At 65.8% G+C, this 906,775-nt stretch carries 805 protein-coding genes, 6 tRNA genes, 1 other RNA gene, 50 pseudogenes and 2 riboswitches (2 of these 864 running past the window's edge); of the genes and pseudogenes, 494 read left to right on the top strand and 368 right to left on the bottom strand.

The window, feature by feature from the left end:
• Positions 1 to 491, top strand: the 3' portion of a protein-coding gene (locus tag BGI51_RS18895; protein WP_187979336.1) for an MFS transporter. 718 nt of this gene lie to the left of the window's left edge; the window shows 491 of its 1,209 coding nt (coding positions 719-1,209); the start codon falls outside the window, past its left edge; it ends in the stop codon at positions 489 to 491.
• Between the two features lie 71 nt (positions 492 to 562).
• Here BGI51_RS18895 and BGI51_RS18900 read toward each other — a convergent pair whose 3' ends face one another.
• Positions 563 to 757 (bottom strand): hypothetical protein, encoded by a 195-nt coding sequence (locus tag BGI51_RS18900; RefSeq protein ID WP_187981395.1) that lies wholly within the window; start codon positions 755 to 757, stop codon positions 563 to 565.
• Between the two features lie 250 nt (positions 758 to 1,007).
• On the opposite strand from BGI51_RS18900, the gene BGI51_RS18905 reads away from it, so the two are divergent.
• Positions 1,008 to 1,406, top strand: coding sequence for a response regulator (locus BGI51_RS18905; RefSeq protein WP_187979337.1), 399 nt, complete (start codon positions 1,008 to 1,010; stop codon positions 1,404 to 1,406).
• Positions 1,407 to 1,679: 273 nt separating this feature from the next.
• On the opposite strand, the gene BGI51_RS18910 is transcribed toward BGI51_RS18905, so the two are convergent.
• Entirely contained in the window at positions 1,680 to 1,940 is a 261-nt protein-coding gene (locus tag BGI51_RS18910) for a hypothetical protein (RefSeq protein ID WP_187979338.1), read from the bottom strand.
• A gap of 159 nt (positions 1,941 to 2,099) precedes the next feature.
• Here BGI51_RS18910 and BGI51_RS18915 point away from each other — a divergent pair, with 159 nt between their 5' ends.
• The 3 genes from BGI51_RS18915 to mqo all read left to right on the top strand — a co-directional run bounded on the left by BGI51_RS18915 (position 2,100) and on the right by mqo (position 7,164).
• Positions 2,100 to 2,333 carry a hypothetical protein gene (locus tag BGI51_RS18915; protein WP_187979339.1) on the top strand — a complete coding sequence of 78 codons (234 nt, stop codon included), beginning with the start codon at positions 2,100 to 2,102 and terminating at the stop codon, positions 2,331 to 2,333.
• A 1,289-nt stretch (positions 2,334 to 3,622) separates the two neighbouring features.
• Complete coding sequence (locus BGI51_RS18920) at positions 3,623 to 5,212, top strand: ABC-F family ATPase (RefSeq protein ID WP_187979340.1); 1,590 nt, start codon at positions 3,623 to 3,625, stop codon at positions 5,210 to 5,212.
• Between the two features lie 455 nt (positions 5,213 to 5,667).
• Positions 5,668 to 7,164 carry a malate dehydrogenase (quinone) gene (gene mqo, locus BGI51_RS18925; protein ID WP_187979341.1) on the top strand — a complete coding sequence of 499 codons (1,497 nt, stop codon included), beginning with the start codon at positions 5,668 to 5,670 and terminating at the stop codon, positions 7,162 to 7,164.
• 142 nt (positions 7,165 to 7,306) lie between these two features.
• Here the strand turns inward: mqo and BGI51_RS18930 are convergent, their stop codons facing one another.
• From BGI51_RS18930 to BGI51_RS18940, 3 genes are all read right to left on the bottom strand, one after another.
• Positions 7,307 to 9,100, bottom strand: coding sequence for a gamma-glutamyltransferase family protein (locus BGI51_RS18930; RefSeq protein WP_187979342.1), 1,794 nt, complete (start codon positions 9,098 to 9,100; stop codon positions 7,307 to 7,309).
• A gap of 77 nt (positions 9,101 to 9,177) precedes the next feature.
• Entirely contained in the window at positions 9,178 to 9,678 is a 501-nt protein-coding gene (locus tag BGI51_RS18935; protein ID WP_133863113.1) for a DUF1294 domain-containing protein, read from the bottom strand.
• Positions 9,675 to 10,511: an undecaprenyl-diphosphate phosphatase gene (locus BGI51_RS18940; RefSeq protein ID WP_187979343.1), complete on the bottom strand. Its 837-nt coding sequence runs from the start codon at positions 10,509 to 10,511 to the stop codon at positions 9,675 to 9,677. Before BGI51_RS18940 ends, BGI51_RS18935 begins: the two co-directional genes overlap by 4 nt.
• Positions 10,512 to 10,777: 266 nt before the next feature.
• Here BGI51_RS18940 and pnuC point away from each other — a divergent pair, with 266 nt between their 5' ends.
• The 5 genes from pnuC (at position 10,778) to BGI51_RS18965 (ending at position 13,439) form a co-directional block, all read left to right on the top strand.
• A complete protein-coding gene (pnuC, locus tag BGI51_RS18945) occupies positions 10,778 to 11,341 on the top strand; it encodes a nicotinamide riboside transporter PnuC (RefSeq protein WP_187981354.1) in 564 nt (187 codons plus the stop codon).
• Positions 11,338 to 11,865 (top strand): AAA family ATPase, encoded by a 528-nt coding sequence (locus BGI51_RS18950; RefSeq protein ID WP_187979344.1) that lies wholly within the window; start codon positions 11,338 to 11,340, stop codon positions 11,863 to 11,865. Before pnuC ends, BGI51_RS18950 begins: the two co-directional genes overlap by 4 nt.
• 37 nt (positions 11,866 to 11,902) lie before the next feature.
• Entirely contained in the window at positions 11,903 to 12,457 is a 555-nt protein-coding gene (locus BGI51_RS18955) for a Smr/MutS family protein (protein WP_187979345.1), read from the top strand.
• 63 nt (positions 12,458 to 12,520) lie between these two features.
• The gene (gene folE, locus BGI51_RS18960; RefSeq protein ID WP_133863117.1) at positions 12,521 to 13,069 is read left to right on the top strand and encodes a GTP cyclohydrolase I FolE; all 549 of its coding nucleotides are present in this window, start codon (positions 12,521 to 12,523) and stop codon (positions 13,067 to 13,069) included.
• A gap of 64 nt (positions 13,070 to 13,133) precedes the next feature.
• A complete protein-coding gene (locus BGI51_RS18965; protein ID WP_187979346.1) occupies positions 13,134 to 13,439 on the top strand; it encodes a putative quinol monooxygenase in 306 nt (101 codons plus the stop codon).
• A 210-nt stretch (positions 13,440 to 13,649) separates the two neighbouring features.
• Here the strand turns inward: BGI51_RS18965 and BGI51_RS18970 are convergent, their stop codons facing one another.
• Together BGI51_RS18970 and BGI51_RS18975 are read right to left on the bottom strand one after the other, a co-directional pair.
• The gene (locus BGI51_RS18970; RefSeq protein WP_252977129.1) at positions 13,650 to 14,618 is read right to left on the bottom strand and encodes an IS110 family transposase; all 969 of its coding nucleotides are present in this window, start codon (positions 14,616 to 14,618) and stop codon (positions 13,650 to 13,652) included.
• A gap of 434 nt (positions 14,619 to 15,052) precedes the next feature.
• Entirely contained in the window at positions 15,053 to 15,601 is a 549-nt protein-coding gene (locus tag BGI51_RS18975) for an adenine phosphoribosyltransferase (protein ID WP_187979347.1), read from the bottom strand.
• A gap of 208 nt (positions 15,602 to 15,809) precedes the next feature.
• On the opposite strand from BGI51_RS18975, the gene BGI51_RS18980 reads away from it, so the two are divergent.
• The 6 genes and pseudogenes from BGI51_RS18980 (at position 15,810) to rbsD (ending at position 21,630) form a co-directional block, all read left to right on the top strand.
• Complete coding sequence (locus BGI51_RS18980) at positions 15,810 to 16,766, top strand: sugar ABC transporter substrate-binding protein (protein WP_133860613.1); 957 nt, start codon at positions 15,810 to 15,812, stop codon at positions 16,764 to 16,766.
• A gap of 16 nt (positions 16,767 to 16,782) precedes the next feature.
• Positions 16,783 to 18,339, top strand: a complete 1,557-nt coding sequence (locus BGI51_RS18985; protein WP_187979348.1) for a sugar ABC transporter ATP-binding protein — start codon at positions 16,783 to 16,785, stop codon at positions 18,337 to 18,339.
• Positions 18,336 to 19,313 (top strand): ABC transporter permease, encoded by a 978-nt coding sequence (locus BGI51_RS18990; protein WP_187979349.1) that lies wholly within the window; start codon positions 18,336 to 18,338, stop codon positions 19,311 to 19,313. The genes BGI51_RS18985 and BGI51_RS18990 overlap by 4 nt, the downstream gene beginning before the upstream one ends.
• On the top strand, positions 19,313 to 20,332 hold the full coding sequence (locus BGI51_RS18995) for a LacI family DNA-binding transcriptional regulator (RefSeq protein ID WP_187979350.1): 1,020 nt from the start codon (positions 19,313 to 19,315) through the stop codon (positions 20,330 to 20,332). The genes BGI51_RS18990 and BGI51_RS18995 overlap by 1 nt, the downstream gene beginning before the upstream one ends.
• Positions 20,322 to 21,229 (top strand): annotated as a pseudogene (gene rbsK, locus BGI51_RS19000) (ribokinase). The gene BGI51_RS18995 and the pseudogene rbsK overlap by 11 nt, the downstream one beginning before the upstream one ends.
• The gene (rbsD, locus tag BGI51_RS19005; RefSeq protein ID WP_187979351.1) at positions 21,226 to 21,630 is read left to right on the top strand and encodes a D-ribose pyranase; all 405 of its coding nucleotides are present in this window, start codon (positions 21,226 to 21,228) and stop codon (positions 21,628 to 21,630) included. The pseudogene rbsK and the gene rbsD overlap by 4 nt, the downstream one beginning before the upstream one ends.
• Here the strand turns inward: rbsD and BGI51_RS19010 are convergent.
• From BGI51_RS19010 to BGI51_RS24155, 3 genes are read right to left on the bottom strand one after another with little or no spacing between them, the layout of a single operon-like run.
• The gene (locus tag BGI51_RS19010; protein ID WP_437179412.1) at positions 21,627 to 23,639 is read right to left on the bottom strand and encodes a putative bifunctional diguanylate cyclase/phosphodiesterase; all 2,013 of its coding nucleotides are present in this window, start codon (positions 23,637 to 23,639) and stop codon (positions 21,627 to 21,629) included. The genes rbsD and BGI51_RS19010 overlap by 4 nt on opposite strands.
• A complete protein-coding gene (locus tag BGI51_RS24150) occupies positions 23,636 to 23,842 on the bottom strand; it encodes a hypothetical protein (protein ID WP_437179413.1) in 207 nt (68 codons plus the stop codon). Before BGI51_RS24150 ends, BGI51_RS19010 begins: the two co-directional genes overlap by 4 nt.
• A 14-nt stretch (positions 23,843 to 23,856) precedes the next feature.
• Entirely contained in the window at positions 23,857 to 24,489 is a 633-nt protein-coding gene (locus BGI51_RS24155) for a hypothetical protein (protein WP_437179414.1), read from the bottom strand.
• A 352-nt stretch (positions 24,490 to 24,841) separates the two neighbouring features.
• Between BGI51_RS24155 and BGI51_RS19015 the strand changes: the two genes are divergently transcribed.
• The 3 genes from BGI51_RS19015 to BGI51_RS19025 all read left to right on the top strand — a co-directional run bounded on the left by BGI51_RS19015 (position 24,842) and on the right by BGI51_RS19025 (position 27,055).
• The gene (locus BGI51_RS19015) at positions 24,842 to 25,354 is read left to right on the top strand and encodes a ferritin-like domain-containing protein (RefSeq protein WP_187979352.1); all 513 of its coding nucleotides are present in this window, start codon (positions 24,842 to 24,844) and stop codon (positions 25,352 to 25,354) included.
• Between the two features lie 39 nt (positions 25,355 to 25,393).
• The gene (locus tag BGI51_RS19020; RefSeq protein WP_133860620.1) at positions 25,394 to 26,293 is read left to right on the top strand and encodes a manganese catalase family protein; all 900 of its coding nucleotides are present in this window, start codon (positions 25,394 to 25,396) and stop codon (positions 26,291 to 26,293) included.
• A gap of 339 nt (positions 26,294 to 26,632) precedes the next feature.
• Entirely contained in the window at positions 26,633 to 27,055 is a 423-nt protein-coding gene (locus BGI51_RS19025) for a hypothetical protein (RefSeq protein WP_252977130.1), read from the top strand.
• Positions 27,056 to 27,101: 46 nt separating this feature from the next.
• Here BGI51_RS19025 and BGI51_RS19030 read toward each other — a convergent pair whose 3' ends face one another.
• Together BGI51_RS19030 and BGI51_RS19035 are read right to left on the bottom strand one after the other, a co-directional pair.
• The gene (locus BGI51_RS19030) at positions 27,102 to 27,701 is read right to left on the bottom strand and encodes a glutathione S-transferase family protein (RefSeq protein WP_187979353.1); all 600 of its coding nucleotides are present in this window, start codon (positions 27,699 to 27,701) and stop codon (positions 27,102 to 27,104) included.
• A 1-nt stretch (position 27,702) separates the two neighbouring features.
• Positions 27,703 to 28,872, bottom strand: a complete 1,170-nt coding sequence (locus BGI51_RS19035; protein WP_187979354.1) for a PLP-dependent aminotransferase family protein — start codon at positions 28,870 to 28,872, stop codon at positions 27,703 to 27,705.
• Between the two features lie 80 nt (positions 28,873 to 28,952).
• On the opposite strand from BGI51_RS19035, the gene BGI51_RS19040 reads away from it, so the two are divergent.
• The 5 genes from BGI51_RS19040 to BGI51_RS19060 all read left to right on the top strand — a co-directional run bounded on the left by BGI51_RS19040 (position 28,953) and on the right by BGI51_RS19060 (position 33,477).
• On the top strand, positions 28,953 to 29,432 hold the full coding sequence (locus BGI51_RS19040) for a MarR family winged helix-turn-helix transcriptional regulator (RefSeq protein WP_187979355.1): 480 nt from the start codon (positions 28,953 to 28,955) through the stop codon (positions 29,430 to 29,432).
• A gap of 88 nt (positions 29,433 to 29,520) precedes the next feature.
• Positions 29,521 to 30,126, top strand: coding sequence for a LysE family translocator (locus BGI51_RS19045; protein ID WP_133860624.1), 606 nt, complete (start codon positions 29,521 to 29,523; stop codon positions 30,124 to 30,126).
• 9 nt (positions 30,127 to 30,135) lie between these two features.
• Positions 30,136 to 31,323: a benzoate/H(+) symporter BenE family transporter gene (locus BGI51_RS19050; RefSeq protein ID WP_187979356.1), complete on the top strand. Its 1,188-nt coding sequence runs from the start codon at positions 30,136 to 30,138 to the stop codon at positions 31,321 to 31,323.
• 55 nt (positions 31,324 to 31,378) lie between these two features.
• Complete coding sequence (locus BGI51_RS19055) at positions 31,379 to 32,380, top strand: NADP-dependent oxidoreductase (protein ID WP_187979357.1); 1,002 nt, start codon at positions 31,379 to 31,381, stop codon at positions 32,378 to 32,380.
• A gap of 173 nt (positions 32,381 to 32,553) precedes the next feature.
• On the top strand, positions 32,554 to 33,477 hold the full coding sequence (locus tag BGI51_RS19060) for a GGDEF domain-containing protein (protein ID WP_187979358.1): 924 nt from the start codon (positions 32,554 to 32,556) through the stop codon (positions 33,475 to 33,477).
• Positions 33,478 to 33,507: 30 nt separating this feature from the next.
• On the opposite strand, the gene rluB is transcribed toward BGI51_RS19060, so the two are convergent.
• The 4 genes and pseudogenes from rluB to zwf all read right to left on the bottom strand — a co-directional run bounded on the left by rluB (position 33,508) and on the right by zwf (position 37,524).
• Positions 33,508 to 34,569 (bottom strand): 23S rRNA pseudouridine(2605) synthase RluB, encoded by a 1,062-nt coding sequence (gene rluB / locus BGI51_RS19065; protein ID WP_133860628.1) that lies wholly within the window; start codon positions 34,567 to 34,569, stop codon positions 33,508 to 33,510.
• Between the two features lie 130 nt (positions 34,570 to 34,699).
• Positions 34,700 to 35,338 carry a bifunctional 4-hydroxy-2-oxoglutarate aldolase/2-dehydro-3-deoxy-phosphogluconate aldolase gene (locus BGI51_RS19070; protein WP_187979359.1) on the bottom strand — a complete coding sequence of 213 codons (639 nt, stop codon included), beginning with the start codon at positions 35,336 to 35,338 and terminating at the stop codon, positions 34,700 to 34,702.
• 20 nt (positions 35,339 to 35,358) lie between these two features.
• Complete coding sequence (gene pgl / locus BGI51_RS19075; RefSeq protein ID WP_187979360.1) at positions 35,359 to 36,069, bottom strand: 6-phosphogluconolactonase; 711 nt, start codon at positions 36,067 to 36,069, stop codon at positions 35,359 to 35,361.
• Positions 36,056 to 37,524, bottom strand: a pseudogene (zwf, locus tag BGI51_RS19080) (glucose-6-phosphate dehydrogenase). The gene pgl and the pseudogene zwf overlap by 14 nt, the downstream one beginning before the upstream one ends.
• Positions 37,525 to 37,688: 164 nt before the next feature.
• Here zwf and BGI51_RS19085 point away from each other — a divergent pair.
• Complete coding sequence (locus BGI51_RS19085; protein ID WP_133860632.1) at positions 37,689 to 38,558, top strand: MurR/RpiR family transcriptional regulator; 870 nt, start codon at positions 37,689 to 37,691, stop codon at positions 38,556 to 38,558.
• Between the two features lie 186 nt (positions 38,559 to 38,744).
• On the opposite strand, the gene BGI51_RS19090 is transcribed toward BGI51_RS19085, so the two are convergent.
• From BGI51_RS19090 to BGI51_RS19120, 8 genes and pseudogenes are all read right to left on the bottom strand, one after another.
• A complete protein-coding gene (locus tag BGI51_RS19090; RefSeq protein ID WP_017640512.1) occupies positions 38,745 to 39,794 on the bottom strand; it encodes an AI-2E family transporter in 1,050 nt (349 codons plus the stop codon).
• 123 nt (positions 39,795 to 39,917) lie between these two features.
• Positions 39,918 to 40,193, bottom strand: a complete 276-nt coding sequence (locus BGI51_RS24160) for a hypothetical protein (RefSeq protein ID WP_437179415.1) — start codon at positions 40,191 to 40,193, stop codon at positions 39,918 to 39,920.
• Positions 40,127 to 41,458: a methyl-accepting chemotaxis protein gene (locus BGI51_RS19095; RefSeq protein ID WP_437179454.1), complete on the bottom strand. Its 1,332-nt coding sequence runs from the start codon at positions 41,456 to 41,458 to the stop codon at positions 40,127 to 40,129. The genes BGI51_RS24160 and BGI51_RS19095 overlap by 67 nt, the downstream gene beginning before the upstream one ends.
• Before the next feature lie 202 nt (positions 41,459 to 41,660).
• Positions 41,661 to 42,997: pseudogene (locus BGI51_RS19100) on the bottom strand (ATP-binding protein).
• Positions 42,994 to 43,659, bottom strand: a complete 666-nt coding sequence (locus BGI51_RS19105; RefSeq protein WP_187979361.1) for a response regulator transcription factor — start codon at positions 43,657 to 43,659, stop codon at positions 42,994 to 42,996. Before BGI51_RS19105 ends, BGI51_RS19100 begins: the two are co-directional and overlap by 4 nt.
• The gene (locus BGI51_RS19110) at positions 43,660 to 43,935 is read right to left on the bottom strand and encodes a PepSY domain-containing protein (RefSeq protein ID WP_133860636.1); all 276 of its coding nucleotides are present in this window, start codon (positions 43,933 to 43,935) and stop codon (positions 43,660 to 43,662) included.
• Positions 43,936 to 43,955: 20 nt separating this feature from the next.
• Positions 43,956 to 44,264, bottom strand: coding sequence for a PepSY domain-containing protein (locus BGI51_RS19115; RefSeq protein WP_187979362.1), 309 nt, complete (start codon positions 44,262 to 44,264; stop codon positions 43,956 to 43,958).
• A 74-nt stretch (positions 44,265 to 44,338) separates the two neighbouring features.
• Positions 44,339 to 44,596 (bottom strand): DUF3253 domain-containing protein, encoded by a 258-nt coding sequence (locus tag BGI51_RS19120; RefSeq protein WP_187979363.1) that lies wholly within the window; start codon positions 44,594 to 44,596, stop codon positions 44,339 to 44,341.
• A 90-nt stretch (positions 44,597 to 44,686) separates the two neighbouring features.
• On the opposite strand from BGI51_RS19120, the gene BGI51_RS19125 reads away from it, so the two are divergent.
• From BGI51_RS19125 to BGI51_RS19140, 4 genes are all read left to right on the top strand, one after another.
• Positions 44,687 to 45,784 (top strand): DNA topoisomerase IB, encoded by a 1,098-nt coding sequence (locus BGI51_RS19125; RefSeq protein WP_187979364.1) that lies wholly within the window; start codon positions 44,687 to 44,689, stop codon positions 45,782 to 45,784.
• Positions 45,785 to 46,051: 267 nt separating this feature from the next.
• Positions 46,052 to 46,786 (top strand): zinc ABC transporter ATP-binding protein AztA, encoded by a 735-nt coding sequence (aztA, locus tag BGI51_RS19130; RefSeq protein ID WP_187979365.1) that lies wholly within the window; start codon positions 46,052 to 46,054, stop codon positions 46,784 to 46,786.
• A complete protein-coding gene (locus tag BGI51_RS19135; protein WP_064308864.1) occupies positions 46,783 to 47,652 on the top strand; it encodes a metal ABC transporter permease in 870 nt (289 codons plus the stop codon). Before aztA ends, BGI51_RS19135 begins: the two co-directional genes overlap by 4 nt.
• Positions 47,653 to 47,663: 11 nt before the next feature.
• The gene (locus BGI51_RS19140) at positions 47,664 to 48,584 is read left to right on the top strand and encodes a metal ABC transporter substrate-binding protein (RefSeq protein ID WP_187979366.1); all 921 of its coding nucleotides are present in this window, start codon (positions 47,664 to 47,666) and stop codon (positions 48,582 to 48,584) included.
• Between the two features lie 129 nt (positions 48,585 to 48,713).
• Here the strand turns inward: BGI51_RS19140 and BGI51_RS19145 are convergent, their stop codons facing one another.
• From BGI51_RS19145 to cobW, 4 genes are all read right to left on the bottom strand, one after another.
• Complete coding sequence (locus BGI51_RS19145) at positions 48,714 to 49,268, bottom strand: vWA domain-containing protein (RefSeq protein WP_187979367.1); 555 nt, start codon at positions 49,266 to 49,268, stop codon at positions 48,714 to 48,716.
• A gap of 110 nt (positions 49,269 to 49,378) precedes the next feature.
• On the bottom strand, positions 49,379 to 50,422 hold the full coding sequence (locus BGI51_RS19150; RefSeq protein ID WP_187979368.1) for an ATP-binding protein: 1,044 nt from the start codon (positions 50,420 to 50,422) through the stop codon (positions 49,379 to 49,381).
• 1 nt (position 50,423) lies between these two features.
• Complete coding sequence (gene cobN, locus BGI51_RS19155; protein WP_187979369.1) at positions 50,424 to 54,173, bottom strand: cobaltochelatase subunit CobN; 3,750 nt, start codon at positions 54,171 to 54,173, stop codon at positions 50,424 to 50,426.
• 6 nt (positions 54,174 to 54,179) lie between these two features.
• Positions 54,180 to 55,232: a cobalamin biosynthesis protein CobW gene (gene cobW / locus BGI51_RS19160; RefSeq protein ID WP_133860646.1), complete on the bottom strand. Its 1,053-nt coding sequence runs from the start codon at positions 55,230 to 55,232 to the stop codon at positions 54,180 to 54,182.
• A 103-nt stretch (positions 55,233 to 55,335) separates the two neighbouring features.
• Positions 55,336 to 55,518, bottom strand: a riboswitch (cobalamin riboswitch).
• Positions 55,519 to 55,773: 255 nt separating this feature from the next.
• Between cobW and BGI51_RS19165 the strand changes: the two genes are divergently transcribed.
• The gene (locus BGI51_RS19165) at positions 55,774 to 56,148 is read left to right on the top strand and encodes a cobalamin biosynthesis protein (RefSeq protein ID WP_133860647.1); all 375 of its coding nucleotides are present in this window, start codon (positions 55,774 to 55,776) and stop codon (positions 56,146 to 56,148) included.
• On the opposite strand, the gene BGI51_RS19170 is transcribed toward BGI51_RS19165, so the two are convergent.
• The 3 genes from BGI51_RS19170 to BGI51_RS19180 form a co-directional block, all read right to left on the bottom strand.
• The gene (locus tag BGI51_RS19170; protein WP_187981357.1) at positions 56,139 to 56,867 is read right to left on the bottom strand and encodes a segregation and condensation protein A; all 729 of its coding nucleotides are present in this window, start codon (positions 56,865 to 56,867) and stop codon (positions 56,139 to 56,141) included. The genes BGI51_RS19165 and BGI51_RS19170 overlap by 10 nt on opposite strands.
• 110 nt (positions 56,868 to 56,977) lie before the next feature.
• Complete coding sequence (locus BGI51_RS19175; protein ID WP_158893925.1) at positions 56,978 to 57,607, bottom strand: L-threonylcarbamoyladenylate synthase; 630 nt, start codon at positions 57,605 to 57,607, stop codon at positions 56,978 to 56,980.
• Positions 57,604 to 58,476, bottom strand: a complete 873-nt coding sequence (locus tag BGI51_RS19180; RefSeq protein WP_187979370.1) for a PHP domain-containing protein — start codon at positions 58,474 to 58,476, stop codon at positions 57,604 to 57,606. The genes BGI51_RS19175 and BGI51_RS19180 overlap by 4 nt, the downstream gene beginning before the upstream one ends.
• A gap of 60 nt (positions 58,477 to 58,536) precedes the next feature.
• On the opposite strand from BGI51_RS19180, the gene BGI51_RS19185 reads away from it, so the two are divergent.
• From BGI51_RS19185 to BGI51_RS19200, 4 genes are all read left to right on the top strand, one after another.
• The gene (locus tag BGI51_RS19185; RefSeq protein ID WP_187979371.1) at positions 58,537 to 59,121 is read left to right on the top strand and encodes a septation protein A; all 585 of its coding nucleotides are present in this window, start codon (positions 58,537 to 58,539) and stop codon (positions 59,119 to 59,121) included.
• A gap of 4 nt (positions 59,122 to 59,125) precedes the next feature.
• On the top strand, positions 59,126 to 59,803 hold the full coding sequence (locus BGI51_RS19190; protein WP_133860652.1) for a response regulator transcription factor: 678 nt from the start codon (positions 59,126 to 59,128) through the stop codon (positions 59,801 to 59,803).
• A gap of 111 nt (positions 59,804 to 59,914) precedes the next feature.
• The gene (locus tag BGI51_RS19195) at positions 59,915 to 60,349 is read left to right on the top strand and encodes a Spy/CpxP family protein refolding chaperone (protein ID WP_187979372.1); all 435 of its coding nucleotides are present in this window, start codon (positions 59,915 to 59,917) and stop codon (positions 60,347 to 60,349) included.
• Positions 60,350 to 60,592: 243 nt separating this feature from the next.
• Positions 60,593 to 61,966: a sensor histidine kinase gene (locus BGI51_RS19200; protein WP_187979373.1), complete on the top strand. Its 1,374-nt coding sequence runs from the start codon at positions 60,593 to 60,595 to the stop codon at positions 61,964 to 61,966.
• Here the strand turns inward: BGI51_RS19200 and BGI51_RS19205 are convergent.
• Entirely contained in the window at positions 61,941 to 62,507 is a 567-nt protein-coding gene (locus BGI51_RS19205) for a nitroreductase family protein (protein WP_187979374.1), read from the bottom strand. The two genes, BGI51_RS19200 and BGI51_RS19205, sit on opposite strands and share 26 nt — an antisense overlap.
• 200 nt (positions 62,508 to 62,707) lie before the next feature.
• Between BGI51_RS19205 and BGI51_RS19210 the strand changes: the two genes are divergently transcribed.
• The 4 genes from BGI51_RS19210 (at position 62,708) to BGI51_RS19225 (ending at position 68,903) form a co-directional block, all read left to right on the top strand.
• The gene (locus BGI51_RS19210) at positions 62,708 to 64,090 is read left to right on the top strand and encodes an adenylate/guanylate cyclase domain-containing protein (protein ID WP_187979375.1); all 1,383 of its coding nucleotides are present in this window, start codon (positions 62,708 to 62,710) and stop codon (positions 64,088 to 64,090) included.
• 1,011 nt (positions 64,091 to 65,101) lie between these two features.
• Positions 65,102 to 66,202, top strand: a complete 1,101-nt coding sequence (locus tag BGI51_RS19215) for an amidinotransferase (protein ID WP_187979376.1) — start codon at positions 65,102 to 65,104, stop codon at positions 66,200 to 66,202.
• A 169-nt stretch (positions 66,203 to 66,371) separates the two neighbouring features.
• On the top strand, positions 66,372 to 67,595 hold the full coding sequence (locus tag BGI51_RS19220) for an ATP-grasp domain-containing protein (RefSeq protein WP_187979377.1): 1,224 nt from the start codon (positions 66,372 to 66,374) through the stop codon (positions 67,593 to 67,595).
• Positions 67,596 to 67,658: 63 nt separating this feature from the next.
• On the top strand, positions 67,659 to 68,903 hold the full coding sequence (locus BGI51_RS19225) for an ATP-grasp domain-containing protein (RefSeq protein WP_187979378.1): 1,245 nt from the start codon (positions 67,659 to 67,661) through the stop codon (positions 68,901 to 68,903).
• A 309-nt stretch (positions 68,904 to 69,212) separates the two neighbouring features.
• Here BGI51_RS19225 and BGI51_RS19230 read toward each other — a convergent pair.
• Positions 69,213 to 70,906 (bottom strand): annotated as a pseudogene (locus BGI51_RS19230) (DEAD/DEAH box helicase).
• A 281-nt stretch (positions 70,907 to 71,187) separates the two neighbouring features.
• A complete protein-coding gene (locus BGI51_RS19235; protein WP_187979379.1) occupies positions 71,188 to 71,937 on the bottom strand; it encodes a spermidine synthase in 750 nt (249 codons plus the stop codon).
• A 112-nt stretch (positions 71,938 to 72,049) separates the two neighbouring features.
• Here BGI51_RS19235 and BGI51_RS19240 point away from each other — a divergent pair, with 112 nt between their 5' ends.
• On the top strand, positions 72,050 to 73,396 hold the full coding sequence (locus BGI51_RS19240; RefSeq protein WP_187979380.1) for a class II 3-deoxy-7-phosphoheptulonate synthase: 1,347 nt from the start codon (positions 72,050 to 72,052) through the stop codon (positions 73,394 to 73,396).
• A 19-nt stretch (positions 73,397 to 73,415) separates the two neighbouring features.
• Here BGI51_RS19240 and BGI51_RS19245 read toward each other — a convergent pair whose 3' ends face one another.
• Positions 73,416 to 74,615 carry a winged helix-turn-helix domain-containing protein gene (locus BGI51_RS19245; RefSeq protein WP_187979381.1) on the bottom strand — a complete coding sequence of 400 codons (1,200 nt, stop codon included), beginning with the start codon at positions 74,613 to 74,615 and terminating at the stop codon, positions 73,416 to 73,418.
• Between the two features lie 34 nt (positions 74,616 to 74,649).
• Complete coding sequence (locus BGI51_RS19250) at positions 74,650 to 74,901, bottom strand: DUF1127 domain-containing protein (protein WP_187979382.1); 252 nt, start codon at positions 74,899 to 74,901, stop codon at positions 74,650 to 74,652.
• 101 nt (positions 74,902 to 75,002) lie between these two features.
• On the opposite strand from BGI51_RS19250, the gene BGI51_RS19255 reads away from it, so the two are divergent.
• Complete coding sequence (locus tag BGI51_RS19255) at positions 75,003 to 75,854, top strand: LysR substrate-binding domain-containing protein (RefSeq protein WP_187981358.1); 852 nt, start codon at positions 75,003 to 75,005, stop codon at positions 75,852 to 75,854.
• On the opposite strand, the gene BGI51_RS19260 is transcribed toward BGI51_RS19255, so the two are convergent.
• From BGI51_RS19260 to earP, 3 genes and pseudogenes are all read right to left on the bottom strand, one after another.
• Entirely contained in the window at positions 75,855 to 76,595 is a 741-nt protein-coding gene (locus BGI51_RS19260) for a sulfite exporter TauE/SafE family protein (protein ID WP_187981359.1), read from the bottom strand.
• 121 nt (positions 76,596 to 76,716) lie between these two features.
• Positions 76,717 to 77,283, bottom strand: a complete 567-nt coding sequence (gene efp / locus BGI51_RS19265; protein ID WP_166655901.1) for an elongation factor P — start codon at positions 77,281 to 77,283, stop codon at positions 76,717 to 76,719.
• Positions 77,284 to 77,331: 48 nt separating this feature from the next.
• Positions 77,332 to 78,458 (bottom strand): annotated as a pseudogene (earP, locus tag BGI51_RS19270) (elongation factor P maturation arginine rhamnosyltransferase EarP); the annotation flags it as partial.
• 138 nt (positions 78,459 to 78,596) lie between these two features.
• Here earP and BGI51_RS19275 point away from each other — a divergent pair.
• Entirely contained in the window at positions 78,597 to 79,298 is a 702-nt protein-coding gene (locus BGI51_RS19275; protein ID WP_133860664.1) for an endonuclease, read from the top strand.
• 6 nt (positions 79,299 to 79,304) lie between these two features.
• On the opposite strand, the gene BGI51_RS19280 is transcribed toward BGI51_RS19275, so the two are convergent.
• The 3 genes from BGI51_RS19280 to BGI51_RS19290 all read right to left on the bottom strand — a co-directional run bounded on the left by BGI51_RS19280 (position 79,305) and on the right by BGI51_RS19290 (position 82,021).
• The gene (locus tag BGI51_RS19280) at positions 79,305 to 79,916 is read right to left on the bottom strand and encodes a tRNA-(ms[2]io[6]A)-hydroxylase (protein ID WP_166655902.1); all 612 of its coding nucleotides are present in this window, start codon (positions 79,914 to 79,916) and stop codon (positions 79,305 to 79,307) included.
• Between the two features lie 73 nt (positions 79,917 to 79,989).
• A complete protein-coding gene (locus BGI51_RS19285) occupies positions 79,990 to 80,466 on the bottom strand; it encodes a DUF1289 domain-containing protein (RefSeq protein ID WP_133860666.1) in 477 nt (158 codons plus the stop codon).
• Between the two features lie 109 nt (positions 80,467 to 80,575).
• The gene (locus BGI51_RS19290) at positions 80,576 to 82,021 is read right to left on the bottom strand and encodes an NCS1 family nucleobase:cation symporter-1 (protein ID WP_187979383.1); all 1,446 of its coding nucleotides are present in this window, start codon (positions 82,019 to 82,021) and stop codon (positions 80,576 to 80,578) included.
• Positions 82,022 to 82,319: 298 nt separating this feature from the next.
• Between BGI51_RS19290 and BGI51_RS19295 the strand changes: the two genes are divergently transcribed.
• The 12 genes and pseudogenes from BGI51_RS19295 to BGI51_RS19350 all read left to right on the top strand — a co-directional run bounded on the left by BGI51_RS19295 (position 82,320) and on the right by BGI51_RS19350 (position 96,663).
• Complete coding sequence (locus BGI51_RS19295; protein ID WP_187979384.1) at positions 82,320 to 83,024, top strand: GntR family transcriptional regulator; 705 nt, start codon at positions 82,320 to 82,322, stop codon at positions 83,022 to 83,024.
• 8 nt (positions 83,025 to 83,032) lie between these two features.
• Positions 83,033 to 83,764, top strand: a complete 732-nt coding sequence (locus BGI51_RS19300; protein WP_187979385.1) for an aspartate/glutamate racemase family protein — start codon at positions 83,033 to 83,035, stop codon at positions 83,762 to 83,764.
• 350 nt (positions 83,765 to 84,114) lie between these two features.
• On the top strand, positions 84,115 to 86,715 hold the full coding sequence (acnB, locus tag BGI51_RS19305) for a bifunctional aconitate hydratase 2/2-methylisocitrate dehydratase (protein ID WP_187979386.1): 2,601 nt from the start codon (positions 84,115 to 84,117) through the stop codon (positions 86,713 to 86,715).
• Positions 86,716 to 86,935: 220 nt separating this feature from the next.
• Complete coding sequence (locus BGI51_RS19310) at positions 86,936 to 87,148, top strand: hypothetical protein (RefSeq protein ID WP_082900463.1); 213 nt, start codon at positions 86,936 to 86,938, stop codon at positions 87,146 to 87,148.
• Between the two features lie 43 nt (positions 87,149 to 87,191).
• Positions 87,192 to 88,259 carry an endo-1,4-beta-xylanase gene (locus BGI51_RS19315; RefSeq protein WP_187979387.1) on the top strand — a complete coding sequence of 356 codons (1,068 nt, stop codon included), beginning with the start codon at positions 87,192 to 87,194 and terminating at the stop codon, positions 88,257 to 88,259.
• Positions 88,260 to 88,539: 280 nt separating this feature from the next.
• A complete protein-coding gene (locus BGI51_RS19320; protein WP_158897040.1) occupies positions 88,540 to 88,758 on the top strand; it encodes a hypothetical protein in 219 nt (72 codons plus the stop codon).
• Between the two features lie 142 nt (positions 88,759 to 88,900).
• Positions 88,901 to 88,990, top strand: coding sequence for a potassium-transporting ATPase subunit F (locus BGI51_RS19325; RefSeq protein ID WP_017640468.1), 90 nt, complete (start codon positions 88,901 to 88,903; stop codon positions 88,988 to 88,990).
• A 9-nt stretch (positions 88,991 to 88,999) separates the two neighbouring features.
• Entirely contained in the window at positions 89,000 to 90,697 is a 1,698-nt protein-coding gene (kdpA, locus tag BGI51_RS19330) for a potassium-transporting ATPase subunit KdpA (RefSeq protein WP_187979388.1), read from the top strand.
• Between the two features lies 1 nt (position 90,698).
• A pseudogene (gene kdpB, locus BGI51_RS19335) lies at positions 90,699 to 92,728 on the top strand (potassium-transporting ATPase subunit KdpB).
• A gap of 10 nt (positions 92,729 to 92,738) precedes the next feature.
• On the top strand, positions 92,739 to 93,290 hold the full coding sequence (gene kdpC / locus BGI51_RS19340) for a potassium-transporting ATPase subunit KdpC (protein WP_187979389.1): 552 nt from the start codon (positions 92,739 to 92,741) through the stop codon (positions 93,288 to 93,290).
• Positions 93,287 to 95,911, top strand: a complete 2,625-nt coding sequence (locus tag BGI51_RS19345; RefSeq protein ID WP_187979390.1) for a sensor histidine kinase — start codon at positions 93,287 to 93,289, stop codon at positions 95,909 to 95,911. Before kdpC ends, BGI51_RS19345 begins: the two co-directional genes overlap by 4 nt.
• 62 nt (positions 95,912 to 95,973) lie before the next feature.
• Positions 95,974 to 96,663, top strand: a complete 690-nt coding sequence (locus BGI51_RS19350) for a response regulator (RefSeq protein WP_133860677.1) — start codon at positions 95,974 to 95,976, stop codon at positions 96,661 to 96,663.
• A gap of 303 nt (positions 96,664 to 96,966) precedes the next feature.
• Here the strand turns inward: BGI51_RS19350 and BGI51_RS19355 are convergent, their stop codons facing one another.
• From BGI51_RS19355 to BGI51_RS19370, 4 genes are all read right to left on the bottom strand, one after another.
• The gene (locus tag BGI51_RS19355; RefSeq protein WP_007158514.1) at positions 96,967 to 97,341 is read right to left on the bottom strand and encodes a histone-like nucleoid-structuring protein, MvaT/MvaU family; all 375 of its coding nucleotides are present in this window, start codon (positions 97,339 to 97,341) and stop codon (positions 96,967 to 96,969) included.
• A gap of 350 nt (positions 97,342 to 97,691) precedes the next feature.
• Positions 97,692 to 98,267, bottom strand: coding sequence for a hypothetical protein (locus BGI51_RS19360; RefSeq protein WP_187979391.1), 576 nt, complete (start codon positions 98,265 to 98,267; stop codon positions 97,692 to 97,694).
• A 155-nt stretch (positions 98,268 to 98,422) separates the two neighbouring features.
• Positions 98,423 to 98,499, bottom strand: a tRNA-Asp gene (locus BGI51_RS19365).
• A gap of 164 nt (positions 98,500 to 98,663) precedes the next feature.
• Positions 98,664 to 99,611: a LysR family transcriptional regulator gene (locus tag BGI51_RS19370; RefSeq protein ID WP_133860679.1), complete on the bottom strand. Its 948-nt coding sequence runs from the start codon at positions 99,609 to 99,611 to the stop codon at positions 98,664 to 98,666.
• A gap of 178 nt (positions 99,612 to 99,789) precedes the next feature.
• Between BGI51_RS19370 and BGI51_RS19375 the strand changes: the two genes are divergently transcribed.
• The 5 genes from BGI51_RS19375 to aldA are packed head-to-tail and all read left to right on the top strand — an operon-like array spanning position 99,790 to position 105,909.
• On the top strand, positions 99,790 to 101,088 hold the full coding sequence (locus BGI51_RS19375) for an MFS transporter (protein WP_187979392.1): 1,299 nt from the start codon (positions 99,790 to 99,792) through the stop codon (positions 101,086 to 101,088).
• A 12-nt stretch (positions 101,089 to 101,100) separates the two neighbouring features.
• A complete protein-coding gene (gene rhmD, locus BGI51_RS19380) occupies positions 101,101 to 102,285 on the top strand; it encodes an L-rhamnonate dehydratase (protein ID WP_187979393.1) in 1,185 nt (394 codons plus the stop codon).
• Between the two features lie 21 nt (positions 102,286 to 102,306).
• Positions 102,307 to 103,641: an MFS transporter gene (locus tag BGI51_RS19385; RefSeq protein WP_187979394.1), complete on the top strand. Its 1,335-nt coding sequence runs from the start codon at positions 102,307 to 102,309 to the stop codon at positions 103,639 to 103,641.
• A gap of 20 nt (positions 103,642 to 103,661) precedes the next feature.
• On the top strand, positions 103,662 to 104,462 hold the full coding sequence (locus tag BGI51_RS19390; RefSeq protein ID WP_133860683.1) for an aldolase/citrate lyase family protein: 801 nt from the start codon (positions 103,662 to 103,664) through the stop codon (positions 104,460 to 104,462).
• 13 nt (positions 104,463 to 104,475) lie between these two features.
• Complete coding sequence (aldA, locus tag BGI51_RS19395; protein WP_187979395.1) at positions 104,476 to 105,909, top strand: aldehyde dehydrogenase; 1,434 nt, start codon at positions 104,476 to 104,478, stop codon at positions 105,907 to 105,909.
• Between the two features lie 129 nt (positions 105,910 to 106,038).
• Here aldA and BGI51_RS19400 read toward each other — a convergent pair whose 3' ends face one another.
• The 5 genes from BGI51_RS19400 to glnT form a co-directional block, all read right to left on the bottom strand.
• Positions 106,039 to 107,352 carry an ammonium transporter gene (locus BGI51_RS19400; protein WP_187979396.1) on the bottom strand — a complete coding sequence of 438 codons (1,314 nt, stop codon included), beginning with the start codon at positions 107,350 to 107,352 and terminating at the stop codon, positions 106,039 to 106,041.
• Between the two features lie 287 nt (positions 107,353 to 107,639).
• Positions 107,640 to 108,965: an FMN-binding glutamate synthase family protein gene (locus BGI51_RS19405; protein WP_187979397.1), complete on the bottom strand. Its 1,326-nt coding sequence runs from the start codon at positions 108,963 to 108,965 to the stop codon at positions 107,640 to 107,642.
• A gap of 18 nt (positions 108,966 to 108,983) precedes the next feature.
• Positions 108,984 to 109,667, bottom strand: coding sequence for a protein glxC (locus BGI51_RS19410; protein ID WP_187979398.1), 684 nt, complete (start codon positions 109,665 to 109,667; stop codon positions 108,984 to 108,986).
• A gap of 12 nt (positions 109,668 to 109,679) precedes the next feature.
• On the bottom strand, positions 109,680 to 110,585 hold the full coding sequence (locus BGI51_RS19415) for a class II glutamine amidotransferase (RefSeq protein WP_187979399.1): 906 nt from the start codon (positions 110,583 to 110,585) through the stop codon (positions 109,680 to 109,682).
• A 70-nt stretch (positions 110,586 to 110,655) separates the two neighbouring features.
• Positions 110,656 to 111,990 carry a type III glutamate--ammonia ligase gene (glnT, locus tag BGI51_RS19420; RefSeq protein WP_187979400.1) on the bottom strand — a complete coding sequence of 445 codons (1,335 nt, stop codon included), beginning with the start codon at positions 111,988 to 111,990 and terminating at the stop codon, positions 110,656 to 110,658.
• 275 nt (positions 111,991 to 112,265) lie between these two features.
• Between glnT and BGI51_RS19425 the strand changes: the two genes are divergently transcribed.
• The 9 genes and pseudogenes from BGI51_RS19425 to BGI51_RS19465 all read left to right on the top strand — a co-directional run bounded on the left by BGI51_RS19425 (position 112,266) and on the right by BGI51_RS19465 (position 121,382).
• A complete protein-coding gene (locus BGI51_RS19425) occupies positions 112,266 to 112,865 on the top strand; it encodes a helix-turn-helix domain-containing protein (RefSeq protein ID WP_187981360.1) in 600 nt (199 codons plus the stop codon).
• 195 nt (positions 112,866 to 113,060) lie between these two features.
• Entirely contained in the window at positions 113,061 to 113,924 is an 864-nt protein-coding gene (gene purU, locus BGI51_RS19430) for a formyltetrahydrofolate deformylase (protein WP_187979401.1), read from the top strand.
• Complete coding sequence (folD, locus tag BGI51_RS19435; protein ID WP_187979402.1) at positions 113,921 to 114,793, top strand: bifunctional methylenetetrahydrofolate dehydrogenase/methenyltetrahydrofolate cyclohydrolase FolD; 873 nt, start codon at positions 113,921 to 113,923, stop codon at positions 114,791 to 114,793. The genes purU and folD overlap by 4 nt, the downstream gene beginning before the upstream one ends.
• A gap of 13 nt (positions 114,794 to 114,806) precedes the next feature.
• On the top strand, positions 114,807 to 116,048 hold the full coding sequence (locus BGI51_RS19440) for an FAD-dependent oxidoreductase (RefSeq protein WP_187979403.1): 1,242 nt from the start codon (positions 114,807 to 114,809) through the stop codon (positions 116,046 to 116,048).
• Positions 116,049 to 116,057: 9 nt separating this feature from the next.
• Entirely contained in the window at positions 116,058 to 116,354 is a 297-nt protein-coding gene (locus BGI51_RS19445; RefSeq protein WP_187979404.1) for a sarcosine oxidase subunit delta, read from the top strand.
• Positions 116,351 to 119,253: pseudogene (locus tag BGI51_RS19450) on the top strand (FAD-dependent oxidoreductase). Before BGI51_RS19445 ends, BGI51_RS19450 begins: the two are co-directional and overlap by 4 nt.
• Positions 119,250 to 119,939 carry a sarcosine oxidase gene (locus tag BGI51_RS19455; RefSeq protein WP_187979405.1) on the top strand — a complete coding sequence of 230 codons (690 nt, stop codon included), beginning with the start codon at positions 119,250 to 119,252 and terminating at the stop codon, positions 119,937 to 119,939. The pseudogene BGI51_RS19450 and the gene BGI51_RS19455 overlap by 4 nt, the downstream one beginning before the upstream one ends.
• Positions 119,936 to 120,748 carry an IclR family transcriptional regulator gene (locus BGI51_RS19460; RefSeq protein ID WP_187979406.1) on the top strand — a complete coding sequence of 271 codons (813 nt, stop codon included), beginning with the start codon at positions 119,936 to 119,938 and terminating at the stop codon, positions 120,746 to 120,748. Before BGI51_RS19455 ends, BGI51_RS19460 begins: the two co-directional genes overlap by 4 nt.
• A 67-nt stretch (positions 120,749 to 120,815) precedes the next feature.
• Positions 120,816 to 121,382, top strand: coding sequence for an NUDIX hydrolase (locus BGI51_RS19465; protein ID WP_187979407.1), 567 nt, complete (start codon positions 120,816 to 120,818; stop codon positions 121,380 to 121,382).
• A gap of 198 nt (positions 121,383 to 121,580) precedes the next feature.
• Here the strand turns inward: BGI51_RS19465 and gabD are convergent, their stop codons facing one another.
• The gene (gene gabD, locus BGI51_RS19470; RefSeq protein ID WP_187979408.1) at positions 121,581 to 123,026 is read right to left on the bottom strand and encodes an NADP-dependent succinate-semialdehyde dehydrogenase; all 1,446 of its coding nucleotides are present in this window, start codon (positions 123,024 to 123,026) and stop codon (positions 121,581 to 121,583) included.
• A gap of 52 nt (positions 123,027 to 123,078) precedes the next feature.
• Positions 123,079 to 124,485 (bottom strand): purine-cytosine permease family protein, encoded by a 1,407-nt coding sequence (locus BGI51_RS19475; RefSeq protein ID WP_187979409.1) that lies wholly within the window; start codon positions 124,483 to 124,485, stop codon positions 123,079 to 123,081.
• Positions 124,486 to 124,757: 272 nt separating this feature from the next.
• Between BGI51_RS19475 and BGI51_RS19480 the strand changes: the two genes are divergently transcribed.
• The 6 genes and pseudogenes from BGI51_RS19480 (at position 124,758) to BGI51_RS19505 (ending at position 130,247) form a co-directional block, all read left to right on the top strand.
• Entirely contained in the window at positions 124,758 to 125,795 is a 1,038-nt protein-coding gene (locus tag BGI51_RS19480) for an LLM class flavin-dependent oxidoreductase (protein ID WP_187979410.1), read from the top strand.
• A gap of 83 nt (positions 125,796 to 125,878) precedes the next feature.
• A pseudogene (locus BGI51_RS19485) lies at positions 125,879 to 126,468 on the top strand (amino acid synthesis family protein).
• 13 nt (positions 126,469 to 126,481) lie between these two features.
• Complete coding sequence (locus tag BGI51_RS19490; protein WP_187979411.1) at positions 126,482 to 127,321, top strand: alpha/beta fold hydrolase; 840 nt, start codon at positions 126,482 to 126,484, stop codon at positions 127,319 to 127,321.
• Positions 127,318 to 128,799: an aldehyde dehydrogenase gene (locus BGI51_RS19495; RefSeq protein WP_187979412.1), complete on the top strand. Its 1,482-nt coding sequence runs from the start codon at positions 127,318 to 127,320 to the stop codon at positions 128,797 to 128,799. Before BGI51_RS19490 ends, BGI51_RS19495 begins: the two co-directional genes overlap by 4 nt.
• A gap of 15 nt (positions 128,800 to 128,814) precedes the next feature.
• Positions 128,815 to 129,300: a flavin reductase family protein gene (locus tag BGI51_RS19500; RefSeq protein ID WP_059315038.1), complete on the top strand. Its 486-nt coding sequence runs from the start codon at positions 128,815 to 128,817 to the stop codon at positions 129,298 to 129,300.
• Between the two features lie 128 nt (positions 129,301 to 129,428).
• Positions 129,429 to 130,247, top strand: coding sequence for a GntR family transcriptional regulator (locus tag BGI51_RS19505; protein ID WP_187979413.1), 819 nt, complete (start codon positions 129,429 to 129,431; stop codon positions 130,245 to 130,247).
• On the opposite strand, the gene BGI51_RS19510 is transcribed toward BGI51_RS19505, so the two are convergent.
• Entirely contained in the window at positions 130,228 to 130,515 is a 288-nt protein-coding gene (locus tag BGI51_RS19510) for a DUF1330 domain-containing protein (RefSeq protein ID WP_187979414.1), read from the bottom strand. The two genes, BGI51_RS19505 and BGI51_RS19510, sit on opposite strands and share 20 nt — an antisense overlap.
• Before the next feature lie 78 nt (positions 130,516 to 130,593).
• Here BGI51_RS19510 and ribBA point away from each other — a divergent pair, with 78 nt between their 5' ends.
• The 5 genes from ribBA (at position 130,594) to BGI51_RS19535 (ending at position 135,821) form a co-directional block, all read left to right on the top strand.
• Positions 130,594 to 131,703, top strand: a complete 1,110-nt coding sequence (gene ribBA, locus BGI51_RS19515; RefSeq protein ID WP_133860695.1) for a bifunctional 3,4-dihydroxy-2-butanone-4-phosphate synthase/GTP cyclohydrolase II — start codon at positions 130,594 to 130,596, stop codon at positions 131,701 to 131,703.
• A gap of 194 nt (positions 131,704 to 131,897) precedes the next feature.
• The gene (locus BGI51_RS19520) at positions 131,898 to 132,920 is read left to right on the top strand and encodes an ABC transporter substrate-binding protein (protein ID WP_187979415.1); all 1,023 of its coding nucleotides are present in this window, start codon (positions 131,898 to 131,900) and stop codon (positions 132,918 to 132,920) included.
• Between the two features lies 1 nt (position 132,921).
• On the top strand, positions 132,922 to 133,848 hold the full coding sequence (locus BGI51_RS19525; RefSeq protein ID WP_187979416.1) for an ABC transporter permease: 927 nt from the start codon (positions 132,922 to 132,924) through the stop codon (positions 133,846 to 133,848).
• Between the two features lie 4 nt (positions 133,849 to 133,852).
• Positions 133,853 to 134,662 (top strand): ABC transporter permease, encoded by an 810-nt coding sequence (locus tag BGI51_RS19530; protein WP_133860698.1) that lies wholly within the window; start codon positions 133,853 to 133,855, stop codon positions 134,660 to 134,662.
• Positions 134,663 to 134,678: 16 nt separating this feature from the next.
• Positions 134,679 to 135,821 (top strand): ABC transporter ATP-binding protein, encoded by a 1,143-nt coding sequence (locus BGI51_RS19535; RefSeq protein ID WP_133860699.1) that lies wholly within the window; start codon positions 134,679 to 134,681, stop codon positions 135,819 to 135,821.
• A 282-nt stretch (positions 135,822 to 136,103) separates the two neighbouring features.
• On the opposite strand, the gene BGI51_RS24165 is transcribed toward BGI51_RS19535, so the two are convergent.
• From BGI51_RS24165 to BGI51_RS19545, 3 genes and pseudogenes are all read right to left on the bottom strand, one after another.
• Positions 136,104 to 136,976, bottom strand: a complete 873-nt coding sequence (locus BGI51_RS24165) for a methyl-accepting chemotaxis protein (RefSeq protein WP_437179455.1) — start codon at positions 136,974 to 136,976, stop codon at positions 136,104 to 136,106.
• Positions 136,959 to 138,155: pseudogene (locus BGI51_RS24170) on the bottom strand (methyl-accepting chemotaxis protein); the annotation flags it as partial. The pseudogene BGI51_RS24170 and the gene BGI51_RS24165, both read right to left, overlap by 18 nt.
• Positions 138,156 to 138,188: 33 nt before the next feature.
• The gene (locus BGI51_RS19545) at positions 138,189 to 139,112 is read right to left on the bottom strand and encodes a LysR family transcriptional regulator (RefSeq protein ID WP_187979418.1); all 924 of its coding nucleotides are present in this window, start codon (positions 139,110 to 139,112) and stop codon (positions 138,189 to 138,191) included.
• 367 nt (positions 139,113 to 139,479) lie between these two features.
• Between BGI51_RS19545 and BGI51_RS19550 the strand changes: the two genes are divergently transcribed.
• From BGI51_RS19550 to madM, 18 genes are all read left to right on the top strand, one after another.
• Positions 139,480 to 140,643 (top strand): isovaleryl-CoA dehydrogenase, encoded by a 1,164-nt coding sequence (locus tag BGI51_RS19550; RefSeq protein ID WP_187979419.1) that lies wholly within the window; start codon positions 139,480 to 139,482, stop codon positions 140,641 to 140,643.
• A gap of 10 nt (positions 140,644 to 140,653) precedes the next feature.
• Positions 140,654 to 142,261 (top strand): carboxyl transferase domain-containing protein, encoded by a 1,608-nt coding sequence (locus tag BGI51_RS19555; protein WP_187979420.1) that lies wholly within the window; start codon positions 140,654 to 140,656, stop codon positions 142,259 to 142,261.
• 3 nt (positions 142,262 to 142,264) lie between these two features.
• Entirely contained in the window at positions 142,265 to 143,065 is an 801-nt protein-coding gene (locus BGI51_RS19560) for an enoyl-CoA hydratase-related protein (protein ID WP_187979421.1), read from the top strand.
• A complete protein-coding gene (locus tag BGI51_RS19565; RefSeq protein ID WP_187979422.1) occupies positions 143,062 to 144,996 on the top strand; it encodes an acetyl-CoA carboxylase biotin carboxylase subunit in 1,935 nt (644 codons plus the stop codon). The genes BGI51_RS19560 and BGI51_RS19565 overlap by 4 nt, the downstream gene beginning before the upstream one ends.
• Positions 144,993 to 145,907, top strand: a complete 915-nt coding sequence (locus BGI51_RS19570; RefSeq protein ID WP_187979423.1) for a hydroxymethylglutaryl-CoA lyase — start codon at positions 144,993 to 144,995, stop codon at positions 145,905 to 145,907. The genes BGI51_RS19565 and BGI51_RS19570 overlap by 4 nt, the downstream gene beginning before the upstream one ends.
• Before the next feature lie 79 nt (positions 145,908 to 145,986).
• The gene (locus BGI51_RS19575; protein ID WP_187979424.1) at positions 145,987 to 147,021 is read left to right on the top strand and encodes a LacI family DNA-binding transcriptional regulator; all 1,035 of its coding nucleotides are present in this window, start codon (positions 145,987 to 145,989) and stop codon (positions 147,019 to 147,021) included.
• A gap of 148 nt (positions 147,022 to 147,169) precedes the next feature.
• Positions 147,170 to 148,525: an MFS transporter gene (locus tag BGI51_RS19580; protein ID WP_133860710.1), complete on the top strand. Its 1,356-nt coding sequence runs from the start codon at positions 147,170 to 147,172 to the stop codon at positions 148,523 to 148,525.
• Positions 148,526 to 148,543: 18 nt separating this feature from the next.
• Complete coding sequence (gene gudD, locus BGI51_RS19585) at positions 148,544 to 149,902, top strand: glucarate dehydratase (RefSeq protein WP_187979425.1); 1,359 nt, start codon at positions 148,544 to 148,546, stop codon at positions 149,900 to 149,902.
• 205 nt (positions 149,903 to 150,107) lie between these two features.
• On the top strand, positions 150,108 to 150,818 hold the full coding sequence (locus tag BGI51_RS19590; RefSeq protein ID WP_187979426.1) for a YfdX family protein: 711 nt from the start codon (positions 150,108 to 150,110) through the stop codon (positions 150,816 to 150,818).
• 129 nt (positions 150,819 to 150,947) lie between these two features.
• On the top strand, positions 150,948 to 152,624 hold the full coding sequence (mdcA, locus tag BGI51_RS19595) for a malonate decarboxylase subunit alpha (protein ID WP_158896446.1): 1,677 nt from the start codon (positions 150,948 to 150,950) through the stop codon (positions 152,622 to 152,624).
• Positions 152,624 to 153,481: a triphosphoribosyl-dephospho-CoA synthase gene (locus BGI51_RS19600; RefSeq protein WP_187979427.1), complete on the top strand. Its 858-nt coding sequence runs from the start codon at positions 152,624 to 152,626 to the stop codon at positions 153,479 to 153,481. Before mdcA ends, BGI51_RS19600 begins: the two co-directional genes overlap by 1 nt.
• On the top strand, positions 153,481 to 153,795 hold the full coding sequence (locus tag BGI51_RS19605; protein WP_017641175.1) for a malonate decarboxylase subunit delta: 315 nt from the start codon (positions 153,481 to 153,483) through the stop codon (positions 153,793 to 153,795). The genes BGI51_RS19600 and BGI51_RS19605 overlap by 1 nt, the downstream gene beginning before the upstream one ends.
• Positions 153,788 to 154,654 carry a biotin-independent malonate decarboxylase subunit beta gene (locus tag BGI51_RS19610; protein ID WP_187979428.1) on the top strand — a complete coding sequence of 289 codons (867 nt, stop codon included), beginning with the start codon at positions 153,788 to 153,790 and terminating at the stop codon, positions 154,652 to 154,654. Before BGI51_RS19605 ends, BGI51_RS19610 begins: the two co-directional genes overlap by 8 nt.
• Positions 154,651 to 155,466 (top strand): biotin-independent malonate decarboxylase subunit gamma, encoded by an 816-nt coding sequence (gene mdcE, locus BGI51_RS19615; protein WP_187979429.1) that lies wholly within the window; start codon positions 154,651 to 154,653, stop codon positions 155,464 to 155,466. The genes BGI51_RS19610 and mdcE overlap by 4 nt, the downstream gene beginning before the upstream one ends.
• Before the next feature lie 11 nt (positions 155,467 to 155,477).
• Positions 155,478 to 156,167: a malonate decarboxylase holo-ACP synthase gene (locus BGI51_RS19620; protein WP_187979430.1), complete on the top strand. Its 690-nt coding sequence runs from the start codon at positions 155,478 to 155,480 to the stop codon at positions 156,165 to 156,167.
• Entirely contained in the window at positions 156,164 to 157,099 is a 936-nt protein-coding gene (mdcH, locus tag BGI51_RS19625; protein WP_187979431.1) for a malonate decarboxylase subunit epsilon, read from the top strand. Before BGI51_RS19620 ends, mdcH begins: the two co-directional genes overlap by 4 nt.
• A 117-nt stretch (positions 157,100 to 157,216) precedes the next feature.
• On the top strand, positions 157,217 to 157,621 hold the full coding sequence (madL, locus tag BGI51_RS19630; RefSeq protein WP_187979432.1) for a malonate transporter subunit MadL: 405 nt from the start codon (positions 157,217 to 157,219) through the stop codon (positions 157,619 to 157,621).
• 8 nt (positions 157,622 to 157,629) lie between these two features.
• Entirely contained in the window at positions 157,630 to 158,397 is a 768-nt protein-coding gene (gene madM / locus BGI51_RS19635; protein ID WP_187981361.1) for a malonate transporter subunit MadM, read from the top strand.
• Positions 158,398 to 158,406: 9 nt separating this feature from the next.
• Here the strand turns inward: madM and BGI51_RS19640 are convergent, their stop codons facing one another.
• The 5 genes from BGI51_RS19640 to BGI51_RS19660 form a co-directional block, all read right to left on the bottom strand.
• Positions 158,407 to 159,315 (bottom strand): LysR family transcriptional regulator, encoded by a 909-nt coding sequence (locus BGI51_RS19640; RefSeq protein ID WP_158891024.1) that lies wholly within the window; start codon positions 159,313 to 159,315, stop codon positions 158,407 to 158,409.
• Positions 159,316 to 159,450: 135 nt separating this feature from the next.
• A complete protein-coding gene (locus tag BGI51_RS19645) occupies positions 159,451 to 160,449 on the bottom strand; it encodes a transketolase family protein (RefSeq protein ID WP_133860726.1) in 999 nt (332 codons plus the stop codon).
• Positions 160,449 to 161,297: a transketolase gene (locus tag BGI51_RS19650; RefSeq protein WP_187979433.1), complete on the bottom strand. Its 849-nt coding sequence runs from the start codon at positions 161,295 to 161,297 to the stop codon at positions 160,449 to 160,451. The genes BGI51_RS19645 and BGI51_RS19650 overlap by 1 nt, the downstream gene beginning before the upstream one ends.
• A gap of 14 nt (positions 161,298 to 161,311) precedes the next feature.
• On the bottom strand, positions 161,312 to 162,610 hold the full coding sequence (locus BGI51_RS19655) for an MFS transporter (protein ID WP_187979434.1): 1,299 nt from the start codon (positions 162,608 to 162,610) through the stop codon (positions 161,312 to 161,314).
• A 78-nt stretch (positions 162,611 to 162,688) separates the two neighbouring features.
• Positions 162,689 to 163,438, bottom strand: coding sequence for an SDR family NAD(P)-dependent oxidoreductase (locus BGI51_RS19660; protein ID WP_187981362.1), 750 nt, complete (start codon positions 163,436 to 163,438; stop codon positions 162,689 to 162,691).
• Between the two features lie 193 nt (positions 163,439 to 163,631).
• Here BGI51_RS19660 and BGI51_RS19665 point away from each other — a divergent pair.
• Positions 163,632 to 164,542: pseudogene (locus BGI51_RS19665) on the top strand (LysR substrate-binding domain-containing protein).
• Here the strand turns inward: BGI51_RS19665 and BGI51_RS19670 are convergent.
• Positions 164,539 to 165,420 carry a LysR family transcriptional regulator gene (locus BGI51_RS19670; protein ID WP_187979435.1) on the bottom strand — a complete coding sequence of 294 codons (882 nt, stop codon included), beginning with the start codon at positions 165,418 to 165,420 and terminating at the stop codon, positions 164,539 to 164,541. The pseudogene BGI51_RS19665 and the gene BGI51_RS19670 overlap by 4 nt on opposite strands.
• Before the next feature lie 128 nt (positions 165,421 to 165,548).
• Between BGI51_RS19670 and BGI51_RS19675 the strand changes: the two genes are divergently transcribed.
• Genes BGI51_RS19675 through BGI51_RS19685 form a run of 3 tightly spaced genes read left to right on the top strand, consistent with a single transcriptional unit; the run spans position 165,549 to position 168,523 of the window.
• Positions 165,549 to 166,859, top strand: coding sequence for a CitMHS family transporter (locus tag BGI51_RS19675; RefSeq protein WP_187979436.1), 1,311 nt, complete (start codon positions 165,549 to 165,551; stop codon positions 166,857 to 166,859).
• Complete coding sequence (locus tag BGI51_RS19680) at positions 166,860 to 168,212, top strand: acyclic terpene utilization AtuA family protein (RefSeq protein WP_187979437.1); 1,353 nt, start codon at positions 166,860 to 166,862, stop codon at positions 168,210 to 168,212.
• Complete coding sequence (locus BGI51_RS19685) at positions 168,209 to 168,523, top strand: AtuA-related protein (RefSeq protein WP_187979438.1); 315 nt, start codon at positions 168,209 to 168,211, stop codon at positions 168,521 to 168,523. The genes BGI51_RS19680 and BGI51_RS19685 overlap by 4 nt, the downstream gene beginning before the upstream one ends.
• Here the strand turns inward: BGI51_RS19685 and BGI51_RS19690 are convergent.
• Entirely contained in the window at positions 168,520 to 168,813 is a 294-nt protein-coding gene (locus BGI51_RS19690) for a hypothetical protein (protein ID WP_187979439.1), read from the bottom strand. The genes BGI51_RS19685 and BGI51_RS19690 overlap by 4 nt on opposite strands.
• A gap of 200 nt (positions 168,814 to 169,013) precedes the next feature.
• On the opposite strand from BGI51_RS19690, the gene BGI51_RS19695 reads away from it, so the two are divergent.
• Complete coding sequence (locus tag BGI51_RS19695; protein WP_187979440.1) at positions 169,014 to 169,472, top strand: hypothetical protein; 459 nt, start codon at positions 169,014 to 169,016, stop codon at positions 169,470 to 169,472.
• 16 nt (positions 169,473 to 169,488) lie between these two features.
• Here the strand turns inward: BGI51_RS19695 and BGI51_RS19700 are convergent, their stop codons facing one another.
• Both BGI51_RS19700 and BGI51_RS19705 read right to left on the bottom strand, forming a co-directional pair.
• Entirely contained in the window at positions 169,489 to 170,460 is a 972-nt protein-coding gene (locus BGI51_RS19700) for an SDR family NAD(P)-dependent oxidoreductase (RefSeq protein WP_187979441.1), read from the bottom strand.
• A gap of 169 nt (positions 170,461 to 170,629) precedes the next feature.
• Positions 170,630 to 172,513: a sigma-54-dependent Fis family transcriptional regulator gene (locus BGI51_RS19705; RefSeq protein WP_187979442.1), complete on the bottom strand. Its 1,884-nt coding sequence runs from the start codon at positions 172,511 to 172,513 to the stop codon at positions 170,630 to 170,632.
• A gap of 365 nt (positions 172,514 to 172,878) precedes the next feature.
• Between BGI51_RS19705 and BGI51_RS19710 the strand changes: the two genes are divergently transcribed.
• Genes BGI51_RS19710 through BGI51_RS19730 form a run of 5 tightly spaced genes read left to right on the top strand, consistent with a single transcriptional unit; the run spans position 172,879 to position 178,147 of the window.
• Entirely contained in the window at positions 172,879 to 173,928 is a 1,050-nt protein-coding gene (locus BGI51_RS19710) for an ATP-NAD kinase family protein (RefSeq protein ID WP_187979443.1), read from the top strand.
• Position 173,929: 1 nt separating this feature from the next.
• Positions 173,930 to 174,907, top strand: coding sequence for a thiamine pyrophosphate-dependent dehydrogenase E1 component subunit alpha (locus BGI51_RS19715; protein ID WP_187979444.1), 978 nt, complete (start codon positions 173,930 to 173,932; stop codon positions 174,905 to 174,907).
• 25 nt (positions 174,908 to 174,932) lie between these two features.
• Positions 174,933 to 175,952 (top strand): alpha-ketoacid dehydrogenase subunit beta, encoded by a 1,020-nt coding sequence (locus BGI51_RS19720; RefSeq protein WP_187979445.1) that lies wholly within the window; start codon positions 174,933 to 174,935, stop codon positions 175,950 to 175,952.
• Entirely contained in the window at positions 175,949 to 177,070 is a 1,122-nt protein-coding gene (locus tag BGI51_RS19725; protein WP_187979446.1) for an acetoin dehydrogenase dihydrolipoyllysine-residue acetyltransferase subunit, read from the top strand. Before BGI51_RS19720 ends, BGI51_RS19725 begins: the two co-directional genes overlap by 4 nt.
• A 12-nt stretch (positions 177,071 to 177,082) precedes the next feature.
• A complete protein-coding gene (locus tag BGI51_RS19730; RefSeq protein WP_187979447.1) occupies positions 177,083 to 178,147 on the top strand; it encodes a 2,3-butanediol dehydrogenase in 1,065 nt (354 codons plus the stop codon).
• Positions 178,148 to 178,193: 46 nt separating this feature from the next.
• On the opposite strand, the gene BGI51_RS19735 is transcribed toward BGI51_RS19730, so the two are convergent.
• The 3 genes from BGI51_RS19735 to BGI51_RS19745 all read right to left on the bottom strand — a co-directional run bounded on the left by BGI51_RS19735 (position 178,194) and on the right by BGI51_RS19745 (position 181,342).
• Positions 178,194 to 178,772, bottom strand: a complete 579-nt coding sequence (locus BGI51_RS19735) for a glutathione S-transferase N-terminal domain-containing protein (RefSeq protein ID WP_187979448.1) — start codon at positions 178,770 to 178,772, stop codon at positions 178,194 to 178,196.
• A 64-nt stretch (positions 178,773 to 178,836) separates the two neighbouring features.
• The gene (locus BGI51_RS19740; RefSeq protein WP_187979449.1) at positions 178,837 to 179,808 is read right to left on the bottom strand and encodes a methyltransferase; all 972 of its coding nucleotides are present in this window, start codon (positions 179,806 to 179,808) and stop codon (positions 178,837 to 178,839) included.
• Positions 179,809 to 179,869: 61 nt separating this feature from the next.
• A complete protein-coding gene (locus BGI51_RS19745; protein WP_187979450.1) occupies positions 179,870 to 181,342 on the bottom strand; it encodes an iron-containing redox enzyme family protein in 1,473 nt (490 codons plus the stop codon).
• Positions 181,343 to 181,610: 268 nt separating this feature from the next.
• Between BGI51_RS19745 and BGI51_RS19750 the strand changes: the two genes are divergently transcribed.
• Positions 181,611 to 182,531: a sensor domain-containing diguanylate cyclase gene (locus BGI51_RS19750; protein ID WP_187979451.1), complete on the top strand. Its 921-nt coding sequence runs from the start codon at positions 181,611 to 181,613 to the stop codon at positions 182,529 to 182,531.
• Here the strand turns inward: BGI51_RS19750 and BGI51_RS19755 are convergent.
• Positions 182,528 to 182,836, bottom strand: a complete 309-nt coding sequence (locus BGI51_RS19755; RefSeq protein ID WP_187979452.1) for a hypothetical protein — start codon at positions 182,834 to 182,836, stop codon at positions 182,528 to 182,530. The two genes, BGI51_RS19750 and BGI51_RS19755, sit on opposite strands and share 4 nt — an antisense overlap.
• A 144-nt stretch (positions 182,837 to 182,980) precedes the next feature.
• The gene (locus BGI51_RS19760; RefSeq protein WP_187979453.1) at positions 182,981 to 184,600 is read right to left on the bottom strand and encodes a methyl-accepting chemotaxis protein; all 1,620 of its coding nucleotides are present in this window, start codon (positions 184,598 to 184,600) and stop codon (positions 182,981 to 182,983) included.
• Positions 184,601 to 184,825: 225 nt separating this feature from the next.
• Between BGI51_RS19760 and BGI51_RS19765 the strand changes: the two genes are divergently transcribed.
• On the top strand, positions 184,826 to 187,912 hold the full coding sequence (locus tag BGI51_RS19765; RefSeq protein ID WP_187979454.1) for a hybrid sensor histidine kinase/response regulator: 3,087 nt from the start codon (positions 184,826 to 184,828) through the stop codon (positions 187,910 to 187,912).
• On the opposite strand, the gene BGI51_RS19770 is transcribed toward BGI51_RS19765, so the two are convergent.
• The gene (locus tag BGI51_RS19770; RefSeq protein ID WP_405046431.1) at positions 187,909 to 189,225 is read right to left on the bottom strand and encodes an APC family permease; all 1,317 of its coding nucleotides are present in this window, start codon (positions 189,223 to 189,225) and stop codon (positions 187,909 to 187,911) included. The genes BGI51_RS19765 and BGI51_RS19770 overlap by 4 nt on opposite strands.
• 394 nt (positions 189,226 to 189,619) lie before the next feature.
• Here BGI51_RS19770 and BGI51_RS19775 point away from each other — a divergent pair, with 394 nt between their 5' ends.
• Entirely contained in the window at positions 189,620 to 192,541 is a 2,922-nt protein-coding gene (locus BGI51_RS19775; protein ID WP_187979455.1) for a PAS domain-containing hybrid sensor histidine kinase/response regulator, read from the top strand.
• 9 nt (positions 192,542 to 192,550) lie between these two features.
• Here the strand turns inward: BGI51_RS19775 and BGI51_RS19780 are convergent, their stop codons facing one another.
• Positions 192,551 to 193,465: a SphA family protein gene (locus tag BGI51_RS19780; RefSeq protein ID WP_187981364.1), complete on the bottom strand. Its 915-nt coding sequence runs from the start codon at positions 193,463 to 193,465 to the stop codon at positions 192,551 to 192,553.
• Between the two features lie 107 nt (positions 193,466 to 193,572).
• Complete coding sequence (locus tag BGI51_RS19785; protein ID WP_187979456.1) at positions 193,573 to 194,565, bottom strand: helix-turn-helix transcriptional regulator; 993 nt, start codon at positions 194,563 to 194,565, stop codon at positions 193,573 to 193,575.
• 279 nt (positions 194,566 to 194,844) lie between these two features.
• Here BGI51_RS19785 and BGI51_RS19790 point away from each other — a divergent pair.
• Positions 194,845 to 195,806, top strand: a pseudogene (locus tag BGI51_RS19790) (alpha/beta hydrolase).
• 14 nt (positions 195,807 to 195,820) lie between these two features.
• Here BGI51_RS19790 and BGI51_RS19795 read toward each other — a convergent pair.
• The 3 genes and pseudogenes from BGI51_RS19795 to BGI51_RS19805 all read right to left on the bottom strand — a co-directional run bounded on the left by BGI51_RS19795 (position 195,821) and on the right by BGI51_RS19805 (position 199,130).
• Positions 195,821 to 196,990, bottom strand: a complete 1,170-nt coding sequence (locus BGI51_RS19795; protein ID WP_187981365.1) for a D-alanyl-D-alanine carboxypeptidase family protein — start codon at positions 196,988 to 196,990, stop codon at positions 195,821 to 195,823.
• A 112-nt stretch (positions 196,991 to 197,102) separates the two neighbouring features.
• Positions 197,103 to 198,475, bottom strand: a pseudogene (locus BGI51_RS19800) (ATP-binding protein).
• A complete protein-coding gene (locus BGI51_RS19805) occupies positions 198,453 to 199,130 on the bottom strand; it encodes a response regulator transcription factor (protein WP_187979457.1) in 678 nt (225 codons plus the stop codon). The pseudogene BGI51_RS19800 and the gene BGI51_RS19805 overlap by 23 nt, the downstream one beginning before the upstream one ends.
• Before the next feature lie 151 nt (positions 199,131 to 199,281).
• On the opposite strand from BGI51_RS19805, the gene BGI51_RS19810 reads away from it, so the two are divergent.
• Positions 199,282 to 200,070 carry a substrate-binding domain-containing protein gene (locus tag BGI51_RS19810; RefSeq protein ID WP_133860754.1) on the top strand — a complete coding sequence of 263 codons (789 nt, stop codon included), beginning with the start codon at positions 199,282 to 199,284 and terminating at the stop codon, positions 200,068 to 200,070.
• A 17-nt stretch (positions 200,071 to 200,087) separates the two neighbouring features.
• Here BGI51_RS19810 and BGI51_RS19815 read toward each other — a convergent pair whose 3' ends face one another.
• The 3 genes from BGI51_RS19815 to BGI51_RS19825 are packed head-to-tail and all read right to left on the bottom strand — an operon-like array spanning position 200,088 to position 203,964.
• On the bottom strand, positions 200,088 to 201,548 hold the full coding sequence (locus BGI51_RS19815) for a CitMHS family transporter (RefSeq protein ID WP_356593333.1): 1,461 nt from the start codon (positions 201,546 to 201,548) through the stop codon (positions 200,088 to 200,090).
• Entirely contained in the window at positions 201,515 to 202,828 is a 1,314-nt protein-coding gene (gene dctA, locus BGI51_RS19820) for a C4-dicarboxylate transporter DctA (protein WP_187979458.1), read from the bottom strand. The genes BGI51_RS19815 and dctA overlap by 34 nt, the downstream gene beginning before the upstream one ends.
• Positions 202,829 to 202,884: 56 nt before the next feature.
• Positions 202,885 to 203,964 (bottom strand): 4-oxalomesaconate tautomerase, encoded by a 1,080-nt coding sequence (locus tag BGI51_RS19825; protein ID WP_133860757.1) that lies wholly within the window; start codon positions 203,962 to 203,964, stop codon positions 202,885 to 202,887.
• 146 nt (positions 203,965 to 204,110) lie between these two features.
• Here BGI51_RS19825 and BGI51_RS19830 point away from each other — a divergent pair, with 146 nt between their 5' ends.
• The 5 genes from BGI51_RS19830 (at position 204,111) to BGI51_RS19850 (ending at position 209,059) form a co-directional block, all read left to right on the top strand.
• Complete coding sequence (locus BGI51_RS19830; protein WP_133860758.1) at positions 204,111 to 205,010, top strand: LysR family transcriptional regulator; 900 nt, start codon at positions 204,111 to 204,113, stop codon at positions 205,008 to 205,010.
• Positions 205,011 to 205,220: 210 nt separating this feature from the next.
• Entirely contained in the window at positions 205,221 to 206,072 is an 852-nt protein-coding gene (locus BGI51_RS19835) for a ubiquinol oxidase subunit II (protein ID WP_252977132.1), read from the top strand.
• Positions 206,065 to 208,128: a cbb3-type cytochrome c oxidase subunit I gene (locus BGI51_RS19840; protein ID WP_187979460.1), complete on the top strand. Its 2,064-nt coding sequence runs from the start codon at positions 206,065 to 206,067 to the stop codon at positions 208,126 to 208,128. Before BGI51_RS19835 ends, BGI51_RS19840 begins: the two co-directional genes overlap by 8 nt.
• On the top strand, positions 208,125 to 208,754 hold the full coding sequence (locus tag BGI51_RS19845) for a cytochrome c oxidase subunit 3 (protein WP_187979461.1): 630 nt from the start codon (positions 208,125 to 208,127) through the stop codon (positions 208,752 to 208,754). Before BGI51_RS19840 ends, BGI51_RS19845 begins: the two co-directional genes overlap by 4 nt.
• Positions 208,751 to 209,059: a cytochrome o ubiquinol oxidase subunit IV gene (locus BGI51_RS19850; protein ID WP_064309514.1), complete on the top strand. Its 309-nt coding sequence runs from the start codon at positions 208,751 to 208,753 to the stop codon at positions 209,057 to 209,059. The genes BGI51_RS19845 and BGI51_RS19850 overlap by 4 nt, the downstream gene beginning before the upstream one ends.
• Positions 209,060 to 209,104: 45 nt before the next feature.
• Here the strand turns inward: BGI51_RS19850 and BGI51_RS19855 are convergent.
• A pseudogene (locus BGI51_RS19855) lies at positions 209,105 to 210,399 on the bottom strand (PQQ-dependent sugar dehydrogenase).
• Positions 210,396 to 210,824, bottom strand: coding sequence for a DUF2231 domain-containing protein (locus BGI51_RS19860; RefSeq protein WP_187979462.1), 429 nt, complete (start codon positions 210,822 to 210,824; stop codon positions 210,396 to 210,398). The pseudogene BGI51_RS19855 and the gene BGI51_RS19860 overlap by 4 nt, the downstream one beginning before the upstream one ends.
• Positions 210,825 to 211,088: 264 nt before the next feature.
• On the opposite strand from BGI51_RS19860, the gene BGI51_RS19865 reads away from it, so the two are divergent.
• A complete protein-coding gene (locus BGI51_RS19865; protein ID WP_187979463.1) occupies positions 211,089 to 212,213 on the top strand; it encodes an MFS transporter in 1,125 nt (374 codons plus the stop codon).
• Positions 212,214 to 212,260: 47 nt separating this feature from the next.
• Here BGI51_RS19865 and BGI51_RS19870 read toward each other — a convergent pair whose 3' ends face one another.
• The 8 genes from BGI51_RS19870 to BGI51_RS19905 all read right to left on the bottom strand — a co-directional run bounded on the left by BGI51_RS19870 (position 212,261) and on the right by BGI51_RS19905 (position 222,928).
• Complete coding sequence (locus tag BGI51_RS19870; protein ID WP_252977133.1) at positions 212,261 to 213,544, bottom strand: M20/M25/M40 family metallo-hydrolase; 1,284 nt, start codon at positions 213,542 to 213,544, stop codon at positions 212,261 to 212,263.
• 191 nt (positions 213,545 to 213,735) lie between these two features.
• A complete protein-coding gene (locus tag BGI51_RS19875) occupies positions 213,736 to 215,817 on the bottom strand; it encodes a 3-hydroxyacyl-CoA dehydrogenase NAD-binding domain-containing protein (RefSeq protein WP_187979465.1) in 2,082 nt (693 codons plus the stop codon).
• Between the two features lie 18 nt (positions 215,818 to 215,835).
• Positions 215,836 to 217,086: an OprD family porin gene (locus BGI51_RS19880; RefSeq protein WP_187979466.1), complete on the bottom strand. Its 1,251-nt coding sequence runs from the start codon at positions 217,084 to 217,086 to the stop codon at positions 215,836 to 215,838.
• Positions 217,087 to 217,151: 65 nt separating this feature from the next.
• The gene (locus BGI51_RS19885) at positions 217,152 to 218,150 is read right to left on the bottom strand and encodes an ABC transporter substrate-binding protein (RefSeq protein ID WP_187979467.1); all 999 of its coding nucleotides are present in this window, start codon (positions 218,148 to 218,150) and stop codon (positions 217,152 to 217,154) included.
• A gap of 42 nt (positions 218,151 to 218,192) precedes the next feature.
• Complete coding sequence (locus BGI51_RS19890; protein ID WP_059315106.1) at positions 218,193 to 218,960, bottom strand: ABC transporter permease; 768 nt, start codon at positions 218,958 to 218,960, stop codon at positions 218,193 to 218,195.
• Between the two features lie 26 nt (positions 218,961 to 218,986).
• Positions 218,987 to 219,814, bottom strand: a complete 828-nt coding sequence (locus BGI51_RS19895) for an ABC transporter ATP-binding protein (protein ID WP_187979468.1) — start codon at positions 219,812 to 219,814, stop codon at positions 218,987 to 218,989.
• Between the two features lie 217 nt (positions 219,815 to 220,031).
• The gene (locus BGI51_RS19900; RefSeq protein ID WP_187979469.1) at positions 220,032 to 222,119 is read right to left on the bottom strand and encodes an acetate--CoA ligase family protein; all 2,088 of its coding nucleotides are present in this window, start codon (positions 222,117 to 222,119) and stop codon (positions 220,032 to 220,034) included.
• The gene (locus BGI51_RS19905) at positions 222,116 to 222,928 is read right to left on the bottom strand and encodes an enoyl-CoA hydratase/isomerase family protein (protein WP_187979470.1); all 813 of its coding nucleotides are present in this window, start codon (positions 222,926 to 222,928) and stop codon (positions 222,116 to 222,118) included. The genes BGI51_RS19900 and BGI51_RS19905 overlap by 4 nt, the downstream gene beginning before the upstream one ends.
• Positions 222,929 to 223,010: 82 nt before the next feature.
• Here BGI51_RS19905 and BGI51_RS19910 point away from each other — a divergent pair, with 82 nt between their 5' ends.
• Complete coding sequence (locus tag BGI51_RS19910) at positions 223,011 to 223,853, top strand: IclR family transcriptional regulator (protein ID WP_187979471.1); 843 nt, start codon at positions 223,011 to 223,013, stop codon at positions 223,851 to 223,853.
• Between the two features lie 144 nt (positions 223,854 to 223,997).
• Here the strand turns inward: BGI51_RS19910 and BGI51_RS19915 are convergent, their stop codons facing one another.
• Positions 223,998 to 224,960 (bottom strand): aromatic alcohol reductase, encoded by a 963-nt coding sequence (locus tag BGI51_RS19915; protein WP_187979472.1) that lies wholly within the window; start codon positions 224,958 to 224,960, stop codon positions 223,998 to 224,000.
• A gap of 92 nt (positions 224,961 to 225,052) precedes the next feature.
• On the opposite strand from BGI51_RS19915, the gene BGI51_RS19920 reads away from it, so the two are divergent.
• Both BGI51_RS19920 and BGI51_RS19925 read left to right on the top strand, forming a co-directional pair.
• Positions 225,053 to 225,520 (top strand): winged helix-turn-helix transcriptional regulator, encoded by a 468-nt coding sequence (locus BGI51_RS19920; protein ID WP_187979473.1) that lies wholly within the window; start codon positions 225,053 to 225,055, stop codon positions 225,518 to 225,520.
• 129 nt (positions 225,521 to 225,649) lie between these two features.
• Positions 225,650 to 226,273 (top strand): VOC family protein, encoded by a 624-nt coding sequence (locus BGI51_RS19925; protein WP_187979474.1) that lies wholly within the window; start codon positions 225,650 to 225,652, stop codon positions 226,271 to 226,273.
• Positions 226,274 to 226,307: 34 nt separating this feature from the next.
• Here BGI51_RS19925 and BGI51_RS23605 read toward each other — a convergent pair whose 3' ends face one another.
• The 9 genes and pseudogenes from BGI51_RS23605 to BGI51_RS19960 form a co-directional block, all read right to left on the bottom strand.
• Entirely contained in the window at positions 226,308 to 226,991 is a 684-nt protein-coding gene (locus tag BGI51_RS23605; RefSeq protein WP_356595473.1) for an HD-GYP domain-containing protein, read from the bottom strand.
• A complete protein-coding gene (locus BGI51_RS23610) occupies positions 226,904 to 227,533 on the bottom strand; it encodes a DUF3391 domain-containing protein (protein ID WP_252977135.1) in 630 nt (209 codons plus the stop codon). The genes BGI51_RS23605 and BGI51_RS23610 overlap by 88 nt, the downstream gene beginning before the upstream one ends.
• A gap of 183 nt (positions 227,534 to 227,716) precedes the next feature.
• On the bottom strand, positions 227,717 to 228,601 hold the full coding sequence (locus tag BGI51_RS24175; protein WP_431312633.1) for a methyl-accepting chemotaxis protein: 885 nt from the start codon (positions 228,599 to 228,601) through the stop codon (positions 227,717 to 227,719).
• Positions 228,575 to 229,345: pseudogene (locus BGI51_RS24180) on the bottom strand (MCP four helix bundle domain-containing protein); the annotation flags it as partial. The pseudogene BGI51_RS24180 and the gene BGI51_RS24175, both read right to left, overlap by 27 nt.
• Before the next feature lie 140 nt (positions 229,346 to 229,485).
• On the bottom strand, positions 229,486 to 230,127 hold the full coding sequence (locus BGI51_RS19940; RefSeq protein ID WP_187979476.1) for a response regulator transcription factor: 642 nt from the start codon (positions 230,125 to 230,127) through the stop codon (positions 229,486 to 229,488).
• The gene (locus BGI51_RS19945; protein ID WP_187979477.1) at positions 230,124 to 231,182 is read right to left on the bottom strand and encodes a sensor histidine kinase; all 1,059 of its coding nucleotides are present in this window, start codon (positions 231,180 to 231,182) and stop codon (positions 230,124 to 230,126) included. Before BGI51_RS19945 ends, BGI51_RS19940 begins: the two co-directional genes overlap by 4 nt.
• A gap of 40 nt (positions 231,183 to 231,222) precedes the next feature.
• Positions 231,223 to 231,293: non-coding RNA, sX9 sRNA (locus BGI51_RS19950), on the bottom strand.
• A gap of 82 nt (positions 231,294 to 231,375) precedes the next feature.
• On the bottom strand, positions 231,376 to 232,683 hold the full coding sequence (locus BGI51_RS19955; RefSeq protein ID WP_133860800.1) for an ABC transporter ATP-binding protein: 1,308 nt from the start codon (positions 232,681 to 232,683) through the stop codon (positions 231,376 to 231,378).
• A 155-nt stretch (positions 232,684 to 232,838) separates the two neighbouring features.
• Positions 232,839 to 234,593, bottom strand: coding sequence for an ABC transporter permease (locus BGI51_RS19960; RefSeq protein ID WP_187979478.1), 1,755 nt, complete (start codon positions 234,591 to 234,593; stop codon positions 232,839 to 232,841).
• A 275-nt stretch (positions 234,594 to 234,868) separates the two neighbouring features.
• Between BGI51_RS19960 and BGI51_RS19965 the strand changes: the two genes are divergently transcribed.
• The 12 genes and pseudogenes from BGI51_RS19965 (at position 234,869) to BGI51_RS20020 (ending at position 246,400) form a co-directional block, all read left to right on the top strand.
• Positions 234,869 to 235,870, top strand: a complete 1,002-nt coding sequence (locus tag BGI51_RS19965) for a substrate-binding domain-containing protein (protein ID WP_187979479.1) — start codon at positions 234,869 to 234,871, stop codon at positions 235,868 to 235,870.
• Complete coding sequence (locus tag BGI51_RS19970) at positions 235,867 to 236,880, top strand: ABC transporter substrate-binding protein (RefSeq protein ID WP_252977136.1); 1,014 nt, start codon at positions 235,867 to 235,869, stop codon at positions 236,878 to 236,880. Before BGI51_RS19965 ends, BGI51_RS19970 begins: the two co-directional genes overlap by 4 nt.
• A gap of 1 nt (position 236,881) precedes the next feature.
• Complete coding sequence (locus tag BGI51_RS19975; protein ID WP_187979480.1) at positions 236,882 to 237,739, top strand: ABC transporter permease; 858 nt, start codon at positions 236,882 to 236,884, stop codon at positions 237,737 to 237,739.
• Positions 237,736 to 238,529, top strand: a pseudogene (locus tag BGI51_RS19980) (ABC transporter permease). Before BGI51_RS19975 ends, BGI51_RS19980 begins: the two are co-directional and overlap by 4 nt.
• Positions 238,526 to 239,557 carry an ABC transporter ATP-binding protein gene (locus BGI51_RS19985; RefSeq protein WP_187979481.1) on the top strand — a complete coding sequence of 344 codons (1,032 nt, stop codon included), beginning with the start codon at positions 238,526 to 238,528 and terminating at the stop codon, positions 239,555 to 239,557. The pseudogene BGI51_RS19980 and the gene BGI51_RS19985 overlap by 4 nt, the downstream one beginning before the upstream one ends.
• Positions 239,558 to 239,566: 9 nt before the next feature.
• Positions 239,567 to 240,393: pseudogene (locus tag BGI51_RS19990) on the top strand (phosphodiesterase).
• 179 nt (positions 240,394 to 240,572) lie between these two features.
• Positions 240,573 to 241,259, top strand: coding sequence for a GntR family transcriptional regulator (locus BGI51_RS19995; RefSeq protein WP_158896871.1), 687 nt, complete (start codon positions 240,573 to 240,575; stop codon positions 241,257 to 241,259).
• 40 nt (positions 241,260 to 241,299) lie between these two features.
• A complete protein-coding gene (locus tag BGI51_RS20000) occupies positions 241,300 to 242,106 on the top strand; it encodes an ABC transporter substrate-binding protein (protein WP_017641252.1) in 807 nt (268 codons plus the stop codon).
• Positions 242,107 to 242,118: 12 nt separating this feature from the next.
• Positions 242,119 to 242,886 carry an amino acid ABC transporter permease gene (locus tag BGI51_RS20005; protein WP_187979482.1) on the top strand — a complete coding sequence of 256 codons (768 nt, stop codon included), beginning with the start codon at positions 242,119 to 242,121 and terminating at the stop codon, positions 242,884 to 242,886.
• Positions 242,887 to 242,888: 2 nt separating this feature from the next.
• Entirely contained in the window at positions 242,889 to 243,665 is a 777-nt protein-coding gene (locus tag BGI51_RS20010) for an amino acid ABC transporter ATP-binding protein (RefSeq protein ID WP_187979483.1), read from the top strand.
• Between the two features lie 13 nt (positions 243,666 to 243,678).
• A complete protein-coding gene (locus BGI51_RS20015) occupies positions 243,679 to 244,767 on the top strand; it encodes a polyamine ABC transporter substrate-binding protein (protein WP_187979484.1) in 1,089 nt (362 codons plus the stop codon).
• A gap of 16 nt (positions 244,768 to 244,783) precedes the next feature.
• Positions 244,784 to 246,400: a gamma-glutamyltransferase family protein gene (locus tag BGI51_RS20020; protein ID WP_187979485.1), complete on the top strand. Its 1,617-nt coding sequence runs from the start codon at positions 244,784 to 244,786 to the stop codon at positions 246,398 to 246,400.
• 41 nt (positions 246,401 to 246,441) lie between these two features.
• Here the strand turns inward: BGI51_RS20020 and BGI51_RS20025 are convergent, their stop codons facing one another.
• Both BGI51_RS20025 and BGI51_RS20030 read right to left on the bottom strand, forming a co-directional pair.
• Positions 246,442 to 248,643 carry an OsmC domain/YcaO domain-containing protein gene (locus tag BGI51_RS20025; RefSeq protein ID WP_187979486.1) on the bottom strand — a complete coding sequence of 734 codons (2,202 nt, stop codon included), beginning with the start codon at positions 248,641 to 248,643 and terminating at the stop codon, positions 246,442 to 246,444.
• 109 nt (positions 248,644 to 248,752) lie between these two features.
• A complete protein-coding gene (locus BGI51_RS20030) occupies positions 248,753 to 249,637 on the bottom strand; it encodes a LysR family transcriptional regulator (RefSeq protein WP_187979487.1) in 885 nt (294 codons plus the stop codon).
• A gap of 106 nt (positions 249,638 to 249,743) precedes the next feature.
• Between BGI51_RS20030 and BGI51_RS20035 the strand changes: the two genes are divergently transcribed.
• The 5 genes from BGI51_RS20035 (at position 249,744) to BGI51_RS20055 (ending at position 252,705) form a co-directional block, all read left to right on the top strand.
• Positions 249,744 to 250,607 carry an SDR family oxidoreductase gene (locus BGI51_RS20035; RefSeq protein WP_187979488.1) on the top strand — a complete coding sequence of 288 codons (864 nt, stop codon included), beginning with the start codon at positions 249,744 to 249,746 and terminating at the stop codon, positions 250,605 to 250,607.
• Positions 250,608 to 250,709: 102 nt separating this feature from the next.
• On the top strand, positions 250,710 to 251,057 hold the full coding sequence (bigR, locus tag BGI51_RS20040) for a sulfite-sensing transcriptional repressor BigR (RefSeq protein WP_187979489.1): 348 nt from the start codon (positions 250,710 to 250,712) through the stop codon (positions 251,055 to 251,057).
• Positions 251,054 to 251,464, top strand: a complete 411-nt coding sequence (locus BGI51_RS20045) for a YeeE/YedE family protein (protein ID WP_252977137.1) — start codon at positions 251,054 to 251,056, stop codon at positions 251,462 to 251,464. Before bigR ends, BGI51_RS20045 begins: the two co-directional genes overlap by 4 nt.
• On the top strand, positions 251,461 to 251,907 hold the full coding sequence (locus BGI51_RS20050) for a DUF6691 family protein (RefSeq protein ID WP_187979490.1): 447 nt from the start codon (positions 251,461 to 251,463) through the stop codon (positions 251,905 to 251,907). Before BGI51_RS20045 ends, BGI51_RS20050 begins: the two co-directional genes overlap by 4 nt.
• 87 nt (positions 251,908 to 251,994) lie before the next feature.
• Positions 251,995 to 252,705, top strand: a complete 711-nt coding sequence (locus BGI51_RS20055; RefSeq protein WP_187979491.1) for an SOS response-associated peptidase family protein — start codon at positions 251,995 to 251,997, stop codon at positions 252,703 to 252,705.
• Positions 252,706 to 252,746: 41 nt separating this feature from the next.
• On the opposite strand, the gene BGI51_RS20060 is transcribed toward BGI51_RS20055, so the two are convergent.
• Positions 252,747 to 253,739, bottom strand: coding sequence for a GlxA family transcriptional regulator (locus BGI51_RS20060; RefSeq protein ID WP_187979492.1), 993 nt, complete (start codon positions 253,737 to 253,739; stop codon positions 252,747 to 252,749).
• Between the two features lie 106 nt (positions 253,740 to 253,845).
• Between BGI51_RS20060 and BGI51_RS20065 the strand changes: the two are divergent.
• Positions 253,846 to 254,393 (top strand): annotated as a pseudogene (locus BGI51_RS20065) (cysteine hydrolase family protein).
• On the opposite strand, the gene BGI51_RS20070 reads toward BGI51_RS20065, so the two are convergent.
• From BGI51_RS20070 to BGI51_RS24190, 3 genes and pseudogenes are all read right to left on the bottom strand, one after another.
• The gene (locus tag BGI51_RS20070; RefSeq protein WP_187979493.1) at positions 254,378 to 255,025 is read right to left on the bottom strand and encodes a transferase; all 648 of its coding nucleotides are present in this window, start codon (positions 255,023 to 255,025) and stop codon (positions 254,378 to 254,380) included. The pseudogene BGI51_RS20065 and the gene BGI51_RS20070 sit on opposite strands and share 16 nt — an antisense overlap.
• An 81-nt stretch (positions 255,026 to 255,106) precedes the next feature.
• Complete coding sequence (locus tag BGI51_RS24185; RefSeq protein WP_437179463.1) at positions 255,107 to 255,379, bottom strand: hypothetical protein; 273 nt, start codon at positions 255,377 to 255,379, stop codon at positions 255,107 to 255,109.
• 206 nt (positions 255,380 to 255,585) lie between these two features.
• A pseudogene (locus BGI51_RS24190) lies at positions 255,586 to 255,753 on the bottom strand (TetR/AcrR family transcriptional regulator); the annotation flags it as partial.
• Positions 255,754 to 255,899: 146 nt separating this feature from the next.
• On the opposite strand from BGI51_RS24190, the gene BGI51_RS20080 reads away from it, so the two are divergent.
• From BGI51_RS20080 to BGI51_RS20120, 9 genes and pseudogenes are all read left to right on the top strand, one after another.
• Positions 255,900 to 256,319, top strand: coding sequence for a DUF2147 domain-containing protein (locus BGI51_RS20080; RefSeq protein ID WP_187979494.1), 420 nt, complete (start codon positions 255,900 to 255,902; stop codon positions 256,317 to 256,319).
• Between the two features lie 21 nt (positions 256,320 to 256,340).
• Complete coding sequence (locus BGI51_RS20085; RefSeq protein WP_133860827.1) at positions 256,341 to 257,225, top strand: TorF family putative porin; 885 nt, start codon at positions 256,341 to 256,343, stop codon at positions 257,223 to 257,225.
• 10 nt (positions 257,226 to 257,235) lie between these two features.
• Positions 257,236 to 258,870 carry a xylulokinase gene (locus BGI51_RS20090; protein WP_187979495.1) on the top strand — a complete coding sequence of 545 codons (1,635 nt, stop codon included), beginning with the start codon at positions 257,236 to 257,238 and terminating at the stop codon, positions 258,868 to 258,870.
• Positions 258,867 to 259,523, top strand: a complete 657-nt coding sequence (locus BGI51_RS20095; RefSeq protein WP_187979496.1) for a class II aldolase/adducin family protein — start codon at positions 258,867 to 258,869, stop codon at positions 259,521 to 259,523. The genes BGI51_RS20090 and BGI51_RS20095 overlap by 4 nt, the downstream gene beginning before the upstream one ends.
• 8 nt (positions 259,524 to 259,531) lie before the next feature.
• Positions 259,532 to 261,012: pseudogene (locus tag BGI51_RS20100) on the top strand (aspartate aminotransferase family protein).
• Between the two features lie 8 nt (positions 261,013 to 261,020).
• Positions 261,021 to 261,641, top strand: a complete 621-nt coding sequence (locus tag BGI51_RS20105; RefSeq protein WP_187979497.1) for a class II aldolase/adducin family protein — start codon at positions 261,021 to 261,023, stop codon at positions 261,639 to 261,641.
• A gap of 22 nt (positions 261,642 to 261,663) precedes the next feature.
• Positions 261,664 to 262,851: a hypothetical protein gene (locus tag BGI51_RS20110; protein WP_187979498.1), complete on the top strand. Its 1,188-nt coding sequence runs from the start codon at positions 261,664 to 261,666 to the stop codon at positions 262,849 to 262,851.
• Between the two features lie 54 nt (positions 262,852 to 262,905).
• Entirely contained in the window at positions 262,906 to 264,357 is a 1,452-nt protein-coding gene (locus BGI51_RS20115; protein WP_187979499.1) for an aldehyde dehydrogenase family protein, read from the top strand.
• A gap of 395 nt (positions 264,358 to 264,752) precedes the next feature.
• A complete protein-coding gene (locus BGI51_RS20120; RefSeq protein WP_187979500.1) occupies positions 264,753 to 265,307 on the top strand; it encodes a ProQ/FinO family protein in 555 nt (184 codons plus the stop codon).
• A gap of 55 nt (positions 265,308 to 265,362) precedes the next feature.
• Here the strand turns inward: BGI51_RS20120 and BGI51_RS20125 are convergent, their stop codons facing one another.
• Both BGI51_RS20125 and BGI51_RS20130 read right to left on the bottom strand, forming a co-directional pair.
• Positions 265,363 to 266,532 carry a sensor histidine kinase gene (locus BGI51_RS20125; RefSeq protein WP_187979501.1) on the bottom strand — a complete coding sequence of 390 codons (1,170 nt, stop codon included), beginning with the start codon at positions 266,530 to 266,532 and terminating at the stop codon, positions 265,363 to 265,365.
• On the bottom strand, positions 266,529 to 267,203 hold the full coding sequence (locus BGI51_RS20130; protein WP_133860836.1) for a response regulator: 675 nt from the start codon (positions 267,201 to 267,203) through the stop codon (positions 266,529 to 266,531). Before BGI51_RS20130 ends, BGI51_RS20125 begins: the two co-directional genes overlap by 4 nt.
• Before the next feature lie 96 nt (positions 267,204 to 267,299).
• Here BGI51_RS20130 and BGI51_RS20135 point away from each other — a divergent pair, with 96 nt between their 5' ends.
• The 4 genes from BGI51_RS20135 to BGI51_RS20150 are packed head-to-tail and all read left to right on the top strand — an operon-like array spanning position 267,300 to position 273,665.
• Positions 267,300 to 268,739: an efflux transporter outer membrane subunit gene (locus BGI51_RS20135; protein WP_187979502.1), complete on the top strand. Its 1,440-nt coding sequence runs from the start codon at positions 267,300 to 267,302 to the stop codon at positions 268,737 to 268,739.
• Positions 268,740 to 268,764: 25 nt separating this feature from the next.
• Complete coding sequence (locus BGI51_RS20140) at positions 268,765 to 269,535, top strand: MipA/OmpV family protein (protein ID WP_187981368.1); 771 nt, start codon at positions 268,765 to 268,767, stop codon at positions 269,533 to 269,535.
• 14 nt (positions 269,536 to 269,549) lie between these two features.
• Positions 269,550 to 270,647 (top strand): efflux RND transporter periplasmic adaptor subunit, encoded by a 1,098-nt coding sequence (locus tag BGI51_RS20145; protein ID WP_187979503.1) that lies wholly within the window; start codon positions 269,550 to 269,552, stop codon positions 270,645 to 270,647.
• 3 nt (positions 270,648 to 270,650) lie between these two features.
• Positions 270,651 to 273,665, top strand: a complete 3,015-nt coding sequence (locus tag BGI51_RS20150) for an efflux RND transporter permease subunit (RefSeq protein ID WP_187979504.1) — start codon at positions 270,651 to 270,653, stop codon at positions 273,663 to 273,665.
• A gap of 45 nt (positions 273,666 to 273,710) precedes the next feature.
• On the opposite strand, the gene BGI51_RS20155 is transcribed toward BGI51_RS20150, so the two are convergent.
• The 10 genes and pseudogenes from BGI51_RS20155 to BGI51_RS23620 form a co-directional block, all read right to left on the bottom strand.
• A complete protein-coding gene (locus BGI51_RS20155) occupies positions 273,711 to 275,267 on the bottom strand; it encodes a UxaA family hydrolase (RefSeq protein WP_187979505.1) in 1,557 nt (518 codons plus the stop codon).
• Positions 275,268 to 275,357: 90 nt separating this feature from the next.
• Complete coding sequence (uxuA, locus tag BGI51_RS20160) at positions 275,358 to 276,542, bottom strand: mannonate dehydratase (RefSeq protein WP_187979506.1); 1,185 nt, start codon at positions 276,540 to 276,542, stop codon at positions 275,358 to 275,360.
• 1 nt (position 276,543) lies between these two features.
• Entirely contained in the window at positions 276,544 to 277,977 is a 1,434-nt protein-coding gene (locus tag BGI51_RS20165; RefSeq protein ID WP_187979507.1) for a mannitol dehydrogenase family protein, read from the bottom strand.
• Positions 277,974 to 279,251, bottom strand: coding sequence for an MFS transporter (locus tag BGI51_RS20170; protein WP_187979508.1), 1,278 nt, complete (start codon positions 279,249 to 279,251; stop codon positions 277,974 to 277,976). The genes BGI51_RS20165 and BGI51_RS20170 overlap by 4 nt, the downstream gene beginning before the upstream one ends.
• A gap of 70 nt (positions 279,252 to 279,321) precedes the next feature.
• Positions 279,322 to 280,350 (bottom strand): Zn-dependent oxidoreductase, encoded by a 1,029-nt coding sequence (locus tag BGI51_RS20175; protein ID WP_133860845.1) that lies wholly within the window; start codon positions 280,348 to 280,350, stop codon positions 279,322 to 279,324.
• Positions 280,351 to 280,364: 14 nt separating this feature from the next.
• Positions 280,365 to 281,576: a D-mannonate dehydratase ManD gene (gene manD / locus BGI51_RS20180; RefSeq protein ID WP_187979509.1), complete on the bottom strand. Its 1,212-nt coding sequence runs from the start codon at positions 281,574 to 281,576 to the stop codon at positions 280,365 to 280,367.
• A gap of 4 nt (positions 281,577 to 281,580) precedes the next feature.
• Positions 281,581 to 282,563, bottom strand: a pseudogene (locus BGI51_RS20185) (sugar kinase).
• Positions 282,560 to 283,471 (bottom strand): SMP-30/gluconolactonase/LRE family protein, encoded by a 912-nt coding sequence (locus BGI51_RS20190; protein ID WP_187979511.1) that lies wholly within the window; start codon positions 283,469 to 283,471, stop codon positions 282,560 to 282,562. Before BGI51_RS20190 ends, BGI51_RS20185 begins: the two are co-directional and overlap by 4 nt.
• Positions 283,458 to 283,862 (bottom strand): MFS transporter, encoded by a 405-nt coding sequence (locus tag BGI51_RS23615; protein ID WP_252977311.1) that lies wholly within the window; start codon positions 283,860 to 283,862, stop codon positions 283,458 to 283,460. Before BGI51_RS23615 ends, BGI51_RS20190 begins: the two co-directional genes overlap by 14 nt.
• Positions 283,832 to 284,752: an MFS transporter gene (locus BGI51_RS23620; RefSeq protein ID WP_252977139.1), complete on the bottom strand. Its 921-nt coding sequence runs from the start codon at positions 284,750 to 284,752 to the stop codon at positions 283,832 to 283,834. The genes BGI51_RS23615 and BGI51_RS23620 overlap by 31 nt, the downstream gene beginning before the upstream one ends.
• A 193-nt stretch (positions 284,753 to 284,945) precedes the next feature.
• On the opposite strand from BGI51_RS23620, the gene kdgR reads away from it, so the two are divergent.
• The 3 genes and pseudogenes from kdgR (at position 284,946) to BGI51_RS24200 (ending at position 287,503) form a co-directional block, all read left to right on the top strand.
• A complete protein-coding gene (gene kdgR, locus BGI51_RS20200; protein WP_187979512.1) occupies positions 284,946 to 285,755 on the top strand; it encodes a DNA-binding transcriptional regulator KdgR in 810 nt (269 codons plus the stop codon).
• 128 nt (positions 285,756 to 285,883) lie between these two features.
• A pseudogene (locus BGI51_RS24195) lies at positions 285,884 to 286,648 on the top strand (MCP four helix bundle domain-containing protein); the annotation flags it as partial.
• A gap of 66 nt (positions 286,649 to 286,714) precedes the next feature.
• The gene (locus tag BGI51_RS24200; protein ID WP_437179457.1) at positions 286,715 to 287,503 is read left to right on the top strand and encodes a methyl-accepting chemotaxis protein; all 789 of its coding nucleotides are present in this window, start codon (positions 286,715 to 286,717) and stop codon (positions 287,501 to 287,503) included.
• Between the two features lie 152 nt (positions 287,504 to 287,655).
• Here BGI51_RS24200 and BGI51_RS20210 read toward each other — a convergent pair.
• From BGI51_RS20210 to leuC (BGI51_RS20305), 20 genes and pseudogenes are all read right to left on the bottom strand, one after another.
• A tRNA-Asp gene (locus tag BGI51_RS20210) sits at positions 287,656 to 287,732 on the bottom strand.
• A 38-nt stretch (positions 287,733 to 287,770) separates the two neighbouring features.
• Positions 287,771 to 287,846: transfer RNA gene (locus BGI51_RS20215), tRNA-Val, on the bottom strand.
• A gap of 80 nt (positions 287,847 to 287,926) precedes the next feature.
• Complete coding sequence (locus BGI51_RS20220; protein WP_187979514.1) at positions 287,927 to 288,694, bottom strand: SDR family oxidoreductase; 768 nt, start codon at positions 288,692 to 288,694, stop codon at positions 287,927 to 287,929.
• Positions 288,691 to 289,902: an O-succinylhomoserine sulfhydrylase gene (locus BGI51_RS20225; RefSeq protein ID WP_187979515.1), complete on the bottom strand. Its 1,212-nt coding sequence runs from the start codon at positions 289,900 to 289,902 to the stop codon at positions 288,691 to 288,693. Before BGI51_RS20225 ends, BGI51_RS20220 begins: the two co-directional genes overlap by 4 nt.
• Positions 289,903 to 289,912: 10 nt before the next feature.
• Positions 289,913 to 291,421, bottom strand: coding sequence for an amidophosphoribosyltransferase (purF, locus tag BGI51_RS20230; RefSeq protein ID WP_187979516.1), 1,509 nt, complete (start codon positions 291,419 to 291,421; stop codon positions 289,913 to 289,915).
• Between the two features lie 82 nt (positions 291,422 to 291,503).
• The gene (locus BGI51_RS20235) at positions 291,504 to 292,049 is read right to left on the bottom strand and encodes a CvpA family protein (protein WP_017641289.1); all 546 of its coding nucleotides are present in this window, start codon (positions 292,047 to 292,049) and stop codon (positions 291,504 to 291,506) included.
• 54 nt (positions 292,050 to 292,103) lie between these two features.
• A pseudogene (locus BGI51_RS20240) lies at positions 292,104 to 292,768 on the bottom strand (SPOR domain-containing protein).
• A gap of 3 nt (positions 292,769 to 292,771) precedes the next feature.
• Positions 292,772 to 294,064, bottom strand: a complete 1,293-nt coding sequence (gene folC / locus BGI51_RS20245) for a bifunctional tetrahydrofolate synthase/dihydrofolate synthase (protein WP_187979517.1) — start codon at positions 294,062 to 294,064, stop codon at positions 292,772 to 292,774.
• Entirely contained in the window at positions 294,064 to 294,933 is an 870-nt protein-coding gene (accD, locus tag BGI51_RS20250; protein ID WP_133860856.1) for an acetyl-CoA carboxylase, carboxyltransferase subunit beta, read from the bottom strand. The genes folC and accD overlap by 1 nt, the downstream gene beginning before the upstream one ends.
• 211 nt (positions 294,934 to 295,144) lie before the next feature.
• Positions 295,145 to 295,774, bottom strand: coding sequence for a phosphoribosylanthranilate isomerase (locus tag BGI51_RS20255; RefSeq protein WP_187979518.1), 630 nt, complete (start codon positions 295,772 to 295,774; stop codon positions 295,145 to 295,147).
• 54 nt (positions 295,775 to 295,828) lie between these two features.
• Complete coding sequence (gene truA, locus BGI51_RS20260) at positions 295,829 to 296,680, bottom strand: tRNA pseudouridine(38-40) synthase TruA (protein ID WP_187979519.1); 852 nt, start codon at positions 296,678 to 296,680, stop codon at positions 295,829 to 295,831.
• Between the two features lie 71 nt (positions 296,681 to 296,751).
• Positions 296,752 to 298,452: a FimV/HubP family polar landmark protein gene (locus BGI51_RS24205; RefSeq protein WP_437179416.1), complete on the bottom strand. Its 1,701-nt coding sequence runs from the start codon at positions 298,450 to 298,452 to the stop codon at positions 296,752 to 296,754.
• Positions 298,449 to 298,856 (bottom strand): FimV/HubP family polar landmark protein, encoded by a 408-nt coding sequence (locus BGI51_RS24210; RefSeq protein WP_187979520.1) that lies wholly within the window; start codon positions 298,854 to 298,856, stop codon positions 298,449 to 298,451. The genes BGI51_RS24205 and BGI51_RS24210 overlap by 4 nt, the downstream gene beginning before the upstream one ends.
• Entirely contained in the window at positions 298,787 to 299,374 is a 588-nt protein-coding gene (locus BGI51_RS24215) for a hypothetical protein (protein WP_187979521.1), read from the bottom strand. The genes BGI51_RS24210 and BGI51_RS24215 overlap by 70 nt, the downstream gene beginning before the upstream one ends.
• A 174-nt stretch (positions 299,375 to 299,548) precedes the next feature.
• Positions 299,549 to 300,544 carry an aspartate-semialdehyde dehydrogenase gene (locus tag BGI51_RS20280; RefSeq protein WP_187979522.1) on the bottom strand — a complete coding sequence of 332 codons (996 nt, stop codon included), beginning with the start codon at positions 300,542 to 300,544 and terminating at the stop codon, positions 299,549 to 299,551.
• Positions 300,545 to 300,621: 77 nt separating this feature from the next.
• The gene (gene asd / locus BGI51_RS20285) at positions 300,622 to 301,734 is read right to left on the bottom strand and encodes an aspartate-semialdehyde dehydrogenase (protein ID WP_133860861.1); all 1,113 of its coding nucleotides are present in this window, start codon (positions 301,732 to 301,734) and stop codon (positions 300,622 to 300,624) included.
• Between the two features lie 56 nt (positions 301,735 to 301,790).
• Complete coding sequence (gene leuB, locus BGI51_RS20290) at positions 301,791 to 302,873, bottom strand: 3-isopropylmalate dehydrogenase (protein ID WP_133860862.1); 1,083 nt, start codon at positions 302,871 to 302,873, stop codon at positions 301,791 to 301,793.
• Positions 302,874 to 302,892: 19 nt separating this feature from the next.
• Positions 302,893 to 303,657 (bottom strand): class I SAM-dependent methyltransferase, encoded by a 765-nt coding sequence (locus BGI51_RS20295; protein ID WP_187979523.1) that lies wholly within the window; start codon positions 303,655 to 303,657, stop codon positions 302,893 to 302,895.
• A gap of 45 nt (positions 303,658 to 303,702) precedes the next feature.
• A complete protein-coding gene (gene leuD / locus BGI51_RS20300) occupies positions 303,703 to 304,347 on the bottom strand; it encodes a 3-isopropylmalate dehydratase small subunit (RefSeq protein WP_187979524.1) in 645 nt (214 codons plus the stop codon).
• Positions 304,348 to 304,358: 11 nt separating this feature from the next.
• Positions 304,359 to 305,783 carry a 3-isopropylmalate dehydratase large subunit gene (gene leuC / locus BGI51_RS20305; protein ID WP_133860865.1) on the bottom strand — a complete coding sequence of 475 codons (1,425 nt, stop codon included), beginning with the start codon at positions 305,781 to 305,783 and terminating at the stop codon, positions 304,359 to 304,361.
• A gap of 141 nt (positions 305,784 to 305,924) precedes the next feature.
• Between leuC (BGI51_RS20305) and BGI51_RS20310 the strand changes: the two genes are divergently transcribed.
• Complete coding sequence (locus BGI51_RS20310) at positions 305,925 to 306,800, top strand: LysR family transcriptional regulator (protein ID WP_133860866.1); 876 nt, start codon at positions 305,925 to 305,927, stop codon at positions 306,798 to 306,800.
• Between the two features lie 437 nt (positions 306,801 to 307,237).
• Here the strand turns inward: BGI51_RS20310 and BGI51_RS20315 are convergent, their stop codons facing one another.
• The 12 genes from BGI51_RS20315 to edd form a co-directional block, all read right to left on the bottom strand.
• Positions 307,238 to 307,411: a DUF1289 domain-containing protein gene (locus BGI51_RS20315; RefSeq protein ID WP_082900493.1), complete on the bottom strand. Its 174-nt coding sequence runs from the start codon at positions 307,409 to 307,411 to the stop codon at positions 307,238 to 307,240.
• A gap of 92 nt (positions 307,412 to 307,503) precedes the next feature.
• On the bottom strand, positions 307,504 to 308,904 hold the full coding sequence (locus BGI51_RS20320) for a carbohydrate porin (protein ID WP_187979525.1): 1,401 nt from the start codon (positions 308,902 to 308,904) through the stop codon (positions 307,504 to 307,506).
• A gap of 62 nt (positions 308,905 to 308,966) precedes the next feature.
• Positions 308,967 to 310,178 (bottom strand): AGE family epimerase/isomerase, encoded by a 1,212-nt coding sequence (locus BGI51_RS20325; protein WP_187979526.1) that lies wholly within the window; start codon positions 310,176 to 310,178, stop codon positions 308,967 to 308,969.
• 40 nt (positions 310,179 to 310,218) lie between these two features.
• Entirely contained in the window at positions 310,219 to 311,124 is a 906-nt protein-coding gene (locus tag BGI51_RS20330) for a carbohydrate kinase family protein (protein ID WP_187979527.1), read from the bottom strand.
• A gap of 128 nt (positions 311,125 to 311,252) precedes the next feature.
• Positions 311,253 to 312,353, bottom strand: coding sequence for an ABC transporter ATP-binding protein (locus BGI51_RS20335; protein ID WP_187979528.1), 1,101 nt, complete (start codon positions 312,351 to 312,353; stop codon positions 311,253 to 311,255).
• A gap of 11 nt (positions 312,354 to 312,364) precedes the next feature.
• Entirely contained in the window at positions 312,365 to 313,195 is an 831-nt protein-coding gene (locus tag BGI51_RS20340) for a carbohydrate ABC transporter permease (RefSeq protein ID WP_007158674.1), read from the bottom strand.
• Positions 313,188 to 314,105: a carbohydrate ABC transporter permease gene (locus tag BGI51_RS20345; RefSeq protein WP_074582831.1), complete on the bottom strand. Its 918-nt coding sequence runs from the start codon at positions 314,103 to 314,105 to the stop codon at positions 313,188 to 313,190. Before BGI51_RS20345 ends, BGI51_RS20340 begins: the two co-directional genes overlap by 8 nt.
• A 132-nt stretch (positions 314,106 to 314,237) precedes the next feature.
• Complete coding sequence (locus BGI51_RS20350; RefSeq protein ID WP_187979529.1) at positions 314,238 to 315,500, bottom strand: ABC transporter substrate-binding protein; 1,263 nt, start codon at positions 315,498 to 315,500, stop codon at positions 314,238 to 314,240.
• 210 nt (positions 315,501 to 315,710) lie between these two features.
• Positions 315,711 to 317,159 (bottom strand): ATP-binding protein, encoded by a 1,449-nt coding sequence (locus BGI51_RS20355; protein WP_187979530.1) that lies wholly within the window; start codon positions 317,157 to 317,159, stop codon positions 315,711 to 315,713.
• Positions 317,149 to 317,889, bottom strand: a complete 741-nt coding sequence (locus BGI51_RS20360) for a response regulator (RefSeq protein ID WP_007158678.1) — start codon at positions 317,887 to 317,889, stop codon at positions 317,149 to 317,151. Before BGI51_RS20360 ends, BGI51_RS20355 begins: the two co-directional genes overlap by 11 nt.
• A 102-nt stretch (positions 317,890 to 317,991) precedes the next feature.
• On the bottom strand, positions 317,992 to 318,969 hold the full coding sequence (locus tag BGI51_RS20365; protein WP_133860875.1) for a glucokinase: 978 nt from the start codon (positions 318,967 to 318,969) through the stop codon (positions 317,992 to 317,994).
• Complete coding sequence (edd, locus tag BGI51_RS20370) at positions 318,966 to 320,795, bottom strand: phosphogluconate dehydratase (RefSeq protein WP_187979531.1); 1,830 nt, start codon at positions 320,793 to 320,795, stop codon at positions 318,966 to 318,968. Before edd ends, BGI51_RS20365 begins: the two co-directional genes overlap by 4 nt.
• Before the next feature lie 136 nt (positions 320,796 to 320,931).
• Between edd and gap the strand changes: the two genes are divergently transcribed.
• Positions 320,932 to 321,936: a type I glyceraldehyde-3-phosphate dehydrogenase gene (gene gap, locus BGI51_RS20375; protein ID WP_017641313.1), complete on the top strand. Its 1,005-nt coding sequence runs from the start codon at positions 320,932 to 320,934 to the stop codon at positions 321,934 to 321,936.
• Positions 321,937 to 322,715: 779 nt separating this feature from the next.
• On the opposite strand, the pseudogene scpB reads toward gap, so the two are convergent.
• Positions 322,716 to 323,458, bottom strand: a pseudogene (gene scpB, locus BGI51_RS20380) (SMC-Scp complex subunit ScpB).
• A 137-nt stretch (positions 323,459 to 323,595) separates the two neighbouring features.
• Here scpB and BGI51_RS20385 point away from each other — a divergent pair.
• Both BGI51_RS20385 and BGI51_RS20390 read left to right on the top strand, forming a co-directional pair.
• The gene (locus BGI51_RS20385) at positions 323,596 to 324,582 is read left to right on the top strand and encodes a GlxA family transcriptional regulator (protein WP_187979532.1); all 987 of its coding nucleotides are present in this window, start codon (positions 323,596 to 323,598) and stop codon (positions 324,580 to 324,582) included.
• A 25-nt stretch (positions 324,583 to 324,607) separates the two neighbouring features.
• Entirely contained in the window at positions 324,608 to 324,793 is a 186-nt protein-coding gene (locus BGI51_RS20390; protein ID WP_437128221.1) for a DUF1272 domain-containing protein, read from the top strand.
• 436 nt (positions 324,794 to 325,229) lie between these two features.
• Here the strand turns inward: BGI51_RS20390 and BGI51_RS20395 are convergent, their stop codons facing one another.
• From BGI51_RS20395 to BGI51_RS20415, 5 genes are read right to left on the bottom strand one after another with little or no spacing between them, the layout of a single operon-like run.
• On the bottom strand, positions 325,230 to 326,141 hold the full coding sequence (locus tag BGI51_RS20395; protein ID WP_133860880.1) for a bestrophin family protein: 912 nt from the start codon (positions 326,139 to 326,141) through the stop codon (positions 325,230 to 325,232).
• The gene (locus BGI51_RS20400; RefSeq protein ID WP_133860881.1) at positions 326,138 to 326,620 is read right to left on the bottom strand and encodes a GNAT family N-acetyltransferase; all 483 of its coding nucleotides are present in this window, start codon (positions 326,618 to 326,620) and stop codon (positions 326,138 to 326,140) included. The genes BGI51_RS20395 and BGI51_RS20400 overlap by 4 nt, the downstream gene beginning before the upstream one ends.
• 50 nt (positions 326,621 to 326,670) lie before the next feature.
• Positions 326,671 to 327,195, bottom strand: coding sequence for a chromate transporter (locus BGI51_RS20405; RefSeq protein ID WP_133860882.1), 525 nt, complete (start codon positions 327,193 to 327,195; stop codon positions 326,671 to 326,673).
• Positions 327,192 to 327,743 (bottom strand): chromate transporter, encoded by a 552-nt coding sequence (locus BGI51_RS20410; RefSeq protein WP_133860883.1) that lies wholly within the window; start codon positions 327,741 to 327,743, stop codon positions 327,192 to 327,194. Before BGI51_RS20410 ends, BGI51_RS20405 begins: the two co-directional genes overlap by 4 nt.
• A gap of 13 nt (positions 327,744 to 327,756) precedes the next feature.
• The gene (locus BGI51_RS20415; protein ID WP_187981370.1) at positions 327,757 to 328,194 is read right to left on the bottom strand and encodes a GntT/GntP/DsdX family permease; all 438 of its coding nucleotides are present in this window, start codon (positions 328,192 to 328,194) and stop codon (positions 327,757 to 327,759) included.
• Positions 328,195 to 328,404: 210 nt separating this feature from the next.
• Between BGI51_RS20415 and BGI51_RS20420 the strand changes: the two genes are divergently transcribed.
• A complete protein-coding gene (locus BGI51_RS20420) occupies positions 328,405 to 329,037 on the top strand; it encodes a cyclodeaminase/cyclohydrolase family protein (protein ID WP_133860885.1) in 633 nt (210 codons plus the stop codon).
• A gap of 6 nt (positions 329,038 to 329,043) precedes the next feature.
• Positions 329,044 to 330,297 carry a DUF2254 domain-containing protein gene (locus BGI51_RS20425; protein ID WP_133860886.1) on the top strand — a complete coding sequence of 418 codons (1,254 nt, stop codon included), beginning with the start codon at positions 329,044 to 329,046 and terminating at the stop codon, positions 330,295 to 330,297.
• 10 nt (positions 330,298 to 330,307) lie between these two features.
• Here the strand turns inward: BGI51_RS20425 and BGI51_RS20430 are convergent.
• A pseudogene (locus BGI51_RS20430) lies at positions 330,308 to 331,245 on the bottom strand (cation diffusion facilitator family transporter).
• Between the two features lie 228 nt (positions 331,246 to 331,473).
• Between BGI51_RS20430 and BGI51_RS20435 the strand changes: the two are divergent.
• Positions 331,474 to 333,180, top strand: coding sequence for an amidase (locus BGI51_RS20435; RefSeq protein WP_133860888.1), 1,707 nt, complete (start codon positions 331,474 to 331,476; stop codon positions 333,178 to 333,180).
• Positions 333,181 to 333,386: 206 nt separating this feature from the next.
• On the top strand, positions 333,387 to 333,926 hold the full coding sequence (locus BGI51_RS20440) for a nuclear transport factor 2 family protein (protein WP_187979534.1): 540 nt from the start codon (positions 333,387 to 333,389) through the stop codon (positions 333,924 to 333,926).
• A 36-nt stretch (positions 333,927 to 333,962) separates the two neighbouring features.
• Here BGI51_RS20440 and BGI51_RS20445 read toward each other — a convergent pair whose 3' ends face one another.
• A complete protein-coding gene (locus BGI51_RS20445; RefSeq protein ID WP_133860889.1) occupies positions 333,963 to 334,592 on the bottom strand; it encodes a TetR/AcrR family transcriptional regulator in 630 nt (209 codons plus the stop codon).
• Between the two features lie 173 nt (positions 334,593 to 334,765).
• On the opposite strand from BGI51_RS20445, the gene BGI51_RS20450 reads away from it, so the two are divergent.
• Positions 334,766 to 335,911, top strand: a complete 1,146-nt coding sequence (locus BGI51_RS20450; protein ID WP_187981371.1) for an MFS transporter — start codon at positions 334,766 to 334,768, stop codon at positions 335,909 to 335,911.
• A gap of 31 nt (positions 335,912 to 335,942) precedes the next feature.
• On the opposite strand, the gene BGI51_RS20455 is transcribed toward BGI51_RS20450, so the two are convergent.
• From BGI51_RS20455 to BGI51_RS20475, 5 genes are read right to left on the bottom strand one after another with little or no spacing between them, the layout of a single operon-like run.
• The gene (locus BGI51_RS20455) at positions 335,943 to 337,484 is read right to left on the bottom strand and encodes an APC family permease (protein WP_187979535.1); all 1,542 of its coding nucleotides are present in this window, start codon (positions 337,482 to 337,484) and stop codon (positions 335,943 to 335,945) included.
• 58 nt (positions 337,485 to 337,542) lie between these two features.
• Positions 337,543 to 338,289, bottom strand: a complete 747-nt coding sequence (locus BGI51_RS20460) for a gamma-glutamyl-gamma-aminobutyrate hydrolase family protein (RefSeq protein ID WP_133860892.1) — start codon at positions 338,287 to 338,289, stop codon at positions 337,543 to 337,545.
• 45 nt (positions 338,290 to 338,334) lie between these two features.
• Positions 338,335 to 339,612 (bottom strand): NAD(P)/FAD-dependent oxidoreductase, encoded by a 1,278-nt coding sequence (locus tag BGI51_RS20465; protein WP_187979536.1) that lies wholly within the window; start codon positions 339,610 to 339,612, stop codon positions 338,335 to 338,337.
• 55 nt (positions 339,613 to 339,667) lie between these two features.
• On the bottom strand, positions 339,668 to 341,161 hold the full coding sequence (locus BGI51_RS20470) for an aldehyde dehydrogenase (protein ID WP_187979537.1): 1,494 nt from the start codon (positions 341,159 to 341,161) through the stop codon (positions 339,668 to 339,670).
• A gap of 11 nt (positions 341,162 to 341,172) precedes the next feature.
• The gene (locus BGI51_RS20475) at positions 341,173 to 342,555 is read right to left on the bottom strand and encodes a glutamine synthetase family protein (protein WP_187979538.1); all 1,383 of its coding nucleotides are present in this window, start codon (positions 342,553 to 342,555) and stop codon (positions 341,173 to 341,175) included.
• Positions 342,556 to 342,758: 203 nt separating this feature from the next.
• On the opposite strand from BGI51_RS20475, the gene BGI51_RS20480 reads away from it, so the two are divergent.
• Together BGI51_RS20480 and BGI51_RS20485 are read left to right on the top strand one after the other, a co-directional pair.
• Entirely contained in the window at positions 342,759 to 343,646 is an 888-nt protein-coding gene (locus tag BGI51_RS20480) for a LysR family transcriptional regulator (RefSeq protein ID WP_187979539.1), read from the top strand.
• A 283-nt stretch (positions 343,647 to 343,929) separates the two neighbouring features.
• Positions 343,930 to 344,142 carry a hypothetical protein gene (locus BGI51_RS20485; protein WP_133860897.1) on the top strand — a complete coding sequence of 71 codons (213 nt, stop codon included), beginning with the start codon at positions 343,930 to 343,932 and terminating at the stop codon, positions 344,140 to 344,142.
• 93 nt (positions 344,143 to 344,235) lie between these two features.
• Here BGI51_RS20485 and BGI51_RS20490 read toward each other — a convergent pair whose 3' ends face one another.
• A complete protein-coding gene (locus BGI51_RS20490; protein ID WP_187979540.1) occupies positions 344,236 to 345,231 on the bottom strand; it encodes a LacI family DNA-binding transcriptional regulator in 996 nt (331 codons plus the stop codon).
• A 162-nt stretch (positions 345,232 to 345,393) separates the two neighbouring features.
• On the opposite strand from BGI51_RS20490, the pseudogene BGI51_RS20495 reads away from it, so the two are divergent.
• The 3 genes and pseudogenes from BGI51_RS20495 to BGI51_RS20505 all read left to right on the top strand — a co-directional run bounded on the left by BGI51_RS20495 (position 345,394) and on the right by BGI51_RS20505 (position 348,915).
• Positions 345,394 to 346,559, top strand: a pseudogene (locus tag BGI51_RS20495) (Gfo/Idh/MocA family protein).
• A 2-nt stretch (positions 346,560 to 346,561) separates the two neighbouring features.
• Complete coding sequence (locus BGI51_RS20500; protein WP_187979541.1) at positions 346,562 to 347,632, top strand: sugar phosphate isomerase/epimerase family protein; 1,071 nt, start codon at positions 346,562 to 346,564, stop codon at positions 347,630 to 347,632.
• A 47-nt stretch (positions 347,633 to 347,679) separates the two neighbouring features.
• Positions 347,680 to 348,915 carry an MFS transporter gene (locus tag BGI51_RS20505; protein WP_187979542.1) on the top strand — a complete coding sequence of 412 codons (1,236 nt, stop codon included), beginning with the start codon at positions 347,680 to 347,682 and terminating at the stop codon, positions 348,913 to 348,915.
• Here BGI51_RS20505 and BGI51_RS20510 read toward each other — a convergent pair.
• On the bottom strand, positions 348,912 to 349,820 hold the full coding sequence (locus BGI51_RS20510) for a LysR family transcriptional regulator (protein ID WP_252977141.1): 909 nt from the start codon (positions 349,818 to 349,820) through the stop codon (positions 348,912 to 348,914). The genes BGI51_RS20505 and BGI51_RS20510 overlap by 4 nt on opposite strands.
• A 101-nt stretch (positions 349,821 to 349,921) precedes the next feature.
• Between BGI51_RS20510 and BGI51_RS20515 the strand changes: the two genes are divergently transcribed.
• The 10 genes from BGI51_RS20515 (at position 349,922) to BGI51_RS20555 (ending at position 359,462) form a co-directional block, all read left to right on the top strand.
• Positions 349,922 to 350,845 carry a 2-hydroxyacid dehydrogenase gene (locus tag BGI51_RS20515; protein WP_187979543.1) on the top strand — a complete coding sequence of 308 codons (924 nt, stop codon included), beginning with the start codon at positions 349,922 to 349,924 and terminating at the stop codon, positions 350,843 to 350,845.
• 48 nt (positions 350,846 to 350,893) lie between these two features.
• Positions 350,894 to 352,261 (top strand): MFS transporter, encoded by a 1,368-nt coding sequence (locus BGI51_RS20520; protein WP_187979544.1) that lies wholly within the window; start codon positions 350,894 to 350,896, stop codon positions 352,259 to 352,261.
• Positions 352,262 to 352,612: 351 nt separating this feature from the next.
• Positions 352,613 to 353,179: an ATP-binding cassette domain-containing protein gene (locus tag BGI51_RS23630; protein WP_252977142.1), complete on the top strand. Its 567-nt coding sequence runs from the start codon at positions 352,613 to 352,615 to the stop codon at positions 353,177 to 353,179.
• On the top strand, positions 353,077 to 354,162 hold the full coding sequence (locus tag BGI51_RS20525; protein ID WP_252977143.1) for a sugar ABC transporter ATP-binding protein: 1,086 nt from the start codon (positions 353,077 to 353,079) through the stop codon (positions 354,160 to 354,162). Before BGI51_RS23630 ends, BGI51_RS20525 begins: the two co-directional genes overlap by 103 nt.
• Before the next feature lie 37 nt (positions 354,163 to 354,199).
• The gene (locus tag BGI51_RS20530; RefSeq protein ID WP_027602020.1) at positions 354,200 to 355,186 is read left to right on the top strand and encodes an ABC transporter permease; all 987 of its coding nucleotides are present in this window, start codon (positions 354,200 to 354,202) and stop codon (positions 355,184 to 355,186) included.
• 30 nt (positions 355,187 to 355,216) lie between these two features.
• The gene (locus BGI51_RS20535; protein ID WP_187979545.1) at positions 355,217 to 356,161 is read left to right on the top strand and encodes an ABC transporter substrate-binding protein; all 945 of its coding nucleotides are present in this window, start codon (positions 355,217 to 355,219) and stop codon (positions 356,159 to 356,161) included.
• Between the two features lie 14 nt (positions 356,162 to 356,175).
• A complete protein-coding gene (locus BGI51_RS20540; RefSeq protein ID WP_187979546.1) occupies positions 356,176 to 357,192 on the top strand; it encodes an aldo/keto reductase in 1,017 nt (338 codons plus the stop codon).
• 236 nt (positions 357,193 to 357,428) lie between these two features.
• Positions 357,429 to 358,313 (top strand): zinc-binding alcohol dehydrogenase family protein, encoded by an 885-nt coding sequence (locus BGI51_RS20545; RefSeq protein ID WP_252977312.1) that lies wholly within the window; start codon positions 357,429 to 357,431, stop codon positions 358,311 to 358,313.
• A 38-nt stretch (positions 358,314 to 358,351) separates the two neighbouring features.
• Positions 358,352 to 358,690, top strand: coding sequence for an L-rhamnose mutarotase (locus tag BGI51_RS20550; RefSeq protein WP_187979547.1), 339 nt, complete (start codon positions 358,352 to 358,354; stop codon positions 358,688 to 358,690).
• Positions 358,691 to 358,754: 64 nt separating this feature from the next.
• Entirely contained in the window at positions 358,755 to 359,462 is a 708-nt protein-coding gene (locus BGI51_RS20555) for a FadR/GntR family transcriptional regulator (protein ID WP_158897078.1), read from the top strand.
• A 23-nt stretch (positions 359,463 to 359,485) separates the two neighbouring features.
• On the opposite strand, the gene BGI51_RS20560 is transcribed toward BGI51_RS20555, so the two are convergent.
• Positions 359,486 to 360,094, bottom strand: coding sequence for a TetR/AcrR family transcriptional regulator (locus BGI51_RS20560; protein ID WP_187979548.1), 609 nt, complete (start codon positions 360,092 to 360,094; stop codon positions 359,486 to 359,488).
• A gap of 87 nt (positions 360,095 to 360,181) precedes the next feature.
• On the opposite strand from BGI51_RS20560, the gene BGI51_RS20565 reads away from it, so the two are divergent.
• Positions 360,182 to 361,336, top strand: coding sequence for an epoxide hydrolase family protein (locus BGI51_RS20565; protein ID WP_187979549.1), 1,155 nt, complete (start codon positions 360,182 to 360,184; stop codon positions 361,334 to 361,336).
• A gap of 102 nt (positions 361,337 to 361,438) precedes the next feature.
• Here BGI51_RS20565 and BGI51_RS20570 read toward each other — a convergent pair whose 3' ends face one another.
• The 5 genes and pseudogenes from BGI51_RS20570 to BGI51_RS20580 all read right to left on the bottom strand — a co-directional run bounded on the left by BGI51_RS20570 (position 361,439) and on the right by BGI51_RS20580 (position 365,769).
• Entirely contained in the window at positions 361,439 to 362,362 is a 924-nt protein-coding gene (locus BGI51_RS20570) for a DMT family transporter (protein ID WP_187979550.1), read from the bottom strand.
• Positions 362,363 to 362,575: 213 nt separating this feature from the next.
• Positions 362,576 to 362,761 carry a hypothetical protein gene (locus BGI51_RS23635; protein ID WP_252977328.1) on the bottom strand — a complete coding sequence of 62 codons (186 nt, stop codon included), beginning with the start codon at positions 362,759 to 362,761 and terminating at the stop codon, positions 362,576 to 362,578.
• Between the two features lie 78 nt (positions 362,762 to 362,839).
• A pseudogene (locus BGI51_RS23640) lies at positions 362,840 to 362,962 on the bottom strand (hypothetical protein); the annotation flags it as partial.
• Positions 362,963 to 362,988: 26 nt separating this feature from the next.
• Positions 362,989 to 364,377: pseudogene (locus BGI51_RS20575) on the bottom strand (ABC transporter ATP-binding protein); the annotation flags it as partial.
• Positions 364,378 to 364,461: 84 nt separating this feature from the next.
• Positions 364,462 to 365,769 (bottom strand): ATP-binding protein, encoded by a 1,308-nt coding sequence (locus BGI51_RS20580; protein WP_187979551.1) that lies wholly within the window; start codon positions 365,767 to 365,769, stop codon positions 364,462 to 364,464.
• Positions 365,770 to 366,276: 507 nt separating this feature from the next.
• Between BGI51_RS20580 and BGI51_RS20585 the strand changes: the two genes are divergently transcribed.
• The 4 genes from BGI51_RS20585 (at position 366,277) to BGI51_RS20600 (ending at position 369,381) form a co-directional block, all read left to right on the top strand.
• Positions 366,277 to 367,716, top strand: coding sequence for an efflux transporter outer membrane subunit (locus tag BGI51_RS20585; RefSeq protein ID WP_252977144.1), 1,440 nt, complete (start codon positions 366,277 to 366,279; stop codon positions 367,714 to 367,716).
• Between the two features lie 107 nt (positions 367,717 to 367,823).
• A complete protein-coding gene (locus BGI51_RS20590) occupies positions 367,824 to 368,039 on the top strand; it encodes a hypothetical protein (RefSeq protein WP_133860929.1) in 216 nt (71 codons plus the stop codon).
• A gap of 75 nt (positions 368,040 to 368,114) precedes the next feature.
• Complete coding sequence (locus tag BGI51_RS20595) at positions 368,115 to 368,858, top strand: BPL-N domain-containing protein (protein ID WP_187979553.1); 744 nt, start codon at positions 368,115 to 368,117, stop codon at positions 368,856 to 368,858.
• Positions 368,859 to 368,964: 106 nt separating this feature from the next.
• Positions 368,965 to 369,381 (top strand): NUDIX hydrolase, encoded by a 417-nt coding sequence (locus tag BGI51_RS20600; RefSeq protein ID WP_187979554.1) that lies wholly within the window; start codon positions 368,965 to 368,967, stop codon positions 369,379 to 369,381.
• A 95-nt stretch (positions 369,382 to 369,476) separates the two neighbouring features.
• On the opposite strand, the gene BGI51_RS20605 is transcribed toward BGI51_RS20600, so the two are convergent.
• Positions 369,477 to 371,924, bottom strand: a complete 2,448-nt coding sequence (locus BGI51_RS20605; protein WP_187979555.1) for a YbcC family protein — start codon at positions 371,922 to 371,924, stop codon at positions 369,477 to 369,479.
• Positions 371,921 to 373,447, bottom strand: coding sequence for an NADH-quinone oxidoreductase subunit L (locus tag BGI51_RS20610; protein ID WP_187979556.1), 1,527 nt, complete (start codon positions 373,445 to 373,447; stop codon positions 371,921 to 371,923). The genes BGI51_RS20605 and BGI51_RS20610 overlap by 4 nt, the downstream gene beginning before the upstream one ends.
• A gap of 103 nt (positions 373,448 to 373,550) precedes the next feature.
• Here BGI51_RS20610 and BGI51_RS20615 point away from each other — a divergent pair, with 103 nt between their 5' ends.
• The 8 genes and pseudogenes from BGI51_RS20615 (at position 373,551) to BGI51_RS20650 (ending at position 384,107) form a co-directional block, all read left to right on the top strand.
• Positions 373,551 to 374,483 carry a LysR family transcriptional regulator gene (locus tag BGI51_RS20615; protein ID WP_187979557.1) on the top strand — a complete coding sequence of 311 codons (933 nt, stop codon included), beginning with the start codon at positions 373,551 to 373,553 and terminating at the stop codon, positions 374,481 to 374,483.
• Between the two features lie 613 nt (positions 374,484 to 375,096).
• Positions 375,097 to 376,002 (top strand): phosphoribosyltransferase-like protein, encoded by a 906-nt coding sequence (locus tag BGI51_RS20620; protein ID WP_187979558.1) that lies wholly within the window; start codon positions 375,097 to 375,099, stop codon positions 376,000 to 376,002.
• A gap of 2 nt (positions 376,003 to 376,004) precedes the next feature.
• Entirely contained in the window at positions 376,005 to 377,999 is a 1,995-nt protein-coding gene (locus BGI51_RS20625) for an ORC-CDC6 family AAA ATPase (protein ID WP_187979559.1), read from the top strand.
• The gene (locus tag BGI51_RS20630; RefSeq protein WP_187979560.1) at positions 377,996 to 378,751 is read left to right on the top strand and encodes a hypothetical protein; all 756 of its coding nucleotides are present in this window, start codon (positions 377,996 to 377,998) and stop codon (positions 378,749 to 378,751) included. Before BGI51_RS20625 ends, BGI51_RS20630 begins: the two co-directional genes overlap by 4 nt.
• Positions 378,752 to 378,899: 148 nt before the next feature.
• A complete protein-coding gene (locus tag BGI51_RS20635) occupies positions 378,900 to 379,436 on the top strand; it encodes an Eco57I restriction-modification methylase domain-containing protein (protein WP_187979561.1) in 537 nt (178 codons plus the stop codon).
• Between the two features lie 413 nt (positions 379,437 to 379,849).
• Positions 379,850 to 380,176: a hypothetical protein gene (locus tag BGI51_RS20640; protein WP_187979562.1), complete on the top strand. Its 327-nt coding sequence runs from the start codon at positions 379,850 to 379,852 to the stop codon at positions 380,174 to 380,176.
• A gap of 276 nt (positions 380,177 to 380,452) precedes the next feature.
• A complete protein-coding gene (locus BGI51_RS20645; protein WP_187979563.1) occupies positions 380,453 to 382,468 on the top strand; it encodes a peptidase U32 family protein in 2,016 nt (671 codons plus the stop codon).
• Positions 382,469 to 382,962: 494 nt separating this feature from the next.
• A pseudogene (locus tag BGI51_RS20650) lies at positions 382,963 to 384,107 on the top strand (mechanosensitive ion channel family protein).
• Between the two features lie 108 nt (positions 384,108 to 384,215).
• Here BGI51_RS20650 and BGI51_RS20655 read toward each other — a convergent pair.
• Positions 384,216 to 384,920 carry a glutathione S-transferase family protein gene (locus BGI51_RS20655; RefSeq protein WP_187979564.1) on the bottom strand — a complete coding sequence of 235 codons (705 nt, stop codon included), beginning with the start codon at positions 384,918 to 384,920 and terminating at the stop codon, positions 384,216 to 384,218.
• Between the two features lie 470 nt (positions 384,921 to 385,390).
• Here BGI51_RS20655 and BGI51_RS20660 point away from each other — a divergent pair, with 470 nt between their 5' ends.
• From BGI51_RS20660 to BGI51_RS20690, 7 genes are all read left to right on the top strand, one after another.
• On the top strand, positions 385,391 to 386,356 hold the full coding sequence (locus BGI51_RS20660) for an amino acid ABC transporter permease (protein ID WP_187979565.1): 966 nt from the start codon (positions 385,391 to 385,393) through the stop codon (positions 386,354 to 386,356).
• Between the two features lie 14 nt (positions 386,357 to 386,370).
• Complete coding sequence (locus BGI51_RS20665; protein ID WP_133860944.1) at positions 386,371 to 387,135, top strand: amino acid ABC transporter ATP-binding protein; 765 nt, start codon at positions 386,371 to 386,373, stop codon at positions 387,133 to 387,135.
• A 55-nt stretch (positions 387,136 to 387,190) separates the two neighbouring features.
• Positions 387,191 to 388,030, top strand: a complete 840-nt coding sequence (locus BGI51_RS20670) for a transporter substrate-binding domain-containing protein (protein ID WP_187979566.1) — start codon at positions 387,191 to 387,193, stop codon at positions 388,028 to 388,030.
• A gap of 75 nt (positions 388,031 to 388,105) precedes the next feature.
• Positions 388,106 to 389,401, top strand: a complete 1,296-nt coding sequence (locus BGI51_RS20675) for an NAD(P)/FAD-dependent oxidoreductase (RefSeq protein WP_187979567.1) — start codon at positions 388,106 to 388,108, stop codon at positions 389,399 to 389,401.
• Between the two features lie 14 nt (positions 389,402 to 389,415).
• A complete protein-coding gene (locus BGI51_RS20680; RefSeq protein WP_133860947.1) occupies positions 389,416 to 389,886 on the top strand; it encodes an Lrp/AsnC family transcriptional regulator in 471 nt (156 codons plus the stop codon).
• A gap of 370 nt (positions 389,887 to 390,256) precedes the next feature.
• The gene (locus BGI51_RS20685; RefSeq protein ID WP_133860948.1) at positions 390,257 to 390,889 is read left to right on the top strand and encodes a pyridoxamine 5'-phosphate oxidase family protein; all 633 of its coding nucleotides are present in this window, start codon (positions 390,257 to 390,259) and stop codon (positions 390,887 to 390,889) included.
• Positions 390,890 to 390,927: 38 nt separating this feature from the next.
• A complete protein-coding gene (locus BGI51_RS20690) occupies positions 390,928 to 391,488 on the top strand; it encodes a DUF1993 domain-containing protein (RefSeq protein ID WP_187979568.1) in 561 nt (186 codons plus the stop codon).
• A gap of 36 nt (positions 391,489 to 391,524) precedes the next feature.
• On the opposite strand, the gene BGI51_RS20695 is transcribed toward BGI51_RS20690, so the two are convergent.
• Positions 391,525 to 392,121, bottom strand: coding sequence for an NUDIX domain-containing protein (locus BGI51_RS20695; RefSeq protein WP_187979569.1), 597 nt, complete (start codon positions 392,119 to 392,121; stop codon positions 391,525 to 391,527).
• Positions 392,122 to 392,225: 104 nt separating this feature from the next.
• Here BGI51_RS20695 and BGI51_RS20700 point away from each other — a divergent pair, with 104 nt between their 5' ends.
• Positions 392,226 to 392,978, top strand: coding sequence for a DeoR/GlpR family DNA-binding transcription regulator (locus BGI51_RS20700; protein WP_187979570.1), 753 nt, complete (start codon positions 392,226 to 392,228; stop codon positions 392,976 to 392,978).
• A gap of 72 nt (positions 392,979 to 393,050) precedes the next feature.
• On the top strand, positions 393,051 to 394,061 hold the full coding sequence (locus tag BGI51_RS20705) for an alpha/beta hydrolase (protein ID WP_133860951.1): 1,011 nt from the start codon (positions 393,051 to 393,053) through the stop codon (positions 394,059 to 394,061).
• A gap of 14 nt (positions 394,062 to 394,075) precedes the next feature.
• Here BGI51_RS20705 and BGI51_RS23645 read toward each other — a convergent pair whose 3' ends face one another.
• The 3 genes from BGI51_RS23645 to BGI51_RS20715 form a co-directional block, all read right to left on the bottom strand.
• Entirely contained in the window at positions 394,076 to 394,441 is a 366-nt protein-coding gene (locus BGI51_RS23645; RefSeq protein ID WP_252977145.1) for an NIPSNAP family protein, read from the bottom strand.
• Between the two features lie 51 nt (positions 394,442 to 394,492).
• A complete protein-coding gene (locus BGI51_RS23650; RefSeq protein WP_252977146.1) occupies positions 394,493 to 394,687 on the bottom strand; it encodes a hypothetical protein in 195 nt (64 codons plus the stop codon).
• A 151-nt stretch (positions 394,688 to 394,838) separates the two neighbouring features.
• Positions 394,839 to 396,323 carry an MmgE/PrpD family protein gene (locus tag BGI51_RS20715; RefSeq protein WP_187979571.1) on the bottom strand — a complete coding sequence of 495 codons (1,485 nt, stop codon included), beginning with the start codon at positions 396,321 to 396,323 and terminating at the stop codon, positions 394,839 to 394,841.
• A gap of 109 nt (positions 396,324 to 396,432) precedes the next feature.
• On the opposite strand from BGI51_RS20715, the gene BGI51_RS20720 reads away from it, so the two are divergent.
• Positions 396,433 to 397,329: a LysR family transcriptional regulator gene (locus BGI51_RS20720; RefSeq protein WP_187981373.1), complete on the top strand. Its 897-nt coding sequence runs from the start codon at positions 396,433 to 396,435 to the stop codon at positions 397,327 to 397,329.
• 297 nt (positions 397,330 to 397,626) lie between these two features.
• Positions 397,627 to 399,285 carry a methyl-accepting chemotaxis protein gene (locus BGI51_RS20725; RefSeq protein ID WP_187979572.1) on the top strand — a complete coding sequence of 553 codons (1,659 nt, stop codon included), beginning with the start codon at positions 397,627 to 397,629 and terminating at the stop codon, positions 399,283 to 399,285.
• 120 nt (positions 399,286 to 399,405) lie between these two features.
• On the opposite strand, the gene BGI51_RS20730 is transcribed toward BGI51_RS20725, so the two are convergent.
• Together BGI51_RS20730 and rlmE are read right to left on the bottom strand one after the other, a co-directional pair.
• Positions 399,406 to 399,777, bottom strand: coding sequence for a hypothetical protein (locus BGI51_RS20730; protein WP_187979573.1), 372 nt, complete (start codon positions 399,775 to 399,777; stop codon positions 399,406 to 399,408).
• A 337-nt stretch (positions 399,778 to 400,114) separates the two neighbouring features.
• Complete coding sequence (gene rlmE, locus BGI51_RS20735; protein ID WP_187979574.1) at positions 400,115 to 400,741, bottom strand: 23S rRNA (uridine(2552)-2'-O)-methyltransferase RlmE; 627 nt, start codon at positions 400,739 to 400,741, stop codon at positions 400,115 to 400,117.
• A gap of 245 nt (positions 400,742 to 400,986) precedes the next feature.
• On the opposite strand from rlmE, the gene BGI51_RS20740 reads away from it, so the two are divergent.
• The 6 genes and pseudogenes from BGI51_RS20740 to BGI51_RS20765 all read left to right on the top strand — a co-directional run bounded on the left by BGI51_RS20740 (position 400,987) and on the right by BGI51_RS20765 (position 405,902).
• Positions 400,987 to 402,636, top strand: coding sequence for an NAD(P)/FAD-dependent oxidoreductase (locus tag BGI51_RS20740; RefSeq protein ID WP_187979575.1), 1,650 nt, complete (start codon positions 400,987 to 400,989; stop codon positions 402,634 to 402,636).
• Positions 402,636 to 403,361 (top strand): TrmH family RNA methyltransferase, encoded by a 726-nt coding sequence (locus BGI51_RS20745; RefSeq protein ID WP_187979576.1) that lies wholly within the window; start codon positions 402,636 to 402,638, stop codon positions 403,359 to 403,361. The genes BGI51_RS20740 and BGI51_RS20745 overlap by 1 nt, the downstream gene beginning before the upstream one ends.
• Before the next feature lie 343 nt (positions 403,362 to 403,704).
• Positions 403,705 to 404,133, top strand: coding sequence for a nuclear transport factor 2 family protein (locus tag BGI51_RS20750; RefSeq protein ID WP_187979577.1), 429 nt, complete (start codon positions 403,705 to 403,707; stop codon positions 404,131 to 404,133).
• 363 nt (positions 404,134 to 404,496) lie between these two features.
• Positions 404,497 to 404,988 (top strand): DUF4126 domain-containing protein, encoded by a 492-nt coding sequence (locus BGI51_RS20755; RefSeq protein WP_187979578.1) that lies wholly within the window; start codon positions 404,497 to 404,499, stop codon positions 404,986 to 404,988.
• A 69-nt stretch (positions 404,989 to 405,057) separates the two neighbouring features.
• Positions 405,058 to 405,294 (top strand): annotated as a pseudogene (locus BGI51_RS23655) (SDR family NAD(P)-dependent oxidoreductase); the annotation flags it as partial.
• Between the two features lie 362 nt (positions 405,295 to 405,656).
• Positions 405,657 to 405,902, top strand: a complete 246-nt coding sequence (locus tag BGI51_RS20765) for a hypothetical protein (protein WP_187979579.1) — start codon at positions 405,657 to 405,659, stop codon at positions 405,900 to 405,902.
• 140 nt (positions 405,903 to 406,042) lie between these two features.
• Here the strand turns inward: BGI51_RS20765 and BGI51_RS20770 are convergent, their stop codons facing one another.
• The 4 genes from BGI51_RS20770 to BGI51_RS20785 form a co-directional block, all read right to left on the bottom strand.
• Entirely contained in the window at positions 406,043 to 406,264 is a 222-nt protein-coding gene (locus tag BGI51_RS20770) for a hypothetical protein (RefSeq protein WP_133860976.1), read from the bottom strand.
• Positions 406,265 to 406,452: 188 nt separating this feature from the next.
• Positions 406,453 to 407,136, bottom strand: coding sequence for an LrgB family protein (locus BGI51_RS20775; RefSeq protein WP_187979580.1), 684 nt, complete (start codon positions 407,134 to 407,136; stop codon positions 406,453 to 406,455).
• The gene (locus BGI51_RS20780) at positions 407,129 to 407,479 is read right to left on the bottom strand and encodes a CidA/LrgA family protein (RefSeq protein WP_187979581.1); all 351 of its coding nucleotides are present in this window, start codon (positions 407,477 to 407,479) and stop codon (positions 407,129 to 407,131) included. Before BGI51_RS20780 ends, BGI51_RS20775 begins: the two co-directional genes overlap by 8 nt.
• Positions 407,480 to 407,865: 386 nt before the next feature.
• Positions 407,866 to 408,486, bottom strand: a complete 621-nt coding sequence (locus BGI51_RS20785; protein WP_187979582.1) for a TetR/AcrR family transcriptional regulator — start codon at positions 408,484 to 408,486, stop codon at positions 407,866 to 407,868.
• Between the two features lie 144 nt (positions 408,487 to 408,630).
• On the opposite strand from BGI51_RS20785, the gene BGI51_RS20790 reads away from it, so the two are divergent.
• The 5 genes from BGI51_RS20790 (at position 408,631) to BGI51_RS20810 (ending at position 413,555) form a co-directional block, all read left to right on the top strand.
• On the top strand, positions 408,631 to 409,893 hold the full coding sequence (locus BGI51_RS20790; protein ID WP_187979583.1) for a serine hydrolase domain-containing protein: 1,263 nt from the start codon (positions 408,631 to 408,633) through the stop codon (positions 409,891 to 409,893).
• A gap of 127 nt (positions 409,894 to 410,020) precedes the next feature.
• Positions 410,021 to 411,355: an alginate export family protein gene (locus BGI51_RS20795; protein WP_187979584.1), complete on the top strand. Its 1,335-nt coding sequence runs from the start codon at positions 410,021 to 410,023 to the stop codon at positions 411,353 to 411,355.
• A 41-nt stretch (positions 411,356 to 411,396) separates the two neighbouring features.
• Positions 411,397 to 411,885 (top strand): DUF3237 domain-containing protein, encoded by a 489-nt coding sequence (locus tag BGI51_RS20800; protein ID WP_187979585.1) that lies wholly within the window; start codon positions 411,397 to 411,399, stop codon positions 411,883 to 411,885.
• Between the two features lie 77 nt (positions 411,886 to 411,962).
• A complete protein-coding gene (locus BGI51_RS20805; protein ID WP_187979586.1) occupies positions 411,963 to 413,135 on the top strand; it encodes an MFS transporter in 1,173 nt (390 codons plus the stop codon).
• A gap of 165 nt (positions 413,136 to 413,300) precedes the next feature.
• A complete protein-coding gene (locus BGI51_RS20810; RefSeq protein ID WP_187979587.1) occupies positions 413,301 to 413,555 on the top strand; it encodes a DUF2790 domain-containing protein in 255 nt (84 codons plus the stop codon).
• 137 nt (positions 413,556 to 413,692) lie between these two features.
• Here the strand turns inward: BGI51_RS20810 and BGI51_RS20815 are convergent, their stop codons facing one another.
• Positions 413,693 to 413,887, bottom strand: coding sequence for a hypothetical protein (locus tag BGI51_RS20815; RefSeq protein ID WP_187979588.1), 195 nt, complete (start codon positions 413,885 to 413,887; stop codon positions 413,693 to 413,695).
• 230 nt (positions 413,888 to 414,117) lie between these two features.
• On the opposite strand from BGI51_RS20815, the gene BGI51_RS20820 reads away from it, so the two are divergent.
• A complete protein-coding gene (locus BGI51_RS20820) occupies positions 414,118 to 415,089 on the top strand; it encodes an endonuclease (RefSeq protein WP_252977314.1) in 972 nt (323 codons plus the stop codon).
• A gap of 56 nt (positions 415,090 to 415,145) precedes the next feature.
• Here BGI51_RS20820 and BGI51_RS20825 read toward each other — a convergent pair whose 3' ends face one another.
• On the bottom strand, positions 415,146 to 416,378 hold the full coding sequence (locus BGI51_RS20825) for a glutamate carboxypeptidase (RefSeq protein WP_187979590.1): 1,233 nt from the start codon (positions 416,376 to 416,378) through the stop codon (positions 415,146 to 415,148).
• 507 nt (positions 416,379 to 416,885) lie between these two features.
• On the opposite strand from BGI51_RS20825, the gene BGI51_RS20830 reads away from it, so the two are divergent.
• The 6 genes from BGI51_RS20830 to BGI51_RS20855 all read left to right on the top strand — a co-directional run bounded on the left by BGI51_RS20830 (position 416,886) and on the right by BGI51_RS20855 (position 422,252).
• Entirely contained in the window at positions 416,886 to 417,662 is a 777-nt protein-coding gene (locus BGI51_RS20830; RefSeq protein ID WP_187979591.1) for a transporter substrate-binding domain-containing protein, read from the top strand.
• A gap of 64 nt (positions 417,663 to 417,726) precedes the next feature.
• A complete protein-coding gene (locus BGI51_RS20835; RefSeq protein ID WP_133860989.1) occupies positions 417,727 to 418,404 on the top strand; it encodes an amino acid ABC transporter permease in 678 nt (225 codons plus the stop codon).
• On the top strand, positions 418,401 to 419,135 hold the full coding sequence (locus BGI51_RS20840) for an amino acid ABC transporter ATP-binding protein (RefSeq protein ID WP_133860990.1): 735 nt from the start codon (positions 418,401 to 418,403) through the stop codon (positions 419,133 to 419,135). Before BGI51_RS20835 ends, BGI51_RS20840 begins: the two co-directional genes overlap by 4 nt.
• Before the next feature lie 20 nt (positions 419,136 to 419,155).
• Positions 419,156 to 420,391, top strand: a complete 1,236-nt coding sequence (locus tag BGI51_RS20845) for a cysteine desulfurase-like protein (RefSeq protein WP_187979592.1) — start codon at positions 419,156 to 419,158, stop codon at positions 420,389 to 420,391.
• A 36-nt stretch (positions 420,392 to 420,427) separates the two neighbouring features.
• On the top strand, positions 420,428 to 421,297 hold the full coding sequence (locus BGI51_RS20850) for a MurR/RpiR family transcriptional regulator (RefSeq protein WP_158890436.1): 870 nt from the start codon (positions 420,428 to 420,430) through the stop codon (positions 421,295 to 421,297).
• Between the two features lie 52 nt (positions 421,298 to 421,349).
• Positions 421,350 to 422,252 (top strand): allantoinase PuuE, encoded by a 903-nt coding sequence (locus BGI51_RS20855; RefSeq protein ID WP_187979593.1) that lies wholly within the window; start codon positions 421,350 to 421,352, stop codon positions 422,250 to 422,252.
• A 126-nt stretch (positions 422,253 to 422,378) separates the two neighbouring features.
• Here BGI51_RS20855 and BGI51_RS20860 read toward each other — a convergent pair whose 3' ends face one another.
• A complete protein-coding gene (locus BGI51_RS20860) occupies positions 422,379 to 422,828 on the bottom strand; it encodes a DMT family transporter (protein WP_133860994.1) in 450 nt (149 codons plus the stop codon).
• 396 nt (positions 422,829 to 423,224) lie between these two features.
• Positions 423,225 to 424,079 carry a dienelactone hydrolase family protein gene (locus tag BGI51_RS20865; RefSeq protein ID WP_252977148.1) on the bottom strand — a complete coding sequence of 285 codons (855 nt, stop codon included), beginning with the start codon at positions 424,077 to 424,079 and terminating at the stop codon, positions 423,225 to 423,227.
• 183 nt (positions 424,080 to 424,262) lie between these two features.
• Here BGI51_RS20865 and BGI51_RS20870 point away from each other — a divergent pair, with 183 nt between their 5' ends.
• From BGI51_RS20870 to BGI51_RS20895, 6 genes are all read left to right on the top strand, one after another.
• The gene (locus BGI51_RS20870) at positions 424,263 to 425,231 is read left to right on the top strand and encodes a helix-turn-helix domain-containing protein (RefSeq protein ID WP_187979594.1); all 969 of its coding nucleotides are present in this window, start codon (positions 424,263 to 424,265) and stop codon (positions 425,229 to 425,231) included.
• A 65-nt stretch (positions 425,232 to 425,296) separates the two neighbouring features.
• Positions 425,297 to 426,223, top strand: coding sequence for a SphA family protein (locus tag BGI51_RS20875; protein WP_187979595.1), 927 nt, complete (start codon positions 425,297 to 425,299; stop codon positions 426,221 to 426,223).
• 10 nt (positions 426,224 to 426,233) lie between these two features.
• On the top strand, positions 426,234 to 427,451 hold the full coding sequence (locus tag BGI51_RS20880) for an MFS transporter (RefSeq protein ID WP_187979596.1): 1,218 nt from the start codon (positions 426,234 to 426,236) through the stop codon (positions 427,449 to 427,451).
• Positions 427,452 to 427,472: 21 nt separating this feature from the next.
• On the top strand, positions 427,473 to 428,921 hold the full coding sequence (locus BGI51_RS20885; protein WP_187979597.1) for an amidase: 1,449 nt from the start codon (positions 427,473 to 427,475) through the stop codon (positions 428,919 to 428,921).
• Between the two features lie 218 nt (positions 428,922 to 429,139).
• Positions 429,140 to 431,608, top strand: coding sequence for a PAS domain-containing protein (locus BGI51_RS20890; protein WP_187979598.1), 2,469 nt, complete (start codon positions 429,140 to 429,142; stop codon positions 431,606 to 431,608).
• 150 nt (positions 431,609 to 431,758) lie between these two features.
• Positions 431,759 to 432,946, top strand: a complete 1,188-nt coding sequence (locus BGI51_RS20895) for an NAD(P)/FAD-dependent oxidoreductase (RefSeq protein ID WP_187979599.1) — start codon at positions 431,759 to 431,761, stop codon at positions 432,944 to 432,946.
• A 27-nt stretch (positions 432,947 to 432,973) separates the two neighbouring features.
• On the opposite strand, the gene BGI51_RS23660 is transcribed toward BGI51_RS20895, so the two are convergent.
• From BGI51_RS23660 to BGI51_RS20905, 3 genes are read right to left on the bottom strand one after another with little or no spacing between them, the layout of a single operon-like run.
• A complete protein-coding gene (locus tag BGI51_RS23660; protein ID WP_252977149.1) occupies positions 432,974 to 433,519 on the bottom strand; it encodes a dipeptidase in 546 nt (181 codons plus the stop codon).
• A 20-nt stretch (positions 433,520 to 433,539) separates the two neighbouring features.
• Positions 433,540 to 433,974 (bottom strand): membrane dipeptidase, encoded by a 435-nt coding sequence (locus BGI51_RS23665; RefSeq protein ID WP_252977150.1) that lies wholly within the window; start codon positions 433,972 to 433,974, stop codon positions 433,540 to 433,542.
• Between the two features lie 56 nt (positions 433,975 to 434,030).
• On the bottom strand, positions 434,031 to 434,291 hold the full coding sequence (locus BGI51_RS20905) for a hypothetical protein (protein WP_133861002.1): 261 nt from the start codon (positions 434,289 to 434,291) through the stop codon (positions 434,031 to 434,033).
• 259 nt (positions 434,292 to 434,550) lie between these two features.
• Between BGI51_RS20905 and cydP the strand changes: the two genes are divergently transcribed.
• From cydP to BGI51_RS20940, 7 genes are all read left to right on the top strand, one after another.
• Entirely contained in the window at positions 434,551 to 434,694 is a 144-nt protein-coding gene (gene cydP, locus BGI51_RS20910) for a cytochrome oxidase putative small subunit CydP (protein ID WP_187979600.1), read from the top strand.
• A gap of 33 nt (positions 434,695 to 434,727) precedes the next feature.
• On the top strand, positions 434,728 to 436,341 hold the full coding sequence (locus BGI51_RS20915) for a cytochrome ubiquinol oxidase subunit I (RefSeq protein WP_187979601.1): 1,614 nt from the start codon (positions 434,728 to 434,730) through the stop codon (positions 436,339 to 436,341).
• A 10-nt stretch (positions 436,342 to 436,351) separates the two neighbouring features.
• Positions 436,352 to 437,491, top strand: a complete 1,140-nt coding sequence (gene cydB / locus BGI51_RS20920) for a cytochrome d ubiquinol oxidase subunit II (protein ID WP_187979602.1) — start codon at positions 436,352 to 436,354, stop codon at positions 437,489 to 437,491.
• Between the two features lie 25 nt (positions 437,492 to 437,516).
• Positions 437,517 to 437,633, top strand: a complete 117-nt coding sequence (gene cydX / locus BGI51_RS20925) for a cytochrome bd-I oxidase subunit CydX (protein WP_007158843.1) — start codon at positions 437,517 to 437,519, stop codon at positions 437,631 to 437,633.
• Positions 437,620 to 437,916 carry a cyd operon YbgE family protein gene (locus BGI51_RS20930; RefSeq protein ID WP_187981374.1) on the top strand — a complete coding sequence of 99 codons (297 nt, stop codon included), beginning with the start codon at positions 437,620 to 437,622 and terminating at the stop codon, positions 437,914 to 437,916. Before cydX ends, BGI51_RS20930 begins: the two co-directional genes overlap by 14 nt.
• 216 nt (positions 437,917 to 438,132) lie before the next feature.
• Positions 438,133 to 440,094: a methyl-accepting chemotaxis protein gene (locus tag BGI51_RS20935; RefSeq protein WP_187979603.1), complete on the top strand. Its 1,962-nt coding sequence runs from the start codon at positions 438,133 to 438,135 to the stop codon at positions 440,092 to 440,094.
• 434 nt (positions 440,095 to 440,528) lie between these two features.
• Positions 440,529 to 442,490, top strand: coding sequence for a methyl-accepting chemotaxis protein (locus BGI51_RS20940; RefSeq protein ID WP_187979604.1), 1,962 nt, complete (start codon positions 440,529 to 440,531; stop codon positions 442,488 to 442,490).
• 81 nt (positions 442,491 to 442,571) lie between these two features.
• Here the strand turns inward: BGI51_RS20940 and BGI51_RS20945 are convergent.
• Positions 442,572 to 444,556 (bottom strand): annotated as a pseudogene (locus BGI51_RS20945) (sigma-54-dependent Fis family transcriptional regulator).
• A gap of 182 nt (positions 444,557 to 444,738) precedes the next feature.
• Between BGI51_RS20945 and BGI51_RS20950 the strand changes: the two are divergent.
• From BGI51_RS20950 to BGI51_RS20960, 3 genes are read left to right on the top strand one after another with little or no spacing between them, the layout of a single operon-like run.
• Positions 444,739 to 445,755, top strand: a complete 1,017-nt coding sequence (locus BGI51_RS20950) for a Gfo/Idh/MocA family oxidoreductase (RefSeq protein WP_187979605.1) — start codon at positions 444,739 to 444,741, stop codon at positions 445,753 to 445,755.
• Positions 445,756 to 445,759: 4 nt separating this feature from the next.
• Positions 445,760 to 446,548 (top strand): TIM barrel protein, encoded by a 789-nt coding sequence (locus tag BGI51_RS20955; RefSeq protein WP_187979606.1) that lies wholly within the window; start codon positions 445,760 to 445,762, stop codon positions 446,546 to 446,548.
• Between the two features lie 46 nt (positions 446,549 to 446,594).
• The gene (locus tag BGI51_RS20960; protein ID WP_187979607.1) at positions 446,595 to 447,521 is read left to right on the top strand and encodes a sugar ABC transporter substrate-binding protein; all 927 of its coding nucleotides are present in this window, start codon (positions 446,595 to 446,597) and stop codon (positions 447,519 to 447,521) included.
• Positions 447,522 to 447,664: 143 nt separating this feature from the next.
• On the opposite strand, the gene BGI51_RS20965 is transcribed toward BGI51_RS20960, so the two are convergent.
• The 5 genes from BGI51_RS20965 to BGI51_RS20985 form a co-directional block, all read right to left on the bottom strand.
• Positions 447,665 to 448,279: a TetR family transcriptional regulator gene (locus BGI51_RS20965; RefSeq protein WP_187979608.1), complete on the bottom strand. Its 615-nt coding sequence runs from the start codon at positions 448,277 to 448,279 to the stop codon at positions 447,665 to 447,667.
• A gap of 338 nt (positions 448,280 to 448,617) precedes the next feature.
• Entirely contained in the window at positions 448,618 to 449,904 is a 1,287-nt protein-coding gene (fabF, locus tag BGI51_RS20970; RefSeq protein ID WP_187979609.1) for a beta-ketoacyl-ACP synthase II, read from the bottom strand.
• Between the two features lie 65 nt (positions 449,905 to 449,969).
• Complete coding sequence (locus BGI51_RS20975; RefSeq protein WP_187979610.1) at positions 449,970 to 453,068, bottom strand: efflux RND transporter permease subunit; 3,099 nt, start codon at positions 453,066 to 453,068, stop codon at positions 449,970 to 449,972.
• Positions 453,065 to 454,180, bottom strand: a complete 1,116-nt coding sequence (locus BGI51_RS20980) for an efflux RND transporter periplasmic adaptor subunit (RefSeq protein ID WP_187979611.1) — start codon at positions 454,178 to 454,180, stop codon at positions 453,065 to 453,067. The genes BGI51_RS20975 and BGI51_RS20980 overlap by 4 nt, the downstream gene beginning before the upstream one ends.
• Positions 454,181 to 454,256: 76 nt before the next feature.
• On the bottom strand, positions 454,257 to 454,874 hold the full coding sequence (locus tag BGI51_RS20985; RefSeq protein ID WP_187979612.1) for a TetR/AcrR family transcriptional regulator: 618 nt from the start codon (positions 454,872 to 454,874) through the stop codon (positions 454,257 to 454,259).
• Positions 454,875 to 454,972: 98 nt separating this feature from the next.
• Here BGI51_RS20985 and BGI51_RS20990 point away from each other — a divergent pair, with 98 nt between their 5' ends.
• Positions 454,973 to 456,445 carry an efflux transporter outer membrane subunit gene (locus BGI51_RS20990; protein ID WP_187979613.1) on the top strand — a complete coding sequence of 491 codons (1,473 nt, stop codon included), beginning with the start codon at positions 454,973 to 454,975 and terminating at the stop codon, positions 456,443 to 456,445.
• Between the two features lie 181 nt (positions 456,446 to 456,626).
• Positions 456,627 to 457,259, top strand: a complete 633-nt coding sequence (locus BGI51_RS20995; RefSeq protein WP_187979614.1) for a LysE family translocator — start codon at positions 456,627 to 456,629, stop codon at positions 457,257 to 457,259.
• Here BGI51_RS20995 and BGI51_RS21000 read toward each other — a convergent pair.
• Positions 457,256 to 459,826 (bottom strand): bifunctional diguanylate cyclase/phosphodiesterase, encoded by a 2,571-nt coding sequence (locus tag BGI51_RS21000; RefSeq protein ID WP_252977151.1) that lies wholly within the window; start codon positions 459,824 to 459,826, stop codon positions 457,256 to 457,258. The two genes, BGI51_RS20995 and BGI51_RS21000, sit on opposite strands and share 4 nt — an antisense overlap.
• Positions 459,827 to 460,138: 312 nt before the next feature.
• Between BGI51_RS21000 and xdhA the strand changes: the two genes are divergently transcribed.
• Genes xdhA through guaD form a run of 4 tightly spaced genes read left to right on the top strand, consistent with a single transcriptional unit; the run spans position 460,139 to position 466,120 of the window.
• Positions 460,139 to 461,578: a xanthine dehydrogenase small subunit gene (gene xdhA, locus BGI51_RS21005; protein ID WP_187979616.1), complete on the top strand. Its 1,440-nt coding sequence runs from the start codon at positions 460,139 to 460,141 to the stop codon at positions 461,576 to 461,578.
• Positions 461,571 to 463,970 (top strand): xanthine dehydrogenase molybdopterin binding subunit, encoded by a 2,400-nt coding sequence (gene xdhB / locus BGI51_RS21010; protein ID WP_187979617.1) that lies wholly within the window; start codon positions 461,571 to 461,573, stop codon positions 463,968 to 463,970. The genes xdhA and xdhB overlap by 8 nt, the downstream gene beginning before the upstream one ends.
• Positions 463,967 to 464,791 (top strand): xanthine dehydrogenase accessory protein XdhC, encoded by an 825-nt coding sequence (xdhC, locus tag BGI51_RS21015; protein WP_187979618.1) that lies wholly within the window; start codon positions 463,967 to 463,969, stop codon positions 464,789 to 464,791. The genes xdhB and xdhC overlap by 4 nt, the downstream gene beginning before the upstream one ends.
• Positions 464,792 to 464,815: 24 nt before the next feature.
• Entirely contained in the window at positions 464,816 to 466,120 is a 1,305-nt protein-coding gene (gene guaD / locus BGI51_RS21020) for a guanine deaminase (RefSeq protein ID WP_437179417.1), read from the top strand.
• Between the two features lie 213 nt (positions 466,121 to 466,333).
• Here the strand turns inward: guaD and BGI51_RS21025 are convergent, their stop codons facing one another.
• Positions 466,334 to 467,431: an NADH:flavin oxidoreductase/NADH oxidase gene (locus BGI51_RS21025; protein ID WP_133861022.1), complete on the bottom strand. Its 1,098-nt coding sequence runs from the start codon at positions 467,429 to 467,431 to the stop codon at positions 466,334 to 466,336.
• Between the two features lie 92 nt (positions 467,432 to 467,523).
• On the opposite strand from BGI51_RS21025, the gene BGI51_RS21030 reads away from it, so the two are divergent.
• Together BGI51_RS21030 and BGI51_RS21035 are read left to right on the top strand one after the other, a co-directional pair.
• On the top strand, positions 467,524 to 467,847 hold the full coding sequence (locus BGI51_RS21030) for an ArsR/SmtB family transcription factor (protein ID WP_133861023.1): 324 nt from the start codon (positions 467,524 to 467,526) through the stop codon (positions 467,845 to 467,847).
• A gap of 242 nt (positions 467,848 to 468,089) precedes the next feature.
• On the top strand, positions 468,090 to 469,088 hold the full coding sequence (locus BGI51_RS21035) for an SGNH/GDSL hydrolase family protein (RefSeq protein WP_187979619.1): 999 nt from the start codon (positions 468,090 to 468,092) through the stop codon (positions 469,086 to 469,088).
• Positions 469,089 to 469,158: 70 nt separating this feature from the next.
• On the opposite strand, the gene uraH is transcribed toward BGI51_RS21035, so the two are convergent.
• Positions 469,159 to 469,530, bottom strand: a complete 372-nt coding sequence (gene uraH, locus BGI51_RS21040) for a hydroxyisourate hydrolase (protein ID WP_187979620.1) — start codon at positions 469,528 to 469,530, stop codon at positions 469,159 to 469,161.
• A gap of 216 nt (positions 469,531 to 469,746) precedes the next feature.
• On the opposite strand from uraH, the gene puuE reads away from it, so the two are divergent.
• The 4 genes from puuE to BGI51_RS21060 are packed head-to-tail and all read left to right on the top strand — an operon-like array spanning position 469,747 to position 472,692.
• Complete coding sequence (gene puuE / locus BGI51_RS21045; RefSeq protein ID WP_187979621.1) at positions 469,747 to 470,655, top strand: allantoinase PuuE; 909 nt, start codon at positions 469,747 to 469,749, stop codon at positions 470,653 to 470,655.
• Positions 470,652 to 471,164 (top strand): 2-oxo-4-hydroxy-4-carboxy-5-ureidoimidazoline decarboxylase, encoded by a 513-nt coding sequence (uraD, locus tag BGI51_RS21050; protein WP_133861027.1) that lies wholly within the window; start codon positions 470,652 to 470,654, stop codon positions 471,162 to 471,164. Before puuE ends, uraD begins: the two co-directional genes overlap by 4 nt.
• A 23-nt stretch (positions 471,165 to 471,187) precedes the next feature.
• A complete protein-coding gene (alc, locus tag BGI51_RS21055) occupies positions 471,188 to 472,195 on the top strand; it encodes an allantoicase (RefSeq protein ID WP_133861028.1) in 1,008 nt (335 codons plus the stop codon).
• Positions 472,192 to 472,692 carry an ureidoglycolate lyase gene (locus tag BGI51_RS21060; protein ID WP_187979622.1) on the top strand — a complete coding sequence of 167 codons (501 nt, stop codon included), beginning with the start codon at positions 472,192 to 472,194 and terminating at the stop codon, positions 472,690 to 472,692. Before alc ends, BGI51_RS21060 begins: the two co-directional genes overlap by 4 nt.
• Here the strand turns inward: BGI51_RS21060 and rarD are convergent.
• From rarD to BGI51_RS21075, 3 genes are all read right to left on the bottom strand, one after another.
• Positions 472,689 to 473,597, bottom strand: a complete 909-nt coding sequence (gene rarD, locus BGI51_RS21065) for an EamA family transporter RarD (RefSeq protein ID WP_187979623.1) — start codon at positions 473,595 to 473,597, stop codon at positions 472,689 to 472,691. The two genes, BGI51_RS21060 and rarD, sit on opposite strands and share 4 nt — an antisense overlap.
• Positions 473,594 to 474,445, bottom strand: a complete 852-nt coding sequence (locus tag BGI51_RS21070) for an EamA family transporter (RefSeq protein WP_187979624.1) — start codon at positions 474,443 to 474,445, stop codon at positions 473,594 to 473,596. The genes rarD and BGI51_RS21070 overlap by 4 nt, the downstream gene beginning before the upstream one ends.
• Positions 474,446 to 474,519: 74 nt before the next feature.
• Complete coding sequence (locus BGI51_RS21075) at positions 474,520 to 475,110, bottom strand: DUF3060 domain-containing protein (protein ID WP_187979625.1); 591 nt, start codon at positions 475,108 to 475,110, stop codon at positions 474,520 to 474,522.
• A 172-nt stretch (positions 475,111 to 475,282) separates the two neighbouring features.
• Between BGI51_RS21075 and BGI51_RS21080 the strand changes: the two genes are divergently transcribed.
• The 3 genes from BGI51_RS21080 (at position 475,283) to BGI51_RS21090 (ending at position 478,756) form a co-directional block, all read left to right on the top strand.
• Entirely contained in the window at positions 475,283 to 476,173 is an 891-nt protein-coding gene (locus BGI51_RS21080) for a LysR family transcriptional regulator (protein WP_133861033.1), read from the top strand.
• Positions 476,174 to 476,235: 62 nt separating this feature from the next.
• Complete coding sequence (locus BGI51_RS21085; protein ID WP_222613601.1) at positions 476,236 to 476,790, top strand: peptidylprolyl isomerase; 555 nt, start codon at positions 476,236 to 476,238, stop codon at positions 476,788 to 476,790.
• A 94-nt stretch (positions 476,791 to 476,884) separates the two neighbouring features.
• Positions 476,885 to 478,756 (top strand): ABC transporter ATP-binding protein, encoded by a 1,872-nt coding sequence (locus BGI51_RS21090; RefSeq protein WP_187979626.1) that lies wholly within the window; start codon positions 476,885 to 476,887, stop codon positions 478,754 to 478,756.
• On the opposite strand, the gene BGI51_RS21095 is transcribed toward BGI51_RS21090, so the two are convergent.
• Positions 478,711 to 479,328 carry a hypothetical protein gene (locus BGI51_RS21095; protein WP_187979627.1) on the bottom strand — a complete coding sequence of 206 codons (618 nt, stop codon included), beginning with the start codon at positions 479,326 to 479,328 and terminating at the stop codon, positions 478,711 to 478,713. The genes BGI51_RS21090 and BGI51_RS21095 overlap by 46 nt on opposite strands.
• Before the next feature lie 172 nt (positions 479,329 to 479,500).
• Here BGI51_RS21095 and queD point away from each other — a divergent pair, with 172 nt between their 5' ends.
• The 3 genes from queD (at position 479,501) to BGI51_RS21110 (ending at position 481,730) form a co-directional block, all read left to right on the top strand.
• Complete coding sequence (gene queD, locus BGI51_RS21100; protein ID WP_133861037.1) at positions 479,501 to 479,857, top strand: 6-carboxytetrahydropterin synthase QueD; 357 nt, start codon at positions 479,501 to 479,503, stop codon at positions 479,855 to 479,857.
• 82 nt (positions 479,858 to 479,939) lie between these two features.
• Positions 479,940 to 481,406, top strand: coding sequence for an inorganic phosphate transporter (locus BGI51_RS21105; RefSeq protein WP_187979628.1), 1,467 nt, complete (start codon positions 479,940 to 479,942; stop codon positions 481,404 to 481,406).
• A gap of 141 nt (positions 481,407 to 481,547) precedes the next feature.
• Positions 481,548 to 481,730 carry a hypothetical protein gene (locus tag BGI51_RS21110; protein ID WP_187979629.1) on the top strand — a complete coding sequence of 61 codons (183 nt, stop codon included), beginning with the start codon at positions 481,548 to 481,550 and terminating at the stop codon, positions 481,728 to 481,730.
• A 99-nt stretch (positions 481,731 to 481,829) separates the two neighbouring features.
• On the opposite strand, the gene BGI51_RS21115 is transcribed toward BGI51_RS21110, so the two are convergent.
• Positions 481,830 to 482,039 carry a hypothetical protein gene (locus BGI51_RS21115; protein ID WP_187979630.1) on the bottom strand — a complete coding sequence of 70 codons (210 nt, stop codon included), beginning with the start codon at positions 482,037 to 482,039 and terminating at the stop codon, positions 481,830 to 481,832.
• Between the two features lie 423 nt (positions 482,040 to 482,462).
• Here BGI51_RS21115 and BGI51_RS21120 point away from each other — a divergent pair, with 423 nt between their 5' ends.
• The 43 genes and pseudogenes from BGI51_RS21120 to BGI51_RS21320 all read left to right on the top strand — a co-directional run bounded on the left by BGI51_RS21120 (position 482,463) and on the right by BGI51_RS21320 (position 532,076).
• Positions 482,463 to 484,694, top strand: coding sequence for an NADP-dependent isocitrate dehydrogenase (locus BGI51_RS21120; RefSeq protein WP_133861041.1), 2,232 nt, complete (start codon positions 482,463 to 482,465; stop codon positions 484,692 to 484,694).
• 128 nt (positions 484,695 to 484,822) lie between these two features.
• Positions 484,823 to 485,275 (top strand): NUDIX hydrolase, encoded by a 453-nt coding sequence (locus tag BGI51_RS21125; protein WP_187979631.1) that lies wholly within the window; start codon positions 484,823 to 484,825, stop codon positions 485,273 to 485,275.
• Between the two features lies 1 nt (position 485,276).
• Positions 485,277 to 486,386: a tRNA 2-thiouridine(34) synthase MnmA gene (mnmA, locus tag BGI51_RS21130; protein WP_133861043.1), complete on the top strand. Its 1,110-nt coding sequence runs from the start codon at positions 485,277 to 485,279 to the stop codon at positions 486,384 to 486,386.
• Entirely contained in the window at positions 486,383 to 487,003 is a 621-nt protein-coding gene (gene hflD / locus BGI51_RS21135; protein ID WP_133861044.1) for a high frequency lysogenization protein HflD, read from the top strand. The genes mnmA and hflD overlap by 4 nt, the downstream gene beginning before the upstream one ends.
• 87 nt (positions 487,004 to 487,090) lie before the next feature.
• Positions 487,091 to 488,460: pseudogene (gene purB / locus BGI51_RS21140) on the top strand (adenylosuccinate lyase).
• 58 nt (positions 488,461 to 488,518) lie between these two features.
• Positions 488,519 to 489,696 (top strand): annotated as a pseudogene (locus BGI51_RS21145) (JmjC domain-containing protein).
• A 12-nt stretch (positions 489,697 to 489,708) separates the two neighbouring features.
• Positions 489,709 to 490,368 carry a hypothetical protein gene (locus tag BGI51_RS23670; RefSeq protein WP_252977152.1) on the top strand — a complete coding sequence of 220 codons (660 nt, stop codon included), beginning with the start codon at positions 489,709 to 489,711 and terminating at the stop codon, positions 490,366 to 490,368.
• Entirely contained in the window at positions 490,256 to 490,996 is a 741-nt protein-coding gene (locus BGI51_RS21150; protein WP_252977316.1) for a secretin N-terminal domain-containing protein, read from the top strand. The genes BGI51_RS23670 and BGI51_RS21150 overlap by 113 nt, the downstream gene beginning before the upstream one ends.
• A 257-nt stretch (positions 490,997 to 491,253) precedes the next feature.
• Complete coding sequence (locus BGI51_RS21155; protein ID WP_187979633.1) at positions 491,254 to 491,667, top strand: NADH-quinone oxidoreductase subunit A; 414 nt, start codon at positions 491,254 to 491,256, stop codon at positions 491,665 to 491,667.
• Positions 491,668 to 491,677: 10 nt separating this feature from the next.
• Positions 491,678 to 492,352 (top strand): NuoB/complex I 20 kDa subunit family protein, encoded by a 675-nt coding sequence (locus BGI51_RS21160; RefSeq protein WP_059315327.1) that lies wholly within the window; start codon positions 491,678 to 491,680, stop codon positions 492,350 to 492,352.
• A 51-nt stretch (positions 492,353 to 492,403) separates the two neighbouring features.
• Complete coding sequence (gene nuoC, locus BGI51_RS21165; protein WP_187979634.1) at positions 492,404 to 494,188, top strand: NADH-quinone oxidoreductase subunit C/D; 1,785 nt, start codon at positions 492,404 to 492,406, stop codon at positions 494,186 to 494,188.
• Positions 494,189 to 494,190: 2 nt separating this feature from the next.
• Positions 494,191 to 494,691: an NADH-quinone oxidoreductase subunit NuoE gene (gene nuoE, locus BGI51_RS21170; RefSeq protein WP_187979635.1), complete on the top strand. Its 501-nt coding sequence runs from the start codon at positions 494,191 to 494,193 to the stop codon at positions 494,689 to 494,691.
• Entirely contained in the window at positions 494,688 to 496,037 is a 1,350-nt protein-coding gene (gene nuoF, locus BGI51_RS21175; protein WP_133861051.1) for an NADH-quinone oxidoreductase subunit NuoF, read from the top strand. The genes nuoE and nuoF overlap by 4 nt, the downstream gene beginning before the upstream one ends.
• Before the next feature lie 140 nt (positions 496,038 to 496,177).
• The gene (gene nuoG, locus BGI51_RS21180) at positions 496,178 to 498,895 is read left to right on the top strand and encodes an NADH-quinone oxidoreductase subunit NuoG (RefSeq protein WP_187979636.1); all 2,718 of its coding nucleotides are present in this window, start codon (positions 496,178 to 496,180) and stop codon (positions 498,893 to 498,895) included.
• Positions 498,892 to 499,902 (top strand): NADH-quinone oxidoreductase subunit NuoH, encoded by a 1,011-nt coding sequence (gene nuoH / locus BGI51_RS21185; RefSeq protein WP_187979637.1) that lies wholly within the window; start codon positions 498,892 to 498,894, stop codon positions 499,900 to 499,902. Before nuoG ends, nuoH begins: the two co-directional genes overlap by 4 nt.
• 10 nt (positions 499,903 to 499,912) lie before the next feature.
• Positions 499,913 to 500,461, top strand: a complete 549-nt coding sequence (gene nuoI / locus BGI51_RS21190) for an NADH-quinone oxidoreductase subunit NuoI (protein WP_017642306.1) — start codon at positions 499,913 to 499,915, stop codon at positions 500,459 to 500,461.
• Positions 500,462 to 500,470: 9 nt separating this feature from the next.
• The gene (gene nuoJ / locus BGI51_RS21195) at positions 500,471 to 500,983 is read left to right on the top strand and encodes an NADH-quinone oxidoreductase subunit J (RefSeq protein ID WP_133861054.1); all 513 of its coding nucleotides are present in this window, start codon (positions 500,471 to 500,473) and stop codon (positions 500,981 to 500,983) included.
• Between the two features lie 25 nt (positions 500,984 to 501,008).
• On the top strand, positions 501,009 to 501,317 hold the full coding sequence (nuoK, locus tag BGI51_RS21200; RefSeq protein ID WP_183629570.1) for an NADH-quinone oxidoreductase subunit NuoK: 309 nt from the start codon (positions 501,009 to 501,011) through the stop codon (positions 501,315 to 501,317).
• Positions 501,314 to 503,161, top strand: a complete 1,848-nt coding sequence (gene nuoL / locus BGI51_RS21205; RefSeq protein ID WP_158894180.1) for an NADH-quinone oxidoreductase subunit L — start codon at positions 501,314 to 501,316, stop codon at positions 503,159 to 503,161. The genes nuoK and nuoL overlap by 4 nt, the downstream gene beginning before the upstream one ends.
• 27 nt (positions 503,162 to 503,188) lie before the next feature.
• Positions 503,189 to 504,721 (top strand): NADH-quinone oxidoreductase subunit M, encoded by a 1,533-nt coding sequence (gene nuoM / locus BGI51_RS21210; protein WP_187979638.1) that lies wholly within the window; start codon positions 503,189 to 503,191, stop codon positions 504,719 to 504,721.
• Positions 504,722 to 504,728: 7 nt separating this feature from the next.
• Positions 504,729 to 506,180: an NADH-quinone oxidoreductase subunit NuoN gene (gene nuoN / locus BGI51_RS21215; RefSeq protein WP_187979639.1), complete on the top strand. Its 1,452-nt coding sequence runs from the start codon at positions 504,729 to 504,731 to the stop codon at positions 506,178 to 506,180.
• Between the two features lie 282 nt (positions 506,181 to 506,462).
• The gene (locus BGI51_RS21220) at positions 506,463 to 508,496 is read left to right on the top strand and encodes a M13 family metallopeptidase (protein ID WP_187979640.1); all 2,034 of its coding nucleotides are present in this window, start codon (positions 506,463 to 506,465) and stop codon (positions 508,494 to 508,496) included.
• Positions 508,497 to 508,569: 73 nt separating this feature from the next.
• Positions 508,570 to 510,240 (top strand): bifunctional protein-serine/threonine kinase/phosphatase, encoded by a 1,671-nt coding sequence (locus tag BGI51_RS21225; RefSeq protein WP_187979641.1) that lies wholly within the window; start codon positions 508,570 to 508,572, stop codon positions 510,238 to 510,240.
• A 254-nt stretch (positions 510,241 to 510,494) separates the two neighbouring features.
• Positions 510,495 to 511,241: a uroporphyrinogen-III C-methyltransferase gene (gene cobA / locus BGI51_RS21230; protein WP_187979642.1), complete on the top strand. Its 747-nt coding sequence runs from the start codon at positions 510,495 to 510,497 to the stop codon at positions 511,239 to 511,241.
• A 525-nt stretch (positions 511,242 to 511,766) separates the two neighbouring features.
• Positions 511,767 to 512,795 carry an NAD-dependent epimerase gene (locus BGI51_RS21235; protein ID WP_187979643.1) on the top strand — a complete coding sequence of 343 codons (1,029 nt, stop codon included), beginning with the start codon at positions 511,767 to 511,769 and terminating at the stop codon, positions 512,793 to 512,795.
• A gap of 20 nt (positions 512,796 to 512,815) precedes the next feature.
• Complete coding sequence (locus BGI51_RS21240) at positions 512,816 to 513,580, top strand: sugar transferase (RefSeq protein ID WP_187979644.1); 765 nt, start codon at positions 512,816 to 512,818, stop codon at positions 513,578 to 513,580.
• Between the two features lies 1 nt (position 513,581).
• Positions 513,582 to 514,211, top strand: coding sequence for a CpsD/CapB family tyrosine-protein kinase (locus BGI51_RS21245; protein ID WP_187979645.1), 630 nt, complete (start codon positions 513,582 to 513,584; stop codon positions 514,209 to 514,211).
• Positions 514,212 to 514,228: 17 nt separating this feature from the next.
• A complete protein-coding gene (locus BGI51_RS21250; RefSeq protein WP_187979646.1) occupies positions 514,229 to 515,290 on the top strand; it encodes a polysaccharide biosynthesis/export family protein in 1,062 nt (353 codons plus the stop codon).
• 10 nt (positions 515,291 to 515,300) lie between these two features.
• A complete protein-coding gene (locus BGI51_RS21255; RefSeq protein WP_187979647.1) occupies positions 515,301 to 516,893 on the top strand; it encodes a GumC family protein in 1,593 nt (530 codons plus the stop codon).
• Entirely contained in the window at positions 516,884 to 517,960 is a 1,077-nt protein-coding gene (locus BGI51_RS21260) for a glycosyltransferase family 4 protein (protein WP_187979648.1), read from the top strand. The genes BGI51_RS21255 and BGI51_RS21260 overlap by 10 nt, the downstream gene beginning before the upstream one ends.
• 136 nt (positions 517,961 to 518,096) lie before the next feature.
• Positions 518,097 to 519,326, top strand: a complete 1,230-nt coding sequence (locus tag BGI51_RS21265) for an O-antigen ligase family protein (protein ID WP_437179418.1) — start codon at positions 518,097 to 518,099, stop codon at positions 519,324 to 519,326.
• A complete protein-coding gene (locus BGI51_RS21270; protein WP_187979649.1) occupies positions 519,323 to 520,270 on the top strand; it encodes a glycosyltransferase in 948 nt (315 codons plus the stop codon). The genes BGI51_RS21265 and BGI51_RS21270 overlap by 4 nt, the downstream gene beginning before the upstream one ends.
• Positions 520,263 to 521,396, top strand: coding sequence for a glycosyltransferase (locus tag BGI51_RS21275; RefSeq protein WP_187979650.1), 1,134 nt, complete (start codon positions 520,263 to 520,265; stop codon positions 521,394 to 521,396). The genes BGI51_RS21270 and BGI51_RS21275 overlap by 8 nt, the downstream gene beginning before the upstream one ends.
• A 1-nt stretch (position 521,397) precedes the next feature.
• Positions 521,398 to 522,393 carry a polysaccharide deacetylase family protein gene (locus tag BGI51_RS21280; RefSeq protein WP_187979651.1) on the top strand — a complete coding sequence of 332 codons (996 nt, stop codon included), beginning with the start codon at positions 521,398 to 521,400 and terminating at the stop codon, positions 522,391 to 522,393.
• Positions 522,390 to 523,691: a lipopolysaccharide biosynthesis protein gene (locus tag BGI51_RS21285; protein ID WP_187979652.1), complete on the top strand. Its 1,302-nt coding sequence runs from the start codon at positions 522,390 to 522,392 to the stop codon at positions 523,689 to 523,691. Before BGI51_RS21280 ends, BGI51_RS21285 begins: the two co-directional genes overlap by 4 nt.
• On the top strand, positions 523,688 to 525,598 hold the full coding sequence (locus tag BGI51_RS21290; RefSeq protein WP_187979653.1) for a hypothetical protein: 1,911 nt from the start codon (positions 523,688 to 523,690) through the stop codon (positions 525,596 to 525,598). Before BGI51_RS21285 ends, BGI51_RS21290 begins: the two co-directional genes overlap by 4 nt.
• On the top strand, positions 525,595 to 526,275 hold the full coding sequence (locus tag BGI51_RS21295) for a GNAT family N-acetyltransferase (protein WP_187979654.1): 681 nt from the start codon (positions 525,595 to 525,597) through the stop codon (positions 526,273 to 526,275). Before BGI51_RS21290 ends, BGI51_RS21295 begins: the two co-directional genes overlap by 4 nt.
• On the top strand, positions 526,272 to 527,471 hold the full coding sequence (locus BGI51_RS21300) for a GNAT family N-acetyltransferase (protein WP_187979655.1): 1,200 nt from the start codon (positions 526,272 to 526,274) through the stop codon (positions 527,469 to 527,471). Before BGI51_RS21295 ends, BGI51_RS21300 begins: the two co-directional genes overlap by 4 nt.
• Positions 527,384 to 528,169 carry a carbohydrate deacetylase gene (locus tag BGI51_RS21305; RefSeq protein ID WP_187979656.1) on the top strand — a complete coding sequence of 262 codons (786 nt, stop codon included), beginning with the start codon at positions 527,384 to 527,386 and terminating at the stop codon, positions 528,167 to 528,169. Before BGI51_RS21300 ends, BGI51_RS21305 begins: the two co-directional genes overlap by 88 nt.
• Before the next feature lie 64 nt (positions 528,170 to 528,233).
• Positions 528,234 to 529,253 carry a ligase-associated DNA damage response exonuclease gene (locus BGI51_RS21310; protein WP_187979657.1) on the top strand — a complete coding sequence of 340 codons (1,020 nt, stop codon included), beginning with the start codon at positions 528,234 to 528,236 and terminating at the stop codon, positions 529,251 to 529,253.
• Positions 529,250 to 529,429, top strand: coding sequence for a hypothetical protein (locus BGI51_RS24220; protein WP_437179419.1), 180 nt, complete (start codon positions 529,250 to 529,252; stop codon positions 529,427 to 529,429). The genes BGI51_RS21310 and BGI51_RS24220 overlap by 4 nt, the downstream gene beginning before the upstream one ends.
• A 2-nt stretch (positions 529,430 to 529,431) precedes the next feature.
• Positions 529,432 to 530,970: an ATP-dependent DNA ligase gene (locus tag BGI51_RS21315; RefSeq protein WP_437179420.1), complete on the top strand. Its 1,539-nt coding sequence runs from the start codon at positions 529,432 to 529,434 to the stop codon at positions 530,968 to 530,970.
• Between the two features lie 2 nt (positions 530,971 to 530,972).
• Positions 530,973 to 532,076 (top strand): FUSC family protein, encoded by a 1,104-nt coding sequence (locus tag BGI51_RS21320; protein WP_187979658.1) that lies wholly within the window; start codon positions 530,973 to 530,975, stop codon positions 532,074 to 532,076.
• On the opposite strand, the gene BGI51_RS21325 is transcribed toward BGI51_RS21320, so the two are convergent.
• Together BGI51_RS21325 and BGI51_RS21330 are read right to left on the bottom strand one after the other, a co-directional pair.
• On the bottom strand, positions 532,016 to 532,501 hold the full coding sequence (locus BGI51_RS21325) for a hypothetical protein (protein ID WP_187979659.1): 486 nt from the start codon (positions 532,499 to 532,501) through the stop codon (positions 532,016 to 532,018). The two genes, BGI51_RS21320 and BGI51_RS21325, sit on opposite strands and share 61 nt — an antisense overlap.
• Before the next feature lie 3 nt (positions 532,502 to 532,504).
• Positions 532,505 to 532,942, bottom strand: a complete 438-nt coding sequence (locus tag BGI51_RS21330; RefSeq protein WP_290127619.1) for a GNAT family N-acetyltransferase — start codon at positions 532,940 to 532,942, stop codon at positions 532,505 to 532,507.
• A gap of 351 nt (positions 532,943 to 533,293) precedes the next feature.
• Here BGI51_RS21330 and BGI51_RS21335 point away from each other — a divergent pair, with 351 nt between their 5' ends.
• The 5 genes and pseudogenes from BGI51_RS21335 (at position 533,294) to BGI51_RS21355 (ending at position 537,571) form a co-directional block, all read left to right on the top strand.
• Entirely contained in the window at positions 533,294 to 534,073 is a 780-nt protein-coding gene (locus BGI51_RS21335; RefSeq protein WP_007158910.1) for a transporter substrate-binding domain-containing protein, read from the top strand.
• Between the two features lie 102 nt (positions 534,074 to 534,175).
• Positions 534,176 to 534,915 (top strand): annotated as a pseudogene (locus BGI51_RS21340) (ABC transporter permease).
• Positions 534,912 to 535,622 carry an ABC transporter permease gene (locus BGI51_RS21345; protein WP_007158912.1) on the top strand — a complete coding sequence of 237 codons (711 nt, stop codon included), beginning with the start codon at positions 534,912 to 534,914 and terminating at the stop codon, positions 535,620 to 535,622. The pseudogene BGI51_RS21340 and the gene BGI51_RS21345 overlap by 4 nt, the downstream one beginning before the upstream one ends.
• A 37-nt stretch (positions 535,623 to 535,659) precedes the next feature.
• Positions 535,660 to 536,772, top strand: coding sequence for a succinylglutamate desuccinylase/aspartoacylase family protein (locus tag BGI51_RS21350; protein ID WP_187979661.1), 1,113 nt, complete (start codon positions 535,660 to 535,662; stop codon positions 536,770 to 536,772).
• Positions 536,773 to 536,806: 34 nt separating this feature from the next.
• Entirely contained in the window at positions 536,807 to 537,571 is a 765-nt protein-coding gene (locus BGI51_RS21355) for an ABC transporter ATP-binding protein (protein WP_187979662.1), read from the top strand.
• 82 nt (positions 537,572 to 537,653) lie between these two features.
• On the opposite strand, the gene BGI51_RS23805 is transcribed toward BGI51_RS21355, so the two are convergent.
• The gene (locus tag BGI51_RS23805; RefSeq protein ID WP_290127620.1) at positions 537,654 to 537,785 is read right to left on the bottom strand and encodes a hypothetical protein; all 132 of its coding nucleotides are present in this window, start codon (positions 537,783 to 537,785) and stop codon (positions 537,654 to 537,656) included.
• Positions 537,786 to 538,254: 469 nt separating this feature from the next.
• On the opposite strand from BGI51_RS23805, the gene BGI51_RS21360 reads away from it, so the two are divergent.
• A complete protein-coding gene (locus tag BGI51_RS21360; RefSeq protein WP_187979663.1) occupies positions 538,255 to 538,980 on the top strand; it encodes a TorF family putative porin in 726 nt (241 codons plus the stop codon).
• Positions 538,981 to 538,983: 3 nt separating this feature from the next.
• On the opposite strand, the pseudogene BGI51_RS21365 reads toward BGI51_RS21360, so the two are convergent.
• Positions 538,984 to 543,329, bottom strand: a pseudogene (locus tag BGI51_RS21365) (DEAD/DEAH box helicase).
• 231 nt (positions 543,330 to 543,560) lie between these two features.
• Complete coding sequence (locus BGI51_RS21370; RefSeq protein ID WP_187979664.1) at positions 543,561 to 544,505, bottom strand: NAD(P)-dependent oxidoreductase; 945 nt, start codon at positions 544,503 to 544,505, stop codon at positions 543,561 to 543,563.
• 208 nt (positions 544,506 to 544,713) lie between these two features.
• On the opposite strand from BGI51_RS21370, the gene BGI51_RS21375 reads away from it, so the two are divergent.
• The 4 genes from BGI51_RS21375 (at position 544,714) to BGI51_RS21390 (ending at position 550,238) form a co-directional block, all read left to right on the top strand.
• On the top strand, positions 544,714 to 545,943 hold the full coding sequence (locus BGI51_RS21375; protein WP_187979665.1) for a maltoporin: 1,230 nt from the start codon (positions 544,714 to 544,716) through the stop codon (positions 545,941 to 545,943).
• Between the two features lie 98 nt (positions 545,944 to 546,041).
• The gene (gene egtB, locus BGI51_RS21380) at positions 546,042 to 547,325 is read left to right on the top strand and encodes an ergothioneine biosynthesis protein EgtB (protein WP_187979666.1); all 1,284 of its coding nucleotides are present in this window, start codon (positions 546,042 to 546,044) and stop codon (positions 547,323 to 547,325) included.
• Between the two features lie 3 nt (positions 547,326 to 547,328).
• Positions 547,329 to 548,291 carry an L-histidine N(alpha)-methyltransferase gene (egtD, locus tag BGI51_RS21385; RefSeq protein ID WP_187979667.1) on the top strand — a complete coding sequence of 321 codons (963 nt, stop codon included), beginning with the start codon at positions 547,329 to 547,331 and terminating at the stop codon, positions 548,289 to 548,291.
• A gap of 114 nt (positions 548,292 to 548,405) precedes the next feature.
• Positions 548,406 to 550,238 carry a putative bifunctional diguanylate cyclase/phosphodiesterase gene (locus BGI51_RS21390; RefSeq protein WP_133861074.1) on the top strand — a complete coding sequence of 611 codons (1,833 nt, stop codon included), beginning with the start codon at positions 548,406 to 548,408 and terminating at the stop codon, positions 550,236 to 550,238.
• A gap of 54 nt (positions 550,239 to 550,292) precedes the next feature.
• Here the strand turns inward: BGI51_RS21390 and BGI51_RS21395 are convergent, their stop codons facing one another.
• Together BGI51_RS21395 and prmB are read right to left on the bottom strand one after the other, a co-directional pair.
• Entirely contained in the window at positions 550,293 to 551,612 is a 1,320-nt protein-coding gene (locus BGI51_RS21395) for a DEAD/DEAH box helicase (RefSeq protein ID WP_133861075.1), read from the bottom strand.
• Positions 551,613 to 551,662: 50 nt separating this feature from the next.
• Entirely contained in the window at positions 551,663 to 552,577 is a 915-nt protein-coding gene (gene prmB, locus BGI51_RS21400) for a 50S ribosomal protein L3 N(5)-glutamine methyltransferase (RefSeq protein WP_187979668.1), read from the bottom strand.
• 111 nt (positions 552,578 to 552,688) lie between these two features.
• Between prmB and BGI51_RS21405 the strand changes: the two genes are divergently transcribed.
• Entirely contained in the window at positions 552,689 to 554,455 is a 1,767-nt protein-coding gene (locus tag BGI51_RS21405; RefSeq protein ID WP_187979669.1) for a thiamine pyrophosphate-requiring protein, read from the top strand.
• A 69-nt stretch (positions 554,456 to 554,524) separates the two neighbouring features.
• The gene (locus tag BGI51_RS21410; protein WP_187979670.1) at positions 554,525 to 554,848 is read left to right on the top strand and encodes a hypothetical protein; all 324 of its coding nucleotides are present in this window, start codon (positions 554,525 to 554,527) and stop codon (positions 554,846 to 554,848) included.
• On the opposite strand, the gene BGI51_RS21415 is transcribed toward BGI51_RS21410, so the two are convergent.
• Genes BGI51_RS21415 through BGI51_RS21425 form a run of 3 tightly spaced genes read right to left on the bottom strand, consistent with a single transcriptional unit; the run spans position 554,849 to position 557,558 of the window.
• Positions 554,849 to 555,718, bottom strand: a complete 870-nt coding sequence (locus BGI51_RS21415; protein ID WP_133861079.1) for a rhomboid family intramembrane serine protease — start codon at positions 555,716 to 555,718, stop codon at positions 554,849 to 554,851.
• On the bottom strand, positions 555,715 to 556,674 hold the full coding sequence (locus tag BGI51_RS21420; RefSeq protein WP_187979671.1) for a metallophosphoesterase: 960 nt from the start codon (positions 556,672 to 556,674) through the stop codon (positions 555,715 to 555,717). The genes BGI51_RS21415 and BGI51_RS21420 overlap by 4 nt, the downstream gene beginning before the upstream one ends.
• Positions 556,674 to 557,558 carry an NAD(+) kinase gene (locus tag BGI51_RS21425; RefSeq protein WP_187979672.1) on the bottom strand — a complete coding sequence of 295 codons (885 nt, stop codon included), beginning with the start codon at positions 557,556 to 557,558 and terminating at the stop codon, positions 556,674 to 556,676. The genes BGI51_RS21420 and BGI51_RS21425 overlap by 1 nt, the downstream gene beginning before the upstream one ends.
• A gap of 40 nt (positions 557,559 to 557,598) precedes the next feature.
• Here BGI51_RS21425 and BGI51_RS21430 point away from each other — a divergent pair, with 40 nt between their 5' ends.
• Positions 557,599 to 558,579 carry a DUF1853 family protein gene (locus BGI51_RS21430; protein WP_187979673.1) on the top strand — a complete coding sequence of 327 codons (981 nt, stop codon included), beginning with the start codon at positions 557,599 to 557,601 and terminating at the stop codon, positions 558,577 to 558,579.
• Here the strand turns inward: BGI51_RS21430 and BGI51_RS21435 are convergent.
• The 3 genes from BGI51_RS21435 to BGI51_RS21445 form a co-directional block, all read right to left on the bottom strand.
• On the bottom strand, positions 558,552 to 559,475 hold the full coding sequence (locus BGI51_RS21435; RefSeq protein ID WP_187979674.1) for a 1-aminocyclopropane-1-carboxylate deaminase/D-cysteine desulfhydrase: 924 nt from the start codon (positions 559,473 to 559,475) through the stop codon (positions 558,552 to 558,554). The two genes, BGI51_RS21430 and BGI51_RS21435, sit on opposite strands and share 28 nt — an antisense overlap.
• 11 nt (positions 559,476 to 559,486) lie before the next feature.
• A complete protein-coding gene (locus BGI51_RS21440) occupies positions 559,487 to 560,800 on the bottom strand; it encodes a chromosome partitioning protein ParA (protein WP_187979675.1) in 1,314 nt (437 codons plus the stop codon).
• Positions 560,801 to 561,087: 287 nt separating this feature from the next.
• Entirely contained in the window at positions 561,088 to 563,142 is a 2,055-nt protein-coding gene (locus BGI51_RS21445; RefSeq protein WP_187979676.1) for an NADPH-dependent 2,4-dienoyl-CoA reductase, read from the bottom strand.
• A 196-nt stretch (positions 563,143 to 563,338) separates the two neighbouring features.
• Between BGI51_RS21445 and BGI51_RS21450 the strand changes: the two genes are divergently transcribed.
• The 4 genes from BGI51_RS21450 (at position 563,339) to BGI51_RS21465 (ending at position 568,738) form a co-directional block, all read left to right on the top strand.
• Positions 563,339 to 564,361, top strand: a complete 1,023-nt coding sequence (locus tag BGI51_RS21450; RefSeq protein ID WP_187979677.1) for a carbon-nitrogen hydrolase family protein — start codon at positions 563,339 to 563,341, stop codon at positions 564,359 to 564,361.
• Positions 564,358 to 565,401, top strand: a complete 1,044-nt coding sequence (locus BGI51_RS21455; RefSeq protein WP_187979678.1) for an AraC family transcriptional regulator — start codon at positions 564,358 to 564,360, stop codon at positions 565,399 to 565,401. The genes BGI51_RS21450 and BGI51_RS21455 overlap by 4 nt, the downstream gene beginning before the upstream one ends.
• A 65-nt stretch (positions 565,402 to 565,466) precedes the next feature.
• Positions 565,467 to 567,992: a mechanosensitive ion channel domain-containing protein gene (locus BGI51_RS21460; RefSeq protein WP_187979679.1), complete on the top strand. Its 2,526-nt coding sequence runs from the start codon at positions 565,467 to 565,469 to the stop codon at positions 567,990 to 567,992.
• 5 nt (positions 567,993 to 567,997) lie between these two features.
• Positions 567,998 to 568,738 carry an NUDIX hydrolase gene (locus tag BGI51_RS21465; RefSeq protein ID WP_187979680.1) on the top strand — a complete coding sequence of 247 codons (741 nt, stop codon included), beginning with the start codon at positions 567,998 to 568,000 and terminating at the stop codon, positions 568,736 to 568,738.
• Here the strand turns inward: BGI51_RS21465 and cysE are convergent.
• From cysE to BGI51_RS21480, 3 genes are read right to left on the bottom strand one after another with little or no spacing between them, the layout of a single operon-like run.
• Complete coding sequence (gene cysE / locus BGI51_RS21470; protein WP_187979681.1) at positions 568,720 to 569,508, bottom strand: serine O-acetyltransferase; 789 nt, start codon at positions 569,506 to 569,508, stop codon at positions 568,720 to 568,722. The genes BGI51_RS21465 and cysE overlap by 19 nt on opposite strands.
• 15 nt (positions 569,509 to 569,523) lie before the next feature.
• The gene (locus BGI51_RS21475; protein WP_187979682.1) at positions 569,524 to 570,090 is read right to left on the bottom strand and encodes a GNAT family N-acetyltransferase; all 567 of its coding nucleotides are present in this window, start codon (positions 570,088 to 570,090) and stop codon (positions 569,524 to 569,526) included.
• A 9-nt stretch (positions 570,091 to 570,099) separates the two neighbouring features.
• A complete protein-coding gene (locus BGI51_RS21480; protein WP_187979683.1) occupies positions 570,100 to 570,642 on the bottom strand; it encodes a helix-turn-helix domain-containing protein in 543 nt (180 codons plus the stop codon).
• Between the two features lie 666 nt (positions 570,643 to 571,308).
• Here BGI51_RS21480 and BGI51_RS21485 point away from each other — a divergent pair.
• From BGI51_RS21485 to BGI51_RS21520, 8 genes and pseudogenes are all read left to right on the top strand, one after another.
• Positions 571,309 to 571,485: pseudogene (locus BGI51_RS21485) on the top strand (general stress protein); the annotation flags it as partial.
• 221 nt (positions 571,486 to 571,706) lie between these two features.
• A complete protein-coding gene (locus BGI51_RS21490; RefSeq protein ID WP_187979684.1) occupies positions 571,707 to 573,512 on the top strand; it encodes a methyl-accepting chemotaxis protein in 1,806 nt (601 codons plus the stop codon).
• Between the two features lie 2 nt (positions 573,513 to 573,514).
• On the top strand, positions 573,515 to 573,970 hold the full coding sequence (locus tag BGI51_RS21495) for a chemotaxis protein CheW (RefSeq protein ID WP_133861092.1): 456 nt from the start codon (positions 573,515 to 573,517) through the stop codon (positions 573,968 to 573,970).
• Positions 573,967 to 575,214 (top strand): CheR family methyltransferase, encoded by a 1,248-nt coding sequence (locus BGI51_RS21500; RefSeq protein ID WP_187979685.1) that lies wholly within the window; start codon positions 573,967 to 573,969, stop codon positions 575,212 to 575,214. The genes BGI51_RS21495 and BGI51_RS21500 overlap by 4 nt, the downstream gene beginning before the upstream one ends.
• A complete protein-coding gene (locus tag BGI51_RS21505) occupies positions 575,211 to 575,738 on the top strand; it encodes a chemotaxis protein CheW (RefSeq protein WP_187979686.1) in 528 nt (175 codons plus the stop codon). Before BGI51_RS21500 ends, BGI51_RS21505 begins: the two co-directional genes overlap by 4 nt.
• Positions 575,735 to 577,921 carry a hybrid sensor histidine kinase/response regulator gene (locus tag BGI51_RS21510; RefSeq protein WP_187979687.1) on the top strand — a complete coding sequence of 729 codons (2,187 nt, stop codon included), beginning with the start codon at positions 575,735 to 575,737 and terminating at the stop codon, positions 577,919 to 577,921. Before BGI51_RS21505 ends, BGI51_RS21510 begins: the two co-directional genes overlap by 4 nt.
• Positions 577,918 to 578,955, top strand: a complete 1,038-nt coding sequence (gene cheB, locus BGI51_RS21515; RefSeq protein ID WP_187979688.1) for a chemotaxis-specific protein-glutamate methyltransferase CheB — start codon at positions 577,918 to 577,920, stop codon at positions 578,953 to 578,955. Before BGI51_RS21510 ends, cheB begins: the two co-directional genes overlap by 4 nt.
• Before the next feature lie 96 nt (positions 578,956 to 579,051).
• On the top strand, positions 579,052 to 580,098 hold the full coding sequence (locus BGI51_RS21520; protein WP_187979689.1) for a GGDEF domain-containing response regulator: 1,047 nt from the start codon (positions 579,052 to 579,054) through the stop codon (positions 580,096 to 580,098).
• Here the strand turns inward: BGI51_RS21520 and BGI51_RS21525 are convergent.
• The 3 genes from BGI51_RS21525 to BGI51_RS23675 are packed head-to-tail and all read right to left on the bottom strand — an operon-like array spanning position 580,095 to position 587,620.
• Positions 580,095 to 581,009, bottom strand: coding sequence for a diguanylate cyclase domain-containing protein (locus BGI51_RS21525; protein WP_133861098.1), 915 nt, complete (start codon positions 581,007 to 581,009; stop codon positions 580,095 to 580,097). The genes BGI51_RS21520 and BGI51_RS21525 overlap by 4 nt on opposite strands.
• Before the next feature lie 6 nt (positions 581,010 to 581,015).
• Positions 581,016 to 586,751: a response regulator gene (locus BGI51_RS21530; RefSeq protein WP_252977153.1), complete on the bottom strand. Its 5,736-nt coding sequence runs from the start codon at positions 586,749 to 586,751 to the stop codon at positions 581,016 to 581,018.
• Positions 586,751 to 587,620, bottom strand: coding sequence for a serine/threonine protein kinase (locus BGI51_RS23675; protein WP_252977154.1), 870 nt, complete (start codon positions 587,618 to 587,620; stop codon positions 586,751 to 586,753). The genes BGI51_RS21530 and BGI51_RS23675 overlap by 1 nt, the downstream gene beginning before the upstream one ends.
• A 170-nt stretch (positions 587,621 to 587,790) precedes the next feature.
• Between BGI51_RS23675 and BGI51_RS21535 the strand changes: the two genes are divergently transcribed.
• Positions 587,791 to 589,896: an NAD(P)-binding protein gene (locus tag BGI51_RS21535; RefSeq protein ID WP_187979690.1), complete on the top strand. Its 2,106-nt coding sequence runs from the start codon at positions 587,791 to 587,793 to the stop codon at positions 589,894 to 589,896.
• Here BGI51_RS21535 and BGI51_RS21540 read toward each other — a convergent pair.
• Together BGI51_RS21540 and BGI51_RS23680 are read right to left on the bottom strand one after the other, a co-directional pair.
• A complete protein-coding gene (locus tag BGI51_RS21540; RefSeq protein ID WP_187979691.1) occupies positions 589,822 to 590,718 on the bottom strand; it encodes a hypothetical protein in 897 nt (298 codons plus the stop codon). The genes BGI51_RS21535 and BGI51_RS21540 overlap by 75 nt on opposite strands.
• Positions 590,719 to 590,753: 35 nt before the next feature.
• Positions 590,754 to 591,482, bottom strand: a complete 729-nt coding sequence (locus BGI51_RS23680) for a tetratricopeptide repeat protein (protein ID WP_437179458.1) — start codon at positions 591,480 to 591,482, stop codon at positions 590,754 to 590,756.
• On the opposite strand from BGI51_RS23680, the gene BGI51_RS24225 reads away from it, so the two are divergent.
• A complete protein-coding gene (locus BGI51_RS24225) occupies positions 591,378 to 591,812 on the top strand; it encodes a hypothetical protein (RefSeq protein WP_437179465.1) in 435 nt (144 codons plus the stop codon). The genes BGI51_RS23680 and BGI51_RS24225 overlap by 105 nt on opposite strands.
• Before the next feature lie 17 nt (positions 591,813 to 591,829).
• Here BGI51_RS24225 and BGI51_RS24230 read toward each other — a convergent pair.
• The 9 genes and pseudogenes from BGI51_RS24230 to ccmA all read right to left on the bottom strand — a co-directional run.
• Positions 591,830 to 591,937 (bottom strand): annotated as a pseudogene (locus tag BGI51_RS24230) (hypothetical protein); the annotation flags it as partial.
• Complete coding sequence (locus tag BGI51_RS21550) at positions 591,931 to 592,389, bottom strand: cytochrome c-type biogenesis protein (protein WP_133861103.1); 459 nt, start codon at positions 592,387 to 592,389, stop codon at positions 591,931 to 591,933. The gene BGI51_RS21550 and the pseudogene BGI51_RS24230, both read right to left, overlap by 7 nt.
• On the bottom strand, positions 592,386 to 592,919 hold the full coding sequence (locus BGI51_RS21555) for a DsbE family thiol:disulfide interchange protein (protein ID WP_187979692.1): 534 nt from the start codon (positions 592,917 to 592,919) through the stop codon (positions 592,386 to 592,388). Before BGI51_RS21555 ends, BGI51_RS21550 begins: the two co-directional genes overlap by 4 nt.
• The gene (locus BGI51_RS21560) at positions 592,919 to 594,880 is read right to left on the bottom strand and encodes a heme lyase CcmF/NrfE family subunit (RefSeq protein ID WP_187979693.1); all 1,962 of its coding nucleotides are present in this window, start codon (positions 594,878 to 594,880) and stop codon (positions 592,919 to 592,921) included. Before BGI51_RS21560 ends, BGI51_RS21555 begins: the two co-directional genes overlap by 1 nt.
• Positions 594,877 to 595,332 carry a cytochrome c maturation protein CcmE gene (gene ccmE, locus BGI51_RS21565; protein WP_187979694.1) on the bottom strand — a complete coding sequence of 152 codons (456 nt, stop codon included), beginning with the start codon at positions 595,330 to 595,332 and terminating at the stop codon, positions 594,877 to 594,879. Before ccmE ends, BGI51_RS21560 begins: the two co-directional genes overlap by 4 nt.
• Entirely contained in the window at positions 595,329 to 595,505 is a 177-nt protein-coding gene (gene ccmD / locus BGI51_RS21570; RefSeq protein ID WP_187979695.1) for a heme exporter protein CcmD, read from the bottom strand. Before ccmD ends, ccmE begins: the two co-directional genes overlap by 4 nt.
• Entirely contained in the window at positions 595,502 to 596,248 is a 747-nt protein-coding gene (locus BGI51_RS21575) for a heme ABC transporter permease (RefSeq protein ID WP_133861108.1), read from the bottom strand. The genes ccmD and BGI51_RS21575 overlap by 4 nt, the downstream gene beginning before the upstream one ends.
• Positions 596,249 to 596,258: 10 nt before the next feature.
• Entirely contained in the window at positions 596,259 to 596,930 is a 672-nt protein-coding gene (gene ccmB, locus BGI51_RS21580) for a heme exporter protein CcmB (protein ID WP_187979696.1), read from the bottom strand.
• Positions 596,927 to 597,532 carry a cytochrome c biogenesis heme-transporting ATPase CcmA gene (ccmA, locus tag BGI51_RS21585; protein WP_187979697.1) on the bottom strand — a complete coding sequence of 202 codons (606 nt, stop codon included), beginning with the start codon at positions 597,530 to 597,532 and terminating at the stop codon, positions 596,927 to 596,929. Before ccmA ends, ccmB begins: the two co-directional genes overlap by 4 nt.
• A 107-nt stretch (positions 597,533 to 597,639) precedes the next feature.
• Between ccmA and BGI51_RS21590 the strand changes: the two genes are divergently transcribed.
• Positions 597,640 to 599,214, top strand: a complete 1,575-nt coding sequence (locus BGI51_RS21590) for a flagellar hook-length control protein FliK (RefSeq protein WP_187979698.1) — start codon at positions 597,640 to 597,642, stop codon at positions 599,212 to 599,214.
• Positions 599,211 to 599,525, top strand: coding sequence for an EscU/YscU/HrcU family type III secretion system export apparatus switch protein (locus BGI51_RS21595; RefSeq protein ID WP_133861112.1), 315 nt, complete (start codon positions 599,211 to 599,213; stop codon positions 599,523 to 599,525). The genes BGI51_RS21590 and BGI51_RS21595 overlap by 4 nt, the downstream gene beginning before the upstream one ends.
• Before the next feature lie 420 nt (positions 599,526 to 599,945).
• On the opposite strand, the gene mazG is transcribed toward BGI51_RS21595, so the two are convergent.
• The 6 genes from mazG to BGI51_RS21625 all read right to left on the bottom strand — a co-directional run bounded on the left by mazG (position 599,946) and on the right by BGI51_RS21625 (position 606,384).
• On the bottom strand, positions 599,946 to 600,791 hold the full coding sequence (gene mazG, locus BGI51_RS21600; RefSeq protein WP_187979699.1) for a nucleoside triphosphate pyrophosphohydrolase: 846 nt from the start codon (positions 600,789 to 600,791) through the stop codon (positions 599,946 to 599,948).
• Between the two features lie 68 nt (positions 600,792 to 600,859).
• On the bottom strand, positions 600,860 to 603,100 hold the full coding sequence (relA, locus tag BGI51_RS21605; RefSeq protein ID WP_133861114.1) for a GTP diphosphokinase: 2,241 nt from the start codon (positions 603,098 to 603,100) through the stop codon (positions 600,860 to 600,862).
• Positions 603,101 to 603,163: 63 nt separating this feature from the next.
• The gene (gene rlmD / locus BGI51_RS21610) at positions 603,164 to 604,528 is read right to left on the bottom strand and encodes a 23S rRNA (uracil(1939)-C(5))-methyltransferase RlmD (protein WP_187979700.1); all 1,365 of its coding nucleotides are present in this window, start codon (positions 604,526 to 604,528) and stop codon (positions 603,164 to 603,166) included.
• Complete coding sequence (cysM, locus tag BGI51_RS21615; protein WP_007158967.1) at positions 604,515 to 605,414, bottom strand: cysteine synthase CysM; 900 nt, start codon at positions 605,412 to 605,414, stop codon at positions 604,515 to 604,517. The genes rlmD and cysM overlap by 14 nt, the downstream gene beginning before the upstream one ends.
• A gap of 80 nt (positions 605,415 to 605,494) precedes the next feature.
• Entirely contained in the window at positions 605,495 to 606,079 is a 585-nt protein-coding gene (locus BGI51_RS21620; RefSeq protein WP_187979701.1) for an alpha/beta hydrolase, read from the bottom strand.
• An 11-nt stretch (positions 606,080 to 606,090) separates the two neighbouring features.
• A complete protein-coding gene (locus BGI51_RS21625; protein WP_187979702.1) occupies positions 606,091 to 606,384 on the bottom strand; it encodes a hypothetical protein in 294 nt (97 codons plus the stop codon).
• Positions 606,385 to 606,595: 211 nt separating this feature from the next.
• Here BGI51_RS21625 and BGI51_RS21630 point away from each other — a divergent pair, with 211 nt between their 5' ends.
• Positions 606,596 to 609,364: a response regulator gene (locus tag BGI51_RS21630; protein WP_133861116.1), complete on the top strand. Its 2,769-nt coding sequence runs from the start codon at positions 606,596 to 606,598 to the stop codon at positions 609,362 to 609,364.
• A 4-nt stretch (positions 609,365 to 609,368) separates the two neighbouring features.
• On the opposite strand, the gene dinB is transcribed toward BGI51_RS21630, so the two are convergent.
• The 3 genes from dinB to BGI51_RS21645 form a co-directional block, all read right to left on the bottom strand.
• Complete coding sequence (gene dinB / locus BGI51_RS21635; protein ID WP_187979703.1) at positions 609,369 to 610,466, bottom strand: DNA polymerase IV; 1,098 nt, start codon at positions 610,464 to 610,466, stop codon at positions 609,369 to 609,371.
• Between the two features lie 93 nt (positions 610,467 to 610,559).
• The gene (locus BGI51_RS21640; protein WP_017642220.1) at positions 610,560 to 610,793 is read right to left on the bottom strand and encodes a hypothetical protein; all 234 of its coding nucleotides are present in this window, start codon (positions 610,791 to 610,793) and stop codon (positions 610,560 to 610,562) included.
• Positions 610,794 to 610,816: 23 nt separating this feature from the next.
• Entirely contained in the window at positions 610,817 to 611,143 is a 327-nt protein-coding gene (locus BGI51_RS21645) for a hypothetical protein (protein ID WP_187979704.1), read from the bottom strand.
• Positions 611,144 to 611,314: 171 nt separating this feature from the next.
• Between BGI51_RS21645 and BGI51_RS21650 the strand changes: the two genes are divergently transcribed.
• The 5 genes from BGI51_RS21650 to BGI51_RS21670 all read left to right on the top strand — a co-directional run bounded on the left by BGI51_RS21650 (position 611,315) and on the right by BGI51_RS21670 (position 616,301).
• Entirely contained in the window at positions 611,315 to 611,461 is a 147-nt protein-coding gene (locus tag BGI51_RS21650) for a hypothetical protein (protein WP_166655896.1), read from the top strand.
• Between the two features lie 90 nt (positions 611,462 to 611,551).
• Positions 611,552 to 611,628: transfer RNA gene (locus BGI51_RS21655), tRNA-Met, on the top strand.
• 234 nt (positions 611,629 to 611,862) lie between these two features.
• A complete protein-coding gene (gene mprF, locus BGI51_RS21660; protein ID WP_437179459.1) occupies positions 611,863 to 614,475 on the top strand; it encodes a bifunctional lysylphosphatidylglycerol flippase/synthetase MprF in 2,613 nt (870 codons plus the stop codon).
• 7 nt (positions 614,476 to 614,482) lie between these two features.
• Positions 614,483 to 615,757 (top strand): virulence factor family protein, encoded by a 1,275-nt coding sequence (locus BGI51_RS21665; RefSeq protein WP_187979705.1) that lies wholly within the window; start codon positions 614,483 to 614,485, stop codon positions 615,755 to 615,757.
• A 238-nt stretch (positions 615,758 to 615,995) separates the two neighbouring features.
• The gene (locus tag BGI51_RS21670) at positions 615,996 to 616,301 is read left to right on the top strand and encodes a hypothetical protein (protein ID WP_133861121.1); all 306 of its coding nucleotides are present in this window, start codon (positions 615,996 to 615,998) and stop codon (positions 616,299 to 616,301) included.
• 46 nt (positions 616,302 to 616,347) lie between these two features.
• Here BGI51_RS21670 and BGI51_RS21675 read toward each other — a convergent pair whose 3' ends face one another.
• On the bottom strand, positions 616,348 to 618,189 hold the full coding sequence (locus BGI51_RS21675; RefSeq protein ID WP_133861257.1) for a potassium transporter Kup: 1,842 nt from the start codon (positions 618,187 to 618,189) through the stop codon (positions 616,348 to 616,350).
• Between the two features lie 306 nt (positions 618,190 to 618,495).
• Between BGI51_RS21675 and rimO the strand changes: the two genes are divergently transcribed.
• The gene (rimO, locus tag BGI51_RS21680; RefSeq protein WP_187981377.1) at positions 618,496 to 619,821 is read left to right on the top strand and encodes a 30S ribosomal protein S12 methylthiotransferase RimO; all 1,326 of its coding nucleotides are present in this window, start codon (positions 618,496 to 618,498) and stop codon (positions 619,819 to 619,821) included.
• A gap of 7 nt (positions 619,822 to 619,828) precedes the next feature.
• On the opposite strand, the gene cadR is transcribed toward rimO, so the two are convergent.
• The 3 genes from cadR to BGI51_RS21695 all read right to left on the bottom strand — a co-directional run bounded on the left by cadR (position 619,829) and on the right by BGI51_RS21695 (position 622,276).
• Positions 619,829 to 620,299: a Cd(II)/Pb(II)-responsive transcriptional regulator gene (gene cadR / locus BGI51_RS21685; RefSeq protein ID WP_133861122.1), complete on the bottom strand. Its 471-nt coding sequence runs from the start codon at positions 620,297 to 620,299 to the stop codon at positions 619,829 to 619,831.
• A gap of 224 nt (positions 620,300 to 620,523) precedes the next feature.
• On the bottom strand, positions 620,524 to 620,703 hold the full coding sequence (locus tag BGI51_RS21690; protein ID WP_133861123.1) for a hypothetical protein: 180 nt from the start codon (positions 620,701 to 620,703) through the stop codon (positions 620,524 to 620,526).
• A gap of 169 nt (positions 620,704 to 620,872) precedes the next feature.
• Positions 620,873 to 622,276, bottom strand: a complete 1,404-nt coding sequence (locus BGI51_RS21695; RefSeq protein WP_187979706.1) for a hypothetical protein — start codon at positions 622,274 to 622,276, stop codon at positions 620,873 to 620,875.
• Positions 622,277 to 622,412: 136 nt separating this feature from the next.
• On the opposite strand from BGI51_RS21695, the gene BGI51_RS21700 reads away from it, so the two are divergent.
• Positions 622,413 to 622,664 (top strand): CsbD family protein, encoded by a 252-nt coding sequence (locus tag BGI51_RS21700; protein ID WP_017642209.1) that lies wholly within the window; start codon positions 622,413 to 622,415, stop codon positions 622,662 to 622,664.
• Between the two features lie 81 nt (positions 622,665 to 622,745).
• Here the strand turns inward: BGI51_RS21700 and BGI51_RS21705 are convergent, their stop codons facing one another.
• From BGI51_RS21705 to tesB, 3 genes are all read right to left on the bottom strand, one after another.
• Entirely contained in the window at positions 622,746 to 623,114 is a 369-nt protein-coding gene (locus BGI51_RS21705; RefSeq protein WP_133861125.1) for a response regulator, read from the bottom strand.
• A 25-nt stretch (positions 623,115 to 623,139) separates the two neighbouring features.
• Positions 623,140 to 624,588: an ATPase domain-containing protein gene (locus BGI51_RS21710; RefSeq protein ID WP_133861126.1), complete on the bottom strand. Its 1,449-nt coding sequence runs from the start codon at positions 624,586 to 624,588 to the stop codon at positions 623,140 to 623,142.
• A gap of 111 nt (positions 624,589 to 624,699) precedes the next feature.
• Positions 624,700 to 625,560 (bottom strand): acyl-CoA thioesterase II, encoded by an 861-nt coding sequence (gene tesB / locus BGI51_RS21715; RefSeq protein ID WP_133861127.1) that lies wholly within the window; start codon positions 625,558 to 625,560, stop codon positions 624,700 to 624,702.
• A gap of 171 nt (positions 625,561 to 625,731) precedes the next feature.
• Between tesB and BGI51_RS21720 the strand changes: the two genes are divergently transcribed.
• The 8 genes and pseudogenes from BGI51_RS21720 (at position 625,732) to BGI51_RS21750 (ending at position 633,604) form a co-directional block, all read left to right on the top strand.
• Entirely contained in the window at positions 625,732 to 627,348 is a 1,617-nt protein-coding gene (locus BGI51_RS21720) for a histidine kinase famiy protein (protein ID WP_133861128.1), read from the top strand.
• Entirely contained in the window at positions 627,345 to 627,515 is a 171-nt protein-coding gene (locus BGI51_RS23690) for a hypothetical protein (RefSeq protein ID WP_252977157.1), read from the top strand. Before BGI51_RS21720 ends, BGI51_RS23690 begins: the two co-directional genes overlap by 4 nt.
• On the top strand, positions 627,512 to 627,976 hold the full coding sequence (locus BGI51_RS21725) for an exopolysaccharide biosynthesis protein (RefSeq protein ID WP_252977158.1): 465 nt from the start codon (positions 627,512 to 627,514) through the stop codon (positions 627,974 to 627,976). The genes BGI51_RS23690 and BGI51_RS21725 overlap by 4 nt, the downstream gene beginning before the upstream one ends.
• Positions 627,973 to 628,899 carry a histone deacetylase family protein gene (locus tag BGI51_RS21730; RefSeq protein ID WP_187979707.1) on the top strand — a complete coding sequence of 309 codons (927 nt, stop codon included), beginning with the start codon at positions 627,973 to 627,975 and terminating at the stop codon, positions 628,897 to 628,899. Before BGI51_RS21725 ends, BGI51_RS21730 begins: the two co-directional genes overlap by 4 nt.
• Positions 628,900 to 628,911: 12 nt before the next feature.
• A complete protein-coding gene (locus BGI51_RS21735) occupies positions 628,912 to 629,688 on the top strand; it encodes an NYN domain-containing protein (RefSeq protein ID WP_158891225.1) in 777 nt (258 codons plus the stop codon).
• A 154-nt stretch (positions 629,689 to 629,842) separates the two neighbouring features.
• Entirely contained in the window at positions 629,843 to 631,084 is a 1,242-nt protein-coding gene (locus BGI51_RS21740; RefSeq protein ID WP_187979708.1) for a zinc-dependent alcohol dehydrogenase, read from the top strand.
• A 53-nt stretch (positions 631,085 to 631,137) separates the two neighbouring features.
• A pseudogene (locus tag BGI51_RS21745) lies at positions 631,138 to 632,380 on the top strand (NAD(P)/FAD-dependent oxidoreductase).
• Positions 632,381 to 632,488: 108 nt separating this feature from the next.
• Positions 632,489 to 633,604 carry an FUSC family protein gene (locus BGI51_RS21750; protein ID WP_252977159.1) on the top strand — a complete coding sequence of 372 codons (1,116 nt, stop codon included), beginning with the start codon at positions 632,489 to 632,491 and terminating at the stop codon, positions 633,602 to 633,604.
• 18 nt (positions 633,605 to 633,622) lie between these two features.
• On the opposite strand, the gene BGI51_RS21755 is transcribed toward BGI51_RS21750, so the two are convergent.
• Positions 633,623 to 635,515, bottom strand: a complete 1,893-nt coding sequence (locus tag BGI51_RS21755; protein ID WP_187979709.1) for an alkaline phosphatase family protein — start codon at positions 635,513 to 635,515, stop codon at positions 633,623 to 633,625.
• A gap of 138 nt (positions 635,516 to 635,653) precedes the next feature.
• Here BGI51_RS21755 and BGI51_RS21760 point away from each other — a divergent pair, with 138 nt between their 5' ends.
• Positions 635,654 to 636,970 (top strand): DEAD/DEAH box helicase, encoded by a 1,317-nt coding sequence (locus BGI51_RS21760; protein WP_187979710.1) that lies wholly within the window; start codon positions 635,654 to 635,656, stop codon positions 636,968 to 636,970.
• A 150-nt stretch (positions 636,971 to 637,120) separates the two neighbouring features.
• On the opposite strand, the gene cysS is transcribed toward BGI51_RS21760, so the two are convergent.
• Together cysS and BGI51_RS21770 are read right to left on the bottom strand one after the other, a co-directional pair.
• Positions 637,121 to 638,506, bottom strand: a complete 1,386-nt coding sequence (gene cysS, locus BGI51_RS21765; protein WP_187979711.1) for a cysteine--tRNA ligase — start codon at positions 638,504 to 638,506, stop codon at positions 637,121 to 637,123.
• Positions 638,506 to 640,194, bottom strand: a complete 1,689-nt coding sequence (locus BGI51_RS21770) for a glutamine--tRNA ligase/YqeY domain fusion protein (RefSeq protein ID WP_187979712.1) — start codon at positions 640,192 to 640,194, stop codon at positions 638,506 to 638,508. Before BGI51_RS21770 ends, cysS begins: the two co-directional genes overlap by 1 nt.
• Before the next feature lie 146 nt (positions 640,195 to 640,340).
• Between BGI51_RS21770 and BGI51_RS21775 the strand changes: the two genes are divergently transcribed.
• The 3 genes from BGI51_RS21775 (at position 640,341) to BGI51_RS21785 (ending at position 642,557) form a co-directional block, all read left to right on the top strand.
• Complete coding sequence (locus BGI51_RS21775; protein WP_007158996.1) at positions 640,341 to 640,835, top strand: peptidylprolyl isomerase; 495 nt, start codon at positions 640,341 to 640,343, stop codon at positions 640,833 to 640,835.
• Complete coding sequence (gene lpxH / locus BGI51_RS21780; protein WP_187979713.1) at positions 640,832 to 641,560, top strand: UDP-2,3-diacylglucosamine diphosphatase; 729 nt, start codon at positions 640,832 to 640,834, stop codon at positions 641,558 to 641,560. The genes BGI51_RS21775 and lpxH overlap by 4 nt, the downstream gene beginning before the upstream one ends.
• A gap of 184 nt (positions 641,561 to 641,744) precedes the next feature.
• On the top strand, positions 641,745 to 642,557 hold the full coding sequence (locus BGI51_RS21785) for an HDOD domain-containing protein (protein ID WP_187979714.1): 813 nt from the start codon (positions 641,745 to 641,747) through the stop codon (positions 642,555 to 642,557).
• Positions 642,558 to 642,631: 74 nt separating this feature from the next.
• Here the strand turns inward: BGI51_RS21785 and BGI51_RS21790 are convergent.
• The 13 genes and pseudogenes from BGI51_RS21790 to aroC form a co-directional block, all read right to left on the bottom strand.
• Positions 642,632 to 642,721, bottom strand: a tRNA-Ser gene (locus tag BGI51_RS21790).
• A 533-nt stretch (positions 642,722 to 643,254) separates the two neighbouring features.
• Positions 643,255 to 643,991 (bottom strand): annotated as a pseudogene (locus BGI51_RS21795) (peptidase).
• 97 nt (positions 643,992 to 644,088) lie between these two features.
• Complete coding sequence (locus BGI51_RS21800; protein ID WP_187979716.1) at positions 644,089 to 644,889, bottom strand: transglutaminase family protein; 801 nt, start codon at positions 644,887 to 644,889, stop codon at positions 644,089 to 644,091.
• Positions 644,886 to 645,839, bottom strand: a complete 954-nt coding sequence (locus tag BGI51_RS21805; RefSeq protein ID WP_187979717.1) for an alpha-E domain-containing protein — start codon at positions 645,837 to 645,839, stop codon at positions 644,886 to 644,888. The genes BGI51_RS21800 and BGI51_RS21805 overlap by 4 nt, the downstream gene beginning before the upstream one ends.
• A 62-nt stretch (positions 645,840 to 645,901) precedes the next feature.
• Positions 645,902 to 647,311 carry a circularly permuted type 2 ATP-grasp protein gene (locus BGI51_RS21810; RefSeq protein ID WP_187979718.1) on the bottom strand — a complete coding sequence of 470 codons (1,410 nt, stop codon included), beginning with the start codon at positions 647,309 to 647,311 and terminating at the stop codon, positions 645,902 to 645,904.
• 257 nt (positions 647,312 to 647,568) lie between these two features.
• Positions 647,569 to 647,910, bottom strand: coding sequence for a ribonuclease E inhibitor RraB (locus BGI51_RS21815; RefSeq protein ID WP_133861144.1), 342 nt, complete (start codon positions 647,908 to 647,910; stop codon positions 647,569 to 647,571).
• 103 nt (positions 647,911 to 648,013) lie between these two features.
• Complete coding sequence (gene speE / locus BGI51_RS21820) at positions 648,014 to 648,865, bottom strand: polyamine aminopropyltransferase (RefSeq protein ID WP_187979719.1); 852 nt, start codon at positions 648,863 to 648,865, stop codon at positions 648,014 to 648,016.
• Positions 648,866 to 648,961: 96 nt separating this feature from the next.
• Positions 648,962 to 649,174, bottom strand: coding sequence for a PLD nuclease N-terminal domain-containing protein (locus BGI51_RS21825; RefSeq protein WP_026083979.1), 213 nt, complete (start codon positions 649,172 to 649,174; stop codon positions 648,962 to 648,964).
• 105 nt (positions 649,175 to 649,279) lie between these two features.
• Positions 649,280 to 649,966 (bottom strand): acireductone synthase, encoded by a 687-nt coding sequence (mtnC, locus tag BGI51_RS21830; protein WP_187979720.1) that lies wholly within the window; start codon positions 649,964 to 649,966, stop codon positions 649,280 to 649,282.
• On the bottom strand, positions 649,963 to 650,514 hold the full coding sequence (locus BGI51_RS21835; protein ID WP_187979721.1) for a 1,2-dihydroxy-3-keto-5-methylthiopentene dioxygenase: 552 nt from the start codon (positions 650,512 to 650,514) through the stop codon (positions 649,963 to 649,965). Before BGI51_RS21835 ends, mtnC begins: the two co-directional genes overlap by 4 nt.
• Complete coding sequence (locus tag BGI51_RS21840) at positions 650,511 to 651,125, bottom strand: methylthioribulose 1-phosphate dehydratase (protein ID WP_133861148.1); 615 nt, start codon at positions 651,123 to 651,125, stop codon at positions 650,511 to 650,513. The genes BGI51_RS21835 and BGI51_RS21840 overlap by 4 nt, the downstream gene beginning before the upstream one ends.
• Positions 651,126 to 651,264: 139 nt before the next feature.
• On the bottom strand, positions 651,265 to 652,428 hold the full coding sequence (locus tag BGI51_RS21845) for an MFS transporter (protein ID WP_187979722.1): 1,164 nt from the start codon (positions 652,426 to 652,428) through the stop codon (positions 651,265 to 651,267).
• A 14-nt stretch (positions 652,429 to 652,442) separates the two neighbouring features.
• Positions 652,443 to 653,534 (bottom strand): chorismate synthase, encoded by a 1,092-nt coding sequence (aroC, locus tag BGI51_RS21850; protein ID WP_187979723.1) that lies wholly within the window; start codon positions 653,532 to 653,534, stop codon positions 652,443 to 652,445.
• Positions 653,535 to 653,669: 135 nt separating this feature from the next.
• On the opposite strand from aroC, the gene BGI51_RS21855 reads away from it, so the two are divergent.
• The 10 genes and pseudogenes from BGI51_RS21855 to BGI51_RS21900 all read left to right on the top strand — a co-directional run bounded on the left by BGI51_RS21855 (position 653,670) and on the right by BGI51_RS21900 (position 664,720).
• Positions 653,670 to 654,638 carry an alpha/beta hydrolase gene (locus BGI51_RS21855; RefSeq protein WP_187979724.1) on the top strand — a complete coding sequence of 323 codons (969 nt, stop codon included), beginning with the start codon at positions 653,670 to 653,672 and terminating at the stop codon, positions 654,636 to 654,638.
• A gap of 43 nt (positions 654,639 to 654,681) precedes the next feature.
• Positions 654,682 to 655,461: a hypothetical protein gene (locus tag BGI51_RS21860; protein WP_187979725.1), complete on the top strand. Its 780-nt coding sequence runs from the start codon at positions 654,682 to 654,684 to the stop codon at positions 655,459 to 655,461.
• Between the two features lie 145 nt (positions 655,462 to 655,606).
• A pseudogene (locus BGI51_RS21865) lies at positions 655,607 to 657,987 on the top strand (penicillin acylase family protein).
• Between the two features lie 241 nt (positions 657,988 to 658,228).
• On the top strand, positions 658,229 to 659,425 hold the full coding sequence (locus BGI51_RS21870; protein WP_187979726.1) for a CmpA/NrtA family ABC transporter substrate-binding protein: 1,197 nt from the start codon (positions 658,229 to 658,231) through the stop codon (positions 659,423 to 659,425).
• 11 nt (positions 659,426 to 659,436) lie between these two features.
• Entirely contained in the window at positions 659,437 to 660,009 is a 573-nt protein-coding gene (locus BGI51_RS21875; RefSeq protein ID WP_027599890.1) for an ANTAR domain-containing response regulator, read from the top strand.
• Between the two features lie 133 nt (positions 660,010 to 660,142).
• Positions 660,143 to 661,384 (top strand): alanine transaminase, encoded by a 1,242-nt coding sequence (gene alaC / locus BGI51_RS21880; protein WP_187979727.1) that lies wholly within the window; start codon positions 660,143 to 660,145, stop codon positions 661,382 to 661,384.
• Positions 661,385 to 661,478: 94 nt separating this feature from the next.
• On the top strand, positions 661,479 to 661,673 hold the full coding sequence (locus BGI51_RS21885; protein ID WP_017642174.1) for a hypothetical protein: 195 nt from the start codon (positions 661,479 to 661,481) through the stop codon (positions 661,671 to 661,673).
• Positions 661,673 to 662,428: a hypothetical protein gene (locus tag BGI51_RS21890; protein WP_133861156.1), complete on the top strand. Its 756-nt coding sequence runs from the start codon at positions 661,673 to 661,675 to the stop codon at positions 662,426 to 662,428. The genes BGI51_RS21885 and BGI51_RS21890 overlap by 1 nt, the downstream gene beginning before the upstream one ends.
• A gap of 123 nt (positions 662,429 to 662,551) precedes the next feature.
• The gene (locus BGI51_RS21895; RefSeq protein WP_017642172.1) at positions 662,552 to 663,067 is read left to right on the top strand and encodes a DUF4142 domain-containing protein; all 516 of its coding nucleotides are present in this window, start codon (positions 662,552 to 662,554) and stop codon (positions 663,065 to 663,067) included.
• A 441-nt stretch (positions 663,068 to 663,508) separates the two neighbouring features.
• Entirely contained in the window at positions 663,509 to 664,720 is a 1,212-nt protein-coding gene (locus tag BGI51_RS21900; protein WP_133861158.1) for a nitrate/nitrite transporter, read from the top strand.
• A 35-nt stretch (positions 664,721 to 664,755) separates the two neighbouring features.
• On the opposite strand, the gene BGI51_RS21905 is transcribed toward BGI51_RS21900, so the two are convergent.
• From BGI51_RS21905 to BGI51_RS21930, 7 genes are read right to left on the bottom strand one after another with little or no spacing between them, the layout of a single operon-like run.
• The gene (locus BGI51_RS21905) at positions 664,756 to 665,328 is read right to left on the bottom strand and encodes a GNAT family N-acetyltransferase (RefSeq protein ID WP_187979728.1); all 573 of its coding nucleotides are present in this window, start codon (positions 665,326 to 665,328) and stop codon (positions 664,756 to 664,758) included.
• Positions 665,325 to 665,861, bottom strand: a complete 537-nt coding sequence (locus BGI51_RS21910) for a GNAT family N-acetyltransferase (protein ID WP_187979729.1) — start codon at positions 665,859 to 665,861, stop codon at positions 665,325 to 665,327. Before BGI51_RS21910 ends, BGI51_RS21905 begins: the two co-directional genes overlap by 4 nt.
• The gene (locus BGI51_RS21915; protein WP_187979730.1) at positions 665,858 to 667,510 is read right to left on the bottom strand and encodes an ABC transporter ATP-binding protein; all 1,653 of its coding nucleotides are present in this window, start codon (positions 667,508 to 667,510) and stop codon (positions 665,858 to 665,860) included. Before BGI51_RS21915 ends, BGI51_RS21910 begins: the two co-directional genes overlap by 4 nt.
• A complete protein-coding gene (locus tag BGI51_RS23695) occupies positions 667,507 to 668,058 on the bottom strand; it encodes an ABC transporter permease (protein ID WP_252977317.1) in 552 nt (183 codons plus the stop codon). Before BGI51_RS23695 ends, BGI51_RS21915 begins: the two co-directional genes overlap by 4 nt.
• Positions 668,058 to 668,963 carry a hypothetical protein gene (locus BGI51_RS23700; RefSeq protein ID WP_252977160.1) on the bottom strand — a complete coding sequence of 302 codons (906 nt, stop codon included), beginning with the start codon at positions 668,961 to 668,963 and terminating at the stop codon, positions 668,058 to 668,060. Before BGI51_RS23700 ends, BGI51_RS23695 begins: the two co-directional genes overlap by 1 nt.
• 5 nt (positions 668,964 to 668,968) lie before the next feature.
• Positions 668,969 to 669,946 (bottom strand): ABC transporter permease, encoded by a 978-nt coding sequence (locus BGI51_RS21925; protein WP_187979731.1) that lies wholly within the window; start codon positions 669,944 to 669,946, stop codon positions 668,969 to 668,971.
• Positions 669,943 to 672,165 (bottom strand): ABC transporter substrate-binding protein, encoded by a 2,223-nt coding sequence (locus BGI51_RS21930; RefSeq protein ID WP_187979732.1) that lies wholly within the window; start codon positions 672,163 to 672,165, stop codon positions 669,943 to 669,945. The genes BGI51_RS21925 and BGI51_RS21930 overlap by 4 nt, the downstream gene beginning before the upstream one ends.
• Before the next feature lie 88 nt (positions 672,166 to 672,253).
• Here BGI51_RS21930 and BGI51_RS21935 point away from each other — a divergent pair, with 88 nt between their 5' ends.
• Complete coding sequence (locus tag BGI51_RS21935) at positions 672,254 to 672,775, top strand: cupin domain-containing protein (RefSeq protein WP_187979733.1); 522 nt, start codon at positions 672,254 to 672,256, stop codon at positions 672,773 to 672,775.
• The gene (locus BGI51_RS21940; protein ID WP_187979734.1) at positions 672,766 to 673,596 is read left to right on the top strand and encodes a GNAT family N-acetyltransferase; all 831 of its coding nucleotides are present in this window, start codon (positions 672,766 to 672,768) and stop codon (positions 673,594 to 673,596) included. The genes BGI51_RS21935 and BGI51_RS21940 overlap by 10 nt, the downstream gene beginning before the upstream one ends.
• Before the next feature lie 325 nt (positions 673,597 to 673,921).
• Here BGI51_RS21940 and aroQ read toward each other — a convergent pair whose 3' ends face one another.
• Genes aroQ through BGI51_RS21970 form a run of 6 tightly spaced genes read right to left on the bottom strand, consistent with a single transcriptional unit; the run spans position 673,922 to position 678,230 of the window.
• Positions 673,922 to 674,368, bottom strand: a complete 447-nt coding sequence (gene aroQ / locus BGI51_RS21945) for a type II 3-dehydroquinate dehydratase (protein WP_187979735.1) — start codon at positions 674,366 to 674,368, stop codon at positions 673,922 to 673,924.
• A gap of 8 nt (positions 674,369 to 674,376) precedes the next feature.
• Positions 674,377 to 675,195, bottom strand: coding sequence for a shikimate dehydrogenase (aroE, locus tag BGI51_RS21950; protein ID WP_187979736.1), 819 nt, complete (start codon positions 675,193 to 675,195; stop codon positions 674,377 to 674,379).
• The gene (locus tag BGI51_RS21955) at positions 675,192 to 676,424 is read right to left on the bottom strand and encodes a CaiB/BaiF CoA transferase family protein (RefSeq protein ID WP_187979737.1); all 1,233 of its coding nucleotides are present in this window, start codon (positions 676,422 to 676,424) and stop codon (positions 675,192 to 675,194) included. The genes aroE and BGI51_RS21955 overlap by 4 nt, the downstream gene beginning before the upstream one ends.
• Positions 676,421 to 676,879: a MaoC family dehydratase gene (locus BGI51_RS21960; protein WP_187979738.1), complete on the bottom strand. Its 459-nt coding sequence runs from the start codon at positions 676,877 to 676,879 to the stop codon at positions 676,421 to 676,423. The genes BGI51_RS21955 and BGI51_RS21960 overlap by 4 nt, the downstream gene beginning before the upstream one ends.
• An 8-nt stretch (positions 676,880 to 676,887) precedes the next feature.
• Positions 676,888 to 677,283 (bottom strand): VOC family protein, encoded by a 396-nt coding sequence (locus BGI51_RS21965; protein WP_187979739.1) that lies wholly within the window; start codon positions 677,281 to 677,283, stop codon positions 676,888 to 676,890.
• Positions 677,280 to 678,230, bottom strand: coding sequence for a ketopantoate reductase family protein (locus BGI51_RS21970; RefSeq protein WP_187979740.1), 951 nt, complete (start codon positions 678,228 to 678,230; stop codon positions 677,280 to 677,282). Before BGI51_RS21970 ends, BGI51_RS21965 begins: the two co-directional genes overlap by 4 nt.
• Before the next feature lie 91 nt (positions 678,231 to 678,321).
• Between BGI51_RS21970 and BGI51_RS21975 the strand changes: the two genes are divergently transcribed.
• A complete protein-coding gene (locus tag BGI51_RS21975) occupies positions 678,322 to 679,230 on the top strand; it encodes a LysR family transcriptional regulator (RefSeq protein ID WP_187979741.1) in 909 nt (302 codons plus the stop codon).
• A gap of 66 nt (positions 679,231 to 679,296) precedes the next feature.
• On the opposite strand, the gene BGI51_RS21980 is transcribed toward BGI51_RS21975, so the two are convergent.
• From BGI51_RS21980 to BGI51_RS21995, 4 genes are all read right to left on the bottom strand, one after another.
• Positions 679,297 to 679,743 (bottom strand): Hsp20 family protein, encoded by a 447-nt coding sequence (locus tag BGI51_RS21980; RefSeq protein WP_017642155.1) that lies wholly within the window; start codon positions 679,741 to 679,743, stop codon positions 679,297 to 679,299.
• Positions 679,744 to 679,873: 130 nt separating this feature from the next.
• Positions 679,874 to 680,032: a hypothetical protein gene (locus BGI51_RS21985; protein WP_007160293.1), complete on the bottom strand. Its 159-nt coding sequence runs from the start codon at positions 680,030 to 680,032 to the stop codon at positions 679,874 to 679,876.
• Positions 680,029 to 680,613: an alpha-ketoglutarate-dependent dioxygenase AlkB family protein gene (locus tag BGI51_RS21990; protein ID WP_187979742.1), complete on the bottom strand. Its 585-nt coding sequence runs from the start codon at positions 680,611 to 680,613 to the stop codon at positions 680,029 to 680,031. Before BGI51_RS21990 ends, BGI51_RS21985 begins: the two co-directional genes overlap by 4 nt.
• Positions 680,614 to 680,615: 2 nt before the next feature.
• Complete coding sequence (locus BGI51_RS21995; RefSeq protein WP_133861176.1) at positions 680,616 to 680,882, bottom strand: hypothetical protein; 267 nt, start codon at positions 680,880 to 680,882, stop codon at positions 680,616 to 680,618.
• A gap of 105 nt (positions 680,883 to 680,987) precedes the next feature.
• On the opposite strand from BGI51_RS21995, the pseudogene rapA reads away from it, so the two are divergent.
• A pseudogene (rapA, locus tag BGI51_RS22000) lies at positions 680,988 to 683,821 on the top strand (RNA polymerase-associated protein RapA).
• Between the two features lie 1,164 nt (positions 683,822 to 684,985).
• On the opposite strand, the gene dhbA reads toward rapA, so the two are convergent.
• From dhbA to BGI51_RS22020, 4 genes are read right to left on the bottom strand one after another with little or no spacing between them, the layout of a single operon-like run.
• Positions 684,986 to 685,741 (bottom strand): 2,3-dihydro-2,3-dihydroxybenzoate dehydrogenase, encoded by a 756-nt coding sequence (dhbA, locus tag BGI51_RS22005; protein WP_187979743.1) that lies wholly within the window; start codon positions 685,739 to 685,741, stop codon positions 684,986 to 684,988.
• 11 nt (positions 685,742 to 685,752) lie between these two features.
• Complete coding sequence (locus BGI51_RS22010; RefSeq protein WP_187979744.1) at positions 685,753 to 686,613, bottom strand: isochorismatase family protein; 861 nt, start codon at positions 686,611 to 686,613, stop codon at positions 685,753 to 685,755.
• Positions 686,614 to 686,621: 8 nt separating this feature from the next.
• Complete coding sequence (locus tag BGI51_RS22015) at positions 686,622 to 688,247, bottom strand: (2,3-dihydroxybenzoyl)adenylate synthase (RefSeq protein ID WP_187979745.1); 1,626 nt, start codon at positions 688,245 to 688,247, stop codon at positions 686,622 to 686,624.
• On the bottom strand, positions 688,244 to 689,431 hold the full coding sequence (locus tag BGI51_RS22020) for an isochorismate synthase (RefSeq protein WP_187979746.1): 1,188 nt from the start codon (positions 689,429 to 689,431) through the stop codon (positions 688,244 to 688,246). Before BGI51_RS22020 ends, BGI51_RS22015 begins: the two co-directional genes overlap by 4 nt.
• A 274-nt stretch (positions 689,432 to 689,705) precedes the next feature.
• Here BGI51_RS22020 and fepB point away from each other — a divergent pair, with 274 nt between their 5' ends.
• Positions 689,706 to 690,674 carry a Fe2+-enterobactin ABC transporter substrate-binding protein gene (gene fepB / locus BGI51_RS22025; protein WP_187979747.1) on the top strand — a complete coding sequence of 323 codons (969 nt, stop codon included), beginning with the start codon at positions 689,706 to 689,708 and terminating at the stop codon, positions 690,672 to 690,674.
• A 217-nt stretch (positions 690,675 to 690,891) separates the two neighbouring features.
• On the opposite strand, the gene entS is transcribed toward fepB, so the two are convergent.
• Positions 690,892 to 692,121: an enterobactin transporter EntS gene (entS, locus tag BGI51_RS22030; protein ID WP_187979748.1), complete on the bottom strand. Its 1,230-nt coding sequence runs from the start codon at positions 692,119 to 692,121 to the stop codon at positions 690,892 to 690,894.
• Positions 692,122 to 692,247: 126 nt separating this feature from the next.
• Between entS and fepD the strand changes: the two genes are divergently transcribed.
• Genes fepD through BGI51_RS22045 form a run of 3 tightly spaced genes read left to right on the top strand, consistent with a single transcriptional unit; the run spans position 692,248 to position 695,041 of the window.
• Positions 692,248 to 693,243, top strand: coding sequence for a Fe(3+)-siderophore ABC transporter permease (gene fepD, locus BGI51_RS22035; protein ID WP_187979749.1), 996 nt, complete (start codon positions 692,248 to 692,250; stop codon positions 693,241 to 693,243).
• A complete protein-coding gene (gene fepG, locus BGI51_RS22040; RefSeq protein ID WP_187979750.1) occupies positions 693,240 to 694,238 on the top strand; it encodes an iron-enterobactin ABC transporter permease in 999 nt (332 codons plus the stop codon). Before fepD ends, fepG begins: the two co-directional genes overlap by 4 nt.
• The gene (locus BGI51_RS22045; protein WP_133861186.1) at positions 694,235 to 695,041 is read left to right on the top strand and encodes an ATP-binding cassette domain-containing protein; all 807 of its coding nucleotides are present in this window, start codon (positions 694,235 to 694,237) and stop codon (positions 695,039 to 695,041) included. Before fepG ends, BGI51_RS22045 begins: the two co-directional genes overlap by 4 nt.
• On the opposite strand, the gene BGI51_RS22050 is transcribed toward BGI51_RS22045, so the two are convergent.
• The 6 genes from BGI51_RS22050 to BGI51_RS22075 form a co-directional block, all read right to left on the bottom strand.
• Positions 695,038 to 698,967 (bottom strand): enterobactin synthase subunit F, encoded by a 3,930-nt coding sequence (locus BGI51_RS22050; protein WP_187979751.1) that lies wholly within the window; start codon positions 698,965 to 698,967, stop codon positions 695,038 to 695,040. The two genes, BGI51_RS22045 and BGI51_RS22050, sit on opposite strands and share 4 nt — an antisense overlap.
• A 20-nt stretch (positions 698,968 to 698,987) precedes the next feature.
• A complete protein-coding gene (locus tag BGI51_RS22055) occupies positions 698,988 to 699,194 on the bottom strand; it encodes an MbtH family protein (RefSeq protein ID WP_187979752.1) in 207 nt (68 codons plus the stop codon).
• Between the two features lie 22 nt (positions 699,195 to 699,216).
• Entirely contained in the window at positions 699,217 to 700,467 is a 1,251-nt protein-coding gene (gene fes / locus BGI51_RS22060; RefSeq protein WP_187979753.1) for an enterochelin esterase, read from the bottom strand.
• A gap of 83 nt (positions 700,468 to 700,550) precedes the next feature.
• Complete coding sequence (locus BGI51_RS22065) at positions 700,551 to 702,740, bottom strand: TonB-dependent siderophore receptor (protein ID WP_187979754.1); 2,190 nt, start codon at positions 702,738 to 702,740, stop codon at positions 700,551 to 700,553.
• A gap of 289 nt (positions 702,741 to 703,029) precedes the next feature.
• The gene (locus BGI51_RS22070; protein WP_133861191.1) at positions 703,030 to 703,293 is read right to left on the bottom strand and encodes a hypothetical protein; all 264 of its coding nucleotides are present in this window, start codon (positions 703,291 to 703,293) and stop codon (positions 703,030 to 703,032) included.
• A gap of 313 nt (positions 703,294 to 703,606) precedes the next feature.
• Entirely contained in the window at positions 703,607 to 703,888 is a 282-nt protein-coding gene (locus BGI51_RS22075) for a hypothetical protein (RefSeq protein WP_133861192.1), read from the bottom strand.
• Between the two features lie 1,112 nt (positions 703,889 to 705,000).
• Here BGI51_RS22075 and BGI51_RS24235 point away from each other — a divergent pair.
• The 3 genes and pseudogenes from BGI51_RS24235 to BGI51_RS22085 form a co-directional block, all read left to right on the top strand.
• Positions 705,001 to 705,396, top strand: a pseudogene (locus BGI51_RS24235) (HAMP domain-containing protein); the annotation flags it as partial.
• A gap of 102 nt (positions 705,397 to 705,498) precedes the next feature.
• Positions 705,499 to 706,254, top strand: a complete 756-nt coding sequence (locus tag BGI51_RS24240; protein ID WP_405046477.1) for a methyl-accepting chemotaxis protein — start codon at positions 705,499 to 705,501, stop codon at positions 706,252 to 706,254.
• Positions 706,255 to 706,268: 14 nt separating this feature from the next.
• On the top strand, positions 706,269 to 707,189 hold the full coding sequence (locus BGI51_RS22085; protein ID WP_187979756.1) for a substrate-binding domain-containing protein: 921 nt from the start codon (positions 706,269 to 706,271) through the stop codon (positions 707,187 to 707,189).
• A gap of 86 nt (positions 707,190 to 707,275) precedes the next feature.
• Here BGI51_RS22085 and BGI51_RS22090 read toward each other — a convergent pair whose 3' ends face one another.
• From BGI51_RS22090 to BGI51_RS22100, 3 genes are all read right to left on the bottom strand, one after another.
• Positions 707,276 to 710,320: an autotransporter domain-containing protein gene (locus tag BGI51_RS22090; protein ID WP_437179460.1), complete on the bottom strand. Its 3,045-nt coding sequence runs from the start codon at positions 710,318 to 710,320 to the stop codon at positions 707,276 to 707,278.
• Between the two features lie 216 nt (positions 710,321 to 710,536).
• Positions 710,537 to 711,067, bottom strand: a complete 531-nt coding sequence (locus BGI51_RS22095) for a GNAT family N-acetyltransferase (RefSeq protein WP_187979757.1) — start codon at positions 711,065 to 711,067, stop codon at positions 710,537 to 710,539.
• Positions 711,068 to 711,118: 51 nt separating this feature from the next.
• Complete coding sequence (locus BGI51_RS22100) at positions 711,119 to 711,361, bottom strand: DUF1654 domain-containing protein (protein WP_252977162.1); 243 nt, start codon at positions 711,359 to 711,361, stop codon at positions 711,119 to 711,121.
• A 508-nt stretch (positions 711,362 to 711,869) separates the two neighbouring features.
• On the opposite strand from BGI51_RS22100, the pseudogene BGI51_RS24245 reads away from it, so the two are divergent.
• The 3 genes and pseudogenes from BGI51_RS24245 to BGI51_RS22110 form a co-directional block, all read left to right on the top strand.
• Positions 711,870 to 712,847: pseudogene (locus BGI51_RS24245) on the top strand (methyl-accepting chemotaxis protein); the annotation flags it as partial.
• The gene (locus BGI51_RS24250) at positions 712,842 to 713,705 is read left to right on the top strand and encodes a methyl-accepting chemotaxis protein (RefSeq protein WP_410003738.1); all 864 of its coding nucleotides are present in this window, start codon (positions 712,842 to 712,844) and stop codon (positions 713,703 to 713,705) included. The pseudogene BGI51_RS24245 and the gene BGI51_RS24250, both read left to right, overlap by 6 nt.
• A 185-nt stretch (positions 713,706 to 713,890) precedes the next feature.
• Positions 713,891 to 715,882: a putative bifunctional diguanylate cyclase/phosphodiesterase gene (locus tag BGI51_RS22110; protein ID WP_187979759.1), complete on the top strand. Its 1,992-nt coding sequence runs from the start codon at positions 713,891 to 713,893 to the stop codon at positions 715,880 to 715,882.
• Between the two features lie 67 nt (positions 715,883 to 715,949).
• On the opposite strand, the gene BGI51_RS22115 is transcribed toward BGI51_RS22110, so the two are convergent.
• The 3 genes from BGI51_RS22115 to BGI51_RS22125 all read right to left on the bottom strand — a co-directional run bounded on the left by BGI51_RS22115 (position 715,950) and on the right by BGI51_RS22125 (position 717,483).
• Positions 715,950 to 716,348 (bottom strand): hypothetical protein, encoded by a 399-nt coding sequence (locus BGI51_RS22115; RefSeq protein WP_187979760.1) that lies wholly within the window; start codon positions 716,346 to 716,348, stop codon positions 715,950 to 715,952.
• Between the two features lie 88 nt (positions 716,349 to 716,436).
• Entirely contained in the window at positions 716,437 to 716,907 is a 471-nt protein-coding gene (locus tag BGI51_RS22120) for a hypothetical protein (RefSeq protein ID WP_187979761.1), read from the bottom strand.
• 183 nt (positions 716,908 to 717,090) lie between these two features.
• Positions 717,091 to 717,483 (bottom strand): RidA family protein, encoded by a 393-nt coding sequence (locus BGI51_RS22125; protein ID WP_187979762.1) that lies wholly within the window; start codon positions 717,481 to 717,483, stop codon positions 717,091 to 717,093.
• Positions 717,484 to 717,840: 357 nt separating this feature from the next.
• Here BGI51_RS22125 and BGI51_RS22130 point away from each other — a divergent pair, with 357 nt between their 5' ends.
• The 7 genes and pseudogenes from BGI51_RS22130 to BGI51_RS23895 all read left to right on the top strand — a co-directional run bounded on the left by BGI51_RS22130 (position 717,841) and on the right by BGI51_RS23895 (position 727,521).
• A complete protein-coding gene (locus BGI51_RS22130; protein WP_187979763.1) occupies positions 717,841 to 719,466 on the top strand; it encodes a methyl-accepting chemotaxis protein in 1,626 nt (541 codons plus the stop codon).
• Between the two features lie 742 nt (positions 719,467 to 720,208).
• The gene (locus tag BGI51_RS22135; RefSeq protein WP_007159929.1) at positions 720,209 to 721,516 is read left to right on the top strand and encodes an MFS transporter; all 1,308 of its coding nucleotides are present in this window, start codon (positions 720,209 to 720,211) and stop codon (positions 721,514 to 721,516) included.
• 297 nt (positions 721,517 to 721,813) lie between these two features.
• Positions 721,814 to 722,767: pseudogene (locus BGI51_RS24255) on the top strand (methyl-accepting chemotaxis protein); the annotation flags it as partial.
• A gap of 45 nt (positions 722,768 to 722,812) precedes the next feature.
• A pseudogene (locus BGI51_RS24260) lies at positions 722,813 to 723,500 on the top strand (methyl-accepting chemotaxis protein); the annotation flags it as partial.
• Positions 723,501 to 723,729: 229 nt separating this feature from the next.
• Positions 723,730 to 725,376 (top strand): acetolactate synthase large subunit, encoded by a 1,647-nt coding sequence (locus tag BGI51_RS22145; protein WP_187979765.1) that lies wholly within the window; start codon positions 723,730 to 723,732, stop codon positions 725,374 to 725,376.
• Positions 725,377 to 725,453: 77 nt separating this feature from the next.
• A complete protein-coding gene (locus tag BGI51_RS22150) occupies positions 725,454 to 727,079 on the top strand; it encodes a methyl-accepting chemotaxis protein (protein WP_187979766.1) in 1,626 nt (541 codons plus the stop codon).
• A gap of 199 nt (positions 727,080 to 727,278) precedes the next feature.
• Positions 727,279 to 727,521, top strand: coding sequence for a methyltransferase domain-containing protein (locus tag BGI51_RS23895; protein ID WP_356593582.1), 243 nt, complete (start codon positions 727,279 to 727,281; stop codon positions 727,519 to 727,521).
• Positions 727,522 to 728,087: 566 nt separating this feature from the next.
• On the opposite strand, the gene BGI51_RS22155 is transcribed toward BGI51_RS23895, so the two are convergent.
• The 4 genes and pseudogenes from BGI51_RS22155 to BGI51_RS22170 form a co-directional block, all read right to left on the bottom strand.
• The gene (locus tag BGI51_RS22155; protein WP_187979767.1) at positions 728,088 to 728,294 is read right to left on the bottom strand and encodes a hypothetical protein; all 207 of its coding nucleotides are present in this window, start codon (positions 728,292 to 728,294) and stop codon (positions 728,088 to 728,090) included.
• A gap of 91 nt (positions 728,295 to 728,385) precedes the next feature.
• Positions 728,386 to 731,522: pseudogene (locus BGI51_RS22160) on the bottom strand (CusA/CzcA family heavy metal efflux RND transporter).
• Between the two features lie 9 nt (positions 731,523 to 731,531).
• Positions 731,532 to 732,800, bottom strand: coding sequence for an efflux RND transporter periplasmic adaptor subunit (locus tag BGI51_RS22165; protein ID WP_437179461.1), 1,269 nt, complete (start codon positions 732,798 to 732,800; stop codon positions 731,532 to 731,534).
• 47 nt (positions 732,801 to 732,847) lie between these two features.
• On the bottom strand, positions 732,848 to 734,101 hold the full coding sequence (locus BGI51_RS22170; protein ID WP_252977164.1) for a TolC family protein: 1,254 nt from the start codon (positions 734,099 to 734,101) through the stop codon (positions 732,848 to 732,850).
• A 220-nt stretch (positions 734,102 to 734,321) separates the two neighbouring features.
• Here BGI51_RS22170 and BGI51_RS22175 point away from each other — a divergent pair, with 220 nt between their 5' ends.
• A complete protein-coding gene (locus BGI51_RS22175; RefSeq protein WP_187979768.1) occupies positions 734,322 to 734,996 on the top strand; it encodes a heavy metal response regulator transcription factor in 675 nt (224 codons plus the stop codon).
• Between the two features lie 5 nt (positions 734,997 to 735,001).
• On the top strand, positions 735,002 to 736,408 hold the full coding sequence (locus BGI51_RS22180; protein WP_187979769.1) for a heavy metal sensor histidine kinase: 1,407 nt from the start codon (positions 735,002 to 735,004) through the stop codon (positions 736,406 to 736,408).
• Between the two features lie 443 nt (positions 736,409 to 736,851).
• Here BGI51_RS22180 and BGI51_RS22185 read toward each other — a convergent pair whose 3' ends face one another.
• Positions 736,852 to 737,775 carry a LysR family transcriptional regulator gene (locus BGI51_RS22185; protein ID WP_187981382.1) on the bottom strand — a complete coding sequence of 308 codons (924 nt, stop codon included), beginning with the start codon at positions 737,773 to 737,775 and terminating at the stop codon, positions 736,852 to 736,854.
• Between the two features lie 422 nt (positions 737,776 to 738,197).
• Between BGI51_RS22185 and BGI51_RS22190 the strand changes: the two genes are divergently transcribed.
• The 3 genes from BGI51_RS22190 to leuD (BGI51_RS22200) all read left to right on the top strand — a co-directional run bounded on the left by BGI51_RS22190 (position 738,198) and on the right by leuD (BGI51_RS22200) (position 741,822).
• Positions 738,198 to 739,559 (top strand): dicarboxylate/amino acid:cation symporter, encoded by a 1,362-nt coding sequence (locus tag BGI51_RS22190; protein ID WP_187979770.1) that lies wholly within the window; start codon positions 738,198 to 738,200, stop codon positions 739,557 to 739,559.
• Positions 739,560 to 739,718: 159 nt separating this feature from the next.
• Complete coding sequence (gene leuC, locus BGI51_RS22195) at positions 739,719 to 741,137, top strand: 3-isopropylmalate dehydratase large subunit (RefSeq protein ID WP_187979771.1); 1,419 nt, start codon at positions 739,719 to 739,721, stop codon at positions 741,135 to 741,137.
• Between the two features lie 16 nt (positions 741,138 to 741,153).
• A complete protein-coding gene (leuD, locus tag BGI51_RS22200; protein ID WP_187979772.1) occupies positions 741,154 to 741,822 on the top strand; it encodes a 3-isopropylmalate dehydratase small subunit in 669 nt (222 codons plus the stop codon).
• Positions 741,823 to 742,349: 527 nt separating this feature from the next.
• Here the strand turns inward: leuD (BGI51_RS22200) and BGI51_RS22205 are convergent.
• The 3 genes from BGI51_RS22205 to BGI51_RS22215 form a co-directional block, all read right to left on the bottom strand.
• Positions 742,350 to 743,681, bottom strand: a complete 1,332-nt coding sequence (locus BGI51_RS22205) for an MFS transporter (RefSeq protein ID WP_187979773.1) — start codon at positions 743,679 to 743,681, stop codon at positions 742,350 to 742,352.
• A gap of 106 nt (positions 743,682 to 743,787) precedes the next feature.
• Positions 743,788 to 745,128, bottom strand: a complete 1,341-nt coding sequence (locus BGI51_RS22210; protein WP_187981383.1) for an amidase — start codon at positions 745,126 to 745,128, stop codon at positions 743,788 to 743,790.
• 5 nt (positions 745,129 to 745,133) lie between these two features.
• Positions 745,134 to 745,811 (bottom strand): DUF2848 domain-containing protein, encoded by a 678-nt coding sequence (locus tag BGI51_RS22215; protein WP_187979774.1) that lies wholly within the window; start codon positions 745,809 to 745,811, stop codon positions 745,134 to 745,136.
• A gap of 318 nt (positions 745,812 to 746,129) precedes the next feature.
• Between BGI51_RS22215 and BGI51_RS22220 the strand changes: the two genes are divergently transcribed.
• The 16 genes and pseudogenes from BGI51_RS22220 (at position 746,130) to BGI51_RS22290 (ending at position 760,587) form a co-directional block, all read left to right on the top strand.
• Positions 746,130 to 746,798, top strand: a complete 669-nt coding sequence (locus tag BGI51_RS22220; protein ID WP_252977165.1) for a GntR family transcriptional regulator — start codon at positions 746,130 to 746,132, stop codon at positions 746,796 to 746,798.
• 438 nt (positions 746,799 to 747,236) lie between these two features.
• Positions 747,237 to 747,508: pseudogene (locus tag BGI51_RS23705) on the top strand (C-terminal helicase domain-containing protein); the annotation flags it as partial.
• A gap of 283 nt (positions 747,509 to 747,791) precedes the next feature.
• Positions 747,792 to 749,105, top strand: a complete 1,314-nt coding sequence (locus BGI51_RS23810) for a methyl-accepting chemotaxis protein (protein ID WP_187979775.1) — start codon at positions 747,792 to 747,794, stop codon at positions 749,103 to 749,105.
• Between the two features lie 1,005 nt (positions 749,106 to 750,110).
• The gene (locus BGI51_RS22230; RefSeq protein WP_093256053.1) at positions 750,111 to 750,971 is read left to right on the top strand and encodes a ParA family protein; all 861 of its coding nucleotides are present in this window, start codon (positions 750,111 to 750,113) and stop codon (positions 750,969 to 750,971) included.
• Between the two features lies 1 nt (position 750,972).
• The gene (locus tag BGI51_RS22235) at positions 750,973 to 751,674 is read left to right on the top strand and encodes a DUF2786 domain-containing protein (protein WP_187979776.1); all 702 of its coding nucleotides are present in this window, start codon (positions 750,973 to 750,975) and stop codon (positions 751,672 to 751,674) included.
• The gene (gene dnaB, locus BGI51_RS22240; protein WP_252977166.1) at positions 751,671 to 753,083 is read left to right on the top strand and encodes a replicative DNA helicase; all 1,413 of its coding nucleotides are present in this window, start codon (positions 751,671 to 751,673) and stop codon (positions 753,081 to 753,083) included. Before BGI51_RS22235 ends, dnaB begins: the two co-directional genes overlap by 4 nt.
• A complete protein-coding gene (locus BGI51_RS22245; protein WP_187979777.1) occupies positions 753,080 to 753,511 on the top strand; it encodes a hypothetical protein in 432 nt (143 codons plus the stop codon). Before dnaB ends, BGI51_RS22245 begins: the two co-directional genes overlap by 4 nt.
• Position 753,512: 1 nt before the next feature.
• Complete coding sequence (locus BGI51_RS22250; RefSeq protein ID WP_187979778.1) at positions 753,513 to 753,902, top strand: hypothetical protein; 390 nt, start codon at positions 753,513 to 753,515, stop codon at positions 753,900 to 753,902.
• Positions 753,899 to 754,138 (top strand): hypothetical protein, encoded by a 240-nt coding sequence (locus tag BGI51_RS22255; protein ID WP_007160909.1) that lies wholly within the window; start codon positions 753,899 to 753,901, stop codon positions 754,136 to 754,138. The genes BGI51_RS22250 and BGI51_RS22255 overlap by 4 nt, the downstream gene beginning before the upstream one ends.
• Positions 754,135 to 754,413, top strand: a complete 279-nt coding sequence (locus BGI51_RS23815; protein ID WP_187979779.1) for an Arc family DNA-binding protein — start codon at positions 754,135 to 754,137, stop codon at positions 754,411 to 754,413. The genes BGI51_RS22255 and BGI51_RS23815 overlap by 4 nt, the downstream gene beginning before the upstream one ends.
• Positions 754,410 to 756,158 carry a ParB family protein gene (locus BGI51_RS22265; RefSeq protein WP_187979780.1) on the top strand — a complete coding sequence of 583 codons (1,749 nt, stop codon included), beginning with the start codon at positions 754,410 to 754,412 and terminating at the stop codon, positions 756,156 to 756,158. Before BGI51_RS23815 ends, BGI51_RS22265 begins: the two co-directional genes overlap by 4 nt.
• Before the next feature lie 37 nt (positions 756,159 to 756,195).
• Positions 756,196 to 756,972 carry an STY4526/YPO1902 family pathogenicity island replication protein gene (locus tag BGI51_RS22270; RefSeq protein WP_187979781.1) on the top strand — a complete coding sequence of 259 codons (777 nt, stop codon included), beginning with the start codon at positions 756,196 to 756,198 and terminating at the stop codon, positions 756,970 to 756,972.
• Positions 756,969 to 758,264, top strand: a complete 1,296-nt coding sequence (locus BGI51_RS22275) for an STY4528 family pathogenicity island replication protein (RefSeq protein WP_187979782.1) — start codon at positions 756,969 to 756,971, stop codon at positions 758,262 to 758,264. The genes BGI51_RS22270 and BGI51_RS22275 overlap by 4 nt, the downstream gene beginning before the upstream one ends.
• Positions 758,265 to 758,736: 472 nt before the next feature.
• On the top strand, positions 758,737 to 759,534 hold the full coding sequence (locus BGI51_RS22280) for a PFL_4669 family integrating conjugative element protein (protein WP_187979783.1): 798 nt from the start codon (positions 758,737 to 758,739) through the stop codon (positions 759,532 to 759,534).
• Between the two features lie 5 nt (positions 759,535 to 759,539).
• Complete coding sequence (locus BGI51_RS22285) at positions 759,540 to 760,115, top strand: DUF3158 family protein (RefSeq protein ID WP_187979784.1); 576 nt, start codon at positions 759,540 to 759,542, stop codon at positions 760,113 to 760,115.
• A 1-nt stretch (position 760,116) separates the two neighbouring features.
• Complete coding sequence (locus BGI51_RS22290; RefSeq protein ID WP_145154967.1) at positions 760,117 to 760,587, top strand: single-stranded DNA-binding protein; 471 nt, start codon at positions 760,117 to 760,119, stop codon at positions 760,585 to 760,587.
• Between the two features lie 231 nt (positions 760,588 to 760,818).
• Here BGI51_RS22290 and BGI51_RS23900 read toward each other — a convergent pair whose 3' ends face one another.
• Both BGI51_RS23900 and BGI51_RS22300 read right to left on the bottom strand, forming a co-directional pair.
• Positions 760,819 to 761,319 carry a GNAT family N-acetyltransferase gene (locus BGI51_RS23900; RefSeq protein WP_187979785.1) on the bottom strand — a complete coding sequence of 167 codons (501 nt, stop codon included), beginning with the start codon at positions 761,317 to 761,319 and terminating at the stop codon, positions 760,819 to 760,821.
• A 36-nt stretch (positions 761,320 to 761,355) separates the two neighbouring features.
• Positions 761,356 to 761,475: pseudogene (locus BGI51_RS22300) on the bottom strand (transposase domain-containing protein); the annotation flags it as partial.
• A gap of 357 nt (positions 761,476 to 761,832) precedes the next feature.
• Here BGI51_RS22300 and BGI51_RS23820 point away from each other — a divergent pair.
• The 27 genes from BGI51_RS23820 to BGI51_RS22425 all read left to right on the top strand — a co-directional run bounded on the left by BGI51_RS23820 (position 761,833) and on the right by BGI51_RS22425 (position 786,830).
• Positions 761,833 to 762,033 (top strand): ribosome modulation factor, encoded by a 201-nt coding sequence (locus BGI51_RS23820; RefSeq protein ID WP_187979786.1) that lies wholly within the window; start codon positions 761,833 to 761,835, stop codon positions 762,031 to 762,033.
• A 96-nt stretch (positions 762,034 to 762,129) separates the two neighbouring features.
• Complete coding sequence (locus tag BGI51_RS22310; protein ID WP_187979787.1) at positions 762,130 to 763,110, top strand: hypothetical protein; 981 nt, start codon at positions 762,130 to 762,132, stop codon at positions 763,108 to 763,110.
• An 86-nt stretch (positions 763,111 to 763,196) separates the two neighbouring features.
• Complete coding sequence (locus tag BGI51_RS22315; protein ID WP_187979788.1) at positions 763,197 to 765,161, top strand: DEAD/DEAH box helicase; 1,965 nt, start codon at positions 763,197 to 763,199, stop codon at positions 765,159 to 765,161.
• Between the two features lie 73 nt (positions 765,162 to 765,234).
• A complete protein-coding gene (locus tag BGI51_RS22320; RefSeq protein ID WP_156044994.1) occupies positions 765,235 to 765,462 on the top strand; it encodes a hypothetical protein in 228 nt (75 codons plus the stop codon).
• Between the two features lie 128 nt (positions 765,463 to 765,590).
• A complete protein-coding gene (locus BGI51_RS22325; protein ID WP_187979789.1) occupies positions 765,591 to 766,865 on the top strand; it encodes a TcpQ domain-containing protein in 1,275 nt (424 codons plus the stop codon).
• Positions 766,862 to 768,589 carry a PilN family type IVB pilus formation outer membrane protein gene (locus tag BGI51_RS22330; protein ID WP_187979790.1) on the top strand — a complete coding sequence of 576 codons (1,728 nt, stop codon included), beginning with the start codon at positions 766,862 to 766,864 and terminating at the stop codon, positions 768,587 to 768,589. The genes BGI51_RS22325 and BGI51_RS22330 overlap by 4 nt, the downstream gene beginning before the upstream one ends.
• Before the next feature lie 3 nt (positions 768,590 to 768,592).
• The gene (pilO2, locus tag BGI51_RS22335) at positions 768,593 to 769,960 is read left to right on the top strand and encodes a type 4b pilus protein PilO2 (protein WP_437179421.1); all 1,368 of its coding nucleotides are present in this window, start codon (positions 768,593 to 768,595) and stop codon (positions 769,958 to 769,960) included.
• Positions 769,950 to 770,531, top strand: a complete 582-nt coding sequence (pilP, locus tag BGI51_RS22340; RefSeq protein WP_187979791.1) for a type IV pilus biogenesis protein PilP — start codon at positions 769,950 to 769,952, stop codon at positions 770,529 to 770,531. The genes pilO2 and pilP overlap by 11 nt, the downstream gene beginning before the upstream one ends.
• A 1-nt stretch (position 770,532) precedes the next feature.
• Positions 770,533 to 772,155: a GspE/PulE family protein gene (locus BGI51_RS22345; protein ID WP_187979792.1), complete on the top strand. Its 1,623-nt coding sequence runs from the start codon at positions 770,533 to 770,535 to the stop codon at positions 772,153 to 772,155.
• Positions 772,145 to 773,230, top strand: a complete 1,086-nt coding sequence (locus BGI51_RS22350) for a type II secretion system F family protein (RefSeq protein WP_187979793.1) — start codon at positions 772,145 to 772,147, stop codon at positions 773,228 to 773,230. The genes BGI51_RS22345 and BGI51_RS22350 overlap by 11 nt, the downstream gene beginning before the upstream one ends.
• A 29-nt stretch (positions 773,231 to 773,259) precedes the next feature.
• On the top strand, positions 773,260 to 773,814 hold the full coding sequence (locus BGI51_RS22355; protein WP_187979794.1) for a type 4 pilus major pilin: 555 nt from the start codon (positions 773,260 to 773,262) through the stop codon (positions 773,812 to 773,814).
• Between the two features lie 7 nt (positions 773,815 to 773,821).
• On the top strand, positions 773,822 to 774,754 hold the full coding sequence (locus tag BGI51_RS22360; protein ID WP_187979795.1) for an ATPase, T2SS/T4P/T4SS family: 933 nt from the start codon (positions 773,822 to 773,824) through the stop codon (positions 774,752 to 774,754).
• The gene (gene pilV, locus BGI51_RS22365; RefSeq protein ID WP_187979796.1) at positions 774,751 to 775,923 is read left to right on the top strand and encodes a shufflon system plasmid conjugative transfer pilus tip adhesin PilV; all 1,173 of its coding nucleotides are present in this window, start codon (positions 774,751 to 774,753) and stop codon (positions 775,921 to 775,923) included. The genes BGI51_RS22360 and pilV overlap by 4 nt, the downstream gene beginning before the upstream one ends.
• A 619-nt stretch (positions 775,924 to 776,542) precedes the next feature.
• On the top strand, positions 776,543 to 777,601 hold the full coding sequence (locus BGI51_RS22370; RefSeq protein WP_187979797.1) for a DUF4214 domain-containing protein: 1,059 nt from the start codon (positions 776,543 to 776,545) through the stop codon (positions 777,599 to 777,601).
• 47 nt (positions 777,602 to 777,648) lie between these two features.
• A complete protein-coding gene (gene pilM, locus BGI51_RS22375) occupies positions 777,649 to 778,086 on the top strand; it encodes a type IV pilus biogenesis protein PilM (RefSeq protein ID WP_187979798.1) in 438 nt (145 codons plus the stop codon).
• A gap of 109 nt (positions 778,087 to 778,195) precedes the next feature.
• A complete protein-coding gene (locus BGI51_RS22380) occupies positions 778,196 to 780,232 on the top strand; it encodes a DNA topoisomerase III (RefSeq protein WP_187979799.1) in 2,037 nt (678 codons plus the stop codon).
• 1,249 nt (positions 780,233 to 781,481) lie between these two features.
• A complete protein-coding gene (locus BGI51_RS22385; protein WP_187979800.1) occupies positions 781,482 to 781,856 on the top strand; it encodes a hypothetical protein in 375 nt (124 codons plus the stop codon).
• Between the two features lie 320 nt (positions 781,857 to 782,176).
• On the top strand, positions 782,177 to 782,596 hold the full coding sequence (locus BGI51_RS22390; protein WP_187979801.1) for a hypothetical protein: 420 nt from the start codon (positions 782,177 to 782,179) through the stop codon (positions 782,594 to 782,596).
• 256 nt (positions 782,597 to 782,852) lie between these two features.
• Positions 782,853 to 782,978, top strand: a complete 126-nt coding sequence (locus BGI51_RS23825; RefSeq protein ID WP_007160880.1) for a hypothetical protein — start codon at positions 782,853 to 782,855, stop codon at positions 782,976 to 782,978.
• A gap of 129 nt (positions 782,979 to 783,107) precedes the next feature.
• Positions 783,108 to 783,470 carry a hypothetical protein gene (locus BGI51_RS22395; RefSeq protein ID WP_187979802.1) on the top strand — a complete coding sequence of 121 codons (363 nt, stop codon included), beginning with the start codon at positions 783,108 to 783,110 and terminating at the stop codon, positions 783,468 to 783,470.
• A gap of 64 nt (positions 783,471 to 783,534) precedes the next feature.
• On the top strand, positions 783,535 to 783,660 hold the full coding sequence (locus BGI51_RS23830) for a hypothetical protein (protein ID WP_290127621.1): 126 nt from the start codon (positions 783,535 to 783,537) through the stop codon (positions 783,658 to 783,660).
• A gap of 472 nt (positions 783,661 to 784,132) precedes the next feature.
• Positions 784,133 to 784,603: an STY4534 family ICE replication protein gene (locus BGI51_RS22400; RefSeq protein ID WP_187979803.1), complete on the top strand. Its 471-nt coding sequence runs from the start codon at positions 784,133 to 784,135 to the stop codon at positions 784,601 to 784,603.
• Between the two features lie 141 nt (positions 784,604 to 784,744).
• Positions 784,745 to 784,912: a hypothetical protein gene (locus BGI51_RS22405; protein WP_187979804.1), complete on the top strand. Its 168-nt coding sequence runs from the start codon at positions 784,745 to 784,747 to the stop codon at positions 784,910 to 784,912.
• Between the two features lie 51 nt (positions 784,913 to 784,963).
• Positions 784,964 to 785,188, top strand: coding sequence for a hypothetical protein (locus tag BGI51_RS22410; protein ID WP_187979805.1), 225 nt, complete (start codon positions 784,964 to 784,966; stop codon positions 785,186 to 785,188).
• Positions 785,189 to 785,261: 73 nt separating this feature from the next.
• Positions 785,262 to 785,819 (top strand): hypothetical protein, encoded by a 558-nt coding sequence (locus tag BGI51_RS22415; protein ID WP_187979806.1) that lies wholly within the window; start codon positions 785,262 to 785,264, stop codon positions 785,817 to 785,819.
• Positions 785,820 to 785,887: 68 nt separating this feature from the next.
• On the top strand, positions 785,888 to 786,388 hold the full coding sequence (gene radC, locus BGI51_RS22420; RefSeq protein ID WP_187979807.1) for a RadC family protein: 501 nt from the start codon (positions 785,888 to 785,890) through the stop codon (positions 786,386 to 786,388).
• 265 nt (positions 786,389 to 786,653) lie between these two features.
• Positions 786,654 to 786,830, top strand: coding sequence for a hypothetical protein (locus BGI51_RS22425; protein WP_187979808.1), 177 nt, complete (start codon positions 786,654 to 786,656; stop codon positions 786,828 to 786,830).
• 361 nt (positions 786,831 to 787,191) lie between these two features.
• Here the strand turns inward: BGI51_RS22425 and BGI51_RS22430 are convergent, their stop codons facing one another.
• Positions 787,192 to 788,892 (bottom strand): AIPR family protein, encoded by a 1,701-nt coding sequence (locus BGI51_RS22430; protein ID WP_187979809.1) that lies wholly within the window; start codon positions 788,890 to 788,892, stop codon positions 787,192 to 787,194.
• Between the two features lie 370 nt (positions 788,893 to 789,262).
• On the opposite strand from BGI51_RS22430, the gene BGI51_RS22435 reads away from it, so the two are divergent.
• The 6 genes from BGI51_RS22435 (at position 789,263) to BGI51_RS22460 (ending at position 795,375) form a co-directional block, all read left to right on the top strand.
• On the top strand, positions 789,263 to 789,895 hold the full coding sequence (locus tag BGI51_RS22435; protein ID WP_187979810.1) for a DUF3275 family protein: 633 nt from the start codon (positions 789,263 to 789,265) through the stop codon (positions 789,893 to 789,895).
• 76 nt (positions 789,896 to 789,971) lie between these two features.
• Positions 789,972 to 790,337, top strand: a complete 366-nt coding sequence (locus BGI51_RS22440; protein WP_187979811.1) for a hypothetical protein — start codon at positions 789,972 to 789,974, stop codon at positions 790,335 to 790,337.
• Between the two features lie 65 nt (positions 790,338 to 790,402).
• Positions 790,403 to 790,981 carry a hypothetical protein gene (locus BGI51_RS22445; protein WP_187979812.1) on the top strand — a complete coding sequence of 193 codons (579 nt, stop codon included), beginning with the start codon at positions 790,403 to 790,405 and terminating at the stop codon, positions 790,979 to 790,981.
• Positions 790,982 to 791,055: 74 nt separating this feature from the next.
• Positions 791,056 to 792,507, top strand: a complete 1,452-nt coding sequence (locus tag BGI51_RS22450; RefSeq protein ID WP_187979813.1) for a DUF6094 domain-containing protein — start codon at positions 791,056 to 791,058, stop codon at positions 792,505 to 792,507.
• 118 nt (positions 792,508 to 792,625) lie between these two features.
• Entirely contained in the window at positions 792,626 to 793,015 is a 390-nt protein-coding gene (locus BGI51_RS22455; RefSeq protein WP_252977167.1) for a hypothetical protein, read from the top strand.
• A gap of 116 nt (positions 793,016 to 793,131) precedes the next feature.
• Entirely contained in the window at positions 793,132 to 795,375 is a 2,244-nt protein-coding gene (locus BGI51_RS22460) for a DEAD/DEAH box helicase (RefSeq protein WP_187979814.1), read from the top strand.
• 292 nt (positions 795,376 to 795,667) lie between these two features.
• Here BGI51_RS22460 and BGI51_RS22465 read toward each other — a convergent pair whose 3' ends face one another.
• From BGI51_RS22465 to BGI51_RS22475, 3 genes are all read right to left on the bottom strand, one after another.
• Complete coding sequence (locus tag BGI51_RS22465; protein WP_187979815.1) at positions 795,668 to 796,408, bottom strand: hypothetical protein; 741 nt, start codon at positions 796,406 to 796,408, stop codon at positions 795,668 to 795,670.
• A complete protein-coding gene (locus tag BGI51_RS22470; RefSeq protein WP_187979816.1) occupies positions 796,408 to 797,532 on the bottom strand; it encodes an AAA family ATPase in 1,125 nt (374 codons plus the stop codon). The genes BGI51_RS22465 and BGI51_RS22470 overlap by 1 nt, the downstream gene beginning before the upstream one ends.
• Positions 797,533 to 798,000: 468 nt before the next feature.
• Complete coding sequence (locus tag BGI51_RS22475; protein WP_187979817.1) at positions 798,001 to 798,384, bottom strand: hypothetical protein; 384 nt, start codon at positions 798,382 to 798,384, stop codon at positions 798,001 to 798,003.
• An 85-nt stretch (positions 798,385 to 798,469) separates the two neighbouring features.
• Between BGI51_RS22475 and imuA the strand changes: the two genes are divergently transcribed.
• The 23 genes from imuA (at position 798,470) to BGI51_RS22590 (ending at position 825,634) form a co-directional block, all read left to right on the top strand.
• Complete coding sequence (gene imuA / locus BGI51_RS22480; protein WP_187979818.1) at positions 798,470 to 799,102, top strand: translesion DNA synthesis-associated protein ImuA; 633 nt, start codon at positions 798,470 to 798,472, stop codon at positions 799,100 to 799,102.
• Between the two features lie 12 nt (positions 799,103 to 799,114).
• Entirely contained in the window at positions 799,115 to 800,530 is a 1,416-nt protein-coding gene (locus BGI51_RS22485; protein WP_187979819.1) for a Y-family DNA polymerase, read from the top strand.
• Positions 800,527 to 803,601 (top strand): error-prone DNA polymerase, encoded by a 3,075-nt coding sequence (locus BGI51_RS22490; protein WP_187979820.1) that lies wholly within the window; start codon positions 800,527 to 800,529, stop codon positions 803,599 to 803,601. The genes BGI51_RS22485 and BGI51_RS22490 overlap by 4 nt, the downstream gene beginning before the upstream one ends.
• A 460-nt stretch (positions 803,602 to 804,061) precedes the next feature.
• Complete coding sequence (locus tag BGI51_RS22495) at positions 804,062 to 804,247, top strand: DUF3606 domain-containing protein (protein ID WP_187979821.1); 186 nt, start codon at positions 804,062 to 804,064, stop codon at positions 804,245 to 804,247.
• 151 nt (positions 804,248 to 804,398) lie between these two features.
• Positions 804,399 to 805,148 (top strand): COG4705 family protein, encoded by a 750-nt coding sequence (locus BGI51_RS22500; protein WP_187981388.1) that lies wholly within the window; start codon positions 804,399 to 804,401, stop codon positions 805,146 to 805,148.
• A gap of 237 nt (positions 805,149 to 805,385) precedes the next feature.
• On the top strand, positions 805,386 to 806,573 hold the full coding sequence (gene arnB / locus BGI51_RS22505) for a UDP-4-amino-4-deoxy-L-arabinose aminotransferase (RefSeq protein ID WP_187979822.1): 1,188 nt from the start codon (positions 805,386 to 805,388) through the stop codon (positions 806,571 to 806,573).
• A gap of 61 nt (positions 806,574 to 806,634) precedes the next feature.
• On the top strand, positions 806,635 to 807,624 hold the full coding sequence (gene arnC, locus BGI51_RS22510) for an undecaprenyl-phosphate 4-deoxy-4-formamido-L-arabinose transferase (protein WP_187979823.1): 990 nt from the start codon (positions 806,635 to 806,637) through the stop codon (positions 807,622 to 807,624).
• 13 nt (positions 807,625 to 807,637) lie between these two features.
• Positions 807,638 to 809,617 (top strand): bifunctional UDP-4-amino-4-deoxy-L-arabinose formyltransferase/UDP-glucuronic acid oxidase ArnA, encoded by a 1,980-nt coding sequence (gene arnA, locus BGI51_RS22515; RefSeq protein ID WP_437179422.1) that lies wholly within the window; start codon positions 807,638 to 807,640, stop codon positions 809,615 to 809,617.
• Positions 809,618 to 809,628: 11 nt separating this feature from the next.
• Positions 809,629 to 810,510, top strand: a complete 882-nt coding sequence (arnD, locus tag BGI51_RS22520; RefSeq protein ID WP_187981390.1) for a 4-deoxy-4-formamido-L-arabinose-phosphoundecaprenol deformylase — start codon at positions 809,629 to 809,631, stop codon at positions 810,508 to 810,510.
• Complete coding sequence (locus BGI51_RS22525; RefSeq protein ID WP_187979824.1) at positions 810,507 to 812,150, top strand: phospholipid carrier-dependent glycosyltransferase; 1,644 nt, start codon at positions 810,507 to 810,509, stop codon at positions 812,148 to 812,150. Before arnD ends, BGI51_RS22525 begins: the two co-directional genes overlap by 4 nt.
• Positions 812,147 to 812,488, top strand: coding sequence for an EamA family transporter (locus BGI51_RS22530; protein WP_187979825.1), 342 nt, complete (start codon positions 812,147 to 812,149; stop codon positions 812,486 to 812,488). The genes BGI51_RS22525 and BGI51_RS22530 overlap by 4 nt, the downstream gene beginning before the upstream one ends.
• Positions 812,485 to 812,886: a hypothetical protein gene (locus BGI51_RS22535; RefSeq protein WP_187979826.1), complete on the top strand. Its 402-nt coding sequence runs from the start codon at positions 812,485 to 812,487 to the stop codon at positions 812,884 to 812,886. The genes BGI51_RS22530 and BGI51_RS22535 overlap by 4 nt, the downstream gene beginning before the upstream one ends.
• Positions 812,883 to 814,235 carry a UDP-glucose dehydrogenase family protein gene (locus tag BGI51_RS22540; protein ID WP_187979827.1) on the top strand — a complete coding sequence of 451 codons (1,353 nt, stop codon included), beginning with the start codon at positions 812,883 to 812,885 and terminating at the stop codon, positions 814,233 to 814,235. Before BGI51_RS22535 ends, BGI51_RS22540 begins: the two co-directional genes overlap by 4 nt.
• A 27-nt stretch (positions 814,236 to 814,262) precedes the next feature.
• The gene (locus tag BGI51_RS22545) at positions 814,263 to 815,936 is read left to right on the top strand and encodes an ArnT family glycosyltransferase (protein WP_187979828.1); all 1,674 of its coding nucleotides are present in this window, start codon (positions 814,263 to 814,265) and stop codon (positions 815,934 to 815,936) included.
• 93 nt (positions 815,937 to 816,029) lie between these two features.
• Positions 816,030 to 817,625 carry an ArnT family glycosyltransferase gene (locus tag BGI51_RS22550; protein ID WP_252977169.1) on the top strand — a complete coding sequence of 532 codons (1,596 nt, stop codon included), beginning with the start codon at positions 816,030 to 816,032 and terminating at the stop codon, positions 817,623 to 817,625.
• A gap of 562 nt (positions 817,626 to 818,187) precedes the next feature.
• Entirely contained in the window at positions 818,188 to 818,892 is a 705-nt protein-coding gene (locus BGI51_RS22555) for a methyl-accepting chemotaxis protein (RefSeq protein ID WP_187979830.1), read from the top strand.
• A gap of 12 nt (positions 818,893 to 818,904) precedes the next feature.
• Positions 818,905 to 819,657, top strand: coding sequence for a TIGR03759 family integrating conjugative element protein (locus BGI51_RS22560; RefSeq protein WP_187979831.1), 753 nt, complete (start codon positions 818,905 to 818,907; stop codon positions 819,655 to 819,657).
• Positions 819,642 to 820,220 (top strand): transglycosylase SLT domain-containing protein, encoded by a 579-nt coding sequence (locus BGI51_RS22565; protein ID WP_187979832.1) that lies wholly within the window; start codon positions 819,642 to 819,644, stop codon positions 820,218 to 820,220. Before BGI51_RS22560 ends, BGI51_RS22565 begins: the two co-directional genes overlap by 16 nt.
• Entirely contained in the window at positions 820,217 to 820,717 is a 501-nt protein-coding gene (locus tag BGI51_RS22570) for an integrating conjugative element protein (RefSeq protein ID WP_187979833.1), read from the top strand. The genes BGI51_RS22565 and BGI51_RS22570 overlap by 4 nt, the downstream gene beginning before the upstream one ends.
• Before the next feature lie 9 nt (positions 820,718 to 820,726).
• The gene (locus tag BGI51_RS22575; protein WP_187979834.1) at positions 820,727 to 821,098 is read left to right on the top strand and encodes a hypothetical protein; all 372 of its coding nucleotides are present in this window, start codon (positions 820,727 to 820,729) and stop codon (positions 821,096 to 821,098) included.
• Positions 821,099 to 821,100: 2 nt separating this feature from the next.
• Positions 821,101 to 823,266, top strand: a complete 2,166-nt coding sequence (gene traD / locus BGI51_RS22580) for a type IV conjugative transfer system coupling protein TraD (protein WP_187979835.1) — start codon at positions 821,101 to 821,103, stop codon at positions 823,264 to 823,266.
• Between the two features lie 40 nt (positions 823,267 to 823,306).
• The gene (locus BGI51_RS22585; RefSeq protein WP_187979836.1) at positions 823,307 to 824,053 is read left to right on the top strand and encodes a TIGR03747 family integrating conjugative element membrane protein; all 747 of its coding nucleotides are present in this window, start codon (positions 823,307 to 823,309) and stop codon (positions 824,051 to 824,053) included.
• Positions 824,054 to 824,161: 108 nt separating this feature from the next.
• The gene (locus tag BGI51_RS22590; protein ID WP_187979837.1) at positions 824,162 to 825,634 is read left to right on the top strand and encodes a UvrD-helicase domain-containing protein; all 1,473 of its coding nucleotides are present in this window, start codon (positions 824,162 to 824,164) and stop codon (positions 825,632 to 825,634) included.
• A gap of 898 nt (positions 825,635 to 826,532) precedes the next feature.
• Here the strand turns inward: BGI51_RS22590 and BGI51_RS22595 are convergent.
• On the bottom strand, positions 826,533 to 826,844 hold the full coding sequence (locus tag BGI51_RS22595; protein ID WP_187979838.1) for a hypothetical protein: 312 nt from the start codon (positions 826,842 to 826,844) through the stop codon (positions 826,533 to 826,535).
• A gap of 150 nt (positions 826,845 to 826,994) precedes the next feature.
• Between BGI51_RS22595 and BGI51_RS22600 the strand changes: the two genes are divergently transcribed.
• From BGI51_RS22600 to BGI51_RS22660, 13 genes are all read left to right on the top strand, one after another.
• Positions 826,995 to 827,315, top strand: a complete 321-nt coding sequence (locus BGI51_RS22600) for a hypothetical protein (protein WP_058772443.1) — start codon at positions 826,995 to 826,997, stop codon at positions 827,313 to 827,315.
• 115 nt (positions 827,316 to 827,430) lie between these two features.
• Positions 827,431 to 827,784, top strand: coding sequence for an RAQPRD family integrative conjugative element protein (locus tag BGI51_RS22605; protein WP_252977170.1), 354 nt, complete (start codon positions 827,431 to 827,433; stop codon positions 827,782 to 827,784).
• Positions 827,781 to 828,020 carry a TIGR03758 family integrating conjugative element protein gene (locus BGI51_RS22610; RefSeq protein WP_187979839.1) on the top strand — a complete coding sequence of 80 codons (240 nt, stop codon included), beginning with the start codon at positions 827,781 to 827,783 and terminating at the stop codon, positions 828,018 to 828,020. The genes BGI51_RS22605 and BGI51_RS22610 overlap by 4 nt, the downstream gene beginning before the upstream one ends.
• Positions 828,021 to 828,038: 18 nt before the next feature.
• Complete coding sequence (locus BGI51_RS22615) at positions 828,039 to 828,404, top strand: TIGR03745 family integrating conjugative element membrane protein (protein WP_187979840.1); 366 nt, start codon at positions 828,039 to 828,041, stop codon at positions 828,402 to 828,404.
• Between the two features lie 15 nt (positions 828,405 to 828,419).
• Complete coding sequence (locus BGI51_RS22620; protein WP_187979841.1) at positions 828,420 to 828,800, top strand: TIGR03750 family conjugal transfer protein; 381 nt, start codon at positions 828,420 to 828,422, stop codon at positions 828,798 to 828,800.
• Positions 828,797 to 829,453, top strand: coding sequence for a PFL_4703 family integrating conjugative element protein (locus BGI51_RS22625; protein ID WP_187979842.1), 657 nt, complete (start codon positions 828,797 to 828,799; stop codon positions 829,451 to 829,453). The genes BGI51_RS22620 and BGI51_RS22625 overlap by 4 nt, the downstream gene beginning before the upstream one ends.
• Positions 829,450 to 830,367: a TIGR03749 family integrating conjugative element protein gene (locus BGI51_RS22630; protein ID WP_187979843.1), complete on the top strand. Its 918-nt coding sequence runs from the start codon at positions 829,450 to 829,452 to the stop codon at positions 830,365 to 830,367. The genes BGI51_RS22625 and BGI51_RS22630 overlap by 4 nt, the downstream gene beginning before the upstream one ends.
• On the top strand, positions 830,351 to 831,865 hold the full coding sequence (locus BGI51_RS22635) for a TIGR03752 family integrating conjugative element protein (protein WP_187979844.1): 1,515 nt from the start codon (positions 830,351 to 830,353) through the stop codon (positions 831,863 to 831,865). Before BGI51_RS22630 ends, BGI51_RS22635 begins: the two co-directional genes overlap by 17 nt.
• Complete coding sequence (locus BGI51_RS22640) at positions 831,843 to 832,289, top strand: TIGR03751 family conjugal transfer lipoprotein (RefSeq protein ID WP_187979845.1); 447 nt, start codon at positions 831,843 to 831,845, stop codon at positions 832,287 to 832,289. The genes BGI51_RS22635 and BGI51_RS22640 overlap by 23 nt, the downstream gene beginning before the upstream one ends.
• Positions 832,289 to 835,306: a conjugative transfer ATPase gene (locus BGI51_RS22645; RefSeq protein WP_187979846.1), complete on the top strand. Its 3,018-nt coding sequence runs from the start codon at positions 832,289 to 832,291 to the stop codon at positions 835,304 to 835,306. The genes BGI51_RS22640 and BGI51_RS22645 overlap by 1 nt, the downstream gene beginning before the upstream one ends.
• Positions 835,303 to 835,614, top strand: coding sequence for a hypothetical protein (locus BGI51_RS22650; protein ID WP_187979847.1), 312 nt, complete (start codon positions 835,303 to 835,305; stop codon positions 835,612 to 835,614). The genes BGI51_RS22645 and BGI51_RS22650 overlap by 4 nt, the downstream gene beginning before the upstream one ends.
• On the top strand, positions 835,611 to 836,318 hold the full coding sequence (locus BGI51_RS22655) for a DsbA family protein (RefSeq protein WP_187979848.1): 708 nt from the start codon (positions 835,611 to 835,613) through the stop codon (positions 836,316 to 836,318). Before BGI51_RS22650 ends, BGI51_RS22655 begins: the two co-directional genes overlap by 4 nt.
• Positions 836,319 to 836,461: 143 nt before the next feature.
• Positions 836,462 to 836,857 carry a hypothetical protein gene (locus BGI51_RS22660; RefSeq protein ID WP_187979849.1) on the top strand — a complete coding sequence of 132 codons (396 nt, stop codon included), beginning with the start codon at positions 836,462 to 836,464 and terminating at the stop codon, positions 836,855 to 836,857.
• A gap of 644 nt (positions 836,858 to 837,501) precedes the next feature.
• Here the strand turns inward: BGI51_RS22660 and BGI51_RS22665 are convergent.
• Positions 837,502 to 838,476, bottom strand: coding sequence for a helix-turn-helix domain-containing protein (locus tag BGI51_RS22665; RefSeq protein WP_187979850.1), 975 nt, complete (start codon positions 838,474 to 838,476; stop codon positions 837,502 to 837,504).
• Between the two features lie 191 nt (positions 838,477 to 838,667).
• Between BGI51_RS22665 and BGI51_RS22670 the strand changes: the two genes are divergently transcribed.
• From BGI51_RS22670 to BGI51_RS22690, 5 genes are read left to right on the top strand one after another with little or no spacing between them, the layout of a single operon-like run.
• Positions 838,668 to 839,105, top strand: a complete 438-nt coding sequence (locus BGI51_RS22670) for a TIGR03757 family integrating conjugative element protein (RefSeq protein ID WP_252977171.1) — start codon at positions 838,668 to 838,670, stop codon at positions 839,103 to 839,105.
• Positions 839,102 to 840,049, top strand: coding sequence for a TIGR03756 family integrating conjugative element protein (locus BGI51_RS22675; RefSeq protein ID WP_187979851.1), 948 nt, complete (start codon positions 839,102 to 839,104; stop codon positions 840,047 to 840,049). The genes BGI51_RS22670 and BGI51_RS22675 overlap by 4 nt, the downstream gene beginning before the upstream one ends.
• A 17-nt stretch (positions 840,050 to 840,066) precedes the next feature.
• A complete protein-coding gene (locus BGI51_RS22680) occupies positions 840,067 to 841,440 on the top strand; it encodes an integrating conjugative element protein (RefSeq protein ID WP_187979852.1) in 1,374 nt (457 codons plus the stop codon).
• A gap of 2 nt (positions 841,441 to 841,442) precedes the next feature.
• The gene (locus tag BGI51_RS22685) at positions 841,443 to 841,805 is read left to right on the top strand and encodes a hypothetical protein (protein WP_187979853.1); all 363 of its coding nucleotides are present in this window, start codon (positions 841,443 to 841,445) and stop codon (positions 841,803 to 841,805) included.
• Between the two features lie 9 nt (positions 841,806 to 841,814).
• Complete coding sequence (locus BGI51_RS22690) at positions 841,815 to 843,401, top strand: conjugal transfer protein TraG N-terminal domain-containing protein (RefSeq protein ID WP_187979854.1); 1,587 nt, start codon at positions 841,815 to 841,817, stop codon at positions 843,399 to 843,401.
• 27 nt (positions 843,402 to 843,428) lie between these two features.
• On the opposite strand, the gene BGI51_RS22695 is transcribed toward BGI51_RS22690, so the two are convergent.
• A complete protein-coding gene (locus BGI51_RS22695; RefSeq protein WP_187979855.1) occupies positions 843,429 to 843,788 on the bottom strand; it encodes a DUF3742 family protein in 360 nt (119 codons plus the stop codon).
• Between the two features lie 265 nt (positions 843,789 to 844,053).
• On the opposite strand from BGI51_RS22695, the gene BGI51_RS22700 reads away from it, so the two are divergent.
• The 3 genes from BGI51_RS22700 to BGI51_RS22710 all read left to right on the top strand — a co-directional run bounded on the left by BGI51_RS22700 (position 844,054) and on the right by BGI51_RS22710 (position 846,488).
• Complete coding sequence (locus tag BGI51_RS22700) at positions 844,054 to 845,424, top strand: IS3 family transposase (RefSeq protein ID WP_187979856.1); 1,371 nt, start codon at positions 844,054 to 844,056, stop codon at positions 845,422 to 845,424.
• Positions 845,425 to 845,575: 151 nt separating this feature from the next.
• A riboswitch (Fluoride riboswitch) is annotated at positions 845,576 to 845,636 on the top strand.
• A 107-nt stretch (positions 845,637 to 845,743) separates the two neighbouring features.
• Entirely contained in the window at positions 845,744 to 846,127 is a 384-nt protein-coding gene (gene crcB, locus BGI51_RS22705) for a fluoride efflux transporter CrcB (RefSeq protein ID WP_027597932.1), read from the top strand.
• A 10-nt stretch (positions 846,128 to 846,137) separates the two neighbouring features.
• Positions 846,138 to 846,488, top strand: coding sequence for a DUF190 domain-containing protein (locus tag BGI51_RS22710; protein ID WP_074528232.1), 351 nt, complete (start codon positions 846,138 to 846,140; stop codon positions 846,486 to 846,488).
• A gap of 165 nt (positions 846,489 to 846,653) precedes the next feature.
• Here BGI51_RS22710 and BGI51_RS22715 read toward each other — a convergent pair whose 3' ends face one another.
• The 4 genes from BGI51_RS22715 to copM all read right to left on the bottom strand — a co-directional run bounded on the left by BGI51_RS22715 (position 846,654) and on the right by copM (position 850,159).
• Positions 846,654 to 847,817 (bottom strand): TDT family transporter, encoded by a 1,164-nt coding sequence (locus BGI51_RS22715; RefSeq protein WP_074528233.1) that lies wholly within the window; start codon positions 847,815 to 847,817, stop codon positions 846,654 to 846,656.
• Positions 847,818 to 847,946: 129 nt separating this feature from the next.
• Complete coding sequence (locus BGI51_RS22720) at positions 847,947 to 848,321, bottom strand: COG4315 family predicted lipoprotein (RefSeq protein ID WP_187979857.1); 375 nt, start codon at positions 848,319 to 848,321, stop codon at positions 847,947 to 847,949.
• 15 nt (positions 848,322 to 848,336) lie between these two features.
• On the bottom strand, positions 848,337 to 849,800 hold the full coding sequence (locus BGI51_RS22725; RefSeq protein ID WP_187979858.1) for a YncE family protein: 1,464 nt from the start codon (positions 849,798 to 849,800) through the stop codon (positions 848,337 to 848,339).
• Positions 849,801 to 849,805: 5 nt separating this feature from the next.
• Positions 849,806 to 850,159 carry a CopM family metallochaperone gene (gene copM, locus BGI51_RS22730; protein ID WP_074528236.1) on the bottom strand — a complete coding sequence of 118 codons (354 nt, stop codon included), beginning with the start codon at positions 850,157 to 850,159 and terminating at the stop codon, positions 849,806 to 849,808.
• Between the two features lie 136 nt (positions 850,160 to 850,295).
• Between copM and BGI51_RS22735 the strand changes: the two genes are divergently transcribed.
• From BGI51_RS22735 to BGI51_RS23910, 5 genes and pseudogenes are all read left to right on the top strand, one after another.
• A complete protein-coding gene (locus BGI51_RS22735) occupies positions 850,296 to 850,802 on the top strand; it encodes a sigma-70 family RNA polymerase sigma factor (RefSeq protein WP_187979859.1) in 507 nt (168 codons plus the stop codon).
• 29 nt (positions 850,803 to 850,831) lie between these two features.
• Positions 850,832 to 851,554, top strand: coding sequence for an anti-sigma factor family protein (locus tag BGI51_RS22740; RefSeq protein ID WP_157772809.1), 723 nt, complete (start codon positions 850,832 to 850,834; stop codon positions 851,552 to 851,554).
• A 210-nt stretch (positions 851,555 to 851,764) separates the two neighbouring features.
• On the top strand, positions 851,765 to 853,630 hold the full coding sequence (gene mobH / locus BGI51_RS22745; RefSeq protein WP_187979860.1) for a MobH family relaxase: 1,866 nt from the start codon (positions 851,765 to 851,767) through the stop codon (positions 853,628 to 853,630).
• Entirely contained in the window at positions 853,627 to 853,875 is a 249-nt protein-coding gene (locus BGI51_RS23905) for a site-specific integrase (RefSeq protein WP_187979861.1), read from the top strand. The genes mobH and BGI51_RS23905 overlap by 4 nt, the downstream gene beginning before the upstream one ends.
• 302 nt (positions 853,876 to 854,177) lie before the next feature.
• A pseudogene (locus tag BGI51_RS23910) lies at positions 854,178 to 854,759 on the top strand (site-specific integrase); the annotation flags it as partial.
• Positions 854,760 to 854,936: 177 nt separating this feature from the next.
• On the opposite strand, the gene BGI51_RS22760 reads toward BGI51_RS23910, so the two are convergent.
• From BGI51_RS22760 to aspS, 15 genes and pseudogenes are all read right to left on the bottom strand, one after another.
• Positions 854,937 to 855,012 (bottom strand) — tRNA-Lys (locus BGI51_RS22760).
• A gap of 61 nt (positions 855,013 to 855,073) precedes the next feature.
• Complete coding sequence (gene queC / locus BGI51_RS22765) at positions 855,074 to 855,748, bottom strand: 7-cyano-7-deazaguanine synthase QueC (protein ID WP_187979862.1); 675 nt, start codon at positions 855,746 to 855,748, stop codon at positions 855,074 to 855,076.
• 2 nt (positions 855,749 to 855,750) lie between these two features.
• A complete protein-coding gene (gene queE, locus BGI51_RS22770) occupies positions 855,751 to 856,401 on the bottom strand; it encodes a 7-carboxy-7-deazaguanine synthase QueE (RefSeq protein ID WP_187979863.1) in 651 nt (216 codons plus the stop codon).
• A 71-nt stretch (positions 856,402 to 856,472) separates the two neighbouring features.
• A complete protein-coding gene (gene ybgF / locus BGI51_RS22775) occupies positions 856,473 to 857,300 on the bottom strand; it encodes a tol-pal system protein YbgF (RefSeq protein WP_133861223.1) in 828 nt (275 codons plus the stop codon).
• A gap of 6 nt (positions 857,301 to 857,306) precedes the next feature.
• Positions 857,307 to 857,828 carry a peptidoglycan-associated lipoprotein Pal gene (gene pal / locus BGI51_RS22780; protein WP_007160328.1) on the bottom strand — a complete coding sequence of 174 codons (522 nt, stop codon included), beginning with the start codon at positions 857,826 to 857,828 and terminating at the stop codon, positions 857,307 to 857,309.
• A 59-nt stretch (positions 857,829 to 857,887) separates the two neighbouring features.
• Positions 857,888 to 859,186 (bottom strand): Tol-Pal system beta propeller repeat protein TolB, encoded by a 1,299-nt coding sequence (gene tolB, locus BGI51_RS22785; protein WP_133861224.1) that lies wholly within the window; start codon positions 859,184 to 859,186, stop codon positions 857,888 to 857,890.
• Complete coding sequence (tolA, locus tag BGI51_RS22790; RefSeq protein ID WP_252977172.1) at positions 859,183 to 860,289, bottom strand: cell envelope integrity protein TolA; 1,107 nt, start codon at positions 860,287 to 860,289, stop codon at positions 859,183 to 859,185. Before tolA ends, tolB begins: the two co-directional genes overlap by 4 nt.
• Positions 860,286 to 860,732, bottom strand: coding sequence for a protein TolR (tolR, locus tag BGI51_RS22795; protein WP_133861225.1), 447 nt, complete (start codon positions 860,730 to 860,732; stop codon positions 860,286 to 860,288). Before tolR ends, tolA begins: the two co-directional genes overlap by 4 nt.
• Before the next feature lie 11 nt (positions 860,733 to 860,743).
• Positions 860,744 to 861,436, bottom strand: a complete 693-nt coding sequence (gene tolQ, locus BGI51_RS22800) for a protein TolQ (protein WP_133861226.1) — start codon at positions 861,434 to 861,436, stop codon at positions 860,744 to 860,746.
• A gap of 2 nt (positions 861,437 to 861,438) precedes the next feature.
• On the bottom strand, positions 861,439 to 861,888 hold the full coding sequence (ybgC, locus tag BGI51_RS22805; RefSeq protein WP_187979864.1) for a tol-pal system-associated acyl-CoA thioesterase: 450 nt from the start codon (positions 861,886 to 861,888) through the stop codon (positions 861,439 to 861,441).
• 51 nt (positions 861,889 to 861,939) lie between these two features.
• Positions 861,940 to 862,992 carry a Holliday junction branch migration DNA helicase RuvB gene (gene ruvB, locus BGI51_RS22810; protein WP_133861228.1) on the bottom strand — a complete coding sequence of 351 codons (1,053 nt, stop codon included), beginning with the start codon at positions 862,990 to 862,992 and terminating at the stop codon, positions 861,940 to 861,942.
• A gap of 4 nt (positions 862,993 to 862,996) precedes the next feature.
• Positions 862,997 to 863,599, bottom strand: a complete 603-nt coding sequence (ruvA, locus tag BGI51_RS22815) for a Holliday junction branch migration protein RuvA (protein ID WP_133861229.1) — start codon at positions 863,597 to 863,599, stop codon at positions 862,997 to 862,999.
• A gap of 46 nt (positions 863,600 to 863,645) precedes the next feature.
• Complete coding sequence (gene ruvC, locus BGI51_RS22820) at positions 863,646 to 864,206, bottom strand: crossover junction endodeoxyribonuclease RuvC (protein WP_007160336.1); 561 nt, start codon at positions 864,204 to 864,206, stop codon at positions 863,646 to 863,648.
• Positions 864,206 to 864,952 carry a YebC/PmpR family DNA-binding transcriptional regulator gene (locus BGI51_RS22825; RefSeq protein WP_133861230.1) on the bottom strand — a complete coding sequence of 249 codons (747 nt, stop codon included), beginning with the start codon at positions 864,950 to 864,952 and terminating at the stop codon, positions 864,206 to 864,208. Before BGI51_RS22825 ends, ruvC begins: the two co-directional genes overlap by 1 nt.
• 105 nt (positions 864,953 to 865,057) lie before the next feature.
• Positions 865,058 to 866,832 (bottom strand): annotated as a pseudogene (gene aspS, locus BGI51_RS22830) (aspartate--tRNA ligase).
• Positions 866,833 to 867,043: 211 nt separating this feature from the next.
• Here aspS and BGI51_RS22835 point away from each other — a divergent pair.
• The 3 genes and pseudogenes from BGI51_RS22835 to BGI51_RS23730 all read left to right on the top strand — a co-directional run bounded on the left by BGI51_RS22835 (position 867,044) and on the right by BGI51_RS23730 (position 868,325).
• Positions 867,044 to 867,514 carry a Dps family protein gene (locus tag BGI51_RS22835; protein ID WP_132832088.1) on the top strand — a complete coding sequence of 157 codons (471 nt, stop codon included), beginning with the start codon at positions 867,044 to 867,046 and terminating at the stop codon, positions 867,512 to 867,514.
• Positions 867,515 to 867,680: 166 nt separating this feature from the next.
• Positions 867,681 to 867,989: pseudogene (locus BGI51_RS23835) on the top strand (cold shock domain-containing protein membrane protein); the annotation flags it as partial.
• A 120-nt stretch (positions 867,990 to 868,109) separates the two neighbouring features.
• Positions 868,110 to 868,325, top strand: coding sequence for a cold shock domain-containing protein (locus tag BGI51_RS23730; protein ID WP_166655908.1), 216 nt, complete (start codon positions 868,110 to 868,112; stop codon positions 868,323 to 868,325).
• 58 nt (positions 868,326 to 868,383) lie between these two features.
• Here BGI51_RS23730 and BGI51_RS22845 read toward each other — a convergent pair whose 3' ends face one another.
• Positions 868,384 to 870,474, bottom strand: coding sequence for an LTA synthase family protein (locus BGI51_RS22845; RefSeq protein WP_187979866.1), 2,091 nt, complete (start codon positions 870,472 to 870,474; stop codon positions 868,384 to 868,386).
• Between the two features lie 317 nt (positions 870,475 to 870,791).
• Between BGI51_RS22845 and BGI51_RS22850 the strand changes: the two genes are divergently transcribed.
• Genes BGI51_RS22850 through BGI51_RS22875 form a run of 6 tightly spaced genes read left to right on the top strand, consistent with a single transcriptional unit; the run spans position 870,792 to position 877,420 of the window.
• Complete coding sequence (locus BGI51_RS22850; RefSeq protein WP_133862363.1) at positions 870,792 to 871,751, top strand: AAA family ATPase; 960 nt, start codon at positions 870,792 to 870,794, stop codon at positions 871,749 to 871,751.
• 1 nt (position 871,752) lies between these two features.
• Positions 871,753 to 872,691 (top strand): DUF58 domain-containing protein, encoded by a 939-nt coding sequence (locus BGI51_RS22855; protein ID WP_133862364.1) that lies wholly within the window; start codon positions 871,753 to 871,755, stop codon positions 872,689 to 872,691.
• Positions 872,688 to 873,182, top strand: a complete 495-nt coding sequence (locus BGI51_RS22860; protein WP_187979867.1) for a DUF4381 domain-containing protein — start codon at positions 872,688 to 872,690, stop codon at positions 873,180 to 873,182. The genes BGI51_RS22855 and BGI51_RS22860 overlap by 4 nt, the downstream gene beginning before the upstream one ends.
• Positions 873,175 to 874,173: a VWA domain-containing protein gene (locus BGI51_RS22865; RefSeq protein WP_187979868.1), complete on the top strand. Its 999-nt coding sequence runs from the start codon at positions 873,175 to 873,177 to the stop codon at positions 874,171 to 874,173. Before BGI51_RS22860 ends, BGI51_RS22865 begins: the two co-directional genes overlap by 8 nt.
• A complete protein-coding gene (locus BGI51_RS22870; protein WP_187979869.1) occupies positions 874,170 to 875,843 on the top strand; it encodes a tetratricopeptide repeat protein in 1,674 nt (557 codons plus the stop codon). The genes BGI51_RS22865 and BGI51_RS22870 overlap by 4 nt, the downstream gene beginning before the upstream one ends.
• Positions 875,840 to 877,420 carry a BatD family protein gene (locus tag BGI51_RS22875; RefSeq protein ID WP_187979870.1) on the top strand — a complete coding sequence of 527 codons (1,581 nt, stop codon included), beginning with the start codon at positions 875,840 to 875,842 and terminating at the stop codon, positions 877,418 to 877,420. The genes BGI51_RS22870 and BGI51_RS22875 overlap by 4 nt, the downstream gene beginning before the upstream one ends.
• On the opposite strand, the gene BGI51_RS22880 is transcribed toward BGI51_RS22875, so the two are convergent.
• Both BGI51_RS22880 and yedA read right to left on the bottom strand, forming a co-directional pair.
• A complete protein-coding gene (locus tag BGI51_RS22880; RefSeq protein WP_187979871.1) occupies positions 877,408 to 878,073 on the bottom strand; it encodes a YceH family protein in 666 nt (221 codons plus the stop codon). The genes BGI51_RS22875 and BGI51_RS22880 overlap by 13 nt on opposite strands.
• 40 nt (positions 878,074 to 878,113) lie before the next feature.
• Entirely contained in the window at positions 878,114 to 879,022 is a 909-nt protein-coding gene (gene yedA / locus BGI51_RS22885; RefSeq protein ID WP_133862370.1) for a drug/metabolite exporter YedA, read from the bottom strand.
• Between the two features lie 149 nt (positions 879,023 to 879,171).
• On the opposite strand from yedA, the gene BGI51_RS22890 reads away from it, so the two are divergent.
• On the top strand, positions 879,172 to 879,609 hold the full coding sequence (locus tag BGI51_RS22890; protein WP_187979872.1) for an Lrp/AsnC family transcriptional regulator: 438 nt from the start codon (positions 879,172 to 879,174) through the stop codon (positions 879,607 to 879,609).
• Between the two features lie 59 nt (positions 879,610 to 879,668).
• Here BGI51_RS22890 and BGI51_RS22895 read toward each other — a convergent pair whose 3' ends face one another.
• Positions 879,669 to 880,454 carry a DUF2076 domain-containing protein gene (locus BGI51_RS22895; protein ID WP_187979873.1) on the bottom strand — a complete coding sequence of 262 codons (786 nt, stop codon included), beginning with the start codon at positions 880,452 to 880,454 and terminating at the stop codon, positions 879,669 to 879,671.
• 277 nt (positions 880,455 to 880,731) lie between these two features.
• On the opposite strand from BGI51_RS22895, the gene BGI51_RS22900 reads away from it, so the two are divergent.
• On the top strand, positions 880,732 to 881,304 hold the full coding sequence (locus tag BGI51_RS22900) for a cysteine hydrolase family protein (protein ID WP_187979874.1): 573 nt from the start codon (positions 880,732 to 880,734) through the stop codon (positions 881,302 to 881,304).
• Positions 881,305 to 881,334: 30 nt separating this feature from the next.
• The gene (locus BGI51_RS22905; RefSeq protein ID WP_187979875.1) at positions 881,335 to 881,979 is read left to right on the top strand and encodes a YciC family protein; all 645 of its coding nucleotides are present in this window, start codon (positions 881,335 to 881,337) and stop codon (positions 881,977 to 881,979) included.
• A 9-nt stretch (positions 881,980 to 881,988) separates the two neighbouring features.
• On the opposite strand, the gene BGI51_RS22910 is transcribed toward BGI51_RS22905, so the two are convergent.
• The gene (locus BGI51_RS22910; RefSeq protein WP_133862375.1) at positions 881,989 to 882,528 is read right to left on the bottom strand and encodes a DUF2058 domain-containing protein; all 540 of its coding nucleotides are present in this window, start codon (positions 882,526 to 882,528) and stop codon (positions 881,989 to 881,991) included.
• 170 nt (positions 882,529 to 882,698) lie between these two features.
• Between BGI51_RS22910 and BGI51_RS22915 the strand changes: the two genes are divergently transcribed.
• The gene (locus BGI51_RS22915) at positions 882,699 to 883,622 is read left to right on the top strand and encodes an aspartyl/asparaginyl beta-hydroxylase domain-containing protein (protein WP_133862376.1); all 924 of its coding nucleotides are present in this window, start codon (positions 882,699 to 882,701) and stop codon (positions 883,620 to 883,622) included.
• Positions 883,623 to 883,649: 27 nt separating this feature from the next.
• Here the strand turns inward: BGI51_RS22915 and BGI51_RS22920 are convergent, their stop codons facing one another.
• From BGI51_RS22920 to flhA, 14 genes are all read right to left on the bottom strand, one after another.
• Entirely contained in the window at positions 883,650 to 884,066 is a 417-nt protein-coding gene (locus tag BGI51_RS22920) for a DUF2802 domain-containing protein (RefSeq protein ID WP_133862377.1), read from the bottom strand.
• Positions 884,066 to 884,545 carry a chemotaxis protein CheW gene (locus tag BGI51_RS22925; RefSeq protein ID WP_007160357.1) on the bottom strand — a complete coding sequence of 160 codons (480 nt, stop codon included), beginning with the start codon at positions 884,543 to 884,545 and terminating at the stop codon, positions 884,066 to 884,068. The genes BGI51_RS22920 and BGI51_RS22925 overlap by 1 nt, the downstream gene beginning before the upstream one ends.
• Positions 884,546 to 884,618: 73 nt before the next feature.
• Entirely contained in the window at positions 884,619 to 885,524 is a 906-nt protein-coding gene (locus tag BGI51_RS22930; protein ID WP_187979876.1) for a chemotaxis protein CheW, read from the bottom strand.
• Between the two features lie 57 nt (positions 885,525 to 885,581).
• Positions 885,582 to 886,370 (bottom strand): ParA family protein, encoded by a 789-nt coding sequence (locus BGI51_RS22935; protein ID WP_187979877.1) that lies wholly within the window; start codon positions 886,368 to 886,370, stop codon positions 885,582 to 885,584.
• Between the two features lie 35 nt (positions 886,371 to 886,405).
• A complete protein-coding gene (gene motD, locus BGI51_RS22940) occupies positions 886,406 to 887,269 on the bottom strand; it encodes a flagellar motor protein MotD (protein ID WP_187979878.1) in 864 nt (287 codons plus the stop codon).
• Between the two features lie 11 nt (positions 887,270 to 887,280).
• Positions 887,281 to 888,021 carry a flagellar motor protein gene (locus BGI51_RS22945; protein ID WP_187979879.1) on the bottom strand — a complete coding sequence of 247 codons (741 nt, stop codon included), beginning with the start codon at positions 888,019 to 888,021 and terminating at the stop codon, positions 887,281 to 887,283.
• 34 nt (positions 888,022 to 888,055) lie between these two features.
• Complete coding sequence (locus tag BGI51_RS22950) at positions 888,056 to 889,174, bottom strand: protein-glutamate methylesterase/protein-glutamine glutaminase (protein ID WP_187979880.1); 1,119 nt, start codon at positions 889,172 to 889,174, stop codon at positions 888,056 to 888,058.
• A gap of 82 nt (positions 889,175 to 889,256) precedes the next feature.
• Entirely contained in the window at positions 889,257 to 891,497 is a 2,241-nt protein-coding gene (locus tag BGI51_RS22955; protein WP_187979881.1) for a chemotaxis protein CheA, read from the bottom strand.
• 26 nt (positions 891,498 to 891,523) lie between these two features.
• Complete coding sequence (locus BGI51_RS22960) at positions 891,524 to 892,312, bottom strand: protein phosphatase CheZ (RefSeq protein ID WP_133862384.1); 789 nt, start codon at positions 892,310 to 892,312, stop codon at positions 891,524 to 891,526.
• Positions 892,313 to 892,331: 19 nt separating this feature from the next.
• The gene (locus BGI51_RS22965) at positions 892,332 to 892,706 is read right to left on the bottom strand and encodes a chemotaxis response regulator CheY (RefSeq protein WP_169853335.1); all 375 of its coding nucleotides are present in this window, start codon (positions 892,704 to 892,706) and stop codon (positions 892,332 to 892,334) included.
• An 87-nt stretch (positions 892,707 to 892,793) separates the two neighbouring features.
• Entirely contained in the window at positions 892,794 to 893,534 is a 741-nt protein-coding gene (fliA, locus tag BGI51_RS22970) for an RNA polymerase sigma factor FliA (RefSeq protein WP_027597968.1), read from the bottom strand.
• Positions 893,531 to 894,361, bottom strand: coding sequence for a flagellar synthesis regulator FleN (fleN, locus tag BGI51_RS22975; protein ID WP_133862385.1), 831 nt, complete (start codon positions 894,359 to 894,361; stop codon positions 893,531 to 893,533). Before fleN ends, fliA begins: the two co-directional genes overlap by 4 nt.
• 92 nt (positions 894,362 to 894,453) lie before the next feature.
• Positions 894,454 to 895,785: a flagellar biosynthesis protein FlhF gene (flhF, locus tag BGI51_RS22980; protein WP_187979882.1), complete on the bottom strand. Its 1,332-nt coding sequence runs from the start codon at positions 895,783 to 895,785 to the stop codon at positions 894,454 to 894,456.
• Between the two features lie 10 nt (positions 895,786 to 895,795).
• A complete protein-coding gene (gene flhA, locus BGI51_RS22985; RefSeq protein WP_252977320.1) occupies positions 895,796 to 897,898 on the bottom strand; it encodes a flagellar biosynthesis protein FlhA in 2,103 nt (700 codons plus the stop codon).
• Between the two features lie 249 nt (positions 897,899 to 898,147).
• Between flhA and sodC the strand changes: the two genes are divergently transcribed.
• Positions 898,148 to 898,675, top strand: coding sequence for a superoxide dismutase family protein (sodC, locus tag BGI51_RS22990; protein ID WP_133862388.1), 528 nt, complete (start codon positions 898,148 to 898,150; stop codon positions 898,673 to 898,675).
• Here sodC and flhB read toward each other — a convergent pair.
• The 12 genes from flhB to fliI all read right to left on the bottom strand — a co-directional run.
• Positions 898,668 to 899,816: a flagellar biosynthesis protein FlhB gene (gene flhB, locus BGI51_RS22995; RefSeq protein WP_187979883.1), complete on the bottom strand. Its 1,149-nt coding sequence runs from the start codon at positions 899,814 to 899,816 to the stop codon at positions 898,668 to 898,670. The genes sodC and flhB overlap by 8 nt on opposite strands.
• A 12-nt stretch (positions 899,817 to 899,828) precedes the next feature.
• Positions 899,829 to 900,605 (bottom strand): flagellar biosynthetic protein FliR, encoded by a 777-nt coding sequence (fliR, locus tag BGI51_RS23000; protein ID WP_158889354.1) that lies wholly within the window; start codon positions 900,603 to 900,605, stop codon positions 899,829 to 899,831.
• A 3-nt stretch (positions 900,606 to 900,608) separates the two neighbouring features.
• Positions 900,609 to 900,878: a flagellar biosynthesis protein FliQ gene (fliQ, locus tag BGI51_RS23005; RefSeq protein ID WP_027597972.1), complete on the bottom strand. Its 270-nt coding sequence runs from the start codon at positions 900,876 to 900,878 to the stop codon at positions 900,609 to 900,611.
• A 28-nt stretch (positions 900,879 to 900,906) separates the two neighbouring features.
• Positions 900,907 to 901,704, bottom strand: coding sequence for a flagellar type III secretion system pore protein FliP (gene fliP, locus BGI51_RS23010; protein WP_133862391.1), 798 nt, complete (start codon positions 901,702 to 901,704; stop codon positions 900,907 to 900,909).
• Positions 901,701 to 902,114: a flagellar biosynthetic protein FliO gene (gene fliO / locus BGI51_RS23015; RefSeq protein ID WP_187979884.1), complete on the bottom strand. Its 414-nt coding sequence runs from the start codon at positions 902,112 to 902,114 to the stop codon at positions 901,701 to 901,703. The genes fliP and fliO overlap by 4 nt, the downstream gene beginning before the upstream one ends.
• 3 nt (positions 902,115 to 902,117) lie before the next feature.
• Positions 902,118 to 902,573: a flagellar motor switch protein FliN gene (gene fliN / locus BGI51_RS23020; protein WP_133862393.1), complete on the bottom strand. Its 456-nt coding sequence runs from the start codon at positions 902,571 to 902,573 to the stop codon at positions 902,118 to 902,120.
• Between the two features lie 55 nt (positions 902,574 to 902,628).
• Entirely contained in the window at positions 902,629 to 903,600 is a 972-nt protein-coding gene (fliM, locus tag BGI51_RS23025; RefSeq protein ID WP_017642077.1) for a flagellar motor switch protein FliM, read from the bottom strand.
• 8 nt (positions 903,601 to 903,608) lie between these two features.
• Positions 903,609 to 904,130: a flagellar basal body-associated protein FliL gene (gene fliL / locus BGI51_RS23030; protein ID WP_027597975.1), complete on the bottom strand. Its 522-nt coding sequence runs from the start codon at positions 904,128 to 904,130 to the stop codon at positions 903,609 to 903,611.
• A gap of 119 nt (positions 904,131 to 904,249) precedes the next feature.
• Positions 904,250 to 905,650, bottom strand: coding sequence for a flagellar hook-length control protein FliK (locus tag BGI51_RS23035; protein WP_187979885.1), 1,401 nt, complete (start codon positions 905,648 to 905,650; stop codon positions 904,250 to 904,252).
• 76 nt (positions 905,651 to 905,726) lie between these two features.
• Positions 905,727 to 906,083, bottom strand: a complete 357-nt coding sequence (locus BGI51_RS23040; protein ID WP_158889348.1) for an Hpt domain-containing protein — start codon at positions 906,081 to 906,083, stop codon at positions 905,727 to 905,729.
• A gap of 44 nt (positions 906,084 to 906,127) precedes the next feature.
• Complete coding sequence (gene fliJ, locus BGI51_RS23045; RefSeq protein WP_187979886.1) at positions 906,128 to 906,571, bottom strand: flagellar export protein FliJ; 444 nt, start codon at positions 906,569 to 906,571, stop codon at positions 906,128 to 906,130.
• A gap of 6 nt (positions 906,572 to 906,577) precedes the next feature.
• Positions 906,578 to 906,775, bottom strand: the 3' end of a protein-coding gene (gene fliI / locus BGI51_RS23050) for a flagellar protein export ATPase FliI (RefSeq protein ID WP_017642072.1). It continues 1,149 nt past the right edge of the window; the window shows 198 of its 1,347 coding nt (coding positions 1,150-1,347); the start codon falls outside the window, past its right edge — the gene reads right to left on this strand; the stop codon is at positions 906,578 to 906,580.

Raw genomic sequence — 906,775 nt, forward strand, 5'->3', positions numbered from 1 at the left:
CGCTCTACTATGCGAGCAATGGCTGGCCCAATGCCGCCTTCTGCCTGACTGCCTTCGGCGCAGCCTTCATCTGTGCGCGGCTGTTGTTCGCCGGCACCATCAACAAACTGGGTGGCTTTCGGGTCGCCCTGGCCTGTTTCACCGTCGAGACCCTGGGTCTGCTACTGCTCTGGCTGGCAGTCACCCCGCAGATGGCGCTGATCGGCGCGGCCATGGCCGGCTTCGGGCTGTCGCTGGTCTATCCCGCCCTGGGGGTAGAGGCCATCGTCAAGGTGCCGCCCACCAATCGCAGTGCCGCACTGGGTGCCTACTCGCTGTGCCTGGACCTGGCGCTCGGTATCACCGGGCCGCTGGCCGGTGCCATCGCCAATGGCTTCGGCTTCAGTGCCATCTTCCTGTTCGCCGGCCTCATGGCCCTGGCTGGCCTGGGCCTTAGCGCCCTGCTCTACCGCCGTGCATTGCGTGAGCGGCCGAACATGCCGCCAACCTGACCAACTGATAGCGTCAGCGTCAGGCACCTGCGAATCACTTAGCGGATGTCGCCTGCCGGCTCCTGTAACCCCTACAGCGGACCAGGATCCGGGATCGGCGCCGGGGGCTTGGCGGGTTCGGTCAGGTTCTCGACTATCTCGTCGGGGATCTCGGTATCGATTTCCTCGTCGACCATGTCGGAGTCGTTCAGCGGTGCCTGATCGCCGCCCAGCCAGAGTGCCAGCGGCGAGGTGGTGTCGGGCGCGGGAGAAAGAGAAAGGATCATGCCGTGGCTCCTGTGCCGGTCGGTCTCAGAGATTAGTAGGTCGGCGGGGCCGGATGTTTCATCCAGACCCCTACCGCACGTCGCCGGATGGCAGGCAACTGACTGGTGCACGCCAGAGCGGCTGGCGACCTTCCAGGACAGAATTCGCCAAGCCTGGCAGCAGGTGCGGCCGCAGATCCTGGCGATTGGCCAGGCGGAAGGCCCAGGTCTGACTAGACTGAAAAGATTCTCCACCCAGGAAAGGCCGTCCATGGAAACCAACTCTCTCCCCCCTCACGCCTCGAATCTGCTCGCGGTCGTTTCGGAAGACGAGTTGCTGCTGCAAGCGCTGGTCCGTGAAGTCCTGAAACAGGAAGGCTTCCATGTGGAGACCTTTGGCACTGCCGATGCCGCCCTGCAGTTTCTCGAACGGCACTGGCAACAGGTCAACGTGGTGGTGTCCAACGTGCGGATGCCGGGGGTGATCGATGGCATCCAGCTGGCGAAAATCGTCAGTGAACGCTGGCCCGGGGTGCCCTTTGTGCTGATGTCCGGTTATGCCGGGTTGAGAGATGACATTCCCGCCGGTGTGCCCTTCCTCCATAAACCCTGGACACTGGATCAATTGACCGAGGCCGTCTGGAAGGTGGTACCGCTACCATCGCCTTGAGTGACCGTGGACAGGACCTGCAGCTGTCTGCTGAGCAGACGCAGAATTCGGCGGGCGACGGTAACCCAGATAGATCCCGGCAGACGCGAGCCGCGCAACGCTGCTGCTGAAGAGGATAGCCAAGGCGCCATCCTCCTTACGGCTGACAACCTTCACTGCTGCCAGGGACGAAGGAAAGAACTGCTGGCTATGGCGGGTATGCGTACAAGGCGATATCGAGAAGAAGCGAATTGCAAGGTAATGGTCAATCAGCAATTTGCCGCTTGGCCAGGATTACGGAGTCTTACCGCCAATGAGCACCGTATCGGCTTGCAACGGTAAATGAGAGCCTTTCAGGCGGAGTTCGTTGACGGCATATAGCACCATGATATTAAGTGCTTCGACGTTCAACACCGTGCGTTTGACAATAAGGCGAGACACCTTCGCTGGCACTCCGGGATCCAGGAGCGTCAGCAAGACATCTTCACCCCGGTATTCGATGAAATGCTTCACCGGTGGATCAAGCATTTCCAACGCTTTTTTCAGCCTGTTCATGGAGCCCCCGGGGTGAAACTGGTGAAACGTTTCATCTTTTTGACATACTGCTTTCCATGCTGTCCTTGACCGTCCATCCGGCTCCTTGGATTAAGGCTATTTTCTAACGGTCGCAACGCTGCTTCTGTAGCCCGTTCAACATGCACCGGAGAACGTCGAATGAACGAACAGGACCGGAAACATGGCCTTCTGCTACTGGAGCGATACTCCGCCGAACAAGATGCGATAAATCGGCTGTTGCGGCAGATCTACGAATGCCATGGCACCTCTGACTCGGAAGCGCTCAGGGATATGCTGACGCTGTGCATAGCTGAAATACAGGACCGGCAGACCACCGTTCAAAGTGCGTTCCGCTTTTTACTTAATCTCAAGGAAAAGCCGGGTAAGGAATAGCGAAGCGGCGATCAGTCTTCATAAGCCGCTCCTCAACAGTCGCTTATGCGCGGCAATCTCCCGTAAAGGAGGTCTTGCCTATTAACCGCCTCGCTTTATATAAAACGGAAAGTTTGGTCAGTATTCTGCACTTCCAGCACAACGATTGTTTTCAATATTGCCGATTACATCACCCAACGGAAGTTGTTGTTCTACGATTTTCGGAAGGGCCAACCCTATCTCGCGGATGGATAGGGACATCTTGATGAATCTGAAGAGTAGCCAAGCCACCCTGACATAAACCTAAAGAACACTGGCTTTTCCTGCCTGGAGGCCATACCCCAAAGACACGTCTGTCTACCGCTGTTCGTGAGAGAGCCCAGCACCCAGGCCGGGTTCTCTCACGACTCAGCTAGGGGCTACCGGGGTGCTGGCTCCTGGTCATCGGCTTCACCAGGCTCGGGCGCTGACGGATCGTCGGGCGCGGGGACAGATGGGTCAGCGACATTGGTATCATCGGGTTTCAATGGCTCAGCCGGAGCAGGCTCTGTCGCCTGCCCACCTTGCGCCGCGGCGAGCTGGGCATCGATCCCGAACATCGCCCTCGCGATCATTCCGGGAGCCTGGGGCGAACTGAATCTTTGCCAATGACTGGTGGTTGTGATCATGGGTCACCTCACAGTGAGACCAATATTGGCCTCTCTGGATTAGAGGCGCCACGGGGGTTACCTGTTCAGTGGCCACTATTACCGACGGTCCCGGGCTCAAGGCGCCGGCTTTCCATTCCTTTCAGCGCTGAGCTGACCGCTGCGACAGCGTCTGCTGACCTTCCTTCGCCATCTTCTATAGCCGCAACTCAGCATTCCAATGCCTGGATTTCTTCCAGCGTGGGCGGCAACTCCTCCCGCGGTGCCCCAGCATCTATTCGGCTTTTCGTTTGCTCGGACATATCCTGCTCCTGGGATGGCGACATCAATGCACCATAAGCAGGGTTTCTGGCGATTGCCGTTCCGTGGCCATCACCACCGGCGGCCCGAACACCGCTGGCGTAATGGCGAGTCGCAGCAGCCCTGTCGCCCCGACAGCGGCCTTATCAGCACTGGCGGACCTATGCGACAATGAACCCAATGTCCGGCATGAGCATCGGCTTCATGGCCTACAGCTGGAAACCCTCCTCCAGATTTTTCCTTTCCACCTACGCTCGCTGAGTCGGCCAGGTTCAGTTCTGAGCAAGATAGCCAAGCTCGGTGTCGGTATCGAATCGGTACCGTCAGTTCCGGCGACGCCTTTAGTCCCTGATAGGTACCCCCTTGATCTCCACCGCTAACATCACCATGCAGTTTGGCGCCAAGCCGCTGTTCGAGAACGTGTCCGTCAAATTCGGCAACGGCCATCGCTATGGCCTGATCGGCGCCAACGGTTGCGGCAAGTCCACCTTCATGAAGATTCTCGGGGGCGATCTCGAGCCCACCGGCGGGCAGGTGATGCTCGAACCCAACGTGCGCCTGGGCAAGCTGCGCCAGGACCAGTTCGCCTACGAGGACTGCACGGTCATCGACACCGTGATCATGGGCCACGCCGAGCTGGCCAAGGTCAAGGCTGAGCGCGACCGCATCTACTCCCTGCCGGAAATGAGCGAAGACGACGGCATGGCCGTGGCCGAGCTTGAGGTGCAGTTCGCCGAATACGACGGCTACACCGCCGAAGCGCGGGCGGGCGAGCTGCTGCTCGGCCTGGGCATCCCCCAGGACCAGCACTTCGGCCCCATGAGCGCCGTCGCCCCCGGCTGGAAGCTGCGGGTGTTGCTGGCCCAGGCACTGTTTTCCGATCCGGAACTGCTGCTGCTCGACGAACCGACCAACCACCTGGACATCAACACCATCCGCTGGCTGGAAGGCATCCTGGTCGCGCGCAACAGCACCATGATCATCATCTCCCACGACCGCCACTTCCTGAACAGCGTCTGCACCCACATGGCCGACCTGGATTACGGCGAACTGCGTCTGTTCCCGGGCAACTACGACGAGTACATGACCGCCGCCACCCAGGCACGCGAGCGCCTGCTGTCGGACAATGCCAAGAAGAAGGCCCAGATCGCCGAACTGCAGCAATTCGTCAGCCGCTTTTCGGCCAACGCCTCCAAGGCCAAGCAGGCCACCAGCCGGGCGCGCCAGATCGACAAGATCCAGCTGGACGAGGTCAAGCCGTCCAGCCGCGTCAGCCCCTTCATCCGCTTCGAGCAGAACAAGAAGCTGCACCGCCAGGCGGTGACCCTGGAAAACGTCACCCAGGGCTTCGACGGCACCCCGCTGTTCAAGCGTCTGGGTCTGCAGATCGAAGCCGGCGAGCGGGTCGCCATCATCGGCCCCAACGGCATTGGCAAGACCACCCTGCTGCGCACCCTGGTGGGCGAGATGGCTCCTCAGAGCGGTGAAGTGAAGTGGACCGACAGCGCTGATGTCGGCTATTTCGCCCAAGACCATGCCGAGGACTTCGCTGACGATGCCACCCTGTTCGAGTGGATGGGCCAATGGACGCAGGGCGGCGAGCAGATGGTACGCGGCACCCTGGGTCGCATGCTGTTTTCCAGCGACGACATCCAGAAATCGATCAAGGTCATCTCCGGTGGTGAGCAGGGGCGCATGCTGTTCGGCAAGCTGATCCTGAAGAAGCCCAACGTGCTGGTGATGGACGAGCCCACCAACCACCTGGACATGGAATCCATCGAGGCGCTGAACCTGGCGCTGGAAAACTATCCGGGCACCCTGATCTTCGTCAGCCACGACCGCGAATTCGTCTCGTCCCTGGCGACCCGCATCCTCGACATGAGCGAGACCGGCGTGGTCGATTTCAGCGGCAGCTACGACGACTACCTGCGCAGCCAGGGCATCAACGGCTGACCTCAGGGTTCGTGTAGTGGGTCGCGCCACCCACTACACGAACAAAATAGATGGTGCCCTAAGCAGTTACCCTAGGTATCATTTCGCACCGAAACGGGTACTCGACCAGGATCGCCGCGATCATCACCTATCGTTTGCGCCGGGAGACCAGGGGTCTCCTGCCACGTCTCGTAACACGTAGCGCCCCCTTCCGGCACGCTCGACGGGTTCCCTGTCGCATCCTGATCGCCCCTCCTGGCACCGGCCTCCGCCGGCCTGCCAGGACGCTTGGCCCCCACTCAATAAATCAGAACATTGCCGGACGGCTGCTGTCGCAACTGACTGCCATGCCCTACCGGTTGCCCACCCCTGCCTGTCCGTTCGCGGCCAGCTCGGGGTTGCCCAACTCGAGGTCGGGCTCCGACGCCCGCTCTCCCTCAGGTGTAAAGCGAGACACTGTCTCAGGAGTACGATGAATGCACAGTGGTAACGAAGAGTCGGATTTCGTTTTCGTCGGCGCGGGAATCATGAGCGCGACCCTGGCGGTCATGCTCAAGGAGCTGGAGCCCACGAGTACCGTCGAGGTACTCGAACTGCTCGACGTAGGCGCGGCGGAGAGTTCCAACCCCTGGAACAACGCCGGAACCGGCCATGCGGCCCTCTGCGAGTTGAACTACACGCCCGAAAAGGCGGACGGCAGCATCGACGTCACCAAGGCCCTCAGCATCAACGGCATGTTCGAGGCCTCCAGGCAGTTCTGGTCCTACCTGGTCGAGGAAGGCCACTTCGGTTCGCCGCGCGCCTTCATCAGCCCGGTGCCGCACATGTCCTTCGTGCATGGCGCCAAGGACATCGCCTTCCTGCGCAAGCGCTATGAAGCCCTCAAGGACCACGCCTGCTTCGACGGCATGGAGTATTCCGAGGATCACGCCAAGCTGCGCGAGTGGATGCCGCTGGTGATGGAAGGCCGACCGGCCACCGAAGCCGTGGCGGCGACCCATGTGGCCGGGGGGACCGATGTCAACTTCGGCGCCCTGACCATGAGCCTGCTGGGCCACCTGCAGACCCGCCCCGGCACCCAGGTCCGTTACAACCAGAAGGTGGTGGACCTGACCCGCGAGGCCGACCAGCGCTGGCGCCTGACCATCGAGGACAGTCGTTCGGGTGCCACCCGGACGCTGATCGCCAAGTTCGTCTTTCTCGGCGCCGGGGGCGCGGCCCTGCCGCTGCTGCAGAAGTCGGGCATCCCCGAAGGCGCTGGCTATGGCGGTTTCCCGGTAAGCGGCCAGTGGCTGCGCTGCGACGATCCGCACATCGTCGAGCGCCACCAGGCCAAGGTCTACGGCCTGGCCGGGGTCAATTCGCCGCCGATGTCGGTCCCGCACCTGGACACCCGGGTGGTGGATGGCAAGAAGTCGCTGCTGTTCGGACCCTTTGCCGGCTTCACCACCAAGTTCCTCAAACGCGGTTCCTTCCTCGACCTGCCCAAGTCGATCAAGTCGGGCAACATCGGCCCCATGCTCGCCGTGGCGCGGGACAACATGCCGCTGACCCGCTACCTGGTCGGCCAGGTGCTGCAGTCATTCGACCAGCGCGTCGAGGAATTGCGTGCGTTCTACCCCGCCGTGCGCAAGCAGGACTGGCGCCTGGAAGTGGCCGGCCAGCGGGTGCAGATCATCAAGAAGGATCCGCAGAAAGGCGGTGTCCTGCAGTTCGGTACCGAGATCGTCGCCTCCGGCGACGGCACCATCGCCGCCCTGCTGGGCGCCTCCCCGGGCGCTTCCACCTCGGTGTCCATCATGCTGACCCTGGTCGAGCGCTGCTTCCCCAGCCGTTATCAGAGCGCAGAGTGGCAGGCGAAGCTGCGCACCATGTTCCCGGCCTTCGGCCACAAGCTCGCGGAAGAACCGGAGCTGCTGCGCGAAGTGCGCGAACGCACCACACGGGTGCTGCAACTCGACCAGCCGGCGTGATGCCGCAGATGCCGGACCGTTCACCCGGTCCGGCGTCTTCTTCCCCGCAAACCTGCTTCGAAGCTCCCTATCCCGTCCAATCGCCTCCTCCTCGCCCGGGAGAGGGCTGGGGTGAGGGAGTCTTTATCCGCCAGGCTTCCGCCTAATCCCCCAGCGCCACGCCTTCCCGCCGCGGATCGGCACCCCCCTGCCAGCCAGATCCGACCCGGCGAATGACCTGGATGCCGCTGGTCATCTCGTCCTCGCGCACCTGATGCCCACGCTGCTCCAGCGCCTGGCGCAGGGCCGGGGTGGTCTCGCCGCGCTCCAGCTCGGTGGGGCCGTTGCGGCTGCCGAAATTCGGCAGGCCCGCCGCCGCCTGGGGATCCAGCTGCCAGTCCAGCAGGCCGACCAGGGTCTTGACCACATAGCCGGCGATCTGCGAACCGCCCGGCGAGCCCAGCGCGGCCAGCAGCTCACCGCTCTGGCGATCGAATACCAGAGTCGGCGACATGGTCGAGCGCGGTCGCTTGCCCGGCTCCACCCGATTGGCCACCGGCAGGCCCTTCTCCTGCGGCACGAAGGAAAAGTCCGTCAGCTGATTGTTGAGCATGAAACCCTTCACCATCAGATGGGAGCCGAAGTAGCTCTCCACCGTGGTGGTCATGGACAGGGCGCCGCCCCAGGCATCCGCGGCCACCACCTGGGAGGTAGAGATGCGCAGCGGCGAGCGATCCGGCGCCCAGGCCAGGGTCGGTCCGGGCGGAACACCCGGCGCGGCCTTGCCCAGGCTGCGCTCACCAACCTGCTGGGCGCGACTGGCCAGATAGCCCGGATCGAGCAGGCCCTTGACATTGACCGGCACCAGCTCCGGATCAGCCACGTACTGGGCACGATCGGCATAGGCCAGGCGCTCGGCCTCGGCGATCAGATGCACGGCTTCGGGACGCGGCTCCTGGCCCGCCGGCAGCGCGGTCGGCACCGGCCGCAGCGGCGCCAGGGCCCAGGCCGGATCACGGGCTTCCAGGGCCTGGAGGATGCCCAGGGTCTGGGCCACGGTGATGCCGCCGGCGGGCGGTGGCATGCCGCAGACACGCCAGCGCTGGTAGTCGGTGCACAGTGGCGTACGGGTCCTGGCACGATAGCCAGCCAGATCCTGGAGACTCAGGCTGCCGGGATTGGGGCTTTGCTGCACCGCCGTGGCGATGGCCTTGGCCAGGTCGCCACGATAGAGCGCCGCGGCGCCTTCCCGGGCGATCAGCGCCAGGGTCTCGGCCAACTCGGGGTTGCGCAGCCGGGTACCCACCGGCTTCACCTGGCCCTGGGCATCCAGGTACAGCGCGGCCATGCCGGGCGACTGCTTGAGGAAGGGATCGTGCACAAGCTGGTTATGCAGTCGCGGCGACAACGGGAAACCCTCGCGGGCCAGGCGGATGGCCGGCTCGAACAGCACCTGCCAGGCCAGCTTGCCGTGGTCGCGATGCGCCAGCTCCAAGGCGCGCAACACCCCGGGCACCCCAACCGAACGGCCGCCGATACGCGCCTCCTCGAAGGCCATGGGGCTGCCATCCGCATGCAGGAAGAGCCTTTCCGTGGCGCCCGCCGGCGCGGTCTCGCGACCATCGTAGGCCTGGACCTTGCGACCGTCCCAGTAGAGCAGGAAGGCGCCGCCGCCGATTCCCGAGGATTGCGGCTCGACGAGGGTCAGGACCGCCTGCATGGCGATGGCGGCATCGATGGCCGAGCCACCCTGGCGCAGGATCTCCCGCCCTGCCTCGGCGGCCAGGGGGTTGGCCGCCGCCGCCATCTGCCCGGTGGCTGCGCTGGCCGTCAACCCAGGGCGGTAACCGGAACCGGCCTCGGGAGCCGTGGGCAAGGAGGTCTCGCGACTCTGGCTACAGGCCGCGAGAGTCAGGGACAGGAAGAGAGGCGTAAGGATCGACAAGGGGGTTCGCAACGTGGGGCTCCTGGGCAACGGGGGCTTTCGCCCGCCAAGCCTAGCCCATCAGCTGCACCCATGCCGCCTGGCTGATCTCAGAGCGGCAGGTGACGATGTAGAAAGCCGCCGCAGAGCACATCCAGCCAGAGCAGCTGGTGCAGGGCGACGATGGCGAAGAACACCAGCCGAAAGCTCAGCTTGACCGTCTTGTGGCGGAATCGCTGCTGGGCGATCAGGGCGCCCGGCCAGCCGCCGAGCAGTTCGCCCAGGTGCAGCATGCGCTCCGACACGCGCCAGCCCTTGTCGCGGGCGCGCTGCTTGTCGTGCTTGTAGAGCAGGTAGGTGACGATGCTCGCGATCAGATAGAGCGGCAACGGCCAGAGCACCCCGCGGCCGAAGGCCAGGGACAGCATGCCGACCAGGGGCAGGATGAATACCGCGATCTGCAACAGCGCCAGCATGTCCTGGCGGGCGATGGCCGCGCGTTGCTGGTAGGGCGTCAGCGACCCTGCCCGCTTGGCGGCCTTGGGGGACGCGTTCTGCGTAGACGCACGAGCCGGCTTGCGCCGGCTCTGCTGTTCCTGCTCGGGTTTCACCCGGCCGCCTTGGCCGCGTGCCAGTCGATCCAGCCGAATTGCCAGGTAGCCAGGATCAGCAGTCCGAAGACGATGCGGTACCAGCCGAAGACCACATAGCTGTGGTTGCCGATGAATTTCAGCAGCGCCTTCACCGCCAGCATGGCGAAGATGAAGGAGGTGACGAAGCCGACCGCGAAGATCATCGCATCGCTGGGAACGAACATGTGGCGGTACTTGTAGACCGAGTAGACGGTCGCACCCACCATGGTCGGCATGGCCAGGAAGAAGGAGAACTCGGTGGCCGCCTTGCGCGACAGGCCGAACAGCAGGCCGCCGATGATGGTGGAACCGGAGCGCGAGGTGCCCGGAATCATCGCCAGGCACTGGGCGCAGCCGACCTTGAGGGCGTCATGCCAGCGCATGTCGTCCACCTCCTCCACGCGAATGCGATGGGTACGCTTTTCCGCCCAGATCATGATCACGCCGCCGATCACCAGGGCGAAGGCCACGGTGATTGGGTTGAACAGGTATTCGTGGATCAGATCACCAAGGATCACGCCCAGCACCGCAGCGGGCAGGAAGGCGACGATCAGATTGCCGGTGAAGCGCTGCGCATAGGACTTGCGCGGCAGGTCGGTGACGATCTCGAAGACCTTGAAGCGGTACTCCCAGACCACGGCCAGGATGGCCGCCAACTGAATCACGATGTTGAAGGCAATGACGGTATCGCCGCGAAAGCCGATCAGATCCGCCACCACGATCTGGTGGCCGGTACTGGAAACCGGCAGAAACTCGGTGATGCCCTCGACGATCCCCAGAATCAGCGCCTGCAAGGCACTCCATAGGTCCATGGTATTACTCCATCCAAGTGAAACATTTGCAGGTAGCCGGAGCTGCAGGCTCCGGCGGCAACGGGGTTCGAACCGTGACGCTCCGCAGGGCATGGCCCTTCGCGGTACCCAAGACAGCATGTGCTGAAGTCAGCGCCCGGCACCTTACCAGAGCGAGACCGGTTGAAGAGACCGATAGACGGCCATTAGGTGCCGTACAATGACAAATCCAATCTTTCCGGATGTGAAGCATGTCGTTTCTGGAGTCCCTCACCACCCTGCTGGGCATGTCGCCCGTGGAGCTGCTGGCCGCCGTTCTCGGGGTGATCGCCGTCTGGCTGACGGTCCGCCAGAACATCTGGGCCTGGCCCATCGGGCTGGTGATGGTGGTGCTCTACGCCTGGATCTTCCTGGACGTGAAGCTGTATTCCGACATGCTGCTGCAGTGCATCTATGCAGTGCTGCAGCTCTATGGCTGGTGGCAATGGCTGAGGGGTGGCCAGCAGCACCGGGGTCGGGTGGTCAGCTCCCTCGCGGCGAGGCCCCTGCTGACGGGTCTGGCCGTAGGTGCGCTGGGTAGTCTTGCCCTCGGCTATCTCATGGGCACCCATACCGACGCCGCCCTGCCCTGGCTGGATGCCGCGCTTACCGGTTTCAGCCTGGTCGCGCAGTTCTGGATGGCGCAGAAGCGGCTGCAATGCTGGATGCTGTGGTTCGTGCTGGACGTCATCTATGTGGCCCTCTTCTATTACAAGGGCCTCTACCCCACCGCGATCCTCTATGCGGTCTTTGTCGGCCTCGCCGCCTATGGCTGGCTGGACTGGCGCCGCGCCCTGGCGACCGCACGATGAAGGTGGTGGTGTTGACCGGCCCCGAATCGAGTGGCAAATCCTGGCTGGCGACGATCCTGAGCGAGAGATTCGGCGGTGTCCGGGTCGACGAGTACGTTCGCGAATACTGCGAGGCGCATGGCACCGACACCAGCCTGGCGGATGTGGAGCTCATCGCCCGCGAGCAATTGCGTCGCGAAGACCAGGCGCGGGCCAGTGCACCGGCCTTGCTGCTGCTGGATACCCATCTGCTGAGCAACCTGCTGTGGAGTCGCCTGCTGTTCGATGCCGCGCCCGCCTGGCTGGAACCGGCGCTGCTGGCACGCCGCTATGACCTGCATCTGCTGCTCGACCCGCGCGACGTCGCCTGGCAGGACGACGGTCAGCGCTGCCAGCCGGAGCTCACCGAGCGCCTGGCATTCTTCGCCAACTGCCGGGACTGGCTGCGGACCCATGGCCAGCCGGTGCTGGAAATCGCCGGCGACTGGCCCGAGCGGCAAAGGGCCGCGCTGGCCGCGGTGAGCCGATTGCTGCACGAGTCTTGACCCGTCGGTAGAATGACGTCCTACACCGGAGAACGCCATGCACGACGACGATGCCTCTTTCGCTGACTTCACCCGCGGGATCCGTCCGCTCAGGCAGGATCGCGCCGACACCGGCAAGTCACGCGCCGACCTGGGCCAGATCGCCCAGCGCCGGGCTGATGCGACCAGGACCTCGACCACGACCCGGGTGGATGGCCTGAGCGATGCCTTCGTCATTGATGTAGGCGCCGAAGACGAACTCTACTGGGGCCGCGATGGTGTCCAGGACACCCAGCTGAAGCGCCTCAAGAGCGGCCAGATCCCCTTCGAGGGCAGCCTGGACCTGCACGGCATGACCGTGGAAAGAGCCCGGGAGACCCTCTGGGACTTTCTTGCCGAGGCCACCCGCCTGGAAATCCGCTGCGTGCGCATCACCCATGGCAAGGCCGCGCGCGTCGATGGGCGTCGGCCGTTGATCAAGAGTCACGTCAACACCTGGTTGCGCCAGCACGCCCAGGTGCTGGGCTTCACCTCCTGCCTGCCCCGCCACGGCGGCACCGGCTCGCTTTATGTGTTGCTCAAGCGCACCATGCTCGAAGGTCGCGACGAGTGACTCCGCGACTCGGATGACGTCTCATCCGAGCGCCAACCTCCTTATCGACAAACAGGAACCCAAATGTCTCTCGAACAGCACTACTCCTCGATCCTGACCGGACTCGGCGAAGACATCGGCCGGGAGGGGCTGGTGGACACGCCCAAGCGCGCGGCCAAGGCCATGCAGTACCTCTGCCGCGGCTATACCCAGACGCTGGAAGAGGTGGTGGGCGAGGCGCTCTTCACCTCGGACAACAGCGAGATGGTGCTGGTCAAGAACATCGAGCTTTACTCGCTGTGCGAGCACCACATGCTGCCCTTCATCGGCAAGGCCCACGTCGCCTACATGCCCAAGGGCAAGGTGCTGGGGCTGTCCAAGGTGGCACGCATCGTCGACATGTTCGCCCGCCGACTGCAGATCCAGGAAAACATGACCCGGCAGATCGCCGAAGCCATCGAGAAGGTCACCGGTGCGGCCGGTGTTGCGGTGGTCATCGAGGCGCAGCACATGTGCATGATGATGCGTGGCGTGGAGAAGCAGAATTCCTCCATGGTCACCTCGGTGATGCTTGGCCAGTTCCGCGCCAGCGATGCCACCCGCGCCGAATTCCTCAGCCTGATCAATCGCTGAGTCGGCCGCGACGTCCGCCAGCCCGGAGGGTCGAAGCCTGGAATCTCCAGGAGACCTGCACGCCATGGCGGACGTCCACAGCCTTACCCTGTTCAGAGCCCAACCCGAACGTTCCCAGGCGCTGGGCGCCCACCTGCTGGATCTGGCCGCGGTGGCAGTGCACGACGAGGGGTGCCTGGATTATCGGGTATTCCAAGGTAGCGAGGACAATGACGTCTGGGTGGTCCAGGCCCGCTGGATCTCGGTCGCCGCCCAGGACGACCACTTCAACCAGCCACACACCCTCGCCTTCCTCGACGAGCTGCCCAAGCTGGCGGACGAGGTGGATCTGTATCCGCTGGCGCCCAAAAAGCCTTCGGCTGAGCTTTGACGCCAGGCTGCCTGGGTTGCGATGAAGCGTAGAGTGGGCCGAGACGGCTCCCTCGTCGAAGTCCAACGGGACCGACGCAGAGGCAGGAGCTGTTGGGCTTCGCTGCGCTCAGCCCAACCTACGACTTGATTGACCTTTTACGGCCATGGCGATCTGCAGACGCGGCCGGTCCCGCAAAGGTACCACCGTCGTAGATACCGTCTTCGCCCCTCAGTGTGCAATCGCTAAAGCAGGGTCGAAAGGCTTGCCTGATTTGAGCACGCCATAGGCGATGGTCAGCAGCTTGCGCATGGCGGCGCAGACGGTTTGTTTACCTTTCTTCCCCCTGGTTTTCAGACGCTCGGCTTGCGCCTTGATAGCCGGGTTGTAGGTCAGCGCCACGACGGCGGGTAGGTATAGCGCACTTCGTAAGCGGACCGATCCCATGCGCGAGATGCCGGTATGGCCGCGGTAAAGACCTGATTCCTGTAGGCGTGGGTTCAAACCGGCAAAGGCGGTCACGGCGCGGGCATCGGCGAAGCGACCGATATCACCGAGCTCCGCCAGGATCAGGGCGGCGGTCTTGTCGGCGATGCCGTCTATGCTCACCAGCAGATCACGTTTGCCGCTCAGGTCCGGGTCATCGTCGATATGCCGTTTGATCTGTTCGAGCGTCCAGGCGATCTGCTCATCGAGCCGCTGCACGACCGCCTGGATCGAGTTTTGGACTTTTTCCGGGCTGACCTCGAGCCGATTGAGCTCCATCTGCCGTAGCGATTGGAGATCCTCCAGGCGCCGGGTCAGCGCGCGAAGCGTGCGGATGGACACAGGCTCGGGGTGCCAGGCCCGCAGGCTGTCTTCATGCCGCTGGCCATAGGTGGCGATCAGCTTGGCGTCGAGTTTGTCCGTCTTGCTGCGCTGCAACTGGCTTTGCGCATAGCGAGCGATCTGTGCCGGATTGAGCACGGCGATTCGGTAGCCCAGCGCATGGAAATGCTCGGCGAGCGCTTCGTGATAGGTGCCCGTGGCCTCCATCACGATCCAAGCGCCTGGCTCGGCATGCTGCTGCAGCCAGTCGGCAAAGACCGCGAAGCCTGACGGATCGTTGCTCAGCCTGCCCTTGGTCCGGTGCTTGCCATTGGATTGCAGGACCGCCAGATCGAAGCTGCGCTTGGCGATATCAACACCGATTACGGCCATGATGTCTCCTCCTTCAGATGCGACACGATCACGTCATCCCGTCCAACCTTGTGCAATACGAGCTCTGGAGGCTCTAGATACCGTTCGGACTCGGGGATGGGTGTGGAGGAGGCAGCCTATCTACGTTGCAAGCTCAAAGGCTTAAGGGTGGACACGGCCTGCCATCCTCCCCGATGATCAGTCGGGGACTATGCCCCCCTAAGGAGGCTGTCGTCGAGATACAAGGGTGGACAACGGCGCAGCCCTGTCCACGAACGGGCATCGGCATCAGGTGGAAAACGCTACGCGGTTTTCCACGCTACGGGCTGGACGCAATCGCGGCCATGGGCCGCTCCTACATTTGTTCGGTGTACCTGTAGGAGCGGCCCATGGCCGCGATAAACGAGAGCAAAGGCACAGCAGTGCGGACCGCGATGGTCGCGATCAACTGCAACTCAATACTCGGACAGCGCGAAGCTCGTCAGGGCGAAGGTGGGGATGCCGGCGGCTTCCAGGCGCCTGGAGCCGCCCAGTTCGGGCAGGTCGACGATGGCGGCGGCTTCGTGGACTTCGGCGCCCAGGCGGCGGATCAGGTTGCCGGCGGCGACGAGGGTACCGCCGGTGGCGATGAGATCGTCGACCAGCAGCACCGAATCACCGGCACCGACGCTGTCCTTGTGTACCTCGATCACCGAATCGCCGTATTCGGTACTGTAGACCTCGGTCAGCAGCTCGGCGGGCAGCTTGCCCTGCTTGCGGAACAGCACCAGCGGCTTGCCCAGTTCGTAGGCCAGGATCGGGCCGATGAGGAATCCGCGCGCATCCAGCGCCCCGACGTGGGTGAAGGTCGCCGAACGATAGCGCTCCAGCAGCTCCGCCATGACGGCGCGCAGCCCCTCGGGCGACTGGAACAGTGGCGTGATGTCCCGGAAGATCACCCCCGGCTTGGGAAAATCGGGCACGGCGCGGATGAGGGACTTCAGGGCGGATTCGGAAAAGGACATGGCAGAGACTCTTGGGCGCCGGGCGCCTGGTTGAATACGATTGCCCAGTATACCGGTGCCCGCCCGGCCAGGGCCAACCCGCCATCCCTGCGAGCTGAATCGATTCATGTAGTGAGTCGCGTTGACAGCTACCAGCGAAGCGGACATCCTCGACAACGCGCAAACGTTTGCGCGACCACAAGAACCATAAGAATTCGGAGATTCCCCTATGCTGGCCTTTCGCCCTGCCCGCCTGCTGGCGGCTATCGCTCTCGCCTCCGCTTCGCTGATCCTGCCGCTCACCGCCAGTCATGCCACGGCCGCCGAAAAGCCCAAGGTCGCGCTGGTCATGAAGTCCCTGGCCAACGAATTCTTCCTGACCATGGAAGACGGCGCCAAGACCTACCAGAAAGAGCATTCCGCCGACTTCGATCTGATCTCGAACGGGATCAAGGACGAGACCGACACCTCCAGCCAGATCCGTATCGTCGAGCAGATGATCGTGTCCAAGGTGGATGCCCTGGTCATCGCCCCGGCCGACTCCAAGGCGCTGGTCCCGGTGCTGAAGAAAGCCAGCGACGCCGGCATCAAGGTGGTCAACATCGACAATCGCCTGGATCCCGAGGTGCTCAAGTCCAAGTCCCTGGACATTCCCTTCGTCGGCCCCGACAACCGCAAGGGCGCACGCCTGGTGGGCGAGTACCTTGCCAAGCAGCTCAAGCAGGGTGATCAGGTCGGCATCATCGAGGGCGTCTCCACCACCACCAACGCCCAGCAGCGCACCGCAGGCTTCAAGGACGCCATGGAAGCGGCCGGCATGAAGATCGTCGGCGTGCAGTCCGGCAACTGGGAAATCGACAAGGGCAACGCCGTCGCCGCGGCCATGCTCAACGAATACCCCGACCTGAAGGCCCTGCTGGCCGGCAATGACAGCATGGCGCTGGGCGCCGTCTCCGCCGTACGGGCCGCGGGCAAGAAAGGTCAGGTGCAGATCGTCGGCTACGACAACATCAAGGCCATCCACCCGATGCTGAAAGACGGTCGCGTCCTCGCCACCGCCGACCAGTTCGCCGCCAAGCAGGCCGTGTTCGGTATCGACGCCGCGCTCAAGCTGGTCAAGGGCGAGCCCACCGGTGCCAAGGACGGCGTGATCGAGACGCCGGTCGAACTCGTCACCCAGCCCTGAGCCAAGGAGAGCCCCCATGTCGTCCGAGGTCATCCTCAGCGCCCGTGGCATCGGCAAGACCTATGCCCAGCCGGTACTCGGCGGCGTGGACCTGGAGTTGCGCGCCGGCCAGGTGCTGGCGCTCACCGGGGAAAACGGCGCCGGCAAGAGCACCCTGTCCAAGATCCTCTGTGGCCTGGTGCAACCCACCACCGGCGAGCTGAGCTTCCTCGGCCGACCCTATGCCCCGGGCAGCCGCCGTGAGGCGGAAGCCCAGGGGGTGCGGATGGTCATGCAGGAACTCAATCTGCTGCCCACCCTCACCGTGGCGGAAAATCTCTTTCTCGATCGCCTGCCCCGGCGACTGGGCTGGATCGACCGCCGCCAGTTGCGCGAGCAGGCGCGGCTGGCCATGGCCCAGGTCGGCCTGGAGGCCATAGATCCGGATACCCCCATCGCCGAACTGGGTGTAGGTCACCAGCAGATGGTGGAAATCGCCCGCAACCTGATCGGCGATTGCCGGGTGCTGATTCTCGACGAGCCGACCGCCATGCTCACCTCGCGCGAGGTGGATTTGCTGTTCGAGCAGATCGAGCGCCTGCGCGCCCGGGGCGTGGCCCTGGTCTACATCTCCCATCGCCTGGAAGAACTCAAGCGCATCGCCCAGCAACTGGTGGTGCTGCGTGATGGTCGGCAGGTGGCCGATGCGCCCATGGCCGAGTACGGCACCGACCAGATCGTCAGCCTCATGGTCGGCCGCGATCTCGGCGAGCACCTCGACATGGGCGAACGCCGCTTCGGCCCGCCCCTGCTGGAGGTCAAGGGTCTCTCGCGCGCCGACAAGGTCCAGGATGTCTCCTTCAGCGTCCGCGCTGGCGAGATCTATGGTATCTCCGGCCTGATCGGCGCCGGACGGACCGAACTCCTGCGCCTGATCTTCGGCGCCGATCGCGCCGATTCCGGCACGGTGCACCTGGCCGGCAAGCCGGTCGACCTGGGTTCGCCGGCCAAGGTAGTGCGCCAGGGCATCGCCCTCATCACCGAGGATCGCAAGGGCGAAGGCCTGCTGCTCAGCCAGCCGATCAGCGCCAACATCGCCCTGGGCAACATGGCCAAGGTCGCTCGACAGGGCCTGGTCAGCGGCACACGCGAAGCGGCCCTGGCCGAGCGCCATATCAAGGGCATGCGCATCCGCTGCAACGACGGCACCCAGCCCGTGGGCGAACTCTCCGGTGGCAACCAGCAGAAGGTGGTGATCGGACGCTGGCTGGAACGCGATTGCCAGGTGATGCTGTTCGACGAACCCACGCGCGGCATCGACGTCGGCGCCAAGTTCGAGATCTATGGCCTGCTGGCCGAACTCACCCGCCAGGGCAAGGCCCTGGTCGTGGTCTCCAGCGACCTGCGCGAGCTGATGCTGATCTGCGATCGGATCGGCGTGATCTCCGCCGGCCGCCTGGAAGCCACCTTCGAACGCCATGACTGGGATCAGGAGCGGCTGCTGGCCGCCGCCTTCGCCGGCTATCGCTCCCGCGAAGCCCTGCTGGAAGAACCTGTCCCGCCGCAAACCCTTTCTCAGGAAGCCATTCGATGAGCAGCCTTCCCGTCACCTCTTCCCGGCGTGCCTTCGGCCTGGGCCTGGGCACCTACATCGGCCTAGCCGCTGCCCTGCTAGCCATGATCGTGCTGTTCTCCCTGATGAGCAGCCACTTTCTCTCCTACGCCACCTTCACCACCCTGGCCAACCAGATCCCCGATCTGATGGTGCTGGCGACCGGGATGACCTTTATCCTGATCATCGGCGGCATCGATCTCTCGGTGGGTTCGGTGGTCGCCCTGGCCGCCGCCGTAGTCAGCGTCGCTACCCTGGAATGGGGCTGGGGCATCCTGCCGGCAGCCGCCCTGGGTATGTTCTGCGCGGCCCTGACCGGCACCCTCACCGGCAGTGTGACCGTGGCCTGGCGCATCCCCTCCTTCATCGTCTCCCTCGGCGTGCTGGAAATGGCCCGTGGCGCCGCCTACCAGCTGACCAATTCGCGCACCGCCTATATCGGCGATGCCTACGCCTGGCTGTCCACGCCCTTCGCCTTCGGCATCTCGCCCTCCTTCGTCATCGCCCTGCTGGTGATCGTGGTCGCGCAACTGCTGCTGACCCGCTCGGTGCTCGGGCGCTACCTGATCGCCATCGGCACCAACGAGGAAGCGGTGCGCCTGGCCGGGATCAATTCCAAACCCTACAAGGTCATCGTCTTCGCCCTCATGGGCCTGTTGGCGGGCCTGGCCGCACTGTTCCAGATCTCCCGCCTGGAAGCCGCCGATCCCAATGCCGGCGTGGGCCTGGAACTGCAGGTGATCGCCGCCGTGGTGATCGGCGGGACCAGCCTCATGGGCGGCCGCGGCTCGGTGATCAGCACCTTCTTCGGCGTGCTGATCATCTCGGTACTGGCCGCGGGCCTGGCCCAGATCGGTGCCAGCGAGCCGACCAAGCGCATCATCACCGGCGCGGTCATCGTGGTGGCGGTGATCCTCGACACCTATCGCAGCCAGCGCGCCAAGAGCAAGGGCTGATGGCGACCATCAAGGATGTCGCCGCCCGCGCCGGCATCTCCTACACCACCGTCTCCCATGTGGTGAACAACAGTCGCCCGGTCAGTCCGGGTGTCCGCAAAAAGGTCGAGGCGGCCATCGCCGAGCTGGGCTACGTGCCCAGCGGCGTGGCCCGCTCCCTGCGCAGTCGCGCCACCGGCACCTTCGGCGTGCTGGTGCCCAATGCGGTCAACCCCTATTTCGCCGAACTCGCGCGGGGGATCGAGGATCACTGCGAGCGCCAGGGGTACAGCGTCATCCTCTGCAATTCCGATGACGATGCCGACAAGCAGCTGCGCTATCTGCGGGTGCTCAAGGAGCGCCGCATCGACGGCCTGGTGGTCGCCACCGTGGACGGCGATCCGCGCTTTGCCCGCGCCCTCGCCGGCCTGCGCATCCCGCTGGTGCTGGCCGACCGACCGCTGGACGGCGTCCAGGCCGCGCATATCCGCATCGATCACCACCAGGGCGGCCTGCTCGCCACCCGCCATCTGCTGGAGCTCGGCCATCGGCGGATCGCCTGCATCGGTGGCCCGGCCGACTCGCCCGTCGCCAGCGAGCGGATCACCGGCTACCAGGAGGCCCTGGCGGACGCCGGCATCGCGCCTGGCGCCATCCAGCGCTGTCCCTTCACCGCCGCCGCCGGTCATGCCGCGGCCCGCGAATTGCTGGCCTCGGGGGAGCGTCCGACCGCGATCTTCGCCGGCAACGACACCATCGCCCTGGGCGTGTTGCGCGCCGCCGCCGAGCTGGGCCTGGACGTCCCTGGCCAACTTTCGGTGGTGGGCTTCGACGACATCGAACTCAGCCGCTATCTCTATCCGGCCCTGACCACCATCGGCCAGTCGATCCGCGACCTTGGCGAGCGCGCTGCCCAGCTCCTGCTGGCGCGCCGCGAGACGGTCGGCAGCCCCTCCACCCACGACATCGCCGTACCCCGGCTGGTGCTGCGCGAATCCACCGCGGCGCCCTCTGCTCTGGAGACCTCCCATGCACCCTGACGTCGTCGTCATCGGCAGCCTGAACATGGACCTGGTGGTGCGCACTCCGCGCCTGCCCAAGGGCGGCGAGACCCTCGCCGGCCATACCTTCACCACCGCACCCGGCGGCAAGGGCGCGAATCAGGCCGTCGCCGCGGCACGCCTGGGCGCCCGGGTCGCCATGATCGGCTGCGTCGGCGCCGATCCCTACGGTGACTTCCTGACCCGCAGCCTGGTGCAGGAAGGCATCGACTGCCAGGGTGTCTCGGTGGCGGCCGATGTCCCCACCGGCATCGCGTCCATCCTGGTGGATGACCAGGGCCAGAACGCCATCGTCATCGTCGCCGGCGGCAACGGCGAACTGTCCGCCGCGCACCTGCAGGCGCAGGAGCGCGTGCTCGACCAGGCCAAGCTGGTGATCGCCCAGCTGGAGGTGCCGCTGGCCACCGTGGGCGACGCCCTCGCCCGCGCCCATGCGTTGGGCAAGACGGTGATCCTCAATCCAGCGCCGGCCACCGGTCCGCTGCCGGCCGAGTGGTACGCCCATATCGACTACCTGGTGCCCAATGAAAGCGAAGCCAGCCTGCTGACCGGGTTGCCGGTGGACACCCTGGAGCAGGCCGAAGCCGCCGCACGCCAGCTGGTCGCCGCCGGCGCCCGCCAGGTGCTGCTGACCCTGGGTGGCCAGGGCCTGCTGCAGGTCACGTCCGACAGCTGCCGCCACCACCCGGCCACGCCGGTGAAGGCAGTGGACACCACCGCCGCCGGCGACACCTTCCTCGGGGCTTCGCCGCCGGACTGGCAGAAGGTCTGAGCGTGGAGGCCGCCATCGCCCTCGGCCAGCAGGCTGCCGCCATCGCCGTCACCCGCCCGGGCGCCCAGCCGTCCATCCCCACCCGCCAGGAGCTCGCCCGGTGAAAAAGACCTCTCTGCTCAACATCGCCCTGTCCCAGGCCGTCGCCAGTCTCGGTCACGGCGACCTGGTGGTTATCGGTGACGCCGGCATGCCGGTACCGCCGGGCACCCCGCTGGTCGATCTGGCCGTCACCCCGGGCGTGCCGGACTTTCTCAGTGTGCTGCAGGCGCTGCTCAGCGAGATGCAGGTGGAAAGCCATCTGCTCGCCGAGGAAACCCTCAGCGCCCAGCCCCCGGCCCTGGGCGAACTGGAACGCCTGACCGGGAGCGGCGCCCTGGGCAGCCGCCGGCTGGTTTCCCATGACGAGATGAAGGCGCTGTGTCGCCAGGCGCGGGTGCAGATCCGCACCGGCGAGTGCCAGCCCTACACCAACCTGATCCTGGTGGCCGGCGTCGCCTTCTAGTTGGCGGCCCTGGCCAGCAGCCGCCGGGTCGCCAGCAGATCCAGCGGGCGGGCGAAGAAATAACCCTGGGCGTGGCGGGCACCCATGTCCCTGAGCAGTTGCAACGCCTGGGCGTCCTCGACGCCCTCGGCGACTACATCCAGCCCCAGTGACTCGGCCATGCGCACGATGGCGCGAACGATGGCGACACTGCGTGCGCTCTCGGCCAGACGCAGGACAAAGGACTTGTCGATCTTGAGGCCGCGAAAGCGGTACTCGTGGACATAGCCCAGCGACGAGAAGCCCGCGCCGAAATCGTCCAGCACCACCGAGACGCCGTGACGATCCAGGGCCTCCATGGCCGCCTTGGCGCGTTCCGGTTCGGCGACCAGGGCGCCTTCGGTCAACTCCAGGCAGATCCGCGACGGCGCCACGCCATACGCGGCCAGGATGCTCAGCACCTCGTCGGCGAACTCCGGGCGCACGATGCTGTAGCTGGAGCAATTGACGTGCACCACCGGCCAGTGCGCCTGGGCCGGTTCGGCCAGGGTGGCGGCGATGCGCGTCAGCATGTAGGTATCCAGGCGTCCGATCAGCCGCAGGCCTTCCAGCTCGGGTAGAAAGGCCCCTGGCGCCAGGACGCTACCGTCCGGCTGACGCCAGCGGATCAGCGCCTCCAGCGCCGCCACGCGGCCGCTGGTGACGTCAATGATCGGCTGGAAGAAGGGCTCCAGTTCGTTGCCATTCTTCAGCGCCTTGCGCAGCGCGCCTTCACGCACCACCTGGTCGGACACCACCTGGCGCAGTTCCTGGTTGAAGACCGCGAAGTTGTCGCGCCCACCCTGCTTGACCCGATACATCGCCGTATCGGCGTCGCGCAGCAGGTCATCCGGCTGGCGATGCAGGCTGGGATCGGCCAGCACGATGCCGATGCTGCAGGAGGTGAACAGGCTGTGGTCGTCGATCACCAGTGGCCGGTCGAAGGCTTCGATAATGCGCTGGCCGATGGCTACCGGTGAATCCAGGCCGCCACCGGGCACCAGGATGGCGAATTCGTCACCGCCCAGTCGTGCCAGCAGGTCGGTCTCGCGCAGGCAGCTCGACAATCGCTCACCGGCCGCCACCAGCAGCAGGTCGCCGAAGGGATGGCCGAACTGGTCGTTGATGCGCTTGAATCTGTCCAGGTCGAGAAACATCACCGCCAGACCGGCCCCGTCACGCTCCAGCGCGGCCCAGAGCTCGCCCAGGCGTTGCTGGAAGAAGCTGCGATTGGGCAGCCGGGTCAGGGCATCGTGGTTGTTCTCGTACAGCAGTCGGGCGTTGGCGGCGTCCAGCGCCCGGGTGCGCTCCTGCACCCTGACCTCCAGGGCCTGGCGCGACTGCTGGATGGCTTCCGCGGCGCTGCGCCGGGACAGCGCGGTATCGATATGGCGCGAGACGAAGGTGAGCAGCTCCTGGTCGCGCCGGCTGTAGTAAACGTCTTCGCGATAGCTCTGTACCGCCAGCACGCCGCGGACGTGCTTGCCGTCGTAGAGGGGGATACCCAGCCAGGAGCAGGCTTCCGGGGTGCCCTCGACCGGGGTGATCTCGCCTTGCTCGATCAGCAGCCGGGCCTTGTGCCGATCGATGATGCAGGGTCGCCGTTGGCGGATGGTGTACTCGGTATAGCCGCGGGTGCCGCGTCGGGCGACGGGTGCGCTGGTACGGCGCTCATCGGCGAAATAGGGGAAGCTCACCTCCCCCGAGGCATCGTCGTAGAGGGCGATATAGAAGTTGTGGGCATAGAGCAGCTCACCCACGACGCGGTGCAGACCGCCCAGGAGGTCTGGCATGTCGGTACTGGCGCTGGACAGCTCGGCAATGCGAAACAGCGCCGCCTGCAGCTGCTCGGCGCGTTCGCGCTCGGCGATCTGCTCGCGCAGCCGGGCATTGACCTCCGAAAGCTCCTGGGTCCGCTGGCCCACGGTGGCTTCCAGCGATTCGCGCCGGAGGATGCGATCCAGGGCCATGGCCACGTCGCGGGCGATCACCTGGAACAGCGCCTGGTCCTCGGGCCGTAGCGACGCTCGCGATCGTAGACCTGCAGGCTGAGCACGCCGAAGGTGCGATCGGCGCCGTCCTTGAGCGGGATGCCCATCCAGAACTCGGGAACCGAGCCCTGGCAATAGTAGGGCCCTGACACCTGCGCCGCTTCGATGGCTTCCTTGGGCAGCAGCAGCGGCTCGCCGTGCATGAGCACAAAGGCCGTCAGACTCGGCTGCTCCCTATCCAGCGGCTCGAAGGAACCCGGCGCCGGGGGCTCTCGTCGCGCTGATCAAAGTAATAGGGATAGTGGATCCGGTCGGCGTCAGGATCGAGCAGCGCTAGGCAGAAATTCTCGGCATCGATCAGCGAGACCAGCAGCTCGTGGGTACGCTGCATGAACAGCTGGCGATCCAGGGTCGAACTCGCCAGGTAGGTGATGTCGTAAAGCACCTGCTGGATCGCCTGCGCCCGCTGCAGCTGCAGGCGCTGCAGGACGAAGCCGAATCTCAGGGCCAGGGCGGCGAAATCGGTGTGGTCATCGGGGCGGGCGAGCAGCCAGCCCAGCGGGGTCGGGCCGCTGCCGGTGGGATGGCAGCTGAGCCCGGTCTTGGCCGACAGCTGCGCCAGTTCCTCGTCGTCGAGCAATTCCGGCCAGTCACTGGCGCCATTGCCGGTGGCCATGCACGACCAGTTGCCACGGCGCTGATACCAGGCCCAGTCGGCATCGGCAGCGGCTGCACGCAGTTGCGCGATGATCTGCTCCGCCGCCAACCCCGGCGCATTCGGATCCGGCCAGCGTGTCTCCGACGGCCTGGCCAGGCGTGCACCTGGCGACTGTTCCTCAGGCCCTTTCATGCTGACTCCTTCCCGTGCATTCCCCGAATCCTGACACAGATGCCCCGGGCTTCGGCAACTACCGAATGAACGGTTTCCCTAGGGGCGCGAACGGCAAAGATATGACTAAAGGCCCGGATTGACTGGGACAAGAGTTGTACAGCCACGAGCCCCCTGTCCAATAACCCGACCTGCCAGACAACGCCCTGCCGCTGGGCTTGTAAAACAAAGCGCACGGGGTTTGCCCATCGATCCGAAAGACTGTCGCGACGCGAATCTCTCGCTAAGCCAGGACCACTAATAAGCAGACAGAACGCAATCTGGCGGGGCACTCCAAGCCGTTGTCGCCCCTCTCCACGAGCAGGAGTTTTCCATGACCGCTTCCAAGCAGGACAACCTCATAGACTGGCTGCGCGATGCCCATGCCATGGAGGAACAGGCCGAGAAGATGCTCTCCGCTCAGTCCGCCCGGCTGGAGCACTACCCGCAATTGCGCCAGCGCATCGAACAGCACATCAGGGAAACCCAGGAGCAGCGCCAGCTCATCGAAGGCTGCCTGAGCCGTCATGGCAGCAGCGCCTCGACCCTCAAGGACATGGGCGGCAAGTTGATGGCGCTGGGCCAGGCCCTTGGCGGCGCGCCCATGAGCGATGAGGTCATCAAGGGCGCCATCGCCGGCTATGTCTTCGAGAACATCGAGATTGCCACCTACACCACGCTGATCGCGGCAGCTGCGGAGATCGGCGACACCGAAACGCAGCAGGCCTGCGAACGCATCCTCGAACAGGAGAAGGCCATGGCGGCCTGGTTGCTGGAAGACCTGCCCGCCACCACCCGTGCCTTCCTCGAACGCTCCGCCGATCCCGATCTGACCGCGAAGCGCTGAACCGCCCGAGTTATACCGTGACTAGCCCCTGGAGGTTACATGTTCGTCCATAACAAGCGACTGCAATACACCGTGCGCGTGTCCGAGCCCAATCCCGGCCTGGCCAACCTGATGCTGGAGCAATTCGGCGGCCCCCAAGGCGAACTCGCCGCCGCCATGCGCTACTTCACCCAGGCGATAGCCGAGCTCGACCCGGGCCGCAAGGACATGCTGTTCGACATCGCCACCGAAGAGCTCAGCCACCTGGAAATCATCGGCTCGATGATCGCCATGCTGAACAAGGGTGCCAAGGGCGACCTGGCGGAAAAGACCCAGGACGAAGCGGACCTGTACCGCTCGCTGACCGGTGCCGGCAACGACTCCCACCTCACCCAGATTCTCTATGGTGGTGGTCCGGCCCTGACCAATTCGGCTGGCGTACCCTGGACCGCGGCCTACATCGACACCATTGGTGAACCGACCATCGACCTCAGGTCCAACATCGCTGCCGAAGCCCGGGCCAAGATTGTCTACGAGCGCCTCATCAATGTCACCGACGATGCCGGCATCAAGGACACCCTGAGCTTTTTGATGACCCGCGAGATCGCGCACCAGAAATCCTTCGAGAACGCGCTGCATTCCATTCAGCCCAACTTCCCCCAGGGCAAGGTGCCACCCCGTCCCGAATTCGCCAGCGTCTACTACAATATGTCGCAAGGCGAAGGCGACATGCGTGGACCCTGGAATCAGGGTCAGGACTGGGAGTTCGTCGAACAGCCCGGACCGGCCGTGGACGGCGGCGATGGCCTGGCCAGCGTCAAGCTGCCTCCGATGCAGGCCAAGGCGATCGAACAGCTCGCCACCCGCACGATGTCAGATCCGAACGCCGCGCCGGTGACGGGTGCCGACCTGGGCGCCGGCCTGGCCAAGCAACTCGACAAGAACCGTCTGGAAGAGTGATGCCACGGTGACGACGTCCACCGGGCGTCGTCACCCTCCCCCCGGCCTGACGACCTTTCGTCGGCCAGCCGCTCTCGCTCTCGACCTCGCCAGAACCTGGCCATTTGCCATCGGTCCTACTGCCGTCATCGTAGTAGGGAAAGCCCTGATGGAAGATTATCTCCTGGCGTTCGCCATGGTCGCTCTGACCGCCCTGTTCATAGGTCTCACTACCGTCGGTCTGGTGGAATTCACCTGATGGCGCTTTGCCGCCTTGCGCGCTGAACATTCGTTCGGCGGCGCAGTCTGCCGCTGTGCATTGATGCAACCACGTTGTACCGACGTAGTCAGGGACGCCACATGAAACGCCACCTTTACGCCTTTGCCCTCGTTGCCGCCGCCGCCTGCAGCGCACCCGCCTTCGCCATGGATCAGAATGCCCTGCAATTCGAGCAGGCCAGCATGATTGCCTTCAAGAGCTGCGCGAACAAGGCGGTGATCGCCGGAACGCGCATTGGCGACACTGCCCGCTTCTCCGATACCGACACCTGCGTCGTCCAGGCGCTGTCGCAGATCGAGCCGGCCTATCAGCGAGCCCTCACCTCCCTGCAGAACAACGGCACCGCCCGACGTTGTCTGCAGACCTACTACAGCAACTGGCTGACGCTGATGAAATCCCTGCCTGAGCTGCAGTCCAAGCCGCCATCCTCGGTGCTGCTGACCGCCAATGGTGGCGAGCGTCGCCTCAACCAGTATTGGCAATTCGTGGTCAGCGCCCGCTGATCACGCCCTGGCATCCCGTGGGGAGCCCGGCTCCCCTGTTCGCCTTTCAGCCGATGGCGACATGTCCCGGCTGCGCTGCCACGCGCGCCAGCCAGGCCTGGATCGCCGGATAGTCGTCCAGTCCGAAGCCGCCCTCATGGGCAACGTGGGTATAGGCATAGAGCGCGATGTCGGCGATCGAGTACTGCTCCCCGACCAGGAAGGGCGTGCGTTGCAGCTGCTGCTCCATCACCCGCAAGGCCTTGTAGCCGCGTACCTGGCAGACCTCGTACTCCTCCAGGCGCTCCGCCGGCAGCCCCTGGTAGAGCCGGATGAAACGCGCCACCGCCACATAGGGCTCGTGGCTGTATTGCTCGAAGAATTGCCATTGCAGTACCTGGGTCCGCAGGCGCGGCTCGCTGGGCAAAAAGCGCGTGCCGTCGGCGAGGAAGTTGAGGATGGCGTTGGACTCCCACAAGCAGGTGCCGTCTTCCAGCTCCAGCACCGGAATCTTGCCGTTGGGATTTTTCGCCAGGAAGGCGTCGCTCCGGGTCTCGCCGGCGAGGATATCGACCTCGTGCCAGCGATACTCCACGCCGAGCAGGTGCAGCATCAGCACCACCTTGTAGCAGTTGCCGGAACGACGATCGCCATAGACCTGATACATCTCACAGCTCCTTGTTAGAGGGGGTGGCTTCCCGGATCACGCCGGCCAGGCGGGCGAGGCCCGTGTCCAGCCGCTCGGGCAGTACGTGGCTGAAATTGAGCCGCAGCAGACCGCGGTGACGCTCTGGCTCGGCGAAGAACGGCTCGCCCGGCATGAAGGCGACATCCTGCGCCAGGGCGGCGTCCAGCAGCGTACGGGTATCCAAGGGCGTTTTCAGCCGTAACCAGAAGAACAGACCGCCCTGCGGAATCTGCCAATCGGCGATATCGCCGAAATGTCGTGTCAGCGCCAGGGCGAAGCCATCGCGGCGTTCACGGTAGAAGGCCCGCACCTCCTCCAGGTGCTGGGCGTAGCGCTCGCTGCCCAGCCATTGCTGTACCTGCCACTGGCTCATGCGACAGGTATGCAGATCGGCGGCCTGCTTGAGCGCCCGCAGGGGCTTGAGCAGGTCGGGCGAGGCGATCAGATAGCCCACGCGCAGACCGGGCAGCAGCGTCTTCGACAGGCTGCCGGTGTGGATCCAGGCGCTGCGTCGGAGCTGGGCGCAGAGCGGTCGCGCCGGCGCGCCGTCATAGCTGAGCTCCCGGTAGGGCTCGTCCTCGACCAGGGTCACAGCGTACTCGTCCAGCAGGGCCGCCACCGCCGCTCGGTTGGCCGCGGAATAGCGCACGCCGGAAGGATTCTGGAAGGTCGGGATCAGATAGGCGAAGGCCGGACGCCGCCGTTCCAGCTGCAGACGCAAGGCAGCCAGATCCAGCCCCTCCGGGGCCAGACTGACTTCAAGGCAATCCGCGCCAAAGAACTGGAAGCTCTGCAGCGCCGCGAGATAGGTGGGGCCTTCCACCAGCACCGGCGTGCCGACGTCGAGATAGAGTTTGGCGATCAAGTCCAGGGCCTGCTGCGAACCCGTGGTCACCAGCACCTGGTCCGCCGTGCAGTCCAGACCGTAGCCGCGCGCCTGAGCGGCGATGGCTTCGCGCAGCGCCGGCTCGCCCTCGCTCATGCCGTACTGACCCAGGCCGGCCGGCATCCGGCTCCAGTCCACCGCCGGCAGACAGCGCTCGGCGGGCAGGCCGCCGGCGAAGGACATCACCTCCGGACGCTGCGCTGCCGCCAGGATGTCGCGGATCAGGCTGCTCTTGAGTCGGCTTACCCGTTCGGAAAATGCCATCTGCCCTCCTGTGGCCCGTGGCCGGCTAATGAGTCAAACTACTTGACCGACCCTAATGCACTCCGGAAAGACAAGTCAATATGCTTGACCTAAATCAGACCACCCAGCAGCGCCTGGTCATGGAGACCTTCTTCTTCGGCTATCAGGCGTTCACCGCCAAGGCCGACGACATGCTGGCGCGGCGCGGCCTGAGCCGGGTCCACCAGCGCATCCTGTTCTTCATCGCTCGCGAACCGGGACTGAGCAACAAGGCCCTGCTGGACGTGCTCAACGTCAGCAAGCAGGCGCTGAACATTCCGCTGCGGCAGTTGCTGGAGATGCAACTGGTGGCCATGGCGACGGACGCGACGGATAAGCGCAAGCGACGGCTGTCGCTGACCCGCGGCGGCGCCGCGCTGGAGCAGACCCTGAGACGCGAGCAGATGCGTCTGGTGCAGGCCGCCCTGGCCACGGCCGGAGCGGACGCCGCCGAAGGCTGGCTGGCCTTCAACCAGGCGCTGGCCGGGCGCCATGAGGTAGAAGGTAGCCAGGACAGTTCGCTACCCTCGGTCGACTCCTGAAAACTGTACCGCTGGTTCGCGACCTCGGTGTACGGATACCCGCCAGGGACGCCTGGCTAAGCTGGCGCAAAGCCCAGGGATTCCCCTCATGACCGTCGAACTGCTCACCGCCTTCATGCTCTTCGCTTTCGTCTCCTCCGCCACGCCCGGCCCCAACAACATGATGCTGCTGGCGTCAGGGGTCAATTTCGGCTTCCGGCGGACCCTGCCGCACATGTTCGGCATCAGCCTGGGCCACATGCTGCTGGTCATCTGCACCGGTCTCGGCCTGGGTCAGCTGTTCGTGCTCTATCCACCGCTGCAGATCGCCTTGCGGGTCATCGGCGGCGGCTATCTGCTGTATCTGGCCTGGAAACTGGCCACCGCCGCTGCCCCGACGCCGCGGGAGTCGGGCAGCGGCAAGCCCTTCGGCTTCTTCCAGGCAGCGGCCTTCCAGTGGGTGAACCCCAAGGCCTGGGTGATGGCCATCGGTGCGGTCACCGCCTATATTCCGGCCGAGAACTTCACCGCCAATCTGCTGCTGGTCGCCTTGCTCTTCGCCCTGATCAACCTGCCCAGCGTCAGCCTCTGGACGCTGTTCGGCATGGGCCTGCGCCGTCTGCTCAGCAGTCCGGCACGCCTGCGGCTGTTCAACTGGAGCATGGCGCTGCTCCTGGTGCTGTCCCTCTACCCCATCCTGTTCGGCCATCACTGAGGGTTCTCGATGCACGCGGCTCCGCAACGCCTTACCCCGCTGGCCGATACCTCCCCCGCCGCCGTGGTCGCCGGCTTCGTCGCCATGCTGGTGGGCTACACCAGCTCCCTGGTGCTGATGTTCCAGGCGGGCCAGAATGCCGGCCTCAGCACCGGGCAGATCTCCTCATGGATCTGGGCGCTGTCCATCGGCATGGCCCTGACCACCATCGGCCTGTCGCTTAAATACCGCACTCCCATCGTCATCGCCTGGTCGACCCCCGGCGCTGCGCTGCTGGTCACCAGCCTGCCGTCGGTACCCTACAGCGACGCCATCGGCGCCTTTGTCAGCTGCGCCATACTGCTCGCCCTCTGCGGTCTCACCGGCAGCGCCGACCGTCTGCTGCGTCGGGTACCACCAGCACTCGCCGCCGCCCTGCTGGCCGGCATCCTCTTCCGCATCGGTATCGAGATCTGCGCCGCAGCCCAGCACCAGACCGCACTGGTCCTGGGCATGGCCCTGGCCTATCTGGTGGCCAAGCGGCTGTGGCCGCGCTACTGCGTGCTGGTCGCCCTGGTAGTCGGCCTGCTGCTGGCCGCCGGGCTGGGGTTGCTGGACTTCCACAGTCTGCGGCTGGAGTTGGCGGTGCCGGTGTGGACCACCCCGACCTTTTCCCTGGCGGCGACCATCGGTATCGCCATCCCGCTGTTCGTGGTGGCCATGGCCTCGCAGAACATGCCGGGTATCGCCGTGCTGCGTACCGATGGCTATGCGGTTCCGGCTTCGCCGCTGATCGCCACCACCGGCCTCGCCTCGCTGCTGCTGGCGCCCTTCGGCTCCCATGGCATCAACCTGGCGGCCATCAGTGCGGCGATCTGCACCGGCCCCCAGGCCCATGAAGATGCCAGCAAACGCTATACAGCGGCGGTCTGGTGCGGACTCTTCTACGGTATCGCCGGGCTGTTCGGCGCCACCCTGGCGGCGCTGTTCGCCTCCTTGCCGAGCGAGCTGGTGATCTCGGTGGCTGCCCTGGCGCTGCTCGGCTCCATCATGAATGGCCTGCACGGCGCCCTGGCCGACCCTGGCCAGCGCGAGCCGGCGCTCATCACCTTCCTGGTCACCGCCTCGGGCCTGACCCTGGCCGGGATCGGCTCGGCCTTCTGGGGCCTGGTCGCCGGCCTTTTGGCCAGTTTGCTACTCACCGCACGCCGCGGTTAGAACCCACGCCCCTCCTGACGGGTCGGAACTGGATCCTTCACGTCAGGAGAACACCATGTCCCGTACCAATCGCCAGTTCCTGCTCGCCAAGCGCCCGTCCGGCGAACCCACCGCCGACACCTTCGAGCGTGTCGAGCAGCCGATCGGCGAACCCGGCGCCGGTCAGGTGCTGATCAAGAATCTCTATCTCTCCCTCGACCCGGCCATGCGCGGCTGGATGAACGAGGGCAAGTCCTATATCAAGCCCATCGGCCTCGGCGAAGTCATTCGTGCCCTGGGCGTGGGCGAGGTAGTGGCATCCAACCACCCGGAATTCAAGGTCGGCGACACGATCAACGGCATGCTCGGCATCCAGGATTACTACCTGGGCGAGCCCCAGGGCTTCTACAAGGTGGACCCCAGCAAGGCCAGCCTGCCCCAGTATCTCTCGGTACTCGGCATGACCGGTCTGACCGCCTACTTCGGCCTGCTGGAAGTCGGCGAGCCCAAGGCCGGCCAGACCATCGTGGTTTCCGGCGCTGCCGGCGCGGTCGGCAGCATGGTCGGCCAGATCGGCAAGCTCAAGGCCTGCCATGTGGTAGGTATCGCCGGTGGCGCGGAAAAATGCCGCTATCTGATCGAGGAACTGGGTTTCGACGCCGCCATCGACTACAAGGCCGAACCTGACCTCGCGGCCGCCCTGCACCGCGAATGTCCCAACGGCATCGACGTCTATTTCGACAACGTCGGTGGTCCGACTCTGGACGCGGTGCTGGCGCAGATCAATTTCCGTGCACGGGTAGTGCTCTGCGGCGCCATCAGCCAGTACAACAGTGACAGGGTGCAGGGCCCGCAGAACTACCTGGCGCTGCTCAGCAATCGCGCGCGCATGGAAGGCTTTATCGTGCTGGACCACGCCGCGCGCTACGCCGAGGCCCAGCAGCAGCTGGCGATCTGGCTGGCCGACGGCCAGCTCAAATCCCGCGAGCACGTGGTGGAAGGCCTCGATACCTTCCCCGAGACGCTGATGAAGCTGTTCTCCGGCGAGAACTTCGGCAAGCTGGTGCTCAAGGTCTAGGTCGCGCGTCGGAAAGTCGTCACCAGCGGGCCGCAATGGCGGCCCGCCCGGGCTTCAGGCGTCAAGTTACAGACGGCCAATCGCCACCATCGTGCTAAGCCATTGATTTGATTGACACTATAAGACTGGCACGCTTCTCGCTGTAGGGGGACTATCCGCCAAGGAGAACAGGCATGGTCCCGCCCTCGTCCAACACCATCAATCTCGATCGCGCTCGCCAGCAGCGCAACGCCAACCTGGCTGGCCCCGCCCGCGACAGCGATCCGGCGGTGCTGGGCGCCCTGCGCCAGCGCCTGCTCGGCGTCCTGCAGACATCGCTGGATCTCGAGCGGGTCCTGCAACTCTTCCGGCAGGAGGTGGATACGCTGGTGGACCTGCCTGGCCTCGCCTACCGCAATGCCGCGGAGGACGTGGCCATCGACCTGGGTGAAGACCAGGGTCATCAGGTGCACTATCACCTGAGCCAGGGAGACCTGCGCCTGGGTGATCTGACGTTCTACCGCCAGGAGCGCTTCCAGGACAGCGAACTCGGCGCGCTGGAATACCTGCTCGGCAGCCTGCTGTTTCCCCTGCGCAATGCCCTGCTCTATCGCGAGGCCCAGAACAATGCCCTGCGCGATGCCCTGACCGGTGTCGGCAATCGCAGCGCCCTGGATCGTGCCCTGGTGCGTGAGCTGGAACTGGCCCGACGGACCCAGCAGCCGCTGTCGCTGCTGATGCTGGACCTGGACCACTTCAAGCGCATCAACGACCGCTTCGGCCATAGCGTCGGTGACGACGTGCTGCGCCAGACTGCCCGCACCCTTGGCAACAGCCTGAGAAGCATGGACATGGTCTTTCGCTTTGGCGGCGAGGAATTCTGTGTGCTGCTGTCGGCCACCGGCCATGAAGCGGCGCATATCGTGGCGGAACGCCTGAGAGCGGCGGTGGAGGCCCAGTCGGAGACGGCCGGCGCCATCCCGTTGCCAGTCACCCTGAGCCTGGGTCTGGCGACCCTGCGCGACGTCGAGTCACCGCGTTGTCTGCTGCTGCGCGCGGATCGGGCCCTCTATCAGGCCAAGGCCGAAGGCCGCAATCGATTCTGCAGCCTGGCCTGAGGGTCGCCTGGGGCCAGGCGACCGCTCTGCTTAGCGGCGACCGCCCTTGCCGGTACCGCCACCGCTCGGCCCGCGACGCGGCGCAATGCCCGGCGAGGTACGGCCCTTGCTGACCGGCTTGCGGCCCATTTCGCTGGGACGCTCGGCCACGGCCGACCCCTGGGGCTTGCTGGCCTTGCCCGTCTTGTTGAGCTTGTTGCGCGAACCCCGACCGGCATCGATCGGCCGCGCGGTCTTGCGCTGCTGACGCTCGAGCTTTTCCTTGGTCTTGCCGCCCATGGCCGGCAGCGCCACCGGCGGCAGGCCGACTTCCCCCGCGAGGATGTCGATCTCCCCCTGGGTCATCTCGCGCCAACGGCCGACCGGCAGATCGCTGGTCATGAACACCGGACCGAAACGTACGCGCTTCAGACGACTCACCACCAGTCCCTGGGATTCCCACAGCCGACGGACTTCGCGGTTGCGACCTTCCATCACTACGCAATGGAACCAGTGGTTGAAGCCATCACCTTCCGGCGCCTGCTGGACGTCGGTGAAGCGCGCCGGGCCGTCTTCGAGGATCACCCCGTTCTTCAGGCGCAGCAGCATCTCTTCGGTCACCTCGCCCCGGACCCGTACCGCGTACTCGCGATCCATCTGGTAGGACGGGTGCATCAGCCGGTTGGCCAGTTCGCCATCGGTGGTGAACAGCAGCAGGCCGGTGGTGTTGATGTCCAGGCGACCGACATTGATCCAGCGGCCCTGCTTGGGCTTGGGCAGGCGGTCGAAGACGGTGGGCCGACCTTCGGGATCGTCACGGGTGCAGATCTCGCCTTCGGGCTTGTTGTAGATCAGCACGCGCCGCACCACTTCCTCGGCCTGGTCGCGCTTGAGCAGACGGCCGTCCACCGCGATGGCGTCCTTGGGCATGACCCTCAGACCCAGGGGCGCGACCACGCCGTTGACCTTGATACGGCCTTCGCCGATCCAGGCTTCGACGTCGCGCCGCGAGCCGACGCCCAGGCGCGACAGCACCTTCTGCAGCTTTTCGCCCGCCGGCGCGGGGACGGTTTCATCGAGGGATTCGTTTGGGGGATTCTTGTCGAGGGTCATCAGGCACCTCCCGGTGTAGTGGACGACAAAGGCGCCGCGGAACGGGCGCCAGGAAAAAGACAGGGGCGCATGATAGCGCCCCTGCTCGCGCCAGCCTAGCTCGCCTGGCGGGTGACGGATGGCCGCAGGCTCAGTCCAGCGTGGCCAGGGCTTCGCGGCAGAGCTGCTCGACGCGCGTCCAGTCCTTGGCCTTCACCACGTCGCCGGGCAGCATCCAGCTGCCGCCGACGCACAGCAGGTTGGGCTGCTGGAAATAGTTCTTCACATTGCCCGGGTTGACGCCACCGGTGGGGCAGAACTTGAGTTCGGCGAAGGGACCGGCGAACGCCTTGAGCGCATCCACGCCGCCATAGACGTTGGCAGGGAACAGCTTGAAGCGCCGATAACCCAGGCGGTAGGCCTGCATGATCTCCGAGGGCGTGGCGATGCCCGGCAGCAGCGGGATGGGCGCCGATACCCCGGCCTGGAGAATTTCCTCGGTGGTGCCCGGAGTGACGATGAACTGGGCGCCCGCCTCGACCGCAGCGTCGAACATCCGCACGTCAAGCACGGTGCCCACGCCAACATCCAGCTCGGGACGTTCCTGCCGCAGCAGGCGCACCGCGTCCAGCCCGTGGGCCGATCTCAGGGTGATTTCCAGGGCGGTGAGCCCCGCCGCGGCCATGGCGTCGGCGAAGGGCAGCACGTCGGCGGGATCGTTGATCACGATCACCGGCAGGATCCGCGCGCGGGCGCACAGGGCATCTAGGGTCGCGATCTTGTTCTGCATGTCCAAAACTCAACTCCTCGTCAGGGGCACCAATAGACGACCAGGGGTTCGCGCAGGAACGCCTTGATCGGAGTGGCCAGCTCGTCGCCCTCGGCCAGAGCGGTTTCCAGCACCTGTCGCTTGCCCGCGCCCTGGATGGCGAGGATCTGCTGCCGCGCGCGACTCAGGTAGGCACGGCTCAGGGTGATGCGGGTCTGGGGCGCGGACGGTGCCACGCCGGGGAAACTCAGGCGCTCGCTGGCCGGATCCAGAGCCTCTTCCAGGCCGGGACTGCCGGGGAACAGCGAGGCGGTATGGGCGTCGTCGCCCATGCCCAGCACCAGCACATCTGGGGTTGCCAGGGTGTCGCGCAGCCGGGCCTCGGTCTGGGCCATACCCTCTTCCGTGGAAGCGGCCGGGCTATAGAGATCGACGAAACCTGCGGCGGCAGCGGGTCCCTGGAACAGGTGCTGGCGCAACAGGCCGGCATTGCTGTCCGGATGGTCACCGGGTACCCAGCGCTCGTCCGCCAGGGTGACCCGCACCCTGGACCAGTCCAGCTCGGCCTGCGCCAGGCGCTCCAGGAAGGGCACCGGACTGCGGCCGCCGGAAACGATCAGCAGCGCCTCGCCGCGGGCGGCCAGGGCCTCGCGCAGCGCCGCCGTGACCGTTTCGGCCAGCGCCGTGGCGTGGGCCTCGCGGTCGGGCAATTCGCGCAGGGTCACACCCTGCCCCAGATCAGACGTCGCCATACCAGGATCTCCCGTCTCGTGCGATCAGTGCGATGGAGGTAAGCGGACCCCAGCTGCCGGCGGCATAGGACTTGGGCGAGTCACCCATTTTCGACCAGCCATCCATCAGCTGATCGCACCACTTCCAGGCCGCTTCGATCTCGTCCTTGCGAACGAACAGCGACTGATTGCCCTGCATGACTTCCAGCAGCAGTCGCTCGTAGGCATCCGGCGTGCGCAGGTGCTTGAAGGTCTCGGAGAAATTGAGCTGCAGCGGACCGCTGCGCAGCTGCATGCCCTTGCGCAGGCCCTGGTCCTTGCTCATCACCTGCAGCGAAATGCCTTCGTCCGGCTGGATGCGGATGATCAGGCGGTTGCTGATCAGGCTGCGCTGCTCGGGGCGAAGATGTAGTGCGGTGGTTCCTTGAAGTGGATGACGATCTGCGACAGCTTCTGCGGCATGCGCTTGCCCGTACGCAGATAGAAAGGCACGCCCGACCAGCGCCAGTTGCGGATGTCCGCGCGGATGGCGACAAAGGTCTCGGTGCGGCTTTCGGTGTTGGAATTGGGTTCTTCCAGATAACCCGGCACCGGCTTGCCGTCGCTGTAGCCGGAGGTGTACTGACCCAGGACCACGCGGCTGGCGAGCTGGTCGGCGGTAATGGGCTCCAGCGCCTTGAGGACCTTGACCTTCTCGTCACGGATGCTGTCGGCCGACAGATCCGCCGGCGGGTCCATGGCGGTCAGGCAGAGCAGCTGCAGCAGGTGGTTCTGCACCATGTCGCGCAACTGGCCGGCCTGGTCGAAATAGCCCCAGCGACCCTCGATCCCGACCTTCTCGGCCACGGTGATTTCCACGTGGGAAATGTAGTTCTGGTTCCACTGGGTCTCGAACAGGCTATTGGCGAATCTCAGGGCGATGAGGTTCTGTACGGTCTCCTTGCCCAGGTAATGGTCGATGCGGTAGACGCGGTCTTCCGGGAAGAAGCGCGCCACGGCGTCGTTGACCACCTTGGAGGATTCCAGGTCGTAGCCGATGGGCTTTTCCATCACCACCCGGGTGCGCTCGCACAGGCCGACGGCGGCGAGGTTTTCGCAGATGGCACTGTAGACCAGTGCCGGGGTGGCGAAATAGGCGATCAGTGGCGAGGTCTCGCCCACATCCTCGGCAAGTCCCGTATAGTCTTCGCGATTGCGAAAATCGATGGCGCGATAGCCCAGGCGACCGCGCATCCGGGTCCATACCGCTTCGTCCCAATCGGCTTTGGGCACATAGTGGCGCAGGCGCTCCTCGATGTGCTCCAGCTGCTTGACCCCATCGCCCTGGTCACGCGCCAGCGCCATGATGCGGGTATCCTCGTGCAGCAGACCTTCGCGATCCAGCTGATACAGGGCAGGGAAAAGTTTGCGCAGGGCCAGGTCGCCCAACGCGCCGAAGATTGCCAGGGTACAGGGTAGAACTCGGACGCCAGCCATAAATATTCGTTCTTTTACTTAAAGTTTGAGATATTCCAGCACCATCATAGGGGAGCCGGGGCGATTCGCGTAGTCTTTATATTAAAAAATACGGCGCAGGGGTAAGCCCAGCCCATACCTTTTATAGCCTTAGGATAGAGGCACAACAACCACTAGGAGTTCTCATGGATCGTGCCAGCACCCTGCTGCAAACCATCCAGAACCGCATCGGCGAACTCAACCGCGCGGAACGCAAGGTCGCCGAGGTCATCCTGCAGAATCCCCGGCAGGCCACGCGCTACACCATCGCGGCCCTGGCCCAGGCGGCCCAGGTCAGTGAGCCCACCGTCAATCGCTTCTGCCGTTCCCTGGGCGTGAGCGGCTACCCGGAGATGAAGATCCAGCTGGCGCAGAGCATCGCCAGCGGCGCGGTCTATGTCAGCCAGGCGGTGGAAGCCAACGACGAATCCGAAGCCTACGCGGAAAAGATCTTCAGCAGCACCATCGCCTCGCTGGACAGCGCCCGCCAGCGACTGGACGCCCGCACGGTGGATCGCGCGGTGGACCTGATGATCCAGGCGCGGCAGATCCACTTCTTCGGCCTGGGCGCCTCGGCCCCCGTGGCCCTGGACGCCCAGCACAAGTTCTTCCGCTTCAACATGGCGGTATCGGCGCATTCGGACGTGCTGATGCAGCGGATGCTCGCCTCCATCGCCAGGACCGGCGATCTCTTCGTGATCATTTCCTACACCGGCCGCACCCGCGAACTGGTGGACGTGGCCAAGCTGGCCCGCGACAACGGCGCCTCGGTGCTCGGCCTCACCGCCAGCAACACCCCGCTGGCCAAGGTCTGCACCCACAGCCTGGACATCCCGCTGCCGGAAGACACCGACATCTACATGCCCATGACCTCGCGTATCATCCAGCTCACCGTGCTGGACATCCTGGCTACCGGGGTCACGCTCAAGCGCGGCGTGGATTTCCAGCCGCACCTGCGCAAGGTCAAGGAAAGCCTGGTCGCCACCCGCTATCCCTCGGAGCCCGACCAGGGCTAAGCGCCCTCACTGTGCAAAACCTGCTTAGGATCTCGCGAGCCAGAGCCAGACAAGGCCTGGGCGGCCCCGCGAAAGCGCCTAAGGAAGCTGCGTTTACCTAGAGTAAATGAGCATTCCGACGGGGCTGGCCTTCCAGGGCGCTTTCAACGCGGTCTGGCCGACGCGCAGCAGATCGTGAGCAGGTTTTTAGATGTCGTCGCGGTGACTGAACAAGTCCCAGGTCGACATGAACAGCGCGGCGATCAGCGGGCCGATCACGAAGCCATTCAGACCGAACAGCGACATGCCGCCAATGGTGGAGATCAGTACCACGTAGTCGGGCATCTTGGTGTCCTTGCCGACCAGAATGGGGCGCAGCAGGTTGTCCACCAGGCCGATCACCACCACGGCGAAGACGATCAGGATGACCCCTTTGATCACCGAACCGGTGGCCAGGAAGTAGATGGCCACTGGCACCCAGATCAGCGCCGAGCCGACCGCGGGCAGCAGCGACAGGAAGGCCATCAGGGTGCCCCAGAGCACCGCGCCCTGGACACCCAGCACGCCGAGAATGAAGCCGCCAAGGGCACCCTGCACCACGGCGACGATGATGTTGCCCTTGACCGTGGCACGCACCACGGCGGTGAACTTGGCCATCAGGCTGCGCTTGTGCATGTCGCTCAGCGGAATGGCCTTGCGGATCAGCGCCACTAGCTGCGAACCATCGCGCAGCAGGAAGAACAGCAGATAGAGCATCACACCGAAGCCGATCAGGAACTGGAAGGTGCCCTGACCGAAGCTGAAGGCCTGGGTAGCGACGAACTGGCTGCCCTGCATGGCGCCTTCGGAGAGCTTCTGGCGAATGCCATCCAGGTCACCGGCACCGAAGCGCTCCAGCACGCCACGCACCGAACCCGGCAAGGCGCCCCAGATCTGCTGATAGTACTGGCCGAAGTTGAGCTGACCGCTGCTGACCTGCTGGTAAAGCAGCGAGCCTTCCTGCACCAGGGAAATGGCGATGAACACCACCGGCAGGATGACGATGAGCAGGATCACGAACAGGGTGCAGAGCGCCCCGAGGTTGCGTCTGTTGTTGAAGCGCCGGACGAACCAGCGCTGCAGCGGGGCGAACAGGATGGCGAGGATGGCGCCCCAGAACACCGCCCCCAGGAAGGGCGTGAGGATCCAGACGAAGGCCAGCGAGACCACCACCAGCAGGATCAGGAACGTCTTGTTTTCCAGCCGAGCACTTTTCATTGGCTTTCGCGATTCCAAACAAGGATGACAGGCCTTGCTTAGAGCCTCGGAAGCCGTGGGGTTCCCATAAGCACCCCCAACTTGGCCCGAAGAGGCGCGCCGGCGTAGCCGGCGCGCCCGGGATCATACGCGAAACTGACGTACCAGGCCGTCCAGGCGCTCACCGAGGCCAACCATGCCGGCGGTGTTGCGCGCGCCTTGCTGGGCGCCCTGGGCCATGCTGTCGACGGCACTGGCGATGGTGTGGACGCTGCGATTGACCTCCTCGGCCACCGCCGTCTGCTCCTCGGCGGCACTGGCGATCTGGCTGTTCATGGCGTTGATGGTGGCGATCAGCTCGCTGATCGCGGCCAGGGCGGTACCGGCCTGCTCGGCCTGGGCCGTAGTGGCCTCGCCCATGCCGCCCGAGCGTTCCATGGCCCGACCGCGCGGCCGGTGGCCTGTTGCAGGCGATCGATCATGCCCTGGATTTCCTGGGTGCTCTGCTGGGTCCGGCTGGCCAGGGCGCGTACCTCGTCGGCGACCACGGCGAAACCGCGACCGGCCTCGCCCGCCCGGGCCGCTTCGATGGCGGCATTGAGCGCCAGCAGATTGGTCTGCTCGGCAATGGCGCGGATCACGTCGAGCACGCCGACGATGGCGCCCACGTCCTGCTTGAGGCCATCCAGGGACACGCTGCTCTGGCGTACCTCCTCGACCAGTTCGTGAATGCGCGCCACGCTGGTGGCAACCGTCTCGCGGGCCAGCCGACCTTTCTCCTCGGTCTGACGGGTGGCTTCGGAGGCCTGCAGGGCACTGCTCGCCACCTCCTGGGCCGCCGCGGACATCTGGTTGATGGCGGTGGCCACCTGGTCGGTTTCGCTGCGCTGGCGCTGCATGTCGCGATCGGTGCGCTGGGCCTGCTGGGAGACGTCGTCGAGCAGACCGGTGAACTGGTGGGTGATGTCGACGACCTGGGCGATGGTGCCCTGGATGCGATCGACGAAGCGATTGAAGGCGGTGGCGAGCTCACCAATCTCGTCGCGCCCGTTGACCGGCAGGCGGCGGGTCAGATCGCCCTCCCCGGCCGCGATGTCGTCGAGATTCTCCCGGATCTGCGCCAGGGGTCTGAGGGTGCGGGCGGCAAACAGCTGCGCGGCGATGCCGATCACCACCAGCAGCACGCCGGCCACGCCGAAGATCAGCCAGAGCTGGTCCTGGGTGCGTTTGGCGACCTGCTGGGCCACGGCCGCGACCTCGGCCTCCACGCCATCCAGATTCACCGCCGAGCCGATCACCAGATCCCATTTGGGCAGGTAGTCGGTGTAGGCGAGTTTGGGCACCAGCACGTCCTTGTTGCCGGGCAGCGAAGAGCTGTAGCGACTGAAATGCGAGCCATCCTTGCCGACTCGGACCAGTTCCTGGTTGAGGTAGAGGCCACTGGGATCGCGATTGTCCTTGAAGCTCTTGCCGATACCGGCCGGATCGTTGCCCTTGAACAGGCGGACCACGTTGGAATCGTAGCCGAAGATGTAGCCGTCCTTGCCGTAGCTGATGGCCGACAGCAGGCCGATGGCCTCCTTGCGCGCCTCAGAATCGCCCGCAGCGGCCTTGTCGTACAGCGGCTTGACCACGGTCATGGCCGCTTCCACGCTGTTCTGCAGGGCGTTGCGACTCTGGACCATCAGCCGCTCGCGAGCGTCGGCGACGTCCCTGGCGGCCTGCTCGTGCAAAACCCAATAGGACAGTCCACCCAGCACCAGCGTGAACAGGCAGACGGGCAGGACTGCCAGTAAGGTGACTTTGAATTTGAGGCTCACGAGGTTCTCCTTGGTCGCAAGAGCTTGGGCGGTTATCGGCGCCCTGCCCGATAACTTGACCAGGGAGTCACCTGAGTGACGGGATACGCGCTGGCGCCGGCAGCCGGATGACCACTGCCAGCCCACCCAGCCCGGAGGTCTCGAGAACGAGGGTTCCGCCGCAGCTGTCGACGATGTCCTTGGCGATCCCCAGCCCCAGGCCGTGACCGCTGACCGCTTCATCCAGCCGGGCACCCCGATCGAGGATCGTCTCGCGCTGGGCTTGCGGCACACCGGGCCCGTCGTCCTCGACCTGGATCAGATAGCCCTCTGCACCCTGCGCCACCTCAAGCCGGATCTGCTGATCCGCCCATTTGCCGGCGTTGTCCAGCAGGGTGCCGAACAGTTCCAGCAGGTCTTCCCGGTCCCAGGGCAGCCGCAGCCCCGCGGGCAGCCGACACTCGAACTGCAGGTGCTCGCCATGCAGCCGATTGAGCAGCGTGCAGAGCTCGCGAAGCTCCTCGCCGTCCAGGTGCGCGCCCGGCAGGGCCTCGCCGGCCAGCCGGGCACGGCGCAATTCCCGCTCCAGGCGCTGGCGGATACGGCCCAGTTGTTCGCGCAACACCTCGCGCTGTTCGGGCAAAGCCTGCAATTCGGGACGCTCGGCCAGGCTGGTCAGCACCGCCAGCGGGGTCTTGAGCGCATGACCCAGATTGCCGATGCCATGCCGCGCGCGCTTGAGGCCGTCTTCGGTGTGGCGCAGCAGGGCATTCAGTTCTCCCACCAGCGGCTCGAGTTCAGCCGGCACGCTGGCGTCCAGCGTCGAACGGCGTCCCTGATGCAGCTGGGCGATCTGCTCGCGCACCTGCTCCAGCGGGCGCAGCGCCCGGCGCACGATCAGCCGTTGCAGCAGCAGGACCAGCAGCAGGGTCGCCAGCCCCAGCAAGCCACCGAACGCGAGGATGCGCGTCAGGTTGCCCAGCAGGGGGTTGTAGTCGTCGGCGACCGTTACCTGCACTGCCTGGCCGTAGCGCTGGTAATCGGCGCGATAGGCGAGCAGTCGCTGGCCACTGGGGCCGTCCGCCAGGCTCTCGCTCAGGCCGGTGCCCGGTGGCGCTTCCAATTGTGCGTCCCACAGCGAGCGCGAGCGCCAGCGAATGTCCAGCGCCGGGATCTCGATAAGGAAATAGCGGCCGGACAGCGGGCGGGTATAGAGACTGCCCAGCCGGCCCTCATCCAGTTGCAGGCCATGGGGACCGCGCACCAGGGCGGCGAGCAGGTTCTCCGTCTCGCCGCGCAGACCGGTTTCCAGATAACGGCGCAAGGCATGGTCCACCAGCCAGGCTCCCCCAGCACCAGCACCAGACCGGCCACCAGCAGGATGGCCACCAGCCCGACCCTGAGCCGGGCCTGGATGGATTTCAATCGACACCGCCCAGGCGATAGCCCTGGCCGCGCCGCGTCTCGATGACCGCGCGCCCCAGCTTGCGCCGCAGATGATTGACGTGGACCTCGATGACATTGGAGTCACGCTCGCTCTCGCCGTCGTAGAGATGGTCGTTGAGCCGCGTCTTCGACAGGATCTGCCCGGGATGCAGCACGAAGCAGCGCAGCAGGCGAAACTCCGCCGCGCTCAGGGCGATGGTTTCACTGCCACGCACCACGCATTGGCGCGCCTCGTCGAGCGCGAGTCCGGCAGCCTGCAGCAACGGCTGGTTGGCCACGCCGCGCACCCGCCGCAGCAAGGCGGCGATGCGCAGGCCCAGTTCTTCGGGGTGGAAGGGTTTGGTGAGGTAGTCATCGGCCCCGGCCTTGAGGCCGTCGATGCGCTCCGCCCAGCTGTCGCGGGCGGTCAGGATCAGTACCGGAGTCGCCAGCGCCTTTGCACGCCACTCCCCAAGCACCTCCAGCCCGGGCCGGCCGGGCAGACCCAGGTCGAGCACGATCAGGTCATAGGGTTCCTGGGCGCCCTGCCAGGCGGCATCGCGGCCATCGGCCAGCCAGTCGATGGCGTAGCCCTGCCGAGTGAGGAACGCCGTGATCTCGTCGGCCAGGGCCACATCGTCTTCCACCAGCAACAGGCGCATCTAGTCGTCCACCTCATCCTTCATGATGGCGCCATCCATTGCGCCGATTTCCAGTTCGCGGACGACATCGCCGACGAGGATCTCGATCTCGTAGCGATACTGGCCGTCCTCCTCTTCCAGTTCGGCTTCCAGCAGCCGCGCCTGGGGATAGCGTTCGTTGACTCGCTGCAGCAGGCTTTCCAGCGGACGGATCACGCCTTCCTTGCGCAGCTTGAGCGCCTCGTCCTGATCCAGGTCACGGGCCTGGATCAGGGGCGAGAGGCTGCCGAGCAGCACCAGCCCGGCGAGCCCGACGGTCAGTCGTCGCGCTGGTCTTTCAGGACTTCGCCAGTGGTGGCGTCGAGTTCCAGATCCCATTTCACACCTTTGGGGTCACGCAGTTCCAGTTGGTAGATGTAGCGGCCGTACTCTTCTTCCAGTTCGGTCTCGTGGGTCGTCGAGCCCAGATGCTTGGCGATGGCAGCCTGGTTGAGCACCTCGAAGCTCTTGATCTTGCCGCTGTCACGCAGCTTGAGGGCCTCGTCGGGGCCGAGATCCCGGGCCTGGGCGACGCCCATACCGGTGAGCAGGAGGGCGGCAGTCGCGAGGGCGGTCAGCTTTTTCATGATGATTCTCTCTGGTTGCTGTTTGATCTGGGTCCAGAGTAGCGATCCGCCATTAATCGAAACTTAAACGCCGATTAAGCCAGGCTTAAGCGGATCGGACCACGCCAGGGTGCTTCGGCATCCAGGGCTTCGCCCTTCTGCGTCACCTGCAGCCGGCCCTCGCGAGCCAGCTCACGCGCCATAGCGCGCAGGGGCTCCATCAGCGGCCGCCAGTCCGCAGCCAGGTCACGCGCCACCTCCGACGGACAGAAGGTCGTCCCTGGACGGCGCGCCTGTGCCTTGGCCAGCAAGGCTTCGCGCAATTGTGCGTCGGTCGGCTTGAGCGCTGTCATGAGAACCGGGTCCCTTCTCCAGGAGTCCACCGTTTCGACCAGGAAATTGTCGGTGCAGTCATGACCTCTCGCTCGAAAGTTTCGAAAGTAATGCAACGCCTCGCCCAGACCGACCTGCCCATCCCCGCCGATGAGCGTGACGACACTGGTACCGCCCTCTGCACGCCCTTGCCGCCCGACCTCAATTATGTCGATGACTGCCAGGCGGGCCTGAGCCGACGCAAGCTGCGCGGCAAATGGGCTTATTTCACCCCCGATGGCGAACGCATCTGCGATCAGGCGGAAGTCGAGCGCATCAACAAGCTGGCCATCCCGCCGGCCTATACCGATGTCTGGATCTGCCCGGACGCCAATGGCCATCTGCAGGCTACCGGACGCGACGCCCGCGGCCGCAAGCAGTACCGCTACCACCCGCGCTGGCGCGAGATCCGCGATACCGACAAGTACGAGCGGATGCTGGCGTTCGGGCAGGCCCTGCCCAAGTTGCGGCAGCGGGTGGAAGAGGATCTCGCCCGGCGCGGCCTGTGTCGGGAAAAGGTCATGGCCACGGTCATCAGCCTGCTCGACGCGACCCTAATCCGGGTCGGCAACGCCCAGTACGCCAAGAGCAACAAGTCCTATGGGCTCACCACCCTGCGCAACCGACATGCCGAGGTGCATGGCAACACCATAGCCTTCCACTTCCGCGGCAAGAGTGGGGTGGAGCATGAGATCAAGGTCAGCGATCCGCGGCTGGCGCGTACCGTAAAGAAGTGCCTCGAGCTGCCAGGTCAGCACCTCTTTCAATATGTGGATGGGGACGGCGATCGCCATACCGTGACCTCGTCCGACGTGAACGCCTACCTGCATGAACTCACGGGCGCCGACTTCACTGCCAAGGACTACCGCACCTGGGCCGGCAGTGCCCTGGCGCTGGAAGCCCTGCGCGAGTTGCGGTGTGAAACCCAGACCGATGCCAAGAAGGAGCTGGTGGACATGGTCAAGGCGGTATCCCGCACCCTGGGCAACACCCCGGCGGTCTGCCGCAAGTGCTATATCCATCCGGGCGTGCTGGATGCCTTCCTCGCCGGCGACCTCTGCACCTTGCCCAAACCGCGCAAGCGCAAGGGGCTCAAGGAGGAAGAGGTGCTGCTGCTCAACTTCCTGCAACGGCTGGAACAGCGGATGGCGGAGACCCAGGCGGCCTGACCAGGTCGCACGCTACCCTGACCCCTGCGTGGGGCGGGGAGCATTCTGCGCCAGGCGCCAGTCATGCTCGCCTGGCGTGACGACTCCCCAACGCCCAGATGACGATGCCGTATTTGTTATGTTATAACTTTTGCACGTCATTCAAGGCTCCGTCATGGCATCCCCTCGCGCTTCCCTTCTCCTCCTTTCCGTGCCCGTTCGGCTGTCGCTCGCCGCCATCCCATTGGTCGCGCTTTGGCTGGCGGTACTCTGGGCGGTCGCCCTGCCATGAGCGCCGCCATCGAACTTCAGGACCTGACCCTGGCCTATCAGCGGCATCCGGCCATCCATCATCTCAGTGGTCGCTTCCGGACCGGCAGTCTGACGGCCATCGTCGGCCCCAACGGGGCGGGCAAGTCCACCCTGCTCAAGGCCATCGCCGGCACCCTGAGACCGGTCAGTGGTCGCGTGGACCGGGCCGTGCCCCAGCGCCGGCTGGGCTATCTGCCGCAAGCCGCGGAGATCGACCGCAGCTTTCCCTTGAGCGTGCTGGAAACCGTGATACTGGGCGCCTGGCGCGGCTTGGGCGTCTGGCGCGGGGTCACCGCCGCCCATCGCGAGGAAGCGTCCCGGGCGTTGCAGGCGGTCGGCCTCGAAGGCCTCGAGGATCGCTTGGTCGGCGCCCTGTCCTCCGGGCAATTCCAGCGAGTGCTGTTCGCCCGGCTGCTGTTGCAGGATGCGCCGGTGCTGCTGCTGGACGAGCCTTTCACCGCCATCGATGCTCGCACCACCGCGGACCTGCTGACCATCGTCCGTCGCTGGCATGGTCAGGGTCGCACGGTGATCGCCGTGCTGCACGACCTGGAGCAGGTCCGCCAGCACTTCCCCGAGACCCTGTTGCTGGCTCGGGAAGCCATCGCCTGGGGCGCCACCGATCAGGTGCTGGTCAGCGAGCATCTGGCCCGCGCGCGCAATCTCGCCGAGCACTGGGACGCCAATGCGGCGGTCTGTGAGCGCGCATGACCCTCTATCAACTCCTGTTCGAACCCTTCGTCGAATTCGGCTTCATGCGTCGCGCCCTGGTGGCCTGCCTGGCCCTGGCGCTGGGCGCCGGTCCGGTGGGCGTCCTGCTGATGCTCAGGCGCATGAGTCTGGTGGGCGATGCCATGAGTCACGCCGTGCTACCAGGCGCGGCCCTGGGCTTCATGGTCGCCGGCCTGTCGCTACCGGCCATGGGCATCGGCGGGATGCTTGCCGGACTCTTGGTGGCCGGACTCGCCGGCCTGGTCAGCCGCTTCACCAGTCAGCGTGAAGATGCCAGTTTCGCCAGCTTCTATCTGATCTCCCTGGCCGCCGGGGTGCTGATCGTTTCGCTGCACGGCTCCAGTGTGGATCTGCTGCATGTGCTGTTCGGCACCATCCTGGCCATCGACGCCACGGCGCTCTATCTGGTCGCCGGCATCGCCACCCTGTCGCTGGTGGTGCTGGCGGTGATCTACCGACCGCTGGCGCTGGAGTGCTTCGATCCGGGCTTCCTGCGCGCCGTAGGCGGGCGCGGCTCGCTCTATCACCTGCTGTTCCTGCTGCTGGTAGTGCTCAACCTGGTCGCCGGTTTCCAGGCGCTGGGTACGCTGATGGCGGTGGGCCTGATGATGCTGCCGGCCACCGCGGCGCGCTTCTGGGCCAACAGCCTGCCCGGACTGATGGCGGTGGCCAGCCTGATCGCCAGTCTCAGCGGCCTGATCGGCCTGGTGCTGTCCTATCACCTCGGCTGCGCCTCGGGTCCGGCCATCGTCCTGACCGCGGGCGGCTGCTACCTCCTCTCCCTGCTGTTCGGTCGCCTGGGACTCTACCGGCGGCTGCGCCCTCGCCCTCACCTCACCCACTGAAAGGAGTCATCATGAAATCCCTGTTTTCCCTGGGCGCTGCCCTGCTGCTCGCCGCTGCCGGCCAGGCCCAGGCCGCACCGGTCAAGGCTGTCGCCACCTTTACCGTGATCGCCGACGTGGTCAAACAGGTCGGTGGCGACCAGGTTCAGGTTTTCTCCCTGGTCGGTCCCAATGGCGACCCCCATGCCTACGAACCGACGCCCACCGATGCCCAGGCGCTGAAACAGGCCGATGTGGTGTTCATGAGCGGCCTGCACCTGGAAGGCTGGATGGATCGCCTGATCAAGGCCTCCGGCCAGGCGCGCCCGCCGGTAGTGCTCAGCGAAGGGATCAAGACCCGCGAGCTGGCTGACGACGAGGATGAACACGGCCACGCCGACCACGATCACGACCATGGCGGCATCGATCCCCATGTCTGGAACAACCCGCTCAACGTGGTCGTCTACACCCGCAATGTGGTGAAGGCGCTGTCCGCGGTGGATCCGGCGCAGGCTGCCACCTTCAAGGCCAACGGTGATCGCTACATCGCCGAACTGGAAGCCCTGGATCGCTATGCCCGCGAACAGATCGGTCAGGTCCCCCAGGCCAAGCGCAAGGTGCTGACCTCCCACGATGCCTTTGGCTACTTCGCCGACGCCTATGGCGTGACCTTCATCTCGCCGCTGGGTCTGTCGACCGAGGCCGAAGCCTCCGCCCAGGACGTCGCCAAGCTGATCCGCCAGATCAAGCAGGAGCATGTCGCCACCTACTTCTTCGAGAACTCCAACGATCCGCGCCTGGTGCAGCAGATCGCCAAGGCCAGTGGCGCCCAACCGGGTGGTGAGCTGTACGTCGAGGCGCTATCCCCGGCAGACGGCCCGGCTGCGACCTATGCGGCCATGTTCCGCTACAACGTGGACACCCTGGTCAAGGCGATGAAGGGCGGGCATTGAGGTTAAAGGTCTTCTGGTAGGTTGGCGCTGAGCGCAGCGAAGCCCAACAGCGTGAGGGTCCAGCACCTTCACGTTGGGCTTCGACGGTGGAACCGTCTCAACCCAACCTCCGCCAGAAAGGCTGGGTGGCTAGACCACCGGCACCTCTTCCAGGTGCCGGTATTCCGCGCCCAGGCGCCGGGCGAGCTCCCCGGCCCGTCCCAGGCGCAGCGGTCCCAGTTCGATATCCAGCACCTGGACAGGACAGTCCGGTACTGCCAGCGCTTCCAGGTCGCGCAGCCGCCCGTCAGTGACCAGGAGCAGCTGGCATTCCTCGCCAGGGCGCTGCCGCCGACGACTTTGCAGCCATTGCTGAGCTTCGGCCAGGCCCGCCAGCAGAGGCGTTCCGCCTCCCGCTCCCAACTGCTCCAGCCAGGCCTGCAATGCCTGACCGCTGCGCTGACCCTGGAACGACCATTCCGGTCGCTCCCCCGCTGTCTGCAGGACCGCGACCCTGACCCGCTGGCGATAGGCCTGTTCGAACCAGTCGGCCAGCAGGCCCTTGGCCTGGGCCAGGGCGCCGTGGCGGCGGGTGGACGCGGAGTGATCGACGATCACCAGCCAGAGCTGCGCCGGGCGCTGCCGGCGCGGTTGCCGCAAGAGATCGTCAGCGCGACGCGGACGCCCCAGGAGCAGCGTCGGCACCCAGGCGATGGGGCCTGCCGTGCCCGGCGAACGGGCGCCCTGACGCCCGCCCAGGGCCTTGGCCGTCCCGCTTCGGGCATCACGATCCGGGGCATGAGGTGATCGGATGCCTAGGGCTTTTTTGCGCCGCCAAGGCGGCGCCTGGGTCCCGTCGCGGTGGGCTCCGGCGCCAGGGCGCCCCAGCTATCGCCCTCACCCTCCGCGGGCTCGGCGTCACCCTGTCGCTGTTGATCGCTAGGCTCCTGCTCCGGAGTATCAGCAGCTGAATTATCTTTCAGGGGTGGTATTACTGCTGGAGTGTCCGGTAACGCGCGGCGCCGGTGGCGCAGGGCGAATTCGGCCACGGCGGCGATATCGGGGTTTTCGATCGCCGGCGCGCCGCGCCAGGCGGCATGGGCGCGAGCCGCGCGCAACCAGACCAGATCGGCGCGCAGGCCATCGACCCCGGCCTGGTGGCAGCCTGCGGTGATGGCTTCCAGCGCGGCATCGTCCAGCGGGATGTCCGCCAGCCGCGCACGGGCCGCGGCGCAGCGCTGCCGCAGCTCCGCCTGGGCTGGTTCCCACTGGGCATTGAAAGCTGGCGGATCGCTGTCGAAGGCCAGGCGGCGGCGCAGGATCTCGGCCCGCTCCCGGGGTGCCGGCCGGCTGTCCAGCGCCAGGGCGAAGCCAAAGCGATCCAGCAACTGCGGACGCAACTCGCCCTCTTCCGGATTCATGGTGCCTACCAGCAGAAAGCGCGCGGCGTGCTCGTGGGAAATGCCGTCGCGCTCCACCCGGTTGACCCCACTGGCCGCCACGTCCAGCAGCAGATCCACCAGGTGATCCGGCAGCAGATTGACCTCGTCGACATAAAGTACGCCGCCATCGGCCGCCGCCAGCACGCCTGGCGCGAAGCGGGCCCGCCCCTCGCCGAGGGCCGCATCCAGATCCAGCGTGCCGACGATGCGTTCCTCGCTGGCACCCAGCGGCAAGGTCACGAAGGGACCGCCTCCGAGCAGATCGGCCAGGCCCCGGGCCAGGGTCGACTTCGCCATACCCCGGGGACCTTCGATCAATACGCCGCCAATACGGGGATCGATGGCGTTGAGACACAGCGCCAGTTTCAGGGACTCGGCGCCAACCACGGCGGCGAGGGGAAAGACGGGAGCGGTCATCTCAGGCTTCATCCATATCCATCAGGAGCTGTTCAAGGGCTTCACGGTAGTCGCCTGGCGCCTGCCAGAGGCCGCGTTGCTGGGCTTCCAGCAGGCGCTCGGTCATGTCGCGTAGCGCCTCGGGGTTGTGGCGTTCGACGAAGTCGCGGGTATCGGCATCGAGCAGGTAGGCATCGGCCAGTTGCCGGTATTGATGATCCTCGACCAGCTCGGTGGTGGCGCCGAAGCCGAACAGGTAGTCCACGGTGGCGGCCATCTCGAAGGCGCCCTTGTAGCCGTGGCGCTTCATGCCGGCGATCCACTTGGGATTGGCCGCCCGGGAGCGCACCACGCGGCCCAGTTCTTCCCTGAGGGTACGGATCCTGGGCAGGTCGGCCTGGGCATGGTCACCGAAGTAGCTGGCACGCCGCTGGCCACTCAGGGTCTCGGCAGCGGCCAGCATGCCGCCCTGGAACTGGTAATAGTCGTTGGAATCGAGCAGGTCGTGCTCGCGGTTGTCCTGGTTCTGCAGTACGGCCTGCAGGCGACCCAGGCGGCGCGAGAAGTCGTCGCGGGCAGCGGTGCCGTCATCCTCGGCGCCATAGGCATAGCTGCCCCAGTTGAGATAGGCAGTGGCCAGTTCGCTACGGTCCTGCCACTGTCGCTCTTCCACCGCGCCCTGGACGCCGGCGCCATAGGCGCCGGGCTGGGCGCCGAAGATGCGCCAGCCGGCCTGACGCCGCGCGAGGTCAGCAGCGGTACCGGCGGCTTCCAGCGCAGCGCGCTCGCGGCGCACCTGGGCGGCCAGGGGGTTGAGGTCGTCCGGCTCCTCCAGCGCGGCGACCGCCTGGACGGCGGCATCGAACAGCCTGACCAGCCCACCGAAGGCATCGCGGAAGAAGCCGGAGATGCGCAGGGTGACATCCACCCGCGGCCGATCCAGCAGCGACAACGGCAGGATCTCGAAGTCCTCGACCCGGGCGCTGCCGATCTGCCATACCGGGCGCACGCCCAGCAGGGCCATCGCCTGGGCGATATCGTCGCCGCCGGTCCTCATGGTCGCCGTGCCCCAGACCGAAAGACCCAGCTGACGCAGGTGATCGCCCTCCTCCTGCAGATGACGCTCCAACAGCAGGTTGGCCGACTGCCAGCCCAGCCGCCAGGCGGTCATGCTCGGCAGGTTGCGCACGTCCACGGAAAAGAAGTTGCGCCCGGTGGGCAGCACGTCCAGCCGCCCGCGACTCGGCGCGCCGCTGGGGCCGGCGGGAACGAAACGCCCCTCCAGTGCCCTCAGCAGGCCGCCGATTTCAGCGGGACCGCAGCTGTCCAGGGCCGGCGCGACCTGGCCGACCAGATGCTCCAGCACCGGGCGGGTGGCAGGCAATTCGTCCAGCGCCAACGGCAGCGGCTCGGCATCGACGGTCGCGGCCACCAGGACCAGGGCCAGGAGCTCCAGCCGCTCCCGGGTATCGCCCAGGGTGCGCCAGGGTTCGCTCGACAGCCCCTCCAGGCACGCCGGACGCGGCCCCTGCCAGGACTCGCCGAGGTCAGCGGCCAGGGGATCGAACCCCAGCTGCAGGTCCTTGGCCAGCACTCGCAGCAGGCTGGCATTGGCGCCCTGGGCATCGCCCCGGGGAATGCGCAGCAAGGCCACCAGGGTATCGCGACGCAGCTGGCCGGTCGGGGATTCACCGAACACATGCAGGCCGTCGCGGATCTGGGACTCCTTGAGGTCGCACAGGTAGGCGTCCAGCTGCGGTAGCCAGCTGTCCGGATCGTCGGTGATCACCAGCCCCAGCTCGCGATCCAGGGCGGTTTCGCGGACCAGCTGCAGGATCTCGCCGCGCAATTCGGTGGCGCGTCGGAGGTCCAGCAGGCTGGCGTCGTAGTATTCGTCGGCCAGGCGCTCCAGGTCGCGCAGCGGCCCGTAGCTCTCCGCGCGAGTCAGCGGCGGCATCAGGTGGTCGATGATCACCGCCTGGGTGCGCCGCTTGGCCTGGGCACCCTCCCCCGGATCGTTGACGATGAAGGGATAGACGTTGGGCAGCGGTCCGAGGATGGCGTCCGGCCAACACTCCGCCGACAGCCCGACGCCCTTGCCCGGCAACCACTCCAGATTGCCGTGCTTGCCCAGATGCACCACGGCTTGGGCGCCATAGGCCTCGCGCAGCCAGAAATAGAAGGCCAGGTAGCCATGGGGCGGCACCAGCGCAGGATCGTGATAGACCGCCGCCGGATCGACGTCGTAGCCGCGCACCGGCTGGATGCCAACGAAGGTCAGGCCGAAGCGCACCCCGGCCACCATGAGCCGACCCCGACGGTGCATGGGATCGGCCTCGGGCCCGCCCCAGCGCTCGGTCACCGCCTGCTGCAGGCTGAGGGGCAACTGGGCGAATAGCGACTGGTAGTCCTGCAGCGCCAGACTCTGCAGGGCCGGGCGCAGATCGCGCAGGGCGCTGTCGTTGGTCACCCCACCGAGCAGGCGCTCGATCAGGGCGGTACCGCTTTCAGGCAGATTGGCCACCGGGTAGCCGGCCGTCTGCAGCGCCTGCAGCACCTTGAGCGCCGCCGCCGGGGTATCCAGGCCGACGCCATTGCCGATGCGGCCGTCGCGGGTCGGATAGTTGGCCAGGATCAGGGCGATGCGCTTGTCCGCGGCAGGACGCTGCGCCAGTTCGATCCAGCTGCGCGCCAGCCGCGCGACGAAGGCCATGCGCTCGCCATCGGCCTGGTAGTTGACCACGTCGCTCTGGCTGCGCTCGCAGCGCCAGGCCAGGCCCTTGAAACTGATCGGCCGGGTGATGATGCGCCCGTCCAGCTCCGGCAGGGCGATGTGCATGGCCAGGTCGCGGGCGCCCAACCCCTGGGGGTTCTCTTGCCAGCGCTCGCGATTATCCTGGGCGCAGATGGCCTGGAGTACCGGTACCGGCCGACGGAACGGCGTGAGAGTCGGCCGTTCCGGACTGGATTGGGCAAAACCTGTGGTATTGAGGATCAGCGCCGTAGCGGTCTCGTCCAGCAGCCGTTCCACCTCTTCCAGGCAGGCCGACTCCTTGAGACTGGCCACGGCGATGGGCAGCGGATTCAGCCCCTGAGCTTCCAGCTGCTGGCAGAAGACATCGACGAAGGCGGTGTTGGCCGACTGCAGGTGGGTGCGATAGAACAGCAGCGCCACTGCAGGCCAGTCCGGTCGCCAGCGCTGACGCCAGCCATCCAGACCCAGGGCGTCTGGGTGATAGACGGCCACCCGCGGCAATTCCCGCGGCGGCTGGTAGGTGTACCGGGCATCCAGGCACTCGCTGGCCAGGCAATGCAGGAAATCCCGGGCATTGCCCAGGCCGCCCTGGCGCAGATAGCGCCACAACCGTTCGGCCAGCTCGGGCGCCACCGTACCCAGGGCCATCAGTTCCGGGTCGGGCCGGTCGCAACCGGGTACCGCGATCAGGGTCAGCCCCCGCGCGGCCAGCTCGGCCAGCCGCTCCATGCCATAGCGCCAGTAACCCTGGCCGCCATGCAGGGAGATGAACACCACCCGCGCCTGGCTCAGCACCTCGTCGACGTAGAGATCCACCGAGGCGTGGTTCTGCAGCTGCATGGGATTGGCCAGCCGCAGACTGGGATAGCGCTCGTCCAGGCTACGGGTCGCCTCGGCCAGCAGCGCCAGGTGCGAATCGCCACTGCAGAGCACGACGATCTCGCCCGGCGTCTGCGCCAAATGGGCGATGCCATCGTCCGGGACGAAACCGCCCGGCTGGGTACGCAGCAGATGCATCCGGGGTCAGGCCACCGCGGCGCGCAACTGGGCGGTGATGGCCGCCTGGTCCAGCTCCTGACCGATCAGCACCAGCTGGGTGCTGCGGGTCTCGCCGGTCTTCCAGGCACGGTCGAAATGCTTGTCGAAGCGGGTGCCCACGCCCTGCACCAGCAGCCGCAGCGGCTTGCCGGCGATGGCGGCGAAGCCCTTCACCCGCAGGACGCCATGACTCTTGACCACCTCGGTCAGCGCCGCCAGCAGGGTCGCTTCCGCCACCTCGGGCAACTCGACGCCAAAGGAGTCGAATTCGTCGTGGTCATGGTCTTCATGACCTTCGAGGTCATGGTGGGTCGGACGGCTGTCGATATGGGCCTCGGACTCGGCCTGCAGGCCCAGCAGCACCGACAGGGGCAACACGCCACGACTGGCTTCCACCACCTTGACCGCCGGCGGCAACTCTTCGCTCACCTCGGCGCGGACCCGGGCCAGGGCCTCGGCGTCCAGGCCGTCGGCCTTGTTGAGGATCACCAGGTCGGCACTGGCGAGCTGATCTTCGAACAACTCGTGCAGCGGCGATTCATGGTCGAGGTTGGGGTCCTGCCGACGCTGGGCATCCACCTGCTCCGGATGGGCGGCGAAGGTGCCGGCCGCCACCGCCGGGCTGTCGACCACGGTGATCACCGCATCCACGGTGCAGGCGGTGCGGATCTCCGGCCACTGGAAGGCCTGCACCAGGGGCTTGGGCAGGGCCAGGCCGCTGGTTTCGATGAGGATGTGGTCGATGTCACCCCGCCGCGCCACCAGCTCCTTCATCACCGGAAAGAATTCTTCCTGCACGGTGCAGCACAGGCAGCCATTGGCCAATTCGAAGACGCGGCCCTGGGCCTCTTCCTCGCTACAGCCGATGCTGCACTGGCGCAGGATCTCGCCGTCGATGCCCAGCTCGCCGAATTCATTGACGATCACCGCGATGCGCCGGCCTTCGGCATGGTCGAGCATGTGCCGCAGCAGGGTGGTCTTGCCGGAACCGAGGAAGCCGGTAACGATGGTGACGGGAGTCTTGGCCAGGGTTTTCATGGGCTGCCCTTAGAAAGAAAGCGAAAAAAGACGGGCAGGCATGCCGGACGCCCGCGTGACGGCGAGGCCCTGGTGGCAGCCCGGATCACCCCGCCCGGTTGCGTGTTCGAAAGGTGACGAGGCAGGTCTCCTGGCTCGCGGCGCCCGGCTCCGGCCTTCCCGCGTGAGCAGTGGCCTGGTGGAGTGGCTGAAGATGCCGCTTACAGTTGCGGGGGCAGCCGCGGTATCGCACCGCGTTCCCTTTCAAGCTCTTGCCGACAAGAGCACCTCGGAACGCGACAGGCTACGAGCGCCCCGCCAGGGTGTCAATCCGCCAGGCTTGACCGGCAGACGAGGCGCGTGGTCTGCTCGAAGCGGTCGCCAAGGGCGAGCCACCGCCTGCCTTCCTCCCCTCAAGACCTGCCATGATCGCCATTACGCGTCCCTTCGCTACCTTGAACCAGACCGATACTTCGGCGTGGCGCCCGTTCGTCCTTCGCCCGCTGTGCTGTTCAGGCTCTGGACTGGACTGCCACGCTTCGTCCAAGGACCTTCAAGGCTGATGGGCCTGGTTCTCGGCCTCGGCTGCCGTCAGGACTGTTCGCTGGACGAACTCGCCGAGCTGGCGCTCGGGGTCTTGCAGGAAGCCCAGTGCGATCGCACTGCGCTGACCGCACTGGCTACCGTTGCGAGTCGACTCGAGGAACGCGGACTGCGCGCCCTCGCCCAGCGCTGGCAGCTGCCTCTGCACGGCTTCACCGCCGAGCGTCTGGCGCAAGAGCGCGGCATAACTGCCGCCAGCGATCTGGTGTTGCAGTACACCGGCAGCCCCAGCGTGGCTGAAGCCGCGGCCCTGGCTGCAGCGGGTGAAGGTGCCCGGTTGTTGGTGAGCAAGCGCAAGAGCGCCGCCGCGACGGCCGCCCTGGCTTATGCCTGAGCGATCCCTTCCCCGTCGGCGTCTCTGACCCGGGCGCGGACATGGATAGGGCTGAAGGGCTCGTTCTGCACCAGTTCCACCAGGGATTCCTTGACCAGTTCGAGAATGGCCATGAAGGTCACCACCACGCCGAGCCGGCCTTCATCCAAGGTGAACAGCGCCACGAAGGGCACGAAGGCACCCTCCTTGAGGCGCTCCAGCACCTGGCTCATGCGCTCGCGGGTGGACAGCACCTCGCGGGTCACCTGGTGGCTCTCGAACAGGTCGGCGCGGCGCAGGACCTCGCCCATCGCCAGCAGCAACTCGCCCAGGTCCACCTCGGGCAACAGCTTGCGCGCCCGCGCATCCGGCGCCGGCAAGGTGGGCACCACGAAGTTGCGGCCTTCGCGCGGCAGCTCATCGAGATCCTCGGCGGCCTTCTTGAAGCGCTCGTATTCCTGCAGGCGGCGGATCAGTTCGGCGCGGGGATCTTCTTCCTCGGCGTCCAGGCCTTCGGCGCGCGGCAGCAGCATGCGCGATTTGATCTCCGCCAGCATGGCGGCCATCAGCAGGTATTCGGCGGCCAGTTCAAGTTGCACCGCCTTCATCAGCTCGACATAGCTCATGTACTGCCGGGTGATCTCGGCGACCGGGATGTCGAGGATGTTGATGTTCTGCTTGCGGATCAGATAGAGCAGCAGGTCGAGCGGTCCCTCGAAGGCTTCGAGAAAGACCTCCAGGGCATCCGGCGGGATATAGAGGTCCTGGGGCAGCTCGGTGAAGGCCTCGCCATAGACCAGCGCCAGGCGCAGCTGCTCGGGTTCGAGCAGCTGGGGGTCCAGGGCTTCGCTCATGCTTCGATCATGAAGGGCGTCGGATCTCCGGCACCGACCCGGATCACTTCCGGTTCGTCATCGGCCAGGCTGATCACGGTGGACGGCTGCAAGCCACCCGGACCGCCCTCGATCACCAGGTCGACGAAATGCTCGAGCCGCTCGCGGATCTCCCAGGCATCGCCCAGGGCTTCGTCATCCCCCGGCAGAATCAGGCTCACGCTCATCAAGGGCTCGCCCAGGGCCTCCAGCAGCGCCAGGGTGATCGGATGCTGGGGCACCCGCACGCCGATGGTGCGCCGCTTGGGATGCAGCAGCATGCGCGGCACCTCGCGGGTGGCATTGAGGATGAAGGTGTAGGGCCCGGGGGTATAGGCCTTGAGCAGGCGGAAGGCACTGGTATCCACCTTGGCATAGATGCCCAGCTCGGAGAGATCGCAGCACACCAGGGTGAAGTTGTGCTTGTCGTCGAGCTGGCGGATGCGGCGGATACGCTCCACCGCGCTCTTCTCGCCGATACGGCAGCCCAGCGCATAGGACGAATCGGTGGGATAGGCGATGACACCGCCGGACCGGATGATTTCCACGGCCTGACGAATCAGCCGCGGCTGGGGATTCTGCGGATGAATTTCGATGAACTGGCTCATTGGGGTTCCCGAATCTGAGGGTATAGCGGTTGACTGAAGCGCGCCCACAGGGGCGGCAGATCTTCGGGCAACGGACGGTACATACCCAGCTCCGACCACTCGGCCGGCGCATGGAAATCGCTGCCCGCACTGACCATCAGACCGAATTCCCGCGCCAGAATTGCCAGGGTGCCGACCTGCTCCGCCGGCTGCACGCCGTTGACCACCTCGATGGCATGGCCGCCGCCGCTGACGAATTCGCCGATCAGCTTGCGCAACTTGGTGCGGGTGAACCCATAGGCCAGCGGATGCGCCAGGCTGATCCAGGCCTTGGCGCCCTTGAGCGTCGCCAGGGTCTCGGCCAGGGTCGGCCAATGCTGCTTGACGTCGCCGAGCTTGCCGCCGCCGAGCCATTTGCGGAAGGCATCGCCGCGGTCCGCGACATGGCCGGCCTGCACCAGGTATTCGGCAAAATGCGGCCGGGCCGGCGCATTGCGGCTGTCGCCCAGGGCCAGTTGCACCGCGCGAGCCCCTTCCAGGGTGCCGGGCATGCCCTTGGCCGCCAGCCGCCGGTCAATTTCCCGGGCGCGCTCCCAGCGACCTTCGTGCAGCGCTTCCAGGGCGGCATTCAGCTCTGGCGCCTCAGGGGCGAAGTTGTAGCCCAGCACATGCAGCGTGGCGCCGCCCCAGGTACAGGACATCTCGATACCGGGGAGCAGGCGCAGACCCAGTCCGTCCGCGGCTTGCAGGGCTTCGGCGTAGCCGTCCAGGGTGTCGTGATCAGTGATGGCCAGCAGCTGCACCCCGCGCTCATGGGCCCGTCTGACCACCTCGGCGGGCGCGAAGGCGCCGTCCGACGCGGTGGTATGACAGTGCAGGTCGATACGCATGGCTTTCTCCTCCGGCTTCATCAGGTATTATGCCGCGATGCACTGCTATCGGCTGCGTTAATGAAACAACTCATCGATTTCATCCCCCTGCTCCTGTTCTTCCTGGTCTACAAGCTCGATCCGCGTCCGCTGGAATTCGCCGGGCATGCCTTTACCCTGGGCGGCATCTTCAGTGCCACCGCGGTCCTGATCATCGCGTCCCTGGTGGTCTATGGCGCGATCTTCGCGACCCAGCGCCGGCTGGAAAAGAGCCAGTGGCTGACGCTGATCGCCTGTCTGGTGTTTGGCGGCATGACCCTGGCCTTCCATAGCGAGACCTTCCTGAAATGGAAGGCACCGGTGGTGAACTGGCTGTTCGCCGTGGCCTTTCTGGGCAGCCAGTTCATCGGCGACAAGCCGCTGATTCAGCGCATGCTGGGCCACGCGGTGCGTCTGCCGGCGCCGATCTGGACGCGGCTGAACATCGCCTGGATCATCTTCTTCATCGTCTGCGGTTGCGCGAATCTCTATGTGGCCTTCACCTACGAAAGCTTCTGGGTCGACTTCAAGGTCTTCGGCAGCCTGGCGATGACCCTGGTGTTCATGCTCGGCCAGGGCCTCTATCTGGCGCGCCATCTGCAACCCATGGATGAACCGCGAGACTGATCCCATGAGTCAGATACTGCTGATCGACGATGACCAGGAGCTGTGCGAGCTGCTTGGTGCCTGGCTGAAACAGGAAGGCTTCGAAGTCACCGCCTGCCATGCCGGCAGCGATGCCCGCACCCAGTTGCGCGAAGCCACGCCGGACGTGGTGGTACTGGACGTGATGCTGCCGGACGGCAGTGGCCTGGAGCTGCTCAAGCAGTTGCGCAGCGATCATCCGCAACTGCCCGTACTGATGCTGTCGGGACGTGGCGAGCCGCTGGACCGCATCCTCGGCCTGGAACTGGGTGCCGACGACTATCTGGCCAAACCCTGCGATCCGCGTGAACTCACCGCACGGCTGAGAGCCATCCTCAGGCGCAGCCATCCGGCCCAACCCGCGGCCCGCCTGCAGCTGGGCGATCTGTCGCTGAGTCTGGCGCGGGGCGTCGCCAATATCGGCGAAACCGAGATCACCCTGACCCTCACCGAGAGTCGCATTCTCGAAGCCCTGCTGCGCCAGCCGGGCGAACCCCTGGAAAAGCAGGCGCTGGCCCAGGCAGCCCTCGGACGCAAGCTGACGCTCTACGACCGCAGTCTGGACATGCACGTCAGCAATCTGCGCCGCAAACTCGGCAGCCATGCCGACGGTCGCCCGCGCATCCTCGCCCTGCGCGGCCGCGGCTACTACTACAGCGTTTAGCCCTCCGCGCAGCCTTTACCCCCTCTTTACGCCCGCTGACCGCCACTGACTTCCCCGCTCCTAGACTGGGCTCATCCGGTATTGCACCGGTCATCCCAAGGAGATTTCCCGATGCGCAAACTCATGCCCGCCGTGCTGTTCGCTGCCCTGCTGCCGACCCTGACCCTGGCCGCGACCCAGGACAGCGCCGACATCGCCCCGCCGCCCCACGGCAAGCTGATGGACGGTGGTCCGCGTGGCGATGGCCCCCTGCGCGGTCTCAAGCTGACGCCCGAGCAACGCGAGCAGGTCGGCAAGCTGATGGGCGAGGAACGCCAGCAGCAACGCGAGATCGTCAAGAGCTATCTCGACAAGCTGCCCGAAGATCAGCGCAAGGCCCTGCACGATCAGCTGGATGGCAATCGCGACAAGACTCGTCAGTCCATTCGCGCCCTGCTCAAGCCCGATCAGCAGAAGCGCTTCGACGAAATGGAAAAGAAGCGCGAGGATCGCGCCAAGGAGTGGGCGGAATTCCAGCAGTGGAAGCAGGACCACAAGTCCTCGTAATCCCCGATCGCTGCGCCGACGGTCCTCGGCGCGGCGTCTGACCGAGAACCTGCCCAACGTCTCGCGAGCTGGAGACAAACAAGGCCTAGGCGGCCCCACGAAAATGTCTGAGGAAGCGGATCGGACCCGCGCTCGGGTTTACGAGTAGTAAATGAGCATTCGGACGGGGCTGGCCTTCCAGGGCATTTTCAACGCAGTTTGGCCGACGCGCAGCAGACTTTGAGCAGTTTCTAAGGCGACCGCATGGTTTTTCGTTCCCTTTTCTGGCGCATCTTCGCCACCTTCTGGCTGGCCATCCTCTCCGCGGTCGGCCTGACCATGCTGCTCGGCCACCTGGCCGACCAGGATTCCTGGATCCTCGCGCAGCATCCCGGCTTGCGCGACCTTCCCGAACAATGGGTGCAACGCTATGAAAACGACGGTCCCGCCGCCGCCCAGGGCTTGCTCGAACAGCGCAAGGGCCGCTATGGCATCGATGTGCTGGTGCTGGGCGAAAACGGCTCGCCCCTGGTGCGCGGCACCTTGCCACCGCGCATCTTCGACCAGGATCTCGACCAGCCGCAGCATCAGCAGCGTCCCGGCCCTGGCGCCCGCGATCCCAACCGGCCACTGCCCTGGCGACGCCTGACCGACGAATACACCAGTCCGAGCGGTCAGAACTACCTGTTCATCTACCACCTGCCCACGCCCGAGCTGGGCGCCTGGCGCCGGCAGAGCCTGTTCTGGCCGGTCGGCATGCTGGCCATCGCCACCGTGGTACTGACCCTGTTCAGCCTGCTGCTGACCCTGAGTCTGACCCGCCCGCTCAATCATCTGCGCCGCGCCGTCCACGATCTCGGCCAGACTGCCTATCAGCAGGACACCCTGGCCCGCCTGGCCCGGCGCAAGGACGAACTGGGCGTGCTGGCCGAGGACTTCAATCGCATGGGCGCCCACCTGCAGCGCCTGATCGACAGCCAGCGGCAGCTGCTGCGCGACGTGTCCCACGAATTGCGTTCACCGCTGGCGCGGCTGCGCATCGCCCTGGCGCTGGCCGAACGCTCCGATCCTCGTGACCTGGGCAACATGTGGCCGCGGCTGACCCTGGAATGCGATCGCCTGGAAACCCTGATCGGCGAGATCCTCGCCCTCGCCCGCCAGGAAGCCGACCCGGGCCCACCCGAGCAACTGGAATTGCATCCACTGCTGGAAGGCCTGGTGGAGGATGCCCAGCTCAGCGCACCCCAGCAGCGCGTGGAACTGGCCGTGCCCACCGCCCTGCGGCTGGATGGCTGGCCGGACGTGCTGGAACGCGCGCTGGACAATCTGTTGCGCAATGCGCTGCGCTTCAATCCACCCGCGCAGCCCATTGTCATTTCGGCAACGGCGGCGAAAGGCGAGGTCCGCATCCAGGTGCGCGACCACGGGCCCGGGGTCAAGACAGCCGACCTACCCCGCCTGGGTGAGCCCTTCTTCCGCTCGGATCAACAGCACGCCACTGGCTATGGCCTCGGCCTGGCCATCGCCCGCCGCGCCATCGAGCGCCATGGGGGCGAGCTGCACCTGAGCAATCACCCGGACGGCGGCTTTCTCGCCACCGTCATCCTGCCGCTCAGGCCGGTCCTGGCCAATGGCTGACCTGCGCGCTCAGATCACGCGGCGCCGGGACGCGCGGCGCTACCTCCGGCGTGCCCAGGTAGATGTAGCCCACCAGCTGTTCGTTTTCGGCCAACCCGAGCCCCTGCAGCACCCAGGGGTCGTAGCTGAAGTCACCGGAGCGCCAGACCGCCCCAAGTCCCAGGGCGAAGGCCGCGTTGACCAGGCCGTGGGCAACGCAGCCAGCGGTAATGATCTGCTCCTGGACGGGCACCTTGGGGTGCTCCTGCAGCGTGGCAACGACGGCGATCACCAGGGGGGCTCGCAGTGGCATGCGCCGAGCCTTGTCCAGGGCCGCTGCATCCGCATCGGGCTCGCGACGGCGCAGGGCGTTCGCATAGAGCTCGCCGAGCACAGTACGGCCCTCGCCGGCCACCAGGATCAGCCGCCAGGGGCGCAGCAGCTTGTGGTCCGGCGCCCGGTCCGCGGCGCGCAGCAGGGTCTCGAGTTGCTCGGGGGTCGGGCCTGGCCCGGTCAGGCGACCGACCGAGGCGCGATTGCAAAGGGCTGCGAGGGCATCCATAGCGTCTCTCCTGTAAAGATGCCGCAGTGTAACCCAGGGATGACTGTCGAATTTGGCTGTCACAGCAGCGGAACGGCCGACAATCTTGGCCCTCGCCGGGGCGGTCGGCTAAGATCGCCAATGCAAGAAAACCCGGCCGCTTTCATCGTCGCGAACGGAGTTATCCCGACCTCTCGCCTTTTTCGAAACGGACCCGACAGATGAAGTTTGCGCTCAACCGGTTCCTCGCAGCGTCCGGTGACAGCCTGGGCGTCTACTACGCCCGGGTATTCGCCTATCTGATTGCCGCCGCCAGCGTCACTGCGGGCTACTACGTCCAGGCCGATGCCGTGGGCCTCTGGCTTATCCCCTATGCCCTGCTCTATCCGCACGTGGCCCAGACCCTGAGCCTCAAGCTCCGGCGCGACCGCGGCGCCCAGACCGATATCCTGCTCGCCGCCCTGGACGCCATCCACGTCGGCATGGCCGCGGTGGTGTTGCGCTTCCCGCTGATGCCTACCCTGATGCTGCTGTTCATGCTCGGCTACACCAGCATGCTGCGCGGTGGCCCCCGCCTGCTCGGCCTCTGCCTGCTGTTCGCCACCAGTGCCGCGGCGCTGGGCAGTGCCACCTTCTTTCATGGCGTCGACCTCACCAGTCCGCTGCTGGTGGCGGTCACCAGCGTGGTGGGCACCATGCTGCACCTCTGGGGCACCGGCTACTTCCTGCACCGGCAGCGCAAACGCCTCATCCAGATCAACGACGATCTCAAGCGCGAGCAGGAGAAGTCGGCGATCCTGGCGCACAATCTGGCGAAGTACCTTTCGCCCCAGGTCTGGGAATCCATCTTCACCGGCAAACAGCACATCGCCCTGGGCACCCAGCGCAAGAAGATCACGGTGTTCTTCTCCGACATCAAGGGCTTCACCGAGCTGTCCGAAGAACTCGAGGCCGAAGCCCTCACCGACATGCTCAACAACTACCTCAACGAGATGTCGAAGATCGCCGTGAAGTACGGTGGCACCATCGACAAGTTCGTCGGCGACTGCGTGATGGTGTTCTTTGGCGACGCCAACAGCCAGGGCGCCAAGAAGGATGCCGTGGCCGCGGTCTCCATGGCCATCGCCATGCGCAAGCACATGAAGGTCCTGCGCCAGCAGTGGCGCAGCCAGGGCATCAACAAGCCGCTGGAGATCCGCATGGGCCTGAACACCGGTTACTGCACGGTCGGCAACTTCGGTTCCAGCACGCGCATGGACTACACCATCATCGGTCGCGAAGTGAACCTGGCCAGCCGCCTGGAAAACGCTGCCGACGCCGGCGAGATCCTGATCAGCCACGAGACCTACTCGCTGGTCAAGGAAACCATCATGTGCCGCGACAAGAGCTGGATCACCGTCAAGGGTTTCAGCAAGCCGGTGCAGATCTACCAGGTGGTGGACTTCCGCCGCGACCTGGGCGCCTCCCCCAGCTACGTCGAGCACGAACTGCCGGGCTTCTCCATGTACCTGGACACCAACAACATCCAGAACTACGATAAGGACCGGGTCATTCAGGCGCTGCAACTGGCGGCGGAAAAGCTGAAGGACAAGGTGATCCTTTAACGCGACCGCAGACCCTGCGGCCGCATCCAGACGCACCTCGGCACCCTTGGCCGGGCGCAACCAGACCGCTAGCGCAAGCAGCATTCGGGCTGGTGCCTAACCGGGCGCTGATGTATCGCTGAGAGGCCGGAAGCGCAGCAGGCCAGCCCTCCTCCCGGCAATACCCGTTGCCGCCCATTAGATCGCGAGTTAGCCCGGTAAACATACAACCGCGTAGCTGAAGCGAACTCGTCGTTTCGGCCTAGCTGCACAGGCCCAGGCCAACGTTGGACGGCGTGCGCTCATGCGCTTTCGATACCCACGCTGCCCGGCCTCTTCCAGGAGCACGCGAAGCCGAAGGCTTACTTACGACTCCAGGACGGGCAACGCCAGTGATGGGGCCACCTTCCCTTGGGCTGCTGGCGAACCGGCCTATCCCGATTTTCTGAAAGGTAGTCGGGCGACGATCAGTCTTGGCCAGCGAATCTACGCGGCGCAAAGTACCGATGCGGGTCAGGTGCAGCCCAACCTCCTGGGCAGCGTTCACGGTGAGCCTTCAATAGCGCCCTGAAGCGCCTCTCCCCATCCTTGAATCGCCCAGAGCGATTTCAATAACCCATGAAGATGCACGCCATCTCCGCCATGACATGCCGGCCGCATGATCTTCAAAGAAGTACTACCAGCATATTAATTTTCGCCCTGCTTATTACATGTACGCCAATACCTATCGTGCAGACCGATGCATCTCCTTTTTATCAAATAGCCTGACCGGATCAAGCCGCCAACCACAGTCCCTCTAAAAAAATACAGCAGCAGTCAGGAAGACGCACTAAAAATCATCACCCCACAAGAAACATCAATTAAGCAGAAGGCGCGCACTCACCCGCACTTTTGACCCCAACACTCGACCAACACATAGGAATACCGTTATCTTATAATCCGACAATATATATTTACTTAACCTCCGCTCTTGCCACCCAGTATTTTTTCGCCAAACATAAACTCTTCACTTACTGCCGGAGGCCATTGACCATGGAATTCCAAACAGAAGAGTCGTCATCTTTTTCCAACCTGGAAAGCCCTGTAGAAGTCTATACGGAGTGGGACCCCCTGGAAGAGGTCATAGTTGGAATAATGGATGATATTCGCGTACCTGAATGGGATACCGGCCTGAAGGCCATCATACCCCGGGAATCAAGCGACTTTTTCCAGACCTACTCAGGACGGCGTTTTCCAGAAGAGCTGGTCAGCAAAGCCAGGCAGGAAGTCAATACGCTGGCCAGGATCCTGGAAGCCGAGGGCATAAGAGTAAGACGGCCAAACGAGTCCAATCATCATCAGCCCATAGTGACTCCCCATTTCACGACAGGTGGCACCTTCTACTCCGCCATGCCAAGGGACTGCCTCTTTGCGATCGGCAAGAAGATCATTGAAGTACCCATGGCCTGGCGCAGCCGTTACTTCGAGACCTTCGCTTTTCGTGACATCCTGAACGATTACTTCAGCAGAGGTGCCGACTGGATCTCGGCGCCCAAGCCGATGCTGAAAGACGACATCTGGAAAAAGGATTATGACTTCGATCAAGAGATTCCATTTAATTCCATAATCACTGAAGCGGAACCACTATTTGACGCTGCCGATTTCATGAAAATGGGCCGTGACATCATCGGGCAGCGTAGCCATGTAACCAACAACAAAGGAATCGAATGGCTGCGCAGAACCCTGGGTCCGGACTATCGCATCCACATCTATGAGTTTGAAGAGCCGGGACCCATGCATATCGACACAACGATATTACCACTGGCACCAGGTCGTGTACTGGTCAACAAAGGCTGGGTACCGCAGATCCCTGACATCTTCAAAGACTGGGAAATTTTAAATCCTCCGCAGTCCAACCTGCCAGATCACCATCCGCTTTACATCACTTCCAAGTGGATTCACATCAATGTGCTGATGTTGGACGAAAGAACTGTTGTTGTTGAACAGGACGAGGAGGCATTGATCAGTGCCTTTCGCAAGTGGGGATTCAAGACCATCCTCTGTCCGTTCAAACACTTCCAAACCTTTGGAGGCTCTTTTCACTGCGCGACGCTGGATGTCAAACGTCGCGGGAGCCTGAAAAGTTATATCTGATGACGGTCGACGCCCTGTTTGCAGCACAGGGATGCTCTTAGCGTGCAGGGACCGGAGACCCTGCGCGCTTGACGGCCCCATCCTGTCGGAAAGGTCTATAAGCGCAGAGCATTTCCAGACAGCGTCCAAGGAGCGATACGGGCAGCCGAACCCAAGCCAGGGAATTGAAATGAACGACAAACCTACTGTACTGATCGCTTCTTCCGACCTCGCTGTCGCCGCGAAGCTGGAAGCGATAAAGGCGCTGCATGACCTGGAGGGCTGGGGGTTCGTCTTCCTGCTGGAGGATTACCTGGGCGAAGCAGGCGCCGAACTGAAACGGCCGGAAAACTTCATCGTTTCCGACTTCGCTAACGCCACTGAGGTAGCGGGTGCGCTGGATAGAATAGCTTGCAACTATAAAATCTCTACGGCGATCGCTTTTGATGAATTTTCGCTCTACGTCGCCGCCTCAGCAAATGATCGCTGGCAACTCCAAGGCATAACTCGAAAAAATGCTCAACGGTTTCGCGACAAAAAGAAGATGAAAGAAATTGCTCAGCGAGCAGGCATCAAGACAGCCAGGGAAATTACCCTTGATGAAATCAAGCGCGCAGAGATCCAGTTCCCCCTCATCATCAAACCGCGTTCACTGGCAGGGTCTCAAGGTGTCCAGATCATTTCCACAGCAGAAGAACTTTCAAGAATAGATATCAATTTCGACCCTGACTACCAGGACATGAGTGAGCGTCAGTATCTTATCGAAGCCTACAATCCAAGCAGTATCTATCATATAGACTGTGTCGTTCTCGAAGGAACGCTGGCATTCATATCGGTCGGCGAATACCTGGGAAAACCCATTGATTTCCTGCAGGAAAAACCTGTCGGCACGGTGTCCGTCCCCGAGCGGATGATCGAGGATACCTGGCGCCAATTCACTGAAGGCGTGATAGCCGCATTCGAAGCGCCTGACGGGGTTTATCACATAGAAGCCTTCGCCGGTGCAGAACTGCTGGAAATCGCCTACCGACCTGGCGGGGCAGCCATCGTGGAGATGATAGAGATGGTCTATGGGCTGGACCTGAAGCATATCCATCTTGCCGCACAGCTGGGTTTAGCGCCGTCACTCGATATCCAACGCAAGGAAGAGGCCTTTGGCTACATGACCTTTCCTAAAAAACATCTTGCTACCGAGCCGCTCTACGTCACACAGACCGCCTTTCCGCCCCTCGAAAACATGCCGACTCTGAGAACCTATGCGATGCCCAGAGCAGGCGATCTAGCGTCGGGAAAATTCTACTGCTACAAGGATTCGCTGGGTTCTTTCGTATTTTGTGGCAACCGCAAGCTCGTGCTTCAGGACATCGACTACCTGAATAAAAACTACCGGGTCGACGTGGCCGCTGAACAGTGAAAAGCCGCTTTGGAATAATCCTGCCTCAGAGGATTCTCCACAAAACTGGAGGCTAATTTCGTCATGAGAATAGACCAGCCAAACACCATACTGATTATTTCCTCTGAACTGGATGTCAGTGAAGTAATCGCTAACATCAGCAACACCTACCCAATACCGCATTGGACGTTCGTCTATCTTCTGGAGGATCTGCTGGATCAGGCCGGAGCGGAATTGAATCGCACCGACACCTTTCTGGTTCGTGACTTTGCCGCCCATGCCGAGATTGAAAGAGCCTTTGACCGAATCGCCAGCGAGTACCGGGTAACTGCGGTCCTACCCAATGATGAATTCGCGGTACACATTGCAGCTTGGGCCAATGAGCGCTGGGGACTGCCAGGGCTAACGCTAGAGGTGGCGGCACGGTTTCGCGACAAGAAGCGAATGAAGCAGATCGCCCAGTCGTTCGACATTCCGACGCCCAGAGAACTCACACTCGACCAGATCAAGGGCGGCGCGGCGACATTCCCGATCATCTTGAAACCCCGGTCCCTGGCTGGCGCCGTCGGGGTCAAGATCATCACCAGTGCCCTCGAGCTTTCCGACATTCACAGCGGTGAGGATGACGCCTATCAGGATATGAGCGACCGTCAGTACATCCTTGAAACCTACAACAGCCAGCCGCTGTATCAGCTAGATGCAGTCGTCCTAAGGAAACAGCTGGCATTCCTGTCCGCGGGAGAATACCTGGGAAAACCCATCGACTATCTCGCCGAGCGCCCGTTGGGGTACCTCTCCGTACCCGAAGACGATCTTCAGGCACGCTGGCGACCCTTCATCGAGCGCGTGATGGTTGCGTTTGACGGGCCTGATGGGGTCTACCATATCGAAGCCTTCGGCGACGCCGACGATGGCTTCGAGCTGCTGGAAATTGCCTACCGCCCTGGCGGAGGACCTACGGCCGAAATGATAGAGCTCGCCCATGGAATAGACCTGCGCCTGCTTCACCTGACGCTTCAATTGGGTCTCTGCGAATCCCTACAGGCCCACCACAGTGCCGAAGCCTGGGCCTACCTGATGTTTCCAAAAAGACACCTGTCCCGTGAGACGCTTTATGTCACGCACCTCTCGCTCCCGGATAGCGAGAACCTGCCGACATTGAAAATCAGCACCCTTCCGCGCCCAGGGGACACAGCATCGGGTGAGTTCTTCTGCCACAAGGATGGCCTTGGAACATTCGTATTCTGTGGTGGGCGGCAAAGAGTCGCTGAAGACGTTCACTACGTTCTGGATCATTACCAGGTCCATCTCGAAGCCAGAAGCAGCTAGGCGCCAACAAAGGGGGGGTAAAGGTTCTCCGGCAAGAGCGACGGGCGTGCAGCCCGCCATTAGGGCACGCACCTGCGCTACCATCGCCTGCAGCCTCACTCCCAGCTACCGTGTCTTGTCTGGGCGGCTGCTGCCAGGGCGATCTCGGCGCCCCATGCTTTGTCGCCAGGCACAGGAGGACAGCGACCCCTATGGCTCACTCCAGCGCGGGTAGCGTGTTCATCAGCCGGGCAACGATTCGATCCCAATAAAAAGGCCCCGACGCCTTACAGCGCCGGGGCCTGATTTTCGCCAGCGAAACGCTGGGGATCAATCCTCGCGATAGCGACGCAGGCGCAGGGCCTTGCCGGCTACGCGGGTGTCCTTGAGCTTGGTCAGCAGACGCTCCAGGCCGTCCTCGGGCAGCTCCACCAGGCTGAAGGAGTCACGGATCTGGATGCGGCCGATGGCCTCGCGATCCATGCCGCCTTCATTGATGATGGCACCCAGCAGATTCTTGGCGGCAACGCCGTCACGGGCGCCCAGGGCGGTGCGGCAACGCACGCGGCCTTCCGGCAGCGGCTGCATCGGGCGACGCTCACCACGATCCGGGCGCTCGCCGCGCTCACCACGCTCAGGACGATCGCCACGCTCGGTACGCGGACGGTCGCCACGGCCCGCGCCGGGGGTCAGCGGCTGCTCACGGCGCAACGACTCGATATCGAGGGCGCGGCCGGCGGTCAGCTTGGCCAGCAGCGCAGCGGCCAGGGTCGAAGGATCGCATTGCAGACGCTCGCACAGCTCCTGACGCAGCGCGCCGTGGGTAGCATCGGCATCGGCCAGCAGCGAACCCACGCCATCGGCCAGACGGGAGATACGGGCTTCCAGCACGGCTTCGGCGTCGGGCAGGCGGATCTCGCCAACCCGCTGACCGGTAACGCGCTCGATCACCTGCAGCATGCGCCGCTCGCGCGGGTGACCAGCAGCAGCGCGCGGCCTTCACGACCGGCACGACCGGTACGACCGATACGGTGCACATAGGACTCGGGATCGTAGGGCATGTCCACGTTGAGCACGTGGGTGATGCGCGCCACGTCCAGACCGCGCGCCGCCACGTCGGTGGCGACCACGATGTCCAGCGAACCGTCCTTGAGGGACTCGATGGTCTTCTCGCGCTGAGCCTGGGGCATGTCGCCGTTCAGGGCGCTGACGCGATAGCCCTGGCGCTCGAGCAGCTCGGCCAGGTCCAGGGTCGCCTGCTTGGTCCGCACGAAGGCGATCAGGGCGTCGAAGTTCTCCACTTCCAGCAGGCGCAACACCGAGGCGGGCTTCTGGTCGGCATGGACCATCAGATGCGCCTGCTCGATGCGGGCGACGGTCTGGGTCTTGGCCGCGATGCGGACGTGTTGCGGGTTCTTCAGATGACGTTCGGCGATGGCGCGGATCGACGGCGGCAGGGTCGCCGAGAACAGGACGGTCTGGCGGGTTTCCGGCATGGCTTCGAAGATGAATTCGAGGTCGTCCATGAAGCCCAGCTTGAGCATCTCGTCGGCTTCGTCGAGCACCAGGCGCTGGACGGTGGCCAGCAGATTGTCGTCACGGCGCAGGTGGTCGCACAGACGGCCGGGGGTGGCGACCAGTACCTGGGCACCCATGCGCAGGGACTTCAGCTGCGGACCCATGGGCGCGCCGCCGTAGAGAGCCACGACTTTGACGCCAGGCATCTCGGTGGAATAGGTTTCGCAGGCGGTTGCGACCTGCAGGGCCAGTTCACGGGTAGGAACCAGCACCAGAATCTGGGGTTCACGACGGGACGGGTCGAGCTGCGAGAGCAGCGGCAGAGCAAAGGCTGCGGTCTTGCCGGTACCGGTCTGCGCCTGGCCGATCATGTCGTGGCCGGCGAGGATCACCGGAATGGACTGCGACTGGATGGGCGACGGCTCTTCGTAACCGACGGCCTTGATGGCGGCGAGGATGGCGGGATTGAGATTGAGCGCAGCGAAATTGCTGATGTCCTGGGTCATTGTCTTGCCTCGTGTGCTTCGCAAAGACCCCAAAGCCAAGAGCTGCGCTTATCCGAATGACCGAAGTCGCCCAGGCAGCCAAGGTGTGAGCTTTTTGCGAAATAGCGGATGAAAGGGGGTGAAGCGTCTAGGATTGTTCGCCGTCGGGCGAACGCACGACCGGGGTGGCCATGGTGGCGGACCGGGAGAATGCAGTTCCTGAACGGAAGGTCAAAAAGACCGGGGCGAATAATACCCGAACCCTGGACATTTCTCCAGAGAACCTTGGTCTACTTTTGAGGTCAGGTTGCCGCACGCACGTTGTCCAGATAGGACTCCAGATCGAAGCCGATGCGCAGGCTCAGTTCCCGAACGCGCTGCCGCGCACCCGCCTCGTCCAGCTCCTGTTCCAGACTCGCCGGTACCAGCAGGATCACGTTGCCCTCCACCACCGGGCACTCCCAGTAGTGATGACGGAACAGCCCGCGCAGCAGCGCGGCGCCCAGCGGCTTGCCGTCGGTGGCGCTCCACTGGTTGATCATCAGCCAGCCGCCCGGATTGAGCTTGGCCTGGCAGTTTTCCAGAAAGCGCCAGGCCAGATGGGCGCTGGAGGGGCCGACGTCGGTGTAGAGATCGACAAAGATCAGATCGGCAGGCGCTGCGCTGTCGAGCAGGTCCAGGGCATCGCCGATGCGGATCGCCAGGCGTGGATCCTCGGCCAGGCCCAGATGCTGGCGGGCCAGGCGCGGCACCGCGGGGCGCAGCTCCAGCGCCTCCACCGCCTCCAGGGGCAGCCACTTTAGGCAGGCCTGGGTCAGGGTACCGGCGCCCAGCCCGAGAAACAGCGCACGGCGTGGTTGCGGGTGGCAAAGTGCGCCCAGCAGCATGGCGCGGTTGTAGTCATATTCCAGCCAGGCCGGGTCCTGGGTGAAGACGCAGCTCTGCTCCACTTCCTCGCCGAACTCCAGAAAGCGATAAGGCCCCACCTCGACCACCCGGATCCGGCCATGGTCGTCGACGACCTCTTCCAGCAACACTTCCGTCTCGACCATCACCACCCTCCTCTATAGTCGCCCATGGTAGCCGCGATGGGCACTGTCTATCGAGCGTTGCGCCCGTCATCGGTTACCATGGACGGCTTCGTCGCACCACTCAGAGAGAATCATGTCCGCGCCCTGGAGCCCCACCAGCTGGAGAAGCCTGCCCATCCAGCAGCAGCCCGAATACCCCGATCAAGCCCGCCTCGCCGATGTCGAGCGCACCCTGGCCGGCTATCCGCCCCTGGTATTTGCTGGCGAAGCCCGCGAATTGCGCCGGCAGTTCGCCGAGGTGACCCAGGGTCGGGCCTTCCTGTTGCAGGGCGGTGATTGCGCGGAAAGCTTCTTCGAATTCTCCGCGGGCAAGATTCGTGACACCTTCAAGGTGCTCCTGCAGATGGCGGTGGTCATGACCTTCGCCGCGGGCTGCCCGGTGGTCAAGGTCGGCCGCATGGCCGGCCAGTTCGCCAAGCCGCGCTCCTCTGGCGACGAAATCCAGGACGGCGTCTCCCTGCCGGCCTACCGCGGCGACATCGTCAACGGCATCGACTTCACCGAAGGCAGCCGTATCCCGGACCCGCAGCGGCTGATCCAGGCCTACAACCAGTCCACCGCGACGCTCAATCTGCTGCGTGCCTTTGCCCAGGGCGGCTTCGCCGACCTGCACCAGGTGCATCGCTGGAACCTGGACTTCATCGCCAACTCGGCCCTGGCCGACCGCTACCACCAGTTGGCGGATCGCATCGACGAGACCCTGGCCTTCATGCGTGCCTGTGGCCTGGACACCGCGGCCCAGGTCAAGGAAACCAACTTCTTCACCGCCCACGAGGCGCTGCTGCTCAACTACGAAGAAGCCTTCGTCCGCCGCGACAGCCTGACCGGCGACTGGTACGACTGCTCCGCGCACATGCTCTGGATCGGCGATCGCACCCGCCAGCCCGACGGTGCCCACGTCGAATTCCTGCGCGGCGTGAACAACCCCATCGGCGTCAAGGTCGGTCCTTCCACCACCAGCGAAGACCTGATCCGCCTGCTCGACACCCTTAACCCGGAGAACGATCCGGGACGCCTCAATCTCATCGTGCGCATGGGCGTGGGCAAGGTCGGCGATCACCTGCCGCGCCTGATCCAGACCGTGGAGCGCGAAGGCCGCCAGGTGCTGTGGAGTTCCGACCCCATGCACGGCAACACCATCAAGGCCTCCACCGGCTACAAGACCCGGGATTTCGCCAGCGTGCTGGGCGAGGTCAAGGAGTTCTTTGGCGTGCACCAGGCCGAGGGCACCTACGCGGGCGGCATCCATATCGAGATGACCGGCCAGAACGTCACCGAGTGCATCGGCGGCGCCCGCCCGGTCACCGAAGACGCCCTGTCCGACCGCTATCACACCCATTGCGACCCGCGTCTGAACGCCGACCAGTCCCTGGAGCTGGCCTTCATGATCGCCGAGACGCTCAAGGGCATCCGCCGCTAGGCAGAGGGCGCGGCGCGATCTAGTGCCGCGCAACAGCCTCACGCAAGACGTCCGCCGGCCCGTGCAACTGCAGGTCGGCGAGACCCAGCCAAGCAGCCAGGGAGCGCAACTGCGCCGCCAGGGCATCCAGTCCTTCGTCATCCAGGCCTGCCGCCTCCAGATGCACCGCATGCACTGCCAGGCGCGACTGCGCCCGCTCGGCGCGCAGATCCACCCGTGCCGCCAGCCGCTCCCGATAGAGAAAGGGCAATACGTAGTAGCCATAGACCCGTTTGGGCGCCGGGGTATAGATCTCCAGTCGATAGCGGAATCCGAACAGCTGCTCGGTGCGCTCGCGCTCCCAGACCAGGGAGTCGAAGGGCGACAGCAGCGCCGCCGCCTGCACCGGACGCCCGGGATTCGGCGGCTCGGCCACATAGGCCGGCTTCGACCAGCCCTGCACCTGAACGAGCTGCAGACTGCCCTCCTCCTGCAATTCGGCGATGCCCTGCCGCGCTTCGGCGGGACTCAGGCGAAAGTAGTCGCGCAGCTGGACTTCGCTCGCCACGCCCAGGGCACGGGCACTGCGCAGCAGCAAGGCCCGGCGCGCGGCTTCCGGCGTAGGAGCAGGCGCCGCGAGGATCTCCGCCGGGAGCACCCGCTCGGGCAGGTCATAGAGGCGCTCGAAGCCGCGCCGTCCGGCCACCGTCACCTCACCCGCGGCGAACAGCCACTCCAGCGCCAGCTTGCCCGGACTCCAGTCCCACCAGGGACCGGCCTGCTCGACCCGCTTCGCCAGGCTGCCAGCGCCCAGGGCGCCCCGTTGCACCACCGCCTCCAGGGTCTGGGCGACGACCTGCGGCTGCTCGACGGCGAACCGCGCCAATTGCCGATAGATGCCAATGCCCTGGCGCGCCTGATCGCGTCGCCAGCGCAGTTCGGCCCAAACCTCGGCCGGCACCAGCGAGGCTTCATGGGCCCAGCATTCATAGAGCTGCCGCTTGCGCCCCTGACCCCAGGCCAGGGCATCGAAGTCGGCGAAGGCATAGCGGCCGAGACGACTGAACAGCGACAGATAGTGCGAGCGCACCAGGGCATTGACCGAGTCGATCTGCAGCACATTCAGGCGTGCGGCCTGGCGATACATAGCGGCCAGGCCCGCACCGCCCTTGGGTTGACTCCCAAAACCCTGGGCACGCAAGGCCAGGCGCCGGGCTTCGCGCAGGGAAAGGCTATCCATCCGAGCTCCTGACAGAGAGAGGTGATCTTCCACCCTAGCAGGATCGGCGGCGGCCCTCCTCTGCGGGTTGCCGCCAGAACGGCTTGTCGGCTTCCTGCCAGGCATCGGCGCGACTCAGGCCGAGGTCGTGCAGCGCGCCCTCATCCAGTCGATAGAGGGCCCGGCGTTGACGAGATAGCTCGACCGCCCGGCGCAACCAGGCCCAGACCTGCCGCAGACGGAAGATGACGCCCGGAACACCCGGGGTCCGCGCAGACGAATCTTGGTGAGCGATGAGCTGAGCCATGGTGAATCTTCTGCTACAGGGGCTATGGCTCAAGTCTGGAAGCTGGCATAACATCAATCCAACGAATCTTTCTGATGCGATCCATTCGCCTGGTTGATGCCATGAGTTATCCGAGCATAGAGACCGATCTATTGCGCACCTTCGTCGCCATCGCCGATCAGGGTGGCTTTACCCGCGCGGCCGAGGTGGTCAATCGCACCCAGTCGGCGGTGAGCATGCAGATGCGCAAGCTCGAAGAGAACGTACTGCAGCGGCGGCTGTTCGAACGGGAGGGCCGCCAGGTGCGCCTGACGGCGGAGGGTCAGATCCTGCTGGGCTTCGCCCGGCGCATCCTCAAGCTGCATGGGGAGGTGATGACCACCCTGCGCGAACCGCACATGGTGGGTACGGTGCGTATCGGCACCCCCGATGATTACGTGATGAGGTTCATTCCCGGCATCCTGGCGGGCTTCGCCAAGGCCTATCCGCTGGTGCAGGTGGACGTCCATTGCGAGACCACCGCCGGCCTGCTGCAACGCCAGGACCTGGACCTGACCATCGTCACCCGTGAACCGGGCAACGAGATTGGCCTGCCCCTGCGTCGCGAGCGCTTCATCTGGGCGGAGGCGCCGGGTTTCGATATCCACCAGCGCGATCCGCTGCCGCTGGCGATGTTCAACACCTCGTGCTTTCTCAGCGAATGGGCGCGCCGGGCGCTGGACAATCGCGGCCGCGGCTATCGCCTGGCCTACAGCAGCCCGAGCCTTGCCGCCCTGCTCGGCATCGTCAAGGCCGGCCTCGCCGTCACCGCGCAGCTGGAAAGCCTGCTGCCGAGCGAGCTGCGCCGGCTGGGAGAGGCCGACGGCATGCCCGACCTGCCGGCCTGCTCCATCGAACTGCTGCGCAATCCGCGCAGCGCCTCGCCGATCATCGACACCCTCGCCGAGCACATCGCCGAGGGCTTTCGGCAGTAGTCAGCGCAGCGCCAGCAGCACCGCACACAGCAGCAGGAAACCGCAGAACAGCAGACGCAGCAGCCGCTCCGGCAACTGGTGCGCCAACTTCACGCCCCAGCTCACGCTGAGCAGTCCACCCAGGGCGAGCGGAATACCCACGCTCCAGTCGACTTCCCCATGCCAGGCATAGCTGGCCAGGGTGACCCCAGTGGTCGGCAGCGCCATGGCCAGGGACATGCCCTGGGCCGCCACCTGGGTCATGCCCATCACCCCGGCGAGAATGGGGGTGGCGATCACCGCGCCACCGACGCCAAACAGCCCGCCGACCAGCCCCGCCACCAGCCCCAGCACCCCGAGCCCCAGGCGACTCGGCGTCGTCAGCGGCGGCTGGCCACGGCGATAGAGTTGCCAGAGGTTGTAGAGCACCAGCACGAGCAGGAAGCCGACGAAGCCGTGGCGCATGGAGCGGGCGTCCAGGGACACCGCCAGCGCCGTACCCGCCAGGGCCGAGAGCATGCCGGCGGCGGCCAGCAGACCGGCGCGCTGCCAGTCGATGCGATTGCGCTGGTTGTACTTGTAGACCGACAGCAGCACGTTGGGCACCACCATCACCAGGGCGGTGCCCTGGGCCAGTTGCTGGTCGAGGCCGAACAGCAGGGCCAGCACCGGAATGGCGATCAAGCCACCGCCGATGCCGAACAACCCACCCACCACACCCAGCACCGCCCCGAGGGCGATATCGATCAAGAGCTGAGACAGCAATTCCACGGCGCACTACCCAGAAGCGAACAGATTCGGAAACCGTTGTCCGGCGCACCGCCAGCGGAGCGCCAGACAGCAAAAAGCCCGGCAAGCCGGGCTTTCTAGCGAGACGCCGGGTTTAGACCTTGGCGCGCGACTTGTACTCGTTGGTACGGGTGTCGATCTCGATGTGGTCACCGATGTCGCAGAACTCGGAGACCTTCAGCTCGTAGCCGTTGTTCAGGCGAGCGGTCTTCATGACCTTGCCCGAGGTGTCGCCGCGAACGGCCGGCTCGGTGTAGGAGATCTGGCGCACGATGGTGGTGGGCAGTTCGATGGAGATGACGCGGTCGTTGTAGAACACCGCTTCGCAGACGTCGGTCATGCCGTCTTCGATGAAGGCGATGGCATCGCCCAGGTCGTCTTTCTCGACTTCGTACTGGTTGTAGTCGTTGTCGACGAACACGTACAGGGGATCGGCAAAGTAGGAATAGGTCACTTCCTTGCGATCCAGAATCACCGGCTCGAGCTTGTCGTCGGCGCGGAAGACGGTCTCGGTCGCGCTGCCGGAGAGCAGGCTCTTCAGCTTCATCTTGACCACTGCAGCGTTACGGCCGGACTTGTTGTATTCAGCTTTCTGGATGACCCAGGGAGCGTTGTCGATCATGGCCACTTGGCCGGCACGGAACTCTTGTGCGGTTTTCATGCGGTTATCCGTATGGATGGAAGAACGGGATTTCGAGGCGCCATATGATAGCCAATCTGTATGGAAATGCACCAGGCTGGCGGCAAGATCGCTGTGAGAAGCCATCCGATCGCTCCAGTCACGCGCCAACAGACGCCATTCCCCGACCTGTGTGTCCAGCGCCGACCAGGCGGCTGCCAGGTCGCCGCGACCGTTCCAGGCCAGCCACAGGGCACTGACCGCGGAGCCCAGTTCAGGAGTGCCAGACGCCACATAGCGCGCCAGGAAGGCCTCGAGCTTGACGAAGTGGGCGTCCTCTTCCTGCGGGTAGATGTGCCAGACGAAGGGATGCGCCGCCCACTGCGCGCGGACGAAGGAGTCCTCCCCGCGGATGGCATTGAAGTCGCAGCACCACAGCAGCCGGTCGTACTCCTGCTGGGAGACGAAGGGCAGCACCTGCACCCGCAGGGCGCCGCGACGGTGGCCGTCGCCGGCCTTGAGCCAGTCCACGCCGAGCCAGGCGGCGACGTTCGCCAGCACCCGTCCTTCCGGCACCAGCAGGCAGGTAGGCTGGGCGCCGACGCTGAGGGCGTCGAGCCAGTCGATCAGCGCCGGGTTCTCGTAGGCGAACAGCGAGAACAGCCGCTCCCCGGGCTGGCGCCGCACGCCCAGCCCAGCGAGAAAGTCGTCCCGGACCGCGGCAGCCTGGAGGAAGCCGTCACGCTGATCGAGCAGATCGTGCTCACGCAGCAGCCCGCCCACCTTGGCGGTAAAGCCGGGAAAGAAGAAGTACTTGTTCAGCCCGGTGGGCTGCAGCGAAGGCAGCGCGTGACAGCCTTCGATCCACTCCTCGGCGCTCAGGTATTCCAGGTTGAGCCAGAGCGGGCGCTCGGCGCGACGCGCCATGGCGGTGACGAAACCTTCCGGCAACTGACAGGCGAAGGCTTCCACCACCACGTCGCCGGGCTCGGCCGCCGTCCAGTCGGCGTGCCAGAGCCGCACCTCGACCCCGCGATGCCATTGCTGCTCGGCGGTGCCATCGACCCCGGCTGGATCCGCGCCAGGGGATAGAGGTCGTCGATCCAGAGGCGGACCTGCTGTCCATGCTCGGCGACCAACTGATGGGCCAGACGCCAGGTGATACCCGCGTCGCCATAGTTGTCCACCACCGTGCAAAAGATGTCCCAGGCTGCCATGCCATACCTCTAAGTCATTGATATCGAATCGTGTTCCGCCTGATTGGCGGGCGGACGCGGGACGGCTTCCAGTGAACCCAGTCACACCGCGACCAAGAGCGGGTCGGTAGTATCCGCGCTTTTTCGGACGGATTCTAAATGTCGTTGCGCCCTGCCCTGCTGTTCTGCCTGAGCCTGGCTTCCCTGAGCGCCCTGGCGACGCCCCAGCCGCCGCAGCCGCCGCGTACCTTCGGCGAAGCCAAGGTAGTGGCGGCCAAGGTCTATGCCAAGCAAGGCGTGGACTTCTATTGCGGCTGCCACTACAGCGGCAAGACCGTGGACCTCAAGAGCTGCGGCTACGTCCCGCGCAAGAGCGCCCAGCGCGCCAGCCGCATCGAGTGGGAACACATCGTCCCCGCCTGGGTGATCGGCCACCAGCGCCAGTGCTGGCAGAAAGGCGGTCGCCAGAACTGCACGGCCAACGACCCGGTGTACCAGAAGGCCGAGGCCGACCTCTTCAACCTGGTACCGGTGGTCGGCGAGGTCAATGGCGACCGCAGCAACTTCGCCTTCGGCTGGCTGCCGCAGAAGCCCAACCAGTATGGCGCCTGCCAGATGGTGGTGGACTTCAAGGCCAAGACCGCCATGCCCCGCCCGGAAATCCGCGGCATGGTCGCCCGTACCTACTTCTACATGAGCGATCGCTACGACCTGCGCCTGTCCAAGCAGGATCGCCAGCTCTACACCGCCTGGACCAAGCAGTATCCGCCGGAGGCCTGGGAGCGTCAGCGCAACCAGCGCCTGGCCTGCATCATGGGGCGCGGCAATCCCTATGTCGGCGAGACCAAGGCCTGCAAATAATGCGCTTCAAGCAGCGGTTGGAATCCCGCTGTGGAATCTCAACTCGCGATCGCTGGAGGTGATCAATTCCACCTCCAGGGCGCGGACCTCGGCGATCTTGGCGTCGACGTCGTCGCGCTCGCCATAGAGATAGGCGAGCTTGAGATAGTCCTGGAAATGCCGGGCCTCGGAGGCCAGCAGACCGCTGTAGAACTTGCCCAGCTCCGCGTCCAGGTGGGGCGCCACCGCACCGAAGCGCTCGCAGGAGCGACATTCGATGAAGGCACCGATCACCAGGCTGTCGGTCAGCTTCAGCGGCTCATGGTTGCGGCAGAGCTTGCGCAGGGCGCCGGCATAGCGGGCCGAACTGACGTTGCGGTGCTCGATGCCGCGACGCTTCATGATCTGCAGCACCTGTTCGAAATGGCGCAGCTCTTCGCGGGCGATGCGCGACATCTTCCAGGACAGCTCGGCGCGATTGGAATAGGTGAACAGATAGTGGAAGGCGGCGCCGGCGGCCTTCTTCTCGTTGTTGGCGTGGTCCTGCAGCAGCGTCGGCAGGTCCTGCAGCGCGGCCTCGACCCAGGCATCCGGCGTGCGGCAACCGAGGAATTCGTTCATCTCGGGCAAGGACATCAGCGTGCTCCCGTGCAAAAGCCGCGCATTATAGAGAAAGGCAGGCGCCTGGGCAGCGCCGCCTGCCTGCTGGCGTTCAGACGCGGCTGTCGATGCCTTCGAGCAGGAAGCGCGGAGCGATGTAGCGGTCGTAGTGGGCTTCGGAGAGCAGGAAGAATTCCCGGTCGATGGCGTCGCGCAACTCGGCCAGGGGGCGATCGCGAAACTCCGGCAGCAGGCGCAGCCCATAGGCATCCAGTTGCTGGATGTGGCGCGCGCCCCGGGCCAGCAACTGATAGGCCCAGCAATACTCCGACTGATCGGGCCGGAAGCGGATGCTGCGTTGCTGCAACTGCTGGCGCAACAGTGCCGGATCGAAGACATCGACCTTGGCCGACACCACCTGCACCAGCAGCAGCTCCAGACGTGCCCACACGGCGCGCCGCTCCTCTTCGCTGTAGAGATTCCAGTTCACCACCTCGTGGTGGAATCTCTTGCAGCCACGACAGACGTGGTCGCCGAACATCGTCGAGCACAGGCCGACACAGGGCGTCTTGATGACAGGAGCGGGCATGGGCGGCAAGCCTTGGAGCAAAACGCCTAGTCTAGCCGGAAACGTCAACGAACGGCGCGGGTGGCCCGCGCCGGTCGTGCAGAATCCCATCCTGATCACAGGATGCGGATCACACCGCGGCGACACCCCGGCTCGCCAGCGGACTGGCGCTGCGGCGGCTCAACCCGTAGAAGAACAGTCCACCGAGGAAGCAGCCGGTGAACCAGGCGAAGTTGGCGATCGGCTTGAACCAGGGCACGAAGGTGAAGCACAACCCGATCAGCGCCGCGGCAACCAACGCCTGCACCGCCACCCAGTTGACGCCGCCGCTGTACCAGTAGGCGCCATTCGGGGTGTCGTCGAACAGCGCATCGACCTCGATCCGGCCTTTGCGCAGCAGGTAGTAGTCCACCAGCAGGATGCCGAACAGCGGGCCGATGCAGGCAGCCAGGACGTCCAGGGTGTAGTGGATCACCTCGGGGTTGTTGAACAGGTTCCAGGGGGTGAGGAAGATCGAGGCCACCGCGGCGATCATGCCGCCCGCGCGCCAGCTGATCTTGCTGGGCGCCACGTTGGCGAAGTCGAAGGCCGGCGAAACGAAGTTGGCGACGATGTTGATGCCGATGGTGGCGGTGACGAAGGTGAAGGCGCCGAGCAGCACCGCGGTGGTGTTGTCGATGCGGGCCACGGTGGCGATGGGATCGTGGATCATCTCGCCGAACACCGGGAGGGTGCCGGACACGATCACCACGGTGACCAGGGAAAACGCCAGGAAATTGATCGGCAGGCCCCAGAAATTGCCGCGACGCACATCCTGCATGGAGCGGCAGTAGCGGCTGAAGTCACCGAAGTTGAGCGTGGGCCCGGAGAAATAGGACACCACCAGGGCGATGGCGACGATCACCTGGCCGAAGGCGGCCCAGCCGGTCAGCTGCTTTTCCGCCAGGGTGAAGCTGATGTTGCTCCAGCCGGCGCGCCAGACAATCCAGGCGGCGAGCAGGAACATCACCGCATAGACGGCCGGACCGGCCCAGTCGATGAAGCGGCGGATGGATTCCATACCCGCCCAGAAGACGCAGGCCTGGAGGAACCAGAGGGTGAGGAAGCCGCCCCAGCCGAGATAGGACAGGCCCAGGAAGCTGCTGTCGCCATAGACCGCCAGCGCGGGAAAGAAGCGCAGCACCACGATGACCAGTGCACTGGAGGCCAGATAGGTCTGGATGCCGTACCAGGCCACCGCGATCAGGCCGCGGATCACCGCCGGGATGTTTGCGCCGAAGACGCCGAAGGCCAGGCGACAGATCACCGGATAGGGCACGCCAGCCTGCTGGCTGGGCCGGGCGACCAGATTGGCGATCACCTGAACGATGCAGATCCCTACCAGCAGGGCGATCAGCACCTGCCAGCTGGCCAGGCCCAGGGCGAACAGGCTGGCGGCGAAGACATAGCCGCCGACGCTGTGCACGTCGCTCATCCAGAAGGCGAAGATGTTGTACCAATTCCATTTCTGCTCGACCGGGCCGAGGTCTTCGTTGTACAGACGTGGGCTGTAGCCCGGGGGAATCTGCTGGTTCATGGATCGCCTCCTCCGTGGTGGCGGGCACCTGCATACGGCGCCTGCCTTGTTTTGTATACAATCCCTCCAGGCAGAGTCCGTGCCAGGTGCTCCGAAATGGTCTTAACTCGCTGGCTCCATAGGAAATTTCCAGGAAAGGAGGCTCTAAGTCAGACGCCGGAGCGTTACCGGGGATGCACTCCCCTGGGGCGTTAGGTGGCAATGAGGCGCTACCTTGGCGCACAGATCCCGACGCATTCGCGCATCGTCAGCGCCCCAGACTTTGTATACAATTCAGGCAAATCGCCGGAGTCAGCCCATGAGTGCAGTACCCGCGTCACTCGCCGTTGCCGCCTCTCCCCGGGACGAGCGGATCTACCAGGACATCCTCGAGGCCATCGTCGAGCATCGCCTGGCGCCGGGTACCCGGCTGCCGGAAGACACCCTGGCGGAGACCTTCGGCATCAGCCGCACGGGCATCCGCAAGGTGCTGCAGCGACTGGCGCTGGAACGCCTGGTGACCCTGCGCGCCAATCGCGGCGCCCAGGTCGCCCAGCCCCGCGCCAAGGAAGCCCAGGACATCCTCGCCGCGCGCCAGCTGATCGAGCCGGCGCTGATGCCCCTGGTGGCCGCCCGGGTCGACAGCGCGCAGCTGGCGTCCCTGCGCCAGCTCTGCCTTGAGGAGCACGAGGCCCAGCACGGCGGGCGCCACAGCCTGGCGATCCAGCTGTCCGCGCGCTTTCACGTCGAACTCGCCGCGCTGGCCGACAATCAGGTGCTGACCGAACAGGTCGCCCAATTGGCCAGCCGCTCTTCGCTACTGATCGCCATCTACGGCTCGCGGCACAGCCTGGGCTGCGATTGCGGCCAGCACGAAGACCTGCTGGACCTGCTCGCCCGGGGCGAGGGTGCGGCCGCCAGCGACTGGATGGCGCGCCACCTGCGCCTGATCCGCGAATCCCTCCGGATCGACCGGCCCACGGCCGCCGAGCCCGATTTCCGCAGCATCTTCAAACGCAGTTGAGGCCCCTCATGCAGATCCAGGTCATCAATCCCAATACCAGTGCCAGCATGACCGCCAAGATCGGTCGCGCGGCCCAGGCCATCGCCCGTCCGGGCACCACCATCCTCGCCAGCAATCCCGAAGCCGGCCCCGTGTCCATCGAGAGTCACTACGACGAGGCCGTGGCCGCGGTCGGCGTGATCGAAGAGATGCGCAAGGGCGTCGAGGCGGGCTGCGCGGCCCATGTCATCGCCTGCTTTGGCGATCCGGGCCTGCTCGCCGCGCGGGAAATGGCCAGGGGGCCGGTGCTGGGCATCGCCGAGGCCGGCTTCCATCTGGCCAGTCTGCTGGCCACCCGTTTCGCCGTGGTGACCACCCTCACCCGCACCCGCATCATCGCCGAGCACCTGCTGCAGCGGTACGGCTTCGCCGAACTGTGCACCTCGGTACGCTGTATCGACCTGCCGGTACTGGCCCTGGAAGCCGCCGACGACAGCCTGATCGAACTGATCGCCGCCGAGGGTCGCCGTGCCCGCGACGAGGAAGGTGCCGGCGCCATCGTGCTCGGCTGCGGCGGCATGGCCGATCTGCGCGAGGCCCTGAGCGAAGCCATCGGCATCCCGGTGATCGAAGGCGTCAGCGCCGCGGTCAAGCTGGCCGAGTCCCTGGTGGACCTGGGGCTGGGCACCAGCAAGCATGGCGACCTGGCCTACCCCATCGCCAAGCCCTTCAGTGGACGCTTCGCCCATCTGGGCCGCTAGCCTGCCGCCGGGGTCCAACGACCGGGAGCAGATGCGACAACGCAGCGCTTAACTTCGCCCGAGGCTTGGCGTAGAATTAGGCAGCCTTATAGGCGCAATGTCCGATACGAAGCTGTTTTCAAAGCGTCACGAGCAAAGTATCCGGTGATCCGGCAGCGGCGGCCTCATCAACCGCCCTGCCGCCGATCAGCTCTTCAGCAGCCGGCGTAAAACTTTGAAAACAGCTTCCGGCGGAATGCGTCCGGCGCGACGGCGGTCCTGCCCGCAGCCTCCCCCGTCATACCCTGCCGGATACATTCCGGGGCGCCAGCCCCCGGACGCAATATTGGACCACTGATGAGGGTCAACCTGTGCTTGAAGCCTATCGTAACCACGTAGAAGAGCGTGCCGCCCAGGGCATCGTGCCCCAGCCGCTGAACGCCGAGCAAACGGCCGGTCTGGTCGAACTGCTGAAGAATCCCCCGGCCGGCGAAGAAGAATTTCTCGTCGACCTCATTACCAACCGCGTACCGCCGGGCGTCGACGAAGCCGCCTACGTGAAGGCCGGTTTCCTCTCCGCGGTCGCCAAGGGCGAAACCCAGTCCCCGCTGATCTCCCGCCAGCGCGCCACCGAATTGCTGGGCACCATGCAGGGCGGCTACAACATCGCCACCCTGGTCGAGCTGCTGGACGACGCCGAACTGGGCGCCGTGGCCGCCGAACAGCTCAAGCACACCCTGCTGATGTTCGATGCCTTCCACGACGTGGCCGAGAAAGCCAAGGGTGGCAACGCCCACGCCAAGGCCGTCCTGCAGTCCTGGGCCGAAGGCGAGTGGTACAAGAAGCGTCCGGAAATCGCCGAGAAGTACACCCTGACCGTGTTCAAGGTGCCGGGCGAAACCAACACCGACGACCTCTCTCCCGCCCCTGACGCCTGGTCGCGTCCGGACATCCCGCTGCACGCCCTGGCCATGCTGAAGATGGCGCGCGACGGCATCGTGCCCGAGCAGCAAGGCAGCATCGGTCCGCTGAAGCAGATCGAGGAAGTGCGCGCCAAGGGCTTCCCGGTCGCCTACGTCGGTGATGTGGTCGGTACTGGTTCTTCCCGCAAGTCCGCCACCAACTCGGTGCTGTGGTTCTTCGGCGACGACATCCCCTACGTGCCGAACAAGCGCGCTGGCGGTTTCTGCTTCGGCTCCAAGATCGCCCCGATCTTCTACAACACCATGGAAGACGCCGGCGCCCTGCCGATTGAATTCGACGTGTCGGAGCTGGAAATGGGCGACGTCATCGACGTCTATCCCAAGGCCGGCAAGGTCACCCGCCATGGCAGCGACGAGGTGCTCGCCACCTTCGAACTCAAGACCCCCGTGCTGCTGGACGAAGTCCGCGCCGGCGGCCGTATCCCGCTGATCGTCGGCCGCGGCCTGACCGAGAAGGCACGCGCCGAACTGGGCATGGGTCCGACCGACCTGTTCAACAAGCCGGACCAGCCGGCCGAGAGCAGCAAGGGCTACACCCTGGCGCAGAAGATGGTCGGCAAGGCCTGCGGCGTCGAGGGCGTACGCCCCGGCACCTACTGCGAGCCGAAGATGACCACCGTCGGCTCCCAGGACACCACCGGCCCGATGACCCGCGACGAGCTGAAGGACCTGGCCTGCCTGGGCTTCTCCGCCGACCTGGTGATGCAGTCCTTCTGCCACACCGCGGCCTATCCTAAGCCCATCGACGTCAAGACCCACCACACCCTGCCGGACTTCATCCGCACCCGTGGCGGTGTCTCCCTGCGTCCGGGCGACGGCATCATCCACAGCTGGCTGAACCGCATGCTGCTGCCCGACACCGTCGGCACCGGTGGCGATTCCCACACTCGCTTCCCGATCGGCATCTCCTTCCCGGCCGGTTCCGGCCTGGTGGCCTTCGCCGCTGCCACCGGCGTCATGCCGCTGGACATGCCGGAGTCGGTACTGGTGCGCTTCAAGGGCAAGATGCAGCCCGGGATCACCCTGCGTGACCTGGTGCATGCCATCCCCTACTACGCCATCCAGAAGGGCCTGCTGACCGTCGAGAAGAAGGGCAAGAAGAACATCTTCTCCGGCCGCATCCTCGAAATCGAAGGCCTGGAAGACCTGACCGTGGAGCAGGCGTTCGAGCTGTCCGATGCCTCCGCCGAGCGTTCCGCCGCCGGTTGCACCATCAAGCTGTCGCCCGAGTCCATCACCGAGTACCTGCAGTCCAACATCACCCTGCTGCGCTGGATGATCGAGGAAGGCTACGGTGATCCCCGCACCCTGGAGCGCCGTGCGCGCGCCATGGAAGCCTGGATCGCCAACCCGGAACTGCTCGCCGCCGATGCCGACGCCGAATACAGCGAAGTCATTGAGATCGACCTGGCCGAGGTCAACGAGCCGGTGCTGTGCGCCCCGAACGATCCGGACGACGCCCGCCTGCTGTCCCAGGTAGCCGGCGACAAGATCGATGAGGTGTTCATCGGTTCCTGCATGACCAACATCGGTCACTTCCGCGCCGCCGGCAAGCTGCTGGACAAGGTCAAGGGTTCGATCCCGACCCGTCTGTGGTTGTCGCCGCCGACCAAGATGGACCAGCACCAGTTGACCGAGGAAGGCTACTACGGCATCTACGGCAAGGCCGGCGCGCGCATGGAAATGCCGGGTTGCTCGCTGTGCATGGGCAACCAGGCCCGCGTGGCCGCCAACGCCACCGTGGTGTCCACCTCCACCCGTAACTTCCCCAACCGCCTGGGCGACGGTGCCAACGTCTACCTGGCGTCGGCGGAACTGGCCGCGGTGGCCTCGATCCTGGGCAAGCTGCCCAGCGTCGAGGAATACATGGAATACGCGAAGAGCATCGACAGCATGGCCGCGGACGTCTACCGCTACCTGAGCTTCGACCAGATCGCCGAATTCCGTGAAAGCGCCGAGAAAGCCCGTATCGCCGCCGTCGAAGTCTGACGCTAGCGTTCGGTACTGAAAAACCGCCCCTCGGGGCGGTTTTTTTATGGGGGTTTCGCCGTGGGGTGGACAAGGCGAAGCCTGTCCACGGAGCAAGCCGGGAACGGCCTTGGTGGCTGTCGGTAAAACAGGCTGCGCCGTTTTCCACGCTACGAAAGCCTTAAGCGGCACTTAACCCGGACGTTCTAGGCTCCGGGTTCCCTTATGCCGAGGTCTGCCCATGAAACGTCTTGCGGTCGTCATCCTGTCGGTCTCCCTGCTCGGCCTCAGCCAAGCGAGCCTGGCGGCGGGTTGCATCAAGGGTGCAGTGGTCGGCGGAATGGCCGGGCATGTCGCCGGTCACCATGCCATCGCCGGCGCCGTAGCCGGTTGTGCCATCGGCCACCACCTGGCGGCGAAGGCCAAGGAAGACGCGCAGCACGCTCACGGCTGATTGGCCGTCCGCCATCACGACCGACTGCTGGAGGATCATCCGGATGCCGCGTCCACTGCTTGCGCTGCTGTTGTCGCTGGGTCTCTGGAATGCCGCTGCCCTGGCCGCGGAGCCGACTGCCACGCGCGCCCTGACCACGGCCTATGGCGCCCGGCTGAAAATCGGCGCGGCGGTCGAGCCCGAACAACTCGCGGACGCCGACGGGGTGCTGCTGGCCCGGCAATTCAGCAGTCTGGTGGCGGAAAATGCCATGAAGCCCCTGCGCATTCATCCCCAGGAAGACCGCTATGTCTTCGGACCGGCCGATGCCCTCGTCGCCTTCGCTAAACAGCACGGCTTGGCGGTGCGGGGTCATACCCTGCTCTGGGGCAGCCACACCCCGGACTGGTTCTGGCAGGCTGCCGATGGCCAGCCGGCCACGCGCGAGCAGGTGCTGCAGCGCCTGAAGCAGCATATCGCCACGGTAGTCGGCCATTACCGCGGGCGGGTCTATGCCTGGGATGTGGTCAACGAGGCCATAGACCCCAATCAGTCCAGTTGCCTGCGCGACGATCGCTGGATGCAGGTGGTCGGTCCTGACTATCTCGCCGTGGCCTTTCGCGCCGCCCATGCCGCCGATCCCCAGGCGCGACTGTTCATCAACGACTTCAACACCCAGGAACCGGCCAAGCGCGACTGCCTGGCGCGGGTGGTGAAGGGCCTGCTGGCCGAGGGCGTGCCGGTGCAGGGCATCGGCCACCAGACCCATATCAGTATCTACTGGCCATCCCTGGCGGCCATCGACCAGTCGCTCACCACCTTCGCCCGCCTCGGACTGGAAAACCAGATCACCGAGCTGGACATGAGCCTCTACCAGCATCACGACTACCAGCCGCAGCAGCCACTGGCGCAGCGCCTGAACCTGCAGGCCGAGCGCTATCGCGACCTCATGGCCCTGGTGCTGGCCCATCCCGAGGTCACCGCGGTGACCTGGTGGGGCGTGGCCGATGATCATAGCTGGCTGAACCACCAGCCCGGGGCGCCCGGGGACGACCAGCCGCTGCTGTTCGATCGCCAGCAGCGGCCAAAGCCGGCCTATTGGGCGGTGCTGCATCTGCGACCGCATCAGTGAGTACGCCTTGCCAACGGCTCTGGCGCAGCCTCTTCACTCTCGCCCAGGCCAAGCCCTGTTACGGCTGGTGCCTGGATCGCGGCCTTGGGCCGTGCCTACGGTCATACCTGAGGTGGTAGGAGCGGCCCATGGCCGCGATATCGATGGCCCGCTGATGCTGCAGGTGATGGGTGGCGTCCACGGCACTCTGGTGGCCGAGGGGGAGAGCCGGAGAACTGATACGGATCAGCCTGGTCAATTGTTACAGGACATTACTTCGCACCCACGAGAGGTCGCCACCATGAAGCTCCTGCCTACCCTTGCCCTGTCTGTTCTGCTGCTCGGCGCCAGCCAAGCCACCTTCGCCGCCGGTTGCGTCAAGGGCGCCGTGGTCGGCGGCGCCGCGGGCCACGTTGCCGGTGGTCATGGCGTTGCCGGTGCCGCAGCGGGCTGCGCCATCGGTCACCACGAGGCCAACAAGAAGGCCAAGGAAGAACAGCAGGCCGCGCCCAAGCAATAGTCGCAAGGCCCCGCCCGCACTGGCGGGCGGGGCCGATTTAACGCTTTCTTTACGCCCCGCCACCACTCCCCGCCTCGCTTCTTTACGCCCCTCCTCCCGACAATTTCTCCACGCGGCAACGGCCGTCTCTGGAGAACTCGTGATGACCCCCTGGAATCTTCTGGCCCTGCTCCTGGCACTGGGTCTGTTCGTCTATCTGCTGGCGGCGCTGCTACGCGCCGGCCGGTCCTAGGGAGGCGGCATGGACAGCCAAGCCGCGTTCCTGATCCTGGCCTTTCTGGCCCTGACCTTTCTTCCCGCGCCCTTCCTGGGGCGCTACTTCTACCGCGCGCTGGAAGGCGAGCGAACCTGGCTGACCTTTGTCGGCGGGCCCCTGGAGCGCCTGACCCTCAGGGTGGTGGGCACCGATGGCCGCGGCCAGGACTGGCGCACCTATGCCATCGCCCTGGTGCTGTTCAATGGGCTGGGCATCGGGCTGCTGTTCGCCATCCTCGTGCTGCAGGGCAGTCTGCCGTTGAACCCGCAGCATCTGCCCGGGCTGGAATGGACCCTGGCGCTGAACACCGCCATCAGTTTCGTCACCAACACCAACTGGCAGGCCTACAGCGGCGAAGCCTCGCTGAGCTATTTCAGCCAGATGGTCGGCCTGGGCGTGCAGAACTTCGTCAGCGCCGCAGTGGGCGTAGCCGTGCTCGCCGCCCTGGCCCGCGGCATCACCCGCCGCAGCGCCCAGGAGATCGGCAACTTCTGGGTCGACCTGTTCCGCGCCACCTTCTATGTGCTGCTGCCGCTGTGCGTACCCCTGGCGCTGTTACTGATCTGGCAGGGCGTGCCCCAGACCTTCGCGAGCTATGTCGATACCACCACCCTGCAGGGCGCGACGCAGACCCTGCCGCTGGGCCCGGCCGCCAGCCAGATCGCCATCAAGCAGCTGGGCACCAACGGGGGCGGCTTCTTTGGTGTCAACTCCGCACATCCCTTCGAGAACCCCACGGCGCTGAGCGATCTGCTGGAGCTGTCGGCCATCCTCATGATTCCGGCGGCCCTGGTGTTCAGCTTCGGTCACTACGTCAAGGATCGGCGGCAGAGCTGGGCGATCTTCGCCGCCATGTTCGGCCTGCTGGTGGTTGGAGGCACTGTCGCCATCGTTGCCCAGAACCACGCCAACCCCGCCTTGGCCGGCCTGGCGATCACCCAGGGGGCGTCCCTGGAAGGCCTGGAGACGCGCTTCGGCGGTACTGCGTCAGCGCTCTGGGCGACGGTCACCACGGCCGCCTCGAACGGTTCGGTGAACTCCATGCATGACAGCCTGGCGCCGCTGACCGGCCTGATCGCGCTGTTCAACATGATGCTTGGCGAGGTGATCTTCGGCGGCGTCGGCGCCGGTCTCTACGGCATGCTGCTCAATGTGCTGATCGCCGTCTTCATCGCCGGCCTGATGGTGGGCCGCACCCCGGAATACCTGGGCAAGAAGCTGGAAGCCCCCGAGGTGCGGCTGCTGGTGGCGACTCTGCTGGTGATGCCGCTGGGCGTCCTGGTGCTGGGCGCCATCGCCGCCAGCGTCCCGGCCGGCGTCGCCGGGATCGCCGCCACGGGTCCCCATGGCTTCAGCCAGCTGCTCTATGCCTATACCTCGGCCACGGCCAACAACGGCTCGGCCTTTGGCGGCTTCGGTGCCAATACGCCCTTCCACAACCTGATGCTGAGCCTGGCCCTGCTGATCGGTCGCTTCGGCTACATCCTGCCGGTCCTGGCCATCGCCGGCAGCCTGGCGGCCAAGCGCCCCGTGCCGCTCGGCCCCAACAGCTTTCCCACCCACGGGCCGCTGTTCGTCACCCTGCTGGTGATCACCCTGCTGCTGGTGGGTGGCCTGACCTTCCTGCCGACGCTCGCCCTGGGGCCGATCGCCGACCATCTGCAACTGTTCGGAGTCCGTTGAAATGGATGCCCAGACCCACACCCTGCCCACTCCTACCCCTGGCACCCTGTGGCGCCAGGCGCTGCGGCAGGCCTTCGTCAAGCTCGACCCGCGCCAGCAGATCCGCTCGCCGGTGATGTTCGTGGTGGAGATCACCGCGCTGTTCTCCACCCTGCTGTGCCTGGCGCCCAACAATGGCGTGAGCACCGGGGTGGCGGTGCAGATCACCCTCTGGCTGTGGTTCACCCTGCTGTTCGCCAACTTCGCCGAAGCCCTCGCCGAGGGGCGTGGCAAGGCGCGCGCCGACAGCCTCAAGGGCATTGGCCAGAACCTCGCCGCGCGCCTGGAGGAAAACGGCGAGCAGCGCATGGTGCCGGCCAGCTCGTTGCGCAAGGGCCAGATCGTGCAGGTGGAAGCCGGCGAGCTGATCCCCGGTGACGGCGAGATCATCGAAGGCGTGGCCGCGGTCAACGAAGCGGCCATCACCGGGGAATCGGCCCCGGTGATCCGCGAATCCGGCGGCGATCGCTCGGCGGTCACCGGCAACACCCGGGTGGTGTCGGACTGGATCCGGGTGCGCATCACCGCCAACCCCGGCGAATCGACCCTGGACCGCATGATCGCCCTGGTGGAAGGCGCCAAGCGCCAGAAGACCCCAACGAGGTCGCCCTGGACATCCTGCTGATCGGCCTGACGCTGATCTTCCTGCTGGTGGTGGTGACCCTGCAGCCCTTCGCCGCCCTGGCCGGTGGCGAGCTGCCGCTGCTGTTCCTGGTGGCGCTGCTGGTAACGCTGATCCCCACCACCATCGGCGGCCTGCTCTCGGCCATCGGCATCGCCGGCATGGATCGCCTGGTGCGGCTGAACGTGATCGCCACCTCGGGGCGCGCCGTGGAAGCCGCCGGTGACGTCCATACCCTGCTGCTGGACAAGACCGGCACCATCACCTTCGGCAACCGCCGCTGCAGCGCCCTGTACGCGGCCCAGGGCATCACCCCCAAGGCCCTGGCCGAGGGCGCCCTCTATGCCTCGCTCGCCGACGAAACCCCGGAAGGCCGCTCGGTGGTGGAATACCTGCGCAACCTGCACCCGCTGGAGGAGCCGCCGCGCGCCCAGGTCACGCCCATTCCCTTCAGCGCCGAGACGCGCCTGTCGGGCATCGACTGGCAGGGCCGCGCGTATCGCAAGGGTGCGGTGGACGCCGTGCTGATGTTTCTCGGCCAGACCCGTGCCGACCTGCCGGAGGTACTAGCCCGGGAGATCGAGACCATCGCCAAGAGCGGCGGCACCCCGCTGCTGGTCTGCGGCGAAGGCCGGCTGCTGGGCGCCATCCACCTCAAGGACGTGGTCAAGCCGGGCATCCGCGAGCGCTTCGCCGAGTTGCGCACCCTGGGCATCCGCACCGTGATGGTGACCGGCGACAATCCCCTGACCGCCACCGCCATCGCCGCCGAGGCCGGGGTGGACGACGTCATCGCCGAAGCCACCCCGGAGAAGAAGCTGGAGCGCATCCGCAGCGAACAGGCCGAGGGCAAGCTGGTGGCCATGTGCGGTGACGGCGCCAACGACGCCCCGGCCCTGGCCCAGGCCGATGTCGGCATGGCGATGAACGACGGCACCCAGGCCGCCCGCGAGGCCGCCAACCTGGTGGATCTGGATTCGGACCCCACCAAGCTGCTCGACGTGGTGCAGGTGGGCAAGGAACTGCTGGTGACCCGCGGTGCCCTGACCACCTTCTCGGTGGCCAACGACGTGGCCAAGTACTTCGCCATCCTGCCCGCGCTGTTCGCCGGCATCTATCCGCAGCTCAACACGCTCAACGTGATGCACCTGGCCAGCCCGCAGAGCGCCATCCTCTCGGCCATCGTGTTCAACGCCCTGATCATCGTCGCGCTGATTCCCCTGGCGCTGCGCGGGGTGCGGATCAAGGCCGCCAGCGCCGCCGCCCTGCTGCGCCGCAACCTGCTGATCTATGGGCTGGGCGGCATCGTCGTGCCCTTCGTCGGCATTAAAGCTATCGACCTGGCGCTCGGCGCCCTGGGTCTGGTCTGAGGAGACCGCCATGCTCATACAATTGCGTTCCGCCGTGTTGATGCTCCTGCTGCTCGGCGCCCTGACCGGGGGCGCCTACCCGCTGCTGGTGACGGTGCTCGGCCAGGCGCTGTTCGCCGACCAGGCGGGCGGCAGCCTGCTCCACCGCGCCAACGGCAGCGTGGTCGGCTCACGCCTGATCGCCCAGAAATTCACCGGCCCCGAGTGGTTCCAGCCGCGCCCCTCGGCAGGCGACTACGCCACCGTCTCCAGCAGCGCCAGCAACCTGGCCCAATCGGCGCCGGGGCTGCGCGAACGGATCGAGAAGGCGCTGCCCGACGTGCAGGTGGCCAACCAGGGCCCGGTGCCCCAGGAACTGGTGACCACCTCCGCCAGCGGCCTCGATCCGGACCTCACCCCGGCCGGCGCCCGCTATCAGATCGCCCGTATCGCCGCCGCGCGAGGTCTCCCACCGGAGCGGCTGGACGCCCTGGTGAGCGAGCAGACGCACACCTCGCGCTTCGGCCCGGCAACGGTTAATGTCCTGCTTCTCAATCTGGCCCTGGCGGAACTGGCTCCATGACCGACAGCACCGGGCGCGCCGAGGCGCTGCTCGCCGAACACCGCGAAGGCCGTGGACGCCTCAAGGTCTTCCTGGGGGCGGCGCCTGGCGTAGGCAAGACCTACGCCATGCTGCAGGCGGCCCAGACCGCCCTGCGCCAGGGCCGCCGGGTGCGCGCCGGGATCGTCGAAACCCATGGGCGGCGGGAGACCGCCGCCCTCCTCGCCGGCCTGCCGCAGCAGCCGTTGCGGCGGGTCGAGCACCGCGGCCTCAAGCTTACCGAGCTGGATCTGGAAGGCCTGCTGGCCGACCTGCCGGAACTGGTGCTGGTCGACGAACTCGCCCACAGCAACGTCCCCGGCAGTCGCCATGCCAAGCGCTGGCAGGACGTCGCGGACCTGCTTGCCGCAGGCATCCACGTCTATACCACCGTGAACGTCCAGCACCTGGAAAGTCTCAACGACGAGGTGCGCGACATCACCGGCGTCCAGGTCCGCGAAACCGTGCCCGACCAGGTGCTGCTCGACGCCGATGACCTGGTGCTCATCGACCTGCCACCCCGGGAGTTGCTGGAGCGGCTGCGCGAGGGCAAGGTCTATGTGCCCGAGCAGGCGCGCGCGGCCATCGATGCCTTTTTCAGCCAGACCAATCTGACCGCCCTGCGCGAACTGGCCATGCGCACCGCCGCGGCCCAGGTGGACTCGGCGCTCGCCCTGAGATACCGCCAGCAGGGCCAGGCCGCGCCACCACTGCTGGGGCGCCTCATCGTCGGCGCCGGCACCGCGCCTTCGGCGGAGCGCCTGGTACGCCATGCCAGCCGCCTCGCCGACCAGCGCCACCTGCCCTGGACCCTGGTCCATGTCGATACCGGCCAGCCGCTGGACGATACCGCCCGCGCCAACCTCCAGGCCAGTCAACGCCTGGCCGAACGCCTGGGGGGTGAGGTGCTGACCCTGAGAGACAGCGATCCGGCCCGCGCCCTGGTCCGCCATGCCCGCGACCAGCGCGCCAGCGTGCTGCTGATCGGTCGCGGCCGCCCGCGCGGCTTCAGCCTGCGACGCCGTCTGGCCAGTCGCCTGCTGCGCCTGGCCCAGGGGCTGGAGATCGCCATCCTTGATCTGGATCGCGACGCGCCGCCCGCCGCCCGGCCACGCCGGGCGCTCAGGCCCGGTCCCTATGGCGCCGCCGTCCTGGCCACCGCCGTGGCCGCGGTCATCGCCGAGGGCCTGTCCGGGCTGCTGGAACTGCCCAATATCTCGCTGATCTTTCTTGCCGCCGTCCTGCTGGTGGCGGTACGCAGCAGCCGCGGTCCGGCGCTGTTCTGTGCCCTGCTGGGCTTTCTCGCCTACGATTTCCTGTTTATCCCGCCGGCCTTCTCGCTGACCATCAACCGCGAGCAGGACGTTCTCACCCTGGCCTTCTTCCTGCTGATGGCCCTGCTCACCGGTGACCTGGCCGCCCGCCAGCGGCGCCAGCTGCAGGCACTGCGCCGCACCCAGCGCGAGACCCTGGCGCTGCTGGACTTCACCCGCCAGCTGAGCGCCGCCAGCGATCGCCAGGCGGTGGTCAGCGTCACCCTCAAGCAATTAGGGGATGCGACGCGCCACATCTGCCTGCTGCTGCCGGAAAAGGCGGGGCAACTGGTGCCCCAACCGGGCGACCTGCTCCTGGCCGACCACGAACGCATCGCCGCCGAATGGGCCTGGAAGCAGGAAAAGCCGGCCGGCTGCGGCACCGACACCCTGCCCTCCGGTGGCTGGTGGTGGTGGCCGCTGCTCGGCGAGGGCGGCAGCCTGGCCGTATTGGGCGTACGGCGTGACGATGCCCAGCCCCTGGACCACGCCGAGCGGCGCCAGCTGGCCAGCCTGGCGCAGCCGCTGGCCCAGGCCCTGGCACGGGTGCGCCTCAGCGAGGATCTCGAAGCCGCGCGCCTGCATGGCGAGACCGAACAGCTGCGCAGCGCCCTGCTCGCCTCGGTGTCCCATGACCTGCGCACGCCGCTGACGGTGATGCGCGGCTCCATCGATGCCCTGGCGACCCTGGGCGACGCGATTCCGGCCAGCGATCGCCAGGAGTTGCTGGACGCCACCCGCCAGGAGGCCGAACGCCTCGATCGCTATATCCAGAATCTGCTCGACATGACCCGCCTGGGCCATGGCAGCCTGCAGCTGGCGCGAGACTGGGTCGACCCCGGCGACATCCTCGCCAGCGCCATGCAGCGCCTGCAGCCGCTGCTGAGCGGATTGCAGGTAGCCACCCGGATCGAGCCGGGCCTGCCGCTGCTCTGGGTTCATCCGGCGCTGATCGAACAGGCGCTGGTCAATGTGCTGGAGAACGCCATCCGCTTCTCCGCACCCGGCGGCCGGCTGGAAATCAGCGTGCTGCGCCAGGGCAATGAACTGCAGCTGGCCGTGGCCGACGAAGGCCCGGGCATTCCGCCCGAGGATCGCACGCGGATCTTCGACATGTTCTATACCGCCGCCCGCGGCGACCGGGGTGGGCAGGGAACCGGTCTGGGGCTGGCGATCTGCCAGGGCATGGTCGGCGCCCATGGCGGACGAGTCAGCGTGGAAGACGGCCTCGATGGTCGCGGTACCACGCTGCGCATGCACCTGCCACTGCCCGCTCCTCCGGCCGAATAAGGCCAGGCCACCCGGCAATCGCAGCGGCTATGATGACGCCTTCTCGTGTGGAACCCGCTCAGATGCCCGCTCACGTCCTCGTCATCGACGACGAACCCCAGATCCGCAAATTCCTGCGCATCAGCCTCGCGGCCCAGGGCTACCAGGTCAGCGAAGCCGCCACCGGCACCGAGGGCCTGGCCCAGGCGGCGCTGAGCCAGCCGGACCTGGTCATCCTCGACCTGGGCCTGCCCGATCGCGATGGCCAGGAGGTGCTGGTCGACCTGCGCGAATGGTCCGCGGTGCCGGTGCTGGTGCTGTCGGTGCGGGCGGACGAGCGTGAGAAGGTCCGCGCCCTGGATGCCGGCGCCAACGACTACGTGACCAAGCCCTTCGGTATCCAGGAATTCCTGGCCCGCAGTCGCGCCCTGCTGCGGCAGACCCCGACCACGGCGACCCAGCAGGTCGCGGCGCTGGAGGTTGGCGATCTGAAAGTGGATTTCGCCTATCGTCGGGTCGCTCTGGGTGGCAGCGAAGTGGCCCTGACGCGCAAGGAGTACGCTGTGCTGGCCGCCCTCGCCCACCATCCGGGACGGGTAGTGACCCAACGGCAATTGCTGATCGATATCTGGGGCCCGACCCATGCGCAAGACAGTCATTATCTGCGCATCGTAATTGGCCATCTCCGGCAGAAGTTGGCGGATGATCCGCTGGCACCGCGCTATATCGTCACGGAACCCGGCGTGGGTTATCGCCTGCGGGTCGAAGGTTAGCCGTCCTGGGCTGAATGCCGCTCGCCCAGTGCGGAAATAAGCCACCTCCCCCATCATTACCCGGTCCTTCACCGTCCGCATAAAGCGGCTTGCTTTGGCCTCGCTTGAAAATGCGCAGGGAATTAAAAGATATGATGAATGCAATGATAGCTGCAGTTAGAGCTACACCAGGAAGACCATTGTCCCTGGTATGGGCTTGAACGTGGCGGAATTGCGGGACGCGCCGAGATTGCAGCGGCGGGAAAAGGATTCCGGTCGATAGGTCTGCCTTGCGCAGCTACCGACCGAAATCCAGGCAAGACGTTACTGCAGCCAGCCTTCCACGGTATCGGCGCCGTGTTCGGCTTTCCAGGCTTTGAGCAACTTGTGGTTGCCGCCCTTGGTTTCGATGATTTCGCCAGTCTTGGGATGCTGATAACGCTTGGTGCTGCGCGGACGACGCTTGCCAGCCGGCTTTTCCGGATGCGGCGTCTGCGCCTTGTGCTTGGGGGCAGCGTTGGGATCCAGAATGCCGATGATATCACCCAGATTCATGTGATATTCATCCATCAGCGCCTGGAGCTTACTTTCGAATTCGATTTCTTTCTGCAGGGAACTGTCTTGCTTGAGATCTTCGAGCAGTTGCAGTTGGGCACGAAGTTGCTCTTCGGCAGCACGGAATTCGGCGAGACGGGACATGGGCACTCCTGGCAACAATCTGAAAAAGGCTAATGGAAACTTCGCCCGCGAGCGAAAGTTGCAGGCGAAGATAAAGGATTGACGCCTCGGATGCCAGCGACACGTAATCCTTTTAAAAAAATAGCGGCCACTTCTTGCGACGGCAAGTTTGAATATTAAGAAAACCTTAAGCCAAGCCGGAGAATTGGCGCCAACAAGGTCTTGATAGGCATCTTCGCGAGTAATCTGGCAGTAACCGAATCCATCGAAGCGTTGCCAACTGAAAACAAACCCTCAGTTCAACTGCATAATCATGCAGAAGTTGGTGAAACTTGCAGGTTTTGACTTCGCGAAGCGCTCTGGCATGCCCCTCAGGCGGATGCATCCAGATCGGGTTGCGCCTCGATCATGGGCGGCCAGTTGAACGTCCGGGCTATTACTCGCCGGTATTCGGTGTCTATGGCTACCGGCGTCCGGCGGATATAGTCGCGCGCATGCGCCTGCCGCTCGTGGTCGAGTTTGCGCAGGTAGTCCAGCGCCTGCTCCGCCGTGGGCATGCGCTGATTGAGGCCGCCGCTGCGCGGCGGCAAAGCGGTCCAGACCACGGCGTCGACACCCTGCCCCGCCGCCCAGGCGGCGATGCGCTGCTGGAACGGCGAGTGCGGGCCGCTTGGCCAGCTGCCGATACACTCGGGTTGCTCCCGCGGTACCCCTTCGCGCTCGCGCAAGGCGTCGCGTGCCTTATCCAGAGTGTCGACCGCCAGATAGGACCAGAGCACCTGGACCTCGGCCACGCCCTCGCAGATGACCGTGGCCAACTCGCCGCTGTCGCCCTCCCGGGCGAATTCGATGGGCAACCAGGGTCCGTCGGCGAACCAATCCGAGGCGACCGGCAACTCCGCCGCCTTCCAGATCAATGAACCCCAACCCAGACAGGCGATCTTCATGGCCACTCCCGCGCATCGATGATAGCCATTGGAGGCTACCGAAGCGTTGGGGTTTCCCGGCGGCAAGACGTGGCGACAAAAATGCAGGACGAAAAAAAGCGGCCTCGAGGGCCGCTTCTTTCGTTACCCGCGAGGCAGAGCTCGCGAGAGGTATGTGGCGCAGCGGACGGGACTCGAACCCGCGACCCCCGGCGTGACAGGCCGGTATTCTAACCGACTGAACTACCGCTGCGCATGGAAGCCTTGCGGCATCCCGCTGGTACCTAGCGAGAACCTGTTCAGCGGGGTTCTCTGCACCAGCGGCCGCTAAGATACTGATTTATCAGGGAAGAAACAACAGGGCCAGCGAAAATATTTCTCGCCATGCAAGGGCGGCGGCGCACGTCAGGGCGGCGCTCAGACAGGGGTGCCCGCGGCCTGGCGTCTGAGCAGGCCGAGAAAGCCCTCCAGCGCCGCGCTGGGTACCTGGCCGGTGCGCAACAGGATCCCGAAGGGTGTCAGGGGTTCGGTGATTTCCAGGTCGAGCGAGACCAGCAGTCCGGTACGCAGGTGATCGCGCACCACCGCCTCGGTCAGCACCAGGATGGCGTCGGTGATCTGTACCAGCTGCAGCATGGCGAACACCGAGCCGCATTCGATGACATCGGCCGGGGGTGGCAACTGGCGCCGGGCGAAGGCCGCCTCCAGCGCCACCCGGGCCGGACTGGCTTCGGGTTGCAGGATCCAGGGCCAGTCCGCCACCAGCTCGGCCAGATCGGGTGGCGCGCGATCGGTCAGGGGATGTCCGGTGCGCACCACCACCGCCAGGTGCTCGTTGCCCAGCGGCTCGAAGGTGAAGCGACCGAGGTCGGCCGGCTGGGTGAAACGGGCGATGGCCACATCGATCCGCTCCTGTTCGAGCAGTTCGGTGAGCTGGTCGCTGGTGTCGCCGAGGATACGCAACTGCAGGCCGGGTTGGCGCGCCTTGCTCGCGGCGATGGCGCGCACCACCAGATCGGGCAAGGCACCCATGATGGCCCCCACCGCCAGATGCCCATAACCGCCGGAGCGACGTGCATCGAGGTCTTCGGCGCAGCGATCCAGGCCATTGAGGGCGCGGCGGGCGAATTCGATGATCTCCACGCCCAGCGCCGTGGGCGTCAGGCCCCGCGCCTGACGCTCGAACAGCACGCAGCCAAAGGCCTCCTCCACGTCCTGCAGCATGCGCGTGGTGGCCGGCTGCGACATGTGCAGGGCTTCGGCAGCACGGTGCAGATTGCGGGTCCCGGCCAGGGTCACCAGCATCAGCAGGTGCTTGTAGCGCAGCCGGCCGAACAGCGCACGGGCATGGGGGGAAGCGTTCATCGGCAGCATCCTGGAGGCGCGAGCGGAGGCGTCCAGCCGGGCTCGACGGCTCTGGCCAGGCGGGTGAGGCATACCGATACCTTAAGGGTATCGGTCCTAAACAAAAAGCGATTATCCAGGCATTGCAACTGCGACTACCTTGAGCCGTGGCCGAATCACAACAACAAGAGAGATCGCCATGCACACCACCCTGTCACCGGGGCTGGTCGCCAAGGTCACCCGGCGCCTGCTGCCCTTCCTGCTGCTGATGTACGTCATGGCCTTTCTCGACCGGGCCAACGTGGGTTTCGCCAAGGTCGCCTTTCAGGCCGATACCGGCATCTCAGACGCGGCCTTCGCCTTTGGCGCCGGGGTCTTCTTCGTCGGCTACGCCTTTCTCGAGATTCCCAGCAATCTGATCATGCACCGCGTCGGTGCCCGGCTGTGGATGTGCCGGATCATGGTGAGCTGGGGCCTGATCTCCGCCGCCATGATGTTCGCCCACACGGCGACGGCCTTCTATGTGCTGCGCTTCCTGCTCGGGGTGGCCGAAGCCGGCTTCTTCCCCGGCGTCATCCTCTACCTCACCTACTGGTTCCCCTCGCGCTATCGCGCCCGGGCACTGGGCTTCTTCTACTTCGGCGCGCCCCTGGCCTTCATCTTCGGCAGTCCGCTATCGGGCCTGCTGCTGGAATTCGACGGGCTCGGTGGTCTGCGGGGCTGGCAGTGGATGTTCCTGGTCGAAGGGGTGCTGGCCAGCCTGGTCGGTGTCTGGGCCTGGTTCTACCTGGACAATCGGCCGCGCGATGCCCGCTGGCTGAGCGACGCGGAAAAGCAGGCGCTGCAACAGGCGCTGGACGCCGAGGACGCCGCCAAGCCGCATCAGGGCGGACTGCTGCGCCTGCTCGGTCAGCCGCGCATCCTCCTGCTGTGCAGCATCTACCTGCTGATCCAGGCCAGCGTCTATGGCGTGGTCTTCTACCTGCCGACCCAGGTGGCCGGGCTGCTCGGGCAGAAGGTCGGGCTGCTGGTCGGCCTGGTCTCGGCGATTCCCTGGGTCTGCGCCCTGCTCGCCGCCTGGCTGATCCCCAGCTGGTCGGATCGCACCGGCGAACGCCGTCGCACCGCCGCCGCCACCCTGGCCATTTCCGGCCTGGGCATCGCCGCCTCGGTGACCTTCTCGCCGCTCTATGCGCTGCTCGCCCTGTGCTTCGCCGCCGCCGGCTTCATCGCGGTGCAGCCGCTGTTCTGGACCTTTCCGTCCGACCAGTTGCGCGGCAGCGCCGCCGCGGGCGGCATCGCCCTCATCAATACCTGTGGCGCCATCGGCGGCTTCATCGCGCCCCTGGCCAAGCGCTGGGCCGAGGTGACCTTCGCCCATCCCGGCGCCGGCCTCTATCTGCTCGCCGGCACCACCCTGGTGGCCGCCGCCCTGATCCTCGGCCTGCGCCGCCGCGACCACGCCGATCCCCAACCCCAGCTCACGCCCAGTCATTAAGGGAGCTTCGCCATGACCCTACCCACCATCAAGCAGGTGCGCGCCTATACCCTTCGCGGCGGTGGCGCCGACTATCACGACCAGGGCGACGGCCACTGGATCGACGACCACATCGCCACGCCCATGGCCAAGTACCCGGAATACCGGCAGAGCCGCCGCAGCTTCGGCATCAATGTGCTGGGCACCCTGGTGGTGGAAGTCGAGGCCAGCGACGGCACCGTGGGCTTCGCCGTCACCACCGGTGGCGAGCTGGGTGCCTTCATCGTCGAGCGGCACCTGGCACGCTTCCTGGAGGGCGCCAAGGTCACCGACCTGGAAAAAATCTGGGACCAGATGTACCTCTCCACCCTCTATTACGGGCGCAAGGGCATCGTGCTCAACACCATCTCCGGGGTGGATCTCGCGCTCTGGGACCTGCTCGGCAAGCTGCGCCAGGAACCGGTGCACCAGTTGCTCGGCGGCGCCGTGCGCGACGAATTGCAGTTCTACGCCACCGGCGCCCGTCCGGATCTGGCCAAGGAGATGGGCTTCATCGGCGGCAAGCTGCCGCTGCAGCATGGCCCGGCCGAGGGCGAGGAAGGCCTGCGCAAGAATCTCGAGGCCCTGGCGACCATGCGCGAGCGGGTCGGCGACGACTTCTGGCTGATGCTCGACTGCTGGATGAGCCTGGACCTCAACTACGCCACCCGCCTGGCCCAGGGCGCCCGGCAGTACGGCCTCAAGTGGATCGAGGAGGCGCTGCCGCCGGATGACTACTGGGGCTATGCCGAACTCAGGCGCAACGTGCCGAAGGGCATGCTGGTCACCACCGGCGAGCACGAGGCCACCCGCTGGGGCTTCCGCCTGCTGCTGGAGATGGGTTGCTGCGACATCCTCCAGCCGGACGTCGGCTGGTGCGGCGGCCTCACCGAGCTGATCCGCATCTCGGCGCTGGCCGATGCCCACAACGCCCTGGTGGTGCCCCATGGCTCCTCCGTCTACAGCTACCACTTCGTCATCACCCGCACCAACAGTCCCTTCGCCGAGTTCCTGATGATGGCGCCCAAGGCCGACGAGGTGGTGCCCATGTTCCATCCGCAGTTGCTCGACGAACCGGTCCCGGTGCGGGGCCGCATGCGCGCCTCGGCGCTGGATCGGCCCGGCTTCGGCGTGCGCCTCAATCCGGAGTGCGCCCTGGAACGTCCCTATCGCCACTGAGGCGTTGCCCAGGAGGGCTGGATGAAAGCGACCCAAGACACCCTGGCGGCACCCGTGGCGGATGCACGTCCCGCGGCGACGCCGCTGCCACCCAAGAGCGCTCGTCTCAAGCGGATCCAGGTGATCGCCCTGGCGCTGCTGGTACTGGCCGGCTTCGTCAACTACCTCGACCGCAGCACCCTGGCCATCGCCAACCAGACCATCAGCGGCGAGCTGGGCTATACGCCGACCGAGATGGGCCTGCTGCTGTCGGCCTTCGCCTGGGCCTATGCCTTCGCCCAGTTGCCCATCGGCGGTCTGCTGGATCGCTTCGGTGCGCGCCTGACCCTGGGCCTGGGCATCTGCCTCTGGTCGCTCGCCCAGGGCGTGCTCGGGCTGCTCAGCAGCCTGCACCTGATGATCCTCGCCCGCATCGGCCTGGGCATCGGCGAGGCGCCGCAATTCCCGGCCGGCGCCAAGGTGGTCAGCGAGTGGTTCAACGTGCGCGAGCGCGGCCTGCCCTCCGGCATCTTCAACCTGTCGTCCTCGCTGGGGCCGGCGATCTCCCAGCCGATCCTCACTGCGCTACTGCTGTGGCTGGGCTGGCGGCAGATGTTCATCGCCATGGGGGTGCTCGGCGTTGCCGTCGCGGCGCTCTGGTACCTGAGCTATCGCGACCGGGTGCAGGTGGTGCTGGACGCCGCGGAGCGGGCGCACCTGGATGCCGGCCTGCCACCCCAGGACGCCGGCCAGCGGCTGACCTTTGCCGACTGGCTGGGGTTGTTCCGCCGCCGCCTGACCTGGGGCGTGGTGATCGGCTACGTCGGCATCATCTACATGCTGTCGCTGTTCCTGACCTGGCTGCCGGCCTACCTGGAGCGGGTTCACCACCTGTCCCTGTCCCAGGCCGGCTGGGTCGCCAGCCTGCCGTTCCTGGCCGGTGCCTGTGGCGTGATCGGTGGTGGCCTGCTGGTGGATCGCCTGACCCGCAGCGGGCGCAGCCTGGCCTTCAGCCGCAAGCTGCCGATCTGCGGCGGTCTGGCGGCGGCCGGATTATTCGCCCTGTGCAGCGCCGGGGTGACCGGCATCGGCAGCGTCATCCTCTGCTTCAGCCTGGCACTGTTCAGCCTCAACGTGGCGGTAGCCGGCACCTGGTCGCTGGTGAGCGTCGCGGTGCCCTCGCACCAGGTGGCCTCGCTGGCCAGCATCCAGAACTTCGGTGGCTACTTCGGCGGCGCCTTCGCCCCGGTCATCACCGGCATGATCGTCCAGCAGACCGGCTCCTTCGGCCTTGCCCTCGGCATCGCCGCCGCGGTCGCGGTGGCCGGTGCCCTGAGCTATGGGCTGCTGGTGCGCCTGCCCGACACCCCTTCCTGATTCCACTGGAGACGACCGTCATGGATCTGCCGCGCAATCCCTTCAAGGCCCGCCTCACGGGCAGCGACACCCTCTACGGCCTCTGGGCCGGCTTCGCCACCGGCTATGCCGCCGAGATCGCCGCCGGCACCGGCTACGACTGGCTGCTGATCGACGGCGAGCACGCCCCCAACACGGTGCCAAGCATCCTCGCCCAGTTGCAGGCGGTGGCGCCCTACCCCACGGCGCCGGTGGTGCGTTGCGTGACCGGCGATGCGGTGCTGATCAAGCAGTTGCTGGACATCGGCGTGCAGACGCTGATGGTGCCCATGGTGGAGACCGCCGAGCAGGCCCGCGCCCTGGTGCGCGCCATGCGCTATCCGCCCCACGGCATCCGCGGCGTCGGCGGCGGCCTGGCCCGCGCCACCCGCTGGGACGCGGTACCCGACTACCTGCACAACGCTCACACCGAGTTGTGCCTGATCGTCCAGGTGGAATCGCGGCTGGGCAGCGACAACGTCGCCGAGATCGCCGCAGTGGAGGGCGTGGACGCCGTCTTCGTCGGCCCCGCCGACCTCTCCAGCGGCCTCGGCCATGCCGGCAATCCGGGCCATCCCGAGGTGCAGGCACGTATCCGCGCCGCCATCGATGCCACCCGCGCGGCCGGCAAGGTGGCCGGGATCCTGGCGCCCCAGGAAGACGATGCCCGGCGCTATCGCGACTGGGGTTGCCAGTTCGTCGCCGTCGGCATCGACATCAGCCTGTTCCGCCAGGCGGCGCTGGCCAACCTGGCCCGCTATCGCCCCCTCGAAGCGCCCCAGGCGCCCTCTCGCACCTATTGACCCGGAGTCCGCCATGGCCGATCTGCCTCTTTACCAGAACTACATCGATGGCCGCTTCCTGCCGGCCGCCGAGGACTTTCTCGTCCATAACCCGGCCACCGGCGAGGCCCTGGCCCGGGTACCGGCGTCCAGTCGCGAGGACGTCGACCAGGCCATCGCCGCCGCCCGCCGTGCCCAGAAGGCCTGGGCGCGCAAACCAGCCATCGAGCGCGCCGGCTACCTGCGGCGCATCGCGGCAAAGCTGCGTGAGCACGCACCGCGGCTGGCCCGGACCATTGTCGCCGAACAGGGCAAGGTCCATGGCCTGGCCGAGGTGGAGGTCAATTTTACCGCCGACTATCTCGACTACATGGCCGAGTGGGCAAGGCGCATTGAAGGCGAAATCATCACCAGCGACCGACCCGACGAGCAGATCTTTCTGCTGCGCAAGCCGCTGGGCGTGGTGGCCGGCATCCTGCCATGGAACTTCCCCTTCTTCCTGATCGCGCGCAAGCTGGCGCCGGCGCTGCTCACCGGCAACACCATCGTCATCAAGCCCAGCGAAGAAACCCCGATCAATGCCCATGAATTCGCCCGCCTGGTGGCCGAGACCGCCCTGCCGCCCGGGGTCTTCAACCTGGTCAGCGGTGCCGGCGCCGTGGGGGGCCAGCTCAGTGCCCATGCCGGCATCGACATGGTCAGCTTTACCGGCAGCGTCGGCACCGGCTCGCGGATCATGGCCGCTGCCTCGCCGAATCTGACCAAGCTCAACCTGGAGCTGGGCGGCAAGGCGCCGGCCATCGTCCTGGCCGATGCCGACCTGGACCTGGCGGTCCGGGCGATCCGTGACTCGCGCATCATCAACACCGGCCAGGTGTGCAACTGCGCCGAGCGGGTCTATGTGGAACGCGCGGTGGCCGAGGACTTCATCGAGCGCATCGGCCGCGCCATGGCCGCCACCCGCTATGGCGACCCCCAGGCCGACACCAGCGTGGAGATGGGACCGCTGATCAACGCCGCCGGCCTGGACAAGGTGGCGGCCAAGGTCGACGTCGCCCTCGGTCAGGGCGCCCGCCTGGTCACCGGTGGCAGTCGCGCCGACCTGGGTCGCGGCTTCCACTTCCAGCCCACGGTGCTGACGGACTGTCGCGCGGACATGCCGATCATGCGCGAAGAAATCTTCGGCCCGGTGCTGCCGATCCAGGTGGTGGACGAACTCGACGAAGCCATCGCCCTGGCCAACGACTGCGAATACGGCCTCACCTCCTCCGTCTATACCCGCAGCCTGGGCAAGGCCATGCACGCCATGCGCGAGATCGACTTCGGCGAGACCTACATCAACCGGGAAAACTTCGAGGCCATGCAGGGCTACCACGCCGGGGTGCGCAAGTCCGGCATCGGCGGCGCCGATGGCAAGCACGGCCTCTATGAGTACACCCATACCCAGGTGGTCTATCTGCAGGGCTAGGGGTCGAGGCTGGGACCTACCCGCTTCGCTCGAATGTTCGCGGGCGAACGCGGCTCGAAACAGGCACGGGCCCAGCGCTGAGCGGAACCAGCCACCGCAGCGATGGCTGGCGGGCCGCGCGGTGCCGCCTTAGCCGTAGGCTTTCTCGCCATGCTGGAAGAGGTCCAGGCCCTGAGCTTCGGTCTGCTCGCAAACGCGCAGGCCGCGGGTCAGGACCCGGGTGACGCAGAGCAGCACGAAGGTCATGACCCCGCAGAAGAGCACAGTGAAGAGGACGCTCTTGAGCTGGATCAGCACCTGGCTGGCGATGGCGATGTCCTGGTAGCCGCCCAGGCTCTTGCTGGCGAAGACGCCCGTCAGCAGCGAACCGACGATGCCGCCGATCCCGTGCAGCCCGAAGCCGTCGAGCGCATCGTCGTAACCGAAGGTGCGCTTGAGATAGACCACCGCCGCGTAGCAGAGGGCGCCGGTCAGCAAGCCCATGGCGAGGGCCCCGGCCGGACCGACGAAGCCGCAGGCCGGGGTGATGGCGATCAGGCCGGCCAGGGCGCCGGAGGCGACACCGAGGGCGCGGGCCTTGCCGGTGCGCAGCCACTCCACCGCGAGCCAGCCGAGGATGCCGGCACAGGCGGCGATCTGGGTGGTGAGCATGGCCATGCCGGCGCTGGCGCTGGCGGCCACCGCAGAGCCGACGTTGAAGCCGAACCAGCCGACCCAGAGCAGGGCCGCGCCGGTCAGGGCGAAGCCCAGGTTGTGCGGCGGCATGGCCTGGAGGCTGTAACCCTGACGCCGACCGAGCATCACACAGGCCACCAGCCCGGCAACGCCGGAATTGATGTGCACCACGGTGCCACCGGCGAATTCGAGGATGCCCCAGTCATAGAGCAGACCACCCGGCCCGCTCCAGGCCATGTGCGCCAGAGGCAGGTAGCAGAAGGTGAACCAGAGGGCACAGAACAGCACGGCGGCGCTGAATTTCATGCGCTCGGCGAAGGAGCCGGCGATGATCATCGGGGTGATCAGCGCGAAGGTCATCTGGAAGGTGGCGAAGACGCTTTCCGGAATGGTGCCCACCAGGCTGTCACGCACCACATCGAGCAGCATCCAGTGCTTGAAGCCGCCGATCAGGCTATGGAGGTTGAACTCGCCGGCCACCATGCCGGTGGTGTCGGCGAACAGACTGTAGCCATAGACCACCCAGAGCACGCCGATGACTCCGGCCACGGTAAAGCTCTGGGTGAAGATCGAGAGCAGGTTCTTCGACCGCACCAGGCCGCCATAGAAAAGCGCCAGGCCGGGGACCAGCATCATCAGCACCAGCACGCTGGAGATCATCATCCAGGCCGTGTCGCCGCTGTCGAGCCTGGTCTCCTGGGCCAGGGCCATACCGGGCATCCCGAGGGCTGCCACCAGAACCGCAACCGCCTTGCCTTTACCGATCATGTCGAGCTTCCTTCGCTGAGGGATGAAAGGGAACGTGAGTCGTCGTGCGGCCCGGCGCCCGAGGCTGCCTGGCCGAAGAAACGTGTTGCAGACCGCCCGATCGCCACCATGGCAAGCGGCCGTAGGTTGGGTTGAGCACAGCGAAGCCCAACGTCGCCCCGAGGGCCGGCAATGTTGGGCTTCGACGATAGAGCCGTCTCAACCCAACCTACGGTCTATCGCCACCCTGACCGCTAGCAAAAGGCAGCTCCTTTCAGGACGAGTCGCAGAGAGAAACGACCACACCACTAGAACCCGGTTTGCCCCGGTACCCAACTGGTACCCGCCAGCGGCACCCGCGCCATGGCCGCGGCCTCGATGGTCAGGGCCACCAGGTCTTCCGGGTCGAGGTTGTGCAGGTGCGACTTGCCGCAGGCGCGCGCCATGGTTTGGGCTTCCAGCACCAGCACCCGCAGGTAATTGGCCAGCCGACGACCGCCTTCCACCGGGTCGAGGCGTCTGGCCAGTTCCGGGTCCTGGGTGGTGATGCCCGCCGGATCGCGGCCGTTCTGCCAGTCGTCGTAGTAGCCGGCGGCGGAGCCGAGCTTGCGCAGTTCGGCATCCAGCCGCGGATGGTTGTCGCCCAGGGCGATCAGCGCCGCCGTCCCGATGGCCACGGCATCGGCACCCAGGGCCATGGCCTTGGCCACGTCGGCGCCATTGCGGATGCCCCCGGAGACGATCAGTTGCACCTTGCGGTGCATGCCCATCTCCTGCAGCGCCTGCACCGCCTGGGGGATCGCCGGCAGGATGGGAATGCCGACGTGCTCGATGAATACCTCCTGGGTCGCCGCGGTGCCGCCCTGCATGCCGTCGAGCACCACCACGTCGGCGCCGGCCTTGACCGCCAGCTTGACGTCGTAATAGGGCCGACTGGCGCCAATCTTCACGTAGATGGGCTTTTCCCAGTCGGTGATCTCGCGCAACTCGGCGATCTTGATCGCCAGGTCATCCGGACCGGTCCAGTCGGGATGGCGACAGGCACTGCGCTGGTCGACGCCGATGGGCAGGGTCCGCATGCCGGCCACCCGCTCGGTGACCTTCATGCCCAGCAGCATGCCGCCACCGCCGGGCTTGGCGCCCTGCCCCAGGACGATCTCGATGGCGTCGGCCTTGCGCAGGTCGTCGGGATTCATGCCGTAGCGCGACGGCAGGTACTGGTAGACCAGGTGCTGGGACTGGCCGCGCTCCTCGGGGGTCATGCCGCCGTCGCCGGTGGTGGTGCTGGTGCCGGCGATACTGGCACCGCGGCCGAGGGCTTCCTTGGCATTGGCCGAGAGCGCGCCAAAGCTCATGCCGGCAATGGTCACTGGGATCTTCAGGTGGATGGGTTTCTTGGCAAAGCGGGTACCGAGCACCACGTCGGTACCGCACTTCTCGCGGTAACCCTCCAGCGGGTAGCGCGAGACGCTGGCGCCCAGCAGCAACAGGTCATCGAAATGCGGCAGCTTGCGCTTGGTGCCGCCACCACGGATGTCGTAGATGCCGGTCTCGGCGGCACGCTGGATTTCCTGGATGGTGAGGCGATCGAAGGTGGCCGATTCGCGCAGCACGGGGGTGTTCTGGTCAGTCATGGCGATTCTCCTGCGCGATCAATAGGCCGAGGCGTTGTCGACTTTGAAGTTGTAGAGCTGGCGGGCGGAGCCGTAGCGCTTGAAGTCGGCGGCACGCTCGGCGAAGCCGGCGGTGTCGAGCAGTTCCTGCAACTCGGCCAGGTGTTCGGCGCGCATCTCCTTCTCGATGCAGTCCGAGCCCAGGGAGGCCACGCGGCCTTTCACATAGATACGCGTCTCGTACAGCGAATCGCCCAGGGCGTCGCCGGCGTCGCCGCAGACCACCAGGCGCCCGGCCTGGCCCATGAAGCAGCTCATGTGGCCGATGCTGCCCCCGACGACGATATCGACGCCCTTCATGGAAATACCGCAGCGCGCGCCGGCGTCGCCTTCGATGACCAGCAGGCCGCCATGGGCGGTGGCGCCGGCGGCCTGGGAAGCGCTGCCCTTGACCCGTACCGCGCCGGACATCATGTTTTCCGCGCAGCCGACGCCGACATTGCCATGTACGGTAATGGCGGCATGCTGGTTCATGCCCGCGCAGTAGTAGCCGGCGTGCCCGTTGATATCCACGGACACGGCAGCGTTCACGCCCACGGCAAGGTTGTGGGCGCCATTGGGATGGGTGACCACCCACTCGCGCTCGGTGGCGGTCTGGGCGACGTCGTGCAGGGCCTGGTTGAGCTCGCGCACGGCGATTTGGGTGAGATCAAAGGTTTTCATCTGCGCTGCTCCTCAGGCCAACTCGCGTTCCCAGACGTACAGGGTGGCCGGTGCCGGCTCCCAGACCTTGGCCCGCTCGATGCCGGGCAGGCTCGACAACGCCTGGTACTCGGAGGCCATGGCCACGTAGTCGTCGGTTTCGGCGAGGATCGCCGGCTTGCAGGCGATGGGATCGCGGATCACCGCGAAGCCGTTGCGGGTGCCGATGGCAAAGGTGAAGAAGCCGTCCAGATCCTCCAGGGAACGGTCCAGTGCCTGCTTGAGGCTGTCGCCCTCGCGCAGCCGCCAGGTCAGGTAACCGGCGGCGACCTCGGTGTCGTTCTCGGTCTCGAAGGCAATGCCCTCACGCCTGAGGCTCTGGCGCAGCCGCGAATGGTTGGACAGCGAGCCATTGTGCACCAGGCAGAGGTCGGCGCCGGTGGAAAATGGATGGCTGCCCTCCAGGGTCACGGCGCTCTCGGTGGCCATGCGGGTGTGGCCGATGATGTGGCTGCCCTGCATCCCGGCCAGGCCGAAGCGGTTGGCGATCTCCTGGGGCAGGCCCATGCCCTTGAGGATCTCGATGCTGCGCCCGGCGCTCATGATGCGTAGCTCAGGCGCCAGCTCGGCCAGCACGGCGCGGACCTCGGCTTCCGCCGCGCGGATCTTGAGCACGAGGGCGCTGGCGTTCTGGAACCAGTCCAGCTCGGCATCAAGTTTTTGCTGCAACGCAGTGACCAGGGCGGCGAAGTCATAGCCGTCGGAGGTGGCCTGCAGGGTCAGCTTGACCCAGCCCTCGGCCACCTCGTCACCGTAGATGGCGAAGCCGGCGCTGTCCGGACCTCGGTCGGTCATGGCTTCGAGCATGGGCTCGAAGAGGCTGCCGAGCTGGGCCTCCAGCGCCGGGTTCTTCAGATAGAGTCCAACGATTCCACACATGGGTGTCACTCCTTCGAAGGCAGGGGGCGTACCGGGGGCGCCCGAAGATCGATCGATAAAGAGGGGGCGATCAGAAGAATTCGGTGTAGCGCTGGATCTCCCAGTCGGAGACGTGGCGGCTGTATTCCACCCACTCCATGCGCTTCAGCTTGATGAATTCGTCGACGATTTCCGGGCCGAGCATCTCGCGGAACAGCGGGTCGGCGTCCAGGGCGTCGCAGGCTTCCTTGAGGCTCTGCGGCAGGGTCTCGATCCCCCGCGCGGCGATGGCCTCGAGGCTCAGGTTGTAGAGGTTCTCGTTGCAGGGCGCGCCCGGGTCCAGTTCGCGCTCGATGCCGTCGAGACCGGCGGCGATGATGGCGGCGGTGACCAGATAGGGATTGCAGCCGGCATCGGGCAGGCGGAATTCCAGGCGGCCATAGGGCACCCTTATCATCGCCGAGCGGTTGTTGGCGCCGTAGGCGATGAAGGCCGGCGCCCAGGTGGCGCCGGACAGCGAGCGGCCCACCACCAGGCGCTTGTAGGAATTCACCGTGGGCGCGGCGAAGGCGCAGAGCGCCGGACCATGGGCCAGCAGGCCGGCGAGGAAATGGTAGGCCAGTCGCGACAGGCCCATGCCGCGCGGATCGCTGTCGTCGTGGAAGAGGTTGCGGCTGGTGGCGCTGGCCAGCGACAGGTGGAAATGCATGCCGTTGCCGGCGCGCTTGGGATCGGGCTTGGGCATGAAGGAACAGATCATGCCCAGTTCGTTGGCGATCTCGCCGGCGGCCATACGGAAGAAGGTGAAGCGATCCGCCGACTCCAGCGCCTCGCTGTAGGTGTAGTTGATCTCGAACTGGCCGTTGGCGTCCTCGTGGTCGATCTGATAGATGTCGAAACCGACCGGCTGCAGGGCTTCGGTGAGCTTTTCCAGAAAGAGCCGCGAGCGCGACAGACCCTTGTAGTCGTAGCAGGGCTTGTCCAGGGTGTCGCTGCCATCCACCAGGGACAGCTTGCCGACCTCGTCGCGGCGCATGAGGAAGAACTCGGGTTCCAGCCCGGTGTTCAGGCTCCAGCCGCGGTCGCCAAGGCGCGCTACCTGGCGCTGCAGCACGTAGCGGCTGTCATAGGGATGGGGCTTGCCGTTGACATGACCGATGCACACCACCCGCCCGTAGCCAGCCTGCCAGGGCACCGGAATCAGGGTGGAGAGATCGCCCCGGGCCATGAAGTCGGGTCCATGGGGCTCCATGCCCATGCCGCAGATGGCGAAACCGGCGAAACCCGCTCCTTCCTCCGCCACGGCGGCGAGGCCGGCCACCGGCACGGACTTGGTCTTGGCGGAACCATGGATGTCGACGAACTGGGCCAGCACGTAGCGGATACCGTGCTGGTCGATGAGATGCTGGGTTTCGCTGGGCAACATGACTGGCTCCTTGGCTGAGATCCACTATATTCCCAATGGGAATTTATTCTTCCCAACAGGAAAGCAAAGACTCTGCCAAGTCGCGTCCGCTTTGCCGACCGCTATGCCAGAACCTTCCCGTCAGCGAGTTAACCCTGCGGATCCCAAGGAGAATCCCGGCAGCAGCCCGCGGGGATTTTTTCCGGCATGATGGGAGCCCCATCGGACGCCCGCGCGTATCCGCCCTCCTTCCTGCACTTTACTGGTGCGAATTTTTTATTCCCAAAACTAAAATGATGCAAGAATCCCCGAGTCGTGAGCCACGCCTGAAGATCGAGCAGTACATAGGCATCCAGATTCGTCGCCAGCGCCAGGATCAGGGTCTGAAGACCGCCGAGGTGGCGCGCATGGCCGGTATCAGCCAGGGCATGCTGAGCAAGATCGAGAACGCCCAGGTCTCCACCAGCCTGGAAACCCTCGGCCGGCTGTGCGACACCCTGGGCCTGCCGCTGTCGCGGCTGTTCAGCCAGTACGACCAGCAGGAACGCGACGCCCTGCTGGTCAAGGCGGGCGAAGGTCTCGAGGTGGTGCGCCGGGGGACCGACAAGGGACACACCTATCACCTGCTCAACCACTCCCGCGGGCCGAAGAAGAGCCTGGAGGCCTATCTGGTCTCCATGGACGATGCCAGCGAGGAATTCCCCACCTTTTCCCATCCTGGTACCGAGTTCATCCACCTGCTCGAAGGGAGCCTGGTCTATCGCCACGGCAACCACCTCTATGAAATGGGCCCGGGCGACAGCCTTACCTTCGACAGCGACGTCCCCCACGGCCCGGAGCGATTGAACCAGGTGCCGATCAAGCTGTTGTCGATCATGACCTTCAAGGACGACTGAGCCGCGCCCGGCTCGCCGGTGAAAGGGAATTTCGCCGGTAAAAAGACCGCCTTATAACTGGTAGGAAATTTTTATTACTCTACTCTGGACGAGCGCCTGCGCTTGCCCTATAACAGCATCCGTGAATTTTATATTCCCAACAGGAAATAACGCCGCAGCGAAATGTTCCTCCACTGGTGAAATCCGGACGCGCATATGGAAACCTTGCCCACCTACATCCTCAATGTCAGTTGCCCGGCCACCTCGGGCATTGTGGCCGCCGTCAGCACCTATCTCGCCCGCAACAATTGCTACATCGCCGAGATGGCGCAATTCGACGACGATTTCACCGAGCGCTTCTTCATGCGCACGGTGTTCCGCTTCAACCCGGGCGCCAGTACCGGCATCGAGGCGCTGCGCGACGGCTTCGCCGCAGTCGCGGCCGACTTCGCCATGCAGTGGGCGCTGTACAGCACCGCCCGCCCCACGCGGGTGCTGCTGATGGTGAGCAAGTTCGATCACTGCCTCACCGACCTGCTCTATCGCCACCAGAAGGGCGAGTTGCCGATGGAGATCACCGCCATCGTCTCCAATCACCTGGACCTGCGCCCCATGGCCGAACGGGAAGGAATCCGCTTCGTCTACCTGCCGGTGACCAAGGACAGCAAGCGTCAGCAGGAACTCGAATTGCTGCGCCTGGTGGAGGAGACCGGGACCGAACTGGTGGTGCTGGCGCGCTACATGCAAATCCTCTCGAACGAGCTCTGCCAGGAGCTCGCCGGCCGCGCCATCAACATCCACCACTCCTTCCTGCCCGGCTTCAAAGGCGCCAAGCCCTACCACCAGGCCTTCGAGCGTGGCGTCAAGCTGATCGGGGCCACCGCCCACTACGTGACCTCGGACCTCGACGAAGGCCCGATCATCGAGCAAGAGGTGCAACGCGTCGACCACGGCTATCGTCCCGAAGACCTGGTCGCCATCGGCCGGGATACCGAGACCGTTGCCCTGTACAAGGCGGTGAAGTACCACATCGAGCGGCGGCTGTTCCTCAATGGCAATCGCGTGGTGGTGTTTCGATGAGCGCCCGACTGATCGACGGCAAGGCCGCCGCCGCCCGCCTGCTGCAGGAGGTCGCCCAAGATGTGGCCGAGATGCGCGCGCGGGGTATCCAGCCGGCCCTGGCGGTCATCCTGGTGGGCAGCGATCCGGCCAGCCAGGTGTATGTGCGCAACAAGCTCCGCCGTGCCGCCGAAGTGGGCATCCGCTCGCGCAGCCATGAGTTGCCGGCGGATCTTGAGCAGATCGAGCTGCTCGCCCTGATCGCCGCGCTCAACGCCGACCCGGAAGTGCACGGCATCCTGGTGCAACTGCCATTGCCGCCGCAGATCGACGAGGCGGCGGTGCTCCAGGCGCTTCGCCCGGACAAGGACGTCGATGGCTTTCACCGCGAGAACGTTGGCGCCCTGGCCCTGGGCCAACCCGGTCTGGTGCCCTGCACACCGGCCGGCTGCCTGCGGCTGCTGCAGGACCAGCTGGGTGATCTCAGCGGACGCCATGCGGTGGTGGTCGGCCGCTCCAACATCGTCGGCAAGCCCATGGCGGCTCTGCTGTTGCAGGCGCACTGCACGGTGACCCTGGTGCATTCGCGCAGCCGCGACGCCGCCGCGCTGTGCCGCCAGGCCGACATCCTGGTGGCCGCGGCCGGCCAGCCCGGTCTGGTCACCGTGGACTGGGTCAAGCCCGGCGCGGTGGTCATCGACGTCGGCATCAATCGCGTGGAGCACGCCGCCGGCGCCCGGCTGGTGGGCGACGTCGCCCCCAAGGTAGCGGCCGTGGCCGGTGCCCTCACCCCGGTGCCGGGTGGGGTCGGGCCCATGACCATCGCCCTGCTGCTGCACAACACTCTGAGCGCCGCCCAGCGCCAGCACCCCCACGCCGTCGCGACCTGACCGGGAGCCCACCATGCCTTTCAGCCTGTTGAAATACGGCCTGTCCGCCGACTACCCGGTGGAGGTCGACCTGCCGCCACCCAAGGAACTCAAGTCCAGCTACGACGTGGTCATCATCGGTGGTGGCGGCCATGGCCTGGCCACCGCCTACTACCTGGCCAAGTACCACGGCATCACCAATGTCGCGGTGCTGGAGAAGGCCTACCTGGGCGGCGGAAACACGGCGCGCAATACCGCGGTGATTCGCTCCAACTACCTCACCAGCGAAGGGGTGAAGTTCTACATCGAGTCGGTGCGGCTGTTCAAAGAGCTGTCCAACGAATTCGATTTCAACATCATGTATTCCGAGCGGGGCCAGCTGACCCTAGCGCACACCGACACCACGGTGCGCGCCTTCCGCCAGCGCGCCGAGGTCAACAAGCACTTCGGCGGACGCACCGAACTGATCGACCGCCAGCAGATCCGCGAACTGGTGCCCTGCCTCAACCTCGATCCCGGCCACCTGCCGGTGCTGGCCGGGCTGTGGCACATCGATGGCGGCACCGCCCGTCACGACGCCGTGGCCTGGGGCTACGCCAAGCAGGCGGCCAAACGCGGCGTGGAGATCCACCCGTTGACCGAGGTGCAGGACTTCGTGGTGGAGAACAATAGAATCACCGCCCTCAAGACCAACCGCGGCACGGTGCGCTGCGGCTGCGCGGTACAGGCGGTGGCCGGTACCAGCTCGCTGCTGATGAACAAGCTGGGCATCTGCGCGCCGCTGCACACCTACCCGCTGCAGGCCATGGTCACCCAGCCGTTCAAGCCCTTCCTCGACCCCCTGGTGAGTTCCAGCGCCCTGCACTGCTACGTACAGCAGACCAGCCGCGGCGAGATCGTCTTCGGCGGCGGTTCGGACCCCTATCCGCTGTACCACACCCGCTCCACCCTGGAGCTCAAGGAAAGCCTGCTGGCCCACGCCATCGAGATGTTCCCCTTCATGGCCAACGCCAAGCTGATGCGCCAATGGGCCGGGATAACCGACATGACCCCGGACTACAGCCCGCTGATGGGCCTGTCGCCCATCGATGGCTACTACCTGGACGCCGGCTGGGGCACCTGGGGCTTCAAGGCCACGCCGATCTGCGGCAAGACCATGGCTGAACTGGTGGCCAGCGGCGGGCGGGTGCCCGAGCTCATCGCCCCCTTCGGCCTGGACCGGTTCAGCCGCTTCCAGCAGGTCAACGAGATGGGCGCCACCGCGGCCAGCCATTAAGGAGCTGTCATGAAGATTCTCACCTGCCCGCTCAACGGGCCGCGCAACATCAGCGAATTCACCTACGGCGGCGAACTCAAGGCCATGCCCGATCCCCGGGCCTGCAGCACCGCCGAATGGGCCGACTACGTGTTCAACTGCGGGAATCGCCGCGGCGTGGTCACCGAATGGTGGCTGCACAATGCCTCCAGCTACTGGTTCCTGGCCGAACGCCACACCGGCACCGACGAGGTGCTGCGCACCTTCGATCCCCGCGAGCTGTTCACCCAGCGTGTCGACTTCGCCGTTGCGGAGGTGCGCCCATGACCCGCCTGCCGGCCCCCATGGGGCTGCTGATCGATCGCAACCGTCCGCTCGCCTTCCGTTTCGAAGGCCAGACCTGTCACGGCTATGCCGGCGATACCCTGGCCAGCGCCCTGCTCGGCGAGGGTCGCTGGCTGCTGTCGCGTTCCTTCAAGTATCACCGGCCCCGCGGGCCCCTGACCCTGGCTGGCCAGGACGCCAACACCCTGGTGCAGTTGCCGGACGAGCCCAATGTGCTGGCGGATGAACTGCCGCTGCGCGAAGGTTTGAGCGCCACGGCGCAGAACGTCAGCGGCAGCCTCGAGCGCGACCGCGATGCCCTGCTCGGCACCTTCTCCAGGTTCATGCCGGTGGGCTTCTACTATCGCGCCTTCTACAAGCCCAAGGGCATGTGGAAACGCTGGGAGCCGCTGATCCGCAGGAAGGCCGGCCTCGGCGTGCTCGACCTGACCTTCGTCCCCACCTACCACGACAAGGCCTATCTGTTCTGCGACGTGGCGGTGATCGGCGCCGGTCCCGCTGGCCTCAGCGCAGCGCTGGCTGCGGCCCAGGGTGGCGCCGAGGTGCTGCTCATCGAACAGCAGCCGCTGCTCGGCGGCGCCCTGGCCTGGGGTCGTTTCGGCCTCGATGCCGGCCAGGGTGAAGGGCTACGCGAGGAACTGGTGGTCGCGGTGCGCGCCGAACCACGCATCCGGGTGCTGGAGGCCGCCGTGTGCAACGGCTGGTTCGCCGACCACTATCTGCCGGTCATCCAGGGCAACCGGATGTTCAAGGTCAGGGCGCGGCAGACTATCCTCGCCAGTGGCGCCTTCGACCAACCGGTGATCTTCCGCAACAACGACCTGCCCGGCATCCTGCTGACCAGCGCCGCCCAACGCCTGATGCGTCTCTATGGCGTGCGACCGGGCCAGCGTGCCGTGGTCCTGGCCGGCAACGACGATGGCTATCTGGCGGCCCTCGACCTGCAGGAGCAGGGGGTCACCGTCGCCGCGCTGCTCGATCTGCGCGCGGCGCCGCGGGATGCGCAGTTGCAGCAGGCGGTAAGCGCACGCGGCATTCCCGTACACCTGGGCCATACGGTGTACGAGGCCCACGCCGATGCCGCTGGCCGCCAGCTGGCGCGGGTCGATGTCCGTCCCATCGTCGGCCAGGGCCAGGTCGGCCCCGCGGGCCTGACCCTGGATTGCGACCTGCTGTGCATGTCCGCCGGCTACATGCCGGTCTACCAGCTGGCCTGCCAGGCCGGCGGCACCCTGGGTTACGTCGACGAGCAGGCCGCCTTCAGCCTCGGCAATCTGCCGCGGGGCCTGCACCTGGCCGGCTCGGTCAATGGCCGCCATGCGCTGGAGCGGGTGCTGTCCGACGGCCGCGCCGCCGCGTCCCGCGCCCTGGCCGAACTGGATCTCGCCCCGCTCACCACCGAGCAGACCCAGGCCGACGACCATCAGGTCAACTTTCCCTGGCCAATGTTCGCCCACCCCCAGGGCAAGGAGTTCGTCGACTTCGACGAGGATCTGCAGATCGCCGACATCATCAATGCGACCCGCCACGGCTATCGCGACGTCCAGTTGGTCAAGCGCTTCTCCACCGTCGGCATGGGCCCCTCCCAGGGTCGCCATTCGGCGCTGTCCACCGCGCGCCTGGTGGCTGCCGTCACCGCACGCAGCGTCAGCGATACCGGGGTGACCACCGCACGGCCGCCCTTCACCGCGGAAAAGCTCGCCCACGTCGCCGGGCGTGCCTTCGATCCCTATCGGCGCACGGCCATGCACGAGCGCCACCTGGAACTGGGGCCAGCCTGATGCCGGCGGGTGTCTGGCAACGGCCGGCCTTCTACGGCCCGTCCAGCGAACGCCAGCGTTGCATCCAGGCCGAGGTCCGCCAGGTCCGCGAGGGCGTGGGCCTGATCGACGTCTCCACCCTGGGCGGCCTCGAGGTGCGCGGCCCCGATGCCGCCGAGCTGCTGGAACGGGTCTACACCTTTGGCTTTCGCAAGCTACCGGTGGGACGTACCCGCTACGCCCTGATGACCGCCGAAGACGGCGTGGTGATCGACGACGGCGTGGCCGCGCGCCTGGGCGAGCAGCACTTCTACGTCTCGGCGACCACCAGCGGCGTCGATCGCGTCTACCGCAGCCTGCTCAAATGGAACGCCCAGTGGCGGCTGGACGTGGACATCGCCAACGTCAGCGCCGCCTTTGCCGCCGTGAACCTGGCCGGTCCGCGCTCCCGGGAGGTGCTGCGCGAGCTGTGCCCCGAACTGGACCTGACGCCCGAGGCCTTCCCCTACCTCGCCGTGCGCGAGGGCCGGGTCGCCGGGATTCCCGCGCGGCTGTTGCGGGTCGGTTTCGTCGGCGAACTGGGCTATGAAATCCATGTGCCCGCGCGCTTCGGCGAGCGGCTCTGGGATGCGCTGATGGAGGCTGGAGGCCGCTTCGGCATCCGCCCCTTCGGCGTCGAGGCCCAGCGCCTGCTGCGGCTGGAGAAGGGCCATGTGATCATCGGCCAGGACACCGACGGCATGACCCACCCCGCCGAAATCGACATGGGCTGGGCCATCGGTCGCCAGAAGCCCTTCTTCGTCGGCCAGAAGTCCATCGAGATCCTCGAAAGCCAGCCGCTGCGGCGCAAGCTGGTGGGCTTCACCCTGCCGGCAACCGCCAGCCAGCCGCTGGAAGGCCACCTGGTACTGCGCGGCGATGACATCGCGGGCAACGTCACCTCCTGCGAATTCTCCCCCACCCTGGGCTGCATCCTCGGCCTGGCCTATGCCGCCCCCGATCAGGCCGAGCCCGGCATGTCCCTGCCGATCCGCGTCGAAGGAGGCAAGATGGTCCAGGCCACGGTGACACGCCTGCCCTTCTACGATCCCCAAGCCCAACGCCAGGAGATGGGAGCATGACGCTGAATCCCGTGGAGTTCGACGAACGCAGCCCGCTGGTCGAATTGCAGCTCGATACACCCGTACTGCAGCATCAGGGACGGATCTTTGCCGAGCGTCTGAGTGCTGGCGACGAAGCGGCGCTGCTCCGCCGCGGTGGCCTGGCCGACCTGAGCAATCTGCCGCGCTTCGGCCTGCGCGGCCCGACCGCCGGCGACCAGCTGCGGGCCCAGGGCTATGTCCTCCCGGAGCGGCCCAACCAGGCGCTGCGCCAGGCGACCGGGGAATGGCTGCTGCGGCTGTCGCCGAGCGAATACCTGCTGCTTGGCGCCCTGGGCGACGGCGGGGCGCGGGTCGCCGCCCTGGAAGCGGCTGCCGCCGAGCTTGGCCCCGGCTGCTACCCGCTGCCGCGCCAGGACTCCCACGCCTGGCTGATCCTCACCGGGTCCCAGCTGCCCGCGCTGTTCGCCAAGCTGTGTGGCGTGGACCTGGGCAAGCCCTTCGCGGTCGGCCAGGTGGTGCAGACCTCGGTAGCCAGACTCAACGCCATCCTGCTCAATGCCGGCGACGGTACTCTGCCGCATGTCCACCTGCTCTGCGACCGCGCCAGCGCCCATTACCTCTGGCACGTGCTGCTCGATGCGCTGGAAGAGTTCGACGGCGGTGCGCTGGGGGTCGCGGTGCTGCTCAAGGCGGGCATCCCATGACCGTCGTCGAAGCGACGGCGGTCGAGGCGGACGGCGACTATCGGGTGCCCGCCCTGCTGCGTGGCCTGAGGGTCCTGGAACTGTTCGACGCGAAGCGACGCCTGCTGACCCTGCAGGAGATCGCCGACGGTCTCGGCGGCTCGACCTCGTCGGTCTACCGCATCGTCATGACCCTCACCGAGCTGGGCTATCTGGAGCGTCAGTCCAGGACCGGATACGGCCTGGGCATCAAGGTGGTCAGCCAGGGCTTCGCCTACCTGGCCAGCCGCGACTTGGTGGACATCGCGCAGCCCCACCTGGAACGGCTGCGCGACGTCACCTCGCTGTCCTGCCATCTGGGCATCCGCGATCGTACCGAGGTGGTCTATCTCTACCGCGCCATGGCCAGCCAGCGGCTGACGGTGAACGTCCCGGTGGGCACCCGGCTACCCTGCACCCGTACCGCCCTGGGCCGAGTGCTGCTCAGCGGCCTCGACGCCGAGGCCCTGAGCGCCCTCTACCAGCACGAGCGGCTGGATGACCAGCCACCGCCCGCGCCCCGTACCCTGCCGGAGCTGTTGCGCCTGGTCGAGCAAGACCGCCGTCAGGGTTGGGTCCTGCACCGCTCCGACTACTCCACCGCCATCGCCACCGGCATCCGCGATCATCGCGACCAACTGGTGGCGGCGCTCAACGTCTCCGGCCCCGATGCCGTGATGGATGCGGCCGCGACGCGGGAATGGGTCGGCGCCCTGCTGGCCGAGACCGCCGCGCGGATCGCCACCGAGCTGGGACACCGCCCCCACGCGGACGCCCGACGTTCCGACTAGGCCGCTGAGACGTTCTGGTATACCGTAAGACTAGAATAATCAGAGCAGTGACCAGGCCGAGGTCAGCATGAGCCCTTCCCCACGTTTCTGCTGCCAGTGCGGCAGCGCCGAATTGCGTCGTGGCCAGCCTGCGGGCGATAGCCATGAACGGTTGCTGTGCACCGCCTGCGGCCATGTACTCTATGACAATCCGCGGGTGATTGCCGGGTGCCTGGTGGAGCATCAGGGCCGCTATCTGCTCTGTCGCCGGGCCATCGAGCCGCGGCTTGGCTACTGGACCCTGCCCGCGGGCTTCATGGAGAACGGCGAGAGCGCCGAGCAGGCGGCCTTGCGCGAGACCTGGGAAGAAAGCGGGGTGCGGGCGCGAATATTGGCACCCTATTCCATCTTCAACGCCACGACGGTCAATCAGGTCTATTTGATCTTTCGCGCCGAATTGATCGAGATCGCCGCCGACGCCGGTGTCGAGACCCTGGAGCGCCGCTTCTTTGCCCCGGACGAGCTGCCCTGGGCCGAACTGGCCTATCCTTCGATCCAGCAGATCCTGGAGCGCCGTCTGCATGAGCAGGCGCAGGGTCAGCATGGCCTCTATTTCGGTACGGCCGAGGCCGGGCAGTTGCATCCCTTGGGTTGATGGCGCCGGGAGCTGTTGGGCTTCGACGATGGAGCCGTCTCAGCCCAACCTACCTCGATCGTAGGTTGGGTTGAGCACCGCGAAGCCCAACACGTCCAAACTCGGTGCGCCCGTTGGGCTTCGACGATAAAACCGTCTCAACCCAACCTACGGGGGCTGGTAGGTTGGGTTGAGCGCCGCGAAGCCCAACGAGAGCGATCAGATCCCCAGGCAGAGGTACTTGATCTCGAGGTAGTCCTCGATGCCGTACTTGGAGCCCTCGCGGCCCAGGCCCGAGGCCTTGACGCCACCAAAGGGGGCGACCTCGTTGGAGATCAGGCCAGTGTTGATGCCGACCATGCCGTACTCCAGCGCCTCGGCCACGCGGAACACGCGGGACAGGTCGCGGGCATAGAAGTAGGAGGCCAGGCCGAATTCGGTGTCGTTGGCCAGTTCGATGACCTCGGCCTCGTCCTTGAAGCGGAACAGCGGCGCCAGCGGGCCGAAGGTCTCCTCCTTGGACACCTTGGCACTCCTGGGCACGTCGGCGAGGATGGTCGGCTCGAAGTAGCTGCCGCCGTTGGCGTGGGCCTTGCCCCCGGCGATGACCCTGGCGCCCTGGCTCACGGCGTCGTCGATGTGTTCCTTGACCTTGGCCGCCGCCTTGGCGTCGATCAGCGGGCCGATGGTCACGCCCTCTTCCAGGCCGTTGCCGACCTTGAGCTTGGCCACGGCGGCCTTGAATTTCTCGGCGAAGGCGTCGTACACGCCGTCCTGGATATAGAGGCGATTGACGCAGACGCAGGTCTGGCCGGCGTTGCGGTACTTGGAGGCGATGGCGCCTTCCACGGCCTTGTCCAGGTCGGCGTCGTCAAAGACGATGAAGGGCGCGTTGCCGCCCAGTTCCAGCGACAGCTTCTTGATGGTGGGCGCGCTCTGCTCCATCAGCTTGGCGCCGATCTCGGTGGAGCCGGTAAAGGAGATCTTGCGCACGATGGGGCTTTCGGTCAGCTCGGCGCCGATGTCGGCGGCGGAGCCGGTGACCACGCTCAGCACGCCCTTGGGAATGCCGGCGCGCTCGGCCAGTTCGACCAGGGCCAGCGCCGAGTACGGGGTCTGGCTGGCGGGCTTGATCACCATGGTACAGCCGGCGGCCAGGGCCGGACCGGCCTTGCGGGTGATCATCGCGGTGGGGAAATTCCACGGCGTGATGGCGGCGGTGACGCCGATGGGCTGCTTGATCACCAGGATGCGCTTGTCGGCCTGGTGGCCGGGGATGGTGTCGCCATAGATGCGCTTGGCTTCTTCGGCGAACCACTCGATGAAGGAGGCGGCGTAGGCGATCTCGCCCTTGGCCTCGGCCAGCGGCTTGCCCTGCTCCAGGGTCATCAGCCGGCCCAGGTCGTCCTGGTTCTCGATCATCAGCTCGTACCAGCGCCGCAGCTTGGCCGAACGCTCCTTGGCGGTCAGCGCGCGCCAGGCCGGCAGGGCACGGTTGGCGGCGTCGATGGCACGCTTGGTCTCGGCGCGGCCGAGCTTGGGAATGGTGCCCAGGGTCTCGCCGGTGGCCGGGTTGTCCACGCTGACGATGGCACCGCTGTCGGCGTCGATCCAGGCGCCGTCGACATAGGCTTGCTGGCGAAACAGGGAAGCGTCTTGCAACATGAGCGGGGTTCCTCGGGAGGGGATTGAAGGTGGTTTTCGACAGCGACGCAGCTCATTGTGCCGAGGCAGCCTGCAGCCGTGCGGCCTGGGCCGGCGAGCCCTGGTAGGCCAGCCAGAAATACAGCGGGCAGGTCACCAGCAGCCCGAACAGCCAGGACAGATCGGCGCCCGCCACCAGGTCGGCATAGGGCCCCTTGAACAGCGCCGTGTTGGCGAACGGCAGCTGCACCAGGATGCCGACCGCGTAGGCGGCGATGGCATGGTCGTTGAAGCGGCCATAGCGGCCGCCGTCGGCGGCGAACAGCGAGGGGATGTGATAGTCGCCACGCTTGATCAGATAGAAGTCGATCAGATTGATGGAGGCCCAGGGCACCAGGATCATGGTCATGGCCAGCACCAGGCCGATGAATCTTTCGATGAAATCGGCGGAGGCCATCAGCGCCACCCCGCAGCAGCCCACCAGCACCAGACTCGACAGCACCACCTTGACCCTGACACCCGGCGTCCAGCCAGCAGCGAAGGTCTGCACGCAGGTGATGATGGCGAGCACCGCGCCATAGAGGTTGAGCGCGTTGTGACTGATGATGTTGAGCAGGAACAGCACCATCAGCACCGGACCCAGCCAGCCGGTGGCCTGGGCCACGGCAGCCATGGCGTCGCCGCCGGCCGGCACTGCCAGTACCGCCACCACACCAAAGGAAAAGGCCAGGATGGTGCCCAGGGTGGCGCCGAGATAGGTCGCCCAGAAGGGGCGCGCGATACCGACGGCTTCCGGCAGATAGCGCGAATAGTCGCTGGTGTAGGGCGAGAAGCTCAGTTGCCAGATCACCCCGAGCGACAGGGTGGCGATGAAGCCGCTGGCGTTGAGGCCGCCCCGGGTCAGGAAATCCGCCGGCAGCGGCTGGCTCAGCATCATGGCGAAGCCGGCCAGCAGTCCGGCGCCCATCACCCAGGTGCCCCAGCGATTGAGGGTATGGATGCAGCGATAGCCGATCACCCCGATGGCCGTGGCGCTCAGGGCACCGAGCACGATGGCCAGCGGCATGGGTACGACCGGCACCAGCCCCTGGATCGACTTGCCGGCCAGCACCACGTTGGAGGTGAAGAAGCCCACATAGATCAGCGCCGTGACACAGACGATCAGCAGAGCGCCATAGCGACCGAACTGACCGCGACTCTGCACCATCTGCGGGATGCCCAGGCGCGGCCCCTGGGCCGAGGCCAGGGCCAGCACCACCCCGCCGAGCAGATGCCCGAGCACGATGGCCAGCAGGCCCCAGGCCAGCTTCAGGTGGAAGGACTGGACCACCATGGCGCCGGTAACGATGGGCAGCGGCGCGATATTGGTGCTGAACCAGAGCGTGAAGAGATCGCGGCTATGGCCGTGGCGTTCGGCCGGGGCGACGTGATCCACGGTATGGGTTTCGATAGCGACGGCAGAGCGAGGGGCTGCGGACATCCAGGAATTCCATTGTTGTAGTTGTGGAAGACGCCTGCTGGACAGGTCGTCCTGGTGAGCAGAAAGTATTACGGTATACCAGATTACACAACCGCCTTTTGGCTTGTGGAAGTGACGTCTGGGGGCTACCGCCGAATCTCGTCACATCTCTGCTTGCCAGTTCACGTATTATGGTATACCAATAAAAACATCGACTGGCCGAGCCGTCGCGTACCGCCAACAAGAGACACCCGAGCCCTGGGCCGAGGTGGAAGACAAGAGGTAGGCTTCTTATGAAATTTTCCCTGTTCGTGCACATGGAACGCTGGGACGAAAGCGTCAGCCATCGGCAGCTGTTCGAAGAGCTGACCGAACTGACCCTGATGGCCGAAGCCGGCGGTTTCTGCACCGTCTGGGTCGGTGAGCATCATGCGATGGAATACACCATCTCCCCCAGCCCCATGCCGATCCTGGCCAACCTGGCGGCGCGTACCTCGACCATCCGCCTGGGCGCCGGCACCCTGATCGCGCCCTTCTGGCACCCCCTGCGTGCGGCTGGCGAATGCGCCCTGCTCGACGTGATCAGTGAAGGCCGCATGGAAGTGGGCCTGGCCCGTGGCGCCTACCAGGTGGAATTCGATCGCATGGCCGGCGGCCTGCCCGCCACCGCTGGCGGCAAGCATCTGCGCGAACTGGTCCCGGCGCTGCGCAAGCTCTGGGAAGGCGACTACGCCCACGATGGCGAAGTCTGGCAATTCCCCACCTCCACCAGCGTGCCCAAGCCGATCGGCACCCCGCCGATCTGGATCGCCGCGCGGGATCCGGATTCGCACAATTTCGCGGTGGCCAACGGCTGCAACGTCATGGTCACGCCGCTGATGAAGGGCGACGAGGAAGTGGTGGACCTCAAGCACAAGTTCGACAACGCCCTGGCCAACAACCCCGGGGTAGCCCGGCCCAAGCTGATGGTGCTGCGCCACACCCATGTGCACGCGGCGGAAGAACCCGAGGGCTGGAAGATCGGCGCCCAGGCCATCGGCCGTTTCTACCGCACCTTCGATGCCTGGTTCGGTAACAAGGAAACCCCGGTCAACGGTTTCCTCGCCCCCAGTCCGGAAGAAAAGTTCGCCGGCCGCCCGGAGTTCGAGCTGGACAACATCCGCAAGAACACCATGATCGGCACCCCCGACGAGGTCATCACCCGCCTGCGTCACTACGAGGAACTGGGCGTCGACGAATTCAGCTTCTGGTGCGACAACAGCCTGCCCTTCGCCGAGAAGAAGAAGTCGCTGCAACTGTTCATCGACAAGGTGGCGCCCGCCTTCGCCTGATCCCCGGGCTGCGTAGTGACGCGGCCCTCAACACGCTCAAGTGCGTGGCATACCATCATCCAACAGACATCCCAGGAGTCAGCATGAGTTTCGAAATCCGCAAGGTCGTCACCTATCTCGAAGAAACCCATATCGAAGGGGCAAGACCACCGACAAGCCGGTGACCATGGCCGGCGTCGCCGTGGTGATCCGCAACCCCTGGGCTGGCCAGGGCTTCGTCGAAGACCTCAAGCCCGAGATCAAGGCCCACTGCTCCGACCTCGGCGCCTTCATCGTCGAGCGCCTGACCCGCGCCATCGGCGGTGCCGAGCGCATCGAGGCCTATGGCAAGGCGGCGGTGGTCGGCGCCGACGGCGAGATCGAACACGCCTCGGCGGTGATCCACACCCTCAGATTCGGCAACCACTACCGCGAGGCGGTCCAGGCCAAGAGCTACCTGAGCTTCACCAACAAGCGCGGTGCCCCGGGTACTTCCATCCAGATCCCCATGATGCACAAGGATGACGAGGGCCTGAGATCCCACTACATCACCCTGGAAATGCGCATCGAGGACGCACCGCGGGCCGACGAGATCGTGGTGGTGCTGGGCGCCGCCGACGGTGGCCGCCTGCATCCGCGCATCGGCAACCGCTACATCGACCTCGAGGAACTCGCGGCTGAAAAGGCGCGCTGAGGAGAATCCGCGAATGATCCGGTCTACAGACGCCAAGACCCCCGCCGGCACTGCCTACCGTATCGCCGGCGATGGCAGCCCGCTCGTCCTGATCCATGGCGTGGGGCTCAGCAAGGAAATGTGGGGCGGTCAACTCGCGGGCCTCGCGCCGCGCTACCAGGTGATCGCCTATGACATGCTCGGCCATGGCGAAAGCCAGCGCCCGGCGGCGCAGGCGACGCTCGACGACTATGCCGCGCAGCTCACCGAACTGCTCGATCACCTGGGGCTGGCAACGGCCGTGGTGGTCGGCTTCTCCATGGGCGGCCTGGTGGCCCGGGCCTTCGCCCTCGGCCATCCGCAGCGACTGGACGCCCTGGTGATCCTCAACAGCGTGTTCAATCGCTCGGTGGAGCAGCGTAGCGGGGTCCTGGAGCGAACCCGCCAGGCCGAACTCGAAGGCCCTGACGCTAACCTGGATAGCGCCCTGGCGCGCTGGTTCAGCCGCGAGTACCAGGGCGCCAACCCGGCGCAGATCCAGGCGCTGCGGCAGGCCTTCGCCAGCAATGACCCCCAGGGCTATCTGACCACCTATGCCCTGTTCGCCACCCAGGACCGCTATGGCGCCGAGCGCCTGGACAGCATCCAGGTGCCCACCCTGGTGGCCACTGGCGAACTGGACAGCGGCTCGACCCCGGAGATGGCGCGCCAGCTGGCCGCCCGGATTCCGCGCGCGCGCACTGCCGTGCTGGCCGACCAGCGCCATATGATGCCGGTCGAGTCACCCAAGCTGGTCAACGCCCTGCTACTGGACTTCCTCGACGAAGCCCTGGCCAAGGCCCCTTCCACTTCCATCAAGGGATACGTGGCATGACCCTGCAACGTTTTCAGATGTGCATCGACGGCGAATGGACCGCGGCCCAGTCGGGCCGTACCTTCGCCAGTCTCGATCCGGCCACCGCGACCGCCTGGGCGGAATTGCCCGACGCCGATGCCGACGACGTCGACCGCGCGGTCCAGGCCGCCCAGCGGGCCTTCGAGGCGCCGGCCTGGCGTGGCCTGACCGCCAGCGCCCGCGGCAAGCTCCTGCGCCGGCTGGGCGATCTCATCGCCGCCAACAAGGAAGCCCTGGCCCAGCTGGAAAGCCGCGACAACGGCAAGCTGATCCGCGAGACCCGCGGCCAGGTCGGCTACCTGCCGGAATTCTTCCACTACACGGCGGGCCTCGCCGACAAGCTCGAAGGCGGCACCCTGCCCCTCGACAAGACCGACCTCTTCGCCTACACCGTGCACGAACCGCTGGGCGTGATCGCCGGCATCGTGCCCTGGAACAGCCCGCTGTACCTGACCGCCATCAAGGTCGCCCCGGCCCTGGCCGCCGGCAACACCGTGGTGATCAAGCCGTCCGAGCATGCCTCGGCCACCATCCTGGAGCTGGCGCGACTGGCCCTGGAAGCCGGCATTCCGCCGGGCGTGTTCAACGTGGTGACCGGTTATGGTCCGGGCGCCGGCGCGGCCCTCACCCGCCATCCGCTGGTGCGCAAGATCGCCTTTACCGGCGGTGCCGCCACGGCCCGCCATGTGGTCCGCGCCAGCGCCGAGAACTTCGCCAAGCTGAGCCTGGAGCTGGGCGGCAAGTCGCCCAACATCATCTTCGCCGACGCCGACCTCGATAGCGCGGTCAACGGCGCGGTGGCCGGTATCTATGCCGCCTCCGGGCAGAGTTGCGTGGCCGGCTCGCGGCTGCTGGTGCAGGACGAGATCTACGACGAATTCGTCACCCGACTGGTGGAGCGTGCCCAGCGCATCCGCATCGGCAATCCCCAGGACGACGCCAGCGAGATGGGCCCCATGGCCACCGAGCAGCAGCTCGCCATCGTCGAGCGGCTGGTGGAGGCGGCCCTGGCCGAAGGCGCCACCCTGCGCCTGGGCGGCAAGCGACCCGACACCGGCAGCGCCGGCTGGTACTACGAACCCACCCTGCTGGAATGCGACCGGCACTCGCTGCGCATCATGCAGGAGGAAGTCTTCGGCCCGGTGGCCGCGGTGATCCGCTTCAAGGACGAGGCCGAGGCCCTGCGCCTGGCCAACGACAGCGAGCTGGGACTCGCCGCCGGTATCTGGACCCGCGACCTGGGTCGTGCCCATCGCCTGGCGCGGGATATCCGCTCCGGCATCATCTGGGTCAACACCTATCGCGCGGTCTCGGCCATGGCGCCGATCGGCGGTTTCAAGAACAGCGGCTACGGCCGCGAGAGCGGCATCGACTCGGTTCTGGCCTATACCGAAACCAAAACGGTATGGATCAATCTGTCCCAGGCGCCGATGCCCGATCCCTTTGTAATGCGTTAAACGAGGTTGGCAGTCATGATCGATCCCGCAATCTACAAGCAAGTGATGGGCGCCTTTCCGTCCGGCGTCACCGTGGTCACCACCCTGGACGCCGAGGGCAACCTCGCCGGCCTGACCGCCAGCGCCTTCAGCGCCCTGTCGCTGGACCCGGCGCTGGTGCTCTTCTGCCCCAACTACAGCTCCGACACCTATCCGCTGCTGCGTGACGGCAAGGGCTTCGCCATCCACCTGCTGAGCGCCGAACAGCAGCGTATCGCCTACGCCTTCGCCAGCAAGGGCAAGGACAAGACCCAGGGTATCGAATGGACGCGCAGCGCCCTGGGCAATCCGCTGCTGGCGGACGCCACCGCGGTGATCGAGTGCGAGCTGTGGCGCGAGTACGACGGCGGCGACCACGCCATCATCGTCGGGGCGGTGAAGAATCTCATCGTGCCGGACCAGGAGGTGATCCCGATGCTCTATCACCGGGGCCGGATGGGCGCCGCACCGATCTATGCCTGAGCGGACGGGCCCATGAACGCCTGCAGGGGGCATGCTAGACTTGCCCTCTTCCGCCCTGGCGAGCACGCAGGCCCCATGTAGTCGCGTGCCTCGTCGTCGCCTGTAGAACCGGTCCGCCAGAGAGCCCCATGAGACGCGCGCAACTAGACGACAGCTTCAAGATCACCCGCAGTCCGGTCACCCTGCGTGAAATGGTGTGCAATCGCCTGCGCCAGGCGATCCTGAACTTCCAGTTGCTGCCGGGCGATCGCCTGGTGGAACGCGATCTCTGCGACCGCCTGGGCGTCAGCCGCACCTCGGTGCGCGAAGCCCTGCGTCATCTCGAATCCGAAGGCCTGGTGGAGTTCGCCGATGCCCGTGGGCCGCGCGTCGCCATCATCACCCTGGAGGATGCCTGCGACCTCTATGAGCTGCGCTGCGTGCTGGAAGGCCTGATCGTGCAACTCTTCACCTTGCGCGCCGGCCCCAAGGAGATCGCCGCGCTGGAACAGGCCCTGGCGGAAAACCGCGAGGCCCTGGAGGGCGCCGAACTGCCGGAGGTGATCGAGACCGTGCAGAATTTCTACGACGTGCTCATGGAAGGCTGCGGCAACCGCGTCGCCGCCACCCAGCTGCGCCAGTTGCAGGCGCGGGTCAGCTACCTGAGAGCCACCTCGGTCTCCCAGGCCAATCGCCGTCAGGCGAGCAATGCCGAGATGGAGCGCATGGTCGCGGCGATCCGCAGCGGTGATGCCCTGGCCGCCCACCAGGCATCGGTGGATCACGTGCGCGCCGCCGCCAAGGTGGCCCTCGACTACCTGCAGCGGCAGCAGGAGCACCAGGGCGAACAGGCGCGCGAGCTGTTCATCCCCGCGTGCAGGACGAGCCGCGCATCGAACGCTAGCCGTCTTCGGCCAGACGCGGCAGTGCCGTGCCTGGCCGCCTCTCTCAGAGTCCTTCGACGATGAAGATCTCGGCCCGAGCCGCCGTCTGCCGGTACCCGCAGGCGTCCTGATACTCCGCCGAGCGATAGCAGGCCAGGGCCTGTTCGTAGGAATCGAATTCGATCACCACCCGGCGCGTCGCCCAGCCTTCGCCTTCCAGCTGCTCGGCGCGTCCGCCCCGGGCGAGGAAGCGACCGCCGTAGCGGGCGAAGGCCGCCGGGGCGCGCTCCGTATAGCCGCGATAAGCCTCGGGATCGGTCACATCGACCTCTGCAATCCAATAACCTTTCATGGCACCTTGCCTCTTTCGCTGCGATTTGTCTCATGGTATACCAGATTACATAGCAATCCAGAACCCTGAGAGGTTGTCGTGGCCATCCATCCCATCGAAGCGATCATCGAGGATTTCCGTGCCGGCAAGATGGTCATCCTGGTCGATGACGAAGACCGCGAGAACGAGGGCGACATCCTGCTCGCCGCCGATGCCTGCACCCCGGCGGCGATCAGCTTCATGGCGCGCGAAGCCCGCGGCCTGATCTGCCTGACGCTGACCGAAGAACGCTGCCGCCAGCTCAACCTGATGCAGATGGTCAGCGACAACGGCACCGTCCACGGCACCGCCTTCACCGTGTCCATCGAAGCCGCCACGGGCGTCACCACCGGTATCTCGGCGGCGGACCGAGCGCGCACCATCGAAGCGGCGGTGGCGCCGGATGCCACCCCGCGCGATCTGGTCCAGCCCGGCCACATCTTTCCCCTGCGCGCTCGCGACGGCGGCGTGCTGACTCGCGCCGGCCATACTGAGGCCGGGTGCGACCTGGCACGGCTGGCCGGTCGCGATCCTTCGGCCGTGATCGTCGAGGTGATGAACGACGATGGCAGCATGGCCCGCCGACCGGACCTGGAGCGCTTCGGCGAACGCCACGGCATCAAGCTGGGCACCATCGCCGACCTCATCCATTACCGACTGCGCCATGAACACACCGTCACCCGCATCGGCGAAAGCGAATTGCCGACGGTGCACGGCACCTTCCGCCTGCTGACCTACGAGGACCGCATCGAGGGCGGCGTGCACCTGGCCATGGTGATGGGCGACATCGACCGCGAGACCCCCACCCTGGTCCGCGTCCATGCCCTGGACCCGTTGCGCGACCTGGTCGGTGCCGAATACAGCGGCCCGCCGAGCTGGACCCTGTGGGCTGCCCTGGAACGCGTCGCCCAAGAAGGCCACGGCATCGTGGTGGTGCTCGCCAACCATGAATCCTCCCAGGCATTGCTGGCCCGGGTGCCCTCGCTGACCCAACCCAAGCGGCTGTTCGAGCGCTCCCAGTCGCGCATCTATGCCGAGGTGGGCACCGGGGCGCAGATCCTGCAAGACCTGGGCGTCGGGCGTATCCGCCACCTGGGTCTGCCGCTGCGCTATGCCGGCCTGACCGGGTACGAACTGGAGATCGTCGAGACCCTGCCGTTCCCTGGCTGAAGCGCCTTTCAGACGCCTTTGACAGGCTTGTAAAAAGTTTGGAATACCATAATATCGGATTATGCCAGGGCTCGTGACAGACGGGCCCGATAGAACAAGTCCAAGGCCTCCCTATTCTGGCCCCTGGCCGCACTGCTCTTAGAACGGACGAGGCATCCCTGCCGCGTCGATCCAATAACAGAGAGGGCATCAAGATGTTGCTGAAGCGCAAAGTCGTATCCATTGCCGTCGCCGGCCTGCTCGCCACCCTGGGCGTCCAGGCCCAGGCGGAAAGCCTCAACTTCACCAGCTGGGGCGGCACTACCCAGGACGCTCAGAAGAAAGCCTGGGCCGGCCCCTTCACCCAGCAGACCGGCATCCAGGTGGTGCAGGACGGCCCCACCGACTACGGCAAGCTGCAGGCCATGGTGCAGAGTGGCAATGTGCAATGGGACGTGGTCGACGTGGAGGCGGACTTCGCCCTGCGCGCCGCCCAGCAGGGCCTGCTGGAGCCGCTGGACTTCAAGGCCATCGACCGCAGCAGGATCGATCCGCGCTTCGTCAACGATCATGCCGTGGGCTCCTTCTTCTTCTCCTTCGTGCTCGGCTACAACCAGGGCAAGCTGGGCAGCAAGCAGCCACAGGACTGGTCGGCGCTGTTCGACACCACCACCTATCCCGGCAAGCGGGCGCTCTACAAATGGCCGAGCCCCGGCGTGCTGGAACTGGCCCTGCTGGCCGATGGGGTGCCCAAGGACAAGCTCTATCCGCTGGACCTGGATCGCGCCTTCAAGAAGCTCGACACCATCAAGAAGGACATCGTCTGGTGGGGCGGCGGCGCCCAGTCGCAGCAGCTGCTCGCCTCTGGTGAAGCGACCCTGGGGCAGTTCTGGAACGGCCGGGTCTATGCCCTGCAGCAGGACGGCGCGCCGGTGGGCGTGAGCTGGAAGCAGAATCTGGTCATGGCCGACATGCTGGTGGTGCCCAAGGGCGCGAAGAACAAGGAGGCGGCGATGAAATTTCTCGCCGAGGCCAGCGGCGCCCGCGGCCAGGCCGAGTTCGCCAACCTCACCGCCTACGCGCCGGTCAACCTCGACAGCGTTGCCAAACTGACCCCGGACCTGGCCAAGAATCTGCCCACCGCCTACGGCAGCGAGCAGGTCACCCTGGACTTCGCCTATTGGGCCCAGCACGGTGGCGAGATCGCCAGCCGCTGGAACGAATGGCTGGTGAAATGACATGTCCGCCTCAAGTTCCAGCCGGGCGGTGCTCGGCTCCGCCAAGGACACCCCGCGTCCGCTGAGCGACCCGGCGCGGACCCGGGGTGAACGCGCCGTACGCTGGAAGGGGGCGAGTCACCTCGTCCCTGCCCTGCTGTTCCTCGGCCTGTTCTTCCTGGTTCCGTTGATCGGTCTGCTCCTGCGCGGATTCCTCGAACCCGTGCCGGGCCTCGGCAACTACCAGACGCTGTTCGCCAACGGTGCCTATGCCCAGGTGTTGCTCAACACCTTCGGCGTCGCCGCGCTGGTGACCTTCTTCAGCGTGCTGATCGGCTTTCCGCTGGCCTGGACCATTACCCTGATGCCACGCGGCTGGGGCCGCTGGCTGTTCAACATCGTGCTGCTGTCGATGTGGACCAGCCTGCTGGCCCGCACCTACGCCTGGCTGGTGCTGCTGCAGGGTTCCGGCGTGATCAACAAGCTGCTCATGGCGATGGGGCTGATCGACGAGCCTTTGGCCATGGTCAACAACCTGACCGGGGTGGTGATCGGCATGATCTACATCATGATCCCCTTCATCGTGCTGCCCTTGCAGGCGACCCTGCAGGCCATGGACCCCATGGTGCTGCAGGCCGGCGCCATCTGCGGCGCCAGTCCCTGGACCAACTTCCGCAAGGTGTTCCTGCCGATGTGCCGTTCCGGCCTGGGCTCGGGTGCGCTGATGGTGTTCGTCATGTCGCTCGGCTACTACGTCACCCCCGCACTGCTGGGTGGGGCGCAGAACATGATGCTGCCGGAATTCATCATCCAGCAGGTGCAGTCCTTCCTCAACTGGGGCCTGGCCAGCGCCGCCGCGGCGTTGCTCATCGTCATCGCCCTGGTGCTGTTCGCCCTCTATCTCAGGCTGCAACCGGAATCCCCGGTCGACCCCCAGAACGCGAGGTAACCCCATGCTGCTCACTCCAAGTGCCCTCGGCTGGCGGCTGCGCGGTGGCCTGCTGCTGGTCACCGGCGCCATCGCCGCGGTGCTCCTGCTGCCCATCGTCTTCATCGTGCTGCTGTCGTTCGGCTCCTCCCAGTGGCTGGTCTTCCCGCCACCGGGCTGGACGCTGAAGTGGTACCAGCAATTCTTCGCCAACCCGGAATGGATGCAGGCGGCGCTGGCCAGCCTCAAGGTGGCGCTGCTGACCACCCTGGTCTCGGTGGCCCTGGCGGTACCCTGCGCCTTCGCCCTGGTACGCGGCAAATTTCCCGGGCGCAAGACGCTCTATGCGGTCTTCACCCTGCCGATGATCGTGCCGCTGGTGGTGATCGCCGTGGCCATCTATGCGCTGTTCCTGCGTCTGGGCTACACCGGCACCCTGCTGGCCTTCGTGGTCAGCCACGTGATCGTCGCCCTGCCCTTCGCGCTGATCGCCGTCATCAATTCGCTCAAGCTGTTCGATCAGTCCATCGAGGATGCCGCGGTGATCTGCGGTGCCTCGCGCCTGCAGGCGATCTACCGGGTGACCCTGCCTGGCATCTGGCCGGGGGTGTTCGCCGGGGCTCTATTTGCCTTCCTGGTGTCCTGGGACGAGGTGGTGCTGAGCGTGATGATGGCCAGCCCCAACCTGCAGACCCTGCCGGTGAAGATGTGGGCGACCCTGCGCCAGGACCTGACGCCGGTGATCGCCGTGGCCTCCACCGTGCTGATCGGCCTTTCCCTGCTGGTGATGCTCGCGGCTGCCCTGCTGCGCCGCCGCCAACCCCTTTCCCGCTGAGCTCCCGGAGCCTGCCATGAGCGCCGTACTCCAGAACCACACCCCCGCGGCCCCGCTGGTCCGCCTGCAGAACCTCAACAAGCACTACGGCGACTTCACCGCCGTGGACGATCTCACGCTGGACATCCAGGAGGGTGAATTCCTCACCTTCCTCGGCTCCAGCGGTTCCGGCAAGTCCACCACCCTGTCGATGCTGGCCGGCTTCGAGACCCCCAGCTCCGGTGCCATCAGCGTCGCCGGTCGCTCGCTGCTGCGGGTGCCGCCGCACCAGCGCGACATCGGCATGGTGTTCCAGCGCTATTCGCTGTTTCCGCACCTCTCGGTACGCGACAACATCGGTTTCCCCCTGGACATCCGCAAGGTCGGTGCGGCCGAGCGCAACCAGCGGGTCGACGCCATGCTGCGCCTGGTGCAGCTGGATGCCTTCGCCCATCGGCGGCCGGCGCAGCTCTCCGGCGGCCAGCAGCAGCGGGTGGCCATCGCCCGGGCGCTGGTCTATGAACCGCGCATCCTGCTGATGGACGAACCCCTCGGCGCCCTGGACAAGAAGCTCCGCGAAGACCTGCAGGACGAATTGCGCCAGTTGCACCGGCGACTGGGAATCACCATCGTCTACGTGACCCACGACCAGGAAGAAGCCCTGCGGCTGTCGCAGCGCATCGCCATCTTCAGTCACGGGCGCATCGTCGGCCTGGGCAGTGGCTACGACCTCTACCAGAATCCGCCGAATGCCTTCGTCGCGGCCTTCCTCGGCAACTCCAACTTTCTCAAGGTCACCGCCCGGGCCCAGGCCCATTGCACCTTCGAAGGTCAGGAGCTGGCGATGCGCCCGACCGCCGGCGTCAGACCGGAACAGGCGTTGCTGCTGATGCTGCGGCCGGAAAAGCTGCAGCTGCTGACTACCGAACAGGCCGCGACCCTGCCCATGCCGGCGGGCTGGAACGAGATCCCGGCACGGGTCGGCGAGGCGCTGTTCCTGGGCGAGAGCCAGAGCTGCATGCTGCAGACCGCGGGGGGCGCCCAGCTGATGGTCAAGTCGCTGGCCCATGCCCAGGGCCTGCAGCCTGGCCAGGTGGTACGGCTGCGCTGGGCGGCCAGCGATGCCTGCGTCTATACCGAGTGGAACGAAGCTGACCTCAGCAAGGCCGCCGCGCACTGAAGTCCCTGCAGGGCAGCGCGGATCGCCGCCCTGCCTTCGTTACCCGCCGAGCGCGATCCGACCGGCCAGGTCAGCGGCCTCACCTCCCAGCGCGCGGCGTTCCTCCCTGCATGACCCACCTCGCGCGTCCGGATCCGGGCGCGCGCAGCACGCCGGATCGCCGGCAGCGGGTTGGCGAAGGCCAGGACCCGCACTGACGTTCGCGAGGAGAGCGCTCGCCGCAGCCGCCTTCGCCCGGCGAGCCTCATCCGCCCCTGTGGAGGGTCGAGGCCTTTGACGTGCCTACAGGCGGAAGCGACTGATCCGGGCGGTCAATTCCGCACCCAGCTGTCCCAGTTCCGCGCTGGCCGCGGACATCTCCTGGCTGGAACTGACACTGGCTTCCGCCAGGGCCTCGACGACGGCGACGCTCTGCCCGACCTCACCGGCGACCCGGCTCTGCTCTTCGGCGGCGGCCGCGATCTGCAGGTTCATCGCCTGCATGCTCGTGACTTGGCTGCCGATGAGTTGCAACGCCTCGCCAGCGTGCTGGATCAGGGTCACCGCCTGGCCGGTCTGCGAACGACTGGCGTCCATGCGCGCCGCGGCCTGAGCGGCGCGGCCACGCAGATCGGCGACGCTGCGCTCGATCTCGGTGACCGACTGCTGGGTGCTACGAGCCAGGTTGCGCACCTCGTCCGCCACCACCGCGAAGCCATGTCCGGCCTCCCCGGCGCGGGCCGCCTCGATGGCCGCGTTGAGCGCCAGCAGGTTGGTCTGCTCGGCGACCGCCTTGATGACCCCGGTGACCGCGCCGATACGCTCGCTCTCGCGCAACAGCGCATCCATCGCCGTGGCGGCCTGCACCATCTCCTGCACCAGCGCGTCAACCGCGGTGATCGCCTGGCGTACCCGTGCATCGCCATCGTCCGCCGCGCGCTCGACCTGCCGAGAGGTCTGGGACGCCATTTCGGCATGGGTGGCCACCTCCTGGGCACTCGCGGTCAACTGCACGATGGCGGTAGCCACCAGGCGCGTTTCCTGGCCCTGGCGTTCCACTCCGTCACGCGTCCGCTCGGCGCTGCCGGTGAGCCCCTGAGCCGCGCCTTGCAGCTGCGTGGTGCTCTCCCGGACCTGGCCGACCAGCTCGCGCAAGCCGGCGGTCATCTCGCCCATGCTGGCCTGCAACTGACCGAGTTCGTCCCGCCGCGTCACCGGCGGCACGGACGACAGATCACCACCGGCGATGCGCCGGGCCTGCTGCAGCGAGGCGCGCAGCGGCTGCATCAGTTGGCGGGTGATGAGCCAGCCGGCCAGCAGACCGGCCAGCAACGCCAGCACGCTGATCAGCGCCAGCCAGCGATAGGCCTGCTCGCTGGCCGCCTCGCGCTGGACGATGGTCTGGCGCACCAGCTGGCGCCCGGTGTCGAGCAGGCGGTCTTCCAGGCCGCGCAGTGCCTCGGCGGCCTGGGCGGCCTGCTGGTTGGCCTGCTGGAAGGTGCCGATGGAGTCCTGGTAATGCAGCAGTGCCTCTTCGGCCCGCCGCAGGATGGGCGCGTCGCGGCTGGAGGCACTGGCCAGGCGGCGTTGCAGTTCGGCGACCGTGGCCGTCATGTCGGCATTCGCCTTGGCCTCCTGGGCGGGATCGCCACCGAGCAGGTAGCGCTGCAGGCTGTACCTCACCTCGCGCAGGCGGCGCTCCAGTACGCCGATGGCCCGGAATTGGCCGAGTCGCTGGCCGGGATAGAGTTCGGGTGCTTCGTTGGTGGCCAGGTTCTGCTCGATCTCACCCACGCCCTGCAACGCTTCGTCGGCACGGGTGCCGAGCAGGGTCGCCGCTTCACCGCGCCGCTTATAGGCGCTCACCTGAGCGGTAAAGGTCTGCGCATAGGCAGCGGCCAATTCGCTCTGCGCGTCGAGCAGGTGCTGGCTGGCGGCGTCCAGGCCCAGCCGCTGCAATGCCGCCTGCTGCTCGCGCAAGGCGGCCAGACGCGCCGTCACAGGCTGGGCCACGGCTTCGCCGACCGCCTGGGCATAGGCCTGCCGGGCGATGCCCAGGTCCTTCGCCGCCTCGGTGAGTTCACCGATGGCCGCCAGGCGGTCGCCGCTGCGCGCCAGCAGGCCGATGGTGCTCCACCCGGTCGCGGCGATGGCCAGGGTCAGCAGCAGGACGCTGCCAAAACCCAGGGCCAGCTTGAGGGTCGTCTTCAGATCCTTGAACCAGGTGCGCATACGCATCTCCTTATCGAAGCGAGGCTCTTGGCAAGCCCCGGCTGAACCGCCCAATAGATGGATTATGGTATACCAACCGACATTCAAGACGTTTTCCTTCGTCTCCGCCAGCGCCACGTTCATCCGGTCCGGCGGAAGCCCTGTTGCGGGGTGCGCCTAACGTTCACGGGCCTCGCCACTCGCCGACACCAGGAACTGGCGAAACGCCTGGGCACCGGCCCCCAGGCGGTCTTCGGGACTCCAGATCAGGCCCAGCTCCATGGGCGGGATGGCGTCGGCCACCGGCCGGGCTTCCAGTTTGCGGCCTTCCAGCGACCAGCCGCGATAGAGCATGTCGGAGAGGATGGTCACGCCGAAGCCATGGGCGACCAGGCCGCGCAGGGACTCCATGGACGAAGTCTTGAACACCACGTTGGGCGCAAGACCCGCCGCGTGCCAGTAGCGCAGGGTCGAGGTCTCCCCTTCGTCCACCGTGGCGAGGATGTAGGGATAGGGAGCGATGTCGGCCAGGGTGACGCGCTCCGCTGCCAGCAGCGGATGGGCGATGGGCAGCCAGAGCTGGCGCGGCGAGCGCATCAGCAGGTGGCGCTCGAAGGGCTGGGTGGCGTCGACGTTGGAGATGACGGTGAGGCCCAGCTCCAGGGTGCCATCGGTGATGCCGGCCTCGATGCTGGGCCGGTCCATGTCGCGCAGGTCGATGTCGATCTGCGGATAGCTGCGCTTGAAGCGCGCCAGCAGGGTCGGCAGGTAGTAGCCGAGCACCGCATAGGAGGCGCCGACGCGCGCCTGGCCGGTCAGGGCATGGCTCTGGAACAGCGGCTGGCTGACGGCGTCCTGCAGGGTATCGAGGATGTGCCGGGCATGGTGATAGAACTGATGCCCCTCGGCCGTGAGCTTGACGCCGTGGGGCAGGCGCTCGAATAGCCGCACGGCGAGCAGCGCCTCCAGCTGGCTGACCGCCGTGGTGACCGCCGACTGGCTGACGTTGACCGCGCTGGCGGCCAGGGAAAACTGGCTGTTCTCGGCGGCGGCGACGAAGTAGCGCAGCTGCCGCATCGAAATGTCCTTGAGCACTGCCATCTGATTTTCCAATACCTGGATTCTATTTTTATCGTTTCACGATAGCGCATTTCCTCTCCTAGACTCAGAGGCACAGGCGCGCCGCCTTCCTCTCGCGGTCGCCATGACAAGAATAATGAACAGGAGGACGGACCATGCGCGCCCTGGCGCCCGCGTTCCGCAGCCGCGCTCCGCGCGCACCCTTGTCCTGCCGTCGGCCGCCCTGCCCGACGGTTCTCCAGCGTCCACCTGCGCGCCACGCCCGCGCCTGGCCATCAGCGCTGCCCCGTCCTGTTTCTTTCAGCTCCGCGCCGTACCGGGTGGCCGCCCCATGCGCGCCCGATCGGCCGACCGCTCTCACCCGACAATCCCAACAACAGGTGACCCCATGAGCTACCCGAGTCTCAACTTCGCCCTGGGCGAGACCCTCGATCTGCTGCGCGATCAGGTGCGCACCCTGGTCGCCCGCGAGGTAGCGCCTCGCGCGGGCGAGATCGATGCCAGCAACAGCTTTCCCATGGACCTGTGGCGCACCTTTGGTGACCTGGGCTTGCTCGGCATCACCGTGGGCGAGGAATACGGCGGCGCAGGACTCGGCTATCTGGCCCATGCGGTGGCCATGGAGGAGATCAGCCGCGGCTCCGCCTCGGTCGCCCTGTCCTATGGCGCCCACTCCAATCTCTGTGTCAACCAGATCCACCGCAATGGCAGCGCCGAGCAGAAGGCGCGCTACCTGCCCCGGCTGGTCAGCGGCGAGCACATTGGCGCCCTGGCCATGAGCGAACCCAATGCCGGCTCGGACGTGGTCTCCATGAAGCTGCGCGCCGACCGCCGCGGCGATCGCTTCGTGCTCAACGGCAGCAAGACCTGGATCACCAACGGGCCCGATGCCCATACCTATGTCATCTATGCCAAGACCGAGCCGGAGAAGGCTGCCCATGGCATCACCGCCTTCATCGTCGAGCGTGACTGGACCGGTTTCAGCCGCGGCAGCAAGTTCGACAAGCTGGGCATGCGCGGCTCCAACACCTGCGAGCTGTTCTTCGACGACGTGGAGGTGCCGGAGGAAAACGTGCTGGGCCAGGTCAATGGCGGGGTCAGGGTGCTGATGAGCGGCCTGGACTACGAGCGCGTGGTCCTCGCCGGCGGCCCGGTGGGCATCATGCAGGCCTGCCTGGACGTGGTCCTGCCCTACGTCCATGACCGCAAGCAATTCGGCCAGAGCATCGGCGAATTCCAGCTGATCCAGGGCAAGGTGGCCGACCTCTACACCGGCCTCGCCGCCAGCCGCGCCTATCTCTATGCGGTGGCCCAGGCCTGCGACCGCGGCGAGACCACCCGCAAGGACGCTGCCGGGGTGATCCTCTATACCGCCGAGAAGGCTACCCAGATGGCGCTGGAAGCCATCCAGATCCTGGGTGGCAACGGCTATATCAACGAATACCCCACCGGCCGCCTGCTGCGCGACGCCAAGCTCTACGAGATCGGCGCCGGCACCAGCGAGATTCGCCGCATGCTGATCGGCCGCGAGCTGTTCAACGAAACCCGGTGAGGACGCCTTAATGACCGTGCTGACCTCCACGCTGAACCGGCGCACCCCGGACTACCAGCGCAACGCCGCCGCCATGGCCGCGCAGCTGGCCCGGCTCGACCAATTGCTGGCGCGCATCCGCGAAGGCGGCGGTGCCAAGGCCCAGGCGCGCCATACCGCGCGCGGCAAGCTGCTGCCCCGCCAGCGCATCGATCTCCTGCTGGACCCGGGCTCGCCCTTCCTGGAGATCGGCGCCCTGGCCGCCCTCGACGTCTACGAGGAAGAGGTACCGGCCGCCGGGGTGGTGGCCGGCATCGGCCGCATCGAGGGCGTCGAGTGCATGATCATCGCCAACGACGCCACCGTGAAAGGGGGCTCCTACTATCCGCTGACGGTGAAGAAGCACCTGCGCGCCCAGGCCATCGCCCTGCAGAATCGCCTGCCCTGCCTTTATCTGGTGGATTCCGGCGGCGCCAACCTGCCCCGCCAGGAAGACGTCTTCCCCGACCGGGAGCACTTCGGGCGGATCTTCTTCAACCAGGCGACCATGAGCGCCCAGGGCATCCCGCAGATCGCCGTGGTCATGGGCTCCTGCACCGCCGGCGGCGCCTATGTGCCGGCCATGAGCGACGAGACCATCATGGTGCGCCAGCAGGCCACCATCTTTCTCGCCGGCCCGCCACTGGTGAAGGCCGCCACCGGCGAGGTGGTCAGCGCCGAGGAACTGGGCGGCGCCGATGTCCACTGCCGTACCTCCGGCGTGGCCGATCACTACGCCGAGAACGACGCCCATGCCCTGGCCCTGGCGCGGCGCTGCATCGCCAACCTCAACTGGCGCAAGCTGGGCGAGCTGCAACTGAAGACGCCCAGCGCACCGCTGTATCCGGCCGAGGAGCTGCACGGCCTGGTCCCGGTCGATCCCAAGCAGCCGCTGGAGGTGCGCGAGGTGATCGCGCGGCTGGTGGACGGCAGCGTCTTCGATGAATTCAAGGCGCAATTCGGTACCACCCTGGTCTGCGGCTTCGCTCATCTGCACGGCCATCCGGTGGCCATCCTCGGCAACAACGGCATCCTCTTCGCCGAATCGGCGCAGAAAGGCGCGCACTTCATCGAACTGGCCTGCCAGAGACGCATCCCGCTGCTGTTCCTGCAGAACATCACCGGCTTCATGGTCGGCAAGAAATATGAAGAAGGCGGCATCGCCAAGCACGGCGCCAAGCTGGTTACCGCGGTGGCCTGCGCCCGGGTGCCCAAGTTCACCGTGATCATCGGCGGCAGCTTTGGCGCCGGCAACTACGGCATGTGCGGTCGCGCCTACGATCCACGCTTCCTGTGGATGTGGCCCAACGCGCGTATCGGCGTGATGGGCGCCGAGCAGGCGGCCGGGGTGCTGGTGCAGGTCAAGCGCGAGCAGGCCGAACGTGCCGGCGAGGTCTTCGACGACGAAGAGGCGGCGCGCATCAAGGGCCCCATCGTCGAGCAGTACGAGCGCCAGGCCCATGCCCATTACTCCAGCGCGCGGTTGTGGGATGACGGGGTGATCGACCCGGCCCAGACCCGCGAGGTCCTCGCCCTGGCCCTGTCGGCCAGTCTCAACGCCCCGCTCGAGCCGACGACCTTCGGCATCTTCCGGATGTAGGCCATGACTGACTTCCACACCCTGGAACTGATCCGCGATCCGCGCGGCTTCGCCACCCTCTGGCTCGACCGTCCGGATCGCCACAATGCCCTGGATGCGCAGCTGATCGCCGAGCTGGGCACCGTGCTGGCCGAGATCGCCAGCGATCAGGAACTGCGCTTCCTGCTCCTGCGCGGCCGCGGGCGGCACTTCTGCGCCGGCGCCGACCTGGCCTGGATGCAGGCCTCGGCCAATCTGGACGCCGCCGCCAACCGCGCCGACAGCGAGCGGCTGGCCGAGGTTATGTATCGCCTGCAGGCCCTGCCGCTGCCCACCCTGGCGGTGGTCCAAGGCGCGGCCTTTGGCGGCGCCGTGGGCCTGGTCAGCTGCTGCGACCTGGCCCTGGCCGCCAGTGACGCTACCTTCTGCCTGTCGGAGGTGCGCATCGGCCTGGTGCCGGCGGTCATCGGCCCCTTCGTGATCCGCGCCCTGGGCGAGCGGGCAGCGCGGCGCTACATGCTCGGCGCCGAGCGCTTCTCCGGCGAACGCGCCGCCGAGCTGGGCCTGGTGGCCGAGACCGCCGCGGCCGCCGACCTGGAGGCACTGGTCGAGGCCTGGATCGCCCGACTGCTGGACAACGGCCCCCAGGCATTGCGCGCCTGCAAGCGGCTGCTGGACGGCGCTGGCGAAGGCACACCCAGCGCCCAGGTGCGCTCGTTCACCGAGAGCCTGATCGCCGCCGTGCGCGTCACCCCCGAAGCCCAGGAAGGCCTGCAGGCCTTCCTGGAAAAACGTCGCCCCGCCTGGCAGGAGAACTCGCCATGACCTTCGACCGTCTGCTGGTCGCCAACCGCGGCGAGATCGCCTGTCGGGTGATGCGCACCGCCAAGGCCCTCGGCCTGGGCACCGTCGCCGTGCACAGCGCCATCGATGCTGGCGCCCGTCACGTGCGCCAGGCCGACCAGGCGGTGGACCTGGGCGGGACCAAGCCGGCCGACAGCTATCTGCTGGGCGAGCGCATCATCGCCGCCGCCCTGACCACCGGCGCCCAGGCGATCCATCCCGGCTACGGCTTTCTCTCCGAGAACGCCGCCTTCGCCGAGGCGGTGGCCGCGGCCGGGCTGGTCTTCGTCGGGCCACCCGCGGCAGCGATCCGCGCCATGGGCAGCAAGTCCGCGGCCAAGGCGCTGATGACCGACGCCGGAGTGCCCCTGGTGCCGGGGTATCACGGCGAGGACCAGTCCCTGGCCAGCTTTCGCGACGCCGCGGCGCGCATCGGCTATCCGGTGCTGCTCAAGGCCACCGCCGGCGGCGGCGGCAAGGGCATGAAGATCGTCGAGCGCGAAGCCGACCTGGCCGAAGGCCTCGCCTCGGCCCAGCGCGAAGCGCGCGCGGCCTTTGGCGATGCGCGGATGCTGGTGGAGAAATACGTGCTGCAACCGCGCCACGTGGAGATCCAGGTCTTCGCCGACGGGCACGGCCACTGCCTCTATCTCAACGAACGCGACTGCTCCATCCAGCGCCGCCACCAGAAGGTGATCGAGGAAGCCCCCGCGCCGGGTCTTACGCCCGCGTTGCGCCGGGCCATGGGCGAGGCGGCGGTGCAGGCGGCCCAGGCCATCGGCTACGTCGGCGCCGGCACCGTGGAATTCCTGCTCGACGCCCGCGGCGACTTCTTCTTCATGGAGATGAATACCCGGTTGCAGGTGGAGCACCCGGTCACCGAGGCCATCACCGGTCTGGACCTGGTGGTCTGGCAGCTGCGCGTGGCCGCTGGCGAGCCCCTGCCCCTCACCCAGGCCCAGGTGCCGCTGCACGGCCATGCCATCGAGGTACGGCTCTATGCCGAGGACACCGACCAGGGCTTCCTGCCGGCCTCGGGCACCCTGCAGCTCTATCGCGAGCCGGCGGCCGGTCCGGGGCGGCGGGTGGACAGCGGGGTGGAGGAAGGTGACGAGGTGTCGCCCTTCTACGACCCCATGCTGGCCAAGCTGATCGCCTGGGGCGACAACCGCGAACAGGCGCGCAAGCGCTTGCTGGCCATGCTCGACGACACCGCGGTGGGCGGCTTCGCCACCAACCTCGCCTTCCTGCAGCGTCTGCTGGCCCATCCGGCCTTTGCCGCGGCGGAGCTGGACACTGGTTTCATCGAGCGTCATCAGGCGACCTTGCTGCCCGCACCCGGAGAGCTGACCGACGCCTTCTGGACCCTGGTGGGCCAGGCCTGGCTGGCGACGCTGCCGGCCCCTGCCGATTCGACGTCACCCTGGGCTTCCCGCCAGGGCTGGCGCCTGGGTGGGCCATCACTTGTCTCGCTACGCCTGGCCTGTCGCGGAGAGGTGCGCGCCGTCGCCCTGCCCGGTTCGGCGGCGGTCGAGCTGAATGGTGATCGCCTCCACTGGCAGGCCGAGGGCCTCCGCCAGAGCGCCCGCCTCCATCGCCGTGGGCAAACGCTGTTTATCGAGTGGCAGGATCGCCTCGAGGCCGTCACCTGGGCCGATCCGCTGGCCGAGGTCAAGCGCCAGGCCGATGCAGGCGGACTCACGGCACCGATGAACGCCAGCGTGGTCGCCGTACCGGTGGCCGTCGGCGACGCCGTGGAAGCCGGTACCCCGCTGGTGATACTGGAGGCGATGAAGATGGAGCACAGCATCCGCGCGCCCCGTGCGGGCGTCGTGGCCGCGCTGTTCTGCAGCCCTGGCGAACTGGTGGCCGAGGGCACTGCCCTGGTGGAACTGGAGGAGGCCGCACCATGAGCGAGGGCCTGCCGTCCCGGGTGCGGGTGGTCGAGGTCGGGCCACGCGATGGCCTGCAGAACGAACCCCAGGCGCTGGACGTCGCCGAGCGCATCCAGCTGTGCAAGGCGCTGATCGCTAGCGGCGTGCAGCATCTGGAGGTGGGCAGCTTCGTCTCGCCCCGCTGGGTGCCGCAGATGGCCGGGACCGCCGAGGTACTGGCGGGACTCGGGCGGCCGCCGGGCGTGGTCCGTTCGGTGCTGGTGCCCAATATGCAGGGTTTCGAGGCCGCCCTGGCGACGGGAGTGGATGAGATCGCCGTCTTCGCTGCTGCCTCGGAAGGCTTCTCCCAGCGCAACATCAATTGCTCCATCGCCGAGAGCCTGGCGCGCTTCGTGCCCGTGGTCGAGGGCGCGCGGGCGGCGGGCATCCGGGTCCGCGGCTATGTGTCCTGTGTGCTGGGCTGCCCCTACGACGGCGCGATCGCCCCGGACCAGGTGGCCAGCGTGACCCGCGAGCTGCTGGAGCTGGGCTGCGCCGAGGTCTCCCTGGGCGATACCATCGGCGTCGGCACCCCGGGCCGCACCCGGGCGCTCTGGCAGCGAGTCGGTCGGGAGGTGCCGCTCGGCCGCCTGGCCGGGCATTTCCACGACACCTATGGCCAGGCCCTGGCCAACGTCTACGCCAGCCTGCTCGAAGGCATCGCGGTGTTCGACAGCTCCGTCGCCGGGCTGGGCGGCTGTCCCTATGCCCGGGGCGCCAGCGGCAATGTCGCCAGCGAGGACCTGGTCTATCTGCTGGATGGCCTGGGCCTGGCGACCGGCGTCGACCTCGCCAGACTGGTCGAGGCCGGGCAGGACGTCTCCGCCCTGCTGGGTCGATCCAATCAGTCGCGGGTCGGCCGCGCCCGGGCGGCGCGAGCGGTCGACTAGCAGGGGCGCTGGCGAGCGCCCATGGCAACCGCCGGGGCTTGCTCCCATAATGGCGGCCTCTCTCACCCAAGGACCCGCTTTGGCCAGGAAGTCCCGACGCGAACTCGCCCAGCTCGATGGCACCACCGAGCTGCCCCTCACCGTGCGCGAGGTCGCCCTCGCCGCCGGGGTGTCGCCCATTACCGTGTCCCGGGCCCTGCACCGACCGAGCCTGGTGAGCGCCGCCACCCGCGAGCATGTCCTGGCCGTGGTCAAGGAGCTGGGCTACGTGCCCAATCTGCTGGCGGGCAGCCTCGCCTCCAGCAAGAGCCGGCTGGTGGCCATCCTCCTGCCCACCATCGCCAATTCCATCTACGCCACCGTGGTGCAGGCGATCATGGATCGCCTCACCGAGGCGGGCTACCAGGCGCTGATCGGTCCCACCGGCTATTCGCCGGAAAAGGAAGAGGAATTGCTGGAAGCCATCCTTGGCCGCCGCCCCGATGGCATCGTCCTCACCGGCACCCTGCACACCCCAGCCAGTCGCGCACGGCTGGCGGCGCTGAACATCCCGGTGGTGGAAGCCTGGGACCTGAGCGCCGAGGCCCTGGACATGCAGGTGGGCTTTTCCCACGAGCAGGTCGGCGTCGCCCTGGCGGAGCACTTCGTCGCCCGTGGCTATCGCCGCTTCGGGGTGATCTCGGTGGACGATCCCCGCGCCATGCGCCGCAACCTGGCCCTGCAGGCCCGCCTGGTGGCGCTGGGCATCCCCGAACTGCCCATGGAGGTGCTGCCGCTGCCCGCCACCTGGGAAGTCGGCCGGATCGGCCTGGCGCGCCTGCTGGAACGCTCCGAGCCGCCGGAGCTGGTGCTGTGCAGCTCCGACACCCTGGCCCTGGGCGTGGTCGCCGAGGCCAGCAGCCGCGGCCTGCGCATTCCCGCGCAACTGGCGGTGGTCGGCTTCGGCGACACCACCAATGGCCGCTTCGCTACCCCGGCGCTGTCCACGGTCAGCGTCAATGCCGACGCCATGGGCCAGCGGGTCGCCCAGGCGCTGCTCGACCGTCTCGCGGGCGAGCAGACCGCGGTGAGTCTCGATACCGGTTTCGCCCTGATCGAGCGGCAGAGCTCCTAGCGGATTTTTTGCACACGGCCACAGATTTAGCGGTTGAATGATAACGTTATCTGTTTAATGATAGCGCTATCGTTGTCAGACGACTTACAACATAAGCCCGCTACACGATGTCAGCCCGCACACAAAAACAAACCAGTGGGAGCTCTCCATGCACGAAACCAAGCAGACGCGCGTCCGCTATCTGATCCTGTTCATGCTGTTCGTCGTGACCACGATCAACTACGCCGACCGCGCCACCATTTCCATCGCCGGCTCCGCCCTGCAAAAAGACCTCGGCATCAGTGCCGTCTCTCTCGGCTTCATCTTCTCCGCCTTCGGTTGGGCCTATGTGCTCGGCCAGATCCCCGGCGGCTGGCTGCTCGATCGCTTCGGTTCGAAGAAGGTCTATGCGGCGAGCATCTTCACCTGGTCGGTGTTCACCATGCTGCAAGGCTACATCGGTGAATTCGGCATCGGCACCGCGGTATTCCTGCTGTTCGCCCTGAGATTCATGGTCGGCCTGGCCGAAGCACCCTCCTTCCCCGGCAACGCCCGCATCGTCGCCGCCTGGTTCCCCACCAAGGAGCGCGGCACCGCCTCGGCGATCTTCAACTCGGCGCAGTACTTCGCCACCGTGCTGTTCGCGCCGCTGATGGGCTGGATCGTCTACCACTTCGGCTGGCAGCACGTCTTCGTGGTGATGGGCGCCCTGGGTATCGCCTTCTCGGCGGTCTGGCTGGCGGTGATCTACAGCCCCCGCGAACATCCCCGCGCCAATGCCGCCGAGATCGACTACATCGCCAGCAACGGCGGCCTGGTCGACCTGGACACTCCCGGCAAGAAGAGCGAAGGCCCGAAGTGGAGCTACATCGGCCAGCTGCTGACCAATCGCATGATGGCCGGCATCTACCTGGGCCAGTTCTGCATCAACGCCCTCACCTACTTCTTCCTCACCTGGTTCCCCGTCTACCTGGTGCAGGAACGCGGCATGACCATCCTCAAGGCCGGCATCATCGCCTCCCTGCCGGCCATCTGCGGCTTCATCGGCGGCGTGCTCGGCGGGGTCATCTCCGACTACCTGCTGCGCCGCGGCAGCAGCCTGAGCGTGGCGCGCAAGACCCCCATCGTCGCCGGCATGCTGCTGTCGATGAGCATGATCCTCTGCAACTACGTCGACGCCGACTGGATGGTGGTGGGCTTCATGGCCATGGCCTTCTTCGGCAAGGGCATCGGCGCCCTGGGCTGGGCGGTGGTTTCCGACACCTCGCCCAAGCAGATCGCCGGCCTCTCCGGCGGCCTGTTCAACACCATCGGCAACCTGTCCTCCATCACCACCCCGATCATCATCGGCTACATCATCGCCGCCACCGGCTCGTTCAAGATGGCCCTGGTGTTCGTCGGTGCCAACGCCCTGGTGGCGGCCATCAGTTACCTGTTCGTCGTCGGCGAGATCAAGCGTGTCGAGTTGCGCGGTGTGCCCACGCCGCCCGCCGAAGCCCCGCTCGCCGCTGAAACCCCACGCTGATCACCAAGGAGCCCGACCATGACGCAATTCAACGCCACGCCTGCCCTGCACACCGGCACCCCGGTGGTCACCTCGCTGGAAGTCGTGCCCGTCGCCGGCCAGGACAGCATGCTGCTCAACCTCAGCGGCGCCCACGGTCCCTACTTCACCCGCAACGTGCTGATCCTCAAGGACAACGCCGGTCGCACCGGCGTCGGCGAGGTGCCCGGCGGCGAGACCATCCGCCAGACGCTGGAAGACGCCCGCCAGTTCCTGATCGGCCAGCCACTGGGCCAGTACCAGCGCATCCTCGGCCAGGTCCGCCAGGCCTTCGCCGGGCGTGATGCCAGCGGTCGTGGCCTGCAGACCTTCGACCTGCGCGTCACCATCCATGCGGTGACCGCCATCGAAGCCGCCCTGCTCGACCTGCTCGGTCAGCACCTGGAGGTTCCGGTAGCCGCCCTGCTCGGCGAAGGCCAGCAGCGCGATGCCGTGGAGATGCTTGGCTACCTGTTCTATGTCGGCGACCGCAACAAGACCACGCTGGACTACCGCAGCGAAGCCGACAGCGACGACGCCTGGTTCCGCGTGCGCAACGAAGAGGCCCTGAGCCCGGAGACCGTGGTGCGCCTGGCCGAGGCCGCCTATGACCGCTACGGCTTCAAGGACTTCAAGCTCAAGGGTGGCGTGCTCAGTGGCGATGCCGAGATCGAGGCGGTCACCGCCCTGGCCGAGCGCTTCCCGGAGGCGCGCGTGACCCTGGACCCCAATGGCGCCTGGTCGCTCAAGGAAGCCATCCGCCTGTGCCGCGACCAGCACCAGGTGCTGGCCTACGCCGAGGACCCCTGTGGCGCCGAGAACGGCTATTCCGGACGCGAGGTGATGGCCGAATTCCGCCGCGCCACCGGCCTGCCCACCGCCACCAACATGATCGCCACCGACTGGCGCCAGATGGGTCACGCCATCCAGCTGCAATCGGTGGACATCCCCCTGGCCGATCCGCACTTCTGGACCATGCAGGGCTCGGTGCGGGTGGCGCAGATGTGCAACGACTGGGGCCTGACCTGGGGTTCGCACTCCAACAACCACTTCGACATCTCCCTGGCCATGTTCACCCATGTCGCCGCCGCGGCGCCGGGCAAGATCACCGCCATTGATACCCACTGGATCTGGCAGGATGGTCAACGCCTCACCCGCCAGCCGCTGGAGATCAAGGGCGGCCTGGTCGCGGTGCCGCAGCAGGGTGGCCTGGGCGTGGAGCTGGATCTGGACGCCCTCGCCCGCGCCCACGAGCTGTACAAGACCAAGGGCCTGGGCGCGCGGGACGACGCCATGGCCATGCAATTCCTCTCGCCCAACTGGACCTTCGATAACAAGAAGCCCTGCCTGGTGCGCTGAGGCGCCCCAGCCCGCCAGCAGCGCCCGCTCCGGAATATCCGAGGCGGGCGCTGTTTCCGTTTCAGCGTCCGACACATCGGATTACACCTACCGATAGCCTGCTAAGCGATCGTTAAGCTCACCGGATCGACACTAACCCCAAGGTATCTCGCAGCCCCGCCCGATACCCCGCGGTTCCAGTCACTTTCGTATCCGGGAGAAGCACATGAACCTCAATCGTCGTATCGCCAAGAGCCTCCTCGTCCTGAGCATCGCCTCGGTGTTTTCCACCGCCGCCCTGGCCGACACCCGACCCGATGTCGCCACCCAGCAGGTCGCCACCCTGCCGGCGATATCCCAGCAGGGCCAATCGGCCTTCAGGGACGTGATCGCCGCGCGCCAGGATCTCTTCGAAGGTCACGTCGATCAGGCCAAGCAGCAGCTGGGTGCCGCCGAGAGCGCCCTGCAAACGGCCCAGACCGACAAGACCGCCTATCTCAAGTCGGCCAAAGACCTGCGGGGTCAGGACGGCAAACTCATGCAGGTCTCCGCGCAGGACGCCAAGGCCACGTCCTGGCTGCCGATCTGGAGCGGTATGGCGCTGCGTGACGACTATGTCGCCACCCCGGCCAAGAATCAGGCCGTGGCCCAGGCCAACGAGAAGATCCAGCAGGGTGACACCCAGGGCGCTGGCGCGATCCTCAAGGTGGCCGGCGTCGACGTCGACTACTCCACCGCAGTGCTGCCGGCCCAGGAAACCCTGGACCTGGTGCACAGGGCCAACCAGGAGCTGGGCCACGAGCAATACTGGCAGGCGAACCTCACGCTCAAGCAGGTGCAGAACAGCCTGAGATTCGACAACGCCAATGTCGACGTGACCCCCACCAGCTGGTTCTCCAGGACCACCACGGTCTTCACTCCGGTCGACAAGACCTGAGCCGGGCGCAGACCCCTGAGGCCAATGGAATCGTTAACTTCAGCGTAACGATTCCGTCCTCAGGTTGATTGAACGCCCGGCAGTCGAGGTCTAGGGTGACTCCACGACAGGTGATTCGTGGAGATCCCAATGACAACGACATCCTCCCCACCGGCTCGGATCGCCAGGCGCCGCAGCGACAAGCAGCAGCGCCTGGACCGGGTGGCCACGCTGGCCGATGGCAAGGTGTTGCCCACCGCCTCCATCGTCGCGGCCCTGGAACAGCTGCTGGCCCCCGGCGACCGGGTGGTGCTGGAAGGCAACAACCAGAAGCAGGCCGACTTCCTCTCCCGCAGCCTTGCCCAGGTCGATCCGGCCCGGCTGCACGACCTGCACATGATCATGCCCAGCGTAGGTCGCGCCGAGCACCTGGACCTGTTCGAGCGCGGCATCGCCCGCAAGCTGGACTTCTCCTTTGCCGGCACCCAGAGCCTGAGGATCAGCCAGCTGCTGGAGGACGGGCTGCTCGAAGTCGGCGCCATCCACACCTACATCGAACTCTATGCCCGGCTGCTGGTGGACCTGATTCCCAAGGTGGTACTCAGCGCCGGCTTCATGGCCGATCGCGCCGGCAATATCTACACCGGTCCCAGTACCGAGGACAGCCCGGCGCTGATCGAGCCGGCGGCCTTCAGCGACGGCATCGTCATCGTCCAGGTCAACCAGCTGGTGGACGACGTGTCCGAACTGCCGCGAGTCGACATCCCCGCGGACTGGGTGGATTTCGTGGTGGTGGCCGACCGGCCCTTCTATATCGAGCCGCTGTTCACCCGCGATCCGCGCCACATCAAGCCGGTGCACGTGCTGATGGCGATGATGGCGATCCGCGGCATCTATGAACGCCACCAGGTGCAGTCGCTCAACCATGGCATCGGCTTCAACACCGCGGCCATCGAGCTGATCCTGCCCACCTACGGCGAGCGCCTGGGCCTCAAGGGCAAGATCTGCCGGCACTGGACGCTCAATCCCCACCCCACGCTGATCCCGGCCATCGAGAGCGGCTGGGTGGAAAGCGTGCACTGCTTCGGCACCGAACTGGGCATGGAGGGCTATATCGCCCAGCGCCCGGACGTCTTCTTCACCGGTCGCGATGGCTCGCTCCGCTCCAACCGGCTGCTCTGCCAGCTGGCCGGTCAGTACGCCGTGGACCTGTTCATCGGCGCCACCCTGCAGGTGGATGGCGACGGCCATTCCTCCACCGTGACGCGGGGGCGCCTGGCCGGCTTCGGTGGCGCGCCGAACATGGGCCATGATCCGCACGGTCGGCGTCACCCCACCCCGGCCTGGCTGGACATGCGGCAGCAGACCGGCGACGGCGCACCGGCCCTGCTCGAACGCGGCAGGAAGCTGGTGGTGCAGATGGTCGAGACCTTCCAGGAAGGCGGCAAGCCCACCTTCGTCGACACCCTGGACGCCGTGGAGGTGGCGCGCAAGAGCGGCATGCCGCTGGCGCCCATCATGGTCTATGGCGACGACGTCACCCACCTGCTCACCGAGGAAGGCATCGCCTATCTCTACCGCGCCCGCTCCCTGGAAGAGCGCCGGGCGATGATCGCCGCCGTGGCCGGGGTCACCGCCATCGGCCTGCGCAGCGATCCGGCCGAGGCCCGCCGCCTGCGCCAGGAAGGCCTGGTGGCCCTGCCCGAGGACCTCGGCATCCGCCGCACCGATGCCAGTCGCGAGCTGCTCGCCGCCAAGAGCATCGGCGAGCTGGTGGAATGGTCCGGCGGCCTCTATCAACCCCCAGCCAAGTTCAGGAGCTGGTGATGCGCGCCCTCGCCCGCCGTACCTCATCGCCCGCCGAGCGCCTGGCCGAGTGGGCCGTATCCGCCCTGGTGGACGAAGCCGAACTCTCGCCCAAGCCGGCCCTGGTGGATCGCCGCGGCCAGGGCGCCCACAGTGATCTCAGCCTTGGCCTGATGCTGACCTCGGCCCAGGCCCTGCAGCCCTGTTTCCAGGCCATGGCCGAAGCCGCAGAGCGAGGGCTGCCCGCCGCCGAACTGCGCCGCCTGATCGGCCAACTGGGGCGTGACGGCGAAGCCGCCATGCTGCAGGTCACCCACGGGGTCAACACTCACCGCGGCGCCATCTGGGCGCTGGGGCTGCTGGTGACGGCGACCGTGCATGAACGTCCGACTTCCGCCCAGGCGCTGTGCCTGGCGGCCGGGCGCCTGGCCAGCCTGCCCGATCCGGACGTGCCCCAGGCAGCGCCCAGCCATGGCCAGCGCGTCGCCCAGCGCTATGGCGTCGGCGGCGCCCGGGCCGAGGCCGCCGCGGGCTTTCCCGCCATCCACCAGCGCGGTCTGCCGCAGTTGCGCGCCAGCCGTCAGGCCGGTGCGGGCGAACAGAACGCTCGCCTGGATGCGCTGCTGGCCATCATGACCGCGCTGGACGATACCTGCGTGCTGCACCGGGGCGGCCCGGCGGCCCTCACGACCATGCAGCAGGGCGCCCGCGCCGTGCTGCAGGCCGGGGGCAGCGCCAGTCTCGCCGGGCGGCGCCAGCTGCTGACCCTGGACCGCCAGTTGCTGGCCGCCAACGCCTCTCCCGGCGGCGCCGCCGATCTCTTGGCCGCTACCCTTCTCGTCGATCGCCTGGAGCCATGGCTCCCTGGAGACCTCTGATGGAACACTTCACCTGCAGCTATCCGGCCAGCCAGCGCCGCCAGGGTCGCGCCCTGGTCGGCTGTGTCGGTTCGGGGGACCTGGAGGTCCTCCTCGAACCCGCCACGGCCGACTTCACCCTCAAGGTGACCACCTCGGTCAATGGCAGCGAACCGCGCTGGCGCGCCCTCTTCGACCGGCTGTTCGCCACCCGCGAGGACCTGCCGGCCCTGACCCTGGACATCCACGACTTCGGCGCCACCCCGGGCGTGGTGCGCCTGCGCCTGGAGCAGGGTCTGGAAACCCTCGACCTGGAGGACAGCACCCATGGCTGAAGCCACCCTTCCCGATGTCCAGGAGCTGCTGCACAGCCGCAGCTTCGTCGAACTCGGTGCCCGCGAGCGGGCCCGTGTGGTACTCGATGCCGGCAGCTTTCGCGAGCTGGTCGGTCCCTTCGAACGGCTGATGTCGCCGTGGCTACCCAAGCAGGGCATCGTCTGCCAGGCCGATGACGGCGTGGTGGTGGCCAAGGGGCTGATCGACGGCCAACCGGCAGTGGTCTGCGCCATCGAAGGCGCCTTCCAGGGCGGCAGCATGGGCGAAGTGGGTGGCGCCAAGATCGCCGGCGCCCTGGAGCTGGCGCTGGAAGACAATCTCGCCGGCACCCCGACCCGCGCAGTGCTGCTGCTGGAAACCGGCGGCGTGCGCCTGCAGGAAGCCAATCTGGGCCTGGCCGCCATCGCCGAGATCCAGGCGGGCATCGTCGCCTTGCGCGCGCACCAGCCGGTCATTGGCGTCATTGCCGGCAGCGTCGGCTGCTTTGGGGGCATGTCCATCGCCGCGGGTCTGTGCAGTCAGCTGATCGTCACCCGCGAGGCCCGCCTGGGACTCAATGGGCCCCAGGTGATCGAACAGGAAGCCGGCATCGAGGAATACGATTCCCGCGACCGCCCCTTCATCTGGAGCCTGACCGGCGGCGAACAGCGGGTCGCCACGGGCCTGGCCGATGTCTTCGTCGCCGACGACAGCGCCGCCGTCACCACCGCCATTCGCCAGGGCTTTACCCAGGGCGCTGCCGGCGCCTTCCGCAGCCAGCAAGCCGAACACTACCTAACGCGCCTCGCCGATCTCGACACCCGTCCCCAGGCGGACGCCGCCGCGGTCCGCCACCTCTATGCCGGAGACCAGCCATGAGCACCCAGCCTTCGCAACGCGGCCTGACCTGGTTCCAGGCCCTGGCCGGCCAGGGTGAGGCCGTCGCCGGCCTGCCCGCCTCCCTGCGCGTCGCCGACCTCGAACTGGCCGGACGCCCCGCGCGCTGGCTGGCGGTGGTAGCGGATGCCGAGAATCCCTTTCCCCGGGCCCGCCAGGGCGAGGTCGGTCTGCTGGAGGGTTGGGGCTTGGCCCGAGCCATTCAGCAGGCCATCGCCGAGGATGCTGGCGCCCAGGTGAAACGCACCCTGATCGCCCTGGTGGACGTGCCCAGCCAGGCCTACGGTCGCCGCGAGGAAGCCTATGGCATCCACCAGGCCCTGGCCGGAGCCGCCGGGGCCTACGCCGAGGCGCGCCTGGCCGGCCACCCGGTACTGGGCCTGCTGGTGGGCAAGGCCATGTCCGGCGGCTTTCTCGCCCACGGCTACCAGGCCAATCGCCTGCTGGCCCTGCGCGATCCCCAGGTGCAGGTGCATGCCATGGGCAAGGCCTCGGCCGCGCGGGTCACCCTGCGCAGTGTCGAGGAGCTGGAGCGCCTGGCGGCGGACATCCCGCCCATGGCCTACGATCTGGACAGCTATGCCTCCCTGGGCCTGCTCTGGCGCCAGCTGGAAGTGGCCCAGCCCGACCAGCCCTCCACCGCAGATCTGCAGCAGGTACGCCAGGCCCTGGCCGAGGCCCAGGCTGATGTGCTCGCCAGCGGCGCCACCGATCTCAAACTGCGGCTGGACGGCGCCAATCGCGCGGCCTCTCGCGCAGTACGCGAACGCCTGCGGGCGGGATGGCGCGCGTGATGAGCGGGCGCATGGCGGGATCGTTGGGCTTCGCTGCGCTCAACCCAAACTGCGAGGCTCAGGTAGGTTGGGTTGAGCGCAGCGAAGCCCAACACCGGCCCCACGACCTCCTTTGGGGCTTCACCCCGGACGCCCTGCCTGCAAAGGCCCCCGCTTGGGCGGTAGAAATAGCCCAGACCGGCCTGCCGGTGGTGGTACGGCGGGCTGCACCCGAGTCAGACCGCATCCCGGTCGGCCTGCGCGGCACCACCCGCGCCGAGCGGCTGGCGGCCTGGCTGGCGCCTGCTGTCGTGCTGCAGCGGCGGTCTCCCGAGGCGCTGCGGATCACGAACGGCTGCCGCGATCTGCCCGCCTTCGACACCCTTGCCTGCGTACAAACTCGGCTGGATGACCTGGGCCTGCCCTGGGGCCCCACCGGCGCCGCGGGCTACGAACTGGCCTCCGGCTGGCCGGCGCTGCATGCGGGGAGCGATCTGGATCTGCTGATCCGCTGCACCGCCCCGCTGCCGCGCGACCATGCGCGGGCCCTGCTGGCGTCCCTGCAAGGGCAAGCGCTGTGTCGCCTGGACATCCTGCTGGAGACCCCCCTCGGCGGCGTCGCCCTGGCCGATTGGGCCGCAGACGCCCCACGCGTGCTGCTCAAGACCGCGGCCGGTCCCCAGTTGGTGAGCGATCCCTGGCCAGAGGCACGCGCCGCATGAGTACCCTCTTCCAGTTTCCCGGCCAGGGCGCCCAGCGTTCCGGCATGCTGCATGGCCTGCCCGACGACGCCGAGGTCCGGCGGACGTTGGCGGAAGCCGCCGCGGTGCTGGACCTCGATCCCTTGAGCCTGGACTCCGCCCAGGCCCTGGAACATACCCGCGCCGTGCAGCTCTGCCTGCTGATCGCCGGCGTCGCCACGGCGCGCCTGCTGCTGAGCCGCGGACCGGCGCCACAGCTGGTGGCGGGTCTGTCCATCGGAGCCTATGCCGCGGCGGTGGTGGCCGAGGCCCTGGACTTCGCCGATGCGCTGCGCCTGGTGGCCCGTCGCGGCGAATTGATGCAGGCGGCCTACCCGTCCGGCTACGGCATGCTGGCGATCCTGGGGCTGGGCCGTGACGCGGTGGAGAGCCTGGTCGCTGACCACCATCGCCCTGCCGCGCCGCTGTACCTGGCCAATGCCAATGCCGAGCAGCAATACGTGGTCGCGGGCAGCGATGCCGGCCTGGCCGCGCTGGCCGAAGCCGCGCGCGCCCAGGGTGCCGCAGCGGCCAAGCGCCTGGCCATGAGCGTGCCGTCCCACTGCCCGCTCCTCGCCGAAGCCGCCCAGACTCTGAATAAGGCCTTTGCCGAGGTCGAGCTACGCGCGCCCCGGCTGGCCTATCTGAGCGGTACCTCGGCAAGACGGCTGGTGCGTGCCGAGCAGTTGCGCGACGACCTGGCCTTCAACATGGCGCGGACCATCGAATGGCACGCCACCCTGGAAGCCGCCCGCGAGCGCGGCGTGCGCCTGGCCATCGAGCTGGCGCCGGGCAGCGTGCTCAGCCAACTGGCCAGGCGCGTACTGCCCGCCAGCGGCGTACTGGCCTGGCAGGATACCCACCCCGAAACCCTGGACGCGCTGCGGCGCGAGGAGGCAGCGCGACCGGACTGAACATTCCCCATACGGCGGCTGCCCTCACCCCAGCCCTCTCCCCGCGGGAGAGGGGGTAAAAGCGCGAGCAGCGGCCAGGCTTCACCCCACCCCCAAGCACAACCGAGGACAACAACAATGATCATCTACGGTGTCGCTTTACTTTCCCTCTGCACCCTGGCCGGCATCTTCGCCGGCGAAGTCCTGGGCCGGCTCATCGGCGTGCCCGCCAACGTCGGCGGTGTCGGCATCGCCATGTTGCTGCTGATCTTCTTCAGCAGCTGGATCAGCAATCGCGGCACCGGCCTCAAGCCCAAGACCGAACAGGGCGTGGAGTTCTGGAGTGCCATCTACATCCCCATCGTGGTCGCCATGGCGGCGCAGCAGAACGTGGTGGGAGCCCTGCACAGCGGCCCCATGGCCATCCTCGCCGGCCTGACGGCAGTGGGTATCGCCTTCGCCCTGGTGCCGGTGCTCGATCGCCTGGGTCGCAAGAAGCCGGCCACAGCCACCCCCGCTTCCCTTAGCCAGACCGCCCGGTGACCGCCATGCTGATCGAAGCCCTGAGCAAGACCACCCAGTCCTACGGTTTGATCGCCTCCTTCGCCGTGATCGGCGTCATCATGTGGGTTTCCTACTGGCTCTCCGACAAACTCACCCGCGGTCGCCTGCACGGCTCGGCCATCGCCATCTTTCTCGGCCTGCTGCTCGCCTATGTCGGCGGGGTCGTCAGCGGTGGCCAGAAGGGCCTGGTCGACCTGCCACTGCTGGGCGGCCTGGGCCTGCTCGGCGGCGCCATGCTGCGCGACTTCGCCATCGCCGCGACGGCCTTTGGCGTCAACATGCGCGAGCTGCGCGAAGCGGGCATCGCCGGAGTCATCGCCCTGCTGATGGGGGTGTTCTCTTCCTTCATCGCTGGCGTCGCCATCGCCCTGGCCTTTGGCTACACCGACGCCGTGAGCCTCACCACCATCGGCGCGGGCGCGGTGACCTACATCGTCGGTCCGGTCACCGGCGCGGCCATCGGCGCCAGCTCCGACGTCATGGCGCTGTCCATCGCCGCCGGCCTGGTGAAGTCCATCGTGGTGATGATCGCCACGCCCTTCCTGGCGCCCTACATCGGCCTGAATAATCCGCGCACGGCGGTGATCTTTGGCGGCCTGATGGGCACCTCCAGCGGCGTGGCCGGAGGCCTCGCCGCCACCGATCCGCGCCTGGTGCCCTATGGTTGCCTGACGGCGGCCTTCTACACGGCCCTGGGATGTCTGCTCGGCCCTTCGCTGCTGTTCCTGGCGACCCGCGCCGTCGTCGGCGGTTGAGACGCGGAGTCAGCCGCGCGCGTACATCCGGCATTCGGCGACGAAGGCCAGCAGATTGGGATCGCGCTCGCGGCTGCGCAGGAACACCGCGCCGATGCGCTGCTGCAGCCGGTAGCGCGGCGCCAGGGGCAGCAGCTTGAGGCGACTCTGGTAGACCGCCTCGACCCGCCCGGGCAACAGCGCGTAGCCCACCCCGGAGCTGACCATGCTCATCAGCGAGAAGATGTCGTTGACCTGCATGATCACCTCCGGCTCGAACCCGGCCTGGGCGAACACCTGGCGGCCGTCGCGAAAGGTGGCGAAGCCCTGGGTCAGGGTCACGAAGGGCACCCCCGCGAGGTCGCGCAGGTCCACCTCGGCCTGGTCGGCGAAGGGCGAGTCGCTGGGCGCGGCGAGAAAGATGTCGTCACTGAACAGCTCGACGCTCTCGCAGTCAGCATCCACCACGGCGTCGTCCAGGGCCACCAGCATGGCGTCCAGCTTGAAGTCGTGCAGCTGCACGGCGAGGTCGGCGTTGGAGCCCAGCACCAGGTCAATGTTGAGTTCGCTGCGCCTGAGCTTGAGGCCCATGATCAGCTGGGGCACGGTCTTGACCGTCAGCGAATAGAGCGCGCCCAGGCGGAAGCGATCGGCCGAAAAGCCGGCCGCCTGCCGCGTGAGGCGTACCGTCTCGGCCAGGTCCTGCATCAGTCGTTCGGCCCGTGCCTCCAGCACGAAGGCGCCATCCAGCGGCGTCAGGGTGCGCCCCTCGTGCTTGAACAGCGGACAGCGCAGGGCGTTCTCCAGCGAATGGATGGCGCGGTGCACGCTGACATGGCTGGTACCCAGCTCGGCGGCGGCCCGCGCCAGGTTCCGGCTGCGCATGAAGGCCAGGAAGATCTCCAGCTTGCGCAGGGTGAGTTCATCGGTATCGGACATGGCAGCCAGCAGGCGATGGAAGACAGCTGCCCACCTTGCCCGGATGGGCGGGCGGCGTCGAGTCTTCGAATCGCCCTGGCGGCGCCTGGCTCCCTCGGTGCAATCCCGAGGGTAACCAGGCGCCTCCTCCCGGCCCTACAACCAACCCTTGATCTGCTGGCAGACCGCCGTGGTGGAGATGCCGTAGCGGTCGTGCAGGGTCGGCAGCGCCCCGGCGTCGAGGAAGGCGTCGGGCAATGCGATCTGGCGGAAGGTGGGCGTCACGCCGTTGCGCAGCAGGGTGGTCGCCACCGCCTCCCCCAGGCCACCGATCAGCGAATGGTTCTCCGCCGCCACCACCAGCCGCCCCGGCTTGCGGGCTTCCGCCAGGATCGTCGCCTCGTCCAGCGGCTTGATGGTCGGCACGTGCAGCACCGAGACGTCCACGCCATCCGCGGCCAGGGCCTCGGCGGCCTCCAGGGCGCGCATGGTCATCAGGCCGGTGGACACCACCAGCACGTCGCGACCGGGGCGCACCACCTGGGCCTTGCCGAGCTGGAACCGGTAGTCGTAGCGGTCCAGCACCAGGGGCACGTTGCCGCGCAGGAGGCGCATGTAGACCGGCCCCTGGTGGGCGGCGATGGCCGGCACCGCCTGCTCGATCTCCAGGGCGTCGCAGGGGTCGATGACCATGAGGTTGGGCATGGCGCGAAAGATCGCCAGGTCGTCGGTGGCCTGGTGGCTGGGGCCGTAGCCGGTGGTCAGCCCCGGCAGCCCGCAGACGATCTTGACGTTGAGATTCTCCTCGGCGATGGCCATGCAGATGAAGTCGTAGGCGCGGCGCGAGGCGAATACCGCATAGGTGGTGGCGAAGGGCACGCAGCCTTCGCGGGCCAGGCCGGCGGCGGCGCTCATCAGCAGCTGCTCGGCCATGCCCATCTGGTAGAAGCGCTCGGGATGGGCCTTGGCGAAGATGTGCAGGTCGGTGTACTTGGCCAGGTCGGCGGTGAGGCCGACGATGTCCTGGCGCTGCTCGGCCAGGGCCGCCAGGGCGTGACCGAACGGAGCCGGTCGCGTCGGCTGGCCCTCGGCGGCGATGCTGGCGATCATCGCCGAGGTGGTCAGGCGTGGCTTGGTGGCGGTGCTGGTAGTCATCAGAAGTCCCTCCCGGCATCCAGGGCATTGAGGGCCAGGGCCCATTCGTGCGCCTCGACGCGGATGAAGTGAGTCTTGTCGCGGGTTTCCAGGAAGGGCACGCCCTTGCCCATGCGGGTATCGCAGAGAATGATCCGGGGCTGTCGGCCGGGGTGCTGGCGGGCGCGATCGAAGGCGGCAACCAGTGCCTCGCGGTCGTTGCCGTCGACGCGCTGGACGAACCAGCCGAAGGCCTGCCAGCGCTCGGCCAGGGGTTCGAAGGCCAGGATCTCGCGGCAATGGCCGTCGGCCTGCTGGTTGTTCACGTCCACCAGGGCGATGAGATTGTCCAACTGCCAGTGGGAGGCCGACATGGCCGCTTCCCAGGTGGCGCCCTCGTTGAGTTCGCCATCGGACAGCAGGTTGTAGACGAAGGCGCCGGACTGCTTGCGCTTGAGACCGAGGCAGGCGCCCACGGCGATGCCCAGGCCCTGGCCGAGGGAACCGCCGGTGATCTCCATGCCCGGGGTGTAGGCGGCCATGCCCGACATGGGCAGGCGGCTGTCGTCGCAGCCATAGGTTTCCAGCTCTTCCTGCGGCACGATGCCGGCCTCGATCAGCGCGGCGTAGAGGGCTATCGCGTAGTGGCCGATGGACAGGTAGAAGCGGTCGCGCCCTTCCCACTCGGGGTCCTGTGGCTGGTAGCTCAGGGCGTGGAAGTAGGCGACGGCCAGGACGTCGGCGACGCCCAGGGCCTGGCCGACATAACCCTGGCCCTGGATCTGGCCCATGCGCAGGGCATGGCGGCGGATGTTGTGGGCGCGCTCGGCCAGCGAGAGCGGTGCGAGCTGTGGCGAAGAAGCGGTCATGATCTGTACCTCGATTAGCGATTGACCAGGGCGGCAGGAATGCGCAGGACCAGCGTGGCGCCTATCACCAGCACCCCGGTGATGAGGAACATGCCGATGGCGCTGGAGCCGGTGCTGGTGGTGATCCAGCCGATCAGGTAGGGCGAGCAGAAGCCGGCCAGGTTGGCGAAGCTATTCACCGCGGCGATGCCGGCGGCGGCGGTGACCCCGCCCAGCAGCGTGGTGGGCAGCATCCAGAACAGCGAGGACGCCGAAAGGACGCCGGCCGCAGCCAGGCACAGGCTGAGGATCGACAGGGTGACGTTGTGGCCGAAGACCGCGGCGAGGCTGAGGCCGCAGGCGCCCAGCAGCATGGGAATCACCAGGTGCCAGCGGCGCTCGCGGTGCCGGTCGCCGCTGCGCCCGGCCAGCAGCATGGCGACGATGGCGCACATGTAGGGCAGGCTGGTGAGCAGGCCGATGTGCAGTGGATCGGCGACCCCCGAATTGCGCACCAGGGTCGGCAGCCAGAAGGTGATGGCGTACTGGCCCATGACCACGCAGAAGTAGATGGCGGCCAGCAGCCACAGCCGGCGATCACGGATGAAGTCGCGCACGCTGGCGTGCTCGGTCTTGTGCTGGTTGTCCTCGGCCAGTTCCTTCTGGATCAGCGCCTTTTCCTCGTCGTCCAGCCAGGTCGCCTGGTGCACGCCGTCCTTGAGATAGCCGAGCACCAACACCCCCACCAGCACCGTGGGGATGGCTTCGATGACGAACATCCACTGCCAGCCGGCCCAGCCGTGGACGCCGGCGAACTGATTCATGATCCAGCCCGACAGCGGGCCGCCGATCATGCCCGACAGGGGAATGGCGACGAACCAGAGCACCGTCATGCGGGCGCGGCGGTAGGTGGGAAACCAGTAGGTGAGATAGAGCAGCAGACCGGGCGCCAGGCCCGCCTCAGCCACGCCGAGCAGGAAGCGCAGCAGATAGAACTGCCAGGCCGTCTCGACGAAGGCGAACAGCCCCGAAAGGATGCCCCAGGTGATCATGATGCGGGCGATCCAGCGTCGCGCGCCGACCTTGTGCAGGATGATGTTGCTGGGCACCTCGCAGAGGAAATAGCCAATGAAGAACATGCCGGCGCCGAGGCCGTAGACGGCTTCGCTCAGCGCCAGGTCGTTCATCATCTGCAGTTTGGCGAAGCCGACGTTGACCCGGTCCAGATAGGCGCAGAAGTAGCACAGCATCAGGAAGGGCATCAGCCGCCAGGCGGTCTTGCGATAGGCATTGGCGCGCGCCGAGGTGGCCGCTGCCAGGGTGAGCGTAGTCATGGTCTGATCTCTTGTTGTTATGGGCGCCGCAGCCGCGGGCGCCCTTGTCGATGCAGAGCGTTGAAAACGAGGGGGCGATCAGTGGATCAGCATGCCGCCGTTGACGTCCAGGGTGACGCCGGTCAGGTAGCCGGAGAGATCGCTGGCCAGGAACAGCGCGGCATTGGCCACGTCTTTGGGCTCGCCGAGGCGACCCAGCGGGATGCCGTCGATGATCGACTGGCGGCGCTCGTCGTGCATCAGTCCGCCGGTGATGTCGGTCTGGATCAGGCCTGGGGTCAGGGCATTCACGCGGACGCCGTCCGGCCCGAATTCCCGCGCCATCGCCCTGGTCAGGCCCAGCACCCCGGCCTTGGCGGCGCTGTAGTGCGGTCCGCCGAAGATGCCACCGCCACGCTGGGCGGACACCGAGGACAGGCAGACGATGCTGCCAGCGCCCTGCGCGCGCATGGCCGGGATCACCGCCTGGGACATCAGCAGGGTGCCGCGCAGGTTGACGTCGAGGATGCGGTCGTAGTCGGCGCGGCCGATCTCCAGGGTCTTCACCGGCTGGGTGATGCCGGCATTGTTGACCAGCACGTCGAGGCGACCGTACTGGGCGAGCGCCTGGTCGACCGCGGCCTTGACCTGGGCTTCGTCGGCCACGTTGGCCGCCAGGCCCAGGTGACCTTCGCCAAGGCTGGCGGCGGCATCCCGCGCGGCACTGGCATCGAGGTCGAGGATGATGACCCGCGCGCCCTGGGCGGCGAAGGCCTGGGCCGTGGCGCGACCGATGCCGCGCGCGGAGGCGGCGCCGGTGATGAGGGCGATCTTGTCTTGCAGCAGCAGGGCATTCAGGGCATGACGCTATCCTTCTTGTTGTTGTGGAGGGCTGTCGCTGAGGGCCAGAGTGCCCCTGCCCCAGGGCCCCAGCAACGCAGCCTGCGTCAGACCGTGCTGAAAAAAATTCATGCCTGTGGCTTGGCAGATCGGCCAGGCCTGTCGACAATCAGCCTCGAACTGGCCACAGAAGCCGCGCCCCATGGATTCCGCCAAGACGCTTTCCCTGCCACCCCTGAAAGCCCTTCAAGCCTTCGAGCAGACCGCCCGCTTCGCCAACGTCGCCCGCGCCGCCGAGCAACTGGCGCTGACGCCCTCGGCGGTCAGCCATCAGCTGGCCAAGCTGGAAGCCCTGGTGGGTCGCGCCCTCTTCGTCCGCGGCGCGCGCGGCATGACCCTGACCCCGGCCGGGAGCAATACCTGGAAGAGGTCAGCGAGGTGCTGCACCGGCTGGCCATGGCCACGGATCGCGCGGCCAGCGATGCCGGCCTGGAATGCCTGCGCCTGCACTCGGCGCCGAGCTTCGGCCTGCTCTGGCTGATGCCGCGGCTGGAGCTGTTTCGCCAGAGTCATCCCGACCTGCAGATCAATCTCTCCTGCTCCTACGAATCCCTGCACTTCAGCCGCGACAAGGTCGACATCGACATCCGCCACGGCCTGCCCAGCTGGCCGAACCTGGAGATCCGCACCCTGCAGCGCGAACGCCTGGCGGTACTGGCCGCGCCGCAGTTGCTGGAAAAACGCCCGGTCCGGTCGCCGGCGGATCTGCTGCACAGTGAGTTGATCCTGTCCGAGGCCACCCTCATGAAGTGGCCCAACTGGTTCGCCCAGCAGGGCCTGGCGCTGCCGGAACGTCCCTACACCCTGAGTTTCGATCGCTCCTACATGACCCTGGAAGCCGCCCGCCATGGCCTGGGCTTCGCCCTGGAGAGCACGGTGCTGGCGGCGGACTATCTGGCCCGCGGCGATCTGGTGCGGGTCCTGCCCCAGGACGACGACCTGCCGGTGGCCGCGCACCACCTGGTGTTTCCCCGGGCGCACTCGCGCTACGCCCGGGTGCGGCGCTTTCTCGACTGGCTGCAACAGGAACTGGGGCAGCCCTTCGACTATTAGCCTGCCTGCAGCCGCTGCCGAAGCAAGGCGACGAAGGCCTGAGCCGCCGGGGTGAGGCTGCGGCCGCTGGGGGTCAGGATGCCCAGCGGCCGGGCCAGGCTTTCGCCGCGGACCGGCAGGGCCACCACCGGGGCCTCGCCGCCCGCCGATTCCGGCAGCAGGGCGAGGCCCTGGCCGGCCGCCACCAGGGCCAGCAGGGTGCTCATGTAGTTGGCTTCCAGCGCCGCCACCAGGCGCAGGCCGGCGGCGGCGAAGGCGAAGTCCAGGCATTCGCGCACGCTGCTGTCGCGACCGGTGAGCAGCAGGGGTATGGCGTCGAGTTCGCCCAGGGTGATTTCGGCGCGGCCTGCCCAGGGATGGTCGCGAGGGACGAACAGCTGCAGGTGATCGACGTACAGCGGCTGGAACTCCAGGCCCACGGCCCGTGGCCGGACGCCGATGCCCAGATCCACCTGCCCTTCCCGGACCAGCGCCTCGACTCTACCGGCCACCACGTCCTGCAGGCGGACCTCGATGGCCGGATGGCGGGCCTGGAAGGTCTTCAGCAATTCGGGAAAGGGGCCCATGAAAAAGGACGGCAAGGCCGCCAGGGTGATCCGCCCGCGGCGCAGGCCCGCCAGGTCCCGGGCATGGGTCTGGACATCGCCCAGGTCCACCAGGATGCGCTCCAGGGGCCCACGCAGTTCTTCACCGGCGGTGGTGAGCTGAACCCTTCGCGGGGTGCGTTCGAGCAGTTGCACCTCCAGCCAGGCTTCGAGTTGCTGGATCTGCACGGTGAGCGCCGGAGGGGACAGGTGCAACTCCTCGGCCGCGCGGGCGAAGGAGCCCTGGCGGGCCACGGCGAGAAAGGCCTGCACGTGCTGGAGCAGATTCTTCATTTTGTTTTTCTGAACGCTGCTTTGAAAGATTCCAATTTACAGGAGATCCGGCGTCTTCGAATACTGGACCCACAACAACAAAACCTCCCGTGCGCCCGCCTGCCGTGCCACGGTCCAAGGAGTCCGCCATGCTCGCCCTGCTCGGTGTCGTCACCATTCTTGCGTTGCTCGTCGCGGTCATGAGCAAACGCGTCTCGCCCCTGGTCGCCCTGATCGTCATTCCCATCGCCGCGGCCCTGATCGGTGGCTTCGGCCTGGGCACCAGCGCCTTCATCATCGCCGGCATCAAGGGCGTCGCCCCGGTGATCGGCATGTTCGTCTTCGCCATCCTGTTCTTCGGCATCATGACCGACGCCGGGATGCTCGATCCCATCATCGACCGCATCCTGCGCACCGTCGGCACCCGGCCGACGCGCATCGTCTGCGGCAGCGCCCTGCTCGCCCTGCTGGTGCACCTGGACGGCTCCGGCGCGGTGACCTTCCTGGTGACCATCCCCGCCATGCTGCCGCTCTATACCCGCCTCGGGCTGGACCGGCGCATCCTGGCCTGCGTGGCCGCCATGGCCGCCGGGGTCAACTTCCTGCCGTGGACGGGCCCGGTGCTGCGCTCCTCCGCCGCCCTGCATGTGCCGGTGGCCGATCTGTTCCAGCCACTGATCCCGGTGCAGCTGGTGGGTCTGGCCTTTGTCTTCGCCAGTGCCTGGTGGCTCGGTCGCCGCGAGGAGAAGCGCCTGACCCTGGCCGGCCAGGCGCCCTGGCTGGACGCTAGCGGCGCGGGCGCTGCACCGGAGCGGGTACTCAGCGATGCCGAGCGCGCCCTGCGTCGCCCCGGGCGGTTCTGGATCAACCTGCTGCTGACGCTGGTGGTGATGGGCGTGATGATCGCGGGCTGGGTCGATCCGGTGGTGATGTTCATGCTCGGCACCGTCGCCGCGCTGTGCCTGAACTACCCCTCGGTGGACGCCCAGAAGGCGCGCATCGACGCCCATGCCAAGACCGCCCTGACCATGGCCAGCATCCTCTTCGCCGCCGGGGTCTTCACCGGCATCATGCAGGGCAGCGGCATGCTCAAGGCCATGGCCCAGGTGGCGGTGGCGGGCATCCCGGCTGGCCACGGGCAATTGATCCCGGCGGTGGTGGGCTTCCTGTCCATGCCGCTGAGCCTGCTGTTCGATCCGGATTCCTTCTACTTCGGCGTCATGCCGGTGATCGCCGAGGTCGGCCGCAACCTGGGGGTCGATCCGGTGCAGGTGGCCCAGGCCTCGCTGCTCGGGGTGCACACCACCGGTTTCCCGGTCAGCCCCCTGACCCCGGCGACCTTCCTGCTGGTGGGCCTGTGCAAGCTGGACCTGGCCGATCACCAGCGCTTCACCATCCCCTTTCTGTTCGCGGCCTCGGTGCTGATGACCCTGACCGCCCTGCTCCTGGGAGTCTTCTAGATGAGCCGTCTTCTTCGCATCGGCTGCGGCGCCGGCTACTCCGGTGATCGCATCGAACCCGCCGTGGAGCTGGCCGAGCATGGCCGCCTCGACTACCTGGTGTTCGAATGCCTGGCCGAACGCACCATCGCCCTGGCGCAACAGGCGCGGCTGGCCGATCCCGAGGCCGGTTTCGATCCGCTGCTGGAGGCACGGATGCGGCGCATCCTGCCGCTGCTGAATCAGGCGGATCGTCCGCGCCTGCGGGTGATCACCAACATGGGCGCCGCCCATCCCTCCGCCGCGGCGCGCAAGGTCGCGGCCCTGGCGCGAGAGCTGGGCGTCACCGGGCTGAAGATCGCTGCCGTGGCCGGCGACGACGTGCTGGCCCAGCTGCCCGCCGACGCCCTGCTGGACAGCGGCCAGACCCTGGCCGAACTGGGCGACCGGGTGATCTCGGCCAATGCCTACCTGGGCGTGGAAGGCATCGTCCAGGCCCTGGAAGCGGATGCCGATGTCATCATCACCGGCCGGGTAGCCGATCCCTCGTTGTTCCTCGCACCCCTGGTGCATGAATTCGGCTGGGCGGCGGATGACTGGGAACGTCGCGGGCGCGGCACCCTGGTCGGTCATCTGTTGGAATGCGCCGGTCAGGTCACCGGCGGCTACTTCGCCGATCCCGGTTACAAGGACGTCCCCGACCTCGCTCGCCTGGGCTTTCCCCTGGCCGAGGTGGACGCCGAGGGCCAGGCGACCCTGACCAAGATCGCGGGCTCCGGCGGCTGCGTGACCCCGGCGACCTGCAGCGAGCAACTGCTCTATGAGGTACACGACCCGGCGGCCTATCTGACGCCGGACGTCACCGCCGACTTTTCCGGCGTTGCCCTGCAGCAGTCCGCGCCGGACCGGGTCGCGGTCAGCGGAGCCCGAGGCAAGGCACGACCCGCGCAGCTCAAGGTCTCGGTGGGTTATCGCGACGGCTGGCATGGCGAAGGCCAGCTGTCCTACGCCGGACCAGGCGCCCTGGCCCGCGCCCGCCTGGCGGCTGAGGTGGTGCGCGAGCGTCTGCGACTCTGCGACGTACCGGTTCAGGAGCTGCGCTGCGAACTGATCGGCTGCGACGCCCTGCACGGCGCGACGCTGGCCACGCGCGCTACCGGCGAACCCTGGGAGGTCCGCTTGCGGGTGGTCGGGCGCTGCGCTACCCGCGCGGCGGCGGTGCAGATCGGCAACGAGGTGGAAACCCTCTATACCAATGGCCCGGCCGGCGGCGGTGGCGCCACCAAGGCGGTCCGCGAGGTGATCGCCGTGGCCTCGCTGCTGTGGCCGCGTGCGGCCGTCATCCCTACCCTGGAGCTGGAGACGCTGCCATGAAACTGCGCGAGATCGCCCACGTCCGTACCGGCGACAAGGGAGACACTTCGAACATGGCGGTGATCGCCTATCGCCACGAAGACTTCGACCGGCTGCGCCAGGCGCTGACCGCGGAACGGGTCGCCGCCTGGTTCGCCGACAGCCGACCCGCCGACGCCGCGCCTGTGCGCCGCTACGAGTTGCCCGCCTTGGGCGCGCTGAATTTCGTGCTGCCCGGCGCCCTGCGCGGCGGCGTCACCCGCTCGCTGGCGCTGGATGCCCACGGCAAGGGTCTTGGCGCGGCGCTGCTGGATCTGGAGTTGACGGACTAGCCGCACGGCTCAACCCGGGTGCCGACACCCGCGCCGGGCAAACGCGTCAGCAGGATGGTGTCCTTGTCGAGAGGCACCTGGGCACCCTTGCGTCTGAGTTCGTTGATGGCATGCAACAGGATCAGATTCACCTGCTCGACCTCGCGCATGTCGTCCGCCTTGAGCAGCCGCGACACCCGCACATTGTGATCGGCCTCGATGAGCGTAATCAGCAGGCCGTCACTGCGTCGCTCCAGTTCATGGCGCACGGGTGGATCGAGTTGGGCCAAGCGTTCATGCAACCTGTTCATCTGCAGGCTCCCGAAGGAACGTCACTCCCTTCAGGCTAGCCGCCGCGGTAGAGAACGCAAGGCGTCAGTGTCGCTGTGTCATACCAGGGTCAGGAGAGGGTGTACCGCGGCCAAGAAGCGGCTGAGGTCTGTCACGAAGCTGCCATCAGTATCCGGCAGGCTGGGCCTCCTGACCGCCACGCCGTGGCAGAGGCCGATCCATGGATACCCGCCCCGCCCTCCGCCACCGTACCCCGGCAGTCTCTCCTTCGACGCGCGCGGCCTTGGCTGCCAGGACGGCCTGCCATCGTCACGCCGAAGCGCATAGCCAACGCATTGCCCTGGCCACCCGGCATCTGATAGCGCTCGGGCATCTGCAGATCCTCCTGGTGACAGCCCGGCAACGGTCGGTCGCCGAGGCCGACGCCGAATTGCAGGCGCATTGCCAGGTCATGCTGGCGGAGGGGCTGCCGCTGTTGCCGCGTCTGGAGCTCGACCTGGCGGCTCCCCCATACGGGCCGGAGCTTGCCGCCAGCCTGGCCGGCATCGCCCCGACCGCCCTGCTCTGCACCCAGCCGGCCCTGGCCAGGGCGCTGCAGACTGCCCTTGCGTCCCAGGGTGAGCTGACCATCGTGGGTCCCGAGATAGCGATCGGGGCGCAGAACGCATCCTGGCACTAGCTCGGACGGTCACCTTTCAGAAATTCGTACCCCGTACGCCCTGCCCCGCCTGATCGGGCTGCTGCAGGTTGCCCGAATTAGCGGTCTTGACCGGGTTCCAGTCGATCTCGGCGCGCTGCACCGCATCGGCGGTGAAGCGTTCGTTGAGTTCCGGCGCCAGGCGATGGCCCCAGTAGGCCAGCTTCGCCTTGTAGCCCACGGTGATTTCCTTTTGCGGTTGCAGCAGCGCCTTGACGATGGCCTGCACCGCCTTGTCCGGTGCGTCCTTGGTCGGCAGATCGGGACGGTGGCCGGTATAGGTGGCCGCATGGCCCCAGATCGGCGTATCCAGCGCCCAGGGCAGCACCGTCGACAGCTGAATGTTCGGCTGGCGTCCACGCCGCAGTTCCTGCTGGAGCACCCGGCCGAGGCTGAGCACCGCGGCCTTGGACGCCGAATAGGAGGCCTGATAGGCGTGGGGGATCTCGCCGTCGACCGACGCCACATTGACCAGCCGGCCATAGCCCTGGCGACGGAAGCGCTGCAGGGCCAGGTGAGTGCCAATGACCACGCCTTTCACATTGGTATCCAGCAGACGCAGATGATCGTCCAGCGGGATCTCCTCGAAGCGGCCCACCGCCACGACACCGGCATTGTTGATCCAGCCGTCGATGCGACCGAAGCGCTGCTCGGCCTGCTTGGCCAGGGCAGTCATCTGCGCCATGTCGGCGACATCGGTGGGCACTGCCAGGGCGGCCACGCCCAGGGCCTGGACCTCGACCGCCAGGGCTTCCAGCGCCTCGCTGCGCCGCGCTGCCAGCACCAGATTGGCACCGTGCCGGGCCAGCGCCAGAGCCACGCCACGACCGACACCACTGGAGGCGCCGGTGACGACGATGGTCCGGCCGCTCAGTTGCGGGTGATCAGGCCGCCCGGAACGCCGGGGCGAGGTGCGGTTCAACAGGGCCAGGGCGGCAGGCAGGGCAAGGAGCAGTGGCAGGGTACGCATCAGGGATCTTCCTCGGTTCTGTGTCTGAGGTGTGACCCATGGCCGACCGCACTGACGTCCCGCCTGGGACGACCGGGGCCCGGCGCGCCGACGGCAAGCGCTTCGCTTGATCGCCGGGATCGCCGCGCCAGGGCAGCCGCCGTGCCCCACGACCGTTCGGCGGAAGAGCTCAGTCTTCGGTCTGGCGATGCGGCATGACGATGCCGTGCAGCTTGAGCCGCCGATAGAGGGTGGCCCGGGAAACACCCAGGGCACGGGCGGCGGGGATGGCCTTCCAGCGGTGCCGCACCAGGGCCGCCAGGATCGACCGTCGCTCCGGGCTGTCGACCTGGGGCTCAGGTTCGGTGAGCAACGCGCGTCCGGGGCGCAGGCTGGCCGGCAGGTGATCGAGGGTGATGCGGGCACCGTCGCACAGGGCGCAGGCGTAACGCAGCGCGTTGCGCAACTCGCGCACGTTGCCCGGCCAGTCATGTGCCAGGATGGCCTCCTGCGCCTGGGGCGTCAGCGCCGGCGCAGGACGCTCGCCGCCTTCCTCTTCGAGCAGCCGCCGCGCCAGCGCCAGGCGGTCGGCACGTTCGCGCAGTGGTGGCAGCTGGAAGACGGCGCCATTGAGGCGATAGAACAGGTCTTCGCGAAACAGTCCGGCGGCGACCCGCGCCTGGAGGTCGCGGTGGGTGGCGCAGACCAGCCGTACATCGACCCGCCGCGCCTGGGCGCTGCCCACCGGCAGCACTTCACCCTCGGCCAGCACCCGCAGCAGGCGCGTCTGCAGGGCCAGGGGCATGTCGCCGATCTCGTCGAGAAACAGGGTGCCGCCATCGGCCGCCACGATCAGGCCGTCGCGACCCTGGCGCTGGGCGCCGGTAAAGGCCCCCGCGGCATGACCGAACAATTCGCTCTCGATCAGGCTTTCCGGCAGCGCTGCGCAATTGAGGGCGATGAAGGGCCGCGCGCTGCGATCGCCGCCCTGGTGCAGGCCGCGGGCAAAGACCTCCTTGCCGGTGCCGGTCTCCCCGGTCACCAGGATCGGCAGGCCGTGGCGATAGAGACGCAGGGCGGTCGCGAGCGCCTGGCTGACCTGCGGCTCCTGTTCGTCTTCGGTCTCCAGGGCTTCGCGCACCAGGGGAATCACCACACCCGTGCGCGGCCGCGGCGCCCGGACCCGGGCGTGGAACTGCGCCTCGCCCAGGCGCAGGGGTTCAGGATCGTCCTCCTTTAAACGGGCCGAGGCGTCGCGACCGAACACCTCGTCAAGGCGCTCCGGCAGGTAGCCCAGCTGATTGAGGCAGAGTTGCCGGGCCGGACGATTCAGACCGGTCAGGCGGCCATTCGAATCCCAGGCCAGCAGGAATTCCGGCTGGGTATCGAGATAACTGGCCTGGGCATGGCCGCAGAGCACCCAGTCGCCCCGGGCGCTGTGCATGAAGTAGGCATTCTCGATGCGCTGGGCGCTGTCGCGGGTGAATTGCTGGATCAGCAGCTGGCTGCGCCGGTCGTCCGGCGAGCGCGGCGCCGAGACGTCCAGCACGCCGAGCAACTCGCCGCTCGGCGCGAACACCGGCGCCGCGGTGCAGGTCAGTCCGGTGAAGGCCACGCGGAAGTGATCGGCCTTGTGCACCGTGACTGGCGCCCGGTCGGTCAGTACCGCGGCCACGCCGCAGGTACCCTCCTCCTGCTCGGACCAGCAGGTACCCAGGTAGAGCCCGGCGCGGCGGCATTCGTCGTCGAGCCGGTCGCTGACCCGGTAATCCAGGGTATGGCCCTGGGCGTCGGCCAGCAGCACACAGTAGTCGGCCGCCTCGACCCGCGCATGCAGGGCGCCCAGTTCGCCATCGGCGACGCGCAGGAAGTCTTCCGCCGCCTGCTGGTGCTGGCGCAATTCGTAGCGCGAAAGGATGCGCGGCCCCCGCAGAGAGCCCGGGTCGAGCTGATATTGCTCGAAGGAACGGCGCCAGGAATCGAGGATGCGCCCGGGCGGACTGGCCGCGCGCAAGGGCGCGCGCAGGGCCTGGTCGATGGCGCGGGCGTGATAGCGGGCCTGGGTAGACAACATGGACGTCTCTCCCTGAATTCCGGTCATGGCATGGAAGGCCGGTCATTGTTCTGCCCTTCATTTAGCGCCCCCTGGCCCCGGCCTTCAAGTCCGCCGCGTCGTGAGACGAATCGTCTCAGCGTCTCGCCCTCCCGTCGCAGGCGTGAGACGCCCCGGCGCGCGGAGTCGCCCCTCCTACGACCAGTCGCCTCCATTCAAACCCGCGCCTTGCCTGCACTGCAGCGGATTCATCACGGTTTGGCACCGGCCTTGCTCAGGGCTCTGCGAGGCGCCTATCACAACGACAAGAGGGCCAGACCCATGAGCGCACCCTGGCATCACCGCACGGCTGCCCTGACCACCGGCCCGTGCCTCGGAGCTCAGCCATGCCCGTAACCGTCGGCATCCTGCCCAACCCGGCCTCGGGCCGTGACCTGCGCCGGCTGACCGGCAACGCCGCCCTGACCTCCAGCACCGACAAGGCCGGGGTGGTGATGCGCCTGCTGGCGGCCTTTGGCGCCACCGGCGTAGAGCGGGTGCTGCTGCCGCCGGACATGACCGGCATCGCGGCCGCCGTGCTCAAGGCCAGCGGCAGTCGCCAGGCCCGCGAGCAGCGCTGGCCGGAGCTTGGGTTTCTCAACCTGCCGCTGACCCAGACCGTGGACGACACCCGGCGCGCCGCGCGGCTGTTGCTGGCCCAGGGCGCGGCGGTGATCGCCGTGCTCGGCGGCGACGGCACCCACAAGGCGGTGGCCGCCGAGGTGGGCGACCTGCCGCTGCTGACCCTGTCCACCGGCACCAACAATGCCTTTCCCGAATTGCGCGAGGCCACCAGCGCCGGCCTGGCCGGTGGCCTGGTGGCGAGCGGCCGCATCGACCCGGCGCTGGCGCTGCGGCGCAACAAGCGGCTGCGGGTGGAAGTGCCGGAACGCGACATCCGCGACTGGGCGCTGGTGGACGTGGCGGTCTGTCGCCAGACCTATCTCGGTGCCCGCGCGGTGACCCGGGTGGAGGATCTCGCGGAAGTCTTCACCACTTTCGCCGAGCCCTGGGCTATCGGCCTGTCGGCCCTCTGCGGTCTCTGGCACCCCGTCGCGCGCAGCGCTCCCCATGGCGGCTGGGTGCGACTGGAGCCGGAAGCCCCGGCGCAACTGACCGTTCCCCTCGCCCCCGGCGTGCTGGCCCAGGCCGGCATCGCCGCCAGTGGCCTGCTGCTGCCCGGCGAACCCCGGATGCTGTCGCTGGCCACCGGCACCCTGGCGCTGGACGGCGAGCGGGAAATCGAATTCGGCCCCGAGGAGCGTCCGCAGGTGACGCTGGACCTCGACGGCCCCCTGAGCATCGACGTGGAGCGGGTACTGGAGCTGGCGGCGCAGCAGCGCCTGCTGGTCCGCCGCCTGCCCGCGTCGGCCCTCGGCAATCCTGGAGAACAATAAGATGAGCGAGACCGTAAGCGTCGAAAACCTGAGCCATGCCTACCGGGTGATGCGCACCATCCGCGTCTTCGAAGAGCGGCTGCACGTGGAATTCGCCACCGGCGAGATTCCCGGCTTCGTCCACCTCTATGCCGGCGAGGAGGCCTCGGCCGCCGGTGTCATGGCTCACCTGGGCCACGAGGACAGCATCGCCTCCACCCACCGCGGCCACGGCCATTGCATCGCCAAGGGCGTGGACGTCTACGGCATGATGGCCGAGATCTACGGCAAGAAGACCGGGGTCTGCCAGGGCAAGGGTGGCTCCATGCACATCGCCGACCTGGAAAAGGGCATGCTCGGTGCCAACGGCATCGTCGGGGCCGGCGCCCCGCTGGCCGCCGGCGCCGCCCTGGCCGCCAAGCTCAAGGGCAGCGACGCCGTTGCCGTGGCCTTCTTCGGTGACGGCGGCTCCAACGAGGGTGCGGTGTTCGAGGCCATGAATCTGGCCTCGGTGTGGAATCTGCCGTGCATCTTCGTCGCCGAGAACAACGGCTACGCCGAGGCCACCGCCTCGAACTGGTCGGTGGCCTGCGACCACATCGCCGATCGCGCCGCCGGCTTCGGCATGCCCGGGGTGACGGTGGACGGCTTCGACTTCTTCGCCGTCCATGAAGCCGCCGCGGCCGCCGTGGCCCGCGCCCGGGCCGGCGAAGGCCCCTCGCTGATCGAGGTGAAGTTCACCCGCTACTTCGGCCACTTCGAGGGCGACGCCCAGACCTATCGCGATCCCAACGAGGTCAAGCAGGCCCGGGAGCAGCGCGACTGCCTGATGCAATTCCGCGAGCGGGTGACGCGCTCCGGCCAACTCCAGCCCGCCCTGCTCGACAGCATCGACCAGGAGGTGGAACAGCTCATCGAAGACGCCGTGCGCAAGGCCAAGGCCGATCCCAAGCCCGGCCCGGAAGACCTGCTCAGTGACGTCTACGTCACCTACGCCTGATCGGAAAACAACAAGGAGCGCCACCATGGCCAGAAAGATCAGCTACCAGCAAGCCATCAACGAAGCCCTGGAACAGGAGATGCGCCGCGACCCCACCGTCTTCCTCATGGGCGAAGACAACGCCGGCGGTGCGGGCGCGCCTGGCGAGCAGGACGCCTGGGGCGGCGTGCTCGGGGTCACCAAGGGCCTCTACCACAAATTTCCCGGGCGGGTGCTGGACACCCCGCTGTCGGAGCTCGGCTACGTCGGCGCGGCGGTGGGCGCCGCCGCCCGCGGCACCCGGCCGGTATGCGAACTGATGTTCGTCGACTTCGCCGGCTGCTGCCTGGACCAGATCCTCAATCAGGCGGCCAAATTCCGCTACATGTTCGGCGGCAAGGCGGTCACCCCGCTGGTGCTGCGGACCATGGTCGGCGCGGGCCTCCGCGCCGCCGCCCAGCATTCGCAGATGCTCACTTCCTGGTGGACCCATATCCCCGGCCTCAAGGTGGTCTGCCCGGCCACCCCCTATGATGCCAAGGGCCTGCTGATCCAGGCCATCCGCGACAATGACCCGGTGATCTTCTGCGAGCACAAGCTGCTCTACGGGATGCAGGGCGAGGTGCCAGAGGAGTCCTACGCCATCCCCTTCGGCGAGGCCAGCTTTTTGCGTGAGGGCGACGACGTCAGCCTCATCACCTACGGCCGCATGGTGCACCTGGCCATGGAGGCCGCCAGCAACCTGGCGCGCCAGGGCGTCTCCTGCGAGGTGCTGGACCTGCGTACCACCAGCCCGCTGGATCGCGACAGCATCCTGGAAAGCGTCGAGAAGACCGGCCGCGCGGTGGTCATCGACGAGGCCAATCCGCGCTGCTCGGTGGCCACCGACATCGCCGCCCTGCTTGCCGAGCACGCCTTCGACGACCTGCGCGCCCCGGTACAGCTGGTCACGGCGCCGCACACCCCGGTGCCCTTCTCCGATGCGCTGGAAGACCTCTATATCCCCGATGCGGCCAAGATCGAGTGCGCCGTACTGAAGATCACCCAAGGGAGGCAGGCCGCATGAGCCAGATCCATACCCTGACAATGCCCAAGTGGGGCCTGTCCATGAGCGAAGGTCGGGTCAACGCCTGGCTCAAGACCGAAGGCGACAGCATCACCAAGGGCGACGAGGTGCTCGATGTCGAGACCGACAAGATCAGCAGCAGCGTCGAGGCGCCCTTCTCCGGCACCCTGCGCCGCTGCCTGGCCCGCGAGGACGAGACCCTTGCGGTAGGCGCCCTGCTGGCCATCGTGGTGGAAGGCGAGGCCAGCGACGAAGAGATCGAGGCGGTGATCGCGCGCTTCCAGGAGGAGTTCGTGCCTGGTGGCGAAGACGCCGCCGATGCCGGTCCCCAGGCCCAGCGCATCGAACTCGACGGCCGGCCGCTGCGCTATCTGGAGCGCGGTGCAGGCGGCCTGCCGCTGGTGCTGATCCACGGCTTTTCCGGCGATCTGGACAACTGGCTGTTCAACCACGAGGCGCTGGCCGCCGGGCGCCGGGTGATCGCCCTGGACCTCCCGGGTCACGGCCAGTCCGGCAAGACGCTCGCCACGGCGGATCTCGCCGAGCTGGGCGCCGCCGTGCTGGCTCTGCTCGACCATCTGGACATCCCCCGCGCCGTGCTCGTCGGCCACTCCATGGGTGGCGCCGTGGCCCTGCAACTGGCGCAGACGGCGCCGCAGCGGGTCGCCGGCCTGGTCCTGATCGGCAGTGCGGGACTGGGCCGGGACATCAATGGCGCCTACCTGGAAGGCTTCGTCGCCGCCACCAGCCGCAACCAGCTCAAGGGACCGGTCAGCCTGCTGTTCAGCGATCCCGGGCTGGTCACCCGGCCACTGCTGGAAGACCTGCTCAAGTACAAGCGCCTGGAAGGCGTGGACCAGGCTCTGAAGCGACTGGCCGGCACGCTCTTCCCCAATGGCCAGCAGGCCCAGGTGCTGCGCCAGGCACTCGACGGCGATCTGCCCGCCCTGGTGATCTGGGGCAAGGCCGACGCCATCATTCCGGTCCAGCATGCCGAAGGCCTGCCCGGAACCGTCCAGGTCGAGATCCTGGAAGGCCAGGGCCATATGGTGCAGATGGAGGCCGCGGACCGGGTCAATGTCCTGATCCAGGCCTTCCTGCCCCGCTGCGAACGCTAGAGGAGCCTCACGATGAAAGCAGCCCGTTTCCATGCCGCCCGCGACATCCGGGTGGAAGACGTCCCAGCCCCCGGCGAGCCGGGTCCTACCCAGGTCCTGGTGAAAAACCAGTTCTGCGGCATCTGCGGTACCGACCTGCACGAGTACCTTGGCGGTCCCATCTTCATTCCTACCGCGCCGCACAGCTACACCGGCGGTAAGGTGCCGCAGATCCTCGGCCACGAGTATTCCGGCGTGGTGGAGGCCGTGGGCAGCGAGGTGACGTCGGTGAAACCCGGTGACCGGGTCTCCATCCAGCCCATGGTCTCGCCACGGGACGACTACTATGGCCGCCGCGGCCAGTACCAGCTCAGCGAACAGCTGGCCATCATCGGCCTGTCCCATCCCTGGGGCGGCATGGCCGAGTACTCCCTGGTGGAGGACTACAACGCCATCCCCATGCCGGACGATCTCAGCACCGAGCACGCGGCGCTGATCGAACCCACGGCGGTGACCGTCTATGCCACTCACCGGGGCGGCGTGAAGCCCGGCGACAGCGTGCTGGTGGCCGGTGCCGGGCCCATCGGCCAGCTGCAGGTCATGGCTGCCCGCGCGGCGGGTGCCACGCGGATCTTCCTGGTGGACCTCAACGACAACCGCCTGGAGATGGCCCACCGCCTGGTGGAGGGGCTCATCACCCTGAATCCCGGCAGCACCGATGTGCTGCGCGAGGTGCGTGCCCGCACCGCCGGGGGCGTGGGGGTGGATGTGGCCTTCGAATGCGTGGGCGCCGAGGCACCGCTGGGGCTGTGCCTGGAGGCGGTCCGCCGCCAGGGCGTGGTGGTCCAGGTGGGGATGCAGGGCAAGCCCCCGGCGCTGGATGGCTTCACCCTGACCTACAAGGACGTCGACCTGCGCGGCTCCTGGTGCTACTCGACCCTGATGTGGCCCCAGGTGGCGGCCCTGATCGCCAGCGGCCAACTGCCGGCCGAGAAGGTCGTGACCCGCCACATCGCGCTGGACGACGTGGTGGAACAGGGCTTCGAAGCCTTGCTGGACAAGGCCGGGACCCAGCTGAAGATCCTGATCGAGCTCTAGGGCTTGCCCACGCGGTTGGCGGGGGCCGCCGCGTGGGCTTTTTGCCTTACTGGAAGCTCGTCGCGGCAAAGCTGGGACGCGCCAGGAGCCGCTGGTGAAAGGCCACCAGCCGCAGGTGCGCGGACCCGTCGATTTCCGGCAGCCGAAAGCTCAGGTAGTCGAGCCCGACCGCTACCAGGTAGTGGCTGAAATCAAGGTCCTCTGCATCCAGGGTGGAAGACTGGTCCAGGCGCGCCAGCAGGCGCCCGATGGCCGCCAGCCGGCGAGCGCCCAGCACCGATTCATCCTGGGCCGCACCGCCCTGCTTGCGGGCGATCACCGTGCCGAAGGCGGCGTCGATCAGGCCCTGGCCCAGGCCGGCCAATTGCAGGCGTTCGGCCGCAAGCGGGTTGCCGCCGCCCAGCTGGTGCAAATGGATGCAGATCAGCAGAGTCTCGCCGAGGGTCACACCCTCATCGGTGATCAGCACCGGCACCTTGTTGGCCGGATTGGCGGCCAACAGCTGCGCGTCCTCGTTCCAGGGGTCGCTCCACACCAGCGCCAGTCGCTCGCCAAAGCCGGCTTCCAAAGCGGTGACGCGCGCGGCGCGGGCATAGGGCGAGGTCTGGTTCAGCAGCAGTTGCATGGCGGACTCCGGGACACGGGCGGGTAATAGCAGCGCCCGCCAGTGTAGCCGTTGGCGTACGCCTTCAGTGCGACCGGGTTACCGTAAGGACCACGGCGGCGATACGATCGGTATGGGCGTAGACCCCTGCCTCCAACTCTTCGCCGAAGACATCCGGATCCAGCTCGCGATAGCGCCAGGCCACGTCCTGGCCGTCCAGGCGGGTGCGGACTTCTTCCAGGAATGGATCACGGCCATCGACCATGGCGACGCCGGTATAGAGCAGCAGGGTGCCGCCTGGCGCCAGGCGCTGCAGCGCCGTGTCCAGGATGGCCAGGGACAGGCCGGCCCCGAGGGGACCACCACCATGGCGATAGGCACGCTCGCCGGGATCGACCAGATAGGGCGGATTGGACAGGATGAAATCGAAGTCGCCCGCCACATCGTTCAGCAGGTTGCTGTAGCACGCGCTGACATTCTCGGCCCCGGCCAGTTCGGCGTTGGTCCGGGTCAGGGCCAGGGCGCGCTCGTTGATGTCCACCGCCAGCACCTCGGCATCGGGCCGCGCCAGGGCGACCAGGATAGCACCCGGACCGGCACCGCTGCCGATGTCCACGGCGCGGCGGATGTCACCGGTCTCGAAGCGCAGCTGGGCTTCCAGGGCATTGGCATAGCGATAGGTGTCGGGGCCAAAGAACACCGCATCGGCGTCCTCGGTGGGATAGGCGGAATGCACGAACAACTGGTCGCCCAGGCTCGACACCCGCACCCGGCTGCGCCAGCCACTCGGCACTGCGGTCAGCAGCTCGGCGGCCGCCAGTATGTCGACCAGAGAGCCGGGCAGCAGCTCGGGGGAAAACGGCCGGCTCCAGCCGAAGATGCCCTGCAGATCCCGCGCCCAGGCGTTGCCTGGCCGGGCATTGACCCGCGCGTGGGAGGCCGGGGTGGGCGTGATGAAGTGATAGTCCGCTGCGCGCAGCGTTTCGATCAGCAGTTTCAGGGCAGCGGCCGCGGCAGGGCTGGTCGCGGTGCGTTCGGGGTGTTCCATGGCCGTCATAAATGGTTCCTTCAATGACAGTCGAAAGGAAAAAGGACCCTCGCGGGTCCTTGAACAGGGGTCAGCTCAACAGGGAGACGAACAGCCGCGTCGCCAGCAGGCCGGCACGGCTGTGATGGCGCGCCGGTGACAGTTGCTCTACCAGCAGCGCCATGGCGGCCGCACGACTGGGCTGGCTCGCCAGCCGCTGCTCCAGCGCGACCTCATCGCGATCGAAGTAGCTCGCCTGGGCCTTGCTGGCATTGGCCGCCGTGCCCTGCTCGGCTTCCAGCGCCGGACACAGGCGCTCCTGCTGACGCTGGCGCGCGCGAAAGCTCACCTCGCGCCGCGGCGACACCGCCACCCGCTCGGCGGCAGCCGGGTTCCGGGCCCCGCTGTGCACGAAGTCACCGGCGATCCAGTCGTGGATCAGTTGCTGCTCGTAGGCGGTGAAGACGCCAAACATCTCGGCACGCTCGCCCTGGATCAGCCGCCAGAAGCGGCTGTTGACCGGGTCCTCGTGACGCTTGATCCAGCCCTGCTCCTGCATCACCTTGAGGAAGTCGGGAATCTGCGCCGGAGCGCATAGCCAGTCGCTGACGCTGCGGCCGCCGATGCGGCAATAGTCCGAATGTACATAGCGGCCAACCGTGCTCTTCTCCGCCAGCACCTCGATCACCGCCTGCTCCAGATCGAAGCTGCCGATCACCGAGGTGGTACCAGCGCCCAGTTCATTGAGCAGGTAGCCCTGCACCACGCGCTGGTAGAAGGCGGCGCGGCCCTCGGCCGGCATGGCGTCGTGCACCGCCTGCAGAGCCTTGCGCGCATGACCGGTACCGGCATTGTCGACCGTTACATGCAGCGTGAAGTAATAGGGGTCGATACCCAGCTCGTTAAGCTCGTAAGAGGTGATCAACAGGTGCAACGGTAACTGCTCGTAACCCAGATTGAAGCCGAGCACCTCGGGCAGGTAGTGATCGGCGTTATGGGCCAGGGCCAGCTGAATCGCGCCCTGGACATAGTGCTCGTCGCTCAGCTGCGAGAAATCTTCGCAGCCGTGACTGGCCAGCAGCTTGCGATAGAGCACCACATGGTTCTTGTCCGGCTGGCCGTCGCCCAGTTCTTCCAGATAGATCTGGATGGCCGCCCGATAGCGCAGGTCGTCCCAGTGGGCGAGCGTGCCATAGAGCCAGGCGCCATCCACCAGCTTGGTGGGTGCCACGCCACGCAGGAAGTACAGCGCATGGGCCTTGCTGCCGAAGTAGCGGCGCGGCGCACCAGCCTTGCGGGCCGCCAGGTAGTCCTGGTACCGGGCGCCGACCCGGGCGTTGTTCTCCAGCACCCAGCCTTCCAGGCCCTCGGGGTCTTCCGGCAGGTCGGTGGTCATGCCAGATACCGCCTGCAGTTGGTCGTCGAGAAAGCGTCGAGCCCTCTCCTGCGCCCTGACGCCCGGGTGCTCCACCAGCAATTCCTGATAGAGCGATCGGGCCGGTTGCAGGTTGAGCGGATTCGAGGCGGCGTACTGGCCGGTAACGGCTCTTGTCGTGGTCTGCATGAAGGGCACATCTGGCAGCTGATGAATACCTCGTTCGGCCTGCGGAAAAGGCCTTGGTTCCTGGCCGAGCCCGCGCCGGAACGGTGCCGCTCCGCTTGCGGCCGTCAAAGGCAGTACCTGGCGACCACTGCCATTCGTCGGCAGCCGCTCCGCGCCACTGCGCCTGCCGCCGGTCTGCGCCAGACGACGGGTGACCTGATGAAGGGCCTCATTTTCCAGGCTGGCGGGCCGATAGCCTGAAAACCCACGCGACTGCCAGGCCCTGCCCATGTCTCCTGCCGATTCCGATGTCGATCTGCGCGCCCTCCTCGATTCGATCCAGGAATTCATCATCGCCAAGGATGGCCGCGGGCGCTGGTTGTTCGTCAATCGCATCGTGCTCGAGGCCTACGCCATGCTCGGCTTCGACTACGTGGGCATCACCGATGCCGAATTGATCGAGCTGTTTCCGGATCATGCCCAGGCCTTCGCCTACAACATCGAGACCGACGAGCGCGCCTGGCGCAACGGTGTGGCCACGCAGATCGAGAAGTCCTTCATGGGGCCGGATGGACGCATCAATACCTGGGAAGTGATCAAGACGCCTCACTTCGATGCACAGGGCGGACGCCAGCTGCTGACCATCGTCAGTCGCAATGTCACCGAGCGCAAACTGGCGGAGACCGCCCTGCAGGACAGCGAAAGACGTTTCAAGTCCCTGGCCTACCTGGATACCCTGACCGGCATCCCCAATCGACGCAGCATCCTCGACCAGATCGTCGGTCACCTGGCGGCCGCCTCCTCCCAGGCGGAGTGCGCCCTGTTCTACCTCGACCTGGACAGGTTCAAGGCGATCAACGACGAATTCGGCCACGAGGTGGGAGATCGCCTGCTGGTGGCCTTCGTCACCCGGGTCAGCGCCTGCCTGCGCCCGGACGATCTGCTCGGGCGGATCGGTGGAGACGAATTCATAGTCTTCCTGCGCGACACCTCCGCCACCACCGCCCTGGCCCTGGCCGAGCGCCTCTGCCTGGCCCTGCAGGAGCCCTGGACGCTGCAGGACATCCGCCTGGCGACCACCTCTTCCATCGGCATCGCCCACGGCGCCGCCGGCAGCCTCAACGTCCACGAACTGATCCGCCGCGCCGATGGCGCCCTGTACCAGGCCAAGCGCGCCGGGCGGGCCCGGGTGGTGCTGGCGGACGGCTAGAGCCGCTCCGTCGGCTGGGCGCGGATCATGATCTCGCGCTGGCGAAAGGCCTTTTCCAGACCGTGCCGATAGCCTTCCCACCAGGCTCGATCCAGGGCCTCGGTCATGACCTCGTAGACCAGCAGCTCGTCGTCCTCGACGCGCTGCGCCTCGTCCTGGCACAGGCCCTCCACCGGGGCCCGGCTGAAGGCGGTCAGCCCGCCGAAGCGCGCGACCAGTTCCTCGCGCACCTCCTGGAACAGCGCCCCGGACAGGCGCTGGCCGTCATTGTCGTTCAGGGGTAGCAGCAACTGGACGAGGTACATGGCCATCTCTCCTGGAGTAGTGGGCTGCAGACCCCCTGGGCCCCCGGGCGGGTTCCCGTCCATTGATCCCCTGCCCGCACGCCAGAAATGCAAAGGCCCTGCCGAGGAGCGCTCGGCAGGGCCTTTCACCACCGTTCAGTCGGATCAGACCGAGAACCGGCCGACCAGGCGATTCATGTCCACCGCCAGGCGCGAGACCTCATGGGCGGCGGCGGCGGTCTGGTGCGCCCCGGCCGAGGTCTGGATCGACAGGTCGCGGATGCTGACCAGATTCTGGTCCACCGACCGGGCGACCTGGGCCTGCTCTTCCGAGGCCGTGGCGATGAGGAAATTGCGCTCGTTGATCTCGGTGATGGAGCGGGCAATCTCCTCCAGGGCCGCGCCCGCTTCGTTGGCAATCTTCAGGGTGGCGGTAGCCTCGTCGCGGCTGCGTTGCATGGCCTGGACAGCGCCTTCCGAACCACTCTGGATGCCGCCGATCATCTGCTCGATCTCGCGGGTGGATTCCTGCGTTCTGTGGGCCAGGGCCCGCACCTCGTCGGCGACCACGGCGAAGCCACGGCCCTGTTCGCCAGCCCGGGCGGCCTCGATGGCGGCGTTCAGCGCCAGCAGGTTGGTCTGCTCAGCGATGCCGCGGATCACGTCGACCACGGTGGCGATGCCTTGCGCCTGCCCGGCCAGGGCGACGATCTGCTCGCTGGTATGGGACACGGTGCCGGTCAGCGACTGGATGGCGTTGACGGTCTCGGTGACGCGAGCCGCGCCCAGACCGGTCGAGCGCTCCGACTGTTGCGCGGACGTCGAGGCCGAGGCGGCGTTGCGCGCCACCTCCTCGACGGCGGCGGTCATCTCGTTGACCGCGGTAGCCGCCTGCTCCACTTCGCTGTTCTGCCGTTGCAGCCCACGGCTGCCCTCTTCGGTCACGGCGTTCATCTCTTCGGCGGCGGACGCCAGCTGCGTCGAGGCTTCGCCGATGTGGCTGACGGTATCGCGCAGGGTCTGCTGCATCTGCACCGTGGCGCGCATCAGGTCGGCCATTTCGTCGCGGCCCTCTGCCACGGCCGCGACCCGCAGATCACCCTCGGCAATGCGGCGGTTGACGGCCAGCACCTGGCGCAGCGGCTGCAGGATGCTGCGGGTATAGAGCGTGGCCAGCACCACGGTGAGCACCACGGCCACGGCGGAGATGATCCCGAGCAGCCAGAGGTTATGGCTGTAGGTCTGGGTCGCCAGTTCGCCGGCCTGCTTGGCGCCGCGCTGGTTGAAGTCCGCCAGGGCCACGATCTTCTCTTGCAGATCGTTGGTCAGCGGCCGGATGTTGGCATTGACGTAGGCGGTCCCTTCGCTGGCCGGACGGGTCCGGGCGAGGGTGACGATCTCGTCGAGGCGGGCATCGTAGAGCTTGGCGCCGGCGGACACGGCATCGGCCAACCGCTGCTCCTCAGGCGAAGCCACCAGGGCCTGGTAGGCCGCCACCTCCTGCTGCAGATGGCCGCGCGCCTGGGCGATGGTCGCCGCGGCGGTCTGCTTCATCTGCTCGTCTTCAGAGGCCACCATGCGCAGGGTTTCCAGACGCAGCCTGAGAACGAGGGAGTCTATCTTCGCCGTCTGGGCGATGCTGGCCATCCAGTTGGTCTCGACATCCTGCTCAGCTTTGTACAGCGCGTTGAGGCCCACGGCCGAGGTGACCGCCAGCACCAGCAGCAACAGGGTAACGGCGGCAAAGCACACGGCCGAGCGGGCCGACAATTTCAGGGTACGCATGGCGCGACTCCAGTCAGGAAAGGCATGTTCACCCCTTCTGTTCGGCGCTACCGTCACTGGCTGAATAGCCACCCATCGGCGATCGACGGCGCACCCGCCAGGAGCTGCAGGCTAGAGCCGACGCGGGCTCCAGGGGGATGCAGCCAGCTGACGAGCAGCCGCCGCCCTGGCCAATTGCCATGCGCAGTCGGGCTAGAATGAGCCTTTTCCTCAATCGAAATCCCCATGCCGCCGACGAAGCTTCGCCCTGCGCGTCTGGTCCCCTTGCGCAATCGCCTGCTGGCCATCGCCTTCGCCGGAATCGTGCCCCTGGCGCTGGTGGCCGGCCTGGGGCTTTGGCTGCTCGTCCAACACCAGCAGCACGAAGCCGAACAGCGAGCCCTGGAGTCCAGCCGCCAGGCGGCCACCACCATCGAAAGCGAATTGCGCCGCTCGGTGACCATTCTCCAGGCATTGGCCGAGTCGCCCCTGTTGCGGACGGGTGACCTGAGCGATTTCGACACCCTGGTCGGGCGCATCCTGCCGCTGGTGCCAGGCTGGCGAACGGTGCTGCTCGCCACGCCGGAGGGCGAGGTCGTCCGGCGGATATCGAGCGTCAATCGGCCCGCAGGCGGTCCTCTCGCCGAACCGGACAGCTTTGCCGAAGTGCTCGCCCAGCGCCGGCCGGTGATCGGGCAACTGGGCCGCGGCCCCGCCGGGCTGCTGGCCTTTCCGATCCGGGTCCCGGTGCTGCGCGAAGGTCGGCTGATTTTCGTGCTGACCGCGGTGATGACACCGGAGAGCATCCGCGCAGCGCGCATGGCCCGCGCCCTGCCCAAAGCCTGGGTGGGCTCGGTATTCGATCGCCATGGCCTGCGCGTCGCCCGTACCAGCCTGCACGAGGAGAGCCTGGGCGAGCCGGCCCTGCCAGCTCTGGCCGAGATCCTGGCCCAGCCCGGCGAAGAAGGCGTCGGTACCGCCCGCACCCGGGAAGGTCACGAGGTCTATACGGCCTTCGTGCGCCTGCCCGATTCCGGCTGGACCGTAACCACGGCGATCCCCACCGAAGAGGTGGCCGCAGCCGCCAATCGCTCCTTCGCGCTCTATGGCGGCGGCCTGGTGCTGTCGGTGGTCTTCGCCTGGGCGATGGCCCTGCTGCTGTCGCGGCGGATCAGCCGGCCGGTGCAGGCACTGCAAGAGGCCGCCCAGGCGCTGGGGCAGCGCCTGCCGCCGGTGCTGCCCGACAGCGACGTGCTGGAGATCCGCCAGGTGGGCGAAGCGCTGCTGACCGCGGCCGAAGCCCGCCGGCTGATCGAAGAGGAACGCGACGACTACCTGCGCAACCTGCAACTGAGCCAGGAGCAGCTGCAACTGCAGGTCGCCGACCTGGAGGTCCTGCAGCGGCTCAATCATCGTCTGCTGCAGTTGCCCTCGCTGCCGCAGCAATTGCAGGAGATCCTCGCGGTCCTCTGTCGCTTCCACCAGACGTCCCTCGGCTGCGTCTCGCTACTGGAAGACGGCAAGCCGCCGCAGCTGTATTTCGCGGCCGGTTTCTCGGCGGAAGATCAGGCGCAGCTGGCCACCCTGCCCCTGGCGGAAAGCGCCTGTGCCGCCGCGCTGCGCAGCGATGCCCGGGTGGTGGTGCCGGCGCTGGCGGCCGCACCCGAGTTCGCCGCCCTGGCCGCCCTGGGCCAGCGCCTGGGCTTCGCCGCCCTGCATGCCGTGCCCCTGCGCAGTACCCTGCACGGCACGCTCGGCGCCATCACCGTCCACCTGCCGGAAGCCCGGGAACCCACGCCGCGCCAGCAGCGCCTGGCCGACCTGTGCGCCTCCAAGGCGGTGCTGGTGATCGACCGCGCCCGCATCCAGGAGGCCGCCCTGCGGTCGCAACGCCGGTTGCGGGTGGCCCTGGAAAGCTCCCAGGTCTCCTTCGGCATCGCCGTGCCCGCTGCCGCGGGTGCCTTCAACTGGGACTATCTCAACCCCATCGGCGCCACCACCCTGGACCTCGACGGCAGCGCTGCGAACGCCCGCCTGCCCTGGGCCAGTGCGCGGATCCTGCAGCTCTGTGCGGAGCACCAGGCCGGTGAGGCGGCCTGGTCCGTCGAAGTGCAAGGTGCCGATGCCAGCGGCGCCAGTTGCTGGCTGCAGATCAGCGCCACGCCCTTCGACGGCAACGTGGCGGTCTGGTTTCTCGACATCAGCAAGCGCAAGCGCCAGGAGCAACAGCTGCGCGACAACGACCGGCAAAAGGACGAATTCCTCGCCGTGCTGGCCCATGAATTGCGCAATCCGCTGGCCCCCATTCGCCAGGCGGCGGCGCTGATCGCCGCGCCCCAGGCCTCGGCCGAACAGCAGCAGCGCAGTTGCCAGACCATCGAGCGACAGGTGGAACGCATGGGCGCCCTGCTCAACGATCTGCTGGACATCTCGCGCATCACCTTTGGCCGCATCACCCTGCACAACGCCGTCGTCACCCTGCAGACGGTACTCCAGGCCGCCGCCGAGGCGACCCTGGCGCCCATGCAGGAGAAGCGCCAGACCTTCGCGCTGCACTTGCCTGAGGCGCCCCTCTGGCTGCATGCCGATCCGCTGCGCCTGGAGCAGATCTTCATCAATCTGCTGGGCAACGCCGCCCGTTACACCCCGGCAGGAGGCCGGATCACCCTCGCCGTGCAGGCGAGCGAGACCGAGGTGCGGGTAGACATCGCCGACAACGGCATCGGCATCGCCCCCGAGCGCCTGGCGGACCTGTTCCAGATGTTCGGCCAGCTCGATCCGCGCCTTACCGAGCGCTCGCCCGGGCTGGGCATCGGCCTGGCCCTTTCCCGCGAACTGGCGCGGTTGCAGGGTGGCGACATCACCGTGACCAGCGCCGGCCTGGGTCAGGGCAGCCGCTTCACCGTGAGCCTGCCGCTGACGGTGGCGCCACCCACCAGCGCGCTGGAGACCGTGGCCGCCGCCTCGGCAGCGCCCGCCACTCGCCGGATCCTGGTCGCCGACGACAACCCCGACATCGCCGACACCATCGCCGAACTCCTCGAGCTGGATGGCCACGAAGTGCGGGTCGCCTACGATGGCCAGCAAGCCCTGACGCTGTTCCAGAGCTATGGCCCCGAGATCGTCATCTCCGACATCGGCATGCCCGGCCTGACCGGTCACCAGCTGGCCCGGGCGATCCGCGCCACCCCGGACGGCCAGGCGGTCAGGCTGATCGCGATGACCGGCTGGGGCCAGCCCCAGGACCAGGCCGAGGCCCTGGCGGCCGGCTTCGATCATCACCTGACCAAGCCAGCCGACATGCGGACCCTCTACGCCCTGGTGGGCGCCTAGGCGTTGACCCGGTGCGAACCGGCCAGCCGCGTCAGCCCATAGAGCGCCACGCCCACCAGCAGCATCAGCCCGGCGCGCCACCAGGTCGCGGCGCCCTGCTGGGCCAGCAGTAGCGCACAGGAGCCTAGGGCCAGTACCGGAAAGAGCCAGTGGACGCGGAAATGCGCATGCTCGACCCGGTCGCGCTTGAGCACCAGCACCGCCAGGTTGGTGCTGATGAACACCACCAGGAGCAGTAGCACCACGGTTTCGGCCAGCACATCCAGGGTACTGGTATAGGTCAGGGCGATGGCCACCGCGGTGGTGGCGAGGATGGCGATCCCGGGGGTCTGTCGCCGTGGCAGCACCCGGCCGAGCACCGGCGGCAGCAGGCCCTGGCGGGCCATGCCATAGGCCAGGCGGCTGGCCATGATCATGGTCAGCAGTGCGCCGTTGGCCACGGCGATGAGGGCGATGACGGCGAACACCCGGGTCGGCACCCCCAGGCCCGAGGCACCGAGCACGTCCATCAGCGGTGCGCCCGACGCCTTGAGCTGGTCGACCGGCAGCACCAGGGCGGCGCCGGCGCCCACCAGCATGTAAACGATGCCGGCGATGACCAGGGCGCCAAACAGCGCTCGCGGATAGACGCGGCTGACGTCACGCACTTCCTCCGCCAGATTGGCCGAGGTCTCGAAGCCGACGAAGGAATAGAAGGCCAGCAGCGAGGCACCGAGGATGGCCACGGTGGCCGAGGGCGCGTCCACTTCCAGTAGCCGCGCCGGCTCGCCCTGTCCCTGGACGACGAACCAGGCCGCCGCCGCGACGACGATCACCAGGCCTGACAGCTCGATCAGGGTCATCACCAGATTGACCGACAGCGATTCCCTGATGCCCCGGGCATTGAGCAGGCCGATGAGCACCAGGAAGGCCAGGCAGACCCAACTGGCGGGCCAGGGCACCAGTGCCTGCAGATAGCCACCGGCAAAGGCCACCGCCAACCCTGCCGCACTGGTAACCCCGGCGGCCAGCATCGAGAAGCCCACCAGGAAGGACAGCCAGGGCTGCCCGAAGGCTCTCTCGGCGAACACCGCCGCGCCCCCCGCCCTGGGGTACTTGGTGACCAGCTCGGCATAGGACGCCGCGGTCAGGAGGGCGAACAGCAAGGCAACTAGCAAGGGCGCCCAGATGGCGCCGCCGACCCGGCCGGCGATGGTACCCGCCAAGGCATAGACCCCCGCACCCAGGACGTCGCCGAGGATGAAGAACAGCAGCATGGGCAGGGTGATGGCGCGTTTGAGCGTCGCGGTTGCAGGGGAGGATTCCATGGTCATGCTCGAAGTGCTCCTGCGCGGTCCGTTCGGGAAGGATTCTGGCGATCCCAAGGGCCGCCGCTTGCCTTCGTAGAGGTCGCCGACGGCAAGCGGGTTCCGAGGTGCCATCGCTCCTCCCCTGGCGCAAGGGGTCGTTTCCTCAGCGCCACCCAACAGCCGCGTGCCAGCCGCTGCCGCCGGCCGCCTCCCCTGCCCCGCTCTATCCCGGCGACCTCTACGCCCTGGCCGCTTCGCTTGGTCGCAGCCGCAATCCGGGCAGTAGCCGGGCCGTTCCTTCCGCCCAGCCTGCCGATCAGCGGCAAGGCCTATCCTGCGTCGCACGAGGCCGCCACACTCTGCCGCTTTCGTGGTCGAACGATGCTCAGACCGCTTTTTCCCGAGGATCTTCTGCAAGATGAGTGAGGCACCCCTGGCAACGCTGACGCGCGAGGAACTCGAAGCCGAAGTCCTGCGTTTGCGCGCCGCCCTGCGGTCCACCGAGGACCGCGCCGTGGCCCCGACCGGCGCCATCCGCCGGCCCAGCAAGGCACGCAGCCGCGCCGTGCTGGAGAGCACCACCCAGTTCGCCATCGTGGTCTGCGACTCCGAGGGGCTCATTACCGACTGGAATCCCGGTGCCGAGCAGGTCATGGGCTGGACCGCCCAGGAAATGATCGGCCAGGATGCCTCGCGTTTCTTCACCCCGGAGGACCGTGCCAACCGTCGTGCCGAGTACGAGATGGCCAAGGCCCTGCGCGACGGCAGCGCCATCGACGAGCGCTGGCACCTGCGCCAGGACGGGCAGCGCTTCTGGGCGTCCGGCGAGATGATGGCGCTGAACGATGACGACGACGAGCCCCTCGGCTTCGTCAAGATCCTGCGTGACCGCACCGAAGAACACCTGGCGGGCCTTGCGCTCAAGGAAACCCAGGAACGCTATCGCCTGGTCGCCGAAGCCACCAACGATGCCATCTGGGACTGGGACTTCGCCTCCGGGGCGGTGCTCTGGAACGAGGCGCTGCACACGGCCTATGGTCACACCCCCACCGCGGTCGAATCGACCAGCGACTGGTGGCTGGACCGGATCCACCCGGACGATCGCACCCGTATCGCGGCCTCCATCCACGCGGTGATCGACGGCGACGGCCTGGTCTGGACCGATGAATACCGCTTCCAGCGCGCTGATGGCTCCTACGCGCTGGTGTTCGACCGCGGTCGGGTGATCCGCGACAGCTACGGTCGCCCGCTGCGGATGATCGGCGCCCTGCTGGACATGAGCCAGCTGCAGACGGCCGAGACCGCCCTGCGCAAGAGCGAGGAACGCTTCCGCGCCATCATCGAGACCATCGGTTCGGCCTTCGCCATCGTCCAGGTCAAGTTCGACGCCGACGACAAGCCCATCGACTACCGCTTCCTGGAAGCCAACCCGGCCTTCGAACGCCAGGCCGGGGTCAACCTGCGTGGCAAGTGGGTGACCGAATTCGCCCCCAACCTGGAACAGTTCTGGTTCGATACCTACGGCCACGTGGCCAAGACCGGCGAGCCGGCGACCTTCGAAAACTACGCCAACACCTTCGAACGCTGGTTCGATGTCCGCGCCGTACGGGTGGGCGATCCCGACGAGCGCCAGATCGCCATCCTCTTCAGCGACGTGACCGAGCGGCGCAACGCCGAGGAACGGCTGCGCATCAGCGAGGCCCTGGCGCGGGAAAACATCGAGCGGGTACAGCTGGCGTTGTCCGCCGGCGCCATCATCGGCACCTGGCACTGGGACCTGCCCACCGACCGCTTTACCGTGGACGAAGCCTTCGCCACGGTCTTCGGTCTCGATCCGCGCCTGGGTCGCGAAGGTCTGAGCCTGGCCCAGGTGGTGACCAACGTCCATCCCGACGACAAGGGCGGTCTCGCCCACGCCATCGACGGGGTAATCGCCCAGAGCGGTCCCTTCGCCCACCAGTACCGGGTACGGCGCGCCGACGGCAACTACTACTGGATCGAGGCCAATGGCCGGGTCGATCACGCGGCCGACGGCACCCCGTTGCGTTTTCCCGGGGTGCTCATCGACGTCGAGGAGCGGCGGGCGATCGAAGCCGAACGGGACAAGGCGCTGGCCGCCTTGCGTACCCTCAACGAGACCCTGGAAATCCGGGTGGCCGAACGCTCGGCCGAACTGATGCAGGCCGAGGAAAAGCTGCGTCAGTCGCAGAAGATGGAAGCGGTCGGCCAGCTCACCGGCGGTCTCGCCCACGATTTCAACAACCTGCTGGCGGGTATCTCCGGTGCCCTGGAACTGATGGCGACGCGCATCGCCCAGGGGCGGTTGCGCGAACTCGATCGCTACCTGATCGCCGCCCAGGGCGCGGCCAAGCGCGCCGCCGCCCTCACCCACCGGCTGCTGGCCTTTTCCCGGCGCCAGACCCTGGCGCCGCGGCCGGTGGACGTCAACCAGCTGATCGATGGCCTCACCGAACTCATCCAGCGCACCGTGGGTCCTGGCATCCAGGTGGAGACCGTCGGCGCAGCGGGCCTCTGGTCGGCACTGGTGGACCCCAGCCAGCTGGAGAATTCACTGCTCAATCTGTGCATCAATGCCCGCGACGCCATGCCCGAGGGCGGTCGCATCACCATCGAGACCGCCAACCGCTGGATGGATCGCGAGAGCGCCCGCGCCCAGGATCTGCCGGAAGGTCAGTACCTGTCGCTGTGCGTGACGGATACCGGGGTGGGCATCGCGCCGGAGGTCGCGGCCCGGGTGTTCGAGCCCTTCTTCACCACCAAGCCCATCGGCCAGGGCACCGGTCTGGGCCTGTCGATGATCTATGGCTTCGCGCGCCAGTCCGGCGGCCAGGTACGGCTCTACTCCGAGATCAACCAGGGCACCACGCTGTGCATCTATCTGCCGCGCTACCTGGGCGAGGCGCCAACCGACGAAGGCCTGACCGCGCGCCGGGAAGTAGCCGGCAGCACCCAGGGCGAAACGGTGCTCATCGTCGACGACGAACCGACAGTGCGGATGCTGGTCGTGGATATCCTCGAAGACCTCGGTTATGCGGTGATCGAAGCGGCCGACAGCCTCACCGGCCTGAAGATCCTGCAATCGGACGTGTCGCTCGACCTGCTGATCACCGACGTCGGCCTGCCCGGCGGCATGAACGGTCGGCAGATGGCTGAAGCGGGGCGCCAGTCGCGTCCGGGCCTGAAGACGCTGTTCATCACCGGCTATGCCGAGAATGCCGCCATCGGCAACGGGCATCTGGACCCGGGCATGGAAATCCTCACCAAGCCCTTTGCCATGGACACCCTGGCGGCCCGGGTACGCGAGATGCTAGGCGTCTAGCATGCCGCCCTAGAAGCTGGCGCCGATTTTAAGCGCCACGGTATAGCCCTCGGCCCGGTTGCGCGTCTCGAATTCCTTGTAGGCGTGCAGCCAGATGGCCGGCAATCCCGAGGAGGGATCGAAGAAGCTGAGCGCCGGCCCCAGCGCCAGCGTCCGGGCACGGTTGCCGCGGGTCAGGCCGGGAGCGTCGTCGTCGCTGAGCTGGCGGTAGTAGTAGCCGCCCAGCCCCGCGGTCCAGGGGCCGAAATGCTGGCCGACGGCGAATTCGTGGCGATACTCCACCCCGCTGCGATAGTCGGTGGCCGCGTTGCGCGCATTGATGTCGACCTGGAAGCTGGACGACAGCTCCAGTCCGCTCGGGCTGATGTAGCTGGCGTTGAGGATCGGCGAGACCGTCCAGTGGTTGGTCCCGGGGCTGACCAGCCGATTCTTGTCGTAGTCGCCGGTCGGCGCCTGTATCGACAGCTGGGTGTTGATGCCGACGCCGGGCGCCGGCTCCCAGGCGAGGATCAGCGGAATCAGCTGCAGATCCGCCGGGCGGAACAGCTCGGCGCTGTCGCTGAACACCCGCTGCCCACCGGCGTTGATGCCGAGATCGGCGTCCATGCGAAAGAACACCGAGACCGCACCGAAGCCGTAGCGCGCACCGAACAGCTGCTGGTCGGTCATGCGCAGGTAGGCCAGGCCGATGGCCAGGACATTGATGTTGAAATCGTTGCCATCGTCCTTGCCATGGCTGTCCTTGATCACCCGTGCCTGGTAGTCGCTGAAGCGCATGCCGAAGGTGCCGACGGGCGTCGACGGCGGCATGAAGCCGGCGCCGAAGTCCTGCACCCCGGCTGCGGTGGTCGGCATGCCCTTTTCGGTGGCATGGGTGGTGGCGGCCAGTGCGGCGAGCGACAGGACGGCGGCGCGGGTCAGCATTCCGGGCAAAGACGGCATGGCGGGATTCCTCCAGGGCATTCGAGCGGGCGAGCGAGGCCTCACCGGGTGCGTGAGCGCCCGGTCTTGGCATAGGGATCAGGGGAGGATCAGTCCGGCGCGGCGGCGACCTGTTGCGCGATCTGCGCCTTGCGGTTGACGCCGAGCTTCTCGTAGATGCGCCTCAGGTGATGGCGGACCGTGGCCGGCGCCATGCCCAGGTTGCGGGCGACTTCCTTGTAGGTCTGGCCGAGGGCGAAGCACTGGGCCACTTCCAGTTCACGGGCGCTGAGGCGCTCCGCCGAACTGCGCCGGCGCGCCTTGAGCAGCAGCAGATCGCCCAGCGGCTGAGCATCGAGCTGCAGGGTGCGGCCCTGGTAGGTGCCCTGGGGATCACAGGCGGGCGGCAGGCGATTGCCGTGCCAGCCCTCCCATTCCCCCGCCAGCAGGGCGGCGAAGCCGGGCTCCATGGACAGCAGCACGCCATAGCGATCGCACACCGCCAGGGCCGTTTCGTCGAAGCTGCCCTGGCTGTCTCTCAGGGTCGCCAGGGTACGCAGGCAACTCTCGCGCTCGGCATGCAGCAGGTGGGGCATCAGCCATTCCACCAGCTGGCATTCCAGCGCGGTGAAAGGCGTGGCGGGATCTTCGCGGAACAGCGTGAGGTGCACGCCCAGGCGAGTCTGGTCGTCGGTGAGCACGATGCGCAGGCCATGGGCCAGGCCATACCGCTGCCCCAGGGCGGCCAGGGCAGGCGCGGCCGTCTGGTCCCGGCAATCGAACAGCTGACAGCGGCCCTGCTCCTGATGCAGGTCGCCCAGGGCGCGGTCGTCGGCCTTGAGGGCATCCCATTCCCGGGTATAGCTGCGCGGCAGCCCCAACAGGAAGGTGCTGTGCGCCACGGGGGCGCCGTCGCGCCAGGCGGAATTTCCCCACCAGGCCTTGTCGAAGGCGACCAGGCACTGCAGCTGCTCCAGGGCCTGGGCATGGAATTCGGTGATGGCCCCGCCACGCAGGCGGGCTTGCAGCGCCAGGACGACCTGGCTGAAGCGAGCGACCACCGCGCTGGGCACATTGCAGGAAACGACGGCTGACTGATCCATGCTACCCCCATTGTTTTGATTGTCTTTGGGTAGGATGCCGGCCCCCTGACGGGGCCTGGCTTGGGTCCGAGTCTACCGTACCGCTGCGGCGCGCCTATCGTTCAGATGCAGGATAGGCCGCCCTCTGCTACCCGCGCGTCCGCGCAACGGCCGCGCGCGAACCGGGGTCCAACGCGGGTCGCCATCGTTCATCTGATCGATAGACCCGCCCGTGACCTCCGGCGAGGCTGGCGGCGACCCGGCGTCCATCCTGGCACCCGGGACCACAGGAGAAGCCCCATGCCCGACGTCTTCGCGCGCCTCACTCCCGAGGTCGCCGGCCTGCTGGCGCAACTGGCCGCCCACCCGCAGCCGCCGCTGGACAGCCTCACCCCGGAGCAGGCGCGCGCCGCCTATGTGCAGCTGAATCACGCCCTCGGCCTGCCGCCGGCAGCGGTGACGCGGGTGGACGAGCTCAACGCGCCCGGCCCCCTCGGCCCCATCCCGCTGCGCCTGTACCGCCCCTATGCGGAAGACGATCGACCCCGCCCGCTGGTGGTCTATCTGCACGGCGGTGGCTGGGTGATCGGCGACCTGGACAGCCATGACTCGCTCTGTCGCCAGATCGCCCTGGGCACCGGCCATGCGGTGCTGGCGGTGCACTATGCCCTCGCCCCGAGCATCCGGCCCCGGCGAGCCCCGACGATGTGCTGGCCGCCCTGCACTGGCTGGCCGAGGCCGGCAGCGCCTTGCACCTCGATCTCGACCGCGTCGCCGTAGCCGGCGACAGCGCTGGCGGCGGCCTGGCGGCCATGGCCGCGCTGCACCTGCGCGAGGGACCGCTCAGGCTCAAGGCCCAGGTGCTGATCTATCCCGGCGTCGACAACACCCCCGAAGCCTGGAATCACCCCTCGCGTATCGAGAATGCCGAGGTCCCGCCGCTGACCCGACCGATGATGGATTACTTCTCCGGGATGTATCTGCGCGACGTGGACACCCGCGACCCCCGCGTGTCGCCGCTCTATGCCCCTTCCCACGCCGACCTGCCGCCGGCGCTGATCTTCGGCGCCGAATGCGACGCCCTGCGCGACGATGCGCGCCTCTATGCCCAGGCGCTGATCGGTGCCGGCAACGCCGTGGAGTACCACGAGCTGCCAGGCATGATCCACGGCTTCATCGAGATGCTCGGGGTGCTGCCAGGTGTGCGCTGGACGCTGGAGCGGATGAATGCCTTCCTGCGTGAGCAGCTGCAGCAGGCCTGAGTCCGCCCCGCGGGTCAGATCCGGCTGAACCAGTGCAGCACCAGGCGGTAGAGGTGTTGCGGCCAGCGCGACCACCAGCCGCCCTGCTCTACCGCCTCCAGGGCCACCAGCGGGCGGGTCTGCAGAATGCGGTCACCCTCCAGCAGCTCCAGGCGGCCGACCACGGCGCCCTGGGCGATGGGCGCCACCAGCGGCTCGTCCAGCACCAGACGGCGCTCGGGCGGTTGCTGACCCTTGGGGCGGGTCAGCACTACGTCCTGGGTCACGCCCACCGGCAACGTCGACTGCGCGCCTTCCCAAACCGCCGGGGTGCCCAGGGCAACGCCGGCCTTGTCGAAGGTCAGGTTGTCGAAGAAGCGGTAGCCATAGGTCAGCAGCTTCTGGGTGTCCGCGGCGCGGTTGTTGATGGAGTTGGAGCCGAACACCGCGGTGATCAGCCGGCGTCCGTCGCGCAACGCCGAGGTCACCATGCAGTAGCCGGCCGCCTCGGTATGCCCGGTCTTGAGGCCGTCCACGGTGTGATCGCGCCAGAGCAGCAGATTGCGATTGGGTTGGCGGATGCCGTTCCAGGTGAAGTACTTCTTCGCATAGAGCTCATAGTAGGCCGATTCGTCCTGGATGATGGCGCGGGCCAGCAGCGCCATGTCGTAGGGCGAGGAAAAGTGCTCGGGATTGGGCAGCCCGGTGGGATTCATGAAATGGCTGTCGTGCAGGCCGAGGCGCTGGGCAGTGGCGTTCATCAGGCTGGCGAAGCTGTCGTTGCTGCCGGCGATATGTTCGGCCAGCGCCACGCTGGCGTCGTTACCCGAATCGATGACGATGCCCTGCAGCAGATCGTGCACCGCCACCGGGGTGCGCGGATCGAGAAACATCCGCGAGCCCTCGGTGCGCCAGGCGTGCTCGCTGACGGTGACCTTGTCGTCGGCCTTGAGCTGGCCGGCCTGGATGTCACGGGTCGCCACATAGACGGTCATCAGCTTGGTCAGGCTGGCCGGCGGCAGGTGCTCGTGGGAATCCTCCTCGGCGATCACCTGGCCGGTGGTGGCATCCATCAGCACCCAGGCCTTGGCCGAGAGCTGGGGCGGCGAGGGAATGAGCACATTGGCGGCGGGCGCAGCGGCGGGTGCAGCCTCGACCTGGCCGAGCCAGGCGAGACCCAGGGCGGCGAGACCGAGGCAGAGCAAGGGGTGTTTCACGAGCGGCAGATCCGGTATGGCAGTGGGGCCCGCCATCCTGGGAGAGCCCTGCCCCGGTCTCAAATGAAGGAAAGTGAAGAAAAATTTAGGAAGCCGCGCCTCAGCCGGCGCTGGTGATGACCACCCGGGCGCCCAGCGGCTCGGCCGTCTCGATGTTCAGGCTGAAACCATGCAGGCGGACGATGGCCGCCACCAGGGACAGGCCCAGACCGTAGCCGGGCTGCTGGCGACTGGCATCGCCGCGATAGAGCCGCCGCAGCACACTCTCGCGCTCGGCTTCGGGAATGCCGGGGCCGTCGTCGATCACCTCGATGCGCACCGCCAGGCCGACGCCGCGCGCCACCAGCCGCACCCGTCCCCCGCGGGGGCGAACTTGAGGGCGTTGTCGAGCAGATTGACCAGCGCCTCGAACAGCAACTCGGCGTCGCCCTGCACCTCCGGCAACGCCTCACCCAGTTCCAGGCTCAGGGTCTGGGCCTTTTCCTGGGCCAGGGGCTCGTAGAAGTCATGGGCCTGGCGCAGCAGCGCGGCCAGGTCCAGGGGCGCGAAGGCCATGCGCCGTCGGGTGTCCTCCAGTTCGGAGATGCGCAGCAGGCCCTGGAAGCGCGACATGATGGCCTCGGTCTCGGCGAGCGCCTCGCCAAGGCTATCGGCCTGGGGTTCGGCCAGCGGCAGCTGCTGCAGCTGATGCAGGCGCGCCCGCAGCCGCGTCAGCGGGGTGCGCAGGTCATGGGCGATGCCGTCGCAGACCCCCTTCACCTCGTGCATCGAGCGCTCGAGCTGCGCCAGGGTGGTGTTGACCGCGTCGGCCAGCATGTCCAGCTCGTCGTGCCGCGGCGACAGCGGCAGCCGTTCTTCCAGGTGACCGGCGACGATCCGCTCCAGGCTGCGCTGCAGCCGTTCCACCCGTCGCAGCGGTCGCCGCCGCAGCAGGTGCCAGCCGACCAGCCCGGGAATCAGGGTCAGCGACAGTCCCCAGAACAGCGCCTGGCCGATGATGCCGCCCACCGCCGAAATGGAACCGCCATCGCGGGCCAGCACCAGGATGCGGCCGTCCGCGCGGCGCTGCAGAAAGGCGTGGCTGCTGCGGGTCTCGTCCAGGGCGTCGGTGGTCCTGAGGCCGCGCTGCAGGTAGTGCACCCGACCGTCGTCCGGCAGGTTGCGCAGCAGTTTGACCAGGTTGCCGGCGACATAGCGGCCATCGGCCTCGAACAGGCCGTAGGCGTCGATGCCGGGCATGGAATAGACCTCGCTGGCCTGCAACTCCCCCAGCAGGTCGGCGTCGGCCACCTTGCCGTAGTAGTGCGCCCGCTGCAGCAGGGTGCGCTCCGCCACGGCGCCCAGGTAGCCGGAGATCTGCCAGTAGAGCACCCCGGTGAAGACCGCGCCCCAGGCCACGAAGAGCAGCGCATAGAGCGCCAGCAGACGGCTGCTGCCCGAGCGCCAGCGCCTAGTCCGGGACGACGAGGACATAGCCGGCTCCACGGACGGTATGCACCAGCGGCCGCCCCGCTCGCTCGATCTTGCGTCTGAGCCGCCCCATGTGCACGTCGATGATGTTGGTGCCCGGATCGAAGTGATAGCCCCAGACCTGCTCGAAGAGCATGGTGCGGGTGACCAGTTGCCCGGTGTTGCGCATCAGGTAGGTGAGGATCTTGAATTCGGTGGGCAGCAGGGCGATGGCCTCGCCGGCACGGGTCAGGGTGTTGTCGATCAGGTCCAGGGTCAGCTCCCCCACCCGCAACTGGTGGCTGGCGGACTGGGCGGCCGGCCGCCTGAGCAGCGCCTCCAGGCGGGCCATCATCTCCACCAGGGAAAAGGGCTTGGTCAGGTAGTCGTCTCCGCCGCATCTCAGGCCGCGAACGCGCTCGTCGACATCGGACAGGGCGCTGAGCATCAGCACCGGGGTGGCGATGCCGAGGCCGCGCAGGGTGCTGACGATGGTCAGGCCATCGAAGTCCGGCAGCATGCGGTCGAGGGTGATGATGTCGTGGCCGCCGGCGATGGCCGCGGCCAGGCCGTCGCGGCCGGTGCGTTCCCAGCGTACCTGATAGTCTTGCGCCTGCAATTCGCTGGCGATGGCGTGGGCGGTCACCTCGTCGTCTTCGATGACCAAAGCCTGGGTCATGATGGCCTCTGGATCTGGCGCCCGGTCTGGCGGACCGGACACCCTAGGGAAAACGCCCAGGCCGGTAAATTAAATTTTTCTTCATTCGGACTAACGCGCTTCCGCCCTGCCCGCGGTCTATCGTCGGTCTTTTCACCCTGGAGGCCTCACCATGTTTCGACGTCTGCCCACCCTCGCCCTTGGCGCCCTGCTGCTGGCGTCCACGCCGCTGCTGGCCGCGCAACCCGTCACCACCCTCACGGTGCTGAGCTCGGGCGGCATCATGGGCGCCATCCGCGAAGTCGCCCCGGCCTATGAAAAGGCCACCGGCGTGAAACTGGACATCGCCGCCGCGCCGTCCATGGGCGACACGCCCCAGGCCATCCCCCAGCGCCTGGCCCGCAACGAGCCGGCCGACGTGGTGCTGATGGTGGGTTCGGCGCTGGACAAGCTGGTCGCCAACGGCCAGGCGCTCAAGGACAGCCGCGTCGACCTGGGCCAGTCGTTCATCGCCCTGGCGGTGCGCAAGGGCGCGCCCAAGCCGGACATCTCCACCATGGACGCCTTCAAGCAGAGCCTGGAGAACGCCCAGTCGGTGGCCTATTCCGACAGCGCCAGCGGCGTCTACCTGTCGCACATCCTCTTCCCGCGCATGCAGCTGAGCGATGCCTTCAAGGCCAAGGCGCGCATGATCCCCGCCGAGCCGGTGGGCGAAGTCGTCGCCCGCGGTGACGCACAGCTGGGCTTCCAGCAACTGAGCGAGTTGAAGCCGGTGCAGGGCATCGACATTGTCGGCCTGATCCCCGACCAGGCGCAGAAGATGACCCTCTATTCCGGCGCCGTGGTCAGCAAGAGCACGCACCCGGATGCGGCCCGCGCCCTGCTGCAGTACCTGGCCTCGAAGGACGCCGCCAAGGCCATCCAGGACAGCGGTCTCAAGCCCATCCCCGCCCAGCAATAAGGGCCAGGCCGCCGGCGTCAGACGAAGAAGGAAATGGCGCCGGTGGCCAGCGCGAGTACGGTGATGACCAGGGAGGTCAGTACCGCCCATTTGACCGTGGCCTTCTGGAAATCGCCGATGTCGCGGTCGACCATGCCCACCAGCAGCAGCGTCGAGGCCACCAGCGGACTCATCAGGTGCACCGGCTGGCCCAGCACCGAGGCGCGGGCGATCTCCACCGGATCGATCCCATAGGCCGCGGCGGCATTGGCCAGGATGGGCACCACGCCGAAGTAGTAGGCATCGTTGGACAGCACGAAGGTCAGCGGCATGCTGGTGATGGCCACCACCAGCGGGAACCAGTGGCCCCAGGCCGGCGGAATCCAGTCGACCAGGGTCTGGGCCAGGGCATCGACCATCTTGGTGCCGGAAAAGATGCCGGCGAAGATGCCCGCGGCGAACACCAGCAGCACCACGGTCATGGCGTTGCCGGAATGCGCCAGGATGCGCTCCTTCTGCAACTCCAGCTGCGGGTAGTTGATCATCAGCGCCAGCACGAAGCCGATCATGAACAGGATGGCCGCGTGCATCACGCCCATGACCAGGGCGGTCATCACCGCGATCACCAGCACCAGATTGACGTAGGCCAGGCGGGGGCGCTTGTTCGGCGAGTCACCGAGGATCTCCTCGATATAGCACTTGCCGCCCGCCGCCCCGCCGCTTTCCAGGGCAACGTTGCCGATGCGCGCGCGCTCGCGGCGACCGAGCAGGAAGGCGGTGAAGACCACCCAGGCCGCCCCGCCGATCACCGTGGGCAGCATGGGAATGAAGTAGGCGGTGGCGTCCAGCCCCAGCGCGGCGATGGCGCGGGTGGCCGGGCCGCCCCAGGGACTCATGCCGCTCATGATGCTCAGCGAGAGCATGGAGACCGTCGCCAGCACCATGGGATTCATGCCGATGCGCTTGTACAGCGGCAGCATGGCGGCGCAGGTGATCATGTAGGTGGTGGTGCCGTCGCCGTCCAGGGCCACCAGCAGCGAGAGCAGCGCGGTGCCGATGGCGATCTTCACCGGGTCGCCGTTGACGCGCTTGAGGATCTTGCGGATCAGCGGATCGAACAGTCCGGCATCGATCATCAGGCCGAAGAAGAGGATGGCGAACAGCAGCAGCGCCGCCGAGGGCGCCACCATCTTCAGGCCGTCGAGCATCATCTTGCCGGTGGTGGGGCGAAGCCACCGATGAGGGCGAAGACGATGGGCACCACGGTGAGCGCCACGATGGGCGACAGACGTTTGCTCATGATCAGGTAGGTGAAGGTCACCACCATGATCAGACCGAGAAGCGCGAGCATAGGCATATCCCTTGTTCTTGTTGTAGGTCTGGCCAGACGCGGGCCAGCCGATCCCCGCCTCCGGCCAGCTGACGGCGCGGAGGTGGGAGTGCAGCGGAAGCGGGGTTGGAACGATCAGGCGTGGGGACGGGCGTCCGATGCCGTCCACTCGGCAGCCTCGGGCAGCGCCAGGGGTTCGGCCTTGCCACTGGCCAGGGCACGCATCAGCTTGTCGCGATCGCAGGCGTCCTCGCCCAGCGCGATCACCACCGTGGCCACAGCGTTGCTGGCCAGGCTGGTCAGGGCGCGGGCCTCGGACATGAAGCGGTCGATGCCGATGAGCAGGGCCAGACCGGCCAGGGGGATGTCATGGATCACGGTGAGGGTCGAGGCCAGGGCGACGAAGCCGCTGCCGGTCACCCCTGCCGCACCCTTGGAGGACAGCAGCATGATCGCCAGCATGGTCAGGGTCTGGCCGATGGTGAGGTCGATGTTGCAGGCCTGGGCGATGAAGACCGCGGCCAGCGACAGGTAGATGGCGGTGCCATCCAGGTTGAAGGAGTAGCCGGTGGGCAGCACCAGGCCGACCACGCCCTTCTTGCAGCCCAGGCCTTCGAGCTTCTGCAGCATGCGCGGCAGCACCGGCTCGGTGGACGAGGTGCCGAGCACCACCAGGAATTCCTCGCGGAAGTAGCGCAGCAGCTTCCACAGGCTGAAGCCGCGCGAGCGGCACAGCGCGCCCAGCACCACGAAGACGAAGAAAGCGCAGGCGATGTAGAGGGTGGCGATCAGCTTGGCCAGGGAACCCAGCGAGGTGATGCCGTACTGGCCGACGGTAAAGGCCAGGGCGCCAAAGGCACCCACCGGCGCGAAGCGCATCAGGTAGCCGAAGATGCGGAAGACCATCTGCGACGCCGACTCCAGCACATCCAGCACCGGCCGGCCGCGCTCGCCCATGGCGGACAGCGCGAAGCCGCAGAGCACGGCGATGAACAGCACCGGCAGCACCTCACCCTTGTTGAACGCCCCCATGAAGGTGTCCGGGATGATGTGCATGAAGAAGTCCACCACGCTGAGCTTGGCCGCCGACGCCGTGTACTGGGCGATGCTGGCGGTGCTCAGGGTCGCGGGATCGATGTTCATGCCCACGCCGGGCTGGAACAGATAGACCGCGCCGAGGCCGATGAACAGGCTGATGACGGTGAGCACCAGGAACAGCAGCAGCGTCTTGCCCATCAGCCGACCCAGGGTGCTCTTGTCGGTCATGCCGGCGATGCCGGTGACGATGGTGCAGAACACCACGGGGGCGATCATCATCTTGATCAGCTTGATGAAGGCGTCACCCAGGGGCTTGAGCGCGACGGCCTGTTGCGCCCAGAAGTGACCGACCAGCACCCCGAGGACCACGGCGCAGAGGATCTGGAAGTACAGCGATTTGGCAAGTTTCATGGGGCATCACCGTTTATTGAAGTTGTGCGGATGCGCTGGTGGTTGGGGGATATCGCTTAGCTGGCAAGCCTCCGCGCGGTGGGCGCGTACACGTGGCCGGCGAACAGGCGGCGCGCGGTCCGGACGACCGAGGCCTGGATGGTAGTGCCGTCCGCGCCGCCGCGCGACAGCACGACGTCGATCCCGCCGCTGGGATGCTCCAGGCGGACGTGGGTCAGGTCACGCGTCGACTCGCCGAGCAGCGCCATCACCACCGTTTCCGCGGTGACGCAGGCGGTGGCCAGGCCGATGGAACCGGTGATGGCCAGGGCGCGGTGGCAGCTGTGCGGCATGAAATAGCGCACCTGCAGGGTGCCGCCGTGCTGAGGTGCAGACACCAGTACCGGCTTGGGGATCACCTTGCCGCTGACATCGCCCAGGCCCATGGCCCGACCCGCCTGCAGACGCAGGGCTTCCAGCCGCGCCAGCAGCGCCGTGTTGGCGTCCAGCTCGGCCGGCCGCTCGCTGCCGGTCACGCCCAGGTGGCGGGCGTCGACGATCATCATCGGCATGGCCATGTCGATGCAGGTCACCGGCACGCCGTCGAAGACATCGGTAGCCTGGCCGGTGGGAAACAGCTTGCCGGTCTTGCTGCCCACGGCGTCAAGAAAGGTCAGCTGCACCGGCGCGGCGGTACCGGGCACGCCGTCGATGGCGGTGTCGCCTTCATAGCGCACCAGGCCGCCCGGCGTGTGCACCAGCGAATCGACGAAGCTGTTGGTGTTGAGGTTGCGGATGCGCACCAGGGTCTTGCCGTCTTCAGCGGCGACCAGCCCCTGCTCCACGGCGAAGGGACCCACGGCACAGAGCATGTTGCCGCAGTTGGGCGCGGTATCGACGCGGCGCTCGGCGACCATCACCTGGACGAAGAGATAGTCCACGTCGGCATCGGGATGGCTGGACGGGCTGATGATGGCGACCTTGCTGGTCTGGGGGCTGCCGCCACCAATGCCGTCAATTTCCAGTTCGTGACCGGCACCCATGAGGTCGATCAGCATCTCGTCGCGCTGGACGGGATCGCTGGGCAGGTCGCTGGCAAGGAAGAAGGGACCCTTGGAGGTGCCGCCTCGCATGAGAACGCAGGGAATACGTTGCATGACTGCTGACTCTTGTTGATCAATAGCGGTTATTGATGTTCTGCAGGCAAGATTGGCAGCCGGATATAAATCTATCCAATGCAAATATCAGCGTTATTATTCCACTTGGATAATCAATTACGCCGAGGTTCCGAGGCAGGGCAATCATGGACTACGAGCTGCAAGACATTCGATCTTTCGTGAAAATCGCCGAACTGGGCAGCTTCCATGAGGCCGCCGACGCCCTGCACCTGTCGCAGCCGGCCCTGAGCCGACGCATCAAGAAGCTGGAAGACGGCCTGGGCACGCCCTTGCTCGAACGCACCACTCGTCGCGTCGGCCTCACTAGCGTCGGCCGCGATTTCCTGCCCAAGGCACGCCGCCTGTTGGACGACTTCGAGGATTCCATCCTCAGCATCCGCGAACTGGCCGAGCGCCAGACCGGCCAAGTCACCCTGGCCTGCATCCCCACCGCGGCCTTCTACTTCCTGCCCTCGGTGATCCGCCAGTACAACGAGCAATACCCCAAGATCCGCATCCGGCTGCTGGACCTCAGCGCCAACGACGGCCTGGAGGCCGTGCTGCGCGGCGAGGCCGACTTCGGCATCAACATGCTCAGCGGCCAGCATCCGGACATCGAATTCGTCCCCCTGGTGCAGGAGCAGTTCGTGCTGGCCTGCCGGCGTGACCACGAACTGGCCGGGCGCCCGTCGATCAGCTGGGCCGAGCTGGTCGAGCACCGGCTGATCGGCGTGGGGCGCCTCAGCGGCAACCGGGTGCTGCTCGACCATGCCCTCTCCGCGCGCGGCATCCGCCCCAAGTGGTTCTACGAGGTGCAGCACCTGTCCACCTCCCTGGGCATGGTGGAAGCCGGCCTCGGCGTCTCGGCCATGCCCAGCCTGGCCATGCCGGACGCCGACCACCCGACCCTGGTCAGCGTGCCCCTCACCGATCCGGAAGTGACCCGTACCCTCGGCCTGGTCTCGCGCCGCGGGGCCTCGTTGTCGCCCGCCGCGGAAAAATTCGTCGCCATCCTGCTCGGCCAGTGGAAGACCGAACAGCCCTAGTCCGCGCCATGCACGTGCCCCTGTCCTGAACAGCAGCGGCCAAGCGCCAGTATCCAGTGAACGTCGCGTCCCCTCGGGCGGTCTGTTGGCTGCAACAACTGGTTACGGTCAGGTCCGCTCATGTCCCTAGCGCGAATATCGCGTCCTTCTACTCCTCGTCCGGGGAGCACCTCGCGGCACCGCTCAGCCGTCCGGGCGCTGGCCGGCCTGGTGCTCGCCGCTTCGCTCACGGGCTGTTCGCCGCTGCAGCACGGCTTTCTCGCCCCGGCCGGTCTCGCCGCCAGCGGCGAACGCGACCTGCTGCTGTGGATCGTCGGCCTGGCGCTGGTGGTGGTGCTGCCGGTGATCCTGCTCACCCCGCTGATCGTCTGGCGCTATCGCCACGGCAACACGCGCGCCGCCTACCGGCCACGCTGGGAGTTTTCCTGGCTGCTGGACGTCTTCGCCTGGGGCGTACCGGCGCTGATCGTCGCGGTGCTGGCCTTCTTGGTCTGGACCCGCACCCACAGTCTGGACCCCTATCGCTCGCCGACGCCCGGCGAGGCGCCGCTGGAGGTCCAGGTGATCGGCCTGGACTGGAAGTGGCTGTTTCTCTATCCCGAACAGGGCATCGCCACGGTCAATGAGCTGGTCTTGCCGGCGGGGCGGCCGGTACAGCTCAGGCTCACCAGCGATACGGTGATGCAATCCCTGCTGCTGCCGCGCCTGGGCGGCCAGATCTACGCCATGGCCGGCATGCAGACCCAGCGCTATCTGCAGGTTCCGGCGCCCGGTCAGTTCGAGGGCCGCAATGCCCAGTACAGCGGCGAAGGTTTCCAGGACCAGCACTTCCCGATCCGGGTGCTGGCGGAGGCGGATTTCCAGGCCTGGACCCGACAGGTCGGTCAGGCCCGCGAAGCCCTGGACTGCGCCCATTACCAGGTGCTGGCCCGCCCCGGCACCCTGGAGCAGGCCGCCGAGTGGCGCCTGACCCAACCTGCCCTGTTCGCCTGGGTGCTGGCGCGCTATCGCCAGGACCCGGTACCCACCTGTGCCACCTTTACCGGAGCCGCCCATGACTGATTCCTCGGCCCTCTGGCACCTGCTGTTCGGCCGCCTGGGTTACGACGCCCTGCCCTTCTACAGCCTGATCGCCACCTGCGGCGCCAGCGTGGTGATCCTCGGCGCCCTCGCTACGGCCGGGGTGATCACCTGGCTCGGCAAATGGCGCTGTCTCTGGCAGGAGTGGTTCACCAGCCTGGACCACAAGCGCATCGGCATCATGTATGTGGTGCTGGCGCTGGTGATGTTCAGCCGCGGCGTAGTGGAAGGCGTGATGATGCGTACCCAGCAGGCACTGGCCATCGATGCGCCGGGCTACCTGCCGCCGGAACACTTCGGCCAGCTGTTCAGCACCCACGGCACCATCATGGTGTTCTTCGTCGCCATGCCCTTCCTCACCGGGCTGATCAATTTCGTCATGCCGCTGCAGATCGGCGCCCGCGACGTGCGCTTTCCCCTGCTCAACGCCATCAGCCTCTGGCTGACCGTGGCCGGTGCCGCCCTGGTGATGGTGTCCCTGGTGCTGGGGCGCTTTTCCACCGGTGGCTGGAGCGGCTACCCGCCCTATACCGGCATCGACTACCAGCCCGGCGTCGGCCCCGACTACTGGATCTGGGCGCTGACCCTGAGCTCCCTCGGCAGCACCCTCACCGGCCTCAACTTCGCGGTCACCCTCTACAAGGAAAGGGCGCCGGGGATGCGCCTGTTCCATATGTCGCTGTTCAGCTGGACGGCACTATGCACCAGCATCCTGATGATCTTCGCCATGCCGCCGCTGACCGTGGCTACCCTGCTGCTGGCCCTGGACCGCTACCTGGACTTCCACTTCTTCACCAATACCCAGGGCGGCAACCTGATGAACTACATCAACCTGTTCTGGCTGTTCGGCCACCCGGAGGTGTACATCCTGATCCTGCCGGCCTTCGGGGTGTTTTCCGAGGTCTTCGCCACCTTTTCCACCAAGCGGCTCTATGGCTACCACTCGCTGGTCTGGGCCACCCTGGTGATCGCCGTGCTGTCCTTTACCGTGTGGCTGCACCACTTCTTCACCATGGGCCAGAGCCCCAGGATCAACGCCGCCTTCGGCATCGCCACCATGCTCATCGGCATTCCCACCGGGGTGAAGATCTACGACTGGATGGCGACCATGTTCCGCGGTCGCATCCGCCTGACCACGCCGCTGATCTACGCGGTGATGTTCATCATGCTGTTCGTGATCGGCGGCCTCACCGGCATCACCCTGGCCACGCCGCCAGTGGACTACCAGGTGCACAACACCGTCTACCTGGTCGCCCACTTCCACAACATGCTGATCCCGGGAATGCTGTTCGGCATGCTGGCGGGCTACCACTTCTGGTTTCCCAAGGCCTTTGGCTTTCGCCTCGACGAGCGCTGGGGCCGCATCGCCGCGCTGAATTTCGGCCTGGGCTTCATCCTCGCCTTCATGCCCCTGTATGTGCTGGGCGTCTCTGGTCTGCCGCGACGCAGCCAGGCCATCCACAACCCCGATTTCGCTCCGCTGCTGTGGGTCGCCGAACTTGGCGCGGTGGTGCTGCTGGCCGCCCTGGGCAGCCTGGTGATTCAGCTGGTGGTGAGCATTCGGCGCCGCGACAGTGCGCGGGTGCCGGCGGGTGATCCCTGGAATGGCCGGACCCTCGAATGGGCGGTCGCCGCGCCGCCGCCGGAGTACAACTTCGCCGTGCCGCTGCCGATCAACGACCGCGACCCCTTCACCTGGCTCAAGGAACAGGGCCTGGCCTACGACCGGCCGCGGACCTATGCCGATCTGGTGCTTCCCAGGAACAGCGCTGTACCGGCCATCGTCGGTGTGGCGGGCTTCGCCTGTGCCTTCGGCCTGGTCTGGCACATCGGCTGGATGGCCGTACTGGGGCTGCTGGCGGCCTGGGGCGCGGTGATCGCCCGCAGCTTCCAGCGCGATACCGAGCGACTGATCTCGGCGGCGGACGTTCGGCGCGAGCATGAGGCCTGGCTGGATGAGGTCGCCGCGACCCGCCCCGTCACGCGCGACGAGGAAACCGGGCCGGGCAATCGTGGCCTGGCGGAGATGGGGCCATGAGTTCGCGTGATATGAACCACGCCGGCCTAAACGTCGGTCACACCGATCACGCAACCCACGCCGAGGCCGAATACTCGCTATTCGGCTTCTGGATCTTCCTGATGAGCGACGCCCTGGTGTTCGCGCTGCTGTTCGCCATCTATGCGACGCTGCAGCACGCCACCGCCGGGGGACCGGTGGCCCGGGACGTCTTCGAGATCGGCAGTGTCACCGTCCAGACCCTGGTGCTGCTGGCCAGCAGCTTCACCTACGGCCTGGCGTCGCTGGCGATGAAGTACCACGAGGGTCGCCTGCGGCCCCTGGTGACCTGGCTGCTGGTGACGCTGGCCCTGGGGCTGGTGTTCCTCGGCCTGGAGGTGCACGACTTCCTCGGCATGGCGGACAAGGGCGCCCTGCCCCAGCGCAGCGCCTTTCTCTCGGCCTTCTTCGCCCTGGTGGGCATGCACGGGGTGCACGTCGCCAGTGGTTGCCTGTGGCTGGTGGTGATGCTGGTGCAGCTCAGGGTGTTCGGCCTGGATACGCCGGTGAAGACCCGGCTGATGCGTCTGGGGCTGTTCTGGCATTTTCTCGATATCGTCTGGGTCGCCATCCTGTCGGTGGTCTACCTGCAGGGGCTGTTGCCATGAAGCGTGACGACTATCGCCGCGAACTGGCGAGCTATGTGATCGGCCTGGTGCTGGCGGTGACGCTGAGCCTGATCCCCATCGGCCTGGTGCTGTTCCCGACCTGGCCGCGCGGGACCACCCTGGGTGTCATCTTCGGCCTGGGCCTGCTGCAGATCCTGGTGCACCTGCGCTGCTTTCTGCATATCAGCCTGGGTCGCTCGCACCGCCACGACCTCTATCTGCTGCTGTTCACCAGCCTGATCCTGGTGCTGATGGTGGTGGGTAGTTTGATCGTGCTGGGTGATCTGCACCACCGCATGGGTTGATACCGGTCGCCGTCCCGAAAGACGGCAACCGGATCGTCACCCACCTTACTGGGTGCGCGTCACCCGCCAGACGGTATTGGCCAGGTCGTCGGCGATGATCACGCCGCCACGTTGGTCCACCGCCACCCCGACCGGTCGGCCGCGGGTCTTGCCATCGTCGCCAAAGAATCCGGTGGCGAAGTCGATGGGCTCGCCGGCCGGACGGCCCTGCTGGAAGGGCACGAAGACCACGCGGTAGCCCACCGGCTTGTCACGGTTCCAACTGCCGTGTTCGCCGACGAAGACGCCGTTGGTGAACTGACCGCCCACCGCCGCGGTGGCAAAGGTCACGCCCAGGGCGGCGACGTGAGAACCCAGGCTGTAGTCAGGCTTGATGGCCGCGGCCACCTTGGCCGGATTCTGCGGCTGGGCGCGGGTGTCGACGTTCTGCCCCAGTAGCTGTAGGGCCAGCCGTAGAAGCCGCCCTCGCGGATGGAGGTCAGGTAGTCCGGCACCAGGTCCGGGCCGATCTCGTCGCGCTCGTTGGCCACCGCCCACAGCTGGCCGCTGTCGGGCTGGATGGCCAGGGCGGTGGGATTGCGCACCCCGGTGGCATAGCTCTTGTGCGCGCCGCTCTGGGCATCGATCTGCCAGATCACCGCGCGGTCCACCTCGACATCCATGCCGCGCTCGCCGACGTTGCTGTTGGAGCCGATGCCCACATAGAGGTAGCGACCATCGGCGCTTGCGGCGAGGGACTTGGTCCAGTGGTGATTGATCGCCGCCGGCAAATCGACCAGCTTGTCCGGCGCGCCGCTGGCCTGGGTCTGGCCGTCCTGGTAGGGAAAGCTGACCAGGGCGTCCTGGTTGGCCACGTAGATCCGGCCATTGGCGAAGGCCAGGCCATAGGGCGCGTTGAGATTCTCGGCGAACACGGTCTTGAGTTCGTATTTGCCATCGCCGTCGGCATCGCGCAGCAGGGTCAGGCGATTGCCACCCTTCACCTGGGTGTTGCCCTGGGCCTTGATGTAGCCGGCGATGACGTCCTTGGGCTTCAGCTTGGGCGCGTTGCCGCCACGGCCCTCGGCCACCAGGATGTCGCCATTGGGCAGCACCAGCATCTGCCGCGGAATGCGCAGGTCAGTGGCGATGGCGGTGATGGTGTAGCCCTGGGGCACGGTGGGCGTGCGATCGCCCCAGGGGGCCGGCTCGGCGATCTTCATGCTCGGCAGGAGGCCGCGCTGGGGTTCGGGCAGCTTGGGATCGGGTCCGCGCGCCTGGGTGTCGGCACCGCCTTCGTTGCCGCAGGCGGCCAGCAGCACGGCCACACCAAGGACGCTCAAGGCTCTTGGAGTGCTCATCGAACCACCTCCGAACGCAGATTGGAGAGCGCGATCCAGGCGGCCACCAGGCTTAGCACCGAAACCACCACCGAGAGGATCAGCCCGGCAGGCATCACCGCCCAGGCGTCCTTGGCGTGTTCGAAGGCATTGACCAGCCCCAGCCCCCAGGCCAGCAGCAGCAGGAGGAAATAGGCCGCCGGCCGGCGACCGCGGAAGCGCGCGCCGAACAGATTGCCGAGGGCGAACAGCAGGGCCAGCCCGGACAGCAACAGTGCGCCGGCGATCAGCCAGGCGGCAAAGTTGGCCCACTGGATCTGCATCGTCTGGTAGTAGGCGATATCGCTGAGCAGGCCGCCGATGAACAGCGGGACGGAGCCGGCCAGCAGCAGCGCGTGCAGCGGGCCGGGCCGGACAGGGTGGTAATGGTGGGCAGCTACGGTCACTGACGACTCCTTTTCTAGACGGGACGTGGCAGGGCCGGGCAGCCACTGCGCAACGCAAGACGCACTGAAAAGGATTGCGCGCGCCCGGGGTTAGTTCAGCCGCTTCGCCTGGCGGACACCTCTTGCAAAAGAAGAGATAATGACAGTCTCGTTGCAGCCACGGCCTCTGCCAGGCGCCTGTCCGGCAATGCCGCCCGTGCAACCCGCTGTCCAGCTGCCGACCGAAGGGCTGGACGTCACCTCGTCCACAGGAATCTTTCGCGCATGACCTCTTCCCGGTCCATCGACCAGGCCTCCCGGCGCGCGGCCATCGTCCTCGCCTGCTGCCTGCCCAGCGACGTGCTGCTCTACCTCGTCCTGCCCATGTACGCCCCGGTCTTCGGCATCACCCTGATCGAAGCCGGCATCCTGCTGGCCGCCAACCGGGTGATCCGCATCGTCGGCTATCGCTATGTAGTGCAGCTCTATGCCCGCTGCGGGGATCGGCGCAGCCTGGTGGTGGCCGCCGCGGTGGCCGCGCTCTGCGCCCTGGGCAACGCCAACCTCTCGGGTTTCTGGGCGCTACTGGGGCTACGCCTGGCCTGGGGCCTGAGTTTCGCCACCTTCAACCTGTCCACCCAGGTGCTGGCCACCGCCGACCCGGCCGGCGCCGCCCGGCGCACCGGCACCTCCCGGGCGCTGATCGCCATCGGCCCCATGCTCGCCCTGTCCGCGGGTGCCTGGCTCACCCTGCAATACGGGCCGCGCGCGGTGCTGCTGCTGAGCAGCGGCCTCTGCCTGATCGGGCTGCTGCTGGCCCTGGGGCTGCCGCGCGTCGGTCACGAATTGCCGGCGCCCGGGCGGCGCCTGCGCTGGCCGGATCGCATCGTCACCTGGTCCTTCATCGAGGGCGTGACCCTGGACGGCCTGTTCATCTTTGGCCTGTCGGCCTTTTCCCAGGCGGTACTGGGCGGCGACGCGGTGCTGGTGGCCGGGCTGCTGATGGCGCTGCGCTATGTGTCCGACATGCTGCTCAGCCCGCTCGGCGGTCGAGCGGCGGATCGCTATGGCGCGGCGCCCATGCTGGTGGTCTGCTCGACGCTGACCGCGCTGTTCCTGATCGCCTTCGGCTTCCACTGGCTGATCCTCGGCGCCGGCGGAGTACTGATCCTGCGCGCCCTGCAGATCCCCCTGGTGGTGACCCTGGTCGCCACCCGCCATCCCGGCCAGGCCCGGCTGCCGGCGCTGGCCTCCAACGCCATGTGGCGCGACGTGGGTGCCAGCGTGGGGCCGCTGCTGGCGGGCGTGCTCATCCCCCTGGTGCCTTCGACCCTGCTGTATCCGCTGTCCGGCCTGGCCATCCTGATCAGCTCCCTGGCCTGCCTGAAATTGAAACCGGCTTCCGAGTAGCTATCCGTACCCTGGCGTCCGTTGCGGACGCCAGGATCTGCCTGCCGCTACTTGCCGTGGGCCTGCAGCACCGGCTCGCTGACGCCCTTGACGCCGACCAGGGTCAGGCTGGTCAGCAGCACGTTCTGCGGTCCCTGGTAGGCATCCACCGGCTTGTACCACTCCGCCAGCGAGTGGGCACTGCCGCCCTCCCCGCCGCCGCTGATGGTCATGGCCGGCACGCCCAGGGACATGGCGGTGTTGGAGTCGGTGCTGCCACCGCTCAAGGTGACCTTGGCGCCGTTGGTCACGGCGGCGATGGAGCGCTGCGCCGTCTGTACCATGGGCGAATCCTCCGCCGTGCCACCGGCCGGACGATCACCGATCAGCTTGATGTCGACCGAGATCTGATCGGTGTCCCAGCGCTTGTTCTCCTCCTTCACCGCGTCCTGCACCAGGGCCAGGATCTCCTTCTCTTCCGCCAGCAGCGCGGCCTCCTCGTTGGATCTCATGTCCAGGGTCAGGCGCGCTTCGCCGGCGATGGCGTTGACCGAGGTGCCGCCCTGCACCGTGCCCACGGTAAAGGTGGTCTTGGGCTCCTTGGGCGGACGCACCTCGGCGATCTTGGCGATGGCACGACCCATGGCGTGGATGGCGCTGGGTCGACCGAATTCGGCGAAGCTGTGGCCACCCGGGCCCTTGAAGGTCATCTCGTAGCGGTGGCTGCCGGTGCCGCGATTGACGATCCGCCGCACGTCGATGCCGTCCACCGAGATGAAGCCATCAATGCCCTGGCGATCCTTGAACAGGGCCTTCACCCCGCGCAGGTTGCCCAGCTCCTCCTCGCCCACGGTGCCGACGAACACCAGATCACCCACCGTCTCGATGCCGCTCTTGTTCAGGGCGTCGATCACCGACAGCAGCGCCGCCAGGCCCCGGGCGTCATCGCCGATACCGGGGCCGTAGGTCTTGCCGTCCTTTTCCTTGAGGGTCAGGTCAGTGCCCTCGGGGAACACCGTATCCAGGTGCGCCGAGACCACCAGCTGCGGACCCTGGCCACTGCCCTTGCGGGTGGCGATCACATAGCCTTCCGGGGCGATGCTGGCGTCCTTCAGGCCCAGCTCCTGGAAACGCTTGAGGTAATACTCGGCGCGCACCTTTTCCTTGAACGGCGGCGAGGGAATCTGGGCGATGTGCTTCTGTTCCGTGAAGGTGCGACCATCATCGGCGCGCAGCGCGTCCAGCGCCTTGGTGACCCGGGCATCGCCCTGCACCGAGGACAGGGCGCCCTCGACGGTGGATGCCGCAGCCAGGGGTAGCGACAGGGTGGCGGTCGCCGCCGTAATAATCATTGCGGAAAAGCGATTGGCCAAAGCCGAACGAGCAAAAGACATCTGACACTCCCATTGCCTAAATTGGTATTCCGATCGGGCGCAATCGTCTGACGAATACACCCTTGCCTGACCCTAGGGGTGCGCGAACGAAAGGTCAAAGAACGGGGCGCTATCGGATATGTAGCGTCGCTCAGGGTGCTGCTTTCGACTCATAGGTCCAGAAATGTCCGGCCTTCGGCCGCCAGCTGCCTGAGCCGCGGCGAGATTCGCGTCCCGCGCTCGGCCAGGGCGGCGGACCAGCCTTCCAGGGTGGTGACGATCCGCTCCAGCCCACACTCGTCGGCGTGGTACAGCAGCCCGCCGCGATAGCGCGGAAAGCCGTAGCCGTGCAGCCAGACCAGATCGATGTCCACTGCTTGCTCGACGATGCCCTCCTCCAGCAGCCAGGCCGCCTCGTTGATCATCACGAACAGGCAGCGTTCGAGGATCTCCGTATCACTGTAGCTGCGTGGGGTGACGCCCCGGCGCTCACGGTGGGCAGCGAGCAGCTCGGCGACCAGGGGATCCGCCTGGCCCCGGCGCTGACCCGGTTCATAGCGGTAGTAGCCGGCGCCGGACTTCTGGCCAAGACGACCGCGGGCGTGCAGCTGCTCGATCAGGTCGCAGGCCCGCTCGGCAGGGCTGAGGGATTCACCCCGCCCCTGGCGATTGCGCCAGGCGATGTCGATCCCGGCCAGGTCACGCAGCTCGAAGGGACCCATGGGAAAGCCGAATTCACGCAGCACCCGGTCGACCTGTTCGGGGGCGGCGCCCTCTTCCACCAGCAGGGTCGCCTCGCGTTCGCGTACCGCCAGCAGGCGATTGCCGACGAAGCCATGGCAGTTGCCCACCGCCACCGTGGTCTTGCCCAGGCGCTCGCCCAGTTGCAGGGCACTGGCCAGGACGGCGGGCGCGACCGCGCGGGTCCGAACCACCTCCAGGAGCTTCATCACCTGGGCCGGGCTGAAGAAGTGCATGCCGATCACCGCCTCCCGTCGGCCGGTCACCCCGGCGATGGCATCGATATCGAGATAGGAGGTGTTGGTGGCCAGGATGGCGCCGGGCTTGGCCAGGCGATCGAGCTGACGAAAGACTTCCTGCTTGACCGCCAGATCCTCGAACACCGCCTCGATGATCAGATCGGCGTCGGCTACCGCGTCCAGCGTCGTTTCACAGCGGATCAGGGCGGCGCGCGCGTTGGCCTGATCCGCCGTCAGGCGGCCCTTGGCCAGGGCCCCGGAGAAATAGCTGTCGATAGTGGCGCGGCCCCGTTCCAAGGCCTGCGGCTGGGTATCGATCAGGACGGTGGCCAAGCCGGCGTTGGCCAGGCAGAGGGCGATACCGCTGCCCATCAGCCCCGCGCCGATCACCGCCACCTGCCGCAACGCTACGGGAGGCGCCGCCTTGGCCAGGGCGCGATTACGACCCGCCAGGGCGCGCTCGGCGAAGAACACCTGGCGCAGGGCCCGGGCCTGGGCGGACTCGCGCCGGGCAACGAACAGCTCACGCTCGCGCTGCAGGGCGGCGGACAGCGGCAGCTGCCAGGCACCGCGCAAGGCGTCCAGCGCCAGCACCGGTGCCTCCTGTCCCGGCAACTTGCGCAGCAGCCCGCGGGCCTGGGCCTCGAAGGCGTCGGGGTCGAACGGGGGTACCGTCTGGACCGCCGTCGGCCGTGGCGACAAGGAGGGATGATCACGCAAAAAGCCCTGGGCCAGGGCCAGAGGTTCATCCTCGCCCAGACCATCGATCAGCCCCGCGCCAAGCGCCGCGCTGGCATCCAGGCGCCTGCCGCCCACGATCATGTCCAGCGCCAGGGGCGCGCCAACCAGGCGCGGCAGGCGCTGGGTGCCGCCCGCGCCCGGGATCAAGCCCAGGCTGACTTCCGGCAAGGCGAAGGTGGCAGCGGTCGCCGCGACCCGGTAATGACAGGCCAATGCCAGCTCCAGCCCACCGCCCAATACCGTGCCATGCAGCGCGGCGATCACCGGCTTCGGCGAGGCTTCGAGGGCCGCCAGCACCTCCGGCAGATGGGGCTCCTGCAGCGGCAGGTCGAATTCGCGGAGGTCGGCGCCGGCGACGAAGGTCCGCCCGGCGCAGGTGATCACCAGGGTCTGGATCCCGTCATCGGCCAGGGCCTCCTGCAGCCGTGCCAGGAGCCCCGCACGCACCGCGCGGGACAGGGCATTGACCGGTGGATGGTCCAGGGTGATGACGCCCAGGGCGTCGATCCGTTGCAGGGTTACGGTGGTCATATGAGGTCTCCCGAAGGGTCAGAGCAGCGACAGCGGATAGCTGGCGATGACGCGGACGTCATTGGCGTCCCGCGAGAAATCGGAACGGTAGGTGGCGCTGCGCAGGCGCAGGTTCAGGCCCTTGAGCGAGCCGCCCTGCAGCACGTATTGCAGCTCCACATCCAGTTCCCGTTCGGCGCCGGACGCGCCGCCGCGCAGTTCGGCCTGGCTGCCGCGTACGAAGCGCGTCATGAAGTTCAGGCCGGGGATACCCAGCTGGCCGAGGTCGTAGTCGTAGCGCGCCTGCCAGGAGCGCTCATTGGTCTCGGCGAAATCGCCCACCTGGACGAAGTTGACCAGATAGGGGTCGGTGCCATTGACGTAGGGAAAGGCCGTCGAGCCCGACATCTTCTGATAGCCCAGGCCCAGGGAGTGGCCGGCGCGCTTGTAGGTACCCAGGGCGCTGAAGGCGCGGTTGTCGATGCGTCCGCCGCGGGCGCTGCCCTCGTCGTCGCTGTCGAACAGCCGCACCTCGGTGAGGAAGGCGCCCCAGTCGCCCTTGCGGCGGTCGGTCAGACCGAGAAAGCGCTGGCGATAGACATCTTCCAGCACGGCGTACTGGGCGCTCACATCGGTGGTGGTGCCGAAGCGGTAGAGGGCGCCGACGACATTGAAATCGCCCCCCTCAAGGGAGCCGCTGAAACGGCGATTCTTGTTGTTCAGCGAAAGGCCGTCGGCTCCGGAGCTGTCGCGATAGACCGTGCGCTGGATGTTGGCGCCGGTCAGGGTCAGACCCTTGATCTCCCTGAATTCGAACTGGCTTCCCTCGAAGGTCTGGGGCAGCAGGCGGCCATTGTTGGTGACCAGGGTCGGCCAGCGCGGTAGCAGGGTGCCGATCCGCAACTCACTCTTGGAGAGACGCGCCTTGAAGGTCGCCCCGGCCTTGGCGTACTCGCCGGGCGCGCGGCCCTCGTCGTCTACCGGCAGCAGACCGGTGCCAGTGCGGCCACGGCCCGAATCGAGCTTCAACCCCAACAGGCCCAGGGCGTCCAGGCCGAAGCCAAGGGTGCCCTGGGTAAAGCCGGATTCGTACTTGAGGATGAAGCCCTGGCCCCACTCCTCGCGCTTGGACTGGCCGCTGCCGTCGCGAAAGTCGCGATTCATGTAGAAGTTGCGCAGCTCCAGGGTGGCCTTGCTGTCTTCGAGGAAGCCGTCGGCATAGGTGAGGGGCGACAGCAGGGCAATACCCAGCCCTGCCGCCAGGATCGGCTTGTCATGATGCCTGTGCATAGGAGGTCTCTACCGAACCCTAGCCGCCCGCGGCGTACCAGGGGGGATGGAAGGAAGCGTGCGGTTCAGCGCACCTGCGTCAGGTAGTCGGCGGCGGTACCGGGGATCTGGGTGTTCTGGATCTGACCCAGGAAGGTAATGGCGCGCTGGACGTCCTCATCGGTGAGATAGGGCGTCGCGGGGAAGGACTTGCGGTTGTTCTTCCAGGCGGCGGCATAGACCTGGTCGTTGACGCCCTCGAAGCGGGTACGTACGGCCTTGGCGGCCTCGTCCGGATGCTGGCTGATCAGCTGGGTGGCGTCGTTGAGCGCGGCAAGAAAGGCCTTGACCGTGTCCGGATGCTCCTGCGACCACTCGCGGCGAGCGCTCAGGGCGATGGAAGGATAGCCGTCCAGGGCCTTTACCTGGCCCTCGGACATGTCCAGCAGGGTGAAGCCCTTCTGCTCGATCACCGCGCTGTCCGACGCTGGCGACGACAGCGCGAAGCCGTCGATGCGGCCCTGGGCGAAGGCGGCCAGCATGGCGCCGCCATTGTTCAGGTACAGCAGGGTGAAATCCTTCTCCGACTGCAGCTTGGCTTCCTGGCCGAGGAAGCGCACCAGGAAGTCGGCGCTGCCGCCAGTACCGCTGACCGCCAGGCGCAGCCCCTTGAAGGCGGCCAGGCGCTGCTCGACGGTGGAGTTGGCGTTCAGCCCCAGGCGGTCGGCCACCTCCTGGCGGATCACCACGTTGCTCGCATACTGGCCGACCATGCGCCCCAGCAGGGTCACGTCGGCGCCCTTCACCTTGGCGTTGATGGCGTTCTGGATGGCGCAGGAACAGAACTCCACCGAGCGGCTGACCAGCCCGGAGGCGGCGGCGCCGCCACCCTTGAACTTGACCAGGCTGACGTCCAGCCCGTGCTTCTTGAACAGCCCGGCATCCAGCGCCACGAACAGCGGCATGTGCACGAAACCTTCGGTACCTATGGCCACCTTGACCGCTTCATCGGCCTGCACGGCGGGGGTGGCGGTAAGCAGCGCGGCGCTCAGGCCGAGGGCGGAAAACAGACGCTTGAACGACATGGCAAAAACCTCTCTTCTTCTTGTAATGGGTAGTGGGGGCGATCAGATCGAGAGTTCGCGGGCGTCCTGTTCCTTCTTCCAGGGCATCAGCGCGGTTTCCAGCTTGCGCACCGCTGCCTGCAGCAGCAGCGCCAGGAAGATGATCGCCAGCAGCGCGGCGAAGACCCCGGCGGTGTCCAGCTGGCCGGCGGCGTCCTGCAGCAGGTAGCCCAGGCCACGGTTGGCCGCCATGATCTCGCCGACGATGGCGCCGATCAGCGCATAGGGCACCGACAGCTTGAGCCCGGTGAACACCCACTGGATGGCCGAGGGCAGCACCACCTTGCCGATCAGGTGATGTTCCTTGGCACCCATCAGCCGCAGGATCTCCAACTGCTCGCGCTCCACGGCGCGCACGCCGCTGTAGGTGTTGAGGAACACCAGGAAGAACACGATGGTGGCGGTCAGGATGATCTTCATCTCGATGCCGATGCCGAACCACATGATGAACAGCGGCGCCAGGGCCACCTTGGGCAGGCTGTAGATGGAGATCAGGATGGGGTCGAGCAGCTTGGCCAGGGTCTCGTTGCGGCCCAGCAGCAGGCCGACGCTGATCCCGGCGCAGGCGCCGCAGAAAAAGCCGGCCAGTGTCTCGACGACGGTGATCCAGCCGTGGGCGAACAGCCGCCCGCTGGAGACCAGCTCGACGAAGCGGCCGCCGATCTCGCTGGGCGAGCTGACGAAGAAGGGATCCACCAGCGGTCCCGAGGCGAACTGCCAGGACAGCAGGATGACGGCGAAGATGGCGACGCGGCCGAGAAAGATGTTCATAGCAGGATTCTCCAGGGGTGGGCCGCTCAGGCGTCTTGGCTCGGGGTGATGAATTCCCAGAGATCACCGCAGAGCTGGTGATAACGCGGGTCCTTGCGCAGCTGCAGGATGTTGCGCTCGTCGCCCAGGGGGATGGGCACGTCGCGGACGATGGTGCCGGGGCGACCGGAGAAGATCAGGCAGCGATCGCCGAGGGCCACCGCCTCGTCCAGGTCGTGAGTGACGAACAGCACGGTCTTCTTCAGCTGGCGACTGAGCTTGAACAGCTCGGTCTGCATGCGCATGCGCAGCTGGGCATCGAGCGCCGCGAAGGGCTCGTCCATCAGCAGGGTCTCGGGATCGTAGGCCAGCAGCCGGGCCAGGGCGGCACGCTTGCGCATGCCCCCGGAGAGCTGACTGGGATAGGCCTTCTCGTGCCCTTCCAGACCGACCAGGGCCAGCAGCTCGCGGATGCGTGCCTGGCGTTCGGCCTTGCCCACCCCGCGGATCTCCAGGGGCACGGCGATGTTGCCGACCACGTCGCGCCAGGGCAGCAGGTGATCGCTCTGGGTCATGTAGCCGGTACGACCGTTGATGCCCTTGACCGGCTGGCCGCTGTAGAGCACCTGGCCTTCGGTGGGGGCGAACAACCCGGCCACCATGTTGAGCAGGGTCGACTTGCCGCAACCGGAAGGACCGACGATGGTCACCACCTGGCCCTGTTGAATGTCGACGTTGATGCTGTGGGAAGCCTGTTTCGCCACGCCCTTGACGGTAAAGGCCTTGGCGACGTTGCGAAAGGAAATCACGGTGGGCGCCGTGGCGATGCTGCCGATCGGCTCGCGAGGGCTGGCGTTCTTCAGTACGGCGGACATGGCGTTACTCCCGGTTCGAGGACGTGGCGTCGGGTTCAGGACTCATGAACGACGCGACGGCGTCTGACGGTAGGGATGCACACCAAGGGCGGTTGATCTGGAAGCTGTTCATAGTGACCTACTTATTGTTATGAGCCAGAAATGAAGCGTTCTTGGATTATGCAAGGGTGAACCTGAGCGGCAATGGCGCTGTTCCACCCTGTGGAACAGCACCGCTTCAGCTCAGCACGGTGAGACCATCGAGGGCGACCACGCCCTGCCCTTGCGGCCTGACCAGCAGCGGATTGATCTCGGCCTCCTGCAGGCGCTCGCCCAAGCGCAGGGCCATGTCGGAGAACGCCACGATGCAGTGCGCCGCCGCCTCGACGTCGGCCCTGGGTCGGCCGCGATAGCCGTCCAGCAAGGGATAGGTACGCAATTCGGCGAGCATTTCCCGGGCATCCTCCAGGGTCACCGGCAGCAGGCGCAGCGTGGTGTCCTGGAACAGTTCGGCGGTCACGCCACCCATGCCTAGCAGCAGCGCCGGGCCCAGTTGCGGATCACGGGTGAAGCCGAGGATCAGCTCCTCGCCGCCGCTGACCATTTCCTGCACCAGGAAGGCCTCGGGATCGAAGCCGACCTGGGTGGTCACCTCGTCGCGCATCCGCTCCAGACGTGCACCGATCCCCTCGGGTCGCTGCCGCAGGGCCACGCCGCCCACCTCGCTCTTGTGCGGGATGCGCGCCGAGAGCACCTTGAGTACCACCTCGCCGCCCAGTTCGCGGGCCGCCGCCTCGGCCTGACGCGCATCGCCCACTACCCGCTCGCGGGTCACCGGAATGCCGAAGGTCTCGTAGAGCTGCTTGCTGCGCGCCTCGTCCAGCGGGCCGGGTTGCAGGTCCGCCAGAGCCACCGACTCGGCCGAGGGAGCGGCGCCGAGCTGCCCCGGGCGCTGCCTTGCATAGCTGCCTTGCAAGGCCAGCGCCTTGAGCGCTCCGGCACAACTTTCGGGAGCGCTGAAGGCCACCCCGCCCGAACCGTTGATGCGCTGCGCCGCCGCCGGCGCATGGGGGCTGATATAGGCCAGCACCGGCTTAGTCGAATGGGCCAGGCTGTCGCGGATGGCATCCGCCATCAGGTGCGGCTGGGCCACCCCGGAGGAACCCACCACGCTGATCACCGCGTCATAGTCGGGGCTGTCCAGCAGGATGCTGATGGCGCCACGCATCACCTCCGGTTGCAGACCCGCCAGGGTCAGGTCGATGGGATTGCGGTCGAGCACCGCCTGGTCGCCGACGTCCAGGGCGCGCAGTCGCGCCGCCGTCTCCGCGCCGGGCGGCGGGGTCTGGAAGCCGTTGACGCCCAGGTTGTCGGCGATCAGGGTACCGGCGCCACCGGTGGAGGTCAGGATGGCTACCCGGGTGCCCTGCATGACCCGGCCACTGGCCAGGGCGAAGGGAATGTCCAGCAGGTCGGCGAAGGTCTCGGCGCGGATCACCCCGAGCTGGCGGAAATAGGCCGAATAGAGATCGTCCGAGCCAGCCAGGGCGCCGGTATGGGAGGCCGCGGCGCTGGCGCCGGCTTCCGAGCGGCCGACCTTGAACACCACCACCGGCTTGCCGGCGGCGCGGGCCCGGCCCACGGCGCGGGTGAACCTGGCGGTGTCGCGCAGCCCTTCGAGGTAGAGGGCGATCACCGCGGTGGCCGGATCGCCGGCCAGATGGTCGACGAAGTCGGCGACGTCCAGATCCACCTCGTTGCTGGTGGAGATCAGCTTGGAAAAGCCGATGCCGGCCGCCACGCCGCGAGAGAGCAAGGCACCGAGGATGCCGCCGCTCTGGGAGACCAGGGCCACCCTGCCCGGCAGCAGGGCGTCCATGTCCAGGGCGCCACTGGCGGACAGGGTGATGCGCTCGCTGACGTTGACCAGGCCGATGGTATTGGGGCCGAGGATACGCATGCCGCCGCGCGCGGCCTGGAGTTCCGCCTGGCGGCGGATGCCGCTCTCCCCGGTTTCGCCATAGCCGCCGGCCAGCACGATGGCCGCCGCACAGCCCAGCGCCGCCAGTTCGGCCACCGCCTGATTGGCACGTTCGGCACCCAGCAGGATGACAGCCACGTCCGGCACCTCGGGCAACTCGGCGATAGAGGGATAGCAGCGCAGGCCGTCGATCTCCTCGTAGCGCGGATTGACCGGATAGAGGCGTCCCTGGAAGCCATGCTTGCGCAGGAAGGCGATGGGCCGGCCGGAGGTCTTGCGGGCGTCGCCCGAGGCGCCGATGACGGCGACGCTGGCCGGACTGAGCAGACGGTCGAGGGCGCTCATCGTTGGCCACCATTGCTCTTGCGCTCCAGGAAGGCGGCGACCGACTCCTGGTGTTCGCTTGAGGTGTAGCAGATGCCCTGGGCCTGGCTGCCCATGGCCGAGATCTGGCCCTGGGTCAGTTCGAAGGTATTGTTGAGGATCGACTTGCTCAGCCCCAGCGCCGTGGCGGAACCGGCGGACAGTTGCAGCGCCCAGTCCTGGGCCGCTGGCAGCAGAGCATCGTGGGGCACCACCCGGTCGATCATGTTGATGCGCTCGGCTTCGCCCGGCGCGACGGTGCGACCGGTGAAGATCAGCTCCTTGGCCCGGCTCAGGCCGACCCGCCGTGGCAGGAAGTAGAGGCCACCACCGTCGGGGATGAGGCCGCGGGCGATGTAGCTCATGGCGAAGGACGCCTGCTCGGACGCGATGATGAAGTCGCAGCTCAGCGCCATGTCGCAGCCCAGCCCGGTGGCGGCGCCGTTGACCGCGGCGATGGTCGGCTTGGGCAGGTTGTGCAGCAGCGAAACGGCATGGTGAACCCGTTGCTGGCGCTTCCAGCCGTTGAAGGCCACCGAACCGGCCGGCGCACTCATGCGCGCCTGCATGCCCTTGATGTCGCCGCCGGCGCAAAAGCCCTTGCCGGTACCGGTCAGGATCAGCGCCTTGATCGCGCTGTCGGCGGCGATGCACTCCAGGTGCTCGATCAGCAGGGTGCGCATGTCGTCGCTGATGGCATTGCGCGCTTCGGGGCGGTTGAGCGTCAGGGTGGCGATGCCCTGGGTCACCGTCAGCTCGATGGGGGTCGAGGATTCGGGAGCTGTCGTCATGGGAGGCCTCTCTTATTCTTGGGTTGATTGGCTGCCCGGATCTGCGCCAGGCTTGAAATCAATCTGCGCGAGGAGACCTGTCATGACAACGCAGCCATTCCACCAGGTGGAACACGCCGTCGCCGAGCCGCACGCCGCCGACATGCCTGGCCAGGGCAAGGCACCGGCCAACCGCTCGCTGGAGCGTGGCCTGGATGTCCTGCGCGCCTTTCGTCCGGGCACCGAATACCTCACCAATGGCGACCTCAGCGACCTCCTCGGCCTGGCCAAGTCCACCGTCAGCCGCCTGACCCAGACCCTGGTGCGTACCGGCTTTCTGGACTACGACGGCGGCCGCAGCGCCTATCGCCTGGCGCCGACCTTTCTCGGCCTGGCCCATGCCATGCACCAGGGCAGCAGCCTCCTGCAGGCCGCCTCGCCGCTGATGATCAAGGTGGCGCGGGAGCACCAGGTCAACGTCAGTCTGGCGGCGGCGGACCGCGACGAGATGATCTACCTGGAGTCGATTCGCCTGAGTCAACGCAAGACCCCGCGCAACGTCCTGGTCGGCCAGCGCCTGCCGATGGACATCACCTCCCTGGGCCGCGCCTGCCTCGCCGGCCTGGGCGAAGCCCAGCGCGAAACGCTGATCGCCACCTTCTGCGCCCGCCGCTGCGAGGCACGCCGGGCGCCACTGGAACAGGAGATCCGCGCCGCCCTTGCCAGCGTCCGCAGCAAGGGCTACTGCCTGGCTGCCTGGCAACCCGAAGTGGTCGCCATCGCCGCCCCCCTCGGCCTCCCCGGCTATCGCACCCATGCCCTCAACATCAGCCTGGCCACCCCGCTGTCGGAGGCGGAGATCGAGGAGCGCTATGCCGGGGTGCTGCTGGAATTGGCCAGGGAGATCAGGGCGGCGTGTGGGAGTGATCCTGGCGGACTGACGTGATGTCTCGGGGCAACATCTCCGCCCGAGAGGCCATCCTTCCGCTCCGTGGTGTCACTCCTGCCTATTACTGAAGACTGGTTGAGCCCGGTAGTACAGCGGGGGCACCGCCCTACCTGACCGGGCTACGTCCCGGCCCGGCCAGGTTCACTCGGCACGCCCGGCCTCGCCCAGGTGCTCCAGCGCCCACTGCTCTGCGCTGGTCACCGCGAAACCGTGCCGGGCATTGAAGGTGGTTTCCATCGGCCAGGCGACGCCGCGGCCCTGGGCGAAGACGGCACGGTACTTCTTGATGTGCTTGGCATCCTCGTCGGACTCCTGCTCCATGGCGTCCACCAGGTAGGGAACCGACCAGACATTGGTTTTGAAGGGACGCTTCAATACCCGCTCCAGCAGCTCGGCCAGCTCGCCATAGGCCAGGGTATCACCCGCGAGATAGACGATTTCATTGCAGAAACGTGGCTCGAAGAAGACGATCTCGGCGGTCAGCCTGCCGATGTCGTCAGGGGTGGTCAGGGTCACGCAGGTATCCAGGCTGCCCAGTGCATTCACGGTAGCCGTTACGAGGTCGACCACCCCGAACACGGGTTCGAACAGGAAGCTGGTGAACATCCCGGTGGAGATGATCACCCACTCGGTCTGGCGCTGGGCGCGCAGCAATTCCCGCACCTCGAGTTGCGCATCGAACAGGTCCTGGGGACTGCCCCGACCGATGACGTCGTAGTCCACCCCGAATTGCCAGGGAAAGTAGCGTTTCACGCCGGAGGCGAGTGCTGCACGCGCCAGTTTCATGGGGGTTTCCCGTCCTGCCACCATGCCGGCACAACCGACGACGGTATCGAATTGGGCGAAGACCGCCGCCAGCTGCTCGATGGAATCCCTGACCAGGTCGGCAGCAACCAGCTCGACGCCGAGCGCGCGCAGCTCGTCTATCTCCCTTTTCTTGCCAGGCTCCTGGCTGTCGAGCGTGGCCTGGCGCAGCAGCACGCTGATCCGCGAGCCCGGCTTTTGCCCGGAGAGCCGGGCGAGATTGCGCAGCACCGGCAGACCGAGTTCGCCGGCGCCGAGTACGAGAATGGATTGGGTAGCGGTAGGGAATTGGGCAGTCATCATGCCTCCAGACGTCAGGTGTAAGATGAGCGAATGCTGGCAGACGCCAGCGGCGCTCAGAAGAAGGCACACGCGTGATACCAGGGGACGAGATGACCGATCTGGAGATCCTCCGACAGTCCGAAGCCATCTGCCAGACGCTCAGGCGGGACGAAGACGGCGTACGCCGGGAGGTGCTGACCCATGCGGGCAGTCGCTGGTCCCTGGGGGTCCTGCATGCGCTTGGGGTCTATGGCGTCATGCGGCATGCCGAGCTGGCGCGGCAACTCTCGGGCATCACCCAGCGGATGCTGACCAAGACCCTGCGCGCCCTCGAACGTGACGGCCTGCTGCTGCGCCACGACTTCGACGAAGTCCCGCCCCGGGTCGAATACGAATTGACGCCGCTGGGCCTGAGTCTGCTGATCCGGATGACGCCCATCTGGACCTGGGTCATCGAGAATGTCGAAGACTTCCGCGCCGCGCGCCGTGCCTTCGATGAGCGAGTTCACGAGAAGCCGGCGTGGCAATCGCCAAGGCCCATGCCGGACGAGCCAATTGACGAAGACCCACGGCCCTGAATGGAACCGCCAGGGCAGCCACTGCGTTCCGCGGTGGCTGCCATCGTGACCCAGGCCTGGCCGGTGAACGCCAAACGGACCCTGCCGCCCCTTTCGTGCTCGCACCTCACCCACTCAGGAGTCGCACCCATGAGACGTTCCAGCCTGGATCATCTGGTCATCGTGGCCCCGACCCTCGCCGCGGGCGCTCTGCATGTCGAGCAGCGCCTGGGCGTGGCGCTGCAGCCCGGCGGCAAACACGCGCGCATGGGCACCCACAACCTCCTGCTGCGTCTGGGTGACTGCTACCTGGAAGTCATAGCCCCGGACCCGGATGCTCCACCGCCGACCAGACCTCGCTGGTTCGGGCTGGATGAGCTGGGCCCCGATGCCGAGCCCCGCCTGGCGCACTGGGTGGCCAGGACCCGGGGATTGGCTGAGGCGGATGCGCGCCTCACGCAGACCTTCGGCCGCATCGAGTCGATGAGCCGCGGCACGCTGGCCTGGCAGATATCGATCCACGCCGATGGACAGCTGCGGCTGGGTGGTGTCCTGCCCAGCCTGATCGACTGGGGCGATGCCCGGCACCCCGCGTCAGGGCTGATCGACCAGGGCTGCTGCTTGCAGCGTCTGGAACTCAGGCATCCCGATGCCGCAGTGCTCGGGCAGCAGCTGGAGGCGATCGGTTTTTCCGGGCCCGTCGCGGTGATGCCTGGCGAGAGACCCGACCTGCTGGCCTATCTGGAGACGCCAACGGGTCTGAAGACCCTCTGATGGCCAACCGCTGGCGGCCGACCCGCACGCCCACTCAGCCCGGCACCACCAGCCCCTTGGCGCGGTAGGCGTCGATATCGATGCCATAGGCACCCGAGGGTTTTACCGCGCGGACGCTGATGAGGCGCCCCTGCTCATCGAGCGGATTGCGCGCCAGGTCGAGTACCTGCTCCGGTCGCGGCTGCTTGCTGGTGTCCAGCACGATCAGCACCCGCGGCTTCAATTTGCTGCCGGCGTCGAAGCCGATGATGATGCCCACCTCACCGGTGCTCAGCTCGACGATCTCGCCCGGCGGATAGACGCCGATCAGCTGGATGAAGGCCAGGACGACGACTTCGTCGAATTGCGTGCCCCGCGCTTCGAAGAGGACGCGCAAGGCTTCCAGGCTGGAACGGCCCTCGCTGTAGGGGCGATCGCTGGTGATGGCGTCGTAGGCATCCACCACGGCGATGATCTTGGCCTTGAAGGGGATGCGCTGCGCTGGCAACTGGCGGGGGTAGCCCTTGCCATCCATGCGTTCGTGGTGGGTATGGGCGACGTCGACGGCGGCGGGCGGCACCTCGCTGTTGGCCATCAGCAACTGATAGCCGTAGGTGGTATGGGCCTGCATGATGCGGAATTCTTCCTCGGTCAGGCGGCCTGGCTTGTTGAGGATCTCGTCGGGCACCTTGATCTTGCCGACGTCGTGCAGCATGCCGCACACCCCGAGTTCTTCCAGTTCGAGGGCAGCATGCCCAGCGCCTTGCCCAGGGCGATGGCATAGAGCGAGACGCGCAGGCAGTGTTCCGCGGTGTAGTGGTCACGCTGCTTGATGCGCGCCAGCCAGAGGCTGGCCGCGGGATGCTTGAGCACGCTCTCGACGCACTCGCCGACCGCCCGCCGGACTTCGCTGACGTTGAGTTCCTTGCCGAATTTGACGGCGTCGAGCATCCGCATCGATACGGCTCGGGCCTCGCGCCACACCGGTTCGGTGGTCTTGACCTCACCCCGGTAGTCGATGGCATAGGTCTTGGCCTGAGCGCTGGCCGCCAGGTTGGCGGACAGGTTAGCCGATAGCGGCGTCACGGCAGGACTCTGGCGCCGGTCCACCCAGACGAACTCGCAGGTGTCCTGCAGGGTGCGGAGATCCTGCACGCTCTGGATGGGGAATCCCTGGAACAGGAAGGGCGTGCCTTCCCAGGGCCGATCCAGTTCGCAGACGTACATGCCCAGCTGCAACTGGGACACGGGCACTCTGATGCTGTATTGGGGCAGCGCCATGGCTTCTCGGCAAGCACGTCGGTGGGCGGGATTTAATAGGTATTACAATAACCATTGATACCAAAATGCCATCATCCAGGGAAGCATCCAGCCTGCCCGCGCCGATGAGCTGGCAAAAAACAGTGGTCAGAGGTAACTATCTGTAACTTCGGGGCGCGCGATACCAGACGGCGCGCCCTCCCCTCACGCCAGCTTGAAGCGTCGCACCAGCGTCTGCAGTTCGCCGGCCAGTTCCGACAGTTGCTCGCTGGCACCCACGGTTTCGCGGTTGCCGTCGCTGGTCTGCACCGACAGATCGCGAATGCTGATGAGGTTGCGGTCCACCTCGCGAGAGACGTGGGCCTGCTCTTCGGAGGCGGTGGCGATCTGCAGGTTGCGCTCGTCGATCAGGCGCACGGCCTGGAGGATGTCGCTCAGCGCCGCCCCGGCTTCCTGGGCCACCGCATAGGTGGCCTGGGCCTGGGTGGAGCTGAGCTGCATGGAATCCACGGCTTCGGCCGAGCCCTTCTGGATCGCCTGGATCATCTGCTCGATCTCGCGGGTCGAGGTCTGGGTACGATGCGCCAGGGCGCGGACCTCGTCGGCGACCACGGCGAAACCGCGACCCTGTTCGCCCGCCCGGGCGGCCTCGATGGCCGCGTTGAGCGCCAGCAGATTGGTCTGCTCGGCGATGGCGCCGATCACGCTGAGCACCTGGCTGATGTCCTGGGCCTGTCCGGCCAGGCCTTCGACCTGCACCGAGGTGGACTGCACCTGCTGGGTGAGGCGCTGCATGGCATCGAGGGCCTGGCCAACCTTGGCATTACCGCTTTCCGCGGCGGCGCTGGAGTCCCGCGCGGCCTGGGAGGTGGACGAGGCGTTGCGGGCCACCTCTTCCACCGCGGCGCTCATCTCGGTGACCGCGGTAGCGGCCTGGTCGATCTCGGCGTTCTGACTCGCCAGGGCACGGCTGGCCTGGTCGGTGACGGCGTGCATGGTGCGCGCGGTGTCGCTCAGGCGGCTGGAAGAACTGGATATGCCATGCAGGGTGTCCTTGAGGTTGTCCTGCATCTGCGCCAGGGCGCGCATCAGCCCGGCGGCTTCGTCCTTGCCGGTGGGATCGATCTTGCCGGTCAGCTCGCCCTGGGCGATGGCATTGGCCACGGCCAGGGAAGCGCCGATCGGCTGGGCCAGGCTACGGGTCAGCCGCCAGGCCAGCAGCAGGGTGACCAGCACCGCCAGCAGCATGATGCCGACCACGATCCTGACACTCTGGTCATAGATACCCGTCGCCGCTTCCCCGGCATGGCGGGCGCCTTCGCCGTTGAATTCGCGCAGCCGGGTCAGTTGCTCCTGATAGCCTTCGGCGCGCTGGCGCTGCTCGCCATTGGCCAGTTTGAGCGCTTCGGCGCGATCGCTGGCGGCCAGGGTCACCACCCGATCCAGTCCGTCCAGATAGCCTTTCATCTGCAGGGCGGCCTGGTCGAAGTTGCTGCGTTCCTCGGCGGTGGAAATCAGGTGGTCGCGGTAATAGGCCGTCCGGGCGTTCATCAGATCGCGATTCACCTGGATCTGCCGGGTGGCGAGGGCCATGGCCGCGCTGTCCTCGCTGGCCAGCAGCCGGATGCTTTCGAGGCGGGTGTGCAGCAGCGCGACCTGAATGTCATCGGTGGTCTGGACGCTCGCCAGCCATTCGGCTTCCATCGCCTGCTCGGTGGCGCGCAGGGCCTTGAGCTGGACCAGGGCGAAGGCGCCGAGCAGCATCACGAACAGGGTGACCGCACCGAAGCAGAGGGTGGCGCGGGGGGCGATGCGTAGCTGACGAAGATTCAAGACGGGCTCCTTGGATCGGCGGAAGGCGATCCTCTAAAGCCCGTATCGACTGACTAATGCCTTTCTTTAGCGCGTCAGCGATTGGCGCGACAAGAAAGCTGCGGAGGCTGTCCAGCGGCTGCATGGCGCGTCGCAATGACCTAGCCGCGTGACGCCTCCAGCCGCTCCACCATCTTGACCAGTTCCGCCAGGGAGCCGGCCTGCAGCTTGCGCATGAGGGCCGCGCGGCGCACCTTCACGGTGATCTCGCTGACCCCCAGCTGGGCGGCGATCTGCTTGTTGAGCAGGCCGGTCACCACCCGCGCCAGCACCGCCCGTTCGCCGTCGTTGAGAGTGTCGAGGCGGGTCTGCAGGGCCTGCAACTGCCGGCGCTGGGCATGGGCGTCCTGCGCCTTGCGCAGCGCCTGGTCGATGGCATCGAGCAGGTCCTGGTCACGAAACGGCTTGGTGAGGAACTCTAGAGCGCCCTGTTTCATCGCCCGGACCGACATGGGGATGTCGCCATGGCCGGTGATGAAGATGATCGGCAGGGCCAGGCCACGCCGCTGCAATTCCTGCTGCAGATCCAGGCCGTTCATGCCGGGCATGCGCACGTCCAGCACCAGGCAGCCCGGTTCGTCCAGCCGCGCCCGGTGGAGAAAATCGGCGGCCGAGACATAGCTGCGGGTGCTGAGCCCCACGGACGCCAGCAGGTCTTCCACGGCGGCGCGCACCGAGGCGTCGTCGTCCACCAGGTGGACCCGCGCGGACTGGGTCTGGTCGGTCAGGCTTTGAGAGGTCATGGTTGTGGATCCTTGGGCAGGCTGCAGTAGACCCCAGTGCCGCCTTCCGGCAGCGAGGTGGCCCAGATCCGCCCGCCATGGGCTTCGACGATGGAGCGACTGAGCGCCAGTCCCAGGCCCATGCCCTGCGCCTTGGTGGTGTAGAAGGCCTCGAACATCTGCTCGCGCGCCATCGGCGTCAAGCCGCGACCGCTGTCTTCCACGCCCAGGCGGATGGCGCCGGCGGTGTCCTGCCCCACCTGGATGACCACCCGCCGCTGCTCGGGCGGCATCCCTTCGAGGGCGTCCAGGGCGTTGAGCAGCAGATTGAGAATGACCTGCTGCAGCTGGCTTTCATCGGCCAGCAGCGGCGGCAGGCCCTCCTGCAGGCGAACCTCCACGGCGACCTGACGCTGGTTCAATTCGGCGCGGACGAAATCCAGCACCTGCTCGACGGTATCGGCGACGTTGAGCCAATCCTTGGCCACCTGCGCCTGGCGCACCAGGCTGCGCACCCGGGCGATCACCGCGCTGGCACGGTGAGCGTCGTCGATGACCCGCTGCGCCGCCTGCACGGCGCGCTCCACCTGCGGCGGCTGATTGCTCAGCCAGCGCTGGCAGGCGTTGCCGCTGGCGGCGATGGCGGTGAGCGGCTGGTTCACCTCATGGGCGATGGATGCGGCCAGTTCACCCAGCTGGCTCAGGCGCCCGGCCTGGGCCAGGCGTGTCCGGGCCGCGTCGGCGGCGCGCTTGGCGGCCTCCAGGCGCAGGGACAGGGCGGCGACCGCGACGATGGCCAGGAGGCTGATGATGCAGTTGACCAGCCCGGCCTCCTGATCCCCGCTCCGGGTAGCGACATAACTGCAGAGCACCAGCAGCGTGCAGCCCAGCGCGGTGATCGTGACCCCGCGCGCCGACAGAAAGCCGGCCGCCAGGAGCACCACCACCACCTGGAAGACGCCGATGGCGATCTCCCGGTCGGTGAAGGTGTCCAGCAGGGCGATGCCCAGCGCCAGGGCGCAGAGGCCGCCTAGCCGCAGCCAGTGGGTGGTGGTGGCGAAGGGTCGTCGATCCATGGCCAGTCTCTCGTTCGTGGTCGCGTGGACGTCCTAGAGCGGCTAACAAAACGTAGCGAGCGGCTGTCAGGCGGGTGCGCGCGGCGCGCAGGAACCCCATCGGGCTCGCGTACGAGTGTATGGGGGATACATGAGGATTCCGAGCACTGCACGCGCCCGTCTGGCGGACGCGCAGTAGTTTTATTAGTCGCTCTTAACCCGGGTTTTCCAGGCTGAACATATCGGCCGCCTGATCATAGGCGAAGAGTTCACCGTAGCGCCCCCACTGGATGGCGCTGCCGAGGGTGCGGGCGGCGTCGGCTTCGTCCATGAAGTCCTCCAGCTCGTCGCGGAAACGCCGCGCCGGCGCCGTGTGACCCTGGCGATCGTCCAGCACCCGGCGAATATGGGCCACCAGGGGCACGAAGTTGAGCAACTGGCGGGCGAACAGCTGCTTGCGCACGTCCACCCCCGCCTCGACATAGGCGCGCCCGGCCGGCAGCAGACGCAGATCACCACCTTCGAGGACCGCCAGGCGCAGCAGTTGCAGCACCTCGGCCAGGGGAAAGAGCTCGTCCAGTGCATAGCCCAGCCCGCCGGCCAGTTCCGGCAGGTCGGCGCGACCGTCGTAGGGCGCGGCCTGGACCGCCTCCAGCAGACCGGCCAGGGCATTGGTGGACACGGTCGGCAGCCGCATGCCCAGGCCGTTGCCGGGAACGCCCCCTTCGTGGGGTGCCGGCGTAGTCTCGCCGGTCATGCGCACATAGATTTCCTCCACCAGTTCGCGGAAGGCCGGATCATGGCGATTGCGCGGCTGCGGCAAGTCGATACGGATCTCGCTGGCGACGCGGCCGGGATTGCTGGAAAAGATCAGCACCCGATCGCAGAGCAGCACCGCCTCGGCGATGTTGTGGGTGACCATGAGGATCGAGCGGATCGGCATGCGCCCTTCGACCCAGAGGTCAAGCAGGTCGGTGCGCAGGGTCTCGGCGGTGAGCACGTCCAGCGCCGAGAAGGGTTCGTCCATCAGCAGCACGTCCGGGTGCACCACCAGGGCACGGGCCAGGCCGACGCGCTGGCGCATGCCGCCGGAGAGCTCCTTGGGATAGGCGCTCTCGAAGCCGTCCAGGCCGATCAGGTCGATGGCGGCCAGGGCGCGGCGACGGCGCTCGTCCAGCGGCACGTGCAGCGCCTCCAGGCCGATCTCGACGTTCTGCAGCACGGTCAGCCAGGGAAACAGCGCGAAGCTCTGGAACACCATGCTGACCCGGGCGCGCTGGCCGTCGTCCTTGGGCGGGAAAGCGACGCTGCCGCCGCTGGGGGTGAGCAGCCCGGCGATGGATCTGAGCAGGGTCGACTTGCCCGAGCCGGAGCGCCCCAGCAGGCCGACGATCTCGTTTTCGTGCAGGGTCAGGGACACTTCGTCCAGCACGACCCGGGCCGGGCCACCGGCGTTGCCGTACAGCTGGCGGACGTTCTGCACGTCGATGAGCGGACGCGGGTTCAGGGTGGTCAGGTTCATGATGGTTCTCCTCTGGAGCCTGTTTAAAGGCTAGCGAGCTAGAGACAGACAAGGCGGAAATGGCTGAGGAAGCGGAGTTTACGAGCGGTAAATGAGCATTCCGAAGCCATTTCTAACGCAGTTCGGCCGACGCGCAGCAGCCTTTGAACAGGCTCTTAGTCGAGCCGCAGGCGCCGTTCGGCGTAGGCATACAGGGGCCGCCAGAGCAGCCGGTTGAAACCGAGGACGAAGATCGACATCACCACGATGCCCAGGGCGACCCGGGGGAAGTCGCCGGCGGTGGTCATCTGCGCGATGTAGGCGCCCAGGCCATGGGCCTGCAGGCGCTCGTTGCCCCAGCTCACCACCTCGGCGACGATGCTGGCGTTCCAGGAACCGCCCGCGGCGGTCAGGGCGCCGGTGACGTAGTAGGGAAAGATCGCCGGCAGGGCCAGCTGCCGCCACCACTGCCAGCGCCTGAGGCCGAACAGCCGGGCCGCTTCGCGCAGGTCGTTGGGCAGCACGCTGGCGCCGGCGATGACGTTGAACAGGATGTACCACTGGGTGCCCAGCACCATCAGCGGCGACAGCCAGATGTCCGGATTGAGGTGGAAGCTGACGATGCCCACCACCGCCACCGGGAACAGCACGTTGGCCGGAAAGGCGGCGAGGAACTGGGCCACCGCCTGCAAACGCTGCGACCAGCCCGGGCGCAGGCCGATCCAGACGCCGATGGGCACCCAGATCAGGCTGGCGACGGCGATCAGCAACAGCACCCGGGCCATGGTCAGCAGACCCAGGCCCAGCACCGAGACCGCTTCCACCCAGTAGACGTCGGCGGCGATGAAGCGATACAGCGCATAGATGCCATAGGGCAGCACCAGCAGCAGCGCGCCGTACCAGAGCACGTCCAGCCCGCGTTGCAGCCAGGCGCGGCTTTGCGGCGCCAGGTGCCAGTGCGGCCAGGGGCGGCGGATCCGCGGGGTGGCGAGCTGGATGCAGAAGCTGCCGAAGCCACCCAGCATGCGGCCCAGGCGCGCGCGGCGGACCAGGTCGTAGACCCAGGAGCGCGGTACCTGCTGGCTGGCGGTCTGCTCGACGCGGAAGCGATCGGCCCAGGCTACCACCGGGCGGAAGAACAGCTGGTCGTAGACCAGGATCACCAGTCCCATGGCCAGCACCGCCCAGCCGATGGCGGCAATGTCCTGCCGGGCGATGGCCAGCGCCAGCCAGGAGCCTATGCCCGGCAGGTTGATGGTGTTGTCGCCCACGGTGATGGCTTCCGAGGCCACCACGAAGAACCAGCCGCCGGACATGGACATCATGGTGTTCCATACCAGACCGGGGATGGCGAACGGCAGCTCCAGGCGAAAGAACCGCCGCCAGGGCGACAGCCCGAACTGGCGACTCACCTGCTGCAGGTCCTCGGGCACGGTACGCAGCGACTGGTAGAAGCCGAACGCCATGTTCCAGGCCTGGCTGGTGAAGATGGCGAAGATGGCGGCGCACTCGGCGCCCAGTTGCCGCCCCGGGAACAGGCCCAGGAAGAAGCTGACGGTAAAGGTCAGGAAGCCGAGGATGGGCACCGACTGCAGGATGTCGATGGCCGGCAGGATCAGCAGCTCCGCCTTGCGACTCTTGGCCGCCAGGGTGGCGAAGACGAAGGTGAACAGCAGCGAGGCGCCCAGGGCGATGAACATGCGCAGGGTGGTGCGCAGGGCGTACTCGGGCAGCCGCGCCAGGTCCAGGGTCATGGGATCGGCGTCGAGCACGGCCAGGGGCGCGCGCATTTCGGCGACGCCATGCCAGATCAGCGCCAGGGCGATCAGCCCGAGGGCCAGGCAGAGGGCATCGGCCCACAGGGAAGCGGGACGTTGCCGCAGCGAGCGCGGCGCCACGGCGGGGGTGTAGAGGCCAGGAAGGGTCTTCATGGCGTACCTCTTTGCAGGGGGCCTTGGGAGAGTGTCCGGCCCTGCCGCGCAGGGTCCGGACACCGGGCTAATCTAGGCTCGCCATCCCGTCCCAGCCATCGAAACGAAGGACGCCTGGCTATACCAAGGTATATCCCGCCCAGGCCCGCCCTCGCCTGCTGCCATCCGCGCCCGGGCCCGGCGCCAGAGCAGAAGCTTCATCTCGCTGTCATCCTCCCGACATCTGCCGCCGGCATTGTCTGCCGCCAATGAGATCGATCTCAAACGAGGCCGGCATGACCGATCTGAAACAGGTAGCGCAACAGGCGGGGGTCTCCCGGGCCACGGCGGCGCGCGCCTTCGCCACGCCCGAGCAGGTGCGCGAGAGCACCCGTCAGCGGGTGCTGGACGCCGCGCGCAGTCTCAATTTCCGTCCCAATCTGCTGGGCCGCCAGCTGCGTCAGCAGAGCACCCGGCTGATCGGCGTGGTGGTGCCCAGCCTGCTCAACCCGGTGTTCGCCGAACAGCTGCACGCCATGGAGCGCACCGCGCGCAGCCAGGGCTATTCGCTGGTGATCGCCACCACCGACTACCAGCCCGAGCGCGAAGCGGCGGTGGTGGAGGAACTGCTGCGCCAGCGCGTCGCCGGCCTGGTACTGACGGTGGCCGACGCCGACCGCAGCGAGGTGCTGGCCGAGCTGAGCCAGGAGCGGACGCCCTTCATCCTGGCCTATCACGAACCCCAGCGGCCCTATGCGGCGGTGGCGGTGGACAACCGCCAGGGCATGGCCATGGCCACCGAGCACCTGCTTGGCCTGGGGCACCGCCGCATCGCCCTGGTCTCGGGGCCGGCCCAGCAGTCGGATCGCAGCGAGCGCCGCTTCGCCGGCTATTGCCAGGCGATGGCCGCCGCCGGCCTGCCGACGCTGCCGCGCCTGGAGCTGGCCAGCCACACCGACGCCGACTGGGCGGAGCTGGCGCCGCTGCTGGAGCGTCACGCCCCGACCGCCCTGCTCTGCACCAACGACCTGCTGGCCATCAGCGTCATCGCCGAACTGCAGCGCCACGGGGTGCCCGTGCCTGATCAACTCTCGGTAGTGGGTTTCGATGGCATCGCCATGGGCGCCCGTCTCGAACCCAGCCTGTGCAGCGTCATGCAGCCCTTGCAGAGCCTGGGCGCCGTGCTCGTCACCGAATTGCTGGCGCTGATCGCCGGCAGTGCCACCCACCAGCAGTGTCTGCCCTGCCTCGTCCGTCCCGGCACCAGTGCCGGCCCCTTGAAGGAGCCCTACCGATGAAATCACCCTTCCCCTTGCGTCGTCTCCTGGCCGGCGTCGCCCTGGCCTGTGGCCTGGCCAGCGCCCAGGCCGCCGAAACCGCCATCTGCTACAACTGCCCGCTGGAGTGGGCCGACTGGGGTGCCCAGCTCAAGGCCATCGCCGCCGACACCGGTATCGAGGTCCCCCAGGACAACAAGAATTCCGGCCAGTCGCTGGCCCAGCTGGTGGCCGAACGCGAAGCCCCGGTGGCCGACGTCGTCTACTACGGGGTGACCTTCGGCATCCAGGCCGACAAGGCCGGGGTGCTGCAGCCCTACCAGCCCAAGCACTGGGACCAGGTTCCGACCGGCCTCAAGGACCCCCAGGGTGAATGGACCGCCATCCATTCCGGCACCCTCGGCTTCATGGTCAATACCCAGGCCCTGGGCGGCAAGCCGGTGCCACAGCGCTGGGCCGACCTGCTCAAGCCCGAGTACCGCGGCCTGGTGGGCTACCTGGATCCGTCCAGCGCCTTCGTCGGCTACGTCACCGCGGTAGCGCTCAACCAGGCCCTGGGTGGCAACCTCGACGACTTCGGTCCGGCCATGGCCTTCTTCAAGAAACTGGCCGCCAACGATCCCATCGTGCCCAAGCAGACCGCCTATGCCCGCCTGCTCTCCGGCGAGATCCCGATCCTGGTGGACTACGACTTCAACGCCTACCGCGCCCGCTACAAGGACAACGCCCCGGTGGCCTTCGTCATTCCCCAGGAAGGCAGCCTGACCGTGCCCTACACCATGAGCCTGGTGAAGGGCGCGCCGCACCGCGCCAATGGCGAGAAGGTGCTGGACTATGTGCTGTCGGACAAGGGCCAGGCGCTCTGGGCCCAGGCCTATCTGCGGCCGGTGCGGGACGTGCCGCTGCCGGCCGAGGTGAAGGCGCGCTTCCTGCCCGCCGCCGACTATGCCCGCGCCGGCACCGTCGACTACGGTCACATGGCCGCGGTCCAGGAAGCCTTCGCCAAGCGTTACCAGGCCGAGGTGCGCTGAGATGCAGGGCCTCGCCGTTTCCTTCGGGCGCCGCCGGGTGCCGCGCCGGCTGCCCTGGCCGGTGCTGGTCGCCCTGGCACCGGCGAGCGCCTTCCTGCTGGCCTTCTGGCTGTTGCCATTGACCCACCTGCTGGTGCTCGGCGCCCGCCCGGACGCCGCCGGCAGCTCCGGCTACTGGCAGGTGCTGACCAGCGCCGGCTATCTGTCCGGACTGGCCCAGACGGTGGCTCTGGCCGCCGTCACCACCCTGGCCACCCTGCTGGTGGCCGGCATCGCCGGCTGCTTCCTGGCGCGCCATGCCTTCCCTGGGCGCAGCCTGCTGGTGGCCCTGCTGACCTTTCCGCTGGCCTTTCCCGGCGTGGTGGTGGGCTTCCTGATCATCCTGCTGGGCGGTCGCCAGGGTCTGTTCGTCAGCCTTGGGCGCGGCCTGTTCGGTGAGCCCTGGGTGTTCGCCTATTCGCTGTTCGGGCTGTTTCTCGGCTATCTCTATTTCTCCATCCCGCGGGTGATCCTCACGGTGATGGCGGCCTGCGAGACCCTCGACACCAGTCTGGAAGAAGCCGCTCGCTCCCTGGGCGCAGGGCTCTTCGCCGTGGTGCGCGATGTGCTGATCCCCGGCCTGACCCCGGCGCTGCTGTCCAGCGGCGCGCTGTGCTTCGCCACCGCCATGGGCGCCTTCGGCACCGCCTTCACCCTCGGCACGCGCCTGGCGGTAACGCCCATCGCCATCTACGACACCTTCACCAACTTCGCCAACTTCGGCGTCGCCGCGGCGCTCTCGGTGGTGCTTGGCCTCGTCACCTGGCTGGTCCTGCTGCTGACCCGGCGCCTCGGCGGTGTCCAGGGAGACCTGCGATGAATCGCCCCCTGCGCTTCTGGCTGCAACTGCTGTTCACCCTGCTGGTGGCCGCCTTCCTATTGGTACCGGTGCTGCTCTCGGTGCTGGCCGGCCTCACCCGCAACTACTTCCAGGGCCTCGCCAGCGGCCTCACCCTGGACTGGGTGCTGCAGGTCTGGCAGGCCTATGCCCCCACCGTCTGGCTGTCGCTGCAACTGGCGCTGGGGACGGCGGTCCTCGCGGTCGTGCTCGGCGTCCCCGCGGCCTATGCCCTGGTCCGGCTGGACAACCGTTTCGCTCGCGCCTTCGAGGAATTGCTGGTGCTGCCCGTGGCCATGCCCGGCTTCGCCTCGGCCCTGGCGCTGCTGCTGACCTACGGCCATCTCGGCGGCTTTCGCCGCAGCCCGGCGATCATCCTGGTGGGCCATCTGCTGTTCACCCTGCCCTTCCTGATCCGCCCGGTGATGGCGGTGCTCAGGCGCAGCCAGCTGCCGCAGCTGGAGGAAGCCGCAGCCAGCCTGGGCGCCGGTCCCTGGCGGCGCTTCTTCGGCGTGGTGGTGCCCAATGCCCGCGCCGGCATCCTCGCCGGCAGCCTCATGGTGATCACCCTCTCGCTGGGGAATTCAACCTCACCTGGATGCTGCACACGCCCCTGACCAAGACCCTGCCGGTGGGCCTGGCCGACAGCTACGCCTCGGCGCGGCTGGAGGTGGGCTCCGCCTACACCCTGATCTTCCTCTTGCTGATCGTGCCGCTGCTGGTCGCCCTCCAGGCCCTCAGCGCCCGTCTCTCCCGTGGAGCCCTGCGATGACCCAAGGTACCGCCGTCCGCCTGCGCCACTGCGCCAAGACCTTTGCCGGAGGCCGCCAGGTGCTGCAGCCCCTGGACCTCGACATCCACCCGGGCGAGACCCTGGTGTTCCTTGGCCCGTCCGGCTGTGGCAAGACCACCACCCTGCGGCTGATCGCCGGCCTGGAGCAGCCCGATGCCGGCGGCCAGGTGCTGTTCGACGAGCGTGACGTCACCGACCTGCCCATCGAGCGGCGCGACGTCGGCATGGTGTTCCAGAACTACGCCCTGTTTCCCAACCTGGACGTGGCCGGCAACATCGCCTACGGCCTGAAGATCCGCGGCCTGCCGCGCGCCGAGCGCGATGCCCGGGTCGCCGAATTGCTGGCCATGATGCAGCTGGAGGCCCTGGCCGAGCGGCGCATCCAGCAGCTGTCCGGTGGCCAGCGCCAGCGCGTGGCCCTGGCCCGGGCGCTGGCACCGCGCCCCCGGGTGCTCCTGTTCGACGAACCCCTGGCGGCGCTGGACGCCCAGCTGCGCGAGCAGTTGCGGGCCGACATCGGCGCCCTGCTGCGCGAACTCGGCACCACCGCGGTCTATGTCACCCATGACCAGCAGGAGGCCCTGGCCCTGGGCGATCGCATCGTGGTGATGGGCGAAGGCCGCATCGCCCAGATCGGCACCCCGACGCAGATCTACCAGCGCCCGGCCAGTCGCTTCGTCGCCGGTTTCGTCGGCCAGCTCAACCGCTTCGTGGTGCGCGGCCAGAGCGGCGCCGAGGTGGCAGTCGCCGGCGGACGGCTGCCCTGGACCGGCGCTGCCAGCACCCTGTTCTGTCGCCCAGAACACCTGGAGCCGAGCACGACGCCCGCGCACCTCACCGGCATCCTGGTCGGGCAATTCTTCCAGGGCGCCCATTCGCGGCTACTGGTGGAAGTGGGCACCGGCCAGCCGCTGCTGGTGGACACCGCCCAGCCCCTGCAGGCGCAACCGGGCGACCTGCTGCACCTGAACGTGCGTCCCGACGCGCTCTTCACCCTCGCTTCCTAGGAGATCCTCATGTCCGCGCCCTTCCTGCTGGCCCAGCTCAGCGACCTGCACATCAAGGCCGGCGGCCGGCTGTCCTACGGGGTGGTCGATACCCTCGGCGCCCTGCGCCTGGCGGTGGACCGCCTCAACGCCCTGCAACCGCGCCCGGATGCGCTGGTCATCACCGGCGACCTGGTGGACTTCGGCACCCCGAGGAATACGCCACCGTGCGCGAGGTCTTGGCCGAACTGACCATGCCCTTCTTCGTCATCCCCGGCAATCACGACGACCGCGCCGCCCTGCGCACGGCCTTCGCCGATCACCCCTATCTGCCGGCCCGGGGCACCCTGGACTGGCGGCAGGACTGCGGCCCGCTGCGGCTGATCGGGCTGGATACCCATATCCCCGGCGAGCACGGAGGGCGTCTCGACGCCGCGCAACTGGCCTGGCTCGACGCCCAGCTCAGCCAGGCACCCGACCAGCCGACCCTGGTGCTCCTGCACCATCCGCCGTTCCCGGTCGGCATCGGCCATATGGATCGCATCGGCCTGGACGGCGGCGCGGAACTCGAAGCCGTGATCCGCCGCCATGCCCAGGTGGAGCGGCTGCTTTGCGGTCATCTGCACCGGCTGATCCAGCGCCGCTTCGGCGGCACCCTGGCCTGCGTCTGTCCCGGCGTGTCGCACCAGGTCGACCTGGACCTGCGCGAAGCGGCGCCGTCGCGCTTTCGCCTGGAGCCGCCGGGCCTGCTGCTGCATCGCTGGGCGGATGAGGCCCTGGTGACCCACCATCTGCCGCTGGGCAACTACCCGGGCCCCTACCCCTTCTTCGCCGCCGATGGCCAGTTGCTGGACTGACACCGCCCCGTTTCGGGTCCTGAGGTAGCAGAGCGGCCGCTGCTGCGACCCAGCGTGGTGCAAAAGGTAACGCCAGCGCCTGACCGCGCTGACCTGCGGCCCAGCGCTGGCAAGCACTGGGCTCCCTGGCATGAGCCTTGCCTTGGCAGATTGGATACAAAAATCCAGGAAGCCAGTCCATGCCGCTCTCCGCCCTGTCCCGCTCCACTGCCCTGAGTGCCGAAGAAGAGGCCTATCGCCATCTGCTGCAGGCCATCTGCGCCGGGCACTATCGCAATGGCGAGCGGCTGATCGCCGAGGACATCGCCACCACCCTGGGCATGAGTCGCATGCCGGTGCGCAGCGCCTTCCAGCGCCTCGCCGCCGAAGGCCTGGTGATCCTCCGGCCGCATCGCGGCGCGGTGGTCAGCGGCCTGGACCTGGAGGACATGCGCGAGGTGTTCGAGATGCGCAGCGCCCTCGAAGGCCTGGCCATCCGCCTGGCCACGCCCCATGTCGGCCCCCGTGAGATGACGCGCCTGGAACGCCTGCTGGAAGACCTGGACGACGAGCAGGAGCCCGGCGCCTGGGTCGCCCAGCACCGCGCCTTCCACGAATACCTGTGCAGCCTGGCCGGTCGGCCGCGGCTGCTGCGCCAGATCAATGGCCTCTATGCCCTGATCGAGCCTCACATGCAGCTCTGGCTGCACGTCGATCGCCCCCAGTCGGCCCGCGACGAGCACGCGCCCATCCTCGCCGCCCTGCGCGCCGGCGACGCCGCCGAGGCCGAGCGGGTGTTGCGCGAGCACATCGAGGGCACGGTGCCCGACCTGCTGACCTTCATCGAACGATCGGGCGACCAGACCCGAAGTACGCCCCCGCGCTGAGCCATCCGCCCTGCCCACCCCTGTCCTTCCGGAGAAGACCATGACCCGCCACCGGCTTTCCTGCAGTCTGCTCGCCCTGACCCTCGTCGCCGGCTTCACCCAGGCCGCCCCGCAGATCCCCGAGCGCCTGGCCAAGGCTTCCAAGATCACCTATTGCGGCGCTCTCGATACCCCACCGATCGGCTTCTTCGACGAAGCCCAGAAGCCCAAGGGCCTCACCGTCGACCTCGGTGCCGAGATCGCCAAGCGCCTCGGCGACAAGAAGGTCGACTGGCGCGTGGTGCCCTTCTCCGGCCTGATTCCGGCGCTGCTGGCCGGCCAGTGCGATCTGCTGATCGACCAGCTGTTCGACAAGCCCGAGCGCCGCCAGGTGATCGACATCGTCAACTACATGTACTCCAGCCAGGCGGTGGTGGTGCCGGCGGGCAACAAGGCCGGCATCCACACCCTGGACGACCTCGCCGGCAAGAAGGTGGCGGTGCTCAATGGCTCCACCATCCGCACCCTGCTCGACGCCCACAACGAGGAGCTGAAGAAGGCCGGCAAGGCGCCCATGAAGCTGGTGGCCTACAACAGCGACACCGACGCCTTCCAGGCCCTGCGCCTGGGCCAGACCGACGCCTACGGCACCACCGTGGAAACCGCCGCCTACTACCAGGGCGTCGCGCCCGGCCAGTTCGAGACCGGCGTGCCGGCCTTCGCCCGCATCCTCACCGGGATCGGCGTACGCAAGGACGACAGCCAGCTCAGCAGCGCCCTCACCCAGATCCTCGCCGACATGAAGGCCGATGGCAGCTACGCCACCCTCATGGCCAAGTGGCACCTGGAAGGCGACAAGCTCGATTAAGGGAAGGCCACGATGAACTTCAGCTGGGATGTGTTCTGGCAGTACCTGCTGCACCCGAGCGACGTCTACCTCTACGGCCTCGGGCTGACCTGCGTCATCGCCATCGGCGCCATGCTGCTGGGCTGCGCGCTCGGCCTGCTGGCGGCGCTGGCACGGCTGTCGCGCTATCGGGCGCTGCAATACCCGGTGCGCTGCTATGTCTGGCTGATGCGCGGCACGCCGCTGCTGGTGCAGATCGTCTTCCTCTACACGGCCCTGGCGGCCGGCGGCATCTTTCGCTTCGAGGACCTGGACCTGGGCTTCCTGGTGATCCCGGGCAACATCCAGGCGGCCATCATCGCCCTGGGCCTCAACGAAGGTGCCTACATGGCCGAGATCATCCGCGCCGGCATCGGTGCGGTGGATCGCGGCCAGTACGAGGCGGCGCGCTCCCTGGGCATGACGCCGGCCAAGCTGATGCGCCGCATCGTGCTGCCCCAGGCGCTGCGGGTGATCATTCCGCCGCTCGGCAACGAGTTCAACGTGATGCTCAAGAACACCACCCTGGTCAGCGTCATCGGGGTGCAGGAGCTGCTGCTCAGCACCCAGATGATCACCTCGGCGACCTTCCGCGTCTTCGAGCTGTACCTGGTGGTGGCCATCTACTTCCTGGTCCTGACCACCCTCTGGGGCTTCTTCCAGGCCTGGCTGGAGCGGCGCTTCGGCAAGGCCGACGGTCACCGACCCACCGCCACCGGCCGGCTGTTCAGCCTGCAGGGCTTCAAGCTACGGGGACGCTAGCCATGACGACCACGCAAGAATCCGTGATCCAGGCGCTGGAGGTGCACAAGGCCTTCGGCGAGCTGGAGATCCTCAAGGGCGTGACCCTGGAGGTGCGCCGCGGCGAGGTGGTGGTGCTGATCGGCGCCTCCGGCTCGGGCAAGACCACCTTCATCCGCTGCCTCAACCACCTGGAAGACATCCAGGGCGGCACCATCCGCGTCAACGGCGAGCTGATGGGCTTTCGCGAGCGTGCCGATGGCTCGAGAGTCAGGGACTCCGAGCGCAATATCGCCCGCCGCCGCCGCGACATCGGCATGGTGTTCCAGAGGTTCAACCTCTTCCCGCACATGACGGTGCTGGAAAACATCATCGAGGCGCCGATCCAGGTGCTGGGCGTGGCGCGCGCCGCCGCCGTGGAACAGGCCCGCGCCCTGCTCGCCCGGGTGCGGCTGTCCGACAAGGCCGAGCACTATCCGGCGCAACTCTCCGGCGGCCAGCAACAGCGCGTGGCCATCGCCCGCGCCCTGGCGATGAAACCCCAGGCCATGCTGTTCGACGAACCCACCAGCGCCCTCGATCCGGAAACCGTGGGCGAGGTGCTGCAGGTGATGAAGGAGCTGGCCGAAGACGGCATGACCATGGTGGTGGTGACCCACGAGATGGGCTTCGCCCGCGAGGTGGCCGATCGCGTGGTGGTGCTGCACCAGGGCGAACTGATCGAAGAAGGCCCGCCGGCCCAGGTGTTCGGCAATCCCACCCATCCGCGCACCCGCGAATTCCTCAGCCGCGTGCTCTAGACCGGAGACCTCCATGGCCGTTCGTCCCCTGCTGGCCGTCCTCGCCCTCTGCCTGGCGCCCCTGACCCAGGCCGCCGAGTCCGAGGTGCGTTTCTACAACTGGTCGGACTACATAGGTCCGGACACCCTCAAGCAGTTCACCGAGGCCAGCGGCCTCCAGGTGCGCTACGACGTCTTCGACACCAACGAGATGCTCGAAGCCAAGCTGCTGTCCGGCCACTCCGGCTATGACCTGGTGGTGCCGTCCAACCAGTTCCTCACCAAGCAGATCAAGGCGGGTGCCTACCAGCCGCTGGATCGCAGCCGGCTGTCCAATTGGCAGCATCTGGATCCACGGCTCATGCAGCGCCTGGAAGCGGCCGATCCCGGCAATCGCTACGCCGTCCCCTACCTCTGGGGCACCGTGGGCATCGGCTACAACGCCGCCAAGGTCCGCGCCGCCCTGGGCGATGACGCCCCGGTGGACTCCTGGGACCTGCTGTTCAAGCCGGAGAACCTGGCCAGGCTCAAGGGCTGCGGCGTGGCCCTGCTCGATGCGCCGCAAAAGGTCTTCGCCCAGACCCTGCACTACCTGGGCCTGGACCCCAACAGCCGCAATCCCGAGGACTACCGCAAGGCCTCCGCGTTGCTGCAGCAGCTCAAGCCGTCGGTGACCTATTTCAGCTCCAGCAAGTACATCACCGACCTGGCCAACGGCGACGTCTGCGTGGCCATGGGCTATTCCGGGGATGTCCTGCAGGCCCAGAGCCGCGCCAGGGAAGCCGGCAAGACCAGCGACGTGCGCTACGTGATCCCCAGGGAAGGCGCCAATCTCTGGTTCGACATGCTGGCCATCCCCAAGGACGCCAAGAATCCCCAGGGGGCCCTGGCGCTGATCGACTACCTGCTGCGCCCCGAGGTGATCGCCCCGGTCAGCGACTATGTCGGCTACGCCAATCCCAACCGCGACGCCACCGCCCTGCTCGATGCCAAGGTCCGCGACAACCCGGGCATCTACCCGAGCGCGGTCATCGCCGAGCGCCTCTACGTCTTCGCCGATCTGCCGCCGCAGATCCAGCGGCTGATGACCCGCGAGTGGACCCGCATCAAGACCGGACAATGACCTCGAAGAGCCTGCCATGCTGAATTTCTCTGCCCACGACTACCCCTACGCCTCGCAACGCCAGAGCGTCTTCGCGCGCAATGGCATGGTCGCCACCTCCCAGCCGCTGGCCGCTGAAGCCGGCATCACCATGCTGCGCCAGGGTGGCAACGCCATCGACGCGGCCATCGCCACCGCCGCGGCCCTGACCGTGGTGGAACCTACCGGCAATGCCATCGGCGGCGACGCCTTCGCCCTGGTCTGGGTCAAGGACCAGCTGCATGGCCTGGACGCCAGCGGCCATGCCCCGGCCAGTCTCGACATCGCCACGGTCAAGGCCGCCGGCCACGAGCGCATGCCGGTGCACGGCTGGCTGCCGGTCACGGTGCCGGGCTGCCCGGCGGCCTGGGCCGAGCTGTCGCGCCGCTTCGGCAAGCTGCCCTTCGCCACCCTGTTCGAACCCGCCATCGCCCTGGCCCGCGACGGCTTCCCGGTGTCGCCGGTGGTCGCCCACCAATGGCGCATCGCCCAGGCCGAATACCAGGCCAGCCGGGACCAGGCGCCTGAGCTTGCAGCCTGGTTCGACACCTTCCTCATCGACGGTAAAGCCCCAGTCGCCGGCCAGCTGTTCCGCAATCCGGCCCAGGCCCGCACCCTGGAAGAACTGGCACAGACCCAGTGCGAGAGCTTCTACCGCGGCGCCATCGCCCGGCGCCTGGCCGAGCATGCCGCGGCCAGCGGCGGTCACCTGACCACGGCGGACCTGGCCGGCTACCAGCCGCGCTGGGTGGAGCCGATCAAGGTCGACTACCGCGGCTACCAGGTGTGGGAGATTCCGCCGAGCGGCCAGGGCCTGATCGCCCTCATGACCCTGAACATCCTCAAGGGCTATGACTTCGACCAGCGCGACAGCCAGCTCACCTGGCACCGCCAGCTGGAAGCCATGAAGAAGGCCTATGCCGACGGCCTGCACTACATCACCGATCCCGAGCACATGAGGGTCGCCGCCAGCGTCCTGCTGGACGATGCCTATGCCGAGCGCCGCCGCGCCGAGATCACCGACCAGGCCCAGCCGCCGCTGCATGGCGATCCCCAGGCCAGCGGCACCGTCTACATCGCCACCGCCGATGGCGAGGGCAACATGGTGTCCTTCATCCAGAGCGCCTACCACGGCTTCGGCTCCGGCGTGGTGCTGCCCGACAGCGGCATTGGCCTGCAGAATCGCGGCTCGGAATTCAGCCTGGATGCCGGCCACTCCAACGCCCTGGCGCCGGGCAAGCAGACCTTCCACACCATCATCCCGGGCTTCCTGAGCAAGGGTGACGTGCCCATCGGCCCCTTCGGCGTCATGGGTGGCTACATGCAGCCCCAGGGCCATGTGCAGATGGTGATGAATCTGGTGGACTTCGGCCTCAATCCCCAGGCGGCGCTGGACGCCCCGCGCTGGCAGTGGCTGGGGGAGATGAAGGTCGGCATCGAGCAGGCGGCTTCCCGCGCCCTGGCCAGCGGCCTGGCGCGGCGCGGTCACCAGATCGAGATCGCCCACGACTCCACCGACTTCGGTCGCGGCCAGATCATCGTCCGCGATCCGCAGACCGGCGTGCTCTGCGGCGGCACCGAGCCGCGCGCGGATTCCCATATCGCGGTCTGCTGACCGCCAGGAAAGCCCCTCCCGGGTCCTGGCGGGGCTTTCCGTTAGAGCGTAATCCCAGCCGCCCTGGCCCGCGCCGCGTGCAGCTTGCGATAGCTGTCGATCAGCCGCAGGTGCTTGTCGAGGCCTTCCAGCCCGAGGCTGGTGGGCGTCAGGCCAGGGAAGCGCACCTCGCCCGAGACCGAGCCCAGGGCGGCGTCCAGGCGCTCCTCGCCGAACATCCGGCGGAAGTTGACCTCGAAGTCGGCCAGTTCCAGTTCGTCGTCCATTTCGACTTCCAGCACCGCATTGAGCGCCTGGTAGAACAGGCCGCGCTCCAGGGTGTTGTCGTTGAACTGGAGGAATGTCTCGACCGCTTCCTTGGCCTCTTCGAATTGCTGCAGCGCCAGGTGAATGAGCAGCTTGAGCTCCAGCACGGTCAGCTGGCCCCAGACGGTGTTCTCGTCGAATTCCACGCCGATCAGGGTGGCGATGCGGGTGTAGTCGTCCACCTGGGTATCGTCCAGGCGTTCGAGCAGGGACTCCAGGGCCGCATCGTCCAGCTGGTGCAGCGTGAGGATGTCCTCGCGCACCGCCAGCGCCTTGTTGGTGTTGTCCCAGATCAGGTCCTCGACCGGATAGATCTCCGAATAGCCCGGCACCAGGATGCGGCAGGCCGGTGCGCCCAGGTCCTCGTACACCGCCATGTAGGCTTCCAGATCCCGTTCGGCGAGGATGCCGAACAGGGTGGCGGCCTCCTGGGCGGTGGCATCTTCGCCCTCGCTGGAAAAGTCCCAGTCGACGAAGTCATGGTCGGCCCTGGCGCTGAAGAAGCGCCAGGAGACCAGGCCGCTGGAGTCGATGAAGTGCTCGACGAAGTTGTTCGGCTCCATCAGCGCCTGGCTCTCGAAGGTCGGCTGCGGCAGGTCGTTGAGGCCCTCGAAGCTGCGGCCCTGCAGCAATTCGGTGAGACTGCGCTCCAGGGCGATCTCCAGGCGCGGATGGGCGCCGAAGGAGGCGAACACCCCACCGGTGCGCGGATTCATCAGGGTCACGCACATCACCGGGAATTCGCCACCCAGGGAGGCGTCCTTGACCAGCACCGGAAAGCCCTGGGCTTCCAGGCCGCGGATGCCGTCGACGATGGCGGGAAACCGGGCCAGCACCTCGTCAGGAACATCCGGCAGGGCCAGCTCGCCTTCGAGGATCTCGCGCTTCACCGCCCGCTCGAAGATTTCCGACAGGCACTGCACCTGGGCTTCGGCCAGGGTGTTGCCCGCGCTCATGCCGTTGCTGAGGTAGAGGTTCTCGATCAGGTTCGAGGGGAAATACACCACCTCGCCATCGGACTGGCGCACGAAGGGCAGCGCGCAGATGCCGCGTGCCACGTTGCCGGAGTTGGTGTCGTGCAGGTGCGAGGCGCGCAGCTCGCCTTCCGGGTCGTAGAGCTTGCGGCAATGGCGATCGAGGATTTCCCGGGGCAGCGCATCCTTGGGCCCGGGCTGGAACCAGCGCTCGTCGGGGTGGTGGACGAAGGCCGCGTTGCCGATGGCCTCGCCCCAGTACTGATCGTTGTAGAAGAAGTTGCAATTGAGGCGTTCGATGAATTCGCCCAGCGCCGAGGCCAAGGCCGCTTCCTTGGTCGCGCCCTTGCCGTTGGTGAAGCACAGCGCCGACTGCACATCGCGCAGGTGCAGCGACCAGACGTTGGGCACGATGTTGCGCCAGGAGGCGATCTCCACCTTCATGCCCAGATTGGCGAGGATGCCCGAGAGCTTGGCGATGGTCTCTTCCAGCGGCCGGTCCTTGCCGGGAATGTAGGTCTCGCTGCCGGTATCGCTGGGCAGCAGCAGGGCCTGTGCATCGGCGTCCAGGCTCTCCACCGCCTCGATGATGAAGTCGGGGCCGGCCTGCACCGCCTTCTTCACCGTGCAGCGGTCGATGGACCTGAGGATGCCCTGGCGATCCTTGTCGGAGAGATCCGCGGGCAGCTCGACCTGAATCTTGAAGGTCTGTTTGTAGCGATTCTCCGGGTCGACGATGTTGCTCTGCGCCAGGCGGATGTTGTCGGTGGGAATGTCGCGGGTCTGGCAGTAGAGCTTGACGAAATAGGCCGCGCAGAGCGCCGAGGACGCCAGGAAATAGTCGAAGGGACCCGGGGCCGAGCCGTCACCCTTGTAGCGGATGGGCTGATCGGCGATCACCGAGAAGTCGTCGAACTTGGCCTCGAGCCTCAGGTTGTCGAGAAAATTGACCTTGATTTCCATGCACAGCATTCCGGTTTGGAGACAGATTGGCCGCCATTATCCGGACAAAGGGGCGCGGGCGATATGCAGGCCGTCGTCTCGTGGACCCCGGGGCAGGCCTCGTCAGTCGTTAGTCCAGCAGAAAGATGCCGTCTGGATACCGTGCGCAGAGGAAGTCGACAAAGGCCTTCACCTTGGGGCTCTGCAATCGTCGCGAAGTGTGCAGCACCCAGAGTTCGGTCTCACCGGCGAGGGTACCCCAGCGCCTGAGCGCGCCTTCGTCCAGCTGACGTTGCACCAGCGAGAGCGGCAATAGCGCTGCACCTGCTCCGGCCAGTACCGCCTCGCGGATGGTCAGCAGCGAAGTCAGCTGCAAGACCGGCTGGGGCAGGAAGCGCTCCCCGCCCTCCGTCAGCGTCCAGACCTCGCCCTCGCCCTCGCGCTGGCCGGGCATGACCACCGCAGGCAGAGGCGCAGGCTCGGCACCAGCCGTCAGAGGGCCTTCGAGGCCCGGGGCGGCGACCAGCACCCGGCGGTCCCGGGCGAAGCAGCGACCCACCAGGGTGGTGTCGGGCGCGGGGTTGATCCGAATGGCCAGGTCGAAGTGTTCCTCCACCAGATCGACCGGGCGATCCTCGGCCACCGCCTCGATCAGGATCTCCGGGTACTGCCGGCGAAAATCCGCACTCAGCCGGCCCAGCGCCACCTGGGAAAACAGCAGCGGCGCCGCGATGCGCAACCGCCCGCGTGGCACCGCCACCCCCTCCTGCACGGCCGCCAGCGCCTCCTGCAACTCGCGCAGCGGCCCCAGGGTCCGGGCCGCCAGGTCGGCACCGGCAGGCGTCAGGACGAGACTACGTCCACCCCGCTCGATCAGCCTGACGCCCAGGGCGACTTCCAGTTCGGCCAGTCGCCGCGACAGGCTGGCCTTGGGTCGACCACTGGCGCGACTGGCCTTGCCAATGCCGCCATGAGTGGCGATGAGCTGAAAATCGGCCAGCAGGCTGAAGTCCATCAAGCTGTCTCAATAATGGAACGGTATGTCCCTATCCTAGCGGCTATTAGCCTAAGGTGGGACGACTTAAGGTGGTTCTACCCCTCACCCACCTGGAGTTACCGACATGACCATCCTCGTCACTGGCGCCACCGGCCGCGTAGGCCGCCACCTCGTCCACCAACTGGTACAGCGCCAGGCCAAAGTCCGGGTGCTGACCCGCACTCCGGCCAACGCCGATTTTCCCGCCACCGTCGAAGTCATGCAGGGCGACCTGCTCGATCTCGCTGCCCTGCGCCGCGCCTTCGCTGGCGTGTCCACCCTTTTCCTGCTCAACGCCGTGATCGGCGACGAATTCACCCAGGCGCTCATCACCCTCAACATCGCCCGGGAAAGCGGGGTCGAGCGGATCGTCTATCTCTCGGTCTTCGGCGCCGACAGCGCGGTCAACGTGCCGCACTTCGCCGTGAAGTTCGGCGGCGAGCGGATGCTGGACGCCATGGGTTTTAGTGCCACCGTCCTGCGGCCCACCTACTTCATCGACAACGAGGTCATGATCAGGGACATCATCCTGCAGCATGGGATCTATCCCATGCCCATCGGCAGCAAGGGCGTGGCCATGGTCGACGCCCGGGATATCGCCGAGGTCGCAGCGCTCGAACTCATCCGCCGCGATCAGGCGATCGACAAGCTGCCCAGCGAAACGATCAACCTGGTCGGCCCGGACAGCCTCACAGGCGCAGGCGCCGCGGCGATCTGGAGCGAACTGCTGGGCCGCCCCGTCCACTACGCCGGTGACGATCCGCGCGGCTTCGAACAGAACATGGCGACCTTCATGCCGGCCTGGATGGCCTACGAGATGAGGCTCATGGCCGAGCGCTATGTCAGCGACGGCATGTTGCCCGAGCCCGGCGACCGCGAACGGCTGGTCCGGCTGCTGGGGCGACCGCTGCACAGCTATCGGGACTTCGCCAGGGCGCTGATCGGCTGACGGGTATCACCCTAGCGCTGGGTGGCTCGACAGTGCACGCTTGCCAACGAACATTATACGTTATATAAAAATGTATATCGATCTGACCCAGGCGCGTTCAAGATGACTCCTCCCACCCGGCCCCTCCCCGGCGGCACCCTCTCCTCTCAAGACATGCAGGCGCGGGCCCAGGAAGTGGCCGCCCTGCTCAAGACCCTGGCGCATCCGGTCCGGCTGCTGCTGGCCTGCGCCCTTGCCGAAGATGAATACGCGGTCGGCGAACTGGAGGCCCGTCTGGACATCCACCAGCCCACCCTTTCCCAGCAACTCGGCGTGCTGCGCGAGGCTGGTCTGGTCGCCACCCGCCGCGAGGCCAAGCAGATCTTCTACCGGCTCACCGAAGACAAGGCCGCCCAGCTGTTGCAGGCGCTCTACCAGATCTTCTGCCAGCCCGAGAGCCAGACGCCATGATCCTATCCTCCTATATGCCCGCCCTGGGTGGCGGTCTGCTGCTGGGCCTGGCCGCCAGTTTGCTGTTGTTGGTCAACGGCCGGATCGCCGGCATCAGCGGGATCTTTGGTCGGCTGCTCGGGGCGCAACAAGCCGGCACCGGCCTGGTCTTCGTGCTGGGCCTGGTGCTGGGGCCGTTGCTGGTAAGCGGCCTGCACGCGCGTCCCGCCCTGACCGTGGACGCGACCTGGCCCCAACTGCTACTGGCCGGGCTGCTGGTCGGCTTCGGGACGCGGCTGGGCTCGGGCTGCACCTCGGGCCATGGCATCCTCGGCGTGGCCCGAGGTTCGCGCCGCTCGCTGGCCGCCACGGCGGTCTTCCTGGCCTGTGGCCTGGCCACGGCCACCCTACTGGGGCTGCTGCGATGAATTCTTGCCGCCTGGTCGTAGCGCTGCTGGCCGGTCTGCTCTTCGGCAGCGGCCTGGCCCTCTCGGGGATGCTCGATCCCGCCCGCGTACTGGGTTTTCTCGACCTCGCCAGCGGACGCTGGGACCCTAGCCTGCTGTTCGTCCTGGGCGGCGCCCTGCTGGTGGCGCTACCCGCGGTCCAGCTCCAGCGCCGGCTGACACGCCCCCTGCTCGACAGGGCTTTTCACCTGCCGCCCACCGTACCCGTCGACCGCCGCCTGCTGCTGGGCGCCGCGCTCTTCGGCCTGGGCTGGGGGCTGGCCGGGCTATGCCCCGGGCCCGCGCTGGCAGGCCTGGGGCTGGGTATCGCCAAGGTCTATGGCTTCGTCACGGCGATGGTCGTGGGGATGGTGCTGCATGACCGGGGGCTGGCCCGACGCGAGACGGCGGCGCCCAAGGCCTGAGCGCCAGGTACTTCGGGCGTGAGGCGTGGTCCTAGGTAGGGATGCGGGGGCATTTCAACCTGCGTCTCCCGCGCACAGGAGCATCCCATGTGTGGCCGCTTTGCCCAGTACCGCTATGCCCTCGATTACCTGGACGCCCTGGGCGCCGCGCCTGCGGATGTCCGCACCGGCCTGGAACCCCGCGCCCTGGGTCGTTACAACGTGGCGCCGGGCACCCGCGTCCAGCTGCTGCACCAGCAGCAGGATGGCCTGCACCTGGACCCGGTGCTCTGGGGCTACCAGCCCGCCTGGGCGCGCCAGGCCAAGCGTCCGCCGGTGATCAACGCGCGCGTCGAAACGGCGGCCACCAGCCGGATGTTTCGCGGCCTCTGGAAGAACGGCCGTGCCCTGGTGGTCGCGGATGGCTGGTACGAATGGAAAAAGGACCCTACAGATCCCAAGCTCAAGCAGCCCTACTTCATCCGGCTGAAATCCGGCGAGCCGCTGTTCTTCGCCGCCATCGGCCACTTCCACCCGGCTGACCAGGCACCCGACGAGGATGACGGCTTCGTCATCGTCACCGCCGCCTCCGACGCCGGCATGGTCGATATCCATGACCGCCGCCCGCTGGTCCTGCCGCCGGCCGTGGCCCGCGAATGGCTGGACCCCGAGCTGTCCATGGAGCGCGCCGCCGAGATTGGTGAGATCGAAGCAACGCCGGTGGAGGCCTTCGACTGGTATCCGGTCGGCAAGGCCGTGGGCAGCGTGAAAAACGATGGACCCGGACTGCTGGAGCGGATCGCCGAGCCGCTGGTGTAGCGGATCGACGGGGGCTTTCCGCCGGGCACCGACGCGCCGAGTTAGGCTTCAGCGACCTGGCGATCCACCCCGAACCGCCGCCGATAATCCCCCGGGCTCAGCCCCACCACGCGGGTGAAGACCTTGCGGAAGGCACCCGGATCGCTGTAGCCCACTTCCCAGGCGACCCGTTCGAGGGGCAGGCGGCTGGCCTGCAGCAGTTCCCGGGCACGACCGACGCGCAGTTGCTGGCCGTAAGCGGTGGCGGTCATGCCGGTGGCCTGGCGAAAACGGCGCAGAAAGGTGCGCGGTTCCAGGCCGGCGCGGCGGGCCAGGGTGTCCAGGGCGATGTCCTGGGCGCCGCTTTCCTGCAGCCACTCCTGCACGGCGAGAATGGCGCCGTCGCCATGACTCAGGCGCGGGGAAAAGGCGCTGTAGTAGCGCTGCTGTCGACCCGGTGGGTCGATGACCAGGATGCGCGCGGTGTCGAGCATCCGCTTGGCGCCAAGGTAGCGATCGACCAGGCGCAGGCCGAGGTCGGTCCAGGCCATGAGACCGCCCGCGGTGACGAGATTCTCGCCGTCGATGAGGAGCTGGTCGGCGTCCAGGCTGACGGCAGGAAAACGCGCATTGAAGCGCTCGACATGGAGCCAGTGGGTGGTGGCGATGCGACCGTCGAGCAAGCCGGTTTCCGCCAGCAGAAAGGCGCCGGCGCAGATCGAGGCCAGACGCACGCCGCTCTGATGCTGCCGACGTAGCCACTCGCGATAGGGCGCAGCCGCCTCCGCTGTGATTGGCTCAGCCAGGCTGGGTGGCAGGATCAGCACGCTGGGTGAGCCGCTCGCTGCGGGCAGTGAGTCGTAGACCCGGCTGGGCGCTGCTGCGCCCTCCTCAAGCCGCCAGTGGCTGACGCGCAAGCGGGGCCGCTCGGCATCCTCCGCCGTTCCCGTGAAGCGCCCGGCGATCTCGAACAGATCGGTGAGGCCGTGCACCGTCGCCCATTGCACACCGGGATAGAGCAGCAGACCGAGTTCGATCGGCGGTTGATCGTGCATGTGTCGCTGGCGCCCCTGAAGTTGTCGGTCACGCCTCTTCGCCCGGAGGCGCGGCTGGCCAATCATGGCCGGACCCAAACCTGAAGCATCTTCCGAGAGGCTGGACATGAGCAAGCACGCCGTCGTCGTCATCGATCTGCAGAACGAATACCTTCCCAGCGGCAAACTGCCCCTCAGTGGCATCGAGGCCGCGGTCGCCAAGGCCGCGCGGATCATCGCCCACGCCCGCGACCAGGGCATTCCGGTGATTCATGTGCAGCATCAGTCGCTCAGCGCCGAGGCGCCGATCTTCGTGCCCGGCAGCGACGGCGTCGAGATCCAGGCCGCGGTCGTGCCCCGGGCCGGCGAGCCGGTGGTGCTCAAGCACTATCCCAATGCCTTTCGCGAAACCAACCTCAGGCACCTGCTGGACGAGCGCGGTATCGAGTCGCTGGTGGTGGTGGGGCCATGAGTCATATGTGTATCGACGCAGGCGTGCGCGCCGCAGCCGACATGGGGTACGCCGTGACCGTGATCCACGATGCCTGTGCCACCCTGGATCTGGAGTTCGGGGGCGTCAGGGTGCCGGCGGCCCAGGTGCATGCCGCCCTGATGGCGGCCCTGGCCTTCGCCTATGCGACGCTGGAAGCCACCGACGCCTATCTCGCCGGCTGAGAGAGCGCCGCGCCCGCGGCGGCGTCCGGCATCCCCTGGTCGATCAGTTCCAGCCGCGCGACCCGGGTGCCTGGCGGCAGCAGGGCGCCCGGCGCGATGACCGCATTGGCGCCCAGCCGGCAGCCGTCGCCGATCAGGGCGCCGAATTTGACCACCCCGGTGTCTATTACCCGGTCGCCGTGGCGGATGCGGATGAGCGCGCCGTCACTTTCGTTGCGGTAGTTGGCGACGATGGCGCCCGCTTCCAGATTCACCCCGCTGCCGATCAGCGAATCCCCGACGAAGTTGAAGTGGGCGAGCTTGCTGCCGTCCAGCAGCAGGCTGCTCTTCAGCTCGCAGGCCGGGCCCACCACGCAGTGAGCGCCCAGATGGACACCGCCGCGCAGATAGGCGCCGGCCGCCACCAGGCTGCCGGGGCCGATGATGATCGGTCCCTTGAGTACGGCACCGGGCTCAACCATTGCCGTCTCGTGGATGGCACTGTCGCCCTGGCGGCGATAGCCGGGACCGAGCCGCGCCAGCAGCAGCCTGACCCGATGCTCGCAGGCGCCGGTATGGGTCCACGGCTGAGCGGGTTCCAGACCCAGGGTGGGCCAGGCAGCGATGAAGGTGGCGATATCCAGATCAGGCATGACGGGACTCGGCAGTGGTGGAACACCTGCCGATTCTGACCTGAGTCCCCCGCCTGATGCTCGCCCCGGCGGGCGAAAGATTCAGCCGTCGCGCAGGCGCCCCAGATGACCGCTGAGCATGGCCGCGACGGTGCGGCAGGTGCTTTCCGCCGGCAGCTCCTCATCGAACAGCAGCTCCACGGTGGAGTGGATCAGCTCGACCACGATCCGCGCGACCTGGGCGACGGTGGCCGGCGCCACGCCAGGCAGCAGCAGCACCAGCAACGCGGTCTGCTGCGCCGCCACCCGGCGGTGCGAATCCAGGCGCACGTGCTCCAGCGAGGGCACCGCGCGCAGCGCCTTGAGGATCCACATACCCCGGCGGTCTCGGCGGTGACCCGGTAGGTATCTAGCAAAAGCCCGGTCAGGACGTCTTCCACCCGCTCCAAAGGACCGGCCAGCAGCTCGGCATTGATCCGCCCGTCTATCTGCGCATTCTGCTTTTCCAGCAGGCGCCGACCCAGCTCCTCCAGCAGGGCGTACTTGTTGGGAAAGTAGCGGTAGAGCGCCGGCGGGGTCAGCCCCGCGCAATCGCAGACCAGATTGGTCGACAGCCGCTCGATGCCAACCTGACACAGCACCTCCGCCGCCGCCGCCAGGATGCGTTCATAGGTTTCCGCTGCCCGCTGCTGGCTGGGGCGGGCCTTGGGCGTGGCGCGGGAGGATGGAGCGGACTCTTTGGCGACCATGAAAAAGCTCTCGGCTGAACGAAAAAACCCTTGATGGGCAGTAAAATGATAGTTATAACTATCGTGTAGCGATAACTATCATATCAGCAACAGCGTTGCCTTACTGCCTCCAGCCACAACCACAACAATCAGCAGGAGTCTCCTCCATGAAAACACCCCTCGCGCTCGCCGCCGCCTTATTGGCGCTCCCCCTCGCCCCCGTGCTGGCCGCCGACGCCGTACCGGTCCAGGGACTCTGGCTGACCGCCGACCAGGGCGCCGCGGTCAAGGTCATGCCCTGCGCCGACAACGCCGGTGCCCTGTGCGGCACCATCGTCTGGGACAAGGACGCCGGCAATGCCCATGACACCTGCGGCACCCGCATCTTCCAGATGAGTCGCGACGACGGCGGCACCTGGCGCGACGGCTGGGTATTCGATCCGCGCGATGGCAAGAAATACAAGGGCTACGTCCGCCGCAAGGGCGACGACCTCAACATCCGCGCCTATGTCGGCACCGAGGTGCTCGGCAAGACCGAACAGCTCACCCCGCTGAGCGCCCTTCCCGCCACCCCGCACTGCAGCTAAGCCACCGCAAGGAGCGACCCCATGAACCGGATTCTTCACCGCACCCAGGCGGCGGCCCTGCTGTGCCTGAGCGTTCTCGGCAGCGCGGTCCAGGCCGACGACGACCTGGCCAGCTATGCCCTGACCATCACCCCGCGTCTGCTCTCGGACGTGCGTAACCGCGGCATCTCCGACTCGCTCAATCGGCCGGGGGCGAAGGTCACCGTGGAGTTCGCCCACGAAAGCGGCCTGATCGGCCTGGCGGAAATCGGCACCGTGAGCAAGAAGCAGTTCATCGACGGCGATGGCGCCAACGTGCTGCTGGCCGGCGGCTACCGCTTCGGCGATCCGGAGGCCTGGCACTTCGGTGTCGGTCTGGCCGGGGAATTCTTTCCCGGTGCCCACTTCAAGGCGCCCAGCCGCATCGATCCGGAGACCGGCGCTCCCGATGGCTTGCGCAGCACCAACTACAACAGCCAGTTCGCGGTGCTGGAGATCGGCTACGGGGCCCTGCAGGGGCGCATCCTCAACGTGCTCTCGGAAAACTATCGCGGCGCCAACACCGCCGGGGTCTGCGGCGCCCAGCTGCAATTCAATCCCGACCCGACCAAGGGCCTGGAGTGCTATGCCAAGGGCGAGCACAACTCCCGCGGCAGCCTGCTCTACGACCTGGACTATCGCTACGAGCTGACCCCGCGCACCAGCCTCAAGCTGCACGCCGGCTACCAGCAGATCCGCAACTTCTCCGAGGCCAACTTCAGCGACTACGGCGTGGGCCTGGTGCATCGCCACTGGGGCTTCGACTTCGGCCTGGACTACCTGAGCCCCCATACCCGGGCGCGCGAACTCTATATCGCCGAAGACGGCGACCATCAGCGCGCGACGGACGAGGCCCGCTGGGTGCTGTCCGTGGCCCGCCCTTTCTGAGCGGGTGCCCATGAAACCTCACGTCTTCGCTACGCCGCCCGCACCGGCCCAGGCCACCGCCCTCGACGGCCTGGTGCTGGTGGTGGATCTCGGCACCTCCGGCTGCAAGAGCGCCCTGGTCACCCTTGGCGGCGAGGTGGTCGCCTGGACCTTCCATGGGGTCAGCCTGTACGTCGAAGGCCACAGCGCCGAACAGGAGCCGGAAGACTGGTGGCAGGCCTTCCTGCGCGGGGCCGGCGAATTGCTGGCAGCGGACCCGGCACGGCGGCGGCGGGTGATGGCGGTGTGCTGCTCGACCCAGACCGAGGGCACGGTGTGCGTGGACGCCAACGGCCAGGCCCTGGGCCGGGCGCTGCTCTGGCTGGACATGCGCGGCGCCGAATCCGTGGCGCGGCGGGTCGGCGGCGGCCGGCTGAAGGTGGCCGGCTACTCGCCGTTCAAGCTGTGGCGCTGGATCCGCCTCACCGGCGGTGCGCCCTCGCTGTCGGGCAAGGATTCGGCGGGCCATATCGCCTACCTGCAGGACCATCAGCCGGAGCGCTATGCGCGCACGGTGAAGTTTCTCAATGTCCTCGATTTCATGAATCTGCGCCTCACCGGGCGCTGCTGCGCCACCGCCGATTCCATCTGCACCGCCTGGATCACCGACAACCGCGATTCGCGCCAGGTGAAGTACGACGCCGGGCTGATCCGCACCCTGGGCTTCGACCGCGACAAGCTGCCCGACCTGGTGGATTCCGCGGAGGTGATCGGCACCCTGACCGGCGCGGTGGCCGACCAGCTCGGTCTGCCGCGCAGCACCCCGGTGGTGGCCGGCTCGGTGGACACCTCGGCGGTGGCGGTGGGCTCCGCGGTGGAAGACTTCGCGCCGCACCTCTACCTGGGCACCTCCTCCTGGCTGGGCGCCCATGTGCCCTTCAAGAAGTCCGATGTCCTGCGCCACATGGCCGCCGTGCCCAGCGCGGTCAAGGGCCGCTACCTGGCTATGGCGCTGCAGACCGCGGCGGGTGCCAACCTGTCCTTCCTGCGCGACAAGGTGCTCTACCACCCGGACGAACTCCTCAGCGACGAACAGCACCCGGATCTCTATGCCCTGCTCGACCGCATCGCCGCCCGGGTACCGGCCGGCGCCCGCGGGCTGCTCTACACCCCCTGGCTGTATGGCGAGCGCAGCCCGGTGGACGATCCCAGCCTGCGCGCGGCGCTGATCAACCTGTCGCTGGAGCACACCCGCGAAGACATCATCCGCGCCTTTCTCGAAGGGGTGGCGCTCAACACCCGCTGGATGCTGGAACCCTTCGGCCGCTTCCTCGGCCGCCGACCAGAGCGAATCACCGCGGTGGGCGGCGGCGCCCAGTCCAATCTCTGGTGCCAGATCATGGCCGACGTCACCGGCCACGTGATCGCCCAGCCCGATGCGCCCATCCAGGCCAATGCCCGGGGCTCGGCCTATATCGCCGCGGCCGGCATCGGCGCCCTGGCCTTCAGCGATGTGCCGGCGCTGCAGCGACCGCCGCGTCTCTACCAGCCCTGCCCCCAGGCGCGGGCGCGCTACGACGACAGCTACGCCACCTTTCTCGAAGTCCGCCGGCGCCTGGCGCCGCTCTACCGCCGCCTCAACCCCAACCAGGGAGCCCGACCATGAGCGATACCCTCGAAGCGCGCGAACAGGTGCTCGATCTCTGCCTGCACCTGGTGCGCCGCGGCTTCTTCGCCGCCACCGGCGGCAACCTGGCCCTGCGCCTGGACGCCGAGCGCATCGCGGTGACCCCCTCCGCCCTCGACTACTACCAGATGGGCGCGGAAGACGTCTGCATCCTGCGCCTGGCCGACCTGCACCAGCTCGAAGGCGATCGCGCGCCCTCGGTGGAAACCGGGTTGCACGCCCGGGTGCTGCGGCGCTTTCCGGCCGCGGGCTGCAGCCTGCATACCCACCAGCCGCTGGCCAGTGCCTGCACCCTGCTGGGCGAGGCCCTGAGCGTCGACGACCCCGAGCGCTGGCCCGAACTGGGCCGCCGCCTGCCGCTGGTGGGCTATGCCCCCTCCGGCACCGGCTGGCTGGCCAAGCGCCTGGATCGCGCCCTGAGCGCCGAGAGCCCGGCCTATCTGCTGCGCAACCACGGGGTGCTCTGCTACGGCGCCAGCGCGCGGCAGACCCTGGCGGTGCTGGAGCAGCTGGAAGCCTTCTGCGAGCACTACCTGGTCGACCGTATCGCCAACCGCCCCGGCGTCTCCGCCGCCGACAGCCTGGCGCGCCAGCGCCTGCTGACCACCCTCACCGCCTCCCTCCCGTCCTGAGGTCCGCCATGAACCAGCCCCTGACCACCCCGCCGCCCCTGGTGCCCACGCCGCCGGCGATTTCCGCCTGGCCGGATACCGAGACGCTCTATCGCCGTTTCGACGCCCTGGTCAAACAACCCATGCGCCCGTTGCGCCGCGATGCCCTGGCCAAGGTCATGGGCTATTTCGACGAGCGCTGCCAGGGCTCGCGGCGACTGGCGGAAGAAGCCAAGCGCTTCATTCCCGGGGCATCCAGCACAACCTGGCGTTCAACCATCCCTTCCCGCTGGCCATCTCCCGGGCGGAAGGCGCCCACCTCACCGACGTCGACGGCAACCGCTACATCGACTTTCTCCAGGCCGGCGGCCCCACCCTGCTCGGCTCCAATCATCCGGGCGTGCGCGAGCAGGTCCAGCGCATCCTCGCCGAGTGCGGCCCGGTCACCGGCCTGCTGCACGAATACGAGGTCAAGCTCGCCGAACTGGTCTGCCAGAGCGTGCCCGGCATCGACCAGGTGCGGCTGCTGGGCTCGGGCACCGAGGCGGCCATGGCCGCGGTGCGCCTGGCGCGGGCCTATACCGGGCGCCGCTGGATCATCAAGATCGGCGGGGCCTATCACGGCTGGAGCGATCAGCTGGTGTACGGCATGCGCCTGCCCGGCACCGGGCGCATGGAGGCCCTCGGCATTCCCCGGGGCGCCACCGCCCACACCCAGGAAAGCCCGCCCAACGACCTCGACGCCCTGCGCCGGCGGTTGCAACTCAATCGCCTGCGCGGCGGCACCGCGGCGGTGCTGGTGGAACCCTTCGGCCCGGAGAGCGGCACCCGCCCGGTGCATCCGCAGTTCAATCGCGAGGTGCGCAAGCTCTGCGACGAATTCGGCGCCCTGCTGATCTTCGACGAGGTGGTGACCGGTTTTCGCGCCGGCATGGGCGGTGCCCAGGGCTACTTCAAGGTGCTGCCGGATCTCACCGTGCTCGGCAAATGCCTTACCGGCGGCTATCCCATGGCCGGGGCCCTGGGTGGCAAGGCCGAGGTCATGCAGCTGCTGGTGGGCGGCATCGGCACCTCGTCGAAGCGCGCCTTCGTCGGCGGCACCCTGTCGGCCAATCCGCTGTGCTGCGTGGCCGGCTACTACGCCCTCAAGGAAATCCAGCGCCTCGACGCCGCCGGCCAGGCCGGTCGTGCCGGCGATCGGCTGCGCCAAGGGCTGGACGAGATCATCCAGCGCCGCAACCTGCCCTATGTCGCCTACAACCTGGGCTCCATCGTCCATCTGCAGACCTCCGGCGTGCTGCTGCTCGACACCGGCAACCCGCTCAAGCTGCTGCGGGTGCGCAACGAAGCCAAGGCGCGCAAGCACATGATGGAAGAGATGGGCGCGGCCTATACCGCCCATGGCCTCATCACCCTGGCCGGCAGCCGCATCTACACCAGCCTGGCCGACACCGACGCCGTGATCGACGACGCCCTGGAGCGTTTCGACCGGGTCTTCCAACTGGTATGAGGCCGCCCATGAAAGCCGAACTGCGCCAGCAATGGCTGGATCTGCAGCAACGTCTGGCCCGCCAGGGCGAACGCTCGGCCCTGGCCCTGTCGGTACGCATACCGGGGGCGGGCAGCCTCTGGTACGGCACCCTGGGCGATGCCGCCCCCTGCGAGATCGAGCTGACCCGCAGCAGCGGCGGCGCCCTCGATCACGCACTCATCTACCGCTCGCGACCGGATGTCGGCGCCATCATCCAGGGGGCCGGGCGCTATGGGCAGCATGTAGCGGACTTCGGCGGCCAGCTGCCACAGCTGTTCGACGAGCAGGCCCGGCACCTGGGCCGGATGGCACCCGCGGTGACCAGGAGCAACGCCCTGGCGGAAGCCCTGGCCGACCAGGGCAACGTCCAGCTGCTCGGCGGCCAGCCGCTGTGCCTGGGGACCACCGCCAGCCGCGCCGCCCTCAATGCCGAGCTGTTCGAGAAATGCGCCAAGGCCTACACCCTGGCCCAGGCCACCGGCGCCGTGCTCACCCGCCTGCCCTGGTGGGTGGTGCTGATCGCCACCCGCCGGCTCCAGCTCGACCAGCGCGCCGCCGCCGAGGCCTTCCGCCAGGGCCGGCTGCCGGCGGAAAGTCGCGGTTACTAGCCACTCATCGAAGGTAGAGCCCATGACCGTCACCTCGCCCTCTCCGCCCCGCCAGGTCTGCGCCGCGCTGCTGCTAGGGTCCCTGGCCCTGCTCATCCTCGGCCTGCAGCCGCTGCTGCTCGGCGAGCTGTTCACCAGCGGTCGCGCCAGCCTCGATGGCCTGGGCCTGGTGGCCATGGGCGAGATCGTCGCCCTGGGCCTGGGGGTCATCGCTGGCGAGGCCCTGGGTCCCCGTCTGGGACTGCCGAGGGTCCTGGTACCGGCGACGCTGCTGGCGGTCGCCGCCGACCTCGCCAGTGCCCAGGCCAGCGGTGATCTGCTGCTGCTCGGCCTGCGCGCCCTCGCCGGCCTCGGCGAAGGCCTGCTGCTCTGGGCGGCGGTGGCGCTGATCGTGCGCCAGCCCGCCGCCGAGCGCCTATCCGGCCTGTTCATGGCGCTGCAGACCTTTTGCCAGGGACTGCTGGCGGCCCTGCTGGCGCTGTGGATCCTGCCGCGCCTGGGCAGCCCCGGCGGCTTCCGGCTGCTGGCCGGCGTGACCGCCCTGGCCCTGCCGCTGACCGCCGCCTTGCCCCGCCGGCTGGCGGCGCTGGAGATTGCTGGCAGCGTGCCCGTCCGCCATCGCTGGCAGCTCCCCCAGGCCCTGCTGCTGGCCTTCGTCGGCTGCCAGCTGGCGGCGATCGGTGCGCTCTGGGCCTATCTGGAGCCCTATGGTGAAGCCCTCGGGCTGAACCCCGGCCAGGCCCAGACCCTGATCGCCGCCAGCTTCGCCGCGCAGTTGCTCGGTGGTCTGGCCGGCGCGGCCCTGGTGGCCTGGCTGCCGGCCGCCGCCACCCTGACCCTGGCGACCCTGCTGCTGGGCAGTCTGGCCGCGCTGATCTACGGCCTGGCACCGGGGGCGCACCTGACCTTCGCGCTGCTGTGCCTGGCCTTCACCTTTCTCTGGCAGACCCTCACCCCCTTCCAGATCAGCCTGGCCCTGCGGCTGGACGCCAGTGGCCGCGTCGCCACCCTGGTGCCTTCGCTGCAGCTGCTCGGCTGCGCCGCCGGCCCGGCGCTGGCGTCCCTCTGGCTGCAGGGCGCCGCGGTCCGGCCCGCCGCCCTGACCAGCGCCCTGCTCGCCCTGCTGGCCCTGGGGTTGGCGGCCCTGCTCGCCCTCAGTGCCCCCGGCTCCCGGCCGTTGCCACGCTGGCGCTGGCAACGCCCAGGCTGAATACTGCCGTCGTCGCCGCGTCGCCTCCTTCCTGCCCCCTTGCGGACTGCTGCCATGAATGCGCCCCTCCCCGATTCCGCTTCTGCCTGCGCCCCGGTCGACCCCGAGACCCTGCAGCGGCTGTTCGCCGCCCAGGGACCGCGCGCCCTGGCCCTGCGCGGTTCCAGCGCCGCCGAGCGCCTGACCCTGCTGCAGCGCCTGCATGGCGCCTTGGTGGCGCGGCGGGGGGCGCTCTATGCGGCCTTTCGCCAGGACTTCGGCAAACCCGAGGTGGAGGTGGAACTGTCGGAGATCATGCCGGTGCTGGAAGAGATACAGCACGCGCGCCGCCAGCTGCGCCGCTGGATGAAGCCGCGGCGGGTGCGACCGACCCTGACCTCCCTCGGCTGCCCGGCGCACATCCACAGCCAGCCACGCGGTCGCTGCCTGATCATCGGCCCCTGGAACTACCCGGTCTCCACCCTGCTCGGCCCGCTGGTATCGGCGCTGGCGGCGGGCAACAGCGTGATGCTCAAGCCCTCGGAATTCACCCCGGCGGTCAATGCGGTGCTGCGCGAGCTGCTGGCCGAGGCCTTCACCCCGGACACCGTGGCCTTTTGCGAAGGCGACGTCACCACCGCCCAGGCGCTGCTGGCACTGCCCTTCGATCACTTCTTCTTTACCGGCTCCACGGCCGTGGGCCGCCTGGTGATGCAGGCCGCTGCCCGGCACCTGGCCTCGGTGACCCTGGAACTGGGTGGCAAGTCGCCGGCGATCATCGACGCCAGCGCCGACCTGGACGCCGCCGCCGAGTTGCTGCTCTGGGGCAAATTCCTCAATGCCGGCCAGTCCTGCGTCGCGCCCGATCATGTCTTCGTCGCCCGGCGCCTGCTGCCAGCCTTCAAGGAACGCTGTCGTGCCCTGCTGGTGCAGCGCTACGGCACCGATGCCGCCGCCAGCCCGGACTACGCCCGGCTCATCCACCCGCGCCACGCCAGCCAGCTGATCGGGCTGCTGGAACAGGCCCGGGCCGCCGGCGCCCAGCTGATTCACGGCGGCGCGCACGATGCCGCCGGGTGCTATCTCGCCCCGACGCTGCTGGATTGCTCGGCCGTCGACAGCCCCCTGGACAGCCAGGAGCTGTTCGGTCCGCTCCTGCCGGTGATCGCCTACGACGACCTGGAGGAGGTGCTGCAGCGCATCGACGCCGGTCCCAAGCCCCTGGCGCTCTATCTCTGGAGTCGCGATCGCGCGGTGCAGCGACGGGTCGTCGCCCGTACCAGCTCCGGCAGCGTCGGCCTCAATCTGTGCATGCAGCAGTACACCCAGCTGCACCTGCCCTTTGGCGGCGTCAATCACTCCGGCAGCGGCAGCGCCCATGGCCAGGCGGGCTTTCGCACCTTTTCCCACGAGCGCAGCGTGCTCGCCGCCGGTCCGCTGCTGGCCGTTCGTCTGCTGCTGCCGCCCTATTCGCCGTTCAAGCTGCGGCTGGCGCAATGGGTGTCGCGCCTGACCGGAGGCGGCTAGATCCAGTACGCGAAGTGCCTGCATCATCGGCGCTGCTTCGTTGCAAGGCCTGGATCGCCAGCCCGGTCGGAAGCCTCGTTCACCGCACCTGCACGGCCCTTCCTCGGCCTTCCGGTTCTGGCGCGCTCAGCCTTCGAGTCGCCTTGGGCCGTTACTCCCCAAGGTCGTTTCAACTCGCCTCACCTGCGCTCGGCGGCGTTCGTAAAGGGCCGAGAAAACGCCCAGCAGGGCGCACCATCCGCCGGGAATGACGCTTCCGAGGATGCACGAGCGGCAAACCAGCCTTTAGAATGACGGGCCGCCAGCCTTGGGCGTGCCAATCTGCAATCGGCGCGGTCCAAGCCCGGCATGGGTTACCCTTGCACGTGAATTCTATTGGAGCGGTGAGCTGAACGATGGGCTTTGAGCAACTAGCTGAACTACGCGACCGCCTGCGGGCCGAAAAAGCGCAGGTAAAGACCGAGAGCAACGAGCGGCCGGCGCGGAGACCTTCACCGAAAGCCAAGCCCCGCGAGCAGAAGCCCCGCGAGCAGGATCCGGTGGTCGAAGGCATCCGCCGTCTGCAAAAGCACTTCCCGCTGGCCTTCCCGGTCAATCCGGCCCCCAAGGTGCCGCTCAAGGAAGGCATCCTGAAGGACGCCGAGCAGCACCTGGAGCGCCTGGGCATCACCGGTGACCAGCTCAAGCAGTCGATCGCCACCTGGTGCCGTGGCACCCGCTACTGGGCGGCCATGACCGAAAACGCCCCGCGCCTGGATCTGGATGGCCAGCCGGCTGGCACCGTGACCGCTTCCCAGGCGGTCTATGCCAAGCAGCAGGCACGCCGCCAGCGCGCCCAGGCCCGCCGTGAGCAGGCCAAGGCCAAGGCGGACACCGCCACGCCGGTCGAAGCTGAGGCGCCTGCAGCGGCCGAGGCTGTCGCCGCCCCTGCGGACGACGCCTCCGCCTGAGGCCCGCTGCCCCTGTCGCTCTGACAGGGGCAGTCGTTCCAAGACGCCTGCCGCGCTAGGACAGCCGTCCCGGCAACTCGATGCGCATGACCGTGCCGCCACCCTCGCGCCCCAGGGCGACGATGCGCCCCTGATGCGCCGCACAGATGGCGCGGGCGATGGACAGGCCCAGGCCGCTGCCGCCCAGGTGACGCGCCCGGGAGCTGTCGGCGCGCCAGAAGCGGTGGAAGACCCGCTCGCGATCGGCTTCGCCGATGCCCGGGCCGCGATCGCGGAATTCCAGCACCAGCCCTTCTGCCAGAGCCTGCTGGACGATCTCCAGTTCGCCGCCGCTGGCGCCATAGCGCAGGAAATTTTCCAGCAGGATGTTGAGCAACTGGCCGATGCGATCGCGGTCGGCGTACAGCCGTTGGCGGGGATCCAGTTCCAGGTGGAGTCGTATCGCCTCGGCCTGCAGCTGGGGCGCGAACCAGGCCAGTCGCTCTTCCACCAGCGCCGCCAGGGCGAAAGGTCGCTGATCCAGCGCCAGTTGCCCGGCCTCGGCCAGCGACAGGGTGTGCAGATCGCCGACCAGGGTGTTGAGCAGGTCGAGCTGGCGCTTGACCATCTGCAACTGGCGGGCATCCGCGGGAAAGACCTCGTCGAGGATGCCCTGGACCCGCACCGAGGCGGCGTTGAGCGGGGTGCGCAGCTCATGGGCGAGGATGGCGCTGGAATCCCGTACGTCGCGTTCGTATTGCTGCAACCGCGCGGTGAGGCTGTTGAAGTCCAACGCCAGGCGGCGCAACTCCGCAGGTGCCGTCTCGGCGACCTCCAGCCGGGTCTCCAGATCGCCCGACGCCACCCGCCGCGCCGCCGCGGCGATGGCGGAGAACTGGCTCGACAGCGGGCGCGACAGCCGAAAGCCGGCCAGCAGGATCAACGGCACGGCTGCCAGCACCAGACCCGCCAGCACCCACCAATCGCGGCTGGCGATACCGGGCAGGAAATAGCGCACCGGATAGTAGTGGCTGAACAGCGCCCAGAGCCTTGCCTCGTTTTCCTGCGGATCGGCGCGCAGCTGGAGGATCTCCGCCCGCGCCGCCTGGGGCACCTGGCGCAGCACCCACCAGTCGCCGAAGAGAAACCAGAGGTACATGCCGGCGGCGATCAGCAGCACCGCGCCCAGCGCCAGCAGGCTCATGCGCCAGCCGACCCAGCGTCCCAGCGGGGCCTGGCGCTTCATGAAAAGCGATAGCCGATGGCGCGTACCGTCACCGGCACGCCGGGAATGCCGGCCGCCTCCAGCTTGCGCCTGAGGTTGTGCAGGTGGGTGTCCACCACCCGCGCCAGGGCCTCGCTCTCCGGCAGGCAGCGCTCCAGCAATTCCTCGCGGGTAAAGGCCTTGTGCGGGGTGCGCATCAGGGTGGCGAGCAGGCCGAATTCGGTAGGCGTCAGCTCCAGGAGGCGTGCCTCAACCGTGGCGCTGAAACGCTCCAGATCCACCGTCAGGGCTCCATGGCGCAGCCAGCGGTCATCGCGCGGGGCCTGATGACAGCGACGCAGCACCGCGTGCACCCGCGCCACCACCTCCTTGGGGTTGTAGGGCTTGACGACATAGTCGTCGGCGCCATAGCGCAGGGCGCCGAGCTTTTCCGGCTCGTCACCGATGGCGGTCACCATGATCACCGGGGTATCCCCGGCGCGGCGGATCTGCGCCAGCACCTCGGTGCCACCGAGGCGCGGCAGCATCATGTCGAGCAGGACCAGATCGGGTCGCTCGCGCTGGAACAGGTCCAGCCCCTGGCGGCCGTCCTCGGCGAGCATCACCGTGAAGCCGTCGCGCAGCAGATAGGCCTCCAGCACGCTGGCGCTGTCGGCGTCGTCTTCGACGATGAGTATGAGTTTGTCGCCCACGTCCGCTCTCTTGATCGAATCTCGACAATTCGCCGAAGGAATCTTGATTCGGCGTCCCTAGGCTGCGATCCATGCCTTGCACCGGGTCTGCCTGCCATGCCTTCACTCGCCGCTTCCGTCACCTGCCCGCTGCTGCTGATCAGCCTGCTGGGCCTCAGCGGTTGCTCACTGATTCCCGACTACCAGCGGCCGGCACTGCCGGTGCCAGCGCATCTGGGGCAGTGGCAACGGCAGGATGCGGCGCCCGCGGCGGTCGTCGACCTCAGTCCGGAAGAGCGCCAACTGCTGGCCGCGGTCAGCGCTGAAGCCCTCCTGCCAACGCTGGCGAGCCAGGCGCTGGCGGGCAATCGAGACTACCGGATAACCCAGCTCAGGGTCGAGCAGGCGCGGGCGCAACTGGGAGCCCGCCAGGCCGAGCGCTGGCCCATCCTGGGCCTGGCGGTGCAGCGTCCGCGTCAGCGCTTCGCCGATCCGGCGCTGGACGAGCGCTACCAGCAGGACCTGGCCACCGCCACCCTGGGCGTGGACGCCTTCGAACTGGATTTCTTCGGCCGCGTGGCCAGTCTGGGGGAAGAAGCCCGCCACCAGCTGCTGGCCAGTGCCTATGGTCAGCAGGCCGCACGCGGCGCCCTGATGGTCGAGGTGGCGCGCTTCTTCCTGCTCGCTCGCGAGGCCGATGCCCAGGTCGCCAGCGCCCAGGCGATGGCCGCGCTCAGCGACCAGCTGGTGCGGCGGACCCAGGCGCGCATCGCCGCCGGCGACCTGGCTCCGGCCGCGCTGGAGCCCCTGACCCAGGCCGCTCTCGAGGCGCGCCAGCAGCTGCAACAGCGGCTGAGTCAGCGCACCCAGGCCTATGGGGCGCTGGCCTGGGTCACCGGCTACCGGCTGGCGCCCTCGCCCGGCGCTGCGCCTGCCCTCGCCGGTCCTCCGCCGGAGCTGCCCGGCGAGCTGGCCGACCTGCCCTCCAGCCGCCTGCTGGAGCGTCTCGACGTGCGCGCCGCCGAGGAACGTCTGCAGGCGGCCAACGCCAGCATCGGCGCGGCCCGCGCCGCCTTTTTCCCGAGCATCCGCCTGAGCACCGCGGTGGGCCTGGCCAGTCCGCAATTGCAGGATCTGCTCAGCGCCGGCCATGGCCTGCGACTGCTGACGCCGTCGCTGTCCCTGCCGCTGTTCGACGGCGGGCGTAACAGCGCCAATCTGGATGCGGCCAAGGCTGCTCGCGACCTGGCCCTGGCCGCCTACGAACGCACCCTGCAGGACGCCTTTCGCGAACTGGCCGACGGCCTGGAAGAGCGCCGGCTGCTGCTCGCGCAGCGCCAGACCCTGGACGCCCAGCTGCAACTGAGCCACCAGCGCCGCCAGCGCCTAACGCGCCAGTGGCAGGCCGGGGCTGGCGATACCGGCGCCAGTCTGCAGGCCGGTCTCGACGACCTACGCGCCGGCGAGACGCTGCGCCAGACCGAGCAGGCGCTGCGCCTCAATCGCCTGCGCCTGCACCGCGCCCTGCACGGCCTGGACCACCCTTCCGCCACCTGAGAGGACCTGCCATGACCCGCCCCCCCTGCTGCCGCTGCTGCTCTGCCTAACGCCCCTGGCCGGCCAGGCGGCCAACGCCTCGCCCTGGGGCGACCACACCGATGTCAGCCTCGGCCTGGTGGCCGGCGCGGTCAGTCGCTACCTGGGTTCGGCCGATTATCGGCCACAGTTGCTCCCGCTAGTGGTAGTACAGCGTGGGCCGTTCTTTGCCGACACCAGTCGTGGCCTCGGCCTGCAATGGCAGTCGGCCCAGGGGCTGACCCTCAGCGGCGCCCTGAACTACGACGTCGGCCGCGATGACCGCGACAACGCCTCGCGGCCAGGCGCCGACCGGCTGCGGGGGATGGGCGAGGTCGACGGCGCCACGGTGCTGGACCTCACCCTGAGCCAGGCCCTGGCGCCCTGGCTCAGTCTCAACGCCGAGGGCGAATGGCGGCTGGCCGGGGCCCAGCGCGGCACTCGCTATCGCCTGGGAATGGAAGCCATCGGCCTGCACACCGACCAGGACACCCTGGCGCTGGATCTCGACGCCCATGCCGGCGACCGCCGCTTCAACCAGACCTATTTCGGCGTCACCGCCGCCCAGAGCGCCGCCAGCGGCTTCGCCCCGGCGCGTCTCGACCAGGGCATCTATGCCTATTCCGTCGCGCTGAACTGGTTGCACACCTTCGATCCGCACTGGAGTTCGGTGGCGACCCTGACCACCACCTATTACGGCGACCAGGCACGCGACAGCCCGCTGCGGCAGCGCGCCACCGCCACCACCACCCAAGTCGCCCTGACCTACAGCTTCTGATCCTGGAGCCCGCCATGCCCGGCCCGCGCCTGACCTCCGCCCTCACACTCCTCTTGCTGCTCACCCTGCTGGGCGGCTGCTCACCGGATGAACGCCCCGGTCCGGTGCCCCTGCGCACCGTCAAGCTCGCGCCGGTCGCCCGGCTGACGGCCCAGGCGCCGCTGCTGCCCGGCCTGGTGCGCCAGCCGCGCAGTACGGCGCTGGCCTTCGAGAATGGCGGGCGGGTGCTGCGGGTGGCCGTGGACGTGGGCGCCCAGGTCGCGGCCGGTCAGTTGCTCGCCGAGCAGGATGGCGAGCCGGCGCGTCTGCGCCTCGACCAGGCCGGCGCCCGGGTGCAGGCTGCCCGGGTGGAGCTGGATCAGCGCCGCGCCGGGCAGCGACGGGCCCGGCAGCTGTTCGCCGAGGGCAACCTGGCCAAGTCCGAGCTGGAAGGCGCCGACGCCGCCCTGGGCGCAGCCCAGGCGCAGCAACGGGGCGCCGAGGCGGAGCTGGCGCTGGCGCGCCGCGCCCTGGCCCAGACCCGGCTGGTGGCGCCCTTCGCGGGCCAGATCGTCCTGCGCGCGCCGGAGCCGCTGCGGCTGGTGGGCGCGGGCGAGACCCTGCTCGGATTGCAGGCCGAGGGTGAACGCCAGGTGGTGGTGCAGGTGCCAGCCGCCCTGGCCCAGGGGCTGACACCCGGCGCCCAGGCGCAGGCCTATGCCACGCGCGACGGCGCGCCCCTGGCGCTCCGGCTGATCGGTCTTTCGCCGCGCGCCGAGCAGGGCCTGCTACAGGAAGCGGTCTTCGCCCTTGGCAGCGAGGCGCCGGCCCTGCCCAGCGGCAGTCTGCTGGACGTGCGCCTGCCGCTGCCGGCCCAGGCGCAGCTGGCCGTGCCCCTGGGGGCGCTGCTGCCCGGACAGCGCGGCACCGCGGGTCAGGTCTTCGTCTACCAGCCGGAGACCCAGCAGGTGAAGCCGCGCCCCGTCACGGTGGCGGCCCTGCGGCAGGACCAGGCGCTGATCGCCAGCGGTCTCGCCGAGGGCGAGCGGATCGTGCTCGCCGGCGCCGCCTTTCTGCGCGCCGGCGAGCATGTGCTGCCCTATCAGCCCAGCACCGTGCTCACGGGGGAGTAGGCCATGTCCCTGACCGCTTTTGCCCTGCGCCGGGGTCGCCTGGTGCTTTGCATCGCCCTGGCCCTGTTGCTGGGCGGGATCTACGCCTTTCTCGGCTTTCCGTCCCAGGAGGAACCCAGCGTGACCGTGCGCGACGCCCTGGTCAGCGTCGCCCTGCCCGGCCTGCCCAGCGACCGGGTGGAGGAACTGCTGGCCAAGCCGCTGGAAGACCGGCTGCGCGAATTACCCGAACTCAAGACCCTGGTGACCACCCTGAGACCCGGGCAGGCCATCATCCAGCTCACCGCCCGGGACGAGATCAAGGACCTGCCGGCGCTCTGGCAGCGCGTCCGTAACAAGGTCGCCGAGGTGGCTCCGGGCCTGCCCGAAGGCACCCAGGGCCCGCGGGTGGACGATGATTTCGGTCGAGTGGCGGTGGCGTCCATCGCCGTGACCGCGCGCGGTTTTTCGCCGAGCGAACTGCGCCGCGAGGTGGAAGGCCTGCGCCGCGCCCTCTATGGCCTGCCCGGGGTCGACCGTATCGCCCTCTATGGCCTGCGGGACGAGCGCGTCGTCCTGACCCTGGACGCCACGGCGCTGGCCCGCCTGGGCCTGTCGCCCCAGGCGCTACTGGCGCAATTGCGCACCCGTAACGAACTGGTCAGCGGCGGCAGCCTGCGCGCGGGAGAACGCGTCCTCAGCCTGGCCATCAGCGGCGAACTGGCCGATCCCGCCGCGCTGCGCGCCGTGCCGATCCGGCTGGGTGAAGGCCGCGCCGTGCCCCTGGCCGAGCTGGCCCAGGTGCAGGTCGAGCCCGAGCAGCCAGTACGCAGCGCCGCCTTCTATCGAGGCGAACGCGCCCTGGTGCTGGGCATCGCCATGACCCCGGGCCGCAACGTCGAAGCCTTCGGCGCCGCGCTGCACGACCGGCTGGAGGAGTTGGCGACCACCCTGCCCACCGGCTTCGCCCTGCATCGGGTGACCTTCCAGGCCGAGGTGGTGCACCACGCCATGGCGCGCATGCAGCACGTGCTGATGGAAACCATGGTGATCGTCATGGCCGTGGTCATGCTGTTCCTGGGCTGGCGCCTGGGGCTGATCGTCGGCGCCATCGTCCCGCTCACGGTGCTGGCGACCCTGCTGGTCATGCGCGCCCTGGGCATCGAATTGCAGACGGTGTCCATCGCCGCGCTGATCCTGGCCCTGGGGCTGCTGGTGGACAACGGCATCGTCATCGCCGAGGACATCGAACGGCGCCTGCGCGCGGGCGAAGAGCGCCGCGCCGCCTGCGCAGCCGCCGGCCGGACCCTGGCCATCCCGCTGCTGACCTCCTCGCTGGTGATCATCCTGGCCTTCTCGCCCTTCTTTCTCGGCCAGACCAGCACCAATGAATACCTGAGGTCCCTGGCCGTGGTGCTGGCGCTGACCCTGCTGGGCTCCTGGGCGCTGAGCCTGACGGTGACGCCGCTGCTCTGCCTGCGCCTGGTGCCGGACCCCAGTCATACCAGTACCAGCACCGACAGCGCCCTGCACCGCGGCTATCGCCGCCTGCTGGAGGTCCTGCTGCGGCATCGGCTGGCCTATCTGCTGGCCATGCTCGGGCTGCTGGCCCTGGCCACCCTCAAGGTGCTCAGCCTGCCCTACGACTTCCTGCCGCCCTCGGATCGCAACCAGTTCCAGATCCCCCTGCAGCTGGAACCGGGCACCTCGGCCCAGCGCACCCTGGAACTCATGCAGGGCTTCAGCCGCTGGCTGGGCGAGGATGTCGATATCGTCGAGAGCATCGGCTACGTCGCCGAGGGCGGACCACGCATCGTGCTGGGCCTTAATCCGCCGCTGCCCGGTCCCAATGTCGCCTATTTCACCGTCACCACCCGCCCGGACGCCGATCTCGCCCAGGTCATGGCCCGGGTCGGCGAGCAGCTGACCCGGGCCTATCCCGAGGTGCGCGCCCAACCCAAGCGCTTTTCCCTGGGCACCACCGAAAGCGGCCTGGCGGTCTATCGCCTGAGCGGTCCGGACGAGACGGTCCTGCGTCAGCTGGGTGCCAACCTCGCCGACCTGCTCGCCGCCGTCCCCGGGACCCGCGACATCCAGGACGACTGGGGTCCGCGCCTGCTGCGCTACCAGGTCGAGGTCGACCCGGCCCGGGCCCGCGCCGCCGGACTCGACCGGCGCGACCTGGCCCAGGCGCTGCAACTGGCCGGCGACGGCCTGAGCGGCGCCCAGCTGCGCGACGGCCAGTATCCGGTCGAGATCGCGGCGCGCAGCACGCCCCGCGGTGGCGATCCGAGCACCCTGCTGGTCTATCCCCAGGGCGGCGCCACGCCGCTACCGCTGGCGGCGGTGGCCCGGATCGAGCTGGCCAGCGAGGCCGGGGTCAAGGTCAGGCGCAACCTGCAGCGCACCCTCACGGTCAGCGCGCGCAATCCCGGCATGACCGCCGCCACCCTGGTCGCCACCCTCGCGCCCCAGTTGCCCACCCTGCAGCTGCCGCCCGGTTACCGCCTGGAGCTGGGCGGCGAGAGCGAGGATTCCGCCGCCGCCAACGACGCCCTGCTGCGCTATCTGCCGCTGGCCGCCGTGGCCATGCTGTTGCTGTTCCTCTGGCAATTCGATTCCTGGCGCAAGGTGCTGATCATCGTCGCCAGCATCCCCTTCATCCTCATCGGCGTGGCCCTGGCGCTGTGGCTGAGCGGCCATCCCTTCGGCTTCATGGCCACCTTCGGCCTGCTGTCCCTGGCCGGCATCATCGTCAACAACGCGGTCTTGCTGCTCGAACGCATAGAAGCCGAAAGGCAGGCCGGCAAGCCCCTCGTCCTGGCGCTGCTCGACGCCGCCGGCGAGCGCCTGCGGCCGATCATCATGACCAAGCTCACCTGCATCCTCGGCCTCATCCCGCTGATGCTCTTTGCCGGTCCGCTGTGGACCGGCATGGCCATCAGCATGATCGGCGGCCTGGCGCTGGGCACCCTGGTGACCCTGGGGCTGATCCCGGTGCTCTACGCCCTGCTGTATGGCCGGCGCCAGGACAGCTGAACGAGGCACCGGCGGCGAGGCTGTCCCCCTCCCGCGAGCTCGGGCTCAGGTGGTGGCGCCCAGTTGCCAGGGGACGAATTCGTTCTGCCCGTAGCCGTGCAACTCGCTGCGGCTGCGCTCGCCCGACGCCAGTGCCAGCAGCCGTTCGAAGATGAAGGCGCCGCGCTCCTCCAGTGTGGTGCTGCCGTCGACCAGGCCGCCGCAATCCACGTCCATGTCGTCGCGCTGGCTTTCCCAGAGGCGGGTGTTGGTGGCGATCTTCAGCGACGGCGTCGGCGCACAGCCATAGGCCGAACCCCGGCCGGTGGTGAAGGCGATGAGGTTGGCGCCACCCGCCACCTGGCCGGTGGCCGAGACAGGGTCGTAGCCGGGGGTGTCCATGAACACCAGGCCCGGGCTGCGCACCGCCTCGGCGTAGCCATAGACCGCCATGAGATCGGTGGAGCCGGCCTTGATCACCGCGCCGAGGGATTTTTCCAGGATGGTGGTCAGGCCACCCGCCTTGTTGCCCGCCGAGGGGTTGTTGTCCAGGCTGGCGCCGAAGCGCGCGCAATAGTCTTCCCACCAGCGGATGCGCTCCACCAGGCGTTCGCCCACCGCCGGGCTGGCGGCGCGCCGGGTGAGCAGGTGTTCGGCGCCGTAGATCTCCGGGGTTTCCGAGAGGATGGCGGTGCCCCCGGCGGCCACCAGCATATCCACCGCCCGGCCCAGCGCCGGGTTGGCGCTGATGCCGGAATAGCCGTCCGAGCCACCGCACTGCAGGCCGAGGATCAGATGGCGGGCACTGACCGGTTCGCGCGCCACCGCATTGGCCGCGGGCAGCAAGGCTTCCACGGCGGCGATGCCCCGGGCCACGGTGGCGGTGGTGCCGCCGCTGTCCTGGATATTGAGGGTGCGCAGTCCCGCGTGCTCGCTGAGGCCCTGATCGGCCAGCAGCGTGGGGATCTGGTTGGCTTCGCAACCCAGGCCGATGAACAGCACCGCGGCGAAGTTGGGATGGGACGCATAGCCGCCCAGGGTCCGGCGCAGCACCGCCATGCCCTCACCCTGGGTATCGATGCCACAGCCGACACCATGGGTCAGGGCGACCACGCCGTCGACGTTGGCATAGGGCCCCAGCGCCGCGGGATGGACGTCGCGGCGGAAATGGTCGGCCACCGCCCGGGCCACCGTGGCCGAGCAATTCACCGAGGTGAGGATGCCGATGTAATTGCGGGTCGCCACCCGGCCATCCGGGCGGACGATGCCGAGAAAGCTGCGCTCGATGGGCGCCGGGGCGCCGCGGGCCTCGATCCCGAAGGCGTGCTCGCGGGTGAAGTCGCCCATGGCCAGGTTGTGCACGTGCACATGGCTGCCGGCGGCGATGGCCTCGCGGGCGAAGCCGATGATCTGGCCATAGCGGCGTACCGGCGCGCCTGCGGCGATGGCGCGCACGGCGACCTTGTGCCCGGCCGGCACCGGCTCGCGGACCTGCACGCCCTCCTCCGGCAAGTCGAGGCCCGGCACCAGCGCCTGGCGGGCGATCAGTACATCGTCTTGCGGATGCAGGCGCAGGGTGGCGCGGGCAGCGGCCGCGGCGCCGCTGCGGGTGATCAATTCCATAGGGGTCTCCACGTCAGCATTCGAGGTTGGCCTTGACCGCGCCAGTGGCGGGGTCCGGCACGGGGTATATCCAAGAGACGCCGATCCGCATCAGTCATGCGCCTCTTCCAGCCGCCGCACGGCCTGTTCCACGCCGCGCAATTCCGCCAGGCCCTTGAGCCGGCCGATCAGCGAATAGCCGGGGTTGGTCCGTCGCCCCTGGTCGTCCAGCAGCTGGTGGCCGTGGTCCGGACGCATGGGCAGCCGCGCCCCGCCTGCGCGTTCACGGCGACGCTCCTCGCGTACCAGTTCGCGGATCACCCCGACCATGTCCACGTCGCCGTCCAGGTGATGGGCCTCGTGGAAACTGCGCGGATCCGCTTCGCGCCGGGTCGCCCGCAGGTGGACGAAGTGAATGCGCGGCGCGAATTGGCGGGCCATGGCCACCAGGTCGTTGTCGGCGCGCACGCCATAGGAGCCGGTACAGAAGGTCAGCCCGTTGGCCGGGCTCGGTACCGCGTCCAGCAGCCACTGGGCGTCGGCGGCGGTGGAGACCACCCGTGGCAGCCCCAGCAGCGGGCGCGGCGGATCGTCCGGGTGCACCCCCAGACGAATGCCCACCTCTTCCGCCACCGGCACCACGGCCTGGAGAAAGACCGCCAGGTGCTCGCGCAGCCGCGCGGTGTCGATGCCGGCATAGGTGGCCAGCAGGGTGCGCAGGTCGGCGACCGAGTAGCCCTCCTCGGCGCCCGGCAGACCGGCGATGAGGGTACGCACCAGCTCCTCGCGCCCGGCGTCGTCGAGCCCGGCGTGATAGCGGCGCGCGCGTTCGATCTCCTCGGCGGCGTACTCGGCCTCGGCGCCCTCCCGCTGCAGGATGCAGAGATCGAAAGCGGCGAAAGCGTCCTGATCGAATCTCAGCGCCCAGCCGCCGTTGGGCAGTCGATGGGCCAACTGGGTGCGGGTCCAGTCCAGCACCGGCATGAAGTTGTAGCAGACCACGTCGATACCGCACTGGGCGAGGTTGCGCAGGCTCTGTCGATAGTTGTCCAGATAGCGCTCGCGCCCCCCCAGGCCGCGCTTGATGTCTTCGTGGACCGGGATGCTTTCCACCACCGACCAGGTCAGTCCCGCCGCCTCGATCAGCGCCTTGCGCTCGGCGATGGCCGCCAGCGGCCAGACCTCGCCATTGGGAATCTCGTGCAGCGCCGTGACGATGCCGGTGGCCCCGGTCTGGCGGATGTCGGCGAGGGAGATGGGATCGCGCGGGCCGAACCAGCGCCAGGTGTGTTCCATGTCAGACTCCTTGTTCGGTGAGATCGGCAATGGCCGCGGCGATACCCGCCGTGGCGATGCGCGCGTGGGCCCGTCGCACCGCGTCGCAAAAGACGGGTTGCGCGACCAGGGCCGGTGGAAAGACCTCGGCCAGCGCCAGCACGGCGTCCACCCGCGCCGCGCCAGCAGGCAAGGCGGCCAGGGTGGCGCGCAGGGGATCGTCCAACGCCTCGCCCTCGCCTTCACCATAGTGAATCCAGGCCGCCACGCCGAGCGCGGTACAGGCCAGCTCGCCGCCTTGCTCCAAAAGCCGCTGGGCACCCAGCAGCCAGCGCTGGGGCAGCTTCTGCGAGCCGTCCATGGCGATCTGCCGCAGGCGGTGCTGCAGGGCGTCGTTACGGAAGCGCGCGACCAGCGCCGCGGCGTAGGCCTGCAGGTCCACGCCCTCCGGCATGTCCAGGGTCGGCGCCGCCTCGCGACTCATGTAGCGGTGCACCAGAGCCGCCAGGCGTTCGTCGGCCATGGCCTCGGCCACGGTGCCGTGACCGGCCAGGCTGCCGACATAGGCCAGCAGCGTATGACTGCCATTGAGCAGGCGCAGCTTCATGGTCTCGAAGGGGCGGACGTCCGCCACCATCTGCACCCCTTCCCGTTCCCAGTCCGGGCGCCCTTGCGGAAAGCGGTCCTCGACCACCCACTGGCTGAAGGCCTCGCCCACCACGGCGGCCGGGTCATCGCAGCCGAGGTCGCGCAGCCGCGCGAAGGCCGCCTCGTCCATGGCCGGGACGATACGATCCACCATGCTGCACGGAAAGGCCACGGTGGTGGCGATCCAGGCCGCCAGCCCGGCGTCCTGGGCTTCGGCGAGGGACACCACCGCCTGGCGGGTCCGCTGGCCGTTGTCCGGCATGTTGTCGCAGCAGAGCACGGTGAAGGGCGCGATGCCGGCCGCACGACGCCGGCGCAGGCCTTCCACCAGCAGCCCCGGCGCGGTGCGCGGCGCCCGCGGTTCAGCCAGGTCATGGACGATGCCGGGATCGTCGCGGCGCAGGGCGCCGCTGGCCGGGCTCAGGCAATAGCCCTTTTCCGTCACCGTCAGGGTGACGATGCGCACCCCGGGATCGGCCAGCCGCGCCAGCAGGGCCTCGCGCCCGGCCCCACCGTCGCCGGCGTAGAGCACCTCGCGCAGGGCACCGATCTCGCGCAGCACCCCTTCGCGCCGGTTGCGGTATTCGGCCACGTGATAGCGGCCCTGCTGGGCGTTCAGGGTCTCCACCAGCGCCCGCCCCGATCTCAGGTTGGCGCTGCACAGGCCCCAGGCGCCGCCGCCGTGGCGGGCCAGGTTGCGCTCCAGGTAGACCGCCTGATGGGCGCGATGGAAGGCGCCCAGCCCCAGGTGGACGATGCCGATGGCCGGCGCCGGATAGCGCGAGGGAATGCGCTCGAAATCGCTCATCGTACGCCTCCGGTAGCCAGCGTGGCGGGTGCCTCCGCCGGCCGCTCGGCCAGCGGCTTGACGAAGCGCGCCACGCACAGTGAACCGATCACGGTCAGGGTGCCGGCGAGCAGGAAGGCACTGGTGAAGGCGCCAGTGAATTGCACCAGATAGCCGGTCACCGCCGGGCCGATGATGCCCGAGGTGTTGGCCAGGAAGTGCATGAAACCGCTCACCCCGCCCACCCGCGCCGCCGGCACGGTGTCCTGGATGATCGCCCAGTAGATGGCGCCGGTCAGATAGAGGAAGAACACCGAGAGCGCCACCAGGGCCACCGCGGCATAGAGGGTGCTGACCAGGCCGGCAACGCCGATGCACAGGGCGCAGGCCAGCAGGCAGGTCACCAGCACCACCTTGCGCGAGAACATCAGGCGACCGGTCTTGCGGAACACCCAATCCGACAGATAGCCGCCCACCGCCAGGCCGATGAAGCCCAGCACCCAGGGGATCACCGTGGCGATGCTCATGTCCTTCACATTGAGGCCGTAGGCCTGGATCAGGTAGCTGGGGAACCAGGTCAGGAAGAAGAACAGGGTGTAGTTGTAGGCGAAGAACGCCAGGGCGGTGAACAGTACCGTGGGCTGGCGCAGATAGTACTTGAGCGGTCGCACCTCGGTATCCACCACGGCCACGGCGCGCTCCTCGGCGGCGATGTCGGCGGCCAGCTGACCGGTGGGCTTGTCCTTGATCCAGAGGTACCAGACCACTGCCCAGACGAAGCCGATCAGCATGATGACGACGAAGGACACCTTCCAGCCGTAGGTCACCGCGATCACCCCGACGATGGGGCCGGAGATGGCGCCGCCCAGGGGCGTACCCGACATCGACAGGCCCAGGGTGCGACCCCGGTTGTGGGGCGCGTACCAGTTGTTGACCATCTTGCTGGTGGAGACGCTCAGGGGCCCCTCCGCCATGCCGAACAGCACCCGGATCACGATCAGCGCGGCGAAGCCCGAGGCCAGCACCGTCAGGCCGCTGAACGCCGACCAGAGCACCATGGCCAGCAGCAGCGTGGTCTTGGCGCCATAGCGGTCGGCGGCCCAGCCGCCGATGAAATTGAACGCTGCATAGCCGACGAAGAAGGCGCTGAACAGCAGCCCCATCTCCCCGGCGCCCAGCCCGAAGTCCTTCTGGATCAGGGGCGCTGCCACCGACAGCGCCGAGCGATCCAGATAGTTGACGACCCCCGCCAGGAACAGCATGACGAGTACCAGTCCACGACCTTGTCCAGCCATTTGTTACCTCCCGCTCATTGTCTTTATTCGGTAAGGCATCGAAGCGACGCCCCTTGCGGAGCGCGCGTTGTCAGGCGTTGCCACCCCACTGCACCAGCACCTTGCGTGTCTGCTCGGGATGCCTTTCGATCAGCTCGATGGCACCCGGCATCTCCTGGCTGGCCACCTGGTGGCTGATCAGCGCCGCGGCATCCAGCTTGCCCGCCGCCAGCAGCTCGATGACCCGCGGAAAGCGGCCGTTGTTGAGCCGCGAACCCACCAGGGTCAGTTCCTTCTTGATGATCTCCAGCTGCACCAGCTCGCTGGGCGTGGCGCTGAAGCCCAGCAGGCCGATGCGCCCGGCCGGCGACGCCAGCCGAACGATCTCCGGCAGCAGGGCCGGATGGCAGGCGGCGTCGACGATCAGCGGCACGCCCTCGCCGCCGGTGGCCTCGCGTATGGCCGCCTCGACGTTGGTCTCGCGGCCATTGAGGGTGCGGGTCGCGCCCAGGGTCCGGGCGGTGGCCAGGCGATCGTCCAGCACATCGGTCACGGTGATATCGGCGATGCCCAGCGCCCTGGCCATCTGCACCAGGGTCAGGCCGATCACGCCGGCGCCGTAGATGAGCAGGGAATCCCCGGGCAGGAACTGCATCCGCTCCAGCACATTGAGGGCGATGCTGTAGGGCTCGACCAGCGCGGCCTGGGCCAGCGGCAAACCGGGCGGCAGGCGATGGGCATTGGCCGCGGGCACGCAGACCTCTTCGCTGAAGCCGCCATCGCGGTGTACTCCCAGCACCTGCAGGCGACTGCAGACATTGGGCCGACCGATGCGGCACGGATAGCAGCTGCCGCAGGCGATCACCGGATCGACGCAGACCGGATCGCCCACCGCCAGGCCACTCACGCCCGCGCCCAGCTCGCGCACCACGCCGGCGAATTCGTGGCCGGTGACGCGGGGAAAGCGCACGAAGGCGTTCTGCCCATGGATGATGTGCATGTCCGAGCCGCAGATGCCGGCATAGGCCACCCCGACGCGGACCTCGCCGGGTGCCAGCGTGGGTACCGCGACCTCTTCGATGCTGAATTCGTGGGGTGCTCTGACCTGAAAGGCTTTCATCCGGGATTCCTCGCTCACCAGTGCCACAGGGTGCCATCCACCAGCCGGTTCACCGGCAGGCTGGCGCGTTGGTACGGATAACGGGCGGCGAGGTCTTCATCGATGTCCACGCCGTGGCCGGGCACCTCGCCCGGGGTGAAATGGCCGTCCGCGAAGCGATAGGCATGGGGAAAGACCTCCTCGATGCGCGCCTCGTGGGGCATGTGCTCCTGGATGCCGAAGTTGGGCACCCAGGTGTCGAAGTGCAGCGCCGCGCCCATGCACACCGGCGACAGGTCGGTGGCGCCATGGAAGCCGGTGCGCACCTGGTAGAGCGCCGCGAGGTCGGCGATGCGCCTCATGTGGGTGATGCCGCCGGCATGCACCAGGGTGGCGCGGATATAGTCGATCAACTGCTCCTGGATCAGCTCGCGGCAGTCGTGGATGGAGTTGAACACCTCGCCCACCGCCAGCGGCGTGGTGGTGTGCTGGCGGATCAGGCGGAAGGCCTCCTGATTTTCCGCCGGGGTGCAGTCCTCCAGCCAGAACAGGTTGTATTCCTCGACCCTCTTGCCCAGCCGCCCCGCCTCGATGGGCGTCAGCCGGTGGTGCACGTCGTGCAGCAGGTGCAGGTCGTCGCCGAAGCGCTCACGCACCGCGGCGAACAGTTTGGGTACGTGATTGAGGTACTTGGCGGTGTCCCAGACGTGCTCGGCCGGCAGATCGCTGTCGGCCGGCTCGTAGCGCTCGCCTTCGCGCTTGGCCACGCCATAGGTGGTGGGAATGCCCGGCACGCCGCACTGCACTCGCACCGCGCGATAGCCCTGCTCCACATGGCGGGCGACCTCGTCCAGGCAGCTCTCGATGTCCTTGCCGGTGGCATGGCCATAGACCATCACCCGCTCGCGACTCTTGCCGCCGAGCAACTGGTACAGCGGCATACCAGCGGCCTTGGCCTTGAGGTCCCAGAGCGCCACGTCCACCGCGGCGATGGCGGTCATGGTGACCGGTCCGCGGCGCCAGTAGGCGCCCCGGTAGAGGTACTGCCAGATGTCTTCGATGCGATGGGCATCGCGACCGATCAGCGCTGGCAGCACGTGCTCTTCCAGATAGGCCACCACCGCCAGCTCGCGGCCATTGAGGGTGGCGTCGCCGAGGCCATAAAGGCCTTCGTCGGTGACGATCTTGAGGGTGACCAGGTTACGACCGGGACAGGTGACGATGACGCGGGCTTCGGTGATCTTCATGGCTTCAGGCCTGGGCAGTGAGAGCGGGAATCAGGGGCGGCAGCGCCGGCATGGCCGCGCGCGGAATGAGCGCCCGGGATGCTGGATGACCGTGGCCGCCAGGCGATGCCCCCAGGCGGCGGCCGCCTCGGGGGCCCCGCCCTGGAGGCGGCAGGCCAGGTAGGCGGCGCTGAAGGAATCCCCGGCGGCGGTGGTGTCCACTACCCGGGCCACGGCTTCGCCGGCCACCTCCTGGCGCCCCTGGCGATGCTGCAGCAGGCAGCTGCGCGCACCGCGCTTGAGCGCCACCTCGGCCACGCCCCATTCGGCGTACTGGGCGAACAGCGCCGCCTCGTCGGCGAAGCCGAACAGCGCGGCGTCGTCTTCCCAGGTCACCAGCGCCACATCGGTGAGGTGCAACAGCCGGCGATAGGCCGTGCGCGCCGCCTGCGGGTTCGGCCACAGCCGCGGCCGGTAGTTGTTGTCGAAGACGATGCGGGTGCCGGCGGCGCGCGCCTGGCGTAGCGCCTCCAGCAGCCGCTCGCGGCCGGTGTCGGTCAACACCGCGAGGCTGATGCCGCTGAGATAGAGCACCTGGTACTCCGCCAGGGCCGCCAGCAGCGGCTGGGCCTCGGCGCCGTCGAAACATTCCCGCGCCGCCGCCTCGCCGCGCCAATAGAGAAAGCGCCGCTCGCCGTCGGCATCGGTCTGGATCAGATAGAGGCCTGGCAGGCGTCCGGGCAGCACCCGCACCCGCGCGTCACTCAGCCCCTCCTCGCGCCAGCGGGCGCGCATGGCCTGGCTCAGGCTGTCGTCGCCCACCGCGGTGAGGTAATCGACCTGCACCGGGTCATCCCCGAGCAGCCGTCGCAGATAAACGGCGGCATTGAGGGTGTCACCGCCAAAGGCCTGGCCCAGCTGGCCATCCCCCTGACTGCGCAACTCGACCATGCATTCGCCAATGAGGCCGATGCGGGTCAGCGGGGACGAAACGAGGGGTAGCGTCATGCAGACTCCTGGAGGTGCTCTGGAACCCGCACGCGGCAGGCGGACACCGCCAGGCCGGTCACGCCGGGATCGAGGCTAAAGAGACGTCCGGCCAGGGGTTGCGCCTGGCGGGCGGACTCATCGAGGCCCACCCGGGCGGTGGTGATCAGCAGCTGCTCCAGGCGCTCGCCGTAGAAGGCGCAGGAGGTCACCCGCGCCACCGGCAGCTCCACCCAGGCGAGCAATTCGCCTTCGGCGCTCCAGCGACTCAGGCGGTAGCCGTCCCAGTGGGCAATCCACAGCGCCCCCTCGCTGTCCACGGCCAGGCCATCGGGCACGCCGGGCTGCTCGCCGAAGTCGATGAGGGTGCGCCCGCGGCCGAGCGCGCCGCTGGCGAGATCGAAATCGAAGGCCTGTACCCGGCGGGTGGGCGAATCTATGTAGTAGAAGGTGCGGTTGTCCGGACTCCAGCCCAGGCCGTTGGACACGGTGATGCCGTCGAGCATCGGCTGCAGCTGGCCATCCAGGTCCAGGCGATACAGCCGGCCGCCGCCGGGTGCCTCGTCGAGCAGCGTGGTACCCAGCCAGAAACGGCCGAGCGCATCGCACTTGCCGTCATTGAAGCGGTGCTGCGATCCATGGACCGCCTGGGGCGGCTGCGCGATCGGCACCGGCTGAGAGGCACCGGCGGCCAGGCGCCAGACGCCATCGCTCAGGGCCAGCCAGGTGGAGCCGTCGACATGGGGCACGGCGCAACCCAGCGGTCGGCCGAAGCCCAGTATGTCGACCGGGGCCGCCGGCTGGGGCGCCGCGCGCAACAGCCGCCCGGCGAGGATATCCACCCACAGCAGCCGCTGCTGCCGGGCATCCCAGACCGGGCCTTCGCCCAGTTCATCCCTATGGTCAAACAGGCACTCAGGTGGCGCCATGGCGGGTCTCCTCCACGAAGCGCAGCGGTATCAGCGCCAGCAGGCAGCTCAGGGCGAGCATGGCGTAGCTCCAGTGCCAGCCGAAATGCTCGATCACGTAACCGGCCACCGGCCCCACCAGAAAACCCGCCAGGCCCAGCCCCACGCCGATGAGCAGCCCCAGGCCGCTGCCGGCCGCGCGCGGCGAGGAATCCACCGCCAGCGAATAGAGCACCACATAGGGCGAATTGCGGAACAGGCCCCAGGCCAGCAGCAGGGTCCAGGCCATGGCGCGGCTGTCGATGAACATGCACAGGGCGACGCAGATCGAGAAGCCGATGGTCAGGATGCCCAGGGCGAACTTGCGGCCACGGTGATCGCTCAGCGTCCCCAGAAGATCTGTCCCGCCCAGCCCACCAGTCCCGAGGCGCCCGAGATCACCGCGGCCTCGGCCAGGCTCAGCCCCAGCTGACTGGTGAGCTGGTAGGTCAGAAAGGTGGCCACGCCCATCTCGGTCCAGAGAAACAGGAAGTTCATCACCAGGCAGAGGCGCACGTTGCGCTCGGCGAAGGCCAGGCGCAGGTTGGTCAGCGGATTGCGCGAGACGGGCGCGGCGGTATCGACCGGAACGGTCAGCCCCTCTTCGCGGATCCAGGCATAGACCTGCTCCTCGTTGCGGCGGCGGCCCAGGTAGAGCTGCAGCAGGATGATCGGCAGGCCGATCAGCGGAATCCAGAGAAAGGTGGCGCGCCAGTCGCCATTGGCCAGGATCAGCCCCATCAGGACCGGACCGACGAATTGCCCCAGGGGCATGCCGGTGTGGTGGACGCCGAGCGCGAAGCCGCGATTCTCCTTTTGCCAGAATTCGCTGGCCACGGCGATGTTGACCGGCTCCATGGCGCCGGTGCCCAGGCCCATGGTGAATCTCAGCACCTGCAGGGCGCCCAGCGAACGGGCATAGAAGGTGGCGAAGGCCGAGCCTATGGTCAGGGCGCAGGCCCCCACCCAGCTCCAGGCACGGCGGTGACCGGTGCCGACGCTGTCGGCCAGCACGCCCACCACCAGGGCGCCGATCAGGGTGCCGACGAAACTCAGCGAACTGAGCCAGCCACCCTGGGCGGCGTCCAGGCCGAATTCCTGCATGATCGCCGGCAAGACGGTCGGCAGCAGCTGGCGATCCACCGAGATCATCAGCATCGCCAGGGTGGTGATGCCGAGCATCTGCCAGGACACCGGATGGGCACGGGGCAGCCAGCCGGGGGTACGAGCAGCAGGCGCCAGAGCGCCCGGGACTTTGGTCATGGATTTCATCGTCGCAGGTTCCGTTGTTGTTTTTGTTCACACCCCCGGCGACCGCCAGCGGTGGAAAGAGACCCTTACGCGCGAAATACTTTGGAACGTTGTTCCATTCGCTAGAAGACAGTGTTGCTGGCCTTTCCCGTATCCGTCAATCAGAATGGAACAGTGTTCCGGCAACCAGGCGACCGGCGGTCTCATGGAAAAGAATCAGAATCTCGGCAGTGACATGGTCAGCGCCGTCGGGCGTACCCTGGCGGTGCTCGAAGCCCTCGGCGAGCGCGAGGACGACTGTGGTGTCTCGGAGCTGGCGCAACAGCTGGACCTGTCGAAGAGCACCGTCCACCGCTTCCTGCAGACGCTCAAGGCGCTGGGCTATGTGGTCCAGGACGCCGAAGACCGCTACCGGCTGAGCGTCAAGCTGTTCGAACTGGGCGCCCGTGCCCTGCCCCAGCTGGAGCTGGTCCGCGAGGCCGAACCGGGCATGCGCCTGCTCAACGACCTCACTGGCGAGACCGTCCACCTCGGCATCTTCGACGAGGGCGCCATCGTCTATGTGCACAAGCTCGACTCGCGCTACACCCTGCGCATGTACTCGCGCATCGGGCGCCGGGCGCCGCTGTACTGCACCGGGATCGGCAAGGTGCTGATGGCCTGGCGACAGGAAGCCGAGGTACGCCAGATCCTGGCCCAGGAGACCTTTGTCCGCCGCACGCCCAACACCCTCGACAGCCTGGCCGCCTATCTGGCGGAGCTGGCGCGGGTTCGGGACCTGGGTTTCGCCGAAGACCACGAGGAATTCGAGGCCAACATGAGGTGCCTGGCGGCGCCGATCCGCGACCGTTTCGGCCAGGTCATCGCCGGCCTGAGCGTGTCCTTTCCCTGCTTCCGCTTCCGGGAGGACCTCAAGGCCGAATACGTCGAGCAGATGCTCGCCACCACGGCGCGCATCTCGGCGCAGCTGGGTGCCCCGGCCCACGAGGCCGCTGTTCAGGGTTTACAGCCATAGTCAGACCAATGGCCCGCTGGACGGCTCGGTCTTAAGCCGCCGCTAAGCCACCCACCATAGTGTGTGACGCACATCACACCTCCAGCCCGGTGTCCTGCCGGGCCTCCTTCATGGTGACTGTCATGATGATGCGCACACTCAAGGTGGGTCGCCGATCGGCCCTGGCCTTTTCGGTTATCGTAGCAATCGTCATCGCGCTTGGGGCCATCGCCCTGATCCAGATGCGGCAACTCAGGCAGTCGGAAATCGAGGTGGAGACGGACTGGATGCCCAGCGTCCGCCAGGCCGGGCAGATGACCGCGGCATTGCTGCGATTGCGCCTCGAAAGCCTGAGAAGCCTGGGTACCCAGGATTCGGGGCGCAGGTCGGCAATGGCCACGGCACTGGTCGAGCTGCGCAGCCGCTTCGCCAAGGAAATCGCGGACTATGCGCCGCTGGTGTCCAGCGACGCGGAACAGCAGCTCTACCAGGCCGTCCAGAACGGCGCCGCGGGCTACCTGGGTCTGCTGAACAGCTTCGAAACCCTCTATCGCAACGGTGATCGGGCGGGCGCCACCGCCCTGGCCGACGGCAACATGCGGATCGCCGCCGACCAGGTGCAGGTGCAGATCGAAAGCCTGGCCGCGCTGAACGACCGCGGCGCGGTCGCTTCGGGCATTGAGGCGGGCCGGATCTACGACCACGGCCTCACCTGGGTCGTCGGCCTGATCCTCGCCACCCTGCTGGCCACCGTCACCCTGGCCTTCCTGCTGACGCGCAGCATCACCGTGCCCATCGGCGAAGCCCTGCGCATCGCCCAGCGGATCGCCAACAAGGACCTTGCCGAAGACATCCAGGTGGCGGGCAGCGACGAGGCCGCCGGCCTGCTGACCGCCCTGGCCGGCATGCAGGCCAACCTGCGCGCCACCGTGGCCCATCTGGCGGACAGCTCCAGTCAGCTTGCCGCCGCCGCCGAGGAGATGACCGCGGTGATCGACGATGGCAATCGCGGCCTGCTCAGGCAAAACGACGAGATCGGCCAGGTGGCCACCGCGGTGACGGAAATGAGCGCCGCGGTGGACGAGGTGGCGCGCCACGCCGAGGAAAGTGCCGGCGCCTCGCAACGAGGCAGCGCCCTTACCCAGGCCGGTCTGGAGCATGTGGCCGCGACCCTGACCGCCATCGAACGACTGGCCACCCAGGTCGACCAGAGCAGCGGCCAGATCCAGACGCTGTCGGGTCGCGCCCAGGCCATCAGCAACGTCGTCGACGTCATCCGCGCCATTGCCGAGCAGACCAATCTGCTGGCGCTCAACGCCGCCATCGAGGCCGCCCGCGCCGGTGATCAGGGCCGCGGCTTCGCCGTGGTCGCCGATGAAGTCCGCGCCCTCGCCCATCGCACCCAGCAGTCGACGCGGGAGATCGAAGCCATGATCGGCACCATCCAGTACGATTCGACGGATGCGGTGAAGGCCATGCAGCAGAGCAGCCAGACCGCCGAGCTATCCCTATCCGTCGCCCGGGAGGCCAACGGTGCCCTGCGGGCCATCGCCGGCGCCATGGGCGGCATCGACGAGCGCACGGCGCTGATCGCCACGGCCGCCGAACAACAGGCCCTGGTGGCCAAGGACATCGACCGTGGCCTGATCAGCATCAAGGACCTCTCCGACCAGACCGCGGCAGGCGCCAGCCAGACCTCCAGCGCCAGCAACGAGGTGTCGCGCCTGGCGGCCGGTCTCCGGCAGGTGGTGGCGGAATTCGTGATCTGAACGGAGCCGCCGATCGATCCTGGAACAGGCCACCAGGGCAGCGCCAGCACGCGAACGATCGACCAGCCTTTTCTTCAGGCACAAAAAAAGCTGCCCTAGGGCAGCTTCTCTTGCGTCGTTCGGGCAGTTCAGAGGACCCGGAACAACTTGTATGGCGCGGCGGACGGGACTCGAACCCGCGACCCCCGGCGTGACAGGCCGGTATTCTAACCGACTGAACTACCGCCGCGCATTGCGTGTACCTTGCGGAACACTTCCCGAAGAGTTTGGTGGCTGATGACGGGATCGAACCGCCGACCCCCTGCGTGTGATGCAGGTGCTCTCCCAGCTGAGCTAATCAGCCATCCCCTTCGGGTGACGCGCATTCTCCTCGTAGCTCCTTGATCCGTCAAGGAATTTTCCAATTTTATTTTCTACCAGGTGCTATTCCCGATAGATCATCTTGCGGGTCATGCCGCCGTCCAGGGTGATGGCCTCACCGCTGATGAAACCGGCGTTGCCGCTCAGCAGCCAGGCCACGCAGGCCGCGACGTCTTCCACCGTCCCTACCCGTCCGACCGGATGCTGCTCGTGGTCGGCGGCGGACAACGGCTCAGCCGCGCGGACATGGGCATCGCGCGCATCGATCCAGCCCGGAGAGAGCGCATTCACCCGCACTTCCGGACCTAGGCTGACAGCCAGCGCGTGGGTCAGGGCCAGCAGCCCGCCCTTGCTCGCGGCATAGGCCTCGCTATGGGGCTCGGACTGCTGGGCACGGGTCGAGGCGATGTTGACGATGGCGCCCTGCTGCTCGCGCAGATAGGGTGCGCAATGCTTGGCCAGCAGCATGGGGCCGTCCAGATTCACCCCGAGCACCCTGCGCCATTCGGCCAGTGCCAGGCTTTCCAGCGGCTGGCCCTGGGCAGTGGCGAGACCGGCATTGTTGACCAGGGCATCCAGCCGCCCGAACTGGCCGATCACCTGGGCGACGGCGGACTCCACCTGACTCTCGTCAGCCACGTCCAGGGCGACGAACCAGGCGCGGTCGCCAAGGGCGGCGGCCACCTTGGCGCCGCGCTCCTGCTCGATGTCGGCCACCACTACCCGCCAGCCTTCGGCTACCAGCCAGGCGGCGATGCCCAGCCCGATCCCACGCGCCGCGCCGGTGACCAGGGCGACGCGCAATTCCACCGGCGCGAACGTCAGACTCATAGGGCCGCCAGTCCGCGGGCCAGGTCCTGGCGCAGATCGCCCAGGTCTTCGAGACCCACGGCGATACGGATCAGGCTGTCGCGGATCCCGGCGTTGGCACGCTCGGCCGGCGACAGCCGCCCGTGCGAGGTCGTCGCCGGGTGGGCGATGGTGGTCTTGGTATCACCCAGGTTGGTGGTGATGGAGATCATCCGGGTGGCATCGATGAAGCGCCAGGCGGCGTCACGACCACCGGCGACCTCGAAGCTCACCACGGCGCCGAAGGCGCTCTGCTGGCGGCACGCCAGCCCATGCTGCGGATGGCTTTCCAGGCCGGCGTAGTGGACCCGCTCGACGCCGGGCTGGCCTTCCAGCCAGCGCGCCAGCTCCAAAGCGGTCTGGCTGTGCGCCTGCATGCGGATCTTCAACGTCTCCAGGCCCTTGAGGAACAGCCAGGCATTGAAGGGGCTCAGGGTCGGACCGGCGGTACGCAGGAATCCCACCACTTCCTTCATCTGCTCGGCACGGCCGGCGACCACGCCGCCCATGCCCCGGCCCTGACCATCGATGTACTTGGTCGCCGAATGGATGACGATGTCGGCACCCAGCGCCAGCGGCTTCTGCAGCGCCGGGGTGCAGAAGCAGTTGTCGACCGCCAGCAGCGCGCCCCGGGCATGGGCGATCTCGGCCAGGGCGGCGATGTCCACCAGCTCGGCCAGGGGATTGGACGGCGACTCGACGAAGAACAGCCGGGTATTGGGCTTGCAGGCCGCCTGCCAGGCGTCCAGATCGGCCAGCGGCGGATAGTCCACCTCGATGCCGAAGCGCTTGAAGTACTTCTCGAACAGGCTGATGGTCGAGCCGAACACGCTGCGCGAAACCAGCACTTGGTCACCGGCGCTGCACAGACTCATGACCATGGCCAGGATGGCGGACATGCCCGAGGCGGTGGCCACCGCCTGCTCGGCCCCTTCGAGGGCCGCGATGCGGGTCTCGAAGGTACGCACCGTGGGATTGGTGTAGCGCGAATAGACGTTGCCCGGCACCTCGCCGGCGAAGCGCGCCGCGGCATCCGCGGCGGTCCGGAACACGTAGCTGCTGGTCAGGAACAGGGCTTCGCCATGCTCGCCTTCCGGCGAGCGCTGCTGCCCTGCCCGCACCGCCAAGGTCTCGAAGGCCGCGCCCTCGAGATCACTGTCCAGGCGTCCGGCATCCCAGTCTTGGCTCATGTGCAGCTCCTTAGTCGTTGTAGAGATCGATGATGGCGCTGACGGCCTTGTGCTTGACCTTGGCCGCGTCGTTGCGCGCCTGCTCGATCCGGTTCAGATAGGCGGCATCGACGTCGCCGGTGATGTACTCGCCATCGAACACCGCGCAGTCGAATTGCTCGACCTTGGGTGCCTTGCGGGTGCGCACGGCTTCCTGCAGGTCATGCAGGTCCTGGTAGATCAGCCAGTCGGCGCCGATCAGCTCGCCGACTTCCTCGGTGGTGCGGCCGTGGGCGATCAGCTCGTGCACGCTGGGCATGTCGATGCCATAGACGTTGGGGAAGCGCACCGCCGGAGCCGCCGAGCAGAAATAGACCTTCTTGGCGCCGGCTTCGCGGGCCATCTGGATGATCTGCTTGCAGGTGGTGCCGCGGACGATGGAATCGTCCACCAGCATCACGTTCTTGCCGCGGAATTCCAGCTCGATGGCGTTGAGCTTCTGGCGCACCGACTTCTTGCGCGCGGCCTGGCCGGGCATGATGAAGGTCCGACCGATGTAGCGATTCTTGACGAAGCCCTCGCGGAACTTGACGCCCAGGTGGTTGGCCAGCTCCAGGGCCGCGGTGCGGCTGGTGTCCGGAATCGGGATGACCACGTCGATGTCGTGCTCGGGCCGCTCGCGCTGGATCTTCTCGGCGAGCTTCTCGCCCATGCGCAGGCGGGCCTTGTAGACCGAGATGCCGTCGATGATGGAATCCGGACGGGCCAGGTAGACGTGCTCGAAGATGCAGGGCGCGTAGTGCGGATTCTGCGCGCACTGGCGGGTATAGAGCCGTCCGTCTTCGGTGATGTACACCGCTTCGCCCGGTTCCAGGTCGCGGATCAGGGTGAAGCCGAGCACGTCGAGAGCGACGCTCTCGGAGGCGATCATGTATTCCACGCCGTATTCGGTGTGACGCTGACCGAAGACGATGGGACGGATGGCGTTGGGGTCGCGGAAGCCGACGATGCCGTAGCCCGTCACCATGGCCACCACGGCATAGCCGCCACGGCAGCGCTCATGGACCTCGGAGACCGCGGCGAAGACGTCGTCCTCGGTCGGCTGCAGCTTGTTGCGCACCGCCAGCTCGTGGGCGAAGACGTTGAGCAGCACCTCGGAATCGGAATTGGTGTTGACGTGGCGCAGATCGGATTCGTAGATCTCGCGAGACAGCTGCTCGACGTTGGTCAGGTTGCCGTTGTGCGCGAGGGTGATGCCATAGGGCGAGTTGACATAGAACGGCTGCGCCTCGGCGGAGCTGGAGCTGCCGGCCGTGGGGTAGCGCACATGGCCGATCCCCATGCGGCCGACCAGGTGCTGCATGTGACGCTGCTGGAAGACGTCGCGGACCAGGCCGTTGTCTTTGCGCAGGAAGAGTTTACCGTCCAGGCTGGTGACGATACCGGCGGCATCCTGACCGCGATGTTGAAGGACGGTGAGCGCGTCGTATAACGACTGGTTGACGTTCGTCTTGCCCACGATACCTACGATGCCACACATGCGACGCGACCCCACTGTTTCAAGTGATGCGACGGCGAACCATCGCAGGATGACCCCGGCAGTGCGAGGCCTGGAAAACCGTTCAAGGAGCCTTGGGCCCCAGCTGTGGCAACAGTTGCAGACTGGGCATGGGCGTCGCGCCCAGCCATTGGCCGGCAAAGCCCAACAGCAGATTCTTCGACCAATCGGCCACCAGGAGAAAATGTGGAACCAGCACCGACTGCTGCCACCAGCCGTCCTGCTGGACCGGCCCCAGGCTCAGCAGCCCCACCGCCACGGTGATCAGCAACGCACCGCGAGCGGCGCCAAAGGCCATTCCGAGAAAGCGATCGGTGCCCGACAAGCCGGTGACGCGGATCAATTCGCCAAGCAAGAAGCTCACCAGGGCGCCGACGAGCAGTGTCAGCACGAAGAGAATGACACAGGCGGCGATCACCCGTCCGGACGGCACCTGAATATAGTCCACCAGGTAATTGGACAGGGCCCCGCCGAAGACCCAGGCCACGCCACCGGCCACGATCCAGGTGGCCAATGACAACGCTTCCTTGACGAAGCCGCGCCTGAGACTGATCAGGCAGGAAACGATGACAACGGCGACGATCGCCCAGTCCACCCAGGTGAAGCCCACGGCAAGGTCCACTTACAAAAAGGCCCTGCATTCTAGCAGAGCCTTGTGACCGGGTTAACCGCGCTCCGGCTGAAAGCGGACGACGAAGCCCTTGACGCCATTCTGCTTGTTGAGCTGGTCGCGCAGGCGATCCGCCTCGCTGCGCTCTATCACCGGCCCGACGAAGACCCGGTTCATGCCGTCGGCGGTCCGTACATAGGCGTTGTAGCCCTGGCTGCGCAGCTTGGCCTGCAGCGCATCGGCGCTGGGACGGGACGACAGGCTGGCGAGCTGGACCGACCAGCTGTTGGGCAGATTGGCCGCGCCCAGGCGCGAATCCGGCTTGGCCGCGGGTGCGGGGCCGCCGCAGGTGCAGGGGGAGCACTGGCGACGGGTGCGCTGGCGGCGGGCGCCTTGGCGACCGGCGCGGCAGGCTGGGATGGCGCCGGCGCGGGGTTCGCCGGCGCATTCTGCGTCGGCGCCTGGCCGGAAGTGCCGGCGATCGGCGTCTGCGGCTTGCCGAGCGGCTTGGCCGGCTCGTCCGGCACCACCACCACCGGCGGCGCCTCGGGCGTCTGCACCGGCTGCACCTCGGTACTGGGCACCGTGGGTGCGGCCGGCTGGGCCGGCGCCTCGACCGCCACCTTGCGGGCATCGTCCTGGCGATTGAAGAGCATGGGGACGAAGATGATGATCAGCGCCAGCAGCACCAGCGCACCGATGACTCTTTGCTTGAGCATGGGTTATGCCTCCGCGGATTCGGATGGGGAAGAGAGCTGCGCGAGGACCTCGGCGACACTGTAGAAGGAGCCGAACACCACCACCTCGTCGTCAGCCGCACTGGCGGCCAGTTGCGCCTCGAAGGCGGCCAGCAGCGAGGCATGGGCCTCGGCGCGCGCACCGCGCGCCGCCAGGAGAGCGGCCACCTCGCCACCGTCGCGACTGCGCGGGGTCGGCAGACTCGCCACTGCCCAGCTGGCGAACAGACTTTCCAGGGGCGCCAGGATGCCGTCCAGGTCCTTGTCGGCCAGGACGCCGAACACCGCGCGCCGTACGCCGGCGACCGGCTTCATCGCCAGGCGGCGGGCCAGGTATTCGGCGGCATGGGGATTATGGGCCACGTCCAGCAGGACGCTGCGCCTCTGCCCTGCCCGCTCGACCTGGCGCCGATCGAGCCGACCGGTCATGCGCGTGGCCTGGAGCGCCGCCGCGATCTGCTGCGGCAGCCAGGGTTGTTCGAGTAACGCGTAGGCCTGCAAGGCCAGGGCGGCATTTTCCATGGGCAGATCGAGTAGCGGCAGGCCTGGCAGCGCCAGGTCATTGCCCTGGGCATCACGCCCACGCCAGAACCAGCCGGCACTCTCGATGCGCAGATCGAAGGCTTCGCCGCGCAGCAGCAAGGGCGCGCCCAGGCGCTCGGCGGCGTCGATCAGCGGCGCGGGGGGATCCAGATCGCCACAGAGGGCCGGCTTGCCGGCGCGGAAGATTCCGGCCTTTTCCACGGCGACGCCGTCGCGGGTATCGCCCAGCCATTCGGCGTGATCCAGGCCGATGCTGGTGACCAGCGCCAGATCGGCATCGATCAGGTTGACCGCATCCAGGCGTCCGCCCAGACCGACCTCGAGGACGGCGACATCCAGCCGGGCACGCTCGAACAGCCAGAAGGCGGCCAGGGTACCCACTTCGAAATAGGTCAGGCTGATCTCGCCGCGGGCGGCTTCCACCGCGGCGAAGGCGGTGCAGAGATCGCTATCGCTGGCGAGGGTGCCGTCCACGTCCACGCGCTCGTTGTAGCGCACCAGGTGCGGCGAGGCATAGACGCCGACCCGCTGGCCGCTGGCGCGCAGCAGGCTGGCGAGAAAGGCGCAGGTGGAGCCCTTGCCGTTGGTGCCGGTCACGGTCACCACCCGCGGCGCCGGCCGGGTCAGGCCCAGCCGCTGCGCGACCTCGCGCACCCGGTCCAGACCCATGTCGATCGCCGACGGATGCAGCTGCTCGAGATAGGCCAGCCATTGCGCGAGGCTGCGCGAAGCCATCAGGCCGCCGGGACCGGCTGGTGCTGGAAGGTTGCCAGCAGCCGCGCCAGGCGATCACGCAATTCCTTGCGCGAGACGATGAGGTCGACGGCGCCGTGATCCAGCAGGAACTCGCTGCGCTGGAAGCCTTCCGGCAGCTTTTCGCGCACGGTCTGCTCGATCACGCGCGGACCGGCGAAGCCGATCAGCGCCTTGGGCTCGGCGACGATGACGTCGCCCAGCATCGCCAGACTGGCGGAGACACCACCATAGACCGGATCGGTCAGCACCGAGATGAAGGGAATGCCCTCTTCGCGCAGACGCGCCAGCACCGCGGAGGTCTTGGCCATCTGCATCAGGGAGATCAGGGCTTCCTGCATCCGCGCACCGCCCGAGGCGGAGAAGCAGATCAACGGGCAGCGCTCTTCCAGGGCCACATTGGCCGCGCGGACGAAACGCTCGCCGACCACGGCACCCATGGAGCCGCCCATGAAGGAAAATTCGAAGGCGCAGACCGCTACCGGCATGCCCTTGAGGGTGCCGCGCATGGAAATCAGCGCGTCTTTTTCGCCGGTTTCCTTTTGCGCCGCGGTGAAACGGTCCTTGTACTTCTTGCTGTCGCGGAATTTCAGGCGATCCACCGGCTCCAGCTCGGTACCCAGCTCTTCACGACCCTCGGCGTCGAGGAAGATGTCCAGGCGGCGTCGCGCGTTGATGCGCATGTGGTGACCGCACTTGAGGCACACGTCCAGATTCTTTTCCAGCTCTGGACGGTAGAGGACCGCTTCGCAGGCCGGACACTTGTGCCAAAGACCTTCCGGCACCGAACTGCGCTTCACCTCGGACCGCATGATGGAAGGAATCAGTTTGTCGACCAGCCAATTGCTCATGCATCTCTCTCCACTTGCATGGGCTCCCAGCGTGGCCTGGGCCACGCCTTCCTTGAGCATCTGTAATAGGTTCGGCAGCGCCCGCTGTATCCCGGGCCGCTACCCTCTTGTCGCATGCCGGCTCCCGGGGAGCCGGACGTCAGACCCACCCGGGGCGGGTCTGCTTGAATATGTCGCAGGTGTGGACGGCAACCACCCGACGAGGGTCACATCAGGCGGTGGGCGCACCCCGCACGGCCGCCACGAATCGGGCGATCTCGGCGGCATCCTTGATGCCCTTGGCCTGCTCCACGCCGCCACTCACGTCCACCCCAAAGGGCCGGGACGCGGCGATGGCCGTGGCGACGTTATCCGCGTCCAGCCCACCCGCCACGATCAGTGGCAGCGACAGGTCCTGCGGCACCCGGGCCCAGTCGAAGGCCTGACCGGTGCCCCCGGGCACGCCGGCGACATAGGTGTCGAGCAACAGCCCGCGGGCGCCGGCATAGTCGCGCGCGACGGCGGCGAGGTCGATGTCCTCGCGCATGCGCAGGGCCTTGATGTAGGGACGGCGATACCGGGCGCACTGCGCCGGCGACTCGTCGCCATGGAATTGCAGGAGGTCCAGGGGCACGGCGTCGAGCGTCTCCTCGATCTCGCAGGGCGAGGCATCGACGAACAGCCCGACACTGGTCACGAAGGGTGGCAGCGCCGCCACGATCTGGCGGGCCTGGGCAGCGCTGACCGCCCGCGGGCTGCGCGCATAGAACACCAGGCCGATGGCATCGGCGCCGGCAGCCGCCGCGGCCCGTGCATCCTCGACCCGGGTGATCCCGCAGATCTTCACTCGAACGTTAGCCAAACCGGAATGACCTCGTTCCAAATCGATGGATGTTAGCAGACCACCCGCGAAGCGTCAGCCTTGGGGGTCATCCAGCTCGGGGATATGCCCCAGGAACAGCGGACCCAGCGGCCGCTTCGGCACGGGCGTGCTCTCGGGATACTCGGCGTCCACCAGGTAGAGGCCATAGGGATGGGCGGTGACGCCACCCAGCCGCCGCTCGCGCGCGGCCAGGACCTCGCTCACCCACGCCACCGGCCGCTCGCCACAGCCCACCGCCATCAGCACCCCGGCGATGTTGCGCACCATGTGGTGCAGGAAGGCATTGGCGCGGATGTCGAGGACGATCAGCCGTCCGCTCTGCCAGAGACGCAGGTGGTGGATGGTCTTGATCGCCGACTTGGCCTGGCAGGCCTTGGCCCGGAAGGAAGTGAAATCATGGGTGCCGAGCAGTACCTGGGCCGCCTCGCGCATCGGTTCGATCCGCAGCGGACGGTGATTCCAGGTGACCTCCTCCGCCAGGTGCGCGGGTCGGATGGGATCGTTGTAGATCACATAGCGGTAGCGCCGCGCCATGGCACTGAAGCGGGCATGGAATTCGTTGCTGACCGGCTTGACCCAGGTCACGCTGATATCCGACGGCAGATTGGCATTGGTGCCCATCACCCAGGCCTTGAGCGGCCGGGCGACGGGTGACTCGAAATGCACCACCTGGCCGGTGGCGTGCACCCCGCAATCGGTACGCCCGGCGCAATGCAGCGCGATGGGCGCCGCGGCGACCTCGGAGAGGGCGTCTTCCAGGGTCTCCTGCACGGAGCGCACACCGGGCTGCTGGCGCTGCCAGCCGCGATAGCGGGCACCCTTGTACTCGACGCCCAGGGCGATGCGCTGCGGTGGAACGATGATCGTGGGGTCTAGAAAATCCAAGGCGACGGCCAGGCAAAAAAAAGGGGAGGCAGCTTATAGCGCCTCCCCTCCTCTGCCAAGTCCGGCCAGCCTTAGCTGAGCTGGGCGATGATCTCCCGGGCTTCCTGCTGCTGCCCGGCATTCCCCTCGGCAATCACCTCGTCGAGGATGTCCCGGGCACCTTCTGGATCGCCCATGTCGATGTAGGCGCGCGCCAGATCCAGCTTGGTGGCGGTTTCGTCTTCGCCGGACAGGAAGTCGAAGTCGTCCAGACCGTCGCTACCCGCCGTGCCGCTGGTGGTCTCCGCATCGAACTGGCGAGAGGCCTCCTGCAGGCGGGCGGCGAATTCCTCGTCGCTTTCGCGCTTGGGCGCCGGTTGCTCGTCGTCGAAGTCGGAGAGGTCGAAACTTGCGGGCAGCTCGGCGTCGGCCGCCGGCGGCGTGGGCGCATCCAGTGGCTCGTCGAAGGCCGAAGCCGCACTGGAACCCGCGGTCGGCTCGTCGTGCGCCAGGTCGCCCTGTCGCTCGAATTCGCTGAAGTCCAGGGCGAAGTCATCGTCCTTGGCAGCTGGAGTCGCCGCAGGTGTGGCAGCGGGTTCGGCATCGAAATTGAGATCGAAGTCGAAATCGTCGCGCGGGTCGGTCGCCTTGGCCTGGGCATCGGCGAAGGCTTCGCCGAACAGGGGTTCCTCCGCCGGACCGGCAGGCTGATGACCCTGGATATCCTCGCTGCCGAAGTCATCCAGGGACAGATCGAAGTCCTGGCTGTCCTCGGTGGCCGTGAAGCCCTGGTTGCGCGATTGCTCCTCGCTCAGTTCGTGGGCAGCGGCCAGCGCGGCGGCCCCGACCGCAGCCGAGGCGACCGCGACGGTGGCCATGGCCGGATAGCGCGACTTCAGGTGCTCCACCGCCGGCTGGGCGCCGCCGATCTCCTTGAGTTCGCGCTCTTCGCGCTGGAAGCCGTCCTTGTCGCCCATCTCGGCATAGACTTCCATGAGCTTGAGGCGCAGATCGGCGCGATGGGGTTCCTGGTCGCTGGCCTTCTTGAGCACCTCGGCCGCCTGGCTGAAGCGACCATAGGCCATGTAGATGTCGGCCTGACCCAGGGCATCGTCCTGGGCGTCGGCGTCACGCGCCGCGTCCTGGCTGCCCTGGTTCAGCTCCAGCCCGGCGAGGGCATGGTGATCACCCAATTCGGGATCGGCGTCGAACACGGTGTCGGTGCGCGCAGCTTCGGCGTCACGCTCGCGCTCGGCCTCCTTCACCGCGTTGCGGCGCGAGTTGATCATCAGCAGGACCAGCAGGGCCAGCAAGGCGCTGCCGCCGATGATGCCGAGCCAGAGCGGATTGCTGAGGATCTCGTCGAGGAAACTGTTGGTGGCCTCGGTCGGCTCGGTCGCCGGGGTGCTGGGCGTGACCGGGATGACCTTGGGCTCGCTGGCCGCAGGCGGCGCCGCGCCGGTACCCGCCTCGCTGGCCGGCGGCGAGGTGGTGGGTGCAGAGGCGTCGACCGGCGCGACCGGCGCGGCGGCGGTCGCTTCCTGGGGCGTGGGTGCGGGGGTGTTCTCGGCCGGCGCAGGCGTCACCGGAGCCGCCGCTTCGGGCGTCGCCGGCGGCTGGGCCGGCTGACCCGCGGCCTGGGGATTGGCCATGTTGGCCTGCATCCGCGCCAGCTGGGCGTCCTTGAGCTGCATGATCTTCTGCAGCTTGTCGAGCTGCGACTGCAGGTCGCCCAGACGACTCTTGAGTTCTTCGTTCTCGCGGCGGGTGGTGTCCAGGCTTTCCTGGGTCACCGCCAGGCGATCGGCCAGGGACTGATCACCACCCTTGCCACCGGCGGATTCGCCCGCGCGGCCGGCAGGCTGACCGGAGAGTAGCTTGAGATTGTCCTTGGGGCGGCAGGCGTCGAGGCCTCGTTGCCGCTCGGCTGGGCGGAGGCGTCCACCTGCCGGCGCGGCGTACCGGCGGGTGCGTCGGTGCCACCCTGCTTCCAGGCACGGGTCTGGCGGGCGATCTCGGCCACCGCCTCGCGCTGGGGACGCGTTCCGGCCTGGGCCTGATCGGGCAGGCGCAGCACCTGGCCGCTCTTCATCAGGTTGATGTTGCGATCGATGAAGGCGTCGGGATTCAGATCCTGGATCGCCAGCATGGTCTGGTCGACGGTGACGCTGGCGGCCGGGCGATTGCGCGCCGCCACTTCCCAGAGGGTATCGCGCCGCTCGGTGGTATAGGTGCCCGGTGTCTGGGTCGCGCTCGGTGCCGGCGCGGCAGGCGGCGTGGCCGGACGCGGTGCGCTCGGCGTGTTGGCGCGCGCTCGCGGCGTGGCCGGCACCTGGGGCGCGAACGGCGCTGCCGCAGCCTGGGGGTATAGAGCGGCGGATCCAGCAGCACGGTGTACTCGCGCAGGATCCGGCCACTCGGCCAGTTCACTTCCAGCAGGAAGTTGAGATAGGGCTCGCGCACCGGACGCGCCGAGGTCACGCGGATGACGGTGCGCCCGTTGCGCACCTCCGGGGTGAACTTGAGATCGTTGAGAAAGAAGGCACGGTCGACACCGGCCTTGCCGAAATCCTCGACGGACGCCAGATTGGGGCGCAACTCGGCGGTACCGAGGTCACGCAGGTCCGACAGATCGATGGTGGCATCGAAGGGCTGATTGAGGGCCGAATTGAGGTGGATCTCCCCCAGGCTGAGGGCCTGGGCCGCGCCAGACATCAAGGCGCTCGCCGCTGCAATTGCCCGCACCAGTTTCTGAACTCGAACCATGACCGTCCCTTTTTAGAAGCTGTCGATCGCGCCACCGTGCGGGCGCCTGTGTCCATCGCTGCGTGCCACGTCCACTGCTCTTTTGCTCAAGCCAAAAGAGCGAAGCATTTCACGAAGTATCTTTTAGGCCGACTGTTTAAGCAACAATTCGGCCAGCTGAACGGCCGTCAGCGCCGATAATCTGACATTGTCCGCTACCAGCCAGCATTCCAGCCGCCGGGCATCCCGCGGATGCAGCCTCACCCGCCCCACCAGCACCTCTTCCCGGCCCAGGGCATCGCCCACGGCAGACGGGCAATCGAGTTCTTCGTCGAGCGCCAGGCCCGGCTCGTCACCCAGGGCCTCCAGCACCTGCTCCAGCTCCCAGGGCGCCTGGGCCCTCAGGCTGAGCGCCAGGCTGTCGCCAAAGAACACCGGCGCCTGCACGGCAGTGACGTCCAGCACCGGCAAGCGCGCTCCCAGCACCTGCTGACATTCGTCCAGCAAACGATGTTCCTGGGCAGTATAGCCATCCGCTGTCGCTGCGCCGGTGCGACCGAGCAGATTGAAGGCCAGCTGTCCTTCGAACAGCCGCGCCTCGACCGGTCGACCGTTGAGCAATTCAGTGGCCTGCCGCGCCAATTCCTCGACGCCACCACGGCCGGCGCCGGAGGCGGCCAGGCACGCCGTCAGGGAAGCATCATGGAGTGTATTCAAGCGAGCGAGCACGGCTGCCACGCTGGCGGCCGCCTGGGCGGCTGCCAGGGGAACACCGAGCCAGGCGGCGGCCGGGAGCTGGTCGAGGCGGTCGCCATTGATGCGTGGCAGCACGGACAGCGCGGCCGAGGCGCCGCTGAGATCAAGCACGGCGCAACCGGCAGCGACCAGTTGCGGCCGCAGGGTTTCGACCACGGCGGCCGGCGCGGCCAGGATCACGATGCCGACCTGGGCGAAATCGAAGCCGTCGAGGCCGGTGACGCGCAGATTGCTGCCTCGGAAGGGCAGATTCTGCCCCGCCGACTCACCGCTGGCGAGCAGGTGCAGGCGCCCGAGGGGCACGTCGCGTTCGTCGAGGAGTTCGCGAATGGCTTCGCCGTAGGCACTGGTGGCACCGACGAGGGCGATATCTCTGGCAGTCATGATGGGACGGTCCGCAACGAAAGAGGGCCGCACTTTACTGGCGGCCCTCCTCTATAAGCAAACGTTTAGCCGTCGGCTCACTGCTCCAGCAGGATGCGCAGCATCCGCCGCAGCGGCTCCGCGGCGCCCCACAGCAGCTGGTCGCCCACGGTGAAGGCGCCCAGGTACTGGGAACCCATGTTCAGCTTGCGCAGCCGGCCGACCGGTACGCTCAGGGTGCCGGTGACGGCCGCTGGCGTGAGGTCGCGCATGCTGACCTCGCGGTTGTTCGGCACCAGCTTGACCCAGGGATTGTGCTGGCTGATCAGACCGTGGATGTCGGACAGCGGCACGTCCTTGTTCAGCTTGATGGTCAGCGCCTGGCTGTGGCAGCGCATGGCGCCAATGCGCACGCAGATGCCATCCACCGGGATGGGATTCTTGAAGCGTCCGAGGATCTTGTTGGTCTCGGCCTGGGCCTTCCATTCCTCGCGGCTCTGGCCGTTGGGCAGCTCCTTGTCGATCCAGGGGATCAGGCTGCCGGCCAGGGGGACGCCGAATTGCTCGGTAGGGAAGGCTTCGCTGCGCAGGGTTTCGGCGACCTGGCGGTCGATGTCGAGGATGGCGCTGGCGGGATCGGCCAGGCTGTCGGCCACGGCGGCGTGGGTCGCGCCCATCTGACGGATGAGCTCGCGCATGTTCTGGGCACCGGCGCCGGAGGCGGCCTGGTAGGTCATGGCGCTCATCCAGTCCACCAGACCGGCTTCGAACAGCCCGCCCAGGGCCATCAGCATCAGGCTGACGGTGCAGTTGCCGCCGATGAAGTCCTTGCGGCCATCGGCCAGGGCCTGGTCGATGACGCGGCGATTGACCGGGTCCAGCACGATGACGGCGTCATCCTGCATGCGCAGGCTGGAGGCCGCGTCGATCCAGTAGCCTTTCCAGCCGGCCTGGCGCAGCTTGGGGAACACCTCGCTGGTGTAGTCGCCGCCCTGGCAGGTGAGGATGACGTCGAGGGTCTTGAGCTCGTCGATGCTGTAGGCATCCTTGAGCGGCGCCACGCCCTTGCCAATGGCCGGGCCTTCGCCGCCAACGTTGGAGGTGGTGAAGAACACGGGCTCGATCAAGTCGAAATCCCGTTCTTCGAGCATGCGCTGCATGAGCACGGAGCCCACCATGCCACGCCAACCGATCAGACCTACACGTTTCATCGCTACTGCACCTTTATTGTCTTGAGGACGGCCGCCTCCCCCGGCGGCCGATCAGATTAACGCCTTGCGAGGGCGGCGACCACTGCTTCGCCCATCTCGCGGGTACCGACCCGCTGCTTGCCTTCCGACCAGATGTCACCGGTCCGCAGCCCCTGGTCCAGCACCTGGCCCACCGCCGCCTCGATGGCCTCGGCCGCCGCGGCGGCGCCAAAGGTGTACCTGAGCATCATGGCCACCGAGAGGATGGTCGCGAGGGGGTTGGCCACGCCCTGGCCGGCAATGTCGGGTGCCGAGCCGTGGCAGGGTTCGTACATGCCCTTGTTGTGGGCATCCAGGGACGCCGAGGGCAGCATGCCGATGGAACCGGTCAGCATCGAGGCTTCGTCGGAGAGGATGTCGCCGAACATGTTGTCGGTGACGATGACATCGAACTGCTTGGGTGCGCGGACCAGCTGCATGGCGGCGTTGTCGACGTACATGTGGCTGAGTTCGATGTCCGGATAGTCCTTGGCCACCTCCTCCACCACTTCGCGCCACAGGCGGCTGGACTCGAGGACATTGGCCTTGTCCACCGAACACAGCTTGCCGCCACGCAGACGGGCCATGTCGAAGCCGACGCGAGCGATGCGACGGATCTCGCCTTCGCTGTACGGCAGGGTATCGAAGGCCAGGCGCTCGCCGTTCTCCAGCACCCGGGTCTCGCGCGGCGAGCCGAAGTAGATGCCGCCGGTCAGCTCGCGGACGATGAGGATGTCCAGGCCGGAGACCACTTCCGGCTTGAGGGTCGAGGCCTCGGCCAGTTGCGGATAGAGGATGGCCGGGCGCAGGTTGCCGAACAGGCCCAGCGCGGAACGGATCTTCAGCAGGCCACGCTCGGGACGGATGTCGCGTTCGAGCTTGTCCCACTTGGGACCGCCCACGGCGCCCAGCAGCACGGCATCGGCGGCGCGGGCGCGCGCCAGGGTCTCATCGGCCAGGGGCACGCCGTACCGGTCGATGGCGGCGCCGCCCAGGTCGTCATGGACCAGTTCGAAGCCGAGGTCATGGTCGCGGTTGACCACTTCCAGCACCTTGACCGCCTCGGCCATGATTTCCGGACCGATGCCGTCGCCCGGCAGGATGAGGATCTGCTTGCTCATTGTCTTTTCCTGTCTCACATCAGATGGGCTGAGCCCAGAGAACCATGACGTCGACGGTGAAGGAGCCGTCGCGGTCGATTTCGAAATACTGGCGCACTTCCTGGCCGATCTTGCTTTGCAGGCTGCGAATGGCCTGGCACTGCGGCTCGGGGGTACGCATGCGCGCGGTCCAGCTCGCGAAGTCCAGGCGCAGGCGCTGGCGACGGCAGCGGGTCACGCCCAGCCGGGCCATATCCAGCAGGCGGTGCCACTCGGCGAAGGAATAGTTACGCACGTGGCTGATGTCGCGCAGGATTTCCACCGTCTGCAGATAGGTATCCAGGCGCGGATTGGCCGGCGAGATCACGTCGATGATGGCCATCTCGCCACCATGGCGCAGCACCCGGCGCACTTCGCGCAGGGCCGCGCCGATGTCGCGCCAGTGGTGCGCCGAATAGCGGCTGAAGACGAAGTCGAAGCTGGCATCACCGAAGGGCAGGTGCTCGGCCATGCCGGGCTGGACGCTGATGTTGTCCAGGCCCTGCTCGGCCGCGCTGCGCTTGACCACCGAAAGCATTTCCTCGGCCAGATCCAGGGCGATCACCTGCCCGGCCACCGGCGCCACGTTGTAGCTGACGTGACCGCCACCGCACCCGAGATCCAGCACCTTGGCGCCTTCCCGCTGAGCCACGGCGTCGCGCAGCTCGAGGAGCTCGGCGCCCTGGGCATGGACGGCACTGGTCAGATAGGCCTCGGCGGTGGCGCCGAATTGCTGCTGTACGTGTTGCTCGTGGTCACCGCTCATGGAGCCTCCGGAAAGAGCGCCGGCCGCGCGGGCCGGCGACTGGGTTCAGGCGCTGGGGAACATCCAGGGACTGCTCTGGCGATAGCGGGCTTCGAAACTCCCGATGGCGTCGGCATCCTGCAGGGTCAGGCCGATGTCGTCCAGGCCATTGAGCAGGCAGTGCTTGCGGAAGGCGTCGATCTCGAAGGACAGCGCCACGCCATCGGGACGGCGCACGGTCTGGCTTTCGAGATCGACCACCAGCTGGTAGCCCTCGTTGGCTTCGACCTGGCGGAACAGCTCGTCGACGTCCGCATCGCTGAGGATGATCGGCAACAGACCGTTCTTGAAGCTGTTGTTGAAGAAGATGTCGGCGAAGCTCGGCGCGATCACCGAACGGAAGCCGTAGCCATCCAGGGCCCAGGGCGCGTGTTCGCGGCTGGAACCGCAGCCGAAGTTTTCACGGGCCAGCAGGATGCTGGCGCCCTGGTAGCGCGGCTGGTTGAGCACGAATTCGGGATTCAGCGGCCGCCTGCTGTGGTCCTGGCCGGGCTGGCCGACGTCCAGGTAGCGCCACTCGTCGAACAGGTTGGGGCCGAAGCCGGTGCGCTTGATCGACTTGAGAAATTGCTTGGGAATGATCTGGTCGGTGTCGACGTTGGCGCGATCCAGGGGTGCGACCAAACCGGTGTGCTGGGTAAAGGCTTGCATGGTCAGGCTCCTCAGGCGTTGGCGAAGTCGCGGACGTCGACGAAACGACCGGCGATGGCGGCAGCGGCGGCCATCGCCGGGCTCACCAGGTGGGTACGGCCACCGGCGCCCTGGCGGCCCTCGAAGTTGCGATTGGAGGTGGAGGCGCAATGCTCGCCACTCTCCAGGCGGTCGGCGTTCATCGCCAGGCACATGGAGCAGCCCGGCTCACGCCATTCGAAACCGGCTTCGATGAACACCTTGTCCAGGCCTTCGCGCTCGGCTTGCGCCTTGACTAGGCCGGAGCCGGGTACCACCAGCGCCTGCTTGAGGGTGGCGGCCACCTTGCGGCCCTTGGCCACGGCGGCGGCGGCGCGCAGGTCCTCGATGCGAGAATTGGTGCAGGAGCCGATGAAGACGCGATCCAGCACGATGTCGGTGATCGGCTGGTTGGCCTTGAGGCCCATGTACTTCAGGGCGCGCTCGATGGAGCCGCGCTTGACCGGATCGGCTTCGCGAGCCGGGTCCGGCACCTGCTGGTCGACGGCCAGAACCATCTCCGGCGAGGTGCCCCAGCTGACCTGCGGCTTGAGCTGAGTGGCGTCGAGTTCGACGACGGTGTCGAAGTGGGCGTCGGCATCGGACACCAGGCCGCGCCACTGGGCAACGGCGGCCTCCCAGACGGCACCGGTGGGCGCGAAGGGACGGCCCTCGACGTAGTCGATGGTGGTCTGGTCCACCGCCACCATGCCGACCCGGGCACCGGCTTCGATGGACATGTTGCAGATGGTCATGCGGCCTTCCATGGACAGGGCGCGGATGGCGCTGCCGGCGAATTCGATGGCATGGCCGTTACCGCCGGCGGTGCCGATCTTGCCGATGACCGCGAGGACGATGTCCTTGGCAGTGACGCCAAAGGGCAACTCACCCTCCACCTTCACCAACATGTTCTTCATCTTCTTGGCCACCAGGCACTGGGTGGCGAGCACGTGCTCGACCTCGGAGGTGCCGATGCCATGGGCCAGGGCACCGAAGGCGCCGTTGGTGGAGGTGTGGGAGTCACCGCAGACCACGGTCATGCCGGGCAGCACGGCGCCCTGCTCCGGGCCGATCACGTGGACGATGCCCTGGCGGACGTCGTTCATCTTGAACTGGGTGACGCCGAAGTCGTCGCAGTTCTCGTCCAGGGTGCGGACCTGGATGCGCGAGATCTCGTCCTTGATGGAATCGAGGCCTTCCTTGCGATCGGGGGTGGTCGGCACGTTGTGATCGGGGGTCGCCAGGTTGGCGTCCAGACGCCAGGGCTTGCGGCCGGCCAGACGCAGGCCTTCGAAGGCCTGGGGCGAGGTCACTTCGTGGATGATGTGGCGGTCGATGTAGAGCAGCGCGGAACCGTCGTCGCGCTGCTTGACCAGGTGCATATCCCAGAGTTTGTCGTAGAGCGTCTTGCCAGCCATGGGTGGATTCCTCATCAGGCGTGGAACGGCACGGGCCTTTGCATGCCCTTGGTGCTTGTGGGGTCAAAGATACCGCGTTAGGCTCGCATGAAACAAATTCATCTTTTTCATGAAGCGCATAACCAATAGGAATTCGACGTCTTGGACCTTGCCAATCTGAACGCCTTTGTCGCGGTGGCCGAAACCGGCGGTTTCTCCGACGCTGGCGAGCGCCTGCACCTGACCCAGCCGGCGGTGAGCAAGCGCATCGCGGCCCTGGAGCTGCAGCTGGGGCTGCGACTGTTCGATCGCATCGGCCGCGAGGTCAGCCTGACCGAGGCCGGACGCGCCCTGCTCCCCCGCGCCTATCAGATTCTAGACGTGATCGATGACACCCGGCGGGCGCTGACCAATCTCAATGGTGCCATTGGTGGCCGGCTGACGCTGGCGACCAGTCACCACATCGGCCTGCACCGGTTGCCGCCGATCCTCAGGCGCTTCACCCGGGACTATCCCGACGTCGCCCTGGATATCCGCTTTCTCGATTCGGAAGCCGCCTACGACGAAATCCTGCATGGGCGGGTGGAGCTGGCGATCATCACCCTGGCGCCTCAGACCGCGGCGCCGATCAAGGCGGTGCCGGTATGGAGCGATCCCCTGGACTTCGTGGCAGCGCCCGAACATCCGCTGGCGAACCAGGCGGAGGTCACCCTGGCCGATGTGGCGCGGCATCCGGCGGTGTTTCCCGGCGGCAATACCTTTACCCGGCTGATCGTGCATGGATTGTTCGATGCCCAGGGGCTGATACCCAATATCGCCATGAGCACCAACTACCTGGAGACCATCAAGATGCTGGTGTCCATCGGCCTGGCCTGGAGCGTGCTGCCGCGGACCCTGCTGGACGATCAGGTACGCCGGCTGCCGCTGCCGGGGATTCAGTTGGAGCGGCGCCTGGGGTACATCCTGCATACTGAGCGCACCCATTCGAATGCGGCGCAGGCGTTCATGGGATTGCTGGATGAGGTGGAGCGGGCATAGTGAGCCGCGTTTGATGGCCCGGTTAACCGTAGCGTGGAAAACGGCGCAGCCTTTTCCACCCGGGTGTTCGTTGGCGAAAAGCGCCCTCACCCCAACCCTCTCCCGCAGGGAGAGGGGGCTGGCCGAGCGGGCGCTCGACTCCATCAGGCGCAGGTTGGGCTGAGGAGGCTTTATCCTCGAGGTCCAACAGTGGGGGGGTTGGCTTGGCCTTTTGGGCTTCGCTGCGCTCAACCCAACCTAAGATGCTGGCTCCAGCGCCCTCACCCCAACCCTCTCCCACAGGGAGAGGGGGCTGGCCGAGCGGGCGCTCGACTCCATCAGGCGTAGGTTGGGCTGAGGCGGCTTTATCCGCGAGGTCCAACAGTGGGGGGGGGGTTGGCTTGGCCTTGTTGGGCTTCGCTTCGCTCAACCCAACCTAGGGTGCCGACAGGAACGTATCAGCCCTTCTTGAGCTTTTTCAGGCGCTTCTTCGACTTGTCGATGACTTCCTTGCGCTCGCGGTCCTTCAACTCCTTCCAGCCCTTGATCTCTGAGCGTTTGCGGCCACATCCCTGGCAGACGTCGTCTTTGATCTTGCACTGGCTGATGCAGGGACTTTCGACCTTACCCACGGCAACCTCGGAAATGAAAAAGGCCCTGCAGTATAACCACCGCAGGGCCCTGTCCAGCGCCATCCGGCAGGATGGCGGGCTATGGGGGCGATTTAGAAAACCGCTTGAACCTTCAGGCCGCCCACCACGGCATTGTCGACTTCACGCACGCCACCCGGACTCTTGATGTACTGGAGGTTGGGGCGCACGGTCAGCCAGTTGGTCACGTGCACGCCGTAGTAGATCTCGGCGTCGTACTCGTTGTGCTGCAGGGGCGTGTAGGCCGGATCATCGTAGTCGGTGGCACCGGCGGCCTGGTTGAGGGCGCGCTGGTTGTCGCGGAAGTCGCTGTTGGTGCTGATGCGCGCGACGCCGAAGCCGATGTCATCCTTGGGACGACCGTCGAAGGGGCCCTTGTACACCAGACCGGCCTGGACGTAGTTGCTGACCTTGTTGACGTCCTTGGCATGGGCGGTGAAGTTGGCGAACACCGACAGGCCGCGGCTCGGATCATCGTTGTGCGCGGTGATCTGCTGACGCGCCACGACCCAGTAGCCGTGCTTGCTGGAGTGCTCCTTGTAATCCAGCCCGGTAAGGGCCGCGGAGTTGCCGTTGACGTCTTCGTAGACGTCGTTGGCATCGGCGGTGCTGTAGTAGTAGCCGACGCGGTATTCGCCCGGCAGGCCGTTGACCTTGGGCGACCAGACCATTTCCACCGGCAGGACCGCACCCTTGGTGCCGCTGCCGTTGAGCTTGAAGCCGTTGCCGGTCTCCAGCAGCGACGGATTCTGCTCGTAGGCACCGACCTGGACGAACAGCTCGGGGGTCAGGCTGTACTTGACGCGCAGGGCCCACTGGCTGACCGGCCAGTTGTACCAGACGCCTTCCCAGTTGCCGACCTGGGAACCGCAGAACGCCAGGTTCTGGAAGTCGCACTCGAAGGAGTTGAAGTCCTCGCCTTCGCCGAAGCGACCGGCCTTGATGTCCAGACGGCCATCGAAGAAGCCCTTGGACAGCCACAGCTGGGTCAGACGCCAGGTCTGGCCACGGCCATAGACTTCCTGCACCGAGGAGTAGCCGCCCACGCGCGGATCGGTGATGCGGTCATCGGTCAGATTGCGGCCGTCACGGGAGGTGATGGCCAGCTTGAACACCGAGTTCTCCCAACCGGCGATCTTGTTCATGTCGCCCCAGAGACCAAACATGTACTGGGAGCTCCAGCGCCCGGTGCGGTCGTCGTCGTAGCCGCCACCCAGGTTGGTCGCGCCCTCGCCGACGTATTCGAGCTTGATGTCCCAGCCCTTGTCGCGCAGGTCCTTGCGCACGCCACCCCAGTCACCGGTCATGGTGTTGCCCAGCGGCTCGAAGGCGGCCTCGGTGTTGTTGACGCCACTGAAGTTGCCACCCGGATTGGCCTGGGGCGCCGCCTGGGCACCCGCGGCGACCGCCAGGGCCAGCAGCGACACCAGGGGCAGTGCGCGCCCCGGACGATTCTTGTGGTTTTGCTTGTTCATTACTGAGATCCCTTTTTATTGAAGTGATGACACCCAGGGCCCGAAACCCGCGTCTCTAATACTTACGGCAGGACGTTGAGGACTTCGTAACAGGCACCCATGGTGTGGTAGTCGACCTTGCCGGCCGGACTCTTGTCGTCGGAGTACTTGTGGTTCCGACGGTCGAGCAGGCGCCACCACGCACCGTGCTCGTGATCGATGAAATGCGTCCAGCTGTAGCGCCAGAGCGCCTCATAGTGTTCCCAGTAGCGGGCCTCGCCACTGCACTCCGCGAGCAACGCGGCGGCGGCCAGGGCCTCGGCCTGCACCCAGAAGTACTTGTCCGGATCGCAGGGCGAGCCATCCGGGGCGAACCCGTAATAGAGACCGCCGTGCTCGCCATCCCAGCTCAGGCGCCAGGAGACATCGAACAGCGCCTGGGCCCGCGGCAGCAACCAGGGCTGGGGGCGATGGCGTTCGAGGATCAGCAGCAGCTTGGCCCATTCGATCTGGTGCCCCGGCTGGAAACCCCAGGGCCGGAACAGGTTGGCCGGATCGTCGCGGTTGTAGTCCCAGTCGATGGACCAGTCGCTGTGGTAGTGCTCCCAGACCAGGCCACCGGGGACCTCATCGGCCACCCCGCCCTGCCCCTGGGTCAGCGCCGCCTGACGCTGGGTCATGTTGCGCGCCAGGGTCTCGGCGCGATCCAGGTAGCGCACCTCGCCGCTGGCTTCGAAGGCGGCCAGCAGGGCTTCGCAGGCGTGCATGTTGGCGTTCTGGCCGCGATAGGGCGCCACGGTCTGCCAGTCGGCGCTGATCTCGTCCACATAGAGGCCATCGGCTTCACGCCAGAAGTGGGTCTCCAGGGATTCCCAGGCTTCGCTCAGCCAGTTGCGCGCTTCCTCGATCCCCGCCTGCAGGCCGTGGGCGTAGGCCAGCACCACGAAGGCCAGGCCATAGCAGTGATTGGTGCCATCCACCACCTTGTCGCCGTCGAGCAGCCAGGCATAGCCGCCGTTGGCCTGGCGATGCCGCTCGCGCAGGTATCTCAGGCCATGGCGGGTCGCTTCCAGAAAGGCCGGATCGCCATAGTGCCGGTAGGCCATGGCGAAATCGAAGACGAAGCGGGCGCTGGAGACCAGGTGGCGGGTCTGGCGATCGTAGACCGTGCCGTCGTCCTTGAAGAAGTGATAGAAGCCGCCCTGCGGATCGACACAGCGGGGATGGTAGAACGCCAGGGTGTGGCGGACGTGCTCCAGCAGGGTGTCGCGACGACGAAAATCGGGGAAGTCCATCGGGTTTCCTTGGCGGCTATTGTTGTTGTGGAAAAACGGTCTAGTGAGGGCTCACCTGCAGCAGGGCTTCGACATCGGCACGGGTCGGCGCATAGGCGCCGGCATGGCGGCAGGACACCGAGGCACTGGCCGCGGCGAATCTCAGGCGCTGCTGCAGGTCAGTCAGGCCCAGCAGGCCGGAGGCCAGCCAGCCGGCCATGCAGGCATCCCCGGCACCCACGGTGTCGGCCACGTCCACGGCGATGGCGGCCTGTTGCCACTCGCCTTCCGGCGTATAGAGCACCAGGCCGTGCTCGCCGCGGGTGAATAGGATGCGCGCATGGGGATTGAGGGCGCGCAATTCGTCCAGCGCGGCGCGCTCGTCCAGGCCCGGATAGATCTGGCGGATGTCTTCGTCGGATAGCTTGATGTCGTCGGCCAGGCGCACCAGCTCGGGGAAGGTCTGCTGGCGATAGCGATCGTCCATCAGGTTGCGCCAGTTGGGATCGTAGCTCAGGCGCTTGCCGGCAGCCTTGGCCTGGCGGGCCAGGTCCAGCAGGGTATCGGCCAGCGGATAGCGGGCCAGGCTGATGCAGCTGAAATGGCAGACCTCGGCGGCCTCCAGCCAGCCTTCGGGCAGCAGCGCCGGGTCGAACTGGAGATCGGCTTCGCCGGCGAAGAAATAGCGCGGCGGACGGCTCGACGGCACGATGGCCACCAGCGGATCGGCGGCGACGCGCTGCAGGAAGCGGGTATCGAGGCCGGCGGTTTCCGACTGCCAGGCGATCTCGTCACCCAGGCCGTCCTGGCTGATGGCGCCACCGAAGGCGCTTGCCACGCCCAGCCGGGCCAGGCCACGCGCCACGTTCCAGGGGGCACCGCCCGGATAACCCCGCCATTCGCCAGGATTACCCTGGACGATGTCGGTGAGGGCTTCGCCAAAGACCACGACGCGGGGTAGTGCCATTGTTGTTCTCCTGTCTGTCACGGCGGCCGGAGGTGCACTCCTGGCCTCTGGTAGGGCCGCAACCCGACGTCAGGCGCGGCGGCGGGCGGACCTTACCATTGCTGTAACGTTTCAGCCATGAGCTACGTTCAAGAAAGTCGGCGACCGCTCGCAGGATCGAACAGCACCGCCCGTCGCGAATCGATCCGCCAGAGCACCTGGTCGCCGGCCCGCGGCGCTTCGCCCGGAGCGACCCGGCAGCAGACCTTGGTGCCGTTCCATTCGGCATACAGCAGGGTGTCGGGACCGGTCGGCTCGACCACCTGGATCCGCGTCAGGATGCCTGGCACCGCGTTGTCCGCCGGATGCGCCGACTGGATCTGCTCCGGACGCACCCCAAGGATAGCCTCTCGGCCCGCGAGCGCCGGATCCAGATCGGGCAAATCCACCTGGCTGTCGCCGGTATCGCCGGTGACGCGGGCAACCACCCTGCCCTCGCGCGCTTCCAGGCGCACCGGCACGAAGTTCATCGGCGGCGAGCCGATGAAGCTGGCGACGAAGAGATTGGCCGGATCGTTGTAGATCTCCTCGGGAGTACCGAACTGCTGCACCTCGCCATCCTTCATCACCGCGACGCGATCGCCCAGGGTCATGGCTTCGATCTGGTCGTGGGTGACGTAGACGGTGGTGGTCTGCAGGCGCTGGTGCATCAGCTTGATCTCGGTGCGCATCTCCACCCGCAGCTTGGCGTCGAGGTTGGACAACGGCTCGTCGAACAGATAGAGCTTGGGCCGGCGCGCCAGGGCGCGACCCATGGCCACCCGCTGCTGCTGGCCACCGGAGAGCTGCGCCGGCTTGCGCTCGAGCAGGTGCTCGATCTGCAGCAGCTTGCTGACCCGCGCCACCTCGGCGTCGATCTGCTCCCTGGGGGTCTTGCGGATCTTCAGGCCGAAGGCGATGTTCTCGCGCACGGTCATGGTCGGATACAGGGCGTAGGACTGGAACACCATGGCGATGTCCCTGTCCTTGGGCTCGACCTGGGTGACGTCCTCGCCGTCCAGGCAGATGGCGCCGCTGCTGATGTCTTCCAGGCCGGCGATGGCGTTCATCAGGGTGGATTTGCCACAGCCGGAGGGGCCCACCAGGATGAGGAACTGACCCGCGTCGATGCGGATGTCGATGCCCTTGAGGGCTTCCTGGGCGGCGTTGCCGTAGGTCTTGCGTACGCTTTTGAGTTCGAGAGCTGCCATGGTGGCCTTCCTTATCCTTTGACCACGCCCGAGGTCAGGCCCCGGACGAAATACTTGCCAGCGAAGATGTAGACCAGCAGCGTCGGCAGCGCGGCGATCATGGCGGCGGCCATGTCGACGTTGTATTCCTTCGCGCCGGTGCTGGTGTTGACCAGGTTGTTCAGGGCCACGGTGATGGGCTGCGACGAGCCGCTGGCGAACACCACGCCGAACAGGAAGTCGTTCCATACCTGGGTGAACTGCCAGATCAGGCTGACCATCACGATCGGCGTGGACAGCGGCAGCAGGATCTTGAAGAAGATGGTGAAGAAGCCCGCCCCGTCCAGCCGCGCCGCCTTGATCAGGGCATCGGGGATGCCCACGTAGTAGTTGCGGAAGAACAGCGTGGTGAAGGCCAGGCCGTAGATCACGTGCACCAGCACTAGGCCGGCGGTGGTGTTGGCCAGGCCCAGCTGGCCGAGGGTGAAGGACATCGGCAGCAGGATCACCTGGAAGGGAATGAAGCAGCCGAACAGCAGCAGGCTGAACAGCAGATTCGAACCGCGGAACTGCCACTTCGACAGGGCGTAGCCGTTGAGCGCGCCGATGAAGGTGGAGATGAGCACCGCCGGGACGGTGATCATGAAGGAGTTCCAGAAGTAGCTGTGCACCACGTCCCAGGCCTTGAGCCAGCCGATGATCGTCCAGTCCAGGGGCAGGCTCAGCAGGTTGCCGGTGCGAACGTCGTCCGGGGTCTTGAAGCTGGTCAGCAGCATCACCAGCAGCGGCACAAGATAGACCGCGCAGGCGATGATCAGGGTGGCGTGGATGGCCACGCGATTGACGTTCAGAGCCTTAGCCATTTCGCTTGCTCCGCAATTCCGAGTAGAGGTAGGGCACCAGCACCGCCAGCACCGCGCCAAGCATCAGCACCGCACTGGCCGAACCCAGGCCCATCTGGCCGCGGGTGAAGGTGTGCTGGTACATGAACACCGCCGGCAGGTCCGAGGCGTAGCCGGGACCGCCCGCGGTCATGGCCATGACCAGGTCGAAGCTCTTGATGGCGATGTGGGCGAGGATCATCACCGCGCTGAAGAACACCGGCCGCAGGCTGGGCAGGACGATGCGCAGATAGATGGTCGGCAGCCCTGCCCCGTCGACCTGGGCGGCTCTCAGGATGGAGGAATCCACGCCCCGCAGACCGGCCAGGAACATGGCCATGACGAAGCCCGAGGCCTGCCAGAGGGCGGCGATCAGCAGGCAGTAGATGACCCGGTCGGGATCCACCAGCCAGTCGAAGCGAAAGCCTTCCCAGCCCCAGTCGCGCAGCAGCTTGTCCAGCCCCATGCCGGGGTTGAGCAGCCATTTCCAGGCGGTGCCGGTGACGATCATCGACAGCGCCATGGGATAGAGGTAGATGGTGCGGATGAAGCCTTCGCGACGGATGCGCTGGTCCAGCAGGATGGCGAAGAAGACGCCGATGGCCAGGCTCAGCAGGATGAACAGGCCACCGAAGATCGCCAGGTTCTTGCAGGCCACCAGCCAGCGATCGTTCTCCAGCAGCCGCGCGTACTGGGCGAAGCCGGCGAAATTGTAGCTGGGCAGGAAGCGCGAGTTGGTAAAGGAGATCACCGCCGTCCACAGCATGTAGCCATAGAGGCAGACGACCATGGCGATGGCCGTGGGCGCCAGCACCAGCTTGGGCAGCAGGCGCTGCAGCCGGTCCGGGCGTCGACTGACGGTCGCGACGGGAAGGGTTTCGGTAAGAGCCATGGGGCGCTCCCAAGGGGTGGTATTATTTGGGCTTTGGGTGCCTGATGGATCGCGGCCATGGGCCGCTCCTACAGGTCGATTTTTAGCTGTAGGAGCGGCCGCAGCGGCGGACCGCCATGGCCGCGATTGACCTTACTTGGCGGCCTGGATGGCAGCGACCAGTTGCTCGGTGGCCTTCTTCGGATCGGCGTTGGCGTCGTTGAAGAAGTTGGTCACCACGTCGAAGATCGCACCCTGCACATAGCTGGTATTGGCCATGCTGTGCGCCATGCTCGGCTCGGCCTTGCCATCGGCATTGGCCGCCTGGAAGTCCCTGGCGGACTGCTGGGCGCAGCTGTCGAACTTGGCCAGGTCGATGTCGTTGCGCACCGGGATGGAGCCCTTGTTGAGGTTGAACACCTCCTGGAAGGGCTTGTCGATGACGGTGCGCACCAGGTCGTCCTGGGCCTTCTGGTTGTCCTTGTTCTTGATCTTGAACATGGCCAGGGAGTCGATGTTGTAGATGAAGTCGCCCTGGGTGCCCGGCATCACCACGCACTCGTAGTCGACGCCCGGCTTCTTGCCGGCCGCGGTGAATTCGGCCTTGGCCCAGTCACCCATGATCTGCATGCCGGCCTTGCCCTCGATAACCATGGCGGTGGCCAGGTTCCAGTCGCGACCGGCGGCATTGGGATCGACATAGCCCTTGACGCGCTTGAAGGTCTTGAACACCTCGACCATCTTGTCGCTGCGAATGGTGTCGGCATCGGTCTGCACGAAGACCTTGTCGTAGCCTTCCGAACCCATGATGGCCATGACCAGGGATTCGAAGATGGTGCCGTCCTGCCAGTTCTGACCGCCATGGGCCAGGGGTACGACGCCGGCGGCCTTGAGCTTGTCGGCGGCCTCGAAGAATTCGTCCAGGGTGGTGGGGACCTTGGCGCCGGCCTTCTTGAAGACGGCGGGGTTGATCCACAGCCAGTTGATGCGGTGGATGCCGGCCGGCACCGCGACGTATTCGCCATCGTGCTGCATGGTCTGGGCCACGCGCTTGGGCAGGATGGTGTCCCAGTTGCCCTGCTTGGCGATGTCACTGATGTCCGCCAGGAAGCCCATGCTGGCCCATTCCTGGATGTCGGGGCCCTTGAGCTGGGCGGCGGACGGCGGATTGCCGGACACGGCGCGGGTCTTGAGCACGGTCATGGCGGCCTCGCCGGCGCCACCGGCCACGGCGAAGTCCTTCCAGGTATCGCCCTGCTTCTGCATCAGCTGCTTGAGGACATCGACGGCGCGAGCCTCGCCACCGGAGGTCCACCAGTGCAGCACCTCGACCTCACCGGCATGGGCGGTCAGGGGGGCGGCGAGCGCGGCGCAGGAAAGGGAAACGGCGAGAGCGAGACGATTCAACGCATTCATGAGGGGGTCGTTCCTTGTTGTTTTTTTATTGGAGCTGGGCGGAGTCTAGTCAGACGCCTGCGGCCGTGGGTAACGAAGGGAAGGAGTTTTGTCACGGACTGGTGACATAGCGCTGGCGTCAGAGCGGGTGGGGAAACGGAGCGAATGCCTGCCTGGCGGGTGCGCGCGTCTGCCTGGCGGAGGCGCAGCGGTTCCAGCAGCGGCCCCGGCCTAGCCGCGTGGCAAGGTCAGGGTGACCCGCAGACCGCCTTCGCGGCGATTGCGCAGCTCCACTTCGCCACCATGGGCGTGAGCCAGATTGCGGGCGATGCCCAGGCCCAGGCCATAGCCATGGCGGTCGGTGGCCAGGCGGACATGGGGCTGGAACACCTGCTCCAGTTCCTGCTCCGGCACCCCCGGCCCTTCGTCGTCGACATGCAGGACGAAGGCATGACCGTCGTCTTCCACCTGCAGGTGGGCGCGATAGCCATACTTGAGGGCGTTGTCCAGCAGATTGCCGATACAGCGCTTGAGCGCCAGCGGCTTGCCCAGCAGGGTGCCCCGGGCTTCCCCGGTGAGGCGCACCCGCGGCGGTTGCTCCTGGGTAAAGGGCTCCACCAGCTGTTCCAGCAGCGCCTGCAGGTCGACCGGTTCCAGGTTCTCGTGGATGTCGGTGTCCTTGACGCACTGCAGGGCGCCCTTGACCAGCAGATCCAGCTCGTCCAGATCGCGCACCAGCTTGGCCTGCATCAGCTCGTCATCCACCAGTTCGGCGCGCAGACGCAGCCGGGTGATGGGCGTGCGCAGGTCGTGGGATATGGCGCTGAACAGCTGGGCGCGCTCGTCCAGGTAGCGGGCGATGCGTTCGCGCATGGCGTTGAAGGCCCGGGTGACCTCGCGGATCTCCTGGGCGCCCTCCTCGCGCACCGGCGGCGTATGGACTTCCAGCGACAGCTCCCGCGCGGCACGCGACAGCCGCTTGAGCGGGCGACTCTGCCAGCGGATCAGCAGACCGATGAACAGCAGCAGGAAGGCGCTGCTGAAGACCATGAACAGCAGTTGCTGCAACGGCAGCCAGGACTCGTCCAGGCTGTAGTAGGGCGCCGGCATCAGGGTAGCGAGATAGACCCACTCCCCTTCGCCGATGCGGATCTGGGTCACCAGTACCGGCGGCTCCAGCGGCTCCAGACTCAGGGCATAGTGCGCCCAGGAGCGCGGCAGTTCGTCGAGGGCCACGGCGCCGTTGAACAGCCGCAGCTGCTGGGGGCCGATGAATTCCACGTACATGGGCATGGCCGCGCCCAGGCGCTCGCGCAGCACCGCCTCGACGCCCTGGAGCACCGCCCGGCGGCCGGGGGTGTCCGGCAGCGCCTGCATGGTCAGCGGCTTTTCGTTGAGCGAGACGAAGAAGCGCGTGCCGCCCATGTTGCGCAACTGCTCCAGCACCAGTGGCCGATAGGCCGGCGGCAGCAGGCTGAAATAGCGCACGCTGGCGGCGATGGAATAGCCCAGGCTGCGGGCGGCGGTCTGCAAGCCCTGGTTGCGGTCGCTGCGCAGGGAAGCCGACCAGAACAGCGCCGAGGCGCCCTGGGCCAGCAGTACCGCCAGCAAGGTCAGCAGCAGCATCCGCGCCAGCAGGGAGCGCGGCACCAGCCGCGCGAGGGGACCGCTACACCGCATCGGCGACCAGTCCGCTGACCTCGGCGGCGAGCAGGTAGCCGGAACCGCGCACGGTGCGGATCAGTCGCGGCGACTTGCCGGTGTCTCTCAGCCGCTGACGCAGGCGGCTGACCGCCATGTCGACGATGCGCTCCAGGGGCAGCACCTCGCGCCCGCGGGTGGCATTGGCGATGGTGTCGCGATCGAGGATCTGCTGGGGATGGTCGAGAAACAGCTTGAGCAGGGTGAAATCGGCGCCGGAGAGGATGACCTCCTCGCCATCGCGATGGAACAGTCGGTGACTGACCGGATCCAGCCGCCAGTCGTCGAAGGTCAGCAGACCGGTGGCCGCCGGGCGTGTCTCGCCGAAGCCGGCACGGCGCAGCAGCGCCTTGATGCGGGCCAGCAATTCGCGCGGACTGAAGGGTTTGCCCAGGTAGTCGTCGGCGCCCAGTTCCAGGCCGATGACCCGATCCGCTTCGTCGGAACTGGCGGTGAGCATGATGATGGGGACCTGGCGGCAACTGGACTGCTCGCGCATCCAGCGGCAGAGGGCGAAGCCGTCTTCGCCGGGGAGCATGACATCGAGGATCAGCAGATCGGGGACGAAGTCGCCCAGCGCCCGGCGCAATTCGCGGCCATCGCCGACAGCGCGCACCAGATAGCCGGCACGGGTGAGGTAGGCGTCGAGCAGCTCACGGATTTCCCCGTCGTCGTCGACGACCAGGAGGGATTTGCCCAGGGTGGACATGGCGATGTTCGCTCTTGTTGTTCTGGCCCGAGGCCAGCTACCGGTAGTGCCGGCAGCATACCGGGGCCGGGCGACCTTGAGTAGTCGCCCGGCCCCAGCGGATCAGACCTGGCGCGCTTCGGCGATGGTCTGGTCCAGGGCGACGCCGGCACCGAACAGCCCCGGGTACTCGGCGGTCACCAGCCAGGCCGGGATGTCCTTGAGGTAGGCGCTGCTGGTCTTGCCCTTGTCGGCGAAGGCATGGGCGAAGGCCCCGCTCTGGAAACGCTCGACGAAGCGCGGCAGGATGCCGCCGGCGATGTAGACGCCACCCAGCGCGCCCAGGGTGAGGGCCGCGTTGCCGGCGACCCGCGCCAGCCAGATGAAAAACTGCTCCAGCACGGCGTCGGCATAGGGGTCACCCTTGAGCGCCAGCTCGCAGATGTCCGCTGCGCTGTGCAGGGCGGCGGTGCGACCGTCCAGTTCGCAACTCGCGTGATAGAGGTTGACCAGGCCGCTGCCGGACACCACGCGCTCGGCGGAGACGTGGTTGCCGAACTGGCGCTTGAGGATCTTCCAGATATCGAATTCGCGCTGGGTGTTGATCGGCAGGTCGACGTGACCACCCTCGCTCGGCAGCACGATCCAGCGATCCTTGCCACTGGGTACCAGGCTGGCGAGACCCAGGCCGGTGCCCGGCCCGATCACCAGGCGCGGACGAGTCGGCAAGGCGATGCCGTCGCGCACCTGGACGGAGTCCGCCGGGTCCAGGCGGGCGATGGCCCAGGCCATGGACGTGAAGTCGTTGATCAGCAGCAGATGGGTCAGCCCCAGCTCGCGACAGAATTGCTCGCGCTTGATCACCCAGTGATTGTTGGTGAAGCGGAAGTCACCCTCGCCCACCGGGCCCGCACAGGCGAGGCACACGGCGGTGATGTCATCCAGCGCCACGCCGCTCTGCGCCAGGTACTTGCGCACGGCATCTTCCGGACAGGCGTAATCCGCACAGGCGAAGACCTCGATGGCCTCCAGGCGACCGTCGCGCCACAGGGCGAAGCGGGCATTGGTGCCCCCGATGTCGCCAACCAAAGCCAAACTCATTTCAGCGCCTCCAGACTGGAAGTGAATGCACTGGCACCCGATTCAGCGGTGCTCATGGCGCCGCGCATGAAGGCGAACAACTCACGACCACAGCCTACCCCGGTGCCCTGGGGCGCTTCGACCGCCTCGCGGGCCATCCATTCGTCCGCCGGGACCAGAATCTTCAGATCTCCGGTACGCCCATCGACGCGGATGAGATCGCCGTCACAGACCTTGGCCAGAGGACCGCCGTCGATGGCTTCCGGACAGAGGTGGATCGCCGCCGGGACCTTGCCCGAGGCACCGGACATGCGGCCGTCGGTGACCAGCGCAACCTTGAAACCGCGATCCTGCAACACGCCGAGGTACGGCGTGAGCTTGTGCAGCTCGGGCATGCCCAGGGCCTTGGGTCCCTGGAAACGTACCACCGCGACGAAATCGCGCTCCAGCTCGCTGGCCTTGAAGGCGGCCGCCAGTTCGCTCTGGTCATGGAAGACCCGCGCCGGGGCTTCCACCACCTGATGGTTGGGCGCCACGGCCGACACCTTCATCACGCCACGCCCGAGATTGCCCTGCATGACGCGCAGGCCGCCCTCCTCGTTGAACGGCCGGCTGGCCGGACGCAGGATGTCTTCGTCCAGGCTTTCGGCCCTGCCGGTGCGCCATTCCAGCTTGCCGTCCACCAGGAAGGGTTCCTGCAGGTAGCGCGACAGGCCACGGCCCATGATGGTGTTGACGTCTTCATGCAGCAGCCCGGCTTCGAGCAGGGTGTGCACCATGAAATTGACGCCACCGGCGGCGTGGAAGTGGTTCACGTCGGCCTTGCCGTTGGGATAGACCTGGGCCAGGGTTGGGGTGACCGCCGAGATCTCGGCCATGTCGTCCCAAGTCAGCTGGATACCGGCGGCCTGGGCGATGGCCGGGATGTGCAGGGTGTGGTTGGTCGAGCCACCGGTGGCGCTCAGGGCTACCACCGAGTTGACTATGGACTTCTCGTCGACGATCTCGCCCAGCGGCATGAAGTTGCCGCCCTGGTGGGTGATGCGGGTCACCTGGCGCGCCGCCTCGCGGGTGAGTTCGTCACGCAGCGGGGTGTAGGGATTGACGAAGGAGGAGCCCGGCAGGTGCAGGCCCATGACCTCCATCACCACCTGATTGGTGTTGGCGGTGCCATAGAAGGTGCAGGTGCCAGGGCTGTGGTAAGACTTCATCTCCGATTCCAGCAACTCCTCGCGGGTCGCCTTGCCCTCGGCGAAGGCCTGGCGCACGCGCGCCTTCTCCTTGTTGGAGATGCCCGATGGCATGGGGCCGCCCGGGACGAAGATCATCGGCAGATGGCCGAAGCGCAGCGCGCCGATCATCAGGCCGGGGATGATCTTGTCGCAGATGCCCAGCAGCAGCGCAGCGTCGAACATGTTGTGCGACAGGGCCACGGCGGTGGACATGGCGATGACTTCACGACTCGCCAGGCTGAGCTCCATGCCGGCCTCGCCCTGGGTCACGCCGTCGCACATGGCCGGCACGCCACCGGCGAACTGACCGACGGAGCCGATCTCGCGCAGGGCCTGTTTGATCAGCTCCGGATAGTGCTCATAGGGCTGGTGAGCCGACAACATGTCGTTGTAGCTGGAAACGATGGCGACGTTGGCCTGGTCCATCAAACGGAGGCGCTGCTTATCCGTCGAGGATCCACACCCGGCGACGCCATGGGCGAAATTGGCGCATTGCAGCTTGCCGCGCTGCGGACCGTCGCTGGCGGCGGCCCGGATCATGGCGAGGTAACGCTCACGGGTCGGACGACTGCGTTCCACCAACCGCTGTGTGACTTCGAGGACGCGAGGATGCATGGTTTCGATTCTCCACCGGGCTAAATTTGTTGTTATTTCAAACATTCACAGCCAAATTGGCGCTATTATTCCGCTTAGCACGCGTCATGTGTAATGTTTTTTACAACAAAACCCAGCTATCGCGAGGTTTCTCTCAATGAGTATTCGTATTGCCATCAATGGTTTTGGACGCATCGGCCGCAACGTGCTGCGGGCGCTGTACACCGAGGGCTATCGCCAGGACCTGGAGGTCGTCGCGATCAACGACCTGGGCGACGCCGCCATCAATGCGCATCTCCTACAGTATGACAGCGTTCATGACCGCTTCCCTGCCGAGGTGTCCGTCGAGGGCGACAAGCTGGTGGTCAATGGCGACCGCATCGCCGTGACGGCCATCCGCAACCCGGCCGAGCTGCCGTGGAAGGATCTGAAGGTCGACGTGGTGTTCGAATGCACCGGCCTCTTCACCAGCCGCGACAAGGCCGCCGCCCACCTGGAAGCCGGCGCCTCCAAGGTGATCATCTCGGCACCGGGCAAGGACGTGGACGCCACCATCGTCTATGGCGTCAATGACAACATCCTGCGCCAGTCGCACCAGATCATCTCCAACGCCTCCTGCACCACCAACTGCCTGGCGCCGGTCGCCCAGGTGCTGCAGCGCGAACTGGGTATCGAGAACGGTCTGATGACCACCATCCATGCCTACACCAACGACCAGAACCTGTCGGACGTCTACCACTCCGACCCCTTCCGGGCGCGTTCGGCCACCCAGTCGATGATTCCGACCAAGACCGGTGCCGCCGAGGCCGTGGGCCTGGTTCTGCCGGAGCTGCAAGGCAAGTTTAGCGGCATGGCGGTGCGGGTGCCGACCATCAACGTGTCGCTGGTCGATTTGACCATCCTGACCGCCAAGGAAACCGACGCCAAGACCATCAACGCCTTCATGAAGGCGGCGGCCGAAGCCTCGCCGGTCCTGGGCTACAACGACAAGCCGCTGGTCTCCATCGACTTCAACCATAACCGCCTGTCGTCGATCTTCGACGCCAACCACACCAAGGTGAGCGGCAAGCTGGTGAAGATCATGGCGTGGTACGACAACGAGTGGGGCTTCTCCAACCGCATGCTCGATACCTGCAAGGCGCTGGTCAACGCGCCGGCCTGAGGTCTGTAAGACCCGATGGAAAAAAGCGCCTTCGGGCGCTTTTTTCATTTTCAGTTGCGGCAAGGTTGGTCCACCGATGCGGCGGCTCTTACGGAGAGTTCCGAAGATAGGAGAAATTGTCTTTATCGCGGATATGGGCCGCTCCTACAAAAGGTCCAGCTGCTGCAGGAGCGGTCGCTACGGCGCACTGCCATGGCCGCGATGCGCATCTGATAACTGGAAAACCGTAGCGTGGAAAACGGCGCAGCCTTTTCCGCTCGGGCATGCCCCGTAAGCCCAGCCCTCACCCCAGCCCTCTCCCACAGGCAGAGAGGGTTATTCGAGCGAGGGGTGATCTTCCGCAGTCAGGGGAGCAGCGTAGCGTGGAAAACGGCGCAGCCTTTTCCGCTTGGGCATGCCCCGTAAGCCCGGCCCTCACCCCAGCCCTCTCCCACAGGGAGAGGGGGTTGATCGAGCGAGGGTGATCTTCCGCAGTCTGGGGAGCACCGTAGCGTGGAAAACGGCGCAGCCTTTTCCGCTTGGGCATGCCCCGTAAGCCCGGCCCTCACCCCAGCCCTCTCCCACAGGGAGAGGGGGTTGATCGAGCGAGGGTCGTCTTCCGCAGTCAGGGGAGCACCGTAGCGTGGAAAACGGCGCAGCCTTTTCCGCTTGGCATTCATCGTGAAGCCTGCCCTCTCCCTGAGGGAGAGGGAGCTGTTCGAGCGAGGGGGTCCTTCCGCGGAAAGGGGCGGTTCAGCGGGTAGGTTGGGTTGAGCAGCGCGAAGCCCGACAGGCCTGACTCAACCCTCGTCTTCCTCGTCCGCCGCCTGGCGCAGGTCATCGAAATCGGTCTTGAGGCCGGTCTCCATGGCGTCCAGCTCGGTGAGCAGGGTACGGAAACTGGTGCGCTCGGGGATCACCAGGGTGTCCTCCTCGTCCTTCGGCTCCCCTCCCCCAGCGCCGCCAGGCTCAGCTCGGGATCTTCCAGCACCGAGGCCGGTTCGGGTTCCAGCTGGCGCACCTCGGCCAGGGGCGGCAGCTGGTCGAGGCTGCGCAGGTCGAAGTAGTCGAGAAAGGTCTTGGTGGTGGCGAACATCGCCGGGCGGCCGGGAACGTCGCGATAGCCGACCACGCGGATCCAGTCGCGCTCCAGCAGCGTCTTGACGATCTGGCTGTTGACCGCCACCCCGCGCACCTCCTCGATCTCGCCACGGGTAATGGGCTGCCGATAGGCGATCAGCGCCAGGGTCTCCAGCATGGCGCGGGAATAGCGCGGCGGGCGCTCTTCCCAGAGGCGTCCGACCCAGGGCGCGTACTTTTCGCGCACCTGCAGGCGATAGCCGGAGGCCACTTCCTTGAGTTCGAAGCCGCGCTTGCGGCAGGACCCGCCGAGCACGGCGAGACCCGCGCGCAGGTGCGCGGGCTCGGGGCGTTCGTACTCTTCGAAGAGTTCGGCCAGGCGCTCCAGGGTCAGGGGTCGGCCGGCGGCGAGCAGGATGGCTTCCAGCAAGGGCGCCAGTTGCTTGGGATCGGTGTAGTTCATGGGCGGCGATGATACGGCCGGGCGCGGGTCACGCCAAATCCAACCTGCCACCGGATGGCGAGATCCGTGGGGTCTTTGACCTTGTCGCCTACATGGACGCCGAGGCATGCTCGCCAAATCGCTACGGAGAGCCATCCATGCCGCTGATCGCTGCGCTGCTCTACCCTGACGTCATGAGCCTGGACGTCACCGGCCCGCTGCAGGTCTTCGCCTCGGCCAATCTGGAACGGGAACGCCAGGGACTGCCTGCCTATTACCAGCTGCGCCTGCTGGGCGCCGCCGAGGGGCTGGTCAGGACTTCGGCCGGTATCGGTATCCAGGCCGAACAGAGCTGGTACGACCTCGACGTGGGCGAGGTGGATACCCTGTTGATTCCCGGCGGCATAGGCATCGAGACGCTACGCCAGGATGCCGGCTTGCAGGCCTGGCTGCGCGATCTGGAACCCCGGGTGCGACGGGTCGGCTCGGTGTGTTCCGGCGCCCTGCTGCTGGCCAGCGCCGGGCTGCTGAACGGTCGCCGCGCCACCACCCACTGGGCCTATGTCGACGAACTCGCTACCTTTGCGGCCATCGAGGTTCAGGGCGATCGCCTGCATACCTACGACCCCCTGGGGCACGATGGCGATCCCCATGTCTTTACCTCGGCCGGCGTCACCGCCGGCATCGATCTGGCCCTGGCGCTGGTGGAAGCCGATCTCGGACGTCCGCTGGCGCTGGCGGTGGCGCGCCGACTGGTGATGTTCCTGCGCCGTCCCGGCGGCCAGGCGCAATTCAGCGCCTGTCTGGCGCCCGATCCGGGACGGACGCCACGACTGGCCGCCCTGCTCGACTGGATTCCCGGTCACCTGGGGGAAGACCTGGGGCTGGAGCGCCTGGCCGAGCGTGCCCATATGGCACCGCGCACCCTGTCGCGCCTGTTCAGCCGCGAGGTCGGCATGGGCCCGGGCCGCTATGTCGAGCAGGTCCGCCTGGAGACGGCGCGGGTGCTCTTGCAGGATGGCCAGGCTTCCATCGGTACGGTCTCGCGCCTGTGCGGCTTCGGCCATCCGGAAAATCTCCGGCGCACCTTTCACAAACACCTGGCGGTCAGCCCCCAGGACTATGCGGCGCGCTTTGGCGCCTGATCAGGGAGAGACAGCCATGCTGGACATGCGGACCTCGTGTGAACACTGCGCCAAGGCCTTGCCGATGGGCAGCGAAGAGGCGGTGATCTGCTCCTATGAATGCACCTTTTGCACGGAATGCGCCGCCGGGCCGCTGCAGGAGCGCTGTCCGAATTGTCGCGGGGAGCTGGTGAGGCGTCCTCGGCGAGTACCCAAGGACGCGGACGACTGAATCGCCAGCGGGCATATCGACAGGCGTAGCGTGGAAAACGGCGCAGCCTTTTCCACTGGGTGTTCGCAGCGAGGCGCGCCCTCACCCCAGCCCTCTCCCAGGGGGAGAGGAGGCGAATCGTGCTGGCGTTCGTCTCTGGCGGAACCGGCGAGCTCCTGATCAATCATCAGGCTACCATCCTGGGTGTACCGTCATGCCCAGTGTCCGCAGCGAGGCGTGCCCTCACCCCAACCCTCTCCCAGGGGGAGAGGGGGCGATCTGCGCAGGCGTTCGTCTCTGGCAGACCCGGCAAGCCCCTGCTCAATGATCAGGCTACCATCCTGGGCGTACCGTCATGCCCAGCGTCCGCTTTGAGGCATGCCCTCACCCCAGCCCTCTCCCAGGGGGAGAGGGGGCTATTCGTGCAGGCGTTCGGCGCCAGAGCCGCGGTCCACCCTTATCTCAGCAACCCCGCCTCCGCGCGGATCGGCTCCGGCGTAGGCTCGCCCAGCAGATCCAGCACGGCGATCTCCAGACCGCGGCTGAGGGCGTCCAGCGGCAGGTGGTTGGGCTGGGTGCCGAAAGGGTCGGCGATCTGGTCGCCCAGGGCGTCCAGGCCGAAGAAGGTGTAGGCCAGCACCAGCACCGCCAGCGGCGTGAACCAACCCAGGCTGTCCACCAGGCAGAACGGCAGCAGAAAGCAATAGACGTGCACCACCCGGTGCAGCATCAGGATGTAGGGATAGGGAATGGGCGTCTGGCGAATGCGTTCGCAGCCGCTGAGCACCGCGGTCAGCCGGTCCAGCTGGTTGTCGACATTGGCGATCAGTGGATCACCAAGCCCTTCCTGTCGTGCCCGGGCAACCAGCATGGTGCCCAGCCGGCGGATCAGCGCACTGGGTCGGTGAGGGGCGGCGAGCAGGCTCTCCTCCCCCGCCAGCACCCGTTGCAGATCGGCAGACGGCGCTTCGCGGCGCAGGTGGTCACGCAGGGCATAACCGAAGGCCAGCAGCGGGGTCAGCAACTGGCGGCGCTCGGCCGCGTTCAGCCCGGGTAGCAGGGTCTCGACCTGGCGCGCCAGGTTGCGCCCGGCGATCAGCAGCTCGCCCCACAGACCGCGTGCCTCCCAGAAGCGCTGGTAGGCCGTGGTGTTGCGAAAACCGAGGAAGATCGCCAGGGTCAGGCCCCAGAGGGTCAGGGGCGTGGTGGTGAGGCCGAAGTCGAAGCGCAGGATGAAACCATGGCTCAGGGTCACCGCCAGGCTCAGCAACATCACATAGAGCAGCTTGGGCCAGATCGCCTGGACGATGGAGCCGCGCACCGTGAACAGCAGTTCGCGCAGCGAGGGATTCTGGGGACGGGTGATCACTGGCAAGGCCGTGGCAGTCTGAGATGAATCAGCGCCACCCGCTCATCGGCAACCGAACGTCGCTCTTCGATGGCATAGGGGGTGAAGCCCAAGGTTTGGTAGAGCAGTAGCCCCGCCACGTTTGCGTTGAAACAGGAAAGAACCACTTCACGAGCGCCGTGCGTCTCGAACGCGCGCTCTATCATCATCTTCAGCAGGTAACGTCCGACCCCCTGCCCCCGGTAGGCGGGATCAACGACGGCATTGCCAATCGCATACACCTCATCCGCCCACCTGCAGAAGTTGGAAAATCCCACCACTCGCCCACCCGCCACCACGATGCGGCTGTCGCGACGCTCCGCGATGGCGGCCTGCAACTGAACCGGGGTGAGCGGGAAGTGGGCACGGGGAAACCAGAACATCAGCTCCGTGGGGTTTTTGGAAAATTCGCATAGGGCGGGCAGGTCACTGTCCTGGACCGGCCGATGGCTTAGCTGCAAGGTTATGTCCTCGGGTCGATGGCTAGACGATCTTGCCCAGCTTTTTTGGCTTAGCTACCAAACACTATCCCGACCAGTGCTCCGCCGGCCAGCAGCCACAGCGGGTGCCAGCGGGTGAACAGCGAGCCCAGGGCGCCCGCCGCCAGGATCAGCACCCACAGCGGCGCGGTGGCCACGCTGCTGCCCACCAGCCAGGCGCTGGCCGCCACCAGGCCGACGGTGACCGGCACCAGCCCGGCCTGCAGATGACGGCGCCAGGGCCGGTCGGCGAAGCGCTGCCAGAGGTGCAGCACGCCCAGGGTCAGCAGCGAGGACGGCACGAACTTGGCCAGGGAGGTCACCAGCAGCCCCGGCCAGCCGGCCACGTGCCAGCCGATCAGCGGCACGATCATCAGATTGGGACCGGGCGCGGCCTGGGCCAGGGCGAACAGCGCGGCGAAGTCGGCGGCGCTCATCCAGCCATGCACCGTCACCACCTGGCGCTGCATCTCCGGCAACACCGAGTTGCCACCGCCGAAGGCCAGCAGCGACAGCTGGGTAAAGATCAGCGCCAGCGCCAGCAGCGTCGTACTCATAGGCCCTGCCGATAGCTGAGCAGCACGCTGATGGGGGTGAGCACCAGCATGGTCCAGAGCAGTGGCAGCTTGAGCAGCGCCAGGGCGAGAAAGGCCAGGCAGGCGATGCCCAACGCCAGCCAGCGCCCGCGCAGGGGCTGGACGAGCTTGACCGCCATGGCCACCAGCAGCCCGGCCGCCGCTGCGGCGAGCCCGGCGAAGGCGCGACCCACCAGGGGATCGTCGTGGTAGCGGTCGTAGAGCACGCCCAGGCCGACCACCACCAGGGTCGGGCCCACCAGCAGCCCGGCGGCAGCGGCCAGAGCGCCGCTCCAGCCGGCGAATCTCATGCCCACCGCCACCGAGAGATTGATGATGTTGCCGCCCGGCAGGAACTGGCAGAGGCCGAGCAATTCGGTGAACTCCTCCGCCGACAGCCAGCGCCGCTTCTCCACCAGGTAGCGCCGCGCCAGCGGCAGCACCCCGCCGAAGGCCGTGATGCCCAGGCCGAAGAAGCCGAGAAAGAGATCGCGGCGCCGTGGCCGGTTCGAGGTGGAGTCATTATCCATGGGCAGGTGTTCGTCAGATCCAGAGCGACAACAATAGCGTACCTGCAAGGCCGGTGATGGAAACCAGCGTCTGCGGCACCGGCCAGACCCCCAGGGTCTGCTTGAGCTCCAGGCCGAAGGACGCGCGCACCTTGGTCACCCGCGCCATGCCCCACGGCAGGCTGCGGCCCTTGCCCAGTCCCAGCAAAGTACTGGCGATGCGGTCGGCGGCGCCGGATTCGGCCATCAGCGCACCAAGCCTGGAACCCGGCGCGATGATGATGCCGGCCTCGCCGAGGATGCCACCTTCCCCCTTGCTGAACCTCTTGGCCACGGTCTCGGCGGGTCGCCCAGCGATGAAGCTACCATTGAGGATGGACAGCAAGGTTGGCAGACGGGTGACGCCAATGAGCAGGACGACGACCAGAATGACGGCCACACAGCGGAAGATCAGGCAGGTGTCGCGGGTGATCCAGGCGAGCGCAGCAGCATCCGCAGGAGGCTCCTTGTAACTTCCCGTTTCAGGATTACCCTAACTGAAACGCCTCCCAAGGTACGACGCAAATCGAAATAAAGCCTGTCCCTTATTGCACTTAGCGTGCGAACCTCAGCCGTTTCCCACGATCCAAACTGCGGTCGGTCGTGACCGAATCCCCTTCCCTTTTGCTCGCAGGCGGTTGGCATGAACGAAACCTCTACTCTCTGGCAGCAGACCCTCGCCCAGTTCCGCGACGGGACCGGCTCCACCCTGCCCACGCCGGGCAGTGGCGCGGCGGCCACCGTAGCGGCCTGCCTGGGTGTCGCGCTGATCCTCAAGGGCCTGAAGCTCAGCCAGCAGCGCCAGCCGGTGACCCGCCATGCCGACCTGATCGCCGTGGGCGAGCGCCTGCAGGAAGCGCTGAGCACCTGCGCCGATGCCGACGTCCAGGCATTCGCCAACTACCTCGAAGCCGATCGTCAGGCCAGCGGCGCCACCGCGGAGGGCGAACGCCGCCAGCAGGCGCTCAACCTGGCCGCGGCCAACGCCGTGCAGATCCCCATCGCCACCGCTCAGCTGTGCCTGGAAGCCCTGGATCTCGCCGTCATCGCCACGCCGCTCACCGTCGAACCGCTGCGCAGCGACACCCTGGCCGGCGGCCGCCTGGTGCATGGCGCCCTGGGTGCAGTGCTCACCACCGTGGACGCCGACCGCAACGGCCTGAAATCCGGCGATGCCCGCGAAGCCGCCCGGCAGATGCGCGACAAGCTCAGGCAACAGGCCGACCAGCGTCTCGCCCAGCTGAGCGCCACCCCCGTCCCGCCGGCCATGGGCTGACGGCCGGTGCTGGCCCGCCTGGGCTGGGTCCTGCGCGGATTCCAGCGACGCCTGTGGTTTCGCGCCACGCTGTTCTCGGTCGCCGGCGTGGCCACCGCCCTCCTCGCCCTGCTCCTGCGGGACCATATCCCGGCGACGTTGCCGGCCAAGGTCGGCGCCGATGCCGTCGACAAGATCCTCACCATCATCGCCAGCAGCATGCTGGCGGTGACCACCTTTTCGCTGAGCACCATGGTGACGGCCTACAACGCCGCCGCCAGTAGCGTGACGCCCCGTGCCTATCCGCTGCTGCTGGAAGACAGCACCACGCAGAACGCCCTGGCCACCTTTCTCGGCTCCTTCCTGTTCAGCCTGGTCGGCATCATCGCCTTGAGCACCGGCCTCTACGGCGACAACGGCCGGGTGGTGCTCTTTGCCGTGACCCTGGTGGTGATCCTGCTGATCGTCTTCACCCTGCTGCGCTGGATCGACCATCTGTCGCGACTGGGCCAACTGGATGCCACCAGCGACAGCATCGAAGACGCCGCCACACACAGTCTACAGCGCTGGCTGACCCACCCCTACCTGGGCGGGGTGGCGGCGCCCGTCGATGAGCCCGCCAGTGGCCGCCCGGTCATGGCCGACCGCACCGGTTATCTGCAACGGGTGGACATGCCGCTGCTGGCGGACCTCTGCGGCGACCAGGGTCGCCTGCGCCTGGCCGCCCTGCCCGGGGCCTTCCTCGATCCGGCGCAGCCGTTGCTCTGGGTCGAGGGCTTGCCTGCGGAAAAGGACGAGCGCCTGCGCGCCGCCTTCACCCTGGATGCCCGCCGGGTACACGACCAGGATCCGCGCTTCGGCCTGACGGTACTGGGCGAGATCGCCACCGGGGCACTGGTGCCCTCCCGCAGCGACTCGGGTACCGCCATCGCCATCCTCGGTCGCGCGCAACGCCTGCTGACCGCCCTCACCGAAAGACGCGAGCCGGTCGAGCCCCGCTATCCGCGGATCGAAGTGCCGGACCTGTCGCTGGACGATCTGTTCGACGACTTCTTCCTGCCGGTGGGGCGCGATGCGGCGCCGCTGGTGGAAGTGGGCATGCGCCTGCAGAAAGCCCTCGCGCGCCTGGCGGTCCAGGGTGATGCGCGGATCAGGCGCGAATGCCTGCGGCATTCACGCCTGGCATTGGCCCGGGCCGAGGCCACACTCGGGCAGGCCGAAGACCGCGTCATCCTCCAGCAACTGGCCGCGGACGTCGAACGCCTCTGCACAGCGCGCTAGCAGTACATGGCTAGCGCGACCAAGCCGGATCGGTGGTGAAGGCGATGGTCAGCCAGCGGTCCGGCCCCTCGCCGCCGATGGCCTCGCCGATCTGGTCACGGATGGCGTCCCATTCGTCCAGGGTCTTGGCCGGCCACCCCAGGGGCACGATGAAGTACAGCTCGATCTGCCGCGCCCGTCCGACCTTGGCCACATAGGCGCGATAGTCGAGAAAGCCGAAGCGCGTGACCATGCCCCGGGCGACTTCATCGACCTGCTGCTTGAGCGCCGGCGGGGTCACCATGAGGATCTCGCTGAAGGCCTGCCAGACCAGCTTCAGCGGTATCGGAATGATCAGCACGCAGATGATCGACAGCACCAGGGGATCGATGTAGGGCGTGATCCAGGCATAGGCCGTCCCTGGGCCAGGGCGCCGACCAGGAAGGCCACCACCAGGGCGGCCGAGATGCTGCCCGACATGATCCAGCTCTTGATGTCGAGCCTGAGGAAGTCCGACTGGATGTCGCGGTTCAGCCGGTGCACGAGGGCGGCGAAACCGAAGCAGCTCAGGGCCGCGACCAGCGCATAGAGCAGCGCCATGCCGAACGCCAGGGCCTTGCCGCCACTCATCAGGCTGATGATCGAGTTGACCAGCGCATAACAGGCCACGATGCACAGCACGCTGCCGTTCAGGGCCAGGACCATGGGTTCGAGGTGCCAGAAACCCATGTTGAAGCGCTCGGCCAGCCGCCGATCGCCCTCCGGTTCCTGCGCATGCCGGTGGATCAGCATGGCCACCAGCAGCGCCACGCCGCTCATGAAGGCGTCGGTCAGTGAATAGAAGCCGTCGAAGACGATGGCATAGGAGCCGGACAGCACTCCGAAGGCGATACCCACGACCGCCAGCAGCACCGTGACGGCAATGGAAAAGCGCAGCACCGTGCGCTCGTTGCTCAGGCGTTTCAACATGCTCGACTCCGGTTGCCGATCGCCGCCAGGCATGGCGAAGAGGTTCAATTCAGGCCAAGGATAGAGGTCGCCAGGCCAACCTGCATGGGCGATCCGGCAAGGCCTCCATGCGAGGGCGCAATCAGAAGCCGGCAGGCTTCGGGTGTACACTGCACCGGTGCTTTTTTTCTCCCGGGAGCTCTGGCAGCCGCCGCCCCCGGACCGCGGAATCCTCAACGGCGACCCACCATGATCGAAGTTACCGAACGCTCCATCGCCGAGTTGCGTCGCGCACTCGAAACCGGCCAGACCACTGCGGTGCAACTGGTCGAGGCCTACCTGGCCCGGATCGACGCCTACGACCCGCCCGCCAGCGCCACGGCGCTCAACGCCGTGGTGGTGCGCAACCCCGAGGCCCTGGCCGAAGCCGCCGCGTCCGACCGTCGCCGCGCCCGCGGCGAGACCCTGGGACCGCTGGACGGCATCCCCTACACCGCCAAGGACAGCTACCTGGTCAAGGGCCTCACTGCCGCCTCCGGCAGTCCGGCCTTCAAGGACCTGGTCGCCCAGCGCGACGCCTTCACCGTCGAACGGCTGCGCGCCGCCGGCGCCATCTGCCTGGGCAAGACCAACATGCCGCCCATGGCCAACGGCGGCATGCAGCGCGGCGTCTATGGCCGCGCGGAAAGTCCTTACAACGCCGGCTACCTGACCGCACCCTTCGCCTCCGGCTCCTCCAATGGCGCCGGCACCGCCACCGCGGCCAGCTTCGCCGCCTTCGGCCTGGCCGAGGAGACCTGGTCCAGCGGGCGCGGCCCCGCGTCCAACAACGGCCTGTGCGCCTACACCCCCTCGCGCGGGGTCATCTCGGTGCGTGGCAACTGGCCGCTGACACCGACCATGGACGTGGTGGTGCCCTATGCCCGCACCATGGCCGATCTGCTGGAGGTGCTCGACGTGGTGGTGGCGGACGATCCCGACACCTCCGGCGACCTCTGGCGCCTGCAACCCTGGGTGCCGCTGCCGCCGGCCTCGGCGGTACGCCCGGCGTCCTATCCGGCCCTGGCGGCCGGTCCCAATGCCCTGGCCGGCAAGCGCCTGGGCGTGCCGCGCATGTTCATCAACCAGGACCCGGACGCCGGCACCAGCGAGCATCCCGGCATCGGCGGTCCCACCGGTCAGCGCATCCAGACCCGCGACTCGGTCATTGCCCTCTGGGAACAGGCCCGCGCGGCGCTGGAAGCCGCCGGCGCCAGCGTGATCGAGGTGGACTTCCCGCTGGTCTCCAATTGCGAAGGCGACCGCCCCGGCGCGCCCACGGTGTTCAACCGCGGGATCGTCCCCAGCGAGTTTCTCCATGACGAACTCTGGGACCTGTCCGCCTGGGGCTTCGACACCTTCCTGCGCGACAACAACGATCCCAGGCTCAATCGCCTGGTGGACGTCGAAGGCGAGCTGATCTTTCCCCACGAGCCCGGCACCCTGCCCAATCGGGAAGGCGACCTGGCCGCCGGCATGGCCGAATACGTGCGCATGGCCGAACGGGGCCTCAAGACCCTGGAGCAGATCACCAGCCTCCCCGACGGCCTGCGCGGCCTGGAACGGACACGCCAGCTGGACCTGGAAGACTGGCTGCAGGCCCAGGGCCTGGACGCCGTACTCTTTCCCACCGTGGCCGACGTGGCGCCGGCGGATGCCGAGATCAATCCGGCCTCGGCCGACATCGCCTGGAGCAATGGCGTCTGGGTCGCCAACGGCAACCTCGCCATCCGCCACCTGGGCGTACCGACCGTGACCGTGCCGATGGGCGTGATGGCCGACATCGGCATGCCGGTGGGCCTGACCTTCGCCGGTCGCGCCTATGACGACACCAATCTGCTCCGCCTGGCCGCCGCCTACGAGGCAACCGGCTCCAAGCGTCAAATACCACCGCGGACGCCACCGCTGGTGGGGTGAGCGGAGATGGCGTGGACGCTGACCGCCCGGCTTCATCCGGGGGCCGGAACCGGCTCGTGACCTCTGGCGTCTAGGCGCGCTAACCGGAGTGTCCAGTCGCGCGCCGGTTATGCGGCCGCCGCCAGCGGCCTAAGGTGGGTTTCGGGCGGGTGCCGTTTTGGCAGCGCCGCTGCCTACCTCATCCCGTCCTTTGCGAGCGTACCGCCATGAATCCAGCCAAGCGTCTTGCCAGCAGCCTGCTGCTGTCGCTCACCGTCCTGAGTGGTCCCTGGAGCGGTGTCGCAGCCGCCGAAGCCACCCCTGAACGCAACCAGCGCCTGGTCGAGCGGGCCTTCGCGAACTGGAGCGCGGGCCGTGGCAGTCTCTTCGACGACCTGCTCTCACCCACGGTGGTCTGGACCATCCAGGGCAGCGGGCCGGCGGCGGGCACCTACCACGGTCGCGAGGACCTTCTGCGGCGCGCCGTACGCCCCTTCGCGCAGCGCCTGGCCACGCCCATCGTGCCTCGGGTCCAGGGTATCTGGGCGAGCGAAGACCAGGTCGTGGTGCGCTGGAAGGGCACGGCCACGGCGCGCGATGGCGCGCCCTATCGCAACGAATACGTCTGGATCTTCAAGATGGCCGAGGAACGGGCGACCCAGGTCGAGGCCTTTCTCGATCTCGTCCCCTATCAGGACGTCATCGACCGCATCGCGCTGGCAGACCTCTCGCCCGCCACGCCCACCGGTGAACGACAGGCCCCCTGATGCCACCCTGTGCGATCACGGCGCAAGACGCCTGGCTCAGGCGACGCCTCGGCCAGGCGGCCGCTGGCCGTCCCACAGCGTCATCGCCATTGCGATGGCGCCCTCGATGACCGGCAATGCCACGCCATCCCGCGCCATGGGTGAGATGCCCAGCAGAAAGCCTTCGAACAGCGTCGCCAGGGCATGAGCGTCGGTGCCTTGCGCAAGGTCGCCGCGGGCGATGCCGCGCCCGACGCAGGCCAGCAGACCGGCGCGGATCCGGGCGCGGGCCTCGCGCAGGGGCAGCGGCAGGCTGGAGTCTTCATCCGCATAGGAGCCCAGGGTGCCGAGCGCCACCAGGCAACCCTTGGGCAGGCGCTCATCGCATTGCATCCGCGCGGAGCGCGACAGGGCCGCGGCGATCGCCTCTCGCGGGGCCAGGGTCTCGTCGAACAGCGGATCGTTCACCCGGCCATGGGTTTCCATGTAGCGGGCGACCACCTCCTTGAACAGCGCCTCCTTCGAACCGAAGGCCGCATAGAAGCTGGGCGCGGTGATACCGCCGCCGATTGCCGCCTTGAGCCGACTCAGGGAGGTCGCCTCATAGCCATAGCGCCAGAACAGCAGCAGCGCGTCATCGATTGCCTGGGTCCGGTCGAAGGACCGCGGACGCCCTAGCTGAGCCACAGCCATACTCCTCGTCAGATTCGATTTTTATACTAGACGATACAGAATTAATTGACCAGCCAGAGCATCTGCTGCTTAGATATGTACCGATCGATACATATCTAAGGAGCCTACCCGTGACCGCGACCTCCGATCCTGAACGCCTGCCAGTCGCCGCGCTGCTGGCGCTGGCCATGACCGGTTTCATCTGCATCATGACCGAGACCCTGCCCGCCGGCCTGCTCCCCGAGATCGCCCAGGGGCTCCAGGTTTCCCCTGCCCTGGCCGGGCAGACGGTGACCGCCTATGCCGCCGGCTCGCTGACCGCCGCCATCCCCCTCACCCTGGCAACGGCGCGCTGGCGCCGCCGTCGGGTGCTGCTGGCGACCATCCTGGGCTTTCTGCTGTTCAACACCCTCACCGCCCTCTCCTCCAGCTATGCGCTGACCCTGGGCGCCCGCTTCGCCGCCGGAGCCGCGGCCGGCCTGGCCTGGAGTCTGCTGGCCGGCTATGCCCGGCGTCTGGTAGTGCCGCGCCTGCAAGGCCGGGCGATGGCCATCGCCATGATCGGCACACCGGTCGCCCTGTCCCTGGGCGTGCCCCTGGGGACCTGGCTCGGTGGTCTGCTGGGCTGGCGGCTGGCCTTCGCCTGCATGTCCGCCCTCACCCTGGGCCTGATCGTCTGGGTCCTGGCCAAGGTGCCCGACTATCCGGGGCAGACCGAAGGCCAGCGCCTGCCACTGCGCGAGGTGTTCGCCACGCCCGGCATTCGCGCCATCCTCGGCGTGGTCTTTACCTGGATGCTGGCCCACAACCTGCTCTACACCTATATCGCGCCCTTCGTCGCCCAGGCCGGCCTGGGCGATCAGGTCGACCGGGTGCTGCTGAGCTTCGGGGCGGCGTCGTTGCTGGGGATCTGGATCACCGGGCGGCTCGTCGACCACAGCCTGCGGCGGGCCGTGCTGGTGAGTCTTGCCGGCTTCGCCGCGATCGCGCTGCTGCTGGGGCTCAATCGTGACTCGTCGCTGCTGCAGTACCTGGGCGTCTTCGGTTGGGGCCTGACCTTTGGCGGCGCGGCCACCCTGCTGCAGACCGCCCTGGCGGATACCGCCGGGAGTGGTGCCGATGCGGCCCTGGCGATGAACGTGGTGACCTGGAACAGTGCCATCGCCGGGGGCGGCATCCTCGGCGGGCTGTTGCTGGACGGCATCGGCCCCCAGGCCCTGAGCTGGGCCGTGGTGGCGCTGGCCCTGGGCGCCCTGGCCATCGCCACCCGTGCCCGACGCCACGGCTTTCCCGCCGGCACCCGAGCGAGCGGTTCAGCGGTTATGGGTCACTGAGCCTGGGGGCGGGTGCCCTGCCCGCTCCCATTCAGCCCTGGTGCGGGACCGCCTCCAGTGTCACGCCCTGGAAGAACGCCGGCGCACGCCAGCGGGCGAACAGCATCAGCGCCAGACCCAGCCCCAGGATCACCACGGCGATGATGAACACCAGGCCGATGCCGCCGAGGTGGGAGCCGCTGCCGAAGTCCGGCGACAGGCTGGCGAGGGCGGTCTGCCAGAAGATCACCGAAAGGATGAGGGCGCCGAGCAGCGGACAGAGGCCGCGCAGCAGTGCATGGCGCAGGCTGGCGAACAGGCTGCGGCGGAAATACCAGACGCAGGCGTAGGCGGTCAGCGAGTAGTAGAAGCAGATCATCATGCCCAGGGCGGTGATGGTGTCGGCCAGGACGTTGTCGCTGAGGATGCGCATGACCACATAGAAGCCGCCGGTGGCGATGCCGGCGGCAACGGTGGCATAGCGCGGCGTGCGCGATCTCGGGCAGATGTGGGCGAAGCGCCGCGACACCGCGCCGTAGTACCCCATCGCCAGCAGGGTGCGGGCCGGGGAGATGAAGGTGGACTGCAGCGAGGCGGCGGTACTGGCCAGCACCGCGATGGACATCAGGATCGCCAGCGGCCCCATCACCGGTCCGGCCAGGTGGGCGAAGACGTTCTCCTGGATCTCCGGATTGCCCAGGCCCAGGCCGGCTTCGCTGATGCCGGCGAATTGCAGGGTCGCCGCGGCGGTGAAGAGGTACAGCAGCAGGATCAAGAGCACCGTGACCGTGGCCGCCCGCCCTGGCACCTTCTGGCTGCCCACCGACTCTTCGCTCACCGTGAGGCAGACATCCCAGCCCCAGAAGATGAAGATCGACAGCGACAGCCCCGCGGCGAAGGCGGAAAAGGATTCGACGTTGAAGGGATTGAACCATTCCGGGTGGAAGACCACCGGCGCCGCCGCGGGCGCGGCGCTGAAGGCCGCCAGGGAAAAGCCGATCAGCACCAGCAGCTGCAGGGCGACCAGACCGTACTGGACACTCATGGTCATGCCGATGCCGCGACAGCTGATCCAGACCGCGATGGCGATGAACACGCAGCAGGTGACGATGTTCACCAGCAGGTGCTGCGACAGCGTGGCCAACTCCGCCCGCCCGCTGAGCTGGGCGAGGAACAGGTAGAAGAAGTCCACCGCCACGCCAGCGAGGTTGGAGAGGACGATGGTGGTGGCCGTCACCAGCCCCCAGCCACCGATCCAGCCGATCATGGGTCCGAAGGCGCGGGTGGACCAGGTAAAGGAGGTGCCGCTGTCCGGATCGACGGCGTTCAGCTCGCGATACCCCAGGGCCACCAGCAGCATCGGCAGGAAACCGACGATGAAGACGGCGGGCAGATAGACGCCCACCTCGCGCACGGTGGGCCCCAGGGCACCGGTCAGGGTGTAGACGGGGGCAATGGTGGAAATGCCCAGCACCACGCAGGCGAGCAAACCCAGGGAGCCGGCAGCCAGGCCCTTGGCGGACGGATCGGCCAGGGCTGCCGGCCCGGCGGTATCCGAGCCGCCGGCCGGCGTGCCCTTGCGCTGTTCAGTCATAGGTCTCTGCCCTGCGGTTGGAATTGTTATTCAGCGTCCGGCGTAGGCGGCAAGGTGCCTAGCGCGCGGCGGCATGGCGCTGGCAGGCGTCGCGAAAGGCGTCCAACAGCGCCAGGGATTCGGGGTTGTCGCGGAAATTCCACTCGGGATGCCACTGCACGCCGACGACGAAGCCCGGGGCGTCGGCCAGGGAGACCCCTTCCACCAGGCCATCCGGCGCCTGGGCCTCGATGCGCAGCCCGGGCGCCAGGCGCGCGATACCCTGGCTGTGCAGCGAATTCACCTGGAAGCTGGCCGGCAGGCCGAGGCGTTCGAACACCCCGCCGGGCGGCACCGCGACCGGATGGGTGGGCGCGTACTGCTCGGCGAGCAGCTCGCTCTGGGGCTCGCGATGGTCGTCATGCCCGGGCAGGTCCTGCACCCGCTGGTGCAGGCTGCCGCCGAGGGCCACGTTCAGCTCCTGGAAGCCGCGGCAGATGCAGAACACCGGGATGCCGCGGTCGATGGCCAGGCGCAGCAGCGGCAGGGTGTAGGCGTCGCGGGCGGCATCGTGCTGGGTGCCGGCGAGACTCGCCGGCCCCTGGTAGTGATGGGGCTCGACGTTGGAAGGCGAGCCGGTGAACAGCAGGCCGTCCAGGTGCGCCAGCAGCGCCTGCGGGTCGCTCGGCACGCTGCGCGCCGGCAGCACCACCGGCACACCGGCATGACCCGCCGCCTCGACGTACTTGTCGCCAACGGTATGGGAATCGTATTTGCCGAGCGTCTGCCGGCACGCCGTCACGCCGATCAGGGGCATAGGGGACATGGCTTATCTCCAGAGAACCCGCCGGTACGCGGCGGGCGGACAGGGTCAGATACCGAGGCGATCGCGCAGCTGGTAGTAGGTCGCGCCCAGTGCGGTGAAGGGCACGCGCAGGAGCTGCCCGCCCGGGAAGGGATAGTGCGGCAGGCCGGCGAAGGCATCGAAGCGCTCGGCCTGGCCGCGCAGGGCCTCGGCCAGCACCTTGCCCGCCAGGTGGGTATAGGTGACGCCGTGACCGCTGCAGCCCTGGGAGTAGTAGATGTTGTCGCCGAGGCGGCCCACCTGGGGCAGGCGCGACAGCGTCAGCAGGAAGTTGCCGGTCCAGGTGAAGTCGATCTTCACGCCCTTGAGCTGCGGGAAGGTCTGCAGCATCTTCGGCCGGATGATCGCCTCGATGTCCGCCGGATCCCGCGCGCCATAGACCACGCCACCGCCGTAGATCAGCCGGCGATCGGCGCTGAGGCGGAAGTAGTCGAGCAGGTAGTTGCAGTCCTCCACGCAATAGTCCTGGGGCAGCAGGCTGCGCGCCATGTCCTCGGACAGCGGCTCGGTGGTGAGCACCTGGGTGCCGCAGGGCATGGACTTGGCGGCCAGCTCCGGCACCAGCCCGCCTAGGTAGGCGTTGCCGGCCACCACCACGAAGCGTGCCTTCACCTGGCCATTGGCGGTATGCACCACCGGATTGGCGCCACGGTCGATACGGACGGCCGCGCTCTGCTCGTAAATCTTGCCGCCCAGGGACGCCACGGCCGCCGCCTCGCCCAGGGCCAGGTTGAGCGGATGGATATGGCCGCCGCTCATGTCCAGCAAGCCGCCCAGATAGCGATCGGTTCCGACCACCTTGCCGATGGCGGCCTTGTCGAGCAGTTGCAACTGGGTATGGCCGTAGCGCTCCCAGAGCTTCTGCTGGGCTTCCAGGTGACCGAGCTGCTTGCCGGTCAGGGCGGCGAAGACGCCGCCGTCCTTGAGATCGCACTGGATGTCGTAGCGGGCGATGCGCTCGCGAATGATGCGCCCGCCTTCGAAGGCCATCTCGCCCAGCAGTTGCGCCTGCCTGGGCGGCAACTGGCGTTCGATGGTATCGATGTCGCGGCTGTAGCTGTTGACGATCTGGCCACCATTGCGCCCGGAGGCGCCGAAGCCGACCCGCGCCGCTTCCAGCACCGTCACGCTGAAGCCGTGCTCCAGCAGGAACAGCGCGGTGGAAAGCCCGGTGTAACCGGCGCCGATGACGCAGACGTCGCTGTCGACACTGTCTTGCAGCGCCGGGTATTCGGTGTGGAGGTTGCGCGAAGCCGCGTAGTAACTGTCGACGTGTTGTTGCATGGTGAGAGTCCTCTGCCTGCGGCTCCGGCGCGAACGCCCGGGCCGCCGCGCCTGTTCAGAGCTTGATCCAGGTCGCCTTGAGTTCGGTGTATTTGTCGAAGGCGTGCAGCGACTTGTCGCGTCCGTTGCCGGATTGCTTGAAGCCACCGAAGGGCGCCGTCATGTCGCCGCCATCATACTGGTTGACCCAGACACTGCCCGCACGCAAGGCGCGGGCCACGCGATGGGCGCGGGAAAGGTCACGGGTCCAGACGGCGGCGGCCAGCCCATAGGGGGTGTCGTTGGCAATGCGCACGGCCTCTTCTTCGTCATCGAAGTCGATCACCGCGAGCACCGGGCCGAAGATCTCTTCCCGGGCGATGCGCATGGCATTGTCCACCCCGTCGAAGATGGTCGGGGTCACGTAGCTGCCGCCGGTTTCGCTCAGGGCCCGCGCGCCGCCGCTCACCAGTCGCGCACCCTCGGCGCGGCCGGCTTCGATGAAGCCCAGCACGGTGCGCAGATGGCCCTCGTCCACCAGGGCGCCGACGCGGGTGTCGGGATTCAGGGCATGACCCGGCGCCCACGCCTGCAGCGCCTCCGCCACCAGTGCCAGGAAGCGCGCCTTAATCGAGCGCTCGACCAGCAGCCGCGACCCGGCGATGCACACCTCGCCCTGATTGAAGGCGATGGCTGCCGCGGCCGCTTCGGCCGCTGCCCTCAGGTCCGGGGCGTCGGCAAAGACGATGTTGGGACTCTTGCCGCCCGCCTCCAGCCAGACGCGCTTCATGTTCGACTCGCCGGCATAGACCAGCAGCTGCTTGGCGATGCGGGTGGAACCGGTAAAGACCAGGGTGTCGACGTCCGGATGCAGCGCCAGCGCCTGGCCGACGGTGTGACCGTAGCCGGGCAGCACGTTGAACACCCCCGCCGGGATGCCGGCCTCCAGCGCCAGGGCGGCGATACGGATGGCGGTCAGCGGCGATTTCTCGGACGGCTTGAGGATCACCGAATTGCCGGTGGCCAGCGCCGGCCCGAGCTTCCAGCAAGCCATCATCAGGGGGAAATTCCAGGGCACGATGGCCGCGACCACGCCTACCGGTTCGCGGGTCACCAGGCCCAGCTGGTCGCGCGGGGTGGGCGCCACCTCGTCATAGACCTTGTCAATGGCCTCGGCGCTCCAGCGCAGGGCGTTGGCTGCCGCCGGCACGTCGATGGCAAGCGAGTCGCTGATCGGCTTGCCCATGTCGAGGGTTTCCAGCAGGGCCAGCTCCTCGGCATGGGCCAGCAGTAGCTCGGCGAAGGCGATCAGCACCCGCTTGCGCTGCGCCGGCGCCTGATGTGCCCAGTCGCCCCGGGCGAAACTCGCCCGGGCGGCTCGTACGGCCAGTTCGGCATCCTCGGCCATGCAACTGGCCACCCGCGCCAGGTGGCGACCATCCACCGGACTCAGGTCGTCGAAGGTCGCACCGCCCAGGGCGGCCTGGTAGCGGCCGTCAATGAAGGCACGGGCTTCGACGGTCAATGCCTGGGTGCGTTGCTCCCAGTCCTGTTGCGTCAGCACGGTCATGATCACGCCTCCTAGACGGTATGCAGATACCAGTTGTATTCGAGATCGGAGATGGTGGTCTCGAACTCCTCCAGCTCGGCCTCCTTGCAGGCGACGAAGATGTCGATGTACTCGGGGCTGATGTACTGATTCATCACCGCGCTGTCGTCCAGCCGGCGCAAGGCATCGCGCAGGTTGTTCGGCAGGCTCTGTTCGAGCTGTTCGTAGGAGTTGCCGCTGACCGGAGCGCAGGGCTCCAGGCCCTGGGTCATGCCGTGATGAATGCCGGCGAGGATCGAGGCCATCATCAGATAGGGATTGGCATCGGCCCCGGCGACGCGGTGTTCGATGCGGATCGCCTCGCTACTGCCAGTGGGCACACGCACCGCCACGGTACGGTTGTCCAGGCCCCAGCTCGGGGCGTTGGGCACATAGAACTGGGCACCGAAGCGGCGGTAGGAATTGACGTTCGGACAGAGGAAGGCCATCGACGCCGGCAGGGTTTCCAGGATGCCGGCGATGGCATGGCGCAGCGGCGCATGGTGCTCGGGATCATCGGTGGCGAAAATATTCTGCCCGGTCTGCTTGTCCAGCAGCGAGATGTGTACGTGCAGACCGTTGCCGGCCTGACCGGGATAGGGCTTGGCCATGAAGGTGGAATCCATCTCATGGTCGTAGGCGATGTTCTTGATCAGCCGCTTCAGCAGCACCGCATGGTCGCAGGCCTTGATGGCGTCTTCGACGTGATGCAGGTTGACCTCGAATTGTGCCGGCGCGGATTCCTTGACGATGGCATCGGCCGGCAGCCCCTGCTCCTTGGCGCCTTCGAGCATGTCCTGCAGGCAATCCACATACTCGTCCAGGTCATCGATCAGATAGACCTGGGTGGAGACCGGTCGCTTGCCGGAGATCGGCGAGCGCGGCGGCTGCGGCCGGCCGTTCACGTTCTCCTGGTCGATCAGGTAGAACTCCAGTTCGAAGGCGGCGCAGATGGTCAGGCCCAGGTCGTCGAACTTCTTCACCACCCGCCGCAGCACCTCGCGCGGATCGGCGAAGAACGGCGAGCCGTCCTGCTCGTGCATGGTCATCAGCAGTTGCGCGGTCGGGCGCTTCTGCCAGGGCTCGTAGCTCAGGGTGCCGGGGATAGGAAAGCAGGTGCGATCGGCATCGCCGATGTGCAGGCCCAGGCCGGTGCTTTCCACCGTGGAGCCGTTGATGTCCAGGGCGAACAGCGAGGCCGGCAGATTGATGCCGCGCTCATAGACCTTGGAGAGACTGGCCCGCTCGACGCGCTTGCCCCGGATGACGCCGTTCATGTCGGTGATCAACAGATCGACGTACTGGATTTCCGGGTGCTCCTTGAGAAAGCCGTTGGCTTCGGTGAGCTGGACGACGCGGGGGGATATCGAATTCATGGGAGGCATCCTTGACGCTGGCCCGCTTGGTTGTGCTTGCTCGTGCGGGTCTGGCAGCGTGGCTGTGGGCGGTGGTTGCTGCAGGCGCCGACCCTCTTTGCCAAGGTCCGCCCTTCCACCTGATTGCCCTCGACGGGCTGGGCCAGTATAAATTGGCATGAGCGCAACCCATATCGGCGAATCGGCAAAGGAAGAATGCACGGATGCAATATCAGATAGGCCATGCCGATCTCAAGCTGATCCTCGCCCTGGTGCGCGGCCGGACCCTGGCCAGGGCTGCCGAGCAGTTGCAGGTGGACGTCTCCACGGTCTTTCGCGCTATCCGCAAGCTCGAAGCCAATCTGCAGGTCGCGCTGTTCGACAAGACCCGCCGCGGCTACACCCCGACCCAGAGCGCCAAGGCCCTCGCCGAACAGGCCGAGCGCGCCGAACAGGCGCTGGAGGCGGCACGCATCGCCCTCACCCAGGGCGAGAACGTCATCAGCGGCACGGTCCGCCTGACCTGCACCGATGCCGTGCTGCGCAGCCTGCTCCTGCCGGGGCTCGCCGAGCTCATGCCGCGCTATCCGGCGGTCGCCCTGGAAGTCGCCACCTCCAACACCTTCGCCAGCCTGAGCCGGCGGGATGCGGACATCGCCCTGCGCCTGTCCAACGCCCCGCCGGAACACCTGATCGGCCGCCGGCTCGGTCGCAGCTCCTACTTCGTCTGCGGTCACGAGCGCTATCGCGCCGGTTACGGCCAGTTGGCCACCGAACTGCCCTGGATCGCCCCGGACGACTCCCTGGCCGATCACGTCTCGGTCACCTGGTTGCGCCAGGCCTACCCCAGCCTCACCCCGCGCTATCGCTGCAGCAGCATGTCCTCGGTCGGCAGCCTGGTCGGCGCCGGTCTCGGGGTGGCCGCCCTCCCCGACTTCATGATCAGCAGTCTGGACGGCGTCGAGCGCCTGGGTCCGGCGCTGCCCGGTTGCGACACCGATATCTGGCTGCTGACCCGCCCGGACAATCTGTCGCTGCGCTCGGTGCAGATCCTCTTCGATGACCTGGCGAATCTGTTGAAAGCCCGGATAGCGGATGTTTGCCAGGCCTGACGCGAAGCGCTGGTTCGTTGATCGAAGAAGTCCTGCCCCTGAACCCTTCACCGTCTGGGTGCTATCAACGTCGAGCCTGGCTTGGGGTTTCGCCGAATCATTCACGATGGTTCCGCAGAAAGGGTGACTAGCACCCACCACCCTGTTCGCTGGCTATCCGCGGTGCTGCGTCAACCCCTGGAAGCAGCATTCTGACGCACGTCGTCGGCGACGAACCACCTCAACAAACCCGCTTGCCAGACGATATCGAGGGTCATGGTGGTCAGTTAACACGGAGACAAGGATGAGCAACCGCCTCGCCATACCCGACAATCCCGACCGCGATTGCCTGTTGAACATTCACCGGTTGCTGACGCGGAGAATCGATCAGCTCCGCGAAGTGGATATGGGCAGCCCGGAATTGCAGGACATCCTCTTTCAATTTGAAGCCCTGACGGCAGAAACCATCCAGCTGGTCGAGGAAGTCGCCGTAAGACTGGCGACCGAGCCGCATTAGCGGGCAGCGGCCGCAGTGTTCCAGGGCGACGAACTGTCCGGCGCGATCCCGGACAACCCGAGCGACGATAGCCGGCTCTGCCGCGCCCGAGTGTCAGCGGCCGCGGCAGACCCCGGTACTCCCCCGCACCACCAGTTCGAAGGGCAGCACCACCTCCCGGGTGGTGGGCGCCGCGCCGCTGAGGATCTCCAGCAGCAGGGCGACGGCACGCTGGCCGAAGGCCTCCGCCGGTTGGGCGATGGTGGTCAGCGGGGGATCGCTGTAGGCGGCGAAGGCGATGTCGTCGAAGCCCGCCAGCGACAGGTCCTCGGGCACTCGCAGGCCCGCGCCGCGAAGGCTTTGCAGGGCGCCGATCGCCATCTCGTCGCTGCAGCAGAACAGCGCGGTGGGCCGCGCCGGTAGCGCCAGCAGCGTCCTGGTCGCGGCGGCGCCAGCGGCCAAGGTGAAATCGCCCGGATGCAGCAGATCCGGGTCCAGCGGGATGCCGGCTTGGGTGAGCGCCTCCTGGTAACCGGCCAGGCGCTCCAGGGTCAGCGGGCTGTCTTCCGGACCCTTGATCAGGGCGATGCGCCTGTGACCGAGCGCCAGCAGGTGGTCGGTCAGGCAGCGGGCGGCGGCGCGATTGTCCAGCCGCACCTTGGGCCAGGTGTGCTCGGCGAGCACCTCGCAGGCATTCACCACCGGCGGTGCGTCGGCATCACCGGCGAAGGGATCGAAGGCGCGCAACTGGATCACCCCATCCGCCTGCCGCGCATAGACCAGTTCGGCGTACTCGCGCTCGCGGGCCTCGTCCCCCGCGGTATCGCACAGCAGCACCCGGTACCCCGCCGCCTGGGCCGCCTGCTGGATGCCGGCGATGACGCGGGCGAAGAAGCTGTTGGCGATCAGCGGCACCAGCACCACCAGATTGCCGGTACGTCGCGAACGGAACTGCACCGCCATCCCATTGGGCCGGTAGTTGGCCGCGGTCACGGCGGCCTGCACCCGTTCGCGGGTCGCTGGCGCCACCACCTCGGGATTCTTCAGGGTGCGCGACACGGTAGCGACCGATACCCCGGCCAGTTCGGCGACCCGGCGGATGTTGGACATGCGGCCTCGGTGAGCGTGGGAAAGGTTGTCACTGTGCGCAAAGCCCTGCGTACGGGCAAGCCGTACGTCCGCCGGGCGCTTGACTAACGACCGCCACGGGCTCCAAATAACCGCAGATGTAACCGGTTACACTCAACACAACAATAAACCGAGGGTAAGAGGATGCAGGCGGAAACCGGCGGCAAGGTCCGCTACGGCATGATCGGGGGCGGCCAGGGCGCCTTCATCGGCGCGGCCCACCGGTGCGCAGCCGCCCTGGATGGCGCGCTCGAACTGGTCTGCGGCACCTTCAGTCGTGATCCCGCCAACAACGGCGCGACTGGACGGGAACTCGGTCTGGCGCCCGCGCGGGTCCATGCCTCCTGGCAGACCCTGCTGGCCGATGAAGCCCGGCTACCCCCGAGCAGCGGGTCGAGTTGCTGGTGATCGTCACGCCCAACGACCTCCATGTGCCCATCGCCCAGGCAGCCCTGACCGCCGGCTTCCACGTCTTCTCGGAAAAACCCGCAGGCATCTCGCTGGCCGAGGTACAGCGCCTGGCGGACACGCTGGCCGCCCTGCCCCTGCGCTACGCCCTGGCCCACAGCTACCTCGGCTATCCGCTGGTATGGGAGGCCCGCGAGCGGGTCGCCCGCGGAGAGCTGGGCGCCCTGCGCAAGATCCATGTGGAATACCCCCAGGGCTGGCTCGCCCAGGACCTGGCCGCCACCGGCAATCGGCAGGCGGCCTGGCGCGACGATCCGGCCGCCTCCGGCCCGGGCGGTTGCCTGGGCGACATCGGCACCCATGCCTTCAGCCTCGCCGAATTCATCGGCGGCCAGCCCATCACCCGTCTCAGTGCCCAGCTGCGCAGCCACCTGCCCGGTCGGCGGCTGGACGACGATGTCATGGTGCTGTTCGAAACCGCCGCGGGCGCCAGCGGCAGCCTGTTGGCCAGTCAGGTCTGCATCGGCGAGGAAAATGGCCTGCGCATCCGCCTCTACGGTGAGCGCGGCAGCCTGGAATGGCGGCAGCAGGAACCCAACAGCCTGCTGCAGCGCAGCCTCGACCAACCGCCGCAGGACCTGCGCGCCGGCCTCGGTCTGCCCTGGCTGAGTGCCGGCACCCAGCAGCGCCTGCGCCTGCCCGCCGGGCACCCGGAGGGCTATCTCGAAGCCCTGGCCAATCTCTATCGCCAGCTGGCCGCGGCCATTCGCGATCCCGCCGATCCCGCGGCAGGCCTGCCTGGCATCCATACGGGCTGGCGCGGGCTGGCCTTTATCGAAACCGCCCTGGCCAGCCATCGGCGCCAGAGCGCCTGGACCCCCTTACCGACCCCAGGAGCCTGAACATGGCCGCCAACGCTCGTCCCGGCCTCAAGGGCCCGGCGATCTTTCTCGCCCAGTTTCTCGATGACCAGCCGCCCTTCGACACCCTGCCCAACCTGGCGCGCTGGGCGGCGGACCTCGGCTACCGGGGCATCCAGCTGCCGACGCTGGGGCCCCAGTGCCCGAATCTGGAGCGCGCCGCCGCCAGCCAGGACTACTGCGACGAACTGCTCGGCCAGTGCGCCGCCGCCGGAGTGGCCATCAGCGAACTCTCCACCCACCTGCAGGGACAACTGGTAGCCGTGCATCCAGCCTTCGGCGAGGCCTTCGACGCCTTTGCCCCGCCGGCACTGCGCGGCCGCCCGGAAGAGCGCCAGGCCTGGGCGGTCAAGCAGCTCAAGCTGGCCGCCAAGGCCAGCCGCCGCCTCGGTCTCAAGGCGGTGGCGAGCTTTTCCGGCGCCCTGCTCTGGCCCTATGTCTATCCCTGGCCGCAGCGTCCGGCGGGCCTGGTGGACGAAGGCTTCGCCGAGCTGGCCCGTCGCTGGCGCCCCATCCTCGACGTCTACGGCGAAGAAGGCATCGACCTCTGCTTCGAATTGCACCCCGGCGAGGACCTCCACGATGGCGCCACCTTCGAGCGCTTCCTGGCGGCGGTCGACGACCATCCCCGGGCGCGGATCCTCTATGACCCCAGCCATTTCGTCCTGCAGCAGCTGGACTACCTGGGCTTCATCGACCGCTATCACGCGCGCATCGGCATGTTCCACGTCAAGGACGCGGAATTCCGTCCCGATGCGCGCAGCGGCGTCTATGGCGGCTACCAGGACTGGGCCGAGCGGCCGGGGCGCTTCCGTTCCCTGGGCGACGGCCAGGTCGATTTCGGCGCCATCTTCAGCAAGCTCACCCAGTACGGCTTCGACGGCTGGGCGGTGCTGGAATGGGAGTGCTGCCTCAAGGACGCGTCCCAGGGCGCGGCCGAAGGAGCGCCCTTCATCCAGCGGCACCTGATCCAGCCGGCTACCCGCGCCTTCGACGACTTCGCCGGCAGCGAGGCCGATCCGGCGCGCAATCGGCGAATGCTCGGCCTGGAGTAAGGACCCCCTCGTTTTTTCGTCACATAACCCACAACAAGGAAACGACGATGAACGCACTTTCGCTACGCCTGAGCACCCTGATGTTCCTGCAGTTCTTTATCTGGGGCAGCTGGTTCGTCACCCTGGCGACCTTTCTCGGCAACACCCTGGGCGCCAATGGCGGCCAGATCGGCCAGGCCTTCGCCACCCAGTCCTGGGGCGCGATCCTGGCGCCCTTCGTGATCGGCCTGATCGCCGATCGCTACTTCAACGCCGAGCGCATCCTCGGCCTGCTGCACCTGGCCGGTGCGGTGCTGCTCTACCAACTTTATGCGGCGGCCGACTTCACCACCTTCTATCCGCTGGTGCTGGCGTACATGCTCTGCTACATGCCGACCCTGGCGCTGGCCAATTCCGTGGCCTTCCGCCACCTGGCCGATCCGGCCCGGCAGTTCGCCAGGATCCGCGTCTGGGGCACCCTGGGCTGGATCGCCGCGGGCCTCGCGATCAGCTTCGTCTTCGCCTGGGACAGCCGCAGCGGCATCGCCGCCGGCGCCCTGCGCAACACCTTCCTGCTCGGCGCCGCGGCCTCCCTCCTCCTCGGCCTCTACAGCTTCAGCCTGCCGCGCACCGCGCCGCTGCCGGCCACCCGCGGCGGACTGGGCGCGATGCTCGGCCTGGACGCCCTGCGCCTGCTCAAGGACCGCAGCTTCGCGGTGTTCTTTGCCGCCTCGGTGCTGATCTGCATTCCGCTGGCCTTCTACTACCAGAACGCCAACCTCTTTCTCGCCGAGCTGGGGGTGGCCAACCCCACCGGCATGATGACCCTCGGCCAGGTGTCCGAGGTGGGCTTCATGCTGCTCCTGCCGCTGTTCATCCGCCGCTTCGGCCTCAAGCGCACCCTGCTGGTGGGGATGCTGGCCTGGGCGGTGCGCTATGGCTGCTTCGCCCTGGGTGCCCAGGGTGACGCCCTCGCCTATCTGCTGCTCGGCATCGCCCTGCATGGGGTCTGCTACGACTTTTTCTTCGTGTCCGGGCAGATCTATACCGACGCCAAGGCCGGCGAAGCGAACAAGAGTGCGGCCCAGGGCCTGATCACCCTGGCCACCTATGGCGTGGGCATGCTGGTCGGCTTCCGGGTGGCCGGGATGGTCTCGGATCACTATGCCAGCGCCGCCGGCCACGACTGGCAGGGCATCTGGCTGTTCCCGGCGGTGTTCTCCCTGGGCGTGCTGCTGGCCTTTCTGGTCAGCTTCCGCGACGCCCGCCCGGCGCGTGCCGGCGCGGCTGCGCCCGTGCGCTAGGATGCCTCCTCGGCCTCCGGATCGTGGATGAAGTAGCGGCGCGCCTGATGCAGAAAGAGCGGCAAGGCGGGATTGCTGTTGTCTTCTCGCCAGGCCATCCAGACCTCCGCGTGGAGTTCGGCGTCCGTCAGCGGACGGAAGCAGACCTGATCGACGTGCAGATGCGCCGCCGATGCCGGCAACAACGCGACGCCAACCCCGGCGCGGACCAGGCCCAGGATGGAATGGGTCTGGCCCAAGTGCTGAACGAAGCGTGGCCGGACACCGGTACTGGCGAAGAGGCCGGCAATGCTGTCGTAGAAATAGCGACCTTCGCCGGGCGAATACATGACGAAGGGCTGGTGTTCCAGCGCCCGCACCGACACCGCCCGCTGTGCCGCCAGCGGATGGCCAAGGGGCAAGGCGAGCAGCAGCGGCTCCCGCCAGACCCGCTCTCCCCGCAGCGGTCCGCGCGGCGCCAGCTGGCGTAGAAAACCCACGTCGATCATCTGCGCGGCCAGCGTCTCGGTCTGGTCGGTGGTGACCTGTTCCTGCAGCACGAGATCCACTTCCGGCAGGGCGCCCTGGAGGTGCCGCACGAGTTCGGGGATCAGGCGATAACCCGCGACGGCGGTGAAGCCCAGGCTGAGCCGGCCGCTGCTGCCCCGTGCCAGACTGCGGGCGGTCTCTCCCGCCCGCTCGGCGAACAGCAGGACGTGCCGGGCGTCGCGCAGGAAGCCGACGCCCGCCGCGGTGAGGCGTACCTGGCGGTTGGAGCGCTCCAGCAACTGGACACCGAGATCACGTTCCAGCAGCTGGATCTGCCGGCTCAACGGCGGCTGGGTCATGAACAGCCGCCGGGCGGCACGGCCGAAGTGCAACTCCTCGGCGACGGCGACGAAGCAGCGCAACTGATGTAATTCCACGATTCAATCCGCGCATCAATCCATCCAGCATCTATGTTAGACGTATATCGATGCAGTTCCTATGCTCGGCGGCAACATCCGGCAAAGGATCAGACTCCACCATGACTGCATTGCTGCTTACCCAGGCCGTACCCGCCCCCATCGATGCGAGACTCCGGGCAGCCTACGAGATTCACCGACTCGATCTCGCCGAAGATCCCGAGGCGCTGCTGGACGAGGTCGCCCCGCGTATTCGCGGGGTCGTGACCGGCGGCGCCAGGGGCTGCGCCAGGACGCTGATGGATCGCCTGCCCAGGCTGGAGATCGTGGCCGTCGCCGGCGTGGGGACCGACGCCGTCGATCTGGACGAAGCCGCGCGACGTGGCATCCGGGTCACCACGACACCCGGGGTCCTCACCGACGATGTCGCCGACATGGCGCTGGGGCTGCTGCTGATGACCCTGCGCGACCTCGGCCTGGGAGAGCGGCTGGTCCGGGCGGGCCAGTGGGGCCAGACGGCACAGGCGCTGGCGCGCAAGGTGACGGGCATCCGCCTGGGCATCATCGGTCTGGGGCAGGTGGGCAGGGCGATCGCCCGACGCGCCACGGCCTTCGACATGCGGATCGCCTATGCCGATCCCCAGGCGCAGCTCCAGCTCCCCTATCGCCACGAGCCGGATCTGGTCGCCCTGGCGCGGGACAGCGATGCGCTGATCCTCGCCGCCTCGGCCGATCAGGAACGGGTGCTGATCACCGCGGAGGTGCTGGAGGCGCTGGGACCCCAGGGCTATTTCATCAACGTCGCCCGCGGCAAGCTGGTGGATGAACCGGCCCTGGTACGGGCGCTGCAGGAACGCCGCATCGCCGGCGCCGGCCTGGACGTCTTCACCGACGAGCCCCACGTCCCGCCGGCCCTGCTGGATCTCGATAACGTCGTGCTGCAACCACACCGCGCCAGCGCGACCGAGCAGACCCGCCTGGCCATGGGCGAGATCGTCCTGCGCCACCTCGCCGAGTGCTTCGCCAGCGAAGCCGCCGTCGGCTAGGCAGCCGCTTGTCGCCCTGCACAATAACAACACGGAGGCGCCCCAGACATGCACAGCAAGCCCCTCACCTCGACGCTCGCCACTACCGCTACCAACGCCCTCGGACGCCATCGGTACGCGGTGCTGGCGCTGATCTTCCTGGTCACCGTCATCAACTATGCCGACCGGGCGACCCTTTCCATCGCTGGTACCGGGGTGATCGCCGAGCTGGGCATCGACCCCATGGCCCTGGGCCTGATCTTCTCGGCCTTCGCCTGGGCCTATGCCCTCGGCCAGATCCCCGGCGGCTGGTTGCTGGATCGCTTCGGCGCGCGGCGGGTCTATGGCTGCAGCCTGCTGCTGTGGTCGGTGTTCACCCTGCTCCAGGGCACGGTAGGCGGCCTGGGTTTCGTCGGCGCCTCGGCGGCGGTCGCGCTGTTCTGCCTGAGGTTCATGCTCGGCCTGGTGGAGTCACCCGCCTTCCCGGCCAACAACCGCATCGTGTCCTGCTGGTTTCCTACCCGTGAGCGCGGCACGGCCTCGGCCCTGTTCAACTCGGCCCAGTACATGGCGGTGGTGGTGTTCACCCCGCTGATGGCCTGGCTGACCCACGCCCTCGGCTGGGAGCACGTCTTTCTCTGGATGGGCGCCCTGGGCCTGCTGCTGACCCTGGTGTGGTTCGCCTATTACCGCGAGCCGCTGAGCGATCCCCGCCTGACCGCCGCGGAACTGGCGACCATGCGCGACGGGGGCGCCCTGGTCGATCTGGAGCAGCAGCGCATCAGCCAGCGGGAAAGACCCAAGGGGCGGCAGATCATGCAACTGTTCACCCAGCGGACGCTGTGGGGCATCTACCTGGGTCAGTACTGCATCACCGCCCTCACCTACTTCTTCATCACCTGGTTTCCCATCTATCTGATCAAGGGCCGCGGCATGACCATCATGGAGGCCGGCTGGGTCGCGGCGCTGCCGGCCATCTGCGGCTTCAGCGGCGGCGTGCTAGGCGGGATGCTGTCCGACTACCTGATACGCCGCGGGACCCATCCGTCGCTGGCCCGCAAGATCCCCTTCGTGACCGGCATGGCACTCTCCACCACCCTGGTGCTCTGCAACTTCGCCGAGACCAATGCCACGGTCATCGCGCTGATGGCGCTGGCCTTCTTTGGCAAGGGCCTGGCCGCCGTCGGCTGGGCGGTGCTGTCCGACACGGCGCCGAAGAGCATGGTGGGTCTGAGCGGTGGCGTCTTCAACGGCCTGGGCAATCTGGCGGGTATCGTCACCCCGGTGGTGATCGGGCTGGTGCTCGCCCGCACCGGCTCCTTCGACCTGGCGCTCTGGTTCGTTGCTGCCCATGGCGTGCTGGGGATCTTCGCCTACACCGTGCTCGCCCGCCGCTTCGAGCGCCTCGAACTCAAGCCCGACGCGGCTCCTGCCTGAACAAGGCGGCAGTGCCGTCCGCTGGTCGCCTCGCCCAGAGCGGCAGGCGACGAGTCCGGCGATCCCGCCGACGCCTCTGACCACGGCACTCGATCAAGACGGCCACAGCCTTGCCTGTGGCCGTTTTCATTTTCCCCGCTCGTACACCTCGCCGCTGTTGCGAAAGCCTCGCCTGAGTGAGGACCGCCCCCGCGGGGCCTGCGAGCAGCGTGCGAATCCGGCCCCGATCTGGCAAGACCAATTCTAAAAAATCAAATTGGTCTTGCCAGATATCCGAACGGGGGTGTAGCTTTCCCTGCCATGGATCTCACATAGGGCAATGACCCTAGAACAACAAAAAGAGAGAGCACCATGCTGGATACCCCATCGCCCCGCGGCGAAGGTGGCGGCCCCGTACCGGCCGCGCCCGCGCCCTGCCTGACGCTCGAAAACATTTCCAAGCGCTTTCCCGGCGTCGTGGCCCTCGACGACGTCAGCCTCAGCCTCTACCCGGGTGAAGTCCACGCCATCTGCGGCGAGAACGGCGCCGGCAAGTCCACCCTGATGAAGATCGTCAGCGGCCAGCAGCCGCCGGACGAGGGGCGGATCCGCTACCTCGGCGAAGAGCGGCACTTCAAGTCCGTGTCGGAAGCCGAGCATGTCGGCATCGCCATCATTCACCAGGAACTCAACCTGGTGCCCCACCTTACGGTGGCGGAAAACATCTTCCTGGCCCGCGAGCCGGCGCGCTTCGGCCTGATCGACAGACGCAAGATGCAGGCGGACACCGAAGCCTGCCTGGCGCGCCTGGGCGTGGTCATCAGCCCCGCGCCCCGGTGGCCAAGCTGTCGGTGGCCCAGCAGCAGATGGTGGAGATCGCCAAGGCGCTGTCGCTGGACGCCCGGGTGCTCATCCTCGACGAACCGACCTCCTCGCTGACCGAAAGCGAAACCCAGGCACTGTTCAAGGTCATCCAGGACCTCAAGGCGCGCGGCGTCGGCATGCTCTACATCTCCCACCGGCTGGACGAGATGCGCCACATCGTCGACCGGGTAACCATCCTGCGCGACGGTCGCTACGTCTCCACCCAGCGCTTTGCCGACACCAGTGTCGACGCCATAGTGGCGGGCATGGTCGGGCGCTCCCTCGACGAGAAATTTCCGCCGCGCACCTCGGTGCCCACCGGCGAGGTGCTGCTGCGGGCGCAAGGCCTGAGCCGCAAGGGGGTCTTCCAGGACATCAGCTTCGAATTGCGCCGCGGCGAGATCCTCGGCTTCGCCGGCCTCATGGGCGCCGGGCGCACCGAGATCGCCCGGGCGATCTTTGGCGCCGATCGGCTGGATGCCGGCCAGGTGGAAATCAACGGCCGCGCGGTCACTATCCGCAGTCCGCGCGACGGCATCGACCAGGGCATCGCCTACCTGTCCGAAGACCGCAAGAAGGACGGCCTGGCGGTCAAGATGACCCTGGCGCACAACCTGACCCTGGCCAATCTGGATGCCCTCTGCGGGCCGCTGGGCTTCATCCGCTTCAAAGAGGAGGCGCGGGTCGCCCAGGACTACGTGCGGCGGCTGGACATCCGCACGCCCTCGATCGACAAGGTCACCCGCTACCTCTCGGGCGGCAACCAGCAAAAGATCATCATCGGCAAATGGCTGTTCCGGGACGCCCGGATCATGTTCTTCGACGAGCCCACCCGGGGGATCGACGTCGGCGCCAAGTACGCCATCTACGAAATGATGGACCAGCTGGCGGCCCAGGGCATCGGTGTCGTCCTGATCAGTTCGGAACTGCCGGAATTGCTGGGCATGAGCGATCGGATCCTGGTCTTTCACGAAGGTCGCCTGACCGGTGACGTCGAGACCCGGGCCACGTCCCAGGACCAGATCATGCACTACGCCTCCGGCTGCACGTCGCACTGACGGCAGGTCGTCCACGCGTGTCGAGCGAGACAGAGAAATGACCGAAAAACAAAAAGAATTTCTGCAGAAGTTTGGCGCCCTGGTCAGCCTGCTGGCCCTGATCGCGGTGTTTTCCTCCATGAGCAGTGCCTTCCTCACCATGGGCAACGGCATGAGCGTGGCCTTGCAGGTCACCTCCATCGCCTTTCTCGGCCTCGGTGCGACGGCGGTGATCATCACCGGCGGCATCGACCTCTCGGTGGGCTCGGTGCTGGCCCTGGCCGGCGTGGCCAACGCCATGGCGGTCAAGGCCGGGGCGTCCATCGAGGTGGGCATCCTGGTCGGGCTGATCGTCGGCGGGATCTGCGGCGCGATCAACGGCCTGTTCGTGACCCTGGTCAAGCTGCCGCCCTTCATCGCCACCCTGGGCATGATGCTGGTGGCCCGCGGCCTGGCGCTGCGACTGACCGATGCCCAGCCCATCTCCGGCCTCGGCGCCGCCTTTGGCGTACTCGGCAACGGCACCCTGGGCCGCATCGAACGCATCGGCGACGACGGCTTTCCCAACGTGATCTTTCCGGGCATCCCCTACCCGGTGATCATCATGATCGTCCTGGCCATCGCCCTGTGGCTGGTGCTCAGCCGCACCCGCCTGGGCCGCCACATCTATGCCGTGGGCTCGAACGCCGAAGCGGCCCGGCTCTCCGGGGTCAAGGTGCGCGCGGTCACCCTCTTCACCTATGTGCTGTCCGGCGTGCTGGCCGGCCTGACCGGCGCGGTGCTGATGTCGCGCCTGGTCACCGCCCAACCGAACGAAGGGGTGATGTACGAACTGGACGCCATCGCCAGCGCGGTGATCGGCGGCACCTCGCTCTCCGGTGGCATCGGCAGCGTGTCGGGCACCCTGATCGGCGCCTTCACCATCGGCGTGCTGCGCAACGGCCTCAACATGCTCGGCGTCTCCAGTTTCACCCAGCAGATCATCATCGGCCTGGTGATCCTGCTGACCGTCTGTATCGACCAGCTCCGCAACCGCAAGAAGTGAACCCTCGATAACAACAACAAGGAACGACCGATGAAAAACTTCAAGAAAGTGGTCCTGGGTGTCGCCCTCTCCGCCGCGACCTCCCTGGCGCTGGCCGGTAACGGCGAGATCGCCGTCATCGTCAAGAGTGCCAACTCCAACTACTGGCAGAACGTGCAGAAGGGCGTGCAGGAGACGGCCAAGCAACACACCAGCTACAAGGTCACCTTCCAGGGACCGGCCTCGGAATCGGCGATCGCCGACGAGGTGAACATGGTGGTCAATGCCGTCAACCGCGGCGTCTCGGGCATCGTGCTGGCGCCGTCCGACCCGGACGCCCTGGTGCCGGCCATCAAGCAGGCCTGGGAAGCCCATATCCCGGTGGTGCTGATCGACTCCTCGGTCGCGGAAAGCGGCGCGCCCTACTACCAGTCCTTTCTCTCCACCGACAACAACAAGGCCGGCGAGCTGTCCGCCCAGCGCATGATCGAGAAGGTCGGCAAGACCGGCAAGATCGCCATCATGTCCTATGTGCCGGGCACCGGCTCGGAAACGGGCCGGGTCGGCGGCTTCCGCAAATACCTGGAGCAGCATTCGCAGCTGACCGTGGTGGGCCCCTTCTATTCCCAGTCGCAGATGGCCAACGCCCTCAACCAGACCACCGACGTCCTGGCCTCCAATCCTGACCTCAAGGGCATCTACGGCGCCAACGAACCCACCGCGGTCGGCATGGCGCGGGCCATCGCCCAGTCCGGCAAGGCCGGCAAGCTGCAGGCCATCGGCTTCGACGGCAACGAAGATCTGCAGGGCTTCGTGCGCGACGGCACCCTGGACGCCATCGTGGTGCAGAGTTCCTATCGCATGGGCCTGGAATCGGTCGCCACGGTGATCAAGGTCATCGAGAAGCAGAAGGTACCCAAGTTCATCGACACCGGCGTCCTGCTCATCGACAAGGCCAACCTGGACAGCCCTAACGCACGCAACGTGCTCTATTGAGCGGAGGCCTGGCGATGAATCTCTCCGAACGGCGTCCCCTGGCGAAAAGCCCGCTGGCCCTGCCGGTGCTCGGACTCGGCTGCTCCCAGCTGGGCGGACTGTACCGGGACATGCCCCTGCAGCAGGCCGTCGACACCCTGGCCGGCGCCTGGCGGCAGGGCATCCGCTATTTCGATACGGCGCCCTTCTATGGCTATGGCCGCTCGGAGCATCGCCTCGGGGCCTTTCTCGACGAATTGCCGCGGGATGAAGTCGTGCTCAGCAGCAAGGTGGGCCGGCTGCTCGCGCCCAACGGCAGCGAGCGCGCCAACGACGACGGCTGGGCCCGGCCACTGCCCTTCAAGCCGGTCTACGACTACAGCTACGACGCCATCCTCAGGTCCCATGAAGACAGCCTGCAGCGACTGGGGCTGGCGCGGATCGACATCCTCTATGTGCACGACATCGGCCGCCGCACCCATGGCGAGCGGCATGACCGGCACTGGCAGGAGCTGACCCGCGGCGGCGGTTTCCGCGCGCTGGAGGAGTTGCGCAGCGGAGGCCAGATCCAGGCCATCGGCCTGGGCGTCAACGAATGGGAGGTCGTGGTCGACAGCCTCGACGAGTGCCCGCTGGACTGCACCCTGCTGGCCGGTCGCTACACCCTGCTGGAGCAGGAGAGCCTGAGACCCCTGCTCGATCGCTGCCTGGCCCAGGGCCACGCCATCGTCGCCGGCGGGGTGTTCAACTCCGGGATCCTAGCCGGTGGCCAGCACTTCGACTATGGCGCCGCGCCGCCAGCGGTGGTGGCCAAGGTGCGGGCCCTGCAGGCTGTCTGCGCCGATTTCGCGATCCCGCTGGCCGCCGCGGCCCTGCAATTTCCCCTGGCGCATCCGGCGGTCGCCTCCGCGGTCATCGGCGCGCGCAGCGCCGAGCAGGTGGCCAGCAACCTGGCCTGGCTGCAGACGCCCATTCCGGCGGAATTCTGGAGCACCCTCAAGCAGCGCGGCCTGCTGGACGCCGATGCCCCCGTGGCAGGAGCCCCGGCATGAAATTGCACAGCCCTTGCCGCCCCGCTCCCGGGCGCCGGACGCTGACTGCCATTCCCGGCGCGCGCCGCACCATGAATCCAATGTGCATCCCGAGCGATGCGGAGTCTTCCTATGCTGACCGTCATCTGTGAAAAACCCGGCCTGCTGGTCTCCCGCGATACCCCAAGCCCGCCCGTGGCGCAGGCGAAACCCTGATCCGTATCCGCCGGGTCGGCGTCTGCGGGACCGACCTGCACATCTACGAAGGCAACCAGCCCTATCTGGAATACCCACGGGTGATGGGCCACGAGATTTCCGGCGTCGTCGAGGAAACCGACGACAGCGGGCGCCTGCAGGCGGGGGACATCGTCTACGTGGTGCCCTATCTGTCCTGTGGCCAGTGCATCGCCTGCCGCCAGGGCAAGACCAACTGCTGCACCAAAATCGCGGTCCTGGGCGTGCATCGCGACGGCGCCCTGACCGAATACCTCAGTCTGCCCGACCGCTTCGTCTTCAAGGCCGAAGGCCTCACCCTCGACCAGGCGGCCATGGTGGAATTTCTCGCCATCGGCGCCCATGCCGTGCGCCGTTCGGGCCTGGGCCAGGCACAGCGCGTGCTGGTGGTGGGCGCCGGGCCCATCGGTATGGCGGCGGCGATCTTCGCCGGTATCGCCGGGGCCCAGGTCACCGTCCTGGACACCCGCAGCGATCGCCTGGAATTCTGTCGCCAGCACCTGCAGGTCGCGGCCACGGTCACCGTCGGTGACGGCGACAAGGACGAACTGGCGCGGCTGACCGATGGCGACTTCTTCGACGTGGTGTTCGACGCCACCGGCAACGCCCGCGCGATCGAGCGGGGTTTCGAATTCGTCGCCCATGCCGGCAGCTATGTGCTGATCTCGGTGGTCAAGGATCACATCCGCTTCGCCGATCCCGAGTTCCACAAGCGCGAGACCACCCTGCTGGGCAGTCGCAACGCCACCGCCGAGGATTTTCAGCACGTCGAGCGCTGCCTGCGCGAGGGCCTGATCCCGGACGCGGCACTCAATACCCATCGCCTGCAACTGGCCGAGCTGCCCAACCGTTTCGCCGAGCTGCTGGACCCGGCCCGGGGCGTTGTCAAAGCCATCGTCGAAATCTGAACGGTCTGATCGGCCGCCACCGGCCGAGGAGCGAGAACATGACACGCTACTGTCTGCTGCTGGACCTGCGGGACGACCCCGCGCTCATCGCCGAATACGAACGCCAGCACGCGGCGGTCTGGCCCGAGGTCATCGCCCACCTGCGCGAAGCCGGCGTCGCCAACATGACCATCTGGCGCCTCGGCTGTCGGCTGACCATGCTGCTCGAAGCCGGGCCGGGCTTCTCCTTCGACCGCCTGCACCAGCTGGAACAGCGCAATCCCAGAATCCAGGAATGGGAAACCCTGATGGCGCGCTATCAGCTGTCCTCGCCCGAGGCGGGATCGGAGAAATGGCAGCTGGCGACCCCGCTGTTCGAGCTGGCCGCCCTGCCCTGAGCCGCTGGCGCCGAACCGGGTAGCCCATGAGATACTGAAGCCCTTGAAGATGCAGGTTTCATCGATGACGCTGCCCACTGCCACCACCGAAAGAAAGCTCTACCAGAAGATCGCGGATCGCCTGCGCCAGCATATCCGCGAGGGCGCCATCGAAGCCGGTACCCGCCTGCCGCCGGAGCGCGACCTGGCGCTGTTGCTGGGCGTCTCCCGGCCGTCGCTGCGCGAAGCCCTGATCGCCCTGGAAATCGAAGGCAGCATCGAGGTCCGCCAGGGCTCCGGGATCTATGTGAACGCCGCGCTGCTGAACAATGGCGCCCGGACCTCCACCCTTGGCGAAAGTCCTTCGGAGTTGATGCACGCCCGGGCCATGATCGAGGGCGCGACCATCGTGCTGGCCTGTTCCCTGGGTGGCAAGGCCGATTACCGCTACCTGGCGAAGTGCATCCAGAACATGAGCGACAAGATCGCCCAGGGGCTTTCGCCCATGGAGGACGATCGCAAGTTCCACTGCCGCCTGGCCAGGATGAGCGGCAACTCCACCCTGGTGCGCATCATCACCTCGCTGTTCGACGAGCGTCACAGCCCCCTCTCCACCCACGTCGCCGAGCAGACCGAAAGCCAGAAGACCTGGGGCGTCGCCGTGGCCGAACACGAAGCCATCCTGCGTGCGGTGGAAGCCCGCGACCTGATCGGTGCCCAGACAGCCATGCGCCACCACCTGCTCTGTTCGGAAGCGCGCTGGCTCGAGGGCTTCGCCTCCAGCGAGGATTGAGGACCGTAGGCCGCCAGACATCCTCACCCCAGCAACAGCCGAATGGCCCGCTCGATCCGCTCCGCCGCCTGAGCCCGCAGTGCCCTGGGATCATCGCCCAGCAGCGCCCGCAACTGATGCGGCGCGAAGACCAGATCGATGAATCCCTCGAGCAGCCGCTCGACATCGTCCGGCTGATCCGGGCCCGCCTCGATGGCCTGTCGCACCCGCAGGCGACCCGCCTCCCAGCCGATCCGGGTCGCCTCGGCCGCTACTGCCGGAAAGCGATCGGCCGTGGCGATCACCAGGCGCATCATCGCCAGGGTTTCCGGCCGCGAGGCGTGCTCCAGCATGTCCTGACCGGCCAGCCGCAGACGCTCCGCGAGCGGCAGGCCGGAGGGCACGGGTTCGAGCTGCGGCAGGGTTGCCGAATGACGGCGGATCACCGCCTCGAACAGCTGATCCTTGTTGGCGAAGCGCGCATAGAGGCTGGCCTTGCCCGCACCGGCCAGCCGCGCCACCGCCTCGCAGGAGGTCCCGGCAAAGCCCTGGGCGAGGAAGAGTTCGAAGGCAGCGTCCAGCAGGCGGCGATCGACAGCGCCGGCCTCTTCGCGCCGGGGTCGCCCGCCGCGTGGTTTGGTCATTTCGGTCATGGGCGAACCTTAAGCGGATTGACAGCGCCTGTAAACTGAACGATAACGTTCAGTTATTCGACTGCGCCCTTCCTTGCGAGGCTCTCCATGACCGATCTCATCCAGCCCTTTCCCATCCACGTACCCCAAGCCCAGCTCGATGAGCTGGCGGCAAGACTCCGGCTTACACGCTGGCCCGACCGCGAGACCGTCCACGATGGCAGTCAGGGGCCGCAACGGGAGCGCCTGCAGGCCCTGGTGGAGCGCTGGCGCGGCGGGTACGACTGGCGGGCGGCCGAGACCCTGCTGAACGGCTGGGGCAGCAGCCGCACCGAGATCGACGGCCTCGGCATCCACTTTCTGCATGTGCGCTCTCCCGAACCGACGGCTACCCCCCTGCTGCTCACCCACGGTTGGCCAGGCTCTGTGCTGGAGTTTCGCGACGTGATAGGGCCGCTGAGCGATCCAGTCGCCCATGGCGGTGAAGCCGCGGACGCCTTTCACCTGGTCATTCCCGCGCTACCCGGCTTCGGCTTCTCGAATCAGCCCAGCGAGCCCGGCTGGGGAGTGAGCCGCACCGCCCTGGCCTGGATCGAACTCATGCGCCGACTCGGCTACGGCGATCACTGGCTGGCCCAGGGCGGCGACTGGGGCGCCGCGGTGACCACCGCCCTGGCCCATATGCGCCCGGCGGGCCTGGCCGGCGTGCACCTGAACATGGTGATGTTCCAGCCCACTGCCGAGGAGGTCGCGGCGGCCACGCCGGACGAGCAGCGGATGCTCGCCGACGCCGCCCGCTACGAGCGTGAATACTCGGGCTACATGAAGGTGCAGACCACCCGCCCGCAATCGGTGGGCTTCGCCCTGGCCGATTCGCCGGTAGGCCTGGCGGCCTGGATCTACGCCCTGTTCCAGGACGTCTCGGACAGCGCGGGCGAACCGGAGTGCGTCCTGCCGCTGGATCATCTGCTCGATGACATCATGCTCTACTGGCTGCCCAATGCCGGCGCCAGTTCGGCGCGTTTCTACTGGGAGGCCAGGCGCGAGATGGCGAACGGCATGGCCAGCGCGTTGCTGCCCCTGCCCGCGGGCGTCAGCATGTTCCCTGGCGAGCAATTGCGGCTGTCGCGCCGCTGGGCCGAGCGGCGCTTCGCCGATCTGCGGTTCTTCGCGGAAGCCGATCGGGGTGGGCACTTCGCGGCGATGGAGAATCCGCGAGAATTCGTCGGTCACCTGCGGGAGGCCTTCCGGACGATGCGCTGAGGGCGCGCTCCATTGACTGCAAGCAGGGGATCTCGCGCATTGTCGCTACCTCACCCCAGGGGCACCGACAGACTCGATGCCCTTGAAGCCTAGGGCGCTGTCCTAAGGCTTTTCCTCTGCGCATGAAATGAGCACACCCGCGCTCAAGATCATCAACATTCCACCCCAGGTAAAGAGGTCTGGGATCTCCTGGAATAATAGATATCCCCATAGACAGGCGAAGACCAGATAGGCGTAGTCGAAGGTACCGACCAGCGCCGCCGGGGCGATCTGATAGGCTCTGGCGGTGGCCGTATTGATGAAGACCAAAGCCACGGCGTAGCAGACGATGAAGGCCATCTCCTCGCGACCAAGTGGCTGCCAGGGAGACAATAGAAAATCGGCCTGAGCAGCCACCGCCTTACTGACCGCGAGCGAGGCCAGACCTCCCAGGCAGGCCGCTACCAAAAAGGCGATATTCAATCCCAGGGCCAATACCAAAGGGTGTTCGTTGCGGCAGTGTCGACGCGTGACCACCATTGCGAGCGCGTAGAACAGCGCACCAATGACCGGTAGCAGCGTGGCAGGAGAAAAGGCGTCCGCGCCTGGGCGTAGTACCAGGGCCACGCCGGCAAAGCCGACGCCTACCGCAGACCAACCCAGCCTGGACAGGGACTCACCGCCATAGCAGGCCGCTAGAAGCGCGATGAAAATGGGGGTCGTATAGATAGCGACGGCCGCTACTGACAGAGGAATGAAAGGAAGCGCAGCGTAATAGCTGATCCACATCAGCAAGAGCAGAATACTTCTGGCCATCACCCAGCGGATCGAGCCTATCCCTAGGCGACCGGCCTTGAAGCGGCCGATCGCCCAGAAGCCAATCGCGGGCACCGAAAGGCAGGCTACTGCAAGAAAAAGCTGCCAAAGCGGTAGTCGAGCACTAAAGTATTTGACCGCAGCATCCACCAGGGACAGGACAAAAACCGCCGCGACGATCAGGCTGATTCCCTGGCGGACGCGGTCGTTGCCGACATCCTTTTGTGCCATCCGTAAGACCTCTCTCTGAAGCCGCGCCGCTAAGAAGCATCGCGTTCCAGAGATGCCTCATAGTGACTCGGGTCGCCCCTGGACACCATCAGTGGCGCACTATGAAAGTCCTTGTCTTTACCGTCGTTGCTGTCACAGCAAGGTACTTCCAGTGTATCCCGAGGGTGCCACGCCATGTTGGCGTGGGTGGCGGAGCGGTAGCTGCCGCGAGTGCTAGGCATTGCGCGCCATGACCGCATAGAGCCCACCCTGTTTCATCAACTCTTCATGGGTGCCCTGCTCCACCAGTTGCCCGGCCTGGATGACCAGAATCCGATCCGCCTGCCTGACGGTGCTGAGGCGATGGGCGATCGAAATCAGGGTCCGCGGCCCCTCCAGCGAGGCCAGGGCCGCGGCCATCGCCGCCTGGGTGCTGCTGTCCAGGGCGCTGGTCGCTTCATCCAGGAGAATGATCGGTGGATCACGCAGCAGCATACGCGCCAGGGACAGACGCTGGCGCTCGCCACCGGACAGCTGATAACCCCGGTCACCGACCCCGGCCCCAGCCCCTCGGGAAGCCTGCGCACCGTGGCATCCAGTTGCGCCCTTTCCAGCGCCCACCAGAGTTCCGCCTCGCTCGCGTCGGGCCTGGCGAAGCGCAGGTTGGCCTCGATGCTGGCGTTGAGCAGGAATGTATCCTGGGTCACGATGCCGACCAGGCTGGCCAGCGTCGCGAAGCTCAGCTCGCGGCTATCGATGCCGTCGTAGCGGATACACCCCTGATCGGCGTCGTACAGGCGCGCGAGGAGATAGGAGATGGTGGTCTTGCCAGAGCCGGTGGGGCCGACCAGCGCCGTGTGCTTTCCGGCCGGTATCTCGAACGTCAGATCCTTGAGTACGGCGCGGTCGCCATAGGCGAAGCTGACGTTCTCGAAACGGATGCCCTGCTGGAAATCCTGCCGCGCAAGAGTCGTCGGTGAGCTCGCCTCGACGACCGTCGCCGGCGTATCCAGATAGCTGAACACCCGCGCCAGCAAGGCGCGTCCCTTGGCGAATTCGATCCGCGTCTCAAAGATCTCCAGCAGCGGCCAGAGCAATTGCTCCTGCAAGGCGATAAAGGCCACCAGGGTGCCAATGGACACCTGCAGCCCCAGGCCGATGAACAGACCGCCGCCCAGGAAGGTCAGCGCCGGCAGCAGATCCAGCGCCAGGAAGACGAGCGCGAATTCCCATTGTCCCGCCGTGCTGGCCTGGGTTTCCAGGCGCGCCAGCTGCGCGGAGTCACGCTGAAAGCGCTGCACGAGATAGTGCACGCGGCCCAGGGTACGCGACAGGATGATGCCGCCGGCCGACAGGGACTCGGCGATGTTGGCGGAAAGGTCCGCCACCTGCTCCTGTTGCCGGTAGGTCACCCGCTCCCGCAGCTGGGCGACGCGGCCATTGATCCAGACCAGCAAGGGAATGACGGCGAAGGAGACACCCGCCAGGCGCCAGTCCAGCAGCAGCATCGCCACCAGGGTCGCCGCCACGACGCTCAGGTGCTTCGCCAGATCCGTGGCGGAGTGGGTCAACAGCGTCTGCAGACCGGCGATGTCGCTGGACAGGCGCGCCTGCACTTCGCCCGCGCGGGTACCGGCGAAAAACGCCAGCGAGAGGTTTTGCAGGTGGCCGTACAGGCGGGTTCGCAGGTCGTGCATGACGCTCTGGCCCACCCGAATCGCGACATAGGTCTGGGTCAGGTTGGCGATGGCATTGAACAGCGCCACCCCGACCAGACCGGCGGCCAGATAGACCAGCAGCGTCAGGTCCTTCGCCGGCAAGGCATCGTCGACGATGCTGCGGATCAGGAAGGGACTGGTCACGCCGCTGATCCCGGCGACCGCGATCAGCAACACCACCAGCACCAGTGCGGCCCGGTGCGGAGCCAGTAGTTCGAGAATCCGCGCGAAGGTGACATGACGCCTGGCCAGGTCACCATAGTCGTCGAGGGTCTCGGTTTCAGCCGGCGATCGTGGGGAAGAAGAGGAACTGGACATTTGTTTGCTTTCAGGTCGGTCAGAGGAAGGAACGGACTCAGGTCCGCGTCATCGGGTGCCAAGGAGGCCTTGAGCTGCTGCTGGTCAGGACACGAGGGCGTCGGTCAGCCGGATGTCGAAGCGCGCACCGCCTCTTTCGCTTTGCGCCAGCGCCAGCTGCCCGCCCTGCTTCTCTATGGCGCGACGGCTGATCGACAGCCCCAGGCCAAAGCCGCCGGTGGCGCGATCCCGACTGCGATCCAGGCGATAGAAGGGCTCGAACACCCGCTCCCGCTCGCCCGGCGGAATACCCTCGCCATCGTCCTCGACGGTGATCAGCAGGGTGTCGGCGTCGCGGCCAACGGTCAGCCAGACCCCTCGCTGGCAATAGCGCAGAGCATTGCCAATCAGGTTCTGCAACGCGCGCGCCGTGAGTCTAGGTGCCAAGAGGGCTTGCTCGGGCGCAGCGGCCATGTCCAGGCTCAGAGTGACGCCACGCCGTTCCTGTTCCTCGCTGAAATCCGCCAGGACACTGTCCAAGAAGGCACCGAGCTTGAGCGCCTGACGCTCGGGTGCCTGCTGACTGGACTGCAGGCGGGCGTAGGAAAGCAGCTCGTTCACCAGCGCATCCAGTTCGCGCACGTGGCGAATCTGCTGCTCCAGCTGTCGCTGTGTTTCAGCGGGCAGCGGGTCGGCCTGCATTAGGGCCAGGCCGAATTCCAGACGGGACAGTGGCGTGCGCAGCTCATGGGAGACCGCATTGAGCAGGTCGCGCTGCTGGACAATCAGGGTTTCGAGATCCTGGGCCATGTCATCGAAGGCCCGCGCCAGCTGGCCGATGTCCGAGCGCGGCGAGATCGCGGTACGCTCCTGCAGATGCCCCTTGCCCAGGCGCGCCGCCGTGCGCCTGAGCCGCTCCAGATCACGCCAGTGCGGCCGCAGCCAGACATACAGACAGATGAGCAGCGCCGCACCGATCAGGGCGTTCATGGCCCAATAGGTCAGGGCTATGTCGGTCGGAACCTCGGCGAAGCCGACCCAGAGGACGTGCCCGCCCTGCAGGGGGATCAGGGCCACGCTGGGATCGCCATCGTCGGTCAGGCGGACGCGCCGTTCGCCTTTGGCCAGACGGTGGCGCTCGGCGCTCGTCAACTGGGGATCGCTCTGCAGCCCCAGTTGCAAGGTGACGGGCGCGATGTCGGCGTTCAGCTCAGCCAGCAGCGCCGGCCAGTGGGCGAATGGCGTTTCCACGAAGGTCCGCTCCACCAGCTTCAGCGGGCCATTCATCTGCTCCAGACTGACGCGGCTATAGCGATCACTGAACATCTGCTGCAGGGCTTCCGGGACCAGATAGCTGGCTGCGCCATAGGTCACCAGCAGCACGCAATAGAGCCTTATCAGGATCTTGAGCATCTAGCAGGACTCGACGCCGCGGCGCGGTCGTCCCTGCGGGTCACATCCGGACCGTTTTGCCAGCCTGAACGACGGCCAGCACGAGCCGTGGCCCGCGCCTTCCTGGCGCGGGCCAGGCAAGGTCACGAACGCGTATCGGCGACGCTGGTCGGTGGCCACCGGCGCGGCAGGGGTGATGACGTTTTCGACGCTGAAAAAGAGTTTCACAGATAGGTCCCGGGACAAGGAGGCGGCGAGCATAACGGAGCGCCAAGCCCTCAAGGTCAGCCCTTAACACTCTTTCACAAGAGACCTACAGACCTTTACAAGGCCGCCCAGGCGGGCCCTCTACCATGGCGTTCTCCACGAGGACGTCCGATGTTCCACTACCCACTCTTCCCTTCCTGCCAACCCGGAAAAAAGCGGATCCAGATGCCATCACGCACCTTGGCTCGGCCCCGCTGCCCATCCCTGTCCCTGGGCAAACGGCCCGCGGCAGGCAGGCTCGTCATGACAGGAGTGACCGTCATGGCCCTGAGTGTCCTGCTCGCGGGTTGCTCCCTGGCACCCCGCCATGAACGACCGCAGCCGCCGGTCCCGGAGCGCTATCCCGTGCTGACGGCGTCCGCGGACCTGTCGCCTCACCGCCAAAGCCTGTTCGCCGATCCGCACCTGCACGCCTTGATCGATCAGGCCCTGGACGGAAATCGGGATCTGCGGCTGGTCGCGCTGGATATCCAGGAAGCGCGCGCCCGCTATCGCATCAGCCGTGCCGACCTCATGTTCGAACTGGGTGCCACCGCCAGCCGGACGCGGGAACGGACCGGGAGCCTGGATAGCGCCTCGCGCACCGATCAGCAGCGAAGCGGCAGCCAGACGGCCAACAGATACAGCGTCGGGTTGGGTACGAATGCCTACGAACTCGATCTGTTCGGCCGGCTGGGGAATCTGCGCGATGCGGCCCTGGACGAGTACCTGGCCCAACGCGATACGCGCAGCGCGGTGGAGCTGTCACTGATCGCCGAGGTGGCGACGGCCTATCTGAATCAGCGCGCCCTGGATGAGAGACTGCTCGTGAGTCGCAGCACTCTGGAAAGTCGCCAGCGAGGCCTCGCCCTGATGGAACAGCGCCATGCCGCCGGGGTGAGTTCGGCGCTGGACCTGGCCCAGGCTCAAACGGCGCTAGAGACCACCGAAGCCGATCTCGCCGTCCTGGAACGGAATCGGGCACAGGCGGACAACAGCCTGCGCCTGCTGCTCGGCGGAGAGCCGCGCGGCGACCTGCCCGCGCCCTTGCCGCTCGCGCGCCAGGGTCTCGACCTGCCCGTCCCGGCGGGCTTGCCCTCTGACCTGCTGCAACGCCGTCCGGACATTCGCGCGGCCGAATACCGCCTGCGGGCGGCCAACGCCAACATCGGCGCCGCTCGGGCTGCCTTCTTCCCGCGCATCACCCTGACGGCCAGCGCCGGCTACCTGAGTTCCGATCTGAACGGCCTGTTCAACCCCGGCAATCAGGTGTGGAGCTTCGTCCCCCAATTGCAGGTACCGCTATTCGACGGCGGTCGTAACCGCGCCAACCTGGACCTGGCGGAGGTGCGGCGCGATCAGGATATCGCTCGCTACGAGAAGAGCATCCAGGTCGCCTTTCGCGAGGTGGCCGATCAACTCGTCGCCGAGGCGCCCCTGAGACGGCAGCTCGCGGCCCAGCAGCGTCTGCATGACATCACCGCGCGCAGTGTCGAGCTGGCGAGCGAGCGCTATCGGCAGGGGCTCGACAACTACCTGAATCTGCTCGACAGCCAGCGCAGCCTCTACCAGGCCGATAACGCCCTGATCGAAATCCGGCTGCAGCTGATGATCGCCCACGTCGACCTGTTCCGGGCACTGGGCGGCGAATGGGAGCGGAGCGGCGAAGCGGATCTTCCCGCTCCACCCGCTGCGACCCCGTCGCCCATGGCCTCGCGTTAACACTTGTTTACCGGCCTTCATGAGGTTTTACACGGGCCGTTCTACCGATCGATATCCTGATTCACAGGCGCCATCCACCGAGCGCGCGCACACAAGAGGAGACGCTAGTGAGGCACGTCGTAAAAAGCATCGGCTTCATCGCCATGATACTGGGCGTGGCGGCCGTACTCGTGGGGTGGCTCATAGACCCTACCGTCTCCTTGAACAACGGCATCAAGCTGGTTTCGATAAAGCGCGAGTTCCTGCAAACCGACTTCTTTCTCTGGGGCGCCATGTTGTTTGCCGCCGGCTTCAATGGCTATTCACTGCATACCGATCTCTGAGACCGACGCGACCTTTCCTTGCGTCGATCCACGGGAATACGTCTCCGCTCCCAGGACATTTCACGAGCCTTGGCCATGCGCTCCTTCAGCGTCTCGATGATTTTGCTGCTGGCCTGCCTGTCCACCGTGCTCGGCCTGGTCGACCTCGACGAGGCCGACGTGATACGGATCGCCATCTATAGAGGTCCGGCCACGTACGAGGGTTGTGCCGAGGCGGTAAAGGATGCCATCGAACGGCTTGGGTCGGCCTACCAGGTTGATTTCCTCGGCCCGGACGAACGCCTGGATGTTTCCAGCGCAAACCTGCAGCGCTACGAAGCCTACGTCCAGCCGGGGGGTGGTCAGGACATACCGGCCGCCCTGGCCAGTCTGGGCAAGGACAGGATCGCTGCCATACGCGCCTATGTCGCCCAGGGCGGTCAGTATCTCGGAATCTGCATGGGCGCCTACCTCGCGGATGCCGACAATCTCGGCCTGCTCGATGCCGAGCTGGATTCGGAGGTTGGCCGCCCGGGCTTTCCGGTCACCTCCATAGACGACAGCGTGGTGCTCCTGAGGTGGGGCGGTCGTGAAGATCAGGTGTTCTTCCAAGATGGCCCCTATCTACCGTCTGGATCGGGCGACGGTTTTCGCGTGATCGCCAGCTATGGCAATGGTGACATCGCTGCGGCGCGCTACCGGTTTGGCGCAGGCGTCGTGGTCTTGAGCGGCCCCCATCCCGAAGCCGATGAGTCCTGGTTTCAGGAGGCGCACCTGTCCATGAGCCGGTTTCCCAGAGGCGAGCCGTTCAGGACCCTGTTCGATGCCCTCGACTTCTGACAGCCACCACAGGCCCTCACGGGCAGGCTGAGCCAGGATTGCCAACAGTTGCCTTTCTGTCCGTCTCCCGGCACGGTGATCCGCCCACTCGATCGGGACGCTCACCTTGACCCCTACCCTGCACATCGCCGCCGCCATCCTCCTGAACGACCGCCAGCAGGTGCTGCTGGTGCGCAAGCGGGGCACCACCGCCTTCATGCAACCGGGTGGCAAGGTGGATCCGGGGGAGCAACCCCTGGAGGCGCTGATCCGCGAGTTGGAGGAAGAGCTTGGCCTGGTCATCACGACAGAGGCTGCGACCTTTCTCGGCAACTACCAGGCGCCGGCCGCCAATGAACCCGGTTTCAGGGTCGATTGCGCGCTGTATCAGGTAGCCATGGGCGCGGAAGTCCAGGCGGTGCCTGCCGCCGAAATCGAAGAGGCGGTGTGGATAGCCGTAGACGAACCCGGCGATCTGCCGCTGGCGCCCCTGACCCGCGACGTGATTCTTCCACTGCTGAGGCGGCGACTGCTGCACCCTTAGCGAGCAGCCCTGCGCCTTGGCCCCGGATTTCAGCTTTGCCAGGCCAGGCCGGGCCAGGTCGCCTGAAGCGTCGGGCGGCCTGGCGTCGGCCAGCGTCAGACCTTGGGCAAGGGCCGCCACCCCCCGGCCGTACGCATCTCGAGGCACGCCGGCAGGCCATCCAGACGCAGCAGGTGCAACCAGCCGTTGCGCACCAGATCGCGCACTACGGACTGGTTGGCGATCACCTGATCGATCATCGCGCGCGGCGCCTCGATCACCACGTGCAGCCGTAGCGGACGATGCATCCACTGCTGGCCATCGTGCAGCGACTGGCGCGCCAGACCGGTGCGCAGGTCGCCGCCGTTGCCTTCGAACACGCCGATATGGCCGCCCACCACGTTGTGCAGCAACTTGTTGCCGCTGCCAAAGCGCAGGTTGTCGGTGGTCGAGGTGAAGTACTGCAGGTTGATCCAGTGCGCCACCACCATGGGCGCCGTCATGATCAGCTCCAGCACCCTGCCCTCCTGGTCTTGCCGCCAGTCGTAGTCGTGCAGGAAGACGCGACCCTCCAGGTCCACCGCGCGGGTGCGCGCCCGCGGCGCGGCGATGAAGGCGGCATTGCCGGCGAGGCCCCATTCCGGCCGGGTCTGCGCCCAGTCCCGAGCGCGCCGGCGCAGCTGCCCGAGCAATCTGTCCGGCTGTTCCGGCAGCGGTGCCAGGCCCAGTTTGCCAGCCCGCTGCCGCCGCACCTCGGCGCTGGCGCTGTCCAGCGCCAGCCGCAGGCGCTGCCAGCTGGGCTGGAGCTCTGCGGGAAGCCCCTCGTACCCGAAGACCCGGACCTCATCCGTCGTGGTGTTGTGCAGCCCGGCCAGCACCTGGCAGTGCGGCGGCAGGTCGAGGCCGCGCACCCGCAGCCCGTCACGCACCTCGGGCTCGTTGAGCAGGCCGGCCAGTAGCCGCGCGTTGATCTCGCCGCTCTGGCCACAGCAGGCACCGCAGTCCAGACCCGCTGCCTGAGGATTATTGGCGCTCTGGCTGCCGTGGCCGAGCAGCACCAACAGGGACGGCACCGGCCCGTTGAGCCCCATGGCCCTGAGAATGCGCTCGGCCAGGTCGACCTGCTGCAGCCGGGACATCGCCGGTAGCTGTGGTTGCAGCTGTTGCCGTTCGTGACGGCGCCAGGCGCTGAGTTCGGGCGAAGGCGCGCCACCGGCCAGGCCATAGGTCCGTCCCAGCAGCGCCCCGGCGTAGCCCAGCCCGACGCTTTCCACCAGGGTGAAGGTCGAGGCCGGCAGCCGCTCGAACAGCCGCCAGCGGCCCTGCCGCGCCAGGCGCCCCTGACGCAGCTGTGCCAGCTGGCGATCCCGTGTGGCATCGCCACTGCCCTCGCTGACCTGCAGTTGCGGCGCGAGCAGGCCCGGCAACTGCGGGCGCGTGGCACCGGTACCCAGCGGCGTATAGGCGATGGGCAGCCCGAAGAAGCCGGCGAAACCGCCGGTTTCCAATGTCGGGCAGGTCTGCTCCAGGGCGCGCCTGAGGGGCTCGGAACGTACGTCGATACAGAAGAACAGCTTGGCCAGCGGCACCGGGGGCAAGGCTGCCGGGATGCTCAGGCACAGCGCCTGCTGCAGGTGCTCCTGCCAGGCCAGCTCGTCGGCGCGCTGCCAGAGCTGCAGGGCCTGCCAGTTGGCCGAAGGCATCCGCTGCAAGCCCTCCTCCCAGGCCGCCCGCCAACTGTGCCAGCGGCTCTCGGCATCGCGCCGGCGATCATCCACCAGCCACTCCCAGGCCGCGCGGATGGCCAGCAGCTCCAGCACCGTCTGGTCGTCCTCGCCCTGCAGCCGGGCCTGCCAGCGCCGATAGGCGCACCAGGAGGCCCAGCCCAGGTTGCGCAGCAGCAGGCAGTCGAACCAGGCGGCCCAGTCTGGCGCTGGCAGTCCCAGGTGTTCGACCGCCGCCTCCAGGGCCGCTTCGGGTTGCGCGGGCAACGCTGCGATCCGCTGGTGCAGATCCCGGCAGCCACTGAGGACGCTCAGGCCCCGGTCGGCCAGCAGGCTGGCGCGCCAGGTCTGATAGAGCCCGCCACCCTCTGCCGGACGCCAATCCGCCTGCTCGTGATCGAACCAGGCCGCGCAGCTCTGCCCGATCTGATGGGTGATCAGCGCCGGCCAGCCCGGAAGCGGGATCCCCGGCTCGGCCAGATCTTCCAGCAGCGGCAGACCGTGGCCGACCTCCGCGGGGGCGTCCAGTGCCTCCAGCAGCCTTACCGGCTTGCAGGATTCCCCCTGCTCGGCCAGCGCCTGCTGCAGATGGCGCTCGGCGATGCGACCGTCCTGCCAGGCCTGGCGATAGTCGGCGGCGTCCAGGGTCAGGCGGCTGCCGGCGCGCTGCCAGAGCTGCGCGGCCACGCTCTGCCAGGCCTGATCGCGCCGCTCCCACAGCGGGTTGACGGCGATCATGCGATCCAGCGGCCAGGTCGGCGCGATGCGCGCACAGGCCTGGCGGGCCGCCTCGTGCAGCGCCTGGTGCTTGGGGCTGGAAAGCGTTTCGAAGGCAGTCATGAGCGGTCTCCAAGGGTTGCGCTCAGGGGCTGGGGCACACGCGCCGGCCACAGGCGAAAGGTCAGGCGGGTGAAGTGCTCATCCAGGTAGAAGCCGGCAAAGGCCAGCGGGTAGAGACGTTGCGCCAGGGCGCCGCGCGGCCGGGCCAGCAGCAGGCCCTGCAGCAGGTAGAGCCCGACCAGCATGACCATCGCCACCAGGGCCAGCGGCAGCGGCGCCGCAGCGAGGTGCTGGCCGAGGATCCAGCCGGCCGCCTGATGCCACAGCAGGTAAGCGCCGAGCAGCAGGCCGAACATGAGCAAGCCATGGGCTGGCTGGTCGCGGCGCAGGATCCAGGGCGCCAGGCCGATCGCCAGCAGCGTCAGGGCCACCAGGGGCAGCGCATGACCGGGCAGCAGCCAGGCGCAAAGCCCTTGCAGCAGCGCCAGCATCAGCGCGGCCACCAGCAGTGCGCGCAACAGCCCGTTCAAGTCGAGCGCCGCGGCCTGCGGCTGCAGGGCATGCTGGCGGGCGTGGGCGACCGTCTCACCCGCGGCCAGGAAGGCATGGGCCTTGTAGAGCGAGTGGGCCAGCAGGTGCACCAGCGCCAGTTCGTACAACCCCAGCCCGCATTCCAGCAGCATCAGGCCCATCTGCGCGCAGGTCGACCAGGCCAGGCGGACCTTGATGCTGATCCGGGTCATCATCACCAGGGCCGCGAGGACCGCGGTCAGGCCGCCGACCAGCACCAGCAGGCTCTGCGCCGGAACCGCAGCGGAAAACAGCGGGGCGAAGCGCAGCAGCACGAAGCCGCCCAGGTTGACCACCCCGGCATGCAGCAGGGCCGAGACCGGCGTGGGAGCTTCCATCACCTGGATCAGCCAGCCATGCACCGGCAACTGGGCCGATTTCAGGATCACCGTCAGCGCCAGCAGCAGCGCCGCGCCCTGCAGCTCCCAACCGAGCGCACCCCCCGCGTGCACCTGGGCGTTCACCGCGGCGAGGATCAGCGAGAGCTGGCTGCTACCGCCGGCCTGCACCAGCAGCAGGGTCGCCAGCAGCAGGCTGACATCGGCGAGGCGGCTGGCGAGGAATTTCTTGTGGGCCGCGACGACGGCCTGCGGGCGCTCGCGGTAGAAGGTCAGCAGCTGGTGCAGGCACAGGCTGGACAGGATCCAGGCCCCGGTAATCAACAGCAGGTTGCCGCTGGTGACCACCGTCGCCACCGCCGCCAGGGTGGCCAGCAGGGCGAGCACGTAGCGCCGCTGCCCTGCTTCCCCCTCCAGATAGCGCCGGGAATACTCGATGATCACCAGCGCCAGCAGGCTGATGAGTCCGGCCATCGCCAGGCCGAGGCGATCAGGATCCTGGGTGCCGACGAGCGCCTGTAGCCAGGCCGCCAGCACCAGCAAGACACCCAGATAACCCGCGACCCGCGCAGGTATCCAGAGTTGGCTCGGTGAAGCGAGGAAGAGCGCGGGCAACAGCGCCAGGGCATAGACCCAGGGCAACAGTGGGGCGAGGGAAAACAGCAGGCCAGACATCGTGCACACTCCATGAACACCAGATAGCGACAGTGTCCGGATGTGTACGAATTATTTAAAATAGATTGATCAGAACCTAACGTTCACTTTTGAAGAACGAAGCATGCGCCGACTCAATTTCCATCACCTGCACTACTTCTGGGCCGTCGCCAAGGAAGGCAATCTCACCCGTGCCGCCGAGGCGCTGCATGTCTCCCAGTCCGCCCTCTCTACCCAGATCCGCGTGCTGGAAGACCAGCTTGGCCATCCCCTGTTCATCCGCTCCGGACGCAGTCTGCGGCTGACCGAAGCCGGGCAGTTGGTGCTGGACTACGCCGACACGATCTTCGCCCTGGGCAGCGAGTTGCAGGACACCCTGCAGAACACCCAGGAAGCCAACCAGACACTGCGCATCGGCTCCGTGGCGACCCTCTCGCGCAACTTCCAGGAAAACCTGCTGCGCCCCTTCCTCGGTCGTGAGGACCTGGTGCTGACCCTCGAATCCGGCAGCGTGGACGAATTGCTGGAGCGCCTGGCCCTGCACAAGCTGGACGTGGTGCTGACCAACCAGGCGGTGAGCGCCGACAGCCAGCGCACCTGGCAATGCCGCCTGCTCCATCGCCAGCCGGTGTGCCTGATCGGTCCACCGCGCCAGGACAGCCGCCCCTTCGATCTCCACCGGGACCTGCAACAGGCCCGCCTGATCGTGCCCGGGCGCAGCAGCGACGTGCGCAGCCAGTTCGACGTCTATTGCAGCGGCCAGGGGCTGACGCCGCGCATCTGCGCCGAGGTCGACGACATGGCCCTGCTGCGTCTGCTGGCCCGCGACTCCGGCGACCTGGCCCTGCTGCCCGCCGTGGTGGTGCAGGACGAACTGCGCAGCGGCGCACTGCAGCTCTACGCCGAAGTCCCCGAGATCGCCGAACGCTTCTATGCGGTGACGCTGCAGCGGCAGTTCAGGTTGAGCATTCTGGAGGAGTTGCTGGGGCGGGCGGCCGCTCAGGCTGAGCACCCTGGCGCTGCCGTTGCAGCGAGGCCACGGGATTCAGCGGTATAAAGCCTACTCAATGTCTTGCGCTCTAGAGCCATTTCTAACACCGTTTGGCCAACGCGTGGCAGATGTTGAGCCGGCTCTAACAAACCTTGCACCGAGAGGTACACTGGCGGCCAACGTAATGCCCAACCTTCCAGACACCGGCGACGTTGCGCCCCAAATCCGCTATCCGATCAATGAGTACCAACGTGACATTCGTCATCCGCATCACCGCTGTCTCCCTCGAACGAACACTAACAATTGCTGTTAGTTCGCGAGCTCGGTACCACCGCCTTCATGTAGCTCGGCGGCAAGGGAGATCACGGCGAGCAGCTGCTGGAGGTGCTGATAAGGGACCTGAACGAACAGCCGGGCTGGTCTTGGCACCGGAGGCGGTGACCTTCACTAGCCAATACGGGACGCTAGCGGCCAAGGAGCCGGGCTGCACCGTTGATTGCGCGCTATATTGAGTTGAGATGGAGCCGGAAGGTCGGGATGAGGTATTTTTTGACTGACTAAAGCTATGGCCTTTCATCTCTTTAGGTAGCAAAAAACAAAAACCCAGAAGCCACTTTTTAAAATTTTCTATTTTAAAAACTCTTAAGACCAAAACTCCTCAAAATCAGGAGCTCGACATATGGATAATGTATCTTACAAAACTCTGCTAGATGAGACCCCGGAATACGCCCTAAAAGTAAAACAATACGCAAAGCTATTAATCGACCAAAAGATTTGGGACTCGATATCTCACAGCAGCCTAGAGAGCTGGCTAAATAACTTCAAAAGCCAGGAAGAAGAGTTAATAGCAGCACTTCTTCTTGACGGGCTAGTCTATCGATCAGCGCAACAGACTACATCATTGCTCATCGCCGCGCTTGAATGTGCACTGCCATTCGCCGTCTACAACACTCCAGACGCAATCATTTCTGGCCTAGATTTTATAAAAATTTTTAGTTCCAAGACAATTGACAATTCTATAAAAATAGTACCAGTCATACGCGATGCGGACCCGCCCACCAAAAGTGGGCCATCGATTGCAAGGATGTATCGTCGACAGCTGGGAATAAATGACGACTACATGATATGGCCTTGGCTTATAGACAGCAACGTAAAGGCAGGAGTCAAAACTATAGTATTCATTGATGACGTATTGGCCACAGGAAACCAAGCATCAGATTTTCTAAAAGGACTTAAACTTGAAAGATATCCTGAGGTAGATTTTTCATACATACCACTATTGGCGCACGAAGACGGAATAAATAAACTTATAAAAGATCATCCCAAAATAAAAGTAAGTGCAGTGGAAGTAATTGACAATACAAATTGTTTTTTTAAAATTGAAAAAATGGCACAAATAGGCGACCTAGAGGATCTATACTTATCTGTCTCAAAAAAACATTTGAACAAAAGACTTTACAAGGGCATGGCCAAAGGCTACAAAGATTTAGCTCTGACTTTTTCTTATTACCATGCGACCCCAAATGCCAGCCTACCTCTTTACTGGTATGAAAGCGAAACCTTTAGCCCTCTAGTTAGGAGGTAGCAATGCAAAACGTCGCCAATGAAATATCACAAGTAAAGCACTCTTTAACCAAAAACAGATCCGAGCACTTAGGAAAAGATGTTTGGAGCGATTTTGTAATACCACGTTTTTTTAGAAAAGTTGATTTAATCTCAACAATGCCAACTAGGTTGGAAGGAGGCAGAGGCAGCGGAAAAACGATGCTTTTACGCTACCTATCGTATAACAGTCAATTTTCACCTAACAGATCAGATATCCCTGATGACGCTACAGATCGTATCGGCCTATACTGGAAAGCTGACACGCAATTTCTACGTCTTATGCAGAAGCGAGGTCTTGATAACGAATCATGGCTTCCAGTATTTGACCATTACTTAAACTTAAAACTTAGCCTGGAAGTCCTATCAAGCATAATAGCAATCTCGGAAAGCAGTTATAGAAAAATTGACTTTCACCATATAGAATCATCATATCTAGAAGGGATAGAAGATTTTGGATTTCAAAGCAAAAAATTCAGAGCCGTCGCGCGGGAGATAAATTCCAGAATAGTAAAAACAGAACTCGCGATTCAAAACATTCACGGCATTGATAGACTAGAGAAACTTCCGATCTCATTTTTACGCTTCATCGTAAGCAGTGTCATATCTATTTTCCCATGCTTGAAAGATACAGTTTACTCAGTCTATATAGACGAATACGAAAATTTACTAGATTACCAACAGAGGGTAATCAACACCTTGATCAAGGGCTCCGAGCCCCCACTAATATTCAACATCGCCATAAAACTTAATGGCATGTCTGAGACGCTTACTCTCAGCGATGAAAAGCTTGAAAATAGAGCTGACTATACAATAGTAAATTTAGACAAGCTAATTAATGAAAACAGCTTCGAAATTTTTGTGGCAGAAATCTTTTTGAAGAAACTGACTGAAGCGTCGCCTTCTATCGCCAAAGATCTAAAAATAGATTTATCCGGATGCTCTGACGCCAGCCAACTAGATAAAAGACACACAGTTAAGCACGAGGAAAATTGCCGAATTCTGATTGAGAAAATCTTCCCAGGGAGAACTCATCAAGATCTAGCCGATGAAATATTTTCAACACCCAGATATTTCAACAAAGTAGTTACAGAGATTGAGCGAGCTCTCACGCAAAAATCAACCAAGCATTTAACCGCAAATGACTTTATTCTTTATAACCATAAAAAAGCAACTGTTGTATGCACCTCGCTACTTTACCGAAAAAACCTTACGCCAGATCAGGTGCTAGCAGAGCTTGAAAAACTTAAATCAGGAGAAGCAAATAAATTTAACAACCAGACAGATTGGGAGCATAACAATTTCATTGGATGCTACTTAAGAATAATACGCGCTAACAAAGCGAGCAGTACTTTTTATTCTGGATTTGACGTTTACTCTGCCCTATCAGGCGGGAATGTTCGGCATTTCCTAGAGCTGTGCAAAAGCGCCTTCTCACTAATCGACGACAGTGCACTTTCCGAAAGTTTTACCGTTGATAGAAAACTCCAACATTTAGCTGCAAGAAATACCAGCGACGAACTAATTAAAGAAATTCATCGCTTTACGCCGCTTGGCTCACAACTCAGCAACTTTGTCAAAGCAATTGGTAAAATTTTTCAGCTATGCCAGGATAGAGACACTCAGAGTGAGACCGAAGTTACTCACTTTGGAATAAAAGAAGAAATATCCCCTTTAACAGAAGAAGATGACCGGTTCTTTAAAGAGGCAGAAAAATGGGGGGTTCTCAAGGCAATTGAGTCCACAAAGAACAAATCTTCAGCGTCAGCAGCTACATACGATTATGTTTTAAACCCTATTTATGCACCTTTTTTCTTGATTAGTTATAGAAAAGGTAGAAAAATAGAAATAGAAGCCTCCGCGCTTCGAAAGATGTACATAAGTGGCGAGGCTGCTATAAATAATGATTTAAGAAGGAGCCTCCGTCTGTGGGGAGCTGAAGAGCCCACAGACTCTCCTAAACAGGCCACACTTCTATGATCGAAGTAAAATCTACGTTTAGTCTTGAACCGTATTCATTTCCATTTGAATTTTCGCACGGAATATTTGGGACAGCTATTGACTCTCGATCAGAGTACTCAGTCGACTTTGTAAGACACCAGTGCGCACTGACGTTGGCAATACAATATCGCCAAGAGTCATTGGATATCATGATAAATAACGTTCCAGTTGAGTGCCACCTATTACCCGAATACGTAAATCAACATGCCTTCACCTCTGTACTGATCGACTCTACGAGCTTAGACATTCCCGAACTGGCGTTGATATTAAAAGCTCTTCATCAATTCAGCGGACTACGCGTTATTGTTTTATATGTGGAGCCATTTGAGTATACTTCTGGTGAAACCAGCGCTCTTAACCAAGAAGAATTCTCTCTTTCAGAAGAGATATCTGGGTTTGAAGGTGCTGGCATACCTACAATATCGATGCCCGTCGATAACGACCTGCTCAGACGTTTTATCTTCTTTGTAGGTTTTGAAGGCGGCCGACTGCAGAGTGCGATCGAGACATATGATATTTCTAGCGAAGAGGCTAGAATTTTCTTTGGACTTCCTGCTTTTAAGCCTGGATGGGAAACCAAATCAATTCGCCGCAATCTGCAATCACTAACTGACCAGTCATTTAGTGGACGAATTTTTTACTGCAGTGCGAGCAGTTGTACAGATGCATTAAGATCACTACACAAAGTAAAATCAAATGAACCCGGCACAATAAACTATGTTATCCCCTAGGTACAAAACCTAACTCGCTTGCGGCAATATTGTTCGCATTAGAAAACCAAAATTCTGTTCGCATACTTTACGATCAGCCAAGTAAAAAGCCTGGTCGTAGCAAAGGCATAGGGCGCCGCCACTACTACCATTACTTGGTACCATAATAATGCACTTTCACAAAACCCCATACGAAGTTGTCAGATTAGCTAAAAAACATGTCCCTAAAACGGCGAGAATAATTTTAGAGCCGGCTGTGGGTGAAGGTGCGCTTCTACAGGCTTTATATCCCTTTCAACTAAACGAAAATTTAGCCCTTGTGGACATTGATAGCCGTAGGTTGGATGCTATTAAGCTGATTCACCCTGAGCTATCTGCGATAAATGCTGATTTCACTAATTGGGCTCTTGAAAATAGTAAAAATCGCTTCGACCTAATCATTACTAATCCACCTTTTTCAGGCAGGGCGGAAAACTGGAAGGATTTAGGGGATCGAAAGGCACCTATAGAATATCTTTTTTTTAAAAAATGCATTGAGCTTTTGCTACCAAATGGAACTTTAATAGCCATTGTCCCAGACACGATAGTTAACTCTGTTCGACTACAAACAGAGCGGTTCTGGGTGCTTTCTCAAGGTGCAATCACGTTTGCCTACCAATTGCCCAAGAAAATTTTTGACAAAATTGAGGGGCATTTTATTTATTAGTTTTTAAAAAAGGAGTACGCCAAAAAAATGTAAAGCTAAGAAATCTCTCGGGAGACTCAGACATAAATGTTTCTCTTGACGAGCTTTCGTCATCAGGCTACAGACTCGATCACTCCTACTATAGAAGTAAGTACAAATTTTCACGCCTCACCCCCAAGTCATCACTTCCACTATCAAGCTTTTGCCATATAACCAGAGGCCCCATAAGACAAAACTACAAAGAACTGGGAAACTTTCACTCCAACTCATTCATTTCTAATTTTTGGACAAATTACTCTAATCACAGAAACGATTTTTGCATTGCAGTTAAGCGCGTGTCCAGAAATGCACATTTTTCATTTGGTCTATTTCCTACCGAGGACATCCACAAATCGACAGACTGCATCCTATTTATCAAAACAAGACAAGATCTGGTGCTCAAAACTCTATTTTTCCTGAGAACAACCCTAACTAATAAAGATGGCGAGCATTTGCTACTGAAAGGAGCCGGCGCCAAATTCATCAAAGTTACGGATTTAAAAAATTTAGCGTATTTCGATTTGGCTGAGCAATATCCTACACATTTTCAGAACTATATTTTTGCATACAAAACCAAAGATATTTCTACATGCCTGGACATTGAGAAAAACATACACTACGAACTCGCATGGGGTAAAAAAATTACCTGCCTAAAAAGCTTCACCCACAGTGAGAAAATGGAAAGCACTTCAGAGCCGAGTACTTTAATAAGTCATCTCTGACGGCTGATTCTTGGCAGCTTTGTCTACCTATTTTTTTAGCCTTGAGCTCGCATACACTTGTTCCTGCATTGCTATAGAAGCCACGAAACGTGTTTTACTCACTTTTTATGAGCGGGCTCCGTTGACTGGTCTAGTTCATCTAGCATTTTACAGCGATGCCACACAGATCAGACTCCGTATCCATAGTAACCACCCAGCACCCCAGGCGTGCCCTCCTCCCCCTCGCCCGCTACAATGCGCGCCTTGCCGTGCCACGCCTGATCGAGAAGAACCGCCATGTCCCTGCCCAAGCACCATCTGGAATTGCTCAGCCCGGCCCGCGATGTCGGTATCGCGCGAGAGGCCATTCTGCATGGGGCCGATGCCATCTACATTGGCGGGCCGAGCTTCGGGGCGCGGCACAATGCCTGCAACGAGGTCAGCGAGATCGCCGAGCTGGTGAAATTCGCCCGGCGCTATCACGCGCGGGTGTTCACCACCATCAACACCATCCTGCATGACGACGAGCTGGAGCCGGCGCGCAAGCTGATCCACCAGCTGTACGACGCCGGCGTGGATGCGCTGATCGTGCAGGATTTGGGCGTGCTGGAACTGGACATCCCGCCGATCGAGCTGCATGCCAGCACCCAGACCGACATCCGCACCCTGGCACGCGCCAAGTTTCTCGACCAGGCCGGCTTCTCCCAGCTGGTATTGGCGCGCGAGCTGAATCTGCAGGAAATCTCGGCCATCGCCGCCGAGACCGACGCGGCCGTCGAATTCTTCATCCATGGCGCCCTGTGCGTGGCCTTCTCCGGCCAGTGCAACATCTCCCATGCCCAGACCGGCCGCAGCGCCAACCGGGGCGACTGCTCCCAGGCCTGCCGCCTGCCCTACACCCTGAAGGACGACCAGGGTCGGGTGGTGGCCTTCGAGAAGCACCTGCTGTCGATGAAGGACAACAACCAGAGCGCCAACCTGCGTGCCCTGGTCGAGGCCGGCGTGCGCTCCTTCAAGATCGAGGGGCGTTACAAGGACATGGGCTACGTGAAGAACATCACCGCCTACTACCGCCAGTTGCTCGACGAGATCCTCGAAGACCGCACCGACCTGGCGCGCGCCTCCAGCGGCCGCACGGCGCACTTCTTCGTGCCGGATCCGGACAAGACCTTCCACCGCGGCAGTACCGACTACTTCGTCACCGACCGCAAGGTCGACATCGGCGCCTTCGACTCGCCGACCTTTACCGGGCTGCCGGTGGGTCAGGTGGAAAAGGTCAGCAAGCGCGACTTCATCGCCGTGACCGAAGAGCCGTTGTCCAACGGCGACGGGCTCAACGTGCTGGTCAAGCGCGAGGTGGTGGGCTTTCGCGCCAACGTTGCCGAGCTCAAGGGCGAATTCGAAGAAGACGGGGCGAAGCGCTATCGCTATCGCGTCGAACCCAACGAGATGCCCGAGGGGCTGTTCCGCCTGCGGCCGAATCATCCGCTGTCGCGCAACCTTGACCACAACTGGCAGCAGGCCCTGCTCAAGACCAGCGCCGAGCGCCGCATCGGTGTGCGCTGGCAGGCCGAGCTGCGCGAGCAGCGATTGCAGCTGACCGCCATCAGCGAGGAAGGCATGAGCGTCACCGTTGCCCTGGACGGTCCCTTCGGTATGGCCAACAAGCCGGAGCAGGCGCTGGATGGGCTGCGCGATCTGCTGACCCAGCTGGGCACCACCGAGTACCACGCGGTGAACGTGACCCTGGATGCCCCCCAGGCCTTCTTCATACCCAATTCGCAACTCAAGGCGTTGCGCCGCGAGGCCATCGAGCAGCTGACCGCGGCGCGCATCGCCGCCCACCCGCGCGGCCGTCGCAAGGCCGAGACCAGTCCGCCGCCGGTGTATCCCGAGTCGCACCTGTCGTTTCTCTACAACGTCTACAACCAGAAGGCCCGCGACTTCTACCACCGCCATGGTGTGCAACTGATCGATGCCGCCTACGAGGCCCACGAAGAGCCTGGCGAGGTGCCGGTGATGATCACCAAGCACTGCCTGCGCTTCTCCTTCAACCTCTGCCCCAAGCAGGCCAAGGGCGTCACCGGCGTGCGCACCAAGGTCGCGCCCATGCAACTGGTCCATGGTGACGAGGTGCTGACCCTGAAGTTCGACTGCAAGCCTTGCGAGATGCATGTGGTGGGCAAGATGAAGGGCCATATCCTCGACCTGCCGCTGCCGGGCAGCCAGGCCGCGGCCAAGGCGCTGGCCAGCATCAGCCCGGAGGACCTGCTCAAGACCATTCGCAACAAGCCGACCGGGTACAGTCACTGAGCCCGGCAAGGCGCTCGGGACTGATCTGCACCGAGGTCTCGCACACCAGGTAATCACCCCCGGGGCCAGGCGGCTGGGACGCTGTCGGTCACCCGGTCGGGCCGCCACTTGCTGCTTCCCTGCGCGCGACCGGCGCTCGATCCTCCCGCCTGGCCCTCTCCTTTACCACCTGCCGTCGAGGGTGGGGGAGCCCACTTTTTGTCAGCTTGGCACCGCCCGCCGCAACCACCGGGCCAGAGGCGCTCGCGCTTGCTAGCCGATTGATCGGCACGCGCCGAACGGTCCCGAACCCTGAAAAAAAGTGCACGGCACCGCCGCAATGGACTCCAACCTGGCTGATGCCTGCCGCGGTTTCCTGGCTGAATGGCCGAGCCGGCGGACGGCGTCCTGTGTTCCAGTTGACCAAGAGCGCGCTGGGATAAAACGAGTCGCGACCGCGCCTGCGCGGCCGAGTCGTGGCGATTTCTGAACCGGCTAGAAGACCCCTTTGCTTTATGGATCTCGGATTTTTCAACACCCTGCTATCGACCAGTCTGCTCGGCATCTCGCTGGCCAACTGGCTCGCCATGCTGTGCATCATCCTGCTCAGCTTCACCCTCGCCCGCACCATCATCGGCTTCGTCCTGAGAAATCTGCGGACCCGCGCCGAGAAACCGGGTGCCCATGTCAGCCATATCGCCATCCAGGTGCTCTCCAGCACCAGTAATACCCTGCTGTTGCTGGCCGCCATCCTGATCGGCGTGGGAATACTGGATCTCCCGAGCGCTGGCTGACGCGGGTCAGCAGCCTCTGGTTCGTGGTGGCGGCCTTGCAGGCCGGGCTGTGGGCCAACCGGGCGGTGGCCCTGGCGCTGCACCACTACTTCGTCAAGCACAGCCAGGCGGACGTCTACCAGGGCAGCGCCCTGGCCACCCTGTCACTCTGGGGCGCCAAGGTGCTGCTCTGGGCCGTGGTCGGCCTGGCGATGCTGTCCAATCTCGGCGTGAACATCACCGCCTTCGTCGCCAGCCTCGGCGTGGGCGGCATCGCCATCGCCCTGGCGGTGCAGAACATCCTCGGCGATGTGTTCGCCTCCCTCTCCATCGCGGTGGACAAGCCCTTCGAAGTGGGCGACTTCATCGTCGTCGGCTCGCTGGCGGGCACCGTCGAGCACGTGGGCCTGAAGACCACCCGGATCAGAAGTCTGGGCGGCGAACAGATCGTCATGGCGAACGCCGAGATGATCGGCAGCACCATCCAGAACTACAAGAAGCTGCAGGAGCGTCGCATCGTCTTCAAATTCGGCCTGACCTATGCCAGCCAGCCGAAGCAGATCAGGCAGGTGACTGCCTCCCTGAAAGACATCATTCAACGGCAGGACAAGACGCGCTTTGACCGGGCTCATCTGCTGGCCTTCGGCGACAGCTCGCTGGACTTCGAGGTTGTCTACATCGTTCTGGATGCCAGCTACAACCTGTACATGGACATCCAGCAGGCGATCAATCTGGAGATGATGGAAGCCTTCGCCAAAATCGGCGTGCGCTTCGCCCTCTCCAGCAGAAGCCTGTACGTCGAATCCCTGCCCGGGGACTTCATGGCCGAGCGGGATCGGCAGGAAGAGAATGAGTCGGTTGGCCAGCACCGGCCAGTGATCCAGTAGGATTGCGCCAGGAACCTAGGGGTGCCGGCGCTGCCGTCGGGTCGTTCGTTATGGTGGACGCCTCGACGGCAGGCCCGGGCGAGCCGCCGGCTCAGACGCAGCGGCGAACTACCGTTCGGCTGCCGCGGGTGTGTGGCGCGCAACGCCAGCGTAGGCGTCGAGCATCCGCTCGCACCAGGCGGTGATGGGATCGTCCTGGGCCAGCAACGCCTGGGCACTGACGATCCGCGCCCACTGAAAGGCGCCGAAGACGATGTGATCGGCATAGGCCGGGGCTTCGCCGGCCAGGTAATCCTGCACCGCCAGGGTGCTGCGCAGGGGTTTCAGGACGTCGCGAAAGGCCTGCAGCGAGGTGTCGCGTTGCCCAGCCAGGGCCTCCAGCGACACGCCAAATGCCGCCTCGCGCGTCCGCTTGAAATAATCCTGGTCGGCTTCATCCAGCACCCCATGGACGTCGGGCAGGATCAACCGCGCCAGCGCCGGATGGACGCTGTCCGCGACCCATTGGTTGATGAAGCGCGTCGTTGCCTTGAGCGAGGCATCGCCCAACAGGGCAGGCCGCTCAGGGTACTGGCGATCCAGATACTCGGCGATGGTCCAGCTGTCACTCACGCACTGGTCGCCGTCGACCAGCACCGGCACCTTGCCCTGGCCGGAAAAGGCGATGGCCTCCTTCTCGTGGAAGCGCCAGGCCACGGTATCCACCGGCAACCCCTTGTGCGCCAGCGCCAGCCGTATGCGCCAGCAATAGGGGCTGAAGCGGCAGCTATCGTCGGCGCCGGTCAGTTCGTACAGACGTAAGGGTTGGGTCATCAGGAGGTTCCTTTTGGTTGTTCAGCAAGCCATCCAGAAACGGCAGCCCGCAGGAGGGTCGGACCAGCTCGGCGGCGGCTCTCACCTTGCTAGGACCACGCCTAGACCGCAAGAGTCCAGCTCGGGTGGGATCGCCAGGCCGCGAGCAACCGCTCCCCGACAGGGGACCCGAGGAATGCATCACCGCAGAAATCGGCCGCCGAGATGACTGTCATGGCCCGAGTGCCGACCGCTCGGAGACGGTCGTCAGGCAGAGGACCTGGCCTTCCAGAGAGGTCGGCTTACAGCGCTCAGCCACTTTCGCCGCTCCATCCATTCGCCAACCCAAGCCGTCAAACCGACAGGTCATGCCCGTCGATTTTCAATTATTTACCAGCGAATTGACCCGTTTCGCCGGGTACTGCCCTGCACAACGCCTGCCTACAATGGCCTCACAACAAGAAAAGCGCCAAGCGCGTGAGGACCGAACCATGTATCGCGACCACATCGTCAAACCCCGCGCGACAGACAGCCTTCCGTTCATGGCCGCGGTAGCCGCCGCCGTCTTTCTGCTGGCCTGTGTCTATGGCGTCGGCGAAGGCGGTCTGGCCCGTCTCATGGGACCGATCGTGCTCGACCTGGAAGCCCCCATGCTGCGCAACATCGCGGTCTCCGGGACGCTGACCCTTACCCTGATGCTGAACCTGTTCATCCTTGGCCGATTTCCGTTGAAGGCTCAGGTGGCCACCGTCTGGTGCGAGTTGCTGCTGCTGTTCCTGCTGTTCTTCGATACCTTCGATCTGTCCTACAGCTTCATCTTCAGCAAAGTCGGTTTCATGATCACCCAAGGGGTGTTCACCACCGTCTACGTCTCGGCGCTATCCATCGCCATCGCTTTCGTGCTGGCCTTGCTGGGCGCCACTGCGCGCCTTTCGTCCAACGGCTTCGCCGTCGCCATTGCGAGTTTCTATACCTCGTTCTTTCGCGGTGTACCGCTGCTGATCCAGATCTACCTGATCTACCTGGGCATTCCCCAACTGGGCTATGTCGTGGGCGCGGTGCCCGCGGGGGTGCTGGCACTGTCGCTGTGCTACGGCGCCTACATGACCGAGATCTTTCGTGCCGGGATCAGCAGCATCCCGCGCGGGCAGTGGGAGGCCTGCCGGGCAATCGGCCTCACGCCCTTCCAGGCCATGACTCGCGTGATCCTGCCGCAGTCGATGCGGCTCATCATTCCGCCGACCGGCAACCAGTTCATCTCGATGCTCAAGGACAGCTCGCTGGTGTCGGTGATCGGGGTCTGGGAGCTGATGTTCCTGGCGCGTACCCAGGGGCGCGCGGAGTTCCGCCACCTGGAAATGCTGATCACGGCCGCAGTGCTCTATTGGATGCTGTCGATCCTGCTCGAAACCGTGCAGGCCCGTCTGGAAAAGCGCTTCGACCGCGCCCATCGCTAACCCGGGAGCACCCCATGCATCAAACTTCGGCTTCATCCAACCTCAATGCGGCCGTCGCGGTACGCGATCTGCAGAAATGGTATGGCGACTTCCAGGTCCTCAAGGGGATCGACCTGCACATCGGCAACGGCGAGATCGTCGTGATCTGTGGTCCCTCCGGCTCAGGAAAGTCGACGCTGATCCGCTGCCTGAACCTGCTGGAGGACTTCCAGCAGGGCGAGGTGCGGATCGCCGGCCAGGTGCTGACCCGCGAAGCGGCCAGCGTGGCCAGTATCCGCCGACAGGTCGGCATGGTGTTCCAGCAGTTCAACCTCTTCCCACACCTGACGGTGCTGGAGAACCTGATGCTGGGCCCGCGGCTGGTGGGCAAGCTCGACCAGGCCGAAGCACGAAAACTGGCCCTGCAATACCTGGCGCGGGTACGGATCGCCAACCAGGCGGACAAGTATCCCGGCCAGCTCTCCGGCGGCCAGCAGCAGCGGGTCGCCATTGCCCGGGCACTGTGCATGAAGCCACGCATCATGCTCTTCGATGAACCGACCTCGGCGCTCGACCCGGAGATGGTCAAGGAAGTCCTGGATGTTATGGGCGAGCTGGCTCAGGACGGCATCACCATGCTCTGCGTCACCCACGAGATGGGCTTCGCCCGCAGGGTGGCCGACCGGATCATCTTCATGGACCAGGGCCAGATCATCGAAGAGGCCCGTCCGGACGAATTCTTCGACAACCCGCGCCAGCCGCGCGCGCGTGAATTTCTCTCGCAGATCCTCAGTCACTGACCACCGCCGTTACACCCCTCACGACAACAACAAACGTGTATCCGGAGACATCACCATGATCCCAGCCACTCGTCTTCTCACCGCTGTCGCCGCCGCTGCCGCCCTGAGTGCCGCCCTGCCCTCCGCCTGGGCCGGCGCGACCCTGGACCGCATTCACCAGACCAAGGTCATGAAGGTGGCAACCGCAGCCAATTGGCCGCCGCAGTCCTTTCTTGGCGAGGACAATCAGCTGCGCGGCTTCGACATCGACGTGGCGACCGAGATCGGGCGTCGACTCGGGACCAAGGTGACCTTCGTGACGCCCGAGTACGGCATCATCACCGCCGGTCGCTGGGCCAATCGCTGGGATCTCTCCGTCGGTTCCATGACGCCGACGACCGCAAGGGCGCGAGTACTCGATTTCCCTGCCGTCTACTACTACACGCCCTATGTGTTCGCGGTGCACAAGGACGCGGCCAAGACAACGCTCTCCGCGCTGAATGGCAAGAAGATCGGCGTCGAAGCCGGTACCACTTCAGAGGATTACATCAACAGGCGTCTGAAGATCGATGCCGCCGATGTACCCGCGTTCACCTACGAGGTGGAGCCTGGCGAAGTCCTCACCTATGGCGACAGCATGGGGCCGCTCGACGATCTGCGCATGGGTAACGGCACCCGGCTGGACGCTACCCTGTCGGCACTGCCGACCGTGCTGGGCGCCATCAAGGCGGGTTACCCCATCGCCGCCGTAGCGGGCAAACCGGCCTACTACGAACCCCTCGCCATCGCGGTCGACAAGGGCGACGAGGCCTTCAACGCGGAGCTGGCCAAGGCCATCACCGACATGAAGGCCGACGGCACGCTCAAGCAACTCTCGCAGAAATGGTACGGCACTGACCTCACCCTGATTCAGTAACCATCGCTTCAGACACCCGTACCCGTCATGCGGCGGGTGCGTGGACCGCTGCTGCCCGAAAAAGGACACCCGCTGATGGCTGCCTACAGCAACAACTATTACACCGGAACCATGCGTGCAACCACGCCACGCGCGCCTTTGCTAGGCGATGTGGCGGCGGACGTCTGCGTCATCGGCGGCGGCCTGGCCGGTCTGAGCACGGCCTGGGAGCTGCTGGCGCGTGGCCGTTCGGTGGTCTTGCTGGAAGCGAATCGCGTGGCGTGGGGAGCCTCCGGCCGAAACGGCGGATTCGTCCTGCAGGGCTGGTCGGAAGGCCTGTCCGCGATCGAACGGCGCTGCGGCCGTCAGACCGCGGCCGCCTTGTTCAGGCTGTCGCTGGAGGGTGTCGACATCGTCCGGGACACCATCGCCCGCCACCAGTTGCCCGGCTGTGCACCCACGGCCGGCAAGCTCAGCGTGGTGCGCTACGAGGATGGCATCAATCTGCAACGGACCCGCGATCGCATGGCGCGGGACTTCGACTTCGAACTGGAGTATCTGGACACCCAGCAGATCCGGGAGCGTCTGAAGACCGACCGCTATTTTCAGGCGCTACGCGACACCCATGGCTTTCACTTCCACCCCCTGAACTACTGCCTGGGCCTGGCGGAGCTATTCGAGGCCGGCGGTGGCGTGATCCACGAGTGCACGGCCATGCGCGAGGTGGTGAGCCAGGCGGACCGTCACCGGGTCACGACCGACCAAGGCTCGGTGACCTGTCGCGACGTGGTCTACTGCTGCGGAGGCTATGGCGGTCCGGAATTCGGACGACTCCGCCGCGCCTTCCTGCCGATCGCCACCTACGTGGTGCTGACCGAGCCTCTGGGCGAGCGGCTCGCGAGTGCCGTGACCACCACGGATGCGGTCGGCGACAACCGACGCGCCTCGGACTACTACCGCATCGTCGAAGGCGATCGTCTGCTCTGGGGCGGGCATATCACCACTCACAACCTGCAGGACGAGCAGCGGCTGGGGCAATTGCTCACCCGCGACATCCTCGCTGTCTATCCCCAGCTGCAGGGTCTGAAGATCGCCAAAGCCTGGTCCGGACTGATGGGCTATGCGCGCCACAAGATGCCGCACATCGGTCGCCTGGCGACAGGGGTATGGACCTGTACTTCATTTGGGGGCCATGGTATGAACACCGCACCGATCGGGGGCCGCGTCATAGCGGAAGCCATCTGTGGCGAGACGGATCGTTATCGGCTGTTCTCCGCCTACGGCCTCGAATGGAATGGTGGTCCGGTCGGACCAGCGGCCGCGCAGACCGTCTATGCCTATCTCAAGCTGATGGACAGATTTCAGGAAGCCCGGGCGCACGGACACCGTTGAGCCGAGGAAAGGTCATGGATGCACGCAACACCGGAGCGCTGTTTCAGCTGACCGAGAAGGATCGGCAACTGCTGGCGCTGCTGCAGGCCAATGCCCGCGAGCCCACCGCGGCCCTGGCGCGCAAGCTTGGCGTCTCACGCTCCGCCGTACAGGAGCGGATCACCCGCCTGGAACGGGCTGGCGTGATCACCGGCTACAGCGTCCGCATCGATCAGGATCGCCTGCAGCAGGTGATCAACTGCTTCACCATGACCTCCTGCACCAACAAGAGCTACACCGATGTCATGACGCACCTGCGCAACATGGAAGCGGTACAGGCCGTGTATGCCGTGTCGGGTGAATCCGACTTCATCATCCACCTCGCCACCCATACGCTCGGCGAGCTGAATGCGGAGCTCACCCGCATCAACATGATCAAGGGTGTCGCCCACACCGCTTCGCACATCGTGATGGAAACGAAGTTCAGCCGGAAACTGACGATCTGAACGGGCGCAATCGTGCCCAAACCCAGTCTCGATAGCCATTTCCCTCGCCAGTGGCTCATGTATCGCCTGACTGCATTGCAGCAACCGACGGCATACCCCAGCTCGGCTCCCCCGACAGCCGTCCACCCAGGCTCTCGACGACCTCCCACCTCCTGGCCATGACGAACGCTGTACTCGCCGGACGGACTCTCCATCTGGCTGGCGAAGGTCGCTAGGCAAGCGACGCTCGCGGGAACATGCCCACAGACCGGGCTCTCCTCCACCGTATCGGCTACAGTTCAGCCAACCCTTCGCCTGTCGCGAACGCCTGGCACCGGAAGAGCCACGCGTGAGCCAAGGCGCGCAGAGCACAACAAACCAGGAGTCTCACATGGAGCAGGACAACCAGGAACAGGACTACATCACCTCGCTGGAATCGCTGGAAAGTCTCTACGGCGAGGTTGCGGCACCCTCGATCCTCAAGGAAACAGACCACATTCACCCTGCCTACCAGCCCTTCATCGAGGCGGCGTCCTTCGTGGTATTAGCCTCCTCAGGGCCCCAGGGACTGGATGCCTCGCCGCGCGGCGATGCGCCCGGCTTCGTGCAGGTCGAGGACGCCAGGACGCTCTACCTGCCGGATCGCCGGGGCAACAACCGCCTGGATACGCTGCGCAACATCCTCCAGGATCCCCAGGTAGCGCTGCTGTTCCTGATTCCCGGCATTGGCGAGACGCTACGGATCAACGGCACCGCCCGTATAGCCGTCGATCCCGCGCTGCTGGCGCGCTTCGAGGTCAAGAGTCAGCGCCCGCGGACGGTACTGGAGATCAAAGTCAGCAGTGTTTACTTCCAGTGCAGCCGCGCGGTGATCAGGGCCGGCTTGTGGGATGCCACCAGGCACCTGCCGCGCAGTGCCCTGCCCTCTCCCGGGTCGATCCTCAAGCAGCTATGTCCGACCCAGATAGACGGCGATGCCTACGACCGGGCCCTGCCGCAGCGCATCGCCAACACCCTCTACTAGACTAACCCACCCTGCTTCAGACCCAGCAAGGACCCGCCATGACCTTCACGGATATTCTCGTCCCCACCTACAGGAATCTGCTTGGCGCCCTTTCGGCCTGGCTCGGCAAGGCCGAGGCCCAACGGCCGGATGGCACGGCCAAGACGCTGCTGGCCGCTCGCCTGGCGCCCGACATGTTTCCCCTCGCCACCCAGATCCGCTTCGCCTGCGTCCAGGCCCAGGAAGGAATGTTGAGACTGCACGACCAGGCCTTTCCGCCCGAACTGACAGACTTGCTCAACGAAGGCCGCAACGCCGGCGAACAACCGGGCACCCTCGCCCAGGCACAGACCCGCATCCGCGAAACCCTGGACAGGATAGAGGCGATCTCAGGCACAGGCCTTTCCATCCAGGAAGGCGCACCGGTCGCCCACGAACTGCCCCAGGGCCTGGTATTCGACTTCACGGCCGAACAGTACGTCCGCGACTGGGCCCTGCCGCAGTTCTACTTCCATGTGATGACTGCCTACGCCATCCTGCGCGCCCAGGGCGTCGAGCTGGGCAAGGCCGACTATATCGCCCATGTGTTGCCCTACCTGCGCCCTGGGGCGTCGTCCTAGCCGCCAGGCGGCGAACGCCCAAGGCAGCCCTGGCGATCAGCTGACCGCCAGGCGCGGCATGAGCCTCAGGGCCGCGTACTGCAGCAGCATGATGGTCTTGCCGTCGCGCAGGATCCCGGCATCGATCATCGCCAGCGCCTCCTCCAGGTCGACTTCGAGCACGGCGATGTCCTCGCCCTCCGCGACATTGCCACCGCCGGCCGACGTGCGATCGCCCGGAGCGTACTCGCCGACGAAGAAATGCAGCCGCTCGGTCACCGAACCGGGGCTCATGAAGGCCTCGAACACCTGCCGCACTTCCCGCACCTGAAAGCCCGTCTCCTCCTCGACCTCGGCGCGGATGCGCACCTCGGGCTCGGCGGCGTCGAGCAGGCCGGCGGGCGCCTCGATCAGCAGGTCGTCGTGCCCGTTGACGAAGGCCGGATAGCGCAGCTGGCGCGTCAGCACCACGGTACGCCGCTGGGGATCGTAGAGCAGGATGGTCGCGCCATTGCCGCGATCGTAGGTCTCTCGCGATTGCCGCTGCCAGGTGCCGTCACTGCGCAGGAAGGCGAAGGTGGTTTTCTTCAGCACGAACCAGTCGTCAGATAAAACCTCGACCTCTTCGACACGAATACGCGGGGCGATGCTCATGGGCAGTCCTCTGGGTTGGCGAGCGGTGTTTACCGCCCTGGGGCTTCGCGCTAGAATTCGTGCAGTTTCGTGCAACGTCAAGAATTTTCGTGCAGGAGTCCCGGATGCTCACCCGTGAACGCAAGGCGCTTATCCAGCAGGTACTGCGCCAGGAAGGACGGCTGGTCGCCAAGACCTTCAGCCAGCAGCTGGGGGTCTCGGAAGACACCATTCGCCGCGATCTGCGGGAACTGGCGGCTGACGGTGTGCTGCAACGCGTGCATGGCGGTGCCTTGCCGGCTTCGGCGGCGGTCGCGGACTACGCCAAGCGCGAAGAGGCTTCCACGGCCAGCAAGGTGGCCCTCGGCCGGGCGGGTGCGCGCTTGATCCAGCCAGGGCAGATCGTCTTTCTCGATGGCGGCACGACCAATGTCCAACTCGTCCGCCAGTTGCCCAAGGATCTTGCGATCACCGTGGTAACCCATAGCCCGAACATCGCGGTGGAGCTGGTCGAGCATCCGCTGATCGAGGTCGAGCTCGTGGGCGGCCGCCTGTTCAAGCATTCCATCGTCACCCTGGGGGCGGCCTGCGCGGAGGCCATCGCCCGGGTGCGGGTCGACAGCTATTTCATGGGCGTGACCGGTCTGCATCCGGAAACCGGTGCCACCACCGGCAATGCCGAGGAAGCGGCGATCAAGCGCATCATCAGCCGCCAGGCGGCGGAGACCCTGGTCCTGGCGACGCGGGAAAAACTCGGCGCGGCCTCGCCCTACGGCATCATCCCGCTGGCCGACGTCAGTACGCTGATAACGGATGCGGCGCCTGACGATGAGGTGCTCGGCGCGCTGAGCGCTGCAGTGTCCGTGATCCATGCCTGATGCCCGACTAGCGGGAGTGGCGACTCGCCCCTCCATCGCCGTCCCCCACTGCACCCAATACCGGAGTCGCTTATGGCCAAGGCCGTGACCACCCTTCCGTCTGAAGGCGTGTCGGTGCCGCAACGCATCGTGCCCTTTCCCACCTCGATCAGCGCGCCGGCGAGGGCTGCGCTGCAACGCCTGGTCACTGCCCAGGGGCTTCCGGTCAATGCGCTTCAGCCGCTACCGCCGTTAGCGGACAAGGCAGCCTGGCAAGCGCTCAAGGACCAGGTGAACGACCACTATGAGGTGGCGGTGAAAGGCATGGCGAGCCACCCCCGCGCCAGTGTCGACACCCTGATCCTCGGTGAAACCGAAATCCATGTCGCCACGCCTGAAGGATCGGCACACCCCCAGCGAGCCTGTATCGACCTGCACGGTGGTGCCCTGTTGTTCGGCGGTGGCGAGGCCTGCCGCGTCGGCGCGCAGCAACAGGCCGACCGCTACGGCGTTCGGTGCTTCGGCGTGGATTACCGCCTGCCGCCTGACTTTCCCTATCCTGCCGCGCTGGATGACTGCCTTGCGGCCTATCGGCATGTGCTGAGCCAGTACTCGCCTGCCGATATCGTTCTCATCGGACGCTCGGCGGGTGGCAACCTGGCGCTGGCGACGCTCTTGCGCAGTCGCGACGAAGGTCTGCCGATGCCCGCCGGGCTGGTGCTGCTGTCGCCGGAAGTCGATCTGACCGAATCCGGCGACAGTTTCCACACCAACCGCCATGTGGATGTGATGCTGCCCCTCCCCCTGATGCCCATCAATCAACTCTATGCGGGCGACGCGGATCTCGCCCACCCCTATCTTTCGCCCTTGTTCGGCCAGCTTGAGGGATTACCGCCCACCTTCCTGCAAACGGGCACCCGCGACCTGTTCCTGTCCAACGCGGCGCGCTTGCATCGTGGGCTGCGCCGCGCCCGGGTGCCTGTCGAGTTCTACCTCGGCGAAGGCATGCCCCACGGCGGTTTCATGGGCGGAACAGCAGAGGATGACGACCTGGCCCAAGAGATTCGCGGCTTCGTCGAGGCCCTTTGGTGCCGCCAGGCGTGATCGCCGAGCGTTGCCTAGCGTAAGCGCGAATGCTCGCCTGCCAGGGCGATCAGGGACGTGGCACGCTCAATCTGTTCGGGTGCGCCGCGGGGCGGCCACAGCCCTGCCGCATAGTGCGTTGCTCGCAGGTCGAAACGCTGCTGTATGGATTCGAAGCCCCAGATGTGCGTGATACGTAGGGGTCCGTCCAGGGCGACCATGTTGGTCACCAGGTGATCGGTATAGGCTTTTGCCGGCTCCAGCGCTGCCTGCCAGGCGGCGACCGTAATTGGCAGGCCACCTGGTTTCAGCCAATAGGTGCGAAATTCGTAGAGGCCGCCATGGGCGCGCGGTTTGATGGCCGGAAGAAAGTCAAAGGCCTGGTAGCTCTCCTGTCGCACGGACCGGATCAGCCCCTTGTCCTTGAATGGCTGGGCACTCTGGTTGTAGCGCTAGCGTTCCGTCGCCAACTCGTCATAGCTGGCAAAGCTGCGCAAGATCAGGACCCCGCCGAGCTCGCCGACTGCGGAATGCCAATAACCCAGGACAGGTCCGGTGTCCGCGCCTGCCATCCAATTCACGGCCGCGGTCGAGATCCTCGGCAGCTCGAGTAGTGGGCCCGACAGCTTGGTCAGCTCATGGATCATGTTGACGTCTCCCTGCACGAATCAAGGTCGATAATCAGGCGTGCCTTCATGAGGCCAACCAGGAGCCGCCCAAAGACTGCACGAGCACCGAGAGAATCGCTGCAGCGATTCATAATGCCAGCACATCTTCAGACCCCGTGGCAGACCCGCACTACACTGTTCCCTGCCGCGCGGCTCGAGCGATCTGGCCGGCATCCGCCAGCTGCTCCACCTTCCAGCAGGTATCAATCAGTGCCGAGGTCTGCTTGGCTGGCAGGATGCCTTCGGCGAGGTCACGAAATTTGGCTTCGAGCTGCTCGTCGGTCATGGGCACCTCCACGCTGCCGATGGCGTGCTCGATATATTTATGCAGCTCGCGGCCATCCTTGAGCACGACGATCATGTCCACCTGCTGCGGCTTGATCTCAGGATCGACCGTGGCCATCACCTTGCCTCGCAAGGCAACCACTGCGGGATCCTGCACCGCTTGATCGCTGTATTGCCGCTCCCCCGCGGCGCCCTGGATCAGCGCGATGGCCACCGAGTGGTAGATGCTGAACTTGCCTTCCAGGCCCGTCGTGGGGGTCTGCTTGCCGGTCAGCTCCAGCACCAGGGGATGGACGCGCAGGCGCACCTCGGCGATCTGTTCGGGCTTGAGCTGATACTGGTTGCGCAGCTGGATGGCCGCATCCAGCGCCGGATGGATGACGATGCCACAGGCGAAGGGTTTATAGGTGTTGAGGGCTGCTTCGTAGCGAGTACCGAGGCCTTCGGTAATCTGCGCGAAGTCCTGCTTGGTGCTGATGGTGTGAGCCCAGCCGCGCTTGGCTTCGAGCATACCCTGGGAACTGGTGAAATCCTGCCCCGCCAGCAATGCGGCGAAGAGCCCGTTGCTGGCCGCCCGACCGGGATTGAAGCTCTTGTTCATGGAGCCGAAGGATTCCCGCAAGCCCACCGGCTGGGACGCGGCCAGGCCCAGCGCCCAGACCATCTGCTGCTCACTGAGCCCCAGCAGCTTGCCGGCCGCCGCCGCCGCGCCGAATACCCCCGCCGTGCCGGTGATATGCCAGCCCACATCATAATGATTGGGGTAGACGGCATTGCCGATGCGGCACTCGGTTTCCACACCCAGCACGAGGGCATTCAGAAAATCCGCTCCCGTCACCGGCCGGTATTCGGCCAGCGCGAGGATGGCGGATACCACCGGTCCTGCGGGATGGATGATGGTTTTCAGATGGGTGTCATCGTAGTCGAAGATATGACTCGCCACGCCGTTGAGAAAGGCGGCATTCATGATATCGAGTCGCTCGGTCCGGCCGAGCAGACTGGCCTGTTCAGGCCCGGAGAACGGCTGAAGCGCACGCAGCGCGCGAACGACCGTTTCATGATGCGAGCCGCCCACGGCGACACCCACCCAGTTGAGCAGAGTCCGTATCCCTTCCTTGCGCACCTTTGCCGGCAGGTCGTCGTAGCGAGCCTTGACCAGATAGGCCGCCAGGATACGTGTAGTGTCCTCGCCCTCCCTGGCTGCCGACGGGGATGCGACGGCTGGGGCGGCTGGGACGGCATTGGCTGCCAGGGAAAAGCGGGGCACGGCAGCGGCGGCCGAGGCGACGGCGCTGAGCTTGAGCAAGGTGCGACGATTGAAGGGAATCATGCAAGGCTCCGATGTTGTGGTTTTGGTGGGCGTTGCGCGCCTGCACAGCATGAGTCAGCAGCCCGCTAAACTTAACTGCATTTATCAAATGGACCCATGCATGAAAAACATGAATGTCGATATGGGCGATCTGCGTGCCTTTGTCGCGGTGGCGGATCTTGGCAGCTTCGCCGCTGCCGCACGGGAGCTACATCTGTCCCAACCTGCGCTGTCCCGCCGCATCATCAAGCTGGAGACCAGCGTTGGCGTCCGCCTGCTCAATCGCACCACGCGCCGTATCGAACTCAGCGCGCCTGGCCGAGCCTTTCTCGGGCGCGCTCGGCAGGTTCTCAACGACTTCGACGAGTCGCTGCTGGACGTAACGGATGCGGCGAACCGTCTGACCGGCGAGGTCACCCTGGCTTGCGTCCCCACGGCGGTCAATCAGCTCCTACCCCAGGTGCTCGAGCAGTATCAACAGCAGTATCCGCGCATTCTGGTGCGGCTGATGGACGAAGGCGCCAGTGATGTACTGACCCGAGTGACGCGTGGCGAGGCGGACTTCGGCATCAACTACCTGGGTGCCCAGGAAGGCAATCTGGTCTTCGAACCTCTGCATGAGGACGACTTCGTGCTGGTCTGCCGCAGCACTCATCCCTTGGCTGCGCGCGCTGCAGTGCGCTGGGCAGAGCTCGATGGTCACAGGTACATCTCAGTCAACAAGGCCAGTGGCAATCGCATGCTGCTGGATCTGGCCCTGGCCAAGATCCCCAACCTGCCCAAACCGGTTCTGGAAGCGCGACACGTTAGAACCGTGATCGACCTGGTGGCCGCCGGACTGGGCGTGGCCACGGTACCGCGCCTGGCCATTCCCAGCAGTGCGCTCGACACCTGTCTGGTTGCCGTGCCCCTGGTTGAACCCTCCATCACCCGTTCACTGGGTATCGTTACCCGGCACGGCCAGCTACTTAGCCCAGCTGCCCAGCGTTTGCGCGAGCTGCTCAAACAGCAGGTAGCTGCAATCTAGCGCCCCATCCCGTCGCGCAATGCAGAACGGTCGATCACGACGAATCGAGCCAGGAGGCTAATCCAGGGTCCAGTGCGGTCCACCCGATTTGGTTGGTCTTCTCGAAAAAGCTATTGCAACAACGTTTATTGGCCAAACTTCAGGAAAGTTCGGCGAATTGGCGGCCATTTGTAAATGCGGCAAAGAGCCACCATAAACTTCCAGATATTCGATCCGAAAGCCTGACTATTGACGTCACTATCCCGTCGTCGCTTGCAGCTAGCCGTGACCGCTAGTCCTTTTCCGAGGAGCTTTCAGATGTTCAAGAATTTCCGGATTGGCACCCGCCTCATCGTGTCCTTCATCGCCGTGGCGTCCATCAGCCTGGTGGTGGGATTGGCGGGCCTCAGCAACAGCAGCCAGATCAATGATTTGGCCACTCAGCTTTATCAGAACGAGCTGCTCGGCCTTTCCTACATCAAGGAGGCCAACATGAATCTGGTCTTCATCGGCCGCGCGCGCAGCAACTACCTGCTGGCAACCTCCGAAGAGGATCGCACTCGTGCCCAGGCGGAGGTCAAGCTGGGCCTCGCCAACGTGCGGGACAATCTCGCCAGGGCCCGCCCCCTGTTCAGCAGCGAGGCATCGGCCGCCAATTTCCGGCAGATCGACGAGCTGCTCGGCAGCTATACCTCTCAGCTGGACCAGGCCATGGCGATCGCCGGCAAGCGGACGCTGCGTGATGCCGATCCTGAGCTGGACAATCAGCTGGCCAGTGTCCGCCGTTTTGGCGACCAGGTGGGCGTGCTGATGACCGAGCTGTCCAAGCGCAAGGAGCAGAACGCCAGCGACGCCAACGACCTCACCGACCAGATCTATGCCCGCAGCCGGGTCATGCTGATCGGCATCATCGCGGTGGGCGTGGCCTTTGGCATCCTGCTCGGCTTCCTGATGAGTCGCAGCATCACCCGCCCCTTGCGCGCGGCCGTCGCGATCGCCGATCGCCTGGCGGCAGGCGACCTCACCCAGCGCATCGACGCCGAAGGCCGGGACGAGACCGCCGCGCTGCTGCGCGCCATGGACGGCATGAATCAGCGCCTGTCGCAGATCATCAGCGACGTCCGCAGCGCCTCCGATGGCCTGGCCAGCGCCTCAGAGGAGATCTCCGCCACCGCCCAGAGCATCAGCCAGGCGAGCACCGAACAGGCCGCCTCGGTCGAAGAAACCAGCGCCAGCGTCGAGCAGATGTCGGCGTCCATCGCCCAGAACACCGAGAACGCCAAGGTCACCGACGGCATGGCCGGCAAGGCCAACCGCGAGGCGAACGAAGGCGGCCAGGCCGTCAGGGACACCCTGGTGGCCATGAAGACCATCGCGGCCAAGATCAGCATCATCGACGACATCGCCTACCAGACCAACCTCCTGGCCCTCAACGCCGCCATCGAGGCGGCGCGCGCCGGCGAGCATGGCAAGGGCTTCGCCGTGGTGGCTTCCGAGGTGCGCAAGCTGGCGGAGCGCAGCCAGGTCGCCGCCCAGGAGATCAGCAACGTCGCCCAGGGCAGCGTGGCCCTGGCCGAGCGTGCCGGCGCGCTGCTGGACGAGATGGTGCCCTCCATCAGCAAGACCTCCGACCTGGTGCAGGAGATCACCGCCGCCTCGGAAGAGCAGACCTCCGGCGTCGAGCAGATCAACGGCGCCATGCTGCAGCTCAGTCAGGTCACCCAGCAGAACGCCTCGGCGTCCGAGGAACTGGCCGCCACTGCCGAAGAGATGAGCAGCCAGGCCGAGTTGCTCCAGCAGCTGATGGAGTTCTTCACCCTGAACAGCGCCCTGGGCGGGCAGGACCTGACGCGCCCCGCTCCCAAACGCTCGGGACCGGGGCTGGCCAAGCGCGCCGCTGCGCGGGTCGACAGCTCGCGGCATGCCACCCAAGGCGGCATACCCGTGGGCTATGCCCGTTTCGAAGAGCCGGCCTGAGATCGGGCCGGCAATACGTTGCCCTTTGACGAGGGCGTTCACCCCGGGTGGGCACCTTCGCTGCCAAGGCGGCCGGCGGACGCATTCAGGATCCCTGGCCGCGCTATCGGCCTGAAAGTCTCAGCTGCGTACGCCAAGAAAGGCTTTCAGCTGAAGCACGAGAGGTGTGACCTCTTCTTTCGTGGTGAAGCCGATCCGCGGCCAGTCATAGCGACTGTCGCGTTCGGTGGCGTGGCCACTGTCGACTTTCAACTGCCTGAAGAACTGGCGGGTTTCGACGATCCCTCGGCCCGCGCGTCTGGCGTGGGATTCGACCTCGAAGGCAATCTCGCCCAGATTGCCCTCGGCCAGCCCGGCGACCGGTCGATACAGGAAGATCTGGCCGCGCTCGGCCTTTACGCACCTGAAGCCATGCCCGCTTTCCAGCTCGTACAGCGATCCGTAGACCTCCGTCAGCAATCGCCTGGCCGTCTCGAATACATAGCTATCCATCTCCCCCGCCCCCGGTTTTCGGCACAGGCTCACCGCATCCCCTGCTTGAGCGCAGATGAATAGGAAACCCTAGCAGTCGCCCGGGAATTAACTCCCGCCGGAAACATCGCTTCACAGTTGTGTGACCTGGACAAAGAGGAACGGCCGTCGGTCCTGGCCCTGACTATGGGGTTTTCAGCATCTTCTGAGAAGGGAATAGGTTTTCGCCGGACGCGCCGATGCGCTGCGCGCTGATCCAGCATCCGGCACAGACCCTCAGTGAGTAGCGGCAGGTATTAATACGGAGCGGACGATCAGCCCGGCGGGCCAGCGAACAGGCCCGCGCCGGCGGCAAGGGCTAGAGCTGGCCCTTGAAACCCTTGCCCACCAGATAGACCTCGCGCGAGCGGGGACGCGAGGCTTCGGGCTTGCGGATCGACACCTTCTCGAAGGAGGTGCGTACGTCTTTCAGGAAGACATCGGAGCCTTCGCCCTGGAACACCTTGACCACGTAGTTGCCGCCGGGCTTGAGCACCTGGCGCACCATGTCGAGGGTCAGCTCCACCAGGTACATGGCGGCGGCCTGGTCGGCGGCCGCGACGCCGCTAATGTTGGGCGCGATGTCGGAGACGATCAGGTCGGGCTGGCGGCCCTCGAGCATGCCGAGGATCTTCTGGAAGACGGCATCGTCGGTGAAGTCGCCCTGGACGAAGTCGACGTTGTCGAGGGCCCCCATCGGCAGGATGTCGGTGGCCACCACGCGGCCCTTCTCGCCGACGATGCCGCCCGCCACCTGCGACCAGCCGCCCGGGGCCGAGCCCAGGTCCATGACCAGCATGCCGGGACGGATCAGCTTGTCCTTCTCGTTGAGCTCGATCAGCTTGTAGCTGGAGCGCGAGCGCAGGCCGTCTTTCTGAGCGCGTTTGACGTAGGGATCGTTGACGTGTTCATCCAGCCAGCGACGGCTGCTTTTGGATCTTTTCATGTTGGAACTACCACGGGAAAGCGGGTGAGAAGCGGCCGTTCGCCAGGTCTGGCCGGCCGCGAAGTGGCGGCGATTATAAGCCGATAACGCGGCTGGACGAATCGGCGATCGCCCGAGCGTCCGTCAGACCGCCCAAAGGAGCGCCCATCGTCCCGGCCTGACAGCGCCGGGGCCGCCGGGTACAATCGCCGCCCTACCCCTCCTCGTCCCTTCCTTTGCCGGAGTCACCGGCCAGGATTATTGCCATGATTCGCCTCAACGAACTGCAGCTGCCGCTTGACCACACCCCCGCCGAATTGCGCCAGGCCATCCTCCAGCGCCTGAAGCTGAGCGACGCCGACCTGCTCGATTTCACCGTGTTCAAGCGCAGCTACGATGCGCGCAAGAAGAACAGCGTCATCCTGTTCATCTACATCATCGACCTGGAGGTGCGCGACGAGGCGGCGGTGCTGGCGCGCCTGGCCAATGACCTGCACGTGCGCCCGGCACCGGACACCGGCTACTACCCGGTCGGCCAGGCCCCGGCGAATCTGGCCGAGCGCCCGCTGGTGGTGGGCTTCGGTCCCTGTGGCCTGTTCGCCGCCCTGCTGCTCGCCCAGATGGGCTTCAAGCCCATCGTGCTGGAGCGCGGCAAGGAGGTGCGCAGCCGCACCAAGGACACCTGGGCGCTGTGGCGCAAGAAGGTGCTGAGCCCCGAATCCAACGTGCAATTCGGCGAAGGCGGAGCGGGCCTGTTTTCCGATGGCAAGCTCTACAGCCAGATCAAGGATCCGAAGTTCTACGCCCGCAAGGTGATGCACGAATTCGTCCGCGCCGGCGCGCCGGAAGAGATCCTCTACGTCAGCAAGCCGCACATCGGCACCTTCCGCCTGACCGGCGTGGTGGCGGCCATGCGCGAGGAAATCATCGCCCTCGGCGGCGAAGTCCGCTTCGAAACCAAGGTGACCGATCTGCTGATCAACGACGGTCAGCTCGAAGGCGTGGTGCTGGCCAATGGCGAGACCCTGCACAGCCGCCACGTGGTGCTCGCCCTGGGCCACAGCTCGCGCGACACCTTCCGCATGCTGCATCGCCAGGGCGTGTACATCGAAGCCAAGCCCTTCGCCGTCGGCTTCCGCATCGAACACCCCCAGGGCATGATCGACCAGGCCCGCCTGGGCAAGTACGCCGGTCACCCGGAACTGGGCGCCGCCGACTACAAGCTGGTGCATCACGCCAAGAACGGCCGCGCCGTCTACAGCTTCTGCATGTGCCCGGGCGGCACCGTGGTGGCGGCCACCTCCGAGCCGGGCCGCGTGGTCACCAATGGCATGAGCCAGTACTCGCGCAACGAACGCAACGCCAATTCCGGCATCGTGGTGGGCATCAATCCCGAGCAGGACTTCCCCGGTGATCCGCTGGCCGGCGTAGAACTGCAGGAACGCCTGGAATCGCACGCCTACGAACTGGGCGGCAGCGACTATTCGGCGCCTGGCCAACTGGTCGGCGACTTCATTCGCGGCGTGCCCTCCACCGCCTTTGGTGAAGTCGAGCCCTCCTACAAGCCCGGCGTGCGCCTGGGCGATCTGGCGCCGTCGCTGCCCGCCTACGCCATCGAGGCCATCCGCGAAGCCCTGCCCGCCTTCGGCAGGCAGATCCGCGGCTTCGACCGCCATGACGCCATCCTGACCGGGATCGAGACCCGCACCTCCTCGCCGGTGCGCATTACCCGCGACAACGACAGCCTGCAGAGTCTGAATCTGCGCGGCCTGTATCCGGCCGGGGAAGGCGCTGGCTACGCAGGCGGTATCCTGTCCGCCGGCGTGGACGGCATCAAGGTGGCCGAAGCCCTGGCCAAGGCGATGCTCGCGGAAGGCGACGCGCAGGCCGCACCGCTGGTTCGGGCCGCTGGCTGATGAAGCTCGACGACATCAGGAAGCTCCACCAGAAGAAGTACCGCGCCGAATTCGGTCACTTCCTGGTGGAGGGCGAGCACCTGGCGCTGGAACTGCAAAAGGCCGCGCAGGGGAATCCCCAGCTGCAGCGCGCCGAACTCTATGTGACGGGCGCCTACGAACACTGGCAGAGTCCGTTCCGGACGCACCCGATCAGCGATCGGCAGATGGCGCAGCTTGCCGATACCAAGACCCCGCAAGGCATCCTGGCCGTGGTGCCAATGCCCCGGGAGCCCGTGGCAGCAGCGGTCGAGGGCGAGCGCGCCGTCTATCTGCACGAGATCCAGGACCCGGGCAATCTGGGCACCATCCTGCGCACCCTGGCCTGGTTCGGAGGTTTTCGCTGCCTGCTCAGCCCGGGCAGCGTCGACCCCTACAATCCCAAGGTGGTCCGCGCCAGCATGGGCGCCATCTTCCACACCCCGCTGGAGCTGGACGTCGACCTCGACGGCCTACAGGAGCGCTTCCCCCGCCTCGCCTGCCTCGACATGCAGGGCATGCCGGTGCAGTCCGCCGCTTTCGCAGCCTTCGACTGCTACCTGTTCGGCAACGAAGCCCGCGGCGTTCCCCGTGAGCACCTCGCGGCCCTGAACGCCCAGCCCTTCACCATCGCCGGCTCGGGCGCCATCGAGTCCCTGAATCTAGCGGCCACGGTGAACATGTGCGCCTATGAGTTGAGTCGGTAGCGATCAGCCACGAGTACCGGGCGCATTGGCGCCTGGACGGCAGAGGACGAGCCGCCAGTCCCCTCGCTGAGGTGAACGCGGCCGGATGGCCATCCCGTCGGCAGTACCGACCTCTCGACTCGGCGCCACCTGGTGCACGCGGCAACAGGCCTCCGCTCAGACCGATGTCCCGACTACCAGGAAACCGGCCTTCAGACAGGCACTTTCCGGGTAGCCGCCCAGGACTGGTCTTGCGCCCTCCAGCCAGGCACAATCGAATAGTCATACGATGACAGACAAGACCGTGTGATCTGTGGCTCTCGCCACCTGGCATTTCCGACAACGACAACAAAAGGATCCGAGCATGAAAAAGTTGAAACTAGCGGTAGGCTTCCTCTGCCTGTTCAGTGGCTATGTTGCAGCAGCAACGAGTGATGAAAAGGACGTCGCCTCCGCCGTCGACCAGCTGACCCAGGCCATGTGGCACAAGGATATTGCGCAGCTCAAGGCGCTGACCGCGGACAACCTGACCTATGGACATTCGAGCGGCAACATCCAGGACAAGCAGGCGTTCATCGCCGACATCGAGACGGGCAAAAGCGCATTCAACGAACTGAAGATGCTCAACCAGAAGATCACCCTATCCGGGGACGTCGCGCTGGTGCGCAACCACTTTTCAGCTCAGGCCGTAAACAGTGGCAAGGTAGTGCCGACCGAGATCGAGAACTTTCAGATCTGGCAGAAACAGAAAGGCCATTGGCTGTTGATCGGTCGCCAGGCATTTCGCTTCTGATCGACCCAGGCGTCAGTCGTTGTAGCGCCAACGTTGACTGAACGTCGCCAGGCCTCGGCGGCGTTCCTGCCACATCACGAGCCGCGCGAATGCCAGCTGGATCGGCTCGACCTCGCACCTTGCGCCCTGCTCCCCGGCAAGCCAGTAAGGTGCGGCGGTGAGGCCCGGGAACGCGCCTGTCTGGCTCCGCCTGACATAGGGTGATCGACTGGATGGCTTGACGTCGCCCTTTTCTGCACCGCCAGGCGTCGACGGCGGCTGGTACCGCCGACTACCCGCCTGGAGGCCATCTGCGGACCCGGTAATCTGAACAGGCCCGCACACACCCGGTCCGTATTGGTATGACTACCGGGAGAATCGACCATGACGACAGCCAGCAATCTCTTGTGGGGCGCCTTGGCCATTGGTGTGGTGACAGGCATACGCAGCATGCTGGCGCCGACCCTGGTCAGCGCGGCGCTGGCGGGGCGTGAGGATATCGCGAGCGCTGACGACCCCGCACCTACCCTCGCGTCGTCTCGAGTACGGCAGTACGGGATACCCCTGGCTGCGGCGGAGCTCCTGGGCGACAAACTGCCCTTCGCGCCGGACCGCACCATTGCGCCCTCGATGCTGGTCCGTGCCCTGTCCGGTGGCATCAGTGCCGCGGCACTCGCCGGTGCGCAGCGGCAACCGCGACTGCTGCCTGCACTGATCGGGGCAACCGCTGCCTGTGTCGCCGCCAAGGTAGCGATCGATCTGCGCAAGGGCTACGCCCGCAACGCCTGGCTCAATGCCGGCCTCGGCCTGGCCGAAGACTGCCTGGCTTTCTCGCTGGCCAGGGCCGGGTTGCGTCGAGCACTGCGGGATAGCTAGGCGAGGACCAAAGCATCGCGCACAAGCCACGGGACGCAACAGGGTGCTTGGAGCCGGGCGGTAGCCGCCGCAGGCCTGTCGGAGTTCGCGCCGTTCGAGAGCATCAGCGAAGAGCACTTCGACCGGACCTTCGCGCTCAACGTGCGCGCTCTGCTCTTCGCCACCCAGGCAGCGACGGCGAGCATGCCCAATGGCGGCGCCATCGTATTTATCGACTCCATCGCCGCGGCGATCGGCACCCACGGCTATGGCGTCTATGGCGCAAGCAAGGCCGCAGTGCGCTGCTTGGTGCACCTGGGCCAATGAATTGGCACCCCGCAACATCCGCATCAACGTCGTTGCGCCGCGACCTCGGCGGAAGTATGGGAGCAGCTGAACAGGCTGATCCCGCTCGGCCGTATGGCAGGTGTCGACGGTGGCAAGGCGCAGGTCTGAAAGGCATTGCCCCTGCATCCCAGGCGAAGGATCGATGCGTTGCTCCTGCACATCCGGGTAGAGGGTAGGTGCTCGGAAACAGGCATGGCATCAGGAGGGAGATCTGAGCCGCTTCATTGGCTTCCTGACCGCTCGTCTAGACAGGACCAAGCCAGCGGATCAATTATTGCGATATTCAAACTAACGGATCATAGTGGCCTTATGACATCCGCCTGATCGAAGCCCGACGCCCTATGCACCCTGATCCCCAGAGCCACGCCCGCGAGACGCTACTTAGCCTGCATCGCCAGCTACAGGAAAACGCCAAGCGGCTGGGCACGGTGGACTGCGACGATCCGGACGTCCGCGCTGTCCTGCAGGCCGTGCAGGATCTCAATGAGCGGGTTGCCGACATGGTGGCCGAGACGGCCCTGCTGGCGCCCCTGCCGCTGGACCCGGGCGCAGGAAGCAGCGCTCACGACGCCACCGATCAGCGCTGATCCGCCGGACCTTTCTGCCTCAGCGCGCCGCCGCCCTGCCCGGTGTTCGGGATACCAGGCGGTGCGGCGCACGGCAATCGACAGAGAGCGTCGGCAGACCAGGACGGCTGGCTGCGGAAACCGGGCCAGCACGCAGACGCCTAGCGGCCGGCGTCCTTACCCGGCAGGCGCTGGAAGGCACGGGCCCATTCGAGCAGGGAATTTTCCTCGTCGGTACGATCGTCCACCCCACACTCTTCCAGCACGGTCACCACGCGATTCATGAAGTCTCGATCAACGCGAGCCTGCTCCATGATCCGGTCCAGATTCAGCTGACCGAGTTGCTGGAGGGTGGTCTGAAATTCCTTGTCTTCCATGCCCATGACATCTGTCCCTGTAAGCACGGCTGCCGATCGCCGGCTGGCCTAGTGCTATCATCTTTCGCGCGGGCGTTATTCACATAACGGTTATCGCATGAAGTGTCGATAATGATGACTGAGCGGCAGTTGGCAGCACTCCGAGCTCGTCGACTCAGGGCTTCCGGTCGGCCCGCTCCTGGCGGCACTGGCGCTCAACCGAGCACCAGCGGCAGCACCAGAGCGGTAACGATCCCGAGCAGGATCATGCCCAGCGCCGAGAACGCCGCCGTCTCCTGGCTTTCCCGCAAGGCATGGGCGGTGCCTATGGCATGGCCGTTCATGCCGAGGGTCAGACCGCGGGCCGCGGGATCCTCGACCTTGAAGACCTTGAGCAGTGGCAGGGCCAGCGTGGTGCTGATGACGCCGGTCAGCATCACGATCACCGCGGTCAGCGGCGCGACGCCACCGAAATGATCCGCCAGGGGCAAGGCGATCGGCATGGTCACCGACTTCGGCAGCAGACTCATCAGCAGTGTCTCCGGCAGGCCGAACAGCCAGCCCAGGGCCAGGGTCAGGGAAACACCTACCACGCCGCCAACCGTGAGGGTTATCAGCAGCGGCGTGCAGAGTGCCGTCACGCGCTGGACGTTCTTGTAGAGCGGAACGGCCAGGCCCACGGTGGTGGGTCCGAGCAGCATCGAGAGCAGGCCGCTGGCGCTTCGATACCTGTCGTAGGGAATCCCGCCGATCAAGAGCACGGTCGCGACGATGGCGGTGGTGATCAGCACCGGTTGCAGCATGACCAGGCGCAGGCGCTGTTGCAGCACGAGCGCCAGCTGATAGGCCGCGAGCGTCAGGGACAGGGCCAGCAGGGAAGCGAGGGCCGGGTCAGACATGGTCTTTGCTTCTACCGATCAGGTACTGCAGCAGCCAGCCACACAGGGGCACGGTGACCAGCAGGGACAGGGCGATGACCAGCACCAGGCGCAACCACACCGAGGTGTCGAGGCCGCTGAAATCGACGATGCCAACCGCCGGCACCACGAGCATCAGGGGCAGATAACCAAGCAGATTGCCCGCCATCTTCTCCACCCCTTCGGGCACCCTGCGCAGCAGGATCAGCAGGGCGAAAAGCACGATGATCCCTATGACACTGGCCGGAATACCGCCGATGAAGTTCGTCATATAGGTGCCAAGCAGGTAGCAACCCACCAGTGTCAGGAAACCCGTTACGTTCATAACCACCCCGAATGCCTTGTTATTCCAAACAGCCCGCACTATCCGACCGCGCAGCCATACCAGGCCCGCGCCAACGGACCGGTCCGTTGGCTGTCGCCCCTTCCGCAAGAGCGGTGATCACTGCCGGTCAGGCTGTCTGACGTTCCCCTGCTACGCGCGGCCTCACTATAGGCGCATCTGAAAATGGCTGGGCAAATCCATGCCGAGCTCAGCGAAAGATACCCGCCCTGTTCGGCTCACTGCTGGGTTGGCGTCGCGATCCGCTTCGCCCTCCCCCCGACCTCGCAATCGACTCGCCGGCTATCCCGCCACGCTCCCTGAGCGAGACCTGTCGAGACGCCAGCCGGCCCGGGAAGACAGCCAAGGCTGATGCAGCCGCTAGCGCCTCACGCCGGTACCGCGCGCATGCCCTCGAAGATCAGGCGCGTGGTGTTGCGCACGGTGGCCGCGTGGCCTTCGCGATCCATCTCGTCACTGGCCGTCAGGCGCAGCAATTGCAGATGCGAGTAGTCGTTGAGCAGGAAGGCCGCCAGCTCCACGTCCAGATCGGCGCGCAGCTTGCCGGCGGTCTGCAGCTCGCGCAGCACCTTGGCGATCTCGTCCTGCAGGCCGCGGTTCATCTGCCGGTAGGCCTGGGGCAGCCCGCTGTCGCCCCCCACCAGCACCAGCGGCAGCAATTCGCGCCAGAGGGCGGCGGGCAGGACGTCCAGCGCGTAGCTGACGAGCAGGTGTTCAAGGTGGCAGAGCGCATCGACGGGATCCGCGACGTCGCGGAGGTGCCGGCGCACGTCGATCAGCGCCCGGCGATCGGACTCCTTGATCATCTCCAGGATGATCTCGTGCTTGCTGCCGAAATACTTGAACACCGTGGGCGCCGAGACGCCGGCCTCGCGGGCGATCTGCTCGACAGTGGTCTCGCGAAAGCCCTGACGCTGGAACAGCATGACCGCCGCGGCCGAGATGGCGGTGCGGCGTAATTCCTTCTGACGTTCGCGTAGGCCGCTCACCGTCGCTCCTGATTCCCTTGGGGTGCGATGGAGAATAGCTGGCGGGACTTGGGTATGAAAAATATTTTATTGACTAAAGAAATTAACAGGGTTAATTATTTTCCCGTACCTGCTCTACGCAGGGCCACTGCCAGGATGAGTCTGATGAACCAGAGCCTCGACCGCTCCCTGGTTTCCCGGAATCGGGGAGTCAGCGAGATGTACGACCAACAAGAACAAGAGCCCGTACTGATGCAGGGTTTTCCGGCCGAGCCGGACCAGCGCGTGACCTGGGCCAACTGGATGTCACCGCCGTTCAATCGCTGGGGCTTTCGCAACTTGGCGCGCCTGCGCCCCACCATCGAGGTGGCTGCCGGGCCGCGACCGGACAGGGTGCTGGCCCATGCGCCCGTGGCCCTCGAAGCGCTGAGATTCCACAGCAGCTGCGGCCGCAGCGTCAGCGCCCTCGACCATCTGCAGGCCAGCAAGACCGACGGCTTTCTGGTGCTGCACCAGGGTCGCGTGGTGTACGAGCGCTACTTCAACGGCCAGGTCGCCACCGATCGCCACATCATGTTCTCGGTCACCAAGTCGCTGATCGGGGTGCTCGGCGAGCAACTCATCCACGACGGCGTACTCGATGCCCAGGCGCCGACCCAGCATCATGTGCCGGAACTGGCCGGCAGCGCCTTCGGCGACGCCAGTGTCCGCCAGTTGCTCGACATGGCCGTGGGCGTCCACTACACCGAGCTCTACGACGATCCCACCTCGGCAAGCTCGCAATATGGCTATGCCTGTGGCTTCAAACCGGCCCTGCCCGACTACGCCCAGTACGAATCCCTGTACCAGTACCTGCCGTCATTGCGCAAAAGGTGCGAGCACGGCGGCCTCTTCCATTACGTGACCGCCACCACCGAGGTCCTGGCCTGGGTGATGGAGCGCGCCAGCGGCCTGGGCTGCGCCGAACAGCTGCAGCGGATCTGGCAGCAACTCGGCTGCGAGCGCGACGCCTACTTCATGGCCGATCCCTGGGGTCGCAGCGTCGCCGGTGCCGGCTTCAACGCCACCTTGCGCGACATGGGCCGCTTCGGCCTGATGCTGGCCAACGGCGGTCGGGTCGACGGGCAGCAGGTCATCGATCAGGCGGTAGTCGAGGCCATCGCGGCGGGCGGGGATCCGGCCCTCTATGGCGTGCACCAGGACTTCGCCGACTGGACCCCGGGCGCCTCCTACCGTAGCCAGTGGTATGTCTTCAACGACGAAAGTCCGGCCATCATGGCCAGCGGTATCCACGGCCAGTACCTGTTCGTCGACCGCGCCGCCGAGGTGGTGATCGTCAAGCAATCCTCGCTACCCGAAGCGGTCACCGAACTGGACATCGATACCGTACGGCTGCTGCGCGCCATCGCCGCCCGACTGCGCGGCTGATCCATCCCTAACGAGATCGACGAGCGCCGGCCCGCCAGCGCTCCCACCTGCTGCGCCAGGTATTCGGTGGTCGCCTTGGCCACCCTTCACTGCCCTGCAATACAAGAAAAATAGTCAGGAGCTCTCTATGTGCACAACCAAGCGCCTTCCCGGCGTGCTGCTGGCGCTCGGCCTGCCGCTGGCCAGCCAGCCGGCCCTGGCGGGCTATCCATTCGAAAACGAACACCTCAAAGGCGAGTTCAACCTGACGGCGGGCGCCGGTTCCATCACCACCCGGGGCGTCAATTTCGGCGCCGGTCGCGTGGATGCCCGCAGCGGCAGGAACGACGGCAGCCGCATTGCCTGGCAGGAGTTCTACGTCAAACCTGGCGTCACCCTCGACTATTCGCTCAGCGACAGGCTCCACCTGCTCGCCGGCGGCTCGGTGGTCGGCGCTGCCACCCTTGGCGACGGCGATGCCGGTGGCTTCACCCGCAGCTCCGACGGCCGCTTCGCCCCGGAAGAAGGCTACGCCGGGGTACAGGCGGGCGACTGGAAATTCACCGCCGGCCGCCAGAACTTCATCGTCGGCACCGGCTTCATCGTCATGGACGGCAATCTCGATCTGTTCGGCGATGGCGCCTACTGGCTCGGTCCGCGCACCGCCTTCCGCGACTCGGCGATCCTGGCGTGGGGGCATGGCCCGGCCCAGGCACAGGCCTTCACCCTGCGCACCGACGATCACTATGGCGATTTCCGCCTGAGCGGCGCCAACCTGGATTACGACCTCGACGGCCAGGTGACCCTCGGCGCCCTGGCCATGACGGTCGATACCCTGGCCAGCAACAACAGCGCCGCGGCACGCCGCGACGGCATGCGGGTGTACAACCTGCGAGCCCTGCGCGGTCACCTGCCGGGCCTGCCGAATCTCACCTTGAATGGCGAATACGCGGTACAACGTGGTGGTGACGGCGCCCTCAGCTACGACGCCAGGGCCTGGTACGCCCAGGCCGACTACCAGTTCCAGGACCTGCCCCTCACGCCCACCCTCGGCTATCGCTACGCCGTCTTCTCCGGCGACGACAACCCGACCGACAACCGCCAGAAGGCCTGGGACCCGCTGAGCAAGGGTTTCACCGACTGGAGTACCTGGCTGATCGGCGACGTGGTGGGCAACTACCTGCTGTTCAACAGCAACGAGCGCGTCCAGCAGTTCTCGCTGAAGAACCGGCTCAGCGACACCCTCACCCTGGGCGTCATCCACTACCAGTTCTGGCTCGACCAGGCCAACTTCCGCGGCGCCGCGGTCAGCGATCGGCGCTTCGCCGACGAGACCGCGGTGTACCTCGACTGGACGCCCAACCGGCAGTTCTACGGCTCGCTCTCGTACAACTGGGTGCAGGCCAGGTCGGCCGCCCGCCAGGCGTTCGGCGACAACGATCGCTTCAGCGCCCTCGAGCTGTATTTCACCTATCGCTACTGACCACCAGTCACCACAGCCCCCGTGGGGCACAGGAGAGCGTGATGAATACCAAGACACCAACCGGGATCGCCGTGCCAACGCTGGAATGGGTGCTGAGCCTGCAGGTGCTCATCGATCCGGCCGATGGCCTGGGCGCCTGCACCGATGGCCAGCGCAGCAACTATCGAATCACCGGCGGGCATTTCGAGGGCGTGAACGTACGCGGCGAAGTGATCGCCGGCGGCGCGGACTTCTATCTGCTGCGCAGCGACGGGGTGGGCGAGCTGGACGCGCGCTACAGCCTGCGCAGCGACCAGGGCGAGTGGATCAACATCCACAACACCGGCCTCATCACCCTCAGCGACAGGGGACAGGCGCAGGTCGCCCAGGGCCTCTGGCCGATCGCCGAGGAGGACTATCACTGCAGTTGCACACCGCGCTTCCAGGTGGCGAGCGGCAGACTCGACTGGCTGACCCGCAGCGTGATGATCGGCAAGGTGGGCTATCCCGCCGCCGACCAGGTGGCCATCCACTGCTATCGCCTCACCTGACCGGCCACCCCTCTTACAGCCAGGCTTTCTACTGAAGCGGCAGGCCACGTGGTGGCCGAGCCGGCAGGTAAACGACCATGACCATCGCCAAGCAAACCCTGGTGCGCACCGCGTGCATCGCCATCGCCGCCGCCTCGATTCTCGTCATCGGCGTGCAGCCGATCTTCATCGGACTGCTGACCGAACGCCTCGACCTGACCCTGGCGCAGCAGAGCTGGACCCTGTCCGTCGAGATGTGCGGCTCCATCGTCGGGACGCTGCTGTACCTGCCGATGATCCGCTTCCTGGGGCCGCGCACCCTGGCCCTCAGCACGGCCCTGCTGCTGCTGTTCGCCAACGCCGCGACCGCCAGCGTCACCGCCCTCGATCCGCTACTGGCCTTGCGCGGCCTCTCGGGAATCTGCTCGGGGGTGCTCTACTCCTATGCCATCTACTGGCTGGGCAGCATGCCGGGCCAGGACAGGTCCTTCGGCATCCTGCTGTTCGTGCAGACCGCCCTGTTCGCCAGCAGCGCGGTGCTCATGCCGATGATCGCCGAGTGGCAGGGTTTCGCGGGGGCGATCTACTACCTGGCCGCCTGGTTCGCCCTGGTCTGTCTGCTGAGTCTCTGCCTGCCGGCCAGGCAGAGCCCGGAAGAGCGACAGGTCTCCCCCGCACCGCTGCGGTCCGGGCTGACGGTGATCGGCGTCTGCTCGCTGCTCGGCATGCTGTTCCTGCAGCTGTCGATCTACTCGCTGTGGGGCTTCGTCGAAGGCATCGCCCGCGACGCCGGGGTGGCACCGGTGGACATCGGCTGGGCGATCAGCATCGGCCTGCTCGGCGGCTTGCCCGGTGCGGCCCTGCCCAGCGTGGCCGGGCGCCATCTGGGCCGCGTGCCGATGATCCTCACCGGCTCCCTGGCCGTGCTCGGCGCCATCTATCTGCTGGCCACGCGCATCCACACGGCGGCGGATCTCATGCTCGCGGTGTTCCTGATGAACTTCGGCTGGAACCTGGCGTTGTCCTACTACATGTCCTCGGTCGTGACCCATGATCCGAGCGGGCGCCTGACCAAGCTGGTCGGCGTGGTGCAGGTCGCCTCGGCCGCCGCGGCGCCGACCCTGCTGAGTCTGCTCATCGAAGGCAACGACCGGCGCAGTCTCTTCGTGCTGTCGGCGGGCGCCATCCTGATCGGCTGCGTCCTGGTGCTCGTCATGCTGTCCTGGGGACGCCGCCAGGTGCCGGGCAAGGCGCTGGACTGCTCTGTGTGAGCGGTGCGCGCACGCAGGGGCCGCGCGAATATCACGGCCGGCCGTGCGGCCAGGCGACAACCTCCATGACCGATTTGTCATCACCCGGTCAGCCTGGCGTCCCCCCTGTCCTCCTAAAGTGGCCCGGTCAGCGACTCGCTACCCACCCCTTCAAGAGGACTCTCCATGAAAGCGCTCCTGCTCGGTCTTTTCGGTCTGCTCGCCACCGGCTCCGCCCTGGCCGCTCCCGACCATCCCGCCCTGATCCATGACCAGCCCGGTTTCTTCGTCCCGCTCGACGTCGCCAAGGTCGTCAGCCAGACCGACCTGGACGCCCAGTGCGGGATCGTGCCGGCCCGCCTCGACTATCTGGATCACGCCGGCCTAGAGCATGAGCTGGACTATCTGGTGTCTGGCAATGGCTGCTACAACCAGAATTGAGGCGTTATTCGACCCGGTACCGAAGCGCGGCGGCCACCGTCGCGCTAGCCGAGAGGCCTTCTGCATCGTCCTCTTCTGCCCCCGGAACCCAAGGATATCGGGCGGGTAGAGAACGCAACGGATCGGCGGGCGGACCGCTAGAAGAACCGATAGGCCTTGGCCAGTGCCCGCTCCAGCACGGCGATGCAGGCGTGGTCGTCCGCATAGGACAGGAACTGGCGCTGAACATCGGCCTGGGCCTCGGCCAGCCGCGTCTTGCGCTCGGCCAGCTCATCTTCCAGCACCAAGGTGCTCATACCGCCCAGATCACAGCAGGGGGTGGGGCCATTCATAGAAAACTCCGGACAGAAGTGCAGACTGCGTCATCAGACAAGTTTTTGAGATTTGGTTCACAATTCTTAGCGGATCTCATTGTTGCTGAAAGGTGAGTTTCGACCTGAGGTTGTCCAGCCCCCGAGCTAGAGCGTCTGCCCCGAGACTTCCGCACCCTGCACCCGCTATCAGCGAGGCAAAAGCTATACAATTCGGCGCCCTAATCGAGCTGTGAAGATACATGCGCCTTTTGCTTTCGCTCCTCCTGGCCACACTGGTGGCCTCCTCCGCGCTCGCCGCAGCGCCCGATACCTTTGTCGAGGCCAAGGTAATCGCCAGACAAAAAGTCTATTTCGATCAGAACACCAGCGCCCAGGGCGACCTCTATTGCGGCTGCAAGTGGGAGTGGGTCGGCAAGTCCGGGGGACGGCTCGATGCCGCCTCCTGCGGCTTCCAGGCGCGCAAGCAGGAAACCCGCGGCGAACGCACCGAGTGGGAGCACATCGTGCCGGCCTGGACCTTCGGTCATCAGCGCCAGTGCTGGCAGAACGGCGGACGGGAACACTGCGTGGCGGATGACCCGGTGTTCCGCGCCATGGAGGCCGACCTCTTCAACCTCTACCCCGCCGTGGGCGAGGTGAATGGTGACCGGGCCAATTTCAACTACGGCATGGCCCAGGGCGTGCAGCCGCAATACGGCCGGTGCACGACCAAGGTCGACTTCCAGGAACGCGCCGCCGAACCGCGCGACGAGGTCAAGGGCCTGGTCGCCCGGGTCACCTTCTATATGTTCGATCGCTACGGCCTGAACATGTCGCGCCAGCAGCAACAACTGCTGATGGCCTGGGACAAGCAGCAACCGGTCACCGCCTGGGAGCGCGAACGGGACAGCCGCATCGCCGCGGTGATGGGCCATGGCAACCCCTTCGTGTCCGGCGAGCGGCACTGGACGCTGGGCTACCAGCCGGTTGGCGACGGCATCGTCAGCCCCCTGCCGGCAGCCAAGCCAGCACCGTCAGCACCCTCAGCACCGGCCAAGACCGATAGCCCCGCCGCGGCCGGCCAGGGCGCGATCATCGGCAACCGCAACAGTCACGTCTATCACCTGCCGCAAGGCTGCCCGAGCTACGCTCAGGTGTCACCGAAGAACCAGGTCAAGTTCGCCTCCCAAGCCGAGGCGAAGGCGGCAGGCTTCACCAAGGCGGGCAACTGCGCGCCCTGATCGCCAGCCCTGGGCGCTGACCGGCAGCACCCAGGGGTCCTGAGCCGCTTCGGCAGCTACTGCCCCTTGGACAGCTCCACCAGCATCCGCGTGAGCAGATAGATGCGCGGCGTCACGCTGTCCAGTTCCACGTATTCCTCGGGCGTGTGCAGCTTGCCGCCGACGATGCCGAAGCCGTCCAGGGTGGGCACGCCGGCACCGGCGGCGATGCTGGCATCCGCGGCGCCACCGCTGCCTTCGACGGTCAGCGTACGGCCCAGCTCGCCATAGATGCCCTGGGCCATGGCCAGCAGCCGATCGCTCGCCGCGGTCTGCGGCATCGGCGGCAGGCCACGCTCCAGCCGCGTGGTCACTTCGGTGTCGGGGATCTGCTTGTTGGCAGAGATCCGCGCCAGGTCCTTTTCCACCCGGTCGAATTCCTCGGGCAACGCGGCGCGGACGTCGGCCTTGGCGACGGCGTGATCGGGGATCACGTTGATGCGCTCGCCCGCCTCGATCACGGTGAAGTTGACCGAGGTCTTCTTCTCCGCATCGCCCAGGTTGCCCAGCTGCAGCACCTGGTGCGCGACCTCGGTGGCGGCGTTACGCCCCAGCTCCGGAGACACGCCGGCATGGGACGCCTTGCCCTTGACCTCCACCACGGCGGTGGCGCTGCCCTTGCGCCACACCACCAGGCCATCAGCCGGCCGACCCGGCTCCAGATTCAGCGTCACATCATGCTGCTTGGCGGTACTGGCGATCAGCTCGGTGGCGGCCTGGGAGCCGGTTTCCTCGCTGGCGTCCAGCAACAGGGTGATCTGCCCATAGTCCTTGAAGTCGAGCTTCTTGAGGATCTCCAGCGCCGCCAGGGCGACCACGATACCGCCCTTGTCGTCGGACACGCCCGGACCATAGGCGCGTTTTTCATCGGTGCGATAAGGCCGGGCCTTGGCCGTGCCCTCCTTGAACACCGTGTCCATGTGCGCCAGCAGGAGAATCTTCGCCTTGCCGCTGCCCTTGAGCGTGGCGAGCAGGTGCCGGCTCTGGTCCGGTGCGGTGTTGGGCACCTCTTGCACCGTGGCGCCGAGTTTCTGCAATTCCGCGCTGACGAGCTTGCCCACTTCGGTCAGGCCGGGCGCGTAGCCGGACCCCGAGTCGATGTTCACCAGTTGCTCCAGCAACGTGAGCGTCGGCGCCTTGGCCTGTTCCGCGGCGGTCTGGATGCGCGCGTCGAGCGCGGCGCTGGCGGGCAGGGCGATACAGCAGGTGAGAACGGCAGCGAGGGTGGTGCGCAAGAACGGAGCGGACATCGGACTTTCCTTGTTGGCCTTGTTGGATTAGTCAGACAACTGTAGTCGCAACAAGGACATAGGGGAAACCGGAGCTTTTTCCCGGCCGTCCCGGGTAGACGATCCAGCCGTTGTCGCGGAAGGACCTGGCCGCTCCCGGGCTTCGTCAGCTACCTGGTGGCCCCGCGGGCCAGCGGGATGCGCCTTCTATCCGCCGCCGCAAAGCCCAGCTGCCAGACGGCATGCCCAGCGCCCCGGCGCGGCCCTGAGCCGAAGGCCCCGTGCCTCATTTTCAGGCACGGACTGCCGCGCGGGCCCAAGGCGTCTGGCGCCGACCTTTCCCTGGCGTTCCCGCTCGGCAGCCCCGTCCGCAACCCTGCCAAGGCGGCTTCCGCGGCAATTCTCCGCACGATTTTGGAGCAAAAAATCCAATAAAATTTATCATTGAATAAAATAATTCACTGCCTTACTCTCGATTCGACGTTGTAAGGAAAAGCCACTGACAGCACCGGAAAATAGGGAGTGAAGATGAAAGCGAAGATAGCGTTGGGCTTGCTCATTACCGCCGCAGTAGCCCTGCCCGCCTGGTCAGCCGACTGGACGGTGGGGGCCAACGTCGGCAACGTGCCCTGGGAGTTTCAGGACGCCAAGGGCGACTTCGTCGGCTTCGAAGTCGATGTGGTGAAGGAAGTGGCGAAGCGGGCCGGCAAGAGCGTGGATTTCGTCAACATCCCCTTCAACGGGCTGTTCAGCGCGGTGCAGTCGAAACGCGTCGACATCGCGATCTCGTCCATCACCATCACCCCCAAGCGCCTGGAATCGGTCGCCTTCGCCCAACCCTACTTCGACAGCGACCAGTCGCTTACCGCCCTGACCAAATCCAAGGTGAAGAGCCTCGAGGACATGAAGGGCAAGGTCGTCGGTGTCGATACCGGCTCCACCGGCGACATGTGGATCGGCCAGCACCAGAACGAGTACAGGTTCGCCGACGTCTCGCGCTACGAGGGGCTGTCACCGGCCATGCTGGACCTGGGCTCCGGGCGCATCGATGGCTACCTGAGCGATATCCCCGCCGTCCTCTACTACATCAAGGACAAGCCGCAATTCACCATCGTCGCCCGCATTCCCACGGGTGAACGCTATTCGCTGATGCACGCCAAGGGCTGGCCCATGAGCGATCAGGTCAACGACATCATCAGCAAGATGAAGGAAGACGGCACCCTGGGCGCCATCCACAAACAGTGGTTCGGTACCGAGGCCGCCAAGGAGTCGAGCACCCTGAAGGTCTCCGCCGCGCCCAAGTAAGCCCTGCCGCTGCTGCAGGCCCGGGGCGAGGTTCGTTCGCCCTGGGCCGTGACCGAGGTATCCCATGGATCTTCTGCAAACCTTCTTCAACTGGAACGTGCTGGTCGAATCGCTGCCCCTGATGATCCGGGGCCTGGGCGTGACCGTTCTGCTGGGCCTCGTGAGTATCGTCCTGGGTCTGGTCGGCGGGCTGTTGCTGGCCCTGCTGCGTCTGTATTCCTACGCGCCGGTGCGGCTGCTGGCGCGGATCTACATCGACATCATGAGGTCCATCCCGCTGCTGGTCCTGCTGGTCCTGATCTATTACGCGCTGCCCTTCGTCGGGATCCGCCTGTCTTCCTTCGCGGCAGCGGCCAGCGCGCTTTCCCTCGTGTCCTGCGCCTACAGCGCCGAGATCTTTCGCTCGGGCATCGAAGCCATTCCCCGCGGTCAGTTCGAGGCGTCGGCCGCCCAGGGCATGAGCTTCTTCAACACCATGCGCGACGTCGTGTTGCCCCAGGCGATCCGCATCGTGCTGCCGCCCATGACCAGCAACTGCATCAACGTCATGAAGGACACCGCCCTCGCCTCGGTGGTGGCGATGCCCGACCTGCTCAAGCAGGCGACCCAGGCCCAGGCCCTGGCGGCCAACCCGACCCCGCTGGTGGGCGCCGCCCTGCTCTATCTGCTGCTGCTGTTGCCCATGGTGCAACTGGTCAGCTGGGTCGAAAGACGCAATGGCGCGGGAGGCAAGACCGCATGAGCACCCTGATCGACATCGAACACCTCGACAAGTACTACGGCAATTTCCAGGCGCTGAGCGACATCAACCTGCAGGTCGAGGAAGGCGAGGTGGTGGTCATCCTCGGCCCGTCCGGCTCCGGCAAGTCAACGCTGATCCGCTGCATCAACCTGCTGGAAAACTATCAGCAGGGCCATATCCGCGTGGCGGGCGAACGGGTCGAGAACGGACCCCGCCTCGCCGGTATCCGCAGCGAAGTGGGCATGGTCTTCCAGAGCTTCAACCTCTATCCGCACCTGAGCGTCCTCGACAACGTGTCGCTGGCGCCGATCCGGGTACGCGGCCTGCACCGGCGCGAGGTCCATGCCCGCGCGCGGGATCTGCTGGTCAAGGTCGGCATGGGCGATCACGCCCACAAGTACCCGAGCCAGTTGTCCGGTGGCCAGCAGCAACGGGTCGCCATCGCCCGCACCATGGCCATGGAGCCGCGCGCCATCCTCTTCGACGAGCCCACCTCGGCGCTGGACCCGGAGATGGTCGGCGAGGTGCTCGACGTCATGCAGAACCTGGCCCGCTCCGGCGTCACCATGGTCGTGGTGACCCATGAGATGGGCTTCGCCCGGCGCGTCGCCGATCGGGTGATCTTCATGGAAAGCGGTCGCATCGTCGAACAGAACACCCCGGAACCCTTCTTTACCGCCCCTCAGGAACCCCGCACCCGGGCCTTCCTGCAGGCCATCCTGCACCACTGATCCTGGCTGGAGAGAGTCGCGTGAATTCCCTCGATATCGCATACGTTCGCAAGCAGTTTCCCGGTCTGGCCGACGACTACGTCTTCATGGACAACGCCGGCGGTTCCCTGGTGTTGCAAGGGGTCGCCGAGCGGGTGGCCGACTATCTGCTCAACAGCAGCGTCCAGCTGGGCGCCTCCTACCCGCCCTCGGTCGCGGCCGGCGAACGGGTGATGCAGGCGCGCCGTTCGGTCATGCAGCTGATCAACGCGGCCCATCCCGACGAAGTCATCATGGGCGGCTCGACCACCCACCTGCTGCAGATACTCTGCCGCGCCATCGCACCCTCGATCGCGCCCGGTGATGAAATCATCGTCACCAACTGCGACCACGAAGCCAACATCGGCCCCTGGGTCCGGCTCTGCGAAGACCGCGGCGCCACCCTGCGCGTCTGGCAGGTCGATCCCGACAGCCTCGAACTGGAACTGGACGACCTGCAGGCGCTGCTCGGCGACAAGACCCGCTATGTGGCCGTGACCCACGCCTCCAACATCCTCGGCTCGATCAATCCCGTCGCCGAGATCGCGCGCCGCGTCCATGCGGTGGGCGCGCAGCTGTGCGTGGACGCGGTGGCCTATGCGCCGCACCGGCTGGTCGATGTGCAGGCCAGCGGCGCCGACTTCTATGTCTACAGCTTCTACAAGACCTTCGGCCCGCACTTCGCCGTGCTCTGGGGCCGTCGCGACCTGCTGCTGGAATTTCCCAGCCTCAACCACTTCTTCATCGGCCAGGACGTGGTGCCCTACAAACTGCAGCCCGGCAACGTCAACTACGAGCTGTCCTTCGGCTGCATCGGCATCTCCGATTATCTGCTCGACATCGGCGACCGACTGGGCGTCCAGGGTAGCGAGCGCGAGCGGATGCAGGCAGCATTCGACGCCTTCGAGATCCAGGAAGATGCCCTGGCCGAGCGACTGCTGGGCTTTCTGCGCCAGCGCCCCGGGGTTCGGGTCATCGGCAAGACCGGCGTCCAGGCGCGTGTACCCACCATCAGCTTTGTGGTGGAAGGGGTGCGCTCGGAAGCCGTGGTGCTCAAGGTCGACGAGCAGCGCATCGGCATCCGCTTCGGCGACTTCTATGCGCGGCGCCTGATCGAGGCCCTTGGCCTGGCGCCCCTGGGTGGGGTGGTGCGGGTGTCCCTGGCGCACTACAACACGCTCGAAGAGATCGATCGCCTCATCACCGCGCTGGATCAGGCAATCACCGAATTGCGCTGACCGGCGCCTCTCCCTTCCCTCTGCCGAGCGTTTTTCATGGCCTTACCGGAAACCCTTGCGGAGCTGCGCGACTGCCTAGCCGCCCAGCACGAGCACCTGTCGGAGCGGCTGCGCGACGCGGCCCGCTTCCTCATCGACAATCCGCACGAGATCGCCCTCAGCACGGTCGCCGAGCTGGGCCGGCGCTCCAACATCGCCCCGACGGCCTACATCCGCCTGGCCCAGGCGCTGGGCTTCGCCGGCTTCAAAGATCTGCAGCGGCTGTTTCGCGCGCCGCTGCAACAGGCCGCCGATACCCATAGCGAGCGCATCCGGCATTACGGCGGGGAAAAGCTGCTGGACGATCCCAGCGACGTCGGCGCCATCCTGCGGGAATTCAGCCAGGCCAATATCGTGTCCCTGGAACACCTGGCGGAAGGCGACCAGCAGGCCAACATCGAAGCCGCCATCGCCCACCTGCAGGTCGCGCGCACCACCTTCGTCATCGGCCTGCGCCGGGCCTTCCCGGTGGCCGCCTACCTGAGCTACGCCCTGAGCCGGGTGGGCCGCCGCGCCGTACAGATCAGCGGCGGTGGCGGCACCCTGCCGGAACAGGTCAGCGCCATCGCCCATGACGATCTGCTGATCGCCGTGAGTTTTCCGCCCTACGCCCGGGATACCGTCGAGGCCTGCCGGCAGGCGCGCGAGGCGGGTGTGACGCTGGTGGCCATCACCGACACCGTGCTGAGCCCGATCGGCAAAATGGCGGAGACGGTCATAGAGGTCAACGATGCGGAGCTGCTCGGCTTTCGCTCCCTCACCGCCTCCTTCTGCATCGCCCAGACCCTGGCCATGGGGCTCGCCTTCAGCCAGGGCGATACCGATGGCACCTTCGATCATGAACGACTGAAGGACATCGACTGCTGAGCCCCTGCGCTCACCTTGTAGTTCACAACTAGCACTTCAGGAGTAGACCCCGATGCTGTCACCTGCACGCGATTTGGTGGGTTATGGAAGACAACGCCCGCAAGGTACCTGGCCCAACGGCGCCCGTCTGGCCATCAGCCTGGTGATCAACTACGAGGAAGGCTCCGAGCGCTCGCTCGCCATGGGCGATCCGGACCAGGAGTCGATGACCGAATGGGGCAGCTACGCCATCCCCGCCGGCACCCGCAATCTGGCGATGGAATCCATGTATGAATACGGCTCCCGCGTCGGCATCTGGCGGATCCTCGATATCCTCGACGAACAGGCGGTGCGCGCGACCTTCCATGCCTGTGCGGTGGCCTTCGAACAGAATCCCGAGGTCGCCAAGGCGGCCGTCGCCGGTGGCCACGAGATCTGCAGCCATGGTTATCGCTGGGAAGAAGTCTTTCGCCTGAGCGAAGAAGAAGAGCGCGAGCACATCCGCCTCGCCGTCGAATCCTTCGAACGCACCTGTGGCAAGCGGCCGGTCGGCTGGTATTGCCGCTATGGCGCCAGCATCCACACCCGCCGGCTGGTGGCCGAGGAAGGCGGCTTCCTCTACGACTCCGACGCCTACAACGACGACGTTCCCTATTTCGTCGAGGTCGAGGGCAGGCGCCATCTCGTCGTGCCCTACACCGCCGACGTCAACGACTTCCGCTACTGGAACTCGCCCGGTCTATCCCAGGCCTCGGACTTCTTCGAATACATGAAGGAAAGCTTCGAGGTCCTCTACGAGGACTCCGCGACCGGACCACGCATGATGTCGATCGGCCTGCACCCGCGCATGGTCGGCCGCCCCGGCCGGGTCCGGGCGATCAAGAGATTCATCGAATACGCCAGGCAGTCCGAGGGGGTGTGGTTCGCTACCCGCGAAGAGATCGCCCGCGCCTGGCTGGAAAGGGCTGACGGCTAGGCTGATCCCGGCGCGTCTGGAGGCGCCTTGGCGGTCTCCGCGCTGTCGTCACCGTCCGGACGTGATGACGACAGCCATCCCGGGACAAGGGGACCGCCGCGTGCCGGCGACTAGCGGGGTGCCGCTTCAGAACCGCGCGATCAGGACGACCCCGGCGATCATCAGGAGCGCGCCCAGCAGCCGCCAGCCGTTGACCGCATGCTGTTCCATGGAAAACAGGCCGAAATGATCGATGGCCAGGCTGGCGATGAGGTTGGCGGTGATGGTGACGCCGTTCACCGGCGCCGCGCCGAGGCGCTGGATGAACAGCAGACCGGCGAATACCGCCACCGCGCCGGCGATGCCACCCAGGGGCGCCCACCAGGGCATGTCGCCGAGCTGGCTCACCGAGGGCAGCGGCCTGGGCATGCAGATGAACAGCCCGATCGCGACGAAGGTGACCATCACGAAGGACACCGAGGTCGCCAGCCAGGGATTGACCAGCGCCTTGTTGAGCGAGCCGTTCATGGCCGCACCGGCAGCCTGCAGGAATCCGGCAACGACGATAAGGATATAAGCCCAGTTCGCAGTATTCATCAGGAGTCGTCTCGGAGCGGAGCATGGAGGAGGCGCGGGGCCGATTCAGTGGCCGGGCGAGGCCTGAGTTACGACTGGACACATCTTGTAAAAGTGCCGTCTCGCTCGTGCCCGAACGCTCTACACCGGGATATTGGCCGCTTTTTCGACCAGCGGCCTGACCCGCCGCCTGGATCGATGCCGGTCCCGTCAGGCGCTTCGCGCGAGTCCAGATGCGGTCCTGCGCCCTCCTCCGCCAGGGCCGATGGCCGCGTCAGGCCTATTTCACGATGGCCTTGACCGCCTCCAACACATCCCGGGTGGCCTGGCGGGTCGCCTCCGCATCAGGCCCGACCCTGGGACCCAGCACGACGCAGCTGTCCCGGTAGGAAAAGACCTTGCCGGTCTGCTGGTTGATCAACTCGCCCCTGGCGTTCTCGGCGATCCGGCAGTCACGCACGGTCTGGCTGCCCTTTGCGACCACCACCGGACTCCAGGCATAGGGGCTGTCGAAGCCATGCTCGGCATGGGGTAGGTATGCACCCCGAGGTCGGCCCCCTGCTGCTTGAGCGTCGCGAAATAGCCCTCGCAGCGGGAATAGGGATCGTAGTTGTCGGCCAGGCCGTGGTAGACGCGCAGCGGCTTGGCGACGACCTGGTCCTGCTCGCGAAAGGTGATCGAGCAGTCGGGGTAGAACGACAGGTAGCCGGCGAACTGGAAATCCTGGCTTTTCCAGCGCTTGTCGAAGCGCTCCAGGGCGGCGTAGAGCGAAGCCTGTCCGCCGCGGGAAAAGCCCATGAGCAGGATCTTGCCTGGATCGATCCGCGCGTGCCGCGCGAGCAGGGCGCCGGCGCGATAGTCATCCAGGACGAAATTGAGCCGTCCCAGCTGGGCCTGATCGGTGGCGGTGTTGGTGATGCCCCGGCCCGAGAAGCCATCCACGGCGAAGGTGGCGATGCCGACCTGATTGAACTGCCGCTGCCAGTAGGTGATGTTGGCACCCACCCCGCCCGAGCCATGCTGGAGAATGACCACCGGGACCTTGCCCTTGCCTGGCGGCAGCGACAGCACGCCACCGAGCAGCACCTCGGTGCCGCCCTTGTCCCCCGTCAGGAATTGCTGATCGCTCAGGGTCAGCGAGGTGAAGGTCAGCACCTCTTGCCGAGCGGGGATATCGGTTGCCGGCGAGGTGGTCGCACAGACGGTGGCACTGGCAAGGCAGGCAATGGCCGCGAGCGCGGGGCGCAAAGATCCAGCGGACAGATGGGACATCGGTTGCATCCTTCTTGTAGGGTCCTCCCAGGGTAGCCAATCGGCGTCGCTCTGCTGGAGAGGCGGTGAGCAGAACCCGCCGCACTAGCCAAATTTGGCACCTTTGTCGCGTAAACCGGCCTTGAGGTACGAAACTTGTAGCTCCCGCGCCAACGGCCCTTTGCGACCCAAAAGGTTTCCCAAATGCACCAAGACGGCTCCCTCGCGTTACCGCCGCGCGTCCGGCATCGGTATACCGGTGACATCGACGAGCATGCGCTATGCGTCGAGGGCTGGCACATGCAATACGATCAGCTGTCGTCGGGTCGTTTTCAGGGCGAGCTCAGCGACCTCTGGCTGGACGACCTCAGCCTGCTGCGGGATCGCTCCAACCAGGCCATGCTCAAGAGCGGCGAGGCCCAGGGGAACACCCTGACCTTCAGCCTGCCCATGCGTGACGCCGGCGCCCTGCACTGCGGCGGCCATACCTTGCACGAGGCCCAGCTACTGGTGGCGCGTGGCGACAATCTGCCGGAGCTGCGTACCCCGGCCAATCTCGATCTGCTCTGCATCAATCTGCAGGAAGCCGAGATGGCGCGCCTGCTGGCCTGCCAGCACAGCGCTCTCGACGTGCGCGACCTGTCCGGCTGCTATCGCCTCCCTACCGGCTGTGCCCATGGGCAGCTGGCCGCCCTGGCCCATCAACTCTTCGCCCCGGAAGCGGAAATCCAGACCTGGCTGGACCATCCGCGCACCCGCGCGACCCTGCGCGACACCGTGCTGCTGCACCTGCTCGATCTGCTCGACACCAGCGAACCCCATGAGCTGGCACCTAGCGCGCGGCTGCGCATGGTGCGGCGGGCGCGGGAATACGCCCTGGCCCATCCGGACCAGCCGCCCAGTATCCTGGAGCTGTGCAATCGCGTCGGTGCCAGCCGCCGCAAGCTGCAGTACTGCTTCCAGGAGACGCTGGGCATCAATCCGGTCGCCTACCTGCGCACCCTGCGTCTTAATGCGGCCCATCGCGCGCTGCGCCGGGGAGCAGGCGAATCGGTGCAGGACGTCGCCGCCCGGTGGGGTTTCTGTCACCTCAGCCGCTTCGCTCGCGACTACCGGAGGCTGTTCGGCCAGTTGCCCTCCACCACCCTCAAGACCGCCACGCAGAAGTGCTGAATCTGGCTAACGGCGGATAACGGCTTTCCCTCAGGCTCGAGTGGCCAATAAGAAGAGGGAACTCCATGAACGTTACCCGTCCGCTCCACGCCCTTGCCGTCGGCCTCGCCGTCCTGGGGCTGACCGCCGCGACCCACGCCACCGAAAGCGGCTCGCCCACCACCGCCTTCGGCGTCTACGATTTCGGCGCCGGCTTCACCCCGCCGCCGACGCCCCACGGCACCCTGGGTCTGCGCAGCAACTTCTATCGCGCCACCTCCATCCGCGACAGCCACGGTCGCGACAACGGCAATGACTTTTCCATCGACGTCCTCTCCCTGGGCCTGGCCTACCTGAAGATGACCGATACCCGCGTCCTGGGCGCTCGCTATGGTTTCGGTGGGGTCCAGCCCTTCTTCAGGATGGACGCGGACCTCACCGTCAAGGCCAACGGCGTTCCGGTGTTTGCCGACAGCGCCACGCTCTTCCGCCAGGCCGACATCCAGGTCATTCCGCTGATCCTGCAGTGGGAGCCCTCGCGCAATCTGGGGGTGAACTTCTGGTTTCAGGTGCAGGCGCCCACCGGGGATTACGACAAGAATCGACTGGTAAATCCGGGCACCAACCACTGGACCGTCTCGCCGATGCTGAACCTGAGCTACATCAGCGATTCGGGATTCGAGGTGTCGTCCAGCTTCCAGACCGACTTCAACAGCCGTAACCCCGCCACCGACTACCGCAGCGGCACGGAATACCGCCACGAATTCGCCGTGGGTCAGCACTTCGGCCCCTGGACCGCGGGCCTGGGCGGCTACTACTACCGCCAGCTCACCGACGACGACGCCCCCGGCCTCACCCGCGGCAATCGCGCCCGGGTACTGGCGCTGGGACCGGCGCTGAGCTTCTTCCAACCTGGCCTGCCAGCGGTCTGGGTGCACCTCTACAAGGAGGTCGACGCCCGCAACCGCGCCGAAGGCTACGCCTTCGCCGTGCGGCTCTCCCACAGCTTCTGAGGATCCGTCCATGACCGCCACCGCCTCCCCCCGCCCCACCCCCGGCCGGCGCCAGGGTGCCGTGCTCCTGCTCGGCAGCAGCCTGACCATCATGGGTTCGGTAATGGTCGCCCCGATCATCCCCAAGCTGGGCGCCGAATTCGGTCCCGTCGAACCCCGCGCCGATCTGCTGATCCCCCTGGCGATGACCGGGCCGGCCCTGGCCATCGCCCTCTTCGCGCCCCTGGCCGGCTGGCTGGCCGACCGCCTGGGTCGCAAGCGGCTGCTGATCATCGCCACCTTCTGCTACGCCCTGCTCGGCATGCTGCCGGCGCTGCTGCAATCATTGCCGGCCATCACCCTCACCCGCCTGGTCTTCGGTTTGGCCGAGGCCGCAGTGATGACCTGTTGCGTGACCCTGATCGCCGACTACTGGCAGGGCAGCCGGCGGCTGGCCTACGTCAATGGCCAGGTCATCGCCATCAGCCTGGTGGGCTCGCTGTTCTATGTGGTTGGCGGCGCCCTGGGCGAGCACTCCTGGCGCACGCCCTTCTACCTCTATCTGCTACCGCTGCTGCTGGTGCCCTTCATGCTGCGGCTGCTGTGGGAACCAATCCGCGCCCAGGTCACCAGCGGCGCCGACGAAGGCCCCCAGCACAGTGCGCCGCTGCCCCTGATCGTCAACTACCTGCTGGTCTTCGCCGGCATGGTGCTCAGCGTGGTAGTGCCCATCCAGAGTCCGCTGCTGCTGGTGCAACTGGGCATCACCTCCAGCACCCTGATCGGCGCCTCGGCGGGCCTTGGCCTGCTGGCGACCCTGGGCGGCCCGCTGCTCTGGCCGCTGCTGCGCCGCCGGTGGGGCCTGGCCGGCTGCAACGCCGTGCTGCTGGCCTGCATGGGCAGCGGCCTCTGGCTGCTGGTGAACGCCCGCAGCTACGAAGCCGTGCTGGTGGCGGTGACCGTCCACGGCCTGGGCGTCGGCATGCTGGTGCCCAACACCATGGCACCGGTGATGGGCGCCCTGAGCGCCCGGGCCCGGGGCCGCGGCATGGGCGGCTACACCGGCTGCCTCTACCTGGGTCAGTTCGCCAGTCCCCTGGTGGTGGCAGTGCTCCTGCCCTTCACCGGCGATCTGCACCTGGCCATCCGTACCCTCGCCAGCGCCGCTTTGGTCGCCGCACTGGTCTGGGCGGCCGTCGCCCTGCTGCGGCGCAAGGCCGCCCTGCCCGCTCCGTCGCGCTCTTCCTGAATTCTGATCGAGGATTTTTCCATGCACAGCCTGCAATCCCTGCTGGACACCCAGGACGGCCACGGCCTGGCGACGCTGCTGCGGCAGCGCGAGATCACGGCGAGCGAATTGCTCGAAGCGGTCATCGAGCGCCTGGACACCGTTGAGCCCGGTCTCAACGCCGTGAGCGAACGACTCTATGACCAGGCCCGCGCCGCGGCCCGGGCGCCGCTCGATGTCGAGGCCCCCTTCGCCGGAGTCCCGACCCTGGTCAAGGACCTCTTCACCCCCCTGGCCGGCGCCCGCATGACCAATGGCTCCCTGGCCCTGGGCGAAGCCCGCCCGGATTTCGACTGTGAATTGGTCAGCCGCCTGCGCCAAGCCGGCTGCCTATTCGTCGGCACCACCACCTCGCCGGAATTCGGTACCTCCTACAGCACCGAATCGCGGCGCTTCGGCGCCACCGCCAATCCCTGGAATCCGGCCCACAGCGCCGGTGGCTCCAGTGGCGGCGCGGCTGCCCTGGTCGCCGCGCGGGTGGTGCCCTTCGCCCATGGCAACGATGGCGGCGGCTCGCTGCGGGTGCCGGCGTCCTGCTGCGGGATCTTCGGCCTCAAGCCCAGCCGCGGGCGGATGCCTTCCGGGCCCATGGTCGGTGAAGGCTGGGCCGGCATGGGCACGCCCCACGCCATGAGCCTGTCGGTGCGCGACAACGCCCTGCTGCTGGATGCCACCGCTGGCGCCGACCTGGGCGCGCCCTATGCGGCACCGGCCCACGACGTACCCTTCGCCAGCCTGCTGGAGCGCGATCCCCGCCCGCTGCGCATCGCCCTGGTCGAGCATCTGGCACCCTGGCCGAGCGGACCCGAGGCCCTGGCCGCGGTGCGCCACACCGCCCGACTGTGCGAAAGCCTTGGCCACCACGTCGAGCCGGCGACCCTGCCGGTGGACCTGCCCCGCTTTCTCGACCAGGTGTTCGACATCATCGGTCCCAGCACCCGTCACTACCTGCAGGTGCTCGGCAAGATGCGCGGTGCCCCGGTCAGCGACGAGGAGCTGGACGCCCGTACCCGGGTGATCCTGCGCGAACGGGGCGACATCCCCGCCCATCGCTACGCTGCCGCGGTGGAAGGCCTGCATGCCCTGGGCCGGACCCTGGCACGCTTTCTCACCGACCATGACGTCATCCTCACCCCCACCCTGACCCGCGAACCGCCGCGGCTGGGCGAGCTGGATGGCGACCACCAGGAACGCTCGCTGGCCGAGGCCATCGCCGCCTTCCACAGCTATTCGCCCTTCACCGCCCTGTTCAACGCCAGTGGCCAGCCAGCCATGTCGGTGCCGCTCTGGTGGACCGCCAATGGCCTGCCACTGGGCAGCCACTTCGCCGCGCGCTTTGGCGAGGAAGGCACCCTGCTGGCGCTGGCCGCCCAGCTGGAGCGCGCGCAACCCTGGGCGGGACGGCGGCCGCCGCTGGCGGGCAGTCGCTGAGGCCCGGGGCGCACGGCAAGGCCCGCCACGGTCTCAGGTGAGAGACGGAGATGCCCATCGCAAACTGGCGGGCATCCCGTCACCCGCTTCGCTTGGATGCTCGCTATACTGGCCGCGCACGGCCTGTGACGAATCCCTCTGGCATCCGTGCCGGAGGCTTCAGACTGTCGCTCGCCATCTTCCCCGTTGCCCGGGCAGGGCACCGTACGAGCGACCCGATGAGCATCCTCACCTCGACTCCAGTCCCCTCGTATGGCCTGACCCAGGAAATCGATCTCATCGCCGAGATCGCCGCGGTACCCAAGATCCTGGATGTCGTCTGCCGGATGACCGGCATGGGCTTCGCCGCCGTCGCCCGGGTGACCGATGATCGCTGGATCGCCTGCAGCACCCTCGACCTGATCGGCTTCGGCCTCGAGTCCGGTGGCGAGCTGGAGCTCAAGTCGACCATCTGCGAAGAGATCCGCGATCATCGCCAGCCCGTGGTGATCGACGACGTGGCGCAGGACGACTGCTATCGCGACCATCACACGCCGCTGCGCTACGGCCTGCGCAGCTATATCTCGGTCCCCATCGTGCTGGACGATGGCAGTTTCTTCGGCACCCTCTGCGCCATCGACCCCAAGCCGGCCAAACCCAGTAGCCCCGAGATCCTCTCCGCCTTCGAACTCTTCGCTGGCATGATCGCGCTGGAGATCGGCGCCCAGCGCCGCTTTGTTGCCGCCCGCAACGTCCTGCACAGCGAGGGCTTTTCCCGCAGCCTGCTCCAGGCCAGCCTGGACTGCGTCAAGGTCCTCTCCGCCGGGGGTCATATCGAATTCATGAACGCCCAGGGCCTGGAGCTCAACCAGCTGCAGTCCGTCGATCAGGTGATGGGCCGCGAGTACGCCGCGCTCTGGCCCGACGTGGAGGTCGCGAAGATCCGCCACGCCGTCGCGCGTGCCGCTACCGGCCAGACCACCCGGGTCGAAGGTTTCTGCCCCACCGCCCGCGGCGAGCCGCGCTGGTGGGAGGTCTCCTGCTCACCCTTCGTGGTGGCCGGCACCGGCGAGGTGAAGATCGTCTGCATCTCCCGCGACATCAGCAGTCGCATCCTCGCCCAGCAGGCCCAGCAGGCCCGGGCCGAAGCCATCGCGGCGCTCAACGACGAGCTGGAGCGACGCATCTCGGAGCGCACCGCCGAACGTGATCAGATCTGGAACCGCTCCACCGATCCACTGTGCGTGGCTGACCTCGAGGGCTTCTTCGTCAACCTCAACCCGGCCTGGACGGCGACCCTGGGCTGGTCGCTCGAAGCGCTCAAGGCCCGCCCCTTCCTGACCTTCGTCCACGATGACGATCTCGTCGCCACGCGCCAGGCGTTCCGGGATATCAAGCAGGGCATCGCGCTAGCCAACTTCGAAAACCGCTATCGCCACCGCGACGGGTCCTACCGCTGGTTTTCCTGGAATGCCACGCGCAATGGCGACCTCATCTACGCCACCGTGCGCGACGTGACCCAGCAACGCCAGCAGACGCTGGATCTCGCAGCCGCCGAGGATGCCCTGCGCCAGGCGCAGAAGATGGAAGCCATCGGCCAGCTCACCGGTGGCGTGGCCCATGACTTCAACAACCTGCTCACCGTCGCCCGCACCTCCTGCGACCTGCTCAAGCGCCCCAACCTCAGCGACGCCCGCCGCGAACGCTATCTGGAGGCGATCTCCACCACCGTGGATCGCGCCGCCAGATTGACCGGGCAACTCCTGGCCTTCGCCCGCCGCCAGACGCTGGCTCCCGAAGTGTTTTCCGCCCGGGACAATGTCCTGGCCATGAGCGACATGCTGGAAACCCTGCTCGGCTCGCAGGTCGGCATCGCACTCGAGGTCAGCGACGACCCCTGCCTGGTCTATGCCGACCCCAGCCAGTTCGATACCGCCCTGGTGAACATCGCGGTGAACGCCCGGGACGCCATGAGCGATGCGGGGCGCCTGACCATCAGCGTCGGCACCGTCGCCAGCATTCCGGCCACTGCCACCCAGCCGGCCCTGGCCCTCCCGTCCGTAGTCGTCGCCCTGACGGATAACGGCAGCGGCATTGTCCGGGAGCACCTGGAACAGATCTTCGAACCCTTCTTCACCACCAAGAGAGTCGGCCAGGGCACCGGTCTCGGCCTGAGCCAGGTGTTCGGCTTCATCAAGCAGTCCGGTGGCGAGGTGCGGGTCACCAGCGAGGTCGGTCGCGGCACGACCTTCCACCTCTATCTGCCGATAGCGCCGGCAACCGGACAGCCACCGCCCCTGGATGATGCCGTGGCAACCGCCGATGGCGGCGGGGTCACCGTCCTGGTGGTCGAAGACAATCTCGAGGTCGGCAGCTTCGCCGTCGACCTGCTGAGCGATCTCGGCTACCACGCAGTGCTGGCCGCCAATGCCGAGCGCGCCCTCGCCCTGCTCGCCGACCAGCCTGGCCGGTTCGATGTGGTCTTCTCGGATGTCGTCATGCCCGGCATTAGCGGGCTGGAACTGGCCATCGAGATCAGACGCCTCTATCGCAGCCTGCCGATCCTGCTGACCTCGGGCTACAGCCACGTGCTGGCGACCCATGGCGCCCAGGGCTTCGAGCTGATCCAAAAGCCCTACTCGGCGGACGCCCTGTCTCGCCGGCTGCAGGAGATCCTCGCCGAGCGCGAGACGCACCTGACCACCTAGCGCGCGGCTGGCTGACCGCTACGCCCGGGGGGGGTCGGGCGCGACGGCGTACCGGAACGCGCCGACAGCGGCCCCCCACCCCGCCCTGGCGATCGGGTAACATGCGCCGCCGCGGGCCAGTGGCCCTCTTTCTATCGGTAAGGAGTCGCAGTGTTCGATACCCAGGTCATCATCATCGGTGCCGGCGCGGCCGGTTTGATGTGCGCCCTGAGCGCCGCCGCGCGCGGGCGCCGGGTCCTGGTGCTCGACCACGCCAACAAGGCCGGCAAGAAGATCCTCATGTCCGGCGGCGGCCGCTGCAACTTCACCAACCTCTATTGCGAGCCCGCCAACTTTCTCTCGCAGAACGCGCATTTCTGCAAGTCGGCCCTGGCCCGCTATACCCAGTGGGACTTCATCGCCCTGGTGGCCAAGCACGGCGTGCCCTATCACGAGAAGAAGCTCGGCCAGCTGTTCTGCGACAACAAGGCCAGCGACATCCTCGCCCTGCTGCTGGACGAATGCGAGCGCGGCGGCGTCGACATCCGCCTGGAGACCTCGGTGCAGGAGATCACCCGCCTCGACCCGGGCGGCTATCAGCTGCAGACCAGCCTGGGCCCGGTGCGCAGCGAGTCCCTGGTGATCGCCACCGGTGGCCTGTCGATCCCGACCCTGGGCGCCACCGGCTTCGGTTATCAGGTCGCCCGCCAGTTCGGCCATCAGCTGCTGCCGACCCGTGCCGGCCTGGTGCCCTTCACCATCACCGATCCGCAGCTCAAGGAATTCTGCAGCGCTCTGTCCGGCACGGCGGTGGAAGATTGCCGGATCAGCTGCAACGGCCAGAGCTTCGTCGAGAATCTGCTGTTCACCCACCGCGGCCTCAGCGGTCCGGCGATCCTGCAGATCTCCTCCTACTGGCAACCCGGCGACAGCCTCAGCATCGACCTGCTGCCGCACCTCGACCTGGCCCTGTGGCTCGCCGAACAGCGCCAGGCGCGCCCCAACAGCGAACTCAAGACGCTGCTCGGCGAGCTGTTCACCAAGAAGATGGCCACCCTGCTCGCCGACAGCTGGTTCCAGTCCAAGCCCCTGAAGCAGTACACCCCCGACGAACTCAAGGCCATCGCCGCACGGCTGCACGACTGGCAACTGGTTCCGGCGGGCACCGAGGGCTATCGCACCGCCGAGGTCACCCTGGGCGGCGTCGACACTCGCGAGGTCTCGTCCAAGACCCTGGAGTCGCTCAAGTCGCCCGGCCTGTACTTCATCGGCGAGGTGCTGGACGTCACCGGCCACCTGGGCGGTTTCAACTTCCAGTGGGCCTGGGCTTCGGGTTATGCGGCGGCGCAGTACGTCTAGGCCAGGGAAAGCGCCTTGCGACTGGATTCAGGTAGCCGCAGACGGCCAGGTCTGGCTCGCGATGCGCAGGAAATTCCCGCCCAGGATGGCGTCGATGTCAGCGGTGGTGTAGCCCCGCCCCGCCAGTTGGCTGACCAGTTCAGGCAGCGCCTCGGGTTGCAGCTGGGTATGACCGTGCGGCTGTCCATAGTGGCGTGCCGGCCACCAGTCTTCAGCGTCGACACCAGCGGGAAGGTCATGGTCGGCCGGGCACAGCTCGGTATCCAGTCCGATGCCGATATGCCGGGTCCCGACCCGCTCCGCCAGGTAGTCGATCTGGCGGACATAGCTGGCCACCGAGGCCGTGGGATCGCCCAGAAAGATGCCTAGCCCGGTCAGGCCGATCACCCCATCCTGGTCGGCACAGGCGCGGATCTGCCGATCACTGATCGTCCGGGGATGGTCGTGGAGCGCCTTGATGTTGGTGTGGGAAAAGACCACCGGCCGCGTCGAGACCGCCATGATCTCCAGGCTGGCGCGCTCGTTGGCGTGGGCGCAGTCGAGGGTGATGCCCGCCGCATTGCCGGCCGCCACCACCGCGCGACCCAGCGCCGTCAGACCGCCGCCTGCGCCGTGGCAACCCCGGCGCAGGCGTTATCGCGGTTGTAGGCGAGCAGCATCTGGCGCACCCCCAGGGAGGCATAGAGCCCGACCATCGCCGGGTCGTCGAGCAGCATGGTCGAGCCTTCGAGATCGAAGGAAACCGCCAGCTTGCCTTGCTCGCGCGCACGCTGCAGGTCGGCCACCGTGCCGACGGGACAGAAGTGCGCGTCGTGCCGGGCCAGCCAGGCGCGAAAGCCGGCGAGGGTGCGCAGCACCGTCGCGAAAGGCGTCATGTCCATACCGACGTTGAGCGACACGTGATGGAAGCCGGCCTCGTGATAGCGACTCAAGCCGGACATATCCTGCCCCGGCACCAGTGGCAGGCAGGCATGCGCCTCCCAGCGTAGCGGCTTGAGTCCCGCTTCCCCGGCTGCGACCGTCTGCATCTTCGTCCCCTCTCCACCCGTCTCGAGGGATTCAACATAGCATGCAGACTGGGCCGCTAGCCGAAGGTCACGCCCCGCAACAGCGCCGGATCGACCGCCCGCGCCTGATAGCGCACCGCGGCCTGGCCATAGGCCTGGGGATCGAGCACCTGATCCCAGCGCGCCGCTGCCTGCTGCTGAACCGCCACGACTTCGGCTTGCACCGGCTTGGGCTGCAGCGCGGCCTGGGCGCGTCTTTCGTTGATCTCGGCAGCCATGGCGGTGTAGCTGGCGGTGCTGAGCAGGGCGAGTGCGGCCATCTTGTTGAAGACGTTCATGGTGGATTCTCCTGTCTTGAACACGGGGGCTGGCGTCGCCGCGGCAGGCGGTCCGGCGTCAGTCACGGTTCCACCTTGCGCCCAGGCGTCTTAACGCTGTCTTAACCCCTCTGAACCCGACCTGAACGGCTGCGACAACCTGCCCCAGGCGCTGGCCACTGGCCAATTGATCTGGATCAGTTTTGCCCAGGGCCAGCAGGCGCATCCTGCAGGCAGTCGCCACTCCGCCCGGAGCGGCGCCACGGCTCACGAGGTCGCCATGAACGGACGCCTGGTCAAAGAACTCTTGGTCATCCTGCTGATCAAGCTGGCGCTGCTGATGGCGATCAGGAGCCTCTGGTTCAGCGCCCCCACGGTCCCGCCCGACGCCACCCAGGCGGTCAGCGCCCACCTGCTGGACTAGCACCCCTTCCTTTAGCTTGAGGAGATTGCCGGGATGATCTCGGAATCCGTCGTGGACCTGTCACGCCTGCAATTCGGCATGACCGCGCTGTATCACTTCATCTTCGTGCCCCTGACCCTGGGGCTGGTGGTGATCCTGGGGATCATGGAGTCGGTCTATGTGATGACCGGCAGACAGGTCTACAAGGACATGACCCAGTTCTGGGGCAAGCTGTTCGGCATCAACTTCGCCCTGGGCGTCACCACCGGCCTGACCATGGAGTTCCAGTTCGGCACCAACTGGGCCTACTACTCCCACTACGTCGGCGACATCTTCGGCGCGCCCCTGGCGATCGAGGGCCTGATGGCCTTCTTTCTGGAATCCACCCTGATCGGGCTGTTCTTCTTTGGCTGGGATCGCCTGTCCAAGGGTCAGCACTTGCTGGTCACCTGGCTGGTGGCCCTGGGCTCGAATCTATCCGCCCTGTGGATCCTGGTGGCCAACGGCTGGATGCAGAATCCGGTCGGCGCCGAATTCAACTACGTGACCATGCGCATGGAGCTGGTCGACTTCGGCGCCCTGCTGCTCAACCCCGTGGCCCAGGTGAAGTTCGTCCACACCGTGGCCTCGGGCTACGTCACCGGCGCCATCTTCGTGCTGGCGATCTCCAGCTACTACCTGCTCAAGGGTCGCGACATCGGCTTTGCCCGGCGCTCCTTTGCCGTGGCCGCCGCCTTCGGTACTGCCGCGGTCATCTCGGTGATCGTGCTGGGCGACGAATCCGGCTATCGCGTGGGCGAGGTCCAGAAGGTCAAGCTGGCCGCCATCGAAGCCGAGTGGAACACCGAGGCAGCCCCGGCCTCCTTCACCCTGTTCGGCATCCCCAATCAACAGGAGATGCGCACCGACTATGCGGTGAAGATCCCCTATCTGATGGGCCTGATCGCCACCCGCTCCACCACCGAACAGGTCACCGGCATCAAGGACCTGGTCACTCAATACGAGGCCCGCGTCCGCAATGGCGCCCAGGCCTACGCCCTGCTGGAGCGACTGCGCGCCGGCGATGACTCCGCCGCCACCCGCGCCGCCTTCGACGCGCGCAGGCACGACCTGGGCTATGGCCTGCTGTTGAAGAAATACGTCAACGATCCCGTCACCGCCACCCCCGACCAGGTCCGCCAGGCCGCGCGGGACACCATTCCCGGCGTCGCCAGCCTGTTCTGGACCTTTCGCCTCATGGTCGCCAGCGGCGTGCTGATGCTGGCGCTGTTCATCTGCGCCTTCTGGGCCTCGACCCGGCGCAACGAGCTGAAGAAGCCCTGGCTGCTGAAGTGGGCCCTGTTCAGCCTGCCGCTGCCCTGGATCGCCACCCAGACCGGCTGGTGGGTCGCCGAGCATGGCCGCCAGCCCTGGACCATCAGCGAGGTGCTGCCTACCCATCTGTCGGCCTCGACCCTGGCCGCGGGCGATCTGCTCGGTTCCATCGGCGCCCTGGTGATCTTCTACACCCTGCTGCTGATCGTGGAGCTGTACCTGATGATCCGCTTCGCCCGCCTCGGCCCGAGCAGCCTGCACAGTGGTCGCTACTACCACGAACGCGCTGCCCAGGTCGGCGACGCCCTGCGCCAGGCCGCCGTGGCCAGGCCCGCCGCTCCGGCCAACGTCTGAGGAGACCGCCATGTTCGACTATGAAGTGCTCAAGCTCACCTGGTGGGTGCTGATCGGCGTGCTGCTGATCGGCTTCGCCCTCACCGACGGTTTCGACATGGGTGCCATGATCCTGATGCCCCTGATCGGCAAGACCGACAAGGAGCGCCGCGCCGCCATCAACAGCATCGCGCCGCACTGGGACGGCAACCAGGTCTGGTTCATCACCGCCGGTGGCGCCCTCTTCGCCGCCTGGCCGCTGGTCTATGCCACGGCCTTCTCCGGCCTCTACTGGGCGCTGCTGCTGGTGCTCTTCGCGCTGTTCCTGCGCCCGGTGGGCTTCGACTACCGCAGCAAGCTGGACAACACCCGCTGGCGCAGCGCCTGGGACTGGGGCCTGTTCACCGGCAGCCTGGTCCCGGCACTGGTGTTCGGCGTGGCCTTCGGCAACCTCTTCCAGGGTGTACCCTTCCAGCTCGACGACACCCTGAGATCCACCTACAGCGGCAGCTTCTTCGCCCTGCTCAACCCCTTCGCCCTGCTCAGCGGCCTGGTCAGCCTGGCCATGCTCTGTGCCCATGGCGGCAGTTGGCTGATGCTGCGCACCCACCAGGCGCTGGGCGAGCGCGCCCGTCGCGCCACTGGCCTGAGCGCCCTGCTCCACCTCGTCACCTTCGGCCTGGCCGGTGTCTGGCTGGCCTATGGCTTCGACGGCTACGTGCTGGTCAGCCAGGGCGATCCGGGCAGCGCCCTGAATCCCCTGCACAAGGTGGTGACCACCGGCAATCCGGGCTGGCTGGCCAACTACCATACCCAGCCGCTGACCCTGCTCGCCCCGGTGCTGGCGGCGCTCGGCAGCGTCCTGGCGCTGCTCGGCAGCAGCTGGCGCCAGGCCGGCCTGGCCTTCACCGGCACGTCCCTGGCCATCGTCGGTACCCTCGCCACCGCCGGCTGCGCGCTGTTTCCCTTCGTGCTGCCGTCGAGCCTGGACCCGGCCTCCAGCCTGACGGTCTGGGACGCCGTCTCCAGCCACAAGACCCTGGGCATCATGTTCGTCGCCGCGGCCATTTTCGTGCCGCTCATCCTGGCCTACACCCTGTGGAGCTACGTGCGCATGTGGGGCAAGGTCGATGACCGCTTCATCGACGCCAACCCCCACGGCCTCTACTGATCACCGATCTCAAGGAGACTCCTTCATGTGGTACTTCACCTGGATCCTCGGTGTCCTGCTCGCCGCGAGCTTCGGCATCATCAACGCCCTCTGGCTGGAAAGCACCCGGGAGCTCGATGTCCATGACGATGCCGAGTGCTGAGGCCCTGCCCCGCGTCCACCCACTAGGACGGACGCTGTCCCTGCTGCTGGCGGCGCCCCTGGCGCTGCTGCTGATGATTCACCCGGGCTTGATGCTCGACGCCAGCGGCCACTACAGCCATCCACTGCTGATGGGTGTCATGCTGGGTGTCTCCGCCGGCCTGGTCCATGGCGTCGGTTTCGTGCCGCGGCTCTGGCTGTGGCGCCTGGTGTTCGGGCCGGTGCTGGGCTGGCCGCTGCTGGTGCTCGGCTACGCCCTGCTCTTCCAGGCGCAACTGGGCTGATTGACGTCTGACGATAGCGCCCGGCCTTCCCGGGCGCCGTCTTCATCAGCCGCCGTACCGCCTGGCCGCGCTACTCGCGCCGCCTCACTCCCGTGGATGAATAATCTGACTATAAAGGTTCGTCTGCGGGTGCCGACATAACCGGAATCGATCTTGCCCGTGCCGGCTCCTCGCTTGCCGCCGGCGTACCCGCTGAACGCCTCAGAGAATGCCACGATGCTCAGGAATGCCCCCTTAAGTACCAAGCTGCTGCTGATCCTGCTCCTGCCGCTGGCTGGATTCCTGGTGATCTCCGGACTCTACACCGCCGACCGCTACGAAACCTTCAAGGACATGGAGCACACCGTGACCGCCAGCGCCACGGCGCAGCGCATCAGCGCCGTGGTCACCAGCCTGCAGCGTGAGCGGGGCGCCAGCGGCGTCTTCCTGGGCAGCGGCGGCAAGTCGATGCAGGACAAGCTCAAGACCTTCCGCCAGGACAGCGACCAGGCCCATGGCGCGCTCAAGGCGGTGGCCAGCGACAGCGATGCCGCTATCCAGAGCCTGCTACGGGCCCTGGACGGCCTGGCCGATCTGCGCACCAGGGTCGACGGCCTGGCGCTCAACAGCACCCAGTCCGGTGCGGCCTATACCGATCTGATCAAGACGCTGATCGGCTACACCCATTCGCTGGAAGCCGGTGTCGACGATCCGGCCATCCTGCGCGGCCTGGGCGCCCTCAACCTGTTCGTCGAGATGAAGGAGCGCGCCGGTCGCGAGCGTGTGCTGCTGGGCCTGGCCTTCAACCAGAATCGCTTCGACGCCGGTCTGCTGTCGCGCTTCGCCCGCAACCTGGGCGAATTCTCCGCCTATGCCGACGCCTTCGAGCGCAAGGCCACGCCCGAGTTCATCCGCCAGCTCGATGACACCTTCAAGCAACCCAGCGCCCAGGAAGTCAGCCGCCTCCAGCAACTGGCCTTCACCGTCCCCCTGGGCGACGCCCTGGGCGTCAAGCCGGAAGACTGGTTCAACCTGGCCACCCAGCGCATCGATCTGATGGGCAAGGTCGAGGCGGACCTCGGCGCCAGCGTCGGCGCCCAGGCCGAGCAGGCCCGCGCCAAGGCCAGTCGCGACCTCTGGATCACCCTCGGCCTGGTGCTGCTGGTGCTGGTGGCCGTCTCGGCCCTGGCCTGGGTGATCATCCGCAACATCAAGCAGGCGGTCGAGCAGGTCAACGCGACCCTCACCCGCCTCGCCACCCGCGACCTCACCGCCCGCTGCGCCTATCAGGGCCGGGACGAGTTCGGCACCATCACTGGCAACCTCAACCTGATGAGCCAGGAGCTGGGCCAGGTGATCCAGGAGATCGGCGCGGCTACCGTGCAGATCGCCACCGCCGCGGAAGAGGCCTCGGCGGTCGCCCTCCAGACCAGCCAGAACGTCGCCCAGCAGCGTCTGGGCACCGACCAGGTGGCCACTGCCATCGCCGAGATGAGCGCAACGGTCAAGGACGTCGCCCGCAGCACCACCGAAGCCGCCGAAGGCTCGCGCCAGGTAGAGGGCAACACCAGCCAGGGTCGCCGCGAATTGCAGGCCACCATCGGCCTGGTGCAGGGGCTGTCGGTGCAGGCCGAGCGGACCTCGGAGATCATCGGCGAACTCAAGCACGAGAGCGACGCCATCTCCTCGGTGCTGGACGTGATCCGCGGCATTGCCGAGCAGACCAACCTGCTGGCCCTCAACGCCGCCATCGAAGCCGCCCGCGCCGGTGAAGCCGGTCGAGGCTTCGCCGTGGTGGCCGACGAGGTGCGCTCCCTGGCGCAGAAGACCCAGCAATCCACCGGCAGCATCCAGCAGATGATCAGCAATCTGCAGAGCGGCTCCGACCGCGCCACCCAGGCCATGCAGGAGACCCTCGGCCAGGTACAGACCGGTGCCAGCAACGTGGTCCGCGCCGGCGAGCTGCTGGGTGAGATCGCCGAGGGCGTGACCCTGATCAACGACCGCAACATCCAGGTCGCCTCGGCCGCCGAGCAGCAGAGCCAGGTCGCCGAAGAGATCAGCCGCAACGTCAACGACATCAATGACCTGGTGATCCAGGTCAGCGCCGGTGCCGAGCAGACCGCCGTCACCAGTCGCGAACTGGCGCGTCTCGCCGAACAGCAGCAGGCGCTGGTCGGCCGCTTCCGGGTGGCCTGAACCCCCTCCCGGCGCTCGACCGCCAGAGCGGAGGACCGATCCAGGTCCTCCCCGCCATCCCTGCGCTGCAGCCGGCCGTTCCCGTTCTGCGACATCCTCTCCGCGCAGCCCAGTCGCCTGCCGCTGGGCGTCCGCTGCCTTCCTGCCCGTCACTGCCCCGCCTCGCTCACCGCGACCCATCCGGACGTCAGTCGTCTGCGGCGGCCCAGCAGCCGTTCGCGCCGGCACCCGAAGCCTTCTACCGCTCTAGCACGCTACTTGCAGGCGTTTTGAGTGGACCTCCGCAGGCCGCTGCGACCCGGGTATTTCTGCCGTCGATAGCCCACCTTGATCACCTGATCCTTTCGGCCGGCGATGCCTGCGTGGTGACCGCTTCTGGAACTGAACCGTCGCGTCCCAGCAGGCGCGATGGTCCTCTCTCAAAGGACTGACCGATGCTGAAGAACGCCGCCCTGAGTACCAAGCTGCTGCTGATCCTGCTCCTGCCCCTGACGGGTTTTCTGCTGATCTGCGGTCTCTTCCTAACGGAGCGCTACCAGATACTGGAGAACCTGGATCACACCGTGACCGCCAGCGCCACGGCGCAAGGCGTCAGCGCCCTGATCACCCGCCTGCAGCGTGAACGGGGCGCCAGCGGCATCTTTCTCAGCAGTGGCGGCACGGCCCTGCGCGACGACCTGCGGACCTATCGCCAGGACAGCGACCAGGCCCAAGGCGCCTTGCGCGCACTCGCGGCCGGCGACGATGCCGCCCTGCAACCCGTGCTGAAGCTCCTCGACGGCCTGCCCGGTGTGCGCACCACCGTGGACGGCCTGACGATCAGCGGGACCCAGTCCAGTGCCGCCTATACCGAGATGATCCAGGCATTGATCGGCTACAACAGCAAGCTCGAAGCCGAGGTGGCGGATCCGGCGATCAAGCGCGCCCTGAATGCCCTGAATCTGTTCGTCGAGATGAAGGAACGGGCTGGCCGCGAGCGCGCGCTGCTGGGCATAGCCTTCAGCAGGAATCGGCTGGATTTGCCGATACTGGTGCAGATCGCGCGCACACTCGGCGAATTCACCGCCTATGCCGACGCCTTCAGGCAGAGGTCCGCACCCGAGGTCGTCCAGCGGTTCGACAACATCCTCCAGCAGCCCGCTGCCCTGGAGCTGGCGCAATTGCAGCGGCGTGCGCTCTACACGACGCCGGGCAGACCGCTGAATGTGCAGCCGGACAGCTGGTTCGACCTGGCCACCCGGCGCATCGATCAGTTGGGCACGCTGGAAACGCAACTGGGCGCAGACATCATCGCCACCACCGAGCTGACACGCGCCGGCGCCAGCCGCGATCTCCGCACCACCCTCGGCCTGATGCTGGTATTGCTGCTGGCCGTCTCGGTGCTGGCGTGGTTGGTCATCCGCACCATCAGGCAGGCGGTCGAACAGGTCAACGGCACCCTCACCCGCCTGGCGACCCGCGACCTCAGCGCCCGTTGCGGCTACCAGGGCCGGGACGAATTCGGCACCATCACCGGCAACCTCAATCTGATGAGCCAGGAACTCGGCCAGCTCATCCAGGAGATCGGGGCGGCAACCCTGCAGGTTGCCACCGCCGCCGAAGAGGCCTCGACCGTGGCCATCCAGACCAGCCAGAACGTCGCCCAGCAGCGCCTGGGCACCGATCAGGTGGTCACCGCCATCGCCGAGATGAGCGCCACGGTCAAGGACGTCGCCCGCAGTACCAGCGAAGCCGCCGAGGGCTCGCGCCAGGTCGAGGCCAACGCCCGTCAGGGTCGCCGCGAATTGCAGGCCACCATCGGCCTGGTGCAGGGACTGTCGAGCCAGGCCGAGCGCACCGCGCAGATCATCGTCCAACTCAAGCAGGAGAGCGACGCCATTTCCCTGGTGCTGGACGTGATCAATGGCATCGCCGGGCAGACCAATCTGCTCGCTTTGAACGCGGCCATCGAGGCGGCGCGCGCCGGTGAGACCGGTCGCGGCTTTGCCGTGGTGGCCGACGAGGTGCGCTCCCTGGCGCAAAAGACCCAGCAATCCACCGGCAGCATCCAGCAGATGATCAGCCACCTGCAGAGCGGCGCCGACCGCGCCGCCGAGGCCATACAGGAGACCCTGGGCCTGGTGCAGACCGGCGCCGGCAACATGCTCCGCGCCGGTGAGTTGCTGAGCGAGATCGCCGAGGGCGTGACCCTGATCAACGACCGCACCATCCAGGTCGCCTCGGCCACCGAGCAGCAGAGCCAGGTCGCCGAAGACATCAGCCGCAACGTCAGCGACATCCATGAGCTGGTGATCCAGGTCAGCGCCGGTGCCGAGCAGACAGCCGTCACCAGCCGCGAACTGGCCCGCCTGGCCGAACAGCAGCAAGCGCTGGTGAGTCGCTTCCACGTGGCCTGATGCTGCCGGGGCTGCCAGCGAGCGGCAGGCCGGAACGCGCTCGCCAGCACCTGGCGCGCTGCGGTCGGGTGCTGCCGGGCTTTAGCGTCCTGGCCGGAAATCCGCCGGATTCAAGGCGTAGCGGCGCAGCTTCACATAGAGCCCGGCACGCGAGATCCCGAGCTGGGTCGCGGTTTGACGAAGGTTGCCGCGGGTCTGCTGCAAGGTGGCACGGATCAGGTCCCGCTGCCCCGCTTCAAGGGGGGTGAGACGCTCGCCCTCGGTATCCGTGGATAGCGTGCTGACGACCAACGAGGGAGGCAGATCCCCCGGCTGTATGAGCGGCCCCTGGGCCAGATTGACCGCCCGCTCGATGACGTTCTCCAGCTCCCGCACGTTGCCGGGCCAGCTATGGGCCAGCAGCAAGGTCAGCGCTTCGTCCGCGATGGCCAGCGGCGGCCGCTCCAGGTGACGGCTCAGCGCCTTGAGCAGAGTAGCCACCAGCAGCGGAATGTCTTCGCGACGCTCCCGCAATGGCGGTACCTGCAGGGGAAGCACGTTGAGGCGGTAGAAGACATCCTCACGGAAGCTCCCGCCGGTCACGGCCTGGGCGAGATCGCGATGGGTGGCCGCGATGACGCGGACGTCCACCGCCTGGGCCTTCTTGGCACCGATCCGGGTCACCTCGCCCTCCTGCAGCACCCGGAGCAGGCTTGCCTGGGCCTCCAGGGGCATGTCACCGATCTCGTCGAGAAACAGCGTGCCACCATCAGCCAGCTCGAACTTTCCCGCCGCACCGCCACGCGCAGCCCCGGTGAAGGCCCCTCGACATGGCCGAACAGCTCGCTCTGCACCAGGTCGCGTGGAATGGCGCCACAGTTCACCGCAACGAAGGGGCCATGGCGACGGACACTGGCGTTGTGGATCGCCTGGGCGAACAGCTCCTTGCCTACCCCGCTTTCTCCCAGTACCAGCACCGTGGCTTCGCTGTGGCTGGCTGCCTGAGCCACGCGCAAGGCGTTCTGCAAGGCTGGCGAGCGACCCTGGATATCGTTGAAGCTGTAACGCGCCCGGGTGCCCAGCAGCTGGCGGGTGATCTCGCGGATGCGGCGGTTCTCTCGCAGCGACAGCACCCAGCCGCCCTGGGCGATGGGCGCGGCGGAGGCCAGGCACGGCAAACCGCTGCCGTCTGGTAGCAACAGGGTGAGGTCGCGGTCCTGGCGTTCCCAGCGACGATCCAACCAGAGGTCGAGGTCGGTGTCCTGGGTGATGAGGCTGGCGAAGGGGCGCCCCCGCTGTGGATCGTCGAGCTGCAGCAGGCGCCGCGCATAGCCGTTCAGGCTACGGATGCAGCGGTCGTCATCGAGCAGGATGACGCCTTCGTTGAGGACCTCCAGCACCCGCTGCTGCTCGTCCAGCAGCGCGGTGAGCGCCAGCTGGCGGGAGATCGCATCGGCCGCGGCCTGGACCGTGCCCAGGGTATGGCAGTGGAAGTTGCCCACCGCCGCGGTGAGGGTCAGGGCGCCGAGCAGCCGTCCCTGGGTGTCGCGGACCGGTGCCGAGGCGCAGTGCATCCGCCGCTCGCGCAGCTCGCGCTTGAAATTCTCGCCCGCCAGGACGAACACCAGCCGCTGCTCGCGCAGGGCCAGGCCGGTGCAGTTGGTGCCCTGCACCGACTCCAGCAGACGACTGCCCAGCGGGGTGAGATCCAGCCCGCAGGCGGCCAGGGTCACGCCCTCGGCATCCGCCAGGTTGAGGTGCCCGTCCGGGTTGTAGCGCAACAGCTCGGCCATGACCGGCGCGGCGATGTCCAGCAGCTCGCGCTGCCGCTGCAGCCGGCGGGCCAGCTCCTGCGACTCGACGAACTCGTAGTGGAATTCCTCCGCGACGATGCCCGCCGCGCGGCTGCGCAGCCAGGACGCCCGGATCACCGGCCGCACCGGGACCAGTTCAGCGGCCCCTGCCAGGCAGTCCGCCCAGGCGGCATCCAGCTCGCGCTGAACACCTGCAGCGACCGACGGCCGCTGCAGCTCGCTGACGAATTGCAATTCCCGCGTCAGCTCGCTCGGGGCGACCTGCTCCTGCATCTTCGGCTCCTCGTCCAACCTTTGGACATGTCCAGCTGGACATGTCTTTTTTATAGACATAAATGCGGGCTGGCAAGTCCTGCAGCCCGCGACCTGGCTGCCTTTCCTGCCCTGGCATGGCGGTTGCTCCCTCCCTGTAGGGCGCATCGCCCACGCCTATAACAACCACAAGAGAACGCCTCATGCCCCAGACGAACCCCTCCCTCGCCCTCGGCCTCATCGGTACCGGTCGCATGGGTACCTTCCATGCCACCGCCCTCGCTCGGCACCTGCATGGCGCGCGGCTGGTCGCCCTGGCCGATCCGGCGCCCGGCGCCGCTGCCCGGCTTGGCGAGACCCTGGACGTCGCCCATATCCACACCGACCCCCAGGCGTTGATCGAAGACCCCGCCGTCGAGGCCGTGGTCATCGTCGCCCCGGCCCGCAGCCATGCCGAGCTGGTGGTGGCCGCCGCCCGCGCCGGCAAGCCGGTGTTCTGCGAAAAACCCATGGCCGTGACCCTGGAAGAGGCCGACCGGGCCATCGCTGCCTGCGCGGAGGCTGGCGTGGCCCTGCAGGTGGGCTTCAACCGGCGTTTCGCCAACAGCTTTCGCAGCGCTCGGGAGCTGATCGTCCAGGGGCGGATCGGCACACCGCAACTGCTGCGCTCCCTTACCCGCGATCCGGCGCTGCACAATCCGGCGGCGGTGAAGCCCTGGACCATCTTCCTCGAGACCCTGATCCACGACTTCGACACCCTCAACTTCTTCAATCCGGACGCCCGCGCCGTGCAGGTCTACGCGGTGGCCGACGCCCTGGTGCGCCCCGATTTCCGTGACCGCGGCCTACTGGACACCGCCGTGGTGACTATTCGCTACGACAACGGCGCCATTGCCACCGCCGAGGCCAACTTCCAGGCGGTGTACGGCTACGACGTGCGCGGCGAGGTATTCGGCAGCGCGGGCATGCTGACCGCCGGGGACGCCCGGACCAGCGAGCTGGTCTGCTACGGCGCCGAAGGCATCAGCCAGACCACCCAGCGCTCCGACGCCGAGTTGCTGCGCGACGCCTACCTGGCCGAACTGCGCGCCTTCGTCGATGCCGTGCGCGAGGGCACCCCGGTGCCGGTGGGCGGCCACGATGCCCGGGCGGCGCTGGCCATCGCCCTGGCCGCCATCGAATCGGTGCAGACCGGTCAGCCGGTCGCCGTCGCGGAGTGAAGCCATGACCTCATCGCCCTTCATCCTGGCTGTCAGCGCCGAAATGGTCTTTCTCGATCTGCCCTTCGTCGAGCGGGTCCGCCGTCTGCACGCCCTGGGCTTCGCCGTGGAGATCTGGGACTGGACGCGCCATGACATCGACGCCCTGGCCGCCACCGGCGCCCGCTTCACCTCCATGACCGGCTATGTCTCAGGCGACCTGGTGAGCGCCGAAGGCCGTGCCGCCCTGCTCGCCAGTGCCCGGGAATCCCTGGCCGTGGCCGAGCGCCTGGCCTGCCCCTCGCTCAATCTGCATGGCACCGGCCTGGACCCGCGCGGCCTGCCGGTCAAGCCGCTGGCCGAGGTGAGCGGCCATCACTGGCTGGCGGCGCGTGACACCCTCGCCGAGATCGCCCGCCTGGGCGAGTCCGCCGGCCGGGTCTTCCTGCTGGAGAACCTCAATACCGCGGTGGACCATCCCGGTGTGCCCTTCGCCCGCGCCGAAAACACCCTGGCCCTGATCGAGGCGGTGGCCAGTCCCTACCTGCGGCTCAACCTGGACCTCTACCATGCCCAGATCGGCGAAGGGAACCTGATCGAGCTGATCCGTCGGGCCGGGTCGGCGATCGGAGAAATCCAGGTAGCCGATGTCCCTGGGCGCTGTGAGCCGGGGACCGGCGAGATTCACTACCCGGCCATTGCCCGGGCCCTCGCCAGGCTCGGCTATCGCGGTGTGGTCGGCCTCGAAGGCTGGGCTGCCGAAGGTGATACCGAGCGTGCCCTGGAGCGCTTCAGAACGGCCTTCACCCTGTAGTCCCCGCTAGATGCTTCCGCTCGCATAACAACAAGAGGAACTGAACATGCTGCTTCGCAACCTGCTGTGCGCCGCCTTCGCCTTCGCCCTGACGCCCCTGGCCCTCGCCGACTACCGTATCGGGGTCAGCATCGCCAAGGTCGACGACAACTTCATGACCTATGTCCGCCGCAATCTGGAAGAGGCGGGCAAGGCGGAAAAGATCAGCCTGCAATTCGAGGATGCCCAGGGCGACGTCGTTCGCCAGCTGAACCAGGTGCAGAGCTTCCTGGCGCAGAACGTGGACGCCGTGATCGTGCTGCCGGTGGACACCGCCGCCACCGTCAACATTACCCGCGCCGCCACCACGGCCAAGGTTCCGCTGGTTTACGTCAACCGGCGCCCGGACGATCCCAAGCTGCCCGCCGGGGTGGTCGCCGTGGCCTCGGACGACTTGCAGGCCGGGCAGTTGCAGGGGCAGTTCATCGCCAAGCAGCTGAACGGCAAGGGCAGCATCGCCCTGATCATGGGCGAGTTGACCCAGAATGCCACCCGCGGCCGCTCCGAAGGTCTCAAGGAAGCGCTCAAGGCCTATCCCGACATCAAGGTGATCGCCCAGCAGAACGCGGACTGGGACCGCAGCAAGGGCATGGACCTGACCAGCAACTGGCTGACGGCCGGGACCCATTTCGACGCCATTGTCGCCAACAACGACGAGATGGCCATCGGCGCCGCCATGGCGCTGCAACAGGCCGGAATGGGCAAGGGTCAGGTTCCGGTGGTGGGGGTGGATGGTCTGCCCGATGGGCAGGCGGCCATCAAGCGCGGACTGCTGGCCGCCTCGGTGTTCCAGGACCCACGAGGCCAGGCCGTGCAGGCGGTGCAATCCGCGCTCAAGATGATCCGCAAGGAACCGGTCCAGGCGGATGTCTGGGTGCCGTACGAGCTGATCACGCCCGGCAACCTGGCGGATTACACCGCTCGTTTCAAGTAGCGACCGGGAGCGCACCGGCCTGAACGGGGAAGCGTCCCCTCGAAGGCTGAAAACCAACCCCCGGGACAGCTCAGTACCGCGTCCAGTGGGAGCAAGGCGTCAGTGCCGGTCCCTTGCTCCGCTGGCGCGCCGCTCGTCCACCGTCAGGGCCAGTCCTTCACCAGCGACCTGAAGTAGAGGGTGAAGATCAGCCGTACATCCATGAGCGGCGCGAAGATGTCCTGGTCACGAAGGATGCCAGCCAGCGTGCCGCAAAACAGGCTATGCAGCTGTAGGCTGGCACTTCTCGGCGTCACCGCGGCCTCCAGGCGCTGCCGTTGGCCATCGAAGAGGCGCTCGACGAGCGCCACGAATTCGCGGGTCAGGGCATTTTCCCGCTGTTCGACTTCCTGCAGTTCCTGAGTGAATTCGCAACGGTGCATCAGGATGGTCATGACACGACGCTCCCTTCCCGGCTGAACGAATTTCTCCATGCACTCGACGCACAGTTCGTACAGCCTCATCAGGCAATCGCCCTCCCCATCCATACTCAGCTGCTGGGTGACTTCGTCAAGCGGAATGCGGATGCGATTGAGCATCTCGTGGACCAGCTGCGCCTTGTCCCTGAAGTGCCAATACACCGCTCCTCGCGTGAGCCCGCACTCTCTGGCGATCATTTCGAGGCTGGTGCGTGAAACACCATTGGTGAGAAACAACGCCTCGGCTGCATCCAGAATGGTCTGGCGTGTCTGCTCAGCGTCTTCTTTAGTACGGCGCATGGCTATCTCGTTTCAAAGGCGTCTGTTTTGACAGTCTAACGTTTAGCCTGTCTTTTACAAACATTCTTGCATGTATGCTTACCTAGCGCATCTCTTCGGCACTTACACCGATGCGCACTCGTCTTTCCTGGGAGCTACGTGGGTGCCGGCTGCCCAGTCAGGTTTTGGACAGCGGCTGGAGAAAAACAGGAAGAGAGCCTTCTCTTCCTGGTGGACTCATTTCTTATCTGAAACGACGCAGGGAAACGCCCTTCCTACCGCTACGCGAGTCCAGAAATCATGTGCACCGCCGCGCGCGTGGCCGGCCGGGCTCCCCGTGCAAGCGCGTTCAGCAACTATCAGCTCCCCGTCCAACGCCTGAACAGCACGCTGGCATTCACCCCACCGAAACCGAAGCCGTTGGACAGGGCATATTCGATCGGTAGCTGCCGTGCCTGCAGGGCGACAAGGTTTAGGCCTTCCGCGGCGGGATCGGGGTGGTGCAGGTTCAAGGTCGGCGGCACGATCTGGTCGCGCAGGGCGAGCACGGTGAAGATGGCTTCCACGCCCCCCGCGGCGCCCAGCAGGTGTCCGGTGCTCGACTTGGTCGAGGTGATGGCCACCGGGGACGCATCGCCAAATACCGCGCGGATGGCCGCCAGCTCGCCCTTGTCGCCCACCTGGGTGGAGGTGGCGTGGGCATTGATGTGCTGAACCTGGGCAGCATCGATGCCGGCCTGGCGCAGGGCCTGCGCCATGGCGCGACGGGCACCGCTGCCGTCCTCCGGGCCGGCGGTGAGGTGATAGGCATCGGCGCTGGTACCGTAGCCCACCAGCTCGGCCAGGGGTGTGGCGCCCCGTGCCAGTGCATGCTCCAGGGTCTCGATCACCAGCAGCCCGGCGCCTTCGGCCATGACGAAGCCGTCACGCTCCCGGTCGAAGGGGCGCGAGGCCTCCTGCGGACGCTCGTTGGATCCCGTGGACAGCGCCCGGGCGACGGCGAAGCTGCCCAGGCTCACACGATTGATCGCCGCCTCCGCCCCGCCGCAGAGGGCGATGTCGGCCTCGCCGCTACGGATCAGCCGGGCGGCGTCGCCGATGGCCTGGACACCGGCGGCGCAGGCGGTGATGGGCGCTCCCAGCGGACCGCGGAAGCCGTATTGGATGGAGACGTTGCCCGCCGCCATGTTGGCCAGGAACGACGGTGCGGTAAAGGGCGAGAGCCGCCGCGGGCCGCGGGCGTCGGTGGTCCGCACCGCCTCGGCGATGGCGCCGAAGCCGCCCACCCCGGAGGCGATGATGGTCGCCGTACGCTCGCGCTGCGCCTCGCAGGTCGGTTGCCAGCCGGCCTGGCCGAGGGCTTCCTGGGCCGCCACCAGAGCGAACTCGATGAAGCGATCCATCTTCTTCAGATCCTTGGCGGCGATGGCCACCAGGGGGTCGTAGCCCGCCTCCGGATCGTCGGCGCGGCTCGGCACCTGACCGGCGATGAGACTGCCCACCCCGTCGCTGACCGCGGGCGGCAGCGGACTTATGCCCGAGCGCCCCGCCAGCAGCCGAGACCAGACCTGGTCGGTGCCACAGCCCAGCGGACTGACCGTGCCCAGGCCGGTCACCACGATGCGTGTTCTGTCGTTGCCTTGCATTGCCTTACCTCTTCTCTCGATGGACGAGGCGCCCGCGGGCGACCTCGTGTCTTGTCCGCGCCCGATCAAGGCGCAATTGGCAGATCGGAGGACAGGGAATCACCGCGGACGGGTGGCCTGATCCTGAACCAGATGGCATACATGGCCGGCAGGAATACGAGGGTGAGCACGGTGCCCGCGAGGGTGCCGCCGATGAGGGTGTAGGCCAGGGTGCCCCAGAACACCGAATGGGTAAGGGGGATGAAGGCCAGCACCGCCGCCAGCGCCGTGAGGATCACCGGTCTTGCGCGCTGCACGGTCGCCTCGACCACCGCCTGGAAGGGGGGCAGGCCGTCCTGCTCGTTCTGGTGGATCTGCCCGATCAGGATCAGGGTGTTGCGCATCAGGATGCCCGACAGCGCGATCAACCCGACCAGGGCATTGATGCCGAAGGGTTGCTGAAACAGGATCAGGGTCGGTACCACCCCGATCAGCCCCAGGGGACTGGTCAGGAAGACCATGATCATCGCGGCCATGGAACGCACCTGCAGGATGATGATGAGCAGCGTCAAGGCGATCATCAGCGGGAAGATCGGCAGCATCGCCGCCATCGCCTTGCCCGACTCCTCGATGGCGCCCGCCTGTACGATCCGATAGCCCGCCGGCAAGCGCTGGATGATCGGCTGCAGCTGCTGGAGCACGGCGGTGGAAACGTCCGGCGGTTGCAGCTCTTCGGCGATATCGCCGCGCACGGTGATCGTCGGCACCCGATCGCGTCGCCGCATGAGCGGCTCTTCCAGCTGCACCTCCAGGTCGCCGATCTGCGACAGCGGAATGCGCTGGCCCTGGGCGCCGACCAGGGTGAGATCGCCCAACCGCGCCGGATCGAGGCGAACATCACCGGCCGCGCGCGCCACCACCTGGACGGTGCGAATGTCTTCGCGCACCGCCGTAACCGGCACGCCGCTGAGCAGGAATTGCAGCTGCTGCGCGACGGCGCTGGAGCTCAGGCCCATGGCCTGCAGGCGATCCTGCTGCAACCTGAAGCGCAGCACCGGCGTGCGCGTGCCCCAATCGCTGTTGACGGTACGCATCAGCGGACTGGCACGCATCACCTGCTCCACCTCCGCGGCCACCCGCCGCAGCACCTGCGGATCGGGACCGCTCACGCGAAAGGCGACCGGGAACGGCGAATAGGGCCCGAACACCAGTTGGGTGACCCGCAGCCGTGCCTCCGGCGCGAGTCCGGCGGCAATGGCGTCACGCAGCCGCATCTTGAGAGCTTCACGGGCCTCGGGGTTGTCGGTGCGGACGATGATCTTGGCGAACGACGGATCCGGCAGCTCCGGACTCATGGCGAGAAAGAAGCGCGGCGCACCCTGCCCGATGTACGAGGTCACGATCCGGGCATCATCCTGCTGGGCAAGCCAGGCCTCGACCTTGGCGGTCGCCCGTTCGGTCTCGCTGATCGAGGTGCCATAGGGCATCTGCACCTCCACCATCACCTCGGGGCGATCGGAGATGGGAAAGAACTGCTTCTTGACGACAGCCATGCCCAGGATGGCGGCCACGAACAGGCCGATCACCAGCAGCGCGACCAGCCACTTGCGGGCAATCACCTGGCCGAGAACGCGGCGGAAGCGGTGGTAGCGCGGCGTGTCGTAAAGCGCGGTGTGGCCACCCTCGACGGTCTTGGTCTCCGGCAGCAGCTTGACGCCCAGGTAGGGCGTGAACACCACTGCCACGACCCAGGAGGTGATCAGCGCGATGCCGACGATCCAGAACATGTTGCTGGTGTATTCACCCGCCGCGGACTGGGCAAAGCCATTGGGCATGAAGCCCACGGCGGTCACCAGGGTACCGGCCAGCATGGGAGCGGCGGTGTGGCTCCAGGCATAGGCGGAGGCTTTGCCGCGGCTATAGCCCTCCTCCATCTTCACCACCATCATCTCGATGGCGATGATGGCATCGTCCACCAGCAGCCCCAGGGCCAGGATCAGCGAGCCCAGGGTAATGCGATCGAAATTCTTGCCGGTGGCGGCCATGACGAGAAACACCGCCGCCAGCGTCAGGGGGACCGCGGCCGCCACGACGATGCCCACCCGCCAGCCCATGCTGACGAAGCACACCACCATCACCACCAGCAGGGCGACAAAGAACTTGATCATGAATTCGTCGACCGACGAGGCGATGTTGACCGCCTGGTCGGTCACCTTGGTCAGACTCATGCCCAGGGGCATCTCAGCGTTTATGTTGCCGACTTCGCCTTCAAGTGACTTGCCGAGATCCAGGCCATTCCAGCCGTCGCGCATGACGATGCCCAGCAGCAGCGCCGGCTCGCCACCGCTGCGGATGACGAAGGTGGCCGGGTCTTCATAGCCACGCGTCACCGTCGCGACGTCGGCCAGTTTGAAGGTGCGGCCCTTGACGATCACCGGGGTGTCGCGGATGGCATCGAGCTGTTCGAAGGCGCCATCCAGACGGACGAAGACCTCGGGGCCGCGGGTTTCGATGGAGCCCGCGGGCGTCAGGACATTCTGGGCATTGAGCGCGGCGAAGATGTCTTGCGGTGCCACGCCCAGGGTCGCCAGGCGATCGTGGGAAAACTCCACATAGATGCGCTCGGTCTGCTCACCCAGGATATTGACCTTCTTGACCCCCGGTACATGCAGCAGACGCTGGCGCAGCGTTTCCGCCTCGCGTGCCAGCAGCCGTTGCGACTCGCCCCGGGCCTTGAGTGCGAAGAGCGCGAAGGTGACGTCGGCGTATTCATCGTTGACCATTGGCCCGCTCACCCCGGCGGGCAAGGTCTTGGCTTCGTCACTGATCTTCTTGCGCGCCTGGTAGAACTCCTCGGGCACCTCGGCCGGCGGTGTGCTGTCGAGCAGCGTCAGGGTGGTAAAGGCCAGGCCCGGACGGGTATAGGTCTCCGAGCGCTCGTACCAGCGCAATTCCTGCAGGCGCTTTTCCAGTTTCTCGGCGACCTGATCCTGCATCTCGTGCGCCGTGGCCCCCGGCCAGGCCGTGATGATGGTCATGACCTTGACCGTGAAGGCCGGATCTTCCGCCCGGCCCAGCTTGAAGAACGACAGTACCCCGCCGACCGAGATCAGCAGGATCAGAAACAGGGTGATGGAGCGCTCGCGGACGGCCAGCGCCGACAGATTGAATCGGCTGTCGCTCACGGCTGCTTCCCTTCCAAGGCACTGTTGGCAGTGGTGGCCAGGCGGATCGCCTGGCCCTCGTGAAGGAGATGAACGCCGAGGGCCACGACCCTGTCACCCGGCAGGAGGGGGCCGTCCACCAGGGCGGTGTCATCCGACACCTGACGAATCTGCACGGGTACCCAGGCGACCTGCCCGGGCGAGCCCTGGATACGCCAGACCCCCGCGCCTTTGCCCGCGTCGTACAGGGCGCCCAGCGGCACCTGCAAGGCATTCGCCCGATGCCCGGACTCTTCCGGAATGCGCAGTCTCACAGTGGTGCCCAGGGGCGCACTGGCCAGCGTCCCTTCGAGCACATAGCGCGCCTCGAAGGTACGCGTCTCGCGGTCGGTGCTGTCTGATAACTGCCGCAACCGAGCCGGTCCCGGCTGTTCCGCAGCGCCCAGACGGGTGGCTTGGGCCAGGGAGCCAAGCGTCGGACGCAAGGTCTCCGGCAGCTGGACGACGACCTCCCGGGCGCCTGCACGAGCCAGGCGCACCACGCTCTGTCCAGCGGCTACGACCTGCCCGGGCTCGGCCAGCGTATCGACCACGGTGCCATCCGCATCGGCCACCAGGACGGTATAACGGCTGGCGTTGAAGGCGACTTCCGCCTGGGCTTCGGCAGCCTTGAGCTGGGCCCTGGCCGTATCCGCCGCAGCCTTGATCTGATCGTAGCCGGAGACCGAGATCGCCCCCGTGCCCCGTAGATCCCGGTAGCGCGCCTCATCGCCCGCCGCCTGGCGGGCCCGCGCCTGGGCCGCGGCCACGGCCTCGCGCTGCGCCTGCAGGGCCAGTTGCAGATCGATGGGATCAAGCTTCAGCAGCGGCTGCCCGCGCTTGACGGTTTCACCGATGTCCACCAGCCGTTCGGCGACCTTGCCGGCGACGCGAAAGCCCAGATCGCTCTGCACTCGTGCGGCGACGATGCCGGTAAAGGTGCGGCTAGCGCGCTCGGCGGGCTCCGCCACCGCAGCTCGCACCAAAGGCGCCTGCGTGCGGGGATCGCCCTGGGAAGGGGCGTTGCAACCGCCAAGGGACAGCGAAAGGACGGTAGCACCCACAGCGGTGGAAAGCAGACGGCGCGCGAACATGGAAGCTCCGAGAGGATGCCAGCAGAGCGCGCAATTTGATACTAGTGACCATTTTAGTCAATAGTCACAAGACAATTTAGGGCGAGAGGCTACGCAGCACCAGGTTGGACAGCTGGGTAAGAGCGACATCGAAATGCTCGAAGCTGTGCTGGAGCATCAGCGGATTCAGATAGGGTCGCAACACGAGATAGGTCGCCATCGTCACGTCGTCAATCGGCGTCTTGCGCTCGAACTGTCCTTCCCCGCGGCCCTGCACCAGGATCTCCTTGAGCAGCTCCTGCATCCGCGCTTCGTAGCTGATCGTGGCCGGCCAGCGGCCCGACGCCGCAGAAATGGCGATTTCGTAAAGCTTTCGATCGTCTGAAAACAGCCGCAGGGTTGCCGCCGGAAGGCTCTGAAACAGCCTTCTTAGCTTTTCGGGGGCTTGGGTAGCTGAGGCCACCGCGGCCCTGGCCTCGGCCTCGATTCCGCTCAGGCAATCCGCACAGATGGCCTCGCCAATCGCCTGCTTCGAATCGAAGAACTTGTAAATGTAGGCCTTGGAAAACCCGATGCTCCGGGCGAGTTCGGACACCGTGGTTTTCTCGTAGCCGTAGTGGCTGAAGTGTTCTTTCGCTGCCACCATGATCTGGTGGCGAACGTCGTGCTCGGCCGGTCCACGAGCCTGGCCAGGGGAAACGGATTCGGTAGTCATGGGGCTGGGTGTTCCGGCAGTTGCAAAATGATGCGGAAGGTGACCAATATACACTTTAGTCACTAAAACCGTTCAGGCGTTGCTCAGGATAAAAGCCCATGCGCTCCAGACTCCAGATTATTCTGCTCACCAGCGCCACCCTGGCGAGCGGCTGTACGGTGGGGCCTGACTACCGCGCCCCTGAAGTTGCGCTTCCAGCAAACTTCCAGCGGGAGCCGGGGCCAGCGCCCCTGGCCGATCAGGCGCTGGCTGGCTGGTGGGACCGTTTCAACGATCCGCTCCTGAGCCGCCTGGTAAACCAGGCCCTCGCGCAGAATCTCGATCTGGTCCAGGCCGACGCACGCATTACCCAGGCTCGCGCCGGCCTTAGGGCGGCCGATGCCGCGCTATTGCCGGCAGGCGATCTTGGTGGCCAGGCCGGTCGTGCCTATCAGTCGCTGGAAACACCGCTTGGACGGGTGCTCGATTCAGCGCCCGGCTACGCCAGGAGCGGTTCTTCCTATGAGGCCAATCTTGACTCAAGCTGGGAGCTGGATGTGTTTGGCGATCTGCGCCGAGGTCGTGAAGCCGCCCGGGCCGACTACCAGGCCAGCGTGGCGGGTGCCCGTGCCGTGCGCCTTGCCGTGGCTGCCCAGACCGCCGATCTCTATGTCGACATCCGCGGACTGCAGACACGCCTGGCGATCGCTCGCCATCAGGTCGACACCCAGCAGGGCTTGCTGTCGATGGTCAGGCTACTGAACGGCAAGGACCTGGCGACCGACCGGGAGCTACGCCAGGCCGAAGGAGGCTTGGCCGAGGTCCAGGCCTCGATACCCGGCCTGGAGTTCTCGCTGGAGCGGGCCATGAATGCACTGGACGTGATGCTGGCGGCGCCACCTGGCACCTGGCGTACCCAACTGGCTGGCGCCGCGTCCATTCCCGACGCCCCCCGCATCGAAACGGCAGGCACGCCCGCCGACCTGCTCCGTCGACGTCCGGACCTGATCGCGGCCGAGCGCCGCCTGGCCGCCGCCAATGCCCGGATCGGCGCCGCAATGGCCGAGTACTATCCCAAGATCTCCCTGAGCGCTCTGCTCGGCAGCGCCACCACGATTTCCAGTGGCAATCTCTTCAGCCACGACGCCAATCAGGCGCTCGGTGCCCTGGGCGTACGCTGGCGGCTGTTCGACTTCGGCCGGATCGATGCGCAGATCCAGGCGGCCAAGGGACAGCGCGCAGAATCGCTGGCGGCCTATCGGCTGGCGGCATTGCGCGCCACCGAAGACGTCGAAGATGCCCTCACCGGCCAGCTGAAGCGCGAAGAGCAGGTCACTCTGCTGACGGCGGGCGAGGCCTCGCTCAGCCAGGCCCGCCAGGCCGCCACCCTCGCCTACCAGAAGGGCGTGCTGCCCCTGGTCGATGTTCTGCACGCCGATGAACGCCTGCTACGCACGGCCGATGCACGTGCCCAGGCGCAAACGGCAGCCGCACAGGCGCAAACGGCAGCCGCACAGGCGGCAATAAGCACTTTCAAGGCGTTGGGCGGAGGCTGGCAATCCGCTTCCCCCGCCGCCTTGAGTTTGCGATAGCAGAAGACGGCACCTGCTGCACCGGGCCAGTCCGAGCGGCTGTCCGGTACAAAAGCCGGGATTCTGCATCGCGACCCCTGCAAGCCGGCCGGCCATACTGGATACCCATGGCCGGCACCGGTCAGCTCCCCAGGTAGACAGCCATTCCGGTCGTCCCATGCCAGCAGGTTAAGACACGTCAATGCAACACTTCGCCCTCTACCTCCTGCTGTGCGGCCTCACCATCGCCAGCCCCGGCCCGGGCGTACTGCTCACGATCACCAATGCGCTGCAGCTGCGGCTGCGCGGCGCCCTGCCGGGCATCCTCGGGGTGGTGCTGGGCATACTGCTGGTGGCCATCCTGGCCAGCACCGCGCTCGGCGCCCTGGTGAGCAGCTCGCCAAGGACCCTGCAGGGATTGCAGCTGGTCGGCGCGCTCTACCTGGGTTGGCTGGGGCTGCGGCGTCTGCGCAGTCCCGCGGCCCAAGGCCGGCAGCCTGCCGCCACTTGGCCTTCGGTCAGCGGTGGCAGACACCTCCTGCAGGGCTTGCTGGTGTCCCTCACCAACCCCAAGCTGATCCTCTTCTTTCTGGCGCTGTTTCCGCCCTTCATCCAGGTGGATCGCCCGGTGTTGCCGCAGCTGGTGCTGCTGGTGGCGACCTTCGGCCTGATGAGCTTTATCATCCATTGCAGCTACGCCGGGGCGGCGACAGTTCTGAGTGCCCGCCTGACCTCGGATACCGCCCTCGCCCGGCTGCAGCGGGCGGCTGGCGCGCTCTTCCTGGTGTTCGCCACGCTGTTGCTGGGGGCGGCCCTGGGGTCCCCAGGCGCCTAGTGCGCGACCAGGGTCCGGCTGGCGTCGCTCGACGCTTCCCGCGGCTGAGACTGCTCCTGCCGCAAGGCCGCAAAACGCGCCGGGGACAGCGGTCGCTGCAGATGGAAGCCCTGCGCCTGGTCGCATTTGAGGTCGGCGATGCGCGCCAGCTGGCCGGCGGTCTCGATGCCCTCGGCCACCACCGTCAACGACAGGGCCCGCCCCATGCTGACGATGGCCTCGACGATGGCCGCATTGCTCTCGCTCACCTCGATGTTGGAGACGAAGCTGCGATCGATCTTCAGGCAGTCGAAGGGATAGGTGCGCAGATAGCTCAACGAGGAATAGCCGGTGCCGAAGTCGTCCATGGACAGCCGCACGCCCAGGGCCTTGAGCTTCTTCATCAATTCCAGGGCACCGGCGGCATCGTCCAGCAGGACGTTCTCGGTCAGCTCCAACTCGACCCGCGCCGGGTCGATACCGGTGCGCAGGAGGACCTTGCTGATCCGCGCGATCAGGTCATCGCGCTGGAACTCCAGCGGTGACAGGTTGATGGACACGATCAACTCCGGCGCCCACTCCAGCGCCTGACTGCAGGCTTCCTGCAGCACCCAGTCGCTCAGCCCCAGGATCAGCCCGGTTTCCTCCGCCACCCCGATGAATTCGGCGGGCGCCAGTCGACCGCGGGCGGGATGATTCCAGCGCACCAGCGCCTCGGCGCCCAGCAAGCGCTGGCCATTGGCGGCGAAGCGCGGCTGGAAGTCCAGCTCGAATTCCAGTCGCTGCAACCCCAGGCGCAACTCGGTCTCCAGCTGGCGCCGCTCGAGGATGCGCTGATTCATGGTGGGCTCATAGAACCTCAGGGTGTTACGCCCCGCCGCCTTGGCTTCGTACAGGGCGATGTCGGCATAGCGCAGCAGATCCTCGGCACCATGGCCATCCTGGGGCGCCCGGGCGATGCCGATACTCGCCCCGATGTTGATGTCGTGCTCGTCGATGCGCATGGTCCGGCCGATGCCCTCCAGCATCCGATTGCACAGCACGCTCACCTGCTCGGCGCTCAGGCAGCCATTCACCGCGATGACGAATTCATCGCCGCCGATGCGCGTGACCAGATCGCCTTCGCGCACGCTGGCGCGCAACTCCCGGGCGACCTGACAGAGCACCTGGTCGCCGGCGCCATGGCCGAGGGCGTCGTTGACCGGCTTGAAGCGGTCCAGGTCGAGGGCCAGCAGATGCAGCGGCTGACTGGCGTTGACGCCCTCGGCGAAGCGCTGCGCCAGGTAGCGGTGCAGTTGATGACGGTTGGCCAGTCCGGTCAGGGCATCGTGCTGGCTGATGTGTTCGATGCGCGCCTTGGCCTCGATCTCCTCGGTCACGTCGCACACGGTGCCGCGAAAGCCGGCCAGCAGGCCACCGCTGATGATGGGTTGCGCCGTCAGCTGGCAGTACCTGAGCTTGGCCTGGGCGTCGCGCATCTCGCAGCGCAGGGGGCGCCGGGTCCGGCCGGCCGCCAGCGGCGTCCTCGCCACCTCTTCCACCTGGCTCGGCGGATAGCCGAGCAGTTCGTGCAGCGGGCGGCCCAGCCAGTCTTCGCGACTGAAGCCGGTCACCGCCACGAAGCGCTCCGAAAGATAGACCAGCCGCTGCTCGGCGTCGCTCTCCCAGATCCAGTCGGACGAGGCCTCGGAAACGGTGCGGAAGCGCTGCTCGCTGTGCCTCAGGGCATCTTCGGCCACATCCGTCTGCCGTGCCGCCAGGCCGATCCGGCGGCGCAGGTACCAGACCAGCAGCAGCGCCAGACCACACATCGCCGCCAGCAACGGCAGGAACTGCGCCAGCAGACCTTGCCCCATGCCATGCACCCGCCAGTGCAAGGTCACGGCGATACCCGGATCGGACTTCACCACCAGGGTCGGCCGCTCCGCCACGGCGGGCAGTTCCCCTGGCTCCGCGGTCAGCCCGGGCAATTCGAAGGTCTGGCCGAGCTGGGCAAGCTTGTCCGGCGTGAGGATGTCGACGAAGACCATGTAGGACAGCCGCTTGAAGTCCTGGTAGGTGGCATCCGGGCGGATGACCGCGGCCAGCACGCTGGCCGGCTTGCCCTCGATCAGGAAATAGCCCTGGGCATAGCCATCCTTGAGCGAGCGCTCCCGGGCCTGAGCCAGCAACGGCGCCTGGTCGTCGCCCAGCCAGGTATCCAGTTGCAGCTTGCTGCGACCGCCGCCAACCACGGCATAGCGCGTGACACCAGAGGGCGCCAGGATGAAGGCGCCATTCACGCCATAGCCGCTGTAGAGGGATGGCCCGACATTGTCTTCTTCGTAGGCCCAGTTGACGTCGACCTTCTTGCCGGTCCGCGCATAGGCCTCAATCCAGAAGGAGTAATCGGTCAGCACCCGGCCCAGCTTGTCCAGCCGCGTCTCCAGCGCCCGCTGGGCATCCGCCTCGCTGTGATGGCGTTGCTGCTCATCGATGCGCGCGCACAGGTCGAACAGCATCCACCCGGCCAGGGTGAAGATGAGGGTGACTAGGGCGAAGAAACCCAGGGAGGCCTGACGGGCGACGCGATTGAGTTGGGTAGGCACGATAGCGACCTGTGGCAACGGTTGTACGAGGGTGCTGACGGCAGGCGGCCAGGCCGTAATCGTCTGCCTTTATATCGGCACTGCTGTGACGGCCTTGAAGCGCCAGCATAAATATTCCGCAGAAACGCAGCCTAGAGCGCTTGTTTTGCACCATTGGCGTGCAACACGGTACTGGGCGCGCCAGGACGGCGCGGCCTTGGCCAGGCCGCTTGCCCAAAAACGACAGCAGCGCTCCACTCGACCGGGCAATTGTTGACCTACCGGTCAGCTTTACCCACCATCGAGACATTCGAGACCAGGTGGAGAGCGGCCGTGATCAGGTTTCTGCTGGACCAGGAGCTGCGCAGCGAAGAGCAGCTCGACCCCAACCTCACCGTGCTGCAGTACCTGCGCGAGCGCTGTGGCAAGACCGGCACCAAGGAAGGCTGCGCCTCGGGCGACTGCGGCGCCTGCACGGTGGTGCTGGCCGAGCCCGATGGCGACCGGTTGCGCTATCGCACCGTCAACAGTTGCCTGACCTTTGTCGCGGCGCTGGACGGCCGGCAGCTGATCAGTGTGGAGGACCTCAAGCACCGGGGCCGTCTGCATCAGGTGCAGCAAGCCATGGTCGACTGCCACGGTTCCCAGTGCGGCTACTGCACCCCGGGCTTTGTCATGTCGCTGTTCGCCCTGCAGAAGAACGTGGCCACGCCGGATGACGCCGCGACCCACGAAGCCCTGGCCGGCAATCTCTGTCGCTGCACCGGCTACCGGCCGATCCTGGCCGCGGCCGAACAGGCCTGTGCCGGCCGGCAGCCGGATCAGTTCGATGCCCGCGAGCAGCAGACCCTGGAGCGTCTCCAGGCCCTGGCGCCGGCGCCCGCTACGCGCCTGGAGGGAGACGGTCGACGCTGCCACAGCCCCACCAGCCTGAGCGAACTGGCCAGTCTCTACCTGACCTACCCCGAGGCGCGCCTGCTGGCCGGCGGCACCGACCTGGCCCTGGAGGTCACCCAGCACCATCGCCGCCTGGAGACCCTGATCTACCTGGGCAACCTGCCCGAATTGCGCGGCGTTACCCTGAGCGACGAGGTTATCGAGATCGGCGCCGCCACCCCGCTGGCCGATTGCGCCGCCGCCCTGGCCGCCGACTACCCGGACTTCGGCGCCCTGCTGCAGCGCTTCGCCTCCCTGCAGATCCGCAACCAGGGGACCCTGGGCGGCAATATCGGCAATGCCTCACCCATCGGCGACAGTCCGCCCCTGCTCCTGGCGCTGGGCGCCAGCGTGCTGCTGCGCCAGGGCGAACGGCTGCGCGAACTGGCCCTTGACGACTTCTTCCTCGACTATCGCCAGACCGCCCTGGAGCCGGGCGAATTCATCCAGGCGGTACGGGTGCCGCGGTCACGCGATGGCCTGGTGTTCCGCGCCTTCAAGGTGTCCAAGCGACTGGATGATGACATCTCCGCGGTCTGCGCCGCCTTCGCCCTGGAGCTGGAGCAGGGCCGCGTCGCCAGCGTGCGCATCGCCTATGGCGGCATGGCGGCCACGCCCAGGCGGGCAGCGCGCTGCGAACAGGCGCTGCTCGGCCAGCCCTGGAACGCCGCGTCCATCGAGCGCGCCGTCCAGGCCCTGGCCGAGGATTTCGCCCCGCTGTCGGATTTCCGCGCCAGTCGCGAATACCGTCTGCTGACGGCGCAGAACCTGCTGCGCAAATGTCACCTGGAAACCACCCAGCCCGCGCTCGCCACGAGGGTCACCGCCCATGTCTAGCACCCTGCCCGCCCGTACCCCCGAGGAAATGGCCGCGGCCTTCGCCGCCGGCCTGGCCACCGGCGTCGGCAAGCCGCTCAAGCACGAGAGCGCCGACAAGCATGTCAGCGGCGAGGCCCTGTACATCGACGACCGCCTGGAGTTTCCCAACCAGTTGCACGTCTATGCGCGGATGAGCGAGCACGCCCATGCGCGGATCAAACACATCGATCTCGCGCCCTGCTACCAGATCCCCGGTGTGGCCCTGGCCATCACCGCCGCCGACGTACCCGGCCAACTCGACATCGGCGCCGTCTTGCCCGGCGATCCGCTGCTGGCCGATGGCGAGGTGCTGTACCTGGGCCAGCCGGTGCTGGCGGTGGCCGCGACCAGCCTCGACGCCGCCCGCCGCGCCGCCCAGGCCGCCCTCGTCGAATACGAGCCGCTGGAGGCCATCCTTGACGTCAAGGAAGCGCTGCGCCGCGAACACTTCATCTCGCCCAGCCACAGCCATCAAATCGGTGACGCGGCCGCCGCCCTGGCCGCCGCGCCCCATCGCCTGCAGGGCGAACTGGCCATTGGCGGCCAGGAGCACTTCTACCTGGAAACACAGGTAGCCTCGGTGATGCCCACCGAAGACGGCGGCATGCTGGTCTATTCCTCCACCCAGAATCCCACCGAGGTGCAGAAGCAGGTGGCCGAGGTGCTGGGGGTGTCGATGAACAGGGTCACCGTCGACATGAGACGCATGGGTGGCGGCTTCGGCGGCAAGGAAAGCCAGGCCGGCATGCCGGCGGCGCTCTGCGCGGTGTTCGCCCATCTCACCGGGCGCCCGGTGAAGATGCGCCTGCCGCGATTCGAAGACATGCACATGACCGGCAAGCGCCATCCCTTCCACGTCGACTACGACGTCGGCTTCGACGACGATGGCCGACTGCTGGGCATCCGCTTCGAACTGGCGGGCAACTGCGGCTATTCGCCCGACCTGTCCAACGCCATCATCGATCGCGCCATGTTCCATGCCGACAATGCCTATTTCCTCGGCAACGCCCAGATCACCGGCCACCGCTGCAAGACCCACCTGGCGTCCAACACCGCCTACCGCGGCTTCGGCGGCCCCCAGGGCATGCTGGCCATCGAGAACGTCATGGACGCCATCGCCCGCCATCGCGGCCTCGACCCGCTGGAGGTACGGCGGCGCAACTACTATGGCAAGGAGACGCGCAACCTCACCCACTATCACCAGGTGGTGGAAGACAACCTGCTCGACGAGATGACCACGGACCTGGCGGCCAGCAGTGACTACCAGGCGCGGCGCGAGGTCATCCGCGACTTCAACCGGAACAGTCCGGTACTGAAGAAGGGCCTGGCGCTGACTCCGGTGAAATTCGGCATCTCCTTCACCTCCTCCTTCCTCAACCAGGGCGGCGCCTTGGTCAACGTCTACACCGATGGCAGCATCCACCTGAACCATGGCGGCACCGAGATGGGCCAGGGGCTCAACACCAAGGTCGCCCAGGTGGTGGCCGAGGTCTTCCAGGTCGACATAGCCCGCATCCAGATCACCGCCACCAACACCGACAAGGTGCCCAACACCTCGCCCACCGCGGCCTCCAGCGGCACCGACCTCAACGGCAAGGCCGCGCAGAACGCCGCCCAGACCATCAAGGACCGCCTGATCGACTTCGCCAGCCGCCACTTCCACGTCGGGCCTGAAGAGGTCGACTTCCGCAACGGCCACGTCAGGGTGCGCGACCGGCTGCTGAGCTTCGAAGAGCTGATCCAGCTGGCCTATGTCGGCCAGGTATCGCTGTCCAGCACCGGCTACTACCGCACACCGAAGATTCACTACGACCGCGACCAGGCCCGCGGGCGGCCCTTCTACTACTACGCCTTCGGCGCCGCCTGCTCCGAGGTGCTGATCGACACCCTCACCGGCGAATACCGCCTGCTGCGCACCGACATCCTCCATGACGTCGGCGCCTCCCTGAATCCGGCCATCGACATCGGCCAGGTCGAAGGCGGCTTCGTCCAGGGTCTGGGTTGGCTGACCATGGAAGAACTGGTGTGGAACGATGCCGGCAAGCTGCTCACCGCCGGCCCCTCCACCTACAAGATCCCGGCGGTGAGTGACGTACCTCCGGACCTGCGGGTGCGGCTGGTGGAGAATCGGCAGAATCCCGAGGCCACGGTGTTCCACTCCAAGGCCGTGGGCGAACCGCCCTTCATGCTTGGCATCTCGGTGTGGTGCGCCCTGCAGGACGCCGTGGCCAGCGTGGCGGATTACCGCTTCCATCCGGCGCTGGACGCGCCGGCCACCCCGGAACGGGTGCTCTGGGGCGTGGAGCGCATGCGCCGCCTGGCCGCCGAGCTGCAGACCGCCCCGGTCTCCGCCACGGAGGAGCCCGCATGAACAGCAAACGCGGCTGGCTGGCCTTGCTGGCCGATTTCGAAGCGCGGGGCGAGCCCTGCGTGCTGATCACCGTGGCCGACGAGCAGGGCTCCACGCCCCGCGAGGCCGGCACCAAGATGCTGGTGGGCCGGGAAGCGCAGCACCTGACCATCGGCGGCGGCCACCTGGAATACCGCGCGGTGGAGATCGCCCGGGAAATGCTCGCCGCCGGTACGCGCCAGCCGCGCCTGGAGCGTTTCTCCCTGGCCGCCAGCCTCGGCCAGTGCTGCGGGGGCGTCACTACCCTGCTGTTCGAACCCCAGCTGGCACAGGACGTCCCGGTGATCGTCTTTGGCGCCGGCCATGTCGCCCGCGCCCTGGTGCCGCTGCTGGCCGGACTGCCTTGCGCGGTGCGCTGGGTGGATTCGCGCGCCCAGGAATTTCCCGCCGTCCTGCCCGCCGGCGTGGAAAAGTGCCTGACCGACGAGCCGGTCGACGAGATCGCCCGGATGCCGGCGGGTGCCTACTACATCGTCATGACCCATAATCACCCCCTGGACCTGGAGTTGACCGACGCCATCCTCGCCCGCGGCGACCATGGCTATTTCGGTCTGATCGGCTCCCGGACCAAGTGGGCCAAGTTCCGCCACCGTCTCGCGGCGCGCGGCCACGGCGCCGACCGCCTGGGCACGGTGCGCTGCCCGCTGGGCCTGCCTGAGGTCCAGGGCAAGCTGCCGCTGGAGATCGCCATCGCCGTGGCCGGCGAGGTCATCGCCCACTACGGTCGCCAGGCCGAGCAGGCGGATCTGCCCCTGCGCCTGGTCACCGCTACCCCCAAGTAGCTCCATCCTTCATCCGAGATCGTTATGACCGCCATCGCCCATCGCGCCGCCCTGCTCCACAGCCTCGCCGACCCGGCCGAGGTGGGGCTGGACGCCTCCTACGAATACCATGCCGACGGCCTGCTGCTGGTCGCGGACGGCCGCATCCAGGCCATGGGCCCGGCCACCGAGCTGCTGCCCACCCTGCCCGCCGGCACCCAGGTCATCGAGCATCCCGACGCCCTGATCACCCCCGGCTTCATCGACACTCATATCCACTATCCGCAGACCGGCATGATCGCCAGCTACGCCGAGCAACTACTGGACTGGCTGGACACCTACACCTTTCCCACCGAGGGCGCCTTCGTCGATCCGGCCAAGGCCGCCGAGGTGGCCGAGGTCTTCGTCGGTGAACTGCTGCGCAACGGCACCACCACCGCCCTGGTGTTCGGCAGTGTCCATCCGCAGTCGGTGGATGCCTTTTTCGAGGTCGCCGAACGCCTCGACCTGCGCATGATCGCCGGCAAGGTGCTGATGGATCGCAATGCCCCGGACTATCTGCAGGACACCGCCGAATCCGCCTATGCCGACAGCAAGGCGCTGATCCAGCGCTGGCACGGCAAGGGCCGCCTGCACTATGCCATCACCCCGCGCTTCGCCCCCACCAGCACCCCGGAGCAACTGGAAGCCGCCGGCCGCCTGCTGGCCGAATACCCGGACGTCTACCTGCACACCCACCTCTCCGAGAATCTCAAGGAGATCGACTGGGTGAAGGCGCTGTTCCCGGAGCGCAGCCACTACCTGGACGTCTACGATCACTTCCAGCTGCTCGGTCCGCGCTCGGTGTTCGCCCACGGCATCCACCTCTGCGACGCCGAGTGCCAGCGCCTGCACGACACCGGATCAGCGGTGGCGCACTGCCCCACCTCCAACCTCTTCCTCGGTAGCGGACTGTTCGATCTCGAACGGATGGAAGCCTTCAAGGTCAACGTCGGCCTGGGTACCGACGTTGGCGCCGGCACCAGTTTCTCGCTGCTGCAGACCCTCGGCGAAGCCTACAAGGTGCAGCAACTGCGTGGCCATCGCCTGCATCCCTTCAAGTCGCTGTACCTGGCCACGCTGGGCGGCGCCCGCGCCCTGCGCCTGGACGAGCGCATCGGCAGCCTGGCCCCCGGCCACGACGCCGACTTCGTGGTGCTCGACCTCAAGGCCACCCCGCTGCTCGACTACCGCCTGCAACAGTCCAAGAGCCTGGAGGAAACCCTCTTCGTCCTCACCACCCTGGGCGACGACCGGGTGATACGGGAAACCCATGCCGCCGGTCGCCGGGTACACAGTCGCGACGCCTGATACCCTCACCCCGTAGCGTGGAAAACCGCGCAGCGTTTTCCACGGGTGGAGCAAAACGGCACTGTTGGGCTTTGGCGATGAAGCCCCCACAACCCAACCTACCCATTACCGTAGGTTGGGCTGAGCGCAGCGAAGCCCAACAAAACCCACCCCCATCCCATACGCACAAAAAACCGCCCCGAGGGGCGGTTTTCATGTTCAGCCTAGACCGACTCAACTGGTGCGATAGCGCTCCAGCCAGTGGGCGTAGGGCGCCGGCAGCACCCAGGACGGCTGGTCGACGCCCAGAGCCTTGGCCGCATAGTAGGGCCAGTGCGGATCGGCCAGGTGAGCGCGACCTACCATCACCAGATCCAGTTGCCCATCGGCCACCACCTGGTTGGCCAGCGCCGGGGTGTCGATGTTCCAGGCCGAGGCCACCTTGAGGCCGGTCGCCTTGCGTACCTGTTCGGTGACGGGTGCCAGCAGACCCGGTCCCCAGGGGATGTTGGCGGTCGGGGTGGAGAAGCCGATGCTGACACTCAGCAGGTCGAGGCCTTCGCGCTTGAAGCCCTGGGCCAGCTCTATGGATTCGGCCAGGGTCTCTTCGTCGCGACCGTCGTATTCGATCACGCCGAAACGCGCGGTCAGCGGCAGGTGCTCCGGCCAGACCTGGCGCACCGCGGCCAGGGTTTCCAGCAGGAAGCGGCTGCGGCCGGCGAGGTCGCCACCGTACTGGTCGTCGCGCTGGTTGGAATGCACCGAGAAGAAGCTCTGCGCCAGGTAGCCGTGGGCGAAGTGCAGCTCCAGCCACTCGAAGCCGGCCTCATAGGCACGCTTGGCGGCATCGACGAAGTCCTGGCGGACCCGGGCGATGTCGTCCAGGGTCATGGCCTTGGGCACCTTGGGCAGATTGGCGCCAAAGGCCACCGCGGACGGGGCGATGGTGTCCCAGCCACGGGCGTCGTCGGCGGCGATGTGGTCATCGCCTTCCCAGGGACGGTTGGCGCTGGCCTTGCGACCGGCGTGGGCGATCTGGATGCCCGGTACCGAACCGGCGGCCTTGATCGCCTGGACCACCGGCACGAAGGCCTGGGCGTGCGCGTCCGACCAGATGCCGGTGCAACCGGGGGTGATCCGGCCTTCCGGCGAGACCGCCGTGGCCTCGACGACCACCAGGCCCGCACCACCGCGGGCCAGGCCGGCATAGTGCACCTGGTGCCAGTCATTGATCACGCCATCGACGGCGCTGTACTGGCACATGGGCGGGATGGCGATGCGGTTGCGCAACGTCACGTCCTTCAGGGTAAAGGGTTGGAACAATGCGGACATCTGAGCGGTCTCCAATAAGGCGGATGTTGTTTCGTTATTTCGATATTAATCGAACATAACATAATCGCCAACCCCCGGTGTATGATTAGCGCATGCGCCCTTTCAAACATCCCAGTCCCGACGAATTCTCCCTTGAGCGCCTGTTCCACGCGCTCAGCGATCCCGTACGTCTGGACATCGTCCGCTACCTGGCGCGGGTCGCCGAGGCCACCTGTGGCGAACTTGACGGGGGCCGTCCGAAATCCAGCATGTCGCACCACTTCCGCGTCCTGCGCGACGCCGGCCTGGTACACACCCGCAACGCTGGTACCACGCACATGAACCAGTTGCGGCGCGACGACCTGGATCAGCGTTTCCCCGGGCTGATGGCAGCCATCCTGGCGCAGTCTTCCGATCCCGTGATCAAGCCGGACTAGCTCGCTCGTGGTGCAGCCTTAGCTGCGAAACCTCGGACTTGCCCATCGCTCTTGCCATCCCGTGCTGGTCGTCGGCTGCCGCTTCGCCTGGTCCGGGCGCCGGGAACTCCGACCTTGCTTTTCCGCTCTTCCCGGTATGAAGGTTGCAAAAGATAAAAGCAGCACCGACGCTGGACGCTGCCGGGAGGTAGACGATGGGCAAGCACTGGGGATTGGCGACCGCACTCGCAGGTGTCGCCACGTTGCTCGCCCTCGTACCCAGCCCTGAGCCCATCGCCGAGGCGCGGGGCATCCAGAGGGTCATCGCCTTTGGCGACAGCCTGATGGACTGCGGCACCTTCGGCCACATCTACGCAACCAACCCGGGGCGCACCTATCCCCAGGAAATTGCCGACGCCTACGGTATCGAACTGGGCCCCAATCGTCAGGTGGAAGGCTATGGTCACGAGGGTCCGAGCGATCCCGACGGCCTCTGCTACGCCGAGGGCGGCGCCGTAACCGGCAGCTTCACCGAGCCAGGCTTCGACCACAACGAGGCGCCGCTGGCGTTTTCCCAGCAGATCCGCAATTTCGAGATGCAGCATGGCCGCTTCCGCCAGCAGGACCTGGTGCTGGTGCAGATCGGCGGCAATGACATCATCGGCCCCTTCTACGACAAGACGCTCAAGGCCGCGCTGATGGCTGATGCCCCGCTGACTCCGGAGGTACGCACGCAGGTCGAGGCCCGGATCCGCCATACGGCCCTGAACGAGGTCAAGCTGCTGCGCTACCTGCTGAGCCTGGGTGCCCAGCGGCTGGTCGTGCTCAACAACACCGACTACGGCAAGGCGCCCTATCTCGAGCCCTGGACCGAGCAGGTGGCGCAGCGCAATCATGATCTGGTGAAGCTCTACAACGACACCCTGCAGGCCAACCTGCCGGCCGGAGACCGCCTGCTGCTGGTGGATGCATACCGGGTGATGGAAGAGGTCTTCGCCCACTACGGCAACTATGGATTCACCCATGCCGAAGGCGATGCCTGCCTGCCCGGTCGCGAATTCTGCGATCCGGACAGCTACGTCGAACCGGGCGCTGACCAGGCCTATATCTTCGGCGCCCGGGGTCATTTCGCCAGCCGTACCCACAGCATGCTAGCCCAGGTGGTGCTGGAACGTATCGCCCAGACCTGGCCAGACAGTGCCGTGCCGGACCGACCGCTGCTGGCCAGCGCCCGGTTGGCCAGCGAGCCGACGTTCCACTAGCCTGAGCGGATCCACGCCCCAGGCTGGTGCCGGCTCCCCCCCTGCGCGCACCGCCGCAGAGCAGTCGTCCCTAACTGCCGCGATAGGTTGAATAGCTGTAGGGCGAAACCAGTAGCGGCACATGGTAGTGCGCCGCCTCATCGGCGATGCCAAAGCGCAGGACCACGGTGTCAAGAAATGCCGGTTCCTCCAGCGTCGTCCCCCGTCGCCGATAGTAGTCACCCACCGCGAATTCCAGCTCGTAAGTACCCGCCGTAAAGGCTTCGCCCTGCAACAGCGGTGCATCGCCGCGGCCATCGGCATTGGTCCGCACTTCGCCCAGCGCCTGCCGCAACACCCCATCCAGGCGGTACAGGCGGACGGCGATGTCCGCGCCGGGGCAGCCGCCGGTAGTGTCCAGCACATGGGTCGTCAGGTAACCGCCAGGGGATGAAACGGACATGGGAGAACTCCTGCAAGGGGGATGATCCAGCCTAGCAGTTTTCTACCCGCCGATTGTATACAGCCCTTTGCCCCGCCCTGGCCTAGGGATCATCGTCCTCTAGCGCACCAAAGTCTTCAGACCGGTCAGACCAGTTGGGCAGGATTCTTGCTGGGACTCGGCAAAGGCCGCCAAACATTGTATACAAAACATCTCGACTGCCAGGATGCCCTTCCCATGACCTATCCCCGCGATCTCATCGGCTACGGTGCCCAGCCGCCCCACCCGCGCTGGCCGGGTGACGCCCGCATCGCCCTGTCCTTCGTGCTCAACTACGAAGAGGGTGGCGAACGCAACATCCTGCACGGCGACAAGGAATCCGAGGCCTTTCTTTCCGAGATGGTCGCCGCCCAGCCGCTGCAGGGCGTACGCAACATGTCCATGGAGTCGCTCTACGAATACGGCAGTCGCGCCGGCGTCTGGCGCATCCTGGAATTGTTCGCCAAGCACCAGGTACCCCTGACCATCTTTGCCGTGGCCATGGCCGCCGAGCGCCACCCCGAGGTCATCCGCGCCATGGTCCAGGCCGGCCACGAAATCTGCAGCCACGGCTATCGCTGGATCGACTACCAGTACCTGGACGAAGCCGAAGAGCGCGCCCATCTGCAGCGCGCCATCGAGATCCTTACCCGGTTGACCGGCGAGCGTCCGCTGGGCTGGTACACCGGCCGGACCGGGCCCAACACCCGGCGCCTGGTCATGGAGGAAGGCGGCTTTCTCTACGACAGCGACACCTACGACGACGACCTGCCCTATTGGGAGCCCGATACGCCCACCGGCAAGCCGCACCTGGTGATCCCCTACACCCTGGATACCAACGACATGAGATTCACCCAGGTCCAGGGCTTCCATACCGCCGAGCAATTCTTCCAGTACCTCAAGGACGCCTTCGACACCCTCTACGCGGAAGGTGCCAGCGCGCCCAAGATGCTCTCCATCGGCCTGCACTGCCGGCTGATCGGTCGCCCCGGCCGCCTGGTGGGTCTCAAGCGCTTCCTTGAATACGCCCAGAGCCATGAGCGCGTCTGGTTCGCCCGCCGGGTGGACATCGCCCGTCACTGGCACAGGGAGCATCCGCCGGCATGAGCGCCTTCCACACCGTCACGCCCAGCCAGCTGGATCGCGCCGCCTTCGTCGCGGCCTTCGGCGGCATCTACGAGCACTCCGCCTGGGTCGCCGAGCGCGCCTTCGACGAGGGCCAGCCGCTGCCGGACAGCGTCGACGCCCTGCATCAGCGCCTCGCCGCCCAGGTCGCCCGGGCCAGTCACGCCGAGCAACTGGCGCTGATCCAGGCACATCCGGATCTTGCCGGTCGCGCGGCCCTGGCTGGCGAGCTGACCGCCGCCAGCAGTGGCGAACAGGCCGGTGCCGGCCTCGATCAATGCACCCCGGACGAGCTCGAGCGCTTCACCCGCCACAACGACGCCTACCGCGCCAAGTTTGGCTTCCCCTTCATCATGGCGGTGAAGGGCAGCAACCGGCACCTGATCCTGGCGGCCTTCGAAGAGCGCCTGCCCAACAGCCCGGAGCAGGAATTCCAGCGCGCCCTGGCCGAGATCGATCGCATCGCCCTCTTCCGCCTGCAGACCCTCTGACCCTTCCCCGACAAGAGCACTCCATGAAACGCACCTATGCCGCGCCCTTCGAGAAGTACCTCAACCTCGCCGACGCCCGTCTCGGCACCCGCGTCATCAGCGTCACCGACGACTGGTTCGCCGCCGCCGACCGCATGCTCCAGCCCCACGAGCCCGAGTGGAAGGAAGGCGTCTACGACGACAACGGCAAATGGATGGACGGCTGGGAATCGCGACGCAAGCGTTTCGAAGGCTACGACCACGCGGTGATCCGCCTGGGCGTGCCCGGCTCGATCAAGGGCGTCGACATCGACACCCGCTGGTTCACCGGCAACTATCCGCCCTCAGCCTCCCTGGAAGCCTGCTTCTGCGCCGAGGGCGATCCGGCCGAAGACGCTGCCTGGACCGAGGTGCTGCCGGCCATCGAGATGCAGGGCAATAGCCACCACTACCATGCCATCGCCGATGACCGCCCCTGGACCCACCTGCGGCTAAACATCTTTCCGGACGGCGGTGTGGCGCGCCTGCGCGTCTATGGCATTCCCCATCGCGACTGGTCGGCCCAGGCCGAAGACGAGGTACTGGACCTGGCTGCCGCGCTCAATGGCGGGCGCGCCCTGGCCTGCAATGACGAGCACTACGGCCGCATGAGCAACATCCTCAACCCCGGTCGCGCCGACAGCATGGCCGATGGCTGGGAAACCGCGCGCCGTCGCACCCCCGGCAATGACTGGGTGATCATCGCCCTGGGCCATGCCGGCACCGTCGAGGAGATCCTGGTGGACACCCTGCACTTCAAGGGCAACTACCCGGACAGCTGCCAGATCCAGGGCGCCTTCGTCCGCGGCGGTACCGATGGCCAGATCGAGACCCAGAGTCTGTTCTGGAAGGAGCTGCTGCCGCCGCAAAAGCTGCAGATGCACCAGGAGCACAGCTTCCGGGAGCAGGTCCGCGACCTTGGCCCCATCACTCACGTGCGCCTGAACATCTTTCCGGACGGCGGTGTCAGCCGGCTGCGACTGTTCGGCAAGGTGGCACGGGGCCAGGCATGAGTCGGCCACTGCGCATCGAGCCGCTGACTGCCGAGGGCTTCGCGCCCTTCGGCGAGGTCATCGAGACGGCGGGCCGGGACTGGTATCCGATCAACAACGGCTCGACCCGGAGATACCACGCTCTGGCCCGGGTCGCGACGGGACCGGCGGACGGCGCGGCGATCATCAGCATCTTTCGCGCCCGGCGCCTGGACTATCCGCTGACCATCGCCATGCTCGAACGCCATCCCCACGGCAGCCAGGCCTTCGTGCCGCTGCGCGGCGAACCCTTTCTGGTAGTGGTGGCGCCACCCGCAACGGAGCCGGATGCCCGCGCCATCCGCGTCTTTCGCGCCGATGGCCAGCAGGGCATCAACTACCACGCCGGGGTCTGGCACCATCCGGTGCTGGCCCTGCGCGACGAAGATGAATTCCTCATCGTTGATCGCGCCGGCAGCCTGCCCAACTGCGACGAGTTCTTTTTCCCCGCGCAGGAATGCCCGATACTGGCGCTCTAGGGCCCCACCGGCGCGCGCCTGAGTTGCTTGCGCAGCAGGCGCGCACTGTCCAGGCAGACCCAGGCCACCGCCAACCAGATGGGACCATAGGTCCAGATCGCGCCCTCCGGCAGTTGCTCACCGAGCACATAGAGGGCGACGAACACCAGCAGCGCCGGCTCCACATAGCTGAGGATGCCGAACAGACTCAGCGGCAGCATGCGACTGGACGCCAGCATGGCGGCGAAGGCGATGGCACTGAGCAGGCCCAGGCCCGGCAGGAGCGCCCACAGCCAGGGCGTCTGCTGCAGGATGGCGCCGGGCGAGAACCAGTGCAGGGCGAGCAGCGCGAAGGGCAGCAGGCAGCACATCTCCAGGACAAAGCCCGACAGCGCATCCACCGCCATCCAACGGCGCAGGACGAAATACGGCGGATAACCCACCACCGGCAGCAGGCTGACCCAGGACAGCGCCCCGGTCACCCAGACCTCGTTGACCACCCCCAGCAGCGCGCAGACCACCGCTACCCGCTGCAGCGGCCGCAGGCGCTCGCCATAGACCAGGCGCCCGGTCAGCACGATGGCCAGCGGCAGCAGGAAGTAGCCCAGCGACATGGCCATGGCCTCGCCATTCATGGTCGCCCAGACGAACACCCACCACTGGATGCCCATCAGCAGCGCCGCCGCCGGGATGGCCAGGCACAGGCGGGGCTCGCGCACCAGGCGTTTGAGCGTAGCCCACAGGGCCCTGCCCTCCCGCAGCACCACCACCAGCAGCAGCACCATCGGCAACGACCAGACCACCCGCAGGGCCACGACCTGCAGGCCATCCAGCGGCGCCAGCCAGGCGAAGTACACCGGCATCAGCGCGAACAGCACCGACGACAGCACCGAAAGGCCCAGGCCCTTGCCGGACAGCACAGTCATGATGGGCGCCCCAGACGATTGATGAACAGTGACAGCAGAATGATCGCGCCGCCCAGCAACAGCCTGGGCAGATCGGCCGGGTGCTGCCAGATCAGCAGGCTGACCAGCAGCCCGGCCGGCACATGGGCCTCGTTCATGATCGCCAGGGTACCGCCGTTGACCCGCAACGAACCCAGCGTCCACCAGTAGAGGCCGAGCGCCGTGGCGAAGACGCCCATCCACACCAGCACGCCCCATTGCAGGCCGGTGCTGGGCAGCCGCGCCGGATTGCCGAACAGCAGGAAGGATAGCGCCGCCACCAGCAGGGCACCGAAAAAGAACAGCCCGAAGTAGCGATGCAGGGCACCCTGCCCGGCATAGGCATGGCCCAGGTGCTTGCACAGCACCTGACCGGCGGCGAAGGTCAGGTTGGCCACCTGCAGCAACAGGAAGCCGAGCAGATAGTCACCGGTCAGCGGCTGGAAACGGATCAGCGCCGCGCCGCCCACCGCCACCACGGCCGCCAGCAGCGACCAGAGGCGCAAGCGCCGCTGCCAGGCGTCGTCCAGCAGGGTCACATAGATCGGCGTGAGCACGGTGAACAGCAGCACCTCGGGCACCGTCAGCACGGCAAAGCTGCGGTACAGGCACAGATAGGTGATGCCGAACTGCAGCGCGCCCGCCGCCATCAGCCCCAGGGCGAAGCGTCCCGGCACCCCGCGCCAGCGGGTGAACGGCAGGAACAGCACGAAGGCGATGGCCACGCGGACCAGCACGGCGAAATCGCTGTCGACCCGACCGGCGAGGTACTCGCCGATCAGGCTGAAGGAAAACGCCCAGATGAGGGTGACGAGCAGGAGATAAGGCATGGCGGCGACGCACGAAAAAGGTGCGCGACCTTAACGTGCCCGTCGCCGGAGGGAAACCCCCGGCTCGTCACCAGCTAGCGGGTGGCGTTGAGGCCCGCGGGCTCGGCGCCGCTGAGCGCCGCTACCGACTGATTGGCCTGCAGCACATTGTCGGCGCCCGAGACCAGGGTCTTGGGTTCGGCCACGCCGGCGGCGCGCGACCAGTAGACCTGCTGATTGGAACCGCCCACGGCGATGTCGGCCTGGCTGAGCAGGGTCAGCCGCGCCTGGGCGCCGTAGCCATAGGCATCGACCTTGGCCAGGCCGTCGCTGCCGCGCACATTGGCCTGCACCTGCTGGTAGCCACCGCCAATGCTCAGGCTGGCCACCGCGCCCTTGACCGTGGTGACGCTACCCAGACCATGGATGGTCAGCGCCTGGGCGCTGTCGAGCACCAGCCGATGATGACTGCCGTAGACGGTCACCGTGCCGCACTGACCTTTCAGCGTCAGGGTATTGCCTTCGCCGGACAGGGACACGTCCCGGCCTTCGCAGTCGAGCGTGCGACTGATGTTCATGCCGTCGATATCGAGCGGCTCGGCTGCCGCCGCGCGGGATTCCTCGGCCTGGACCAGCAGCGGCGCGATGACCAGACAGCAACCCAGCAACGCCTTGAATGACGACATGAAGACTCCTTGTCTTGCCTAGAGTGGGAAACTCATCGGCTGACTTGGAGGGCGGCGCGGGTGGGACATTTGACCCGCCGCGCGACATTTTTTCATGCCGTGATGAACGCCGCGTTTTCCCAGGGCGACCGCAGGCACTAACATGCGCCCTTTCGTGGCTCCAGAGCGCTCGATGAAGACTCCACGCGTTTCCCTCGATCAATGGCGGACCCTGCAGGCGGTGGTGGATCACGGCGGCTATGCCCAGGCCGCCGAGGTGCTGCATCGCTCCCAGTCGTCGGTCAGCTATACCGTCGCCCGCATGCAGGAGCAGCTCGGCGTGCCATTGTTGCGTTTGGAGGGCCGACGCGCCGTGCTGACCGATGCCGGCGCCGTGCTCCTGCGCCGCTCGCGCCGCCTGGTGCAGCAGGCCAGCCAGCTGGAGGAACTGGCCTATCACATGGAACAGGGCTGGGAATCCGAGGTGCGGCTGGTGGTGGACGCCGCCTACCCGACCCGTCCGCTGCTGCTGTGCTTGCGCGAATTCATGCCGCAGAGTCGTGGTTGCCGCATACGCCTGCGCGAAGAGGTCCTGTCCGGGGTGGAGGAGGCCCTGCTCGACGGCTCGGCGGACCTGGCGATCACCGGCCTGGTGATCGCCGCCCATCTGGGCGCCTCCCTGGGCAACGTGGAATTCGTCGCCGTCGCCCATCCCGAGCATCCGCTGCACCTGCTGCAGCGCACCCTGGTGACCGCCGATCTGGAAGAGCAGTTGCAGATCGTCATCCGCGACAGCGGCCGCGCCCAGCCACGGGATGCCGGCTGGCTGGCCGCCGAACAACGCTGGACGGTGGGTAGCATCAGCACCGCCGCCACCTTCCTGCGCGACGGCCTGGGCTTCGCCTGGCTGCCGCGGGACGCCATCCAGACCGATCTCGACGCCGGCCTGCTCAAGCCGCTGCCGCTGGAACAGGGCGCCCAGCGCTTCCATCCCTTCCAGCTCTACAAGACCCGCCAGCACGAGCTGGGCCCGGCGTCACAGATCCTCATGAACCTGCTGCGCAAGCATGCCCTGCCACGCTGACCGTGGCGGGGTGCCAGCCGGGTTGCTATCGTTCGCCAGTCGTCTCTGCCACTCAAGGATTCATCATGTTCAAAGCCCTGCTTGCCGCCTGCGCCCTGTTCGTCGCCTCCACCACCTGGGCCGCGGACAATCCGCACGTGCTCATCAGCACCAACAAGGGTGACATCGAGGTCGAACTGGATGCGGCCAAGGCACCGGTCAGCACAGAGAACTTCCTGGGCTACGTCGACAGCGGGTTCTACAAGGGCACCCTGTTCCATCGCGTCATCCCCGGCTTCATGATCCAGGGCGGTGGCTACACCCGCGACATGCAGGAGAAGCGCACCAAGGCGCCGATCAAGAACGAAGCCGACAACGGCCTGAAGAATCTGCGTGGCACCCTGGCCATGGCACGGACCTCGGACGTCAACTCCGCCACCAGTCAGTTCTTCATCAACGTCGAGAACAATGCCTTTCTGGACCACGGCTCGCGCGACTTCGGCTACGCGGTATTCGGCAAGGTCGTGCGCGGCATGGAAGTCGTCGACCAGATCGCCGGGGTCCAGACCACGCGCCAGGGCATGCTGCGCGACATTCCCCGTGAACCGGTGATGATTCTCGCTGCCAAACGGCTGTAGCCGACCCGTCCTGCCGGACGATCCGCTGGCGGTCGTCCGGTTAACCAGGCGAGGCCCCAGTGCGAGACGCCGTCTCCCCCCACAAGGACCCCGCATGATCTTTCGCCGCTTCGAACGCATCATCGATGCGTTTCGGGAAGCCCCCGATGAAATGCCGCCCACTGGGATCGGCGCCTTCTATCTCCACTTTCTCAAGCAAGCCTGGCCGGCCTTCGCCCTGCTGCTGGCAGTGGGGCTGATCGGCGCCCTCGTCGAAGTCGCCCTGTTCAACTTCATCGGCCAGATCGTCGACCTCGCGGGCAGTGCGCCCAACAGCACGGTGTTCTTCCAGGAACACGGTGGGACCCTGATCTGGATGGCAGTGGTCACCCTGGTCATCCGGCCCCTGTTCATCAGCCTGCACGACCTGCTGGTGCACCAGACCATCACCCCCAGCCTCACCACCCTGATCCGCTGGCAGAACCATCGCTACGTGCTCAAGCAGAGCCTGGGCTTCTTCCACAGCGACTTCGCCGGGCGCATCTCCAGCCGTATCATGCAGACCGGTGTTTCCCTGCGCGACTCGGCGGTGCAGGCGGTGGACGCGATCTGGCACGTGCTGATCTTCGCCGTCACCTCGCTGATCCTGTTCGCCCAGGCCGATGTCTGGCTGATGGTCCCGCTGATCCTCTGGATCGTCGGCTATGTCATCGCCCTCTGGTATTTCGTGCCCCAGACCAAGGAGCGTTCGGCCATTGCCTCCGAAGCCCGCTCGCAGCTCTCCGGGCGTATCGTCGACGGCTACACCAACATCTCCACCCTCAAGCTGTTCTCCCACTCGGCACAGGAGGAGCAATACGCCCGCCAGGCCATGGAAGAGCAGACCGAGAAGGCCGAGAGCGCCGCCCGGCTGATCACCGCCATGGGCGTGACCATCGCCATCCTCAGCGGCTTCCTCATCGCCGGCACCACGGGCCTCGCCCTCTGGCTCTGGCACCAGGGCGTCATCTCGGTGGGGGCCATCGCCCTGGCCACCGGCCTGGTGATCCGCATCAACAGCATGTCCGGCTGGATCATGTGGGTGGTCAACGGCATCTTCGAGAACATCGGCATGGTGCAGGACGGCATGAGCACCATCGCCAAGCCGCGCCAGGTTGGCGACGCCCCGGACGCCAAGCCGTTGCAGGTGACCCGCGGCGCGGTGCTGTTCGAGGACATCGCCTTCCACTACGGCAAGGGCGCCGGCATCATCGAAGGCCTGACCCTCGATGTCGCTCCAGGCGAGAAGATCGGCCTGGTCGGCCCTTCGGGCGCCGGCAAGTCGACGCTGATCAACGTGCTCTTGCGCCTCTATGACCTGGAAGGCGGTCGCATCCTGGTCGATAGCCAGGACATCGCCCACGTCACCCAGGAAAGCCTGAGGTGCCAGATCGGCGTGGTTACCCAGGACACCTCGCTGCTGCACCGTTCGATCCGCGAGAATCTTCTCTACGGTCGTCCCGAAGCCACTGATGAAGAGCTGCACGCCGCCCTGCGCAAGGCCAAGGCCGACGACTTCATCGCTCGCATCACCGATGCTCATGGCCGTACCGGGCTGGATGCCCAGGTGGGTGAACGCGGGGTCAAGCTCTCCGGCGGTCAGCGCCAGCGCATCGCCATCGCCCGCACCCTGCTCAAGGACGCGCCGATCCTGCTGCTGGACGAAGCCACCTCCGCCCTCGACTCCGAGGTGGAAGCGGCGATCCAGGAAAGCCTGGAAACCCTGATGGAAGGCAAGACGGTGATCGCCATCGCCCACCGCCTGTCGACCATCTCGCGTATGGATCGCCTGGTGGTCATGGAGCGCGGGCAGATCGTCGAGATGGGCTCCCACGACGAGCTGATCGCCTACAACGGCCTCTATGCCCGTCTATGGCGCCACCAGACCGGCGGCTTCGTCGGTCACGGCGTACCGGGCAGGCAGCGGGTGCGCAGCAGCTCCAGCTGACGCTGCTGGTCCAGGCCCGGATAGAAGCCTTCGATCTTCTGCAGGCCACCCAGCCAGCTGCGCTTCTCCACCACGCACTCGAACACCGGGCAGGCAACCTGCCCGGTCTTGCCGCAGTCCTGGTAGTAGCCAAGGCGCTGGCTCTTCTGCGCCGTACCTTGGAACGGACCCTGGCGCTCCTGCAGCACATAGAAGTCGATATCCGCGGCGCTGCGATGATTCTCCCATTGGAACGCCAGGGTGCTGGGATAGAAGAGCACCAGCAGGCCTGCCAGCAGTACCCAGAGAATGCCGGCCGTCACCGGCAGCGGCAGACGCGAACGGAAGCGGCGGCCACCGCGGATGATCAGCGCGGTCACCACCGTGACCAGCGCCAGGGCGATGCACAGCGACGGCAAGCCGGTGATGACCTGCCCCGCCACGCCGATGTCCAGGCCGCTGGGCGACGGTACCGTCCGGTAGCCGATCTCCACGCGCTCCCAGCCCACCTGATTGCCGATCAGACCAACGAGACCAAAGACCGCGGCCAGGCCAAGGAGCACCCAGAAGGTACGGGGATTGCTGCTGCGCATAGGGAATCTCGTCCAGACAAAGACCGGGAGACTGCCTAAGCCCGCCGGCGAAGGCAAATCGGAATTCCGCCGGTCCCGGCGCCTGAAGCCGGAGGTTCGGCAAGCCGCTGTCGAGCTGATAGACTGCCGCCCCGCAGCCGCCACACACCGTGGCCCAACGCGAGTGGTTATCGTGGAAATTTTCAAAGAATTCGTTTTCGAAGCCGCACACTTCCTGCCCAACGTGCCGGCCGGGCACAAGTGCGGTCGTCTCCATGGGCATTCCTTCAAGGTAGGCCTGCACCTCGAGGGCGCCATCGACCCTCATACCGGCTGGGTGCGGGATTTCGCCGACATCAAGACCGTCTTCAAACCCCTGTACGAGCGTCTCGACCACCATTATCTGAACGACATCCCGGGCCTCGAGAACCCCACCAGCGAAGTGCTCGCGCGCTGGATCTGGCAACAGCTCAAGCCTCTGCTACCCGAGCTCAGCCAGGTTCGCGTCCACGAGACCTGTACCTGCGGCTGCATCTACCGCGGCGACTAATTCGCCCCTCCCATTCAAGGCGGCGATGGCGGCAGTCATTTTTCTGCCATAATTCGCGCCTGCCAACTGTCGACGTATCCCCATGTTCGAACTTTTCAGCGGACTCCACGCCTGGGTCGCCATCAGCCTCGTCCTGGCCCTGGCCTTTGTGCTGGCCTTTGAATTCATCAACGGCTTTCACGACACCGCCAACGCCGTCGCCACGGTGATCTATACCAAGGCGATGCCGCCGCACCTCGCGGTGTTCTTCTCCGGTATCTTCAATTTCCTCGGCGTGCTGCTCGGCGGGGTCGGCGTCGCCTACGCCATCGTCCACCTGCTGCCGGTCGAGCTCTTGATCAACGTCAACACCGGCCACGGCCTGGCCATGGTGTTTTCGCTGCTCGCCGCGGCCATCACCTGGAACCTGGGCACCTGGTACTTCGGTATCCCGGCCTCCAGCTCCCACACCCTGATCGGCTCCATCCTCGGTGTCGGGGTGACCAACGCCCTGCTGACCGGCCTGCCGGTGAGCGAAGGCGTGAACTGGCAGAAGGCGATCGACATCGGCCTGTCGCTGATCTTCTCGCCGCTGGCCGGCTTCGCCGTCGCCGGCCTGCTGCTGCTCACCCTCAAGCGCTGGCGGCCGCTGTCGAAGATGCACAAGACCCCGGAACAGCGCCGCGAAGTGGATGCCAAGAAGCACCCGCCCTTCTGGAATCGCCTGATGCTGGTCCTCTCGGCCATGGGCATGAGCTTCGTGCACGGCTCCAACGACGGTCAGAAAGGCATCGGCCTGATCATGCTGGTGCTGATCGGCATCGTCCCGGCCAAGTTCGTGCTGGACCTGGACAGCACCACCTACCAGATCGAGCGCACCCGCGACGCGGCCATCCACCTGGGCCAGTTCTACGAGCGCCAGGGCGACAACCTCAAGGACTTTCTCGCCGAAGTGCCCGGCAATCGCGACCTGCCCCAGGAATTCCGCTGCGCCCCGCACATGACCGTGCCGACCCTGCAGGCGCTGCTGGCCGATCTGGAAGGCATCACCGACTACCGCGCCATGAGCGACGACCATCGCCAGCAGGTCCGCCGCTATCTGCTGTGCCTGGACGACACCGCCAAGAAGGTGAGCAAGCTGCCGGTGCTGACCGCGCGCGATCGCGACGACCTCAGCCGCCTGCGCAAGGACCTCACCAGCACCACCGAATACGCGCCCTTCTGGGTCATCATCGCGGTCGCCCTGGCGCTGGGCATCGGCACCATGGTCGGCTGGCGCCGCGTGGTGCTCACCGTGGGCGAGAAGATCGGTCGCCAGGGCATGACCTATGCGCAGGGCGTTAGCGCCCAGGTGACGGCCGTGGCCGCCATCGGCATGGCCAACGTCTTCGCCCTGCCCGTCTCCACCACCCACGTGCTGTCCTCGGGCGTCGCCGGCACCATGGTCGCCAACCGCAGCGGCCTGCAGGGCAGCACGGTGCGCAATATCCTCATGGCCTGGGTCCTGACCCTGCCAGCCTCCATGGCTCTCTCCGCCGGTCTGTTCTGGCTGGCCCACCTGTTCCTGTGACCCGTACCGACCGAGCGCCGCGCGAGCGGCGCCCGGTCGGACCCCTCGTCGGGAAAGCCCGAACAGGATAGCTATTGACGAGTCTACTGAAATGTGTCCCAGCAGAGACACCTTTCCGAGACAGCCGTACGGTGAACGTCAATGACTCCTGCGACCTACATCCTTCTCCTGGTACTTGGCTGGCTAGCCCTGGCGCTGGCCATACTCTGGGCCATGCTGCGTCTGGCACGCCGCGCCAGACCCGTGGCGACGTCCGCGCCCAGGGCGCTGCCCACGGCCATTCCCACCTCCCCCGTGAGTCCAGGCAAACACCTGGTCTGCTAGCACTGCGGACGTGACGAGGCCACCTCGACACCTGGGCAGTGTGTGGGGAAAAAGGAAGATTCTTATTGTTTGAAAGGAAGGGATTCGAACCGACGCGAATCAGGTGAGCAGGGTATTTTCCTGAGCGCTGCGGCTCATCTGCTCAAGGATCTGGTCTTGCTGCTGCGGGGTCAGGGTATCCCAGCAGTGATGCTTGACGAACAGCCCGGCGCCAAAGGCGACGTACAGCGACAGGGCGACGATGACGAGCGTTTCCAGCCCGACGATGGCCCAGGAACGGCTCTTGGAAGCATTGTCCTTGGTTTTCATAACGACCTCATCAAATTAAGAGGGGCAATAGTTTAGTCCCTTAAGCAACTGCCGTGCAGCGCCAGCCGTCGAATGGTCAAGCCTCTTGACCTGAATCCCCGATGTGGCTGTGCGCTTCTGTCGGATCGATCGCGCCGGCAACATTTCCCCATGGCCCAGCCACGGCGGTGCGAATGCACGCCAGGCGCCGCGCTGGTATACTCCGCCGACTGACGGGTCGCTGCAGGCCCTGCCGGTTCCGCTGGCTGTATCGGCCGATCCCGCAATTTCCGCAGCGACGCTTTGTCGCATCGCACGTCCATCGCCGCCGCGCCTGTCGCGCGGCCCGATAACGCCTTCTTGGGGCGTCTATCGACTCAAGGGTCGATCCTCGCTCGCCCGGCTTCGCGCCACAGCTGTGATAAAGAGGAGTTAAAGCAAGACATGTCCACCACGTCGAAGATCATCTACACCCTGACCGACGAAGCGCCCGCCCTCGCGACCTATTCGCTGCTACCCATCGTCGAGGCCATCACCGCCTCCTCCGGCGTCGCCCTCGAAACCCGTGACATCTCCCTTGCCGGCCGCATCATCGCCCTCTTCCCCGAGCACCTGAAGGAAGAGCAGCGCATCTCCGACCACCTCGCCGAACTCGGCGAGCTGGCCACCACTCCCGAAGCCAACATCATCAAGCTGCCCAACATCAGCGCCTCGGTACCGCAGCTCAAGGCCGCGATCAAGGAACTGCAGGGTCAGGGTTACGCCCTGCCGGATTATCCGGACGAGCCGAAAAACGACCAGGAAAAGGACGTCAAGGCGCGTTACGACAAGGTCAAGGGCAGTGCCGTGAACCCGGTCCTGCGCGAAGGCAACTCCGACCGCCGCGCGCCGCTGTCGGTCAAGAACTACGCCCGCAAGCACCCCCATCGCATGGGTGCCTGGAGCGCCGACTCCAAGTCCCACGTTGCCCACATGGACGCCCATGACTTCTATGGCAGCGAGCGCTCGGCCACGATCGAGAACGCCGGCAGCCTGAAGATCGAACTGATCGGCAAGGACGGCAGCAGCAAGGTCCTGAAAGAGAAGACCGCGGTCAAGGCCGGCGAGATCGTCGATGCCTCGACCATGAGCCGCAAGGCCCTGCAGAGCTTCATCGCCGCCCAGATCGAAGACGCCAAGGCCAAGGGCGTGCTGTTCTCGGTGCACCTGAAGGCCACCATGATGAAGGTCTCCGACCCCATCATGTTCGGCATCATCGTCGGCGAGTTCTACAAGGACGTACTGGCCAAGCACGAAGCCGCCCTGAAAGAAGCCGGCTTCGACCGCAACAACGGCATCGGCGACCTCTACGCTCGCCTGTCCAGCCTGCCGGAAGCCACCCAGGCCGCCATCAAGGCCGATTTCGACGCCCAGTACGCTCAGCGTCCGGCGCTGGCCATGGTCAACTCCGACAAGGGCATCACCAACCTGCACGTACCGAGCGACGTCATCGTCGACGCCTCCATGCCGGCCATGATTCGTGATTCCGGCAAGATGTGGAACACCGAAGGCAACCTGCAGGACACCAAGGCCATCATCCCCGACCGCTGCTATGCCGGCGTCTACCAGGTGGTGATCGAGGACTGCAAGCAGCACGGCGCCTTCAATCCCAGCACCATGGGCAGCGTACCCAACGTCGGCCTGATGGCGCAGAAGGCCGAGGAATACGGTTCCCACGACAAGACCTTCCAGATCCCCACCGACGGTACCGTGCGCGTGACCGACGACCAGGGCAAGGTGGTCTTCGAGCATCCGGTCGAGGCCGGTGACATCTGGCGCATGTGCCAGACCAAGGACGCGCCGATCCAGGACTGGGTCAAGCTCGCCGTCAACCGTGCCCGCGCCAGCGGCACCCCGGCGATCTTCTGGCTGGACCAGAATCGCGCCCATGATGCCCAGGTCATCGCCAAGGTCGAGCGCTACCTCAAGGACCATGACACCAACGGCCTGGACATCCGCGTCCTGTCGCCCGAGGAAGCCACCCGCGTGTCCCTGGAGCGCATCCGCAAGGGCGAGGACACCATCTCGGTGACCGGCAACGTCCTGCGCGACTACCTGACCGACCTCTTCCCCATCATGGAACTGGGCACCAGCGCCAAGATGCTGTCCATCGTCCCGCTGATGAACGGCGGCGGCCTGTTCGAGACCGGCGCCGGCGGCTCCGCGCCCAAGCACGTCCAGCAGCTGGTGCAGGAAAACCACCTGCGCTGGGACTCCCTGGGCGAATTCCTGGCCCTGGCCGAATCCCTGAACCACCTGGGCGAAACCACCGGTAACGCCAAGGCCAAGATCCTCGCCAAGACCCTGGACCAGGCCAACGGCCAGTTCCTCGACAGCAACAAGTCGCCGTCGCGCAAGACAGGTGAACTGGACAACCGCGGCAGCCACTTCTACCTGGCGCTGTACTGGATCCAGGCCCTGGCCGAGCAGAGCGAAGACGCCGAGCTCAAGGCCCAGTTCGCGCCGGTGGCCAAGTCGCTGACCGCCGACGAAGCCAAGGTGGTCGCCGAGCTGAACGGCGTCCAGGGCCAGGCCGTGGACATCGGTGGCTACTACCATCCCGACCAGGCCAAGACCCGCCAGGCCATGCGTCCGAGCGCCACGCTCAACGCCGCCCTGGAACAGCTCAAGGGCTGAACCTGAAGGCTGCGTCCGCAGCCTGAACGGTTGATTCGGCGAACCCCGGCCCTGGCCGGGGTTCGCTGCATTTGGGACCAACAAAGCTTAAGGCGTATACTGCGCGATTACCGATAGCGGAGTCCGAGATGGATTGGCACGCCCACGTCACCGTGGCCACCGTGGTGGAAGACGCCGGTCGTTTCCTGCTGGTGGAAGAAGAGAAGCAGGGTCGCCTGGTGCTCAATCAGCCGGCCGGGCACCTTGAGCCGGGCGAGAGCCTGATCGAGGCGGCACGCCGCGAGACCCTGGAAGAAACCGCCTGGCAGGTGGAGATCCAGGGCGTGATCGGCATCGGCCTCTATGTGGCGCCAGCCAATGGCGTCACCTACTACCGCACGGCCTTCCATGCCCGCCCCCTGGCCCACGATCCCGGGCGCGCCCTGGACGCCGATATCACCCGCGCGGTGTGGCTGACGCTCGACGAGATCCGCGCCGAACAGGCGCGGCTGCGCAGCCCCCTGGTCCTGGACGCCATCGAGAAATACCTGGACGGCCACCGCTATCCCCTGTCGATGATCGTAGATATGAGAGGTTTTTGAAGTGAACGGCACCCGCGTCATCGTCGGCATGTCCGGCGGAGTGGATTCCTCGGTCTCGGCCCTCTTGCTCAAGGAGCAGGGCTATCAGGTCGAGGGCCTGTTCATGAAGAACTGGGACGAGGATGACGGCACCGAGTACTGCACCGCCAAGGACGACCTGGCCGATGCCCAGGCGGTCTGCGACCGCATCGGCATCAAGTTGCACACAGCCAACTTCGCCGCCGAATACTGGGACCACGTCTTCGAGCATTTCCTAGCCGAATACAAGGCTGGCCGGACGCCGAATCCGGACATCCTCTGCAACCGCGAGATCAAGTTCAAGGCCTTCCTCGACTATGCCCTGGCCCTGGGCGCCGAGCTGATCGCCACCGGCCACTACGTGCGTCGTCGCGATGTCGACGGCCAGACCCTGCTGCTCAAGGGCCTGGATGCCAACAAGGACCAGAGCTATTTCCTCCACGCCGTGGGCGGCGAGCAGCTGGCGCGCACCCTCTTCCCGGTGGGCGAACTGGAAAAGCCCGAGGTCCGCGCCATCGCCGAGCTGCATGGCCTGGCCACCGCGCGCAAGAAGGACTCCACCGGCATCTGCTTTATCGGCGAGCGCCGCTTCAGCGACTTCCTCAAGCAGTACCTGCCGGCCCAGCCGGGCGACATCGAGACCACCACCGGCGAGGTCATCGGCCGCCACCACGGCCTGATGTACCACACCATCGGCCAGCGCCAGGGCCTGGGCATCGGCGGCATGAAGGACGCCGGTGACGATCCCTGGTACGTGCTGAGCAAGGACCTGACGCGCAACGTGCTGATCGTCGGCCAGGGCAACGCTCACCCCTGGCTGTTCGCCGAGGCCCTGACCGTCGGCGAGATGTTCTGGGTCAACGACCTGGAGCTCGCCCAGCCGCGCCGCCTCACCGCCAAGGTTCGCTATCGCCAGCAGGACCAGCCCTGCCGGATCGAGCGCCAGGGCGCCGGCTACCGGGTGGTCTTCGACGAACCCCAGCGTGCCGTGACCCCCGGCCAGTCGGTGGTCTTCTACGACGGCGACGTCTGCCTGGGCGGCGGCGTGATCGAACACTACCAACCCGCCTGCGCCGAGGCGCCCGCCGCATGAATCGTACCCAGGAACAACTCATCGCCTTGGGCGGCGTCTTCCAGGCCTCCCTGCTGGTCGACCAGCTGGCGCGCACCGGCCAGGTCGCGGAAGAACCCCTGGCCTGCCTGCTCGGCAGCCTGCTGGTAAGGGATCCGGGCAGCACCCTGGAGGTCTATGGCGGCAGCGTCGCCCCCTTGCGCGAAGGCCTCGGCGCCCTCTCCAGCACCCTGGAGCGCAATCCCAACAGCCTGCAGCGCGAGCCTCTGCGCTACGCCCTGGCGATGACCGCCCTGGAACGCAAGCTGGAGAAGCGCGGCGACCTGCTCGACCTCATCGGCCGGCGCCTCACCCAGATCCAGTCCCAGGTCGAACACTTCGGGGTGGCCCACGAAAACGTCATCGCCGCCTGCGGTGGCCTCTACGAGGACACCCTGAGCACCTTCAAGCAGCGCATCCAGGTGCACGGCGAAATGCGCTACCTGCAGCAGTCCGCCACCGCTTCGCGGGTGCGCGCCCTGCTGCTGGCCGGCATCCGTTCCGCCCGCCTGTGGCGCCAGCTCGGCGGCCATCGCTGGCAGTTGGTGCTCAATCGCCGCAAGCTGCTCGACAACCTCTATCCCCTGCGCAACAGCTGATCCCGGACTGGCCGGCGGCGGTACTACAGCCCCGGCCTTTGCGTGTAGAATTCCGCCCCTTTCTCCCCCGCTACCAAGAGAATGCCCATGCAGCTCTCCTCGCTCACCGCCGTATCGCCCATCGACGGCCGTTACGCCGGCAAGACCGCCGCCCTGCGCCCCATCTTCAGCGAATTCGGCCTGATCCGTTTCCGCGCCCAGGTCGAGGTCCGCTGGCTGCAGCGCCTGGCCGCCCACGCCGGCATTCCCGAGGTCGCCCCCTTCTCCGCCGAGGCCAATGCCCTGCTGGACAAGCTGGCCACCGACTTCAGCGTCGAGCAGGCGCAGCGGGTCAAGGACATCGAGCGCACCACCAACCACGACGTCAAGGCCATCGAGTACCTGCTCAAGGAAGAAGTCGCCGACCTGCCGGAACTGGCTGCGGTGAGCGAATTCATCCACTTCGCCTGCACCTCCGAGGACATCAACAACCTGTCCCATGCGCTGATGCTGCGCGAAGGTCGTGACCAGGTGCTGCTGCCGCTGATGCGCCAGATCGCCGGCGAGATCCGTGCGCTGGCCCATCGCTTCGCCGACGTGCCCATGCTCTCGCGCACCCATGGCCAGCCCGCCTCCCCACCAGCCTGGGCAAGGAACTGGCCAACGTGGTCTATCGCCTGGAGCGCCAGATCGAGCAGATCGCCGCCGTCCGCCCGCTGGGCAAGATCAACGGCGCCGTGGGCAACTACAACGCCCACCTGTCCGCCTACCCGGACGTCGACTGGGAAGCCAATGCACGCACCTTCATCGAAGGCGACCTCGGCCTGACCCTGAATCCCTACACCACCCAGATCGAGCCGCACGACTACATCGCCGAGCTGTTCGACGCCATCGCCCGTTTCAACACCATCCTGATCGACTTCGACCGGGACATCTGGGGCTACATCTCCCTCGGCTACTTCAAGCAGAAGACCGTGGCCGGCGAGATCGGCTCCTCGACCATGCCGCACAAGGTCAATCCCATCGACTTCGAGAACTCCGAAGGCAACCTGGGTATCGCCAACGCCATCCTCCAGCACCTGGCCAGCAAGCTGCCGATCTCCCGCTGGCAGCGCGACCTGACCGACTCCACCGTGCTGCGCAACCTGGGCACCGGCCTGGCCCACGGCGTGATCGCCTACGAAGCCACCCTCAAGGGCATCAGCAAGCTGGAACTCAACGCCGCCCGCATCGCCGAAGACCTGGACGTCTGCTGGGAAGTGCTGGCCGAGCCGGTGCAGACCGTGATGCGCCGCTATGGCGTGGCCAACCCCTACGAGAAGCTCAAGGAGCTGACCCGTGGCAAGGGCATCAGCGCCAGCGCCCTGCAGGATTTCATCGACGGTCTGGAGATCCCCGAGGCCGCCAAGGCGGAACTGCGCCAGCTGACCCCGGCCGGCTATATCGGCAACGCTGCCGAACAGGCCCGTCGGGTCTGAAGATCATCCTTTTTCTACGCCCGGCCTCGCCGGGCGTTTTTCATTGCGCGAGGTGTGCATGAACCCGGATCAACCCCTGCAACTGCTCGGCGGCCTGACCGCCCGTGAATTCCTCCGCGACTACTGGCAGCAGAAACCCCTGCTGATCCGCCAGGCCCTCCCGGACTTCCAGAATCCCCTGGAGCCCGACGAACTGGCCGGCCTGTCGCTGGAAGAGGAAATCGAATCCCGCCTGATCATCGGCCAGGACCAGACCTGGGAGCTGCGCCGCGGTCCGCTCCCGGAAGACACCTTCGCCGGCCTGCCCGAGCGGGACTGGACCCTGCTGGTGCAATCGGTCGACCAGTTCGTGCCCGAGGTGGCCGAGGTGCTGGAGTCTTTCCGCTTCCTGCCCAACTGGCGCGTCGACGACATCATGGTCAGCTATGCCGCCCCGGTGGCGGTGTCGGCCCCCACTACGATCACTATGACGTCTTCCTGCTGCAGGGCCATGGCCGCCGCCGCTGGCGCATCGGCCAGCAATGCACCGCCGACAGCCCGCTGATCGACGGCCTGGAGCTGAAGATCCTTGCCGATTTCCAGCAGACCGACGAATGGGTCCTGGAACCGGGTGACATGCTCTACCTGCCGCCAGGTCTGGCCCATGACGGCATCGCCGAAGACGAATGCATGACCTACTCCATCGGCTTCCGCGCGCCCAGCGCCGGCGAGGTGCTCACCCACTTCACCGATTTCCTCGCCCAGTTCATCCCCGAGGACGAGCGCTACAGCGACGCCGGCTGCGCGCCGGCCAGCGAGCATCCGGCGGAGATCCCGCCCGAGGCCATCGAACGCCTGCGCGGCCTGATGGAGCGCCACCTGAGCGATGATCGCCTGCTGCTGGCCTGGTTCGGCCAGCACATGACCGAGCCGCGCTATCCGGAGCGGGTCGCCGGGGAAAACCTCAGCGCCAAGCAGCTGCGCAAGGAACTCGACGAAGGCGCCCTGCTGATGCGCAACCCCAGCGGCCGCATCGCCTGGAGCCGCCTGGAAGACGAGGTGATGGTGTTCGCCAGCGGCCAGAGCCGTCTGCTGCCCATGCGCCTGCAACCGCTGCTCGACCTGCTATGCTCGGCGGAGGTCTTGCACGAGGCCAATCTCGCGCCCTGGCTGCAGGACGACGATGCCATGCGCCTGATCCGCGAACTGCTCCAGCAGGGCAGCCTGATCTTCGCCGGAGAAGACGACGACGAGTGAGAGGGAGCCGCCGTGGACGAGTCCTTTGCCGATCTGACCCTGGGCGCCCTGCCCGAACCCCGGCTCGGCCAGGACCTCGCCCTGCGCCTCGAAGGCCTGGACGCCCTGCGTGAGCACAGCGTCCGCCTCATCGCTCAAGCCAGCCGCCGGCTGTATATCCAGACCCCTGACCTGGAAGCGCCCCTCTACGACAACCTGGACGTCGAGGCGGCAATCAAGCGCCTGCTGCTGGGCCATCCGCGGCACCAGGTGCGCATCCTGATCAACGACAGCGCCAGTGCCGTGCGCCAGGGGCATCGACTCATCGCCCTGGCGCAGCGCCTGACCAGCAATCTGCTGATCCGGCGGCCACCGGCCGATCAGCAACCGGAAGGCAGCTGCCTGATCGTCGACGACCAGGCCCTGCTGCGCCGCACGGGCAGCGCCCCACCGGCTTCGTCCGCTATGGCGATCGCGCCGCCGTCAAGATTCAGCAGCAGGTCTTCGATCGCCTCTGGGCGATCAGCCAGCCGGATCAGGAATTACGGAGGATGGTGCTGTGAAAGGTCTGCTGGCGCTCCTGCTGCTGTTGACGGCCACCGCCTGGGCCACCCCTCGTACCGAAGTCATTCCCCTGCAGTACCGCACCGCCGACGACCTGCTGCCCACCCTGCAAGCCGTCATCGGCAGTGAAGGCAAGGTCAACGTCTACGGCAATCAGCTGATCGTCAACGCCGAGCCGGCCAAGCTGGCGGAGATCAAGAATCTGCTGGCCCAGCTGGATACCCAGCCACGGCGCCTGCTCATCACCCTGGCCACCCGCGCCGGCAGTTCGGGTGCCAGTCAGGGTTATTCGGTAAACGGCAATGTGCATTCGCCCCAGGTACGCATCATCGAGGACAGCACCGACCAGCAAGAGGATGGCGCCCAGCGCGTCCAGGTCACCGAGGGCTACCCCGCCTTCATCCGCTTCGGTGCAGACGTGCCGGTGACCACCTACCAGACCTCGCCCTATGGCCAGAGCTACGCCCAGACCGATTACCGCCGCCTCGAACGGGGCTTTCAGGTCACCGCCCGCCTGAGCGGCAACCTGGTACATCTGGACATCAACAGCGTCGATGATCGCGCCGCGGCCATGCGTCCGGGCACGGTACAGACCCAGAGCGCCGCCACCCGTATCAGCGGCCCCCTGGGCCAGTGGCTGGACCTCGGCGGCTTCCGCCAGCAGGTCGAGGGCGACCAGAGCGGCCTTACCCGCCACTACTCGACCGAGGGCCGTGACGACCGTCAGTTGAGCATTCGCGCCGATCTCGTCGACTAGCAAATCGGCGAACGGTAGAACTCCTACAGCTGCCAGCAATCTAGGACACAAGGATCCAGCGAATTAATTGAGAATAATTCTTATATTCATTCTCAGATAAACTTGAAGTTCTGTTTAGTTTGATTCAAAGCAGTCCAATAGAATCTTTTTGGACCAATAAATTTACAGAATGAATCGATAGAGCATAAAATCCGTCTGTCTTGCGACACCGTGTCGCACTGATAGCGCCTGATACCCAATAATTAAGGATTCAAAGCATGTCTGAGTCGATCAGCCTACTCACCCACAACTGGAGCTTCGCGGTATTTCTCCTGGGCGTGGTTGGTCTGATCGGCTTCATGCTCGGAGTCTCGAGCCTGCTCGGCAGCAAAGCCGTGGGCCGCAGCAAGAACGATCCCTTCGAGTCCGGCATCGTCCCCACCGGGGGTGCCCGTCTCCGTCTCTCTGCCAAGTTCTACCTGGTCGCGATGCTCTTCGTGATCTTCGACGTCGAAGCCCTCTTTCTCTTCGCCTGGTCGGTGTCCATCCGTGAATCGGGATGGGCCGGCTTCGTGGAAGCCTCCATTTTCATAGCAATTCTGTTGGCGGGTCTTGTCTACCTGTGGCGAATCGGAGCGCTCGATTGGGCGCCTGCGAGCCGTCGCGAGCGGCAGGCGAAGTCGAAACAATGAGGCTTTGGCAATGCAATACAATCTCACCCGGATCGATCCCGATGCGGCAGTAGACCGCTATCCGGCCGGCCAACGGGAAACCGTTGCCGACCCTATGGAAAGTCAAGTCAACCGCAGCATCTTCATGGGCAAACTTGAGGATGTCCTGCGGGGCGCGGTCAATTGGGGGCGCAAGAATTCTCTCTGGCCCTACAACTTCGGCCTGTCCTGCTGCTACGTGGAAATGACCACCGCCTTCACGGCGCCCCACGACATCGCCCGCTTCGGCGCCGAAGTCATCCGGGCCTCGCCGCGTCAGGCCGACTTCATGGTCATCGCCGGCACTCCCTTCATGAAGATGGCCCCGGTCATCCAGCGCCTGTACGAGCAGATGCTGGAACCCAAGTGGGTGATTTCCATGGGCGCCTGCGCCAACTCCGGCGGTATGTACGACATCTACTCGGTCGTTCAGGGCGTGGACAAGTTCCTGCCCGTCGACGTCTATGTGCCCGGCTGCCCGCCTCGCCCCGAAGCCTTCCTCCAGGGCCTGATGCTCCTGCAGGACTCCATCGGTGAAGAGCGCCGCCCCCTTTCCTGGGTGGTGGGCGACCAGGGTATCTATCGCGCCGAGATGCCTTCGCAGCGCGAGCAGAACCGCGAGCGCCGCATCCAGGTCACCAACCTGCGCAGCCCAGACGAAGTGTAAGTCCCCTCCGGGACCTGCACGCTGACGACGATCGATTAGCGACGGAACATCATGACCGCAGACACCGCTCTGTCCGCCTCTGCGCTCGCCCCTGCCGGCGATGCGTCGGTGGTTGGCGAACTCCAGGGCCAATTCGGCGCCGACGCCCTGACCCTGCAAGACACCCGTACCGGCATGCCGGTGATCTGGGTGGCGCGCGAAAAAATCATCGAGGTACTGCGCTTCCTGCGCAACCTGCCCCGCCCCTACGTCATGCTCTATGACCTGCATGGTGTGGACGAGCGCCTGCGGACCCATCGCCGCGGCCTCCCCAATGCGGACTTCACGGTGTTCTACCACCTGCTGTCCATCGACCGTAACAGCGATGTGATGCTCAAGGTGGCCCTGTCCGCCAACGACCTGCGCCTGCCCACCGCCACCGGCATCTACCCCAATGCCAACTGGTACGAGCGGGAAGTGCTGGACATGTACGGCATCCATTTCGATGGCCACCCGCTGCCCAAGCGCATGCTGATGGCCGACAACTGGCAGGGTCACCCGCTGCGCAAGGACTATCCGGCGCGGGCCACCGAATTCGATCCCTATGCGCTGAACGCCGCCAAGCAGGACCTCGAACAGGAGACCCTGAGATTCAAGCCCGAAGAGTGGGGCATGAAGGAACATGCGGAGAATTCCGACTACATGTTCCTCAACCTGGGTCCGAACCACCCTTCCGCCCACGGTGCCTTCCGCATCATCCTGCAGCTGGACGGCGAAGAGATCGTCGACTGCGTGCCGGAGATCGGCTACCACCATCGGGGCGCCGAGAAGATGGCCGAGCGCCAGTCCTGGCACAGCTACATCCCCTACACCGACCGGATCGATTATCTGGGTGGGGTGATGAACAACCTGCCCTACGTCCTTTCGGTGGAAAAACTCGCCGGCATCAAGGTGCCGGCGCGGGTCGAATTCATCCGCGTGATGATGGCCGAGTTCTTCCGCATCAACAGCCACCTGCTGTACCTGGGCACCTATATCCAGGACGTCGGTGCCATGACCCCGGTGTTCTTTACCTTCACCGACCGTCAGCGTGCCTACAAGGTGATCGAGGCCATCACCGGCTTCCGCATGCACCCGGCCTGGTTCCGTATCGGTGGCGTCGCCCACGACCTGCCGCGTGGCTGGGACAAGCTGGTCCGCGAATTCCTCGACTGGATGCCCAAGCGCCTGGACGAGTACGAAAAGGCCGCGATGAAGAACAGCATCCTCATCGGCCGGACCAAGAACGTCGCCGTCTACAACACCAAGGAAGCCCTGGAGTGGGGTGTCACCGGCCCCAACCTGCGCGCGACCGGTCTCGATTTCGACCTGCGCAAGGCCCGCCCCTACTCCGGCTACGAGAACTTCGAATTCGAAGTGCCCATCGCCCACAACGGCGACTGCTACGACCGCGGCATGCTGCGCGTCGAGGAGATGCGCCAGAGCCTGCGCATCATCGAGCAGTGCTTGCAGCACATGCCGGAAGGCCCGTACAAGGCGGATCACCCGCTGACCACGCCGCCGCCCAAGGAGCGCACCCTGCAGCACATCGAGACCCTGATCACCCACTTCCTGCAAGTGTCCTGGGGTCCGGTGATGCCGGCTGGCGAAGCCTTCCAGATGATCGAGGCGACCAAGGGCGCCAACAGCTACTACCTGACGAGCGATGGCAGCACCATGAGCTACCGCACCCGCATCCGGACGCCGAGCTTCCCGCACCTGCAGCAGATCCCGGCCGTCATCCGCGGCAGCATGGTGTCCGACCTGATTGCCTATCTGGGCAGTATCGACTTCGTCATGGCCGACGTGGACCGCTGAGCATGAGCACCGAAACCCTGATCCAAACCGACCGTTTCGTCCTGAGCGAAACCGAGCGCTCGGCCATCGAGCACGAGATGCATCACTACGAGGACCCGCGCGCGGCGTCCATCGAAGCCCTCAAGATCGTCCAGAAGGAACGTGGCTGGGTGCCGGATGGCGCCATCTATGCCATCGGCGAAGTGCTGGGCATTCCCGCCAGCGACGTCGAGGGCGTGGCGACCTTCTATAGCCAGATCTTCCGCGTGCCGGTCGGCCGCCACATCATCCGCGTGTGCGACAGCATGACCTGCTACATCGGCGGCCACGAATCCGTGGTCGGCGAGATCCAGCGGCAGCTGGGCATCGGCCTGGGCCAGACCACCACCGACAGCCGCTTCACGCTGCTGCCGGTCTGCTGCCTGGGCAATTGCGATAAGGCCCCGGCGCTGATGATCGACGACGACACCCATGGCGATGTCCAACCTGCGGGCGTGGCCAAACTGCTGGAGGGATACGCATGAGACTGACCTCCTTCGGGCCTGCCAATAGCATCGCCCGTACCCCCGAGACCCATCCCCTGACCTGGCGCCTGCGTGAAGACGGCGCTCCGGTATGGCTGGAGGAATACCAGGCGAAGGACGGCTACGCCGCGGCGCGCAAGGCGCTGACCGCGCTGGCACCCGACGCCATCGTCCAGGAAGTCAAGGACTCCGGCCTCAAGGGCCGTGGCGGTGCGGGTTTCCCCACCGGCGTGAAGTGGGGCCTGATGCCCAAGGACGAATCCCTCGATATCCGCTACCTGCTGTGCAACGCGGACGAGATGGAGCCCAACACCTGGAAGGACCGCCTGCTCATGGAGCAGCTGCCGCACCTGCTGGTGGAAGGCATGCTGATCAGCGCCCGGGCGCTCAAGGCCTACCGTGGCTACATCTTCCTGCGCGGCGAATACGTCGACGCCGCCGCCAACCTGCGGCGCGCCGTGGAAGAAGCCAAGGCCGCCGGCCTGCTGGGCAAGAACATCCTCGGCAGCGGCTTCGATTTCGAGCTGTTCGTCCACACCGGCGCCGGTCGCTACATCTGTGGCGAGGAGACCGCGCTGATCAACTCCCTGGAAGGCCGTCGTGCCAACCCGCGCTCCAAGCCGCCCTTCCCCGCCGCCGTCGGCGTCTGGGGCAAGCCCACCTGCGTCAACAACGTCGAGACCCTGTGCAACGTGCCGGGCATCGTCGCGGGTGGCGTGGACTGGTACAAGAGCCTGGCCCGCGAAGGCAGCGAAGACATGGGCACCAAGCTCATGGGCTTCTCCGGCAAGGTGAAGAATCCCGGCGTCTGGGAACTGCCCTTCGGCATCACCGCCCAGGAGCTGTTCGAAGACTATGCCGGCGGCATGCGCGACGGCTTCACGCTGAAATGCTGGCAGCCCGGTGGCGCCGGTACCGGCTTCCTGCTACCCGAGCACCTCTCGGCGCAGATGTACGCCGGCGGCATCGGCAAGGTCGGCACCCGCATGGGCACCGGCCTGGCCCTGGCCGTGGACGACAGCGTCAACATGGTCTCGCTGCTGCGCAACATGGAAGAGTTCTTCGCCCGGGAATCCTGCGGCTGGTGCACCCCCTGCCGCGACGGCCTGCCCTGGAGCGTCAAGCTCCTGCGCAGCCTGGAGAAGGGTGAAGGCCAGCAGGGCGATCTCGATACCCTGCTGCAGCTGGTCAACTTCCTCGGCCCGGGCAAGACCTTCTGTGCCCATGCACCGGGCGCTGTCGAGCCCCTGGGTAGTGCCATCAAGTATTTCCGCGAAGAGTTCGAGGCCGGTGTGCGCAAGGCGCCCAGCGAACCTCGTCCGACTGCTTCCGCGACCGTGACCTGAGGTTTGGCCCCCTCGGGGGCCGAACCTATCGCTTTCTGGCCGGGCCTGACCTGGCCGGCGCTGCCACTGGCGACCGCCAGGGCGGCGCGAACGTTTTCCCATTAGCCAGACCCGCCTTGCGCGGGTGAGAAGAAAACCCTATGGCCACTATCCATGTAGACGGCAAGACGTACGAGGTCGACGGGGCGGACAACCTCCTCGAAGCCTGCCTGTCCCTGGGGCTCGACATCCCCTATTTCTGCTGGCACCCGGCGCTGGGCAGCGTCGGTGCCTGCCGCCAGTGCGCGGTCAAGCAGTTCGCCGACGAGAATGACACCCGCGGGCGCCTGGTCATGTCCTGCATGACCCCGTCCAGCGACAAGACCTACATCTCCATCGAAGACGCCGAAGCCAAGGAATTCCGCAGCTCGGTCATCGAATGGCTGATGACCAACCATCCCCACGACTGTCCGGTCTGCGAAGAAGGCGGCCACTGCCACCTGCAGGACATGACGGTGATGACCGGCCACAACAAGCGCCGTTATCGCTTCACCAAGCGTACCCACCAGAATCAGGACCTTGGCCCGTTCGTCGCTCACGAGATGAACCGCTGCATCGCCTGCTATCGCTGCGTGCGCTACTACAAGGACTATGCCGGCGGTACCGACCTGGGCGTCTATGGCGCCCATGACAACGTCTATTTCGGCCGCGTCGAGGATGGGGCCCTGGAGAGCGAATTCTCCGGCAACCTGACCGAGGTCTGCCCCACCGGGGTGTTCACCGACAAGACCCACTCCGAACGCTACAACCGCAAGTGGGACATGCAGTTCGCCCCGAGCATCTGCCATGGCTGCTCCTCGGGCTGCAACATCAGCCCCGGCGAGCGCTATGGCGAACTGCGCCGCATCGAAAACCGCTTCAACGGCTCGGTCAACCAGTACTTCCTCTGCGACCGTGGCCGCTTCGGCTATGGCTATGTCAATCGCAAGGATCGCCCGCGCCAGGCCCTGCTGAAGGACGGCAGCCTGGAGACCGGCATCGACGCCGCCCTGGATCGCGCCGCCCTGCTGCTGCGCGGCAAGAAGGTGATCGGCATCGGTTCGCCGCGTGCCAGCCTGGAAAGCAACCACGCCCTGCGTGAGCTGGTCGGCGCCGAGAACTTCTCCAGCGGCATGAGCGCCCGTGACCTGGCCAACGTCCGCCTGGTCCTGCAGGTGCTCAAGGACAGCCCCCTGCCCGTGCCGACCCTGCGCGCCATGGAGAAGCACGATGCCGTCTTCGTCCTCGGCGAGGATCTGACCCAAACCGCGGCCCGCCTGGCGCTGTCCCTGCGGCAGTCGGTCAAGGGCAAGCCCGAGGCCATGGCCGCGGCGCAGAAGATCCAGCCCTGGCTGAACGCCGCCGTGCAGAACATCGGCCAGAGCGAGCGCAATCCGCTGTTCATCGCCAGCGTCGCCGCCACCCGCCTGGACGACGTCGCCGACGCCCGCCTGCATGGTTCGCCGCTGGAACTGGCCCGCTTCGGCCATGCCGTGGCCCATGCCATCGACGCCAGCGCCCCGGCCGTCGACGGCCTGAGCGACGAAGTCGCCGAGCAGGCGCGCCTGCTGGCCGAAACCCTGCTGGCGGCCGAACGCCCGCTGGTGGTGTCCGGTACCTCCCTGGGTGAGCCGGCGCTGATCGAGGCCGCCGCCAACCTGGCCAAGGCCCTGGCCGCCAAGGGCAAGGCCGGCTCTCTGAGCCTGGTGGTGCCTGAAGCCAACAGCCTGGGCCTGGCGCTGTACGGCGGCGAGTCCGTCGAAGACGCCTTCGCCGCCCTGGAAAATGGCCAGGCCGACGCCCTGGTGGTGCTGGAGAACGACCTCTATCGTCGCGCCCCTGCCCAGCAGGTGGATCAGGCCCTGGCCCGCGCCCAGGTGCTGGTGGTGCTGGATCACCAGCGTACCGCCACCGCCCAGCGCGCCGACCTGGTGCTGCCGGCGGCCAGCTTCGCCGAAGGCGACGGTACCCTGGTCAGCCAGGAAGGTCGCGCCCAGCGCTTCTTCCAGGTCTATGAGCCGAACTACTACGATCCCTCCAGCCTGGTCCGCGAGGGCTGGCGCTGGCTGCACGCCTTGCGCAACACCCTGGACAACCGTCCGGTGGACTGGACCCAGCTGGACCACGTCACCGACGCCGTGGCCTCTTCCACGCCGCAGCTGGACGGCATCCGCGATGCCGCGCCCAACGCCAGCTTCCGGGTGAAGGGTCTCAAGCTCGCCCGCGAACCGCATCGCTACAGCGGCCGCACCTCCATGCGCGCCAACCTCAGCGTGCACGAGCCGCGTGCGCCCCAGGATGCCGACACTGCCTTCGCCTTCTCCATGGAAGGCTATGCCGGCAGCGTCGAACCGCGTCAGCAGATTCCCTTCGCCTGGTCCCCGGGCTGGAACTCGCCCCAGGCCTGGAACAAGTTCCAGGACGAGGTCGGTGGTCACCTGCGCGCCGGCGATCCGGGCGTACGCCTGATCGAGCCCCAGGGCGATCGCCTGGACTGGTTCGCCGTCCCGACCGCCGTCGTGCGCGATACCGGGTCCGGCTTCCAGGCCGTGCCGCTGTACCACCTGTTCGGCAGCGAAGAGACCTCTTCCCGCGCCGAGCCGGTACGCGAGCGCATCCCGGCCGCCTATGTGGCGCTGGCCAAGGCCGATGCCGACCGCCTGGGCGTCAATGAAGGCGCCCTGCTGCGCCTGCAGGTTGCCGGACAGGAACTGCGCCTGCCGCTGCAGATCAAGCCCGAGCTGTCGGCGGGCCTGGTCGGCCTGCCCGCCGGCTTCGAAGGGATTCCGGTGGACTTTGCCGGCCTCAGCGTGGAAGGACTGCAGGAGGCCGCGGCATGACCTGGCTCACCCCCACCCTCATCGCCGTGGTGATCGGCATCCTCAAGGCCATCGTCATCCTCCTGGCGGTGGTCATCTGCGGGGCGCTGCTGAGCTTCGTCGAACGGCGTCTGCTGGGTCTCTGGCAGGACCGTCACGGTCCCAACCGGGTCGGTCCCTTCGGCGCCTTCCAGCTTGGCGCCGACATGCTGAAGATGTTCTTCAAGGAGGACTGGACGCCGCCGTTCGCCGACAAGATGATCTTCAGCCTGGCGCCGGTGATCGCCATGGGCTCGCTGCTGGTGGCCTTCTCGGTCATCCCGATCACCCCCACCTGGGGCGTGGCGGACCTGAACGTCGGCCTGCTGTTCTTCTTCGCCATGGCCGGCGTCAACGTCTATGCCGTGCTCTTCGCCGGCTGGGCGAGCAACAACAAGTTCTCGCTGCTGGGCGCCATGCGCGCCTCGGCCCAGACCCTCTCCTACGAGGTGTTCATGGGTCTGTCGGTGATGGGCATCGTCGCGGTGACCGGTTCCTTCAACATGAGGGATATCGTCGAGGCGCAGCACCAGGGCTGGTGGTTCATCATTCCCCAGTTCTTCGGCTTCTGCACCTTCTTCATCGCCGGCATCGCCGTCACCCACCGTCACCCGTTCGATCAGCCGGAAGCCGAGCAGGAGCTCGCCGACGGTTACCACATCGAATACGCGGGCATGAAGTGGGGCATGTTCTTCGTCGGCGAGTACATCGGCATCGTGCTGATCTCGGCGCTGCTGGTGACCCTGTTCTTCGGCGGCTGGCACGGTCCCTTCCTGGACACCCTGCCCTGGCTGTCGTTTTTCTGGTTCGCCCTGAAGACCGCCTTCTTCATCATGATCTTCATCCTGCTGCGCGCGTCCATTCCGCGTCCGCGCTACGACCAGGTAATGGCCTTCAGCTGGAAGTTCTGCCTGCCCCTGACCCTGATCAACCTGCTGGTGACCGGCGCGGTGGTGCTCTATAGCGCCTCGCCGGCCATCGGCCAGTGAGGTATTCGTCATGATCAAGGAAATCTTGCACGTCCTGCATGGCACCTACACCCAGTTGCGTAGCATCGTGATGGTCTTCGGCCACGCCTTCCGCAAGCGCGACACCCTGCAATATCCCGAGGAGCCGGTGTACCTGCCGCCGCGTTATCGCGGCCGCATCGTGCTCACCCGTGACCCCGACGGTCAGGAGCGCTGCGTGGCGTGCAACCTGTGCGCCGTGGCCTGCCCGGTCGGCTGCATCTCGCTGCAGAAGACCGAAGCCGAAGACGGTCGCTGGTACCCGGAGTTCTTCCGCATCAACTTCTCGCGCTGCATCTTCTGCGGCATGTGCGAGGAGGCCTGCCCCACCACCGCCATCCAGCTGACCCCGGATTTCGAGATGTCCGAATTCAAGCGCCAGGAGCTGGTGTACGAGAAGCAGGACCTGCTGATCTCGGGTCCGGGCAAGTATCCGGAATACAACTTCTACCGCGTGGCCGGCATGGCCATCGCGGGCAAGCCCAAGGGTGCCGCGCAGAGCGAGGCAGAGCCGATCAACGTGAAGAGTCTGCTGCCCTAAGGAGCTGTCGTGGAATTCGCCTTCTATTTCTCCGCCGGGGTGGCCGTCCTGGCCACCTTCCGGGTGATCACCAACACCAATCCGGTGCATGCGCTGCTGTACCTGATCATCTCGCTGCTGGCCGTGTCCATGGTGTTCTTCGCCCTGGGCGCGCCCTTCGCCGGCGCCCTGGAGATCATCGTCTACGCCGGCGCCATCATGGTGCTGTTCGTCTTCGTGGTGATGATGCTCAACCTCGGGCCGGTCGTCGCCGAGCAGGAACGCAAGTGGCTGACCCCCAAGATCTGGATAGCTCCGTCGATCCTCGCCGGTGCGCTGCTGGTGGAACTGCTGGTGGTGCTCGCGCGCACCCCGGGCGGCGCTGCCATCGGTCATACCTCGGTGGAAGCCAAGGCCGTGGGCATCAGCCTGTTCGGACCCTATCTGCTGGCGGTCGAACTGGCCTCCATGCTGCTGCTGGGTGCCCTGGTCGCGGCCTATCACCTGGGTCGCAGCGACGTCAAAGACGGGATCGGCGAGTGAGTCGCCAAGGACTGGAGAACAGCCAATGAACGCCATACCTCTGGAACACGGCCTGGCCCTCGCCGGCGCCCTGTTCGCCCTTGGCCTGGTGGGCCTGATGGTCCGCCGCAACATCCTCTTCGTGCTCATGAGTCTGGAAATCATGATGAACGCCTCCGCCCTGGCCTTCGTGGTCGCGGGTAGCCGTTGGGGCGCCCCCGACGGCCAGGTGATGTTCATCCTGGTGCTGAGCCTGGCCGCCGCCGAGGCCAGTATCGGCCTGGCGATCCTGCTGCAGCTCTATCGCCGCTTCCACACCCTCGACGTCGATGCCGCCAGCGAGATGCACGGATGAACCTGCTACCCCTCACCTTCGCCTTTCCCCTGGTCGGCTATTTCCTGCTGGCCTTCTCCCGCGGTCGGCTGTCGGAGAATCTCTCCGCGCTGATCGGCGTGGGTTCGGTGGGCCTGGCGGCGCTGGTCGCCGCCTGGGTCGGCTGGAACTTCCACGTCGCACCGCCCGCCGACGGTCACCTGACCCTCGTCCTCTGGCAGTGGATGAACGTGGAGGGCTTCGCGCCCAACATGGCTCTCTACCTGGATGGCCTGTCGCTGACCATGCTCGGCGTGGTCACCGGCGTCGGCTTCCTGATCCACCTGTTCGCGTCCTGGTACATGCGCGGTGAAGAGGGCTATTCGCGCTTCTTCGCCTACACCAACCTGTTCATCTTCAGCATGTTGCTGCTGGTTCTCGGCGACAACCTGCTGCTGCTGTACTTCGGTTGGGAAGGCGTGGGCCTGTGCAGCTACCTGCTGATCGGCTTCTACTACAGCGAGCGCGCCAACGGCAACGCGGCGCTGAAGGCGTTCATCGTCACCCGCGTCGGCGACGTCTTCATGGCCTTCGGTCTGTTCATCCTGTTCATGACCCTGGGCACCCTGGACATCCAGGAGCTGCTGCAGAAGGCGCCGGACGTCTTCGCCAGTGGTGATCCGCTGATCGTGCTGGCCACCCTGGCGCTGCTCGGCGGCGCGGTCGGCAAGTCGGCCCAGCTGCCGCTGCAGACCTGGCTGGCGGACGCCATGGCCGGCCCCACCCCGGTCTCCGCACTTATCCACGCGGCGACCATGGTGACCGCGGGCGTCTACCTGATAGCCCGGACCCACGGCCTGTTCCTGCTGGCGCCGGAAATCCTCCACCTGGTCGGCATCATCGGTGCCGTGACCCTGGTGCTGGCCGGTTTCGCCGCCCTGGTGCAGACCGACATCAAGCGCATCCTGGCCTATTCGACCATGAGCCAGATCGGCTATATGTTCCTGGCCCTGGGTGTCGGCGCCTGGCAGCCGGCGATCTTCCACCTGATGATCCATGCCTTCTTCAAGGCGCTGCTGTTCCTCGCCTCGGGTTCGGTGATCCTGGCCTGCCACCACGAGCAGAACATCTTCAAGATGGGCGGCCTGTGGAAGAAGATCCCCCTGGCCTACGCCAGCTTCGTGGTGGGTGGTTCGGCCCTGGCGGCGCTGCCGCTGGTGACCGCCGGCTTCTACTCCAAGGACGAGATCCTCTGGGAAGCCATGGCCAGCGGTCATACCTACCTGCTCTACGCAGGCCTGGCCGGTGCCTTCCTGACCTCGATCTACACCTTCCGCCTGATCTTCATCACCTTCCATGGCGAGGCGCACACCGAGGCCCATGCCGGCCACGGCATCGCCCACAACCTGCCGCTGGCGGTACTGCTGGTGCTCTCGACCTTTGTCGGCGCGATGATCGTGCCGCCGCTGGCCGGGGTGCTGCCGGAATCCATCGGCCACGCCGGTGGCGAAGCCAAGCACTCCCTGGAGATCACCTCCGGGGCCATCGCCATCGCCGGTATCCTGCTGGCCGCCCTGCTCTTCCTTGGCAAGCGTTCCTTCGTGAACGGCCTGGCCAAGAGTGCGCCGGGTCGCTTCTTCGGGACCTGGTGGTATCACGCCTGGGGCTTCGACTGGCTGTACGACCTGATCTTCGTCAAGCCGTACCTGCTGCTGACCCGCCTGCTGCGTCGCGATCCCTTCGACCAGGCCATCGGCCTGATCCCGATGCTGGCGCGCGGCGGCAACCTGGCACTGAGCATCACCGAGAACGGCCGTCTGCGCTGGTACGCGGCTTCCATCGTGGGAGGCGCCGTGCTGTTGCTCGGCGCGCTGCTGCTGGCCTGACCCCCTGACTAAGGATAAGTACACGTCATGCTTCTGCCCTGGCTAATCCTGATCCCCTTCATCGGCGGCCTGCTCTGTTTCCTCACGGAAAAGACCGGCCCGCTGGTGCCCCGCTGGATCGCCCTGTTCACCATGCTGCTGGAGCTGGTGCTCGGCCTCTGGCTGTGGGCCCACGGCGACTACAGCCTGGCTCCGGCCCCTGGCGCCGAAACCGCCTGGACCGCGGAATTCCAGATGAACTGGATTCCGCGCTTCGGCATCAGCCTGCACTTCGGTCTCGATGGCCTGTCGCTGCTGATGATTCTGCTCACCGGCCTGCTCGGTGTGCTGGCGGTGACCTGCTCCTGGCGCGAAGTACAGCGCCACGTCGGCTTCTTCCACCTCAACCTGCTGTGGATCATCGGTGGCGTGGTGGGGGTGTTCCTGGCCCTGGACCTGTTCCTGTTCTTCTTCTTCTGGGAAATGATGCTGGTGCCGATGTACTTCCTGATCGCGCTGTGGGGCCATAGCTCCGCGGACGGCAAGAAGAGCCGCATCACCGCTGCCACCAAGTTCTTCATCTTCACCCAGGCCAGCGGCCTGATCATGCTGGTGGCGATCGTTGCCCTGGTGCTGGTGAACTACGGTGCCACCGGCGTCCTGACCTTCGACTACGAAGACCTGCTGCAACTGCAGCTGGATCCCAAGCTGGAATACCTGCTGATGCTGGGCTTCTTCATCGCCTTCGCGGTGAAGCTGCCGGTGGTGCCGCTGCACTCCTGGCTGCCCGATGCCCACGCCCAGGCGCCGACCGCCGGTTCCGTCGACCTCGCCGGCATCCTGCTCAAGACCGCCGCCTACGGCCTGCTGCGCTTCGCCATCCCGCTGTTCCCCAACGCCTCGGCGGAATTCGCGCCGATCGCCATGTGGCTGGGCATCATCGGCATCTTCTACGGCGCCATCCTGTCGTTCGCCCAGACCGACATCAAGCGCCTGGTGGCCTACTCCAGCGTCTCGCACATGGGCTTCGTGCTGATCGGCATCTACTCCGGCAGCCCCCAGGCGCTGCAGGGCGTGGTGGTGCAGATGATCGCCCACGGCCTCTCCGCCGCCGGTCTGTTCATCCTCTGCGGCCAGCTCTATGAGCGCATGCACACCCGTGACATGCGCCAGATGGGCGGGCTCTGGGCGCGGCTGCCCTACCTGCCGGCCCTGAGTCTGTTCTTCGCCTCGGCCTCGCTGGGTCTGCCGGGTACCGGCAACTTCGTCGGCGAATTCCTGATCCTGCTGGGCGCCTTCCCGGTGGTGCCGATGATCACCGTCATCGCCACCTTCGGCCTGGTGTTGGCCTCGGTCTATTCGCTGATCATGATCCACCGCGCCTACTTCGGTCCGGCCAAGGCCGAAGGCGCCCTGCCGGGTCTGAACGCACGGGAGCTGTCGATGCTGCTGCTGCTTGGCGTGCTGCTGGTGCTGCTCGGCGTCTATCCGCAGCCGGTGCTGGATACCTCGGCCGCGAGCATGGCCGGTGTCCAGCAGTGGCTCGGCGAAGCCTTCTCCTCTCTCGTTTCCGCCCGGTAAGAGCGCCATGACCTTTACCTACGAACACTTCATCGCCCTCCTGCCGATCATCATCACCGGCTTCACCGCCGTGGTGGTGATGCTGGGCATCGCCTGGCGGCGGGATCACACCATCATCCCGACCCTGGGCGTGATCGGTCTCAACCTGGCCCTGCTGTCCTGCATCCCGGCCCTCGGCGTCGGTGCCATCGATGTCACCCCGATGTTGCGCATCGACGGTTTCACCTGCTTCTACATGGCGCTGATCCTGATCGCCACCCTGGCCTGCATGACCCTGTCGCATGCCTATATGGAAGGCTATCCGGGCAACCGTGAAGAGCTGTACCTGCTGCTGCTGATCTCTGCCACCGGTGGTCTGGTGCTGGTGGCGGCGCAGAACGTCGCCGGCCTGTTCATCGGCCTGGAACTGCTGTCGGTACCGGTCTACGGCCTGGTGGCCTACAGCTACTTCAATCGCCGTTCCCTGGAAGCCGGCATGAAGTACCTGGTGCTGTCCGCCGCCGGCTCGGCCATCCTGCTGTTCGGCATGGCCCTGCTCTACGCCCAGTCCGGCAGTCTGAACTTCGCCGACATCGGCATGCAGATGGACGCCCCGGCGAGCACTGGCCTGCTGATGGAAATCGGCCTCGGCATGCTGATCGTCGGCCTTGGCTTCAAGCTGTCGCTGGTGCCCTTCCACCTCTGGACCCCGGACGTCTACGAAGGCTCCCCGGCTCCGGTCGGTGCCTTCCTGGCCACCGCCAGCAAGGTTGCCGTCTTCGCCGTGCTGGTGCGGGTGTTCCAGACCATGCCCATGGCCACCGAGGACGGCTGGCTGCACGATGCCATCGCCTTCATCGCCATCGCCTCCATGCTGGTGGGCAACCTGCTGGCGCTGATGCAGAGCAACCTCAAGCGTCTGCTGGGTTATTCCTCCATCTCCCACTTCGGCTATCTGCTGGTGGCAGTGGCCTCGGGCGAAGGCCTGTCGATGGAAGCCGTGGCGGTCTACCTGGTGACCTACGTCTTCACCAGCCTGGGCGCTTTCGGCGTGATCACCCTGATGTCCAGCCCGAGCAACGGTCAGCGTGACGCCGATGCCCTGTTCGAGTACCGCGGCCTGTTCTGGCGCCGTCCGTACCTGACCGCGGCGCTGACGGTGATGATGCTGTCCCTGGCCGGCATTCCGCTCACCGCCGGTTTCATCGGCAAGTTCTACGTCATCACCGTGGGCGTGGAAGCGGGCATGTGGTGGCAGACCGCGGCCATCGTGCTGGGCAGCGCCATCGGCCTGTTCTACTACCTGCGCGTGATGGTCACCCTGTACCTGACCGAGCAGGGCCTGCAGCGCCACGATGCGCCAATGAACTGGGGTCAGCGCGCCGGTGGCGTGATGCTGATCGCCATTTCCATCGCGACCTTCATCCTTGGCGTCTATCCGCAGCCGCTGCTGCAACTGGCGCAGCTGACGGTGTTCTGATCCAGAGCGTCGCCCACGATCCCCGCCTCGGCGGGGATCGTCGTTTCTGGGGTCACGGCTTGTTTGAAAAGTCGCCGAGCGAAGGTCAGGCAAGGCAAAAATCCGTGAGGAAGCGCAGTTTACGAGTGGTAAATGAGCATTCCGAACGGATTTTTAACGCTGCATGACCGAGCGCAGGCACTTTTCAGACAAAGCCGCCGCCCTTGGCAGGGTCGCGCCCCGACCGCTACCCTCGACGCCCCACCCTGCTTCCCTGTCCCTTCCTGGAGACCCTTTTCTCCCATGCCTGCGTTGAAACCTCTCACCCTCGCCATCGGCCTGCTGCTCGGCAGCCAGGCCTTCGCCGCCCCGGTTTTCGACGTCACCGAACTGGGTGACCCGGCCACCGCCTGCAGTGACCTCGACATCTTCGTCAATGAAAAATGGGTCGCGGCCAATCCGATCCCGCCGGACAAGTCACGCTGGGGTTCCTTCATGGCCCTGGGGGAAAAATCGCTCAACGACCAGCACGCCATCCTGCAGCGCGCCGCCCGCACCGCGGATCGCGCGGCAGCGGGCTCGGTGGAGCAGAAGATCGGCTGGCTGTATCGCTCGGGCATGGACGAGGCCGCCATCGAGCGCGCCGGCTATCGGCCGATCCAGGCGCAACTGGCGACCATCGACGGGTTGCGCACCACGGCTGATGTCGTGAAGTACCTCCAACAGAGCTTCGCCCGTGGCGACATGCAGGTGTTCTCCTTCGGCTCCGGCGCCGACTATCAGAACGCCAAGCAGCAGATCGCCTACGCCTACCAGGGCGGCCTGGGCCTGCCCACGCCCGACTATTACACCGAAGCCGACTACGCCAAGCTGCGCCAGGCCTATCTCGGCCACATCGCCCGGCTGCTGGTGCTGACCGGAGTGCCCAAGGCCAAGGCGGCCGCCCAGGCCGAACTGGTGCTGGCCTTCGAAAGTCGCCTGGCGCGGGCTTCCGTCAAGCCGGTGGAGCTGCGCAATCCGGAGAACCAGTATCACTACCTGAGCTTCGCCGAAGCCAACAAGGTCACGCCGCATTTCGACTGGCAGGCCTTCTTCGCCAGCCAGGGCGTCACCGGCCAGCAGGGCTTTTCGCTGTCCCAGCCGGGCTTCTTCGCCGAATTCGACCGGATGCTGGCCGAGACTCCCGTCGAGCAGTGGCAGGCCTATCTGCGTGCCCATGTGATCGACGACGCTGCGCCGCTGCTGTCCAGGCCTTTCCAGCAGGAAAGCTTCGAATTCAACCAGAAGACCCTGAGTGGCCAGCAGCAGCAGAGCGAACGCTGGAAACGGGTGCTGCGCGCGGTCAACGGCGCCATGGGCGAAGGTCTCGGCCAGCTCTATGTGCAGGAGCATTTCTCGCCCCAGGCCAAGGCGCGGGCCCAGGAGCTGGTGGACAACGTGATGCTGGCGCTCAAGGCGCGCATCGAGCAGCTCGACTGGATGAGTCCGGAGACCAAGCAGAAGGCGCTGGCCAAGTGGGACAGCTTCCTGCCCAAGATCGGCTATCCCGAGCGCTGGCGCGACTGGAGCGGCCTGACGCTCAAGCCGCAGGGCTTCTATGCCAACCTGGAAGCCGCCTCGCGCTTCAACTATCGCCATGACCTGGACAAGATCGGCAAGCCCACCGACCGCCAGGAATGGGGCATGTACCCGCAGACGGTCAATGCCTACTACAGCCCCACCGACAACACCATCAACTTCCCCGCCGCCATCCTGCAGCCGCCGTTCTTCTATCCGGACGGCGACGATGCCATCAACTACGGCGGTATCGGCGCAGTGATCGGTCACGAGGCCAGCCATGGTTTCGACGACCAGGGCAGCAAGTTCGACGGCGCCGGCAACCAGGTGGACTGGTGGACCCCGGCCGATCGCAAGGCCTTCGAAGCCCGCACCGGCAAACTGGTGGAGCAGTTCGACAACTACCAGCCGCTGCCGGATCATCCGGAGCTGCACGTCAACGGCAAGCTCACCCTGGGCGAGAACATCGGCGATCTCGGCGGCATCAATGCGGCCTACGACGCCCTGCAACTGGCCCTGGCGAAAAAGCCGGAGGAAGCCAACCGGAAGATCGATGGCTATACCCAGCAGCAGCGCTTCTTCCTCAACTGGGCGCGGGTCTGGCGCGGTTCGATCCGTGAAGAGCAGGCGCGCCTGTTCCTCAACACCGACCCCCATGCGCCCATGAGATTCCGCGCGCTTGGCGCGCCGTCCAACATGCCGTCCTTCGCCAAGGCGTTCAGCTGCAAGGCGGGTGATGCCATGGTCCGGCCGGACGAGAAACGCGTGGAAATCTGGTGAGGGATCAGGGGCGTCCGGTGGTCGGGTATCGCTTTTGCATCGCCGGTCTCCTCTCCTCTCTGGCGCCCCCTACATGCCTCTAGAACTCGCCTTCGCCGAAGCCACTGCGACCGGTCCGCGCAAGGAAAACCAGGACGCCTTGCGCAGTGTCCAGCCCAGCGCGGCGCTGGCGGCGACCAAGGGGCATCTGTTCGCCCTCGCCGATGGCGTCAGCGGCTGTCCCGACGGTGGCCTGGCCGCCCGCGCCACCCTCCAGGCCCTGGCCCAGGATTACTATTCCACGCCGGAGACCTGGCCGGTGGCCCAGGCCCTGGAGCGGTTGCTGCTGGCGCAGAATCGCTGGCTGCAGGCTGCGGGCAATGGCCAGCCACTGCTGACCACCCTCACCGCCCTGGTGATCCGCGGGCGGCGCTATACCCTGGCCCACGTCGGCGACTGCCGCGCCTACCGCTGGCACGGCGACCGGCTGAGCTGCCTCACCGTCGACCACGTCTGGCAGCAGGCCGGCATGCAGCATGTGCTGACCCGCGCCCTGGGCCTGGAGAACCACCTGGTGGTGGACTTTCGCGAAGGCGAGCTGGAAGCCGGCGAAACCCTGCTCCTGGTGAGCGACGGCGTCTGGGCCGCGCTGGGTGAAGACAGCATGAGGCGCATCCTGGTCGATGGCGTCGCGGAGCTGGAGGCCACTGCCCAGGCCCTGGTGGCCGGCGCCCTGCATGCCGGTGGCCAGGACAACGCCAGCGCCCTGCTGGTACGGGTCGACCGCCTCCCTGACGTGTCCCTGGCCGATACCCTGGCCAGCGCCGATACCTGGCCGCCGTTGCCGGCGCTCAAGCCCGGCCAGCACTTCGAAGGCTGGACGGTGGTGGAGCGTCTGGCCGAGTCGCGGCAATCGCTGCTCTACCGGGTCAAGGACGAGGGCGGCCGTCCCTGGCTGCTCAAGACCCTGCCCGCGGCGCTGCAATTCGACACCCTGGCCGGTCATGCCCTGCTCATGGAGGAGTGGTTCCTGCGCCGGGTCGCCGGGCGCGCCTTCGTCGAGGTCCATCCGTTGCCGCGGCGGGCGCATCTCTACTTCGTGCAACGGGAATATGCCGGTCGTACCCTGGCGCAGCAGCTACGCAGCGAAGGCCCCCTGGCCCTGGCCGACTGGCTGGACGTCGCCTCCCGCCTGCTGCGGGCCCTCGGCCAGCTGCACAGGCGCAACATCCTTCACCGCGACATCAAGCCGGACAACCTGCATCGCGGCCAGGATGGCGAATTGCGTCTGCTGGACTTCGGCCTGGCCTATTGTCCGCAGCTGTCCGAGGATCTGCATGACAGCCCGGGCACTCCCAGCTACCGGGCGCCGGAGTCCCTCGAGGGCGCCGAGCCCAGTCCGGCCCAGGATCTCTATGCGACCGGGGTGACCCTCTATCAGCTGCTCACCGGTGGCTATCCCTACGGCGAGGTCGAGCCCTTCCAGCGGCCACGTTTCGGCGCGCCGGCCAGTGCCCTGCGCCGGCGTCCGGATGTACCGGCCTGGCTCGACGACTGGCTGCAGCGCGCCGTGGCGGTCGACCCCGCCGATCGCTTCGAAACCGCCGAGGAAGCCCTGCTGCTGCTGGAGCAGGGCGAGCGTCAACCCCTGGCCCGCCCGCTGCCGCTGCTGCAGCGCGATCCCCTGCGCACCTGGCAGATCGTGGCCGCCTGTTCGCTACTGCTGAATCTGCTGCTGGTGCTGCTCTGGCTCTATCGGCACTGAAGACCTCGCGGCGTCATGCCCTCCTTTGCAGCACGCTGCGCCCAAAAGGGGCAGCCCGCTGCCCCCTTTCCAGCGGTAAACCGCCGGAAAGAACGGATCTGCGCCTTGGCACGAAGCCTGCAAATCCTCAGACAACACAGGTCTTTCTTCAACGGCGAGGAAAGACCCTCCGGACAAAGGCGTCCCAGCTGCTTGCAGCGGGACGCCTTTTTTTTTGCGTTACAGTCGCCACCCTGGAAACGAGAGGTCACTACATGAGTGGGAAAGTCTGGTTGATCGGTGCCGGCCCCGGCGATCCCGAGCTGCTGACCCTCAAGGCGGTGCGCGCCCTAGGCGAAGCCGAGGTGGTGATGATCGATGACCTGGTCAATCCGGCGGTGCTCGAACACTGCCCGAACGCCCGGGTGATCCGCGTCGGCAAGCGCGGCGGCTGCCGCTCCACGCCCCAGGCCTTCATCCACCGGCTGATGCTGCGCTATGCCCGCCAGGGCCGTTGCGTGGCCCGGCTCAAGGGCGGCGATCCCTGCATCTTCGGTCGTGCCGGCGAGGAGGCCGAATGGCTGGCCGCCCGTGGCGTCGCCAGCGAGATCGTCAACGGCATCACCGCCGGCCTGGCCGGTGCCACCGCCTGCGGCATCTCCCTCACCCTGAGGGGCGTGGCCCGCGGCGTAACCCTGGTCACCGCCCACACCCAGGACGACACGGCGCCCAACTGGGCCGCCCTGGCCGCCACTGGTACCACGCTGGTGGTCTACATGGGCGTCGCGCGCCTGGCCGAGATCCAGCAGGGCCTGCTGGATGGCGGTCTCACGCTGACCACACCGGTGGCCATGATCGAGAACGCCTCCCTGCCCAGCCAGCGCGAATGCCGCTCGACCCTGCAGGAGCTGCAGGTGGACGCCACGCTCTTCCAACTGCGCAGTCCGGCGATCCTGGTGATCGGCGAGGTGGTGGGTCAGGCGGCGCTGCAACAGGCGCTGGGCTTCGCGGCTCAGGCCTGAACCGCGCGTCCCTTCGCCGCGGTCGACCCAGGACGTCAACCGCGGCCTTACCCGCCCAGACATACGCCGGTAGCGGTCTCGTCACCAGGACGTTCGCCAGGCAAGCCCTCTTCTGCGCATCTGGCCATCGTCCAGTCTCCTCTCGCGCAAGGTTGCGCGCAGCAGCCCCCTGCCTTGTCCGCCCCCTGGGCACAGACCCAACGTCCGTTCTGCCATCAAGCTGACCGCTTATATCTTGACGTCATAGACCCGTCCATTTTTTATAAGGTCAGTTATCAGAATTTATTTCGGGACGGAGAAAAAAGTGATGTAATTCACACTGTATAGGGGATGGCTTTTTGCTATCTACCCAACCAGTCGCCCGTTTCGCTCGATCAAGATGATCATGAACGTCCACGCCTCGTCCCTGAGCTTTTCCGTCTTGCGGCTCTTGCACCCGGCCTTTGCCGTGCCCGGTCGCGTCATTCGACACGTGCTGGAAGCCATTGGCGCAGTCCAGCGCACGGCTCGCGCCGAGGTCCGACCATGAAGGTGCTGGTAACTGGTGCGGCGGGATTCATCGGCGCTCACCTGACCCGTCGCCTGCTGCTGGATGGCCATGAGGTGGTGGGCCTGGACAGCTTCAACGACTACTACTCGCCGCAACTCAAGCAACGGCGGCTGGCGTGGATCTCGGCGGAAGCCGGCGACTTTCCCTGCTATCGACAGGACATCGGCGATCTGGACGCCCTGCTTCAGCTGTTCTCGCGTGAACGCCCTACGGCGGTGGTCCATCTGGCGGCCCAGGCTGGGGTCCGCTATTCACTGGTCAACCCGAGCGCCTATCTCGACAGCAACCTCAAGGGTTTCCTGCATATTCTCGAAGCCTGTCGCCACCATCCGGTCGAGCATCTGCTGTTCGCCTCGTCCAGTTCGGTATATGGCGCCAATGGCGCGACGCCCTATGCCGTCGCCGACCGCACCGACCATCCCCTGTCGCTCTACGCCGCCAGCAAGAAGGCCAATGAGCTCATGGCGCACAGCTATAGCCATCTCTACCAGCTGCCGACGACCGGACTGCGTTTCTTCACCGTCTATGGCCCCTGGGGCCGACCCGACATGTCACCGATGCTGTTTGCCAAGGCCATCGTCGAGGGCCGTCCGATCCGTCTGTTCAACTTCGGCGAGCATCAACGCGACTTCACCTACGTGGACGACATCATCGAGGCCCTGGTTCGGCTGCTGCCCGCCGCCCCAACGCCAAATCCCGACTGGGACGACCAGGCACCGGACCCGGCGGCCAGTCGTGCGCCCTGGCGGCTCTACAACATCGGCGGCAATCGCCCGGTGCACCTGCGCCGCTACGTGGCCCTGCTGGAAGAGTGCCTGGGGCGCAAGGCGGAACTGGAGCTGCTGCCCAGACAACCGGGGGACGTCCTGCACACCTTCGCCGACTGCAGCCCCCTGGAGGACGCCACCGGCTTCGCGCCTCAGGTGGCACTCGAAGACGGGCTGCGCCTCTTCACGGACTGGTTTCGTACCTATCACGGTCTGGCGGCGAGCATCGCCAGCTGACCGGCATCTGGAGCCCGCTAATGCAATCGGATCCTTTCTCCAAAGACCTTGCCGACCTCACCCACGGCCGCGCCGAGCCGCGCCGGGAACGGCGCAATCCGGCCTTGCGCGCCCGTATCGACCAGGCGCTGGCCAAGCAGGACCGTAGCTGGCTGACCGGCCGCACCGGTGGCCGCTCCTGGGCGCTGTCGCGTAGCAAGCGGCTGACCTCGGCGCTCCTGGCCCTGTTGCTGCTGCTGCTCTTGTCGCCGTTGCTCATGGTGGTGGCGGTATTGATAAAGACCAGCGATCCGGGGCCGATACTCTTCGTACAACAGCGCACCGGCTTTCGAGGTCGTCGTTTCGGTATGTACAAATTTCGCACCATGGTGGCCGATGCCGAAGCGCTCAAGAGCTCGGTCCGGCATCTGAACAAGCACGGCGCCGATGCCATAGATTTCAAGGTGGACAGGGATCCGCGGATCACGCCGGTCGGTCGCTGGCTGCGCCGCACCAGCATCGACGAACTGCCCAATCTGCTCAACGTGGTCCGCGGCGACATGCGCCTGGTCGGGCCGCGCCCCACCTCCTTCAAGGCCGACACCTATCTGCCCGGTCATCTGGTTCGGCTGAGCATCTATCCGGGGATCACCGGCCTCTGGCAGGTATCGGGTCGCAGCGACCTGGGCTTCGACGACCGCGTGCAACTGGACATGCAATACATCGAGCAGCAGAGCCCCTGGTTCGACCTGCGCATCCTGCTCAAGACGCCCCTCAAGGTCCTCGATGGTCAAGGAGCCAGTTGACATGCCGCTTTCCCCTCCCGTCTCGCCCAGCGAGGTCAACCTGGCCAGTACCGTCATGGACAAGGATCAGCGTGTGGTCCTGCTCACCGCGGCCAACACCGGCAGCGGCGTGACCACCAGCGCCATGGCCCTGGCCAACGAACTCGCCCGTTCCAGCCGCGGTCGCGTCTTGCTGGTGGATGCCAGTTTTTCGGCCACGGCCCTGAGTCGCCAATTGGAACTGACCGGCCACCCCGGCTTTCTCGATCTGCTGCTGGAAACGCCGACACCGGTGCTGGACGCCTGCATCCATAGCCGGCCCGAGTGGGCGTTCGACGTTCTCGGCAGCGGCCATATCGAACGCCACAACGACCGCTTGCCACCCGAGGCGCTCCAGGGCCTGTTCGACGAACTGCGACAGCGCTATCGCTTCGTAGTGATCGACGCCGCCGCCATCTATTCGCCCGCCGACACCCTGGCCATCAGCGCCCTGGTCGACGGCGTGATACTGGTGATCAAGGCCGAAGAAACCCGTTGGGAAGTCGCCCAGGCCGCCGTCCAGCGCCTGACCCAGGCAGCGGCCAAGGTCATCGGCTGCGTCTTCAACGAGCGCAAGTACTACATGCCCAAGTGGGTCTACGACCACCTGTAGCCAACGCGGTCCCCGTCATGAAAACCCGCTTCCTCGCCTTTGCGTTCCTGACCCAGCTGGTGGCCTGCACCCAGGTGCCCGATGCTCAGAATTTGCCGGTGGACATCCTGACCGCCCCCACCGCCGACAATCAGCTCACCACGGTGATGCCGGTGCAGCAGACCCTGCGCCCGCAAGACGTGCTCGATGTCATCTTCCATATCAGCTTCAGCAGCCCAACGGCCTATCGCATCCAGCCGACCGATCAGGTCGAGGTGCTGTTCACCAGCGCCCCGGAACTCAATGGCACGCGCATCGTTATGCCGGACGGCGTGGTCGAATTGCCCTATGTGAATGGCGTGAAGATCGGCGGCCTGACGGTGGACGAGGCCCGCACCCAGATCATGCGCAGCTACGCCAAGGTGCTCCGGCGTCCCGACATCACCCTGTCGGTCCCACGCCTGCTGGCCGGGGAAGAAAATCTGCGCATGACGCTCAACCACCCGGGCTACGGACTCAGCCGCGAGATCACGGTGGGCGCCGATGGCACGGCTAGCTTTCCGCTGCTGGGCAATCTCTCAGTCCGCGGCCTGACCGTCAGCCAACTGAGCGCCGAACTGGATCGCCGCTACGCCGAACAGACCGGGCGGATGAAGGTGGACGTACTGCTCAAGAGCACCGCACCCAACGAAATCTATGTGCTGGGCGAAGTCGTGCAGCCCGGCGCCTACCCGATCCGTCGGCCCATCTCGGTGCTGGAGGCGCTCACGCTGGCCCGCGGCGCCACCCCGGGAGCCAAGCTGAACTCGGCGGTGATCATGCAGCGGCAGGGCGACCACGTGGTGGCGCGGGTCTATGACCTGGCCAACCTGCTCGATGGCAAGGCCGCAGCCTTCGCCTATCTGCGCCCGGACGACCTGCTATTCATCCCCAAGACGCGCCTGACTCGCGCCGCCCAGTTCACCAAGCAGCTCGCCGATGTGCTGTTGTTCCAGGGCGTCGGCATCGGCCTCTCCTATCGCCTGGACAACAAGGGCGACACCGTCTACCGCCAGCAGGAAGACACCACGACCACCTCCGCCACCGGAACCTCCCGCTGACAGGCCGAAGATGACCAAGATGGATAATTATCTCCATGAATTCCTGCGGGTGTTCTTTGCCAACAGCCGCCTGATCAAGCGGGTGTTTCTGGTGTTCGCCCTCGCCACCCTGGTGCTGGCGGTGTTGTTACCCAAGCAGTACGACATCTCCGGTCAGGTCATCGTCCAGTCGAAGAAGCTCTCGCAGAGCGATCCCAATGCTGTGCTCACCCCGGATGCGGACAAATACCTGCCGCTGACCCTGGCCGACATGGAAACCGAGAGCGACATTCTGCGCTCGCCCACCCTGATTCGCAGCACCCTGGCCGAACTGGTCGCCGAAGGGCGCTACGAAGTGCGGCCGACACTGCTGCAACGTTTCTTCCTGTCACCGTTCAAGCGTCTGGTGCTGACTCCACTGCGGACGGCGGTGCTCGAACCCCTGCAACGTCTCCTCGGCGGCGCGCCCACGCCGCCCAAGGAAACCCTGCTGGACGAATACACCGATGCGGCCATCAAGAATCTGAAGATCGCGACCCTGCCAGGCTCCAATGTGATCTCGGTGGATTTCAAGACGCGGGATCCCGGCCAGGGCACCCTGCTGGTCGATCGGCTGTTGCACAACTATCTGGAGCGACGGCGCGCCCTGCAATCCAACGACCTGCCGGAGGCCTTCTACGAAAAGAAGAAAGCGCAATACGGCGAGCGCCTCGATGCCCTGGAAAATCAGCGTATCGCCCTGCTGCAGAGCACCAATGCCGTGGATCCCAAGGAAGAAACCACCTTTCGCCTGGATGCCATCAGCACCGAAGAGACCGCGCTCAACAACTATCGCGACCGCTACCTGGAAGGCCAGCGCTGGCTGGACTATCTGAAAAGGAATCTGCAGGAAGCCAAGAAGCGGCGCCCCAACGACTACGCCTTTCCCTTCAGCTTCACCAATACGGTCAACGGCGTCGCCTATGAGGACAGCGAGATCAAGCAGCTGAGCGATCAGCTGATCCAGCAGATATCCCGCTACGGTAATGCCGCCGACGTCTTCCAACCCGGCAGCGCGCCCATGCAGCAACAGCGCGCCCAGATCGACCGGACCCACCAGCAGTTCCTCAAGATCGTGGCGAACCGGATCCATGAACGTCAGGCCAACCAGCAGACCTTGCAGGCGGTGATCGAGCAGAAGACGGCGCGCATCGCCGATTACAAGGCGCGGGTACGGCAACTGCAGGACATCGAAGGCCGGCTGCGGCAGCTGGACACGGAGATCGACGCTCTGCACAAGGCCTTCTTCACCTACACGCAGCGCTATGAAGAGAGTCGCGATCTCAACCTGCTGGAAAATCTGCCCTCCAACGCCCGCATCCTGAGCACGCCCCACGAACCTACCCAGGCGGCTTTCCCGCGGCCGCTCCAAGTGGTGCTGCTGGGCCTGCTGACCGGCCTGCTGCTGGCCGTCGCCCTGGGCTACATCCGCGAGGTCTTCGATCATCGCTTCAAGCATCCCAATCAGATCTCCCGGCATCTGGACCTGCCCGTGCTGATGGTGCTCAACAATCAGCGGCGCGTGATGGGCAATCCCTATCGCCGCGGTTCCCTGCGCTGGCTCTGGCATTGTCTATGGCGCTGAAGCGGCCACCCGTGGTGCACCTGATCCATAGCGGCGGCTTCTATGGCGCCGAGCGCATGCTGCTGGATCACTGCCTGCACGTGCCCGGTCGCCATGAGGTGGTTTTCTTCCAGCCGCCTGCCGAGTTACTGGACCGCTTTCGTGCAGCGGGTGTCCGCTGCACCGACTGCGGCGGACTGATCGCTCTGCTGCGCCTCTTGCGCGGTCGGGCGGTAGTGCTCAACGCCCACAATTTCAAAGCGCAGGTGTTCGCCTGGCTGGCTGCCCGACACCTGGGCCTGCCGCTGCTGCTCACCCAGCATGGCTTCACCCCGCGCAGTCGCAAGCAACGCCTCTATACGCGTCTGGCGCTGGCCATCGCCGGCAGCCGGGCAGTCACTCGGGTCATCTGCGTATCCCGTGCCCTGGCCCGCCTGCATCAGGCCCACGGCATCGCCGGCGAGCGCCTGAGCGTGATCCCCAATGGCCTGCCACCCCTGGGCGAGTCCCTGCCGGACACTCCGGCAGAGGCACAGAGCGCCATGCGGATCGGCTTCATCGGTCGCCTGAGTAGCGAGAAGGGACCGGATCTCTTTCTCGATGCGGTGATACCACTGTGCCAGGCACGGCCCGGGCTGCAGGCGGTGATGCTGGGAGACGGCCCCGAGGCGCCGCGCCTGCGGGAGCGCCTAGTCGCCGCGGGTCTTGCCGAGCGGATCAGCTTGCCGGGTTACCAGAGCGACAGTCAGGCCTGGCTGCGCCAGCTCTCGGTACTGGTGCTCAGCTCGCGGACCGAGGGTACCCCACTGATCCTGCTCGAAGCCATGCGCGCCGGAGTGCCCATCGTCGCCTTCGCCGTCGGCGGCGTACCCGACATGCTCGAACATGAACGCAGCGCCCTGCTGGCACCGCCCGGCAGCACCCTCCAGCTCGCGGCCGGCATCGCGCGCCTGCTCGAAGCTCCTGCCTTGGCGCAGTCCCTGGCCCGGGAGGCGCGGCTACGCCAGAAGCAGGACTTCCATCTACCGCTTCTGGTGGCCGCCTGGCTGCAGGTCTATACCCAGGCCAGCCGAGGGCTGGCGCCGTGAGCGTAGCCCTGTTCGGTATCCTGCTCGGCGCGCTCAGCCTGGGCCTGCTGGCAAGTCCCTGGCCGTTCCTTGCGCCCCTGGCGCTGCTCGGCCTGGCGGGTCTGGCCATACTGGTGCGGCGTCCGGCCTGGGGGCGGTGGGCCTGCTCGCCCTGGTGCCCTTCGAGGACCTGGTCAGCGAAGGTGCGGTCAGCGCACCCAAGCTGATCGGTGGAGCCATGCTGGCCGTCCTGGCGCTGCGCCTGGTGGTGCGCCAGACCCCGCTGCGTGACCTGCGCAGCAATCTCTGGCGGCTGCTGGTGCTGTTCCTGATCTGCACCGCCCTCAGCCTGATCTACAGCGAACGTCCGGATGCCTCGGTAGGCAATCTTCGCGAATTGTTCATTGGCATGGCGCTGTTTCCCATCACCCTGCTGGCGCTACGGGACTTCGATCTCTTCTGGCTGTGTCGACTGGTGGTACTCGGCGTGGCCACGACCTGCCTGCTGAGCCTGCTAACCAAGGGTCATGAGGTGGGTGGACGAGCCATCGGCCTGCTCAGCGACGCCAACTATTTCGCGCTGCTCATCGCCGTGGCCCTGCCACTGGCGATCCTGCTGCTCCTGCACGAGCGCCAGCCGGTGCTCCGGCTGCTGTGGATCCTCTGCCTGGTCCTGCTCGGCATCGGCCTGGTCAAGACCGACTCGCGCTCGGGCCTGATCGTTGCGGTTGCAACCCTGCTGATCGGTCTCTGGCACCACCGCCCTCGGCTGCGCCGGGTACGGCCACGGCATCTCGGCTTCATCCTGCTAGGCGCGGCGCTTGCGCTGACCACGGCGGTCACCGTCCTGCCTGATGCCTACCTCGAGCGTATCGCCTCTCTGAGCAGCCTCGGCGAGGGCATCAATCCGCAAGAAGATCCGTCCCTGGGGCGACGTGCTTCCTATGTCGTGGTGGGCGAGGCGATGATCGCTGCCAAGCCCTGGTTCGGTACCGGCCCCGGCACCTTTCCCTATCACTATGCGCAAACCGGCTATGCCAGTGCCTACTCCATGGGCCTCAAGGTCCCTGACCTCTACCGCCGTGCGCACAACACCTATCTTGAGCTTTTCAGCGAGTTTGGCGTACCCGCCGGCCTGCTGTTCGTCGGCCTGATCGGCAAGGCGCTCTACAATTGCTACCGGGCCGGCGCCCTGCGCGGCCGCCAGGGGCAGGGACGACAGGCCGATCTCGCCGTGCATCTGGGCCTGAGCCTGCTGGCGGTAGCCCTGTTCATGGCCTTTCTGAGCATTCCCAACCACAAGTATTTCTGGGCGCTCCTGGCGCTCTCCAGCATCCTGCGCGACAGCGCCACACGCGCCCCCGCGGCCACGGGCGCATCGGCATGAGCTTGAGCATCGTCATCCCGCTGTTCAACGAGGCGCGGCATATCGAGCGCACCCTGCTAGCAGTGGCTCGCGCCGCGCGGCGGGCGGGGCTGGAGCCGGAGATCCTGGTGGTCGACAACGGCTCCACCGATGCCGGCCCGGCGCTAGCCCAGGCCCTGGGTGCTCGGGTGCTCGATGGGCGCGGCCTGAGCATCGCCGGGCTGCGCAACCTGGGCGCCGCCAGGGCTCACCATGGCGAACTGGCCTTTCTGGACGCCGACATCGAGGTGCCGGACGACTGGCTGCTGATCTGGCAACGTGAGCGCAGTGCTGGAGCGGATGCCTTTACCCTGGATTGCCTGGCCCCTGCCGAGGCGCCCTGGTATGCCCGGGCCTGGCAGCGGCGCAGTCTGGGCAGCGCGCGCAGGCGTTGGCGTAGCTGGCTGCCGACGCCGGCGCTGTGTCTGTCGCGTGTTTGGTTCGAGCGGGTCGGTGGCTTCGACGATAGCCTGCGCACCGGCGAAGACAAGGACCTGGGGCTGCGCCTGCACGCCCTGGGTGCGCGTCAGCTGGCCATCCCGGCACCCACGGTTCTGCACTGGGGCTACGAGGCCTCCTGGCACGAGTGGCTAGGCAAGGAACTGTGGCGCCAGAGCGGGCACCTGTCCAGGCGCCCTGTCCGCCTTGGCCTTTGGCGGTTCTCCCTGCTCTGCCTGGGCGCCGCCGGCTGCTCGTTGCTGGCGCTGCTCGGCGGACTGCTTGGCTCGCCTGGCTTGCTGGCTACGGGTCTTACGGCGACGCTGGTACTGCCGCTGGCGTTGGCCCTGCGCCAGACGCTCGGGCAACGCCAGCCACTCCTGGTGCTGCAACTCTGGCTGCTGCATGGTATTCGCCTGCACCTGGGCGCGGTGGCCACCCTGCTGCAGCTGTTCAAACGCAATGTAAGGAGGCCGCGTCGTGGCTGAATGGATCTTCTGGGCGAGCGTCGCCGTGCCCCTCTATGCCTACCTCGGCTACCCCCTGGCCATCACCTGCGGCGGCTGGCTGACGCCTCGTCGGCCTCGTCTCGTTGCGCCGCCCCTGAGTGTCTCGGTGGTGATCGCCGCCCACAACGAGGCCCGCCACATCGAGGCCAAGCTCGCCAGCCTGTTGAGCCAGACCTATCACCCCACGGCGCTTGATATCCTGGTCGCCAGCGATGGCTCCACGGATACCACCGTGTCCCTGGCACGGGCCTTCGCCAGTGACCAGGTACGGGTGCTGGACCTGCCGCGGATCGGCAAGGCTGCGGCGCTCAACGCCGCCGTGGCCGAGAGCCGTGGGGAAATTCTGGTCTTTACCGATGCCGACAATCGCTGGGCGCCGACCACCCTGGCCGAATTGCTCGGTCCCCTGGCGGATCCCCAGGTGGGCGCCTGCGGTGGCAATTTGCGCATTCTCGAAACGGGCACCGGCCTGAGCCTGGGGGACAGCCTGTACCGGCGCTACGAGGCCTGGTTGCGCCAGGCGGAAGATCGCCTGGGCTGCACCGTGGCTGCCGACGGCGCGCTGCTGGCATTACGTCACGAGCTGTTCAGTCCGATCCCGGGCGAGGTCAACGACGACTTCTTTCTCAGTACCTGCGCCCCGCTCGCGCAGCGCCGCATTGCCTACGTGGATTCCGCGCGGGTGCTCGATCAGGGGGTGGATGCGCCGCAGCACCAGTTCCGCCGTCGTCTGCGGGTAACCATCGGCGGTCTGCAAAGCCTGGCGCAGCGCAAGGCGCTGCTCAATCCCTTTCGGTATGGCCGCTATGCGCTGGCGCTGCTCAGCCACAAGCTGCTGCGCCGCCTGGCGCCGCTCGCGCTGCTGCCGCTGCTGGCCAGCAATCTGCTGCTGCTCGCCACGCCGTGCTACCAGCTGACCCTGGCCGCCCAATTGCTGGCCTATGGCAGTGCCCTGCTCGGCCTGCTGGATCGTCAGGGTCGTTTGCCGCGCCCCTTTCGCCTGGCGGCCTTTCTGCTGGTGACCCTGGCCGGCATGGCCGTAGGGCTGGTGCAGTTCCTGGCGGGCCGGCGCCATACGCTGTGGAATCCGGAGCAGAATCGCTGACATGACGCCCCAGGCACTGCTCAAGCAACTGGTCGGCGGACTCTATCTGGCGACCCTGGCCCAGCGCCAGCTGCGAACCGCCGGCACCATCCTCATGCTGCATCGGGTCTTGGCCAATGACCAGTTGGCCAGTCCGCCGCACCGCGCCGCCCTGTGCCTGGGCCAGCCGACCTTCGCCCGCCTGCTGGACTGGATCGGCGCGCATTTCGACTGCGTGCCCCTGGAAGAACTGCTGCAGCCGGGCGCTGGCCGACGCCCCCGCCTCGCCCTGACCTTCGACGACGGCTGGCGCGACAACGCCGAGCTGGCCTTTCCCCTGCTGCGCCAATGGGGCCTGCCGGCCAGCATCTTTCTGTCCACCGACCATATCGGTACCGGCAAGCCGTTCTGGTGGGAGGCCATCGGCGAATTGCTCTGGCAAGCGCCCGATAACCATGCCGCCGGCCCCTTGCTCGCCCGGCTCGCCGAGCTCGACCACCGGGCTCCCGCACGACTCCTGCAAACCGATCCCAGCCAGACCCGTAGCCGGCTGCTGGGTAACTATCTGGCGCAGCTCAAGCAACTACCCCCCGCCCAGCTGAACGAATTGGCGGCCCTGTGCCCCCCTGCCGCCCAACCGCATGCCCTGGACTGGGAACAGGTGCGCGCTCTGGAACGCTCGGGCCTGGTGAGATTCGGGCCCCATGGCGCGGCCCACGCCATCCTCACCCAGCTGACGCCCACCGCCCTCCAACTCGAGCTGGAGCGCTCGCAGCGCACCCTGGCCGCGGAGTGCGTTCACCCCTTGCCGATCTACTGCTATCCGAACGGTGACCACGACGCCGGGGTGCGCGAGGCGATCACCCAGTTGGGCTATCGCTTCGCCCTGGGTACGGCAGCGGGCCTGGTGAAACCGGACAGCCCACGCCTGGCCTTGCCGCGGGTCGACGTTGGCCAGGCCACAGCCCAGCGCCCGGGGCGCCTGGGCTGGCGCCTGCTCAAGGCGGCGCGCGGATGAAAGGATACCGCGCCCAACTGCTGTTCAGCCTGGCGACCCGACTCGCCAGCATCGCCTTGCGGCTGGCCCGCAACGTGCTCCTGGCGCGCCTGCTGGGTCCCGCGGACCGCGGCCTGTTCGCCCTGCTCAATTCCCTGCCTGACCTGATCGCCGCGGCAACCAGTGGCGGCCTCAACACCACTCTCGGCGTCCAGGCCGCCCAGCAGCGCTCCCTTGGCCTGCTGCTCGGCCAGTTGCTGGTGTTCGGTTGCCTGCTGGCCTGCCTGGCCACCCTGGGCGGTATCTTTCTGGTGCGCCAATTCGGTCTGGAATTCGATGTGGTTCGCCAGCTCGGCCTGACCCTCTGGCTGCTGGTGCTGGCTACGCCCTTGACGGTGCTCAAGAGCGGACTGCTGACCCTGCACAATGCCAGTGGCGGGGTGACTGCCTTCAACAGCCTGCGGCTGCTCGAATCCAGCCTGCCGCTGGTCCTGCTGCTGGCGCTCTGGCTGGTCTGGCGGGACCAACCGCTGTTGGCCGCCCTGATCAGCTGGTTGCTGAGCCTGGCGTTGGTAGCACTGGCGGGCTGGGCCTGGCTGGCCCGACGCGGCGCGGCGCGTCCGCGCTGGCCAGCCGACGGCACCCGCGAACTGCTGAGTTTCAGTGGCCGCAGCCATCCGGACGTGCTCTTCCAGCAATTGCTGTTACGGGCCGATTACCTGCTGATTGCCAGCCTGCTCGGACCTAGTGCGGTTGGTCAGTACGCCATGGCCACGGCGGCGGTGGAATTGCTGCTTATCGTGCCGGAAGCCGTGACCACCCCCTTGATGAAGCGCCTGCTGCAGCAGGGCCAGGGCATCGAGACCCTCACGCCGCTGGCCTTGCGCCTGACCGCCAGCGTGATGCTGCTGGCCTGCCTGGCCCTGGCGGTGGTCGGCGAGGCGCTGATCCACCTGCTGTTCGGCGCCGCCTATCTACCGGCCTACCCGGCCCTGCTGGCCTTGCTGCCTGGGGTGTTCGCCCTGTGCTACGCGAGCATTCTGCGGCTCGATCTCCTAGGTAAGGGACGCCCTGGCAGCCTGTCCCTGCTGCTGGGCCTGGCCACCCTGGTCAATCTGGGCGCCAACCTCCTGTTGCTGCCGCACCTGGGCATCGTCGGCGCCGGGCTGGCGTCATCGCTCGCCTACGGGCTGGCGACCCTGGGCATGCTGGCGCTGTTCTGTCGGCTGAGCGCGACGCCCTGGCAGCAGACCCTGTTGCTGTTGCCCAGCGATCTGCACTTGCTGCGCCAGCTCTGGCGCGAACGGAGAACCCGATGAAATCCTTGTGGCTAGGCTGCCTGGCGCTGTGGCTGGGCAATATCGAGGCGGCGTCGCTGTCCTGGCAGGAGCTCAGGTCCGGCAACCTCTATCTGCAAACCAGTACCGGCGACACCCTCACCCTCGACTGGCAGCCGGCCTGGCAAGCCGCGGCCAACCGCGAACAGCTCTATCTGCTGGACGGCAGGGGCCAGTTGCAACAGCAGGTGGATATCGCTGCCGCGCAGGTCAGCGGGCGGGTTCAGCTGGCCCTTCCCGCGAGTCCCCTGGACTATCGGCTGGACGTGCCGGGTTACAGCTTTCGCAACTATCGCCTGGTACACGACGCAGCCACCCGGGCGCAATTCGAGCCCGCCAAGCTGCACCTGACCGCCGACGTCGGCCGCGGCGTCGAACTCTATTTCCGGGTCGGCGCCGGAGAACGGGCGGTACTCAACGGCAAGTACCAAGGCGGCGTCGATGGCCTTACCGCTCAGGCCGAAGACAGCGAGGTCAGCCTGCGTCTGCCCTTGCAGCGGCATGCCCGCTACAGCGACTTCGACCGGCTCGTCTTGCCGGTCGCCGACCATGACCGGATCTTCAAGCTGCAACTCATAGGGTCCGGCAAGACCTCCTTCTGGCTGGACGGCACCGCCAACCTCTTCGCCCAGGATCCTGCCCAGTTGCACCCCTTGCAGCAGGCCCCCGGCCAGGTCGCCCTGCGGCTGCGCCAGGATTCTCCCGGCCCTACCCCACGGCTCGGCCTGGGCCTGCCCTATGCCGAGATCCCGCCCCTGCTGCGCAAGGACTTCGCCAACCTGCAGCCCCAGGGCGCGGGACTATACAGCTTTACCGACATCCTCAATCGCGCCCCGGGCCGAGAACTCAAGGTGCGCCAGGATTATCGCCAGCGCTTCGCCCTGGATGTCGACATGACCCTGTTCGCCGGGTCCGGCCGGCGTGCCTTGCTCGGCGCCGACCCGGACAGCCAGCGGGCATTGACGGCCTGGCTCGACGCCACCCGAACCCTGAACGGCGGCCTGCATTACCTGAGCTTTGCCGACGAGCCCAATCTCAACTATCCCGGCTATGGCGCCTTCGCCCGCTACTTCGCTGCCATGCTGGCAGAGGTCAAGGCAGTGCCCTGGGCGCGGGAGGCCGGGGTGCGGATCGCCGTACCGGCAAGCTCCCGATTCGTCGACGGCCCCTTCAGCGAAAACGCCGCCCAGCGCCGCGGCCTGGACTGGGCACGTCAGCTGCTCCAGGAACACGTGTCCGACATCGATGCCATCGCCTGGCACCAGTGGATGATCCGCGACCTGCTGGCCACCCGGCGGTATCGCGACGACATCCTCGCCGCAGCCGATCTCGTCGGTCGTGACGAGCAAGGCCGGCCGCGCAAGGCGCTGCTGCTCGACCAGACCAACATCTCCAGTGGCGACAGCCTGAGTCCCTATGAGCAGGACACCTGGTACGCCGCCCAGTGGTGGGCCGGCGTCGCCATCGCCAGCGCCCAGGACGGTCTGCTGGACCTGGTCAGCTGGTTCCAGCTGGCCGACGAGGACAGCTATCCCAAGGGACTCTGGCGCGCCAGCGGCGACAGCTTCGCCGCCAAGCCAGTGGCCCAGGCCTGGAGTTTCGTGCGTGAGCACTGGCTGGAGCGTGTTGTCGGTCTGGACAACGACGCCTTCGAGGTGGACGCCCTGGCCATGTCCGGACCCCGGCGACTGAGCATTCTCGGGGTCAACAAGGCGCAGCGCTTGCAACAGGTGACCCTGGCCGCCGCACCGGCCAATTGCCGCAGCGGTACCCTGGAACTGCTGCTGCCGGAAGGTCCGCGCCAGGCCGACTTCAGCTGCAGCGGCGACCAGCTCAGCTTCGCGCTGCCCCCCGGCGCGCTCTTTGCCCTCACCTGGAGCCGGCCATGATCCGCCTGGGTGACGGCCTGGCCCGGATCAGGCGCAAGGGCCTGCTGGGCAGCCTGCGGGTGCTTGGCGAGCGCCTCGGCTGCTACCGCTGGCGTCTGGTACTGCTCGAACGGGATCTGACGCTACCCCATCAGCACCGGCGCAATCGCAACCTGCAGGTGGTCAGGATCACCCCGGCGCTGCTGCCAGCGGTGGCGCGCCAGTTCGCCCATTACGGCGACGACCTGGCCGCTCTGCACCGCAGCGGCCAGACCGGCTACGCCATTCTGGCGCCGACGGACGAAGTGGTTGGCATGACCTGGGTCGCCAACCAGGACTACTACGATAGCCAGCTCTATCGCTGCCTGATTCCCGTACCGGCCGAGTGCGCCTACCAGTTCACCGGTGAAATCGCCCCTGCCTATCGCCGCACCGGCGCGGTCCTGGCCTTGCTGGAACACATCTGGCAAGACCAGCAGCGCCAGGGTTGTCGACGCATGCGGGTGCTCATCAACCGCCGCAACCTGGCGGCCCTGAAGCTGCACCTCGGTCTGGCCTTTGAAGAGCTGGGCGAAGAGGTCGAGGTCTTTTGCCTGTTCGGCTGCCTGCATTATCACCGCTGGCGCCGTTACCAGCCGCCCTCGCTCGACCACCTGCGGCGTGTGCGCCGTCCCGCCGCAGCAGCGGCCGAGGCATGATGCTGAGCGTCTGCTGGCGTCCGTCCCTGACACCTGCCGATCTGGCGCCGGAGGCCTATGCCGATCTGCTGGCGCGCCTGCCCCAGGCCACGCCCTTCAATCGGCTGGCCTGGCTCCAGGGCGCGGCCACTGCCCTGCCGGCAGGCGCCGATCTGCAAGTGCTGCAGGTGTGGCGAGCCGAGCGGCTGCTGGCCTGCCTGCCGCTGGTACGCCAACGCGAGCGGCGCCTGGGCCTGGGCTGGACCACGCTGAGGCACCTCGGCTATCCCCTCGGCGATCGCCTGGCCCTGGCCCTGGACCCCGCTCAGCCGGATCTGGCGGAGCGGGTCTACCAGGAGATCGCAGATCGGCTGCCCCATGTCCTGCTCGAACTCGATGAACTGACCGAGCAGGATCAATGGATCCTTGAGCGCTGGCGCCCACTGGCCGCGCAGGCACGCCTGCGAGTCAATTGCCGGGTGCCCTGCCACCAGATCGAACCGGCCGACGCGGAGGAGCCGGCTGCCCCCTTGCGCCACGAACTGCGCCGGGCGCGCCGCCGCTGCGCCGAACGGGAGGCGGTGGTGCAGCGGTTGGCGCCTACTGCCGAGGACTGGCCCAGCCTCGCCGTTCGGCTACAGGCGCTGGAAGCCCTGAGCTGGAAGGGCAGCGAAGGCGTGGGCATCTTTTCCGGTGCGCGTCGCCAGCGTTGGATGCAGGTAGCGCTGCAGGGGCTGGCCGCCGAAGACGGCCTGCGCGTCGTCCTGCTGGAGCACCAGGGCGTCTGCCTCAGTTATCGCCTCGGCTTGCTGCAGGGCGGGCGCCTCTATGACTACAACATTGCCTTCCACCCGGACCATGCGGCCCTGGGCAGTGGCCGGCTGTTGCTGGACGAATGGCTGCGCTGGGGCCTGGAGGCCGGCTGGGAATGGATCGACGCCTCTCGGGTGAGCCTGCACAACTCCAGCCACCAGTTGCACGAACGCCAGACCGACAGCCTCACGCACTGGCGCTGGAGCCTCTACAGCCGCTCGCCCCAGGGACGCTTGCTGGCGCTGCTGGCCGGCGCCTGGCAGCTGTTCAAGCAGGGGCGCGAGCGCCTGCGATCACGTAAAGCCCCGGGGCCTGAATGCGCTACGCCATCGTCAACGCCGACGACTTCGGCCTGTCGTCGGAAGAGAACCGGATCATCCTGGCCGCCTTCGCGCGGGGCGTAATCAGCTCCGCCACCCTGATGGCCAACATGCCGGCCTTTGCCGAAGCCTGCCAGGCCATCCTCGCCCAGGGACTGCAAGGACGGGTCGGCCTGCACCTCAACCTCACCCACGGCAGCCCACTGAGCGCGGCGTTGCACGACTGCCCGCGCTTCTGCACGCCCGCAGGCCAGCTGAGCCTGCGCCTGCCGCTGGGGCTGCCCCGGCTGACCGCACGCGAACGCCAGGCGGTGCGCGCCGAGATGGCCGCCCAATGGAGCCGCTGCCTGGACCACGGGGTGCTGCCAACCCATCTGGACTCTCACCAGCACGTCCACAACCGCTGGGCACTGGCCGGTCTGGTGGCCGACTTCGCCGCCCGCCAGGGCGTGCCGGTGCGCCTGGCCCGCAACCTGGGCCGCAACCTGGGGCCGCTCAAGCACCTCTACAAATGGCTGGTTAACCGTCGCCTGCAGGCCAGCGGCGGCAGCGGCGGCAGCGGCATCGTCTTCGCCTGCACGCCGCGAGACCTGGAGGACGGCCTGCTGGCCGCCCGGGGACCGGTCGAGGTGGTGGTCCATCCGACCCTGCTCGCCAATGGCGATTTCGGCGATGTATACCTGGCGCCGGAAACCTCTCTGACCACGCTGCTGGATCACGCCCTCAAGGATTATCAGCGACTCGGCTATGCCCAGCTCAAGGCACGATCCCTGCCAACCTAGCGCAGGGCGAACTCCGGAGCCCAGCCGCCGTTCCTATGGGTAATCCCCCAGCAGAGCGGCGCCCATGGACCTCGTCATCGCTCGCCCGGACGGGCTCTATTGCCCGCCCGGCGACTTCTACATCGATCCCTGGCATCCGGTGGAACGTTCGGTCATCACCCACGGCCACGGCGACCATGCCCGGGTGGGCAACGGCCACTATCTCGCCACCTCCGGCAGCGCCGGCATCCTGCGCGCCCGGCTGGGTGCCGACATCAATCTCCAGACCCTGGAATACGGCGAGGTCATCGATCACCACGGGGTCAAGCTGAGCTTCCACCCGGCCGGCCATGTGCTGGGCTCGGCCCAGGTGCGCCTAGAATACCGTGGCGAGGTCTGGGTGGCCTCGGGTGACTACAAGGTCGAACCCGATGGCACCTGCACCCCCTTCGAGCCGGTGCGCTGCCACACCTTCATCACCGAATCCACCTTTGGCCTGCCGATCTATCGCTGGCGCCCCCAGGCGGAGATCTTTGCCGAGGTCAACGCCTGGTGGCGCGCCAACCAGGCCAGGGGGTTGGCCAGCGTGCTCTACAGCTATGCCTTCGGCAAGGCGCAACGGCTCCTGCACGGCCTGGATCCGGAGATCGGTCCCATCCTCGCCCATGGTGCGGTGGAGCCTCTGAACCGGGTCTACCGCGAAGCCGGCATCCGCATCCCGGAAACCCACTATGCCGGCGACTTCAAGAAGAGCGACCCGACGCTGCGCCAGGCGCTGATCATCGCGCCGCCCTCGGCCGGCGGCAGCACCTGGATCCGCCGCTTCGGCGAGCACAGCGACGCCTTCGCCAGCGGCTGGATGATGCTGCGCGGTACCCGCCGCCGGCGCGGCGTGGATCGCGGCTTCGTGCTTTCCGACCACGCCGACTGGCCGGGCCTGCTGTGGGCCATCGAGCAGACCGGCGCCGAGCGGGTGATGGTCACCCATGGCTCGGTCGCCACCCTGGTGCGCTACCTGCGCGACCAGGGCCTGGACGCCCAGGGCTTCACCACCGAATACGGTGAGGAAGACGATACCCCCGTCACCGCGGAGGCCCAGGCATGAAGGCCTTCGCCGAACTCTATGGGCGTCTCGACGCCACCACCTCCAGCAATGCCAAGCTTGCGGCGCTGGTGGACTATTTCGGCAGCGCCCCGGCGGCGGATGCCGCCTGGGCGGTGTACTTCCTCGCCGGCGGCCGCCCCGCCGGCTGGTGCCGACCCGGCAGCTGCGTGAATTGACCATGACCCTCTCCGGGCTGCCCGAGTGGCTGTTCGAAGAAAGCTACCAGGCGGTGGGCGATCTGGCCGAAACCATGGCACTGCTGATTCCCACCGCCGATGCCGCCAATGCCGAGGGCCTGGCCTTCTGGCTGGAGGAGTACCTGCTGCCCCTGCGCGGCCTACCACCGGAGGAGCTGGCCGAGCGCCTGCCGCCGCTCTGGGGCCAGCTGGATCGGCAGAGTCTGATGGTCTGCATCAAGTTGATCACCGGCGAGTTCCGCGTCGGTGTCTCCAAGCTGCTGGTGACCCGCGCCCTGGCCACTCTGGCGGACCTGGACCCCAAGCGCGTCGCCCAGCGCCTGGTGGGCTACACCGATCTGTCCCACCGCCCCACCGCCGAGGGCTATGCCCGCCTGGTCGCCCCGGAAAGTCCGGACGAGCATGCCCAGCGTGGCGGCCAGCCCTATCCCTTCTTTCTGGCCCACGCCCTGCAATTGCCGGTTGAGCAGTTCGAGGCGCAACTGGGGCCGGCCGAGGACTGGCAGGTGGAATGGAAGTGGGACGGCATCCGCGCCCAGCTGGTCAAGCGCGACGGTCGCCTGTGGATCTGGTCGCGGGGTGAGGATCTGGTCACCGATCGCTTTCCCGAACTGCATCCCCTCGCGGAATCGCTACCCGATGGCACCGTCATCGACGGCGAGATCGTGGTCTGGAAGGAAGACGCCGCGCCCGACGCCCTGCTCAGCAGCGAGGAAGTGCGCGAGCAGCAGGACGGCCGCGATCCGGCCGCGCCCATCCCCTTCGGCGTGCAGCCCTTCGCGCTGCTGCAGCAACGCATCGGGCGCAAGACCCTGGGCAAGAAGATCCTCGAAGACGTACCGGTCATCCTGCTCGCCTACGACCTGCTGGAATGGCAGGGCCATGACCTGCGCAGCCACCCGCAACGCGAGCGTCGCGCCGAACTGGAAGGGGTAGTGGCGCGCTGCGCCAGTCCGCTGCTGCGCCCCTCGCCGCTGCTGCACGGCAAAGACTGGCAGGACCTTGCCCGCCAGCGTGAGGCTTCGCGCACCCTGGGGGTCGAAGGGATGATGCTCAAGGCCAAGGATTCGCTGTATGGCGTCGGCCGCACCAAGGACATGGGCACCTGGTGGAAATGGAAGGTCGATCCCTTCTCGGTGGATGCGGTGCTCATCTACGCCCAGCGCGGCCATGGGCGGCGTGCCAGTCTCTATTCCGACTACACCTTCGCCGTCTGGGACGGTCCGCCGGAGAGTAGCGAACGCACCCTGGTGCCCTTCGCCAAGGCCTACTCCGGCCTCACCGACGAAGAGATGCGCAAGGTGGACGCCATCGTCCGGCGCACCACCGTGGAGAAATTTGGTCCGGTACGCAGCGTCGAGCCGACCCTGGTGTTCGAGCTGGGTTTCGAGGGCATCGCCCTGTCCAAGCGCCACAAGAGCGGTGTCGCCGTGCGCTTTCCACGGATGCTGCGCTGGCGCCACGACAAGCCGGTGGCCGAAGCGGACACCCTCGACATCCTGCAGAATCTGCTGGCCTAGCCATGGCCGGCCAGACCGCGCCGCCGGTGACCGATGGCGCCCTGGGCGCGCCGCGGGAACCGCGCTGGGCCCTGGCGCTCGCCTGCCTGCCAGCCCTGGCGGCGATCCTGCTCACCGGCGGGTGGACCGGGGCCTGGCTCCCCTGCGTGGTGGCCCTGGGTGGCGCCTATACCGTCGGCTTCGGCGCCTACAAGAGCTTTGCCGCCGAGCCCCTGGCGCCCATGCTGGTGGCGGCGCTGGGCATGGCCTTTTCCGCCGTGGTTGGCTCCCTGCTGGGTCATCAGCTGCCGGCGCTGGTCCTGGCCGGCGCCCTGTGGGCGGCCTGCTGCGCCTGGCTGTTCGCCGTAGGCAATGGACCCTGGTGGATCACCCAGCAGTGGACGGTGGCCCTGCTGGTAGCCGGCGGCTTTCCCGGTGATCTCCACCAGGCCCTGCTGCGGGGTGGCCTGGTTCTTGGCGGCGGACTGCTGCAACTGCTGTTCTTCGCCCTCGTACAAAAGGCCCTCTATCGCTCCCAATGGCGGCTGCGCACCGGTTCCCTCAAGGCCCATCTCAGGGAGGTGGTGGTGCTGTTCGAAGACAGATTTCGGCTCGGCCGCTACGGCTTCTATGCCGCCGCCGTGGTCGCCCTCTGCCAGACCCTGACCAGCCTGCTCGATTACGGCCACGGCTACTGGGCGCCGATGACCGCCCTGCTGGTGCTCAAGCCGCGGCTGGGCGATACCTGGCGGCGTGGCCTGGGTCGGCTGGGCGGCACCCTGGCCGGTTGCCTGCTGGCGGGCGCGGTGGTCTGGCTCGACAACACGCCTGCCGTCCTGGCCGCTGCCTGCCTGCTGTGTGCGGCGGGCGCCTATCTGCTGCAGGACGGTCGCTATTCGCTGCAGACGCTGTTCATCACCGGCACCACGGTGCTGATGGTCGCCCTGGCCGGCGCCCCCGAGGCGAGCATCGCCCGTGAGCGGATCGGCAGCACCCTGCTCGGCGGTACGGTCGCCCTGCTCTTTCTGGCGCTGGAAGCCGGCGTCGCGCGAATCCTCGCGCGGTTTCAGCGGCGCAGCCGGTTGCGCCAGGCAAACACCAGCAAAGCCAGCAGGGCGCCCAGGTAGCTGCCATCGTGCATCCAGGCCGCCAGCAGGAAACCTCTGCGGTCCTGCACGCAGTCCGGCACCCGCAGGACGCTGCCCAGCTCCAGGGCAAGCCAACCCAGGCCCAGGCCCAGCACGGCGCAACCCAGCGCCCCGAGCAGCACGGCCGCGCTGCCGCGCCAGAGATAACGGTCACCGACAGGACGTCCACGCGCCAACCAGAGCAGCGCCAGGCCCAGGGGCAGTCCTGCCGCCGCGCCGGCCTGGAGACCCACCCGGGCCACTCGCCAGCGGGCCGCCAGGTCGCTATCGAGCAGCCCGAATTGCGAAAATTTCAGGCAATCGAAGTAATCCGGACCCAGGCCGTAGCTGAGCTGGTCATGCAGCGCCCCATAGAGCGCGGCCAGGAAGACCAGCGCCAGCAACCTGCCCAGGCTCCGCGCCACCGGCTAGCCCATTACCTTGTGGTAGCTGTGCAGGCCTGTCCCCAGCGGTCGTGGTAGGTAGCCGCAATGCTGGTAGCCACACCGCTCATAGAAGGCCGCTGCCTGGGCGGTGCGTAGATAAGCCACCTGAGCGCCCTGGATGCGCGCCTCAGCTTCCGCTCGCTGCAGGAGTTGCCGACCCAGTCCGCGCTGGCGATGCCCCTGGTCTACCCAGAGCACCTCGATCTCCAGCCCCTTCCAGAACACACGACCTAGAAGACCGGCTATGACCCGGGAATGCTCGACGATGACCAGCTGCAGTGGGACATCGGCTGACTCGTCAGTCAACTGCGGATGCTGGGCGCTGACAAACGCCTGGAAACCTTGGGCGATCGCGGTGGCCTGAGCGGCAGATGCCACCTCAATGTTGTTTAGATGTGTGGTCTTGTCTCCACAGTTCATCCGGCTTCACTCCCGTTTCCTTTGCACACAGCTGCACTCCGTGATTGCTACCGAACAGATACGATGGCTTAGCGAAGCGGGTCTTCTGCTACCTTTCTGCCCACCTTTGGCGCATGCGTATTTTTTTAGACCCAAAGCGGTGCGTTCGTCCGCACCGGGCAGGAAAGCCGCGCCTTTCCGGTGCATAATGCGCGCCGCTCGGCGGGGTCGGCTGCTACAGGATGTAACCAACGCGGCAACCGCGTACAGATTTGGGACGATCTTCGCCGACTGGTAAGCTTATTGCTCCCGCGAGGGCACGGGCGTCGTACTGGCGCCATGATTTCATCCACATTCGCACTAGGATCCGACATGAAAAAAAGCTGGCTGACTCTCTCTGCGCTCGCCCTGTGTCTGGCCGCCGGTTCGGCGATGGCCAAGGAATGGAAAGAGATCCGCTTCGGTGTGGATACCACCTATCCGCCCTTCGAATCCCAGGCCGCCGATGGCAGCTTCGTCGGCTTCGACATCGAACTGGGCAACGCCATCTGCGAAAAGCTGGAAGTGAAGTGCAAGTGGGTGGTGAGTGACTTCGACGGCCTGATTCCCGGCCTGCGCGCGCGCAAGTTCGACGGCATCCTGTCCTCGCTGACCAAGACTCCGGCACGTGCCGAACAGATCGACTTCTCCGACCTGCTCTGGTCGGGCCCCTCCTCCATGGTCACCAAGGAAGGCGCCAACCTGCAGGCCACCGCGGAAAGCCTGAAGGGCAAGACCGTTGGCGTGCAGCAGGGCACCATCCAGGAGACCTTCGCCAAGCAGAAGCTGGCGCCCAACGGCGTCAACGTCCAGAGCTACCAGAACCAGGATCAGGTCTATGCCGACCTGGTGTCCGGTCGTATCGACGTCGCCATGCAGGACATGCTGCAGGCCGAAGGTGGCTTCATGAAGTCGCCCCAGGGCAAGGGCTACACCAACACCGCCATCCATGACGAGTTGCTGCCGGCCGATACCGCCATCGGTATCCGCAAGGGCAACGACGAGTTCAAGACCTTCGTCAACAAGGGTATCGCGGCCATCCACGCCGACGGCACCTACGACAAGATCCAGAAGAAGTACTTCGGCGACCTGAACCTCTACGATCCCAAGTAAGGTCGGTTCGGCAAACGCCTCCGGTGCCACCGGGGGCGTTTTACGTATGACCGCCGGCGCCCACCGCGCCGGCGGCCTCACCAGGCGATTTTCCCAAGACGCATGCAGCAGAATTCCTTCGACTCCTTCTTGCAGTCCATCGGACTGGGCACGCTCAGCCTGCATGGCTACGGCCCGCTGATCCTGGAAGGCACCCTGACGACCCTCAAGCTCGCCGGCTTCGCGCTGATCGTGGCGGTCATCCTCGGCCTGCTCGGCGCCTCGGCCAAGCTGTCGCGCCTCGCGCCCCTGCGCTTCATTGCCCAGAGCTACACCACCCTGATCCGTGGCGTGCCCGATCTGGTGCTGATGCTGCTGATCTTCTACAGCCTGCAGAACTGGCTGGGCGCCCTCACCGACTACATGGGCTGGGATTACATCGACATCGATCCCATGGCCGCCGGTATCGCCACCCTCGGCTTCATCTACGGCGCCTACTTCACCGAGACCTTTCGCGGCGCCATCCTCGCCGTGCCGCGCGGTCAGGGCGAGGCCGCCCTGGCCTACGGGCTGAGCCGCTGGCAGACCTTCACCCTGATCACCTTTCCGCAGATGATGAGATTCGCGCTGCCCGGCATCGGCAACAACTGGCAGGTGCTGCTCAAGGCCACCGCACTGGTCTCCATCATCGGCCTGGCCGATCTGGTCCGCGCCTCCCAGGAGGCCGGCAAGGGCACCTTCAAGCTGTTCTATTTCCTGATCGTCGCCGGCGTCATCTATCTGCTCATCACCGCCGTGACCAACGCCATCCTCGGGCCCTGGAACGGCGCTATCACGTCGGCGTGCGGGAGGCCAAGCGATGATCGAACTCCTGCAGCAATACTGGAAACCCCTGCTGTGGACCGATGGCTACCACATCACCGGCCTGGCCATGACCCTCTGGCTGCTGGTGGCCTCGGTGGTGATCGGCTTCATCGTCTCGGTGCCGCTGTCGGTGGCCCGGGTCTCGGAGCGCCGCTGGCTGCGCTGGCCGATCGGCTTCTATACCTACGTCTTCCGTGGCACCCCGCTCTATCTGCAGCTGCTGATCTGCTACACCGGCATCTACAGCCTGGGCTTCGTGCGCGACCAGCCGATGCTGGGCAGCTTCTTCCGCGACGGCCTGAACTGCACCATCCTGGCCTTCGCCCTGAATACCTGCGCCTACACCACCGAGATCTTCGCCGGGGCCATCCGCAACACCCCCCACGGCGAGGTCGAGGCGGCCAAGGCCTACGGCCTGGATGGCTGGCGCCTGTACGTGCATGTCATCCTGCCTTCGGCGCTGCGCCGCTCGCTGCCCTTCTACAGCAACGAAGTCATCATGATGCTGCACTCCACCACCCTGGCCTTCACCGCCACGGTGCCGGACCTGCTCAAGATCGCCCGCGACGCCAACACCGCCACCTTCCTGACCTTCCAGGCCTTCGGCCTGGCCGCGTTGCTGTACCTGGCGGTGTCCTTCATCCTGATCGGCCTGTTCCGCCTGGCGGAGCGCCGCTGGCTGGCCTTCCTCGGCCCGACCCACTGACCCAAGCGGCCGCGCCCGGCGCGGCCCCGGAGTTGTCATGCGCCATCTCACCCATCCGCTGGTCGCCCCGGTCCCGGGCACCGAGCGCTGCATCCACAGCTTCCACTTCGGTCCCGCCGACAGTGGCCGCAAGGTCTATATCCAGGCGTCCCTGCATGCCGACGAATTGCCCGGCATGCTCACCGCCTGGCACCTCAAGCAGCGCCTCCGGGCGCTGGAAGCCGCCGGCGAGCTCCTGGCCGAGGTGGTCCTGGTACCGGTGGCGAACCCCATCGGCCAGGATCAGCAGGTCGCCGACGTCCACCTCGGTCGCTACGAGCTGGAAAGCGGGCAGAACTTCAATCGCCGCTTCCGCGACATGACCGCCCAGGTCGAAGCCGCCATCGCCGAACGCCTCGGTGACGACGTGAGCGCCAACCAGGCCCTGGTGCGCGAGATCTTCCGCACCGCCCTGGCCGGGGAATCCGCCACCACCCAGCTCGACAGTCAGCGCCTGACCCTGCAGCGCCTGGCCTGCGACGCCGAGGTGGTACTCGATCTGCACTGCGATTTTGACGCGGTCGCCCACCTCTACACCACGCCGGAAGCCTGGCCCCAGGTCGAGCCGCTGGCGCGCTACTTCGGTTCCGAAGCCAGCCTGCTCGCCACCGATTCGGGCGGCCAGTCCTTCGACGAATGCTTCACCCTGCTCTGGTGGAACCTCAACCAGCGCTTTGGCGAGCGCCTGCCCCTGGGCAGCCTGTCGGTGACCCTGGAGCTGCGCGGCCAGCTGGACGTGCGTGACGAACTCGCCGCGGCGGATGCCGAGGCCATCGTCAACTATCTGCGCCACCAGGGCTTTCTGAGCGGCGCCGCCGCCCCCCTGCCGCCGCTGCTGCAACCGGCCACGCCGCTGGCGGCCGTGGAGCCCGTGGCGACCACCCAGGGTGGCGTGCTGGTGCTCAAGGCCCAGGTGGGCGAGCGCATCGCGGTCGGCCAGGTGCTGGCGCAGGTCGTGGACCCCATCAGCGACCGCGTCGAAGAGGTCCGCAGCGCGGTCGCCGGCATCCTCTATGCGCGTTCCAATCGCCGCATGGCCACGGCCGGCATGGTGATCGCCCATGTGGCGGGCACCGAGGCCTATCGCAGCGGCTACCTGCTCTCGCCGTGACCCCTACCCCTTTTCAGCTGTGGAATTCCTATCCATGTACAAACTGACCGTCGAAGGCCTGCACAAGCGTTACGGCGACCACGAAGTGCTCAAGGGCGTCTTGCTCAAGGCCAAGACCGGCGATGTGGTCAGCCTGATCGGCGCCAGTGGCTCGGGCAAGAGCACCTTCCTGCGCTGCATCAACTTCCTCGAGCAGCCCAATGCCGTGACCATGACCCTGGATGGCGAGACCATCCGCATGGCCGAGGATCGCGGCGCCGTCCGGGTGGCCGACGCGGCCCAGCTGCAGAATCTGCGCACCCGCCTGGCCATGGTCTTCCAGCACTTCAATCTATGGAGTCACCTGAGCGTGCTGGACAACATCACCCTGGCGCCGCGCAAGGCGCTGGGCATCAGCAAGGCGGAAGCCGAAGAACGCGCGCGCAAGTACCTGGACAAGGTCGGTCTGCAAGCGCGGGTCGCTGATCAGTATCCGGCCTTCCTCTCCGGTGGCCAGCAGCAGCGGGTGGCCATCGCCCGCGCCCTGGCCATGGAGCCGGAAATCATGCTGTTCGACGAGCCCACCTCGGCGCTCGACCCGGAGCTGGTCGGCGAGGTGCTGAAGGTGATCCGCGCCCTGGCGGAAGAGGGACGTACCATGCTCATGGTGACCCACGAGATGGCGTTCGCCCGCGAGGTATCTTCTCAGGTGCTGTTCCTGCACCAGGGGGTGGTGGAGGAAGAAGGTCCGCCGAGCGAAGTGCTGGTGAGCCCGCGTAGCGAGCGCCTGCGCCAGTTCCTCAGCGGCAACCTCAAGTAAGCCTGGGTCCCCGCTCGGGGGACCCCGCGCGAACCGGGCGGCTCCAGCCGACCGGCTTCGCGCTCTTCAAGGCTGGTGGCGCTTAGCGGCGCTGCTGCTGGCGACGACGCTGGGCAGCCAGCTGCTCGCGTTCACGACTGGGAATCGGGATGGCCTTGACCAGATCGAGTCGCGCGAGCAGGTCCAGCATCAGAGCTTGTATACGGTCGTTCATGGAAACTCCTCGAGCCAGCGCTCAATCAGGGACAGCCTTGGCGGGCAGACCCTGCTGCCCTCCTCCACAATATTGAGTCTTTCCTGGTCGATTCAATCCACCAACGTGCGGTTGTTCGTCGCAACAGGGCTGCGCTTTGTCAAAAAGTGTGTCTTTTGCCCGAAGACAGCGCCAATGCCGCTCGGACGCCAGCCTGGTCAACCTCACCGATTGTTGTTGGAACCCATATCAAATCTGTCGGTCTTGATACTGCTATCGAGTTCAATTCTCGACTCGAAAACTGACGAATGGTGAAAATATGCCACCGTCGTTGGTTATCATCGCCGGACGATAACGGGTTAGCCGCGGTTTCTCATCCAATAACAACGATGTCATCAGGGTGCTCGCACCTCGATGTTCTCCCTGCTTGTTGTTATCCCCATCACATTCTTTCTCCAGTTAGCGTGACCGGCACGGCAGGAGTGCTCCCATGACCAGATCCTTACCTCTCTTCATCGCACTCGGGCTGCTGGCCAGTCCGGCGCTGGCGGCCACCTGGGGCATGCAGCGCGAGGTAGGGGATTTCGATCTGAAGATGGGCACGGCGCCGTCACGCAGCATGGCTCAGGGTCTGGTCGCGCCCAACTCCGCCGGCATGGGCGGGGGCTTCGATCTCACCCACGACAGCGGGCTGTATTTCGGCCAGTGGACGACCAACAATGCTTCGTCCGCGGATGCGCCGTTGCTAGAGATGGACACCTACGCGGGCTACAAGCACCGCTTCGCCCCTGGCTATGGCTATGAGCTGGGCGTGATCAACTACAGCAACCTGATCCAGAACGTCGATCCCAGCCGCGAGTTGTATTCCGGGATGACCGTTTATGGCAAGCGCCTGGGCGCGGCCTTCGCCAATGACCCGGGGCGCCACAACGCTTCGCTCTATGCCGATCTGGGGACGTTGCCGCTGATCAAGACCGGGGTCTCGCTCAAGTACACCAACTATGTGCTGGATGTGCCCTCGACCCTCGACAGCGGCGGCATGGTGCGCAGTTTCAACGACTGGTCGGTGAATCTGAGTCGCAAGTGGGTGAATACCCTGTTCAACCTGACCTACAGCGGCACCAGCCTGAGAGGGGCCGACTGCTCGGTGTATTCGGGCCACAACACCTACTGCGACAGCGCCCTGATGCTCAAGGCCTCGCACCCCTTCTTCTAGTCTTTACTGCCGCAGCAGGCTGCGCCCGATGCCGACCTGGGGTCGTTCCCGCCCCAGTTGCTGCAGGGCCTGCCGCGCCCGCACCTGTTCCCCGGCTTCCAGCTCCACCAGCCAGCTGACCCTGGTTCCTACCCGCGCGGCGATGGGCACTCCGTCGCGATAGAGCAGGCGATTGCCGGCCACGGCGGGTATCTTGGCGCCGGGCAGCAGGGTACCGACCAGGTTGAGCGGATCCAGCGCCGAGACGCACACCCACAGGTCTTCCGCCGGGCGCTGGCGCCACTCGCGCAGGGGGCGATGGCGGCCGGATCGGCGAATTGCTCGCCGGAGAGCCCGGCAATGAAGCGACCACCGCGGATCTCGCCGCGGGCTTCCAGGCGATGGCAGGCACGCAGGAGATCGCGCCAGGGCGGCAAAACGGCGCTCTCCCGCTGCAGCAGTTGCCAGCAGAGCACGCCATAGCGACGCAGCAGCAGCCCGACCAGGCGCTCCAGCAGCGCATCTGACAGCCGCGCATCGTCCGGCGCCTCGGCCGGCCGCAAGGCGACCCAGCGGCCGGCATCCTCCATCCCGCCATAGAGTGCCATGCGCCCGCGGCGCAAACCGCTGCGACCGCTGCCGCGCTTGGCCGCCGGCTGCAGCAGGGCGCGCAGACCAGCGAAGCTGTCGGCGTTGACCGCACCGACTCCCACCAGCTCGCCCAGGGCCGTCTCCAGTTCGCTGCGCAGCAGGCGCGCCGCGCCGAGCAGCTCATCGAAGAAGGAGGCACCGCGTTGCGTCAGCACCTCCAGCACCCGCTGCGCCTTGGGTGACAGCATCTCGCTGCCGGTGGGCTCGGTCAGGCTGTTCCAGTCGGCCAGGTGTCGCCGCGGCAGCAGGACGATGGGCGAACCCTTGACCGGTCCGCTACCGCCCCGCCCCGCCTGGGGCAGGCGCAGCCAGACCACGCGACCGGCGCGGCAGAGGTCATCGAGGTAGGTGAACTGATAGTCCGGCAGGCGACTGGGCAGGATCTCGCCTTCCCAGCCGGCGGCGGCGACCTCGAAGCCTTCCAGCAGGCCGATCACCTGCTCCAGGCCCTCGTTGCCTCTCAGGCTCGCCGGACCGGCCAGCTGCTGGTGCTCCAGCAGGAATCTCAGGTAGTCGGCCAGGGCCACCGGCTCGATGGCCTTGCGTAGCCGCCCCAGGGTGTAGCGATGAATCCGCGCCAGCAGGTGCCGCTCGCACCATTCCACAGCCTTGCCTGCCGTGGTGAAGCGCCCCTGCAGGACATAGCCCTCGCCCTCCAGGGCCAGCAGCGCCGGCGTGAGCTGCGCTGCTGGCAACCCGAGGCTGGCGGCCAGCTCCTCCTGGCCTACCGGACCCAGCGCGGTGAGGCGCGCGCGCAGCACCTCGACCAGGGCCGCCTCGGCATCCGCGGGCGCCGCGAAACCTGGCGGCGCACTGAGCACCGGCTCCGTGGCGGCGCCTGGAAACAGCACCTGGAACAACGGCAGTCGCTCGGCCGCGATCCAGAGGGTCGCCGCCGGCAGCCGCAACCGCCCTGCCCGCCCGGCCTTGACCAACTGGCGAGCCTGGGTCTGGTGGGGGGCCAGCTCCGCCTCGGTAAGAAAGCCGACGCCGAGCAGGGCTTCGTGCAGGTCATCGGCGCTCTCCAGCCGCGGCCAGGCCTCCGCCCGAACCAGGTCGATGGCCGCCGGATCCAGGGCGCCCAGCTCGTCCGGATCGGCGCCGCCGAAACGGCGATTCTGCACCGCCAGGGTCCGCCGCTCTTCGACGGGAGCGTCGTCCAGATAGGCATAGGGTTTGGCCGTGAGCACCTCGGCAGCCAGTGGCGAAGGTCCGGGCAGGTCGCGGCTCAGCAGGGTCAGTTGGCCACCGGTGATACGTGCCAGCAGGGCCAGCCAGCCACGGCTGTCGAGGGATTCGTGCAGGCAGTCGTCGAGGGTCTGGCGGACCAGCGGATGATCCGGCACCTGGCGCTCGCCGGCGAGATTTTCCAGGCAGGCGACCTGCTCGGGAAAGACCGTGGCCAGGAGGTCTTCGCTGCGCATGCGCTGCACCTGGGTGGCCACCTTGCGCCCGGCGCTGAAGCGCGGCAGGGCCAGGGCCGTGGTGGCATTCCAGCGCCAGCGCACGGCGAACAGCGGGGCGTCGAGCAGCGCCTGGATCAGCACGGTCTCGGCGGTGGCCGGATGCAGGTAGCGCCAGACCTCGTCGAGCATGAAGCTGTGGCTGGTTGCCAGCGAGAGAATCAGGGCGTTCTCGGTGGCTGCCGCCTGCAGCTCGACATTGAAATTGCGGCAGAATCTCTTGCGCAGGGCCAGGCCCCAGGCGCGGTTGATACGGCTGCCGAAGGGCGCATGGATGATCAGCTGCATACCGCCGGCCTGGTCGAAAAAACGCTCCATCACCAGGGTCTGCTGGGTCGGCAAGGCGCCCAGCGCCTGGCGTGCCCGACCGAGATAGTCCACCAGCTGGCGCGCCGCGCCCTCCTCCAGCGCATAGGCCGCGCCGAGGCGGGCGATGGCCGGTTCCGGAGGTTCGCCGGCCGCGGGCAGCAGGGGTTCGAGTTCCGCGCGCAACCGCGCCAGGCCGGCCGACAGCTCATCGCTGCGCCCCGGCGCCTCGCCGTGCCAGAAGGGGATATTGGGCGGCTGTCCCCTGGCATCCTCCACCCGCACCTTGCTGCCTTCGATCTTGACGATGCGGTAGGCGGTGTTGCCCAGCTGGAAGACGTCGCCCACCAGGCTTTCGAAGGCGAAGTCCTCGTTGACGCTGCCGACGGTATGGCCCTGGGGTTCGAGCAGCACGCTGAAATCGCCGCTCTCCGGGATGGTACCGCCGCTCATCACCGCAGTCGCCTTGCCGCCCCGGCGGCCACGCAGGAGACCGTTGACCGCGTCCCGATGAACATAGGCGGCGCGCGGACCGCGGCGATCCGTATAGCCCTGGCTGAGCATCTCCACCACGGCCCGATAATCGGCCTCGCTCAGCGCCGCATAGGGCTCGGCCTGGCGCAGCACGGCCAGCAGGCCCGCTTCCGACCACTCCTGGCAGGCGACCTCGGCCACCAGCTGCTGGGCCAGGACGTCCAGGGGCGCCACGGGGATGTGCAGGGTATCCAGCTCACCGCGACGCACGCAGTCGAGCAGCGCCACGCACTCCACCAGGTCGTCCCGCGAGGTGGGAAACAGCCGTCCCTTGGGCAGGCCGCCGACCTGGTGGTTGGCCCGACCGACCCGTTGCAGAAAGGCGGCGATGGAACCCGGCGAGCCGATCTGGCAGACCAGGTCGACCTCGCCGATGTCGATGCCCAGCTCCAGGGAAGCGGTCGCCAGCAGCAGGCGCAATTCGCCGCGCTTGAGGCGCTGCTCGGCGTCCAGTCGCTGCTCCCGGGCCAGGCTGCCGTGGTGGGCGGCGACCTGGGTGCTGCCGAGGCGATCCGACAGCTGGCGCGCCATGCGCTCGGCCAGGCGACGGGTGTTGACGAACACCAGGGTGGTGCGGTGCGCCTCGGCCAGTTCGGCCAGGCGGTCGTAGACCAGCTCCCAGGCCTGGGTGGACAGCAGGGCCTCCAGGGGAATGGGCGGCACTTCCAGCGCCAGGTCGCGGGCGCGCTGGTGGCCGATGTCGATCACCGTACAGGGGCGGGGCTGGCCCTGGGCATCGCGCCCGACCAGAAAGGCGGCCACGGCGGCCAGCGGCTTCTGGGTGGCGGACAGACCGATGCGCTGCAGCGGCTGCCCGGTGAGGGCTTCCAGGCGCGCCAGGCTCAGGGTCAGGTGGCTGCCGCGCTTGCCATCGGCGATGGCATGGATCTCGTCGACGATGACGCCGCGCACGCTGGCCAGCATTCGTCGCCCGGAATCCGAACCCAGCAGCACATAGAGGGATTCGGGCGTGGTGACCAGCAGGTGCGGCGGCCGCCGGCGCATGGCCGCCCGCTCCTTTTGCGGGGTATCGCCGGTACGCACCGCCGTGCGCAATGCCAGCGGCGGCAACCCCCGCGCGTCCAGCGCCGCGCCGATGCCGGCCAGGGGTTCTTCGAGATTGAGGCGGATGTCGTTGGACAGGGCCTTGAGCGGGGACACATAGAGCCAGAGACAGGCCTCGGGCAGGCCGTCTGCCTGCAACGCCTCCTGGACCAGGCCATCCAGCACGGCGAAGAAGGCGGTCAGCGTCTTGCCCGAGCCGGTGGGGGCCGCCACCAGCACCGAGGCGCCGGCGCGAATGGCCGGCCAGGCCTGCAGCTGCGCCTCGGTCGGGGCGGGAAAGCGCGTCGTGAACCAGCTGCGCGGCGCGTCGTGAAAGTCCGCCAGGACGGCGGCAGGCGAGTTCGAGGTCATGCGCTCAATATGGGAGTGGCTAGCAGGGGCCACAACCCAAGCCGACCGGTGGCGAACAAGAGCCTGTTTGAAGTCTAGCGAGCTAGAGCCAAACAAGACGAAGAGACCTGAGGAAGCGGACCGAGCTCGCGTGCGAGTTTACGAGTGGTAAATGAGCATTCCGACCGGGCTGGCGATCCAGGGTGTATTCAACGCCGTTTGGCCGACGCGCAGCAGACTTTCAACAGGCTCTCAGGCGATGCGATTGCGCAATTCGCCCCCCTCCAGCATGGCTTCGAGGTTGGCCAGCATCACCTGTTGCTGGGCCTGCTGGGCCGAGGCCGCATTGGCCGCGACATGGGGGCTGAGCACCAGGTTGGGCTGCTGGCGCAGGCGTTCGGGCACCTCGGGTTCGCGGGCGAAGACATCCAGCGCCGCGCCGGCGATCACTCCCTGCTCCAGGGCCTCGGCCAGGGCCTCTTCGTCGACCACGCTGCCGCGAGAGATATTGACCAGATGGCCCTCCGCACCAAGCGCGGCCAGGACCCCGGCATCCACCGCGCCCACGGTCTCGGCGCTGGCGCGGACCGCCACCACCAGCACATCGCTCCAGCGCGCCAGCTCCAGCAGACTGCCGTGATAGGCATAGTCCAGCCCCTCCCGCGGCGAGCGATTGAAGTAGCCGATCTCCATGTCGAAGGCCTCACCGCGGCGGGCGATGCGCCGACCGATCTCGCCCAGGCCATAGATGCCCAGGCGCCGCCCGGCCAGGCCCGGGACCTGGGGCATGCGCTCGACGGCATTGCCCTGCCAGCGACCGCTGCGGACGAAGGCATCGCCCTGCAACAGGCGACGGGCGCTGGCCAGGATCAGGCCAAAGGTGAATTCCGCCACGGCGGTGGCGTTGGCGTCACCGGCGGTGGTCACGGCGATGCCGCGCTCGCGACAGGCCGCCAGCTCCACGCCCTCGTAGCCGGTGCCATAGCAGGCCACCAGGCGCAACGCCGGGAGCGCGTCGAGCAAGGCCGCGCGAGTCGGCAGGCCGCCAATGGTCAGCAGGGCCACCGCCTCCTCGGCACCGACAGGCAAGGCCGCAGGATCGGCTGAAGGAAAGGGACCCAGTACCCGGTAGTGAGCCTCGAGTTGGTCAACCAGTCCCTGGGGCAATTGCGGGGCCATCAGCAGCGTCGGTTTCATCTTGTAATACTTTCCCTGGCCAAAAACCCCAGCGTCGCCAGCGGGAGGCCTGGTCGTCAACCATTCTCTTTAGGCCGCCGCTCTCGACCCTGTTCGCCCAGGTCTCGATCTCGATCCAAGTCCTTGATAGGACGAGGTTTTCGCGCAACTTGTCGACCTGGCATCAGGTCCGATCGGCGTTCGCCAAACCACAGAGGGATTTTTGGGTATGAGTAGAGTTTTTCGCCAGGCCGGCACCGCCGCCTGCCTCGCCCTGCTTGCCGGCAGCCTGCCACTGAACGCCGTGGCGCTGGAATTCAGCGGCTACGGCCGGGTAGGTGTCGGTGGCGCTGCGGAAGGCGGCAAGCAGAGCTGCTTCCAGCTGCCCGGGGCACCCGCCAAGTACCGCCTGGGTAATGAATGCGAGACCTACTGGGAACTCGAACTGCACCAGACCCTGTACAAGGGCGTCGATGGCACCGAACTCAAGGTGCACGGCATGGCCAGCCTTTACAACGTCTATGACCAGACCCCCACCTTCAGTGGCGACAACGGCAACGTCCGCCTGCCGCAGATCTGGACCAGTCTCAGCCTGCCGGCGCTCAATGGCGGCGGACTTTGGGCCGGTCGCCGCTACTACAAGCGTCACGACATCCATATCAACGACTTCTACTACTGGAATCCGAGCGGCACCGGTTTCGGCGTGGAGGACTACGGCCTGGGCGACAGCGGGCTGCGACTGAGCTACGCCTTCAGTCGCGAAGACAACGTCGACCAGCCGGACAAGGCCAATCGCCACGACCTGAACCTGGGCGGCATCAAGACCAATCCCGGTGGCGAGATCGAACTGGGGCTGTCCTATATCCAGCGCGCCGGCCAGGTGCAGAACGCCCACAGCGGCTGGTCGGCCACCGCCGAGCACAAGCAGTCGCAGTTCTTTGGCGGGGTCAATGTCTTCACCGTGCAATACGGCCGCGGTCCGGGCACCGGTCTGGGCGCCACCGGCAGCCTGACCGCCGACCGGGATTACGAAAGCCTGCGCGTACTCGAATCGCCGCGCTGGCAGCTCACCCCGCGCTTCGGCGGCCAGTTGCTGGCGCTCTACCAGCGCGACCGGGCGCCGGGCGATGGCGGCCAGACCTGGTATTCCTTTGGCGTGCGGCCCAGCTATGCCTTCACCCGGCTGTTCAAGCTGCAGGTGGAGTTCGGCCACGACCAGATCCACCCCGACAGTGGTGCCACCCGCACGCTGAACAAGGTCACCGTGGCGCCGACCCTGGCGCTGGGCGGCATGGGGCTAATGGACCGGCCGGAGATCCGCCTCTACTGGACCTACGCCAGTTGGAACCACGGCGCCCAGGACGCTGCCGTGGCCGGCACGGCGCTGTCCGACAGCGGTGCCTTCGGCGATGCCCGCCACGGCAACAACTTCGGTGTGCAGCTGGAAACCTGGTGGTAGAGAGCGGCAAGCGAGACCGCCCGTCATAACCGGGCGAACTAAACTTATGCCGCCCGGTCGGTTTCCTGACAACCAAAAGGCCGACCAGGGAGAACGCCATGAATCCTCTCGCCCGCGAGCTGCCCGCAGCGAGTGACACCGCCACCACCCTGCTCGACCGCTTCCAGCGCGTGCGCAGGGCCAGCGAGGCCCTGTGCGCCCCGCTCACCGTCGAGGATTACGTCATCCAGAGCATGGCCGACGTCAGTCCGCCGAAATGGCACCTGGCCCACGTCACCTGGTTCTTCGAGGCCTTCATCCTCAAGCCCTTCCTCAAGGGTTACCAGACGCCCAATCCGGCTTACGACTACCTGTTCAACTCCTATTACGAGACCCACGGCAAGCCCTTTCCCCGGGCGGCTCGTGGGCACCTGTCGCGACCGGGCGTGGACGACGTCTATCGCTTTCGTGCGGCGGTGGACACCGCCATGGCCGAACTGCTCAGCGCGCCGCCCGCCGAACACGCCGTCGAGATCGCCCGACGCCTGGAGCTGGGTCTGCACCACGAGCAGCAGCACCAGGAATTGCTGCTCATGGACATCAAGCACATCCTCGCGCAGAACCCCCTGCACCCGGTCTATCGCGCCGACCTGGCCAAGGGGCCCACAGCGCCGATAGCGCCCCTGGGCTGGGAAAGCCATCCAGGCGGCGTCCGGCATGTCGGCCATGGCGGCGACGGCTTCGCCTTCGATTGCGAGACGCCGGTCCACCGCCAGTTCGTCGATGACTTCCAGCTGGCCGATCGGCTGGTCACCAATGGCGAATACCTGGCCTTCATCGAAGACAATGGCTACGGCCGCAGCGATCTCTGGCTGTCCGACGGCGCCGCGGCCATCCGCAGCCTCGGCTGGCAGGCGCCGCTGTACTGGCAGAAGCTCGATGGCGTCTGGCATCACTTCACCCTGGGCGGCCTGACTCCGGTGGATCAGGCTGCACCGGTCTGCCACCTGAGCTTCTACGAAGCCGATGCCTACGCCAGCTGGGCCGGCGCCCGGCTGCCCACCGAGGCGGAATGGGAGACCGTGGCGGCGCGCCAGCCGATCCAGGGAAACTTCGTAGAGCAGGATCACCTGCAGCCGGTCGGTAGCACGGGCCAGGGCATGCGCCAGCTGTTCGGCGATGTCTGGGAATGGACCGGCAGCGCCTTCCGCCCCTACCCCGGCTTCAAACCGCTGCCGGGCAGCCTGGGCGAATACAACGGCAAGTTCATGTCCGGCCAGATGGTCCTACGCGGTGGCTGCTGCGCCACGCCCCAGGACCATGTGCGCGCCTCCTATCGCAACTTCTTCTATCCCACCATGCGCTGGCAGTTTTCCGGCCTGCGCCTGGCCAGAGAGGTCTGACCCATGGCCCTAGCCGTGCGCTTCTTCGATCAGCAACCGGTGAGCGTCGCCGACAGCTCGCTGCGGGACGATGTGCTCCAGGGCTTTGCCCAGACCCCGAAGGCGTTGTCGCCGAAATATTTCTACGATCAGCGCGGCTCCGAGCTGTTCGAGGCTATCACCCGGCAGCCCGAGTACTATCCCACCCGCACCGAAGAGGCCATCCTGGCCAAGGCGGCCGGTGAGATCGCGCACCTGGCCGGGCGCGACGCCGCTCTGGTGGAACTGGGCAGCGGGGCCAGTCGCAAGGTGCGTCTGCTGTTGGAAGCCATGCACCCGGCCGGCTACCTGGGCATCGATATCTCTCGGGACTTCCTGCTCAGCAGCACCCAGCGCCTGGCGGCCGATTATCCCTGGCTGGACGTCAGCGCCGCCTGCGCCGACTTCAGTCGACCCATGACCCTGCCCGACAGTCTCGACGGCCTGCGCCCCATCGCCTTCTTTCCGGGTTCGAGCATCGGCAACTTCACCCCGGAAGAAGCCGGCGTCTTCCTGCGCAACCTGCACCGGATGCTGCCGGCCACCGGGGGCCTGCTGATCGGGGTGGACCTGATCAAGGACCGGGCGCGGCTGGATGCGGCCTACAACGACGCCGCCGGGGTGACCGCCGATTTCAATCTCAACCTGCTGGAACGCATCCGCCGCGAGCTGGACACCGATCTCGATCCGCAGCGCTTCCGGCACCTGGCCTTCTTCAACAAAGAACAGGCGCGCATCGAGATGCACCTGGTCAGCACCCGCGACCAGACCGTACGTCTCGAAGGTCGCCGCTTCGCCTTCCGTGAAGGCGAACGTCTGCATACCGAGAATTCCTACAAGTACAGCCTGGAGAGTTTTCGTGCGCTGGCCGAAGACGCCGGTTTCAGACAGGTGCGGGTGTGGACCGACCCCCAGGCGCTGTTCGCCGTCTTCTACTTCGCGGCCTGAGCCTTTCGACAGATAAATGACGACTGACAGAGTGTGAGGCGAGTGGTGAGGGAACTCTCGACCCGATCACGCTCTAAGTAGCAATCTGCTACTACAGCGCACCGAGACGTTGCTATGGAGCCTGCTCCACTCACTGCGGCCAATGAACGCCAGCGTCTTGCACTGCTGCGCGATCTCGCCTTGATCGACCGTCCCTCCGACCGTGCCTTCCAGGATCTCACCGAGCTCTGCGCGCGGCTGTTCGATGTCCCCTACGCCATGATCTGCTTTCTAGACGGCCAGCAGGTTCATTGTCGAGCCACCGTGGGCTGCGCGCCCCTGACCGTGCCGCGCACCCAGTCGTTCTGCCAGCACCTGCAGGAAACCAGCCTGCCGCTGCAGGTGGAAGACGCGCGCAACGACGCCCGCTTCGCCGACCTCCAGGTGGTCACCAGCGCGCCCCATATCCGCTATTACCTGGGCGCACCGCTGCGCACGACCGAAGGGCTGATGCTCGGCAGCCTCTGCCTGTTCGATTCGGCACCCCGTGCCGCCCTGCCCCAGGATCGGCTGATCGCGCTGCAGCAACTGGCGGCCCTTGCCAGCCAGCACATCGAACTGCTGCGCACCGAAGCCTTCTGGGACCCGGTCACCCAGTTGCCGAATGGCCAGCGCTTCATCGAGGATGCCGAAGCCCTGACCCGTTCCGGCACCCGCGTGGTGGCCGTGGCGGCCGATCTGTTCGCCCAGAGCTATCTCAACGATTTCATCAAGGCCATGGGCCAGGCCCACTTCGATGGCCTGCAGCGCGCCATCAAGCAGCACCTGCGCCGTCTGCTGCCGGTCGAGCTACCCCTGTATCGCCTGGGGCCGGCCCGCTTCGGCTTTCTGCTGCACGACGCCGACGAGACCGCGCAACAGGCGCTGCTCGAACGCCTGCAGGAGGAATTGACCGGGGTGCTCGACTACAACGGCATTCCCATCCAGACCCGCCTGGGCCTGGGAATCATGTCCCTGACCGACGATCACCCCACCGACTGGCTGCGCGCCCTGATCGCCACCGCCGACGATGCCCGCGCCGAGATGCGCGGCTGCCGGCATTTCGATCCGCAGCACGATGCCGCCTACCGCCGCGCCTTCGCCCTGCTCAGCGCCCTGCCCCAGGCGCTGCGCGCCGAGGATCAGCTGAGCCTGGTCTACCAGCCGCGCATCGATCTGGCCACCGGTCGCTGCCACAGCGTCGAGGCGCTGCTGCGCTGGCAACATCCGCACCTGGGGTCGGTCAGTCCGGCGGAATTCATTCCACTGGCAGAAAAGACCGCGCTGATCACCGCCCTGAGTCGCTGGGTGATGCAGCAGGCCATCAGCCAGGCCTATACCTGGCAGCGGGAAGGTCGGAGTCTGGGCGTGGCGATCAACATCTCCGCCCATGACCTGAACGATCCGGACTTCACCGAGCAGACCACCGAGTTGCTGCAGCGCTATCCGGTCAATCCCAGGCGCCTGGAACTGGAGGTCACCGAGAATGCCCTGCTGGGTGACGTGGCGCTGATCCATCGCCAGCTGGCCGCCCTGCGCGAGCTGGGCATCGGCATCGCCATCGACGACTTCGGTACCGGCTACAACAACCTCTCGCACCTGCGCGAGTTGCCGGCCGACACCATCAAGATCGATCGCAGCTTCGTGCGCGAACTGACCCATCGCACCAAGGACCGGCTGATCGTCAGTTCGCTGATCGAACTGTCCCACCAGCTGGGCTTTCGCATCACCGCCGAAGGCATCGAGACCGCCGAGGCCCTGGCCAGCCTGCTGGCCATGGGCTGCGACGAAGGCCAGGGCTTCTGGATCGGCAAGCCCATGCCCGAACCGGAGTTGCAGGCCTGGCTGCTGATCCAGCAACCGGATCTGCAACGCTCGACCCGTCGCGCACCGGTCTTCCAGCTGTTCGACAACACCGCCAAGCACTGAGCCCGCCCTGCCCGCGGTCTCACCGCGGGGTGGCGCCTCAGGCCTGGCGCGGGATCACTCCTGGGTGCGCTTGCGCGGCGGCGCGAAGCCGTCGGCCGAAGTCGGCACCAGGGCGCCGGGGCGGCGCTCGGACTTGGGTTTGGCCTTGGTCTTGGCCTTGCCGTCCTTCTTGCCCTCGGTCTTTTTCTTCTTCACGCCGGCAGCCTTGCCCGACGCCTTGAGCTTTTTCGGGCCGTTATAGCTGGCCTTGAGACCCGGCAGGTGACGGCGCTCGAATCTCAGCTTGAGATAGCGCTCGATGCTGGACATCAGATTCCAGTCGCCATGGGTGACGAAGGAGATCGCCAGGCCGGCCTCGCCGGCGCGCCCGGTGCGGCCGATGCGGTGGACGTATTCGTCGCCACTGCGCGGCAGGTCGTAGTTGATCACCAGGTCGAGGCCTTCGACGTCCAGGCCACGGGCAGCCACGTCGGTGGCGATCAGCACCTTGACCGCGCCGCTCTGCAGCCGCTCCACGGCCAACTTGCGGTCCTTGGTGTCCTTGTCGCCGTGCAGCACGAAGACCTTGAGCCCCTCGGCCACCAGGCGGCCGGTGAGGCGATCGGCCTGCACCTTGGTGTTGGTGAAGACGATGGCCTTGCGATAGGTCTCGTTGGCCAGCAGCCACTGCAGCAGGCGTTCCTTGTGCGGGGGCTCGTCGGCCAGGATCACCTGCTGCACCACGGCTTCGTTCAGTTCGCCGGTGCGGTCCAGCATGAGATTCTGCGGCTCGCGCAGGACCTGCTCGACCACCTGACGCAGGCTGTTGCCACCGCTGGTCGCGGAGAACAGCAGGGTCTGGCGACCCTCCCGCTCGCAGCTCGCGGCGATCTGCAGCACGTCCTCGGAAAAGCCCATGTCGAGCATGCGGTCGGCTTCGTCGAGCACCAGCATCTCGATGTCTTTCAGGTTCACGTTGCCGGCGTTACGCTGCTCCAGCAGGCGACCGGGGGTGGCCACCAGGATCTCCGGATTCTTGCGCAGGCCGGCGGCCTGGACCCGGAAGTCCTCGCCGCCGATCACCAGGCCGGCCTTGAGAAAGGTGAACTGGCCGAAGCGTTCGATTTCCTTGGCGGTCTGCTGGGCCAGCTCGCGGGTCGGCAGCAGGATCAGCGCGCGGGCGCCGGAACGCGGCTTGGGGTCCTTGAGCAGGCGATCCAGCAGCGGCAGCAGGAAGGCGGCGGTCTTGCCGCTGCCGGTGCGGGCGGTGACGCGCAGGTCATGACCTGCCAGGGCCGGGCCCACGGCAGCGGCCTGGACCGGAGTGGGCGTCTTGAAGCCCAGGGTATCGAGGGCCTTGAGCAGGCGCTCGTGCAGAGCGAGTTCGGTAAACACGGGTAGACCTCGGTAAAGAAAGGGCGGCCGCCGCGGGCGACCGCGGGTGATCAGGGGACCAGACGGCTGCGGAACAGCGCCTGGTGCTCGCGGCACTGGGCGGCGGCCAGCAGGAAGACGCCATGGCCGCCGCGCTCGAATTCGAGCCAGGTGAAATCGACTTCCGGATAGAGCGCCTCGACGTGGACCTGGCTGTTGCCCACCTCCACGACGAGGATGCCCTGCTCGGTGAGGTGATCGGCGGCCTCGGCCAGCATCCGCCGCACCAGGTCCAGGCCGTCGTCGCCACAGGCCAGGCCCAGGGCCGGTTCGTGCTGGTATTCGGCCGGCATGTCGGCGAAGTCCTCGGCATCCACATAGGGCGGATTGCTGACGATCAGGTCGAAACGCTGCCCTGGCAGTCCGGTGAAGCCGTCGCCCTGGACGGTATAGACGCGATCCTCCAGGTCGTGGCGCTCGATGTTCTGCCAGGCCACTTCGAGGGCGTCGTAGGACAGATCGCCCAGGGCCACCTCGGCCTCGGGGAAGGCATAGGCGCAGGCGATGCCGATGCAGCCCGAGCCGGTACAGAGATCGAGGATGCGCGCCGGCGCGGCCGGCAGCCAGGGCGCGAATTGCGCGTCGATCAGCTCGCCGATGGGCGAGCGCGGCACCAGCACCCGCTCGTCGACGGTGAACGGCAGGCCGCAGAACCAGGCTTCGCCGAGCAGATAGGCGGTCGGCACACGCTCCTGGATGCGCTTGTGCAGGAGCACCCCGAGTGCGTAGCGCTCGTCGTCTTCCAGGGCGCAGTCCAGGTAGCGATCGGCGGTGTCCCAGGGCAGGTGCACGGCGCCCAGCACCAGGGCGCGGGCCTCGTCCCAGGCGTTGTCGTGGCCATGGCCGAAGAACAGCTCTTCGGCATGGAAGCGGCTGACGGCCCAGCGGATGTGGTCGCGCAAGGTGCGCAGGCGGGATTCGCTCATGAAAGGCTCCGGATGATCAGCCGCGCATTCTAACCCGCGCCCGGTCCGGCTGCAGGAACTTAACGTCCGGGCCCTTCTTCCTAAGCCTAGACCTTCAACGAGGAGAACGTCATGAGCAAGACCGTAGCCGATCATCTCTGGGAGCGCCTCGGCCAGTGGCACGTCGAGCGCATCTTCGGTTACCCCGGCGATGGCATCAACGGCATCATGGGCGCCATGGGTCGGGTAGCCGACCAGTTCGACTATGTGCGGGTGCGCCACGAGGAGATGGCCGCCTTCATGGCCTGCGCCCATGCCAAGTTCACCGGCGAGGTGGGCGTCTGCCTGGCCACCTCCGGGCCCGGGGCCATCCATCTGCTCAACGGCCTGTACGACGCCAAGATGGACCATATGCCGGTAGTGGCCCTGGTGGGCCAGCAGGCCGCCTCTTCACTGGGCAGCGACTATCAGCAGGAAGTCGACCTGCACACCCTGTTCAAGGACGTCTCCGCCTATGTGGAGACGGTGGTGCATCCGGCGCAGCTGCGCCATGTCATCGACCGCGCCTTCCGCGTGGCCATCGCCGAGCGCCAGGTGGCGACGGTGATCATCCCCAACGACATCCAGCAGCTGCCGGCGGTGGAAAGTCCGCCGCACCAGCACGCCAATGTCCTTTCCGGTGCCGGTGCCATCCCGCCGCGACCCTATGCCCAGGAAGACGACCTGCAGGCTGCGGCAGACATCCTCAATGCCGGCAAGAAGGTTGCCCTGCTGGTGGGCGCCGGCGCCCTGCAGGCGCGCAGCGAGGTGATGGCGGTGGCCGAGAAGCTCAGCGCCGGGGTGGCCAAGGCGCTGCTGGGCAAGGGCGTACTCTCCGACGAACTGCCCTATGTCACCGGCGCCATCGGCCTGCTCGGCACCGAGGCCAGCGATCTGCTGATGAAGGAATGCGACACCCTGCTGATCGTCGGCTCGACCTTCCCCTATACCGAATTCCTGCCTCAGGAAGGCCAGGCGCGAGCGGTGCAGATCGACCTGCATGCGCGCAACATCAGCATGAGATATCCCATCGAGCAGCCGTTGCTGGGCGATGCCGCCGAGACCCTGAGACGCCTGCTGCCACTGCTGGAGAGCAAACCCCACGATAAATGGCGCGCGCGCATCGAAAAGAGCGTGGCCGCTTCCTGGCACTCCATCGAGCAGCGCGCCCTGGCGCCCGCCGAGCCGATCAATCCGCAGCGGGTGTTCCACGAACTTTCCAGCCAGCTGCCGCAGGATGCCATCCTCTGCGGCGACAGCGGCTCCCACACCAACTGGTATGCCCGCGACATCCGCATGCGCGGGCAGATGCTGGGGTCGCTGTCGGGCAAGCTGGCGACCATGGGCTGCGGCATTCCCTATGCCATCGCGGCCAAGTTCGCTCATCCGGATCGTCCGGTGATCGCCCTGGTGGGCGATGGCGCCATGCAGATGAACGGCAACGCCGAACTGGTCACCCTGCAGCAGTACTGGAAGAGATTCAGCAATCCGACCTTCATCGTCATGGTGCTCAACAACGGCGATCTCAATCAGGTGACCTGGGAGCAGCGTGCCCTGGCTGGAGACCCCAAGTTCGCCCCGGCCCAGGATGTACTCGACTTCCCCTATGCCCGCTATGGCGAATTGCTCGGCTTCAAGGGTCTGCGCATCCATCGCCCGGACGAGGTGGCCGATGCCTGGCAGCAGGCCTTCGAGGCGGATCGCCCGGTGGTGCTGGAATTCGTCACCGACCCCAGTGTGCCGCCGCTGCCGCCGCATATCAGCTTCGAGCAGGCCAGGGCCTTCCTCGGCGCTATCGCCAGTGGCGATCCGAATCGCTGGGACATGCTCAAGCAGGGAGCCCGGCAGCTGCTGCGCTAGCCCGCGCCGCTCAGGCTCGCCAAGCAACGCCGAGGCGTATAACCTCGGCGGCCTTACAGAGCCTGGGGTATGAGCATGCAGTTGCCCGAGCACGACCGTTTCGATCCACCGCCGCTGCGCCTGCGGCGGCCCTTCCTGACCTCCCTCGCCGCCGGCCTCGGCACCCTCTCGGTGCTGACCGGCCTGGCCGCGCTGCTGGCGGGCGGTGCGGCCCTGCTGCAGTGGCCGCAGCTGACGGCCTATCTGAGCCTGACCCGCGAGACCGCCCAGGGCTGCCTGGGCGGCGGTGCGCTGCTCTTGCTCATGGGGCGCTGGTTGCGTCGCCGCAGCCAGCGGCGCTGGCGCTATCGCAACGCCTTGAGCCTTTCTCCCGAGCTCAAGCGGCGACGCTAGCTAGCGCTGCCGCAGGCGGGCCAGGCCACCGCCCAGCAGTCCGGTGAGGCAACCCAGCACCAGGCCGCCGACATGGGCGCCATTGGCGATGGAGCCGAAGCCGAGCAGATCGAAGACCCCGGTCAGGCAGATCACCAGCCAGATCAGCATCATGGCTACCACGCCACGGGGCATGCGATAGGCCGGATTGGGCGCCAGCCACTGGAACAGCCAGCAATGGCCGAGCAGGCCATAGAGCACGCCGGACAGACCGCCGAACAGCGCTGGCCCGGTCCAGGCGTACTGCACCAGGTTGGAGCCGGCGGCGAACACCAGGGTCAGGAGCAGCAGCAGCAGGCCGCCCTGGCGGAATTCGATGCGGCGACCCAGCTCCCAGTACCAGAGGGCGTTCATCGCCAGATGCAGCAGGCCGAAGTGCAGGAAGATCGGGGTGACCAGTCGCCACCATTCGCCGCGGGCCAGGCTGGCGTCGAGATCGAGAAAGGCGATGTGCTCCGCGTCGATCAGGCGGAATTCCTGCAGCGTCAGGTAGTGGATCAACGCCAGGTTGTCGCCCAGTTCGGTGGCCAGGCCCAGCAGCAGGGTGACGGCGAGAAAGACGGCGCTGACCGGACTGGCCTTGAGTTGCGCCAGCAGCCCGAAGCCCCGCGGTCCACGCGTCGCCTGGACCTCGCCGCGCGGATCGCCGTCGGGATAGCGTTCATAGAGGCTGCGGGTCTCTTCGATCCGCGCCGGGTCCAGCACCCAGAGCACCTGGCTGTCGCCCTCTTCCACCACCCGGTGGCGGATCTGCAGGCGCCGCAGCAGGCGCGTGAAGCCCAGCAGGTCACGGCCCAGGGGCACGCGCAGCACGGGTTGCGGCTGGTTCATCGCCCCTCCTCGCGCTGCACGTCGATCCAGACAAACTTGGCCGGGTCGATCTGGCGTTCGTCGTCGAGGCGGTAGGCCACCAGCTTGCCGTACTTGACCGCACTGTAGTCCAGGCAGGCGAGGTTCGGCCGCAGGGGTTCGGGATGGCCATCGCGCCAGTAGTGACCGACGAACAGCATCGGCTCATCCTCGCCATAGCAGAGCAGCCCGGCCTTTTCCTCGTCGCTCAGGCGTTCACAGGCGATTTCCGCCGGCAAGGCATCGGGCTGGAAGACCACGTCGCCATAGGTCTGGGGATCGCTTTCCCAGAACTTGGTGCGAAAGCGCGCCCGCACATAGCCATCGCTGCCGGTGAGGCGCAGGCCATGGGGCAAGGGCAGCGACACCCCGTTGAGCAGGCGCGAGGCTACCCGACTGGCCAGGCTGCCGCCGACGATGGACTGGCGCACGAAGTCCTCGTCGATGCAGGCATCCGGATAGTGGTGGAGGAATTCGTCGATCAGCCGCTGATCCCAGCAGGCATGGACGATGCGGAAGTGCCCGAAGTCCTTGCACAGTGGCAGCCGGTAGAGCCAGCGCAGGTGATCCTGCCACTCGCCGGGATGGTCGGCGAAGGCCGCCAGGGTCTCCTGGATCAGCTGGCGATGGCGCGGCGTGTGTTCGCGTACCCAGGTCTGGCCGGTGCCGGGCAGCGCCGGGGTGTGCCAGGCCAGGGCATTGAGTTCGTGATTGCCAAGGATGCAGTGGGCATGGCCGCCTTCGACCATGGCCCGCACCCGGCGCAGGGAGCCGCGGATGCGCGGGCCGCGATCGACCAGGTCACCGAGAAAGATCGCCTGGCGCTCGGGGTGCTGCCAGACGCCGTCCACCTGCTGATAATCGAGACGCTCCAGCAGCAGGTCCAGGGTATGGGCGCAGCCGTGGAGATCGCCGATCAGATCGTAGCCCAGGGGCATCAGTCGTCTCCCAGCCGACTGCCCCAGCCGAGCTTGGTCCGGCAGATCTCGTAGTAGTTGTGATCCAGCGGATGGATCAGCCTGAGTTTGTGCGGCTTCTTCTGAATGGTCACGGTATCGCCGGGTGCGCAGGTGAAATGATTCTGGCCATCACATGAGACCTGCGGATAGATCGTCATGTTCGGCGACACCAGGATCGACAGGGTGCTGTCGCCGGACACCACGATGGGCCGGCTGGACAGGGTGTGGGGATACATGGGCACCACCACGATGGCATCCAGCTTTGGATGCATGATGGGGCCGCCGGCCGACAGCGAGTAGGCGGTGGAGCCGGTGGGGGTGGCGACGATCAGGCCGTCGGCGCGCTGGCTGCAGACGAACTGGCCATCGATGTACAGCTCGAATTCGATCATCCGGGTGGACTTGCCCGGATGCAGCACCACGTCGTTGAGGGCATCGCCCTGGCCGATGATCTCGCCGCCACGCTCGACGAAGGCATCGAGCAGGAAGCGCGTCTCCATCAGGTACTGACCGTCGAGCACCTCGGCGACCTTGGTCTCCAGTTCATCGGGACGGATATCGGTGAGAAAGCCCAGCTTGCCGCGGTTGATGCCCAGCACCGGCACTCGCGGGCGCACCAGGGCGCGGGCGGCGCCGAGCAGGCTGCCGTCGCCGCCGACCACGATCACCAGGTCGCAGATCTCGCCCATGAGCTTGCGCGATACCGTCTGCAGGCCATGCCCGGGCAGCACCTCGGCGATGGTGTTTTCCAGGATGACGTTGCGCCCGCGTTGCAGCAGAAAGGTCTTGAGCCGGCGGATGGTATCCAGCACTTGGGTGCTGCCGAGTCGACCGATGATGCCGATGTTACGAAAGGAGTCCATGACGCGCCGGCGGCCCCGTTGGCTGGAAAGTGCGGAAAGTATGGGCGAAAGGCCGTGGCAGCGGCAAACCGCCCTCATCCGACCGCGGGTCGCCGCCGGTGATCCGCAGCAGTCCGGCTTGGCCTATGCTGGCACCATGACGCCCTTCGCCGAGCTGCACGCCCTGCCCCGCCGCCTGAGCCAGCCCCAGGTGCGCGACCTCGCCTGGACGCTGATCGCCCCGCCCTTGCTGGAAGCCGCCGACACCCGCCATCCGCTGGTCGCCAGCGACTGGGCGCGCCATCCTGAACGACTGGCCGACTGGCTACGGCAACAGGACGCAGCGCCCGCGGCCCTAACAGCCTGGCTTGCCCAGGGCAGCGACCGCCGGCTGGGGCGCCAGTACGAAAGACTCTGGCAATTCGCCCTGGAACGGGCACCGGGGCTCAGATTGCGCGCGGCCAACCTGCCCCTGCGCGAGGGCGACCGTACCCTGGGTGAACTGGACCTGCTGGTGGAAGACGCCGAGGGGGTCCATCACCTGGAACTGGCGGTGAAGTTCTACCTGGGCGAAGGCCCACCGGAGGCACCGCTCTGGCTGGGTCCGGGTGGCGAAGACCAGCTGGCGCGCAAACTCTCACACCTGCGCCAGCGCCAGCTGCCGCTGTCGGCCACGCCCCTGGCCCAGGCCAGCCTGGCGGCGCTGGACATCGCCCCGCCGCGGGCGGCGCTGTGGCTGGGCGGCTATCTGTTCCAGCCACTCGACCGCCCCCTGCCCTGGCCGGTTGGCGCCCTGCTACCCCGCCAACCCCAGCTGTGGTGCGCGCGGCAGCTGTTGCCGGTCGGCCCCTGGGAAGTGCTACCCAAGGGCCACTGGCTGGCGCCCGCGGTCGCCGATACGCCCTGCCTGCCCCTGCCGGACGGCGAGCCGAGCTGGCCGCAATTGCTGGTGCGGCGCGATCCACGCGGCGACGAAGAGGCGCGGCTGTTCCTGGTGCCTGCGGGCTGGCCGGTTCAGCCGCCGGCCAACGCCGCCAGCTGAGTTTCCAGCGCGCGGCGGCCCTGGAGACCACCGCTGTGGACCAGCACCAGGCGACTGCCCGGCGCCAGCGCGCCGCCCTCGATTGCCTGGCGCAGCGCCAGCCAGAGCTTGCCGGTATAGAGCGGCTCCAGGCCGATCCCGGTCTGCGCCTCGAATTCCGCCATGGCCCGCGCCAGCTCGGCATCGAGGCGGCCGAAGCCGCCGCGGCTGGCGTCCAGCAGGCGCCAATCGGCGCCGGTGTGCTGCGCGAGCAGCCGGTCGAGCGTGGCTTCGACGCCATGCCCGGGTGGCACCGCCAGGCCGCCCACCACCTGCCAGGCGGGATCGGCGGCGCGGATCACCCCGGCCAGGGTGGTACCGGTGCCGGCAGCCAGCCAGAGTTGCTGGCAATCGGGCCAGCCCAGGGCGGCGAGTCCCTGCCGCAGTTCCGTGACGATGGCCGCGCAGGCCGCAGCGGCCTGCGCGTCGCAGCCGCCTTCGGGTATGGGTAGCAACCCGGGATAGCGCGCCTGCCAGGGCTGCCAGAAGTCGCTGTCGTGGCGGCGGCGATAACCGCCATAGCCGAGCCAGTGCAGGGTCATGCCATTGGCCTGCAGATCCTCGACCGTGGGCGTCCGGCAGGGCTCGCCACGCAAGAGGCCGACGGTGGCGAAGCCTTCCTCCCGGCCCAGGGCGGCCAGCGCATGCAGATGATTGGAGTGGGCACCACCCAGGCTGATGAGCCCGCGGCCTTCGCCCCGGGCCAGGCGTTCGCGCCAGGGCCGCAGCTTGTAGGCCTTGTTGCCGTTATGCGCAGCCGGGCGCTGATCCAGGCGCAGCACCGCCAGGCGCAGGTCCCGCGCCGCCAGGATGGCGAGTTGCACCTCCTGGAGCACGGCGGGCGAAGGAAAGATCATCAACCAGGGAGTCAGAGATTGGCGACGTCACCATCGCTGTCATCGCCGCGGTGCTCGGCGCACAGGGTCGAGCGCAACGGATCGAACTGGGCGGGGTGTTCCACCCGCACCACCGGCCGTCCGCAGCGCTCGCCCTCCACCTCGGCCTGGCAGACCGGCTGCTGGTGATGCTCCAGCCAGCGCTGATACTGCTCCCGGCTGACCTTGCAGTGCTCGGCGACGTAACCCAGGGGATCGGCGCTGAAGCGAGGGACGTCCTGCCGGCTGAGGATCAGATGACCGGCGCCGGGCTGGAAGGTGACGAAGAGGATGCCCTGGCGCGCCAGGCGCTCCAGCTGGCCTTCGTTGCTGTCGCCGATCAGCTGGGCGCAGCGCTCGCGCAGCTGGCGGATGTCTTCCTGCAACTGGCCGTCCAGCTCGTCGCGGTACTTGAGTTCCACCTCGCGGATGGTCAGCTGGTTCTTCAGCTCGCCCACGGCGGCGGCCACCCGGGCCTCGCTTTCGGCTTCGGACTGGATGCGCAGCGCCTCGATCTTGTAGAGGGCGTTGCGCTCCAGGGTGCGCATCTGCTCGTTGAGTTCCTCGCGCTGCTGGCGAGTTTGCTCGTGCTGCTGCTCCAGGTGCTGGGCCAGGGCGGCATAGCGCACCTCCAGCTCGGCCTTGGCCGCGCGTACCTCGTCGGCGTCGCGCTGCAGACGCGCCAGGTCTTCCTGGTGCTGGCGGGTCAGGGTCAGCAGCCGGGTACGCTGACCGGCGATCAGCTTGTCCAGCGCCTCCTGGTGTTCCTGGGCGAGGATGCGGCGGACCCGTTCGAGACGGGCCTCGACATCGATGCCGTCGGCGGCGCTAGGGTGGTATTCCCCGGCCAGCTCCACCTCGCCATCGCGCGGCGCGACCAGGCCCAGGCAATCGCGGATCGCCTGCCAGTCGTCGTGCTCGGTCTCGCTGCGGGGATCCCAGAGATCGCCCTGGTGCCAGGAAATCGGGCAATGGCTGCGACTGGCCAGGCGGATCGGTCCGGCGCCCAGGTCGGGGCCGACATCGCCGCGCTCGGCCAGCTCGCCCAGCGGCAGGTCCCATTCCGGCAGCGGTTTGCCCTGGGCATCGAAGGCCAGCAGGAAGAACACCGCGGCCTTGACCCTGCGGTGCTCGTCCAGCAGCAGATAGACGAAGCGATGGCGCCGTCCGGCGCAGTCGAGCAGCGTCTGGTCGCCCTGCCAGAGCGCCTGAAAATCGGGGAACAGCAAGGCGCGATTCACACCCTGGTCGCCGAACCCCAGCACCACCGGGGTCAGTACCGTCTCTACGTTCAACGTCTCTGCCATCTCTCGCCGCGTGCTCTGTCGATCCCACATGAATACCGAGGCCGGCGTCTCGCCAATTGGCGACCGGACCTGCGTCCGCCCGCCGACCTCTGGCGGCGACACGGTAGACCCGCGTCGCCGCCCAACTCCTTCGACGCGCCGGGCCCCCACCCGACGCATCAGGACGGCAGCTTAGCCAATCCTGGTCGGCGGGATGGAAGAGAGGCCAGACATTGGGACGAGGGTCGGTCCGGAACCGATGTTATGCGGAGTGGATCACAGAAATCATCCCTGATCGCAACGAAGAGTTACAGCTGGGCGGCAAGGCGAGTGGCCTGATCGATGGCGCGCTTGGCGTCCAGCTCGGCGGCGACATCCGCGCCGCCGACCCGGTGCACCGCCACGCCGGCGCCGAGCAACTCGTCTTCCAGCTCGCGCAGGGACTCCTGGCCCGCGCAGAGCACGACGTTGTCGACGTCCAGCACCTGCTCGCTGCCATCGGGCAGGCGCAGGCGCAGGCCGGCGTCGTCGATACCCAGGTATTCCACCCCGCCGAACGCCTGGACGCCACGCTGCTGCAGGCGCGAGCGGTGGATCCAGCCAGTGGTCTTGCCCAGGCCCTTGCCGGGTTTGCCCGGCTTGCGCTGCAGCAGCCAGACTTCGCGTGGCACGGCCGGCGGCGTCGCCGGGGCCAGCCCGCCGCGGCTGCTGAAACTGGGATCTATGCCCCACTCGCGGTAGAAGGCGGTGATGGGCTCCGCGTCCTGATGGCCGTGGGTGAGGAAATCCGCCACGTCGAAACCGATGCCGCCGGCGCCGATCAGGGCCACCCGCCGCCCTACCGGCTTGCGTTCAAGCAGGACGTCCAGGTAGCCCAGCACCTTGGGATGGTCGACCCCCGGAATGGGCGGCACCCGCGGCGTCACCCCGGTGGCCAGGATCACCCCGGCGAAGCCCTCGGCCTGCAATTCGGCGGCGCTGACGCGCTGGTTGAGGCGGACATCCACCGCCAGTCGCTCCAGACGCCGCTGGAAATACCTCAGGGTCTCGCCGAATTCTTCCTTGCCGGGAATGCGCCTGGCGACATTGAACTGGCCACCGATGCGCTCGCTGGCCTCGAACAGCACCACCTGGTGGCCGCGCTCGGCCAGGGTGCAGGCGGCGGCCAGGCCGGCCGGCCCGGCGCCGACCACGGCAAAGCGGCGTGATTCGGCGGCGGGCAGGATCTGCAACTCGGTCTCGTGGCAGGCGCGCGGATTGACCAGGCAGCTGGTCAGCTTGCCGGCGAAGGTGTGGTCCAGGCAGGCCTGGTTGCAGGCGATGCAAGTATTGATCTCGTCGGCGCGGCCGGCGGCGGCCTTGGCGACGAAGTCCGGGTCGGCCAGCAGCGGCCGGGCCATGGACACCAGGTCGGCCTGGCCGGCGGCGAGGATGGCCTCGGCCACCTCCGGGGTGTTGATGCGGTTGGTGGCGATCAGCGGCACCCGCACCCGGCCCTTGAGCTGGGCGGTGACGGCGGCGAAGGCGCCGCGCGGCACCAGGGTGGCGATGGTGGGGATGCGCGCCTCGTGCCAGCCGATGCCGGTGTTGATCAGGCTGACCCCGGCGTCTTCCAGCCAGAGCGCCAGCTGCAGGCATTCCTCGGGGGTGCTGCCCTGTTCCACCAGATCCAGCAGCGAGAGGCGGAAGATGATCAGGAAATCCGGGCCGGTCGCCCTGCGGATGCCTGCGACGATGGCCAGCGGCAAGCGGCAGCGACTGGCGAAGTCGCCACCCCAGCGATCCGTGCGATGGTTGGTCCGCGCGGCTATGAATTGATTGATGAAGTAGCCTTCGGAACCCATCACCTCGACACCGTCGTAGCCGGCCTGCTGCGCCAGCGTGGCACAGCGGACGAAGGCGGCGATCTGCCCCTCCACCTCGGCCTCGTCCAGCTCGCGTGGGGTGAAGGGATTGATCGGTGCCTGCAGCGCCGAGGGCGCCACCAGCTGGGGGTTATAGGCATAGCGACCGGCATGCAGGATCTGCAGGCAGATACGGCCGCCGGCGGCATGCACCGCGTCCGTCACCGGCCGATGGTGCTCGGCCTCCTCGGGAGTGGTCAGCTTGGCCGCGCCCTTGGCCACCGCCCCCTCTTCGTTCGGCGCTATACCCCCGGTGACAATCAGCCCCACCCCACCCCGCGCTCGCTCGGCGAAGAAGGCGGCCATCCGCGCGAAGCCGCCGGGCCGCTCTTCCAATCCGGTGTGCATGGACCCCATCACCACCCGGTTGCGCAAGGTGATCGACCCCACGGGCAGGGGTTCGAGCAGATGCGGATAGCTATCCGCAGGGGTGGTATTAAGGGGGGCAAGCTCGATCATGGCGGTCTCCGGTGGTTGGCCTTTCTGGGAAAGCCTGGCGCCACGATAGGAGCAGCGCGGGCTGGCCTCAATCACCGGAAATGACAACCTCTTTACCCAAATGTACAGCCGCCCCTTGGCAGTGGCGGTCTGGTCTCCTACCCTGAGCACCTTTATCTCGCCCGGCCCGGGAGGCCGGGACCGCTCTGGAGTGCCGATGCGCAAGCTCGTGTTCCTGGTGCTGATCGCCCTGTTCGCCGTGCTGGCGGGCTGGGTGGCCCAGCGGCCAGCCTTCCATTACCTGTCGGATCTACGCAGCAGCCTGGCGGTGGACCTGACCACCACGCCAGCGGCGGCCACCACCGGCAACCTGCTGGGGATCGAGCCCGAACTGGTCGCCCTGGACTATGGCAATCCCGAGCGATTGCGCCTCAAGCTCGCTGCCTATCTGGCCAATGCACGGCGCCTGGGCCTGATCGGCGCCCAGACCATCGTGGTGCTGCCCGAGCACCTGGGCACGCCCCTGGCGCTGATGGGCGAGAAGCCCGAGGTCTATGCCGCGGCGCGCAGCGAAGAGGCCATCCAGTGGCTGCTGCTGGGCAATCCGTTGCGCGTGGCTCGCGCCTGGTTCCAGGCCGAGGGTGACCGGCGCCTGGCCGACAGCCTGTTGCGCATGAAGGCCTGGGACATGGCCAGCGCCTACCAACAGCTCTTCGGCGGCCTTGCCCGCCAGTACGGCGTCACCCTGGTGGCCGGCTCCATCGTCCTGCCCGGTCCGACCCTGGTGGACGGCGAATTGCAGGTGGGTACGGGACCTTTGCGCAATGTCACCCTGGTCTTCGGACCCGACGGCAAGGTGCTCGGCCAACCGCTGGTGCGACCGCTGACGGCCAGGGACAGCGGCGACGATCTCAGCCCGCCGCTGCTGCGACTGGAGACGCCGCTGGGCCGTCTCGGCGTCATCCAGGGCAGCGACACCGGTCGCGCCGGCGTGCTGGACGCTCCCCAGGTGGACTTGCTGGCGATTCCCGCCCTCGCCTCGGGCGCCACCCCGGCACCGGCACCCTTCGACATCCAGCGCCTGCGCGCCGCCGGCATCCGCGCCGCCCTGGAAGTGCAGCTGCGCGGCCGCCTCTGGGAATGGCAGGCCGGCGGCGGCAGCCAGGCCTTCACCCCGGATGCGACAGCGGCCACCGATGCTGCCCAGGCCGGGAGCAAGCTGATCAATCTGCGGCTATGAGCGCGCCGGCGCTGCGCCTGGGCGACCTCTCCACCGGCTTCGTGCTGGCGCTGGCGGCAGCCGTCGCCCAGCGGGGTGCCGATGCCGCCGGCCTGCTGGCACGCTTCGGCCTGACCGCGGCGCGGCTGGCCGAACCTGGCGGACGGCTGTCGATCCCCCACTACATGCGCCTGGGCCATGCGGCCCTGGAACTGACTGGCGATTCGGCGCTGGGCCTGGCCATGGGCCGGGCGATGCGGCCGGCCTTTCTCGGTCTCGCCGGCGTCACCGTGGGCCAGGCGCCGGACGTGCGTCACGCCGCCGAGACGCTGCTCGAACTGGAACCGCTCTATGGCCGCAACTACCGGGGCCGGTCGCGCTATGCCGCCCAGGGCCGCGACGCCTGGCTGCACTTCTATAGCATCAGCCCCTACAACGGTTACAACCGCTTCGTGGTTGACGTGGTGCTCAGCGCCTGGCTGGCGCTGCTGAGCGCCGTCGCCGGGCGCCCGCTACAACCGCGCCGCGTCCTCATCGAATACCCCGCACCGGCGGACGTGGCGCCCTACCACGCCGCCTTCGGCTGCGCGGTGGAATTCGGCGCCGCCGAGAATGCGCTGCTACTCGATGCCGCGACCCTGGCCCGGACCGGGTCCGAGCATTGCCCGGCCACCTGGCGCCAGCTGCTGGCCCTGAGCGAAGTCGAACACGGCCGCCTGACCCGCACCCGCGGCCTCACCGAGCGGGTGGTCGAAGTCATGGGGCCCTTGCTGCGGCACGGCGAGCCGACCCTGGAGCAGATCGCCAGCCGGCTGCGTCTGCCGTCCTGGACGCTGAGGCGCAAGCTGGCCGAAGAAGGTACCCAGTACCGTACCCTGCTCAACCTGACCCGCCGCGACCTGGCGCTGGCCTATATCCGCGATACCGAGGCCAGCTTCGGCGAGATCGCCTATCTGCTTGGCTTCGCCTCCCCCGCCGCCTTCCAGCGCGCCTTCAAGCGCTGGACCGAGCAGACGCCGGGTGACTGGCGGCGTCTCCAGCGGCAGGGAGTGGCCAACTGAAGGGAGCATAGGCGAGGATCGCGGGTCCTAACTGGCTGATCCTTCATCAGGACCGCTATCGCCCCATGCCGAACTTCCTGCTCGCCCTGTTGCTGCTGTGCCTGGCGTTGCCCCTACGCGCCGCCGAAACCCCTGGCCCGCCCCCGACCGGTCTCGATCCTCAGCAGGCGCGCCAGGTCGCGGCCCTGCTGCAGGATCCGCAGCGCCGCCAGGAGCTGATCCTGACCTTGCAGGCCATCGCCAGCCAGCCGGCGAGCGCGACCGGGACGAAGGCGGCACCGGCGGCTACGGCAACCGCCGCCACTGCACCAGCGGCAGCCGCCCCGGCGCCAGGCGAGGAAAAGGCGCTGGTACCGCTGGAAGCCAATGGCCTGATCGCCCAGACCCTCAGTCGCGTCGGTCGCTGGGCCGACAACCTGGGCAGCGAGCTGAACCAGGTGCAGCGGGCCGTGCGTACCCTGCCCGACTGGTCGCGCGCCAGCTTCACGTCCGAAGCGGGTCGCCGCGCCCTGCTGCAGGCCTTGCTGACCCTGGCCACCCTCTTTGCCGCCGGCCTGGTGGGCGAGTGGCTGATCCATCGGGCGCTCCGGCGCCCGCGGCAACGGCTGCAGCGCCATGCCGATCTGGCCGACACCCGCGCCCGACGCCAGGCCCAGCAGCAGGCGGCCCAGCAGTCCCCTGCTGAAGCGTCGGCACCGGCGGTCGAGGAGGCCGCTACCCGCCCGGCCGAAGCCGCGGTGGCCCTGGTCAAGACTCAGCGTGATGGCGTGGATCAACTCGAAGAGGTGCCCATCGCCCCGTCCGACAGCGCCGCACCTGCGCCAGCCGCGCCGGTGACCGAATCCACTGCCACCGATCCCGCATCCGCCAACCGCGCCCGACCCAGCGCCGAGGAGCACTGGACCACCCTGCGGCACCTGCCCTTCGCCCTGGGACTGCTATTGCTGGAACTGCTGCCGCTATTGGCTTTCTGGGCCACGGCGGCGCTGCTGATCCACTATCTGGTGGGCGCGGATGCCAATCAGCGCGAGCTGGTCGGTGGCTTCCTCGGTGCCTATCTCACCACCCGCCTGGCGCTGATCGTCATCCGCCTGCTGATCGATCCCGCCGTCCACGGCATCCGCCTGCTCAAGGTCAGGACCGCCCTCGCCTGTACCCTGCTGCGCTGGCTGCACGCCTTCGTGGCCCTGATCACCTTCGGCCTGGCGCTGGCCCAGGCCGCGGACATCCTGGGTGCCAACGAAGAGGGCCGCGAAGCCATCGTCAAGCTGGTCTCGCTGCTGGCCCATCTGTTGGTGGTGGGACTGATCTTTCATGTCCGCCGGCCGGTGGCCGCCCGTATCGCCGGGCGCCAGGATGGCAGTGGCGCCCTGACCGTGCTGCGCGCCTGGCTGGGTCAGGTCTGGGCCGTATTCGCCGCCGTGTTCGTCATGGGTGGCTGGACCATGTGGGCACTGGACATCGAGAACGGGCTGCCGCGGCTGATGAATTTCGTCGCGCTGTCCGCCGGAATCGTGATCCTCGGGCGCCTGGCGGCGGTATTCCTGCTCGGCCTGCTGGGTCGCTTGTTCCAGCCCGCTACCACCGAAGGCGGCAGCGCTACCGATCTGCACCTGCAGCGCTACTATCCGCTGGCGCGCTGGCTGGTGGGGGTGATCGTCACCCTGATCACCGTCCTGGCCCTGTTCCAGTCCTGGGGCTGGAGCGTGCTGGACTGGTTCGGTGACGGCAGCATCGGGCGCAGTCTGCTGTCCGCCTTTCTCACCATCCTCATCGCCGCCGTCATCGCCGTGGTGGTCTGGGAAGGCGCCAACGCCACCGTGAATCGTCGACTTAGCAGCTGGAACGAACGCGGTGACACGGTGCGGGCCGCGCGCTTGCGTACCCTGCTGCCCATGCTGCGCACCGGGCTGTTCATCCTGGTCGCGCTGATCGTCGGCCTGACCGCGCTGAGCGAACTGGGCATCAACACCACGCCGCTACTGGCCAGCGCCAGCATCATCGGCGTGGCCCTGGGCTTCGGCTCGCAGAAGCTGGTGCAGGACTTCATCACCGGTATCTTCCTGCTGCTGGAAAACGCCATGCAGGTGGGCGACTGGGTCACCGTGGCCGGGGTCTCGGGTACCGTGGAGTACCTCTCGATCCGCACCGTGCGCCTGCGCGCCGGCGACGGCTCCCTGCACATCGTGCCCTTCAGCTCGGTGTCGGCGGTCAACAACATCAACCGTGGGCTGGGCAACGCCGCCCTGCGCATCAGCGTGGGCTACGCAGAGGACATCGAGCGCGTCATCGCCGAACTCAAGGACATCGGCGCCGGCATGCGCGCCGACGAGGCCTTCAAGGAGCTGATCCTCGCCGATCTGGAGATCTGGGGCGTGGACGCCGTCGACGGCTCCATGGTGACCATCGCCGGGCAGATGAGATGCCTAGACAAGGGCCGCTGGGGCGTGCAGCGCGAACTCAACCGCCGCATCCTCGAACGCTTCCGCGAACGCGGTATCGAGATCGCCAATCCGCGTGCCAGTCTGCTGCTGCCCAGCGAAGCCGGTATCGTGCCCTCCTCGCCCATCCAGCCACGGCCTGCGGAGTAACAGCTGTGCAATACCGTCAAGACGCCTTCAACGGCCTGATCATCGACGCCGCCTCGCTGCCGTCCACCCGCGAGGCCTTTGCCCCGGCGCTGGCGGAGTTGCTCGACAGCGCCCGCCGCGACGGACGCAATCTGATCTGGCTGACCCTGCCGCTGGCCCTTGGCGAGCTGGTCGGGGTGGCCACCCGCGCCGGTTTCGTCTTTCACAACTGCCTGGAACAGGAACTCACGCTGGTCTGGCGCGGTACGCCCACCGCCTTCGCGCCCTTCGTCCCGACCCACAGCCTGGGCGTCGGCGGCCTGGTGCTCAATGCCCATGGTGAACTGCTGGCGATCCGCGAACGCGGCAGCCAGGGCTACAAGCTGCCGGGGGGCCATGTCGAGCTGGGCGAAGACCTGGGGCCGGCGGTGATCCGCGAGGTCTGGGAGGAAACCGGCATCCACAGCGCCTTTCGCAGCGTGGTCGGCCTGGTGACCACCCACCTCTACCGCTTCGGCAAATCCAATCTCTATGTGGTCTGCCGCCTCGATCCCCTGAGTGCCGACATCGCCATCCAGGATCCGGACGAGATCGCGGACGCCCGCTGGCTGGCGCTGCCCGACTACCTGGCGGATCCGGGCAACAGTGCCTTCAACCGCGAGCTGGTGCGCAGCCTGGCGCAGGCGGAGGGCCTGCGGTCGAGCGCGCTGAACAGCGAGCGCTATCCCAAGGCCGAGGTCTTTCTGGCTCAGCCGTCGAAGGACTGATCCATGCTTTCGGCCGGATGGGCATCGCGCGGACGCCCTACCGGGCGAGCGGGAATACCCACCACCGTGGTGTGGGGCGCCACCGGATGCAGGACCACGCTGTTGGCGCCGATCTTGGCGCCCTCGCCGATCTCCAGATTGCCGAGGATCTTGACCCCGGCGCCGATCATCACCCCGCGCCGCACCTTGGGATGGCGATCGCCCTGCTCCTTGCCGGTGCCGCCCAGGGTCACCTGCTGCAGGATGGAGACGTCGTCCTCCACCACCGCGGTTTCGCCGATGACGATGCCGGTACCGTGGTCGAGCATGATGCCGCGCCCCAGCCGCGCCGCCGGGTGGATGTCGATGGCCAGCAGCCGATTGCAGCGCGCCTGCAGGTGCAGGGCCAGCAGCCGCTCGCCGTTGTGCCAGAGGGCATGGCTCAGGCGCTGGGTCTGCAGCGCCAGGAAGCCCTTGGAGAACAGGAAGATCTCCAGCAGGCTGGCATAGGCCGGATCCCGTGCCAGCACCGCTTCCAGGTCCGCGCAGGCCGCCAGGGTCAGCGCCGGCCACTCGGCGTGCAGGGCAGCGAAGCGTTCGCCGAGTGACTCGGCCTGCCCTGGATCCTCCGCCAGGGCCTCGGCGCAGCGCCGGACCAGGGCGGCGGCCAGATCCACCGGCTGCAGCAGCGCTCGCGTCAGCCCCTCGGCCAGGGCCGGGGCGTCGCGGCGCCCGGCCTCGGCTTGGGCGCGCAGGAGTTGCCAGAGTTCGGGAGCGGAGCGAAGCGGCATGGCGGGACAGGGTCCTTAACTGGGAGCGCCCAGCTTAGCGGGCGCGGCCGGTAACGTCTTGTACATCAGGGTGGTGCTGTCACGGCGTTCGGGTTGGCGGGCATCCAGGGCATAGCCGGGAATCCTGCCGACCACCTGATAGCCGAGGGACAGATAGAGCGGCTCGGCATGGTCGTCGCTGCGGGTGTCCAGGGTCAGCAATTCCCGCCCCTGGGCCTGGGCGGCCGCTTCCACCGCCTGCATCAGCCGACGCGCCAGGCCCTGGCGACGGCAGTCCGGATGCACCAGCAACTTGACCACGTCAGCGCGGTGCGGCTGATTGGCCGGGGTATCCAGCACCAGTTGCACGCTGCCGACCACGCGGCCGTCCTGCAGCGCGGCGAACAAGAGCCGGATGCCCCGGGCCAGGCCCGGGGCCACGGCTTCGGTCCAGAAGCGCCGGTTCACCACGTCGGCCAGCGGCAGGATGAAGCCGATGCTGGCGCCCTGCTCGACACAGGCGGCCAGTAGTTGCTGGAATTCATTCAGATGCCTCGTGAAAGCGGCGGCGTCGAGCTGTTCGATACGCAGGGAAGCACTCATGGACACACCTCAGATCATGAACAGGAGATAACGGGCGCCCGCCGGGCCACTCAGGAAGCGACTGCTACCCCAGAGGCGATAGCGCAGGCAGTCGCCGACGCCCAGTTGATAGGGCTGCTCTTCGATCCACAGCTGCAACTCGCCTTCGAGCAGGAGCAGATGGTGTTCGAGGCCTGGCCGGGGTGCTGCCTGATAGCGGATGTCCACACCCGGCCCCAGCTGGCTCTCGATGACCTCACCCGCCAGGGCCTGGGCCGGCGGCGAGACCGAACGGCGGGTGAAGGCCTGCTCGGGATCGGCCCAGATCTGCTGCGCCTGGCGCTCGACCTGGGCCGGATAGGCGCCTTCCACGCTATGCAGCAGGCGCGTCAGGGTCAGACCGTAGGCCGAACAGAGCTGCCCGAGGACCGCCGTGGTCGGACTGACCTCGGCATTTTCCAGCCGAGACAGCGTCGCGCGACTGACCCCGCTCAGGGTTGCCAACTGCTCCAGTGACAGCTCGCGCTCCAGACGCAGGGCCTTCAGCCGGACGGCAAGACGTTGATCTAGCATGGCCATCTCCCAATTTAGGGATTTTTTCTCACATTCGGGAAAATTTGGAAAGGGCTTTTTTGCAAGACCTGCCTTATCAGACGTATCAACGAACTTCCTATCGCATTAAACTTTATCGGAAGAACTTATATCACCGACTGTCCAGCAACCTGACTGATCGACTTGATTACTTGGTCGAGCGCTCTAGCTTGGCTGTTCGCCCATATTTTATCGTCAGGCGAACAGCGTTACCCTGTAACAGCGCGAGAAATGGCGCTATCGAATCGGCGATAAATTTACCCATGAAGAAAGAACAAGCTCTCGGCCAAGGCGTCTGAGTCAGACTGCGGCAAAGCTCAACCCGGATACGCCCTGCAGCCAGATGCATCAAGACATTTCGGCACATGACAGATAGCCTGCTGGAATACTGTCGCTCCGCTCGCCGATTCTTCTACAGCCCCTGTACAACCTTTGGCCTGACGGCTCTGGCCAGGCCATCGTTAAATAAAAGTCTATATTTAACTTGCACCTCGTATAACAAAATATCCCCTTATCACCTCGCCCGAACTCGCCTTCCGCCCCCTACTCTCAATAACCGAAACGCCTAGCCTTTGGGGAGCGCAGCGTTCGACTCTTCAATAATTGAAAGTGGGAGAAGTTCTTATGGCCAACAAGAGCAGCAATCCAGGCAACTTCGCCAACAACCGCGATCGCGCCGCCGAGGCTGGTCGCAAGGGTGGACGTGCCAGCGGTGGCAATTTCGCCAACAATCCGACCCGGGCTTCCGAAGCCGGCCGCAAGGGTGGTCAGAACAGCCATGGCACTCGCCGACCCGAAGCGGCGAACGACGTCGAGGCGACCTGACCCGCGTTCCTCGATGCCGCCCGGCAGCCCTCCAGGCATGGCAAGACCTGGCAGGCTGCCCTTTCTGTTATTGCTGTTCCATCGCTGCTGGCACCTCAGGCGCCTGAGCCCCGAAGTGCGTTACAACTCACACAAATGCATGACCGTGCTACTTTTATCGGACAACCCGAGTGCTCCCCAGGGCTCACTCTTTCTGCCTCTGTCCGTCTGCACCGGTGCCCATGCTCAACAACATTCGCATCCAGAACAAACTCTTCGCCGGCTTCGCCGCCATCATCGCCCTGGTGGTCCTGCTGCTCTGGCTGACCTATGCCGCGTTGCAGAGCCTGGTGGACGCCAATCGCTGGGACAGGCACACCGCCGAGGTGCTGCTGTCGGTCACCACGCTGGACAACAATCTGCTCGAGACCCGGGCCAAGTTGCGCAACTACTGGTATTCCGGCTCAACCGCGGATGCCGACGCTGCGCGGCAGGCGCTGGCGCCACTGGCCGCAGCCGTGCGCGTGCCGCAGCAGCTGACCCAGGATAATGCTGAGCAACAGCAGCGCTTCGCTCGCCTTGCCGCGGACCTCGACACCTGGCGCCAGCAGACCTTCGAACCCCTGTTGCGCCTGCGTGATACCGGCAATCTGTCAGCGGTGCAGCTGGCCAACGAGCCCCTGATCACCACCCTGACCAATCAGGTCGCGGCCATGCGTCAGCAGATCCAGACCATCGCCGATGAAGAACGCCGCCTGTACGCGCAACGCGCGGGTCATACCGAGCAGGTACGCGACCAGCTGACCTGGACCCTGGTCGCCGGCGGCGCCCTCTGCGTGGTGCTGGCCGCCCTCATCGCCTGGCTGCTGTCCCATAATCTGCTGCGTTCGGTGCGCCGGCTGACCGATACCGTGGCGCGCATTTCCGCGGGCGACAGCAGCGCGCGCGTGGCGGTCCAGGGCCGTGACGAACTCGCCCAGGTCGGTCTGGCCTTCAATCAGATGGCGCAGCAGATCCAGGACGACCACGCCCGCGAACAGGCGCTGATGCAGCGCCTGCGCGCCGATGTCGACGACCTGCTCGGGCTGGTCAACAAGGCCGCCGCCGGTGACCTCACCGGACGGACCGCGGTCAGCGGCGACGACGCCATCGGCCAACTGGCCCGCGGCCTTAGCAAGATGATCGAGGACCTGCGCGGCATGCTCGCCAAGGTGCAGCGCGCCGGCATCCAGGTGACCTCCTCCACCACCGAGATCGCCGCCTCCTCGCGCCAGCAGGAGGCCACCAGCATCGAGCAGGCGCAGACCAGCGTCGAGGTGCTGAGCACCACGCGCGAGATCGCCGCCAACGCCAATGCCCTGGTACGCACCATGGAAGAAGCCGTGCAGGTGGCGGACGAGACCACCGAGGGCGCGGAGCAGGCGCGCAGCAGCCTGGCGAGCATGGACGGCACCATGCAGCGCATGGTGGCGGCGACCGATTCGATCAACGCCAAGCTCGCCGCCCTGTCGGAGAAGTCCAGCCACATCAACAAGGTGCTGACCACCATCACCAAGGTGGCCGACCAGACCAATCTGCTGTCGCTCAACGCCGCCATCGAGGCGGAAAAGGCCGGTGAAGCGGGCCGCGGCTTCTCGGTGGTGGCCACCGAGATCCGTCGCCTGTCCGACCAGACCACCGCGGCCACCGACGACATCGAGCAGATGCTCAAGGACATGAACTCCGCGGTTTCCGCCAGCGTCATGGGCATGGACAAGTTTTCCGAGGAGATCCGCCGCAGCGTGCAGGAGGTGGCCAGCGTCAGCGATCAGCTGGCCGGGGTGATCGAGGACGTGCAGAAGTTGCCGGCGCGGTTCGATATCGTCCTGGAGGGCATGCAGTCCCAGGCGGTGGGTGCCGGCCAGATCGCCGAGACCATCACCCAGCTCAACGACAGCACCCAGCAGACCACCGAGGCGCTCAAGGCCACCAGCGAGGCGGTCCAGTATCTGCAACAGGCGGCCCAGGACCTGCAGAGCAGCGTCGCCACCTTCTCGGTCACCCGTTGACCATGCAGATCCTGATCTTCCAGCTGGCCGATGCCGCGGCGGCCCTGCCGACGACGGCGATCCGCCAGGTGCTGCCCCTGTTGCAGCTCACCCGCTTCCCTGCTGCGCCGGCGGGCGTCGCCGGCCTGATGAACCTGCACGGCGCGGCGATCCCGGTGGTCGATGTCACCGCCATGAGCGGCGGCCCGGGTGCCCGGGCGCGCCAGGACACCCGCATCCTGCTGGTGGACTTCACCCTGCCCGATGGCCGCAGCCGGCCGCTCGGACTGGTAGTGGAAGGCGTCGCCGGCGTGCGTCGGATCTCCGCCAGCGTGCCGCGACCGGCAGGTGTCCGACTACCCGACTATCCCTGGCTCGGCGAGGTGCTGGAGACGCCCGAGGGCCTCTGGATGTGGCTGGAACCGGATCGCCTGCTCTCACCGGCCCTGGCCGCCCTGCTGTTCCAGGAGGCCGCGTGAAGCTCGATCCCCGGCTGGCGCCCCTGGTACGGGCGCGCACCGGCCTGGCCATCGCCGACGACATGCTCGGTCGCGCCATCCGCCAGCGCCTGCGCGAGCGCCAGGAGGGCGATGCGGAGGACTACATGGCGCGCGTCCTCGACGACGAAGCGGAATTCGCCGATCTGCTGGACCTGCTGGTCATTCCCGAGACCTGGTTCTTTCGCGATCCCCAGGCCATCGCCCATGCCGCCCGCTTCGCCCAGGAACGCCATGCCCGCAGCGGCGCACCGGTGCGGCTGCTCAGCCTGCCCTGCTCCACCGGGGAAGAGCCCTATACCCTGGCCATGGCGCTGTTCGACACCGGCCTGCCGGCCCAGGCCTTCGAGGTGACCGCGGTGGATATCAACGAGCCGTCCCTGGAGCGCGCCCGCCGCGGCCTCTATGGGCGCAATTCCTTTCGCGCCCGCGACCTGAGCTTTCGCGATCGCTATTTCGCACCCGAGGGCGATCGCCATCGCCTGGCCGAACGGGTGCGCAACCAAGTGCGTTTTCGCCAGGGCAACATCCTGCAGCTGGGCAGCCTGCGCGACGGCACCGCCTTCGACGTGGTGCTCTGCCGCAACCTGCTGATCTATTTCGACGACCAGACCCAGGGCCGCGCCCTCAGTCACCTGGCCGCGCTCATGCACGACGACGGCCTGCTCTGCGTCGGCAGTTCGGAGATGGTCAGCGCCATGCGCCACGGCTTCGCCAGCCTGGGCGTGGCCCACGCCTCCGCCCTGGTCAAACGTCAGGCCGTCGCCCCCGAACAACCGCGCCCGCCCACACCGGCTGCGCCGCCACGGCGCAAGGCCGCGCCGCGCCCACCCGCGGCGGCGAACCTGCCTGCGCGCCTGCGCGCCAGAAGCACGCCTTCACCTGCCCCGGCTACCCCCGTCTCCGCCGCCCCTGCGCCGCTCGAAGAAGCCCGGCGCCTGGCCGATGCCGGGCGCGGCACCGAAGCCGAGGCGCTGTTGCGCAACCTGCTCGAGACGGATCGCAGCCAGGCCGGTGCCCACTTCCTGCTGGCGCTGATCCTGCCCGACGCCCGCGCCGCCGAAGCCGAGCGGGCGCTGCGCCAGGCACTTTATCTGGAGCCAGGCCACTACCCCGCCCTCTGTCGCCTGGCGCTGATCTGTGAAAGAGCCGGCCGACTCGACGAAGCCGGACGCCTGCGCGAACGGGCCGCGCGCATCCAGACCCGCGCCGGTGACGAGGCATGAGCCTGAACCGTGAACTCAGCGCCCTGGAGCGCGCCGCCTGGGCCGAGCACTATGCCGAGCCGCTGGACGATCGCCAGGCGCGCTCGGCCAGTGCGCTGGTCTTTCGCCTCGGCGCGGAATGGCTGGGGCTGCCGGGCAGTTGCCTGGTGACCGCCACCGAACCCACCGCCGTGCACCGCGTCCCGCACCGGCGCTCGCCACTGCTGCGCGGCATCGTCCCGGTGCGCGGTCAGCTGCAGCCCTGCATCGCCCTGGAGCTGCTGCTGGCGGTGGCGCCGGCTGAACAGACCCGCGGCTTTCCGCGCCTGTTGCTGCTGCATGTCGGGCGCCGCGACTGGGCGGTGCAGGTCGACGAGGTGCTGGGCCTGCAGCGCTATGCCCCGGGCGAGGTGCAGCCGCCGCCAGCCACCCTGGGCGGCGAGTTGCTCAGCTACCTGGGCGGCGTCTATCGCGAAGGCGCGCACCAGGTCGGCCTGCTCGAGCTGACGCGCCTGGAGCGGGCCCTGGAAGAGGCGCTGCGATGAGTCAGCCGCCGCGCGATGTGCGCGAGATGTCGCTCTACGATCTCTTCGCCAGCGAGGTGCAGAGTCATCTGCAGGCGCTGGATGCCGGTCTGTTGCGCCTGGAGCGCGACCCCAGCGACACCGGGGTGATCGAGCCGATGATGCGCGCGGCCCATTCCATCAAGGGCGCGGCGCGCATCGTCGACCTCGACGGCCTGGTGGAGCTGGCCCACGCCATGGAGGACTGCCTGGTCGCGGTCCAGGCCGGACGTCGCCAGCTCGGCCCGGCGGACCTCGATCGGCTGTTTCGCTGCGTCGACGTCCTCGGCGAGGTCAGTCGCCTGGACGAGGCCGCCAGCGCCCGCTGGCAGCGCGAACAGCGCGATAGCCAGCGGGCGCTGGCGCAGGCGCTGAGCGCTGGCGCGGGCGATCCGCCGCCAGCGGCCGCAGGCGCCCCCCGTGAGTCGGCGCCGGCGCCCGTCGTACCCGAAGAACCAGCCCCCGACGTCGAGCGCGGCCGGGACCCGCTGCGGGTGGACAGCGGTCGCTTCAACCAGATTCTCGCCCTCACCAGCGAAGCCCGGGTCATGGGCCTCGGCCTGCATGGCCTGGTCCAGGGTTTCCAGGGCTATCGCGCGGAATTGCAGGGCCTGTTCGGCCAGGCCCAGGCGGTCAGCAGCGAAGTGCGTCAGCGCCAGGAAGGGTTGCTCGATCGCTATCAGCAGCAGCTGCAGGCGCTGGAAGCCTACGAGCGGCGCCTGCTCGGGGTCTGCCAGGGTCTGCTGGACGAGGTGCTGGGGGTGCGCATGCGCCCGCTGCGCGATGCCGTCCAGGGCTTTCCGCGGCTGGTGCGCGACCTGGCCCGGGGCCTGGACAAGGACGCCATGCTGCAGGTGGACGGCGCCGACACCCTGATCGATCGGGAGGTGCTGGCGCGACTGGAAAGCCCGCTCAATCACCTCTTGCGCAACGCCGTCGACCATGGCCTGGAAACCCCGGCCGAACGCCGCGCCCTGGGCAAGCCCGAGTGCGGCCAGATCCGCCTGGAGGCCCGCCATGTCGCCGGCCGCCTGCAGGTCAGCCTGCACGACGACGGCCGCGGCCTGGACCTGGAGCGCATCCGCGCCGCGGTCATCGCCCGGCGCCTTAGTCCGGCGCCGGTGGCCGCCGAGCTGAGCCCGGCGGAGTTGCTGGAGTTTCTGCTGCTGCCCGGCTTCAGTCTCAAGGAGACGGTGACCGAGCTGTCCGGTCGCGGGGTGGGCCTGGACGTGGTGGCCGACGCCATTCGCGCCCTGGATGGCGAGGTGCGCCTGGAAACCCGGCCGGGGCTGGGCTTCAGTACCCACCTGCTGGTACCGGTCAGTCGCTCCATCGTCCGGGCGCTGATCGTCGACATCGCCGGCGAGGCCTATGCCCTGCCGGTCAATCGCATCGAACGGGTGCTGCGCCTGGATCCGGCCGAGGTGCACTCGCTGGAGGGCAAGGCCTTCTTCCTGCTCGGCGAGGATCGCCTGGGGCTGGTCGCGGCGCATCAGCTGCTGGAGCTGGATGGCGCGCCGCCCAGCGGCGATCTCGCCGTGCTGGTGATCGGTGGTGGTGACCGGCGCTACGGGCTGGTGGTGGATCGCCTGCGCGGCGAACAGGGCCTGGCGCTCAAGCCGCTGGACGAGATCTTCGGCAAGTTGCGCTCGGTCATCGCCGGGGCGCTGCTCGACGACGGCAGCCCGGTGCTCCTGCTGGACGTGGCCGACCTGCTCACCGGCATCGAGCGACTGCTCGGCGAGGGCCGCCTGCGGCAGGTGCAGAGCGGCGCGGCCACGGACAACCGCAGGGTCAAGCGAGTCCTGGTGGTGGACGACTCCCTCACCGTGCGCGAGATGGAGCGCAAGCTCCTGGAAGGCCAGGGTTATCACGTGGAAGTGGCGGTGGACGGCATGGACGGCTGGAACGCCGTGCGCGCCGGTGAATTCGACATGCTGCTATCGGACATCGACATGCCGCGCATGAACGGTATCGAGCTGGTGGAACTGGTGCGCCGCGATCCGCGTCTGCATGCCCTGCCGGTGATGATCGTCTCCTACAAGGATCGCCCGGAAGATCGGCTCAAGGGCATGCAGGCCGGTGCCGACTACTATCTGACCAAGGGCAGCTTCCACGACGACGCCCTGATCACCGCCGTGCAGGACCTCATCGGAGCGCCATGAGAATCGCCATCGTCAACGATCTGCTGCTTGCCACCGAGGCCTTGCGTCGCCTGCTGATCGGCGACGGGCGCCATACGGTCGCCTGGATCGCCCATGACGGTGAGGAAGCCGTGGCGCGCTGCGCCGAGGACCGCCCGGATCTGATCCTCATGGACCTGCAGATGCCCCGCCTGGACGGCATCGAGGCAACGCGCCGGATCATGGCGCAGTCGCCCTGCGCCATCCTCATGGTCACCGCCACCCCCGACGACTGCGAAGGGGTGTTTCGCGCCATGGGCGCCGGCGCCCTCGACGTGACCGCTACCCCGGCCTTGAGCGGCGGTGCCGATGGTGGCGCCCTGCTGCGCAAGATCGCCCGTATCGAACCTCTGGTGCGACTGCCCGAACGGGCCTCGCGCCCGCCCCAGGCCAGCGCTGCCACGCCGAGCACCGCGGCCGAGGCCACCCGCGACAGCCTGGTGGCCATCGGTGCCTCCACGGGTGGACCGGCGGCCCTGGTCAGCCTGTTCGAGGCCTGGGCGCCCACCCAGGAGGCCAGCGTGGTACTGGTGCAACATATCGACCGCCGCTTCGCCCCCAGTTTCATCGGTTGGCTCGGCACCCAGATCGCCTGGCCGGTCACCGCCGCCATGCCCGGCGCCCTGCCGGAGCCCGGCCACGTCGCCGTGGCCCTGGGCGACGACCACCTGCTGCTGGATGAGCGCGGCCGCTTCGCCTATACCACCGAGCCGGTGGACTACCCCTATCGTCCCTCCGTGGATGTGTTCTTTACCCAGCTCGCCAGCCACCCGCTGCGGGCCAGCAAGGCCCTGGGCATCCTGCTGACCGGCATGGGCCGCGATGGCGCCAGCGGCCTCTATGCCCTACGCCAGAGCGGCTGCCCGACCCTGGCCCAGGACGAGGCCAGCTGTGCCGTATACGGCATGCCCGCGGCTGCGGTTAGAATGGGCGCCGCGGAGCGCATTCTCAGCCCCGCGCAGATCGGCGCCTGGCTGCAAAGACGCTTCGGCAACGGCTCGCGTAACATGACATGAAAGGTCGCCAACAGGAGCGTTGGACGGCGCAGTGGCAGGGATTGGCCAAGAAGAGACGCGGGACGCCCGACCCCGCCCGCACAAGGACTCGCAGTAATGGCCACGCATGAGGGTAACGCCCAGGATAGCCTGACCGCACCCAAGGTGCGCCTGCTGCTGGTGGACGATCAGCTGATCATCATCGAAGCCTTGCGGCGGATGATCGCCGATCAGCCCGACATCGAGCTGCATTACTGCCTGGACGCGCACCAGGCGGTCAACATGGCCCTGCAACTCAAGCCCACGGTGGTCCTGCAGGACCTGATCATGCCCGAGATCGACGGTCTGGAAACGGTCAGGCGCTTCCGCGCCGAACCGGCCCTGCGCGACGTGCCCATCGTGGTGCTCTCCTCCAAGGAGGATCCCCAGGTCAAGGCGCAGAGCTTCGCGACTGGTGCCAACGACTATCTGGTCAAGCTGCCCGACAAGCTGGAACTGCTGGCGCGGGTGCGCTACCACTCCGAGGCCCACGTCCTGCGCGCCCAGCGCGACGAGGCCTTTCGCTTCCTGCGCGAGAGCCAGCGCCAGCTCGCCGAAGCCAATATCCAGTTGCAGAAGCTGGTGGCCATTGACAGCCTCACCGGCATCAACAACCGCCGTCATTTCGATCAGACCTACGAAGGCGAATGGCTGCGCGCCCGGCGCAATCGCCAGCCGCTGGCGCTGCTGCTGTGCGATGTCGACCACTTCAAGCGCTACAACGACACCTATGGCCATCTCAGCGGCGATCTCTGCCTGAAGAAGGTGGCGGCGGTGCTCACCGAGCAACTCAAGCGCCCGGCCGATCTGGTGGCCCGCTACGGCGGCGAGGAATTCGCCATGGTGCTGCCGGAGACCGATGCCGAAGGCGCGCTCAAGGTCGCCGAAGCCTGCCGTGCCGGGGTGGAACGGCTGCAGGTGGCGCACTCCGGCAGCGACCTCGGTTTCGTCACCATCTCCATCGGCGTCGGCAGCATCCAGCCGCAGAGCGGCGACGATCACGAAGCCTTCATCGAATGCACCGACCAGGCGCTGTACCAGGCCAAGGCCGAAGGCCGCAACCGGGTGCATCTGGTCAAGGGCGGCAAGGAGCTGGCGGCCCAGGGCGTTTCGCCAACCGGCTAGAAGCTGCGACTGACCAGGCGATTACGCCCTTCGGCCTTGGCCTGGTAGAGCAGGTTGTCGGCGGCCTTGAGCAGCCCGTCCGGAGTCTGTTCGGGGGTCGGATTGCAGCAGGCCAGGCCCATGCTCATGGTTAGCCAGAGGCGGTCCTCCGCCAGCGGATGAGCGATGCGCAACTCGGCGATGCCCTGCCGGCAGCGCTCCAGCACCGCTTCCGCCGCCGTGCGCGTGGCGCCCGGTAGCAGGAGCACGAATTCCTCCCCGCCATAGCGCGCCAGGCAGTCCCGCTCGCGGATGCGCTGCTCCAGCACCTGGGCGACCCGCGCCAGCGCCTGATCCCCGGCGCCGTGGCCGTGGGTATCGTTGTACTGCTTGAAGTAATCGATATCGAGCATGGCGATGGCCAGCGAACCCCGCCGGCTGACCGCCAGCTGCCACTCGATCGTCAGCTGCTCGTCGAAGCGACGGCGATTGCCCACCGCAGTCAGCGGATCCATGTGCGCCAATTCCTCCAGCAGCCGCCGCTGACGGGCCAGTTGCAGGTGCAGCCGCACCCGCGCCAGCACGGCCAGTGGATTGAAGGGCTTCTGGATGAAGTCGCTGGCGCCCAGCTCGAAGCACTCCACCTCGCGGTGCAGGTCGTTGGCCGCGGTGATGAAGATCACCGGGATGGCGCTGGTCTCGGCGCGGCGCTTGAACAGCTGGATCAGCTGCAGGCCGTCGATGCCGGGCATCACCACGTCCAGCAGGATCAGATCCGGGTGTTCGCGGGCGGCCTTGGTCAGTGCCTGGACCCCGCTCTTGGCCAGCATGATGCGCGCCTCGTTGCGCAACAGATCGCCGAGGACGCGCAGATTGCTCTTCTGATCGTCGACGATAAGGATCAACGGCAGCTCGGGACGACGCCCCTCCATCGGCAACTATCCCGACCGTTGTCCGGCCTGCCGCACTCGCCGCAGCAGATCCGCGGTGGCATCGGCGGCATGTTCGAACTCGACGTCGTTCACCCACTCGCGGATCCGTACCACGTCGGCGCTGTGCGGGGTGCTCACGCAGGCGCGCAACAGGGTGTCGAGCACCTCCTCGGCAGCGAAATCCGACGTCTGCAGGAGTCCGACCAGGCGTTCGAGCAGGGCTTCCAGTTCCTCGACGGCGGCCTCCTCGCCGCCGGCGACCTCGACCAGGATCTCGTCGAGCGACGCCAGGCACCGCTCGGCCTCGGCCTGCAGGCGGCGCACCTCCTCGCCGATGGGCTGGGCCAGCCGGATCCGGGTGGTCAGGCGTTGCGCCGCTTCCTGCAAGTCCAAGGCGCCGACATAGGCGGCGGTGGCCTGCAGGCCGTGGGCGCATTCGAACAGGGCGGTGACATCGTCGGCCGCGCGCCAGGCGGCGATCCGCCCAGGCAATTCGGCCTGCTGCACGCGGAAATCCCGCATCAGCTGCTCATAGAGCTCGGCGCTGCCGCGCAGCAGGCGCAGCGCCGACTCGGGTTCGAGCACCGCACTGGCCCGCGCGCGCGCCAGCACGCCGACCTCCTTCACATCCCCCCCCTCTTCCACCGCCTTGCGCTCGGCGCGCTGCAGCTGCTCGAGATTGGCCCAGGCGGCGATGATGCGGAACAGCTCGGCGGGATCGAGCGGCTTGACCAGGTGATCGTTCATGCCCGCATCCAGGCACCGCTCGCGATCGCCGGGCAGGCCGTTGGCGGTCATGGCGATGACCGGCAGCGCGGCCAGCGCCGGGCGGGTGCGCAATTCGCGGGTGGCCGACAGACCGTCCAGGCGCGGCATATGGACGTCCATCAGCACCAGGTCGTAGCGCTGCCGCTCCAGCTGGTCCAGCGCCGCCTGGCCATCTTCGGCCACGTCGATCAGGATGCCGCTGCCCTGCAGGAAGCCGATGACCACCTGGCGGTTGATGGCGTTGTCGTCCACCAGCAGCAGGCGAATGCCCTGCAGATCCACCACGCTTTGGCCCACCGTCGGCGCGGTCACCGGTGTCAGGCCCAGCCCGGACAGCAGTCGCTGCACGGCGGGACCGGTGACCGGTTTGTCGAGGAGTTCCAGACCTGGCAGATCCTCGCCCAGGCTGCGCACCTCTTCCGCCTCGTAGGGCGAGGCCAGCAGGGTCAGCGCCAGCTCCGGCTGACGGAAGCGCAACTGGCGCGCCAGCGCCAGGCCGTCCTCGGCGCCCAGGCGCCAATCGACGATGGCCAGTTCGAAGACCGCCGTGGCCATGGCCGCCAGGGCCTGCTCGGTGGATTCCGCTTCCACCACCTGCATGCCCAGTTCGCGCAGGCGTTGCCCCAGGGTGCGCCGGGCCAGGCCGTGGTCGTCCACCAGCAGGACCTGCCGCGGCGTCTGGCTGGGCAGCCGCTCCGGCTCGCCCACCACCGGCAGGGTCAGACGCAGGGTAAAGCAGGAGCCGCGCCCGGCTTCGCTATGGACCTCGAGGGTGCCGCCCATGAGTTCGGTGAGCTGGCGGGAGATCGCCAGGCCCAGGCCGGTACCGCCATAGCGACGGCTGATGGAGCCATCCGCCTGGGTGAAGGGCTGGAAGAGTTGCGCCTGCTGCGCCTCGGCCAGGCCGATGCCGGTGTCTTCCACCGCCAGGCTGAAATGGGCACGACCCGCTTCGCAGACGGCACCGACGCGGATCAGCACATGGCCCCGCTCGGTGAACTTGACCGCATTGCTCAGCAGATTGACCAGCACCTGCTGCAGGCGCAGCGGATCGCCTTCCAGCGCCAGGGGAATGTCCGGACCGCAATCCAGCACCAGTTCGACGCCCTTCTCGTGGGCCTTGATGGCGCAGAGATTGAGCGTGCGTTCGAGCACCTTGGCCAGGTTGAAGCCCAGTTGTTCGAGCTGGGTACCGCCGGCTTCGTTGCGCGAATAGTCGAGCACGTCGTTGATCACCCCCAGCAGGGTCTCGCCGGAGTCGAGGATCTTGCCGACGTGGCCACGCTGCTCGCCAGACAGCCGGGTGCCCAGGGTCAGGCGGCTGAGGCCGATCACCGCATTGAGCGGGGTGCGAATCTCGTGGCTCATGGTCGCCAGGAACAGCGACTTGGCCGCTGCCGCTTCCTCGGCCCGGATGCGCGCCTGGTCCAGCTCGAGGGTCCGTTCGCCGACGCGCTGCTCCAGGGTTTCGTAGATCTGCGCGTGCTCCAGGGAGATCGCCGCCTGGGTGGCCAGGATGCCCAGCACCTGCAGCCGACCCGGGGTGAAGGCCTGGGCCAGCAGGTTGTTTTCCAGATAGAGGATGCCGATCAGGCGGCCCTGGCGCAGCACCGGCAGGCAGCAGACCGAGCGCGGACGCCGCGCGCGGATGTAGACGTCGCGGACGAAGCGGCCGGCGCGGGCGGCGTCATCGAGGATCACCGGTTCGCGGTGACGGATCACGTGGGACACCAGGGTCAGGGGCACCAGGCCCTCGCCGGAGTCCTGTTCGTTCAGCGCCAGTGGCAGCCCCTGCAGCACCTTGGGCTCGGCCGAGCTGCTGCAGATCGAGGCCTGCACCAGCCAGCGACCGCCCTCGGGCAACAGCAGCAGGCCATGCTGGGCGCCGCCCTCCTCCAGGATGATGCGCATCATCCGCGCCAGCAACTGATCCAGCGCCAGCTCGTTGGAGATGGTCTGCAGCGACTTGAGCACCGACAGCCAGTCCAGCCGCATCATCTCGCTGGTGGCCTGGCCCTGGGTGCGCTGCACCGTCAGGGCGGTGGCCTCGGCCGCGCGCAACCAGTGGGGGAATTCGTTCTCCAGCGCCTGGGCCTTGGCCGCGGCGCCCCAGTGCAGATAGCTGCGCTGGGCATCCTGCAGATAGGTCCGGGCGATCCGCGGACGCTGCTGTTCCAGCCAGAAGCGCCCATAGAGTTCCTCGGCCAGCGCCGCGCCCTGGCGAAAGCCGTGCAACCGCGCGGATTCCAGTGCCTGTTCGTAGAGATCCATGGCCGCTTCGACCCGGCCCTCGCGGCGCGCCCGCTCGGCCGCCACCAGGTCACGCTTGTGGGCGAAGTTTTCCGGGCAGTGCGCGGCCCAGCCGTTCAGCCGTTCCTGGGCGATCTCGACCTTGGCCAGCGCCTCACCCGCCAGTTCGCTCTCGGCCAGCAGGATCAGCGCCTGATAGAAGGCGTGCTCGGCGATGCTGAACCAGCCGAAGCTCGCCGCCAGCGAGGCTTCCATGGCTTCGGCGTGCTGCCGCGCCTGGGGCAGCCGGCGGAACAGCAGCGCCGCCTGCATCTTGTTGAAGTCGTAGTAGTTCAGACAGAGCACATGGCCGCTGTCCTGCATCTGCCGCACCAGCGCCGCTTCGTCCTGACCCTCTTCGTCCCAGCTCTCCTGACCCGGGGTGAGCCCCTGCAGCAGCCGCAGCGACTGGCGCAGGATGGTGAAGATCTCCAGGGTGTTGGGATCGCCGATGCCCAGCAGGATCCGCTCGATCTCCGCGGTTTCGCCGAGGATGTCGTCCAGCGGGGCCCCGGCGTGCTGCAGGTGCTTGAGGATGTGGAAGGCGCTGTAGGCGGTGAAGATGATCTCGCCGGTGCGCTGACCGGCGGCCAGGGCCTCGCGCAGCAGGGCGACGTTGTCCGCGATGGGGCTCGACCAGGGACTGTTGGTCACCGCGAACATGGTGTAGACCTTGCACTTGAGCGGCAGATTGCCGGTGCGGTCGACCAGGTCGACGGCCAGGCGCCCGACCTGGTAACCCAGTTCGTAGCGACCGTGGAAGGCCGACAGCAGCGAGCCGTAGTTGGCATAGCCGAAGGGCGAGAGATCGCCATTGCCGTACTGGATCGACAGCTTGACGATGCGCATGACCGCCAGCAGGCTCATCGGCAGGTCGACGTTGATCGCCGGCCCCCAGAGCAGGCCCAGCAGGCGGATCAGCAACTGGGCACGCGGATCTTCCATGCGTGGCAGGTCGAGCAGCGCCGCCGGACTGCGCTCGGCGAGCCAGGCCTCGACCTCGGCGCTGTCGGCGCCGATGGCCTGGTTGATGGCGTCCGTCGCTTCCGGCCAGGGTTCGTCCAGCACCTGGAGGCCGGCCTTGGCCACCACCAGGGCTTCGGTGAAGCGCCCGAGGCCACTGTAGAGGTCGATCTGCAGGGCCCGCACCCCGGCTTCCTCGAAGATGGTGAGCGCCCGCGGCAGCAGCACTTCGCAGATGCGTAGGGCCTCGTTGGCATCGCCACAGAGGTGCGCGACCTCGGCCCATTCCCGATGCAGCTGGAACAGCAGCTCATGGCGGCTCTCCCAGGCCGCATCGTCGATCAGCGCGACCGCCGTGCGCAGAAACTCCTGGGCGGCGGGATAGGCATTGGCCTGGCGCGCCTTGCGCGCGGCGTCCAGATTGAGTTCCAGCAGCTGCAGCCGCTCGGCGGGCGTCTCGATCAGCGCCAGCGCCAGGTTGAGGTGATTGACCGCGTCCAGCCGCGTGGCGCTGCCTTCGGCGAGATAGAGCTGACCGGCGCGCAGGTGGACCCGCTCGCGCTCGGCAGGCGCCAGCAGCGAGTGAGCGGCATGGCGTACCTGATCGTGCAGGAAACTGTAGTGCGTGGGCGTCTGTTCCCCCGCCGGGCCGCCTTCGGGCTCGGTGAGCAGGCCTTCCTGCACCAGCGACTGGCAGAGGCGGCGGATGTCCGCGGGCGATTCCGCCATCAGCGCGGCGAGGCGATCGCTGGAGAAATGGGTGCCCAGACAGGCTGCCCACTGCAGCAGTTGCGAGGTGCTCGCCGGTAGCTCCTTGAGCTTGCCGACCATGAAGTCGACGACATTGTCGTAGACGTCCAGGGCCTGCAGCCGCGCCAGCTCCCAGTGCCACTGACCCTGCTCGCCGTCGAACTCCAGCAGGCCTTCCTGCTGCAGACTGCGCAGCAACTGCTCGATGAAGAAGGGATTGCCGAGGGTCTTGTCCAGGCAGAGCCCGGCCAGGGCCGCCTGCTCCGCCGCCGGTGCCGGCAGCAGTTCGGCGATCAGGCGCTCGATCTCCACCCGCGACAGCGGACCCAGCGACAGGGTACGGATCAGCGCCGCGCCGAGCAGGCGCTCCAGGGCGCTGCCGGCGAGCTGTTCTTCACGATGGGTCGCCACCAGCAGCAACGGCCCCTGGTCGGTCCGCGCCAGAAGGCGCTCGATCAGGCGCAGCGACGCGCTGTCGGCCCACTGCAGATCGTCCAGCCACAGCAGCAGCGGACGGGTGTCCACGGCGAAGGCCAGCAGCAGCGCGATCACGGCTTCGTCGAAGCGTTGTTCGGCCTGTAGTGGCGGCAGTTCGGCCACCGGTGCCTGGGGCCCGAGCCAGGTGGCCAGCTCGGGCGAGACCTCGGTCAGCACCCCGGCGTTGCCACCCAGAGCCTCGACCAGGCGGTCGGCAAAGGCTTCGCCCAGACTCTGCCCGACCTCGACCAGCTCGCGCACGGCCTGGCGCAGGGCGCCATAGGGCACGCCGCTGCCAAGGGTCTCGAACTTGCCGTGGGCGAGCAGCACCCGCTCGCCCTGGCGACGGACGAAGGACTGCACCAGCGCCGATTTGCCCACCCCGGAACTGCCACTGACGAAGACGGCTTCGATCCGGCCCAGGGTCGCCCGCGCCAGCGCCTCTTCGAGCAAACGCAGGGGCGCGCCGCGCCCCTGCAGGGTGCGTACCGGCATCAGGCGTGCCGGCGGATCCTGCTCGCCCAGGGCGAAGCCCCCCGCTCGCCGGCCTGATGGGCCGCCTGGCAGCGCTGCAGATCGCGCAGGATGCCGTAGCAGCCCTGGTAGCGTTCCTCGGCGGCCTTGGCCATGAGCTTGTCCACCAGCGCCGCCAGCATCGGCGGTACCGTCGGCACCCGCTCGACCAGCGAGGGCGCACGCATCGCCAGGTGCGCATGCACCAGTTCGAGCGGGTCCTGGGCGCGAAACGGTGGCTCGCCCGCGAGCATCTCGTAGAAGGTCACGCCCAGCGCATAGAAGTCGCTGCGATAGTCCTGATGGCGCCCGGTCCGCCCGCTCTGCTCCGGGGCCAGATAGGTGAGCGAGCCCTCCAGGCGGGCATCGCTGCCCTGGACGGTGCCAAAGGCCGTGGCGATGCCCAGATCGGTCAGCCGCAGGCTGCCCGTGGTGCAGTTGCAGACGATGTTGCGCGGATTGAGGTCGTTGTGGGCGATACGCAACCGGTGCAGCCGCGCCAGGGCACGGACGATGGCCAGCGCCCAGTCGAAGAAGTCGTCCAGCGCCAGCGGCCCGGCGGCGAGCAACCCGGCGAGGTCGGTGCCGCCGATGTCTTCGAGCACCAGCACCTGACGACCCTGGTATTCCAGCAGTTCCAGGGCAGCGCTCACCGCCCCGCTGGCACTGGCCCGGCGGGTCAGTTCGAATTCATGGCGCAGCCCGGCCTGGGCCTGGGGCGTGGGATAGTCGGCGGCCAGCTGCTTGAGGATCACCGGCTGACCATCGGCCAGGCGCGTGCCGCGGTAGATCAGGGCATGGCGGCTTTCGCTCACCCGCGTCTTGCAGCTGTAGCCTGGAATCCTCAACACCGCGTTCGCCTCGATCCTCGGCCGACCGGGCGATACCGGGCCAGCGCCTCAACTATTTCCGTTGCCTTGCTAAAGTCTCAAGGGAACTTTTCGATAAAGTGATATTACCCTAGCCATCATTTGGCTTACGTCCACTGGTGCAACAATTTGCACACTTCGGAGCAATACGCATGGACGCCGTACCTTCTGTCCGCAAGATCGCCATCTTGGGCGGCGGCGTGTCCGCCGTCACCACCGCCTTTCGTCTTACAAGTGAGCCCAACTGGCAGGACCGTTACCAGATCACCCTGTACCAGCAGGGCTGGCGTCTCGGCGGCAAGGGGGCCAGCGGACGCAAGGCGACCGACCACCAGCGCATCGAGGAACATGGCATCCATGTCTGGTTCGGCTTCTACTACAACGCCTTCCACAGCCTGAGGCAGTGCTACGAGGAACTGGACCGGCCTGCCGGCGCACCCCTGGCGACCCTCGACGAGGCCTTCTTCGCGCATTCCCATACCGCCTTCGCCGATGCCTTCCAGGGACAGTGGACCACCTGGCCCATCGATACCCTGGCCCTGCCCGGCAAGCCCGGCGAGGGCTGGAATCCCAAGCCCTTCATGGCGGCCCTCGGCGATCTGCTGGAGTGGTTGCTGCGGCTGGGCGAGGTGGACGACACCCCGGCGGCGGCCGCGCCAGGCGGCCTGTTCGCCCGGCTGCGCGCGCACTGCCGCGAGGAATTGCAGGAGCTGGCACTCAAAGAGGCGGAGCACCAACTACGGCAGGCCCGCACGGCGCTGCCCGACGGCGTCGACCATCCCGTGCTGCTGGCGTTGCTGCGCAGGCTCCGCGGCCTGCTCGGCGACATCCTGCACGACCGCAGCCAGACCCACGTCAAGGCCCACCGGCTGTGGCTGCTGATGGATTTCGGCCTGACCGTGCTGATCGGCATGCTCGCCGACGAGGTCTATGCCAAGGGCTTCGCAGCGCTCAACGAAGAGACTTTCCAGGCCTGGCTGAGCCGGCACGGCGCCAGCGCCGCGACCCTGGACAGCGCGGTGCTCAAGTCCCTGCACGGCGGCATCTTCGCCTATCGCGACGGCGACCTCGCCCAGCCCGACGTCGAGGCCGGCACCGTGCTGCGTGCCGCCCTGCTGGCCCTGACCACGGCCAAGGGCTCCTTCATCTGGCGCATGCAGGCCGGCATGGGTGATGTGGTCTTCGCGCCCTACTACGAGGTGCTCGCCCGCCGTGGCGTGGACTTCCGCTTCTTCCACCAGGTCACCGCCATCGAAGCCGCCGACGACGGTCAGGGACCACGGGTGACGCGCCTGCAGATCCAGCGCCAGGTCACCCTCAAGGGCGACGCCTACCAACCGCTGGTGGACGTCAAGGGTCTGCCCTGCTGGCCTTCGGCGCCGCTGTACGAGCAGCTCGACGAGCAGATCGCCCGGGAGCTGCAGGACGGCCAGATCAATCTGGAATCCAACTGGAGCGGCTGGCAGGGCGTCGAGCAGCTGGAGCTGCAGGTCGACCGCGACTTCGACGAGGTGGTGCTGGGGATCTCCGTGGCCGGCCTGGCCGACCTCGCCCCCAGCCTGTGCGCCCTGGACCCGGCATTCGCGCGCATGAGCCGGCAGGTGGCCACCGTCGCCACCCAGGCGGTACAGCTCTGGCAGAACCGCGACGCCTGGCAACTGGGCTGGAGTGGCTCGCCTCAGGGTGGGCAGGCGCCCGAGCTGCTGGGCTTCGCCGCCCAGGCGATGGACTCCTGGGCGGATGTCAGCTACCTGGTGGACCGCGAAGACTGGTCGAGCGGCACGCCACCGGCGGACATCAGCTATTTCTGCGGGGTTTTCGCTGCCAAGGCTGCCCCGCCCATCGGCAAAAAGGATGACTATCCGCAGCAGGAGGCTGCCAAGGTGAAGCAGGCCTTCCTCGACCTCATGAACGGCAACCTGGGCGCCTACTGGCCGGCAGCCGTGACCCCCGCGGGCTATCGCTGGGACTTCCTGCTGGCGCCCGCCGAGGTCCAGGGGCCGGCGCGCTTCGACTATCAATACTGGCGGGCCAACGTCGATCCCAGCGAGCGCTATGTGCAGAGCGTGGCCGGCAGCAGCCGCTATCGCCTGGCCACCGACGGCAGCGTCTGCCGCAACCTCTATCTGACCGGCGACTGGATCGACAACGGCTTCAACATGGGCTGCGTGGAATCGGCGACCCTATCCGGCCTGCAGACCGCTCGCGCCCTGCTCGGCCACCGCGAGGTCCTGCCCGGCGAGGACGCCTTCCAGTAGCGCCACCGCCTGGATCGCTGCGCGCTCGGCGCAGCGCTCCACGGCAGGCGGATAGCACGGCGCGGTGCCATCCAGGTAGTCCAGCAGCTCGGGCGCCTGGTTCCAGACCGCGGCCTCGCTGTAGAGGCGAGGCAATTCCAGCCGAATCCAGCCATCCATGAGGCGTACGCCCAGCTCCTCGATACCCAGGCCGTGGCCCTCGATCACCTCGCGATCCGCATCGGTGAGGGGATAGTGCGGCGGATAGAACTCGGCCAGGCTGACCAGCAACTTGACCGAGAAGCCGCGCGGATCGGCCAGCAAGGCCCCCAGCTCGGCGAACAGCGTCGCCTCTTCCACCAGCGCCTGAGCGAACATCAGTCGGTAGAGGGTGATGTTGAGAAACAGCTGACCGACCTCATTCTCCGCGCGCGCGTCCGCCTGATGCAGGGCGAAGCCGGCCAGGATGGAGGCGTTGTGCGCCCGGTACCAGTGCCGCGGGGTGGGATCGGCGATGAAGGTCAGCCAGCAGCGCGTGGGATAGGGCGCCTGGTCGCCGGGCAGCCCATGCTGCGCCAGGCAGCCGGCCAGCTCGGCCAGGTAGATGAAGTGCAGATTGACGTTGCGCCACCAGGCGCTGCCGGTTATGGGATCCAGGACACCGGCCTGGATTTCCCAGTCGAGAAAGGCCAGTTCCGAGTCGCCATAGCTCAGGCCGTCGTTGTCGGTATCGCCAAAACGCTGATAGAAGTCTTCGCGCACCGCCCGCCGCCGGGCCGGGACGTTCTCGATCTGGCGACAGAGCTCGCCGGTCGCCACGACGGCGTCTTCATAGGTGTACATGCATTCCCTGCCCTGCATATCAAGATTCCGCCCGATCATGGCGCAATGGCATCAGCGGCTTCCATGCGCATTAGGCTGAACGCGCTGGAAGAGAGCTCCAGTGGCGGCCCCTCGTGTCGCCAGTCCCCCTTGAGCGGATCGCCGCCCCGGGCGATCACCACGACCGGTCGGATCTGTCGATGGTCGGACAGCTTGCGCTGGGGAAGCATGGCGTCGCGGTCATCCAGCCGCACCCGGCGGGGCAGATCGGCAACACTCAGCCGCCGCACCGCCAGCGGTGGGCCGGGTTGATCCACCGCCAGCGCCAGCACGAAGACACTGTCCTCGGGCCGCACCCGCTGCGCCACCGCGGGCGCCAGACTGACCTCCACGTCCAGCCCGGGCGTGGTCAGCGCCTGACCGGCGGCCCGCGCCGCCGTCTCCGCCCGGGCGACGCCCTGGGCGAGGGTGTCGCGCAGGGGATCCCCTGGTGGCAGCACGGCGACCAGGCGCTGCCAGTAGCCGGCCGCCTTGGCGTAGGCTCCTCGTTCGTAGGCGGCCATGCCCAGCAGACCCAGGGTGGTGGGCTCGCCAGGATTGGCGGCCAGGGCTTCGTCGGCCAGGGCCTGGGTGCGCGCATCCAGCTGACGCCCTGCGGCGAAGAAACGGGCCTGGGCCAGTTGCCCGAGGACTTCCGCGCGCCGGCCATCGCGCTGGATGACCTGCTCGAAGGCGGCCACGGCATCCTGGTAGCGACCCAGGCCGGCATAGGCCCGTGCCAGCAGATACCAGTTGTCGGTCGCCTGGGGTTGCAGTCGCGTCGCCGCTTGCAGGTCGGCCAGCAGCGCCTGGGGCGAAGCCGGCGCCGCGGCGAGGCGCTGGCTCAGCTGCAGCGCCGGCCAGGCGCCGAGCAGCAGATAGAGCCCCAGGGCCAGGGCCGGGCCGCCCAGGGCGACCGCGATACCCAGGCGCCGGCCGTAGCGCGGCGGCGAAGAGCCCTCAACCGGACTGTCGGCGAGCAGGCTGCGGCCCGCCTCGGCTTCGGCCAGCGCCAGCGCCTGGGTGTCCAGCTCCCCCGTGCGGCCCGCGCCCTGGCATCCGCCAGGCGTTCCTGATAGAGCGAGCGATTGAGCACCGCCCGCTGGTCCGCCAGGACGCGTCCACCACGCAGCAGCGGCACCAGCAGGATCAGCACCGCCAGGATCAGCAGCAGTCCGGCCAGCCCCCAGAAGGTCAGCATCCTGGCTCCTCCTCCTCGGCCTGCAGCGCGGCCAGTCGCTGGCGTTCGGCGTCGCTCAGCGTCTGCTCCGGGCGGCGGCGCCGCGTCAGGACCAGCAGCAGCCCGGCGCCACCCAGCAGACCCAGGCCCGGCAGCAGCCAGAGCAGCAGGGTGCGACCCTCGAAGGGCGGCCGATAGCGGATGAATTCGCCATAGCGCTGCTCCAGGTGGGCGACGATCTCGTCATCGTTCTGCCCGGCCGCCATCAGGCGCTGGATCTCGCGGCGCAGATCGCCGGCGATGGGCGCATTGGAATCGGCCAGGTCCTGGTTCTGGCATTTCGGGCAGCGCAATTCGCGGGTCAGCGCCTGGAAGCGCGCGCGTTCGGCGTCGTCGCGAAAGCCATAGGGGTCGATGGCCGCGTGGCTCAGGGTCGACCAGACCAGCAACAGCAGCAGCCAGCCGACCCTCATGGCGTCGCCACCAGGGCCCGGTAGCGCGGCCCGAGGTCGGTGTCCCAGAAACGCTGATCGATTACCCCGACATGGCGATAGCGCACCACGCCGCGGGCATCGATGAGAAAGGTCTCCGGCGCGCCATAGACACCCAGGTCCAGCCCCAGCCGCCCTTCGTCGTCACGGATATCGAGCTGGTAGGGATCGTGGAATTCCGCCAGCCAGCGGCGGGCGCTGGCCTGGTCGTCCTTGTAGTTGATGCCATGGATCACCACGCCCTCGGCCTTGAGGCGAGTGAGCACCGGATGCTCTTCCCGGCAGGCCACGCACCAGGTGCCCCAGACATTGACCAGCGCCGGGCGGCCGAGCAGATCCTCCCGGGTGAACAGTCGTTGGTCCTGTACGCCCGGCAGCGAGAACGCCGGAAACGGCTGGCCGACCAGCGCCGACGGCAGGGCCTGGGGATCGCGATAGAGTCCGCGAAAGAGCAAGCCGGCCAGCACCAGGAAGGCCAGCAGTGGCAGGCAGAGCAACAGGCGACGACGCATCAGGCGGACTCCGCGGCAGCGGCAGGGGAAGAGGATCGCCGGCGGCGATAGCGCGGATCGGCCAGGGCCAGCAGGCCGCCCAGGGCGGTGAGCAGGCCACCGAGCCAGATCAGCCGGACGAAGGGCTTGATCTGCAGGCGCACGGCCCAGGCGCCTTGCCCCAACGGCTCGCCGAGGGCCACATAGAGATCGCGGGTCAGGCCGGCGTCGATGGCGGCTTCGGTCATCACCGCGCCGCTGGCCAGATAGCGGCGTTTTTCCGGGGTCAGCAGGGCGACCACCCGCCCCTCGCGCTCGACCTGCAGCAGGGCGCGTTCGGCGCTGAAATTGGGCCCCTCGTAATGCTGGGTGCCAGCGAAGCCGAAGCGATAGCCCTGGAGTTCGACGTGCTCGCCCGGCGCCAGGCGCAGATCGCGTTGCACATCCAGCTGACTGGCCAGCACCACCCCCAGGGCCAGCACCGCCAGCCCCAGGTGGGCCAGGTGCATGCCCCAGTAGCTGCGTGGCTGACTGCCCAGGCCACGGCGCCAGCCCAGCGCCACCACCTTGCCCAGCACGTCGCGCAGCGCGGTCAGCAGGATCCAGGCCGCCAGCGCCAGCACCGCCAGGATCGCCGTCCTGGGCTGGTCCAGCCACCAGCCGGCCAGCCCCGCCAGGACGGCGCAAGCCAGCAGGACGGGCGCCAGCAGGCGCACCAGCCAGCGCCCCGGGCTGCTTTTCCAGCGCACCAGCACCCCGACGCCCAAGGCCAGCATCAGCAGCGCCATCAGCGGCACGAACAGCAGGTTGAAATAGGGCGGCCCCACCGACAGCTTGGCCCCGGTCAGGCTGTCGATGATCAAGGGATAGAGAGTACCGAGCAGGACCGTAGCGGCGGCGGTCACCAGGATCAGGTTGTTGACCAGCAGCAGCGCCTCGCGGGAGGCCAGGCTGAAAACCGCCGACCCGCCGAGCGCCGGCGCGCGCCAGGCGAACAGCGCCAGGGAGCCGCCGACCACCAGCAGGAGGAAGGCCAGGATGAAGACGCCGCGGGTGGGATCGCTGGCGAAGGCATGCACCGAGGTCAGCACCCCCGAGCGCACCAGAAAGGTCCCCAGCAGGCTGAGCGAAAAGGCGGCGATGGCCAGCAGCACCGTCCAGCCCTTGAACAGACCGCGTTTCTCGGTCACCGCCAGGGAGTGCAGGAGCGCCGTGCCCACCAGCCAGGGCATGAAGGAGGCGTTTTCCACCGGATCCCAGAACCACCAGCCGCCCCAGCCCAGCTCGTAGTAGGCCCACCAGGAGCCCAGCACGATGCCGCAGCCGAGAAAGGCCCAGGCCAGCAGCGTCCAGGGCCGTGCCCAGCGCGCCCAGGCGGCGTCCAAGCGCCCTTCCAGCAAAGCCGCCAGGGCGAAGGCGAAGGCCACCGAGAAACCGACATAGCCCATGTACAGCATGGGCGGATGCAGGATGAGCCCTGGGTCCTGCAGCAGCGGATTGAGGTCGTTGCCCTCCCGCGGAAATTGCGGCAGCAGGCGCGCGAAGGGATTGGAGGTGGCCACCAGGAAGGTCAGGAATCCCGTGGCCACCAGCCCGAGGATGCCCAGCACCCGCGCCAGCAGGGCCTGGGGCAAGGACCGCGAACAACACGCCACCGCCAGACTCCAGCCCGCCAGGATCAGCGCCCACAGCAGCAGGGACCCCTCGTGGGCGCCCCAGGTGGCGCTGACCTTGTAGTACCAGGGCAGGCGACTGTTGGAGTTGGCCGCCACATAGGCCACCGAGAAGTCGTCCTGCAGAAAGGCCCAGGTCAGGGCGGCGAAGGCCAGTGCCAGGAACAGCCACTGGCCGAGGGCGGCCGGGCGCGCCAGGCGCATCCAGTCGGCCTGGCCGCGCCAGGCGCCCAGCAGTGGCAGGGTGCCCTGCACCAGGGCCATGATGAGCGCCAGCTGCAGGCAGAGTTGCCCGAGTTCCGGGATCATGGCGTCGGCCTCGCGCCGTCCAGCGGTCGCCCGGCCTGGCGCAACGCCTGGCTCACCTCGGGCGGCATGTATTTCTCGTCGTGCTTGGCGAGGATCTGATCGGCGACCAGACGCCCCTGGTCGTCGAGGCGGCCCAGGGCCACCACGCCCTGCCCTTCGCGGAACAGATCCGGCAGGATGCCGGCATAGTTCACCCGCACCTCCTGCTGGAAGTCGGTGATGACGAAGGTCACCGCCAGGGAATCCGCGGCGCGTACCAGGCTGCCCTTCTCCACCATGCCGCCGGCGCGGATGCGGGTAGCGGGCGGCGCCTCGCCCCGGGCGATCTGGCTCGGGGTATAGAAGAGGTTGATGTTCTGCTCCAGGGCGCTGAGGGCCAGCGCCGCCGCGCCCCCTACGCCCAGCAACAGCAGCAGGATCCACAGCAGCCGTCGACGGCGGACCGGATTCATGGCCGCCGCTCCCGCCGCCAGCGCTGGCGCAAGGCCCGCTGCAGTCGGCGACGCGCCTGCCAGCCGTGCAGCAGCAGACCGCCGAGGATGACCAGGGTCAGGCCGAAGGCCGGCCAGACATAGAGGCCGTGGCGGCCCATGCCCAGGACCTGCGCCCATTCCACTCCGCTCACGCGCCCTCCTCGCCCAGTTCCAGGCGTACCCAGCGACTGCGCCACTCGCGCCTGAGCACCTCCAGGCGCATCCGCTGCAGCAAGACGCCAGCGAAGAACAGATAGAACGCCAGCACCATCACCAGCAGTGGCAGCCACATGGCGGCGGGCATCGGTGGCCGCGCCACCAGGCTGAAGGTGGCCGGCTGGTGCAGGGTGCTCCACCACTCCACCGAATACTTGATGATCGGCAGATTGACCGAGCCCACCAGGGCCAGGATGGCGCAGGCACGGGCGGCGCTCTCGCGATGCTCGATGGCCTGCCCCAGGGCGATCACGCCCAGATAGAGAAACAGCAGCACCAGCATCGAGGTGAGCCGGGCGTCCCAGATCCACCAGGTGCCCCAGGTGGGAATGCCCCACAGCGACCCCGTGGCCAGGGCGATCACCGTCATCCAGGCGCCGATCGGCGCGGCCGCGCGCAGGGCCACGTCAGCCAGCTTGAGACGCCAGACCAGGCCGATGGCTCCGGCGACCGCCAGCAGCAGATAGCAGGACTGCGCCAGAAAGGCGGCCGGCACATGCACATAGATGATGCGAAAGCTGTCGCCCTGCTGGTAGTCCGGCGGGGCCAGGAACAACCCCCACACCAGACCCACGGCCAGCAGCACCCCGGCCAGCGCCAGGCAGGGTCCCTGCAGGCGGCCGGCCAAACGATAGAAGATGGCGGGAGAGCCCAGGCGGTGCAGCCAGGTCCAGTTCATGTCGTCCTCGTCATTGGGCCGCGCCGATGCGCAGGCCGGCGGCGACCGCCAGGGGCGCCAGGGTCAGGGCCAGCAGAGTCAGGCAACCCAGCCAGAGCAGCAGTCCCGTCACCGGCAGGCCAAGACGCGCCGCGTCCAGGGTGCTGGCGCCCAGGATCAGCACCGGGATCTGCAGCGGCAGGTTGAGCAGCGCCAGCAGCAGCCCGCCACGGGCCAGGCCCACGGTGAGGGCCGCGCCTATGGCACCGATCAGGGTCAGGGCCAGACTGCCCAGGGTCAGGGCCGCCAGGGTCGCCGGCAGGGCCGCGGCGGGCAACCCCAGCATCAGCGCCAGCAGCGGCGTCAGGGCCACCAGGCCGAGGCCGGCGAAGCACCAGTGCACCAGCAGCTTGAGCAGTACCAGCAGCGGCAGGGGCTGGGGTGCCAGCAGCCAGAGCTCCAGCGAGCCATCCTGCCAGTCGCTGCGAAACAGGGCTTCCTGGCCGAGCAGCAAGGCCAGCAGCAGTGCTATCCACAGGAGGCCTGGTGCCAGGGCGGCCAGCTGCTGGCTATCGGGGCCCAGCGCCAGGGGAAAGAGGGTCACCACCAGGGCATGGAAGGCCAGGGGCGTGAGCCACAGCGCCGGACGGCGACAGGCCAGGCGCCCTTCGCGCCTGAGGAAGGCCAACCAGGCGCCGCTCATCGGCCACCGTCCAGCCAGAGCAGCCGATGCCCTTCGGGGACGACCTCCAGTTCGCGGTGACTGGTCAGTACCAGGGCGCCGCCTGCTGCGCAATGGGCGCGCAGGCGCGCTTCCAGCTGCGTGCAGGTGCTGGCGTCGAGGGCGGTGAAGGGTTCGTCCAGCAGCCAGAGCCGCGGCGGTTCGGGCAACTGGAGCCGGGCCAGGGCAACGCGCCGACGCTGGCCGGCCGACAACTGCCCACAGGGCTCGTCCGCCCAGTCGGCCAGGCCTACCGTTGCCAGGGCGACCCGGCAGGCCTCACTCGTGGTCGGGCGCCACAGATTGGCCAGACTGTGGAGATTTTCCACCGCCGTCAGCCCCTCGGCGATGCCGGGCGCATGGCCCAGCCAGAGCAGTTCGGCCGCGGCGGGCCGGCGCACCTTACCCGCGTCCGCCGGCAGCAGTCCCGCCAGGATGCGCAGCAGGCTGGTCTTGCCACAGCCGTTGACGCCCCCGATCCGCAGCGACTCGCCCGCCGCCACGCTCAGACTCAGGTCGTCGAACAGCAGGCGACCGCCCCGTTCGCAACGGAGCGCGACGGCGTCGAGCAGGGGCTGATTCAAGACAGGGGATCTCACGGCACTAAAGTCGGTCGGGCGCTGGCCGTTAACCCGGCACACGCCCTTGAAGGCGCGCCATTATACACAGGCGATTCCACCGGACCTGCCCGATGACTTCCATCTCCGCGATCCAACCCAGCGTCGGCGTCACGCCCGCCCTGCCCGTCCGGGCCGCGGCGGCGCAGGCATCGGACGCGGGGGCGCAGATCCTGCAGGCCCTGCAATCCCTCGACGACCTGATTCCGCCCGGCAGCACCGCGACCGCCGAGGTACTCGCCACCCGTCCGGCCGGCCAGAGCTTCCAGTTCCTGCTGCAACTGCAGCTGGCCGAGGGTGGCAGCGTCCTGCTCACCACCCAGAGTCCGACCAACAACTTGCCGGTGGGCAGCCAATTGCTGGTGAGCACCCTCGGCTCCACCCAGCTGGCGGTGCTGCTGCAGAGCCTGGAGGGCGACGCACCACCGCCGCCGCTGCAGCAGCTGGATCTGCGCCAGCTGCCGGTGGGCACGACCCTGCAATTGCGGGTGCTGAGCAGCCTGCTGCAACAGCCACCTGGCGCGACGCCCACCTACGAGGTGATCGCCAAGGCCCTGAGTTCCAGTCTCGAAGGTCGCCAGCTCAAGCTGGAATCACCCCGCCCGGTACCGGTGGGCAGTCTGCTGACCGTGGTGATCAAGGACAGCCAGGAGGTCACGGTGCTGCCCATGGCGCAGCGCCTCGACCAGCTCGACATCAATCGCCAACTGCAGGGCCAGGGGCAGCGCCAGCTGTCGATGAATGCCCTGCTGCAATGGCTGGAAGACGTCCCCGAGGCAGAGCTGCCACCGTCGGTGGGCGCGGCGCTCAAGTCCCTGCTGGCCAATCTGGAAACCACCGAGGCCCTGGGCACGCCCCAGGGCTGGGCCCGCGCCCTGGCGCGCAGTGGCCTGCAACTGGAGCAGCAATTGCTGGATCGCGGCGGTCCCGATCTCCAGGAGGACTTCAAGGCCAACCTGCTGCGCCTGGTGGATCGCCTGCTGGCCAGCGTGCCGGGCGAGGCCCTGCGCAATCCCCAGGTCGCGATCCAGACCGCCCAGCAGAATCTGCCCGATGCCTTGCGCCGGGCGCTGGGGGACGCCGCCACCGCCAGTCGCCAGCCCACCGCCCTGGACTTTCCCCTGGGCGAACGCGATGGTCGCGGCCTCAGTGCCGCCAACGCCGAACTCGACGAATTGCTGCAACTGGCCACGGGCGTCATCGCCCGCCTGCAGACCCACCAGCTGGCCAGCCTGGCCCAGACCCAGGTCCTGCCCGATGGCTACTACCTGTCCACCTGGCAGACCGAGATTCCCTGGCGCGATGGCGAGCGCCTCGGCGCGGTGCAGGTGCGCTTCCAGGAAGAACGACCACCGCCGGATAACCGTGGTGAAGCCCGCGACAGCCTGTGGAAGGTGGAACTGGCCTTCGACCTGGCGCCGCTGGGCCCGCTGCAGGTGCGGGCGCAATTGGCCAGCGGCCGGCTGTCGAGCGAATTCTGGGCGGAAAAAGGCGCCACCGCGACGCTGATCGATACCGAATTGCCCCATCTGCGCGACCGCCTGCTGGCGGCCGGCTTCGTGGTCGGCGACCTCAGCAGCCGCCAGGGCCGTCCCGCACGCCATCCGCGCACCACCCTCGAACAACGCTGGATCGACGACACCGCATGAGTACAACCGCCGCCCGCCAGGCCATCGCGCTGTCCTATGACGGCAGCAGCGCCCCCATCCTCTCCGCCAAGGGCGATGCCGAACTGGCCGAACTCATCCTGGCCACGGCCCGGGAGCACGAGGTGCCTATCTACGAGAACGCCGACCTGGTGCGCATCCTGGCGCGCCTGGAACTGGGCGCCGAGATCCCCGAGGCGCTCTATCGCACCCTGGCCGAGATCATCGCCTTCGCCTGGCACCTCAAGGGCAAGTGCCCGGCGCATCTGGCCGACCAGCCGGATCTGTCGCCGGGTTGGGAAAGGATGCCGTAGGAATCGGTCCTCACGGCCATGGCGGCCCGCCGATGCGGCCGGGGCCAGTAGGAACGGCCCATGGCCGCGATCTGCCGTGTAGCCTGGATAACGGCGCAGCCTTATCCACCCTTCGAGTCGGCCTGCCCGTGGAAAACGCCATGCGGTTTTCCACGGGCAGGCTGATCGCGATCTTGCCGCGGCTGGTGGAGATGAACGCCCACTCGAACAGCCCCCTCTCCCTCCGGGAGAGGGTTGGGGTGAGGGTGCCCCCGGCAGTCACTCCCAGCGAAAAACGCTGCGCGGTTTTCACGCGACGACACTACGAATCGTTTTATCGTGGCCATGGGCCGCTCCTACGGGGAATGATGCGCTTGCAGGGGCGCCCACATCGGTGGACCGCCATGACCGCGATCAAGCAATCCAGCCAGCGGAATCGACCTACCCCCGCCGCAACGAATGCCCGACGGCGCCCTTCTCGGCCACCTTGGCGGCGTCCCAGAGTGCATCCATCTCTTCCAGGCTGGCCTCCTGGGGCGTTCTGCCCTGAGCGTTCAGGCCTTCCTCGATATAGCGAAAGCGCAGCTCGAACTTGGCGTTGGCCTGGCGCAGGGCGTCCTCGGCGTCGACCTGCAGGTGCCTCGCCAGATTGACCATCACGAATAGCAGATCGCCGACCTCTTCCGCCACCTGGGCAGCCTGACCGTTCGCCATGGCCTCGCGCACCTCGTCCAGTTCCTCCTGGATCTTGGCCACCACCGACATGGCGTCGGCCCAGTCGAAGCCGACATTGGCCGCACGCTTCTGCAGCTTGGCCGCGCGACTCAGGGCCGGCAGCGCGGCCGGCACGTCATCCAGCAGCGAGAGCTGCTCCGGCGCCGCGGCCTTTTCCGCGCGCTCCTCGGCCTTGATTTCTTCCCAGCGGCGCTTGATGGTCGCCTCGTCCAGTCGCGGCAGGTCGAGCGGGCCATGCAGGTCGCCGTCGGGAAAGACATGGGGATGGCGCCGCACCAGCTTGCGGGTGATGCCATCCACCACCTGGGCGAAGTCGAAATGGCCATCCTCGCGACCCAGCTGGCTGTAGTAGACGACCTGGAACAGCAGATCGCCCAGCTCGTCGCGCACCTGCGGGAAATCCCGCCGGGCGATGGCGTCGGCGACCTCGTAGGCCTCTTCCAGGGTGTGGGGCACGATGCTGGCGTAGTCCTGGCGCAGATCCCAGGGGCAGCCGTGTTGCGGATCGCGCAACCGGGCCATGAGGTGCAGCAGATCGTCGAGCTGGTACATGGATGAATCCTGTTACTGGAAAAGAACGAGGCGCCAGGAGGCGCCTCGTGGGGTCGTCGTCACATCTCTCAGGCAGCGCGATTGCGCCGGGCTTCGATGATGTTGGGCAGCTGGGAGATGCGCCCGAGCAGGCGGCCGAGCGCGTCCAGGCCGGGGATCTCGATGGTCAGCAGCATGTTGGCGGTGTTTTCCTCGCGATTGGAGCGGGTATTCACCGCCAGCACGTTGATCCGCTCGTTGAGCAGGATCTGCGAGACATCGCGCAGCAGACCGGAGCGGTCGAAGGCCTTGATCACGATGTCGACCGGATAGGTCTGCACCGGCACCGGGCCCCAGCTCACCTGGATGGTCCGCTCCGGCTCGCGACTGGCCAGCTGCAGGGCGTTGGCGCAGTCCTGCCGGTGGATGGTCACGCCACGGCCGAGGGTGATGTAGCCGACGATGGCATCACCCGGCACCGGCTGGCAGCAGCCGGCGATCTGGGTGAGCAGGTTGCCCACGCCCTGGATCTGCACATCGCCACGCTTGCCCGGCTTGTTGGTTGGCTTGCGCGGCAAGTGATCGAGGGTATCGAGGCCCTTGTCCGGCTCCACCAGCTGCTGGGCGGCGTGCATCACCTGGGCCAGGCGCAGATCGCCGGCGCCCAGGGCCGCGAGCATGTCCTCGGAGCCCTTGTAGTTGACCTTCTCGGCCAGGGTGTTGAAGTCCACCGGGGGCAGTGCCAGGCGCGACAGCTCGCGCTCGACCATGGCCTTGCCAGCGGCCACGTTCTGGTCGCGCGCCTGGAACTTGAACCAGTGGACGATCTTGGCCCGGGCCCGCGAGGTGTTGACGTAGCCGAGGTTGGGGTTGAGCCAGTCGCGGCTGGGCGAGCCCTGCTTGCCGGTGATGATCTCCACCTGCTCGCCGGTCTGCAGCTGGTAGTTCAGCGGCACGATGCGGCCGTTGATCTTGGCCCCGCGGCAGTTGTGGCCGATCTCGGTGTGCACCCGATAGGCGAAGTCCAGCGGCGTCGCGCCCTTGGGCAGGTCGATGGCGTGGCCGTCAGGGGTGAAGACGTAGACCCGGTCCGGCTCGATGTCGACCCGCAGCTGATCGGCCAGGCCGCCGATGTCGCCCAGCTCCTCGTGCCATTCCAGCACCTGGCGCAGCCAGGAGATCTTTTCTTCGTAGTGGTTGGAGGCCGACTTGACGTCGGTTCCCTTGTAGCGCCAGTGGGCGCAGACGCCCAGTTCGGCCTCTTCGTGCATGGCATGGGTGCGGATCTGCACCTCCAGCACCTTGCCCTCCGGACCGATCACCGCAGTATGCAGGGAACGGTAGCCGTTCTCCTTGGGATTGGCGATATAGTCGTCGAACTCGCGGGCAATATGCCGCCACAGGGTATGCACGATGCCCAGCGCGGTATAGCAGTCACGCACCTCGGGCACCAGCACCCGCACGGCGCGCACGTCGTAGATCTGGCTGAACTCCAGGCCCTTGCGCTGCATCTTCCGCCAGATGGAATAGATGTGCTTGGCGCGCCCGCTGAGGTCGGACTTGATGCCGGTGGCGGTGAGTTCGTCACGCAGCTGCTGCATGACGTCGGCGATGTATTGCTCGCGATCCAGCCGCCGTTCATGCAGCAGGGTCGCGATCTGCTTGTACTGCTGGGGCTCCAGGTAGCGGAAGGACAGGTCCTCCAGCTCCCACTTGATATGGCCGATGCCCAGCCGGTGGGCCAGGGGCGCGTAGATGTCGGCGACCTCGCGGGCCACCCGGTTGCGGCGCTCTTCGGTGGCGTTCTTGACCGCGCGAATGGCGCAGGTGCGCTCGGCCAGCTTGATCAGGGCCACGCGCACGTCGTCGACCATGGCCACCAGCATGCGGCGCAGGTTGTCGACCTGGGTCTGGCTGCCCAGCACCATGGACTTGCGCGGATTGAGACTCTCGCTGATCGCCGCCATGCGCAGCACGCCTTCGATCAGCTTGGCCACCACCGGCCCGAAATGCTCGGCCGCCGACTCCAGGGTCGCCTTGCCCTCGCGCACCGCCCGGTAGACGATGGCGGCGATCAGGCTGTCCTGATCCAGCTTGAGGTCGGCCAGGATCTCCGCCATCTGCAGGCCGGTATGGAAACTGGAGGTCCCCTCCGCCCAGGTGTGCTCGACCTGGCCGGAATTCTCTTCCGCCGTGCGGGCGAAGCCGCAGGCGTCCAGCAAGGCCTCGCGATCGAGATTCGGATCCACGCTCTGGATATGATCCAGCCAGGCGTGGAGGTTGATGCTGCCATCGACGTTGACTGGCTGATGCGCTCTGACCTGTACCATCTACCCCTTCCTCACGGCGTAGCCTTCTCGCCGGATTGGCTCGCATCGGTTGGCGAGCCGTCGTTACCCGGGCATCCTGCCCGCTTCGAACAGCACCATGGCTTCCACATGGGCGGTCTGCGGGAACATGTCGAGAATGCCCGCTCTTGTCATGCGATAGCCCTGTCGGACCAGCTCCCCGGCATCCCGTGCCAGGGTGGCCGGATTGCAGGAGACGTAGACCAGCCGCCCGATACCCAGGCCGCTGAGCTGCCGAACCACTTCCAGCGCACCGTCGCGCGGCGGATCCAGCAGGGCCAGCGAATGGCTGTCCAGATCGGCGGGTAGCGGGTTCGACAGATCCACCTGTAGAAAGTGCGCGTTGCCGATGCCGTTGTCACGTGCATTTTGTATTGCCCGGGATGTCATCGCCGCGACCCCTTCGATACCGGTAACCGCCGCTGCCTGCCGCGCCAGCGGCAGGGCGAAGTTGCCCAGCCCGGAGAACAGATCGAGCACCCGGTCATCCGCCGTCGGCGCCAGCCAGTCCAGCGCCTGGGCGACCATGGCCTCGTTGATGGCGGCATTGACCTGGACGAAGTCGCCCGGCTGATAGGCCAGGGTCAGGTCCCAGGACGCCAGCCGGAAGCCCAGCCTGGCGTCGGCCTGATCCGGCTGCGGCTCGCCCTTGCCCTGCCACCAGAGCTGGACGCCAGCCGCCGCGCAGAAGTCGCGCAGGCGCGCCTGGTCGCCCGGCAGCAGCGCCCGGGTATGGCGCACCAGCATGGCCGTTGCCGTGCCCTGGAAGAGCTCCACATGACCGATCGCCTGGGGCTGTTCCAGCCCGCTCAGCAGGTCAGGCAGCGCGCGCAGCAATGGCTGCAGCTCCGGCACCAGTACCAGGCAGTCGTCGGGGGTGACGATGTCCTGGCTGGCCTCGGCGCGAAAGCCCACTTCCAGGCGGCTCTGGCGTTCGTCCCAGCGCACCGCGATGCGGGCGCGGCGGCGATAGCCGAATTCGGGACCGACCATGGGCGCGGCCCAGCCCAGCGGCTGCACCCCGGCCAGACGGCGGAATTGCTCGGCCAGGGCTTCCTGCTTGAGGGTCAGCTGATCGGCATGGGGCAGGTGCTGCAGGGTGCAACCGCCGCAGCGGTCGGCCACGCTGCAGGGCGGTGTACGCCGCAACGGACTGGCCTCCAGCACCCGAAGGGTACGGGCCTCGACCACCTGACTGCGGGCGCCGAGCACCCGCGCCTCGACCTGCTCGCCCGGCAGGGCGCCGGCGACGAACCAGGTCCGCCCGCCTTCGCGCGCGATGCCACGCCCGTCATGGGACAGCCGCTCGATGCCCAGCAGCTGCCGCTTGCCGGTCGGTACCCCGGTCGCCCGGGCGCCACCGGCTGGTTGAAAGCGCAGCCCGCCGCCGCCTCGCTTAGCGCGCGTCATAGACGCCGGTCGACAGGTAGCGATCGCCTCGGTCACAGATGATCGCGACGATCACCGCATTGTCCACTTCCCGGGCGATGCGCAGGGCGCCCGCCACCGAACCGCCGGACGACACGCCGCAGAAGATGCCTTCTTCCCGCGCCAGGCGACGCATGGTGTCTTCGGCCTCCTGCTGCCCCATGTCGATGATGCGATCCACGCGGCTGGCCTCGTAGATCTTCGGCAGATAGGCCTCCGGCCAGCGGCGGATGCCGGGGATGGCCGCGCCCTCCTCCGGCTGCAGACCGACGATCTGCACCTTGGGATTCTGCTCCTTGAGGTAGCGCGAGGTGCCCATGATGGTCCCGGTGGTGCCCATGGAGCTGACGAAATGGGTGATGCTGCCATGTGTCTGGCGCCAGATCTCCGGCCCGGTGCCCAGGTAGTGGGCCACCGGATTGTCGCCATTGCCGAATTGGTCGAGCACCTTGCCGCGGCCTTCGGCCTGCATGCGCGTGGCCAGATCCCGCGCGCCTTCCATGCCGTCTTCCCGACTGACCAGGATCAGCTCGGCGCCATAGGCGGTCATGGCCGCCTTGCGCTCGGCGCTGGAGTTGTCAGGCATGATCAGGATCATGCGGTAGCCCATGATGGCGGCGGCCATCGCCAGGGCGATCCCGGTATTGCCGGAGGTGGCCTCGATGAGGGTATCGCCGGGCTGGATGTCGCCACGGGCCTCGGCCTGGCGGATCATCGACAGCGCCGGGCGGTCCTTGACCGAACCCGCCGGGTTGTTGCCTTCCAGCTTGAGCAGCACGGTACTGCGGGTGTCGCCGGCCAGGCGCTGCAGGCGCACCAGCGGCGTGTTACCGATGCAATCGGCGATGGTGGGATAGTGCAGACTCATGAATCAGCTCGTTCCGCCAGGGGTGAAAGCCTTCCATGATACTCCCAAAGCCTCGCCGACCCTACCCATCCGGCGCCTGGCTAGGGCCGGCGGGTGGCGGCGCCGTCGCTGGCCACCTCCAGGGCGGCGGGCAGGCTCAGCGACAGAATGCCCTCCGGCCCCAGGTTGGGCTGCACCTGGGGGGTCACCTGCATCCCCGGCAGTCCACCCAGGCGCTCGGCCAGTCGCCTGGCGGCATCGGGGGCGACCTTGCGGGTCAGGTCCTCGGTACCGGAATACAGCCAGAGCTGTACCGGCCGGGCGCCGCCCACGCCCTGGAATTCCTCTGCCCGCTTGAGGATGTAGCCCTGCTGCCAGCCATAGGCGACATCGCTCGCCACGTAGCGCTGGAAGGCCTGCGGCTGCCGATAGAGGGTGTCGAGCACGAACAGTCCGCCGTAGCCATGGCCCCAGAGGGTCTGGCGATTGGGGTCCACCGGCACGCTCTGGGTCAGCAGCGGCTTGATGCGCTGCTCGATCAGGTCGAGAAAGGCCCGCGAGCCTCCCGCCGGCCAGTCCTTGCGCACGTCGTCGCGCGTGCGGCCATTGCCCACCGCCGGGGTGTAGTCGTAGGTGCGTTCCTGCATGGCGTCCGCGGCATCGGCGTAACCGATGGCCACCAGCACCGGCGCGCTCTTCAGTTTATGGGGGACAGCCAGACATCCTGCAGTTGCGCCAGGGCGGCATCGCCGTCGAGCAGGAACAGCGCGGGATACCCCATCATCGGCGCCGGCTGCTTGGGAATGCCGATATAGACCCGATAGCGGCGCTTGCCGTCCGCCGAGTCGAGCAGGTGCGTCTCGAAGCTGTAGTACATCGACCCCCGCTCCACCAGGGTGGTCTTCTTCGGCTCCTGGGCCTGGCTCGACGCCATCCAGCCGGTTCCCAGCAACAGGGCGCCCGCCAGCATCAGACTGCAACTCTTCTTCAAAGGATCTCCTCGAACACGACCGCACCGGAACGACCGGCAGTCCCTACCAGACCGCCGATGGGGTCAATGGTTGTGCACCCCGGCCAGGGACCGTGGCAGCCTTCGCGGATTTTCGCGAATCGGCGCGCCAGGGGGTGCGACCCCTTTCGCAAAGACTCTCTTTACATTTGGTAAAGGGGTTAGACTCGCCAAATTTCCTCGGGGACGCGCAGTGCTGGACGAATTGGGACTCAAGGGGCGCATCCTGCTGTTGAGCGTCCTCCCGACCTGCTGCATGGCGGCCCTCCTGGGGGTCTACTTCAGCTGGGTGCAGCTGTCCGACATGCGCAGCCAGCTCATCGAGCATGGCCAGCTGGTGGCCCAGCAGATGGCCCCACTCATCGCCCCGGCCATGCGCACCGGCGACAACGACCAGCTCAACCGTATCGCCCAGCGCGCCCTCGACCAGGCCGATGTCCGGGCGATCAGTTTTCTGGATGCCGACGGCAACCTCCTCGCCCACGCCGGCCCCTCGATGACCGTGGAGCTCACCGGGCGCGACTACCAGACCATCAGCATGAGATCCGGGCTGGACATCACCCACTTCAACCTGCCGGTGCAGACCCATGATCTGCGCCTGACCCGCAGCGACGGCAGTCCGGCCACGCCCCAGACCCTGGGCTGGATTCAGCTCGAACTCTCCCATCACGCCACCCTGCTGCGCGGCTATCGCAACCTGGTGGCCGGCCTTCTGCTGATCCTGCTCGGCCTGGCCTTCACCGCCTTCATCGCGGTGCGCATGGGCCGCCGGATCAACCGGCCCCTGCAGGTGATCGCCCACGGCGTCAGCCAGTTGCAGGAAGGTCGCCTGGAGACGCGCCTGCCGACCCAGCTCGGCAGCCCCGAATTCGACGAACTGGCGACCGGCATCAACCGCATGGCCGAAGCCATGGAGAACGCCCAGTTCGAGATGCAGAACAACATCGACCAGGCCACCGAGGACGTCCGCCAGAATCTGGAAACCATCGAGATCCAGAACATCGAACTGGACCTGGCGCGCAAGGCGGCGCTGGAAGCCAGCCGCATCAAGTCGGAATTCCTGGCCAACATGAGCCACGAGATTCGCACCCCGCTCAACGGCATCATCGGCTTCACCAACCTGATGCAGAAAAGCGAGCTGACCCCGCGCCAGCAGGATTACCTGAGCACCATCCAGAATTCCGCCGAGAGCCTCCTGGGCATCATCAACGAGATCCTCGACTTCTCGAAGATCGAGGCCGGCAAGCTGGTGCTGGAGAATCTGCCGTTCAACCTGCGTGACATGATCCAGGACACCCTGACCATCCTGGCGCCCTCGGCCCATGAAAAGCACCTGGAGCTGGTCTGCCTGGTCTACCGCGACACACCGACCCACCTGGTCGGCGATCCGCAGCGTCTGCGCCAGGTGCTCACCAACCTGGTGAGCAATGCCATCAAGTTCACCCATTCCGGCACCATCGCCGTGCGCGCCATGGTCGAGGAAGAGACCGACGACCATGCCCAGCTGCGCATCAGCGTCCAGGACACCGGGGTCGGCCTCACCGACGAAGACCGGCAGATGCTGTTCCAGGCCTTCTCCCAGGCCGACAACTCCCTGACCCGGCAGGCCGGCGGCACCGGACTCGGCCTGGTCATCTCCAAGCGCCTGATCGAGCAGATGGGGGGCGAGATCGGCCTGGAGAGCATTCCCGGCGAGGGCTCGGAATTCTGGATCACCCTCAACCTGCCCAAGGCCCACGGCAGCGTCGAGAGCCACAAGCGCATCGCCCTGGCCGGTCGTCGCGTCGGCCTGGTGGAGCCCCACCCCCTCACCCGCCAGGCACTGCAGCACCAGCTGGAAGAATGCGGCCTGAGCGTGGAGCCGTTCGAGACCCTGGAGCAGCTCAGCGAAGCGGTCGCCCACCCGGCCTCCGGCAAGCTGCCGGTCAGCCTGGCGGTGCTCGGTGTCAGTGCCCGCAGCATCCCGCCGGATCTGCTCACCGAGCGCATCTGGGAGCTGGGTCGCCAGGACTGCAATACCCTGGTCTATTGCCCCACCACCGACCAGGCGGTGTTCCATGCCTCCCTGCCCGATGTCCATTGCCAGCTGCACGCCAAGCCGGCCTGCAGCCGCAAGCTCGAGCAGGCGGTGGCCGAGCTGCTCAACCAGCGCCCGCAACGCAACGAGAGCGGTGGCCTGGGCATCACCGACCGCCCGCCGCGGCTGCTCTGCGTGGACGACAACCCGGCCAACCTGCTGCTGGTGGAAACCCTGCTGACCGATCTCGGCGCCCAGGTCACCGCGGTGGAAAGCGGCTACGCGGCGGTGGAAGCCGTCCAGCAGGAGCGCTTCGATCTGGTGTTCATGGACGTGCAGATGCCCGGCATGGACGGCCGCCAGGCCACCGAGGCGATCCGCGACTGGGAAGCCAGCGAAGGCGGCACCCCGGTGCCCATCGTCGCCCTTACCGCCCACGCCATGGCCAACGAGAAGCGCGCCCTGCTGCAGAGCGGCATGGACGACTACCTCACCAAGCCCATCAGCGATCGGCAGCTGGCCCAGGTCATCCTCAAGTGGACCGGCCTGCGCCTGCTGCACAGCTCGGCGCCCGAGGTCACCAGCCTCAACAGTGGTGGCCAGGACATTTCCACGCTGGCGGTGATGGATGCGGACGAAGGCCTGCGCCTGGCGGCCAACAAGCCGGATCTGGCCAAGGATCTCCTGAGCATGCTGCTCGCCTCCCTGGCGGCGGACCGTCAGGCCATTCGCCAGGCCCGCGAAGACGGTGACCGCATCGCCCTCATCGAGCGCGTCCACCGCCTGCATGGCGCCACCCGCTATTGCGGCGTGCCCCAGCTCCGCGCCGCCTGCCAGCACAGCGAAACCCTGCTCAAGCAGGGCGCGCCGACCTCCAGTCCGGCGCTGGAAGAACTGGACGCGGCCATCGTCAATCTGTCCGCCCAGGCCAAGAGCCCGCTCTAGCGGGCTAGTCCTCGAACAGCCTCAGCTGCAGTGCCGCCTCGCGCAGATCGGTCAGGCGCACGCCCACCCCGAGCAGCCGTACCGGCCGATTGCCGCGCCGGTAGGCCTGCTCCAGCAGGCGCCGATAGCTGTCGAGATCACGACCGGCGCCCTGCTGTTCCAGGGTGGTCTGGGTGAAGTCGTGGAACTTGACCTTGATGAAGGGTCGCTCCGGGCGATAACGATCGGCCAGCCGCGTCAGCCGCTCTTCGAGCTTGGCCAGCAACTCGGGCAACTCCTGCGCACAGGCGGCGGCATCGGGCAGATCGCGGTCATAGGTGCGCTCCACGCTGGCCGATTGCCGCTGGCTGTCCACCTTGACCTGGCGCTCGTCGATGCCATGGGCCAGTGACCAGAGGCGCTCGCCGAAGCTGCCGAACTCGCGCAGCAGATCGAAGCGCGACCAGGTCTGCAGGTCGCTGCAGAGAACGATGCCGCGGCGCTTGAGCTTGTCGGCGGTGACCTTGCCCACGCCATGCAGCTTGGCCACCGGCAAGGCGGCGACGAAGTCGTCCACCTCGTGCGGGGCGATGACGAACAACCCGTTGGGCTTCTTCCAGTCGCTGGCGATCTTGGCGAGAAACTTGTTGGGCGCCACCCCGGCGGACACCGTGATGTTCAACTCCTGCCACACCCGCCTGCGGATATCACGGGCGATCAGGGTGGCGCTGCCGTTGAACAGCTCGCACTGGGTGACATCCAGATAGGCTTCGTCGAGTGACAGCGGCTCGATCAGCTCGGTGTAGTCCTGGAAGATGCCGTGGATCTGCCGTGATACCTCCTTGTAGACCTCGAAGCGTGGCTTGACGAAGACCAGGTCGGGACAGAGCTTCTGCGCCTGGTGGGACGACATGGCGGAGCGCACGCCGAAGGCCCGGGCTTCGTAGTTGCAGGTGGCGACGACCCCACGACGATCAGGGGTCCCGCCTACCGCCAGCGGCTTGCCGCCCAGGCGCGGATCGTCGCGCATCTCGATGGACGCATAGAAGCAGTCACAGTCGACATGGATGATCTTGCGCTGGCGCTTGGGTGGTAGCTGGGCGGGAGGACTGTCCGGAGCCATGGAGAGAGATGCCGGGCCGGGCTTGGCGGCTGATTATCCGTACAGTAAGCCAAGACCGCCCGGATTTGTCCATGGCGGACGACGAATCGCCCGTTAACCGACGTCCTGCAGCAGGCGTTGCCGATGGACGACCTCTTCGCGCAGCTCATCGACCACCGCCTTGAGGTCATGGGCATGGTGCAGCTGATCGTAATAGAGGTGGCGCTCGGCGATCACGCCGTCGGGCGTGGTGATCATCAACCGCGCGAAATGCTCGCTGCGCTCGAAGAACTCGATGCGACCCAGGCCCTGGAGATGTTGGAGCAAGGTTTCCAGCAGCAGATTCATGGCGGCCCCTTGGACTTTCCTGGTCAAACGGTTCGGTCGCGCTGCCCATCGTCGAAAGGTGCACCCTCGTCGCCGGCGATGACGGTCCGATCTTCTATATGGCCGGAGCGAACATGACGGGACGTGGTGTCCAGCAATTCCTGCGCCGCAGCGCGGAGCGTCTGCATGTCGTAGACGAGCAATTCGACTTTCTCCACGACCTGAAGTGCCATCTCCGACGCACCTTTGGCACTGCTGCCGGTAAGCGCCAGGGAAAGATTGCACAACTGGGCGACCAGTGTCGCTATATCGTGATCCATCACGCGCATGATGCGCTGATCCAGACGACTCGAATCCTGGGTAGGGTGCATGAGGTTCTCCATAACACCCATCGAGGATAGCACATGGCCACCACCTGCCCTGGCCCTTAGCGGCGTTTTGCTATCACCTTCTCACTTGATCGCGCAGAGGCTCTCATCGGGTTTCCGGACCCTTTGCCGGCTAGATGGGTCGACTGAGGACGTACCCCTAGGAGAACCCCCATGAAGCGCCCTCTACTCGTGTCCTCTGCCCTGCTCCTCAGCCTCATGCTGGGTGGCTGCTTCGATCGCGACCAATCTGATCAGCAGAACCGCTCCAGCGGCGAAAAGGCGTCGGTGCAGATGCAGAAAAGCGATGGCGACAAGTAGGCCCGTCCCTGCTTGGTAAATAAGCCTTTGATGAATATTAAATTTTTCCTTGACGAATTTTTTCTTGGCCCTATACTGAGCCACATCGGACGCGGGATGGAGCAGTCTGGTAGCTCGTCGGGCTCATAACCCGAAGGTCGTTGGTTCAAATCCAGCTCCCGCAACCAAATTCGAAAAAACCACTCTCTTGAGTGGTTTTTTTTTGCCCTGAATTTGACCCGGTTCAGATCCAGGCGGTGCGAACTCTGTGGCTACAAGAGCTACAAAGGTTGGTATAGAGCTTTTTTATCTGTACAAGGCTTGGCAAACCGCGCGCGACCAGTAATCTGACGCGCGTTCCTGTCTAGAGGAGTTTGCATGACTGCACCTGATCCAGCCAAAGAGGTCTCCTCGAAGCCGGCATCCCCTGCGGACCACCCTGTTTCGCCCCTCAGGCGCTGCCCTGGCGCCTCCTGGAGCGCCTGACGGCCTACCGGCAACCCATCGAACTGGGTCTGACGCTGGTGTTGTTCGCCGCCGCCCTGGTGGTCTGCTGGCATCTGCTGAGCAGCATCGATGGCGAAGCTCTCCATGATGCCCTTCACGATATTCCACACTCCTCCCTGATCGGCGCGCTGATCGCCGCAGCCGCCGGCTTCACCATCCTGCTCGGCTACGAGTGGTCGGCCATGCGCTTCGCCGACGTCAAGCTGCCGGCACGCGCCTGGACCATGGGCGGCCTTACCGCCTTCGCCATCGGTAATGCGGTTGGCCTGTCCATGTTGTCCGGCGGGTCGGTGCGCTATCGCCTCTATGCCCGCCAGGGCCTCAGCGCTCTGGAAGTGGCGCAGATGACGGTGTTTTCCAGCCTGGCGCTGGGCACCGCGCTGCCGCCCCTGGCCGCCATCGCCGCCCTGACCAATCTGCCGGCGTCCACCCAGGCCCTGCGCGTTCCGGAAGCGGTGATCATCACCGTGTCCGCCCTGATCCTGCTCGGCTATGCCGTCGGCATCCTGGCCCTGCGCCGCTGGCGGGTGCCCGAGCAGCCCTGCGCCCACGCCCTGCACTTCCGCATCGGCAAGCGTGCCCTGCGCCTGCCGACCCTGCGGCTGTCCGTGCTGCAGCTGGTGATCACCATCCTCGACGTGACCGCCGCCTCGATGGTGCTCTATCTGCTGCTGCCCACAGCGCCGCCCTTCGGTGCCTTCCTGCTGGTCTACCTGCTGGCGCTGGCCGCCGGGGTGCTCAGTCACGTTCCGGGCGGTGTCGGCGTGTTCGAGGCTGTCCTGCTGGCCGCCTTCGCCAACGAGCTGGGCGCCGCCCAGTTGGCCGCGGCGCTGGTGGTCTACCGCCTGTTCTATGTGCTGCTGCCCTTCGTGATCGCCTGCCTGGTGCTGCTGTTCAGCGAAGGCCGCCGCCTGCTGTCGAACAGTCCGGCCGTACGGGTCGCCTCCGGCCTGGCGGCGCCCATCCTCGCCATCCTGGTTTTTTTTTCTGGGGTGGTACTGCTTTTTTCTGGGGTCACCCCTGAAATAGACACCCGCCTGGAAGGCATGGATTTCCTGCTGCCCCAGCGGTTGATCGATGCCTCCCACCTGGGCGCGAGCCTGATCGGCGTCGTCTGTCTATTGCTGGCGCAGGGATTGCGCCGGCGCCTCTCCGCGGCTTGGGCGGTGACCTTGGTCTTGCTGTTGCTGGGCTGCCTGCTGTCCCTGTTGAAAGGTTTCGACTGGGAGGAAGCCTCCATTCTGGCGATCACGGCCGCGCTGCTCGCCATCTTCCGCAAATCCTTCTATCGCCGCAGCCGGCTGATGGAACAGCCCTTCTCGCCGCTGTACGTGACCGCCAGCATCTGCGTGGTCGCCGCCTCGGTGTGGCTGCTGCTGTTCGCCTATCAGGACGTGCCCTACGACACCCGCCTCTGGTGGCAATTCGCGCTGGATGCCGATGCCCCACGCGGCCTGCGTGCCGCCCTGGGCAGTTCGGTCCTGCTGCTGATCATCGCCCTGGGCTGGCTGCTGCGCGCTGCGCCGCCGCCGATCGAAGCCCCCACCAGCGCCGAGCTCGAGCGGGCCTTCGGCATCGTGCGCAAATCCAGTCAGCCGGATGGCGGCCTGGTGATGACCGGTGACAAGGCCCTGCTCTTCCACGACAGCGACGATGCCTTCCTGATGTACGGACGACGGGGCCGCAGTCTGATCGCCCTCTTCGATCCCATCGGCCGCTCCCAGCCTCGCGCCGAGCTGATCTGGAAATTTCGCGATCTCTGCGACCTGCACCATGCCCGGCCGGTGTTCTATCAGGTACGGGCGGAGAACCTGCCGTTCTACATGGACATCGGTCTCACGGCGCTCAAGCTTGGCGAAGAGGCCCGGGTGGACCTGCATGCCTTCGATCTCGACAGCAAGGGCAAGAAGGACCTGAGATACACCTGGAATCGCGGCCAGCGCGACGGCCTGGCAATCGAATTCCACGCCCCGGGCGAAGCGCCGCTGGACGAGCTCAAGGCCATCTCCGACGTCTGGCTGGAGAGCAAGCAGGTGCGCGAGAAGGGCTTTTCCCTGGGTCGTTTCGATCCGACCTACCTCAAGCACTTTCGTATCGCCGTGGTGCGTTTCCAGGACAAGGCGGTGGCCTTCGCCAACCTGCTGGAAACCGAACGCCCCGACCTGGCCAGCATCGACCTGATGCGGGTCACCGCGGATGCGCCCAAGCAGACCATGGAATTCCTCATGCTGGGGCTGATCCTGCACTTCAAGGCTGCCGGCTTCGCCCGCTTCTCCCTGGGCATGGTCCCGCTGGCCGGTCTGCACCCCCGCCGTGGCGCTCCCATCACCCAGCGCCTGGGGGCCATGGTGTTCAGACGTGGCGAACAGTTCTATAACTTCCAGGGGCTGCGTCGCTTCAAGGACAAGTTCGATCCGGAATGGGAACCGCGCTACATGGCGGTGCCCGCCGGCCTGGATCCCCTGGTCGCCTTCGCCGATACCGCCGCCCTAATCGCCGGGGGTTATACCGGCCTGGTCAAACGTTGAGACTCCTATGCTGAAACGTGCACTCGCAGTACTGCTCGTCATCCTGCTGATCGCTGGAGGTCTGGGCTGGTGGTGGCTCCATCGCTGGCCGTCGGCGCCCCAGGTCAAGGTCCTGGAGCAGCCGGATGGCCGCCTGCTGACCATGGCCGCACCCAAGGGCGAGCCGCATGCCCGCGTGGTCCTGGCCACGCCTTCGGACCTGCAACTGGCGGATGCCGACCTGCTGGGCCTGGCGACCAACACCGGCGCCGAGATCGTCCAGTACGAGGTCAGGGTCGCCAACAGCTGCCAGGCGCAGAACGACGACTTCACCCAGGCGGCCAAGCAGCTGAGTGGCGCCCCGACCTTCGTCGGCGGCATCGGCGCGGGCGCCGCCCGCGCCTGGCGTTGGCTGACGACCCAGGATAACCCGAAGGCGGCGGCCCTGAGCGTGGGCTTCAATCTGGAAACCCTGGATTGCCCCGACGCCCTGCCGGCCAAGGCGGCCGCTGGCCAATGGCACATCGCCTGGAACGATCATCCGACCGACGATTCGGCGATCTTCGTGCGTCAGCAGAGCAATGCCGACCTGACCATCGCCGACTATGGCACTGCCCTGCCGGTGGTCCTGCGCACCCAGCTGAAGAATCGCCTGCTGGGCCAGCACAACGACATCCCGACCATCGAGATGCCGGCCGACCCGGACGTCAAGCCCGGCCATCCCGACGTCGTGACCATCTTCTACTCCGGTGACGGCGGCTGGCGCGATATCGACCGGCTCTCGGCCCAGGCCATGAACGAGGCCGGTTATCCGGTCGTTGGCGTGGACTCCCTACGCTACTTCTGGCAGCACAAGAGTCCCGAGCAGGTCGCCGCCGACCTCGCCAACCTGATGCAGGAATACCGCGAGAAGTGGAACGCCAAGCACTTCGTGCTGGCTGGCTACTCCTTCGGCGCCGATATCCTGCCAGCGGTCTACAACCGCCTGCCCAAGACGGATCAGGACCAGGTGAGCTCGCTGCTGCTGCTGGCCTTCAGCCGCAAGAGCAACTTCGAGATCGCCGTGGAAGGCTGGCTGGGCAAGCCGGGTGACGAAGCCGATACCCTGCCGGAAACCAGCAGGATTCCCGCCGCCAAGCTGTTCTGCGTCTATGGCGAGGAAGAGAAGGACGACAGCGGCTGCACCCAGGCGGGTCAGCCGGGTGAGAAGCTGGGTCGCCCGGGCGGTCACCATTTCGACGAGAACTACGACAAGCTGGCCGACTTCATGGTCAAGGCCATCGAGGCCCGTACGCCGCAATAGCCACCAGATAGACCGGGCTTTAAGCCTGCTCAAAGGCTAGCGAGCTAGAGCTAAGCAAGGCGAAGATGGCTGAGGAAGCGGAGTTTACGATTGGTAAATGAGCATTCCGAGGCCATCTTCAACGCCGCTTAGCCGACGCGCAGCAGACTTTGGACTGGCTTGGGGCCCGGACGAACGGCCGGAACAAGGGGCCGGTCTCCCGCGGTCTATGGCTGCAACAGCCACGGAGACTCCCGACATGAGCACACCGCTTTCCGCCGATGCCGCCAGCAAGATCCTGGTGGATGCCTTTCAGCCCCTTGGCTGCGTGGTGTCTTCCGGCACGGATGGCCACGACCTGGCCCTGGGCGTGGTCGATGCCCAAGGCAAGACGCTCTACACCGAAGAACGGCTCAGCGAGGGCGACTACAGCGATCCCCTGCGCCTGGCCGGCTACATAGGCACGGTGCGCAGCGAGCTGGAAGGCCGTGGTCAGACCCTCGACAGCTGGCAGATGCCCTTCATCACCGATCCCGACGCCCTGCCGCCGCCGGTGTTCAACTAGGCAAAGAAAAGGCCCCTGCTGGGGCCTTTTTTCTTGCTGCGCCGGACTAGATCTCGACCTGGGTACCCAGTTCGATCACCCGGTTCACCGGCAGTTTGAAGAATCTCAGGTTGCCGTTGGCGTTCTTCATCAGGAAGACGAAGAGATTCTCCCGCCAGGGCGCCATGCCCAGCCGCTTGGAAGCGATCACCGTCTCGCGACTGAGGAAGTAGGTGGTACGCATCGGCGTGAAATCCAGCCCTGGATAGGGGCAGTGGCTGAGCGCCAGGGGGATGTCCGGTTCGTCCATGAAGCCATAGTGCAACACCACCCGATAGAAGCCGTCACCGAAGTCCTCGACCTCGATGCGCTCGCCGCGCGATACCCGCGGACGGTCCTCGTAGCGCACCGTGAGCAGCACCACCTGCTCGTGCAGCACCTGGTTGTGCAGCAGGTTGTGCAGCATGGCGTGTGGGACCACATCGGTGCGGGCGGTGAGGAACACCGCGGTGCCCTTGGCGCGGAACGGTGGCTGGGCGCGAATGCTGCTGATAAAGATCGGCAGCGGCAGGGCACCATCGTCCAGGCGTTCCACCACCAGTTGCCGGCCCCGCTTCCAGGTGGTCAGCAGGATGAAGATGATGACACCGGCGATCACCGGGAAGGATCCGCCGGAGAGGATCTTCGGCGCATTGGCGGAGAAGTACAGCACGTCGACCAGCAGAAAGCCGATCAGCAGCGGCACCATGATCCAGCGCGGCCATTTCCACAGCAGCAGGATCACCGCCGACACCAGGCAGCTGGTGATCAGCATGGTCCCCGTCACGGCCACGCCGTAGGCTTCGGCCAGGTTGGCCGAGGACTGGAAGGTCAGGATCAGGAAGATCACCCCCAGCATCAACGCCCAGTTCATCAGCGGGATGTAGATCTGCCCCTGCTCCTGGCTGGAGGTGTGCTGGACCTGCATGCGCGGGATGTAGCCCAGTTGGATGGCCTGGCGGGTCATGGAGAAGGCGCCGGTGATCACCGCCTGGGAGGCGATGACGGTAGCCAGGGTCGCCAGGCCGATCATCGGCAGCAGCAGCCACTCAGGCGCCAGCAGATAGAAGGGATTGCGCACCGCCGCGGGATCGGCCAGCAGCAGCGCGCCCTGGCCGAAGTAGTTCAGCACCAACCCTGGCAGCACCAGCAGCAGCCAGGCCCGGGCGATGGGCTTGCGCCCGAAGTGGCCCATGTCGGCATAGAGCGCTTCGGCGCCGGTCAGCGCCAGCACCGCCGCACCCAGCACGATGAAGCCCTTCACCGGGTTGTCGACGAAGAATTGCACCGCCCAGTAGGGATTGAAGGCCTTGAGCACCTCGGGTTGCTGGACGATGCCATAGACACCCAGGGCGCCCAGGGTGGTGAACCAGAGCACCATCACCGGCCCGAAGAACTTGCCGATGGTGGCGGTACCGCGCTTCTGGATGGCGAAGATGCCGACCAGGATCACCAGGGCAATGGGTACGACCCAGGCGTCCAGGCCATCGAAGGCCAGCTCCAGGCCCTCCACCGCCGACAGCACCGAGACCGCCGGGGTGATCATGCTGTCGCCGTAGAAGAGCGCGGCGCCGAACAGCCCCAGCAGGACCAGGGTGGTGGCCAGGCGTGGCGAGCCCTGGGCGGCGCGGCGAGCCAGGGCCGTGAGGGCCATGATGCCGCCCTCGCCCTGGTTGTCGGCGCGCATGACGAAGGTGATGTACTTGAGGGTGACGACCCAGATGAGCGACCAGAAGATCAGCGACAGGATGCCGAGCACGCTGTCGTGATTCAGCGGCAGGCCGTAGTGCGGCGAAAAGACTTCCTTGAGGGTATAGAGAGGACTGGTGCCGATGTCGCCGTATACCACGCCGGTGGCGAGCACGATCATTCCCAAGGCCGAAGGGGCTTTACCACCGTGCTCGTGTTCCGGACGGCTCATGCAGGGCTCCTAGAGTCTAAAATCGGCGCATCCTGCGCCGAAGCGGCGTCAGGATCAAGTTGAAAAGGCCGGTAGCGTGGTGCGCGCAACCTCTCGGCGCAGCGCTTCCAGCACCATAGACTCCTTGGTCGGCAAAAAGCTCTGCGCGGTCGCCAGGACCCGCCTGCCCCTTCCAAGCGGCGGCAGAGATGGCTAGAATCGCGCGTTTTTTGATCAAGGCGCCTCCTGAGCGCCCGCCGAGGTTAGCCCATGTCCATCCAAACGTCCGCCCCCAAGGTCGGTTTCGTCAGCCTCGGCTGTCCCAAGGCCACCGTCGATTCCGAACGCATCCTCACCCAGCTGCGCATGGAAGGCTACGAGATCGTGCCGACCTATGAAGACGCCGACGTGGTGGTGGTCAACACCTGCGGCTTCATCGACAGCGCCAAGGCCGAATCCCTGGACGCCATCGGCGAGGCCATCGCCGAGAACGGCAAGGTGATCGTCACCGGGTGCATGGGCGTGGACGAGGGCAACATCCGCGGCGTGCATCCCAGCGTGCTGGCGGTGACCGGGCCGCAGCAGTACGAGCAGGTGGTCAACGCCGTGCACGAGGTGGTGCCGCCGCAGCTGGAGCACAATCCGCTGATCGACCTGGTGCCGCCCCAGGGCATCAAGCTGACCCCGCGCCACTATGCCTATCTGAAGATTTCCGAAGGCTGCAACCACAGCTGCAGCTTCTGCATCATCCCCTCCATGCGCGGCAAGCTGGTCAGCCGCCCGGTGGGTGACGTGCTGTCCGAGGCCGAGCGCCTGGTCAAGGCAGGCGTCAAGGAGCTGCTGGTGATCTCCCAGGACACCAGCGCCTACGGTGTCGACCTCAAGTACCGGCTGGACTTCTGGAACGGCCAGCCGGTCAAGACGCGCATGCTGGAACTGTGCGAGGCGCTGTCGGGCATGGGCGTCTGGGTGCGCCTGCACTATGTCTACCCCTACCCCAATGTCGACGACGTCATTCCGCTGATGGCCGCCGGCAAGCTGCTGCCCTACCTGGACATCCCCTTCCAGCACGCCAGCCCCAAGGTGCTCAAGTCGATGAAGCGCCCGGCGTTCGAGGACAAGACCCTGGCGCGCATCAAGCGCTGGCGCGAGATCTGCCCGGAGCTGACCATCCGCTCCACCTTCATCGTCGGCTTCCCCGGCGAGACCGAGGAAGACTTCCAGTACCTGCTGGACTGGCTCACCGAAGCCCAGCTGGATCGCGTCGGCTGCTTCCAGTATTCGCCGGTCGAAGGCGCACCCGCCAACGAACTAGGCCTGGAGCCGGTGGCGGACGAGGTCAAGCAGGCGCGCTGGGAGCGCTTCATGGCGCACCAGCAGGCCATTTCCGCGGCGCGCCTGCAGCTCAAGATCGGCCGCGAGATCGAGGTCCTGATCGATGAGGTGGACGAGCAAGGCGCCATCGGCCGCTCCTACGCCGATGCCCCGGAAATCGATGGCAACGTCTATGTCGACAGCGCCAATCCCCTCAAGCCGGGCGACAAGGTCTGGGTCCGGGTCACCGACGCCGACGAGTACGACCTCTGGGCAGAGACGCTCTGAGTTCTGGCTAGTCGTGCAGACGGTGGGTGCCGGGCACATGGGCGTGTCCGGCCGCACTGCAACTGGCCGTAGTCGCTGACGGCGCCGCCGGTTGACCGAGTTCGCGCAGGATGCCGCAACGGTCACCCTCGCCCTCTCCCTGGCAGTGACGCCTCAGGGTCACCAGTTGCTCGCGAAGCTGATTCAATTCGCGGATGCGCACCTCGACATGATGCAGATGGGCGCCGATCAGGGCATCCACCTGGGCACAGCCGGGTTCGCTGGTGTCGCGCAGGGCCAGCAAGGCCCGAATCTCCTCCAGCGTCATGTCCAGCGAACGGCAATGGCGGACGAATACCAGACGCTCGACCTGAGTGTCGTCATAGCTGCGATAGTTGCTGCTGCTACGCGCTGCCGGGCTCAGCAGCCCCTCCCGCTCGTAGTAGCGGATGGTCTCGACCGCGCAATCGGTGCGTCTGGCCAATTCGCCGATCTTCATCACTCTGTCTCGTTCTGCTGACGGACGCCCAGCCTGCGCCGCCGACCGCTGCAGAGCAAGAGACGACGGCCGTCAGGAAGGTGCTGAACCGCGGCTTTTCTCGGAGGGGCGGCAGGTGAAGCGAATCACGCGGGGAAGTGGCCGAGACCTGCCTTGGCGGCTGGCCAGACAGCACGACGCCCCGGCGATGAGTGGGTCGCCGGGGCGTCGAGACAGCCGCCAGACTAGTTGGCGTTGTTCTGGTAGAGCGCGGAGACCCGGTTCGGATGCTCCGACTGGAACTGCGTTTGCGCATTGGCACGGATCGATTTGTTCGATACGTCGCGGCTGGCAGCGGACGCCGTACCCGACAGCAGGCCCAGGAACAGGACGGCAACGATGGCTTGGACACCCAGGACTTTCATAGCGAATACCTCTTGGTTGTGCTGTTTCGATAGACACAGCGTACTCCAGGTACTAATTCGCCAAAAAGAGCGCTTTGAGAGAGTGATCTTTACCTATAAGGAAAATATCGCCTGGGAACTTCCAGACCTTTCCTGAGCGTCCGTCTTTCGGCCAAGGGCTCTGGTTCGGCTATCGCAGCTCCTTCAGGTGCTTTTCCAGCCCCATGGCACGGCCGGCGCCGACACTGGTCAGCTGAAAGAAGCCGTAGTCTTCCAGATAGGTCCAGCGACTCCGCGGCCCGCTCCCCGTCTCGCCATGCTGGCACTCCAGGGTCTTGGCCCGCCCGCCGAGGCTGGCCAGTACCTTGCGTGCCTCGCCTTCGCTCACCACCTTGCAGGACAGCCTGATTTCGCGCTGCTCGGTGCCTTTGAGATTGCCGGTCAGGGATTGCCGCGCCTGATAGCCGACCTGGCTACCCACGGCAAGGGCGCGCCAGTCGCCGCTGAAGCTCAGCTGGTCCAGGCTGGCCACCTCTTCCACCGGCAGATTGCCATTGTCGATACGGGTACGACGTACCAGATCGATCAGCCCGCGCCAGTTGAGCGAATCGACCCGGGCAGCCTTGCCCTGGGCACTGAAGCGCAGCAGTCCGGGCTGCGGGCCAGGGCTTACCTGCACCTCTTCGCGATAGGCATGGGTCTGGCCTTCGTAGCGACTTTCGCCCTCCTCCACGAAGCGCTGGACGGCCAGACGCGGCGCGGGTAACGCCTGCGCCTTCAACGCCTGCAGGGGCTGAGCCTGCGGCGCGGGCAATTCGCCGAGGGGCGGTGGTGCGGCCGGTGCGGTGGCGGCAGCCTTGACCCCATCCAGGCGTGGCGTGGCCAGCAAGGCGTCCCGACGATCACAGGCGGCTTCCAGCAGCGTACGCCGCTCGACCGGCGCCGCCGTGAAGGCCTCCTGGCCCTGGGCGCCCAGCTGGCTGTCGGTCACCCGCCCGCGGTCGTCCAGGCCGTAGCGCGCCAGCAGCAGGTAACGACGCGCCGTGCAATCGGCGGCCAGGGATTCACGCCACTGACGCACCGGAGCGCCATAGCGCGGCGTCTGCACCGCGACGGCCAGTTGCTGACCGCCCCAGAAGCGGCGTATTCCGTTGGCATCCACCAGGCTGTTACGGTCGATCACCAGGGTGTCACCGCCAGGGCCACTAGCGAGGGCGCGCCAGTCGGTGTTAACCGGCTGGGCGCAGAGCGCCGCCACATCGGGACGCTGCCTGAACGTCGCGACCTTGGCAGCGCTCAGCGGCAGGGGCACGGCATAGGCATTCACCCGTCCGGGATAGACCCGCTGAGCACCATCAAGGTAGAGCAGCTCGGCCTGGTCGGCCGCGCAATCCAGAGAAACCAAGGCGGAACCGCCCTCTGCCAGGGCAAGTGCCAGCTGCAGGCGTGAACCTTCGCGCAGAATGCTTTCGGCGATGACCGGACGGGTGAAGAGGTCATCGGCACTGGTCGGGGGCTCGACCGGCGGCTGCTGGGTACTGCAGCCAGCCAGTAGCGACAGCAGGCAAAGGACGGAAAGACGGCTGGAGATCATGAATCCTCTCGACAGGGAACCGCGAAAGATGTCGCGAACAGCAAATTGACCTGAACGAAATGCGTCTGGCGCGGATCAATAAAGGAAGCATGCCGTTTGGCATGACCTCCCCCGTTTCTCCACACGAGGTGCATTTATGAATACCGATCAGATCATAGGCAATGCCAAGGACGCTACCGGCAAGGTCCAGGACAGTTTCGGCGCAGCGACCGGCAATGCCGACTGGCAAGCCGAGGGCAAGGCCCGTCAACTGGAAGGCAAGCTGCAGGAGCAATATGGCCAGGCCATCGACTGCGCGCGCAATGTGACCGCCGACAAGCCCTTCACTGCCCTGGCCATCGCCGGCGGTGTCGGTTTCGTGCTGGGCGTACTGCTTTCGCGCTCCTGATCGGAGACGCCGGGACTGGCCACTGCGCCAGCTCCACAGCAAAAAGGCCTGTCTAGACAGGCCTTTTTGCTGTGGAGCCCATTAACGTTCCAGCGTTACCAGGTGCTTGTGTACCGCGTCCACGATTTCGCCGATGTTGAACGGCTTCTGGAACACGGCATCGAACAGCTCCGAACTCTCCTGGGCCAGGTGTGCCTGGGCCCCGCTCATGAGGATGATGGGCAGGTGTTGCAGGCCCTGGCGTTCACGTAACGCTTCCGCCAGTTCACGGCCATTCATCACCGGCATCATGAAGTCGGTGATGACCAGCGACGGTAGTTCTCGATCGAAGACATCAAGCGCTCGGCGGCCGTTGCTCGCCTTGACCACCATGTAGCCTTCGTCTTCAAGAGCGAAGGCCAGGATGTCCGCTATCAGAAATTCGTCATCGACTACCAGTATCGTCGTCATGTGGAGACTCTCCCAGCCGACGCGATCATGGTTGTATTGAGGGCATGGCTGAACCGGAAAGCACCTTCACCATGTCTTTGAACGCCTTTTTCAGTTCGATTCCCGAGTTGTCTATCACCATCTCGCGTAGCGAGGGGTCATAAAGGCTATCCCGCACCTTGAGGATGGACAGAACTCTTTTGATCTCCGCCTCGGCCTCGACGAATCGCAGCAAAATCAGATTGTCCACCATGCTGGAAAGTTCGGGAGCCGGCGCTGCTATGTCCGCGCCAAACATGTCCCGTAATTCCCAGGTAGCTAGAACTGTGACGCCCTGGGTACGCAGCTCGTTCAGTAATGCGCTGAAGTATTCGATGAGCCGCCCCTGTGGCAGGGCGAAGCGGGCAATGGCGCCCAGGCTGTCGATCACCAGCCGTCTGATGCCGTGCTGCTGGACCAGCGCGAGCAGCTTCAGACCCACTTCATCAAGGCGCAACTCGGTCGTGGGCTGCCAGTGCATGTGCAGTGCGCCCTGATCGATACGCCCAGCCAGATCGAGCCCCAGGGCGTCGGCCTTGAGTTGCAGCCGCTCCGGCGGTTCATAGAAGCTGAACATCAGACCGGGGGCCTCGGGCGTGCAGGCCGCCAGGAAATTCAGCGAAATGGACGTCTTGCCGGCACCCGAAGGCCCCATGAGCAAGGTGGTCGAGCTTTCCGGTAGCCCGTTCTCGATCATCGCATCCAGCGAAGCCACGCCGCTGGTTACCCGCTGGTGCCCAAGGCGATAGGTCGCGCCCACCGAGGGATCGCGATAGAGAGTTTCCAACCGTGGAAACACGGTGATGCCGGCATCGGAGATGGTGAATTCGTGGAAGCCCGGCAACGCGCCGCTACCGCGGGTCTTGCGCAGCGCCAGGCGGCGGATGGTGCGACTGCCGATCTCTTCCTCGTGCAGGTCCAGCACGCCATCGACCATGGTGTGTTCCGGGCTGCCATCTTCGAGACGCGCGCTGGTGAGAAAGATCACCGTGCAACCGGCAAAGGCCGCATGCCCCTGCAACTCGGCGATGAACTTCTTGGTGTCGATGGGCGTTTCCGCACGCGAGCGCGCATTGAGCAGGCCATCCACCACCAGCAGACTGGCCTTCTGCCGGCTGATCTCGCGCCGCAGCAGGCGCACGACCTCATCCAGCCCCTCGCCTTCCATGGTGTCGAAGGCGCTCAGGTACTGGACCTGATCCCCGATGCAGGAGCGGTCGAAGAAATCCAGCGTGGAAAAGAACTGGAACATCCGCTCGTGGGTTTCCGACAGCATGGTCGCAAACAGCACCCGGCCACCGCCGCGCACATGGTTGAAGGCGATCTGATTGGCCATGATCGATTTGCCGGAGCCCGGACGGCCCTGGATGACATAGGACGCGCCTGCGACCAGGCCTCCCTTCAAGATCTCATCCAGCCCCTGGATACCGGTTACGACGCGCTCGAGTCGATTCAAGAACGATGCCTCAAACTAATGATGTGTCTGGGACGCCTGGACAGGCGCCCGGTGCTTCGCAGGCAAGAGCCTATAAGGGTGCTACCGAAATAGCCAGCCAGGGGCCTGGTCTTAGCCGCGTTTGCGAATCAGTCCTTCCTGGGCTACCGAGGCCACCAGCTGGCCCGCGCGGTTGTAGATGCTGCCGCGGCACAGGCCACGCGCGCCACCGGCCCAGGGACTGTCGATGGCGTAGAGCAGCCAGTCGTCCAGACGGAAATCGCGGTGGAACCAGACCGCATGGTCGAGGCTGGCGATCTGCAGCGAGCGATCCCAGAAACTGGTGCCATGAGGCAGCAGCGAACTTGGCAGCAGGTTGAAGTCCGAGGCATAGGCCAGCAGGTAGCGGTGCAGCGCCGGCTGGTCCGGCAAATCGCCCGTGGCGCGGAACCAGACGTGGCGGACCGGCTCGGTCGGCTCCGGCTTGAAGGGATCGGTAAAGACCACCGGGCGCATCTCGATCGGCCGTGGTCCCAGCAGCTTGTCGCGCAGCGGCGCGGGGATCAGCTCGGCATAGCGCTGGGCATGGGCGATCTCCGACTGCAGGGTCTCGGGTGCGGGCACCTCCGGCATGGTCGTCTGGTGTTCGAAGCCAGGCTCCTCGACATGGAAGGAGGCGCTGCAGAAGAAGATCGGCTGCTCGCCCTGGAAGGCGGTGACCCGGCGGGTGGAAAAGCTGCCGCCATCGCGGATGCGATCCACCTGGTAGGTCACCGACTCCACCGCCGAACCGGCGCGCAGGAAGTAACCATGCAGCGAGTGCACGCGGCGCTCCACCGGCACGGTCTGGCTGGCCGCCGACAGCGCCTGACCCAGCACCTGTCCACCAAAGAGCTGGGGAAAGCCGAGATCCTGGCTGCCGCCGCGATACAGATCGGGGGCCAGGGATTCGAGGGTCAGCAGATCGACCAGGTTGTCCAGCACCTTGCTCATGGGGAGGGTTCCTTGACAGAGAGCGATCATCATACGCAAAACCGGTCAAATCCTGTGCGTTCGCCGTGCTTCCAGACACATTGCTCATCGTATGACGATAACTGGTGGAGCTTGTGGCCGCATAAGCGGTCACAATGAAGGTATCGCTGTCCGCTCGCAGGCTTCCTTTCCATGACCGAAACCGCCAACGCTTCGTCTCCCCACCCTTCCGCAGCGCAGATCGCGGAGCTGGGCAAGGGCCTCGGACACGACGACATCTTCTTCGCCGCCGTGAAGAAGACCCGGATGCCGATGATCGTGACGGATCCACATCAGCCGGATAATCCGATCATCTTCGCCAACGAGTCCTTCCTGCGTACCACCGGCTATGCCCTGGACGAGGTGATGGGGCGCAATTGCCGCTTCCTGCAAGGGCCTGACACCCGTCCGGAGCACATCGCCGAAATCCGCAATGCCGTACGCGAGCAACGCGATTGCGACATTGAGCTGCTCAACTACCGCAAGGACGGCTCGACCTTCTGGAACGCGCTGTTCATTTCGCCGGTGTTCGATCACGAGGGGCACCTGCGCTACTACTTCGCCTCGCAGCTGGATGTCTCCCGTCGGCGCGATGCCGAGGACGCCCTGCGCCAGGCGCAGAAGATGGAAGCCCTGGGCCAACTCACCGGTGGCATCGCCCATGACTTCAACAACCTGCTGCAGGTGATGGTCGGCTACCTGGATATCCTGAGGATCAACCTGGACCGTCCGGAACTGGACAAGGACAAGGCCAAGCGCCATGTCGACAACACCCGCGACGCAGTGAATCGAGCGGCGACCCTGACCCAGCAGCTGCTGGCCTTTGCTCGCAAGCAACGCCTGACCGGGCGCGCGGTGGACCTGAACAAGCTCATCAATGCCCGCCAGGGGCGCCTGACCCAGGCGCTGGGTGAGCCCTTCCGCTTCATCTTCCGACCAGCACCGGCGCTGTGGAATTGCCGCCTCGATCCGATCCAGCTGGAAACGGCGCTGCTCAATATCGTCGACAACGCCCGCCTGGCCATGCAGGAGCGAGGCGCCGGCACCCTGACCCTGGAGACCCTCAACGTCGAGGTCAATGGCCAGGACCTGGCCCACGGCGGTCTGGCCCAGGGGCATTATGTCTGCATCGCCCTGACCGACACCGGCAGCGGCATGTCCACCGACGTGCTCGGGCGCGCCCTGGACCCCTTCTTCACCACCCGCGACGAAGGCCAGGGCAGCGGCCTGGGCCTGTCCATGGTCTATGGCTTTCTCAAGCAGTCGGGCGGCCTGGTCAGGCTCTATTCCGAAGTCGGCATAGGCACCTCGGTGCGTCTCTACTTCCCGGTTTCCGAAGAGGAGGCGCGTGAGCATCCGGCACCCCTGCCGACCCCGCACGAAGACGGCGGTGGCTCCGAGACCATCCTGGTGGTGGATGACCGACCGGACGTGGCGGCGCTGGCCCAGGCCATCCTGGAGGAAACCGGCTACCAGGTGCTGGTCGCCCACAATGGCCAGCAGGCGCTGGACATCCTCGCTCGCGAGCCCGCCGTCGATCTGTTGTTCAGCGATCTCATCATGCCGGGCGGCATGAATGGCGTGATGCTGGCCAAGGAGGCCCAGCGGCGGCAGCCCGAGTTGCGCATCCTGCTGACCACGGGTTACGCCAACAACGCGCTGGAACTCGAGGAAGGCAACGGCGAACGCTTTCCGATTCTCAACAAGCCCTATGGCCGCCAGGACCTGACCCGCTGGATCCGTCGCATGCTGGACAGCGGCCAGCCATGAAGGACGAGGCCCTGGAGCACGAGCCCGCCAGCTGCGATGCCGGGCAGGATGGCCCGGTAGACCTCCAGAGCTTTCTGGCCTGCCTGGAGCGGGTGGGTAACAGCCCGAACCAGGTCTCGGTGCGGCACCTGATCGATGCCATTGGCAGCCGCTCCTTCGGCCCATGATTCTCCTGCCGGGGGTACTGGCGATCTCGCCGCTGACCGGCATTCCCGGTATCGCCACCGCCATTGCCGTCTTCGTGATGCTGGTGAGTGGCCAGCTGCTGCTTGGCCGGGATCATTTCTGGCTGCCGCGCTGGGTGCTGCAGCGCTCGGTTTCGCGCGGCAAGCTGCGCAAGTCGCTGCGGCTGCTGCAGCGGCCGGCGCGCTGGGTGGACAAGGTGGTCAAGTCGCGACTGCGGGTGCTCACCTCGCGCCCGGCGCACTTCGTCACTGCCCTGCTCTGCATCCTGATCGCCGCGACCATGCCGGTACTGGATCTGGTGCCCTTCGCCAACACCACGGCGGGACTGGCATTGACCTCCTTCGCCCTGTCGCTGATCGCCCGCGATGGCCTGCTGTTCCTTCTGGCACTGGGTTTCTGCACCGGCATCCTCTGGTTCATCCTGGAGCTCCTGGTGTTTTGAGCACGCGCCTGCCGCTGGTCTACCACGAGGACTACAGTCCGCCCTTCCCCGCGGGCCATCGCTTTCCGATGGAGAAATTCCGCCTGCTGCACGAGCACCTGAGCGCCAGCGGCATTCTCGGCACGGACAACTGGCAGCGGCCCGAGCTCTGTCCGGACGAGGTGCTGGCGCTGGCCCATGCGCCCGCCTACATCCGCGCCTTCCAGGCCGGCGAGCTGGCGCCGCCGCTGCAGCGCCAGCTGGGCCTGCCCTGGAGCGAAGCCCTGGTGCGCCGCACCATCCGCGCCGTGGGCGGCTCCCTGCTCACTCTGGAGCTGGCGCTGCGCCATGGCCTGGCCTGTCACCTCGCCGGGGGTACCCATCATGCGCACCACGACTATCCAGCCGGCTTCTGCATCTTCAACGACCTGGCGATCCTGGCGCTGTCGCTGCTGGAAAGTGGGCGCGCCGGGCGGGTGCTGATCCTGGACTGCGACGTCCACCAGGGCGATGGCACCGCACGCATCCTCGCCGAGGTGCCGGACGCCGTCACCGTCTCGCTGCACTGCGCCACCAACTATCCGGCGCGCAAGGCGCAAAGCGACTGGGATATCCCCCTGCCCCGCGGCCTGGACGACGCCGGCTATCTTCAGGTTCTCGACGAGGCCCTGGGCTACCTGCTGCCCCTTCATCAACCCGACGTGGTGCTCTACGACGCCGGCGTCGACGTCCACCGCGATGACGCCCTGGGCTATCTGGATCTCACCGATGCCGGTCTCGCCGCCCGGGACGGTTTCGTCTTGCGGCGCTGCCTGGCGGCGGATATACCGGTCGTGGGAGTCATCGGTGGCGGCTATTCCGCCGATCGCCAGGCCCTGGCCCGCCGGCACGGCATTCTCCATCACACCGCGACCCAGGTCTGGCAGGAACTGGGCCTGACCTGAACAGGAGTTTTCATGAGCAAGACAGTCAAGACCTCTGAATCCAGCCAGGCGCGCCTGGCTGTACTGATCGATGCCGACAACGCACCAGCTGCCATCGTCGACGGTCTCATGGCCGAGATCGCCCGCTTCGGTGTGGCCAGCGTCAAGCGCATCTATGGCGACTGGACCCAGCCGCAACTCAACAGCTGGAAAAAGGTGCTGCTCGACCACTCCATCCAGCCGGTGCAGCAATTCGGTTATACGAAGGGCAAGAACGCCACCGACAGCGCCCTGATCATCGACGCCATGGATCTGCTCTACACCCGCCGCTTCGACGGTTTCTGTCTGGTTTCCAGCGACAGCGACTTCACCCGCCTGGCGGCGCGGCTGCGCGAGGAAGGGCTGACGGTCTATGGCTTCGGCGAAGAAAAGACCCCGGACCCCTTCGTCTCGGCCTGCGACAGATTCATCTACACCGAGATCCTCAGATCCAAGCCGCGCGAAGAGCCGCGGGAAGCCAGCAGTACCACCGACAAGCCGGCCACCACCAATCGCGGCAAGCCCAAGCTGAGCACCATCCTCAAGCTCATTGAACAGGCGGTGGAAGACGCCTCCGACGAAGGCGGCTGGGCCAATCTGGGCCTGGTCGGCACCAACCTGGGCAAGGTGCGTCCGGATTTCGATGCCCGCCTCTATGGGCATCGCAAGTTCAGCGGTCTGGTCAAGGCCCATGGCGATCGTTTCGAGGTCCAGGAACGCGACCCTGCCGATCGCAGCGCGGGCAAGGCCGTCTATATCCGCAACCGCTGACGCCGCTGCGCCTGCCCGGCTCTAGCCTGGGCACTGGCGGCGAAAAGCCGCGATCGGTCGCTATCAAGGTGCCATACCACCGGTCCGAGGCCGCGGAACCGCTCGGCTGGCGGTGGCCTCAATCCTAGGTGCTTACCGCCCTACGGAGACCGCCATGCGAGCCTTGACCTACCACGGTGCCCACGATGTCCGCGTCGATACCGTGCCTGATCCGACCATCCAGGATGCCGACGACATCGTCCTGCGGGTGACCGCCACAGCCATCTGCGGCTCGGACCTGCACCTCTATCGCGGCAAGATTCCCACCGTGGAGCACGGTGACATCTTCGGCCACGAATTCATGGGCGTCGTCGAGGAAACCGGCTCAGCTGTCACGGCCGTGCAGAAAGGCGACCGGGTGGTGATCCCCTTCGTCATCGCCTGTGGCAGCTGCTTCTTCTGCAACCAGGATCTCTATGCCGCCTGCGAAACCACCAATACCGGTCGTGGCGCCATCCTCAACAAGAAGCAGATTCCGCCGGGTGCCGCCCTGTTCGGCTTCAGCCACCTCTATGGTGGCGTACCGGGCGGCCAGGCCGAATACGTGCGCGTACCCAAGGCCAACACCGGTCCCTTCAAGGTACCCGGCACCCTGGCCGATGAGAAAGTACTGTTCCTTTCCGACATCCTGCCCACCGCCTGGCAGGCGGTGCTCAACACCGGCATCGGCCAGGGATCGAGCATCGCCATCTACGGCGCCGGGCCGGTCGGCCTGCTGTCCGCCGCCTGTGCGCGGATGCTGGGCGCCGAGCGCATCTTCATGGTCGATCACCACCCCTATCGCCTGGCCTATGCCCAGCAGACCTATGGGGTCATCCCGATCAACTTCGACGAAGACGACGATCCGGCCGCGACCATCATCGAGCAGACGCCCGGCAAGCGCGGCGTCGACGGCGTGGTCGATGCGGTAGGCTTCGAGGCCAAGGGCAGCACCACCGAGACCATCCTCGCCAACCTCAAACTGGAAGGCAGCAGCGGCAAGGCCCTGCGTCAGTGCATCGCCGCGGTACGTCGTGGCGGCACCGTGAGTGTCCCGGGCGTCTATGCCGGCTTCATCCATGGCTTCCTGTTCGGCGACGCCTTCGACAAGGGTCTCACCTTCAAGATGGGCCAGACCCACGTGCAGCGCTATCTGCCGGAACTGCTGGAACACATCGAGCGCGGCGACCTGGCACCGGAGGCCATCATAACCCACCGGATGTCCCTGGAGCAGGCGGTCGAGGGCTACAAGATCTTCGACAAGAAGCAGGAGGACTGCCGCAAGGTGATCCTGACGCCGGGACGCACGGAGCCCCTGATTCCGGAGCGGTTGGAAGAACCCCTGGCGGCGCCCCTGGGTCAGGCTGGCGTGGTCTAAGAGCCCAGCACCTCGCGTACAATGGCGGCTTTCCGTAGCTCCTGGATGCCGCCATGTCTCTCTCCCCCGCCACCCCTGCCGTCGCTGTCATCGGGGTGGCCCCGCCGGGTTGATGGCGGCCGAGACCTTGGCCGCCGCCGGCATCCCCGTGGACCTCTTCGACGCCATGCCCTCCGTGGGCCGCAAGTTCCTGCTGGCCGGCGTGGGCGGCATGAACATCACCCATGCGGAGGAACAGGCCGCCTTTCGCCGGCGCTATCGCGAACGCGAGAGCGGCGTCGGTCTCTGGCTCGATAGCTTCGACAGTGATGCCCTGCGTGCCTGGATCCATGACCTCGGCATCGAGACCTTCGTCGGCACCTCGGGGCGGGTGTTTCCCGCCGACATGAAGGCCGCGCCCCTGCTGCGTGCCTGGCTGCATCGCCTGCGCGACCAGGGCGTACGCATCCACACCCGCAGCCGCTGGCTGGGCTGGGCCGCCGAGGACCGACTGCGCCTGGCGACCCCGGAAGGCGAGTGCCTCTTGCAGCCCCAGGCCTGTGTGCTGGCATTGGGCGGCGGCAGTTGGCCGCGCCTGGGCTCGGACGGTGCCTGGCAGGCCCTGCTGGCCGAACGTGGCGTCACAGTGCGACCGCTGGAACCGGCCAACTGTGGCTTCGAGGTGGCCGGCTGGAGTGACTTCCTCAAGACCCGCCATGCCGGCGCGCCAGTCAAGCCCGCCGCCCTGGCCCTCCCAGGCCAACCGCCGCGCCAGGGCGAATTCGTCCTTACCGAGACCGGCATCGAAGGCAGTCTGGTCTATGCGCTGTCTGCCGAGATCCGCTCGGCCATCGAAGGCGACGGCCAGGCAACCCTGACCCTGGATCTGGCCCCCAGCGCGACCTCGCCGAACTCGAGCGGGCACTCGCCAAGCCACGCGGCAGCCAGTCCCTCGCCAATCATCTGCGGCGTCACGCCGGGATCGACGGTGCCCGCGCAGCCCTGCTTCGCGAGCTGGCCCCGGCGGAAACGTTCCAGGACATGGCTCGGCTGGCCCAGGCCTGCAAGGCCCTGCCCCTCACCGTGGTCAGACCGCGCCCCCTGGCGGAAGCCATCAGCAGCGCGGGCGGCGTGCCCCTGGAAGCATTGGACGAGGGCCTGATGCTGCGGCAATTGCCTGGCGTCTTCTGTGCGGGCGAGATGCTCGACTGGGAAGCACCCACCGGCGGCTATCTGCTCACGGCCTGCTTTGCCAGCGGCCGGGCGGCGGGCCAGGGCGTGCTGCGCTGGCTGGCCGCTGGTGGCAGATCGGCCTGAGCAGTCCCGGCGCGATGCCGCTCTACCGCTCGCGGCCGGCCCCCGTGATGCCAGACGGCGACCGGGCGCGGTAGCATAGGCAGCGACCACGGCGATCATCATGGATCCATGCCACCTTTCCAGGCGTTGTCGGAATTCAGGCAGTTGTTGCGCGATCTGGCGGGAGATCTCCGCCAGTTCGGCCGCGACCGTCGCCGCCTGGTCGACGAACTGGAAACCCTGACCTCGGTCTTGCTGGCGATCCTGCTCGGCCATTTGGCCGGGGTTCAGCATGTCGGCTGGGCGGCTTTCAGCGGCTATATCGTGATGAGGTCAGATGTCCGCGACAGCTGCGCACGCGGCTGCCTGCGAGTGCTGGGTACCTGTATCGGCGCCGCAGGTGCCCTGCTCGTCCTGCGCCACCTGCAGCTGAACCCCTACGAGCAGGCCGGACTGCTGGGCACCGTGGGCAGCATCACCCTCTATCTGACCCTGGTGGGCCGCTATGGCTACGCCTGGTTGCTGGGCGGCCTCACCTACGCCATGGTGGTCCTGGCGAGCCTCCAGGCACCCGCTCAGCTCGAGCAATACGCCCTGTCCCGTCTGTTGGAAGTGGCGCTCGGCACCTCGGCCTGCGTACTGGTGAGCGCGCTTTCCACCTACGGCGTCCGTGCCCGCCTATGGCCCAGGGTACCGACCACGGTAGCCTCAGCGCCGCGAACCCTGGGTGTCTGGCAACCCTTGGCATTGCGCCATGCGCTGCAGGGGGGTCTGGCCCTGGCCCTGCTGGCGCTGGGCGCGACGGGGAAGATCGCGGTGGACATCAGCCAGGCCGCCATCACCATCCTGGCGGTCATGGTCGTTCCCTTCGACGGCCTGAGCAGCGCCGGCAAGGCAGTCTCCAGAAGGCTGCTGCATCGAATGCTCGGTTGCCTGCTCGGCGGCGGCCTGGCGGCCATCCTGCTGCTGGTCAGCCAGGAAAGTCTCTGGCTGACGCTGGCGGGCGTTGCGCTCGGCGTGCTGATCGGCAGACACCTCGAGAACGGCCCGCTCGGTATCGGCTATCTCGGCATGCAGTTCGCGCTGGCGTTTCTGGTGGTGATGGTGCCTGACCACCATGACCATATCGACCCGGTGGCAGGCATGGCGCGGCTGGGCGGTATCCTGCTGGGTTTTCTGGTGCTGGAGCCGGTGTACTGGATCTCGACCTGGCTGATCAGGCGCCTGTCCCCCTCGAGAACCTAGCAAGCGGCCGCGCTGACCTCAGGCCGGGCGTTCGACGAACTCGGTGGCCGGCGAGCCATCGGCATTGTGCTGGCGGATCACCGCCGGCCGCCCTTCCTCGTCCAGCAGCACCTGGCCGATACCGGCGCCGTTCCACAGCCGCTCGCCGGCCTCGCGGCGATCGGGCAGGCGTGGCCGCAGCTCCCAGCGGCGACGCTTGGTGAAGCCGTTGAGCGGCGACCAGGGCGCATAGAGCCAGCGATTGAGCCGGTCCAGGGTCGCCAGCAGGCGCGGCGGAAATTCGTTCTTGATGCCGCTGCTGGTGATCTGCCAGAGCCGCGGCTCGCCCCGTCGGTCACGGATGCGGATGTCGTAGACGAAGGAATAGTGCACGTCGCCGGAGAGCACCACGTAGTTGCCCGGGGTGCGCCGGTGGCGAAAGATGTTGAGCATGGTCTTGGCCGCACCGGGATGGGCCATCCAGTTCTCGGCATCCACCATCAGCGGCTGGCCGAACCAGGTGAAGATACGCTGCACCGCCTCGATCAGCTTGACGCCGAACATGGGCGCGGCCGAGACGATCACCGCCGAGGGATGGTCCAGCAGATCCTGCTGCAATTCGCAGAGGGCTTCCCAGTCCATCAGGCCCGACGGATGCTCCAGGCGTCTTTCGCTGCGCCAGCGGCGGGTGCGGGTGTCCAGCACGATCAGCGGCGGATCGGTCTTGAGCACATAATGCCAACCCTGGAAGCGCAGCAGGTCGTCGATGCAGCTGTTCTGCACCGGGCAATCCAGCATGCCGTCGTCGCCCGCCGTGTCCAGCAGGCGGGCGGTGACCGCGAGGGGTTCGGCTACCGCTTCCGGAGCGTTGCCCCAGGCCTGGCAGAGCAGATAGGCCAGCAGCGCATTGCCGAGGATGCGCCGGGAAAAGGGGTGGCCGTAGGCGGTCTCCTCCCAGCGGGCGGACAGATTCCAGTCGTCGGTGACGTCGTGGTCGTCGAAGATCATCAGCGTCGGCACCCAGGCCAGGGCTCGTGCCGCCTGGGGCAGGGTCGCGACGAAGCCGTCGATGCAGCGCGATTCGGCGGCGTAACGCTCCTGGTCCCTGGCGTCCAGCGCCGGCGGCATGACCTCGATCAGGGTCCAGGGCGTCGGCGACCAGCAGAGCAGATAGAGCGCCAGCACCTCGCTCAGCGTCACCAGGTGATTGTGCGCATTGGTGGAGGTGAAGATCGGCTTTTCCACCCCGCCGAAGAATTTCTCGCGCAGCGCCCGGTTGGACTTGAAGGCCGGCAGCAGGTCTTCGCGATGATAGAGGTTGGCCGGATGGGCCATCAGCGCGTCGCTGTCCGCCACCACCGCGCCTTCGAGACCCTCGCCATGGAGGCCGAGGCGGCGGATCAGTGCCTGCACCGCCAACAGCATCGGCCCGGCGACATCGTCGGCATAGACCTGATCACCGGTGAGCAGCAGGGCCGCGGGCCGCTCCGCGGGGGCCGTGCAGGCCTGCAGCAGGCGATCCACCGCGATCAGGCCATCGGCCGAGGCATGATGAGGCTTGCGGCAGGAGCCATGGAGCAGGTGATCGAAACGCGCGCGCAGCACGAAGCGTGGCAGCTCGCCCTGCGTGCAGAGCAGGTGCGGCGCCCAATCACCAATTCCGCCTGCGGCCAGGCGCACGTCGTACTGGATGAAGGCGTCGACCGGCAACGCGACGGCGGGCCGGACGTCGATCAGTTGCAGATAGGCGTGCTCGCCCAGGCGCAGGCAGCGCACCTCGGCCTGAGCCCCGAGCTCGACCGCGCCCTGCCATAGCCGTGGGACAGGCGCCTCGGCCGTGGTGGTCACCAGCCAGAGCAGCAACCGTGAGGCCTCGGTGCGCCGCAGCAGCGGGCCGGCCAGGACCGGGGGCAAGGTAGGGGTAGCGCTCATGGGGTCTCCTGTAGCCACGGAACTGACCACTATGCCGTGCCGGGATTCCGCCTGCAGCCGCCGCTTGGCTACAAAGTTTGAGCACGCGTCACAGTCGGCCTAGAATTCGCTCCCTTTTCGTCGCCTTGCGGGCCCGTCATGACCTTTGCCGACCTCGGCCTCATAGATCCGCTGCTGCAGGCGCTCAGCGCCCTGGAGCACAGCTCCCCTACCCCGATCCAGCGCCAGGCCATCCCGGCGGTGCTGGCCGGTCGCGACCTACTGGCCGCCGCCCAGACCGGCACCGGCAAGACCGGCGCCTTCGGCCTGCCGCTCCTGCAGCGACTGGTGCAGGAAGGCCCGGCGGTGGCGCCTAACCATATCCGTGCGCTGATCCTCACCCCCACCCGCGAGCTGGCCGAACAGGTCCATGCCAGTCTGCGCGACTACGCCCAGCACCTGCCGCTGCGCACCGCGGTGGCCTATGGCGGCGTCAGCATCAATCCGCAGATGATGAAGCTGCGCAAGGGCGTGGACGTGCTGGTGGCGACCCCCGGGCGCCTGCTCGACCTGTTCACCCAGAACGCCGTACGCTTCGACCAGGTGCAGCTGCTGGTGCTGGACGAAGCCGATCGCATGCTCGACCTGGGCTTTTCGCGGCAGCTGGGCGAGTTGTTCGTCATGCTGCCGCGCAAGCGCCAGACCCTGCTGTTCTCGGCGACCTTCTCCGACGCCGTGCGCCAGCTGGCCGCGCCCGTGCTGCGCGATCCCCAGACGATCGACGTGAGTCCGCGCAACACTGCTGCCGTCACGGTCAAGCAGTGGGTGGTGCCGGTCGACAAGAAGCGCAAGACCGAACTCTTCCTGCACCTCCATCGCAGCGGTCGCCATGGCCAGGTGCTGGTGTTTGCCAAGACCCGCAAGGGTGTGGAGCAACTGGTGGAGGCGCTGCAGGCCGAAGGTCTGGCCGCCGAATCCATCCATGGCGACAAGCCCCAGCCCGCGCGGCTGCGCGCCCTCGCCCGTTTCAAGGCCGGCGAGGCCGACATCCTGGTGGCGACCGATGTGGCTGCGCGTGGCCTGGACATCCAGGACCTGCCGCTGGTGGTCAACCTGGACCTGCCCATCGTCGCCGAGGACTATGTCCACCGCATCGGCCGGACCGGGCGTGCCGGCAACCAGGGCCAGGCGGTGTCCCTGGTCTGCGCGGATGAAGTGGAGCAGTTGGCAGCGATCGAGACGCTGATCGGCCAGGTCCTGCAGCGCCGCGACGAACCGGACTTCATCCCCGATCACCGGGTCCCGGAAACCCGACCCAACGGCCTGGTCGTGAAGAAACCCAAGAAGCCGAAGAAGCCCAAGGTGGGCGCGCCGGTGTCGGACAAGCCCCTGGGTCGCTGGGTGGAAGACGGCAAGCCGAAGGTCAAGTCGGTACGCAAGTCGCCCGGTTTCGGCAAGCCGCGCAAAAAGCCCTGAGGTTTGGAGCGATGGACAAGGCTTCGCCGTTGTCCATCCTACGACGCACTCCGTAGTCCGGAAAACCGCGCAGCGTTTTCCGGGGATGGGACGGTGGACCAAGCCAGATCAGCTGGAAGACGCAGAACCGTCATCCAGCTGATCGCAGACCTATTCCGCCAGGCGCCAAGTGGTGCCGCCCTTGCCGTCTTCCAGCACCACACCGAGAGCGGTGAGCTGATCGCGGATGCGGTCGGATTCCGCCCAGTTCTTTTCCGCGCGCGCGCTCAGGCGCGCCTGGATCAGGGCCTCGACCTCGGCCGCATCCACCCGCCCCGCCGCGTCGGCGCGCAGGAAGGCTTCCGGCTCCAGTTGCAGCACGCCGAGTACATCACCCAGTTCGCGCAGCCGCCCGGCCAGGCCAGCCGCCGCGGCAGGATCGCTCTCGCGCAGGCGGTTGATCTCGCGGGCCAGCTCGAACAGCACGCCGCAGGCACCGGCGGTGTTGAAGTCGTCGTCCATGCACTGGGCGAAGCGCTCGGCATAGCTTTCGCCGCCCTGCGCCGGCGCCTGGGGCAGGCCCTTGAGCGAGTGGTAGAAGCGCTCCAGAGCACCCTTGGCCTCGCGCAGGTTGTCTTCCGAGTAGTTGATCGGACTGCGGTAGTGACTGGCGATCAGCAGGTAGCGCACTACCTCGGGGTGGTACTTTTCCAGCACCTCGCGCAGGGTGAAGAAGTTGCCCAGGGACTTGGACATCTTCTCGCCATTGATGGTGATCATCCCGCAATGCAGCCAGGCGTTGGCGTAGGTCTTGCCGGTGGCCGCCTCGCTCTGGGCGATCTCGTTCTCGTGGTGCGGGAATTCCAGGTCGTTGCCGCCGCCGTGGATGTCGAAGGTCTCGCCCAGGCAGCAGGTGGACATCACCGAGCACTCGATATGCCAGCCCGGCCGCCCGGCGCCCCAGGGCGACGGCCAGCTCGGCTCGCCCGGCTTGGCGGCCTTCCACAGCACGAAGTCCAGCGGATCTTCCTTGGCTTCGCCCGGCTCGATGCGGGCACCGATGCGCAGGTCCTCGATGCGCCGCCGCGACAGCTTGCCGTAGCCGGCGAAGCGATTGACCCGGTAGTAGACGTCGCCATTGCCCGCGGCATAGGCGTAGCCCTTGTCGATCAGGGTCTGGATCATGGCGTGCATGCCGTCGATGTGCTCGGTGGCGCGCGGCTCCTGATCGGGCTTGCGGATATTCAGCCGCGCCTCGTCCTCGTGCATCGCCTCGATCATCCGCGCCACCAGGTCGGTGAACGGCTCACCGTTGGCGTTGGCGCGATTGATGATCTTGTCGTCGATGTCGGTGATGTTGCGCACGTAGGTCAGGTCGTAGCCGCTATGACGCAACCAGCGGGTGATGACGTCGAAGGCCACCATGCTGCGACCATGGCCCAGGTGGCAATAGTCGTAGACGGTCATGCCGCAGACGTACATCCGCACCTGCCCCGGCACCAGCGGCGTAAAGGCTTCCTTGGTCTTGGTCAGGGTGTTGTAGAGGTGCAGCGCCATCATTGCCCCCAGGAATCGCGCAGGGTCACGGTGCGGTTGAACACCGGCTTGCCGGGCGCCGAATCCCTGGGATCGACGCAGAAGTAGCCCTCGCGCTCGAACTGGAAGCGGTCTTCCGGCCGGGCCTGAGCCAGCGACGGCTCGGCGCGGCAGCCCTGGAGCACCACCAGGGAGTCGGGGTTGATGTTGTCGAGGAAGCTGCCGCCCTCTTCGCTCTTCTCCGGCTGCGCCGAACGGAACAGACGATCGTAGAGGCGCACCTCGCACTCCACGCTGCCCTCGGCCGGCACCCAGTGGATCACGCCCTTGACCTTGCGGCCCTCGGGATTCTTGCCGAGGGTGTCCGGGTCGTAGCTGCAGCGCAGTTCGACGACGGTGCCGTCGGCGTCCTTGATGGCTTCGTCGGCGCGGATTACGTAGCTGCCGCGCAGGCGCACCTCGCCACCCGGCTCAAGGCGCTTGTAGCCCTTGGGCGGATTCTCTTCGTAGTCACCCTGGTCGATGTACAGCTCGCGGGTAAAGGGCAGCTGGCGCACACCCAGATCCTGCTTGGGATGGCGCGCCAGTTCCAGATTCTCGACCTGGCCCTCGGGGTAGTTGGTGATCACCACCTTGAGCGGCTTGAGCACGCACATGGCGCGCGGGGCGTTCTGGTCCAGGTCCTCGCGGATGGCGAATTCCAGCATGGCCACGTCGACCACGCCGTTGGAGCGGGTCACACCGATCATCTCGCAGAAGTTGCGGATGGCGGCCGGGGTGTAGCCGCGACGGCGATAGCCCGACAGGGTCGACATGCGCGGGTCGTCCCAGCCGTGTACGTGGCCTTCGTCCACCAGCTGCTTGAGCTTGCGCTTGCTGGTGACGGTGTAGTTCAGGTTGAGGCGGGCGAATTCGTACTGGCGTGGCTGGGCCGGCACCGGCAGCTTGGCCAGGAACCATTCGTACAGCGGGCGATGGTCCTCGAACTCCAGGGTGCAGATGGAGTGGGTCACGCCTTCCAGGGCATCGGACTGGCCATGGGTGAAGTCATAGCTCGGATAGATGCACCAGGCATCGCCGGTCTGGTGGTGATGGGCGTGGCGGATGCGATAGAGGATGGGATCGCGCAGGTTCATGTTGGGCGAGGCCATGTCGATCTTGGCGCGCAGCACCTTTTCACCGTCCTTGAATTCGCCGGCCTTCATGCGGGCGAAGAGGTCCAGGTTCTCGGCCACCGAACGGTCGCGGAAGGGGCTGTTGCGACCCGGCTCGGTGAGGCTGCCACGGTATTCGCGGGCCTGCTCGGGGGTGAGGTCGCAGACATAGGCCAGACCCTGCTCGATCAGGTTGACGGCCCAGGCGTAGAGCTGGTCGAAGTAGGCGGAGGCGTAGCGGACCTCGCCGGCCCAGTCGAAGCCCAGCCAGTGCACGTCGCTCTTGATGGCGTCGATGTATTCCTGGTCTTCCTTGGCCGGGTTGGTGTCGTCGAAGCGCAGATGGCAGTCGCCGCCGAATTCCTTGGCCAGGCCGAAGTTCACGCAGATCGACTTGGCATGACCGATGTGCAGGTAGCCATTGGGCTCGGGCGGGAAACGGGTGACGATCTTGGCCTGCTTGCCGGCGTCCAGGTCAGCCTGGACGATCTGCCGCAGGAAATGCGCGGGGGCGGCTTTGGCGGCGGTGGACGAGTCGGAAGTCGGCTTGCTCATGGGATCCTTAACTGGGCAGACGCACGGCCAGGGTAGGCCGGGCAAAGGTAAACCCGTATCATAGCCCAACCCGTCAAGTCCCGGCGAAACCCTTGAGGCCCTCGCCGGGTCTGGATGCTGTCCCCCTTAGCTACGGATTCGCTGCCATGATCAAGCTGCACACCAACCACGGCGTCATCACCCTGGAACTCTTCGAGGACAAGGCGCCCGAAACCGCGGCCAACTTCAAGGAATACGTCAAGAGCGGTCACTACGACGGCACCATCTTCCACCGTGTGATCAGCAACTTCATGGTCCAGGGCGGTGGTTTCGAGCCGGGCATGAAGCAGAAGCCCACCCGCGCCCCGATCAAGAACGAGGCCAACAACGGCGTCTCCAACGCGATCGGCACCGTCGCCATGGCCCGCACCATGGACCCGCACTCCGCCTCGGCGCAGTTCTTCATCAACGTGTCCGACAACACCTTCCTCAACCATACCGCGCCCACCAGCCAGGGCTGGGGCTATGCGGTGTTCGGCAAGGTCGTCGAGGGCATGGACGTGGTCAACGCCATCAAGGGCGTCGCCACCACCAGCAAGGCCGGTCACCAGGACGTGCCGAGCGAAGACGTGATCATCGAGAAGGCCGAGATCGTCGAGTGATTTTACTGGTCTCCGACCTGCATCTCGAACCGCAACGCCCGGACCTGGTCCGGGCGTTTTTGCATCTCCTCGAAACCCGTGCCCGCGGTGCCGAGGCCCTGTACATCCTTGGCGACCTGTTCGAAGCCTGGATCGGCGACGACGCCATGGGTCCCTTCGAGCAGGAAATCGCCACCGCCCTGCGCCAACTGGCCGACAGCGGCACGGCCGTCTACCTGATGCATGGCAATCGCGACTTCCTCATTGGCAAGGCCTTCTGCCGCCAGGCTGGCTGCCGCCTGCTGCCGGATCGCCATATCGCCGACTTCCACGGCCGCCGGGTGCTGCTGATGCATGGCGACACCCTCTGCACCCGTGACGAGGGCTACCAGAAGCTGCGCCGCATCCTGCGCAACCCCCTCACCCTCTTCGTCCTGCGCCACCTGCCACTGGCCAGCCGCCAGAAGCTGGCACGCAAGCTGCGCAGCGAGAGTCGCCAGCAGACCCGGGCCAAGGCCATGGACATCACCGATGTCACCGAGGCCGAGGTCGAGCGGGAAATGCGCGCCGCCCGGGTGACGACGTTGATCCACGGCCATACCCACAGGCCCGCCCGCCATGAACTGCTGCTCGATGGCCAGCCGGCCGAACGTATCGTGCTGGGCGATTGGGACCGTCGCGGCTGGGTGCTGGAAGCCAGCGAAGCGGGCCTGACCCAGGTCGATTTCGCCCTCGACGAACGGTAAGGGCGTAGCCAGGCAGGCCTGGCTCGCTGGCGGCAGGTCCCTGACCAGCAAAGCAATTTTTCCCGGCTAGCCGGTATTGGCCGCCCGGGCTGCGACCGATCGTCACATGACAGCTACAGAAATCCGCGCAGGCGACCGATGACGAGGGTGTAAGGAGATGTAACCCTTTTCCGCGGAGACGCCCATGCAACTCGACACCCTCTTTGCCCAGCTGCACAACCTGCCCAACGTTCCCGAGGTGGCGCAGGTTCTGATCCGGCAGTTCGACGACCCCAACACCAGCATCGAAACCCTGTCGCGCACCGTGGCGCGCGATCCGGTCATCGCCGCCAAGGTACTGCGCCTGGCCAATTCGGCGCGCTTCCGCGGCGCCCGTGAATCCACCAGCATCGAAGACGCCGCCCTGCGTCTGGGCTTCAACACCCTGCGCACCCTGGTGCTGGCCTCGGCCTTCGCCAGCGGCTTCAAATCCGCGCCCGGCTTCGATCTGCAGGCCTTCTGGTACAACAGCTTCCTGGTCGCCAGCCTGTGCAAGCCGCTGGCCAAGCAGGCCGGCCTGGATCAGGAAACCGCCTTTACCTGCGGCATGCTGCATGACATTGGCGAGTTGCTGATCCAGAGCGGCGCGCCGGAGCTGGCGCCGAGCCTGGCCGGTCGCGCCACTGCCAGCAGCCATCGCGCCGCGGACGAAACCCTGCAATTGGGATTTGGCTATCCGGAGGTAGGCGCCGAGCTGGCGCGCCGCTGGCAGCTGCCCCAGGTGCTGCGCGACGCCATCGGCTACCAGGCGCGCCCGTTGCAGGCACCGGAAAGCAATGGCTATGCGCTGATCGTGGCCCAGGCGGTCGCCGTGGCCGAGGTGCTCCACGAGAACGCCGGCGACAGCAAGGTGCAGGACCTGAGCGGCCCGCTGTTCGCCAGCATCGACCTGGCGCAGCTGAGCGCAGTCCTGCCCAACGCGCGGGATACCGCCGCGACCTTCGCCCAGGCCGCCTGATTTCTGGATGGCCTGGCCAAATCGCAGGCAAGAAAAAACCCCTGGAGCTGGGCTCTCAGGGGTTCTCTCAGATCTGGCGGTGAGGGAGGGATTCGAACCCTCGATAAGATTTCTCCTATACACACTTTCCAGGCGTGCTCCTTCAACCGCTCGGACACCTCACCAGATTTGCTCGGCGGCTGCATCTGCATCACCGAGGCGCGCAACTATAGGCAAAGGCGATTTCGATGGCAAGCTTTTTCTTCAATCTATTCATGCATTTGCATTCATGACCTGGAAGGGGCTCCGCCCTGCCCCGTTCATGGGATGACCGGTTGGTCGCCGTCCCATGGCCCTGAGTCACTGATACCTCCGACCAACGGTAGCGTCGCAAGCATTTTTCTAATCGGCTGAAAGCAAAGGAAAAATCGCCTGGTACGACATTTCTGATAACCGCCTGGCCGGTTACCGCCACAAAACTGAAATTTATGTTCTATAGCTACTGGATAGTGCTCAAGCCTGCGGGTATCAGTAATTGCATGCCGCTGTTGCGCAAGCGCTTCCCGCTGAAGACGTAAAGGCTCTAAACAGCTAACAATAAAGGCCCCGAGTCATGTTCAAGAATCCCGTCCCCAAGTGGCGTCAGGCGAGTTTCGTGCTCATCGTCACCACCGTAGTGCTGGTCATCCCCAACCTCTCGCGGTTCGTTGGCTGATCCCTAGCGCCAATAGTCCGCAGGGGCTGCCGGCAAGTCTGCCAGCAGATCACGCAACCCCTCCCCCAGCCCTTGCGCAAGGCCTGGAAGTAGGGATCGTGTTCGTCGATCCGATGACTGCTCACCTGCGCCAGTCGATCACGCGGATAGACCACCAGATCCAGCGGTAGCCCGACCGACAGATTGCTGCGAATGGTGGCGTCGTAGGACAGCAGCGCGCAGCGCAGGGCTTCCTCCAGCGGCGTCGCGAAGGTCAGCGCCCGATCCAGGATGGGCTTGCCGTATTTGCTCTCGCCGATCTGGAAGTAAGGCGTGTCCTCGGTGGCACTGATGAAGTTGCCGTGGGGATAGAGATTGAACAGCTCCGGCTCCGCGCCGCGGATCTGCCCACCCAGCAGAAAGGAACAGCTCAGGTCCAGGCCGTGCCCCTGGGGCGCATCCTCGGCGTCGCGTTGCAGGACCTCGCGCAGGGTCTGGCCCAGCAGTCGGGCGGCGTCGTACAGGGTGGGCACCCCGTGGAGGTTGTCCCGCTCGCTGTCCAGCCGTTGTCGGAGGAGACTGACGACCGCCTGGGAGGTGGCCAGATTGCCCGCTGACTGGATGGCGATCAGGCGCTCGCCGGGGATCCGGAACAGATGCAGCTTGCGGAAGGTAGCGATGTTGTCGACCCCGGCATTGGTGCGGGAGTCGGCGACGAATACCAGGCCATCTTGCAGTTTCATGGCGACGCAATAGGTCATGCGAACCTCGGGTGATGGAACGGTCGACGCAACAGGCCCGACCCCAAAAGAAAAGACGGCCCGTGGCCGCCTTCTCGTCTGCTGTGGGCAGCGCTGATTATTGCTGTTGCTGCACCTGCTGCAAGGGCTCGACCAGTACCTTGGCCTCCATGTGCTCCACCCCGCCACCACGGCGCATGCCGCGCACCGGACAGGCATCCAGGTAGTCCAGGCCGATGGCCAGGCGCAGGTGCCGCTCCGGTCGGATCAGGCGATTGGTGACGTCATAGCTGTACCAGGCGCCGTCGTGCCAGGCTTCCGCCCAGGCGTGGCTGGAAAGGTGCGCGCTGTCATCGGTGCACAGATAGCCAGACACATAGCGTGCCGGGATGCCCAGGCTGCGGGCGCAGGCCAGAAAGGCATGGGCATGGTCCTGACAGACCCCGGCCCCCTTGGCGAAGGCCTGGGCGGCATTGCCGTCCACCTCGGTGGAGCCGGGCACATAGGTCATGCGCTCGTGCAAATGCTCCATCAGCTGGATCAGGGTGGCGCGATCCCGGCGACCGTCGCAGACCTCGCGGGCGAAGGCGGTAAGCGCCTCGTCGGCCTCGGTCAGCCTGGTCTGACGCAGAAAGGGAAAGGCCGAGGCCTGGCACGGTTCCGCCTCGAAGGTCTCGTCGATCTCCACCTGGCCGCTGGCGGTGATGGTGATGGCGTCGTGCGGGGTGTCCAGGGTCAGCACATGGAGAATGTTGCCGAAGGGATCGCGCTGCGCGAGCGCCGGGCGCGGCAGTGCCAGCTCCCAGCTGAGAATCTTCTGTCGCGCGTCGTCCTGTGGCGTGAGACGCAGGTACTGGATGCTGGCGCGGACCAGGTCGGCGTAGCGATACAGGGTTTCGTGATGGATCGCGAGTCTCATACGATCTCCAGGTAAGCGGTGTTGATGCCACTGCCAAGCTGGCGGATGTGGACGATGAAATCGCCGATCCAGGCATGCAGTCCCTCTTCGAGCACCTCGTCGATGCTGGTGTAGCGCAGGCGTGCCTCCAGGCCTGCCGCCAGGCGCTTGGCCTCGCGACCGTTCTCGCCGGGCAGACTGACCAGCACCCGGTGCAGCTCGATCACGCAGGCCAGCAGCGAGCGTGGCAGGTCTTCCTGCAACAGCAGCAGCTCGGCGCCGTTGCGCACGTTGAGGGCATCGCGATAGAGCTCGGTGTAGGCCTCGAAGGCGCTCAGGGCGCGCAGCAGGGCGCTCCACTGATAGAAGCCGCGGGCGGAGGCGTCGCTGATGGCTTCCGCTTCCTCTTCGCCGAGCACCTGGTAGCGGGCGTCGAGCATGCGCAGGGTGTTGTCGGCGCGTTCGACGAAGGTACCCAGGCGGATGAAGCGATAGGCGTCGTTTCTCATGATGGTGCCGACGGTGGCACCACGGAACAGGTGGGAACGCTCCTTCACCCACTCGCAGAAACGGCTGATGCCGAAGCGGATCAGGCCGGTAACGGCAATCTCGCGCATCTCCAGCCAGGTGGAGTTGACGTTCTCCCACATGTCGGCGGTGATGCGCCCACGCACCGCGTGGGCATTGCTGCGCGCAGCCTGCAGACAGCAATAGATGCTGCCGGGGTTGCGCTCGTCCAGGGCGAAGAAGTGCAGCAGGCGCTCGGGGTGCAGGGCCCCGTGCTTTTCCCGGTAGTCATCCAGGGTGCCGGTGATGAGCAGTGGCATGGCCAGTTCATCCAGGCCTCCGCCCTGCCCGCTCTGCGGCATCATCGACAGCGAATAGCTGACGTCCAGCATCCGCGCGAGATTCTCGGCGCGCTCCAGGTTGCGGGACATCCAGTACAGATCGGCAGCGGTACGACTCAACATGGTGGGGTCGCCTTTCAAAGGTCCTTGCGGGGCCGCCGGAGCGGCCGCTGTTCTGTGGCGATCTAGTCCTGGACCACCCAGGTGTCCTTGGTGCCGCCGCCCTGGGAGGAATTCACCACCAGCGAGCCTTCGCGCAGGGCGACCCGGGTCAGGCCACCAGGCACCAGACGCGTCTTGCGCCCGGACAGCACGAAGGGCCGCAGGTCGATGTGGCGCGGCGCGATGCCGTTCTCGACAAAGGTCGGGCAGGTGGACAGCGACAGGGTCGGCTGGGCGATGTAGGCGCTGGGATTGGCCTTGAGCCGCGCGCGGAAGGCTTCGATCTCCAGGCTGCTGGCGGTGGGGCCGACCAGCATGCCGTAGCCGCCGGAACCATGGACTTCCTTGACCACCAGCTCGGGCAGGTTGGCCAGCACATGGGACAGTTCGTCCGGCTTGCGGCACTGCCAGGTGGGCACGTTATAGAGGATGGGTTCTTCGCTGAGATAGAAGCGGATCATCTCCGGCACATAGGGATAGATCGACTTGTCGTCGGCCACCCCGGTACCTATGGCGTTGGCCAGGATGACGTTACCGGCGCGATAGGCGGCGAGCAGACCGGGCACGCCGAGCATGGAATCGGGATTGAAGGCCAGCGGGTCGAGGAAGGCGTCGTCGAGACGCCGATAGATGACATCGACCTTGCGGAAGCCCGAGGTGGTGCGCATGAACACCTGTTCGTCGCGCACCAGCAGATCGGCACCCTCCACCAGCTCCACGCCCATCTCGCGCGCGAGGAAGGCGTGTTCGAAGTAGGCGCTGTTGAAACGACCCGGGGTGAGGACAACCACCGTGGGGTTGTTGACCGGGGTGGAGCTGCGCAGGGTATCGAGCAGGATGTTCGGATAGTGGTCGATGGGCGCGATGCGCTCCAGGGTGAACAGCTCGGGAAACAGCCGCATCATCATCTTGCGGTTTTCGAGCATGTAGGAGACACCGCTGGGGGTGCGCAGGTTGTCTTCCAGCACGTAGTAGGCGCCATCGCCATCTCGTACCAGATCGACCCCGGCGATATGGGCGTAGATGCCATTGGGCAGGTCCAGCCCCTGCATGGCCAGCTGATACTGGTCGTTGGCCAGCACCTGCTCGGCGGGAATGACCCCGGCCTTGATGATGCGCTGGTCATGATAGAGGTCGTGCAGAAAGAGATTCAGCGCCTGGACACGCTGGATGCAGCCGCGTTCGATGATCTGCCATTCGCTGGCGGGAATGGCGCGCGGCAAGGCGTCGAAGGGAATCAGGCGTTCCGTGCCCTGTTCGTCGCCATAGAGGGTGAAGGTGATCCCGGCGCGATGGAACAGCAGATCGGCTTCACGCCGCCGCTGGGCCAGGAGTTCCGGGGGTGTCTCGCTCAGCCACTGGGCATAGCGACCATAATGCGGTCGACACTGTGCCTGGACGTCATACATCTCGTTATACAGTTGGCGGCTCATGCCGATCTCCTTGTCACCCACGGTGCAGCTTCGCAAGCCGCGTGCCAGCGCCAGAGCCTTCAAGATCAAGCCCTTGCGCGGCTGCGAGTCGCACGATGCACCAAACCCAGGCACGTCAGCGTGCGCATGCACCGCAACGTCTCCGTCATGAGCCTAAGACGGTGCGCCACGCGGAAAGTGCGATGATTGAGGGGCCGAGCGGTAACCGGAGATGAGACAGGCACCCCGTCTGGGATGCCGCCTCGGGACGTGCAGGATCAGGCGGAGCTGCGGCTGACTTCCTGGGTGACGCCCCAGCCATCGAGCTGACCGCCAAGAGGCGCAACCACCGCCTCGAGATCGCTTTCGAAATCATCGATGGTGGCATGGGTGGCGAACATCACCTTGCTGACCTGCAGATGCCAGCCGCCCTCTTCATGGGGGAGCACCTGGGCGTTGAGGGATTCGCCGTGAAACTGGTCCGCAGCGATGCGGGCCTTGCCTTCATCGGCGAAAATGGCAAAGAAGTCGATGGGATGGAAGCGGGCGAAATCGAAGCCGCCCTCCTTCATCCGCTGCAGCAGGTTCAAGCTCACATCATCGGCAAACGACAAGGACATAGGACTTCCCTCCTCTGGTTCGGATGATCGTCTCGCTGGACGTCGCTACCGACGCCTGGCGAGTCGCGGCTGAGAACTCGAACGGTGCAGCGACCGCCAGGGCTTACGCCTTGCCGATGGCCTCCAGCACGTATCGAGGTAGAGCAAAGGCTGCGGCATGCAGCTCCGGAGTGTAATAACGGGTCTGGATGCCTGTATCACTGTAGCGCTGCGCCAGGGTTTCGGCATTCTGCCGACGCAAGGTCGTGTCCTTGCTACCCCAGGCCAGGGTCATGACGCCCCCTATGTAAGTAGGCACCGCCGACAGATAAAAGTGCCAATCGGCGAACAGCCCGGACATGCGGCTGGCAGTGGTCTTGACCTCGTCCAGTTGCAGGAACGGAGTACCGTTCTGGGCCACCATCACGCCGCCGTCGTTCAGACAACGATGGCAGGCCTGATAGAAGTTCTCCGAAAAGAGAACCTCGGCCGGACCGATGGGATCGGTGGAGTCGGAGATGATGACGTCGTAGCGTTCGGTGGTGTTGGCGACGAAATTCATGCCGTCGTCGATCACCAGCTTCAGCCGCGGGTCGTCGAAGGCGCCTGCCGAGTGACCGGGAAAGTGCTCCTTGCACATCGCCACCACCGAGCCGTCGATCTCGACCATGGTGATGTGCTCGACACCCCGGTGCTTGGCCACTTCGCGCAGGATGCCACCGTCGCCACCGCCGATGATGAGCACCCGCCGGGGCGCCGGATGGGCCAGCAGGGGCACGTGGGTGAGCATCTCGTGATAGATGAATTCGTCGGCCTCGGTGGTCTGGATGACGCCATCCAGGGCCATGACCTTGCCCAGCACGGCGTTCTGGAAGATCACCAGGTGCTGATGCTCGGTGCGCACCTCGTGCAGCATGCGCTCGACGGTGAATCGCTGACCGTAGCCGTCGTAGAGGGTTTCCAGGTAGTCGCTCATGTCGATCTCCGCAAGTGGCTGGCCGAGACAGACAATGCCCGGCCAAAAGCCGGGCATTGTAAGAGCTGGATGTGACAGGCTCCAGCGTTGTGCTGGCTAGCCCTTGTGCGTGGGTGCCGTGGCCGAGCGATTGCCGCGTGGTCCGGCGGCAGCCCAGGCGATCAGGCCGATCACCGGCAGCACGATGATGAGCACCGTCCAGCCGATCTTGGCGTTGCTGGTGCTGTCACTGCGGATGACGTTGACGATAGCCCAGATGTCGAGCAGGAAGACGATGAAGCCCAGTACACCGCCGATGGTGGAATTGATCATGTCGCGACTCCCGTTGCGAGGACACAGGTCTCGTCAATTGGGACTGGCGATGAGGACGTCGAGTTCGGCCGGCTCGCTTGGCAGCGAGGCCGGCCGTGGGCTTCAGCTGAGTCCGGCGAGATCGATGTCGGCAAAGGACGCCACGCACGGATGATCGCCCAGCTGGCCACCGGCACGTACCAGCCCGCAGGTCGGCAGGCCCGCCTGGCGCGCGGCATCCAGCTCTTCCACCACGTCGGAGAGGAACAGCAGTTCCGCCGGCGCGTGGGTGGTGGCCGAGGCGATGCGCGCATAGGACTCGGCGTCGCGCTTGCCGCCGGTCAGGGTATCGAAATACCCGGAAAACAAAGGCGTGAGATCGCCATGCTCGGAGCAGCCGAAGATCAGCTTCTGCGCCTGGATCGATCCGGAGGAATAGACGTACAGCGGCAGCCCCGCCGCGTGCCACTGGCGCAGGGCCTGGACGGCGTCGGGATAGACGTGGCCCTTGAGGGTGCCGGCACGATAGCCCTGCTCCCATACCTGACCCTGCAGCGCCTTGAGCGGTGTGGCCTTCCGGTCGGTGGCGATCCATTCCAGCAGGATGGCGATCACCCGCTCCACGTCGGCGTCCAGCTCGCCGGCTTCGGCTCGCACGGCATCGAGTTGCTCGGCCACCGCCGGCTCTCCGGCATGGGCGCGCACAAGGGCCGGCAGGTGCTCGCGGGCATAGGGAAAGAGCACGTCGAAGACGAAGCTGACGGCGCTGGTGGTACCTTCGATATCGGTGAGGATGGCCTTGATCGTCACGCCTCGACCTCCAGGCGCGGGAAGCGCTGGGCGATGTCGACGCCGGTGAAGTGGGCGACCCAGCCATCGGGATTGTCGAACAGGCGGATGGCGACGAAGGACGGCGACTCGCTCATGTCGAACCAGTGCGGCGTACCGGCCGGCACCGAGATGAGGTCGTCCTTCTCGCAGAGCACGGCATAGACCTGGTCGTCGATGTGCAGGGTGAAGAGGCCCTGACCGGCGACGAAGAAGCGCACCTCGTCCTCGTTATGGCGATGCTCTTCGAGGAACTTGGCGCGCAGCGCCTCCTTCTGCGGATGCTCGGGATTCATGCTGATGACGTCGACGGTCTGGTAGCCGCGCTCCTGGATGAGACGATCGATTTCCGGCCGGTAGGCGGCGATCACCTCCTCCTGGCTGGCGCCCGGCGCCACCGGGGCGGTGGCCTGCCAGCGCTCGAAACGCACCCCGAACTCGGCCAGGGTGGCGGCGATGTGCTCGCCATCGCTGATCACCTTCAGCGGCTGGCGCGGTTCGGCATCGTGGTAGACGGTCAGTCGGCTCATGGACGCAGGCTCCGGGTCTTGAGTTCGCATTCGAAGAGGAATTCGAAGGCTTCCACGTGGCGCAGGGCATCGGCCATGCGCGGGCCCCAAGTATAGAGGCCGTGTCCGCGGATCAGGTACCCCACGCAGTCGGGATGCACGTCCAGCCAGGTCTGCACCTGGTCGGCCAGACGCGGGATGTCCTGGTCGTTGTCGAACACCGGGATCTCCACTCGCACGTCGTGGGTGGTGACGCCATGCAGGGCCTTCTGCAGCTCGTAGCCGTCCAGCAGCAGGCGATCGCCTTCGAGCTGGCGCGAGAGCACCGTCGAATTCACCGAATGGGTGTGCAGTACGGCACCGATCTCCGGCTGCCAGCGATAGAGCTGGGTGTGCAGCGCGGTCTCGGCCGAAGGCTTCTTGTCCTCCAGCGGCGTGCCGTCGAGATCGGTGGCGAGGACGTCGTCCAGCTCCAGCTGACCCTTGTGCTTGCCGGAGACGGTCAGCAGCAGGCGACTGTCGGACAGCCGTACCGAATAGTTGCTGCTGGTGGCCGGCGACCAGCCGCGGCCATAGAGGAAGCGACCGGCGTCGATGATTTCCCGGGCCAGTTGCTCACGCTGCTGGATCATGGAGGGTTCTCCTAGGTTCTGTACGAAAAGTCGCCGAGCGATGGTCAGGCGAGGCGAAAAACGCTGAGGAAGCGGAGTTTACGAGAGGTAAATGAGCATTGCGACCGGGCTGGCGATCCAGGTGTTTTTCAACGAAGCATCACAGAGCGCAGGCACTTTTCGTACTGGACCTAACGGACAAGAGGATGAGGAAGGCGCCTGCCAGCGCCGCCAGGGAGGCGCCGGCAAAGGCGGCAAGGGCGCCGGACACCTGCCAGGCATAGCCAGCATACAGCGCGCCCAGCGCCCCGCCAGCCCCGGAAAGTGCCGCGTAGAGCGATTGGGCCTGGCCCTGGCGGCGGCGGTCGAAATGAGATTGCACGAACTGGATGGCGGCGGCGTGGAAGCAGGCGAAGGTGGCCGCATGCAGGAGCTGGGCGAACAACAGCACTGGCAACTGGTCGGCCAGGGTGCCCAGCAGCAGCCAGCGCCCGGCGGCGATCAGAAAGGCGCCGACCAGCAGGGTGTTGAGCGCCAGCCGCGCCAGTAGTTGCGGCATCACCAGGAAGATCAGCACCTCGGCGACCACGCCCAGCGACCAGAGCTGACCGATGACGCCGCGGCCATAACCGAGTTCTTCCAGATGCAGGGTGAAGACCGTGTAGTAAGGGCCGTGGGACAGCTGCATCAGCGCCGCGGCAGCGAAGAAGGCCAGCACCCGCGGCTGGCGCAGGGTCGTCAGGAAGGGCTCGGCCGGCGCCTCGGGCCGCTGGCCTGGATCGACCTTGACCCCTGGCACCGCCAGTGAGGCCAGCAGGATGATCGCCATCACCAGCAGCAGATAGGCCGGATAGAGATCCAGGCTGACGTATTCGAAGGCCCAGCCGAGCCCCGCCACCGCGGCGATGAAGCCGATGGAGCCCCAGAGGCGGATGCGCGCATAGCGCTGTGGCTGGTCGCGCAAATGGGCCAGGGTGATGGCTTCGAACTGGGGCAGCACCGCGTGCCAGAAGAAGGCATGGCCGGCCATGATCAGCGCCAGCCAGGCGAAGCCCTGGCCGAGGTAGATACCGGAAAAGCACAGCAGGGTGCAGGCGGCGCCGAGGCGGACGATGCTCAGCCGGCGGCCGGTGCGATCGGCCAGCCAGCCCCAGAGGTTGGGCGCCAGTACCCGCATCAGCATGGGGATGGCCACCAGCTGGCCGATGGCGGTGCCGGAAAAGCCCAGGTGGTGGAAGTACAGCCCCAGGTAGGGCGCCGTGGCCCCCAGCAGCGCGAAGTAGGCGAAGTAGAAGCCCGACAGCCGCCAATAGGGAACCGGCATCGTCCGTCCGCGGATCAGAGTTGCGGCAGGGTGGGCGTGTGCACTTTCACCTCGGCGTTCTGCGCGCGGTGACGCAGCAGGTGATCCATCAGCACCAGGGCCATCATCGCCTCGGCAATGGGCGTGGCGCGGATGCCCACGCAGGGATCGTGGCGACCCTTGGTGATGATATCCACCGGATTGCCATGGACGTCGATGGAGCGCCCCGGAGTGGTGATGCTGGACGTGGCCTTCAGCGCCAGGTGGGCGACGAGGGGCTGACCGGACGAGATGCCGCCCAGCACGCCACCGGCGTTGTTGGACAGGAAGCCCTCCGGGGTCAGCTCGTCACGGTGCTCGGTGCCGCGCTGGGCAACGCTGGCGAAGCCGGCGCCGATCTCGACGCCCTTCACCGCATTGATGCTCATCAGCGCATAGGCCAGTTCGGCGTCGAGGCGGTCGAAGATCGGCTCGCCGAGGCCCGGCGGCACGCCGTCGGCGACCACGGTGATGCGCGCGCCCACCGAATCCTGATCGCGGCGCAGCTGGTCCATGTAGGCCTCCAGCTCCGGTACCCGGTCCGGATCGGGGCTGAAGAAGGCGTTCTCTTCCACGCTGTCCCAGGTCTTGAAGGGGATCTCGATGGGGCCCAGCTGACTCATGTAGCCACGCACCCGGATGCCCTGGGTGGCCAGGTACTTCTTGGCGATGGCGCCGGCCGCGACGCGCATGGCGGTTTCCCGCGCCGAGCTGCGACCGCCGCCGCGGTAGTCGCGCAGGCCATACTTGTGGTGGTAGGCGTAGTCAGCATGGGCCGGGCGGAACAGGTCCTTGATCGCCGAGTAGTCCTTGGACTTCTGGTCGGTGTTGCGGATCAGCAGGCCGATGGGGGTACCGGTGGTGACGCCCTCGAAGACCCCGGAGAGGATCTCCACCTCGTCCGCTTCCTGGCGCTGGGTGGTGTGGCGGCTGGTGCCGGGCTTGCGCCGATCCAGGTCACGCTGCAGGTCGGCGATGTCCAGGGGCAGTCCGGGTGGGCAACCGTCGACGATGGCGACCAGCGCCGGGCCATGGCTTTCGCCGGCGGTGGTGACGGTAAACAGCGTGCCGAGGGTATTGCCGGACATGCGAGGGCTCCGCGCTACGGGTGAAAGGTATGGATTCAAATTGGCAATGGGCGATTTTACACGCGCCGTGGTCTTTTACACGGATTGTGTGCGGGATAGGCCCCCACACCCCAGCTCTCCGGTGCCCTTCCTGCCATGCGTCTGCTGTTCTCCCTGCTGCTGTGCCTCGCCCTGCCCGCCCTCGCCACGGCGGCCGATCCCGTGCTCTACCGCCCCCTCCAGCTCGACACCGGCAGCGGCGTGCTCAAGGGCAGTCTGATCCTGCCCCGCAGCGAGCGTCCGCAACCGGTGGTGCTCTTCGTTTCCGGCTCGGGCCCCATCGACCGCAATGGCAACGCCCCCGGCGCCCGCAATGCCGCCCTGCAGCGTCTGGCCGAGGCCCTGGGCCGGCAGCGGATCGCCAGCGTGCGCTTCGACAAGCGCGGGGTGGCCGAGAGTCGCGGCGCCGAGCCGGACGAGAGTCGTCTCAGCGTGGAGCGCTATGTCGACGACCTGGTCGGCTGGATCCGGCTGCTGCGCGCCGATCCGCGCTTTTCCAAGGTGATCCTGCTCGGTCACAGCGAAGGCGCCCTGATCGCCAGCCTGGCCGGCGACCGGGTGCCGGTCGCCGGCGTGGTCACCCTGGCCGGCAGTGGCCGGCCCATCGACGTGGTGCTGCGCGAGCAGCTGGCCGGCAAGCTGTCGCCCGCCGGCCTGGCCAGCGCCCAGTGGATCATCGACCAGTTGCTGCGCGGCACGCCGGTGCCCGAGGTGCCGAAGGAATTGCTGGTGCTGTTCCGTCCCAGCGTCCAGCCCTATCTGATCTCGCTGTTCCGCCAGAATCCGGCCAGGGCCTTTGCCGGCATCCACGCCCCGGCACTGATCGCCCAGGGTACCCATGACGTGCAGGTGGAGGTGGACGATGCCCGCGCCCTGCAGCGGGCCAAGCCGGATGCCGAACTGGCGATCATTCCCGGCATGAACCACGTGCTGCGCATCGCCCCGGCGGACATTCAGGCGCAACTGCCCACCTACGACAACCCCAACCTGCCGCTGGCCCGCGCGCTGGTCGAGCGCGTGAGCGCCTTCGTCGCGCGCTCAGGTTCCCCGCACCCTGGCCGATAAGCCGGCACAGGCGCCCAGGAGGCGCGCCAGCTGGAGTCCGCCCGTGGAAACCCCCGATCAAGCATCGCCGGCCGTCGAAGCCGTTCCCAATGAGCCCCATCCATGGGCCAGCCTGCCGCCGGAGCGCTTCCAGCTGCTGCGGCTGATGCCGCAGCCGGCGGATCGTCGGGTGGGCGTGCGCCCCCTGCGCTTCGTGCAACTCGGCCTGGTCGAGCGCCATGGCGACGAAGAAAGCCTGCTGCGGCTGACGGTGCAGATTCCCGGCCAGCTGCTGCACCGCGAGGTGAACGTGCTGGAGGTCTGGGTCGACCATCGCCTCGGCGAAATCCGCCTGGGCCCCGAACGCGGCCTGCAGATCGAGCCCGAGGAGCGCGGTCTGGGCCGCTTCCTGCTGGCCCGGGCGGCCGCCTGGGCGCGCTTGCGCTGGAACCACTACCGGGTGCAGGACCTGCCCCTGGCGCGCCGCGACGCACTCGACGAAGACAGCCGCAAGCGCCGCGACCACGTGCTCGGCGCCCAGGGCTTCACCGTCGAGACGGCGGCAGACGACGAGCGCCAGCAGCTCTGCCGGGCGGCCCGGGTCAGCCAGCTGCGCGAGGACTGGAATACCGACAAGGTGCAACTGCTGTCGCTGCTGGACGGCGCCACCCTGCTGGAGCAATGCGACCGGGTGATCGACGAGCGCGATGCCAGCCTGCGTCAGCTGGAAGACCGCATCGCCCTCTATCGTCGTGATGACATCTCTTTGAGATTCGCCATCGGTTGCCTGGCGGTGTTCTGCCTGTTCCAGGCCGCACTGCTGATCTGGATGGCGCTGCGCTGAGCGGTCTAGTGCCGCGCCAGGCGCCTTTCCCGATGACCTGTCGGCAGCGCCCAGACGCCACCCCTCGCCCGAGGCTTGCTCCCCCGGTGGACCCTGCTAACGTAGCCACCCGTTCGCATCCATCCGCTCGGAGTGTCCGCTGTTCATGGTCTCGCCTCTCCCGTTTCGCTCGCGCGCGCTGCTGCGCCTCGCCACTCTCGGCCTGCTGACCGCCCTCGCCGGCTGCCAGTACTTCGCCGAGGAGCCGTCGCCCCGCGGCCAGCCGCTACTCAAGGGCAGCCTGCCGCTGCGCGGTCTGGCGCAGACCGCCTCGGTGCGCCGCAATGCCGACGGCCAGCCGCTGATCGAGACCACCACCTTTCACGATGCCCTCTTCGCCCTCGGCTACGTCCACGCCAGCGAACGCCTGGCGCAGATGGTCGAGCTGCGCCTGCTGGCCCAGGGGCGGCTGGCCGAGGCCTACGGTGAAAGCCGCCTGGACAGCGACAGATTCATGCGTGCCGTGGACCTGCGCAAGGCCGCCCAGGTGGCCTACGGCAACGCCTCGCCGCGGATGAAGACCTTCTTCGAGGTCTATGCCCGGGGTGTCAATGCCTACCTCTATCGCGCCGGCGAGCGGGTCGCGCTGGATGGCCACGACTACCGCGCCGAATACTGGAAAGCCGAAGACAGCGCCCTGCTCTTCGAACTGCTCAACTTCGCCCAGGCGGTGGACCTGCGCAAGGAAACCGCGGCGCTGGCCCTGGCCGCCCAGGTCGGTCCCGAACGCCTGGCCTGGCTCTTGCCCACCTACCCCGACGAACCTCTACCGGAAGAAGAGACCGCCAAGTTGCGCGGCCTGAATCTGCGCGGCCAGCTGCCCGGACTCGACGCCCTGCTGCAGGTCCAGCGGCAATTGGCGGCGCTCGCCCCCTTCGGCGGCCCCACCGGTACCGCCTGGGCCGCCACCCCGGGCCATACCCGCAGCGGTCGCAGCCTGCTCGGCGTCGACAAGGTCAGCGCCTTTGCCGGCCAGTCGCCCTTCACCCTGGTGACCCTGAGGGCGCCGCGCTTCGAGGCCGTGGGCACCACCCTGCCCGGCCTGCCGCTGCTGCTCGACGGCTACAACGGCAAGCTGGCCTGGGGCGCCGCGACCCTGATGGGCGACAGTCAGGACCTCTACCTCGAACGCCTGCAGCGCCAGGGCGGTCGCCTGCAGGTGCAGAGCGGCGGCCAGTGGCAGCCGGCCGGCGAGCGGGTGGAGACCTTTTTCGTCCGCGGTGAAAAGCCGCGGCGCGAGACCCTCTACACCAGTCCGCGCGGTCCGCTGCTGAATCTGGCCCTGGCGCCGGACGCCAACGGCTACGGCCTGGCCCTGCGCAGCAGTCGCCTGGAAGCCGACAAGAGCCTGGACGCCCTCTTCGACCTCACCCGCGCCAAGGACGTGGAGCGCGCCTTCGAACTGGCTCGCGAGCTGCGCGCCAGTGACTGGAATCTGGTATTCGCCGATGCCGAGCATGTCGGCTGGCAGGTGACCGGCCGTTATCCCAATCGCCGCAGCGGCCTGGGGCTGCTGCCCTCGCCCGGCTGGGACGAGCGCTATGCCTGGGATGGCTACGCCGACCCCATGCTGCACCCCTACGATCAGGACCCGGCCCAGGGCTGGCTGGGCGCCGCCAACCAGCGCGTGGTGCCGCGTGGCTACGGCATGCAGCTGTCCAGCAACTGGTCGGGCCCCGAGCGCCAGGAGCGCCTGGCACAACTGGCCGGGCGCTCGGCGCGCCTCGATACCCGCGACGCCATGGCCCTGCAGCAGGACCAGACCACCACCCTGGCCGCCAAGCTCAAGACCCAGCTCGACGCCCCCGGCTTCGCCGCGCCACTGCGCCAGGCCATCGCCGCCCTGCCGGCCACCCAGCGCCAGCAGGCGGAAGAAGCCCTGCGCCGTCTGCAGGGCTTCGACGGTCGCCTGGCCGCCGGTTCCGCGGATGCGGCGCTCTACGAGGCCTTCTTGCAGGCCCTGGCCGAAAAGACCTTCGCCGATGAATTGGGGGCACCAGGAGCCCGGCCTGGCAGGCCTTCACCACCCTCAGCGACACCGGCTACAACGCCATCGTCGATCATCTCCTGGCCCGTGACGACAGCCCCTATTGGGATGACGTCAGCACGCCGGCCCGTGAAGACAAACCGGCGATCTTCGCCCTCGCGCTGGCCGGGGCCGTCGAAACCTGCGAGGCCAAGCTGGGTAGTGATCGCGCCGCCTGGCAGTGGGGCCGCTTGCACCGCCTGGATGGCAATGCCAGTGGCGGCGACGGCTCGACCCTGGACCTGACCGCCAGCCACTGGGGCGGCGATGACCAGGCCTGGCTGGCGCCGGCGCTGCGTCTGGTGGTGGACTTCGGCCTGGCCGAGCCCCTGCAGGCGAGCCAGGCCGGCACCCCGGGCAAGGGCTGGACCCGCGGCCAATACCAGAGCCTGCCGTTGCAACCGCAGAATCTGGAGCGCGTCTATGGCCGTGATCGCCTGCTGCTGATCCCGCAGAAGTAATCTTCCCCTGGCAACCCGTGACTTGGCGCGGGTTTTGCCCTTTCTCTGTCAGACCTCAGCCGGCGCCCCTCCTCCCGCCGCGCCGCGGACCGCCGCAGAGGCGCTGTCCGGCAAGCGCCGTGGCCGTGAGAGCGCCCGGTGATGGTGCCGTGCCTGTCACCAAAATGGTGCAGGCTCAAGCCGAGACGTCCACAGCGGTGCACAAAGCGGTGCCTGGACGTCCGTAGCCGCCGGAGACACCATGCCTGCCCAGCCTTCCCCCCACGCCGCGCATCTTTGGGTCGCGGGTTCGGATGCCCCGGAAAAGCCCGAGCTCAATCTGGGCTTCCTGCCCCTGAGCGATGCCGCCTCGCTGATCGTGGCGGCGACCCAGGGCTTTGGCGAACCCCATGGCCTGACACTCAATCTGCACCGCCAGCCCTCCTGGTCGGCGCTGCGCGACAACCTGCTCAATGGCCAGCTCGATGCCGCGCATTGCCTCTATGGCCTGGTCTATGGCGCCGAGCTCGGACTGGGCGGTGCCGCCGCCACGCCGATGGCGGTGCTCATGAGCCTGGCGCAGAACGGTCAGAGCCTCAACCTGGCCCGCAGCCTGACCCGGGAAGGCGTCCGGGATACGGCCTCCCTGGTCGAGCGGATTCGCCAGCCGGATGCCAGGCCGCTGACCCTGGCGCACACCTTTCCCACCGGCACCCATATCTTCTGGCTCTACTACTGGCTCGCCGCCCAGGGCATTCATCCCCTCAAGGACGTGCGTACCGCACTGGTGCCACCGCCGCAGATGCCCGAGCACCTGGCTGCCGGCCGAGTCGACGGCTTCTGCGTCGGCGAACCCTGGGGCGCTGCCGCCGTGGCGCGCGGCCAGGGCTTCACCCTGACCACCACCCAGGCCATCTGGCCGGACCACCCGGAAAAGGTGCTGGCCTGCACCGGCAGCTTCGCCGAGCGCTATCCCAACACCGCCCGGGCGCTGATCCGCACCCTGCTTGATGCCAGCCGCTTCATCGAGGAAAGTCGTGAGAATCGCCTGGGCACCGCCCAGCTGATCAGCGGCGCCGACTATGTGGATACCGATCCGGCGTTGCTCGCCCAGCGCTTTCTCGGTCACTACGAAGACGGCCTCGATGGCCACTGGGAGGACGAGCATCCCCTGGCCTTCCATCGCCAGGGCACGGTCAATCCGCCATACCTGTCCGACGGCCTCTGGTTCCTTACCCAGTTCCGCCGCTGGGGCTTGCTACGCGAGGAGCCGGATTACCTGGCCATCGCCGAGGCCGTGCAATGCACCGAACTGTACCAGCAGGCTGCCACCGACCTCGGTCTGGCGGTGCCGCCGACCCGGCGCAGCAGCACCCTGTTCGACGGTCGCATCTGGGACGGCAGCGATCCGGCCGGTTACGCCCGCAGCTTCGCCATCCACGCGCTCAGCGATCACTAGGGAGAACGACCTTGCGCATCTTGCTCATCGACGACACCCCCAAGCAGGTCGGCCGTCTCAAGGCCGCGCTGATCGAAGCCGGTTTCGAGGTCATCGAGGAATCCGGCCTGACCATCGACCTGCCCGCGCGCATCGAGGCCCTGCGGCCGGACGTCATCCTGTTCGACACCCAATCACCCGGTCGCGACGTCATGGAACAGGTCTGCCTGGTCACCCGCGACCGGCCACGCCCCATCGTCATGTTCACCGACGAGCACGACCCGGCGGTGATGCGCCGGGCCATCCAGTCCGGGGTCAGCGCCTACATCGTCGAGGGCATCCAGACCAGCCGCCTGCAGGCCATCATCGATGTGGCCCGCGCCCGTTTCGAGACCGACCAGGCCCTGCGCGCCGAACTCCAGGCCCGCGAGCAGCAGTTGCTGGAGCGCAAGAAGGTCGACCAGGCCAAGGGCCTGCTGATGAAGATGCGCGGTTGCAGCGAGGACGAGGCCTATACCCTGATGCGCCGCCAGGCCATGAGCAAGCAGCAGAAGCTGATCCAGGTGGCCGACCAGATCATCGCCATGAGCGAATTGCTCGGCTGAGACAGGCCGCGCGGACCAGTCAGATTTTTTCCTCGACAAGCGCAGCGACCTGCGGCTAATGTCCGCGGCAGGTCACCTCCTGTGACCCACGTCGCTCGGACGGTTCCGGGCGCTTACGTACTTCGAGGAACGCATGACTGATTCCAGTCCCGTGCGCCGCTTTGCGCGCATCGATCGCCTGCCCCCCTATGTCTTCAACATCACCGCCGAACTCAAGATGGCCGCGCGCCGTCGCGGTGAGGACATCATCGACCTGTCCATGGGCAATCCCGACGGTCCGACCCCGCCGCACATCGTCGAGAAGCTCTGCCAGGTCGCCCAGCGCGAGGACACCCACGGCTATTCCAGCTCCAAGGGCATTCCGCGTCTGCGTCGCGCCATCTCCCACTGGTATCGCGACCGTTATCAGGTGGAAATCGATGCCGACAGCGAAGCCATCGTCACCATAGGTTCCAAGGAAGGCCTGGCGCATCTGATGCTGGCCACCCTGGATGCCGGCGACACCGTGCTCGTGCCCAACCCAAGCTATCCGATCCACATCTACGGCGCGGTGATTGCCGGCGCCCAGGTGCGTTCGGTGCCCCTGGTGCAGGGCATGGACTTCTTCGCCGAACTGGAGCGGGCCATCCGCGAGAGCATTCCCAAGCCGAAGATGATGATCCTCGGCTTCCCCTCCAACCCCACCGCCCAGTGCGTGGAGCTGGATTTCTTCGAGCGCGTGGTGGAACTGGCCAAGCGCTACAACGTGCTGGTGGTGCACGACCTGGCCTATGCCGACATCGTCTTCGACGGCTGGCAGGCGCCCTCCATCATGCAGGTGCCCGGCGCCAAGGACATCGCGGTGGAATTCTTCACCCTGTCCAAGAGCTACAACATGGCCGGCTGGCGGATCGGCTTCATGGTCGGCAATCCCGAGCTGGTCGCCGCCCTGGCGCGGATCAAGAGCTATCACGACTACGGCACCTTCACCCCGCTGCAGGTGGCCGCCATCGCCGCCCTGGAGGGCGACCAGCAGTGCGTGCGCGACATCGCCCAGCAGTACCAGCAGCGCCGCGACGTGCTGGTGCGCGGCCTGCATGAAGCCGGCTGGATGGTCGAGAATCCCAAGGCGTCGATGTACGTCTGGGCCAGGATTCCCGAGCCCTATGCCCACCTGGGGTCGCTGGAATTCGCCAAGAAGCTGCTGGCCGAGGCCAAGGTCTGCGTCTCGCCGGGGTTGGGCTTCGGTGACTATGGCGACGACCATGTGCGCTTCGCCCTGATCGAGAACCAGGACCGCATCCGCCAGGCGGTGCGCGGCATCAAGCAGATGTTCCGCGCCGACGGCCTGCTGCCCAAGGCGGCCCCGCGCAAATCCGGCGTCGAGCCGGCCTGAGTCTTCGCCGCGCCGTCGACTGGCGGCGCGGCGAATTCTTGTCAGTCCGGGTGTTCCAAGCTATAAGCGCCTAGTGCATCCCCAGGATATCGTCATGCTGAAAGGCCTGTTCAACCTGCTCAAATCGCCCTCCGCGGACGATCTCAAGCTGGCCGCGAGCATCAACAACTCCTACAAGTCCATGCGCGTGGTCGGCCGCGGCACCCTGCGCATCGATCCGGCGGAGGTCTTCGACTCCCCCGAATTCAAGGAAGACCTGGACCGCGCCCGGCGGCTCATCAACCGCTGATGTTCCTGCTGCTGCTCCTGCCGATCCTGGTCAGTGGCTTTCTCGTCTGCCACAAGCATCCGCTCTATTTCTATCGCCTGCATCGCTACGAGGGCCAGTACCTCTATCTGCAGAGCGCCCGTTTCGGGCTGTTCTGCACCCTGCTCGCCGTGATCCTGCACCTGGGCATCGCCCAAGTCCTGCAGGGCCGCCACTGGTCATGGGGCGCGCGAACCTTCTCTCTCGACTACTTCGCCGGTCTCGCCGAGCTGCTGCGCCGCACTGGCACCCTGGATGACCCGCTGCAGGCCGCCTGGATCCTGGTGGTGACGGTGACCGCCCTGCTGATCCCCGGCGCCTGGGCCGCGCTGGCGCGCTGGACCATCAAGCGCAAGTACGGCCTGAGCGAGGACAACTACCGTACCTTCATCCTCGCCGGGATCCTCAAGGACAGTCCGCTGGACGATCTGCTGATGACCGCCTCCATCAACAGGGAGACGCTGATGCTGACCCTGGAAGAGCGAAAGGTGTATGTCGGTCGTATCACTACCCTCGGCGAGCCTAGCGAAACGGAAGGGGCCGACCAGGACGTCTGCATCAAGCCGATCATGAGTGGCTACCGCGACAAGGACAAACTCTGGGTGACCTTCACCACCCACTATGCGGACAAGGGCAAGGACATCTACCTGACCCTGAAACAGAGCCAGATCGTCTCGGCGACGCGCTTCGATTTCGACGCCTACGAAGCGTTTCGCTCAAGCGTAAGCCGCACCTGATCTGGCTTCGCACGCTTTCTTCAGGGAACGTATGACTTTTTAGGCAGGTCCCATTTTGCAGGCGCGTTCACTGCCAGCCGGTGACGCCCTTCCCTTACTGCCAAGAAAATCAGGAGCACGTCCATGACGCCCATGCTGAAGAAAGCCTCCAGCCTGTCCCTCGCCATCCTGCTGGCTGCCGGTGCCGGTCTGGCCCAGGCCGCCGACAAGCTGTCTCCGGCCGAATTCGTCGACGACGCCTCGGCCAAGGGCATCGCCGAGATCGAGGCAGGCAAGCTGGCCCTGGAAAAGAGCCAGTCCCAGGACATCAAGACCTTCGCCCAGAGCATGATCGACGATCACACCAAGGCCAACGAGCAGCTCAAGAGCCTGGCCCAGGAGAAGAAGCTGAAAGTCTCCACCGACGCCGAGCTGATGGACAAGGCCAAGGCCATGATCCTGCAGGTGCGTGACGATTCCTTCGATCGCTCCTATGCCAACAACCAGGTCGTGGCCCATGAGCAGACCATCGAGATCTTCCGCAACGAAGCCAAGACCGGCGATGACGCCGCGCTCAAGGCCTTCGCCGAGAAGACCCTGCCGAAGCTGGAGCACCACCTCCAGGAAGCCAAGGCGCTGCAGACCAAGTACGCGAAGTAACAGCCAGGAGCGGCCGTATCGGCGTCCTGTCCTGCCCACCCGTTCGTGGCGTTGCAGGTAGTGCACCGAAGACGGACGGAAGGTATCGAGCACGTTATCGCGGCCATGGGCCGCTCCTACAGACGCTGCTGTACCCGTAGGAGCGGCCCATGGCCGCGATCCAACCTAGCCCATACTACCTCTTCACAAGCGCCAACAAGGGGCAACCTGTCGTGACGGCGCTCAATCCTTGTGCAGCGCTTTGACCGGTTCAGACGCTGCCAATATCGCGATCCCCGGCTAACACTGGGCTTGCGCAACTTGGCTTCGCTCTTGCAAAGACCTGGGTAGCGGTGGCCAACGGCGGTCACCTCAATCGACAAAGGCGTCAGTTCACCTCCCGGCAACGGGCAAGGGTGACTGGCGCCTTTTTCATGCCCGTGACGTGCCCGAGGTGCCTCCATGAGTCCCAGTTTCTGGAAAGCCGGCCATGCGCCGACCCTGTTCGCCGCCTTCCTCTACTTCGACCTGAGTTTCATGGTCTGGTACGTGCTCGGCCCCATGGCCGTGCAGATCGCCACCGACCTGCAGCTGACCACCCAGCAGCGCAGCATGATGGTGGCGACGCCCATCCTCGCCGGCGCTGTCCTGCGCCTGATCCTGGGCTTCGTCGCCGATCGACTGTCACCCAAGACCGCCGGCATCATCGGCCAGGTGGTGGTGATCCTGGCGCTGCTGGTGGCCTGGCAGCATGGCGTGCACAGCTATGAGCAGACCCTGGTGCTGGGCCTGTTCCTCGGCTTCGCCGGCGCCTCCTTCGCCGTTGCCCTGCCGCTGGCCTCCCAGTGGTATCCGCCGCAGCACCAGGGCAAGGCCCTGGGCATCGCCGGCGCGGGCAACTCGGGTACGGTGTTCGCCGCCCTCTTCGCCCCGGCACTGGCCAAGGCCTTTGGCTGGACCAACGTGTTCGGCTTCGCGCTGATCCCGCTGATCCTGACCCTGGTGGTCTTCGTGCTCTGCGCCCGCAACGCCCCGGAACGCCCGGCGCCGAAGAAGCTGGCGGACTATGGCCGCGCCCTGGGCGACCAGGACAGCTGGTGGTTCATGTTCTTCTACAGCGTGACCTTCGGCGGCTTCCTCGGCCTCGCCAGCACCCTGCCCGGCTACTTCCATGACCAGTACGCCCTGGAGCCGGTGGTTGCCGGCTACTACACCGCGGCCTGTGTCTTCGGTGGCAGCCTGATGCGGCCCCTGGGTGGCGCCCTGGCCGACCGCATCGGCGGCATCCGCGCGCTGCTCGGCATGTACACCGTCGCGGCCATCTGCATCGCCGCTGTGGGTTTCCACCTGCCCAGCGCCATGGCCGCCCTTGCGCTGTTCGTGGTCGCCATGCTCAGCCTGGGTGCTGGCAACGGCGCGGTGTTCCAGCTGGTCCCCCAGCGCTTCCGCAAGGAAATCGGCGTCATGACCGGACTGATTGGCATGGCGGGCGGCATCGGCGGCTTCGCCCTCACCGCCGGCCTGGGCGCGGTCAAACAGGCCACCGGCGACTATCAGCTGGGCCTCTGGCTGTTCGCTGCCCTCGGCGTGCTCGCCTGGTTCGGCCTGCTCAGCGTCAAGCGCCGCTGGCGCACCACCTGGGGCTCGGCGGCCGTCACCGCCGCGCGGGTCTGAGAGAAGTCCGGCGGCCAGGTGCCGCCGGTTTTCATTCAGGGGGCGGGACGCACATAGCTGGTCAGTACGTGATCCCGCCAGACCCCGTCGATTTCCAGATAGCGCCGCGCCAAACCCTCGCGCTCGAAGCCGAGGCGGGTCAGCAGATGAGCGCTGCGCAGGTTCTCCGGCAGATGGTTGGCCATGATCCGATTCAGGCCCAGCTCGGCGATGACGAAGTCCCGCCCCAGGCGCACCGCCTGGCGCATCAGCCCCCGTCCCTGCCAGGCTGCATCCAGGCCATAGCCCAGGTAGCAGGCCTGGAAACCGCCGCGAACCATCTGGCTGAAATTCACCGTACCTATCACCAGCGGCCCCGCCCGCAGCACCAGGCGCAATTCGCTCAGGCCTGGGCCGCCGGCGCGGTACGCCGCTACCTGCCCCTGCCATTGCGCCAGGGTATAGAAGGCATCCGAGCGCCGTGGCATCGACAGCGCCAGGTGCTGGCGATTGCGCCGATAGTAGTCGGCTACCGCGCCAGGATCGGCCAGGGTCAGGTCGATCAGTTCCACCGCCTCAGTCACGGCGAAGCGGGGCGGATACTGCAGCGGAACGCTCAGGGCGGTCATGGCTTCACCTGCGGTGGCAATTCATAGACCCAGGTGGCGCAGCGCTGCCCGTCCGGACCTTGCCGATCGTTTTCCAGCACCCGCACGCGCCGGAAACCCACCCGTTCGGCGAGCCGTTGGCTGGAGTGGTTGGCGGCCGAAGTGGTGAGAAAGAGCCCCGCCGCGCCCCGCTGCTCGACGAAGTAGCGCAACGCGGCGGTCATCAGGCCCTGGCCGGTATGCAGGCTGTGCAGCCAGTAGCCGATCTCGTAGCGCCGCCCGCCGTCCAGTGGCGTGAGCCCCAGGCAGCCGAGCAACGCGTCACCGCGCACCAGGAAGTAGCGTTTCTCGCCCTGGGCCAGGGTGAAGGCACCGCGCGCGGCGAGCAGGCTGTCGCGAGCCTGGGCGACCGTGGTGTGTTCCCGGGCCCAGCCGAGGAAGCGGCGATGCTCGGCATAGCTCCAGTTCAGCGCCTCGGCGAAGGCCTCGGCCAGGCGTGGTTGCGGCCAGACCAGCGCGAAGTCGGCCAGGGCGATGCGCGGTGGAAAATTCATGGCGGGGTCCCGAAATCCAGGCGCGGCACGGCGGCCAGCAGGCGTTGGGTCATGGCGTGAGCGGGCGCACGCAGTACCCGTTCGGCGCTGTCCTGTTCGACGATGTGGCCGCCGTCCATCACCGCGATGCGATCGGCCAGGTACTCGACCACGCCGAAATTATGGGTGATGAACAGATAGGCCAGCCCCCGCTCCGCCTGGAGCTCGCGCAGGAGATCGAGGATCTGCGCCTGCACCGAGACGTCGAGCGCCGAGGTGGGTTCGTCGCATACCAGCACCTGCGGCTCGACGATCAGCGCCCGGGCGATGGCGATACGCTGCCGCTGGCCGCCGGAAAATTCGTGGGCGAAGCGCTGCAGGGTGTCGCCGGGCAGCCCGACCCGCTCCACCAGGGCCGCGGCGCGGCGCTGGCGCTCGGCGGCATCCAGCTCGGGACGCAGCGCCAGCAAGCCCTGCTCCAGGGTAGCGCCGATGCGCATGCGCGGATCCAGCGAGGCGAAGGGATCCTGGAAGACGATCTGGATCTGCCGCCGTAGCCGCTGCAGGGTGCGCCGATCGGCCGTGAGCAGGTCCTCGCCGCCCAGCTGGGCGCTGCCGCTGATGCGCGGTCCATCGAGCAGCCGCAGCAGCGCCTTGCCGGTGGTGGTCTTGCCGCACCCGGACTCGCCCAGCAGCGCCAGGGTCTCGCCCGCGTGCAGGTCGAAGCTCACCCCGTCCACCGCCCTGACCCAGTCCCGCGTTCGGCCCCAGGCCCCGCGGCGGAGCGGATAGTGCACGGCCAGCTCACGCACCTCCAGCAGCCGCGCGCCCGGCTGGCGCTGCGGCAGGGCACGCGGGGTGCCGGCCAGGGTCTGGCCGCGCTTGGCGAAGGTGGGAATGGCGGCGAACAGCTCGCGGGCATAGGGATGCCGGGGCGCCTCGAAGAATTCCGCGGCCGGGGCGCTCTCGACGATCTCGCCATGGCGCATCAGGGCCACGTGATCGGCCACCTGGCGCACCACCGCCAGATCGTGGGTGATGAGCAGGATGGCCATGCCCAGTTCACGCTGGATATCGGCCAGCAGCGCGAGGATCTGCGCCTGGACGGTGACGTCCAGCGCCGTGGTGGGTTCATCGGCGATCAGCAGGTCCGGTTCGGCGGCCAGTGCCAGGGCGAGCATGATGCGCTGCTTCTGGCCACCGGAGAACTGGAAGGGATAGTCGTCGATCCGCCGCTCCGGCTCGGGAATGCCGACCCGGCCCAGCCATTCCACCACCCGGGCACGGGTGGCGGCACCGCGCAGCGCGGTATGGGCGCGCAGGGTTTCCTCGATCTGCTCGCCGATGCGCATGACCGGGTTCAGGCTGGTGGCGGGCTCCTGGAAGATGGTGCCGACGCGCCCGCCGCGCAGTTCGCGCAGGCGTCCTTCCGGCAGTCGATGCAGGTCGGTCCCGGCCAGCAGCGCCGCGCCGCGGGCGATACCCAGCGACGGTGGCAGCAGCCGCAGCAGCGAGAGCGCGGTGACGCTCTTGCCACTGCCCGACTCGCCTACCAGGGCGAAGGTCTCGCCACGCGCGATGGCCAGGCTCAGGCCGCGGACCGCCTGCCGTGTGCCCTCCTCGCCCTCGACCAGGATCTCCAGATCGCGAATCTCCAGCACCGGGGTCATGGCTGCACCTCACCCTGGCCGGGACGGCGCCTGAGCCAGGCGGATCTCAGCCGGCGACTGCGCGGATCGAAGGCGTCGCGCACGGCATCGGCGAACAGATTGGCCGCCAGCACCAGGGTCAGCATGAAGGCGAAGGCGCTGAGCAGATTCCACCAGATCATCGGGGTACGGGACATCTCGGTCCGGGCATCGTTGATCATGGAGCCAAAGGAATTCATGGTCGGGTCGACGCCGATGCCCAGGTAGGACAGCACCGCCTCGTAGAGCACCAGGCTGGAGAACTCCAGGGTCAGGGTGATGAGCACCAGGTAGAAGACGTTGGGCAGCAGGTGCCGGCGCAGGATGGTGAAGTGGGAGACGCCAAAGGCTCGTGCGGCCTGGACGTATTCCAGCTCGCGCAACTTGAGCGCCTCGGCGCGCAGCAGACGGCACAGCCCGGCCCAGCCGGTGAGGCCGAGGATCAGGCAGAGCATGAAGAGGCGCAGGTCGGCCCGCGCCGCACCGGTGTCGAACAGCTCGGGATGGCGGTCGATGAACACCTGCATCATCAACACGCAGGCCGCCACCAGCAGCACCCGGGGATGGAGGTCAGGGTGGTGTAGAGGTAGGTGATGACGTCGTCCACCCGGCCCTTGAAATAGCCGGCGGCCAGGCCGAAGCCGATCGCCGGCGGCAGCATGGCCAGGGTGGTCAGGCTGCCGATGACGAAGGCGGTGCGGATGCTCTTGAGCGACTGGTAGAGGACGTCGTTGCCGGTGCTGTCGGTGCCCAGCACGTGATAGTTGCTGGCCAGGGCGATCACGCTGCCGGTTACCAGGCAGACGCCCAGCCAGGTCAGCAGGATGGCGCGCCAGGGGGTGGCGGTGTGGCCACGGAGGATGAGTCCGCAGCGTACCGCGAAACCACCCGTCTCGCGCAACCGTGCCGTCGCCAGGGCCGCGGTCGCCAGGGCCAGCGCCAGACCGCCGAGCAGGCCCAACGTCAGTCGCTTGAGAAGATCGCCCCGCCACTCGGTAGCGGGATCGCTCAAGGTGGTAGCGGCATGCCTGAGGCGCGGGAAATCGCGCAGCGGCAGGCCCTCGGCGCTGGTACCCAGGGTTTCCTTGGTGAACTGGTGGGTGGCGAGTGGCGCGGAATAGGTCTTTTCGCGCTGGGTCAGGCTGGTGTCGGCCAGCAGGCCATCGAGGGCCGAGAGCACCGTGGGGGAATAGATCGGCGCCGTGGCGCCGGGCGTGGCGGGCAACTGAGGCCGGTAGTGCACCGAATCCAGCAGGGCGATGGCGACGAAGCTGGCCAGTATCACGGCCGCGCTCATCGCCGGCGCATCCTGCAGCACCCGCCGCCAACTGGCGCGCAGGGCCGGCTGGCGACGCGTGCGCCAGGCGTAGACCAGGGTACCGGCCACCAGCAGGTAGAGGGCGAGGTCGGTCCAGAGCAAGACGAATTTCGGCATGGCGGCTACCTGAAGCGAACGCGAGGATCGGCGAGGGTGTAGGACAGGTCCGCCAGGATCAGGCCGACGATGTAGAGCACCGAGCCGAGGAACACCATGGTGCGCACCACGGCGAAGTCCTGGCCGTTGATGGCGTCGATGGTGTAGCTGCCCAGGCCGGGAATGCCAAAGAAGGATTCGGCGATCAGGCTGCCCATGATCAGCAGTGGGATGGCCGAGACCACGCCGGTGAGAATTGGCAGCGCCGCATTGCGCAAGACGTGGTGCAACAGCACCTGGCGCTCGGCCAGGCCCTTGGCGCGGGCGGTGCGCACATAGTCCTTGCCGATCTCCTCGAGAAACAGCGCGCGATAGAAGCGCGCCTGGCTGCCCAGCCCGGAAATCACCGCGACCAGCACCGGCAGCGCCAGGAAGCGCAGCAGATTCCAGCCTTCCTCATAACCCGAATAGGGCACCAGCCGCAGGATCTTCGCGAACAGCCACTGGCCGGCGATGATGTAGAACAGCGAGGAGATCGACAGCAGCAGCACGCAGAGCACCACGCCCCAGAAGTCCAGGCGGGTGGCGCGAAAGAACACCAGCAGGAGGGCGAAACCGACGCTGGCGACCAGGCCTAGGACAAAGGTCGGCAGCGCCAGCGCCAGGCTCGGTCCGGCGCGCTCGGCGATCTCCCGGCCGATGTCGCGACCGCTGTCGGAGGTGCCGAAGCCGAACACCAGCAGACTGACCGACCGGTCGAAGAAGAGGGTATCGGTAAACTGCTCCATTCCTTCACGGGTGGTATTGATGAGCAGTGGCTTGTCGTAGCCGTGCTCTGCCTTCCAGTCCTCGATGGCTTCGGCGGTGACGTACTTGCCACCGATGGCCAGGCGCGCCATGTCGTCCGGGGTGTTGACGGTAAAGAACAGCAGGAAGGTCAGCAGATTCACCCCGATCAGGATGAGCACGCCATAGGCCAGGCGTCGCAGCAGATAGCCGATCATGACCGCCCCTCCCCGGTGTCGTCGCCAAAGGCGGTCTGGCGGTCACGGCGCCGGAGGCTGCGCCAGGCCGGCCAGGCCAGCAGCAATGCCAGGCCCAAGAGCAGCCACAGCGGCCAGAGCACCGGCTGGTTCCACTCCAGCACCTTGCGCTCGCGCAGCGCCGGGTCCAGGCGCAGGTAGCGCAGCTGATCGCGCACCATCTGGGTCGGCTTGGCGTTGTACACCCACTGTTGATAGGCCCCGGCCGACAGGGGATTCCAGCCGAACAGCCAGGGTGCGTCCTGCTGCACGAGGGCGACCATGCGCCGGATCAGGGCGACCTTTTCCGGACCATCGTCGAGACTCTTCATCTGCTCGAACAGCCGGTCGTACTCGGCATTGCTGTAGTTGCCGGCATTCTCGCCACCATGCTTGGCCTTGCCCTGGGGGCCGTAGAAGAGGAAGAGGAAGTTCTCGGCATCGGGATAGTCGGCGTTCCAGCCCCAGAAGAAGATCTGCGCCGCGCCCTTGCGCATCTTGTCCTGGAATCTGTTGTAGTCCGAGCCGCGCAATTCCAGCTGGATACCCAGCTTGGCGGTCTGCTGGCGCATCCAGTCGAACATGGCGCTGTCGCCACTGCTCTGGGCGTCGTATTGCAGGATTAGCGGCCGCCCGCTCCTGGCGTCGCGGCCATCGGGATAGCCGGCGTCGGCCAGCAGCTGCCTGGCCTCTTCGATGGGCCGCCGCTCGGGCTTGCCGTCCACCAACCGATAGACCACCGGGTTGCTGCCGGCCGGCGGCGCTTCATAGCCCAGCACGCCCGGCGGCAGAGGGCCATTGGCAACCAGGCCGTTACCGTTGAGGAAGACGGTAATGTAGCTCTCCCAGTCGAAGGCGATGGACAGCGCCTGGCGCAACTTGCGATTGCGGGCCTGTTGCTCGGGTGTGGCGCCCTGCCCCACCACCGGATCCAGCCAGTTGAAACCCAGGTACCAGTTGGACGCCTCCACCGCGGTGGGCAACTTGAGGCCGCGCTCGCGATAGAGTTCGGCGGAATCGGCCGAATCACCGGCCTTGGTGCGCAGCGCCACGCCATATTCGCCGCGCTCGACCTGGGGGGTGTCGTAGTAGCCCTGGATGAACTTGCCCATCAGCGGCACCCCTTCCTTTTCCAGGCTGAACACCGCGCGGTCGATCAGCGGCATGGGCTTGCCGCAATCGTCCAGCCGGCCCTGTTCGCGATCCTCGGGCTCTCCCTCGCAGGGATAGGGATCGGCGTGATAATTGGGATTGCGCGCCAGCACATGGCGGCGATTGGGGATGGATTCGGCCAGGCGATAGGGGCCGGTGCCCACCGGCCAACTGTTGAAGCCGAGGTTGTGCTCGGTCATGCCCGGCTGGCTGTAGAAGCGATCCGCCTCCCAGGGCATCGGCGCGGCGAAGGTCATGGCCAGCCAGTAGTTGAACTGGGGGTACTTGCCGATCACCCGCAGGCGAAGGGTGTGCTCATCCAGCACCGCGACCCCGGGCAACTCGCCCCGGCGCAGGTCCAGCCAGGGCAGCGGCGCGGCCTTGGGCAGGCTGGCGCGCAGGGCCTTGTCGGCGGCGCGCAGGCCATCGCCAAAGGCCTGCATGCCCACCAGGTGCTCGGCGAAGATGGCATAGCTGGGCGAGACCAGCCGCGGACTGGCCAGGCGGCGCAGACCGTAGGCGTAGTCGGCGGCGGTCAGGGCGCGGCTGCCGGTCTCGGGGAAGTCAGGGATCTGGTAGCGATCGGCCAGATCGTCCGGCTTGATCGGGAAGTAACGGTAATTGCCCTGGGCATCGCGGGCAAAGGCCGGGTGGGGCGCGTAGCGGGCGTCGCGGCGGATGGGGATGTCGTAGACGCTCTGAGCGATCTGCGCCGGCGGTGCATCATCCGGCAGGCGCCGGCCCTGGGTGTCCAGGTAATAGGGCGCGATCACCCGCTCCGCGCCGCGGGGGATCAGCTCGTAGGGCCGCTTGAAGTAGTGGTAGCCGTAGAGCGGCTCATAGATGTTGTAGGTGAAGTTGGTCTCGTCGCCTGAATAGGAACTGGCCGGATCCAGGTACTTCGGCGAACGGGTAGTGAAGGCGGTATAGAGGGTATTCTGGCCTTCGGCTCCAGCGCGGTAGGGGCTGTTGATCGGCGTATCGGGTGAACAGCCACCGAGCAGCGCCAGGGTCAGGAGTGCGAGGAGTTGTCTGGACAGTCTGGGCATCGCGTTCCTGCACCGAAAGAGACCTGAGGCGGCAGCATCCGCCTAAACCACTAAGCTTGAGCTATTTTCCCGCGAGGCGCAGCACCCCATGCAATCCCGGAAAGATTTCGACAAGATCGTGCACTGGACCCAGCTGCAGGCCCCGGATGGCCCCGGCTATCCTGACAGTGACGAGCGCTTTTCCCTGGGCGCCGCCTTCGGCCGCCACTTCGGCTTCGCCCGCTTGGGCATCCACCATGAATGGCTGCCACCCGGGCGCCGCACCTCAAGGCCCCATGCCGAGGCCACCGAAGACGAATTCGTCTATGTGATCGCCGGTCATCCCACCGCCTGGATCGACGGCCACGCCCACCGACTCAAGCCGGGCGACGGCGTGGGCTTCAAGGCCGGCGACGGTGTCGCCCATACCTTCATCAACGAGACCACGGAGCCGGTGGAACTGCTGGTGGTGGGCGATACCAGCCGGGCGGACAATCGGCTGCACTATCCGCTGCATCCGGAATACACCGCAGGCCTGGGGGATAGGCAGTGGCGGGAGTGTCCGCAGCGGGAGTTGGGGCCGCATGCGGGTGAGGCAACGTCGCCACGAGAGGACGACGAATGCCCGTGAATCCGTTGCGACTCCCCGCCTCCATTCGCGCCAACGCAGGACTTCTCACCCAGCTACAATTGGCGCCCGATACCTGCCTCAGCTATGGCGAGCATCAGGTGGCGATCCGCACACCGGACTGTTCTGACTACTACTTCGGCAACTACCTCATGCTGGACCAGCGCCCGACCACCCAGCAGGTGCTGGCCTGGTCCGCGGACTTCGAGCAACTGCTCGGTAGCCCGCAGCTCCTGGGGCATCGTGCGTTCGTCTGGCCAGAGCCGCAGGCCAAGGGGCCACCGGCGGACCTGCCTTGTGGCTACGATTATCAGCGCCTGGTCTCGATGCGTCTGGCAGCCGACGCCCTGCCGCTCGCCCCGATCCTGCCTGAAGGACTCCACATCAGAGCCTTCCAACAGCCAACCGATTGGCAACAGTGGAGTGAACTCCAGGCAGAAGTGACTCCAGGCGCGGAACATCCGGAAGCGCATCGGCGCTATCTGGATTACCAGGCGCGACGCTACAGATCACTGAGCGACAGCGGCCTTGGCGACTGGTGGGGTGTATTTGATGGCGAGGAGCGGTTGCTGGCATATCTTGGCCTCTATCGCCTGGGCCGGCTGGGCCGTTTTCAAGCGGTCACCACGCGGCTGGACTGGCGTCGACGCGGACTCTGTCAGGCCTTGCTCGGCACGGTACTTCGGCAGCAACGACATCGCGTGGACGCCTTCGTGATCGTGGCCGACAGCGAACATCACGCGCAACGGCTCTATGCCAAGGCGGGGTTCGCCGTAGAGGCCGGTATAGGTACCCTGCTGTGGGCAGGTGCCGGCAGAGAATAGCAAATCGGCTTTCATGCCGAAGAAAGCCCGCGCCTCCCGACCCTGATTTATCGCGGCCATGGGCCGCTCCTACACTGCAGGAGCGACCCATGGCCGCGATAGACTGCGCACGACTTCTTACCCGGCCGTTGGGCTTCGGCGATGGAGCCGCCTCAACCCAACCTACGAAACCCTGCCGTAGGTTGGGTTGAGCGCAGGGAAGCCCAACATGACCTCAGCCAACACCTTTGCGCGTGGAAAACGCTGCGCGGTTTTACACGCTACGCGGGATCCGTTGGAGCGCCCCCTCTCCCTCTGGGAGAGGGTCGGGGTGAGGGGCGGCGGCTCAGGCCTTGCGCGCCTGGGCCTCGCTCACTGCCGCGCGTAGCGCCAGCAGGTAGCTGTCCACGCCGAAGCCGGCGATCTGGCCCAGGACGATCTCGGCGAATACCGAATGATGGCGGAAACCCTCGCGCGCGTGGATGTTGGACATGTGCAGCTCCACCACCGGCACGGCAAGGATCGCCAGGGCGTCGCGGATGCCGTAGCTGTAGTGGGTCCAGGCGCCGGCGTTGATCAGCACCGCGTCGACGCCCTCCTCGTAGCCCCGATGGATGCACTCCACCATCGCCCCCTCGTGGTTGCTCTGGAAGCTTTCCACCTCGACGCCCAGTTCCGCGCCCAGGGCCGTTAGCCTGGCGTCGATCTCGGTCAGGGTCACGGTGCCGTACTGCGCCGGGTCGCGCTTGCCGAACATGTTGTGGTTGATACCGTGCAGCATCAGGATCTTCATGGGTTCGCTCAGGTCAGGGGAAGGGTCAGCTGGTCGATGACCGGCCGGGTCTCGGGGCGTACGCCGCGCCACCAGGCGAAGGCTTCCGCCGCCTGCTCCACCAGCATGCCCACGCCATCGGCCAGCTGCGCCACGCCCTGCTCCTGGGCCAGGCGCAGGAAGGGCGTCAGCCCCTTGCCATAGGCCAGTTCATAGGCCAGCGCCGCCTGGGTGAAGACGCCCACCGGCACCGGCGGCAGTTCGCCAACCAGGCTGGCAGAGGTGGCGTTGACCACCAGATCGAAGGTCTCTCCTTCCAGCGATGCGTAGCCCTTTACGCTCAGCAGCGGATGGTTGATCTCCTGGGCTAGCTCAGCCGCCTTCCGCTCATCGCGATTGGCCATCACCAATTCGGTCGGTCCGGCGGCGAGAAAGGGCAACAGGGCGCCACGCACCGCACCACCGGCGCCCAGCAAAAGCACCCGCTTGCCGGCCAGGGGTTGACCGAGATTGACCTCGATGTCGCGCAGCAGGCCGATGCCATCGAAGTTCTCCGCCAGCACCCGCTCGCCCTCGAACTTCAGCGCATTGGCCGCCCGGGCCAGCCGTGCCCTTTCGCTGGACTCGGTGGCCAGCTGGAAGGCCTGCAGCTTGAACGGCGCGGTCACGTTCAGGCCTTGCCCGCCCTGGGCGCGAAAGCGCTGCACGTCGCCAGCGAAGTCTTCCGGCGAGCCCTCGATGGCGCCGTATTCCAGGTCTTGCCCGGTGGTGGCGGCGAACAGGCCATGGATCAGCGGCGACTTGGTGTGGTTGATCGGGCGGCCGATCACCGCGTAGTGGTCGGTCATGCGCAGGGCTCCTGGCTGAACAGCACGCCGTCGGCCTGCAGCCGGGCGATGTCTTCCGCGCTGTAGCCCAGGCTCTGAGCGACGGCAGCGTTGTGCTCGCCCAGGTCCGGCGCCACCTGCTGGATGGTGGTGTCGCACTCGGAAAAGCGGAACGGCAGATTGGGCATGCGCAGGGTGCCGAAGCGCGGGTGCTGCTGTTCCTGGATCATGCCGCGCGCCTTGATCTGGGGATCCTCGATCACCTCGTCGATGCGCTGCACCTTGGCACAGGGCACGTCGATCTCGTCGAGCAGGGCCAGCAGCCGTGCGACCGGATTGGCCGCCACCCAGGCCTTGACGATGGGCAGGATGGCTTCGCGATGGGCGTTGCGGCCGGTGGAGGTATGGAAGCGCAGGTCGCTGCCAAAGCCCGGCTGGTCCGCGTCCTGTTCGACCAGGGCGGCGAAGCGCTTCCAGGAGTCGTCCACCTGGGCGGCGATCACCAGGTCGCCGTCCTGGGCGCGAAACACGCCATAGAGGGTCGAGGTGGGCATGTCGTGGCCGGTCTGCTGCGGCAGGATCTCGCCGCCGGACAGGGTATAGCACTGCACGGCGTACTCGTGCATCGATACCAGGGTGTCATACAGCGCCATGTCGATGTGCTGGCCACGGCCGCTGGTGACCCGCCCCAACAGCGCCGCGTTGATGGCAGCCACCGCATGGGCACCGGTGTACATGTCGCCCAGGGAAATCCGCAGCAATGGCGGGGCCTCGCCGGGCGTGCCGACCATCTGCATGATGCCGCTCTTGGCCTCGGCGATCAGCCCGAAGCCGGCGCGATGGGCGTCGGGGCCGGTGTGGCCGTAGGCGGAAATCGAGCAGTACACCAGTCGCGGATTGCGCGCCGACAGTTCCGCATAGCCCAGGCCGAGCCTGTCCAGGGCGCCGGGTCGGTAGTTCTCGATAAAGACGTCGGCGCTGTCGCAGAGCTGCTGCATGAAGGCCTTGCCGCGCGGGTCCTTCATGTTGACGCTGACGCCCTGCTTGCCCATGTTGAGTTGCAGGAAATAGCCGCTCTGCTGGTCATCGAGGACGAAGGCGTGCTGGCGACCGGCATCGCCACTGCCCGGGCGCTCCACCTTGATCACCTCGGCGCCCAAGGCCGCCAGGCAGCGCCCCACATAGGGGCCGGCGAGGAAGTGGCTGTAGTCGATGACCCTCAGGCCGTGCAGCGGCAATGGCTGGCTCATACCACGCCCTCCCGCCGCGGCACCATCAGCCGGTGTTCGCCGCGCTGGACCACCTCGCCCTTCTGGTTGATCAGCTCCGAGGGCAGCACCACGATGCCCCAGCCCGGCCTGCTCTTGCTCGGGCGCATGGCGCCGACGCGCACCCTGACGTGCAATTCGTCGCCGACGCGGATCGGCAGGAGGAAATCCCAGGTCCAGCCCAGTGACATGCCTGGCAGGAAGCGGTAGTCGCACTGGGTCTTGAGGCCGTCGGCGATGGACAGCCCCATCAGGCCATGGGCGACCAGACCGCCGAAGTGGCTGGCATTGGCATAGGCCTCGTCGACATGGACCGGGGTATGGTCACCGGTGAGGTCGGCGTAGGCCAGGATGCGCTCCCTGGTGACCTGGTAACTCGGCGTGAGCGCCTCGTCGCCCTCGCGGGCATCCTCGAAATATTTTTCCTGTACGGTCATGGTCGCTGTCACTCGGCTTGACGGGCGTTGACGGCCAGGGCGTCGTGCACGGCGCGGGCCGGCACGGCCTGGATGAATTCCAGCGCCAGGCCATCGGGCAGGCGCAGCCAGTTGGGGCCCTGGGGCAGTTGCTCCACCCCCTCGAAGCGCCGGGCCGCGGCCAGGGCGGCCTCGAGGTCCTCGCACATCAGCCCCAGATGACCCAGGCGCCCCTCAGGGCCTTCGAAGTCAGGCTTGCTCATGAATTGCATCCCGCCCAGCGTCCAGTACTGACTGGGCTGTTCGACCGTGCCCTGCACCTCGCGCAGGGTCATGCCGAACACCTCGTGGAAGAAGCGGATATGCCAGTGGATGTCCTTCACCCAGATAGCCACGTGTTCCAGATAGGCCTTGGGAATGCTCATGGTTTGGCGTCCTCTTGTTGTCGGTCGGCCAGGGCGCGCTCGATACCCTTGATGCAGGCGACCAGGGTGGCGTTGACCGGCGTGGGCACGCGGTACTGCTGGCCGAGCCGCACCACCGCGCCGTTGATGAAGTCGATTTCGGTGATGGAGCCCTTCTGCAGGCTCTGCAGCAGGGAGGTCTTGAAGGACGGCGGCAACCCTTCGCGTGCCAGCTCCCAGGCCGCCTGGGGCTCGCGCAGGCCCAGTTCGACCCCGGCGGCGCGGGCCACCGCGATGGCCTCGGCGACCGCCTGCAAGGCGGTGTCGCGCAGCTGCGGCTCGCTGTAGAGCTGGCCATAGGTGAGTTGGGTGATGCCGGTGAGGGCACCGGTGGCGACGTTGACCAGCAACTTGTCCCAGAGGGTGCCGCGGATGTTGCTGCTGACCGTGGTGGCCAGCCCGGCGTCCTCGAAGACGGCGGCAACGGCCTGGACGCGTGCCGAGAGCTGACCGTCGAGTTCGCCGATGAGCGTGCGCTTGCCCGCCACCCCGCTGCGGATCCGCCCCGGGCCGAGCAGCACGCCGCCGACATAGGTCTTGCCGGCGATCACCCGCTCCTGGCCGACGATCTCGGCCAGCAGCTCTTCGTGACCGAGGCCGTTCTGCAACGACAGCACCAGGGTATGCGGACCGACCAGCGCCCGGGCATGGCTCATGGCCGCGGTGGTGGCGAAGGACTTGACCAGCACCACCACCAGATCAACCACGCCGACCGCCTCGGCGCTGACCGCCGCCCGCACCTGGACCCGGCGACGGACATCGGCGGTCTCGATGTCCAGGCCGTCACGCGCCACCGCCTCGATATGGGCATTGGGGCGGTTGAGCAGCCAGGTCTCGTGTCCCGCCTCGCTCAACCAGGCGCCAAAGGTGCTGCCCAGGGCACCGGCCCCGAGGATGCAGATCTTCATGGATCGGGCTCCTTGTTTTCGCCCTACCCTAGGCCCGCGCCTGCTATTGAGCTATACAAAGAGCTCAATTCGCCCATCAGGAATTCTGATAATGCTACCCACGGATGGCCTGCCCGAGCCCAAGCTGCTGATGCTGTTCGAGGTGCTCTACCGCACCGGCAGCGTCACCCGGGCCGCCGAACAGCTGGGCCAGAGCCAACCCACCATCAGCCTCTGGCTGGGCAAGTTGCGCCAGCAGCTGCGCGATCCGCTGTTCGTGCGCACACCTGGCGGCATGAAGCCCACGCCGCAAGCCGAGGCCCTGATCACCCCATGTCGCGAAGTGCTCGAATCCCTGCGCCGGCTGGTGGCCTGGGAAGTCGCCTTCGAGCCCGCCACCGCCCAGCGGCTGTTTCGCCTCTGCCTGAGCGATGCCAGCCACATTACCCTGCTGCCACGGATCCTGGCGCAGCTGCGCGAGGTGGCGCCCGGGGTGCGGCTGGAAATCGCGCGGATCGACGGCAACACCGAACAGGCGCTGGAAATCGGCGAAGCCGACTTGGCGGTCGGCTTCATTCCCTGGCTGGGCGGCAGCCTCTATCAGCAACTGCTGTTTCCCCAGGACTGGGTGTGCCTGGTCAGCGCCCGCCATCCGCGCCTCGGCGAGCAACTGACGGCCACGGCCTATGCCGAGGAGGGCCATGTGCTGGTCAGCGCCGGCACCGGGCAGAAGCTGCTGGAAGCGGGCCTTCTGCGCGCCGGGGTGCAGCGCCGCATCGTGCTGGAGCTACCCGGCTTTCTGGGCGTCGGCGCGGTGGTCGGCAACTCCGACCTCATCGTCACCCTGCCGCGGCACATCGGCACCACCCTGGCGCAGACCTACGGCCTCAGGGTCCACGAATGCCCGCTGCCAGTCGAGGGCTTCGCGGTCAGGCAGCACTGGCACGCGCGCTATCACCAGGATGCCGGCAATCGCTGGTTGCGCGGGGTGCTGCTGGAGCTCTTCGGTCACCGTCGCTAGCGCAGTAGCCACAAACGAAAGAGCCCCAGCACAGGGCTGGGGCTCTTGGTCAGGACGCCTGGACGATCAGTTGTCCAGGGCTGGGCGCTGGCCGGAGATGGCGATACGCTTGGGCTTGGCTTCTTCCGGGATCACGCGCACCAGTTCGATGCTCAGCAGGCCATGCTTGAGATCGGCACCCTTCACCTCGATATGGTCGGCGAGGCGGAAGGACAGCTTGAAGGCGCGCTGGGCGATGCCCTGATGCAGGAAGGTCACGCTCTCGGCGCTGTTTTCGCGCCGGCCACCCTTGACGGTGAGCACGCCACGCTCGACTTCGATGTCCAGGTCATCTTCCTGGAGACCGGCGGCGGCGATCACGATGCGATACTGGTCGTCACCGTGCTTCTCGACGTTGTAGGGCGGATAGGAGCTGCCAGCGTCGTTGCGCAGCGCGGATTCGAACAGGTCGTTGAACCGGTCGAAGCCGACGGAATGACGGAACAGCGGGGCCAGGGACAGTACATTGCTCATGGTGAATCTCCTGATAGGTTCAGCAAGTTTCGGTATTGCCTGCGGGACCCGACTTCGGCATCCGGCACGAACCTAGATAGGAATTCTCCAAAAAATTTCAAGGACAAAACCCGACGAACGGTAGTGCCCGCTACTTCTTCTTCGGCTTGCGCTTTTTCTTCTTGGCCGCGGTCAGCGGCAGCGCCTGCTCGAAGGCCGAGCGCACCTCCTGCAGGCGGCGCTCCTTGAGGTCGTGGATGCGCTTGCCGCGCTCGGTGGTGAAGTCGATGAGATTGCTGTCGTCGCTCATGTCGCTATCCGGCGAAAGGTGAGATTCAGCCGCAACCCGCTGGCTTTGCGGGTCTTGGCGATCTGGTGCTGCCAATGATGCTGGGTCGCGCCGGCCATGACCAGCAGGCTGCCGTGACCCAGTTCCAGGGAATGGCCGATGCGGCTGGTGCCCTTGCGGCGAAAGTCGAAGCGCCGCGCGGCCCCGAGATTGAGCGAGGCGATCAGCGGATTGGCGCCGAGACTGGCCTCGTCGTCGCTGTGCCAGCCCATGGAGTCCTGGCCATCGCGATAGCGATTGAGCAGCACGCCGTTGAAGCCCCGGCCGCAGGCCGCCTCGACGGCTTCGCGAATCCGCTGCAGCAGGGGTGTCCAGGGCAAGGCGGCGTGGTCCAGGCCGGCGTAGCCGTAGACCACGCCCGGGTCGGCGTACCAGGCCACCTGCCGCGGCACCGGGTGCCAGCGCCCGTACACCCGCACCTGCGGCTGGTTCCAGGGCGTTTCGGCGTCGAGTTGCCGCAGCCAGGCGTCGGCGGTTTCCGCCGCCAGCCAGTGCGGCTGGAAGATCAGCTCGGCATCGTCCAGCTCCAGGCGCTCGACCATGGCTAGACCCGCAGATCCACCTGGGCGCCCACCTGCTCCGGCTCTTCCAGGGCCTGGGCACGCTCGGCGCCGAAGCCCTGGCGCAGGGCTTCGCGCTGCCGGCGACGACGACGCGCCTCGCGGTCCAGGGTGGCTTCGTCCTCCAGGGGTGCGTGGGCGGTCTCGGCCGCCGGCTGCACGGGCGCTATGGGGGCGCTGGCGGGCCGCACCGGGGCGGGATCCAGCTGATTTGGCGGGGTCACGCCGGGCGGCGGAATGGCAGGGATCATGACGGGGACCTCGAATTCGCGGACTGCGGCAAAGAGCGCGTTAGGCTTCTGACTCCGCTTTCGCTAAAATAGCCGGCTTTTTGATAGCTGGGGAGAAGCTTCCACATGGCGTCGCATCAACCGGGACAACGCTGGATCAGTGACAGTGAGGCCGAACTGGGCCTGGGAACCATCCTGGCCCTGGACGGCCGCCTGCTCACGGTGCTCTATCCAGCCACCGGTGAGACGCGCCAGTATGCCCAGCGCAACGCCCCGCTGACCCGGGTGCGCTTCGCCCCGGGCGACGAGGTGACTCACTTCGAGGGCTGGAAGCTCACCGTGCGCGAGGTCTCCGAAGCGGACGGCCTGCTGACCTACCACGGCTTTACCGCCGAGCGCGAGGCACGCAGCGTGCCCGAGGCCCAGCTGTCGAACTTCATCCAGTTCCGCCTGGCCAGCGACCGCCTGTTCGCCGGGCAGATCGATCCCCTGCCCTGGTTCGGCCTGCGCTATCACACCCACGAGCATCGCAACCGCCTGTTGCAGTCCAGCCTCTGGGGCCTCGGCGGCACCCGCGCCCAGCCGATCCCGCACCAGCTGCACATCGCCCGCAGCGTGGCCGACCGGGTCGCCCCGCGCGTCCTGCTGGCCGACGAGGTGGGCCTGGGCAAGACCATCGAAGCCGGCCTGGTGATCCATCGCCAGCTGCTCAGCGGTCGCGCCAGTCGGGTGCTGATCCTGGTTCCGGAAAATCTCCAGCACCAGTGGCTGGTGGAGATGCGCCGCCGTTTCAACCTGGAAGTGGCGCTGTTCGACGCCGAGCGCTTCATGGCCAGCGAAGACGGCAATCCCTTCGAAGACGCCCAGCTCGCCCTGGTCTCCCTGGACTGGCTGGTGCGCGACGAAAAGGCCCAGGACGCCGCCTTCGCCGCCGGCTGGGACCTGCTGGTGGTCGACGAAGCCCACCACCTGGTCTGGCACCCCGAGGGCGCCAGTCGCGAATACAGCCTGGTCGAGCAACTCGGCGAGGTCATCCCCGGCGTGCTGCTGCTCACCGCGACCCCCGAGCAACTGGGCCAGGACAGCCACTTCGCCCGTCTGCGCCTGCTCGATCCCAGCCGCTTCCATGACTTCGCCGCCTTCCAGCAGGAGTCCCAGCACTACCGCCCGGTGGCCGAAGCCGTGCAGGAACTGCTCGACGCCGGCGCCCTGAGTCCGGCCGCCCAGGACGCCATCGGCGGCTTCCTCGGTCAGGAAGGCGAGACCCTGCTGGCCGCCGCCGCAGCCGGCGACGCCGACGCCCGCGCGCGCCTGGTGCGCGAGCTGCTGGATCGCCACGGCACCGGCCGGGTGCTGTTCCGCAACACCCGCGCCGCGGTCAAGGGCTTCCCCGAGCGCGAGCTGCACGCCCACGCCCTGCCCTTCCCGGATGCCTACCTGGACGAGGGCGTCATGCCCGGCCAGTCGCTGCAGCCGGAGACCGAATTCGCCCCGGAAGACGACAACGATCGCTGGTGGCGTCACGACGGCCGCGTCGAATGGCTGATCGACACCCTCAAGGCGCTCAAGCCGCACAAGGTGCTGGTCATCTGCGCGCGCATGGAAACCGCCCTGGATCTGGAAGACGCCCTGCGCCTCAAGTCCGGCATCCCCGCCACGACCTTCCACGAAGGCATGAGCATCCTCGAACGCGACCGCGCCGCCGCCTACTTCGCCGACGAAGAATTCGGCGCCCAGGTGCTGATCTGCTCCGAGATCGGCAGTGAAGGCCGCAACTTCCAGTTCGCCCATCACCTGGTGCTGTTCGACCTGCCGGCCCACCCGGACCTGCTGGAGCAGCGCATCGGCCGTCTCGACCGGATCGGCCAGCGCCACACCATCCAGCTGCACGTGCCCTATCTGGAAGGCAGCCGCCAGGAACGCCAGTTCCAGTGGTACCACCAGGCGCTGAACGCCTTTCTGGCCACCTCGCCGACCGGCAGCGCCCTCCAGGCACGCTTCGCCAGCGAGCTCGACGAGCAGCTGGCCGGTGGCGACGAAGCCACCTGGCAGGCACTGCTGGAACAGGGCGCCCAGGCGCGCGCCGCGCTGGAGACGGAACTGCACAACGGTCGCGACCGCCTGCTGGAACTCAATTCCTCGGGCGCCGGCGCCGGCGAGCAACTGGTCGAGGACATCCTCGACCAGGACGACCAGTTCGCCCTGCCGATGTACATGGAAGAGCTGTTCAACGCCTTCGGCATCGACAGCGAGGACCACTCCGACAACGCCCTGATCCTCAAGCCCAGCGAGAAGATGCTCGACGCCGGCTTCCCCCTCGGCGACGACGAAGGCGTGACCATCACCTACGATCGCAACGTGGCCCTGGTCCGCGAAGACATGCAATTCCTGACCTGGGAGCACCCCATGGCCCAGGGTGGCATGGACCTGGTGATGTCCGGCTCCATGGGCAACACCGCCGTGGCGCTGATCAAGAACAAGGCGCTCAAACCGGGCACCGTGCTGCTGGAGCTGATCTACATCAGCGAGGCAGTGGCGCCGCGCGCCCTGCAACTGGGTCGCTACCTGCCGCCGCTGGCGATCCGCTGCCTGCTGGATGCCAACGGCAACGACCTGGCTGCCCGGGTGGCCTTCGAGACCCTCAACGATCAGCTGGAAAGCGTGCCGCGTACCAGCGCCAACAAGTTCGTCCAGGCCCAGCGTGACTCCCTGGCCAAGCTGATCGGTGGTGGCGAAGACAAGGCCCTGCCCGCCACGAGGAACGCGTCGCCAAGGCCCGCCAGGCCTATGTGTCGGGTATGGACGAAGAAATCGCCCGCCTGGAAGCCCTGCGCGCGGTCAATTCCAGCGTCCGCCAGGACGAGATCGATCGCCTGCGCCAGCAGCGCGAAGAAGGCCTGACCTACCTGGACAAGGCCTCGCTGCGCCTGGAAGCCATTCGGGTGCTGGTGGCGGGCTAGGCCGGTCGCACTGTTGGGCTTCGCTAGCGCTCAACCCAACCTACGAGACTCGCGCTTGGGCGTGACCTTGTAGGTTGGGTTGAGACGGCTCCATCGTCGAAGCCCAACGGACGGACGCGAACACGCCGCGCTGGCGCTCAACCCAACCTACGGAACTGCGGACGCCCGTAGCGTGGAAAACGGCGCAGCCTTTTCCACTGGACTCCGTCGCTGGGCGCGCCCTCACCCCAACCCTCTCCCGAGGGGAGAGGGGGCTGTTCGAGCGAGCGCTCCGCATCATCAGCCCCGGCAAGCTCGGGATCGCTCACCGCGCCCGGCCGTAGGTTGGGTTGAGGCTTTATCGTCGAAGCCCAACGGAAGGACGCGAACCCGCCGCGTTGGCGCTCAACCCAACCTACGGAACTGCGGACGCCCGTAGCGTGGAAAACGGCGCAGCCTTTTCCACTGGACTCCGTAGCTGGACATGCCCTCACCCCAACCCTCTTCCGAGGGAGAGGAGGCTGTTCGAGCGAGCGCTCCGCATCATCAGCCCCGGCAAGCTCGGGATCGCTCACCGCGCCCGGCCGTAGGTTGGGTTGAGACGGCTCCATCGTCGAAGCCCAACGGATGGACATGAACCCGCCGCGCTCGCGCTCAACCCAACCTACGGAACTACGGACGCCCGTAGCGTGGAAAACGGCGCAGCCTTTTCCACTGGACTCCGTAGCTGGACACGCCCTCACCCCAACCCTCTTCCGAGGGAGAGGAGGCTGTTCGAGCGAGCGCTCCGCATCATCAGCCCCGGCAAGCTCGGGATCGCTCACCGCGCCCGGCCGTAGGTTGGGTTGAGACGGCTCCATCGTCGAAGCCCAACGGATGGACATGAACCCGCCGCGCTCGCGCTCAACCCAACCTACGGAACTGCTGACTCCGTAGCGTGGAAAACGGCGCAGCCTTTTCCACTGGACTCCGTAGCTGGGCGCGCCCTCACCCCAACCCTCTCCCGAGGGGAGAGGGGGTTATCCGAGCGAGCGCTCCGCTTCATCAGCTCCGGCAAGCTCGGGATCGCTCAGCGCGCCCGGCCGTAGGTTGGGTTGAGACGGCTCCATCGTCGAAGCCCAACAAACGGAGTCGAACCCGTCGCCTTGGGCTTCGCTCGCGCTCAACCCAACCTGCGAAAATACCTCACGCCGCCAGCGTCGCGCCGCCGTCCACCACGATGTCCTGCATGGTGATATGGCTGGCCAGGTCCGATGCGAGGAACAGTACGGTATTGGCGATCTCGTCGGGCTGGGCGATCTTGCGCAGCGGGATGCCCAGCTTGAAGTCTTCCGGCAGGCCGTCCACCAGGCGCTGATAGCCCTCGGGCGAGCCGAGCATGCCGGCCAGCATGGGGGTCGCCGTGGAACCCGGCGAGACCACGTTGCAGCGCACGCCCGACCCGGCCAGTTCCAGGGCCACGCAGTGGCTCAGGGACACCAGCGCCGCCTTGGAGGTGCAGTAGCCGGCCATCTGCAGGCGCGGCACATGGGCGGCGTTGGAGGCGATGTTGACGATGGCGCCCTGGCCCTGGGCCTTGAACAGCGGCACCAGTTGGCGGAACAGGTAGAAGGGACCGGAGACGTTGACGTCCAAGAGCGCCTGCCAGTCATCCAGGCTCAGGCTGTCGCTGGTGCCCAGGCGCAGCACGCCGGCGCCGTTGACCAGCACGTCCAGACGGCGTTCTTCCGCCAGCAACGCCTGGCAGACTTCCTCCACCTGGGCCGCGTCGGCGACGTCCAGCAGTTGGGTACGAAAGGGATAGTCGCTCTCGGCGAATTGCCGGTCGAGGCCGATCACCTCGGCGCCCGCGGCTTGGAAACGCCGCGCCACCTGCAGGCCGATGCCCTGCCCTGCGCCGGTCACCCAGACGCGCTTGCCGGTGAAATCCAGTTGCGTCATCAGGACACTCCTCAGGCGCGCGCGCGCAGCAGATCCAGCCAGCCCTGCAGGGTCGGCTGGGCGGCCAGATCGGCGAAGGTCACGGGCAGGCCGCGCTTCTGCCACTCGCCCACCAGAGTCATGACCTGCACCGAATCCAGACCGAAATCGGTGAGGTTGTCGTCCAGCGCCGGCGCTTCGTCGTCAGCGTCCAGCAGCGGCTGGACCTGGGCACGCAGCCAGGCTTCGTCCAGGGTTACCGCGCCGCCGGTGACCTGGGCGGTGCTCAGGGTACTGCCGCAACGGGTCGCCACGTAGCGCAGGGCCATGCGGTGCTCTTCCTCGCTGAAGTCGGCCACGGCGTCGCCGATCAGGAAGGCCTGGATGTCCCGCATGAAGGCGTCGGTGCAGGTCGTCAGGCAACCGATATGGGCGTAGACGCCGCAGACGATCAGCTGGTCGCGCCGCCACTCGGTCATCAGGTCCTGCAGGTTGGAACGGTGGAAAGCGCTGTAACGCCACTTGGTCAGCACCACGTCACCGTCCTTGGGCGCCAGCGCGTCCACCACCTGCTGCAGCGCGGGATCGGCCTGGGTCAGGCCCGGACCCCACATGTCGTTGAGCAGGGCGCGATCGGCTGGCGGCTGGTCGGTGGGCTGAGCGGTGTAGACCACCGGCACGCCCCGGGCATCGGCCCAGGCGCGCAGCGCGGCGATGTTGGTCACCACCTGGTCGATCAGCGGGCTGCTGTCGCCATAGAACTCGACGAAATAGCGCTGCATGTCGTGGATCAGCAGCACGGCGCGGTCGGCCGCCGGTGTCCAGTCGACCTTGTTGGCGGGAAAGCCGTCGGGCTGAGGCAAGGGATAGGAAGCAAGACGGGGGATAGCCATGGGAAACCTTAGGAACGCTCGGTGGAAGGGGTCTGCAGCTGCTCGCGCAGGCGCCGCTTGTCGATCTTGCCGACGGCGGTGAGCGGCAACTGGTCAAGGAACTGGAAACGGTCGGGCAGCTTGTATTCGGCCACGCCCTGCTCGCGCAGGTAGCGACGCAGCGCCACCGGCTTGAGTGCCGGATCGCTCACCACCAGGCAGGCGCAGCTCTTCTCGCCCATCAACTCGTCGGCGATGGCGACCAGGGCCGCGTGGGTAATGCCGGGATGGCGCAGCAGCAGCCCCTCGATCTCGGCGGCGGCGATCTTCTCGCCGCCGCGGTTGATCTGGTCCTTCACCCGGCCGACCACCTTGAGATAGCCGGCGGCATCGCGCTGGACCACGTCGCCGGAAAAGTAGAAACCCTCGGCATCGAACACCTGGGCATTGTGCTCGGGGCTGCGGTAGTAACCGCGGAAGGTGTAGGGACCGCGGGTGGACAGCAGGCCCGGCTCGCCGTCGGGCACCGGATTGCCGTCCTCGTCGGTGATGCGCACCTCGTCGTCCGGACTCATGGGACGGCCCTGGGTGGTGAAGATGCGCTCGGGCTCGTCGTCCAGGCGGGTGTAGTTGACCAGGCCCTCGGCCATGCCGAACACCTGCTGCAGCTGGCAGCCCAGCTCCACGGGCACGCGGCGGGCCTGGGCCTCGGCGAAGCTGGCACCGCCCACCTGCACCACGCGGAGGCTGGCCAGCCGGGCGCGCTGCTCGGGGGCAGCCGCGGCCTGCAGCCAGAGCGCCACCGCCGGCGGTACCAGGGCCACCCAATCCACCTGATGGCGTTCGATCAGCGCGAAGCAGCGCAGCGGCTCGGGATCGCGGGCCATGACCACGCAGCCACCGGCGATGAAGACGCCCAGGGCGCCGGGCGAGCTGAGGGTGTAATTGTGGCCCGCCGGCAGGGCGCAGAGAAAGCGCGTGGCCGGGGTCAGGCGGCAGATCTCGACGCTGCGTCTGAGGCTGTAGTAGTAGTCGTTGTGGGTGCGCGGAATCAGCTTGGGCGTGCCGGTGCTGCCACCGGAGAGCTGGAAGAAGGCCACCTCGCCACCGGCGGTAGGGGTCAGCTGAAAGCCGTCCAGCGGGGTATCCAGACGCTGCTGCAGGCTGCGTGCGTCATCGGCGCCATCCAGCAGCACCTCGTCGAGGCCGGGCGCCACGTCGCGCAACTCGCCAAGGAAGTTGTCGTCGCGGAACAGGTTGTGCTCGCGGGAGGCGATCAGCAGCCGGGGCTGGATCTGCTGCGCATAGGCGAGCAGCTCCAGCTTCTGGTGGCTGAACAGGGCGTTGACCGGGGCGATGCCAGCCTTGAGCAGGGCGAAGAACACCACATAGAACTCGGCCACGTTGGGCAGCTGCACCAGGGCCGTGTCGTGGCGGCGCAGCCCGGCGGCCTGCAGGTGGGCGGCCAGGCGGCTGGAGCGCTCGTCCAGCTCGGCGTAGCTCAATTGCCGCTCGCCGCAGAGGATCGCCGGCGCGTCGGGCAGGGTCGCGCGGCTGCGCGCCAGGATTTCGGTCATCGGCAGATCGGGCCAGTAACCCAGGGCGCGATAGCGCGCCGCCAGGTCGTCCGGCCAGGGGGTGAATTCCAGACTCAAGTGGGGTTCTCCTCGTCGAGCAAACCACAGGCGGCACGCATGGTGCCCAGTTTGGCGGTGACCTCGGCCCACTCCGCCGCCGGATCCGAGGCTTCGACGATGCCGGCGCCGGCGAACAGCCGCAGCCAGTCGCCCTGTACGGTGCCGCAGCGGATGGTGACGACCCACTCGCCGTTGCCCTGGGCATCGCACCAGCCGACCATGCCGGTGAACAGGCCGCGGTCGAAGGGCTCGATGCGCTGGATCAGCTGGCGCGCCGCCACCGTGGGAAAGCCGCAGACCGCCGGGGTCGGGTGCAGGCGGCAGGCGAGTTGCAGCGCCGAGGTCCGGCTATCGGCCAGCTCGCCGTCGATGGCGGTGGACAGGTGCCACATGGCATTGGTGCTGAGCAGCGACGGCGCTTCGGGGACGTTCAGCCGGCTGCACAACGGCGCCAGTTGCTGGCGGATGTCCTCGATCACCAGGCGGTGCTCGTAGTGGTCCTTGCTGGAATCCAGCAGGTCGCGGGCCACCCGCTGGTCTTCCACCGGATCGGCCTGGCGCTTGGCGGAGCCCGCCAGGGGATTGGTGTATACCCGGGCGCCCTGCTTGCGCACCAGCAACTCGGGGCTGACCCCGACCAGCTCGCCGCCCTCGGCGAGGGGGATGCGGAATTGATAGCCGGTGGGATTCTGCCGCGCCAGATTGGCGAGGATGGCGTCCACGTCGGCGGGTTCGGCCAGTTGGATCTCCTGGATCCTCGACAGCACCGCCTTGCTCAGCTCGCCGCGGCGGAAGGCCTCGATGGCCTCCTCCACCGCCAGGCAGAAACCATCCGCACTGGGCAGGTTGCGCACCTCGCGCACCTGCGCCGGGGCGACTGGCGCGCTGCTGACCGGCGCCAGGCGAGCCACCCAGGCATGCTCCCGGGGCACATAAAGGCATGAGGGCCGGGTGGTATCGAAGGGAATGGCGCCCATGATCACCGGCTCGGCGATGCCGGCCTGGCGGGCACGGGCGAAGGCCTCTTCCACGGCGTGGAGGAACAGGCTGTCCCGGTGCGCACCGCCGCTGGCCGGTGTCTCGACCCGGGCACAGACGCCCCGCCCCTGCAGGACGCGATCACCCGACTGGAACAGGAATACGGCCTGTTCCCGACGATCGGCGTCTACTTCTCCGACCCTCTCGGCCCTCTTGCTCGTCATTTCGATGAACCTCTACACGAATGATAATGCTTATCAATAAACAGAAGCTAACTTACTGGATACCGGAAAGTCAATTCGTTAGGGACCGAACGATATTCCCGGCTATCCCGCAAATCCTTGAAATAAAAGACAAATACCCACCGGCCGGAAGGCGTCTGGCGATGAGCTCCTGCCCTTCCCCTGGCCGCATACCGGCGGCTTGACCGGAACGACTTGCTGCCAGGGAGCGCTTCTTTGAAAATGAGAGTGATTATCTTACAACCGGAAGGCGTTCATGTTCAGCTTGTCGTCAGTGTTTCGCATTCTCACCACCCTGGTCCTCGCGACCCTGGCGCTGGGCGGTACCGCTCGGGCGGCGGACTGGCCCCGGCAGATCAGCACCGACGGCAGCCAGGTCACCCTGCCCGCCAAGCCGCAACGCATCGTCTCCACCAGCGTCACCCTCACCGGCGCCCTGCTCGCCATCGGCGCGCCGGTGGTGGCCAGCGGTGCCACCTCGCCCAACAACAGATTCGCCGATGACCAGGGCTTCCTGCGGCAGTGGGGCGCGGTCGCCAGGCAGCGTGACGTGAAACGGCTGTACATTGGCGAAGCCAATGCCGAAGCCGTGGCCGCCGAGGCACCGGACCTGATCCTGGTCAGCGCCGCCGGCAACGACTCGGCGCTGCGCCTGGTCGAGCAACTCAAGGCCATCGCCCCGGTGCTGGTGGTGGGTTACGACAATCGCAGCTGGCAACAGGTGGTGGAATTGCTCGGTCAGGCCACCGGCCGCGAGGACGCCGCCAGCCAGGTGGTCGCCGATTTCGACCGGCGTGTCGCCGAGCTCAAGGTGCGCCTGCAGCTGCCGCCGCAACCGGTATCGGCCTTCGTCTACAACCCGGCGACGCGCCAGGCCAATCTCTGGACCGCCGCCTCTTCCCAGGGCCAGTTGCTGGAAAGCCTGGGCTTCCAACTGGCGGCGCTGCCGGCGGGACTGGAGACCGGCCATAGCCAGGGGCAGCGCCACGACATCCTTCAGCTCGCCGGCGAAAACGTCGCCACCGGTCTCACGGGCCAGACCTTCCTACTATTCGCCGCGGACGCCAAGGAAGCCGAGGCGGTACGCGGCAATCCGCTGCTGGCGCACCTGCCGGCGGTCAAGGACAACCGTGTCGAAGCCCTGGGCGCCGAGACCTTCCGTCTCGACCCCTATAGCGCCAACCTGCTGCTGGATCGCCTGGAACAGCGCTACGCCAAGCCTTGAATAGAGCAGTCGTGGCCAGGGCGGTCCGCCGATGCGGCCGCTCCTACAAGACATCGGTGTTTTGGTGATCGCGGCCATGGGCCGCTCCTAGAGGTACCATCTAGCCTGTAGGAGCGGCCCATGGCCGCGATCTGTCTTGTCCATCGCTGATCGCCATGAGCCCCCAGTGGAAAACGCTGCGCGGTTTTCCACGCTACGCCAGGCGCACCGAAGCGGATCAGGTGCCGAGGCTTTCAGCCCTACGCAGACCTCGGGCCAGCGTCCAGCAGAGGGCGGCCACCCCAGTGGCGACCAGGCCGAAGACGAACGCCGCCTGCGCCGGCAGCATCAGGCTGGCCAGGCCGCCGAACAGCGCCGCGCCAATGGCCTCGCCGCCGATGTTCTGCGCCGTCCATAGCGCATTGATACGCCCCAGCAGACGATCCGGCGTCAGGCGCTGGATCAGCGCGTACTGCACCAGGGCATTGAGCGCACCCAGGTAGCCGAACAGCACCAGGCACAGTGCGGACAGCCAGAAACCGGGCAGCAGCGCGAACACCGCCACCGCCAGAAAGGTCGCCACCGCGGTCATCAGCAGGGTACGCCCCGGGCGTGGCGCCTGGTTCAGTCGGCCACTGGTGAGGGCGCCGATGGCCGCACCCAGGGGCGCGGCGGCATAGAGCCAGCCCAGGTGTGCGGTATCCAGCCCCCAACTCTCGCCCAGCGACGGATAGAGCACCCGCACCGCATTGGCCATGGTCACCAGGGCGCCGACCAAGGCAACCGCGCCCAGCAGGCGATTCTCGAACAGGAAGGCGATGCCGCCGCCCAGGGCCTCCCAGGGCGTCTCGCGCGGCTGCTCTGGCGGCGGCAACGGCGGCAGGCGCAACAGCACCAGCAGGGTGATCAGGGTGCCGCAGGCGGTCAGGCCATAGTTCCAGGCCACGCCGCTCTGGGCGATCAGCAGGGTGCCCAGCGGCGGCGCGACGATGGCCGCCACCCGCACGCTGAGCATGTTCAGGGCACCGGCCTGCACCATGGATTCGCGACCGACGAGGATCGGCGTGACGGCCAGCAGCGCGGTGACACCGAGAGCGCCAAAGAAGCCGTCCCACAGCGCCAGCAGGTAGATGGCGGTCAGCGACGGCTCGGGCAGGCTGGCGTTGACCGCCAGGCCGATGAAGCCCAGGCCGCAGATGGAGCGTGCCGCCAGGATCAGGCGGCGCCGCTCCAGGCGGTCGGCCAGTACCCCGCCGGTGAGCAGGCCGACGAACATGCCGATGCCGGCCATGCTCAGCGCCAGGCCCACCTTGAGCGGCGAATCGGTCAGCGCCTGGACCTGGATGGGGATCGCCACGGCCAGCAGGCCGAGGGACAGCACGGACACCAGGCGGGCGATGAACAGGGTGCGAAAGGCAGCGTGGGACCTGAGCAGGCCGAAGTCGAGCAGGAAGGACGTCTTGGACATGAATCACCGGAAAAACACAGGGGACGCTATCGAGCCGCCGGGGCAAGGCTGTTAGCATGTAATACAGACTATCATGTGTTAATACGCCTTGTTCTCATCCACTCCCCTTCCCGTCGGTCGCCGCGGATGACCGGGCGCCGCCTCTTCATCCTCGGCTGCGCCGCGTTCCTGCTGTTGCTGGCGATGGCTGCCAGCCTGGCGCTCGGCGCCACCGCCATCCCGCTGGCCGACGCCTGGCAGGCACTGGGCCAGGGCTGCAGCGCGCCGACCTGCCTGATCGTGCGCGAGGCGCGGCTGCCGCGGACCCTCGCCGGTCTGCTCGCCGGCGCGGCGCTGGGCGTGGCCGGCACCCTGATGCAGGCGCTGACGCGCAATCCCCTGGCCGACCCGGGCATCCTCGGCGTCAACGCCGGTGCCAGTTTCGCCGTGGTGCTGGGCATCGCCCTGTTCGGTGCCAGCGGTCCCGAGCAGTACCTGGGCTTCGCCTTCGGTGGCGCCCTGCTGGCCAGCCTGGTGGTACTGCTGGCCGGTATCGCCGGTGGCGGTGGCTTCAACCCGATGCGCCTGGTACTGGTCGGGGTGGCCCTGGGCGCCATGCTCGAAGGTGTCAGCTCGGGCATCGCCCTGCTCGATCCCCAGGTCTACGATCAGCTGAGATTCTGGCAATTCGGCTCCCTGGACGTGCGGCAGCTCGACCTGCTGCGCAGCGCCAGCCTGCCGGTGCTGGGCGGCGTGGTCATCGCCCTGCTGCTGGCTCCGGCGCTCAATGCCCTGAGCCTGGGCAGCGATCTGGCCGTGGCCCTCGGCACCCGGGTCCGCCAGACCCAGTTGCTTGGCCTGCTGGCCATCACCCTGCTCTGCGGGGCCGCCGCAGCGGCGGTCGGACCCATCGCCTTCGTCGGCCTGATGGTGCCGCACCTGGGTCGCTGGGCCATCGGCGAAGACCATCGCTGGCTGCTGCCCTTCGTCCTGCTGTTCACTCCCAGTCTGCTGCTGACGGCCGATATCGTCGGCCGCCTGCTGGTCACCAACGAGCTGCGGGTCTCGGTGGTGACCGCTTTCCTCGGCGCGCCGCTGCTGATCTGGCTGGCGCGCCGTCAGCGCCAGGGAGGCCGGGCATGAACCGCCCCGGTCGCCTGCGCCTGCCCGGCGTGCTGTTCGCCCTGCTCGGCGGCGCGCTGTTGCTGGCGCTGTTCGCCCTGGGCAGCGGCAGCCTGGCCCTGAGCCCTTCCCAGGTGCTGGCCGCGCTGCTCGGCGAGGCGCCGCGTGGCATCGAACTGGTGGTCACCCAGTGGCGCCTGCCGCGGGTGGCCCTGGCGCTGCTGATCGGCGCCGCCCTGGGTCTCAGCGGCGCGCTGTTCCAGTCGCTGCTGCGCAATCCCCTCGGCAGCCCGGACATCATGGGCTTCAACACCGGCGCCTACAGCGGGGTGCTGGTCGCCCTGGTGCTGTTCCAGGCCAGCATCCTCTGGAGCACCACCGCCGCCCTGATCGGCGGCCTGCTCAGCGCGGCGCTGGTCTATGCCCTCACCTGGCGGGGCAGCGGCGTGGATACCCTGAGACTCATCATCGTCGGCATCGGCGTGCGCGCCCTGCTGATGGCGCTCAACACCTGGCTGATCGTCCACGCCTCCCTGGAGGCCGCCTTCAGCGCCGGCCTGTGGAGCGCCGGTTCGCTCAACGGCCTGACCTGGGCCAAGGCCTGGCCGGCGGTGGTCTTCATCCTGCTGGCGGGCGCGGCCAGCCTGGCGCTGAGTCGCCGGCTGTTCCTGCTGGAAATGGGCGACGACACCGCCTGCGCCCTGGGCGTGCCGGTGGAACGCACGCGGTTGTCGCTGCTGGGCCTGGGGGTGGTGCTCACCGCCGCCGGCACTGCGGTGGCCGGGCCGATCTCCTTCATCGCCCTGGCCGCGCCACAGATCGCCCGCCGCCTGACCGGCACCCAGCGCCTGGCGCTGCCCGCCGCCGCCCTCACCGGCGCGGTGCTGCTGCTGGGCGCGGATCTGCTCGCCCAGCGCCTGTTCCTGCCCTATGTCCTGCCGGTCGGCCTGGTCACGGTGAGCCTGGGTGGGCTCTACCTGATCGGCCTGCTCATCTGGGAGTCCCGCCGCTCATGAACGACGCCCCCGCTTCGCGCCTGCACGCCGAGCGCCTGACCCTGGGCTACGGCCGCAAGCTGATCGCCGAGGACCTCTCGCTGACCATCCCCGATGGCGAGCTGACGGTCATCATCGGCCCCAACGGCTGCGGCAAGTCGACCCTGCTGCGCACCCTCAGCCGGCTGCTGGCGCCCAGCCAGGGCCAGGTCTGGCTGGACGGCCAGGCGATCCAGAGCTATCGCACCAAGGAGGTGGCCCGCCGCCTGGGCCTGCTGCCGCAGAGCTCCCAGGCCCCGGGTGACATCTCGGTGCGCGACCTGGTGGCTCGCGGGCGCTATCCGCACCAGACGCTGTTCGGTGGCGTGCGCGCCGACGATGAACGCGCGGTAACCCACGCCATGCAAGCCACCGGTGTCTTCGAGCTGGCCGACCGGGCGGTGGATACCCTCTCCGGTGGCCAGCGCCAGCGGGTATGGATCGCCATGGCGCTGGCCCAGGAAACCCCGCTGCTGCTGCTCGACGAGCCCACCACCTGGCTCGACATCACTCATCAGATCGACCTGCTGGAATTGCTGGAAGACCTCAATCGCCAGCAGGGCCACACCCTGGTGATGGTGCTGCACGACCTCAACCACGCCTGTCGCTACGCCACCCACCTGGTGGCCATGCGCGACGGCAAGGTACTGGCCACCGGCCGCCCACGCGAGGTGGTCACCCCGGCGCTGATCAAGGCGGTCTACGACCTGGACTGCCTGATCATCGACGACCCGGTGGCCGGGACCCCCATGGTGGTGCCCCTGGCGCGGCGCTCGGCTGGCTAGAGTCCTTTCAACGCCCGATTCAGCACCGGGCCGATCTGCGCCAGCTGGGCCGGGGCGATGATGTCGACGTGGGCGCAGTCCACCTCGTGGGCCTGCAGGCGGGTGACCCAGGGCGCCCAGGTGGCCTTGACGTCCATTCCCGCCGGCAGGGTGCGGCGGGCGACGAACATCAGCGCCTCGCCGTCGAAACGCGCGCTGCGCGCCGTGGCCAGCAGCCGCACCGAATCGGCGTAGTTGCCCTCGATGGTGGCGAACAGCTCCGCCCCCTCCCCCAGCGCCGGATCGGCCAGGCCCTGCTGGGCGGCGAGGAACGCCTCGCGCTCGCGATTGACCTCGGCCAGCACTTCCGGGTCCAGCTCGCGCTGGCCTTCGCGCTCCTGCCAGTTCTGGGTTTCCGGCGGATAGGTGTCGAGCAGGCCGAGGAAGGCGACCTCTTCCCCTGCCGCCTGCAACCGCGCCGCCAGGCCCTGGGCCAGGGTGCCGCCCAGGGAATAGCCGAGCAGATGATAGGGGCCGTGCGGCTGTACCTCGCGCAGGGTGCGCAGATGGCGCTGGAGGACGGCTTCCAGATCGGCGCCCTGGGCCAGGGGACCGTCCGGACGCGGCGACTGGATACCGAGCAGCGACCAGCGCGGATCCAGGTGGCGCTGCAGCACGCTGAATTGCCAGGCGAAGCCCGAGGCCGGATGGAAGCAGAACAGCGTCGGGCCGTCGCCCGGGCGCAGCGGCAGCAGGGTCTCGAAGCCGGCCCGCGCCGCGCTGGCCGCGTCCTGCTCCAGCTGCCGCGCCAGGCGGGCAACACTGGAGGCCACCATGATCTGGCCGATGGATACCGACCGCCCCAGGCGCCGGCGCAGGTTGGCTGCCAGAGTCATGGCCAGCAGCGAATGGCCACCCAGGGCAAAGAAATCATCGTCCGCGCCGACAATGGCGCAGCCGAGCACCTCGGAAAAGGCCGCCGCCAGGTCGCTTTCCAACCCCGGCGCCAGGGGACGGCTCGCGGTCCTGGCCGCGCCCTGGGGCGCCGGCAGGGCCTTGCGATCCAGCTTGCCGGTGGCACCCAGGGGCAAGGCCTCCAGCTCGACCAGCGCCACCGGCACCAGATGCGGCGGCAGGCTTTCGCCCAGCCGCGCCCGCAGGCGCTCCAGGTCCAGCGCGGCACCCGGCTGGGCGATCAGATAACCCACCAGCTGGCGGGCATCGCCGCCGGTGGTAACGGCCGCCTCGCCCAGCACCCGGGCATGGGTGACCGCCTGGGCCACGCCGGGCAGCGCCAGCAGGGCATGATCGATTTCCGCCAGTTCGATGCGCTGACCCCGGATCTTCACCTGGTCGTCGCTGCGGCCCAGGTATTCGACGACGCCCTCCGGCAGCCAGCGCGCCACGTCACCGGTGCGATACAGCCGCTCGCCCTGCCCGTCCGGCGCCGCGATGAAGCGCGCGGCGGTCAGCTCGGGACGGCCCAGATAGCCATCGGCCAGCTGCACCCCGCTCAGATAGAGTTCTCCCGCCACACCCGGCGGGACCGGTCGCAAGCGTTCGTCGAGGACGTGCAGCCCGGTGTTCCACACCGGCTTGCCGATGGGCACGCTGCTGCCGGTGACGGCCGCCAGGGCGGCGCCGTGGGCCGGATGATAGGAGACGTCCACCGCGGCTTCGGTGGGGCCATAGAGGTTGTGCAGGGGCGCGCCGACGCGGCGCTCCCAGGTACGAGCCAGCTCGGTGGGCAGCGCCTCACCGCTGCAGAACACCTGGCGCAGGCTGGCGCAGCGGGCTACCGCGGCCGGCTCGTCCAGACTGGCGACGAAGGCCGCCAGCATCGAGGGCACGAAGTGCACCGTGGTCACCCGTTCGCGGGCGAACAGCTCCTGCAGCGCCAGGGGATCGCGATGGGCCTCGGGCGGCGCCAGGTACAGCCGGGCGCCCACCAGCAGCGGCCAGAAGAATTCCCAGACCGAGACGTCGAAGCTGCTCGGCGTCTTCTGCAAGACCGTGTCGCCGGCGCCAATGGGATAGCTGTCCTGCATCCACAGCAGGCGATTGACGATGGCGGCATGGTTGACCACCACGCCCTTGGGGCGGCCGGTAGAGCCGGAGGTATAGAGCAGATAGGCCGGATCGCCTGGACGCGGTCCGGCGAACACCGGCTCGTGGTCCAGCTCCTCCAGCGGCGCATCGAGAATCAGCACCTGATCCTCGCCCAGCGCCGGGAAGCGCTCGCGCTGGCTGGCATCGGTTACCAGCACCCGGGATCGCGCGTCGTCGAGCATCAGCTGCAGGCGCTCGTCGGGATAGCCGCTGTCCAGCGGCAGGTAGGCGGCGCCCAGTTCGAGCGTCGCCAGCAGCGCCAGGGACAGGAACACCGAACGCGGCAGGGCCACCGCGACGATGTCGCCCCGCCCTACCCCGGCATGGCTCAGCCGCTGGGCCAGCGCCAGCACCTGCTGGCGCGTCTCCCGATAGCTGAAGGCAAGCTGCAGATCGGCCAGTGCCGGCGCAGCAGGGCTGCGCGCTGCCTGGTCGGCGAGCAGGGTCGCCAGGGTAGCCTCGGGCAGCGATTGTCTGGTGGCGTTGATCGCGGCCAGCCAATTCCGGTCCGCTGGCGCCAGCAGGTCCGCTGCGCCCAGGGCCAGACCGGGCTGCTCGGCGAATTGCCCGGCCAGCAGGCCGAACCGCTCCACGTGCCCCTGCAACAGATCGGCGGCGTAGCGCTCGGCGTTGCCCAGCAGCTTGATGTCCAGGGCGCCGCTGGCCTCCAGGTAGAGGGCGATCTCCAGGTCGCGCACCGGCCCCGAGGCCAGTTCGTGGGTGATGCCCGGCACCCCGGCGAAATCCAGGGCGAAATCGAACAGCTTGAGATTGATGACCGGTCCGGTCAGCGGCTCGGCATCGCCCGGACGGCCAAGATCGCGGGCGATCTGCTCGGCGTCGTAGCGCTGGTGACGGCGCACCTTCTTCAGCTCGGCGGCCAGCGCGGCGGCGAGTTGCGGCAGCGTCTGGGTCGAGTTAGTGCGCACGCCCAAGGGCAGGACGTTGAGCGTCGCGCCTCCGGATTTGAGCGCTACCGAACCCATGCGTCTCATGAAGATGAAGCCGGCGCTGAAGGCCGGCTGGCCACTGAGGCGCGCGAACCAGGTGGCGGCCAGGGCCACGGCCAGATCGGCTGGCGTCACCCCTTGAGCCCTGCCCTGCTCGGCGAGCCTGGTGAAGACCGCGGCGGGCACCCGCGCGCGGGCTTCCACCACCCGCGGCGTGGGTACCTGTCCCGACAGGCCGCCCGGTGCCAGGGACGCCGCCGGCGGCAAGGCCGCGCCACGCTCGCGCCAGAAGGCTTCGTCGCGCTCGCGGACGGCCGACTGCTTATAGTCCTGATATTCGCGCACCACCTCGGCAAAGGACACGAAAGGCGAAGGCTCACTCGTCTCGCCGCGCATCGCGGCGCTGTACAGGGCCGCTACCCGCTTGGCCAGGGCGGCGAAGCCATAGCCATCGATCAGCAAATGGTGATAGCGCTGGTACCAGAACAGATGATCGTCGCCCAGCTGGTAGATCCGGTTGAGCCACAGCGGACCGCCACTGGTGGCCCGCAGGTCGCCGTCGAGATCGGTGCGGATGGCCGCGCGCGCTACGCCTTTCGGATCGGCTGCCCGACGCAGGTCCAGCCACTCGGGCGCAGGGATGGCCATGTCGCTGTCGATCCACTGCACCAGCTCGCCCTCGCGCTCGGCGAACCTCAGCCGCAGACTGTCCATTTCCGCCAGGCCCTGGACGATGGCCGCCATCAGCGCCTGGGCGTCGATCGGCCCGCGCAGCTCGACCAGGTGGGCCACGGCGAAGGCGTTGGCATGGGGCGACAGCTGATCGGCCAGCCAGATGCCGGGCTGGGCAGCGACCAGCGGCAGCTCGGGTAAGCGTGAACGGGGCATGGAAGACACAGGAACTCCAGTCAGGAAGGCAGGGAGGCGACCGGGCGGATATCGCGCCAGTGGCTGGCGAGCCAGTCGTCGCAGGCCAGGCGCGGCGCCGGCCCGAACACCGGTTCCCAACCGGTGGGCACGGCCATGGCCTCTGGCCAGAGGCTGCATTGGCCGCGGGCATTGCGCAGGATCAACAGCACCTGAGCGGGATCGTCGAAGGGATTGGCGGCGTCCATCGGAGCTCCTGGAAAAGGGGGATTAGCGAGGGGCGTCGGCGAGCAGGGGTTGCCAGAGGCGGACCAGACCGTCGAGCAGCCCGCCGCGCCACCAGAGGGCATCATGGCCCCCATCGATCTCGCGATAGTCGAGGTCGTGACCCTGCTCGCGCAGGCGTGGGACCAGGGCGCGGGAGGCTTCGAGGATGGCCGGCTCGCGCAACCCGGCCTCGATGAACAGCCGCAAGGGATGCGTGCTCCCCTGCCCGCTCGCCAGTGCCTCGAACAGCCGTCCCGGCGCACCGCGCTGCGGCCACCAGAAGGAACCGGACTGGCTCAGGGCGCAGCCGAAGCGCTCCGGCCAGTGCAGCGCGGCATAGAGCGCCGCCAGACCGCCGAAGCTCTGCCCGGCGACGACCGTCGAGGACGGTGACTGCGCATGAGGCGCCCAGTCGCGCACCTGCGGCAGCAGCTCTTCCTGCACCGCCAGCCAGAATTCGGTATTGCAGGGCAACTCGCTGCCACGCAGGGCGCGGTCGCTGTTGTCGATCAGCAGATAGACCGCCTCCGGCAGTTGCCCGGCAGCGGTAAGCTGTTGCAGCGGCGCGCCGATGGGCATCGTCTGCGCCCAGAACTGCCCATCCAGCAGGATGGCCAGCGGCCGCTCCAAAGGGGTGGTATTACCGGTGGCAAAGAGCCATACCGGGCGGCTGTTTCCGAGCCGAGCACTCGTCCATTGGTACTGCTGCAGACTCGGCCAGGCCGCTGGCGCCAGGCTGCGGTCGGCATCAAAGGCCGCCCAGGCCGGCTGCGCAGGCGCCTCCGGCAGATGCACGCCCGACACCGCCAGCCCGCGCCCACCCTGCCAGGCACGCCGGGGGTTGAGCGGGTCGGCCTGGGCCAGGGGAAAGACGCTGCGCCACCAGAGGCGGATGCCCTGGAGATCGGACTGGGCCTCGCCTTCGAAGGGCGCCGGCTCCGCGCTGGGGATCAGGCAATAGCTGCCGCGCCAGCCGCCCTCCAGCTCGGTCTCCCAGGCCCAGACATCGCTGCCTGGCAGGCGCCGCAGACTCTGCGGCAAGCCCGGTTGATGATGGTCGGTGACCCCGGTGATGTTGAGCCAGACCCGCCGGGTACGGGAGCGCTCGGCCAACCCCTCGGGATCGCGCCAGACAAAGGTCAGGCGATAGCGCCCGGCCACAATGGGTTCGATCAGCGGCGTGCCGCGACAGGCCACGGCCTGCCACCAGGGCTCGCTGCCGACATCGTCCCGCTGGAAGAGTGAATCTTTCATCGCATCTCGGTACATCGTGGAAGAGATCGTCACGGCATGCAGCGCCTTGGCCGACCTGAGTCCGACTCAGGTCGGCCTGAACCTCAGAAGTCGTAACGCGCCCCGACCATCACGCTGCGCGAGGGGCCCTGGAAGTTGAAGGTGGAAACCGAACCTACGCGCGACCAGTATTCCTTGTCGAGGAGGTTGTTCACGTCCAGGGTCGCGGTGAGCTGCTTGGTGACCGGATAGGAGAACTTGGCATCCACCGTGGCATAGCCGGGGGCGGACACGGTGACCCCGGAGGTCTGGTTGGTCTGGGAGAAATCGCTCATGGCGGTCACCCCGCCACCGATGCTCAGCCCGGTCAGCGGACCACCCGCCAGGGTGTATTTGGTCCACAGCGAGGCCATGTGCTTGGGCATGGCTTCGAACAGGGTGTTGCCATCACCGCTGAGGTTCTGGGTATCCATGTAGGTGTAGCCGGCGAGCATTTCCCACTGCTCGGTGAGCTTGCCGCTGACCTCGATCTCGGCCCCCTTCACCCGCGTCTTGCCGGACGCTTCGGAATAGGTGGTGATCGCAAGACCATTGGCATCGAAAGGCGTGGACGCGCGATTCTCGTCGGTCAGCTGGAAGATCGACAGGCGCGCATTCATGTCGCCATTGAAGTAGCTGCCCTTGATGCCGACTTCGTACTGGTCGCCCTCGCGAGGATCGATGGCCTTGCCCTGGGCATCCAGCTCGCTCTGCGGCTTGTACACCTTGGAATAACTGGCATAGAGGGAATGGTAGTCGTCCAGGTCGTAGACGGTACCCAGATAGGGGGTGACGAAACCGCTGTGCTTCTGGCTCTCCCCCGCCTCGGCACCGCTGGCCAGGGTGGTGGTGTAGGCATCGCCCCTGTACCAGGAAACACGGGCGCCACCGATCAGCGCCAGGCGTTCGATGGGGCGGAAGGTGACCTTGGAATAGAGGCCGAATTCGCGATCCTCGCTGCTGAAGTCGGTCTGGTAGGCGCGCGCCGGCTTGGCGAAGCGGGTCGGCGAATAGCTGTTCACATTGACCGTACCCAGGACGCTGTTGCCGTTCTGGTAATCGGTGTCGTAGTGCTTGTAGTCGGTACCCACGACGAATTCGCTGACCTGACCCAGCGCCTCGAATGGCTGGCTGTAGCTGGCGTCGAGGGAATAGGCGTCCTGCTCGAAGTCCCGGGTGCTGGCACGAATGCTGGTATTGCCGTTGGCCTGCACCGCCCCGCCGGTGAAGGCATAGAGGTAATCCGCCTCCCGGTGCGACGCCCGCGCGGCGATGCGCCCATAGCCGCCGTTATCGAACCTGTGGGTCAGCTCGAAGATGCCGTCGGTGGTCTTGCCGTCGAAGTAGTTCCAGTCCGCTCCCAGGAAGCGCGACTGGCTGAAGTCCAGCAGATTGCCCTGGGCGTCGGTGGGATAGCCGTTGTGCGGGGTGAGGTTCTTGACCTGATGGATCAGGCCGAAGGAGATCTGGGTGGCGTCGGACAGGTCGATGTCCAGGTCGCCGTAGTAGCTCTGGTCGGTGTTGGCGTTGTAGTCCACCTCGCCATTGGTGTCGGCGCGAGAGGCGACGAAGCGACCGCGGACATTCTTGCTTTCGGTGAGCGGACCGGCCAGGTCGATCTCCTGGTAGTTGGTGTCCCAGGAGCCGTAGCGCCCGGTGATATGGCCCTGGAAGTCCTCGGTGCCGCGCTTGCGCACCATGTTGACGATGCCGCCCAGCTCGCTGGTGCTGTTGAACAGCCCCGAGGGCCCGCGCATGATCTCGACCCGGTCGAAGGGCGAAAGGATGGGCACGGTGCCGAAGATGCTGGTCATGGGCGCCGGCAGGCCGTCGATGTTGTATTCGTCGTACTCGTAACCACGCGAATAGATGGAGGAACGCCCGCTGTCGTTGGTCAGCACCCGCAGGCCGGCGGTGGACTTGGCCAGCTCGTCCAGGGTGTTGAAGTTGCGGTCCTTGATGTAGTCGCTGGTGTAAGAGGTGATCGACTGGGGAATGTCACGCAGGGCAGCCGGCGTCTTGGTGCCCACGGTCGCCGAATCCACGGTATAGCCGCCGGTCTGTTCCGAGGGCGCCATGTCGTAGAGGCGGTTGCCTTCGATGGTCAGGGTGTCCAGTTCCGTGGCGTTCTGCTCGGCCACCGTGGCGGCCAGGGCCGTCAGCGGAAAGGGAATCAGCGCGCCGATCAGGAGCAGCTGACGGAGAGCCCCGCGGCGAAGGCGGACGGGCTGGCAGAGGGTTCCTTGGGTGTTCATGGTGATCCTTGTGACCGTGGCGTTGCAGCCGACGCCGTGCACTTGAAGGCTGCTCTTCGCGGGATCCCGCGAGGGCCAGCACTTTAAATGATAAAAACTCTCATTATCAAATGTTACGGTAAGCAATAGCTGTTCGCATCGCGAATGCCAGGCAGCCGTGATCCACGTCCAGAGGTCAGGACGGCATCAGGAAGGAATGCAGGAAAGAGGCATCACCGGGCCGAAAAGGTCCGGTCACAGGATCGGGCTGATCCTGAACGGGCCGCGCAGTGCGAAGCCTGACGGTGGTTTAGAGGCCGGAGACCGCCGGGGTCTTGGCTGCCACCTGGCCGATCACCGGACTGGGCAGCCGGCAGACGATTTCGCCGATGGCGTTCATTCGCGCCAGGCCACCGTCACCCTTGCAGGCGTGATAGTCGGCGAGGTGTTCCGAGGGCGAGTTGCGCAGGCCCTGATCGACAGCGATCACCAGCGCGATGACGCCCAGGCCCAAGGCGACGATTTCGAGCGTGCTGCGGGCACGATACCAGTGGATCGGTCGCGAAAGGCTCATGGCGGCTCCGGAGGCTGGACGAATGATGGCGAAGTGGCCCCTACTCTAATCGTCCTGGCCCGGATGTAAACAGCCGTTGCTCGCCTCGACGATGGCTGTCGTCGGCACGCCGAGGCCCGTTCACCGCGCCGCCGATCAGAGCCTTGCCCTGGCCCTCGTCCTCCTGCTCTCCGGATGTTCCGCCAGCGAGAGCGTCACGCCCCGATTTCGCCGGACAGCAAAGAAGGCGCCAAGCCCTCTTGCGGCAGGCCTTGCCTCTCGCTTCGCCCCCTCGACGGCCGGTCCTGAACCGACCGCCGACCGGGGTCGAGACTCAGGGATTTTCCTTGCCGGGCGTCTTGATATAGCCGGGCACGGCGGAATCGGGAGGCGTGTTGCGCCCTTCGGTGGCCGCGGCTTCATTGGCCTGGGCCCGGTCTTCCTGCGCCTTGGCCTGCTCCTTGGAGGCGCGCTCGACCTTGCCTTCGGCCGCCTTCTCCTGGGCCTTCTGGCTATGGGTCTGAGCGTCCTGGGCGTGGTCTTCGGAGGTCTTGTCGCACGCCGTCAGGGTTGCGGCGGTAGCCAGTACGAGGGAGCACAGCAGAGCTTTGGACATCGGGTAATCCTGAGAAAAGAGACCTTTCAGGGACCTGGCGAAGCCCGGATTGGTTTCTGGCCGAGCACTTCAGGATCGCAACCTGAGGTGTCCGTCGCACGGTGGCGCTATTCGAGCCCCCGACCCGTGCCTGGCCGTCAGGGGATGCAGCTGCCCGTCCAGCACGCGAAACGGCACGCCAGGCTCTGGCACGAGCGCTGGCGGGTGTCGACGACAGCTGATCGCCCGGCGCAGGCCGCACGTCTGCAGACCCTGCGGAAAGGTCAGGCGATAAGACTAGGCTGCGGGGATGTTGGCCATGGACAGGCATCGAGACGCACGATGACACCTGCCGCCAATGGCCTCCTGCCTCTACACCGATAACAAAGCAGGGAACAACCATGACGCTTCTTCAACGGGTAGTCGGCGGCATCGCTCTTCTGGTGCTGCTGCTGCTGGGTATCGTCGCCGTAAGCTTCACCAGTACCCAGTCCATCCATGAGCGGCTGGCGGTCATCACCGAGCAATCCGCGCCGCTCGGCCAGGCCGTCGGCGAAATCAACGTGCAGCTGCTGGGCGCCAACCAGACCCTGCTCAGCCTGCTGGCCGAGACCGATTCCGCGCCGATCGCCACGCACGAGCAGCAATTCCAGCAGCAGTTCGCCGACTACCTGCAGCTGCACCAGCGTTTGCCGGCGCTGTTGCGCGGCCACGACCCGCTGATCCAGGCGCTCGCTCAGGAGCAGAAGCTGGGCAACGCCTATGGCGACCAGGCAAAAATCCTCATCGACAGCTATCGCCAGCTGGTCGAGGTGCGCCGTGCCACCCGGACCCTGCAGGGCTATGCCACGCCGGAGGCCAATCGACTGTCCAGCTACCTGCAGGCCTACAGTGCGCAACAGAAGGCGGAAGGTGCCAGCGCGGCAGTTCGCGCCGCCCAGATGCTGCTGATCGAGACGGACAAGACCTATGCCGCCTTCGCCGCTCAGGCGGCCCGCCTGGATCTGCCAGGTCTGGCGGTGACGCTCAACCAGCAGCAGGATGTCATCACCGATCGGCTGCGCGCCCTGGCCGCCATCGACGAGCGCAGCGCGCGCATCGTGGGGGTGATGGTCACCCGTCTGCTGCACGAGATGACCGCGCCTGACGGCCTGCGCCAGGCCTATGAGCGACAGGCCGCGGCCGAGGCCCAGTTCGACGCCCAGCGCCAGCGCACCGGCACCGCCCTGCAGGCGACCCTGGATGCGCTGCGCACCCTCAGCGCCGGTGCCGTCGCCGTGGCGCAACAAGCCAAGGGCGATACCGATGCCAGCGTGGCCACTAGCCGCCAGGTCCTGGCCATCGTTGCCCTGCTGGCGATCTGCGCCGCCGTGATCATCGGCCTGTGGGTCGCCCGCGGTCTGCGGCGACCGCTGCAGGCGTTCCGCGACTCGCTGCGCCAGGTCACGGCCGGCGATCTGCGGGTCCAGTTCGATGTGCGCCGCAAGGACGAATTCAGCGAACTGGGCGGCTATCTCAACGAGTTGATCCGTTCGCTGCAGACCACGGTGCAGACCCTCACCCAGTCGGCCGACGACCTCCGGCATACCGCCCTGGCCAATGCCGACATCAGTGCCAGTACCACCCGCGCCGTGGAGGAGCAGACCGAGCGGCTCGGCTCCGCCGCCTCGGCGATGACCCAGATGGAAAGCACCGTGGCCGAGGTGGCCCAGCGCGCCATCGACACCAAGGATGCGGTCGACCACACCTTCGAACTGAGCACGGCGACCGGCACCACCGTCGCCGAGACCATCGACAGCATCCAGCGCCAGGCACGGCAGATCCAGGTCGCCGCCCAGGCCACCGATGAATTGCAGGGCTATGGCCAGAGCATCGACGGCATCGTCGACGCCATCCGCAATATCGCCGAGCAGACCAATCTGCTCGCCCTCAACGCCGCCATCGAAGCCGCTCGCGCCGGTGAGCAGGGGCGCGGCTTCGCCGTGGTCGCCGACGAGGTACGTTCCCTCGCCAGTCGAACCCAGGCCTCCACCAGCGAGATCCAGCAACAGATCGAACAGATGCAGCAGAAGATCCATTCGGTGGTGGAAATCATGGGGGTGAGCCGCGCCCAGTCCGGGGAGTGCGTGCAACTGGCCTCCTCCGCCCGGGAAGCCCTGCAGAGCATGAGCCAGGCGGTCGGCACCATCCGCGAGATGAATACCCAGATCGCCGCCGCCACCGAAGAGCAGAGCGCCACCGTGCAGGAAACCAGCCGCATGATGGTGCAGATCAACGACGCCGCGCTCAGGGCTGCAGAAGGTGCCGACAGCGCCGCGCAGAGCAGCGAGGACCTCTCGCGCATGGCCAGCCGGCAGCGCGAGCTGCTGCAACGTTTCAGTGTCTGACCGGGGACCGACTCATGTTCAAGCCAAAGCTTCGCCTTCTCGCCGGTCTCTTGCTGGCCGCCACCTGCGCCAACCTGGCCCACGCCAGCGCCCCGCTGATCGGCGTCCTGACCTCCAAGCGCGACAACTTCCGCACCCTGCTGATCAACAATGTCGAGGAACGCGCCCATACCCTGGACGCCGACGTCTTCCTGGAAAACGCCAACAGTGACAGCGCCCTGCAGTTGCGCCAGTACCGCAACCTGATCGCGGCCCATGTCGATGCGGTCATCGTCAATCTCATCGACGACAGCCATACCCAGGAGATGCTGTCGCTGGCGATGAGCAGCAAGGTGCCGCTGGTGTTCATCAACTATCGCCCCAGCGTCTCTCCCCTGCCCGCCTATGCCGGCTTCGTCGGCTCGGACGAGGTGGAGGCCGCGACGATGCAGATGGAGGAGCTGGCTCGCCGTGCCGGCTACAAGGGCAAGGTGGCCATCCTGATGGGCGAACCGGCCCACCCGGCGACCAAGCTGCGCACCGAAAGCGTCGAGAAGGTCGTCGCCAAGTACCCCGACATGCAGGTGGTGGTGAAGGCCTCGGCCAACTGGCAGCGCAGTGAGGCGACCGAACGCGTTCTGCAGTGGGTCGACAAGGGCGTGGCCTTCGATATCGTCGCCGCCAACAACGACGAGATGGCCATCGGCGCGATCCGCGGTCTGGAAAAGGCCGGCAAGCCGCTTTCGAAATACCTGGTGGGCGGCATCGACGGCACCCCCGACGGGCTGAAGGAGATGCGCGAGGGCAAGCTGGCGGTCAGCGTGCTGCAGGACGCCAAGGGCCAGGGCCAGGGCGCGGTGGACATGGCCCTGCGGCTGGCCAACGGCTCCACCAGCAGCAATCTCACCCAGGTCCCCTTCCAGCTGATCACGCCGGACAATCTGGCGTCCTTCTAGCCCTCACGGCAGGAGGCTGTCCGTTTCCGGCAGCCTCCTGCCCGGGCCAGGCGCCCTGCCCTTTCGGACAGCCAGGACGCCTTTCCTCAGAAGCGCCAGCTGAGCCGGGCGTTGAGGTCCTGGTCCTTGGTATGGCTGCTCAGCTGGCCCTCATAGCCCAATCCCAGCGACACCGTCTCGCTCAGCGCCAGGTCCAGGGCGCCGCGCACCACCGCCGCGTCCCGCGCAATGGGTGCCCCCACCAGCTTGAAGTCCGGGCCACCGGCAAAGGCCGACTCGTGCTCGGGGGTGGTGTCGCCAAAGGCATGGCGCCAGCCCAGGGTTGCGCTCGGCACCACCTTCAGCCCACCGAGTGGCTTGGCCGCCAGGCGCAGGCCCAGGGTGCTGAAGGTCGCATCGGTGGTCTGCCGCCGACTGTCCAGCTCCAGCGCACCGCTGCGCTCGCGAAAGGCATCGGTCTGCAGATGCACCCGGGCCAGATTGGCGAAGGGCTCCAGACTCAGGCCGCCCTGCTCGATCCGATAGGCCAGTTCGCCGAACGCCTGGCTGGTACCGGCATCGTAGTCCGGCGCCAGGCGCTGGTCGTTACCGAGGATCGCCAGGTTGCGCCGCGCTTCCACCGAGTGCCAACTGTGGGCCAGGCCCAGCTTGAGGCTGAGGGCGTCCCACTGCTGGCCGGCATAGAGGCCCAGGTGGTAGTCGGTGCTGTCCGCCGAACCGGACTCGCCGCGCAGGTCGAGATCGGTGTGACCGAAGCCCACCAACCCGCCGACGCGCCAACCGCTGTCCAGGGGTACGTCGCTGCCGATCAGCAGGCCACGGCTGTGACTGTCCAGGCTGCTGGCGTCGTGACTGCCGTCGTTGCGACCCCAGGCGCCAAGGGCCTGGGTCCAGACCAGACCGCGCTCGCGACTGCCGGCCAGCCCCTGGATGCCGGAGCCGGACGGCAGCTCGTCCTGGGCGTCGCTCAGGCGATCGCTCATGGCATTGCGTACCAGCCGGCTGTTTTCCACCAGTACGGTCTTGGTCGAGGCGTGCAGCTCGTTGCCCAGGCTCTGGAAGGTGCTCCGGGCGCCGGCGGCTTTGGTCGCGGCCACCTGATTCCACAAGGCATTGCCGGCACCGGCGTTATCCAGGCCCATTGCGGCGGCGCGGGCGTTGCGGCCCTCGGCCAGCTCGGCGAAGGCCACGCCATTGCGCGCCAGGCTCAGGGTCGCCTGGTTGGCGCCATAGCTCAGGGTCGGGGTGAGGAAGGCGAAGTCGGACTGGATCTGGCCGAAGCGGCCGCTCAGGCCATTGCCCGCGCTCAGCAGCTGATAGCTGCCCAGCGGCTGCCAGGAGGGGCTGGAAACCAGCGCCAGGGTGGCGCCGTCGACGGTGATGCTGCCACTGGCCACCAGGCGATCGGCGCGGCCGCTGGCATCGGTCTCGACCTGATAGATCGAGCCCTGGTCGAGGACGGCGTTGCCGTTAACGTTGAGTTGCCCCACCGAGTTGCCGGGCGCGAGGATGCCGCCCTCGGCCACGCGCAGGCTGGCGAGACTGCCGGTGCCGCCCAGGATGGCGCCCGTGTTGACGGTGACCGCCGAATTACCGAGGTTGCCGTTGATGGCCAGGCGACCCTGGTTGACGCGGGTGGTACCGGAAAAGTCGCTGTTGCCGGTCAGGCTCAGGGAGCCGCCTCCGGTCTTCACCAGGCTGCCGCTGCCGTGCAGGTTGTTGGCCAGGCTGCTGTTGACCGACTGGTCCAGCACCAGGGTGGCATTGTCGGTGATGTCGCCGCTGCCGAAGGCCTGGGCATGGCCACGCAGGGTGCCGCCATTGATTACCGTCCCGCCGCTGTAGGTGTTGACGCCGCTGAGGGTGAGTTCGCCGCTGCCGTTCTTGGTCAGGCTGCCGCTGCCAGCGATGTTATTGCGCCAGGCGTCGCGGGCGTTGAAGCCACCCTGGCTGGCCTCCATGTTGACGCTGACATTGCCGGTGAAGGTCGCGTAGCCGTCGGCCGCGGCCATCAGGTTGAGGCGACCGTAGCCGTTGGATTCGTCGATGATCACATAGCCGGAAGACAGCTCGGTGCTGGCCAGGATGTCGCGGCGCTGACTGGCGGTGAGATAGGGAAAGCGCGTCTCCAGCAGCACCTCGGCGTTGACCGGCACCACCGGCGCCAGGTTGGTCGGACCGACGGGAGCGAAGCCGTAGGTCATACGGGCGGTGTACAGCGCCTTGTCCTGGGCGTGCTGGGACTGCTGGTCGGTGGCCGGATCGATGCCGTCCACGCAGGTGTTGATGTCGCCGCCGCACTGCTGGGCGAAGTAGGCCTGGGCCTGGGCGAAGGCATCGCTGCGCAGCTGGACGTTGTTGACCAGGTTGTCGATGGCGAAGTAGGTGGCGGTGATGCGACCACCGATCACGTCCAGCGGCGAGTGCATGCCGGCGACGATGCGGTTGTTGCCCAGCTCCGAGGCGCGGAAGAGTTCTTCACCCAGGCGCTGGGGTACGGCGTAACCGAAGCCCATGGCCGCCAGGTAGGCCGCGTTGGTATGGCCGCTGGGAAAGCCGCCGTCGCTCTGCGGCGTGGTGCTGAGCGCCGGGCGCAACGACAGCGGCACGATGTCCACGCTGGCTTGCCGCCAGGGCCGCGGATACTGGTAGGCGTTCTTCGCCGGAGTGGTGGAGGCATCGTTGCGGATCGCCTGGACCAGTTGCACCACCTTGCCCAGTTGCGCGTTGGCGTCGCCGGCGCCGTTGCCGTTGTCGTTGTACTTGATGGTCTGGGTGGAGGCGTCGAACACCGGGATGGTGGTGAAGGCGCCGGAGCCGGCCAGGTAGCCATTGGCCAGGGAACCCAGGCCGCTGATCAGGCTGTAACTCTGGTCACGGCGGTCGTCGTAGTAGGCCGCTATCTCCTGGGCCTGGGTGCGGGTCTTCGCGAGGTCGACCACGTATTGGATATTGCGCTGCAGGATGGGCGCCCCGAAGGCGGTGGGCGTGCCGGTGTTCCAGGTGGCGCCGGGGGTCCAGAGCCTGTTGTAGCCTGACAGCAGGTCGACGCCATTGATGGCGTTGTTGCCCGAACGGCTGGCCGCTTGCACCGAAAGCGCCAACAGCGAGGCCGCGAACGCGACCGTCAACACCGCGGGTTTATTACCTGAACGTTTCACCAGCTCTTCTCCTTGGCCCTGTGGATACAACTTGTTACAAGCTGTCTTGGGGCGGCGAGCCTAGAGCGGTGATGTGACGGTGTGGCGGCGATTTGGAGGCAGTTTCACGACATCCCATGACCCTCGGGACCGCGATCCGGCGCCCGGCCGGGAAAGGATCGCGGTGTGGTGGATGGCAGGGACGCGCTAGCCGCGGCGCAACCTGTCCAGATCACACCAGAGGTGCAGCTTGGTAAGCAAGCCATCCCCCACGGCGATCGCCAGCGGCTCGCTGCCGAAGAGGTTAAAGCCCGCCTGCCGGTACAGCGCCAGCGCGGCATCATTACCCTCGGTCACCGTGAGCTGAACGACCCTGAGCCCGGGCAACCCCTGCGCATGGGTCAGGAGTTCGTCCAGCAGGCCCTTGGCGATTCCCAGACGCCGGTAACGATCAGGGACGTACAGCCCGAACAGGGTCGCCTTGTGCCGGACCTTTTCCCGCGTCTCGCGGCCAAGACCGACAACGCCCAGCAGCTCCGCGCCCCGGATTGCGCCCCAAACGCACTCTTGTGCCTGGTCATCCTCTTGCAGCCGACGCTCCCACCAGTCGAGCGGCAGTGCCGCCCGCTCCTCGGGGCTGGAGGTGAAGGCTTCCGGATGTCGGGCATAGGCGTCCAGCATCAGTTGCCGGTAGACGGGGGCCCAGGCAGGCCCCAGCCGCTGGATATTCATGGTCAACCTCCTTCCAGCGCCAAGCCGCTTGCGAAGCCGGCGCTCTGTCATGACCGCTCAGAAATCGTCGTAGCTGACCTTCCAGAACAGGTCGATGCTGCCGTCATCGCGATGGGCCACGATCAGGCCTTCGGTCTCGCCAAAGGCTTCAAGCAACAATTCCCAGTCCTCGCTGCTCGCTTCCAGGCGCTCCACATGCACGTGCTTGTCGATGACCCCGCGCGCGTTGTTCACCAGCCGCGACACCCGCATCGTCAGGCGATCATAGGAGGTCAGCTGGGATGGCTGGCTCTGGGCCATGGGCGCGGGCTCCATAACTGTTCTTTTATACAGTAGTTCTCGACCGAGGCGATTGGCAAGTCGCCCGGCTCCCTGATCCGCCGGCAGCCCCTGGAGGTCTACGCCGGAGGACCCTTTTTGCCCAGTGTCGGCCCGCGAGGAAACCCGGGTTCCCCATGATGGCGACACGCCGTCCATCCAGGAATAGCCACCAGCCATCTCTGGAAAAGGTGTGACATGGATCACTTTTTCTTGGCTAGGGTCAGACCCATCCACAATGCTCAGGGTGCTCTTAATGCGCGCCGCGCCCCCGCGAGCAGCGACTGACGGCACCTCCATGACGTCAGGTATTCAGAGCCCGTCCAAGGGCTTAAAGCTATCGCGATAACAAATCACCGTTAATCCGGCTGAGGTGCTTCCACCCGGCCCTCCTCTCCAGGTAGTCCACATGCAGCACAATGGCTGGAATTTCCTCAGCAACATCAGCGTCCGGGCCAAGCTGGCACTCGGCTTCTCCCTGCTCATCGGCATGATCCTGCTGGTGGCCTACACCGGATGGCAGGCTACCGACGCCCTGCGCGATCGGAGCGAAAGAATCGGCGACATCTCCGGATTCAGCACCCTGGCGCGCGATATGCGCATCGAGCGACTCGTCTACATCGTCAAGGCCGACGAGGCCCAGGCGGCCAAATGGCTGGCCGCGCTCGACAAGCTCGAAGCCCAGTTGCAGAGCATCATCCCCAACTTCAACTCGAAGGCCAACGAGGCCTTGCTGAGCGAAGCCCAGGCCGCACTCAAGCGCTATCGGGACTTCTACACCCAGGTAGTGACGGCCACGCGGGAGCGTGCGACCGTCCAGCAGGCGGCGACCGCCACGGCGGAAGCGGCCGACACCTATCTGCTGGCCCTGGCCACGGCGGCCAATTCCCAGGAAGGGCGAGTCGAAGACCGTCAGCAGGTAGCGGCCCTCTTCATCGACCTGCAGCGGATGCGCATTGCCCTGCGTAGCTATGCCACCACGCCCACCAAGGATAACGAGGCCGCTGCCCATGGCGCCCTGGACGGTATCCAGGCAAAGGTCAAACAACTCGCTACGACCAGCACCCTGCCGACCGAGGCGTTGCAGAAGCTTGGCAGCGAACTCGACGGCTACCAGCAGCGCCTGCAACAGCTGATCACCACCCAGGCCCAGGTGGACCAGGGTCAGGCCGGTATCACTACCACCATCACCACGCTGCTGTCGGTCGCCGACAAGCTCACCGCGATCCAGAAGGAATTCCAGCTGACGGATGTGAGCGGTGCACGCCAGCTGCTGCTGGTGTGGCTGACCATCGCGATCGCTCTGGGCCTCCTGGGCGCCTGGCTGATCACCCGCTCCATCGTCCGCCCGCTGAAGGACACCGTTCTCCTGGCACAGACGGTCGCCAACGGCGACTTCACCCGTCAGCTGGAGGTGACCCGCAAGGATGAACTGGGCGCGCTGCAGATCAGCATGCAGCAGATGACCACCAACCTCCGCGGACTCATCGGCGAAGTGAAGGATGGCGTCGTCCAGGTCGCCAGTGCCGCCGAGCAGCTGTCGGCGGTGACCGAGCAGACCAGTGCCGGGGTGCAATCCCAGAAGGTCGAGACCGATCAGATCGCCACCGCGATGCAGGAAATGACGGCGACCACCCACGAAGTGGCGCGCAACGCCGGGGCCGCCGCGCGCTCGGCGCTGGAGGCCAGTCAGCAGGCCCAGCAGGGAGACCAGGCCGTCAACAAGGCCGTCGCCCAGATCGAACTGCTGGCCGGCGAAATGGCGTCGACCAAGATCGCCATGGCCGCCCTGCGCGATCATGCCGACAGCATCGGTGGCGTGCTCGACGTGATCAAGGCGGTTTCCGAGCAGACCAATCTGCTGGCGCTCAATGCCGCCATCGAAGCCGCCCGCGCCGGCGAGGCGGGACGCGGCTTCGCCGTGGTCGCCGACGAGGTCCGCGGCCTGGCGCAGCGCACCCGCTCCTCGACGGACGAGATCGCCCAGCTCATCACCGGTCTGCACCAGAGCACCGACCGCATGGCGGCGGTGCTCGATCATAACGTGCAGTTGACCGACAGCAGCGTCGGCCTGTCGCGCGAAGCGGGCGAGCTGCTCAAGCGCATCACCCGCTCGGTCAAGGACATTGAGTCGATGAACGAGCAGATCGCCTGCGCCGCGGAGCAGCAGGGCACGGCGGGTGAAGAAATCAGCCGCAGCGTGACCAACGTTCGCGACATCTCCGAGCAGACCGCGGCCGCCAGCGAGGAGACCGCCTCCTCGAGCACGGAGCTGGCGCGCATCGGTGTCCGGCTGCAGGAAATGACCCGCCGCTTCCAGGTCTGACAACAGCCCGAGCCCCTGCCGCAGCAGCCTGCGGCAGGGGCTCGCACCGTCAGGTTCTCCAACTCAACCGCCGGTCATTTCGGCTGAATCCTTGCGCCAGCGGCCAGTCACTAGGTGCCATCATATTGATATTATCAATGTCACTTATCGCACATTGATATCTCTTCTGTCAGTCCAGGTCACACATGAAAACCTCACCAGAGCTGGGTCGGCTTGTCGATCAGACGCTTGCTGTGCCGGTCGGGCCCTTTGCCTTCGTCTCGGTGCTGGAGCGCCTGTTTCAGCTAGATATCCACAAGCAGCGCACGCGGCACCTCACTCGCTGCCTGCTGATCGGCACCCTGAGCTACGACAGCTTTCTGATCTGGTGGTGGCTCCTGCTGCAAGACGCCCTGCCCTGGGCGGCCGCCCAGATGCTGGGGATCGCCACCCCCTTCGCGCTGCTGGTCGTGGTGCTGCTGCAGGTGGTGCCGACACGTTGGCGCGAAACCCTGGCCTCGCTGCCGTTCTATGTCGGCCTGGTGGTGGTCTACAACATGGTGATCAACGGCCCACCGGGCAGGGAGATGAATCAGACACTGTTCATCTTCACCTGGCCGCTGATGCTGGCCTTCGTCAACACCTGCATGAAGAGTCCGCTGCTGCCGGCCCTGCTGTTCAACGGCTTCGCCCTGTCGGTGATCGCCCTTGCCGTCCATGAAGCGCCGGTGTCACCGATCGTCGGCGGGCTGATGATGACCAACGCCATCGTGATGGCGTTCTTTTCGCTATTGGCCAGTTACTGGCTCAACGTCGAAGGGCGCCGCTCCTACCTCTACAAGCTGCGCGAAGAAGTCCGCCTGGCGTCTCTCAATTCGGCCAATCAGGATCTGCAGATCCTTTCGGAAACCGACTCCCTCACCGGGCTGGCCAATCGTCGTCAGCTCCGCCCGCTCCTCGAAGACTTCTGGCAACGCCGCCTGGCCGGAGAGCAAGGCGCCGTGCTGCTGATCGACGTGGATCACTTCAAGCGCTACAACGACTACTACGGCCACCTCGCCGGGGATGACTGCCTGCGCTCCGTGGCCAAGGCCCTGGCGGTCGGGCTGGGCCCGGGTGACAGGATTGGTCGCTATGGTGGCGAGGAGTTCGTCGTCCTCCTGGACCGGGTCGGCCCGGCCGAGGCGCTGGACGTGGCGGAGGCCATCCTGGAACGCGTTCGCGACCTGCAGATCCCGCACCAGGGGCGTCAGGACGACAAGACCCGGGTCACCGTCAGCATCGGCATCGCCCGCAGTGGCCTGGCCGGTCTGAGCAGCGCCGACGACCTGCTGGACTGTGCCGACCGCGCGCTCTATCGCGCCAAGCGCGAGGGCCGGGACCGGGTCTTCGAAGGGGGCGTCGATGCCATCCTGGGCGCACCGCTCGACCATGCCGCGCTGCTCACCCCGGAGGATGTCCGCAAGGGACTCGCGAGCAACGAATTCCTGCTGCACTACCAACCCATCTATCGCGTCGAGCCCCGGCAAGTGACGGGTTACGAAGCGCTGCTGCGCTGGCAGCATCCGACCCTGGGCATGGTCTCGCCAGAGGTTTTCATCCCGCTCGCGGAACAGGGCAATTTCATCATCGCCCTGGGCGAGTGGGTGGTGAAGGAGGCCTGTCTCGCGGCCAGTCAGTGGCCTCCACACCTGAGCATCTCCATCAACCTGTCGCCGCTGCAATTCGCCGATCCCATCCTGCATGAGCGGGTATCCGCGGCCCTCAGGCTCTCGCGCCTGGCGCCCAACCGCCTGGTCCTGGAGGTCACCGAAGGGGTGGAATTGGTCATAGATACCAAGACCCGCCAGTCCTTCGCCCTGCTCCAGCTGCTGGGCATCCGTATGGCCCTGGACGACTTCGGCAGCGGCTTTGCCGGCCTCGGCCCCATCCTCGAACTGCCCTTCCAGCTGATCAAGCTCGATCGCCGGATCCTGGCGATCGAGGACGAGGAACAGCGTGGCCAGGTCCTGACCTCCCTGTTGCTGCTGGGCAAGGCGATGAAACTCGAGGTGCTCTGCGAAGGCGTGGAAACCCCTGAACAACTGGCGCAGCTGCAGCAGCTGGGCGTCCGGCTCGCCCAGGGGTATCTGCTGGGCAGACCCGCGGCGGCTCCTAGCGGTCAGGAATTCCAGCTCACGGCGTCGCTGGAAGCCTGACGCGTAGCGCTAAACGACTTCCGGCGCCCTGCCGGGGGCCGGCAGCGATGCCCTGCCTACGGTTCGTCTAGAAGATCGCCAGGCTATCCAGCACCGCCGTGCAGAGCGCGCTTCCATAGGTAACCACGCCTAGCGGTACCCCTACCGCAGCGCCCAGGATCAGGGCGCAGACGAGCAGCGCCACCAGCGGTATCCCGAACACGGGCTGCACCAGGAAATGGCCGCCGCTGCTATCCCCCGCGACTTTTGCCTTGGACGTCTCTGCCGGGTTGGCGGCTTCGGACCGGGCGCGGGTGGGCTGCCCGGGCGGCTGACGTCCTGGCCTGGCCTTGCCTTCCATCTCGATCAGATCGGCGATATCGGCGAGGGTCCCGCTGTTGCGGGTGATCTGCTCATGAGCAGCGCGGAGGGAATCGGGCTTGGCCGTGCGGCCTGCACCGCGAGGAGGTCTTCGTGAGGCGGTCATAGTGCAAGAAACGGCGGAGAAGGTGCTTAGGATGACACAGTCTGAGGTTAAGGCTATTAACCTTAGCCCTATATATGGCTAATTGCCACTATTTCTCGGACGCCTGCCTGAGCAGCGGAACGCTGACCTCCTCCCCCGCTTCGAGCGCCGCCAACGCCAGGCGGGTGGCTTCGAGCCGCTCTTCCAGGGAGTAGTCCTCCGCGCCCTCGTCCGGCAGCTCCAGTTGTTGTTCAAGTGCATTGAAGGAATGCCATTCGGCATCCTCCGCCACAGGGCAGGCCAGGCTGTCCTGCGCGGGGAAAGACCCTGGTTCATCCGCTTCAACCGGCTGAGCGGACTCGCTCGTGCCCGACCCGGGCAGGAAGTCGTGTGCAGCGCCCTGCTGGATATACAGCGGGACCGCCGCTTCGGCGGCCTGCCCCGTAGCGGTCAGCGCAGCCGGGGTACGCGCGAGTTCGAGCCTGGGCACTACCCCGGCCTGGTACAGCGCCAACAGGCGGGCATCGACGTAGCCCAGCAAGAGATAGCCCGCCGAGGTTTCGCTGCCATCTTTATTCATCACAGTGCTTCCTGAATGGGTTGGAACGATCGCCTCCGGGATTCGCGGAGGCGAATGAAGGACCGCTCCCCTGACTATCCGATCCTGAGCGCTGCAGCCCTTCAGCTGTTTCCGCAACCCGGACGCTGAGCAAGCGTTCTGCACAGGCAGCGCCATCAGGCCGAACAGCCGGGGGCGGCAGGTCTATCGCTGCACGGCGATACATTTGATTTCCGCGAGGAGTCCGGCACGGGCCAGTTCGGCGACGCCGATGCAGGTCCAGGCGCACATCGCTCTGGGAAAGACCGCATCCTTCACGCGCCTGAAGACCGGCATATGCCTATGCAGGTCGACGTGGAAAGTCGTCAACTCCACCACGTCCTCGAACGTACAGCCACCCGCTGCCAAGACAGTGCGAAGATTGTCCCAGGCCGCCCGGAATTGCTGCTCGGGATCCTGGATAACCTCCAGCTCCGGCGTACGGCCCACCTGCCCTGCGCAATAGAGCGTTTTGCCGACCTTCACGGCCGGTACATAACCCGCACGTTCGACAAGCAGTCTCATGCTGTCGGGGATGATCAACTGGCGGTCTGTCATTGTCTTCGCGTCCGCAGTCGTAGAAAAGGCAAACTAACAGCAGCAGTGCTCCGAGGCCTAGCCGCGCTTTTCCGGGGCTGCCCCGGACGCCTGACCTCGCGGGCTCCGCCCCGATCCTCCGGGGATGCCGAGGGCAGCCTTGATCCGGTCTCGGCCAGGACGACATCGCTCGCACCAACGCTCAGCAGACGGCCGTCACTCATGGCGGAAGTCCGTATCGATCGCATGAGCGTCTGCTTCAATTCAAGCGGTCACGACTTCGAAAAACAGGCCGAAACCCGCGTCCTTGAAGGCATCCGCTCAAGTTATCGGGGCCATTGCCGTTATGTTCATCACACCCCCAACCGGTACATGGATATGACCCTTCGCGCGTTCAACATCGCCACCCGCAGCCTGTTGTGTTTCGGTCTACTCGCCGCGTTGGTAGCCGGCCTGGGTATTTTCGGCATCACCCAGATGTCGCAGATCAGGGGCCAGAGCCTGGTGATCGAAAACAACAGCGTTCCGAGCATCGTGGAGGCCGACAACCTCGCTTTGCAGCTGGCCCGTACCCGCATCGAGGTGCTGCGCCTGCTGGCCATTCCTGACGCCTCGACCGTCGCCAATACCCGCAGGAAGATCGACAGCATCAGCGGCGAGGTCGCGGAGGCCTTCGGCCGCTATGACAAATTGGTCAGCTCCGATCGTGAACGCCAGGCCTTGGAGAGCCTGCGCCAGATCCACCGGGACTACCTCAACAATGTCAACCAGCTGGCCGACCTGGTAGTCGCCGGTAAGGTGGAAGAAGGCCGGGCGCTGGTGCAGGCCGGCATGGCCCAGCTGGGCGCCAGGATGAACGAGAGCACCGAGGCCCTGCGCAAGGTGAACCAGGAGGACGTCAAGGCCGCTGCCGAGGACGCGGGGATCACCTACAGCAACTCCAAGACGATCACCTGGCTGTCCATCGGCCTCGCGCTGGGGCTGACGCTCCTGCTCGCCTGGCGCATGACGGTCAGCCTGACCTACCCCATAGCCAACGCGGTAGCCGCGGCCAGGGTCATTGCCGGTGGCGACCTGACCCAGACCCTGGATGCCCGTGGTCACGACGAGGCCGCCCAACTGCTGCAGGCCATGCAGCAGATGCAGACCAATCTGCGTGACACCCTGGGTCATCTGGGCCAGTCCGCCACCCAACTGGCCTCCGCCGCCGAGGAAATGACCGCCGTCATGCAGGAGAGCGCTACCGGCCTGCAGCAGCAGAACAGCGAAATCGAAATGGCGGCCACCGCCGTGACCGAGATGAGCCAGGCGGTCGAGGAAGTGGCCGGCAATGCCACCTCCACCTCTACCGATTCGCGCCAGGCCGCGGCCAGCGCGCGTGACGGCCAGCAGCAGCTGGGCAACACACTGATTGCGATCGAGACCTTGACCGACAATGTGCTGAGTGCCAGCGATCGCGCACGTGAGCTGGCCGAACAGACCCGCAACATCAGCCAGGTCCTCGACGTCATCCGCTCGGTAGCCGAGCAGACCAACCTGCTGGCGCTCAATGCGGCCATCGAGGCCGCTCGGGCAGGCGATGCCGGTCGCGGCTTCGCGGTCGTGGCGGACGAGGTACGGGGGCTGGCTCAGCGGACCGGCGACAGTACGCGCGAAATCGAGAAGATGATCGGCAGCATCCAGCACGGCACCGGGCAGACCGTGAATGCCTTGCTGACCAGTGCCGACCAGGCGCGCCAGACCCGCGAACAGGCGCAGGCCGCCAGCGGCGCCCTGGAAACCATCGCCCAGTCGGTGTCAGGTATTGACGAGCGCAATCTGGTGATCGCCAGTGCCGCCGAGGAACAGGCTCAGGTGGCCCGCGAGGTCGACCGTAACCTGGTGCGGATCCGCGACCTGTCGGTCCAGACGGCCGCCGGCGCCCACCAGACCCGCGTCGCCAGCCAGCAGCTGTCTGAACTGGCGGTGCAGCTGAACGGGCAGATTCGTCGATTCCGCGTGTAGACGTCCCTGCCCCCCTAGCTGCTGCCCCCCTGCCCGGGCCTGTCGGCAACCAGCCGGCAGACTGACCGCTGAGCTACGACAGGTCGAGTATCACCCGATCCGGGTGATACTCGACGGCCTTCCGGCCGGGCCGGACTACGGCTTCTGGCGGGAGCGGATGCCCCCACACTCGATACATCCTTGGCCGGGATCGATGCTACGTCGCTAAGGAATCAGCGGTGCCCCCGAGAGTAGGCGCCGATCGCGCTGTGCCAGTTGGGGCAGGCAGCGCATTGGTCGTAACGGATCGCGTCGGAAGCTGGCCGTACGGGCGCTGTTCTTGGGCTATGCCGGCAATTCGCCGAGCTCTTGCGTGCGGCTGACGGCCAGGAAGTCAGGTCTCGATGCGTTGAACCCAGAGGTGATGCGGTTGAGACGGTATTACCCAGGCAACTGATGAGCCAATCTTATCCGCCGCTCTTCGGAGGGGGCCTCTTCTCGACTGGATGGTCGAGTACTTGCTGGCCTGTCATCCGCGTACGGCCCAGGATGCAGTAGGCGCAATCAACCACGCCTCAGTTATCAAGGCTGATCATGGTGATAGGCGGAAATCCGCTTATACCCCTGACCCAGTAGGCAGAATATCGCCCATGCAGAGGGTAAAAACCCAGTCAGAATGCGGCTTCGCGACCTGGCACGCGCCCTGCTATAGCCCTTGTCGACGCCCCGAGCGCCCTAATAACAACGACAAGAGGAACACCCTGTGGATAGCACCGCTACCCTCGCGGCCGGCCAGACCGCGCCCAAGACCACCTCGCAGCGCATCAAGTCCATCTTCAGCGGTTCCGTCGGCAACCTGGTCGAATGGTACGACTGGTACGTCTACGCCGCCTTCTCGCTGTATTTCGCCAAGGCCTTCTTTCCCAAGGGCGACCAGACCGCCCAGCTGCTCAACGTCGCCGCCATCTTTGCCGTGGGCTTTCTCATGCGCCCCATCGGCGGCTGGCTGATGGGCCTCTATGCCGACAAGGCCGGCCGCAAGTCCGCGCTGATGGTCTCGGTGATCATGATGTGCGCCGGCTCCTTGATCATCGCCCTCACCCCCAGCTACACCACCATCGGTGTCGCCGCCCCCATCATGCTGGTGCTGGCGCGGCTGCTGCAGGGCCTCTCGGTGGGCGGTGAATACGGCACCTCCGCCACCTACCTGAGCGAGATGGCGACCAAGGAAAGCCGTGGCTTCTACTCCAGCTTCCAGTACGTCACCCTGATCTCCGGCCAGCTGCTGGCGCTGGCCACCCTGATCGTGCTGCAGCAGACCCTAACCGTCGAACAGCTGGAGAGCTGGGGCTGGCGCATTCCCTTCCTGATCGGCGCCGCCTGCGCCGTGACCGCGCTCTACCTGCGCCGCGGCATGGAAGAGACCAGCTCCTTCAAGAAGGCCGAGAAGCCCAAGGAATCGCTGATGCGCACCCTGGCGCGCCACCCCAAGGAATTCCTCACCGTGGTCGGCCTGACCATGGGTGGCACCCTGGCCTTCTACACCTACACCACCTACATGCAGAAGTACCTGGTCAACTCGGTGGGCATGAGCAAGACCGACGCCACCTCCATCTCGGCGGCGACGCTGTTTCTGTTCATGCTGCTGCAGCCCGTTGTCGGCGCCCTCTCCGATCGTGTCGGCCGGCGCCCGGTGCTGATCGCCTTCGGCGTGCTCGGCACCCTGTTCACCTATCCGATCCTCACCGCCCTGGGTAGCGTCACCAGCTGGTGGGGCGCCTTCGGCCTGATCATGGTGGCGCTGGTGATCGTCAGCTTCTACACCTCGATCAACGCCGTGGTGAAGGCCGAGCTGTTCCCCACCGAGATCCGCGCCCTGGGCGTCGGCCTGCCCTATGCCCTGACCGTGTCCATCTTCGGCGGCACCGCCGAATACCTGGCGCTGTGGTTCAAGAGCATCGGCATGGAGAGCGGCTACTACTGGTACGTGACCGGCTGCATCGCCTGCTCGCTGCTGGTCTACGTCTTCATGAAGGACACCCGCGATCACTCGCGCATCGTCCACGAATAACCACTCGTCCCAAGGGGTGGGCCGCTCGGCAACCTTGACGTCCAGCGGCCTAAAATCCGTTTTTTAAAGACCGCTAATTGCTCAGCAGAGTTGCGCCTCGAGATCGATAACAAAGAACCAGGCAATGCATCTCAATCCATTCACCAAGATGACGCTCTTACGCCCCGGATAATAAAAATGAATATCAACAACGCCATATCAAACTTATCCATCAGCAAAAAAATGGGGATAAGCTTTGGCATCATCGTCGCACTGACGATATTTATAGCTGCCATTGGAAACCACTCCACCAACAGAATGATAGCCAGTGGCGACAATCTCTATCGAGTCAACGCCATGGAGAAGACCCTGCTCAGCGCGCAAATTTATCTCGAGAAATTCACCGCGAAGGGCGAGCAGGTCGATGCCGAGCGCCTATCCAAGGAAATCAGTGATCTTGATCGCCAGATCGACGCCAATGCCCAGCTGCTCTCGAATCAGCAGCGGGACGAACTCTTGGCAATGCGTGAGACCATACAGCGTTATGCCACCGCCTATACCAAGGTAGTGGATACCCAAAAGCAGCGGGATGCGACACGTAGTGTATTGGTGAGTTCCGCCAACAAGACATTGGAGGAATTCAACGAGTTACAAATCCAACTCTACCGACAACTTTCTAGCAACCCCAACACCAACGACCTACAAAGTCTGCAGAAAGTCAGCACCCTGTATCAGCAGCTGCTGCATATTCGCTATTTGGTCCGTGGTTATATCTTTCAACAGACGGATGATTCGCGTAACGCGGCAACCACGGCTCTGAACAAAGTAGCAACCTCCCTCAACGAATTGGTGCGTGCGACGTCCGAGGATCAACGCCGCTCGCTGATCGAAGCCGAACAGTCTTTCACCCAGTATCAAAAAGCACTGGAAACTTTCGCCAAAGCGCTTTCCGCCACCCAGGCGGCGACCACCGAAATGACTGAACAGAGCGCGCTGATGCGCGAAGCCAGCCAGCGGATCTATCAACGCCAGGTAGCGGAACGCGCTCAAGAAGAACAGCAGTCCAAGCTGCAGTTGCTGGGCGGCCTGATTGCGGCGCTGATTATCGCCCTACTGGCCGCCTGGACCATGACGCGGCAGGTCGTACGCCCTTTGCGCGAGGTGCTGGAAACCTCCACGCGCATTGCTGAGGGCGACCTGACCATGCAGATCGACACCCGCCGCCAGGATGAACTGGGTCAGCTGCAACGCAGTACCCAAACGATGGTGGACAGCCTGCGCGCCCTGATCGGCCATATCGGCAATGGGGCGACTCAGATGGTGACGGTGGCCCAACAGCTTTCTCAGGTCACCGATTCCGCCAACCAGGGCATCCTGCAGCAGCGTAACGAAACCGACCAGGTGGCCACCGCCATGAACGAGATGGCTGCCACGGTGCATGAGGTCGCGGCCAATGCGGCTCAGGCCTCCGCCGCCGCACGCAGCGCTGATGAACAGGCGCGCGAGGGGGATCACAAGGTCAACCAGGCGATCACCGAAATGGACCTGCTCGCCAGGCAGATGGCCACCTCCACCGAAGCCATGCAGCGCCTGCGCGGTGCGAGTAATCAGATCGGTACCGTGCTCGACGTGATCAAGTCCGTCGCTCAGCAGACCAATCTGCTCGCGCTCAACGCCGCCATCGAAGCGGCCCGCGCCGGTGAGGCGGGCCGCGGCTTCGCCGTGGTGGCTGATGAGGTTCGCAGCCTGGCCAAGCGCACCCAGCAATCCACCGAAGAGATCGAAGCGCTCATCAAGGAGCTGCAACAGGAAGTACGGCAAACCACCGCTCTTATAGAAGACAGCGGCGAGCTCACCGAACGCACCCTGACCCTGGGCAAGGACGCAGGAGCCGCGCTTTCGCTGATTACCCAGGCGGTCTCCAGCATCCAGAGCATGAACCTGCAGATCGCCACCGCCGCCGAGGAGCAAAGCTCGGTCGCCGAAGAGATCAACCGCAGCATCGTCAACGTACGTGGCATCGCCGAAGAAACCGTGGGTATCAGCGAAGACACCGCCCAGTCCAGCACCCGGATGATAACGCTCAGCCACAACCTACAGACCCAGGTAGCACGCTTTCGAATTTGAAAGAACTGGACTGAAGTCTCGGCGTCGCCTGGATGGAATTGCCATACGACGCCCTTTGTATCGCTCCTAACCCTCACGCATCGCTTCTTCAAAGGAACACGACACTCATGATGAAGGCCTCCGATCTGGTCGTTCGCTGCCTGGAAAACGAGGGTGTGGAATACATCTTCGGCATTCCCGGCGAAGAGAACCTGGACCTGCTGGAATCCCTGCGGCGCTCCTCGCAGATCAAGCTGATCCTGACTCGCCACGAGCAGTCCGCCGGCTTCATGGCCGCCACCTACGGCCGCTTCACCGGCAAGACCGGTGTCTGCCTTTCCACCCTCGGTCCAGGCGCCACCAACCTGGTCACCGCCGGCGCCTACGCCTACCTGGGCGGCATGCCGATGCTGATGCTGACCGGCCAGAAGCCGATCAAGAAATCCAAGCAGGGGCGTTTCCAGATTCTCGACGTGTGCCGCATGATGGCGCCGCTCACCAAGTACACCCACCAGTTCGCCTCCGCCGACAACATCCCGTCGCGCATCCGCGAGGCCTTCCGCCTCGCCGAGGAAGAAAAGCCCGGCTCCGTGCACTTGGAACTGCCGGAAGACATCGCCGACGAGCACACCGAGAGCCTGCCGGTCCCGCCGAGCCTGAGCCGTCGTCCGGTCGCCGAAGCCAAGGCCATCGCCGCCGCCGTCTCCAAGCTGGAAAACGCCCGCAGCCCGGTGCTGGTGCTGGGTGCCGGCACCAACCGCAAGATGACCGCACGGGTGCTGCGGCAGCTGATCGAGAAGACCGGCATCCCCTTCGTCACCACCCAGCTCGGCAAGGGCGTGGTCGACGAGCGCCACCCGCGCTTCCTGGGCAACGCCGCCCTCTCCGCCGGTGACTTCGTGCACCGCGCCCTGGAGTCCGCCGACCTCATCGTCAACATCGGCCACGATGTGATCGAGAAGCCGCCGTTCTTCATGACCCGGGGCGGCACCGAGGTCATCCACATCAACTTCCGCTCCGCCGAAGTCGATCCGGTGTACTTCCCTCAGATCGAGGTGGTCGGCGACATCGCCAACGCCATCTGGCAGATCAAGGAGCGCATCGGGGTCCAGCCCACCTGGGACTTCGACCGCCTGCTGCACATCCGCGAAGCCAACGAGGCCCATGTCGCCGAAGGCGCCACCGACGACCGCTTCCCGGTCTATCCGCAGCGCCTGGTGGCCGATCTGCGCGACGTGCTGCCGTCCGACGGCATCGTCGCCCTGGACAACGGCATCTACAAGATCTGGTTCGCCCGCAACTACAAGGCCTACATGCCCAACACGGTGCTGCTGGACAACGCCCTGGCCACCATGGGCGCCGGCCTGCCGTCGGCCATGGCCGCGCGTCTGGTTTACCCCAACATGCCCATCGTGGCGGTGTGCGGCGACGGCGGCTTCATGATGAACAGCCAGGAGCTGGAAACCGCGGTGCGCCTGAAAATGGATCTGGTGGTCATCATCCTGCGCGACGACGGCTACGGCATGATCCGCTGGAAGCAAGCGCAGATGGGCTTCGAGGACTTCGGCCTGGACTACGGCAATCCGGACTTCGTCCGCTACGCCGAAAGCTACGGCGCCCACGGCCATCGCGTGGAAAGCGCGGCCGCCTTCGCGCCGTTGGTGCGGCAGTGCCTGGACACCCCTGGCGTCCACGTCATCGACTGCCCGGTGGACTACTCCGAGAACGATCGCATCCTGCACCAGGAAATCCAGCAGCGCAGCGCGGCGGTTTGAGCGTGACTAGCTGACTGGATTGCCACCCGGTGCCGCTACCTGCATCCCGCTCACCAACCACCAACCGGACCTAAGACATGACATTACGCTCTTTCGGAATCGCCAGCCGCAGCTTGCTGTGCTTTGGATTTCTAGCCGCCTTGGTCGCTGGAGTGGGCATTTTCGGTATCACGCAGATGTCGCAAATGAGGGATCAAAGCCTGGAGATCGAAACGGACAGCGTCCCGAGTGTGATCGAGGCTGACAACCTGGCCCTGCTGTTGGCTTTTACCCGAGCAGAAGTGTTGCGCCTGATAGCCTTCCCGGACGCGTCCACTGTCGTCGATGCGCGCAAGCAGCTCGAATCCCATCACAACGCCATACTGGCGGCATTCAACCGCTATGAAGCCTCGATTGGCTCCGATCCGGAGCGTCAGGCCTTCGAAAGTCTGCGCCAGGCCTATCGGGGCTATCTCGATAGTGTCAACCAGCTGGCCGAGTTGGTGGGCACCGGCAGAATGGACGAAGCCCGCACTATGGTGCAGACAGTCCTGGCCCAGCTAGGAGCCAAGATGAACGCAAGCACCGAGGCCCTGCGCAAGTTCAATCAGGATGACATCAACGCAGCCTCCGAACACGCCAGTGCTACCTATGGCCAGTCGAAAGCAGTGACCTGGTTGGCGATCGGCCTCGCGCTGGGCCTTACCCTGTTGCTGGCCTGGCGCCTGACCGTGAGCATTACTCGGCCAATCGATACCGCCGTGAGCGCTGCCAGGGCTATCGCCAGCGGCGATCTGACCCAGACCCTGGACACCCATGGCCAGGATGAGGCCGCCCAACTGCTGCGCGCCATGCAGCAGATGCAGACCAATCTTCGCGACACCCTGAGCCACCTGGGGCACTCGGCCAATCAGCTCGCCTCGGCCGCCGAGGAAATGACCGCGGTCATGCAGGAAAGCGCCACTGGCCTGCAGCAGCAGAATGGCGAAATCGAGATGGCCGCCACCGCGGTGACCGAGATGAGCCAGGCTGTCGAGCAAGTCGCCGGCAACGCCACTTCAACCTCGACCGAATCACGCAAAGCCGCTGATACAGCCCGCCATGGTCAGCAACAGCTGGGCAAAACGCTGATTGCCATCGGGACGTTGACCGAGAACGTCATGGGCGCCGGCGATCGTGCCAAGGCACTGGCCGAACAGACCCGCGACATCAGCCAGGTCCTCGACGTCATCCGTTCGGTAGCCGAGCAGACCAATCTGCTGGCACTCAATGCCGCAATCGAGGCCGCCCGAGCAGGCGATGCCGGGCGTGGCTTTGCAGTTGTGGCGGATGAGGTAAGGGGCCTGGCCCAACGCACGGGTGACAGCACGCGCGAGATCGAAAAGATGATTGGCAGCATCCAACAGGGCACCGGCCAGACGGTAGATGCTCTGCTGACCAGCGCCGACCAGGCACGACAGACGCGGGAACAGGCGCAGGCGGCGAACTCGGCCTTGGAGACCATCGCGCAATCGGTGTCGGGCATTGATGAGCGGAACCTGATGATTGCCAGCGGCGCAGAGGAACAGGCTCAGGTGGCCCGCGAAGTGGACCTTAACCTGGCGCGTATTCGTGATCTGTCGGTGCAGACTGCCGCGGGAGCTGAGCAGACTCGCGCGGCGAGTCTGCAGCTCTCTCAGTTGGCGGTAGAACTCAACGGACAGATTCGACGATTCCGCGTGTGAGGAGCTGATCAATAAACTCAGCGCCGGGCTTTGATACTCCCGGCAATGCTCCTGCGGGGTGGCACTCGACATGCTGCTGGCCGGGCCGGATTGCGGCTGGCGTCGGCGAAACATCCCGCACTCGAGACACGCTGACCAGAACCGCTACCCTCCTCCCTGGATCAGACGAACCCCAGGGAGTGCGGGAATTACCGAGGGCATGTGGGATTTGGACATCGGCTGTGGCTCTGGCGATGTCACGTTCCTGCTGGGCGAGCCGGTCGGTGAACCGGGCGAAGTTGTCGGCAGGGATCACGACGACGATGCGCTCGCCACCGCAAGGGCCGTGCGGCCGAATTGGCACTGCCTAGACCGCCATGCTTCTATCGGAGCAGCATCGCGGACATGCCTGAATCCTTGGGCACCTTCGACGCCACCGTGGACGTCGAGTACTGAGGTATAAGCCCCAATAACACTGCTGCGGCAACCGCCTTGGTAGAGCGACTCCAATCCGACAGGTTGATGATCTTTCAGGAGCACGACAGTACGCTGACGCCTGCCAGCATGGAAGGTTTCGAACTGCATCGGAAAGCTTAAGGCTGGATCCAGCAGAGGATCACTTGTGAGGGCGTGGCTCTGCAGCTAGGCGTCAATCTCCACGGAAGTCCCACCAACGCGGGTCTGAACGTGGAAGCGGTTCACGCCGCCTGGGGTGCAGCCCCCTGATGAGGCCTATGCCCTTGGAAGCATCTTCAAGGCCTGTCTTCCAGGCATTGTGGCGCTCGGCGTAGCGGCGCCCGAGGAGATCGGTATAGACACCCTGCAACGGCGCCTCGATGACGAACGTCGGAAGTCCAAGGGCATTCACCTCGGCGCCGCGATGTTCGGCGCCTGGGCGCATGTCCGTCGCCTGATACGGTCAGCGGATACCGGTCGCCTCGACGTGAGCTGGCGAGTTACGTCCATCTTTGCCGATTCGTGCCATCCGTGGCGACGAGCGACCTTGCGGCCGCTCCTGACCTAGCGGCCCTAGTTAGTGGCCTCGACGGCTCCTTGCCGAGACTGACGCTCCTCTTTCGCCAGCGTTTCGTGCATCTCCCGGTGCTGCTGGAGCGCCGCCTGACTATCGCGAAAGTCTTCGTTGTACGAGATCGAACGCTCGCTGCCGTCTGCGGCATAGCTGACGTGGGCCACAGCGAGGGCAGCGGCAAACAGGGCAGTTTTAAGGAACGGCATGGTGTTTCTCCTTCTAGAGTGCAGCGTGGGTATGGGGGTCACTCTAGAGGGGCGCGGCTAACGCCAGGATGAGCCGCGCATTACAATCCTGTCATCCTTCCCCGGGCTGTTCGCGACGGCGCAGGACGCTGTGGTAGAGGGCAGGCAAGACCAGCAGTGTCAGGGCGGTGGAGGACAGGATGCCGCCGATCACCACGGTCGCTAGCGGGCGTTGTACCTCTGCCCCGGTGCCCGTCGCCAGGGCCATGGGAATGAAGCCCAACGAGGCCACCAGCGCGGTCATCAGCACTGGCCGCAGGCGGACCAGAGCCCCTCGCGCACCGCGATGTCCAGCGGCTTGCCCTCCTCCAGCAGGCCACGGATAAAAGAGACCATTACCAGGCCATTCAGCACCGCAACGCCCGACAGGGCGATGAAGCCCACACCTGCCGAGATCGACAAGGGAATGTCTCGCACCCACAACGCCAATACCCCTCCCGTCAAGGCAAAGGGAATGCCGGTAAAGACCACGAGGCCGTCGCGCAGGTTGCCGAACATCATGAACAGCAGCACGAACACCAGCAGCAGCGCTACCGGAACCACGAGTTGCAGTCGGGCGGCGGCAGCTTGCAGCTGCTCGAATTGACCGCCCCAGCTGGTCCAGTAGCCTGCTGGAATCCGCACCTGGTCCGTGATGGCGGCGGTGGCATCCGCCACGAAGCTACCCAGGTCCCGATCCCGCACATTGGCACTGACGATCACCAGGCGCTTGCCGTCTTCACGGCTGACCTGATTCGGCCCAAGCACCGTTTCCAGGCGCGCCACATCGGCCAGCGGGATGAACTCGACACGACCTTCCACCGCAGGCAATGGAATGGGCAAGCGCGCCAGCACCGCCGGGTCGCTGCGCAGGGCCTCCGGTAGGCGGATCATCAGATCGAAGCGGCGGTCGCCCTCGAAGAGCGTGCCAGCCTTGCGTCCACCGAGCGCCGTTGCGACCACATCCTGGATATCACCGACATTGAGGCCGTAGCGCGCGGCTCGCTCACGATCGATCTGCACACTCAGCAGCGGTAGCCCACCGGTCTGCTCCACCTTCACCTCGGCGGCGCCTTGGACCTTCTGCAGCACCCTGGCAATGTCCGCAGCGGTCTTGTTCAGCACCGCCATGTCGTCGCCGAAGACCTTGACCGCCACATCGCTGCGCACCCCGGAAATCAGCTCGTTGAACCTCAGCTGGATCGGTTGCGACAGCTCATAGTTGCTACCGGGCACACGCGCAGCTGCCGCCTCCAGTTCGGCCATCAGCTGCTCGCGGGACTTGCCTGGATCGGGCCACTGCGCCTGCGGCTTGAGCATCACATAGCTGTCGGAGATGTTCGGCGGCATCGGATCCGCGGCGATCTCGGCGGTGCCGGTACGCGCGAAAACCCGCTCCACCTCGGGTACCTGATCCAGGATGGAGCGCTCCAGGCGTTGCTGCATGTCCACCGATTGCCCCAGGCCGGTACCGGGCACTCTGAGCGCCTGCAGCGCGAAATCACCCTCGCTCAAGCTGGGTACGAACTCACTGCCCAGGCGCAGGGCCAATAGCACCGTCAGCACCACGCTCAGGCCAGCGCCGGCGAAAATCAGTGGCCGCCGACGCATGGCTGCATCCAGCGCGACGGCATAGCCGCGCCGCGCCGCGCTCATCAGTCGATTGTCCTGCTCCTGTACGCGCCCCGTGACGAACAGTGCCACGGCCGCCGGGACGAAGGTGACGGACAGCAGCATGGCGCCCAGCAAGGCGATCACCACGGTGAAGGCCATTGGATGGAACATCTTGCCTTCCACACCCGTCAGGGCGAACACCGGCAGATAGACCACCATGATGATCAGCTGCCCGAAAATGAGCGGCCTCCGCGCCTCGCGCGCGGCGGCGAACACCTCCTGAAAGCGCTCCCTGCGGTCGAGCACCCGACCGTGCCGCTCCTGGGCATGCGCCAGCCGGCGGATGGCATTCTCCACGATCACCACGGCGCCATCGACGATGATGCCGAAGTCGAGCGCGCCCAGACTCATCAGGTTGGCGCTGACCCGATTCGCCGCCATGCCGCTGAAGGTGAAGAGCATCGAGAGCGGAATCACCAGCGCGGTAATCAGCGCTGCGCGCAGATTGCCGAGGAAGACGAAGAGCACGGCGATGACCAGCAGCGCACCTTCCACGAGATTCTTGCGTACCGTGGCGATCGCCTTGTCCACCAGCGTGGTGCGGTCGTACACGGCGATCGCCTGCACCCCTTCCGGTAGGTTGCGATTGATCTGCGCCAGGCGCTTGGCCACTGCCAGCGCCACCTCGCGGCTGTTCTCGCCCACCCGCATGAAGACGGTGCCAAGCACCGCCTCCTCGCCATTTTCGGTAGCCGCCCCAGCGCGTGACTCCTGCCCTACCCCTACGCTCGCGACATCCCGGATCCGCACCGGGATGCCGTCCACGGTTGCGAGCACGATGGTGGCGATGTCCTCGACAGAGGCGAGCTGCCCCGGTACCCGGATCACCAGCTGCTCCCCGGCGCGCTCGATGAAACCGGCGCCGACGTTGGCGTTGTTTCGCTCGAGCGCCACCGCCACTTGCTCCAGGGTGATGCGGTAGCCGGCCAGCCGCTTGGGATCGGGCGCGATCTGATACTCCTTGGCATAACCGCCAATGGTGTTGACTTCCGCCACCCCGGGTACGGTGCGCAACTGGGGTTTGACGATCCAGTCCTGGATCTCGCGCAGATCGGTGAGCGTATAGGCTTCGCCATCAGCCCGGCGCGCCTGGGGCGCGGCCTTCACCGTCCAAAGGAAGATTTCCCCAAGCCCTGTGGACAGCGGCCCCAGATTGACTTCCACGCCCTCCGGCAGGGCCTCGCGCGCGCCCTGCAGGCGCTCGCTCACCTGCTGGCGGGCGAAGAACAGATCCGTCCCGTCGGCGAAAATGACGCTGATCTGGGCAAAGCCCGAACGCGACAAGGAACGGGTCCGCTCCAGCCCTGGCAGGCCGGCCATGGCCGTTTCCAGCGCATAGGTGACCCGCTGCTCGACCTCCAGCGGCGAGGCACCCGGTACCTCGGCGTTGATCTGCACCTGGACGTTGGTGATGTCCGGTACCGCATCGATGGGCAGGTGTCGATAGCTGTAGATCCCCAGTGCAGCGATGCCGAGCGTGGCAAGCAGCACCAGCCAGCGCTGCTCCATGGCGAAGCGAAGAATACGTTCGAACATGATGCGCCCTTAGTGGGAGTGCTCGGCCGAGCCCTTGCCCAGCTCCGACTTGAGAATGAAGCTGCCGCGATCGGCCACCACCTGGCCAGCGCTCAGACCCTGACGAATCTCGATGCGCTCACCGTCCCGCGCCCCGGTGACCACGGGGGTCGCCTGGAATCCGTCTGCCGTCCGAACGAACACCACGGAGCGATCCTCCACGACATGCACGGCGCCACTGGGCACGCCAAGCACCTCGGCCCGTCGCTCGTCATCGAGCCGCACCGTGATGAATAGACCGGGGCGCCAGGCGCCGGCCGGATTGGCCAGGGTGACGCGCGCGGTCGCCGCCCGGGTCTGTTCGCCCAACAGATTGCCGACGTGCGCCACGGTGCCCTCGGTGCGACTGTCCAGCTCTCCTGCGACGATCTCCACCTGTCGGCCGATGGTCACTCGATCGAGGTCGCGTGCGGGGACGGCGAACGTCGCCCAGACGCGGGACAGGTCGGTGAGCGTGAACAGGTTGCTGGTTTCGTCCACCCGCTCGCCCAGGACCAGGTGCTTCTCCACCACCACGCCGTCGAAGGGTGCGCGCAGTTCATAGCGACTACCGCCCTGAGCGGAGGCCGCGCCACCCAACGCCTGGGCTTTCTGGCGGGCATTGCGGACGGCGATCTCGGCTTCCTGCAGGGTCTGCCGCGCCTGCAGCAGATCCTGCTCGGCACTGATCCGCTCCTGCCAGAGGTTCTGCTCGCGGGCATAGAGGGTGCGCGCCAGCTGCAACCGCTGCTGCGCGGTCGCCAACTCGCTACGCACCTCGGAAAGCTGCTCGCTGGCAATGACTGCCAGCACCTGCCCCTTGCGCACCTGGTCCCCGAGATTGGCCTTCACCTGCTCGACGATGCCGGGCGTGCGAGACACCACGTGAGCGGTGCGATCTTCATCGAAGCGAATCTCTCCAGGCAGACTCAAGGAGGCGCCAACGTTCACCGGCGCAACCACCTGGGTCTCGATGCCGGCCGCGCGAATCTGCTCCGCGCTCAACTCGATCTCGCCTTCGGCGTGCCTCTCTTCGCCCTCGCCCTGGGCGCCCTCGTCTGCTGCATGGCCGTCTTTCTCTGCAGCCAGATCCGGCCGGGGCGGGGCCGCTCCCGCCTTGGCAGCTGCCACCTTCGCGGGAGGTGCCGCGGAGTCGGGATGGTCGTGACCGGCACCCGCCTGCACCGTACTGAATGGCAGCCCACTGCCAATTACCGCGATCAGCAGCTTCCGCATCAGTCTCGGCCTGAATGAAGTCATGGTCATGCAAGAACTCCGCACCCGGTCTGATCCCGGGATCTGTAGCGTCATGGGGAAGTGAAGAGCGGGCCATGGAGGCGTTCGAGGCGAGCCCAGGCGGCGATCTGCGCCCGCTGGGCGAGCAGGTACTGCCCCCGCGCCGCAATGAGGACGCGCTGGGCTTCGAGCACATCCAGCTGGGCAAAACGACCCAGCGAGAAGCCGCGCGTGAGGTCATCGACCGTGCGCTGGCCCGCTGGCAGAACGAGGTTGCGCAGGTCGTCGACGTCAGCCGATGCGCTACGCCAGTCGCGCAGTGCCTGAAGGGTTTCGGCCTGAACCTGCAGCTCGGTCGCTCGCTGGAGATCGCGGGCCTGATCGGCACGACTGGAGGCCGCGAGCAGGTTGCCCTGGTTGCGATCGAACAGCGGCAGCGGAAGCGAGAAGCCCACCAGATTGACCCGCTCCCCCTCAAGCTCGTCGTACTGACTGCCAAGGCTCACCCGCACGTCCGGATAGCGCTGGCTGCGCTGCAGATCGACGTCGGCATCCCCGGCGGCGACCTGCCGCCGGGCCTTGAGCATCGCCGGCGTCTGGCGGATGGCCTGCAGCAGCCGGGCTTCGCCGGGAGGTGCGGGCAGACGATCCAGGTCACCGACCGGCTCACCGAGCTGGGTGACGGAGAGACCCAGGTAGCGGGCGAGAACCTCACGTGCGTTGTCGCGTTGCTGCAGGGCATGCCTTAGCTCCAGCCGCTGGGTGACTTGCTCCACCTCCGCGCGGGTACCCGATACCGGCGAAAGCTTGCCCGCTCGAATCTGTGCCCCTGAGCTGTCCAGGCTGCGCTGGGCCAGCGCCTGCGATTGCTCGGCGAGCCGTACCCCTTCTTCGGCCAGTAGCAACTCGTAAAAACCCTGGATGATGTCCGCCCGCAGGGCATAGCGCCGCGCCTCGAGGTCCGCATCGACCACGCCAGCGTTGGCCTCGGCCACCGTCACCCGCGCGGAGCGCTTGCCGCCCAGTTCAAAGGGCTGGGTGAGCGTGAGGCTGCGGGTCTGGCTGGCAGAGCGCGTGTCCTCTACCTCGAAGGCGAGCTCGGGGTTGGGCAGGAGGCCTGCCTGTTGACGGGCACCTGCGGCTGCGGCGGTCTCCTGGCGGGCCGCCAGATAGTCGGGATTGTCGCGGAGGGCCTGGAACAGCGCCTGCTCCAGAGTGAGCGATGAGGCCTGGACCGGACCGCCGGCGAGCAGCAGACCCAGCCCCAGGACCAGCCCCGGCAGGCGCGATGGCGTGGGATGTCGACAGAGAGGAAGTAACGGCACGACAGCGGCTCCTGTGCAGAAGGCGCGACGCCCGAAGGGAACGTCGCTCGATAGCGGAGCCGACTCTAGGGAGCGCCACCTATCGCGCCGGTGACGCCAACATTACAAAGCTGCAAGGAAGTTGCCGCGATACAGGTATACCGGCAGGCTTGGCCGCTTGACCCTCTAGCGACTTCAGGCTTCAGCCTGCGCCGCTTCCTCGACACGACCGATACCGACGATGCGCCTACTGATAGTGGAAGACGAAGCCCGCGCTGCGGATTACCTGCAGCAGGGCCTCAGGGAGAATGGCTATGTGGTCGATCGCGCCGCGACCGGGATCGATGGCTTGCATCTGGCCCTGCAGCAGGACTACGACCTGATCCTGCTGGACATCAATCTGCCGACGATGGATGGCCTGGAGGTCCTGGAATTGCTGCGCCGACGCAAGCAGACCCGGGTGCTGCTGCTCACCGGCCAGAGCCGCACCAGCGAACGCGTGCGCGGACTGGACGCTGGCGCTGACGACTATCTGACCAAGCCGTTCGAGTTTCCGGAATTGCTCGCCCGCATCCGCGCCCTGCTGAGGCGAGGCGAAACGCGGGTGGTCAGCGATACCCTGCAACTGGCTGATCTCGAGCTGCACCCCTTTCGCCATCGCGCCTTTCGCGGTGACCAGCGCATCGACCTGACCAGCAAGGAATTCGCGCTGCTTCACCTGCTCATGCAACGCCAGGGCGAAGTGCTCTCGCGCACCGAAATCATCTCACGCGTCTGGGACATGAATTTCGATTGCGACACCAATGTGGTGGAGGTCACCGTTCGACGCTTGCGGATGAAGGTCGATGAGCCCTTCGAAGAAGCCCTTATCCATACCGTACGCGGCGTCGGCTATGTGATGGAGCGTCGCTCATGAGACCCATGAGCCTCGCCCTGCGCCTGGGGCTCATCGTCACCGGCGTGGGCTTGCTGCTGGCCGTCGTTCTGGTCGTCCTGGTGTACGGCGTCCTGGACCGTGAGCTGGATAAGCGCGCTGCCGATCAATTACAGGCCAAAGCAGGGCAGATCCTGCACAGCCTCGAAGAGCGGCCCGCCGATTCCAGTGCACCCTGGCAGCATGCGCTTGCCGACGCGCTGCTGGGCCACGAGGAGCTATCGGTCACCGTGCTGTCGGCTGCGGAAGACACCCCCCTGTATGGACTGGGCTCCCACGCCTACGCCGATGAGTTACGACCAGGCCGCTGGCCGGATGCCCAGACCCTGGCCTGGCACTCAGATGACGGCCACGACCTGTTGACTGTCCGAACCAGCCTGGCCATTCCGGGGCTACCGCCACTCCAGCTGCTGCTGAGCCAGGATCGCAGCAGCGACAGATTTCTGCTGGATGCCTTCCTCCGCGCGGCTCTGATAAGCCTGCCGATTCTGCTGCTGCTGATCGGCGCCGCAGCGTGGTGGACGGGCTATCAGGGCCTTGCACCCTTGCGGCGCTTCCGCCGTACCGCCCGGTCGATCACTACCCGACAGCTCACCTTGCGGGTCGACGACACCAACCTGCCTGCAGAAGTGGCTGAGCTGGCCACTGCGCTGAATACCATGCTGGAGCGCCTCAACGCCGGGGTGCAGTTGCTCGACCGCTTTGCCGACGACGTTGCCCACGAGTTGCGTACGCCGCTCGGGATCCTCATTGGGCGTACGCAGATGATACTCAGCCGGAAGCGTGACGAGACCGCGTATCAACAGGCGCTGGAAGAGTCCCTGGACGAGTTGGATCGCTTGAGCCGAATCGTCACCGACATGCTGCTGCTCGCCCGCCTGGACAGTCACGAACCGCTGAATTCGTTGAGCAAGGTGGCTGTCGAGCAAGAGGCGCTCAGGGTTTGCAGCCTGTTCGAAGCCTATGCCGAGGCGCGCGATATAGACCTCGCAGTTACGGGGCAGCTGCGCGTCAAAGGCGACCGATTGATGATCCAGCGGGCATTGTCGAATGTGCTCTCGAACGCTATCCGACACGCTGATCCGGGAACGCCAGTGACCGTGCAACTGCTCCAGCAAGAGGATGGCGGGGGGCAGGTCACTGTGATGAACCAAGGATCGCCCTTAGATCCGGACGAGTTGTCGAAGGTCTTCGAGCGCTTCTACCGGGCTGGCGACCGTCAAACAGGTGGCAGCGGCCTGGGATTGGCAATCGTCCGAGCGATCATGACGTCCCACCAGGGGTGGGTGCAGGCCGAATGTCACGCGGGAAGTACGAGTTTCACGCTGACATTTCCTTCGCCAGTTACGCCCCTGACCAGCCACGATGCCCAGGGTGGCCCTGAACGCCGTTAATACTGGCGATCTTCTTCGGTTGCCACACCTGCTATGGCCCGCCAGCGTGGCCCCAACCGATCAGGCGTCGCCCCATGCCCCGACCTCGTACTTGACGGCTCCATACCCCGAGCAGGATTGCCCGGCCGTGCCTGCAGTCAAGGCATCCAAGATGGGACATGACCGCTGCTCACCATGCCCTGGACATACCGCGCGCGCCCTCTTCAGAACCCCAGCTGTCGCGGTCGTTTTGTCGAGTAGCGAAAGGTCATGGTTTCAGGGCTTGAGCAGGAAAGCTTCGACCAGCCGTCCTGGTCCCTGATCGAGCCGAATGCTGTGATGCGCCCCTACGTGCCCTGGACGTTCATGGCAACACCCTGCCCGCTGGAAGTGATCAGGCACGGTCAGCAGGATCAGGCAAAACGCGTCAACCTCCCCGCCCGTGGGCAGCGATCGCCCAGCGCTCAGGCGTCGGACTCGCCGGTGTCCTCTCCCATGGCGTTGATATTGGAGAAACGCTCGACCAGAAAGTCGATCAGGCTGCGCACCCTGGCCGAAAGATGCAGCTGTTGCGGGTAAACCGCGTAGATATCCGCCTGCTCGGTCTGGTCTTCCAACACCACCCTCAGGCGCCCGCTGCGTACATAGCGGGCGATATCCCATTCGGAGCGCTGCAGAATCCCATAGCCTTCCAGGGCCCAGTTCAAGGCCACTTCCCCGTCGTTGCAGCTCAGGGCACCGTGGATCTTGATATTTTGCGTGCGCCCGCCGTTGTTGAAATTCCAGACGCCGTAGGTCGCTTCGTTCTGCCGCAGGAAAATGCAGCTGTGGTCTTGCAGGTCCGTGAGCCGGGAGGGGCTGCCATGCTTTTCCAGATAGAGGGGGGAGGCGCATAGCAGTCGGCGATTGGAGGCGATCTTGCGGGCATGGAACGCCGCGTCGGGGAGGTTGCCGATCCGGATGGCCAGATCGAAACCATGGGCGGCAAGATCCAGCGGATGATCGCTGATCTCCAGCTGCACCTTGACCTCGGGATAGCGGGTATGAAAGGCAGCGAGGGCCGGGCCGATATAGCGGCGGCCGAAACCCAGGGTCGCATTGACGCGTATCAGGCCCTTGGGGGTCGCGCGACAGCTGCTGACCAGCTGCTCCACCTCATTGATCTGCGTGAGGATGCGCTCGGCGTGGTTGAAGTACATCTCCCCCTCGGCCGTCAGGCTCATGGACCGGGTTGTCCGGGTGACCAAGCGAATGCCCAGGCGTGCTTCGAGGGCACTCAGACGCTTGCTCACCGCTGGCGGGGTCACCCCCAGTTCCCGAGCGGTCGCTGCCAGGCTGCCTTTCTCGGCAAGCAGATGGAAAAAAGCGAGATCAAGGGTCTGGCTCATTGGTAACTCAAAGTTAATTAAGTAGTGATTTTGAAGCACTCACAGGGTCGCGATCACTACATATACTCCTCTCGCACACTGCTGAACAGCCTGCGGTCAACCATCCCGCACCAATCGGCTTAGTTGAGCCAGTTAAAAGCGCCATCAAAACTCCCGCAGTTTCAGCGAAGTGTATTGGACTGAGCCAGACAATGGGATCCAAGACCAGTAACGACTGCCGAAGACGTTCGACGTTGAACTTCACCCTATTGAAAGCGGCTCGCACCGAGGCCTTTAACTTCGATAGAGGAGATGTGCGCGCTGGTACTGATTGATCGCTGACCGCCTTCAATCGCGCGAGGCAATACCTCAGACATCTCGCGATCGGTCGAAAGCCGATTACCCGATGTCTCCTGACAAAAATAAAAATTCAGGGGTTAACAATGAAAAAAGCGCTCGGAAAACTCTACGTACAGGTGTTGATCGCAGTAATAGCCGGTGCTCTTGTCGGCGTGCTGTTTCCTGAAACAGGGGCGGCACTGAAACCCCTGGGCGATGCCTTCATCAAGCTCATCAAGATGCTGTTGGCGCCGGTCATCTTCCTGACGGTAGTGACCGGCATCGCCGGAATGGAAAACATGAAGGAACTGGGACGGGTCGGCTTCCGTGCCCTGATCTATTTCGAAGTGGTTTCCACCCTGGCGCTTGTCGTCGGCCTGGTGGTCGCCAATGTATTGAGGCCCGGCAGTGGAATGAATGTCGACGTCACGACCCTGGATACTGCAAGTCTCAGCAGCTACGCCACGGCCGCCAAGCATACGTCGGCCATGGACTTCCTGATGGGCATCATTCCCAACACCATCGTCGATGCCTTCGCGAAGGGCAACGTGCTGCAGATACTCCTGTTTTCAGTCTTGCTAGGGGTGGCCCTGGCCAATGCCGGGCCGCGGGCGAAACTCTTCGTGGACACGCTCGACAGCCTGACGCAAGGCATGTTTCGGATCGTCAGCATGATAATGCGCCTGGCGCCTATCGGAGCCTTCGGCGCGATCGCCTTCACCATCGGCAAATACGGCTTCGGCTCGCTGTTTTCGTTGGGCAAGCTGGTGGCTTGCGTCTATCTGACCTGCGCGGTGTTCGTGATTTTCGTACTGGGTCCGATCTGCCGATACAGTGGCTTCAGCCTCTGGAAGTTCCTGAAGTACATCAAGGAAGAACTGTTCACCGTGCTGGGGACCTGCTCATCCGAATCGGTGTTGCCGCAGATGATCTCGAAAATGGAGAAGGCCGGTGTATCCAAGCCGGTGGCAGGACTCGTCATTCCCTCAGGCCTGACCTTCAATCCTGATGGGCAAGCCATTTACTACACCATTGCCGCCATCTTCATCGCCCAGGCGACCAATACCCCGCTGACCTTGACCGATCAGCTGATCGTGCTGACCGTTCTGATGTTTACCTCCAAGGGGTCCGCGGGCGTGGCCGGGGCAGGCTTCATCATCCTCACGGCGACCCTGGCTTCGCTCGACACCATCCCGGTGGCCGGCATGGTGCTGCTGTTGGGTGTGGATCGCTTCATGTCCGAGGCGCGGGGCATTACCAATACGATCGGCAATGGGGTCGGAACGATGGCCATCGCCAAATGGGTGGGCGCTTTGGACACGGCCAAGATGAATAGAGCGCTTGATGGCGAAGACCTGGAAGAAACTCGTGATGCTGCGCGCTCCGAGACCGCCAGATCGGCGACATCACCGAGCGAGACGCTTGTGCAACTACCCGATGTTACAAGTCGGGCGCTCAAACATTAATAAAAATCTGACTGCGCTTTATTACGCAGCCGCATGTCGGCGTCTGCTCCGCACAAAGATTGTGTTCATTACTTGTCGATGAAAAACACGTTCTTGTTGTTCGATTCGATCTAAGAGCCAGTTTTCTGGCATACAAAAAACTCAAGGCAGGATAATGCGATGGTTAGCCGAACACTTTACGACAAACTCTGGGATTCGCATCTGGTGAAACAGCGCGACGACGGCTCGGCGCTGCTCTACATCGACCGTCACATCATTCACGAAGTGACCTCGCCCCAAGCCTTCGAAGGCTTGCGGCTGAGCGGCCGCGCGCCCTGGCGTGTCGATGCCAACATCGCGACCCCGGACCACAATGTGCCGACTACGTCAGAGCGCAAGGGCGGGATCGCCGCCATTGCCGATCCGGTTTCGCGTCTGCAAGTGCAGACCCTCGATGACAACTGCGACCAGTACGGCATCACCGAATTCAAGATGAACGACGTTCGCCACGGTATCGTTCATGTCATCGCTCCGGAACAGGGCGCCACCCTGCCGGGCATGACCGTGGTCTGCGGCGATTCCCACACCGCCACCCATGGCGCCTTCGGGGCGCTGGCACACGGTATAGGCACCTCCGAAGTCGAGCATGTGCTGGCGACCCAGTGCCTGATCGCCAAGAAGATGAAAAACATGCTGGTTTCCGTCGATGGCCAATTGCCATTCGGGGTGACCGCCAAGGACATCATCCTCGCAATAATCGGCAAGATCGGTACCGCCGGGGGTAATGGCCACGCCATCGAGTTCGCGGGCAGCGCCATTCGGGCCTTGTCCATCGAAGGCCGCATGACCATCTGCAACATGGCGATCGAGGCCGGCGCCCGCGTAGGTCTGGTAGCGACGGACGAAAAAACCATCGCCTATATCAGGGGCCGCCCGTTCGCCCCGAAAGGCGCGGAGTGGGATATGGCCGTCGAAGCCTGGAAAGACCTGGTATCTGATGCCGGCGCCCGCTTCGACAAGGTGGTCGAACTCGACGCCGCGCAGATCAAGCCGCAAGTCAGCTGGGGCACTTCGCCGGAAATGGTCCTGGCCGTAGACCAGAACGTTCCCGATCCGGCCCAGGAGGCGGACCCGATCAAGCGCGACTCCATCGTCCGTGCCCTGAAATACATGGGTCTGACCGCCAATCAGGCGATCACCAACATCCCGCTCGACCGCGTGTTCATCGGCTCATGCACCAATTCGCGGATCGAAGACCTGCGGGCTGCGGCCGTGATCGCCAAGGGCCGCAAGGTGGCTTCGACCATCAAGCAGGCCCTCGTCGTGCCGGGATCAGGTCTGGTGAAGGCCCAGGCCGAAGCGGAAGGCCTGGACAAGATTTTCCTCGACGCCGGTTTCGAATGGCGCGAGCCAGGCTGCTCGATGTGCCTGGCAATGAATCCGGACCGCCTGGAGTCCGGCGAGCACTGCGCCTCTACGTCCAACCGCAATTTCGCCGGGCGCCAGGGAGCCGGTGGTCGTACCCACCTGGTCAGCCCGGCCATGGCCGCCGCTGCGGCGGTGAACGGTCGCTTCGTCGACGTCCGTGACCTGATCTGATCTGAAGGAGCCAAGCATGAAAGCCTTTACCCAGCACACAGGACTTGTCGCCCCTCTGGATCGCGCCAACGTCGACACCGACCAGATCATTCCCAAGCAATTCCTGAAGTCGATCTACCGAACGGGTTTCGGCCCCAATCTGTTTGATGAATGGCGCTACCTGGATGAGGGACAGCCGTACCAGGACAATTCCAAGCGGCCGCTGAACCAGGATTTCGTCCTCAACGCCACGCGCTATCAGGGCAGCAGCGTCTTGCTGGCCCGGGAGAACTTCGGTTGTGGTTCCAGTCGCGAGCATGCGCCCTGGGCCTTGGAGGAGTACGGTTTCCGCAGCATCATCGCACCGAGCTTCGCCGATATCTTCTTCAACAACAGTTTCAAGAACGGCCTGCTGCCGATCGTCTTGAGCGATAGTGAGGTGGACGAGCTGTTCCGGCAGGTCGAAGCCGAGCCGGGCTACCAGCTGCACATCGACCTGGAGGCCCAGACCGTGACCCGTCCGGATGGCAAAATCCTGGACTTCGAGATTGACGCCTTCCGCAGACACTGCCTGCTCCAGGGGCTGGACGATATTGGCCTGACCTTGTTGGAAGCCGATGCGATCACGGCGTTCGAAATCAAGCACCGGGCACGTCAGCCCTGGCTGTTCAGAAACCCTGAAGAATCGACGCGAGCGCTTGGCTAACGGCTATGAATCCATGATCACCCTTGTTTCAGTGACATCAGCTGCGCATTGAGATAAGCCGATATCCCCTCTCGCTCTGGTGGTAAAAACAATCTGGCAGACGACCACTCATCGCTCTGTCCAGGCCAGTTTTCAGAGAGAGAGGGGCTCTAGGAGGCCGTGATCGAGGAGGATATCCAGAAGCTCGTCGTACCGACCGTTGCTTAAGACCTCTGATCGGACTATGCCTTTTTACGGACCCTCCCGGCACGTACCTGCTTACCCTCTTGCGGTACGAAATCGTCAATGGGGGGGTATGGCGAATCCTGGCGGACCGCCAACAACGTGAACGGTTGGCGTCACAGCTGCGCGTGGATGGCACCACCGAAATGCGAGACGGGCTACTACAGGTGATGGCGGGTCGGCTGGAGGACGTCAGCGAGCGGCCTCAAGGGCTGGAAGCAGGCGGCGGGGATGTGTTCACAAGTTGCATCCGTCAGATGCCACCTGACACCCAAGCCCCAGGGCTTGCCTATGGTTTTCACAGACTAGGCGCTTTCGCTGACCCTGACGTCCTTGAACAGCAGGAACACCATTACGGCCGCCAGAATCTCCAGCGCCGCAACAAAGTACAGGCCCGCGGAGAGACTGCCGGTCAGGGTGCGCAGGAAACCGATCATGTAGGGCGCGACGAAGCCCGCCAGATTGCCGATGCAGTTGATCAGAGCGATTCCACCTGCGGCGGCGGTACCCGCCAGGAATGCGCCGGGGATCGACCAGAACACCGGGAAGGCGGCCAGGATGCCGGCCGCCGCCACGGTCAGGGCGATCAGCGCCAGGGTGGCGTTGCCTAGGCACAGGCCAGTCGCTATCAAGCCCAGACCCGCCAGGAGTGCAGCGATGGCGCAATGGGCGCGTCGCTCGCCGGTCTGGTCGGAATGGTGGCCGTTCCACACCATTGCCAGCGTTCCAATGATGAACGGAATGGCGGCCAGCAAGCCGATGGTCATGTTGTTATCGATGCCCAACGACTTGATCACCGACGGGGTCCAGAACGCGATGGTGGCGTTGCCCGAGACGATGCAGAAGTACACCAGTGCGCATAGCCATACCTTGGGATTGCGAACCAGGCTTCTCAGATCGCTGTGTTTTTCGGGGGCGGCATCTTCTCGAGCAATGACCTGGCTGACGTGATCGCGCTCTGCCTGCGTCAGCCACTTGGCCTGGGCCGGTTTTTCAGGCAGGTAGCGCAGCACCGCGATACCGGCCAGTACCGAGGGAATGCCCTCGATGATGAACAGCCATTGCCAGTTGGCCAGACTGCCAACCCCGACCATGCGGCTCATGATGAAGCCTGCGATAGGACCGCCTACCACTCCGGCGATGGCGAACGAAGTCATGAACATCCCGTTGATGCGTGCGCGCTGCGCCGCGGGAAACCAGTAGGTGAGGTACAACACCACGCCAGGGAAGAAGCCGGCTTCGAATGCACCGAGCAGAAAGCGCAGGACGTAGAACGACATTGGACTTTCCACATAGGCCATTGCCACCGAGGTCAGTCCCCAAAGGATCGTGATACGCGCCAACGTGCGCCGTGCGCCAATCTTTTCCAGGAGCAGGTTGCTCGGCACTTCGAAGAGGAAGTAGCCGATGAAGAAGATGCCTGCGCCGAGACCGTAGACCGCTTCACTGAAACCCAGGTCATCAAGCATCGCCAGCTTGGCGAAGCCGACGTTTACTCGATCAATCCATGCCAGAACGAAGAGGAACACCAGGAATGGCAGCAGACGCCAGGCGATCTTGCGATAGGTCGCGGCGGTAGCGGTACTGTCCGGGTTCGCGCCTTGGGAATCGGCGATCAGGACGGGGTTCTGGTTCATACTGCATCTCCATCGATTCAGCGCCGAGGAAGACCCTGAGGGGACGTCGGAGCATCAAGGGTTCAAGGGGGTACCGCTGGCGTTGCCCTGCGAGAACGGCACTGCTTCAACTGTTGCGCAACAGCGACTCAACGCTGCGGGCCACTTGCAGCACGCGCGCGTCCTGGCCGTTCAGCCCGGCGATCGACAGGCCCACAGGCAATTCGTCGCCGCAGTGACAGGGCAGACTCAGCGCGCAGCCGTCCAGGAAGTTGATGACGCTGGTGTTGCGCAGTACCAGGCCGTTGGTGGCAAAGAACTGCTCATCGTCCTGCTCCAGGGCGGATAACAGCGGCGGAACGACAGCTACGCTGGGCAGCAACCAGGCATCGGCGTCACCCAGACGTGCCTTTGCAGCGGCGATCATGACCTTGCGCTGGGCTTGCAGGTGCAGGTAGTCGGCCGCGCTCAGGGACTGGCCACGGCGAATTCGTTGGGCCACGCGCGGGTCGTAGTCGCCGGCCTGGCTACCGCTCAACCAGGGATGATGTAGATACCACGCCTCGGCAGCGGTGAGGCCGCCTGCGGCATTGATCGTCGGCAGCTGATGCAACTCAGGGAAGTCGAACCAGCTGATCACAGCACCGGCTTCCCGCAGACGCTCCAGGCTGCGCTCGAAGGCGCGAGCCACGGTGTCATCCAGGCCATCCAGAACGAAATCACGGGTCACTGCGAGGCGTAAGCCGGCAAGGGAGGCAGGGCGAGAGTCGAATGTTTCGCCTGAAAGAATTTCGTCAAGCAGGATGCTATCGGCCACCGTTCTGGTGAGGGCACCAACCGAGTCCAGGCTGCTGGCCAGGGGCATGGTGCCTTGAGTCGACACCCGTTGTGCGCTGGGCTTGAAGCCCACCAGACCACAAAAGGCGGCCGGGATACGCAGCGATCCACCGGTATCTGTTCCCAGGCCAGCCACGGCCATGCCGCCGGCTACGCTCACCGCTGCACCGGAGCTGGAACCGCCTGCGATGCGCCCAGCAGCCACCGGGCTGGTCGGCGAACCGTAGTGGGGATTCAGGCCCAGGCCGGAAAAGGCGAATTCGCTCATGTTGGTCCGCCCGAGCAGAACGGCGCCAGCGGCGCGCAGGCGAGCCACGATGGCGGCATCGCAGCCGGCGGGCGCTGCCCGGGCCAATACCTTGGACCCGGCGGCGGTGACTTGCCCGCGCACGTCGAAAAGGTCTTTGATCGATACCGGCAGGCCCGCCAGGGGCGACGGGGCGTAGCCAGCAGCGCGAGCCTGGTCGCTGGCTCGTGCCGCCAATAGCGCAGCCTGGGTATCGACGCTGATGTAGGCGTGGCCACCCGCAGCGCGATGGACTTCGATGCGCTCCAGCGCTTGCGTTACCAGCGCCTCGCTGGTGGTCGTGCCCTGGGCAAGCTCAAGCGCCAACTCACTGATCGCTTTCATCAGGGTCACTCCGCTACCGGCAGTGGCTCGACGCGGTAGGTATGGCTCAAGCTGCGGCCAAGCACCGGGTCGAACAGCTCCATTTCGAAGGATTCGCCATACCCCAACTCGCCGATCACCGGCTGGGTGCCACAGAACATCGCGGTACCCGCGGGTAGCGCAGCGCTGTCATCGAGCTTGGCCAACAAGGTCGCGGGCGCCAGCAGCGAGGTCACAGGGCCGTCCTGATAAAGGGCGCGGACGCCGTCGCGATCTCGCCAGGTGCGCATCACCAGTTGATCCCAGTGCCCTTCCACCTCGGCGAAGCGCCAGGCCATGGAGGCAATGGGCTTGTCACACATTTGCTTGGAAACCGTAACGTCGAAGGCTTCAACCTTGCGGTCGGTATGGTCAGAACCGAGGCCCACTAGTAATCCTTCAGGACTGGGTATCAGCACGATCTCAGTCTCGCCGGACGAGTGTTTGCCGGGCACCTGGATGCTGGGCGCAGGGTTAAGCAGGCTTGCCGCGACGCGGTAGAAACAGGGAATCTGAGTGGGACGGCGTACGCCCAGGGCTTCCAGTTCGGCAATGTGATGCTCGACCGCAGCGCTGTCGCGCCCAGCCCAGCCGGCAATGATCAGATGGTCGATATCGACACGGACTTCACCATGGCCGATCACGTTGAGGTTGAGTTGCGTCATCTTTCGCTCCTTGGACAGGGAATAACGGCACCAGCTCTGTTACTGATGATCGACTGATATATCACAGTATTTTCACAGAGCAACGCCTGTGCCAGCTCGGCCCACGCCAAGGAAAGTCCCATCAAATCAGTGGATTGCGTAGCTGATGGATACGCACGGAGGAGCGGAAAGGAGGCCAGCTGTTACCTATCTGCACCGTTTCAGCGCATTCCTGTGCAATTCCGGTTCAGAGCGGCCTATTGATTGACCCGGCAAGAGGCGACAGAGGCAGCCTTTTTCCATACAGTGATATATCAGTAGTGCCTCGAGGACAGTTTCTTGCTCGATACCACCGACACCTCCAACTCCGTCAAAGGCAGTGCCAGCCTGCGAGAGCTCGCTTATGCGCAGATCAAGCAGCGCATCATTACCTGTCAGCTACGTCCGGGCGACGCGATTAATGAAGCTCAGCTCACGCAGCTGCTCGGTTTGGGCCGCACACCAGTGCATCAGGCCTTGCACCGGCTGGAAATGGAGGGAATGGTGACCATCCTGCCGCGCAAGGGGGTGATAGTCACCGCGATCTCGCTCAACGACGTTCTCGACATGATCGATGTGCGGGTCTGCAACGAACAGCTGTGCGTGAAGCTGGCACTTGAACGGGCGCAGGAGAGCGATTTCATCGCCATGCGCACTATCCTCGAGCGGTCGCCAGCACTGCTCAAACAACGGGATGTACCCGGGCTGATGGACGTGGACCTGCAATTCCACCTGGCCATTTCAGCGGCTGCGCGTAACCGGGTACTCGCCGACCTACTGCGCAACCTGCATGAAAAGCAGGCCCGCTTCTGGTTCCTGACCATGTCGGAGATGCACCATAGCGAGCGCATCTACGAAGAGCATCTGCAGATCCTCAATGCCATGGAGAACCGTGACAGCGAGGCGGCTATCCATGCCATCCATCATCACATCGATGACTTCCGCAGAGCGATCATCCGTACGCTGTGAGCTGATTGGTTCTTGGATCAGCGTTCCTCTGTCCAACCACATCTCAGGGGCTATCTAAGCGATGCCGCCGAACCAGTAGGTCGAGGGGATCTTGAGCAGCGTTCGCCCTCCTCCACGTTTAACCGCTGGCCCGCGGAAGGCAGCTGGAAGTTGCGCGCTGCCCACACCTCAGTCCGCGCCTTCATATCGCCGCACTGACGGCTACTCACGCACGAACTCCAGCGGTACCCGCTGGTTGCGGTGCGACCCGTCGAGATGAACAAGATCCGCCGCGACGCACAGTTGAACACAAGGCCGAACGCCTGGAATGGGGGCATACTCCATTTCAGCCCCCACCATGCTGAACAGGGATACTTGGATGTCTTGTCCCGTCTAGAGCAAGAATTTCCCGAGTGCTTTTCCTTGATAGGTGCTGGGGTAGCTCGACCTCGAGGACGATGTGTCTCCCTGGTGCCCACAGACAGCCTCGCGACGCGTCAGCAGGCAGTCGATCGTTTCCAGCAGGACGCCGATTGTCGGATCTTTATCGGCCCGACGTCAGCGGCCGGAACCGGCAATAACCTGACTGTTGCCAACTAGCTGTTCTTGCTGGGGCTGCCCTGGACGCCTGGATCGCAGGACCAAGCGGAAGACCGGGCCTACCAAGACGGAAGCGTCGCTTGGTGAGAGGCAAGATCCCGCTGGTGGAGAACAGCCTCAACTTGCAGCTGTAACAGGTGCTGCAGGAGATGCGGTGAAGTGCTCGGGGCAGATAGGCGCAGATGCAATCGGCCGATCACACAGTGAGCGTGCTAGAGCCGTTTGAAACCGTCCAGTCGTATGCCTCTCAGCCATTGGCCTCAGCGAGCCTTTGCGCCCGTGCTATAGGGTGACCGCACGTCCGCTAGGCAAACGCAGCTCGAATATCGCGTTAAAGATAATCGCGCCTGTGCCGACAGCTGATATCAAACAGACATCACATGTCTGGCCATATCACCTTCTCGGAATCGCCTTATGTCCATCCTTCGGTACCTGTCCATCATGCGTGGTCTCGACGTAATCGCTGCCGCTGTGGAACAACCCGAGGCCGCAGCCAGGCTCGACTCGCTGACCGGCCCAGCGCCGGTGCGAAAGGTAGCTGAAGGCTTGAAGGGACTGCTGGCTCGCCAAGGGACTCTCGACGCTCAGTTGCACGAGATGCAGAGTGAGATCGAACAGCTGACTGCTCGCCTCGCCGAGCGCGAGGCCGCGGTTGACCGTTTGGCTACCCGCTTCAACCTGGTCAATCGTGCTACCAGTGAAGGCCTGTGGGATATGGAAGTGGTCGCCGGAGATCCGGTGAACCCGCGTAATGCGTTCTGGTGGTCGGATCAGTTTCGTGCCCTCCTAGGCTTTCGCAGCGAACAGGACTTTCCGAACGAACTCGGAAGCTGGGCCAATCGGCTACACCCTGAGGACAGCAAACCTACCCTGGACGCATTCGCCCGGCACCTGAATGATCGCAGCGGTAACACCCCCTATGACATCGAATACCGGGTGGCGACCAAAAGCGGCGAATATCGCTGGTTTCGCGCGAGCGGCGAGACTCTCCGCGACGCCCGGGGTACGCCGCTGCGGGTGGCTGGCTCTCTCAGAGACATCCATGATCAGCGCCAGCGCGATGCTGAACTCGAGGTGACCCTGACACGTTTCGAGCTTGCGCGTGAAATGCTCAACGATGGCCTGTGGGACATGGAGGTGATAGCGGGCGATCCGGTCAATGCGCAGAATCCTTTCTGGTGGTCGCCCCAGTTCCGCCGCCTGCTGGGATTCGAGACAGTCGAAGAATTTCCCGATGTTCTCGACAGCTGGGCGTCCCGTTTGCATCCCGAGGACAAGCAACGCAGCATCGAGGCCTTTGGCGCCCACCTCAATGACCATAGCGGCAAGACCGGCTTCGATATCACCTACCGTCTGAAACTGAAGGATGGAAGCTACCGTTGGTTCAGGGCACGGGGTCAGACCAGGCGCGCCAACGACGGAACGCCGCTGCGGGTAGTGGGCGCCCTGACCGATATCCATGCCACCCATGAGCAGAATGCGCTTCGGGACGCGCAGCAAGCCCAGCATCGCGAGATGGAAGAGAGCCTGAAGAACGTCACCGACATCGTCAGCTCGATCCAGGGCATCGCCGCCCAGACCAACCTGCTGGCGCTCAATGCCGCGATCGAAGCGGCACGAGCCGGAGAGGCCGGTCGAGGCTTTGCGGTGGTAGCCGACGAGGTTCGAAAGCTGGCTACGCGCACGTCCGAAGCGACGCAGCGAGCGGCCAACATGATTCAACAGTGACGTTGCTCACGTCCTGGCGGCCTGGCCTGAATCGCCAATTGGCGGTGCAGTCAGCTTGAGAGAGTGCTCCAGCTCTTCTTTCAGGTTGGCATATCTGAAGGCTTCGAACTGAATCTGCCCCCGCCCTGTGCGGGGGCTTTTTTTGGCCACGATTAAGTCAACCGCTCGCGACGCCAGGACGCAAGACGCTCAAACCGAACACCTCCCCCTTGTCGCAGTCGAATCCGTGCCCACCGGCGTGGCGCTGACATCCACGCCGGTCCAGTCGCCCGGGGTGACGCTGCCTGTCCGGCAATCTCCCAACCGTCCCTCAGGCGCCGGGCACCTTTTCGTCAGCTATTGTGCCGGTAGCCGTTCTGCCCCAGGCGAGAGCGGCCACATCTGCAGGTCAGGGGCGCGGAATACGCCTCGGCGCCGGAAGTAGACAAGGCCTTCCAGCGTACAGCTCAGGTTGCTCCCATGTCTGACTTGGTGGTTAAACCCCAGGGCAACAGGTCCTCGCAGCCCGAGCGAGCCTTATCCTGGCGGCAGCTGGTTGTGGATTCGACGATGCCATTGGGAGGATGACCTACCCTGTCGACATGCAAAGGCACCTGCCGATTTTCAGGTAGGTAAAGGCTAAGGTCCTATCCAGACGCACCTGTGCATGGACCTGCATAGGCGTTTCAGAGGTGGCTAGACCCGGCCTATTTGGAATCAGGTGCATCCACCGCGCAACGCCAAACCGTGCAGCCAGGGACGCAGCGTTTTTCAAGCCGATATCGACGCCCTCCGACAACATCAGAGGACCGCACTGGACCCTACGTGGATCGCCGCTGCCTGGGCCTGAAACGCAGAAACCCTCCTTGCGGAGGGTTTCTGGTGAAGATGGTGGGTCGTGTGGGATTCGAACCTACGACCAATTGGTTAAAAGCCAATTGCTTTTGACCCACCACTGCACCCAGGCGCGACGCGCCTCTCAGTGAAAACAAGCGGCCTCTAATGAACCCATTAGAGGCTGCGAACTTGAAAACCACATCTGCGATTTCGACCAAGGGCGGTACAGGCAAAACCACCAAAACCGCCAACCTAGGCGCTTTCTGTGCCGATGCAGGGCTACGAACCCTGCTGATTGATCTGGATCCTGTCCAGCCTTCCCTGTCGTCCTACTACGATCTCGTCGAGCCCGCCCCCTGCGGCGTCTTCGAGCTGATCGCCAGCAACGAGACACGCCTCGATCGCATCGTCTCCAAGACCAATATCCAGAACTTGTCGCTGATCTATTCCAACGATCCGCACAACCACCTGATCAACCTCCTCCTGCAAGCGCCTGATGGCCGGCTTCGCCTGGCTCATCTCAAGGACATCTTCCAGGACGACTTCGACCTGGTGCTGATCGATACGCAGGGCGCCCGCACCGTGCTCCTCGAGATGGTGATGCTCGCTTCGGACCTCGCCGTCTCCCCCCTCCCCCCCGAAATGCTGTCCGCCCGCGAATTCAACCGCGGCACTCTGCAGATGCTGGACGGACTCCGACCCTATGCCCGCCTTGGGCTGCCGGTACCGCCCATCAAGGCCGTAGTGAACGGCCTGGATCTCACCTCAGACGCGCGTCAGCTGGATGCGACGATCCGGGAGACCTTCCGTGGCCATTCCGATATCCAGGTCATAGATACCGTCATTCCTGATGCAGTTGTCTATTGCGAGTCGGCCACTCATGGGGTGCCTGCACATCGTCTGGAGTACAGGCAGCCTAGTAACCGTCAGGCACCCGCTGCCCTGCAGGTCATCCGCAACCTCGCCATTGAACTCTTTCCCGAGTGGACTGAGCGCTTCATGGCCCTGAACGAATCGGCCGTGCATGCCCTGGTGAGAGAGGGCAAGTGAGATGGACGCCAACAAGCAGAAGATCCTGGAGCGCGTCGCCAAGTGCTTCGCTTTGGCCAAGGACGCCGGCGCCGCGCCGAACGAAGCTGAGATCGCGCTGCGTCAGGCGCGTAAGCTCATGCAGCAGCACAACCTCATGGACGTTGACGTCCAGGCAGTGCTGGCCAGCGAAGCAGTCGTTGCCACAGGCACCCGCAAAGCGCCCGCCCATTGGCTTCACCAGCTCGCACTGGTGTGCGCCCAAGCATTCGATTGCGATCCCCTGGCCTTTCGCGATCAGCGCCTGGGATGGGCGTTCAAGTTTGTTGGTATCGGTGTCGGGCCTGAGATGGCCAGCTACGCCTATTCCGCACTCCACCAGCAACTCCTGGCCGCTCGCAAGGTGTTCGTCCGCAGTCAGACTCGCTGCAAGCTGGCCACCAAACGGCGCCGTGGCCAGGTCTTCGCCGAAGGCTGGATCGAAGCAGTCAGCGTCAAGGTCCACCAGTTCGCCAAGGGCAAACCAGACGAGACCCAGCGTGTCATCGATGCCTACCTGGCCGTTCACCATCCTGACCTGACCACCGTGGAGCTTGAGCATCTCGAGGCTAAAGGCCACGACGTGCGGGCGCGCTACCAGGGCTACGAGCTGGGGACTCAAGCACAGCTCCACCGCGGCGTTGGCCAGCGCCGCGATCAGGTGGCGCTGGGAGGTCGGCCATGAGCGTCGCTCAGCTCCTGGAGGTCCCCGCCCACGATCACACCGTGCATGTCTCAGACGCTGAGCACGTAGCAGCCGGCTTGATCCCGCCTCACTCTCAAGAAGCCGAGCAGGCCGTCCTGGGCGGGCTGATGCTCGACAACAGCACCTGGGACCTGATCGCTGATGTGCTGCTGGAGGAAGACTTCTTCTTCCGGCACCACCAGCTCATCTTTCGGCGAATCGCCCTGCTCGCCTCCCAGTCGCGGCCCTTCGATGTCGTGACCCTCGCGGAAGTGATGCCTGACGTCGATGAGGTGGGCGGCCTTGCCTATCTGGGGACCTTGGCCAAGGACACCCCCTCGGTGGCCAACATCGTCGCGTACGCGGAGATCGTCGCCCAGCGAGCGCACCTGCGCCGCCTGATTCTGTTGGGCTTTGCCAGCAGCCGCGAGGCTTCGGCACCAGGTGCCAATGCCGCTGAAGTGCAGGAGCAGACCGAGCAGCGGCTGTTCGCGCTTGGCCAAGACCGCAAGGGCGCCGAGTTCTGCAACGTGACGGCGACCTTGCACAAGCTGATCGACACCATCGACGAGCGCTTCAACAACCCTATGCCGGTGACGGGCGTTCCCTCTGGCCTAAACGACCTGGATACCCTCACCTCAGGATGGCAGGACACCGATCTAATCATCGTCGGTGCCCGCCCGGCCATGGGCAAAACCGCCTTCGTGCTCAACTGCATCACCAAAGCGCTCCACCACGCGCTTGGCAAATCGGTACAGGTCTACAGCCTTGAGATGCCGGCCGAACAGCTGATGCTTAGGCTAGTGGCGATCATCGGGCACATTGATGCCACGAAGCTCAAGCTTGGACAGTTGGAGGATGAGGACTGGCCGAGGTTGACCATGGCCGTCAACACCATCAACGGCTTTGGCAATCGCCTGGTCATCGACGACGAGGCTGGCCTGTCCCCCACGATGCTACGGGCCCGGGCTCGTCGGGCAGCGCGCCGCTTCGGCCCGCCCGCCCTGATCCTGGTCGACTACCTGCAGCTAATGCGCTGCGAAGGCCAGGAAAACCGTGCCAACGAGATCGCCGAGATCTCTCGCTCGCTCAAGGCGCTCGCCAAAGAGATGAAGTGCCCGGTCATCGCGCTCTCCCAGCTCAACCGGGGACTGGAGTCCCGGCCGAACAAGCGGCCTGGCCTTGCCGATCTGCGTGAGTCCGGCGCCATCGAGCAGGACGCGGACGTGATCATGTTCCTGTACCGCGACGAGTACTACCACCCGGATACCAAGTTCAAGGGCATTGCTGAGCTGATCGTTGGCAAACACCGCAACGGCGAAGTCGGCACGGTCCGCGCCGCCTTCATCGCCAAGCAAACGCGCTTCGAGAACCTGAGCGCGCAGGCTTGGCAGGAGATGAATGCATGAATCTCCTTACCGATGCCCTCATCCCTACTATCGAAGAGGCGCAACCCTCTTCCCTGCCCTTCCCCTCGATCGTTTGCCGGCGGGAGCCGGCAAGGAGCTGCTCGATGAGCCCGCAAGCCATGTTGTCTGGGGTTACTCACCAGTGCCGCAACTGCGGCCACCACCTCTGCCGCCGCCCCCTTACCGCTGATGAAATTCTGGTCTGCAGCGTCTGCCACTCGCTCGAGGTGGAGTCCCTTCAGGTCGTCGATCAGCCAGAACCTGGTCCCTTCCACGACACCACCGTCGTCTTCCGCGTCGCCGGCTCCCGCAACGATGCGGCAGGGCTGATCAAGACCCTGGATCTGCTGTTCAAGGACGATGGTCTGGCCGAGATCGTCGCCATAGAGTCGGGCAACCAGCTCCAGCAACGGGCGGGAGGCCAATGACATGCTCTCCCATCACACCCCTGAACAGGATCTCCCTTCCCATACCGATCGCGAACGTGACCGGCAGAGGCTGGATGCAGCGCTGAACGACTTCCTGGCCAAAGGTGGCCAAGTCGTCGAAGTGAAGCCGAGCGAGCGCGCCGTCGGCGGCCCTAGCTTCGTCATCAGCGCCCAGCGTGAGGAGCTGCGCCAGCTCGCCGAGGCCAAGCCGGCAACCGAAGTTTCCGATGAGGACCTGGTGCGGCTCCTTCGAGCCCGCGCCTTGCTCGGGGATACCCTTCGCACCGCATCCAAGCGCTTGCAGCAGTCCCTGGAACGCTGTCATGCCCTCGCCCGGGCGCATCGCCTGCCTTTCAAAGTGGGGTACGTGAAAGGGGGTAGCCGCACATGACGACACCCGCCCATGCGCTACGTGGTGCCAACAAAAACCTGCAGGACCTGGTGGCCTTCGCCCTGGACGAGGGCTGGATCGTCGCCCGTACCAAGGGCGGGCACGTCAAGTTCTTGAAAGTCGGCTACTGCCCCATTTTCACGTCTTTCACGCCCAGCGATCGCCGCGCCGGCCTCAATGCCCGCGCCCAGCTGCGCCGTGCCCAGCCTATGAACGAATTGGACCAGACCCTATGACTACCACAACCAAGCGCAAGCCATCCGTACGGAAATCTGCAACAGAGGATGAGAAGTTCGTCGTCCGCTTTCCCAAGGGACTGCGTCCTCAAATCGCCGAAGCGGCCAAGCAGGCCCATCGCTCGATGAACGCCGAGATCATCAGCCGCATGGGCCGCACGTTCGAGCTCGAGGATGAGGTCTTTCGCCTGCAGCGTGTGATCGACCAACTGCTGGCCGCCAATGATGAGCCCAGCCGGCCGGCAGCTCGTGCTGCTCAGGAGATCCATGCATGAGCAAGCCCAGCAACGAAGCGGTCACTCAACGTCTGTTGGCCGCTGGCTTCCCTGGATCGAGCGCCCCTGTGGCACGCCTGGCGGATCCGATCAAGGAAACGCCTATGGTCCTGACACTGGATGAAGTCGGCCCCTACAACCGGAACCCCCGGACTGCACGGAACCCTCTCTATGACGAGATAAAGGCATCCATCAGAGCGCGGGGACTGGACCAGCCGTTTCCAGTAACCAAACGCCCGGGTGAAGACAAGTTCATCATTCGTACCGGCGGCAACACGCGGCTCGAAATCCTTAACGAGCTCTGGAAGGAGACGAGGGACGAGCGCTACTACCGCCTCCACTGCCTATTCCGCCCTTGGACTGACCGCGGCGAGATCGTCTCGCTGACCGGCCACCTCGCAGAGAATGATCTGCGGGGCAACCTCATGTTCGTCGAGCGTGCGGTCAGTATCGATGCTGCTCGTGAACTATATGCCCAGGAAGCCGGCCGAGAGATCTCTCAGCGGGAGCTTGTAAGGAAGCTGGCTGAGGATGGATATCGCATATCCCAATCCCATATCAGCAAGATGCAAGAGGCATTGAGGACGCTAGTACCAGCCATTCCTGGTTTGCTCTACTCAGGTCTCGGAAAGCATCAGGTCGAAAAACTGCTCACTCTACGTAGCGCTGCTTTGAAAGCTTGGGTGAGCTTCAAAGGTGAGGAGACAGACTTCGAGCTACTGTACCAAGAAGTGCTCAACGGCTTTGATGGTCACACCGACAACTTTGTCTTCGAGTCCATCCAGGACGAACTGATCGGCCAGATCCGCAGAGCGCTGAATGTCAGCTACGAAGAAGTACTCAAGGCGATCCTCGATCATCAGGATAGTAGCCGCCGCTCACAGCTAGTGGGGGTGCAGGTTCCCGATGGCCAAGCTCCGCAGGTTCCTGCTGCCGGTGCCATACCTCCTGCGCCTGGCGGCAGTCCCACGCTGAAACAGCCACCCGAAACGCCCGGCAAGCAGAAGCAGGGAGCTGTCTCCCCTTCCACACCACCGCCACTCCCTGAGCGTATGGGTGGCTCCGGTGCAGTCGACACCACTCCGCCGCAGCACACTCCGCCGGATCCCGAGCAGCTCTCCGAAGAAGAACGCGCCGCTCGCCTGAACGGTCACATCGTCACGCCCGATGGCATTGGTCAGAAGGTAAGGGACGTTCAGCGCCGCATCGCGGCCGAGCACGGCGAAACCCTGCCTGACTTCAACAGTGATGCCCTGCGCGCGATTCCTGTCCAGGCCGGCGGCCTGCATGCCATCTCAGATGTTTGGTACATCGAGCGCAACACCGATACCCCTGATGAGTTGCGTAAGGTCCTGCGCACGCTGGTCTTCGAAATTGCCCAGCTGTGCGACGTTCCTAGTGAGCTGCTCAGGCCTACCGATTTCGCCCTCGGCTTCACGCTTTCTACCCCTCAGTCAGAGCTGACCGCACGCGGAACAACGTCCTGGCAATTCCTGCAGTCGTTGACGGGCATGTACAGCTACGTGGTGTCGCGTGATCCAGAGAGAGCCGAGAAGCTCAAGGCAAGCATCGCGGAAGAGAACGCGACCTTCGCCATGAACCTGGGCCAGCTAATCCTTGGCGATCCCCTTTTCGATAGCAAGCCAGCCAGCACCGAAGGCCGCATGACCGATGCCGCCGTCGTGAAGCTGTTCCGGGTGATCCGTCTCGCCCGCCGGCTGATCGAACTCGAGGCTGGGCAGTAGCCCGGTCACCTTCTGGACCTGCATTAGGAAGTCGCATATGTCCACGAAGTACAACCCCATGAACCAGGCGCTGATGGATCTGATCCTCCATCACTTGCGCAACGGCCAGGTCCAGCGCTGCCTGGATATTGGCCTGGACGTCGAAGTCTTGAACCTGCTGCGTCAGCCGCAGGCTCACAGCATCCTGAAAAATGCCCCGGCGCGCTGGTGCAAGATCCAGATCGATCTCGACATGGTCAAGAAGCTCTTGGAGAACTGCGAACGCGATGAGCGCGAGACCCGCCTCGTGCATCGCGCCATCCAGCTGGGTGCCACCAACGGCATGATCCGCGAATTCTTCGGCATGGCCCCCAGCGAGATCAGTGTGGTGCGCCAGCTCCTGAATGTTCCCGGTCGCTCCGGCCGGGTGGCAGGGCTCAACGATACCGCCCAGGTCTGGTATCGCTTCCTCGACCTGATGAGCGCTCATGAGGTGGATCACAATGACGCCATCGCTCTGCTCGACATTTGCATGATGATCACCGAGGAGCTCAACGGACCCTTCGAGTCCGTCAAGGACAGGCACGACCAGATCACCCTCGGCCTCATCTGGAATCTCGTACAGACCTGGCTCAACGAAGGCCTCTACCCGCCCAAGATCGCCCGGGCACCGCTCTTGCTGATTTCAGATGCTCGGAAGCGGCGAGATCGGCAGCTCGGTGATGAGCAAGCCTCTAGCGATGCCCTGCCCCAGGTGCAAGAACAGGAGCAGCCCGCTGCCATCGGGCAAATGAGCTTGATCGAGCTGGATTCGGCAGAAGGCGACAATAGGTGAAAACCACTGCTCCACGCGGCGCCCATCTACTCGGTCGCGCCTTGAACGTTGCAGCGTCACACCTGAACGTCCATGTCCAAGCCCAGCGCGACTACAAGCAAAAAACCGGCGAAGACCTACCCAAGGAATTCGCCGGCATCGTTTTCAGCGGTAACCCTCACGAGACCGTTCCTCGCCGGCTGCTGCTCGATGATCGGCTCTCGCCCCTCGAGCGCAATGCCTGGCAGGTGTTCCGCCTGCTCATGAACGGTGATGGCGTCACTGCCTTCCCGACCTACGACCAGCTGCGCCCCTACCTGGGCAACAACCCGGGCCGCCCTGCTTCGCGTGAGACCGTGGCCAAGGCCCTGACCGTACTGCGCCTGACTCGCTGGCTGAGCCTCGGCCGCCGTGTTCGCGACGCGATTACCGGCCAGGTCCAGGGCAACATCTACATCCTGCACGACGAGCCCGTGGCCTACTCCGAGGCCATACAACTCGATCAAGATTTTCTCCCCCTCGTAGCAAACGGCCTCGAGCACTCGAACAGCTCAATCCGCGAGATCGCCGGCCTGACTTTTGACGAGATGCTGGTCAGCGAGACCCAGGAACTACCCACTCGGGTGGAGGTGTTCAGAGAGCGCTTCCGCGCCCAGGGGCTAGAAGATCCGGCACGTGCAGCGACGCCACCCGCTGAGTTCGGATTCCGAACGCCGGTCTTGGCAGCTATGAATCACCTGAGTTCGGATTCCGAACTCAGTCAAAAAAGTCCAGTTGATCAGGTCCTGAGCCTCAGTTCGGAATCCGAACTCAGTGAAAATCCAGGGGTTTCACCCTTAGTTCGGAATCCGAACTCATCTAGTACGTATACGAATACAACTATTGATGTATCTAAAAGCTCTGTACTGCGCGAGCAGGCAGACGCGGATCTTGTGTGGCCTAACGCCTATCAACGGATGACGTCGGAGCAGCAACAGCGAGCCCAGCTCGTGATCCTGGCTGTTCCCGCAGACATTCGGGTGCTCTTGGTGAAGCAATGGGGCGTCCGCTGCGCCTCGGGCAAGGTAGCAAAGCCCTTTGGCTACCTGATGAAACTCATCCAGAAGGTCCAGACCGGTGACTTCAACGCCGGTTGGCAGCCCGCCGCAGTTCAATCCGCAGCTCCAGCCATGCCAAACCAGGCCCCTTCGGTTCCGACAATTCCGCGGTTTGAACCGGCCACTTTCCAGCCAAAGGCAGTCAGTGACGCTCAAACCGGGAATGACGTATTGAAAAGTCTTCGGAAGATGATGGGCCGCGGAGGTAGCGAATGATCTCCGCTCACCCCTTCCTCATCTGCTCACCTTCAGCGCCCGAGGCTAGGGGTGATTCCCGGGGAATCACCCACCCGGCCGAAGCCCAAGGTGATTCCCGGGGAATCACTCACCTACTCGAAGCTCAAGGTGATTCCCGGGGAATCACTCATCCGGCCGAAGCCCAAGGTAATTGCCGGGGAATCACTCACCTACTCGAAGCTCAAGGTGATTCCCGGGGAATCACTCATCCGGCCGAAGCCCAAGGTGATTCCCGGGGAATTACTCACCTACTCGAAGCCCAAGGTGATTCCCGGGGAATCACTCACTCCTCGGAAATCGATACTTCTTCTTTCAGGCTTCGTCTTGTTGATAGGCGCCTGGAACGCCTACCGGCAACCTCCTCGCACCCAAATACGGTTTTCCGCTGCCCTCCGGCGCCAGTCTCGGCACCCTGCCCGAGCGTCATCTCACAACCCAAGGAATCCTTCTCATGGCTGATACCTTCCAGCTCAACCTGGGCTCGCTCAGATCGAGCGTCAATCTCACCCTGCATACCCATCACGCTTCCCGCCTCTGGTTCGGCCGGCAGCGCTCCGACAACAAGCCCGGCATGATCGGCTTGTCCGGCTTCTCCAACATCATCAACCGCATCTCCGCCGGCGCGGCCAAGGACGATCCCTACTCCGATCTCTTCCTCATCATCATCGAGGACAAGATCGAGGAGTCCGAGCAGCAGCTGACCGCGATCGACGAGCGACTGGACCAGGTCATGGCCATGCTGCCTAAGCAGCTCGACGTGGGGACCAATCTGTCGATCCAGCCGCTCAAGCTGCCGCTGTACCTGAACTCGCCGCTGGCCTTTAAAGGTGTGTATCTGCTCACCCGCTATGACGAGCTGGTACGCCGGATCCTCCTGGCTGCTCATATCGGCTTGATCGACAACGGCTCCAAGGAGGCCTGGCTGGACGAAGGCGCCGCCGTGCTTCGCCGCCTGTACGGCGTGGGCCAGCGCTACAAGGGTTACAGCGGGGCGTCTCGCGACGACATCGCCGCCAACAATGCCCGCGCCACCAACGCCCAGCAGATGTACAGCTTCCTGGAGATGCCCAAGGACGTCCTGGAGGGGACCCGCCGTAGCAAGTTCGCCCCGGCGATCCAGCGTCCCGGCGATGTCCCGGCCAGCTCTAGTAGTGGCGATGACGGTTTCGATGGCGACTCCGCTGATGAGGATGAGCATTTGGGCGCTATGACCAGCTCCCAGAACATCACCGAGATGAGTGAGGCCTGATCGCCATGGCACTGCAACAGTCCACTCAGGGTGCGAGAACAGCAGGCCTGCAACAGGCAGCCTTCCAGCCCCTGCAACAGGAAGTCTTCGTAGGCCTGCAATACGCTCCCTTCCTCAAAGGGATTCTAAAACCCTTTAAGGGTAAGGGAGCACTGGACCAATTAGCCGAGCAGTGCCGTTCCCTTGAAGCCGACCTGAACACCCTGGCTCAGGAGCGGATTCTTGCCCAGGCCCAGCGCTTCCCCTTCACGCTCCTGCCGATCCGGATGACCCACCAGCACACCTCAGCTGGCCCAGTCTTTCTGCGCTGGCAGCAGAGTGGGACTCGGAGAATGGGTGTGGGGCTTTGGGCGGACCTGTGCCGCCACGACCGGGTCACCGAAACACTGCTCCAGGACCTGCACGCAATGGAGCTGCAGCGCATTGCTTTGAACATGCAGATCAGCCTGGTCCATGCCATCGGCCGGCAGGCCGCCGAGTGCGCCGAGAAGATGGCCCGGGCCGATGCCGTTTACACCGAACAGCTGCAACAGATCAACCAATCCCGCGGCGAAGACGCCGCATCCCAACAGGAGGCCTGACATGGGCACAGCAGTAGTATGGGAAGGCAACATCGGCTCAGCACCCGAGTACAAGCGGTTCCAGAAGGACAACCAGGATCCGCGGCACCTGCTCCGGCTGAACGTCTATTTCGATAACAGCATCCGCCTGCAGGATGGCTCCTACGAGGATCGCGGCGGTTTCTGGGCCAACGTCGAGCTCTGGCACCGCGACGCGGAAAGCTATAGCCGGCTGTACCAGAAAGGCATGCGTGTGTTGATCGACGGTCGGGCGGTCTTGGATACTTGGAAGGATGGCAACGGTGAGGAGCAGGCTGCGATCAAGGTCCAGGCCAACCGGATTGCTTTCCTGCCTCAACGCATCGAGTCCATCACGATGGGCCAGAACACGGGCCAGGCGCAGTCACGGCCGGTAGCGAACGGTCAGTCGCGCGCACCTGCGCCCATGCCGGCACCGACGTCCGACGATTTCGACGACCAGATCCCCTACTAGCTGACCCCCGAAAATTTGCCGCCCCAGCGTGAAGCTGCCGGATGACAGGACTCACTCAGCGTGGGCCTGTCGCCCCGGGCGGGCAACGGCAGAAAAGTCGCGCCACTGCGTGAAGCTGCTGGGAGATCTACCTCGCACCTCGGGGCTCCCCAGCCGTCAGCTCAACCTCAGGGTGGCAGGAACCGCGGCACAACGTGAAGCCGCTGGTGTTGCTCACTCACATTGCGTGCATCAGAGCGCTAGCCGCATCTTTATGGGCTGTTCAAGCTCGCCACATGCAAGCGTGCATGGCGGGAGGTCCTCGAGGCGAATGAAACCAAGCTTTTCGTAAAGTGACCTGGCAGGCGTGTTTGACTCAAAGACACTGAGATCCACTGAGGTAAAGCCTGCATCTCGGCAATGCTTAATCACGGCTGATAGGAGAGCGGAGCCATGGCCATTGCGGCGATACTCCCGCTTCACCTGCATCCCTAGAACCCCAATGCTATCGCTACCGTTGGGTTGGCAGAAGCTTTCCGGGTAGGCCTCCGCCGAGCCCACTATTTGACCATCATGTTCAATCACGTATACAGGCCAGGATCTTTCTACAACCTGCATTAGTGCTCGTTCTATAGCCTCTACAGGGGGCGGGGTTGAGCGAGCTGAGTAACGGCCTTCGGCGTTCACTTCACAAAAAAGCGAGTAAAATCCGTTGATGTCATTTAGGGTGATTTGCCTAACTTTCAAGTTCACCTCATCAGTATTCCTCAGGACCTGGCTAGCTGAGGATTACATTCGCACGCCAAGTATGGGTAACAGCTTAGCTATTTTGCTGGCCTTCTGCGTCGGCAACCGCACCGGCATATCCTTGAGGTACGGATACGGATCATGCCGGTTCAGGCGCGCCGACTATAGCCGCCGGCCTACAGGGGGAAATTGAAGAGTGGGTACCGGACTAGCCCAGGTCATGATTGTATGAGTAGTGACGAAATCAAGATTGGCTGCCTAGTCTTCCTGGTCATTTTGGCGATTAGGGAAAAACTCCCGGCCGGGGTTACGGCGAGATTCCCGAGGCTCCGCGGCTGCCTCAGCATTCTCGGGTGTACAGTGATCACTGTGGTTGCGTTCTTCGCTACAACTGGTAAGTAGTGACCCCATCGCGGGTGCTGGCCAGAGCCACACTGCCCAGGGCGCGTGGGTAGCTCCGGGTCGCGCCTCAGCGTGACACTCTCGGCCTTGATATGACTCGTTCAGCGTGGAGCACCCATGCCAGTCGACCCTCAGGCAAGTCCTAACCCAACAGACAGCCGCGTGCGCAATGCGCCGCACGCCCGAGCAATGCGCGAGGGGGCCGAGGCCGCTCGTGCACACGCTGCTGTACACGTCTGCCCCTATCGGCATCCTGGCCTCCGAACCTCCTGGCTTCGGGGTTATGCCCAGGTCCAGCAGAAGAGCTTTGATTTCTAGGCCAACCTGTTCAGGCCTGAATAGGGTTTCACCTTCCTGACTACCCGTGCCTACCGCGACCCTAGACCTTCCTGATCACTCCTGAAGGTCTTCACCATGTTTATCCGGACCCTCTTCTGGTTGTCCATCGTCACTGTTCTGGCCGTTGCGGGCGCAGCCGCGTACGGGTTGTACAGGTACTTCGACCCTCGCCAGGCTCAATCCCTCATCTCATTCGGGTTTCGTGCGCTCGCACTGAGCTGGGGCTGGCTGCTGACCTTCTGGGCGGCCAAATTCACAGCGGAATTGCTGGTGAGCGCCCGGGAAGACCATCGAGATCATTGCCGCCAAAAGAAAGCTGTCGAGTGGTACGTCGAGGCCCTAGGTGGGGAAATCACCCAGTCCCAGGCCGACTTCATCAACGAGCGGCTGACCTATGGCGATCGCTGGGAAGCGGCGGAAGGATTGCTCAGGGCCTATTATGGCCCGGGCATCGAAACCAGCGACATCCAACGGCTCGATGACTTGGCGGACCGCGGCTGGCGAGTGACCGGCAAGCTCCAGGTCGATGCGCTCTGCCTGAGCCTTGCGGGTCGGCATCAGATCTATACCCCGCTACGCCTGCTGCCGCAGTACTCGAAAGCCCCTTTGCCGGCCTCGCCTCCCTCCCCATCGCCCTTGAAGCCCTTCCGGGAAGACGACCCCTGGTACTCGCCGGATGTGCTGAAGTTCTTCGCCGCGCGCAACACCTTCACCCTGTTCCAACGGCATGGCGGCATCGATCTCGACTGGACACGTAACGATGGTCAGCGCACCGACCCTATCTCGCGCGAAGAGTGCGTGGCCATGCTCAAGACCATGCAAGCCTGGATCAGGCGCAAGACGTCCGAGGCGGAGGCGGCGGCCTTAGGTACAGACCTGGAGTACGTGCGACACACTATTGTTCATATCAGCGAGGCACTGGCCAGCGCGCAGCATCAGCACTGTCATAGCGTGATGTGGGAAGCCTTCCAGCACCACAACCGGGAGCGTGACGAAGATGAGCGCCGGGCCGATGAATACTGCCACCGGCTGTATTCCGGGCCTGCCGATGAGTGAGTGCCCAGCTGCAAGCCGTGTGCCTCTGGTATGGAACCGGCTGATGCAGAGAGTGAGGCCGGCAGGCGTGCTCCGCGGTGCTGACCATGGCTAGACTAGTGCTGCGCAACGCCTCTGGTTCGGCGCAACTGCTACAGCGTGCCGTATTCGACGGCTACGATTTCGGCCTAAAGATGCCCTATCTCGAAGGGGCCAACCGCCTGCTGACGAGCAGGGGTGGCTCATTCATTCGCCGCGGCGAACATCCGTTGTCTGGATACTGGCGGCTGCCCCAACGGCGGCTGCTCGAGGACCTGGACGTCCTGTTCCACCAACTGGGTGAGCTGGCCGACGGTCGCTTTGCTCAAGACTGGCCGGGCTTCAGCCGCAAGGTCGCCGACGCCCAGGCCGATGCTCGGCGAGACCTCTTCATCTGGGGGATGCGCCTACGGATCGCACCCCTGTCCGGTGGCGGCGTGGTGCTCTCCGGCGACTATCATCCGGGCTGCGTCGCCGTGGCCAAGCGTATGCACGGCGCCTTTCTCTCGACGAGCCGAGCGTGGCGAGTGCCTGCCTCCGCCGAGATCCTACGCAGCAACCTGATCCTGGAGCTGGGACTGCTCGAGGAGCAGTTCGAGATGCTCGACGTGCTCCAGGAGCTACTGTCCGACGGATCGGTCAGCGCAGCGCGTGACGTCACAACGATGTCGATCGGAGGACCTCCGCAGGAGCGCAATGCGTCCTCTGCAGAAGAGGACAGTGCTGCAGACGTCTACCTGGCCGCGGTGCCTGACATCGCCAAGACCAGCTGGACGCTGCAGGCCATCGAGGCCGAGCTCAAGCCCTTTTCGTTGATGTCCCACCAGCCCGCAGGGATCCGACACCTGCTGCAGCGCACCAGCGCGCTGCTCGCTGACGACATGGGACTGGGCAAGAGCCGCCAGGCGGTGATCGCCGCAGGCATCCAGTCCGCTGGCCACCAGATCCTGGTGGTGGTCCTGGCTAGCCTGGTGATCAACTGGGAGCGGGAGATCCAGGCGGTCTATCCAGATGCCAGGATCGCCCGGCAGCGGTATCAGACTGACGCCCAGTGGGTGATCGTCAATTACGAGCGCCTGGGCGACTTCGTTGCGCTCGCCGATCAGTTCGCCGTGATGATCATCGACGAGGCCCACCGGCTGAAGGAGCCCACGGCCGCCTGGACGCGCAACGGCTTCGACATCGCTGCCAAGGTGCCCAATCGCTACCTGCTGACCGGGACACCGGTGCTCAATCGCGAGTCGGAGCTCCATACGCTGCTGCGCCTGTCGGGCCACCCCATCGGGCAGCTGCCACTCAAGGACTTCTGCGAGCGCTTCGCCGGCAGCTCCGAATTTCGCCAGGGGCTGCGCGCCGAGATCGGCGACTGGATGCTCCGCCGGCGCAAGGACGTGCTGCCCGACCTCAAGGGCAAGCAGCGGCAGACCGTGCCGGTCGTGCTCAATGATGCGCAGCAGGTCGAGTACAACGCCATACGCAACGCCGATCAGCCCGTGTTCGCGCGGTTGGGTCGGCTTCGCCAACTCCTGGAGCGCGTTAAGGTGCCGGTGGTAATGGAGCTGCTGGGCGAGCTGGATCCCGAGGACAAGGTGATCCTCTTCTGCGAGTACAAGGAGACAGTGGCCACGTTGCAGCAGCTGTGCGAGGCCGCAGGCCTGGGATGCGTCACCCTGGTCGGCACTGACAGCCTCACGAAGCGGCAGAAGGCAATCGATCGCTTCCAGCATGACGTCGATTGTCGGGGTTTCATCGGCACGACGTCAGCGGCCGGCACCGGCAACAACCTGACCGCAGCCAACTACGTGTTCTTCCTGGGGCTGCCCTGGACGCCAGGTCTGCAGGACCAGGCTGAGGATCGGGCCTACCGCAACGGGCAACGGCGCCTGGTGGTGGTCAAGATCCCGCTGGTGGAGAACAGCATTGATCTGCAGCTGTGGCAGATGCTTCAGGACAAGCGGCGGATTGCTCAAGACTTGATAGAGCCAGAGCTTGTAGACGAGGTGGAGAAGTATCTTGCCAGACATTTGCAATGATGCAGATCCGAAACCCAGTAGCAGCGCTAGACTGTCCCAGGCCGTTATCCCCAATCACATATGGACGAACGTCATGGCAGATTCGAAACAGAACGATGATGAGAGAGGCAATGACAAGGACGAGGTTGATAAGCCGCTACCTATAAAACCCGAAAACTACGAAGAAAAAGGGAGAAAGATAGGGGCATCCGCTGAGGAGGTTCGAGAGGCTGCAGAGCAATCCGGTTCATCTGTAACCGACGAAGTCCTAGGCAAACAAGTCGCCGAGAATCGTCAAAATAGGAACCGCCTAAAGCCTTAGATAAAGGTTCAGCGGCTCCTTAAAAACTCTCCCTCTCAACCTATTTGGCTCCAAATACGGTTATCCCCTGCTTCTAGCTAGCTGTGCTGGCACCGTGAGCCCCATCACGAATTGGGGCCACGCCGCACATGACCTGGAAGCTCTCCACCCTCTCTCCGCTGGCACTCGCCGCCGCTCTGGCTGGCTGCGTTGCTCACGAATCCGCCCCACCGGCTACCGGCCCGGACAGCTCGCGAAATCCTGAGCTGCTACAGCCCGATCTCTATCCGAAAGGCGCTGCCTCAGAGCCCCAGGTGCGCTACGGCCGCTACACGCTGGTGAACACGGCACCGGAGACCGAGCAACGGGACCTGATGGCCCAGATCATCGACGTGAACATCCCGGCCAACATGAAGCCGACCGTTCGCGACGCCATGCAGTATGTGGTCAATCGTTCCGGCTACAGCCTGTGCGGCCCCGATCAAGGTCACGTCAACATCCTCTTCACCCGGCCGCTGCCGGCCGCCCAGTACAAGCTCGGCCCCATGAGCTTGCGCAACACCCTGCAGGTGCTGGCCGGGCCGGCCTGGCAGGTGAAGGTCGATGAGGTCATGCGGTCAGTGTGCTTCGTGCTGCGTCCGGGCTATCAGCTACCTGAGGGCCAACGCTATGCAGCGACGCCCGCACCGGTCAGCAAACCTATCGTAGCGCCCGCCAGCACTGCCGCAGTGACCGTGGCCACCGTCCCGGCAGCCAGGCCGCTGGAGACCCACCCGACACCTGCGGCGAAGGTCGTGGCGCCAAGCGCTTCCGTACCGAACACCTCTGCTCCCGCCGCAGTCAAACCCCTGCCCGCCGGCGCGGCGCTGACATCCGCGCCGGTCCAAACGCTCGGGGTGACGCTGCCTGTCCGGCAATCTCCAACCGTCCCCCAGGCGCAGGGCACCTCTCTCGCCGCTGCAGCGCCTGTAGCCACGCCCTCCCCTGCAACAACGGCAGCACCCAGTCACCAGGTGCCGAAGCCAGCCGTTGCTGTCGCGGCCCGCACCACGACTGTCAGACCCGCCCCCTCAGTCGCCGCACCGGCAGCGGCGAAAACCGTCGCGTCCGCGCCGTCCGCCTACCCCCTGCCCTCCGTGCGTCTGACCGAGCCGGCCAGCGTTATCGCCCAGACCTGGGACGCCCCCGTCGGCAGCACCCTGCGTCGCAGCGTCGAGGCCTGGGCCAAGCGCGCCGGCTGGCAGGTCGTGTGGACGGCTGACGATCTGGACTACCCCATTGAGGCCGCCCTGCACTTCAAGGGCACGTTCGCCGAGGCCATCGCCCAGGTCTTCCCGCTTTACGACGGCGCCCCGCGCTCCTTCATCGTCGACGGCAGCTCTAGCCAGCGCATCGTCCATGTTTCCGAGAGGAAGAAGTCATGAGTCGTCTTTTCCGACCCAGCCTGCTGGCAACAGCGGTGCTGCTCGCCAGCTGCAGCTCCGTGCAGCGTATCGACGAAGCCGCCGGGCGCGCCACCCTGCAGGGGCAGGAGGCCTCCAGTTACGCCGCAGTGCTGCGCAACCAGCAGGCCGAGCCCAAGCGCGACACGGTCGTATTCAGCGACAAGCCGTGGGTCTCTACCCAGCCCCTGGTCGCCCGTCGCGGCCTGCCTACCGCGAGCGACTGTGAGCTGGTCTACCGGCCCTCCGGTAGCGTTGGCCTCACCGAGATTGCCGGCTACATCACCAGCCAGTGTGGCGTGCCTGTGCTCATCTCGCCTGATGCCCTGGCACCCAGCGTCTACAGCGGCGGCGCGGGCATGGCCGCCATGGCAGGCGGTAGCCCTGATAGCTTGGCCGGCCTGCTGCCGGTCGGCGTCATCAGCGGCGCCGGTGCCACGGCGGGGGCAACCACCACGCCCCCGGTCGCGTCTCGCCCGCTGGACGCGACAACCCTCGCCAGTATCGGCAAGGTCAGTGGCCTGGCCTACAGCGGCCGGCTCTCCGGCCTGCTGGATGAAGTCACCGCCCGCCTGGGCCTGGCCTGGCGGTACTCGCCGTCCGAGCGCGCCGTGCGGATCAGCTACTACGACACTCGCGTGTTCGACGTCTATGCCTTCGGCGACGACCAGGTCATCGAGAGCACCGTGCGCTCGGGCATGAACACCAGCGCCGGCGTCGGCTCGGGTACCAGCGGTGGTAGCGGCTCCAGCAACAGTGGCGTCTCCGGTGAATCCGGCAGCAGCCAGAGCACCACGGTCCGCCTGAAGTCTTCGATCCTGGCCGACATCCAGAACAACGTGAAGGCGATGCTCAGCACCGCGCCTGCAGGGCGGTCGTTCTTGAGCACCTCGACCGGCACCCTGACCGTGACGGATCGCCCCGAGGTCCTGAACCGGATCCAGACCTACCTGGACAGCACCAACCGCAGCATCAGTCAGCAGGTGCTGTTCAACGTCAAGGTCTTCGAGGTCACGCTCAACGACTCCGATCAGTTGGGCGTCAACTGGGCCGCCGTCTACAAGTCGCTCTCCAACAAGTGGAACCTGTCGCTGGCCAACGTGGTGCCGGGCATCAGCACCAGCGCCATCAGTGGCTCCGTGGGCATCGTCAACACGTCGAGCTCGGCCCTCGCCGGATCCAACGTCATCATCCAGGCCCTGGCCGAGCAAGGCCGCGTGTCCAACGTGCGCTCGCCCTCGGTCACCACCCTGAACCTGCAGCCGGCGCCGCTGCAGATCGGCAACGTGAAAGGCTACGTGGCCGCAAGCTCCACGACCAATACCGCCTCGGTGGGCTCCAGCACGGCACTCACACCCGGCACCATCACCAGCGGCTTCAACATGACCCTGCTGCCGCGCGTCATGGATCGCGACGAGCTGATGCTGATGATCTCCATCAACATGAGCTCAAAGCCCACCTTCCAGACCTTCACCTCGAACAGCTCGAGCATCCAGGTCCCGGACTACGACGCCAAGTCGCTGTCGCCCAAGGTCAAGCTCAAGAGCGGCCAGACGCTGATCCTGTCCGGCTTCGATGAGCTCAGCGAAGACACCAACAAGGTCGGCGTCGGTGAGCCCGGCTTCTTTGGCCTGGGCGGCGGTCGCACCCGCACCTCGACGCACAGCGTCCTGGTGGTGCTGATCACGCCGATTCTGATGGGCTGACCCGTGGCCAAGTCCCTCTTCGGTTCGCGCAAGCGTAAGACTGCCGTGGCGCCTGCGGGCGGTGCGCCCGATGGCGCCGTCCAGGTGCTGCACTACCACGGCCGCGACTTCGTGACCGGCCTGATCTGGCACCCCCTGGGCAGCCTGACCAAGTACATGAAGGAAGCCCGCGACTATGGTCGCGAGCACCAGATGGACATCGTCGCCATTCGCCACTCGGGCTCGGTGATTCAGGCCGGCTTCGTCGCGCGCAGCGCCGGCGCCATGAAGGGTATGTACTCGCTCGCCGCGGCCCTGGCTGGCCAGCTGGGCAATTCCTGGCTGGCGGCCTGGGCGGTGGACCCGGAAGCCGAGCGCTACGCCCTGGTAGCCGTCCACGACGGCGCGGTGGTGCCCGGCAGCGATCGGGTCGGTTCGCGTGAAGAGATCGAGCGCAAGCTGAACCAGTTGCTGGCCCGCAGCCTGGTCTTTGACGAGCTGTATCTGCCAGCGGAGTTCGGCCGCGGTGGCCAGGTCCTGGACATCGAGGCGCTGCTGGCACCGGCCAACCTCAAGCGCGACTACCGGCTGCGTCAGCTCACCCTGGGTCTGTCGACCGGCGAGGCCACTCGGATAGGCCTTATGGCGGTCTTGGTCGTGGGTGGCTTTGCAGGCTGGAAGGTGTGGCAGTCCTACAAGCAGAGCGAGGCGCGCCAGGCTCAGGCGCTGATCGCGGCCCAGCAGCAAGCCCAGCTGGCCGCCATGAGCAAAGACACTGGTAAGGCGCAGCCGCTGCAGGCCCTAGAACATCCCTGGGCGAAGCAGATCGCCCCTGCCACCTTCATCGCCGGCTGCAATGGCGTGATCGACAGCCTGCCGCTGGTCATGGCCGGCTGGCGGTTCGACTCGGCGCAGTGCGATGGCGCCCTGGTCTCCAGCGTGTACAAGCGCACGGGCACCAGTTCAGCGCTGGATCTGCTCGCCGTGACCGAAGGCCACTTCGCCGATGCCCCGGGCTTCTTTGACGCCGGCAACAGCGCCGCGCTCAAGCGCGACCTGAATCTGGCCGTGGCCGGCGATGAGGCGCTGGCACCTGCCAGCAGCGCGCTGGCCGCCCTGACGTCGCACTTCAACCGGCAACAGACCGAGCTGAGCGTGCGCGAGCTCCCGGTGACGCCGCCGGCGCCGCCGGCACTGCCTGGCCAGCCCGTTCCGCCCCCACCGCCGCCACCGGATTGGAAGCACTACGAATTCCAGTACCAGAGCCTGCTACCTCCCGCCGTGATGCTCCAGGACCTGGCTCAGCCAGGCCTGCGGCTGCGCGAGATCAAGACCCAACTGCAAGGTGAGCGACTGCTGTGGTCGGTCACAGGAGATCTCTATGTCCAATGACCTCTCTCGTCTGCTGCTCATCGCCGCGATCACTGTCGCAGCACAGGGCGCCCACGCCGCTGAAACAGGTGGCATCAACGTTGGCGAGCTCTCTGCCGTGCAGAGCCAGACGCTGTTCTTCAAGGCGCAGGCCGAGCTGAATCAGGCCAGGGCCAGCGCCGGGCAAGGTGGCACCGCCAGCCTGCCGGCCTACGCGCCAGCACCTGCTGCGGTACCGGTAGCCTCCCCTCATAGCGACCTGGCGCAGCGCACGCCGAGCGCAGCACCTGAGTATCTGCCGGTGGTGAAGACGCTGTATGGCTCGCCCCGGGATCTGCGCGCCACCCTGCTCTATCCGAACGGCCAGACCGCTGAGGCCCGCATGGGCGGCGGCCTGCTGCCCGGCGGGTACAGCCTGTCCGGGATCTCCCTGCAGGGCGTCGAGCTCAGCCGCGGCGGTCGCCGTTTCCCGCTGGGGTTCGCCGACAAGGCTCCGGGATCGATGCAGGTGGCCAGCCAGCCGCTGCCCGGCGCCGAGTCTGCCCTGCCGGGCGTTCCCGCTGGCCAGCCCACTGCCCTGCAGGAGCCTTGATATGAGCGGCGTCATCCATTCGCTGGAAGACCAGGAGCCCAAGCCCCGGCCTACGCTGGTCGCGCCAGAGGAAACCGCCAGGCAGCTGCATGCGGCCGCCACCGGCGCCGACCGCGAGCTGCTGACCGCCGAGGGCGGGCGCTGGGCGCTTACGGCGGAGCTACGGCAGCTGTGCGCACTGACGGCCGGAGGCGAGCTGTATCTGTCCCAGGCTCACCAGACCGACGCCTATGTCCTGGCCTTCATGGATCGCCTGGAGCGCGCAGGCGTCGACTTCACCGTGAAGCTGGTGACGATGAGCGTGATCAAGGGCCTGTATGACGCCGAGCAGCGCACAGGCACTGGTCTGGCAGCCGCCGGCGCCAACAGCACTCAGCGTCAGCAGGAGGTGATCCGCATCATGGGCATCGCCCACCAGCGCGGAGCCTCCGACATCCATTTCCTGCTGGGTCATGAGATCACCAAGATCCGCTTCCGCGAACACGGCCGGATGACCAACTTCAGCGAGATCCCGACATCGATTGGCTTAGAGCTGTGTTCGGCGCTGTACAACTCCATGTGCGACGTCTCCGAGGAGCATTACCAGCCCGAGACCAAGCAGGACGCCCGCGTCAGCCGCAGCTTCGTCGATCAGCTGGGCCTCTTCGGGGCCCGTGTCGCCACGCGCCCCAAGGCGGACGGCCCGATGATGGTGCTGCGTCTGCTCTATGACGATCAGACCAAGCGCAGCGTGGAAGACCTGGGCTTTCTGCCCGAGCACTGTGAACTGCTGCAGCGAGTTCGCACCCTGCCCTATGGGATCAACCTCTTCACCGGTCCGACCGGATCGGGCAAGTCCAAGTCGATGCAGGTCATGATCAACCTCATGGCCGAGGAGTGCCAGGAGACCAAGCACATCCTCACCGTCGAGGATCCGCCCGAGTATCCGATCAACGCCAACCAGACCGCGCTGGGTCCCGACGAAACCTGGGCCGACGCCATCACCAACAGCATGCGCCTGGACCCGGACATCCTCATGTACGGGGAGATGCGTGACCTGGAATCGGCCAAGGCTGCCTATCGCGGCGCCATGACCGGCCACCTGGTGCTGTCGACCCTGCACACCAACAACGCCATCGCCAGCCTGCAGCGCCTGGTCGACCTCGGTGTGGATGAGAGCCTCGCGACCGACCCCGCGCTGACCACCGGCATCATCAACCAGTCCCTGGTGCCCGTGCTCTGCCCGCAATGCCGAATCCCCCTGAGCTCGCCGGCCTCGCGCCGCAGGATCGACAGCGCCTTGTTCGAGCGCCTGGCCAGTCTGATTCCGCTCAAGAACGTCCACCTGCTGGGCGATGGCTGCGACCACTGCCGTGGCCTGGGCATCGTGACTCGTACGGTGGTCGCCGAGATCCTGCTACCGACCCACCGCTTCATGCAGGTCTTCCGCGACGAGGGCGCCTCCGAAGCGCGCAACTACTGGGTCAAGGAGTTGGGGGGCGTCACCAAGCTGCGCCATACCCTGATGAAGATCGCCGAGGGCCTGGTCGATCCGGTCATGGCTGAGAAGGTCGTGGGCCCCCTGGACAATGACCGCTACGTGCTCGAGCACGCCGCCGGCGAGGAGGCTGATCATGCTGGCTAAAATCCTGGATGCCCTCAGTACCTTCAGCGATACCTGGCACGCCAAGCAATTTGGCGCCAAGGAGCGGATCCAGTGCTACGAAAGCCTGGTAGCCCTGCTGGAGAACGGTATCAACCTGGACCAGGCGTTGGAGCGCGTGGGCGCCATCTACCAGGAGAAGTCGCGCAAGGCGCGCCATCCGATCGCCTTGGCCTGCCAAGGGATCGGCAAGGGTGTGCGCAACGGCCAGTCACTGGCCGAGGCCTGCGAGGGGTGGATGCCCTATCAGGAGCGCGCCGTCGTCGGCGCCGGCGAGCGCTCGGGCAACCTGATCCAGGCCTTCCATGACGCCGTGCGGATGATCGAGGCCAGCCAGCGCATGCGCTCGCTGATCCTGGGCGCGGCCTTCTACCCCGTCATCACCTGGGCGCTGATGGCTTACCTGCTGCATGTCATTGCCGCACGGGTTATCCCGGCCATGAAGCGGGCATCCGACCCTGAAAGCTGGTCCGGCGCCTCCGCGCTGCTGTACCACCTGGCCACCTACGTCAACGACTGGGGCCTGCTGACGCTGATCGTCGCCGTGGTCGTCATCGTGCTCAGCCTGGTGAGCTTGCCCTACCTGACCGGCCCGCTGCGCCGGCCGCTGGAAGTCCTGCCGCCCTGGTCGATCTACAAGTCGCTGCACGGCTCGACCTTCCTGCTCAACATGGCAGTGATGCTGCGTTCGAACATCAACCAGCTCGAGGCGCTGGAGATCCTGATGAAGGGCGCCAACCCCTGGCTGCGCGAGCGCTTGGTGGCCGCCCACTACGGCGTCCGCCAGGGCAAGAACTTCGGCGTCGCCCTGCAGCTCGCCGGGCATGGCTTCCCTGACCCGATGGCCATCCAGTTCCTGGTCGCGCTCTCGACCACCGGCAGCTTCGCCACTGCGATCCATCGCTACAGCCTGCGCTGGCTGGAGACCTCACTCAAGCAGGTCGCCGGCATGACCAAGTCCCTCAGCACCGTCTCCACCATCCTGATCGGCTGCCTGATGATCCTCGTGATGATCGGGACCTACAGCCTGACCGGTAGCGCCACCGCCGCGCGTTGAACCCTTTCATCCACCCCGAGGTTATCGCCATGCAGTACCCCGAACCCTCCGCTGTCTGCACCACCCGCTCCACGTCCACCCGCCGCCGGCAAGCCGGCTATATGTCCATCGAGATGATGTTCGTCCTCCTGGTGGCGCTGATCGGCGTGGGCTACGCCTTGTTCAACGGCAGCGCCCTGATGGGCACCTCCGACGTCGGCAACGAACAGGGCAACATCGGCCAGCTGATCGCCAACACCCGCAAGCTCAAGGGGATGTCCGGCTACGGCGCCTCCAGCACCAACCTGGTGCCGCAACTGATCGCCGTCAAAGGCGTGCCCAATATGTCGATCTCCAGCGGCGCGCTGTACAACGCCTGGGGCGGGTCGGTCACGGTCGTCAGCAACGGCATGACTTTCACCGTCACCGAGAACGGTCTGCCGCAGGACGCCTGCATCAGCCTGGCCAGCAAGATGAGCCGGGGCTCCAAAGCCACAACCGCGATCAACAGCGGCACCGCCATCACCGGCGAGGTCGACTCCGCCGCCGCCACCTCGGGCTGCAGCAAGGACACGGGCAACACCCTCGCCTGGACCGTGTACTGAGTGGTCCATGAGTCTGATCAGCGAGGCGCAGTTCGTGGATCTCTACCTGGGCAAGTCCTTCAGTGACGTGAAGGGCCTGGCCGGCGCGGCTGCCCTGCGCGTCGAGGCGCCTGCCGCCTGGACCGAGGAGCTGCAGGCGCTGCGCGAGCGCTGCCTGCAGCGCTTCGCCCAGGACCACCAGCCGGAGTTTTCGGTGCTCGAGGGCAACGTGGTCCTGCGGGTGACGCAGATCCCCGATGCCTACGGCGACAGCGTGTTCGTGCTGCGCAAGTCGAACGCCTGCCTTCGCGCCTTCCCCATGCTGGGCTATGCCACCGAAGTGGTTGAGGCGCTCCTGGCCCCAACCACCCGGGGCCTGGTGCTGTTCTGCGGGGAGATGAGTACCGGCAAGACCAGCAGCGCGGCGTCGCTGCTGGCTGCACGCCTTGCGCGGCATGGCGGCTTCGCGCTGGCCGTCGAGGATCCGCCGGAAACGGCGCTTCACGGCACGCACGGCGCCGGTCGCTGCATCCAGATTCCAGTGACCCGCCAGCAGGGCTACGAGGAGGCCCTGATACGCGCGCTGCGTACCGGCGCCGACCTCCTGCTGATCGGCGAGATCCGCGACACCCCCACGGCTGCCCAGGCGGTACGCGCGAGCATCAACGGCCACTTCATCATCGCCACCCTGCACGCCGGCTCCATCGCCCAGGCGGTGGAGCGCATCGCGGAATTGGCAGAGCCGGAGATCCCCAATGCCCGCGCGATCCTCGCCCAGGGCCTGGTGGCCGTCATGGTGCAGGCGTTGGGTACCCAGGGCGGCTTCTCCACGCTCAAGGTCCGCAGCCTGCTGCTGACCGCCGACGAAGGCCCCGCCATCCGCGAAAAGATCCGCACCAACCGCATCCAGCAGCTCGACCAGGAAGCCGAGCAGCAATCTCAGAGGAGTTACTGGACATGATGATCCGCTCGCGTGGCTTCATCGCCGTGGAAATGCTGTTCGGGCTGGTCGCGCTGGCCCTGATGACCACCATGGGCATCGAGCTCATGGCCAAGCGGATGGACTCGCAGAACTACCAGATCGCCGCCCAGCAGCAACAGCAGGTGGCCGACGCCGCGGCGAAGTACCTCAAGGACAACTTCACGGCCGTGTCGGCCACGGCCGGCGCGACCACACCGGCGCAGATCACCGTGGCCATGCTGCGCAACACCAATTACCTCCCTACCGGGTTCGCCGACACCAACGTGTTCGGCCAGACCTTTATCGTCCTGGCCCGCAAGCCGGCAACGAACCAGCTCGAATCCCTGGTGCTGACCCAGGGCGGCCAAACGCTGGACGAGATCGGCGCACGGGAGCTTGCCGAGAACCTCGGCGCCCCGGGCGGCTTCATCGCCAACGACGCGACTGGGGTGGTCCAGGGCATTCGGGGCGGCTGGCAGGTGGCCCTGTCCAACTACGGCACCAGCCCCGGCGCCGGGCACGTGGCCAGCGCCCTGTTCCTGCAGGACGGCACCCTGGCCAACGACTACCTCTACCGCAACGCCATGCCCAACCATCCCGAGCTCAACCGGATGAACACTGCCCTGGACATGGGCACCCAGGACATCGTCAATGCCGGCGCCATCACGGCAGCCAAGGACATCAAGACCACCGGCGACATCTACGGCAAGAACATCACGGCCTCGGCCAAGCTCACCGCCGACAATGCCGATATCGCCAACGACGCCCGGATCGGTGGCTGGATCAGGACCAAGGAAAACGGTGGCTGGTACAGCGAGAAATGGGGCGGCGGCTGGTACATGAGCGACTCGAACTTCGTTCGGGCCTATGGCGACAAGAGCGTCTACACCGCCGGGCAGATCCGCGGCGGCACCCTGGCCTCTGACGGTCGGACCCAGGTGGGTGAGTACCTGCTGCTGGGACAGGCGGCAACGGAAGGCGCGAGCTGCCAGACATCGGGCCTGCTCGCCCGCGACGCAGCCGGCTTCAGCCTGGCGTGCCAGAACGGCGTGTGGGTACGCCCGGTACGCTGGTACAACCAGGCCGTGTCCGCCGGCGCGACCTGCACGAGCACGGGGGGCGGCTCCCTCGCCTTCGATGCTCAGCGGGTGCTCTATGTCTGCAAGTAGGTGGATCACTGCGCCCTGGGCGACTGCGCTGGCTTTCCTGGTGTGGAGCGCTGCCGCCGCAGCGGAAACCTGGACTGAGGTCCCCAGTGCGCCCAGCTCTGGCGGTGGGCTGACCTGGCAGAAGGTCACCTGCGACGAAGGGACAGGCTGGCAGCCCTGCAGGATCCCGCCGACGCCACCACCGCCTCCGCCACCGCCTGGTCCATCTCCCGGGGTTGAATTCCCTTTGACGGCAATGATTTGCGGGGCTGGTGATCCTGGTTATAACAATGTCTCACAAGTACCCGATACTTATAGAGGCCAATTAATTGGCACTTATACGAACTTTGGGCGTGCGCGTCGATGTCCTGACGTTGGCGGATATAACTACTGGCTGGGTGAGCTGCAAACAAACTCAGCAAGCCAAGGCTATTCAATGGCCTGGTTTCGTATGCAGCCAACTATCGCTCGAGCTGCACAACAAAATGATGAAGCAGGTCAGGGTGGTATAGACCGGGCTAACACACAGTGCCAAAATGCGGCTTATGACCGCTATGGATACGGATCAGGGGTACGTGCTAGATACGTCGTGGGATCTGGAAAATATTGTCAAATTTATTGATGGGTCAGGAGCAGTATCATGAACATCGCGCAAGCAAAGGCTAATATTACATACGCCTTCCAGACTTACCTCCCGAATAATCCAGGACTGGAAAAAGACATACTTTCCGGATTCGATGAGATTATAGGTTCCAAAGGCTTCGAATATACCTATGAGCTTTGCATGCAGACGTTCATCTACAGTCTGAGCGCATATGGCAACAAGTTCCCAGGATACTTCCCTACCGCTGCCGATGCTGCGGACGCCGTAGGTTATGTAAACAAGATCCCTGCCTCGATGATGGTCGATGTCCTCTACCCATCGGCTGACGCTGCTACCAAGGCTAACCTGGTAAATCAGATCAATACGGGCACCCTTTCTCGCACAGATTTCACGACTGGCTTGGTTGCTGCAGAACAAAAGACTCCGGCTCCAACTATCGACCAGATCAAACAGAACATCCCTCACTTCGACGGATCGGGCCTGCCCTCGGCCAGCCTGAGCTTCTCTGGCATTACTACTGACCAGGCCGACTTCCTGGTAGGCGTTTATGTCGCCTCGTTCAGCCGCGCCCCGGACTTCGCCGGCCTGAACTACTGGGCGCATGACCTGGCGGCGCTGTCCTCCAAAGGCGTGAGCAATACCGCTGCGATCCAAGAGATCACCGCCACCATGTACAAAGCCGGCTCGCAGAATGGCGAGAAAGGCAGCAGCATGAGCAACAGCGCCTACGTCGACTACCTCTACAACAACGTTCTGGGCCGTGGGCCCGACGCTGCTGGACAGTCGTGGTGGGTGAACGACCTGAACAACGGCTCGCCCCGGGACAACTTCCTGGCCACCTACCTGCAGGCGGCGCTGGAGCATCAGAGCGATGCTACCTATGTCCAGGCACGGATCTCGGTGGCCAAGTACGCCGCCCAGCTCAACCGGGATGGCGGCAGCGTCGATCTCTCAGGCGTCCTGAGTGGCGTCACCAATGCCAGCAACGCGCTGACCAAGATCGAAGCCCTGCAGGCCTCCATGCCCAAGTCGGCCGAGATCGATACGATCACCCTGACCGGCGTCACTGCTGATCACGCGGTAGCCTACGCCTAGGCTGCGACGACGGGCCATGCCCAGCATGGCCCGCTTCTGGAGCTCGCATGAACTTCACCTGGCTGCTGGCCTTCCTGGCACTCACCGGCTCCGCCTCACTCTTCTACCTGCAGGACAACGCCGAGCAGACCCAGGCACGCGCTGACGTCTCGGCGATCGCCTACAACCTCCTCACCTATCGCAATGCCCTGGCCGAGTACGCGCACGCCAATCCGACCATCACCGGCGCGCCGGCCGACTCTGTCCTGGCACTGCCTACCTGGTACCGCAAGCTGCCGAACGTCTCCGGCTATGTGAACGCCGGTCAGAGCTTCACCTACTACCCCACGCCGCCGAATGGCCTGGTCAGCAAGATGGTTGACCTGACCCAGTCTCAAGCTATCGGCACGGTAGTAGCCAGCACGCTGCAGAGTCCCATCAGCGGCAACATGGGTGTCGTTGTTCCCCCAGCCATTCCCAACGGCTCAGCGCTCGCCTATCAGTAGCGACCCCGGCACAACCTTTCCTGAGTCAGATGCGGTTCCGCGCTGACGCCTCATGCTGCTCCAGGCACGGTTCCTCTGTAGGCCACTCGGCCATCAACAGGGGAATCCTATGCGTGTGTTTTTGTGCGAGAAGCCCAGCCAGGGCAAGGACATTGCCCGGGTGCTCGGCGCCACCGGGCGCGGTGAGGGCTGCATTCGCGGCCAGGGCGTGGTCGTCACCTGGGGGATCGGCCATCTCCTCGAGCAGGCGCCACCAGAAGCCTACGATCCGGCGTTGAAGTCCTGGTCCTTGGATGCGCTACCAATCCTGCCGGCAAACTGGAAGGTCGAGGTCAAGCCCAAGACCAGCAGCCAGTTCAAGGCGGTCAAGGCAGTGCTCAAAGAGGCCACCGAGCTGGTCATTGCGACCGACGCCGATCGCGAGGGCGAGATGATCGCCCGCGAGCTGCTTGAGCATTGCGGCTACCGCGGCCCCGTGCAGCGACTGTGGCTCTCGGCGCTCAACGACGCCTCGATCCGCCAGGCCCTGGCGAGCCTCAAGCCCGGGGCCGAAACCTTTTCCATGTACCACTCGGCGCTGGCTCGCTCTCGGGCAGACTGGCTGATCGGCATGAACTTCACCCGGCTGTTCACCCTTCTCGGCCGCCAGGCAGGCTACAGCGGAGTGCTGTCAGTAGGACGGGTACAGACGCCTACGCTGCGCCTGGTGGTCGACCGCGATCGGGAGATCGCCCACTTCGTCCCGGTGCCGTTCTGGAGCCTGGATGTGCTGCTGGCGGCCAACGGCCAGACCTTCACCGCCCAGTGGCGACCTGCCCGCGACATCACCGATGACGAGGGGCGCTGCCTGGACCAGCGCCATGCCCAGGCTGCGCAGGCACGTCTCACTGCGGGATCTATCGCCATTGCGGTGTCGGTCGAGACCGAGCGGGTCAAGGAGGTGGCACCCCTGCCCTTCGATCTGGGCACGCTGCAGGAGATCTGCTCGAAGAAGCTCGGCCTCGGGGCTCAGGAGACCCTGAACGTCGCCCAGGCGCTGTACGAGACGCACAAGGCGACGACCTACCCCAGGACCGACTGCGGCTACCTGCCCACCAGCATGCTGCCGGAGGTGCCGGCCGTGCTCGAAGCGATCCGCCGGACCGATCCGTCCATTGCCCCGGTGCTGGCCAGCATCGATCCGGCCCAGCGCTCGCGGGCCTGGAACGACGCCAAGATCACCGCGCACCACGGCATCATCCCGACCCTGGAGCCCGCCAACCTGGCGGCCATGAGCGACAAGGAACGTGCGGTCTACAGCCTGATCCGCGCGCACTACCTCGCCCAGTTCCTGCCCCACCACGAGTTCGACCGGACGGTGGCTGATTTCGACTGCAACCAGGTCGCTATACGGGCAGTGGGGAAGCGCATCGTCGTGCCGGGCTGGAAGACGCTGTTCCAGGCCGCGCCTGCCGCTGAGGATGATGAGGACAGCAAGGAGAAGGACCGCGCGCAGATCCTGCCGCCGCTGCAGAACGCCTCCCGCGCCCAGGTGCAACAGGCCCAACTCAAGGCGCAGCAGACACAGCCTCCCAAGCCCTACACCGAAGGCGATCTCATCAAGGCGATGAAGACCGTGGCCAAGCTGGTGACCGATCCGCGCCTGGCCGCCAAGCTCAAAGAGACCACCGGCATCGGCACCGAGGCCACCCGGGCCAGCATCATCCAGGGCCTGATCGATCGTGGGTTCCTGCTCAAGAAGGGCAAGGCAGTGCGGGCATCCGACGCCGGCGTCTCGCTGATCGCCGCGGTGCCGCCGGCAGTGGCCGACCCGGGCACTACCGCCATCTGGGAGCAGGCCCTGGACATGGTTGAGGCCGGCACGATGCAGCTGGATGACTTCATCGCCAAGCAAGGCGCCTGGATCGGCAAGCTGGTCGCCCAGTACCGCCAGACCACACTCAGCATCAGGGTCCCTGAGGGTCCGTCCTGCCCGCTCTGCCAGGGCAAGATGGGGCAGCGAAAGGGCAAAAGCGGCGACTTCTGGTCCTGCCTGCGCTACCCCGACTGCAAGGGCCTGGTGAACATCGAAACGTCAAAAGGGAAAGGCAAGGGCGGCCCAGGTAAGGCAAAGCCCTCGACGCGGTTAGGCAACCACTCAGCGTGAAGAGGAAGCCGGCAGGTCTTCTTTGCCATCTGTTGGCCAGGGATGAGGCGCCTGAAGTCGCGTTTGAAGTAGGTCCGCGTACTCATGTGCCTCCTCTTCGCTCGCGAAGTAGGCGTCCGCACCAGGAATGGAGACACGCCAAGGTTGTGCATTGCCGTCAGCGAGATGTTGGATTGTTACCGCTTTCATGAGTCGGCCCTGCCGTAGTGATATCCACGGCTGTTGGTGGACACCGCAGGTGTCCTAGTAGGGTCCGACCCCAAGGGTACTAGGTCGTGCGATATTGCTTTACCCAGAAGTCACCCCCCATAATGCAAGCGTTCCACCCCGCTCGCGCACTGGCGGTCATCAGTGGCAACCCCGGAGTTTCTCGACCTGGTCTTGAAGCTCCACCCCAAGAGCACGCTAAGCATCGGGTAGGGCGTGTAGATCTTTGCGTGATGCTCTCCCTGTGTCTCCCTGCTCCGCAGCTGACACGCAGCCGTCTAACTTCGTGATAAGCGGGTTTACAGGCACATAGGGCTCACAGAAGGTTCGGTGCACACTGTACTTCGGGCCAACCTGGTGTGTTGGCCCACACTGTTCCTCCCCTTCAGCTGCATTCGAAGGGTAGCCTGGTCCTCTCGGCATCGCCTGGTGGACGAGGCTACCCATCGGGTAGCCCTCCTCTCTGCCGGTGCCCGCCGGCGCAAAAATGGGATCCCTTTGTACGCGGATGCGTGCCTTTCGATTACTGGCCCCAGCCACGATAACGGGTCGGGTGAATACGACGATCATCAGGACGGTAGGTCAATGCCCAGGGACCACCAGCGCCGGTGCTCACGCTCACAGGTGGCATCTTTCTCTTGAGCTTCACTAGCCTCACCCTCGCCGAGGCGCCTTGCTGCTAGACCCAGCGTTGCGCCTGGCGCGCTTCTCCTGCTTCCCCCTCGCTCGACCGCCGCTTCCGCTCCTGCCGTGCTCTGCCCTCCTTCCGCTTGACAGCCCTATCTGCCGCCTCTGATGATTGCCCCATGTTCCGCTGACGTCGTCAGCAACATGCCCAGGCAGCTCTGGATCTCAAGACTGCAACGTGGTCACCCACGTCGATCCGCACCCATAGTTCGCCAAGCTTCCGGAGGCGCGAACGGTTGACCGGCTCTACCGGTTGATGGAGGCACCTCATACATCTGCTCTACCTACCCAGCGGGGACACACTCCCCCGCCCGGGATCAGTGTTTCTCTGCATCATCCCTGCAGGAGAAACACCATGATTTCCAACCTTTCCCACGCTGCTTTCCCCACCAGCAACCGGGCAGTGCTCGACCCCAACAAAAGCATGTTGCTCCAGCCAGCTTCGATCAGACAGCATGTCGATCAGCTGTATGACCAGGCATGCGTTCGCTATACCACCTACGACACCATGGTGAGCAAGGGCTTCTCCGAGTCCATGCGCGAGGCCTTTGGCGAAGACGAGCAGGCGGACGAGAAAGCGATGTTCGCCTTCAAGTATGCCCGTGAGCGTTACGGCTATTTGAGCATTGAGGAGCAGGAGCAACTCGATGAAGGACTGGCCGACGATGGGTACTGCACCCATGGCTTGACCTGGATGACCTGCCCCTGCGGATGTTTCGAAGGGGATTGAAAGACACACACGCCCTCCTCCTGGAGGGCTTTTCTTGTGTGCTTCAATTGACAAGCACCTCGCCCGTGAACATTCTTGAGCCATGTTCCGCTGACGTCGTCAGCAACATGCCCAGGCAGTTCTGGATCTCAAGACTGCAACGTGGTCACCCACGTCGATCCGCACCCATAGTTCGCCAAGCTTCCGGAGGCGCGAACGGTTGACCGGCTCTACCGGTTGATGGAGGCACCTCATACATCTGCTCTACCTACCCAGCGGGGACACACTCCCCCGCCCGGGATCAGTGTTTCTCCGCATTACTCACCTGCAGGAGAAACACCATGACCACCCCTACCCTGAGCTATCGCTTTGGCGAATCCGTCGGTACTGCCCTGCGTCAAATCATTCGCTCCGTGCGTAATGCTCAAGCCCAGGCACGTGCTGCGCGTCCGTCCATAGCACCGGCTGAACGCCGTGTAGTCGAGTTTCCGCAACCGATCGTATCGGCTGCTGTGCTCGAGGAGATGGACCACGTGCCAGCGTTCGTTCGCCGCAACGCGATCGACCTCAACACCTGGTTCAAGCAAAACACCCAGGAAGCCCAGCCTGAAAAGCCCAAGCGCGAGCGCAAGCCGCGCAAACCCAAGGCTGCCGCCTCTGTCACTGAGCCCGTCCAGTCGCCAGCACCCCGCGTGCTGCGTCCGGGCTCCTTGGACCAGCTGATCGCCCCGTTCGACCCTGAGGTCGCGCTGGCCAGCTGATTCACACCTTACCCACCCCTGTCGGGAAACCTCCCGTCAGGGCGGGTTTCCTGACGTCACCCTTGAAGAAGGAAGACTATGAAACCCAAGCGTCAAGCTGCCCTAGCGGAGGATCTCCGTAAGATCGGTACAACCGCTGTAGCAGCTGCTGTCGTAGGCCTTTTCCTCAGCGACCACAAGTCGTTGACGGCTTGCGCACTGGTAACTGGTGCAGTAATTTGGCTGTATGGCATCTACCTAACCAAGGAGGAATGACATGAGCCAGACCGCCTTCGGGATACTCATGCTGGGAAGCCTGCTGACTCTGTGTACTGGTTTGACGGTCTGGGCTGATTGGCCCAACCTCAAGCAGAAGGCCCAGAAACTGCTAGGCCACCACTGATTGATGCACCGCTCTACCAAAGCCCTCCTCGGAGGGCTTTTTCATTTCTGGGGGGTGTTGACAAGCGTTGACCCTCTGACACCTTAAGCCTTTCAGCCACAGCAAACTCTCACACCATGGAGGCCTTTCATGGGACTTGATCTGGCGTTGTACAAGGCACTGCGTTCCGTCGATGTGCCGGACGATAAAGCAATGGCTGTCATCAAGGCTCTGGAGAATCACATACTCGCCCAGCGGGCTGCCAAGGCTGGCCATGCACAGCGGCTGCTGGATACCGAGCCTGGCTTGGCACAGCCTCAGCTCGATGTGAGGCCTGGTCTTACTCTGACTCAGCTGAACGCCGCCGAGCAGCCTCGGTTGCGTATCACGCCGGCTTTGGCATCATCTCGGCTGAATACCAAGTCTGACGTCGATCAGCTAGTGAGCAGATTTACGATCGATGTGTCCCTCATGCTCATTGCTTTTGTACTTATCTTGATAGCGGCAATGTAGTCCATGCATTGAGCAACCGCTCTTAGCAGATTCATAGGCGCAGCCTTTACTACGGAGAAATGACATGAGTCAGACCACCTTTGGCGCTCTCATGCTGTGCTCGCTTCTTTTCGTATGCTCTGGCATGGCGATCTGGGTCACCTGGCCGAACTTCAAACACAAGGTGCTGAAGCTGATCCGCTCGCACTGACGCCTCGCTCTACCAAACCCCTCTTCAGAGGGCTTTTTCACGCTTGAGGGTATTGACAAGCGATGCGGCCCTGAACATTCTGAGGATGTATGCCGCTGACGTTGTCAGCAACATGCCCCAGGCAGTCTCGGATCTCATGACTGCGATGCGCCTCAAGCGCATTGATCCAAACCCAAGTTCGCTAAGCATTCGGTAGCGCGAACGATTGACCGGCACCCCCGGTTGATGAATGCACCTTCCACCCACCCTCGACGGGACTACCCGTCAGGGCCGGTCTCCGCCCCAACCTGTTAGTTCACCATCCGCATGGGCGTCATGCTCTCGACCGTTGTTGGCATCATGCTGACCGCGCTCAAGTTCATGCACTGACCTGGCACCACCCTTTCTGGCTACACCCACCCACGCGGGGAATACTCTTCCCCTCCCGGGCAAGGTGTTCTCCGTTTTCACCTATTGAAACTGGAGATACACCATGAGCATTCAAGCCAACGAAAGCCAATACTTCGACCTGCACACCACCGGTATCGGTTACCTCAACCGCATCCGCGAAGTGAAACCCAAAGGCAGAGGCGCCAAGCCGTTTTTGGCCGTCACCGTAGCAGCCCTGTGCGGCAGCAAAGAAGCGGTGGAATACCGCTACATCGACTGCAATGTCGTCGGCGCCGAAGCTGAAAAGCTGGTTCGCCGTTGCATTGAAGCCGTCAACGCTGAGAAGAAGGTCCTCGTGTCCTTCCGCATCGGCGATTGCTGGGCTGATCCCTTCACCTACTCTTCTGGACCGAAGCAGGGACAACACGGCGCAAGCCTGAAAGGTCGTCTCCTGTACATCGGCTGGATCAAAGTGGAAGGTGAGTTCGTCTACGAAGCCAAACCGCGCGACGCAGCCCCGGCTGAGCAGCAAGGTACGGATCAAGGGGATGACAGCGACCAATCGGCCGCTTGATTCACCCAGTTCTTCCAGGCGCCCACCGGGCGCCCCTGCTCTACCTAGGCTTTGCCACCTTTCTCTTCGCACACCCATCCGGGGGCACCATCCCCGGACCGGGGCATGGTGATCTCCATTAGCTGAATTTTGGAGCCCATCATGCAAGTCATCGCCACCCTCAAGTCCGAGCTGCCCGCCCTGCCCATCGTTGCCGAAGTCTCCTATGACGACGTCACCGAAGAGCTGCTGAGCAGCGACCTGTTCTGCGACAACGCCTGGTTTCTGTTCGAGATGAACGCCACCAGCGTTGACCGCGTCCAGGCCTGACTGACCACACCCTACAGGCGCCCTCGGGCGCCTTTGTCTTTTGGAGGCCCCATGGCTACCAATACCGCACCGGCTCACAGCAAGTTCGATCTCGACGACGCCGATAACAACTACCCGTTGCAGGTCCTGCAGTCGCGCCGTGGCTTCTACCTGGGCACCGTGGACGATGAGGGCATGCCCTTCAGTCGTGAATCGGCTGAATACTTCCGCAACCACAAGGCTGCCGAAAACGCACTTAACACAGGCAAGTGGACTCGGCATTCGCTGAGCATCTAACGAGCTGAAATCTACCCTTAAGGGATTCATCATCCCTTGAGGGCATGATGAATCTCAGGACGTTGGAGGCATCATGGATTTGATTATTCAACACTTCGAAGGCCAGGCCTTCGTCAGTAACCCTTACGCACCTGGTACGTCTCTTCGCCAAGACCTTTTCGAGCGGCAGTTCACCATCACCCTGCATGGGTCGATGGAGCGCTTTGATGAATCTGGTCGTGGCACCTTCCACATCAATGGCCATGTCCAGCTCGCCCAGTGCGGCCTGCTCGACGACATCCTGCCGATCGCCCTGGAGGCGATTCGACAAGACCGCTATCCAACACCTGTCGCCGTGCTCGACTTCCATCCGAGGCGGATCTGCGTTTCCGATCGCCACGGCCACCTGGTCATGGCGGGCAAGGTAGATCGTGAGAGCCGCAGCATCCACTGGATCGACCCCTGCCGCACGGCCGAGGAAGAGAAGGTGGTGCTGGCTCAGATCCAGCTGTTGCGTTCGCGCTCTGCGTTCCAACACGGCTGGGAAAACTTCAGTACCTCACGACTGCTAGATACCGACGCTGACCTACTCAAGGGCCGGCTCGTTCACAAAGCCTGGCGGCCGCACGTTCGTGCCCTGCTAAGCGCCTGATCTCACCATACCCATCAGGGGACACCGTCCCCTGGGGGCGGTTGTCCGCCAACGCTTTGGAGACAACCATGACCAACGTCCACACGCTCGACAGCACCTCGGCCATCCGCGCTCGCGAAGACGCCATCATCGCCGAAGCCAAGGTCATCTTGGACCAGCGACTCTTCACCCGCGGAAGGCGCATCAACAGCCCTGAGGATGTCCGCAGCTACCTGAAACTCAAGCTAGCGCCAGAGCCTAACGAAGTCTTCGCCGTCATCTTCATGGATTCCCCGTATCGGGTGATCGCGTTCGAGATCCTGCAGTACGGCACCATCGACAAGGCCTTGATCAGTCCTCGTCACGTTGCCCAACGCTGCCTGAAGCACAACGCCGCCGCGGTCATCGTGGCGCACAATCACCCCTCCGGTAATCCCGAGCCTAGCGAGGATGATTACAGCCTCACTGAACGCCTGCGGGACGCGCTAGCGCTGCTGGATATCCAGCTGCTGGACCACTTCATCGTGGGCAAAGGACAGCCTCTCTCTATGGCGGAAGCCGGACGTTTCACTTTCGCCACCTCAAGCTGATACAGCCCCTGGTACTACACCTTCCATTCACCTACCCAGAGGGGCTGACCCTCTGGGCAGCTCCTCGTCCGAGGAGTCTTCAATGAACAATGCGTCCACTTCTACCGCCCAGTCGGTAACCGAACACAGCGGCCTGGTAGCCGTCCTGACCGATCTCCAACGTTAAGGGTGGCGCGCCTCCGAACTATGGGATGGCGAGGCCTGGGGGCCTATCCACGCCATCTGGTCCACTGATGAGATCGCTAGGCACGCGGCGGAAACCGATTTGGCCAAGCTGCGCTTCCTATCGGAAAGCACCGCCGGCCACGAAGGTGTGATGCTGCTGGTATGGGGCAATAGCCCTATCGAGCTGATCGCCGACATGACCATGGCGAACGGCTTCAGTGAGGCCGTCGAGCTGGCCCAGCGAAGCGTTTGGCCGCACTACCCGGAGGAGGAATAGCCATGTGCTGGACCTGCCCGCAGTGCGGTTCTAATGACGTCTCAGCTGAGGGGGGAGTGATACCCCCTCGACCAGACATTGATGCGCCCGAGGATGCTGAGTTCGACTGGGACGACACCTGCGAGATGACCTGCAACACCTGCCAACACCAGGATCTCTCGATGTTCTTCGTGAGTGATCTGGAGAGACGCAAACCACAACACTGCCTCCCAGAGGCTCAATGCCTCTGGAAGGCAAAACGCGTAAGGCAAGAACACAAATAATAAACTTGCCTAGCCAAGGCTGCCGTCGCTTGGGCACCCTATTCTATAGTGCTCGAATGTCACTCTAGACTAAAAGAAAGAACTGAAAACGGCTCTTATTAACGAAGATCCAATTCCTCTCGTATCTTGTCTGTAAACGTCTTGCTTCTTGCCGCCTCATGGCCGGACAGCCGGAGCAACTGCATACACTTAGTTATTGATGCTGCTGCAGCCTGAAGAATCAGAGTATATTTTTCTGCGTCATCTAGCTCAGAGATGACATCCTCGTACCCGTAGCCAGACGTCGCCTTGACTTTTAAAATATAGTACTGATAGACAAGATAGACTACGTGATATCTTAACTGACGAAGATCGCCATTAATCATTTCTTTTTTGAAAAGTGACTCGGCACGCTTTAGTATCAATGCTGGAATATAGTAAGATTCAAAGTTATCACCAGGCTTGAACATTCTTTGCCTATTACTATTAAGGAGCTCCCCGTAATAACGATGAGTACTTTGAGGCTGGGCCAAGTGAGCAGCGACGTACGCACCAATTTGAGTAGGCAATGTGACGATTTGACTGGAACTGACGCTAGGCTCACCACCATACTGTTTAGAACGCCGTTCGTAATAGATAGGCGTCTTAATCGCGCTCGATTTCGCCTTATAGAATTCTTCAAGATCACGATGGAATTGAGACAACGATTCGAATGCTTCGTCCCTAACCTCCGTCTGTCTATTTGTAGCTTTCACGACCTTAGTGGCAAATTCATAATCAGTAGTTTCGATTATTTTTATCACTATATGCGTTTCATCGGACAGTTTTTTAGATTCCTCGAAGAGCATGTAACTCGTCTGGCACCCATTGACTATTTGGAAATCTGTTAATTTAGCCTTTTTGTTGATTAGGTCTACTTTCTTTGCGATCAAGGTGATGCCATTATTAAACACTGGAAGAGCACCTTGTTCTTTATTATTCCTGATTGTATTTCTTATACCTTCATTGACTTTATTTGCCCCTTGAAAATCCCTAACATTATCTTCAAATAAATGCTTTTGTAGACCTCCATCACTGTCAGTTATTAGTCGGACGTAATCGATTGCCCTTATACTTCCTATCCAAGCCTGTCTTGCTCCCGGCATCTCAGGCAGTGAAACGTGGTTGCTGAACTCAATTTCTTTTATAGTCTTTCTGTTTATTTCACGATACGACTGCTTTAGTTTTTCTGCGTCATAGAAGTGAAACTTAATGGAGGAAAACAAACTACTTTTCTCTAACTCCCTAAGCTCCCTCCTTACCCTTCCAGTTATTTGCTCCGGCTCTTTCCATTCGCCGGTCGTGACAAAGTATAGATCCAGCGCCGGTGCCTCATGAAGATTTAGTGAACTACGATATATTTCATCTTTTATTTGGCGTAAATTTTTAACTGAGTTATTTTCAGGGATAGCTGGCTCTGAATCAAAAAAACTCTTTATTCCAAATATTAAGTTACCAACTTGATCACCATTAAACCTTGGCGATTTCTTGGTTTGAATAAATGCAAAAGAAACACTAAGGTAGCCATTTTTATCTAAAAAAAATGGAATATCCTCTTTGGCCTGTGTTATGTTTCCATTTACAATAAAGGCAGCTCCATCTAGACCGATATCATCCGACCCTCCGACATGCAAGGAACTGAATTCAAATTCTCGAGGATACTGCTTAGATACAACACAAAAATTAACGAAATGCTCAAACACCTCTGAGTCATCAAGCTGATCCAGAGCATGAGCCTTTTTAAAATTCTCTATATATCCATTAAGTATTTGATCTTTCATTTAAAACCCCAGCCATTTGATTGCTTGCCACTCGAATTCGTATGCTTTGAAAAGACTTCATTCAACAATATAGCCGTAGCAACCAGATACGTCCGTGTCCTCCAAAGCCCCAATAGTTTTTCTGACACCTATTGACCTATCTTAGAAGTGCTACCAGAATCTGTAGCACATGCCGCTGACGTTGTCAGCCATGCCCAGGTGGTCAGGATCTCAAGACCACGGCGCTCTGCGCTGATCCAACCCCAAGCTTGCCCAGCATCCGGTAGCGCAAGCGGTCGGCTCCGCCGATGGATGCACCTTTCACCGTTTTCTCCCACAGGGTACCCATCCCCTGTCGGGCATGGCGTGCCCCTTATTCATGAGGACCGCCATGATCAAGATCCCCGGCCACCTGGCCATCCGCACCATCCAGGGACGCAACGGCGCTTTCAACGTCGGTCGGCTCTCTACCTCTATCGGCGAATTCGTCATCAAGGACGCTGTGCTCGAGCAACACGTCGAGGGCAAGTACCGCGGCGAGTTCGTCATCACCGAGATCCGTGCATCGTCCTACAGCACCGGCGGCCGTCTGGTCATCGAGATTCGCGCGCGCCTGGACAGCATGATGCTCGAGGACCTCGATGCCTTGACGGCCTACGACAACGCGCAGATCGATGCGCAGTCGCCGGATCCGCTCGATGAAGAGCAACCTGTCGCGGCACCGCCGTCAAAGGCTCGACCACAACCCGCTCGTCCCGCCAGGCCTGCCAATGCTCCAGCAGCGCCTGCAGATGACAACGCACCCTTCGGGATGCCGGTATCACCAGCAGCTGCTCCGGTAACGCCTGCGCCTGACGTCGATGAGGCTGACCAGGAGCTCTTCGGCACCGTCTGGCCACTCGGCGAGACAGTGCGACTGGACTCCACGGTCGACCGGCAACGCCTCAGGCAGCAATGCCAACGGCTGAGCGAGCTGGGCTACGCCATGGACTTCAAATCGCAGGCCTGGAACCGCGCGGCCTGACCTCACCTTCACAACCACACCCGGCTGGGACCTCTCCCAGCGGGAAGGCCTGGCCATCACCTAGAGGACCTTCCCCATGGGCTGGCTGTTTTCTCACCCTACGCGCGATGCGCTGATCTCTGAACTGACCGCCAACGGCGAAACCGACAACTGCACCCGCACGGTCATCGATCATCACTTGGTCGACAACGTGCTGTGGCAGATCGTGATGCTGGTACCCAAACGCGATGGCGTCTTTCCTGGCGTCGCCGCCGGCGAAACCTGCACCTTGATCGGTTGCGACCTACTGGATGTTCACGGAGGCCGCTGGGGCCACAAGTCACTGGATGAAAGCTCGGGCCCCTTCTACTGGAGTTGCCCGCTGCACTTCCTGCCCAAGGCCACCCACGGCATCAACCCCGAATGGCGCGAAGGCGTCCGGCGATACCACGCGGCGCGCTGAGCGTCTTCCCTCACCCACCTCGGGGCAACCGCCCCTGGGCGCGTTGCCTCCACAAGGAGCTGACGATGCCCCTCTACCCTATCGATGAGTGCCCCGATCTGCTGGTGGACGCCTGCGTCTGCGATGAAGAGCGGCGGCTGATCTTTCTCTCGGCCTGGGGCCGCGACACCGCCGTCCAGGAATTCCTGGCCAGGCTCACCTTGGGACGCAGCGAAGGCGGCCTCGAGCAATTTCACCTGGTCCAGAGCGGCCGCAGCCTGCCGGTCTTTCCGGACGCTGAGCGACTGGAGAAGCGCACGACCCGCCCGCTGCGCGGCACCCTGTTTGGCAGCCTGCTTCACGTCTGGCTGTTCGACGGGCGCTGCGCGGTACCGGATCGTGCCAATCACTTGGCCTACGCCTTGGTGCGGGAAGGCGTCGACCCCCTGGCCAGCCTCTGGCCGCTGGTAGTCGACACCTGCCCACTCCCGCTCCTGCCGCACTGGCAGGGACCGGTCATGGAGCTGCTCCTGCAGGAGCAGATGCTTGAGCGCCTACCCGGCGCCCTGGGCGACCTGGCCGGCTGGCGACTCCGACTCAAGCTCGACGAGCTGCAGTACCACCTTGGCCAGCGTATCCGCGCCGGTCAGCTCACCACCTCCTGATCGGGCCGATTGCGGCCCCTTACTCATTAACGTTCTTAACGTTCATTAACTTTTCCAATACTGGAGCTCCGACCATGGCCCTGATGTTCCCGCGCCTGGCGCGCAACTTTGCCAAGAACGGCTATTACCCCACCGACGAGGTCACGCTCGAACGTACCCTGCAGGCCCTGAGCCCTGCCTCCACTGGCCCCATGCGGATCCTCGATCCCTGCGCCGGCGAAGGTGTGGCCCTGGCGGAAGCTGCTCATACCCTCGGGCGTGAGCGCGTCCAGGCCTGCGCGGTGGAGTACGACCGGGAGCGTGCCGAGCACGCCCGTGGCCTGCTCGATCGCGTCCTGCAGGGCGACCTGATGGACACCATCGTCACGCGGCAGGCCTTTGGGCTGCTCTGGCTCAACCCACCCTACGGCGACCTGGTCGCCGACCACAGCGACGCCACCCAGTATCAGGGCAGCGGCCGCCGGCGACTGGAGAAGCTGTTCTATCAACGCTCGCTACCGCTGCTGCAATACGGCGGGACCCTGGTGCTGATCGTGCCGCACTACGTCCTGGACGATGAGCTGTGTGGCTGGCTCTGCAACCACTTCACCAGCCTGCAGATCCACGCGGCCGCAGATCCGACCTTCAAGCAGGTGGTGATCTTCGGTATCCGGATTCGCCGGCAGGACCTGGCGAGACCCGCTGACGTCAAGGCTACCCGGGAGCGCTTTCGTGCGATCGGCAGCAGTGAGGCCTCGGCCGAACCGCTACCGGAGGTATGGCTCGGGGAGCCCTATGGGGTGCCAGCCGCCGTCACGGAGCTGGAGCACTTCTACCGCGTCACCCTGGAGCCCGAGCAGCTCGCCCTAGAGACAGGTCGACTGGGCGGACTCTGGAGCGACTTCACCCTGCACTTTGGCCAGGCTGGCCAAGTACCACGACCACCGGTCAAGGCGCTATCGCAATGGCACCTGGCCCTGGCTCTCGCAGCCGGGGCCATCTCGGGCGTAGTCACCTCTCCCAATGGGCGGGTCCTGGTACTCAAGGGCGACACCCACAAGGAAAAGGTCAGCCGGACCGAATTCACTGAGGATGAGGACGGCAACGTCCTGGAGTCGCGGATCCTGACTGACCGTTTCGTGCCCGTCATCCGGGCCTGGGACATGACACCGGGATCTCAGACGCTGGGACAGGTCCTGACCATCACCTCGGCGCCGGCAGCGGCCGAGCCACCACCACCTGCAGCACCTGAACCACTCCGGCTACCGGCTGGACGCTTCGACCCTGGTCGGATCGTCATTACGGCAGCGGTGAGCGAGCGGGTGGAACGCGGTGAGCTCAACCCCGTGACCTACCTGCGGCGTCACCTGCAGGCGGACTGGGGCGAGCTTGACCACGAGGACAAGCACAGCAACGACCAGGCCCTGCGCCTGGGCAATCGGCTGTTCTCCAGCTACGACACCCCGATGTCCGATGAGCCCCGGCTCTGGATCATCACCGAAGCCGACCGCAGCGTGACCACGCTGCTGTTGCCCTCGAATTACTAACCCGACCCGCCGCCGGCGGCCACACTATTACTCGACATCCTATTACTTCCACCCCCTGGGTACGCCGATACCCATCCGGGGTCGGCCGTGCCCAGATCTCATTGATCAGGAGCTTTACATGGCTGACCTTCCGACCTTACCCAAGCCGTACTTGGCAAACTCGATTGCGCTTCCGGAGCGCTTCGCTTGTGAACTCCACTCTCCAGCCAGCCTTGCTCGTAGGAAATTTGACCCAGGCCGAATCGTCATCACGCCTGCCGTCAACGACCTAGTGGAGCGCGGCGAGCTTGACCCGACCGCCTTTCTCAGCCGGCATCTGAGCGGAGATTGGGGTGACATGACTACTCATGAGCGACGCGAAAACAACCAGGCGCTCGCGCGCAAAAACCACATGGGCAACGCGCTGTTCTCCAGCTATGACAATAGAGGCCTGGCTGGACCGCGCGTATGGATCATCACCGAGGCCGACCGCAGCGTAACCACGCTGATGTTGATCACGGACTTTTAACCCAGCCCGCCGCCGGCGGCCACGCTGTTACTCGACATCCTATTTCTTCCACCCCCTGGGTACGCCGATACCCATCCGGGGTCGGCCGTGCCCGTTTCTCATCTCAGGAGATCCACATGACCGACCTCAACGCTGGCCAGCCGGCCCTGCTCACCACCGTCAGCTTGACCGACTTCATCGCCGAGTTCGGCGAGGGTCTGCTCGACTCCCTCAACCGCTCCAACCCACCGGTCTATGCCGGCGCCGCTCACACCGGGCGCCAGGCCGTGATGGCGGGGCTCAACCGCACACCCTTCCCGGCGCAAGCCGATGTCGTCCAGGCGATCGCCGCGCTGCTGCTCGACCGCGGCGAACAGGCCGGCATCATCAACGCCGAGATGGGGACCGGGAAAACCATGATGGCCATTGCCGTGGCAGCTGTACTCCACGCCGAAGGCTACCGCCGCACCCTTGTCGTCTCCCCGCCCCACCTGGTCTACAAGTGGCGGCGCGAGATCCTCGAAACCGTCCCGGGCGCGCGCGTCTGGGTGCTCAACGGGCCGGACACCCTGGTAAAGCTGCTCAAGCTCCGCCAGGCCCTGGGCGAGCCGTACGATGGTCGTCAGGAGTTCTTCATCCTGGGCCGCGTGCGGATGCGGATGGGCTTTCACTGGCGGCTGGCGTGCGGTACGCGCCGCGCCGCTGGCGGACGGCGACTGGCCTGCTGCACGGACTGTGGTCGCGTGCTCGAGGACGAGGAAGGCAACTACCTTACCCTGGAGGAGTTCCGGTGCGAGGAACGACGTCGGCAGTGTCCGAAGTGCAAGGCGCCCCTCTGGACGCTGATGCGCCCGGGCAAGACCGCGACTGGTGACAGACGCAGCGTGATCCTCAAGTCGATGTGCCGCATACCTACCATCGGCCCCATCCGGGCCGAGAAGTTGGTGGCTGACTTCGGCGAAGAGTTTCTCGCCACGATGCTGGCTGACAACGTCCACGAGTTCATCAATCTGATGGACGCCAAGGGCAACTTCGTCTTCAGCGATCGCCAGGCTAAGCGCATGGAGCGAGCGATGGCCAACCTGGAATTCGGCTTCGGCGAGGGCGGTTACCAGCCGACCGAGTTCATCAAGCGCTACCTCCCGGACGGCTACTTCGACCTGCTGGTGGTGGACGAGGGACACGAGTACAAGAACAGCGGTTCGGCCCAGGGCCAGGCCATGGGGGTGCTGGCAGCGAAAGCGCGCAAGACGCTGCTGCTGACGGGCACGCTCATGGGCGGCTACGCCGACGATCTGTTCTATCTCCTGTTCCGGATCCTCTCCCGGCGCATGATCGAGGACGGCTACCGACCGAACGCGCGCGGCAGCATGGCCCCTGCGGCCATGTCGTTCATGCGCGACCACGGCGTGCTCAAGGACATCTACACCGAGCGCGACAGCCAGTCGCACAAGACGGCCCGGGGCAAGAAGCTCTCGGTACGGACGGTGAAGGCCCCAGGCTTCGGCCCCAAAGGCATCCACCGCTTCGTGCTGCCCTTTACCGTGTTCCTCAAGCTCAAGGACATTGGCGGCAATGTGCTGCCGGCGTACCAGGAGGAGTTCGTCGACATCCCGATGGAGGCGCACCAGGACGCGGCCTATCGGCAACTGGCCAGCAAACTGACCGCGGAGCTCCGCCAGGCTCTGGCACGGCGAGACACCACGCTACTTGGGGTGGTGCTCAATGTGCTGCTGGCCTGGCCGGACTGCTGTTTCCGGCCGGAGGTGGTGAAACACCCTCGGACCCGGGACACCTTGGCCAGGGTCGACGCGATCTTCGACGAAGACCAGGCCAGCCCCAAGGAGGAGGCGCTGATCGAGCTGTGCCGTCAGGAGAAGGCGCTGGGCCGCAAGGTGCTGGCCTACACCGTCTACAGCGGCACCCGGGACACGACCAGTCGGCTCAAGCGCTTGCTCGAGCAGGCCGATCTGAAGGTGGCGGTACTGCGTGCTTCGGTGGATACGGCCCGGCGCGAGGATTGGATCCTCGACCAGGTCGACCGTGGCGTCGACGTACTGATCACCAACCCGGAGCTGGTGAAGACCGGGCTGGATCTGCTGGACTTCCCGACCATCGTCTTCCTGCAGACGGGCTACAACGTCTACACCCTGCAGCAGGCAGCGCGACGGTCGTGGCGGATCGGTCAGAAGAAGGCGGTACGGGTGCTGTTCTTCGGCTATGCCGGCAGCTCGCAGATCACCTGCCTGCAGCTGATGGCCAAGAAGATTGCGGTGGCTCAGAGCACGTCGGGAGACGTTCCGGAGTCAGGACTCGATGCGCTGAACCAGGACGGTGATTCAGTCGAGATGGCGTTGGCTAGACAACTTGTCGGAGCGTAAAAAAGGGCCCTTCGTAAGAAGGGCCCTTTTTTGGCCAAGAAGATTGCGGTGGCTCAGAGCACGTCGGGAGACGTTTCGGAGCTAAGGCTCGATGCGTTAAACCAGGGTGGTGATTCGGTTGAGATGGCGTTGGCGAGGCAACTTGCAAGTAGTTATTCTTCAGACCCACCCGAGGGTGGCTTTATTTAAAGAGACAAATAACTTATTATAAAATTAAGAAGAGTCCGAAAAATGGAAAAATGAAAACACCCCTGATTAGTCCCCTAATCCGCTATAGTGAAGCCATATTGGCCTAGGTTATTGAATCGCGTAATATATCAAGACCAAAATAGTCTGCTAGAAATATAGGAAATGCACTTAAAACGAACAACGGATCTCGAGGCAAGTTTTCATCCTCTTCATTAAGTTGCTTCCTTGCAATACAAGCCTGATTATTGACAGGCCCCAGAGGATTTCCGCTTTCAATAATTAAATTAGCCTTCCGAAGATTTGCCTCTATCAAGAAACGCCATTCTAAAGCAGTAATTTTTCTTGCATCTTGATAAGCCTGCGAACCTCTTTCAGCAGACATCCGCTTGTATATTTTCCCTCTAGAATCTTCAATAGCTACCGATCTAGCAAGAAACTCTTCCACATTATCGATATCTCTAATGGCCTCTACCATCGGATAACTTATAAATAGCTTCCCATGCTCAGTTTCGTTATCAAACCGATTTAGCATCTCAAGCAGCTTGCGCCCGCCAAATTGGTCATCAGATGGCTCGAAATCAAAGAAAAGGTAAATTTGTCCGATTTGGTCTCGTCTTAACCTCGTCAGATTATCATCTTCATTAACAGAGGGATTTAGCTCCTTGACAAGTTCAAAAAGGTCCAGATCATCATCTGCAGAAATCTCTTTATAGAGCTCGTAAATGTCATTTTTAAAAGTTGCGAGCAGCCTTTCCTCTTGATTTGGAAAAAACACCTTTTCCAAGCTTCCAAAATAAAGCCTCTCTAACCGCTCGCCCTCAAATACAAATAGAGTTCGCTCCATTAGCTAGACAACCCTTTATAGATTTTTTCTAAATTATGAGCTTTTCTAAGCTCTTTATCAGTTAGCTGAGTAAGCGGAAGTATTTCCTTATCCAAGACAAAGTAACAATCAGGGCGCAGAAGATCGTTACTCATAACGCCTGTATTGTGTGTTGATAAAATCGTTTGGGCATCTGCTTGGATGATTTTCTCTACAATCGTAGAGGCTAGTGCATGGTGATAGAAAGCATCAAACTCATCAATGTATGCAAACTTCACTTCCCCTTTCTTTAGACGCAGCCACCAAAAATAAAATATCCCAAGGGACAATGTCCCTGTAGATGCAGTTGCACCAAACTCCAACTTTAGCCTACCGAAATCAAAGCAGATCGTTTGATTATCACTGGAGCTCGCACTGGGATTGGTTTCAACTACCAGTTTACATTTTATTCCAGCACTATTAAGGAATTGCTCAAAGTCCTTCACAGATCCGCTATCTATTATGCTTTGCGAAAGACGTTTAACTCCAATATCTTTACCTACGTACTCTCCTTTATTAGTAGCGTTCAAAGACCTAAAAAAGACCATGCTCTCAATAAAAACCAAAAGCTTAGAAAAAAGAGTGTTTTCCCTAGACTCATCTAAAAGAGAATTACTTTTTATATATTTAAGCAAAGATATTCCCGAATCACCTACATCTTTCTTCAGGTGCTCTGTTCCTTGCAAATTTATCTCGCCCAGCGTCGATTGACGACGATCTATCTGCAAAACAACCTTGTCGCCTATGGAAAGCCGCTCATAAACCAAGTTGTTCCACTCTTTTTTTCCATACTCGTATACAACTTCAGACCCGTCGATAACAAATTCAAATACAAATTCAGCAATAGTTACGTCAGACCCTCCATTAATATAATTATTAGCCAAAGAAGGAAAATAACTTGGAGAATCCACCAGATGTAAAACCGGATCAACCATTGCAAGACCCAAGTTGGTTTTTCCACCGCCATTGGGACCATAAATCATTGCATGCCTTACAATGCCATCATTGACAGCACGCTCATTGAACTCATATTGTTGGCTCAGCAAGTCAAAATGCAGCCAATCTGAAAAATTTCGGAAATTTTTGACAGAAAATTTACTGAGCATTGAATAATTCCTTTTTGGCTATGCTGCATAGCTTACCACCTTCGCAAGCTTCCGTAAAAAAATTACGGCTTAAAGCTGCTTTGACCAGCAGTGCACCACAGCGCAGTGCAAATTTGCGACGGAAGCAATTGTCGCTTTCAAAAAAGAAACAATTACAATCTCTCCAAAAATAAAAATACGTCTACATTTAATTCGACTGACCATTACCATGTTAGAGCCGAAGCTCTCGATAGCTTCTTATAATTTGGTTACTCAGCTGTCAGCCATTCACTGTATGGTGGGTCTACCGCCCATGAAGGCCTATCTCTTCCTTTACCGTTCGTCGGTGTCAAGCTTGCTGGGAACCCTTTCACTGATTACTGTCTATCCATACAGTATCCTGAAAGGAGGCCTATTCCATGTCCATTTCGCGCCCCATCCCTCATCTCTGCCACGGTTGTCCCGGTCGTTCTGTCAAGTATCAGAGGGTCATGGCTTCAGGGACTGAGCAGGTGGGCCGCTATGGACATGCTTGGTGATGAGCAGGACAGCTTCGAACAGCAGCAGTCCCTTTTCCGCCCTACGGAGCTGACGTACTGCCGCAACCTCGTTGACCTGCTGACCGAAGAGCTCGATCAGGTGCGTCAGTGCCTCGGGCAGGCCCAGCGCGCCAATCGCATTCTGGTCGCTGAGCGGGATGTCCTGACGGCGGAAGTACAGCGTCACCGACTGCGCTACGTCCAATTTGTCCAAGAGGAGAACCAGCGCCACGTGCCCCATGGCGACCGACTCGTCCCGGACGACCGCGATGATCCCCTCTCGCGTGCTCAGCGTCATATCCTGCGGCTCGAGTCGATGAACTCCGTCCTGCATGCGGACCTCTTCAAGGTGCGGGCGCAGCTGCAGGTCCTGCTAACCGAACGTGGCAGCACGCCGTCGGCCCCAACAGGGGTGCAGCATGGATAATGCCGCCACCAATGTCGTTGCGCTCGACTCCCTGCTCGATAGCCGCCGCGTGTGGCGCGGGCAGAGCCCCCACGTCGACGACGCCAGCACCCAGCCAACTGGGCACGCCGCGCTCGACGCCCAACTACCCCTTGGCGGTTGGCCAGATGCAGCGCTTACCGAAATCCTCAGTGCGCGACCGGGCCTGGGTGAGCTGTGCCTCGTATGGCCGACACTGGCGCGCCTGACCGCCGCCGGCGAGCGGGTTGTACTAATCGCCCCTCCCTACCTGATCTACCCGCACGCCTGGTTGCAGGCTGGCGTCGACCTTGGCCGGCTGAGCGTCATCCAGGTGCAGGGCAAGGAAGTGCTATGGGCAGCGGAACAGTGCCTGCGCTCCGGTAGCTGCGGTGCGGTGCTCTGCTGGCCCAACCGTGCGGATGATCGCGCGCTGCGCCGGCTGCAGGTCGCTGCAGAGACCGGGCAGACCCTTGCCTTTGCGTTCCGCCACCAGCGGGAAGCCGTCAATGCCTCACCTGCAGCACTGCGCCTGGTGCTCGAGGGTTCGCCTCAGCAGCTGCGGGTGCTCAAGTGCCGCGGCGGCAATCCACCGGCGACCGCGCTGGCGCATCGGGTCTGGCATTGAGGGACAACCGCCATGAAATGGGCCTGCATTTTTTTCCCGCAGTTCGCGTTGGACGGTGTGCTGCGAAACTGTCCTGACCCGGACGAACCCCTGGTACTGCTGCACGGGCCTATACAGCGCCGGATCATCAAGGCGGCGAACCCGGCGGCTTTGGCGCTCGGGCTCCGGCCTGAAATGACCTATGCCGCCGCCCAGGCGATCTGCCCGCAGTTTGCGACGGTGGAGTACGACGAGGCGGCGCTGAGGCGCCAGCACGAGCTGCTAGCGGCTTGGGCGTACGGGTTCAGTTCCCAGGTGAGCCTGCACTTCGCCGACGCGCTGGTGCTCGAGATTCACTCGAGCCTGCCTCTCTTCGGCCCATGGCCAAGGTTCGAAGCGCGCCTGCGCCAGGAGCTCACGGCGCTCGGGTTCGGCCACCGGATCACCCTGGCGCCCAACCCGGTCGCCGCCCGGGTGTTGGCCAACGCCGGCGACAGCCTCAACGTGCGTGACGATGCCGGCCTGGCCAGCGCGATGCGGACGTTGCCGGTGGCGCTGCTTGGCTTCGAGCCTGAAATAGTCCAAGCCCTGGGCCGCATGGGACTGCGCCAGCTGAGCCAGGTGCTGGCTTTGCCCCGGGCCCAGCTCGCCCGGCGTTTCCCCCAGAGTCTGCTCAACCACCTCGATCAGATGCTGGGCAGCAAGATTCTGCCTCTAGAGTTTTTCCTGCCCCCGACTACCTTCAGGCTGCGGATCGAGCTCAACTTCGAAGTCGAGTCAACGCAGGCGCTGCTGTTCCCGCTGCGTCGCCTGACTTCGGACCTGTCCACTTACCTCGCCAGCCGGGACATGGGCGCCCAGCGCTTCACCCTGCGCCTTGAGCATCGCGAGGCGCCGACGACTGAAGTGGTGGTGGGGCTGCTCGCTCCTGAGCGGGACCCGGCGCTGCTGTTCGAATTTGCCCGCGGCCGCCTGGAGCCCACCCAAGTGGTTGAGCCGGTGCTCGCCATCGGCTTGGTTGCCGACGAGCTGCCCTCCTTCGTCCCTCAGCACAGCGGCCTTTTCGATGAACGTCCGCAACAGACGGTAAGTTGGGAACAGCTGCGCGAGCGGCTTCGCTCTCGCCTGGGCGATGACGCGGTCTATGCGATCGGCGCCCAGGGCGATCACCGGCCTGAGCGGGCCTGGCGGCGTGACACGCCCTCACTGGCACTCCAGGCACTGGGACCGAATCGGCGGCCTGGCTGGCTGCTGCCGGCGCCGGAGCCTCTGGATGTCGATCAGTCACGGGTCCTGAGCGGGCCGGAGCGTATCGAGAGCGGCTGGTGGGATGGTCAAGACGCCCGCCGGGACTACTACGTGTTGGAACTCGCCGACGGGCGTACGGCCTGGGCCTTCCAGTCGCCAGCGGAAGGGACGGGCTGGTGGGTGCAGGGGTGGTTCGCGTGACACCCGGCTATGCGGAGCTGCACTGCCTGTCGAACTTCAGCTTCCAGCGCGGTGCCTCCAGCGTCGATCAGTTGTTCGAGCGGGCCAAGGCCATGGGCTATGAGGCGCTGGCCATCACCGACGAGTGCACGCTCGCCGGCATCGTGCGGGCCTGGCAGGCGTCGGAGAAGCACGACGTCCGCTTGATCGTCGGCGCGGAGTTTCAGGTCGCCCAGGGCCCCAAGCTGGTGCTGCTGGTGCAAGACCTGCAGGGCTACCAGCAGCTGTGCCGGCTGATCACCCTCGCCCGCCGGCGCGCGGAAAAGGGCAGCTATCGGCTGCTGCGCGAGGACCTCAGCCAAGTCGCTGGCCTTGTCGCGCTCTGGGTACCGGATCGGGGCGCTGAGGCAGAGTCCGTGCGCTGGTTGCTGGAGGTATTCCCGGACCGGTTATGGATCGCGGCGGAGCTCCACTTCGATCAGGACGACCAAGTGCGGCTGCAGCAGCTCCAGGAGCTGGGGGCGACCTTGGGCGTATCGCTGGTGGCCGCCGGCGACGTGCACATGCACTGCCGCGGGCGACGGGCCCTGCAGGACACCATCACCGCGATCCGCCATCACGTCCTGGTGGCGGAAGCTGGCCAGTTACTCTTCCCGAACGGAGAGCGTCATCTGCGCACCCGCGAGGCCTTGGCGAGGTGCTATCCGCCCGAGCTGCTGGCGGAGACCCTGCACGTCGCTGAGCGCTGTATCTTCAGCCTGGCCGAGCTGCGCTACCAGTACCCAAGCGAGGTGGTGCCGGAGGGTCACACCGCCACCAGCTGGCTGCGTGTACTCACTGAAGAGGGCTGCGCCTGGCGCTGGCCCGAGGGCCTATCGGATCGACTGCGCGCCCAGATCGAAAAGGAGCTGCAGCTGATCGCCGACAAGGCCTATGAAAGTTATTTCCTGACCGTGCACGACATCGTCCGCTTCGCACGGCAGCAGGGGATCCTCTGCCAGGGGCGCGGCTCGGCCGCGAACTCAGCCGTCTGTTTCGCGCTGGGCATCACCGAGCTGGATCCGACCCGGATCAACCTGTTGTTCGAGCGCTTCATCAGCCACGAGCGCGATGAGCCGCCGGACATCGACGTCGACTTCGAGCATGACCGCCGGGAAGAGGTCATCCAGTACATCTTCCGCCGCTACGGCCGGCAGCGTGCTGCGCTCACCGCGGTGGTATCAACCTATCACGCTGCAGGCGCTGTGCGGGACGTAGCCAAGGCCCTGGGTCTGCCTCCAGACCAAATCACGGCGCTGGCGGACTGCTGCGGCCGTTGGACGGACAACCTACCGCCGCCGGAGCGCCTGCGCGAATCCGGCTTCGATCCTGATAGCCCCCTTATTCACCGGATCCTTGTGCTCACCAGTGAGCTGATCGGCTTCCCGCGGCACCTCTCCCAACACCCGGGCGGATTCGTCATCGCCGACCAGACGCTGGATACCCTAGTGCCGGTCGAGAACGCGGCCATGGAAGGTAGGACGGTCATCCAATGGGACAAGGACGACCTCGATGCGATGGGCCTGCTCAAGGTCGACATCCTCGCCATGGGCATGCTCAGCGCCCTGCGCCGGTGCTTTGACCTGGTGAAGGGCTACCGGGGTGAGGAGTTGACCCTGGCTACCGTCCCCCAGGAGGACAAGCCGACATACGCCATGATCAGCCGCGCCGATACCCTCGGCGTCTTCCAGATCGAGTCACGCGCCCAGATGGCCATGCTGCCGCGGCTGAAGCCGCAGACCTTTTACGACCTGGTGATCGAGGTGGCCATCGTCCGGCCGGGCCCCATCCAGGGAGGGATGGTTCACCCGTACTTACGCCGGCGGACGGGCCAGGAAGAGATCAGCTACCCGCCGGCGCTAGAGCGCGTTTTCGGCCGGACCCTGGGTGTGCCGCTGTTCCAGGAGCAGGTGATGGAGCTCGCTATCCTCGCTGCCGACTACACCCCGGGCGAAGCCGATCAGTTGCGCCGCAGTATGGCGGCGTGGAAGCGCCATGGGGGCCTGGAGCCGCATCGAGAGCGGCTCACCACACGCATGCTCGCCAATGGCTACACCGCGGAGTACGCCGCAGACATCTTTCGGCAGATCGAGGGGTTCGGCAGCTACGGCTTTCCCGAATCGCACGCGGCCAGCTTCGCCCTGCTGACCTACGCCAGTTGCTGGCTCAAATGCCATGAGCCGGCGGCCTTTGCTGCCGCGCTGATCAATTCATACCCGATGGGCTTTTACAGCCCAGACCAGATCCTGCAGGACGCCCGGCGCCATCGGTTGCAGACTCTACCGGTGGACGTGACCTACAGCGATTGGGATTGCAGCCTTGAGCCCGTCGCCGATAGCTCGCAGCCGGCCATCCGAATGGGGTTGCGTATGGTGCGAGGCCTCGCTGAGAAAGCCGGGCGCGCGGTCGAGCAAGCCCGTAAGCAGCAACCGTTTCGTGATGTCACCGATTTGTGTCTACGTGCCGGTCTTGATGCCAAAGCACGAGAGCACCTCGCCGATGCAGGAGCGCTTAAGTGGTTGGCTGGTCATCGCTTCCAAGCTCGATGGGCAATGGCCGCAATCGAGCCACAGCTGCCGCTTTTCTCTGAGGGCGCAGTCGTTGTAGAGGAGATCCAGGAACTGGTCGCTCCCACCACGGGCGAAGACCTCCATTCCGACTATGCCTCGTTGGGTACTACCCTTGGCCCCCACCCTCTTACCCTGCTCCGCCCCGAGCTCATGGCTCAGCGCCTTATGAGCTCTCGTGACCTCAAGGAGCGGCGCCACGGCCAGCCGGCCCGGATCGCCGGACTGGTCGTCGGTCGGCAACGCCCAGGCACTGCCAGCGGCGTGACCTTCGTGACGCTGGAAGATGAGTTCGGGATGGTCAATGTGGTGGTCTGGCGAACCCTGGCGGAGCGTCAGCGACGTGAGCTGGTAGCGTCTCTGCTGATGCGTGTGGATGGCACCATCGAGACGCGAGACGGTGTACTACATGTGGTGGCAGGTCGGCTGAAGGATATAAGCGAGCTTTTGCAGGGACTCGATACGCGCAGTCGCGATTTCCAATAGCAGGTGGTGTGAACAGCCGAACTACGGCAACGCGCTATTTACAAGCGATACTGGTACCTATGCCTATGGTGATGAAATACGTCACTTTCGATTTGCAGGCATCAGATACCCGATTTGTTACAACACGTTTCGAAATTTTGAGTTGAACGACGTGACTGCATACCTTCACCCTTGGAGGTATGCAGTCCATCGCAACCTACTCGTTCCGCGAGATATTCCTCTAACTAGGGCTTTTCCAGATAGGCCCATGACCGGGAGTATGGGGTTCTCACATATGGATAAAGATTGATAGATTATGATAATCATTATCAAAAATGAGATACATAATATCCGTCGCACGCGATCGTCTACTCTATGGCAGCACGATTAGGGATTTCGTTTTCAGAATTTGAGCAGCAATCGATAAAACTAAATACCTTGAAAAATATATTATTTCTCCACCAGCTTCAGGATAAGACGAGTGAAAGACAAAGATGTGACCTACGACAAAGAAAAAGACTGCTTATTGATCAATGTAAATGAAAGCTCCGAACTATTATACTGGTCAAAAAGTCTAGGCGTATCTACAGACGTACTTAAAACCATCGTTCGGGACGTGGGCCCAAGAGTGGACAAGGTGAAGGCAAAACTTGGAAAAAAGCGCTGACCTCCCAACTATTCTTAGCTGCGCCATCCTGAAAAAACCCTTCCATAAGCTTTTTTTGATGAAGGCATGACCATTTTTTGACAATTCAAGCGAGATGATGCGCGCCTCGCCGTTCACCCCGTCCGGCACTTCCTCCAAGCGTATCCTCTCGATGAACAAGCTTCCTCAAATCACCTTGGCCTTTTGGGTCATGAAGATCTGTGCAACAACATTGGGTGAGACGGCCGGCGACCTCGTCTCAATGACGTTGAACGTTGGCTATGCTCTGAGCTCGGTCATCCTCATCAGCTTTTTCATCGCGACCCTGCTGGGTCAGCTCTCGGTGCGCCGGTACCACCCACCGCTCTACTGGACGGTTATCCTGGCTACCAGTGTCGCAGGCACCACGATGTCTGACTTCATGGATCGCACCCTGGGTCTGGGCTACGCGACCGGCTCGGCCATCTTGATCGCGATCCTCGCCAGTATCTTTCTCATCTGGTACCTAAGCGAAAAAAGCCTTTCGGTAAGCAACATCACCAGTCGTAGAGCAGAGCTCTTCTATTGGTTCGCGATTTTGTTCTCAAACACCCTGGGTACAGCCCTTGGTGACTATCTGGCTGATGATTCGGGCCTGGGCTTTGTTGGTGGTGCACTACTTATCGGCAGCCTAATCGCATTGATGGCGATACTTCATTACGCAACTAAGATTTCGTCAGTTCTTATCTTCTGGATTGCATTCGTACTCACGCGCCCTTTCGGCGCCACGTTGGGCGACGTACTTACCAAGCCCCACGATCATGGCGGCCTCGATTTCGGCACGGTAGGCTCATCGCTGGTATTGCTGTCAATTCTACTGGCGCTGGTTACCTATGCGTCACTGAACAATCGGCGCGCGATATCTCGAGGCGAGCCAACTTAGTTCTGCTGTAAAAGTGCGAGCAGTCGCAGGCAGAACCATAGGGACGCTTTGTTTACATTCCGTAGACGTTGAATAAGGTTATCGAAATGCATTCGCTCCAGAGAGGGCTTTCATGGCTATTTGCCGTCATTTAGCGCTTTAGAGCGGATCGAAACAGTACCTCTAGCCATCCCATGAGGCGCTTCGCCGAACACGGGCTACGCTAACCAAGTGAACTTCGCTACTGGATGCAGTGTTATGACAGATGCGCTTCAAGCCTCAGGAAACATCAACGTCGATCTGACTTTCCTACCCTTCTCCCGTCCCAGCATCGGCGCCGAGGAAGTGGCCGCGGTGAGCCAGGTGCTGACCTCGGGCTGGATCACCACCGGGCCCCAGGCCAACCTGCTGGAAGAGCGCTTCGCCGATTCGGTGGGCGCCGCCCACGCCGTGGCCCTGTGCTCGGCCACCGCGGCCATGCACGTGACCCTGCTGGCGCTGGACATTGGCCCGGGCGACGAGGTGATCACCCCCTCGCTGACCTGGGTCTCCACCGCCAACATGATCACCCTGATCGGCGCCACCCCGGTGTTCGTCGACGTCGACCGCGACACCCTGATGGTCTCCGCCGAGCAGGTGGCCGCCGCCATCACCCCGCGCACCAAGGCCATCGTGCCGGTGCACTACGCCGGCGCCAGCTGTGACCTGACCCCGCTGCGCGCCCTGGCCCGCGAGCATGGCGTGGCCTTGATCGAGGACGCCGCCCACGCCGCCGGCACCCGCTACCAAGGCGAGTCCATCGGCCAGCGCGGCACCGCCATCTTCAGCTTTCACGCCATCAAGAACCTGACCTGCGCCGAAGGCGGCATGCTGGTGACCGACGACGCCACCCTGGCCGAGCGGGTGCGCCGCTTGAAATTCCACGGCCTGGCGGTGGATGCCTTTGACCGTCACGCCCTGGGCCGCAAGCCCCAGGCCCAGGTGCAGGAGCCCGGCTTCAAGTACAACCTCTCGGACATCCACGCCGCCCTGGCACTGGTACAGCTGGATCGCCTGGGCGACATCAACAGCCGCCGCCGGCTGCTGGCCCAGGCCTACACCCAGCGCCTGGCCCATCTGCCAGTCGTCCCCTTGGCACTGCCTGACTACGACCAGACCCACGCCTGGCATCTCTACATCCTGCGCATCTGCCCCGAGCGGTGTGGCCTGGATCGCGAAGCCTTCATGGCCGGCCTCAAGGCCCGCGGCATCGGCACCGGCATCCACTTCACCGCCACCCACCTGCATCCCTGGTACCGCGAGCGCTGGCCGGCGCTGGCGCTGCCCAACAGCGAATGGAATTCGTCACGGCTGTGCTCGATTCCCCTCTTTCCGGACATGACGATGGATGACATCGAGCGTGTGGTCGCCGTCATCGAAGACGTACTCGCCCACGGCGCCGCCTAATTATCGTCTCGGCATTTCCTAGCCCATTAAGGCATTACTCAGAACCTGTCGGAGAAGGCGTATGAAGCCCTATGCCATCGATAAGCTGTCCGTGGTGATTCCCGTCTATAACGAAGAAGCCAGCCTGCCGGAACTGCTGCGCCGCACCCGCGCCGCCTGCCGCCTGCTGGATTGCCAGGTGGAGATCATCCTGGTCGACGACGGCAGCCGCGACCGCAGCGCCGAACTGCTGCAGCAGGCCGCCAGCGAGCCGGACAGCCCGGTCGTGGCGGTGCTGCTCAATCGCAACTATGGCCAGCACTCGGCGATCCTCGCCGGCTTCGAGCAGGCCCGTGGCGATCTGATCATCACCCTGGACGCCGACCTGCAGAATCCGCCGGAAGAGATCCCGCGCCTGGTGCACACCGCCGCCCAGGGCTACGACGTGGTCGGCACCGTGCGCCAGCAGCGCCAGGATTCCTACCTGCGCACCCTGCCGTCGCGGCTGATCAATCGCGCCGTGCAGCGCTCCACCGGCGTCGCCATGCGCGACTACGGCTGCATGCTGCGCGCCTATCGCCGCCAGGTGGTGCAGTCGATGCTGGCCTGCCACGAGCGCAGCACCTTCATCCCGATCCTGGCCAACAGCTTCGCCCGCCACACCACCGAGATTGAGGTAGCCCACGCCGAGCGCGAACACGGGGATTCCAAGTACGGCTTCCTCAAGCTCATCCACCTGATGTTTGACCTGCTGACCTGCATGACCACCACCCCGCTGCGCATGCTCAGCCTGTTCGGCGGTGGCCTGGCCATCTTCGGTTTCCTCTTCGCCGCACTGCTGCTGTTCCTTCGCCTCACCCATGGCGCTGATTGGGCAGCCGATGGCGTGTTCTCGCTGTTCGCCGTGCTGTTCATTTTCACCGGCGCCCAATTCCTCGGCCTCGGTCTGCTCGGTGAGTACCTTGGCCGGGTTTACAACGATGTCCGTGCGCGACCGCGATTCCACATCGAGCAAATCATAAGTGCGCCTGGCAGCTCCCCCTCGCCAGCACCGCTTCGCCAAGTCCAGTAATAGGAAAGCCCTGATGAAAACCGCCATCGTCTTCGCCTACCACGACATCGGCTGCGCCGGCCTCGCCGCGCTGATCCAGGCCGGCTATCCCATCGCCGCCGTCTTCACCCACCCGGATGACCCGAGCGAGAACCGCTTCTTTGGTTCGGTGGCCCAGCTCTGCGCCCGCCACGGCATCCCGGTACACGCCCCGGAAGACGTCAACCACCCGATCTGGGTCGAGCGCATCCGCGCCCTGGAGCCGGATTTCATCTTCTCCTTCTACTACCGCAACCTGCTGTCCAACGACGTCCTGGCCTGCGCCAAGCGCGGCGCCTACAACCTGCACGGCTCGCTGCTGCCGCGCTATCGCGGTCGCGCCCCGGCCAACTGGGTGCTGGTCAACGGCGAGACCGAGACCGGCGTGACCCTGCACCGCATGATCAAACGTGCCGATGCCGGCCCGATCGTGGCCCAAAAGCCTGTTGCGATTGCGCCTGACGACACCGCACTCACACTTCACGCCAAGCTAAGGGAAACGAGCCAGGCGCTGCTCAATGAAGTGCTCCCTGCCCTCGCGTCCGGGACGGTGCCAGAACGCGAGCAGGATGAAAGCCAGGCCACCACCTTTGGCCGCCGCAGCGCCGCCGATGGCGAGCTGGAGTGGAGCCGTCCGGCCGTGGAACTGAATAACCTGGTGCGCGCCGTGACCCAACCCTATCCGGGCGCCTTCGGCTGGATCGGTGATCGCAAGCTGATCGTCTGGAGCGCCCAGGCGCGCCAGGAAGCCCATGACCAGGCCCCCGGCAGCGTGCTGAGCCTGGAGCCGCTGCGCATCGCCTGTGGCGAAGGCGTCCTGGAAATCCAGGCCGGCCAGCTGGGCGACAACGGCCTCTATCTGTCCGGTCCGCAACTGGCCCGCGAAGCCGGCCTGGTGGCCGGTGCCCGCCTGCACCGCCAGGATCGCCGCGCCAAGCGCCGCACCCGGGTGCTGATCCTCGGCGTCAACGGCTTCATCGGCAACCACCTCTCCGAACGCCTGCTGGCCGACGGCGAGTACGAGGTCTATGGCCTGGACATTGGCTCCGACGCCATCGAGCGGCTCAAGGCCGATCCGAATTTCCACTATGTGGAAGGCGACATCTCCATCCACACCGAGTGGCTGGAATACCACATCAAGAAGTGCGACGTGGTGCTGCCGCTGGTGGCCATCGCCACCCCCATCGAATACACCCGCAATCCGCTGCGCGTGTTCGAACTGGACTTCGAGGAAAACCTCAAGATCGTTCGCCACTGCGTGAAGTACGGAAAGCGCGTGATCTTCCCGTCCACCTCCGAGGTGTACGGCATGTGCCAGGACGAGCGCTTCGACGAAGACCGCTCCAACCTGGTGGTCGGCCCGATCAACAAGCAGCGCTGGATCTACTCGGTCTCCAAGCAGCTGCTCGACCGGGTCATCTGGGCCTACGGCGCCAAGGGCCTGAAATTCACCCTGTTCCGCCCGTTCAACTGGATGGGTCCGCGTCTGGATCGTCTGGACTCGGCGCGCATCGGCAGCTCCCGCGCCATCACCCAGCTGATCCTCAACCTGGTGGAAGGCACCCCGATCAAGCTGGTCGACGGCGGCGCCCAGAAACGCTGCTTCACCGACGTCGACGATGGCATCGAGGCGCTGTTCCGCATCATCGAGAACCAGGGCGGTCGCTGCGACGGCCAGATCATCAACATCGGCAATCCGGACAACGAAGCGAGCATCCGCGAGCTGGCCGAAGAGCTGCTGGCCCAGTTCGAGGCCCATCCGCTGCGCCATGAATTCCCGCCCTTCGCCGGCTTCCGCGAGGTGGAGAGCAAGAGCTTCTATGGCGACGGCTACCAGGACGTGGCCCACCGCAAGCCCAGCGTGGAGAACGCCCGCCGCCTGATCGACTGGCAGCCGAGCACCGCCATGGCCGCCACCGTCGGCAAGACGCTGGACTTCTTCCTGCGCGAAGCCATGGCGCAGCGGGAGGCCTGATGAACACCCTGATCCCGGCCAGCCTGCGCATCGACGTGGACACCTATCGCGGTACCCGCGAAGGGGTACCGCGGCTGCTCGACCTGCTGGACGAAGCCGGGGTCAAGGCCACCTTCTTCTTCAGCGTCGGACCGGACAACATGGGGCGCCACCTCTGGCGCCTGGTGAAGCCCACCTTCCTGTGGAAGATGCTCCGCTCCAAGGCCGCCAGCCTCTACGGCTGGGACATCCTGCTGGCCGGCACCGCCTGGCCGGGTCGGCCGATCGGCCGCGACCTCGGTCACCTGATGCGCGAGACCCGCGCCCGCGGCCACGAGGTCGGGCTGCATGCCTGGGACCACCACGCCTGGCAGGCCCATACCGGCAGCTGGAGCCTGGAGCGCCTGGGCGCCGAATTCGGCCGTGGCCTGCAGGCCCTGGAGGACATCCTCGGTGGCAAGGTGGACTGCTCCGCCGCCGCCGGCTGGCGCGCCGATCCGCGCGTGGTGCTGGCCAAGGAAGCCTTCGGCCTCAGGTACAACAGCGATTGCCGCGGCAAAACCCTCTTCGTTCCTCGGCTGGAAAGTGGAGCCTTGGGCACTCCTCAGATCCCAGTGGACATGCCCACCTTCGACGAGGTCGTCGGCCCCGACCTTCCTGCCGCCGACTGGAACGACTATCTGCTCAAGCGCTTCCGTCCGGGGGCGCTCAACGTCTACACCCTGCACGCCGAGGTGGAAGGCATCGCCTTCGCCGAGGACTTCCGCGCCCTGCTCAGGGCGGCGCGCGAACAGGAAATCCATTTTGTACCCATGGGCGATCGCCTGCCCGAGGATCCACACAGGCTTCCAGAGGGGAAAGTTGTCCGCGGCAGTCTTGCGGGACGCCAGGGATGGTTAGGAGTGCAACAATGAGTCGAGTGCGTCTGCTGTTCTTACTGCCCGTGGCGCTATTGGCGTACGTGCTTCCCTTGAACTGGCGCGGTCTCTGGATTCCAGACGAATCGCGCTACGCCCAAATCGGCCAGGAGCTCTGGCGCAGCGGCGACTGGGTAGTACCCCACTTCCTCGGCCTGCCCTATTTCGAGAAACCCATCGGTGGTTATTGGACGCAGGCGATAGCTCAAGCTTTGCTGGGCGACTCGCTGCTCAGCGTACGCCTTGTACCCTTGCTAGCCGGCTTCGCCACAGCAGCCTTGGTCGTCCGACTGACGCGCCTGATCTGGGGTGATCGGCATCTGGCGCTACTCGCCGGTGTGCTCTACCTGTCGTGCCTCGCCATAGCTGCGTCGGCCACCTATGTGACCTTGGACGCCCAGTTCGCCTTCTGGACAACGCTTTCGCTGCTAGCGCTTTGGCAGGCCCAAGCCGCTACCACCCTTGGCGTGGCCCTGCGCAATTGGGCGTTGCTGGGCCTGGCCTGTGGCTGTGGTCTACTGACCAAGGGCTTTCTCGCCCTGGTGCTGCCGGTGCTGGTGGCCGTGCCCTTCTTCATCTGGCAACGCCGACTGCTGGAACTGATCTGCCGCGGCCCGCTGGCCGTCATCGTCGCGGCGCTGGTCGTGGCCCCTTGGGCACTCTGGATAGCCCAGCGCGATGGCGACTACTGGAATTTCTTCTTCTGGCACGAGCACATCCAGCGGTTTGCCAGCGATGACGCCCAGCACGAGCGACCGTTCTGGTTCTATGGGCCTATTCTGCTGGTCGCCATCCTACCTTGGACGGGCCTGCTTCCTCGCACCCTGGGCAACCTTTGGCAGCAGCGCAGCCATACGGGGACTGCTTTCCTAGGGATTACCTTCATCAGTCAGCTGATCTTCTTCAGCCTCAGCCGCGGCAAGCTGCCCACGTACCTTTTGCCTGCCATGGCCGCATTGGTACCGCTGATTGCTCGGGCCGCATTCGATGCCTACAAGACAGGTCAATGGCAGGCCCTGCGGCTCAACGGCGGCGCCAATCTGCTATTGGGTATCCTGGGTATCGGTGCGTTGCTGATGTTCGATGACCGTCTCTATGGCAGGGGCGATAACCTGGCATGGGCGCTGGCGCTACTGGCGCCTATCGGCTTCGTCCTGGCGGGTCTGGGAGCTCTGCTTTGGCCTAGACAGACGGCACTGGCACCGGCTTTGGCGATCTGGCTGGTACTGCCTCTGCTGACCGTCGCCTTGCCCAAAGGCCTGGTCTACAACAAGTTGCCGAGCGTCTTTGTGCAGGAACAGCTCCGCAAACTGAACCCGGCGCACCTGCTGGTCAGTAACGACCTTGGCGTCGCGGCCAGCATGGCGTGGGCGACCCGCCGCTCCAACGTCGTGATCGTCGGCGGCCCCGGAGAGTTGAAATACGGCTTCGAACGTCGGCCCGACAGCGGTCGCCTGCTAGATGACGGCGAGCTGCCGAATTGGATCGAGGAACATCGTCGCGAAGGCTCTATCGCTGTGCTGCTGAGGATGAGTGGTGACAGTGACGACCGGCTGCTGGCGAGTCTACCGGCCACTTCGGACAAGGTCGTCCAGGAGCGTCTCGTCCTGCTGGTCTACCCGAGGACAGCGCGGTGACGACCACTGAAGTGACGTTGATCGTAGCCGTCATCCTGCTCACCAGCGCCAGTCAATTCGGACAGAAAAAGGCTGCACATGCAGGATCAGGACTGGCCGCGCTCCTAGGCTCGAAATGGCTATGGCTAGCACTGGCATGCATGGGAACCGCTTTGTTGCTCTGGTTTGTGGTGCTGCAACGCGTCCCGGTCGGCATCGCCTATCCCTTGCTGTCGCTCAATATCCTGGCCGTCACGATCCTGGCGCGTGTGGTGTTCAACGAGCGGATCGGCCAGAGAGCCTGGTGGGGCTGCCTGTGCATCGTACTGGGCGCAGCGCTCCTGAGTGGTCGGGCATGAGCAGCCTGGTCGCTCTCTTCGCCAGCATCGGACTGACGTCTGCGGCGCAACTGCTCATGCGCTATGCCCTCGTGCAATTACCGGCGGTGCCGAGCTGGCCAGGCAATCCGGTGGCACTGCTCAGCACGGCCGGTGTGCAACTAGGCATCGGCGTGGGGTGCTATGGCCTGTCGATGCTGGCTTGGCTCATCGCCCTGGCGAAGATACCGCTGAGCCGGGCCTACGCCGCCCTGAGTCTTTCCTACGTACTGGTTCACCTCGGCGCCCTCTGGCTGCCAGGTGCCGCCGAGTTCACGTCCGCGCGCCCGCTGCTGGGCATCGCGCTGATCATGGTTGGCGTTGCGCTGGTTGGCAGCGATCGCGCCCCTGTCTCCTCCCCTCTCAGGAATACCCTATGAACATCAGCGTTTTCGGCATCGGCTACGTGGGTCTGGTGCAGGCCGCCGTGCTGGCGGAAGTCGGCCACCAGGTGGTGTGCATGGACATCGACCAGGCCAAGATCGATAGGCTAAAACGCGGAGAAATCACGCTGTACGAGCCTGGCCTCGAAGAGCTGGTACGTAACAACCTCGCCGACGGCCGTTTGGAGTTCACCCAGGATGCGGCGACCGCGGTCGCCCACGGTAGCGTTCAATTCATCGCGGTGGGTACCCCGCCCGCTGCCGATGGCTCGGCAGATCTCACGGCAGTGTTCGCCGTGGCTGAAACCATCGCTCGCTTGCGCCTGGAGCACCGCGGCTGCGATCCCCTGCTGGTGGTCAACAAATCGACCGTCCCCGTCGGCACCGGCGATCGGGTGCGCGCCATCATCGATGAAGTCCTGGTGGAGGAAGGTCGGACGCTGCACGTCGAGGTGGTCTCGAACCCTGAGTTTCTCAAGGAGGGCGCGGCCATCACGGATTGCAAGCGACCGGATCGTATCGTGGTCGGCACCGAGTCACCCGAGGCGCGCGAGCTGATGCGCGAACTCTATGCACCCTTCAACCGTAACCACGACCGCATCCAGTTCATGGATATCCGCAGTGCGGAGCTTGCCAAATACGCAGCCAACAGTCTGCTGGCCACCAAGATCAGCTTTATCAATCAGATCGCCGAGGTTGCCGAGCGCGTAGGTGCCGATATCGAGGCCGTGCGTCTGGCGATAGGCGCGGATCCGCGTATTGGCAGTCACTTCATCTACCCCGGCTGCGGCTATGGCGGCTCCTGCTTTCCCAAGGATCTGCAGGCGTTGATCCGTACCGGCGAAGAACAAGGACTCTCCCTGGATCTGCTGCACGCGGTCGAGGCGATCAACGTCAGACAGAAATCGAAGCTCTTCAGCCGTATCCAGGGCTACTTCAAAGGAGACCTGCACGGCCGCACCTTTGCACTCTGGGGCCTGGCATTCAAACCGAACACGGACGACATGCGCGATGCGCCAAGTCGCGTGTTGATGGAGGCCTTGTGGGCTGCCGGCGCCCGCGTACGCGCCTTTGATCCTGTGGCCATGGCAGAGGCCCAACGTCTCTATGGACATGCCGATCGCCTGGCCCTCATGGGTACGCCTGAAGCTACGCTCGCCGGAGCCGACGCGCTGATCATCTGCACGGAGTGGCAGCAGTTCAAGGCGCCCGATTTCGACCTTCTTTACGAGCAGCTAAAGCAACCCCTGATCTTTGACGGCCGAAATCTCTACGACCCCGAGCGGATGGCCAAGCGCGGATTCGAGTACTTCGCCATTGGCCGCGGTAAGTCCCTCGCCGCCTGACACTGCATTTCCTCTGGATAGTGTTTAATGAAAACTCTGCAGTTATCCATCGACACGCCTTTGCCGCATGGCGTTCAAGGCAAGCTCGGCGTCGAAAGTCTGCTCATGTTTGTGGCGGCGACGGTGCTGTTTACCCTCGGGATCTGGAACCAAGCTCCTCAGGGCTTCGATGGCCGGTGGGCAGTGTTCCTCAACGAGATGTTTCGCCACGGGCCCTCCTTCTTCGCCACCACCTATGGTCAGCCGTACCCCGATTACCCTGGCACGGCAACCTGGCTGAGCTGGCTGGCCGCGCGGGTCATAGGCACGCCCAATCAATTCGCCAACGTACTGCCCACGGCCCTGGCTTCTGCCGGCGTTCTGGCTATCACCTACCGGATTCTCGCCGACCGCAGCCGGGCCTGGGCGCTGCTCACCGTGCTGCTGGTGGTGCTGACCCCGCAGTGGCTGGAAAAGGCACGGGCCGTCTGCCTGGATCAGATGATCGCCCTTGTCGCGCTGGTGTGTTTCTACCTGTTCTACCGCGCCGACCGTGATAACAGCCCCTCGCTGCGCCTGCTCGTACTTCCGCTCTTTGTCCTAGGCTTCGCCATCCGTGGACCCCTGGGCCTGATTGAGCCCTGCGCCATCGTGAGCGTGTACTGGCTGGTGACTGCCTGGTGCGACCCGCACCGCAGACCGGCTGCCCTCCGCGGTCTGATTGGCTATGGCGTGGCTGGCCTTGTCCTACTGGCCGCGTGCTGGTGGACATTGATGCAACTGGCCCGGCTGGAAGGCGGTGACACCTTTGCTGCCGAGGTCTGGCAGATGCAGGTCACCGGACGTCTCGACGAGAGCGGCAAGCCGTTCTGGTATTACCTGCAGCTTGGCCTTTACCGCTATCTGCCAGTAATGCCGCTGGCGCTGCTGACCCTCTTCGCCTGGCGGCGGGAATTCTTATTCAGCCCAGACACTGCCGACCGCCGACAGCTGCTGTGGCTTGCCGGGTGTGGACTGGTCATATTGCTCGGCTTGTCCGTTCCACACTTCAAACGCGCTTACTACGTCGTGCCCATGGTGCCCTTCCTGGCCGCGATCGCCGCCTTCGCGCTGATACAGGCACAGGCACGTCTGCGTCGCATGGAAGTCACCTATCGCACGCTCGTGGGCCTGCTACCCGCGCTGGCGATCGTGGCACTGTTCGTTTGCCGCCACCTCTGGCAAAAGCACGGCTACTGGCCGGACATATCCCTACCGGGCCTGATCATTCTCTTCGCCGGCCTGCAGCTCGTAGGCTTCGTTAAGTGGCGTAGCCAGTTCGGTACCAAGCGCCTGTTGACGCTGAGCGCCCTCGCCTTCACGGCGCTCTGGGTGATGCTGGTCGCTGTTATCGAACCCGCCCAGGATCTGGAATACGAGACACGGGGCTTTGTCACCCAAGTGGAGGGCCTGCGTGAACAGCAGCCGGGGCCGCTGGTGTTCTTCGGACTTGGCCAGGATACCTGGGCCATCCGCTACATCATGAACCTGGATCACGACGAGCAGCCGATCTTCGTTGGCCGTGACCAGAGCACGCAACTGGATGCCCTTCCAAGAGGATCGTGGGTCGTACTCGCACGGCAAGACCGCGACCTACTCGCAGGTACAGCGCTGGAAAAGCTTCAACCCATGTTGGAACGCCGTCTGAATGGCAACCCCTGCTTGGTCTATCGGCTTCCCTAACTGGGCTTTTCACCAATGAAACCGCTAAAGATATCCATCAATACCCCGTCGCTGACACGTTCCAAAACTAGAATTAGGGTCGAAAGCCTGCTGATGTTCCTCTCAGCAGCCGCACTCTTCACCCTCGGGATCTGGGATCAAGCACCGCAAGGCTTCGATTACCGCTGGGCGCTGTTCCTGAAAGAAATGTTCCGACACGGCCCATCGTTCTTCGCCACGACCTATGGCCAGCCCTATCCCGATTATCCCGCCACCGCGACTTGGTTGAGCTGGCTGGCCGCGCGGGTCTTGGGCGCACCCAATCAACTCGCCAACGTATTGCCCACGGCCCTGGCCTCTGCCGGGGTTCTGGCCATTACCTACCGGATTCTCGCCGACCGCAGCCGGGCCTGGGCGCTGCTTACCGTGCTGCTGGTGGTGCTGACTCCTCAGTGGCTGGAAAAGGCACGTGCTGTCTGCCTGGATCAGATAGTGGCGCTCGTCATGATGGCGTGTTTCTACCTGTTCTACCGCGCTGATCGTGATAACAGCCCCGCGCTACGCCTGCTCGTCTTTCCGCTCTTCGTCCTGGGCTTCGCCATCCGCGGCCCCCTGGGTCTGGTAGAGCCCTGCGCCATCGTGAGCGTGTACTGGCTGGTGACTGCCTGGTGCGACCCGCACCGCAGACCGGCTGCACTACGCAGTTTGATTGGCTATGGCGTAGTCGGTCTTATCCTGTTGGCCGCCTGCTGGTGGACGCTGATGCAACTGGCCCGCCTGGAAGGCGGCGAGACCTTCGCTGCAGAGGTCTGGCAGATGCAGGTCAAGGGGCGCCTGGACGAGAGCGGACAACCCTTCTGGTTCTATCTGCAACTGGGCCTGTATCGCTATGTGCCGGTGATGCCGCTAGCGCTACTGACCCTCATGGCCTGGCGACGAGAATTGCTGTTCAGCCCAGACAAAGCCGAACGCCGCCAGCTCTTGTGGCTGGCCGGGTGTGGCCTGATCGTTCTGATTGGCTTGTCGATCCCCAACTTCAAACGGGCCTACTATGTTGTGCCCATGGTGCCCTTCCTTGCCGCCATTGCTGCCTTTGCGCTGATTCAGGCGGCAACACGCCTGCGTTGGATGGAGATGGCCTATCGCGCCTTGGTGGGTGTGCTACCCGGGTTGGTGCTCGTCGTTGTGCTGGTTGGCCATCACCTCTGGCAGAAGCAAGGCTATTGGCCGGACGTCTCGTTGCCAGGCTTGATCCTCCTCTTCGCCGGCCTGCAGCTCGTGGCCTTCGTGAAGTGGCGTACTACCGTCAGCGTGCAGCGCCTGCTGACCCTGAGCGGCATCGCCTTCGCCGCGCAATGGCTCATGCTCGTAGCGGTGGTCGAACCGATCCAAGACGTGGAATACGACACCAGGGGGTTCGTAACTCAGGTCGAAGATATGCGTGCCCAGCAACCAGGGCCGCTGGTGTTCTTCGGCATTGGCCAGGACAGCTGGGCAATTCGCTACATGATGAACCTGGATCACGACGAACAGCCGATCTTCGTTGCGCGCGAGCAGAAAGCGCAGCTGAATGCACTTCCGGCTGGAGCCTGGGTGGTAATTGCCAAGCAGGACCGCGAGCTGCTGGCAGGCACGCGACTGGAGAAGCTGCAACCGGTGCTGGAGCGGCGTCTCAACCGAAATCCATGTCTGGTCTATCAATTGCTTTGAGAACGAGCTGCGTGGGGTTCGACAGCGACGGCTTTCCCGATCTTACGCAGCCATTCTCGCCCTGCTCATCTATCTCTCCATTCATATTTAAGCTTTGCCCAAGACAGCAGCGAAATCACACACCATCAAAGCTCGCAAATCCTACTCGAAAGGCTTTCCATTCATTCTCCGGCGTTCCAGGTAGGCAGATCGCCACGCTTACCTGTTGTCCAGCCTGCGGATCAGCCGGCTTTATCGCCACGTGCCGATAGACCGTGAAATCGGGCCTATACATCGTCGAGCTCTGGCTCCGATGGTACTCCCAGATGCCGTACCCGTTCGAAGTAGTCACCTGGCGCTCCAGATTGATCACTCCACCTTTTTCCAGCCGAATCACTAGCACCCTGGTAGCCCTCTCAGCCAAAGCGAGCATCATACCCGGTCTGTTTTCAGCCGCTGGCCATAGGGCGACCTATGGCCTCTTCAACCCCAAAACCTAACCTCCTGAGACCTGGATAAGGTTTCCTGCTGACCCCCTTCAACGCTTCTGCGACCGTGCACGGCATCCTGTGCGAGGTCCCCTATGAAGCGCCCTTCCCTATCTCAATCGCTCGTCGCAACCGGCTTTGCGGCCTTGTCTGGTGCGTGCCTGTATCTCTACGTTGGGCTGTCCCATGTCAATCGTGAGCTGAACGCTACGGCTGACCAGAACACGGTCCACGCCATCACCCAGCGTATGGACAAGATGCAGGACCAGATGGATGGCTTCGCCGGCAGCAAGCCGGTCCAGGATGCAGACTTCCGGGCGAGCCAGCAGGCACTGTCCCAGCGCATCGATACCGCCCAGGCCATGCTGGTGGAGATCCAGCGCGCCAACCAGACCGCGCTCCAAGGGATGGCCCAGGCGGGCGACCTGGTGGTGCTCGAGGCCAAGCTTGAAGGCCTGCAAAACGATCTGGGGGACCTGCGCAAAAAAGCAGTGGAGCCGGCCAAGGCACCGCCCCCACTCATCGTCCCCAAGCAGCGCAGCGCCCCGGCGATCGCGCGTAAGTCCGAGCCGCCCAAGCCAGTCGACACCCCTCCCCCCTTCACCGTCGTCGGCATCGAGTACCGCGGCGGTGAGCGCTTCCTCTCGGTCGCTCCACCCGGCAGCACCCAGCTCAGCGAGCTCTACCTGGTGCGCCCGGGTGACAACGTCGGCGGTACCCGCTGGCGGCTAGCAAAACTCGATGACCGTCAGGCGCAGTTCAGCGTCGACGGCGCGACCCGCACCCTTTCCGTCAAGTAGTAGAGGCAACTCATGCGCCCCCAGTCCCTTCTCCTTCCGGCGAGCCTTGCGATCGCCCTTATCCTGCTCTCGCCGTCCGCACCAGCACTCACCGCAGACCTTGTCGCCCCCCAAGTCTTCTCGGGCGAAACGGGTAGCGCTGAGCGCCAAAGCGCGGTCCAGCGTAACGACAGCGCCATCGCCCAGGAATGGGGCCTGAGCAGCCAGGAGTTCCAGCGCTACCGGACCCTGATGCAGGGTAGTCGCGGCGTCTACTCGCCCGGTCTGGATCCGCTCACCGCCCTGGGCATCGAGGCCCAATCCGATGCCGAGCGGCGCCGCTATGCCGAGCTGCAGGTCCGCGCCGAGGCGCAGCGGGTGCAGAAGGAGCTGGCCTACGACCAGGCCTACCGCGACGCCTGGAATCGCCTTTACCCGAATCTGCAGCCAGTACAAGGCGGCGGCCAGGCAGCGCCCCAGGCCAGTCCAGCCGTGCGCGGTAATGGACGGCTCGCCGTGTTCGTGACCGATAGCTGCGCAGCCTGCACCGAGCGGGTTCAGGCGCTGCAGAGCGCTGGCCAGGCCTTCGACCTCTACCTGATCGGCAGTCAGAACGACGATGCCCGGATCCGCCGCTGGGCCGTGCTCGCTGGCGTCGATCCAGCCAAGGTGCGGGGACGGCAGATTACGCTCAACCACGACGCCGGCCGTTGGGTCCAGCTGGGCCTGGGCGGCGAACTGCCGGCTGTCGTCCGCGAGGTGAATGGGCAATGGCTACGGCAATGATCAAGGCGCTCGGCGCCGGTGTGATCCTGCAGGCACTTGCGATCGGCGCCCAGGCTTCCGAGACACCGCCGCCTGCCTATCAGCTGGCTGCCCATCAGGCGGGCATTCCCTCCGAGGTGTTGTACTCGGTCGCCCTGCAAGAGAGCGGCACCCGACTGCGCGGCAGGGGCGCACAACTGGTGCCCTGGCCCTGGACGCTCAATGTCGCCGGCGCCGGCTATCGCTTCGCCACCCGCGCCGATGCCTGCACCGCGCTGCTGGTCGCGCTGAACACCGCCGGCGCCAAGCGCGTCGACGTGGGCATCGCCCAGGTCAACATGGGCTGGAACGGCCATCGCTTCGGTCGAGGCGTCTCGCCCTGCGAGGCGCTCAACCCCTACAAGAACCTGGAAGTCGCCGCACAGATGCTCGCCGAGCTGCGCGCCCAAGGTGGTGACTGGATCAATGTCGCTGGCCGCTATCACCGTCCCGCCGGCGGCGCCCCGGCTGCCAAGTACCGCGAGCTCTTCGCCAAACACCTGAGCCGGGTCACCGGCGTCACCTTGCTGGCCTCGAACCCATGAAGCAGATCCTCTCGCTCCTCGCCCTGACCGTGACCCTACCGCTGGCTGCCCAGGCTGCCAGCCTCACCGTGGTCGAAGACCGCGGCGGTGTCTCTGCCCTGCCCTACTACCAGAGCCTGAACCCGGAGCCAGCACAGGCACAACGGCAAGTGCCGCTGCCACAGCCTGCCCAGGCCTTGGGCTTCCCCGTGCGATCGCAGCGGCTCACCCCAGGCACCGTCCAGGGGCGAGCAATCAATGCACCTGGCTTGCAGCCCTTTTTCCTGATCGGCGATGACGACCTGTCTCGCCAGTGGCTGGCCAGCCGTGGCCAGACTCTGCAGCGCCTCGGCGCCGCTGGCCTGGCGGTCAACGTCGCCAGCGCCGAGCGCCTGGCCGCGATCCGTAGCTGGGCCCCCGGGCTCCCCATCAGCCCCGTGGTCGGCGATGACCTGGCTGCCCGCCTGGGAATCGCGCATTACCCCGTACTCATCACCCCCACCGCCCTTGAGCAATAGGAGATCCCAGTGCCCAGCTCTCAGACTCCACACTCAGCTGCTGATGTTGCCTCCAAGCCCGATGCGCATGACGTTAGTCCAGCTCAGGACGGATGCCTCGGTTACCCCGTCACCTTCGGCCCAACACGGTCAGGTGCTTCCTTCTATCTGACTCTGGTCATTCGCTTACCTGACCACCAGAAAGCGCGCGCCGCCCTGGCAGGTGACGTCGAGGTCCTGGTCGATCTCCATGGCGGCGAGATCACCGGCCGCTCTATGGACGATGAGATCACCCTCTGTGAGCGCTTCGAGGCAGCGCTGCCACGTGGCGAAGCCGCGGCTATCCGCAAAGAGCACGCTGCGGCCCTGCCGCTGCCAGGTGCTGGCGAGCTGGAGCGCTGAGCATGGCTCGTAATCATGCCCTGGACACGCTGCTGCGGCCTGCGGTGGAGCTCTACACCGTGCAGGTGTGCCTGGCCATGGCCTTCCTGTGCGTCTTCGCGCCCTGGGCCGTCGCCCTGACCCCGCTGTTCGGCCTGGTCACGGCCGTCGCCTTTCTTGGCTTCGGCATCTACCGCTTGCGCCAGGCGCTGCGCGTGCTGCGCTACCGGCGCAACATCCGGCGCCTGTCGTACTACAGCATGACCAGCAAAGAGATCCCGGTCAGCAACGAGCGGCTGTTCATCGGCAAGGGCTTTCGCTGGGAGCAGAAGCACACCCAACGCCTGGTCGACACCTACCTGCCGCAGTACGCGCCCTATGTCGAGCCGTCGGAATGGACCAACAAGGCGCGGCGCCTCGAGGCGCGTCTGGAGTTCGCGCCCTTCCCGCTCACCCTGCTGGCCAAAGCCACCTCCTGGGATAACGCGGCGAACCCGTTCCGACCGCTGCCTCCGGTGGGCGGTCTGCCGCGCCTGCACGGCATTGAACCTGAGGAGCACGATGCCACCCTGCCGTTGGGCGAGCGAGTGGGTCACTCCATCGTCATGGGCACCACTCGGGTGGGCAAGACGCGCCTGGCCGAGCTCTTCATCACCCAGGACATCCGTCGCAAGCGGCGCGGCCAGCATGAGGTGGTGATCGTCTTCGATCCCAAGGGCGATGCTGACCTCCTTAAGCGCATGTACGTCGAGTGCGAGCGCGCCGGCCGCGCCAACGAGTTCTACGTCTTTCACCTTGGCTGGCCAGACCAGTCCGCGCGCTACAACGCGGTGGGCCGCTTTGGCCGGATCTCGGAGGTGGCCACCCGCGTCGCGGGCCAGCTGTCCAGCGAGGGCAATTCGGCGGCGTTCAAGGAATTCGCCTGGCGGTTCGTCAACATCATCGCTCGGGCCCTGGTCGCCCTCGGCCGGCGCCCGGACTACCTGCAGATCCAGCAGCACGTGATCAACATCGAAGGGCTGTTCCTGGAATACGCCCAGAAATACTTCGATGAGCACGACCCAAAGGCCTGGGAAAAGATCATCTTCATCGAGAGCAAGCTCAACGATAAGAACATCCCCTTCAACATGAAGGGCCGACCGCTGCGGGTCATCGCCATCGACCAGTACCTCAACCAGACCCGCGTGATGGATCCGGTCATGGACGGCCTGCGCAGCGCCGTGCGCTACGACAAGACCTACTTCGACAAGATCGTCGCCTCGCTGCTGCCGCTGCTGGAGAAACTCACCACCGGCCGCATGGCCGAGCTGATCGCTCCGGACTACCACGACGTCAACGACCCCCGGCCGATCTTCGACTGGATGCAGGTGGTGCGCAAACGCGCCGTGGTCTACGTCGGCCTGGACGCCCTCTCCGATACCGAGGTCGCCGCGGCGGTTGGCAACTCCATGTTCTCGGACCTGGTCTCGGTTGCGGGCCACATCTACAAGTACGGAATCGATGACGGCTTGCCCGGGGAGGCCAGCAGCAAGGTGGCCATCAACCTGCACGCCGACGAGTTCAATGAGCTGATCGGCGATGAATTCATCCCCATGATCAACAAGGGTGGCGGCGCCGGCCTGCAGGTGACGGCATACACCCAAACCCTGTCCGACATTGAGGCCAAGATCGGCAATCGCGCCAAGGCCGGGCAGATCATCGGCAACTTCAACAACCTCTTCATGCTACGGGTGAGGGAGACGGCGACCGCCGAGCTCCTCACCAACCAATTGCCCAAGGTACAGGTTTTCACCGCCACGCCGGCGAGCAGCGCGAGCGACGCCGTCAACGGCAAGACTGCCTTCACCTCCAATACTCACGACCAGCTCAGCGCCACCAGTGTGCCCATGCTGGAGCCTGCTCATGTGGTGGGCCTACCCAAGGGCCAGTGCTACGCGCTGATCGAAGGCGGCAACCTTTGGAAGGTGCGGATGCCGCTGCCAGCGGTGGATCCGGATGAAGCGATGCCCAAGGACCTGCAGGAGCTCGCGGAGAAGATGCGCAAGGCCTACCAGGTGGGTCAGGCCACCGGCAGCGAGTGGTGGGAGGCTCCTGGCCAGCGCCGGGTCGCAGATGACCTACCCCTAGACCTGCAGGACGACTTCCGGCAGATGGCCCAAGGCGCCGCTGACGAAGGAGACGCTGCATGACCGCCAGCCTTGATCATGACCACCCCAGAGGAGGCCGCTAATGGCCGACGTCGCTCAGCGCGCCCAGCAGCAACAGGTCAAGGAGCAGACCTTCATTGGGTCGGTGCTCAGCTTCCCCTTCCACTTCATCGGCGTGATGTTCCTGTCCCTGGGCGGCGCCATCCTGGTCGACTGGCTTTGCCTCTACTTCCTCTGGCCAGAAGCCGGCTGGCACCACGCCAAGGGCATGCTCGATCACGAGCTGGCCTGGCTGTCTCAGGGTTTCCTTTCCAGCGTGGTGGTCCAGGAGCCCGGGCACACCGCGACCTGGCTGGTAGGGCTGCTCTATGACTGGCTGTTCGTGAAGACAGGGCTGATCCATTGGCTGACTGGGATGCAGCAGCTGGCCGCTGCCGGCCCGCGCGGCGAGCTGGATCTGCGCTACATGGCCGCGCAGAGTGTGACGACGGTGCAGACCTACGGCCTGTCGGCCCTCTTCACTGTGTTGGTGTTCTGCGTGCGCCTGGTGATCCTGATCCTGGCGGTACCGCTCTTCGCCATGGCTGCCCTGGTTGGCTTCATCGACGGCTTGGTGCGGCGGGATATCCGCAAGTTCAGCGCGGGCCGCGAGTCGAGCTACTTCTACCACAAGGCCCGCAGCACCATGCTGCCGCTGGCCCTGCTGCCCTGGTCGCTTTACCTCGCCTTGCCGTTCAGCGTGAGCCCGCTTCTGGTGCTGCTGCCGTGTGCCGCCCTGCTGGCCTTGTCGGTGAACCTCACGACCGCTTCGTTCAAGAAATACCTGTAGCCACCGGCGTGCTTCGTGGCCGCAACCTGGCCACAAGAAGCGCCCTCACGCCCATCGATATGCAGGGGTGGTATTGAATCCCTGTCCCAGCCGATCTGGAGTTGCCCCATGCAGTGGACCCCTGAGCAAGCCCCCGCCATCGCGTCAAACGCCCGCAAGCTGCTGATCCAGGCCTTTGCCGGCACCGGCAAGACCACCAACCTGGTGGGCTACGCCAGCGCCCATGCTGACACTGCAATGCTCTACCTCTGCTACAACAAGTCGGTGGAGATGGCAGCGAAGAATCGCTTCCCGCGCAACGTCACCTGCAAGACCGCCCACGGCCTGGCGTATGCGGTCTATGGCACCCAGTACCAGCACAAACAGGCCGGTAACCTGCGTATCACTGATGTCGCCCGAGTGCTGGACACCCAGGACTGGGAGCTGGCCAGGGACGTGGTCAACACCCTCAACACCTTCATGGCCAGCGCCGACATGGCCCTGGACGGTCGCCACTTCGCCCGCTACGACGGCCGCGGCCAAACGCCGCTGCAGGAGCGGCGGATCACTCAGGTGGTGGGGATGGCCATCAGCGTCTGGAAGCGCATGATCGACCTGCAGGATGCCGGCGTGCAGATCACCCACGACGGCTATCTCAAGCTCTACCAGATGAGCCGGCCGGACCTGTCCAACCGCTTCGGCGCCATCCTGCTCGATGAGGGCCAGGACGTGAACCCGGTAATCGCCGACCTGGTGCAGCGGCAGCGCACCATCCAGGTCATGGTCGGCGATCGCCACCAGCAGCTCTACCGCTTTCGTGGTGCCCAGGATGCCCTCAGCGCGAACTGGATGGCGGACGCCGAGAAGCACTACCTGACCCAGTCTTTCCGCTTCGGCCCGGCGGTGGCCCACGTAGCCAACGTCATCCTGTCGTTCAAGGGCGAGACGGTGAAGCTGCAGGGGCTCGGCCAGCGCACCCTGGTCAAACGCACGCTACCGGAGGACCTCGCACACCGGACTTGGCTGCATCGCACGGTCAGCGGCGTGATCGAGAACGCCCTACGACTGGAGAAACAAGGTGGCCACCGCATGTTCTGGATTGGCGGGATCGACAGCTATTCGCTGCGCGAGCTCGAGGACCTGCTCCAGTTCAGCCGCGGTCGCAACGACCTGGTGCAGCAGAAGAAGCTCTTGCGCGACTACCGGGACTTCGAGCAGTACCAGGAGATCGCCAAGGCGACTCAGGATCCGGAGATGCAGCGCTCGGTGCGTATCATCGAGGCCTACTTCGACCTGCCCAAGCGCATCGAGCAACTGCGGCGCTGCGCGGTGGCCAGCGAGCTGGATGCCACGGTCACCTTGACGACCGCGCACAAGGCCAAGGGCCTGGAGTGGGACTTCGTGGGGCTGTACGACGATTTCAGCGCGGATCCGCTGGCACCGGAGATCGATCGTGCCAACCGCGACGATGAGCTGAACCTGCTGTACGTCTCAGTGACCCGGGCCATGCAGATCCTGGCATTGAACTCGCTGGTGATCGACATCATGCAGCAGTACACGGAGCTGCATGGGAGTCTCGCGTCCGCCAACCCTCAGAACTGATTTTTCAAAGCTTCCTTACGCAACCAATTGCCTGCATGGAAACAGAATGGCTATCGCCAACGATAACTGTCCAAGCAATATCGTTTTTACATAAAAAACTCACAAAATATTCTAAAAAAGAATAATGTCAGTAGCGCAAGTTATTCTATTAAATAGAATTTGATTGCTATTTGACAATTGCGAACTAAATTCCTAACAAACCCGCGTCTGCAGTGAACTTTGTTCTTCTACACCCATGGGTTAAACACGACTTATCCACTACTTATCCACTACTTATCCACAGGGATAGATCACCTAAAACCCATTCATAGTGGAGCTCGCAGAGTTTTACCCACAGAAAAATCAGACAGACAAGTAGCGAAACACCCCTCTGTCAAGACTGTCTTCCCTAGCGAGGAGGGCTTACCCTGTTGCCCGAATCATTGAAATTCAGGGTAAGCAGGGCTTACGCCTGAGGCAGGACGCCACTTTGGAGATAAGGACTATTGAAAAAAACGAGTGAACTGCGCGCTTCTCACGGCTTAAACGCAGCCACTCGAGTTCCAGGCAACACCAAGGTGCTACCGGGGGATCTATTCTATCGCTCTACGTCGCCTTAGGGTCAACGTATTGCAGACGCCTCGGTAGCGGATCGCAATGCTGTTTGTCTGCTCAAGGAGACCAGGCATGCAACACCACTTCAGCCGCCGTCGTCGGCGTCACGCTTCTCGCACCAAATCCGTGTTCGTTCGCCGTTATCGGCGCTACCGTCTTGGACGGTGGGAGGACGTACGCTGGCATTTTCGCAGCCTTCCTGAGCAGCAGCTTCCTCTGTCGCTTGACTGGTAAAAGTGAGTAAAGAGGGGCTTCGGCCCCTCTTTTCTTCTTCTACAACTCGCTCTCAAACCAATCCCAGCGATCAATAGATACGTTCAGATTTGGGTCGGCTCAGTCTAATACGATCTCCTACCACGCCTGCAATATGCCGGCGAGGCTTCTGCTTGTGCTTGAGGTACTCGGATCGGCACTGGTCGAACAATTCGGCCGCAACTTTCAGCAGAAATTTGCTCTGCGACGGAGTGATCCGGTCGAAGTCGAGCATGGCCAGTATGTAGCCTTCGAGCTGCCCGTACAGCTTGGCCAAATGACCCAGGCCCATGATGGCCATGGCATGAGTCAAGTCTCGCCAGCGTTGTTTGGCTTCTTCGGGGAGAAACGCAATGTCGGTCATACGACCTCCCGTGATTTTTCTGATGACAGCATAGCCAAGCGGTTTGTTCGACGCCCTGATCGTAACCTCTTGAGACCCATATACGGTTTCGCCTGGTGACGCTGCAGTGGGCCACAGGACGATGGCCACCCCATCGAACTGGAGCCGTCCATGTCACCTGCCCGCTTCGAATACCACACCGAATTCTCCCCGCTTACCTACCGCGTCCAGGAGCGCGGCTGGTTGATGTTCAAGCACGAACAGCAGACCGGCACCCCTGACGTCGCTGCTTTCCTGGCCGATCCAGAACGGCAGGCTCGCCTGCAGGCCCTGGGCGCGGACGGCTGGGAGTTGGTCAGCGTGCAGCCGGTGCTGGAAGGCCGCGCCCAGATTGGTCAACAGACCGCCCAGGGCAACCAGGGGTGGGGCGTGGGCTACGCGGTGGCCACCGGCTTTCTGCTGTTTTTCAAGCGCCTCATCACCTCTGCGTAAAGTCAGTAACCAAGCGGGTTTGCAACCTATTTGGGTGCAGTAATGGTTTCCCGCTGACCTCCTTGGTGGCCCTCGGCATCCTGTGCGGCATCAACCCGCTGCCCAGGGCGCCGCTGTGAAACCGTCATCTATCCCTCGCAAGCATTTCGCCTGCACTGGTCTCGCCAGTGGCCTAGTCGTCGCCATAGGCCTCCTGGCGGGCCCTACTCACGCCGCCGGCACCGCCAGCGAGCAGGCCAACGTCGACGTGATGATTCGCCAGCTCAACGCCGTCGAGGCGGTCGCCAGGCGCAGCGCCGAGCTGCCCAGCGATGGCAGCTCCCGCTACCACCTAGATTACAACCGTCTCGCCGCCGACATCGCCCGGATCCGCCAGGGCCTGCGGGACTACCTGGCACCTAGCCGTGCCCAGCCGCGCGATGCAGCCGAGCTCTCCGGCCAGTACCAGCGCGAAGGCGCCCAGCCATGAGCATGACCGACGCTCAGCACGCTGCCTTTCAGGCGGCAAGTGGCCTTACGCCGGCGGCCAGCAACACCTTCTGGCTATCGCTGGCCATGGCCGTCGTCACCCTCTGGTTCGCCTGGCTTTCCATCAGCCTTTACAAGGGCTGGGCGAACCAGAACCTCAAAGCCGCCGCCGCCAAGGGCGCCCTAGTCCGTGGGCTACTCCTCTACTGCGCGTTGTCCTGGATCATTTTGCATTAACCCCTCGAGGAGAAATCCATGCTGTCCCTCAAACGTCTGTTCATCTTCGGCGCCCGCGCCAGAACTCAAGCCGTCCTGGCAAGCGCCGCCCTGCTCCCGGCAATCAGTCAAGCCGCCCTGCCGCAGGCCCAGGCACCCTCGCGAGGCGAAGGTGCTACCTGGACTGAGACACTGAAAAACTACGGTTACGACCTGGTGTCGCTGTTTGCCCTGGCCTTGTGCGCCTTCTGCCTGATCGTCGTCGCCGCTCACGGCGTTACAGTTTTTCACGAGATCCACTTGGGTAAGAAAACCTGGAAGGACCTAGGTGCGACGGTCGTAGTCGGAATGGTCCTTATTGGCATGGTGATTTTCATCGTCACCAAAGCCGCCGGCATCATGTAAGGCAGGACGGCGCCGATGGACATCACTCAAGACCTGCATGAGGACGGCACCCTTCGCTTCCTGCCGAACCGCCTCAATACTCAACCCGTCGTCGTCGGCGGCCTGACCACCGACGAGATGTTCGCCACGGTCGGCATCTGTGCTGCGTTTGGATTCGCAGTGGGTATCCCGTTTGCGTTTTTCATCACACCAGCCATGCCGATCTTCGCCGCGCTGGCGTGTGGGACCCTGGGCCTGGTATCCGCTGGACGAATCCTGCGTCGCTGGAAGCGCGGCCGCCCGGAAACCTGGCTCTGGCGCCAAGTCGAGTGGCGTCTTGCGCACTGGGGGCTGGCGGGTCGCCGCCTGGTCATCCGTAGCGGCGCCTGGACCTGCAAGCGGATGGTGGGGCTATGAGCCGCGCGTGGAAGCTGTCCGATTCGCAGCGCGCCCATATCACCACCCTGCGCCTAGCCTTGGGCCTGGTCAGCGGCATCGCGATCTGGAATGGCTACGGCTGGTACAGCGCGCCCAAGGACCTAACCGTACACGTGCCGCCAGACCTGCGCTCCGGCAGCACACGCCCCTGGTGGGAGATTCCTCCGGAGTCGGTCTATTCCTACGCCTTATACATCTTCCAGCAGATGAACAGCTGGCCCTCCGATGGCGAGAAGAACTACAGCGACAACATCGCTCGCTTGACCCCTTTCATTACCCCTTCGTGCAAGGCCTATCTGGAGGGGGACGAAGCGCTCAAACGCAACAGCGGTGAGCTGCGCAAACGCGTGCGCAACGTCGCGGAGATCCCCGGATCAGGCTACGGCGATGACCCCGCCCGCCGCGTTCAGCTGCTCGGCAACAGCGAGTGGACGGTCATGCTCGATGTCGTTGCCAACGAGTACCTGGGTGGCGAGAAGGTCAAGACGGCGCTCACGCGCTACCCGCTCCATATCGTCAGATCCGACGTCGATCCCGAGAAGAACCCCTGGGGCATGAAGTGGGACTGCTACAGCGGTCAGCCGCAGCGGATCGAAGCCGGCGTCGAAGTCAAAGCTCGAGGTACACCATGAGATCCCGCCACTCCCTCGTCCTGGTGCTGGGCGGCCTGCTGCTGAGCAGCTTTGCCCAGGCCATCGAGATCCGTAAATGGGAGCGTGTCCCCCTGGCCATCCCGCTCGTGGTGGGCCAGGAGCGAATCCTATTCGTTGATGCCAACGTTCGGGTCGGCGTCCCTCCCGCCATCGCGGACAAGCTCAGGGTGCAGAGCACCGGTGGCGCGATCTATCTCCGGGCCAAAGACCCGATCGAGCCCAGCCGACTGCAGCTGCAGAATGCGGCCACCGGCGAGATCATGCTGGTCGACATCGCCGCAACACCGGCCCAGGAAGGCCAGGCAGCACTCGAGCCGATCAAGATCGTGCCAGGTGATACCACGCCGCCCCGATATGGCCAGGCAGCTTCGACCAGTGGAAGCAGTGCCTCGAAGGCCACAGCCAAGGCAAGCCGGCAAACCGATGAGGATGAGGACGAGCCAGCCCCGCCCAAGCGGGAGACGCCGATTCCTGTCGTGCTCACCCGCTACGCCGCCCAGATGCTCTATGCGCCGTTGCGCACCGTGGAGCCGGTCGACGGCGTCGCCCAGGTCAGGATCGACAAGCGCCTGGACCTGTCGACGCTGCTGCCAGCGCTGCCGGTTGAGGCCAGTCAGCTGGGCGCCTGGCGCCTGGACGATCACTGGGTAACTGCCGTGAAGCTGCGCAACCAGACCGGCCAGCGCCTGGCCCTGGATCCGCGAGAGCTCATGGGCGACTTCGCCACCGCGACCTTCCAGCATCCCTACCTCGGCGCCCGGGGCGATGCCAGCGACACCACCGTGCTCTACCTGGTCACCCGGGATCATGGCCTTGGTCAGTCACTGCTTCCCAGCCTGGGCGCTGCAGATCCTCGCGTCACCACGGAGGCCCGCCATGCAGCTCAGAAGTAATCCACTCCTCAAGTATGCGCTGCTGGGGGTTCTGGTCCTCGTGGTCTATGTCGGCGTGACCCTACTCGGCAAGGGCAAGCCGCAAACGCCCGAACAGCCACAGTCCGCCCAGCTCACGCCTGAGCAGGCCAAGGCGCTGGGGATCGAGGGCGACACGGCCAACGACACTTTGCGCACCATCGTCGTCGAGAGCCGGCAGCTCAAAGAGCAGATGAGCAAGGCCCTGAGGGACAACGAGGAGGCCAAGCGGGAGAACGACGCTCTCAAGGCTCAGCTGAACAATATCAACGCCACGGTCGATAGTCGCGTTCAGGCAGGCATCAACCAGGGCCTGGAGAACCAGCAGAAGCAGACACAGGGTCTGTTCGATGGTCTGCAGAAGCAGCTCAACACCCTGTCGCAGATGGGCAACCAGACGGGCAGCGGTGCTGGCTCCAGCGCCGACATGCCTATCGGACTTGGCATCGCTCCTGGGGAAGGCAATCAGTTCAAGAAAGGAGGCTCGGATCTCGTCTGGATCGAGCCGCAGGATGGCACCGCCGTCGACGCCAATGGCAAGCCCCTTGCTGCCGGAAGCAGCCAGGCCGCCAGCGGGTTCGCCTTCCCGACCGCCTTCGGCGCCGCCGGCCAGAAGACGCTGGATGCTGCCTCAGGTGGTGCGCAGCGCGGAGCCGATGGCATGGGCGGGGATGAGCAGTCCCGCAAGAAGGTCCGCAAGGTCTACACCCTGCCGCAGAACTCGACGCTGATGGGTTCGGTGTCCATGACCGCCCTGGTGGGCCGCGTGCCGGTGGACGGCACGGTCAACGATCCCTACCCCTTCAAGGTCCTGATCGGCCCAGACAACCTGACCGCCAACGGCATCGACCTGCCCGACGTCGCCGGCGCCGTGGTCAGCGGGACGGCCTCGGGTGACTGGACGCTGTCCTGCGTGCGCGGCCAGATCCGCAGCATGACCTTCGTCTTCACCGACGGAACCTTGCGTACCCTGCCGGCGCCGCAGGAAAACGCTGGTCAGCAGAACAACGGCCAGAACAACCAGAACGCCTCAACCAACGGCCAGCCTGCTGCTGTCCAGGGTGGCATGGGCTGGATCAGCGACCCCTACGGTATCCCGTGCGTCGCCGGCGAGCGCCGCAGCAACGCCGCCCAGTACATCGGCTCCCAGGCCCTCATCACCGCTGCCGGCGCCGGCGCCGCCTCGCTGATTAAGAACGACGGCACTACCTCAAGCTACGTCCAGACCCCGAACGGCACCATCGGCACGAGCGGCATGTCCGGCAATGAAGCCATGGGCAAGATCATCGGCCAAGGCGTCAACGACATCTCCACCTGGGTGAACAAGCTCTACGGCCAGGCCTTCGCCGCCGTCTACGTGCAGCCCGGGGCGAAGGTGGCCATCCACCTCGACCAGGAGCTGGCCATCGACTCCGAACTCAAGGGCCGCAAGGTCGACTATCGGACAGGAGCTCGCCATGCCTCGGCTGCCCTCGATTAATCGCACACGACTTCAGATAGCGGCTGTACTGGCCCTGGCCCTGCTGGCCAGCGGCTGCGCGGTCGACAAGGAGAAGATACTCCCCCATGGCGACCAGACCATGATGGACGTCTGGAATGCCGGTACCACCGGTTCGGCCGGCAGCAGCCAGGGTCGCCAACTGGTCGATGCCCGGGCAGAGCTGCGCCGTCCGGTGGACACGAGCCAGGCTCGGCCGCTGGTTGACAACGCCGGCTATTCGCGCACCGCGCAGAACGAGATCTACAGCCAGTTCAAGCGCCTGCCTAATCCGGACCTGGTCATGTACGTCTTCCCGCACCTGGCCGGCTCCGACCCCGCTCCCATCCCCGGCTACACCACCGTTTTCCCGCTCTACCAGCGTGTGCAGTACGCCATGCCCGGTGAGCGGGTGGAGAACTACTGATGGGCATTTTCGAACGCCTGCGTGGCAAGAAGACCCCCAAGACTTCGACTGCTGAGCCAGCGCTGGTGGAAAGCCAGCAAGCGCTCGATGAGCCAGCTGATAACACTGAGCCAGTCATTCATCCTGAATCCATCCGTGCCACCCGTGCCCTCGAGGTCGACGAGGAAGCCGCCTACCAACGCTACCTGGATCGCCTGAGAGCGCACGGTATCCCTGAGCCAGGTGCCTGGATGACCGGCAAGGAGAAGCCTGCGACGGTCGCCGACATCGCCAACATGCACCAGGTCAACCCCAGCTTCACCAACCTGCTGCCTTGGGTCGAATACCTGCCCGAGCAACAGGCGATGCTGCTGGAAGACGGCAAGTCGCTGGCCGCGTTCTTCGACCTGGTGCCGATCGGCACTGAGGGCCGCGAAGCCAATTGGCTTCGGCAGGCCCGCGACGCCCTGGAGAACGCCCTGCAGGACGCCTTCGATGAGCTGGAGCAGAGTCCCTGGGTCATCCAGTTCTATGCCTTCGACGAGATCCAGTTCGACGGCTATCTCACGGGGCTGGCCAACTACATCCAGCCGCGCGCCCGCGGCTCCGAATTCACTCAGGTCTATCAGAGCCTGATGAAGCATCATCTGCATGCCATCGCCAAGCCGGGCGGTCTGTTCACCGACACGGCCGTGTCCCAGCTCCCCTGGCGCGGCCAGCATCGGCGCGTCCGGATGGTCGTTTCCCGCCGCAGCATCGGCGACGGTCTGGTCAGGGGGCAGGCACCTGCCGCCTACCTTGCGAACATCTGCAGCCGGCTGACCGGCGCGCTGCGCAACGCCGGCGTGAAGGCTCATCGCATGGACGAGCGCGCCATTCGCCACTGGCTTCTGCAGTGGTTCAATCCGTGCCCGGATCACCTGGGCACCTCGGCCAAGGACCAGCAGCGATTTTTCGAGGTCGTCAACAGCGCAGTCGACCAGGACGAGCTGCTAGCCGACGGCACCATTCCCTTCCTGGCCAGCGGGACCGATTTCTCCCAGTGCCTGATGTACCGCGAGCCTCGCTCGGATGCGCAGAAGGGCCTGTGGTTCTTCGATGGCCAGCCCCATCGTGTGGTGATGCTGGATCGGCTGCGTACTGCCCCGAGGACCGGCCACATTACCGGCGAGCGCACCTTTGGTGATGCCCTGCACGCCCTCTTCGATGAGATGCCCGAGGACACCGTGCTGGCCATCACGCTGGTAGCCACGCCCCAGGACACGCTCGAAGCCCATCTCAACAACCTGCACAAGAAAGCCGTCGGCGACAACCAGGCTTCTGCTCTCACCCGTGAGGCCATCAAGGACGCCCGTCAGCTGATCGGCCGCAAGCACAAGCTCTACCAGGGCAGCGTGGCCTTCTATGTCCGGGGTAAAGACGAGCAGGAGCTGGAGCGGCGCTGCAACGATCTCACCAATACCCTGACCAGCGCCGGCATCGAGCCGGTGCGGCCGGAGGATGAGGTTGCCGCACTGAACAGCTACCTGCGCTGGCTGCCCGGCAACTTCGATCCCAACCAGCCGCGGGCGCTGCAGTGGTACACCCAGCTCATGCTGGTTCAGCATGTCGCCAACCTGGCGCCCATCTGGGGCCGCTCAACCGGAACGGGACATCCGGGCATCACTCAATTCAACCGCGGTGGCAGTCCATTGACCTTCGATCCACTCAGTAAGCTCGATCGGCAGATGAATGCGCACGGCTTCGTTTTCGGTCCTACCGGTGCTGGCAAATCGGCAACCCTCAACAACCTCTTGATCCAGTGGCTGGCCATTTACCGGCCGCGCATCTTCGTGGCCGAAGCCGGTAACAGCTTCGGGCTGCTGGCGGACTTTGCTCAGCGCCTCGGCCTGACCGTCCATAAGGTCCGCCTGGTCCCCGGCGCCGGGGTCAGCCTGGCGCCCTTCGCCGACGCCATCCGTCTGGCCGAGGATCCGGCTCACGTGGCCGTGCTCGATGCCGAGGACCTCGACGCCTCAGACGAAGCCAGCAGCCCGAAGCCCGACCTGGAGGACGATCAACGCGACGTGCTCGGCGAGATGGAGATCGTGGCTCGCCTGATGATCACCGGCGGCGAAGAAAAAGAAGATGCACGCATGACACGCGCCGACCGCGCGGCCATCCGGCACGCCATCATCAATGCCGCCAAGGCCTGCTCCAAGGCAGAGAGGACAGTGCTCACCCAGGACGTGCGCGACGCACTGAGCGAGGCCGCGCACGACGAGAATGTCCCTGAGAAAAGACGCGAACGCCTGCAGGAGATGGCCGAAGCCATGGAGATGTTCTGCATGGGCGCCGATGGTGAGATGTTCAATCGGCCCGGCACGCCCTGGCCCGAAGCCGACCTGACGGTCGTGGATTTTGCCACCTACGCCCGTGAGGGCTATCAGGCACAGCTCGGCATCGCCTACATCTCACTGCTGAACTCGATCAACAACATCGCTGAGCGCGACCAGTACAAGGGCCGGCCGCTAATCAAGCTGACCGACGAAGGGCACATCATCACCAAGCACCCGCTGCTGCTGCCCTATGCGATGAAGATTACCAAGATGTGGCGGAAGCTCGGCGCCTGGTTCTGGCTGGCGACCCAGAACATCGATGATATTCCGGTTTCCGGCGCGCCGATGCTCAACATGATCGAGTGGTGGATCTGCCTGAACATGCCGCCGGATGAAGTCGAGAAGATCTCCAAATTCCGCAATCTGAGTACCGCACAGAAGGAGCTAATGCTGTCGGCACGCAAGCAGAGCGGCGCCTATACCGAAGGCGTGGTGCTATCCAAATCGATGGAAACACTCTTCCGTGCGGTACCGCCCAGTCTCTATCTGGCGCTGGCTATGACGGAGCCTGAGGAGAAGGCGGAGCGCGCCCAACTGATGGAAGAGCTCGGCACCGATGAGCTGGGCGCCGCGCTGGCCGTCGCCGCCCGTTTGGACCGGTTACGGGGGATCGAACCCTACCCCTTCAAGCTGCCACCGGCTCGAGGAGCACGGCGATGAGAGTGATGGACCAATTCACCCAGGACCTCATCGACAGCCTGACCGGCTTGCTTCGGCAGCCGCACCTGCCCGAGACGCTCACCGCCCTGCAGATCTGCGCGCCGGTCTTGATCAGCAACCTTCAGGCGGTGAAATCACGCGCGGTGGATCGCCGTGAGATCGAGGCCCAGCTCGACACGGCGCTCAAGGACTGGCTGGCCAAGCATCCGCAGCCGGATGACGCACAACAGGCGCTCCTGGAGGTGCTGCATCGCGACGTGCTGAGCCGGCAACTCGATCAGCCTTCTGCCCATGAGGCTTCGGCATGAAGAAGCCTCCAATCCTGGCTACCCCTTGGGGGCTCTATGGGATCTTGATGGGAATGCTGGTATGCGCGCTAGTTGCTCTGGCTGTACAAGGGCGCAGCACGCCGGCATCTGCCGAGGCTCAGGCTAAAACCAATCCTGAACCACCGACATTCATCTACGGAAATATCAACGCACGCTTCACTTTGGTGGAGTACGGCGATCTAGAGTGTCCCTACTGCAAGGACGCCTATCCGCAGGTCAAGCAACTGATTGATCGTCACGAAGCGCTGAACTGGCAGTGGCATCACTTGCCGCTGCCCATGCACGGCGCTGCCGGCCAGTACGAAGCACGGCTAGTAACCTGCGCGGGCTGGTTCGGAGGCAATCCGGTGTTCTGGCAGGCGGTCGAAGCCGTCTACCAGCACAGCCGCGGCAACGGCGCCGGCCTGGCAGTGCCGATCGACCAACTCGGCCTGCAACCAGCCGTATCGCTGCAGCACCTAGAGGCGTGCATCCAGAACAATACGACCGTGCGGCGTGTAGTCGCTGAGCAGACCGCAACTGCAGCGCAGAAGGGGATTGATGCTACACCGACCTTCGAGCTCCGAGACAATCGGTCCGGCCGTACGATCCGGCTTCCGGCAATGCTTGACGAGGCCGGCATGCTATCGGCCATGGACTGGCTGGCAAGTCAGGGAGATGCGGATGCGCAGCAGCGCCAATGACGTCCCCCCTTGGCTGGCCAGCCTTTCCGATCGGACCCTACGACGGCTCAACAGCCGCCTCACCCATCTGCTGCGGATGATCGATGCCGAGATGCAACGCCGCGAAACCCCGCACCACCGTTCTCCACTGCCAGGCAACTCAGATGAGCAATCCCGCTGATACCTCCCTCCCCCGTATGACCGGTGAATTGCCGAAGCCCAGGATCGTATTTGAAAGCGGTAGTGCACTTCCGCCGATCAAGCTGGCACGAATCACCCAGGTATCCAGTCACCAGTGGCTGTTCCGAGTAGGCGCCTATGAACATCAGGAGTCATACGGCAGTGAACGCGAAGCCATGGAATCGGCCGAGCGATTGCTCTTCACCCTCTTTCGTGACATCGCGGATGAACAGATGCTGGCTGCCCTTCGCCGAGGTGATGCTGCCCTCGCGGTGCGGTATGCCGAACGCCGAGGCTATTGGCAGGGACGTCGAGAAGAGAAACATCTGCACCAGGTAGCCGTAGGCAATGCATTGGCAGCGCTGAGACACCTTACCTGAAGCAGACTCCATACGTCCGGATATGGGAATTTCAACCTCCAGCGACGTAGATATGGTTTCCTGCTGACCCTGCCCAACTAATGACGTTCTCTATACCAGTCATTTTCTTGCCTGGTAACCAGCATGATAAACGTTAATGAACCAAGCCAGCGACCCAACAAATGCGACGCACCTGCTATATACATTCTCCACGGAAAGACAGGCAGCGGAAAATCCTCGCTAATTGATAGATACATTAGCAAGCACCCTAATGACATAGCACTATATCGACCCAATGATTCAGGCGCGGCACTAACTATTGACTCCGCCGCTCATCTGAACCGTCAAATAATAGCAGTAGACGAACTATACAAATGGCAGCCAGCGTCAGTGCCTGACAGTATCCGCGAACTGGAACACATAGCCCGTAGAGATCGGATAAATCTCATAATCACTATTCAAGAGCGTAACGACCTAGAGCTTCTGCATATAAGCTTCAGCAGAACACCATTATTCATTAAAGTAGACCACAACACCACGACCGAAAGCCTTAAAGATATTCTTGACCACCCTGTCAAAATTTGAGCCATTCACTCGCGAATTGAAACACTAGCTAGCAGCCCTGGGCACCATTACAGATTGTGCCCAAGGACTGCAATAAAATCTCATTCATTGGCTGGACGGTTAGAAAAATCAAAGGTGTGCGAGGCTAACTCAGCGTGCTGATCATAAAAGCGCGAGTTGCCATTGACCACGCTGCCTATGCGCTGAGTAATGCTACGCCATCCCTCCCAATAATTGCTTTTTTCATACTGATCTGCATCCCAGAAATCCTCCCACCAGCAACTTCTTTCAGCTGACTTAAGTATAGATGCAGGATGACTGGAGCCCTCCATCAGCGCATCGAAAACCTCCTTTCTAGCAAGATATCCGAGTACCTCGACTTGGGAATTTTGACGCTGCGTCCATGCCCTGTAGACACCTTTAAGAATCAAGCTTAAAGCGGCCAAACTTGCCTCGCCGCCAGCCCCAATAACGTCACTAACATGATAAGGAGTATGAAAAACCTGATAATCCCAATCACTGTATTGCCGAACAAACAAAAAGCCTCCCGTTTCTTCCTTGCTGCGCACCAAGTGCAGATTTGGTCGCAAGCCATCGTCATTTGGCAAAAATAGAAATTCTGTACCTGAAATAACATGCTCTGGTATACGCACATAAGTCGAGGAATAAGGGGCACCCTCTCCATGTATGAGCCATTGACTATGGCAGCCCATCAGCTTCGCGATGTTTGCAAGCTCATCAAATGAAGCTTCAGCATGCCCACGGAACCATTGCTCTACAGGTACGGCATGCGTCAGCCCTAAGGCTTCTGCAATTCGAGAGGGACTGGCGACTTTAAACGGGCATGCTTTCTCTATATTTCTTGCCAAAAACTCGAGACGTTCAGAGATCTGACCCAGCCGCGTACTTTCTTGACGAGTTGACTCAGTCGGCCTGACCCATGCTTTCAAAGCATGGCGGGCTTCGGCCTCTAGAGATCGATCATTCCGTGCTGCGAGATCGGCAAGAGCTGCCAAAACCTCGTGTGGAAGAGACCTAATGTTTAGCTTTCCGGTAGCGTTGTCATTACTGAACATGGCAGATCTCCAAGTGAGCACCTTGGATCAAGCTATCAAAAAGGTAGCAAAATGACTACATTTTGTTTTATCACTTTTCTGCAAGCTGCTGAGATGGTTTTAACCTCCAGCGACGTAGATATGGTTTCCCGCTGACCCAGCCCTCCTGATCGCGTTTCCTGTACCAGCCACTTCTCTGCCTGGTACTGCGCATGCCCATTTCCCCCCCTACCTTCTCAGCAGGCTTGAAAGCCCGCCTGCTGGGCTTTGTCCTGGCCACCGCCTGCGTCCCCTTCGCCACAGCGGATGTGCTGGCCATCTCCGACGCGACTCATCCGCTCATCAACAGCGCCGGCGCCCGGGTTGTGCACTTGGATGCCCCGGAGCGCCTTGAGCAAAAGCTTTCCGAAGGCCTGCCGGCGGATCCGCGACAGGCCGTAGCCATCATGCAGCAGCGGATGCGTTCGGCCTCCGCGCAGCAGCTGGGACGTGACCTCGCCAAGGCGCACCAGGACGTGGCTGATGCCTGGAGCCTGGGCGTGGCCAAGCTGCCGGCGGTCGTGGTGGATCGTCAGTATGTGGTCTATGGCCAGCCCGACGTGGCGGCCGCAGTGGCCAGCATCGAGCGCTACCGGAGTAGCGGACGATGAGTCGGCAGCTGCAACATCTAAGGCGCCTTGCCCTGGCGATACCGCTGGCCACCAGCCTGCAGGCCACTGCAGCGGTCACCACCGCCACCATCGTGTCGTCCTCGCTCTCGCCCGACTGCCTCGAATACAAGGTGGTCGGCATCTGCTACTGGCTCTTCTGCACCCCTTACGGCTGCAAGGTGAAGACCTCGGCCAAGGTACGGCACTTCGTGCCCGATGCAGTGGTGTCCAGCTACGCCAATACCGGCGAGAACCCGTGGACGGAGATGGCCTCTTTCAGCCCCGCCAGCAGTGTCGCCGCCGGCGGCAATGACCCGGGCGACAGCGCGACCCAGGCCAACACCACGATCAGCGCGCGCTTCAAGAACACCGATGTCATTGGCCACCCGGGCGGCTACGCCTTCAGCCAGTTCGCCAGCGGCTCTGGCTATGTCTGCAAGGGCGCCGGTACCGCCTACATGCCGTATCTGCTGAGCAACTACGACTACATGGCTTGGCGGTACGGCATCCCCGAGGCCGTCTATCCGGAAGCCCTCATCCCGGGCAAGCGCGAAGTGGGCGGCACCTTGTCCGGCGACCTATGGGGCAACGTCTATCCACGCAGCGGTTTCCTGCATCAGCCCGATGACTACAAGGCCGCGGCGGTCATGGCCCAGCGCGCCGGCGACGTGGTCACGCGCTCTGGCCAGATCCACGTCTACCAGTCGCTGCTGGCCCAGGCCGAGGACGGCTACTGGCCTGCAGGCGAGCTGCTTGAGGGCGACGCCACCACCGGCAAGTGGCAGGAGCTCACACCCACGCTGAGCCAGAGCTGCGCAGCCTTCCCTAACCCGGGCCCACACGTTCAGGACGCCGTGGGCGCCTATGCCTGGGCGCTGTGGCGCCCCTACAGCTGCTGCAAGCGCGAAGGCCAGGTTTTCCTGGGCAGCACCGACTTTCAATGATCAGGGAGCCGTCGATCATGAGTACCACTCGCCTCACCCTGCTGGCCAGCACCTGCCTGGCCAGCCTTCTCCTCGGCAGCGCTGTCCAGGCGGTCGAGCCCTACCGTGTGCAGTCCCAGGGCAGCGTCATCGGTGACGACGTGCTCTACAGCATCGGCGGCGGCAATGCCGTATCGATGGGCAGCGTCGGCAACATGGACAGCATCCAGATTGGCGGTGGCTGGAACACCAACCTGATCTGCGGAAACATGAGCCTCACCAACACCCTGCAGAACCAGCTCAACGGGGCCACCCAGGGCTTCCAGACCATCATGAGTTCGGTGCTGCAGAACGCCACCGGCGCCGTTGCTTCCCTCCCCGGCTTGATCCTGCAGCGCGCCAACCCGGGCCTGTACAACCTCATCACCAACGGCATTGGCCAGGCACGCCTGGACTTTGATCGCTCGAAGGGCACCTGCCGCGCCATCGCCGACAAGATGCTCGATGTCGCCGGCGGCCAGGTCGGCTGGAACAAGCTCGCCGAAGGTGAGGCGATGAAGTCGGCCGCTGCCGGCACCACCGATGCGGTGGCCGCAATCAACCAGGTCGAGCAGAAGAGCGGGAATGAGGGCGTCACCTGGGTCGGCGGGAGCAAAGCCGGGGGCAGCGGCCAGCAGCCCATCAAGGTGGTCGGCGACGTTACCAAGGCCGGCTACAACATGCTCAGTGGCCGCTCACCCACCGCCACTGGCTCGATCCCGGCCAGCAGTTGCAACGGCGGTCTCGTCTGCAGCACCTGGTCGTCGCCGCAGGAGGCCGCGACCTTCGCCACCCGGGTACTGGGCGAGCAACAGCAGCAGACCTGCGACAACTGCCAGAAGACCGTGACCCAGGCCGGGGTCGGCCTCACCCCGCTGATTCAGGAAACCTACGACACCAAGCTCAAGGCGGTGAATGCGCTGATCGCCGGCACCCAGCCGATGACAGCCGAGAACCTGGCCGCGGCCGGTAGCAATTCCATCCCGATCACCCGCGGCATCATCGAGTCGCTACGCACCGAACAGGACCAGGACGTGCTGGCCAAGCGGCTCGTCTCCGAGGTCTCCCTGGCCGATGTCATCGAGAAGGCGCTGTCGCTGGTTCGTACCCTGGCCGCTGGCCGCCAGGAGCCCAACGTCGCCGCCAACCAGGTCGCCCAGACGCAGGTCGACCAGAACGCTGCCAACCTGCAGGCCGAGATCCAGAACCTCAAGACCGAGCTGGACATGCGCCGGGAGCTAGCCGGCAACTCGCCGACCACCATCCTGCAGCGCGCCTCGATCCGCAAGGACGCCTCCAAGGGCATCTTCCAGGGCGATCCGCTGCCGAACCGGCTGGATCGCACCGAGAACCCGGCGAAGAAGGGCGAATGACCATGACAACTTCCTCCTGGTCTCGCCGCGCCCAAGCGGTACTCAGCTTCGGTCGGCGCGGTTTAGGCCTGACCTGGTCACTGCTGTGGCCCTTCCTGCTGGCGGTAGCCCTCGCCCTGGGCTTCGTACTTGTGACGGCCTGGGGCTTCGGCGACCTGCAGAGCTACCGCCAGTGGCAGGCCGAGCACCATGGCCACTTCCTGGTGTGGCGGTTGTGCCTATACGCCGGATTGATCTGCTGCTGGCGGCCCGTCAGGCGTCGGTTGATGGCCGTGGCCGATGAGCGCGGCCGTATCTACCGCTGCGAGGCACTGGCCCTGGCGGTCATCGGCCTTTTCGAACTGCGCAACGCCGGCGTGCTGTAGGAGATCGCCATGCAGCTCTATACCAACGACTACCTCGAGTACTACCTGACCCTGGTGGGCTGGATCATCAACAGCGGCATCTGGGAGATGATCGGCGGGACCGGTCTGTTTGCCGCGCCGTTCGCCGCCATCATCATCCAGGAGTGGCTCCGCGCCCGCGGCGAGGGCCAGGACGAAGGCAACAAGGGAGCCTTGAGCTTGGCGCGCATCGAGAACCGGTTCTTCGTGGCCCTGGTCGTCATCATGCTCGGCCTAATGCCGCTCCCGAATGCGAACGTCAGCTTCTCGACCATCCAGTACGACCAGACCCGCTCCAAGCAATGCCAGGTCGACGTGCCCAAGCCGGACGGAACGGGCTGGGGGACCTCGTTCAGCACCCTCAACGGCAAGAGCGCCCAGGTGCCGGTCTGGTGGATGGTGGTCCACGCCTTGTCGAAGGGCATGGCGGCGGGCGCCGTGGCCAGCATTCCCTGTGGTCAGGATCTGCAGCAGCTGCGCATGGAGGTCAACGCCGAGCGGATCGACAATCCCCTCCTCGCCCAGGAGGTCGCCGACTTCACCAACGACTGCTACGCACGAGCTCGGGCCAAGCTGTTCATGACTCAGCCCACCCTAACCGACAAGCAGTACCTGGACGTCAGCTGGATCGGCTCGAAGTACTTCCTCAGCACGAGCGGTTACTACAGCGATGGTAGCTCGGGCTTCCGCTCCCACACCCCGCGTACGGCATGGCCCTACGATGCCACCCGGGACGCAGGCTTGGCACAGACCACTGGCGGAGGCGGCTACCCCACCTGCACCCAATGGTGGTCGGACGGCTCCAAGGGCCTCAGAGCAAGGCTGCTGGCACAGGTTGAACCGAACATCCTGACCAAGCTGGCCAAGTGGGCGAGCTTCATGTCTCAAGACGAGGTGAATGACTCAGTGATTCGGGACCTGGTGTCCCCGAAGAAGCAGACGCTGACGCAGGGGCAGGTCTACGGGGACTACGGTGGCCAGATCGGCAGCTCTTTGTACAACGACGCCGCTAGGGTCACGGCTGGCCTTGGACAGGCAGTGGGCTCGCTCGCTTACTTCCCGGCCATGGACAGCGTCCGGCAGGCCGCGCCGATGGTGATGGCCTTCCTTAAGATGGCGTTCATCATCTGCATCCCCATCGTACTGGTACTGGGGACCTATGACCTCAAGGTGGCCATGACGCTCACGTTTGCCCAGTTCGCACTGATCTTCGTGGATTTCTGGCTGCAACTGGCGAGGTGGGTCGACAGTACGATCATGGATGCGCTGTACGGCACTGGGATCTACAAGGTGAATAACACCGCGCCCCACGCGAACTTCGATCCCATCATCGGCCTGAGCAACATGCAGGGAGACATGCTGCTGAACTACGTGATGGGGGCGATGTTTCTGATACTACCGGCGTTCTGGATGACTGCTATGACTTGGGCAGGCTTCCAGACTGGAAGCCTTGCTAGCTCACTGGCGACTGGTGCCCAGACTGCCAAGACGGAAAGCGGAAATATCGGACGTCAGGCTGGCAGCGCAGCATCGACTGCCGCTACGAAGGGAATATCCAGGTCACCAAGCCAAGATTAACGAATCAAGTAGGGCTAGTTTATAGCCCTACCATCTGTTCCCTTCTTTGTCGTAGTGACCGTGCCCAAAAAGCCCATCTCTCAGGCCTTCCTCTTCGAAGAATCGATGATTGTCTTCAGAAGAAGATGCGTCATGGGCAGAACCTTTTCCCCCACCCAACAATGTAAGAGCAGCGATAGCAGCTAAGACCAGAAGGAGCAGCGGCAGCAGGAAATATGCACAGGCCGCTAATCCTAACGCACGGACTGACCATTTGATGACTTGGCCAACAAGGTTTAGCCGACCTTCATGCTCGAAAACCCGCCAAAAGGCTGCCTCAGCACGAAATGGAATCGCGACAAAACGGCCGATTTTCGAGGCGAAAGGTTTTTGAGCGGGCGATTTCATCGAGCTTACCCCAATACTACCGTTAGAGGGATTGCGTTATGACATCACTTATACGCCCCAGCTCACTAGCCTGCAACAGCTTCATTGTGCTAACGCCGGTCGAGATCTGAGCTACCTGTCACATCAATCAAGGGGTTAGAGGCGAAAATGGGCTGGAGCAAAGGAGGGAATGGAAGGGGGCTCTAAGGGTAAAAGCCCTACCAGAAAGGGCTCCGCCTTCGGTGAAATGACCCCCGAAAGTTGGACGCTGCCTTGAAGGCGTACCATGCCCAAGTACTCTCTAGCGTTCAAATTGAAGATCGTCGCTCAATACCAAAAGGGCGATTGCAGCTACGGCCACCTCGCTAGGGCGCATGACGTCAGCGTGGTGCAGGTAAAAGGATGGATTGGCGCCTATGCCAATCACGGAAAAGCGGCTCTACAAAGGCGGTATCGTTATCACAGTATTGATTTCAAGATCGAGGTGGTGCGACAGATCGTCGAAGGCCTATCAATCCGACGGGCTAGTGAGCGATTTAATCTCAATCGCTCCCAAATGCAGCGCTGGGTCAATGCGTGGCAGAGGTATGGTATCGAGGGGTTGGCCAGCAAACGCAGAGGTGATTCCTTGCCCCTTCTTCCCGTTCCAGATCCATCCGCTTTCAAGCCCCACATCGCAAACCCAGTCCGAGAGCTGGAAAAGCAGGTTGCCTATCTGCAGGTCAAAAACGCCTTTCTGCGCAAAGCCATGAGCTTGGGTCTTAAGGACAGTGACCTGGACAATCAGCAGAAAGCACTTATCGTGCAGGAGTTGCGGTCACGATATCCACTTGATGCGCTTCTTCAGGGAGCATGTCTTCCTCGAAGCAGCTTCTACTACCACCTCAAGGTCACTCGCCAACCAGACAAACAAGGTGCCCGCAAAGAGAGCATCCGGACGATGTTCACGCATCATCGGGGTCGCTATGGCTATCGCCGCATCACGCAGGCGCTACGCAATCAGGGGCAGCAGATCAATCACAAGGCCGTACAGCGGCTGATGGGCGAAATGTCGTTAAAGTGCACGCTGCGACGCCGTCGCTATCGTCCATTCACAGGGCCGGAGTCCTGCGTGGCGCCTAACCTGTTGGAACGCCGCTTTACCGCACCGCAGCCCAATCAGCGGTGGGCGACTGACATAACCGAGTTTCGTGTCAATCAAAACCGGCTATACCTGTCACCGATTCTTGACCTCTTCAATAAGGAAATTGTGGCTTTCGAGATAAGTGAGCGCCCATCGTTCGAGATGGTCTTACGTATGTTGAAAGACGGATTGAAGACCCTTCGGCCTCATGAGAAACCGCTCATCCATTCCGATCAAGGCTGGCACTATCAATACCCTGCCTACCAACAGCTGATCCGTCAGCATGGACTGACTCAGAGTATGTCAAGGCGAGCCAATTGCCTCGACAATGCGGCAATGGAAAGCTTTTTTGCAGTACTAAAATCTGAGCTTTTCCACTGCAACAGGTTCTCAAGCGTAGAGGAGCTGGCAGTAGCAATTCGGGCCTATATCGACTATTACAATAAGGAGCGAATCAAATTGGCACTGGGTGGGCGCAGTCCAGCTGAATATCGTCTGGCAATAGCGAAAGCTGTGAATACCTGTGACGAATAGGACGTTTGCCTCATAGCTACCGCAGAGTCGATCGGTTTCTAAACCCTCGGCGTTTGAGGAGTGCAGGCATGCTCCGGGTCTCAATAAGCAGTGGCAGGCATGTCGGCTTCAAGAACGAGCCATCTTCAAAGTCATCTGCTGCGCTGCTATGATCCGCTAAGGAGATGGCATTCCTCCTCAAACCGCCTCGTGCTGATGATGCCTACGTAACCCCTTGGCAGGGTGCGTAGGTGCGCCCTGTCTTTTTCGAGGACAGCGCTATGCACCGACCATATCCCTCCCCGGCCCCTAGTCTTCCATTCCCCTTGGGAGACGTTCCATGCTGAAGCCGCTCATAGCCATCGCACTCGGTGCGACCTTGGGTGCCTGGCTCCGTTGGATACTGGGCTTGAAGCTAAATGCCTGGTTCCCGTCGCTCCCGCCTGGGACGGTCGTTGCGAATCTTGTAGGTGGCTACATCATCGGAATGGCCGTAGCCATCTTCGCTGCTTGGCCCGGGATTGCGCCTGAATGGCGGCTGTTTCTGATCACCGGATTTTGCGGCGGCTTAACCACCTTCTCGACGTTTTCTGCTGAGACACTGATGCTAATCCAGCAAGGAAGGCTGCTCATGGCGCTGACTGCAATCAGCGTTCATGTCGTGGGGTCCCTGTGCATGACAGCCCTGGGTATCTTGACCATCAACCTGCTTCACCCACGCTAGAGGCAATCGCATGAACGACTATCTCGTTACGTTCTATACCGAACAAAATCGTCGCCATGAACATCAGCAGATTGGAGATTGGCTTCTGGATCTTGCTAAAGAGCTTCACCTAAGTGGCGCAACGTTGTCAGTGGGGGCTGAAGGCTTCGGCCAAGATGGAAAACGCCACTCCGCTCATTTTTTTGAGCTTGCCGATCAGCCCATCCAGGTGACGATGGCGCTGACTCAAATTCAACACGACATGCTGTTTCAACGCCTCGAGTCGGAAGACTTGGCACTGTTCTACATCAAGACGCCTGCCGAGATTGGCACGGTAGGACGCCACCGCCCTTCCCAAGAGACAGAGTCACCCTCGTCCTGAGCTGACGCACCTTTGAATCGGTTAAGGCGGCCGCGGTAACCAACGGCATCAAGGGATAGCTTTCACTGAGCCCCATTTGCGGACTCATCAGCTCACTCGTCGTAGAGAGTGGGCTGATGGTCCTGGCTTGGTGGCGTTGCTCAACGAGGCGCTACCTAATCGACCTCATTTGCGTGGTTGCAGATGAGCAATGCAAGGCGAGACGAACAGCGTCCCACGGTAGGCACCGGCCAGGGTGCGTCCCGCCACCACCGCCCACAGAGCAGTCAAGGCGACGACTAAAAAGGCGCCGAAGACGGTAAAGAAGCCTGATCCAAGCGTGCTTCCCAGACGTAGCGTCGTGACGGCATAGACGCCCAATGGAAAAGTAAAACCCCACCATCCCAGGTTGAAAGGGATGCCGTGGCGCGCGTACTTCAACGTGATCAGTATGGCAAGGCTCATCCACCACAAGCCGAGTCCCCACAGTAGGATCCCGCCAATTACGCCTAGCCCCTGCGCGACGGCGCCAATTCCGGCCATACCGTGAGCAGCGAAGATAACCGGTGCGTCGCTGCCCATCACGAGCAGACCCAACGCACCCGTGCCGATGGGCCCCAGCGATAACCAGCTCGATGCAGCCATGTTCTCGTGAGGCAGCTTGTGCAGCGCCATCCGCAATAGCAGGATCACGAGGACACTTAGGGCGACAGGTACCGAATAAGCCCAAAGCACATAGCTGGTCACCAGCACGGTGAATTGGTGCCCGCCATCAGCTAGGTGCGGTGCCAACAGGCCACCACTGGCAGCGGCCACTTCGGCGGCCACCACAGGTAGCAACCATACCGCTGTCATTTGATCGATGCTGTGCTGCTGACGGGTGAACATCAGGTACGGAATCGCTACTCCGCACACCAGTGCCATGGCCGCATCGACCCACCATAGTCCGGTGGCAATCGTGACAGCCACCTCACCCCATCGTGGCAGCCCGAAGATCAGCATCCCGTTAATGATTGTTGCCAAGCCCATTGGAATGGTGCCGAAAAACATCGATACGGTAGAGTGGGCGAAAATTTGCTTGGCTTCGTTGTAGAACAAGATCCAGCGGGCGGCATACAAGCCGCTGAATAGAACGAAAAGCAAGATATTGAACAGCCACAGTCCTTCGGCGATCAGACGCAAGCCAGGTACCGACACGGGAAAGCTCGCTAAGGCGATTGCCAAGATACCGGTGCCCATCGTTGCCGCAAACCAGTTGGGGGTGAACTGGCGAACGACTTCGAGTGGCTGCTTGAGCTGGCTGAGCGGCTTGCCGCCGGTGCGCAGGGCTATAGCATCTTTTAAGGTCATGAGGTGAGCTCCGCTGAGGAATGCAATCAGTCTAGCTCGGCTCGATTATCCACAAAATTGAATATAATTTAAAAAGTAATCTACCGAGCAGATAAGCAGTCCCTGTTGTCCGCAGGGACTGCTCCACAATCAAGGCTTGGCGACGTGCCAGACTTGATTGACGCCTTCACCGGTCGTTTCACCAGGCTTGCTGTCTTTTACCCAGGTATAGAGTGGCTGCCCCTTGTAGGCCCATTGCTGGCTACCATCATCACGCTGTACTACGGTATAGCCGTCACCGCTCTTGGCCCCTGCCGGTGCCATCAGCGGCGGCCAATTCTTGGCGCACGGGCCATTGCAAGCGGACTTACCCTCGCTGTCCTTGGTGAAGGTGTAAAGCGTCATACCCTTTTCATCCACAAGCACCTTACCCAAGGTGGTGTTGCTAACCTTGGCGGGCGTGGCCGCCAAGGCCAGCCCTGTCATGGAGAAAATGGCAGTGGCAATCAACACTTGTCTGAGCATGATGGACCTCGATGGTTATTGGTATTTCGATTGGGGCACTTGCACTTGCACGGGAGCACCTGGCGCATCGGCTGCACCAGGTGCGATGACGAGGTAGCGCTGTTCATCCGCCTGGGATTGCTGAACCAGTTGGCGTATCGGTCCTACCGCATTCACGATAGCTGCGCCGGCGGGATTGGTTTGAAAAGCGGCGAGAGACTCAAGAGCGCCGCTACCGTCTGCATGACGAGCCAACGCTAGTACGTAGGGCTGCTTGGCCACCAGGCCCGTAACCGAGGCCTGCAGGATCTGTGTCAAACCCTGGTCGAAAAGTGTCACCTGAGTGGTATGACGCTGGTGCTCACCCGGCGGAGCCAGGGCGAGCTGAATACTCTTGGCGGCGCTTCCTAGAGGCTTGAGATTTGCCAGCCCAGCGCCCTGGGTAGCGACGTTGGGAACGTAGACCAAAGCCTGAGGCGCCTGCCCCACGGGTACAGTGGTTTCAACGCTATTGGTCAGCGTATTGATGACGGCCACACTGTCAGCATTCTCCAGTCCCACGTACAGCCGGGTGCCATCTCCTGACGGCCAGAGACCGTGGGGCAAAGCGCCAACAGGAATGCTGGCGACTTGGCTGAAGTCATCGGTTCGGAAGACCTTGACTCGATTTTCCCCGCCTACCGTTACATAGGCGAAGCTTCCGTGGGCATTGCGAACCAAGTTGACGTGATTAGTGATCGCGCCAGTATCAAGCGTCTTAATCAAGCCGAACGGCGGTTTGGCTGCGAACACCTGGGTCTTACCGACATCTTTTAGAGTGAACCAGACCTGTTGGCCATCTGCAGACGCAGCGATGTTGGGGCAGAAGGGACTCGCCTGCGCGACGCGGCCAACAATTCGATGCTCGGCAACCGAAACCACTACGGTTTCCGGAGTGAACGAGGAGCAGACGTAGCCATAGCGGCCATCAGGGGAGAAAATCTGCATGCCAGGGCCTGGCGGTACACCAATACGCGTCTTCTCTTTGAAAGTCACCGGGTCGATCACGGCGATATAGTCCTCGCCCCGTACCGTGACCCAAAGCTCTTTACCGTCAGGGGTGAAGAAGGCTTCATGAGGCGCGCGACCCAGATAGGTTTTACCCTTCACCTGGTTGTTGGCGGTGTCGATGAAGGACACGGAGTTCGAGCCTATCGCTACGACGGCCAAGGTTCGCCCATCTGGCGAAAACCCTAAGCCATGCACCAGTAGCTCCCCCTTATACAGAGGGCTCAGGTTCTTGGGTTGGCTGTCGCCCAGGGTGATGACGCCGAGCAATTTTTCCGTGCTGGGATCAATCACCGATACCGTGTTGGAGAACTGCTCCGCCGTATACACACGGTCTTGGGCGCTAATCGTGATGTCCGGTTGTGCGGCAGCACGCGGAACTTGACCGGCTGAAGCGGTGCAGGAGATTACCAACAACGCAGCGGCGAGCGGGGTGAGCGACAATCGAGGCATAAGGATTACCGAGTGGGAGAGGCGGGCAATTCAGAAAGCGCCTGCTGCATAACGGCGATTTCTTGTTGTTGGGTAACAATGATCTCTTGGGCCAGACGGCGTAGGCGTTCGTTATGGCCATACCGCAATTGGATCCGCGCCATGTCGATCGCACCCTGGTGATGTGCCGTCATCTGGGTCACAAAGTCTCGGTCTACGTCGCCACTGCTGGGCATGTGCATCGCGGCCATCATCTGGTCCATGGCCTGGCGGTTGTCGGCCTGCGCCGTGGCGGCGCTGCTATCAGGTTCGGCCCAGGCAATGGGAAGCGCGAGCACCAGAAGGGGGATTACCAGCAACGGGTGCTTGACTGAAAACACGTGGCGCTCCAGCGATTGGTGAGTTTCCAGTGCAGACGTTTGTACGGTCTGGGTTATTCCATAGCTACAAAAATAAAATTTGTGGGGAATAAAAAGTTCAGCTCAAGCGTCTGTCGGCGATACCAGGGGAACGTCCATGCTTGATGACGCCATGCTTTCTCAACTATTACCGTCTCTGCGTCGCTTCGCAAGATCGCTTACTCGTCACGAAGCTAGCGCCGATGACCTGGTCCAGAGTTGTCTAGAACGGGCGCTTACGCATGGGAACACGCGCTATCCCGACGGTGATGTGCGAGCCTGGCTCTTCACCATTCTGTACCGCCAATTCGTTGATGGCCGACGTCGTGAGCGTCGCTATGGTCGTCTGCTGGAGTGGCTGGGATTCCAAGAGGTCCCGGTTGAGCCTTCGGCTGAGACGATCTATCTGGATCAAGAAGCGTTGACGAATCTTGAGCAACTCAGTGATGAACAGCGTGCTCTGCTGCTGTTGGTCGCGGTGGAAGGCATGAGCTACCGCGATGTATCACAGGCGCTTGGCATTCCACTGGGAACCGTCATGTCTCGTTTGGCGCGGGCACGCGCGGCCTTGAGACAGATCCACGAAAGTCCTTTGGCTACCGCCGCTTTGCGAGTATTGAAATGATGTATCGACCTCCTACTCCTGAAGAGTTGATGGCTTATGCCGACAATCAGTTGGATGCGCTGCGGCACGAGGAGGTGATGCGCTATCTTGCAACCCATCCGGAAGATGCCGCACGGGTAGCTGATATCCGCGAGCAGAATCGTCGGCTACGGCTGATTTTTTCTCCCGTGCTTGAGCCTTTACCGACACACCTTATGCCAGCAGTCGTGCGACACCAGATAGTCGCCAGACGTAAAAGACGTATGACCTATCTCGCTTCGCTAGTGCTGACGTTAGGCCTAGGTAGCGGCTTAGGGTGGCAGGCACGGGAATCGATGCTGCGGCGGGCGCACGTTCCAATGGCGGATGCCGTGGAGGCTTATCGACTATTTGCGAGCGCCGAGGGGCGGCCGCCAGTCGATGTAACCGGCCAGGACGGTGCGATTCAGCATTGGCTTGAAAGGACATTTGTGCAGGCGCCCGCCCTCCCTAACCTGGAGCGCTTCGGCTTGATCCCAGTGGGTGGTCGTCTCATGGCCACGGACACCGGCGCCGCCGCGATGGTGCTCTACCGCGATACGAAAGGTCGCCAAGTGATCTTTTATGTACGGCATCCCAACAGCCAGCGCGACGTTGGCCACGGATCTCGTAGGGAAAGCGATGTTACGGCTGACTATTGGTCAGGACAGGGCTACAACTTTGCGTTGGTGAGTCCTAGCGAAGCATCGTTTGATACCTTGCGTGAGGCGATCTCGCAGAGGCCACCTCTCTAGTTCCCGTTCATACCAGTGCTCGTTGCTTGAAATCAACCCTGTCCAACATTTGGGGGTCATTTCACGGCTTCGAACAGCAAAGGGGGCCCAGGCTCCGGACCATAGTAGCCATCCGCCTTCCCAACCTTCCGAGCCGTGATAGCGGTTTACCATTGTTCGCTTACCGCTGCTGATCGACAACGCAGGCCCAAGAACTACCAAGGGCATGCCATGTTCGATCTATTTTTCAGGAAGAAAGCCCCACCCTCTGCGCCTGCAGGGTCCAGCAAACAGGGCTTCACCCAGCCGTCTGCAGGCCAGGATCTCCTGGCGCTCCCCCGCCGGCAGAAGCTCATCGAGAACATCTGGCAGCGGACGTCGCTGTCCCGCGAGCAGTTCGCCTCACTCTATCGGGATCCTCTCGGGCGCTACGCTGACCTGGTCCAGCAGCTTCCCGCTTCGGAGAACCACCACCACGCCTATCCCGGGGGCCTGCTCGATCACGGGCTGGAAATCGTCGCCTACGCACTGAAGATCAGGCAGAACTACCTCCTACCCATCGGCGCACCGCCCGAATCCCAAGCAGCCCAGGCGGAGGCGTGGTCAGCAGCGGTAGCTTACGGCGCCCTCCTCCACGACTTGGGCAAGATCGCCGTCGACATCGAGGTCGTCCTCGAGGACGGCAAGCCATGGCATCCCTGGCACGGTCGCATTGAGAAGCCCTACCGCTTCAGATACGTCAAAGGTCGCGACTATCAGCTTCATGGCGCCGCCTCAGCACTCGTCTATTTCCAGGTGCTGCCGCCCCACGTGCTGGACTGGCTCAGTGGCTATCGCGAGCTATGGTCATCGCTGATCTTCGTCTTGGCCGGGCAATACCAGCATGCCGGCGTACTGGGCGAGATGATCGTCCAGGCAGACCAGGCGAGTGTCGCCCAGGAGCTCGGCGCCAACCCGCAACGTGCGATGGAGGCCCCCAAGAATACGATCCAGCGTCAACTGGCCGATGGGTTGCGCACCCTGGTCATCGAGAAGTTCAAGCTGAACCAGCCCGAAGGGCCCTCGGACGGGTGGCTGACCCAGGATGCGCTATGGCTCGTCAGCAAGCCTGCCTCAGACCAGCTGCGGGCACTGATGCTCTCCCAAGGCGTAGAAGGTATCCCAACGTCGAACGCCCCATTCTTCAACCTGATCCAGGACCAGGCGATCATCCAGGTCAACGCTCAGGACAAGGCTATCTGGAAGGCAACGATTGACACCGGCCACGGTTGGAAGAACACCTTCACCTTACTCAAGGTCTCCCCCGCGCTGATTTGGCCAGATCCTACAGATCGGCCAGCTCCATTTACCGGCATTTTCACGCTTGAGCAGCCGGAAGATACCGAGCTAGATCAGCAGCGGCCTGCACCCGTGAGTGATATCGCTACGCCATCATTCCCAATACCACAAAGCGTGACGCATGTCACATCTTCACAAGAGGTGCCCTCATCCGAAACACTGCCGCCGCCCGCATTCCAGACCGGTTTGGACCCCATGGACGAGACCCTTGCACTAGCAGATGAGCTCTTTGGTGAAGCGGCTCCATCTTCAGAAATTCCAGCTTCTCTGCCGCTCCCTGACGTCACCCGAAACGGCTTCACTGATTGCCTCGCCGAGCACTCAGCTGAAGAGGCAATTTCGGCCAAGGACACAACTGATCTCGGCCAAGCTTTCATAGCTTGGGCGCGGCAGGGCGTGCTTTCACACACGCTAGTGATCAACGATGCCAAAGCACTGATTCACACAGTGGATGGCACTGCGTTTCTCGTCAGCCCCGGATTATTCAAGCGCTATGCCTTGGAGCATCCTCACCTACAGAGGGAAGCAAAGACGAGAGGGATTGAAACCTGGCAGCTAGTTCAACGCGGATTTGAAAAACTCAAAATTAACCGCAAGACACCGGACAATCTAAATATATGGACATGCGAGGTCATCGGCCCGCGAAAATCCAAACTGCTCAAAGGCTATCTTTTGAAGGACCCTGGTGCAATCTTCACGCATCCGCCATTCGATAATATTAGCCTGCGATTGCAGGATATGGGAGCTAGCGAAAATTGAATATCATCGATATCGCTAGCGAATACAATGATACTCACGACCTCAGGCCGGCAACTAGAGTTATCTACCTAGCAGCAGCCCGGGCATTGAGCCGAAGATTTGGCGATGACGTCGAACTCGAAAAACTCCATCATAGGGATGTTCTGATCTGGCGCAAGGAGGCCTTGGATTCAGGCCTAGCAAAGCGCAGCTGGAACACATACGCGAGTCATCTGAAAACTCTTTTCAGGTACGCCATTTCTTAAGACCTATTGACGCTCCGTAAAAACCCCTTCACTGACACCTCTGTAGTTCCACCCAGAAAGCGGAAAAAAACTGTACCTCACGAGGCCATCACTCAGGGTCGCAACCAGCTTATCAGGCTACAAGAGATCGAACGGGTATCAGGCGAACGCAGCAGCATAACCCCAGCTTGGTTCTGGCTATCTGTCTACGAAACCTTTCACTACACCGGAATTCGCCTGAATTCTTTATTAAGTATACAGAGACGAGACGTCTGCCTAAGACGTAGAACAATTAATATTCGAAGCGAAGGGACAAGACTCACAAAGAGTTTCTCCTACCCATTCCTGGACCTCTTTATGAGTACATAGACCGCGTTGTAGCATGGGCAGACTCTCTGCATTTCAAAGACACGGACCAGCTATTTAACGTCAATAGGTTCTCCTCGCATTACAGACGAGAAACTATGGATATAAATCAGATTGAGGCAATGTATAGAAAGCTGACGGCGATAGTAGGGACTCGGATGACTCCCCATCGGTTCAGGCACACCTTGGCGTCTGACCTGATGCGACAAGCGGATCGCAACATCCACGTAGCCAAAGCCCTGCTGAACCACTCGAGCATCGCTACCACGATGGAATACATCGAGACGGATCCACACCAGATGCGTCATGTCCTCGAAGAGCGTGCTGATAAGGTACCGAGGAGCTTGATCGGTCGAGTTGATTACAGCACCCGGCAACACCAGGAACAGCGACTGGATCCACCCAAGCAATCCGCCTCGCTGGCCTTGCAGCAACCCGCGAGAATCTCCGAACCCTCCACGCCGGAAGCGTTCGATCAGCTCGCAGAATGGATCAGCAATGGAGCACGACCACTTACAGCGGTGGTGAGGCGAGGATAGCTACACAGCGAAGCTCACGTACGAAATTGCGCCCAGGCCACGCAGCAACAGGCTCAGGGCGCCAGATGATTCAGTTTGACATCATCAAACCGCGAGGCTAGATTCCGCCACAGACGGCTGCTTGTCTGAGCTGGGGGAACGCAAAAACCCTCCATTGCGGAGGGTTTCTGGTGAAGATGGTGGGTCGTGTGGGATTCGAACCTACGACCAATTGGTTAAAAGCCAACTGCTCTACCGACTGAGCTAACGACCCGTTAGTGGGCGCCATTCTAGCGATTTTCTCAGGAGAATCAACACCCTAGATGAAAATTTTTTTACTGGTAGCGCGTAGGGTCCGAAATTCCCGCCGCCTTGAATCCGTCGGCGCGCAGGCGGCAGCTGTCACAGCGCCCGCAGGCCTTACCTTCGTCGTCGGCCTGGTAGCAGGAGACGGTCAGGCCATAGTCCACGCCCAGCTGGCTGCCGGCCTGGACGATTTGCGCCTTGGAGAGGAATTGCAGCGGGGCTTCGATCTTGAAGCTATCCCCTTCCACACCGGCCTTGGTGGCGAGATTGGCCAGGCGCTCGAAGGCTTCGACGAATTCCGGCCGACAATCCGGATAACCGGAGTAGTCCACCGCGTTCACCCCGATGAAGAGATGACGGGCGCCAAGCACCTCGGCCCAACCCAGGGCCAGCGATAGGAACACGGTATTGCGCGCCGGCACGTAGGTGATGGGGATGCCCTCACCCCGGGTCTCCGGGACGGCGATATCCGGATCGGTAAGCGCCGAGCCGCCGATGCCGTTGAGATCCAGGCCGATCACCTTGTGCTCGACGACCCCCAGCTGGCGCGCCACGCGCTCGGCGGCCTGCAGCTCGGCCCTATGGCGCTGACCGTAGTCGAAACTCATGGTGTAGCAGGCGAAGCCCTGGGCCTTGGCCATGGCGACGATAGTGGCGGAATCCAGGCCGCCAGAGAGAAGGATGACCGCTTTAGGCTGATTCATGCTCAGTGTCCTGGCTCGTCGTTCCAGAGAATCTTGTGCAGCTGCAGCTGGAAACGCACCGGCAGATTGTCCGTCACGATCCACTCCGCCAACTCACGCGGCACCACCTGGCCATGGCTGGGCGAGAACAGTACCTCTCCCGCACGCTGTTCCAGGCGATACTCGATCAGCTTGGAAACCGCCCAGTCATAGTCCTCGCGGGAACAGATGACGAACTTGATCTGATCGTTGGGCGTCAGGTGGTCAAGGTTGGCGTACAGGTTGCGCCCCACCTCCCCCGACCCTGGCGTCTTGAGGTCGACGACCTTGCTCACGCGCACATCCACGCCACTGACATCCAGGGCGCCACTGGTTTCCAGGGACACCTGGTAGCCGGCATCGCACAGTTGTTCGAGCAGCTTGAGGCAATTGGGCTGGGCCAGTGGCTCGCCACCGGTCACGCAGATGTGCCGCGGCCGGTAGCTCGCGACCTGCTCCAGGATGGCATCCAGGGTATGGATCTCGCCGCCGGTGAAGGCATAGGCCGTGTCGCAATAGTGGCAGCGCAGGGGACAGCCGGTGAGGCGGACAAAGACGGTGGGAAGACCGGCGGTGCGGGCTTCACCCTGGAGCGAATAGAAGATTTCGGTAAGACGTAGGGTATCTTTTTGCATGAAAGCCACGGGCGTGACGGCTACACAGGCCATCCGCCTCCGTTGCGGTAGATAGAAGAAAAAAGCCTGCGCTAGGGCAGGCTTTTCAGATCCCGCTGCGCCAGTTGCGCAGCGGAGGTTCCGGGATACTGGCTGATGACCTGCTGGTACATGCCCTTGGCCCGATCGGTGCGGCCGAGCTTCTGCTCGACCCCACCCAGTTTGTAGAGCGAATCCGGCACCTTGTTGCTGGTGGGATAGGCCTGACTGACCTTGGCGAAAGCCTGGCCTGCGGCCTGAAGATCGCCCTTGGCCAGATTCACTTCACCCAGCCAGTATTGGGCGTTGCCGGCGTACTGACTGTTGGGATATTTGCGCAGAAAGGCGTTGAACGCCTGACTGGCCTTGTCGAAATCCTTGGCTTTGATCAGATCGAAGGCAGCGTCGTAGTACAGCTTTTCCTTCGCTGGATCGCCCGGTTCGCTACTGGCGGCAGGTGCCCCTGCGGAAGCAGGTGGGGTCGGCGTGTTGTTGGCCGCGATGGCACCCCCTTGGGCGGCACCTGCAGCGGCTCCGGCACCTGCATTGGCAGGAGCGGAAGAAAGCTGGGAAATACGGCCATCCAGATCCTGGTAACGATCCAATCCTTCCTGCTTGAGCTGGCGGATCTCGTTTTCCTGAACCTCGACCTGGCCACGCAGGCGCGCGATATCATCCTGCATCTGCTGCAACTGCATGAACAGTTGACCCATGCCGGAAACGGGAGCCCCGTTTCCGGCACTGGCCGCGCCTGCGTTGCCATAGCCTTGCCCAGCGGACTGGGCAACGCCATAACTACCATCCTGTACGGGAACCTGAGCCCCGGCGACAACTGGTACACCAAGGGTCAGGGCGATCAAGAACTGCAGGCGCTTGGACATCGTTTATTACTTCTTCAGCTCGACGCGACGGTTCTGAGCCCAGGAAGCCTCGTCGTGACCGACGGCAACCGGACGCTCTTTACCGTAGGACACCAGCTCCAGCTGAGCCGGGGACACGCCCTGCAGCACCAGGTAGCGCTGAACGGCCTTGGCACGACGCTCGCCCAGCGCCAGGTTGTACTCGCGGGTACCGCGTTCGTCGGTGTTGCCTTCCAGAACGACGCGCTGGCCGCTGGCCTTCAGGTCACGGGCGTGAACGTCCAGAGCGCGCATGGCTTCCGGCTTCAGATCGGAGCTGTCGTACTCGAAGTAGAAGGTGGTGATGGCGCGCAGAGCGGCTTCGTCACCCATGCTGCCGTCGACGGCACCCGAGTTGGCGCCGTAGCCAGCGTTCGGGTCGACAGCACCGGCGCCAGCGCCAGCACCAGCGCCTTCACCGGAGGCGTCGCCGCCCTTGGAGGAACAGCCTACGGCCACGGCCATGGCCAGAGCCAGCGCAGCGAACTTGCCGAATTTCAGCATTTCCATCATGTAACTCCTAAAAGAACCGCAATGTTGGTGTAACTAAGGACTTTTCTAATTAGCCGTCAGTTCAGGTAAGGAGACCAGGAAGGCTCGCGCACGTCACCCTGGGCGGTGGGAATAGGAATCCGGACGCGACCATTGATGGAGACAAGCATCAGTACGCCTCGGTCCTGCTGGCGGGTGGCGTAGATTAGCATGGTGCCATTGGGCGCAACAGTGGGCGAATCGTTGAGGCTGGTGTTGGAAAGTACCCGCACAGAGCCGCGCTGGAGGTCCTGCGCAGCGATCTGGAAGTTGGTGAAACCTTCCTGACGATGCACCATGACCAGGGTCTTTTCATCCGCCGAAAGTTTCGGGTTGGCATTGTAGTTACCGACGAAAGTCACGCGCTCAGCACCCCCGCCATTGGCGCTGGTCTTGTAGATCTGCGGCTTGCCGGAACGGTCGGAGGTGAAATAGATGGTCTGGCCATCCTTGCCCCAGAAGGGCTCGGTATCGATGGCGGAGTCATTCGTCACACGACGAATGGCACGCGAACCGAGATCCATCACATAGATCTCGGGGTTGCCATCCTTGGACAGCACGAAGGCCAGGCGATTGCCATCGGGCGAAAACGCCGGCGCACCATTCAGGCCTTCGAAGTTGGTCAGCTGCTCGCGGCGACCGGTGTCGATGTACTGCATGAAGATGCGCGGGCGCTGCTGCTCGAAGGAGACGTAGGCGATGCGCTTGCCATCCGGCGCGAAACGCGGCGACAGGATCGGCTCACGCGACTGCAGCAGGGTAACGGCACGCGCACCGTCATAGTCGGCGCGCTGCAGGGTGTAACGGGTGTTGGTGGCGGAGAAGCGCTCGGCGGTCACATAGAGGATGCGCGTCGAGAAGGCACCTTTCACCCCGGTCAACTTCTCATAGGCCTGGTCCGAAATGAAGTGCGCCATGTCGCGCAGCTGATCGGTGCTGCCGCCGACGTTGCCGGTCAGGACCTGCTGTTCGGTGGAGACGTTGAAGAGGGCGTAGCTGATCTGCAGGCGGCCACCGTTGGGCACGACATTGCCTACCAGCACGTAATTGGCGCCCAGCGCCTTCCAGTCACGGAAGATGACTTCGCTGGCCTGGCTCGGCTGACTCAGCATGTTCTGGCGTGGAATCGGCGAGAACACCCCGGAGTTGCGCAGGTCATCGCTGACGATATTGCCCAGGTCTTCCGGCAGCGGCTGACCACCCTGCCAGCCGAAGGGCACGACGGCGATCGGAATGGCACGATCACTACCGCTGGAGATCACCAGCGGATCGGCCGCCTGGGCGGAGCCCACCACCAGGACCAGGCCCAGCAGGATGTAACGGATCAGGGTGTTCACAGACTCAGGTCCTCCGGTTTGAAGATCATGCGGCGCTGACGGTACAGCTGATCGAAGGTCTTGCGATCCAGCTGCTGCAGCTCACGGATACGACCGACGTTACGCACGGCCGATACCGCTGAATTGTCAAATTCCTTGTTGCCACTGGAGCGGGTAACCGTCGCGCTGGTAATGGTGCCGTCGGGCAGCATGTTGATCTGCACCTCGACGCTCATACCGTTGCGCGCCGACTGCGGACGCGTCCACTGCTCGCTGACCAGACGCACGATCAGGTCATCGAAGCTCGATGCCACCTCGTCGCCCTGCTCTTCGGCCAGTGCCTGCTGCCGCTGGGTGTCATCGGACAGCAATTCGGCCAACGCCTGCGCCTTCTTGTCTTCCGCCGCCTTGCGTGCAGCTGCCTGGGCCGCCTTCTTCTTGGCGTCGTCTGCCGCTTTCTTCTTGGCAGCCTCGGCTGCAGCCTCTTTCTTGGCCGCTTCTGCCGCCGCCTTCTGCTTGGCCTCTTCCGCCGATTTCTGCTTGGCTGCTTCGGCCGCCGCCTTCTTGGCCGCTTCGTCGGCTGCCTTCTGCTTGGCGGCTTCGTCGGCCTTCTTCTTGGCGATATCCGCCTGCTTCTTCTGCTCGACAGCCTGCTTGGCTTCCGCAGCCGCCTTGGCGGCCTCGGACTGTTTCTCGGCCTCAGCCTTGGCTTCGGCGGCTTTGGCCGCCGCTTCCGCTTGCTGCGCCTTTCGAGCGTCGTCGGCTTTCTTTTGTTCCGCGGCCTGTTGCTGGGCTTCCTTCTGTTGCTGAGCCGCCTTGGCCGCCGCCGCTTCGCGCTGGGCTTCCTGTTGCTCGCGGCGCTGCTCCAGCTGCTCCTGCTCGTACTGTTTGGCCGCGGTCTTCTTCGCCTCCCCCGCCAGTTTCTGCTCGGTCTGCACCTGCGCGGAACTCTTGGACTTGAGCTGGACCAGGGTGGCCTGGACGACCGGGCGCGACTGGGGCAATTCAGGGGTGAAGGCAAAGCTGACAAACAGCAGGCCGAAAATCAGCACATGCAGGGCGACTGCCCAGATGACCGGCCAGAAATAACTTTCGGACGACGAACGCTCGCGGTGTCGCATCAAGGCGCCTCGGTAATCAACCCGACGTTGGGCACGCCGGCCTGTTGCAAGGCACCCATGGCGCCGGCCACGACACCGTAGTTGGCAGCCTTGTCACCCCGGATGAACACCTGGGTGTCCGCCCGCTGACGCATGATGGCACCGACCTGCTGACTCAGTTGGGGCAGCGACACCGCGGTCTCGGACTTGGCCTTCTGATCGGTATCCACCTCGGAACCGACGTTCCAGTAGTAGGTACCGTTGGCCTTCACCGAGACGGTGAGGATCTGCTTGTCGTTGTCTTGCGGCAGGGCCTGACTGTCGACCTTGGGCAGGTCGACCTTGACGCCCTGGTTGAGCATGGGCGCCGTCACCATGAAGATGACGAGGAGCACCAACATCACGTCGATGTAGGGCACCACGTTCATCTCGGCGACGGGCTTGCGTTTCTTGCGGCGAGGGACCATGGGATACCTCTTTATTCGTCGCTGGTGTGGACTTTGCGGTGCAGGATGGCCTGGAATTCGTCCGCAAAGGTGTAGTAGCGGTTGATCAGCATTTCCGAGCGGGCAGCGAAGCGGTTGTAGGCCACGACGGCGGGAATGGCGGCGAACAGACCGATGGCGGTGGCGATCAGGGCTTCGGCGATGCCGGGAGCCACGGTGGCCAGGGTCGCCTGCTGGGCAGTGGACAGGCCGCGGAAGGAGTTCATGATGCCCCAGACGGTACCGAACAGACCCACATAGGGGCTGGTGGAACCGACGGTGGCCAGGAACGGCAGGGCCTGATCGAGTTTTTCTTCCTCACGGGAGATGGCGACGCGCATGGCGCGCGAGACGCCTTCCATCACGGCATCGGGATCCACGCCGGGCTGCTGACGCAGGCGGGAGAATTCCTTGAAGCCGGCGCGGAAGATCTGCTCGACGCCGGAGTCCGGATCGGGGTTGCTGCCGGCCTGGCGATACAGCTTGGACAGATCGATGCCCGACCAGAATTTCTCTTCGAAGGCATCCAGGGAACGCTTGGCGGCGCGCATGGCATTGCCGCGCTGGATGATCATGATCCAGGACGTGACAGAGGCTGCGACCAGGATGAGCATCACCAGTTGCACCACCAAGCTGGCGTTCGCGATGAGGCTCCACATGGACGTATGGTCGACGTTGGGTTGCACGCTTAATCTCCTGATTGAATTGACGCCGGATTTCCGGCAAGAACCGTTCGCATGGCTGCAGGGATAGCCCTGGGCCTGAAGCTGTCAGCACGCACGCAGGCGACCGTCACCCACCCTTCACAGAGCAGGACAGCGTCCCTGGCGCGCCAGACCTCCTGGTGAAACCTGAGGCTGGCGCGCTTCGCCTCGACCACCTCGGCACCGATCAGCAACTCGTCATCCAGTCGCGCGGGCGCATGGTAGCGCGCTTCGCTGCTATGGACGACGAACAGCAGACCATCCCGGGCGAGTTCGGACTGGGCATAGCCCAGCGCGCGCAGTCGCTCGGTGCGGGCGCGTTCCATGAACTTGAGGTAGTTGACGTAATAGACGATGCCGCCGGCATCGGTATCTTCGTAGTAGACACGACACCTGAGGACGGACGGCGACGGGCTCCGCGATTGCGCGTGCATACTCTAGAACCTAGCCTCGCCGTTGCCAATCAGAAATGTTCGCAACTGCATTTAATTACCATTGACCTCGAACAGATCGGGTGTACCACCCTGGGCCAGACGCGTCGGCAGATTGAGCCCGAAGTGCAGATAGGCATGGCGGGTCACCACCCGTCCGCGCGGCGTGCGCATGATATAGCCTTGCTGGATCAAATAGGGTTCCAGCACGTCTTCGATGGTGTGACGCTCTTCGCTGATGGCGGCAGCGAGACTGTCGACGCCCACCGGACCACCGTCGAACTTGTCGATCATGGTCAGCAGCAGACGGCGATCCTGGTGATCGAAACCCTGGGCGTCGACGTCCAGCAGATCGAGGGCACGACTGGCGATGTCGTGGCTGATGTGACCCTGCCCGCGCACCTCGGCGAAGTCCCGCACCCGCCGCAGCAGGCGATTGGCGATCCGCGGCGTGCCACGCGCCCGGCGGGCGATTTCCATGGCTCCCTCGGCCTCGATGGCGAGACCGAGAATGCCGGCCGAGCGGGTGACGATGGTGGCCAGATCCGCGGTGCCGTAGAACTCCAGACGCTGGACGATCCCGAAGCGGTCGCGCAGCGGATTGGTCAGCATGCCGGCGCGGGTGGTCGCGCCGACCAGGGTGAAGGGCGGCAGATCCAGCTTGATGGAGCGAGCCGCCGGACCCTCGCCGATCATGATGTCGAGCTGGTAGTCCTCCATCGCCGGATAGAGCACCTCCTCGACGATGGGTGAGAGTCGATGGATCTCGTCGATGAAGAGCACATCACCGGCTTCCAGGTTGGTCAACAGCGCGGCGAGATCGCCCGGGCGTTCCAGCACGGGGCCCGAGGTGCTCTTCAGGGAAACCTGCATTTCCTGGGCGATGATGTTGGCCAGAGTGGTCTTGCCCAGGCCGGGTGGGCCGAAGATCAGGGTGTGGTCGAGGGCCTCGCCCCTGCCCTTCGCGGCCTGGATGAACAGCCCCATCTGGTCGCGCACCACCGGCTGGCCGATGTAGTCGGCCAGACGCACCGGACGGATGGCGCGATCCTGGAATTCCTCACGGTCGCGGCCAGTGCCCGAGATGAGGCGATCGGTTTCTATCATGGGATCAGACCATGCCCTTCAGGGCGCGACGGATGAGTTCCTCGCTGGAAAGGTCTTCCCCCTCCACGGCGGCGACGGCGCGGCTGGCTTCCTGGGGCTTGAAGCCCAGGGCGACCAGGGCGCTGACCGCATCGGCCTCGGCGCTGGCCACGACGGCGGCCTGGTTCGGCAGGACCAGGGGAGCGATGCCGGGCAGGCTTTCCCAGGCCTTGAAGCGGTCCTTCAGCTCGACCAGCAGGCGCTCGGCAGTCTTCTTGCCCACCCCTGGTACCTTGACCAGGGCGGCCGTGTCCTGGGCTTGCACGCAGCGAACCAATTCATCCACCTCGAGACTGGACATCAACGCCAGGGCCAGCTTGGGGCCGACACCATTGAGCCGGATCAGCTCGCGAAACAGCTCACGCTCGCGCTTTTCCCCGAACCCATACAGCAGGTGCGCATCTTCCCGTACCACGAGGTGGGTATGCAATGTGACGATTTCACCCTGGGCCGGCAGCCGATAAAGGGTCGTCATGGGCACTTCGACCTCGTAGCCGACTCCGCCCACGTCGAGCAGGAGATGCGGCGGCTGCTTTTCCGCCAGGGTGCCACGTAGACGACCGATCACAGGGTTACCTTCCTAACGTTGGAGCGAGAGGGTTGAGCGAATAGGACTAGAGCCGCAGACGACCGCCGCGGCGGCGGGTGGCCAGCAGGCCATGAGGCACCAGGCTCTGCCGGGTATGGGCATGGCACAGGGCGATGGCCAGGGCATCGGAGGCGTCGATCTGCGGCTTTTCGGTCAGCCGCAGCAGGTGCATGACCATCAGCATTACCTGCTGCTTGTCCGCCCCGCCGTTGCCGACCACGGCCTGCTTGACCTGGCTCGCGGTGTACTCGGAGATCTCCAGGCCACCCTCGGCACCGGCGACGATGGCCGCCCCCCGGGCCTGACCCAACTTGAGCGCCGAATCGGCGTTGCGCGCCATGAACACCTGCTCGATGCCCATGGTGACCGGCCCGTACTGGGCGATGACGTCGCGCACCCCGCGATAGACGATCTGCAACCGCTCGGGCAACGGACCGTTTCCCGTACGGATGCAGCCGGAGGCCACGTATTCGCAGCCCCGCCCGGTGTCGCGCACCACGCCAAAGCCGGTCAGCCGCGAGCCCGGGTCGATGCCCAGCACCAGGGTGCCGGGCGCATCGGGCGGCAGGCGCTCGTAGAGGGACATCAGCCGAGCTGCTCCATGACATCCTCGGGGATGTCGGCGTTGGAATAGACGTTCTGCACGTCATCCAAGTCTTCGAGCATGTCGATCAGCTTGAGCACCTTCTGCGCGGTGTCCAGATCCAGGGTCGCAGAGGTCGAGGGGATCATGGTCACCTCGGCTTCGTCGGCCTTATAGCCGGCGGCGGTCAGGGCTTCGTTGACGGCGATGAAGTCGGCGAAGCTGGTGAAGACGTCGATGGAGCCATCGTCGTTGGCCACCACGTCGTCGGCACCGGCTTCCAGGGCCGCTTCCATCAGGGCGTCTTCGTCCAGGCCGGGGGCATAGCTGATCTGGCCCTTGCGCTCGAACAGATAGGCCACCGAACCGTCGGTACCCAGGTTGCCACCGCACTTGTTGAAGGCGTGGCGGACTTCGGCCGCGGTACGGTTGCGGTTGTCGGTCATGGCTTCGACGATGATGGCGACACCGCTCGGGGCGTAGCCTTCATAGGTCAGTTCCTCGACGTTCTCGCCTTCGCCGGCACCCACGCCACGGGCGATGGCCCGGTCGATGGTGTCGCGGGTCATGTTGGCGGTCAGCGCCTTGTCCACCGCCAGACGCAGGCGGGGATTGTCGGCAGGAACGCCGCCGCCCTGGCGCGCGGCCACGGTCAGCTCACGGATAATCTTGGTGAAGATCTTGCCTTTCTTGGCATCCTGGCGTTCTTTGCGATGCTTGATGTTGGCCCACTTGGAATGACCGGCCATAAGCTACTCCAATCTCTTGACGAAGACGGCACCGGCGGCGAGGGCCGCGGCGCACTGAAAAGGGAAACGGAGGGCATCCACCTGGGCGCCCTCCTCCGATAGGACCTATTCCGCCTTGGGCTGCTCGCGCAGGCGGATGTGCAGCTCGCGCAGGGCCTTGGCATCGACGGCGCCGGGCGCCTGGGTCATGACGTCGGCCGCGCTCTGGGTCTTCGGGAAGGCGATGACTTCGCGAATCGAGGAGGCGCCGGTCATCAGCATCACCAGGCGATCCAGACCGAAGGCCAGGCCACCGTGGGGCGGTGCACCGAACTTGAGGGCGTCCAGCAGGAAGCCGAATTTCTCTTCCTGTTCCTCGGCGCTGATGCCGAGGACTTCGAAGACCGCCTGCTGCATCTTCTTGTCGTGGATACGGATGGAACCGCCGCCCAGCTCGGTACCGTTGAGCACCATGTCGTAGGCCCGCGACAGGGCTGCGCCCGGATTGGCCTTGAGCGCCTGCGGGTCGCACTTGGGCGAGGTGAAGGGGTGGTGCATGGCGGTCAGGCTGCCATCGTCGTTTTCCTCGAACATCGGGAAGTCGACCACCCACAGCGGCGCCCACTGGCAGGTCAGCAGGTTGAGGTCGTGGCCGAGCTTGATGCGCAGCGCGCCCAGGGCTTCGGAGACAACCTTGGTCTTGTCCGCGCCAAAGAACACGATGTCGCCATCCACCGCGCCGACGCGGTCGAGGATGACGTTGATGTTGTCCAGCGGGATGTTCTTGACGATGGGCGACTGCAGGCCCTCGACGCCGGCGGCGCGCTCGTTGACCTTGATGTAGGCCAGGCCCTTGGCGCCATAGATGCCGACGAACTTGGTGTAGTCGTCGATCTGCTTGCGCGGCATGCTCGCCCCGCCCGGTACCCGCAGGGCGGCGACACGGCACTTGGGATCGTTGGCCGGACCGGCGAAGACCTTGAAGTCGACGTCCTTGAGCTGGTCTTCCACGTCCACCAGCTCCAGCGGGATGCGCAGGTCAGGCTTGTCGGAACCGAAGCGACGCATGGCTTCGGCCAGGGTCATGTGCGGCAGCTCGCCGAATTCGACGTCCAGCACTTCCTTGAACAGGTTGCGCACCATGGTCTCGGTGATGTCCATGATGTCTTTTTCATCGAGGAAGCTGGTCTCGATGTCGATCTGGGTGAATTCCGGCTGGCGGTCGGCGCGCAGGTCTTCGTCACGGAAGCACTTGGCGATCTGGTAGTAGCGATCGAAGCCGGCGACCATCAGCAGCTGCTTGAACAGCTGGGGCGACTGCGGCAGGGCGAAGAAGCTGCCTGGATGGGTCCGGCTGGGCACCAGGTAGTCGCGGGCACCCTCGGGGTGGCGCGGGTCAGGATCGGGGTTTCCACGTCGAGGAAACCGTTTTCGTCCAGGTAGCGGCGAATGCTGGAGGTGATGCGCGAGCGCAGCTTGAGCTTCTCGGCCATCTCCGGACGGCGCAGGTCGATAAAGCGATAGCGCAGGCGGGTCTCTTCACCGACGTCGGTGTACTCGTTGAGCGGGAACGGCGGGGTCTCCGCTTCGTTGAGCACTTCCAGCTCGTAGCCCAGCACCTCGATGGCGCCGGAGGCCATGTTGGCATTGCGCGCGCCTTCGGGACGCAGGCGCACCTTGCCGGTGAGCCTGACGACATATTCGCTACGCACGCGGTCGGCCTTGGCGAAGGTTTCGGCGCGATCCGGATCGAACACCACCTGGGCCAGGCCTTCGCGATCGCGGATGTCGAGGAAGATGACCCCGCCGTGGTCACGGCGGCGGTGGACCCAACCGCAGAGGGTGATTTCCTGGCCGTCCAGGCTCTCGTTCAACTGGCCGCAATAGTGGCTGCGCATCATGGTCGTGGTTTCGCTTCTCTAGAACAGGCTGAATGCGTGGAGGCACCGGACCGGCAGGACCGGGTGCTCGACTGAACGGGAGATTCTATATCATCCGTCACGATTTTACCGTAGCCGGGCGCGCAGCTCGACACGCGAACACTGGCTAAACGGCCAGCGGTTCTGTGATAGCCTCGGAGCCCTTCGCAACCGACGCACAGGAGCCGTCAGCATGGAAATCAACATCGGAATCGCCGAACAGGATCGTGCCCAGATCGCCGAGGGCCTGTCGCGCCTCCTGGCCGACACCTACACCCTGTATCTGAAGACCCACAACTTCCACTGGAACGTGACCGGGCCGATGTTCAACACCCTGCACCTGATGTTCGAGACCCAGTACACCGAGCTGGCGGTCGCCGTGGACGACATCGCCGAGCGCATCCGCGCCCTCGGCTTCCCGGCGCCGGGCACCTATGCCGCCTACGCCCGGCTGTCGAGCATCAAGGAAGAGGAAGGCGTACCGGACGCCCAGGAGATGATCCGGCTGCTGGTGCAGGGCCAGGAAGCCGTGGTGCGGACCGCCCGGGGCATCTTCCCGCTGCTGGACAAGGTCAGCGACGAGCCCACCGCCGATCTGCTGACCCAGCGCATGCAGACCCACGAAAAGACCGCCTGGATGCTCCGCAGCCTGCTGGCCGCCTGAGTCCGGCTACCGTCGCGGGCCACGGCCCGCGACGGTGCCATGATTGAGCGGCCCTCACCTTTTGGGTTTAATAAGGACGCGCTTTTCGCGCCGGGTCATTCCGCTGTCGGGCACCGCTCCGGCAGTTTCGGCAGACCCGTGTTATCTATCCCAAGGTGATTTCACATTGAACACGTTATCTACTGTCCATGTCGTGGTGGGCGCTGCTGCGCTCCTGTTATCGGCGATTCCCGGACTGCAGTCCGATACCTCGTCCTTCGATCAACCCGAGTCCATCCACCTGGCCCTGCTGGGTCTTGCCACCCTCCTCTTCACACCCTTCTCCCGTAGCCGCAGCAGCGGCGCCCAGAAACTCGCCAGTGTCCTGCTGGTGCTCGCCGTCGTGGCCCAGACCTTCATCCTGCTGGCGCCCCTCGAGCAGATCGGCGGCCTGCCGGCCGAGCTGCTGCCGCTGGCGCTGACCCTGGTCGCCGCCCTGGCCAGCCTGCCGGAGAAGTTTCGCGGCCAGGCCGGCAGCGCGCCGGCGGTCGATGCCGAGCCACGCCCGCGCCAGGCGGCGCGTCCGGCGCCCGTTGCGGCCGCCCCGGCACGCCCGCTGGCCGATGACCGCGAGCGCGGCACGGTGAAGTGGTTCAACACCTCCAAGGGCTTCGGCTTCATCTCCCGCGATACCGGCGACGATATCTTCGTGCACTTCCGCGCGATCCGTGGCGAAGGCCATCGGGTGCTGATGGAAGGCCAGCGCGTGGAGTTCTCGGTGATCCAGCGCGACAAGGGTCTGCAGGCCGAGGACGTGATCATCGCGGCCTGATCCGTACCAGCCAAAAGAAAGGCCGCCCATGGGCGGCCTTTTTCATGGGCGCGCGAGGCTACTGCCGCTGGGCGGCCGCTGCCTTGCTGTCGTTCATGCCAGTGGTGTTGCCGAGCAGGCTTGCCGTGGCGATCTGGATGAAGGCCTCCAGGCGCTTCTGCAGCTCGGGCGCGCTGGCGTCGCCCTTGAGCACCTCGCCACCGGCCTGGGTGCCCAGGTGATAGCGATAGAGCACGGCATCGCGATCACGCGGCTTGACCAGGATGCGATCGCCGGTGACCAGGGCCACGGTCTGGTCACTGCCCGAGGGCTTGATCACCGCCACACCCGGATCGCCCTGGGGCAGGCCCAGCAGGTCGCGGCCCCAGCACTGGTGCTGGGTCGGCTTGCCGAAGCGGGCCAGTACCGTGGGTACCACGTCGATCTGGCTGCCCACGGTGTCGCGACGGGCGCCAAAGGTTTCCTGCACGCCCGGACCGATCAGCAGCAGCGGCACGTTGAAGCGCGACAGGTCCATCTCGGTGATCTGCTCGTTGTTGCCGAAGCCATGGTCACCAACGATGACGAACAGGGTGTCCTGGTACCAGGGTTCCTGCTTGACCTTGGCGAAGAACTGCCCCAGCGACCAGTCGGCATAGCGCATGGCGGTGAGGTGCTCGTCGAGCGAGCCGTGGCCGGTGACCGGCGTGACCGGCAGGTCCTTGGGCAGTGCATAGGGGGTGTGGTTGGACAGGGTCTGCAGCAGCGCATAGAAGGGCTTGCCGTCCGGCGCCTTGGCCAGGGCGTCCAGTTCCTGCACGGAGCGGTCGAACATGTCCTGGTCGGAGACACCCCAGGTCGGGTCCATGAACACCGGATTGACGAAGTCTTCGCGACCGACGAAGCGGGTCATGCCCTGGTTGCTGAAGAAGCCGGACTGGTTGTCCCACTGGAAGTTGCCGTTGTAGACGTAGACATCGTCGAAACCGCGGGTGCTGAGCAGTTGCGGCAGACCGGAGAACTGGTGGGCGCCCTCGGGCATGCGCATCAGGTACTCGAAGGCCGGCAGATTGGGGAAGCAGGCCATGGTGGCGAACATGCCCTGGTGGGTATGGGTGCCGTTGGAAAAGAAGCGGGTGAACAGCGTGCCCTGCTTGGCCAGGGCGTCGAAGTTGGGGGTGATGCCGTCTTCGTTGCCCAGGGCGCCGATATAGCGACCGGCCATGCTTTCCATGAGGATCACCACCACGTTGCGCACCTTGGGCAGTTGGCCGTCGGTGGGCGGGGTGTAGATCCGGCGGACGGCAGCCTTGTCGGCGTCGATCAGTTCGTCACGCGGGGTCAGCAGCAGCTGCCGGGTGGTGGCCAGCGCCTCGGCGGCCGGAATGGTGGCCTTCCAGCTGTTGTCGCGATGATCGGAGAAGCTGTTCTCGGCGGCATTGATCAGCGTCAGGGTGCCGTTCAGACCCAGATGGTTGGCGAACATCGAATCGGTGGTATAGGCGTCGCCCCAGCGCAGCGGCGGCCCGGACCTCAGGGTGCCACGGGCGGCGATGACGGCTACCACCAGGCAGAGCATGAAGACCGCGCCCCGGCGATACCAGGCGGCCGGTCGCGCCGCGACATGACGCCGTGTGGCCCGCTCGACGCCAAAGAACACCAGGCCCAGCAGCAGGGTCGCCACGGCCCAGGCCAGCAGCAGGCGCACCACCGGGAAGCCGTTCCAGATCATGCTGGTGACGGTGTGCAGGTCTTCCTGCATGTATTGGAACACCAGGCTGTTCAGGCGCTGGTGGAATTCGCGATAGAAATTCAGCTCGCCGACGCCCAGCAGCAGGCAGAGGCTGGCAGCCAGGGTGAACCAGCCGGCCTGCAACCGGCGCGCGGCCATGGCTCTGGCACTCAACAGGCAGAGCAGCGAGGGCACGCAGATATAGACCACCAGGCGCAGGTCGAAGCGGGCGCCGTTGAAGAAGGCCTCGGCGAAGGTGGCGAAGGGCGAATCACCGATCAGGTCGGTGTTGTAGGCCAGCAATGCCAGGCGCAGCAGGGTGAACATGACCAGCAGCGCCAGGCCGCAGCCCAGGACGAAGCTCAGGTGGCTGCCCAGCGTTGGCACCGGGCGGATGCCGGGGGTGCGCGGGGATTGGGGGACTTCCGTTTGCGACATGAAAACACCTTGTCAAAAGCAGCAGGGATTCGCGGCGCGTGGCCAGCGGCTCGGGATCGGCCACGCAGAGGCCTCGGGCGCGGTCGGCAGGCGTGGGAGTTTAACCCTCCGGCGCGATCGCGCCAGTCTTGGCCGCTCGGGCTTGGCCGAAGCGAGACCTCCACCGCGCCGTCAATCGCCCAGCCTGAGCAGGAGCTCGTCAAAATTTCGTCAAGGACTGCTCTGGTTGCGACGTCAGCACAGGCATGGGCGGCAGCCGCCGCTTGCAGTAAAATCCAGCACCCTTGACCGCTCCAGTGCCGTATTCAGGATGTCCCATGGCTCACCGTGACGCTCTGCAGATGCTTCGCACCTACCTGACCAGCCAGATCCTTGGCCAGGAAACCCTGGTGGAGCGCCTGCTCATCGCGGTGCTGGCGGATGGTCATCTGCTGGTGGAAGGTGCCCCGGGGCTGGCCAAGACCAAGGCCATCAAGGACCTGGCGGAAGGCCTGGAGGCCGATTTCCACCGCATCCAGTTCACGCCCGACCTGCTGCCGGCCGACATCACCGGCACCGAGATCTATCGCCCGGACACGGCGACCTTCTCCTTTCAGCAGGGGCCGATCTTTCACAATCTGGTGCTCGCCGACGAGATCAACCGGGCGCCGGCCAAGGTGCAGTCCGCGCTGCTGGAAGCCATGGCCGAACGCCAGGTGAGCATCGGCCGCACCTCCTATGCCCTGCCCGACCTCTTCCTGGTGATGGCCACCCAGAATCCCATCGAGCAGGAAGGCACCTATCCGCTGCCCGAGGCCCAGCTCGATCGCTTCCTGATGCATGTCAAGATCGGCTACCCCGACGCCTCCGTGGAGCGTCGCATCCTGGCCCAGGCCCGTGGCGAGGCCCTGGACGGCGAGACCCTGCCAACCGAGCGCGTCACCCAGGCGGAGATCAATGCGGCTCGTCGCGAGGTGCTCGGGCTGTACATGGCCGATGCCGTGGAGGAATACCTGGTCCAGCTGATCATGGCGACCCGCACCCCGGGGCGCTTCGACCAGGACCTGGCGCACTGGATCACCTATGGCGCCAGCCCGCGTGGTTCCATCGCCCTGGATCGCTGCGCCCGCGCCCATGCCTGGCTGGCCGGGCGGGACTTCGTCAGCCCGGAGGATATCCAGGCGGTGGTCTTCGACGTCCTGCGCCACCGCGTCATCCTGTCCTTCGAGGCGGAAGCCGCCGGCATTGATCACGACCGGGTGGTGCAGCGCATCCTCGATCTGGTGGCCGTGGCCTGAGATGGCCGAGCGCAACGGCGTGACCCTGAGCCTGGCCGAGCTCATCGAAATGCGCCACCGGGTGGTCGAAGTGCAGCTGTTTTCCGCCGCCGGACGCCGCAGCCCGCTGATCGGCCTGCACCATTCGCGCCTGCGCGGCCGCGGGGTGGATTTCGACCAGGTGCGCGCCTATCAGCCCGGCGACGACGTCCGGGCCATCGACTGGCGCGTCACCGCCCGCACCCGCGAACCCCATACCAAGCTGTTCCATGAAGAGCGCGAGCGCCCGGTCTATCTCCTGCTGGAGCAGAGTCCACGCACCTTCTTCGGCACCCGCCAGCAATTCAAGTCGGTGCTGGCCGGGCGGCTGGCCGCGCTGATCGGCTGGGCGGTACTGGAGCACAACGACCGTATCGGCGGCATGATCTTCGGCGGCGAACGCCTGCACGAGGTGCGCCCACGGCGCAGCAAGCAGAATCTGCTGCGCTTCTTCGATCACCTGGTCAACGCCAATCGGGCGCTGCAGGACCCGGCCCTGGCCCAGGTGCCGCGCATCACCTTCAACCAGGTCCTGCGCCGTGCTCGCGAGGTGCTGCGTCCCGGCAGCCTGGCGCTGGTGATCTGCGACGAGCGCAGCCTGGACGTGGCCACCGAGCAGCACCTCACCCTGCTTTCGCGGCACAGTGACCTGGTCCTGCTGCCGCTCTCCGATCCGCTGGATCATGCATTGCCCCAGGCCGGCCTGCTGCGTTTCACCAGCGGCCAGGCCGAGGTGGAGCTGGATACCGATCGCGCCGACGTCCGCCAGGGCTATGCCGAGCAGGCCGCGCAGCGTCGTGAACGCTGGACCGAACTCAGCCTGCGCCTGGGCATTCCGCTGCTGCCGCTGTCCACGGCGGACGATCTGGTCGAACAGCTGCGGCACCTGTTGCGGCAACATCGCCCGGGGTACACCTCGTGACCCCCGGCCTGCCGACGCTGGAGCCGCTGCGGCTGCCAGCGGAACCGGCCTGGTGGCCACCGGCGCCGGGCTGGTGGTTGCTGCTGCTGGTCGTGGTGGCCCTGGGTTTCTTTCTGCGCCACCGTCGCGGCCGGCGGCCGCTGGACAGCGCGCTCCCCGTCGAGGCGACCACCGAAGAGGATCTGCGTACCACCGCCCTGGCCGAACTGGCCCGCCTGCCGCGTCCCTATGGCGCGCCGGCCGGACCCTGGCTGCAGGCGCTGAATGCGCTGCTCAAGCGCCTCTGCCGCGCCAGCTATCCGGATCAGCTCAGCCAGACCCTGAGCGGCCGCGACTGGCTGGCCTTTCTCGATTCGCGCTGCCCGGCGGCCGGCCTGACGCGCTACATGATTCTGGTGGACGGCGGCTATCGCCCGGACTGCCGCCTGAATGACCGCGTCATCGACGGCCTGCAGGACGCCGTCGCCACCTGGATCCGCAAGCATGTTTGAATTCGCCTGGCCCTGGCTGTGGCTGCTGTTGCCGCTGCCCTGGGCGCTGCGCGTGCTGTTGCCCGCGGCCGACAGCGGCCAGGCGGCCCTGCGCGTGGAATTCCTCGGTGAACTCGAACACCTGGGCGGACGCATCCGTCACACCGGCGGCCTGAGCGGCACTCGCCGCCTGCTGCCCTTTCTGCTGGGCTGGCTACTGATCCTGGCCGCCGCGGCGCGCCCGCAATGGGTGGGACCACCCCAGCCGCTGGACGTAAGCGGGCGCGACCTCTTGCTGGCGGTGGACGTCTCCGGGTCCATGGACACCCCGGACATGCCGCTGGGCGACGAGAGTGTCAGCCGCCTGACGCTGGTCAAGCAACTGCTCGGCCGCTTCATCGACAGTCGCCAGGGCGATCGTGTCGGCCTGATCCTGTTCGGCTCCCAGGCCTATCTGCAGGCGCCCCTGACCGCCGACCGACGCACCGTGCATGCCCTCCTCGAAGAAGCCCAGATCGGCCTGGCCGGGCGCAACACGGCGGTGGGCGACGCCGTGGGTCTGGCGGTCAAGCACCTGCGCAAGCGGCCGGACAACAGCCGCACCCTGATCCTGGTCACCGATGGCGCCAGCAACGGCGGCGTGGTGACGCCCGAGGTGGCGGCCAGCCTGGCGGCCAGCGAGCGGGTACGCGTCTATACCCTGGGCATCGGTGCCGATCCGGACACCCTGGGCGCCGGCGCGACACCCAGCGATCTCGACGAACCCATGCTGCGTCACCTCGCCGAGGTCACCAACGGCGCCTATTTCCGGGTGAGATCCAGCACCGAGCTGGCCGCCGTATCGCGCCAGCTCGATCGCCTCGAACCCATCCGCCAGCAGCCGGACCAGGCCCGTCCCACCCGTGAACTCTATCCCTGGCCGCTGGCCGGGGCGCTGCTGCTCGGCCTGGCCCTGGCGCTCGGCCGCCTGCCGTGGCCGCAGCGCTGGCAGCGTGGAGGCAAGGCCCGATGAACGACTGGCTGCCGCTGTTCCTGCGTCCCGGTTGGCTACTGGCCCTGGTGCCGGTCGCCCTGGTGATCGGCTCGCTGCGCCGACGCCGGCATCGCCACGGGCACTGGCAGGCGCTGCTGCCTCCGGCGCTGCAACCCTGGCTGCTCAGTGACAGCGATCGCCAGCGCTCGCCCCTTGGCCTGGTGCTGCTGGGCCTGGCCGGGGTGCTGGCCTGTCTGGCGCTGGCCGGCCCCAGCTGGCAGCAGGGCGAAGCGCAGAGCTTTCGCCGCAACGATCCGCTGGTGGTGGTGCTGGCGCTGACGCCCGACCTGCTCGCCACCGACGTCACCCCGAACCGCCTGCTGGCCGTGCAGCGCAAGCTGCAGGATCTGCTCAAGGCGCGCCAGGACGGCGAGACCGCCATCGTCGTCTATGCCGGCAGCGCCCACACCCTGGTGCCCCTGACCGACGACCTGCCGACCATGGACAACCTGCTCAAGGCGCTGCGGCCGTCGATCATGCCGGTGCCCGGGCGGCGCGCCGACCTGGGGATCGCCCAGGCCCTGGAGCTGCTCGGTCCGGCGCCCAGCGCCAGTGCCCGGTTGCTGCTCATCGCCAGCGACCTGGACGACCGCGAGCGCCTGGGTATCGAGCGCCAGCTGCAGGGTCGACTGCGCCAGCTGGCGATCCTCGGCCCGGGTACGCCCCAGGGCGCGCCGGTGGCCGCCGAGACCGGCAACTACCTGAGCGACGCCGCCGGCGGCATCCGCATCGCTCGACTGGACGAAGGCCACCTGCAGGGCGTCGCCCAGGCACTGGGCGGGCACTATCAGCGCTTGCAGCGTGACGACGGCGACCTGCGCCGTCTCGGCCTGCTGGAGCGTCCCGGCGCTGTGCGAGCCAGCGACGGCCGGGCCCCCGCGGACTGGCGCGACCAGGGTTACCTGTTGCTGCTGCCTCTGCTGCTCCTGGTCGCCTGCGGCGCGCGCCGCGGCTGGCTGCTGAGCCTGCCCTTCTGTCTGCTGCTGACGCCCCCTCCGGCGCAGGCCGGCAGTTGGGACGACCTCTGGCTACGGCGCGACCAGCAGGCCCTGCAGCTGCTGACCGACGACCAGGCTGGCGCGGCCGCCGAGCTCTTCAGCGACGAGCGCTGGCGCGGCGTGGCGCTCTATCGCGCCGGCGACTTCGGCGGCGCCGCCGCGGCCTTCGCCCGGGATCCGTCGGCGGACGGCCACTACAATCGCGGCAACGCCCTGGCCATGGCCGGACGCCTGGAAGAGGCCCTGCGCGCCTACCGGGCGGCACTGGTGCTGCGCCCGGATCTGACCCCCGCCCTGCGCAATCGCAATCGCCTCGAACGTCTGCTCGCCCAACGCGCCGCAGCCCAGGCCGAGGCCGCCGCCCGCAGTCGCAAGGCGCAGAACGCCAGCCAGAGCAGCACCCAGGCGGACGAACCGGCCAATAGCGGTACCCCGCCGTCCGCTGCAACCGCCGCGGCCAGCCCGCAGCAGCAGGCCCAGGCCGGCGCGGACTGGCTCGTCAGTCCCGCCTATGCCGAAGATCCCCTGGCGGAAGAACAGCGTCAGGCGGCCGAACAGTGGCTGCGGGAGATCCCCGACAACCCGGCCGAGCTGCTGCGCCGCAAGTTCTGGTACCAGCAACAACAACGCGAGGAGAACGCGCTGCAATGAAGTCCTATCCGTTGCTGCTGCCCCTCGCGCTGCTCGCGCCCCTGCTTCAGGCGGCGGATCTCAGCGCCCGTCTGGAGCGCAACCAGCTCAGTCAGAACGAGACGCTGGAGCTCATCCTCGAGACCACCGACCCCGCCCAGTTCGGCAAGCCCGATCTCGGCCCGCTCGAGCAGGACTTCCGCGTGCTCGGGGTGCGGCAGAACAGCCTGCCGCCCGGTGAGCGGGTGACCACGCGCTGGAACGTGACCCTGCAACCCAAGGCCAGTGGCGCCCTGACCATTCCCGCCCTGACCCTGGACGGCGCCCGCAGCCAGCCACTGACCGTTACCGTGGAGGCCACCGCCGCCAGGCGCCAGACCCGCGACCCTGTCTATCTGGAAGCCGCGGTGGAGCGCACCCGGCTCTATGTGCAGGCGGAGACCATCCTGACCATCCGCCTCTACCACGCGGTGGCGCTCTATGACGACCATGTGCTCACCCCGCCCAATCCCAGCGATGCGCGGGTGGATCTGCTCGGCACCCCCCAGGTCTACGAGCGCGACGTCGAGGGGGTACGGCATGGCGTGATCGAATGGCGCTACGCCATCCATCCGCTGCAGAGCGGTACCCTGGTGCTGCCGCCCCAGACCTTCAGCGCCACCCTCGCCGGTGGCCTCGACGACAGCTCGCGCGCTGGCCAGCCGATCCAGCTGCGCACCCCGGCGCTGACCCTGGAGGTTCTGCCACAACCGGCCAGTTATCCGCCGCAGACGCCCTGGGTGCCGGCGCGCAGCCTGACCCTGACGCAACAATGGAATCCCGCGCCGGAAGACGCCCGCGAGGGCAGCGCCCTGACCCGCACGCTGCAGCTGCGTGCCGAAGGCCTGGCACCCGGTCAGCTCCCCCCGCTGGTGCTGCCCGAAATCGAGGGCGTGAAGCGCTATGCCGAGCAACCGCGGCTGTCGCTGCAGACCCAGGCGCGCGGGCTGGTCGGGCAACGCGAGGAACGGGTCGCCCTGATTCCCACATCCACGGGTGACAAGGTCCTGCCGCCGGTGGAGGTGGTCTGGTGGAACACCGAGACCGATACCCTCGAACGCGCCACCCTGCCCGCCCAGCCCTTGGTGGTCGCCGAGGATCCGACGCTGCAACCGGTGGCATCAGCGGCGGCCAAGATCACCGGCAGTGACCGGGGACTCTGGCGCTGGCAGCTGGCGACGGCCTTCTTCGCCCTGACCACCCTGCTCGGCTTCGGCCTCTGGTGGCGCGCCCGCCGTCAGCCGGCGGTGTTGCCGACCGTGCCCGATCTCGACAGCCGCCTGCAGCGCGAAGAGCTGCGCCGCGCCTGCCAGAGCAACGATCCCCACGTCACCCGTCATGCCCTGGACGCCTGGGCCCGACAGCAACCGGAAACCCTGGCGGCCATGGGGGCACGTTTCGAGCCCCTGGCCGCCGCGCTCGACGACCTCAACGGGGCGCTCTACAGCGAAGCCGGTCAGCGCTGGCAGGGCGAGACGCTATGGCAGGCGATCAATGCCCTGCCGCCGCTGACGCCGGCAGCCGTGCACGACACCCTGCCACCGCTCTATCCGCGCTGAGCGGCTTCTTCCAGCTGCGCCAGGCGCTCTTCGAGGGCGGCGATGCGGGCTTCCAGCGCCTCCAGCCGGCCTTCGCGTCCGCCGGCAGGGGTAGCGCTCTCGGCGGCACTACCCAGCTGCGCGACTTGGGCATCGCGTTCTGCCGCGTTGCCGAACAGATGCAGATAACGCTCTTCGCGCTGGCCAGGCTGTCGCCCCAGGCCGGTGGCCAGGCCGCGGGCGATCAGCCGCTCCAGATGGTGGCGCACCTGCTCAATATCATCGAAGGCGTGCATCCGGCCGCTGCGGGCCAGCAATTCGCCCAGGGTCTGGGGCCCGCGCAGGAACAGCAGGGCGCAGAGCACCCACTGGGGTGGAGGGAGTTCCAGGGCCCTGTCCAGCCGCTGTTCCCAGCGATCCGCCCGGCTGCCCATGACCAGGCGGGCCAGGCCGCGTTCCTCCAGACGTCGCAGCCCCTGCCCCACTTCGCCCGGGGTGAGGTTGAGCACCGGCTCGCGGCTGGTCTTCTGGTTGCAGGCCAGCACCAGAGCATTGAGGGTCAGGGGATAGCTTTCCGGGGTGGTCAGCTGCTTCTCGATGAGACTGCCGAGGACGCGGATCTCGGTAGCCTCCAGCGGCTCTTCGGCAAAGGCGGGGGTGACTGCTTGGCTCATGGCGGACTCCGCTTGGATGACTCGCCAGCCTAGCCTGCTCTCAAAGCCGTCGCCACTGCGGCAGCCCGATCAGCACCACCGCGCCCACGATGACCAGCATGGCCAGCGCTTCGGCCGCACCGATCCGTTCTCCGGCGAACAGGGTACCCAGCAGCACCGCCACCACCGGATTGACGTAGGCGTAGCTGGTGGCGGCCGCCGGCCGTACCCGCCCCAGCAAATAAAGATAGGCACTGAAGGCGATCAGCGAGCCGAACACCACCAGATAGCCCAGCGCCAGCCAGCCACCCAGGGCCGGCCAGTGCTGCAGGCGCTCGCCGCTGAGGTAGCTGGCGCCGAGCAGCACCGCGCCCGCCACCAGCATCTCCACCGCGCTGGCCATGGCGCCACGCGGCAACGGCAGGTAGCGACTCCAGATCGAGCCGAAGGCCCAGGCCGCCGCGGCGAGCAGGATCACCGCGGCCCCGAGCGGCGTGGCGCTCATGGTATCGCCCAGATTGAGCAGGGCGATCCCCACCAGGCCCAGGGCGATGCCGGCCCATTCCAGCAGGGTATTGCGCTGCCCCCAGAGCAGACCGAACAGCAGGGTGAACAGGGGGACCGTGGCGATCGACAAGGCGGCGATACCGGAAGTCACGCCCCAATGCTCGGCCAGGGTCACCCCGCCGTTGCCGACGCCCAGGAGCAGGATGCCGATCACCGCGGCCGCGGCGGTCTCGCGCGCCGTTGGCCAGGGCGCCCCGCGCCAGCGCAACCAGCCCAGCAGGAGACTCCCGGCGATGAGAAACCTCAGCCCCGCCATCAACAGCGGTGGCCAATGGGCCACGCCGATGCGAATCACCAGATAGGTGGAACCCCAGACCACATAGAGCGCGAAGAAGGCTGCCAGCAGCGGCAGCCAGCTGGGCAGGCGTGGCGGCGCGAGGCAGGGCGAGGCGGAGGTGTCCATGCGCGAGAGCTTCCTGAGGGGTCAGGCTGCCATTGTAGAAGCGCGTGATGCGCCGGCTAAGCTACAGTCAAGAGAGAAACGGCCGACCAGCCTTTGATTCAGCATACTTTAGGGATGGAGACCTTCGATTCGAAGGCAGGGAAACGGACATGGACCATATTGATCGTCGGCTCATCGACCTGCTGCTGGTGGACGGCCGCGCCAGCTACGCGGAGTTAGGTCGCCGGCTGGGCCTCTCCCCCCCGGCCATCGCCGAACGCATCGCCAAGCTGGAAGACGCCGGCATCATCACCGGCTATGGCGCCCGTATCGACCGCCGCGCCCTGGGCTACGGCACCGAATGCCTGATCTCGCTGCGCCTGCACAGCACCAGCCAGGGCCCGGTATTGAAGAAACTTGAGGCCCTCCCCCAGCTGCTCGCCTGCTACCGGGTCACGGGCGAAGACTGCCTGATGCTGCGGGTCGCCGTACGCGACATGGGCGAACTGGAGAGCCTCATCGATCAGCTGACCCGGTTCGGCATGAGCCGGACCGTGGTGGTGCTGTCGACGCCCTTCGAGCGCCCGCTGCCGCTCATGCCCAGCTGAAGACGCGCATAAAAAAGCCCCGGCGCCTCACGGCACCAGGGCTGGCGGAGTACGACCCCCTAGATGAAGGAATCGTCGTCGCCACTGTCGTCGAAGAAGCCGCCACCACCGCCGGTATCGCCATAGTCGGCGGCGTCCTGGAAGCCGGCGTTATCCTGGAAGCCACCGGCATCCTGGAAACCCCCGCCATTGTCGTAGCTGGCGTTGTCCGCCCAGCCTCCCTGGGAGCCGGCATCGGCCAGGCCCTGGTCGGCGGTCGGGGTCTCGTTGATGACGTTGACGATCTCCTCGGGTTGCGAGTGATGGAACAGGCCCGAGATGGCCTGGGCCGCCAGCACGCCACCGGCGACCCCGGCCGCGGTCTGCAGCGCGCCGCCCATGAAGCCGCCCATGCGGGAAGGCGCAGCCTGGGGCGCGCCATAGCCGGGTGCGGGCTGGGCATAGCCGGGATTGGGCTGGGCATAACCCGGATTGGCGGGACGCGGCGCTACCGGACCCGGGTCATTCCAACCGCGCGACGGCGCGGCGTTGGCCGGTGCCTGACCGCCCGCTGCCTGGCTGCTGCCACCGCCGAACAGGCTGGAGAGGAAGCCACCGCTGCTTGGACGATTCTGCTGGACCTGGGCCATCTGACTTTCCAGTTCCTTGACGCGCTGATCCAGCCGCTTGATGGCGGCCTCCTGGATCAGCATCGCCTGGGCCATGTAATAGGGAGCCGCGGGCTGCTCGCGCAGGCGCTGCTGGATCAGCGCCTCGGCTTCCCGGTCACGGGGTGCGGTCTGGGCTTCCGTGGTCTTGAGACGGTCGAACAGACCTTCGATCAGCTGGCTTTCTTCGCGTTGCATGATGACCCTCCCGCAGACGGTCTACTGGCGGCCTTCCCCTGGGAACGGCCTGGATATCGAAAGGCGCAGCAGCCTGCGCTGCTATGCCAGATAGAGGCGTTGTAGCAGCTTTTCAAGCAGGACCCGCGCTATGTTCAGCGCGGATTCAGCCAGCCCTTCCCGCCTTAGCTTCTCTCTTCTGAAGGGACAGCGGGGTGACGAGTTCCAGCGCCGCGCCGGTGACTGGACAACCGGCCTGTGCTGGGGGAGTCTGCCGCTTTGCCCGCGAGACTCGCCCATGCCGCCGCTGCTTATCCTCATCGACCAGCAACAGGGGATCCGCGCGCCCCATCTGGGCCCACGCAACCACCCGGACGCCGAGCTGCGCATGGGCGACCTGCTGGCGGCCTGGCGCCAGGCCGGAGCACCCTTGCTGCACGTCCGGCACCTGTCGCGCAGTCCGACTTCGGTGTTCTGGCCGGGACAGCCCGGCGTGCAATTCCAGCCGGCGCTGGCGCCGCTGCCCGGCGAGACGGTGTTCGACAAGCAGGTCCCCGACGCCTTCGCCAACAGCGGCCTGGAGCGCTGGCTGCACCAGCGCGGCATAGCCTCACTGCTGATCTGCGGCGTGGCCAGCGAGAACTCGGTGGAGGCCACCGCGCGCAGCGCCGGCAATCTGGATTTCACCACCTGGGTCGCCGAAGACGCCTGCTACACCTTCGCCAAGACCGACTTCGCCGGTCGGCCGCGCGGCGCCGAGGAGGTCCATGCGATGGCCATGGCCATGGCCAATCTGCACGGCGAATACGCCACCGTCACCTCCAGCGCGGCCATGCTCGAACGTCTGCGGACGAACGGGTCGCCCTGCTAGACTGCCCGCCTGCCCGTCTGGAAGAGCTGCATGAACCCTGTCGATATCCTGCGCGACTCGCTGTCTTTCTTTGCCCGCAATCTGCGGCCCCTGGCCGTCCTCACCCTGCCCTGGCTGCTGCTCGAAGCCCTGCTGCGCTATCAGGTGCTGGAACGCTTCGGCGCCAGTAGCGGCCTGTGGGACATGCTGGTGAGCCTGCTCTGCTATCCGCTGTACACCGCCGCCCTGCTGATCTTTCTGGAGGCACGCACCCAGGGTAATACCCCGCGCCTGAGCGGCGTCTGGGGCGCCGCCCTGCTGCTCTGGCCACGCTTCGCCCTCCTCGCGGCCTTGACCTCGGGGCTGGTGATGCTGGGCTTCTCGCTGTTGATCGTGCCGGGCTTTCTGATCATGGCCAAGCTGGCCTTCGCCGAGAATCTGCTGGTGCTGGAGGGACGGGCGCCGCTGGACGCCCTGCGTGGCAGCTTCCGGCTGAGCCGCGGACACTTCTTCACCCTGCTGGCGTGCATCCTGGCCACGGTCCTGCCGGCCTGGCTGCTCGACGCCTGGATCACCAAGCATTTCGCCGAGGCCGCGGTAGCGGAGATCGCGTTGCAGACCCTTTCGGGCTTTCTGCAGCTGATCCCCAGCATCGCCGTCTACCGCATCTACATGCTGGTCAGGCAGACCGCCTGACCTGGCCACTCACCACATCAGGTCATCCGGCACCTGATAGGCGGCATAGGGATCGTCCGGATCCGGCTCGCCGCTCTGCACGTTGAGCAGCACCACCCGCTTGGGATCGCGCTCCTGGATACGCTCGGCGGTAGCTCGGGGCACCACCTCGTACCGGCCTTCGTAGCGCACGATGGCCAGGCTGCCCTTGCTGAGCTTGTCTCTCATCATGACGTTGACCGACAGGCGCTTGACCTTCTTGTCGTCGACGAAGTTGTAGTAGTCCTCGGTGCTCAGCTTGGGCAGGCGGCTGGTCTCGATCAGTTGTTTGATCTGTGCCTGCTCGGCCTTGCGCTTCTTCTTGTCTTCCTGAGCGCGATTGAGCTCCTGGTCCTTGGCCAGCTTCTCCGCCTGGGCCTGCTGGACGGCCAGCTCCTGGGAGCGGTCCTTTTCCGTCTGCCCGCGATGCTCCATGCGGGTCTGCTTCTGCTTCTGCTTGACGGCCTGCTTGGCCTGCTTTTCATTGACCAATCCGGCTTTCAGCAGCTGGTCGCGTAGGGACATGCTCATCGATACGACTCGTCTAGATCATCCAAGGGGGCGCGGCTCGAAAGCGGCCGCGCGCCAGGGTGTCCATCCTGCGCAGCCGACGAAGCGAGTGCAAGCCTTTCTCTGGGGTGAAATAATGCGGTCATTACCTATCCGCCCCTGGTTCGGGCGCTGCCGATCACAATTCGCCCATGATTACCTTCGCGATCGTCCTGCTCTTCGTTGCCAGCGTGCTCTTCGTCCACCTTCGCGGACGCGCTCGGCTGCCTTTCCTGCGCCAGCTGGTCAACCACTCGGCGGTGTTCGCCCCCTACAACGCCCTGATGTACCTGTTCTCCAGCGTGCCGTCCAAGCCCTATCTGGATCGCAGCCGCTTTCCCGAGCTGGACGTGCTCAAGGACAACTGGCAGGAGATTCGCGTCGAAGCCCTGCGGCTGTTCGACGAGGGCTATATCCGCGCCGCGGAAAAGGACAATGACGCCGGCTTCGGTTCCTTCTTTAAGAAGGGCTGGAAGCGTTTTTACCTGACCTGGTACGGCGAGCCGCTACCTTCCGCCCAGACGCTCTGCCCGCGGACCGTCGAACTGGTGCGACAGATCCCCAACGTCAAGGGCGCCATGTTCGCCCTGCTGCCGGGTGGAAGCCATCTGAATCCCCATCGCGATCCCTTCGGCGGCTCGCTGCGCTACCACCTGGGCCTGGCCACGCCGAACTCGGACGCCTGTCGCATCTATGTCGACGGCCAGCCCTATGCCTGGCGCGACGGCGAAGACGTGATGTTCGACGAAACCTACGTGCACTGGGTCAAGAACGAGACCGATCAGACCCGGGTCATCCTCTTCTGCGACGTCGAGCGTCCGCTGCGCAACCGTCTGCTGACCCGCGTCAATCAGGCGGTCAGCCGTTTCCTCGGCAGCGCCACGGCGCCGCAGAACGTCGAAGGGGAGCGCGTCGGCGGCATCAACCAGGCCTATGCCTTCAGCAAGAGGTTTGGGGATCGCATCGGGGGTGGCGTGAAGAAGTTCAAGCGGCGCCATCCCAAGGCCTACCGCATCGCCAAGCCAGTGCTGGCGGTACTGGTGGTGATTGCGCTCTACCACTGGATCGTCAGCTGAGGCAGCGATCCTGCGCCACCGGCCTGATCAGCCGGAACGCTGCTGGCGCTGCCGATGCAGCCGCGCCACCAGCTCGGCTTCGGCCTGGGACAGACCACAGGCCTGAGTGAGATCGTCGGCGCTGGCGCCCAGCCCCACCAGGCGCGCTGCCTGGGAAAACGACAGACTGGTAGGATCGCTCTGCTCGATCTGGGTCAGGCGATCGGGCAAGGGTGCCACCACCTGGGCCAGCCCCTGCACCTGTTCGCCCATGCGTACCTGCCCGGCCTGGTAGGTTTCCAGGCGTTTGAGCAGGATCTGCATGCGCTTGTCGACCAGGGCCTCCCGCTCGGCCAGCTTGGCCGCCTGTTGCTGCTGGCGCTGCCAGAGCAACCAGCAGCAACCGCCGAGGCCGGCACAGGCCAGCCCCAGGGCAACGCTGAGCAGGATCAGCCCGACGAGCATCAGATGCTTTCCAGCTCCGACCACTCTTCTTCGGTCATCAGCTTGTCGAGCTCGACCAGGATCAGCAGCTCGCCGTTCTTGTTGCACACGCCCTGGATGAACTTGGCGGACTCGTCATTGCCGACGTTCGGTGCGGTCTCGATCTCCGACTGCCGCAGATAGACCACCTCGGCCACGCTGTCGACCAGGATGCCGACGACCTGCTTGTCGGCCTCGATGATGACGATACGGGTGTTGTCGGTGACCTCGGTGGGCAGCAGACCGAAGCGTTGACGGGTGTCGATCACCGTCACCACGTTGCCGCGCAGGTTGATGATGCCCAGCACGTAGCTCGGCGCACCCGGGACCGGAGCGATTTCGGTGTAGCGCAGGACTTCCTGGACCTGCATCACGTTGATGCCGTAGGTCTCGTTATCCAGGCGGAAGGTGACCCATTGCAGGACCGGATCTTCGGAACCCTGTGCGGACGTTTTTTTCATGTTCCCTAGCCTCGTCAAATACCGCACGTGCGGCGAAGCGGGCGAACCCGCCGGTTAGTTGCAGCGGGCAGCCCTAGCGACGGCCACCCACCACCTGTTCAGCGAGCGCCGCCACATCCAGCAGCGCACACATCTGATCGATCACCGTACCGGCCAGCCACGGCCGGGTAGCGCGCTGATTCCGCCATTTGACCTCGGCGGGATCCAGCCGTACCGAATGGCTGACGCCATGCACGGCCAGGCCCCAGTCCAGGCCTTGCAGCGATATAACGAATTTCAGGCCTTCGCGATAGTCGTCGCGGTAGCGCTCGGGCATTACCCAACGCGCCGCGTCGAGCACGCGCAGGTTGCCTGCCTGGCAGGGTAGCAGGCCCAGGAACCAGTCTGGCTGACCAAACAGCGGCGTCAACTCTTCGTCGGTCAGCGGGTAGATGGAGCCCAGGCACACCAGGGGCGCGGCCAGGGTCAGGCCGGCCACGTCGAACAGCAGGCATTCGAAGGGTTCTTCGCCCCACTCGGGGCGACCTTCCAGGTGCACGGCGCCGGGCGGTACGCCAGCCGCGGCGGCGGGCTGCACCGCCGGGGTACCGAGGGCAATGCCCTCCACCACCGGACGCGCCGGCTCGGCGGCGGGGGCCAGTTCGGGGACACGCCAGTCCAGCTCGATGTCGGTTTCCGGCGGCAACGGCACCTGGGTTGCAGGCTGCAGCACCTCGGGCAGGGTGACGCCGGCACGGCGGGCGGCCAGCGGCACGACCCGGGGTTGCCACGCGGCATCCCGTTCGAGCTCCTCGCGCACCGCGGCGGCGAATTCGTCTTCGCTCACGCTGGCGATCGGCGCTGCCGGTGCCACCACGGAAGCCACGACCGGCGTGGATTCGGCGGTCGGCAGTTCCAGGAACGCGTCCAGCAACAGGGCATCAAGATAGCCCTGGAGGACACGCTGAGGACGATTGTCGAGAGACGTCGGTTGGCTCATGGCGATCTACGTGGGTGAGTTGTCCAGCCTATCGGCCGGCAGGGTGGAAAACTTGAATCAGGCGACCTGGCTGCTGGGCGCGCCGTCGAGCAGATGCCGCAGCAACGCCCGGTAGGCAATGACGCCGCGGCTGTTCATCTCGTGGCGCGACGGCACCTGCCCGGAACGACTGGCGTCGCGCAGCCGCGTATCGATGGGAATGAAGGCCTGCCACAGCTGCGCCGGATAGGTGCTGCGCAGCACCTTGAGCGTACCTATGGAGGCCTGGGTACGGCGGTCGAACAGGGTCGGCACTATGGTGTAGGGCAGCGCCTGCTTGCGCGAGCGGTTGATCATGGTCAGGGTATTGACCATGCGCTCGAGCCCCTTGAGCGCGAGGAATTCGGTCTGGGTCGGAATCACCAGGTGCTGACTGGCCGCCAGGGCATTGACCATCAGCACGCCGAGCAACGGCGGACTGTCGATCAGCACATGATCGAAGTCGTTCCACAGCTGTGCCAGGCTCTTGGAGATCACCAGGCCCAGGCCGCTCTGGCCGGGCGACTGACGTTCCAGGGTAGCCAGCGCCGTGCTGGACGGCAGCATCGACAGCTGCGGATGACTGGTGGGCAGCAGCAGCCGCTTCGGCAGGCCCTCCGGAACCTGACCACCGTGCTGGAACAGGTCGAACGCGCTGTGTTCGAGGCTGTCCGGATCCTGACCGAAATAGCTCGTCAGGGAGCCGTGGGGATCGAGATCCACCAGCAGGACGCGCTTGCCTTCATCGCCGAGCAACCCGGCGAGGGCAACGGTGGTGGTGGTCTTGCCCACCCCACCCTTCTGATTGGCGACAGCCCAGACTCTCATGTGCAGACTTCCTCCCGACGACACGACCAGCCGGGTCAAGGTGCCGGCTTGGTGGCCGGCGACGAAGATTTGACAGGCGCCACCCCGGGCGCCGGTTCTCCAGGCGATGCTGCAGATTGTGTGCCAGTCGACGAATTTTGCAAGGTGCTCTGTGGCCGAAACAGGTCGAGATTGCGCGAGATCAGCAGAACCACGCGCCGATTGCGGGCGCGATTGACGTCGCTGGTGTTGTCGACCACCGGCTGATAGGCGCCATAGCCCACCACGGCCAGGCGCTGCGGCGCGATGCCGTTGCCGATCAGCAGCCGCACGATACTGGCCGCCCGCGCCGCAGACAGTTCCCAGTTGGTGGGATACAGCGCCGTGCTGATGGGGCGGTCGTCCGTATAGCCCTGTACCTGGATCGGATTCTTGAACGGCGCCAGAATCTTGGCCACCTTCTCCATGAGACCGAAGGCGGGATTGCTCGGCAGGGAGTCGCCGCTGGCGAACAGCAGATTGGAGCTGAGTTCGATCTCCAGCCACATCTCACTGGCCTTGATGTTCAACTGGTCGCCGGCGATGAGATCGCCGAAGGTGGCGCGCACGCTGTCGGCGATCTGCTGCAGCGGGTCGCTGGGGGTGCCCCTGGCCGGCTGAGCGGCACTGGCGTCCATCACCGGGGGTGTCACGCCCGCGGGACGCTGATCGCCGAGGGGAATGGGTTTGAGCGAGCGCTCCGGCTGACTGAAGATGCCCGACAGGCTGTCCGAAAGCACCTTGTACTTGCTTTCGTTCAGGGAAGAGATGGAATACATCACCACGAAAAAGGCGAACAGCAGAGTAATGAAGTCCGCGTAGGAGACCAGCCAGCGTTCGTGGTTCTCGTGTTCTTCGGGACGGCGGCGGCGACGAGGCATGCGGCGTCCTCCTAGTCCAGAAAACCTTGCAGCTTCATTTCGATGGAGCGGGGATTCTCACCCTCGCCGATGGACATCAGCCCTTCCAGCAGCATTTCCCGGTAGCGGGACTGTTGCTGGGCCAGCGCCTTGAGCTTGTTGCCGACCGGCAGCAACAGCAGGTTGGCGAAGCCGACACCATAGATGGTGGCGACGAAGGCCACGGCGATGCCGCTGCCCAGCTGGGAGGGATCGGCGAGATTCTGCATGACATGGATCAGGCCCATCACCGCGCCGATGATCCCGACCGTGGGTGCATAGCCACCCATGGCTTCATAGACCTTGGCGGCGGCGATGTCGCGATCTTCCTGGCCGTAGAGATCCACCTCGAGGATGCTGCGCAGGGCCTCGGGCTCGGTGCCGTCCACCAGCAGCTGCAGGCCCTTGGCGGCATAGGGATCGGCTTCGCGGACGACCAGGGGTTCGAGACCCAGCAAGCCTTCCTTGCGCGCAACGTTGCTCCAGTTGACCACCTTGCGGATGCCGCCAACGAGGTCCAGCCGTGGCGGTACGAACACCCAGGCCAGCATGGTGAGGGCCCGGCGCAGTACCGGCAGGCGGGTCTGCAACAGGACGGCACCGAGAGTGCCGCCGACCACGATCAGCGCCGCCGGAGCGTTGGCCAGGGCGGTAAAGGAACCGCCCTCCAGCAGGTTGCCACCCATGATGGCGGTAAAGGCCAGCAGGATGCCGATGAGACTGAGAACGTCCACGCTCAATGCCCTTCTGGCCAGAGAACGCCTGCCGTCACGAACAGGCCTCGGTCAGGTGTCTGCCGATGTCGTCCAGGCCATAGATGGCGTCGGCCAGATTGGCCTTGGCGATGGCCATGGGCATGCCGTAGATGACGCAGCTGGCTTCGTCCTGGGCCCACACCTGGCTGCCGACCTGCTTGAGCATCCGCGCGCCTTCGCGGCCGTCGGCGCCCATGCCGGTCAGGACCACCGCCAGCACCTTGTCGGCATAGGCCTTGGCCGCGGAGCCAAAGGTCACGTCGACGCAGGGTTTGTAGTTGAGGCGCTCGTCGCCCGGCAGGATCTTCACCGTGCCGCGGCCGTCCACCATCATCTGCTTGCCACCGGGTGCCAGCAGAGCCAGTCCCGGACGCAACTGGTCGCCGTCCTCGGCTTCCTTGACGCTGATGCGACAGAGCTTGTCCAAGCGCTCGGCGAAGGCCTTGGTGAAGGCCGCCGGCATGTGCTGGATCAGCACCAGTGGTGCCGGGAAATTGGCTGGCAGCTGGGTAAGCACCCGCTGCAGAGCGACCGGGCCGCCGGTGGAGGTGCCGATGGCCACCAGGCGATAGTGCTTGCGCTTGGGCGGCGGCGAAGCCGGAGCCGTGGCTGCATGACTGGCAGGAGCGCTGCTGGACGCCACCGGACGCGCCGCCGGGCGAGCGGTGGCCGGCGCGGTCGCGGCACTCGCGGCCGCAGCCGGCGCGACGCTGGGGGCCACGGCGAAGCGCCGGTTGGAACGGGCGATATGGTGGATCTTCTCGCACAGCAGCTTTTGCACACTGGCGGGATTGCGCGAGATGTCCTCGAAATTCTTCGGCAGGAAGTCGACCGCGCCAGCATCCAGGGCATCCAGGGTGACCCGGGCGCCTTCATGGGTGAGCGAGGAGAACATCAGCACCGGGGTCGGGCACTTCTGCATGATGTGGCGGACCGCGGTAATGCCGTCCATCATCGGCATCTCGTAGTCCATGGTGATAACATCGGGTCGCAGCGCCAGGGCCTGGTCGACCCCTTCGCGCCCGTTGCTGGCCGTGCCCACCACCGAGATGTTGGGATCGGCCGCCAGGATTTCCTTGAGCCGACGCCGGAAGAAGCCGGAATCGTCCACCACCAGTACTTTTACCGGCATACGTTGAAACTCCTAACTGGGGCGGCGCAGGCCGCCCGATGGCGCCAGGCCCAGGGCCCGACGCCGCTCGTATCGGGCCGACTCAGAGTCCGCGACGGGCGTAGCGCTTGAGCATGCTGGGCACATCGAGGATGAGCGCGATGCGCCCGTCGCCGGTGATGGTCGCTCCGGACATGCCGGGCGTTCCCTGCAGCATCTTGCCGAGTGGCTTGATGACCACCTCTTCCTGGCCCACCAGCTGATCGACCACGAAGCCGATGCGCTGGGTGCCCACCGAGAGGATCACCACATGCCCTTCCCCCTGCTCCACATGGGCCGCATTGGGCACCAGCCAGCGCTTGAGGTAGAACAGCGGCAGCGCCTTGTCGCGCACCACCACCACTTCCTGGCCGTCCACCACGTTGGTGCGGGACAGGTCGAGGTGGAAGATCTCGTTGACGTTGACCAGCGGAAAGGCGAAGGCCTGGTTGCCCAGCATCACCATCAGCGTCGGCATGATCGCCAGGGTCAGGGGCACCTTGATGACGATCTTGGAGCCCTGGCCCTTGGTCGAGTAGACGTTCAGGGTGCCGTTGAGCTGGCTGATCTTGGTCTTGACCACGTCCATGCCCACGCCACGACCGGAGATGTCGGAGATCTCGGCCTTGGTGGAGAAACCCGGGGCGAAGATCAGGTTGAAGCACTCGGTCTCGGTCAGGCGATCGGCCGCGTCGCGGTCGAGCAGGCCTTTTTCCACAGCCTTGTTGCGCAGCAGATCCGCGTCCATGCCCTTGCCGTCATCAGAGATCGACAGGAGGATATGGTCGCCTTCCTGTTCGGCGGAGAGCACTACACGCCCCGCGCGGGACTTGCCGTTCTCTTCACGCTCGGCTGGCCCTTCGATGCCGTGGTCGACCGCGTTGCGCACCAAGTGCACCAGCGGATCGGCCAGGGCCTCGACCAGGTTCTTGTCCAGGTCGGTTTCTTCGCCGACCAGCTCCAGATTGATCTCTTTCTTCAGGCTGCGCGCCAGATCGCGGACCAGGCGCGGGAAGCGGCCGAAGACCTTCTTGATCGGCTGCATCCGCGTCTTCATGACCGAGGTCTGCAGATCGGCAGTGACCACGTCGAGATTGGACACGGCCTTGGCCATGGCCTCGTCGCCGCTGTTCAGGCCCAGACGCACCAGGCGGTTACGCACCAGTACCAGCTCGCCGACCATGTTCATGATCTCGTCCAGCCGTGCGGTATCGACCCGCACGGTGGTCTCCGCCTCGCTGGTGGGACGTTCGGCGGGCGCTGCCGCTGCCGGCTTGGGCACCGCGGCCTCGGCAACCGGAGCCGGTTTCGGCGCGGGTGCAGGTGCAGGCTGAGGCGCAGCTACCGGTGCCGGCGCAGCAGCAGGTGCGGCTACAGTGTCGGCAGCTGCCGCGGGACCACTGAATCTGCCCTTGCCGTGCAATTCGTCGAGCAGGGATTCGAATTCGTCGTCGGTGATCTCGTCACCACCCGCCGCCGCCGGAGCCGCTGCAGCCGGGGCTGCTGCGGCCGGGGCCGGGGCCGCGGCCTCGTTCGCGACGAACTTGCCCTTGCCGTGCAATTCGTCCAGCAGGGCCTCGAATTCGTCGTCGGTGATGTCATCACCGCTTGCGGCAACGGCAGCAGGCGCTGCGGCAGCAACCGGCGCAGCGGCCGGCGCGTCATGGAACTTGCCCTTGCCATGCAACTGATCAAGCAGGGCTTCGAATTCGTCATCGGTGATGTCGTCACCACCGGCGGTCGCAGGCGCTTCCCCTGCCGCACTCGGCTCGGTACCCAGGGCATCGAGCAGATTCTGGAAATCGGCATCGCTCAATTCCGGCTCGGCAGCTGCAGCAGCAGCGGCGGGCGCCGGTGCCGCGACCACCGGAGTGGCAGCTACGGGCGCAGCCGCTACCGGCGCCGGTTCGCTGCCGGCCGGATCGGCCAGGCGGGCCAACGCTGCCAGCAACTCGGGCGAGGCCGGGGTCGGCTCTTCGCGTTCCCGAACCTGACCAAACATCTCGTTGACCGAATCCAGTGCCTGCAGCACCACATCCATCAGTTCGGCATCCACGCGGCGTTCGCCCTTGCGCAGGATGTCGAAAACGTTTTCCGCGATATGACAGCACTCGACCAGGGTATGGAGCTGCAGGAAACCGGCACCGCCCTTTACGGTATGGAAGCCACGAAAAATGGCGTTCAGCAGATCCATGTCATCCGGACGGCTTTCCAGCTCGACCAATTGTTCCGACAACTGTTCGAGAATCTCGCCGGCCTCTACCAGGAAATCCTGGAGGATCTCTTCATCGGCGTCGAAGCTCATTCCTGCACTCCCCAAGAGGGTCTGGGTCAGAAGCCCAGACTGGATAGAAGATCGTCGACGTCGACCTGAGCGGCCACGACGTCTTCACGCTTATCGGCATGAATCTGCGGACCTTCACCCTTCATCGTCTTTTCTTTTCGATTCTGTTCGATCAGCGCGCTGTGATCGTGACTGAAGCCGGTATAGCGATCGACCTGGCTGGCCATCATCACCAGCTTGACGAGGTCTTTCTCGATCTGCCCGACGAGATTGACCACGCGCTTGATCACCTGACCGGTAAGGTCCTGGTAGTCCTGCGCCAGGAGGATGTCGTTGAGCTTGGCCGACAGTTGTTCGGCGCTGCTCTCGCTGTGGCTGAGGAAGGCATCGACGCGCTTGGCCAGCTCGCGGAATTCGTCCGCACCCATTTCCCGGCGCATGAACTTCTTCCAGTCGGCATGCACGGCACGGGCTTCGTCGCCGAAGTTGCCCACCAGGGGCGCGCTCTCCTCCACCAGATCCATGGTCCGATTGGCGGCGTTCTCGGTCATCTTCACCACGTAGGAGAGACGATCGGTGGCATCGCTGATCTGGGAGACCTCTTCGCCGGCCATGCCGCGCGGATCGATCTCGAAGTTGACGATGGCGTTGTGCAACTCGCGGGTCAGCTTGCCGACTTCCTGGTAGAGCCCCCGGTCACGCAACTGGTTGAGTTCATTGATGACATGCACCGCCTGGGTGAAGTCGCCACTTTCCAGGCATTTCACCAGCTCCTGGGCGTGCTGTTTTAGATTCGACTCGAAGTCGCTGAAGCTGTTGGTGCCAAGCTGATCCATAACGTCCCCGCGGCTTTCTTCAGCCGTTCACCCGCTCGAAGATCTTGTCGATCTTTTCTTTCAGCACCTGGGCGGTGAAAGGCTTGACCACATAGCCGTTCACGCCGGCCTGAGCGGCTTCGATGATCTGCTCACGCTTGGCCTCGGCGGTCACCATCAGCACCGGCAGGGTCTTCAGGCGCGCGTCGGCGCGTACCTGGCGCAGCAGGTCGATGCCGGTCATGCCGGGCATGTTCCAGTCGGTGACGAGAAAATCGAAGTTGCCGCTCTGCAACATTGGCAGGGCGGTGTTGCCGTCGTCTGCTTCGGCGGTATTGGTGAATCCCAGATCGCGCAGCAAATTCTTGATGATGCGTCTCATCGTGGAAAAATCATCCACGATGAGGATTTTCATGTTCTTGTCCAAGTCGACCTCCGTCCTAATCCGCACACACGCCGCGAGGCGCGCCTAAGCAATCGTAGTAGCCTGAGTACCAGCCGGTTAACGCGAACGCCATTCCGCCAGCCGCGCCCGCAGGCGTGCCGCGCATTGACTGTGAAGTTGGCAGACGCGTGACTCGCTCACGCCCAGCACCTCGCCGATTTCCTTGAGGTTGAGTTCCTCGTCGTAATACAGCGAGAGCACCAGACGTTCACGCTCCGGAAGATTGGCGATGGCGTCGGCCAGGGCCTTGCGGAAGCGCTCGTCTTCCAGACCGCGACCGGGTTCGAGTTCATGCGAACCGCTCTCCTCGAGCCCATGCTCACCACCCTCCATGAGGTCGTCGAAACTGAACAGGCGACTCCCCATGGTGTCGCCAAGGATGCCGTAGTACTCATCCAGACTCAATTTAAGTTCGGCCGCGACTTCGGAATCTTTAGCGTCGCGACCCGTGCGCGCTTCCACGGCGCGAATGGCGTCGGTGACCATGCGCGTGTTGCGGTGCACCGAGCGCGGCGCCCAGTCGCCCTTGCGGACCTCGTCGAGCATGGCGCCGCGGATGCGAATGCCGGCGTAGGTCTCGAAGCTGGCGCCCTTGCCGGCGTCATATTTGCGCGAGGCCTCCAGCAGACCGATCATGCCGGCCTGCATCAGGTCCTCGACCTGCACGCTGGCCGGCAGACGCGCCAAGAGGTGGTAGGCGATGCGTTTCACCAACGGCGCGTAGCGGTTGATGAGTTGCTCCTGCTGGGTACGTTCCGAGGTTTTGCTGTACATGCGAAGCCCGCTGGATGCTGTCATGCGTGGGTACCGATGGCTGGTTGCACAAGGCGCTCGACAAAGAACTCGAGATGGCCGCGCGGATTGGCGGGCAACGGCCAGCCATCGACTCTCTGAGCTACCGCACGGAAGGCCAGCGAGGCCTTGGCACGCGGAAAGGCTTCGAACACGGGGCGCTGTTTCTGTACGGCTTTGCGCACCGCCTCGTCAAACGGAATGGCGCCCACATACTGCAGGGCGACATCCAGGAATCTGTCGGTCACCTTGGTCAGCTTAGCAAAGAGATTGCGACCTTCCTGGGGCGTCAGCGCCATGTTCGCCAGAACCCGGAAACGGGTGACGCCATGGTCGCGATTGAGCAGCTTGATCAGGGCGTAGGCATCGGTGATGGAGGTGGGCTCGTCGCACACCACCACCAGGACTTCCTGGGCGGCGCGAACGAAGCTGACCACCTGGTCGCCGATGCCGGCAGCGGTATCGACGATGAGCACATCGAGGTTCTCGCTGATGTCGCTGAAGGCCTGGATCAGACCGGCGTGCTGGGCCGGCGTCAGATTGACCATCGCCTGGGTGCCCGAGGCCGCCGGAACGATGCGGATGCCGCCCGGGCCGTGCAGCAGCACGTCGCGCAGCTCGCACTCGCCGGAGATGACGTCGGCCAGGGTGCGCTTGGGCGACAGGCCGAGCAGAACGTCGATGTTGGCGAGGCCCAGGTCGGCGTCGAGCAGCATGACGCGCCGCCCGATATCGGCCAGGGCCAAGGCCAGGTTGACCGACACATTGGTCTTGCCGACACCGCCTTTACCGCCCGTGACCGCTATGACTTGGACGGGATGCATGCTACCCATTGCCTGATACCTTTGATTGAAATCCGTCACACTTTAGACTAAGTGCATTTGGCGTGCCCAGGCATGCAATGCACCACTACCGTTCGTCTGCGCTAACCGGCGCGGCGGGCATTGCCTTGATACAGGCCGGCAAGCATGCCGGCCATGGTTTCTTCGCTCGGCTCCTCGGAGGCCTGCAGGCTCACCGCACGGCTCACCAGCTGGTGGCTGCGGGCCGGATGCAGGTCGTCCGGGATACGCGGGCCGTCGGCGATATAGGCCACCGGCAGACGCTGGCTGATGGCCAGGCCCAGGGCTTCGCCGAGGCTGGCGGCTTCGTCCAGCTTGGTCAGCACGCAGCCACTCAGGCCGCAGCGCCGATAGCTGTGGTAGGCCGCCTTGAGCACCTGGCTCTGGCTGGTGACACCCAGTACCAGATAATTGCGAATCTTCAACTGGCGGTTGGCCAGGGCTTCGAGCTGCACCTTGAGCGCCGGATCATTGGCGGGCATGCCCGCGGTGTCGATCAGCACCAGGCGCTTGCGCGCCAGGGGTGCCAGCGCCTGGGCCAGGGACTGGCCGGGATCGACCAGGGTGACCGGCACGTCGAGGATGCGGCCGAGGGTCTTGATCTGCTCCTGGGCACCGATGCGGAAGCTGTCCATGCTGACCAGCGCCAGACTCTGGGGGCCGTACTTGAGCACGTAGTTGGCGGCGAGCTTGGCCAGTGTGGTGGTCTTGCCCATGCCGGCCGGACCGACGAAGGCGACAACACCGCCCTCCTCCAGGATCTTGGCGTCGGTGGTCTTGGCCAGCTGGGCGAAATTGGCCAGCAGCATGCGCCAGGCATGCCGCGGGTCCTGGATCTTGGCGACGCTGTCGAGCAGGTGGCGAGCCAGATCGGCGGGCAGGCCCATGCGCTGCAGACGGCGCCAGAGGCCAGCCTGTTGCGGACGGGTGGACTGCACCTGGGTCCAGGCCATGGAGCCAAGCTGGACTTCCAGCAGTTCACGCAGGCCACTGAGTTCGCTGCGCATGGCTTCCAGGGCGCGGCGGTCTTCCGGCGCGGTACTGGCGGCAGGCGCAGCGGCGGCGGCGGGCTGAGGGGCACGTGGCGGGGCGATCACCGGCTCGCGACGGCTGTCGGCGGCGCTGATGGCGCCCAGCAGCTGCTTGTCCTTCGGCGCGGCCGAGGGCACGCCCGGGGCACGGATACTGAGGTCGGCATGGGCCTGGGCGATCTTCGCATGGGTCTTGCGCAACTCCGCCTGCAGCTCCGCGTTGGGCGCGGCCGGTGCCGGAGCCTGGTAGTCCAGCGCCGCGGTCAGCTCGACCCCGCCGGCGACCCGGCGGTTGCTGAGGATGGCGGCATCCGGGCCCAGCTCGTCGCGTACCAGCTTCATGGCTTGACGCATATCGGCAGCGAAGAAACGTTTGACTTGCATGATCTAGACCTCAGCCATTCTGGCCAACGGTAGCGACGATGGTGACCTGCTTGTTGTCCGGAATTTCCTGGTAGGCCAGTACACTCATGTTCGGTGCCGCCATCCGGGCGAAGCGGGACATCATCCCGCGGATCGCACCGGCCACCAGCAGCACCACTGGCTTACCCATCATTTCCTGACGCTGCGCTGCCTCGATAAGGGAACGCTGCAGTTTTTCAGCCATGCCAGGCTCGAGGAACATGCCGTCCTCGGCGCCTTGACCGGCCTTCTGCATACTACTTAGCAACATCTGTTCCAACCTTGGCTCAAGGGTGATAACAGGCAGCTCAGGCTCCATTCCCACGATGTTCTGGACGATCGCGCGGGAGAGGGCGACCCGCACGGCACCCGCGATGGCGGCGGGATCTTGACTCCGCGGCCCGACGTTGGCGATGGCTTCGGCGATGGTACGGATGTCACGGACCGGCACCTGCTCCTGCAGCAACTGCTGGAGGATCTTGAGCAGGGTCGAGAGGGAGACGATGCCGGGCACCAGTTCCTCGGCCAGCTTGGGCGAACTCTTGGCCAGCACCTGCAGCAATTGCTGGACTTCCTCGTGACCGATCAGCTCGTGGGCGTGCTTGAAGAGCACCTGATTGAGGTGCGTGGCGACCACGGTGCTGGCATCGACCACGGTGTAGCCGAGGGATTGGGCCTGGTCGCGCTGGGTGACGTCGATCCAGACGGCCTCCAGACCGAATGCCGGATCCTTGGCGGCGACGCCGTTGAGGGAGCCGTAGACCTGACCGGGGTTGATGGCCAATTCGCGATCCGGATAGATCTCGGCCTCGGCCACACTGACGCCCATCAAAGTCAGACGATAGGCGTTGGGCAGCAGGTCAAGGTTGTCGCGGATGTGCACCGACGGCATGAGGAAGCCGAGGTCCTGGGACAGCTTCTTGCGCACGCCCTTGATCCGCGCCAGCAGCTGGCCACCCTGGTTGCGATCGACCATGGGGATCAGCCGGTAGCCGACTTCCAGACCGACCATGTCCACCGGGGTCACGTCATCCCAGCCCAGCTCCTTGGCCTCGGCCGGACGCTGTACGGGGGCCAGGTCCTGCTGCTTCTTGGCTTCCACCTCGGCGGTCTGCTTGGCCTGGCGCTGGCGCTTGTAGATCAGCCAGGCACCGGCGGCGGCGCCACCGCCCAGGCCGAGGAACGGCAGGTGCGGCATGCCCGGGACCAGGCCCATGGCGATGATGATGAAGGCCGAGACTGCCAGCGCCTTGGGCGAGGCGAACATCTGACGATTGACCTGCTGGCCCATGTCTTCGGCCGAGGACACCCGGGTCACCATGATGGCAGCGGCGACCGACAGCAGCAGCGAAGGGACCTGGGCGACCAGGCCGTCACCGATGGTCAGCAGGGCGTAGATGCGCGCCGCTTCGCCGAACGGCAGACCGTGCTGGGCCATGCCGATGGCCATGCCGCCGATGAGGTTGATGAAGAGGATCAGCAGACCGGCGACGGCGTCACCGCGGACGAATTTGCTGGCACCGTCCATCGAACCGTAGAAGTCGGCTTCCTGGCCCACTTCGGTCCGACGCTTCTTGGCTTCGACCTGGTCGATGATGCCGGCATTGAGGTCGGCGTCGATGGCCATCTGCTTGCCGGGCATGGCGTCCAGGGTGAAACGCGCCGACACCTCGGAGATACGGCCGGCACCCTTGGTCACCACCACGAAGTTGATGATCATGAGGATGGCGAACACCACCGCACCGACCACGTAGTTGCCGCCGACCACCACCTCGCCGAAGGCCTGGATGACCTTGCCCGCAGCGTCGTGGCCGTCCTGGCCGTGCAGCAGCACGACGCGGCTCGAGGCCACGTTCAGCGCCAGGCGCAGCAGGGTCGACACCAGCAGGATGGTCGGGAAGACCGCGAAGTCCAGCGGCCGCAGGGCGTAGACGCTGACCAGCAGGACCACGATCGACAGGGCGATGTTGAAGGTGAACAGCACGTCCAGCAGGAACGGCGGCATCGGCAGCGTCATCATGGCGAGCATCGCCAGGACGGCCAGCGGCACGCCCAGGTTGCCGCGAGCCAGACCGCGCATGTTGCCCATCATCATGGATTTGTCGACTTTCACACCCATTCCTCGCTTGCCGGTGCCGGCGTCACGGAAAGTTGACGCAGCGCACTGTTCGCAGGGGCTTGAGCAAGCTCCGGGCCAACTGCACAAGACCTTGAATCAGCGAGGTTTTTCCGGGGGTGATACAGGACTGGTTACGGATCGCCGGAATGGTCGGCTGAACCGCGGGCGGTGGCCATGAGTCTGTCTAGGGACCCGCGCTAGCGCGCCTATCCGAGGAACATCATCATGAGAATCTGGACCGCGACGCTGTTGGCTACCTGCCTGGTCGGAACCGCCCAGGCGGCCGAATCCCTGACGATCCCGCTGAACAAGGTCACGACCGACGGTGTGGGCGAAAGCGTCGGTAGCGTACAGGTGACCCGTTCCAAGTACGGCCTGGTCTTCACGCCCGATCTCAAGGGCCTGGAGCCCGGCATCCATGGCTTCCATGTCCATACCAAGCCCAACTGCGGCGCGGCCGAGGTGAATGGCACCCTGACCGCGGGTGGCGCCGCGGGCGGCCATCTGGATCCGCGCAACACCGGCAAGCACAGCGCGCCCTGGTCGGACGACGGCCACCTGGGCGAATTGCCGGCGCTCTATGTGACCGCCGACGGCCAGGCCACCCAGCCGGTGCTGGCGCCGCGCCTGAAGCGTCTCGAAGAGCTCAAGGGCCATGCACTGATGGTGCATGCCGGTGGCGACAACTACGCCGACCAGCCCAAGCCGCTGGGCGGTGGCGGCGCACGTGTCGCCTGCGGCGTCATCAAGTAGGCGCCTTCCCCTCCTCATCCCGCCGCAGATCCGGCGGGATGGGCAGATCGGACAGCTTGGGCTTGCGCCCGCGTCCGGCGCGGAATTGCCTGAGCTGATAGACATAGGCCAGGACCTGGGCCACGGCGACGTAGAGACCGGCCGGAATCTCCTGGTCCACTTCGGTGGAGAAATACACCGCCCGCGCCAGCCCCGGTGACTCCAGCAGCGAGACCTGATGCTCCTGAGCAATCTCGCGGATCTTCAACGCGGTGAAATCGCTGCCCTTGGCCACCAGCACCGGCGCCCCGCCCTTGGCCGCATCGTACTTGAGCGCCACGGCGAAGTGGGTCGGGTTGGTGATGACGACATCGGCGTTGGGCACCTCGGCCATCATCCGCCGCTGCGCCATCTGCCGCTGCATCTGGCGAATCTTGCCCTTGACCTCGGGCTTGCCCTCGGCATCCTTGTATTCGTCCTTGATCTCCTGCTTGGTCATCATCAGCTTCTTGCGATTGCTGAGGATCTGGAAGGGCACGTCCACCGCGGCGATGATCAGCAGCCCCAGGGCCAGCAACAGGGTGGCATGCCCCACCACCTGCATGCTGTGCAGCAGCGCCTGCTCGGTCGGCAGCTTGGCGATCTGCAGCAGCGCCGTGCGTTCGCTCATCAGCACCATCACCGACACGCCCAGGATGATGAAGAACTTGCCCAGCGCCTTGAGCAGCTCCACCAGGGAGTTCTTGGAAAACATGCGGGCGATGCCGGACAGCGGATTCATCCGGCTCGGCTTGGGCGCCAGCACCTTGCCGGAAAACAGGAAGCCGCCCAGGGCGATATGACCAATGATGGCGGCGATCACCACCAGGGCGATCATCGGCAGCATGCCGATCATCGCCGCCTTGCCCGAGGCCAGCAGGAAGGTGCCCATGAAGCGCTCGTCCATGACCTCTTCCCGACGCAGGGAGAAGTTGCTGCGCATCACCTCCAGCAGCTTGCCGCCGAGAAAGGCGCCATACATCAGCAGGCCGCCGACCCCCGAAAGCATGACCGCCACCGTACCGAGTTCGCGTGATCGCGGGAGCTGCCCCTCCTCCCGGGAATCACGCTTGCGTTTCTCTGTGGGGTCTTCTGTGCGGTCTTCGCCATCGGATTCAGCCATGCGGCATATCTCCTAGCGGGCTCGGGCGAGTTCGCGCAGCCACTGCAGCGCCTCGCTGGCGAGACTTTCATAGTGGGAGAGGATGTCGGCAGTGCCGAGCCAGACGATGACCATGCCCAGCACCACGATCAGCGGCATGCCGACGGAAAAGATGTTCAGCTGCGGTGCTGCGCGGGTCATGATGCCGAAGGCGATGTTGACCACCAGCAGCGCGGTGATGGCCGGCAGCACCAGCAGGATACCGGCGCCCAATACCCAGCCCAGCCGCCCGGCGACCTGCCAGAAGTGCTCGACACTCAGGGTATCTCCCACCGGCAGGGTGACGAAGCTTTCGGCGAGGATCTCGAACACCACCAGGTGGCCGTTCATGGCCAGGAACAGCAGCGTCACCAGCATGGTGAAGAACTGGCCCATCACCGGCGCCGAGGCGCCGTTGACCGGGTCGATCATGGACGCGAAGCTCAGGCCCGCCTGGGTCGAGATGATCTGCCCCGCCACCACGAAGACGTGGAAGAACAGCTGCAGGCTGAAGCCCATCACCGCGCCGATGAGGATCTGCTCGACGATCAGCGGCAAAGCCTGGGGGCTGATGGCATCCACCTGCGGCATCGGCGGCAGGGTCGGTACCAGCACCAGACTCAAGGCCAGGGCCAGATACATCCGCACCCGCACCGGGACCAGCGTGGTACCGATGATCGGCATGGTCATCAGCAGCGCGGCGATGCGAAACAGTGGAAACAGGAAGCTGCCGACCCAGCCGCCGATCTGGGCGTCGCTGAGGGCGAGCATGGGCTAGCCGATCAGCCGCGGGATGTTGGCGACCGAGGTCTGGATGAACTCCATCAGCTGCCTGACCATCCAGGGTCCCAGCACGATCAGCGTCAACAGGGTGACGATCAGCCGCGGCAGAAAGCTCAGGGTCTGCTCGTTGATCTGGGTCGCCGCCTGGAACACCGCCACGATCAGGCCAACGATCAGGCTGGGTACCACGAGCACGGCCACCAGCAGCGCGGTTAGCCAGAGGCCCTGGCGAAACAGATCGACGGCGACTTCAGGGGTCATTTCGCTTCTCCACACAAAGGGGGCACCGCTAGACGGTGCCGAAGCTGCTGGCCAGGGTACCCATGATCAGCGCCCAGCCATCCACCAGCACGAACAGCATCAGCTTGAACGGCAGCGAGATGATCATGGGTGACAGCATCATCATGCCCATGGCCATCAGCACGCTGGCGATCACCAGGTCGATGACCAGGAAGGGAATGAAGATCATGAAGCCGATCTGGAAGGCGGTCTTGAGTTCGGAGGTGACGAAGGCCGGCACCAAGATCGACAAGGGCGCCTGATCGGCACTGGGAATGTCGGTGCGCTTGGACAGCCGCATGAACAGGTCCAGGTCCGATTGCCGGGTCTGCCCCAGCATGAAGTCCTTCATCGGCACCTGGGCGCGGGCGATGGCGTCCTGGGCACTGAGTTGTTCGTTCAGGTAGGGCTGCACGGCGGTGGTGTTGATGCGATCGAACACCGGCGCCATGATGAACAGCGAGAGAAACAGCGCCATGCCCACCAGTACCTGGTTGGACGGCGTGGTCTGCAGACCCAGCGCCTGACGCAGAATGGCGAAGACGATGACGATGCGGGTGAAGCTGGTCATCAACATGACGAACGCTGGAATGAAGCTCAGCGCCGTCATGATCAGCAGGATCTGCAGGCTGACCGAGTACTCCTGCTGACCCTGGCCGTTGGTACTCAGGGTAATGGCCGGAATCGACAGTGGATTGGCCTGCCCGGCCTGCTGCGCCAGTGCAAGGGGCGCGAACAGAAGCACGGCCAGGCCCAGCAGCCAGCCCAGGGTGCGCCCCAGACCGGCCGGTAGACGCGAAGGAATCATGGTTTCGCCTTGGGATCGCGGCTGATGAGTTCCAGCAGGCGCTGGGCGAATTCCGGCGCCGGCGCCTCGGTCTCGCCGAGTCGCACCGGCTCGCGCAGGCTGTGCAGCGGCGTGATCCGTCCGCCAGCGACGCCGATCAGCAGCTGCTCCTGGCCGACCTGCACCAGCACCAGCCGCTCGCGCGGCCCCAAGTGCTGGGTGGAGATCACCTTGATCACCTGCTGGCCACGCGGCCCCTGCTGCTGCACCCGACGCACCAGCCAGGCCAGACCGAGGATCAGCGCGATCACCAGCAGCAGGCCGAGCAGCAGCTGACCGACCTGCGCCCCCACATCCAGCCCCGGCGAGGTGGCTTCGGCGGCACGCACGGTCAGGGGCAGGAGACCCAGCGGCAGGAGCAGACTCTTCATGGATCACCGCAGCTTCTTGATACGTTCCGTGGGGCTGATGACGTCGGTCAGGCGGATCCCGAACTTCTCGTTCACCACCACCACTTCACCGTGGGCGATCAGCGTACCATTCACCAGCACGTCCAGCGGCTCGCCAGCCAGACGGTCGAGCTCGATGACCGAGCCCTGGTTGAGTTGCAGCAGGTTGCGAATGGAGATGTCGGTGTGGCCGACCTCCATGGAGATGGTCACCGGGATGTCCAGGATCACATCCAGGTTGGGCCCTTCCATGCCAGTCACTGCCAAACCCCCACTGCTCTGACCAAATTCTTCCACCGGCGCCTTGGGCGGCTTGGGGGCTTCGACCTGGGTACCCTGAGCCATCAGGGCATCGATGTCGTCCTGACTGGCATCACCGGCTTCGGCCAGGGCCGCGGCCCATTCGTCCGCCAGGGCTTGTTCTTCGGGGTTGTCTGCCATCGTGTGGGTCTCGTGCTACGCCGGGCCGCGGCCCGGACGGAAAAACGGTTTTCGCTCAGCGGCCGCGGCTGACCGGTTCGAGAATCTGCAGGGCCAGGTTGCCCTTGCGTGCGCCCATCTTGACCTTGAAGGTGGGCATGCCGTTGGCTCGCATGAGCATCTCCTCCGGCATTTCCACCGGAATCACGTCGCCTGGCTGCATGTTGAGGATATCGCGGAGTTTGAGTTGGCGCCGGACAACCGTCGCCTCCAGCGGCACGCGCACATCGAGCAGGTCCTCGCGCAGGGCCTTGACCCAGCGTTCGTCCTGGTCATCCACGTCCGACTGGAAACCGGCATCGAGCATTTCGCGGATCGGCTCGATCATCGAATAGGGCATGGTCACGTGCAGTTCGCCGCCACCGCCATCCAGCTCGATGTTGAAGGTGCTCACCACCACCACTTCGCTGGGACTGACGATGTTGGCCAGCGCCGGGTTGACCTCGGAGTTCATGTATTCGAACTGGCAGTCGAGCATGGCGCCCCAGGCTTCCTTGAGATCGACGAAGCACTGGTCGAGCACCATGCGCACCACGCGCAGTTCGGTGGGGGTGAATTCCCGGCCCTCGATCTTGGCGTGGCGGCCGTCACCGCCAAAGAAGTTGTCCACCAGCTTGAACACCAGCCGGGCATCGAGGATGAACAGCGCGGTACCACGCAGCGGCTTCATCTTGACCATGTTGAGGCTGGTGGGGACGTACAGCGAATGGATGTATTCACCGAACTTGGTGACCTGCACCCCGCCCACGGAGACGTCGGCCGAACGCCGCAGCAGGTTGAACATGCTGACCCGGGTATAGCGGGCGAAGCGTTCGTTGATCATCTCCAGGGTCGGCATGCGTCCGCGGACGATGCGATCCTGGCTGGTGAGGTCATAGCCCTTGATGGTACCCGGCTCGGCATCGGTCTCGGTCTCGACGATGCCATCGTCGACCCCGTGCAGCAGGGCATCGATTTCATCCTGAGAGAGCAGATCTTGCACGGCCATGGCGTTACCTATTGCAGGACGAGATTGGTGAACAATACCTGTTCGATGGCAGTCTGGCCGGTCAGTTTCTTCGCCAGCTCCTGAACCTTGCTGGTGGCCTGCTGGCGCAGCATCTCCTTGCCCACCGGCGTCAGGAGGCTGTTGAAGTCCTGGCCGGAAAACAGCATCACCAGCTGGTTGCGGACCTGCGGCAATTGCGCCTTGAGCGCATCCATCTGCGCCTGGTCACGCCCCATCAGGGTCACCGTGACCTGCATGTAGCGCTGGCGACCGTCGGCGTTGTAGTTGACCACGAAGGCCGGCACCAGCGCCTGGTAGACCGCCGCCAGGTGCACGGGTGCCGCCGGAGCGGCCGGCGCGGCGTGCTCGGGCTCGGCGCTCTTCTTGCCGAGCAGGAACCAGGTCGCGCCCACCGAGGCGCCAATGACCAGCAGCAGGGCCACGACGATGATGATGATGAGTTTGAGCTTGCCCTTGCCCTTGCCTTCCGCGGCTGCACCCTCTGCCGCAGGGGCCTGCTTCTTCGCCATAAGTGCTCGACCGAATCCTGTGCTGCGCGTCACCCCTGCTGGGTGACGCAGCTAACCTATTGATACGAAGGGGATATAGCAGGTGCGGCCGAAGCTGTCACCTGGCAGCCGGCGGCCCGTCACGCGTAGTAGTCGACCAGACTGCGCGCCGCGAGCGTCGCCGCGCCACGGGTTTCGGCGACATTCGCCACCGCTTCGTCCTCGCCCCCGCCCGCGCCGCGGCTGCCGCGACGCGAATTATCGCTCTGGCCACCCTGCTGCGACTGCTGCCAGGCCTGACCGGACGACTGATCGGAAACGTTGACGTTGGCGAGGTTCATGCCCTGTTGGGCGAAGAGTTCGCGCAGGCGCTGGCTGCCGTTATCCAGCGCTTCGCGCACGTCGGCGTGGGGACTGGCGAAGGTGACCTGGGTCTGGTCCTGGGTCATGTCGATGCGCACCTCCAGCTTGCCTAGTTGCGCCGGCTCCATCTGGATGTCGGCGGTCTTGAGATTCTGGCTGGACATCCACATGACCTTGTCGACCACCGCCTCGCTGAAGTTGCCTGCCTGCGGGCTGAGCGGCTGGCCAGGCACCGTGGCCGTGACCGGGCGAGCTGTCGCAGCGGGCGTGCTGAGGGCTTGGGACAGGGCGGTGAGTTTGTCGGCGAAGGCATCGCTCTTGCTCGGTACCGCCGCGTCCTGCCCATCGCCCTTGTCCAGGGTCGCAGCCAGGGCCGCGCTGGCCGCCTGATCCGCCACCGGAGCGGGAGCGCCATCAGCCGGCAGCAAGCCTTGCAGCTGAGTGGCCGCCAGGTTGTTGGCGTTGGTGGCGGCCTTGGCGGCGTCACCCTGGGTCTGGGGTACCTGGCCCAGCAGTTGCGCCAGACCATCGTCCGCTGCCTGTTGCTCGCCGGGCTTGGCCGGAGTGGCCGTCGTGCCCGTACCGACACCCAGGGTGGTCGTCTGGGCTACGGTTGCCACGGCAGCGCCCAGCAGCGCCGCCGGATCCAGGGCCTGGGCAGTGGCGGTGGCTGCGGCGTCCGCGGCCGTCCCGGTCGGAAGCTGAGGCGTTGCCACAGGTGTGGCTACCGGCTGCGGGAACTGACCGGTCATGCCGAACATGAACAGCGGATCCAAGACCGCGTCCACCGGCGCCTTGGCGTCTTCGCCCTGGGCCACCGGCAAGGTCTTGCCGCTGTCGTCGGTAGCGGCTGCCGACGGCGCGTCGCTCTTGGCGGTGCTGTCGACCTCGGGCTTGGCGTCCGCCGTGCGGTCGTCATCGCTGGAGCGCTTCACCCGGTCATCGCCATCCCGGGCTCGCCCGGGTTCGTTCTTGCGCGCCTGGGTCGGGGCCTTGCTGTCGCTGGTGTCGCGCGGCTTTTCGCTGCGCACCGGCTCACGCGGCTGCTCCTGGGCGAAGACATCGGCGAACCGCTCCTGGGCTGCCGGGCGATCCTGGGAAGGGGTCTTGGCCGCCGCCCGGCCGGTGCCGGCTGGAGAGGTGGCAGTATTCAAAAGGAAATCGGGCACGACGGCCATGGAGAGCTCCGAACGACGGGTTTCCGGGTATCTAGCAAGTTGCGCGCCAGCTGGAAACGCCAGCGCTTTGACGAGGTCAGCCCGCGTAGCGTTGCCGCTCGACCTTGAACAGGATGCGGACGATGGCGAATTCGCGCTCCATGGCGGAAACGCCCATGGCCAGTTCGGCGGTGGTCGCCCGGCGCCGCGCGCCCTCCTCCACGTCCCGACACAGCTGCGCCAGGGGCGCGGCGCCCATGTTGCCGGCGCTACCCTTGAAGCTGTGCGCCAGCTGGCGGACCTGTTCGGCATCGCCACCGATCACGCTGCGCTTGAGTTCGGCGATGCGTTCTTCGCAATCGAGCAGAAAGGTTTCGATGAGATCGACGTACTCCTCCTCCATGCAGTCGCGCAGGGCGGCGAGCGTTTCCGGATCGAGATGGGAGGAAAACATCGGCATTCTCACTGACAAGAAAAGGAACGAAGGCGGGGCCCGGCCTAGATATAGGTCGAGCGCGCCCGCTGGGCGTATTCGTCCATCTGTTTCTGTTCGCGCTTGTCCTCGACCTGGCGCTGCTCCTGGCGATAGCGCTCGACCAGTTTGCGCAGGCCTTCGAGGCGGGCATAGCGCTCCTGCCACTGGGTACGCGCCTTGACCACCACGTCGCGGTGCCACTGGGCGTTGCGCTCCTGCTGGCCGATCGCCTCTTCCAGCTGGCTGAGAAAGCGCTGATAGCCGATCAGCCACTGCCCGGTGACACCACGGCTGCCATTGACCACCAGGCGCTGCTGGTAATCCTCGCGATAGCGCTGCAATTCACCCAGCTTGAACTCGGCCTGGGCCAGTTGCTGCTGGCATTGCCCCAGGCGCTGGGCGGCGTCGCGCTCGTCGCGCTCGCTCATCTCCACCACCGGACCCAGACGCTCGGCTCTGCCTTTCATGATCTATCAGCCTCCCAATACGGCTTGGAGATTGGCGGAACTCTGCTCCAGCGATTCGCTTTCGCGCAGGCCCTGGCGCAGGAACTGCTGCATGGGCGCATAGCGGGCGATCGCCAGATCGGTTTCAGCATTCCCGCCGGGCACATAGGCACCGACGCTGAGCAGGTCCTTGGCCTGCTGATAGAGCGACCAGAGCTGCTTGAC

It is taken from the genome of Pseudomonas oryzihabitans (assembly GCF_014522265.1).
GTDB lineage: Bacteria > Pseudomonadota > Gammaproteobacteria > Pseudomonadales > Pseudomonadaceae > Chryseomonas > Chryseomonas aestiva.

Bases quoted from the DNA above. Each gene is read 5' to 3' on its own strand.
- BGI51_RS22385 (WP_187979800.1), top strand. From the start codon at position 781,482: ATGATTTCCAACCTTTCCCACGCTGCTTTCCCCACCAGCAACCGGGCA.
- yedA (WP_133862370.1), bottom strand. From the start codon at position 879,022: ATGGACACCTCCGCCTCGCCCTGCCTCGCGCCGCCACGCCTGCCCAGC.
- fes (WP_187979753.1), bottom strand. From the start codon at position 700,467: ATGAAAGATTCACTCTTCCAGCGGGACGATGTCGGCAGCGAGCCCTGG.
- BGI51_RS20095 (WP_187979496.1), top strand. From the start codon at position 258,867: ATGAGCGATACCCTCGAAGCGCGCGAACAGGTGCTCGATCTCTGCCTG.
- BGI51_RS20115 (WP_187979499.1), top strand. From the start codon at position 262,906: ATGAATGCGCCCCTCCCCGATTCCGCTTCTGCCTGCGCCCCGGTCGAC.
- BGI51_RS21990 (WP_187979742.1), bottom strand. From the start codon at position 680,613: ATGGTCGAGCGCCTGGAGCTGGACGATGCCGAGCTGATCTTCCAGCCG.
- mdcE (WP_187979429.1), top strand. From the start codon at position 154,651: ATGAGCACCCAGCCTTCGCAACGCGGCCTGACCTGGTTCCAGGCCCTG.
- BGI51_RS21870 (WP_187979726.1), top strand. From the start codon at position 658,229: ATGCCTGCCCAGCCTTCCCCCCACGCCGCGCATCTTTGGGTCGCGGGT.
- BGI51_RS21700 (WP_017642209.1), top strand. From the start codon at position 622,413: ATGAATACCGATCAGATCATAGGCAATGCCAAGGACGCTACCGGCAAG.
- BGI51_RS24160 (WP_437179415.1), bottom strand. From the start codon at position 40,193: ATGGGCGAGGCCACTACGGCCCAGGCCGAGCAGGCCGGTACCGCCCTG.
- BGI51_RS20540 (WP_187979546.1), top strand. From the start codon at position 356,176: ATGAATCTCTCCGAACGGCGTCCCCTGGCGAAAAGCCCGCTGGCCCTG.
- BGI51_RS22540 (WP_187979827.1), top strand. From the start codon at position 812,883: ATGAACATCAGCGTTTTCGGCATCGGCTACGTGGGTCTGGTGCAGGCC.
- BGI51_RS22835 (WP_132832088.1), top strand. From the start codon at position 867,044: ATGGAAATCAACATCGGAATCGCCGAACAGGATCGTGCCCAGATCGCC.
- BGI51_RS20470 (WP_187979537.1), bottom strand. From the start codon at position 341,161: ATGACCGTGCTGACGCAACAGGACTGGGAGCAACGCACCCAGGCATTG.
- BGI51_RS20795 (WP_187979584.1), top strand. From the start codon at position 410,021: ATGTGCACAACCAAGCGCCTTCCCGGCGTGCTGCTGGCGCTCGGCCTG.
- BGI51_RS22500 (WP_187981388.1), top strand. From the start codon at position 804,399: ATGAACAAGCTTCCTCAAATCACCTTGGCCTTTTGGGTCATGAAGATC.
- BGI51_RS19545 (WP_187979418.1), bottom strand. From the start codon at position 139,112: ATGGCAGTGCTCAAGGACATTTCGATGCGGCAGCTGCGCTACTTCGTC.
- BGI51_RS23690 (WP_252977157.1), top strand. From the start codon at position 627,345: ATGAAGGACGAGGCCCTGGAGCACGAGCCCGCCAGCTGCGATGCCGGG.
- BGI51_RS20055 (WP_187979491.1), top strand. From the start codon at position 251,995: ATGTGTGGCCGCTTTGCCCAGTACCGCTATGCCCTCGATTACCTGGAC.
- BGI51_RS22740 (WP_157772809.1), top strand. From the start codon at position 850,832: ATGGCTTATGCCGACAATCAGTTGGATGCGCTGCGGCACGAGGAGGTG.
- folC (WP_187979517.1), bottom strand. From the start codon at position 294,064: ATGGCTTCGCGCAGCCTCGCGCAATGGCTGGCCTATCTCGAGCAGCTG.
- rlmE (WP_187979574.1), bottom strand. From the start codon at position 400,741: ATGAAAAGATCCAAAAGCAGCCGTCGCTGGCTGGATGAACACGTCAAC.
- BGI51_RS22050 (WP_187979751.1), bottom strand. From the start codon at position 698,967: ATGCCCCGTTCACGCTTACCCGAGCTGCCGCTGGTCGCTGCCCAGCCC.
- BGI51_RS23040 (WP_158889348.1), bottom strand. From the start codon at position 906,083: ATGTTTTCCTCCCATCTCGATCCGGAAACGCTCGCCGCCCTGCGCGAC.
- BGI51_RS22100 (WP_252977162.1), bottom strand. From the start codon at position 711,361: ATGGCCCAGAGCCAGCCATCCCAGCTGACCTCCTATGATCGCCTGACG.
- BGI51_RS22330 (WP_187979790.1), top strand. From the start codon at position 766,862: ATGAGTCGTCTTTTCCGACCCAGCCTGCTGGCAACAGCGGTGCTGCTC.
- mobH (WP_187979860.1), top strand. From the start codon at position 851,765: ATGTTCGATCTATTTTTCAGGAAGAAAGCCCCACCCTCTGCGCCTGCA.
- BGI51_RS19830 (WP_133860758.1), top strand. From the start codon at position 204,111: ATGGACTACGAGCTGCAAGACATTCGATCTTTCGTGAAAATCGCCGAA.
- BGI51_RS21775 (WP_007158996.1), top strand. From the start codon at position 640,341: ATGATCAAGCTGCACACCAACCACGGCGTCATCACCCTGGAACTCTTC.
- BGI51_RS21885 (WP_017642174.1), top strand. From the start codon at position 661,479: ATGCTGAAAGGCCTGTTCAACCTGCTCAAATCGCCCTCCGCGGACGAT.
- BGI51_RS19600 (WP_187979427.1), top strand. From the start codon at position 152,624: ATGCGCGCCCTCGCCCGCCGTACCTCATCGCCCGCCGAGCGCCTGGCC.
- leuD (WP_187979524.1), bottom strand. From the start codon at position 304,347: ATGCAAGCCTTTACCCAGCACACCGGTTTGGTCGCACCCCTGGATCGC.
- BGI51_RS22235 (WP_187979776.1), top strand. From the start codon at position 750,973: ATGGACGCCAACAAGCAGAAGATCCTGGAGCGCGTCGCCAAGTGCTTC.
- BGI51_RS19370 (WP_133860679.1), bottom strand. From the start codon at position 99,611: ATGAACGCTTCCCCCCATGCCCGTGCGCTGTTCGGCCGGCTGCGCTAC.
- BGI51_RS22070 (WP_133861191.1), bottom strand. From the start codon at position 703,293: ATGAGCCTTTCGCGACCGATCCACTGGTATCGTGCCCGCAGCACGCTC.
- BGI51_RS19375 (WP_187979392.1), top strand. From the start codon at position 99,790: ATGCACACCACCCTGTCACCGGGGCTGGTCGCCAAGGTCACCCGGCGC.
- BGI51_RS19700 (WP_187979441.1), bottom strand. From the start codon at position 170,460: ATGCGTACCCTGCCACTGCTCCTTGCCCTGCCTGCCGCCCTGGCCCTG.
- BGI51_RS20930 (WP_187981374.1), top strand. From the start codon at position 437,620: ATGCCGAGTGCTGAGGCCCTGCCCCGCGTCCACCCACTAGGACGGACG.
- BGI51_RS21755 (WP_187979709.1), bottom strand. From the start codon at position 635,515: ATGAGCGCTACCCCTACCTTGCCCCCGGTCCTGGCCGGCCCGCTGCTG.
- BGI51_RS19955 (WP_133860800.1), bottom strand. From the start codon at position 232,683: ATGAACCTGACCACCCTGAACCCGCGTCCGCTCATCGACGTGCAGAAC.
- BGI51_RS18995 (WP_187979350.1), top strand. From the start codon at position 19,313: ATGGCGACCATCAAGGATGTCGCCGCCCGCGCCGGCATCTCCTACACC.
- BGI51_RS21060 (WP_187979622.1), top strand. From the start codon at position 472,192: ATGAGTCGGCCACTGCGCATCGAGCCGCTGACTGCCGAGGGCTTCGCG.
- fepB (WP_187979747.1), top strand. From the start codon at position 689,706: ATGTTCAGCTTGTCGTCAGTGTTTCGCATTCTCACCACCCTGGTCCTC.
- BGI51_RS21070 (WP_187979624.1), bottom strand. From the start codon at position 474,445: ATGCCTTATCTCCTGCTCGTCACCCTCATCTGGGCGTTTTCCTTCAGC.
- leuD (WP_187979772.1), top strand. From the start codon at position 741,154: ATGAAAGCCTTTACCCAGCACACAGGACTTGTCGCCCCTCTGGATCGC.
- BGI51_RS21225 (WP_187979641.1), top strand. From the start codon at position 508,570: ATGCCTCTAGAACTCGCCTTCGCCGAAGCCACTGCGACCGGTCCGCGC.
- BGI51_RS21270 (WP_187979649.1), top strand. From the start codon at position 519,323: ATGAGCTTGAGCATCGTCATCCCGCTGTTCAACGAGGCGCGGCATATC.
- BGI51_RS20355 (WP_187979530.1), bottom strand. From the start codon at position 317,159: ATGCGGTGTAGCGGTCCCCTCGCGCGGCTGGTGCCGCGCTCCCTGCTG.
- BGI51_RS19920 (WP_187979473.1), top strand. From the start codon at position 225,053: ATGACCGATCTGGAGATCCTCCGACAGTCCGAAGCCATCTGCCAGACG.
- nuoL (WP_158894180.1), top strand. From the start codon at position 501,314: ATGAACCTGCTACCCCTCACCTTCGCCTTTCCCCTGGTCGGCTATTTC.
- nuoI (WP_017642306.1), top strand. From the start codon at position 499,913: ATGATCAAGGAAATCTTGCACGTCCTGCATGGCACCTACACCCAGTTG.
- BGI51_RS19295 (WP_187979384.1), top strand. From the start codon at position 82,320: ATGAGTGCAGTACCCGCGTCACTCGCCGTTGCCGCCTCTCCCCGGGAC.
- BGI51_RS19710 (WP_187979443.1), top strand. From the start codon at position 172,879: ATGCCCGTAACCGTCGGCATCCTGCCCAACCCGGCCTCGGGCCGTGAC.
- BGI51_RS22655 (WP_187979848.1), top strand. From the start codon at position 835,611: ATGAAGAAGCCTCCAATCCTGGCTACCCCTTGGGGGCTCTATGGGATC.
- uraH (WP_187979620.1), bottom strand. From the start codon at position 469,530: ATGTCCGTTTCATCCCCTGGCGGTTACCTGACGACCCATGTGCTGGAC.
- BGI51_RS22660 (WP_187979849.1), top strand. From the start codon at position 836,462: ATGAGCAATCCCGCTGATACCTCCCTCCCCCGTATGACCGGTGAATTG.
- BGI51_RS24185 (WP_437179463.1), bottom strand. From the start codon at position 255,379: ATGTGGATCCTCAAGGCGCTGCGCGCGGTGCCCTCGCTGGAGCACGTG.
- BGI51_RS20825 (WP_187979590.1), bottom strand. From the start codon at position 416,378: ATGTCCGCTCCGTTCTTGCGCACCACCCTCGCTGCCGTTCTCACCTGC.
- BGI51_RS22075 (WP_133861192.1), bottom strand. From the start codon at position 703,888: ATGTCCAAAGCTCTGCTGTGCTCCCTCGTACTGGCTACCGCCGCAACC.
- BGI51_RS21435 (WP_187979674.1), bottom strand. From the start codon at position 559,475: ATGATCTTTCCTTCGCCCGCCGTGCTCCAGGAGGTGCAACTCGCCATC.
- BGI51_RS21245 (WP_187979645.1), top strand. From the start codon at position 513,582: ATGCCGCTTTCCCCTCCCGTCTCGCCCAGCGAGGTCAACCTGGCCAGT.
- BGI51_RS19985 (WP_187979481.1), top strand. From the start codon at position 238,526: ATGACCCAAGGTACCGCCGTCCGCCTGCGCCACTGCGCCAAGACCTTT.
- BGI51_RS21560 (WP_187979693.1), bottom strand. From the start codon at position 594,880: ATGATCCCGGAACTCGGGCAACTCTGCCTGCAGCTGGCGCTCATCATG.
- BGI51_RS22310 (WP_187979787.1), top strand. From the start codon at position 762,130: ATGTTTATCCGGACCCTCTTCTGGTTGTCCATCGTCACTGTTCTGGCC.
- BGI51_RS21650 (WP_166655896.1), top strand. From the start codon at position 611,315: ATGAAGCGCCCTCTACTCGTGTCCTCTGCCCTGCTCCTCAGCCTCATG.
- BGI51_RS19760 (WP_187979453.1), bottom strand. From the start codon at position 184,600: ATGCGTACCCTGAAATTGTCGGCCCGCTCGGCCGTGTGCTTTGCCGCC.
- BGI51_RS19740 (WP_187979449.1), bottom strand. From the start codon at position 179,808: ATGACGGCCATGGAACACCCCGAACGCACCGCGACCAGCCCTGCCGCG.
- BGI51_RS21410 (WP_187979670.1), top strand. From the start codon at position 554,525: ATGAGCATGCAGTTGCCCGAGCACGACCGTTTCGATCCACCGCCGCTG.
- BGI51_RS22415 (WP_187979806.1), top strand. From the start codon at position 785,262: ATGGATTTGATTATTCAACACTTCGAAGGCCAGGCCTTCGTCAGTAAC.
- nuoC (WP_187979634.1), top strand. From the start codon at position 492,404: ATGACCGCAGACACCGCTCTGTCCGCCTCTGCGCTCGCCCCTGCCGGC.
- BGI51_RS20450 (WP_187981371.1), top strand. From the start codon at position 334,766: ATGACCGGTTTCATCTGCATCATGACCGAGACCCTGCCCGCCGGCCTG.
- BGI51_RS22640 (WP_187979845.1), top strand. From the start codon at position 831,843: ATGCCTCGGCTGCCCTCGATTAATCGCACACGACTTCAGATAGCGGCT.
- BGI51_RS21555 (WP_187979692.1), bottom strand. From the start codon at position 592,919: ATGCGTCGTCGCCTGTTGCTCTGCCTGCCACTGCTGGCCTTCCTGGTG.
- BGI51_RS19975 (WP_187979480.1), top strand. From the start codon at position 236,882: ATGCAGGGCCTCGCCGTTTCCTTCGGGCGCCGCCGGGTGCCGCGCCGG.
- BGI51_RS22205 (WP_187979773.1), bottom strand. From the start codon at position 743,681: ATGAACCAGAACCCCGTCCTGATCGCCGATTCCCAAGGCGCGAACCCG.
- BGI51_RS20465 (WP_187979536.1), bottom strand. From the start codon at position 339,612: ATGCAACAACACGTCGACAGTTACTACGCGGCTTCGCGCAACCTCCAC.
- edd (WP_187979531.1), bottom strand. From the start codon at position 320,795: ATGCATCCTCGCGTCCTCGAAGTCACACAGCGGTTGGTGGAACGCAGT.
- BGI51_RS20220 (WP_187979514.1), bottom strand. From the start codon at position 288,694: ATGAGTCTGACGTTCGCGCCGGTGGAATTGCGCGTCGCCCTGGTCACC.
- BGI51_RS21420 (WP_187979671.1), bottom strand. From the start codon at position 556,674: ATGCCCCTGGGCTACGATCTGATCGGCGATCTCCACGGCTGCGCCCAT.
- rluB (WP_133860628.1), bottom strand. From the start codon at position 34,569: ATGACCCTCGACAAGAATCCCCCAAACGAATCCCTCGATGAAACCGTC.
- BGI51_RS20320 (WP_187979525.1), bottom strand. From the start codon at position 308,904: ATGAACAAGCAAAACCACAAGAATCGTCCGGGGCGCGCACTGCCCCTG.
- BGI51_RS21805 (WP_187979717.1), bottom strand. From the start codon at position 645,839: ATGTTGAGTCGTACCGCTGCCGATCTGTACTGGATGTCCCGCAACCTG.
- BGI51_RS20800 (WP_187979585.1), top strand. From the start codon at position 411,397: ATGAATACCAAGACACCAACCGGGATCGCCGTGCCAACGCTGGAATGG.
- arnB (WP_187979822.1), top strand. From the start codon at position 805,386: ATGACAGATGCGCTTCAAGCCTCAGGAAACATCAACGTCGATCTGACT.
- dctA (WP_187979458.1), bottom strand. From the start codon at position 202,828: ATGAAACTTGCCAAATCGCTGTACTTCCAGATCCTCTGCGCCGTGGTC.
- BGI51_RS21355 (WP_187979662.1), top strand. From the start codon at position 536,807: ATGTACAAACTGACCGTCGAAGGCCTGCACAAGCGTTACGGCGACCAC.
- BGI51_RS20740 (WP_187979575.1), top strand. From the start codon at position 400,987: ATGATTCGCCTCAACGAACTGCAGCTGCCGCTTGACCACACCCCCGCC.
- BGI51_RS22245 (WP_187979777.1), top strand. From the start codon at position 753,080: ATGAATCTCCTTACCGATGCCCTCATCCCTACTATCGAAGAGGCGCAA.
- BGI51_RS21995 (WP_133861176.1), bottom strand. From the start codon at position 680,882: ATGATCCCTGCCATTCCGCCGCCCGGCGTGACCCCGCCAAATCAGCTG.
- rlmD (WP_187979700.1), bottom strand. From the start codon at position 604,528: ATGACGCGCGCTAAGCGAGGCGGCGGCGGGCTGCGCTTTCAACCAGCC.
- BGI51_RS21970 (WP_187979740.1), bottom strand. From the start codon at position 678,230: ATGAAGATCTGCATCCTCGGGGCCGGTGCCCTGGGCAGCACCTTTGGC.
- BGI51_RS21360 (WP_187979663.1), top strand. From the start codon at position 538,255: ATGACCAGATCCTTACCTCTCTTCATCGCACTCGGGCTGCTGGCCAGT.
- BGI51_RS19150 (WP_187979368.1), bottom strand. From the start codon at position 50,422: ATGACCGCTCCCGTCTTTCCCCTCGCCGCCGTGGTTGGCGCCGAGTCC.
- BGI51_RS21375 (WP_187979665.1), top strand. From the start codon at position 544,714: ATGAGTAGAGTTTTTCGCCAGGCCGGCACCGCCGCCTGCCTCGCCCTG.
- BGI51_RS20295 (WP_187979523.1), bottom strand. From the start codon at position 303,657: ATGAGCGGTGACCACGAGCAACACGTACAGCAGCAATTCGGCGCCACC.
- leuC (WP_133860865.1), bottom strand. From the start codon at position 305,783: ATGGCTGGCAAGACGCTCTACGACAAACTCTGGGATATGCACCTGGTC.
- BGI51_RS22370 (WP_187979797.1), top strand. From the start codon at position 776,543: ATGAACATCGCGCAAGCAAAGGCTAATATTACATACGCCTTCCAGACT.
- BGI51_RS22710 (WP_074528232.1), top strand. From the start codon at position 846,138: ATGAACGACTATCTCGTTACGTTCTATACCGAACAAAATCGTCGCCAT.
- BGI51_RS21505 (WP_187979686.1), top strand. From the start codon at position 575,211: ATGAGCCTGAACCGTGAACTCAGCGCCCTGGAGCGCGCCGCCTGGGCC.
- BGI51_RS21315 (WP_437179420.1), top strand. From the start codon at position 529,432: ATGACCCTCTCCGGGCTGCCCGAGTGGCTGTTCGAAGAAAGCTACCAG.
- BGI51_RS19055 (WP_187979357.1), top strand. From the start codon at position 31,379: ATGTCCCGTACCAATCGCCAGTTCCTGCTCGCCAAGCGCCCGTCCGGC.
- BGI51_RS22695 (WP_187979855.1), bottom strand. From the start codon at position 843,788: ATGAAATCGCCCGCTCAAAAACCTTTCGCCTCGAAAATCGGCCGTTTT.
- BGI51_RS20605 (WP_187979555.1), bottom strand. From the start codon at position 371,924: ATGACTGCCTTCGAAACGCTTTCCAGCCCCAAGCACCAGGCGCTGCAC.
- BGI51_RS21510 (WP_187979687.1), top strand. From the start codon at position 575,735: ATGAGTCAGCCGCCGCGCGATGTGCGCGAGATGTCGCTCTACGATCTC.
- BGI51_RS21415 (WP_133861079.1), bottom strand. From the start codon at position 555,718: ATGAACCAGCCGCAACCCGTGCTGCGCGTGCCCCTGGGCCGTGACCTG.
- BGI51_RS19475 (WP_187979409.1), bottom strand. From the start codon at position 124,485: ATGTCCGCAGCCCCTCGCTCTGCCGTCGCTATCGAAACCCATACCGTG.
- fliA (WP_027597968.1), bottom strand. From the start codon at position 893,534: ATGACAGCATCCAGCGGGCTTCGCATGTACAGCAAAACCTCGGAACGT.
- BGI51_RS22390 (WP_187979801.1), top strand. From the start codon at position 782,177: ATGACCACCCCTACCCTGAGCTATCGCTTTGGCGAATCCGTCGGTACT.
- radC (WP_187979807.1), top strand. From the start codon at position 785,888: ATGACCAACGTCCACACGCTCGACAGCACCTCGGCCATCCGCGCTCGC.
- BGI51_RS22670 (WP_252977171.1), top strand. From the start codon at position 838,668: ATGCCCATTTCCCCCCCTACCTTCTCAGCAGGCTTGAAAGCCCGCCTG.
- BGI51_RS22610 (WP_187979839.1), top strand. From the start codon at position 827,781: ATGAGCATGACCGACGCTCAGCACGCTGCCTTTCAGGCGGCAAGTGGC.
- BGI51_RS19400 (WP_187979396.1), bottom strand. From the start codon at position 107,352: ATGATCGGTAAAGGCAAGGCGGTTGCGGTTCTGGTGGCAGCCCTCGGG.
- rhmD (WP_187979393.1), top strand. From the start codon at position 101,101: ATGACCCTACCCACCATCAAGCAGGTGCGCGCCTATACCCTTCGCGGC.
- BGI51_RS19040 (WP_187979355.1), top strand. From the start codon at position 28,953: ATGCTTGACCTAAATCAGACCACCCAGCAGCGCCTGGTCATGGAGACC.
- ccmB (WP_187979696.1), bottom strand. From the start codon at position 596,930: ATGAGCGGCGCCTGGTTGGCCTTCCTCAGGCGCGAAGGGCGCCTGGCC.
- BGI51_RS20000 (WP_017641252.1), top strand. From the start codon at position 241,300: ATGACCCGCCACCGGCTTTCCTGCAGTCTGCTCGCCCTGACCCTCGTC.
- BGI51_RS22360 (WP_187979795.1), top strand. From the start codon at position 773,822: ATGAGTCTGATCAGCGAGGCGCAGTTCGTGGATCTCTACCTGGGCAAG.
- BGI51_RS22905 (WP_187979875.1), top strand. From the start codon at position 881,335: ATGAACCCTGTCGATATCCTGCGCGACTCGCTGTCTTTCTTTGCCCGC.
- BGI51_RS19205 (WP_187979374.1), bottom strand. From the start codon at position 62,507: ATGGATGCCCTCGCAGCCCTTTGCAATCGCGCCTCGGTCGGTCGCCTG.
- egtB (WP_187979666.1), top strand. From the start codon at position 546,042: ATGAATCCTCTCGCCCGCGAGCTGCCCGCAGCGAGTGACACCGCCACC.
- BGI51_RS20680 (WP_133860947.1), top strand. From the start codon at position 389,416: ATGGATGCACGCAACACCGGAGCGCTGTTTCAGCTGACCGAGAAGGAT.
- BGI51_RS19030 (WP_187979353.1), bottom strand. From the start codon at position 27,701: ATGTATCAGGTCTATGGCGATCGTCGTTCCGGCAACTGCTACAAGGTG.
- BGI51_RS22720 (WP_187979857.1), bottom strand. From the start codon at position 848,321: ATGCTCAGACAAGTGTTGATTGCCACTGCCATTTTCTCCATGACAGGG.
- entS (WP_187979748.1), bottom strand. From the start codon at position 692,121: ATGTCCAAGACGTCCTTCCTGCTCGACTTCGGCCTGCTCAGGTCCCAC.
- BGI51_RS21430 (WP_187979673.1), top strand. From the start codon at position 557,599: ATGGGCGAAAGGCCGTGGCAGCGGCAAACCGCCCTCATCCGACCGCGG.
- BGI51_RS22825 (WP_133861230.1), bottom strand. From the start codon at position 864,952: ATGGCCGGTCATTCCAAGTGGGCCAACATCAAGCATCGCAAAGAACGC.
- nuoM (WP_187979638.1), top strand. From the start codon at position 503,189: ATGCTTCTGCCCTGGCTAATCCTGATCCCCTTCATCGGCGGCCTGCTC.
- BGI51_RS21235 (WP_187979643.1), top strand. From the start codon at position 511,767: ATGAAGGTGCTGGTAACTGGTGCGGCGGGATTCATCGGCGCTCACCTG.
- BGI51_RS20865 (WP_252977148.1), bottom strand. From the start codon at position 424,079: ATGTCCCATCTGTCCGCTGGATCTTTGCGCCCCGCGCTCGCGGCCATT.
- BGI51_RS20830 (WP_187979591.1), top strand. From the start codon at position 416,886: ATGAAAGCGAAGATAGCGTTGGGCTTGCTCATTACCGCCGCAGTAGCC.
- BGI51_RS19655 (WP_187979434.1), bottom strand. From the start codon at position 162,610: ATGACTACGCTCACCCTGGCAGCGGCCACCTCGGCGCGCGCCAATGCC.
- bigR (WP_187979489.1), top strand. From the start codon at position 250,710: ATGACTCCTCCCACCCGGCCCCTCCCCGGCGGCACCCTCTCCTCTCAA.
- uxuA (WP_187979506.1), bottom strand. From the start codon at position 276,542: ATGGAACACACCTGGCGCTGGTTCGGCCCGCGCGATCCCATCTCCCTC.
- accD (WP_133860856.1), bottom strand. From the start codon at position 294,933: ATGAGCAATTGGCTGGTCGACAAACTGATTCCTTCCATCATGCGGTCC.
- BGI51_RS22185 (WP_187981382.1), bottom strand. From the start codon at position 737,775: ATGAGCCAGACCCTTGATCTCGCTTTTTTCCATCTGCTTGCCGAGAAA.
- BGI51_RS20720 (WP_187981373.1), top strand. From the start codon at position 396,433: ATGAATGTCGATATGGGCGATCTGCGTGCCTTTGTCGCGGTGGCGGAT.
- BGI51_RS19775 (WP_187979455.1), top strand. From the start codon at position 189,620: ATGAGTGAGGCACCCCTGGCAACGCTGACGCGCGAGGAACTCGAAGCC.
- BGI51_RS23805 (WP_290127620.1), bottom strand. From the start codon at position 537,785: ATGAACGACCGTATACAAGCTCTGATGCTGGACCTGCTCGCGCGACTC.
- BGI51_RS20060 (WP_187979492.1), bottom strand. From the start codon at position 253,739: ATGCACGATCAACCGCCGATCGAACTCGGTCTGCTGCTCTATCCCGGT.
- BGI51_RS22320 (WP_156044994.1), top strand. From the start codon at position 765,235: ATGGCAGATTCGAAACAGAACGATGATGAGAGAGGCAATGACAAGGAC.
- BGI51_RS20995 (WP_187979614.1), top strand. From the start codon at position 456,627: ATGCAACACTTCGCCCTCTACCTCCTGCTGTGCGGCCTCACCATCGCC.
- BGI51_RS20700 (WP_187979570.1), top strand. From the start codon at position 392,226: ATGCTCACCCGTGAACGCAAGGCGCTTATCCAGCAGGTACTGCGCCAG.
- aroC (WP_187979723.1), bottom strand. From the start codon at position 653,534: ATGTCCGGCAATACCCTCGGCACGCTGTTTACCGTCACCACCGCCGGC.
- BGI51_RS18975 (WP_187979347.1), bottom strand. From the start codon at position 15,601: ATGTCCTTTTCCGAATCCGCCCTGAAGTCCCTCATCCGCGCCGTGCCC.
- BGI51_RS22440 (WP_187979811.1), top strand. From the start codon at position 789,972: ATGGGCTGGCTGTTTTCTCACCCTACGCGCGATGCGCTGATCTCTGAA.
- BGI51_RS21260 (WP_187979648.1), top strand. From the start codon at position 516,884: ATGGCGCTGAAGCGGCCACCCGTGGTGCACCTGATCCATAGCGGCGGC.
- nuoN (WP_187979639.1), top strand. From the start codon at position 504,729: ATGACCTTTACCTACGAACACTTCATCGCCCTCCTGCCGATCATCATC.
- BGI51_RS24250 (WP_410003738.1), top strand. From the start codon at position 712,842: ATGACCACCAACCTCCGCGGACTCATCGGCGAAGTGAAGGATGGCGTC.
- BGI51_RS21670 (WP_133861121.1), top strand. From the start codon at position 615,996: ATGAGCACACCGCTTTCCGCCGATGCCGCCAGCAAGATCCTGGTGGAT.
- arnC (WP_187979823.1), top strand. From the start codon at position 806,635: ATGAAGCCCTATGCCATCGATAAGCTGTCCGTGGTGATTCCCGTCTAT.
- BGI51_RS20570 (WP_187979550.1), bottom strand. From the start codon at position 362,362: ATGGCACAAAAGGATGTCGGCAACGACCGCGTCCGCCAGGGAATCAGC.
- BGI51_RS21855 (WP_187979724.1), top strand. From the start codon at position 653,670: ATGCGTCTGCTGTTCTCCCTGCTGCTGTGCCTCGCCCTGCCCGCCCTC.
- tesB (WP_133861127.1), bottom strand. From the start codon at position 625,560: ATGAGCAAGGTGCTGGACAACCTGGTCGATCTGCTGACCCTCGAATCC.
- BGI51_RS22525 (WP_187979824.1), top strand. From the start codon at position 810,507: ATGAGTCGAGTGCGTCTGCTGTTCTTACTGCCCGTGGCGCTATTGGCG.
- queE (WP_187979863.1), bottom strand. From the start codon at position 856,401: ATGCAAAAAGATACCCTACGTCTTACCGAAATCTTCTATTCGCTCCAG.
- flhF (WP_187979882.1), bottom strand. From the start codon at position 895,785: ATGCAAGTCAAACGTTTCTTCGCTGCCGATATGCGTCAAGCCATGAAG.
- BGI51_RS19210 (WP_187979375.1), top strand. From the start codon at position 62,708: ATGAAGTTTGCGCTCAACCGGTTCCTCGCAGCGTCCGGTGACAGCCTG.
- purF (WP_187979516.1), bottom strand. From the start codon at position 291,421: ATGTGTGGCATCGTAGGTATCGTGGGCAAGACGAACGTCAACCAGTCG.
- BGI51_RS24175 (WP_431312633.1), bottom strand. From the start codon at position 228,601: ATGCGCGCCCTGGCGCAGATGCAGGACAACCTCAAGGACACCCTGCAT.
- BGI51_RS20505 (WP_187979542.1), top strand. From the start codon at position 347,680: ATGAACGCACTTTCGCTACGCCTGAGCACCCTGATGTTCCTGCAGTTC.
- BGI51_RS19220 (WP_187979377.1), top strand. From the start codon at position 66,372: ATGAACGACAAACCTACTGTACTGATCGCTTCTTCCGACCTCGCTGTC.
- BGI51_RS19415 (WP_187979399.1), bottom strand. From the start codon at position 110,585: ATGTGTGGAATCGTTGGACTCTATCTGAAGAACCCGGCGCTGGAGGCC.
- BGI51_RS19255 (WP_187981358.1), top strand. From the start codon at position 75,003: ATGAGTTATCCGAGCATAGAGACCGATCTATTGCGCACCTTCGTCGCC.
- BGI51_RS20905 (WP_133861002.1), bottom strand. From the start codon at position 434,291: ATGAACGTCTTCAACAAGATGGCCGCACTCGCCCTGCTCAGCACCGCC.
- BGI51_RS19735 (WP_187979448.1), bottom strand. From the start codon at position 178,772: ATGCAACTGCTGCTGAACCAGACCTCGCCCTATGCCCGCGCCGCGCGC.
- BGI51_RS22355 (WP_187979794.1), top strand. From the start codon at position 773,260: ATGCAGTACCCCGAACCCTCCGCTGTCTGCACCACCCGCTCCACGTCC.
- BGI51_RS21080 (WP_133861033.1), top strand. From the start codon at position 475,283: ATGAAGACTCCACGCGTTTCCCTCGATCAATGGCGGACCCTGCAGGCG.
- BGI51_RS21530 (WP_252977153.1), bottom strand. From the start codon at position 586,751: ATGCCGGTACGCACCCTGCAGGGGCGCGGCGCGCCCCTGCGTTTGCTC.
- BGI51_RS22115 (WP_187979760.1), bottom strand. From the start codon at position 716,348: ATGACCGCCTCACGAAGACCTCCTCGCGGTGCAGGCCGCACGGCCAAG.
- BGI51_RS21160 (WP_059315327.1), top strand. From the start codon at position 491,678: ATGCAATACAATCTCACCCGGATCGATCCCGATGCGGCAGTAGACCGC.
- BGI51_RS20670 (WP_187979566.1), top strand. From the start codon at position 387,191: ATGATCCCAGCCACTCGTCTTCTCACCGCTGTCGCCGCCGCTGCCGCC.
- BGI51_RS20770 (WP_133860976.1), bottom strand. From the start codon at position 406,264: ATGGGCATGGAAGACAAGGAATTTCAGACCACCCTCCAGCAACTCGGT.
- BGI51_RS20745 (WP_187979576.1), top strand. From the start codon at position 402,636: ATGAAGCTCGACGACATCAGGAAGCTCCACCAGAAGAAGTACCGCGCC.
- BGI51_RS22915 (WP_133862376.1), top strand. From the start codon at position 882,699: ATGATTACCTTCGCGATCGTCCTGCTCTTCGTTGCCAGCGTGCTCTTC.
- BGI51_RS19755 (WP_187979452.1), bottom strand. From the start codon at position 182,836: ATGTACCTCGTCCAGTTGCTGCTACCCCTGAACGACAATGACGGCCAG.
- BGI51_RS19750 (WP_187979451.1), top strand. From the start codon at position 181,611: ATGTCTCCTGCCGATTCCGATGTCGATCTGCGCGCCCTCCTCGATTCG.
- BGI51_RS20560 (WP_187979548.1), bottom strand. From the start codon at position 360,094: ATGACCGAAATGACCAAACCACGCGGCGGGCGACCCCGGCGCGAAGAG.
- BGI51_RS20515 (WP_187979543.1), top strand. From the start codon at position 349,922: ATGACTGCATTGCTGCTTACCCAGGCCGTACCCGCCCCCATCGATGCG.
- BGI51_RS21905 (WP_187979728.1), bottom strand. From the start codon at position 665,328: ATGACCGCCCTGAGCGTTCCGCTGCAGTATCCGCCCCGCTTCGCCGTG.
- BGI51_RS20675 (WP_187979567.1), top strand. From the start codon at position 388,106: ATGGCTGCCTACAGCAACAACTATTACACCGGAACCATGCGTGCAACC.
- BGI51_RS21250 (WP_187979646.1), top strand. From the start codon at position 514,229: ATGAAAACCCGCTTCCTCGCCTTTGCGTTCCTGACCCAGCTGGTGGCC.
- BGI51_RS24215 (WP_187979521.1), bottom strand. From the start codon at position 299,374: ATGTCTGGCGCGGCCCAGGCCCTCAGCCTGGGGGAGATCCACCTCAAT.
- BGI51_RS22125 (WP_187979762.1), bottom strand. From the start codon at position 717,483: ATGACAGACCGCCAGTTGATCATCCCCGACAGCATGAGACTGCTTGTC.
- mazG (WP_187979699.1), bottom strand. From the start codon at position 600,791: ATGTACCAGCTCGACGATCTGCTGCACCTCATGGCCCGGTTGCGCGAT.
- BGI51_RS21495 (WP_133861092.1), top strand. From the start codon at position 573,515: ATGCAGATCCTGATCTTCCAGCTGGCCGATGCCGCGGCGGCCCTGCCG.
- speE (WP_187979719.1), bottom strand. From the start codon at position 648,865: ATGAGCGACTACCTGGAAACCCTCTACGACGGCTACGGTCAGCGATTC.
- BGI51_RS20655 (WP_187979564.1), bottom strand. From the start codon at position 384,920: ATGACCCAACCCTTACGTCTGTACGAACTGACCGGCGCCGACGATAGC.
- BGI51_RS19425 (WP_187981360.1), top strand. From the start codon at position 112,266: ATGCAAGAATCCCCGAGTCGTGAGCCACGCCTGAAGATCGAGCAGTAC.
- BGI51_RS19140 (WP_187979366.1), top strand. From the start codon at position 47,664: ATGAAATCCCTGTTTTCCCTGGGCGCTGCCCTGCTGCTCGCCGCTGCC.
- manD (WP_187979509.1), bottom strand. From the start codon at position 281,576: ATGAAGATCACCGAAGCCCGCGTCATCGTCACCTGTCCCGGTCGTAAC.
- BGI51_RS21910 (WP_187979729.1), bottom strand. From the start codon at position 665,861: ATGAATTTTCCACCGCGCATCGCCCTGGCCGACTTCGCGCTGGTCTGG.
- fepD (WP_187979749.1), top strand. From the start codon at position 692,248: ATGACCGGGCGCCGCCTCTTCATCCTCGGCTGCGCCGCGTTCCTGCTG.
- BGI51_RS22560 (WP_187979831.1), top strand. From the start codon at position 818,905: ATGCGCCCCCAGTCCCTTCTCCTTCCGGCGAGCCTTGCGATCGCCCTT.
- BGI51_RS21955 (WP_187979737.1), bottom strand. From the start codon at position 676,424: ATGAGCCAGCCATTGCCGCTGCACGGCCTGAGGGTCATCGACTACAGC.
- BGI51_RS19865 (WP_187979463.1), top strand. From the start codon at position 211,089: ATGACCTCTTCCCGGTCCATCGACCAGGCCTCCCGGCGCGCGGCCATC.
- BGI51_RS20965 (WP_187979608.1), bottom strand. From the start codon at position 448,279: ATGCGCCGTACTAAAGAAGACGCTGAGCAGACACGCCAGACCATTCTG.
- BGI51_RS18965 (WP_187979346.1), top strand. From the start codon at position 13,134: ATGGCGGACGTCCACAGCCTTACCCTGTTCAGAGCCCAACCCGAACGT.
- cheB (WP_187979688.1), top strand. From the start codon at position 577,918: ATGAGAATCGCCATCGTCAACGATCTGCTGCTTGCCACCGAGGCCTTG.
- BGI51_RS21525 (WP_133861098.1), bottom strand. From the start codon at position 581,009: ATGGAGGGGCGTCGTCCCGAGCTGCCGTTGATCCTTATCGTCGACGAT.
- BGI51_RS20120 (WP_187979500.1), top strand. From the start codon at position 264,753: ATGGGCTTTGAGCAACTAGCTGAACTACGCGACCGCCTGCGGGCCGAA.
- BGI51_RS21480 (WP_187979683.1), bottom strand. From the start codon at position 570,642: ATGCTAGATCAACGTCTTGCCGTCCGGCTGAAGGCCCTGCGTCTGGAG.
- BGI51_RS21785 (WP_187979714.1), top strand. From the start codon at position 641,745: ATGCAACTCGACACCCTCTTTGCCCAGCTGCACAACCTGCCCAACGTT.
- BGI51_RS22960 (WP_133862384.1), bottom strand. From the start codon at position 892,312: ATGGATCAGCTTGGCACCAACAGCTTCAGCGACTTCGAGTCGAATCTA.
- BGI51_RS22410 (WP_187979805.1), top strand. From the start codon at position 784,964: ATGGCTACCAATACCGCACCGGCTCACAGCAAGTTCGATCTCGACGAC.
- BGI51_RS20550 (WP_187979547.1), top strand. From the start codon at position 358,352: ATGACACGCTACTGTCTGCTGCTGGACCTGCGGGACGACCCCGCGCTC.
- BGI51_RS20145 (WP_187979503.1), top strand. From the start codon at position 269,550: ATGCCCGGCCCGCGCCTGACCTCCGCCCTCACACTCCTCTTGCTGCTC.
- BGI51_RS22590 (WP_187979837.1), top strand. From the start codon at position 824,162: ATGCAGTGGACCCCTGAGCAAGCCCCCGCCATCGCGTCAAACGCCCGC.
- BGI51_RS20980 (WP_187979611.1), bottom strand. From the start codon at position 454,180: ATGTTCGCGCGCCGTCTGCTTTCCACCGCTGTGGGTGCTACCGTCCTT.
- BGI51_RS18900 (WP_187981395.1), bottom strand. From the start codon at position 757: ATGATCCTTTCTCTTTCTCCCGCGCCCGACACCACCTCGCCGCTGGCA.
- BGI51_RS20835 (WP_133860989.1), top strand. From the start codon at position 417,727: ATGGATCTTCTGCAAACCTTCTTCAACTGGAACGTGCTGGTCGAATCG.
- BGI51_RS22155 (WP_187979767.1), bottom strand. From the start codon at position 728,294: ATGCCGTTCCTTAAAACTGCCCTGTTTGCCGCTGCCCTCGCTGTGGCC.
- BGI51_RS21105 (WP_187979628.1), top strand. From the start codon at position 479,940: ATGTTCGAACTTTTCAGCGGACTCCACGCCTGGGTCGCCATCAGCCTC.
- BGI51_RS19770 (WP_405046431.1), bottom strand. From the start codon at position 189,225: ATGACCATGGAATCCTCCCCTGCAACCGCGACGCTCAAACGCGCCATC.
- BGI51_RS20105 (WP_187979497.1), top strand. From the start codon at position 261,021: ATGAAAGCCGAACTGCGCCAGCAATGGCTGGATCTGCAGCAACGTCTG.
- BGI51_RS20020 (WP_187979485.1), top strand. From the start codon at position 244,784: ATGCTGAATTTCTCTGCCCACGACTACCCCTACGCCTCGCAACGCCAG.
- BGI51_RS22625 (WP_187979842.1), top strand. From the start codon at position 828,797: ATGAGCCGCGCGTGGAAGCTGTCCGATTCGCAGCGCGCCCATATCACC.
- puuE (WP_187979621.1), top strand. From the start codon at position 469,747: ATGACCTATCCCCGCGATCTCATCGGCTACGGTGCCCAGCCGCCCCAC.
- BGI51_RS20125 (WP_187979501.1), bottom strand. From the start codon at position 266,532: ATGAAGCGCCAGGCCCCGCTGGGACGCTGGGTCGGCTGGCGCATGAGC.
- BGI51_RS19970 (WP_252977136.1), top strand. From the start codon at position 235,867: ATGAAATCACCCTTCCCCTTGCGTCGTCTCCTGGCCGGCGTCGCCCTG.
- BGI51_RS20610 (WP_187979556.1), bottom strand. From the start codon at position 373,447: ATGTCTGGCCTGCTGTTTTCCCTCGCCCCACTGTTGCCCTGGGTCTAT.
- BGI51_RS21255 (WP_187979647.1), top strand. From the start codon at position 515,301: ATGACCAAGATGGATAATTATCTCCATGAATTCCTGCGGGTGTTCTTT.
- BGI51_RS19605 (WP_017641175.1), top strand. From the start codon at position 153,481: ATGGAACACTTCACCTGCAGCTATCCGGCCAGCCAGCGCCGCCAGGGT.
- alaC (WP_187979727.1), top strand. From the start codon at position 660,143: ATGACTGATTCCAGTCCCGTGCGCCGCTTTGCGCGCATCGATCGCCTG.
- BGI51_RS22950 (WP_187979880.1), bottom strand. From the start codon at position 889,174: ATGCCGGTAAAAGTACTGGTGGTGGACGATTCCGGCTTCTTCCGGCGT.
- leuC (WP_187979771.1), top strand. From the start codon at position 739,719: ATGGTTAGCCGAACACTTTACGACAAACTCTGGGATTCGCATCTGGTG.
- BGI51_RS22680 (WP_187979852.1), top strand. From the start codon at position 840,067: ATGAGTACCACTCGCCTCACCCTGCTGGCCAGCACCTGCCTGGCCAGC.
- BGI51_RS20410 (WP_133860883.1), bottom strand. From the start codon at position 327,743: ATGGATAATGACTCCACCTCGAACCGGCCACGGCGCCGCGATCTCTTT.
- BGI51_RS20360 (WP_007158678.1), bottom strand. From the start codon at position 317,889: ATGTCCACCCTGGGCAAATCCCTCCTGGTCGTCGACGACGACGGGGAA.
- BGI51_RS19880 (WP_187979466.1), bottom strand. From the start codon at position 217,086: ATGCACAGGCATCATGACAAGCCGATCCTGGCGGCAGGGCTGGGTATT.
- BGI51_RS19720 (WP_187979445.1), top strand. From the start codon at position 174,933: ATGGCCAGAAAGATCAGCTACCAGCAAGCCATCAACGAAGCCCTGGAA.
- BGI51_RS19610 (WP_187979428.1), top strand. From the start codon at position 153,788: ATGGCTGAAGCCACCCTTCCCGATGTCCAGGAGCTGCTGCACAGCCGC.
- traD (WP_187979835.1), top strand. From the start codon at position 821,101: ATGGCTCGTAATCATGCCCTGGACACGCTGCTGCGGCCTGCGGTGGAG.
- BGI51_RS22935 (WP_187979877.1), bottom strand. From the start codon at position 886,370: ATGAGAGTCTGGGCTGTCGCCAATCAGAAGGGTGGGGTGGGCAAGACC.
- BGI51_RS20030 (WP_187979487.1), bottom strand. From the start codon at position 249,637: ATGGACTTCAGCCTGCTGGCCGATTTTCAGCTCATCGCCACTCATGGC.
- cobN (WP_187979369.1), bottom strand. From the start codon at position 54,173: ATGCATCTGCTGCGTACCCAGCCGGGCGGTTTCGTCCCGGACGATGGC.
- BGI51_RS21450 (WP_187979677.1), top strand. From the start codon at position 563,339: ATGCGCAAGCTCGTGTTCCTGGTGCTGATCGCCCTGTTCGCCGTGCTG.
- BGI51_RS21220 (WP_187979640.1), top strand. From the start codon at position 506,463: ATGCCTGCGTTGAAACCTCTCACCCTCGCCATCGGCCTGCTGCTCGGC.
- BGI51_RS19480 (WP_187979410.1), top strand. From the start codon at position 124,758: ATGAAATTTTCCCTGTTCGTGCACATGGAACGCTGGGACGAAAGCGTC.
- BGI51_RS18970 (WP_252977129.1), bottom strand. From the start codon at position 14,618: ATGGCCGTAATCGGTGTTGATATCGCCAAGCGCAGCTTCGATCTGGCG.
- BGI51_RS22585 (WP_187979836.1), top strand. From the start codon at position 823,307: ATGGCCGACGTCGCTCAGCGCGCCCAGCAGCAACAGGTCAAGGAGCAG.
- BGI51_RS22435 (WP_187979810.1), top strand. From the start codon at position 789,263: ATGATCAAGATCCCCGGCCACCTGGCCATCCGCACCATCCAGGGACGC.
- BGI51_RS18940 (WP_187979343.1), bottom strand. From the start codon at position 10,511: ATGGACCTATGGAGTGCCTTGCAGGCGCTGATTCTGGGGATCGTCGAG.
- BGI51_RS21770 (WP_187979712.1), bottom strand. From the start codon at position 640,194: ATGAGCAAGCCGACTTCCGACTCGTCCACCGCCGCCAAAGCCGCCCCC.
- BGI51_RS21120 (WP_133861041.1), top strand. From the start codon at position 482,463: ATGTCCACCACGTCGAAGATCATCTACACCCTGACCGACGAAGCGCCC.
- BGI51_RS18980 (WP_133860613.1), top strand. From the start codon at position 15,810: ATGCTGGCCTTTCGCCCTGCCCGCCTGCTGGCGGCTATCGCTCTCGCC.
- BGI51_RS19705 (WP_187979442.1), bottom strand. From the start codon at position 172,513: ATGTTGTCTACCCAGGCCCGCTATCACGCCCGCGCCATCGACCAGGCC.
- BGI51_RS19460 (WP_187979406.1), top strand. From the start codon at position 119,936: ATGACCGTCGTCGAAGCGACGGCGGTCGAGGCGGACGGCGACTATCGG.
- BGI51_RS22450 (WP_187979813.1), top strand. From the start codon at position 791,056: ATGGCCCTGATGTTCCCGCGCCTGGCGCGCAACTTTGCCAAGAACGGC.
- BGI51_RS23610 (WP_252977135.1), bottom strand. From the start codon at position 227,533: ATGGCGCTGCCCCAATACAGCATCAGAGTGCCCGTGTCCCAGTTGCAG.
- BGI51_RS19810 (WP_133860754.1), top strand. From the start codon at position 199,282: ATGTTTCGACGTCTGCCCACCCTCGCCCTTGGCGCCCTGCTGCTGGCG.
- BGI51_RS21590 (WP_187979698.1), top strand. From the start codon at position 597,640: ATGACTTCCATCTCCGCGATCCAACCCAGCGTCGGCGTCACGCCCGCC.
- flhB (WP_187979883.1), bottom strand. From the start codon at position 899,816: ATGGCTGAATCCGATGGCGAAGACCGCACAGAAGACCCCACAGAGAAA.
- BGI51_RS22210 (WP_187981383.1), bottom strand. From the start codon at position 745,128: ATGAAAGCGATCAGTGAGTTGGCGCTTGAGCTTGCCCAGGGCACGACC.
- gabD (WP_187979408.1), bottom strand. From the start codon at position 123,026: ATGTTGCAAGACGCTTCCCTGTTTCGCCAGCAAGCCTATGTCGACGGC.
- BGI51_RS22700 (WP_187979856.1), top strand. From the start codon at position 844,054: ATGCCCAAGTACTCTCTAGCGTTCAAATTGAAGATCGTCGCTCAATAC.
- BGI51_RS19910 (WP_187979471.1), top strand. From the start codon at position 223,011: ATGACAACGCAGCCATTCCACCAGGTGGAACACGCCGTCGCCGAGCCG.
- BGI51_RS20010 (WP_187979483.1), top strand. From the start codon at position 242,889: ATGACGACCACGCAAGAATCCGTGATCCAGGCGCTGGAGGTGCACAAG.
- BGI51_RS19355 (WP_007158514.1), bottom strand. From the start codon at position 97,341: ATGTCCCGTCTCGCCGAATTCCGTGCTGCCGAAGAGCAACTTCGTGCC.
- BGI51_RS21575 (WP_133861108.1), bottom strand. From the start codon at position 596,248: ATGAACTGGACCTGGCTGCACCGCCTGGGCTCTCCCGCCATCTTCTAT.
- BGI51_RS22150 (WP_187979766.1), top strand. From the start codon at position 725,454: ATGACATTACGCTCTTTCGGAATCGCCAGCCGCAGCTTGCTGTGCTTT.
- BGI51_RS22455 (WP_252977167.1), top strand. From the start codon at position 792,626: ATGGCTGACCTTCCGACCTTACCCAAGCCGTACTTGGCAAACTCGATT.
- pgl (WP_187979360.1), bottom strand. From the start codon at position 36,069: ATGGCGACGTCTGATCTGGGGCAGGGTGTGACCCTGCGCGAATTGCCC.
- kdpC (WP_187979389.1), top strand. From the start codon at position 92,739: ATGCTCATACAATTGCGTTCCGCCGTGTTGATGCTCCTGCTGCTCGGC.
- BGI51_RS20190 (WP_187979511.1), bottom strand. From the start codon at position 283,471: ATGGCGCCACCTGAGTGCCTGTTTGACCATAGGGATGAACTGGGCGAA.
- BGI51_RS19670 (WP_187979435.1), bottom strand. From the start codon at position 165,420: ATGAAGAATCTGCTCCAGCACGTGCAGGCCTTTCTCGCCGTGGCCCGC.
- BGI51_RS21445 (WP_187979676.1), bottom strand. From the start codon at position 563,142: ATGATCGAGCTTGCCCCCCTTAATACCACCCCTGCGGATAGCTATCCG.
- BGI51_RS20340 (WP_007158674.1), bottom strand. From the start codon at position 313,195: ATGGCTAAGGCTCTGAACGTCAATCGCGTGGCCATCCACGCCACCCTG.
- BGI51_RS20435 (WP_133860888.1), top strand. From the start codon at position 331,474: ATGATCGAAGTTACCGAACGCTCCATCGCCGAGTTGCGTCGCGCACTC.
- BGI51_RS20045 (WP_252977137.1), top strand. From the start codon at position 251,054: ATGATCCTATCCTCCTATATGCCCGCCCTGGGTGGCGGTCTGCTGCTG.
- BGI51_RS19555 (WP_187979420.1), top strand. From the start codon at position 140,654: ATGACCGTGCTGACCTCCACGCTGAACCGGCGCACCCCGGACTACCAG.
- BGI51_RS21475 (WP_187979682.1), bottom strand. From the start codon at position 570,090: ATGAGTGCTTCCCTGCGTATCGAACAGCTCGACGCCGCCGCTTTCACG.
- BGI51_RS20940 (WP_187979604.1), top strand. From the start codon at position 440,529: ATGCTGAAGAACGCCGCCCTGAGTACCAAGCTGCTGCTGATCCTGCTC.
- nuoK (WP_183629570.1), top strand. From the start codon at position 501,009: ATGAACGCCATACCTCTGGAACACGGCCTGGCCCTCGCCGGCGCCCTG.
- BGI51_RS22615 (WP_187979840.1), top strand. From the start codon at position 828,039: ATGCTGTCCCTCAAACGTCTGTTCATCTTCGGCGCCCGCGCCAGAACT.
- cobA (WP_187979642.1), top strand. From the start codon at position 510,495: ATGAGTGGGAAAGTCTGGTTGATCGGTGCCGGCCCCGGCGATCCCGAG.
- BGI51_RS22020 (WP_187979746.1), bottom strand. From the start codon at position 689,431: ATGACGAGCAAGAGGGCCGAGAGGGTCGGAGAAGTAGACGCCGATCGT.
- BGI51_RS20645 (WP_187979563.1), top strand. From the start codon at position 380,453: ATGTCCCTGCCCAAGCACCATCTGGAATTGCTCAGCCCGGCCCGCGAT.
- BGI51_RS22925 (WP_007160357.1), bottom strand. From the start codon at position 884,545: ATGAAAAAAACGTCCGCACAGGGTTCCGAAGATCCGGTCCTGCAATGG.
- ybgF (WP_133861223.1), bottom strand. From the start codon at position 857,300: ATGTCCAAGCGCCTGCAGTTCTTGATCGCCCTGACCCTTGGTGTACCA.
- BGI51_RS20015 (WP_187979484.1), top strand. From the start codon at position 243,679: ATGGCCGTTCGTCCCCTGCTGGCCGTCCTCGCCCTCTGCCTGGCGCCC.
- fliR (WP_158889354.1), bottom strand. From the start codon at position 900,605: ATGCTCGCCCTCAGCGACGCCCAGATCGGCGGCTGGGTCGGCAGCTTC.
- BGI51_RS20050 (WP_187979490.1), top strand. From the start codon at position 251,461: ATGAATTCTTGCCGCCTGGTCGTAGCGCTGCTGGCCGGTCTGCTCTTC.
- BGI51_RS21760 (WP_187979710.1), top strand. From the start codon at position 635,654: ATGACCTTTGCCGACCTCGGCCTCATAGATCCGCTGCTGCAGGCGCTC.
- BGI51_RS20955 (WP_187979606.1), top strand. From the start codon at position 445,760: ATGACCTCATCGCCCTTCATCCTGGCTGTCAGCGCCGAAATGGTCTTT.
- BGI51_RS23695 (WP_252977317.1), bottom strand. From the start codon at position 668,058: ATGATGCAGGTGTTCATCGACCGCCATCCCGAGCTGTTCGACACCGGT.
- BGI51_RS19725 (WP_187979446.1), top strand. From the start codon at position 175,949: ATGAGCCAGATCCATACCCTGACAATGCCCAAGTGGGGCCTGTCCATG.
- pnuC (WP_187981354.1), top strand. From the start codon at position 10,778: ATGTCGCCCGTGGAGCTGCTGGCCGCCGTTCTCGGGGTGATCGCCGTC.
- BGI51_RS19115 (WP_187979362.1), bottom strand. From the start codon at position 44,264: ATGAAAAAGCTGACCGCCCTCGCGACTGCCGCCCTCCTGCTCACCGGT.
- BGI51_RS22890 (WP_187979872.1), top strand. From the start codon at position 879,172: ATGGACCATATTGATCGTCGGCTCATCGACCTGCTGCTGGTGGACGGC.
- BGI51_RS22645 (WP_187979846.1), top strand. From the start codon at position 832,289: ATGGGCATTTTCGAACGCCTGCGTGGCAAGAAGACCCCCAAGACTTCG.
- BGI51_RS21695 (WP_187979706.1), bottom strand. From the start codon at position 622,276: ATGATCTCCAGCCGTCTTTCCGTCCTTTGCCTGCTGTCGCTACTGGCT.
- BGI51_RS22485 (WP_187979819.1), top strand. From the start codon at position 799,115: ATGAAATGGGCCTGCATTTTTTTCCCGCAGTTCGCGTTGGACGGTGTG.
- BGI51_RS19200 (WP_187979373.1), top strand. From the start codon at position 60,593: ATGGTTTTTCGTTCCCTTTTCTGGCGCATCTTCGCCACCTTCTGGCTG.
- BGI51_RS20490 (WP_187979540.1), bottom strand. From the start codon at position 345,231: ATGTCCAACATCCGCCGGGTCGCCGAACTGGCCGGGGTATCGGTCGCT.
- BGI51_RS22130 (WP_187979763.1), top strand. From the start codon at position 717,841: ATGACCCTTCGCGCGTTCAACATCGCCACCCGCAGCCTGTTGTGTTTC.
- BGI51_RS22445 (WP_187979812.1), top strand. From the start codon at position 790,403: ATGCCCCTCTACCCTATCGATGAGTGCCCCGATCTGCTGGTGGACGCC.
- BGI51_RS22055 (WP_187979752.1), bottom strand. From the start codon at position 699,194: ATGGACGCCGCCAATCCCTTCGACGATCCCGCTCAGGTGCTGTTGATC.
- BGI51_RS22280 (WP_187979783.1), top strand. From the start codon at position 758,737: ATGGCTGATACCTTCCAGCTCAACCTGGGCTCGCTCAGATCGAGCGTC.
- BGI51_RS21425 (WP_187979672.1), bottom strand. From the start codon at position 557,558: ATGGACTCCTTTCGTAACATCGGCATCATCGGTCGACTCGGCAGCACC.
- pilV (WP_187979796.1), top strand. From the start codon at position 774,751: ATGATGATCCGCTCGCGTGGCTTCATCGCCGTGGAAATGCTGTTCGGG.
- BGI51_RS24155 (WP_437179414.1), bottom strand. From the start codon at position 24,489: ATGAAAGGGCCTGAGGAACAGTCGCCAGGTGCACGCCTGGCCAGGCCG.
- BGI51_RS20325 (WP_187979526.1), bottom strand. From the start codon at position 310,178: ATGGACTTCCCCGATTTTCGTCGTCGCGACACCCTGCTGGAGCACGTC.
- BGI51_RS20620 (WP_187979558.1), top strand. From the start codon at position 375,097: ATGGATAATGTATCTTACAAAACTCTGCTAGATGAGACCCCGGAATAC.
- BGI51_RS19565 (WP_187979422.1), top strand. From the start codon at position 143,062: ATGACCTTCGACCGTCTGCTGGTCGCCAACCGCGGCGAGATCGCCTGT.
- BGI51_RS19745 (WP_187979450.1), bottom strand. From the start codon at position 181,342: ATGCAGACCACGACAAGAGCCGTTACCGGCCAGTACGCCGCCTCGAAT.
- BGI51_RS21455 (WP_187979678.1), top strand. From the start codon at position 564,358: ATGAGCGCGCCGGCGCTGCGCCTGGGCGACCTCTCCACCGGCTTCGTG.
- BGI51_RS20990 (WP_187979613.1), top strand. From the start codon at position 454,973: ATGCGCTCCAGACTCCAGATTATTCTGCTCACCAGCGCCACCCTGGCG.
- BGI51_RS20520 (WP_187979544.1), top strand. From the start codon at position 350,894: ATGCACAGCAAGCCCCTCACCTCGACGCTCGCCACTACCGCTACCAAC.
- BGI51_RS19495 (WP_187979412.1), top strand. From the start codon at position 127,318: ATGACCCTGCAACGTTTTCAGATGTGCATCGACGGCGAATGGACCGCG.
- fleN (WP_133862385.1), bottom strand. From the start codon at position 894,361: ATGGGTAGCATGCATCCCGTCCAAGTCATAGCGGTCACGGGCGGTAAA.
- BGI51_RS19870 (WP_252977133.1), bottom strand. From the start codon at position 213,544: ATGATTATTACGGCGGCGACCGCCACCCTGTCGCTACCCCTGGCTGCG.
- BGI51_RS19045 (WP_133860624.1), top strand. From the start codon at position 29,521: ATGACCGTCGAACTGCTCACCGCCTTCATGCTCTTCGCTTTCGTCTCC.
- BGI51_RS22405 (WP_187979804.1), top strand. From the start codon at position 784,745: ATGCAAGTCATCGCCACCCTCAAGTCCGAGCTGCCCGCCCTGCCCATC.
- BGI51_RS21640 (WP_017642220.1), bottom strand. From the start codon at position 610,793: ATGAATCTGCTGCTGGAAACCTTGCTCCAACATCTCCAGGGCCTGGGT.
- BGI51_RS21350 (WP_187979661.1), top strand. From the start codon at position 535,660: ATGCGCCATCTCACCCATCCGCTGGTCGCCCCGGTCCCGGGCACCGAG.
- BGI51_RS22285 (WP_187979784.1), top strand. From the start codon at position 759,540: ATGGCACTGCAACAGTCCACTCAGGGTGCGAGAACAGCAGGCCTGCAA.
- BGI51_RS20870 (WP_187979594.1), top strand. From the start codon at position 424,263: ATGCACCAAGACGGCTCCCTCGCGTTACCGCCGCGCGTCCGGCATCGG.
- BGI51_RS19685 (WP_187979438.1), top strand. From the start codon at position 168,209: ATGAAACTGCGCGAGATCGCCCACGTCCGTACCGGCGACAAGGGAGAC.
- BGI51_RS19825 (WP_133860757.1), bottom strand. From the start codon at position 203,964: ATGCAACGTATTCCCTGCGTTCTCATGCGAGGCGGCACCTCCAAGGGT.
- BGI51_RS19690 (WP_187979439.1), bottom strand. From the start codon at position 168,813: ATGAACAGGTTGCATGAACGCTTGGCCCAACTCGATCCACCCGTGCGC.
- BGI51_RS20155 (WP_187979505.1), bottom strand. From the start codon at position 275,267: ATGGAATTGATCACCCGCAGCGGCGCCGCGGCCGCTGCCCGCGCCACC.
- fliM (WP_017642077.1), bottom strand. From the start codon at position 903,600: ATGGCCGTGCAAGATCTGCTCTCTCAGGATGAAATCGATGCCCTGCTG.
- aldA (WP_187979395.1), top strand. From the start codon at position 104,476: ATGGCCGATCTGCCTCTTTACCAGAACTACATCGATGGCCGCTTCCTG.
- ccmE (WP_187979694.1), bottom strand. From the start codon at position 595,332: ATGAATCCGGTCCGCCGTCGACGGCTGCTGTGGATCCTGCTGCTGTTG.
- BGI51_RS18950 (WP_187979344.1), top strand. From the start codon at position 11,338: ATGAAGGTGGTGGTGTTGACCGGCCCCGAATCGAGTGGCAAATCCTGG.
- pilM (WP_187979798.1), top strand. From the start codon at position 777,649: ATGAACTTCACCTGGCTGCTGGCCTTCCTGGCACTCACCGGCTCCGCC.
- BGI51_RS19440 (WP_187979403.1), top strand. From the start codon at position 114,807: ATGCCTTTCAGCCTGTTGAAATACGGCCTGTCCGCCGACTACCCGGTG.
- BGI51_RS20090 (WP_187979495.1), top strand. From the start codon at position 257,236: ATGAAACCTCACGTCTTCGCTACGCCGCCCGCACCGGCCCAGGCCACC.
- BGI51_RS20070 (WP_187979493.1), bottom strand. From the start codon at position 255,025: ATGCCTGATCTGGATATCGCCACCTTCATCGCTGCCTGGCCCACCCTG.
- pilP (WP_187979791.1), top strand. From the start codon at position 769,950: ATGTCCAATGACCTCTCTCGTCTGCTGCTCATCGCCGCGATCACTGTC.
- BGI51_RS19195 (WP_187979372.1), top strand. From the start codon at position 59,915: ATGCGCAAACTCATGCCCGCCGTGCTGTTCGCTGCCCTGCTGCCGACC.
- BGI51_RS20890 (WP_187979598.1), top strand. From the start codon at position 429,140: ATGAGCATCCTCACCTCGACTCCAGTCCCCTCGTATGGCCTGACCCAG.
- BGI51_RS20455 (WP_187979535.1), bottom strand. From the start codon at position 337,484: ATGACTGAACAGCGCAAGGGCACGCCGGCCGGCGGCTCGGATACCGCC.
- BGI51_RS19570 (WP_187979423.1), top strand. From the start codon at position 144,993: ATGAGCGAGGGCCTGCCGTCCCGGGTGCGGGTGGTCGAGGTCGGGCCA.
- BGI51_RS19095 (WP_437179454.1), bottom strand. From the start codon at position 41,458: ATGGTCCAGAGTCGCAACGCCCTGCAGAACAGCGTGGAAGCGGCCATG.
- aroQ (WP_187979735.1), bottom strand. From the start codon at position 674,368: ATGAAGATCCTGATGCTGCACGGTATCAACCACAACATGTTCGGCAAG.
- BGI51_RS19090 (WP_017640512.1), bottom strand. From the start codon at position 39,794: ATGAAAAGTGCTCGGCTGGAAAACAAGACGTTCCTGATCCTGCTGGTG.
- flhA (WP_252977320.1), bottom strand. From the start codon at position 897,898: ATGATGATGGGCAACATGCGCGGTCTGGCTCGCGGCAACCTGGGCGTG.
- nuoH (WP_187979637.1), top strand. From the start codon at position 498,892: ATGACCTGGCTCACCCCCACCCTCATCGCCGTGGTGATCGGCATCCTC.
- madL (WP_187979432.1), top strand. From the start codon at position 157,217: ATGATCATCTACGGTGTCGCTTTACTTTCCCTCTGCACCCTGGCCGGC.
- BGI51_RS18955 (WP_187979345.1), top strand. From the start codon at position 11,903: ATGCACGACGACGATGCCTCTTTCGCTGACTTCACCCGCGGGATCCGT.
- BGI51_RS20915 (WP_187979601.1), top strand. From the start codon at position 434,728: ATGATCTCGGAATCCGTCGTGGACCTGTCACGCCTGCAATTCGGCATG.
- BGI51_RS20695 (WP_187979569.1), bottom strand. From the start codon at position 392,121: ATGAGCATCGCCCCGCGTATTCGTGTCGAAGAGGTCGAGGTTTTATCT.
- BGI51_RS20810 (WP_187979587.1), top strand. From the start codon at position 413,301: ATGAAAGCGCTCCTGCTCGGTCTTTTCGGTCTGCTCGCCACCGGCTCC.
- BGI51_RS21345 (WP_007158912.1), top strand. From the start codon at position 534,912: ATGATCGAACTCCTGCAGCAATACTGGAAACCCCTGCTGTGGACCGAT.
- gap (WP_017641313.1), top strand. From the start codon at position 320,932: ATGAGTATTCGTATTGCCATCAATGGTTTTGGACGCATCGGCCGCAAC.
- BGI51_RS21310 (WP_187979657.1), top strand. From the start codon at position 528,234: ATGGACCTCGTCATCGCTCGCCCGGACGGGCTCTATTGCCCGCCCGGC.
- BGI51_RS18985 (WP_187979348.1), top strand. From the start codon at position 16,783: ATGTCGTCCGAGGTCATCCTCAGCGCCCGTGGCATCGGCAAGACCTAT.
- BGI51_RS23035 (WP_187979885.1), bottom strand. From the start codon at position 905,650: ATGGCCGTCGTGCCCGATTTCCTTTTGAATACTGCCACCTCTCCAGCC.
- BGI51_RS20635 (WP_187979561.1), top strand. From the start codon at position 378,900: ATGCACTTTCACAAAACCCCATACGAAGTTGTCAGATTAGCTAAAAAA.
- BGI51_RS22895 (WP_187979873.1), bottom strand. From the start codon at position 880,454: ATGCAACGCGAAGAAAGCCAGCTGATCGAAGGTCTGTTCGACCGTCTC.
- BGI51_RS19915 (WP_187979472.1), bottom strand. From the start codon at position 224,960: ATGACTGCCCAATTCCCTACCGCTACCCAATCCATTCTCGTACTCGGC.
- BGI51_RS22900 (WP_187979874.1), top strand. From the start codon at position 880,732: ATGCCGCCGCTGCTTATCCTCATCGACCAGCAACAGGGGATCCGCGCG.
- BGI51_RS21290 (WP_187979653.1), top strand. From the start codon at position 523,688: ATGAAATCCTTGTGGCTAGGCTGCCTGGCGCTGTGGCTGGGCAATATC.
- BGI51_RS19875 (WP_187979465.1), bottom strand. From the start codon at position 215,817: ATGACCACCGTAACCCTGCAACGGATCGACGCCCTGGGCGTCATCACC.
- BGI51_RS22910 (WP_133862375.1), bottom strand. From the start codon at position 882,528: ATGAGCATGTCCCTACGCGACCAGCTGCTGAAAGCCGGATTGGTCAAT.
- BGI51_RS23635 (WP_252977328.1), bottom strand. From the start codon at position 362,761: ATGGCCGCGGCCCTGGCCTCGCTGGAGGGGCCGCGGACCCTGATTTCG.
- BGI51_RS20780 (WP_187979581.1), bottom strand. From the start codon at position 407,479: ATGAACGTAACGGGTTTCCTGACACTGGTGGGTTGCTACCTGCTTGGC.
- BGI51_RS19310 (WP_082900463.1), top strand. From the start codon at position 86,936: ATGAAACGTCTTGCGGTCGTCATCCTGTCGGTCTCCCTGCTCGGCCTC.
- mqo (WP_187979341.1), top strand. From the start codon at position 5,668: ATGCACAGTGGTAACGAAGAGTCGGATTTCGTTTTCGTCGGCGCGGGA.
- BGI51_RS21320 (WP_187979658.1), top strand. From the start codon at position 530,973: ATGGCCGGCCAGACCGCGCCGCCGGTGACCGATGGCGCCCTGGGCGCG.
- BGI51_RS19905 (WP_187979470.1), bottom strand. From the start codon at position 222,928: ATGACGACAGCTCCCGAATCCTCGACCCCCATCGAGCTGACGGTGACC.
- BGI51_RS22145 (WP_187979765.1), top strand. From the start codon at position 723,730: ATGATGAAGGCCTCCGATCTGGTCGTTCGCTGCCTGGAAAACGAGGGT.
- asd (WP_133860861.1), bottom strand. From the start codon at position 301,734: ATGAAACGTGTAGGTCTGATCGGTTGGCGTGGCATGGTGGGCTCCGTG.
- BGI51_RS19015 (WP_187979352.1), top strand. From the start codon at position 24,842: ATGACCGCTTCCAAGCAGGACAACCTCATAGACTGGCTGCGCGATGCC.
- aroE (WP_187979736.1), bottom strand. From the start codon at position 675,195: ATGACCGACCACTACGCGGTGATCGGCCGCCCGATCAACCACACCAAG.
- BGI51_RS21155 (WP_187979633.1), top strand. From the start codon at position 491,254: ATGTCTGAGTCGATCAGCCTACTCACCCACAACTGGAGCTTCGCGGTA.
- BGI51_RS22690 (WP_187979854.1), top strand. From the start codon at position 841,815: ATGCAGCTCTATACCAACGACTACCTCGAGTACTACCTGACCCTGGTG.
- BGI51_RS19035 (WP_187979354.1), bottom strand. From the start codon at position 28,872: ATGGCATTTTCCGAACGGGTAAGCCGACTCAAGAGCAGCCTGATCCGC.
- BGI51_RS21750 (WP_252977159.1), top strand. From the start codon at position 632,489: ATGCCACCTTTCCAGGCGTTGTCGGAATTCAGGCAGTTGTTGCGCGAT.
- BGI51_RS23830 (WP_290127621.1), top strand. From the start codon at position 783,535: ATGAGTCAGACCACCTTTGGCGCTCTCATGCTGTGCTCGCTTCTTTTC.
- BGI51_RS19490 (WP_187979411.1), top strand. From the start codon at position 126,482: ATGATCCGGTCTACAGACGCCAAGACCCCCGCCGGCACTGCCTACCGT.
- BGI51_RS19405 (WP_187979397.1), bottom strand. From the start codon at position 108,965: ATGACTGACCAGAACACCCCCGTGCTGCGCGAATCGGCCACCTTCGAT.
- BGI51_RS21595 (WP_133861112.1), top strand. From the start codon at position 599,211: ATGAGTACAACCGCCGCCCGCCAGGCCATCGCGCTGTCCTATGACGGC.
- BGI51_RS20330 (WP_187979527.1), bottom strand. From the start codon at position 311,124: ATGGCACTACCCCGCGTCGTGGTCTTTGGCGAAGCCCTCACCGACATC.
- prmB (WP_187979668.1), bottom strand. From the start codon at position 552,577: ATGAGCGAATCCCGCCTGCGCACCTTGCGCGACCACATCCGCTGGGCC.
- guaD (WP_437179417.1), top strand. From the start codon at position 464,816: ATGACCGCCATCGCCCATCGCGCCGCCCTGCTCCACAGCCTCGCCGAC.
- BGI51_RS21960 (WP_187979738.1), bottom strand. From the start codon at position 676,879: ATGACCGTACAGGAAAAATATTTCGAGGATGCCCGCGAGGGCGACGAG.
- BGI51_RS20935 (WP_187979603.1), top strand. From the start codon at position 438,133: ATGCTCAGGAATGCCCCCTTAAGTACCAAGCTGCTGCTGATCCTGCTC.
- BGI51_RS21370 (WP_187979664.1), bottom strand. From the start codon at position 544,505: ATGAAACCGACGCTGCTGATGGCCCCGCAATTGCCCCAGGGACTGGTT.
- BGI51_RS19505 (WP_187979413.1), top strand. From the start codon at position 129,429: ATGAGACGCGCGCAACTAGACGACAGCTTCAAGATCACCCGCAGTCCG.
- BGI51_RS19385 (WP_187979394.1), top strand. From the start codon at position 102,307: ATGAAAGCGACCCAAGACACCCTGGCGGCACCCGTGGCGGATGCACGT.
- BGI51_RS19175 (WP_158893925.1), bottom strand. From the start codon at position 57,607: ATGAGCCAGTTCATCGAAATTCATCCGCAGAATCCCCAGCCGCGGCTG.
- BGI51_RS21735 (WP_158891225.1), top strand. From the start codon at position 628,912: ATGAGCAAGACAGTCAAGACCTCTGAATCCAGCCAGGCGCGCCTGGCT.
- BGI51_RS19165 (WP_133860647.1), top strand. From the start codon at position 55,774: ATGGGCCTGGTTCTCGGCCTCGGCTGCCGTCAGGACTGTTCGCTGGAC.
- BGI51_RS19020 (WP_133860620.1), top strand. From the start codon at position 25,394: ATGTTCGTCCATAACAAGCGACTGCAATACACCGTGCGCGTGTCCGAG.
- BGI51_RS20855 (WP_187979593.1), top strand. From the start codon at position 421,350: ATGCTGTCACCTGCACGCGATTTGGTGGGTTATGGAAGACAACGCCCG.
- BGI51_RS24200 (WP_437179457.1), top strand. From the start codon at position 286,715: ATGACCGCGGTGATCGACGATGGCAATCGCGGCCTGCTCAGGCAAAAC.
- BGI51_RS21535 (WP_187979690.1), top strand. From the start codon at position 587,791: ATGGACGCCGTACCTTCTGTCCGCAAGATCGCCATCTTGGGCGGCGGC.
- aztA (WP_187979365.1), top strand. From the start codon at position 46,052: ATGAGCGCCGCCATCGAACTTCAGGACCTGACCCTGGCCTATCAGCGG.
- nuoE (WP_187979635.1), top strand. From the start codon at position 494,191: ATGAGCACCGAAACCCTGATCCAAACCGACCGTTTCGTCCTGAGCGAA.
- ybgC (WP_187979864.1), bottom strand. From the start codon at position 861,888: ATGCACGCGCAATCGCGGAGCCCGTCGCCGTCCGTCCTCAGGTGTCGT.
- BGI51_RS22870 (WP_187979869.1), top strand. From the start codon at position 874,170: ATGAACGACTGGCTGCCGCTGTTCCTGCGTCCCGGTTGGCTACTGGCC.
- BGI51_RS19850 (WP_064309514.1), top strand. From the start codon at position 208,751: ATGAAGCGTGACGACTATCGCCGCGAACTGGCGAGCTATGTGATCGGC.
- BGI51_RS20165 (WP_187979507.1), bottom strand. From the start codon at position 277,977: ATGAGCGATTTCGAGCGCATTCCCTCGCGCTATCCGGCGCCGGCCATC.
- BGI51_RS19590 (WP_187979426.1), top strand. From the start codon at position 150,108: ATGAACCTCAATCGTCGTATCGCCAAGAGCCTCCTCGTCCTGAGCATC.
- BGI51_RS21740 (WP_187979708.1), top strand. From the start codon at position 629,843: ATGCGAGCCTTGACCTACCACGGTGCCCACGATGTCCGCGTCGATACC.
- BGI51_RS21405 (WP_187979669.1), top strand. From the start codon at position 552,689: ATGAGCAAGACCGTAGCCGATCATCTCTGGGAGCGCCTCGGCCAGTGG.
- relA (WP_133861114.1), bottom strand. From the start codon at position 603,100: ATGGTACAGGTCAGAGCGCATCAGCCAGTCAACGTCGATGGCAGCATC.
- BGI51_RS19715 (WP_187979444.1), top strand. From the start codon at position 173,930: ATGAGCGAGACCGTAAGCGTCGAAAACCTGAGCCATGCCTACCGGGTG.
- BGI51_RS18915 (WP_187979339.1), top strand. From the start codon at position 2,100: ATGAACGAACAGGACCGGAAACATGGCCTTCTGCTACTGGAGCGATAC.
- purU (WP_187979401.1), top strand. From the start codon at position 113,061: ATGGAAACCTTGCCCACCTACATCCTCAATGTCAGTTGCCCGGCCACC.
- BGI51_RS22475 (WP_187979817.1), bottom strand. From the start codon at position 798,384: ATGCAGGACGGAGTTCATCGACTCGAGCCGCAGGATATGACGCTGAGC.
- folE (WP_133863117.1), top strand. From the start codon at position 12,521: ATGTCTCTCGAACAGCACTACTCCTCGATCCTGACCGGACTCGGCGAA.
- BGI51_RS19445 (WP_187979404.1), top strand. From the start codon at position 116,058: ATGAAGATTCTCACCTGCCCGCTCAACGGGCCGCGCAACATCAGCGAA.
- dnaB (WP_252977166.1), top strand. From the start codon at position 751,671: ATGAGCGTCGCTCAGCTCCTGGAGGTCCCCGCCCACGATCACACCGTG.
- BGI51_RS21965 (WP_187979739.1), bottom strand. From the start codon at position 677,283: ATGAGCATTCCCAAGGCCTATCTGGAACACGTGGCTATCTGGGTGAAG.
- BGI51_RS22555 (WP_187979830.1), top strand. From the start codon at position 818,188: ATGAAGCGCCCTTCCCTATCTCAATCGCTCGTCGCAACCGGCTTTGCG.
- BGI51_RS22085 (WP_187979756.1), top strand. From the start codon at position 706,269: ATGTTCAAGCCAAAGCTTCGCCTTCTCGCCGGTCTCTTGCTGGCCGCC.
- BGI51_RS23650 (WP_252977146.1), bottom strand. From the start codon at position 394,687: ATGATCCATGAGCTGACCAAGCTGTCGGGCCCACTACTCGAGCTGCCG.
- BGI51_RS19890 (WP_059315106.1), bottom strand. From the start codon at position 218,960: ATGAACATCTTTCTCGGCCGCGTCGCCATCTTCGCCGTCATCCTGCTG.
- BGI51_RS21285 (WP_187979652.1), top strand. From the start codon at position 522,390: ATGAAAGGATACCGCGCCCAACTGCTGTTCAGCCTGGCGACCCGACTC.
- BGI51_RS19390 (WP_133860683.1), top strand. From the start codon at position 103,662: ATGGATCTGCCGCGCAATCCCTTCAAGGCCCGCCTCACGGGCAGCGAC.
- BGI51_RS20110 (WP_187979498.1), top strand. From the start codon at position 261,664: ATGACCGTCACCTCGCCCTCTCCGCCCCGCCAGGTCTGCGCCGCGCTG.
- BGI51_RS19780 (WP_187981364.1), bottom strand. From the start codon at position 193,465: ATGCTGACCCGCGCCGCCGTCCTGTCGCTCGCCGCACTGGCCGCCACC.
- BGI51_RS21895 (WP_017642172.1), top strand. From the start codon at position 662,552: ATGACGCCCATGCTGAAGAAAGCCTCCAGCCTGTCCCTCGCCATCCTG.
- BGI51_RS19695 (WP_187979440.1), top strand. From the start codon at position 169,014: ATGGATACCCGCCCCGCCCTCCGCCACCGTACCCCGGCAGTCTCTCCT.
- BGI51_RS22470 (WP_187979816.1), bottom strand. From the start codon at position 797,532: ATGCTCAGTAAATTTTCTGTCAAAAATTTCCGAAATTTTTCAGATTGG.
- BGI51_RS21845 (WP_187979722.1), bottom strand. From the start codon at position 652,428: ATGCCGGTTCCCTATTGGCGGCTGTCGGGCTTCTACTTCGCCTACTTC.
- BGI51_RS22930 (WP_187979876.1), bottom strand. From the start codon at position 885,524: ATGAGCCAACCGACGTCTCTCGACAATCGTCCTCAGCGTGTCCTCCAG.
- BGI51_RS20135 (WP_187979502.1), top strand. From the start codon at position 267,300: ATGCCTTCACTCGCCGCTTCCGTCACCTGCCCGCTGCTGCTGATCAGC.
- BGI51_RS22565 (WP_187979832.1), top strand. From the start codon at position 819,642: ATGGCTACGGCAATGATCAAGGCGCTCGGCGCCGGTGTGATCCTGCAG.
- BGI51_RS19125 (WP_187979364.1), top strand. From the start codon at position 44,687: ATGCAACGCCTCGCCCAGACCGACCTGCCCATCCCCGCCGATGAGCGT.
- cadR (WP_133861122.1), bottom strand. From the start codon at position 620,299: ATGAAGATCGGCGAATTGGCCAGACGCACCGATTGCGCGGTCGAGACC.
- BGI51_RS22725 (WP_187979858.1), bottom strand. From the start codon at position 849,800: ATGCCTCGATTGTCGCTCACCCCGCTCGCCGCTGCGTTGTTGGTAATC.
- fliO (WP_187979884.1), bottom strand. From the start codon at position 902,114: ATGAAGAGTCTGCTCCTGCCGCTGGGTCTCCTGCCCCTGACCGTGCGT.
- BGI51_RS18990 (WP_187979349.1), top strand. From the start codon at position 18,336: ATGAGCAGCCTTCCCGTCACCTCTTCCCGGCGTGCCTTCGGCCTGGGC.
- BGI51_RS19225 (WP_187979378.1), top strand. From the start codon at position 67,659: ATGAGAATAGACCAGCCAAACACCATACTGATTATTTCCTCTGAACTG.
- BGI51_RS19580 (WP_133860710.1), top strand. From the start codon at position 147,170: ATGCACGAAACCAAGCAGACGCGCGTCCGCTATCTGATCCTGTTCATG.
- BGI51_RS21935 (WP_187979733.1), top strand. From the start codon at position 672,254: ATGCAATCCCGGAAAGATTTCGACAAGATCGTGCACTGGACCCAGCTG.
- BGI51_RS20280 (WP_187979522.1), bottom strand. From the start codon at position 300,544: ATGACTGCCAGAGATATCGCCCTCGTCGGTGCCACCAGTGCCTACGGC.
- BGI51_RS21980 (WP_017642155.1), bottom strand. From the start codon at position 679,743: ATGAGCAATGTACTGTCCCTGGCCCCGCTGTTCCGTCATTCCGTCGGC.
- BGI51_RS19025 (WP_252977130.1), top strand. From the start codon at position 26,633: ATGAAACGCCACCTTTACGCCTTTGCCCTCGTTGCCGCCGCCGCCTGC.
- BGI51_RS19135 (WP_064308864.1), top strand. From the start codon at position 46,783: ATGACCCTCTATCAACTCCTGTTCGAACCCTTCGTCGAATTCGGCTTC.
- BGI51_RS22215 (WP_187979774.1), bottom strand. From the start codon at position 745,811: ATGACGCAACTCAACCTCAACGTGATCGGCCATGGTGAAGTCCGTGTC.
- BGI51_RS19535 (WP_133860699.1), top strand. From the start codon at position 134,679: ATGAGCGCCGTACTCCAGAACCACACCCCCGCGGCCCCGCTGGTCCGC.
- BGI51_RS20615 (WP_187979557.1), top strand. From the start codon at position 373,551: ATGCGCCGACTCAATTTCCATCACCTGCACTACTTCTGGGCCGTCGCC.
- BGI51_RS21930 (WP_187979732.1), bottom strand. From the start codon at position 672,165: ATGCCCAGACTGTCCAGACAACTCCTCGCACTCCTGACCCTGGCGCTG.
- cobW (WP_133860646.1), bottom strand. From the start codon at position 55,232: ATGAAAACCCTGGCCAAGACTCCCGTCACCATCGTTACCGGCTTCCTC.
- BGI51_RS20350 (WP_187979529.1), bottom strand. From the start codon at position 315,500: ATGAATGCGTTGAATCGTCTCGCTCTCGCCGTTTCCCTTTCCTGCGCC.
- ruvC (WP_007160336.1), bottom strand. From the start codon at position 864,206: ATGTCCCTCTACGAGCGCCTGCCGCCCGATGCGCCCGGCACCCTGGTG.
- BGI51_RS19805 (WP_187979457.1), bottom strand. From the start codon at position 199,130: ATGACCCAGGCTTTGGTCATCGAAGACGACGAGGTGACCGCCCACGCC.
- BGI51_RS19645 (WP_133860726.1), bottom strand. From the start codon at position 160,449: ATGACTACCAGCACCGCCACCAAGCCACGCCTGACCACCTCGGCGATG.
- BGI51_RS19530 (WP_133860698.1), top strand. From the start codon at position 133,853: ATGCTGCTCACTCCAAGTGCCCTCGGCTGGCGGCTGCGCGGTGGCCTG.
- BGI51_RS20420 (WP_133860885.1), top strand. From the start codon at position 328,405: ATGAACGAAACCTCTACTCTCTGGCAGCAGACCCTCGCCCAGTTCCGC.
- cysS (WP_187979711.1), bottom strand. From the start codon at position 638,506: ATGGCGCTGCACCTCTACAACACCCTGACCAAGACCAAGGAAGCCTTT.
- BGI51_RS22395 (WP_187979802.1), top strand. From the start codon at position 783,108: ATGGGACTTGATCTGGCGTTGTACAAGGCACTGCGTTCCGTCGATGTG.
- BGI51_RS22635 (WP_187979844.1), top strand. From the start codon at position 830,351: ATGCAGCTCAGAAGTAATCCACTCCTCAAGTATGCGCTGCTGGGGGTT.
- BGI51_RS20665 (WP_133860944.1), top strand. From the start codon at position 386,371: ATGCATCAAACTTCGGCTTCATCCAACCTCAATGCGGCCGTCGCGGTA.
- BGI51_RS22460 (WP_187979814.1), top strand. From the start codon at position 793,132: ATGACCGACCTCAACGCTGGCCAGCCGGCCCTGCTCACCACCGTCAGC.
- BGI51_RS20365 (WP_133860875.1), bottom strand. From the start codon at position 318,969: ATGAGTTTGGCTTTGGTTGGCGACATCGGGGGCACCAATGCCCGCTTC.
- BGI51_RS19105 (WP_187979361.1), bottom strand. From the start codon at position 43,659: ATGCGCCTGTTGCTGGTGGAAGACGATGTGGCCCTGGCCGACGAGATC.
- cysM (WP_007158967.1), bottom strand. From the start codon at position 605,414: ATGAGTCTGCACTATCCCACCATCGCCGATTGCATCGGTAACACGCCG.
- BGI51_RS19240 (WP_187979380.1), top strand. From the start codon at position 72,050: ATGTCCGCGCCCTGGAGCCCCACCAGCTGGAGAAGCCTGCCCATCCAG.
- BGI51_RS20625 (WP_187979559.1), top strand. From the start codon at position 376,005: ATGCAAAACGTCGCCAATGAAATATCACAAGTAAAGCACTCTTTAACC.
- BGI51_RS22120 (WP_187979761.1), bottom strand. From the start codon at position 716,907: ATGAATAAAGATGGCAGCGAAACCTCGGCGGGCTATCTCTTGCTGGGC.
- BGI51_RS19520 (WP_187979415.1), top strand. From the start codon at position 131,898: ATGTTGCTGAAGCGCAAAGTCGTATCCATTGCCGTCGCCGGCCTGCTC.
- BGI51_RS20765 (WP_187979579.1), top strand. From the start codon at position 405,657: ATGCACCCTGATCCCCAGAGCCACGCCCGCGAGACGCTACTTAGCCTG.
- efp (WP_166655901.1), bottom strand. From the start codon at position 77,283: ATGAAAACCGCACAAGAGTTCCGTGCCGGCCAAGTGGCCATGATCGAC.
- BGI51_RS19680 (WP_187979437.1), top strand. From the start codon at position 166,860: ATGAGCCGTCTTCTTCGCATCGGCTGCGGCGCCGGCTACTCCGGTGAT.
- BGI51_RS19510 (WP_187979414.1), bottom strand. From the start codon at position 130,515: ATGAAAGGTTATTGGATTGCAGAGGTCGATGTGACCGATCCCGAGGCT.
- BGI51_RS20345 (WP_074582831.1), bottom strand. From the start codon at position 314,105: ATGGCTCTTACCGAAACCCTTCCCGTCGCGACCGTCAGTCGACGCCCG.
- BGI51_RS23810 (WP_187979775.1), top strand. From the start codon at position 747,792: ATGTCCATCCTTCGGTACCTGTCCATCATGCGTGGTCTCGACGTAATC.
- BGI51_RS22550 (WP_252977169.1), top strand. From the start codon at position 816,030: ATGTTCCTCTCAGCAGCCGCACTCTTCACCCTCGGGATCTGGGATCAA.
- BGI51_RS20005 (WP_187979482.1), top strand. From the start codon at position 242,119: ATGAACTTCAGCTGGGATGTGTTCTGGCAGTACCTGCTGCACCCGAGC.
- BGI51_RS19925 (WP_187979474.1), top strand. From the start codon at position 225,650: ATGAGACGTTCCAGCCTGGATCATCTGGTCATCGTGGCCCCGACCCTC.
- rarD (WP_187979623.1), bottom strand. From the start codon at position 473,597: ATGACTGTGCTGTCCGGCAAGGGCCTGGGCCTTTCGGTGCTGTCGTCG.
- BGI51_RS20585 (WP_252977144.1), top strand. From the start codon at position 366,277: ATGGCCCTGAGTGTCCTGCTCGCGGGTTGCTCCCTGGCACCCCGCCAT.
- xdhC (WP_187979618.1), top strand. From the start codon at position 463,967: ATGAACAGCAAACGCGGCTGGCTGGCCTTGCTGGCCGATTTCGAAGCG.
- BGI51_RS22180 (WP_187979769.1), top strand. From the start codon at position 735,002: ATGAGCCTCGCCCTGCGCCTGGGGCTCATCGTCACCGGCGTGGGCTTG.
- BGI51_RS19900 (WP_187979469.1), bottom strand. From the start codon at position 222,119: ATGAGCGCCCTCGACCGTCTGCTCAGTCCGGCCAGCGTCGCCGTCATC.
- BGI51_RS20950 (WP_187979605.1), top strand. From the start codon at position 444,739: ATGCCCCAGACGAACCCCTCCCTCGCCCTCGGCCTCATCGGTACCGGT.
- BGI51_RS20530 (WP_027602020.1), top strand. From the start codon at position 354,200: ATGACCGAAAAACAAAAAGAATTTCTGCAGAAGTTTGGCGCCCTGGTC.
- BGI51_RS22010 (WP_187979744.1), bottom strand. From the start codon at position 686,613: ATGGCTATCCCCCGTCTTGCTTCCTATCCCTTGCCTCAGCCCGACGGC.
- BGI51_RS20035 (WP_187979488.1), top strand. From the start codon at position 249,744: ATGACCATCCTCGTCACTGGCGCCACCGGCCGCGTAGGCCGCCACCTC.
- BGI51_RS19730 (WP_187979447.1), top strand. From the start codon at position 177,083: ATGAAAGCAGCCCGTTTCCATGCCGCCCGCGACATCCGGGTGGAAGAC.
- BGI51_RS21690 (WP_133861123.1), bottom strand. From the start codon at position 620,703: ATGAAAGTCCTGGGTGTCCAAGCCATCGTTGCCGTCCTGTTCCTGGGC.
- dhbA (WP_187979743.1), bottom strand. From the start codon at position 685,741: ATGACGCAACTGGATTTCACCGGCAAGCGCGTCTGGGTGACCGGCGCA.
- BGI51_RS21490 (WP_187979684.1), top strand. From the start codon at position 571,707: ATGCTCAACAACATTCGCATCCAGAACAAACTCTTCGCCGGCTTCGCC.
- BGI51_RS21090 (WP_187979626.1), top strand. From the start codon at position 476,885: ATGATCTTTCGCCGCTTCGAACGCATCATCGATGCGTTTCGGGAAGCC.
- BGI51_RS19060 (WP_187979358.1), top strand. From the start codon at position 32,554: ATGGTCCCGCCCTCGTCCAACACCATCAATCTCGATCGCGCTCGCCAG.
- BGI51_RS22165 (WP_437179461.1), bottom strand. From the start codon at position 732,800: ATGACTTCATTCAGGCCGAGACTGATGCGGAAGCTGCTGATCGCGGTA.
- BGI51_RS21665 (WP_187979705.1), top strand. From the start codon at position 614,483: ATGCTGAAACGTGCACTCGCAGTACTGCTCGTCATCCTGCTGATCGCT.
- BGI51_RS19360 (WP_187979391.1), bottom strand. From the start codon at position 98,267: ATGAAGATCGCCTGTCTGGGTTGGGGTTCATTGATCTGGAAGGCGGCG.
- BGI51_RS23815 (WP_187979779.1), top strand. From the start codon at position 754,135: ATGACTACCACAACCAAGCGCAAGCCATCCGTACGGAAATCTGCAACA.
- BGI51_RS21840 (WP_133861148.1), bottom strand. From the start codon at position 651,125: ATGATCCAGCAGCGTGAGCAACTGGCCCGGGAAATCATCGACGCCGGT.
- mdcA (WP_158896446.1), top strand. From the start codon at position 150,948: ATGACAACGACATCCTCCCCACCGGCTCGGATCGCCAGGCGCCGCAGC.
- BGI51_RS22685 (WP_187979853.1), top strand. From the start codon at position 841,443: ATGACAACTTCCTCCTGGTCTCGCCGCGCCCAAGCGGTACTCAGCTTC.
- BGI51_RS21815 (WP_133861144.1), bottom strand. From the start codon at position 647,910: ATGTCCTTGTCGTTTGCCGATGATGTGAGCTTGAACCTGCTGCAGCGG.
- BGI51_RS23895 (WP_356593582.1), top strand. From the start codon at position 727,279: ATGTGGGATTTGGACATCGGCTGTGGCTCTGGCGATGTCACGTTCCTG.
- BGI51_RS22620 (WP_187979841.1), top strand. From the start codon at position 828,420: ATGGACATCACTCAAGACCTGCATGAGGACGGCACCCTTCGCTTCCTG.
- BGI51_RS19070 (WP_187979359.1), bottom strand. From the start codon at position 35,338: ATGCAGAACAAGATCGCGACCCTAGATGCCCTGTGCGCCCGCGCGCGG.
- BGI51_RS22350 (WP_187979793.1), top strand. From the start codon at position 772,145: ATGCTGGCTAAAATCCTGGATGCCCTCAGTACCTTCAGCGATACCTGG.
- BGI51_RS20875 (WP_187979595.1), top strand. From the start codon at position 425,297: ATGAACGTTACCCGTCCGCTCCACGCCCTTGCCGTCGGCCTCGCCGTC.
- BGI51_RS20690 (WP_187979568.1), top strand. From the start codon at position 390,928: ATGACCTTCACGGATATTCTCGTCCCCACCTACAGGAATCTGCTTGGC.
- imuA (WP_187979818.1), top strand. From the start codon at position 798,470: ATGGATAATGCCGCCACCAATGTCGTTGCGCTCGACTCCCTGCTCGAT.
- BGI51_RS21305 (WP_187979656.1), top strand. From the start codon at position 527,384: ATGCGCTACGCCATCGTCAACGCCGACGACTTCGGCCTGTCGTCGGAA.
- BGI51_RS22920 (WP_133862377.1), bottom strand. From the start codon at position 884,066: ATGCTCGTCGGGCTGATCCTGCTCAGCGTTGCCCTGGGGCTGGCCTGT.
- BGI51_RS20850 (WP_158890436.1), top strand. From the start codon at position 420,428: ATGGCCTTACCGGAAACCCTTGCGGAGCTGCGCGACTGCCTAGCCGCC.
- BGI51_RS22535 (WP_187979826.1), top strand. From the start codon at position 812,485: ATGAGCAGCCTGGTCGCTCTCTTCGCCAGCATCGGACTGACGTCTGCG.
- fliQ (WP_027597972.1), bottom strand. From the start codon at position 900,878: ATGACCCCTGAAGTCGCCGTCGATCTGTTTCGCCAGGGCCTCTGGCTA.
- BGI51_RS19550 (WP_187979419.1), top strand. From the start codon at position 139,480: ATGAGCTACCCGAGTCTCAACTTCGCCCTGGGCGAGACCCTCGATCTG.
- BGI51_RS20660 (WP_187979565.1), top strand. From the start codon at position 385,391: ATGTATCGCGACCACATCGTCAAACCCCGCGCGACAGACAGCCTTCCG.
- BGI51_RS20460 (WP_133860892.1), bottom strand. From the start codon at position 338,289: ATGTCCCCTATGCCCCTGATCGGCGTGACGGCGTGCCGGCAGACGCTC.
- BGI51_RS20335 (WP_187979528.1), bottom strand. From the start codon at position 312,353: ATGGCAGCTCTCGAACTCAAAAGCGTACGCAAGACCTACGGCAACGCC.
- BGI51_RS23825 (WP_007160880.1), top strand. From the start codon at position 782,853: ATGAGCCAGACCGCCTTCGGGATACTCATGCTGGGAAGCCTGCTGACT.
- BGI51_RS22190 (WP_187979770.1), top strand. From the start codon at position 738,198: ATGAAAAAAGCGCTCGGAAAACTCTACGTACAGGTGTTGATCGCAGTA.
- BGI51_RS19995 (WP_158896871.1), top strand. From the start codon at position 240,573: ATGCCGCTCTCCGCCCTGTCCCGCTCCACTGCCCTGAGTGCCGAAGAA.
- BGI51_RS20715 (WP_187979571.1), bottom strand. From the start codon at position 396,323: ATGATTCCCTTCAATCGTCGCACCTTGCTCAAGCTCAGCGCCGTCGCC.
- BGI51_RS19650 (WP_187979433.1), bottom strand. From the start codon at position 161,297: ATGACCGCTTCTTCGCCACAGCTCGCACCGCTCTCGCTGGCCGAGCGC.
- BGI51_RS20885 (WP_187979597.1), top strand. From the start codon at position 427,473: ATGCACAGCCTGCAATCCCTGCTGGACACCCAGGACGGCCACGGCCTG.
- xdhB (WP_187979617.1), top strand. From the start codon at position 461,571: ATGTCTAGCACCCTGCCCGCCCGTACCCCCGAGGAAATGGCCGCGGCC.
- BGI51_RS19285 (WP_133860666.1), bottom strand. From the start codon at position 80,466: ATGCCCGCTCCTGTCATCAAGACGCCCTGTGTCGGCCTGTGCTCGACG.
- BGI51_RS22345 (WP_187979792.1), top strand. From the start codon at position 770,533: ATGAGCGGCGTCATCCATTCGCTGGAAGACCAGGAGCCCAAGCCCCGG.
- BGI51_RS20790 (WP_187979583.1), top strand. From the start codon at position 408,631: ATGAACCAGAGCCTCGACCGCTCCCTGGTTTCCCGGAATCGGGGAGTC.
- gudD (WP_187979425.1), top strand. From the start codon at position 148,544: ATGACGCAATTCAACGCCACGCCTGCCCTGCACACCGGCACCCCGGTG.
- BGI51_RS22325 (WP_187979789.1), top strand. From the start codon at position 765,591: ATGACCTGGAAGCTCTCCACCCTCTCTCCGCTGGCACTCGCCGCCGCT.
- BGI51_RS21725 (WP_252977158.1), top strand. From the start codon at position 627,512: ATGATTCTCCTGCCGGGGGTACTGGCGATCTCGCCGCTGACCGGCATT.
- BGI51_RS20565 (WP_187979549.1), top strand. From the start codon at position 360,182: ATGACCGATCTCATCCAGCCCTTTCCCATCCACGTACCCCAAGCCCAG.
- BGI51_RS23700 (WP_252977160.1), bottom strand. From the start codon at position 668,963: ATGCCGAAATTCGTCTTGCTCTGGACCGACCTCGCCCTCTACCTGCTG.
- dinB (WP_187979703.1), bottom strand. From the start codon at position 610,466: ATGGCTCCGGACAGTCCTCCCGCCCAGCTACCACCCAAGCGCCAGCGC.
- BGI51_RS22110 (WP_187979759.1), top strand. From the start codon at position 713,891: ATGAAAACCTCACCAGAGCTGGGTCGGCTTGTCGATCAGACGCTTGCT.
- alc (WP_133861028.1), top strand. From the start codon at position 471,188: ATGAAACGCACCTATGCCGCGCCCTTCGAGAAGTACCTCAACCTCGCC.
- BGI51_RS19410 (WP_187979398.1), bottom strand. From the start codon at position 109,667: ATGAAAACCTTTGATCTCACCCAAATCGCCGTGCGCGAGCTCAACCAG.
- BGI51_RS22315 (WP_187979788.1), top strand. From the start codon at position 763,197: ATGGCTAGACTAGTGCTGCGCAACGCCTCTGGTTCGGCGCAACTGCTA.
- BGI51_RS22715 (WP_074528233.1), bottom strand. From the start codon at position 847,817: ATGACCTTAAAAGATGCTATAGCCCTGCGCACCGGCGGCAAGCCGCTC.
- BGI51_RS20815 (WP_187979588.1), bottom strand. From the start codon at position 413,887: ATGAATGGCCCCACCCCCTGCTGTGATCTGGGCGGTATGAGCACCTTG.
- BGI51_RS21675 (WP_133861257.1), bottom strand. From the start codon at position 618,189: ATGATCGTGCTCGCCACCGGCGTGGTATACGGCGACATCGGCACCAGT.
- mdcH (WP_187979431.1), top strand. From the start codon at position 156,164: ATGAGTACCCTCTTCCAGTTTCCCGGCCAGGGCGCCCAGCGTTCCGGC.
- BGI51_RS22250 (WP_187979778.1), top strand. From the start codon at position 753,513: ATGCTCTCCCATCACACCCCTGAACAGGATCTCCCTTCCCATACCGAT.
- BGI51_RS18910 (WP_187979338.1), bottom strand. From the start codon at position 1,940: ATGAACAGGCTGAAAAAAGCGTTGGAAATGCTTGATCCACCGGTGAAG.
- BGI51_RS23620 (WP_252977139.1), bottom strand. From the start codon at position 284,752: ATGACCAAAGTCCCGGGCGCTCTGGCGCCTGCTGCTCGTACCCCCGGC.
- BGI51_RS22175 (WP_187979768.1), top strand. From the start codon at position 734,322: ATGCGCCTACTGATAGTGGAAGACGAAGCCCGCGCTGCGGATTACCTG.
- BGI51_RS22875 (WP_187979870.1), top strand. From the start codon at position 875,840: ATGAAGTCCTATCCGTTGCTGCTGCCCCTCGCGCTGCTCGCGCCCCTG.
- BGI51_RS21975 (WP_187979741.1), top strand. From the start codon at position 678,322: ATGCTACCCACGGATGGCCTGCCCGAGCCCAAGCTGCTGATGCTGTTC.
- BGI51_RS19085 (WP_133860632.1), top strand. From the start codon at position 37,689: ATGGATCGTGCCAGCACCCTGCTGCAAACCATCCAGAACCGCATCGGC.
- BGI51_RS20685 (WP_133860948.1), top strand. From the start codon at position 390,257: ATGGAGCAGGACAACCAGGAACAGGACTACATCACCTCGCTGGAATCG.
- fliN (WP_133862393.1), bottom strand. From the start codon at position 902,573: ATGGCAGACAACCCCGAAGAACAAGCCCTGGCGGACGAATGGGCCGCG.
- BGI51_RS22965 (WP_169853335.1), bottom strand. From the start codon at position 892,706: ATGAAAATCCTCATCGTGGATGATTTTTCCACGATGAGACGCATCATC.
- BGI51_RS21095 (WP_187979627.1), bottom strand. From the start codon at position 479,328: ATGCGCAGCAGCAATCCCCGTACCTTCTGGGTGCTCCTTGGCCTGGCC.
- BGI51_RS22850 (WP_133862363.1), top strand. From the start codon at position 870,792: ATGGCTCACCGTGACGCTCTGCAGATGCTTCGCACCTACCTGACCAGC.
- queC (WP_187979862.1), bottom strand. From the start codon at position 855,748: ATGAATCAGCCTAAAGCGGTCATCCTTCTCTCTGGCGGCCTGGATTCC.
- leuB (WP_133860862.1), bottom strand. From the start codon at position 302,873: ATGAGCAAGCAGATCCTCATCCTGCCGGGCGACGGCATCGGTCCGGAA.
- BGI51_RS21940 (WP_187979734.1), top strand. From the start codon at position 672,766: ATGCCCGTGAATCCGTTGCGACTCCCCGCCTCCATTCGCGCCAACGCA.
- BGI51_RS20175 (WP_133860845.1), bottom strand. From the start codon at position 280,350: ATGAAAGCCTTTCAGGTCAGAGCACCCCACGAATTCAGCATCGAAGAG.
- BGI51_RS19465 (WP_187979407.1), top strand. From the start codon at position 120,816: ATGAGCCCTTCCCCACGTTTCTGCTGCCAGTGCGGCAGCGCCGAATTG.
- BGI51_RS19300 (WP_187979385.1), top strand. From the start codon at position 83,033: ATGCAGATCCAGGTCATCAATCCCAATACCAGTGCCAGCATGACCGCC.
- BGI51_RS19350 (WP_133860677.1), top strand. From the start codon at position 95,974: ATGCCCGCTCACGTCCTCGTCATCGACGACGAACCCCAGATCCGCAAA.
- BGI51_RS22595 (WP_187979838.1), bottom strand. From the start codon at position 826,844: ATGACCGACATTGCGTTTCTCCCCGAAGAAGCCAAACAACGCTGGCGA.
- pal (WP_007160328.1), bottom strand. From the start codon at position 857,828: ATGGAAATGCTGAAATTCGGCAAGTTCGCTGCGCTGGCTCTGGCCATG.
- BGI51_RS19560 (WP_187979421.1), top strand. From the start codon at position 142,265: ATGACTGACTTCCACACCCTGGAACTGATCCGCGATCCGCGCGGCTTC.
- BGI51_RS22430 (WP_187979809.1), bottom strand. From the start codon at position 788,892: ATGAAAGATCAAATACTTAATGGATATATAGAGAATTTTAAAAAGGCT.
- BGI51_RS21300 (WP_187979655.1), top strand. From the start codon at position 526,272: ATGATGCTGAGCGTCTGCTGGCGTCCGTCCCTGACACCTGCCGATCTG.
- BGI51_RS21985 (WP_007160293.1), bottom strand. From the start codon at position 680,032: ATGAGCGACGACAGCAATCTCATCGACTTCACCACCGAGCGCGGCAAG.
- BGI51_RS19120 (WP_187979363.1), bottom strand. From the start codon at position 44,596: ATGACAGCGCTCAAGCCGACCGACGCACAATTGCGCGAAGCCTTGCTG.
- BGI51_RS19945 (WP_187979477.1), bottom strand. From the start codon at position 231,182: ATGGATCGACGACCCTTCGCCACCACCACCCACTGGCTGCGGCTAGGC.
- BGI51_RS21800 (WP_187979716.1), bottom strand. From the start codon at position 644,889: ATGAGACTCGCGATCCATCACGAAACCCTGTATCGCTACGCCGACCTG.
- BGI51_RS23665 (WP_252977150.1), bottom strand. From the start codon at position 433,974: ATGCAGACGGTCGCAGCCGGGGAAGCGGGACTCAAGCCGCTACGCTGG.
- fliL (WP_027597975.1), bottom strand. From the start codon at position 904,130: ATGGCGAAGAAGCAGGCCCCTGCGGCAGAGGGTGCAGCCGCGGAAGGC.
- kdpA (WP_187979388.1), top strand. From the start codon at position 89,000: ATGGACAGCCAAGCCGCGTTCCTGATCCTGGCCTTTCTGGCCCTGACC.
- fliJ (WP_187979886.1), bottom strand. From the start codon at position 906,571: ATGAAAGGCAGAGCCGAGCGTCTGGGTCCGGTGGTGGAGATGAGCGAG.
- BGI51_RS22675 (WP_187979851.1), top strand. From the start codon at position 839,102: ATGAGTCGGCAGCTGCAACATCTAAGGCGCCTTGCCCTGGCGATACCG.
- BGI51_RS22545 (WP_187979828.1), top strand. From the start codon at position 814,263: ATGAAAACTCTGCAGTTATCCATCGACACGCCTTTGCCGCATGGCGTT.
- BGI51_RS22270 (WP_187979781.1), top strand. From the start codon at position 756,196: ATGTCCACGAAGTACAACCCCATGAACCAGGCGCTGATGGATCTGATC.
- BGI51_RS22380 (WP_187979799.1), top strand. From the start codon at position 778,196: ATGCGTGTGTTTTTGTGCGAGAAGCCCAGCCAGGGCAAGGACATTGCC.
- BGI51_RS21890 (WP_133861156.1), top strand. From the start codon at position 661,673: ATGTTCCTGCTGCTGCTCCTGCCGATCCTGGTCAGTGGCTTTCTCGTC.
- BGI51_RS21900 (WP_133861158.1), top strand. From the start codon at position 663,509: ATGAGTCCCAGTTTCTGGAAAGCCGGCCATGCGCCGACCCTGTTCGCC.
- BGI51_RS21115 (WP_187979630.1), bottom strand. From the start codon at position 482,039: ATGAAAACCAAGGACAATGCTTCCAAGAGCCGTTCCTGGGCCATCGTC.
- BGI51_RS20150 (WP_187979504.1), top strand. From the start codon at position 270,651: ATGTCCCTGACCGCTTTTGCCCTGCGCCGGGGTCGCCTGGTGCTTTGC.
- BGI51_RS22865 (WP_187979868.1), top strand. From the start codon at position 873,175: ATGTTTGAATTCGCCTGGCCCTGGCTGTGGCTGCTGTTGCCGCTGCCC.
- BGI51_RS19315 (WP_187979387.1), top strand. From the start codon at position 87,192: ATGCCGCGTCCACTGCTTGCGCTGCTGTTGTCGCTGGGTCTCTGGAAT.
- BGI51_RS19215 (WP_187979376.1), top strand. From the start codon at position 65,102: ATGGAATTCCAAACAGAAGAGTCGTCATCTTTTTCCAACCTGGAAAGC.
- BGI51_RS21460 (WP_187979679.1), top strand. From the start codon at position 565,467: ATGCCGAACTTCCTGCTCGCCCTGTTGCTGCTGTGCCTGGCGTTGCCC.
- arnA (WP_437179422.1), top strand. From the start codon at position 807,638: ATGAAAACCGCCATCGTCTTCGCCTACCACGACATCGGCTGCGCCGGC.
- BGI51_RS24165 (WP_437179455.1), bottom strand. From the start codon at position 136,976: ATGGGCGAGATGACCGCCGGCTTGCGCGAGCTGGTCGGCCAGGTCCGG.
- cydB (WP_187979602.1), top strand. From the start codon at position 436,352: ATGTTCGACTATGAAGTGCTCAAGCTCACCTGGTGGGTGCTGATCGGC.
- BGI51_RS20405 (WP_133860882.1), bottom strand. From the start codon at position 327,195: ATGAGTACGACGCTGCTGGCGCTGGCGCTGATCTTTACCCAGCTGTCG.
- fepG (WP_187979750.1), top strand. From the start codon at position 693,240: ATGAACCGCCCCGGTCGCCTGCGCCTGCCCGGCGTGCTGTTCGCCCTG.
- BGI51_RS21295 (WP_187979654.1), top strand. From the start codon at position 525,595: ATGATCCGCCTGGGTGACGGCCTGGCCCGGATCAGGCGCAAGGGCCTG.
- BGI51_RS19325 (WP_017640468.1), top strand. From the start codon at position 88,901: ATGACCCCCTGGAATCTTCTGGCCCTGCTCCTGGCACTGGGTCTGTTC.
- BGI51_RS22855 (WP_133862364.1), top strand. From the start codon at position 871,753: ATGGCCGAGCGCAACGGCGTGACCCTGAGCCTGGCCGAGCTCATCGAA.
- egtD (WP_187979667.1), top strand. From the start codon at position 547,329: ATGGCCCTAGCCGTGCGCTTCTTCGATCAGCAACCGGTGAGCGTCGCC.
- BGI51_RS19845 (WP_187979461.1), top strand. From the start codon at position 208,125: ATGAGTTCGCGTGATATGAACCACGCCGGCCTAAACGTCGGTCACACC.
- BGI51_RS21125 (WP_187979631.1), top strand. From the start codon at position 484,823: ATGGATTGGCACGCCCACGTCACCGTGGCCACCGTGGTGGAAGACGCC.
- BGI51_RS20025 (WP_187979486.1), bottom strand. From the start codon at position 248,643: ATGGAAATCAAGGTCAATTTTCTCGACAACCTGAGGCTCGAGGCCAAG.
- BGI51_RS20500 (WP_187979541.1), top strand. From the start codon at position 346,562: ATGGCCGCCAACGCTCGTCCCGGCCTCAAGGGCCCGGCGATCTTTCTC.
- BGI51_RS21110 (WP_187979629.1), top strand. From the start codon at position 481,548: ATGACTCCTGCGACCTACATCCTTCTCCTGGTACTTGGCTGGCTAGCC.
- BGI51_RS22265 (WP_187979780.1), top strand. From the start codon at position 754,410: ATGAGCAAGCCCAGCAACGAAGCGGTCACTCAACGTCTGTTGGCCGCT.
- BGI51_RS23630 (WP_252977142.1), top strand. From the start codon at position 352,613: ATGCTGGATACCCCATCGCCCCGCGGCGAAGGTGGCGGCCCCGTACCG.
- BGI51_RS19785 (WP_187979456.1), bottom strand. From the start codon at position 194,565: ATGGATCAGTCAGCCGTCGTTTCCTGCAATGTGCCCAGCGCGGTGGTC.
- BGI51_RS20485 (WP_133860897.1), top strand. From the start codon at position 343,930: ATGAGCAACCGCCTCGCCATACCCGACAATCCCGACCGCGATTGCCTG.
- cydX (WP_007158843.1), top strand. From the start codon at position 437,517: ATGTGGTACTTCACCTGGATCCTCGGTGTCCTGCTCGCCGCGAGCTTC.
- BGI51_RS20750 (WP_187979577.1), top strand. From the start codon at position 403,705: ATGAAAAAGTTGAAACTAGCGGTAGGCTTCCTCTGCCTGTTCAGTGGC.
- BGI51_RS21925 (WP_187979731.1), bottom strand. From the start codon at position 669,946: ATGATCGGCTATCTGCTGCGACGCCTGGCCTATGGCGTGCTCATCCTG.
- BGI51_RS20960 (WP_187979607.1), top strand. From the start codon at position 446,595: ATGCTGCTTCGCAACCTGCTGTGCGCCGCCTTCGCCTTCGCCCTGACG.
- BGI51_RS19525 (WP_187979416.1), top strand. From the start codon at position 132,922: ATGTCCGCCTCAAGTTCCAGCCGGGCGGTGCTCGGCTCCGCCAAGGAC.
- uraD (WP_133861027.1), top strand. From the start codon at position 470,652: ATGAGCGCCTTCCACACCGTCACGCCCAGCCAGCTGGATCGCGCCGCC.
- BGI51_RS19840 (WP_187979460.1), top strand. From the start codon at position 206,065: ATGACTGATTCCTCGGCCCTCTGGCACCTGCTGTTCGGCCGCCTGGGT.
- BGI51_RS20535 (WP_187979545.1), top strand. From the start codon at position 355,217: ATGAAAAACTTCAAGAAAGTGGTCCTGGGTGTCGCCCTCTCCGCCGCG.
- BGI51_RS19455 (WP_187979405.1), top strand. From the start codon at position 119,250: ATGACGCTGAATCCCGTGGAGTTCGACGAACGCAGCCCGCTGGTCGAA.
- BGI51_RS21645 (WP_187979704.1), bottom strand. From the start codon at position 611,143: ATGCACCCTACCCAGGATTCGAGTCGTCTGGATCAGCGCATCATGCGC.
- BGI51_RS20705 (WP_133860951.1), top strand. From the start codon at position 393,051: ATGGCCAAGGCCGTGACCACCCTTCCGTCTGAAGGCGTGTCGGTGCCG.
- BGI51_RS22570 (WP_187979833.1), top strand. From the start codon at position 820,217: ATGAAGCAGATCCTCTCGCTCCTCGCCCTGACCGTGACCCTACCGCTG.
- BGI51_RS22955 (WP_187979881.1), bottom strand. From the start codon at position 891,497: ATGAGCTTCGACGCCGATGAAGAGATCCTCCAGGATTTCCTGGTAGAG.
- BGI51_RS20390 (WP_437128221.1), top strand. From the start codon at position 324,608: ATGCGGACCTCGTGTGAACACTGCGCCAAGGCCTTGCCGATGGGCAGC.
- folD (WP_187979402.1), top strand. From the start codon at position 113,921: ATGAGCGCCCGACTGATCGACGGCAAGGCCGCCGCCGCCCGCCTGCTG.
- nuoF (WP_133861051.1), top strand. From the start codon at position 494,688: ATGAGACTGACCTCCTTCGGGCCTGCCAATAGCATCGCCCGTACCCCC.
- BGI51_RS19290 (WP_187979383.1), bottom strand. From the start codon at position 82,021: ATGAACCAGCAGATTCCCCCGGGCTACAGCCCACGTCTGTACAACGAA.
- BGI51_RS22845 (WP_187979866.1), bottom strand. From the start codon at position 870,474: ATGTCGCAAACGGAAGTCCCCCAATCCCCGCGCACCCCCGGCATCCGC.
- BGI51_RS21810 (WP_187979718.1), bottom strand. From the start codon at position 647,311: ATGAGCCGCCAACTGTATAACGAGATGTATGACGTCCAGGCACAGTGT.
- nuoG (WP_187979636.1), top strand. From the start codon at position 496,178: ATGGCCACTATCCATGTAGACGGCAAGACGTACGAGGTCGACGGGGCG.
- BGI51_RS20860 (WP_133860994.1), bottom strand. From the start codon at position 422,828: ATGAATACTGCGAACTGGGCTTATATCCTTATCGTCGTTGCCGGATTC.
- BGI51_RS22255 (WP_007160909.1), top strand. From the start codon at position 753,899: ATGACGACACCCGCCCATGCGCTACGTGGTGCCAACAAAAACCTGCAG.
- BGI51_RS19250 (WP_187979382.1), bottom strand. From the start codon at position 74,901: ATGGCTCAGCTCATCGCTCACCAAGATTCGTCTGCGCGGACCCCGGGT.
- BGI51_RS22735 (WP_187979859.1), top strand. From the start codon at position 850,296: ATGCTTGATGACGCCATGCTTTCTCAACTATTACCGTCTCTGCGTCGC.
- glnT (WP_187979400.1), bottom strand. From the start codon at position 111,990: ATGTTGCCCAGCGAAACCCAGCATCTCATCGACCAGCACGGTATCCGC.
- BGI51_RS21335 (WP_007158910.1), top strand. From the start codon at position 533,294: ATGAAAAAAAGCTGGCTGACTCTCTCTGCGCTCGCCCTGTGTCTGGCC.
- BGI51_RS20440 (WP_187979534.1), top strand. From the start codon at position 333,387: ATGAATCCAGCCAAGCGTCTTGCCAGCAGCCTGCTGCTGTCGCTCACC.
- BGI51_RS20475 (WP_187979538.1), bottom strand. From the start codon at position 342,555: ATGAATTCGATATCCCCCCGCGTCGTCCAGCTCACCGAAGCCAACGGC.
- BGI51_RS19620 (WP_187979430.1), top strand. From the start codon at position 155,478: ATGGCGGGATCGTTGGGCTTCGCTGCGCTCAACCCAAACTGCGAGGCT.
- BGI51_RS20480 (WP_187979539.1), top strand. From the start codon at position 342,759: ATGCAATATCAGATAGGCCATGCCGATCTCAAGCTGATCCTCGCCCTG.
- BGI51_RS20170 (WP_187979508.1), bottom strand. From the start codon at position 279,251: ATGGCTGGACAAGGTCGTGGACTGGTACTCGTCATGCTGTTCCTGGCG.
- ruvB (WP_133861228.1), bottom strand. From the start codon at position 862,992: ATGATAGAAACCGATCGCCTCATCTCGGGCACTGGCCGCGACCGTGAG.
- fabF (WP_187979609.1), bottom strand. From the start codon at position 449,904: ATGCAAGGCAACGACAGAACACGCATCGTGGTGACCGGCCTGGGCACG.
- fliP (WP_133862391.1), bottom strand. From the start codon at position 901,704: ATGATTCCTTCGCGTCTACCGGCCGGTCTGGGGCGCACCCTGGGCTGG.
- BGI51_RS19185 (WP_187979371.1), top strand. From the start codon at position 58,537: ATGAAACAACTCATCGATTTCATCCCCCTGCTCCTGTTCTTCCTGGTC.
- BGI51_RS19965 (WP_187979479.1), top strand. From the start codon at position 234,869: ATGACCGATCTGAAACAGGTAGCGCAACAGGCGGGGGTCTCCCGGGCC.
- BGI51_RS20775 (WP_187979580.1), bottom strand. From the start codon at position 407,136: ATGTCTGACCCGGCCCTCGCTTCCCTGCTGGCCCTGTCCCTGACGCTC.
- BGI51_RS22665 (WP_187979850.1), bottom strand. From the start codon at position 838,476: ATGTTCAGTAATGACAACGCTACCGGAAAGCTAAACATTAGGTCTCTT.
- BGI51_RS22045 (WP_133861186.1), top strand. From the start codon at position 694,235: ATGAACGACGCCCCCGCTTCGCGCCTGCACGCCGAGCGCCTGACCCTG.
- BGI51_RS21330 (WP_290127619.1), bottom strand. From the start codon at position 532,942: ATGAACTGTGGAGACAAGACCACACATCTAAACAACATTGAGGTGGCA.
- BGI51_RS20225 (WP_187979515.1), bottom strand. From the start codon at position 289,902: ATGAGCCAAGACTGGGATGCCGGACGCCTGGACAGTGATCTCGAGGGC.
- BGI51_RS22650 (WP_187979847.1), top strand. From the start codon at position 835,303: ATGAGAGTGATGGACCAATTCACCCAGGACCTCATCGACAGCCTGACC.
- BGI51_RS20840 (WP_133860990.1), top strand. From the start codon at position 418,401: ATGAGCACCCTGATCGACATCGAACACCTCGACAAGTACTACGGCAAT.
- BGI51_RS19275 (WP_133860664.1), top strand. From the start codon at position 78,597: ATGTCGTTGCGCCCTGCCCTGCTGTTCTGCCTGAGCCTGGCTTCCCTG.
- BGI51_RS22465 (WP_187979815.1), bottom strand. From the start codon at position 796,408: ATGGAGCGAACTCTATTTGTATTTGAGGGCGAGCGGTTAGAGAGGCTT.
- hflD (WP_133861044.1), top strand. From the start codon at position 486,383: ATGAATCGTACCCAGGAACAACTCATCGCCTTGGGCGGCGTCTTCCAG.
- BGI51_RS21915 (WP_187979730.1), bottom strand. From the start codon at position 667,510: ATGACCCCGGTGCTGGAGATTCGCGATCTGGAGATCCTGGTCGAGGGC.
- BGI51_RS22400 (WP_187979803.1), top strand. From the start codon at position 784,133: ATGAGCATTCAAGCCAACGAAAGCCAATACTTCGACCTGCACACCACC.
- BGI51_RS19500 (WP_059315038.1), top strand. From the start codon at position 128,815: ATGATCGATCCCGCAATCTACAAGCAAGTGATGGGCGCCTTTCCGTCC.
- BGI51_RS21835 (WP_187979721.1), bottom strand. From the start codon at position 650,514: ATGAGCCGACTGACCGTCTACCACGATGCCGAACCGCGCCAGCCGCTG.
- BGI51_RS19940 (WP_187979476.1), bottom strand. From the start codon at position 230,127: ATGACCTCTCAAAGCCTGACCGACCAGACCCAGTCCGCGCGGGTCCAC.
- BGI51_RS18905 (WP_187979337.1), top strand. From the start codon at position 1,008: ATGGAAACCAACTCTCTCCCCCCTCACGCCTCGAATCTGCTCGCGGTC.
- BGI51_RS24150 (WP_437179413.1), bottom strand. From the start codon at position 23,842: ATGCACGGCGAGCCGCTGCTGCTGCCCAAGGAAGCCATCGAAGCGGCG.
- crcB (WP_027597932.1), top strand. From the start codon at position 845,744: ATGCTGAAGCCGCTCATAGCCATCGCACTCGGTGCGACCTTGGGTGCC.
- BGI51_RS20630 (WP_187979560.1), top strand. From the start codon at position 377,996: ATGATCGAAGTAAAATCTACGTTTAGTCTTGAACCGTATTCATTTCCA.
- BGI51_RS19960 (WP_187979478.1), bottom strand. From the start codon at position 234,593: ATGAAGACCCTTCCTGGCCTCTACACCCCCGCCGTGGCGCCGCGCTCG.
- BGI51_RS21720 (WP_133861128.1), top strand. From the start codon at position 625,732: ATGACCGAAACCGCCAACGCTTCGTCTCCCCACCCTTCCGCAGCGCAG.
- BGI51_RS20385 (WP_187979532.1), top strand. From the start codon at position 323,596: ATGCCGCTGATCGCTGCGCTGCTCTACCCTGACGTCATGAGCCTGGAC.
- BGI51_RS19190 (WP_133860652.1), top strand. From the start codon at position 59,126: ATGAGTCAGATACTGCTGATCGACGATGACCAGGAGCTGTGCGAGCTG.
- BGI51_RS21550 (WP_133861103.1), bottom strand. From the start codon at position 592,389: ATGAGGGTCGGCTGGCTGCTGCTGTTGCTGGTCTGGTCGACCCTGAGC.
- sodC (WP_133862388.1), top strand. From the start codon at position 898,148: ATGAGAATCTGGACCGCGACGCTGTTGGCTACCTGCCTGGTCGGAACC.
- BGI51_RS19675 (WP_187979436.1), top strand. From the start codon at position 165,549: ATGCTCGCCCTGCTCGGTGTCGTCACCATTCTTGCGTTGCTCGTCGCG.
- BGI51_RS20730 (WP_187979573.1), bottom strand. From the start codon at position 399,777: ATGGATAGCTATGTATTCGAGACGGCCAGGCGATTGCTGACGGAGGTC.
- BGI51_RS22065 (WP_187979754.1), bottom strand. From the start codon at position 702,740: ATGAACACCCAAGGAACCCTCTGCCAGCCCGTCCGCCTTCGCCGCGGG.
- BGI51_RS22880 (WP_187979871.1), bottom strand. From the start codon at position 878,073: ATGAGCCAAGCAGTCACCCCCGCCTTTGCCGAAGAGCCGCTGGAGGCT.
- BGI51_RS19050 (WP_187979356.1), top strand. From the start codon at position 30,136: ATGCACGCGGCTCCGCAACGCCTTACCCCGCTGGCCGATACCTCCCCC.
- BGI51_RS21540 (WP_187979691.1), bottom strand. From the start codon at position 590,718: ATGTACACCTATGAAGACGCCGTCGTGGCGACCGGCGAGCTCTGTCGC.
- BGI51_RS19245 (WP_187979381.1), bottom strand. From the start codon at position 74,615: ATGGATAGCCTTTCCCTGCGCGAAGCCCGGCGCCTGGCCTTGCGTGCC.
- BGI51_RS21240 (WP_187979644.1), top strand. From the start codon at position 512,816: ATGCAATCGGATCCTTTCTCCAAAGACCTTGCCGACCTCACCCACGGC.
- BGI51_RS21075 (WP_187979625.1), bottom strand. From the start codon at position 475,110: ATGTCGTCATTCAAGGCGTTGCTGGGTTGCTGTCTGGTCATCGCGCCG.
- BGI51_RS20580 (WP_187979551.1), bottom strand. From the start codon at position 365,769: ATGCTCAAGATCCTGATAAGGCTCTATTGCGTGCTGCTGGTGACCTAT.
- BGI51_RS22290 (WP_145154967.1), top strand. From the start codon at position 760,117: ATGGGCACAGCAGTAGTATGGGAAGGCAACATCGGCTCAGCACCCGAG.
- BGI51_RS22600 (WP_058772443.1), top strand. From the start codon at position 826,995: ATGTCACCTGCCCGCTTCGAATACCACACCGAATTCTCCCCGCTTACC.
- BGI51_RS20555 (WP_158897078.1), top strand. From the start codon at position 358,755: ATGACGCTGCCCACTGCCACCACCGAAAGAAAGCTCTACCAGAAGATC.
- BGI51_RS19235 (WP_187979379.1), bottom strand. From the start codon at position 71,937: ATGGTCGAGACGGAAGTGTTGCTGGAAGAGGTCGTCGACGACCATGGC.
- BGI51_RS19345 (WP_187979390.1), top strand. From the start codon at position 93,287: ATGACCGACAGCACCGGGCGCGCCGAGGCGCTGCTCGCCGAACACCGC.
- BGI51_RS20085 (WP_133860827.1), top strand. From the start codon at position 256,341: ATGAACCGGATTCTTCACCGCACCCAGGCGGCGGCCCTGCTGTGCCTG.
- BGI51_RS21025 (WP_133861022.1), bottom strand. From the start codon at position 467,431: ATGTCCGCATTGTTCCAACCCTTTACCCTGAAGGACGTGACGTTGCGC.
- BGI51_RS23820 (WP_187979786.1), top strand. From the start codon at position 761,833: ATGCCAGTCGACCCTCAGGCAAGTCCTAACCCAACAGACAGCCGCGTG.
- BGI51_RS21030 (WP_133861023.1), top strand. From the start codon at position 467,524: ATGCGCCCTTTCAAACATCCCAGTCCCGACGAATTCTCCCTTGAGCGC.
- BGI51_RS20595 (WP_187979553.1), top strand. From the start codon at position 368,115: ATGCGCTCCTTCAGCGTCTCGATGATTTTGCTGCTGGCCTGCCTGTCC.
- BGI51_RS20725 (WP_187979572.1), top strand. From the start codon at position 397,627: ATGTTCAAGAATTTCCGGATTGGCACCCGCCTCATCGTGTCCTTCATC.
- BGI51_RS19765 (WP_187979454.1), top strand. From the start codon at position 184,826: ATGCCGCCGACGAAGCTTCGCCCTGCGCGTCTGGTCCCCTTGCGCAAT.
- BGI51_RS19320 (WP_158897040.1), top strand. From the start codon at position 88,540: ATGAAGCTCCTGCCTACCCTTGCCCTGTCTGTTCTGCTGCTCGGCGCC.
- BGI51_RS24220 (WP_437179419.1), top strand. From the start codon at position 529,250: ATGAAGGCCTTCGCCGAACTCTATGGGCGTCTCGACGCCACCACCTCC.
- BGI51_RS21705 (WP_133861125.1), bottom strand. From the start codon at position 623,114: ATGACGACGATACTGGTAGTCGATGACGAATTTCTGATAGCGGACATC.
- BGI51_RS19180 (WP_187979370.1), bottom strand. From the start codon at position 58,476: ATGCGTATCGACCTGCACTGTCATACCACCGCGTCGGACGGCGCCTTC.
- BGI51_RS19885 (WP_187979467.1), bottom strand. From the start codon at position 218,150: ATGTCGTTCAAGCGTCTGTTTTCCGCCCTCGGCCTGAGCGCCGCGCTG.
- BGI51_RS20080 (WP_187979494.1), top strand. From the start codon at position 255,900: ATGAAAACACCCCTCGCGCTCGCCGCCGCCTTATTGGCGCTCCCCCTC.
- kdgR (WP_187979512.1), top strand. From the start codon at position 284,946: ATGGAAAAGAATCAGAATCTCGGCAGTGACATGGTCAGCGCCGTCGGG.
- BGI51_RS19895 (WP_187979468.1), bottom strand. From the start codon at position 219,814: ATGTCCGCCGTACTGAAGAACGCCAGCCCTCGCGAGCCGATCGGCAGC.
- BGI51_RS21520 (WP_187979689.1), top strand. From the start codon at position 579,052: ATGGCCACGCATGAGGGTAACGCCCAGGATAGCCTGACCGCACCCAAG.
- BGI51_RS20880 (WP_187979596.1), top strand. From the start codon at position 426,234: ATGACCGCCACCGCCTCCCCCCGCCCCACCCCCGGCCGGCGCCAGGGT.
- BGI51_RS21440 (WP_187979675.1), bottom strand. From the start codon at position 560,800: ATGGCAGAGACGTTGAACGTAGAGACGGTACTGACCCCGGTGGTGCTG.
- cydP (WP_187979600.1), top strand. From the start codon at position 434,551: ATGAACGGACGCCTGGTCAAAGAACTCTTGGTCATCCTGCTGATCAAG.
- BGI51_RS20985 (WP_187979612.1), bottom strand. From the start codon at position 454,874: ATGACTACCGAATCCGTTTCCCCTGGCCAGGCTCGTGGACCGGCCGAG.
- BGI51_RS19640 (WP_158891024.1), bottom strand. From the start codon at position 159,315: ATGTCCGATACCGATGAACTCACCCTGCGCAAGCTGGAGATCTTCCTG.
- BGI51_RS21390 (WP_133861074.1), top strand. From the start codon at position 548,406: ATGGAGCCTGCTCCACTCACTGCGGCCAATGAACGCCAGCGTCTTGCA.
- BGI51_RS20805 (WP_187979586.1), top strand. From the start codon at position 411,963: ATGACCATCGCCAAGCAAACCCTGGTGCGCACCGCGTGCATCGCCATC.
- cysE (WP_187979681.1), bottom strand. From the start codon at position 569,508: ATGCCGCTTCGCTCCGCTCCCGAACTCTGGCAACTCCTGCGCGCCCAA.
- tolR (WP_133861225.1), bottom strand. From the start codon at position 860,732: ATGGTCCCTCGCCGCAAGAAACGCAAGCCCGTCGCCGAGATGAACGTG.
- motD (WP_187979878.1), bottom strand. From the start codon at position 887,269: ATGCCTCGTCGCCGCCGCCGTCCCGAAGAACACGAGAACCACGAACGC.
- BGI51_RS22630 (WP_187979843.1), top strand. From the start codon at position 829,450: ATGAGATCCCGCCACTCCCTCGTCCTGGTGCTGGGCGGCCTGCTGCTG.
- BGI51_RS20755 (WP_187979578.1), top strand. From the start codon at position 404,497: ATGACGACAGCCAGCAATCTCTTGTGGGGCGCCTTGGCCATTGGTGTG.
- BGI51_RS21280 (WP_187979651.1), top strand. From the start codon at position 521,398: ATGACGCCCCAGGCACTGCTCAAGCAACTGGTCGGCGGACTCTATCTG.